This window comes from Nonomuraea rubra (assembly GCF_014207985.1).
GTDB lineage: Bacteria > Actinomycetota > Actinomycetes > Streptosporangiales > Streptosporangiaceae > Nonomuraea > Nonomuraea rubra.
In genome coordinates this window covers 10,339,571-11,251,477 of record NZ_JACHMI010000001.1, presented here as the reverse complement: position 1 = coordinate 11,251,477, position 911,907 = coordinate 10,339,571, and the positions used below count along the sequence as shown (strand labels likewise).

General features: G+C 71.1%; 851 protein-coding genes, 2 tRNA genes, 1 other RNA gene, 4 pseudogenes and 3 riboswitches (2 of these 861 only partly in view). Of the genes and pseudogenes, 485 read left to right on the top strand and 373 right to left on the bottom strand.

The genetic code is table 11. The features are described 5' to 3' along the window. The 5 genes from HD593_RS51300 to HD593_RS51280 form a co-directional block, all read left to right on the top strand. Window positions 1–794, top strand: partial view of an MFS transporter gene (locus HD593_RS51300; RefSeq protein ID WP_185110140.1) — the 3' portion only. 616 nt of this gene lie to the left of the window's left edge; only the last 794 of its 1,410 coding nucleotides appear in the window; its start codon lies beyond the left edge, outside the window; its stop codon occupies window positions 792–794. Window positions 795–926: 132 nt separating this feature from the next. After that, window positions 927–1,496 (top strand): AMIN-like domain-containing (lipo)protein, encoded by a 570-nt coding sequence (locus HD593_RS51295; RefSeq protein WP_185110139.1) that lies wholly within the window; start codon window positions 927–929, stop codon window positions 1,494–1,496. Between the two features lie 5 nt (window positions 1,497–1,501). Then, window positions 1,502–1,855, top strand: coding sequence for a cupin domain-containing protein (locus HD593_RS51290; RefSeq protein WP_185110138.1), 354 nt, complete (start codon window positions 1,502–1,504; stop codon window positions 1,853–1,855). A 43-nt stretch (window positions 1,856–1,898) separates the two neighbouring features. Then, window positions 1,899–2,972, top strand: coding sequence for an adenosine deaminase (locus HD593_RS51285; protein ID WP_185110137.1), 1,074 nt, complete (start codon window positions 1,899–1,901; stop codon window positions 2,970–2,972). Further along, window positions 2,969–3,580 (top strand): PH domain-containing protein, encoded by a 612-nt coding sequence (locus HD593_RS51280; RefSeq protein WP_185110136.1) that lies wholly within the window; start codon window positions 2,969–2,971, stop codon window positions 3,578–3,580. Before HD593_RS51285 ends, HD593_RS51280 begins: the two co-directional genes overlap by 4 nt. Window positions 3,581–3,582: 2 nt before the next feature. Here HD593_RS51280 and HD593_RS51275 read toward each other — a convergent pair whose 3' ends face one another. The 3 genes from HD593_RS51275 to HD593_RS51265 are packed head-to-tail and all read right to left on the bottom strand — an operon-like array spanning window position 3,583 to window position 6,480. Next, complete coding sequence (locus tag HD593_RS51275) at window positions 3,583–4,311, bottom strand: enoyl-CoA hydratase/isomerase family protein (protein WP_185110135.1); 729 nt, start codon at window positions 4,309–4,311, stop codon at window positions 3,583–3,585. Continuing rightward, window positions 4,308–5,822 (bottom strand): AMP-binding protein, encoded by a 1,515-nt coding sequence (locus HD593_RS51270; protein WP_246547189.1) that lies wholly within the window; start codon window positions 5,820–5,822, stop codon window positions 4,308–4,310. The genes HD593_RS51275 and HD593_RS51270 overlap by 4 nt, the downstream gene beginning before the upstream one ends. Continuing rightward, window positions 5,782–6,480 carry a TetR/AcrR family transcriptional regulator gene (locus tag HD593_RS51265; RefSeq protein ID WP_185110134.1) on the bottom strand — a complete coding sequence of 233 codons (699 nt, stop codon included), beginning with the start codon at window positions 6,478–6,480 and terminating at the stop codon, window positions 5,782–5,784. Before HD593_RS51265 ends, HD593_RS51270 begins: the two co-directional genes overlap by 41 nt. Window positions 6,481–6,593: 113 nt before the next feature. On the opposite strand from HD593_RS51265, the gene HD593_RS51260 reads away from it, so the two are divergent. Genes HD593_RS51260 through HD593_RS51250 form a run of 3 tightly spaced genes read left to right on the top strand, consistent with a single transcriptional unit; the run spans window position 6,594 to window position 8,867 of the window. Then, window positions 6,594–7,409, top strand: coding sequence for a MerR family transcriptional regulator (locus tag HD593_RS51260; protein ID WP_185110133.1), 816 nt, complete (start codon window positions 6,594–6,596; stop codon window positions 7,407–7,409). Then, complete coding sequence (locus tag HD593_RS51255; RefSeq protein ID WP_312904343.1) at window positions 7,403–8,371, top strand: RNA polymerase subunit sigma-70; 969 nt, start codon at window positions 7,403–7,405, stop codon at window positions 8,369–8,371. Before HD593_RS51260 ends, HD593_RS51255 begins: the two co-directional genes overlap by 7 nt. 10 nt (window positions 8,372–8,381) lie before the next feature. Then, complete coding sequence (locus HD593_RS51250) at window positions 8,382–8,867, top strand: GyrI-like domain-containing protein (protein WP_185110131.1); 486 nt, start codon at window positions 8,382–8,384, stop codon at window positions 8,865–8,867. A gap of 25 nt (window positions 8,868–8,892) precedes the next feature. Here the strand turns inward: HD593_RS51250 and HD593_RS51245 are convergent, their stop codons facing one another. The 5 genes from HD593_RS51245 to HD593_RS51225 form a co-directional block, all read right to left on the bottom strand. Continuing rightward, window positions 8,893–10,182 carry an ATP-binding protein gene (locus tag HD593_RS51245; RefSeq protein WP_341850709.1) on the bottom strand — a complete coding sequence of 430 codons (1,290 nt, stop codon included), beginning with the start codon at window positions 10,180–10,182 and terminating at the stop codon, window positions 8,893–8,895. A 233-nt stretch (window positions 10,183–10,415) separates the two neighbouring features. Continuing rightward, window positions 10,416–12,044, bottom strand: a complete 1,629-nt coding sequence (locus tag HD593_RS51240; RefSeq protein WP_185110129.1) for a phospho-sugar mutase — start codon at window positions 12,042–12,044, stop codon at window positions 10,416–10,418. Continuing rightward, a complete protein-coding gene (locus tag HD593_RS51235; RefSeq protein ID WP_185110128.1) occupies window positions 12,041–12,844 on the bottom strand; it encodes a purine-nucleoside phosphorylase in 804 nt (267 codons plus the stop codon). The genes HD593_RS51240 and HD593_RS51235 overlap by 4 nt, the downstream gene beginning before the upstream one ends. A 3-nt stretch (window positions 12,845–12,847) precedes the next feature. Further along, window positions 12,848–14,155: a M20/M25/M40 family metallo-hydrolase gene (locus HD593_RS51230; protein WP_185110127.1), complete on the bottom strand. Its 1,308-nt coding sequence runs from the start codon at window positions 14,153–14,155 to the stop codon at window positions 12,848–12,850. Further along, the gene (locus tag HD593_RS51225) at window positions 14,152–15,147 is read right to left on the bottom strand and encodes an Lrp/AsnC family transcriptional regulator (RefSeq protein ID WP_221525378.1); all 996 of its coding nucleotides are present in this window, start codon (window positions 15,145–15,147) and stop codon (window positions 14,152–14,154) included. The genes HD593_RS51230 and HD593_RS51225 overlap by 4 nt, the downstream gene beginning before the upstream one ends. A gap of 94 nt (window positions 15,148–15,241) precedes the next feature. Between HD593_RS51225 and HD593_RS51220 the strand changes: the two genes are divergently transcribed. Next, on the top strand, window positions 15,242–16,546 hold the full coding sequence (locus HD593_RS51220) for an MFS transporter (RefSeq protein WP_312904342.1): 1,305 nt from the start codon (window positions 15,242–15,244) through the stop codon (window positions 16,544–16,546). On the opposite strand, the gene HD593_RS51215 is transcribed toward HD593_RS51220, so the two are convergent. Beyond that, window positions 16,543–16,995, bottom strand: a complete 453-nt coding sequence (locus HD593_RS51215) for a gamma-glutamylcyclotransferase family protein (protein WP_185110126.1) — start codon at window positions 16,993–16,995, stop codon at window positions 16,543–16,545. The two genes, HD593_RS51220 and HD593_RS51215, sit on opposite strands and share 4 nt — an antisense overlap. 72 nt (window positions 16,996–17,067) lie before the next feature. Here HD593_RS51215 and HD593_RS51210 point away from each other — a divergent pair, with 72 nt between their 5' ends. Next, entirely contained in the window at window positions 17,068–18,456 is a 1,389-nt protein-coding gene (locus HD593_RS51210; protein WP_185110125.1) for an NAD(P)H-quinone dehydrogenase, read from the top strand. Here HD593_RS51210 and HD593_RS51205 read toward each other — a convergent pair. Next, the gene (locus HD593_RS51205; RefSeq protein WP_185110124.1) at window positions 18,453–19,046 is read right to left on the bottom strand and encodes a TIGR03086 family metal-binding protein; all 594 of its coding nucleotides are present in this window, start codon (window positions 19,044–19,046) and stop codon (window positions 18,453–18,455) included. The genes HD593_RS51210 and HD593_RS51205 overlap by 4 nt on opposite strands. Window positions 19,047–19,159: 113 nt before the next feature. Here HD593_RS51205 and HD593_RS51200 point away from each other — a divergent pair, with 113 nt between their 5' ends. The 7 genes from HD593_RS51200 to HD593_RS51170 all read left to right on the top strand — a co-directional run bounded on the left by HD593_RS51200 (window position 19,160) and on the right by HD593_RS51170 (window position 28,756). Beyond that, window positions 19,160–21,445: a TIM-barrel domain-containing protein gene (locus tag HD593_RS51200; RefSeq protein WP_185110123.1), complete on the top strand. Its 2,286-nt coding sequence runs from the start codon at window positions 19,160–19,162 to the stop codon at window positions 21,443–21,445. Between the two features lie 17 nt (window positions 21,446–21,462). Beyond that, window positions 21,463–22,770, top strand: coding sequence for an ABC transporter substrate-binding protein (locus tag HD593_RS51195; RefSeq protein ID WP_185110122.1), 1,308 nt, complete (start codon window positions 21,463–21,465; stop codon window positions 22,768–22,770). Further along, the gene (locus HD593_RS51190; protein ID WP_185110121.1) at window positions 22,771–23,634 is read left to right on the top strand and encodes a carbohydrate ABC transporter permease; all 864 of its coding nucleotides are present in this window, start codon (window positions 22,771–22,773) and stop codon (window positions 23,632–23,634) included. Then, entirely contained in the window at window positions 23,631–24,452 is an 822-nt protein-coding gene (locus tag HD593_RS51185; RefSeq protein ID WP_185110120.1) for a carbohydrate ABC transporter permease, read from the top strand. The genes HD593_RS51190 and HD593_RS51185 overlap by 4 nt, the downstream gene beginning before the upstream one ends. 13 nt (window positions 24,453–24,465) lie before the next feature. Then, window positions 24,466–27,348 (top strand): glycoside hydrolase family 3 protein, encoded by a 2,883-nt coding sequence (locus tag HD593_RS51180; RefSeq protein WP_185110119.1) that lies wholly within the window; start codon window positions 24,466–24,468, stop codon window positions 27,346–27,348. A gap of 49 nt (window positions 27,349–27,397) precedes the next feature. Then, the gene (locus tag HD593_RS51175) at window positions 27,398–28,165 is read left to right on the top strand and encodes a hypothetical protein (RefSeq protein ID WP_185110118.1); all 768 of its coding nucleotides are present in this window, start codon (window positions 27,398–27,400) and stop codon (window positions 28,163–28,165) included. Between the two features lie 66 nt (window positions 28,166–28,231). Next, entirely contained in the window at window positions 28,232–28,756 is a 525-nt protein-coding gene (locus HD593_RS51170; RefSeq protein WP_312904341.1) for a DoxX family protein, read from the top strand. On the opposite strand, the gene HD593_RS51165 is transcribed toward HD593_RS51170, so the two are convergent. Beyond that, window positions 28,691–29,461, bottom strand: coding sequence for an SDR family NAD(P)-dependent oxidoreductase (locus tag HD593_RS51165; protein ID WP_185110117.1), 771 nt, complete (start codon window positions 29,459–29,461; stop codon window positions 28,691–28,693). The two genes, HD593_RS51170 and HD593_RS51165, sit on opposite strands and share 66 nt — an antisense overlap. 185 nt (window positions 29,462–29,646) lie before the next feature. Here HD593_RS51165 and HD593_RS51160 point away from each other — a divergent pair, with 185 nt between their 5' ends. The 7 genes from HD593_RS51160 (at window position 29,647) to HD593_RS51130 (ending at window position 37,297) form a co-directional block, all read left to right on the top strand. Continuing rightward, complete coding sequence (locus tag HD593_RS51160; protein WP_185110116.1) at window positions 29,647–32,316, top strand: cellulose binding domain-containing protein; 2,670 nt, start codon at window positions 29,647–29,649, stop codon at window positions 32,314–32,316. Between the two features lie 92 nt (window positions 32,317–32,408). Then, entirely contained in the window at window positions 32,409–33,824 is a 1,416-nt protein-coding gene (locus HD593_RS51155) for a hypothetical protein (protein WP_185110115.1), read from the top strand. Between the two features lie 415 nt (window positions 33,825–34,239). Further along, entirely contained in the window at window positions 34,240–34,758 is a 519-nt protein-coding gene (locus HD593_RS51150; protein ID WP_185110114.1) for a VOC family protein, read from the top strand. Then, entirely contained in the window at window positions 34,734–35,189 is a 456-nt protein-coding gene (locus HD593_RS51145; protein ID WP_185110113.1) for a hypothetical protein, read from the top strand. Before HD593_RS51150 ends, HD593_RS51145 begins: the two co-directional genes overlap by 25 nt. Window positions 35,190–35,277: 88 nt before the next feature. Further along, on the top strand, window positions 35,278–36,387 hold the full coding sequence (locus HD593_RS51140) for an acetamidase/formamidase family protein (protein ID WP_185110112.1): 1,110 nt from the start codon (window positions 35,278–35,280) through the stop codon (window positions 36,385–36,387). 79 nt (window positions 36,388–36,466) lie between these two features. Beyond that, entirely contained in the window at window positions 36,467–36,775 is a 309-nt protein-coding gene (locus tag HD593_RS51135; protein WP_185110111.1) for a type II toxin-antitoxin system prevent-host-death family antitoxin, read from the top strand. A gap of 3 nt (window positions 36,776–36,778) precedes the next feature. Next, the gene (locus HD593_RS51130) at window positions 36,779–37,297 is read left to right on the top strand and encodes a type II toxin-antitoxin system RelE family toxin (RefSeq protein WP_185110110.1); all 519 of its coding nucleotides are present in this window, start codon (window positions 36,779–36,781) and stop codon (window positions 37,295–37,297) included. Window positions 37,298–37,442: 145 nt separating this feature from the next. Here the strand turns inward: HD593_RS51130 and HD593_RS51125 are convergent, their stop codons facing one another. The 4 genes from HD593_RS51125 to HD593_RS51110 form a co-directional block, all read right to left on the bottom strand. Beyond that, window positions 37,443–37,838 (bottom strand): SMI1/KNR4 family protein, encoded by a 396-nt coding sequence (locus HD593_RS51125; protein ID WP_185110109.1) that lies wholly within the window; start codon window positions 37,836–37,838, stop codon window positions 37,443–37,445. Between the two features lie 679 nt (window positions 37,839–38,517). Further along, a complete protein-coding gene (locus tag HD593_RS51120) occupies window positions 38,518–39,429 on the bottom strand; it encodes a carbohydrate ABC transporter permease (RefSeq protein ID WP_185110108.1) in 912 nt (303 codons plus the stop codon). Next, a complete protein-coding gene (locus HD593_RS51115; protein ID WP_312904340.1) occupies window positions 39,426–40,415 on the bottom strand; it encodes an ABC transporter permease in 990 nt (329 codons plus the stop codon). Before HD593_RS51115 ends, HD593_RS51120 begins: the two co-directional genes overlap by 4 nt. 19 nt (window positions 40,416–40,434) lie before the next feature. Further along, a complete protein-coding gene (locus HD593_RS51110; protein ID WP_246547185.1) occupies window positions 40,435–42,069 on the bottom strand; it encodes an extracellular solute-binding protein in 1,635 nt (544 codons plus the stop codon). Between the two features lie 180 nt (window positions 42,070–42,249). On the opposite strand from HD593_RS51110, the gene HD593_RS51105 reads away from it, so the two are divergent. From HD593_RS51105 to HD593_RS51055, 11 genes are all read left to right on the top strand, one after another. Beyond that, on the top strand, window positions 42,250–43,461 hold the full coding sequence (locus HD593_RS51105) for an ROK family transcriptional regulator (RefSeq protein WP_185110106.1): 1,212 nt from the start codon (window positions 42,250–42,252) through the stop codon (window positions 43,459–43,461). A 98-nt stretch (window positions 43,462–43,559) separates the two neighbouring features. Further along, a complete protein-coding gene (locus HD593_RS51100; protein WP_185110105.1) occupies window positions 43,560–46,331 on the top strand; it encodes a glycoside hydrolase family 3 protein in 2,772 nt (923 codons plus the stop codon). Next, on the top strand, window positions 46,328–47,332 hold the full coding sequence (locus HD593_RS51095) for a LacI family DNA-binding transcriptional regulator (RefSeq protein WP_185110104.1): 1,005 nt from the start codon (window positions 46,328–46,330) through the stop codon (window positions 47,330–47,332). Before HD593_RS51100 ends, HD593_RS51095 begins: the two co-directional genes overlap by 4 nt. A gap of 141 nt (window positions 47,333–47,473) precedes the next feature. Next, window positions 47,474–47,944 carry a gas vesicle protein GvpJ gene (gene gvpJ, locus HD593_RS51090; RefSeq protein WP_185110103.1) on the top strand — a complete coding sequence of 157 codons (471 nt, stop codon included), beginning with the start codon at window positions 47,474–47,476 and terminating at the stop codon, window positions 47,942–47,944. 2 nt (window positions 47,945–47,946) lie between these two features. After that, window positions 47,947–48,750, top strand: coding sequence for a GvpL/GvpF family gas vesicle protein (locus HD593_RS51085; RefSeq protein ID WP_185110102.1), 804 nt, complete (start codon window positions 47,947–47,949; stop codon window positions 48,748–48,750). Window positions 48,751–48,773: 23 nt separating this feature from the next. After that, window positions 48,774–48,989, top strand: a complete 216-nt coding sequence (locus HD593_RS51080) for a gas vesicle protein GvpG (RefSeq protein WP_312904339.1) — start codon at window positions 48,774–48,776, stop codon at window positions 48,987–48,989. Between the two features lie 2 nt (window positions 48,990–48,991). Then, a complete protein-coding gene (gene gvpO / locus HD593_RS51075) occupies window positions 48,992–49,288 on the top strand; it encodes a gas vesicle protein GvpO (RefSeq protein ID WP_312904338.1) in 297 nt (98 codons plus the stop codon). A 1-nt stretch (window position 49,289) separates the two neighbouring features. Next, window positions 49,290–49,628: a gas vesicle protein gene (locus HD593_RS51070; RefSeq protein WP_185110099.1), complete on the top strand. Its 339-nt coding sequence runs from the start codon at window positions 49,290–49,292 to the stop codon at window positions 49,626–49,628. Continuing rightward, window positions 49,621–50,445 (top strand): GvpL/GvpF family gas vesicle protein, encoded by an 825-nt coding sequence (locus HD593_RS51065; RefSeq protein WP_185110098.1) that lies wholly within the window; start codon window positions 49,621–49,623, stop codon window positions 50,443–50,445. The genes HD593_RS51070 and HD593_RS51065 overlap by 8 nt, the downstream gene beginning before the upstream one ends. Continuing rightward, a complete protein-coding gene (locus HD593_RS51060; RefSeq protein ID WP_185110097.1) occupies window positions 50,442–50,636 on the top strand; it encodes a gas vesicle protein in 195 nt (64 codons plus the stop codon). The genes HD593_RS51065 and HD593_RS51060 overlap by 4 nt, the downstream gene beginning before the upstream one ends. Next, a complete protein-coding gene (locus HD593_RS51055) occupies window positions 50,637–50,948 on the top strand; it encodes a gas vesicle protein K (protein WP_185110096.1) in 312 nt (103 codons plus the stop codon). Here HD593_RS51055 and HD593_RS51050 read toward each other — a convergent pair. Beyond that, the gene (locus tag HD593_RS51050) at window positions 50,902–51,501 is read right to left on the bottom strand and encodes a DUF6506 family protein (RefSeq protein WP_185110095.1); all 600 of its coding nucleotides are present in this window, start codon (window positions 51,499–51,501) and stop codon (window positions 50,902–50,904) included. The genes HD593_RS51055 and HD593_RS51050 overlap by 47 nt on opposite strands. A 33-nt stretch (window positions 51,502–51,534) precedes the next feature. After that, on the bottom strand, window positions 51,535–52,164 hold the full coding sequence (locus HD593_RS51045; protein WP_185110094.1) for a putative glycolipid-binding domain-containing protein: 630 nt from the start codon (window positions 52,162–52,164) through the stop codon (window positions 51,535–51,537). A 93-nt stretch (window positions 52,165–52,257) separates the two neighbouring features. On the opposite strand from HD593_RS51045, the gene HD593_RS51040 reads away from it, so the two are divergent. Together HD593_RS51040 and HD593_RS51035 are read left to right on the top strand one after the other, a co-directional pair. Then, window positions 52,258–52,857: an RNA polymerase sigma factor gene (locus tag HD593_RS51040; protein ID WP_185110093.1), complete on the top strand. Its 600-nt coding sequence runs from the start codon at window positions 52,258–52,260 to the stop codon at window positions 52,855–52,857. Continuing rightward, window positions 52,847–53,887, top strand: coding sequence for a CU044_5270 family protein (locus HD593_RS51035; protein WP_185110092.1), 1,041 nt, complete (start codon window positions 52,847–52,849; stop codon window positions 53,885–53,887). The genes HD593_RS51040 and HD593_RS51035 overlap by 11 nt, the downstream gene beginning before the upstream one ends. Window positions 53,888–53,909: 22 nt before the next feature. Here HD593_RS51035 and HD593_RS51030 read toward each other — a convergent pair whose 3' ends face one another. Continuing rightward, entirely contained in the window at window positions 53,910–54,446 is a 537-nt protein-coding gene (locus HD593_RS51030) for a GNAT family N-acetyltransferase (RefSeq protein WP_312904337.1), read from the bottom strand. Window positions 54,447–54,576: 130 nt separating this feature from the next. Here HD593_RS51030 and HD593_RS51025 point away from each other — a divergent pair, with 130 nt between their 5' ends. From HD593_RS51025 to HD593_RS51010, 4 genes are all read left to right on the top strand, one after another. Continuing rightward, a complete protein-coding gene (locus HD593_RS51025) occupies window positions 54,577–55,053 on the top strand; it encodes an anthrone oxygenase family protein (protein WP_185110091.1) in 477 nt (158 codons plus the stop codon). Between the two features lie 105 nt (window positions 55,054–55,158). Further along, window positions 55,159–55,503, top strand: coding sequence for a hypothetical protein (locus HD593_RS64075; RefSeq protein WP_185110090.1), 345 nt, complete (start codon window positions 55,159–55,161; stop codon window positions 55,501–55,503). Window positions 55,504–55,583: 80 nt separating this feature from the next. Next, window positions 55,584–56,084, top strand: a complete 501-nt coding sequence (locus HD593_RS51015; RefSeq protein ID WP_185110089.1) for a P-loop nucleotide/nucleoside kinase family protein — start codon at window positions 55,584–55,586, stop codon at window positions 56,082–56,084. A gap of 90 nt (window positions 56,085–56,174) precedes the next feature. Beyond that, entirely contained in the window at window positions 56,175–59,345 is a 3,171-nt protein-coding gene (locus HD593_RS51010; protein WP_185110088.1) for a DUF7507 domain-containing protein, read from the top strand. A gap of 171 nt (window positions 59,346–59,516) precedes the next feature. Here HD593_RS51010 and HD593_RS51005 read toward each other — a convergent pair whose 3' ends face one another. From HD593_RS51005 to HD593_RS50995, 3 genes are all read right to left on the bottom strand, one after another. Then, complete coding sequence (locus HD593_RS51005; RefSeq protein ID WP_246547181.1) at window positions 59,517–60,896, bottom strand: hypothetical protein; 1,380 nt, start codon at window positions 60,894–60,896, stop codon at window positions 59,517–59,519. Between the two features lie 165 nt (window positions 60,897–61,061). Beyond that, window positions 61,062–62,810 (bottom strand): acetyl/propionyl/methylcrotonyl-CoA carboxylase subunit alpha, encoded by a 1,749-nt coding sequence (locus HD593_RS51000; protein WP_185110087.1) that lies wholly within the window; start codon window positions 62,808–62,810, stop codon window positions 61,062–61,064. 23 nt (window positions 62,811–62,833) lie between these two features. Continuing rightward, a complete protein-coding gene (locus HD593_RS50995) occupies window positions 62,834–63,553 on the bottom strand; it encodes an SDR family NAD(P)-dependent oxidoreductase (RefSeq protein WP_185110086.1) in 720 nt (239 codons plus the stop codon). A 120-nt stretch (window positions 63,554–63,673) separates the two neighbouring features. On the opposite strand from HD593_RS50995, the gene HD593_RS50990 reads away from it, so the two are divergent. From HD593_RS50990 to HD593_RS50980, 3 genes are all read left to right on the top strand, one after another. Further along, the gene (locus tag HD593_RS50990) at window positions 63,674–63,946 is read left to right on the top strand and encodes a WXG100 family type VII secretion target (RefSeq protein ID WP_185110085.1); all 273 of its coding nucleotides are present in this window, start codon (window positions 63,674–63,676) and stop codon (window positions 63,944–63,946) included. A 96-nt stretch (window positions 63,947–64,042) separates the two neighbouring features. Then, window positions 64,043–65,185, top strand: a complete 1,143-nt coding sequence (locus HD593_RS50985; RefSeq protein ID WP_185110084.1) for a S8 family serine peptidase — start codon at window positions 64,043–64,045, stop codon at window positions 65,183–65,185. 98 nt (window positions 65,186–65,283) lie between these two features. Continuing rightward, on the top strand, window positions 65,284–67,674 hold the full coding sequence (locus tag HD593_RS50980; protein WP_185110083.1) for a serine/threonine protein kinase: 2,391 nt from the start codon (window positions 65,284–65,286) through the stop codon (window positions 67,672–67,674). A 76-nt stretch (window positions 67,675–67,750) separates the two neighbouring features. On the opposite strand, the gene HD593_RS50975 is transcribed toward HD593_RS50980, so the two are convergent. Genes HD593_RS50975 through eccCa form a run of 3 tightly spaced genes read right to left on the bottom strand, consistent with a single transcriptional unit; the run spans window position 67,751 to window position 73,102 of the window. Further along, entirely contained in the window at window positions 67,751–68,830 is a 1,080-nt protein-coding gene (locus tag HD593_RS50975) for a WXG100 family type VII secretion target (RefSeq protein WP_185110082.1), read from the bottom strand. Continuing rightward, entirely contained in the window at window positions 68,827–69,111 is a 285-nt protein-coding gene (locus HD593_RS50970) for a hypothetical protein (protein WP_185110081.1), read from the bottom strand. The genes HD593_RS50975 and HD593_RS50970 overlap by 4 nt, the downstream gene beginning before the upstream one ends. A 7-nt stretch (window positions 69,112–69,118) precedes the next feature. Further along, the gene (gene eccCa / locus HD593_RS50965) at window positions 69,119–73,102 is read right to left on the bottom strand and encodes a type VII secretion protein EccCa (protein ID WP_185110080.1); all 3,984 of its coding nucleotides are present in this window, start codon (window positions 73,100–73,102) and stop codon (window positions 69,119–69,121) included. A 153-nt stretch (window positions 73,103–73,255) separates the two neighbouring features. Between eccCa and eccD the strand changes: the two genes are divergently transcribed. Continuing rightward, the gene (gene eccD / locus HD593_RS50960) at window positions 73,256–74,641 is read left to right on the top strand and encodes a type VII secretion integral membrane protein EccD (protein WP_185110079.1); all 1,386 of its coding nucleotides are present in this window, start codon (window positions 73,256–73,258) and stop codon (window positions 74,639–74,641) included. Window positions 74,642–74,651: 10 nt separating this feature from the next. Here the strand turns inward: eccD and HD593_RS50955 are convergent, their stop codons facing one another. Beyond that, window positions 74,652–75,083, bottom strand: a complete 432-nt coding sequence (locus HD593_RS50955) for a YbaB/EbfC family nucleoid-associated protein (protein ID WP_185110078.1) — start codon at window positions 75,081–75,083, stop codon at window positions 74,652–74,654. 124 nt (window positions 75,084–75,207) lie between these two features. Here HD593_RS50955 and HD593_RS50950 point away from each other — a divergent pair, with 124 nt between their 5' ends. From HD593_RS50950 to HD593_RS50910, 9 genes are all read left to right on the top strand, one after another. Further along, window positions 75,208–75,522, top strand: a complete 315-nt coding sequence (locus HD593_RS50950; RefSeq protein ID WP_185110077.1) for a hypothetical protein — start codon at window positions 75,208–75,210, stop codon at window positions 75,520–75,522. Next, a complete protein-coding gene (locus tag HD593_RS50945; protein ID WP_185110076.1) occupies window positions 75,519–76,367 on the top strand; it encodes a WXG100 family type VII secretion target in 849 nt (282 codons plus the stop codon). Before HD593_RS50950 ends, HD593_RS50945 begins: the two co-directional genes overlap by 4 nt. 28 nt (window positions 76,368–76,395) lie before the next feature. Further along, complete coding sequence (locus tag HD593_RS50940; RefSeq protein ID WP_185110075.1) at window positions 76,396–76,839, top strand: YbaB/EbfC family nucleoid-associated protein; 444 nt, start codon at window positions 76,396–76,398, stop codon at window positions 76,837–76,839. A 128-nt stretch (window positions 76,840–76,967) separates the two neighbouring features. Next, window positions 76,968–77,291 (top strand): WXG100 family type VII secretion target, encoded by a 324-nt coding sequence (locus tag HD593_RS50935; protein WP_185110074.1) that lies wholly within the window; start codon window positions 76,968–76,970, stop codon window positions 77,289–77,291. 12 nt (window positions 77,292–77,303) lie between these two features. After that, window positions 77,304–77,618: a WXG100 family type VII secretion target gene (locus HD593_RS50930; RefSeq protein ID WP_185110073.1), complete on the top strand. Its 315-nt coding sequence runs from the start codon at window positions 77,304–77,306 to the stop codon at window positions 77,616–77,618. A gap of 68 nt (window positions 77,619–77,686) precedes the next feature. Further along, window positions 77,687–78,097 carry a hypothetical protein gene (locus tag HD593_RS50925; RefSeq protein WP_185110072.1) on the top strand — a complete coding sequence of 137 codons (411 nt, stop codon included), beginning with the start codon at window positions 77,687–77,689 and terminating at the stop codon, window positions 78,095–78,097. 12 nt (window positions 78,098–78,109) lie between these two features. Continuing rightward, entirely contained in the window at window positions 78,110–79,507 is a 1,398-nt protein-coding gene (locus HD593_RS50920; protein WP_185110071.1) for a hypothetical protein, read from the top strand. A 10-nt stretch (window positions 79,508–79,517) separates the two neighbouring features. Then, window positions 79,518–79,982, top strand: coding sequence for a hypothetical protein (locus HD593_RS50915; RefSeq protein WP_185110070.1), 465 nt, complete (start codon window positions 79,518–79,520; stop codon window positions 79,980–79,982). 17 nt (window positions 79,983–79,999) lie between these two features. Further along, window positions 80,000–81,268 (top strand): hypothetical protein, encoded by a 1,269-nt coding sequence (locus HD593_RS50910; protein ID WP_185110069.1) that lies wholly within the window; start codon window positions 80,000–80,002, stop codon window positions 81,266–81,268. A gap of 2 nt (window positions 81,269–81,270) precedes the next feature. Here the strand turns inward: HD593_RS50910 and HD593_RS50905 are convergent, their stop codons facing one another. Next, window positions 81,271–82,173: a M23 family metallopeptidase gene (locus HD593_RS50905; protein ID WP_185110068.1), complete on the bottom strand. Its 903-nt coding sequence runs from the start codon at window positions 82,171–82,173 to the stop codon at window positions 81,271–81,273. A gap of 131 nt (window positions 82,174–82,304) precedes the next feature. Between HD593_RS50905 and HD593_RS50900 the strand changes: the two genes are divergently transcribed. Further along, window positions 82,305–83,363: a hypothetical protein gene (locus tag HD593_RS50900; RefSeq protein WP_185110067.1), complete on the top strand. Its 1,059-nt coding sequence runs from the start codon at window positions 82,305–82,307 to the stop codon at window positions 83,361–83,363. 16 nt (window positions 83,364–83,379) lie between these two features. Further along, window positions 83,380–84,165, top strand: a complete 786-nt coding sequence (locus HD593_RS50895; protein WP_185110066.1) for a hypothetical protein — start codon at window positions 83,380–83,382, stop codon at window positions 84,163–84,165. A 54-nt stretch (window positions 84,166–84,219) separates the two neighbouring features. Here HD593_RS50895 and eccB read toward each other — a convergent pair whose 3' ends face one another. Next, window positions 84,220–85,629: a type VII secretion protein EccB gene (gene eccB / locus HD593_RS50890; RefSeq protein ID WP_185110065.1), complete on the bottom strand. Its 1,410-nt coding sequence runs from the start codon at window positions 85,627–85,629 to the stop codon at window positions 84,220–84,222. Between the two features lie 72 nt (window positions 85,630–85,701). Next, entirely contained in the window at window positions 85,702–90,489 is a 4,788-nt protein-coding gene (locus tag HD593_RS50885) for an FtsK/SpoIIIE domain-containing protein (protein ID WP_185110064.1), read from the bottom strand. Between the two features lie 298 nt (window positions 90,490–90,787). On the opposite strand from HD593_RS50885, the gene HD593_RS50880 reads away from it, so the two are divergent. From HD593_RS50880 to HD593_RS50825, 12 genes are all read left to right on the top strand, one after another. Next, window positions 90,788–91,459 carry a CpaB family protein gene (locus HD593_RS50880; protein WP_185110063.1) on the top strand — a complete coding sequence of 224 codons (672 nt, stop codon included), beginning with the start codon at window positions 90,788–90,790 and terminating at the stop codon, window positions 91,457–91,459. 1 nt (window position 91,460) lies between these two features. Continuing rightward, the gene (locus tag HD593_RS50875; protein ID WP_185110062.1) at window positions 91,461–92,177 is read left to right on the top strand and encodes a CpaE/TadZ family protein; all 717 of its coding nucleotides are present in this window, start codon (window positions 91,461–91,463) and stop codon (window positions 92,175–92,177) included. Continuing rightward, a complete protein-coding gene (locus HD593_RS50870) occupies window positions 92,174–93,469 on the top strand; it encodes a TadA family conjugal transfer-associated ATPase (RefSeq protein ID WP_185110061.1) in 1,296 nt (431 codons plus the stop codon). The genes HD593_RS50875 and HD593_RS50870 overlap by 4 nt, the downstream gene beginning before the upstream one ends. A gap of 3 nt (window positions 93,470–93,472) precedes the next feature. Further along, window positions 93,473–94,321: a type II secretion system F family protein gene (locus HD593_RS50865; RefSeq protein ID WP_185110060.1), complete on the top strand. Its 849-nt coding sequence runs from the start codon at window positions 93,473–93,475 to the stop codon at window positions 94,319–94,321. Next, window positions 94,314–95,237, top strand: a complete 924-nt coding sequence (locus HD593_RS50860; protein WP_185110059.1) for a type II secretion system F family protein — start codon at window positions 94,314–94,316, stop codon at window positions 95,235–95,237. The genes HD593_RS50865 and HD593_RS50860 overlap by 8 nt, the downstream gene beginning before the upstream one ends. Then, window positions 95,234–95,476: a hypothetical protein gene (locus tag HD593_RS50855; RefSeq protein ID WP_185110058.1), complete on the top strand. Its 243-nt coding sequence runs from the start codon at window positions 95,234–95,236 to the stop codon at window positions 95,474–95,476. Before HD593_RS50860 ends, HD593_RS50855 begins: the two co-directional genes overlap by 4 nt. A 29-nt stretch (window positions 95,477–95,505) precedes the next feature. After that, window positions 95,506–95,904: a TadE/TadG family type IV pilus assembly protein gene (locus HD593_RS50850; protein ID WP_312904336.1), complete on the top strand. Its 399-nt coding sequence runs from the start codon at window positions 95,506–95,508 to the stop codon at window positions 95,902–95,904. Beyond that, window positions 95,901–96,287: a TadE/TadG family type IV pilus assembly protein gene (locus tag HD593_RS50845; protein ID WP_185110057.1), complete on the top strand. Its 387-nt coding sequence runs from the start codon at window positions 95,901–95,903 to the stop codon at window positions 96,285–96,287. Before HD593_RS50850 ends, HD593_RS50845 begins: the two co-directional genes overlap by 4 nt. Further along, window positions 96,284–96,700 carry a pilus assembly protein TadG-related protein gene (locus tag HD593_RS50840; RefSeq protein ID WP_246547178.1) on the top strand — a complete coding sequence of 139 codons (417 nt, stop codon included), beginning with the start codon at window positions 96,284–96,286 and terminating at the stop codon, window positions 96,698–96,700. Before HD593_RS50845 ends, HD593_RS50840 begins: the two co-directional genes overlap by 4 nt. Window positions 96,701–96,769: 69 nt before the next feature. Then, complete coding sequence (locus HD593_RS62850; RefSeq protein ID WP_246547175.1) at window positions 96,770–99,802, top strand: BTAD domain-containing putative transcriptional regulator; 3,033 nt, start codon at window positions 96,770–96,772, stop codon at window positions 99,800–99,802. Beyond that, entirely contained in the window at window positions 99,799–100,401 is a 603-nt protein-coding gene (locus HD593_RS50830) for a hypothetical protein (RefSeq protein WP_185110056.1), read from the top strand. The genes HD593_RS62850 and HD593_RS50830 overlap by 4 nt, the downstream gene beginning before the upstream one ends. Further along, entirely contained in the window at window positions 100,398–101,336 is a 939-nt protein-coding gene (locus tag HD593_RS50825) for a hypothetical protein (RefSeq protein ID WP_185110055.1), read from the top strand. Before HD593_RS50830 ends, HD593_RS50825 begins: the two co-directional genes overlap by 4 nt. Before the next feature lie 67 nt (window positions 101,337–101,403). On the opposite strand, the gene HD593_RS50820 is transcribed toward HD593_RS50825, so the two are convergent. Continuing rightward, window positions 101,404–101,835: a MarR family winged helix-turn-helix transcriptional regulator gene (locus tag HD593_RS50820; protein WP_185110054.1), complete on the bottom strand. Its 432-nt coding sequence runs from the start codon at window positions 101,833–101,835 to the stop codon at window positions 101,404–101,406. Window positions 101,836–101,925: 90 nt separating this feature from the next. On the opposite strand from HD593_RS50820, the gene HD593_RS50815 reads away from it, so the two are divergent. Continuing rightward, the gene (locus HD593_RS50815) at window positions 101,926–103,080 is read left to right on the top strand and encodes an MFS transporter (RefSeq protein WP_185110053.1); all 1,155 of its coding nucleotides are present in this window, start codon (window positions 101,926–101,928) and stop codon (window positions 103,078–103,080) included. A gap of 51 nt (window positions 103,081–103,131) precedes the next feature. Here the strand turns inward: HD593_RS50815 and HD593_RS50810 are convergent, their stop codons facing one another. Genes HD593_RS50810 through HD593_RS50795 form a run of 4 tightly spaced genes read right to left on the bottom strand, consistent with a single transcriptional unit; the run spans window position 103,132 to window position 107,248 of the window. Beyond that, window positions 103,132–104,037: a hypothetical protein gene (locus HD593_RS50810; RefSeq protein ID WP_185110052.1), complete on the bottom strand. Its 906-nt coding sequence runs from the start codon at window positions 104,035–104,037 to the stop codon at window positions 103,132–103,134. 4 nt (window positions 104,038–104,041) lie between these two features. After that, window positions 104,042–104,554: a methylated-DNA--[protein]-cysteine S-methyltransferase gene (locus HD593_RS50805; protein ID WP_185110051.1), complete on the bottom strand. Its 513-nt coding sequence runs from the start codon at window positions 104,552–104,554 to the stop codon at window positions 104,042–104,044. After that, a complete protein-coding gene (locus tag HD593_RS50800; RefSeq protein ID WP_185110050.1) occupies window positions 104,551–105,960 on the bottom strand; it encodes a DNA-3-methyladenine glycosylase 2 family protein in 1,410 nt (469 codons plus the stop codon). Before HD593_RS50800 ends, HD593_RS50805 begins: the two co-directional genes overlap by 4 nt. A gap of 58 nt (window positions 105,961–106,018) precedes the next feature. Next, on the bottom strand, window positions 106,019–107,248 hold the full coding sequence (locus tag HD593_RS50795; RefSeq protein WP_185110049.1) for an MFS transporter: 1,230 nt from the start codon (window positions 107,246–107,248) through the stop codon (window positions 106,019–106,021). 60 nt (window positions 107,249–107,308) lie between these two features. Between HD593_RS50795 and HD593_RS50790 the strand changes: the two genes are divergently transcribed. Then, entirely contained in the window at window positions 107,309–108,325 is a 1,017-nt protein-coding gene (locus HD593_RS50790) for an ArsR/SmtB family transcription factor (RefSeq protein WP_185110048.1), read from the top strand. Here the strand turns inward: HD593_RS50790 and HD593_RS50785 are convergent. The 3 genes from HD593_RS50785 to HD593_RS50775 all read right to left on the bottom strand — a co-directional run bounded on the left by HD593_RS50785 (window position 108,283) and on the right by HD593_RS50775 (window position 111,115). After that, the gene (locus HD593_RS50785; protein ID WP_125632505.1) at window positions 108,283–109,224 is read right to left on the bottom strand and encodes an NYN domain-containing protein; all 942 of its coding nucleotides are present in this window, start codon (window positions 109,222–109,224) and stop codon (window positions 108,283–108,285) included. The two genes, HD593_RS50790 and HD593_RS50785, sit on opposite strands and share 43 nt — an antisense overlap. Window positions 109,225–109,331: 107 nt before the next feature. Then, on the bottom strand, window positions 109,332–109,532 hold the full coding sequence (locus HD593_RS50780; RefSeq protein ID WP_185110047.1) for an acyl-CoA carboxylase subunit epsilon: 201 nt from the start codon (window positions 109,530–109,532) through the stop codon (window positions 109,332–109,334). Beyond that, window positions 109,529–111,115: an acyl-CoA carboxylase subunit beta gene (locus HD593_RS50775; protein ID WP_185110046.1), complete on the bottom strand. Its 1,587-nt coding sequence runs from the start codon at window positions 111,113–111,115 to the stop codon at window positions 109,529–109,531. Before HD593_RS50775 ends, HD593_RS50780 begins: the two co-directional genes overlap by 4 nt. A 36-nt stretch (window positions 111,116–111,151) precedes the next feature. Here HD593_RS50775 and HD593_RS50770 point away from each other — a divergent pair, with 36 nt between their 5' ends. The 3 genes from HD593_RS50770 to HD593_RS50760 all read left to right on the top strand — a co-directional run bounded on the left by HD593_RS50770 (window position 111,152) and on the right by HD593_RS50760 (window position 116,183). Continuing rightward, window positions 111,152–111,937 carry an ABC transporter ATP-binding protein gene (locus tag HD593_RS50770; RefSeq protein WP_185110045.1) on the top strand — a complete coding sequence of 262 codons (786 nt, stop codon included), beginning with the start codon at window positions 111,152–111,154 and terminating at the stop codon, window positions 111,935–111,937. Then, window positions 111,934–113,493: a hypothetical protein gene (locus HD593_RS50765; RefSeq protein ID WP_185110044.1), complete on the top strand. Its 1,560-nt coding sequence runs from the start codon at window positions 111,934–111,936 to the stop codon at window positions 113,491–113,493. The genes HD593_RS50770 and HD593_RS50765 overlap by 4 nt, the downstream gene beginning before the upstream one ends. Before the next feature lie 68 nt (window positions 113,494–113,561). Further along, the gene (locus HD593_RS50760) at window positions 113,562–116,183 is read left to right on the top strand and encodes a phosphoenolpyruvate carboxylase (RefSeq protein ID WP_185110043.1); all 2,622 of its coding nucleotides are present in this window, start codon (window positions 113,562–113,564) and stop codon (window positions 116,181–116,183) included. Between the two features lie 44 nt (window positions 116,184–116,227). Here HD593_RS50760 and HD593_RS50755 read toward each other — a convergent pair whose 3' ends face one another. Continuing rightward, window positions 116,228–117,310: an epoxide hydrolase family protein gene (locus HD593_RS50755; RefSeq protein WP_185110042.1), complete on the bottom strand. Its 1,083-nt coding sequence runs from the start codon at window positions 117,308–117,310 to the stop codon at window positions 116,228–116,230. Window positions 117,311–117,385: 75 nt separating this feature from the next. Continuing rightward, the gene (gene fdhD / locus HD593_RS50750) at window positions 117,386–118,225 is read right to left on the bottom strand and encodes a formate dehydrogenase accessory sulfurtransferase FdhD (protein WP_312904335.1); all 840 of its coding nucleotides are present in this window, start codon (window positions 118,223–118,225) and stop codon (window positions 117,386–117,388) included. A gap of 55 nt (window positions 118,226–118,280) precedes the next feature. Between fdhD and HD593_RS50745 the strand changes: the two genes are divergently transcribed. The 7 genes from HD593_RS50745 (at window position 118,281) to bfr (ending at window position 123,258) form a co-directional block, all read left to right on the top strand. After that, window positions 118,281–119,102 carry a biotin--[acetyl-CoA-carboxylase] ligase gene (locus tag HD593_RS50745; RefSeq protein ID WP_185110040.1) on the top strand — a complete coding sequence of 274 codons (822 nt, stop codon included), beginning with the start codon at window positions 118,281–118,283 and terminating at the stop codon, window positions 119,100–119,102. Between the two features lie 59 nt (window positions 119,103–119,161). Beyond that, window positions 119,162–119,671: a PH domain-containing protein gene (locus tag HD593_RS50740; RefSeq protein ID WP_185110039.1), complete on the top strand. Its 510-nt coding sequence runs from the start codon at window positions 119,162–119,164 to the stop codon at window positions 119,669–119,671. Window positions 119,672–119,758: 87 nt separating this feature from the next. Beyond that, on the top strand, window positions 119,759–120,733 hold the full coding sequence (locus tag HD593_RS50735) for an adenylate/guanylate cyclase domain-containing protein (RefSeq protein ID WP_185110038.1): 975 nt from the start codon (window positions 119,759–119,761) through the stop codon (window positions 120,731–120,733). A 15-nt stretch (window positions 120,734–120,748) separates the two neighbouring features. Continuing rightward, the gene (locus HD593_RS50730) at window positions 120,749–121,834 is read left to right on the top strand and encodes an S-(hydroxymethyl)mycothiol dehydrogenase (RefSeq protein WP_185110037.1); all 1,086 of its coding nucleotides are present in this window, start codon (window positions 120,749–120,751) and stop codon (window positions 121,832–121,834) included. After that, window positions 121,835–122,455, top strand: a complete 621-nt coding sequence (locus HD593_RS50725; RefSeq protein ID WP_185110036.1) for an MBL fold metallo-hydrolase — start codon at window positions 121,835–121,837, stop codon at window positions 122,453–122,455. It begins immediately after the preceding gene. Window positions 122,456–122,535: 80 nt separating this feature from the next. Next, on the top strand, window positions 122,536–122,748 hold the full coding sequence (locus tag HD593_RS50720) for a (2Fe-2S)-binding protein (protein ID WP_312904334.1): 213 nt from the start codon (window positions 122,536–122,538) through the stop codon (window positions 122,746–122,748). 24 nt (window positions 122,749–122,772) lie between these two features. Next, on the top strand, window positions 122,773–123,258 hold the full coding sequence (gene bfr, locus HD593_RS50715; RefSeq protein ID WP_185110034.1) for a bacterioferritin: 486 nt from the start codon (window positions 122,773–122,775) through the stop codon (window positions 123,256–123,258). An 83-nt stretch (window positions 123,259–123,341) separates the two neighbouring features. On the opposite strand, the gene HD593_RS50710 is transcribed toward bfr, so the two are convergent. Next, window positions 123,342–124,043: a GNAT family N-acetyltransferase gene (locus tag HD593_RS50710; protein WP_185110033.1), complete on the bottom strand. Its 702-nt coding sequence runs from the start codon at window positions 124,041–124,043 to the stop codon at window positions 123,342–123,344. Window positions 124,044–124,245: 202 nt separating this feature from the next. Between HD593_RS50710 and HD593_RS50705 the strand changes: the two genes are divergently transcribed. Further along, entirely contained in the window at window positions 124,246–124,914 is a 669-nt protein-coding gene (locus HD593_RS50705) for a response regulator transcription factor (protein WP_043620820.1), read from the top strand. 3 nt (window positions 124,915–124,917) lie between these two features. Further along, the gene (locus HD593_RS50700; protein WP_185110032.1) at window positions 124,918–126,195 is read left to right on the top strand and encodes an ATP-binding protein; all 1,278 of its coding nucleotides are present in this window, start codon (window positions 124,918–124,920) and stop codon (window positions 126,193–126,195) included. On the opposite strand, the gene HD593_RS50695 is transcribed toward HD593_RS50700, so the two are convergent. Further along, window positions 126,179–126,661 carry a GtrA family protein gene (locus HD593_RS50695; protein WP_185110031.1) on the bottom strand — a complete coding sequence of 161 codons (483 nt, stop codon included), beginning with the start codon at window positions 126,659–126,661 and terminating at the stop codon, window positions 126,179–126,181. The two genes, HD593_RS50700 and HD593_RS50695, sit on opposite strands and share 17 nt — an antisense overlap. Window positions 126,662–126,976: 315 nt before the next feature. Here HD593_RS50695 and HD593_RS50690 point away from each other — a divergent pair, with 315 nt between their 5' ends. From HD593_RS50690 to HD593_RS50680, 3 genes are all read left to right on the top strand, one after another. Further along, window positions 126,977–128,125 (top strand): 5-(carboxyamino)imidazole ribonucleotide synthase, encoded by a 1,149-nt coding sequence (locus HD593_RS50690; protein ID WP_185110030.1) that lies wholly within the window; start codon window positions 126,977–126,979, stop codon window positions 128,123–128,125. Continuing rightward, the gene (gene purE / locus HD593_RS50685; RefSeq protein WP_185110029.1) at window positions 128,122–128,613 is read left to right on the top strand and encodes a 5-(carboxyamino)imidazole ribonucleotide mutase; all 492 of its coding nucleotides are present in this window, start codon (window positions 128,122–128,124) and stop codon (window positions 128,611–128,613) included. Before HD593_RS50690 ends, purE begins: the two co-directional genes overlap by 4 nt. Before the next feature lie 75 nt (window positions 128,614–128,688). After that, window positions 128,689–129,573, top strand: coding sequence for a GNAT family N-acetyltransferase (locus HD593_RS50680; RefSeq protein ID WP_185110028.1), 885 nt, complete (start codon window positions 128,689–128,691; stop codon window positions 129,571–129,573). A 17-nt stretch (window positions 129,574–129,590) separates the two neighbouring features. On the opposite strand, the gene HD593_RS50675 is transcribed toward HD593_RS50680, so the two are convergent. Beyond that, window positions 129,591–130,904: a UDP-glucose dehydrogenase family protein gene (locus HD593_RS50675; protein WP_185110027.1), complete on the bottom strand. Its 1,314-nt coding sequence runs from the start codon at window positions 130,902–130,904 to the stop codon at window positions 129,591–129,593. A 125-nt stretch (window positions 130,905–131,029) separates the two neighbouring features. Here HD593_RS50675 and HD593_RS50670 point away from each other — a divergent pair, with 125 nt between their 5' ends. Continuing rightward, window positions 131,030–132,193: an acyl-CoA dehydrogenase family protein gene (locus tag HD593_RS50670; RefSeq protein WP_185110026.1), complete on the top strand. Its 1,164-nt coding sequence runs from the start codon at window positions 131,030–131,032 to the stop codon at window positions 132,191–132,193. A gap of 100 nt (window positions 132,194–132,293) precedes the next feature. Here the strand turns inward: HD593_RS50670 and HD593_RS50665 are convergent, their stop codons facing one another. Both HD593_RS50665 and HD593_RS50660 read right to left on the bottom strand, forming a co-directional pair. Further along, entirely contained in the window at window positions 132,294–132,758 is a 465-nt protein-coding gene (locus HD593_RS50665; protein ID WP_185110025.1) for a hypothetical protein, read from the bottom strand. A gap of 97 nt (window positions 132,759–132,855) precedes the next feature. After that, window positions 132,856–133,515 carry an ankyrin repeat domain-containing protein gene (locus HD593_RS50660; protein WP_185110024.1) on the bottom strand — a complete coding sequence of 220 codons (660 nt, stop codon included), beginning with the start codon at window positions 133,513–133,515 and terminating at the stop codon, window positions 132,856–132,858. Window positions 133,516–133,654: 139 nt separating this feature from the next. Here HD593_RS50660 and HD593_RS50655 point away from each other — a divergent pair, with 139 nt between their 5' ends. The 3 genes and pseudogenes from HD593_RS50655 (at window position 133,655) to HD593_RS65445 (ending at window position 134,992) form a co-directional block, all read left to right on the top strand. Then, the gene (locus HD593_RS50655) at window positions 133,655–134,422 is read left to right on the top strand and encodes a trypsin-like peptidase domain-containing protein (protein ID WP_185110023.1); all 768 of its coding nucleotides are present in this window, start codon (window positions 133,655–133,657) and stop codon (window positions 134,420–134,422) included. After that, window positions 134,419–134,736, top strand: coding sequence for a type II toxin-antitoxin system Phd/YefM family antitoxin (locus HD593_RS50650; RefSeq protein ID WP_312904333.1), 318 nt, complete (start codon window positions 134,419–134,421; stop codon window positions 134,734–134,736). Before HD593_RS50655 ends, HD593_RS50650 begins: the two co-directional genes overlap by 4 nt. Next, window positions 134,733–134,992 (top strand): annotated as a pseudogene (locus HD593_RS65445) (Txe/YoeB family addiction module toxin). The gene HD593_RS50650 and the pseudogene HD593_RS65445 overlap by 4 nt, the downstream one beginning before the upstream one ends. Here HD593_RS65445 and HD593_RS60775 read toward each other — a convergent pair. Beyond that, on the bottom strand, window positions 134,955–135,452 hold the full coding sequence (locus HD593_RS60775) for a hypothetical protein (protein ID WP_221526840.1): 498 nt from the start codon (window positions 135,450–135,452) through the stop codon (window positions 134,955–134,957). The pseudogene HD593_RS65445 and the gene HD593_RS60775 sit on opposite strands and share 38 nt — an antisense overlap. A 93-nt stretch (window positions 135,453–135,545) precedes the next feature. On the opposite strand from HD593_RS60775, the gene HD593_RS50635 reads away from it, so the two are divergent. Then, entirely contained in the window at window positions 135,546–137,240 is a 1,695-nt protein-coding gene (locus HD593_RS50635; protein WP_185110022.1) for a hypothetical protein, read from the top strand. On the opposite strand, the gene HD593_RS50630 is transcribed toward HD593_RS50635, so the two are convergent. Beyond that, entirely contained in the window at window positions 137,215–138,453 is a 1,239-nt protein-coding gene (locus HD593_RS50630; protein WP_185110021.1) for a TolB-like translocation protein, read from the bottom strand. The two genes, HD593_RS50635 and HD593_RS50630, sit on opposite strands and share 26 nt — an antisense overlap. Continuing rightward, entirely contained in the window at window positions 138,440–139,006 is a 567-nt protein-coding gene (locus tag HD593_RS50625; protein ID WP_185110020.1) for a SigE family RNA polymerase sigma factor, read from the bottom strand. Before HD593_RS50625 ends, HD593_RS50630 begins: the two co-directional genes overlap by 14 nt. 142 nt (window positions 139,007–139,148) lie before the next feature. On the opposite strand from HD593_RS50625, the gene HD593_RS50620 reads away from it, so the two are divergent. Next, window positions 139,149–140,195, top strand: coding sequence for a questin oxidase family protein (locus HD593_RS50620; protein WP_185110019.1), 1,047 nt, complete (start codon window positions 139,149–139,151; stop codon window positions 140,193–140,195). Between the two features lie 21 nt (window positions 140,196–140,216). On the opposite strand, the gene HD593_RS50615 is transcribed toward HD593_RS50620, so the two are convergent. After that, the gene (locus HD593_RS50615; RefSeq protein ID WP_185110018.1) at window positions 140,217–141,374 is read right to left on the bottom strand and encodes a DUF418 domain-containing protein; all 1,158 of its coding nucleotides are present in this window, start codon (window positions 141,372–141,374) and stop codon (window positions 140,217–140,219) included. A gap of 162 nt (window positions 141,375–141,536) precedes the next feature. On the opposite strand from HD593_RS50615, the gene HD593_RS50610 reads away from it, so the two are divergent. From HD593_RS50610 to HD593_RS50580, 7 genes are all read left to right on the top strand, one after another. Next, window positions 141,537–142,247, top strand: coding sequence for a GbsR/MarR family transcriptional regulator (locus tag HD593_RS50610; RefSeq protein WP_185110017.1), 711 nt, complete (start codon window positions 141,537–141,539; stop codon window positions 142,245–142,247). A gap of 9 nt (window positions 142,248–142,256) precedes the next feature. Beyond that, a complete protein-coding gene (locus HD593_RS50605; protein WP_185110016.1) occupies window positions 142,257–143,090 on the top strand; it encodes a DUF4240 domain-containing protein in 834 nt (277 codons plus the stop codon). Window positions 143,091–143,099: 9 nt separating this feature from the next. Beyond that, a complete protein-coding gene (locus tag HD593_RS50600) occupies window positions 143,100–143,507 on the top strand; it encodes a VOC family protein (protein WP_185110015.1) in 408 nt (135 codons plus the stop codon). A 203-nt stretch (window positions 143,508–143,710) separates the two neighbouring features. Then, complete coding sequence (locus tag HD593_RS50595; RefSeq protein ID WP_185110014.1) at window positions 143,711–145,192, top strand: hypothetical protein; 1,482 nt, start codon at window positions 143,711–143,713, stop codon at window positions 145,190–145,192. 6 nt (window positions 145,193–145,198) lie between these two features. Beyond that, entirely contained in the window at window positions 145,199–148,579 is a 3,381-nt protein-coding gene (locus HD593_RS50590) for a hypothetical protein (RefSeq protein ID WP_185110013.1), read from the top strand. Window positions 148,580–148,686: 107 nt separating this feature from the next. Beyond that, window positions 148,687–149,823 (top strand): hypothetical protein, encoded by a 1,137-nt coding sequence (locus HD593_RS50585; protein ID WP_185110012.1) that lies wholly within the window; start codon window positions 148,687–148,689, stop codon window positions 149,821–149,823. Window positions 149,824–149,926: 103 nt separating this feature from the next. Beyond that, the gene (locus tag HD593_RS50580; protein WP_185110011.1) at window positions 149,927–150,739 is read left to right on the top strand and encodes a hypothetical protein; all 813 of its coding nucleotides are present in this window, start codon (window positions 149,927–149,929) and stop codon (window positions 150,737–150,739) included. 90 nt (window positions 150,740–150,829) lie between these two features. Here the strand turns inward: HD593_RS50580 and HD593_RS50575 are convergent, their stop codons facing one another. From HD593_RS50575 to HD593_RS50555, 5 genes are all read right to left on the bottom strand, one after another. After that, on the bottom strand, window positions 150,830–151,546 hold the full coding sequence (locus HD593_RS50575) for a DUF4097 family beta strand repeat-containing protein (protein ID WP_185110010.1): 717 nt from the start codon (window positions 151,544–151,546) through the stop codon (window positions 150,830–150,832). 176 nt (window positions 151,547–151,722) lie between these two features. Then, on the bottom strand, window positions 151,723–152,562 hold the full coding sequence (locus HD593_RS50570) for an LLM class flavin-dependent oxidoreductase (protein ID WP_312904331.1): 840 nt from the start codon (window positions 152,560–152,562) through the stop codon (window positions 151,723–151,725). Beyond that, window positions 152,559–153,389, bottom strand: coding sequence for a GNAT family N-acetyltransferase (locus HD593_RS50565; RefSeq protein ID WP_185110009.1), 831 nt, complete (start codon window positions 153,387–153,389; stop codon window positions 152,559–152,561). Before HD593_RS50565 ends, HD593_RS50570 begins: the two co-directional genes overlap by 4 nt. A 120-nt stretch (window positions 153,390–153,509) precedes the next feature. Next, window positions 153,510–153,857 (bottom strand): STAS domain-containing protein, encoded by a 348-nt coding sequence (locus HD593_RS50560; protein WP_185110008.1) that lies wholly within the window; start codon window positions 153,855–153,857, stop codon window positions 153,510–153,512. Window positions 153,858–153,891: 34 nt separating this feature from the next. After that, entirely contained in the window at window positions 153,892–155,343 is a 1,452-nt protein-coding gene (locus HD593_RS50555) for an LCP family protein (protein WP_185110007.1), read from the bottom strand. Window positions 155,344–155,424: 81 nt separating this feature from the next. Between HD593_RS50555 and HD593_RS50550 the strand changes: the two genes are divergently transcribed. After that, on the top strand, window positions 155,425–156,441 hold the full coding sequence (locus HD593_RS50550; RefSeq protein ID WP_185110006.1) for a glycosyltransferase family 2 protein: 1,017 nt from the start codon (window positions 155,425–155,427) through the stop codon (window positions 156,439–156,441). 51 nt (window positions 156,442–156,492) lie between these two features. On the opposite strand, the gene HD593_RS64060 is transcribed toward HD593_RS50550, so the two are convergent. Together HD593_RS64060 and HD593_RS50540 are read right to left on the bottom strand one after the other, a co-directional pair. Next, window positions 156,493–158,229 (bottom strand): CDP-glycerol glycerophosphotransferase family protein, encoded by a 1,737-nt coding sequence (locus tag HD593_RS64060; protein ID WP_221525375.1) that lies wholly within the window; start codon window positions 158,227–158,229, stop codon window positions 156,493–156,495. A 26-nt stretch (window positions 158,230–158,255) separates the two neighbouring features. Then, the gene (locus HD593_RS50540; protein ID WP_185110005.1) at window positions 158,256–159,554 is read right to left on the bottom strand and encodes a bifunctional cytidylyltransferase/SDR family oxidoreductase; all 1,299 of its coding nucleotides are present in this window, start codon (window positions 159,552–159,554) and stop codon (window positions 158,256–158,258) included. Window positions 159,555–159,666: 112 nt separating this feature from the next. On the opposite strand from HD593_RS50540, the gene HD593_RS64055 reads away from it, so the two are divergent. The 6 genes from HD593_RS64055 (at window position 159,667) to HD593_RS50510 (ending at window position 165,402) form a co-directional block, all read left to right on the top strand. After that, window positions 159,667–161,085, top strand: a complete 1,419-nt coding sequence (locus tag HD593_RS64055; RefSeq protein WP_185110004.1) for a CDP-alcohol phosphatidyltransferase family protein — start codon at window positions 159,667–159,669, stop codon at window positions 161,083–161,085. Window positions 161,086–161,096: 11 nt separating this feature from the next. Further along, entirely contained in the window at window positions 161,097–161,705 is a 609-nt protein-coding gene (locus HD593_RS64050) for a DUF5941 domain-containing protein (RefSeq protein ID WP_221525374.1), read from the top strand. Between the two features lie 77 nt (window positions 161,706–161,782). Then, window positions 161,783–162,517, top strand: coding sequence for a phosphocholine cytidylyltransferase family protein (locus HD593_RS50525; protein WP_185110002.1), 735 nt, complete (start codon window positions 161,783–161,785; stop codon window positions 162,515–162,517). A 28-nt stretch (window positions 162,518–162,545) separates the two neighbouring features. Beyond that, on the top strand, window positions 162,546–163,586 hold the full coding sequence (locus tag HD593_RS50520; RefSeq protein WP_185112628.1) for an iron-containing alcohol dehydrogenase family protein: 1,041 nt from the start codon (window positions 162,546–162,548) through the stop codon (window positions 163,584–163,586). Further along, on the top strand, window positions 163,564–164,331 hold the full coding sequence (locus HD593_RS50515; protein WP_185110001.1) for a CDP-alcohol phosphatidyltransferase family protein: 768 nt from the start codon (window positions 163,564–163,566) through the stop codon (window positions 164,329–164,331). The genes HD593_RS50520 and HD593_RS50515 overlap by 23 nt, the downstream gene beginning before the upstream one ends. Window positions 164,332–164,517: 186 nt before the next feature. After that, complete coding sequence (locus HD593_RS50510) at window positions 164,518–165,402, top strand: glycosyltransferase family 2 protein (protein ID WP_185110000.1); 885 nt, start codon at window positions 164,518–164,520, stop codon at window positions 165,400–165,402. Window positions 165,403–165,427: 25 nt separating this feature from the next. Here the strand turns inward: HD593_RS50510 and HD593_RS50505 are convergent, their stop codons facing one another. Next, a complete protein-coding gene (locus tag HD593_RS50505; RefSeq protein ID WP_185109999.1) occupies window positions 165,428–166,141 on the bottom strand; it encodes an acetoacetate decarboxylase family protein in 714 nt (237 codons plus the stop codon). A 106-nt stretch (window positions 166,142–166,247) separates the two neighbouring features. On the opposite strand from HD593_RS50505, the gene HD593_RS50500 reads away from it, so the two are divergent. Both HD593_RS50500 and HD593_RS50495 read left to right on the top strand, forming a co-directional pair. Beyond that, the gene (locus HD593_RS50500; RefSeq protein ID WP_185109998.1) at window positions 166,248–166,694 is read left to right on the top strand and encodes an RNA polymerase sigma factor; all 447 of its coding nucleotides are present in this window, start codon (window positions 166,248–166,250) and stop codon (window positions 166,692–166,694) included. Beyond that, a complete protein-coding gene (locus HD593_RS50495) occupies window positions 166,687–167,589 on the top strand; it encodes a hypothetical protein (RefSeq protein ID WP_185109997.1) in 903 nt (300 codons plus the stop codon). Before HD593_RS50500 ends, HD593_RS50495 begins: the two co-directional genes overlap by 8 nt. Here the strand turns inward: HD593_RS50495 and HD593_RS50490 are convergent. From HD593_RS50490 to HD593_RS50475, 4 genes are all read right to left on the bottom strand, one after another. After that, window positions 167,586–168,497, bottom strand: a complete 912-nt coding sequence (locus tag HD593_RS50490) for a glycosyltransferase (RefSeq protein ID WP_246547172.1) — start codon at window positions 168,495–168,497, stop codon at window positions 167,586–167,588. The two genes, HD593_RS50495 and HD593_RS50490, sit on opposite strands and share 4 nt — an antisense overlap. A 107-nt stretch (window positions 168,498–168,604) precedes the next feature. Further along, window positions 168,605–169,837: an acyltransferase family protein gene (locus HD593_RS50485; protein ID WP_185109995.1), complete on the bottom strand. Its 1,233-nt coding sequence runs from the start codon at window positions 169,835–169,837 to the stop codon at window positions 168,605–168,607. A gap of 177 nt (window positions 169,838–170,014) precedes the next feature. Further along, window positions 170,015–171,661, bottom strand: a complete 1,647-nt coding sequence (locus HD593_RS50480) for an LCP family protein (protein WP_185109994.1) — start codon at window positions 171,659–171,661, stop codon at window positions 170,015–170,017. A gap of 138 nt (window positions 171,662–171,799) precedes the next feature. Beyond that, on the bottom strand, window positions 171,800–173,425 hold the full coding sequence (locus HD593_RS50475) for a hypothetical protein (RefSeq protein WP_312904330.1): 1,626 nt from the start codon (window positions 173,423–173,425) through the stop codon (window positions 171,800–171,802). A 383-nt stretch (window positions 173,426–173,808) separates the two neighbouring features. Between HD593_RS50475 and HD593_RS50470 the strand changes: the two genes are divergently transcribed. The 3 genes from HD593_RS50470 (at window position 173,809) to HD593_RS50460 (ending at window position 178,003) form a co-directional block, all read left to right on the top strand. Beyond that, the gene (locus HD593_RS50470) at window positions 173,809–175,902 is read left to right on the top strand and encodes a glycosyltransferase family 39 protein (protein ID WP_185109993.1); all 2,094 of its coding nucleotides are present in this window, start codon (window positions 173,809–173,811) and stop codon (window positions 175,900–175,902) included. A gap of 104 nt (window positions 175,903–176,006) precedes the next feature. Continuing rightward, on the top strand, window positions 176,007–176,936 hold the full coding sequence (locus HD593_RS50465) for a glycosyltransferase family 2 protein (RefSeq protein WP_185109992.1): 930 nt from the start codon (window positions 176,007–176,009) through the stop codon (window positions 176,934–176,936). Between the two features lie 2 nt (window positions 176,937–176,938). After that, a complete protein-coding gene (locus tag HD593_RS50460; protein ID WP_185109991.1) occupies window positions 176,939–178,003 on the top strand; it encodes a glycosyltransferase family 4 protein in 1,065 nt (354 codons plus the stop codon). Here HD593_RS50460 and HD593_RS50455 read toward each other — a convergent pair. The 3 genes from HD593_RS50455 to HD593_RS50445 are packed head-to-tail and all read right to left on the bottom strand — an operon-like array spanning window position 177,904 to window position 181,064. Then, a complete protein-coding gene (locus tag HD593_RS50455) occupies window positions 177,904–178,881 on the bottom strand; it encodes a lysylphosphatidylglycerol synthase transmembrane domain-containing protein (RefSeq protein WP_185109990.1) in 978 nt (325 codons plus the stop codon). The genes HD593_RS50460 and HD593_RS50455 overlap by 100 nt on opposite strands. A gap of 9 nt (window positions 178,882–178,890) precedes the next feature. Beyond that, window positions 178,891–179,973 carry a TFIIB-type zinc ribbon-containing protein gene (locus HD593_RS50450; RefSeq protein WP_185109989.1) on the bottom strand — a complete coding sequence of 361 codons (1,083 nt, stop codon included), beginning with the start codon at window positions 179,971–179,973 and terminating at the stop codon, window positions 178,891–178,893. Between the two features lie 8 nt (window positions 179,974–179,981). After that, the gene (locus HD593_RS50445) at window positions 179,982–181,064 is read right to left on the bottom strand and encodes an SPFH domain-containing protein (RefSeq protein WP_185109988.1); all 1,083 of its coding nucleotides are present in this window, start codon (window positions 181,062–181,064) and stop codon (window positions 179,982–179,984) included. A 106-nt stretch (window positions 181,065–181,170) separates the two neighbouring features. Here HD593_RS50445 and HD593_RS50440 point away from each other — a divergent pair, with 106 nt between their 5' ends. The 7 genes from HD593_RS50440 (at window position 181,171) to HD593_RS50410 (ending at window position 190,656) form a co-directional block, all read left to right on the top strand. Continuing rightward, on the top strand, window positions 181,171–181,998 hold the full coding sequence (locus HD593_RS50440; protein ID WP_185109987.1) for a class I SAM-dependent methyltransferase: 828 nt from the start codon (window positions 181,171–181,173) through the stop codon (window positions 181,996–181,998). Then, window positions 181,995–182,978: a lysylphosphatidylglycerol synthase domain-containing protein gene (locus HD593_RS50435; protein WP_312904329.1), complete on the top strand. Its 984-nt coding sequence runs from the start codon at window positions 181,995–181,997 to the stop codon at window positions 182,976–182,978. Before HD593_RS50440 ends, HD593_RS50435 begins: the two co-directional genes overlap by 4 nt. Before the next feature lie 93 nt (window positions 182,979–183,071). Further along, window positions 183,072–184,187, top strand: a complete 1,116-nt coding sequence (locus HD593_RS50430) for a glycosyltransferase family 4 protein (RefSeq protein ID WP_185109986.1) — start codon at window positions 183,072–183,074, stop codon at window positions 184,185–184,187. A 32-nt stretch (window positions 184,188–184,219) separates the two neighbouring features. Further along, window positions 184,220–185,299 carry a mannose-1-phosphate guanylyltransferase gene (gene manB / locus HD593_RS50425; RefSeq protein WP_246547169.1) on the top strand — a complete coding sequence of 360 codons (1,080 nt, stop codon included), beginning with the start codon at window positions 184,220–184,222 and terminating at the stop codon, window positions 185,297–185,299. 34 nt (window positions 185,300–185,333) lie between these two features. Continuing rightward, window positions 185,334–186,227, top strand: coding sequence for a DNA-3-methyladenine glycosylase family protein (locus tag HD593_RS50420; protein ID WP_185112626.1), 894 nt, complete (start codon window positions 185,334–185,336; stop codon window positions 186,225–186,227). Between the two features lie 49 nt (window positions 186,228–186,276). Then, the gene (locus HD593_RS50415; protein ID WP_185109984.1) at window positions 186,277–188,823 is read left to right on the top strand and encodes a bifunctional FO biosynthesis protein CofGH; all 2,547 of its coding nucleotides are present in this window, start codon (window positions 186,277–186,279) and stop codon (window positions 188,821–188,823) included. Between the two features lie 84 nt (window positions 188,824–188,907). Further along, entirely contained in the window at window positions 188,908–190,656 is a 1,749-nt protein-coding gene (locus HD593_RS50410; RefSeq protein ID WP_312904328.1) for a substrate-binding and VWA domain-containing protein, read from the top strand. A gap of 42 nt (window positions 190,657–190,698) precedes the next feature. On the opposite strand, the gene HD593_RS50405 is transcribed toward HD593_RS50410, so the two are convergent. The 3 genes from HD593_RS50405 to cofD all read right to left on the bottom strand — a co-directional run bounded on the left by HD593_RS50405 (window position 190,699) and on the right by cofD (window position 193,716). After that, entirely contained in the window at window positions 190,699–191,436 is a 738-nt protein-coding gene (locus HD593_RS50405; RefSeq protein WP_185109983.1) for a lytic polysaccharide monooxygenase, read from the bottom strand. A gap of 79 nt (window positions 191,437–191,515) precedes the next feature. After that, window positions 191,516–192,781: a coenzyme F420-0:L-glutamate ligase gene (locus tag HD593_RS50400; RefSeq protein ID WP_185109982.1), complete on the bottom strand. Its 1,266-nt coding sequence runs from the start codon at window positions 192,779–192,781 to the stop codon at window positions 191,516–191,518. Continuing rightward, the gene (gene cofD, locus HD593_RS62835) at window positions 192,778–193,716 is read right to left on the bottom strand and encodes a 2-phospho-L-lactate transferase (RefSeq protein WP_185109981.1); all 939 of its coding nucleotides are present in this window, start codon (window positions 193,714–193,716) and stop codon (window positions 192,778–192,780) included. Before cofD ends, HD593_RS50400 begins: the two co-directional genes overlap by 4 nt. A gap of 181 nt (window positions 193,717–193,897) precedes the next feature. On the opposite strand from cofD, the gene HD593_RS50390 reads away from it, so the two are divergent. From HD593_RS50390 to HD593_RS50375, 4 genes are all read left to right on the top strand, one after another. Continuing rightward, window positions 193,898–196,054 carry a hypothetical protein gene (locus HD593_RS50390; protein ID WP_185109980.1) on the top strand — a complete coding sequence of 719 codons (2,157 nt, stop codon included), beginning with the start codon at window positions 193,898–193,900 and terminating at the stop codon, window positions 196,052–196,054. A 319-nt stretch (window positions 196,055–196,373) separates the two neighbouring features. Beyond that, the gene (locus HD593_RS50385) at window positions 196,374–196,634 is read left to right on the top strand and encodes a WhiB family transcriptional regulator (RefSeq protein ID WP_020546325.1); all 261 of its coding nucleotides are present in this window, start codon (window positions 196,374–196,376) and stop codon (window positions 196,632–196,634) included. Between the two features lie 114 nt (window positions 196,635–196,748). Continuing rightward, the gene (locus tag HD593_RS64045; RefSeq protein WP_281402520.1) at window positions 196,749–199,868 is read left to right on the top strand and encodes a glycosyltransferase family 2 protein; all 3,120 of its coding nucleotides are present in this window, start codon (window positions 196,749–196,751) and stop codon (window positions 199,866–199,868) included. 35 nt (window positions 199,869–199,903) lie between these two features. Next, window positions 199,904–201,199 (top strand): DUF5719 family protein, encoded by a 1,296-nt coding sequence (locus tag HD593_RS50375; RefSeq protein ID WP_312904327.1) that lies wholly within the window; start codon window positions 199,904–199,906, stop codon window positions 201,197–201,199. Between the two features lie 892 nt (window positions 201,200–202,091). Here HD593_RS50375 and HD593_RS50370 read toward each other — a convergent pair. Both HD593_RS50370 and HD593_RS50365 read right to left on the bottom strand, forming a co-directional pair. Beyond that, on the bottom strand, window positions 202,092–202,715 hold the full coding sequence (locus HD593_RS50370; protein WP_185109979.1) for a TetR/AcrR family transcriptional regulator: 624 nt from the start codon (window positions 202,713–202,715) through the stop codon (window positions 202,092–202,094). 112 nt (window positions 202,716–202,827) lie between these two features. Next, window positions 202,828–203,655: a class I SAM-dependent methyltransferase gene (locus tag HD593_RS50365; RefSeq protein WP_185109978.1), complete on the bottom strand. Its 828-nt coding sequence runs from the start codon at window positions 203,653–203,655 to the stop codon at window positions 202,828–202,830. Window positions 203,656–204,014: 359 nt separating this feature from the next. Between HD593_RS50365 and HD593_RS50360 the strand changes: the two genes are divergently transcribed. After that, window positions 204,015–204,254, top strand: coding sequence for a hypothetical protein (locus HD593_RS50360; RefSeq protein WP_185109977.1), 240 nt, complete (start codon window positions 204,015–204,017; stop codon window positions 204,252–204,254). 47 nt (window positions 204,255–204,301) lie between these two features. Here HD593_RS50360 and HD593_RS50355 read toward each other — a convergent pair whose 3' ends face one another. Together HD593_RS50355 and HD593_RS50350 are read right to left on the bottom strand one after the other, a co-directional pair. Then, a complete protein-coding gene (locus HD593_RS50355) occupies window positions 204,302–204,502 on the bottom strand; it encodes a glycine zipper domain-containing protein (RefSeq protein WP_185109976.1) in 201 nt (66 codons plus the stop codon). A 100-nt stretch (window positions 204,503–204,602) separates the two neighbouring features. After that, window positions 204,603–204,962: a metallopeptidase family protein gene (locus tag HD593_RS50350; protein ID WP_221525372.1), complete on the bottom strand. Its 360-nt coding sequence runs from the start codon at window positions 204,960–204,962 to the stop codon at window positions 204,603–204,605. 358 nt (window positions 204,963–205,320) lie between these two features. Between HD593_RS50350 and HD593_RS50345 the strand changes: the two genes are divergently transcribed. The 5 genes from HD593_RS50345 to HD593_RS50325 are packed head-to-tail and all read left to right on the top strand — an operon-like array spanning window position 205,321 to window position 209,333. Beyond that, window positions 205,321–205,689 (top strand): DUF3499 domain-containing protein, encoded by a 369-nt coding sequence (locus HD593_RS50345; RefSeq protein ID WP_080042876.1) that lies wholly within the window; start codon window positions 205,321–205,323, stop codon window positions 205,687–205,689. Window positions 205,690–205,734: 45 nt separating this feature from the next. Next, window positions 205,735–207,084, top strand: a complete 1,350-nt coding sequence (locus tag HD593_RS50340; protein ID WP_185109974.1) for a phosphomannomutase/phosphoglucomutase — start codon at window positions 205,735–205,737, stop codon at window positions 207,082–207,084. After that, a complete protein-coding gene (locus tag HD593_RS50335) occupies window positions 207,081–207,248 on the top strand; it encodes a Trm112 family protein (protein WP_080042874.1) in 168 nt (55 codons plus the stop codon). Before HD593_RS50340 ends, HD593_RS50335 begins: the two co-directional genes overlap by 4 nt. Continuing rightward, window positions 207,245–208,351 carry an SIS domain-containing protein gene (locus HD593_RS50330; RefSeq protein WP_185109973.1) on the top strand — a complete coding sequence of 369 codons (1,107 nt, stop codon included), beginning with the start codon at window positions 207,245–207,247 and terminating at the stop codon, window positions 208,349–208,351. The genes HD593_RS50335 and HD593_RS50330 overlap by 4 nt, the downstream gene beginning before the upstream one ends. Before the next feature lie 49 nt (window positions 208,352–208,400). Continuing rightward, window positions 208,401–209,333 carry a cation diffusion facilitator family transporter gene (locus HD593_RS50325; RefSeq protein WP_185109972.1) on the top strand — a complete coding sequence of 311 codons (933 nt, stop codon included), beginning with the start codon at window positions 208,401–208,403 and terminating at the stop codon, window positions 209,331–209,333. Window positions 209,334–209,373: 40 nt separating this feature from the next. On the opposite strand, the gene HD593_RS50320 is transcribed toward HD593_RS50325, so the two are convergent. Beyond that, window positions 209,374–209,718, bottom strand: coding sequence for a MerR family transcriptional regulator (locus HD593_RS50320; protein WP_185109971.1), 345 nt, complete (start codon window positions 209,716–209,718; stop codon window positions 209,374–209,376). A gap of 103 nt (window positions 209,719–209,821) precedes the next feature. On the opposite strand from HD593_RS50320, the gene ahcY reads away from it, so the two are divergent. Together ahcY and HD593_RS50310 are read left to right on the top strand one after the other, a co-directional pair. After that, window positions 209,822–211,249 (top strand): adenosylhomocysteinase, encoded by a 1,428-nt coding sequence (gene ahcY / locus HD593_RS50315; RefSeq protein WP_185109970.1) that lies wholly within the window; start codon window positions 209,822–209,824, stop codon window positions 211,247–211,249. A 184-nt stretch (window positions 211,250–211,433) separates the two neighbouring features. Beyond that, complete coding sequence (locus HD593_RS50310; protein ID WP_185109969.1) at window positions 211,434–212,669, top strand: adenosylhomocysteinase; 1,236 nt, start codon at window positions 211,434–211,436, stop codon at window positions 212,667–212,669. A 3-nt stretch (window positions 212,670–212,672) separates the two neighbouring features. Here HD593_RS50310 and HD593_RS50305 read toward each other — a convergent pair whose 3' ends face one another. The 4 genes from HD593_RS50305 to HD593_RS62825 are packed head-to-tail and all read right to left on the bottom strand — an operon-like array spanning window position 212,673 to window position 214,782. Beyond that, a complete protein-coding gene (locus tag HD593_RS50305; RefSeq protein ID WP_221525370.1) occupies window positions 212,673–212,945 on the bottom strand; it encodes a helix-hairpin-helix domain-containing protein in 273 nt (90 codons plus the stop codon). Further along, window positions 212,942–213,454 carry a BBE domain-containing protein gene (locus HD593_RS60770; RefSeq protein ID WP_221525369.1) on the bottom strand — a complete coding sequence of 171 codons (513 nt, stop codon included), beginning with the start codon at window positions 213,452–213,454 and terminating at the stop codon, window positions 212,942–212,944. The genes HD593_RS50305 and HD593_RS60770 overlap by 4 nt, the downstream gene beginning before the upstream one ends. Further along, window positions 213,366–214,094: an FAD-binding oxidoreductase gene (locus HD593_RS60765; protein WP_221525368.1), complete on the bottom strand. Its 729-nt coding sequence runs from the start codon at window positions 214,092–214,094 to the stop codon at window positions 213,366–213,368. The genes HD593_RS60770 and HD593_RS60765 overlap by 89 nt, the downstream gene beginning before the upstream one ends. A gap of 52 nt (window positions 214,095–214,146) precedes the next feature. After that, a complete protein-coding gene (locus tag HD593_RS62825) occupies window positions 214,147–214,782 on the bottom strand; it encodes a DUF305 domain-containing protein (protein ID WP_185109968.1) in 636 nt (211 codons plus the stop codon). Window positions 214,783–214,945: 163 nt separating this feature from the next. Here HD593_RS62825 and HD593_RS50290 point away from each other — a divergent pair, with 163 nt between their 5' ends. Together HD593_RS50290 and HD593_RS50285 are read left to right on the top strand one after the other, a co-directional pair. Then, window positions 214,946–216,343: an LVIVD repeat-containing protein gene (locus HD593_RS50290; protein ID WP_185109967.1), complete on the top strand. Its 1,398-nt coding sequence runs from the start codon at window positions 214,946–214,948 to the stop codon at window positions 216,341–216,343. A gap of 109 nt (window positions 216,344–216,452) precedes the next feature. Further along, window positions 216,453–217,808 (top strand): LVIVD repeat-containing protein, encoded by a 1,356-nt coding sequence (locus HD593_RS50285; protein WP_185112622.1) that lies wholly within the window; start codon window positions 216,453–216,455, stop codon window positions 217,806–217,808. 30 nt (window positions 217,809–217,838) lie between these two features. On the opposite strand, the gene HD593_RS50280 is transcribed toward HD593_RS50285, so the two are convergent. Next, entirely contained in the window at window positions 217,839–218,783 is a 945-nt protein-coding gene (locus HD593_RS50280; protein ID WP_185109966.1) for an RDD family protein, read from the bottom strand. Window positions 218,784–218,834: 51 nt separating this feature from the next. On the opposite strand from HD593_RS50280, the gene HD593_RS50275 reads away from it, so the two are divergent. After that, window positions 218,835–219,827 (top strand): stage II sporulation protein M, encoded by a 993-nt coding sequence (locus HD593_RS50275; protein ID WP_185109965.1) that lies wholly within the window; start codon window positions 218,835–218,837, stop codon window positions 219,825–219,827. On the opposite strand, the gene HD593_RS50270 is transcribed toward HD593_RS50275, so the two are convergent. The 5 genes from HD593_RS50270 to HD593_RS50250 are packed head-to-tail and all read right to left on the bottom strand — an operon-like array spanning window position 219,824 to window position 225,292. After that, window positions 219,824–221,197 carry a DUF58 domain-containing protein gene (locus HD593_RS50270; RefSeq protein ID WP_185109964.1) on the bottom strand — a complete coding sequence of 458 codons (1,374 nt, stop codon included), beginning with the start codon at window positions 221,195–221,197 and terminating at the stop codon, window positions 219,824–219,826. The two genes, HD593_RS50275 and HD593_RS50270, sit on opposite strands and share 4 nt — an antisense overlap. A gap of 28 nt (window positions 221,198–221,225) precedes the next feature. Then, window positions 221,226–222,221 carry an AAA family ATPase gene (locus HD593_RS50265; protein ID WP_185109963.1) on the bottom strand — a complete coding sequence of 332 codons (996 nt, stop codon included), beginning with the start codon at window positions 222,219–222,221 and terminating at the stop codon, window positions 221,226–221,228. After that, window positions 222,211–223,389 (bottom strand): DUF4350 domain-containing protein, encoded by a 1,179-nt coding sequence (locus tag HD593_RS50260; protein WP_185109962.1) that lies wholly within the window; start codon window positions 223,387–223,389, stop codon window positions 222,211–222,213. Before HD593_RS50260 ends, HD593_RS50265 begins: the two co-directional genes overlap by 11 nt. Beyond that, window positions 223,386–224,018: a DUF4129 domain-containing protein gene (locus tag HD593_RS50255; RefSeq protein ID WP_185109961.1), complete on the bottom strand. Its 633-nt coding sequence runs from the start codon at window positions 224,016–224,018 to the stop codon at window positions 223,386–223,388. The genes HD593_RS50260 and HD593_RS50255 overlap by 4 nt, the downstream gene beginning before the upstream one ends. Next, on the bottom strand, window positions 224,015–225,292 hold the full coding sequence (locus HD593_RS50250; protein WP_185109960.1) for a DUF7847 domain-containing protein: 1,278 nt from the start codon (window positions 225,290–225,292) through the stop codon (window positions 224,015–224,017). Before HD593_RS50250 ends, HD593_RS50255 begins: the two co-directional genes overlap by 4 nt. Before the next feature lie 269 nt (window positions 225,293–225,561). Between HD593_RS50250 and mtrA the strand changes: the two genes are divergently transcribed. From mtrA to HD593_RS50220, 6 genes are all read left to right on the top strand, one after another. Continuing rightward, window positions 225,562–226,239, top strand: a complete 678-nt coding sequence (gene mtrA, locus HD593_RS50245; protein ID WP_043620615.1) for an MtrAB system response regulator MtrA — start codon at window positions 225,562–225,564, stop codon at window positions 226,237–226,239. Window positions 226,240–226,257: 18 nt separating this feature from the next. Beyond that, window positions 226,258–228,006 (top strand): MtrAB system histidine kinase MtrB, encoded by a 1,749-nt coding sequence (gene mtrB, locus HD593_RS50240; RefSeq protein ID WP_185109959.1) that lies wholly within the window; start codon window positions 226,258–226,260, stop codon window positions 228,004–228,006. Further along, complete coding sequence (locus tag HD593_RS50235) at window positions 227,993–229,723, top strand: LpqB family beta-propeller domain-containing protein (RefSeq protein ID WP_185109958.1); 1,731 nt, start codon at window positions 227,993–227,995, stop codon at window positions 229,721–229,723. The genes mtrB and HD593_RS50235 overlap by 14 nt, the downstream gene beginning before the upstream one ends. Window positions 229,724–229,982: 259 nt before the next feature. Further along, entirely contained in the window at window positions 229,983–230,663 is a 681-nt protein-coding gene (locus tag HD593_RS50230) for a ComF family protein (RefSeq protein ID WP_185109957.1), read from the top strand. Between the two features lie 628 nt (window positions 230,664–231,291). Next, window positions 231,292–231,960, top strand: coding sequence for a ribosome hibernation-promoting factor, HPF/YfiA family (gene hpf / locus HD593_RS50225; protein WP_185109956.1), 669 nt, complete (start codon window positions 231,292–231,294; stop codon window positions 231,958–231,960). Window positions 231,961–232,161: 201 nt separating this feature from the next. Continuing rightward, window positions 232,162–232,860 (top strand): response regulator, encoded by a 699-nt coding sequence (locus tag HD593_RS50220; RefSeq protein WP_185109955.1) that lies wholly within the window; start codon window positions 232,162–232,164, stop codon window positions 232,858–232,860. 366 nt (window positions 232,861–233,226) lie between these two features. On the opposite strand, the gene HD593_RS50215 is transcribed toward HD593_RS50220, so the two are convergent. Continuing rightward, entirely contained in the window at window positions 233,227–234,444 is a 1,218-nt protein-coding gene (locus HD593_RS50215; RefSeq protein ID WP_185109954.1) for a winged helix-turn-helix domain-containing protein, read from the bottom strand. A 490-nt stretch (window positions 234,445–234,934) separates the two neighbouring features. Then, window positions 234,935–235,255, bottom strand: a complete 321-nt coding sequence (locus HD593_RS50210; protein ID WP_246547167.1) for an HGxxPAAW family protein — start codon at window positions 235,253–235,255, stop codon at window positions 234,935–234,937. Between the two features lie 164 nt (window positions 235,256–235,419). On the opposite strand from HD593_RS50210, the gene secA reads away from it, so the two are divergent. Beyond that, entirely contained in the window at window positions 235,420–238,209 is a 2,790-nt protein-coding gene (gene secA / locus HD593_RS50205; RefSeq protein WP_185109953.1) for a preprotein translocase subunit SecA, read from the top strand. A gap of 133 nt (window positions 238,210–238,342) precedes the next feature. Here secA and HD593_RS50200 read toward each other — a convergent pair whose 3' ends face one another. From HD593_RS50200 to HD593_RS50185, 4 genes are all read right to left on the bottom strand, one after another. Continuing rightward, window positions 238,343–238,714, bottom strand: a complete 372-nt coding sequence (locus HD593_RS50200; protein WP_185109952.1) for an Rv3235 family protein — start codon at window positions 238,712–238,714, stop codon at window positions 238,343–238,345. A 174-nt stretch (window positions 238,715–238,888) separates the two neighbouring features. Beyond that, window positions 238,889–240,169, bottom strand: coding sequence for a PTS transporter subunit EIIC (locus HD593_RS50195; protein WP_312904325.1), 1,281 nt, complete (start codon window positions 240,167–240,169; stop codon window positions 238,889–238,891). A 34-nt stretch (window positions 240,170–240,203) separates the two neighbouring features. Further along, entirely contained in the window at window positions 240,204–241,550 is a 1,347-nt protein-coding gene (locus HD593_RS50190) for a PTS transporter subunit EIIC (protein ID WP_312904324.1), read from the bottom strand. A gap of 190 nt (window positions 241,551–241,740) precedes the next feature. Continuing rightward, on the bottom strand, window positions 241,741–242,481 hold the full coding sequence (locus tag HD593_RS50185; RefSeq protein ID WP_185109950.1) for a GntR family transcriptional regulator: 741 nt from the start codon (window positions 242,479–242,481) through the stop codon (window positions 241,741–241,743). Window positions 242,482–242,605: 124 nt separating this feature from the next. On the opposite strand from HD593_RS50185, the gene HD593_RS50180 reads away from it, so the two are divergent. From HD593_RS50180 to nagZ, 6 genes are all read left to right on the top strand, one after another. Then, entirely contained in the window at window positions 242,606–243,640 is a 1,035-nt protein-coding gene (locus HD593_RS50180) for an SIS domain-containing protein (RefSeq protein WP_185109949.1), read from the top strand. 38 nt (window positions 243,641–243,678) lie between these two features. Then, complete coding sequence (locus HD593_RS50175) at window positions 243,679–243,915, top strand: PTS sugar transporter subunit IIB (RefSeq protein ID WP_185109948.1); 237 nt, start codon at window positions 243,679–243,681, stop codon at window positions 243,913–243,915. Between the two features lie 10 nt (window positions 243,916–243,925). Beyond that, window positions 243,926–244,372: a PTS sugar transporter subunit IIA gene (locus HD593_RS50170; RefSeq protein ID WP_185109947.1), complete on the top strand. Its 447-nt coding sequence runs from the start codon at window positions 243,926–243,928 to the stop codon at window positions 244,370–244,372. Window positions 244,373–244,489: 117 nt separating this feature from the next. Further along, complete coding sequence (locus tag HD593_RS50165) at window positions 244,490–244,750, top strand: HPr family phosphocarrier protein (RefSeq protein WP_185109946.1); 261 nt, start codon at window positions 244,490–244,492, stop codon at window positions 244,748–244,750. After that, window positions 244,747–246,408, top strand: a complete 1,662-nt coding sequence (gene ptsP / locus HD593_RS50160; RefSeq protein WP_185109945.1) for a phosphoenolpyruvate--protein phosphotransferase — start codon at window positions 244,747–244,749, stop codon at window positions 246,406–246,408. The genes HD593_RS50165 and ptsP overlap by 4 nt, the downstream gene beginning before the upstream one ends. 40 nt (window positions 246,409–246,448) lie before the next feature. Further along, window positions 246,449–247,732: a beta-N-acetylhexosaminidase gene (gene nagZ / locus HD593_RS50155; protein WP_185109944.1), complete on the top strand. Its 1,284-nt coding sequence runs from the start codon at window positions 246,449–246,451 to the stop codon at window positions 247,730–247,732. A 5-nt stretch (window positions 247,733–247,737) separates the two neighbouring features. Here the strand turns inward: nagZ and atpB (HD593_RS50150) are convergent, their stop codons facing one another. Beyond that, complete coding sequence (atpB, locus tag HD593_RS50150) at window positions 247,738–248,532, bottom strand: F0F1 ATP synthase subunit A (RefSeq protein ID WP_185109943.1); 795 nt, start codon at window positions 248,530–248,532, stop codon at window positions 247,738–247,740. 140 nt (window positions 248,533–248,672) lie between these two features. Between atpB (HD593_RS50150) and HD593_RS50145 the strand changes: the two genes are divergently transcribed. The 5 genes from HD593_RS50145 to HD593_RS50125 all read left to right on the top strand — a co-directional run bounded on the left by HD593_RS50145 (window position 248,673) and on the right by HD593_RS50125 (window position 251,977). Further along, window positions 248,673–249,317 carry an HAD family hydrolase gene (locus tag HD593_RS50145; RefSeq protein ID WP_185109942.1) on the top strand — a complete coding sequence of 215 codons (645 nt, stop codon included), beginning with the start codon at window positions 248,673–248,675 and terminating at the stop codon, window positions 249,315–249,317. Window positions 249,318–249,411: 94 nt separating this feature from the next. Further along, window positions 249,412–249,921, top strand: a complete 510-nt coding sequence (locus HD593_RS50140) for a DUF6912 family protein (protein WP_185109941.1) — start codon at window positions 249,412–249,414, stop codon at window positions 249,919–249,921. 137 nt (window positions 249,922–250,058) lie between these two features. Beyond that, window positions 250,059–250,469, top strand: a complete 411-nt coding sequence (locus tag HD593_RS50135) for a DUF2690 domain-containing protein (RefSeq protein ID WP_221525366.1) — start codon at window positions 250,059–250,061, stop codon at window positions 250,467–250,469. 84 nt (window positions 250,470–250,553) lie between these two features. Further along, on the top strand, window positions 250,554–251,180 hold the full coding sequence (locus HD593_RS50130) for an HAD family hydrolase (protein WP_185109939.1): 627 nt from the start codon (window positions 250,554–250,556) through the stop codon (window positions 251,178–251,180). 89 nt (window positions 251,181–251,269) lie between these two features. Beyond that, window positions 251,270–251,977 carry an HAD family hydrolase gene (locus HD593_RS50125; RefSeq protein ID WP_185109938.1) on the top strand — a complete coding sequence of 236 codons (708 nt, stop codon included), beginning with the start codon at window positions 251,270–251,272 and terminating at the stop codon, window positions 251,975–251,977. 302 nt (window positions 251,978–252,279) lie between these two features. Here the strand turns inward: HD593_RS50125 and HD593_RS50120 are convergent, their stop codons facing one another. Beyond that, window positions 252,280–253,788, bottom strand: coding sequence for a penicillin-binding transpeptidase domain-containing protein (locus HD593_RS50120; RefSeq protein ID WP_312904323.1), 1,509 nt, complete (start codon window positions 253,786–253,788; stop codon window positions 252,280–252,282). 147 nt (window positions 253,789–253,935) lie between these two features. On the opposite strand from HD593_RS50120, the gene HD593_RS50115 reads away from it, so the two are divergent. Genes HD593_RS50115 through HD593_RS50105 form a run of 3 tightly spaced genes read left to right on the top strand, consistent with a single transcriptional unit; the run spans window position 253,936 to window position 257,730 of the window. Next, window positions 253,936–254,856, top strand: coding sequence for a LysR family transcriptional regulator (locus tag HD593_RS50115; RefSeq protein WP_185109936.1), 921 nt, complete (start codon window positions 253,936–253,938; stop codon window positions 254,854–254,856). Further along, a complete protein-coding gene (locus tag HD593_RS50110; RefSeq protein ID WP_185109935.1) occupies window positions 254,853–255,710 on the top strand; it encodes a serine hydrolase in 858 nt (285 codons plus the stop codon). The genes HD593_RS50115 and HD593_RS50110 overlap by 4 nt, the downstream gene beginning before the upstream one ends. A gap of 58 nt (window positions 255,711–255,768) precedes the next feature. Beyond that, the gene (locus HD593_RS50105; protein ID WP_185109934.1) at window positions 255,769–257,730 is read left to right on the top strand and encodes an acetoacetate--CoA ligase; all 1,962 of its coding nucleotides are present in this window, start codon (window positions 255,769–255,771) and stop codon (window positions 257,728–257,730) included. On the opposite strand, the gene HD593_RS62820 is transcribed toward HD593_RS50105, so the two are convergent. Then, a complete protein-coding gene (locus HD593_RS62820; protein WP_246547165.1) occupies window positions 257,720–259,369 on the bottom strand; it encodes an alcohol dehydrogenase catalytic domain-containing protein in 1,650 nt (549 codons plus the stop codon). The genes HD593_RS50105 and HD593_RS62820 overlap by 11 nt on opposite strands. A gap of 109 nt (window positions 259,370–259,478) precedes the next feature. Between HD593_RS62820 and HD593_RS50095 the strand changes: the two genes are divergently transcribed. Further along, window positions 259,479–260,438: an AraC family transcriptional regulator gene (locus HD593_RS50095; RefSeq protein WP_185109933.1), complete on the top strand. Its 960-nt coding sequence runs from the start codon at window positions 259,479–259,481 to the stop codon at window positions 260,436–260,438. Between the two features lie 2 nt (window positions 260,439–260,440). On the opposite strand, the gene HD593_RS50090 is transcribed toward HD593_RS50095, so the two are convergent. Continuing rightward, window positions 260,441–261,100, bottom strand: a complete 660-nt coding sequence (locus tag HD593_RS50090; RefSeq protein WP_185109932.1) for a response regulator — start codon at window positions 261,098–261,100, stop codon at window positions 260,441–260,443. Continuing rightward, entirely contained in the window at window positions 261,097–262,488 is a 1,392-nt protein-coding gene (locus HD593_RS64040; RefSeq protein WP_221525365.1) for a sensor histidine kinase, read from the bottom strand. The genes HD593_RS50090 and HD593_RS64040 overlap by 4 nt, the downstream gene beginning before the upstream one ends. 121 nt (window positions 262,489–262,609) lie before the next feature. Between HD593_RS64040 and HD593_RS50080 the strand changes: the two genes are divergently transcribed. From HD593_RS50080 to HD593_RS50065, 4 genes are all read left to right on the top strand, one after another. After that, the gene (locus HD593_RS50080; protein ID WP_185109931.1) at window positions 262,610–263,527 is read left to right on the top strand and encodes an ABC transporter ATP-binding protein; all 918 of its coding nucleotides are present in this window, start codon (window positions 262,610–262,612) and stop codon (window positions 263,525–263,527) included. Continuing rightward, window positions 263,524–265,047, top strand: coding sequence for an ABC transporter permease subunit (locus HD593_RS50075; protein ID WP_185109930.1), 1,524 nt, complete (start codon window positions 263,524–263,526; stop codon window positions 265,045–265,047). Before HD593_RS50080 ends, HD593_RS50075 begins: the two co-directional genes overlap by 4 nt. Further along, window positions 265,044–265,820, top strand: coding sequence for an ABC transporter permease (locus HD593_RS50070; protein WP_185109929.1), 777 nt, complete (start codon window positions 265,044–265,046; stop codon window positions 265,818–265,820). Before HD593_RS50075 ends, HD593_RS50070 begins: the two co-directional genes overlap by 4 nt. Before the next feature lie 117 nt (window positions 265,821–265,937). Continuing rightward, window positions 265,938–266,636, top strand: coding sequence for a L,D-transpeptidase family protein (locus HD593_RS50065; RefSeq protein ID WP_185109928.1), 699 nt, complete (start codon window positions 265,938–265,940; stop codon window positions 266,634–266,636). A gap of 78 nt (window positions 266,637–266,714) precedes the next feature. On the opposite strand, the gene HD593_RS50060 is transcribed toward HD593_RS50065, so the two are convergent. The 4 genes from HD593_RS50060 to HD593_RS50045 all read right to left on the bottom strand — a co-directional run bounded on the left by HD593_RS50060 (window position 266,715) and on the right by HD593_RS50045 (window position 271,443). Beyond that, a complete protein-coding gene (locus tag HD593_RS50060) occupies window positions 266,715–268,289 on the bottom strand; it encodes an NADH-quinone oxidoreductase subunit NuoF family protein (RefSeq protein ID WP_185112617.1) in 1,575 nt (524 codons plus the stop codon). Between the two features lie 88 nt (window positions 268,290–268,377). After that, window positions 268,378–269,241 carry a ferric reductase-like transmembrane domain-containing protein gene (locus HD593_RS50055; RefSeq protein ID WP_185109927.1) on the bottom strand — a complete coding sequence of 288 codons (864 nt, stop codon included), beginning with the start codon at window positions 269,239–269,241 and terminating at the stop codon, window positions 268,378–268,380. Window positions 269,242–269,314: 73 nt separating this feature from the next. Beyond that, window positions 269,315–270,799, bottom strand: coding sequence for a DUF1996 domain-containing protein (locus HD593_RS50050; RefSeq protein WP_246547163.1), 1,485 nt, complete (start codon window positions 270,797–270,799; stop codon window positions 269,315–269,317). Next, window positions 270,796–271,443 carry a DUF4142 domain-containing protein gene (locus HD593_RS50045; protein WP_185109926.1) on the bottom strand — a complete coding sequence of 216 codons (648 nt, stop codon included), beginning with the start codon at window positions 271,441–271,443 and terminating at the stop codon, window positions 270,796–270,798. Before HD593_RS50045 ends, HD593_RS50050 begins: the two co-directional genes overlap by 4 nt. A gap of 117 nt (window positions 271,444–271,560) precedes the next feature. Here HD593_RS50045 and HD593_RS50040 point away from each other — a divergent pair, with 117 nt between their 5' ends. The 4 genes from HD593_RS50040 to HD593_RS50025 all read left to right on the top strand — a co-directional run bounded on the left by HD593_RS50040 (window position 271,561) and on the right by HD593_RS50025 (window position 278,108). After that, window positions 271,561–272,106 (top strand): sigma-70 family RNA polymerase sigma factor, encoded by a 546-nt coding sequence (locus tag HD593_RS50040; protein WP_185109925.1) that lies wholly within the window; start codon window positions 271,561–271,563, stop codon window positions 272,104–272,106. Further along, window positions 272,106–272,306, top strand: a complete 201-nt coding sequence (locus tag HD593_RS50035; RefSeq protein WP_080042822.1) for an anti-sigma factor family protein — start codon at window positions 272,106–272,108, stop codon at window positions 272,304–272,306. Before HD593_RS50040 ends, HD593_RS50035 begins: the two co-directional genes overlap by 1 nt. An 85-nt stretch (window positions 272,307–272,391) precedes the next feature. Beyond that, a complete protein-coding gene (locus HD593_RS50030; protein WP_221525363.1) occupies window positions 272,392–273,195 on the top strand; it encodes a tryptophan 2,3-dioxygenase in 804 nt (267 codons plus the stop codon). Window positions 273,196–273,233: 38 nt separating this feature from the next. Next, complete coding sequence (locus HD593_RS50025; protein ID WP_185109923.1) at window positions 273,234–278,108, top strand: NAD-glutamate dehydrogenase; 4,875 nt, start codon at window positions 273,234–273,236, stop codon at window positions 278,106–278,108. Between the two features lie 60 nt (window positions 278,109–278,168). Here the strand turns inward: HD593_RS50025 and HD593_RS50020 are convergent, their stop codons facing one another. Then, complete coding sequence (locus HD593_RS50020) at window positions 278,169–279,194, bottom strand: DUF8094 domain-containing protein (RefSeq protein ID WP_185109922.1); 1,026 nt, start codon at window positions 279,192–279,194, stop codon at window positions 278,169–278,171. A gap of 47 nt (window positions 279,195–279,241) precedes the next feature. On the opposite strand from HD593_RS50020, the gene prfB reads away from it, so the two are divergent. Beyond that, on the top strand, window positions 279,242–280,357 hold the full coding sequence (gene prfB / locus HD593_RS50015; protein WP_185109921.1) for a peptide chain release factor 2: 1,116 nt from the start codon (window positions 279,242–279,244) through the stop codon (window positions 280,355–280,357). On the opposite strand, the gene HD593_RS50010 is transcribed toward prfB, so the two are convergent. Continuing rightward, window positions 280,343–280,492: a hypothetical protein gene (locus HD593_RS50010; protein WP_312904322.1), complete on the bottom strand. Its 150-nt coding sequence runs from the start codon at window positions 280,490–280,492 to the stop codon at window positions 280,343–280,345. The genes prfB and HD593_RS50010 overlap by 15 nt on opposite strands. Window positions 280,493–280,736: 244 nt before the next feature. On the opposite strand from HD593_RS50010, the gene ftsE reads away from it, so the two are divergent. The 13 genes from ftsE to HD593_RS49945 all read left to right on the top strand — a co-directional run bounded on the left by ftsE (window position 280,737) and on the right by HD593_RS49945 (window position 292,684). Beyond that, window positions 280,737–281,426, top strand: coding sequence for a cell division ATP-binding protein FtsE (ftsE, locus tag HD593_RS50005; protein ID WP_043620538.1), 690 nt, complete (start codon window positions 280,737–280,739; stop codon window positions 281,424–281,426). 20 nt (window positions 281,427–281,446) lie between these two features. Continuing rightward, the gene (ftsX, locus tag HD593_RS50000; protein ID WP_185109919.1) at window positions 281,447–282,346 is read left to right on the top strand and encodes a permease-like cell division protein FtsX; all 900 of its coding nucleotides are present in this window, start codon (window positions 281,447–281,449) and stop codon (window positions 282,344–282,346) included. A gap of 48 nt (window positions 282,347–282,394) precedes the next feature. Further along, complete coding sequence (gene smpB, locus HD593_RS49995; RefSeq protein ID WP_185109918.1) at window positions 282,395–282,862, top strand: SsrA-binding protein SmpB; 468 nt, start codon at window positions 282,395–282,397, stop codon at window positions 282,860–282,862. A 19-nt stretch (window positions 282,863–282,881) separates the two neighbouring features. Then, the gene (locus HD593_RS49990; protein ID WP_185109917.1) at window positions 282,882–284,738 is read left to right on the top strand and encodes a penicillin-binding transpeptidase domain-containing protein; all 1,857 of its coding nucleotides are present in this window, start codon (window positions 282,882–282,884) and stop codon (window positions 284,736–284,738) included. 310 nt (window positions 284,739–285,048) lie between these two features. Continuing rightward, window positions 285,049–285,432, top strand: a transfer-messenger RNA (tmRNA) gene (gene ssrA, locus HD593_RS49985). 194 nt (window positions 285,433–285,626) lie between these two features. Then, a complete protein-coding gene (locus HD593_RS49980; protein ID WP_185109916.1) occupies window positions 285,627–286,010 on the top strand; it encodes a YbaB/EbfC family nucleoid-associated protein in 384 nt (127 codons plus the stop codon). Next, window positions 286,007–286,351, top strand: coding sequence for a hypothetical protein (locus HD593_RS49975; RefSeq protein WP_185109915.1), 345 nt, complete (start codon window positions 286,007–286,009; stop codon window positions 286,349–286,351). Before HD593_RS49980 ends, HD593_RS49975 begins: the two co-directional genes overlap by 4 nt. Continuing rightward, complete coding sequence (locus HD593_RS49970) at window positions 286,348–287,451, top strand: hypothetical protein (RefSeq protein WP_185109914.1); 1,104 nt, start codon at window positions 286,348–286,350, stop codon at window positions 287,449–287,451. Before HD593_RS49975 ends, HD593_RS49970 begins: the two co-directional genes overlap by 4 nt. Window positions 287,452–287,556: 105 nt before the next feature. Continuing rightward, a complete protein-coding gene (locus tag HD593_RS49965) occupies window positions 287,557–288,483 on the top strand; it encodes a hypothetical protein (protein WP_185109913.1) in 927 nt (308 codons plus the stop codon). Continuing rightward, complete coding sequence (locus HD593_RS49960) at window positions 288,480–289,070, top strand: hypothetical protein (RefSeq protein ID WP_185109912.1); 591 nt, start codon at window positions 288,480–288,482, stop codon at window positions 289,068–289,070. The genes HD593_RS49965 and HD593_RS49960 overlap by 4 nt, the downstream gene beginning before the upstream one ends. Before the next feature lie 80 nt (window positions 289,071–289,150). Then, complete coding sequence (locus HD593_RS49955; RefSeq protein WP_185109911.1) at window positions 289,151–289,984, top strand: phosphatidylinositol-specific phospholipase C/glycerophosphodiester phosphodiesterase family protein; 834 nt, start codon at window positions 289,151–289,153, stop codon at window positions 289,982–289,984. A gap of 151 nt (window positions 289,985–290,135) precedes the next feature. Beyond that, window positions 290,136–291,524, top strand: a complete 1,389-nt coding sequence (locus HD593_RS49950; protein WP_185109910.1) for a hypothetical protein — start codon at window positions 290,136–290,138, stop codon at window positions 291,522–291,524. Next, window positions 291,521–292,684 carry an ARPP-2 domain-containing protein gene (locus tag HD593_RS49945; protein ID WP_185109909.1) on the top strand — a complete coding sequence of 388 codons (1,164 nt, stop codon included), beginning with the start codon at window positions 291,521–291,523 and terminating at the stop codon, window positions 292,682–292,684. Before HD593_RS49950 ends, HD593_RS49945 begins: the two co-directional genes overlap by 4 nt. Here the strand turns inward: HD593_RS49945 and HD593_RS49940 are convergent. Then, the gene (locus HD593_RS49940) at window positions 292,629–293,039 is read right to left on the bottom strand and encodes a hypothetical protein (RefSeq protein ID WP_185109908.1); all 411 of its coding nucleotides are present in this window, start codon (window positions 293,037–293,039) and stop codon (window positions 292,629–292,631) included. The genes HD593_RS49945 and HD593_RS49940 overlap by 56 nt on opposite strands. A 99-nt stretch (window positions 293,040–293,138) precedes the next feature. Between HD593_RS49940 and HD593_RS49935 the strand changes: the two genes are divergently transcribed. Then, on the top strand, window positions 293,139–294,101 hold the full coding sequence (locus HD593_RS49935) for a GlxA family transcriptional regulator (RefSeq protein ID WP_185109907.1): 963 nt from the start codon (window positions 293,139–293,141) through the stop codon (window positions 294,099–294,101). 87 nt (window positions 294,102–294,188) lie between these two features. On the opposite strand, the gene HD593_RS49930 is transcribed toward HD593_RS49935, so the two are convergent. Both HD593_RS49930 and HD593_RS49925 read right to left on the bottom strand, forming a co-directional pair. Next, window positions 294,189–295,292 (bottom strand): S1C family serine protease, encoded by a 1,104-nt coding sequence (locus HD593_RS49930; protein ID WP_185109906.1) that lies wholly within the window; start codon window positions 295,290–295,292, stop codon window positions 294,189–294,191. Window positions 295,293–295,310: 18 nt separating this feature from the next. Beyond that, window positions 295,311–296,741: an AMP-binding protein gene (locus HD593_RS49925; protein WP_185109905.1), complete on the bottom strand. Its 1,431-nt coding sequence runs from the start codon at window positions 296,739–296,741 to the stop codon at window positions 295,311–295,313. Between the two features lie 770 nt (window positions 296,742–297,511). Here HD593_RS49925 and HD593_RS49920 point away from each other — a divergent pair. After that, window positions 297,512–298,351, top strand: a complete 840-nt coding sequence (locus HD593_RS49920; protein WP_185109904.1) for a hypothetical protein — start codon at window positions 297,512–297,514, stop codon at window positions 298,349–298,351. Between the two features lie 94 nt (window positions 298,352–298,445). Continuing rightward, on the top strand, window positions 298,446–300,623 hold the full coding sequence (locus HD593_RS49915; protein ID WP_185109903.1) for an acyl-CoA dehydrogenase family protein: 2,178 nt from the start codon (window positions 298,446–298,448) through the stop codon (window positions 300,621–300,623). Between the two features lie 556 nt (window positions 300,624–301,179). Here the strand turns inward: HD593_RS49915 and HD593_RS49910 are convergent. Then, the gene (locus HD593_RS49910) at window positions 301,180–303,009 is read right to left on the bottom strand and encodes a hypothetical protein (protein WP_185109902.1); all 1,830 of its coding nucleotides are present in this window, start codon (window positions 303,007–303,009) and stop codon (window positions 301,180–301,182) included. 86 nt (window positions 303,010–303,095) lie between these two features. Here HD593_RS49910 and HD593_RS49905 point away from each other — a divergent pair, with 86 nt between their 5' ends. The 5 genes from HD593_RS49905 to HD593_RS49890 all read left to right on the top strand — a co-directional run bounded on the left by HD593_RS49905 (window position 303,096) and on the right by HD593_RS49890 (window position 310,940). Beyond that, complete coding sequence (locus tag HD593_RS49905; RefSeq protein WP_185109901.1) at window positions 303,096–304,637, top strand: MmpA family trehalose lipid delivery protein; 1,542 nt, start codon at window positions 303,096–303,098, stop codon at window positions 304,635–304,637. A 110-nt stretch (window positions 304,638–304,747) separates the two neighbouring features. Next, the gene (locus tag HD593_RS64035) at window positions 304,748–304,882 is read left to right on the top strand and encodes a hypothetical protein (RefSeq protein ID WP_272894589.1); all 135 of its coding nucleotides are present in this window, start codon (window positions 304,748–304,750) and stop codon (window positions 304,880–304,882) included. Between the two features lie 12 nt (window positions 304,883–304,894). Then, the gene (locus HD593_RS49900; RefSeq protein ID WP_185109900.1) at window positions 304,895–305,701 is read left to right on the top strand and encodes a glycosyltransferase; all 807 of its coding nucleotides are present in this window, start codon (window positions 304,895–304,897) and stop codon (window positions 305,699–305,701) included. Continuing rightward, window positions 305,698–306,804 (top strand): glycosyltransferase family 4 protein, encoded by a 1,107-nt coding sequence (locus tag HD593_RS49895; RefSeq protein ID WP_185109899.1) that lies wholly within the window; start codon window positions 305,698–305,700, stop codon window positions 306,802–306,804. Before HD593_RS49900 ends, HD593_RS49895 begins: the two co-directional genes overlap by 4 nt. Continuing rightward, window positions 306,801–310,940 carry an alpha-(1->3)-arabinofuranosyltransferase domain-containing protein gene (locus HD593_RS49890; protein ID WP_185109898.1) on the top strand — a complete coding sequence of 1,380 codons (4,140 nt, stop codon included), beginning with the start codon at window positions 306,801–306,803 and terminating at the stop codon, window positions 310,938–310,940. The genes HD593_RS49895 and HD593_RS49890 overlap by 4 nt, the downstream gene beginning before the upstream one ends. Here the strand turns inward: HD593_RS49890 and HD593_RS49885 are convergent. Beyond that, complete coding sequence (locus HD593_RS49885; RefSeq protein ID WP_185109897.1) at window positions 310,867–312,012, bottom strand: acyltransferase family protein; 1,146 nt, start codon at window positions 312,010–312,012, stop codon at window positions 310,867–310,869. The two genes, HD593_RS49890 and HD593_RS49885, sit on opposite strands and share 74 nt — an antisense overlap. A 194-nt stretch (window positions 312,013–312,206) precedes the next feature. On the opposite strand from HD593_RS49885, the gene pgfA reads away from it, so the two are divergent. Next, window positions 312,207–313,130 carry a cell envelope lipid trafficking protein PgfA gene (pgfA, locus tag HD593_RS49880; RefSeq protein WP_185109896.1) on the top strand — a complete coding sequence of 308 codons (924 nt, stop codon included), beginning with the start codon at window positions 312,207–312,209 and terminating at the stop codon, window positions 313,128–313,130. 162 nt (window positions 313,131–313,292) lie between these two features. Further along, window positions 313,293–314,399, top strand: coding sequence for an NAD(P)H-dependent flavin oxidoreductase (locus HD593_RS49875; protein ID WP_185109895.1), 1,107 nt, complete (start codon window positions 313,293–313,295; stop codon window positions 314,397–314,399). 10 nt (window positions 314,400–314,409) lie between these two features. Here HD593_RS49875 and HD593_RS49870 read toward each other — a convergent pair whose 3' ends face one another. After that, on the bottom strand, window positions 314,410–315,219 hold the full coding sequence (locus HD593_RS49870) for a crotonase/enoyl-CoA hydratase family protein (protein ID WP_185109894.1): 810 nt from the start codon (window positions 315,217–315,219) through the stop codon (window positions 314,410–314,412). 117 nt (window positions 315,220–315,336) lie between these two features. Between HD593_RS49870 and HD593_RS49865 the strand changes: the two genes are divergently transcribed. The 5 genes from HD593_RS49865 to HD593_RS49845 are packed head-to-tail and all read left to right on the top strand — an operon-like array spanning window position 315,337 to window position 321,529. Next, a complete protein-coding gene (locus HD593_RS49865) occupies window positions 315,337–316,887 on the top strand; it encodes an acyl-CoA synthetase (protein ID WP_185109893.1) in 1,551 nt (516 codons plus the stop codon). Beyond that, window positions 316,877–317,776 carry a Zn-ribbon domain-containing OB-fold protein gene (locus tag HD593_RS49860; protein WP_312904321.1) on the top strand — a complete coding sequence of 300 codons (900 nt, stop codon included), beginning with the start codon at window positions 316,877–316,879 and terminating at the stop codon, window positions 317,774–317,776. The genes HD593_RS49865 and HD593_RS49860 overlap by 11 nt, the downstream gene beginning before the upstream one ends. Then, the gene (locus HD593_RS49855) at window positions 317,773–318,792 is read left to right on the top strand and encodes a thiolase domain-containing protein (protein WP_185109892.1); all 1,020 of its coding nucleotides are present in this window, start codon (window positions 317,773–317,775) and stop codon (window positions 318,790–318,792) included. Before HD593_RS49860 ends, HD593_RS49855 begins: the two co-directional genes overlap by 4 nt. A gap of 2 nt (window positions 318,793–318,794) precedes the next feature. After that, window positions 318,795–319,943 (top strand): thiolase domain-containing protein, encoded by a 1,149-nt coding sequence (locus HD593_RS49850; protein WP_185109891.1) that lies wholly within the window; start codon window positions 318,795–318,797, stop codon window positions 319,941–319,943. After that, on the top strand, window positions 319,943–321,529 hold the full coding sequence (locus tag HD593_RS49845; RefSeq protein WP_185109890.1) for an acyl-CoA synthetase: 1,587 nt from the start codon (window positions 319,943–319,945) through the stop codon (window positions 321,527–321,529). Before HD593_RS49850 ends, HD593_RS49845 begins: the two co-directional genes overlap by 1 nt. A gap of 58 nt (window positions 321,530–321,587) precedes the next feature. Here HD593_RS49845 and HD593_RS49840 read toward each other — a convergent pair whose 3' ends face one another. The 3 genes from HD593_RS49840 to HD593_RS49830 form a co-directional block, all read right to left on the bottom strand. Then, a complete protein-coding gene (locus HD593_RS49840; RefSeq protein WP_185109889.1) occupies window positions 321,588–327,977 on the bottom strand; it encodes a tetratricopeptide repeat protein in 6,390 nt (2,129 codons plus the stop codon). A gap of 98 nt (window positions 327,978–328,075) precedes the next feature. Continuing rightward, window positions 328,076–328,702 carry a LysE family translocator gene (locus tag HD593_RS49835; RefSeq protein ID WP_185109888.1) on the bottom strand — a complete coding sequence of 209 codons (627 nt, stop codon included), beginning with the start codon at window positions 328,700–328,702 and terminating at the stop codon, window positions 328,076–328,078. Between the two features lie 31 nt (window positions 328,703–328,733). Beyond that, a complete protein-coding gene (locus tag HD593_RS49830) occupies window positions 328,734–329,606 on the bottom strand; it encodes a LysR family transcriptional regulator (RefSeq protein WP_185109887.1) in 873 nt (290 codons plus the stop codon). Between the two features lie 116 nt (window positions 329,607–329,722). Between HD593_RS49830 and HD593_RS49825 the strand changes: the two genes are divergently transcribed. From HD593_RS49825 to HD593_RS49800, 6 genes are all read left to right on the top strand, one after another. Further along, window positions 329,723–330,247: a cysteine dioxygenase family protein gene (locus HD593_RS49825; protein WP_246547161.1), complete on the top strand. Its 525-nt coding sequence runs from the start codon at window positions 329,723–329,725 to the stop codon at window positions 330,245–330,247. 54 nt (window positions 330,248–330,301) lie between these two features. Next, entirely contained in the window at window positions 330,302–330,805 is a 504-nt protein-coding gene (locus tag HD593_RS49820) for a pyridoxamine 5'-phosphate oxidase family protein (protein ID WP_185109885.1), read from the top strand. A gap of 307 nt (window positions 330,806–331,112) precedes the next feature. After that, window positions 331,113–332,420 carry a ferredoxin reductase family protein gene (locus HD593_RS49815; protein ID WP_185109884.1) on the top strand — a complete coding sequence of 436 codons (1,308 nt, stop codon included), beginning with the start codon at window positions 331,113–331,115 and terminating at the stop codon, window positions 332,418–332,420. A gap of 208 nt (window positions 332,421–332,628) precedes the next feature. After that, on the top strand, window positions 332,629–333,219 hold the full coding sequence (locus HD593_RS49810) for a winged helix-turn-helix domain-containing protein (protein WP_185109883.1): 591 nt from the start codon (window positions 332,629–332,631) through the stop codon (window positions 333,217–333,219). 10 nt (window positions 333,220–333,229) lie between these two features. Further along, window positions 333,230–333,538 (top strand): hypothetical protein, encoded by a 309-nt coding sequence (locus HD593_RS49805; RefSeq protein WP_185109882.1) that lies wholly within the window; start codon window positions 333,230–333,232, stop codon window positions 333,536–333,538. Window positions 333,539–333,558: 20 nt separating this feature from the next. Further along, a complete protein-coding gene (locus HD593_RS49800) occupies window positions 333,559–333,864 on the top strand; it encodes an SbtR family transcriptional regulator (RefSeq protein WP_185109881.1) in 306 nt (101 codons plus the stop codon). A gap of 40 nt (window positions 333,865–333,904) precedes the next feature. On the opposite strand, the gene HD593_RS49795 is transcribed toward HD593_RS49800, so the two are convergent. From HD593_RS49795 to HD593_RS49785, 3 genes are all read right to left on the bottom strand, one after another. Continuing rightward, window positions 333,905–334,891: a CU044_5270 family protein gene (locus HD593_RS49795; RefSeq protein ID WP_185109880.1), complete on the bottom strand. Its 987-nt coding sequence runs from the start codon at window positions 334,889–334,891 to the stop codon at window positions 333,905–333,907. A gap of 3 nt (window positions 334,892–334,894) precedes the next feature. Continuing rightward, window positions 334,895–335,494, bottom strand: a complete 600-nt coding sequence (locus tag HD593_RS49790; protein WP_185109879.1) for an RNA polymerase sigma factor — start codon at window positions 335,492–335,494, stop codon at window positions 334,895–334,897. Window positions 335,495–335,571: 77 nt separating this feature from the next. Beyond that, window positions 335,572–335,799, bottom strand: a complete 228-nt coding sequence (locus HD593_RS49785; protein ID WP_185109878.1) for a Rossmann-fold NAD(P)-binding domain-containing protein — start codon at window positions 335,797–335,799, stop codon at window positions 335,572–335,574. 29 nt (window positions 335,800–335,828) lie between these two features. On the opposite strand from HD593_RS49785, the gene HD593_RS62810 reads away from it, so the two are divergent. The 3 genes from HD593_RS62810 (at window position 335,829) to HD593_RS49770 (ending at window position 337,800) form a co-directional block, all read left to right on the top strand. Next, a complete protein-coding gene (locus HD593_RS62810) occupies window positions 335,829–335,993 on the top strand; it encodes an AraC family transcriptional regulator (protein WP_185109877.1) in 165 nt (54 codons plus the stop codon). 74 nt (window positions 335,994–336,067) lie between these two features. Further along, a complete protein-coding gene (locus tag HD593_RS49775) occupies window positions 336,068–336,844 on the top strand; it encodes a polyprenol monophosphomannose synthase (RefSeq protein WP_185109876.1) in 777 nt (258 codons plus the stop codon). Window positions 336,845–336,903: 59 nt separating this feature from the next. Next, window positions 336,904–337,800 (top strand): class I SAM-dependent methyltransferase, encoded by an 897-nt coding sequence (locus tag HD593_RS49770; protein ID WP_185109875.1) that lies wholly within the window; start codon window positions 336,904–336,906, stop codon window positions 337,798–337,800. On the opposite strand, the gene HD593_RS49765 is transcribed toward HD593_RS49770, so the two are convergent. From HD593_RS49765 to HD593_RS49755, 3 genes are all read right to left on the bottom strand, one after another. Then, complete coding sequence (locus tag HD593_RS49765) at window positions 337,736–338,980, bottom strand: MFS transporter (RefSeq protein WP_221525361.1); 1,245 nt, start codon at window positions 338,978–338,980, stop codon at window positions 337,736–337,738. The genes HD593_RS49770 and HD593_RS49765 overlap by 65 nt on opposite strands. Beyond that, window positions 338,977–340,077 (bottom strand): MerR family transcriptional regulator, encoded by a 1,101-nt coding sequence (locus HD593_RS60760; protein ID WP_312904320.1) that lies wholly within the window; start codon window positions 340,075–340,077, stop codon window positions 338,977–338,979. The genes HD593_RS49765 and HD593_RS60760 overlap by 4 nt, the downstream gene beginning before the upstream one ends. Window positions 340,078–340,174: 97 nt before the next feature. Continuing rightward, complete coding sequence (locus tag HD593_RS49755; protein ID WP_221525360.1) at window positions 340,175–341,053, bottom strand: RNA polymerase sigma-70 factor; 879 nt, start codon at window positions 341,051–341,053, stop codon at window positions 340,175–340,177. Window positions 341,054–341,325: 272 nt separating this feature from the next. Here HD593_RS49755 and HD593_RS49750 point away from each other — a divergent pair, with 272 nt between their 5' ends. Next, window positions 341,326–341,811: a carboxymuconolactone decarboxylase family protein gene (locus HD593_RS49750; protein ID WP_185109872.1), complete on the top strand. Its 486-nt coding sequence runs from the start codon at window positions 341,326–341,328 to the stop codon at window positions 341,809–341,811. A gap of 158 nt (window positions 341,812–341,969) precedes the next feature. On the opposite strand, the gene HD593_RS49745 is transcribed toward HD593_RS49750, so the two are convergent. Next, window positions 341,970–343,325, bottom strand: a complete 1,356-nt coding sequence (locus tag HD593_RS49745; RefSeq protein WP_185109871.1) for a dipeptidase — start codon at window positions 343,323–343,325, stop codon at window positions 341,970–341,972. Between the two features lie 253 nt (window positions 343,326–343,578). Here HD593_RS49745 and HD593_RS49740 point away from each other — a divergent pair, with 253 nt between their 5' ends. From HD593_RS49740 to HD593_RS49730, 3 genes are read left to right on the top strand one after another with little or no spacing between them, the layout of a single operon-like run. Then, complete coding sequence (locus tag HD593_RS49740; RefSeq protein ID WP_185109870.1) at window positions 343,579–344,961, top strand: aspartate aminotransferase family protein; 1,383 nt, start codon at window positions 343,579–343,581, stop codon at window positions 344,959–344,961. A gap of 52 nt (window positions 344,962–345,013) precedes the next feature. Next, window positions 345,014–346,123, top strand: coding sequence for an alanine dehydrogenase (gene ald, locus HD593_RS49735; RefSeq protein WP_185109869.1), 1,110 nt, complete (start codon window positions 345,014–345,016; stop codon window positions 346,121–346,123). A 52-nt stretch (window positions 346,124–346,175) separates the two neighbouring features. Beyond that, a complete protein-coding gene (locus HD593_RS49730) occupies window positions 346,176–346,544 on the top strand; it encodes a VOC family protein (protein WP_185109868.1) in 369 nt (122 codons plus the stop codon). Here the strand turns inward: HD593_RS49730 and HD593_RS49725 are convergent, their stop codons facing one another. From HD593_RS49725 to HD593_RS49695, 7 genes are all read right to left on the bottom strand, one after another. Continuing rightward, window positions 346,545–347,930 carry an SEL1-like repeat protein gene (locus HD593_RS49725; RefSeq protein ID WP_185109867.1) on the bottom strand — a complete coding sequence of 462 codons (1,386 nt, stop codon included), beginning with the start codon at window positions 347,928–347,930 and terminating at the stop codon, window positions 346,545–346,547. Window positions 347,931–347,983: 53 nt separating this feature from the next. Next, the gene (locus tag HD593_RS49720) at window positions 347,984–348,910 is read right to left on the bottom strand and encodes an urease accessory protein UreH domain-containing protein (RefSeq protein WP_185109866.1); all 927 of its coding nucleotides are present in this window, start codon (window positions 348,908–348,910) and stop codon (window positions 347,984–347,986) included. A 133-nt stretch (window positions 348,911–349,043) separates the two neighbouring features. Continuing rightward, on the bottom strand, window positions 349,044–349,325 hold the full coding sequence (locus HD593_RS49715) for an SHOCT domain-containing protein (RefSeq protein ID WP_185109865.1): 282 nt from the start codon (window positions 349,323–349,325) through the stop codon (window positions 349,044–349,046). Window positions 349,326–349,463: 138 nt separating this feature from the next. Continuing rightward, window positions 349,464–349,835: a VOC family protein gene (locus HD593_RS49710; protein WP_185109864.1), complete on the bottom strand. Its 372-nt coding sequence runs from the start codon at window positions 349,833–349,835 to the stop codon at window positions 349,464–349,466. Then, window positions 349,819–350,583 carry a class I SAM-dependent methyltransferase gene (locus HD593_RS49705; protein ID WP_185109863.1) on the bottom strand — a complete coding sequence of 255 codons (765 nt, stop codon included), beginning with the start codon at window positions 350,581–350,583 and terminating at the stop codon, window positions 349,819–349,821. The genes HD593_RS49710 and HD593_RS49705 overlap by 17 nt, the downstream gene beginning before the upstream one ends. Window positions 350,584–350,629: 46 nt before the next feature. Next, a complete protein-coding gene (locus tag HD593_RS49700) occupies window positions 350,630–351,100 on the bottom strand; it encodes a Clp protease N-terminal domain-containing protein (RefSeq protein ID WP_246547159.1) in 471 nt (156 codons plus the stop codon). Beyond that, window positions 351,097–351,300, bottom strand: coding sequence for a helix-turn-helix domain-containing protein (locus HD593_RS49695; RefSeq protein ID WP_185109862.1), 204 nt, complete (start codon window positions 351,298–351,300; stop codon window positions 351,097–351,099). The genes HD593_RS49700 and HD593_RS49695 overlap by 4 nt, the downstream gene beginning before the upstream one ends. Window positions 351,301–351,351: 51 nt before the next feature. Between HD593_RS49695 and HD593_RS49690 the strand changes: the two genes are divergently transcribed. Then, entirely contained in the window at window positions 351,352–352,785 is a 1,434-nt protein-coding gene (locus tag HD593_RS49690) for an FAD-dependent monooxygenase (RefSeq protein ID WP_185109861.1), read from the top strand. Here HD593_RS49690 and HD593_RS49685 read toward each other — a convergent pair. Together HD593_RS49685 and HD593_RS49680 are read right to left on the bottom strand one after the other, a co-directional pair. Next, window positions 352,766–353,413 (bottom strand): response regulator, encoded by a 648-nt coding sequence (locus HD593_RS49685; protein ID WP_185109860.1) that lies wholly within the window; start codon window positions 353,411–353,413, stop codon window positions 352,766–352,768. The two genes, HD593_RS49690 and HD593_RS49685, sit on opposite strands and share 20 nt — an antisense overlap. Next, entirely contained in the window at window positions 353,410–354,516 is a 1,107-nt protein-coding gene (locus HD593_RS49680; RefSeq protein WP_185109859.1) for a sensor histidine kinase, read from the bottom strand. The genes HD593_RS49685 and HD593_RS49680 overlap by 4 nt, the downstream gene beginning before the upstream one ends. A gap of 95 nt (window positions 354,517–354,611) precedes the next feature. On the opposite strand from HD593_RS49680, the gene HD593_RS49675 reads away from it, so the two are divergent. After that, window positions 354,612–356,360 (top strand): gamma-glutamyltransferase family protein, encoded by a 1,749-nt coding sequence (locus tag HD593_RS49675; protein ID WP_185109858.1) that lies wholly within the window; start codon window positions 354,612–354,614, stop codon window positions 356,358–356,360. On the opposite strand, the gene HD593_RS49670 is transcribed toward HD593_RS49675, so the two are convergent. Then, window positions 356,350–357,798, bottom strand: coding sequence for a flavin-containing monooxygenase (locus HD593_RS49670; protein ID WP_185109857.1), 1,449 nt, complete (start codon window positions 357,796–357,798; stop codon window positions 356,350–356,352). The genes HD593_RS49675 and HD593_RS49670 overlap by 11 nt on opposite strands. Before the next feature lie 101 nt (window positions 357,799–357,899). Next, window positions 357,900–358,073, bottom strand: coding sequence for a hypothetical protein (locus HD593_RS49665; protein ID WP_185109856.1), 174 nt, complete (start codon window positions 358,071–358,073; stop codon window positions 357,900–357,902). Window positions 358,074–358,178: 105 nt separating this feature from the next. On the opposite strand from HD593_RS49665, the gene HD593_RS49660 reads away from it, so the two are divergent. After that, window positions 358,179–358,964, top strand: a complete 786-nt coding sequence (locus HD593_RS49660) for an SURF1 family protein (RefSeq protein WP_185109855.1) — start codon at window positions 358,179–358,181, stop codon at window positions 358,962–358,964. Between the two features lie 2 nt (window positions 358,965–358,966). Continuing rightward, a complete protein-coding gene (locus tag HD593_RS49655) occupies window positions 358,967–359,278 on the top strand; it encodes a DUF3817 domain-containing protein (RefSeq protein WP_185109854.1) in 312 nt (103 codons plus the stop codon). Window positions 359,279–359,314: 36 nt separating this feature from the next. Here the strand turns inward: HD593_RS49655 and HD593_RS49650 are convergent, their stop codons facing one another. From HD593_RS49650 to HD593_RS49640, 3 genes are all read right to left on the bottom strand, one after another. Then, on the bottom strand, window positions 359,315–359,509 hold the full coding sequence (locus HD593_RS49650; protein WP_185109853.1) for a hypothetical protein: 195 nt from the start codon (window positions 359,507–359,509) through the stop codon (window positions 359,315–359,317). A 121-nt stretch (window positions 359,510–359,630) separates the two neighbouring features. Then, window positions 359,631–360,698 (bottom strand): protein kinase domain-containing protein, encoded by a 1,068-nt coding sequence (locus HD593_RS49645; RefSeq protein ID WP_185109852.1) that lies wholly within the window; start codon window positions 360,696–360,698, stop codon window positions 359,631–359,633. Between the two features lie 18 nt (window positions 360,699–360,716). Further along, window positions 360,717–361,571 carry an arylamine N-acetyltransferase family protein gene (locus HD593_RS49640; RefSeq protein ID WP_185109851.1) on the bottom strand — a complete coding sequence of 285 codons (855 nt, stop codon included), beginning with the start codon at window positions 361,569–361,571 and terminating at the stop codon, window positions 360,717–360,719. Between the two features lie 72 nt (window positions 361,572–361,643). Between HD593_RS49640 and HD593_RS49635 the strand changes: the two genes are divergently transcribed. Genes HD593_RS49635 through HD593_RS49610 form a run of 6 tightly spaced genes read left to right on the top strand, consistent with a single transcriptional unit; the run spans window position 361,644 to window position 369,998 of the window. Further along, the gene (locus tag HD593_RS49635; protein WP_168008205.1) at window positions 361,644–362,327 is read left to right on the top strand and encodes a response regulator transcription factor; all 684 of its coding nucleotides are present in this window, start codon (window positions 361,644–361,646) and stop codon (window positions 362,325–362,327) included. A gap of 9 nt (window positions 362,328–362,336) precedes the next feature. Beyond that, window positions 362,337–365,759: a DUF4153 domain-containing protein gene (locus HD593_RS49630; protein WP_185109849.1), complete on the top strand. Its 3,423-nt coding sequence runs from the start codon at window positions 362,337–362,339 to the stop codon at window positions 365,757–365,759. Window positions 365,760–365,767: 8 nt separating this feature from the next. After that, the gene (locus tag HD593_RS49625; protein WP_185109848.1) at window positions 365,768–367,297 is read left to right on the top strand and encodes an N-acyl-D-amino-acid deacylase family protein; all 1,530 of its coding nucleotides are present in this window, start codon (window positions 365,768–365,770) and stop codon (window positions 367,295–367,297) included. 35 nt (window positions 367,298–367,332) lie between these two features. Continuing rightward, complete coding sequence (locus HD593_RS49620) at window positions 367,333–368,409, top strand: alanine racemase (RefSeq protein WP_312904319.1); 1,077 nt, start codon at window positions 367,333–367,335, stop codon at window positions 368,407–368,409. Between the two features lie 8 nt (window positions 368,410–368,417). After that, window positions 368,418–368,798, top strand: a complete 381-nt coding sequence (locus HD593_RS49615; RefSeq protein WP_312904318.1) for a RidA family protein — start codon at window positions 368,418–368,420, stop codon at window positions 368,796–368,798. A 9-nt stretch (window positions 368,799–368,807) separates the two neighbouring features. After that, window positions 368,808–369,998 (top strand): hypothetical protein, encoded by a 1,191-nt coding sequence (locus HD593_RS49610; RefSeq protein ID WP_185109846.1) that lies wholly within the window; start codon window positions 368,808–368,810, stop codon window positions 369,996–369,998. A gap of 4 nt (window positions 369,999–370,002) precedes the next feature. Here the strand turns inward: HD593_RS49610 and HD593_RS49605 are convergent, their stop codons facing one another. From HD593_RS49605 to HD593_RS49595, 3 genes are all read right to left on the bottom strand, one after another. Beyond that, window positions 370,003–370,848 (bottom strand): poly(ethylene terephthalate) hydrolase family protein, encoded by an 846-nt coding sequence (locus HD593_RS49605; protein WP_185109845.1) that lies wholly within the window; start codon window positions 370,846–370,848, stop codon window positions 370,003–370,005. A 134-nt stretch (window positions 370,849–370,982) separates the two neighbouring features. After that, window positions 370,983–371,522, bottom strand: coding sequence for a TetR/AcrR family transcriptional regulator (locus tag HD593_RS49600; RefSeq protein WP_185109844.1), 540 nt, complete (start codon window positions 371,520–371,522; stop codon window positions 370,983–370,985). Window positions 371,523–371,527: 5 nt separating this feature from the next. Then, window positions 371,528–372,142, bottom strand: a complete 615-nt coding sequence (locus tag HD593_RS49595) for a LysE family translocator (RefSeq protein ID WP_185109843.1) — start codon at window positions 372,140–372,142, stop codon at window positions 371,528–371,530. A gap of 102 nt (window positions 372,143–372,244) precedes the next feature. On the opposite strand from HD593_RS49595, the gene HD593_RS64030 reads away from it, so the two are divergent. After that, window positions 372,245–375,025, top strand: coding sequence for an ATP-binding protein (locus HD593_RS64030; RefSeq protein ID WP_312904317.1), 2,781 nt, complete (start codon window positions 372,245–372,247; stop codon window positions 375,023–375,025). A 17-nt stretch (window positions 375,026–375,042) separates the two neighbouring features. Here HD593_RS64030 and HD593_RS49585 read toward each other — a convergent pair whose 3' ends face one another. The 6 genes from HD593_RS49585 to HD593_RS49560 form a co-directional block, all read right to left on the bottom strand. Next, window positions 375,043–375,966: an ABC transporter substrate-binding protein gene (locus HD593_RS49585; protein WP_281402516.1), complete on the bottom strand. Its 924-nt coding sequence runs from the start codon at window positions 375,964–375,966 to the stop codon at window positions 375,043–375,045. Window positions 375,967–376,088: 122 nt separating this feature from the next. Next, on the bottom strand, window positions 376,089–376,877 hold the full coding sequence (locus HD593_RS49580) for an ABC transporter permease (RefSeq protein ID WP_185109840.1): 789 nt from the start codon (window positions 376,875–376,877) through the stop codon (window positions 376,089–376,091). Next, window positions 376,874–377,605, bottom strand: a complete 732-nt coding sequence (locus HD593_RS49575) for an ABC transporter permease (protein WP_312904316.1) — start codon at window positions 377,603–377,605, stop codon at window positions 376,874–376,876. The genes HD593_RS49580 and HD593_RS49575 overlap by 4 nt, the downstream gene beginning before the upstream one ends. Window positions 377,606–377,744: 139 nt before the next feature. Continuing rightward, entirely contained in the window at window positions 377,745–378,395 is a 651-nt protein-coding gene (otnC, locus tag HD593_RS49570) for a 3-oxo-tetronate 4-phosphate decarboxylase (protein ID WP_221525358.1), read from the bottom strand. A 148-nt stretch (window positions 378,396–378,543) separates the two neighbouring features. Next, window positions 378,544–379,776: a 3-oxo-tetronate kinase gene (gene otnK, locus HD593_RS49565; RefSeq protein ID WP_185109839.1), complete on the bottom strand. Its 1,233-nt coding sequence runs from the start codon at window positions 379,774–379,776 to the stop codon at window positions 378,544–378,546. 105 nt (window positions 379,777–379,881) lie between these two features. After that, window positions 379,882–380,574, bottom strand: a complete 693-nt coding sequence (locus tag HD593_RS49560) for a hypothetical protein (RefSeq protein WP_185109838.1) — start codon at window positions 380,572–380,574, stop codon at window positions 379,882–379,884. 442 nt (window positions 380,575–381,016) lie between these two features. Between HD593_RS49560 and HD593_RS49555 the strand changes: the two genes are divergently transcribed. After that, window positions 381,017–382,165: a DUF418 domain-containing protein gene (locus HD593_RS49555; RefSeq protein ID WP_185109837.1), complete on the top strand. Its 1,149-nt coding sequence runs from the start codon at window positions 381,017–381,019 to the stop codon at window positions 382,163–382,165. Here HD593_RS49555 and HD593_RS49550 read toward each other — a convergent pair. Next, complete coding sequence (locus tag HD593_RS49550) at window positions 382,162–383,079, bottom strand: AraC family transcriptional regulator (RefSeq protein WP_185109836.1); 918 nt, start codon at window positions 383,077–383,079, stop codon at window positions 382,162–382,164. The two genes, HD593_RS49555 and HD593_RS49550, sit on opposite strands and share 4 nt — an antisense overlap. A gap of 121 nt (window positions 383,080–383,200) precedes the next feature. On the opposite strand from HD593_RS49550, the gene HD593_RS49545 reads away from it, so the two are divergent. Beyond that, entirely contained in the window at window positions 383,201–383,752 is a 552-nt protein-coding gene (locus HD593_RS49545) for an NADPH-dependent FMN reductase (RefSeq protein WP_185109835.1), read from the top strand. A 174-nt stretch (window positions 383,753–383,926) separates the two neighbouring features. Here HD593_RS49545 and HD593_RS49540 read toward each other — a convergent pair whose 3' ends face one another. The 3 genes from HD593_RS49540 to HD593_RS49530 all read right to left on the bottom strand — a co-directional run bounded on the left by HD593_RS49540 (window position 383,927) and on the right by HD593_RS49530 (window position 386,816). Continuing rightward, the gene (locus HD593_RS49540; protein WP_185109834.1) at window positions 383,927–385,018 is read right to left on the bottom strand and encodes a serine hydrolase domain-containing protein; all 1,092 of its coding nucleotides are present in this window, start codon (window positions 385,016–385,018) and stop codon (window positions 383,927–383,929) included. Beyond that, entirely contained in the window at window positions 385,015–385,911 is an 897-nt protein-coding gene (locus tag HD593_RS49535) for an alpha/beta fold hydrolase (protein WP_185112609.1), read from the bottom strand. Before HD593_RS49535 ends, HD593_RS49540 begins: the two co-directional genes overlap by 4 nt. A gap of 95 nt (window positions 385,912–386,006) precedes the next feature. Then, window positions 386,007–386,816, bottom strand: a complete 810-nt coding sequence (locus HD593_RS49530) for an SAM-dependent methyltransferase (RefSeq protein WP_185109833.1) — start codon at window positions 386,814–386,816, stop codon at window positions 386,007–386,009. 89 nt (window positions 386,817–386,905) lie between these two features. Between HD593_RS49530 and HD593_RS49525 the strand changes: the two genes are divergently transcribed. Both HD593_RS49525 and HD593_RS49520 read left to right on the top strand, forming a co-directional pair. Then, window positions 386,906–387,817, top strand: coding sequence for an alpha/beta fold hydrolase (locus HD593_RS49525; RefSeq protein WP_312904315.1), 912 nt, complete (start codon window positions 386,906–386,908; stop codon window positions 387,815–387,817). A 37-nt stretch (window positions 387,818–387,854) separates the two neighbouring features. After that, the gene (locus HD593_RS49520) at window positions 387,855–388,823 is read left to right on the top strand and encodes a threo-3-hydroxy-L-aspartate ammonia-lyase (protein WP_185109831.1); all 969 of its coding nucleotides are present in this window, start codon (window positions 387,855–387,857) and stop codon (window positions 388,821–388,823) included. Window positions 388,824–388,826: 3 nt separating this feature from the next. Here the strand turns inward: HD593_RS49520 and HD593_RS49515 are convergent, their stop codons facing one another. The 4 genes from HD593_RS49515 to HD593_RS49500 all read right to left on the bottom strand — a co-directional run bounded on the left by HD593_RS49515 (window position 388,827) and on the right by HD593_RS49500 (window position 391,740). Further along, window positions 388,827–389,891, bottom strand: coding sequence for an ABC transporter permease subunit (locus HD593_RS49515; protein WP_185109830.1), 1,065 nt, complete (start codon window positions 389,889–389,891; stop codon window positions 388,827–388,829). After that, window positions 389,888–390,778 carry an ABC transporter ATP-binding protein gene (locus tag HD593_RS49510; protein WP_185109829.1) on the bottom strand — a complete coding sequence of 297 codons (891 nt, stop codon included), beginning with the start codon at window positions 390,776–390,778 and terminating at the stop codon, window positions 389,888–389,890. Before HD593_RS49510 ends, HD593_RS49515 begins: the two co-directional genes overlap by 4 nt. Further along, window positions 390,775–391,167 (bottom strand): GntR family transcriptional regulator, encoded by a 393-nt coding sequence (locus HD593_RS49505; RefSeq protein ID WP_312904314.1) that lies wholly within the window; start codon window positions 391,165–391,167, stop codon window positions 390,775–390,777. Before HD593_RS49505 ends, HD593_RS49510 begins: the two co-directional genes overlap by 4 nt. A 108-nt stretch (window positions 391,168–391,275) precedes the next feature. Further along, window positions 391,276–391,740: a MarR family winged helix-turn-helix transcriptional regulator gene (locus tag HD593_RS49500; protein ID WP_185109827.1), complete on the bottom strand. Its 465-nt coding sequence runs from the start codon at window positions 391,738–391,740 to the stop codon at window positions 391,276–391,278. A gap of 86 nt (window positions 391,741–391,826) precedes the next feature. On the opposite strand from HD593_RS49500, the gene HD593_RS49495 reads away from it, so the two are divergent. Then, entirely contained in the window at window positions 391,827–392,372 is a 546-nt protein-coding gene (locus HD593_RS49495; RefSeq protein WP_185109826.1) for a YceI family protein, read from the top strand. Between the two features lie 57 nt (window positions 392,373–392,429). Here HD593_RS49495 and HD593_RS49490 read toward each other — a convergent pair whose 3' ends face one another. Next, window positions 392,430–393,752, bottom strand: a complete 1,323-nt coding sequence (locus HD593_RS49490; RefSeq protein ID WP_185109825.1) for an alpha/beta hydrolase family protein — start codon at window positions 393,750–393,752, stop codon at window positions 392,430–392,432. Window positions 393,753–394,079: 327 nt separating this feature from the next. On the opposite strand from HD593_RS49490, the gene HD593_RS65610 reads away from it, so the two are divergent. Both HD593_RS65610 and HD593_RS62795 read left to right on the top strand, forming a co-directional pair. Next, window positions 394,080–394,412 carry a hypothetical protein gene (locus HD593_RS65610; RefSeq protein ID WP_185109824.1) on the top strand — a complete coding sequence of 111 codons (333 nt, stop codon included), beginning with the start codon at window positions 394,080–394,082 and terminating at the stop codon, window positions 394,410–394,412. Between the two features lie 321 nt (window positions 394,413–394,733). Beyond that, on the top strand, window positions 394,734–396,197 hold the full coding sequence (locus HD593_RS62795) for a PQQ-dependent sugar dehydrogenase (RefSeq protein ID WP_312904313.1): 1,464 nt from the start codon (window positions 394,734–394,736) through the stop codon (window positions 396,195–396,197). 15 nt (window positions 396,198–396,212) lie between these two features. On the opposite strand, the gene HD593_RS49475 is transcribed toward HD593_RS62795, so the two are convergent. Further along, window positions 396,213–396,776, bottom strand: coding sequence for an ArsR/SmtB family transcription factor (locus HD593_RS49475; RefSeq protein ID WP_185109822.1), 564 nt, complete (start codon window positions 396,774–396,776; stop codon window positions 396,213–396,215). Window positions 396,777–396,855: 79 nt separating this feature from the next. On the opposite strand from HD593_RS49475, the gene HD593_RS49470 reads away from it, so the two are divergent. Beyond that, window positions 396,856–398,271, top strand: coding sequence for an alpha/beta hydrolase family protein (locus HD593_RS49470; RefSeq protein WP_185109821.1), 1,416 nt, complete (start codon window positions 396,856–396,858; stop codon window positions 398,269–398,271). On the opposite strand, the gene HD593_RS49465 is transcribed toward HD593_RS49470, so the two are convergent. Next, on the bottom strand, window positions 398,268–399,233 hold the full coding sequence (locus HD593_RS49465) for a helix-turn-helix domain-containing protein (protein ID WP_185109820.1): 966 nt from the start codon (window positions 399,231–399,233) through the stop codon (window positions 398,268–398,270). The two genes, HD593_RS49470 and HD593_RS49465, sit on opposite strands and share 4 nt — an antisense overlap. Before the next feature lie 101 nt (window positions 399,234–399,334). Between HD593_RS49465 and HD593_RS49460 the strand changes: the two genes are divergently transcribed. After that, window positions 399,335–400,363 (top strand): saccharopine dehydrogenase family protein, encoded by a 1,029-nt coding sequence (locus HD593_RS49460; protein WP_185109819.1) that lies wholly within the window; start codon window positions 399,335–399,337, stop codon window positions 400,361–400,363. Window positions 400,364–400,371: 8 nt separating this feature from the next. Here the strand turns inward: HD593_RS49460 and HD593_RS49455 are convergent, their stop codons facing one another. From HD593_RS49455 to HD593_RS49405, 11 genes are all read right to left on the bottom strand, one after another. After that, window positions 400,372–400,959 carry an NUDIX hydrolase gene (locus HD593_RS49455; RefSeq protein WP_185109818.1) on the bottom strand — a complete coding sequence of 196 codons (588 nt, stop codon included), beginning with the start codon at window positions 400,957–400,959 and terminating at the stop codon, window positions 400,372–400,374. Between the two features lie 3 nt (window positions 400,960–400,962). After that, window positions 400,963–401,619, bottom strand: a complete 657-nt coding sequence (locus HD593_RS49450) for a class I SAM-dependent methyltransferase (protein WP_185109817.1) — start codon at window positions 401,617–401,619, stop codon at window positions 400,963–400,965. A gap of 36 nt (window positions 401,620–401,655) precedes the next feature. Continuing rightward, on the bottom strand, window positions 401,656–402,747 hold the full coding sequence (locus tag HD593_RS49445; RefSeq protein WP_185109816.1) for a hypothetical protein: 1,092 nt from the start codon (window positions 402,745–402,747) through the stop codon (window positions 401,656–401,658). Between the two features lie 57 nt (window positions 402,748–402,804). Further along, a complete protein-coding gene (locus HD593_RS49440) occupies window positions 402,805–403,800 on the bottom strand; it encodes a hypothetical protein (RefSeq protein WP_185109815.1) in 996 nt (331 codons plus the stop codon). A gap of 47 nt (window positions 403,801–403,847) precedes the next feature. Further along, window positions 403,848–404,789 carry a GlxA family transcriptional regulator gene (locus HD593_RS49435; RefSeq protein WP_185109814.1) on the bottom strand — a complete coding sequence of 314 codons (942 nt, stop codon included), beginning with the start codon at window positions 404,787–404,789 and terminating at the stop codon, window positions 403,848–403,850. Between the two features lie 69 nt (window positions 404,790–404,858). Continuing rightward, window positions 404,859–406,712, bottom strand: a complete 1,854-nt coding sequence (locus HD593_RS49430) for a hypothetical protein (protein WP_185109813.1) — start codon at window positions 406,710–406,712, stop codon at window positions 404,859–404,861. Window positions 406,713–406,714: 2 nt separating this feature from the next. Beyond that, entirely contained in the window at window positions 406,715–407,545 is an 831-nt protein-coding gene (locus tag HD593_RS49425; RefSeq protein ID WP_185109812.1) for a carbohydrate ABC transporter permease, read from the bottom strand. Further along, window positions 407,535–408,476 (bottom strand): carbohydrate ABC transporter permease, encoded by a 942-nt coding sequence (locus tag HD593_RS49420; protein ID WP_185109811.1) that lies wholly within the window; start codon window positions 408,474–408,476, stop codon window positions 407,535–407,537. Before HD593_RS49420 ends, HD593_RS49425 begins: the two co-directional genes overlap by 11 nt. A 1-nt stretch (window position 408,477) precedes the next feature. Then, window positions 408,478–409,740, bottom strand: a complete 1,263-nt coding sequence (locus HD593_RS49415; protein WP_185109810.1) for an ABC transporter substrate-binding protein — start codon at window positions 409,738–409,740, stop codon at window positions 408,478–408,480. A gap of 43 nt (window positions 409,741–409,783) precedes the next feature. After that, window positions 409,784–411,388: an FAD-dependent oxidoreductase gene (locus HD593_RS49410; protein ID WP_312904312.1), complete on the bottom strand. Its 1,605-nt coding sequence runs from the start codon at window positions 411,386–411,388 to the stop codon at window positions 409,784–409,786. Window positions 411,389–411,411: 23 nt separating this feature from the next. Beyond that, a complete protein-coding gene (locus HD593_RS49405; RefSeq protein ID WP_221525357.1) occupies window positions 411,412–412,425 on the bottom strand; it encodes a LacI family DNA-binding transcriptional regulator in 1,014 nt (337 codons plus the stop codon). Between the two features lie 160 nt (window positions 412,426–412,585). On the opposite strand from HD593_RS49405, the gene kstD reads away from it, so the two are divergent. Together kstD and HD593_RS49395 are read left to right on the top strand one after the other, a co-directional pair. After that, window positions 412,586–414,358, top strand: a complete 1,773-nt coding sequence (gene kstD / locus HD593_RS49400; RefSeq protein WP_185109809.1) for a 3-oxosteroid 1-dehydrogenase — start codon at window positions 412,586–412,588, stop codon at window positions 414,356–414,358. 226 nt (window positions 414,359–414,584) lie between these two features. Continuing rightward, on the top strand, window positions 414,585–414,944 hold the full coding sequence (locus HD593_RS49395; RefSeq protein WP_185109808.1) for a hypothetical protein: 360 nt from the start codon (window positions 414,585–414,587) through the stop codon (window positions 414,942–414,944). Window positions 414,945–414,953: 9 nt separating this feature from the next. On the opposite strand, the gene HD593_RS49390 is transcribed toward HD593_RS49395, so the two are convergent. Beyond that, the gene (locus tag HD593_RS49390) at window positions 414,954–416,246 is read right to left on the bottom strand and encodes a 5'-nucleotidase (protein WP_185109807.1); all 1,293 of its coding nucleotides are present in this window, start codon (window positions 416,244–416,246) and stop codon (window positions 414,954–414,956) included. Window positions 416,247–416,728: 482 nt separating this feature from the next. Between HD593_RS49390 and HD593_RS49385 the strand changes: the two genes are divergently transcribed. Genes HD593_RS49385 through HD593_RS49365 form a run of 5 tightly spaced genes read left to right on the top strand, consistent with a single transcriptional unit; the run spans window position 416,729 to window position 421,168 of the window. After that, window positions 416,729–417,382, top strand: coding sequence for an ABC transporter permease (locus HD593_RS49385; RefSeq protein WP_185109806.1), 654 nt, complete (start codon window positions 416,729–416,731; stop codon window positions 417,380–417,382). After that, the gene (locus HD593_RS49380; protein ID WP_185109805.1) at window positions 417,375–418,550 is read left to right on the top strand and encodes an ABC transporter ATP-binding protein; all 1,176 of its coding nucleotides are present in this window, start codon (window positions 417,375–417,377) and stop codon (window positions 418,548–418,550) included. The genes HD593_RS49385 and HD593_RS49380 overlap by 8 nt, the downstream gene beginning before the upstream one ends. Further along, a complete protein-coding gene (locus HD593_RS49375; RefSeq protein WP_312904311.1) occupies window positions 418,547–419,323 on the top strand; it encodes an ABC transporter permease in 777 nt (258 codons plus the stop codon). Before HD593_RS49380 ends, HD593_RS49375 begins: the two co-directional genes overlap by 4 nt. Further along, window positions 419,320–420,276 (top strand): glycine betaine ABC transporter substrate-binding protein, encoded by a 957-nt coding sequence (locus tag HD593_RS49370; protein WP_312904310.1) that lies wholly within the window; start codon window positions 419,320–419,322, stop codon window positions 420,274–420,276. Before HD593_RS49375 ends, HD593_RS49370 begins: the two co-directional genes overlap by 4 nt. 40 nt (window positions 420,277–420,316) lie before the next feature. Beyond that, complete coding sequence (locus HD593_RS49365) at window positions 420,317–421,168, top strand: SDR family oxidoreductase (protein WP_185109803.1); 852 nt, start codon at window positions 420,317–420,319, stop codon at window positions 421,166–421,168. On the opposite strand, the gene thiC is transcribed toward HD593_RS49365, so the two are convergent. Continuing rightward, entirely contained in the window at window positions 421,165–422,709 is a 1,545-nt protein-coding gene (thiC, locus tag HD593_RS49360) for a phosphomethylpyrimidine synthase ThiC (protein ID WP_246547154.1), read from the bottom strand. The two genes, HD593_RS49365 and thiC, sit on opposite strands and share 4 nt — an antisense overlap. Beyond that, a riboswitch (TPP riboswitch) is annotated at window positions 422,702–422,814 on the bottom strand. Its footprint overlaps the gene before it by 8 nt. A 91-nt stretch (window positions 422,815–422,905) precedes the next feature. Between thiC and HD593_RS49355 the strand changes: the two genes are divergently transcribed. From HD593_RS49355 to HD593_RS49345, 3 genes are all read left to right on the top strand, one after another. Then, entirely contained in the window at window positions 422,906–423,256 is a 351-nt protein-coding gene (locus HD593_RS49355; protein WP_185109801.1) for a hypothetical protein, read from the top strand. Next, window positions 423,253–424,083 (top strand): universal stress protein, encoded by an 831-nt coding sequence (locus HD593_RS49350; protein WP_185109800.1) that lies wholly within the window; start codon window positions 423,253–423,255, stop codon window positions 424,081–424,083. The genes HD593_RS49355 and HD593_RS49350 overlap by 4 nt, the downstream gene beginning before the upstream one ends. A 107-nt stretch (window positions 424,084–424,190) precedes the next feature. After that, window positions 424,191–425,252 carry a cellulose binding domain-containing protein gene (locus tag HD593_RS49345; RefSeq protein ID WP_185109799.1) on the top strand — a complete coding sequence of 354 codons (1,062 nt, stop codon included), beginning with the start codon at window positions 424,191–424,193 and terminating at the stop codon, window positions 425,250–425,252. Here the strand turns inward: HD593_RS49345 and HD593_RS49340 are convergent. The 4 genes from HD593_RS49340 to HD593_RS49325 all read right to left on the bottom strand — a co-directional run bounded on the left by HD593_RS49340 (window position 425,239) and on the right by HD593_RS49325 (window position 427,619). After that, the gene (locus HD593_RS49340; RefSeq protein ID WP_312904309.1) at window positions 425,239–425,787 is read right to left on the bottom strand and encodes a YbaK/prolyl-tRNA synthetase associated domain-containing protein; all 549 of its coding nucleotides are present in this window, start codon (window positions 425,785–425,787) and stop codon (window positions 425,239–425,241) included. The genes HD593_RS49345 and HD593_RS49340 overlap by 14 nt on opposite strands. Next, window positions 425,777–426,079: an ArsR/SmtB family transcription factor gene (locus HD593_RS49335; RefSeq protein WP_185109798.1), complete on the bottom strand. Its 303-nt coding sequence runs from the start codon at window positions 426,077–426,079 to the stop codon at window positions 425,777–425,779. Before HD593_RS49335 ends, HD593_RS49340 begins: the two co-directional genes overlap by 11 nt. A 114-nt stretch (window positions 426,080–426,193) precedes the next feature. Beyond that, window positions 426,194–426,862, bottom strand: a complete 669-nt coding sequence (locus HD593_RS49330) for an AIM24 family protein (protein ID WP_185109797.1) — start codon at window positions 426,860–426,862, stop codon at window positions 426,194–426,196. A 364-nt stretch (window positions 426,863–427,226) separates the two neighbouring features. Continuing rightward, window positions 427,227–427,619 (bottom strand): response regulator transcription factor, encoded by a 393-nt coding sequence (locus tag HD593_RS49325; RefSeq protein ID WP_185109796.1) that lies wholly within the window; start codon window positions 427,617–427,619, stop codon window positions 427,227–427,229. A 116-nt stretch (window positions 427,620–427,735) separates the two neighbouring features. Here HD593_RS49325 and HD593_RS49320 point away from each other — a divergent pair. Together HD593_RS49320 and HD593_RS49315 are read left to right on the top strand one after the other, a co-directional pair. Then, window positions 427,736–427,807: transfer RNA gene (locus tag HD593_RS49320), tRNA-Arg, on the top strand. Between the two features lie 1,772 nt (window positions 427,808–429,579). Beyond that, window positions 429,580–429,741: a hypothetical protein gene (locus HD593_RS49315; RefSeq protein WP_185109795.1), complete on the top strand. Its 162-nt coding sequence runs from the start codon at window positions 429,580–429,582 to the stop codon at window positions 429,739–429,741. A gap of 19 nt (window positions 429,742–429,760) precedes the next feature. Here the strand turns inward: HD593_RS49315 and HD593_RS49310 are convergent, their stop codons facing one another. Both HD593_RS49310 and HD593_RS49305 read right to left on the bottom strand, forming a co-directional pair. Further along, window positions 429,761–430,951 (bottom strand): FAD-dependent monooxygenase, encoded by a 1,191-nt coding sequence (locus tag HD593_RS49310; protein ID WP_185109794.1) that lies wholly within the window; start codon window positions 430,949–430,951, stop codon window positions 429,761–429,763. Then, complete coding sequence (locus tag HD593_RS49305; protein WP_185109793.1) at window positions 430,951–431,421, bottom strand: GbsR/MarR family transcriptional regulator; 471 nt, start codon at window positions 431,419–431,421, stop codon at window positions 430,951–430,953. The genes HD593_RS49310 and HD593_RS49305 overlap by 1 nt, the downstream gene beginning before the upstream one ends. A 257-nt stretch (window positions 431,422–431,678) precedes the next feature. Here HD593_RS49305 and HD593_RS49300 point away from each other — a divergent pair, with 257 nt between their 5' ends. After that, window positions 431,679–432,086: a hypothetical protein gene (locus tag HD593_RS49300; protein ID WP_185109792.1), complete on the top strand. Its 408-nt coding sequence runs from the start codon at window positions 431,679–431,681 to the stop codon at window positions 432,084–432,086. On the opposite strand, the gene HD593_RS64025 is transcribed toward HD593_RS49300, so the two are convergent. Together HD593_RS64025 and HD593_RS49295 are read right to left on the bottom strand one after the other, a co-directional pair. After that, window positions 432,055–432,189, bottom strand: a complete 135-nt coding sequence (locus tag HD593_RS64025; protein ID WP_281402514.1) for a hypothetical protein — start codon at window positions 432,187–432,189, stop codon at window positions 432,055–432,057. The genes HD593_RS49300 and HD593_RS64025 overlap by 32 nt on opposite strands. Beyond that, window positions 432,186–432,788, bottom strand: a complete 603-nt coding sequence (locus HD593_RS49295) for a tyrosine-type recombinase/integrase (protein ID WP_312904308.1) — start codon at window positions 432,786–432,788, stop codon at window positions 432,186–432,188. The genes HD593_RS64025 and HD593_RS49295 overlap by 4 nt, the downstream gene beginning before the upstream one ends. 679 nt (window positions 432,789–433,467) lie before the next feature. Between HD593_RS49295 and HD593_RS49290 the strand changes: the two genes are divergently transcribed. Continuing rightward, window positions 433,468–433,911, top strand: coding sequence for a peptidase inhibitor family I36 protein (locus HD593_RS49290; RefSeq protein ID WP_185109791.1), 444 nt, complete (start codon window positions 433,468–433,470; stop codon window positions 433,909–433,911). A 354-nt stretch (window positions 433,912–434,265) separates the two neighbouring features. Here HD593_RS49290 and HD593_RS49285 read toward each other — a convergent pair whose 3' ends face one another. Then, window positions 434,266–435,048 carry an SDR family oxidoreductase gene (locus tag HD593_RS49285; protein WP_185109790.1) on the bottom strand — a complete coding sequence of 261 codons (783 nt, stop codon included), beginning with the start codon at window positions 435,046–435,048 and terminating at the stop codon, window positions 434,266–434,268. A gap of 132 nt (window positions 435,049–435,180) precedes the next feature. On the opposite strand from HD593_RS49285, the gene HD593_RS49280 reads away from it, so the two are divergent. From HD593_RS49280 to HD593_RS49245, 8 genes are all read left to right on the top strand, one after another. Further along, entirely contained in the window at window positions 435,181–435,591 is a 411-nt protein-coding gene (locus HD593_RS49280) for a hypothetical protein (protein WP_185109789.1), read from the top strand. Window positions 435,592–435,603: 12 nt separating this feature from the next. Beyond that, window positions 435,604–437,013, top strand: coding sequence for a sensor histidine kinase (locus HD593_RS49275; RefSeq protein WP_221525356.1), 1,410 nt, complete (start codon window positions 435,604–435,606; stop codon window positions 437,011–437,013). After that, window positions 437,010–437,672: a response regulator transcription factor gene (locus tag HD593_RS49270; RefSeq protein ID WP_185109788.1), complete on the top strand. Its 663-nt coding sequence runs from the start codon at window positions 437,010–437,012 to the stop codon at window positions 437,670–437,672. The genes HD593_RS49275 and HD593_RS49270 overlap by 4 nt, the downstream gene beginning before the upstream one ends. A gap of 88 nt (window positions 437,673–437,760) precedes the next feature. Next, window positions 437,761–438,300, top strand: a complete 540-nt coding sequence (locus tag HD593_RS49265; RefSeq protein WP_185112602.1) for a DUF4956 domain-containing protein — start codon at window positions 437,761–437,763, stop codon at window positions 438,298–438,300. Window positions 438,301–438,345: 45 nt separating this feature from the next. Beyond that, window positions 438,346–439,200 carry a polyphosphate polymerase domain-containing protein gene (locus HD593_RS49260; RefSeq protein ID WP_185109787.1) on the top strand — a complete coding sequence of 285 codons (855 nt, stop codon included), beginning with the start codon at window positions 438,346–438,348 and terminating at the stop codon, window positions 439,198–439,200. Next, window positions 439,169–440,185, top strand: coding sequence for a DUF6891 domain-containing protein (locus tag HD593_RS49255; protein ID WP_185109786.1), 1,017 nt, complete (start codon window positions 439,169–439,171; stop codon window positions 440,183–440,185). The genes HD593_RS49260 and HD593_RS49255 overlap by 32 nt, the downstream gene beginning before the upstream one ends. 144 nt (window positions 440,186–440,329) lie before the next feature. Then, window positions 440,330–441,076 (top strand): phosphotransferase family protein, encoded by a 747-nt coding sequence (locus HD593_RS49250; RefSeq protein WP_185109785.1) that lies wholly within the window; start codon window positions 440,330–440,332, stop codon window positions 441,074–441,076. Window positions 441,077–441,601: 525 nt separating this feature from the next. Beyond that, a complete protein-coding gene (locus HD593_RS49245; RefSeq protein ID WP_185109784.1) occupies window positions 441,602–443,752 on the top strand; it encodes a transglycosylase domain-containing protein in 2,151 nt (716 codons plus the stop codon). Here the strand turns inward: HD593_RS49245 and HD593_RS49240 are convergent. Together HD593_RS49240 and HD593_RS49235 are read right to left on the bottom strand one after the other, a co-directional pair. Then, window positions 443,749–444,990, bottom strand: coding sequence for an MFS transporter (locus tag HD593_RS49240; protein WP_185109783.1), 1,242 nt, complete (start codon window positions 444,988–444,990; stop codon window positions 443,749–443,751). The genes HD593_RS49245 and HD593_RS49240 overlap by 4 nt on opposite strands. Next, on the bottom strand, window positions 444,987–445,964 hold the full coding sequence (locus HD593_RS49235; RefSeq protein ID WP_379478753.1) for an NAD(P)/FAD-dependent oxidoreductase: 978 nt from the start codon (window positions 445,962–445,964) through the stop codon (window positions 444,987–444,989). The genes HD593_RS49240 and HD593_RS49235 overlap by 4 nt, the downstream gene beginning before the upstream one ends. Before the next feature lie 79 nt (window positions 445,965–446,043). Between HD593_RS49235 and HD593_RS49230 the strand changes: the two genes are divergently transcribed. Together HD593_RS49230 and HD593_RS49225 are read left to right on the top strand one after the other, a co-directional pair. Then, the gene (locus HD593_RS49230) at window positions 446,044–446,631 is read left to right on the top strand and encodes a helix-turn-helix domain-containing protein (protein WP_185109781.1); all 588 of its coding nucleotides are present in this window, start codon (window positions 446,044–446,046) and stop codon (window positions 446,629–446,631) included. A 110-nt stretch (window positions 446,632–446,741) separates the two neighbouring features. Continuing rightward, the gene (locus tag HD593_RS49225) at window positions 446,742–447,308 is read left to right on the top strand and encodes a DUF6879 family protein (protein WP_185109780.1); all 567 of its coding nucleotides are present in this window, start codon (window positions 446,742–446,744) and stop codon (window positions 447,306–447,308) included. 217 nt (window positions 447,309–447,525) lie between these two features. Here HD593_RS49225 and HD593_RS49220 read toward each other — a convergent pair whose 3' ends face one another. Genes HD593_RS49220 through HD593_RS49200 form a run of 5 tightly spaced genes read right to left on the bottom strand, consistent with a single transcriptional unit; the run spans window position 447,526 to window position 454,185 of the window. Continuing rightward, the gene (locus tag HD593_RS49220; RefSeq protein ID WP_185109779.1) at window positions 447,526–448,749 is read right to left on the bottom strand and encodes an acyl-CoA dehydrogenase family protein; all 1,224 of its coding nucleotides are present in this window, start codon (window positions 448,747–448,749) and stop codon (window positions 447,526–447,528) included. Window positions 448,750–448,757: 8 nt separating this feature from the next. Next, a complete protein-coding gene (locus HD593_RS49215; protein ID WP_185109778.1) occupies window positions 448,758–449,738 on the bottom strand; it encodes an ABC transporter ATP-binding protein in 981 nt (326 codons plus the stop codon). Next, window positions 449,728–451,632, bottom strand: a complete 1,905-nt coding sequence (locus HD593_RS49210; RefSeq protein WP_185109777.1) for a dipeptide/oligopeptide/nickel ABC transporter permease/ATP-binding protein — start codon at window positions 451,630–451,632, stop codon at window positions 449,728–449,730. Before HD593_RS49210 ends, HD593_RS49215 begins: the two co-directional genes overlap by 11 nt. Continuing rightward, complete coding sequence (locus HD593_RS49205) at window positions 451,625–452,563, bottom strand: ABC transporter permease (RefSeq protein ID WP_185109776.1); 939 nt, start codon at window positions 452,561–452,563, stop codon at window positions 451,625–451,627. Before HD593_RS49205 ends, HD593_RS49210 begins: the two co-directional genes overlap by 8 nt. Beyond that, window positions 452,560–454,185 carry an ABC transporter substrate-binding protein gene (locus tag HD593_RS49200; RefSeq protein WP_185109775.1) on the bottom strand — a complete coding sequence of 542 codons (1,626 nt, stop codon included), beginning with the start codon at window positions 454,183–454,185 and terminating at the stop codon, window positions 452,560–452,562. Before HD593_RS49200 ends, HD593_RS49205 begins: the two co-directional genes overlap by 4 nt. Before the next feature lie 107 nt (window positions 454,186–454,292). On the opposite strand from HD593_RS49200, the gene HD593_RS49195 reads away from it, so the two are divergent. Continuing rightward, window positions 454,293–455,021, top strand: coding sequence for a TetR family transcriptional regulator (locus HD593_RS49195; RefSeq protein ID WP_185109774.1), 729 nt, complete (start codon window positions 454,293–454,295; stop codon window positions 455,019–455,021). On the opposite strand, the gene HD593_RS49190 is transcribed toward HD593_RS49195, so the two are convergent. Further along, window positions 454,996–456,939, bottom strand: a complete 1,944-nt coding sequence (locus tag HD593_RS49190) for a beta-galactosidase (protein WP_312904304.1) — start codon at window positions 456,937–456,939, stop codon at window positions 454,996–454,998. The genes HD593_RS49195 and HD593_RS49190 overlap by 26 nt on opposite strands. A 34-nt stretch (window positions 456,940–456,973) precedes the next feature. Then, on the bottom strand, window positions 456,974–457,504 hold the full coding sequence (locus HD593_RS49185) for an ATP-binding cassette domain-containing protein (protein WP_185109773.1): 531 nt from the start codon (window positions 457,502–457,504) through the stop codon (window positions 456,974–456,976). Between the two features lie 74 nt (window positions 457,505–457,578). Between HD593_RS49185 and HD593_RS49180 the strand changes: the two genes are divergently transcribed. Beyond that, window positions 457,579–457,836 (top strand): hypothetical protein, encoded by a 258-nt coding sequence (locus HD593_RS49180; RefSeq protein WP_185109772.1) that lies wholly within the window; start codon window positions 457,579–457,581, stop codon window positions 457,834–457,836. 208 nt (window positions 457,837–458,044) lie between these two features. Here the strand turns inward: HD593_RS49180 and HD593_RS49175 are convergent, their stop codons facing one another. Genes HD593_RS49175 through HD593_RS49160 form a run of 4 tightly spaced genes read right to left on the bottom strand, consistent with a single transcriptional unit; the run spans window position 458,045 to window position 462,805 of the window. Then, entirely contained in the window at window positions 458,045–459,994 is a 1,950-nt protein-coding gene (locus HD593_RS49175; RefSeq protein ID WP_185109771.1) for a DUF6807 family protein, read from the bottom strand. Further along, a complete protein-coding gene (locus tag HD593_RS49170) occupies window positions 459,994–461,046 on the bottom strand; it encodes a mandelate racemase/muconate lactonizing enzyme family protein (RefSeq protein ID WP_185109770.1) in 1,053 nt (350 codons plus the stop codon). The genes HD593_RS49175 and HD593_RS49170 overlap by 1 nt, the downstream gene beginning before the upstream one ends. Further along, complete coding sequence (locus HD593_RS49165; protein ID WP_185109769.1) at window positions 461,043–461,915, bottom strand: 5-dehydro-4-deoxyglucarate dehydratase; 873 nt, start codon at window positions 461,913–461,915, stop codon at window positions 461,043–461,045. The genes HD593_RS49170 and HD593_RS49165 overlap by 4 nt, the downstream gene beginning before the upstream one ends. Continuing rightward, complete coding sequence (locus HD593_RS49160) at window positions 461,912–462,805, bottom strand: NAD-dependent epimerase/dehydratase family protein (RefSeq protein WP_185109768.1); 894 nt, start codon at window positions 462,803–462,805, stop codon at window positions 461,912–461,914. The genes HD593_RS49165 and HD593_RS49160 overlap by 4 nt, the downstream gene beginning before the upstream one ends. A gap of 192 nt (window positions 462,806–462,997) precedes the next feature. Here HD593_RS49160 and HD593_RS49155 point away from each other — a divergent pair, with 192 nt between their 5' ends. The 6 genes from HD593_RS49155 to HD593_RS49130 all read left to right on the top strand — a co-directional run bounded on the left by HD593_RS49155 (window position 462,998) and on the right by HD593_RS49130 (window position 469,657). Beyond that, window positions 462,998–463,951 carry a LacI family DNA-binding transcriptional regulator gene (locus HD593_RS49155; RefSeq protein WP_185109767.1) on the top strand — a complete coding sequence of 318 codons (954 nt, stop codon included), beginning with the start codon at window positions 462,998–463,000 and terminating at the stop codon, window positions 463,949–463,951. Window positions 463,952–464,145: 194 nt separating this feature from the next. Continuing rightward, a complete protein-coding gene (locus tag HD593_RS49150; protein ID WP_185109766.1) occupies window positions 464,146–465,108 on the top strand; it encodes a carbohydrate ABC transporter permease in 963 nt (320 codons plus the stop codon). Further along, window positions 465,092–465,958, top strand: coding sequence for a carbohydrate ABC transporter permease (locus HD593_RS49145; protein WP_185109765.1), 867 nt, complete (start codon window positions 465,092–465,094; stop codon window positions 465,956–465,958). Before HD593_RS49150 ends, HD593_RS49145 begins: the two co-directional genes overlap by 17 nt. Before the next feature lie 43 nt (window positions 465,959–466,001). After that, the gene (locus tag HD593_RS49140; RefSeq protein ID WP_185109764.1) at window positions 466,002–467,288 is read left to right on the top strand and encodes an extracellular solute-binding protein; all 1,287 of its coding nucleotides are present in this window, start codon (window positions 466,002–466,004) and stop codon (window positions 467,286–467,288) included. Window positions 467,289–467,307: 19 nt separating this feature from the next. Continuing rightward, window positions 467,308–468,588 (top strand): Gfo/Idh/MocA family protein, encoded by a 1,281-nt coding sequence (locus HD593_RS49135; RefSeq protein ID WP_185109763.1) that lies wholly within the window; start codon window positions 467,308–467,310, stop codon window positions 468,586–468,588. Further along, on the top strand, window positions 468,578–469,657 hold the full coding sequence (locus HD593_RS49130) for a dienelactone hydrolase family protein (protein WP_185109762.1): 1,080 nt from the start codon (window positions 468,578–468,580) through the stop codon (window positions 469,655–469,657). The genes HD593_RS49135 and HD593_RS49130 overlap by 11 nt, the downstream gene beginning before the upstream one ends. Window positions 469,658–469,696: 39 nt before the next feature. Here HD593_RS49130 and HD593_RS49125 read toward each other — a convergent pair whose 3' ends face one another. From HD593_RS49125 to HD593_RS49095, 7 genes are all read right to left on the bottom strand, one after another. Next, the gene (locus HD593_RS49125) at window positions 469,697–471,481 is read right to left on the bottom strand and encodes an ABC transporter substrate-binding protein (protein WP_185109761.1); all 1,785 of its coding nucleotides are present in this window, start codon (window positions 471,479–471,481) and stop codon (window positions 469,697–469,699) included. Between the two features lie 17 nt (window positions 471,482–471,498). Further along, complete coding sequence (locus HD593_RS49120; protein ID WP_185109760.1) at window positions 471,499–471,774, bottom strand: DUF2160 domain-containing protein; 276 nt, start codon at window positions 471,772–471,774, stop codon at window positions 471,499–471,501. Window positions 471,775–471,776: 2 nt separating this feature from the next. Then, window positions 471,777–472,586, bottom strand: a complete 810-nt coding sequence (locus tag HD593_RS49115) for a carbohydrate ABC transporter permease (RefSeq protein WP_221525353.1) — start codon at window positions 472,584–472,586, stop codon at window positions 471,777–471,779. Window positions 472,587–472,591: 5 nt separating this feature from the next. After that, window positions 472,592–473,533, bottom strand: coding sequence for a carbohydrate ABC transporter permease (locus HD593_RS62790; protein WP_221525352.1), 942 nt, complete (start codon window positions 473,531–473,533; stop codon window positions 472,592–472,594). Continuing rightward, complete coding sequence (locus HD593_RS49105; protein ID WP_185109759.1) at window positions 473,530–474,624, bottom strand: ABC transporter ATP-binding protein; 1,095 nt, start codon at window positions 474,622–474,624, stop codon at window positions 473,530–473,532. The genes HD593_RS62790 and HD593_RS49105 overlap by 4 nt, the downstream gene beginning before the upstream one ends. After that, complete coding sequence (locus tag HD593_RS64860; protein ID WP_185109758.1) at window positions 474,617–475,708, bottom strand: ABC transporter ATP-binding protein; 1,092 nt, start codon at window positions 475,706–475,708, stop codon at window positions 474,617–474,619. The genes HD593_RS49105 and HD593_RS64860 overlap by 8 nt, the downstream gene beginning before the upstream one ends. Window positions 475,709–475,830: 122 nt before the next feature. Continuing rightward, a complete protein-coding gene (locus HD593_RS49095; RefSeq protein ID WP_185109757.1) occupies window positions 475,831–476,655 on the bottom strand; it encodes an SDR family NAD(P)-dependent oxidoreductase in 825 nt (274 codons plus the stop codon). A gap of 83 nt (window positions 476,656–476,738) precedes the next feature. On the opposite strand from HD593_RS49095, the gene HD593_RS49090 reads away from it, so the two are divergent. From HD593_RS49090 to HD593_RS49075, 4 genes are all read left to right on the top strand, one after another. Beyond that, entirely contained in the window at window positions 476,739–478,301 is a 1,563-nt protein-coding gene (locus tag HD593_RS49090) for a DUF4434 domain-containing protein (RefSeq protein WP_185109756.1), read from the top strand. Window positions 478,302–478,424: 123 nt separating this feature from the next. Continuing rightward, window positions 478,425–478,721 carry a hypothetical protein gene (locus tag HD593_RS49085; protein ID WP_185109755.1) on the top strand — a complete coding sequence of 99 codons (297 nt, stop codon included), beginning with the start codon at window positions 478,425–478,427 and terminating at the stop codon, window positions 478,719–478,721. Next, window positions 478,721–479,893, top strand: a complete 1,173-nt coding sequence (locus tag HD593_RS49080) for a DUF6745 domain-containing protein (protein ID WP_185109754.1) — start codon at window positions 478,721–478,723, stop codon at window positions 479,891–479,893. The genes HD593_RS49085 and HD593_RS49080 overlap by 1 nt, the downstream gene beginning before the upstream one ends. Before the next feature lie 96 nt (window positions 479,894–479,989). Beyond that, window positions 479,990–480,451: a hypothetical protein gene (locus HD593_RS49075; RefSeq protein ID WP_185109753.1), complete on the top strand. Its 462-nt coding sequence runs from the start codon at window positions 479,990–479,992 to the stop codon at window positions 480,449–480,451. 354 nt (window positions 480,452–480,805) lie between these two features. Here HD593_RS49075 and HD593_RS49070 read toward each other — a convergent pair whose 3' ends face one another. From HD593_RS49070 to HD593_RS49025, 10 genes are all read right to left on the bottom strand, one after another. Continuing rightward, the gene (locus tag HD593_RS49070; RefSeq protein ID WP_185109752.1) at window positions 480,806–481,633 is read right to left on the bottom strand and encodes an STM4011 family radical SAM protein; all 828 of its coding nucleotides are present in this window, start codon (window positions 481,631–481,633) and stop codon (window positions 480,806–480,808) included. After that, window positions 481,627–482,895 (bottom strand): STM4012 family radical SAM protein, encoded by a 1,269-nt coding sequence (locus HD593_RS49065; RefSeq protein ID WP_185109751.1) that lies wholly within the window; start codon window positions 482,893–482,895, stop codon window positions 481,627–481,629. The genes HD593_RS49070 and HD593_RS49065 overlap by 7 nt, the downstream gene beginning before the upstream one ends. Beyond that, window positions 482,882–483,673 carry an STM4013/SEN3800 family hydrolase gene (locus HD593_RS49060; RefSeq protein ID WP_185109750.1) on the bottom strand — a complete coding sequence of 264 codons (792 nt, stop codon included), beginning with the start codon at window positions 483,671–483,673 and terminating at the stop codon, window positions 482,882–482,884. Before HD593_RS49060 ends, HD593_RS49065 begins: the two co-directional genes overlap by 14 nt. Beyond that, window positions 483,670–484,716 carry an STM4014 family protein gene (locus tag HD593_RS49055; protein ID WP_312904302.1) on the bottom strand — a complete coding sequence of 349 codons (1,047 nt, stop codon included), beginning with the start codon at window positions 484,714–484,716 and terminating at the stop codon, window positions 483,670–483,672. The genes HD593_RS49060 and HD593_RS49055 overlap by 4 nt, the downstream gene beginning before the upstream one ends. Before the next feature lie 22 nt (window positions 484,717–484,738). Further along, the gene (locus tag HD593_RS49050) at window positions 484,739–485,761 is read right to left on the bottom strand and encodes an STM4015 family protein (RefSeq protein ID WP_246547152.1); all 1,023 of its coding nucleotides are present in this window, start codon (window positions 485,759–485,761) and stop codon (window positions 484,739–484,741) included. Window position 485,762: 1 nt separating this feature from the next. Further along, window positions 485,763–486,713 carry an STM4015 family protein gene (locus HD593_RS49045; RefSeq protein ID WP_312904300.1) on the bottom strand — a complete coding sequence of 317 codons (951 nt, stop codon included), beginning with the start codon at window positions 486,711–486,713 and terminating at the stop codon, window positions 485,763–485,765. An 84-nt stretch (window positions 486,714–486,797) separates the two neighbouring features. Continuing rightward, window positions 486,798–488,165, bottom strand: coding sequence for a glycoside hydrolase family 5 protein (locus tag HD593_RS49040; RefSeq protein ID WP_185109749.1), 1,368 nt, complete (start codon window positions 488,163–488,165; stop codon window positions 486,798–486,800). A gap of 4 nt (window positions 488,166–488,169) precedes the next feature. Beyond that, a complete protein-coding gene (locus HD593_RS49035; RefSeq protein WP_185109748.1) occupies window positions 488,170–489,012 on the bottom strand; it encodes a carbohydrate ABC transporter permease in 843 nt (280 codons plus the stop codon). Further along, complete coding sequence (locus tag HD593_RS49030) at window positions 489,009–489,968, bottom strand: carbohydrate ABC transporter permease (protein ID WP_185109747.1); 960 nt, start codon at window positions 489,966–489,968, stop codon at window positions 489,009–489,011. The genes HD593_RS49035 and HD593_RS49030 overlap by 4 nt, the downstream gene beginning before the upstream one ends. After that, window positions 489,965–491,251, bottom strand: coding sequence for an extracellular solute-binding protein (locus HD593_RS49025; protein ID WP_185109746.1), 1,287 nt, complete (start codon window positions 491,249–491,251; stop codon window positions 489,965–489,967). Before HD593_RS49025 ends, HD593_RS49030 begins: the two co-directional genes overlap by 4 nt. Before the next feature lie 146 nt (window positions 491,252–491,397). Here HD593_RS49025 and HD593_RS49020 point away from each other — a divergent pair, with 146 nt between their 5' ends. Beyond that, complete coding sequence (locus HD593_RS49020; protein WP_185109745.1) at window positions 491,398–492,408, top strand: LacI family DNA-binding transcriptional regulator; 1,011 nt, start codon at window positions 491,398–491,400, stop codon at window positions 492,406–492,408. Window positions 492,409–492,510: 102 nt separating this feature from the next. Here HD593_RS49020 and HD593_RS49015 read toward each other — a convergent pair whose 3' ends face one another. Both HD593_RS49015 and HD593_RS49010 read right to left on the bottom strand, forming a co-directional pair. Further along, window positions 492,511–493,077, bottom strand: a complete 567-nt coding sequence (locus HD593_RS49015) for an ArsR/SmtB family transcription factor (protein ID WP_185109744.1) — start codon at window positions 493,075–493,077, stop codon at window positions 492,511–492,513. A gap of 68 nt (window positions 493,078–493,145) precedes the next feature. Beyond that, complete coding sequence (locus tag HD593_RS49010) at window positions 493,146–493,520, bottom strand: nuclear transport factor 2 family protein (protein ID WP_185109743.1); 375 nt, start codon at window positions 493,518–493,520, stop codon at window positions 493,146–493,148. A gap of 86 nt (window positions 493,521–493,606) precedes the next feature. On the opposite strand from HD593_RS49010, the gene HD593_RS49005 reads away from it, so the two are divergent. Continuing rightward, window positions 493,607–494,422, top strand: a complete 816-nt coding sequence (locus HD593_RS49005) for a class I SAM-dependent methyltransferase (protein WP_185109742.1) — start codon at window positions 493,607–493,609, stop codon at window positions 494,420–494,422. A 28-nt stretch (window positions 494,423–494,450) separates the two neighbouring features. Here HD593_RS49005 and HD593_RS49000 read toward each other — a convergent pair whose 3' ends face one another. Further along, complete coding sequence (locus HD593_RS49000) at window positions 494,451–495,323, bottom strand: aldo/keto reductase family oxidoreductase (protein ID WP_185109741.1); 873 nt, start codon at window positions 495,321–495,323, stop codon at window positions 494,451–494,453. Window positions 495,324–495,443: 120 nt separating this feature from the next. Between HD593_RS49000 and HD593_RS48995 the strand changes: the two genes are divergently transcribed. Then, window positions 495,444–495,872: a winged helix-turn-helix transcriptional regulator gene (locus tag HD593_RS48995; RefSeq protein WP_185109740.1), complete on the top strand. Its 429-nt coding sequence runs from the start codon at window positions 495,444–495,446 to the stop codon at window positions 495,870–495,872. Between the two features lie 9 nt (window positions 495,873–495,881). On the opposite strand, the gene HD593_RS48990 is transcribed toward HD593_RS48995, so the two are convergent. The 3 genes from HD593_RS48990 to HD593_RS48980 are packed head-to-tail and all read right to left on the bottom strand — an operon-like array spanning window position 495,882 to window position 498,800. Further along, window positions 495,882–497,456, bottom strand: coding sequence for a serine/threonine-protein kinase (locus HD593_RS48990; RefSeq protein ID WP_185109739.1), 1,575 nt, complete (start codon window positions 497,454–497,456; stop codon window positions 495,882–495,884). 24 nt (window positions 497,457–497,480) lie between these two features. Next, window positions 497,481–498,314 carry an alpha/beta fold hydrolase gene (locus HD593_RS48985; protein WP_221525351.1) on the bottom strand — a complete coding sequence of 278 codons (834 nt, stop codon included), beginning with the start codon at window positions 498,312–498,314 and terminating at the stop codon, window positions 497,481–497,483. 45 nt (window positions 498,315–498,359) lie between these two features. Next, window positions 498,360–498,800 carry a MarR family winged helix-turn-helix transcriptional regulator gene (locus HD593_RS48980; protein WP_312904298.1) on the bottom strand — a complete coding sequence of 147 codons (441 nt, stop codon included), beginning with the start codon at window positions 498,798–498,800 and terminating at the stop codon, window positions 498,360–498,362. A gap of 41 nt (window positions 498,801–498,841) precedes the next feature. Between HD593_RS48980 and HD593_RS48975 the strand changes: the two genes are divergently transcribed. The 3 genes from HD593_RS48975 (at window position 498,842) to HD593_RS48965 (ending at window position 502,864) form a co-directional block, all read left to right on the top strand. Beyond that, window positions 498,842–499,192 carry a nucleotide pyrophosphohydrolase gene (locus HD593_RS48975; RefSeq protein ID WP_185109738.1) on the top strand — a complete coding sequence of 117 codons (351 nt, stop codon included), beginning with the start codon at window positions 498,842–498,844 and terminating at the stop codon, window positions 499,190–499,192. A 176-nt stretch (window positions 499,193–499,368) separates the two neighbouring features. After that, window positions 499,369–499,656, top strand: coding sequence for a hypothetical protein (locus tag HD593_RS48970; RefSeq protein WP_185109737.1), 288 nt, complete (start codon window positions 499,369–499,371; stop codon window positions 499,654–499,656). Between the two features lie 85 nt (window positions 499,657–499,741). After that, window positions 499,742–502,864: an AfsR/SARP family transcriptional regulator gene (locus HD593_RS48965; protein ID WP_246547150.1), complete on the top strand. Its 3,123-nt coding sequence runs from the start codon at window positions 499,742–499,744 to the stop codon at window positions 502,862–502,864. Here HD593_RS48965 and HD593_RS48960 read toward each other — a convergent pair. Continuing rightward, complete coding sequence (locus HD593_RS48960) at window positions 502,831–503,331, bottom strand: SRPBCC family protein (RefSeq protein ID WP_185109735.1); 501 nt, start codon at window positions 503,329–503,331, stop codon at window positions 502,831–502,833. The genes HD593_RS48965 and HD593_RS48960 overlap by 34 nt on opposite strands. A gap of 70 nt (window positions 503,332–503,401) precedes the next feature. On the opposite strand from HD593_RS48960, the gene HD593_RS48955 reads away from it, so the two are divergent. The 3 genes from HD593_RS48955 to HD593_RS48945 are packed head-to-tail and all read left to right on the top strand — an operon-like array spanning window position 503,402 to window position 506,421. After that, window positions 503,402–504,616 carry an amidohydrolase family protein gene (locus tag HD593_RS48955; protein WP_185109734.1) on the top strand — a complete coding sequence of 405 codons (1,215 nt, stop codon included), beginning with the start codon at window positions 503,402–503,404 and terminating at the stop codon, window positions 504,614–504,616. 21 nt (window positions 504,617–504,637) lie between these two features. Beyond that, window positions 504,638–505,663 carry an alpha/beta hydrolase gene (locus HD593_RS48950; protein ID WP_185109733.1) on the top strand — a complete coding sequence of 342 codons (1,026 nt, stop codon included), beginning with the start codon at window positions 504,638–504,640 and terminating at the stop codon, window positions 505,661–505,663. Window positions 505,664–505,722: 59 nt separating this feature from the next. Further along, window positions 505,723–506,421, top strand: a complete 699-nt coding sequence (locus tag HD593_RS48945) for a helix-turn-helix domain-containing protein (protein WP_246547148.1) — start codon at window positions 505,723–505,725, stop codon at window positions 506,419–506,421. On the opposite strand, the gene HD593_RS48940 is transcribed toward HD593_RS48945, so the two are convergent. The 4 genes from HD593_RS48940 to HD593_RS48925 are packed head-to-tail and all read right to left on the bottom strand — an operon-like array spanning window position 506,405 to window position 508,749. Next, entirely contained in the window at window positions 506,405–507,043 is a 639-nt protein-coding gene (locus HD593_RS48940; protein WP_185109732.1) for an alpha-ketoglutarate-dependent dioxygenase AlkB family protein, read from the bottom strand. The two genes, HD593_RS48945 and HD593_RS48940, sit on opposite strands and share 17 nt — an antisense overlap. A gap of 25 nt (window positions 507,044–507,068) precedes the next feature. Continuing rightward, window positions 507,069–507,527, bottom strand: coding sequence for a type 1 periplasmic-binding domain-containing protein (locus tag HD593_RS48935; RefSeq protein WP_185109731.1), 459 nt, complete (start codon window positions 507,525–507,527; stop codon window positions 507,069–507,071). Between the two features lie 14 nt (window positions 507,528–507,541). Continuing rightward, window positions 507,542–508,264 carry a 2OG-Fe(II) oxygenase gene (locus HD593_RS48930; protein ID WP_312904296.1) on the bottom strand — a complete coding sequence of 241 codons (723 nt, stop codon included), beginning with the start codon at window positions 508,262–508,264 and terminating at the stop codon, window positions 507,542–507,544. Continuing rightward, on the bottom strand, window positions 508,261–508,749 hold the full coding sequence (locus HD593_RS48925) for a methylated-DNA--[protein]-cysteine S-methyltransferase (RefSeq protein ID WP_185109730.1): 489 nt from the start codon (window positions 508,747–508,749) through the stop codon (window positions 508,261–508,263). The genes HD593_RS48930 and HD593_RS48925 overlap by 4 nt, the downstream gene beginning before the upstream one ends. A 105-nt stretch (window positions 508,750–508,854) precedes the next feature. On the opposite strand from HD593_RS48925, the gene HD593_RS48920 reads away from it, so the two are divergent. After that, window positions 508,855–509,667 (top strand): alpha/beta hydrolase, encoded by an 813-nt coding sequence (locus HD593_RS48920; RefSeq protein WP_185109729.1) that lies wholly within the window; start codon window positions 508,855–508,857, stop codon window positions 509,665–509,667. 58 nt (window positions 509,668–509,725) lie between these two features. Here the strand turns inward: HD593_RS48920 and HD593_RS48915 are convergent, their stop codons facing one another. Together HD593_RS48915 and HD593_RS48910 are read right to left on the bottom strand one after the other, a co-directional pair. Further along, complete coding sequence (locus HD593_RS48915) at window positions 509,726–510,286, bottom strand: hypothetical protein (protein ID WP_185109728.1); 561 nt, start codon at window positions 510,284–510,286, stop codon at window positions 509,726–509,728. Between the two features lie 61 nt (window positions 510,287–510,347). Beyond that, window positions 510,348–511,970 carry a CocE/NonD family hydrolase gene (locus HD593_RS48910; protein WP_185109727.1) on the bottom strand — a complete coding sequence of 541 codons (1,623 nt, stop codon included), beginning with the start codon at window positions 511,968–511,970 and terminating at the stop codon, window positions 510,348–510,350. Window positions 511,971–512,238: 268 nt separating this feature from the next. Here HD593_RS48910 and HD593_RS48905 point away from each other — a divergent pair, with 268 nt between their 5' ends. Then, window positions 512,239–512,967 carry a DinB family protein gene (locus HD593_RS48905; protein WP_185109726.1) on the top strand — a complete coding sequence of 243 codons (729 nt, stop codon included), beginning with the start codon at window positions 512,239–512,241 and terminating at the stop codon, window positions 512,965–512,967. Between the two features lie 478 nt (window positions 512,968–513,445). Here the strand turns inward: HD593_RS48905 and recQ are convergent, their stop codons facing one another. Next, window positions 513,446–515,299 carry a DNA helicase RecQ gene (recQ, locus tag HD593_RS48900; RefSeq protein ID WP_185109725.1) on the bottom strand — a complete coding sequence of 618 codons (1,854 nt, stop codon included), beginning with the start codon at window positions 515,297–515,299 and terminating at the stop codon, window positions 513,446–513,448. Window positions 515,300–515,509: 210 nt separating this feature from the next. Then, on the bottom strand, window positions 515,510–516,658 hold the full coding sequence (locus HD593_RS48895; RefSeq protein ID WP_185109724.1) for an MFS transporter: 1,149 nt from the start codon (window positions 516,656–516,658) through the stop codon (window positions 515,510–515,512). Between the two features lie 139 nt (window positions 516,659–516,797). Between HD593_RS48895 and HD593_RS48890 the strand changes: the two genes are divergently transcribed. Genes HD593_RS48890 through HD593_RS48880 form a run of 3 tightly spaced genes read left to right on the top strand, consistent with a single transcriptional unit; the run spans window position 516,798 to window position 518,792 of the window. Next, on the top strand, window positions 516,798–517,538 hold the full coding sequence (locus HD593_RS48890) for an SDR family NAD(P)-dependent oxidoreductase (protein ID WP_185109722.1): 741 nt from the start codon (window positions 516,798–516,800) through the stop codon (window positions 517,536–517,538). Window positions 517,539–517,566: 28 nt separating this feature from the next. Next, the gene (locus HD593_RS48885; protein ID WP_185109720.1) at window positions 517,567–517,815 is read left to right on the top strand and encodes a type B 50S ribosomal protein L31; all 249 of its coding nucleotides are present in this window, start codon (window positions 517,567–517,569) and stop codon (window positions 517,813–517,815) included. Between the two features lie 29 nt (window positions 517,816–517,844). Further along, window positions 517,845–518,792, top strand: coding sequence for a DUF1152 domain-containing protein (locus tag HD593_RS48880; protein ID WP_185109719.1), 948 nt, complete (start codon window positions 517,845–517,847; stop codon window positions 518,790–518,792). A gap of 7 nt (window positions 518,793–518,799) precedes the next feature. On the opposite strand, the gene HD593_RS48875 is transcribed toward HD593_RS48880, so the two are convergent. Next, window positions 518,800–519,336 carry a TetR/AcrR family transcriptional regulator gene (locus HD593_RS48875; protein ID WP_185109717.1) on the bottom strand — a complete coding sequence of 179 codons (537 nt, stop codon included), beginning with the start codon at window positions 519,334–519,336 and terminating at the stop codon, window positions 518,800–518,802. Between the two features lie 126 nt (window positions 519,337–519,462). Here HD593_RS48875 and HD593_RS48870 point away from each other — a divergent pair, with 126 nt between their 5' ends. Continuing rightward, the gene (locus tag HD593_RS48870) at window positions 519,463–519,705 is read left to right on the top strand and encodes a DUF3040 domain-containing protein (RefSeq protein WP_185109715.1); all 243 of its coding nucleotides are present in this window, start codon (window positions 519,463–519,465) and stop codon (window positions 519,703–519,705) included. Here HD593_RS48870 and HD593_RS48865 read toward each other — a convergent pair. The 4 genes from HD593_RS48865 to HD593_RS48850 form a co-directional block, all read right to left on the bottom strand. Continuing rightward, the gene (locus HD593_RS48865; protein ID WP_185109713.1) at window positions 519,676–519,933 is read right to left on the bottom strand and encodes a DUF6343 family protein; all 258 of its coding nucleotides are present in this window, start codon (window positions 519,931–519,933) and stop codon (window positions 519,676–519,678) included. The genes HD593_RS48870 and HD593_RS48865 overlap by 30 nt on opposite strands. Before the next feature lie 10 nt (window positions 519,934–519,943). Continuing rightward, window positions 519,944–520,648: a maleylpyruvate isomerase family mycothiol-dependent enzyme gene (locus HD593_RS48860; protein WP_185109712.1), complete on the bottom strand. Its 705-nt coding sequence runs from the start codon at window positions 520,646–520,648 to the stop codon at window positions 519,944–519,946. Window positions 520,649–520,664: 16 nt separating this feature from the next. Beyond that, complete coding sequence (locus HD593_RS48855) at window positions 520,665–521,360, bottom strand: DUF4344 domain-containing metallopeptidase (RefSeq protein WP_185109711.1); 696 nt, start codon at window positions 521,358–521,360, stop codon at window positions 520,665–520,667. A 130-nt stretch (window positions 521,361–521,490) separates the two neighbouring features. Beyond that, the gene (locus HD593_RS48850) at window positions 521,491–522,177 is read right to left on the bottom strand and encodes a hypothetical protein (RefSeq protein ID WP_185109709.1); all 687 of its coding nucleotides are present in this window, start codon (window positions 522,175–522,177) and stop codon (window positions 521,491–521,493) included. A gap of 239 nt (window positions 522,178–522,416) precedes the next feature. Here HD593_RS48850 and HD593_RS48845 point away from each other — a divergent pair, with 239 nt between their 5' ends. Then, a complete protein-coding gene (locus HD593_RS48845; RefSeq protein ID WP_185109707.1) occupies window positions 522,417–523,289 on the top strand; it encodes a PfkB family carbohydrate kinase in 873 nt (290 codons plus the stop codon). Here HD593_RS48845 and HD593_RS48840 read toward each other — a convergent pair. Then, entirely contained in the window at window positions 523,286–526,564 is a 3,279-nt protein-coding gene (locus HD593_RS48840) for a discoidin domain-containing protein (RefSeq protein WP_185109706.1), read from the bottom strand. The two genes, HD593_RS48845 and HD593_RS48840, sit on opposite strands and share 4 nt — an antisense overlap. Window positions 526,565–526,802: 238 nt before the next feature. Here HD593_RS48840 and HD593_RS48835 point away from each other — a divergent pair, with 238 nt between their 5' ends. The 5 genes from HD593_RS48835 to HD593_RS48815 all read left to right on the top strand — a co-directional run bounded on the left by HD593_RS48835 (window position 526,803) and on the right by HD593_RS48815 (window position 532,782). Next, window positions 526,803–527,792, top strand: a complete 990-nt coding sequence (locus HD593_RS48835; protein ID WP_185109704.1) for a LacI family DNA-binding transcriptional regulator — start codon at window positions 526,803–526,805, stop codon at window positions 527,790–527,792. Between the two features lie 315 nt (window positions 527,793–528,107). Beyond that, a complete protein-coding gene (locus HD593_RS48830; RefSeq protein WP_185109703.1) occupies window positions 528,108–529,460 on the top strand; it encodes an ABC transporter substrate-binding protein in 1,353 nt (450 codons plus the stop codon). 4 nt (window positions 529,461–529,464) lie between these two features. Next, the gene (locus HD593_RS48825; protein ID WP_185109702.1) at window positions 529,465–530,331 is read left to right on the top strand and encodes a carbohydrate ABC transporter permease; all 867 of its coding nucleotides are present in this window, start codon (window positions 529,465–529,467) and stop codon (window positions 530,329–530,331) included. Beyond that, window positions 530,328–531,260 carry a carbohydrate ABC transporter permease gene (locus HD593_RS64855; RefSeq protein WP_312904294.1) on the top strand — a complete coding sequence of 311 codons (933 nt, stop codon included), beginning with the start codon at window positions 530,328–530,330 and terminating at the stop codon, window positions 531,258–531,260. The genes HD593_RS48825 and HD593_RS64855 overlap by 4 nt, the downstream gene beginning before the upstream one ends. 4 nt (window positions 531,261–531,264) lie before the next feature. Continuing rightward, window positions 531,265–532,782: a glycoside hydrolase family 13 protein gene (locus tag HD593_RS48815; protein WP_185109700.1), complete on the top strand. Its 1,518-nt coding sequence runs from the start codon at window positions 531,265–531,267 to the stop codon at window positions 532,780–532,782. Window positions 532,783–532,842: 60 nt separating this feature from the next. Here the strand turns inward: HD593_RS48815 and HD593_RS48810 are convergent, their stop codons facing one another. Further along, the gene (locus HD593_RS48810) at window positions 532,843–533,316 is read right to left on the bottom strand and encodes a GNAT family N-acetyltransferase (protein WP_185109698.1); all 474 of its coding nucleotides are present in this window, start codon (window positions 533,314–533,316) and stop codon (window positions 532,843–532,845) included. A gap of 65 nt (window positions 533,317–533,381) precedes the next feature. On the opposite strand from HD593_RS48810, the gene HD593_RS48805 reads away from it, so the two are divergent. Then, window positions 533,382–533,909, top strand: a complete 528-nt coding sequence (locus tag HD593_RS48805) for a carboxymuconolactone decarboxylase family protein (protein ID WP_185109697.1) — start codon at window positions 533,382–533,384, stop codon at window positions 533,907–533,909. A 4-nt stretch (window positions 533,910–533,913) separates the two neighbouring features. Here HD593_RS48805 and HD593_RS48800 read toward each other — a convergent pair whose 3' ends face one another. From HD593_RS48800 to HD593_RS48765, 8 genes are all read right to left on the bottom strand, one after another. After that, window positions 533,914–535,158, bottom strand: coding sequence for a phospholipase D-like domain-containing protein (locus tag HD593_RS48800; RefSeq protein ID WP_185109695.1), 1,245 nt, complete (start codon window positions 535,156–535,158; stop codon window positions 533,914–533,916). Window positions 535,159–535,229: 71 nt separating this feature from the next. Then, window positions 535,230–536,225, bottom strand: coding sequence for a LacI family DNA-binding transcriptional regulator (locus HD593_RS48795; protein WP_185109694.1), 996 nt, complete (start codon window positions 536,223–536,225; stop codon window positions 535,230–535,232). A 33-nt stretch (window positions 536,226–536,258) separates the two neighbouring features. Then, complete coding sequence (locus HD593_RS48790; RefSeq protein WP_185109692.1) at window positions 536,259–537,629, bottom strand: GH1 family beta-glucosidase; 1,371 nt, start codon at window positions 537,627–537,629, stop codon at window positions 536,259–536,261. Further along, window positions 537,626–538,429, bottom strand: a complete 804-nt coding sequence (locus HD593_RS48785) for a carbohydrate ABC transporter permease (RefSeq protein WP_185109690.1) — start codon at window positions 538,427–538,429, stop codon at window positions 537,626–537,628. The genes HD593_RS48790 and HD593_RS48785 overlap by 4 nt, the downstream gene beginning before the upstream one ends. Beyond that, entirely contained in the window at window positions 538,426–539,388 is a 963-nt protein-coding gene (locus HD593_RS48780) for a carbohydrate ABC transporter permease (RefSeq protein WP_185109689.1), read from the bottom strand. Before HD593_RS48780 ends, HD593_RS48785 begins: the two co-directional genes overlap by 4 nt. Further along, window positions 539,385–540,686: an ABC transporter substrate-binding protein gene (locus HD593_RS48775; RefSeq protein WP_185109687.1), complete on the bottom strand. Its 1,302-nt coding sequence runs from the start codon at window positions 540,684–540,686 to the stop codon at window positions 539,385–539,387. The genes HD593_RS48780 and HD593_RS48775 overlap by 4 nt, the downstream gene beginning before the upstream one ends. 383 nt (window positions 540,687–541,069) lie before the next feature. Then, window positions 541,070–541,960: a serine/threonine-protein kinase gene (locus HD593_RS48770; protein ID WP_185109685.1), complete on the bottom strand. Its 891-nt coding sequence runs from the start codon at window positions 541,958–541,960 to the stop codon at window positions 541,070–541,072. A 40-nt stretch (window positions 541,961–542,000) separates the two neighbouring features. Then, the gene (locus HD593_RS48765; protein ID WP_185109684.1) at window positions 542,001–543,833 is read right to left on the bottom strand and encodes an N-6 DNA methylase; all 1,833 of its coding nucleotides are present in this window, start codon (window positions 543,831–543,833) and stop codon (window positions 542,001–542,003) included. A 76-nt stretch (window positions 543,834–543,909) separates the two neighbouring features. On the opposite strand from HD593_RS48765, the gene HD593_RS48760 reads away from it, so the two are divergent. Next, window positions 543,910–544,680, top strand: a complete 771-nt coding sequence (locus tag HD593_RS48760; protein ID WP_185109682.1) for a PP2C family protein-serine/threonine phosphatase — start codon at window positions 543,910–543,912, stop codon at window positions 544,678–544,680. Window positions 544,681–544,861: 181 nt separating this feature from the next. Further along, a complete protein-coding gene (locus HD593_RS48755) occupies window positions 544,862–545,662 on the top strand; it encodes a CHAP domain-containing protein (protein WP_185109681.1) in 801 nt (266 codons plus the stop codon). A gap of 85 nt (window positions 545,663–545,747) precedes the next feature. On the opposite strand, the gene HD593_RS48750 is transcribed toward HD593_RS48755, so the two are convergent. Further along, on the bottom strand, window positions 545,748–546,800 hold the full coding sequence (locus tag HD593_RS48750) for a glucose 1-dehydrogenase (protein WP_185109679.1): 1,053 nt from the start codon (window positions 546,798–546,800) through the stop codon (window positions 545,748–545,750). A gap of 105 nt (window positions 546,801–546,905) precedes the next feature. Here HD593_RS48750 and icmF point away from each other — a divergent pair, with 105 nt between their 5' ends. The 4 genes from icmF to tpx all read left to right on the top strand — a co-directional run bounded on the left by icmF (window position 546,906) and on the right by tpx (window position 555,395). After that, the gene (gene icmF, locus HD593_RS48745; protein ID WP_185109677.1) at window positions 546,906–550,091 is read left to right on the top strand and encodes a fused isobutyryl-CoA mutase/GTPase IcmF; all 3,186 of its coding nucleotides are present in this window, start codon (window positions 546,906–546,908) and stop codon (window positions 550,089–550,091) included. A gap of 88 nt (window positions 550,092–550,179) precedes the next feature. Then, window positions 550,180–553,734: a S8 family peptidase gene (locus tag HD593_RS48740; protein WP_185109676.1), complete on the top strand. Its 3,555-nt coding sequence runs from the start codon at window positions 550,180–550,182 to the stop codon at window positions 553,732–553,734. Window positions 553,735–553,842: 108 nt separating this feature from the next. Further along, entirely contained in the window at window positions 553,843–554,808 is a 966-nt protein-coding gene (locus HD593_RS48735; protein WP_185109675.1) for a transcriptional regulator TrmB, read from the top strand. An 89-nt stretch (window positions 554,809–554,897) separates the two neighbouring features. Beyond that, complete coding sequence (gene tpx / locus HD593_RS48730) at window positions 554,898–555,395, top strand: thiol peroxidase (RefSeq protein WP_185109674.1); 498 nt, start codon at window positions 554,898–554,900, stop codon at window positions 555,393–555,395. On the opposite strand, the gene HD593_RS48725 is transcribed toward tpx, so the two are convergent. From HD593_RS48725 to HD593_RS64845, 3 genes and pseudogenes are all read right to left on the bottom strand, one after another. After that, the gene (locus HD593_RS48725; RefSeq protein ID WP_185109673.1) at window positions 555,388–556,299 is read right to left on the bottom strand and encodes a TIGR03619 family F420-dependent LLM class oxidoreductase; all 912 of its coding nucleotides are present in this window, start codon (window positions 556,297–556,299) and stop codon (window positions 555,388–555,390) included. The two genes, tpx and HD593_RS48725, sit on opposite strands and share 8 nt — an antisense overlap. A gap of 4 nt (window positions 556,300–556,303) precedes the next feature. After that, entirely contained in the window at window positions 556,304–556,699 is a 396-nt protein-coding gene (locus tag HD593_RS64850) for an SAM-dependent methyltransferase (RefSeq protein WP_312904476.1), read from the bottom strand. Continuing rightward, window positions 556,659–557,054, bottom strand: a pseudogene (locus tag HD593_RS64845) (SAM-dependent methyltransferase); the annotation flags it as partial. The pseudogene HD593_RS64845 and the gene HD593_RS64850, both read right to left, overlap by 41 nt. 139 nt (window positions 557,055–557,193) lie before the next feature. Here HD593_RS64845 and HD593_RS48715 point away from each other — a divergent pair. Further along, on the top strand, window positions 557,194–557,943 hold the full coding sequence (locus HD593_RS48715; RefSeq protein WP_185109672.1) for a helical backbone metal receptor: 750 nt from the start codon (window positions 557,194–557,196) through the stop codon (window positions 557,941–557,943). Here the strand turns inward: HD593_RS48715 and HD593_RS48710 are convergent. From HD593_RS48710 to HD593_RS48690, 5 genes are read right to left on the bottom strand one after another with little or no spacing between them, the layout of a single operon-like run. Beyond that, window positions 557,936–559,108 carry an ROK family transcriptional regulator gene (locus HD593_RS48710; protein ID WP_185109671.1) on the bottom strand — a complete coding sequence of 391 codons (1,173 nt, stop codon included), beginning with the start codon at window positions 559,106–559,108 and terminating at the stop codon, window positions 557,936–557,938. The genes HD593_RS48715 and HD593_RS48710 overlap by 8 nt on opposite strands. 3 nt (window positions 559,109–559,111) lie before the next feature. Next, window positions 559,112–559,957 (bottom strand): carbohydrate ABC transporter permease, encoded by an 846-nt coding sequence (locus HD593_RS48705; RefSeq protein WP_185109670.1) that lies wholly within the window; start codon window positions 559,955–559,957, stop codon window positions 559,112–559,114. Continuing rightward, window positions 559,944–560,909 (bottom strand): carbohydrate ABC transporter permease, encoded by a 966-nt coding sequence (locus HD593_RS48700; protein ID WP_185109669.1) that lies wholly within the window; start codon window positions 560,907–560,909, stop codon window positions 559,944–559,946. Before HD593_RS48700 ends, HD593_RS48705 begins: the two co-directional genes overlap by 14 nt. Continuing rightward, window positions 560,906–562,273: an ABC transporter substrate-binding protein gene (locus HD593_RS48695; protein WP_185109668.1), complete on the bottom strand. Its 1,368-nt coding sequence runs from the start codon at window positions 562,271–562,273 to the stop codon at window positions 560,906–560,908. Before HD593_RS48695 ends, HD593_RS48700 begins: the two co-directional genes overlap by 4 nt. A gap of 33 nt (window positions 562,274–562,306) precedes the next feature. Continuing rightward, window positions 562,307–563,194, bottom strand: a complete 888-nt coding sequence (locus HD593_RS48690; protein WP_185109667.1) for a sugar phosphate isomerase/epimerase family protein — start codon at window positions 563,192–563,194, stop codon at window positions 562,307–562,309. Window positions 563,195–563,307: 113 nt separating this feature from the next. Between HD593_RS48690 and HD593_RS48685 the strand changes: the two genes are divergently transcribed. From HD593_RS48685 to HD593_RS65435, 3 genes and pseudogenes are all read left to right on the top strand, one after another. Beyond that, the gene (locus tag HD593_RS48685; RefSeq protein WP_185109666.1) at window positions 563,308–564,336 is read left to right on the top strand and encodes a zinc-binding dehydrogenase; all 1,029 of its coding nucleotides are present in this window, start codon (window positions 563,308–563,310) and stop codon (window positions 564,334–564,336) included. A 3-nt stretch (window positions 564,337–564,339) separates the two neighbouring features. After that, complete coding sequence (locus HD593_RS48680; RefSeq protein WP_185109665.1) at window positions 564,340–565,125, top strand: sugar phosphate isomerase/epimerase family protein; 786 nt, start codon at window positions 564,340–564,342, stop codon at window positions 565,123–565,125. After that, a pseudogene (locus HD593_RS65435) lies at window positions 565,122–566,300 on the top strand (MGH1-like glycoside hydrolase domain-containing protein); the annotation flags it as partial. The gene HD593_RS48680 and the pseudogene HD593_RS65435, both read left to right, overlap by 4 nt. Before the next feature lie 9 nt (window positions 566,301–566,309). On the opposite strand, the gene HD593_RS48675 reads toward HD593_RS65435, so the two are convergent. From HD593_RS48675 to HD593_RS65430, 3 genes and pseudogenes are all read right to left on the bottom strand, one after another. After that, window positions 566,310–567,419, bottom strand: a complete 1,110-nt coding sequence (locus HD593_RS48675) for a zinc-binding dehydrogenase (protein WP_246547145.1) — start codon at window positions 567,417–567,419, stop codon at window positions 566,310–566,312. Next, window positions 567,406–567,894 (bottom strand): Gfo/Idh/MocA family protein, encoded by a 489-nt coding sequence (locus tag HD593_RS64840; RefSeq protein WP_312904292.1) that lies wholly within the window; start codon window positions 567,892–567,894, stop codon window positions 567,406–567,408. The genes HD593_RS48675 and HD593_RS64840 overlap by 14 nt, the downstream gene beginning before the upstream one ends. Before the next feature lie 159 nt (window positions 567,895–568,053). Next, window positions 568,054–568,353, bottom strand: a pseudogene (locus HD593_RS65430) (Gfo/Idh/MocA family protein); the annotation flags it as partial. Between the two features lie 119 nt (window positions 568,354–568,472). Here HD593_RS65430 and HD593_RS48665 point away from each other — a divergent pair. Next, window positions 568,473–569,435, top strand: coding sequence for a glucosyl-3-phosphoglycerate synthase (locus tag HD593_RS48665; RefSeq protein WP_185109663.1), 963 nt, complete (start codon window positions 568,473–568,475; stop codon window positions 569,433–569,435). After that, window positions 569,432–570,562, top strand: a complete 1,131-nt coding sequence (locus HD593_RS48660) for a glycosyltransferase (RefSeq protein WP_185109662.1) — start codon at window positions 569,432–569,434, stop codon at window positions 570,560–570,562. Before HD593_RS48665 ends, HD593_RS48660 begins: the two co-directional genes overlap by 4 nt. On the opposite strand, the gene HD593_RS48655 is transcribed toward HD593_RS48660, so the two are convergent. Together HD593_RS48655 and HD593_RS48650 are read right to left on the bottom strand one after the other, a co-directional pair. Further along, the gene (locus HD593_RS48655) at window positions 570,551–572,875 is read right to left on the bottom strand and encodes an ABC transporter permease (RefSeq protein ID WP_185109661.1); all 2,325 of its coding nucleotides are present in this window, start codon (window positions 572,873–572,875) and stop codon (window positions 570,551–570,553) included. The two genes, HD593_RS48660 and HD593_RS48655, sit on opposite strands and share 12 nt — an antisense overlap. Next, on the bottom strand, window positions 572,866–573,597 hold the full coding sequence (locus HD593_RS48650) for an ABC transporter ATP-binding protein (RefSeq protein WP_185109660.1): 732 nt from the start codon (window positions 573,595–573,597) through the stop codon (window positions 572,866–572,868). Before HD593_RS48650 ends, HD593_RS48655 begins: the two co-directional genes overlap by 10 nt. 99 nt (window positions 573,598–573,696) lie before the next feature. Between HD593_RS48650 and HD593_RS48645 the strand changes: the two genes are divergently transcribed. Next, the gene (locus HD593_RS48645) at window positions 573,697–574,305 is read left to right on the top strand and encodes a response regulator transcription factor (protein WP_185109659.1); all 609 of its coding nucleotides are present in this window, start codon (window positions 573,697–573,699) and stop codon (window positions 574,303–574,305) included. Here the strand turns inward: HD593_RS48645 and HD593_RS48640 are convergent. Both HD593_RS48640 and HD593_RS64830 read right to left on the bottom strand, forming a co-directional pair. Further along, window positions 574,302–576,365 carry a sensor histidine kinase gene (locus tag HD593_RS48640; RefSeq protein WP_221525348.1) on the bottom strand — a complete coding sequence of 688 codons (2,064 nt, stop codon included), beginning with the start codon at window positions 576,363–576,365 and terminating at the stop codon, window positions 574,302–574,304. The genes HD593_RS48645 and HD593_RS48640 overlap by 4 nt on opposite strands. A gap of 10 nt (window positions 576,366–576,375) precedes the next feature. Then, a complete protein-coding gene (locus HD593_RS64830; RefSeq protein ID WP_312904288.1) occupies window positions 576,376–577,170 on the bottom strand; it encodes a universal stress protein in 795 nt (264 codons plus the stop codon). 79 nt (window positions 577,171–577,249) lie between these two features. On the opposite strand from HD593_RS64830, the gene HD593_RS48630 reads away from it, so the two are divergent. After that, a complete protein-coding gene (locus tag HD593_RS48630; protein WP_185109658.1) occupies window positions 577,250–577,552 on the top strand; it encodes a hypothetical protein in 303 nt (100 codons plus the stop codon). A gap of 91 nt (window positions 577,553–577,643) precedes the next feature. Then, complete coding sequence (locus HD593_RS48625) at window positions 577,644–578,345, top strand: phosphatase PAP2 family protein (RefSeq protein WP_185109657.1); 702 nt, start codon at window positions 577,644–577,646, stop codon at window positions 578,343–578,345. Here HD593_RS48625 and pip read toward each other — a convergent pair. The 3 genes from pip to mscL are packed head-to-tail and all read right to left on the bottom strand — an operon-like array spanning window position 578,273 to window position 580,314. Further along, window positions 578,273–579,244 (bottom strand): prolyl aminopeptidase, encoded by a 972-nt coding sequence (gene pip, locus HD593_RS48620; RefSeq protein WP_185109656.1) that lies wholly within the window; start codon window positions 579,242–579,244, stop codon window positions 578,273–578,275. The two genes, HD593_RS48625 and pip, sit on opposite strands and share 73 nt — an antisense overlap. 32 nt (window positions 579,245–579,276) lie before the next feature. Beyond that, window positions 579,277–579,855 carry a hypothetical protein gene (locus HD593_RS48615; protein WP_246547143.1) on the bottom strand — a complete coding sequence of 193 codons (579 nt, stop codon included), beginning with the start codon at window positions 579,853–579,855 and terminating at the stop codon, window positions 579,277–579,279. A gap of 36 nt (window positions 579,856–579,891) precedes the next feature. Further along, window positions 579,892–580,314 (bottom strand): large conductance mechanosensitive channel protein MscL, encoded by a 423-nt coding sequence (mscL, locus tag HD593_RS48610; RefSeq protein WP_185109655.1) that lies wholly within the window; start codon window positions 580,312–580,314, stop codon window positions 579,892–579,894. A gap of 249 nt (window positions 580,315–580,563) precedes the next feature. On the opposite strand from mscL, the gene glgX reads away from it, so the two are divergent. Genes glgX through treZ form a run of 3 tightly spaced genes read left to right on the top strand, consistent with a single transcriptional unit; the run spans window position 580,564 to window position 586,829 of the window. Then, complete coding sequence (gene glgX / locus HD593_RS48605; RefSeq protein WP_185109654.1) at window positions 580,564–582,657, top strand: glycogen debranching protein GlgX; 2,094 nt, start codon at window positions 580,564–580,566, stop codon at window positions 582,655–582,657. Next, entirely contained in the window at window positions 582,650–585,124 is a 2,475-nt protein-coding gene (gene treY / locus HD593_RS48600) for a malto-oligosyltrehalose synthase (RefSeq protein WP_312904286.1), read from the top strand. The genes glgX and treY overlap by 8 nt, the downstream gene beginning before the upstream one ends. After that, a complete protein-coding gene (treZ, locus tag HD593_RS48595) occupies window positions 585,114–586,829 on the top strand; it encodes a malto-oligosyltrehalose trehalohydrolase (protein WP_185109653.1) in 1,716 nt (571 codons plus the stop codon). Before treY ends, treZ begins: the two co-directional genes overlap by 11 nt. Before the next feature lie 83 nt (window positions 586,830–586,912). On the opposite strand, the gene HD593_RS48590 is transcribed toward treZ, so the two are convergent. Both HD593_RS48590 and HD593_RS48585 read right to left on the bottom strand, forming a co-directional pair. Further along, window positions 586,913–587,893, bottom strand: coding sequence for a hypothetical protein (locus tag HD593_RS48590; protein ID WP_185109652.1), 981 nt, complete (start codon window positions 587,891–587,893; stop codon window positions 586,913–586,915). A gap of 177 nt (window positions 587,894–588,070) precedes the next feature. After that, window positions 588,071–588,952: a winged helix-turn-helix transcriptional regulator gene (locus HD593_RS48585; protein ID WP_185109651.1), complete on the bottom strand. Its 882-nt coding sequence runs from the start codon at window positions 588,950–588,952 to the stop codon at window positions 588,071–588,073. 68 nt (window positions 588,953–589,020) lie between these two features. On the opposite strand from HD593_RS48585, the gene HD593_RS48580 reads away from it, so the two are divergent. Genes HD593_RS48580 through HD593_RS48570 form a run of 3 tightly spaced genes read left to right on the top strand, consistent with a single transcriptional unit; the run spans window position 589,021 to window position 591,571 of the window. Continuing rightward, window positions 589,021–589,812, top strand: a complete 792-nt coding sequence (locus HD593_RS48580) for an ABC transporter permease (RefSeq protein WP_185109650.1) — start codon at window positions 589,021–589,023, stop codon at window positions 589,810–589,812. Then, the gene (locus tag HD593_RS48575) at window positions 589,812–590,783 is read left to right on the top strand and encodes an ABC transporter ATP-binding protein (protein WP_185109649.1); all 972 of its coding nucleotides are present in this window, start codon (window positions 589,812–589,814) and stop codon (window positions 590,781–590,783) included. Before HD593_RS48580 ends, HD593_RS48575 begins: the two co-directional genes overlap by 1 nt. Continuing rightward, window positions 590,780–591,571, top strand: a complete 792-nt coding sequence (locus HD593_RS48570; RefSeq protein ID WP_185109648.1) for an ABC transporter permease — start codon at window positions 590,780–590,782, stop codon at window positions 591,569–591,571. The genes HD593_RS48575 and HD593_RS48570 overlap by 4 nt, the downstream gene beginning before the upstream one ends. A 7-nt stretch (window positions 591,572–591,578) precedes the next feature. Here the strand turns inward: HD593_RS48570 and HD593_RS48565 are convergent, their stop codons facing one another. From HD593_RS48565 to HD593_RS48525, 9 genes are all read right to left on the bottom strand, one after another. After that, entirely contained in the window at window positions 591,579–593,192 is a 1,614-nt protein-coding gene (locus HD593_RS48565; protein ID WP_185109647.1) for an FAD-dependent monooxygenase, read from the bottom strand. A 93-nt stretch (window positions 593,193–593,285) separates the two neighbouring features. Next, window positions 593,286–593,576 (bottom strand): MTH1187 family thiamine-binding protein, encoded by a 291-nt coding sequence (locus HD593_RS48560; RefSeq protein ID WP_185109646.1) that lies wholly within the window; start codon window positions 593,574–593,576, stop codon window positions 593,286–593,288. Window positions 593,577–593,643: 67 nt separating this feature from the next. Continuing rightward, window positions 593,644–593,964 carry a hypothetical protein gene (locus HD593_RS48555; protein ID WP_185109645.1) on the bottom strand — a complete coding sequence of 107 codons (321 nt, stop codon included), beginning with the start codon at window positions 593,962–593,964 and terminating at the stop codon, window positions 593,644–593,646. A 10-nt stretch (window positions 593,965–593,974) separates the two neighbouring features. After that, window positions 593,975–594,652, bottom strand: a complete 678-nt coding sequence (locus tag HD593_RS48550; protein WP_185109644.1) for a uracil-DNA glycosylase — start codon at window positions 594,650–594,652, stop codon at window positions 593,975–593,977. A gap of 69 nt (window positions 594,653–594,721) precedes the next feature. Further along, entirely contained in the window at window positions 594,722–596,098 is a 1,377-nt protein-coding gene (locus HD593_RS48545) for a M1 family metallopeptidase (protein ID WP_185109643.1), read from the bottom strand. 71 nt (window positions 596,099–596,169) lie between these two features. Then, complete coding sequence (locus HD593_RS48540) at window positions 596,170–597,069, bottom strand: carbohydrate ABC transporter permease (protein WP_185109642.1); 900 nt, start codon at window positions 597,067–597,069, stop codon at window positions 596,170–596,172. Continuing rightward, window positions 597,066–598,448 (bottom strand): ABC transporter permease, encoded by a 1,383-nt coding sequence (locus HD593_RS48535; RefSeq protein WP_185109641.1) that lies wholly within the window; start codon window positions 598,446–598,448, stop codon window positions 597,066–597,068. The genes HD593_RS48540 and HD593_RS48535 overlap by 4 nt, the downstream gene beginning before the upstream one ends. A gap of 12 nt (window positions 598,449–598,460) precedes the next feature. Next, window positions 598,461–599,786 carry an ABC transporter substrate-binding protein gene (locus HD593_RS48530; protein WP_185109640.1) on the bottom strand — a complete coding sequence of 442 codons (1,326 nt, stop codon included), beginning with the start codon at window positions 599,784–599,786 and terminating at the stop codon, window positions 598,461–598,463. 7 nt (window positions 599,787–599,793) lie between these two features. Beyond that, on the bottom strand, window positions 599,794–601,041 hold the full coding sequence (locus HD593_RS48525; RefSeq protein ID WP_312904284.1) for an ABC transporter substrate-binding protein: 1,248 nt from the start codon (window positions 601,039–601,041) through the stop codon (window positions 599,794–599,796). 129 nt (window positions 601,042–601,170) lie between these two features. Between HD593_RS48525 and HD593_RS48520 the strand changes: the two genes are divergently transcribed. Genes HD593_RS48520 through HD593_RS48510 form a run of 3 tightly spaced genes read left to right on the top strand, consistent with a single transcriptional unit; the run spans window position 601,171 to window position 604,666 of the window. Beyond that, entirely contained in the window at window positions 601,171–601,677 is a 507-nt protein-coding gene (locus tag HD593_RS48520) for a PadR family transcriptional regulator (protein WP_185109639.1), read from the top strand. Continuing rightward, window positions 601,674–602,402, top strand: a complete 729-nt coding sequence (locus tag HD593_RS48515) for an ABC transporter ATP-binding protein (RefSeq protein ID WP_185109638.1) — start codon at window positions 601,674–601,676, stop codon at window positions 602,400–602,402. Before HD593_RS48520 ends, HD593_RS48515 begins: the two co-directional genes overlap by 4 nt. After that, window positions 602,399–604,666, top strand: coding sequence for an ABC transporter permease (locus HD593_RS48510; protein WP_185109637.1), 2,268 nt, complete (start codon window positions 602,399–602,401; stop codon window positions 604,664–604,666). The genes HD593_RS48515 and HD593_RS48510 overlap by 4 nt, the downstream gene beginning before the upstream one ends. Here HD593_RS48510 and treS read toward each other — a convergent pair. Next, complete coding sequence (gene treS, locus HD593_RS48505; protein WP_185109636.1) at window positions 604,653–606,365, bottom strand: maltose alpha-D-glucosyltransferase; 1,713 nt, start codon at window positions 606,363–606,365, stop codon at window positions 604,653–604,655. The genes HD593_RS48510 and treS overlap by 14 nt on opposite strands. A 264-nt stretch (window positions 606,366–606,629) precedes the next feature. Then, window positions 606,630–608,267: an asparagine synthetase B family protein gene (locus HD593_RS48500; protein WP_185109635.1), complete on the bottom strand. Its 1,638-nt coding sequence runs from the start codon at window positions 608,265–608,267 to the stop codon at window positions 606,630–606,632. Between the two features lie 136 nt (window positions 608,268–608,403). On the opposite strand from HD593_RS48500, the gene HD593_RS48495 reads away from it, so the two are divergent. From HD593_RS48495 to HD593_RS48480, 4 genes are all read left to right on the top strand, one after another. Then, complete coding sequence (locus tag HD593_RS48495) at window positions 608,404–610,251, top strand: hypothetical protein (protein ID WP_312904282.1); 1,848 nt, start codon at window positions 608,404–608,406, stop codon at window positions 610,249–610,251. A gap of 9 nt (window positions 610,252–610,260) precedes the next feature. Continuing rightward, window positions 610,261–610,875 carry a DALR anticodon-binding domain-containing protein gene (locus HD593_RS48490; protein ID WP_185109634.1) on the top strand — a complete coding sequence of 205 codons (615 nt, stop codon included), beginning with the start codon at window positions 610,261–610,263 and terminating at the stop codon, window positions 610,873–610,875. A gap of 124 nt (window positions 610,876–610,999) precedes the next feature. Beyond that, window positions 611,000–612,382 carry a diaminopimelate decarboxylase gene (gene lysA, locus HD593_RS48485; RefSeq protein ID WP_185109633.1) on the top strand — a complete coding sequence of 461 codons (1,383 nt, stop codon included), beginning with the start codon at window positions 611,000–611,002 and terminating at the stop codon, window positions 612,380–612,382. Next, window positions 612,379–613,668, top strand: coding sequence for a homoserine dehydrogenase (locus HD593_RS48480; protein WP_312904280.1), 1,290 nt, complete (start codon window positions 612,379–612,381; stop codon window positions 613,666–613,668). Before lysA ends, HD593_RS48480 begins: the two co-directional genes overlap by 4 nt. A gap of 44 nt (window positions 613,669–613,712) precedes the next feature. Here the strand turns inward: HD593_RS48480 and HD593_RS64005 are convergent, their stop codons facing one another. From HD593_RS64005 to HD593_RS48460, 4 genes are read right to left on the bottom strand one after another with little or no spacing between them, the layout of a single operon-like run. Then, on the bottom strand, window positions 613,713–615,425 hold the full coding sequence (locus HD593_RS64005; protein WP_185109632.1) for a glycosyltransferase family 2 protein: 1,713 nt from the start codon (window positions 615,423–615,425) through the stop codon (window positions 613,713–613,715). Continuing rightward, window positions 615,422–617,344, bottom strand: a complete 1,923-nt coding sequence (locus HD593_RS48470) for a glycosyltransferase (protein ID WP_185109631.1) — start codon at window positions 617,342–617,344, stop codon at window positions 615,422–615,424. Before HD593_RS48470 ends, HD593_RS64005 begins: the two co-directional genes overlap by 4 nt. Then, a complete protein-coding gene (locus tag HD593_RS48465) occupies window positions 617,341–618,834 on the bottom strand; it encodes a glycosyltransferase family 2 protein (protein WP_185109630.1) in 1,494 nt (497 codons plus the stop codon). The genes HD593_RS48470 and HD593_RS48465 overlap by 4 nt, the downstream gene beginning before the upstream one ends. Then, window positions 618,831–619,292, bottom strand: coding sequence for a hypothetical protein (locus HD593_RS48460; RefSeq protein WP_185109629.1), 462 nt, complete (start codon window positions 619,290–619,292; stop codon window positions 618,831–618,833). Before HD593_RS48460 ends, HD593_RS48465 begins: the two co-directional genes overlap by 4 nt. Window positions 619,293–619,531: 239 nt before the next feature. Here HD593_RS48460 and HD593_RS48455 point away from each other — a divergent pair, with 239 nt between their 5' ends. Both HD593_RS48455 and HD593_RS48450 read left to right on the top strand, forming a co-directional pair. Then, window positions 619,532–620,629 carry a glycosyltransferase family 2 protein gene (locus tag HD593_RS48455; RefSeq protein WP_185109628.1) on the top strand — a complete coding sequence of 366 codons (1,098 nt, stop codon included), beginning with the start codon at window positions 619,532–619,534 and terminating at the stop codon, window positions 620,627–620,629. Continuing rightward, a complete protein-coding gene (locus HD593_RS48450; RefSeq protein ID WP_185109627.1) occupies window positions 620,626–622,254 on the top strand; it encodes a glycosyltransferase family 2 protein in 1,629 nt (542 codons plus the stop codon). The genes HD593_RS48455 and HD593_RS48450 overlap by 4 nt, the downstream gene beginning before the upstream one ends. Window positions 622,255–622,723: 469 nt before the next feature. Here the strand turns inward: HD593_RS48450 and HD593_RS48445 are convergent, their stop codons facing one another. Then, entirely contained in the window at window positions 622,724–624,145 is a 1,422-nt protein-coding gene (locus HD593_RS48445) for a glycosyltransferase family 2 protein (RefSeq protein WP_312904278.1), read from the bottom strand. Window positions 624,146–624,386: 241 nt separating this feature from the next. On the opposite strand from HD593_RS48445, the gene thrC reads away from it, so the two are divergent. From thrC to HD593_RS48325, 24 genes are all read left to right on the top strand, one after another. Further along, entirely contained in the window at window positions 624,387–625,445 is a 1,059-nt protein-coding gene (thrC, locus tag HD593_RS48440) for a threonine synthase (RefSeq protein WP_185109625.1), read from the top strand. A 27-nt stretch (window positions 625,446–625,472) separates the two neighbouring features. After that, a complete protein-coding gene (gene thrB / locus HD593_RS48435; protein ID WP_185109624.1) occupies window positions 625,473–626,393 on the top strand; it encodes a homoserine kinase in 921 nt (306 codons plus the stop codon). Window positions 626,394–626,850: 457 nt separating this feature from the next. Continuing rightward, a complete protein-coding gene (rho, locus tag HD593_RS48430) occupies window positions 626,851–628,893 on the top strand; it encodes a transcription termination factor Rho (protein ID WP_185109623.1) in 2,043 nt (680 codons plus the stop codon). A gap of 141 nt (window positions 628,894–629,034) precedes the next feature. Continuing rightward, window positions 629,035–630,297, top strand: a complete 1,263-nt coding sequence (locus HD593_RS48425) for a sensor histidine kinase (protein ID WP_221525347.1) — start codon at window positions 629,035–629,037, stop codon at window positions 630,295–630,297. A gap of 50 nt (window positions 630,298–630,347) precedes the next feature. Next, window positions 630,348–630,983, top strand: a complete 636-nt coding sequence (locus HD593_RS48420; protein ID WP_185109622.1) for a response regulator — start codon at window positions 630,348–630,350, stop codon at window positions 630,981–630,983. 126 nt (window positions 630,984–631,109) lie between these two features. Next, a complete protein-coding gene (gene rpmE / locus HD593_RS48415) occupies window positions 631,110–631,328 on the top strand; it encodes a 50S ribosomal protein L31 (RefSeq protein ID WP_043616312.1) in 219 nt (72 codons plus the stop codon). A gap of 90 nt (window positions 631,329–631,418) precedes the next feature. Further along, window positions 631,419–632,471 (top strand): peptide chain release factor 1, encoded by a 1,053-nt coding sequence (prfA, locus tag HD593_RS48410; protein ID WP_185109621.1) that lies wholly within the window; start codon window positions 631,419–631,421, stop codon window positions 632,469–632,471. Then, window positions 632,468–633,322 carry a peptide chain release factor N(5)-glutamine methyltransferase gene (gene prmC, locus HD593_RS48405; RefSeq protein ID WP_080042514.1) on the top strand — a complete coding sequence of 285 codons (855 nt, stop codon included), beginning with the start codon at window positions 632,468–632,470 and terminating at the stop codon, window positions 633,320–633,322. Before prfA ends, prmC begins: the two co-directional genes overlap by 4 nt. A 10-nt stretch (window positions 633,323–633,332) precedes the next feature. Further along, on the top strand, window positions 633,333–633,980 hold the full coding sequence (locus HD593_RS48400) for an L-threonylcarbamoyladenylate synthase (protein WP_185109620.1): 648 nt from the start codon (window positions 633,333–633,335) through the stop codon (window positions 633,978–633,980). Between the two features lie 88 nt (window positions 633,981–634,068). Continuing rightward, complete coding sequence (locus HD593_RS48395; RefSeq protein WP_185109619.1) at window positions 634,069–636,396, top strand: hypothetical protein; 2,328 nt, start codon at window positions 634,069–634,071, stop codon at window positions 636,394–636,396. Beyond that, complete coding sequence (locus HD593_RS48390) at window positions 636,396–636,764, top strand: hypothetical protein (RefSeq protein ID WP_185109618.1); 369 nt, start codon at window positions 636,396–636,398, stop codon at window positions 636,762–636,764. Before HD593_RS48395 ends, HD593_RS48390 begins: the two co-directional genes overlap by 1 nt. A 63-nt stretch (window positions 636,765–636,827) precedes the next feature. Beyond that, complete coding sequence (locus HD593_RS48385) at window positions 636,828–638,093, top strand: serine hydroxymethyltransferase (RefSeq protein WP_185109617.1); 1,266 nt, start codon at window positions 636,828–636,830, stop codon at window positions 638,091–638,093. A gap of 57 nt (window positions 638,094–638,150) precedes the next feature. Continuing rightward, complete coding sequence (locus HD593_RS48380; RefSeq protein ID WP_185109616.1) at window positions 638,151–639,440, top strand: glycosyltransferase family 4 protein; 1,290 nt, start codon at window positions 638,151–638,153, stop codon at window positions 639,438–639,440. A 130-nt stretch (window positions 639,441–639,570) separates the two neighbouring features. After that, window positions 639,571–639,993 (top strand): Cg1360 family ATP-synthase-associated protein, encoded by a 423-nt coding sequence (locus HD593_RS48375; protein WP_185109615.1) that lies wholly within the window; start codon window positions 639,571–639,573, stop codon window positions 639,991–639,993. Window positions 639,994–640,058: 65 nt separating this feature from the next. Further along, window positions 640,059–640,274, top strand: a complete 216-nt coding sequence (locus HD593_RS48370) for an AtpZ/AtpI family protein (RefSeq protein WP_246547139.1) — start codon at window positions 640,059–640,061, stop codon at window positions 640,272–640,274. A 67-nt stretch (window positions 640,275–640,341) separates the two neighbouring features. Continuing rightward, the gene (gene atpB, locus HD593_RS48365; RefSeq protein ID WP_185109614.1) at window positions 640,342–641,139 is read left to right on the top strand and encodes a F0F1 ATP synthase subunit A; all 798 of its coding nucleotides are present in this window, start codon (window positions 640,342–640,344) and stop codon (window positions 641,137–641,139) included. A gap of 72 nt (window positions 641,140–641,211) precedes the next feature. Then, on the top strand, window positions 641,212–641,442 hold the full coding sequence (gene atpE / locus HD593_RS48360; RefSeq protein ID WP_103955992.1) for an ATP synthase F0 subunit C: 231 nt from the start codon (window positions 641,212–641,214) through the stop codon (window positions 641,440–641,442). 34 nt (window positions 641,443–641,476) lie between these two features. Beyond that, window positions 641,477–642,031 (top strand): F0F1 ATP synthase subunit B, encoded by a 555-nt coding sequence (locus HD593_RS48355; RefSeq protein ID WP_185109613.1) that lies wholly within the window; start codon window positions 641,477–641,479, stop codon window positions 642,029–642,031. Then, a complete protein-coding gene (locus HD593_RS48350; RefSeq protein WP_185109612.1) occupies window positions 642,031–642,840 on the top strand; it encodes a F0F1 ATP synthase subunit delta in 810 nt (269 codons plus the stop codon). Before HD593_RS48355 ends, HD593_RS48350 begins: the two co-directional genes overlap by 1 nt. Window positions 642,841–642,863: 23 nt before the next feature. Continuing rightward, entirely contained in the window at window positions 642,864–644,513 is a 1,650-nt protein-coding gene (gene atpA, locus HD593_RS48345; protein WP_185109611.1) for a F0F1 ATP synthase subunit alpha, read from the top strand. Window positions 644,514–644,516: 3 nt separating this feature from the next. Beyond that, a complete protein-coding gene (locus tag HD593_RS48340; protein WP_185109610.1) occupies window positions 644,517–645,419 on the top strand; it encodes a F0F1 ATP synthase subunit gamma in 903 nt (300 codons plus the stop codon). 1 nt (window position 645,420) lies between these two features. Beyond that, on the top strand, window positions 645,421–646,869 hold the full coding sequence (gene atpD, locus HD593_RS48335) for a F0F1 ATP synthase subunit beta (RefSeq protein WP_185109609.1): 1,449 nt from the start codon (window positions 645,421–645,423) through the stop codon (window positions 646,867–646,869). Between the two features lie 68 nt (window positions 646,870–646,937). Beyond that, window positions 646,938–647,339, top strand: coding sequence for a F0F1 ATP synthase subunit epsilon (locus HD593_RS48330; protein ID WP_080042501.1), 402 nt, complete (start codon window positions 646,938–646,940; stop codon window positions 647,337–647,339). A 45-nt stretch (window positions 647,340–647,384) separates the two neighbouring features. Further along, window positions 647,385–647,750, top strand: a complete 366-nt coding sequence (locus HD593_RS48325; protein WP_312904276.1) for a DUF2550 domain-containing protein — start codon at window positions 647,385–647,387, stop codon at window positions 647,748–647,750. Between the two features lies 1 nt (window position 647,751). Here HD593_RS48325 and HD593_RS48320 read toward each other — a convergent pair whose 3' ends face one another. After that, window positions 647,752–648,342, bottom strand: coding sequence for a cob(I)yrinic acid a,c-diamide adenosyltransferase (locus HD593_RS48320; RefSeq protein WP_185109607.1), 591 nt, complete (start codon window positions 648,340–648,342; stop codon window positions 647,752–647,754). Between the two features lie 127 nt (window positions 648,343–648,469). Between HD593_RS48320 and HD593_RS48315 the strand changes: the two genes are divergently transcribed. From HD593_RS48315 to HD593_RS48300, 4 genes are read left to right on the top strand one after another with little or no spacing between them, the layout of a single operon-like run. Continuing rightward, on the top strand, window positions 648,470–649,366 hold the full coding sequence (locus HD593_RS48315; protein ID WP_185109606.1) for an ABC transporter ATP-binding protein: 897 nt from the start codon (window positions 648,470–648,472) through the stop codon (window positions 649,364–649,366). Next, entirely contained in the window at window positions 649,363–650,472 is a 1,110-nt protein-coding gene (locus HD593_RS48310; RefSeq protein WP_185109605.1) for an ABC transporter permease, read from the top strand. The genes HD593_RS48315 and HD593_RS48310 overlap by 4 nt, the downstream gene beginning before the upstream one ends. Further along, window positions 650,473–651,639: a sensor histidine kinase gene (locus tag HD593_RS48305; RefSeq protein WP_185109604.1), complete on the top strand. Its 1,167-nt coding sequence runs from the start codon at window positions 650,473–650,475 to the stop codon at window positions 651,637–651,639. 40 nt (window positions 651,640–651,679) lie between these two features. Continuing rightward, on the top strand, window positions 651,680–651,997 hold the full coding sequence (locus HD593_RS48300) for an STAS domain-containing protein (protein ID WP_185109603.1): 318 nt from the start codon (window positions 651,680–651,682) through the stop codon (window positions 651,995–651,997). 121 nt (window positions 651,998–652,118) lie between these two features. On the opposite strand, the gene HD593_RS48295 is transcribed toward HD593_RS48300, so the two are convergent. The 5 genes from HD593_RS48295 to nucS all read right to left on the bottom strand — a co-directional run bounded on the left by HD593_RS48295 (window position 652,119) and on the right by nucS (window position 656,942). Then, window positions 652,119–652,661: a TetR/AcrR family transcriptional regulator gene (locus HD593_RS48295; RefSeq protein ID WP_246547137.1), complete on the bottom strand. Its 543-nt coding sequence runs from the start codon at window positions 652,659–652,661 to the stop codon at window positions 652,119–652,121. 144 nt (window positions 652,662–652,805) lie between these two features. Continuing rightward, on the bottom strand, window positions 652,806–654,278 hold the full coding sequence (locus tag HD593_RS48290; protein WP_185109601.1) for an aldehyde dehydrogenase family protein: 1,473 nt from the start codon (window positions 654,276–654,278) through the stop codon (window positions 652,806–652,808). A gap of 38 nt (window positions 654,279–654,316) precedes the next feature. Then, a complete protein-coding gene (locus HD593_RS64825; RefSeq protein ID WP_312904274.1) occupies window positions 654,317–654,874 on the bottom strand; it encodes a GNAT family N-acetyltransferase in 558 nt (185 codons plus the stop codon). Beyond that, complete coding sequence (locus HD593_RS48280; protein WP_185109600.1) at window positions 654,871–656,169, bottom strand: carotenoid oxygenase family protein; 1,299 nt, start codon at window positions 656,167–656,169, stop codon at window positions 654,871–654,873. The genes HD593_RS64825 and HD593_RS48280 overlap by 4 nt, the downstream gene beginning before the upstream one ends. Before the next feature lie 110 nt (window positions 656,170–656,279). Continuing rightward, the gene (nucS, locus tag HD593_RS48275) at window positions 656,280–656,942 is read right to left on the bottom strand and encodes an endonuclease NucS (RefSeq protein WP_185109599.1); all 663 of its coding nucleotides are present in this window, start codon (window positions 656,940–656,942) and stop codon (window positions 656,280–656,282) included. Window positions 656,943–657,046: 104 nt separating this feature from the next. Here nucS and HD593_RS48270 point away from each other — a divergent pair, with 104 nt between their 5' ends. From HD593_RS48270 to HD593_RS48255, 4 genes are all read left to right on the top strand, one after another. Next, the gene (locus HD593_RS48270) at window positions 657,047–657,337 is read left to right on the top strand and encodes an ATP/GTP-binding protein (RefSeq protein ID WP_185109598.1); all 291 of its coding nucleotides are present in this window, start codon (window positions 657,047–657,049) and stop codon (window positions 657,335–657,337) included. Window positions 657,338–657,349: 12 nt separating this feature from the next. Then, window positions 657,350–658,054 (top strand): alpha/beta hydrolase, encoded by a 705-nt coding sequence (locus HD593_RS48265; protein WP_185109597.1) that lies wholly within the window; start codon window positions 657,350–657,352, stop codon window positions 658,052–658,054. 222 nt (window positions 658,055–658,276) lie between these two features. Further along, window positions 658,277–661,516 (top strand): LamG-like jellyroll fold domain-containing protein, encoded by a 3,240-nt coding sequence (locus tag HD593_RS48260; protein ID WP_246547135.1) that lies wholly within the window; start codon window positions 658,277–658,279, stop codon window positions 661,514–661,516. A 110-nt stretch (window positions 661,517–661,626) separates the two neighbouring features. Next, window positions 661,627–662,385, top strand: coding sequence for an SDR family NAD(P)-dependent oxidoreductase (locus HD593_RS48255; RefSeq protein ID WP_185109595.1), 759 nt, complete (start codon window positions 661,627–661,629; stop codon window positions 662,383–662,385). On the opposite strand, the gene HD593_RS48250 is transcribed toward HD593_RS48255, so the two are convergent. After that, window positions 662,386–662,868: a CAP domain-containing protein gene (locus tag HD593_RS48250; protein WP_185109594.1), complete on the bottom strand. Its 483-nt coding sequence runs from the start codon at window positions 662,866–662,868 to the stop codon at window positions 662,386–662,388. Window positions 662,869–663,086: 218 nt separating this feature from the next. Between HD593_RS48250 and HD593_RS48245 the strand changes: the two genes are divergently transcribed. Further along, complete coding sequence (locus tag HD593_RS48245; RefSeq protein ID WP_312904272.1) at window positions 663,087–663,830, top strand: alpha/beta fold hydrolase; 744 nt, start codon at window positions 663,087–663,089, stop codon at window positions 663,828–663,830. 3 nt (window positions 663,831–663,833) lie between these two features. Here the strand turns inward: HD593_RS48245 and HD593_RS48240 are convergent, their stop codons facing one another. The 3 genes from HD593_RS48240 to mce form a co-directional block, all read right to left on the bottom strand. After that, complete coding sequence (locus tag HD593_RS48240) at window positions 663,834–664,964, bottom strand: AI-2E family transporter (RefSeq protein WP_185109592.1); 1,131 nt, start codon at window positions 664,962–664,964, stop codon at window positions 663,834–663,836. A 146-nt stretch (window positions 664,965–665,110) separates the two neighbouring features. Further along, the gene (locus tag HD593_RS48235; RefSeq protein ID WP_185109591.1) at window positions 665,111–666,403 is read right to left on the bottom strand and encodes a DivIVA domain-containing protein; all 1,293 of its coding nucleotides are present in this window, start codon (window positions 666,401–666,403) and stop codon (window positions 665,111–665,113) included. A gap of 204 nt (window positions 666,404–666,607) precedes the next feature. Further along, window positions 666,608–667,030 carry a methylmalonyl-CoA epimerase gene (mce, locus tag HD593_RS48230; RefSeq protein WP_185109590.1) on the bottom strand — a complete coding sequence of 141 codons (423 nt, stop codon included), beginning with the start codon at window positions 667,028–667,030 and terminating at the stop codon, window positions 666,608–666,610. A gap of 86 nt (window positions 667,031–667,116) precedes the next feature. On the opposite strand from mce, the gene HD593_RS48225 reads away from it, so the two are divergent. After that, window positions 667,117–668,304, top strand: a complete 1,188-nt coding sequence (locus HD593_RS48225; protein ID WP_185109589.1) for an acetyl-CoA C-acetyltransferase — start codon at window positions 667,117–667,119, stop codon at window positions 668,302–668,304. Between the two features lie 6 nt (window positions 668,305–668,310). Here HD593_RS48225 and HD593_RS48220 read toward each other — a convergent pair whose 3' ends face one another. After that, entirely contained in the window at window positions 668,311–668,685 is a 375-nt protein-coding gene (locus HD593_RS48220; RefSeq protein ID WP_185109588.1) for a nitroreductase family deazaflavin-dependent oxidoreductase, read from the bottom strand. A gap of 97 nt (window positions 668,686–668,782) precedes the next feature. Between HD593_RS48220 and HD593_RS48215 the strand changes: the two genes are divergently transcribed. Next, on the top strand, window positions 668,783–669,430 hold the full coding sequence (locus HD593_RS48215) for a TetR/AcrR family transcriptional regulator (protein WP_312904271.1): 648 nt from the start codon (window positions 668,783–668,785) through the stop codon (window positions 669,428–669,430). A 10-nt stretch (window positions 669,431–669,440) separates the two neighbouring features. Here HD593_RS48215 and HD593_RS48210 read toward each other — a convergent pair whose 3' ends face one another. The 5 genes from HD593_RS48210 to HD593_RS48190 form a co-directional block, all read right to left on the bottom strand. Beyond that, a complete protein-coding gene (locus tag HD593_RS48210) occupies window positions 669,441–669,803 on the bottom strand; it encodes a hypothetical protein (protein ID WP_185112785.1) in 363 nt (120 codons plus the stop codon). Between the two features lie 104 nt (window positions 669,804–669,907). Further along, window positions 669,908–670,396 carry a GNAT family N-acetyltransferase gene (locus tag HD593_RS48205; RefSeq protein ID WP_185109587.1) on the bottom strand — a complete coding sequence of 163 codons (489 nt, stop codon included), beginning with the start codon at window positions 670,394–670,396 and terminating at the stop codon, window positions 669,908–669,910. Window positions 670,397–670,576: 180 nt separating this feature from the next. Continuing rightward, window positions 670,577–670,729 (bottom strand): hypothetical protein, encoded by a 153-nt coding sequence (locus HD593_RS48200; RefSeq protein WP_185109586.1) that lies wholly within the window; start codon window positions 670,727–670,729, stop codon window positions 670,577–670,579. 154 nt (window positions 670,730–670,883) lie between these two features. Beyond that, on the bottom strand, window positions 670,884–671,555 hold the full coding sequence (locus HD593_RS48195; protein WP_185109585.1) for a DUF4230 domain-containing protein: 672 nt from the start codon (window positions 671,553–671,555) through the stop codon (window positions 670,884–670,886). A gap of 28 nt (window positions 671,556–671,583) precedes the next feature. Continuing rightward, window positions 671,584–673,185 carry a hypothetical protein gene (locus HD593_RS48190; protein WP_185109584.1) on the bottom strand — a complete coding sequence of 534 codons (1,602 nt, stop codon included), beginning with the start codon at window positions 673,183–673,185 and terminating at the stop codon, window positions 671,584–671,586. Window positions 673,186–673,415: 230 nt separating this feature from the next. Between HD593_RS48190 and HD593_RS48185 the strand changes: the two genes are divergently transcribed. The 4 genes from HD593_RS48185 to HD593_RS48170 all read left to right on the top strand — a co-directional run bounded on the left by HD593_RS48185 (window position 673,416) and on the right by HD593_RS48170 (window position 677,018). Further along, the gene (locus HD593_RS48185; protein ID WP_185109583.1) at window positions 673,416–673,967 is read left to right on the top strand and encodes a MarR family winged helix-turn-helix transcriptional regulator; all 552 of its coding nucleotides are present in this window, start codon (window positions 673,416–673,418) and stop codon (window positions 673,965–673,967) included. Then, a complete protein-coding gene (locus HD593_RS48180) occupies window positions 673,951–674,892 on the top strand; it encodes a tetratricopeptide repeat protein (RefSeq protein ID WP_185109582.1) in 942 nt (313 codons plus the stop codon). Before HD593_RS48185 ends, HD593_RS48180 begins: the two co-directional genes overlap by 17 nt. 9 nt (window positions 674,893–674,901) lie before the next feature. After that, window positions 674,902–675,531 carry a cytidylate kinase-like family protein gene (locus tag HD593_RS48175; protein ID WP_185109581.1) on the top strand — a complete coding sequence of 210 codons (630 nt, stop codon included), beginning with the start codon at window positions 674,902–674,904 and terminating at the stop codon, window positions 675,529–675,531. A 77-nt stretch (window positions 675,532–675,608) separates the two neighbouring features. Further along, entirely contained in the window at window positions 675,609–677,018 is a 1,410-nt protein-coding gene (locus tag HD593_RS48170; protein WP_185109580.1) for an NAD-dependent malic enzyme, read from the top strand. Here HD593_RS48170 and HD593_RS48165 read toward each other — a convergent pair. The 4 genes from HD593_RS48165 to HD593_RS48150 all read right to left on the bottom strand — a co-directional run bounded on the left by HD593_RS48165 (window position 677,015) and on the right by HD593_RS48150 (window position 681,411). Next, window positions 677,015–677,509: a hypothetical protein gene (locus HD593_RS48165; RefSeq protein WP_185109579.1), complete on the bottom strand. Its 495-nt coding sequence runs from the start codon at window positions 677,507–677,509 to the stop codon at window positions 677,015–677,017. The two genes, HD593_RS48170 and HD593_RS48165, sit on opposite strands and share 4 nt — an antisense overlap. Before the next feature lie 47 nt (window positions 677,510–677,556). Beyond that, window positions 677,557–679,116, bottom strand: a complete 1,560-nt coding sequence (locus HD593_RS48160; RefSeq protein ID WP_221525344.1) for a glycerol-3-phosphate dehydrogenase/oxidase — start codon at window positions 679,114–679,116, stop codon at window positions 677,557–677,559. After that, on the bottom strand, window positions 679,113–680,591 hold the full coding sequence (gene glpK, locus HD593_RS48155; protein ID WP_185109577.1) for a glycerol kinase GlpK: 1,479 nt from the start codon (window positions 680,589–680,591) through the stop codon (window positions 679,113–679,115). Before glpK ends, HD593_RS48160 begins: the two co-directional genes overlap by 4 nt. A 73-nt stretch (window positions 680,592–680,664) precedes the next feature. Beyond that, the gene (locus tag HD593_RS48150; RefSeq protein ID WP_185109576.1) at window positions 680,665–681,411 is read right to left on the bottom strand and encodes an IclR family transcriptional regulator; all 747 of its coding nucleotides are present in this window, start codon (window positions 681,409–681,411) and stop codon (window positions 680,665–680,667) included. A 92-nt stretch (window positions 681,412–681,503) separates the two neighbouring features. On the opposite strand from HD593_RS48150, the gene HD593_RS48145 reads away from it, so the two are divergent. Beyond that, window positions 681,504–682,130, top strand: coding sequence for a TetR/AcrR family transcriptional regulator (locus tag HD593_RS48145; RefSeq protein ID WP_185109575.1), 627 nt, complete (start codon window positions 681,504–681,506; stop codon window positions 682,128–682,130). Between the two features lie 12 nt (window positions 682,131–682,142). Here HD593_RS48145 and HD593_RS48140 read toward each other — a convergent pair whose 3' ends face one another. Next, a complete protein-coding gene (locus tag HD593_RS48140) occupies window positions 682,143–682,670 on the bottom strand; it encodes a hypothetical protein (protein WP_185109574.1) in 528 nt (175 codons plus the stop codon). A 110-nt stretch (window positions 682,671–682,780) separates the two neighbouring features. Here HD593_RS48140 and HD593_RS48135 point away from each other — a divergent pair, with 110 nt between their 5' ends. Further along, window positions 682,781–683,359 (top strand): YqgE/AlgH family protein, encoded by a 579-nt coding sequence (locus HD593_RS48135; RefSeq protein ID WP_148435015.1) that lies wholly within the window; start codon window positions 682,781–682,783, stop codon window positions 683,357–683,359. Window positions 683,360–683,363: 4 nt separating this feature from the next. Here HD593_RS48135 and HD593_RS48130 read toward each other — a convergent pair whose 3' ends face one another. Beyond that, window positions 683,364–683,972 carry a TetR family transcriptional regulator gene (locus HD593_RS48130; RefSeq protein WP_185109573.1) on the bottom strand — a complete coding sequence of 203 codons (609 nt, stop codon included), beginning with the start codon at window positions 683,970–683,972 and terminating at the stop codon, window positions 683,364–683,366. A gap of 151 nt (window positions 683,973–684,123) precedes the next feature. Here HD593_RS48130 and HD593_RS48125 point away from each other — a divergent pair, with 151 nt between their 5' ends. The 8 genes from HD593_RS48125 (at window position 684,124) to HD593_RS48090 (ending at window position 692,356) form a co-directional block, all read left to right on the top strand. Then, window positions 684,124–685,716, top strand: a complete 1,593-nt coding sequence (locus HD593_RS48125) for an MFS transporter (RefSeq protein WP_185109572.1) — start codon at window positions 684,124–684,126, stop codon at window positions 685,714–685,716. 91 nt (window positions 685,717–685,807) lie between these two features. After that, the gene (locus tag HD593_RS48120; RefSeq protein ID WP_043616197.1) at window positions 685,808–686,065 is read left to right on the top strand and encodes a DUF3039 domain-containing protein; all 258 of its coding nucleotides are present in this window, start codon (window positions 685,808–685,810) and stop codon (window positions 686,063–686,065) included. Between the two features lie 78 nt (window positions 686,066–686,143). Continuing rightward, entirely contained in the window at window positions 686,144–687,082 is a 939-nt protein-coding gene (locus HD593_RS48115; RefSeq protein WP_185109571.1) for a zinc metalloprotease, read from the top strand. Window positions 687,083–687,109: 27 nt separating this feature from the next. After that, window positions 687,110–688,495 carry an MFS transporter gene (locus HD593_RS48110; RefSeq protein ID WP_185109570.1) on the top strand — a complete coding sequence of 462 codons (1,386 nt, stop codon included), beginning with the start codon at window positions 687,110–687,112 and terminating at the stop codon, window positions 688,493–688,495. 82 nt (window positions 688,496–688,577) lie between these two features. Then, a complete protein-coding gene (locus tag HD593_RS48105; RefSeq protein ID WP_185109569.1) occupies window positions 688,578–689,513 on the top strand; it encodes a hypothetical protein in 936 nt (311 codons plus the stop codon). Between the two features lie 124 nt (window positions 689,514–689,637). Beyond that, window positions 689,638–691,389, top strand: a complete 1,752-nt coding sequence (locus HD593_RS48100) for a DEAD/DEAH box helicase (RefSeq protein WP_185109568.1) — start codon at window positions 689,638–689,640, stop codon at window positions 691,387–691,389. 181 nt (window positions 691,390–691,570) lie between these two features. After that, complete coding sequence (locus HD593_RS48095; protein WP_185109567.1) at window positions 691,571–691,795, top strand: hypothetical protein; 225 nt, start codon at window positions 691,571–691,573, stop codon at window positions 691,793–691,795. Between the two features lie 183 nt (window positions 691,796–691,978). After that, the gene (locus tag HD593_RS48090; protein WP_185109566.1) at window positions 691,979–692,356 is read left to right on the top strand and encodes an STAS domain-containing protein; all 378 of its coding nucleotides are present in this window, start codon (window positions 691,979–691,981) and stop codon (window positions 692,354–692,356) included. Window positions 692,357–692,365: 9 nt separating this feature from the next. On the opposite strand, the gene HD593_RS48085 is transcribed toward HD593_RS48090, so the two are convergent. The 3 genes from HD593_RS48085 to HD593_RS48075 all read right to left on the bottom strand — a co-directional run bounded on the left by HD593_RS48085 (window position 692,366) and on the right by HD593_RS48075 (window position 694,914). Beyond that, window positions 692,366–692,917, bottom strand: a complete 552-nt coding sequence (locus HD593_RS48085) for a hypothetical protein (RefSeq protein ID WP_185109565.1) — start codon at window positions 692,915–692,917, stop codon at window positions 692,366–692,368. Between the two features lie 128 nt (window positions 692,918–693,045). Further along, on the bottom strand, window positions 693,046–693,615 hold the full coding sequence (locus tag HD593_RS48080; RefSeq protein WP_185109564.1) for a nicotinamidase: 570 nt from the start codon (window positions 693,613–693,615) through the stop codon (window positions 693,046–693,048). 15 nt (window positions 693,616–693,630) lie between these two features. Then, a complete protein-coding gene (locus HD593_RS48075) occupies window positions 693,631–694,914 on the bottom strand; it encodes a nicotinate phosphoribosyltransferase (RefSeq protein ID WP_185109563.1) in 1,284 nt (427 codons plus the stop codon). Between the two features lie 46 nt (window positions 694,915–694,960). Between HD593_RS48075 and clpS the strand changes: the two genes are divergently transcribed. From clpS to HD593_RS48050, 5 genes are all read left to right on the top strand, one after another. Continuing rightward, window positions 694,961–695,254: an ATP-dependent Clp protease adapter ClpS gene (clpS, locus tag HD593_RS48070; protein WP_185109562.1), complete on the top strand. Its 294-nt coding sequence runs from the start codon at window positions 694,961–694,963 to the stop codon at window positions 695,252–695,254. Window positions 695,255–695,282: 28 nt separating this feature from the next. Further along, entirely contained in the window at window positions 695,283–695,807 is a 525-nt protein-coding gene (locus HD593_RS48065; RefSeq protein ID WP_185109561.1) for a DUF2017 domain-containing protein, read from the top strand. Between the two features lie 9 nt (window positions 695,808–695,816). After that, window positions 695,817–696,218 carry a M67 family metallopeptidase gene (locus HD593_RS48060; protein ID WP_185109560.1) on the top strand — a complete coding sequence of 134 codons (402 nt, stop codon included), beginning with the start codon at window positions 695,817–695,819 and terminating at the stop codon, window positions 696,216–696,218. A 141-nt stretch (window positions 696,219–696,359) separates the two neighbouring features. After that, window positions 696,360–696,632 (top strand): MoaD/ThiS family protein, encoded by a 273-nt coding sequence (locus HD593_RS48055; protein ID WP_185109559.1) that lies wholly within the window; start codon window positions 696,360–696,362, stop codon window positions 696,630–696,632. Between the two features lies 1 nt (window position 696,633). Beyond that, the gene (locus tag HD593_RS48050) at window positions 696,634–697,581 is read left to right on the top strand and encodes a PLP-dependent cysteine synthase family protein (protein ID WP_185109558.1); all 948 of its coding nucleotides are present in this window, start codon (window positions 696,634–696,636) and stop codon (window positions 697,579–697,581) included. A 75-nt stretch (window positions 697,582–697,656) separates the two neighbouring features. Here the strand turns inward: HD593_RS48050 and HD593_RS48045 are convergent, their stop codons facing one another. Both HD593_RS48045 and HD593_RS48040 read right to left on the bottom strand, forming a co-directional pair. Beyond that, window positions 697,657–699,546, bottom strand: coding sequence for a DUF3352 domain-containing protein (locus HD593_RS48045; RefSeq protein WP_185109557.1), 1,890 nt, complete (start codon window positions 699,544–699,546; stop codon window positions 697,657–697,659). Window positions 699,547–699,631: 85 nt separating this feature from the next. Beyond that, window positions 699,632–699,958 (bottom strand): hypothetical protein, encoded by a 327-nt coding sequence (locus HD593_RS48040; protein ID WP_185109556.1) that lies wholly within the window; start codon window positions 699,956–699,958, stop codon window positions 699,632–699,634. A 102-nt stretch (window positions 699,959–700,060) separates the two neighbouring features. Between HD593_RS48040 and HD593_RS48035 the strand changes: the two genes are divergently transcribed. The 3 genes from HD593_RS48035 (at window position 700,061) to HD593_RS48025 (ending at window position 702,544) form a co-directional block, all read left to right on the top strand. Continuing rightward, entirely contained in the window at window positions 700,061–700,852 is a 792-nt protein-coding gene (locus tag HD593_RS48035; RefSeq protein ID WP_185109555.1) for a thioesterase family protein, read from the top strand. A gap of 118 nt (window positions 700,853–700,970) precedes the next feature. Continuing rightward, window positions 700,971–701,795, top strand: a complete 825-nt coding sequence (gene murI, locus HD593_RS48030; RefSeq protein WP_185109554.1) for a glutamate racemase — start codon at window positions 700,971–700,973, stop codon at window positions 701,793–701,795. Then, a complete protein-coding gene (locus HD593_RS48025; RefSeq protein WP_185109553.1) occupies window positions 701,792–702,544 on the top strand; it encodes an MBL fold metallo-hydrolase in 753 nt (250 codons plus the stop codon). Before murI ends, HD593_RS48025 begins: the two co-directional genes overlap by 4 nt. A gap of 7 nt (window positions 702,545–702,551) precedes the next feature. Here HD593_RS48025 and HD593_RS48020 read toward each other — a convergent pair whose 3' ends face one another. Beyond that, entirely contained in the window at window positions 702,552–703,790 is a 1,239-nt protein-coding gene (locus HD593_RS48020; protein WP_246547132.1) for an MFS transporter, read from the bottom strand. Between the two features lie 68 nt (window positions 703,791–703,858). Between HD593_RS48020 and rph the strand changes: the two genes are divergently transcribed. The 5 genes from rph (at window position 703,859) to HD593_RS47995 (ending at window position 708,271) form a co-directional block, all read left to right on the top strand. Next, window positions 703,859–704,578, top strand: a complete 720-nt coding sequence (rph, locus tag HD593_RS48015; protein WP_185109551.1) for a ribonuclease PH — start codon at window positions 703,859–703,861, stop codon at window positions 704,576–704,578. Further along, on the top strand, window positions 704,575–705,165 hold the full coding sequence (gene rdgB / locus HD593_RS48010; protein WP_185109550.1) for an RdgB/HAM1 family non-canonical purine NTP pyrophosphatase: 591 nt from the start codon (window positions 704,575–704,577) through the stop codon (window positions 705,163–705,165). Before rph ends, rdgB begins: the two co-directional genes overlap by 4 nt. A 121-nt stretch (window positions 705,166–705,286) precedes the next feature. After that, window positions 705,287–707,035, top strand: coding sequence for a molybdopterin-dependent oxidoreductase (locus HD593_RS48005; protein ID WP_312904269.1), 1,749 nt, complete (start codon window positions 705,287–705,289; stop codon window positions 707,033–707,035). Between the two features lie 79 nt (window positions 707,036–707,114). Beyond that, window positions 707,115–708,005 (top strand): toxin glutamine deamidase domain-containing protein, encoded by an 891-nt coding sequence (locus tag HD593_RS48000; RefSeq protein WP_312904267.1) that lies wholly within the window; start codon window positions 707,115–707,117, stop codon window positions 708,003–708,005. Then, a complete protein-coding gene (locus tag HD593_RS47995; RefSeq protein WP_185109548.1) occupies window positions 708,002–708,271 on the top strand; it encodes a hypothetical protein in 270 nt (89 codons plus the stop codon). The genes HD593_RS48000 and HD593_RS47995 overlap by 4 nt, the downstream gene beginning before the upstream one ends. A gap of 262 nt (window positions 708,272–708,533) precedes the next feature. Here the strand turns inward: HD593_RS47995 and HD593_RS47990 are convergent, their stop codons facing one another. The 4 genes from HD593_RS47990 to HD593_RS47975 all read right to left on the bottom strand — a co-directional run bounded on the left by HD593_RS47990 (window position 708,534) and on the right by HD593_RS47975 (window position 713,702). Beyond that, window positions 708,534–711,014: an ABC transporter permease gene (locus tag HD593_RS47990; RefSeq protein ID WP_185109547.1), complete on the bottom strand. Its 2,481-nt coding sequence runs from the start codon at window positions 711,012–711,014 to the stop codon at window positions 708,534–708,536. A 1-nt stretch (window position 711,015) separates the two neighbouring features. After that, window positions 711,016–711,768 (bottom strand): ABC transporter ATP-binding protein, encoded by a 753-nt coding sequence (locus HD593_RS47985; RefSeq protein WP_185109546.1) that lies wholly within the window; start codon window positions 711,766–711,768, stop codon window positions 711,016–711,018. 107 nt (window positions 711,769–711,875) lie between these two features. Next, window positions 711,876–712,532 carry a response regulator transcription factor gene (locus HD593_RS47980; protein ID WP_185109545.1) on the bottom strand — a complete coding sequence of 219 codons (657 nt, stop codon included), beginning with the start codon at window positions 712,530–712,532 and terminating at the stop codon, window positions 711,876–711,878. Next, window positions 712,533–713,702 carry a sensor histidine kinase gene (locus tag HD593_RS47975; protein ID WP_185109544.1) on the bottom strand — a complete coding sequence of 390 codons (1,170 nt, stop codon included), beginning with the start codon at window positions 713,700–713,702 and terminating at the stop codon, window positions 712,533–712,535. It abuts the gene before it with no gap. A gap of 166 nt (window positions 713,703–713,868) precedes the next feature. Here HD593_RS47975 and HD593_RS47970 point away from each other — a divergent pair, with 166 nt between their 5' ends. Then, the gene (locus HD593_RS47970) at window positions 713,869–714,414 is read left to right on the top strand and encodes a hypothetical protein (protein ID WP_185109543.1); all 546 of its coding nucleotides are present in this window, start codon (window positions 713,869–713,871) and stop codon (window positions 714,412–714,414) included. A 6-nt stretch (window positions 714,415–714,420) separates the two neighbouring features. Here HD593_RS47970 and HD593_RS47965 read toward each other — a convergent pair. Both HD593_RS47965 and bcp read right to left on the bottom strand, forming a co-directional pair. Further along, window positions 714,421–714,503: transfer RNA gene (locus tag HD593_RS47965), tRNA-Leu, on the bottom strand. A 118-nt stretch (window positions 714,504–714,621) separates the two neighbouring features. Next, entirely contained in the window at window positions 714,622–715,095 is a 474-nt protein-coding gene (gene bcp, locus HD593_RS47960) for a thioredoxin-dependent thiol peroxidase (protein ID WP_185109542.1), read from the bottom strand. A gap of 146 nt (window positions 715,096–715,241) precedes the next feature. Between bcp and HD593_RS47955 the strand changes: the two genes are divergently transcribed. After that, window positions 715,242–715,574, top strand: coding sequence for a DUF3618 domain-containing protein (locus HD593_RS47955; RefSeq protein ID WP_185109541.1), 333 nt, complete (start codon window positions 715,242–715,244; stop codon window positions 715,572–715,574). Here HD593_RS47955 and HD593_RS47950 read toward each other — a convergent pair. After that, window positions 715,571–716,758, bottom strand: coding sequence for an amino acid deaminase/aldolase (locus tag HD593_RS47950; RefSeq protein ID WP_185109540.1), 1,188 nt, complete (start codon window positions 716,756–716,758; stop codon window positions 715,571–715,573). The genes HD593_RS47955 and HD593_RS47950 overlap by 4 nt on opposite strands. Before the next feature lie 137 nt (window positions 716,759–716,895). Between HD593_RS47950 and HD593_RS47945 the strand changes: the two genes are divergently transcribed. Both HD593_RS47945 and HD593_RS47940 read left to right on the top strand, forming a co-directional pair. Further along, entirely contained in the window at window positions 716,896–717,495 is a 600-nt protein-coding gene (locus tag HD593_RS47945; RefSeq protein ID WP_185109539.1) for a DUF6286 domain-containing protein, read from the top strand. A gap of 39 nt (window positions 717,496–717,534) precedes the next feature. After that, window positions 717,535–718,029 (top strand): hypothetical protein, encoded by a 495-nt coding sequence (locus HD593_RS47940; protein ID WP_185109538.1) that lies wholly within the window; start codon window positions 717,535–717,537, stop codon window positions 718,027–718,029. On the opposite strand, the gene HD593_RS47935 is transcribed toward HD593_RS47940, so the two are convergent. From HD593_RS47935 to HD593_RS47905, 7 genes are all read right to left on the bottom strand, one after another. Continuing rightward, window positions 718,026–719,402, bottom strand: coding sequence for an L-serine ammonia-lyase (locus HD593_RS47935; protein WP_185109537.1), 1,377 nt, complete (start codon window positions 719,400–719,402; stop codon window positions 718,026–718,028). The genes HD593_RS47940 and HD593_RS47935 overlap by 4 nt on opposite strands. A 55-nt stretch (window positions 719,403–719,457) precedes the next feature. After that, window positions 719,458–719,847 carry a glycine cleavage system protein GcvH gene (gene gcvH / locus HD593_RS47930; protein ID WP_185109536.1) on the bottom strand — a complete coding sequence of 130 codons (390 nt, stop codon included), beginning with the start codon at window positions 719,845–719,847 and terminating at the stop codon, window positions 719,458–719,460. Further along, window positions 719,844–720,929: a glycine cleavage system aminomethyltransferase GcvT gene (gene gcvT, locus HD593_RS47925; RefSeq protein WP_185109535.1), complete on the bottom strand. Its 1,086-nt coding sequence runs from the start codon at window positions 720,927–720,929 to the stop codon at window positions 719,844–719,846. Before gcvT ends, gcvH begins: the two co-directional genes overlap by 4 nt. 34 nt (window positions 720,930–720,963) lie before the next feature. Beyond that, window positions 720,964–721,059: riboswitch (glycine riboswitch) on the bottom strand. Next, window positions 721,060–721,158, bottom strand: a riboswitch (glycine riboswitch). A gap of 71 nt (window positions 721,159–721,229) precedes the next feature. Beyond that, a complete protein-coding gene (locus tag HD593_RS47920) occupies window positions 721,230–721,916 on the bottom strand; it encodes a gamma-glutamyl-gamma-aminobutyrate hydrolase family protein (RefSeq protein WP_185109534.1) in 687 nt (228 codons plus the stop codon). A gap of 9 nt (window positions 721,917–721,925) precedes the next feature. After that, complete coding sequence (locus HD593_RS47915; protein WP_185109533.1) at window positions 721,926–722,690, bottom strand: 3-oxoacyl-ACP reductase; 765 nt, start codon at window positions 722,688–722,690, stop codon at window positions 721,926–721,928. 5 nt (window positions 722,691–722,695) lie between these two features. Next, window positions 722,696–724,039, bottom strand: a complete 1,344-nt coding sequence (locus HD593_RS47910) for an aldehyde dehydrogenase family protein (protein WP_185109532.1) — start codon at window positions 724,037–724,039, stop codon at window positions 722,696–722,698. 9 nt (window positions 724,040–724,048) lie between these two features. Then, window positions 724,049–725,419, bottom strand: coding sequence for a glutamine synthetase family protein (locus HD593_RS47905; RefSeq protein WP_185109531.1), 1,371 nt, complete (start codon window positions 725,417–725,419; stop codon window positions 724,049–724,051). A 124-nt stretch (window positions 725,420–725,543) separates the two neighbouring features. Between HD593_RS47905 and HD593_RS47900 the strand changes: the two genes are divergently transcribed. From HD593_RS47900 to HD593_RS47885, 4 genes are read left to right on the top strand one after another with little or no spacing between them, the layout of a single operon-like run. Beyond that, window positions 725,544–726,248: a FadR/GntR family transcriptional regulator gene (locus HD593_RS47900; RefSeq protein ID WP_185109530.1), complete on the top strand. Its 705-nt coding sequence runs from the start codon at window positions 725,544–725,546 to the stop codon at window positions 726,246–726,248. Window positions 726,249–726,294: 46 nt separating this feature from the next. Then, window positions 726,295–727,047 carry a hypothetical protein gene (locus HD593_RS47895; protein WP_185109529.1) on the top strand — a complete coding sequence of 251 codons (753 nt, stop codon included), beginning with the start codon at window positions 726,295–726,297 and terminating at the stop codon, window positions 727,045–727,047. 3 nt (window positions 727,048–727,050) lie between these two features. Further along, entirely contained in the window at window positions 727,051–727,371 is a 321-nt protein-coding gene (locus HD593_RS47890; protein WP_185109528.1) for a hypothetical protein, read from the top strand. Between the two features lie 26 nt (window positions 727,372–727,397). Beyond that, window positions 727,398–728,063 carry a nucleotidyl transferase AbiEii/AbiGii toxin family protein gene (locus tag HD593_RS47885; RefSeq protein WP_246547130.1) on the top strand — a complete coding sequence of 222 codons (666 nt, stop codon included), beginning with the start codon at window positions 727,398–727,400 and terminating at the stop codon, window positions 728,061–728,063. On the opposite strand, the gene HD593_RS47880 is transcribed toward HD593_RS47885, so the two are convergent. The 3 genes from HD593_RS47880 to HD593_RS47870 all read right to left on the bottom strand — a co-directional run bounded on the left by HD593_RS47880 (window position 728,060) and on the right by HD593_RS47870 (window position 732,283). Further along, the gene (locus tag HD593_RS47880; RefSeq protein ID WP_221525339.1) at window positions 728,060–729,613 is read right to left on the bottom strand and encodes a nickel/cobalt transporter; all 1,554 of its coding nucleotides are present in this window, start codon (window positions 729,611–729,613) and stop codon (window positions 728,060–728,062) included. The genes HD593_RS47885 and HD593_RS47880 overlap by 4 nt on opposite strands. After that, window positions 729,610–730,821: a tetratricopeptide repeat protein gene (locus tag HD593_RS47875; protein WP_185109526.1), complete on the bottom strand. Its 1,212-nt coding sequence runs from the start codon at window positions 730,819–730,821 to the stop codon at window positions 729,610–729,612. The genes HD593_RS47880 and HD593_RS47875 overlap by 4 nt, the downstream gene beginning before the upstream one ends. Window positions 730,822–730,975: 154 nt before the next feature. Further along, window positions 730,976–732,283 carry a DUF4331 domain-containing protein gene (locus HD593_RS47870; protein WP_221526567.1) on the bottom strand — a complete coding sequence of 436 codons (1,308 nt, stop codon included), beginning with the start codon at window positions 732,281–732,283 and terminating at the stop codon, window positions 730,976–730,978. 249 nt (window positions 732,284–732,532) lie between these two features. On the opposite strand from HD593_RS47870, the gene HD593_RS47865 reads away from it, so the two are divergent. From HD593_RS47865 to HD593_RS47830, 8 genes are all read left to right on the top strand, one after another. After that, window positions 732,533–734,290 carry an ABC transporter ATP-binding protein gene (locus HD593_RS47865; RefSeq protein WP_185109524.1) on the top strand — a complete coding sequence of 586 codons (1,758 nt, stop codon included), beginning with the start codon at window positions 732,533–732,535 and terminating at the stop codon, window positions 734,288–734,290. A gap of 65 nt (window positions 734,291–734,355) precedes the next feature. Beyond that, entirely contained in the window at window positions 734,356–736,005 is a 1,650-nt protein-coding gene (hutU, locus tag HD593_RS47860; RefSeq protein ID WP_185109523.1) for a urocanate hydratase, read from the top strand. A 46-nt stretch (window positions 736,006–736,051) separates the two neighbouring features. Further along, complete coding sequence (locus HD593_RS47855; RefSeq protein ID WP_185109522.1) at window positions 736,052–736,885, top strand: MurR/RpiR family transcriptional regulator; 834 nt, start codon at window positions 736,052–736,054, stop codon at window positions 736,883–736,885. A 10-nt stretch (window positions 736,886–736,895) separates the two neighbouring features. Continuing rightward, window positions 736,896–737,582 (top strand): SDR family oxidoreductase, encoded by a 687-nt coding sequence (locus HD593_RS47850; RefSeq protein WP_185109521.1) that lies wholly within the window; start codon window positions 736,896–736,898, stop codon window positions 737,580–737,582. 31 nt (window positions 737,583–737,613) lie between these two features. Continuing rightward, on the top strand, window positions 737,614–738,780 hold the full coding sequence (locus HD593_RS47845) for an allantoate amidohydrolase (protein ID WP_185109520.1): 1,167 nt from the start codon (window positions 737,614–737,616) through the stop codon (window positions 738,778–738,780). After that, window positions 738,771–740,096, top strand: coding sequence for a formimidoylglutamate deiminase (locus HD593_RS47840; protein ID WP_185109519.1), 1,326 nt, complete (start codon window positions 738,771–738,773; stop codon window positions 740,094–740,096). The genes HD593_RS47845 and HD593_RS47840 overlap by 10 nt, the downstream gene beginning before the upstream one ends. Continuing rightward, entirely contained in the window at window positions 740,093–741,241 is a 1,149-nt protein-coding gene (gene hutI, locus HD593_RS47835) for an imidazolonepropionase (protein WP_185109518.1), read from the top strand. Before HD593_RS47840 ends, hutI begins: the two co-directional genes overlap by 4 nt. Before the next feature lie 106 nt (window positions 741,242–741,347). Next, window positions 741,348–742,289 carry a sigma-70 family RNA polymerase sigma factor gene (locus HD593_RS47830; RefSeq protein WP_185109517.1) on the top strand — a complete coding sequence of 314 codons (942 nt, stop codon included), beginning with the start codon at window positions 741,348–741,350 and terminating at the stop codon, window positions 742,287–742,289. A gap of 169 nt (window positions 742,290–742,458) precedes the next feature. Here the strand turns inward: HD593_RS47830 and HD593_RS47825 are convergent, their stop codons facing one another. Further along, on the bottom strand, window positions 742,459–743,028 hold the full coding sequence (locus tag HD593_RS47825; protein WP_185109516.1) for a TetR/AcrR family transcriptional regulator: 570 nt from the start codon (window positions 743,026–743,028) through the stop codon (window positions 742,459–742,461). Window positions 743,029–743,108: 80 nt separating this feature from the next. On the opposite strand from HD593_RS47825, the gene HD593_RS47820 reads away from it, so the two are divergent. Together HD593_RS47820 and HD593_RS47815 are read left to right on the top strand one after the other, a co-directional pair. Next, window positions 743,109–743,912 carry an alpha/beta fold hydrolase gene (locus tag HD593_RS47820; RefSeq protein ID WP_185109515.1) on the top strand — a complete coding sequence of 268 codons (804 nt, stop codon included), beginning with the start codon at window positions 743,109–743,111 and terminating at the stop codon, window positions 743,910–743,912. A 20-nt stretch (window positions 743,913–743,932) separates the two neighbouring features. Beyond that, complete coding sequence (locus tag HD593_RS47815) at window positions 743,933–744,694, top strand: MOSC domain-containing protein (protein ID WP_185109514.1); 762 nt, start codon at window positions 743,933–743,935, stop codon at window positions 744,692–744,694. A 28-nt stretch (window positions 744,695–744,722) separates the two neighbouring features. Here HD593_RS47815 and HD593_RS47810 read toward each other — a convergent pair whose 3' ends face one another. After that, on the bottom strand, window positions 744,723–745,649 hold the full coding sequence (locus tag HD593_RS47810) for an ABC transporter substrate-binding protein (protein ID WP_185109513.1): 927 nt from the start codon (window positions 745,647–745,649) through the stop codon (window positions 744,723–744,725). 209 nt (window positions 745,650–745,858) lie between these two features. On the opposite strand from HD593_RS47810, the gene HD593_RS47805 reads away from it, so the two are divergent. The 7 genes from HD593_RS47805 (at window position 745,859) to HD593_RS47775 (ending at window position 754,501) form a co-directional block, all read left to right on the top strand. Continuing rightward, on the top strand, window positions 745,859–747,211 hold the full coding sequence (locus HD593_RS47805; RefSeq protein WP_185109512.1) for an ammonium transporter: 1,353 nt from the start codon (window positions 745,859–745,861) through the stop codon (window positions 747,209–747,211). Further along, window positions 747,208–747,546, top strand: coding sequence for a P-II family nitrogen regulator (locus HD593_RS47800; protein ID WP_020546578.1), 339 nt, complete (start codon window positions 747,208–747,210; stop codon window positions 747,544–747,546). Before HD593_RS47805 ends, HD593_RS47800 begins: the two co-directional genes overlap by 4 nt. A 178-nt stretch (window positions 747,547–747,724) precedes the next feature. After that, window positions 747,725–749,950 (top strand): [protein-PII] uridylyltransferase, encoded by a 2,226-nt coding sequence (locus HD593_RS47795; RefSeq protein ID WP_185109511.1) that lies wholly within the window; start codon window positions 747,725–747,727, stop codon window positions 749,948–749,950. Window positions 749,951–750,172: 222 nt separating this feature from the next. Continuing rightward, window positions 750,173–753,109 carry a sensor histidine kinase gene (locus HD593_RS47790; RefSeq protein ID WP_185109510.1) on the top strand — a complete coding sequence of 979 codons (2,937 nt, stop codon included), beginning with the start codon at window positions 750,173–750,175 and terminating at the stop codon, window positions 753,107–753,109. Window positions 753,110–753,130: 21 nt separating this feature from the next. Further along, window positions 753,131–753,553: a roadblock/LC7 domain-containing protein gene (locus HD593_RS47785; protein ID WP_043616017.1), complete on the top strand. Its 423-nt coding sequence runs from the start codon at window positions 753,131–753,133 to the stop codon at window positions 753,551–753,553. Window positions 753,554–753,579: 26 nt separating this feature from the next. Next, window positions 753,580–753,942: a DUF742 domain-containing protein gene (locus HD593_RS47780; protein WP_148435086.1), complete on the top strand. Its 363-nt coding sequence runs from the start codon at window positions 753,580–753,582 to the stop codon at window positions 753,940–753,942. Window positions 753,943–753,949: 7 nt separating this feature from the next. Continuing rightward, window positions 753,950–754,501: a GTP-binding protein gene (locus tag HD593_RS47775; RefSeq protein ID WP_185112578.1), complete on the top strand. Its 552-nt coding sequence runs from the start codon at window positions 753,950–753,952 to the stop codon at window positions 754,499–754,501. Here the strand turns inward: HD593_RS47775 and HD593_RS47770 are convergent. The 3 genes from HD593_RS47770 to HD593_RS47760 all read right to left on the bottom strand — a co-directional run bounded on the left by HD593_RS47770 (window position 754,498) and on the right by HD593_RS47760 (window position 757,139). After that, a complete protein-coding gene (locus HD593_RS47770; RefSeq protein ID WP_246547127.1) occupies window positions 754,498–755,298 on the bottom strand; it encodes a nitroreductase/quinone reductase family protein in 801 nt (266 codons plus the stop codon). The genes HD593_RS47775 and HD593_RS47770 overlap by 4 nt on opposite strands. Before the next feature lie 87 nt (window positions 755,299–755,385). Beyond that, a complete protein-coding gene (locus HD593_RS47765) occupies window positions 755,386–756,204 on the bottom strand; it encodes an ABC transporter permease (RefSeq protein ID WP_185109509.1) in 819 nt (272 codons plus the stop codon). Next, entirely contained in the window at window positions 756,201–757,139 is a 939-nt protein-coding gene (locus HD593_RS47760; RefSeq protein ID WP_185109508.1) for an ATP-binding cassette domain-containing protein, read from the bottom strand. The genes HD593_RS47765 and HD593_RS47760 overlap by 4 nt, the downstream gene beginning before the upstream one ends. Before the next feature lie 78 nt (window positions 757,140–757,217). On the opposite strand from HD593_RS47760, the gene HD593_RS47755 reads away from it, so the two are divergent. Next, window positions 757,218–757,988: a TetR/AcrR family transcriptional regulator gene (locus tag HD593_RS47755; RefSeq protein ID WP_185109507.1), complete on the top strand. Its 771-nt coding sequence runs from the start codon at window positions 757,218–757,220 to the stop codon at window positions 757,986–757,988. A gap of 2 nt (window positions 757,989–757,990) precedes the next feature. Here the strand turns inward: HD593_RS47755 and betA are convergent, their stop codons facing one another. The 5 genes from betA to HD593_RS47730 are packed head-to-tail and all read right to left on the bottom strand — an operon-like array spanning window position 757,991 to window position 764,511. After that, entirely contained in the window at window positions 757,991–759,616 is a 1,626-nt protein-coding gene (gene betA, locus HD593_RS47750) for a choline dehydrogenase (RefSeq protein WP_185109506.1), read from the bottom strand. After that, a complete protein-coding gene (locus tag HD593_RS47745) occupies window positions 759,613–760,584 on the bottom strand; it encodes an ABC transporter substrate-binding protein (RefSeq protein WP_312904261.1) in 972 nt (323 codons plus the stop codon). Before HD593_RS47745 ends, betA begins: the two co-directional genes overlap by 4 nt. Beyond that, window positions 760,581–761,561 carry an ABC transporter substrate-binding protein gene (locus HD593_RS47740; RefSeq protein WP_185109505.1) on the bottom strand — a complete coding sequence of 327 codons (981 nt, stop codon included), beginning with the start codon at window positions 761,559–761,561 and terminating at the stop codon, window positions 760,581–760,583. Before HD593_RS47740 ends, HD593_RS47745 begins: the two co-directional genes overlap by 4 nt. Next, window positions 761,558–763,474 (bottom strand): ABC transporter permease, encoded by a 1,917-nt coding sequence (locus tag HD593_RS47735; protein ID WP_185109504.1) that lies wholly within the window; start codon window positions 763,472–763,474, stop codon window positions 761,558–761,560. Before HD593_RS47735 ends, HD593_RS47740 begins: the two co-directional genes overlap by 4 nt. Then, window positions 763,471–764,511, bottom strand: coding sequence for a quaternary amine ABC transporter ATP-binding protein (locus HD593_RS47730; protein ID WP_312904260.1), 1,041 nt, complete (start codon window positions 764,509–764,511; stop codon window positions 763,471–763,473). Before HD593_RS47730 ends, HD593_RS47735 begins: the two co-directional genes overlap by 4 nt. A gap of 340 nt (window positions 764,512–764,851) precedes the next feature. On the opposite strand from HD593_RS47730, the gene HD593_RS47725 reads away from it, so the two are divergent. The 4 genes from HD593_RS47725 to HD593_RS47710 are packed head-to-tail and all read left to right on the top strand — an operon-like array spanning window position 764,852 to window position 768,978. Beyond that, the gene (locus HD593_RS47725; RefSeq protein ID WP_185109503.1) at window positions 764,852–767,629 is read left to right on the top strand and encodes a sensor histidine kinase; all 2,778 of its coding nucleotides are present in this window, start codon (window positions 764,852–764,854) and stop codon (window positions 767,627–767,629) included. Continuing rightward, window positions 767,626–768,048, top strand: coding sequence for a roadblock/LC7 domain-containing protein (locus HD593_RS47720; protein ID WP_185109502.1), 423 nt, complete (start codon window positions 767,626–767,628; stop codon window positions 768,046–768,048). The genes HD593_RS47725 and HD593_RS47720 overlap by 4 nt, the downstream gene beginning before the upstream one ends. A gap of 14 nt (window positions 768,049–768,062) precedes the next feature. Beyond that, window positions 768,063–768,431 (top strand): DUF742 domain-containing protein, encoded by a 369-nt coding sequence (locus HD593_RS47715; RefSeq protein ID WP_185109501.1) that lies wholly within the window; start codon window positions 768,063–768,065, stop codon window positions 768,429–768,431. After that, a complete protein-coding gene (locus HD593_RS47710) occupies window positions 768,412–768,978 on the top strand; it encodes a GTP-binding protein (protein ID WP_185109500.1) in 567 nt (188 codons plus the stop codon). Before HD593_RS47715 ends, HD593_RS47710 begins: the two co-directional genes overlap by 20 nt. Window positions 768,979–768,990: 12 nt before the next feature. Here HD593_RS47710 and HD593_RS47705 read toward each other — a convergent pair whose 3' ends face one another. Both HD593_RS47705 and HD593_RS62760 read right to left on the bottom strand, forming a co-directional pair. Next, entirely contained in the window at window positions 768,991–769,953 is a 963-nt protein-coding gene (locus tag HD593_RS47705) for an SIS domain-containing protein (RefSeq protein ID WP_185109499.1), read from the bottom strand. Further along, entirely contained in the window at window positions 769,950–770,867 is a 918-nt protein-coding gene (locus HD593_RS62760) for a phosphotransferase (RefSeq protein ID WP_185109498.1), read from the bottom strand. The genes HD593_RS47705 and HD593_RS62760 overlap by 4 nt, the downstream gene beginning before the upstream one ends. 382 nt (window positions 770,868–771,249) lie before the next feature. Between HD593_RS62760 and HD593_RS47695 the strand changes: the two genes are divergently transcribed. The 4 genes from HD593_RS47695 to HD593_RS47680 are packed head-to-tail and all read left to right on the top strand — an operon-like array spanning window position 771,250 to window position 775,057. Continuing rightward, window positions 771,250–772,371 (top strand): polyamine ABC transporter substrate-binding protein, encoded by a 1,122-nt coding sequence (locus tag HD593_RS47695; protein ID WP_185109497.1) that lies wholly within the window; start codon window positions 771,250–771,252, stop codon window positions 772,369–772,371. Window positions 772,372–772,382: 11 nt separating this feature from the next. Next, window positions 772,383–773,249 carry an ABC transporter permease gene (locus tag HD593_RS47690; protein WP_312904258.1) on the top strand — a complete coding sequence of 289 codons (867 nt, stop codon included), beginning with the start codon at window positions 772,383–772,385 and terminating at the stop codon, window positions 773,247–773,249. Beyond that, window positions 773,242–774,021 carry an ABC transporter permease gene (locus HD593_RS47685; protein ID WP_185109496.1) on the top strand — a complete coding sequence of 260 codons (780 nt, stop codon included), beginning with the start codon at window positions 773,242–773,244 and terminating at the stop codon, window positions 774,019–774,021. Before HD593_RS47690 ends, HD593_RS47685 begins: the two co-directional genes overlap by 8 nt. Beyond that, entirely contained in the window at window positions 774,008–775,057 is a 1,050-nt protein-coding gene (locus tag HD593_RS47680) for an ABC transporter ATP-binding protein (protein ID WP_185109495.1), read from the top strand. The genes HD593_RS47685 and HD593_RS47680 overlap by 14 nt, the downstream gene beginning before the upstream one ends. Here HD593_RS47680 and HD593_RS47675 read toward each other — a convergent pair. Then, a complete protein-coding gene (locus HD593_RS47675; protein WP_312904256.1) occupies window positions 775,051–775,656 on the bottom strand; it encodes a TetR/AcrR family transcriptional regulator in 606 nt (201 codons plus the stop codon). The genes HD593_RS47680 and HD593_RS47675 overlap by 7 nt on opposite strands. Before the next feature lie 125 nt (window positions 775,657–775,781). Between HD593_RS47675 and HD593_RS47670 the strand changes: the two genes are divergently transcribed. The 8 genes from HD593_RS47670 to HD593_RS47635 all read left to right on the top strand — a co-directional run bounded on the left by HD593_RS47670 (window position 775,782) and on the right by HD593_RS47635 (window position 784,631). Beyond that, window positions 775,782–777,053 (top strand): glycosyltransferase, encoded by a 1,272-nt coding sequence (locus tag HD593_RS47670; protein WP_185109494.1) that lies wholly within the window; start codon window positions 775,782–775,784, stop codon window positions 777,051–777,053. Between the two features lie 40 nt (window positions 777,054–777,093). Further along, window positions 777,094–778,491: an aminobutyraldehyde dehydrogenase gene (locus HD593_RS47665; RefSeq protein ID WP_185109493.1), complete on the top strand. Its 1,398-nt coding sequence runs from the start codon at window positions 777,094–777,096 to the stop codon at window positions 778,489–778,491. Between the two features lie 176 nt (window positions 778,492–778,667). Further along, window positions 778,668–781,994, top strand: coding sequence for a sensor histidine kinase (locus HD593_RS47660; RefSeq protein ID WP_185109492.1), 3,327 nt, complete (start codon window positions 778,668–778,670; stop codon window positions 781,992–781,994). Beyond that, window positions 781,991–782,413 (top strand): roadblock/LC7 domain-containing protein, encoded by a 423-nt coding sequence (locus tag HD593_RS47655; RefSeq protein WP_020546551.1) that lies wholly within the window; start codon window positions 781,991–781,993, stop codon window positions 782,411–782,413. Before HD593_RS47660 ends, HD593_RS47655 begins: the two co-directional genes overlap by 4 nt. A gap of 21 nt (window positions 782,414–782,434) precedes the next feature. Next, a complete protein-coding gene (locus tag HD593_RS47650; protein ID WP_225272260.1) occupies window positions 782,435–782,842 on the top strand; it encodes a DUF742 domain-containing protein in 408 nt (135 codons plus the stop codon). Window positions 782,843–782,870: 28 nt separating this feature from the next. Continuing rightward, on the top strand, window positions 782,871–783,401 hold the full coding sequence (locus HD593_RS47645; RefSeq protein WP_312904254.1) for a GTP-binding protein: 531 nt from the start codon (window positions 782,871–782,873) through the stop codon (window positions 783,399–783,401). 554 nt (window positions 783,402–783,955) lie between these two features. Next, the gene (locus tag HD593_RS47640; RefSeq protein ID WP_185109490.1) at window positions 783,956–784,285 is read left to right on the top strand and encodes a beta/gamma crystallin domain-containing protein; all 330 of its coding nucleotides are present in this window, start codon (window positions 783,956–783,958) and stop codon (window positions 784,283–784,285) included. A gap of 19 nt (window positions 784,286–784,304) precedes the next feature. Continuing rightward, window positions 784,305–784,631 carry a beta/gamma crystallin domain-containing protein gene (locus HD593_RS47635; protein ID WP_185109489.1) on the top strand — a complete coding sequence of 109 codons (327 nt, stop codon included), beginning with the start codon at window positions 784,305–784,307 and terminating at the stop codon, window positions 784,629–784,631. A 239-nt stretch (window positions 784,632–784,870) separates the two neighbouring features. Here the strand turns inward: HD593_RS47635 and HD593_RS47630 are convergent, their stop codons facing one another. Next, the gene (locus HD593_RS47630) at window positions 784,871–785,197 is read right to left on the bottom strand and encodes a hypothetical protein (RefSeq protein WP_185109488.1); all 327 of its coding nucleotides are present in this window, start codon (window positions 785,195–785,197) and stop codon (window positions 784,871–784,873) included. A gap of 224 nt (window positions 785,198–785,421) precedes the next feature. Here HD593_RS47630 and HD593_RS47625 point away from each other — a divergent pair, with 224 nt between their 5' ends. Continuing rightward, window positions 785,422–786,060 (top strand): class I SAM-dependent methyltransferase, encoded by a 639-nt coding sequence (locus HD593_RS47625; protein ID WP_185109487.1) that lies wholly within the window; start codon window positions 785,422–785,424, stop codon window positions 786,058–786,060. Window positions 786,061–786,352: 292 nt separating this feature from the next. On the opposite strand, the gene HD593_RS47620 is transcribed toward HD593_RS47625, so the two are convergent. Continuing rightward, window positions 786,353–786,943 carry a class I SAM-dependent methyltransferase gene (locus tag HD593_RS47620; RefSeq protein WP_185109486.1) on the bottom strand — a complete coding sequence of 197 codons (591 nt, stop codon included), beginning with the start codon at window positions 786,941–786,943 and terminating at the stop codon, window positions 786,353–786,355. Window positions 786,944–786,998: 55 nt separating this feature from the next. Here HD593_RS47620 and HD593_RS47615 point away from each other — a divergent pair, with 55 nt between their 5' ends. Next, window positions 786,999–787,781: an AraC family transcriptional regulator gene (locus HD593_RS47615; protein ID WP_221525337.1), complete on the top strand. Its 783-nt coding sequence runs from the start codon at window positions 786,999–787,001 to the stop codon at window positions 787,779–787,781. On the opposite strand, the gene HD593_RS47610 is transcribed toward HD593_RS47615, so the two are convergent. The 8 genes from HD593_RS47610 to HD593_RS47575 form a co-directional block, all read right to left on the bottom strand. Further along, window positions 787,741–788,289, bottom strand: a complete 549-nt coding sequence (locus HD593_RS47610) for a hypothetical protein (protein WP_185109485.1) — start codon at window positions 788,287–788,289, stop codon at window positions 787,741–787,743. The two genes, HD593_RS47615 and HD593_RS47610, sit on opposite strands and share 41 nt — an antisense overlap. A 74-nt stretch (window positions 788,290–788,363) precedes the next feature. Further along, window positions 788,364–789,026 carry an alpha/beta fold hydrolase gene (locus HD593_RS47605; RefSeq protein WP_185109484.1) on the bottom strand — a complete coding sequence of 221 codons (663 nt, stop codon included), beginning with the start codon at window positions 789,024–789,026 and terminating at the stop codon, window positions 788,364–788,366. Between the two features lie 133 nt (window positions 789,027–789,159). Next, window positions 789,160–789,984: a DUF4429 domain-containing protein gene (locus HD593_RS47600; RefSeq protein ID WP_185109483.1), complete on the bottom strand. Its 825-nt coding sequence runs from the start codon at window positions 789,982–789,984 to the stop codon at window positions 789,160–789,162. 204 nt (window positions 789,985–790,188) lie between these two features. Further along, window positions 790,189–790,959 (bottom strand): ABC transporter ATP-binding protein, encoded by a 771-nt coding sequence (locus HD593_RS47595; RefSeq protein ID WP_185109482.1) that lies wholly within the window; start codon window positions 790,957–790,959, stop codon window positions 790,189–790,191. A gap of 158 nt (window positions 790,960–791,117) precedes the next feature. After that, window positions 791,118–792,350, bottom strand: a complete 1,233-nt coding sequence (locus tag HD593_RS47590) for a flavin-dependent oxidoreductase (protein WP_246547121.1) — start codon at window positions 792,348–792,350, stop codon at window positions 791,118–791,120. Between the two features lie 40 nt (window positions 792,351–792,390). Then, complete coding sequence (locus HD593_RS47585) at window positions 792,391–793,179, bottom strand: ABC transporter permease (protein ID WP_246547119.1); 789 nt, start codon at window positions 793,177–793,179, stop codon at window positions 792,391–792,393. Between the two features lie 11 nt (window positions 793,180–793,190). Continuing rightward, a complete protein-coding gene (locus HD593_RS47580) occupies window positions 793,191–794,006 on the bottom strand; it encodes an ABC transporter permease (RefSeq protein ID WP_185109480.1) in 816 nt (271 codons plus the stop codon). Beyond that, window positions 794,003–795,013, bottom strand: coding sequence for an ABC transporter substrate-binding protein (locus HD593_RS47575; protein WP_185109479.1), 1,011 nt, complete (start codon window positions 795,011–795,013; stop codon window positions 794,003–794,005). The genes HD593_RS47580 and HD593_RS47575 overlap by 4 nt, the downstream gene beginning before the upstream one ends. A 621-nt stretch (window positions 795,014–795,634) precedes the next feature. On the opposite strand from HD593_RS47575, the gene HD593_RS47570 reads away from it, so the two are divergent. The 7 genes from HD593_RS47570 (at window position 795,635) to HD593_RS47540 (ending at window position 802,720) form a co-directional block, all read left to right on the top strand. After that, window positions 795,635–798,436: a sensor histidine kinase gene (locus HD593_RS47570; RefSeq protein WP_185109478.1), complete on the top strand. Its 2,802-nt coding sequence runs from the start codon at window positions 795,635–795,637 to the stop codon at window positions 798,434–798,436. Continuing rightward, on the top strand, window positions 798,433–798,855 hold the full coding sequence (locus HD593_RS47565) for a roadblock/LC7 domain-containing protein (protein ID WP_080042345.1): 423 nt from the start codon (window positions 798,433–798,435) through the stop codon (window positions 798,853–798,855). Before HD593_RS47570 ends, HD593_RS47565 begins: the two co-directional genes overlap by 4 nt. Further along, window positions 798,855–799,274: a DUF742 domain-containing protein gene (locus HD593_RS47560; RefSeq protein ID WP_372513467.1), complete on the top strand. Its 420-nt coding sequence runs from the start codon at window positions 798,855–798,857 to the stop codon at window positions 799,272–799,274. The genes HD593_RS47565 and HD593_RS47560 overlap by 1 nt, the downstream gene beginning before the upstream one ends. Beyond that, window positions 799,255–799,842: a GTP-binding protein gene (locus HD593_RS47555; protein WP_148435115.1), complete on the top strand. Its 588-nt coding sequence runs from the start codon at window positions 799,255–799,257 to the stop codon at window positions 799,840–799,842. The genes HD593_RS47560 and HD593_RS47555 overlap by 20 nt, the downstream gene beginning before the upstream one ends. 88 nt (window positions 799,843–799,930) lie before the next feature. Next, window positions 799,931–801,310, top strand: coding sequence for an aldehyde dehydrogenase family protein (locus HD593_RS47550; protein ID WP_185109477.1), 1,380 nt, complete (start codon window positions 799,931–799,933; stop codon window positions 801,308–801,310). Between the two features lie 4 nt (window positions 801,311–801,314). Continuing rightward, complete coding sequence (locus tag HD593_RS47545; RefSeq protein WP_185109476.1) at window positions 801,315–801,752, top strand: DUF3598 family protein; 438 nt, start codon at window positions 801,315–801,317, stop codon at window positions 801,750–801,752. Beyond that, entirely contained in the window at window positions 801,749–802,720 is a 972-nt protein-coding gene (locus HD593_RS47540) for a nitrilase-related carbon-nitrogen hydrolase (RefSeq protein ID WP_185109475.1), read from the top strand. The genes HD593_RS47545 and HD593_RS47540 overlap by 4 nt, the downstream gene beginning before the upstream one ends. Before the next feature lie 3 nt (window positions 802,721–802,723). Here the strand turns inward: HD593_RS47540 and HD593_RS47535 are convergent, their stop codons facing one another. From HD593_RS47535 to HD593_RS47505, 7 genes are all read right to left on the bottom strand, one after another. Continuing rightward, window positions 802,724–803,515, bottom strand: a complete 792-nt coding sequence (locus tag HD593_RS47535) for an ABC transporter permease (RefSeq protein WP_312904252.1) — start codon at window positions 803,513–803,515, stop codon at window positions 802,724–802,726. Further along, window positions 803,512–804,396 (bottom strand): ABC transporter permease, encoded by an 885-nt coding sequence (locus tag HD593_RS47530; protein WP_185109474.1) that lies wholly within the window; start codon window positions 804,394–804,396, stop codon window positions 803,512–803,514. Before HD593_RS47530 ends, HD593_RS47535 begins: the two co-directional genes overlap by 4 nt. Next, window positions 804,393–805,346 carry an ABC transporter substrate-binding protein gene (locus tag HD593_RS47525; protein ID WP_185109473.1) on the bottom strand — a complete coding sequence of 318 codons (954 nt, stop codon included), beginning with the start codon at window positions 805,344–805,346 and terminating at the stop codon, window positions 804,393–804,395. Before HD593_RS47525 ends, HD593_RS47530 begins: the two co-directional genes overlap by 4 nt. A 78-nt stretch (window positions 805,347–805,424) precedes the next feature. Next, window positions 805,425–806,429, bottom strand: coding sequence for a methyltransferase (locus HD593_RS47520; protein WP_185109472.1), 1,005 nt, complete (start codon window positions 806,427–806,429; stop codon window positions 805,425–805,427). Between the two features lie 15 nt (window positions 806,430–806,444). Then, window positions 806,445–807,248 carry an ABC transporter permease gene (locus HD593_RS47515; protein ID WP_185109471.1) on the bottom strand — a complete coding sequence of 268 codons (804 nt, stop codon included), beginning with the start codon at window positions 807,246–807,248 and terminating at the stop codon, window positions 806,445–806,447. Then, entirely contained in the window at window positions 807,245–808,021 is a 777-nt protein-coding gene (locus tag HD593_RS47510) for an ABC transporter permease (RefSeq protein ID WP_185109470.1), read from the bottom strand. The genes HD593_RS47515 and HD593_RS47510 overlap by 4 nt, the downstream gene beginning before the upstream one ends. Next, complete coding sequence (locus HD593_RS47505) at window positions 808,018–809,004, bottom strand: ABC transporter substrate-binding protein (protein WP_246547114.1); 987 nt, start codon at window positions 809,002–809,004, stop codon at window positions 808,018–808,020. Before HD593_RS47505 ends, HD593_RS47510 begins: the two co-directional genes overlap by 4 nt. A 392-nt stretch (window positions 809,005–809,396) precedes the next feature. Between HD593_RS47505 and HD593_RS47500 the strand changes: the two genes are divergently transcribed. From HD593_RS47500 to dprA, 17 genes are all read left to right on the top strand, one after another. Further along, window positions 809,397–812,246, top strand: a complete 2,850-nt coding sequence (locus HD593_RS47500; protein WP_185109469.1) for a sensor histidine kinase — start codon at window positions 809,397–809,399, stop codon at window positions 812,244–812,246. Window positions 812,247–812,313: 67 nt separating this feature from the next. Next, window positions 812,314–812,736, top strand: coding sequence for a roadblock/LC7 domain-containing protein (locus tag HD593_RS47495; RefSeq protein ID WP_020546542.1), 423 nt, complete (start codon window positions 812,314–812,316; stop codon window positions 812,734–812,736). Between the two features lie 5 nt (window positions 812,737–812,741). Next, window positions 812,742–813,137, top strand: a complete 396-nt coding sequence (locus tag HD593_RS47490; protein ID WP_253749827.1) for a DUF742 domain-containing protein — start codon at window positions 812,742–812,744, stop codon at window positions 813,135–813,137. Beyond that, window positions 813,118–813,705 (top strand): GTP-binding protein, encoded by a 588-nt coding sequence (locus HD593_RS47485; protein WP_080042343.1) that lies wholly within the window; start codon window positions 813,118–813,120, stop codon window positions 813,703–813,705. Before HD593_RS47490 ends, HD593_RS47485 begins: the two co-directional genes overlap by 20 nt. 57 nt (window positions 813,706–813,762) lie before the next feature. Next, window positions 813,763–815,313 (top strand): signal recognition particle protein, encoded by a 1,551-nt coding sequence (gene ffh / locus HD593_RS47480; protein ID WP_185109468.1) that lies wholly within the window; start codon window positions 813,763–813,765, stop codon window positions 815,311–815,313. A 233-nt stretch (window positions 815,314–815,546) separates the two neighbouring features. Next, entirely contained in the window at window positions 815,547–815,987 is a 441-nt protein-coding gene (gene rpsP / locus HD593_RS47475) for a 30S ribosomal protein S16 (protein WP_185109467.1), read from the top strand. A 1-nt stretch (window position 815,988) separates the two neighbouring features. Next, window positions 815,989–816,234: an RNA-binding protein gene (locus tag HD593_RS47470; RefSeq protein WP_043634919.1), complete on the top strand. Its 246-nt coding sequence runs from the start codon at window positions 815,989–815,991 to the stop codon at window positions 816,232–816,234. 74 nt (window positions 816,235–816,308) lie between these two features. Then, a complete protein-coding gene (gene rimM, locus HD593_RS47465) occupies window positions 816,309–816,809 on the top strand; it encodes a ribosome maturation factor RimM (protein WP_185109466.1) in 501 nt (166 codons plus the stop codon). Further along, window positions 816,809–817,588, top strand: coding sequence for a tRNA (guanosine(37)-N1)-methyltransferase TrmD (gene trmD / locus HD593_RS47460; protein WP_185109465.1), 780 nt, complete (start codon window positions 816,809–816,811; stop codon window positions 817,586–817,588). Before rimM ends, trmD begins: the two co-directional genes overlap by 1 nt. Before the next feature lie 137 nt (window positions 817,589–817,725). Then, window positions 817,726–818,088, top strand: a complete 363-nt coding sequence (rplS, locus tag HD593_RS47455; protein ID WP_185109464.1) for a 50S ribosomal protein L19 — start codon at window positions 817,726–817,728, stop codon at window positions 818,086–818,088. 140 nt (window positions 818,089–818,228) lie between these two features. Further along, window positions 818,229–819,086: a signal peptidase I gene (gene lepB / locus HD593_RS47450; RefSeq protein ID WP_185109463.1), complete on the top strand. Its 858-nt coding sequence runs from the start codon at window positions 818,229–818,231 to the stop codon at window positions 819,084–819,086. Beyond that, window positions 819,086–819,679: a signal peptidase I gene (gene lepB, locus HD593_RS47445; protein WP_185109462.1), complete on the top strand. Its 594-nt coding sequence runs from the start codon at window positions 819,086–819,088 to the stop codon at window positions 819,677–819,679. Before lepB (HD593_RS47450) ends, lepB (HD593_RS47445) begins: the two co-directional genes overlap by 1 nt. A gap of 52 nt (window positions 819,680–819,731) precedes the next feature. After that, entirely contained in the window at window positions 819,732–820,400 is a 669-nt protein-coding gene (locus tag HD593_RS47440) for a ribonuclease HII (protein ID WP_185109461.1), read from the top strand. Between the two features lie 39 nt (window positions 820,401–820,439). Continuing rightward, on the top strand, window positions 820,440–820,763 hold the full coding sequence (locus tag HD593_RS47435) for a DUF2469 domain-containing protein (RefSeq protein WP_026215037.1): 324 nt from the start codon (window positions 820,440–820,442) through the stop codon (window positions 820,761–820,763). 737 nt (window positions 820,764–821,500) lie between these two features. Then, complete coding sequence (locus HD593_RS47430; RefSeq protein WP_185109460.1) at window positions 821,501–821,860, top strand: YraN family protein; 360 nt, start codon at window positions 821,501–821,503, stop codon at window positions 821,858–821,860. Then, window positions 821,861–823,393: a YifB family Mg chelatase-like AAA ATPase gene (locus HD593_RS47425; protein WP_185109459.1), complete on the top strand. Its 1,533-nt coding sequence runs from the start codon at window positions 821,861–821,863 to the stop codon at window positions 823,391–823,393. It abuts the gene before it with no gap. Window positions 823,394–823,827: 434 nt separating this feature from the next. Beyond that, window positions 823,828–825,129, top strand: coding sequence for a DNA-processing protein DprA (gene dprA, locus HD593_RS47420; protein ID WP_312904250.1), 1,302 nt, complete (start codon window positions 823,828–823,830; stop codon window positions 825,127–825,129). Between the two features lie 1,150 nt (window positions 825,130–826,279). Here dprA and HD593_RS47415 read toward each other — a convergent pair. Then, on the bottom strand, window positions 826,280–826,855 hold the full coding sequence (locus HD593_RS47415; RefSeq protein WP_185109458.1) for a helix-turn-helix domain-containing protein: 576 nt from the start codon (window positions 826,853–826,855) through the stop codon (window positions 826,280–826,282). Between the two features lie 59 nt (window positions 826,856–826,914). Here HD593_RS47415 and HD593_RS47410 point away from each other — a divergent pair, with 59 nt between their 5' ends. Further along, a complete protein-coding gene (locus HD593_RS47410) occupies window positions 826,915–828,198 on the top strand; it encodes an alpha/beta hydrolase family protein (RefSeq protein ID WP_312904248.1) in 1,284 nt (427 codons plus the stop codon). A gap of 158 nt (window positions 828,199–828,356) precedes the next feature. Continuing rightward, a complete protein-coding gene (locus tag HD593_RS47405; RefSeq protein ID WP_312904246.1) occupies window positions 828,357–829,238 on the top strand; it encodes a tyrosine recombinase XerC in 882 nt (293 codons plus the stop codon). Window positions 829,239–829,357: 119 nt separating this feature from the next. On the opposite strand, the gene HD593_RS65425 is transcribed toward HD593_RS47405, so the two are convergent. Further along, entirely contained in the window at window positions 829,358–830,503 is a 1,146-nt protein-coding gene (locus tag HD593_RS65425; RefSeq protein ID WP_221525336.1) for a M23 family metallopeptidase, read from the bottom strand. A 332-nt stretch (window positions 830,504–830,835) separates the two neighbouring features. After that, the gene (locus tag HD593_RS47395) at window positions 830,836–832,281 is read right to left on the bottom strand and encodes an MFS transporter (protein ID WP_185109456.1); all 1,446 of its coding nucleotides are present in this window, start codon (window positions 832,279–832,281) and stop codon (window positions 830,836–830,838) included. A 69-nt stretch (window positions 832,282–832,350) separates the two neighbouring features. On the opposite strand from HD593_RS47395, the gene HD593_RS47390 reads away from it, so the two are divergent. The 6 genes from HD593_RS47390 to HD593_RS47365 all read left to right on the top strand — a co-directional run bounded on the left by HD593_RS47390 (window position 832,351) and on the right by HD593_RS47365 (window position 838,424). After that, window positions 832,351–832,977 carry an ArsR/SmtB family transcription factor gene (locus HD593_RS47390; protein WP_185109455.1) on the top strand — a complete coding sequence of 209 codons (627 nt, stop codon included), beginning with the start codon at window positions 832,351–832,353 and terminating at the stop codon, window positions 832,975–832,977. A gap of 455 nt (window positions 832,978–833,432) precedes the next feature. Then, window positions 833,433–834,374 carry a 30S ribosomal protein S2 gene (gene rpsB, locus HD593_RS47385; protein WP_185109454.1) on the top strand — a complete coding sequence of 314 codons (942 nt, stop codon included), beginning with the start codon at window positions 833,433–833,435 and terminating at the stop codon, window positions 834,372–834,374. Between the two features lie 799 nt (window positions 834,375–835,173). Continuing rightward, window positions 835,174–836,007, top strand: coding sequence for a translation elongation factor Ts (gene tsf / locus HD593_RS47380; RefSeq protein ID WP_185109453.1), 834 nt, complete (start codon window positions 835,174–835,176; stop codon window positions 836,005–836,007). Between the two features lie 175 nt (window positions 836,008–836,182). Next, complete coding sequence (gene pyrH, locus HD593_RS47375) at window positions 836,183–836,881, top strand: UMP kinase (RefSeq protein ID WP_221525335.1); 699 nt, start codon at window positions 836,183–836,185, stop codon at window positions 836,879–836,881. A 43-nt stretch (window positions 836,882–836,924) separates the two neighbouring features. Further along, window positions 836,925–837,482, top strand: a complete 558-nt coding sequence (gene frr / locus HD593_RS47370; RefSeq protein WP_185109451.1) for a ribosome recycling factor — start codon at window positions 836,925–836,927, stop codon at window positions 837,480–837,482. A gap of 102 nt (window positions 837,483–837,584) precedes the next feature. Then, entirely contained in the window at window positions 837,585–838,424 is an 840-nt protein-coding gene (locus HD593_RS47365; protein ID WP_185109450.1) for a phosphatidate cytidylyltransferase, read from the top strand. Here HD593_RS47365 and HD593_RS47360 read toward each other — a convergent pair. Further along, window positions 838,421–839,437, bottom strand: a complete 1,017-nt coding sequence (locus tag HD593_RS47360; protein WP_185109449.1) for a suppressor of fused domain protein — start codon at window positions 839,435–839,437, stop codon at window positions 838,421–838,423. The two genes, HD593_RS47365 and HD593_RS47360, sit on opposite strands and share 4 nt — an antisense overlap. A gap of 123 nt (window positions 839,438–839,560) precedes the next feature. On the opposite strand from HD593_RS47360, the gene rlmN reads away from it, so the two are divergent. Then, entirely contained in the window at window positions 839,561–840,661 is a 1,101-nt protein-coding gene (gene rlmN / locus HD593_RS47355) for a dual-specificity RNA methyltransferase RlmN (RefSeq protein WP_185109448.1), read from the top strand. Window positions 840,662–840,704: 43 nt separating this feature from the next. On the opposite strand, the gene HD593_RS47350 is transcribed toward rlmN, so the two are convergent. Both HD593_RS47350 and HD593_RS47345 read right to left on the bottom strand, forming a co-directional pair. Beyond that, entirely contained in the window at window positions 840,705–841,379 is a 675-nt protein-coding gene (locus HD593_RS47350; protein ID WP_185109447.1) for a hypothetical protein, read from the bottom strand. Then, the gene (locus tag HD593_RS47345) at window positions 841,376–842,101 is read right to left on the bottom strand and encodes an ABC transporter ATP-binding protein (RefSeq protein WP_185109446.1); all 726 of its coding nucleotides are present in this window, start codon (window positions 842,099–842,101) and stop codon (window positions 841,376–841,378) included. Before HD593_RS47345 ends, HD593_RS47350 begins: the two co-directional genes overlap by 4 nt. A 122-nt stretch (window positions 842,102–842,223) precedes the next feature. Here HD593_RS47345 and HD593_RS47340 point away from each other — a divergent pair, with 122 nt between their 5' ends. Continuing rightward, window positions 842,224–842,748 (top strand): DivIVA domain-containing protein, encoded by a 525-nt coding sequence (locus tag HD593_RS47340; protein WP_185109445.1) that lies wholly within the window; start codon window positions 842,224–842,226, stop codon window positions 842,746–842,748. Between the two features lie 87 nt (window positions 842,749–842,835). Here HD593_RS47340 and HD593_RS47335 read toward each other — a convergent pair whose 3' ends face one another. Genes HD593_RS47335 through iolC form a run of 6 tightly spaced genes read right to left on the bottom strand, consistent with a single transcriptional unit; the run spans window position 842,836 to window position 849,111 of the window. After that, on the bottom strand, window positions 842,836–843,495 hold the full coding sequence (locus HD593_RS47335) for an HAD family hydrolase (RefSeq protein WP_185109444.1): 660 nt from the start codon (window positions 843,493–843,495) through the stop codon (window positions 842,836–842,838). Window positions 843,496–843,541: 46 nt separating this feature from the next. Beyond that, the gene (locus tag HD593_RS47330) at window positions 843,542–844,543 is read right to left on the bottom strand and encodes an AI-2E family transporter (protein ID WP_246547112.1); all 1,002 of its coding nucleotides are present in this window, start codon (window positions 844,541–844,543) and stop codon (window positions 843,542–843,544) included. 44 nt (window positions 844,544–844,587) lie between these two features. Next, window positions 844,588–846,432 (bottom strand): 3D-(3,5/4)-trihydroxycyclohexane-1,2-dione acylhydrolase (decyclizing), encoded by a 1,845-nt coding sequence (gene iolD / locus HD593_RS47325; protein ID WP_185112565.1) that lies wholly within the window; start codon window positions 846,430–846,432, stop codon window positions 844,588–844,590. Next, window positions 846,432–847,274 (bottom strand): 5-deoxy-glucuronate isomerase, encoded by an 843-nt coding sequence (iolB, locus tag HD593_RS47320; RefSeq protein ID WP_185109443.1) that lies wholly within the window; start codon window positions 847,272–847,274, stop codon window positions 846,432–846,434. The genes iolD and iolB overlap by 1 nt, the downstream gene beginning before the upstream one ends. Next, window positions 847,271–848,176, bottom strand: a complete 906-nt coding sequence (locus HD593_RS47315; protein ID WP_185109442.1) for a Cgl0159 family (beta/alpha)8-fold protein — start codon at window positions 848,174–848,176, stop codon at window positions 847,271–847,273. The genes iolB and HD593_RS47315 overlap by 4 nt, the downstream gene beginning before the upstream one ends. Beyond that, window positions 848,173–849,111 carry a 5-dehydro-2-deoxygluconokinase gene (gene iolC, locus HD593_RS47310; protein WP_185109441.1) on the bottom strand — a complete coding sequence of 313 codons (939 nt, stop codon included), beginning with the start codon at window positions 849,109–849,111 and terminating at the stop codon, window positions 848,173–848,175. The genes HD593_RS47315 and iolC overlap by 4 nt, the downstream gene beginning before the upstream one ends. Window positions 849,112–849,373: 262 nt before the next feature. Between iolC and HD593_RS47305 the strand changes: the two genes are divergently transcribed. The 8 genes from HD593_RS47305 to HD593_RS64820 are packed head-to-tail and all read left to right on the top strand — an operon-like array spanning window position 849,374 to window position 859,406. Further along, window positions 849,374–850,762, top strand: coding sequence for an extracellular solute-binding protein (locus tag HD593_RS47305; RefSeq protein WP_246547110.1), 1,389 nt, complete (start codon window positions 849,374–849,376; stop codon window positions 850,760–850,762). Continuing rightward, a complete protein-coding gene (locus HD593_RS47300) occupies window positions 850,737–851,675 on the top strand; it encodes a carbohydrate ABC transporter permease (protein ID WP_312904244.1) in 939 nt (312 codons plus the stop codon). The genes HD593_RS47305 and HD593_RS47300 overlap by 26 nt, the downstream gene beginning before the upstream one ends. Further along, window positions 851,672–852,490 carry a carbohydrate ABC transporter permease gene (locus HD593_RS47295; protein ID WP_185109440.1) on the top strand — a complete coding sequence of 273 codons (819 nt, stop codon included), beginning with the start codon at window positions 851,672–851,674 and terminating at the stop codon, window positions 852,488–852,490. The genes HD593_RS47300 and HD593_RS47295 overlap by 4 nt, the downstream gene beginning before the upstream one ends. Then, window positions 852,490–853,554, top strand: coding sequence for an ABC transporter ATP-binding protein (locus HD593_RS47290; RefSeq protein ID WP_185109439.1), 1,065 nt, complete (start codon window positions 852,490–852,492; stop codon window positions 853,552–853,554). The genes HD593_RS47295 and HD593_RS47290 overlap by 1 nt, the downstream gene beginning before the upstream one ends. Continuing rightward, window positions 853,551–854,729 carry a CehA/McbA family metallohydrolase gene (locus tag HD593_RS47285; RefSeq protein ID WP_185109438.1) on the top strand — a complete coding sequence of 393 codons (1,179 nt, stop codon included), beginning with the start codon at window positions 853,551–853,553 and terminating at the stop codon, window positions 854,727–854,729. Before HD593_RS47290 ends, HD593_RS47285 begins: the two co-directional genes overlap by 4 nt. Then, window positions 854,720–855,613, top strand: a complete 894-nt coding sequence (locus HD593_RS47280; protein WP_185109437.1) for a TIM barrel protein — start codon at window positions 854,720–854,722, stop codon at window positions 855,611–855,613. The genes HD593_RS47285 and HD593_RS47280 overlap by 10 nt, the downstream gene beginning before the upstream one ends. Then, window positions 855,610–856,689 carry a Gfo/Idh/MocA family protein gene (locus HD593_RS47275; protein WP_185109436.1) on the top strand — a complete coding sequence of 360 codons (1,080 nt, stop codon included), beginning with the start codon at window positions 855,610–855,612 and terminating at the stop codon, window positions 856,687–856,689. The genes HD593_RS47280 and HD593_RS47275 overlap by 4 nt, the downstream gene beginning before the upstream one ends. Then, window positions 856,686–859,406 (top strand): glycoside hydrolase family 38 N-terminal domain-containing protein, encoded by a 2,721-nt coding sequence (locus tag HD593_RS64820; protein ID WP_185109435.1) that lies wholly within the window; start codon window positions 856,686–856,688, stop codon window positions 859,404–859,406. Before HD593_RS47275 ends, HD593_RS64820 begins: the two co-directional genes overlap by 4 nt. 65 nt (window positions 859,407–859,471) lie before the next feature. On the opposite strand, the gene HD593_RS47265 is transcribed toward HD593_RS64820, so the two are convergent. Both HD593_RS47265 and HD593_RS62745 read right to left on the bottom strand, forming a co-directional pair. Continuing rightward, window positions 859,472–861,298: a tetratricopeptide repeat protein gene (locus HD593_RS47265; RefSeq protein ID WP_185109434.1), complete on the bottom strand. Its 1,827-nt coding sequence runs from the start codon at window positions 861,296–861,298 to the stop codon at window positions 859,472–859,474. Continuing rightward, on the bottom strand, window positions 861,295–862,227 hold the full coding sequence (locus HD593_RS62745; protein WP_185109433.1) for an SIR2 family NAD-dependent protein deacylase: 933 nt from the start codon (window positions 862,225–862,227) through the stop codon (window positions 861,295–861,297). The genes HD593_RS47265 and HD593_RS62745 overlap by 4 nt, the downstream gene beginning before the upstream one ends. A gap of 258 nt (window positions 862,228–862,485) precedes the next feature. On the opposite strand from HD593_RS62745, the gene fxsT reads away from it, so the two are divergent. Then, on the top strand, window positions 862,486–865,047 hold the full coding sequence (fxsT, locus tag HD593_RS47255) for an FxSxx-COOH system tetratricopeptide repeat protein (protein ID WP_185109432.1): 2,562 nt from the start codon (window positions 862,486–862,488) through the stop codon (window positions 865,045–865,047). Window positions 865,048–865,140: 93 nt separating this feature from the next. On the opposite strand, the gene HD593_RS47250 is transcribed toward fxsT, so the two are convergent. The 3 genes from HD593_RS47250 to HD593_RS47240 form a co-directional block, all read right to left on the bottom strand. Next, the gene (locus tag HD593_RS47250; protein ID WP_185109431.1) at window positions 865,141–866,283 is read right to left on the bottom strand and encodes an aKG-HExxH-type peptide beta-hydroxylase; all 1,143 of its coding nucleotides are present in this window, start codon (window positions 866,281–866,283) and stop codon (window positions 865,141–865,143) included. Then, window positions 866,280–866,465, bottom strand: a complete 186-nt coding sequence (locus HD593_RS47245) for a hypothetical protein (protein ID WP_185109430.1) — start codon at window positions 866,463–866,465, stop codon at window positions 866,280–866,282. Before HD593_RS47245 ends, HD593_RS47250 begins: the two co-directional genes overlap by 4 nt. A 121-nt stretch (window positions 866,466–866,586) precedes the next feature. Next, window positions 866,587–868,044 (bottom strand): PucR family transcriptional regulator, encoded by a 1,458-nt coding sequence (locus tag HD593_RS47240; protein ID WP_312904242.1) that lies wholly within the window; start codon window positions 868,042–868,044, stop codon window positions 866,587–866,589. Between the two features lie 70 nt (window positions 868,045–868,114). Between HD593_RS47240 and speB the strand changes: the two genes are divergently transcribed. The 3 genes from speB to HD593_RS47225 are packed head-to-tail and all read left to right on the top strand — an operon-like array spanning window position 868,115 to window position 871,163. Continuing rightward, complete coding sequence (gene speB, locus HD593_RS47235; protein ID WP_185109428.1) at window positions 868,115–869,047, top strand: agmatinase; 933 nt, start codon at window positions 868,115–868,117, stop codon at window positions 869,045–869,047. After that, window positions 869,044–870,549 (top strand): purine-cytosine permease family protein, encoded by a 1,506-nt coding sequence (locus HD593_RS47230; RefSeq protein WP_185109427.1) that lies wholly within the window; start codon window positions 869,044–869,046, stop codon window positions 870,547–870,549. The genes speB and HD593_RS47230 overlap by 4 nt, the downstream gene beginning before the upstream one ends. Continuing rightward, the gene (locus HD593_RS47225) at window positions 870,549–871,163 is read left to right on the top strand and encodes a cyclase family protein (RefSeq protein WP_185109426.1); all 615 of its coding nucleotides are present in this window, start codon (window positions 870,549–870,551) and stop codon (window positions 871,161–871,163) included. The genes HD593_RS47230 and HD593_RS47225 overlap by 1 nt, the downstream gene beginning before the upstream one ends. On the opposite strand, the gene HD593_RS47220 is transcribed toward HD593_RS47225, so the two are convergent. Beyond that, window positions 871,160–871,654, bottom strand: coding sequence for an Lrp/AsnC family transcriptional regulator (locus tag HD593_RS47220; RefSeq protein WP_185109425.1), 495 nt, complete (start codon window positions 871,652–871,654; stop codon window positions 871,160–871,162). The genes HD593_RS47225 and HD593_RS47220 overlap by 4 nt on opposite strands. Window positions 871,655–871,925: 271 nt before the next feature. Here HD593_RS47220 and HD593_RS47215 point away from each other — a divergent pair, with 271 nt between their 5' ends. From HD593_RS47215 to HD593_RS62740, 8 genes are all read left to right on the top strand, one after another. Continuing rightward, window positions 871,926–873,359: a gamma-aminobutyraldehyde dehydrogenase gene (locus HD593_RS47215; RefSeq protein ID WP_185109424.1), complete on the top strand. Its 1,434-nt coding sequence runs from the start codon at window positions 871,926–871,928 to the stop codon at window positions 873,357–873,359. 21 nt (window positions 873,360–873,380) lie between these two features. Continuing rightward, complete coding sequence (locus HD593_RS47210; protein WP_185109423.1) at window positions 873,381–874,448, top strand: ABC transporter ATP-binding protein; 1,068 nt, start codon at window positions 873,381–873,383, stop codon at window positions 874,446–874,448. A gap of 21 nt (window positions 874,449–874,469) precedes the next feature. Continuing rightward, a complete protein-coding gene (locus tag HD593_RS47205; RefSeq protein ID WP_246547106.1) occupies window positions 874,470–875,672 on the top strand; it encodes a polyamine ABC transporter substrate-binding protein in 1,203 nt (400 codons plus the stop codon). A 3-nt stretch (window positions 875,673–875,675) separates the two neighbouring features. Continuing rightward, the gene (locus tag HD593_RS47200) at window positions 875,676–876,527 is read left to right on the top strand and encodes an ABC transporter permease (RefSeq protein WP_185109421.1); all 852 of its coding nucleotides are present in this window, start codon (window positions 875,676–875,678) and stop codon (window positions 876,525–876,527) included. Further along, complete coding sequence (locus HD593_RS47195) at window positions 876,524–877,309, top strand: ABC transporter permease (protein ID WP_185109420.1); 786 nt, start codon at window positions 876,524–876,526, stop codon at window positions 877,307–877,309. The genes HD593_RS47200 and HD593_RS47195 overlap by 4 nt, the downstream gene beginning before the upstream one ends. Before the next feature lie 158 nt (window positions 877,310–877,467). Then, window positions 877,468–878,862, top strand: a complete 1,395-nt coding sequence (locus HD593_RS47190) for an NAD(P)/FAD-dependent oxidoreductase (RefSeq protein ID WP_185109419.1) — start codon at window positions 877,468–877,470, stop codon at window positions 878,860–878,862. A 9-nt stretch (window positions 878,863–878,871) separates the two neighbouring features. Then, on the top strand, window positions 878,872–879,729 hold the full coding sequence (locus tag HD593_RS47185) for an alpha/beta hydrolase (RefSeq protein ID WP_221525333.1): 858 nt from the start codon (window positions 878,872–878,874) through the stop codon (window positions 879,727–879,729). Window positions 879,730–879,849: 120 nt separating this feature from the next. Further along, window positions 879,850–880,758, top strand: a complete 909-nt coding sequence (locus HD593_RS62740) for a serine hydrolase (protein ID WP_185109417.1) — start codon at window positions 879,850–879,852, stop codon at window positions 880,756–880,758. Window position 880,759: 1 nt separating this feature from the next. Here HD593_RS62740 and HD593_RS47175 read toward each other — a convergent pair whose 3' ends face one another. From HD593_RS47175 to HD593_RS47140, 8 genes are read right to left on the bottom strand one after another with little or no spacing between them, the layout of a single operon-like run. After that, window positions 880,760–882,268, bottom strand: coding sequence for a DHA2 family efflux MFS transporter permease subunit (locus HD593_RS47175; RefSeq protein ID WP_185109416.1), 1,509 nt, complete (start codon window positions 882,266–882,268; stop codon window positions 880,760–880,762). Window positions 882,269–882,303: 35 nt separating this feature from the next. After that, window positions 882,304–885,387, bottom strand: coding sequence for an AfsR/SARP family transcriptional regulator (locus HD593_RS47170; protein WP_246547104.1), 3,084 nt, complete (start codon window positions 885,385–885,387; stop codon window positions 882,304–882,306). Window positions 885,388–885,394: 7 nt separating this feature from the next. Then, a complete protein-coding gene (locus tag HD593_RS47165; protein ID WP_185109415.1) occupies window positions 885,395–886,138 on the bottom strand; it encodes an isocitrate lyase/PEP mutase family protein in 744 nt (247 codons plus the stop codon). Continuing rightward, window positions 886,135–886,860: a cytochrome P450 family protein gene (locus HD593_RS47160; protein ID WP_185109414.1), complete on the bottom strand. Its 726-nt coding sequence runs from the start codon at window positions 886,858–886,860 to the stop codon at window positions 886,135–886,137. Before HD593_RS47160 ends, HD593_RS47165 begins: the two co-directional genes overlap by 4 nt. A gap of 45 nt (window positions 886,861–886,905) precedes the next feature. Next, window positions 886,906–887,589: a DUF998 domain-containing protein gene (locus HD593_RS47155; protein ID WP_185109413.1), complete on the bottom strand. Its 684-nt coding sequence runs from the start codon at window positions 887,587–887,589 to the stop codon at window positions 886,906–886,908. Then, a complete protein-coding gene (locus tag HD593_RS47150) occupies window positions 887,586–888,797 on the bottom strand; it encodes a glycosyltransferase (protein ID WP_185109412.1) in 1,212 nt (403 codons plus the stop codon). The genes HD593_RS47155 and HD593_RS47150 overlap by 4 nt, the downstream gene beginning before the upstream one ends. 55 nt (window positions 888,798–888,852) lie before the next feature. Continuing rightward, window positions 888,853–889,665, bottom strand: a complete 813-nt coding sequence (locus tag HD593_RS47145; RefSeq protein WP_221525332.1) for a DMT family transporter — start codon at window positions 889,663–889,665, stop codon at window positions 888,853–888,855. Between the two features lie 36 nt (window positions 889,666–889,701). Then, a complete protein-coding gene (locus tag HD593_RS47140) occupies window positions 889,702–890,319 on the bottom strand; it encodes a DedA family protein (RefSeq protein WP_185109411.1) in 618 nt (205 codons plus the stop codon). A 391-nt stretch (window positions 890,320–890,710) separates the two neighbouring features. Here HD593_RS47140 and HD593_RS64815 point away from each other — a divergent pair, with 391 nt between their 5' ends. Together HD593_RS64815 and HD593_RS47130 are read left to right on the top strand one after the other, a co-directional pair. Continuing rightward, entirely contained in the window at window positions 890,711–891,862 is a 1,152-nt protein-coding gene (locus tag HD593_RS64815) for a sensor histidine kinase (RefSeq protein ID WP_221525331.1), read from the top strand. Window positions 891,863–891,947: 85 nt separating this feature from the next. Continuing rightward, window positions 891,948–892,925, top strand: coding sequence for a hypothetical protein (locus HD593_RS47130; protein WP_185109410.1), 978 nt, complete (start codon window positions 891,948–891,950; stop codon window positions 892,923–892,925). Here the strand turns inward: HD593_RS47130 and HD593_RS47125 are convergent. The 3 genes from HD593_RS47125 to HD593_RS47115 form a co-directional block, all read right to left on the bottom strand. Continuing rightward, on the bottom strand, window positions 892,833–893,474 hold the full coding sequence (locus HD593_RS47125) for a VC0807 family protein (protein ID WP_185109409.1): 642 nt from the start codon (window positions 893,472–893,474) through the stop codon (window positions 892,833–892,835). The genes HD593_RS47130 and HD593_RS47125 overlap by 93 nt on opposite strands. A 213-nt stretch (window positions 893,475–893,687) precedes the next feature. Then, entirely contained in the window at window positions 893,688–894,338 is a 651-nt protein-coding gene (gene leuE / locus HD593_RS47120; RefSeq protein WP_185109408.1) for a leucine efflux protein LeuE, read from the bottom strand. A 49-nt stretch (window positions 894,339–894,387) separates the two neighbouring features. Further along, a complete protein-coding gene (locus HD593_RS47115) occupies window positions 894,388–895,581 on the bottom strand; it encodes a serine hydrolase domain-containing protein (protein WP_185109407.1) in 1,194 nt (397 codons plus the stop codon). A gap of 91 nt (window positions 895,582–895,672) precedes the next feature. On the opposite strand from HD593_RS47115, the gene HD593_RS47110 reads away from it, so the two are divergent. The 3 genes from HD593_RS47110 to HD593_RS47100 are packed head-to-tail and all read left to right on the top strand — an operon-like array spanning window position 895,673 to window position 898,558. Next, the gene (locus HD593_RS47110; protein ID WP_185109406.1) at window positions 895,673–896,539 is read left to right on the top strand and encodes a TIGR03619 family F420-dependent LLM class oxidoreductase; all 867 of its coding nucleotides are present in this window, start codon (window positions 895,673–895,675) and stop codon (window positions 896,537–896,539) included. Window positions 896,540–896,570: 31 nt separating this feature from the next. Further along, window positions 896,571–897,962, top strand: a complete 1,392-nt coding sequence (locus HD593_RS47105) for a selenium-binding protein SBP56-related protein (protein WP_185109405.1) — start codon at window positions 896,571–896,573, stop codon at window positions 897,960–897,962. Then, window positions 897,959–898,558 carry a hypothetical protein gene (locus HD593_RS47100; protein ID WP_379478746.1) on the top strand — a complete coding sequence of 200 codons (600 nt, stop codon included), beginning with the start codon at window positions 897,959–897,961 and terminating at the stop codon, window positions 898,556–898,558. The genes HD593_RS47105 and HD593_RS47100 overlap by 4 nt, the downstream gene beginning before the upstream one ends. A gap of 1 nt (window position 898,559) precedes the next feature. Here the strand turns inward: HD593_RS47100 and HD593_RS47095 are convergent, their stop codons facing one another. After that, window positions 898,560–899,030, bottom strand: a complete 471-nt coding sequence (locus HD593_RS47095) for an Lrp/AsnC family transcriptional regulator (protein ID WP_185109404.1) — start codon at window positions 899,028–899,030, stop codon at window positions 898,560–898,562. A gap of 93 nt (window positions 899,031–899,123) precedes the next feature. Between HD593_RS47095 and HD593_RS47090 the strand changes: the two genes are divergently transcribed. From HD593_RS47090 to HD593_RS47070, 5 genes are all read left to right on the top strand, one after another. Beyond that, window positions 899,124–899,816 (top strand): nitroreductase family protein, encoded by a 693-nt coding sequence (locus tag HD593_RS47090; RefSeq protein WP_185109403.1) that lies wholly within the window; start codon window positions 899,124–899,126, stop codon window positions 899,814–899,816. Between the two features lie 72 nt (window positions 899,817–899,888). Beyond that, on the top strand, window positions 899,889–901,715 hold the full coding sequence (locus tag HD593_RS47085; RefSeq protein ID WP_312904240.1) for a M14 family metallopeptidase: 1,827 nt from the start codon (window positions 899,889–899,891) through the stop codon (window positions 901,713–901,715). Between the two features lie 280 nt (window positions 901,716–901,995). Then, window positions 901,996–903,561 carry a chitinase gene (locus HD593_RS47080; RefSeq protein WP_185109402.1) on the top strand — a complete coding sequence of 522 codons (1,566 nt, stop codon included), beginning with the start codon at window positions 901,996–901,998 and terminating at the stop codon, window positions 903,559–903,561. Next, on the top strand, window positions 903,558–904,994 hold the full coding sequence (locus HD593_RS47075; protein WP_185109401.1) for a carbohydrate-binding protein: 1,437 nt from the start codon (window positions 903,558–903,560) through the stop codon (window positions 904,992–904,994). The genes HD593_RS47080 and HD593_RS47075 overlap by 4 nt, the downstream gene beginning before the upstream one ends. 55 nt (window positions 904,995–905,049) lie before the next feature. Continuing rightward, window positions 905,050–906,843 carry a chitinase gene (locus HD593_RS47070; protein WP_185109400.1) on the top strand — a complete coding sequence of 598 codons (1,794 nt, stop codon included), beginning with the start codon at window positions 905,050–905,052 and terminating at the stop codon, window positions 906,841–906,843. Here HD593_RS47070 and HD593_RS64000 read toward each other — a convergent pair. Beyond that, window positions 906,836–908,407: a molybdopterin-dependent oxidoreductase gene (locus HD593_RS64000; protein ID WP_185109399.1), complete on the bottom strand. Its 1,572-nt coding sequence runs from the start codon at window positions 908,405–908,407 to the stop codon at window positions 906,836–906,838. The two genes, HD593_RS47070 and HD593_RS64000, sit on opposite strands and share 8 nt — an antisense overlap. Window positions 908,408–908,524: 117 nt before the next feature. Between HD593_RS64000 and HD593_RS47060 the strand changes: the two genes are divergently transcribed. Then, entirely contained in the window at window positions 908,525–909,916 is a 1,392-nt protein-coding gene (locus HD593_RS47060) for a hypothetical protein (protein ID WP_185109398.1), read from the top strand. On the opposite strand, the gene erm is transcribed toward HD593_RS47060, so the two are convergent. After that, on the bottom strand, window positions 909,888–910,613 hold the full coding sequence (gene erm, locus HD593_RS47055; protein ID WP_379478751.1) for an ErmE/ErmH/ErmO/ErmR family 23S rRNA (adenine(2058)-N(6))-methyltransferase: 726 nt from the start codon (window positions 910,611–910,613) through the stop codon (window positions 909,888–909,890). The two genes, HD593_RS47060 and erm, sit on opposite strands and share 29 nt — an antisense overlap. 354 nt (window positions 910,614–910,967) lie before the next feature. Here erm and HD593_RS47050 point away from each other — a divergent pair, with 354 nt between their 5' ends. Further along, on the top strand, window positions 910,968–911,645 hold the full coding sequence (locus HD593_RS47050; protein WP_185109396.1) for a response regulator transcription factor: 678 nt from the start codon (window positions 910,968–910,970) through the stop codon (window positions 911,643–911,645). Next, window positions 911,642–911,907, top strand: partial view of a sensor histidine kinase gene (locus HD593_RS47045; RefSeq protein WP_221525330.1) — the beginning only. 1,132 nt of this gene lie beyond the right edge of the window; only the first 266 of its 1,398 coding nucleotides appear in the window; its start codon is at window positions 911,642–911,644; its stop codon lies beyond the right edge, outside the window. The genes HD593_RS47050 and HD593_RS47045 overlap by 4 nt, the downstream gene beginning before the upstream one ends.

Genomic DNA, 911,907 nt, shown 5'->3' with positions numbered 1-911,907 from the left:
CGTCGATGTTGCTGCTGGTGTTCACGGTCGTGCAGGCGCCCGAGGTGGGCTGGGCCTCGTTCCAGACGATCGGCTCGCTCGTGGGCGTGGTCGCGCTCCTCGCCCTGTTCGTCTTCGCCGAGCTGCGGATGCGCCACCCGCTGGTGCGGCTGGGCATCCTGCGCTCCGGGCACATCGTGCGGGCCAACCTGGGGCTGCTCATCCTCATGGGCTCGTACGTGGCCTTCCAGTTCGTGGCCATGCAGTACTTCCAGAACCTGCTCGGCTGGTCGGCGCTCGGCACCGCCATGGCGTTCCTGCCCGCCGGCCTGCTCGTGGCAGTCACCTCGACGAAGATGGGCGACTTCGCCGACCGGTTCGGCACCGGCAAGCTGATCGTGATCGGCGCCGCCGCGCTGGCCGGCGGGTACGCCGTCTTCCTCGGCATCGACCGCACCCCCAGCCTGGGCGGCATGGTGATCCCCGGCATGATCCTGCTGGGCATCGCGTTCGCGCTGTCGTTCCCCTCGCTCAACATCCAGGCCACCAACGGCGTGGACGACGACGAGCAGGGCCTGGCCTCCGGCCTGCTGAACACCTCCGGCCAGGTCGGCGGCGCGATCGTGCTGGCCGTGGTGACCGCCGTGCTCACCTCGGGCGGCGGCGAGACGATCTCCATCGGCTCGCTGCGCGCGGCGATCGTGGTGTCGCTGGTGCTGGCCCTGGTCGGGCTGGCGATCTCGGCGACGGGGCTGCGCGCCCGCAAGGGCGTGCCCGCCGTGGCGGAGGACGTGAAGGCGTACGAGACCGTCTGAGCCGCCTCCGGGAGGGCCCCGCCGGCACCGGTGGGGCCCTCTTTGTGTGGGATGTCCGGGAATGACCGACGGGTGCGGCGCCGATCCGCCGTGACGCCGCTTGCAGGCCCGCACGCTGGGCATCTACCGGGCATGCGCTCGTCAACCCCGCCCCGCGGCCGGCCGTCGCGCGTGGCCGTTCCGCTCGCCTGCCTCGCCGTCCTGCTCGCCGCGTGCGGCACCGCCCAGCGGACCGCCACGCTGCCGCAACAGACCCCCACCGGCTCCGCCGCGCCGACCAGCACCGCCGAGGTGGACGTCGACCGGTCCGGGATGGAGCCCGCCACGGTGACGGGCGTACGGTACGCCGCGCACGGCCAGTACGACAGGGTCGTCGTGGACCTCAAGGGCGGCGTCCCCGGCTACAGCGTGAAATGGGTGGACGAGCTGGTCCAGGACGGCTCGGGCAAGCCCATCGACGTGAACGGCGGGGCGTACCTGCAGCTCACGCTCTTCCCCGCGAACGCCCACGACGAGGAGGGCACGCCCACCTGGACCGGCGGGCCCGTCTACCAGGCCCGGCTCGGCAACCTCGCCGACGTCGTCAGGACGGGCGACTTCGAGGCGCGGGTCGGCATCGGGCTGGTGCTGGGCCGGAAGGCCCCGTTCCGGGTCACCGAGCAGGGCTCGCCGAGCCGGCTGATCCTCGACGTGGCACACTGACGTCCGTGGTGAGAAAGATCGAGGGCCCGGCCCGCATCCCCGTACCCGGCGGCAAGCTCATCGACGAGCACATCGGCCGCGTCAGCAGCGGCGACGAGGCCGTCTCCATCGCCCACATGACCGCTCCGCCCGGCTGGGAGGAGCCGGCGCAGACGCCGTCGTTCACCGAGTACACCGTCGTCCTGCGGGGCACGGTGATCGTGGAGCACGCCGGGGGCACGACCCGGGTCGAGGCCGGGCAGTCGGTGGTGACGTCGCCGGGGGAGAAGGTGCGCTACAGCGTGGGTCCCGACGGGGCCGAGTACGTCGCGGTGTGCCTGCCCGCGTTCTCGCCGGACACGGCGGGCCGCGACGACTGACCGGCCTGGGCGCGCGGGCGGGTGGTGCTCATATCATGGCCAGATGAGCCCCACGCGTGACGAGATCCGGCGCGCTCCCAAGGTCTTGCTGCACGATCACCTCGACGGCGGGCTCCGCGCCGAGACGATCGTCGACCTGGCCAGGGAGAGCGACTACGCCCGGCTGCCCACCACCGATCCCGACAACCTCCGCCAGTGGTTCGAGGAGGCGTCGGACTCGGGATCGCTCGAACGGTACCTGGAGACGTTCGACCACACGGTCGCCGTCATGCAGACCCGCGAGTCGCTCGTCCGCGTGGCCGCCGAGTGCGCCCAGGACCTGGCCGACGACGGGGTCGTCTACGCCGAGGTGCGCTTCGCGCCCGAGCAGCACACCACCAGGGGCCTGAGCCTGGACCAGGTGGTGGAGGCGGTGCTGGAGGGGTTCGAGCAGGGCTCGCGAGGCCGCCGCGTCCGGGTGGGCACGCTGCTGACCGCCATGCGGCACCAGGCGCGCTCCCGGGAGATCGCCGAGCTGGCCGTACGGTACCGCGACGGCGGCGTGGTGGGGTTCGACATCGCCGGGGCCGAGGCGGGTTACCCGCCCACCCGGCACCTCGACGCGTTCGAGTACCTCCAGCGGGAGAACGCCCACTTCACCATCCACGCCGGCGAGGCGTTCGGACTGCCGTCGATCTGGCAGGCCATTCAGTGGTGCGGCGCCGACCGGCTCGGGCACGGCGTGCGCATCATCGACGACATCTCCGTCGCCGAGGACGGCAGCGCGAAGCTGGGGCGGCTGGCCGCCTACGTCCGCGACAAGCGCATCCCGCTGGAGATGTGCCCCACGTCCAACCTGCAGACCGGGGCCGCCGCCTCGATCGCCGACCACCCGATCGGGCTGCTGCGGCGGCTGCACTTCCGGGTCACGGTCAACACCGACAACCGGCTGATGAGCTCGACGAGCGTGTCGCTGGAGTTCCACAAGCTGGTGCAGGCGTTCGGCTACGACTGGGATGACCTGCAGTGGTTCGCGGTGAACGCGATGAAGTCGGCGTTCATCCCGTTCGACGAGCGGCTGGCGCTGATCAACGGCGTGATCAAGCCCGGGTTCCAGCAGATCAAGTGGCAGCCGTGAAACACGTCTACCGTTCCAAGACCGCGTTCGTGCTGGCGTGGGTGTGGGTGGCGTTCGTCGCGTTCAACGTCTGGGACCTGATCGTCCGGTACAACGGCAAGGCGTCGCTCGTCGCGCTGGCCGTGCTCGGGGCGCTGACGGCGCTCGTCTACGCCGTCGCGCTGCGCCCCGCCACGGTCCTCACGGAGGAGGGGCTGGTGGGGCGCAACCCGTTCCGCACCACGTTCCTGCCGTGGGCCGCCATCGAGGACGTCACGGTGTCGCACGCCATCACCGTGCAGTACGGCGACGAGCGGGTGCTGCGGCTGTGGACGCCGATGAGCAGCGCCCGCGAGCGTGCGAAGGCGCAGCGCCGGGGCACCGCCACCGAGCGGCGGGGCCGGTTCAAGACCGAGCCCACGCTGCCCAGGGCCGAGCAGGCGGCGGTGGAGGCGTTCGCCGGCAAGACGCACGCCGACTGGGTGGGCGACCAGATACGCGACCGCGCCGAGTCGGCCAGGCGGCGCGGCGAGGAGGCCGCGCCGGCGCGGGTGAGCTGGTCCTACGACTCGATCGGGGTGCTGGTGGCCGCGGTCGTGCTGGTGATCGCCGCCATCGTGATCGCTTAGCCTCAGCCTCTGCTTCTGTTGACGAACGCGGCCATGCCCGCCTGGGCTATGCCCGACGCCTCCACCTGCTTGGCCGCCTCGGTCTCCGCCTGGAAGGCCCGCTCCACCTCCGCCGCCGACGGCCGCAGCAGGGCCAGGTGCACGGTGGTGGCCGTGCCGGGGGCGGTCCAGCGGTGCACGCGGGCGATCGCCGCCTCCACCAGCGTCTCGGCGGGCACGATCTCGTCGAGCAGGCCCGCGGCCAGGGCGTCGTCCGCGCTCGTCCGGGCCGAGTCGAGCACCAGCCGCAACGCCCTGCCGCCGACGAGGCGGGGGAGCAGCTGGCTGGCGGCGTTGGAGATCGACAGGCCGATGCGGTTCTCCGGGAAGAAGTACTCGGCCGCCGGAGTGCCGATGCGGGCGTCGAAGCAGAGGGCCCACTCGGCGGCCCCGCCCACGGCCAGCCCGTTGACCGCCGCCACCACCGGGACGCGCGTCTCCAGCACGGCCCTGGTCATGTCGTGGAACGACTCCACCTCCTCGACCAGTGACCGGCCCACGGCCTGGTGGATGTCCTCGCCGGCCGAGAACGCCCTGCCGGTGCCGGTCACCACGATGCCCCTGCTCCGGGTGCCGTGTTCGCGGACGGCCGCCGCCAGGTCCGCGCGCATGGCGGAGGTCAGGGCGTTGAGCTTGTCCGGGCGGGCGAGCGTGATCAGGGCCACCTCGTCGCGTACGGTCACGTCGATCATCGTTGCTCCTTGTCGGGCTCGGGAACCTGGATGGCGGGGGCGGCCCGCTGGTCGCGCCCGGGGCTGAGCAGGTGGCGCTTCTCGATGCGGGCCGACGGGGTCAGCGCGAACTCCTCGACGAACTCCACGTACGCCGGGATCTTGAAGCGGGCCAGCCGCGCCCTGGCGTGCCCGATCACGCTCATGGCGGTGTCCCTGGTGGCCGCGTGTCCGGGACGGAGCTGGACGAACGCCTTCGGGACCTCGCCCCACAGGTCGTCGGCGATGGGGACGAGGGCGGCGGACAGGACCGCCGGGTGCTGGGCGAGCACGTGCTCCACCTCGGCGCAGGAGATGTTCTCGCCGCCCCTGCGGACCATGTCCTTGATCCGCCCGGCGTGCCGCAGGCGGCCGTGCTCGTCGCGGACGCCCAGGTCGCCCGTGTGGTACCAGCCGCCCCTGAAGGCGTGGGCGGTGGCCTCCGGATGGTTCCAGTAGCCCTTCATCATGGGCACGCCTCTGACCAGGATCTCGCCGGTCTCCTCGTCCAGCGTGACCTCCTTGCCCGGCGGCGCGACGCCCAGCGCGCCGGTGCCGACCGTGTCGGTGGCGCCGAGAGGCGAGACCAGGTCGGGGCCGCTCTCCGTGGAGCCGTACAGCTCGCGCCACGGCGTGCCCCAGCGCTCCTCGAACGTGGCGTGCAGGCCGGGCTGGATGCCCGAGCAGAGCACCAGGCGCATGCGGTTGTCGCGGTCGTGCGGATGTGGTGGCTGCTTGTGCAGGAGGAGGGGCATGGTGCCCAGCACGTACGTGAGCGTCGCGCCGTGCTCCCTGGCCGAGGCCCAGAACCCGGAGGCGGAGAAGCGGGGGAGCACCACCAGGGGGATGCCGCCCATCAGGCAGAGCAGGGTGACCCACTGGGGGTCCATGTACGAGTACGCCTGCGCGATCATCATGACGTCGTCGTCGCGGAGTTCGACCTGGTCGGCGGCGATGCGGGCGGTCCTGAGCCAGTAGTCGTGGGTGAGCATGCAGGCCTTGGGGAAGCCCGTGGTGCCCGACGTGTACTGAAAATTCGCGACATCGTCGGGGTCGGCCTGGTGGAGGGGGCGGGGCGTGCCGTCCCGTAGCGCGTAGACGGGGTGGGGCGTGCCGTCGTGCAGCGTGTCGAGGAGGTGCACGGTGCCGGGGATGTGCGGGGCGTGCTCGGCGGTGGTGATCGTGGCCACGGCGCCCGAGTCGCGCAGGACGTGCTCCAGGTCGGCGGCCCGGTAGCGCACGTTCACCGGCACGGTGACGGCGCCCGCCTTGAGCACGGCCAGCCAGCTCAGCGGCCAGCCGGGCACGTTGTCCATCATGATCGCCACGCGGTCGCCGGGGCGTACGCCCTTGTCGATCAGGGCGCCGGCCAGCCGGTCGGAGTGCTCGTCGGCCTCGGTGAAGGTGATCGAGGTGTCGGGGAAGCGGAGGAACTCGCGCGCGCCGTACGTGCTAGCGGCGTGCCTCATCAGGTCGGGGATCGTCTCGGTCATCCAGCGGCTCCCACGGATATTCGGGCAGCAGGGAGAAGTCGGCGGTCGCGAGGGTCGTGGCGGCGGGGGCGCGGACGGCGGCCAGGCCGATCGCGACGAACTCGGCGCACACCTGCTCCAGCGTGGAGCGCCCGTCGGGGCGGTACCACTCGCTGGTGCCGGTGCACATGGACATCAGGGCGAGCCTGGTCAGCCTCTCGTCGGCGACGCGGAAGGCGCCCTCGGCCACGCCGTCGGCCAGCGCGGCCTTCCAGTGGGCCTCGTACGCGTCGCGCAGGCCGATGATCTCGTCGTGGGCGGCGGAGCCCGGGGTGAGCGAGCGCAGCTCGCCGTCCATGACGCGGGTGGTCATGGGGTTGCGGGCGTGGACGGCGGTGAGCGAGCCGATGAGCAGGGACAGGCGGTCGGCGGGACGCCGGTACGGGGCGAGCATGCGCTCGGTGGAGTCGATGAGGCCGCGCTGGGCGACGCGCATGAGGTCGGCCAGGAGGGCTTCCTTGCTGGTGACGTGGTGGTAGATGCCGGCGTTGGTCATGTTGACGGCCTTGCCGAGGTCCCTGATGCTGGTGGCCGCGTAACCCCGCCGCGCGAACAGCAGCACCGCCGCCGTCCTGATCCGCTCGCCGGCGTCGGTGTCGCGGTCCGTGAGATCCTGCATCGCGCTCCTACCGAACGTTCGGTCGCCCGCTTTGTCCCGGACGTTACCCCAGAGCCTGAAAAATCGCCATAGTTGACTCTGACACCGTGTCAGCCCCTACACCTGGAGAGGACATGTTCAGCATCGGAGAGTTCGCCAGGCTGGGGCTGGTGTCCGTACGCATGCTCCGCCACTACGACGCCATCGGCCTGCTGCGGCCCGCGCACGTGGACCCGGTCTCCGGCTACCGGTCCTACCAGGCCGGCCAGCTCGCCAGGCTGCACCGCATCGTCGCGATCAAGGACCTCGGCTTCACGCTGGAGCAGGTCAGGGCGATCCTCGACGAGAAGGTCGGCACCGAGGAGCTGCACGGCATGGTCCGCCTGCGCCGCGCCGAGCTGGAGGCCAGGATCAGCGCCGACCTGGCCAGGCTGCGCAGCGTCGAGGCGCGGCTGCGGACGATCGAGACCGAGGGGCACATGCGTACGGCGGAGGTCGTGCTGAAGAGCGTGCCCAGGCTCCGCGTCGCCCAGCTCGCCGCCAGGGCCGCCAGCTACGAGCCCGGGGACATCGGGCCGGTCATCGGGCCGCTCTTCGACGAGCTGTGCCGGCGGCTGGAGGCGGCGTGCGTCCGGATCGCCGGTCCCGGCATCGCCCACTACCTGCAAGAGGACGACGGGTCGGTCATGGTGCACGCCTGCCTGCCGGTGAACGTGGCGCCCGGCGCGTACGACTTCGACGTGGTGGACCTGCCGGCCATCGAGACGGCCGCCACGATCATCCACCACGGGTCGATGGACGCGGCATGGTCCACGTTCCAGGCGCTGGCCCACTGGATCGAGGAGCACGGCTACCGCGCCCGCGACCTGGCCAGGGAGATCAGCCTGCACGTACCCTGCGACAGGGACGAATGGGTGACGGAGCTGCAGATCGAGGTGATCCCGTGCTGAGCCAGGACCTGGAGCCCGCGGACCTGGAGAAGGGCCCGGAGGCGGATCTGGAGGCGGGCCTGGAGCGGCACCGGGCCGAGCTGACCGGCTACTGCTACCGCATGCTCGGCTCCGGCTTCGAGGCCGAGGACGCCGTGCAGGAGGCGTTCGTCCGGGCGTGGCGGACCTACGACCCCGCGCGCGGCCCGCTCCGCCCCTGGCTGTTCCACCTGGCCACGAACGCCTGCCTCGACATGCTCAGAGGCCCGCAGCGCCGCGCCCGGGCCATGGACCTGGGCCCCGCCGCCATCCCGGGAGCCGCCCTGGGCGAGCCGCTCCCGGAGAGCCGCTGGGTCCAGCCCGTCCCCGACGCCCGCGTCCTCGACCCCGCCGACCTGGCCGTCACGCGCGAGACGGTACGGCTGGCGTTCGTCGCGGCCCTGCAGCACCTGCTGCCCCGCCAGCGGGCCGTGCTCATCCTGCGCGACGTGCTCAAGTGGACGGCCGCCGAGACGGCCACCCTGCTCGCCACCACGGTCACCTCGGTCAACAGCACCCTCCAGCGGGCCCGGACCAGGCTCCCCGCGGTGGCGCCGCTCGACCAGGAGGTGGACGAGGCGCTGCTGGCCAGGTACGTGACGGCGTTCGAGCGCTACGACGTGGACACGCTGGTCTCGCTGCTGCACGAGGACGCCACCTCCTCCATGCCGCCGTTCACGTGGTGGCTGCGCGGCCGGGAGGCCGTCCGCGCGGTCCTGCTCGCCGCGGGCGCGCCCTGTGCCGGCTCCCGCCTGGTCCCGACGCGGGCCAACGGCTGCCCCGCCTTCGCCCAGTACGACGCGAACGGGGAGGCGTTCGCCCTGGTCGTGCTGGAGGTCTCCGGCGGGGTGATCGCGGGCGAGACCACGTTCCTCGATCCCGGGCTGTTCCCGCTCTTCGGGCTGCCGATGAGTTTCGAGGCCGCGCTCCGTACTGAGGGGTGAAGGAGGAAACATGCCACAGATCATCGAATTCCCCGAGCGTCCGTACATCGGGGTGCGCCGTACCATCACCATGACCACCTTCGGGCTGGTCGCCGATCGCATCGGGGAGATCATCGGCTGGCTCGCCGAGCGCGGCGTGCAGCCGGCGGGGGCGCCGTTCCTGCGCTACGAGAGCATCGACATGGCCGCCGACCGGCTGGTGGTGCAGGCGGGGGTGCCGGTGCCCGCGCCGGTGGAGGGCGAGGGCGACCTCTTCGCCGCCACCCTGCCCGCCGGCCGCTACGCCACCGTCACCCACCACGGCCATCCGGACCAGCTCGTCGGCGCCATCGAGTCACTGCTGAAGTGGGGCCGGGAGCAGGGGCTGGCGTGGGACATGACGGAGAAGGACGGGGCCGAGCACTGGGGGTGCCGCCTGGAGCTGTACCAGACGGACCCGCGGGTGGAGCCTGACATGCACAAGTGGGACACCGACCTGCAGTTCCGCCTGGCCTGATCGTGCTCTGGCGCTGGGCGCAGGCTCAGCGCCAGAGGTCCACGAGGTGTTGCGGGGTGAGGTGCGTGACGCCGTCCACGTCGCAGCCGCTGCGGGAGACGGCGTAGAGGGGGGTGGAGGTGCCGGCGCCCGGCATCTGGGAGCGGTGGACGATGAGCTCGCTCAGGTCGTGATGGTCGAAGGGCCGGTTCTCCAGCCACTTCACTGATCCCACGAAGGTGATCTTCTTGGCGACGGGCTCCCGGTCGGCGCCGACCAGGTCGATCTCGGGATTGTTGGTACGCGTCCAGTATCCGCCGACCGCTCTGGTGTCCTCGGGAAGGCCGTCCATGCGGCGGAGAGACTCGCGGATGAAGGGCTCCACCGCGGCACCGCGCCAGGCCGTCCACGAACGTTCGATCCGCTGGAGGACGAGATCGCCACGGTCCCGGTCGATCTCGGCCATGCCCGGCTCGATGAACGACAACCAGAAGCGCAGGTGTGTGTCGGCGACGTGGTAGCGGCGTTCCTTCGAAGGGCGGGCGGACAGCGGGAGCTCGGCCGTGACCATGCGCTTGTCCTGGAGGACCTGGAGGCCACGCTGGAGTGACGTGCCCGGCATTCCGCTGGATGCCTTGGAGATCGAGGAGTAGGTGCGCTGCCCGGACCCGATGGCGCGCAGCAGGGTCGTCGCCTGCGCGTCGGGAGGGAACTCCGTCGCCATGGCGCGCACGCCGCTCACGGTCAGCGCCGAGGTCGGGTCCGGGATGGCGGTGCGCAGGAAGTCCTGCGCCGTGGCGCCGACCGGCCACTCTTCCAGGATCATGGGCAGCCCGCCGGTGATCAGATGAGCGTCGATGGCCTCCGCGGGAGGCAGGCCCAGCTTGTCCGCGACGTCGGCGACGGTGAGCGGGTTGACCACCATCTCCGACGCCCGCATGTAGAAGGGGCGATCGTACTGGTTGATCGCCTCCATGACGGACAGGTCGGAGCCGATCAGCAGGAGCAGCACGGGACGCCGGGAGAACTCCCGGTCGAAGAGGCGTTGCAGCGTGCTCTCGAGGTAGGGATCGCCGTGCATCATGTAGGGGATCTCGTCGAGGACCACGATGCTCGGAGAGTCCTGCGGCACCGCCTCGGCGAGGAGCCGAAGGGCTCCGGCCCAGGTGCTGGCCTCGACGCCCTCGAAGAGCGACGCGTTGGGCAGATCGGAGGCGGCCGCCTCCGCGATGAAGCGTTCGATCTGCACGGTCGGCGGGTGTTGATCCGCGGTGAAGAAGAAGCTCGGCAGGCCGCTTCGGCGGATGAACTCCTCCGCGAGGCGCGACTTTCCCACGCGGCGTCTACCGCGCATGAGAACGGCGCGCCCAGGCCTGTCGCCGGCACCCACCCGTGCGAAGCAGCGGTCCAGCTTGGCCAGATCGCGTCTCCGCCCGATGAAGCTGTCCATCCAGTGCCTCCCGCTGAGAACAACCAAACTTGGTTCATCCGGAAGTGGAGCAACCAAATTTGGTTGTTTCAGGAGCGTACCTCTTCGAGGTCAGGCCCCGTGCATGAAGGCGTCCGAGCTCACAGCCCCAGCCGCGCGGCGAGGTCCGTCTTCAGGGCGTCGAGCCGCTGCTCCGCCACCTCCCTGGCCTCCTCCGGGGTGCCCGTGACGGGGACGACGACCTCCAGGTAGCACTTCAGCTTGGGCTCCGTCCCGGACGGGCGGACCACCACGCGGGCGTCTCCCGACAGGCGGTAGCGCAGGCCGTCGGTGGGCGGCAGGCCGCCGTCGCCACGCGCCAGGTCGTCCACCCGCTCCACCGCCAGGCCGCCCAGCGACGGCGTGCTGCCGGCGCGCAGGCGGGTCATGGCGGCGGCGATCAGCGAGAGGTCGGCCACGCGGAACGAGAGCTGCGCCGTCGCGTGCAGGCCGTAGCGGCGGGCCTGGTCGTCGAGGAGGTCCAGCAGCGTGCGGCCGTCGCGCTTGGCCGCCGCCGCGATGGCCGCCACCGTCAGGGCCGCGCCGATGCCGTCCTTGTCCCTGACCGGCAGGCCGTCGTCGGAGCCGACGCTGTAGCCGAGGGCCTCCTCGTAGCCGAAGACCAGGCCGGGGCCGGCCTTGATGATCCACTTGAAGCCGGTGAGCGTCTCGCCGTAGCGGACGCCGTGCTCACGGGCGAGCTTGCCGAGGAAGGAGGAGGAGACGATGGTGGTGGCCACCATGCGGTCGCCGGTGGTGTGCGTGATGACGTGCTCGGCCAGCAGGCCGCCCACCTCGTCACCGGTCAGCATGCGTACGCCGCCCCCGGGCAGCGGCACGCCCACCGCGCACCGGTCGGCGTCGGGGTCGTTGGCCAGCACCAGGTCGGCGTCCAGCTTGGCGGCCAGGGCGACGGCCAGGTCCATCGCGCCCGGCTCCTCCGGGTTGGGGAAGGCCACCGTGGGGAAGTCGGGGTCGGGGTTGCGCTGCTCCTCGACCGCCATCGGGCTCTCGAAGCCGGCGCGCAGGAAGGCGTCGGTGAGGGTGGCCGCGCCGACCCCGTGCAGCGGCGTGTACGCCACGCGCAGGCCCCGGGCGTCGCCGAGCGGCAGCGCGGTCACGGCGGACAGGTAGTCGTCCACGATGCCCTCGCCCAGCTCGGTCAGCGTGCCGGGACCGTTCAGCGGCAGCTCGTCCACGCGGCCGACGGCGTCGATGGCGGCCGAGATCTCGCCGTCGATCGGCGGCGTGATCTGGGAGCCGTCGCCCCAGTAGACCTTGTAGCCGTTGTCGCGCGGCGGGTTGTGGCTGGCGGTGACCGTCACGCCGGCGTCGGCGCCGAGGTGGCGGACGGCGAAGGCCAGCACGGGCGTGGGCAGCGGGGACGGCAGCAGCGAGGCGTGCAGGCCGGCGCCCGTCAGCACGGCCGCCGTGTCGCGGGCGAACACGTCGGACTTGTGCCGGGCGTCGTAGCCGATGACCACGTGCTTGCCCGGCCCGAGCACCGCGGCCAGGCCGGCGGCGGCGCGCATGACGGTGACGCGGTTCATCCGGTTCGGGCCGGCGCCCAGCTCGCCGCGCAGGCCCGCCGTGCCGAACTCCAGCTTGGCTCCGAAGCGGTCCTCCAGGGCGGGCAGGTCCTCGGCCTCGATCAGGGCGGAGAGCTCGGCCCGGGTGTCGGGGTCGGGATCCTGCGCCAGCCAGGCGCGGGCCGTCTCGATGAGGGTCACAGGCGGTCCACCACCTTGGCCAGCAGCACGCCCATGCGCGCGGCCGTGGCGCGGCCCACCTCCAGGACCTCCTCGTGGTTGAGCGGCTCGCCCGACAGGCCTGCTCCCGGGTTGGTGACCAGCGAGAGGCCGAGCACCTCCAGGTTCGCCTCGCGGGCGGCGATGGCCTCCAGGACGGTGGACATGCCGACCATGTCGCCGCCCAGCGTGCGCAGCATGCGGATCTCGGCGGGCGTCTCGTACGTGGGGCCGCGGAAGGCCACGTAGACGCCCTCGGCCAGGGTCGGGTCGATCTCGTGGACCAGCGCGCGCAGGCGGCGCGAGTAGACCTCGGTGAGGTCGATGAACGTGGTGCCGGTGATCGGGTTGGCCCCGGTCAGGTTGATGTGGTCGTTGATCAGGACGGGGTCGCCGACGTTCTGCGTCTCGGGCCGCAGGCCGCCGGCGGCGTTGGTGAGCACGAGCGTGCGCACCCCTGCCGCCGCCGCCGTGCGTACGCCGTGCACCACCGCGTCCACGCCGAGCCCCTCGTACAGATGGGTGCGACCGAGGAAGATCAGCGCGTGCCGGCCGGAGGAGGTGCGGACGACGCGGATCTTGCCGCCGTGGCCCGCGACGGCGGGCGCCCGGAAGCCGGGCAGGTCGACGAACGGGATCTCGCGCACCGTCTCACCGATCGCGTCGGCGGCGGGCACCCACCCCGACCCCATGACGAGGGCCACATCGAAGGTGTCGAGGCCGGCGGCGCTCCGCAGCGCCGCCGCGGCCTCGCTGGCCAGGGTGTATGCGTCTTTGGTCACACCTCAGTAGTTTAGGAGCAGCCTGTCCAGAACCCGCACCCCGAACTGCAGCGCGTCGACCGGCACCCGCTCGTCCACGCCGTGGAACATCGCCGCGAAGTCCATGTCGGCCGGCAGCCGCAGCGGCACGAACCCGAACCCGCGCACCCCCAGGTCCGCGAAGAACGTCTTGTTGTCGGTGCCGCCCGACATGCAGTACGGGATCGCCCGCGCGGCCGGGTCCTCCTCCTTCAGCGCCGCGATCATCGACTCCACCAGCGCCCCGTCGAACGAGGTCTCCAGCGCGATGTCGTGGTGGATGAACTCGCGCCGCACCTTCGGCCCGAGCAGCCCGTCCACCGTCTTGAAGAACTCCTCCTCGAACCCCGGCAGGAACCGCCCGTCCACCACGGCCGTGGCCTGGCCGGGGATGACGTTCGACTTGTAGCCGGCGCCGAGCTGGGTCGGGTTGGTGGTGTGGCGCAGCGTCGCGCCCACGAAGCGCACCAGCGGCCCGATCCTGTCCAGGATGGGCTGCGGGTCGTCCTCGTCGAACGGGATCCCGAACGCGTCCGCGACCTCGGTGAGGAAGCGGCGGACCGTCGGCGTGTAGGTGAGCGGCCAGTCGTGGTCGCCGATCCTGGCGACGGCCCTGGCGACCTCGGTGACGGCGTTGTCGTCGTTCAGCATCGAGCCGTGGCCGGCCGTGCCGTCGGCAATCAGCTTCATCCAGGCCAGGCCCTTCTGGGCCGTCTCGATGAGGTAGAGCCGCAGCGACGGGTCCACCTCCAGCGAGTAGCCGCCGACCTCGCTGATCGCCTCGGTCACGCCCTCGAACAGCTCGGGGTGGTGGGCGGTGAGGTACTTGGCGCCGTACACGCCGCCGGCCTCCTCGTCGGCCACCCAGGCGAAGACGAGGTCGCGGCGCGGCCTGCGGCCCTCGCGCTTGATCTGGCGCAGCACGGCCAGCATCATCGCGTCCATGTCCTTCATGTCCACGGCGCCGCGGCCCCAGATGTAGCCGTCGCGCACCTCGCCCGCGAACGGGTCGACCGTCCAGTCGGCGGCGTTGGCCGGCACGACGTCCAGGTGGCCGTGGACGAGCAGGGCGGGCAGCGACGGGTCGGTGCCCTCGATCCGGGTGATCACGTTGCCGCGGCCCGGCTCGCTCTCGACGTACGTGGCGTCGATCCCGACCTCGGCCAGCCTGGACATGACGACCTCGGCGGCGGCGCGCTCGCCGGGGCCGCTGCCGTCGCCGTAGTTGCTGCTGTCGGCGCGGATCAGCTCCACGCAGAGGTCGGCTACTTCGTTCTCGGCGGGGGTGGTCATGGTGTTCTCTCCAGTGTGAGCAGTCCGGACTTGTGGAGGTGGCCGCGTTTGTAGGCGCGGGTGATGAGCGTGAGGTCGACGTCGGTGATCTCGTCGTACCGGCCGACGACGCCGGTCATGAAACGGTAGAGCGCCGCCTCGTGTGCCGCCACGACCTGCACGATGAGTGAATGCGTGCCCGTCGTGGCGGCGCAGTAACGGACGCTGGGGTGCGCTGCCAGTTCCTGGCCGACCAGGTCGAGCCCGTGCGGGCGGACCTTCAGCCAGAGCATGGCCTCCACCTCCAGGCCGAGCAGCGCCGGCTCCACCTCGGCCCTGGGCAGCAGCAGCCGCCGCTCGATCAGCGAGGTGACCCGCCTGCGCGCGGTCGGCACGGAGATGTCGAGCCGCTCGGCCACGGCGGTGAACGCGATGCGGCCGTCGGCGGTGAGCAGGTCGGCGATCTCCTGCTCCAGGGGTGACAGCCCCTCCTCGTCGGGCAGGCACGCGGCCGGCGGGTCCGGCCGCAGCTCGGCCACCTCCCGCTCGGTCAGGTACGGGGCGTGCCACTCTGCGACGGTCGTGAACGTGTGCAGCACGACCTGGGTCTGCGTCTGCAGCACCCCGTCGATGTCGGAGACCTGCGAGGACAGGATGCGGTGCAGGTCCTCCCTGGACGGCGAGACCAGCTCGCAGCCGAGGTCGGCGGCCCCGGTCAGCGAGTAGACCGAGCGCGTGTCGGGCCGGTCGGCCAGCGCCTTGGCCACCTGCGCCGCCGTCCCAGGCCGCACCTGGACGTGCAGGTGCACCGGCCGCCCGTGCCCGGTGCGCAGGTCGTCGTAGATGGCCGTGACCTGCACGATCCCCTCGGCGATCAGCCGCTGCAGCCGCCGGGCGACCGTGCGCTCGTGCTCGCCCACGGCGCGCCCGATCTCGCCCCACGAGGCGCGGGGGCTGACTTGCAGCGCGGCCACGAGCCGCCGGTCGAGAACGTCCACCTGCACCCGTTTCATTGTCGGGAAGTTAAATATTTCTACGAATATTTGACTGTTTCGGTCGCCCGAATGCACAGTAGGCCATCACCGCACTGTCAGCAAAGGAGCCCACGTGGCGACCTCCCCCCACGCCCCATCACCACTCGGCATCCCCAAGAGCCGGGTCCGCCAGCTCATGGCGGCCAGCATCGGCAACGTCGTCGAGTGGTACGACTGGTACGCCTACACCTTCCTCGCTGTCTACTTCTCCGAACAGGTCTTCCCGAAGGGCTCGGCCAACAGCCTGGTGCCGCTGCTGAGCTCGTTCGCCGTCTTCGCCGTGGGCTTCTTCATGCGCCCGCTCGGCGGCCTGCTCGTCGGCGCGTTCGCCGACAGGTACGGCCGCAAGAACGCCATGACGTTCACCATCGTGCTGATGGGCGCCGGCTCGCTGCTCGTCGGCCTGACCCCGACGTACGCGGCCGTCGGGCTGCTCGCGCCGATCATTCTCACCCTGGCCAGGCTCATCCAGGGCCTGTCGGTGGGCGGCGAGTTCGCCGCCGCCACCACGTTCCTCGTGGAGTCGGCCCCGCCCGGCCGCCGCGGCCTGTTCTCGAGCTTCCAGTACGTGAGCACCACCATCGGCCAGCTCATCGCCTCCGGCCTGGCCGCGCTGCTGGCCACCAGCCTCATCGAGGCCGACATGAACTCCTGGGGCTGGCGCATCCCGTTCTTCGTGGGCGCCGTGCTGAGCCTCGTCGGCCTGTGGATCCGCAAGGGCGCCGACGAGACCTCGGCCGTGGCGGAGGAGATCAGGCGGGGCGAGGCCGAGCGGCCCAAGCTGTTCGACTTCCTCAAGCACTACCCGAGGTCGGCGGCCACGATCGTGGGCATCACGATCGCCGGCACCGTCGCGTACTACACGTGGACCAGCTTCCTGCCCACATACGCGCAGATCACGGTGGGCTTCGACAAGGCGGACTCGCTGCAGATCGGCACGATCTCGCTGGTCTTCTTCATGATCCTGCAGCCGCTGCTCGGCATGCTGTCGGACCGGGTGGGGCGCAAGCCGATGCTGATCACGTTCGGCCTCGGGTTCCTCATCCTGCCCGTGCCGCTGCTCGGCCTGCTCACCGACTCCTACGCGAGCCTGCTGATCGTGCAGCTCGTCGGCATGGTGTTCCTCGGCTGCTTCACCTCGATCTCGGCGGCGGTGAACTCCGAGCTGTTCCCGACCCGGGTGCGGGCGGCGGGGGCCGGGTTCCCGTACTCGCTGACCGTGGCCCTGTTCGGCGGCACCGCGCCGCTGATCGGCACGGCGCTGCAGGAGGCGAAGAACCCGGGGCTCTTCCCGTGGTACATGTCGGCGCTGGCGCTGGTCTCGACGCTGGTCTACCTCTTCGTCCTGAAGGAGACCAAGGACCAGCCGCTGCGCTAACCCCCGTACGAGGTGCAGGGGCGCTCCCGCAACTCCTTGACGTAGTCGTCGGGGGCGCCCGCGCGCTCGGCCGCCTCGGCCAGGCTGCCCAGGTAGCGGGCCGACGGCAGGCCGCCCTCGTAGCCGTCGAGCACGTAGAACCAGGCCACGACCTCGCCCTCCAGCGTCTGCACCCGTAGCCGCACCTTGTGGTACGCGCCGCGCACGGCGCCCTCCCACTGGTCGAGCGAGGTCTCCTCCCAGTCGGGCACGTCGTAGAGCACCACGAACACGTGCTCGTCAGGGTCCTCCACGATCGTGGCGACCGCGCCCTCCCACGCGAGGTCCATGCCTCCGAACGTCAGGCGCCAGCCCGGCAGCCATCCCACTCCCCGGATCGGGGAGTGCGGGGCACGCATGGCCATCTGCTCAGGGTCCATGTTGCTGCCGTAGGCGGCGTATACAGGCACAGCAGCCAAGACTAGCGCCTGAGGCCCTGCCCCGTTCGTCGGCAGCTCGCGGCATGCGGGAGAATGGGATACGTGACGAGGATCGTGATCATCGGTGGCGGACCAGGCGGCTACGAGGCGGCGCTGGTGGCCGCTCAGCTAGGCGCGCAAGTCACGATGGTCGAGCAGGACGGCCCGGGTGGCGCGTGCGTGCTGACCGACTGCGTGCCGTCCAAGACGCTGATCGCGACCTCCGTGCGCAAGCAGGCGCTGCTCGACGCGCCCTCCCTGGGCGTGTCGTTCTCCGGCGGGCCCGACGGCGACGCCGGCGTGGTGGGAGTCGATCTGCCGCTGGTCAACAAGCGGGTCAAGGAGCTGGCGCAGGCGCAGTCGGCCGACATCGCGACGCGGGTCGAGGCCGAGGGCGTGGAGATCATCAAGGCGCGCGGGCGGCTGGTGGACCCGCAGGTGGTCAAGGCCGGCGACCGGACGATCAGGGCCGACGTGGTGCTGGTGGCGACGGGGGCGACGCCGCGGGTGCTGCCGGGGGCCGAGCCCGACGGGGAGCGCATCCTCACCTGGCGGCAGCTCTACGACCTGGAGGAGCTGCCCGAGCATCTGATCGTGGTCGGTTCCGGGGTGACCGGGGCCGAGTTCGCCGGTGCGTACCGGTCGCTCGGGGCCGAGGTGACGCTGGTGTCCAGCCGGGACCGGATGATGCCCAACGAGGACGCCGACGGCGCCGAGGTGCTGGAGGAGGTCTACCGGCGGCGCGGGATGAACGTCATGGGCCGCTCCCGGGCCGCGTCCGTCAAGCGCACGCCCGACGGGGTGGTCGTGACGCTGGAGGACGGGCGCACGGCGGAGGGCTCGCACGCGCTGATGACGGTCGGCATGATCCCCAACACCTCCGGCATCGGGCTGGAGGAGGCCGGGGTGCAGCTCGACCGGGGCGGGTTCGTCAAGGTCGACAAGGTGTCGCGCACGTCGGCGCCCGGCGTGTACGCGGCGGGCGACTGCACGGGCGTGCTGATGCTGGCCTCCGTCGCCGCCATGCAGGGCCGGATCGCGGTGTGGCACGCGATGGGCGAGGCCGTGCAGCCGCTGCGGCTGGCCACGGTGTCCTCCAACATCTTCACCGACCCCGAGATCGCGGCCGTCGGCGTCGCCCAGCGGGCCATCGAGGCCGGCGAGATCGAGGCGAACGTGGTCAAGCTGCCTCTGGCGACCAACGCGCGGGCCAAGATGCAGGGGTTCAACGACGGGTTCGTGAAGCTGTTCTGCCGCCCGCACACCGGCATCGTGCTGGGCGGCGTGGTGGTGGCGCCGCGCGCCTCCGAGCTCATCCTCGCCGTGTCGGTCGCGGTGCAGCAGCGGCTGACGGTCGATCAGCTCGCGCACACGTTCGCGGTGTATCCGTCGTTGTCGGGGTCGATCACGGAGGCGGCGCGGCGGCTCATGCAGCCCGGAGTGTCGATCTAGGCCTTCCACCCGGGGTCTCGCCCGATGAGGGCGAGCAGCCTGTCCTGGGGTGAGGCGTCCTCCTCCACCTTCACCTCCGGGCCGAACACCTCCACGCCGGGCCCGAACGCGCCCGGCGTCCTGAACTGCTCCAGCAGGCCGGGCGGCAGCGCCCGCAAGGCCGCCCAGCCGCGCTCGACGTCCTCGGGGTCGATCGTGTCGTCCTGAGCCGTGGCGCGGGCCAGGTCCCAGCCGTGCAGCGGCAGGTCGTCGCTGACCACCCGGTCGATGTGCTGCTCGACGGTCATGCGGCCGCCGGGGGTGTCGCACTCCTGCCCGGCGCGGGCGGGGTCGCCGAGGATCTCCTGGACGTCCGCGCGGGCGGCGCGGAAGGCGGCGAGCGGGTCCTCGTCCACCGAGGGCGCCGGGCTGAGGGTCAGGCCCAGGGGGCGCAGCATCACGTCGTGCATGTCCACGATGTGCCTGACGACGTCGCGGGCGCTCCACCGCGCGCACGGCGACGGGTTCGGCCACTGCTCGGGCCGCACGGCGGCGATCTTGTCCTCGAACGCGGCGGCTCTTCTGCGGTAGCGGTCGGCGATCTCGTCCATCCGGGCCATCCTCCCTGACGCGGGTCGTCAGAGCATGGTAACCCCGTTGACGTTTGTTGGTATGGACAGCAAACTAACTCACGAGTTGGCGCAGCCGTTCTGAAGGAGCTTCCATGCCCTATCGCCCGCCGCTGGTCGCGCACGAGTACTTCGTCGCAGACCCGCCCGAGTTGCCGGTCCGTGAGCGGGGCGAGGGCGGCCTGTCAGCGCTCACCTCCGCCGAGCTGGTCGCGGCCGACGGCGCCGAGGTGATGCTGAAGGCGGTCACCTCGGCGGAGGAGACGCTGGTCGTGCAGGTGGGTGTGGCGGGCGAGGGAGTCATCAGAGTCCGGCTGTCGGAGGACGCGACCGCCAGGCCGCGCTCCGAGCGGGCCATCGAGCTGGTGTCGCCCGGCACGTACTCAGGGGCACGTGTCGAGGCGGCACCCGGCGCGCCGATCGTGATCGACGCCGGCCCGCTGCGGGCCGAGATCAGCCTGCACCCCTGGCACCTGCGTTTCACCGACGCGGCGGGGGAGACGCTGGTCGAGCAGGACCGCGGCCACATCGACATCAGCGGCCGGCTGCGCACGCTGCCGTTCGGGCGCTCCAGCTCCGCCGGTACGCCGGTGGCCTACCACGAGAGCTTCGCCGCCGCGCCCGACGAGGCGTTCTCCGGGTTCGGCGAGTCGTTCACCCGGCTGGACAAGCGCGGCCAGCGCCCGGTCATGTGGAACTTCGACGCCTTCGGGGCCGAGTCGCAGCGGGCGTACAAGAACGTGCCGCTCTACCTGTCCAGCAGGGGCTACGGCGTGCTCGTGGACAGCGGCGCGCCCACCGAGTTCGACGTGTGCCAGTCCACGCACAGCGCGGTGCAGATCGTGGTGCCCGACGACGTGCTCGACTACTACGTGATCGCCGGGCCGGCGCCGTCCGACATCCTGGACCGTTACGACCTGCTGACCTGCCGGCCCTCGCTGCCGCCGAAGTGGGCGTTCGGGACGTGGATCTCCTCCGGGTTCTGCGTGGACAGCCAGGAGCGGGTGCTGGCCAGGGCGCGCACGATCAGGGAGCGCGGCATCCCGTGCGACGTGCTGCACCTGGACACCTACTGGCAGGCCGACGGGCACTGGTCGGAGCTGAAGTGGGACGCGGTGAACTTCCCCGACCCGGACGGCATGCTGGCCGAGCTGGACGGGATGGGGTTCAAGGTCTGCCTGTGGATGAACCCCTACATCTCCCACCTCAGCCCGACGTTCCACGAGGCCGCCGAGGCCGGATACTTCCTGAAGGACCAGGCGGGGCAGGTGTACGTCGCCGACTGCTGGCACGGCTCGTTCCCCGCCTGCGGGATCGTCGACTTCACCAACCCGGCCGCCGTCGAGTGGTTCCGGGGCCTGCTGCGCCCGCTGCTGCGCCAGGGCGTGGCCGTCTTCAAGACCGACTTCGCCGAGGGCGTGCCGGGCGACGCCGTGGCCTACAACGGGATGACCGGCGCGGACCTGCACAACGTCTACACGCTGCTGTTCAACGACGTGGTCGCCGGGGTCACCCGCGAGGTCAACGGGCACGACCTGGTCTGGGCGCGCTCGTCGTACCTGGGCGGGCAGCGCCACAGCGCCCAGTGGGGCGGCGACACCTACACCAGCTACGCCGCCATGGGCAGCACGATCAGGGGCGGGCTCGCGCACGGCCTGTCCGGCGTGCCGTTCTGGAGCCACGACGCCGGCGGCTTCACCGGGCGCCCCACGGACGACCTGTACGTGCGCTGGAGCCAGTTCGGCGCGCTGTCCCCGCTGCTGCGGCTGCACGGCACCACGACCAGGGAGCCGTGGGAGTTCCCCGAGGTCGAGGCCGAGGCCGTGCAGGCGCTCAAGCTGCGCTACCGGCTGATGCCCTACCTCTACTCGGCCGCCGTCGAGGCCGCCCGCACCGGCGCGCCGATGATGCGGGCGCTGTGCGTGGACTTCCCGGACGACCCGGTGGCCTGGCAGGCCGACCTGCAGTACCTGCTCGGCCGTGACCTGCTCGTCGCCCCCGTGACCGCGCCGGAGGGCACCCGCCAGGTGTACCTGCCGCGCGGTCTGTGGGTGGACTACTGGACGAACGAGGTGCTGGAGGGCGCCCGTTACGTCACGGTCGGCAAGCCGCTCGACCAGATCCCCCTCTTCGTCCGGCACGGCGCGCTCATCCCCGTCCAGGAGCAGCGGGACACGGTGGACGTGCCGGCCGAGATCGCCCTCGTCGCCTTCGGGGGCGGCGACGGGACAGCGGAAATCCACGACGCCGACGGCGTGACGGTCGCCGTCGCCACCAGGGACGGCGAGGAACTGCGCGTCGCCGTCACCGGCCCGAAGCGGGTCACCGCGGTCGAGATCGCCCCGGTGGCCGGAGCTCCCGTCCGGGCCGTCATCTCGTAACACCCCCTGGAGGGATCATGGTCAGATTGAGAGGCGCCGCGGTGCTGGCCGCCGCCGCGCTCGCCCTGTCGGCGTGCGGCTCGGGAGGAGATTCGGGCACTCCCAGCCCGGCGGGCACCGAGCCGCGCGTGCTGAAACTGTGGCACTACGAGACCGCCGACAGCGCCATGGGCAAGGCGTGGGCCGAGGCGATCAAGAAGTTCGAGGCGTCGCACCCGAACGTGACCGTCAAGTTCGAGGAGAAGGGCTTCGAGCAGATCCAGAAGACGGCCAGCATGGTGCTGAACTCCGACGAGGCGCCCGACATCATGGAGTACAACAAGGGCAATGCCACGGCCGGGCTGCTGTCCAAGCAGGGCCTGCTCGCCGACCTGAGCGAGGAGGCCGCCAAGCGCGGCTGGGACAAGCTGCTGCCCGGCGGCCTGCAGACCACCGCCAAGTACGACGACCGCGGCGTGATGGGCTCCGGCAAGTGGTTCGGCGTGCCGAACTACGGCGAGTTCGTGATGGTCTACTACAACAAGGACCTCTTCGAGAAGCACAAGGTCGAGGTGCCGGCCACGTTCGAGGAGTTCACGGCCGCGCTGGACACGTTCGTCAAGGCCGGCGTGACGCCCATCGCCAACGCCGGCGCCGAGTACCCGGCGCAGCAGATCTTCTACCAGCTCGCGCTGACCAAGGCGCAGAAGCCGTGGCTGGAGGCGTTCCAGTCCTACAAGGGCAAGGTCGACTTCCGCGGCCCCGAGTTCACCTACGGCGCCGACACGTTCGCCGACTGGGTGAAGAAGGGATACATCGCCAAGAACTCGGCCGGGCTCAAGGCCGAGGACATGGGCGTGGCGTTCATGAACGGCAAGTTCCCCATCATGATCAGCGGAAGCTGGTGGTACGGCCGCTTCGCCTCCGAGATCAAGAACTTCGAGTGGGGCCACTTCCTGTTCCCCGGCGCCACGATGTCGCCCGGATCGAGCGGCAACCTCTGGGTCGTGCCCGAGAAGTCGGAGAACAAGGACCTGGCCTACGACTTCATCGACATCACGATGAGCAAGGAGATCCAGAACCTGCTCGGCAACTCCGGCGGTGTTCCCGTGGCCGCCGACCCGGCCGCGATCACCGATGCCAAGAGCAAGGAGCTCATCGAGTCCTTCAACAAGCTGACCAGCGCCGACGGCCTGGCCTTCTACCCCGACTGGCCCGCGCCCGGCTACTACGACGTGATGGTGGCCGGGGTCCAGGAGCTGATCAACGGCAGCAAGACCTCCGCCGAGGTGCTGGACGGGCTCGCGGGGCCGTACGAGGACAACCTCGCCGACCTTGGCAACTAGATGAGGGTTCGTACGAGGGGATACTGGCTCTACCTGATCCCCAGCATCCTGCTGTTCCTGGCCGTCATCGTCGTGCCGTTCCTGATGAACGTGGGCGCCAGCTTCACCCGCTGGTCGGGGGTGGGCACGCCCAGGTGGATCGGGTTCGACAACTACACCAGGCTGCTGACGGACGAGCGGTTCTGGGAGTCGTTCCAGCACAACGTGGGGCTGATCGTGGCCATGGCCGTCGTGCCGACCATGATCGGCCTCGTGCTGGCGGCCTCGCTGTTCGACTACATCGGCAAACGCTTCGGCACGCGCACGGCCTCGGCGCTGCGCGCGATGTACTACCTGCCGCAGGTGCTGCCGGTGGCGGTGGCCGGCGTGGTGTGGGGGTGGATGCTGCACCCTTCGTACGGCGCCGTCAACCAGATCTTCGGGCTGGACCTCGACTGGCTCGGCGACCCCGACCTGGCGCTGGCCACCGTCATGGGCGTCATGGTCTGGTTCCAGCTCGGCTACCCGGTCGTGATCTTCATGGCCGGGTTGCAGCGCGTGGACCCGTCCTACTACGAGGCCGCCGAGATCGACGGGGCCTCGTGGTGGCGCAAGTTCTGGCACATCACGATCCCGCAGATCCGGCCGGAGATCTTCGTGGTGCTGCTGACGTGCACGATCGCCGCGTTGAAGGTGTTCGGGCCGATCTTCGTGCTGACCCGCGGAGGGCCCGGGAACGCGACGATGGTGCCGTCGTACTTCTCGTACCTGAACTTCTTCCAGAAGAGCAACGTCGGGTACGGCTCCGCGATCGCCACGGTGCTGGCGCTGATCATCGTCGTGGTGACGTTCCTGTTCCTGCGCGTCCAGGAGCGTGAGTCATGAGGGGCCCGGGACGCTGGGCGGTGCTGTTCGCGCTGGTCGTGCTGGCCGTCGTGATGATCTTCCCGTTCGTCGTCGTGGCGATGAACGCGGTCAAGTCGCCGGCCGAGTACAGCTCGCAGGGGCCGCTGAGCCTGCCCGACGGGCTCTACCTCCAGGGCATCGTCGACTTCTGGAACCGGGTGGAGTTCGGCACCAAGCTCTGGAACAGCTTCGTCATCAGCGCGTCCGTGTCGGTGCTGGCGGTCGTGCTGTCGGTGCTCAACGCGTACGCGCTGGGCATCGGCAGGGTGAAGGGGCGGCTGTGGATCCTCGCGCTGTTCCTCGTGGCCAACACGCTGCCGCAGGAGGCCCTGGCCTACCCGCTGTACTACCTGGCCAAGGCCGTCGATCTGTACGACACCCAGCTCGCGGTGATCATCGTGATGACCGCGATCCAGGCGGCGTTCGGCACGTACCTGCTGAGCGCGGTGCTGGGCCAGTTCCCGAAGGAGATCCTGGAGGCGGCGGCGATCGACGGGGCCGGGCGGCTGCGCTCGCTGTGGCGGATCGTGGTGCCGATCAGCCGGCCCACGATCAACGTGCTGCTGATCTTCTTCTTCATCTGGACCTGGAACGAGTTCTTCCTTCCGCTGATCTTCCTGATCTCGAACGACACGCAGACGGTGCCTGTCGCGCTCGGTGTCCTGCAAGGCCAGAGGTACATGGACGCGACCATGTCCAGCGCCTCGGCCCTGCTCGGCATCGTCCCGGCGGTCGCCTTCTTCCTGATCTTCCAGCGCACGCTGACCCGAGGTGTGACGGTCGGCGCCATCAAGTGATGGAGAACCTTTAATGCGAAAAATCCCCCTATTAGCGGCTTTAACCCTCACCGCCTCGCTGCTCGCCGCGCCCCCCGCGCACGCCGAGGCGTACCCGTTCCAGAACCCCGCCCTGCCACTGGAGCAGCGGGTCAACGACCTGCTCGGCCGGCTCACGCTGGACGAGAAGCTGAGCCTGCTGCACCAGTCGCAGCCCGCGATCCCGCGCCTGGGCATCGCTTACCACAAGAACGGCACCGAGGCCCTGCACGGCGTCGCCTGGTCCAACCACCTCAACGACAACTGGAACCAGAAGTTCGCCAGCGGCACCGTGTTCCCGCAGGCGGTCGGGCTGGCCAGCACCTGGGACCCGGACCTGATCAAGAAGGTCGGCTCCGCCGTGGGGGACGAGACCCGCGGCTACAACGCCGCGGACCCCGTGCTGTGGGGCCTTCAGGTGTGGGCGCCGGTGGTGGACCTGCTGCGCGACCCGCGTGCGGGCCGCAACGAGGAGGGCTACTCCGAGGACCCGCTGCTGACCGGGGCCATCTCCACCGCGTACGGCAAGGGCCTGCAGGGTGACGACCCCTTCTACCTCAAGACCGCGCCCGTGCTGAAGCACTACCTGGCCTACAACAACGAGACCGACCGGAGCCTGACCTCCTCCAACCTGACGCCCAAGCTGAAGCACGAGTACTACGAGCCGGCGTTCAAGGCGGCGATCTCGGCCGACGCCGCGACCGGCGTGATGGCCTCGTACAACCTGGTCAACGGGCGGCCCAACCACGTCAACCCCGACCTGAACAACGTGGTGCGGTCGTGGACGGACAAGACGCTGTACAACCCCAGCGACGCCTGGGGCCCGCACGCGCTGACCGACCTGGAGAGGTACTACGACAACAAGCCCGAGGCGTTCGCCGCGGTGCTGAAGGCCGGGCTCGACAGCTTCACCATCGACAACAGCGACATCAGCGTGATGGTCACGAACCTCAAGGCCGCGCTCGACCAGGGCCGCCTCACCGAGGCCGACGTGGACAAGTCCGTGCGCAGCGTGTTGTCGATCCGTACGCGGCTGGGGCACTTCGACCCGGACGGCGGGCCGTACAAGAAGATCACCGCCGAGGTGATCAACAGTGACGCCAACAAGCGGCTCAACCGCGAGACGGCCGGCAAGGCGGCGGTGCTGCTGAAGAACTCCGGCGTGCTGCCGCTGGGCCGGCCCAGGTCCGCGGCCGTGGTCGGGCCGCTGTCGGGCAAGCTCTACCGTGACTGGTACTCGGGGCAGCTCCCGTACCAGGTCACGCCGCTGGACGGGATCAAGGAGCGAGTCGCCGACGTCACCACCGGCGAGGGGCTGGAGCGCATCGCGCTCAAGCACCTCGACTCCGGCAAGTACATCACCGCCACCGGAACCGGCCCGAACGACAACGCCGCGCTGACCGACACCGCGCCCACCGCGGCCTCGCAGTGGGACCTCACCGACTGGACCGGCGGCGTGTCCACGCTGCGCAACGCGGGCAACGGCAGGCTGCTCGGCGGCGACTGGCGCTCGCTCGACACCGACGACACCGAGCCCGACGGCTGGTACGTCTCCCAGCAGTTCGCGCTGGAGAAGCAGGCCGACGGCAGCCACCTCATCCGCTACGCCGGGTTCGAGACCGTCGAGGGCTGGTTCGCCCTGCCCGACGCGTACGTCGGGATCACCGCCGAAGGCGCGCTGGGCCTGGTGCCGAAGGCGCAGGCGGCCAAGTTCGCCAAGGAGGTCGTCTCCGACGGCGTCGCCGAGGCCGCCGCGCAGGCCGCCAAGGCGGAGGTGGCCGTCGTGGTGGTGGGCAGCCACCCGTTCGTGGCCGGGCGCGAGTTCCACGACCGCGACAACCTGCGGCTCGGCGAGGGCCAGTTGCGGCTGATCGAGGCCGTGCGCAAGGCCAACCCGCGTACCGTCGTCGTGCTGGAGACCAGCTACCCCGTCATCGTGGACGCGCCGACGCTGCTGTGGACCACGCACGCGGGCGCGGAGACCGGGCACGCCCTCGCCGACGTGCTCTTCGGGGACGTCAACCCGGCCGGCCGGCTCACCCAGACCTGGCCGGCGACCGACGAGCTGCCCAGCCTCCTGGACTACGACCTGACCAAGACCGGGATGACGTACCTGTACGGGAACGACAAACCGCTCTACGCCTTCGGCCACGGCCTCAGCTACACCACCTTCGCCTACCAGGGCCTGCGCGTGCAGGGCGACCGGGTCAGCGTGAAGGTGACCAACACCGGCAAGGTGAAGGGCGACGAGGTCGTCCAGCTCTACACCCACCAGCGCGACTCCCGCTTCGAGCAGCCCGTCAAGCAGTTGCGCGGCTTCGAGCGGGTCTCGCTGAACCCGGGCCAGTCCCGTACCGTCACCTTCCCCCTGAAGAAGTCGGACCTGGCCGTCTGGGACCACACCAGGAACAAGTGGACCGTCGAGAACGCCACCCACGACCTCCTCGTCGGCTCCGCCTCCAACCGGATCCGCCAGACCACGACGCTGCGCGTGTCCGGCGAGACCGTCCCCGTGCGCGACCTGACCAGGACGACCCGGGCGATGGACTTCGACGACTACTCGGGGGTGGCCTTCGCCGACGAGAGCAAGGCGGGCGGCGAGGTCGTCGAGGGCTCGGCGGGCGACTGGGTCTCCTTCACCGGCGCTTCCTGGGGCTCGCGGCTGACCGCCTCGGTCGCCTCGGCGGGCGGCGGCTCGTTCGAGGTGCGGCGCGGCTCGCCGACCGGCACGCTGCTGGCCACCGTGCAGGTGCCCGCCACCGGCGGGATCTACCAGTACGGGACGGCGAACGCCTCGGTGAAGGCGGGGAGCGGGAGCGTGTACCTGGTGTTCAAGGGTGACCTGCGGATCAAGGATTTCGCGTTCACCCGGTCGTGATCAAGGTTCGGCAGAATCCTGCGATCCATACCGTTCTGAAGGGGATCTCGTGAAGCGGATGATCGCAGGTGCCGCCGTGGCGGCCATGGCCACGTTCATGGCCGCCACCCCCGCCCGGGCCGCCGCGCCGGCGGATCCGGTCAAGGCGTTGCAGGCCCAGCTGAAGGCGGGCAAGGGGGTGAAGTTCCGCGACGTCACGTCGTTGCTGCAGAACAACTCCAAGATCACGTTCCTGTGGCGCACCGGGAAGTGGCAGTTCGGCAAGAAGGGCGTCGTCGCGTCCGACATCACCGCCAAGTACAAGCAGTACGGCGGTGCCGTGTTCGACTACATGCGGGGTCTCAAGGGCGGGCGCACGATCTGGGTCAACGGCAGGAGCTGGACCACGCATCCGGTCGGCGAGGTGCCCGAGGGCAAGAAGTACGAGGAGGACTTCCTGGGCCTGACCGGCAGCCACGCCGGCACCTACTCCCAGCTCGTGAACCCGGCCGAGCCCGCCACGCTGAAGGTCCTGCTCAAGGGTGACAGGCGGGGGCGCACGTACCAGGGCAAGCTCTCCTACGCCGTGCTGGAGAAGGTGTCGCCGTGGTTCCGGGCGTCACTCCCGCGCAGCCAGGGCGACCGGACGGTGCTGCACTACGAGCTCACGCTCGGGTCCGACAACCTCCCACGCAAGCTCGTCACCTCGCATCCCGCCGCCAGTCACGTGTCCGCCGGCATCGAGGTCGGGGACGGGCGATTCCGCGTCGAGACCACCTACACGGCTTGGGGCTCGAAGGTGAGCATCTCGGCGCCGCCGAAGGGCGAGACCGCTTGACTCTCATTGGATAGCGATGTTATCTAGTACTTAGCTAGGTAGTGTAGCTATCCAACGGAGGTTCTCGTGACCGTGATCGTCCTGCTGGTCGCCACCGTGGCGTTCCGGCTGCTCGGACTGCTCGGCGTCAGCCGCTTCGACACGTGGCGGGTCAGCGCCGCCCACGGGCTCGCGGTCATGCTCGTCATGACCGCGAGCGCCCACTTCGTCCCCGGCGACGTGACGTTCATGCCCAACTACGACGACATGGTGGCCATGGTGCCGTCCTTCGTCCCGTTTCCCGGCCTCATGGTCTACCTGAGTGCCGTGCTGGAGCTGGCCGGCGCCGCCGGGCTGGTGCTGGAGCGCACCCGCCGGCCCGCCGGGATCTGCCTGGCGCTGCTGTTCGTGGCGCTGCTGCCGGCGAACGTGAACGCGGCCGAGCTCGGCCTGGAGGACGTCGGGTCGCCGCTGTGGCAGCGGGTCCCCGAGCAGATCCTCTACATCGCGATCGCGCTCTGGGGTGCCGGGCTCTTCGGGCGCCGCTCAGCGGACCGTCCAGCCGCCGTCGATCACGAGCGTGTGCCCAGTGATCAGGGAAGCGGCCGGTGAGGCCAGGAAGAGCACGGCGCCCGCGACGTCCATCGGCTCGCCGATACGGTGCAGCGCCGCGATCCGCTCGATCACGTCGGCCTCGAACGCCGGGTCCGACAGGGCCGGTGCGGTGCCCGGCGTGCGGATGAAGGTCGGGGCGACGTTGTTCACGGTGATGCCGTGCGGGCCCCACTCGACGGCGAGGCAGCGGGTGAGGTGGGCGATGGCGGCCTTGGTCATGCAGTAGACCGACTCGCCTGGCAGCGCCACCTCACCCGCCTGCGAGCCGACGTTCACGATGGTGCCGTGGCCCTGTGCGATCATCGCCCGGCCTGCCGCCTGGCTGGCCAGGAAGGTGCCCTTCAGGTTCACCTGGAGGGTGCGGTCGAAGTCCGCCTCCGTCACGTCCTCGGCCGGGTTGCCGGGCGCGATGCCCGCGTTGTTGACCAGGATGTCGATTCGGCCGAACCGGTCCAGCGTCCGCTGGACCGCCGCGGAGATCTGGCCGGGCACGGTCATGTCCATCTGCAACGGCAGCGCGGCGCGCCCCATCCGCTCGATCTCCCCTGACAGCCCGCCGTCCGCCGCGACGTCCCGCAGGCCCAGTGCGAGGTCCGCGCCGGCGTTGGCCAGCGCCAGCGAGATGGCCCGGCCGAGACCTCGCGCCGCACCCGTGACCAGCGCGATCTTTCCGTCGGCCCGGAACTCGGGAAAGCCCGTCATGGTGCCCCTTAATTGGTTGTGTATCCAAACTATTGACCTGTGTTACGCGCGTGTGTGAGCCTGCTGTGTGAAGCTCATGCGCGAAGGCGCGGCGACGGTCAGGGTCGGTGCACTCTGCTCGTGCATGGCGGTCATCTGACGCCTTTGGGACGCCTTCCGGCGTGCCTGGAAAGGAAGAGCCGCGCATGCGAAAGAGATTATTCGTCATGCTCACGACCGCCGCCGTCCTGCTCGTGGCGGCCGTGGTGCGGATGTCGCCGGTCTCGGCGGTCGCCGCGGACCCGTACGCGTACAAGAACGTGCGCATCGACGGCGGCGGGTTCGTGCCCGGGATCATCTTCAACCCGACCGAGCGCAACCTCATCTACGCCCGCACCGACATCGGCGGCGCGTACCGGTGGAACCAGTCCGCCAAGTCCTGGACCCCGCTGCTCGACTGGGTCGGCTGGGACAAGTGGGGCTACAACGGTGTGATCAGCATGGCCACCGACCCCGTCCAGACCAACCGCGTGTACGCCGCCGTCGGCATGTACACCAACTCCTGGGACCCGAACAACGGCGCCATCCTGCGCTCGACCGACAAGGGCGACACCTGGCAGGCCACGGCGCTGCCGTTCAAGCTGGGCGGCAACATGCCGGGCCGCGGCATGGGCGAGGCCCTGTCGGTGGACCCGAACGACAACCGCGTCCTGTACTTCGGCGCGCCCAACGGCAACGGCCTGTGGCGCAGCACCGACTACGGCGCCACCTGGTCGAAGGTCACCAGCTTCCCCAACGCCGGCAACTACGCCCAGGACCCCAGCGACCCCAACGGCTACCTCAGCCACCGGCCCGGCGTGGTCTGGGTGACCTACGACAAGCGCTCGTCCACCGCCGGCAGCGCCACCAGGACCATCTACGTGGGCGTCGCCGACAAGGAGAACACGGTCTACCGGACCACAGACGGCGGCGCCACCTGGTCCAGGCTGGCCGGGCAGCCCACCGGCTACATCGCGCACAAGGGCGTGCTGGACACCGTCAACGGCTACCTCTACCTCGCCACCAGCGACACCGGCGGCCCCTATGACGGGGCCAAGGGCGACGTGTGGCGCTACGCCACCGCCACCGGCACCTGGACCCAGATCAGCCCCATCCCGTCCTCCAGCGCCGACGACTACTTCGGCTACAGCGGCCTGACCATCGACCGGCAGGACCCGGCCACGATCATGGTGGCCACGCAGATCTCCTGGTGGCCGGACGTCATCTTCTTCCGCTCCACCGACTCCGGCGCGACCTGGACCCGCGTGTGGGACTGGACCTCCTACCCCAACCGCTCGTTCCGCTACAAGATGGACGTCTCCGCGAACCCGTGGCTGACCTTCGGCACCAACCCGCAGCCGCCCGAGGTCACCCCCAAGCTCGGCTGGATGACCGAGTCGCTGGAGATCGACCCGTTCGACTCCAACCGGATGATGTACGGCACCGGCGCCACCATCTACGGCACCGAGGACCTGGGCCTGTGGGACTCCGGCGGCCAGTTCACCATCAAGCCCATGGCCAAGGGCCTGGAGGAGACGGCCGTCCTCGACCTGATCAGCCCGCCCAGCGGCGCGCCCCTGGTCAGCGCCCTCGGCGACATCGGCGGCTTCCGCCACACGAGCCTGGACGCCGTACCGTCCATGATGTTCACCCAGCCGAACTTCACCTCCACCACCAGCCTCGACTACGCCGAGAAGTCGCCCTCGATCATGGTCAGGGCCGGCAACTTCACCGACGCCGACCGCCCGAACGACAGCCACGTGGCCTTCTCCACCGACGGCGGCGCGAACTGGTTCCAGGGCAGCGAGCCCGGCGGGATCGACGAGGGCGGCACGGTCGCGGCGGCGGCCGACGGCTCCCGCTTCGTCTGGGCGCCCAAGGGCGTCACCCCCGTCTACTCGGTCGGCTACGGCAACTCCTGGCAGACCGCCTCCGGCCTGCCCACCGGGGCCACCGTGGAGTCGGACCGGGTGAACCCGATGAAGTTCTACGGCCTCAGCGGCGGCCGCCTCTACGTCAGCACCAACGGCGGCGCCACCTTCACCGCCGCCGCCACGGGCCTGCCCGCGACCGCCACCAAGTTCAAGGCCGTACCCGGGATCGAGGGCGACCTGTGGCTGGCCGGCGAGGGCGGCCTGTGGCACTCGACGAACAGCGGCACCTCGTTCACCAAGGTGTCCGGGGTGACGAACTCCGTGAACGTCGGCTTCGGCAAGGCGGCGCCCGGCGCGACGTACCAGGCCGTCTACGCCGTCGCGACCGTCGACGGCACCACCGGCCTGTACCGCTCCGACGACGGCGGATCCGGCTGGGTGCGCATCAACGACGACAAGCACCAGTGGGGCAACATGGGCGAGGCGCTGACGGGGGACCCGCGGGTGTACGGGCGGGTCTACCTGGGCACGAACGGCCGCGGCATCATCTACGGCGACCGCACCGGCCCTCCTGTCACCGTCACCCCGACCGTCACCCCGACCGTCACCCCCACCGTGACTCCGACCGTCACTCCGACCGTGACCCCGACCACCGGGACCGGCTGCGCGGCCACCTACAAGCCCGGCAACTCCTGGCCGGGCGGCTTCCAGGCCGAGGTCTCCGTCCAGAACACCGGCACGTCCGCCATCACCGGCTGGAAGGTGACCTGGACCTGGGCCGGTGACCAGAAGATCACCACGATCTGGAGCGCCACCCAGACCCAGTCGGGGGCGAACGTGACCGCGGTGAACGCCGGCTACAACGGCAACCTGGCGGCCGGCGCCACGACGTCGTTCGGCTTCAACGGCACCTACACCGGCACCAACACCCCGCCCGCGACCCTCACCTGCACCCCGGCATAGGGGTTCGGCGCCGCCCGCGGCTCCCGTGCTGCGGGCGGCGCTTGAGGGAAATTCGCTCGAACCGGCCCTTCCGCGGATGGAACGATGTCCGCGTGATCGACGAAGGCGACTTCCGCTCGGACGGACATGAGAGCCCGCCCGACGAGCCGATCATGGACTCGATCCACCGCCTGATCGCGGACACCAGCCGTGGCCGCCCCGCCGCCGGCGAGCTCACCGCCGCCCTGTTCGCCGTCGCCACGGACGCCGCCCTGGCCAGGAAGGCCATGGACGTGCTGGCGGCGACGCCGACGATCTGGCTGGACGTGGACCTGGCGGCCCGCCGCCGCCATCCGCCGTTGACGCTGCACGACCTCGCACGTCACGAACATCTTCCGCCCTACGCCGGCCCGCTTCTCGCTCTCGCCCTGGCCGCCTGCGTCTGGAACGGCCGGGAACGAGAACGCGTCGTCGGGCATCCGCTCATGCGCACCGAGCCCGTTCTCCTGCCCGTCCTGCTGATCAGGACCGCTGACTGGGTCCGCGCCGTTCGCGAGCGAGCCTTGAAAGCCCTCGCCGGGGCGCTCGCCAACGCGGATTTGATGGCGCTGCTGACCGCCGTCCCGATGGCCGTGCGGCTGGCCCGCCGCACCCGCGCCACCCCGGCCCTGGACCTCGTGCGCGCCGCCCTCCTCCGCGCCGACGACGGCACCCTGAACGCCCTCCTCCGGACAGACCAGGTCACCCTCCAGGACCCCCAGGCACGGCGATTCGTGTACGACGTGCTCCTCCAGGCGGGCCGGCTCGATCACGCCATGCTCACCCGAGCAGCCCTCCACGAGCCCGACCAGCTCGCCCGCACACGCTGCGCCCGCACCCTCGCCTCGCAGGCCGTCGAGCACGCCCGCCCGGAGCTGGCCGCGGCGATCCTGGACGGCGCCTCGGCCCAGGGCCGCGTCCAGGCCCTCACCGCCCTCGTCCGCCTCGGCCACACCGAGCACGGACCCCGCCACCTGGACGACAACGCCGGCATGGTCCGCCTGACCGCCCAGTGGGCCGTACGGCGCGCGGGCGGCGACCCGGCCGCCCTCTACCGCGCACGCCTCGCGACGGGCGGAGACCCGGAGAGCAGGCAGGTGACGCGCGGCTTGCTGGCCGGGCTCGGAGACTGCGGCACGCGGGACGACGCCGCCCTCGTCCTGCCGTACCTCCGCCATCCCAGGCCCCGCGTGCGGGCGGAGCGCCCCCGTCACGTCCGCCAGGCGGCGCACCGGCTGCTCGCCGCCCGCGACGCCTGGAGCCGCGTCAAGGCGGACCTGCTCCTGCTGCGCGACCCGGACGAGAAGCTGCGGGCGCGGGCCCGCGGCGACCTGACCATCTGGTGCCGCACGGACTCGGTCACCGCCTACCCCCGGGCCTGCCCGCCGGAGGTGCGCACCGAGCTGGAGGCCCTGATCCACGCGGCCGGCCCCCTCCTCGGCACGGAGAGCGCGCGCCTCCTGCGCCTGTCGCTGCAGCTCTCCAGGTGACCGGTGCTCCCGGCTCACCTGCCGAGAGCATTGATGATCTTGCCGGCCATGTCGGCCATGACGGGGTTGGTGGTCCCGCCCTTCTGAGCTCGGCCACCGTCCTGCCGTACTTCACGCCCTTGGGCGCCTTGGCGAGCACGTGCCCGGCCAGGCCGGTCGCGGAGGCCAGGGCGATGGAGCCCCGCGGTGCCGGCCTTGTGGGCCAGCAGGCGGCGCCGGCGGCGGCCATCAGCGAGACGGCGCCCCAGGCGGCGATCCGGAGGGTGAGCTGGTCCTGGTCGCCCGCCCTCACGCGGGGCCGTCGCGGGTCCTGACGCAACCGCTGACGTGTTCACCCGCCCCATCGAGATCCTGATGGGCGCTCTCAACGACCGCTATTGGTCCCCGCCGTCCCACCCGCCCTAACGTGCTCCCCATGCCCCATGACCCGAGCGGCACGGGATGGCCGTTGCTCCCGTGCCGGACGGTCGGCGAGGCCCCGTACCACGTCGGCTTCGTCGTCCCGGACCTCGCACGCGCCATGCGCGACCTCACCCGGGCCACGGGTCTGGCCTGGAACGAGGTACGCGACGGCAGGCTCGGCACCTGGCGGTACCGCATCGTGTTCTCCCGTGACGGCCCGCTGCTCACCGAGCTGATCGAAGGCTCGCCGGGCAGCCCGTGGGACCCGGGCCCGGGGCCTCGCTGCGACCACGTCGGCTACTGGGCGGGGGAGCTCGACGACGCGGTGAGGACCCTGGAGGAGCAGGGCTTCCCGCTCGACTTCGACGCCCGCCCGTACGGCCGCCCCTTCACCTACCACCGCCTGCCCGCCCTCGGCCTCCGCGTCGAGCTCGTGGACGTCTCGCAGCGGCCGCAGTTCCTGCGGACCTGGGGCCTGCGTAGCGACCTCGCGGGTAGCAGCCCCACATGCACACAGTCGTCAAGAGCCTGATCGCGGGGGCGGCAGGCACCAGCGCGCTCAATATCGCCACTTATCTCGACATGGCGATCCGGGCGCGCGGCGCCAGCAGCACCCCGCAGCAAGCCGTGGAGAGGCTGACCGACCTGACGGACGTCAGCCTCGGAGACGGCGAGCAGGCCGAGAACCGCAAGGAGGCCCTGGGCTCGCTCCTCGGTTACGTCACGGGTGCCGGCGCGGCCCTCTGCTACGGCCTGCTCGCACCACCGGGCAGGCGCCTGCCGTGGCCGGTGGGGGTGTCGGCGCTGACGGCACTCGCCATGACCGGCTCGAACGCTCCGCTGACCGCACTCGGCACCACGGACCCGCGCGAGTGGCCGCCCTCCGCCTGGATCTCGGACGCCGTCCCGCACCTGGCGTACGGGATCACCGCGTACGTGGCCTACGAGCTACTGCGATCCTGACCGCGGCCCCTCCCGGACGCCGCGGTCTTGACAGAGGCGATCGGCGGGCGAAGCGTGACGCTCACACGCTCGACCCGAGGGGCCCGCCATGGCCGTACACGAGATCCGCATCGACCCCGTCCTCCCGCTCCGCGACGAACCGGGCACCGGCCACAACCGCTGGCACCCGGACATCCCGCCCGTCGTGCACTGCGCCCCCGGCGACGAGGTCGTCATGGAGACCAGGGACGCCTTCGACGGCCAGATGGGACCGGAGGCCACGCTGAAGACGGTCGAGGCCCCCGACCTCGACGTCGTCCACCCGCTCACCGGCCCCGTCCACGTGGAGGGAGCACAGCCGGGTGACCTCCTGGAGATCGAGATCGTGGAGATCGTCCCGGACACCTACGGCTACACGGTGCAGGTGCCCGGCTTCGGCTTCCTCCGTGACGCGTTCCCCGACCCGTTCATCGTCCGCTGGCACCTCGCGGACGGCTGGGCCACCTCGGACGACCTGCCGGGCGTACGCATCCCGGCGGCCCCGTTCATGGGCACGATCGGCCTCTCGCCCGGCCACGCCTCCCTGTCCAGGATCACCGCCCGCGAGCAGGCCGCCCTCGAACGCGGCGGCTTCGTCCTGCCCCCATCCCCCGACGGCGCCGTCCCCACCGCTGTCGGCCCGACCGGCCTGCGCACGATCCCGCCGCGCGAGCAGGCAGGCAACGTGGACATCAAGCAGCTCGGCGCAGGCACCCGCCTGTACATCCCGGTGGACACCCCGGGCGCCCTCTTCTCCGCCGGGGACGCCCACTTCGCCCAGGGCGACTCGGAGGCCTGCGGCACGGCCATCGAGATGCGCGCGACGCTGCGCGTACGGTTCGCCCTGCACCCCGGCGAGGCGGCGGCCAAGGGCATCCGGAGCCCCCGCTTCACGCGCTCGGACTACTGGGTGGCACCCGCGTACGCGGCCCCGCGCCGCTTCTACGCCACCACCGGGATGTCGGTGAGCCGCGACGGCGAGGTGGCGGCCGAGGACGCGACGCTGGCGGCCCGCAACGCGTTGCTGGAGATGATCTCGCATCTGGGGGAGCGGGGGTGGAGTGCGCAGCAGGCGTACGCGATCTGCAGCGTCGCGGTGGACCTCAAGGTGAGTCAGCTCGTCGACGTGCCGAGTTTCCTGGTCTCGGCCTTCCTCCCGGAGGACATCTTCACGGGATGACGAGGGATTCGATTATCCCTGTACACGCCTCGTGACAGAGCGGAGCCATGCTCTGCACAGAAAGATGTATAGTTGCTTCATGACTGCTCTGCACGACGCTACTGAACTCAGCGTCACGGAGGCCGCCCAGCGAGGGGTCGCCCGTCTGGTGGCCGACGCGGAACAGGGGACCGATCTCGTGGTCACCCGTCGGCATCAACCGGTGGCAGCCGTGGTGAGCATCCGTCGGCTCAACGAGTTGGAGGAGGCGGCGACCGATCTGCGTGACTTGGCGCTCGTGCTTGCTCGATCGCTTACGGACACGGGTGAACGAGTCTCGCTCGATGAGGTGTTGGCAGCTTTCGGGCACACGCGCGAATCGTTGGCCGCTCTCCCGGACGACGAGTGAGCCGTGTCTGACGTCGTCTTCACGCTGCCAGCGGTCGATGACCTCCGGCGTGTTGGCCCCGACGCGGCGCCCAAGGTACTCAAGGAGATCCTTCTCCTGCTGGACAGTCCCGAGGCGGGCCACCCGCTGGGCGGGGAGCTGACCGGCTACCGGAAACTCGTGGTCGGTCGCAACACCTGGCGCGTCGTCTACCGCATCACCGAGGACAAGTCGCTCGAGATCTGTGAGATCTGGGCCGTTGGGGAGCGTGCCGGTGCCGACGTTCACGCGGAGGCGACGGCGAGGGTTCGACGGGCAGGCGCTGACCGTCCCGAAGTCGTCCGGCTGCAACAGGTGATCGAGCGGCTCGGCGCGCTGACCGCTCGCATTCAGGTGCAGAAGGAGCCTCCCAGAGAGCCTGTTCCGGATTGGCTGGCGGATCGGTTGATCTACACGGTGGGAATGGCTCATGAGGAGGTTGCTGCCCTCGATCTCCAGGAGGCGGTTGATCTGTGGGCTGAGTACCGATCGAAGGCGCGCTAGTAATCGCTCGTCAGGCCCGCTCACGACCGTCAAGGCGGTAAGGGCGTCCTGGGCGAGAGGACGCGACGAAACTTGAATCGATGTTCCTCCTGTCGGCCCTACGGCAGCCATGCCAGCGCGAGCTCTTAGCCTCCTGTGAGGCGATCTAGCAGTCCTCCGGTGGGCCCCAGTCCCAGCCACGCTCAGGGAACAAACGCAAGAGTTCGGAGAAGGACCCAGCCTGATAAACGCCTTGCTGCCAGTTCTCTGCGGTGACATCCAGTAGTAAAAGCGGCGGCGGATCCTTCCTGAAGTCATACACCAGCAACTCCCTGCTTCCGTCACCCCCGATCGCCACTGCACCAGGAAAGCGCGTCTGAATCTCTCCCGCCGCGTTGGACGCCACGAGCTCCCCCAACGGCTGCAACATCAGGTAGCCCTCGACCGACTCGACGAGCCGCCCCGCGGCCCCCTCGGTAATCAGGAACCCCCGGTAGTCGTCGGGAAACTGGACGCCCAACTGCTGTTCGACATCCTGAATCTGGGCCTCGTCTACTTCCACTCGCTGTCCCGGTACTTGCGTCCAGACGGTGGCTCATCTCCCAGCCGCCCACCAACGTCAGCGAATATCTCATATGTTCCTGCGGTCATGAGGGGCGGCCGCCAGGACACGCTTCACAAGCTGTAGCGGTCACGACCACAGGGGTAAATGCTCAAGGCCCGAGCACGAATGCCGCGAAGGGCGAGGCGACAGCCTCGCCACCGCCCTCTAACCATCACGCCCGGACAAAGCTGTTCGGAAAACTCCCTTGTTCCGCACGCGACGAAGGACAGCGACCTCGCGCTCGGCCCGAGAATCATGGAGGACGAACCTCGACTGGAACGGTCCAGGGTTCGCGTGAGGTTCTATTGTGCCCCAATCAGTGGACCACCCGGAGCGTGGCTCAACCGCCAGGGCATCCCCGTCGATCTGATGGTGCCCGAGGCTCTCGCCGGACCAGATACGCGAAAGACACGGGGGCCCACATATCGCCTCATGATCGCCCTGCCTCTCGGCGCGCTCGGGATCTCGAAGCCGCGCCTGGAGTGCGGCCCAGGGCCGGGAGAGCGCGAGAGGGCTGGAAAGCCCTCTCGCCCCGGGTCTCATGGCGGGAGCCACGAGACCCGGACGAACACAGCCCGAGCCGAAGGCGAGGACCATTCGGGGCGGGCTCCAACGGGAAACCACCCCGATGGGCAGTTCAGCCCTTGATGGCGCCCACGATCACGCCCTTGGTGAAGTGGCGCTGGACCAACGGGTACATGATGAGGGCGGGGATGACGGCGATCACCACGATGGCCATTTTGATCGCAAGGGTGGGCGGGGCGTCTCCCGTTACGCCGGCTGTGGCCGCCGGCAGGGGATTGGAGTCCACCACGTACTGGCGCAGGATCAGGGCCAGCGGCCACTTCCGGGTGTCGTCCATGTACAGCATCGCGTTGAACCAGGCGTTCCAGTACCCGACCGCATAGAACATCGCCACCACAGCCGTGACCGCCTTCGACATCGGCAGCACGATGCGGAACAGGATGCGAAACTCCCCGGCCCCGTCGATCCGGGCGCTGTCCAGGATCTCCTGCGGGATGTTCATGAAGAACGACCGCAGCACCACCACGTTGAACGCGGACACGGCCGTCGGCAGGATCAGCGACCAGTAGCTGTCCTTCAGCCCCAGCCCGCTCACCATCAGATACACGGGAATGATCCCGGGAAAGAACACGAACATCAGCAGCACGCTGAACAGCAGCGGCCGGTGCAGGAAGGAGCCGGGGCGCGACAGCGAGTACGCCCCCAGGATGCTCACCCCGGCACTGATCAGCGTCCCGACGACGGTGACCCCGGTGCTGACGAGCACGGCCCGGCTGACGACCGTGTCGGAGAAGATCTGCCGGTACGCCTCGAACGTGATCCCGTCCGGCACCAGGACGAGCCCGCCCGCGCGGGTGACGGTGGCGGAGGAGCTCAGGCTGGTCAGGACGATGGTGTAGAGGGGGCCGAGTACGGCGACGAGGATGAGGGTGAGCAGGGTGCCCTTGCCGAGCTGGCCGATCGGTGACGGGCGCTCCTCCCAGGGTGCCAGCCGGGAGGGCTTTCTCGATGTCAGCGTGGTCATGATCTCGAATACACCCCTCGTTCGCCGAACGCGTGCGCCACCCGGTTGGCCGCGATGATGAGCAGCAGCCCGACGACGCCCTTGAACAGCCCGGCCGCCGCCCCGTACCCGAGGTCCCCGGTGCGGATGCCCGACCAGTACACGAACGTGTCGAACACCTCGGACGCCTCGCTGCCGACGGCGCTGCGTTGCAGCATGAACTGTTCGAAGCCGACGTTCAGGGCGTCGCCCAGGCGCAGGATCAGCAGCAGCACGATCACGGGGCGCAGGCCGGGCAGGGTGATGTGCCACATGCGCCGCCACCGGCGGGCGCCGTCCACGGCGGCGGCCTCGTACAGGTTGGGGTCGATGGTGCTGAGGGCGGCCAGGAAGATGATCGCGCCCCAGCCGGCGTCCTTCCAGATGGTCTGGGAGGTGAGCAGCAGGATGAACGTGTCGGAGTTCGTCATCAGGTCGACGCCCTCGTAGCCGTTCTGCCGCAGGGTCTGCGCCAGCAGGCCCGCGCCGCCGAACATCTGCTGGAAGATGGCGATGACCAGCACCCAGGAGAAGAAGAACGGCATGTAGACGACGCCCTGCACGAACGCCCTCAGCCTGGCCGAGACGATGCTGTTGAGCAGCAGCGCCAGCATGATCGGCACGGGGAAGTAGAAGACGAGCTGGAAGGCGGTGATCGACAGGGTGTTGGTGATGGCGCGGATGAACTGCGGGTCCTCGAAGAGCAGCGCGAAGTTCGTGAAGCCGATGATCGGGCTGCCGAGGATGCCGTCGGTGTACGGGTTGTAGTCCTGGAAGGCGATCACGTTGCCGAGCGCCGGGGCCCACCAGAAGGCCACGACGACCAGCAGCATCGGCAGGTTCATCACCAGCAGCGGCCAGTCCCTGCGGAGTTTGGCCCGCCAGGTCGGGTCGTTGGGCTTGGTGCCGGTCGACGGGGGTGCGGTGGGTCCGGCGGAGCGCCGCCGCCGGGTGGTCACCGTGCCCACGGGTTACCCCTGATCACGTTCAGAGCCTGCCGTTCTCACGCGCGACCTTCATGTAGAACTCGCGCGCCTCGTTGCCGCCCTGCTCCTGCCACTCCTTGACGATCTTGGACCATTCGGAGACCGGGCGCTTGCCGCGGAAGATCTCCTGCATCTTGTCCTCGGTGGGGGTGGTCAGGCCGGCCATCTTGGCGGGCTTCTCGACGCGGATGCCGACGAACGGGTCGTTCTCCAGGAGCTTGGACGCCTTGGTCTGCCAGTCCCACGAGGACTGGACGAGGCCCTCGTACTGGCTCATGGCGTTCGCGTTGGGCCGTCCGGACAGGAACAGGTAGGTGGGCGCGACCTCCTTGCGGCCGAGCGCGGTCTGCTTGACCTTGCCGTTCTCGACCGTGTAGTGCTTGCCCTCGATGCCGTTGGAGCAGAGCTCGTACTCCTGCGTGCCGAACGGGCCGGAGGCCCAGTTGGACAGCGCGAGCAGCTCGCGGGTGCGGGCGTCGCCGAGGCCCTTCTTGATGAAGACGAACATGCTGGCGGGCTCGTTGCGCCACATGATGGGCGTGCCGCCCGCGTGCGCCGGGTACGGGTCGACGATCTGCATGTCGAACTTGGGGTTGTCGGCCTGGAAGCGGCCGAGGGCCTCGTGCCAGGCGCCGAGGCCGTCGCGGTAGACGATCATCTCGCCGCTGCCGAAGATGGCCTTGTTGTCGGCGTCCTTGTTGGCCACGATGTCGGGGTGCACGTAGCCGGCCTCGAAGAGCTTGGTGACGAACTCGATCGAGGCGAGCCACTCCTCGGTCTCGTACTTGTAGACGAGCGTGCCGTCGCTCTTCTTGCGCCATTCGCGCGGAGCGCCGAACGCGCGCTGCATCTCCTGCTCCAGGCCGCCGCCGAATGCCCAGCGCTTCTTCTTGGCGTCGGTGATGGCCTTGCCGAGCGTGGTCAGGTCGTCCGCGCTCCTGGGGTGCTCCAGGCCCAGCTCCTGCATGATGTCCTGGCGGACGAACGTGGCGAACGGGTACGGGTCGTTCTGCCAGGGGATGCCCTGGAGGATGTTGCCGAAGACGCCGTACTGCCAGGCGGCGGTGTCGTAGTTGGCCAGCAGGGGGAACTCCTTGGCCTTGTCCCCGGCCAGGTAGGGCGACAGGTCGGCGAAGAGCTTGTTGGCGGCCTCGGTGAAGTGGCCGATCTTGACCAGCTCCCACTCGGGCACCATGACCATCTCCGGCACGTCACCGCTGGCCAGGACGGTGCTGAGCTTCTGCCCGTAGGTGTTGCCGTCGGAGATGTTGAAGCGGACCGTGCCCCCGAGGCGCTTGTTGACCTCCTCGAAGTAGGAGTTGTCGCCGAGGCCGGGCGGCACCGTCCCCCACAGCGGCGTCATCGCGGTCACCTCCTTGCCGCTGGTGAGCGGCGGGGTGGTGACGGCCTGCACCATCTGGGCGGGGCGGGTCAGGAAGCCGGCCTGGACGAACTCGCTGCCGGGCAGGTCGGGCTTGAGCCCGGGGATGTCGAACGGGATCCTGGTGGGGACCAGGCTCTTGAGCTTGTCGGCCGCCACGGCCGTGCCCTTGGACACCTGTTTCTTCTCGGCGCAACCAGCCACCAGAACGCTCGCACCGACCAGGCCGAGGAACCCGCGGCGAGTCGTGGACATGGGCATGGCTCGCTCCCTTCTCCGAGTGGGGATGGCCTATCTACAATTAGTTGGTATTCCGGCCAAACAAATTAGTAGACTGTGACGGCAGCCACAAGTGAGCGCGGTGGTCACAGGTTGGTGAAGGGAGCCAGCGATGCGGCATGCTGGGGTCATCTCTTGGCGGGAACGGGGCTGATATTGATCACTTCTACGACCGGCCCTCAGCCGGCCGACTTCGCCGACGTACGGGCCACCAATCTCGCGGTCGTGCTGCGGTTCGTACGCGAGCACGCGCCGTGCTCGCGCGCCGACATCGCGGCCTCCACCGGGCTGAACAAGGCGACGGTCTCCAGCCTGGTCGCCGACCTCATCGACCGCCGGCTGGTACGCGAGACCGGGCTCACGGAGAACCGCGTCGGCAGGCCGGCCACGATGCTCGTGCTCGACGGCTCCCCGTACGCCGCCATCGGCGTGGAGATCAACGTCGACACCGTGTCGGCGGTGGCCACCGACCTGGCGGGGGAGCGGCTGCTGACGTGGCGGCGCTCGTTCTCGGGGGGCGAGTCGGTCAATCAGGGCGTGGCGGGCGTCGGCGCGATCATCAGGCGCGTGGTCAGCCGCATGGCCAGGGAGGAGCGCCAGGTGCTCGGCCTGGCCGTGGCCCTGCCGGGGCTGATCGACGTGCAGGGCATCGTACGCATCGCGCCCAACCTCGGCTGGCACGACGCCGACATCGGGGGCGACCTGGCCAAGGCGCTGCGCGACCCCGGCTTCCCCATCCAGGTCGACAACGACGCCAACCTCGGCGCCCTGGCCGAGCAGCGCTTCGGCGCGCACGCGGGCGCGTCCGACCTGGTCTATCTCACCGGCGAGCTGGGCGTGGGCGCCGGCGTCATCCTCGACGGGCGGCTGCGGCGCGGCGGGCGCGGCTACAGCGGCGAGATCGGTCACGTGCAGCTCGACCCGGAGGGCCCCGTCTGCCGCTGCGGCCGGCGCGGCTGCCTGGAGGCCATGGCCGGCATCGGCGCCGTGCTGCGCAGGGACCCGTCCCCGGCGGAGATCCAGATCGAGATCGAGGAGGTTGTACGCCTGGCGCGCGCCGGTGACGCCGGCACCCTCGGCACGCTGGGCGAGGTGGGCAGGAGCCTGGGCAGGGGCGTGGCGATCCTGGCGAACCTGCTCAACCCCGAGGTGGTGATCCTCGGCGGTTACTACGTGCCGCTGGCGCCGTGGCTGCTGCCCGGCGTGCACGAGGAGGTCGGCTCCCGCGTGATCGCCGCCGAGGCCGGAGGGCTGCAGGTCGTGGCCTCGACGCTGGGGTACGACGCGGCCGCGCTCGGCGGTGCGGCCAGGGTGCTCGACTCCGTCGATTCGGGAAGATTGCCGGGAGGATTGTCGCGAATCCCTTGACCTTGGTCACGGGGACGTGCACCCTTCAGTCAACCCACCGAAATGTCCGCGTAACTTCCCCAGGCCGGTCGTCGAAGCGCTTCGACACTCTCAGAGGGATGATCATGCAACAACCCCCCTTCCGCGACCCAGCGGCCCCGCTTCGAGACCGGATCGACGACCTGATGAGCAGGCTCACGCTCGACGAGAAGGTGGGCCTGCTGCACCAGTACCAGGCGCCGGTGGAGCGGCTGGGGCTCGGCGCGTTCCGCACGGGCACCGAGGCGCTGCACGGCCTGGCCTGGCTCGGCCCCGCCACCGTCTTCCCGCAGGCCATCGGGCTGGCCTCGACCTGGGACCGCGACCTGGTCCGCCGGGTCGGCGAGGCGACGAGTGACGAGGTGCTGGCCTTCCACCACAAGGACCCCGCCGGGGCGGGGCTCAACGTGTGGGCGCCCGTGGTGAACCCGCTGCGCGACCCGCGGTGGGGGCGGAACGAGGAGGGGTACTCCGAAGATCCGTGGCTGACCTCGGTCATGGCCACCGCCTACGCGTCCGGGCTTCGTGGGAGCGCTCCCGAAGTTCTGAAGACGGCCCCGACGCTCAAGCACTTCCTGGCCTACAACAACGAGACCGACCGCTGCACCACCTCCAGCAACCTGCCGCCCCGGGTGCTGCACGAGTACGAGCTGCCGGCCTTCCGCGGGCCCATCGAGTCGGGCGCGGCGGTGGCCGTGATGCCGTCGTACAACCTGGTCAACGGCCGCCCCGCGCACCTCAGCCCGCTGATCGCGCGGGCCCTGCGTGCCTGGGCGCCGGACGACCTGCTGGTGGTCAGCGACGCGTACGCGCCCGGCAACCTCACCGCGCTGCAGGGCTACCACGACTCGCTGCCCGAGGCGTACGCGCACGCGGTCAAGGCGGGCCTCGACAGCTTCACCCAGGACGACGACCGCACCGAGGCCACCCTCGGCCACCTGCGGGACGCGCTCGCGCGGGGGCTGCTGGCCGAGGAGGACGTCGACGCGGCCGTGCGGCACACGTTGTCGATCCGGTTCCGGCTGGGCGAGTTCGACCCGGCGACGCCGTACGACGAGATCAACGACAACGTGGTCAACTGCCCCGAGCACCAGGCGCTGGCCAGGGAGGCGGCGCGGCGCTCGTTCGTGCTGCTGGAGAACGACGGCCTGCTCCCGCTGCGGGACGTGACGCGGATCGCGGTGATCGGGCAGCTCGGCGACACGCTCATGGAGGACTGGTACAGCGGCACCCTGCCGTACGCGGTCACCGCCCGCGCGGGGCTGGCCGAGCGGTGCGAGACCACGTTCTGCGAGGCCGTGGACCGGGTGACGCTGACCGCCGACGCGGGGCCGGTCGCGGCCGACCCCGCCGGCGGCCCGCTGCGCGCGGGGGCCGCCGAGCAGGGGCTGTTCGACCTGTTCGACTGGGGCGGCGGCGCGTACGCGCTGCGGGCCGTGACCACCGGCCGGTTCGTGTCGGTGGACGGGACGACGCTGGTCAACGACCAGCCGGGGCCGAACGGGTGGGAGGTGCGCCAGACGTTCCGCATGGAGGAGCGCCCGCGCGGCACGCTCGCCCTGCGCCACATCTCGACCGGCTGCTACGTCGGCGTGGCCGAAGACGGCGTGCTGAGCCTGGTGGACGACGCCGACCAGGCCGCCTGGCTGGCCATGGACGTGGTCAGGAGCGGCACCGACGAGGCCGCCCGCCTGGCCGCCGAGGCCGACGTGGCGGTCGTGGTGGTCGGCGACCACCCGCTGGTGAACGGCCGCGAGACCGAGGACCGCATGACGCTGGCCCTGGCCTCCGCCCAGGATGCCGTGGTCCGCGCCGTACGCAAGGCGAACCCGCGCACGGTCATGGTCATCACCAGCGGCTACCCGCTCACCTGGACCGAGGGCGAGCTGCCCGCCGTGCTCTGGTCGGCGCACGGCGGCCAGGAGTACGGCCACGCCCTGGCGGAGGTGCTGTTCGGCGACGCCGACCCCGAGGGCCGCCTCACCCAGACCTGGTACCGCTCCGAGCAGGAGCTGCCCGACCTGCTCGACTACGACATCATCGCCTCCGACGCCACCTACCAGTACTTCCGCGGCGTGCCCCTGCACCCGTTCGGCCACGGTCTCAGCTACACCACGTTCGACTACGCGGACCTGCGCGTCCGCCTGGCGGGCGAGGTGCTGGAGGCGGAGGTCACGGTGACGAACACGGGCCCGCGCGCCGGCGTCGAGGTCGTGCAGTTCTACACCCACCAGCAGCGCTCGCGGGTCAAGCAGCCGCTGCGCCGCCTGCGCGGGTTCGAGAAGGTGCGCCTGGAGCCGGGCGAGAGCCGTACCGTCGGGCTCCGGCTGCCGGTCGCGGACCTGGCGTTCTGGGACGTCACCAGGGGCAGGTTCGTCGTGGAGCGCGCGCCGCACCGGCTCATGGCCGGCCGAAGCGCCACCGACCTGCGGCTGAGCGCCTGCTTCGAGGTCGAGGGCGAGGTCGTCCCGCCCCAGTCGGGGCTGCTGCGCGCCGCCGACCACGACGAGTACGACGCGATCACGTTCGTGGACGAGACCAGGCAGGACGGCGACGCGGTGCGCTCCGGCGCGGAGGGGGCGTGGATCCTGTTCCGCCAGGTGGACCTGACCGATGCGGCGACGTGCGTGGCCACGGCGGGCAGCACCGAGGGCGGCATGATCACCGTCCGGCTCGGCGACCCGCTCTACGGCAGGCCGGTGGCCGCGTTCCCGGTGCCCAGGACCGAGCGGTACGACCATCACCCCATCACGGCCTCGCTCCAGGGCGTGGACGGGGTGCACGATCTCTACGTGGTGTTCGAGAACGAGGGCGTGACCCTGACCGGGGTGGACTTAGGAGCCGGGGCTTGAGCGGGCGCACGGTCACGATCGCCCAGGTCGCCAAGCACGCGGGCGTGGCCGTGAGCACGGTCTCGTACGTGCTCAGCGGCAAGCGGACGATCTCGGCCGACACCAGGCGGCGGGTGCTCGACAGCATCAGCGCGCTCGGCTACCACCCCAACGCGGGCGCCCGCGCCCTGGCCAGCAAGCGCTCGAACGTGATCGCGCTGGTGCTGCCGCTGCGCGCGGGCATGCACGTGCCGGTGCTGATGCGCTTCGCCAGCGCGGTCGTCACGGCCGCCCGCCGCTTCGACCACGACGTGCTGCTGCTGACCGCCGACGAGGGCACGGAGGGCATCCGCCGGGTGGCCGCCAGCGCGCTGGTGGACGCGCTGGTGCTGATGGACGTGGAGCTGGACGACCGCAGGGTGCCGCTGCTGCGCGAGCTGGCCGAGCCGAGCGTGCTCATCGGCTTTCCCGCCGAGCCGGCCGGGCTGACCTGCGTGGACCTCGACTTCGCCGCCGCGGGCGCGCGCTGCGTCGAGCACCTGGCCGAACGGGGGCACGAGGAGATCGCGCTGCTCGGGGCCCCTTCGGTGGTGTACGACCGGGGCACCGGCTTCGCCACCCGGACCCGGGAGGGGTTCGTGGAGGCGCTGGACGGGCACGGGCTCAAGGGGATAGCGCTGCCCTGCGAGGAGACGTTCGACGAGGTGTACGAGACGGTGCGCGACCTGCTGCTCGACCGCCCGGGCCTGTCCGGCCTCGTCGTGCACAACGAGGCCGCGGTGAGCCACGTGCTGGCCGCGCTGCGCCAGCTCGGCCGCCGGGTGCCGGACGACGTGGCGGTGGTGGCGATCTGCCCCGACGACGTGGCCGAGCGGGCCGGCCCGCCGCTCACGTCCGTGTTGATCCCGGCCGAGGAGGTGGGCAGGGAGGCGGTCCGGCTGGTGATGGAGAAGCTGGAGGGCCGTACGGTGCCCGACTCCACCCTCCTGACGCCCCTCCTGGCCGTCCGCGCCAGCACCTGAGCCCAAACTCTCCGGCCGTTCAAAATTACGGCTCGTCATCACCTGATCCCTCTACGTATGTCAAATCTGTCGGGTTTTTAGCTCTATGTGGTTCCCTGTCCTTTTTCCCGGGCACGCTCGCTGGGGTAAGGGGGGAACCACATGACATCTGTGCAACCGGCGGCAGCCGGTCAAGTGGGCGGACGGGGCGGTCCCACGGGCCTGGCCGACGTGATCGACTCGATCCTGGACAAGGGCCTCGTGATCGACGCCTACGTCCGGGTGTCTCTCGTGGGGATCGAGATCCTTACCATCGATGCCCGCGTCGTCGTGGCCAGCGTCGACACCTACCTGCGTTTCGCCGAGGCAGCCAACAGGCTCGACATGAGCAAGAGCGAGAAGGGCCTGCCCGACGTCATCAAGGACGCCAAGGGCGCCCCGAGCCAGGACACCACCAAGGAGGTCATCCAGGGCGTGGTGGAGAGCGCGGGCGACGCGCTGCACGAGCTTACGGAGAAGAAGCGTGACCCCGCGGCCGAAGCCGAGCGTGCCGCCGAGCGGCCGGAGATGACGGTGGAGCGCGAGTCCGGGCCGCCCAAGCGGAAGATCCGGCCGAAGCGAGAGGAAGGGTGAGCATGGGACGCTCGACGAAGGTCTCCGGAGCCTCCGTGCCCAAGCAGGGCACGCGCAAGAGCCAGAACCTGGGCTGCTACGTCTACGGCATCGTGCCCGCCGACACCCGGCTGGCCTCCGGCCAGCAGGGGCTGGGCGACCCGGCAGGCAAGGTCAAGCTCGTCAAGCACGGCGAGATCGCGGCCGTCGTGAGCGACGTCAACGTGGACGAGCCCCTGGGCCGGCCCGGCGACTTCCTGGCTCACGAGGGAGTGCTCGACACCGCGGTGGCCAGGGGGCCGGTGCTCCCGTTCCGGTTCGGCGCGGTGCTCACCAACGCGGACGCCGTGGTTCAGGAGCTGCTCGAACCGCACCACGACGACTTCCTCGCAGCCCTCGGCGAGCTCAGGGGCCTGGCCGAGTACGTCGTCAAGGGCCGCTACGTCGAGCAGGTCGTGCTCACCGAGATTCTCGCCGAGAGCCCGGAGGCGCAAAGCCTGAGGGAGACCATCAGGGGCAAGTCGGAGGACGCCACGAGGAACGAGCGCATCAGGCTCGGCGAGATCATCACGGCCTCGATCGAGGCCAAGCGCGACCTGGACACCCGCATGCTGCTCGACGGCCTGTCAGGGCACTACACCCAGGCGTCGCTGCGGGACCCGTCCCACGAATGGGACGCCGTGCACGTGGCCCTGCTCGCCGAGGTCGACGACCAGAAGGGCCTGGAACGGGCGTTGCGGGAGTTCGGCGAACGCTGGGCGGGCCGCGTGGACCTGCGGCTGCTCGGCCCGATGGCGCCGTACGACTTCGTCATCGCCCAGGCGTAGGGAGGTGAGCACTCGTGGGCCTGGTGAGCAGCATATTCACCTGGCCGCTGGCACCCGTACGCGGTCTGATGCGGCTGGGCGAGCTGATCCAGGAACAGATCGACCGAGAGCTGCGCAACCCCGCCGCGGTGCGGAGGCGGCTGGAGGAGATCGAGGCGGCCAGGCAGGCCGGGACGATCTCCGAGGAGGAGGAGCGCGAAGCCGTCGAAAGCATTCTGCGGCAGGCGACAGGGAGGTGACGGTGGCCACCAGGGAACAGACAGAAACGGAAGAGCTGAACGCCGTGACGGCCGGCGCGGTCGGCCTGCGTCACATCGCCGAGCTCACCACGAAGGAGGTCGAGGGCATCACCTCGGTGCAACCGGCCGAAGAAGGCTGGCTGGTCAACATCGAGATCATCGAGGACCGGCGAATCCCCTCATCCGGCGACATCCTCGCCATTTACCAGGCTCAGATCGATGAGGAGGGAAGATTGCTGTCCTATCGGAGGCTACGACGGTACAAGCGGTCGAACGCTGACACGGGCGAGGCGTTGTGAGATGGACAGAATCTCACCGTCCGGTCCGGTGGTCCGCCCCACGTACGGCGCGGGCCCCGCGAACCGGGAGCCGGCCAACCTCGGTGACATCCTGGAGCGCGTGCTCGACCGCGGCGTGGTGATCGCCGGCGACATCCGGGTGAACCTGCTGGACATCGAGCTGCTCACGATCAAACTACGGCTCCTCATCGCCTCCGTCGAGACGGCCAGGGAGCTGGGCATCGACTGGTGGGAGCACGACCCCTACCTGTCGGGGCGGGACCGGGAGCTGGTGGCGGAGAACCGCCGCCTGCGCCGCCGCCTGTCCGCCCTCGAAGGGCGGGAGGACGCCGATGCCTGACCTGACGTACCTGCCTGACCTGACGTACCTGTACGCGGTCGCCCGCGAGCCGGTGTCCAGCCCTCCGGGCGTGGCGGGCAGTCCTGTGCGGACCGTCGCCTGCTCCGGGCTGGTGGCGTACGTGAGCTCGGTGCCGTCCGAGCAGTTCGGCGAGGAGCCGCTGCGGCGCTCCCTGGAGGATCTGGACTGGCTGGCGGAGACGGCCCGCGCGCACCACCGGGTCGTGGATGCCGTGGCGGCGGCCACGACGACCGCGCCGGTCAGGCTCGTCACCGTGTACGGCGACGAAGCACAGGTCGTGGAGCTGCTGGAGCGGCGCGCGGCCTCCTTCACCGAGGTGCTCGCGCACGTCACGGGGCGCCGCGAGTGGGGTGTCAAGGCGTACTCCAGCCCGCCCGAGGAGCCCGCGCAGGTGGGGGAGGGGCGTGGCGGCGGCGCGTGCGAGGGTGACAGGCAGGCGAGCGGCCGGGCGTGCGAGAGTGACAGGCAGGCCGCGCGGCCGGGGACCGCGTACCTGCAGCGCCGCAGGGCCACGCTGCGCGGGCGGGAGCAGGCCCGCAGGCAGGCGCTGCAGCGTGCCGACCACATCCACCGGGCGCTGACCGCGCTCGCCGCCGCCGGGTACCGGCACCGCGCCCAGGATCCGCGCCTGTCGGGCCGCGACGACGTGATGCTGCTGAACGGGGCCTACCTGGTGGACGAGGCCAGGGCCGAGGAGTTCGCCGCGCTGGCGGGGCGGCTCGGCGGCGACGGGGTGGAGATCAGGCTGACCGGCCCCTGGGCACCGTACTCGTTCACGGTCATGGAGCCGGCATGAGACGCGACGTGGTGGCCTGCGAGCAGTTGCCGCCCGAACGTGTGGCCCTCGTGGACCTCCTGGACCGGCTGCTGGCGGGCGGCGTCGTGGTGACCGGCGACCTGGTGCTGTCGATCGCCGACATCGATCTCGTGCACATCTCGCTGCGCACGGTGCTCTCGTCGGTGGACGAGTACGGAGGGATCCTCTAGATGGACGGACTCGCGGAGAGTCTGCAGGTGGACAGCCCGCGCTGGCGCATCGCCGCCGACCCCGACACGGTCGAGCGCGACCTGTCCCGGCTCGTGCTCACTCTCGTCGAGCTGGTACGGCAGCTCGTGGAACGCCAGTGCGTCCGCCGGATGGAGCAGGGCAGCCTGACGGACGAGCAGATCGAGGTGCTGGGCGTCACCCTGATGCGGCTGGAGGGGGCGATGGCCGACCTGTGCGAGCGCTTCGACCTCGCCCCCGAGGACCTCAACCTCGACCTCGGCCCGCTGGGAACGCTGCTGCCCACGCAGTGACCCCCACGGGCACCGCCGCGTCCACGGCCTCGATGACGGGCGCCGCCGACTCGGGCCCCGGCCCGCCGTACAGCTCGATGAGCTGCAGCTCGGCGGCCAGCCGCGCGGCGACCTCGGCCGCCGACGTCTCGTCGGGCACCGCCACCAGCGTCGTCCTGCCGCCGCCGTCCCTCTCCCGCACGACCCGGTCCTTCCCGGGATCGGCCCCCTCGTGGACGATGAGGAACGCCTCCGACAGCACCTCACCGGCCTCGAACCGCTGCTTGTACGACGCCACGCCGGTCAGCGACTCGAACCCGTAGTAGATCGCGCCGACCTCCGCCCGCCCGCTCGCGGCCCGCCGCGCCCGCGCGTGCCACACCGCGCCGAACGCGCCGCACAGCTCGATGCGATCGACCCCCTCGCCGACCAGCTCCGCCACCAGGGGCTCCAGCTGGGCGGGCTCGGCGAGGGCCCGCACCCGGGTGCGCCCGTGGTGGTTTCCGACCGCCAGGACGTCGGCCCGGGGATCCGCCCCGGACTCCTCATAGATGATCACTCTGTTCTTCGTCATGACTCCAGGCTGCTACCTCGACCAAGGTTGAGGTCAAGCCTCCCTGGTGGCCAGGCCGGGGTAGTCGAGCACCAGCCCGTACTCGTCGAACGCCAGCCTGCACTCCACCCCGAAGACCGGCGCCGCATAGTCGTAGTCCCTGCCTCCGGCGCGCGCGTACTGCTGGTCGAGCCGCTCCACGCCCAGGTCGGGCGCGCGGACGTAGGCCGCCGGCGCGGGCGATCCGGCGCCCGGCTCCAGGCCGAGCCGGTGCACCGGGAACGTGTTGGTCATCGCCGACGCCTCCAGGTCCACGTCCAGGCAGCCGTGCAGGTGCGGGGCCGGCATGCCGTCGATCCGCCAGCCGCCCGCGCCGTCGCACTCCAGCAGCGTGGAACGGGTGCCCGCCGCCGAGCGGCTGGTGATCCTGGCGCGGCGGGTGACCCAGCCGGCGTCCAGGTCGATCGCGTAGTCGACCACCCAGGTGATGCCGCCCTCGACCGCCGTCGTGCACCCCTCGACCCGGAGCAGGCCCTCGGCCTGGAGCGGGTCCTCGGCCTGGAGCGGGTCCTCGGCTTGGAGCCGGCCCTCGGCCCGGGGCGGGCCGAAGTAGGCCACCTCGAAGCCCGCGCGGGCCGTGTGGTGCCGCCAGGCGGCCGTCTCCGGCAGGGGTGCGAAGCTCATGCCGACGATGCTGCCATCCGGGTACGACAAGAACCCGAATCCCGCGTCCGGGTGAAGGAGGGTGACAGGACGGAAGAAACGGAGCCGACCTTGGTGCCGGAGACAGAGGCTGACGACGCGGAGGTGATCAGGCGTGCCCGCAGCGATCCCGCGGCCTTCTCGGCGCTGTTCGACCGGCACGCCCCCGCCCTCCACCGGTACGTGGTGCGGCGGCTGGGGGACGAGCTGGCCGATGACGTGGTGGCGGAGACGTTCCTGGCCGCGTTCCGGCGGCTCGGCCACTACGACACCGCGCACCGCGACGCCAGGCCCTGGCTGTACGGCATCGCCGCGAACCTCATCGGCAAGCACCGCCGCGCGGAGATCAGGGCGTACCGGGCGCTGGCCAGGACCGGCGTGGACGACGTCGCCGAGAGCTACGCCGATCGGGTGGAGTCCCGCGTGGCGGCCGGGGCCGCGCAACGGGAGCTGGCGGCGGCGCTGGCGCGGCTGTCGCCGGAGGACCGCGAGGTGCTGCTGATGATCGCCTGGGCCGACCTCTCCTACGAGGAGACGGCCACGGCGCTGGGCATCCCGGTCGGGACGGTGCGCTCGCGCCTGCACCGGGCCAGGAAGAAGACCCGGGCGGCGCTGGGCGGCGCCGATCCGACAGCCGTTGCGGACGACGAAGGAAGGGCCGGCCATGGACGATGACCTGACGTTGCTGAGGGAACTGCGCGCCGACGCCCCCTCGCCGGACGCCGAACGGCTGCGCTCGCTGCGCGCCCGCGTCCTGGAGCCGCGCGGACGGGCATCGCGCGGACGGGCATCGCGCGGACGGGCGTTGCGCGGACGGGCGGCGCGCCCGGGAAGGTGGCGGCCGGGGTTCTGGCTTGCGCCCTCCGCGCTGGCGGTCACGACCGCCGTCGCCGCGGTGCTCGTCGTCGTCACCGCCGGCGGTGACCGCGTGCCCGGGGTCGTCACCGCCGAGCGGACCACGCAGATCGACACCCCGCGGGCCGTGCTGCTGCGGGCCGCGCTGATGGCCGAGCGGCGGCAGGCGGGCGGCACGCCCCGCGACGACCAGTGGATGTACCGGATGGTCACGGTCCAGCAGCCCGGTGACGCCCGCCGTACGGTGCAGGAGTACTGGACCCGTTACGACGGCACCGAGCAGGCCTTCCGCGAGGACGAGGGGCCGATGGAGCGGCACCGGATCGAGCCCGACCCGGACGACGACGACCTGACGCCGAAGCAGTACGCCGCCAGGCTGGCCGCCCTGCCCACCGAGCCCGGCAAGCTGCTGGCCCACGTGCGGGCTGACCGGCACTGGCAGACCAGGCCCGCGGAGAAGGGCGAGGAGCGTCTGGACGCGCTGGCGTTCCGCGTGCTGTCGGTCTACCTCGAACAGGAGGCGCCCGTGCCGCCCGAGCTGGAGGCGGCGATCTTCCGCGCGCTCGCCGAGATCCCGGGCATCCGGGTGGACCAGGGCGTGCCGGACGCGGTGGGCCGGCACGGCGTCGGCCTCTCCTACGACCTCGCCGCCCAGCGTGACGCCGGGGGCCGGCTCGTCTCCCGCTCGTACGTGGTGCTGGACCCCACCACCTTCGAGTTCCTCGGCAGGCGCGTGGAGAACTTGCAGGACGACGTGCTCGGCGGCGAGGTGCTCGCCAGGAAGGGCACCTACTACGCGACCGCCGAGCTGGCGTCGGGCGTCGTGGACCGGCCCGGCGTCACTCCCTGAGAGTCGCCCCTGCCTCCGGACGTCACGCGCCGGTCATCTCGACCGTGACGGCCCAGCGCTCGTGATCCCGCCAGGCGCCGTCGATGAACTGGAAGTTCGGCGAGTACCCCTCGCGCTGGAAGCCGACGCGCTTGATCAGGCTGAGGGAGGGGGCGTTGTCAGGCTGGATGTTGGCCTCCAGGCGGTGCAGCTTCATCTCGCCGAACGCGTACCCGACCAGCAGCCTGAGGCCCTCCGTCATGTAGCCGTGCCCGGTGGTGGAGGCGTAGGCGGAGTAGCCGATCATCGCGCTCTGGTGGGTGCCGCGGATGATGTTGTTGACGTTGACCCGGCCCGCGATCGCGCCGGTGTCACGCAGGCAGATCAGGAACCCCTCGTTCAGCGGCCCGTCGAACCTGGACATGTACCGCTCGAACTCCGCGTACGTGACCAGCGGCGCGCCGGGCATCCACCTGGCGAGGAGCTGCGCGCTCTCCTCGTGCAGGGCGGCGAGCTCCTCGAAGTCCTGCATGCTGATGTAGCGGATGGCCACTCGCGGCCCTTCGGCAAGATAGATCACACCAGCCATTCTGGTGGCGTCGCGCAGCCCTCCTCTTCCCACCCTCCTCCCTTCCCACACATATTGACTAGATAGCTCTCTAATGAAAGAGTTCAGCTCTAGCCAAAATCCCCCGTAGTGAAAGGGGCGCATGGTGTCCCTGGCTCTCACCGTGCTCAGAGCGGCCGGGCTGGCGCTGGTCGGCCTGTACGCCGGCGGCGTCCTCTTCGTGGTGATCGCCCCGTCGGTCGCCCGGCTCCCCGGCCCCGCGTACGTCAGGTACTGGCAGGCCCTCAACGCCGACCACGGCCGGACCATGCCCCCGCTGCTCCTGACCACCGTCGCGATCCTGCTCGTCGCGGCCGTCATCTCGTGGCGCCACGGCAGGCTCGTCTTCGTCCTCGGCGCCGCCGCCGTGATCCTGGTCGTCCTCACGATCGTGCTCACGGTGGCCGCCCTGGAACCGCTCAACCAGCTCGCGAACACCTGGGACCCCGACCGGCTCCCGGCCGGCTGGGACGAGAGCCGCGAGCGATGGTCCCGCCTGCACCTCGTACGGACGGCGCTCGCCCTCGCGGCGTTCGCCTGCCTGATCACCGCCCAGTTCCTGGACCGATCACACCCTTGAAACCGAGAGAAGAGGAAGCTCCATGGCACTCCACGCCTTACTGACCACGCTGGTACTGCTCAGCCCCCAGGCCACCGGACCCCGGCCGCCGAACCGGGCGACGTCATGTCGTTCGCCGTGCTCAAGCGCGTCAAGATCAACGTCGGCGACGGGGACGACCGCGTCGACATGAAGGCCCCCGACCGGATCGTCCTCCAGGGCGGCGACGGTGACGACGTGCTGCGCGCGGGCCCGAACGACGACCTGCTGATCGGCGGCGACGGCGACGACGACCTGCGCGGCGGCGCCGGCGAGGACGAGCTCAACGGCGGCAAGGGCGACGAGCTCAACGGCGGCATAGGTGACGACGAGCTGAACGGTGGCAAGGGCGAGGACGGCCTCGAAGGCGGCCCCGACGCCGACACCTGCGACGGCGGCCCCGGCCCCGACAGCGCGGAGAACTGCGAGTAACCACGCCGCGCGCGGCCCGGGCCATCTCGCCGAGCACCTGAAAGAAGACCGTCACCCGTGCGTCCGGCAGCATGGGGGGCATGCTCATCGTCATCGGCGGCCTCCCGGGCTCAGGCAAGACCACGCTCTCCCGCCTGCTGGCCAAGCGCCTGGCCGGCGCGGTCCACGTCCGCATCGACACCATCGAACAGGCCATCATCCGCTCCGGCCTGGCCCGCCACCCCCTCGGCCCCGCCGGTTACGCCGTCGGTTACGCCCTCACCGAGGACCACCTCCGCCAGGGCCTCACGGTGATCGCGGAGTCGGTGAACCCGCTGCCGGTCACCCGCGACGCCTGGTGCGAGGTGGGCGTCCGGGCCGGGGTGCCGGTCGCCGAGGTGGAGGTGACCTGCTCCGACCCGGACGAGCACCGGCACCGCGTGACCTCGCGCACCGGCGACATCCCCGGTCATCGGCTGCCGGGGTGGGGGGAGGTGGTGGAGCGCGAGTACGAGCCGTGGGACCGCGACCACATCACCGTGGACACCGCGGGTCAGACTCCGGAGGCGTCGCTGGAGACGCTCATGGCTCACCTGAAGTAGGCCCCCACCAGCTCCAGCGACACGTCGTGAACGGGATTGAGTAGGGGCCTACTCAGGTGACCCCGTCCCGTTCAGAGGACCATGCGCTTCATGGCAACCCTTGAGGAACGCGGAGCGCGAGCCCGGCGCCGGGGGTGGATGATCGGCACGCTCGGAGCGCTGCTCTTATCCATGACCCCGGGCCTGGCCATGCCGTCCGCGGCGGCGACGGCGGCGGCCCCGAACCGTTCACTGACCTTCTCCATCGATTACCTCTTCCAGGTCGAGGACCCGGACGGCGGCGGCCTCGGGGATGGGGACTACTTCCCCAGAGTGCGGATCGGCGACGGCCCGGTGGAGACGGGGCCGAGGATCCAGGACAACGAGTTCGAGCCGCTGGGCCTGCCCGAGGCGCCGAACGGCTGGGTGTTCACCAACTCGGGTCTTCCCGGCGACCAGGACACCGTGGACATCACGGTGGCGATGTGGGACTGGGACTCCGGGCTGAACACCGAAGACGACCGGATGGACCTCAGCCCCAAGAACAACGACCTCGAACTGAACCTGGTCTACAACTTCAGGACGGGCGCCCTGACCGGGGATGACGACTCCTTCGTGTACGGCAGGCCGTGCACGCACTCCAACGGCCTGCCGAAGGGGCAGAGCTGCATCGAGGGCGACGGCGACCACGGACATCCTCTGGCCAACGACGGCAGGATCACCCGGATCGGCATCAGCGTCCTCAACGACGTCGACGCGGACGGCATCCCGGACACCGTCGAGATCCACGGCGTCCGTGACCGGACAGGCACGATGGTCGCGGACCTTCCCGCGCTGGGCGCCGATCCGTGCCGGAAGAACCTGATCCTGCAGACCGACTTCATGGTCGACGCCACCCCGGCCACCCAGCACTCCCACGAGATCAAGCAGGGCGCGGTCACACTGATCCGCGACGTGCTCAACACGTCCCCGCTCAAGGCGGCGAATCCCTGTCCCTACCCCGGAGGAACCCGGCAGGACGGCATCGGCTTCATTCACCGGCAGGGCGTGCCGATCCCTCACCAGAGGTTCATGGGCCTGGAGAACAACGCCGACTTCCGCAACGCCCGCGCGGTCAACCTTCCAGCGGAGCTGGCGCCCTACGCGCACTACACGATCTTCGCTCACGACCTGATCCGGAGCGAGGACGGGCGGACCTTCGACGACCCCGGCACCTCCGGCGAGTGCTGCGAGCCCACCCGGGACAACAACAAGGACTTCCTCGTCACCCTCGGCACGTGGAGGCTCATCTGCGTCGCGGACTTCGGTCTCGACTACCGAGGGGACGACACGCTCCAGACCACCCCCTCAGGCGATGACATCGCCGACGGCGAGCAGATCTTCGTCGGGGACAACGGCCGCTGCGATTCGACCAGCGGGCACCCGACGGATCTTCAGGTGCTCACCCCCGGCACGGGGGACGCCGACGCCAGGGTCGGGACCGAGGTGGACCAGGCGGGCACCGTCCTGCACGAGCTCGGGCACGCGCTGGGTCTGCGCCATGGCGGCGACACCAACGAGCACCACAAGCCCAACTACGTCAGCGTCATGAACTACTTCTTCCAGACGGGCATCCCCAACAGCCCGCCGCCGCTGCTGGTCAACCACACGCGTGAGTGGCAGAAGGGCGCTGTACGGCTGGGCTTCTCGAACGGAACGCTGCCCCCGCTGGTCGAGAGCGGCCTCCTGGAGAACAACGGGATCTCCGACGGCGCCGACTTCACCTTCTGGTGGACCGACAACCGCCGGGACCCCACCGGGCCGCGGCTCCTCAGAGCCGGGCGCGGCAACGGGCCGCTCAACTGGAACGACAGCATCACCTCAGGCACCAACGCCCCCAGCTTCGAGACCACGGGGATCTCCCAGAACCTCAACGACAGGGACGGGCTGACCACCCTGCGGGATCACGACGACTGGGCGGCGGTCAGGTTCAGGGGACCCGGGTCCCCGGACGCCAGAGGCTGGGCCTGCAGTTCCTACCCGGCCGGTTCACCGGCCTGCGCCGGCGCGGGCGGCTCCGCCGGCAGAGAACTCGACTTCGACACGGTGATCCACCAGGAAATAGCCTTCTTCAACCGCTACGACCCCGACGTCAAGGTCGCCAAGAGCGTGGACAAGGCCGATGCCGAACCCGGTGACACCCTCACCTACCAGGTGAAGCTGGACAACATCGGCTCCGGCACGGCGGCCTCGATCGAGGTCGTCGACAGTCCGCCCACGGGCCCGGACCAGCAGCGGCAGGTGCCGTACCTCGGGGAGGAAGGCGCCACCACGGAGACCTTCACCTATGAGATCCCGTGCGAAACCGCCGATGCGGCCGTGCTGACCAACAAGGCGACGGCGACCGCGAAGGACGAGGGAGGCGGAGCCGAGGCGAACACCGGCAACAACTCGGCCGAGGCCTCGACCAGGGTCCACGCGCCCCGGCTCACCCTGGAGAAGACCGCGCCCGCCACGGTGAACGCCGGTGAGGAGATGAAGATCGACCTCCAGGTCGCCAACGTCGGCAGCGGCACCGCCACCGGCGTGACGCTCACCGACACCCTGCCCGCCGAGGTGTACTACAGCCAGACCCTGGACCGGGGATCCGGCCCCAAACCGAGCAGGGTCACGCGCAACCCGGACGGGACGACCACCCTGACCTGGTCGCAGGAGGCCCTGGCCGGCGGCGAGGAGCTGGCCGTGCAGTTCACCGCGAGACCCAGCCTGCTGCACACGGCCGGCCCGCGGCTGACCGACACGGCCTCCGTGGCGTACGGCAACGCCAGGGGCTGCACCTTCCCTCCGGTCACGGCCTCCGCGAGCACCACGGTCACCGAGGTCACGCCGACGCGCGATCCGCGCTCACACGGCTACTGGAAGACCCACCCGCAGGCGCGCACCTGGGAGTTGCTGGCCCGGGTCCAGGCCACCGACCAGCGCTTCGACGCCTCCGCCAACGGGGAGCTGGAGAACTCCGAGGCGGGAGCCGTACTGGGTGCGGGCGGTCCGCAACCGGGCCCGGTGCGGTTCCAGCTCCTGGCGACGCTGCTCGACCTGGCCGCGCGGCAGATCAACGCCTCCACGCGGATCGACTCCGAGCTCTCCCGCAGACTCGGGGCGCGCACGGTCGGTGAAGCGGTGAGGTACGCCTTCGCGACCCTCACCGAGCCGCTCAACAGCACCACGGCTGGCCGGTACTCCGACACCACCGCCCTGCTGGACGAGATCGCCAACAACCGGAGCGAGGTCTACGACCGGTGACGAGGCTGACTGCGGTGCGAGCGGTGCGGCCACCGTTCGCACCGCAGTCACGATCCTCCGCAGCAAAGAGCCTCAGATCACGAACGTGATCTGAGGCTCTGAACTGCCGCTTCCGAAGCCGGTCAAGACCTCGAGGGCCCGGAGGCCGGGAGGCACCCGGCTAGCCGCCTGTTACCAGTCGCCGCCGCCGAAGTCTCCACCGCCGAAGTCTCCACCGCCGCCGCCGAAGTCGCCCCAGCCGCCGCCGCCGTCGCCGCCGCCGAAGTCGCCGCCCGCGCCCGCGTCGGCGTAACCCTCGGCGTAGCCGGCGCCGTAGCCGCCGTAGCCGAAGCCGCCGCTGAGCATGCTGCCCATCATGGTGCCGATGAACATGCCGGTCATGATGTCGCCGAAGCCGCCGTAGTAGCCGTACGCGTACGGCTGGTACGCGGGGCCCGCGTCGTAGTACGGCCTGCGCTGGCCGTCGACCATGACCTCGCGCATCTGCGGGTCGAAGCCGCGCTCCACGGCCTCCGCGTCCATCCGGCAGGCGGGCACGTCGCGCACCGCGCCGTTGGGCGGGGCCCAGCGGACGTCGCGGACGGACGGGCCGTGCTGCGGGTTGAAGAAGCAGGGGGCGCGGCGCTCGGGCACCGGCTCGTTGTTGACCTTGGCCTTCACCACGGCCAGCGCGTAGCGGCCGTCCTCCAGGGTCTGGGTGACCTCGCGGACCTGGTCGGCCCGCTGGACCGCGTTGAGCTGGGTCTTGGCCTTCTCGTAGGAGTCGAGCGCCGTCTGCCACTCGTCGATGTGCGCGCCGCCCTGGCCGGCCAGCGTGACGTCGGTGTCGAGGGTGGTGATCTCCTCGCCGAGCTTGGTGACGTCCTCCTCGACGGTCTGCTTGACCGCGGCGAGGTCCTTGGCCTCCTGGATGGCGCGCTTCTTCTTCTTGTTGCTGGAGTAGAGGAAGTAGCCGCCACCGCCGACCACGACCAGCGCGCCCAGGGCGATCAGGGCGGCGGTGCCGCCGGCGCCAGGGTTGGCCTGGCTGCCGGAGGACAGGGCCGAACGGTCACCCTTGGCGGCCATGTCCACGCGGTTGGCGAAGTCCTTCATGCCGGCCACGATGTCGCCCGAGTTGGCGTTGACCGAGAGGTCGGACAGCTGGGCTGCCAGACCCTGCCGCTTCAGGGCGCTCGAAGCGGCGAACATCGTCTGGCCGTCGAGCACGACGAAGGTCGCGCTGGGGCGGCCGGCGGCGGCCAGCGCCGTGTTCAGCTGGGACATGTAGGGCGCAACACTTGAGGCGTCCACCGTGCCGTCAGGCAGCGCAACGGCGTAGATCTTGGTGTCGGCGCCCTTGAGCGCGTCATTGATCTCGCTCTGCTGGTCCGACGACAACGAGGATCCGGGCACCGCGTAGAGCGGTGCGTTCTTCCAGTTGGACACCACGGAGCTCGCGTCCGGTGGGGCCGCCGCCGCGTTGGCGGCAGGGGACAGCGCAAGAACGACGATTAGACCGGCGATCAGAGCCGCAAGCGCGGCCCCTGCTCGGCGCAGCGAATGGGTCATTGGCAGCAAGCCTCCTTCGCCCTTGAGGACGAATGGGCGGTCGGCAAAGTTCCTCACTGGGCACGCTACCCGCCTGGGGACACGCAGGCGCACATCGTGGCCGAAGTGCCGGGCACCGGTTGTGCGCGGAGCCGGGAGATTCAAGGTCAAGAGGATGTTCCCGGCTCAGGTGTTCTTGATCTCACAGATCGTGGCGCCCGCCGTGACCGTCTGCCCGATCTCGGCCGCCAGCCCCGTGACGGTGCCGGACTTGTGCGCCACCAGCGGCTGCTCCATCTTCATGGCCTCCAGGACGACGACCGTGTCGCCTTCGCTTACCACGTCGCCGTCGGACGCCACGATCTTCACGATCGTCCCCTGCATCGGGCTGACCAGCGCGTCGCCGCCCGCCGAGGACGCCTTCCCGGCCTTGCTCCCCGCCCGCCGCGGAGCCTTGGCGGCCGCGGGCGCGCCGGCGGCGCCCAGCCCGGCGGGCAGCACGACCTCCAGCCGCTTGCCCCCGACCTCGACCGTCACCGTCTCCCGCCCGGCCGCCTCACCGGCGGAGGCCACCTCACCCTCGTACGGCGGCACGGGGTTGTCCCACTCCGTCTCGATCCACCGGGTGTGGACGGAGAACGGCGCGGCCGTGAACGCCGGATCGGCGACGACGGCCCGGTGGAACGGCAGCACGGTCGGCATGCCGGTGATCTCGAACTCCGCCAGCGCCCGCCGCGACCGCTCCAGCGCCTCCTGCCGGGTCCGCCCGGTCACGATCAGCTTGGCCACGAGCGAGTCGAACGTCCCGGGCACCGTCATGCCCGCCTCGTAGCCGGAGTCGAGGCGCACCCCGGGCCCGGAGGGGGCGCGCAGGGTGGTCAGCGTGCCGGGGGCGGGCAGGAAGTTGCGCCCGGCGTCCTCGGCGTTGATCCGGAACTCGATCGAGTGCCCGCGCAGGGCGGGGTCGTCGTAGCCCAGCGGCTCGCCGTCGGCGATCCTGAACATCTCGCGGACCAGGTCGATGCCCGACACCTCCTCGGTGACGGGGTGCTCGACCTGCAGACGGGTGTTGACCTCCAGGAAGGAGATCGTGCCGTCCTGCCCGACGAGGAACTCGCAGGTGCCGGCCCCGACGTAGCCGGCCTCCTTCAGGATGGCCTTGGAGCTGTCGCGCAGCAGCGTGTCCTGCTCGGGCGTGAGGAACGGCGCCGGCGCCTCCTCCACCAGCTTCTGGTGGCGCCGCTGGAGCGAGCAGTCACGGGTGCTGACCACGACGACGTTGCCCGCCCGGTCGGCCAGGCACTGGGTCTCGACGTGGCGGGGCCGGTCGAGGTAGCGCTCGACGAAGCACTCGCCGCGGCCGAAGGCGGCGACGGCCTCGCGGACGGCCGACTCGTACAGCTCGGCGACCTCCTCGATGCGGCGCGCCACCTTGATGCCGCGCCCGCCGCCGCCGTACGCGGCCTTGATCGCGATCGGCAGCCCGTGCTCCTCGGCGAACGCCACCACCTCGGACACATCGGCCACCGGGTCCTTGGTGCCCGCGACCAGCGGCGCGCCGACCTTCTGGGCGATGTGCCTGGCCTGCACCTTGTCGCCGAGCGCGGCGATGGCGGCAGGTGGCGGGCCGATCCAGGTCAGGCCCGCGTCGATGACGGCCTGGGCGAACTCGGCGTTCTCGGCCAGGAAGCCGTAGCCGGGGTGCACGGCGTCCGCGCCGGCGCGGCGGGCGACGTCGAGCAGCTTGCCGATGTCGAGGTAGGTCTCGGCCGGGGTCCGCCCGCCCAGCGCGTACGCCTCGTCGGCGACCTTGACGTGCAGGGCGTCGAGGTCCTGGTCGGCGTAGACCGCGACGCTGCCGATCCCGGAGTCAGCACAAGCCCGGGCCACACGTACGGCGATCTCGCCGCGGTTGGCGATCAGAACCTTCCGCACCTGCGTTGTCCTTCCTCCTAGGGTCAGCGGCCCAGGTACGCGCCGCCGTTCACGTGTAGCACCTGCCCCGTGACGTGCCGGGCACCGGGGGAGGCCAAGAAGAGCACGGTATCGGCCACGTCGGCGGGGCTGCCGGGGCGGCCGTTGCGGGTGTTCTCCACCCGGGCCTTGATGCCCTCGTCCGTCAGGCGGCCCCGGAAGAACTCGGTGTCGAGGACGAGGCCGGGGGAGACCACGTTCGCGGTGATGCCCCTGGGGCCCAGCTCGGCGGCCAGGTCGGCGGTCCACGACTCCAGGGCGGCCTTGGCGGCGCCGTACGAGCCGGAGCCGGTGCCCCTGGCGGCGATCGAGCCGATCGAGATGACCCGGCCGCCCTCGGCCAGGCGCGGCGCGAGCGCGGCCGTGACGAGCACGGCGGACATGAGGTTGGCGTTGAGGTTGGCCCACCATCCCTCGGCCACGTCGGTCAGCTCGCGCGGCTGCCTGCGGCCCAGGTTGGTGTTGCCGCCAGCGTTGTTGACCAGGACGTCCACCCGCTCGGGCAGGTCGCCGAGCGAGGCCTGGACCTCGGTGGGGCTGGAGGCGTCGAACGGCAGGAACCGCGCCCCGATCTCGCCGGCGGCCTTGCCGAGCACGTGCTCGCGGCGGCCGGTGATGGTGACGCTGTCGCCGAGCGAGGCGAAGGCGGCGGCGATCGCGTACCCGATGCCGGTGCCGCCTCCGGTGACCACGACCTCGCGCATGAGCCCCCCACGCGATCCGAACATTCCTCGGGTAGACCATAGCCGCTCGGCATAACGGCGGCGATGTCCGTGAGTGCTTCCTTAGGGTGATGGCGCTTTCACAGGCGCCAGGAGGTATGCATGAGCCACAGCATGGTCGGCGGAAATCTGCAGGAAATGCAGCAGATGTCCAACCAGTTCACGCAGCAGGCCGAGGCGGTCCGCGCCACGATGACCGCTCTCGACCGCGAGGCCGCCAAGGTCGGCACCGCGTGGACGGGGCAGGGCGCGCAGCGCTTCCAGCAGTCGTGGCAGAACTACCGGACGGCGTTCCAGCGGATGGCCGAGGAGCTGGGAGAGGCTTCGCGGGTCATCACGACCTACCGGCAGAACATCGACAGCGCCACGCAATGAGCGACGGGAGAGGCCCTGGCGGGAAGGCTGCTGGGGCTTCTTCCCGTTGAAGGGGTCCGTCCGGGCCTTTACGCGAGCGGGATACTCTCTTTCGTCATGATTGGTCGCGTTCTCCTGGCCGGTGCGCTCGCCGTGCAGTTCGCAACCGTACCCGCGCACGCCGCACCCGAGCGGTGCGAGCCCGAGAAGGCCAGCCCGTCCGTGGCGGAGAGCTGGGCCCAGCGGCGGCTGGACGTCAAGCGCGTCTGGCCCCTGACGATGGGGCAGGGCGTGACGGTCGCCGTCATCGACAGCGGCGTGGACGAGACGCACCCCCAGATCCGCCTGGCGGGCAAGGCCGACCTGACCAACACCAGCTTCCGCGACTGCGTCGGCCACGGCACCGCGGTGGCCGGCATCATCGCCGGTCAGCCCCGCTCCGACCTCCCCTTCTACGGCGTCGCGCCGGCCGTCAGGCTGCTGTCGATCAAGCAGACGACCACCTCGCTGGGCGACGTCGCCCTGCTGGCCAAGGCCATCAGGACGGCCGCGGACGAGAACGCCGACGTGATCAACGTCTCCATCCAGGCGCACGACCAGCCGGAGCTCAAGTCCGCCGTCGAGTACGCCCTGGGCAGGGACATCGTGATCGTGGCCGCGGCGGGCAACGTGGAGAAGGACGACGGCTCCACCGGCCCGGCCTACCCGGCGGCCTACGACGGCGTGCTGTCGGTGGGCTCGGCGACGCCGAACGGCGGGCGCTCGACGTTCTCCAACCCGAACGCCGTCGCCGTGCTCGGCCCCGGCGAGAAGCTCAGCTCCACGTGGACGGGCAAGGGCTACCGGGGCAACCTGGAGGGCACCAGCTACGCGGCGCCGTACGTGGCGGGGGTGGCCGCGCTCGTCCGCGCCCGCCACCCCCAGCTCGACCAGCTCCGGGTACGCCGGCGCCTCACGCTGACCGCCGACGGCGCCTCCGGCAAGGGCACGGGCGCGGGCATGGTCAACCCGCTGCTGGCGGTCACCGCGGTGCTGCCGTCGGAGCAGGTGGCGGTGGCCCCGCCGGTGCCCGAGCCGCTGCCCGCCTCGGCGGTGCACAAGGTCGTGCCGCCCGACCAGCGCTCGATCGAGGTGGCCACCGCGGTCGCGGCGGGCGGCCTGTCGCTGGCCGGGGTGACGATCGTGGCCTGGATCTTCGTGCCGATGGGACGGCGGCGCAGGTGGCGGGCGGGTTCGTCCGGGGGCTCCGGCGCTAATTGACGGTTAACAGTCAGAGCGCGTAACCGAAACCACTGATGCGTATGGGGCATATTTGGTTAAATATCCTCCGATCATGACGCAATGCCGGAAGGACGGTCATGGCGGAGAACGACTCCCCGAAGCCTGAACGCATCGGCGGCCACGAGATCGTCGGCCGGCTGGGCGAGGGCCCGCGCGGCGTTGTCCACCTGGGCCGGGAATCCGAGGAATCGCCCCAGGTCGTGGTCAAGACGCTGCACGTCGATCCGGAGACCGACCCCGGCTTCGCCGAGCGGCTGCGGAACGTCACCCGGGTGTCCAGCTCCTACGTGGCCCGCACGATCGCCGCCGGCGTCGAGGACGGCAGGCCGTACGTGATCAGGGAGCACGTCGAGGGCCGCTCCCTGGCCGAGGCCGTCGCGGCGGACGGGCCGCTGAGCGGCGACGCGCTGGACCGGGTCGCGGTGGGCATGCTGACCGCGCTGACCGCCGTGCACGTGGCCGGGTTCGCGCACCGGGCGCTCACGCCGTCCAACGTGATCCTCACCGCCGACGGGCCGCGCGTCACCGACGTGGAGCTGGGCGAGCCCGCCGGCGAGCTCGGCTTCCGGGCGCCCGAGCAAATCGCCGGGCTGCAGTACGGCCCGTACGCCGACGTCTTCTCCTGGGCCGCGACCGTGGTGTTCGCCGCCACCGGCGCCGCGCCGTTCGAGCACGACAAGGAGAGCGTGCTCAACGGGGAGCCCGAGGTCGGGGAGCTGCCGGAGCCGCTGCGGCAGGTCGTGGTGGCCGCGCTGGCCAAGGAGGTGACGGGGCGGCCCACGGCGTACGTGGCGCTGCTGCGGCTCCTCGGCGACGCGAACGCGCCCATGCCGGCGCCGGCCATCCAGGGTGTTCCCGTGCCGCCGCCGGGGACGGGAGATCTCGCTCCGACGTTGCTCGACGGGGTTCCCGTCCCGCCCAGGGGCGGGCAGCCGGACTCCGGTCCCGTGCCGCCGCCCGGTGGGCAGGCGCCGCTGATCCTGCCGATCCAGCTCTCCATCGAGGGCGCTCAGGTCCCGCAGCTACCGGACGGCCCGATGCATCCGCAGGGCTCGGCGCACCCCAGCGGCCCGATGCACCCGCAGGGCCCGATGATGCAGGGCCCGATGATGCCCGGCCCGATGGTGCCCGGCCCCGTGGCCGGCCCTGGCCCGATGGGCGAGGGGCCGATGCCCCCCGGGGCGATGCCTCCCGGGCCGATGGGTGAAGGGCCGATGCCTCCCGCCCCCATGTGGGGGCCGCCGCCGATGGGCGAGGGCCCGGCTCCGCACGGCATGCCGCCGGTGCCCATGGGTCCAGGCGCGCCGATGCCCGGCCCGATGGGCCCGGACGGCATGGGACCGGACGGCATGGGACCGGACCGCATGGGACCGGGCCCGGACGGCGTGCCGCCCCAGCACGGCGCCATCGTGCCGCCCCAGATGGCCCCCGGTCAGATGGCACCCGGTCATCAGGAAGCCCAGATGTGGGGCCCGCCGCCCATGGCGGACCAGCAGCACCCGCCCCAGCACCCGCCGCACCTCCTCCACCGGCAGGCCGACAGCCAGCCGCGCAAGCCGTTCCCCATCGGCCTGGTGGCCGGGGTGACGGCCGTGGTGCTGCTGTCGGGCCTCGGCCTGTGGGGCGCGAGCCAGTACTCGGACAAGGTCACGTTCGCCCCGGCCGCCGCGGCCTCCAGCAGCCCGAGCGCGGGCAACGCCGCCGCCCACGGGCAGGGGACGGCCCCGGCCACGCAGCCGCAGACCGAGGTGACCGCGCCCTGGGCGACGACCACGCCGAGCCCGGACGACAGCGGCGTCGGCCCCATGGTGCTGCCGTCGCAGGACCCCACCAGCGCGGCGGAGGTCCCGGTGCTCACGACGGTGCCGACCCCGCCGCCCGCGGTGACGCAGCAGCCGGTCCCGGTCCCCACCGTCACCGTGACGCCCACCAAGACCAGGACCCCGAAGAGCACGCCCACGGCCAAGCCGTCGCAGACGGCCAAGGCCAAGCCGACGGCCACGGTCACGAAGACGGTCGAACCCACCAAGAAGCCCACGCCGACCCCCACGAAGACGACGAAGGAGCCGGAGCAGCCGCAGCCGACCCCGACGAAGACCACCCAGAAGCCCCAGCCCACCAAGACCACCTCGCCGCCGAAGCCGAACCCGTACAGCGCGACCCAGGTGTGCGGGAGCGGGTTCGTGGTGCAGCGGTCGAGCTCGTTCAGCGGGGGTACCACGTACCAGCTGTGGAACAACGGCACGGGGCAGAACTGCGTGGTCACCCTCAAGTCGGGCGCGAACGTCGGCAAGTCGACGCCGGTCAGCGCCACCCTGGAGGTGCAGGGCGGCGCCAGCCAGACCGACTCGGGCAACTACGAGTACTACGCGGGCCCGGTCAAGCTGCCGGCCAAGGGCAAGTGCGTGCGCTACTCCGGCAGCGCCGGCTCGGGCAGCACGAGCGCCCCGTGGGGCAACTGCGGCTGACCCGGGCCTCCCGCGCCGTAGCGCAACCGCGGCCGAGCCGGGCGTCCCGCGCCGTGACGTCACGGCGCGGGACGGATCAGTAGCCGCTGTAGCCGGCGCCCGTCTTCATGCCCACGACCCCGGGTACGGCGGACACGCTGCCGTAGCGTTCGATCGCGTACCGGACGCCGGCCACGATGTTGGACACCGGGTCGTAGATGCTCCCGCCGAGCGAGTAGGCGTCGAACGTCGGGTCGATGGTCTGCATCAGCCCCTTGGAGGGGTGCCCGGCGGCGGCGTTGGAGTCCCAGAGATTGATCGCGTTCGGGTTGCCGCCCGACTCGTGCTGGATGATCATCCAGATGTCGCTGGGGTTCATCTTGTCTGCCGGGTAACCGTGCTCCTGAAGGATGGCGATGGCCTGGTCGATCCACTCCTTGACCCGCCCGGACGGGGCCGGGCCGCCGCCGGCGGGCGGCAGGCCGCTGGCGCCGTAGCCGCCGGGCCCGCCGATGACGGGGCTGCCGCCCGTCCCGCCGTTCGCGGCGGTCTGCGCCGTGTAGCTCTCCGTGCGCCGCCAGTCGAAGCGGTGCCCGGAGTCCGGCGTGAACCGTTCCTCCCCGGCCAGCCCGATCTGCCGGAACGTGGTCTCCCGCTCGCTCAGCAGGGTGCCGAGCGCGTCCTTGGCGTCGTTGACCGCGTCCCTGGCGTCCTGCACCGCCGGGCGCGCGTTGGCGATCTCGTCGTTGACCCACCCGCCGATCCGCTCGTCGAGCTCCTCCTGCTCGGCGTCCGGGTTGTTCTGCTTGTACGTGTCCACCCGGGTGAGCAGCCGGTCGCAGATGCCGTCCACGATCCGCTCGGACGACTCCAGGGCGTCGGCGGCCTTCTCCAGCTTTCCCGCACAGCCGACGAGGGCGTCGTGCAGGTCCTGCCCTGCCTTGCCGTACTTCGACATGTAGCCGACGAAGGCGTCGGCCGACTCGCCCTCCCAGGCCAGGTCCACGGTCGTGACGGCGCCGCCCAGCGTGCCGGTGCTGGTGCTCACCTGGCTCGCGGCGGTCCGCCAGCGGGTGGCGATGCCGCGGATCGACGACGGGCTGCCGCTGACCTCGTCGGCCAGGTCGGCGAGGGTGTTGCCGTTGGGCAGCTCGCGGAGGCCTTCGCGGGCGCTCATGACGGGTCGTTCGCCCTCCGTACGTTGCTCTGCACCAGGTCGAGTGCCCGTTCGACGCTCTCCAGCAGGCTCTTGGCCTTGCCGAACTCGCTGTCGCAGGTGGTCTCCACCTCGCGTACGGCATCGGCCAGCGCGGACGCGCCGCCCACCCGGCCGAAGATCGTCGAGTCGGGCCGGGCGGCGGGGTAGTCGTCGGCCAGGCCGCCGAACCTGCCCGTCAGCGTCCTGCTCGCGGTGCGGCAGTCGTCGAGCGCGTCGAAGTGGATGTCGAGACCTGCCATGATCCTTTCACTCCTCCGATGGCGGCCAGAGCGCCGTCTGCGCCAGCCGCGAGCCGTACTTCCTGTCGACGAGGAAGCCGCGTCCCGGCGGCAGCGGCTGGGCGCGGACGTTGCCGAACAGGAAGCCCTCGTCCTTGGTGCCGGACAGGATGACGGCCGGGCTGGCCATGTCCTTGAGCCGCTGGATCAGCGGCTCGAACATGGCCCGGCCCGCGCCGCCCATCGCCCGCGACAGGATCAGGTGCAGGCCGATGTCGCGGGCCTGGGGGAGCAGGTCGGCCAGCGGCATCAGCGGGTTGTTCGAGCCGGAGACCAGGTCGTAGTCGTCGACCACGATGTACAGGTCGGAGCCCTTCCACCAGTCGCGGGCGCGGAGCTGCTCGGGGGTGAGGTCGGCCGGCGGCAGCCGCTTGAGCAGCGCGTTGCGGGCGTCCTGGACGAGGTCGAGCGCCGCCTTGGCGGAGGCGGCGTAGCCGATGCGGTTGTCGCCGACGGCCGTGTCCAGCAGGGAGCGCCGGTAGTCGATGAAGATCATCATCGCCTCGCGCGGCTCGTACCTGGCCGCCACGTTCTCCGCGATCACCTTGAGCAGGTTGGACTTGCCGCTCTCGTTGTCGCCCAGCACGACGAAGTGCGGGTCGGTGTCGAAGTCGAGGAACACCGGGGAGAGCGTGGCCTCGTCCACGCCGATCGCGATCCTGGCCCTGCTGCCGCTCTGCTCGGGGCCGGGCAGCGACGCGGCGGGCAGCACCGAGGGCAGCAGCCGTACGCTCTTGGCGGGCTGTCCCTGCCAGGAGTCCCGCACGGCCGTGACGAGCCCCTGCACGCCGGTCATCAGGTCCTCGGCGTCCTGCACGCCGTCGATGCGCGGCAGCGCGCTCAGGAAGTGCAGCCCGTCCCTGGTCAGGCCGCGCCCGGGCACGCCCTCCGGCACGGCGAGCGACTTCTTCCTGTTGATCTCGGACTCGTACGCGTCGCCCAGCTTCAGCTCGATCCTGGTGCCGAACAGGTCCCTGATGCCGGGCCGGAACTCCGACCACTTGTTCGTGGCCGCCACCACGTGGATGCCGTAACCCAGGCCGCGCGCCGCCAGGTCGGTGATGACCGGCTCCAGCGCGTCGAACTCCTGCCTGATCGTGAGCCAGCCGTCCACCACGAGGAAGATGTCGCCCCAGCCGTCGCCCTTGAGCGAGCCGTCGGCGATCCGCCTGCGGTAGGTCGCCATGGAGTCCACGCCCTGCTCGGTGAACATCCGCTCGCGCTGCTGCAGCACGCCGGCGATCTCGGCGACCGTACGGCGGACCCGGTCGGCGTCCAGCCGGCTGGCCACGCCGCCGACGTGCGGCAGCCCGTCGAGCCCCGACAGGCCGCCGCCGCCGAAGTCCAGGCAGTAGAACTGCACCTCGGCCGGCGTGTGGGTGAGCGCCATGCTGGCGATCAGCGTGCGCAGCACCGTGCTCTTGCCGCTCTGCGGCCCGCCGGCCACGCCGACGTGCCCGGACGCGCCCGACAGGTCCAGCCAGTACGGGTCCCGCCGCTGCTCGAACGGCCGGTCGATGATGCCCACGACGGCCTGCATGCGCCCGCGCCCCGGCCAGCCCGGCGTCGTCAGCCCCAGCTCGGGCGTGATCGACAGCGGCGGCAGCAACTGCGCCAGCGTCGGCGGCTCGGCCAGCGGCGGCAGCCAGATGCGGTGCGCGGGCGGCCCGTTGCCGACCAGCCGGCCCACGACGACGTCGAGCAGGCTCTGCTGCGACCTGCTCTCCTCCTGCGGACTCGCCTCCACCGGCTCCTCGACGAGCGGCACGGGCACGAAGTCGGGGCCGTACGGCACGACCTCCCTGATCGGCACCGTCCCGTCGGCGGTGGCCACGTGCCCGGAGGCGGGCGTGAACGGCCCCGACACGTACGCGGCCTTGAACCGGGTCATCCCGGTCGTGTCGAACTTCAGGTAGCCGTTGCCCGGCGCGGACGGCAGCTCGTACGCGTCGGCCACGCCCAGCACGACCCGGCTCTCCATGGCCGAGAACGTCCGCAGGCCGATCCGGTACGACAGGTGCGTGTCGAGACCGCGCAGCCGGCCCTCCTCCAGCCGCTGGGAGGCGAGCAGCAGGTGCACGCCCAGCGACCGGCCGAGCCGCCCGATCATCACGAACAGGTCGATGAACTCGGGCTTGGCCGACAGCAGCTCGCTGAACTCGTCCAGGACCACGAACAGCGTGGGCATCGGCTGCAGGTTGACGCCCTGCTCGCGGGCGCGCTCGTAGTCGCGCAGCGAGGCGTAGTTGCCGGCCGCGCGCAGCAGCTCCTGCCTGCGCACCATCTCGCCGTGCAGCGCGTCGTGCATGCGGTCGACCAGCGGCAGCTCGTCCTCCAGGTTGGTGATGACCGCGGAGACGTGCGAGAGGCCGTCCAGGCCGAGGAACGTGGCGCCGCCCTTGAAGTCGACGAGCACGAAGTTGAGTATCTCGGAGGAGTGCGTGACGGCCAGGCCGAGCACGAGCGTGCGCAGCAGCTCCGACTTGCCGGAGCCGGTGGCCCCGATGACCAGGCCGTGCGGGCCCATGCCGCCCTGCGCGGACTCCTTGATGTCCAGCTCGACCAGCCGGCCGTCGCTGCCGAGGCCGATCGGGACGCGCAGCCGGTTGCGGCCGGCGCGGGGCCGCCACGTCTGGCCGGTGTCCAGCCGGGTGGGGTCGCCGACGCCGAGCAGGTCGGTCAGCGTGGTGTTGGTGGACAGCACGTCCTGGGCCTCGCCGCCCTTGGACGTGGAGGCGCGCAGCGGCGCGAGCTGGCGGGCCAGCCCCTCTGCCCTGATGTAGTCGAGCGCGTCGGGGTCGCCGAGCCGGTTCGTGCTCTCCTTGCCCGCGTGGTCGATCTTGACCATGTGGAAGCCGGTCTGGTTGATGCGCAGGCGCAGCGTGCTGCGCTCCTCGACGACGCCGGAGGAGTTCGACAGGTCGATGACGGTGACGCCGTCGATGGCGTCCGCGCCGAGCTGCGAGTCCTGCGGCACGTGCCCGTGGTCCAGGATGAGCACGTGGTACGGCAGCGCGTCCGGCGAGGCGCCGGGCTTGAACCGGGCCCGCTCCTTCAGCTCGCCGCCCACCAGCCGGTCGAGCTGGGCCAGGTTCTCGGCCATCAGCCTGACCTGGCCGGCGCCGTCGTTCTCCTCCGGATGCAGGGCGTGCGGCAGCCACTTGACCCACTCCCAGTGGCCCATCCACTCCCGGCCGGCGCAGACCATGATCCGCATGTCGTCCGGCGAGTGGAACGTCACCATCTGCGCCACCATCGCCCGCACCAGGTCGCGGACCATGGCCGGGTCGCCGTCCAGCTTGATCCGGGCGAACGAGTGCAGCGCCACGGCCACGGGGAGCTGGGAGACCGTGGAGTGGGTGCGGATGAACCTGCGCAGCGCGCCCGCGGTCAGGGCGTCCAGGTCCTCGACGGGCTTGGAGTCCGGCGGGATGAGCTGGATGGCCAGCTTCTGGGTGCCGGTGCCCAGGCGTACGGTGCTGAAGTCCTCGTCGCGGGGGCGGCGCTCCCACAGGCGCGGGCCCATCGCGGTCCACCAGAGCGTGTCGGGGGCCGGGCCGCTCCACTCCAGCGCCTCGCGCTGCTGGACGGCGGCCTTGCGGACCCGCTTGCGGATCTGGGCCAGGTAGCGGAAGTAGTCGCGGCGGGCGCCGTTGAGCCGCTGCTTGCGCTCGCCCGCCTGGCGGCCGATCTGGCCGAGGGTCATGCCGACCATGGAGAAGGCGAACAGGCCGCTGGCCACGTACATGATGGGGTTGGCGTTGGTGCCGTTGGCGGTGAACATCAGGCCCATGGCCGCCGCTCCGGCCACCATCGGCAGCCACGTGAGGGCCGCCATCATGCCCTGCGACTGCACCTCGGGGATCTCCGGGGGAGACTCCAGGAGGATCTCGCCACGCGGCGGCTTCGGGCTGGGACGGCGCTCGGGACGCCGTACGACGACGATGCTCACCCTTGGACAGGCCCCTTCTGACGCTCGGAAGAACCTTCTTACCAGATGTGCCTTACGTCCGAGTTGGGGTCCGAGTTAACTCTTCCTCGCTATGTTGGCCATGTGACTTCGCTGGCCGAGATCCCACCTTCGCCGAACGGCGCAATGCACCAGATGCCCGCGCCGCTCCCGCCGCTCTGCCATGTCACGGTGGTGGGGCCGCGCAGGAAGGCCGACCTGGCGCTGCCCGCCGACATCCCGCTGCCGCACGTGCTGCCCGGCCTGCTGCGGGCCATGGGAGAGCTGGGCGGCGAGACGTCCGCGGCGCCCGGCTGGACGTTGCAGCGGATCGGCGGGCCGGCGTTCGACCTCGGGCAGAGCCTGGCCCAGCTCGGCGTGCTCGACGGCGAGATCCTCTACCTGCGGCCGCGCCAGGTGGCGCTGCCGCCCGCCAGGTTCGACGACGTGGCCGACGTGGTCGCCACCGGCGTGCGCGAGGGCTCGGGGAGCTGGGAGGCCAGGCACACGCGCGCGATGGGCGGCGGCGCGGCCTGCGGGCTGCTGCTGGCCGGGGTCGCGGCGCTGGCGCTCGGCGGGCTGACGCCGCTGGTCACCGCGATCGTGGCGGGGGCGCTGGCGCTGGTGCTCGTCGGGGTCGGCGTGGCGCTGTCCAGGGCGGTCGGCCACTCGGGCGCGGGCGCGCTGATCGGGCACGCGGCGCTGCCGTACGCGTTCCTGGCAGGGCTGCTGGCTCCGGCGGCGGGCGGCGGCCTGTCGGCGCTGGGGTCGCCGCAGGTGCTCGGCGCGCTGGCCTGCACGGCGCTGGTGGCCACCCTCGGCGGCACCGCGATCGCCGGCGGCGTGCCGGGCTTCCTCGGCACGGCCATCGCCTCCATGGTGGGCGCGGTGTGCGCGGCCGTGGTGATGGTGGCGGGGGCGTCGCCCGGCGGGGTGGCGGCCGTCGCGGCGGCCGTCGTGATGGCGTTCGGGCCGCTGGTCCCCGTGCTGTCGTTCCGCCTGGCCAGGGTGCCGCTGCCGACGATGCCGACCAACGCGGAGGAGCTGCGCGGCGACAACCAGAACCTCGACAGCGCCTCCGTGCTCCAGCGCACCGGCGCGGCCCAGCGGTACGCGACCGGCATGATCGTCGCGATCTGCCTGGTGGGGGTCGGGGCGCACGCCCTGCTGCTGGCCGAGGGCACCTGGATCGCCGCCATCATGTCCGTGGTGCTCGCGCTGACGCAGCTCATGCGGGCGCGGGTGTTCCAGGGCGTCGGGCAGCGGATGTGGCTGATGCTCGTCGGGTTCGGCGGGCTGGCGGCGGTGGCCGTGGAGATCGGCGTCGTGGTGGGCGGCCTGGCCGCCGTCGCGGTGCTGCTCGGACTGCTGTGGACCGCGATGATCGTGGTCGGCATGGGGGTGTGGCTGCCCGACGGGCGGCTCTCGCCGTTCTGGGGCCGGGCGGCCGACATCGTGGAGTGGCTGCTGATCGTGGCGCTGGTGCCGCTGGCGCTGGGCGTGTTGGACGTGTACGCCTGGGTGCGCGGGCTCGGCGGCTGACCCGCGGAACTCAGTCGTCGGCGACCGCGCGGCGGCGGATGGCCTCCAGGTCCGCCATCCTCTCGTGCATGTCCCGGGTGAAGGAGTCCTGGATCTCGTCGAACTGGCGCTGGATCTCCTCCAGGGAGACGCCGCCGAGCTGGGGGGAGACGGGGATGAGCGCCATGGTCCTGCGGGTCTGGTCGTCCTGGGCGGCGCGGACGGCCTGGACGATCTCCTCGGTCAGCTCGTCCAGCTCCATGCGGCTCGCTCTGGGGGCCAGCTTCAGCTGGTCGAGCCGGCCGTTGGCGTCCACGGTCGCGGTGACCGCGCCGCTGCGGCTCTCTCCCGCGCCGGAGATGCTCTGCAGTTCGCCGATCATGCTCGTCAGCTCGCGCAGCGAACGCTCGCTGTCGCGCAGGAGGCCGTCGAGGTCGTCGGGGTTGAAGTCGCGGGAGCTCATGCGAGCACGCCACCCGGTCCGGGTTAACAGTTGGGGAGTACCGCATGACCAGCTGCTGAAGTGATCAGAAAAATCCCGCTATGAGTGATGAAACAGGTGCAAACCACCGCAAGAATCCAGCTCTGTGGGAACCACACGCGAGATCCACATCACCTCGAGCACCATCCGCAAGACGCGCGGGCGCATCGACCGGGAGCTGAAGGACGACATGGTCGGCTTCGTCCGCGGCATGATCCCGGCCGCCGACGTGCAGGGCAGCGGCTTCGGGACGTTCGGCGACCAGATCATCGGCGGCACCTACAAGGACGTCCAGGTCCGGTGCGACGAGATCATGGGCGAGGCCATGGCGACCCTGGAGAGCTGGGTGACCGCCATGACCCACTGCGAGCGCAACTGGACCGCCGCGGAGAACGCGAACATGGTCGGATACCGCGCATGAGCGACCCGTACCTGAACGCCCTCTCACCGGTGTCGAGGGGGTCGTCACCGCTGATCCCGCTCAACCCGGAGAGCGGGAAGATCGGCTCCCTGTCGGCGGCCGGCGCCGAGAGCTCCGCCTCCAGAGGGCTGGCCACGCTGCGGGCCGCCGGCCGGATCTCCGCCTGGGTCATCCCCGCCATCATGGTCGCCGCCACCGTCAACGCGGACGAGGGGGAGATCGCGCGGGCCGGCACGATCTGGAGCGTCGGCATGAGCGCCCGGCTCGACGACGGGGTCAAGAACCTCATGCCGCAGATACTCAAGACCTCCGAGACCGGCTGGATCGCGGCCGACCAGCAGGAGTACGCGCGCGTGCACGCGCGCTTCCACGGCGAGATCGGCGCCCTGCGCAAGATGTTCGACGACATCGGCAAGGTGCTCGACGAGATCGCCGCCGCCTTCCGCGCGTACTGGGTGGCCATCACGGTGCTGGGCGCGGCGACCGTCGCGGCGCTCATGCGGGCCCTGTGGCTGAAGATGTTCCCGGCCCCGCAGACGCGGGCCCTGGGCATGCTGCTGGAGCAGCTCACCGGCGCCAAGGTGCTCACGGCGGTGACGATCGGCACCGGCGTGATGGGGGCGCTGCTCTCCAAGGGCGGCGACACGCTGACGACCATGGCCAAGAAGGAGCGCCAGTTCGGCTACGTGGCGCCGACGGGCGTCGCCGCCATCGACTTCCAGCGGGCCCGCCTCGACCTGAGCCACTACCCCTCCTTCAACGAGCCGCCCGCTCCCGGGAAGCTTCCGGCCGGTTCGCAGACCTTCGACTGGATCGCGCCGGATGTGAGCACAACCACGCCGTGAACGTGGCTCTTGGTGCAGGATGTGACTCGTGACGGATTTCGGGGACTTCGCCAACATCGACGTCGAACGTCTGTTGCGCGGCGTCGACGAGCAGCTCGCCAAGTCCGACGAGCTGCAGAGGCGCATGCCGCTGCTGGTCGGCCGGGGTGAGGACGCCGACGGCCTGGTCGCCGTCGAGTACGCCCAGGAGGGCATCCGCACCCTGGACATCCACCCCAAGGCCATGCGCCTGGCGGCCGTGGAGCTGTCGGAGAAGATCAAGGAAGCCGTGGGCGCCGCGACGGCGGACCTGCAGCGCGCGACCGAGGAGCTCATGGCCGAGCTGTTCGGGACGGCCGCGACCCCGTCGCGCCTCATGAACGACCCGCAGGCCCTGCTCAAGCCGATCAAGCAGGCGGAGGCCAACTACGACCGGGCGTTCGAGAACGTCATGGGCGAGCTGGACCGCATCCGCCGGGACCTCGACCTCTGATTTACCAGCGGGTTTGCTCCCTTGTCGAGATCCTGTTACATCTTCGCAAGAGGGACGCCTGTTACTCATGAGGCCAATGGTGCTTATATGGATAAGCGACCGAAATTGCGCACAACGGAGGTAGCAAAGTGAGCTATTACGGGGCGTCGAGCTCCCAGATCAACCTGGCGGCGGGAAACGTCACCGACACGGCCCAGTTCATCGAGGGTCTGCGTGTCGCGGTCGAGACCACCTCCAACGGTCTGCTCAGCGCCGACTGGCTCGGCCCGGCGGCCAACCGGTTCCGCACCATCATGGAGAGCTGGGACGCCCAGATGCGGGCCGTACGGCAGGACCTCGAGGGCATCGCCGAGAAGATGGGCGCGAACGCCATCACCTACAGCATGAACGACGAGGACGTCATGGCCGGTGTCGGCAAGGTCGAGGCGCTCATCAACGCGGAAGTCAAGTAAGGGGGAACCGGCATGCCCGAGATGGATTTCACCAAGGTCAACTTCAAGAACATGGACTTGGCCGCCAAGGACTACGAGGACATCGTCAAGGCCTTCGACCAGGCCCTCGACGACCTGGTGACCAAGCTGCTGCAGCAGCTTCAGGAGAACTGGGACGGCGACGTCGAGGGCGCCAAGGCCGAGTTCATGCGGTACAAGACCAAGTGGGACAACGCCGCCGCCACCATGAGCAGCAACCTCGTCGAGCTGCGCGGCGCCGTCCAGATCGCGAACCAGAACTACCAGGCCGCGGAGGCCCGCAACAAGGCGATGTGGTACGAGGGCTGAGCCCTCACTCCGCCGTCGTTCCTTCTTCGGCCACCGCCCGCGGTGGCCGAACGCGTGAGGAGAGGATCATGGGGGAGCTCGACCCCGTACCGTGGCGGGGGCTGGACGACACCGACGCCGACCTGTACTACAACGTCGGCAAGATGCGTGCCGTCGCCGACGACCTGGAGCTCGCCCTGGTGCCCACACAGGGCCCCGGGGGCACCAAGGACGGCGGCACGGGCGCGGTGGAGGCCCTCACCAGGTACTTCGACCTGACCCAGCAGCACATCGGGAGCTGGCCCGCCGCCGCCGCGTTCGCGCACAGCGTCGGCACCACCGGCCCCGACCCGGGCGGCCAGGTGTCCCTGGAGGGCCGCGGGCAGCGCCTGGCGTCCCTGTACCGGGAGTACGTCGAGTGCTGCCAGCGCGTCGTGCAGGCGATCAGGGACAGTGCCGCGGTCTACGAGCGCACCAACCCCGTCAGGGGCGATAGCTGAAAGTGAGAGCCAGTGGCTGAGCGGACCGTTGACATCCGCGACCCCTCCAGGCGACCGACCGCCGGCGCGGTCAACGCCTCCCGCGAGGAGATCCAGCAGTGGCTGGACGGCACGTCCCCGCTGGAGGTGCACGACCGCGGCATGACCTACGGCCGGGTGGCCGACGCCATCAAGGCGGTGTCCGACGCGCTGCCCGACATCGGCGTGGCGCTCAACGACGCCTGGCGCTCGGAGGCGGCCGCGAAGACCCAGCGCGCGCTGCAACTGCTGCACGCCAGCGGTGCCGCGCTGGCCGACGCGATGACCCAGATGTCGGACGCGCTCACCCTGTACGGGCGCGACTACCTGCCGACGGCCATCGAGGAGGTGCGGGCGGGCGCGAACCAGCGGTCCGACGCCGAGCCCCAGCCCTCGCCCGGCCCCGCGCCGACGGCTTCCGCCGAGCCCACCACGGAGCCGGTGATCGACCCGTCGTCCTCACCCAGCGCGCAGCCCACGCCCAGCGCCACCCCGCAGGCGTCCGAGCTGGACGACGAGGCCGCCAGGCGCGCGATGGAGAAGCTCGACCGGCACATCGTCGACCTGTACGACTTCAAGATCCCCGACAGTGTGACCATCGACCTGCCGACGGTCACGCCGGTCACGGACGACGGCGGCCGGGACCTGCCGCCGATGGACCAGGACACGCCCTACACCTTCGGCGACTCCCGGAACAGCGGCGGGTCCTCGGGCGGCTCCTCCGGCTGGGGCGGTTCCAGCGGCTCCAGCGGGTCGAACGGGTCGTCCGGCTCAAGTTCGGACTCCGGAGACCGGCCTGGCGCCGGGACACCGGGCTCCTCCGGCGGCCCGGGCTCCTCCGGCAGCCCCGGCTCCTCCGGCGACGGCCCCGGCTCCTCCTCCGACACTCCAGGCTCCCCCTCCGGCAGCCCCGGCACGCCCGGCGACCAGGGCTCCCCGGCCCCCGGGAGCCAGAGCGACGGCACCGACGGCACCACGCCGTCCGTGATCGACAGCAGCACCACGGACCCGGAACGCACCACGCAGGCCGGGCCCGAGACCCAGGACCCCCGGGCCACCGAGACGGCCGCCACCCCGCCGACCGCCACCCCGCCGACCGCGACCACGTACACCCCGGTCACGACGCCGCAGACCAGCTACCCCACGCCCACGGGCAGCGCGGCCCCCGCCGTCATCGGCGGGCCCGGCTCGTACACGCAGCCGGGCGTGCCCGGCGCCGCGGCGGCGGCCAGGGCGGGCGCGGGCGGCATGGGCTACCCCTTCATGCCGATGGGCGGCGGCGCGCCACCCGGCGAGCACGAGCAGCAGGAGAACACGACGAACCTGACGGGGGAACGCGACGACTGGCACTCGGCGACGGAGAGCACCATCTCGCCGGTGATCCGCAACTGAGGGAGGCGACATGGCGATCCAGCTCGACCCGAACTGGCCGGGTGCTTCGGACGACGACGAGAGCGAGGACCCGTACACGAACCGCACCGAGGTGCGGCGCATCGCGGGAGACCTGCACGAGCTGCTCAAGAAGCTCACCACGTCCTCCGGCATCCCGGTGACGGAGTACGCCGTGGCGATCGGCGACCCGGTGCCGGGGCCGCGGCTTCCGGCGGGCGCAGGCTCGCTGCCGGACCTCCAGGCGCACTGCGCGCTCAACCAGGAGCAGATGGGCCAGTGGCCGGCCGCCATCACCTACGGGACGGCCGCCTTCACCGCCTACTCGACGCTGATCGGCGAGCCCGGCAGCACCAGCGGCCTCTACGCCGGCCTCAACAAGCAGGCGGAGGAGTCCTTCGACGCCGTGCTGGAGATCGCGCGGACCTCCGAGACCGCCGAGCAGGCGACCGAGGAAGCCACCTCGCGTCAGACCTGAGACGAAAGAAGAGCGCCATGGCCGACGAGCCCAAGACACAGGACTTCCCGCTCCGCTACGGCGACCAGCCGATCGACACGTCGGTGCGCGAGGCCGGGTTCATGGAGAGCATGTTCCGGGACACGATCGGCGAGATCCGGGACATGATCGACGCGACGGACCCGGCCGCGGTCCAGCTCGCGGGGCTGTACTACCAGGCGGCCGAGCCGCTGCTGAACGAGTTCGCCGCGGACCTCAAGACGAAGGCCGCCGAGCTGGCCGAGCACTACAGGGGGCCCGCGGCGTACCAGACGCAGCTGCAGCTCCGCAGCCTGCACGCCAGCGTGGTGGAGCTGGCCGGCAAGCTCGGCGCGATGGGCAGGTCGCTGAAGCCGTACGGCGACACGCTGCAGTGGGCGCAGGCCAACGTGGTCGAGGAGCGGGGCCGTGACTCCCGCTCCGACAACGACATCGACTGGGCCGACCAGATCCCGTTCTACGGCATCAAGCGCAGCAGCGACCGGGCCACCCAGCACCTGCGGGAGGTCAACGAGCGGATCGCGCAGCACTACGCCGACATGCCGGTGGAGGTGCAGCAGGCGCTGCCGATCGTCGTCGATCCGGAGATGCCGGACTTCAACAACTCCGGGCTGCGCGGGCCTCAGGTCGGCCCCCTGAACACGGGGGACGTCCCCCCTTACCAGAACGCCTCGTTCGACCCCGGCGCGGTCCCTGGCGGCCCGTCCTTCGACGGCTCCTACCCTCCCGGGCAGTACCCCGGCAGCTTCGGCAACGACGGGGTGAACCCCGGCGCCGGCCCGAACGGCCCCGGAGTACCCGGCGATCTGGGCGACAGCGACGCCTACGGCAGTGGCGACCCGTCCGCGCTGGCCAACAGCACCCTCGGCAACCCGCCGGGCGTGCCGTCGGTTCCTTCCGCGCCCTCCGTGCCCTCGCCCGGCTCACCCCGCGACTACGCCTCCACGACCTTGGCGGGTTACGACCCCTCGCAGGTGGGGGTGCCCAACGGCCCGAACACCGCCACCACCTACCCGGGCAGCGGCCCGGGGACGTCCGGCACCGGCTACCCCGGTAACCCGGGCAACCCGGGCACGACCGCGGCGGCGAACGCCGCCTCCGCGGCCGGGCGGGCGGGGTTCGGCGGCATGGGCATGCCGATGATGCACGCCCCCGTCTCCTCCCGCCGCAAGGAGGAGGATCCCGTCGCCGAGAACTCCTCGAACCTCTACGAGGACGACGACGTGTGGGGTGGGCCGGAAGGCACCACCCCGTCCACGCTGGCCTGAGCTCAGTCGCAGTGCTCGAGCGGGCTGTCGTACTTGGCGGAGCCGATGGCTCCGCCCCACTTCACGCAGGTCTTGCGGGCGGTGTCCTTCACCGGGCCCGCGTAGTACTGGTAGCTGCCGGCGTCGGTCTTGCGGGCCTTGCCCTGCACCTGGAGGTACGCCGTCACCGCCGCCTTGCCGGAGCCGCTGTTGCGCAGCGTCGTGACGCAGTTCTGGCCGGTGGCGGCCGAGTAGAGCAGCACCACCTTGCCCGCGGAGCCGAGGTTCTGCGAGTCGATCTGCTTGAAGCCGGAGCCGCAGATCTGCGTGGCGGAGTACGGGTTGCCGCCGCCGCCGTTGCCGGTCTGCGTCTGCGTGCTGCCGCCGCCGCAGTTGCGCGAGGTCAGCGTCTGGTTCGGGTACTTGAAGGTGGCGCCGTTGAACTTGGCGGGCACGATGGTGCCGGACGACGTGCGCTGCTCGTAGTGCAGGTGGGCGATCAGGCTGTACTTGGCGGACGACTTGCCCAGCGTGCCGATCTTCTGGCCCTGGCGCACGGTGGCGCCCTTGGAGACCGAGCGGGCGTTCAGGTGGGCGTACAGGGTCACGGTGCCATCGGAGTGCCTGATCTTGATGACGTTGCCGAAGCCGTCCGTCCGCCGGTACTCCGACATGATGACCGTGCCGGCGCCCGCTGCCACGACCGTCCTGCCGAGGTCGGCGTTGCCGTCGGTCGCGCTGCCGTTGAAGTCGATCTCGTAGCCCGCGGTGTGGGCGGAGCTCTTGCTGCTCCCCACCCAGGTCTCGCCACACGGGAACGGCAGCTGCAGCGTGGAGGCGGCCGTTGCGGCATCCGCCGTGCCCACGCCGGTGAGAGGCGCCACGGCCAAGCCGCACACGCCTGCTATCAGGGTCTTGATCCGCATGCGGAAAGGCTGCCATCACGATCATACACGCGTCTAGATCATTGGCTGATTGTTCACGCAAGAAGTTGATTTCTGTCGATATCGTAGCCAGGACCGCACATAACGCGATTTATGGGCTGGGAGGGGTGTGCATGGCCACCGACACCGGAGGCACCCAGTACGGTGGCGGCCCGCTCGCGGGCGCCACGATCCAGTTCGAGGACGGCCGCATCAAGCAGGTCGGCCAGGACCTGGGCGAACAGGCGCCCAACATGAACGCCATCGCCCAGAACGTCGGCGGCATCCGCGTCGAGCCGCCCGCCTTCGGCGTCATCGGCGTCGGCCTCAACCACGCCCACGACCAGCTCAAGGACAACGCCCACAACACGCTCAAGACGGCCAGGGACGTCCTGTCCGACTACCGTACGGCGCTGACCAAGCTGGAGGAGAACTACCAGAAGGCCGACAAGGACAACGACGGCATCATCAAGACCGACCCCTACACGGGCCCCGGCACCGGGCCCGGCACCGGCCCGGGCATCGACCCGGCCTCGCTCGGCGGCGGCCTGCCCGACTCGAAGCTCCCGGACTCCAAGCTCCCCAGCACCGACCTGCCCGACTCGAAGCTGCCGGACTCCAAGCTGCCCAGCTCCGACCTGCCGAACACGGACGTCCCGGACCCGAACCTGCCCGACCCCAACGTCCCTGACCCCAACCTGCCGGACGCGAACGTGCCGGATCCGAACCTGCCGGACGCGAACGTGCCGAACCCCAACCTGCCGGACCCGAACGCCGCCCTGCCCAACACCCCGTCCCTGGAGGACCAGCTCAACCACAACGTCCCCACCGTCCCCAACACCTCCCTCCCGACCGACCCCACCAAGACCGATCTGGCGAACTTCGACCCCTCGAAGCTGGGCACCATCCCCACCCCCTCCGTCCCGAACACCACCACGCTCGGTCCCGGCCTGTCCCCCGGCGGCCCCACGGGCATCTCGCCCGGCAGCATGCAGCAGCCGGCCGCGGCCGCCCCCGCCTCGGCGCGCGGCATGAACGGCATGGGCATGGCGGGCATGCCCTTCATGCCTCCCATGGGCGGCGCCGGCGGCGACCAGAACAACGAGCGCGACAAGCCCGACTACGTACGCGGCGACGAAGCGGACTGGGTGGACGACATCGACATCGCCCCACCCGTGATCGGCGAGGCCTGAGAGAGACAGGAACCACATGCTCGGCACAGGAAGCGACCGCGGGCAGTTCATCTACGCGGCCACGACGGCGACCGCCGCGGCCGCGATGTTGTACGAGTACCCGATGGCCAGGAACATCGCGCTGATGATCGGCACGATGGTGTCCAACCCGCACAGCATGGAGCTGGCCGCTGAGCGGTGGAGCAGCCCCGAGGGCGGCGGCGAGATGGACTTCGAGGGCATCAAGCAGGCGGTGCGCACCCTGCGCGACGAGTGCAACGAGAAGGAGTGGTGGAAGGGCCCCGCCTGCCAGGCGTTCAACGACTCGATCGACACGCTGCTCACCCAGCTCGACACGGCGGGGCGGTACCACCAGGGCGTCGGCCAGGGCATGGGCAGCATCGCCACCGTCTACCACTGGGCCGCCGAGGTGGCCACGGTGGTGGCCACCGCGATGCTGGCGATCGGCACCTGGAAACTGGTCACCCAGGTCATCCCCGTGGTCGGGGTGCAGATCGGGATCAGGGGCGTGGTCATGGGGGTGCTGGCGTCCCTGGGCGAGGTGATGAGGGGCCTGCTGGGCAAGCAGCTGAAGTCCGTGGCGGTGCTCACCGCCCTCGTGGCCGGCGTCAACTTCATGTGCATGTCGCTGGGCCAGTTCATCGAGCAGAGCCGCCCCCGGCCCGACTTCGCGCCGGCCGCCCTGGAGTACGCCGGCGACGAGTCCACCGGCGTGGGCACCCTGCAGCCCAAGAACGGCGGCCTGCCCACCATGCCCTCCATGCCCACCACCGGCACGGGCGGCATGAGCGCCTTCATCTAAACCGGGCATCCAGACCTGGTCGTCACGCCGGGGCCGCCGGGCAGCCCCGGCGGCTCACTGCGCGGTGACCTGCAGCGGCGAGCGTGCCACCTGCGGGTCCAGCGGCGGTCCCTCGGGCAGCAGGTGAACGAGGTTGCCGGGGATCGGCGCCACGTCCTCGGCGCCGTACCCGAGCTTGTTGATCTGGTCGCCCGACTGGAGCTGGTACCGCCTGCCCTGGTCGCTGATCAGGAAGTACGTCTGGACGAACGCCTTCTGGCCGTCGCCCGGCAGCAGCCCGCCCAGCACCGCCGAGCCCGCCGGCATCAGCACCTGGTCGAAGTGCTCCTGGTCGCCCCGCACGCTGGGCGCGGGGATGGCCATCGTGCCGCCGACCGTCACCTTCGCCTTGGCCGAGCCGTTCTGCGTGTCGGCGTACACCGAGCACAGCGGCGACGACGAGGAGGCGACCGCCTTGGGCAGGCTGGTGGGCATGCCGCCCACGGTGAGGGTGCGGCCGCTGCTCGCGGCGTTGGCCGTGGCCGCGTCCAGCTCCAGCGGCATGGCCGCCTTCCCGCCGTACGCCCGCTTGAGCCCCGGCTCCTCCAGCAGCAGCGAGGCCTGGGTGACGTTCACGGTGGCGAGGCCGTCGGCGAGCAGCACGTACCAGCGGTCGGGGGCGCCGCCGACGCCCTTCACCGTGTAGACGCGCCCGATGGCGGCGGTACGGCCGTCGGGGCCGCGGGTCTTCTTCCCGATGCCGGGGATCCCCGGCGCCTTGAAGTCGGGGCCGGACGGGACGGCGTTGATCCAGGTGGAGGGCACCCTCTTGGGGCGCGCGTCGAGCACCCGGACGCCGGCGTCGCCGGTCTTCATCCGCTGGTCGTTCCAGATCACCCAGTTCTCCTGGCCGTCCGTGACGACCAGCGCGCCGGTGCCGATCGGGGTCCCGCCGACCTGGTTCCCGGCCACGAGCGTCACGTACGGGACCGCCGTGCCCGTCGCGTCAGGCGCCTCGGTCACGCAGACCGACCAGGGGCCCTTGACCAGCTTCTCCCTGGCCGGCAGCGAGTCGGGGGCGCCGGCGATGCCCACGAGCGGCCCGCGCGGGTACTTGGCGAGCGAGGCCGCGGTGACGTTCCTGACCTCGAAGTTGGTGGAGTCGAGCAGCAGCAGCGCGGAGACGTAGTTGGCGACCGGCAGCAGCCGCTTCTGCTCCTGGCTGTAGACGAACTTGGCGCCGGTCTCCTCCTCCACGAGGAGCTGCCCGGCCGCCTCCAGGTTCGTCGCCGCGCCGGGCTTGATCAGCCCCCAGATCCCGAACGCCGCCGTGACCAGCAGCGCGACGATGACCCCGCAGAACATGGCCACGTTGTGCCGTCGCATCGGGGACTCGGGCACGTCCGGCTCCGCCTGCAGCAGTGCCATTCCCAGGCGCTGCTGCATCAGCTTGTGCGCCTGGTAGAGGTCCTTCCGGGTCTGCATCTCTCTCCCCACGTGTCGCAGGCATCAGCATAGAACGCGCACATGGGGGAGTTTCGGTCATCCACCTGAATGTCAGGCGTTGTCCGGCAGGGCCGCCTGAACCTGGGTGATCGTGCCGGTCGTCACCAGGAGGCCGCGCCCGGACGGCCCGCCGCCCGCTCCGCGCGGCAGGCGGATCGAGAACAGGTCGCCGTCCGTCTGCCCCTGCACGGCGAGCAGCACCCCGGTACGGGACTTGCGCGCCTCCGCCACGAACCCGCGGTAGGCCACGGCCAGGTCGCCCGTCGCGCCCGCGATCAGCAGGCCGTGGTCGCCGTCGCGGCCCGTCCGGATCACCTCCTCCAGGGCCGTGCCCAGCGGGCCGTCCGGGTTCACCAGCTCGGCGTCGTCGACCAGCACCACGTAATGCTCGTGCCCGGCCACCAGCTCCTGGAGGTTCGTGGCGTCGCCGTCCAGCACGGCCAGCGCGCCCTCCAGCTCGCGCAGCGGGCTGCGCCTGGGCGCGACGGCCACGACCGGCGTGCCCCGGTCGATCAGCGACCGGGCGGCCGTCACCAGCGCCGACGACCGGCCCGATCGGGACGGCCCCGCGATCACCCCTCCTGGCCCCTGCGCCTGGAGGTCGATGCCGAGCGGCGCGAGCGCGTCCCCACCCGCCCCGATCAGCGCCCACAGCGGCGACGGCGGCACGAAGCCGGGATCGAGGGCCAGCGTCTGGGCGGCGGTGATCCGCATCGGCAACGCATCCACCCGCAACGGCGGCGCCCCACCCCACCGCCACGGGCCCCTGCCCACTCCCAGCGCATGCGAGGGACTGGACCGCCTGCCCCCCGCACTCTCCGAGGCGTGCGCATCCGCGCCCTCCGTCTCGCTGTCGCCGACGGCGGGGGCCGCTTCCGGTGGTGGGTCGGCGGCGGCGGTGCGGGCCAGGGACTGGAGCGCGGCCACCTGGGCCGGGCCCGCCGGGTCGGCGGCCAGCAGGGCGATGTGGTGCTCCACGATCCCGTGCTCGCCCATGGACAGCGCCCGCCCGGCCGGCATGGCGGCGGGCAGCCCCTTGAGCGGGAACCCGGCCAGACCGTAATCCGCGCTGTCGGACAGCCGCAGCAGCAGCCGGTCGTCGAAGACCGTCGAGACCTGCCCGAGCAACCCGGACCGGTCGCTGCTGACCACGGCCCGCAACCCCACCGCGGGCCCTTCCCGCAGGAGCTGCAGCACCGCCTCGATCAGCCGCCCGTAGTCGTAGTTCTCGAACGCCGCGACGAACCCCTCCCAGCGGTCCAGCATGAACACCAGCCACGGCAGCCGATGCCCGGCCTGCCGGTACTCGGCCAGCGACGCGTGCCCGGCCTCGGCCAGGAGCTGCTGCCGCCGGCCGACCTCCGCGCGCAGCCGGGTCAGCAGCCGCTCCACCCGGTCGAGCTGGTCCCGGGTCACCACGGCACCGCAGTGCGGCATGGCCACCAGCGGCAGCAACGCGCCCGACCCGCAGTCCACCGCGTGCAGGTGCACGTCCTCGGGGGAGGCGTGCGCGGCGATCGAGCCCGCGATGGTCCGCAGGACCGTCGATCTCCCGCTGCGGGCCGCCCCGGCGATGAGCAGGTGCCCGCCGTGGGCCACGTCGAGCGCCAGCGGGCACCGGTCCTGCGCCCAGGGCCGGTCCGTGATCCCGAACGGCAGCGGCTCCACCTCGGCGAACCCGTCTCCGGCCGCCGGGGCCTCGTCAGGGAGGTCGAGGACGAGGTGGGTGGGCAGGGGATCCAGCCACGGGCTCGGCTGCGCGGGCACCCCGGCCAGCCTGGCGGCCTCGATGAGGGCATCGGCGACGAGCGTGAGGTCCGTGGTCGTGGACTCCTCCTCGTCCGGCCGCGGAGGCGGCGGCAACGCCTTCCCCAGCGCCCGCCACCCCACATCGAGAACCCGCAAGCTCCCGCCACCCGCCACACCACCGCCGAGCGGGCCGCCGCCACCGGCGACGCCGCCCGGCCCGCCCGTTCCGGCACCGGTCGCGGTGGGGAGGACAGGGCTGCGCCCACCGACCCTGGCCGTCTGTACGGCGACCGCCGCCCCCACTCCCGACCGCACGTAACACCGCCCGGGCGTGGACTTGGAGATGTGCGCCGCGTCCGGCAGGTCGATGACGTCGGCCGACTCGGCGGGCTCGGTCACCCGCAACGCGATCCGCAGCGACGTGTTCGCCTGGATGTCGGCCGTCACCACCCCGGCGGGCCGCTGCGTGGCCAGGATCAGGTGGATCCCCAGCGACCGCCCCCGCCGCGCGATGTCCACGAGCCCCGCCACGAAGTCCGGCAACTCGGCCACCAGCGCCGCGAACTCGTCAATGATCAGCACCAGCCGCGGCATCCCAGGCCCGGTGTAGTCCTCGATGTCCTTGGCCCCGGCGCCCGCCAGCAGCCGCTCCCGCCGCCGGATCTCGGCCGCCAGCGAGTCGAGGGCCCGCTGCGTCAGATGGCCGTCGAGGTCGCTGACCATGCCCACGGTGTGCGGCAGCCGTACGCACTCCTTGAAAGCCGCCCCGCCCTTGTAGTCGATCAGCACGAACGTGAGCTGGTCGGGCCGGTTCGCCACGGCCAGCGAGCAGATCATCGTCTGCAGCAGCTCGGACTTGCCCGCGCCGGTGGTGCCGGCGATCAGCCCGTGCGGGCCGTCGAGCCGGAGGTCCACGGAGAACGGCCCGTCGGGCCCCACCCCGATCAGCGCCTCGGTGCTGCCCTGATCGCCCCACCGGGCGGCCAGCTCCGCCCCGGACGGCACGGTCAGGCCCATCAGGTCGAGCAGGCGGGCCGCGTCGGGGAGGTTCCCGCCGGGGTCGTCCCTGCTCACGTCGCGGATCGGGGCCAGCGCCCTGGCCAGGCGGTCGCACCAGGCGAGGGAGACGAGGTCGCCCAGGAGGGGGCCGATGACGTCGAGGCCGCCGCCGCGCAGGCGGACGAGGCCGTCGGCGCCGCACTCGGCCACGGTCTGGCACTCCTCGGGCAGCAGCCGCTGGTCCTCGTCGATGGCGAGGGTGTACACGCCGCAGCGCGGCCCCTGGCGCAGCACCTGCGGCATGTTCGGCAGGCCGCGCAGCACCTGGGCGCCGTCGAGGATCACCAGCACGTCGTAGGGGCGCACGTCGTAGGAGGAGAACGAGGGCTTCTCCGGCCCGCCGAGGTCGTCCCAGCCGGTGGGGACCTTGCCCAGCTCGGGAATGGTGGTGTTCTGGCGCTCGTCGATGAGGGCGGCCAGCTCCGCGACCCGGTGGGCGGCCGAGTCGGGGTCGGCGCCGACCAGGGCCACGCACTCCTCGCCGGCGCGTGGCGCGCAGTGTGGCAGCCAGCGCATCCAGCCCCACTGCCGCTCGGCGTCGGGGTGCGCGGACACGATCACGATGGCCAGGTCGCGCGGGCTGTGCAGGGTGGCGGCCTGCGCGATCAGCCAGCTCGCCAGGCCGGCCGCGGCCGTGCGGTGCCCTGTCACGCCCGCCACCCCCAGCCGCCGCATGGGCAGCGCGACCGGCACGGAGCGGCAGATCGGCGGGTCGATGCGCCCGCCCTGCTCCTCCGAAAGCTCCAGGCCGGCGGGCAGGTCGGCGAGCCCGACGCGAAGCCGGAGCGCGTCGGCGTCGTGGATCCTGCGCTCCCACAGCCGCCTGCGCGGCCCGGTGGCGGTCAGCAGCACCCGGGCGGGGTCGGGCGCGTCGTCCCTGCGTGCCGCCTCGTCGGCCACGCGGGCGCGCTCCACGTCCGCGTCGTACGCGCGCAGCTTCTCCTGGTGCTCCTTGAGCGCCTTCTTGTGCTGCTTCTTGCCGTGGCGGCGGTCGCTCCACCACTGGCCGATCATGATGACCGGCGTCATGAGCGCGACGAGCAGGTAGAACGGCTGCTTGAGCGCGATCGCCAGGGTGAGACCCAGCACGGCGGGCAGCAGGGCGGCCAGCAACTGCAGGCGCAGCCCCTCGTTCCTGGCCGGCTCCTTCGGCCGGACGAACGTGCGTCGCGGCTCGGGCCGCCGCAGCCTGGGCGGCCGGTTGTAGGCGACCCCGCCTTCCCCGCGGGGTGCCAGGTGGGCGTCCCTGGGCTCGATCGAGGTCAGCACGAAGACCGAGGATCCGCAGGTCAGCACGGCCTGGTCGGGCCACTCGACCGGCTCGGTGAGCGGCTGCCCGTCGAGCTCGGGCACCTCGCCGTAGCCGGCCGCGAGCTCGGCCCGCTCCCGTTCGGCCGTGCGCGCCGTGAGCTCGGCGACCTCCTCGGCCCAGCGTCCCTTGAGCTTGAGCCGGGGCGCGTCGGCGGGCGGCCGCCAGGCCCGCTCCACGGTGATCGCCTCCGGCGTCACGCGTACGGTCACCGCCTCGGGAGCCAGCGCGGGATCGCCCACCGCCACCGCGCACATGGGGTCGGACCCGATGACGTGCACGCCCAGCCCCAGCCGGTGCACCGCCCCGGCGGCGGGACCGCCCACCACCCGCACCTCGGCGACCCCGCCGGGCTCCTCGACGACGGTGGCGCGGGCCAGGTGGGAATCCAGGGTGACCTTGTCGCCGTCGCGCAGCACGGCGGTGACGGGGGCGAGCGGGTCGAGCGGGCGGCCGTCGCGCCACAGCGTGGGCGGCCCCATGTCGGAGCGCTCGGGTCTGCGCGGAGGCGGCACGCGGGGGCCGTCCGGCCCGGACACCCTGGGCACGCCGGTCGCGGACATGCCGTAGGGCGCCCTGGCCTTGGGCAGGCGCACGACCTCGGCCAGCGGGCCCTGGTCGCTGAGCTCCTCGCTGAGCCTTCCCACCGTGGCGCCGTCGTCGCCGTCGATCACGACGTCACGGTCGCCCTGCCCGCCGATCACGGTGAGCATGATCCGCATGGTGCCGTCTCCTCGGTCGACTTCGGGCGCCAAGGTAGCGCCAGGAACGGGGCGGGGCGTGCCGGTTGACGCCAATGGCATGGCCGGGGGATGGATGTGACAGAAGTTAAAACAGGGGCGACTAAACGGATAAATCGGTATCCGTCAACTCGGTAGAAACAATAGGCATTGATTATTTCCGCTTGACATCATGTCACCTGCGAAACAAGCATGGGTCCGCGAATTCCGCCTCCGCCACTCGGATGATCCCCACATAATGGCGTGAATTCCGCAATTCACCTTCGGGAGCCCCCCACCCATGAGGACCAGTGAAAAGCAGCCTGCCGTCAACGCGGCGGCGGGGTTGTCCGGGCCGGCCTCGCGCAAGCTCCCCGTCCCGCCCCGCGAACGCAAGCCGGCGCTGGCCGCGCTGGCCGTCCTGCTCATCCTGGGCGGCGCGCTGGCCACGACCCTGCTCGTGCTGAGCAGCGGCGACCGCGTCTCGGCGATCCGCATCACCCAGCAGGTCGGCGCGGGACAGAAGTTCAGCCCGGACGCGATCGAGGAAGTGAAGATCGCCGACACGGGCGTCGACTTCGTCTCCTGGGCGCAGCGGCAGCAGGTGCTCGACAGCTTCGCGGCCGTCACGATCCTGCCGGGCACGCTGCTCACCGATCAGATGGGCGTGCGGGCCAGCAGCGAGCTGGGGCCGGGAAAGGCCACTGTCGGACTGTCGCTCAAACCCGGCCAAATGCCCGCCGGAGTGCAGCAGGGTGACCGCGTACAGGTGATATTCGTGCCGAGCAGGGCGAGTGAGGGAGAAAGCCGCGTGCTCGCCGCGAACGCGCTCGTCTTCTCTGCCGGAGACAGATCCAGAACGGGAAATTCCGGCCAGATCACCGTGGTCGTCGAGGCCCCGGCGGCGCCCGAGATCGTGGCCGCCGCCTCCAGCGGTCAGGTCGCGGTGGCCGAGCTCCCGGGGGCACGCTGACGTGGCGCTGATCGTACTGGCCGCCGACAAGGGCGCGCCCGGCGTGACCACGGCCGCCACGGCTCTGGCCGCCGTCTGGCCCCGTCCCGTGCTGCTGGCCGAATGCGACCCGGCGGGCGGCGACCTCGCCTACCGGCTGCCCGCCGCGGGCGGCGGCGTGCTCAACCCCGGCAGGGGGCTGCTCACGCTGGGCGCCACCGCGCGGCGCGGCCTGGAGGCCGCGCAGATCCACCAGCACACCCAGAAGATCGTCGGCGGGCTCGACGTGCTGGTCGGGCTCACCCACGGGGAGCAGGCCGTCGGTCTCACCTGGTTGTGGGGCCCGCTCGGCAGGTCGCTGGCCGCCATCCCGAACGCCGACGTGATCGCCGACTGCGGCCGCCTCGGCGCCTACCCGCAGCTCGCCGACCTGGTCGCCGAGTCGGAGCAGGTCGTGCTGCTCACCAGGGCCACCCTCGACCACGTGGCCCACCTGCGCGAGCGCCTCCAGATCACCAAGGCCCACGGCGTCGTCGTCATCGCCGACCCGCGCAACTACCGCGGCTCCATCGAGGACGTACGCAGGATCGTCGGCCCGAGCGTGCAGTTCGTGCACGGCCTGGCGTACGACCCCAAGGGCGCCGAGCTGCTGCGCGGCCAGTGGGGCGGCCGGCTGGACCGCTCGCTGCTCATCCGTACGGCCAGGGACCTGGCGGCGAGGCTGGTGAGCCACAGATGATCGACCACTCGCTCGTCAAGCGCTTCCGCCAGGAGGTCGGCGACCGCCTGGCCCACCAGCGCCGGCTCGACCAGGCCAACGGCCTGCCCCCGATGACCGGGGAGGACGAGCGCCAGTTCGCCAGGGCGCTGATCTCCCAGGTGCTGGAGGAGCACGCGCGCAGCGAGATCGGCCTCGGACGCACGCCGCCCACCGTGGAGGAGGAAGAGGCGCTCGCGGCGGGCATCCACGCGGCGCTGTTCGGGGTGGGCCGGCTGCAGCCGCTGCTCGACGACGGCGAGGTCGAGAACATCGACATCAACGGCTGCGACAGGGTGTTCGTGAGCTACGCCGACGGCCAGGAGCTGATGCACGACCCGGTCGCCGACTCCGACGACGAGCTGATCGAGCTGATCCAGATCCTGGCGGCGTACTCGGGGCTGTCGAGCAGGCCGTTCGACACCGCCAACCCGCAGCTCGACCTGCGCCTGCCCGACGGCTCCCGGCTGAGCGCGGTCATGGACGTCACGGTCAGGCCGGCCGTGTCGATCCGCCGCGCCCGCCTGGGCAAGGTCTTCATGTCCGATCTCGTGGGCAACGGCACGATAAGTCAGGACATCGGGAGGTTCCTCAAGGCGGCGGTCGCGGCCCGCAAGAACATCATGATCGCCGGGTCCACCAACGCGGGCAAGACCACCCTGCTGCGGGCCCTGGCCAACGAGATCCCGCCCGCCGAACGCCTCATCACCGTCGAACGCGCCCTCGAACTCGGCCTCGACCAGTTCCCCGAGCTGCACCCCAACGTCGTCGCCTTCGAGCAGCGCCTGCCCAACTCCGAGGGCCAGGGCGAGATCTCCATGGCCGAGCTCGTCCGCCGCTCGCTGCGCATGAACCCCAGCCGCGTCATCGTCGGCGAGGTGCTCGGCGACGAGATCGTCACCATGCTCAACGCGATGACCCAGGGCAACGACGGCTCCCTGTCGACCATCCACGCCAACTCCAGCATGGAGGTCTTCAACCGCATCTCCACCTACGCCCTGCAAGCGAGCGAGCGCCTGCCCATCGACGCCACCCACATGCTCATCGCCGGCGCCATCGACTTCGTGGTCTTCATCGAGAAGCGCAACGACTACCACGTGGGCGGCCGCCTGCGCCGCTACGTCTCCAGCATCCGCGAGGTCAACGGCTGCGACGGCCGCGTGCTGTCCAGCGAGGTGTTCGTGCCGGGCCCCGACGGCAGCGGCGTCCCGCACGCCCCGATCTCCTGCCTGGAGGAGCTCGCCGCCCACGGTTACACCCCCGGAGGCTGGTGAGGCATGCCGTTCACGATCGACCCGCTGGCGCTGCTCGCCGGCGCGACCGCAGGCGGCGGCCTGTTCCTGTTCATCCTGTCCCTGTACGGCCTGCGCCCCCGCCCCACCCGCCCCAAGAGCGACCTGATCAAGGTGCTGACCACCCGCGGCGCCGTCGCGGCCGTGGCCGCCACCCTGGTCCTGATCATCACCCGCTGGCCCGTCATGGCGGCGGGCACGGTGCTGCTCGTGTTCGCCTGGCGCGGCCTGGCGGGCGGCGCCGCCGAGGAACGCGCCGCCATGCACCGCCTGGAGGGGCTGGCCGCCTGGACGGAGTCGCTGCGCGACACCATCGCCGGCGCCGCCGGCCTCGAACAGGCCATCCCCTCCTCCATCAGGGCCGCGGCGCCCACGCTCAGGCCGCACCTGCGCGCCCTCATCGACCGGCTGCACACCAGGATGGCGCTGCCGGAGGCGCTGGCCCGCTTCGCCGACGAGCTCGACGACCCCTCGGCCGACCTCGTGGTCGCCGCGCTCATCCTCAACTCCAAGCTGCGCGGCCCCGGCCTGCGCGACGTGCTCGGCGCGCTGGCCGTCTCGGCCCGCGAGGAGCTCGACATGCGCCGCCGCGTCGAGGCCGAGCGCCGCGCCACCAGGCGCAGCGTGCAGATCGTGGTCATCACGGCGCTGGCCTTCGCCGGGATCCTCGTGCTGTTCAACCCCGAGTACGTCAAGGAGTACGAGGGCTACCTCGGCCAGGCCGTCCTGGTCGTCGTGGCCGGGCTGTTCGGCGCGGGGTTCGCCTGGATGCGGCGGCTGGCCAGGTTCGACAAGCCCACGCGGCTGCTCATGGGAGGTGGGGGCGATGGTTGAGGGCGCGCTGGCGGGCGCGGCGCTCGGGCTCGGGCTGTTCGTGCTGCTGCGGGCGCTGTTCCCGGCCCGTCCCGGGCTGGTGGCGCGGCTGCTCGCGCTCGACGCCGTACGCGAGGACGCGGGCGCGCCCCGCATCCAGCTCGTGCTGCCCGACGAGGAGGTCAGCGCGTTCCGGCGCGGCCTCGGCGCCCGCCTGGCCCGCCTGTACGGCGCCCGCGGCTGGGAAGCCCGGTCGGTCAAGTCGGACCTGGCCCTGATCGGCCGCTCGTTCGAGGCGTTCCTGGCCACCAAGGTGCTGCTGGCCGCCAGCGGCCTGCTGGCGTTCCCGCTGCTGCTGGCCTGGCTGGTGCTGATGGAGTGGGGCGCCTCCCTGGCCATCCCGTTCTGGACGGCCGTGCTCGTCGCCGTCGTCTTCTTCTTCCTGCCCGACCTCCAGGTCAAGCGGGACGCGGCGGCCAAGCGGCGCGACTTCCGCCACGTCGTCGGCGCCTTCCTCGACCTGGTCTCCATGAACCTGGCCGGCGGCCGCGGCGTACCCGAGGCCCTGATGATGGCCGTCTCGGTCAGCGGCGAGCAGCCCAACTGGGCGATGGGCCGCATCCGCGACGCCCTGAGCGGCGCCAGGATCGTCGGCATCACGCCCTGGCAGGCGCTCGGCCAGCTCGGCGAGGAGATCAACGTCGACGAGCTGCGCGACCTGTCCGCCGCGCTCGGCCTGGTGGCCGACGACGGCGCCAAAGTACGGGCCTCGCTCACGGCCAGGGCCGCCACCCTGCGCCGCCGTGAGCTGGCCGAGATCGAAGGCCGGGCAGGCGAGCGCTCCCAGTCGATGCTGGTGGCCCAGCTCCTGCTCTGCGCCGGTTTCGTGATCTTTCTCAGCTACCCCGCCGCGATGAAGATGTTGGGAGTCTCATGAACCACCCCTGGATCGTCTACCTGAACGCGTACCTGGGCGAGCGGGTCCGCCGCGCCCGCACCGCGCCCACCAGGGGCGCCTCCGCCGTCGAATGGGTGATCATCACCGCGATCATCGCCGGTGTCGCGCTCGGCCTGGCCACCCTGATCAGGACCCTGGTGGAGCAGCAGCAGGCCAACCTCGAACAGAACTTCGGCGGTGACGGCGGTGGCGGCGAGGGCGGTGGCGGCACTCCGTGAGAGCCCGGCCGCCCCGGGACGAGCGCGGCGTGACGGTGATCGAGCTGGCCCTGCTCATGCCGGTCATCCTCGCGACCGTGCTGCTCATCGTGCAGGTCGCCCTCTGGTTCCACGCCCGCGAGGTGGCCGAGGCGGCGGCCAGGGAGGGGGCGCGCGTGGCGAGGGCCGCGCCGTTCGACTCAGGCGCCTGGCAGGGCGAGGCCACCGCCAAGGCCACGGAGATCATCCAGGCCGTCGGGCCCCGGCTGCTGCAGGAGGCCACCGCCACGACGTCCGAGAAGGAGCCCGACGAGCGGTTCGTCACGGTGACCGGGAGCGCCGTACAGGTGATCCCGCTGCTGCCCGAGCTGGCGTTCACGATCACCGCCACCTCGGGCGGGCCCGTCGAGTGCTTCCGCCCCGACAACGGCGGCGAGGACTGCGAATGAACGAGCGGGGTTCGATGGCCGTGGAGACCGTCATGCTGGCCCCGGTCTTCCTGCTCTTCCTCATGTTCCTGGCCGGCGCCGGGGTGCTGGTGGAGTCGCAGGGTCGGGTGAACGGGGCCGCGCGCGACGCCGCCCGCGCCGCGTCCGTGCAGCGCTCGCTCGACGACGCGGAGGCCGCCGCCGAGGCCATCACCACGAGCGTGCTGGAGGGCCGCTGCCAGTCGGCCGCGGTCTCCCTGGACGGCTCCGAGTGGGAGCAGGGCGGCCAGGTCCAGGCCGAGGTGTCGTGCGAGCTGGACCTCGCCTTCCTCGGCTTCGGCGGCACCAAGCGGATCACCGGGACGGCGGTGGTGCCGATCGAGCAGTTCAGGAGGATCGAATGAGAGCCGGCGAGCGGGGCTCCATGTCGGTGTTCACCGTGCTGTTCTCCGTCGTCGTGTTCCTGCTGGCCGGGCTGCTCGTGGACGGCGGCTCGGCGATCAACGCCCGGCTGCGCGCCGCCGACGTGGCCGAGCAGGCCGCGCGGGCCGGCGCCGACGAGCTGGACGTCGACCATCTCCGCGAGACGGGGGAGGCGCGGCTGCTCGGCGAGGCGCAGGTGTGCGCCAGGGCCGACGAGATCGTGGCCGCCCAGGGCGGCGACGACGTGAGCTCGGAGGAGTGCGCGGTCGGCCAGGGGCAGGCCCAGGTGACGGTGTCCGTGTCGGTGCGGTGGGAGGCGTTCTTCCTCAGCGCGATCGGGTTCCCCGGCTCCGAGATGACCGGCGAGGCCACCGCCGCTCCAGAAGCGAGATAGACCGAATCCCGCCACTCGATGGATGCGGGACACCAGAGGCACGACGCTGGACCGGGGAAAGGAGAGGCGATGCCGACGCGAGAGCCCGCGCGTCCACCCGGACGTCACGTTCCCGTACGCGTGCCGGCCAGGCGCAGCTTCGGCGACGTGCTCGCCGGGATCGGGGCGCTGATCGTGCTGGTGGCGCTGGTGGGCGGCGTGCCGTACGCGCTGCTCACGTACGCGGGCCCGCCGATCAGGCCCGAGCTGCTCGACCCCGGCGTGTGGACCGGCAAGGTGGGCCACAGCACGATCATGGCCGTGCTGGTGCTGATGGTGTGGGGCGCCTGGTTCCAGCTCTTCGTGTGCGTGCTGGTCGAGGTGTACGCCGGGGTCCGCCGGGTCGGCATGCCCGCCCGTGTGCCGCTCTCCGGCGGGATGCAGTTCCTCGCGAACAAGCTCGTGTCGGCGGTGCTGCTGCTGTTCACGGCGGGGGCGATGGTGGTGCCGCTGGTCAAGCCGGCTCCCACGCCCGCCGCCCCGCCGGTGACGGCGGTCGCGTACGCGGCGCCGATCGTCGAGCAGACGCTGGAGACCCCCAAGACCAAGAAGGTGTACGTGGTGCAGCCGCCGCACGGCCGGCACCACGAGAGCCTGTGGGAGATCGCGGAGAAGTGCCTGGGGGACGGCCGCCGCTATCCCGAGATCTACCGGCTCAACCAGGCCAGGGAGCAGCCGGACGGCACCCGGCTGCGGATGGCCGACCTGATCAGGCCCGGCTGGGTGCTCGACATGCCGGACGACGCCAGGAACGTCCACATCGTCCCCGCCGGCCAGCCCCGCGAGCAGACGCTGCGCGAGCACCCCGGCAGGGCGCACGTGGACCGGACCGAGCCCCGCGAGCGGGGCGAGGCCGAGCACCGCCGGCCCGGCCAGCAGGACGGCAAGCACGCCGACCGCGGAGAGGGCAGGCACGCCGACCGCGGGGAGCACGCCGAGCGGCAGGACGGCAAGCGCGCCGAGCAGGAGGACGAGACGCCGACGGACCGGCAGCCCGTCGTCATCACCGAGGCCCAGGGCGGCGACCTGACGCAGTACCTCGCCGCAGCCTCGCTGGCCGCCGCCGGGCTGCTGCTCGTGCTGGCCAGGCGGCGCAGGGAGCAGCTCTGGCGGCGGCTGTTCGGCCGCCGGATCGTCCGGCCGCGCGACGACGCCGCCCAGGCCGAGATCGCGCTGCGGCTCGGGAGCGACGCGCCGGGCGCCCGCGTCCTGGACGTGGGGCTGCGCATGCTCGGCGCCGAGCTGGCCGCCCAGCACCGCACCCCGCCCGTCGTGTACGGGGCACACCTGTCGGCCCGCTCGCTCGACCTGTGGATCCATCCGCCGGACGACGACCCGCCCGCGCCGTGGACGGCGGCGGACGGCGGCCAGATCTGGCGCCTCCCGGCCCACGAGGGCCGCCACCTGCCGGACCCCAGAACCCGACCGGTCCCAGGACCGCACCCGGACCCCGAGACCCCACGGGTCAAAGGACCGTACGCGGACCTCGGGACCCCGCCGGGTAGAGGGCCCTACTCGGACCTCGGGATTCCGCCGGGCAGGGTGCCGTACCCGGAGAGCCGGGGGTCATCCGGGGAGAGCCGGGCGTCGGCCGGGGAGGGCCGGGGGCAGGCGGGCCGGACGCCGTACCCCGACAGCCGGGCGCGGCACGGCGGGGCGCATGCGGCCGACGCCGGCGTGCGGCCGGGCGGGGCGCCGTACCCGGGGCTGGTCTCCATCGGGACGGACGCCGCCGGCCGGGTCCTGATCGACCTGGAGGCCGCGCAGGGCCTGATCAACGTGCGCGGCCCGCAGACCACCGCCGCGCTGGCCGCCCTGGCGGTCGAGCTGGCCACGAACCTGTGGTCCGACCGCATGCGCATCACGCTCGTCGGCTTCGGCGGCGAGCTGACCGCCATCGCGCCCGGCCGCGTCAGGGCGGTCGGCAGCCTGGCCGAGGTGCTGCCCGAGCTGGAGGCCGGCGCCGCCCCGCGCGGGGAGGTGTTGACGGGCCGCATCACCGGCAGCCCGCGCAGCGCCCACTACCTGCTGTCCGCGGTGGCGCCCACGCACGAGGAGGCCCGCCGCCTGGCGCTGCTGGCCCGCAGGGACACCGCCGGGTACGTGGTGGCGGGCGAGGTCCCGCACGCCACCTGGACCCTGGAGATCGGCGACGACGGCAAGGCCAGGATCGCCGAGCTGGGCTTCGAGGTGGAGGCCCAGCTCCTGCCCCGCCGCCACTACCAGGCGCTGATCGACCTGTTCCGCACCGCCGGCCGCCTGGAGGGCGAGGCGATCCCGGAGGCCGAGCCGCTGGCGGGGCTGCACCCGCCCGCCGTCGAGATCGGGATCCTCGGCCCCGTCGAGATCCTCGGCCTGCCCCCGCTGGAGGAGGGCCGGATGGAGCTGGCCACGGAGCTGCTGGTGTACCTGGCCACGCACGTGGGCGGCGTTCATCCCGTGGTGCTGGGCGGCGTGTTGTGGCCGCGCGGCGTGCAGGACATGGTCAGGGACGCCACGATCGCCAGGGTCGCCGAGTGGCTGGGGCCCGAGCACCTGCTCACCGACGAGGCGGGCCGGCTGCGCCTGGGGCCCGACGTGCGTACGGACTGGGCGCTGTTCCGCGAGCTCGTCCGCCGCTCGCGGAACGACCCCACGGCCAGGGCCGTCCTGCTGGAGAAGGCGCTCGGCCTGGTCAGAGGCCCGCTGCTGGCCGCGCGCGGCCCCGGCAGGTACGCCTGGCTGGCGGCCGACGACCTGGAGTACGACGTGACCGCGGCCGTGGCCGACGCCGCCCACCAGCTCTGCGAGCTGCGGCTCGCGCACGGCCAGCCGGACGCCGCGGTGGCCGCCGTGCGCGCCGCGCTGCTGCTGGCCCCCGACGACGAGAGCCTCTGGCGCGACCTGCTGCGGGCCACGCACGCGACGGAGGACACCGTACGCCTGCGCACCGTCGTCGAGGGCCTGACCAGGCGGGCCGGTTCGCACCCGTACGGAGGCGCGATGGCCCCCGAGACCGAGGCGTTGATCGAGGAGCTGCTGCCCACGTGGCGCATCCATGTGGTGAGGGAGTCATCGGCATGAGAAGTGCGGCGATGGTGCTGTGCCTGCTGCTCGCGGCGGGCTGCGCGGCGCAGGAGCGGCCGTACCGGCCGAAGGAGAACGCCCCGGCGGCGGCGGTGGGCACCACCCCGGCCGCGCCCGAGGAGCGGCCGTCGTCCTCCGGGCCCGAGACGATCCAGGTCGCCGACGGACTGAAGGCCCGCGTCGAGTGGCCCGCGAACCCCGACCCGCTGCTGAAGGTCATGGTCGACCAGTACGTCGGCACCCGCAAGGCCGTGGCGGAGCGGCGGCGCACGTACAAGGACGGCCTCGAGCTCGACGCCGCGGTGCAGGCCAGCGAGTGGGTGGAGTCGTTCGCCACCGAGGGGTGGTCGATGCGCGGAGTCGGGCGGCTCTACAACCTGCGGGTCAGCGCGCGGGTGGGCAAGGGCGCCCAGATCGACGCCTGTGTGGACGAATCGGGGGTCCGGATGGTCTCCACCCGTACCGGGAAGGCCGTCAGCCCCCAGCCCGAGTGGTTGCGCACACCCTACGGCCAGAGCGTGGCCGCCCGTCGCGGTGACGACGGGGTGTGGCGCATCAGGACCTACGTTCCCTCCAGAGAGAGATGCACGCGATGAAAGCCTGGCTAGCGGCCCTGCTCATGGCACCGCTGCTCCTCGACCCCATCCCTGGCCCCGGCGACAACACCACCCAGGAGAAGGAGCAGAGCGGCAACACCGTGGGCTGGCGGGGCAAACACACCAGCATCAGGGTCAGCGGCGACGTCGGCGGCAGCGGCGACGGCTACCGCATCCCGCAGCCGTGCTGGTACGAGCCCGGGCCCACCCCCGAGGAGATGCTCCGCCAGCGCAGCGAGGGCCGTGACGCGGCGAACAGGGCGCGGATCGACGAGGAGAGCCACCAGGCGTTCATCCAGCAGTTCAAGGACAAGCTCGGACAGGACGGGCGCTGGTGGCTGCCCGGGCTGAACGAGGCCGATCCCAACGGCGTGGCCTGCTGGACGAACCTGGAGCAGTTCATCTTCGTGCCCACCGGGACCACGCCGCCCTCCGGCCTGACGATCGAGCAGCTCGCGCACATCGCCCGCGCCGCGCTGACCGTGCCGGAGCCCGCCGTCAAGCTGAACCCCGACGCCAAGAGCTACGTCAACCTGCCCACCTGGGTTTGGCTCGAAGGCGTGGGCGAGCCGCGCCGCACCGTCACGGCCGAGCTGCCGGGCGTCATGAGCGTGACCCTGGTCGCGACGCTCGAGAACATCGAGATCGATCCGGGGACGACGGGTGAGCGGGCCGAGGTGACGGAGAGCGGCTGCGGCGCGGCGGGCAGGCCGTACACGAAGGGCGGGGAGTTCTCCTGCGGCGTGCGGTACCTGCGCTCGTCGATCGACCAGCCGCGCGAGACGTACACGCTCACCGTGACCACCGTGTGGCCGGTCGACATCCAGGCGCAGGGCGGCGTGGTGCCGTTCCAGTTCGACCCCGTGGAGCTGGAGACCACGCGCGACGTGCCGGTCGGCGAGATCCAGAGCAACGTCACGCCACCTGCCGGCTGAATCAGGACAGAACGCCGGCCGAGTCAGGACAGAACGGCAGCCGAGTCAGGACAGAACGGCAGCCGAGTCAGGACAGAACGGCGGCCAGCGGGGCCAGCTCGGGCTCCTGCGCCGCCTCGGCCAGCACCTCCTTCAGCACGGTGTCGTGCGTCGGCTGCGCCTGCTCCAGCAGCTCGCGCCCGGCGGGCGTGACCTCGGAGTAGATGCCCCGGCGGTCGTCCTCGCACAGGTAGCGGTGCAGCAGCCCGCGGTTCTCCAGGCGGGTCACCAGCCGCGTGGTCGCGCTCTGGCTGAGCACCACGGCCCTGGAGAGCTGCTGCATGCGCATGTGCCAGCCGTCCTGCCTGGCCAGCACGTCGAGCACGGTGTACTCGCTCACGCTCAGCCCGTGCTCCTTCTGCAGGCACTTCTCCAGCCGGTCCTCGATCTTGGCGTGCAGCGCCGCGAGGGTGCGCCAGCCCTGGGCGCGCGCCTCGACGGCGTCATCGGCGATGGGCATGTGACAGCCTCCTCGGCATGGTTGTATGGTCAGTTAGTCGGCGTGTGCAAATAATGTCCACGCTTACTAACGTCGTCTGAGGAGAATTCTATGCCTCTCGCCCTGTTCGCCCTCGCGATCAGCGCCTTCGGCATCGGAACCACGGAGTTCATCATCAACGGGCTGCTGCCCGAGCTGGCCGCGGACTTCGGCGTGACGATCCCGGCCGCGGGCCTGCTCGTCTCCGGGTACGCCCTCGGCGTGGCCGTCGGCGGGCCGCCGCTGACCATGCTCGGCGGTCGGCTGTCGCGCAAGACCATGCTGCTGGCCCTGATGGTGCTGTTCATCGCGGGCAACCTGCTGTCGGCGCTGGCCCCCTCGTACGGCGTGCTCATGGTGGGCCGCTTCCTGGCCGCCTTCGCCCACGGCGCCTACTTCGGGGTCGGCTCCGTCGTCGCCGCCGACCTGGTGGCGCCGCAGAAGCGGGCCAGCGCCATCGCCCTGATGTTCACCGGCCTGACGCTGGCCAACGTGCTCGGCGTGCCGCTGGGGACGTGGATCGGGCAGGCGTTCGGCTGGCGGGCCACGTTCTGGGTCGTGGTCGCCATCGGCGTGGCCGGCCTCGCCGGCGTCCTGGCCCTCGTCCCGCACCGGCCCCGGCCCTCCGGGGGCGGCCTGCTCAGCGAGCTCGCCACGTTCCGCAAGGCCGGCGTGTGGCTGGCCCTGGCCATGACCGTCTTCGGCTTCGCGCCCGTCTTCGCCGTCATCACGTTCATCGCGCCGATCATGACCGGCGTCGGCGGCTTCTCGCCGGGGACGGTGCCGGTGGTGATGGCCCTGTTCGGCGTCGGCCTCGTGGCCGGCAACCTGATCGGCGGCAAGCTCGCCGACCGGGCCGTCATGCCGTCCATCTACGGCTCGGTGGGCCTGCTCACGCTGCTGGCCGTCGTGGTGGCGCTCGTCTCGTCCAGCCAGATCGCCTTCATCGTCGCCATCACCCTCTTCGGCGTGGCCGCCTTCGCCACCGTCCCGCCCCTCCAGACCCGCGTCCTGGACACCGCCGCGGGCGCCCCCACGCTGGCCTCGGCCGCCAACATCGGCGCCTTCAACCTCGGCAACGCCATCGGCTCCTTCGTCGCGGGCCTGACCATCGACGCAGGCCTCGGCTACACGGCTCCCGCCTGGACGGCCGCCCTGCTGGGGTTGGTGGGGCTCGGCGTGGCCGGGGCCGCGGGGGTGCAGGCCCGGCGGCTGGTGCCTGCATAGCGTGATCAGGGCTGGTACGACGGGGTGTCGTGCCGGCCCTGATGATTTTGTTCAGCCGAACAGCTCGTCGGCGGCCTTGACCGTGATCGCCCTGTCGATCCAGGTCTCCAGTGTTGCCTGGTCGGTGCAGGTGAGTACGCGCTCCTGAGCTTCGTGTGAGATGGGGATGTCTCGTCTGCGCAGGATCCTCAGGACGGCCTTGGCCTCGCCCCTGGCCTCGCCTTTGGCCTCGCCGTACTCGACGGCCTCGCGGATGATCGGGTTCCTCATGGCGTCAGGGATACCTACGGCCACTTCGAGCTCCTTGAACATCTGGACGGCGTCGGGACCGCACAGCATGATGTATACAAGCGCAGCATAACTGCGCTGCCCCTCTAGCGGTTGCTTCTCGGCCTCGACCCATGCCCGAAGCACCTCCAGCGCCTCGTCACCTCCGAGGCTGACATGCGCGATGGTGGAGAGTGCCGCGAGCTCGGGGTTGGCCCGGGCTTGTTCCATGTCGGTGATCCTGGGCACGTCGCGCAACGCGGCGACGGACGGACGCAGCACCCACCCGGGATGCCCCATGTGTATGGGCGAGGCGCAGGTCACGGCGGTCTCCTCGGTCTGGCAGAAGACCAGAAGCATCACCGGACACTTCTCGCGAGCTCGGAGTGTGGCCATGTAGACCGGCCAGGACCATTGTTTGTGCGGGTCGTACTTCCGCTGGACCTCCAGAATGACCGATGCCACAGGCTTACCGCCTCGCCTCAGCACGACGACCGAGTCGGCCCGGAACTCCTTCGGGAGATCGGTGAAGTCGCAGTTGCCCACCAGGGCCTCGTCGAAGGCGGGAACCTCGACATCCACCCTGGCCAGTAGCGCCGTGACCAGGGACGGACGGTTTCGGACCAGCTCGATCAGGTACTCATGTTCTAATGTCGGCGACATGGCGAACACATTACCGAAAGCTGTCATTTGATTACCTGGGGTTAGCTATTCCTCCATTTTCGTGGGCAATCAGCCACTCCTTCACCGGTACGCCGTAGTAATACCCCCCATATCCCCCACCACTGGGCAACACCCGATGGCAAGGCACGAACGGCGCGATCAGGTTCTGCGCGCAGGCGGACCCCGCCGCCCGAGCCGCCGTCTTCGGCATCCCCGCCCGCTCCGCCAGCTCCGCGTAGGAAACGGTCGTCCCGGCCTTCACCTCCCGCAACGCCGCATGCAGCCGCTTTCGCGTAGGTGAGCCGGGCTGGGAGACCGGGACGGCGTCCAGCGCGTGCAGGTCGCCGTCGAAGTAGGCGCGGGTCGCCTCGGCGGCCAGGCCGAGGTCGGGGACGACCTCCAGCCCCTCGGCCTGCAGCGCGGGCGTGAGCCGGGCGAACATCTCCGTCGGGTCGGCGGTGAAGCCGGCCGCGACCAGGACGCCCTCGCGGGCGAGCAGGGCCAGCGGGCCCACCGGCGTCGGGACGAGCTGGGCAGCGATCATGATGAGCTCCAGAGGTGCAGGGCGGCGTACGCCCGCCAGGGGCGCCACCGTTCGATGTGGTCCTGGGGGATGCCCAGGGCGGCCATGCGCTTGTTCAGGACGAGGTCGCCCACGGGCCACGCGTCCGGATCGCGCAGCGCGCGCAGGGCGATGTAGCTGGCCGTCCACGGGCCGATGCCGCGGACCGCCAGCAGTTCGGCCACCGCCTCCGCCGGGTCCTGGCCGCCGTCCAGGTCGAGGTGGCCCTCCGCGAGGCGGGCGGCGAGGTCCTTGAGCGTGTCGATCCGGCGTCCGGTCAGGCCGAGGCCGGTCAGGTCGGTGTCGAGGAGGCGGGCGGGGGTGGGGAAGAGGCCACCGGGGGCGGCGGCCCTGGCGACGATGCGGCCGAGCAGCGTACGGGCGCCGGCCACCGAGATCTGCTGGCCGACGACCGCGCGCACGGCCAGCTCGAACCCGTCGAACGCCCCCGGCACCCGCAGCCCGGGCCGCGCCGAGACGAGCGGGCCGAGCGAGGTCTTGCCGAGCATCTCCGAGATGGCCTCGGGGTCGGCGTCCAGGTCGAGGAGGCGGCGGCAGCGGGCCACCACGCGGGCGAGCTGGCGGGTGTCGTCCACGGCCACGTCCAGCGCGATGTGGCCGCGCTGCGGGGTGAGCGTGATCGTCCCGCCCGGCACGGCCCTGGCGTACGAGGTGCCGTCCGCCACCTCCAGCCCGGGGATGGCCCGGGAGGCGAGGAAGGCGAAGACCCCCTCCACGTCGTACGGCTCCCGCCGGTGCAACCGCAGCCGCAGGCTCGCCGGTCCGGTGACCGTGCCGTTGGCCTGGACCGCCCGCGGCCCGGCCGTGGCGCGCAGCTCGCTCGGCGTGAACCCGTACGTCTCCCGCATCGTCGCGTTGAACTGCCGCACGCTGCCGAACCCCGCCGCGAACGCCACCTCCGTCACCGGCAGCCCCGTCTCGGTCAGCAGCTGCTTGGCCAGCAGCAGCCGCTTCGTGCGGGCCACCGCCAGCGGCCCGACCCCCAGCTCGGCCACGAACAGCCGGTGCAGGTGCCGCTCGGTGATGTGCAGCCGCTGGGCGAGCCCGGCGACGCCCTGCTCGTCGGCCGCCCCGTCGTCGATCAGCCGCAGCGCCCGCCCGACGAGGTCGCCCCGCAGGTCCCAGCCGGGGTCGCCGGGCGACAGCTCGGGCCGGCAGCGCTTGCAGGGACGGAACCCGGCGGCCTCCGCCGAGGCCGCGTGCCGGTAGAAGCGCACGTTGCGGGCCGAGGGAGTGCGGGCCGGGCAGATCGGCCGGCAGTAGATGCGCGTCGTCGTCACCGCCGTGTAGAACCGCCCGTCGAACCGGGAGTCCCTGGCGGAGACGGCCCGGTAACAGGAGTCGAAATCGAGCTCGCGTGGTGACATGTCTCCGACAGTATGCGCTCCCCAAGGGGACTGACTGGCGGAAATCAGACACCACCGTTCACGGCTCGTGGCGCAGCGGGGAACGTACGTAGGGCAGCCAGCTCAGCGCCATGATCGCGGCGCCCAGCGCCAGGGCGGCGCCCGCTCCCCACAGCTCGCCGACGGCGGCGGCGAGCAGCCCGCCCGCCCCGAGCGCGCCAGTCAGGAGCAGCCGCATCGTCGCCGTCATCCTGCCCAGCATGGCGTCCGGCGTGACCCGCTGCCGCAGGCTGACCAGCAGCACGTTGTTCAGCCCTGTACGGAACGTCAGCACGAACCAGGCCGCCGCGCTCGCCCACACCCAAGCCCCGCCCAGGCTCAGCAGCGGCACGACGAACGCCGCGGGCGTGGTGACGAGGCTCGCGAGCCACGCGGCGCGCCCGGTGCCGAGCCGGCGGCCGATGGCGTGCGCCGACGACGACCCCGCCAGCACGCCGAGCCCGCCCGCGGCCAGGTACGCGCCGAGCACCCACTCCGGCAGGCCGAGCCCCTGGACGAGAATGACAGGGAGCAGGACGGAGCAGAGGGGGAACGCCAGGTTCGCCATGGTGCCCTGGAGCAGGGCCGTGACGAGGATCGGGTTGCCGAAGAGGAACCGGACCCCTTCGGCGATCTGCCCTCCCATCGGCTCGGCCGCGGGCTCGCGCGCCGGCCGGGGGTCGGGGACGCCGCGCAGCCAGGCCGCCGACCACAGGTAGCTCAGCGCGTCCAGCAGGATCGCCACGGGCGCCCCCGCCACCTGCGCCAGCACCCCGGCCGCGCTCCGCCCCGCCACGTCCATCCCGGCCCCGGTGCCCACCAGCAGCGTGTTCGCGGCCGTCAGCCGCTCGCGGCCCACCAGCGCCGGCACGAGGCTGTACGAGGCCACGTCGAACAGCAGCGTCGCGGCCCCGGTGAGCACCGCGACGACGTACAGGTGGCCCATCGACAACCACCCGCCCCACCACGCCAGCGGGACCGACAGCAGCACCGCGGCCCGCAGCAGGTCGGTGGCGATCATCACGGGACGGCGCCTGACCCGGTCCACCCAGGCCCCGGCGGGCAGCCCGAGCAGCAGCACGGTGAGCGTTCCGAGCGCGGCGAGCAGCCCGACCTCGCCCGCGCCCGCGCCGAGTGCGGTCACGGCGAGCAGGGGCAGCGCGACGTAGCTGATCTGGGATCCGAGCTGGCTGACCGCGCCGGCCAGGAAGAGGTTGCGGAAGCCGGGGAGCCGCAGCAGCGGCGGCTCCTCCGTCACGGTCGTTGACATGACCGCCACGATGGTGAAATCTCGGCAAAGGTGCCATCGATTAAGTGAGCAGCGAATCCAATGACCCTCGACCTCGTCTTCACCGCCCACGACATCGCGAACACCCGCTTCGCGATCTCCCCGCTCGGCGAGGTCGTGGCCAGCGTTCGCGTGGTGAAGGACCCGTCCGCGCACCCGCTCCTGCGGCCCTGGGCCGAGCAGGTGCGCCGCCGGCTGGCGGACGTGGAGTGGCGGCTGCTGTCCGACCTCGTGCCGGTGCCGACGATCACGATCGCGGGCTTCACCTGCACCCCGCCGTCCACGTCCATGCCGGACCTGGCGCTCGAACTCGCCACCATGCGCGGCGCGGCCGCCCGGGTCCGCCCGGATCTGGACGAGGTGCCAGGTCCGCGCACGAAACGGGTCCAGGCGCTCTACGACGACCCGGAGAAGGGGCTGGAACGCCTGGCCGCCGAGGCCGCGGGCTACTGGGAGGCCGCGCTGGCCCCGTACTGGCCGCGGGTCAGGGCGCTGCTGGAGGGCGAGATCCTGTATCGGGCCAGGCTGCTGGCCGAGGGCGGCGCGCAGCGCATGCTGGCCGATCTGGACGAGGCCGTCACCTGGCACGACGGGACGCTGAGCATCCGGCACCGCCACGTCTCGGGGGTGCGCGCGCTGCGGGGCCGCGGGTTGCTGCTGGTGCCGAGCGTGTTCGTCTGGCCGAGGGTGTTCTCGGTGACGGTGCCGCCGTACCAGCCGACCGTGCGGTACGCGCCGCGCGGCGTGGCGACGCTCTGGGAGCGCCGCGAGCCGGAGCCGCCGCAGGCGCTGGCCGCCGTGCTGGGCAGGACCCGCGCGCGGCTGCTGGCCGAGCTCGACCAGCCGGCCTCCACCCGCGAGCTGGCCCGGCGCGCCGGCCTGTCGGAGCCGGGCGCGAACCAGCACCTCACCGCGCTGCGCAGGGCCGGCCTGTGCACGTCACACCGTACGGGGCGATACGTCCTGTACGCCCGCACCGAGATAGCCGAGGCCCTCGTGGAACGGGCATCCGGGGACTACTTGGACGAGACGCCCACCCCCAGGTCGAACTCCCGGTAGACCCGCGCCCAGAACCCGTCACGCAACCACACCCGGGCCTCCGGGTACGGCCGCAACGAGTGCCCGAGCTCCTTCTCCGCCTCGATCAGCAGCTCGGTGTCGATGACCGTGGGCAGGATGGGACCGGGAAGCAGGTCGCGGATGTTGTCGCGCCCGCGGGTCAGTATCCACTTCTGGGCGACGTGCTCGCCCACGTCCTCCACGCGCGGTCTGCTCGGCCCCAGCTTGGCGACCTGGCCGGGCTTGGCGTGCGGTTTGACGGGGGCGCGCCCGGCGAAGACCTGCGCGGGCGAGGGAGCGGCGGCGGGTGGAGTGACGGGAACGGGCTGAGGAGCACGGCTGAAAAACGGTCTTAGGAAATCGGCGCTGATCACTTCGACGGTGTCGGACTCCCACACCAGGCGTTCGGCCTGGTTGGTGCCATAGGGCGGTTCGACGCCCCACAGGTGGATGCGCACGCCGTACGCCTGCGCCGCCTCCACCGCCGGGACCATGTCCTCATCACCCGCCAGCAGGATCGTGTCAGTGACCGCATGATGCCTGGCCAGTGCCTCCAGATCGCTCCGGATCTGCGCGTCCACACCCTTCTGCTGGCCGCGGGCGTTCAGGTTGCCGAGGCGAACCTTGACCCAGGGAAGCTGAGCGATGACACGCTGGTCGACGGTAGGCACGCGATCACGGGCTGCGTCATACCAATAGATCCGCAGAAGTTCGCCCGAAATACGTTCCTCTGCATGTTTCTGTAGACTCTGGATGAGCTCATCGGCGGCCACCCGATATTCCTTGCGCTCCTTCGCGCCGAGCAGCACTTCACCTGCCGCAGCGTACAGATAACCGACATCCACTAGGACGGCGTACTTGGCTGCCACAGGATGCGGCATGAGGTCTGGGATGGCCATGTCGTCCTCCAGGCCGCGGTGTTAGTTGATCGGCCGACTATATACGCCTACTTTCTCTAGATAGTCCCAACTCCCGGGGAACTTGACACCCGATTCGCAGGATCTATCTAGGGTAGTGCGCTCATCCGCCATGCCGACTTCCCTGGTGCGACAGGCTTACGCATAGCTCTAGCCGGGTTTCGCCATGTTTGTCTTCCCGGAGTGCGAGGCGCCTCCGGTTCGGCGTGGCGCGACGCCAGGACGGCCGCGAGCGCCGCGATCTCCTCCGGCGTGGCGTCGCCCCGGACAATGCGCAGGTCCGGCGTCATAGCGGGATGTTCCCATGCTTCTTGGGCGGCAGCGTCATCCGCTTGTTCCGCAGGGCCCGCAGTGCCCGGATGGCCTGGGGCCGGGTTTCGGACGGCCGGATCACCGCGTCCACGTAGCCGCGCTCCGCCGCGATGTACGGGTTGGCCAACGTGTCCTCGTACTCGGTGACCAGAGCGGCCCGCTCGGCCTCGGGGTCGGCGGCGCCGGCCAGCCTGCGCCGGTGGAGGATGTTGACCGCGCCCTGCGCTCCCATGACCGCGATCTGCGCGGTGGGCCAGGCCAGGTTCACGTCCGCGCCCAGGTGCTTGGAGCCCATGACGTCGTACGCGCCGCCGTACGCCTTCCGGGTGATGACCGTGATCAGCGGGACGGTGGCCTCGGCGTAGGCGTACAGGAGCTTGGCGCCGCGGCGGATGATTCCGTTCCATTCCTGATCGGTGCCAGGAAGGAAACCCGGTACATCAACAAAAGTCAGGATTGGAATATTGAAGGCATCACATGTTCGAATAAATCTGGCAGCCTTCTCGGATGCGTTGATATCCAGACATCCGGCGAAATGCATGGGCTGGTTGGCCACCACGCCCACCGGCTGGCCGTCCAGGCGGCCGTACCCGACCACCACGTTCGGCGCGAACAGCGCGTGGACCTCCAGGAACTCCCCGCCGTCCAGCACGTGCTCGATCACCTGGTGCATGTCGTACGGCTGGTTCGGCGAGTCGGGGATCACCTCGTCCAGCTCCGGGTCGGGATCGAGGTCCGCCGCCGGCTCGTACACCGGGGCCTCGTCCAGGTTGTTCGACGGCAGGTACGACAGCAGCGCCTTGACGTACTCGAGCGCGTCGTCCTCGTCGGCGGCCTGGTAGTGGGCCACGCCCGACTTCGTGTTGTGCGTGCGGGCCCCGCCGAGCTCCTCGAACGTGACCTCCTCGCCGGTCACCGTCTTGATGACGTCGGGCCCCGTGATGAACATCTGGGACGTCTGGTCCACCATCACCACGAAGTCGGTCAGCGCGGGGGAGTAGACGTGACCGCCGGCCGCGGCGCCCATGATGAGCGAGATCTGCGGGATCACGCCGGAGGCGTGCACGTTGCGCTTGAAGATCTCGGCGTACAGGCCGAGCGCGACCACGCCCTCCTGGATGCGCGCGCCGCCGCCCTCGTTGATGCCGATGATCGGGCAGCCGGTCTTGATCGCCAGGTCGAGCACCTTGACGATCTTCTCGCCGTACACCTCGCCGAGCGAGCCGCCGAACACCGTCACGTCCTGGGAGAACACGCACACCTGCCGGCCGTCGACCGTGCCGTGCCCGGTGATGACGCCGTCGCCGTACGGCCTGCGCTCGTCCATCCCGAACATCGTGGACCGGTGCCTGGCGAACTCGTCGAACTCCACGAACGAGCCCTCGTCCAGCAGCGCCAGCACCCGCTCCCTGGCCGTCATCTTGCCCTTGGCGTGCTGCTTCTCGACCGCCGCCGACGACCCCGCGTGCACGGCCTCGTCGAGTCGCCGCTCCAGGTCGGCGATCTTCCCAGCGGTGGTGTGAATATCCGGTTGCCCCGGCATCTCCTCCGCAGTGCTCATGCGCGCAAGGCTAGCCGCTCCTCCTAGAGTGGAGCCATGTCGGACGCGGTGCGCACGCACGCTCTCTTCAAGCGATACGGGCAGCAGATCGCCGTCGCGGGGGTGGACCTCGTGGTCCCCGCCGGGAGCTTCGCGGGCCTGGTCGGGCCCAACGGGGCTGGCAAGACGACCACTCTCAGCATGATCACCGGGCTGCTCCGCCCCGACGGAGGCTCCGCCGAGGTCGACGGGTTCCACGTCTGGCGCGACCCCGTCGAGGTGAAGGCGCGCATCGGGGTGCTGCCCGAGGGGCTGCGGCTGTTCGAGCGGCTGTCGGGGCGCGAGCTGCTCCTCTACAACGGCAGGCTGCGCGGCATCCCCAAGGCCGACGTCGAGCAGCGCGCGGGCGAGCTGCTGGCCGTGATGGACCTGGCCGACGCCGCCGACAAGCTCGTCGTCGACTACTCCACCGGCATGCGCAAGAAGATCGGCCTGGCCGCGGCGCTGCTGCACAACCCTTCGGTGCTCTTCCTCGACGAGCCGTTCGAAGGCGTCGACCCGGTCAGCGCCAACACGCTGACCGAGGTGCTGCGCCGCTTCACCGCCTCCGGCTCCACGGTCATCTTCTCCAGCCACGTGATGGACCTGGTCGAGCGGCTGTGCGACTGGGTGTCGGTGATGAGCGCGGGGCACATCGTGGCGCAGGGCCCGTTAGCGGACGTACGCGGCGACCGCCCCTCGCTCAACCAGGCGTTCCTGGAGCTCGTCGGCCGTTCCTCGCAGAGCGGCGAGGAGTCGGGCCTGACCTGGCTCGGCGCCAGGCCGCCCGAGGCCCGCTCATGAGCACCGTCGCGCTCTTCGCAGGGCTCAAGCTGCGGCTGATGGCCGGCAACCTGCGCGGCGACCTCCAGCGCAAGCTCGGCTTCGTCTTCACCCTCGTCGCGGCCGCCGGGCTGGCCGTGCTCGGCTTCTTCCTGATGAGCCTGCTGCGGCTGGCGCCTCCTGACATCGCCTCCTCACTGGTGATCGTGGCGTTCGCCTCCTTCCTGTTCGGCTGGATGGTCGTGCCGCTGATGGCGTTCGGCCTGGACGACACGCTCGACCCGGCCAAGCTGTCGCTGTTCCCGCTGCGGACGCGGCGGCTGGCGGTCGGCCTGTTCACCGCGTCCGTGACCGGCGTCTGGCCGGCGGCGATGCTGATCGTGACGTTCGGCGCCCTGGTCGGGCTGGCCTCCGGCGCGGGCGGCTGGCTGCTCGGGGTGCCGGCCGTGCTGGTGCAGTTCGCGCTCTGCGTGGTGGCGTCCCGGCTGATCACCACCGCGCTGTCCAGCGCGCTGCGCACCCGGCGCGGGCGCGACGTGCTGGCCGTGGCGGCGCTGCTCGTCGTGCTGCTCGCGCAGCTGCCCAACCTGCTGATGAACGGCGGCTTCGGCGACCCGGCGGCCATGCTGCACGCGATGGCGGCCGTGTTGCGGTGGACCCCGCCCGGCATGCTGGCCCACGCCATCGCCGACGGCGGCCTGGCCGGGCTGGCCGAGGTGGTGCTCGTGGCGCTGCTCACCGTGGCGCTGGCCTGGCTGTGGATCAAGGCGCTGGCCCGTGCCCTGGTCACGCCGGACGTCTCCACCCAGGCCGCCTCCGTCCGCAGGGAGAGCGGCCTCACCGACCGGTTCCTGCCGGACGGGCCGCTGGCGGCGGTGGTGACCAAGGAGCTGAAGTACATCAGGCGTGACCCTCGCTACCGCGTCGGCTGGTTCAGCGCCGTCCTCGTGACGGTCGTGCTGTCGTTCTCCCTGACCAGGACGGCCGAGGCGGGCGCCGGCATGCCGATCACCCTGTCCTGCCTGGGCGCCCTGATGATCGCGCTGCAGTCGATCAACTCGTTCGGCATCGACGGCCGCTCGCTCTGGATGAACGCCGTCGCCTTCGGCTCCGAGCGCGGCCTGCTCACCGACCTGGCCGGGCGGCACCTGGCCAACGCGCTGGTCGCCGTGCCGGTGATCGCCGCCATCGCCGTCGCCACCGGCCTGCTCGCGGGGCAGCCCGGCGCGATCCTGCCCGGCATGCTGACCGGCTGGGGCGCGCTCGGGGTCGGGCTCGGCGTCGGCTCCGTGACCAGCGTGGTGCTGCCGTACACCGCGCCCGAGCGGATGAACGCCTTCAGCGGCGCCGCTCCCGGCCAGGGCGGGTTGGCGTTCGCCTCCGCGATGGGGGCCACGGTGGGGATCGGGCTGCTCGCGCTGCCGTTCGTGGTGCCGCTGCTGTTCGGGCTCGTCTGGGTGTCGGTCCTGGCGCCGTTCTACGGCCTGCTGGCCGAGGTGCTCGGCCGGCGGCTGGCCGCCAGGATCGGCTTCGCCCGTACGCCGGAGCTGCTCGCGGCCGTCTCGAAGCCCACCTGAGCAGTGGTCTAGTCCAATACCTGAGACCGGTCTACGTCGGCCAGAATCGACTCGATACCCTTCGAAACATGATTGACCAGGGGCTCGAGCGTCGCAGTGCCGCCGTAACCGAGATGCCGGACGAGCTACGCCACGATGTGCGTCTGCTGGGCAAACTGCTCGGCCAGGTGCTCGCCGAACAGGGTGGCGAGGACCTGCTGGCCGATGTCGAACGGTTGCGCAAGGCCGTCATCGCGGCGCGCAAGGGTGAGATCTCGGCCGACGTGATCACCGAAATGGTCGCCGGATGGGAGATCGAGCGGGCCGTGGCCGTGGCCCGCGCGTTCACCTGTTACTTCCACCTGGCCAACCTGGCCGAGGAGCATTACCGCATCCGTACACTGCGGGAGCGGGACGCCGAGGGCAGGGTGCAGCGGGAATCGCTGGCACAGGCCGTCCACGAGCTCGGCCACGAGCGCGTCACCGAGCTGCTGGAGGGCCTGGAGCTGCATCCGGTGCTCACCGCGCACCCGACGGAGGCGCGCAGGCGCGCCGTCGTCACCGCGATCCAGCGCGTCAGCGGCCAGCTCACCGAGTACAACGCGCCGGGGCGAGGCGCCTCCGAGCGCGCCGAGAGCAAGCGCCGCATGCTGGAGGAGATCGACCTCCTGTGGCGTACGGCCCAGCTCCGCTCCACCAAGCTGGACCCGCTCGACGAGGTGCGCACGGCCATGGCCGCCTTCGACGAGACGCTGTTCCGCATGGTGCCGCAGGTCTACCGCTCACTCGACGCCGCGCTCGACGAGCGCACCGGCACGCGCCCGCCGCTGGCCAGGCCGTTCATCCGGTACGGGAGCTGGATCGGCGGCGACCGCGACGGCAACCCCAACGTGACCTCCAAGGTCACCCGCGAGACCATCCAGATCCAGTCCGAGCACGTGCTGACGGCACTGGAGACCGCCTGCACGCGCATCGCCCGCACGCTGACCGCCTCCGCCCAGTTCGCGCCCTGCTCGCCCGAGCTGCGGGCGGCGCTGGCGGCGGCCGTGGACGGCCACCCGGACGTGGTGTCCGAGCTGGCCACCCGCTCGCCGCGGGAGCCGCACCGGCAGTGGCTGCTGTTCGCCGCCGCGCGCATCGCCGCCACCCGCCGCCGCGACCTCGACCTGGCCTACCGCTCGCCCGCCGAGCTGCTGGCCGACCTCCGGCTGGCCCAGGAGTCGCTGGCCGCCTCGGCGCCGCGGCAGGCGTACGGGGAGCTGCAGCACCTCATGTGGCAGGTGGAGACGTTCGGCTTCCACCTGGCCGAGCTGGAGGTGCGCCAGCACTCCCAGGTGCACGCGGCGGCCCTGGAGGAGCTGCGGGCCGGCGGCGAGCTGTCGGAGCGCACCGAGGAGGTCCTGGCCACGATCCGGGTGATCGGCTGGATCCAGGAGCGCTTCGGCGTCACCGCCTGCTCCCGCTACGTCGTCTCCTTCACCCGCACCGCCGAGGACATCGCGGCGGTGTACGAGCTGGCCAGGCACGCGCTCGGCGAGCGCGCGCCGGTGCTCGACGTGGTACCGCTGTTCGAGTCGGGCCAGGACCTGGCCAACTCGCCCCGCGTGCTCACCGGCATGCTCGACATCCCCGAGGTGCAGCGGCGGCTGGCCGACACCGGGCGGCGCATGGAGATCATGCTCGGCTACTCCGACTCGGCCAAGGAGCTCGGCCCCGCCGCCGCGACTCTCCGCCTCTACGAGGCGCAGGAGGAGCTGACGGCCTGGGCCGCCGAGCACGACGTGCGGCTGCGCATGTTCCACGGCCGCGGCGGCGCGCTGGGCCGTGGCGGCGGCCCCGCCAACCGCGCGGTGCTGGCCCAGGCGCCCGGCTCGGTCGCCGGCCGCTTCAAGGTCACCGAGCAGGGCGAGGTCATCTTCGCCCGCTACGGCCACATCGCGATCGCCCGCCGCCACCTGGAGCAGGTGGCCAACGCCGTCCTGCTGGCCTCCTCGCCCACGATCGGCGCCCGCACCGCCACCGCAGCCGAGCGGTTCCGCGGCCTGGCCGAGCAGGTGGCGACGGCCTCGGAGCAGGCGTACCGCGCGCTCACGGAGGCCCCCGGCTTCCCCGAGTGGTTCGGCCTGGTCAGCCCGCTGGAGGAGATCGGCAGCCTGCGCCTCGGCTCCCGCCCGGCCCGCCGCGGCCTGGGCGCCCCCCGCTCCCTCGACGACCTGCGTGCCATCCCCTGGGTCTTCGCCTGGGCCCAGACCCGCGTCAACCTCCCCGGCTGGTACGGCCTCGGCACCGGCCTGGCCGCCGCCGACTCCCTGGACGAGCTGCGGGCGGCGTACGCGGAGTGGCCGCTGTTCAACGTCATGCTGGACAACGCGGAGATGTCGCTGGCGAAGACCGACCGCTCCATCGCCAAGCGTTACCTGGCGCTGGGCGGCAGGGAGGACTTCGCCCAGCAGGTGCTGGAGGAGTACGACCGGACCCGCGAGCTGGTGCTGCGCGTCACGGGGCACACGCGGCTGCTGGAGAACCGCAAGGTGCTCTCGCGCGCCGTCCAGCTCCGCGACCCGTACGTGGACGCCCTGTCGCACCTCCAGCTCAGGGCGCTGCGCGCGCTGCGCACGGAGAACCCGTCGGACCAGGAGCGCGACCGGCTCTCCACGCTGCTGCTGCTGTCGGTGAACGGCGTGGCGGCGGGCCTGCAGAACACCGGCTGACACAGCGAAACGGGAGGTGCCCCCCGAGGGGGCACCTCCCGTGCCTAGCCGAGGCCGCGGAAGAAGGCGATGACGTCCGAGGTGAGCGCTTCCGTGGCCGTGTGCGCCGTGTAGTGGCCGTGAGCCGGGGCCGGGAGGGTCTTCCAGGAGACGATGTTCGCGTGGTCGCGGTCGGCGAAGCGGCGGATGGACTTGAAGTCGCCCTCGCCCATGGCCAGCGCCGTCGGCACGGTCGTCGGCTCCTTGGGCTGCTCGGCGCGGGCGTTCTCCCAGTAGAGGCGCAGCGCGGAGCCGGCCGTGCCGGTGAGCCAGTGGATGGCCGCGTTGGTCACCACGAAGTCGTCGTCCAGGTCCTCGTCGAAGAGCTGGGCCAGCCAGCCGACGAGGCCGGCGGGCGAGTCGACGACGGCGTGCGCGAGCGTCTGCGGCTGCTGCGACTGCAGGACGTTGAACGCGCCCTTCTCCTTCCAGAACCAGTCGAGCACCGCCAGCCCCGCCTGGTCCTCCTCGCTCAGCTCCGCGAACTCGGCCGGGTCGCCCGACGGGAACGAGAAGAGCTGCGTGACGTGCACGCCCACCACGTGCTCCGGGTCGATCCTGCCGACCTCGGGGGAGATCATCGAGCCGCCGTCGTTGCCGACCGCGCCGTAGCGCTCGTAGCCGAGCCGCGCCATCAGCTCGGCCCAGGCCCTGGCGATGCGCTGGTTGTTCCAGCCCAGCTCGCGCGTCGGGCCCGAGAAGCCGTAGCCGGGCAGGGACGGGATGACCAGGTGGAAGTGGCGCGACAGGGGCTCGATGGCGCGCAGGTACTCGGCGATGGAGCCGGGCCAGCCGTGGGTGAGGATCAGGGCGAGCGCGTCGGGGTTGCCGGAGCGGACGTGCAGGAAGTGGATGCGCTGCCCGTCGATCTCGGTGGTGAACTGCGGGTGGGCGTTGAGCCCGGCCTCGACCGCCCGCCAGTCGAAGGCGTCCCGCCAGTGGGCGACCAGGCGCTTGACCCGCTCGACGCTGACGCCCTGCTCGGCCCCGGGGATCTCGTCGGCGAACCGGGTCATGGCGAGACGGGCCTGGAGGTCGTCGAGGTCGGACTGCGGGATCTCGACGCGGAAGGGGGTGATGGTGCTCATGTCAGGGACCTCCAGAAGGAACGGAATGCTTCGTTCTGTTTCCAGAATAGCAGAACGGAATGCTTCATTCCACTGTTAGGTGATGATTCTTTCCGCCCCCGCGTACACGTTGCAGCGCTCCCCTCGCAGGAACCCCACCAGCGTCAGCCCGAACCCCCTGGCCAGCTCCACCGCCAGCGACGACGGCGCCGACACCGCGCACACCACCGGGATGCCCGCCGCGAGCGACTTCTGCATGATCTCGTAGCTGGCCCGCCCGCTCACCATGAGCACGTGCTCCGCCAGCGGTAGCCGCCCGGCCAGGGACGCCCAGCCGACCAGCTTGTCCACCGCGTTGTGGCGGCCCACGTCCTCGCGCGCCGCCGCCAGGGCGCCGTCGCCTCCGAACAGCCCGGCGGCGTGCAGCCCGCCCGTCTTGCCGAACACGCCCTGGGCCTTGCGCAACGCGTCCGGCAGCGCGTACAGCACCTCGGGGGCGAGCAGCAGCGACCCGCGGGGGACGGTCGCGCACCGGTCGCGCAGCGCGTCCAGGCTCGCCGAGCCGCAGACGCCGCAGGCGCTGGAGGTGAGGAAGTGGCGGTCGAGCGCGGGCAGGTCGGGCACCGGGACGCGCAGGCGCACCGTGACCGTGTTGTAGCGGGCCTCCGGCGGCAGGTCCTCGTCGGTGCAGTACGCGATCGACGCGATGTCCCCGTGGCGCGCCAGGCCCTCGCCGTGCAGGAAGCCGGCGGCCAGCTCGAAGTCGTGCCCCGGCGTGCGCATGGTGATCGCCACCGTCCTGCGCGTGCCGTCAGGCGCGGCGAGGCGGAGCTCCAGCGGCTCCTCCGTGGCCAGGTCGTCGCGCCGCTCCCGGGCGGCGGGGCCGGCCAGCTCCGTGATCCTGATCCGGGTGGTCGGCCCGGGGCGCTCGCTCACCCCACCATCTTGCCCCTTCCGCCTCCGGACGCCCGTCATCAGCGAAGATAGGGAGATGGCCTCCTCACGCTACTCCGACCTCGACCGCCCACCGCTGTCCGAGGCGGCGCTCAACCGCGCCCTGGTCCACCCCGGCTCCATGTGGACCGGTGTCACCGTCGTCGACACCACCGGCTCCACCAACGCCGACCTGGCCCAGGCCGCCCGGGACGGCGCGCCCGAGGGCACGGTGCTGGTCGCGGAGGCGCAGCAGGCCGGCCGCGGGCGGCTGGGCCGCACCTGGTCGGCGCCGCCCCGCTCGGGGCTGACGTTCTCGATCCTGCTCAGGCCCACCGTGCCGCCACTCGCGCAGGGCTGGCTGTCGCTCCTGTACGGCGTGGCCGCCGCCTCCGCCGTACGCCGGCTGGCGGAGGTCGAGGTGGGCCTCAAGTGGCCCAACGACCTGCTGATCGGCGAGCGCAAACTGGCCGGGGTGCTGGCCGAGCGGGTGGACGACGCGGTCGTCATCGGCATGGGCCTGAACGTGACGCTCCGGCCCGACGAGCTGCCCACCGAGACGGCCACCTCGCTGAGCATCGCCGAGGGCGCCTGCCTCGACCGCGACCCGCTGCTGCGTGCCGTCCTCAGGGAGGTCGAGACGCACTACCGGGAGTGGACGGAGGCCAAGGGCGACGCCGACGCCTCGGGGCTGCGCCCGGCCTACCTCGCCACCAGCTCCACGGTCGGCCGCCAGGTCAGGGTGGAGCTGCCGGACGGGCACGCGCTGACCGGGCTCGCGACGGGCGTGGACGGCTCCGGCCACCTGCAGCTGGAGTCCGGCGGCGAGCGGTACACGCTGAGCGCGGGCGACGTGGTGCACGTGCGGGCCGTGGGCTGAGCTGCCCGTTGCGTCACGGGCATGGCACCCGGGACCCGGATGGTGGCACGATGCTGCCCATGACCCTTCCCGACCATCATCTGACGCAGGGTGAGCGGCGCGTCCGATCCTTCCACCCCCACTGGAAGCGGCTCATCGTTCCCTTCATCGCGCTGGTCCTCATCGCCGCGGCCACCGGCGCGGCGCTGTACTTCATCCCCGACTTCGAGTACGTGTCCTACGCCAGGATCGCGGTCGTCGTCATCGGGCTCATCCTGCTCACGATCTGGTCGTTCGTGCCGTACCTGCAGTGGAAGAACACCGGCTACGTGCTCACCACGCACCGCTTCACGATCAGCACGGGCGTGCTCAACAAGTCGACCGACGAGATCCCGATCGCCAAGGTCAACACGGTGAGCTCGGACCAGACCTTCCCCGAGCGGCTGCTCGGCTGCGGCACGCTGACGGTCGAGTCGGCAGGTGACCGCGGGGAGATCGTGCTCAAGGACATCCCGAGGATTCAGGACGTGCGCACCGACCTGTTCAGGCTCGTCGAGGACGCCTCGGACGGCGAGGTCGACGGACGTTGAACTGACGTTCTCGGACGGGAGACCAGGCGGGCGCTGAAGTAGCGTCCTCGGACGGCGGGCCGGCGGGCTGTGAAGTAGCCTCCTCGGGTGAGCGAAGCCCGTCCCGGCCGGCCGAGTGCCGAGGAGATCGAGCGGCTGCTGGTCGGCCTGCCGCCCAGGTACACGCGGGTGGAGGTCGCCGACAGGAGCGGGGTGCCCCGGGAGCTGGCCGAACGCATCTGGCGCGCGCTCGGCTTCGCGCAGCGGGCGGACGACGCCGTGGCGTTCACCGAGGCCGACGTGGACGCGCTGCGCCGGGTACGCAGCATGCTCGACGGCGGCCTGCTCGACGAGCAGACCGTGATCCGCATGGCCCGCGCGCTCGGCCAGACCACGGCCAGGCTGGCGCAGTGGCAGGCCGAGATCATGATCGGCACGATGCTGCCGCCCGAGCCGTCCGAGGGCGACCTGGCGGCGGTGCTCGGCACGGCGCGGGGGCTGATGCCCGACTTCGAGCACGTGCTCATCCACGTCTGGCGGGCCCAGCTCGCCGCCGCCGGCACCCGGCTGCTGGCCATCGCGGACGTCAACGACGAGCTGGTGCCGACCAGGGTGGCGATGGCGGTGGGGTTCGCGGACCTGGTGTCGTTCACCAGGCGCAGCCGCGAGCTCGGCGAGAAGGAGCTGGCCGGGCTGGTGGAGGGGTTCGAGTCGCGCGCCTCCGACGTGGTGGCCACCCACGGCGCCCGGCTGGTCAAGACGCTGGGCGACGAGGTGCTGTTCACCGCGCAGGATCCCGAGCAGGCCGCGGCCATCGCCCTCGACCTGGTGGAGACCGACGAGCTGCGCATCGGGATGGCGTACGGCCCGGTGCTGCCCGTGATGGGCGACGTCTTCGGCACCACGGTCAACCTCGCCGCCCGGCTCACCGCCATCGCCAGGCCCGGCACGGTCCTCATCGACGAGGCACTGGCCGGCGGGCTCGGTGATGACGGGCCTTACGCGTTGCACCGGATCAGGCGCCGTCCGGCGAGAGGGCTCGGCGTGGTGCAGCCCTATGTCTTGCGGAGATCATCCTCCTGACACAAGATGACTGGCATGCCGTACGAAGTGCAGGGCGTGGTAGCCCAGGGCAAGGGCCAGGAAGTTTCTCTCGAGACGGTGCTCGTGCCGGACCCCGGTCCGGGCGAGGCGGTGGTGAACGTGCAGGCCTGCGGCGTGTGCCACACCGACCTGCACTACCGGGAGGGCGGGATCAGCGACGACTACCCGTTCCTGCTGGGACACGAGGCGGCGGGCACGGTGGAGGCCGTCGGCGACGGGGTCACCGGCCTGGAGCCCGGCGACTTCGTGATCCTCAACTGGCGCGCGGTGTGCGGCCAGTGCCGCGCCTGCCTGCGCGGCCGCCCGTGGTACTGCTTCAACACGCACAACGCCACCCAGAAGATGACGCTCAAGGACGGCACCGAGCTGTCGCCCGCGCTGGGCATCGGCGCGTTCCTGGAGAAGACGCTGGTCGCGGCCGGTCAGTGCACGAAGGTCTCGGCCGAGGCTCCGGCGCAGGTGGCGGGCCTGCTCGGGTGCGGCGTGATGGCGGGCCTCGGGGCGGCCGTCAACACCGGCGGGGTCACCCGCGGCGACAGCGTGGCGGTGATCGGCTGCGGCGGGGTCGGCGACGCGGCGATCCTGGGCGCCTCGCTGGCGGGCGCCGCGAAGATCATCGCGGTGGACGTGGACGACCGCAAGCTGGAGTGGGCCCGCGGCTTCGGCGCCACCCACACGGTCAACTCGCGCTCCGCGGACCCGGTCGAGGCGATCCGCGACCTGACCGGCGGCAACGGCGCCGACGTGGTGATCGAGGCGGTCGGCCGGCCCGAGACGTACGAGCAGGCGTTCTACGCCCGCGACCTGGCCGGCACGGTCGTGCTGGTCGGCGTGCCCACCCCCGACATGCGCATCGACCTGCCGCTCCTGGACGTGTTCGGCCGCGGCGGTGCGCTGAAGTCCTCCTGGTACGGCGACTGCCTGCCCTCGCGCGACTTCCCGATGCTGATCGACCTGTTCCTGCAGAACCGGCTGCCGCTGGACAAGTTCGTGTCCGAGACGATCGGGCTCGACCAGGTCGAGGAGGCGTTCGGCAAGATGCACCGGGGAGAGGTGCTGCGCTCGGTGGTGGTCCTCTAAATGATCGACCGTGTCATCACCTCGGGTACGTTCTCGCTGGACGGCGGCACCTGGGACGTCGACAACAACGTCTGGCTGGTCGGCGACGCGCGCGAGGTCGTGATCATCGACGCCGCCCACGACGCGGCGGCGATCGCCGAACGGGTGGGCGGGCGTACGGTCCGGGCCATCCTGTGCACGCACGCGCACAACGACCACATCGACGCCGCCCGCGACCTGGCCGCGCTGACCGGGGCGCCGATCCGGCTGCACCCGGCGGACCAGGTGCTGTGGGAGCAGGTGTACGGGCCGGAGGTGTCGTACGAGCCGCTGGCCGACGGGGAGAAGCTGACGGCCGGCGGCGTGGCCCTGCAGATCCTGCACACGCCGGGGCACTCGCCGGGCGCCGTCTGCGCGTACGCGCCCGACCTGGGGGCCGTCTTCAGCGGTGACACCCTGTTCAAGGGCGGGCCGGGGGCGACGGGCCGCTCGTACAGCTCGTTCGAGACGATCATCGAGTCGATCAGGGAGCGGCTGCTGACGCTCCCGCCGGAGACGGTCGTGCACACGGGGCACGGCGACTCGACGGCGATCGGAGCGGAGGCCCCGCACCTGGAGGAGTGGATCTCGCGAGGCCACTGACGGCGGGGGATAGGCGTTTGTGACCCACCCAACGTAGGCAAGCCTAACCAAAGTGCGCTACCTTAGGTGTGCCTAACCTTATGGCGCCATCCCCTTCGCGAGAGGTTTGTCCCTGGATGTACGTGTGCATTTGTCGTGCTGTGACCGAGAACGAGGTCCACGACTGCATCGCCGCAGGGGCGAAGAGCGCGAAGCAGATCCGCGACACCACTGGTGCTGGTGGTGACTGTGCCCGTTGTGTTCGGAAGATCTGTGCGATCCTGAAAAGGTCTGACGAACTGACGACCGCATAGCCGGATAGCGATGAGGGGCCCGTCATGCAGGGCGACAAGCAGATCATCGAATTGCTCAACGAACAGCTGACCGCGGAGCTCACCGCGATCAACCAGTACTTCCTGCACGCCAAGATGCAGGAGAACTGGGGGTACACGAAGCTCGCCGAGCACACCCGCTACGAGTCGATCGACGAGATGCGCCACGCCGAGCGCCTCACCGATCGCATCCTCTTCCTGGAGGGCCTGCCCAACTATCAGCGCCTGGGGACCCTGCACATCGGCCAGACCGTCGAGGAGCAGCTGAGGGCCGACCTCGAGGTGGAGCTGTCGGTGGTGCAGCGGCTGCGGCCGGGCATCCAGTTGATGCGCGAGAAGGGCGACATCACCTCGGCGAACATCTTCGAGGACATCCTGAAGGACGAGGAAGAGCACATCGACTACCTGGAGACCGAGCTCGGGCTGATCAACAGCCTCGGCATCCAGCTCTACCTCGCACGGTACGCCGAGCCGCCGTCCAGCGACGACTGACGCTTCTCCCCGGTCGGCGGCCCGAGGGTTTCCGCGGCCGGCGGCCTGAGGCTTCCGCGGTCAGCGGCCTGAGGCTTCCGCGGTCAGCGGCCGAGGTGCAGGCTGATCTGCCTGCCGTACTCGCGGAAGCCCAGCGCCCTGGCCACGCGGCGCGACGGCGCGAACCGCGCCCGCCACTGCGGCAGCAGCCCCTTCGCCAGCGCGTCGGCCACGGCCGCCGACGCCACCGCGCGGGCCAGCCCGCGGCCCCGCCGGCCGGGGGCCGTCAGCACGCAGACGTGCGCCGCCGTCTCCAGCCAGGTCCGGTACCCGGCCGCCGCGACCACCTCGGGCCCGTCGCGGACCACGTACACCGTAGATTCCGCCTCGTCGAGCCCGGACTCCCGCGCCTCGTGCTCCGGCACCGAGGCCAGGAGCGCCAGGACGCCCGCGTGTCCCGGCGGCAGGCCGCTGACCTCAGTCCCGCCTGCAGCTAAGTGGGTGGGCAAGAAATCGGCCGCGTCCAGGTAAGCCAGCGTGGCCGGGCCGAGCACCTCCTGTGCGGGCACCTGGGCGAGGTCGGTGCCCGCCCGCAGTAGGCCGAGCATGGTTTCCTCCAGTTCGGGGCTCGGCACCGTGCACAGCACGCCTCCGTCCAGGACGACGACGCCCGCCCATTCCGGCGGGCAGAGACCCGACCCGGGAGAGACCGCGACCCGCACCTCCCCGCGGCCGGGGAATGCGCCGGGGACGCGGGTCAGCGCGGCCCACAACTCGCGGGCACGATCGAGAGCGCTCGGCTGCATGCTCCCGATGATCTCAGCCGAGGGTTGGGGATCGCGCGGGCGGGCATGATCGTCCGATGAATCGCAGGCCGAAAACGGCGGTGCTTTAATCACGACCTACCGTATTTTAGCCGTGTTTGCCCAGGTCAATGGATAGGTCAACGACAAGTCAAACCGCGCGCTGTGCCCGGGAAACGATCGCTTAAGGTCCTACGATCGCTTCATGACCTGCGTACTTCTCGCCGAGGATGACACCTCGATCTCAGAGCCACTCGCGCGTGCGCTGCGCCGCGAGGGCTATCAGGTCGAGGTGAGCCCGGACGGCCCGCAGGCCCTGGAGAGGGCCCTGTCGGGCGGCATCGACCTGATCGTTCTTGACCTTGGCCTGCCGGAGATGGACGGCCTGGAGGTCGCCCGCCGGATCCGGGCCGAGGGCCACGGCACCCCGGTGCTCATACTGACCGCCCGCGTCGACGAGGTGGACACCGTCGTCGGCCTCGACGCCGGCGCGGACGACTACGTGACCAAACCGTTCCGGCTGGCGGAGCTGCTGGCCAGGGTGCGGGCGCTGTTGCGCCGCGGCACCTCCGAGACCCCGGTCGTCCAGGGCGTGCGCATCGACGCCGACTCGCGGCGCGCCTGGATGGGGGAGAAGGAGCTGCATCTGACGACCAAGGAGTTCGACCTGCTGCGGGTCCTGGTCCGCGACGCCGGCAAGGTCGTCACCCGCGAGCAGATCATGCGCGAGGTGTGGGACACCAACTGGTGGGGTTCCACCAAGACGCTCGACATGCACATCTCCTGGCTGCGCCGCAAGCTCGGCGACGACGCGGCCAAGCCGCGCTACATCACCACCGTCAGGGGAGTCGGCTTCCGGTTCGAGCGCGAGTAGGAGATGCGCCGCCGACTGCTCTCCTCCACCCTGGTCGTCGCGGTAATCGCGGTCCTGCTGCTGGGGGTCCCCCTGGGCGTCGTCGTCAGCCGTCTGATCGTCGATGAGGCGGCTCAGGAGCTCGGGGCGGAAGCCAAGCGTCTCGTGGGAGAGGTGGAGTACGCCCGCGTCCAGGAGACGCCGCTCGACCCCCAGCAACTGGAGCAAAAGTACCCCGGCAGGTTCATCCAGATCTGGGAGCGCGGAACCCCCCTGAGGGTGACCGTCGTCGGCGACCCCCCGCCGTCCGGTCACCTGATGACAGAGGACGCCCAGACCAACACCGGTGTCTACGTGCGGATCAGCCGCGACCGCGATCAGGTCGAGCAGGACGTACGGGCCCGCCTGCTGCTCATCGTGGCCCTGGCCGGCGCCGCCCTGGCGGTGGCCGTGAGCCTGGCAGTCGTGCAGTCACGCCGCCTGACGCTACCCCTGCAGGACCTGGCGAAGATCGCCGAACGGCTCGGCTCGGGCGACGCCCGCCCGAGCAAGCACCGCTACGGCATCCCCGAACTCGACCGCGTGGCCCAGGTGCTCGACCGCAGCGCCACCCGCATCTCCGACCTGCTCACCCGCGAACGCGAGTTCGCCACCGACGCCTCCCACCAGCTTCGTACCCCCTTGACCGGCCTGACCATGCGCCTGGAGGAGATCGTGGCCGCCGCCGGCGAGCCGGAGGTCGTGCGGGAGGAGGGCGAGGCGGCGATCGTACAGGCCGAGCGGCTCACCGCCGTGATCGACGAGCTGCTGGCCGCCGCCCGCCGCCAGCGGCACGCCCAGGCCGAGCCGGTCGCGATCGACGAGGTGCTGGGCCAGCAGATCACCGAATGGGAGCCGGTCTTCCGCGACGCGGGCCGCACGCTGCAGCTCGAAGGCTCCCGCGGGATGAAGGCGATGGCCACCACCGGAGGCTTCGGCCAGGTGATCGCCTCGCTGCTGGAGAACTCGCTGCGGCACGGCGGCGGCGCCGTGACAGTGACCACCTCGTTCGGCGGCAACTACGTGGTGACCGAGGTCGCGGACGAGGGCCCCGGCATCGCCGACGAGATCGCCCCCAAGATCTTCGACAGGAACGTCAGCGGCGGCGGAGGCACCGGGCTCGGGCTGACGCTGGCCCGCGCGCTGGCCGCGGCCGACGGCGGCCGCCTGGAGCTCGTACGGCGGCGCCCCGCGACGTTCGCCATCTTCCTGCGCCCGGCGGATGACGACGGGCGGAACCGGGTGGTCAGCGGCCCGGCTTGACCCCACCCTCGGGCAGCTCGACCGGGATCGGGTCGGTGGCCTCCATGAACACCCACTTCTTGTACGACCAGTAGCGGAACAGCGTTCCGAGACCCACGCCCACGATGTTGGCGATGTTGAAGCTGAGCGCGTCGTGCAGGTTGAGCGTGTAGGTGGTGAAGCCGATCGTCAGCATGCCGAACAGCAGGGCGATGCCGTTGAGCAGGAAGAACAGGAAGTACTCGCGGCGCAGCCCGCTCTGCTCGCGGTGCCGGAAGGTCCAGAACCGGTTGCCCGCGTACGCGAACGTGGTGGAGATCGTCGTCGCGACGACCTTCGACGTGAGCGGCCCGATGCCGATCACCACGTTGAGGAGGTTGAGCAGGCCGAAGTCGATGAGGAAGGCGATGGCGCCGATGCTGCCGAACTTGGCCAGCTCGTGGACCAGGGACGAGAACCGCTGGTAGAGGCGTTTGGCGAAGTCCACGTCTCTGCTCGGTCCCTTCCCTAGTCGAGCCTTGCGCCCCCCAGCGTACCGGCCACGATGGAGCAGGGGTGTCAGAGGGATGAACAAGGGTCAGAAAATGGTTCTTTAGAAACTTCATCCGATATCCGACATACCCGTTTCGCAGGGTTTACCCTGCTGAACTGTTCGAGGGCACGCGAACGCTGGGCGGTCGTGCCCGCCGGGCGGTCTCGTCCGCCGGGCGACCCGGAACGGCCGTCCAGCCCTCGCGACGCGCCCGGCTGCTCGAAGGGGTGCAGTCGGGGAAGTCGTTCCGTCCCGGTAAGCTCACCTGGCGTGAGTTCCTACAGCCCCATCGGACCGGTCGTCGGCATCGTCGGCGCGGGGCAGCTGGCCCGCATGTCGCAGCCGCCCGCCATCGCGCTCGGCGTCGAGCTGCGGGTGCTGGCCAACAACCCCGAGGAGAGCGCCGCCCGGGTCATCGTCGACACGCGCATCGGAGACTACCGCGATCTTGGTGACCTCCGCGAGTTCGCCAAGGGCTGCGATGTGATCACGTTCGACCACGAGCACGTGCCCACCGACCACATCAGGGCCCTGGCCGCCAACGGCTACGTCGTGCACCCCGGCGCCGACGCCCTCGTGCACGCCCAGGACAAGGCCGTCATGCGCGAGCGCCTGACCAGGATCGGCGCGCCCTGCCCCGCCTGGGCGCGGGTGTCGTCCGCCGACGATGTCGCGAGCTTTGCCGCCGAGCACGGCTGGCCCGTGGTGCTGAAGGCGGTCCGCGGCGGCTACGACGGGCGCGGCGTGTGGGTGTGCCGCACGCCCGACGAGGTCGCCGAGGCGTTCGCGACCGGGGTCGAGCTCATGGCGGAGGCGTTCGTCCCCTTCGACCGGGAGCTGGCCGTGCTGGTCGCCCGCTCGCCGCACGGGCAGGGCGTGAGCTACCCGGTCGTCGAGACCGTGCAGGAGAACGGCATCTGCGTCGAGGTCATCGCGCCGGCGCCCGGCCTCGACCAGGAGCAGTCCGCCCAGGCCCAGCGCATCGCCCTGACCGTCGCCAACGAGCTCGGCGTGACCGGCCTGCTGGCCGTGGAGCTGTTCCAGTCGGAGCGCGGGCTGGTCGTCAACGAGCTGGCCATGCGCCCGCACAACAGCGGCCACTGGACCATCGAGGGCGCCACGACCTCCCAGTTCGAGCAGCACCTGCGGGCCGTGCTCGACCTGCCGCTCGGCACGCCCAGGATGACCGCCCAGCACGTCGTCATGGCCAACCTGCTCGGCGGCGACGACCCCGACCTGTTCAAGCGGTACGAGCACGTCATGGCCCACGATCCCGGCATCAAGCTGCACTTCTACGGCAAGGAGGTGCGGCCGGGGCGCAAGATCGGCCACGTGACGGCCCTCGGCTCCAACCTCGACGAGGTCCGCGCCCGCGCCCGCCACGCCGCCGTCTACCTCATGACCGGGGAGTACACATGATTGGCATCGTCATGGGGAGCGACTCCGACTGGCCGGTCATGAAGGCCGCAGCGGAGGCGGTCGCCGAGTTCGGGGTGCCGTTCGAGGCCGACGTGGTGTCGGCGCACCGCATGCCCACCGAGATGATCGAGTACGGCCGCCAGGCCGCCTCCCGCGGCGTCCAGGTGATCATCGCCGGCGCCGGCGGGGCCGCCCACCTGCCCGGCATGCTGGCCTCCGTCACCCCGCTGCCGGTGATCGGGGTGCCGGTGCCGCTGAAGTACCTCGACGGCATGGACTCGCTGCTGTCGATCGTGCAGATGCCGGCCGGGGTGCCGGTCGCCACGGTCGCGGTCGGCGGGGCGCGTAACGCGGGGCTGCTGGCCGTACGGATCCTGGCCGCCTCCGACGCGGGGCTGCGGGAGAAGATGGTGGAGTTCCAGGAACGGTTGAAGGAGCAGGCGTACGCCAAGGGCGAGAAGCTGCGCGCGGAGGCCGCCGAGCTGTAGGAGCGTCGGTCACAGAGCCATAAGCGGCGGGTAAAGCGCCTTTTTCCTGGGGATCGCGGCGGTTAGGGTGCGGCCATGGACGACCCGACCAAGGGGCACGCGACCCGCGTGTACGCCGCCGACCCGCTCCTCGCCGGCCAGGACGAGCTGATCGTCAAGCGTGGCGAGGAACTGCTTGAGGTGCCCGACGCCATCGGCCTGGCCGCCGTGGACCGGCTCCACCCCGACACGTTGCCGGCCTGCTGGTCCCCGCTGGTCGTCCACCGCCTGCGCGCCCGCGCCGCGGGCCCGGACCCGGAGGCCGCGCTGGGCGCGCTGCTCGATCGCTGGCTGGCCCTGCCTCGGGGCGGCGAGCCCGGTCAGGCGCTCAGTGTGTTGTGGCCCAGCCGCGACACCACCCCCGTCCGGGCGCTGGCCGTACGGGGCTTCGCCCCCATCACCTCGCTGGCCGTCCGCGGCGTCCGTCCCGGCACCGGCGTGGGCGAGTTCGCCGTCCGCCCGGCCCGGGCGGACGACGTCGAGGTCGTGGCGGGGATGTACGAGCGGCTGGTGGCGTACGACGCGCAGTGGGGGTGGGTGACGATGCGCGCGTCCACCAGGGAACGGCTCAGGGAGTCGGTGGAGGCCGAGGTGCTGCCGCTGAACTGGTGCTGGGTGGCCGAGGTGGACGGGCGGGCCGCCGGGTGCGTCATCGTGGAGCCGCCTGGCCGGTCCGGGTGGATCTCCCATGCCGTGAACGAGGCGCCGGCGGCGTACCTGGGGGTCATGTACGTCGAGTCGTGGGCGCGGGGGCGCGGGGTGGGGGCGGCGCTCACGGGCGTGGCGCATGGTGAGGCGGGGGCGCGGGGGGTGTCGGTCATGCTGTTGCACCATGCCCTGCCGAACCCGCTCTCGACGCCGTTCTGGGCACGGCGAGGCTACCGGCCGCTCATGACGCAGTGGGTTCGCCACCTGCAGTAGGGGCCGGGCAGCGGTGACTACGGGCGGCCGAGGGCGCGGTAGTGCCAGCCGGCGGAGCGCCACATCTCGGCGTTGAGCGCGTTCCGGCCGTCCACGATGCGGCGGGTCGCCACCACGGCCCCCAGCTCCACCGGATCGAGCTGCAGGAACTCCTGCCACTCCGTGAGCAGCAACACCACATGTGCCCCCCGAACCGCCTCGATGGCCGAGGTGCCGTAGTTCAGCTCGGGATGGGCCTTGCGGGCGTTGTCGAGGGCGATCGGGTCGTACACAGTGACCTGCCCTCCCTGGTGCCCGATGGTGACGGCGACGTCGAGGGCGGGGGAGTCGCGGATGTCGTCGGAGTTCGGCTTGAAGGCCGCTCCCAGCACGCCCACGGTGCACCCGTGGAAGGAGCCGCCGGCCAGCGCCCTGGCCAGGTCGACCATGCGGGCGCGGCGGCGCATGTTGATCGCGTCCACCTCGCGCAGGAACGTCAGCGCCTGGTCCGCCCCCAGCTCACCGGCCCGCGCCATGAACGCCCTGATGTCCTTGGGCAGGCAACCGCCGCCGAACCCGAGCCCGGCGTTGAGGTAGCGGCCGCCGATGCGGTCGTCGTACGACAGGGCCTCGGACAGCAGCTGGACGTCGGCGTGCGCGGCCTCGCAGACCTCGGCCATGGCGTTGATGAAGGAGATCTTGGTGGCCAGGAACGCGTTGGCGGCCGTCTTGACCAGCTCGGCCGTGGCGAAGTCGCTCACCACGATCGGCACCTCGCCCAGCGGCTCGTACACCTCGCGCAGCATCTTCTCGGCCCGCTCGCTGCGCACGCCGAGGACGATGCGGTTGGGGCTCAGCGTGTCCTCGACGGCGAAGCCCTCGCGCAGGAACTCGGGGTTCCAGGCCAGCTCGGCCTCGGCGCCGGCGGGGGCGAGCCTGGCCAGCTTGTCGGCCAGCCGCTCGGCCGTGCCGACGGGCACGGTGGACTTGCCGACGACCAGGCATTCGCGATCGAGGAGCGGGGCGAGGGACTCGACGGCCGCGTCCATGTAGGTCACGTCGGCGGCGTACTCGCCGCGTTTCTGCGGGGTGCCGACGCAGATGAAGTGCACGTCGCCGAAGGCGGCGACCTCCTCGTAGGAGGTGGTGAAGCGGAGCCGGCCGGAGTCGAGGCCGCGGCGGAGCACGGGTTCGAGGCCGGGTTCGTGGATGGGGAGCTCGCCCGCATTGAGCCGGTTGACCTTGTCGGCGTCGATGTCGAGGCCCAGGACGTCGAATCCGAGATCAGCCATGCAGGCCGCATGGGTGATGCCCAGGTATCCGGTCCCGATCACCGTGAGGCGATATGGCACGAGGGAGCTCCTTTCGATCGCGCAGGCATGCTACCGGCCCCCGCTACCTCCTACGTGCCACCTGCAATTCTTCGCAAACCGTACCGGCTGGTAACAAGATGGTCGGACGTCCTAGTATCTGATGCATGAGCTTCCCTCTGTACGCGCCCGCCGAAGAGCACGACATGCTCAGGGAGACGGTTCGCGCCCTGGCCGACGAGAAGATAGCCCCGCACGCCGCCGAGATCGACGAGACCGAGGAGTTCTCCTGGGACGTCTACAAGGCGCTCGTGGCGGCCGACGTGCATGCCGTACACGTGCCCGAGCAGTACGGGGGTGCCGGTGCCGACGCGCTGGCCACCGTCATCGTGATCGAGGAGGTGGCCCGCGCCTGCGCGTCCTCCTCCCTCATCCCCGCCGTCAACAAGCTGGGCACCGTCCCGCTCCTGCTCTCGGCCTCGGAGGAGCTCAAGTCCCGCTACCTGGCGCCGGTCGCCAGGGGCGAGGCGATGTTCTCGTACGCGCTGTCGGAGCCCGAGGCGGGCTCGGACGCGGCGGCCATGAAGACCCGCGCGGTGGCGGACGGGGACTCGTACGTGCTCAACGGCGTCAAGATGTGGATCACCAACGCCGGCGTCTCCGAGTACTACACCCTGATGGCCGTCACGGACCCCGCGGCCGGCGCCCGCGGCATCTCCGCCTTTGTCGTGGAGAAGTCGGACGAAGGCGTCTCGTTCGGCCCCAAGGAGAAGAAGCTCGGCATCAAGGGGTCGCCCACCCGCCAGGTCATCCTGGACAACGTCCGCATCCCGGCGGACCGCATGATCGGCGCCCCCGGCACCGGCTTCAAGACGGCCCTCGCCACCCTCGACCACACCCGCATCACCATCGCCGCCCAGGCCCTCGGCATCGCCCAGGGCGCCCTCGACTTCGCCATCGGCTACGTCAAGGAACGCAAGCAGTTCGGCCGGCCGGTGGCCGACTTCCAGGGCCTCCAGTTCATGATCGCCGACATGTCGATGAAGCTGGAGGCGGCGCGGCAGCTCACGTACCACGCGGCGGCCAAGTCGGAGCGCGCGATGCACGGGGAGCCGCAGAAGGACCTGACGTTCCTGTCGAGCGCGGCGAAGTGCGCGGCTTCTGACGCGGCCATGGAGATCACGACGGACGCGGTGCAGTTGCTGGGTGGGTATGGGTACACGAAGGACTTCCCGGTGGAGCGCATGATGCGCGACGCCAAGATCACCCAGATCTACGAGGGCACCAACCAGATCCAGCGCATGGTGATGGCCCGGCAGCTTCTGAAGTAGCGGCGTCTCGGGGGAAACGCACGGTCTTCGCCAGGGAGGCGCTTCGCGCAAGGAAGCTCAGGCTGTGACATTGGGGGGCGCGGCCCCCCAAACCCCCAGCTCAACCCCGCTTGGCAGATAGCGCGCGGAAGGCGCAGAGCAGAACGAAGAGGGCCAGGACCAGACTGCGCCGCCGCCACAACACGCGGGGCGTACTCACCAGGGCGGCCAGCGGGTACGCGAACACCCCGGCGACCAGGCTGGCTGGCACGTCGGCGAGCGCCCAGGTCGGCACCAGGAAGAAGGGCGCCAGCGCGGCGACGGCCCACGCCGGACGTACCCGGAGGAGGTGCAGCAGTGGCCAGGCGAGCACGATCGATGCCCAGTTCCCCACCGTCCACGCGTCGGCCGGCAGGCCGACACAGCCGAAGTGGCCGCAGCGCGAGTCGTCGGACAGCGTGGCCGCGAGAAGGAGCCAGCCGAACTGGACGAAGGGCAGGATGATGCCGGCGAGCCCGGCGGCGACCAGTCGCTCGGCAAGCCGCCCTTCGGTGGCGGGTGGGGCACTCGCATGGTGCGTTTCCACACCGCAAGCATCCGATCCGGCCGTCTCGCGATGCACTCGCATTGATCACGATTCAGGTGGGACGCGGCGCTGATGCGCCACGCCGTCGTTCCGCCGGTCAGACGAAACCCTCGGCGACGAGTCGCGCGCCGTGCTCGTCGATGACGTGCCGCTGACCGGAGCCCCCGACGACGCGGCACCAGCTCTCCACGATCAGCTGGGTTCGGTCCAGCCGATAGCTGAAACCGCCGTACATCCCGGGGACGGCGAACCAGCAGGCCGGGTTCCGCTGCTCGGTGAGGGTTTCCAGCTCCGGAAGGCGCAACTGCTGCTCGGTGATCAGATCGCCGGCACGTTCGTGGATCAGCGCGTGGAAGTGGCGCTGGATCGACCGCATGGTCTCGATCGGCAGCGGGTGGAGGATGACCGGTGTGAGCGGGACGAGGAGATGACGGTGTCCCAGGCGGCCGGCGATGTCGACCGGCTGCTCGCCTTGAGCCGTGCGCAGCGTGCGCCAGGCGCCGCGGGCGACCAGCTGGTCGGCGAGGTCCGCCGCGGCACCGTGCCAGGCGACCTGGTGAAGCGGGGCGTATCCGCTGCGGCCGCCTACTCTGCCGCTGTTGATCCACTCGGGGTGCTCGTCGAGCAGGTCGAGGACCGTGGGCCAGTCGCCGTCGCGTGCCGCCTGGGCGAGCTGGTCGCGTCCCTCGACCACCCGATCCTTGTAGCTGGACCGCAGAGTGACGCCGTCCCACGTCGAAACCCTGTCCTGCCCCATGCGGTGCCCACCTGTCCGGCCGCCCGGAATACACCCAGCAGTGTGCCTGGCATGCTGATGCTGTACAAGATCATGGGGAGCGTGACACGGTGGTGATCCGGCGAGTCCGGCGAAGAGCACCCAAGGGGGAGTGAAGGGCGTGACGCGTTGGTTCTGGTTGCCCGTCGTCCTTGCTCTTGCCGGCTGCTCGGCCTCCGCCCCGCCGGTGCCGGTGCTCGGTGACGCGCCGGCGGCCGGGAGCGGGGTGGCCGTCTCGCAGGAGGACGGTGACGCGGCGCGGAGCGTGGTGCGGCTCCGGGTGATCGCGCCGTCGTGCAACAAGGAGATCGAGGGGACGGGCTTCGTGTACGCCCCCCAGCGGGTGGTGACCGCTGCCCACGTGGTGGCCGGCGCCATCCCGGTGTCTCCGGTCGTCACCACTGCCGATGGCGAGGTGTACGAGGGCCGCGTCGTGGCCTTCGATCCCGACGCCGACATCGCCGTCCTGTACGTACCGAAGCTGCCCGCACCCGCGCTGCGCATCACTCCGGCGCCCGAGCCGCTGCTGCCCATCCCGGGGTTGTCGCTCGCCGACGCCCGCATGCCGGGCTATCCGAAGGGCGCCAAGCAGCTCGTGACGCAGCCGGTGGAGATCGAGCGGCGGATCAAGGCCGAAGGGCCGAACCTCTACAGGGACCGTCAGGTCACCAGGGTGGTTCTCGAGTTCTCCGCCGAGGTGCACGCGGGGGTGAGCGGCGCCCCGCTGATCCTCGAGGACGGCGCGGTCGCCGGGATGGTCTTCGCCGCGGCGAAGCAGCAGCCGGACGAGGGGTTCGCGCTGGCCGGGGAGGAGCTCCTGCCCGTCACCGAGCGCGCGGCCAAGGCCACGAAGCACGTCTCGACCCAGCGGTGCGACGAGAACGAGTGATCGGCGAAGTCACCTCAGTGATGTACATCATCACGCACACTTGGGCCATGAAGGTCATGACCATGTCCGAATCGCGGGCCAACTACGCCGCCACCCTCGACTCCGTCATCGATGACCAGGAAGAAGTTCTCATCACCCGCCCTGGCGGGGAAGGCGTCGTCATGGTGTCGCAGCGCGAGAACGAATCGATGCGCGAGACGCTCTACTTGATGGCCTCTCCTGTCAACCGCAGACGGCTGTCGGAGGCCGTTGCCCGGCTGGAGGCCCGAGGTGGTGCCGTTCGCGAGCTGGCCGATGAGCACACCGCGTTGTGAAGATCCTTTTCGACGAACTCGCCTGGGAAGGCTACTGCTCCTGGCAGCGGGAAGATCGACGCATCCTCAAGAGGATCAATCAGTTGATCGCCGACATAGGCCGGAACGAGAACGAGGGCATCGGAAACCGGAGCCCCTGAAGTACGAATGGTCCGGCTACTGGTCCCGGCGCATCACTTCGGAACACCGCCTCGCCGGCCGCATCAAGGATGACACCATCATGGTCGCCGCCTGTCGCTACCACTTTGAGAACTAGCGTCCGCCCCCTCGGCTGACCGAGGAGAATCCTCCCGGCTCCAAACTTGGGTGCATCGAGGGAGGTCTTCGATGCCGCCACCCTCCGGGATCATCCCCCAGAGAAACGGGACCAGATACCGCGGCGATTCGCCCAGGAGCGCGGGCAACTCGTCCTCGGCCACGGTGAGGGCGAATCCGGCCCGGCTCCCCGGATCCCAGCCTCGTTCGACGGCCCGGCGGATGCAGGCGCCGACGAGCACAGGACGGACCGCGATCGTCCGCTCTCCCAGCCAGTTGTCCGGCCTGGCGCAGGGAAGCGACACCACCAGCACGCCCCCCGGCTCCTCGGCTCGCTCGACGGCGAACGTGAGAGGGCTCCAGCCGTTCCCCTGGCAGTAGGTGGGCTTGTGGCGGACCCGCCAGCGGAAGCCGGTGCCGCCGACGTCGATGAGCCGCGAGCCCTTCTTCGGCATGGCCACGGAGCCGCCTCCAATCACGGGTCGGAGATCAACCATATCCTCGCCCGACCTCCACGAAACCGTGATCATCGAGTACTACGATCACGCCTCATTGTGCACTTATCCCGAACGGCGGCCGCCGCCTCCCTGATCGTCACCGTCGGTTCGATCGCCCTCAGCCTGGTGATCGGCACCGCGACCCCCGCATGGCTGGCCACCCTGTGGTACCCGCCCTACGAGAGTCTCACGGCCTCGCCCCTGCTGCCGGTGCTGGGCGGGTTGCTGCTGGTCGGGCTGGTGAAGTCGTGGATGTTCTGGCAGATCTTCCGGGGGCCCGCGCCCCTGATCGGGCCGGCGCGCCAGGCGGGCACCTGGTTGCGGTTGTCGCTGTACGCCTACCTGGTGTGGCTGCTGATCCCCTCGTTCCTCCCGGACCTGGTCGAGACGGTCATCGGCACGGCGCTCTGGATGTCGGCGATCGTGCTGCTCCTGGTGGTGCTCACCGGGTCAGGCCGGGCCTTCCGACTGGTCCTGCTCCTGCTCGCGCTGGTGGAAACAGCCGGATCGCTCGCGATCGACCTGGCCGACGAGCCGATGTCCCGGTTCTTCCCGGGCACGGCCTACCTGGCGACTGCCATGGTCACGCAGGTAGCCGTCTTCCTCGTGATGGTGATGGTCCTGCTCGCTCAACGGCGCGACGGACGCTGGAGCCGGGGCACGCTCCTCATCGGTCTGGGCACGTTCGCGAGCGGATTCCTGGTGGCGCTCGTGAACAGCCAGACGAGAGGGAGCACGATCGAGTCGATCGTCGAGGCGATGGACGTGCTCCACGTCGTCTGGCTGGCGCGCACCGCGCACGAGCTGAACCGCGAGCCCAGGCACAAACCGCCGCTGCGCCCGCCCACGGCGGTCATGGCCGCGGCCACGGTCTGCGTGCTGATGGCCGTCGGACCCGAGAACCATCCACGGCTCTCCTTCACCTGGCAGGACGAACGGCTGCCGCCTTCGGACTGCTGGGCGTGGCATGGTCCGCCACGGGTCGCCGACACCCCCGCCCACCAGCACGTTCGTGCCTACCTGTGCAGCGTGAACAAGCCCGACCGGGAGATCTCGGACCAGGCACTGCTCAGCAGGGGCAGAGCGGCGTGCACCAGGTTCGCGGACGGGGAGCCGGTCAGGGCCCGGCCCGCGCTGCTCGCGCTGCTCTGCCCGGAGGTGATCGGGCGGAGACATCCGGACCTGCTGCTGTCGTCGGCTCAGCTGCAGCAGCGGCAGAAGGAGAAGGACGACCTCGCGCGTGAACAGTCGAGGCGCGAGGCGCAGAAGGAGGACGCCCTGTGCCGCGACCCATGGCCCGGGTTGCGCACGCGGTTCCAGGCGACCGCGTCCTACTACGACTGGGACACCCTCCCGTACGGCATCTACGACCCGGAAGCGGACACGGCTGACGACTCCGATGTGATCTGGGACAAGGAGAAGATCGATCCCCTCGAAGCCAGGGGCGGGATCGCCCTGTTCTTCACGCCCAGCCAGGACTGGGCGACCTGCGTCACGGCGAAGGCGCTGCGCTCGGCCCCGTCACCTCTGAGACGCAAGGGCTGGGACGAGGTGGTCGAGGCGGACATCGTCAGCAAGTCGGGCCGCCTGGTGATGCAGAAGCTGTCGGCGAGCGGGGTGCGCTTCCCCAACCTCGCGCGCAACGGCCCCGGCCGCTACCGGCTGCGCCTGTACACGCGTCAGGGAGAAGATCTCATCCTCGTCTTCCCGGCTGGAAGGGCGCGGCTCATCCGATCTTCGCCAGGTCGATGACGTAGAGGTCGTCGTCGACCTGGTACGCGAGCAGCCGATCATCACCGCGCGCGACGGCCGGCACCTGGATGCCTCCCTGCTCGGTCCGCTCGCCGAGGTCGGCCGCCGTGCCCGTGGAGACGTCGTACAGGATCACGACCTGCCCCGCGCCCTCGGCCCTGACCGGCGCGATCAGGAAGCGTTCGCGGGCGAGCCCGTCCGGCATGAGGCCGTTCACCGGCAGTTCCTTCTCCTGCGAGCCGTCCCGCAGCCGGTGGAAGCTCTTCCTCCCGCCGTCCTGGTCTCCGGCGCAGGCCCGCGTCCCGCAGATCAAGGGGCCCTCGCCGGGACGGGTGACGGCCACGCTCGTCTCCCCGGTCTCCACGTTGGTGATGCTGGTGAACCGCGTCCCGTCCCCCCCGGAGAACCCGCCGGGCGAGCCGACCCACGGCCACTTCAGCAGGTGCATCCCCGCGCCGCCGGCCACCTCGCGCACCTCGCCCCCCACTGCGGGAACGGTGAACACCCCGCCGCTGAACAGGGAGAAGACGATCCGGTCGGCTTCGACGGCGAGGCCGTCGAGCCCGGCGCCGTCGCCGTCCTCCACCTCCACGGCGGCGACGCCGGTGGCCTCGCCGCCGCTCACCGGGGCGGTCCACACGTGCACGTGCCTGTCCTTGGTGGCGGTCCACCAGGCCACCCGGCCGCCGCCGACCGTGAAGTCCGAGGCGAACGCGACGGTGCCCACGGGGGTCGGCACGTCGGTGATCTTCCGCAGGTCGCGGGTGCGGAGATCGTACGCGTACACGGCGTCGGTCCTCTCGAAGCCGCCCCACGTGGTGACGAGCACCGTGTGATCGTCGATGAACGCCTGTGGACGCAGCGTCGTCCCGCCCGGCCCGCGCGCGGGCACCTTCCGTACCGCCTCGGGATACACCTTCTCCACGGGCTCGGGCAGCGGCCACACCCGCGGCGTGGGGCCGGTTCGCGGCGGATTCGTGGGCAGGGGCGTGCTCGGCAGCGCGGCCGTCATGTCGCTGTGGCGCAGCACGGCCGCCGTTCCGCCGGCCACGACCACCACGGTCGCCGCCGCCAGCACCGCCTGGGCGAGGTTCCGCCGGCGGCGTCGCCGGTGGCGGGCCTCCAGCTGGGCGGGCAGGCCGGCGGGCATCCTGGGCGCGTTCTGCGACGCGCTCCCGAGCGCCCTGCGCAGGGTCTCCTCAACGTCGGTCATCGTTCGTCCCCTCCAACTGCGCCGCCCCGTCGAAAGGCGAACCTGATCGCCCGTCCTCCACCCGGGTGCGTCGTCCGTCCTCGGCCGGTATGGCCGCTCGGAGCTTGTCGAGGGCGCGGGAGGCCTGGCTCCGTACGGTCCCCCGGGAGATGCCGAGCACGACGGCGATCTCCGCGTCCGAGAGCTGTTCGTAGTAGCGCAGCACGAGCACCGCGCGCTGCTTGCGTGGCAGGCCCGCCAGCGCCAGCCACAGGGTGCGCTCGTCACCGCGCGGCAGAGTGTCCTGGTGCGCGCCCTCCGGCAGGTCCCAGGTGAGCAGCTCGCGCCGGCGCAGCCGCCACACCGACAGGTGCAGCCTGGCCATCGTCGTGCGGACGTAACTCTCGGGACTCTCCTTGGCCCGTAACCTCGGCCAGGCGGCACGCAGCCTCAGCAGCGCCTCCTGCACGAGGTCGGCCGCGTCGTGCTGGTTGCCGGCCAGTACGTATCCGTAACGCAGCAGCGCGTCACCCCGTTCGGCGACGAAGTCCGCGTAGCGGGGATCACCGTCCAACTGCCTCGACCCTTCTGTGGCTCCATCAACCCCAAGAGGAGGCACCGCCCGGAACTGTTGCACGACCTAGGCCGAAAGGAGGAGCTCCGTTCGATCGCGGGACCGACGTGCGTGCCCGCCGTCGAGGGTTAGCGTCGCTGTCATGAACGACACCGGGACACTGGAAGAAGCGTACGGACGGCTGCACAGGACGGGCCCCGAGTTCGACGGATGGCTGTCCAACCACGGCCCGATGGCGGTCGAGGCGATGGTCAGGCACGGATACGACCGGGACGTGCACCGCTGGCTCGACGGCTACGTCGCCCGGCTGGACGAGCTGCCGCGTGGCACCTCGCCGCTCGACGCCGGGGACTGGCGCGCGGCGCTGGGCGATCCGCGCCGGCTCGGTGACTGGCTGGCGTTCTTCGACAGGGAGCTGAGGGAGCGGCCGTGGCGGGCGGTGCTGGAGCGGTGGTGGCCGCGCCTGCTGCCCGGCATCGCGGCCGGCGCCACCCACGGCGTGATCCGTACGGGGCACGCGGTGCACGCCCTGCTCCAGCTCCAGGACGCGACGCGGCTCGCCGAGCTGGGGCAGGCGCTCGGTTACTGGGCGGCGCGCTGGCAGCCCATCGCGGCCTTCGACGCGCCGTCCGGTACGGCCGGGCCGAAGCGCGCGTTCGCGGGGGTGCCGCGCGTGCCCGACCAGAGCCAGGGCATCAACCACCGGCTCGGGCAGCTTGCCGAGGTCCCCGGGTGGGCCGCGTCCGTGGCCGCGCTCAGGCCCGCCGCCGATTCCGAGCAAGCCCTCGCCCGGCTCGCCGAGCTGGCGGACGCGGCGACCCTGCGCTACCTCACCCACGCCCACGGCAACCCCGTCATGCTGGTCCACGCCGCGACCGCGCCGACGGCGGTGCTGCGGACCCTGCCCGCGCTGCCGCCGGACCTCTGGGTCGCCGGCCTGAACGCCGCCTGGGCGGCGGGCGCCGCGGTGACCGCCGCCTACGCGCCGGCCGAGCCGGTGCCGGCCGGGCGCGACCTGGCCTGGCCCGGGCCGGCGGAGGAGGTGTTCGAGCTGGCCGTACGGCACGGTGACGAGCACGTGATAAAGCTCGCCGACACGGCACTGGACGTGTACCGCCGCACCGGCGATCCCGACGCCCTCGCCGCCGTGGTCCGCGCGACCACCCTGATCAGCCCCGTCTCCACCTGAACGGCCGGTAGACCAGCCTGATCAGCCCCGCCTCCTCCTGAACGGCCGGTAGACCAGTCGGCGCAGCAGGATCTCGGCCGGCCCCCGGTGCCCGGCGGCACGCATCCAGTCGGCCAGCACGATCGACGCCACCCACACGGCGACCGCGATCCCGAGCGTCGCCGCGTACCCCAGGTCGTCATGCAGCCCCAGCGCGAACGGATAGAACAGCACCACCCACACCAGCCCCTGGAACAGGTAGAACGTCAGCGACCGCCGCCCCAGCGCGGCGAGGGCGGTGGTGAGCCGCCCGCCCCGGACCCTGACCGCGACGACCCCGATGGCGGCGGCCAGCCCGATGCCGCCCGTGTACCCGGTCAGGTCGTGCGCGACGGCGACCGCCCAGCGGACGGCGGCCGACTCCGCGGACCAGGTGCCCGCGGCCAGCAACGCGGACGGGAGGCGCCCGATCAGGGCCAGGACGAGACCCAGCGCGGTGATGCGGCGCAGCAGCGGCAGGTGCCGCTCCGGCTCGTCGAGGAGGCGGCGGCGGGCGGCCAGGATGCCCATCGCCATGGCCGGCACCACCATGACGGTGGACAGGACGGTGTTGGCCGGCCAGGTGGGGAGGCTCCCGACGAGGTGGGCCGCGAAGGTCGGCTCCATGATCTCGGCGATGGTCGGCGGGTCCGTCTGGGCGGCCACGCTCTGCCAGGCCAGGAGCAGGGTGGTGGGGATGAGCGTCAGGCCGCCCGTCCACCACAGGACCGGCTCCCCGGCCCGTACGATCGGCGCGATCATCAGCAGGGTGAGCCCGTAGACGGCGACGATGTCGATCGGCACGAACACCATCGCGTTGAGGAACCCGATGACGATCAGCCACCACCCCCGGCGGCGCAGCAGGCTCCTGATGGACGGCCAGCTCTCGCCCCGGGCCTGCTGGGCGGCGAGCAACTGCACCAGGCCGTAGCCGAACAGGAACACGAACAGGTTCCTGGCCTGGTTGTCGGCGAGCAGGGACTTCACGAACTTCGCCGTGGCGTCCAGCCAGGGCGGCCCTGTGCTCCAGTCGCCGACGAAGGCCGGGGCGTGGGAGAGGGCGATCAGCAGCAGCATGACCCCGCGGGCGAGGTCGGGGGCGAGCGACCTGGCGGAGGAGACCCCGGTGGAGGAAGAACGAGATATTACGTCTTCAGTCATGCCTGAAAGCTAGATTGCATTCAGGCTTTCGTCAACTCGAATTGGCGTATTTATGCAGGTAATTGCAATGGCTGTGCGATGAAACGCAAAACGCGGGTTGCAATGAGATGCCGTCGAAGGCAACACTGGTCATCAGGTACCAGCTCAGGAGGCGGACGACACATGCCGGGCGGCAGGCTCACTCACGACGAACGCCGGATCATCGCGCAGGGACTGGCGGACGGGCTCACGTACACCGAGATCGCCCGGCGCCTCCAGCGTCCGGTCTCCACCGTCACCCGCGAGGTGACGCGCAACGGCGGTGCGCGCGACTACCAGGCCGACCGGGCCCACAACGCGACCGCCGGCCGGGCCCGCCGCGGCAAGCCGGCCCGGCCGCGCCCGGCGCCCGCGGCCGACGAGCACGGCCGCGACCCGGAGACGATCAGGGTGCTGGCGGAACGCTTCACGGCCATGCTGGTGGACACCGGCCTGACCCGTACGCCCGCCCGCGTCCTCGCCTGCCTGTACATCACCGACAGCGGCAGCCTCACGGCTGCGGAGCTCGTCCAGCGCCTCCAGGTCAGCCCGGCCTCCATCTCCAAGGCCGTCGGCCAGCTCGAAGAGCAGCACCTGATCAGGCGCGAGCGCGACCCCCGGCGCCGCCGCGACCGGTACGTGATCGACGGCGACATCTGGCACCAGTCCTGGCTGGCCAACGCCCGCAAGAACGCCCGCCTCGCCGACTTCGCGCACGACGGCGCCGACGCCCTCGGTCCCGCCACCCCCGCCGGCGCGCGGCTGGAGCGGACGGGCCGGCTCCTGCGGCAGATCAGCGAGGACATGGTCCGCGCGGCCGAGCGGTGGCACGCCGCCTCCGGCGACCTGCCATGATCATGGGCCATGGACATCGACGGCTTCTGGGCCGTGGTCGAGCGCTCCACCACGGAGACCGGCACCCGGCAGGCGCGGCTGGAATGGCTGGAGAACCACCTGTCCGGCCTGCCCGCCGAGGAGATCGTGGACTACGACGTCTGGTTCACGCTCTGCCGTAACCGTGCCTGCACCTGGGACCTGTACGCCGTGTGCATGGCCATCACCGGGCGCGGGTCCTCCAACGCGTTCGAGTTCTTCGCCGACTGGCTGATCAGCCTCGGGAGAGACGATTTCGAGAAGGTCGTCGGCTGCCCCGATCGCGTTCTTGAGCTGCCCGCCGTACAGCGGCTCCACGAGCTGTCGCGCACTTACCGCCACGAGCGCACGACCGGCGACGGCCGGATCAGGCTCAGGCGGGTCACGCTCACCAGGCGCTCGCGATGGCCGGACGAGTTCTATCCGGAGTTCGAGCTGTTCTCCTACGTGAGCGGGCGCGCCTACGAGCGGGCGACCGGCCTGGACGTGAGCGTCCTGAAGGACGCCGTCGAGGCGCGCGGGGTCAAGAGAACCTTCCCCTTCCTGACCCCGCATGCTCAGCCCGATGGGGACGAATGGGACTTCGACGACAGGGCCGAGCTGATTCGCCGCCTCCCGCGGCTCGCGCACCACTACGGCGTCACCGCCGACCCGGTCGAGGAGCCCGCCAGGCCGCGCCGCCGCACCTGGTGGCCCCGGTACCTGCCGCAGAGCGGGGACAGGATCTGGTCGTTCACCTGCGGAGCGGACGGCACGATCCACGCCCGGAGCAGGCGTTACCTCAGCGAAGCCGATCGGCTCTTCATAGGCCTCGACTGGCCATAGGGTCCTCCCATGACCGAAGCCCCCGCCACCGGCCTGCTGCACCACGTCGAGCTCTGGGTCCCCGACCTGCGGCGCGCCGTGGCGAGCTGGCAGTGGCTGCTCGAACAGCTCGGCTACACGCTGCACCAGAACTGGGCGGACGGGCGGAGCTGGCGGCTGGGGGAGACGTACCTCGTCATCGAGCAGTCGCCCGCCCTCACCGCCGCCCACCACGACCGCCGCCGCCCCGGCCTGAACCACCTGGCCTTTCACGCGGGAAGCCGCGAGCGGGTGGACGCCCTGGTGGCGCAGGCGCCCGCGTACGGCTGGACGCTGCTGTTCCAGGACCGGCACCCGCACGCCGGCGGCGAGGAGCACTACGCCGCCTACCTGGAGGACTCGGACGGGTTCGAGGTGGAGCTGGTGGCCGTCTCGTGAGACCGGGTTGGGCGGCGGCTTCGGCGCGGCTCGGCTGACTCCGTTCCCCGGCGGAAAGTGGGTGGCGCGGACCGGATCCGCTGCGGCATCATGACCTCCATGATTTCCCACGGGAAGGGCGGCCACCGCCCCAGCCGGTGAACCCCGGCACGAGGAAGCGGAGCCACGGAGACGGGCTCACCTTCCTCGCACACGCGATCTCCATGTCCTCCCTGCACGGCCCCGGCCCCTGGCCGCCGCATGCCATGGACCTGCCCGACGAGCCCCCTCGCCAGGACGACGGCAAGGTGCACATGCCCTCCGTCGTCATGGACGGCGTCCGCACCCACCACTTCCGCTTCACCCCCGACCTCGACACGGTCCGGGAGGTCGTGGAGCTGCTGCGGGAGCGGGCCCCGTACGAGAGGCTGCACGACCGCCTGGCGGAGGCCCGCGCGCTGGAGCTCTGCGACGAGCTGGTACGCGAGCTGGCACGCAGGGAGCTGAGCAGGCGGCAGGTGTACGAGGCCGGCCGGTGGCTGGCCGAGTACGGCACGCGCCGCGAGGCCGTCAAGATCGGCATCGTGCTCGTCGGCGCGTCGGGCGACGAGCGGGACCGCGAGCTGCTGCTCCTGCTCGGCACACTGGAGGAGTTCACCCTGTACGCGGTCGTCGCCCTGCTGCGCACCCAGCCGCCCCGGGAACGGGAACGGGCGGTGTTCGAGCTGGCCCGGCGGGTGACCGGCTGGGGTCGCATCCACGCCGTGGAACGCCTCGAAGGCAGCGACGACCCCGAGGTCAAGGCGTGGCTGCTGCGCGAGGGCTTCCGCAACCGTGTCATGGACGAGTACCTGGCGCCGCTCGCCGCCACGACCGGCGACCTGTACTCGGCCCTCCTCGACCCGGAGCCCGACGACGCGCTGGTGGACGGCGCGGGCGGCATCCTGGCCGCGCTGGTCCGCGGCGAGGGCGGCCCCACCACGGGCATCAGCGCGTACGGCGAGGCGGTGCCGGCCCTGGCCCGCTACGCCGACCTGGTCACGACCAGGGAAGCCACGCTCCAGCGTCTCGACCACCTCCTGACCGTCCGCCGCGACCTGCGGCGACCTCCCGAGCACTGGGCGCCCGGCGACGTGGCGGCACTGCGGCGGCGCTACGCGGACGTGCTCGCGCAGCCGCGCTGGGCCGAACTGGCGCTGGCGGGCGTGGCGGACCCCGAGGGCGCGGACTTCTCGCGGGCCCAGCGCTGCGCGTCCGCGCTGGGCCTGCCGATCCTGCCGCAGGTCGTGGCCCGGCTCAGGGCGGACGCCTGCGACGTCTTCGCCTGGCAGGGGCTGACCCGCCTGGCCGAGCCGGAGGTGCTGGCCGCGCTCGCCGAGGAACTGCTGCCGCTGGACGACCTGGCCAACGGGCCGGGCGACCGGGTCATCGGCGAGCATCACGAGATGGCGCTGGAGATCGTGGTCAAGGCGCTGGAGTCGCATCCGGGTGTGGGCCTGCCGCTCATCCGGGCGGCGCTGCGCAACCGCCGCGTACCGGTGCGGCGGGGCGCGGTGCGGGCGTTGCGGGCCTGGCTGGGACCGCAGGCGTGGCCGGAGTCGCCGGAGGACGCCGTCGCGTGGGTGCGGGCGGCGCACGCGGTGGAGCCCGACGGGCAGCTCCGCGAGGATATGCAGGCCCTTCTGATCGAGCACAAGCAGAGGTGACGACATATGCGACTTGAGGAGCTGCTCGACGAGGTGGAGCCGCTGTCCCACGGACAGCGCTGCCGCCACCTCGCCGCCCGCGCCCGCGAGCTGTCCACCCGCCCCTCGGTAACCGGCGCTCAGGAGGTGTCCGGCCGCCCCGAGGTATCCGGCGCTCAGGACGTGTCCGGCCGTTCCGAGCTGGCCGGGCTGCTGGAGAGCCTGGCCGAGGGCGGTCAGTACGAGCGGTCGCTCGCCATCCGGCTGGCCGCCGCGGCCAAGGACCTCACCTACGTCACCCACGCGATGACCGACCCGGATCCCGACATCTCCCGATACGCGATCGCCCAGGCCGTCGCCCTCGGCGCCCCCGCCGCCCCCATCGTGGAGATCGCCCGCACCGCCCCCGCGGAACACCGCATGACCGCCTACCGCGCCATCAGGCGGCACCACCGCACCGACCTGGCCGAGCTGCTGATCGACGAGGTGCACGAGCGGTGGGGCGACCGGGAGGCCGCGAGCCTGCTCCCGGCGTGCGGGCCAGAGGCGGTCGCCGCCCGGCTGGCGGACCTCGCCCACGCGGTGCCCGGCTGGGCGACGCCGGCCAGGCGGCACCCGCTCCTCGTGCTCGACCACGCCGAGCGGGTGCTCGCCGGCCTGCCCGGCCACCTGCGCGACGCGTGGTGGCCGGCGTTCGCGCCCGGCGTCGAGGTCGCCGCCCGGTACGCCACCGAGCGGGTGATCGCGCTGCTGGAACGCCACTGGACACCCAGGCCGTGGCGCTGCGCGGGGCTGCTCCTGGACGCCGACCCGGACCGGACGCTGGCCATCTACCTCGTCCCCGGCCGGCAGCACCAGCTCGCGGAGCTGCTCGGGCGCCGATCCGTGCGGCGGAGGCTGCCGGGGCTCACCGACGAGCGGCTGGGCGAGCTGGGCCGGGCGGTGCGCGACAGCGACGACGCGGACGCGTTGATCAACCTCCTGCGCGCGGTGCCGCCCAGCCGCAGGGACGCGGTGTTCACGGCGGCGATGCGGGGCGTCGATCTCTCCCAGCGGGTCCTCTCCGACGAGCTGCTGGACGTGCTGCCCCTGCGTCGCCGCGTCGCCGAGGCCCGCCGCATGCTCGGGCTGCGGGTCGTCGCCGAACTCCCGCTGCGCACGCTGGAGACCACGGCCTTCCTCCCGTACGACGAGGCGGAGCCGGTACTGCGGGAGGCCACGCGCCGCTCCGACGCCACCGACCGCGCCAACGGTTACATCAACCTGATCGCCTGCGCCGGCCGCGACCGCGACCCCGAGACCCTCACGCGGCTGGCCAAGGCACTGGAACGCCTCCGCAACGAGCAGGACCCGGTGCGCCACGCGGCGATCACCGCGCTGACAGGGATCCCCGGCGCGCTCTTCCAGGCCGCCCACGTGCCCCTTCTCGACAGGCTGGCCGAGGACGCGCTGGCCGCCCGCGACTGCTCGTACCAGACCAGGTACTCCCTCTCCCGCCTGGCCGTCCTGCTGTTCGGGCAGGGCGCGAGGCGGGACGAGCCCGCCCTGCTGGAGTGTGCCCTGCGGATCTTCGAGCGGCTGACCGGCGACGTGGGGACGCTCCCGCTCGGGCAGTTCGGCTTCGGGCAGCTCTCGCACTGGTTGCGGCGCGGCCAGGAAGCCGTGCTGGTGCGCAGGCTGGCCCCCTTCCTGGAGGCGGAGGCCGCGCATGACCGCCACGAGCTGGCCTTCCTGCTGGCCTCGGCGCTCGGCCGGCGCGGCTGGGAGCTGCCGGAGCTGCGGCAGGCCCTGGAACGCGCGCTGACCGCGGTCAGGGACTCGGACGCGGTCCGGGCGATCGAGTGCTGGCTGGAGCCGCCGCGCACCAAGGGCGAGAGGGTGGCCGGCCTGCTGGAGCTGGATCCGTCGACCGTGGCGCTCCGCAAGGTGTTCGACGTGCTGGCCTGGCAGCGTACCGACCTGCTCCAGGCCGCGCTGGGCAGGCGCGATCCGGTGGGCCGGTTCGCCAAGAGCGGGACGCGGCAGGTCAGGTACGCCCCGCGTGCGGCCGTGCGGCGGTGGACGGCCCGGCAGCGCACGGCGTACCTGCGGCTGCTGGAGCGCGTCGCGAGGAACGGCAGGCTGCCCATGCACGAGCGGGCGTACGCCGTGCGGATGGCGGGTGAGGTGCCCGCGGTGGAGGCGGAGTGGCTGCGTCCGTTCCTGGAGGACGGGGCGGATGCCGTGCTGCGGCGGGCGGCGCTGACCGCGCTGCCGTGGACGGCACGGCCGCAGGACGCGCTGGCCGGTCTGCTCGCGCACGCGGGCGGGAACGACGCGCACGTGGCGGTGTACGGGGCGGTGCGGGCGGCCAGGTTCGTACGGCCGGCGGAGCTGGGGGCGGCGCTGGAGCCGGTGCTGGCCGGCGGCAAGGTCACCGCGCGCAAGGAAGCGGTCCGGCTGCTGGCCAGGCACCGGGTGCCCGGCGCGATGGGCAGGCTGCGGGAGTTGTGGAGCGCGGCGGGCCAGCACAAGGACGTCCGGGTGGCGATCGTGTCGGCGGCCCTGGAGCTGCTGTCCGAGCCCGCGGCCTGGGACGTGCTGAGGGAGGCGGTGACGGTGGCGGGGGACCTGGCGGCACCGGTGCTCGGCACGCGGCCGCCGGCGGTGCCGGAGCGGTGGCGGGCCGCGTACGGGGAGCTGATCGTGGCCGCCACGCGGGCGGCGGATCAGGTGACCCGGATGCTCGCGGTCGACGCGCTGACCCCCTGGGTGGCTCACGCGCCGGGGGCTCGGGAACGGCTGGCCGAGATCGTCCGCGACCTCGGGGAGGCCGGCGAGTGGCGGCAGGCCGCCCGCGGGCTGGTGGCGGGGGCGAGCTCCGGGCCCGGGCTGGAGGAGCTGCGGCGGACGGTGCGGACGCTCGCCGCCGCGCCGGACGAGCCGGATGCCGGGGCCGGCCGCGACCGCCCGGCCGCGCAGCGGCTCGGCGCGCTCGTACGGGCCCTGTGCCTGCTGCACCGTGAGGACCCGGAGCAGGTGAAGGAGATCGTGCCGCAGGTGGCGGGGGAGCTGCCCGCGGCTCTGGCGACCGAGCTGCTGGCCGCCACTGTGGACTGGGACGACGCCCCGCGCGACGTCCTGGCGCGGCTGGCCGGGACGGTCCCGGGCGTGCTGGCCGCCGTCCAGGTGGGCGAGCTGCTCGCGGGGTCGGCCGAGGACGTGCCGGCCGAGCGCCTGCTGCCGCACGCGCGGTGGCTGGCCGGGGAGGGGGAGGTGGGAGCGCTGCTGGCCACCGAGCTGGCGTCGTCGGCCGGGGTCAGGTCGGGGTGGGCGCAGCCGTGGCGTGAGCTGCTGCGCGAGATCCGCGCTGGCGCCTTCCCCGAGGCCGCATATCGGGCATTGAGCGTCAGAACTGCGGTCGAGTGAGGTTCTGCGTCACTTCACTGACAGTTCAGGAGATTGTCAGACATAAGCATCGGGTCGGTATACCGTCGGCATTTGATCATTGAACGCCGAAGACGGGTTACCGCACCATGCGCAAGGTCCTGACACTCACCCTCGCCGCCACCTCCGCCCTCGCCCTCCTCACCGCCACCCCGGCCGGCGCCGCCGACCGTCCCCGCGACCTGCCGTCGGAGATCTACGGCGGCGCCTGGACGGCCGGCCACGTCCAGGGCATGGCCATCGACCGGCGCAAGGGGTACATGTACTTCTCCTTCACCAACCTCCTGGTCAAGACGGACCTCCAGGGCAAGCTCATCGGCTCCGTGACCGGCTTCACCGGCCACCTGGGCGACCTCGACCTCAACCCCCAGGACGGCCGCGTGTACGGCTCGCTGGAGTACAAGGAGCAGGAGTCGTTCTACATCGCGATCTTCGATGTGGACCGGATCACCGAGCCCGACATGAACGCCCAGACCACGGACGTGGTCAAGACCGTGTACCTGAAGGAGGTCGTGGCCGACTACGTGGCCGACATGAACGGGGACGGCACGTTCGACGGCAACGTCGGCAACACCCCCGACCACCGCTACGGCTGCAGCGGCATCGACGGCGTCTCGTTCGGCCCCGAGTTCGGCAGGAAGCACGGCAAGCAGAGGCTGACCGTCGCCTACGGCATCTACGCCAACACCACCCGCCAGGACAACGACTACCAGGTCCTGCTCCAGTACGACATCCAGCAGTGGAAGAAGTACGAGCGCCCCCTGACGGAGAGCGCCCCGCACCGGAGCGGCCCCGAGCGGGTGGACGGCAAGTACTTCGCCTACACCGGCAACACCACCTACGGCGTGCAGAACCTCGAGTACGACGAGCACACCGGCAACTGGATGATGGCCGTCTACAAGGGCACCAAGCCGCAGTTCCCGAACTACACCTTCTTCATGGTGGACGGCGGCGCGCGCCCCAGGACGGGCGAGCTCGCCGGCCAGCCGCAGCCCGAGCGCGGCCGGCTCCTCACGCTGGCGCCCGGCGGGCTCGAGGACGCCGCGACCGGGGTCAGGGGCTGGCAGTTCACCGGCGAGTACGGGCTGATCTCGCTGGGCGACGGCCGCTACTACGTGGCCAAGGCCGGCAAGGTCACGGAGGACGGCGTCTCCAAGCACACCGCTCACGCCCAGCTCTACCGCTGGACGGGGCAGTCCCCGACGCCCTTCGAGCGCCTCGGCTGACACTGCCGCCGTCCATGACAGGCGGCCTGCGGCCGGTCAGTCAGGGCTGTTAGGGTCGTGCCTCAATCCCTTGAACGAGTAAACAATCCTGCATGGGAGGGTCATGCGGACCACGGGGAAGATCGCGATCATCACGTCCGTGCTGGCCGGGGCCGCCGTCCCGGCGACGGCGGCCACGGCGCAGGCGGCGCCGGCCTGGGTCGCCTACCACAACCTGAGCGCGAGCCAGAGCGTCGCCAGGGTGAAGCAGCTCAAGGATCAGGGTTACCGGCCGATCACGGTAAACGTTTCGGACGGGGAGCGGTACGCCGCCGTCTGGGTCAAGGGCGGTTCGTCCGGCAAGTGGGGCATCTGGCAGGGCATGTCGGCCGACGGGTTCCAGAAGCGGTTCGACGCCGGGCTGGAGGAGGGGGCGCAGCCGACGTCCGTCTCGGCCACCGGGCCGGCCGACGCGCCCGTGTTCACCGCCGTCTTCGAGAAGAAGCGCGGCGCGTTCCTGGCCAAGTCCGGCCTCACCCCGGCGGGCTTCGCCGCCGCCAACAAGGAGGCCGCCGGGAAGGGGCTCGCGCTGACCTCGGTGGACGCGTACGGCACGCCGGGCGACATCCGGTACGTCGGCGTGTGGAGCGCCGGCAGCGGGGGTGCCTGGCAGTACACCTACGGCAAGTCGCTCAAGCAGCACGAGGCCGAGTTCTACGCCAAGAAGGAGAAGGGCTTCCGGCCGGTCAGGATCGCCGTGGCGCCCGACGGCACGTACGCGGCGGTGTGGCGCAAGGACGGGGTGAAGTCCTGGGCCCACTACGTGGACATGAGCGCGTCCGGCTACCAGAAGCGGTTCGACGACCTCAAGGCGAAGGGGCTCGCGCCGGTGCAGGTCAACGCGGAGAACGGCAAGTACGCCGCCATCTGGCAGTAGCCGCCGCGGGCGCGCGGCCGGACGGGTGCGGTCGGACGGCAGGCGCCGCCGGGTCGCTGGGTGGCGCCCCCGTACCCCGCCCGCGCGCCGTCACTTCGTCAGGATCCGGACGTCGCCGGTCGTGCTGGTGGCCGCGATCTTCCGCTCGCCCTTCCGGTCGTTCTCGACCTCGGAACGCGTGCTGCCCTCCGTGCTCCTGGCCGTCACCGCGTACGGGCCCGAGGGCACCCTGGCCGTCACCCTGCCGTCGCGCGAGCGCAGGTCGAGGGTGGCGGGCGGAGCGGCGAAGGCCACGTCGATGGCCCCGTCCGAGGTGCGGCAGCGCACGTACCCGGAGGTGAGCCCCTCGGCGGTGATCGAGCCGTCGCTGCGCAGCCGCAGCCGGCCCGAGGCGCCCGTGACCTCGATGCGCTCCCGGCTCCTCGCGGCCACGTCCTGGGTGAGGCCGTTCAGGATGAGCCCGTCCACCACGTCGATCGAGAGGCGGACGCCGGGCGGCACCCTGACGTGGTAGCGGGCGCCGCAGTCGCCGAAGACGAGGTTGCAGTCGGCGCTCAGCCGCAGGGTGCCGTCGCGCAGGGACCAGGCGGGGGCGTCGGCCGCCTTGCCGCGCACCCACCGTTCCACCTGTACGGCGCCGCCGGTGCCCTGGAGGACGCGGACGCCGCCCAGGGAGGCGTTGATCTTCAGGTCGGTCCCGGTGAAGGGGAACGACTGGGCGGCGTGGACCTCTTCGGCTGCCAGGTCCACGCCGCAACCGGTGCTCACTGCCGCCAGGAGCGCCGCGCATGCCGCGAATACCGCCATCTGCCTCATGGCACCGATCGTGGCCGAGCGACCCGCCCCGGCCATCGACCGTCCGGCCGACTCCCCATCGGCCATTCGGCCGGGCTTCAGCGAGGCCCGCCACGGCCCGCCGGCCGTGCCCCGCCGGTCGTGCTCCGGCGGGCGCGGCACAGCTCGCCGGTTCGGGACGGCGGTCGCTACAGCGCCGACAGCAGCGCGTTCACCTGCCCCAGCGGGTCGGCCCCGATCGGCCGCACGGCCACCGACGTGGCCCCGGCCGCCCACAGGCTCTTGACGTGCGCCGCGGCCTCCTCGGCGGTCCCGGACGCCATCGCCACGTCCGCGGGCGGCACCCCCAGGAACCCGGCCTGCCCGGCCACCATCTCCCGCTCCTCCTCCGCACCGCCGGACCCGATGCGCAGGAACGTGAACACGACCAGCTCGTGCCCGTCGCCGCCCCCGATCGTCTCGATGATCCCCGGCACCTGGTCGGGCCCCACGCCCTCGGGCACGATCGTCCCCTGGGCCACGCGCCCCGACAGCGCCAGCGAGCGCGGCCGCTTCACCCCGGCCAGCACGGGCGGCGGCTCGGCCGGCGGGTGCACCAGCGACACCCCGTCGAGGTGCACCTCCCTGCCGTGCAGGGTGACGGTCTCACCGCGCAGCAACGCGCTCACCGCGGTGATGGTCTCCTCCAGCAGGGCGAGCGGCGAGGCCGGCGCGGCGCCCACCTGGCGCATCCAGTCCTGCACGCCGTGCCCGATCCCGGCCGCCAGCCGCCCCGGGTGCACCCGTGCCAGGTTCCCCAGCTCCATCGCCAGCACCATCGGGTTGCGCAGCGGCGCGGGGGCGATGCCCAGGCCGACGCGCAGCCGGGAGGTGACGGCGAGCGCCGTGGCGGCCGAGGTCAGGCCGCCCGTCCAGCCCAGGTCCTCCACCACCCACAGGTCGTCGACGGACGTCTCGTCGAGCGCTCTCGCGAACGGGATGAGCTGCTCGGGCGGCAGCCCCCTGTCGAACATGACGCCGAGTCTCACGATGCCCTCCAGTAATAGCGGAACAACCGGCCGGTCTCCGAGTATCCAGCACGCAGGAAGGCGTTGGCGGTGGGGACGTTCGCCACGTCGGTGGCGGCCACGACCCGCTGCAGGCCGGCCTCGGCGAGCGTGCGGGTGCCCCGGGCCAGCAGGTCGTCGACGTAGCCGTGGCCGCGGTGCTCGGGCACCACGCCGATGTAGGCGATCGAGTGGTCGTCGGGCGCGACCAGCCCGACGGGGGAGTCACCGAGGTGGCCGACGACGAACCAGTTCGGCTTGGCCTTGCGGCTCATCAGGTCGTCGTACATCCATCGGGCCTCCTTCTCGGCGCCCGACGTGGCCACCTCCACCTGCGTGTCGTGGTCGAGAGAGCCCTCGGAGACGCGTACGAGGAGGTCGATCACCTCGGCGGGGTCCATGCGGCGCGCGGCCCGGTACGTCAGCCTGCCCGGATCCTCGGGAACGTCGCTCCCGGCCACCCACTCCAGCAGCAGCCGCTCCACCTCCATGACGAACCCGGCCTCGACGAGCGCCTCGTGCTCGACCGCGCGATCGACGACGGGATCGAGCCCCGGCTGGAGCGAGATGTCGTGGATCACCTTGGTCAGGCCCATCGCGCCGAGGCTGCCGCGCAGCAGGCCGGCGGCGGCGACGGGGTCGGGGCCGGGGTCGAACTGCCAGACGATCGCCGGCTCCGAGCCGGGGAAGGGCGCCCAGTAGGCCAGGCGGGCCTGCCCTTCCGCGAAGCACCACTCAGGCCGCGTCCTGCCCTCGTCGAAGGCGGTGCGAAGCTGGGAGCGCGCAGGCTCGGGGAACTGGTCGAACAACGTGAAAGCCTCCGCACCTCAGGGGGCTCTCCCGCGACTCGGAGAAGGGTCGTGGAGAGGCGTGCCCAACATGACCTGACCATGTTCTCGCACACCTCTTACCGGTTTACCCGCTACCGCTCAGGCGGCGCTCTCCAGCGCGGCCCGCGCCTCGGTGAGGGAATGGCTCGTCTCGAAATGCCGGTCGAGATTGGTGATCGTCAGCAAATGCCGGATCATTCCGGGCGCGAGGACCAGGATCATGCGCCCGTTCAGTTCCTGCACGTGGTTGAGCGTGGCCACCAGCACGCCGAGCCCGACGGAATCGCAGAACGGCACCTCGGTGAGATCCACGACCACGTTGAGGGGGTCGGCCGCCGCCAGCGCCTGCTCCAGCTCCGCGCGCAACCGGGGCGCGCCCGCGACGTCGAGATCCCCTGCGACGTGCAGAACCGTACAGGGCTCCTCCCGCCAGTGCCTGACCACCATGGGCCTCACCTGCCCGACACCCAGATAATTATGCCTATTTCTTACATATGTTCTGCATTGCCGTTTTGGTGGTTGGTGTAACACTCGGTTTCGCAGTTGGGGTGCCAGTGGACTTCTGTTGCTGGACTTTCGGCTGGTCGCTGCCCAGGATCACCTCGATGCCGTCGAGCTCCACCTTCCTCAGCTCCGCACCGGGAATGGCGGCGGCGACCACTTTCGCCTGCGCCTCGAAAGCCGCGCCGTAACGGATGAAGGTCCGCTTGTAGTCCTTCTTCGAGGTGTTTCCCGGCTTGCCGGGCACCTTGAAGCCGTAGGCGACCAGCGCCTCCTTCGTACGCGCTCCCAGGCCCGTGATCAGCGTGCCGTTCTTGACCTCCAGCGTGATCTCGCCGGGCGGGATCGCGGAGGGCTTCGGGGAGGCCGAGGTGGAGGCGGAGGCGGACGGCGTGGGCTTGGCAGGGTCCTGGTCCGCGTCGATCTTGGTGAACAGGTCGCGGGCCGCCTGCTTGTCCCACAACACCGCCGACTCGCCCGTGGGGGTCTTGAAGTCGACGTCGGCCAGCGGCACCTCGGCGAACTTCACGTCCGTCAGCGAGACGTCCCGCATCTGCGTGGCCAGCCCGAGCAGCCCGTCGTCGGGATCGACCTTCACCGTGCTCAGCGTCGAGTTGACGAACGAGGCCAGCTTGGCCGGGTTCGCCAGCGTGTCGGCGCTCAGCGCCCGGTTCAGCAGCGCCGAGATGACCTGCTGCTGCCGGTCGATGCGGTCGAGGTCGGAGCGGGCGGTGGCGCGGGTGCGGGCGTAGCCGAGCGCCTGCACGCCGTCGAGCTGGTGGGTGCCGGCCGGCAGGTTGAGCGCGATCTTGGTGTCGTTGATGGGCACGGGCGTGCAGACGGTGACCCCGTCGAGGGAGTCGACGACGTCGATGAAGCCCAGGATGTTGACCTCGATGTAGCGGTTGATCTCCAGCCCGGTGGCCGCCTCCACGGTCTGCTTGGCCAGCTTCGGCCCGCCGAACTGGTACGCGGAGTTGATCTTGTGGTCGCCCTTGCCGGGGATCGTCGTCCAGGTGTCGCGCGGCAGGCTCACCACGGTGACCTTGCTGTGGTCCTCCGACAGGTGGATGACCATCATCGTGTCGGTGCGCTGGCCGCTCTCGCGGCCCAGCTTGAGCCGGTTCTGCTGCTGGCGGGTGAGGTCGTCGCGCTTGTCGACGCCGACCAGCAGGATGTTCTCGGCGCCCCGGGACGCGGGCGCGGTCACCCCGGCGTCGACCGTGCCGATCTGGCGCGGGGTCGCCCACACCACGCCCGTGGTGATCAGCACGCCGGTGGACAGGAGACCGGCGGCCAGCACGTTACGACGGCGGGCCTTGGCACTTCTGCGCGGCGGCCGCCGAGTGCGGACGGGTGTCGTCAGCTTGACGTCGCCGTAGGCGTCTCCGCCCACGAGCACACCGCCGTCCTCCTCGTCCGGGTCGCGCATCCCGTCCCCCTTATGTCACCCCGGAGGATCGGCCTTTCGATTGCCCTCCTCCCACGGTCGTACAGTAGCGTGAGCCCCGCCATGAAGCAGTTCCCCGACTCGCCGCACGCGCCCGCGCAGACGCGCGGCTGGCCCCCCATCTCCGTCGTCATGCCGGTCCTCAACGAGGAGCGGCACCTCCGCGAGGCCGTCGAGATGGTCCTCGCCCAGAGCTACCCCGGTGAGATCGAGGTCGTTCTCGCCGTGGGTCCGTCCCAGGACCGCACCCAGGAGGTCGCCGACGCCATCGCGGCGGCCGACCGGCGGGTGACGGTGGTGCCCAACCCGACGGGCCGCACCCCCAACGCGCTCAACGCGGCCATCGCCGCCTCCCGCAACGACATCGTCGCCAGGGTCGACGGGCACGCCATGCTGCCCGACGACTACCTGCGCGTGGCCGTCGAGACGCTGGCCGAGACCGGCGCCGACAACGTGGGCGGCATCATGGCGGCCGAGGGGATCACCCCCTTCGAGCAGGCCGTCGCGTGCGCCATGACCTCCAAGATCGGTGTCGGCGCCGCCGCGTTCCACGTGGGCGGCACGGCGGGGCCGGCCGACACCGTCTACCTCGGCGTCTTCCGCCGCTCGGCGCTCGACCGCGTGGGCGGCTACGACGAGCACTTCCAGCGGGCCCAGGACTGGGAGATGAACCACCGCATCCGCCAGACGGGCGGCCTCGTGTGGTTCCAGCCGCGCATGCGGGTCTCCTACCGGCCGAGGCCCAACGTGAAGGCGCTGGCCAAGCAGTACTTCCACTACGGCCGCTGGCGGCGGGTGGTCGCGCGCACCCACGAGGGCACGATCAACCTGCGCTACCTCGCGCCTCCCGCCGCCGTGCTGGCCATGCTGCTCGGCCTGGTCGTCTCGCCGTTCTTCCCGCTCGCGCTGATCGTGCCCGGCGGCTACGCCGTGGCCATCGCCGCCGGCTCGGCGCTGACCGGTGGCGGGCTGCCGATGAACGCCAGGCTGCGGCTGCCGCTGGTGTACGCCACCATGCACTGCTCGTGGGGCTGGGGCTTCCTCACCAGCCCGAGGAAGCTGGCCCGGCCGCCGCGCTGACCCCGTACTCCCGCCCCCGCACCCCGCCGTACCCGCGGCGGGGTGCCGAGATCAGCCTCCGGAGAAGACCCGCTCCACGGCCGCGTTGAACCGCGTCATCGCATCCGGGTACTCCGGCCCGAACAGGTAGCTCCTGAGCTTCACCCGGGCCCTGGCCAGCGTGTCCTCCCCGTCCAGGAACTCCGCCAGCCCCGACAGGTCCGCGCCCAGCAGCACCCCCGCCTCCGTGCTCGGATAGCGCTCGTGGAAGGCCCGCTCGGGCAGCCCCGCCACGTTCGTCACCGCGTACGGCTTCTCGCTGGCCAGGAAGTCGGCCACCACGCTGGAGATGTCGCTGATCAGCAGGTCGCAGTCGTTGAAGCAGTCGTACAGGTGCGGCACCGGCCCGGTGACCACCAGATGCCTGATGTGCGGCGCCGCGCCGGCCGTCGTGGAGGGGTGGCGGGACTTCGACTTGGCCAGCTCCGCCGCCTCGATCATGGCGACGATCTTCCTGTGCGCCCGGGTGGCGCTCTTGTCGCGGTGCCCGGTGAGCGGGTGCGGCTTGTAGATCACGCGCAGCGGGGGCCGGTGGTCGAGCAGGGCGCGGACGATGCGCGGGCCCATGGTGATCAGCGAGGTGTGGAACAGGTCGTCGTTCCAGCCCTCCCAGGTGGGCGCGTACAGGACCGTCTGGTACGGCAGCCCCGGCCCCTCTGTCGAGATGCCCTGGAGCTGGGGCCGGCCGACCTCGTGGATGTTCTCGTCCCTGACGCCCACCTTGGCCCGGCGGTAGCGGTCGCGCCCGGCCGGCCCCGCCACCCACACCTCGTCGTAGACCCGCGAGAACGGGTTGAACGAGGCCTCCTTGTCGCTGTCGCCGTGGTTGAGGAACGCGCTGCGCAGGGTCGGGATGCGCAGCATGTGCACGTTCCTGCCGACGTTGGCGACGTACAGGCAGAGCTTGGCCCCGGCCAGCGCGCGGAAGCTCATCAGGTCGGCCGACGACGGGATGCACACCATCGGCAGGCCGGTGCACTCCAGGTGCCTGGCCATGCCGCGCTCCCGCAGCACGACGATGGCGCGCCGGGGCAGGCGTTCGAGGGTGGGCAGCCACATCCTGGCCTGGTACGCGGCGGCCGTGGCGCCGGAGAAGTAGAGGATCACCTCCGGGCCGTACTTCTCGACCTGCTCGCCCACGACCTCCAGCACCCTGGCCCGGTCGGTGAGGGGCCTGGCGCGGCGCACGTACGGGATGAGGGCGAGCGCCCCCGCCAGGCCGGCCGCGAGCGCCACCGCCGCGCCGGCCGTGGCCGGGACCACGCCCAGGACGGACCCGAGCACCGGCAGCGCGTCCAGGCAGAGGAACGCCACGCTGCCGGCGTCGCGCAGCGGCCCCGGCGGCATCCTCGGGATGCGCAGCCCGGAGACGTCGAGGTTGCGCGTGGTCACCGGCATCCTGCTGAGCATCTGGCGCAGCCGCAGCGCCAGCCCCGTGTGCAGGGCGCGCACCGCGTGGATCGCCAGCATCCCGGCCGCCAGCGCCGCGAACCACGGCAGCTCGGCCCCCGCCGTGCGCGCCACCAGGAGCAGCGCCATGGTCTCCCGGGCCGCGAAGCGCAGCGTGATCCCCAGGTGCACCTTGGCGAGCAGCTCGGGCAGCGGGCGGGCGGCGCGCGGGGCGGCGTACTCGACGAGGTACGAGGCCGCGGCCACCGCCCCGAACAGCACCGGAGCCGGCCACAGCGCCGCCACCAGCAGCACCGGGTAGCAGCCGAGCAGCGCCGCGATCACGATGAGTCTCCTCATGCGATCGCACGGTAACAAGCCTCAGGTCAAGTGCCGTCCACGCGGGCGTCTATGACTTGCCCTGATAGGTCGGAGATGAGGATGTCCAGCGAGGTCTGAGCGGCCACGACCGGAGAGGCTCCGGTATTGAGGCAGTTGACCCGGATGCCGCCGGAGGCCCATTCGCGGGCCAGCGCCCGGGTCAGCCCGGCCACGGCCGCCGCGCCCGACTCGTGCAGGGCGCCGGAGCCGGGCGGGACCTGCAGCAGCAGGCTGCCGCGCAGGTGCGGGCGGGCGGCGCGGGCGACGTTGAGCGCGCCCAGATGGCCGGTGCCGACCGCGTCGGCGACGGTCTCGCCGCTCGCCCGCGCCAGGTCGCCGGCGTGGCCCCCGCCCGCCACCAGCACCACGTGGTCGGCCCCGCCCACGTCGTCGAGCGCCTTGGCCACCGAGCCGAAGTCCTCCACCCGCACGCCACCGGCCCGGGTCAGGACGTGCACCACGGCGCCGTGCCGGGCGGCCTCCCGCGCCAGCTCGGAGCCGTGCCGGCCGGCTTCCCCCGCGGGCTCGGCCTCGCCCAGGAGGACGATCACCTGCCCGGCCAGCGCGGCCCTGTCGCCGGGCGGCACGGGCGCGGGCAGCCGGAAGAGCAGCTCCGCGATGTGCAGGTCGGCCGGATGGGTCACCTTGATGTTGCGCTCGCTGCCCTGGACCAGGTGGATCGGCACCTCGGGCAGGTACCGCAGCACCACCCCGCAGTCGTCGGTGGCCGGCAGCCCGGCGAAGCCCGGGTCGGCCATCGCCCGCTCGTACGCCTCCCGGATCACCGAGAGCCGGAAGCACTGCGGGGTCTGGCTGCGCCGCAGCCGCGACCGGTCGAGCACCTCGCCGATCGACTCCTCGGGCGTCGCCACGAGGACCGTGTCGGAGCTCGGGATCGCCACGTTGACGGCCTCGTGGATCTCCAGCGCCCTGACACACTCCGTGATGATCCGGGGCTCCAGGAGGGGGCGTACAGCGTCGTGCAACAGCACGTTGCACTCCTCCGCCCCGAGCGCCGCCAGCGCCCGCCAGGTGCTCTCCGTACGGCTCGAACCGCCGTCCACCACCTTGCTGACCTTGCGGTATCCGCCGCGAGCGACGATCTCGCGCACCCGGTCGGCGTACCCGGGCGTCATCAGCACCACGATCTCGTCGATCTCGGGTGCGGCCTCGAACACCGCCAGCGAATGCTCGATGATCGTCCTGCCCGCGACCTCGATGAGCTGCTTGGGCGTGTCGCGCCCGACCCGCTGTCCCACCCCGCCCGCGAGGAGCACTCCTACCGACCGCAGCCGTGAATCCATACCGGCAGCGTAACGGTGCTGTTCCGTGATATCGCGTTGACCTGTCGCTACGCTGTGTCTACGCACCCCCGAGACCCGTGTGCTCCACCCCGACCGGGAGGAGACCTGAGCTTTGCCCGACTCACTGACCCGCGAGAGCACGACCACGTCGGTCCTGCTGCTCGCCACGACACCCGCGTGCAGGCTCCACAGCGGTGACGGCACGCTGCTCGACCGCCTCGGCGACCAGCTCGCCACGCTGCCCGTGCGCGAGATCCAGGTGATGAGCGCCGCCGGCGGCCTGGCCGCCGACCTGCGCGGCGTCGCCAAGATCGCGCGCACGGCCACGGGCGCCGTGGCCGTGCTGCCCGGCGACCTGGTGATCCACACCGAGGCGCTGGCCGTGCTGCTGGAGCACCCGGCACGCGGCACCGCCGCGCTGATCTCGCACGACGCCACCGCCGGGCCGCTGCGCCCGCCCGTACGCGTGGAAGGCGGCAGGGTCGTCGCGGCCGGCAGCTCGTTCCACCTGGTCCCCGAGGCGAACGCCACGTTCAGGGGCGTGCTGCAGGCGAGCGAGGCCGACCTGGCCTCGCTGGCGGACATCGCCGAGGAGCTGGCCGAGCTGGCGGAAGCGGGCAAGCTCGGCCCCGTCACCCCCGTCGAGGCGGTGGACCTGCTGCTGGTCGGGCTGGTCAGGTCGGGCGTGACCGTGCGGGCGATGGGCATCGGGCAGCTGCACGCCGACCGCGTGACCGGCCAGAACGCCGCCGACGCCGCCGTGGCCAGGCTGGCCGAGGTGGACGAGGCCAGGGTCAGGCTCGACGCCTCGGTGAAGGAGGACGACGGCTTCTTCGCCACCTTCTTCGTCTCCTCCTGGACCCGCCACCTGATCAAGCCCTGCGTACGGCTCAAGCTCACCCCCAACACGGTCACCGGCATCTCGGCCGGGCTGGCCCTGCTGGCGGCCGTCTGGTTCTCGGCGGGCACCCCGGCCGGGCGGCTGGCCGGGGCGGGGCTGCTGTACCTGTCGTTCGCGCTCGACTGCCTCGACGGGCAGCTCGCCCGCTACACGCGGACGTTCTCCCCGCTGGGAGCGTGGGCCGACGGCATGTCCGACCGGCTCAAGGAGTACGCCGTCTACGTCGGCCTGGCCTTCGGCTCCGCCGCCGCCGACGTCTGGTACCTGGCCGTCGCCGCGATGGTGCTGCAGGTCGTCAGGCACGCCATCGACTACACGTACGCGGGAGCCGTAGCCGACGCCGCCCGCGTCGGCGCCATGTGGGGCAGGCCCGCGCGGTCGCTGCTGGAGTCGCAGGACGTGCGCCGCGCCCCCGGCGGCATGCTCAGGCTCGCCCAGCGGCTCGAACGCGACACGATCGCCCGCTACCTGAAGAAGATGATCGTGCTGCCCATCGGGGAGCGCATGGCCCTGATCGCCGTCACCGCCGCCCTCTGGGACGCCCGGGTCACGTTCCTGGCGCTGCTCGGCTGGGGCGGCGTGGCGGCGCTCTACCAGCTCGCCGGACGGATCGCGAGGTCGGCAAGGTGATTTCGGTCCACATGACACCCGTTCCGAGCAGCACGGTCGTGGCCTACCGCGACGACGGGCCGCTCTCGCGCGCCATGGGGCTGCTCGTGGCCGGGCAGCTCCCGCCGCTGCCGCCGGTGATCGCCGGCACGTTCGTCACCGGCGTGCTGCTGCTGCTCGGCGTGGCCGGCACCGACGGGCTGGCGGTGTTCGCGCCCGCCGTGACGCTGCTGCTGGCCGGGCCGGGGAGCACCCATCCGCACGACGGCAGGTTCGACTGGCTGGTGCCGCCGATCCTGCGGCTCATCGAGTACACCTTCGTCGCGGCCGTCGGGTTCGCGCACCAGGTGCACCCCCTGATGATCTTCGTGCTGCTCGCCGCTCTCGCGTTTCACCATTACGATCTGGTCTACCGGTTGCGCCAGCATGTCTACCCGCCGCCGTGGCTGGCCACCCTGGGGCTCGGCTGGGACGGGCGGATGATGGTGGTCTCGCTGGTCGCGCTGTCGGGCTGGTTGACCGGGGGTTACGCACTTCTCGCGGTTTATCTGTGGGGGCTGTTCGGCTGGGAGAGCCTGACGTGCTGGCTCGCCGCGCCCCGATCCGGGGTGGAAGCGGCCGATATGGGAACGCAAGACTAACGCCGGATTACCCGCACGGGGCCCAAAGACGAATACTCTTTGGGCCATCGGAGTCATGCTCGACTGAGGAGTGCACGTTGCTGGGAATGGTTCTGGCCGCTGGGGCCGGACGACGCCTGCGGCCGTACACCGACACGCTGCCCAAGGCGCTCGTGCCGGTCGACGGCGAGACCACGATCATGGACATCTCGCTGCGGAATCTCGCCGAGGTGGGCCTCAAGGACGTCGTGGTCGTCGTCGGTTACGCGGCGCAGGCCGTACACGAGCGCAAGGACGCCCTGGAGGAGCGCCACGGCGTCAGGCTCACCCTCGTGCACAACGACAAGGCCGAGGAGTGGAACAACGCCTACTCCCTGTGGTGCGCGCGCGACTACTTCGCCCAGGGCGCGCTCCTGGTCAACGGCGACACCGTGCACCCGGTCTCGATCGAGAAGACGCTGCTGGCCGCCCCCGAGACCAGCGACATCCTGCTCGCCGTCGACAACGTCAAGAAGCTGGCCGACGAGGAGATGAAGGTCACGCTCTCGCCCGAGGGCTCGCTGCGCCGCATCACCAAGCTGATGGACCCGGCCCAGGCGTACGGCGAGTACATCGGCGCCACCCTCATCAGGCCGGCCGCGGCCGACCGGCTGGCCGACGCGCTCAGGACGACGTTCGAGCGCGACCCGCAGCTCTACTACGAGGACGGTTACCAGGAGATGGTCGACCGCGGCGAGGTCATCCACGCCGCGCCCATCGGGGAGGTCGACTGGGTCGAGGTGGACAACCACGACGACCTGGCCAAGGCCCGCGCCATAGCCGTTCACTACTGAGGGGGCGCGGATGCCGCTTCTAGCGAGGATGTTGCCGGCGCCGCTGACCATGGACGTCAGGCGCGGCGCGGTCGCCCAGCTCGGCGCCCTGCTGGCCGACAGCCGCGTGGCGACCTCCGGCAGGGTCGCGGTGGCCGTCGGCATGGGCCAGGGCGACCACATCGAGAGCCTCATCGCGCCCACGCTGGGCGAGGCGGAGGTGTTCAGGGTGGCCGACGGGTCGGTCGACGCGGCCGTCTCGCTCGGCGCCGACCTGCGCAAGGCGGCCTTCGAGGTGGTCGTCGGCGTGGGCGGCGGCAAGACGATCGACGTGACCAAGTACGCCGCCTCGCTGGCCGGCATCCCCATGGTCGCGGTGGCCACCAACCTCTCCCACGACGGCATCTGCTCGCCCACCGCCTCCCTCGTCTACGAGGGGGGCAAGGGCTCCTTCGGCGTGCCGATGCCGCTGGCCATCCTGGTCGACCTCGATTTCGTGCACAACGCGCCCGAGTCGCTGGTGCGGGCGGGCGTGGGCGACGTGGTGAGCAACCTGTCGGCCATCGAGGACTGGCAGCTCGGCAACGTCGAGCGCGGCGAGCCGATCGACGGCCTGGCCTGCTCGATGTCCCGCACCGCCGCAGAGGCGCTCGTCGGGCGCACCGACTCCATCGAGTCCGACGCCTTCCTGACCGTGCTGGCCGAGTCGCTGATCCTGTCCGGCATGTCGATGGTCGTCGCGGGCTCGTCCCGGCCCGCGAGCGGTGGAGATCATGAGATCCTTCATGCCGTGGATCAGCTCTTCCCCGGCACCTCCAACCACGGCGAGCTCGCCGGCATCGGCGCCGCCTTCTGCTTCTTCCTCAGGCAGGACGACGCCCGCGTCAAACAGGTCGTCGACTGCCTGCGCCGGCACGAGCTGCCCGTCGTCCCCGGCGACATCGGGCTGAGCGCCGAGCAGTTCGCCGAGGTCGTCGCGCTGGCCCCGGCCACCCGCCCGGGCCGTTACACGATCCTGGAGCACCTGCGCATGCAGGACTCGGAGATCCGCGATCGGGTGGGGGACTATGTCCGCGCCTTCGGTAGCTGAGCTGCGCCAGGTGGCCCAGCCACCTGGCCACCTGGAGCGCAGGAACGGCGAGCACTGGGCGGGCGTGCTCTACATGCGCCGCCTGTCCATCTACGTCACCTGGATGTTCGCCAGGACCTCCGTCACGCCCAACCAGCTCACCTGGGTGATGACCGTGGCGGGGGTCGCGGCCGGCTTCGTGCTGGCCCTGCCCGGGCTCTGGGCGGCGGTGCTGGCCGCCCTGCTCATCCAGGTCTACCTGCTGCTCGACTGCTCCGACGGCGAGCTGGCCCGCTGGACGGGCAAGACGTCGCTGGCCGGCGTCTACCTCGACCGCGTCGGCGCGTACTTCGCCGAGGCCGCGGTGCTGGCGGGGCTGGGCTGGCGGGCCTCGGCGGTGCTGCCCGACTGGTACACCGTGTTCGGCTTCGCCGCCGCGCTCGGCGCCATCCTCATCAAGGCCGAGAGCGACCTGGTGGAGGTGGCCAGGGCCAAGGGCGGGCTGGGGGCCGCGAGCGAGGCGGCGGCCGTGCAGTTCCGCTCCGGGCTGCTGGGGCTGGGGCGGCGGGTGCTGGCGGCGACGAAGTTCCACCGGATCGTGCAGCCGATCGAGCTGTCCATGCTCGCGGTGGTGACCGCGGTGATCGACCTGGTCGTCGGCGATCTGACGGCCACGCGGGTGCTCGTCGTGGCCTGTCTGGTGGCCGCGGCGCTGCAGACCGTGCTGCACCTGATCAGCATCATGGCGTCGAGGCGACTCGCTTGATGTCGCGCCTGGAACCGACGGGGCTTCCCGTCCGTCGTATTGATCGGACGTCCGCCGTTCGGTGGGGGTTCATCGTCGGTTCCGATACGCTTAGCTTCACCATTCCCAGACCATGCAGACCAGCAGACTCGGTGATCATGAAAGAATGCTCCGCTCGTGCTCTCAACGCGTCAGGACAGTGATTCGTTGAAGATCTCGTGCGTCATCCTCACCATGGGCAACCGGGTCGCGGAGCTGAACCGGGCGGTCGAGTCCGCGCTGAACCAGGTCGACGGCGACGTCGAGGTGGTGATCGTAGGCAACGGTGCCGACGTGCCCGAGGTGTCGGCGACGCCACCCGAGGGTTCGGCCGCGGTCGTGAAAGCGATCCGGCTCGAACAGAACACGGGCATCCCCGCCGGCCGTAACCGGGGCGTGGAGGAGTGCTCAGGAGACGTCGTGCTGTTCCTCGACGACGACGGCTGGTACGCCGACCAGAAGGTCGTCTCCCACGTACGCGACCGCTTCGCCACCGAGCCCGACCTGGCCGTGATCTCCTTCCGGATCATGGACCCCGACGGGAGCGGCAGCCAGCGCCGCCACGTCCCGCGCCTGCGCGCGGGCGACCCGCAGCGCTCCTCCCCGGTCACCACGTTCCTGGGCGGCGCCTCGGCGATCAGGCGCTCGGCATTCCTCCAGGTGGGCGGCCTGCCCGAGCGCTTCTTCTACGCGCACGAGGAGACCGACCTGGCCTGGCGGCTGCTCGGCGAGGGCTACCGGATCGAGTACGACGCCGAGACGGTGATGTACCACCCGCAGGTGCCACCGACCAGGCACGCCCAGTTCCACCGGCTCAACGCCCGCAACCGGGTCTGGCTGGCGCGGCGCAACCTGCCGTGGCCGCTGGCGGTGCTCTACCTCACCAACTGGGTCGTGCTCACCGTGATCCGCGAGCGCGGCGCCTCGGCCGCGCTCAAGTCGTGGTTCGCCGGTTTCTTCGAGGGGCTGCGCAGCCCGGCGGGCGAGCGCCGTCCCATGGCCTGGCGCACGGCGTGGCGGATGGTCAAGCTCGGCCGCCCGCCGATCGTCTAGACCCGCGGCGCCCCGTCGCGGCCGATCAGATCTGCCGCGCCTCGCCGAAGCTCATCTCCGCGTGGGAGATCGTGGTGGCGAACATCGCCCGCTTGGGCAGCCCCAGCTCGCTCAGCTCCTTGGCGATGGGGTGGTTGCCCAGGCGGATCAGCGCGCCGCTGGGCCGGACCCTGGCGCCTCTGGCACGTACGGACCACGGCACCCGCCGCGTCACCCCGTCGCGGTGCGTGTAGGCGTCGAGCGGCGCCATCGCGCCCGCGCCAGGCACGGGCAGGCCGGGCTTGACCAGCATGTCGAGCACCAGCCTCCCGTCCTTGCGCAGGATGCACCTCTTGTACGGCGACGCGAGCCGCAGCTCGATGTCGGCCAGCTCCTTCGGAAAGCCCCACAAGCTGCGCCCGGCCTCCAGCGTGAACTCCTGGTCGACCGGCAGCCAGTGCACGAACACGCCCGCCCGCCGCAGCTCAGCGAGCCCCATCGCCCCGGACGAGCCGGGCGGGCGCACGAGGAAGGCCATGCCGAACTCGTGGTAGGTGTCGAGGTCCCCGTCGCGGTAGTCGACGAACACCAGCATGCAGACGGCCTTGCCGGGCAGCACCTCGGCCACGTCCAGCCCTGAGTACGCGATCACGGCCCTGGCGGCGTCGGCACGCACCGGGTAGAGGGCACTGCACACCTCCGCGTCCCTCACGCGCACGGGCATGCCCACCGTCCGGCCCTGGATCAGATGCGATGCCATAGGGCCCAGTACATCAACCAGGAAGCCGTGTGACCATTCCCGCCCAGGTGGCGTCTAGGTGTGATGTGACAATCGGAAGACCACGGGGGGCATCATCATCGAGGACTTGTACCGCGAGCACTGGCCGCTCGTGTGCGGGTTCCTCCTGCGCAGGACGCGTGATCCCCACCTCGCGGAAGACCTGGCACAGGAGACGTTCGTCAAGGCGACCAGGGCCCTGCTGGGCTGGCGCGGCGAGAACCCGGCCGCCTGGCTGCTCACGATCGCGCGCAACGTCCTCATCGACCACGTCCGCCGCGCGCGCCGCGAGCTGCCCCTGCCCGAGCCGGACGAGCTGGGCGCGCCCGGGTTCCACGTGGACTCCCTGGAGGTGCGCGACGCCCTGGGCCGGCTGCCCGAGCAGCACCGCCGGCTGCTCACGCTGGTCTACTTCGAGGGCTTCTCGCTGGTGGAGGTGGCCGCGATGACCGGCAGGAAGCACGCCTCGATCAAGACGGCCCTGTGGCGGGCCAGGAACGCCTTCGCCGACCTCTACGGAGCTCCCCATGACTGATGACTTTCCGGAAATGCCGGACTTTGACCCCAAGCTCACCCGGAAGGCCGTCCGCCGGGGGCTGGCCAGGACGACCTCCTACGCCCTGGTGCTGCTGCTGGCGCTCGCGCTGGTGGCCACGGCCGGCCCGATGATCCTTCAGACGCGGGACGGCCGGGAGCAGCGCATGACGGACGTGCTCGGCACCGCCTTCAAGGTGTACAACCCCGCCTACCGGGTGGTGACCAACGGCTGCTGCGAGGTCACGCCGCTGTCGATGTCGTTCACGGTGAGCGCCGAGCCGCTGCGGCCCGTGGAGGCGATCTCGCCCACCAGCACGCACACCGTCAGCCAGAGCCTGTTCGGCCAGGTCGGTCACCTGCCCCTGGGCAGGAACGCCAACACCAGGCTCTCCCAGTCGCTCTACGACGTCGGCACCGACCTGGCCGCCAAGGAGAACGTCCGCAAGACGCTGGCCCGGCTCCCCGGCGACCTGCGGGCCCTGGCGGTGGTGGAGTTCACCGCACCGCTCAAGCCGGACGAGCTCGAGAGCTGGCTCGGCACGAAGCGGAAATGCGCGCACAGCGTGGTCTACGAGCGCAGGCCGGGAGCGCTGCCGATCACCTGGGGCTCGATCACGTGGGACCGCGGCACGTTCACCGAGGACAAGGAGGGCTGCGGCGTGGGCCTGTCGAACTTCCGTTCCTGGACGGCCATCCTCCGCGACCACGACGACGCGAACCTGCGCCGCTTCGACCTGTCCCTCGACCGGCTGCGCAGGGCGGCCCGCGACGGCCTGGCCTACGCGTACGTGGACGAGACGTCCAGCGTCGAGAGCCTGCGCGAGCTGATCGAGGACCCGCGCGTGCGCACGATCCGCCTGGCCGACGTCACCTTCGACCTGGACCGCCCCTAGACGGCCAGCGCGTGCCGGGTCACGCCGGCCCACGACTCGGCACGGCGGACGAACGCCTCGGCGTGGTCGGGCCAGTGGTGGCGCAGCCGCGCCTCCGTGTGCCCCTGCGCGCCGAGCCGCACCCGCCGCGCCACGTCCTCCTTCAGGTCCAGTACGGCGTTCAGCACCGCGTCCACGTCCAGCGGCACCACCACCCCACACCCGACGCCCTCGACCAGCGAGGCGCCCTGCGGGGTGGTGATCACCGGCAGGCCCCTGCCCATGTAGTCCATGATCTTGGTGGGCAGCACGCCGACCGTGTCGTCGGCCAGCGAGAGGCCCGCCAGCGCGCCTTCGGCCATGCGCAGGGCGTGCCGGTTCGGGACGTAGCCGAACCAGTCGAGCAGGCCCACCCGCTGCGCGTCCCGCAGCAGCGGCCGCACGTCGCGGGCGGCGGCGCCGATGAGGTCCAGCCGGATGCCGTGCGGGACCAGGCGCTCGGCCAGCCCGATCAGCTCCGTCACTCCGCGCTCGGCCGACAGGCGGCCGAGGTGCACGACCCTGGTGTCGCCAGGAGGGGGAGGACTGGGCGACACCAGGGTCGCCTCGGGGACCACGGCGGGCGTGATCACCCGGTGGCGCCTTCCGGCGCGGGCGAGTTGCTTGGCAGTGACCTGCTCGCGCACGTCCCAGACGACCGGAGGGCGCCGGTACGGCAGCGCCCGCAGCAGCCGGTGGTCGTGCACGATCAGCAGGTCCGCACCCCGCGCACCGCGTTTGAGCGCGGCACGGGCCCGGCCGTACGAGGCCTGGCGGGCCACGTCGATCGCGGTCAGGCCCATGGCGGGGGTCACGTTGAAGTAGGTGAACGGCGCGACGTAGGTCACCTCGTGGCCCGCGTCGAGCAGCGCCCGGATCTGCCGGTGCATGATTCGGGCGTCCTCGGGATGATGGACGGTTGTGGCGACACATGCGCGCATGTGTCGATGCTGAGCGCTTACCAGGTCAAAGGCGTTAATGCGGGTGGAACGGCTGCTTAACTTCGGGAGGGCCGACGATAGAGCCAGGTCAGGCGGGGCTCCAGGACCCACTTGAAGACCGTACGGGTCTCCGGCAGGCACAGGATGATGGCCAGCGCGAAGCAGCTCGCGCTGATCGCCAGCACGCCCAGCGGCCCGTACAGCCACGGCACCGACAGCCAGCCCAGCTCCTTGGCGATCAGCACGGGGATGCCGTGGAGCAGGTAGCAGTAGAGCGTGCGGGTGCCGAGGTCGGTGTACCAGGTCTCCTTCCTGGGCACCAGCGCCAGCACGGCCAGGCACATGGCCAGCGCGCAGACGAGCAGCCCGACGCGCAGGCCGAGGCCCATGTACCAGGACAGGTTGAGATCCTGGTAGCTGTTCTTGTAGTAGAACGGGCCCAGCTTGGCGCCCATCTGCGCGAGGAAGATCGCCACCGCCGCCGCGCCGAGCATGATGAACCCCGAGACGACCTTGATCCAGCGCCGGTTCAGCAGCTCGAAGTGCTCGGGCTGCAGCACCAGGCCGATCACGAAGAACGGCAGCAGGCCGAAGAACCGGTCCATGCTGAAGTCGCCCGAGATCTGCGAGAACCCGGCGAACAGGTAGATCGCGATCGCCACCGGGACCGGGTACTTCATCCGCTTCCACACCGGGGTGGACAACCGCCAGAACAGCAGCGCCAGCAGGTACCAGTTGAGCCACGCCGGGTCGATGATCGTCAGGCTCCACTTCGACCCGAGGGCGGTGCGGAGCACGGCGTAGCCCACCTCGACGATCACGTACGGGACCAGGAAGGTGTCGACCAGCTTGTTGGTCTTGGCGTTGGAGTTCCAGAAGTTCCTGGACAGGTAGCCGCTGATCACCACGAACAGCGGCATGTGGAAGACGTAGATGAAGATGTAGGCCGCCCGCGCGGAGTCGGCGGCCAGCGTGGGCACCAGCGAGTGGCCGATCGGCACCAGCGCGATCAGGATGAACTTGACGTTGTCGAGGAACGGGTCGCGCTTGCGCCTGCCCGGCTCCGCCGCCGGCTGCGGCTGCTCCTGGCGCCCCTCGCCCGACGCCGGGCCCTCGGCGACCGCCGCCTGTGGCGCGGTGCGCTCACCCGGGCCGGCTCCGTGCGGGTCGGTGGACTCGCTCCAGAACGCCTCCTCCGGCAACGGCCAGCGGGCTCCCGTGTTGGCGGGCCCCTGCTCCTCGGGGCTGCGCTGGGGCGTGGCCGATGGGGAGGATCTGGTGTCAGACACGGAAGAAGTCGCTCAGCTTCGCTCGGGGCCGGGGAACCGCGACGACAACAGGAGCGGGAAAACCCATGCGGCTTGGTGTCGCGCTGCGTCGCCAACCCGCAACAGACTATCCCGCCCTCGCGGGTGCTGTCTCTCGCAGTGGAGCAGAATGCCCGGTTCCACAGGGAACTTGGAGCCTCAGGTGCACACGTTCTTCTGCTCGGACGCGGTGATCGTGCTGTTGTTGACGCTGTCGGGCAGCTTGGTCACCTTGACCGACTCGAAGTCCTCGCCCACCAAGAGCTGGATGACCGGAGCGCCCTTCGTGGCGCCTGCCGCCGTGGCGTTGGTGGCCGTCGACGCGTACGGCTGCACGTTCGTCCCCGGCACCTTGCCCGACGCGGCCTGCGGCTTGGGCAGCACGGAACCGCCCAGCGTGATCGCGTGGTCGGCCGCCGTCTCGACCGTCTTGGTGTAGTGGATCTCGCTCTTGGCCAGGCTCACGCCGCCCGGGGCCTCGTAGTTGCCCACCCCGACGACGTTGAAGCCCTGCTTGGCCAGCTCGTCGGCCACCTCGCGAGCTTTGCCCACGGTCTTGGTGCCGTTGAGCACCTGCACGCGCACCTGCTCGGGCTTGATCTTCTCCTTGGGCTTGGTGCTCGCGCTCGCGCTCGGCTCCGGCGTCGTGACCTCGGTGTCGGTCTTGATCGAGGTGAACAGCTCGGTGGCGTCCGGCTCCTTCCAGACCACCCGGTTCGGGTCCTGCGGGTCAGGGCCCCAGGGCACCGTGGTGAACTTGACGCCGTTCGCGGTCATCGCCCTGGCGCTCATCGCGATCTGGATGAGCTGCTCGGTGTCGTTGGCCAGCTCGGGGTCCATGGTGACCGAGCCCGCCGCGGCGGCGACGAAGTCGCGCAACCGGCCGACGTCGGTGAGCAGCTCGCTGCTGGTGGCCTTGGACACGACCTTGCTGAGGAAGATCTGCTGACGCTTGATGCGCTGGATGTCGCTGCCGTCGCCGTACTTGCGCAGGCGGACGTAACCCAGCGCCTTCTCGCCGTTGAGCAGGCTCTTGCCGGCCGGCAGCACCAGCTTGGAGGCCTTGTCGTCGACGGCCGTGCGCAGGCAGATCTCGATGCCGCCCAGGGCGTCGACGATGTTCTTGAACCCGCTGAAGTCCACCTCGACGAAGTGGTTCACGCGGATGCCGGTGAGGGTCTCGATCGTGGAGATCGTGCAGGCGATGCCGCCCGCGTTGTACGCCGAGTTGATCATGTCGCGGCGCGGGGCCATTTCCTGCTTGGTGGCCTCGTTCTTGCACCGGGGGATCTGCACCATCGAGTCCCGCGGGAAGCTGATCAGGCGGGCCTTGTCGCGGTTGGGCGAGATGTGCATGAGGATGATCGTGTCGGTGCGCTTGCCGCCCGCGTCGGCCTGCCGGGCGAGCTGCTGGCCGTACTTCGCGTTGCCCTGGCCCGCGCGCGTGTCGGAGCCCACGAGCAGCACGTTGAGCGCGCCGGTCTCCGGGGGACGCGGGTTGATGATGTCTTCCTTGACGCTCTTCTGGTTGATGTTGCCGAAGGCGTCGCGGTAGGTCGTGTACGCGGTCAGCGCGCCCGCGACCATGACCGTGGTCAGGCCGATGCTGACCCAGGCCAGCACCCGCATCTTGGTCTGGCCGCCCGAACCGCCTTCTGAGCGGTGGCCGCGCGGGGGCCGGTCGTCCGGCGGCGGGGGCGGCGCGGCGGCCGCCTGCCGGCGGGCCATCCGGCTGCCGGGTTGCGTGACAGCGCTACGGCGGTCCTGCACGGAATCGACTACCGGCACGCTCCTGTAGTCACTCATACGCCCCCTAGCCTCACTCCTTGCGCCGCCGGATAGGTCGCTCCGCGCCACGAGACTAGGTCACGTACGGCGTGCCCCGAGCCATGATCGCGGGGAACGGCCGTGACCCGGACGTGATGTTTCCGCGGCAAAGCATACTCAGAGCTGGACATTGGGTGGAATATCATCGCCAAACTCTTTCGCCCTCGAATCGCCACCGGACTGTCGCGGCAGGCCACGCCCGAGGCTCTGGGCCGCCGCCAGACAGGCCAGGGGCACGGCCGGCAGCACGTACCGGTAGTCGAACTCGGCGGCCGCGGCCGGTGTGATCAGCAGCACAACGGCCACCGACCAGGGCACCAGCCAGGCCGGACCCGCCACGAGGCGCCGTCCATGACGCCTGCGGGCGATCGCCGCCACCGGTGGCACGAGCAAGATGCCCAGGAGCACCGGGCCGGGCAGGCGCACCATGCTCTGGTAGGCGCGCAACCACCCGGCGAAGGGCTCCACGATCTCCGTGCCGATCGCACCCTGCTCGTAGAGCTTGGCATACTCGGCGCCGACCTGCGCGGGATAGCGCCCAGGAGGCCCCGGCGCGGTCGCCGGGAACTGGTAGTAGCCGTAGATCTCGGCGTCGGGGTAGATCGGCCTGTCCCAGGTGAACGAGCGGGCCAGCTCCTCCAGCACGGAGGCGGCGTAGTCGAGGGGCTGCGTGCTGATCGCCAGCATCGCGAACCTGGCCGCCAGGTCGTCGTTCTCCTTCGAGAACGTGATCCCCGGCCGCAGCACCAGCGGGGCGTCCTTGGCCCAGATGTACTCCTGGGAGGGAGGCCGGCGCTCCGGTGGGCGGGGGTCGCACAGGACCTTCAGGTCGGGCGGGGGGTCCATCCTGGCGCAGTCGGCGAAGGACATGGTGCGGGCGTACAGGAAGACGCCGTTCGCGCCCACCAGGCCGACGCGCTGGTAGGTGACGTAGAACCAGGCGCCGTACGCGACGATCGGAACCAGCGCGGCGGCCAGCAGCACGGCCGCCGGCCTGAACCGGATGGCCTGCCTGATCCGGGTGGCCGGCCCGATCGGTCCGTCCGCCATCCCGAGCGGCCCGTCTGGCGGGCTGAGCCGGTGGCGCAGTGCGAACCAGGCCGCCAGCACCACGATCAGCGGCTGGCCGACCGTCCTGGTGAGCGTGGCGCCCGCCAGCAGCAGGCCGATCGCGGCGATGGTCGCCGTCCGGCGCGTGGCGCACAGCGCCACGGCGGCGACCACCAGGAACATGAACAGCGTGTCGGAGACGAGCAGGTGCTCCAGCTCGATCTGGTACGCGTCCAGCAGCACCGGCACCGTGGCCAGCGTCGCCGCCCACCTGGGAGCCCGGCGGGCGGCCCGGTAGATCAGGATGCCGGTGGCCAGGCCGAGCAGGTGCTGGACCGCCGTGACCGCGCCGAACGCGTGCAGCGGCTCCAGCAGCTTCAGGAGCATCGAGTAGCCGGCCGGGCGCACGAGGTCGGGGCGGGGTTTGAAGACGGTGACGATGTAGGTGTAGGAGTCGGGGAACCACAGGGCGGGGCGGTAGCCGAGCATGGCCAGGACCCGCAGGACGGCGCCGAGGGCCAGCACGGCCAGGAACCAGCGGTGCCTGAGCGCCCACTGCCTCGGCGCGCCGCCGCCCGGCGCGCCGCTGCCCGCTGCAGTGCCGTACGGCGCGGCGCTGTCCGGCGCGGTCCCGTTCGGTGCGGCGCTGCTCCGTGAGCGGCGGGCCGTGGTGGGCTTCAGGGCGCGTGTCACGGGGGCCAGGAGCTGTGCCAGGCGGCGACGCGGATCGCGTGGCAGGCGCCGCCGGCCGCGGCCGGTCCTCGTGGGCTCCCCATCGCGAGCCTCCGGCCTCACCGCATGTCCTCCCGCTTCTCCGGCACGTCCGTACGCTACCGGCGATCGCGAGCCCGCCGCGCCGGGGCTCGCCTCGACCTGCGCGGGGGCAGCGCCGCACGCCGCTCTGGGCCGTCTCGCGGCCCGACCCGCCTGCGCGAGTGCGGCGTCGCGCGCTGTGGCCTCCCGCGCGCTGTGGCCTCCCGCGCGCTGTGGCGTCCCGTGCGGACTGCGGTGCCGAGGGCGGGTGGAAGCGGTGTGCGGGCGGAGGGCGCGCCAGGGTTGGATACGCTCGCTCTCCGATGGAACTCGATCGACCCGGCCGGGTGCTCGCCACGCTGTCCGTGCTGCCCGCGCTGGCCGTGGCGGGCTGGTTGCTGGCGGGCCTGCCGTTGCTGCTGCTCGGCCGGTTCGCGCCGCTGCCCGCCACGCTGCTCGGGCTCCCGCTGGCGGCACTGCTGTGCTGGGCGGGCACGCGGAAGCTGGGCGAGAGCCATGCCCCCGACGAAACGCCGAGCGGCGGCGCGGTGCGTGGCGGCGGGGCGCAGGTGATGGTGGCGCGTACGGCCGGGAGTGTTCTCGGGCGGGTCAGGGCCGCTACGTGGCAGGTGGCGGGCGTCGTCGGGGTGGCCGTCGCCTCGGGTGTGTTCAACGCGATCATGCACAGCGAGCAGATCGCCGTCAGGCGCGACCCCGCCACCTACACGCAGTACGCCGCCTGGATCGCCACCCACGGCGGATTGCCCATCCCCACCCAGACCGAGGCGTTCGGCGGGCCGGACCCGGCGCTGGTGTTCGAGAGCGTCGGGTTCTACGCCGTGGACGGCGGGGTGGTGCCGCAGTTCATGCCGGGCCCGCCGATGTTGTTCGCGATCGGCCACTGGCTGGGAGTCCCGTACCTGGTGCCGGCCGTGCTGGGGGCGCTGGCCGTGCTGACCGTGGCCGGGGTGGTGGCGCGGCTGGCCGGGGTCAGGTGGGCGGTGGTGGGGGCGGCGGCCTTCGCCGTGAGCCTGCCGATTCTGTACACCTCGCGCACCACGTTCAGCGAGATCCCGTCGCTGATCCTGCTGTTCGGCGGCCTGGCGCTGGCCTACGACGCGCTCGCCCGCCGGGAGCGCGGCAGGGCGCTGCTGGCCGGGCTGGTGTTCGGGCTGGCCGTGCTGGTCAGGGTGGACGGGCTGCGGGACGTGCTGCCGGTGCTGGCGTTCGCGGGGCTGCTGCTCGCGATGCGGCGCCTGCGCAGGCCGGAGGGGACGGTGGGGCCGCCGCTGCTGGCGGGGCTGGTGGCCGGGGCCGGGGTGGGGATGCTGGCGGCGTACCTGCTGGCCCGTCCCTACCTTTCCTATCTGTCCGGTTCGGTGCGGCCGTTGCTGTTCGTCTGCGCCGGCGTCCTCGTGCTCATCGCGGCCGGAACGGCCGCGGCGCCCGCGCTCGCGCGGTTCCGCCTGCCGAGCTGGGTGCCGAGGACGGGTGCGGTGCTGGTCGTGCTGCTGATGGCGGCCCTGTACGCGCGCCCCTGGGTGCAGACCGTCACCCGTATCCCCGTCACCGACGACGACCGCCGCACGGCCGAGATGATCATGCAGATCCAGCGGGCGAACGGCCTGCCCATCGACGGCACCAGGCTCTACTTCGAGAACTCCCTGCACTGGGTGGTCTGGTACGTCGGCGCCCCCGCCGTCCTGCTGGCCACGATCGCCGCCGCCCTGCTCGTCCGGAGGCTGCTGCGCGACGGCTCGTCGTTCGGGTGGCTGTTGCCGCTCGCGGTCGTGGGCTGGACGACCGTCACCACGCTGCTGCGTCCCGAGATCACCCCGGACCACCCCTGGGCCGCCCGCCGCCTGGTCCCCGTCGTGATCCCGGGCATGATCCTGCTCGCCACGTACGGCCTGGCCAGGCTGCGCCGCCTCACGGACCGGCACGGGCCGAAGGTGCTGAAGTGGGGGATGGCGGTGGGCGTGGTGCTCGTCCTCGTGCCCCCGGCGGTGACCTCGATCGGGACGGCGTTCACGCCGGTCGAGCGGGGGGAGGCGGCGGCGGTCGAGGCGATGTGCGCGAGGATCCCGGCGAACGCCTCGGTGCTGATCGTGGAGCGGGTCACGGGTGACCGGTTCGTCCAGGTCGTCCGCGGCATGTGCGGCAGACCGGCCGCGGAGGTGGACAGGAAGGGCTCCGGCGACGTCGCGCCCGAGGCCGAGGTGCGGCGGCTGGTCGAGCGGGTGCGCGCGGCGGGCCGGGTGCCGGTCGTGCTGGGTGCCGAGCCGGGGCAGGTCTCGCCGTACGGCACGGCGTCGCAGGTCCTGGGGCTGGTCACGCGCCAGGACGAGCGCTCGCTCACCGAGGCGCCGAACGGCACCTGGACCCTGCGGATGAACGTGTGGATGGCGGTCGCGTGACCGGCCCGGGATGAGCCAGACTGGTAGGAAGATCCGGGAATCGGGAGTTCCCGCTGGCCCGATGTGGACTCGCCTCCCGGCTGGGCAGAGTACCCTCGACCCCCGTGAGCACGCTTGAGACCCCCAAGAGTGGAACCGCCGTGGATGAAGCGCCGTACGTCACGATCGTCCTGCCCTGCTACAACGAGCAGGATCACGTCCTCGACGAGGTGGAGCGCATCACCAAGGCGATGGACTCGAGCGGCTACACCTACGAGCTCGTCGCCGTCGACGACTGCTCGACCGACGCCACCCTGGCCAAGCTGCAGGAGGCCGCACCCGGCTACCCGCACCTGCGCATCCGGGCCTTCCACCGCAACGGCGGCGCCGGCACCGTGCGGCGCATCGGCTCGCAGGAGGCCAGGGGCGAGATCGTCGTCTGGACCGACGCCGACATGTCCTACGCCAACGAGCGCATCCCCGAGCTGGTGCAGATCCTGGAGAAGGACTCGACCATCGACATGGTGGTCGGCGCCCGCACCAGCGAGGAGGGCTCGCACAAGTTCCTGCGGGTGCCGGCCAAGTTCGTGATCCGCAAGGTGGCCGAGATGCTGGCCGGGCAGAAGATCCCCGACCTCAACTCGGGGCTGCGGGCCTTCCGCAAGTCGGTGGCCAAGCCCTACCTGCGGCTGCTGCCTCCCGGGTTCTCCTGCGTGACGACGATCACGCTGTCGTTCCTGTCGAACCAGCACGATGTCTACTACCTGCCGACCGAGTACGCCAAGCGGGCCGGCAAGTCGAAGTTCAGCTTCGTCTCCGACGCCTACCGCTACATCCTCCAGGTGCTGCGGATGATCATGTACTTCAACCCGCTCAAGGTGCTCATGCCGCCCGCGTTGTGGCTGGTGGCCATCGGGTTCGTGAAGGGCGTGTGGGACATGATCCAGCACCCGTTCTACTTCCCGGCCAACACTGTCATGATCTTCCTGTCCGGGTTGCTGATCGGGTCCGTGGCGTTGCTCGCCGACCTGATCGTGCGCTCGCGGGGAGAGTGACGTTGCGGATCGCGATCGTCGGCCCGACCTATCCGTACAAGGGGGGCGGGGCGCAGCACACCACCGAGCTGGCGCACCGCCTGGCGGGGCTGGGCCACGACGTGGTGATCGAGTCGTGGCGCGCGCAGTATCCGTCGTTCCTCTACCCGGGGCAGCAGACGATCGACGCGCCCGAGGGCACGCCCTACCCGAAGGCCGTGCGGCGGCTCGACTGGCGGCGGCCCGACGGGTGGGTGGCGGCCGGGCGGCGGCTGCGGTCGGCCGACCTGGTGGTGCTGGCGGTGCTGAGCCCGGTGCAGGTCCCCGCCTACCTGGGCATCCTCTACGGGATCGGGCGGAAGACCCGCACCGTCGCCCTGTGCCACAACGTGCTGCCGCACGAGCGCAAGCCGTACGACGAGCCGCTGATGAAGGCCCTGCTCAAGCGGGTGGACGGCGTGCTGGCCCACTCCGAGCCGCAGGCCGCGCTGGCCCGCGGGCTCGCGGCGAAGCCGGTGAGCGTGGCGGGGCTGCCGCCGCACCTGCCCTCCTCCTCCGGTGACAAGCCCGCCGGGGTGGTGCACCGCAGGCTGCTGTTCTTCGGCATCGTGCGGCCGTACAAGGGGCTCGACCTGCTGCTGCGCGCGCTGCCCGAGGGCATCGGGCTGACCGTGGCGGGCGAGTTCTGGGGCGGGCTCGACGAGACGAAGGCGCTGATCGGGGAGCTGGGCCTGGGCGACCGGGTGGAGCTGCGGCCGGGGTACGTCGCGGCCGAGGAGGTGCCGGAGCTGTTCGCCGCGGCCGACGCGCTCGTGCTGCCCTACCGCAACGCCACGGCCAGCCAGAACGTCTGGCTCGCGCACGAGCACGGCGTGCCCGTGATCGCCACCCGCGTCGGCGCGCTGGCCGACCACGTCACCGACGGCGTGGACGGGCTGCTGGTCGAGCCGGGTGACGCCGGGGCGCTGCGCGCGGCGATCGAGCGGTTCTACGCCTCCGGCGAGCCGGAGAGGTTGCGGTCGGGGGTCAAGGCGGTCGATCCCGAGCCGTTCTGGTCGGCGTACGCGACGGCGCTGCTCGGCGCCTGAGCGCCGGGCACGGGCTTGCGGCCGAGCACGAACGAGATGCCCGCGGCCGCCGCGTCGGCCAGCGTGAACGCCAGCCGCGACACGATCGCCACCGCGAGCGCGGCGGGCGTGCCGACGATCGGCCCGAGGACGAGCACCAGCGCGCCCTCCCTGACGCCGACCCCGGCGGGCACCACCACGGTCAGGATCCCGGTCGCCCAGGCGAACGCGTAGGCCCCTGTCGCCACCACGTACAGGTCGGGACGGCCGGCGACCAGCCAGATGTGCAGGCCGTACACGAGCCAGCCGAGCGCCGTCCACGCCACCGCGACCACCACCGTGCGGCCGGGCAGCACGCTCTCCAGCGGCTCCCTGCGCGCGATGCGCAGCGCCAGGTTGAGACCCCAGGTGAGCACCTTGGGGTGCAGGCAGACGATGATCACCGGCACGAGCAGCACGAAGTACCAGGCCTGCCGCACCGCCTCCAGCGTGAACAGCGTGGTGGCGGCGATGGAGATGGCCACCCCGAGGTTGATCACCAGCCCGAGTGAGATCGTCGCGAACGTGCGCCGCGGCGGGCTCCCGTGATCGCGCCCGAGGTCCATCATCGCCGCGTACGCCCACACCGCGCCGGGGATGTACTTCCCGAGCTGCCCCACGAACATGATCCGCCCGGCGATCCGCACCGGCACCCGCGTGCCCAGCCCCGCCAGGATCTCCCGCCAGGCCAGCAGCATGAAGAACTGGCCGACCAGCACGGCCACGAACGACCCGAGCACCGCCCACGGCGACATCGCGGCCAGCGCGGTGGTGGTCTCGTCCCAGTTGGCGGCCAGCCCGTAGCCCAGGAAACCGATCGCGACCAGGGCGAGGAGGACACGCAGCAGGCGGCGGAGCATTGGCTCAGGTTACGCGCGGTTCTCCAGGTAAATCCAGCAGCCGATCGTGGCGACGACCGCCAGCGCCGCCAGCACCGCCATCGCGATCTTGACCGCGCTGTACGGCCGGTCGCCCTGGACCTCGCCGTTCGCCCCGTTGATCAGCACCTGGTACGTCTTCCCGCCGAACAGGTAGCTGCCGATCCAGACCGGCAGCAGCACCAGCTTGAACGTGACCTGCGAGTAGTGCGTGTCCACCGTGTGCACGCGCTGCACGTCGCCCCCGATGTCGCGGCGGCAGTCGCCCTGGATGACCTCGGCCATGACCTGCTTGGCCTGCTCCAGGCCCGCCTGCGGCTCGGTGTCGTAACGCAGGCTGTGGTGGCCGGCCACGTAACGGGCGTCGAACGGCAGCGCCTGCTCCAGCGGCCAGGGCTGCAACGCCTTCAGCCGCTCTCCGGGGACCTGCCCCGTGGCGCCGACCAGCACGTCGTCGAAGCCGCGCCGTACCTGGCCGCTCGCCGGGTACCAGCGGGTGCGCCGCTCGCGGCGGGTCTGCTTGTTGCCGTTCGCGTCGGTGTGGGTGGTGGTGACGTAGTAGTGCTCGCCGCGCTGGCCGGTGTAGTCGGAGGCGGTCTGCGCGTCGAACGTCCAGTGCGGCAGGTACGTGCTCTTCATCGTCTCCGCCTCGGTGACCGTCTTGAGGCGGTTCGGGGCGAACCAGCGGGTCTTCACCCAGCCGCGCAGCGCCTGCCTGGCGCCGCCGCGGTCGAGGGCGAACGGGAGCACGGCCTCAGGGGCGATCTGGCTGTCGTTCGCCAGGTCGGCGACCAGGGGAGTGCCGCAGAACTGGCACGCCCTGGACAGCGCGTCGCTCTCGGTGCGGGCGCCGCAGCCCGGGCAGGAGAACCGGTTCCGCGCCAGGGCCTGGACGCGCGGCTTGGCGGACAGGAAGGCGTCGTAGGAGTGCTCGCGGATCGCCACCGCCGGGGCGGCGATCCGCTGCTCCAGGCCGCAGTACGGGCAGCGCAGGAGGGCCGTGCCCGGAGCGAACGCCACGCTCGCGCCGCAGCCCTGGCAGGGGTGGGCGGGGGTCCGGGTGGGGGAGGTCATGGGGGGTCCTAGGCGGGTGGCAGCGGGGGCGGGGTGCCGCCCAGGAGGGAGGCCAGCTCGGGCACGTCGCGGGCCGGCAGCCACTGGGGCATGCCGGCCTTCCACACCAGCACGTCCGGGGTCAGGCCGGCGGCGGGCAACGACGGCTCGTCGAACGGCCCGCGCTGCTCACCGCCCACGCCGAGGAACCACCGGTCGGGCTGAGGAAGCGGCGGCGGCCCGGCGTGTGAGGTCAAGGGGGGTTGGGGTTGCGGGGTCAGGGCGGCGGCCAGGTGCTGGCCGGCGGCGATGCCCATGCCGAGGCCCATGCCGTCGGCGGCGCCGCCCGCGTTCTCCAGCGCGCCGGCCGCCTGGAACCGCGCGTAGTCCCCGAGATCGCTGACGAGACCCATCTGGGACCGCTTGTCCAGCGCCTGCTCCACCTCGGGCGGCAGCGAGATGTTCTCGATCGTGAAGGTCGGGATCGCCAGCCCCACCCCGGCCAGGTCGTCCGTCAGCGCCCGCGCCAGCCGCTGCCCCATCTCGTGCTGCCCCGCGGCCAGCTCCAGCAGCGGCACCCCGGCCGTGGCCAGCGCGGAGGCGAGCCGCCCCACGACGAGCTGCCGCAGGTACCCCTCCACCTCCTCGGTACGGAACTGCGCGTCCGTCCCCGCCAGCTCCCGCAGCAGCGCCGGGCCGTCGGTCACCCTGACCGCGTACGCGCCGAACGCCCGCAGGCGGACGGGCCCGAACTCGGGGTCCCGCACCATGACGGGGTTCTGCGTCCCCCACTTGAAGTCGGCGAACTGGCGGGTGCTGACGAAGTACACCTCGGCCTTGAACGGCGAGTCGAAGCCGTACTTCCAGCCCTTCAGCGTGGACAGGACCGGTAGGTTGGCGGTCTCCAGCGTGTACGTCCCCGGCGCGAACGCGTCGGCGATCCGCCCCTCGTTGACGAACACCGCGACCTGGGACTCGCGCACCACGAGCCGCGCACCCATCTTGATCTCGTTGTCGTGCCGGGGGAATCGCCAGACGAGGGTGTCGCGGCTGTCGTCGAGCCATTCGACGATGTCGATGAACTCGCCGCGGATGTTGTCGAACAGCGCCACTTCTTCCCCATCCGTCCGTGTCTCACCAGGGTCGGCCACCGTACCAAAGCCCGTTTGACGTCCGATTGGCGTGCGAGCCCGCATGGGGTCGGTACGGTGGGGAACCGTGGTGAAGCAACGAGTCGCGCAGCTCGAATACTCGGAGTTCCAGTCCGCCATGCTCGACGAGGCGAAGCGCAGGCGGAAGGCCGCGAAGATCATCGCGGTGCTGGAGCACTTCCACGGGCCGCTCGGCGGGCTGACCGTCGGCGACGTGGGCTGCTCGGCCGGGTTCATCGCCGACGAGCTGGCGCAGGCCGGGGCCAAGCACACGCTGGGCATCGACATCGACGTGCCGGGGCTGCGCAAGGCGGCCGACCGGTTCGGCGAGCGGGTGGCGTTCGTCTGCGGCGACGGCACGGCGCTGCCGTTCCCCGACGGCTCGATCGACGTGCTGGTGTTCAACCACATCTACGAGCACGTGGTCGACCCCGACGCGGTGGTGGCGGAGATGCGCCGGGTGCTGTCCGACGACGGGGTGCTCTACCTCGGGCTCGGCAATCGGCTCGGGGTCATGGAGCCGCACTACAAGCTGCCGTTCCTGTCGTACCTGCCGCCTGCGCTGGCCGACCGCTACGTGCGGGCGTTCGGGCGGGCCGACCACTACTACGAGCGGTTCAGGACGCGGCGCGGGCTGCGCAGGATGTTGCGGGCCTTCCACGTGTGGGACTACACCCTGCCCGTGCTGGCCACGCCGACCAGGTTCGCGGGGGGCGAGCTGTTCCCCGGGGTGGTGGGGAAGGTGGTCAGCACGGTGCTGTCGCGGATGCCGCGCGAGGTGCTGAGGCTCCTGCTGCCGGTCGTGCCGACCTACCTGTGGGTGGCCACCAAGACCCCGCGCCGCCCGGCGGGCGCGCGGCTGCCGCAGCCGCCCGAGCGGGTGCGCCCCCTGTGAGCACCGACCCAGCAGCCGACCCAGCCGCCGACCCAGCAGCCGATCCCGCAGCCGATCCGGTCGCCGCGGACGACGGCCCCGGGAGCCCTGCCGCCGAGGGGGTGCCGCGGCGGCGATCGGTGGGTCGCCGGCTGGTGAGGTACGGCTTTCTGGCCGTCGCGCTCGGCTTCGGCGGCTGGGCGGTGGCCAGGGAGTGGGACGCGGTGGTGGCCGGGTTCGCCAGGCTGTCGTGGGCGGCGCTGGCCGGCTCGCTGGTCGCGGTGGTCGCGGCGCTGCTCGGAGCCATGCTGACCTGGCGCACCCTGCTGGCCGACCTGGGCTCGCCGCTGCCCCCGCGCCCGGCGGCCAAGGTCTTCTTCGTGGGCCAGCTCGGCAAGTACATCCCCGGCGCCGTCTGGCCCGTGCTCGCGCAGATGGAGATGGGCCGCGACCTCGGCGTGCCGCGCCCGCGCAGCGCGGCGGCGTTCTTCCTGATGATGCCCATCCAGCTCGCCACCGGCCTGCTGGTCACGCTCGTCACGCTGGGCTGGAACCGGTACGGCTGGCTGCTGCTGTTCGTCCCGCTGCTGCTCGTCCTGCTCGAACCCAAGGTGATCAACGCCGTCATCGGCTACGCCCTGCGCCGCCTCCGTCGCGAGCCCCTCGAACGCCCGCTGACCAGGCGCGGCATGCTGACCGCGCTCGGCTGGGCACTGGCCGGCTGGCTCGCCTACGGCGTGCACCTGTACTTCGTCGCCCCCCAGGGCGGCCTGCTCTTCGCCGTCGGGGCGTTCGCGCTGTCGTGGTGCCTGGGCATCCTGACCTTCGTGATCCCGGCGGGCGCGGGAGTCAGGGAGCTTGCCATGGTTGCGGTGCTCGCGCCCCATCTCGACTCGGGCGCCGCAATTGCGGTGGCCCTTTCCTCCCGCATTGTCATCATCATGGGGGATCTGATCTGCGCGGGCTTGGCGGGAATTGCGGCGCGTCGCGACTCGGTGTGATTTGGCCCACGATTTAGGGGAGGCTGGTCATAAGCTGAATTTCAGAGGGGGACGCCCGGTCCCACGTTGATCTTGAGGGGAGAAGATCTTCGTATGCCTCGAGTGCTCGTCGATGCGGCGGCGGTCCCCGCGGACCGCGGCGCGTTGATCAGATATGTGGACGGGCTCGTGGCCGCGCTCGATCGGGCCGGTGCGGATCTGTCCGTGGTCTGCCAGCGTGCCGAAGCGGAGCGATACCGCCGCCTCGCGCCCACGGCCCAGGTGCTTCCCGGGCCCGTCGCGATCACCAACAGGGCCGCCAGGCTGGCCTGGGAGCAGACAGGGCTCCCGTTACTGGCCCGCCACGCCGGCGCGGACGTCATCCACGCTCCCTACTACTCCATCCCGCTCAGCTCGGGCCTGCCGACCGTCGTGACGGTGCACGACGCGACCTGGTTCACCGAGCCCGACAGCCACACCCCGCGTGCCGCGTTCTTCCGCTCGGCCACGCGCACCGCCGTACGCCATGCCCAGCGGGTCATCGTGCCGTCCAAGGCGACGCGCGACGAGCTGGTGCGCGTGCTGGCCGCCGATCCCACCCGCATCGACGTCGCCTACCACGGCGTGGACCTGGCGCAGTTCCACCCGCCGAGCGAGGAGGAGATCCGCAGGGCGGCCATGAGGTGCGGGCTGCACGGCCAGCCGTACGTGGCCTTCCTGGGCGCGCTCGACCCCCGCAAGAACGTTCCGAACCTCATCCGCGGCTTCGCCGCCGCCGTGAAGCGGCTGGAGAAGCCGCCGGCGCTGGTGCTCGGCGGCGGGGTGCACGAGGACGACGTGGACGCCGCCTGCCGGGAGGTCGAGGCCACGGTGAGGGTCATCAGGCCCGGCTACCTGCGCGCGCCCGACCTGCCCGGGTTCCTGGGCGGGGCGCTGGTGGTGGCCTTCCCCTCGCGCGGCGAGGGGTTCGGGCTGCCGGTGCTGGAGGCCATGGCCTGCGGTGCGCCGGTCCTGACCACCCACCGCACCTCGCTGCCGGAGGTGGGCGGCGACGCGGTGGCCTACACTGAGCCGGACGCCGGCAGCATCGCCGCGGCGCTGGGTCACCTGCTGGCCTCGCCGGAGCGCAGGAAGCAGCTGCAGGAGGCGGGGCTGGCCAGAGCTCGCGAGTTCACCTGGGACGCCTCGGCGGAGGCGCATCTCAGCTCTTATCAACGCGCGATCGAATAGTTCGGTAACCTCACGGAGTGATGGAGAGCTCTTTGCCAGACCTCGAGGCGATCCTCCTGGTCGGGGGGCAGGGCACGCGCCTGCGTCCGCTGACACTGGGCACGCCCAAGCCGCTGCTGCAGACCGCCGGGGTGCCGTTCCTGGCCCACCAACTGGCGCGCGCCCGATCTTTCGGCGTGCGCCGGATCGTGTTCGCCACCTCCTACAAGGCGTCCATGTTCGAGCCGGCCTTCGGTGACGGGGCGGCGTTCGGGCTCTCGCTCGTCTACATGACGGAGGAGACGCCGCTGGGCACCGGCGGCGCGATCCGCAACGCCGCCGAGGCGCTCACGGCCGGCCCCGGCGACCCGGTGCTGATCCTCAACGGGGACATCCTCTCTGGTCACGACATCGGCGAGCAGGTGCGCGTGCACCGCGCGAAGCAGGCCGCTGTAACGCTCCATCTGACGGAAGTGGATGATCCCTCCCGGTTCGGCTGCGTGCCGACCGACGAGGCGGGGCGCGTGACGGCGTTCCTGGAGAAGACCCCCAACCCCGTGACGAACCGGATCAACGCCGGCTGCTACGTCTTCACCCGGTCCGTGATCGACTCGATCCCGCGCGACGAGGTCGTGTCGGTCGAGCGCGAGACGTTCCCCGGGCTGATCGAGTCGGGCGAGCTCGTGCTGGGCTACGCCGACCGCACCTACTGGCTCGACGTCGGCACCCCGACCGCGTACGTGCAGGGCTCCCGCGACCTGGTGCTCGGCAAGCTGTCCTCGCCCGCGCTGCCCGGCCCCACGGGCGAGTACCTCCAGCTCGAAGGGGCCCGGATCTCGCCCGAGGCCAAGGTCCAGGGCGGCACGGCCGTCGGCGCGCGCGCCGTCGTCGAGGCGGGAGCCTCGGTGGTGGGTTCGGTGCTGAGCGACGACTGCGTCGTCGAGGCCGGGGCCACGGTGACGGATTCCGTGGTGGGCCAGGGCGCCCGGGTCTGCGCCGGCACGGTGGTGCGCGACGCGGTGATCGGCGACGGCGCCATCGTGCGGCCGGGCAACGAGCTGCAGAACGGCGTGCGCATCTGGCCGGGGATCGAGCTGCCCGAGCGCGCGCTGCGCTACTCCAGCGACGTCTGACCCACCCGGGAGGGCGGGGCAGACTGGACGGGTGATGGAGCGCAGGTGGGAGCCGGAAGGGCCGCTGGACGTGGGGCTGGCGTTGCAGCCGCACAAGCGCGGCGGCGGCGATCCCACCTGGCGCCGGACCCCCGACGGCGCCGTGTGGCGCACGTCCAGGACTCCTGACGGCCCCTGCACGCTCAGCGTCCGCGTCAAGGCGGGTCGCGTGCACGGGCAGGCGTGGGGGCCGGGGGCCGGCTGGGCGCTGGAGACGCTGCCGGCGCTGCTGGGCGCCGAGGACGACCCGTCCGGGTTCAGCGTCAGGCACGAGGTGCTGGCCGAGGCCGCCAGGAGGCATCCCGGCCTGCGCATCGGGCGTACGGGGCGGGTGATGGAGGCCCTGGTGCCCGCCGTGCTGGAGCAGAAGGTGGTCGGGCAGGAGGCGTGGCGGGCCTGGCGGTGGCTGCTCGGCCGGTACGGCGAGCCCGCTCCCGGCCCCGCCCCCGAGGGTATGCGGGTGGTGCCCGAGCCGGCGGTGTGGCGGCAGATCCCGTCCTGGCACTGGCACCGGTCGGGCGCCGAGGCCGTGCGCGCCCGTACGATCGCCACCGCTGCCTGGCACGCCGACAAGCTGGAGGCCGCCGCGACCACGCAGGAGCTCGACCGGCTGCTGCGCGCGCTGCCGGGGATCGGGGTGTGGACCTCGGCGGAGGTGCGCCAGCGGGCGTTCGGCGACCCCGACGCGGTCAGCGTCGGCGACTTCCACCTGGCCAAGCTCGTCGGCTACGCCCTGACCGGGGAGAAGACCGACGATCCCGGCATGATGCGGCTGCTGGAGCCGTACACCGGGCACCGGCACCGCGCCACGGTGCTGGTCTGGCTCAGCGGCCTGCGCCCGCCGGCCAGGGGGCCCAGGATGCCCGTGCGCGACTACCGGTCGTTCTGAGCGGGCCCTGGGTGCGTACGGTGAACTCAGCCCGTCGTACTGTGCCTGTATGAGTTCTGACTCCGCGCTCCGCCGCGCCCTCGCCCGTGCCAGGGACGGCAAGACGCTCGACGTGACCGAGGCGACCGTGCTCCTGCACGCCAGGGACGGGCACCTCGACACGCTTCTCGAACACGCCTCCCGGGTGCGCGACGCCGGTCTGCGGGCCGCCGGTCGCGAGGGGATCATCACGTACAGCAGGAAGGTGTTCATCCCGTTGACCCGGCTGTGCCGGGACCGCTGTGGCTATTGCACGTTCGCGACGGCGCCGCACAAGCTGCCCGCGCCGTTCCTGAGCCCTGACGAGGTGCTGGACATCGCCCGGCAGGGGGCGGCGATGGGGTGCAAGGAGGCGCTGTTCACGCTGGGCGACCGGCCGGAGGACCGCTGGCACCAGGCCAGGGAGTGGCTGGACGCGCACGGTTATGACGACACGCTGTCCTACGTGCGGGCGATGGCGATCAGGGTGCTGGAGGAGACCGGGTTGCTGCCGCATCTCAACCCGGGGGTGCTGAGCTGGCGGGACTTCCAGCGGCTCAAGCCGGTCGCGCCGTCGATGGGGATGATGCTGGAGACGACGTCGCGGCGGTTGTTCGAGGAGAAGGGGCAGCCGCACTACGGCTCGCCTGACAAGGACCCCGCCGTGCGGCTGCGCGTGCTGGAGGACGCCGGCCGGACGAACGTGCCGTTCACGACCGGCATCCTGATCGGCATCGGCGAGACCGTCGAGGACCGGGCCGAGTCCATCTTCGCGATCCGCAGGGTGGCCAGGGAGTACGGCGGCATCCAGGAAGTGATCGTGCAGAATTTCCGCGCCAAGCCCGACACCGCCATGCGCGGCCTGCCGGACGCCGACCTCCAGGAGCTGGCCGCCACGATCGCGGTGGCCCGCCTGGTGCTCGGCCCCCGCGTGCGCCTCCAGGCGCCGCCCAACCTGGTGGACTCCGAGTACGAGCTGATGATCAGGGCCGGCATCGACGACTGGGGCGGCGTGTCGCCGCTCACGCCCGACCACGTCAACCCGGAGCGGCCGTGGCCGCAGATCGAGGACCTCGCCGCTCGTACCGGCGAGTCCGGGTTCCGGCTCAGGGAACGCCTGACGATCTACCCGGAGTACGTGCTGGCGGGGGAGCCCTGGCTGGACCCGCGCCTGATCGCCCACGTCTCCGCCCTGGCCGACCCGGCCACCGGCCTGGCCCGCGAGGACGCCGTGCTGGAGGGCCGCCCCTGGCAGGAGCCCGACGGCGGATTCGCCGCGTCCGGCCGGGTGGACCTGCACGTCGAGGTGGACACCACGGGCCGCACCAACGACCGCCGCGACGACTTCGACCACGTCTACGGCGACTGGGACGCCCTGCGCGAGCGCCTGGGCACCACGGCCGCCGCCACCTCCAGCGACGTGCGGCAGGCGCTGAAGCGGGCCGAGGCCGACCCGGCGGGCCTGACGGACGCCGAGGCCGTGGCGCTGCTCGGCGCCGACGGCGAGGCGCTGGACGAACTGGCCGCCATCGCCGACGCGCTGCGGAAGGAGGCCGCGGGCGACGACGTCACCTACGTCGTCAACCGGAACATCAACTTCACCAACGTCTGCTACACCGGCTGCCGCTTCTGCGCCTTCGCCCAGCGCAGGACGGACGCGGACGCGTACACGCTGAGCGTCGAGCAGGTCGCCGACCGGGCCGAGGAGGCGTGGGCGGCCGGCGCGACCGAGGTGTGCATGCAGGGCGGCATCCACCCCGACCTGCCCGGCAGCGCGTACTTCGACATCGCCAGGGCCGTGAAGGCCAGGACACCGGGCATGCACGTGCACGCGTTCTCCCCGATGGAGGTCATCAACGGCGCTTCGCGGATGAACCTGTCGATCCGCGACTGGCTGGAGGCCGCCAAGGAGGCGGGCGTGGACTCGCTGCCCGGCACGGCGGCCGAGATCCTCGACGACGATGTGCGCTGGGTGCTGACCAAGGGCAAGCTGCCGGCCAAGGAGTGGATCGAGGTCATCACCACGGCCCACCGGGTCGGCATCCCCACCACCTCGACCATGATGTACGGGCACGTGGACAACCACCTGCACTGGGTCAGGCACATCAAGCTGATCAGGAAGCTGCAGGAGGAGACGGGCGGCTTCTCGGAGTTCGTGCTGCTGCCGTTCGTGCACACCAGCGCCCCGATCTACCTGGCGGGCGTGGCCAGGCCGGGGCCGACCGCGCAGGAGAACAGGGCCGTGCACGCCCTGGCCAGGATCCTCCTGCACGGCGCGATCGGGAACATCCAGTGCTCCTGGGTCAAGCTCCAGGACGACCTGTGCCACCAGGTGCTCCAGGGCGGGGTGAACGACCTCGGCGGCACGCTGATGGAGGAGACCATCAGCAGGATGGCCGGGTCGGAGAACGGCTCGTACAAGACGATCAGCGAGCTGCGCGCGATGGTCGAGGTCACCGGCAGGCCGGTCCGGCAGCGCACCACCGAGTACGGCGTGCCGGACGAGGAGCGGCTGGCGGCCTCGGCGGCCAGCGACGGGGTCTGCCAGAGCGTCAGGAGGGTGCTGCCGCTAGCCTAGTTGTAACGTGTTCTAACAAGGGCTTGCGCTCGCCCTGTGAGGCGCTGGGAGAATCATCACTCCCCTGGGAGAGAGGTTTTCACCGTGCGGTTGGGTCGGCACCGCGCCGCGCTGTCCCCCGAGCAGCGACGGAGGAAGGCGTTCCGGCGCGGCATGCTGGCAGGGCTGACGGCCGTGGCCATCGTCGCGGCCGGCCTCGTCGTGGTCTTCGGCGGCGGCGGGGTGCTGTGCAGCACACGAGAGCCTGTTCTGGTCGACGTGGCCGCCGCGGTGGACGTGGCCCCGGCGGTCATGGAGGCGGCGGGCCGGTTCAACGAGACGAAGACGGCCGTGGGCGGCCGGTGCGTGCTGGTCCAGGTGACCGAGCAGCCGCCGGCCACGGTCCTGCGCACGCTGATCGGCGACCGGGCGGGCGTGCTGGCCGAGCGGCCCGACGGCTGGATCGCCGACTCCTCGGCCTGGATCAGGCTGGCCCGCCAGCAGGGCGCCAGCTCGCTCCCCGCGGGGGAGAGCGTGGTGGCGACCTCGCCGCTCGTCTTCGCCACCCGGGCGTCGCTGGCCCAGCGCTTCTCGGTGGGGCAGACGGAGATGAACTGGCGGATGGTCTTCCCCTCGACCGTACGCGGGCGGCTGACGCCCAACGCGGACGAGCCGGACGTCGTACGGGTGCCCGACCCCTCCCTGGCCGGGGCGGGCATCGCCACCGTGGCCGCCGCCAGGGACGTCGTCGGCACCGGGCCGGACGCCGACAAGGCGCTGACCGCGTTCGTCCGCTGGGCCCAGGCCGGGTCCGCGCCCGACTACCGCAGCATGCTGGCCGCCGTGGACGACCACACGTTCTGGCAGCGGCCCGTCGTCATCGTGCCCGAGCAGTCGGTGTGGCACCACAACCTGCGGCCGTCCGCCGACCCGGTCGTGGCGCTGCACCCGCGCGAGGGCACGATCAGCCTCGACTACCCGTACGTCGTCACCGCCGCCGACCCCGACGTCGCCGAGGCCTCCACCGTCTTCGCCGGCTGGCTGAAGGGCGCGCAGGCGCAGGAGATCGTCCGGCGGGCCGGCTTCCGGTCGGGCGATGGCACGCAGGGCCCGATCTCGCCCGGCCCGCAGATCCCCGCCGCCGCCCCGAAGACCAGGTCGTCGGTGTCGCCGCAGGACATCGACGAGGCGCTGCGCGCGTGGAGCCGGCTCGCCCCGCCGACCAACATCCTCGTGCTGGCCGACACCTCCAAGCACATGGCCGAGCCGCTGAACGGCAGGACCCGGGTGAGCGTGGCGCTCGACGCGGCCAAGATCGGGCTCCAGCTCTTCCCCGACTCCACCCACATGGGGCTGTGGGAGTTCGCCGACGGTGCGGGCGGGATCAGGGACTACCGGCAGCACGTCGGGCTCGGGCCGATCAACGAGCCCGAGACGGGTCAGGTGATCCGGAGGAGCCGGCTCGACCAGCTGACCAGCACGATCACCGCCCATCCGAAGCGGGACAGCTCCCTGTACGACGCGATCCTCAGCGGGTTCCGCAGGGTGAGCAGCGACTACCGGGAGGAGATGAACAACGCCCTCCTGGTGATCACGGCGGGGCGGGACGACGGCAAGGGCACCGACCTGGCGCAGCTGCTCGACCGCCTGCGGCGGGAGTGGAACCCGGACCGGCCCGTGCAGATCATCGTGATCGCGTTCGGCAAGGGGGTGGACCGGGCCGGCCTGTCGCAGATCACGGCCGCCACGAACGGGTCCCTGCACGAGGCCGAGGAGCCGGGGGAGATCATCGACGTCTTCCTGGCGGCCCTGGCCCGCCGCCTGTGCCACCCCACCTGCAAGCCGCCGGCGTAGCGGGCCGGCCGCCGCGAGGTGGTCGCGACGGCCGGCCAGGGGTCACGCGCGGGCCCAGAGGGCGGGCACGTTCGGCGGCTCCCAGCCCGCGAGGGCGGTGTGCGCCTGGAGGCACCGGTAGGTGGCGCCGTTGTAGGTGACGGTGTTGCCGGCGGCGTAGGCCGTGCCGGCTCTCCAGGTGCCGGACGGCGTGGTCGCCGTCGGGGTCGGCGTCGGAGTGGGGGTCGGCGTGACGGTCGGGGTGGGCGTCGGGGTCGGGTTGCCGCCACCGCCGCCGATGTTCAGGTCGACGCAGGAGTAGAAGGCGTTGGCCGTGTCCGAGATGTTCCAGATGGCCAGGACCTTCTGCCTGCCCGAGTAGCCGGAGAAGTTCACCGTGTGCGAGATCGTCTGCGGCGGCTGCTGGCCGTTGCCGTTGAACACGGCCACCCGGTTGTTGCCGATGTAGTACTCGTAGTTCAGCGTCGCGTGCCTGGCGGTGAACGTCCAGGTGAACGTCACCGAGGTGCCCACCGAGGCGACGGGCCAGGGCTTGCTCTCGTCGCTGAGCTGCGCGAACTGGCCGAGGTTGGCGTGGCAGCTACGCAGCCCCTTCGGGCCTTCCACGCTCTGCGGCTCGTAGATGATGTTGCCGCAGTTGGAGACCTTGCCCTGGGCGCAGTTCGCCTGGCGGGAGGGTGGCGTGAGCACGTAGCCGTGCGCGAACGCCGGGGTGGTGTTGAACACCGTGGTGGCGACCGCGATCACCACCACGGCGACTAACGTGAGCGTCCTTCTCATGAAGTTGCTCCTTCACATGGGGGGATGGCCCCAATGTAAAGGAAAGTTTCCTAACGGTAAACGCCCTGTTGACCGCCTGTCAGCGCGTGACGATGAAGTCGGCGGGGTCGCGCGGCGCCCGGTCGCGCGGCGGCGCGGCGGCATGACCGACGGCCACGCAGCCCATCGGATCCCACGAATCGGGCAGGTCGAGCACCTCGCGGACGACCGGGCGGCAGAACATCGTGGACGACACCCACGCCGAGCCGAGCCCCTCCACGGCGAGCTGGATCAGGAAGTTCTCCACCCCGGCGCCCGTCGCCACGATGAACATCTCCCGCTCCGAGGCGTTGCGCCGATCGTCCCTGTAGGTGTGCGAGCCCTCCATCACCAGGCACGGCACCACCAGGTAAGGGGCGTTGCGCAGCACGTCGCCCCGCTTGACCCGCTTGGCGATCGACTGCTCGGAGAACCCGTCGCCGCGCAGGTCGGCGATCCACGCCTCGCGCATCGCGTCGAGCAGCTTCGTCCTGGTCTGCGGCGACTCCAGCAGCACGAACCGCCACGGCGTCGTGTGGTGCGGCGCCGGCGCCGCGATGCCGGCCGCGACCGCCCTGCGCACCGCCTCCGGATCGACCGGCCGCTCGGAGAACTCCCTGATCGTACGGCGGGCGAACACCACGTCCCGCGACCCGTAACGGAACAGGTCGTCGTCGGCCGGCCGCACCAGCGGCCGGACCCCCGGCCCGTCGTCCTCGGTCACCAGGTGCGCCAGCCCGCGCACGATCGCCACGGGGACCCCGGCGAGCTTGCCCTTGACCAGCTCCGCCGCGCTCGCGATCTCGTCGGCCAGGGCCGTGACCGTGGCGCTGAGCTGGTTGCCGTAGGAGTCGGACGCGCCACGGTAGTCGTCGAGCGGCCGCACGCCGGCCACGCCGATGGCCACGTCGGTCAGCCCGTTGCGCCACGGCCGCCCGAACGTGTCGGACACGATCACCCCGACGCGCCCGCCCAGGCCCGCCCTGATGCGCCTGGCCGAGGCGTCGGAGTCCTCCGGGAGGAGCAGCACGGTGCCCTGCTCGGTGTTGGAGGCGTCGACCCCGGCGGCGGCCATGACGAAGCCGTGCCTGGTTTGGGAGATCACGGTGTCGCCGCGCCTGGCGACCACGCGCTCGGTCTCCTCCAGGATGGCCTGGGTGCGATCGGGTGCCTGACGCAGCCGGCCCTCGGCCTTGCTCACGATCTTGGAGGTGATCACGACGATGTCGCCGTCACGCAGCTCGGCGCCGGCGAGCAGCGCAGCGAGGTCGTCGCCCTGCCGCACCTCCCCGATACCGGTCACCGGGATCACTTCGACACGAGTCACTGGGCGAGCTCCTGGGCCAGGTCGAGGGCCGCGCGCGCGATGCCGGCCGCGGCCTGGGCGTCGTGCATGAGGATCGGGCGGGCGAGCACGCGCACGCCGTCGAGCGCCACCCCGGCGTCCTCCTCGGCCACCAGCCAGCCGTCGATCAGCTCAGGGCCGTACAGCTCCAGCACCGCCTGCGCGGTCGTCTCCACCCCGATCGCCGTCAGGCAGGCGTCGGCCATGCCCCGCACCGGCGCGCCCCCGATGATCGGGGAGACGCCCACCACGGTCTTGGGCAGCAGGGCCTCGCGGATGCCGGGGACCTGGAGGATCGTGCCGATGCTCACGACCGGGTTCGACGGCGGCAGGATCACCACGTCGGCCTGCTCGATGGCCTCCAGCACGCCGGGGGCCGGCTTGGCGGTGTCGACCCCGACCAGCGCGAACGACTGGGCGGGCACGGAGGCGCGCAGGCGTACCCACCACTCCTGGAAGTGGATCGCGCGCTTGCCGCGCTCGTCCTCGATCACGACGTGCGTCTCGCAGCGGTCGTCGCTCATCGGCAGCAGCCGCACGCCGGGCTGCCAGCGGGCGCAGAGCGCCTGCGTGATCTGCGAGAGCGGGTAGCCGGCCTCCAGCATCTGCGAGCGCACGATGTGGGTGGCGAAGTCGCGGTCGCCCAGCCCGAACCACTGCGGCTCGACGCCGTACGCGGCCAGCTCCTCCTTGACGACGTGGCTCTCCTTGGCCCGGCCCCAGCCCTGCTCCTCGTCGATGCCGTTGCCCAGGGTGTACATCACGGTGTCGAGGTCGGGGCAGACCCGCAGGCCGTACAGGGTGATGTCGTCGCCGGTGTTGCCGATGACGGTGATCGAGGCGTCGGGTGCGGTGGCGCGCAGCCCCCTGAGGAAGCGGGCGCCGCCGATGCCGCCGGCTAGTGACACGATGTGCATGCGGCCCAGTCTTCCATCGGGCTCTGACAGCGCCGTCTTGGGACTGGTTTTCAGCCTTTTGTCATCGGTGTACTGGCAGGTATTGGGCGATTTGATATGGAAGAGGTTCCTGGGACTCCCGGCAGGTGAGTCAGTGATGTGGCAAACTCCCTTCGGGCTAAAGGGTCCGATGGGGGTAGTTGTGAGCAAAATTGACGTTGCCCGGCTCAAGGAGCCGGGCGCCTGGGTCATGCTCGTCGCCGGGTTGCTCAACGTGGTGCTGGCGATCGGGCACATCCTGATCGGCTCGTCGTCCTTCACGGAGCGCGCGGTCTCGAACTTCTCGGGTGTGACGAGCCCGGTCGTGACGGCGTTGCTGCTCGGTGCCGTGTTGCTGGTCACCAAGGTGGGCGAGCCGTCGGCCAAGGCCAAGCCGATCGTGTACGGCGCCGCCGCCGGGCTGCTGCTCGCCGCCGTGTTCGGCATGCTCGCGCTGCTCGCCGGGCTGTTCGCCGGAGGCGGGGCCCGGGGCACGATCGAGTACGTGCTCCTCGGGGTGCCAACCCTCGCGCTGACCGCCATCGCGCTGGTCTACCTGCTGCCGCAGGTGCTGCCGGAGCGGCCGGCCGCGCAGGTGTACCACGGCCAGTTCGGCCCGCAGCCCGGGTTCTTCGACCAGCAGTACAACGCCCAGGGCCAGCCCCAGGCGGGCCCCGGCTACGGCCAGCCCGGCTTCGGTCAGCAGCCCGCGCCCGGCCAGCCCACGCCGGGCCAGCCTGGTTTCGGCGCTGACCCGCAGGGCGCCCCCGCCTACGGTCAGCAGCCCGCCCCGGGCCAGCCCGGTTTCGGCCAGCAGCCCCCGTCCGGCATGCAGGACCCGCAGGCCGCGCCCGCGTACGGTCAGCAGCCGCCCTCCGGTCAGCAGGACCCGCAGGCGGCCTCGGCGTACGGCCAGCAGCCGATGCCGGGCCAGCAGCCCGGCTACGGCCAGCAGCCGATGCCGGGCCAGCAGCCTGGTTACGGCCAGCAGCCCCCCTCGGCCCCCGCCTACGGCCAGCCCGCCCCGGGCTACGGCCAGCAGCCCCCCTCCACGCCCGGTTACGCTCAGCAGCCCCCCTCGACCCCGGGCTACGGGCAGCAGCCTCCCTCGACTCCGGGCTACGCGCAGCAGCCGCCCTCCACCCCCGGCTACGGCCAGCAGCCGCCCAGCTTCGGCGGCCAGCCGGAGCAGCCCGAGCCCCAGGCCGCCGCCTACAGCCCGCAGCCGGCCCCGCACATCAGGGGCGCGCTCCCCGCCGCCCCCTCCGACCAGCCCGAGCCCTACACCCCCGAGGGCTTCGGCCAGTACACCCCGGCCGACACGGCCCCCTCGGCCCCGGCTCCGGAGTACGCCACCCCGCCCGCCGGCGAGTACACCCCCGCCCCCTACGTCCCCGCCGACAGCCAGCCGAACCTGTACGGCCAGGCCAGCCACAACCCGTACGCGCCCCCCGGGAACGACCCCTTCCCCATGCCCGCGGACCAGCAGCCCGGCCCGTACGCCCCCGCGGACCAGCAGCCGAACCCCTACGCTCCCGCCGACCAGCAGGCCGGCGCGTACGCGCCCCCCGCCGATCAGCAGGCGGCCCCGTACGCCCCCGCCGAGCAGGCGGGCCTGTACGCTCCCGCGGACCAGCAGCCCAACCCGTACGCGCCCCCCGCCGACCAGGGCTACTCGTCCGGCGAGACGACGCCGAACACGCAATACCCGCCGCAGGCCGACCAGTTCGGCCAGCAGCAGCCCTACTTCGGGCAGAGCGCCTTCGACCAGCAGCAGGGCGGCCAGCAGCAGGGCGGCCAGCAGCAGGGCGGCCAGCCGTTCACGGGCTACTCAGGGCACGAGTACGCCACCCCGGCCGCCTACCAGGAGCCCGACCCGCCGGTCGACCCGCGTTCGCAGCAGCTCATGGACGCCTACCAGCAGGCGGAGACGTACCAGTCGAACGTCGGCACCCAGCCCGAGCTGCGCGTCCCCGAGTACGGCGGCCAGCAGAGCAGGCCGTACGACGACCCGTTCGGCCACCCCCAGCAGCACCCCCAGCAGCACCCCCAGCAGCACCCCCAGCAGCACCCCCAGCAGCCCCAGCAGCAGCCCCAGCAGGGTGGATACGAGCCCCAGCAGGGCCAGTACCAGCCCACCCACCAGGCCCCGCAGCAACCGCAGCAGGGCGGCTGGCCGGCGGACGCGCAGGGCGGCGAGTCGACGATGCGGATCGATCCCACGTCGCTGGGAGGCGGCTTCGGCGGCGACCACCGCCGTCCCGGGGACGACCCGATCGACCCGACAGCCATATACACCCCCAATGAGCCACGCAGGTAACGGACCGGCAATGAACGGCTAGAGAGAAGGTGGGCCACGGGCGGGCGTCTTTCCCGCCCTGGTACGGTTCCGACCGCTGAGAGCGTTGAACGAGCCAGGCCGATGCCCTGCCCGTCAGGCGTCGGTCCGGGTGCGAACATCACATGCCGAGCACACCGGGGCGAGATCTGGTCTTTCCCCGGATACCTGCATGCCGCTTGACGCCACGTACAGCACACGCGTGTAATTACAACCATGTTGTTACGCCTTCCTGTGGGTGGGTAATAAGGAAGGCGTCCATGGGGGGCTCCATTGCGGGCGGGCGGCAGGGAGGTGTGCAGTGACCGATCCGGTCATCGCACAGGATCAGCTTGACGCTGAAGAACTCGGCTGGCAGGAGCGTGCGTTGTGCGCTCAGACGGATCCGGAGGCGTTCTTCCCGGAGAAGGGCGGCTCCACCCGAGAGGCCAAGAAGGTCTGCCGATCGTGCGAGGTCCGTGCAGAGTGCCTGGAATACGCACTCGAGCACGATGAGCGGTTCGGCATCTGGGGTGGGCTGTCCGAGCGGGAGCGCAGACGGATCAAGCGCCAGGCGGTGTAGTCATAAGGGGGGAAGGGGTCACGCGGGAAGCCGTGTGACCCTTTTCGCATCTCCTGAACGGCTTGCACCTGTATGGTGGGGCCGCCTGATCTTCCCCCCAGGAGTCACCCACCCATGTCACGTCCCTACGTCACCGCGATCGTCGTCGCCCATGACGGCGCGCGCTGGCTCGGGGAGACCCTGCGCGCGCTGATCAACCAGAGCCGCAGGCCGGACCGCGTGGCGGGCGTCGACAACGGCAGCAGGGACGGCTCGGCCGACCTGCTGGGCCAGACGCTCGGCCCCGGCGCCCTGATCTCCCTGCCCCGCTCCACCGGTTTCGGCGACGCGGTCGCCAAGGTGCTCGACCGGCTGCCTTCCGGCGGGCGCGACGAGTGGATCTGGCTGCTCCACGACGACTGCGCCCCCGACAGGCGCGCGCTGGAGATGTTGCTGAGCGCGGCGGAGCAGGATCCCAAGGCCGCCGTGCTCGGCCCCAAGCTGCTCGACTGGATCGACCGCAGGCGGCTGCTGGAGATCGGCGTCACCGTCGGCCGTACCGGGCGCAGGGACACGGGGCTGGAGCCGCGCGAGTTCGATCAGGGGCAGCACGACGGGACGCGGGAGGTCCTGTCGGTGTCCACGGCCGGGATGCTGATCAGGCGGGACGTGTGGGAGCAGGCGGGCGGGCTCGATCCGTTCCTGCCGCTGTTCCGCGACGATCTCGACCTGTGCTGGCGGGTGCGCAACGCCGGGCACAAGGTGCTGAACGTGACCTCCGCGGTGGCTTGGCACGCCGAGGCGGCGGCCCGCAGGCGGCGGCGCATCACGGTCAGCGGCGACCATCCGCGCCGCCTGGACCGGCGCAACGCGATCTTCGTGGTGATGGCGAACCTGCCGTTCATGGCGATGATGTGGGCGCTGCTGCGGAACGTGCTCGGGTCCTTCTTCCGTACGCTGCTGTTCATCGTCAGCAAGCAGCCCGCGAACGCGCTGGACGAGGTCGTGGCCATGGGCTCGGTCCTGGTGCACCCGTTCAGGCTGCTGCGGGCGCGGCGGGCCCGCCGTCATGGCCGCAAGAAGGGATATATCCGCATAAAGCGGCTAATGACCCCTCGGGGTGCGGCCTACCGGCGCCTCACCGACATGGTGCAGAGCTTCCTCGCCGGCGAGGCCCCGGTCGACGCCGCCGGCCAGCACCACCACGCGGCCCACGCCGCCCACGCCGAGGAGCAGGACGCCGTCCCGCCCTCCGACACCGGCGCCTTCCAGCGCTTCATCGGCCGGCCCGGCGTCATCCTCATGTTCGCGCTGACCGTCGTCTCACTCCTGGCCGAGCGGTCGCTGCTGGGCGGCGAACGGCTCGGCGGCGGCGCACTCGTGCCGGTGACGGGCGGCGCCGCCGACCTGTGGACGTTCTACCTGGAGGGCTTCCACGACGTGGGGCTCGGCTCCACCTCGCCCGCGCCGCCGTACGTGGCCGTGCTCGCCGCCCTGTCCACGCTCGCCTTCGGCAAGACCTGGCTGGCCGTCTCCGTGCTGCTGCTCGGCTCGGTGCCGCTGGCCGGCGCGACAGCGTACCTGGCCACCCGGCACCTCATCCCGTCCGTGCCCGCCCGGGCCTGGGCGGCGGGGACGTACGCGCTGCTGCCGGTCGCCACGGGGGCCATCTCGGGCGGGCGCCTGGGGACGGCCGTGGTGTTCGTGCTGCTTCCCGTGTACGCCTGGCTGCTCGGGATCGTCCTGCTGGCGCCTGACCGGAGGCGGGCCCGGCGGGGTGCCTGGGCGTTGGGGTTGTGGGTGGCGGTGGGGATGGCGTTCGTGCCGCTGGTGTATCCGCTGTTCGCGGTGCTGGGGGTGGTGGGGGCGGTCGGGCTCGGGAGGCTGGTCGGGGCGCGGGGGCAAGACGCGGCCGACGCCTCGGACACCGGCACCACCCCGCTACGCGACACCACCCCGATGGGCGGCACTGCCCCGTTCGGCGGCACCACTCCGTTCGGCGGCACCGCGCCGGTCGCTGGGGCCACCCCGGTCACCGGCAGCGGCGGGTCCGGTGGTGCCGGTCTCGGTGAAGGTGGTCGTCGTGAACGGGGCGCCGGGCGGCGAGGCCGGGGCCGTGGCGTCGGGCGCGGCGTTCTGAACCGTGGTGCTCTGAGCCGTGGTGCTCCCGGCCGTGGAGATGCGGGCGGGCGGGTGAGCCGTGAGGTGCTGGTGTCCATGGCGATCGCGCTGGCCGTGCCGCCGATCCTGCTGCTGCCCTGGACGGCCGGTCTGGTGACGAACCCCGGCAGGTTCCTCCTGGAGGCCGGCCTGCACGACCCGGCCCTGGTGGACCCGTCTCTCTCCGCCGAGTCCCTGCTGGCGCTCAGCCCGGGCGGCCCGGGGCTGCCGCCGTTCTGGGTGACGGCGGGCCTGCTGGCGGCGGCGCTCGCCGCGCTGCTCATGCGCCGCCAGCGCCTGATCGTCGCCATCGGCTGGGGCGTCGCGCTGTACGGGGTGCTGGCGGGCGTCCTGGTCAGCCGCATCACGGTCGAGGGGGCGAAGGTGTGGCCGGGGGTGCCGCTGGCGATCGCGGGGACGGGGCTGGTGGTCCTCGTGGGCCTGACCGCCCACCGCCTCACCGAGCTGCGTGCCGGGGGCGGGCTGCGGCGGGCGGGGGCGACGGTGATGGTGGCGGTGGCGTTCAGCACGCCGCTGCTGGCGGCCGGCTACTGGGTGGTCAACGGGGTACGCGGGCCGCTCGTGGGCGACGCCAGGGACGTGATGCCGGCGCTCGCCGCCGCCCGTACGACACAGGGGGAACGCACGCTGGTGATCAAGGGGCCGGGGTTCGCCGTGCTGCACGGGCGTACGCCGCTGATCGGCGAGGCGGAGCTGCCCGTCGCGGACCAGGCCCGCGACCGGGTGGGCGCGGCCGTGCAGGGCCTCGTCGGCGGTCGCGGCGGCGACGCCGCCACACTGGCCGCGCAGGGCATCGCGATGGTCGCCGTCGCGCCCCCGGTCTCGCCCGCACTGGCCAGAACCCTCGACTCCCAGCCTGCCCTGGAACGCATGAGCCTGTCGGACACGGGCGGCGGCCTGTGGCGCCTGGCCGAGCCGGTCACCCGCGTCCCCGCCGAGCCGGTGAGCATCCTCCACACGGTGTGGCTCTGGACGCAGGCCGCGCTGCTCCTGGTGGCCGCCCTCCTCGCCTCCCCCGGCCGCCGCCAGCCCGAACCCACTGACGCACCCGCCGTGGCACTGGCGGGTGCATGATGCGGGCGGCGGAACCCAGGGCGACGAAGAGGTTCGTGGACAACAGGTTCGGCCTGCTGGTGCTGGTCATCGTGTCCCTGACGGCCACGTACGGCATCGCGTACGTCACCAGACCCGCCGTGACCCCGCCCGCCCCCGCACAACCGCGCAAGGTCGCCGTGGAGTCGGTCACCGCGGTGTGCCCGGGCACGAAGGGCGAGCAGGTCAACGTGTACCTCCCGGGCACGCTCAACGGCGAGACCATGGAGAACGGCAAGCCGTACGTGACCAAGGGCCCGGGCGGCCTGGAGGCCGGCTACCTGACCCGCGCCACCGCGGGCGCCGGCCGCGGCCTGGCAGGGGTCCGCTGCACGGAGCCCGCCCCCGAGACCTGGCTGCTGGGCCCCGGCCCGGCGAACACCGACGTACGCCTCCACCTCACGAACGCCGACAAGGCGCCCGCGCTGGCGGACGTCCAGGTGTACGCGGCGGAGGGCAGGATCTCCAGCGAAGCCGGCCTCGGCCTGGAGATCGCACCGGGCGAGCACCGGGAGATCGACCTCAAGACCCTGGCCCCGTCGGCCGACGTGATGGCCGTGAGCGTCACCACCACGTTCGGCCGCGTCGCCGTCGCGGCCAGGGCGGCACCGGAGGCGGGTGGCGTGGACTGGCTCCCCGCGGCCGCCCCGCCGGCCACCCGCGTCGTCGTACCGGGCATCCCCGGAGGCGGCGGCCTGCGCCGGCTCCTCGTGGCGGCCCCCGGCGAGACCGACACCGTCGTCGAGGTCAAGGCGGTGACCGAGGACGCGGAGTACGCGATGAAGGGCAGGGAGACGCTGGACGTACCGGCGGGCAGCGTGACCGCCCTGGACGTCACCACAGGCGTGGCCGGCTCCGCCGCCGCCCTCGTCCTCACCTCCCGCACCCCGATCGTCGCCGGCCTGATCGCCACCGGCACCGGCGAACGCTCGGACGTCGCCTTCACCGCCGGCACCCCGTCCCTGGCCCTGGGCAGCGCCGTAGCCCGCAACGCCGCCGGCTCGCAACTCCTGCTGACGGCGCTCGGCCCGCAACCCGGCAAGGTCCGCGTCCAGGTACTGCCGCCCAAGGGAACCGCGGAGACCCCGTTCGACGTGGACATCCCGGCGGGCCGGACGCGGGCGGTGAAACTGAAGGCGAAGGGCGACTTCGCGGTGGTGATCACGCCGGTGGCAGGCGAGGTCTACGGCAGCAGACTGGTGGAGGAACGCCACAAATCAGGCGTCCTCCTCACCACCCAGCCCCTGGCCCCGGCCCGCATGTTCACCATGCTTCCACCCCTGACCCACACGTACGGCGTGGTCCTGCCCTGAACCCCTCGGAAGGTCCGGGGGGAACTGCACGGTCCTCCCACTGAGACGCGCTTCGCCGAAGACGGCTCGGGCAGAGCCCTGTGGGGGCACGCCCCCACACCCCGGGCGAGGGACTGCCGGCCCCTCGCGCTTCCCGGATGGCTGTCACCCTCGCCGCGGCCCCACCGCGTGCGCACCGATGGGGAGCAGTACCAGCCATGCAGCGGGGCAGCACGGCTGCCAGAATTCGGGGGGACCGCCAGCCGCCGTCCGAATGGGTACGGCGGCGCCCAAGGTTCGTGCCACCCTTCACGTCACCTGCGACCAAGACGTCATCAGGGTCTCCATGATGCGGATCGCCATCGAGCACAAGGCCGGGCTTCATGGAGGACTGGTATGAAGTGGCGCGCAGGGATGGGATTTACCGCGGAAAGGCCTCCATTACCGGAACCTTCCGCAACGGAGAGAGCTTCAAGGTCACAGAGGGGACGAGCAGCGGCAGCGTGGATCGTGAGCGTCCTGAGCCGATCACGTGAAGGGTGCGGCGGGGTCTCCCCGGTGTGAGCAACGGATGCGATTGCGCGGATGCGGGGGCACGACGCCGACCGCCCAGCCTCCGGCCGTGTCCGAGTCGCCCCGTGGGATGTTCAGCGTGCTGTAGACCGGTGGGGTGGTGAGGGGGTCGGCATCGCCGGGCCACACCCCCCATCCGTCTCCCCACCACGCGATCCGCCACAACTGCTGCTCGCCCCGTGAATCGTTCTCGAACTCGTCGAAGGGCTCAGGTCGCTGCCACCACCATCTCCGGCCCGGCCGCGCCTCCCGCCTCCCGCAGCGCCCTGTCCTTCCGCAAGCCGGCCGGTCCTTCCGCGATCTCATGGCCTCTGCGACGGCTCGCGGCCTCCGCGACCGCCTACGGCCGCGCCTGCCCGATGCCGTTCAGTACGGTGCCGACCAGGTCGTCGACGAACTCGTCGCTCAGCCCGTGTGGAGCGGAGGCGTCGTACAGCAGCCCCGTGAGCACCGTCTCGTGACAGACGCCGACGATCATCGCCACGGCCGCGTCAACGCTGGCATCCGCGGCAAGCCGCCCCAGCTCGACCTCGGCCAGCAGATATCCACGGAGCTGATCACGCCAGTCCTCTCCTGGCGCACCGCTCGCGGTGAACGCGTCGAGGACCTTCGGCTGGCCGATCAGTCCGGCGAACGCCGGGAGCACCGCCTTGTGGAACGCGACGCCGTACACGATGTGGGCCCGCAGGTTGTCCCGGACGGAACCGTGGCCGGGGGTGGGCAGTTCGCCCAGGTGCCGGCCCACTGTGCGGACGTGGGCGCGTACGGCGAGTGCCAGCAGTTCTTCCTTGTCGGCGAAGTGGTTGTAGAGCACTCCGTCGGCCACGCCGGCCTCGCGGGCGATGGTGCGGACGGTCAGGCCGGTGGTGCCGCGTTCGGCGATCAGGCGGGTGGCCGTGGCGATCAGGTGTTCGCGCAGGCTGAGGTCGGTCCCGTGGAGTGCCGGCGCTTTTCTCGGTGACACCAGGACACCGTATCGAGGTCGAATGCGATGCCGTACGGCATGTGCGTGTGCGTGTGCTCAGCCGGTCGGGCGGCAGCTCGTGCTTTCGCTCGGCCGGCCGGGCGAGGGCTGCTCAGCGGTCGGCGCGGACCAGCCAGGCGGTGTTCCGGAGGCGGACGGCGTTCCCGTCGTCGAAGTCGCGGAACACCGCCTCCAGGGCCGTGCGGACCGGGGCCGGGTCGGCGCCGGCGAGGTGGTGGTGGACGGGGCCCCAGCCGCTGAAGAACTCGGCCGCGTCCGAGGCGTTGCTGCCCAGCTCGGCCATGGCTTCCACGGGGGTCACCGTGATGCCGGCGAAGCCCGCTCGGGTGAGCACCTCGCGGATCCGGTCGGGGCCGGCGAGGGAGAGCGGGCCGGGGCGGTCCGGGGTGGACGGCGACTGCCAGCCGGGCAGGAGTCCGCTGATGGCGGCCAGGACCTTGCCCAGGTCCGTTCCGGCCGGGTCCTTCAGCGTCACGAAGGCGAGGCGGCCACCGGGCCGGAGCGCCCGCGCGACGTTGGCGAACGCGGCGACAGGGTCGCTGAAGAACATCACGGCGAACCGGCTGACCGCCACGTCGAACGAGCCCGTCTCGAACGGGTGGACCTGGACGTCGCCCCGCTCGAAGGTGACGTTCCGTACGCCCTCGGCGGCGGCCACCGACCGTGCCCGCGCCAGCATCGGCTCCGACAGGTCCACTCCGACGGCGTGCCGGCCGTGGCGGGCGGCGAGCCTGGTGATCTGCCCGTTGCCGCAGCCGAGGTCGAGCACCCGGTCGCCGGCCCCGATCCCCGCCGACTCCAGTAGAGGCTCGTTGAAGCCGCTGTTCGTGGCGTCGTAGCGGTCGTGGTGGTCGGCCCAGTGCCGGCCCTCGTACCCGTTCCACGCCTCTGCCTGCTCGGTGTTGACGATCGATTCCATCAGCGCTCCCTGCTCTGTGAACGACTGTTCATGAACCTATGTTCATAATGAAGCGCTGGATGGGCCGGAGTCAACCCGCCGCCCGGAGACAGAGAAGCGGCGGCTCGCCGCGTTGGCGTCGGGGGTGGCGCTGGTGGTGCGGCGTGCGTACGGTGAGGCTCTTGGCGATGGCCCCGGTCTACGAGCCGCCGGGCTTACGCTGCCGAGTTGAGGGCCGGTGGGGCAAGAGATGCCCGACTGACCGATGGGGCAAGAGATGCACCACGGCGAGGATAACTCAACGTAACTATCCGCTACCTTGCGTCACGGCGAGGTGGTGGCAGAGGGTGATAGTCCGCAGACATACCGAGGAGGTTCTCATGCAGACTTTCCCCCGCAGGATCGCCGTCGCCGGGGTGATCGCCGCCGCGGCCGGGCTGTTCCTGCCCGCCCCGGCCGCGCACGCCGTGGTCGATCCCAGCAAGGTCGCGGTCCTGGAGTCGGTCCAGAAGATGGATCCGGTGCTGATGGCCAACTGCACCACCGGCACGGTCGCCGACCCCGCGGCCGCCGCGACCGTCCCGCCGGAAGTCCCGCTCGTGGGCTGTCTCACGCTCTGATCCGGCCGGGGCGGCGGAGGTCATGATCCGGCCGAGGCCGGCGGAGCTCACTGCTCGGGACGCTCCGGCTCGGGCCCGTCGTCGGCCTTCTTGCCCAGCGCGTACGAGAGCGAGACGCCGAAGCACACCGCCAGGGAGATGCCGAGCGCGAGGTTGGACAGCGCGAGGCCGAGTGCCACCCCGAGGCACAGCCCGGAGCCGAGTCCGACCGCCCAGTTCGGGGTGATGGGGCTGCTGTTCTTCGTCATGTCTCGATGATGCGGGTGGCGGGGGGACGGCGGTAGACGCCGGTCTCACCGGTCTCGTATGACGTTTGTCAACCGCCGGTCTTGACACAAGGCCGTGGGCTCAGCGGCGGTCGTCGTAGCCGGGGTCCACGGTCTCCGGGGCCAGGCCCAGCAGCGTGGCCACCTGCTCCACCACCGTGTCGTGGACCATCGCCCCCAGCGTGTCCCTGTCCCTGGCGCGGGCCTCCAGCGGCCTGCGGTACACCACGATGGAGGCGGGGGACTGGCCGGTGGCGGCGTCCGCGCGGCCGAACGGGATCGGGTCGGAGTTGAGGCGGGGGCCGTCGCCCAGCTCGCTCAGCGGCGGTACCTCCTCCACCGCGAACTCCACCGCCGACAGCTGCCTCTCCCAGCGGGGCCTGAGGCGGTCGACCGCGTCGAGCACCAGGTCGTCGAAGCGTTCGCTGCGGGACTTGGCCATGGGGACATGGGAGGGGGCGAGCGGGCCGCGGAGGCCGCGGCCGTGGCGATCGCGCCGTCTGGGACCGCGCCTGGGTGTCACGTGTGCAAGTGTACGGGGCCGCTTCCCCCGATCCCCGGAAGCGTCGCCGGGAGGAGATCGGGGCGCCGCGTCCCCGTCGCGGGGAAGATCGAAGGGGTGCGAAGGATTGGCCAGGTCACGAGGTGGGGAAGCCGGGGAGGGCGATGCCGTCGAGAGCGGAGGAGGGTTCGGGGCATGTGGGTGGAAACGCTGCGACAGGTGTCCGAATTGTGGCGACACGCTCGTTAAGAGCGCTCAGGTAGTGGCGCCTCGCACTCTTACCAGATACGGTCCCTCCGTGAGCCCCGTCCGCCGCTGTTCCCGCACCGCGTGCAGCCAGCCTGCCGTCTTCACGCTCACGTACGTATACGCCGACTCGACCGCAGTTCTCGGCCCTCTGGCGACGTACGCGGAGCCACACTGTTATGACCTGTGCGCCGAACACGCCGAGCGGCTGACCGCCCCCCGCGGCTGGGAGGTGGTGCGGCTGCCGACGGACGGCGCCTCGCCCAGCTCCGACGATCTCGAAGCGCTGGCCAACGCGGTCAGGGAGGCCGCGCGGCCCACGTCGTCCGGTGGGGGCGAGCCGGTCGGGCAGGGCGTCGAGGTGAGCCGCCGCGGGCACCTGCGCGTTCTGAGATCGGCCCAGCAGCACCGCGACCGGTAGGCTCGTCCTGTACGGGCGGACACGACCGAGGGGCGGAGCTGGAGAGTGGGCGACCTCGCCAAGATCTTCAAAGCGTACGACGTTCGCGGGGTGGTGCCCGACGAGCTGGACGAGCCGACCGCGGAGGCCGTGGGGGCGGCGTTCGTCGAGGTGACAGGGGCCCAGTCGGTGGTGGTCGCGCATGACATGCGCGAGTCGTCCCCGCTGCTGGCGGAGGCGTTCATCCGGGGCGCCCGCTCGCGCCGCGCCGACGTGGTGCACGCCGGGCTGGGCTCGACCGACCTGCTCTACTACGCCAGCGGCAGCCTGGGGCTGCCCGGGGTGATGTTCACCGCCAGCCACAACCCCGCCCGCTACAACGGCATGAAGATGTGCCGCTCCGGCGCGGTGCCGATCGGCGGCGACACGGGGCTGACGGAGATCCGCGACAGGGCGGCGGAGCTGGTCGGGGTGACGGCCACGCCCAGCGGTTCCGTGATCGAGAAGGACCTGCTCCAGGGCTACGCCGACCACCTGCGCGGGCTGGTCGACCTGAGTGGCATCAGGCCGCTGAAGGTGGTCGTCGACGCGGGCAACGGGATGGGCGGTCACACCGTTCCCGCCGTGTTCGAGGGGCTGCCGGTCGAGCTGACCGCCCTCTACTTCGAGCTCGACGGCTCCTTCCCCAACCACGAGGCCAACCCGCTGGAGCCGCAGAACCTCCGCGACCTGCAGCGCGCGGTCATCGACAGCGGCGCCGACCTGGGGCTCGCCTTCGACGGCGACGCCGACCGGTGCTGGGTGATCGACGAGCGGGGCGAGTCGGTCTCGCCGTCGGCGATCACGGCCCTGGTCGCGGTGCGCGAGCTGGCCAAGTACCCCGGCGCCACGATCATCCACAACCTGATCACCTCGCTCGGCGTGCCGGAGATCGTGCGCGAGCACGGCGGCGTGCCGGTGCGCACGCGGGTGGGCCACTCGTTCATCAAGGCGGAGATGGCCAGGTCGGGCGCCGTGTTCGGCGGTGAGCACTCGGCCCACTACTACTTCAGGGACTTCTGGTTCGCCGACTCGGGGATGCTGGCCGCCATGCACGTGCTGGCCGCGCTGGGAGAGCAGGAGCGGCCGCTGTCGCAGGTCGTCGAGTCCTACTCGCGTTACCACGCCTCGGGCGAGGTCAACAGCGCGGTGTCCGACCAGGCGGAGGCGCTGCGGCGGGTGCGGGAGGCGTTCGCGGGGCGCGGGGAGTTCGACGAGCTCGACGGGCTGACCGTGAGCGGGTCCGGCTGGTGGTTCAACCTGCGGGCCTCCAACACCGAGCCGCTGCTCAGGCTGAACGCCGAGGCGGCCGACGAGAGCAAGATGACGGCGATCAGGGACGAGGTCCTCGCCATTGTGGGAAAGGTGTCAGAGTGAAGATCGACGACTGGCTGCTGGAGATCCTCGCCTGCCCGGCGTGCAAGGCCCCGCTGCGGGCCGAGAACGAGGCGGAAGAGCTCGTCTGCACCGGCTGCGGCCTGATCTACCCGGTCCGGGATGACATTCCCGTCCTGCTCGTCGACGAGGCCAGGAAGCCGTGACCTGGGAGCCGGAGCGGCTTGACGACCAGCGTCACCTCGGCGAGGGCGATCCTGGCGGCATGCTCCCGGCGGTCGCGGCCTCCGCGGCGCACGTACGCACCGGCTACCGCACCGCGGTCGAGGCCCGCCTCGACCGCCTGGCCGACCACGGGCGCCCGCGCGCCATCGTGGTCGCGGGCATGGGCGGCTCCGCCATCGCCGGCGACATCCTGGCGGCGGTCGTCGGCAACGGCGCGCCGCTGCCGATCGTGACCCTGCGCTCCTACCAGCTCCCCGGCTGGGTGGGGGCGACGGACCTGGTCATCGCCGTCTCCGGCTCGGGCGAGACCGAGGAGACGCTGTCGGTCGCCACCCAGGCGGTGCGGCGCGGCTGCACGCTGCTCGGCGTCGGCGCTCCCGGCACCCCGCTGGAGGCCATCGCCAGGCAGGCGTCGGCCGTCTACGTGCCGGTGCCGGTCACCGGCCAGTCCAGGGCGAACCTGTGGCTGCTGAGCATCCCCCCGATCGTGGCGGCGGCGGCGCTGCGGCTGGTGTCCGTGGACGCCGACCTGTTCGAACGGGTGGCCAGGTCGCTGGAGGACCTGGCGCACCGGTGCCGTCCGTCGAGCGAGTCGTTCATCAATCCGGGCAAGTCGCTGGCGATGGACCTGGCCGAGAGCGTGCCGATGGTCTGGGGGTCGTCTCCGGCGGCGTCCGTGGCGGCGTACCGGCTGGTGTGCCAGCTCGGTGCGAACGCGAAGTATCCCGCCATCCACGGCGAGCTGCCCGAGGCCGACCACCACCAGGTGGCGGCCCTCGACGGGCCGATGGCCGAGCGCGACATCTTCGCCGACACGGCGAGCCGCACGCTCAGGCTCGTCGTCCTGCGCGATGTCGAGGAGCATCCTCAGGTGACGCGGCGGCGCGAGGCGTCGCTGCGGCTGGCACGCGAGCGCGACGTGCCGGTCACCGAGCTGACGGCCGACGGAGTGCATCCGCTGGAGCGCATGGCGAGCCTCATCGGGCTCGGCGACTACGCGAGCACCTATCTGGCGCTGGGTTATGACATCGATCCGACCTCTGTGTCAGCGATCACTGAGGTAAAGGCAAGGATTTCCCAATAGGATCCCCTATCGGGCCTTTGTAGGTGATCTTAATGACTGGAGCAGATCGGTGAGCGCGAGCGGCGGAACCAAAGCAATCGTTGCGGCCTTGGTCGCGAACCTGTCCATTGCCGTGGCCAAATTCGTGGCAGCGTTCTTCACCGGATCCTCCTCGATGCTGGCGGAGGGCATCCACTCCGTCGCCGACTCGGGCAACCAGGTGTTGCTGCTGGTCGGCGGCAAGCGGGCGGCCAGGGCCAGGACGAAGGAGCACCCGTTCGGGTACGGGCGCGAGCGTTACTTCTACGCCTTCGTGGTGGCCGTGGTGCTGTTCACGATCGGCGCGGCGTTCTCGCTTTACGAGGGCGTGCACAAGATCTCCGACCCGCACAAGGTGGAGGCGCCCATCTGGGCGTTCGCGGTGCTGATCTTCGCGATCATCGCCGAGGCGTTCTCGTTCCGTACGGCGATCATCGAATCGAACGCGGTCCGCGGCAAGCAGTCATGGGTGGCGTTCATCCGCCGCTCCAAGTCGCCGGAGCTGCCCGTCATCCTGCTGGAGGACCTGGGCGCGCTGCTCGGCCTGATCTTCGCGCTGTTCGGCGTGACGATGGCGGTCGTCACCGGCGACGGCGTCTGGGACGGCATCGGCACCCTGATGATCGGCGTGCTGCTGGCCGTGATCGCGGTCGTGCTGGCCATCGAGACCAAGTCGCTGCTCGTCGGCGAGGGCGCCTCGCCCGACGTGGAGGACCAGATCAGGACCGCGCTCGAAGGGGCGCCCGAGGTGTCGCGCGTCATCCACATGCGCACGCTGCACCTGGGTCCCGAGGAGCTGCTGGTGGCCGCGAAGATCGCCGTCGAGCACAACGACACGGCGGCCGAGGTGGCGCGCGGCATCGACGAGGCCGAGCAGCGGATTCGTGCGGTCGTGCCGATCGCACGGGTGATCTACCTGGAGCCGGACCTGGACCGGCTCAGGAGCACCTCCGCCTCCGGCTGAACCGGCCCGCGAGCTGGGCGGCGGGCGTGCCGCCGCCCGTTCAGCGGGTCCCGTTGGAGGGGCGCAGCAGGCGCAGGGCCTTCTCCTTCTCGAAGTCCAGGGCGCGGCGGGGTACCTGGATGCGGCCGATGCGGATCCCGAGGTCGCGTACGGCGGCCGCCACCGTCGGCTCGCTCAGCACCCGCAGCGCGAACGCCAGCTCCGCCGGCGACACGTCGAACCGTTTCTCCAGCTCCACCCCCTGAGCCACGGCGGCCAGCTCGTCAGGCCCGAAGCGCCGGTGTGCCCCCTGCTCGCGAACCGGTGGGAGCAGGCCGAGTGCCTCCCGGTATCGGAGCATTCGTGGGGACATGCCGAGCCGCTTGGCCGCTTCCGTGATGCGCATTCTTACATTCTTACGTCAGATTGGCCGTCCGCGAGATGCGCCCCCGTACGAGCGCCGCCTAGACTCGTCGGCGACAACCATCAGTGACGCGAGGGGAAACCCGATGGACTTCAAGGTCGCAGACCTTTCACTTGCCGACTTCGGCCGTAAGGAAATCCGGCTCGCCGAGCACGAGATGCCCGGCCTCATGGCGGTCCGCAAGGAGTACGCGGCCTCCCAGCCCCTTCGCGGCGCGAAGATCATGGGCTCCCTGCACATGACGATCCAGACGGCCGTCCTCATCGAGACGCTGGTCGCCCTCGGCGCCGAGGTGCGCTGGGTGAGCTGCAACATCTTCTCCACCCAGGACCACGCCGCCGCCGCGGTCGTCGTCGGCCCCAACGGCACGGTGGACGACCCGCAGGGCGTCCCGGTGTTCGCCTGGAAGGGCGAGACGCTGGAGGAGTACTGGTGGTGCACGGAGCAGGCGCTCACCTGGCCTGACGGCGACGCGCCCAACATGATCCTCGACGACGGCGGCGACGCGACCCTCCTCGTGCACAAGGGCGCCGAGTACGAGAAGGCCGGCGCCGTACCCCCGGCCACGGCCGAGGACCCGGAGGAGTGGCACGTCATCATCGACCTGCTCACCCGCACGGTCGGCGCCGACAAGAGGTGGACCCGGATCGCCGAGAGCATCAAGGGCGTCACCGAGGAGACCACGACCGGCGTGCACCGCCTCTACGAGATGCACAAGAACGGCCAGCTCCTCTTCCCGGCGATCAACGTCAACGACTCCGTCACCAAGTCGAAGTTCGACAACAAGTACGGCTGCCGCCACTCCGTCATCGACGGCCTCAACCGCGCCACCGACGTGCTGATCGGCGGCAAGGTGGCCGTGGTCGCCGGCTACGGCGACGTCGGCAAGGGCTGCGCCGACGCGCTGCGCGGCCAGGGCGCCCGCGTCATCGTCACCGAGATCGACCCGATCTGCGCGCTCCAGGCGGCCATGGACGGCTTCCAGGTCACCACGCTGGACGAGGTCGTCGGCATCGCCGACATCTTCGTCACCTGCACCGGCAACTTCAACATCATCACCGCCGCGCACATGGCGAAGATGAAGCACCAGGCGATCGTGTCCAACATCGGCCACTTCGACAACGAGATCGACATGGCCGGCCTGGGCCGCATCGAGGGCATCGTCAAGAACAACATCAAGCCCCAGGTCGACGAGTGGGTCTTCCCCGACGGGCACTCGATCATCGTCCTCGCCGAGGGCCGCCTGATGAACCTGGGCTGCGCGACCGGCCACCCCAGCTTCGTCATGTCCAACTCGTTCACCAACCAGGTGATCGCGCAGATCGAGCTGTTCACGAAGACCTCGGAGTACCCGATCGGGGTGTACACGCTGCCCAAGCACCTGGACGAGAAGGTCGCCCGCCTGCACCTCGACGCCCTGGGCGTGAAGCTCACCGAGCTGACGAAGGAGCAGGCCTCCTACATCGGCGTCCACGTCGAGGGCCCGTACAAGTCGGACCACTACCGGTACTAGAACGTCATCAACGGCTCCGAGGGGTGGTCGCTCGCCTCTCGGAGCCTTTCCATCTGTTACGGCGGGCCACGTCACCCGCACGCGCCGACGTCACCTCCGCCTGTCATGGCCGGTCGTGAAGGCTCACGGGCCGGGCGCCGTGACGAGCGTGACCCCGGCCGTCTTCTTCGGTTTAAGGTTGGCCATGGACCTCAGTGAAAGCGGTGAGCGGCAGATCTCCTGGGCCGCCCGCTCGATGCCGGTGCTCACGGCGATCGGTGAGCGGTTCGCGCTCGAACGGCCGCTCGACGGGCTGAGGATCGCGGCCTGCCTGCACGTCACCGCCGAGACCGCGGTGCTGCTGGGCGCCCTGAAGGCGGGCGGGGCCGAGATCGCGCTGGCCGCCTCCAACCCCCTGTCCACGCAGGACGACGTCGCCGAGGCGCTGAGAAGCTACGGGATCGCGGTGCACGCCCGGGCCGGGGTCGATCGGGCGACCTACTACCGGCACATCCACCAGGCGCTCGACCTGGGCCCCGAGCTCGTGCTCGACGACGGGTGCGATCTGGTGAACATCCTGCACACCGAGCGGACGGATCTGCTCGACGGGGTCACCGGCGGGTGCGAGGAGACCACGACCGGGATCATCCGGCTGCGGCAGATGGCGGCCGAGGAGGCGCTGCGCTTCCCCGTCGTGGCCGTGAACGACACCCGAACCAAGCGCATGTTCGACAACCGGTACGGGACCGGCCAGTCCACGCTGGACGGGATCATGCGGGCCACCAACACCATGCTCGCCGGGCGGACCGTGGTCGTGGCCGGGTTCGGGTTCTGCGGGCGCGGGGTGGCCGAGCGGGCCAAGGGGTTCGGGGCGCGGGTGATCGTGACCGAGATCGACGCCGTGAAGGCGCTGGACGCGACCCTGCAGGGCTACGAGGTGCGGCCGATGGCGCAGGCCGCGCTGCTCGGCGACCTGTTCGTCACCGTGACGGGCAACCGGGACGTGATCAGGGCCGAGCACCTGTCGGTGATGAGGGACGGGGCCATTCTCGCCAACGCGGGGCACTTCGACGTGGAGATCGACGTGCGGTCCCTGGACGAGATGGCCCACGAGGTGCACAGGGGCGTGCGGCCCAACACCGACGAGTACGTGATGCCCGACGGGCGGCGGCTGCTGCTGCTGGCCGAGGGGCGGCTGGTGAACCTCACCGCCGCCGAGGGGCATCCGGCGGCCGTCATGGACATGTCGTTCTCCGCGCAGGCGCTCGCGGTGGCGTGGCTGGTCGGGGAGCGCGAGAACCTCGCGCCCGGGGTCTACGACGTGCCGGAGGAGATCGACCACGAGGTGGCCAGGCTCAAGCTGGCCGCCACCGGCATCGGCATCGACCTGCTGACGGCCGAGCAGGAGGAGTACCTGCACTCCTGGCGGATGGGCTCCTAGGCGTCAGGACTCCCCGGTCCGCGCCAGCAGGCGCTTGCGTTCCGGGGTGTAGTGCCACCACGGGAGGGCGGGGCCGCCCTCCGCCTGGCGTACCGCGGACATGATGGTGTCGAGCAGGCACGGGTCCTCGCGCTCGCCGGCGGCGGCCGACATCCGCTCGTACAGGTCGAGCGGGTCCTGGCCGGCGAGCTGGTCGGCGCGGGTGATGCCGATGCGTTCGAAGCGGCGGGCCACGGCGCGGCCGACGTTGAGCAGGTCGGTGAGGTTCGAGGTCACGGGGTCCCTCCTCCGTCCGATGGCGGGATGTTGAAGTTGATCCGGAACAGGTTGCGCGGGTCGTGGCGGGCCTTGAGCGCGGTGAGGCGGGCGTGGTCGGCGGGGGTGTAGGCGGCCGCCACGTGGGCGGGGGCGGAGTCCTCGACGCCGGCGAAGTTGAGGTTCGTGCCGCCGGTGCTCCACGGGCGCAGGCGGGCCAGCAGCTCGTCGCGCCGGCGCAGCGCCCCGGCCTCCGGCACGACACCGGTGAACAGCGAGTACGCCGCGTCGCGGCCCCCGACGCAGTTGGGCACCCGCGGCGCCCGCGCGTAGGCGCCGCCGAACTGGCGCAGCTCGGTGACGAAGGGCGACCCCGGCCCGGCCAGCGCGGCGATGGTCTCGACGGCTTCCGGCGCCGGGTCGCGCAGCAGCACGTTCCGGTCATGGGCGACATAGGGCTCGCCTGCTGGATCGTGGTGGATCGAGCCGACCTGCGCGTACGGCAGCTTGCGTACCGTGTCCAGCAGCACGGGCCCCAGCTCGCGCAGCGGCCGGACGAGCAGCTCGCCCTCCGCCACGTCGCCGCTGTAGGCGATAGATCGGGAACAGGTCGATCTCCATGTCCACGACCAGGCCGAAGTTGTCCTTGGCGCCGCGTACCGCCCAGAACAGGTCGGGCTCCGACTCGGCCGTCACCTCGCGCAGCCGGCCGTCGGCGGTGACGAGCCGGAGGCGGCGTACGTGGTCGGCGGCGAAGCCGTAGCGGCGGCCCAGGAGGCCCGCGCCGCCGCCCGTCGTGTAGCCGACGGCGCCGACGTCCGGGCTCGATCCGTTCAGCGGGGCCAGCCCGTGCGGGGTCGTCCGCTCCAGCACCTGCTCCCAGCGGGCTCCCGCCTGCACCCACGCGGTCTCGGCCGCCGGATCCACGCTCACGCCGTCCATCCGGCGCGTGTTGACCAGCACGGCGCCGTCTGCGGGCACCGCGGGGCCGTGCCCGGTGGCCATGACGCCCACCGGCAGGCCCTGCTCGGCGCCCAGCCGTACCGCGGCGGCCACGTCGTGCTCACCGGTGGCGGCGACCACGCGGGCCGGGCGGGACTCGCCGGCCGCCCGGTTCAGCCCCAGCCGGTTCTCGTCGTAGCCGGGCTCTCCCCGACGGAAGATCGTCATGTACGTGACGGTACGCGGGGCGCGTTCGCCGTGGCTTGTAGGAATCGGACGCTCAGGGAGCGGTCTGCATCTCCTGCATGCGGCGGATCTCGGCCGCCTGCTCCACGCTGACGTCGGTGGCCAGCTCCTCGATCTTGATGTGCGACCCGCCCGTCAGCACCTGCTTCGACATCTCGATCGCGCCCAGATGGTGGTTGATCATGAGCTGCAGGAACAGCCGGTCGAACTCCTTGCCCTGGGCCGCCTTCAACGCCTCCAGCTGCTCGGGCGTCGCCATGCCCGGCATGCCCTCATGGCGGGCGTGGTGCTCGGGCACCCGCTGCTCCTGCTCCCGCAGCCAGGTGGACATGTACTGGATCTCGGGGCCCTGCACGTCCTGGATCCGGTCGGCCAGGCCCTTGAGCTTGGCGGATTCGGCGCGGTTCGGGGCGAGCAGCGCCATGTCCACGGCCTGCCGGTGGTGGACGATCATGTCCTGGACGTACTTCACGTCCGCGGCGTTGGCGGTGGCCGTGGGGACGGCGGTGGCGGCTTCCTCGGGGGAGAGGGTTCTGGCCTGCTCGCCGGGGCGTCCAGGGGCGATCACGGGCGCCGTGGAGTCGGCCCTGGGGGCCTTCGGGGTGGTGCCGGAGCTGCAACCGGGGAGGGCGACGGCAAGGGCCACGACGACGACGAGCGCAGCGCGCACTCAGCCTCCTGACTGAACGGGGTACAGCATGCGCACTCTAGGTGAAAACCGTACTAAATGAAAGAGGTCGAAACGCAACAAAATTTGACATGTTGGACGCTGGTCGGCGAGGCCGGAAGGGGTGAGGATTGCGTAGATTTATGCCCCCTTTATAGGAGGTTCAGTGTTAACCCCCCGCAGAGCCCTCATCCTGGCGGCGGCGTTCGTGGCGCTGGTGGGTGTCACGGCACCCGTCCAGGCAGCGGACATCCCGGCTCCTGGCGAGATCGTCATGAGTCCGAACATCAAGCACGTCACCAACGTGCCCAAGCCCCAGGCCCTGGCCAACATCAACACGGACATGGCCTTCCAGGGCGATTACGCCTACATAGGCAACTATGACGGCTTCTCCGTCTACGACATCAGGAACCCCAAGAAAGCCTCGCTGGTCAGCGCCGTCGTCTGCCCCGGTGGCCAGATGGACGTGTCCGTCTACGGCGACCTCCTGTTCGGCTCCGTCGACTACGCCCGTGACGGCGATGCCTGCAGCAGCGCCGAGCAGAGTGCCACGATCAAGGAGTCGTGGGAGGGCATCCGCATCTTCGACGTCTCCGACAAGGCCAACCCGCGCTACGTCAAGGCCATCGAGACCGCCTGCGGCTCGCACACGCACACGCTGGTGCCCGACCGCCGCAGGGAGAACGTCTACGTCTACGTCTCCTCCTACGGCCCGAGAGACACCTATCCGGACTGCCGGCCGCCGCACGACCTCATCTCCATCATCAAGGTGCCGCTGAGGAACCCGCAGGCCGCCACGGTCATCGCCACGCCCAACCTGTTCCCCGACGGCGGGTTCCCCGGCGTGCCGCTGCCCTATCCGGACGGCAAGTCGACCACGACGGGCTGCCACGACATCACGGCCTACCCCGAGAAGGGCATCGCCGCGGGCGCCTGCATCGGTGACGGTGTCCTGTTCGACATCCGGGACCCCGAGCGGCCCAGGGTCACCGCGACCGTGCGGGACGAGGTGAACTTCGCGTTCTGGCACTCGGCCACGTTCAACAACGACGGCACCAAGGTGATCTTCACCGACGAGCTCGGCGGCGGCACCAGGGCGACCTGCAACGAGGCCATCGGGCCGAACCGGGGCGCCAACGCCTACTACGACATCGTGCGCGGACGGCTCCAGTTCAGGAGCTACTTCAAGATCGCGCGGCACCAGGCGGACACGGAGAACTGCGTCGCGCACAACGGCTCGCTCATCCCGGTCAAGGGCCGCGACATCATGGTGCAGGCGTGGTACCAGGGCGGCGTCTCGGTCGTGGACTTCACCGACTCCGCGAACCCGAAGGAGATCGCCTACTTCGAGCGCGGCCCCGACAACACCGCCGGGCCGCTGTTCGCCGGCTTCTGGTCCGCCTACTACTACAACGGCTACATCTACGGCTCCGACTTCCATCAGGGCCTGGACGTGCTGAAGATCAACGACTGGCGGACGAACCAGGCCAACAGCGTCAAGATGCGCTCGCTGAACGCGCAGACGCAGGCGTCGTACCCCGAACGCGGGCACGGCCACTGGTAGATCGTGCGGCGGAGCTCCCGCTCCCGCCTCTTGTCCCGCGTACACGTTCACGCTCGCCGAACGTGATCAAGGAGGATCCCGAGTGACCCTGAAGCGCCGTTCCCTCGTCATGGTCGCGGCGGCCGCCGTCTTAGCCCTGACCGGCATGCCCGCCCAGGCCGCCGACATCCCGCCGCCCGACACCGTGGTCACCAGCCCCAACGTGACCCACGTGCTGAACGTCCCCAAGCCCGCCCCCATCGCCGGCACCATCAACACCGACCTCGCCTTCCAGGGCGACTACGCCTACGTGGGCAACTACGGCGGCTTCTCGATCTACGACATCAGCAACCCCAGGAACGTCAGGCCGGTCAGCTCCGTCGTCTGCCCCGGCTCCCAGATGGACGTCAGCGTCTACGGCGACCTGCTGTTCACCGCCGTGGACTCCTCCCGCAACAACGACTCCTGCAGCAGCACGGGGCAGAGCGCCTCGATCAAGGAGTCGTGGGAGGGCGTACGCATCTTCGACGTCTCCGACAAGGCCAACCCGCGCTACATCAAGTCGGTCGAGACCAACTGCGGCTCCCACACCCTGACCCTGGTGCCGGGCAAGGGCCGCGACCGGCACAGGAACGTCTACATCTACGTGTCGTCGTACCAGCCGGCCGACAACTTCCCCGACTGCGCGCCGCCGCACGACAAGATCTCGATCATCAAGGTGCCGCTGCGTGACCCGGCCGCCGCCGCGGTCGCCGCCACCCCGGTCGTCTTCCCCGACGGCGGCAACGAGACCCAGCCCGGCCTGCTCCTGCCCACCAGCGGCTGCCACGACATCACCGTCTACGCCGAGAAGGACATCGCCGCGGGCGCGTGCATGGGTGACGGCGTGCTGTTCGACATCTCCGACCGGCTGAACCCCAGGGTGACCGCCAGGACGACCGACCCGAACTTCGCGTTCTGGCACTCGGCCACCTTCAGCAACGACGCCAGGAAGGTCGTCTTCACCGACGAGCTCGGCGGCGGCAACGGCGCGACCTGCAACGAGGCCACCGGCCCGAACCGCGGGGCGGACGCCATCTACGAGATCGTCAGAGGGCAGCTCGTCTTCAAGAGCTACTTCAAGATCTCGCGCTACCAGGCCGACAGCGAGAACTGCGTCGCGCACAACGGCTCGCTGATCCCCGTCAAGGGCCGCGACATCATGGTGCAGGCCTGGTACATGGGCGGGGTGTCGATCTGGGACTTCACCGACGCCGCCAACCCGAAGGAGCTCGGCTACTTCGACCGCGGTCCCCGCGCGGCGGGCGGCGGCGGTGGCATCTGGTCCGCCTACTACTACAACGGTTACATCTACGGGGCCGACTTCCACGAGGGCCTCGACGTCATCAAGATCAACGACCCGCGTACCGACAGCGCCAGGTACGTGCGTACCGACCGGCTGAACACCCAGACGCAGGAGTCGTACCACGGCCGGAGGCACGGCTGAGGTGACGGCTCGCGCGCCCCGTGACCGCGCTCACTGAGGCGGCGCGAACCCGCCCGGAGTCGCCTTCGGCGGCTCCGGTGCGGGTGCGGGCGGAGCCGGCGGCATCTGCTGCTGCTGGTACGGGGCCGGACCGGCAGGCGCGTACGGTGCCGGTGGCGGTGGCCCGTACGGCCCCGCCTGGATAGGCCCGGGTTGCGGGTACGAGCCCTGCTGGGGCCGGCCGTTCCCCAGGCGCTGCGCGAACCGCGCCTGCTCGCGGCGCCGGCGCTCCGCCAGGACGGCGCTCAGGTACGCGTGCGGCGGCACCCCGCCAGGAGCCGACGGCGAGACGAAGGCCGCCACCTGGGTCGCGATCCGCACCCCCATCTCGTGCTGCACCTGCGGCGTGAGGTCGTGCCAGCGCGACAGGTACTGCCGCGCGGCCTGCGCCACCTCGTCGGGCAGCTGGGACAGCTCCAGCGTGGTCGCCCAGCTCGCGAGCTGCGGCGGCATGACGATGAGCTGCCCCGACTCGCGCGGCGCCCGCTCGGAGATCACGATGGTGCCCGCGAACACGTCGCCGAGCCGCTTGCCCCGCTGCGAGACCATCGACGCGATCAGCGCCGGCGCCCCCGAGAACATCCAGAACTCCAGGACCCCGGCCAGCCCGCGGAACAGCGCCTGCCTGAAGCGCACGGGGCTGCCGTCGTCGCCGACCACCCGGAGCCCGAGCGCCAGCTTGCCGAGGCTGCGGCCCCTGCTGAGCGTCTCGAAGATCACCGGGTAGCCGACCAGCACCAGCACGACCAGGACGATCATGACGGCCCCGAACATGGCGGAGTCCGTGATGGCCGCGAACGCCCCTAACAGCGCGTAGGCGGCGACCAGAACCGTGAACTGCACGGCCATGTCGATGACGATCGCCAGGGCCCGCGAGGGCATCTGGGCCACCCGCACTTCGACGACGACGGCGTCGCCGGTCACAACCTCCGACATATGTGGAGCCTAACGGCAATGTCCGGGTGATTGAGCGGCCAGAATGTTCGGGTGGACATCGATGCGTTCGTCACAGCACACCGCCCCGTGTGGGACCGGCTCGATCACCTGGTCAAGCACCGCTCCTCGCTGACCGGGGCAGAGGTGGACGAGCTGGTGGAGCTGTACCAGCGGGTGGCGACGCACCTGTCCATGGTCCGCTCGTCGTCCAAGGACCCGATGCTGGTCGGACGGCTGTCCGCGCTGGTGGCCAGGGCCAGGTCCGCCGTCACCGGCGCGCACACCCCCGCCTGGCGCGAGGTGACGCGGTTCTTCACGGTGTCGTTCCCCGTGGTGGCCTACCGGGCGCGGTGGTGGTGGCTGGCGGTCACGGTGGCGTTCCTGGTGGTGGGGTGGGTGATGGGCGCGTGGGTGGCGGCCAACCCCGACGTGCAGGCGTCGATCGCCAGCCCCGACGAGATCACGCAGCTCGTCGAGGAGGACTTCGCCGACTACTACTCCGAGCATCCGGCCGCCTCGTTCGCCAGCCGCGTGTGGACCAACAACGCGTGGGTGGCGGCACAGATGATCATGTACGCGGCGGTGCTGGGCCTGCCGATCCCGTACGCGCTCTACGCCAACGCCGAGAACGTGGCCGTCTCCGGCGGCCTGATGGCCTCCAGGGACAAGCTGGACATCTTCTTCGGCCTGATCCTGCCGCACGGCCTGCTGGAGCTGACCGCCATCTTCCTGGCGGCGGCCGTGGGCCTGCGCCTGGGCTGGACGGTCGTCGACCCGGGGCCGCGCAGGCGGATCGAGGCGCTGGCCGAGCAGGGCCGCGCGGTGATGAGCGTGGCCATGGGGCTGGTCGTGGTGCTGTTCGTGTCGGGGCTGATCGAGGCGTTCGTGACCCCGTCGGGGCTGCCCACGTGGGCGCGGGTCGGCATCGGGGTGCTCGCCGAGGCGGTCTTCCTCGCGTACGTGATCATCTTCGGCCGCAGGGCGCTGCGCGAGAACGAGACCGGCGACATCGAACGGGCCCCCGACGTCGCCCCGACCGCCTAGAGCCGGCCCGCGGCCTTCAACGCCAGGTACGCGTCGGCGAGCGCGGGCGCGATGTCCTCCGGGGGCGCGTCCACGACCTCGACCCCGTGCCGCCGCAGCCTGGCCGTGATGCGCCTGCGGCCGAGCTGGGCCTGCTCGGCCGCCGCCGCGTCGTACACCTCCTCGACCGACCCGCGGCGGCCCGCCATGGCCGCGACGGACGGGTCGGACACCCCAGCCACCAGCACCAGGTGGCGCGAGGAGAGCTTCGGCAGGACCGGCATCAGGCCCTCGTCCATGGCCGCCGCGTTCAGGTCGGTGAGCAGCACCACCAGGCAGCGCCGCTTGGCCCGCGACAGGATGGCGGCCACCATGGCCTGCGAGTCGGCCTCGACCAGCTCCGCCTCGATCGGCGCCATCACGTTGACCAGCGACGACAGCAGCTCGGTACGCGACGCCCCGCTCACCCAGGCGCGTACGGCCCGGTCGTGGGCCAGGAAGTCCACCTGGTCGCCGGCCCTGGCGGCCAGCGCGGCCAGCAGCAGGGCGGCGTCCATCGACCAGTCCAGGCGCGGCCAGCCGGGCGCGGGCCGGGGGTCGGGCCGCAGGAACAGCCCGGCGCCGCTCGCGTCGGCCCCCGCCAGGTAGATCGGCGCGGCGCCGACCCGCCCGGCCGAGGTGCGGCCGGTGTCGAGCACGATTAGCACGCGGCGGTCGCGCTCGGGCCGCCAGGTGCGTACGACGACGTCGTGCCGGCGCGCGGTGGCCCGCCAGTCGATCGAGCGCACGTCGTCGCCCACCACGTACTCGCGCAGCGAGTCGAACTCGGTGCCCTGCCCGCGCACCAGCGCCGGGTGCTGGCCGTCGAGCTCGCGCAGCCGGGCCAGCCGGGAGGGCAGGTGCTTGCGCGACAGGAACGGCGGCAGCACCCGCACCGTCCACGGCGCCTGGTGGTTGCCCTGGCGGGCGGCCAGGCCCAGCGGGCCGAGCGAGCGCACGGTGATCGCCACGGACGACCGGTCGCCGCGCCTGGTCGGGCTGAGCGAGACGACCAGCTTGCGGCGCTCCCCGGCGGGCACGTCCAGCGCGGCCACCCGCGGGTACACCCCCGCGGAGGGCGGCCAGGCGTCCCTGAGCAGGCCGCGTACGCGCCTGCCGCCCGGGTTCTCGACCACCAGCTCCACCGTGGCCTGCTGGCCGAGCCGGACCAGCGTGTCGCCGGACCGGTGGAAGCGCAGCGGCCGCACGGCACCCGCGAACGTCAGGTCCACGACGATCCCCGCGGCCAGCAGCAGGCAGACCCCGGCCAGCGCGGGCCCGGGCTGCGGCGCGAACAGCACCACCACGATCCCGATCGCCGCGACCAGCCCGGCACGTCCCGTCAGAGCCATTCGAGCACCACGCTTCCCGTCGCGGCCGTCAACGCGGGACCGGGACCGAGGCGAGGATGCCGTCGAGCAGGCCGTCGGCGGTCGCCCCCTCCAGCTCGGCCTCCGGCCGGAGCTGCACGCGGTGCCGCAGCGCGGGCCTGGCCAGCGCCTTGACATCGTCGGGAGTGACGTACGGCCGCCCGGACAGCCACGCCCACGCCCGGGCGGCGGCCAGCAGCGCCGTGGCGCCGCGCGGGGAGACGCCGAGCTGCAGCGACGGCGAGTTCCTGGTGGCGCGGGCCACGTCCACGATGTAGCCGAGCACCTCGGGCGCCACGTGCACCTTCGCGGCCGCCTCCCGGCCCGCGGCCAGGTCCTCGGCCGAGGCGACGGCCTTGATGTCGGACAGGTCGCGCGGGTCGAAGCCGCGGGCGTGCCGGTCGAGCACCGAGATCTCCTGCTCGCGCGGCGGCAGCGGCACGGTCAGCTTGAGCAGGAACCGGTCGAGCTGGGCCTCGGGGAGCTGGTAGGTGCCCTCGTACTCGACGGGGTTCTGCGTCGCGCACACCACGAACGGGTCGGGCAGCTCGCGGGCCGAGCCCTCCACGCTGACCTGCCGCTCCTCCATCGCCTCCAGCAGCGCCGCCTGCGTCTTCGGCGGCGTGCGGTTGATCTCGTCGGCGAGCAGCAGGTTCGTGAACACGGGCCCCTCGCGGAACTCGAACTCCGCGGTCTTCGTGTCGAAGATCAACGACCCGGTCACGTCGCCGGGCATCAGGTCGGGCGTGAACTGCACCCGCTTGAAGTCCAGCGACAGCGCCGAGGCCAGCGTGCGCACCATCAGCGTCTTGGCCACGCCGGGCACGCCTTCGAGCAGCACGTGCCCCCTGCACAGCAACGCGATGACCAGCCCCGTCACGACCGCGTCCTGCCCGACCACGGCCTTGGCCACCTCGGCGCGCAGCGCGCCGAGCGCCTCCCTGGCGGAGTCGCCGTTGGCGGCCGGCCCGCCGGTCGGCACGCGGTATGTCTCGTCAGAGTTCACTGATCAGCCTCTCCATGAAGTCCAGATATCCGGCCAGCCCGACGAGCCCCGCGTCGTCCACCGGTGGCGGGCCGTAGAGCGCGGCGCCGACCTGCTGCGCGTCCTGCCCCGTGCGGGCGGCGATCGCCGAGACGATCTCGTGCCTGCCCGCGCCGGACGCCAGCCCCAGCCTGGGAGTGAGCCGGTCGATCGTGCCCGCGCGCAGCGCGTCGGCCGCGCGTTCCCTGGCGCGCCTGGCCCGGTAGAGCCGGCCGCGCCCCTCGACGGTCTCGGACGCCCTGACGATGACCGGCAGCTTCTCCGCCACCACGGGCCCCAGCCGCCGGCCGCGCCAGAACGCGGCCACGCCCACCGCGATGATCGACATGTAGACGGCCCAGCGGATGCTGGCCGGCATCAGGTCGTACATCGACTGGCCGCGCTCGCCGGGCAGGTCGAGCGCGGGCGGCGTCTCGGGTGGCACCAGCCAGGTGACGGGCCTGCCGGTGCCGATGAGGTTGAGCGCCAGGGCCGCGTTGCCGTCCTCGGCCAGGCGCTGGTTGGTCATGAAGCCGCCGTCGCCGACGACCGTGATGACGCCGCTCGCGTACGGGAAGCTGACCAGGGTGTGCCCGTCGTCCGCGGGGTAGCAGGCGGTGGCGCCCGACGGGCCGCGCAGCGCCACGCCGCCCAGGTAGGCGCTGCCCGCGGCGGTGGCGGCGGGCAGGCCGCACTCGGGCTCGCGGGAGCGGGGCCTGACCCCGGCCGCCTCCAGCCGCACGCCGGGGGCCAGGGCGGGCAGGCCGAAGACGTTGCCGACGACCAGGCGGTCGCCGGGGATCCTGGCCAGCTCGAACTCGTCGACGTACATGGTGTCGGTGATCAGCAGCAGCCGGTTGCCCGTGGCGGCCTTGGCGGCGGCGGCCTCGACGGAGTCGACCCGGTCGACGGTCACGCCCCGGTCGCGCAGCAGCTCGGCCAGCGCCTTGGAACCGGACAGCGAGGTGTCGTCGGGGTCGAGGTAGCGCGCGGGGGCCCGCTCGGGGCCGAGCAGCACGCCCAGGACGGCGATGAGCACGACGAGGGCGCCCAGGAGCCCGATCATCCGGCCGGCCCGCCAGGTGGAGCGGGCGGTGGGGGAGGTCGGGTAGGACTGCCCCGGAGGGGCCTGGGGGGTGGCGACGCTCATGCCCCGCCCTCACCGGCCGAGGCCGCGAGCGGCACCGGGCGCGCCTGCCGCAGGCGCTCGTCGAGGCCGGTCATCGTCTCGTACGCCTCCCGTGTCCCCATCACCCCGCCGTACGTCACGTCGTCGAACGAGCGGGCGGCCGCCGCGAGTTCCTGCGCGAACGCGGGCAGCGACACCGCCGCCTCGGCGGCCAGCTCGTCGGCCGTCCGGCCCGGCATGCCGTCGACCAGCGCGCGTTCCTCCAGGTCGCGGGCGATGGCCCGGAGCCGCTCCTGGATGGCCTGCGTCCAGCGGCCCTCCTGGGCCAGGCGCTCGGCGGCCTGACGGTGCTCGGCCGCGGTCAGCGCCCGCGCGCCGAACAGCGCGCCAGGCGCGAGCGCGTTCTTGCGGGCGGTCTTGCGAAGCCGCCACGCGATCAGCGCGACCAGCCCGAGGAGGATCAGCGTGATCAGCACGGCGGCGATGATCCCGCCGGTCGCGCCGCCGCCGGTGGCCGCGTCGAGGAGGTCGCCGAGGAACTGCGTGACGTACCGGTAGATCCGGTCGAACAGCGCTTCCTTCTCGTACTCCGGCTTGAGGAGCTCCTCGGCGGCCCTGCGCGCGGCCTCCTCCCGGTCGATCGGGCTCACGACCTGATGGAGTTGGACGGGTGCCACAGCTCGTCGGCCGAGGCGTGCACCCAGCCCTGGCGCTGCTGCTCGATGGCCGCCGTCTGCAGCACGAGGTCGAACGCCTCGCTGCGCATGCGCCGGTCGGCGTACAGCAGGCCGGAGACGCCGGCCTCGAACGGGTAGGTGAGCATCGCGCCGAGCGTGCCGCCGACCGCGATGAGCACGGCCGAGATGACGGTGTTGGTCACCGAGCTGGTGCCGAGCATCCCGAGCATCGTGCCTAGCAGCGTGAACGGGAACGTCAGCAGGCTCGCGACGAGCCCGACCAGCAGGGACGTGAGCAGCAGGATGCCGAACACCCGCCAGAAGTCGCCGGTCACCAGGTGCCACGAGCGGCGCATCGCGTCGACGGGCCCCCGGCCCTCCAGCACCACGGCCGGCGAGGCGAACGCGAAGCGGGTCCTGAAGAACAGGTAGTAGGCGACGTAGACGACGAGGAACAGCACCGTCAGCCCGACGATCCAGCCGATGGCGCCGGTGCCGGAGGCGTTCATCACGATCGCCACCAGGAGCAGCACGAAGACGATCATCGGCACGATCATGATCGCGGCCATCATGCCCACCACGCCGAACAGCGCGGGGATCCGGCCCTTGACGAGCTGCCAGGCCTCGCCCGCGCTGATGTTGCCGCCGAAGACGGCCCGGCCCAGGATGCGGGTCAGCACGCCGGTCAGCAGCGTGACGACGACGAACGAGATCGCGGACGAGACGAGCGTGCCCGCGTACTGGCCGGCGATGCCGGAGATGCTGTTGAGCTGGCTCTCGGCGGCGGCGATGCCCTCGGGGTCGTCGAACGAGGGCATGGCGTCGAGCAGGAACGCCTGGCCGACGGCCAGGGGCACGGAGGCGAGCAGGGCGGCCACGGCCGACAGGCCGAGCACGGCCTTCGGGTTCGACCGGATCAGCTTGATCGTGCCGTCGAGGATGTCGCCCAGGGCCAGCGGGCGCAGCGGGATGATGCCCGGGCGGAGCGCCGGCGGCGGCATGTAGCCGTATCCGGGCTGCTGTTGCGGGTGGGGCGGATATGGTGTCTGGGGCGCTTGCCCGTAAGGCGCCTGTTGCGGCGGCTGCGGGGGTTGCTGCGCGGGCGGCCCGTACGCCTGCCCGGTGGGGACCGGTTGCTGCGCGCCGGGGGCGGTCCACGGGGAGGCCGGCGGGGCGCTGTAGGGCGGGGGCTGTTCGGCCGACCAGCCTGATGGCGTCTCGGGCGTGGGACCGTGACCGTCTGACATATCCCAATCCTGGCACGCTGTGCGGGGCATTGGTGTCACGGAGAGGATTCGCCGCCTCATCTTGCCCGCATTCACGGAGGAATCGGGGCAAGGTTCGCGTCCGGGGATGGCCGAAAGTTGCTCTGTTACCGCAGACTGAGATAGCGGTCGCGGGGGCGGACCTAAAATTCGCCTTTTGTAGGGCTCAGGTCACACTCATGGGTCAACCAAGGGTAACCTTCAGCGATCGTGCGGGTATGTCCCACAATGCGTAGAACGAATGAGGGGCCATGAAAGGTCGCGTGCTGGTCGTCGACGACGACGCCGCTCTCGCCGAGATGCTGGGGATCGTGCTGCGAGGGGAAGGCTTCGAGCCGTCCTTTGTCTCCGATGGCGACAAGGCCCTCGACGCGTTCCGGGATACACGCCCGGACCTGGTGCTGCTCGACCTGATGCTGCCGGGGGCCGACGGCATCGACGTCGCGCGCAGGATCAGGGCGGAGTCGGGGGTTCCGATCGTCATGCTCACCGCCAAGAGCGACACGATCGACGTCGTGCTCGGGCTGGAGTCGGGCGCCGACGACTACATCGTCAAGCCGTTCAAGCCGAAGGAGCTGGTGGCCAGGGTGCGGGCGCGGCTGCGCCGTACCGACGAGCCCACCCCCGAGATCCTCCAGATCGGCGACATCACCATCGACGTGGCCGGTCACTCGGTCAAGCGCGGCGAGGAGACGATCAACCTCACGCCGCTGGAGTTCGACCTGCTCGTGGCGCTGGCCCGCAAGCCGCGCCAGGTGTTCACCCGCGAGGTCCTGCTGGAGCAGGTGTGGGGCTACCGGCACGCGGCCGACACGCGGCTGGTCAACGTGCACGTGCAGCGGCTCAGGGCCAAGATCGAGAAGGACCCCGAGCACCCCGAGATCGTCGTGACCGTCCGCGGCGTGGGCTACAAAGCCGGTCCCGCCTAACCCTCGCCCCGCCCCGCCGTGCCCCCGACGAAGAAGAAGAGATCCCGCAGACGGACGTTCCGCCAGATTCTCGGCGGCGTCCGCCGGCGGGTTCGTCGTGCGGCCGGCAGGACGCGCAGCATTTGGCGGCGCTCGCTCCAGCTGCAGGTGGTCACCAGCACGCTGGTGATCTCGGTGATCGTGGTGGTGGTGCTGGGCACATTCCTGTTCCAGCAGATCAACAGGTCGGTCGTGGAGAGCAGCCAGCGCTCCGCCACGAGCGACGCCTTCGCCGACCGGCTGCAGATCGCCGACGCGCTGACTCCCGAGACCGACGACCCCACCAAGCCGGTCAGCGACGCCGAGCAGGGCGCGGGCAACCTGCTCGACGACGTCATGAACACCGTCACAGGCTCGGGCGAGAACGGCTCCGAGAAGCGCTACGAGGTGCTGGTGCTCAACCTGAGCACCCCCGGACAGTCGCGGGCGTCCGGAAGCGTCGTGCCCGCGGACGTGCCGCTCAAGCTCAGGCTCGCCCTGCAGCGCAACGTCCGCGCGTACAAGTGGGAGGAAGCGACCGGGTCCATCCAGACCATCAGGTTCCGCGGTGAGAGCCAGCCCAGGCTGACGTTCGTGGTCGGCGGCATCGTGCACCTGACCACCAACGGGCGCACCTACGAGGTCTACCACTTCTTCCCGTTCGACGAGGAAGAGGAGCTGCTGTCCAACGTCCGGCTGGCCATCGTCGTGGTGGGGCTCGGGCTCGTGCTGCTGCTGGCCGCCATCGCCTACCTCGTCGCCCGCCAGGTCGTGACCCCCGTACGCCTGGCGCGCCAGGCCGCCGAGCGTTTGGCCTCCGGCAGGCTGGACGAGCGGCTCAAGGTACGCGGCGAGGACGACCTGGCCCGCCTGGCGAACTCGTTCAACGAGATGGCCGCCAACCTGGCGCTCAAGATCCACCAGCTGGAGGAGCTCTCCCAGGTGCAGCGGCAGTTCGTCTCGGACGTCTCCCACGAGCTGCGCACCCCGCTGACGACCGTCCGCATGGCCGCCGACCTGCTGTACGACGCCCGCGAGGACTTCGAGCCGATGGCCGCCCGCTCGGCCGAGCTCATGCAGGCCCAGCTCGAACGGTTCGAGTCGATGCTGGCCGACCTGCTGGAGATCAGCCGCTACGACGCCGGCGCCGCCACGCTCGACCTGGAGCCCGTGGACATCCGCGACGTGGTGCTGCGCGCGATCGGCGACTCCGAGGCGCTGGCCGAGCGGCACGGCACCCGCTTCGAGCTCAGGCTGCCCAACGAGCCCTGCGTGGCCGAGATCGACAACCGGCGCGTCGAGCGGATCCTGCGCAACCTGCTGTTCAACGCCATCGAGCACGGCGAGGGCAGGGACATCGTCGTCACCGTGGGCGCCGACCGCGACGCCGTGGCCGTCGCCGTACGCGACCACGGGATCGGGCTCAAGCCCGGCGAGGACACCATGGTCTTCGACCGCTTCTGGCGGGCCGACCCGTCGCGGGCCAGGACCATCGGCGGCACCGGGCTCGGCCTGGCCATCTCCCGCGAGGACGCCGGCCTGCACGGCGGCTGGCTGCAGGCGTGGGGGCAGCCCGGCGAGGGCTCCCAGTTCAGGCTCACGCTGCCGAGGAACGCGGGCGTGGACCTGAAGGGCTCGCCGCTGTCGCTGGTGCCGCCCGAGATCGAGATGCGCCGCACCTGGCGGACGGCGATGACGCCCGTGCTGCTGCCCGCTTCCGGGGACGGGGCCGAGCATGACGAGGATTAGCCGGCTCTGCACGGCGCTCGGCATCGCGGCCGCGGTGGTGCTGGGCGGCTCCGGGTGCACCGTGATCGCGCCGAACGGCCCGTACACCGTCAACAACGACGAAGGGGCGGGCGACCCGCTCAGCAAGCCGTTCCAGCGCATGATCGCCATCCCGCCGCAGCCCGGCTGGGGTGCCGAGGACACGATCAGGGGCCTGCAGGCCGCCATGGCCGCCTACGCCGACGACCCGTCGATCCTGGCCGGCTACCTGACGCCCGAGGCGCGCGCCAAGTGGACGGCGGCCGGGCCCGTGACGGTGATCCAGGACCAGTACGAGGTCTCGGTGCCGCCGCCCAGGGAGTCCGAGACGTCCAGCAAGGTGACCCTCAAGGGGCACTACCTGGCCCTCATCAACGAGGACGACTCGTACAAGCCGACGGGCGGGCCGTGGGAGCGGCCCTTCGAGCTGGTCAAGCTGCCGGAGGGCTACCGCGTCAGCGCGCTGCCCCCCGGGCTGCTGCTCACCGAGTCCGACGTGGCGCGCGCGTACCGGCCGACGAACCTCTACTACGTCAACCGCAGCACCCAGGACCGGCTGGTCGTCGACCGGGTACGCCTGCGGCTCGACACGAAGGAGACGTTCGCGCAGACCGTGCTCGAACGGCTGCTCGAACCGCCGACCGAGGCCCTGCGCGGCGCGGTCACCACCAGCTTCCCGCCCGGCATCAAGATCGAGTCGATCAGGTCCGGCGAGGACCGCGTGATCATCAACCTCTCCGGGGAGCTCGACACGCTCGACCTGAGCGCCGAGGAGACCCTCCGGGGCCAGATCAGGAACAGCCTCAACAAGAACGAGATCGCCAAGGGCCGCATCATCGAGATCATGGTGGACGGCGAGTCGTACACCGTCGACCGGCCCGACACCGTCGACCAGTGGCTGGACGACGACGTCCGCGACAGCGCGTACTACGTCGACAAGGGCGCCGTCCACTACCTGACCAAGGACGGCGGTGGCGGCGCCGTGGCGGGCGCGGCCGGCGAGGAGCACGAGGGGTTCGGCCACTTCGCCGTCTCCGCCGGCCCCAACCCCCTCATCGCCGCCAAGACCTCGACCGGCATCTCGGTCGCCGGGCTGGCGCCCGAGGGGGCCTGGCAGGAGGTCGTCCAGGGAGCGGACCTGACGCCGCCCACCTGGAACCGGGACGGGACGCTGTGGACCTACGACGGCAAGAACGGGGTCCTGCTGAAGTACGACCCCGCCAGGGGGCAGGCGGAGCCGGTCGAGGTGCCGGCCGAGCTGGACGAGCTGGACGTCAACCGGTTCAGGATCGCCAGGGACGGGGTGCGGGTCGCGGTGACCACCGGGGAGAACACCGTTCAGATCGGCGCGCTGACCGGCGAGGGGGCGGGGACGAAGCTGGGCAACCTCCAGCTGCTGACCACGACCGAGACCGGGAACGAGATCAAGGACATCGCCTGGCGGGATGACGAGCACCTGCTCGTGCTGGCGCAGGGGACGGCCGGGCAGACGCTCAACGAGATCAACGTGGGGGACGGGGAGACCACGGGGGTGCCGTTGAAGGATCGGCTGGAGTCGGTGGCGGCGTTCCAGGACCAGGTGCTGGCGGATGTCGCGACGAAGGGCGGGACCAAGCTGATCGTGCTCAGCCCGGACCAGCAGACCTGGACCACCAAGATCGAGAAGAAGGGCGGCGCTCCCCTGCTGCCCCTGGGCTGACACCCGCGCCCGTGCCGTTCCCTGGCAGATGCCCACGCCCCCGTTGTTCGCCGGGCAGGTGCCGGCGGCGCGCTCGGTGTCGGCGGCGCGCACGGTACTCGCGGCGCACGGTATCTGCGGCGCGCACGGCGTCCGTGGGGCGAGCCGGCGGTGGCGTTCCGTTGGGCCGGCCGGGGTGATCCGGCCGTGCCGGGTTGCTGTCCTGGGTGCGCCGCGTCAGCGGGCCGGAACTGTCGGTGGCGACCGGCATGCTGGGTCCGTGCTGAACGCCCTGCTGGACCTGGTCCTTCCCCCTGCCTGCGCGGGCTGCGGCGCCAAGGGGGCGTCGTGCTGCCCGCGATGCTTCCAGGCGCTGACCGCCGAGCCCGCCAGGCGCAGCCCCGTGCCGCGGCCGGACGACCTGCCGGACTGCTGGTCGGCGGCGCCGTACGAGGGGGCGGTGCGCAGGATGATCGTGGCGTACAAGGAGCGGGGTGCCGTGGCGCTGGCCGGGGTGCTGGCCGAGGCGGTGACGCGTACGGTGCTGGTCGCCATGGGGCAGGCGGGGGAGTGGGCGGGCGGGCGGTTCGCCGTCGTGCCGGTGCCGAGCGCGCGCAGGAGCGTGCGGGGCCGTGGCCACGATCCGGTGGGGAGGCTGGCGGTGCTGGTCGCCGCCAGGTTGCGGGCGCTCGGGCTGGGGGCCGAGGTGTGGCCGGGGCTGGGGCAGGCCGGGCGGGTGGCCGACCAGGCGGGCCTGAGTCGCGCTCAGAGAGCCGCCAACCTCGCAGGGTCACTTCGGGTCCTGCCCGCCGCGAACGGGCCTCCAGCGTCCCGTGCGCTGCTCCTGGACGACATCGTGACGACCGGCGCGACCCTCGCCGAGGCCGCCCGGGCGCTGCACGCTGCGGAGATGGTCGTGCCGCTGGCCGTCACCGCGGGCGCGACACGCCGAAGATCTTGAAAATCGTCATGGTCACGTTCGGTAAAGAAAGATCCAAATCGGTTTCCTAGCCTGGAGGTCACATGTCACTTCCCCTAGACGGGGAATCGGGCTGTTCAGTGGACGGGAGTCCCGTGCGCATAAGGGTTGCCGATCGGTTAAATGGGGCATTGGAAGGCGCTTTCCGGTCGACTCGATCTCACTGACAGTGATCACCCGGCTGATGCTCAGGCTGACATTCGTGCTGGATGCGGATAGCGTTCCTACATGGCACCCGTTCGGGTCCGTGGTTGCGCAGGGTCGGGGTCCCCGGCTCTGCTAGCCGATGCCAGCCGCAGGCAAAACGGTCCACGTAAGGCGACTCTTTGTCGACCGATCACGGTGCGGCTTAGGGGTAAGTCCTGCCTTCCCGGGGGTCCAGATGTCCCCCGTCAGGAGAGAAGGGCAGTAGTGGCGACAGAGCTGCGAAACCCTCAGCAGGCGGATGTGGGGTCGAAGACCAGGTCGGCCGGGCGGGTGCCTTCCGAGTTCCCGGTGACTCAGCGTCGGAAGAGGGTAACCGTGACAGAGAGGCAGCCAGAACACCCCGTCCGGCATGCACGTCGTCGGGCGCTCTTGCTCAGTCGTTAGACCGAAGGGGGGCTGTTGCATGGACATCATCGTCAAGGGCCGGCACACAGGAGTAAGTGATCGGTTCCGAGACCACGTGACGACCAAGCTGGCCAGGATCGAACGTCTGGACAACAAACTCATCCGAGTTGATGTGGAGGTGTCCAAGGAGCGTAATCCGCGCCTCGCCGATCAGCGCGAGCGCGTCGAGCTCACCATTCACTCCCGAGGACCGGCCATCCGCGCCGAGGCCTCGGCCGACGACCGATTCGCAGCCCTCGATCTAGCCCTCGACAAGCTGGAAGGCCGCCTCAGGCGGCTGGCCGACCGGCGCAAGGTCCACCACGGCAACCACTGCCCGCCCTCGGTGGCGGAGATCACCGCGACGCTCCCTGACGCCGCCGATCTGAAGCCCCGCACGCAGCCCGGAGTCCCCGAGCAGGCCGAGCCCGACGAGGACGAGCTGCAGCAGAAGAGCGACCAGCTCTACGACGACATCGTCCCGATCGAGATGGACGGCGACGGTCCGCTCATCGTCCGGGAGAAGTTCCACCGAGCCGAGCCCATGACCATCGATCAGGCCCTGCTGGAGATGGAGCTGGTCGGACACGATTTCTACCTGTTCCGTGACAAGGAGAGCGGCCAGCCGTGCGTCGTCTACAACAGGCGCGGCTACAACTACGGCGTGTTGCGGCTCGTAGAGCCCTGATCGCGCGCTAAAAGATCTTCTCGACCACCCGAGAACCGCGGGTACATGCCATCATGGCGGTTCGACGGCTCTGGCCCCCCGACGAGGAGGAGACGTGAGCGAGCTCAGTCAGGCAGGGATGAGCGAGCGAAACGAGGCAATGGCAGGCACGAGGCTGGTCGTCACGAGGCCGGCCGTCACGAAGCTCACCAAGGAGGCTTCGTGACCGAGTCTGGCGAGGCCCGCGCGCAGGTGAGCGAGCCGATCCGCGTGCTGATCGTCGACGATCACGAGCTGATCCGGCGGAGCCTGGCGCTGGCGCTGGCCGCAGAGCCTGACATCGAGGTGGTCGGTGAGGCGAGCGACGGGCAGGAGGCGGTCGAACTGGCCGATCGCCTCATGCCTGACGTCGCGCTCATGGACGTGCGCATGCCGCGGCAGGACGGGATCGAGGCGACCAAGGGCATCAAGGCCTCCGTCCCGAGCACCCGCATCATCATGCTGACGGTGAGCGACGAGGAAGAGGATCTCTTCGAGGCCATCAAGGCGGGAGCCACCGGCTACCTGCTCAAGGACGTCCAGATCAACGACGTCCCGGCGGCGGTGCGCGGCGTGCACGAGGGCCAGTCGTTAATCAACCCGGCGATGGCGGCCAAGCTCATCAGCGAGTTCGCCAACATGAGCCGCAAGGAGGCCGAGCGCCCGCCTCAGCTTCCGGTCCCCCGGCTGACCGACCGGGAGATGGAGGTGCTGCGGCTGGTCGCCAAGGGCATGAACAACCGGGAGATCGCCAAGCAGCTGTTCATCTCCGAGAACACCGTGAAGAACCACGTGCGCAACATCCTCGACAAGCTGCAGCTGCATTCGCGGATGGAGGCCGTGGTGTACGCGGTGCGGGAGCGCATGCTCGAGATCACCTGAGCCGCCGGCCTGGCCCAGCCTGGCCTCGCCCGGCCGGGTTTCCGGTTGCGTGGCATGCCGGGCGCGCTCGTGGACGAGGGCGTCGCGAGTGCTCGGGCCGTGCAGTGCTCTCACGCGAGGCCGCTGCGCCTGCTTGGGTCGTCCTCTCCTGCGATGCTGCTGCGAGCGCTTGAGCGTGCTCGCCGGCGAGGCCGTCGCGCGTTCCCTGCGGGGTGAGCACGGCCACGCGTCACGCCCCTGCCGCCGGCACGGTCGACCGTGATGCGTGTCGTGATCGCGACGCCACAACGCCCGAGCGGGCGCAGGTACGTGGCTCGGGCGCATGCGAGGGGCGTTCAGGGGCGCATGGCGCCGGTCGGCTCTCGTTCAGGGTCCGTTCGGTGAGGGCGGGGGTGCAAGGGTCGCGTTCAGCATGGGGACGAGTTCCGGCGGGTCGGCGCGTTCGACGCGTACGGCGTCGCAGCCCACCCAGTCGGCGGCCGACCACAGAGCCTCGCTCAGGGCGCCGGCCCACTTGGCGGGCGAGAGGCCCGGCTCCAGGTGGACCTGCCTGGCCACCAGCGTGGAGCCCTCGCGGGCCGGGTCGACGCGCCCGATCAGCCGCCCCCCGGCCAGCACCGGCATCGTGAAGTAGCCGTGCACACGCTTGTGCTTGGGGACGTACAGCTCCAGCGTGTAGGTGAAGCCGAACACCCGCTTGGTGCGCTCGCGGTGCCAGATGAGGGAGTCGAACGGCGACACCAGGGTGGTGCGGTGCCGGCCGCGCGGCTCGGACTCCAGGCCCTCGGGAGCCGCCCAGGCGTTGGCCTGGCCTTTCTTGCCGGGCCAACCGGCGACGGTCACGGGCACCAGGCCCGCCGCGCCGCTGAGCAGCACCTCGTCGAGGATCGCCGCGTAGCGGCCCTTGAGGCGGAGGAAGTCGATGAGGTCGGTGCGGTTGGCCACGCCGAGGGAACGCCCGGCCACGCCCGCCAGGCGTACGATGCACTCCTCGTCGGACAGGTCGTCGGCCAGCAGGTCGGCGGGGACCACGCGCTCGGCCAGGTCGTAGACGCGGCGCCAGCCGACGCGGCGGCTGCACACCAGCTCGCCGATGTCGAGCAGCCACTCCAGGCCGATCTTGGAGTCGGACCAGTCCCACCACGGGCCGCCGTTCTTGGCGCCGCCCACGTCGGACGTCGTCAGCGGGCCCGACTCCCTGACCTGGTCGAGCAGCTTCTCCACGTTGTCGGGCACCTCGTGCCACCGGTAGCGCCGCTCACGGTAGGCGCGGCGGCGGAAGGAGTAGAGCGGCCAGTGCTCGATGGGCAGGATGCAGGCGGCGTGGCACCAGTATTCGAAGCTCTGGGCGGGGTTGTGCCAGTAGGCGCGCTCGACCTTGGAACGGCCCACCGCGCCGAGCCGGGCGTAGGCGACCAGCTCGTGCGAGCGGGCCAGGACCGAGATCGTGTCGAGCTGGACGGCGCCCAGCCTGCGCAGCATGCTGTGCACGCCGCCCTTGCGCGCGTCGGCGCCGATGAAACCCTGAGCGCGCAGGATGATCCGGCGGGCCTCTTCGGCGGTCAGATCGGTCACACCGGTCATGCCCGCGCCTCCATATGGCGATGCATGCGAGCAATCTAGCCACGGCCACCGACAGAAACCGCCGCCGCCCGCCAGACGATCTCCGACCCGGACCGGCGCCTCGTCTGCGGCGGGTGCACGGGTGGGAGGTGCTCCGCAAGGTAGGGGGCCGGATGGGCGCGGGCTGGGGCCGCGCCGCACGGGCCGGGCGGCACCGGCTGGCTGGGCCGCACGGGCTGGGCCGCACGGGCTGAAAGCGCGCTGCGCGGGGGTTGGAGGTGCGCTGCACGACGCCGGAGGTGTGCCGCACGACGCTGGAGGTGCGCTGCACGACGCCGGAGGTGTGCCGCACGACGCTGGAGGTGCGCCGCGCGGGGCTGGAGCGGCTGGTGGCGCCTCGTTCCTGCTTCTGGCGTGGGTGTGCGGGCGGGTCGTTACGTGGCCCGGGATCGGGGTCCGGCATGCGAACGGCGGGCGGCCCGGGGTGGGGCGCCCGCCGTCGGAGACTGGTTCAGCGGTGATCCTCAGCGCGCATGCCCACGCGCGGAGCGTCGATCACGACGTCGGTGAAGATGTCGAAGACGAGGGCGAGGACGCCGCCGACGACGAACAGCCCGGCACCGATCCAGATGAGCGTCCAGTTCGCCGCCGTCAGGCCGAAGCCGGCCACGACGGTTCCCACCAGCATCACCGTCACCGCGAGCCACGAGGACGCGCGACCGCCGTGGCTGCCGAGATTCTCGGTATGCTCCGACTTCTTCCCCTCAACCATGACAAATCCTTCCTTTGCCGGATATCCCGCTATTGGTGCGAGCCGGCTCTCCACCGGCATACCCTCTGCCTTGTCCCCATTCTCCCAGACGGGTTCTGCGCCCTCGTCGTCACGGTGGCTGTGTCTGGTTGCGGAACCGCCTACGATGGCTAACGGGGAAGTTTGTCTCGGCCTCTCCTCCTGGCGGCGCCGCCGGGGTAGACCTGCGAGGAGCTTTACATAAAGTGGCAGCCATTCTCGACAAGATCCTACGTGCCGGCGAAGGCAAGATCCTGCGCAAGCTCAAGCGGATCGCAGACCAGGTCAACTCCATCGAGGACGACTTCACGAGCCTGTCCGACGCGGAGTTGCGTGCGCTGACGGACGAGTTCAAGCAGCGCCATGCAGACGGCGAAAGCCTCGACGATCTGCTTCCCGAGGCGTTCGCGACCGTGCGCGAGGCGGCCCGCCGCGTGCTCGGCCAGCGGCCCTACGACGTGCAGATCATGGGCGGTGCCAACCTTCACCTGGGCAACATCTCCGAGATGAAGACCGGTGAGGGCAAGACGCTGACCTGTACGCTGCCGTCCTACCTCAACGCCATCGCCGGCAAGGGCGTGCACGTCATCACGGTCAACGACTACCTGGCCAAGCGTGACGCCGAGACCATGGGGCGCATCCACCGCTTCCTCGGCCTGGAGGTCGGCTGCATCATCTCCGGCCAGCAGCCCGAGGAGCGCCGCAAGCAGTACGAGGCCGACATCACGTACGGCACGAACAACGAGTTCGGCTTCGACTACCTGCGCGACAACATGGCGTGGTCACTCGAGGAGTGCGTGCAGCGCGGTCACTTCTACGCGATCGTCGACGAGGTCGACTCGATCCTGATCGACGAGGCCCGCACGCCGCTGATCATCTCCGGCCCCGGCGAGCAGTCGGGCAAGTGGTACCAGGAGTTCGCCAAGATCGTCCCCCGCCTGCGCAGGGGCGTCGAGGCGAAGAACCCGGGCGAGGAGAGCACCGGCGACTACATCGTCGACGAGAAGAAGCGCACGGTCGGCATCCTGGAGGCCGGCGTCGAGAAGGTCGAGGACTGGCTCGGCATCGACAACCTCTACAAGCCCGAGCACACCCACCTCGTCGGCTTCCTGAACAACGCGCTCAAGGCCAAGGAGCTGTTCAAGAAGGACAAGGACTACATCGTCGCCGACGGCGAGGTCCTGATCGTCGACGAGTTCACCGGCCGCATCCTGCACGGCCGCCGCTACAACGAGGGCATGCACCAGGCCATCGAGGCCAAAGAGGGCGTGAAGATCAAGGACGAGAACCAGACTCTCGCCACGGTCACCCTGCAGAACTACTTCCGCCTCTACAAGAAGCTGGCCGGCATGACCGGTACGGCCGCCACCGAGGCCAACGAGTTCCACCAGACGTACAAGCTGGGTGTGGTGCCGATCCCCACCAACCGCCCGATGATCCGCAAGGACCAGCCGGACGTCGTCTACAAGACCGAGGACGCCAAGTTCGACGCGGTGGTGCAGGACATCAAGGAGCGCTACGAGGCCGGCCAGCCGGTGCTCGTCGGCACCACCTCGGTGGAGAAGTCCGAGCGGCTGTCGAAGGCGCTCAAGCGGCGCGGCGTGCCGCACGAGGTGCTCAACGCGAAGAACCACGCGCGTGAGGCGTCGATCATCGCCGAGGCGGGCCGCAAGGGCGCCGTCACCGTCGCCACCAACATGGCCGGTCGAGGCACCGACATCATGCTCGGCGGCAACTCCGAGTTCCGCGCCGACCTGGAGCTGCGCCAGCGCGGGCTCGACCCGGTCGAGACGCCGGAGGAGTACGAGAAGGCCTACCCCGAGGCGCTGGAGAAGGCCAGGGCGGCGGTCAAGGCCGAGCACGACCTCGTCACCGAGCTGGGCGGCCTGTACGTCCTGGGCACCGAGCGGCACGAGTCGCGCCGCATCGACAACCAGCTGCGCGGCCGTTCCGGCCGTCAGGGCGACCCCGGCGAGTCGCGCTTCTACCTGTCGCTCGGCGACGACCTGATGCGCCTGTTCAACTCGGCCAGGGTCGAGATGATCATGACCAGGCTGCAGATCCCCGACGACCAGCCGATCGAGTCCGGCATCGTCTCCAAGGCCATCGCCTCCGCCCAGCACCAGGTCGAGCAGCAGAACTTCGAGATCCGCAAGGAAGTTCTGAAGTACGACGAGGTGATGGACCGCCAGCGCAAGGTCATCTACGCCGAGCGCCACCGCGTGCTGGAGGGCGCCGACCTGCACGAGCAGGTGCGCGGCTTCATCGGCGAGGTGATCGACGGCTACGTCGCGGGCGCCACGGCCGAGGGCTTCGCCGAGGAGTGGGACCTCGACAAGCTGTGGAAGGCGTTCGGGGAGCTCTTCCCGGTCTCCGTCAGGGCCGAGGACCTCGTCGAGGAGGCCGGCGGCCGCGAGGAGCTGACCGCCGAGCTCATCGGCGAGAAGGTCAAGGCCGACGCGCTGGCCGCCTACGACCGGCGCGAGGAGGAGTTCGGCCCGGAGACCATGCGCGACCTGGAGCGCCGCGTGATCCTCTCGGTGCTCGACCGCAAGTGGCGCGAGCACCTCTACGAGATGGACTACCTGCGCGAGGGCATCGGCATGCGGGCCTACGCGCAGAAGGACCCCAAGATCGAGTACGCCCGCGAGGGCTTCGAGATGTTCGCCGCGATGCTGGAGGGCATCAAGGAGGACTCCGTCGGCTTCCTGTTCAACCTCGAGGTCGAGGTGCAGGAGAACCCGATCGTCGAGGAGGAGGACGCGGCCATCGCGGAGACCCGCTCGATCATCGCGCGCGGGCTGCGCGGCCCCGAGCGGCCGGCCGAGCTGGAGTACTCCGCTCCCGGCGAGCAGGGCGACGTCGAGCACGTCCGCGTCCGCACGACTCAGGCCGAGCGGGCGGCGTACGGCAACGTGGAGCGTAACGCGCCCTGCCCGTGCGGGTCGGGCAAGAAGTACAAGCGCTGCCACGGCGACCCGAAGAACGCCGCCTGACCCGTCTTTTCCGGGCCCCCACTTCCTGCGAGGTGGGGGTCCGCCCTTTTCCGGCGGGTTCCCACGCCTAGGCCGCTTCGAACTCGGCGGGTTCCCACGCTTAGGCCGTTTCGAACTCGGCGGGCTTCCATGCCTAGGCCGTTTCGAATTCGGTGCAGAGCCACTGGTTGCCGTGCCGTTCCAGGCGCAGGGCGAGAACGTGGTTGCGGTCGCCGCAATGGACGAGCGCGCACATTTCCATGGCGCCGTCGCGGGGTTGCTTCATGTGGACGCTGCCGGTGAACGGCGGGCGGTCGGCGTGGATCATCCGGCCCGCCCGTACCAGGTCACGGTAGGCCCGTTCGGTGAGCCGGTCGGCCAGGGCCTGCGGCGGGCGGCGGCCGGCCAGCACCTCCGCCAGGGCCTGGGTCAGGTGGCGCAGCTTGCGCTCGTCCGGTTGGGCGCCGGGCGGGCCCCAGATCATGGGGGTCGTCAGGGCCAGCGCGCCGTCGATGTCCTGAGGCATGGGGTGCTCCGATTCTCTGCATGAAGGAAAGTCGATATAAGGAGTTTTCGGCCCGGCTCAGGAATACAGAAAGCGCCAACTTGTGCTCGTGCGGCGGACGTTCGTCCATTTATGCGGGGAAACTTTTGGGGAAGCTGGAGCGCTCGCGCCTTTTGGGATGGGTGAGTGGCGGGTTTAGGGCTCGCGGCCGGGGGTGGGCAGGTCGAGCCAGCGGATCAGCAGGGTGAACAGGGCGTAGTAGATCAGCAGGTATGCCAGGCCGAACCCGATGATCAGGCCGAGGCCGTGCGTGTTGGACTTGCTGGCGTTCAGCAGCAGGTCGATGGCACCGCCGGAGAACGTGAAGCCCAGGCGGGCACCGAGCTCGGCCATCAGGGCCATGGACAGGCCGGTCAGGAGGGCGTGGGCGGCGAAGAGGACGGGGGCGACGAAGATGAAGGCGAACTCCAGGGGCTCGGTGATGCCCGTGATGAAGGCCGTCAGCCCGGCCGACAGCATGATGCCGCCGACCGGCCGCCTGCGCTCGGGCGGCGCGGCGCGCCACATCGCCAGCGCGGCCCCGAGCAGGCCGAACATCATCACGGGGAAGAAGCCGGTCATGAAGATCCCCGCGCCCTGCTCCCCGGCGAAGTAGCAGTTCAGGTCGCCGGAGGCGTCCCGGGTGGCGCCGTTCACGCCCGCGTGGCACTCGGGGACGGTGAACCAGACGATGGTGTTGAGCACGTGGTGCAGGCCGAGGGGGATGAGCAGGCGGTTGGCCACGCCGTAGAGGCCGGTGCCCGCCGTGCCGTGGGCGGAGAGCCAGTCGCCCGCCTGCGCCAGCCAGTCGCCGACCGGGCGCCACAGGAGGCCGAACAGCACGCCCAGCAGCAGGGCGGCCACGGCGGTGACGATGGGCACCGAGCGGCGCCCGCCGAAGAAGGCCAGCCAGGACGGCAGCTTGGCGCGGTGGAAGCGTTGCCAGAGCAGGGCGGCCGTGAGGCCGATGAGGATGCCGCCGAGGACGCCGGTGGGGTTCGGGGCGCCCAGGTCGAGCGCGGGAACGCCGTTCTGGAGGAGCACCGAGACCTTGTCGTGGACGGCGCCGTGCCCGGCGTCGAAGAAGAGGGTCTTGGTCACGTGGTCGAAGACGAGGTAGCCGACCAGGGCCGCCAGCGCGGTGGAGCCGTCGGACTTGCGGGCGAAGCCGATCGCCACGCCCACGGCGAACAGCAGCGGCAGGTTGTCGAACAGCGCGGCGCCCGCCGCCGCCATGACCGTGGCCACCGGCAGCAGCCAGGGGAGCGCGCCGCCCAGGCCGTCCGCGCCGAGCAGGTCGTCCTGGCCGAAGCGGTAGAGCAGCCCGGCGGCGGGGAGCACCGCGATGGGCATCATGAGGGAGCGGCCGATGCGCTGCAGCACGGAGAAGGCCGACGACAGCGGGGACGGCGGCGCGGCCCGGTCCTGCACGGTCACCCCCACGTGAGCGTCGGCGTGGGGGTCCGGCCGGTTACCTACCCCGTGGTGGATCTCCCCGAACGGGCTCGGTCTCGCCCGAGTCGAGGTCGGGTTCGGGTTCGCGGCCGGGCGTCATGATGTTGAGCCTGCGAATCAGGAACGTGAACACGGCGTAGTAGACCAGGCCGTAGATCAGGCCCAGGATCAGGATGCCGGGCAGGTTCTCGGTGTTGGACTTGCTGGCGTTCAGCAGCAGGTCGAGCAGGCCGGCGGAGAAGCCGAAGCCGAGCTGGCCGCCGATCAGCGTGGTCAGCGCCATCGCCAGGCCCGTCAGAATGGCGTGCACGACCAGCAGCAGCGGCGCGACGAAGATGAAGGCGAACTCGATCGGCTCGGTGATGCCCGTGACGAACGAGGCCAGCGCCGCCGAGAGCATGATGCCGCCCACGGTGGCCCGCCGGTGGGCCGGGGCCGCGCGCCACATGGCCAGGGCGGCGGCGGGCAGCGCGAACATCATGACGGGGAAGAAACCGGCCATGAACTGGCCGGAGTGCGGCGCGCCGCCGAAGTAGCAGTTCCAGTCGCCGCCCAGCACCTGGCCGCCGACCTCGCACTGCGGCACCACGTACCAGACCACGGAGTTGACGAAGTGGTGCAGGCCGAGGGGGATGAGCAGGCGGTTGACCAGGCCGTAGATGCCGGTGCCGATCGGGCCGATGGCGGCCAGCGCCTCGCCGGCGTGCCGGATCCACTCGCCGATCACCGGCCACAACCAGCCGAAGGCCACGCCCATGAGCAGGGCCACGATGGAGGTGATGATGGGCACGAAGCGCCGGCCGCCGAAGAAGGCCAGCCAGGACGGCAGCTTGATGCGGTGGAAGCGCTGCCACAGGAGCGCGGCGACCAGGCCGATGACGATGCCGCCGAGCACGCTGGTGGGGTTCTGGATGCCGTTGTCGACGATCTCCTTGATGCCCTCGGGCTCGGCCACCTTGACGGCTACGGTGTCCCTGATGTCCGATTCGAAGAACATGGCCTTGGTCACCCGGTCGAAGACCAGGTAGCCGACCACGGCGGCCAGCGCGGTGGAGCCGTCGGACTTGCGGGCGAAGCCGATCGCGACCCCGACGGCGAACAGCAGCGGCAGGTTGTCGAACAGGGCCGCCCCGGCGGCGGCCAGCACGTGGGCGACGTCGTTCATCCAGGCCATCCCGGCGACGTCGGCCAGGCCGCCCGGCTCGGCGCCGTTGGAGCCGAGCATGTCGGGCTGGCCGAAGCGCTGCAGCAGGGCGGCGGCGGGCAGGGCGGCGATGGGCAGCATGAGGGAGCGGCCCAGCCGCTGGAGCACGGTCATCACGCGAGCGAACGGCGAGGGCCGGGCGGCGGAGGTATCGTTCACGTCTCGTTCACCGGCGTTCCTCCAAGGCGTGGACATGCCAGGAGTTTGAGGCGCCGGACGCGGCGGCTCGTCGGCCGAGTCTGGCGGAGATCGGGACGCGGCTCAAGAGCCGCGCATGGGGGCGTCAGTGGGCGTCGGGACGCGGCTCAAGAGTCGCGCCTGGGGCGTCGGCAGGTGTCGGGACGCGGGCTCAGCCGCGCCTGGCGGGCATTTCGAGGATGGTGCGGAGCTGGTAGCGGTCGGCGCGGTAGGTGGACACGCCCAGCTCCGCGCAGACCCCGCCGGAGAACGACCGGCGCTGCAGCAGCAGGACGGCTCCGCCGCGGGGCAGCTTCAGCAGGTCGGCGTCGCTGGGGTCCGCGATGCCGCCGTCGATGGTGAGCTCTCCGGCGTCCATGACGAGCCCGTAGCGCCGCTCCAGCAGCTCATACAGCGATTTGTCGGACAAGTCGTGGTCGGCCAGGTCGGGGGCGAGCTTGACCGGGATGTGGGCCCGTTCGATGGACAGCGGCTCGCCGTCGGCCGTACGCAGGCGCTCGATGAAGTGCACCTCCTCGCCCGGCTGGATGCCCAGCTCCTTGGCCAGGTGCGCGCTGGCCCGCACGACGCGGCGGTCCAGGTCGCGCGAGCCGGGGATCATGCCCCGCGCCCGCATGTCGTCGGTGAACGACGTGAGCTGCAGCGCCAGCTCGATCTTCGGCCGGGCCACGAATGTGCCCTTGCCGGGCACGCGGTGCAGGCGGCCCTCGGACACGAGGTGGTCCACGGCCTGCCGCACGGTCATCCTGGACAGGCCGAAGCGCTGGCAGAGCTCGCGCTCGGACGGGATGGCCGCCCCGATGCTCAGCTCGTCGCTGTCGATGAGGTCCAGCAGGATCTCGCGAAGCTGGAAGTACTTGGGCACCGGGCTGTCCGGATCGATGTGCGCCACGGATCCTCCCCTCGTCTCTACCTGGGCAATGGGCTATGGTTCGTACTGGTCTAGTCCGGACTAGACCACATGTCGCGAAAGACGGTCAAGTGTGAACCGCAATGACCCGAGGGATGAGCCGAAGATGACCACGAAGATGCGCAGCGAGATCGCCGAGCAGCCGACCGCGCTGCGGGCCACGCTCGACTCCCTGCTCCCCAAGATCGACGAGATCAGGGCCATGGGCGAGCAGACCCGCCAACTGCTGTTCATCGCGCGCGGCACCTCCGACAACGCAGCAGTGTACGGGCGCTACCTGGTCGAATCGCACGCCGGCCGCCTGTCCGCGCTGGCCGCCCCGTCGATCGCGACCACGTACAAGCGCAAGCTCGACCTCGACGGCGTGCTGGCCGTGGCCATCTCGCAGTCCGGGCGGACCGAGGAGATCGTCGAGACCCTGGCCTGGGCGAAGGACTGCGGGGCGCGTACCGTCGGCGTCACGAACGGCGGCGAGGCCAGCCCGCTCGCGCAGGCGGCCGACGTCGCCCTGTGCACGGTGGCGGGCGAGGAGAAGGCCGTGCCCGCGACGAAGACGTACACGACGCAGCTCGCCGCGCTGGCCGTGCTCGCCATCGGGCTGGGCGCGGACGTCGCGGTGGACGAGCTGCGGCGGGTGCCCGAGGCCGTGGAGAAGCTGATCGCGGAGCCCGGCGACATCGAGGCCGTGGTCGAGGGGCTGGCCGACAAGCAGGGCGTGGTCGTGTCCGGGCGCGGGCTGGCGTTCTCGACGGCGCTGGAGACCGCGCTGAAGCTCAAGGAGGCCTGCTACCTGCACGCCATGGGCCTGTCGTACGCCGACCTGCTGCACGGCCCCATCGCCGTGGTGGACGCCGACACGCCGGCGCTGCTGGTGGCCGCCGAGCACAGCCCGACCCTGCAGGGCACGATCGCGCTGGCCGAGCGGGTCGTGGAGGCGGGCGCGGCGGCGTACACGATCGGCGGGGGAGGCGCGCTGGCCCAGGCGGGAACGGCCGCGCTGAACGGCCCCGACCTGCCCGAGTGGCTGGCCCCCATGGGCCTGATCATCCCCGGCCAGCTCCTCACCGAGGCACTGGCCCGCAGGCTCGGCATCGACCCCGACGCGCCGCGGGGCCTGAACAAGGTCACCCAGACCGACTGATCTAGCCTGGTCAGAGTGCTAATCCTAGGGAGGACCGGATGGCGGCGGACGTGAACGCGATCATCGCCGCGCTGGGCGGCGCCGACAACATCATCGACATCGAGCCCTGCATCACCCGCCTGCGTACGGAGGTGCGCGACGCCTCGAAGGTCGACCAGCCGGCACTCAGGGCGGCGGGCGCGCACGGCGTGATGGCCGCGGGCAACGTGGTGCAGGTCGTCGTCGGGCCGGAGGCGGACACGATCGCCAGCGACATCGAGGATGTCATCGGCTGAGGGCGAGACCATGACGACTGTTCTCGCCCCGATGGAGGGGACGGCTGTGGGGCTGGCGGCCGTGCCCGATCCGGTGTTCTCCGCGGGCATGGTCGGGCCGGGAACGGCGATCGACCCGCTGCGGGGGCCAGGCAAGGCCGTGGCCCCCATAGCGGGAAAGATAATGAAACTGCACCCGCACGCGTACGTCATCGTGGGCGACGACGGCAAGGGCGTGCTGGTGCACCTGGGGATCGACACGGTCCAGCTCAAGGGGGCGGGGTTCCAGCTCCTGGCCGCGGAGGGCGACAGGGTGAGCGCCGGGCAGCCGGTGGTGGCCTGGGACCCGTCGGCCATCGAGGCGGGCGGTCGCTCGCCGGTCTGCCCGGTCGTCGCGCTGGACGCGCTTTCCGAGGAGCTCACCGGGGTAGCGGAGGGGACGGTGCACGTCGGGGACGAGCTCTTCAGCTGGGGGTAGAGGCCGTTCGCCGGAGGCCGGCCGCACCCGGCACAATAAGCGGGTTGTCCGTGTTTACCGCGATGACAGAGAAGGTCCGGCCGGTCTGGACCGGCGGCTAGAAGGAGGAGCAGCAAGATGGGTGAGCGTAAGGTCACCGTGGCGGCGGAGGTAGGGCTGCACGCCCGTCCCGCGGCGACGTTCGTCCAGCGGGCCAAGCTGGCCCCGATGGACATCACGGTGACGAAGTCCCACGGCGGTGGGCCGGTCAACGGCAAGAGCATTCTCGCGATCATGGCGCTCGACGTCCGGCAGGGCGAGTCCGTCGTGATCAGCGCGGAGGGCGAGGGCTCCGACGAGGTGCTCGACGAGCTGGCGAAGATAGCCAGTACGCCATGAACCTCCGGGGGGTGGGGGTCAGCCCGGGCATCGGGCACGGCCCCTCGTACGTACTGACCGTCTCCGTGCCCGAACCCCCCGAGGGCGCCACCTACACCGGTGAGGCGGAGCAGGAGAAGGAGCGCGCGATGGCCGCGCTCACGCAGGTCGCGGGCGAGCTGGAGGCCCGCGGCAACCAGGCGGGCGGCGAGGCCGAGGAGATCCTCAAGGCCCAGGCGCTCATGGCCGAGGACCCGGGGCTGGTCGTGAAGGTCAGATCGCTGATCGACCGCGGGCTGGCCGCTCCCAGGGCGGTCTTCGAGGCCTTCACGAAGTACCGGACCGTGCTCAGGGGGTCCGGCGGATACCTGGGCGAGCGGGCCGGCGACCTGGGCGACATCAGGGACCGCGTGATCGCGTTGCTCACCGGGCAGGCGATGCCGGGGCTGCCGGTGGCGCCCGCGGAGCCGTACGTGCTGGTCGCCAGGGATCTCGCCCCCGCCGACACCGCGCTGCTGTCCAGGGACGACGTGGTCGCGTTCGTCACCGAGGAGGGCGGCCCGACCAGCCATACCGCGATCATGGCCAGGTCGATGGGCGTGCCCGCCGTCGTGGCCTGTCCCGGCGCCACGCGCATCCCGCCCGGTGTGCAGGTCATGGTGGACGGCACCTCCGGCGACGTGCGCGTGGAGCCCGCCGAGTCCGACGTGGCCGACGCGGTCGGCGCCGCCACGGCCCGGCAGGCGGCGCTCGCGTCGTGGACGGGGCCGGGCGCGACGGCCGACGGGCACCCCGTGCCGCTGCTGGCCAACGTGGGCGGCCCGGCCGAGCTCGACGCCGCCGTGGCCGCGGGCGCCGAGGGCATCGGCCTGTACCGGACCGAGTTCCTCTTCCTCGACCGGCCCGAGCCTCCGTCAGCCGAGGAGCAGGAACGGGCCTACCGGGCGGCGCTGGAGGCGTTCCCCGGCGGCAAGGTGGTGGTGCGGACGCTCGACGGCGGCGCGGACAAGCCGCTGGCGTTCCTGCCCTCGGCGGCCGAGCCGAACCCGGCGCTGGGCGAGCGCGGCCTGCGCAGGTTCGCGCGGTTCCCCGAGGTGATGGATGTCCAGCTGCGCGCGGTGGCGGCGGCCGGCGGCGCCGCCGTGATGGCGCCGATGGTGGCCACGGCCGAGGAGGCCGCCTGGTTCGCCAGGGAGTGCCACGACAAGGGGCTGGACGAGGTCGGCGTGATGATCGAGATCCCGTCCGCCGCGCTGCGGGCCGGCAACCTGCTCACCATGGTCGATTTCGTCTCGATCGGCACCAACGACCTGAGCCAGTACACCTTCGCCGCCGACCGCCAGCTCGGCGCCGTGAGCGCGATGCACGACCCCTGGCAGCCCGCCCTGCTCGACCTGGTCGCCATCACGGCCGGCGCGGCGGCGCGGGCCGGCAAGCCCTGCGGGATCTGCGGCGAGGCCGCCGCCGATCCGGCCCTGGCCTGCGTGCTGGCCGGGCTCGGGGTCTCGTCGTTGTCGATGGCGCCCTCCGCGCTGGCCGCCGTACGCGCCGGGCTCGCCGCGCACACGATGGAGCAGTGCCTGGCGGCGGCGGAGGCCGCGCGGACGGGATCTTCGGCGGCCGACGCGAAGGCGGCGGCCCGTGCTCAGCTGCCGGGGCTCGACAGGCTGGGGCTGTAGCGGGACCCGGCGGGGTCGCCGGGTGGATACCTTTGGAGTCATGCTTGGACGGATCGGTACGACAGGGCTCCTGGTGATCGCGCTCACCGCGTGCGGCGGTGGCGGCGGCTCGGCGGAGGTGGGGCCGACCGGGGGCAAGGCGGCCCCGCCCGCGCAGACCACCTCGGCGGCCCCGAGCACCACGGCTCCGCAGCAGAGCCCGGTGCAGCGGGTGCTGGCGAGGATGAGCGTCGAGGAGAAGGTCGGCCAGCTCTTCATGCCCGTCCTGTACGGCACCGCCGCCGACACCGTCTCCGGCGAGAACCAGGCCAGGTACGCCGCCCGGACCCCGGCCAAGGTGATCGCGAAGTACCACCTGGGCGGCGTGATCCTGTTCCCGCAGAACGTCAAGAGCGTCGGCCAGGTCGTCGGCCTGACCAACGGCATGCAGCGGGCCGCCGAGGAGGTCCCGCTGCTGATCGGCACCGACCAGGAGAACGGCCTGGTCTCCAGGATGTCCGCGCTCATGACCGACTTCCCCGGCGCGGCGGAGATCGGGGCCACCAAGGACACGGACCTGTCCAGGGACGTGGCCAGGGCGACCGGCGAGGAGCTGCGCGCGCTCGGCGTCAACCTCGACTTCGCGCCCGTCGCCGACGTCAACGTCAACCCGCGCAACCCCGTCATCGGCCGCCGCGCCTTCGGCAACGACCCGCAGAAGGTGGCCAGGATGGTGGCCGCGGCGGTCAAGGGGTTCGGCGAGGCGAAGATCGCCGCCACCGCCAAGCATTTCCCCGGGCACGGTGACACGTCCGTCGACAGCCACACGGGGCTGCCGGTGATCAAGCACACGCGGGCGGAGTGGGAGCGCATCGACGCGCCGCCGTTCAAGGCCGCGATCGACGCCGGGGTGGACGCGGTCATGAGCGCCCACATCGTCTTCCCCAAGCTGGATTCGTCGGGCGACCCTGCGACGCTGTCCAAGCCCATCCTGACCGGGCTGCTCAGGGAGAAGCTCGGATTCAAGGGCGTGATCTCGACCGACGCGCTGAACATGGCCGGGGTGCGCAAGAAGTACAACGACGGGGAGATCGCGGTGCGGGCCGTGCTGGCCGGGGCCGACCTGCTGCTCATGCCGAACGACCTGCCCAAGGCGTACGACGCGGTGCTGGCGGCGGTGAAGTCGGGCCGGATCTCCAAGGAGCGCCTCGACCAGTCGGTCACCCGGCTGCTGACGCTCAAGCAGAAGAGGGGCCTGCTGACCGAGGCGCCCGTGGCCTCGGCGGAGCGGGCGGCCGGGGTGCTGCGCTCGCCTGAGCACCGCGAGCTGGCCGCCCGCGCCTAGCGGGGTCAGTGCGAGCCGTGCAGGCCGCTGGCGATGTACATGGCGGCGAGCATGGCGAACAGGAACGCCTGCAGGAACATGATGAACATCTCGAACGCGGTGATCACGATCGTCATGGCCACGCCGAGCAGGCCGAGGCCCGCGCCGAGCGGTGTGAGCTGCTCGAACAGGAAGTAGAAGCCCACCGAGCTGAAGAAGGCCACGAGGAGGTGGCCCGCGAACATGTTCGCGAACAGCCGGATGAAGTGGGTGAACAGCGAGGTGAGGAAGACCTCGGCGAGGATCAGCGGGGCGTAGATGGCGTACGCCCAGCCGGGCAGGCCCTCCAGGTACACCACGTCGCGCAGGTAGCCGCGGACGCCGTGATGGCGCACGCCGAGGTACACCTTGAGGACGTACACGGAGATCGCCAGCACCGCCGCGAAGTTGACGTGCGCGGCGACGGGGAACTGGATGAACGGGACGACGCCCATCAGGTTCCAGATGAGCACGGTGAGGAAGATCGTCAGGAGCAGGCCCATCCATCGGTCGGAGTCCTTGCCGAGGCTGGGCCTGGCGATCTGCTCGCGTACGAAGGAGTAGGCGTACTCGCCGATGCTCTGCCAGCCCCTTGGCACGATCTTGGGCTTGGCGAAGGCCGCCCAGCACAGCGCGATGGCGAGGACCGCGCTGAACAGGACGATGAGGATCGGTTTGGTGAACCATTCCGGTCCACCGGGGATGATGGGGGGAAATTGGAAGAGTTCGGAGCCCGGAGCGGTCCACTCTTCAGGGGAGGTGATCAGGATCGTCGTCCGCACGGCGGTCCCTTCTGGGTAGCGACTTACGCTGGAAGGACACCTTAACGGGATATTTCGGCCCCCTTTTTAAGGGGTTTTATCCGGTTATTAAGGGGCGGATCCCGGTAAAAGTCGCGACCGTGACGCTCTACCCTAGAACGATGGTTACGGGTGTGCTCATCGACTGGGGCGGCGTGCTGACGACCAGCCTCTCCGACTCCATCGCCCGGTGGATCGCGGCCGACAGGATCGACGCCGACCGCTACTACACCGTGATGCGCGAGATGATCGACCACGCCTACCGGGGCGGCGACGGGGAGAGCGTCGTGCACGCGCTCGAAAGGGGCGAACTCGACGGAGCCGCCTTCGAGCGCGACCTCGCCGCCCGGCTGCTGACCCTCGACGGTGTGCCGCCGGTGGCCGAAGGGCTGCTGGAGCGCATGTTCGCGGGCTTCGAGCGGGTCGAGGCCATGTACGACATGCTGCGCGACGTCCGCCGCAACGGCGTCAGGACCTGCCTGCTGTCCAACTCCTGGTCCAACACCTACCCCCGGGACGACTGGGACGAGGTCTTCGACGCGGTCGTGATCTCCGGCGAGGTCGGCATGCGCAAGCCCGAGCCGCGCATCTACCAGCACGCGCTCGGCATGATCGGCCTCGACGGCGCGCAATGTGTGTTCATCGACGACATCGAGGCCAACATCGTCGCCGCCCGCGAACTCGGCATCGCCGGGATCCACCACCGCGACGCGGCCACGACCATCGCCGAGCTGGAGACCCTGCTGCGGCTCACGTTGCGCAAGTAGCCCGCCGATGCGGTCGTGACCAGGCACTATGAGTAGGGTGGCGGAGCCTGGTGAGGCAGGTTCTTCCACAGCAGAAGTGTTGGAAAGGTACGTCATGCGCGTCTATCTGCCGTGCACTCTTCCGGCCCTGGCCGCGGCGGTCGAGGCCGGGGAGCTGGGCCCGGCCCCGCTGACCGGCTACGCGGTGACGCCCGCGCTGATCGAGTGGTACGCCTCGGGCGACACCGAGGAGCTCGAGTACGTCGCGCTCACCGAGGCGGCCCGCGCCTCGCTGCGCATGCTGGCCGCCGACCGCGCCGACGGCGTTCCTGCCGCACCCCGCCGCGTGGTGGTCGCCGCCGAGGTGCCGGAGCGCTCCGCGACGGTCGGCGTCGACCTGGAGGAACGCGCCCGGGTACGCCTCGCCGAGCCGATCCCGCTGGCCAAGGTGGCCGCGGTGCACATCGACGACGAGTACGCGGTTCCCGACATCGAGGCCGCCGTCGCCGCCCTGCCGGCCTCCGACGAGGGCGACGACGACGCGCGGTTCACCGTGGACGGCGCCGAGGCGCACGAGCTCATGTGGTACGCGACCCAGGAGATCCCCGAGCTGCTGCGCCCATAACGGTGCGATCACGGCCGGGCGCGCTTCCCCGACCATGCGGAGTCGATCTCGCTAGGGTCACCATCCAGCACGAGTCGTCTGACAGAAGGAGTCGGTTCCACGTGATGCGTCGAGTCGCAGCGATCGCTGTAGGTGCGGTGACTCTCCTGGCCGGATCGCCTGCGCAGGCCCAGGCCGCGCTCAAGCCGTACGACGGCCAGGACCCCTACCGGTCGGGCTGCGGCAACTCGGCCAGGGTCGTGAAGACCGCCAAGATCAAGAGCCGGGTCCACGGAGAGCTCGGAACCATCAAGCTCATGTGGTCGGGCCGGTGCCAGACCAACTGGACCGAGATCAAGACCGCCTCCTCCGCGCGAGGCACCATCAACATCTACACCGCGGACGGCCGGCACAACCGGTTCAGCTTCAGGGCCGGCAACGGCGGCCGCCACTGGGGCGACATGCTCTGGGCCAAGGACATGTGCGCCTGGGGCAGCGTCAGCATCCAGTGGAACGGCGGCAACGGCGGCCAGAACGCCCAGGGCACCACGGGCAAGGCCTGCCGCTAGCTGCGGCGGCGAGGGGCTGCGGCCGCGCGGTCGCAGCCCCCGGTTCATCCGAATGTCACACCGTCCATCTAGGCTAGGCGTGACATGACAAAGCACATCATCTGGGATTGGAACGGCACGCTCTTCCACGACTCCGACGCCGTGGTCCAAGCCACCAACGAGATCTTCAAGCCGTACGAACTGCCCGAGCTGACCCTGGACGGCTTCCGCGCCGTCTTCACCCGCCCCATCTGGGTGGCCTACGAGCGCCTGCTCGGCCGCCCGCTCGACGAGGGCGAATGGCAGCGGCTCGACGCCGGGTTCCACGAGCACTACTTCCGGCTGTGCGACGTGTGCCAGCTGGCCGCCGGTGCGGAGGTCATCCTCTCGACCTGGACGGGTACGCAGTCGCTCTGCTCCATGGCCCCGCACGAGCACCTGGTGCCCAAGGTCGAGTCGTTCGGCATCACCCGGCACTTCACCCGGATCGACGGCCTCACCGGCGCCCTCGGCGGCGAGAAGGCCGCCCACATGACCGCGCACATCGAGGCCATCGGGGTCGACCCCGCGGAGATCCTGGTGATCGGCGACAGCGTGGACGACGGGCTCGCGGCCAAGCACGTGGGAGCCAGGGCGGTGCTCTACACCGGCGGCATGACCACCAGGGCCGAGCTGGAGGAGACCGGGCTGCCCGTGGTGGACCGGCTGTCCGACGCGCTCGAACACGTCTGACCATGCTGTAATCGCCAGGGCGGCGCCCCGGCGGCGGCGACGGCCTTACCCTTGCAGGGACCCCTCAGGAGGCTGCCATCAACCGCCTTGTGCTGTGGAACGTCGATCTGACGCTCGTCGACGTCGCCATCGTGACCAGAGACGCCTATGCCGAGGCGTTCCGCGTCGTGACCGGGCGACCGCTGGTCAAGCTCGTGCCCCCGCTGGGGCGGCCCGACTCCGAGATCGTCTTCGAGACGCTCGCCGTCAACGGCGTCGTGGCCGAGGACGATCACCTGCCCCGGTTCCTTTCGGCGCTCGCCACGGCCTTCGCCGACCGGCGCGGGCGGCTGGGCGAGGACGGGCGGATGATGCCCGGGGCCAAGGCGGCGCTGAAGGCCGTCTCCCGGCTCGACGGGGTGGTGCAGACGGTGCTGACCGGCACCATCCGGGCCAACGCCGTGCACAAGCTGAAGGCGTTCGGGCTCGACAAGCACGTCGACTTCGAGCTCGGGGGGTATGGCGAGGAGGTCTATCCCAAGGCGACCCTGCTGCAGGTGGCGCAGTCGCGTGCCAAGCAGCGGCTCGGGACGGCGTTCACGGCCGCCAACACGGTCGTGATCGGGGACTCCACGCGGGACGTGCAGGCGGCCAAGATCGGCGGGGCCGGGATGATCGGGGTCGCTTCCGGGCGGTCGATGGCGTCCGAGTTGCGGGAGGCGGGAGCCGATATCGTGCTGCCCGATCTGTCCAACGCCTCGGAGGTGGTCGCGGCGGTCGCGGCCCTGACCGCCCCCCTGGACCGCGCGGGGCGCTGACGGCCCCTGAGCCACCTGACCTGCCCGGGCGTGCGGGTTGTGTGGCCGGCCGCCGCCGCCCAGCGACCCGCCGCACTTCGGCGGGTCCTTGGTGAGGAGCAGGCAGGCCGCGGGGCGCACGGGCCTTGGCGCACCGCAGCGCCGCCTCGGCCCAGCGGGGGGCTGGGGGCGCCCCTGGCGTGTCGGCGCAGGTTGCGGGGCGGCTTGGTGCGCCGGCGCGGGAGCGCGGGTGGTCTGGCGTGTCGCGTAGGTCGCGCGGCGGCTCTGGTGCGTCGGCGCGTGGTCGCCGGGCGAGGTCGGGGTCAGGGGAGGGCGCGGAGGAAGCGGGCCGCGATCGGGGCCGCGACGGCGGAGCCGGCGCCGGCGCCCTCGACGATGACCGAGAACGCCACATCCCCCTGGTACCCGATGAACCACGAGTGCGCCGGCGGCTCCTTGCCCGAGCCGTACTCCGCCGTGCCCGTCTTCCCAGCCGTTCCGGCGGGGAAGCTGACCCCGTGGGCGGTGCCGTCCGTGACGACGGCGGGCATGAGCCGGCGCAGGGCCTTGACCACGCCGTCCTCCAGGGGACGAGGGTCGGCGGGTTGCCCGCCGGGGATGGGTTCGCCGGTGACCAGCCGGGGCGGGATGTAGGAGCCGGAGGCGATGGCGGCGGCGACCGAGGCCATGTTGAGTGGGCTCGCCAGCACCCTGCCCTGCCCGATCGAGGCGGAGGCGAGGTCCGTGTCGTCCTTGGGGTCGGGGAACTCGGCGCGCACGGCCGGCACGCCCGGCGTGATCGCGGACCCGAAGCCGAAGCTCCTGGCGACCTCGCCGAGCCGGCCGTCGTTCAGCTCGGCCACGCTCATCTCGCCGAACGTGGTGTTGCACGAGTGCGCGAACGCGTCCTGGAACGACAGCGTGCCGAAGTCCTTGAAGCCCGCGTTGTGGAACGGGAAGCCGCCGATGTTCTTCTCGGCCGGGCACGTCACCTGCTGCCCCGGCGAGACCCCGTCGGCGACCAGCGCGGACGCCGTCACGACCTTGAACGTCGACCCCGGCGGGTACTTGCCGAGCAGTGCCCGGTTGAACCCGCCCGGCGCGTTGACCGCGGCCAGGATCTCCCCCGTCGAGGCCCGCAGCGCCACCAGGGAAGCGGGCTTGTCCGTGCCCTCCAGCGCCTCGGCCCCCGCTCGATGCACCTTCAGGTCGATGGTGGTCTGGATCGGCTCCTTCCCGGCCTGCTGCTCGGCGACGGTCCTGACGCGTTCGCCGCCCTTGTAGAGGTCGATCCTGGTCCTGGACAGCTCCTCGAAGCGGTCGGGGAAGGTCTGCTTCATGCCCTCGACGAGCTGCTGCACCGAGCCGGGCGCGCTCGCGTTGTTGAGGTCGGAGCCGTCGGCGGCCAGGACGCGTACGGGGTCGCCCTTCTGCGCGACCACCTTCAGCGACATGCCCTCCTTCAGCAGGGGGTGGAGGGTGGCGGGTGTCCAGGCCACCTTCCAGGTGCGGTCCCGTTCGACGAGCCGGAGCTCGCCGTCGTACTCCCAGTTCCGTGCGCCGGTGAGGGCGGCCTTGAAGGTGACGGCGTCGTCGTCCGACGCCTCGCCCGGGCGGAAGGCGGCCCGGGTGGCCTTGAGGTCGGTGAGGAAGCGCCGGTGCACGCGTTCGAAGTCGGCGGGCGGCTCGGCGACCAGCGCCCGCATCGCCGCGTAGTCCTGGGCCGACCAGGCCGCGAGGTACCGCCCGGCCGTCTCCTCGGGCGAGCCCTCGACCCGCAGCGCCCAGATGACGCCGCCCGCCACGAGGGCCGGGATCAGGAGTGCCGCCACGATCAGCGGCCACCGCCTGCGGCGTCGTCTGCCATAGATTCTCCCCGTTTGTGGTGCCATGACGCAGAGAACACCAGAGCCCACGGAGTGGTGTCCAATATTGATATGGTCCGTTTTCGGATATAAATCTGGATATAGTGGCTGGTCATGGACCTGGTCCGGCATCTCCGCTACTTCATCGTGGTGGCGGAGGAACTGCACTTCGGCAACGCCGCCATCCGGCTCGGCATGGCCCAGCCGCCGCTCAGCCAGCGCATCAAGCGGCTGGAGGAGGAGCTCGGCGTGCGGCTGTTCGACCGCTCCGCCCGCCAGGTGCGGCTCACCGAGCCCGGCCGGCTGCTGCTGGGCGAGGCCCGCGAGATCGTGGGCCGGGTGGACCGGCTGCACGAGCTGGCCAGGCAGGGCGGCCGCGGCACGGTGCTGAAGGTGGGGGTGCCGCCCGATCTGGCCGCGACGGTGCTGGCCGCCCTGGTCGCGGCCTTCCGCGAGAGCAGCCCCGACGTACGCCTCGCGCCCGCCGAGATCTGGACCGCCGACCAGGTGACGGCGCTGGCCGAGGGCACGATCGACGTCGGCCTCGTCCGCCATCCCGTGACCGCGCCCGGCCTGACGTTCGGCCAGGTGCTGGTGCAGGCGCAGGGCGTGCTGCTGGCCGAGGGCGACCCGCTCGCGAACGTCGGCGAGGTGCACCTGGCCGACCTGGCGGGCCGCGAGCTGGTGATGCCGCCCAAGGAGGGCGAGCCGGGCTGGCGCGCCGAGGTGCTCGCGGAGTGCCGCCGCCAGGGCTTCGTGCCCGCGCAGGTGCACGAGGGCGCCGGGCTCGGGCTGGTGCTGGCGGGGGCGGCGGTGGCGTTCGGGCCGAGGATGGAGCTGGCGGGGCTGGCCTGGCGGCCGCTGCTAGGCTCGCCGATCACGAGCCGGGTCTCCACCGCCTGGCGCGCGGCCACGCCCGCGGTCGGCGACTTCTCGGCCGCCGCCGCACGTACGTTGAAGGAGAGCGCCGGGATGACCCACGAAGGCGCCGCGCCCGTGCGGCGGGTCAGCCGCAGGCCCGGGATGCTGGCATGAGCACCCCGGCCTTCGACCAGCTGTTCCGGGCCGCCGGGGTCACCGGCTGGCTGTACGCGGCCGACGTCGACACCGGCCACGACCTCGGGCACGGCGCCGACGAGCCGATGCCCACGGCCTCGATGTTCAAGGTGCCGCTGCTGGTGGCGCTGTGCCGGCAGGCCGACGCCGGGCTGCTCGACCTGACCGAGCGGGTCACCGTGACGGCCGCCGACCGGGTGTCAGGGCCGACCGGGATCTCCTCGATGCTCGACGACGTGACGATCTCGCTGCGCGACCTGGCGTACCTGATGATCGCGCTGAGCGACAACACCGCGGCCGACAAGCTGCTGGGCAGGGTCGGGTTCGAGGTGATCAACACCATGCTGGAGGCGTTCGGGCTGAAGGAGACCCGGGTGGTGCAGGGCTCGGGGGAGATGCTCGGCAGCATGGACGTGGACACCGGGCACGCCTGGCCGTTCGTGGATCCCGACGACATCACCCGGCTCAGCGTGCTGGACCCCGCGCGCACCAACCGCAGCACCGCGCGGGAGATGGCGCGGCTGTTCGGGATGATCTGGCGCGACGAGGCCGCCTCGGCGCCGTCGTGCGCGTGGATGCGGGGCGTGCTCAACATGCAGGTGTGGCCGCACCGCATGGCCTCGGGTTTCCCGTACGACGACGTGGCCGTCAGCGGCAAGACCGGCACGATGCCGACGCTGCGCTGCGAGACGGGCGTCGTCGAGTACCCCGACGGCGGCCGGTACGCGGTGTCGGTCTTCACCCGCTCCTTCGGCACCGCGCTCATCCAGCCGCGCGCCGACGCGGTGATCGGCACGGCCGCGCGTATGGCGGTGGACCACCTACGGAGGTAGCAAGTTATGGGGGAGGCCGGGTATGAATTCCCCCCGTACGGGCGACAGGATGAGGCATATGGTTGCTGAGGGCGAGCTTCTCTGGGAGCCGAGCGAAGAGATCGTCGAGTCCGCCAGGCTGACCCACTACCTGCGATGGCTGGGCCGGCCCGTCGACTACGAGGACGCGTGGCGATGGTCCGTCGACCGGCCCGCGGAGTTCTGGACGTCGGTCTGGGACTACTTCGAGGTGATCGGCGATCGGGGTGACGGGCCCGTGCTGTCGGGGTCGATGCCCGGCGCCACGTGGTTCGCGGGCAGCTCGCTCAACTACGCCGAGAACGCGCTGCGGCGCACCGGCGAGGGCACCGCCCTCGTCTTCGTCTCCGAGGACGGCGGCCGGCAGGAGCTGACCTGGGACGAGCTGCGCGAAGAGGTCGCCAGGGTACGCACCGGGCTGCTGCGGCTCGGCGTCGGGCGCGGCGACCGGGTGGCCGCCTACCTGCCCAACATCCCCCAGGCCCTGATCGCCTGCCTGGCCACCGCCTCCCTGGGCGCGATCTGGTCGGCCGGCTCGCCCGACTTCGGCGTGCCGAGCATCGTCGACCGGTTCAAGCAGATCGAGCCCAAGGTGCTCATCGCCGTGGACGGTTACCACTACAACGGCAGGAGCTACGACCGCTCGGCCGCGGTCAACGAGATCGCCGCCGAGCTGCCCTCGCTGCGGGCGACCGTGTGGATCCCGTACCTGGCGGCGGCCGAGGAGGGCCGCGCGCCGCAGCAGGCCGAGCCCGCTCCGGGGCACACCAGCGAGGTGCCGCACGGCGAGGTGATCGGCTGGGAGGGGCTGCGGGCCGAGGAGGGGCCGCTGGAGTTCGAGCGGGTGCCGTTCGACCACCCGCTGTGGATCCTCTACTCCAGCGGCACGACCGGGCTGCCCAAGCCGATCGTGCACGGGCACGGCGGCGTCGTGCTCGAACACCTCAAGTCGCTCGCCTTCCACCAGGACCTGGGCGAGGGCGATGTGTTCTTCTGGTACACCACCACGGGCTGGATGATGTGGAACTACCTCATCGGCGCCCTGCTGGTGGGGGCCACGCCCGTGCTGTACGACGGGTCGGCCACCCACCCGTCGCCCGCCGCGCTGTGGCGGATCGCCGGCTCGGAGGGCGTGACGTACTTCGGGGTCGGGGCGCCGTACATCATGGCCTCGCTGAAGGCGGGCATCCACCCCGAGGGGCTGGAGCGGCTGCGCGGGGTCGGCTCCACCGGGTCGCCGCTGCCGCCTGAGGGGTTCGCCTGGGTGGCGGCCGAGCTGCCCGGGGTGCCGATCGGGTCGTTCTCCGGGGGAACCGACGTGTGCACGGGGTTCGTCGGGGCCACCATGCTGCACCCGATCAGGGCGGGGATCATCCCGTGCCGGTCGCTGGGGGCGAAGGTGGAGTCGTACGACCCGCTGGGCAAGCCGGTCGCCGGCGAGGTGGGGGAGCTGGTGCTGAGCCTGCCGATGCCGTCGATGCCGGTCATGTTCTGGAACGACCCCGGGGGCGAGCGGTACACCGAGAGCTACTTCGACGTCTATCCCGGGGTGTGGCGGCACGGCGACTGGATCAAGGTCAACGAGGACGGGAGCTGCGTGATCTACGGGCGCTCCGACTCGACGCTCAACCGCGGCGGCGTGCGGATGGGCACCAGCGAGTTCTACCGGGTCGTCGAGCGGTTCGAGGAGATCGCGGACAGCCTGGTGATCGACACTGGGCAGCTCGGGCAGGAGGGGCGGCTGCTGCTGTACGTGACGCTCACCGAGGGCGCCGAGCTGACCGAGGCCCTGGAGCGGGAGCTGTGCGGGGCGCTGCGCAAGGAGCTGTCGCCCAGGCACGTGCCGAACGAGATCCGTGTCGTGCCCGGCATCCCGCGGACGTTGTCCGGGAAGAAGCTGGAGGTGCCGGTGCGGAAGATCCTGCTCGGCACGCCCGTGGAGGACGCGGCCAACCCCGATGCCATGGCCAATCCCGAGGTGCTGCGCCACTTCACGCCATGAGGATGGTGATTTTTCCGCGGATGTCGCCTGCTTCGGCTCTTTGGTGGATTTGAGGGAGTTCCGTCAGCGGGTGTGACTCCGCGATCTCGACCGCCAGCCGGCCGGCGTCGATCAGGGTGGCGAGGGTGGCCAGGTCGTCCGGGTCGTAGCGCATCACGAAGTGGCCCTCGCCCCCGGCGATCGAGACGGTCGTGCGGGACTGCCCGGCCGGTCCGTTCGGGATCAGGTTCAGGAGCACGTCCACGTCGGTGGGCAGCGGGGTCGTGGTGTAGTCGATCACGTCGTCGGCCCCGAGCCGCCGCACCGCGGCGGCGCTGCGCGGGCTCGCGGTGGCGGTCACGTGCGCGCCCGCCAGCTTGGCGAGCTGTACGGCGAACATGCCCACCCCGCCGCCGGCCCCGTTGACCAGCACCCGCTGCCCGGGCGTGAGGCGGGCGTGCTCGTGGACCGCCTGCCATGCGGTGAGCCCGGCCACGGGGACGGCGGCGGCGTCGGCGAGCGGGATGCTTCGCGGGGCCCTGGCGAGGGCGCCGGCCGGGGCGACGACGTACTCGGCCGCCGCTCCGTCCGCCATGCCGAACACCCGGTCACCCGGCGCCAGGCCGCTGACACCCGCGCCCGTTTCGACGACCGTGCCCGAGACGTCCCAGCCGAGGGTGTGCGGCAGGCTCGCCCGGAACACCTCGGGCAGCAGCCCCGATCGCAGGCCGACCTCCGACGGGTTGAACGAGGTCGCGGCCACCTCCAGCAGCACCTCCCCGGGACCGGGGCGGGGGATGGGCACCTCGTCGAGGCGGATCACGGAGGCGTCCCCGAACTCGTGGATCCGCGCCGCCCGCATCACGGCCCCCGTGCGCGACCCGCCAGGCGCCCAGAGGAACGCGTCGGCGTGTTCACGTACCCACTCGCGGAACGAGCGGGCCGGGGCCTTCGTGACCTCCTCGACCGCCGACGTGACCGGCAGCGGCCGGCTGACCAGCTCGGCCTGGGCCCGCAGCACCTCCTCCACCACCCCGGGCGGCCAGCCCTCCGCCGCGAGGGCGGCGCGGGCGTGCTCGGGCGAAAGCTCCTCCCACCGCACCGGCAGCCCGGTGACCTCGGAGATGACCCGCACCTGGTCCGCCTGGGTGAGCGTCTCGGGCCCGGTCAGGGTGTAGGCCGCGCCGTGGTGCCCCGCGTCCAGCAGCGCCCGTACCGCCACGGCCGCGATGTTCCGCTCGTGTACCACTGGCATGCCCGCCGCCCCGTACGCCCCCCGCACCACCCCGGCCCGCACCTGCCGCGCCCAGCGCAGCGCGTTGGCCGCGAAGGCGTGCGGGCGCAGGAACGTCCACTCGCCGGCCATCTCCTCGACCAGCCGCTCGACCTCGCGTTCCCCCTCACGCCGCGCGGCGGAGGACAGGTAGACCACGCGCCGCCCCGCCAGCGCCCGCAGCACGTCCCGCGCGCCGTCGGCGGTGGCGAACGGCCAGATCAGCAGCGCCGACGTCACCCCGTCCAGCGGTGGCAACGTCCCCGGGTCCCGCAGATCGCCGTCACCGCCGCTCAGGGCCACCACCTCGGCCCCGGCCTCCCGCAGCAGCGCCACCGCGTGCCGCCCCACCGTGCCGGTCGCCCCGGTCACCAGAATCCGTCCCATGTCCGGTCTCCTCTCGTCGCGTTCCAACCGTAGGGAGATCGGGAGAGATGGCCAATGCGTTCAGGTCTTCCATTCATACGTCAGCGTCTTCCGCGCTAGAGTCCTCGGCATGGACGTGCTGAGCGACGTGATCGCCGTCATGCGGACCGGCAGGCCCCGTTCGGCCCGGGTCGAGTGGCGTGCGCCCTGGGGCCAGCGGTTCCCGGCGGCGCCCGGGTCGGCCGGGTTCCAGGTGGTGCTGCGCGGGGCCACGTGGCTGCTGCCGGCCGACGGGCCGCCGGTCGCGCTGTCCGCGGGGGACGTCGTGTTCTTCCCGCGCGGGCACGGCTACGCGATGGCCGACAGCCCGTCCACCCCGGTGGCCGAGCCCGACTGCGATCCGTACACCGACGAGGCCGGCCTGTTCGCCTCGGCCTCGATGGAGGGGCAGGGCGCGGCCACGGTGCTGCTGTGCGGCGGCTACCGGCTCGACCCCAGCCGGGCGCACCCGCTGCTGCGCGACCTGCCCGACCTCATCCACCTGCCGGCGGCTCCCGGGCTGCATCCCGAAGTGCGCGCCGCCGTCGAGCTGCTGGGGGCGGAGATCCACCGGCCGGGGCTGGGCGCGGACACGGTCGTGTCGTCCCTGCTCGACATGCTGCTGCTGTACATCCTGCGGGGCTGGATCGCGGCCGAGCACGGGCGCTGCGAGGTCACCGGCTGGGCGGCGGCGCTGGCCGATCCGGCCGTCAGCGCGGCGCTCGACGCCATGCACCGCGACCCGGCCCGCCAGTGGACCGTGGCCGGCCTGGCCGCGCGGGCGGGGCTGTCGCGGGCGGCGTTCGCGCGCCGGTTCGCCGCGCTCGCGGGGCAGCCGCCGCTGGCGTACCTGACGTGGTGGCGCCTGTCGAGCGCGGGCCGGCTGCTGCGGGAGACGGACGCGCCGCTGAGCGAGATCGCCGCCCGGGTGGGGTACGGCTCGGAGTTCGCCTTCGCCAACGCCTTCAAGCGGCAGTACGGCGTGGCCCCCGGAAGGTACCGCCGCACGGCCTGCCCGGACCGGCCAGAGGAGGCCGCCCTCACGCGATGAGCTCAGCCGCGCTCGCCGGGGACGACCAGGCCCGACTCGTACGCGGTGACGACGGCCTGGGTCCTGTCGCGCAGGCCGAGCTTGTTCAGCACGCGGCTCACGTGGGTCTTGACCGTCTCCTCCGTGACCACCAGCCGGTCGGCGATCTCGACGTTGGACAGGCCCTCGGCCACCAGCCGCAGGACCTGCGTCTCGCGCGGGGTGAGCGCCGACAGGCCCGCGTCGGGCCGGCTCCGCGCGGGCGTCAGGCGGGCGAACTCGCTGATCAGCCGGCGGGTGACGGCCGGGGCCAGCAGCGCCTCACCGGCGGCGATCACGCGGACCGCGTCGAAGAGGCGCTCGGCGGTGACGTCCTTGAGCAGGAAGCCGCTGGCCCCGGCGCGCAGGGCGTCGTAGACGTACTCGTCGAGGTCGAACGTCGTCAGGATGAGCACCCGCGGCCCCTCAGGGCCCGCCACCAGCCTGGTGGCCTCGATGCCGCTCATGCCCGGCATGCGTACGTCCATGAGCACCACGTCGGGGGACAGCTCGCGGCACACCCGCACCGCCGCGGCCCCGTCGGGGGCGGTGCCGACCACCTCGAAGTCCGGCTGCGTGTCGAGCAGCTCGGCGAACCCCGTGCGGACGACCAGGTGATCGTCGGCGATGACGACCCGGATCACGAGGCGTCCCTGCCGGGAAGGCGCGCCTCCACCAGGAAACCACCGCCGGGCGCGGGGCCCGTACGCAGCTCCCCGCCGACCGCCACCGCCCGCTCCCGCATCCCGGCCAGCCCATGCCCGCCGCCCGTCTCCCCGTGGCCGCCGGCTGCCTGCCCGGGGCTGGGGCCGGGGCCGTTGTCGCGGATGCGCAGGCGCAGCGCGTCGCCGGTGTAGTCCAGCTCCACGTCCACCGCCGCCCCCGGCGCGTGGCGGCGGGCGTTGGTGAGCGCCTCCTGGACGATCCGGTACGCGGCCAGCTCCACGCCGGGATCCAGCTCCACCGGCGCCCCGCGCAGGATCAGCCGGGTCCTGCTCCCGGACGCCTCGCGGGACTCGTCGAGCAGCTCGTTCAGCTCGTCCAGGCGCAGGCCGGGCTGCGGGCGCCAGGTCGTTTCCGCCTCCGCGTCCTCGCGCAGGACGCCGAGCAGGCGGCGCATCTCCGTCAGCGCAGCCCTGGCGGTGTCGCCGATCGCCAGCAGCCGGTCCGCGCCCGCCGCGGGCATGCCGGGGACGGCCAGCCGGGCGGTCTCGGCCTGCACGGCGACCATGGAGATGTGGTGGGCGACCACGTCGTGCAGCTCCCTGGCGATGCGGGCGCGCTCGCCGCGGGCCGTGTGCTCCAGCAGGCTGTCGGCGATGACCTGACGGGCGGCCGTGTCGGCCCTGGCCTGGTGGCGGGCGCGGCGGGCGATCCCGGCCAGCGCCGCGGCCGGGGCCAGGCAGCCGAGCAGCAGGGTGAGCAGGCGTACCGAGCCCTCGGACCGGCCCGCCGCCTCCGCCGCCACCGCCAGCACCGGGAACGGCACGGCGAGCGCCACCGCCCGCCACGGCGGCCCGCCGGACCGGTAGGCCGCGATGAGCTGGGCGATCAGGCCGGCGGGGGTGAAGGTGTGGAAGGCGGTGATCGACAGCAGGCTCGCGCCCGTGACCAGGAGACCGGCGGTGGCGGGCTGGTTCCAGAGCAGGGCCAGCGGGAGCGTGGTGCCCAGCGCGAGCAGCGGGAGGACCACGGCCTGCACCCCCGGCCCGCCGTCCCCGCCCGCACCGCCGCGCGGGAACCGCGTGCCGCCCGAGTCGCCACGCGGGAGCGGCGTGTCGGCATGGCCGCCGGTCGCGATAGGAGCTGTGCCGGCCGGTGTGTCGGCGGGGACGGCTTCGGTGCTGGAGAAGGCCAGGTGGGGTCCGAGTTCCGACTGCGCGATCGCCTGCGCCACCCCGGCCAGCGCCAGCACCGCGACCAGCACGAACGGCGCGTACCGGGTCGCGGCGAGCCGCCGGGCCGCACCCGCCCACGCCCCGAGCCGCCCGTACGGCACCGGCGCCGCCCACCGGTCGTACGCTCGCTCCACGGACCTCATTGTTTCCCCACCACCCCCCGCCTGCCATCCCTCCCAGGAGGGACGCCCTCTTCCCAGGATCGCTCCCTCGCGTGACGACCGCCCCGGGCGCCGCTGCCTAGTGTGCCTGGACATGGAAGCAACCATCGAAGTCACCGGCCTGCGCAAGCGGTTCGGCAGCACGACGGCGCTGGACGGGATGACGTTCACGGTGCTGCCCGGCCAGGTGACCGGGTTCGTCGGGCCGAACGGCGCGGGCAAGTCCACGACGATGCGCGTGGTGCTCGGCCTGGACGCCCCCGACGAGGGGCGGGCGCTGGTGGGCGGCAGGCCGTACCGGAGCCTGCGCCGCCCGCTGGGTCACGTCGGCGCGCTGCTCGACGCGGGCGCGCTGCAGCCGGGACGCACGGCCCGCAACCACCTGCTGTGGCTGGCCCACTCGCAGGGGCTGGGCGTGCGGCGGGTGGACGAGGTGCTGGAGCAGGTGGGGCTGTCGGCGGTGGCGCGGCGCAGGGCCGGAGGGTTCTCGCTGGGCATGCGGCAGCGGCTGGGCATCGCCGCCGCCCTGCTGGGCGACCCGCCGGTGCTCATGCTGGACGAGCCGTTCAACGGGCTGGACCCGGAGGGCATCGTGTGGATCCGGGCCTTCCTGCGGTCGCTGGCCGCCGAGGGGCGCGCGGTGCTGGTCTCCAGCCACCTGATGAGCGAGCTGGAGGACACCGCCGGCCATCTCGTGGTGGCGGGGCGCGGCCGGGTGGTCGCGGACGTCGCGGTGGCCGAGCTGATCGCCTCGGCCTCCCAGGACCGGGTGACGCTGCGCACCACGGCCAGGCCGGCCGCCATGTCGGCGCTGGCCGGGGCCGGGGCGACGGTGACGGTCAGCGAGCGGGACACGGTGGTCGTCTCCGGGATGCCGGCGGGGGAGGTGGTGCGGCTGCTCGGCGCCCAGGGGGTGCCGTTCTCGGAGGTGAGCGCGCACCGGGCGACGCTGGAGGAGGCGTACCTGGAGCTCACGAGGGACGCCGTGGAGTTCAAGGGGGCGGCGCGATGAGCTTCCGCCACGTGCTGCTCGCGGAGTGGACCAAGCTCAGGACGGTACGCGGCTGGGTGGCCGGGCTGGGGGCCGTCTGCCTCGCCGTCGTCGGGCTCGGCCTGCTCTTCGCCACCGGCAGCCACTCCTCGTGCAGCAAGGGCCCGGTCGAGGTGCCCTGCCCGGCACCCACGCTGGGCCCGGACGGCACGGCGGTCGTCGACCGCTTCTACTTCGTCAGCCTGCCGCTGGACGGCAACGGCGCCATCACCGCCCGGGTGAACTCCATGACCGGCCAGATCCGCCTGCCGGACGCGACCCCCGGGGTGCGGAACGTCGTCCCCGGCGTCGTGCCCTGGGCGAAGGCCGGCCTCATGGTGAAGGAGAGCACCGAGCAGGGAGCCGCGTACGCCGCGATCATGGTCACCGGCGCCCACGGCGTGCGCATGCAGCACGACTTCACCGAGGACGTGGCGGGCGGCCCGCAGGGCGTGTCGCCCGGACGGCCGCGCTGGCTGCGCCTGAGCCGCACCAACGACACGATCACCGGCGAGGAGTCCCCCGACGGGAAGCAGTGGACCGTGGTCGGCACGGCCAGGCTGTCGGAGCTGCCCGCCAGGGTGCGCATCGGCCTGTTCGCCGCCTCGCCCCCGGACGTGCGGGTGGAGAGCAACCCGCTCGGCGGCACGGCCACGGCCGGCCGCTTCTCCGAGGTCACCGCGATGATGGACGAGATCAGCGTGGGCGGCACGACGTCCGGCACGTGGAGCCGCGACGACATCGGCGTCGACTACGACGTGGACGGCACCCCGCACCACCCCGGCGGGCTCGTCAGGAACGGCGGCACGTTCACCGTCACGGGGACCGGCGACATCGCCCCCAACACCACCGAGGGCACCATCGAGCGCACGCTGACCGGCGCGCTGATCGCTCTCGTCGTGGCCATCGTGGTGGCGGTTCTGTTCGTCACCGCGGAGTACCGGCGCGGCCTGATCCGCACGACGCTGCTGGCCGGCCCGCGGCGGGGCAGGATGCTGGCGGCCAAGGCCGTGGTGGTGGGCGCGGCCACGTTCGCGGCGGGGCTGGTGGGAGCGGCCGTCACGGTGCCGCTCGCGGTGCGGGTCCTGCGCGGGAACGGGATCTTCACGCTGCCGGTGAGCACGCTCACGCAGGTGCGGGTGATCGCGGGCGCCGCGGGCGTGCTGGCCGTGTCCGCCGTGCTCGCCCTCGCGCTGGGCGCCCTGTTCCGGCGCAGCGCGCCGGCGGTCATCGCGGCGATCGTGGTGCTCGTGGTCCCGTACGTGCTGGGGACCGCGTCCATCCTGCCCGACGAGGTGTCGCGCTGGCTGCTGCGGCTCACGCCGGCCGCCGGGTTCGCGATCCAGCAGAGCGTGCCGGAGTACGAGCAGGTGATCTCGCACTACGTGCCCGCGATGGGGTACTTCCCGCTGCCGCCGTGGGGCGGGTTCGCGGTGTTGTGCGCATACGCGGCGCTCGCCCTCGGCCTGGCCGTTCGCCGCCTGAACCGGAGGGACGTGTGAGGCGGGAACTGCACGCCGAGTGGACCAAGCTGCGCACGGTGGCCGGTCCGGGGTGGCTGCTGCTCGGGATCGTGGTGCTGACCGTGGCGGGCGGCGCCGCCGCGGCCGGCGCGATGGAGTGCCCGTCGGCGGGCTGCGGTCAGGACGCCACCCGGATCGCCCTGTTCGGGGTGCAGCTCGGCCAGGGGCTGGTGGCGCTGCTGGCCGTGCTGGCGGTCTGCGGGGAGTACAGCACGGGGATGATCCGTACCAGCCTGACGGCGATGCCGCGCCGGATGACCGCGCTGGCCGCCAGGACCTGCCTGCTCGCCGGGCTGACGTCGGCCGCGGGGGCGCTCGGCGTGCTCGGCTCCCTGCTGGTGGCGCGGCTGCTGCTGCCGGGCAACGGCTTCACGCCCGAGCACGGCTACCCGCCGCTGTCACCGGCCGACGGGCCGACGCTGCGGGCGGCGGCCGGGTCGGTGCTCTACCTGGGGCTGATCGCCGTGCTGAGCGCGGGCGTGGCGACGGCCGTACGGGACTCGGCGGTGGCGGCGGGGGCCGTGCTCGGGCTGCTCTACCTGTTCCCGATGGTCGTCCTGATGATCAGGAACGAGGACGTGCAGCGCCTGCTCTGGCGGATGTCGCCGATGAACGCCGGGCTGGCCGTCCAGGCCACCACGAGCCTGCCCGCCATGCCCATCGGCGCGTGGGCGGGGCTCGGCGTGGCCGCCGCGTGGGCCGTGGCGGCGCTGGCGTGCGGCGGGCTGCTGCTACAGGCACGTGACGCCTAAATACGAAATACCCGATTTTGGCGGGATCCGGTTATTAGCCGGGGCTTTGCTTGATAAAAGCCATGAATTCTCGGCGGTGCGGGTAGGCGTTGATTTATGAGGATAAAGCTTCAAAGAATGGCCGCCCTTGGAGTCGCTGCCGCCACTGTCTGCGCGATCCCCGCGCCTGCTTCCGCCGACCACACGGACCAGGCCGGTCAGGTGTCGGGGGTCGTGCTGCGGCCCGGAGACAAGGGAGAGGCCGTCAGGCTGCTGCAGCAGAAGCTGCACCGCGGCCACTACTACTTCGGGAAGATCAACGGCGTCTACGACGAGCAGACCAAGATGGCCGTGTGGGCGCTGCAGAAACACCGCAAGATGATGCCGCAGGGCGAGGTCGGATCGCGGGTGTGGTCGGCGCTGGAGCGGCCGGCCCGCCGCCGCCCGCTGGTGCCGGGCGGCGGCGCGAACCGCGTGGAGATCAGCCTGCGCGACCAGCTCCTGACCGTCTACCGCGACCGCCGGCCGGCGTTGATCACGCACATCTCGTCCGGCGCCGAGGTGCGTTACTGCGAGGGCGGTCGCTGCGGCAACGCCGTCACGCCGGTCGGCGACTTCCGCGTCGCCCGGCGGGCGCCGGGCTGGACGACGGGGCGGCTCGGGTCGATGTTCAACTCCCTGTACTTCGTCGGTGGCATCGCCATGCACGGCTCGACCAAGGTGCCGCTGCGCCCGGCGTCGCACGGTTGCGTACGCGTCCCGCTGACGACGTCGAAGCGGCTCTTCGAAATGGTGAAGATCGGCGAGCCGGTGTATGTGCGAGGTTCGATTATGTGACGTCGAATGGCGCTGAAATTTATTCATATCAGCGCCGTTTCCGAAATATCCGTTTTTTGTGTTACGCCCCCCTCACGATCAGGCGCGTGCGATGCCGACGCGGGTGAGCCGCGGCACGCTCTCTCCTGCCTTCTTCATCACGCCGTCCTTGACCAGCCGCAGCGGCCTGCCCGCGGGCTTGGGCCCGCCGCCGTGGTCGCCGCCGTTGGTCTGGGCCAGCCGCAGGGCCAGCGCCGGGCACATGTCGACCGCCCGCCGCGCCTCCTTGGCCATGAACCCGGGGATCTGCCGGAACGACGGGAACCCGTAGTCGTCCAGGTCCACGAACTCCGGCAGCAGGTGCGCGCAGAGCCCGTGCCCCTGGCAGCGGGACCAGTCGACCTCCAGCCGGTACTCGGGCTCGGCCTCGCGCTCCGGCATCGGCAGCACCCCGCGTACGGGGCGGCCGCAGGAGCCCTGCTCCAGATGCTGCGCGATCTCGACCTCGAACGCGTCCAGGGCCGACAGCACGAACTTGGCCGTGCCGTCCGGGTGGAAGCACGCCCCGCGCCGCTCGACGCCGCGCACGCAGCGCCGTACCGCGTCGATGGAGCCGGTGCCCTCGACCAGCGCGTACATGGCCTTGGCGATGTCGGGCAGGCCCAGCCGGCACGGGCCGCACTGGCCCGCGGACTCCGCCGCGAGGAAGGCGGCGACCCTGGCGGCCTCGCCCAGGGCACAGGTGGACTCGCCGAGCGGGACGATGATCCCGGCCCCGAGCGTGGCTCCGGCCTGCTTCATGCCCTCGCGCGAGATCACGGCCGTCTCGACGACGTCCGCCGACAGCCACGCGCCGTGGTAGCCGCCGATGAGCACGCCGTCGCCGATCTCCGCCTCGCACAGCCCGAGCACGTCCGACAGGTACGTCCCCGTGGGCGCCTCGATGACGGCGCCGTGGGCCGCGCCGCCGCTGACCGTGAGCAGGATCGTGCCGGGCTCCTTGGCGGTGCCCACCTCGGCGTACTTCTCCGGCCCGTACTCGGCGAGCAGCGCGAACTGCGCGTACGTCTCCGTGTTGGACAGCAGCGTCGGCAGCCCGTCCACGCCGCTCGTCGCGGCCCGTTTCTTCCTGCCCGGCGGGATGCCCTCCTCGCCGTTCACGGCCTTGACCAGCGCGCCGCCCTCGCCGGAGATGAACCGCTCCTTGATCCCGACCACCCTGATCGGGACCCGGCTCTCGGCTCCGCCGGACACGTTGGCCGCGCGGCGCTCGTTCACGGCGGCGGTGACGGACGCCTCGGCGACCTCGCCACCGGCCGTGGCGACGACCACCTCGCGGGCGCCCAGCGCCTCGGCCGCCAGCACCGCGCCGTCCAGCACGAGGTGCGGGTTGCGGGTGAGCAGCATGGCGTCCTTGGAGCTGGCCGGCTCGCCCTCGGCGCCGTTGACCAGCACGACGCACTCGCCGCCCGAGCGGGCCGCGTCGGCCACCGCCCGCAGCTTGCGGGCGAACGGGAACGCCGCGCCGCCCCTGCCGCGCATGTCCACCTCGTTGGCGTACGAGATCAGCTCGCCCAGCTCCCTGGGCTCCATGACTCCGTGAAGCGTGCGGTGGGCGGGCAGGTCGAGCCGACGGCAGTGGTCCAGCCCGGCGGTCAGCCGGGCCGGACCCATGCGTAACACCCGTGGCACCCTGGCCGGGATCACAGCCGCCCCCCGGGAGATGCGGGAACCACTCCCGTGCAACGGACCAGCCGGACGGTCATCCTGCCTCCCGGTATCTGCGGCGGGCCTCGGCGAGGCTGACGGGCGCCTTGACGGCTGCCGCCGCCGCTCCGGCCGTGACCGGAGCCCTTTCCGTGTTCTTGCGCGCGTTCTTCTGCGGGGCCTTCAGCGGCCGCTCCGACGGCACGCCCAGGGCGGCGGGAGCGGTTACGGCGGGCCCTGCGACCTTCTCGGGTACGATCGGCGGCCTGCGTACCGTCGCCAGCACGCGGACGATCAGCGCGCCGCCGACCGCCGCCATGCTGGCCACGTACGACCAGGCCACCCAGCCGGCCGGCGGGCGGCCGGCCGTCAGTCCGTGCATGATCCCGACGGGCCAGGCCAGATACGCGGCCGAATGCAGGATCCGCCACATCCACGGCCTGGTCCGCGTCGCGAACCGCCCCCTGAGCATTCCCGTCACCACGGCCAGGACCATGAGGTCGAAGGCCAGGGTGCCGAGCCCCACGTAGATCCCCGCGACCGGCACGACCGCCGCCCCCGGCGGCACGTGCCCGAGGCTGATCATGAGCGTGATGTGCGTGACCAGGTACGCCAGCCCGATGAGCGCGGTGGCCCGGTGGGCGAGCTGGGCCCTGACCCGGTTGGCCGGTGACAGGAAGACGCGTTCGGTGGTGAGCAGGCCGAGCGCGATGGTCGCGGTCAGCAGTACCAGGGCGAACACGCCCGCGTAGAACTCGAGGAAGCCGACCCCGCGGCCGAGCAGCGCGATCCCGCGTTCCGTCCTGGTCAGCGCGAACACTGACAGCACGAGGGCCGCGATGGAGGCGCTCGCCCCCAGCCGGACGTTCCTGGTGTCCAGCAGGGTGGGGGCGTGCCTGGGGTGTCGTCTGTGGAGCATGTATTTCCCTCCAAGGTCGGGTGAGGGTGCGACTCGGAGAGCTGCGTTGCCCGTGAGGGCGACGACGTTCAGATCAGCAACGGCGGCCACGGTTGATGCATGAGACGACGAACTGCATCAGCCGGTCGGGCATCACGTTGGCGAAGTCACCGTGGTCGGTGACGGGGTTGTGCTTCTGTTCGGGGAAGGCGTCCACGGCGTACGAGGGACCTTGCGGCACGGTGTACGCGAGCGTCATGCGTAGCTGCGGAATCGCCCTGGTGCCCTGCGGACAGGCACCACCCTGGCCGGGGAAGACCACGTGCGTGCGGTGATTGGCGCTGTCGGTGTTCTGACCGTCCCAGCAGCTGGGGAAGTCCAGAATACGGAGGACCTGGCTGCCGCGCGGGCAAAGCGTGTATTTGTCGGGACTTATGCGATTTTGGAATCCCGAGCAGCTCCAGCCGGCCTTGGCGTTGGCCCCGCCGTTCGTGGCCGCCTTGGCGTCACCGGTGATGATCCGGATGAACCTCGGCATCTCGACCACCCGGGAGGCGGCGTTGCCGCGGAACTGGAGCGTCACGGAGCGCGGACGCAGCACCTGGCCGACGTTGCCGTCGGGGTCGGTGGCGTTCGCGTCCGACCTGCGGTCCCTGAGGACCGGCCAGAAGTAGGTGGACTTGTCGCCCAGCCGGCAGGTCGTGCCCGCCGCCGCCAGGCTCTCGTCGGTGGAGAACGCGTCCGTCGACAGGTTGCCCACGTAGTCGTGCAGGTGGTGCGCACCGTTGCTCACGCCGGGGGCCACGATGAAGTTGTCGGGGTTGTTGTGGCCGTTGCGGTTGGTGCCGCACTGGGAGACGAACGTGCCGCGCGAGCCGTTCCTGCCGGTGCGCGCGTTGTTGTTCACCGGGGCGACCTGGCGGATGTCCACGAAGTCCTCGGGGAACGGGCCCAGGTCCGCGCACTCCTCCTCGGCGCCGCCCGTCCCGGTGGGCGAGGGGGAAGCTGAGGGCGAGGCGGAGCCGGTCGGCGACGGCTCGCCGCCGTCGTCGGGGTTCTGGGTCTGGCTGGGGCTCGGGGTGGGCGTGCGGGTGGACTGGTTGCCGCCGCGGCGGCGGCCGAAGGTCTCGGCGGACTGCTCGGGCTCGGGGGCGTCGGCCTCGGGAGCCTCGGGAGCGTCCGTCTCCGGGGGCTGCGCCGGGTCGAGCAGCGCGATGCCGCCGCCCTGGGGAGCCTGCTGCTCGTCGTCGGCCTGTCCGGTGTTCTGCTGGTCGTTCTGCTGATCGTTCTGCTGGTCTTGTTGCTGTCCCTGCTGGTCCTGATCCTGTTGCTGTCCCTGATCCTGGTTCTGGTCCTGTTGCTGTCCCTGGTCCTGTTGCTGTCCCTGGTCCTGCTGCTGGCCCTGGCCCTGGTCCTGATCCGGCTGCTGGGTCTGGCTCGCCTGAGGTGACTGGGTGGCCTCCGCCGGATCGCAGTGGTCGGCCAGAACCGGGCCGACGCCGATGACGGCCGCGGACACCAGGCCGCTCGCCACCACCGCGAGGGTGGTCACGGCCGCGGCCATGCGTCTGGATCTCATGATGTGTGTCTCCTCTTTTCAACCGCCAGTGCGACGGGTGGAGCGGGTGCTGGCGTCGGGGGTTCGGGCAACTGGTTGTGATCGACCAGACCGGTGGACTCCAGGTAACCCATGTGGCGCATCACGTAGTTGATGCCTTCCTGGGCGAACTTCCTGATCTCTGAGTTGCGCGTCCCGGACCGTACGCCTGCCACGACGGTGAAGACCTTGCCGTGCGCGGCACGCAACAGGTTCGCGAAGTCCTTGTCGAAGGCGGGCCCGCTTTCTGCCGCGAGCTGGGCCATCCAGCTCTGCTGGTCGGCGTTGGGCTCGTCGGGCAGCGCCACACCGAGCTTCTTCGCGGTCTGGCGCGTGATCAGGTCGAGGTCCATGTGCTCTTCCATGATCAATTTGCCGACTTCCTTCACACGCTGGGACTCGGCGCGGGTCTGGGCGTACTCACCGACGGGCATCTCCCAGAGGCCCGCCTGGCGTACCTTGACCAGCAGATCGCGGTCGGCGGCCGTGAGCGGCCCCGACGAGGTCTGCGTCCACTGGGCGGCCGCGGGATCGATCGCCGGCGGCATGACCAGCGCGATCGTCACGGCGGCGGCTACGACGAAGCCGCCGAGCATGAACATCTCGCCGCGCAAAAGCCTGTGCATGGTCGGAGGTACGCGGGTGTCTCGGTCCAGGTTCACGCATGGCCGGGAATAGTTAGAAATGACTGGAGTTATCGGAGTGGCTACCGCTTGGATAACGAAGGTGTAAAGATGTGCCCCGTGCTAGGTCACCTCGACGGCAGGTTCGAGAGTGCGGATGCCGAGGCGGAGCACCGCATCGCGGTGCTTTACCAGGAGTTCGGCGGCCCTCTGCTGCGCCACGTACGCAAATCAACAGGTAACGACCTTCAGTGGGCCGAAGACGTGGTGCAGGAGACGCTCGTCCGGGCCTGGCGGAACTCGGCAAGACTGCAATGGGAACCGAGCCTCATATGGGCGTGGCTGCTGACCGTGGCCCGCCGCATTGTCATTGACGGTCGTCGGCGGAAGAGCGTCCGGCCTCAGGAGGTCGAGCCGCCCGAAGTCGACATGATGTCGGTGCCCGATGGATCGGAGCGCGCCTTATCGGCGATGGTCGTCGCGGACGCGCTGCGGTCCCTGTCCGAAGAACACCGCGAAGTCATTGAGCAGACCTACCTCCGAGACCGTACGATAAGTGAAGCGGCGGAGATTCTGGGGATCCCGCCGGGCACGGTGAAGTCCCGGCTCTACTACGGGATCCGGGCTCTCCGCGAGCTGCTGCGGGACAAGGGGGTAGCCGGCTGATGCATGACGGGGTGGCCGCCTACGTCCTCGGCGTCCTCGATGAAGAGGAGCACGAGGCCTTCGAACGCCACCTCGACACGTGCGAGCAGTGCCAGGCGGAGCTGATTGAGCTCGCCGAGCTGCCCGAGCAGCTCGATGAGCTCAAGAACGACCCCTCCTCGACTTCCGGTGACGATCCGCCCATGTCGATGTCACGTTGACGTCTGTCCCCTTTTCGGGTGGTATCGGTTAAGCAAGGCATTGCGCCCGGCCCCGCGCGGCCGGGCGGTCAGGGGGAGGTGTTCGGTGGGCATCGACGGTGATGCTTCCGGTCCCCCGCGCCGGCAGTTCGGCGAGGAAGGCGGTCGGCTGTCGTACGGCGGCTACCTTCGCCTGCCCGAGCTGCTCGACCAGCAGCAGCCGCAGTCGCAGGCTCCGGACGAGCTGCTCTTCATCACCATCCACCAGGTCTACGAGCTGTGGTTCAAGCTGCTGCTCCACGAGCTGGAGGGCGCCCGCGAGGCCATGTTCGCAGGAGAGCTGTGGAAGGCCAGGCACCTGTTCAAGCGGGTGCACGCGGTCGAGCGGGTGCTGATCGAGCAGGTCGAGGTCCTGGAGACGATGACGCCTCAGGACTTCATGGAGTTCCGCGCCAAGCTGGCGCCCGCCAGCGGCTTCCAGTCGGTGCAGTTCCGCGAGCTGGAGTTCCTGTCCGGGCTGCGTGACGAGCGCTACCTCGGCTCGTTCCGGCACGCCTCCGACGAGGAGCTGGCCCGGCTGCGCCGAAGGCTCGCCGAGCCCACGCTGTGGGATGCTTACCTGACAGCCCTCTCCCGGCGTGGCCTGCCGGTCTCCGACGAGGAGATCATGACTTCGCTGCTGGCCGTGGCGAGAAACCGCGGGTCCTACGACGACCTGTGGCAACTGGCCGAAGACCTGCTGACGCACGACGAGACCGCCGCGTTGTGGCGGATGCGCCATGTCCAGATGGTCGAACGCCAGATCGGCACCAAGTCGGGCACAGGCGGCTCGACCGGTGCCCCCTACCTGCGCGGTAGGGCACGCCTGCACTACTTCCCGCTGCTGTGGGAACTTAGGGCCTGGCTATGAACCCGTTGGCAAAACCCTCACAAAGGAGTGAGAGCGATATGCCGCTCGACGAGGCCAAGGATGAGCTGCTCCAGCGAGCCGCCGAGAGTTGCGCGGTGGGCAGTGACCATGTGAGCCCCGAGGAGGCCCTGGCCTTCCTGCGGTTCTACTACCGGTATGTCGCCCCCGAGGACCTGCTCGACCGCAACCCCGTTGACGTCTACGGTCCCGCGATGTCCCAGCGGCAGCTCGCCGAGACCCGCCCCCAGGGCAGGGCCGTGGTCAGGGCCTACACCCCGACGCTGGACGAGAACGGCTGGGACCCCGGGCACTCGGTGGTCGAGGTGGTCACCGACGACATGCCGTTCCTCGTCGACTCGGTCACGATGGAGCTCGACCGGCACGACCTCGGCGTGCACCTGGTGGTCCACCCGCAGATGCGGGTGCGCCGCGACATGACGGGCCGGATGCTCGGCCGCGGCCAGGAGGACGTGACCGGCCAGATGCTGGTCGAGTCGTGGATCCACATCGAGATCGACCGCCAGTCCGAGCCCGGGGCGCTCAGGGCCATCGAGGCCGACCTGCAGCGCGTGCTCACCGACGTGCGCCACTCGGTCGAGGACTTCAGGAAGATGCGGGCGCTGGCCGTGCAGACCGCGGAAGACCTGAGCATGAACCCGCCGCCGCTGGAGCCGGCCGAGGTCGAGGACAGCATCGACCTGCTGCGCTGGCTCGCCGACGGGCACTTCACCTTCCTCGGCTACCGCGAGTACCGCCTGGAGGACACCGACGAGGGCGAGACGCTGCGCGCGCTGCCCGGGGCCGCGCTCGGCATCCTGCGCGACGACAAGGTGGGCTCGGGCAGCTTCTCGGCCCTGCCCGCCGAGGTGCGGGCCAAGGCACGCGAGAAGCAGCTCATGATCATCACCAAGGCCAACTCCAGGGCCACCGTGCACCGGGCCACCTACCTCGACTACATCGGGGTCAAGCTGTTCTCGCCGGAGGGCGAGGTGATCGGGGAGCGGCGCTTCCTGGGCCTGTTCACGCACGTGGCCTACAACGAGTCGATCTCCCGCATCCCGGTGCTGCGGCGCAAGCTGGCCGGCGTGCTGAACGAGGCCGGGCTGGCGCCCGACAGCCACGACGGCAAGGACCTGATCGAGATCCTGGAGACGTTCCCGCGCGACGAGCTGTTCCAGACCTCGGTCGACCAGCTCCTGCCGATCGCGATGGGCGTGCTGCGGCTGCGCGAGCGCAAGCAGGTCAAGCTGTTCCTGCGGCGCGACGACTACGGCCGCTACATCTCCTGCCTGATCTACCTCCCGCGCGACCGCTACACCACCAAGGTGCGGCTGAAGATGCAGGAGGTGCTGCTCAAGGCGCTCGGCGGCAGGTCGCTCGACTACAGCGCGATGATCGGCGAGTCGGTGCTCGCCCGCCTGCACGTGGTCGTCAGGGGCGAGCGCGGCAGGCAGCTCCCGCCGCCCGGCGTGGACGTGGAGGAGCTGGAGGCGCGGCTGGCCGCCCTCACCCGCTCCTGGGAGGACGACCTGGCCACCGCCCTGACGGAGATGACCTCGGAGGAGGAGGCCCCCACGCTCATCAGGCGCTACGCCTCCGCCTTCCCCGAGGGGTACAAGGCCGACTTCCCGCCCAAGGTGGCCGTGGTCGACCTGCGGCGGCTGGAGCAGCTCGTCGAGGCGGGCGACGGCGAGCAGGTGGGGATCAACCTCTACGAGCCGTACGACGCCGCGGAGGGCGAGCGGCGGCTGAAGATCTACAAGGTCGGCTCGCCCATCTCGCTGTCCCAGGCACTGCCGCTGATCCAGCGGCTCGGCGTGGAGGTCGTGGACGAGCGCCCGTACGAGGTCGACCGCGACAACGACCCCGGCACCAAGAACGCCTGGATCTACGACTTCGGCCTGCGGTACACCCCGTCGGACGAGGTCGACAGGAACGACTTCAAGCGGCTCTTCCAGGACGGCCTGGCCGCCCTGTGGAAGGGCAGGGTGCAGGACGACGACTTCAACGCGCTGATCCTGCGGGCCGGGCTGACCTGGGAGCAGGTGGAGATCCTGCGGGTCTACGCCAAGTACCTGCGGCAGGCCGGGAGCACGTTCTCGCAGCCCTACATGGAGCGGGTGCTGCGCGACAACGTGCGGGTGGCGCGGCTGCTCGTCCGGCTGTTCGAGGCCAAGCTCGATCCACGGCGCGGCGAGGACGTGCGGGTGGACCTCGTGGAGGCGCTCAACGAGGAGATCCTGCGGTCGCTGGACGAGGTGGCCTCGCTGGACGAGGACCGCATTCTCCGGGCGTACCTGGAGATGATTCAGGCGACATTGCGCACCAACTACTTCCAGACGGTGGATGGAGAGCGCAAACCGTACATATCTCTCAAATTCGACCCGCAGGCCATCACCGTGTTGCCGCTGCCGCGGCCGAAGTACGAGATATTCGTGTATTCGCCCCGGGTCGAGGGCGTGCATCTGCGCTTCGGGAAAGTGGCGCGCGGCGGGTTGCGGTGGTCGGACCGGATGGAGGACTTCCGCACGGAGATTCTCGGCCTAGTCAAGGCGCAGATGGTGAAAAATACCGTTATTGTGCCGACTGGGTCTAAGGGTGGATTTGTCGTTAAGCGTCCGCCTAAGTCTGGTTCGCGGGAGGAACTGCTCGCCGAGGGCGTGGCCTGCTACCGCATGTTCATCTCCGGGCTGCTCGACATCACCGACAACCTCGTGGACGGCAAGGTCGTGCCCCCGCCCGACGTGGTCAGGCACGACGGCGACGACACCTACCTCGTCGTCGCCGCCGACAAGGGCACCGCCACCTTCTCCGACATCGCCAACAGCGTGGCCAAGGAGTACGGCTTCTGGCTCGGCGACGCCTTCGCCTCCGGCGGCTCCATCGGCTACGACCACAAGGCCATGGGCATCACCGCCCGCGGCGCCTGGGAGTCGGTCAAGTACCACTTCAGGACCATGGGCGTGGACGTCCAGACCACCGACTTCACCGTGGCCGGCATCGGCGACATGTCGGGCGACGTGTTCGGCAACGGCATGCTGCTGTCACAGCACATCCGGCTGATCGCCGCGTTCGACCACCGGCACATCTTCGTGGACCCCGCGCCCGACGCGGCCCGCTCCTTCGCCGAGCGGCGGCGCCTGTTCGAGCTGCCGCGCAGCTCCTGGGAGGACTACGACGCCAAGCTGATCTCCGCCGGCGGCGGCGTCTTCCCGCGCACGGCCAAGTCCATCCAGATCACGCCCCAGATGCGCGAGGCGCTCGGACTCCCGTCCGGCATCGCCTCCATGGCGCCGAACGACCTCATCAGCGCCATCCTGCGGGCCCCGGTGGACCTGCTCTGGAACGGCGGCATCGGCACCTACGTCAAGGCCAGCTCCGAGTCCCATGCCGACGTGGGCGACAAGGCCAACGACGTCCTCCGGGTGAACGCCGCCGACCTGCGCTGCAAGGTCATCGGCGAGGGCGGGAACCTGGGCTTCACGCAGCTCGCCCGGATCGAGTTCGCGCTCAACGGCGGGCTGGTCAACACCGACTTCATCGACAACTCCGCCGGCGTGGACACCTCCGACCACGAGGTGAACATCAAGATCCTGCTCGACCAGGTCGTCCGCGATGGTGAGCTGACCGACAAGCAGCGCAACCAGGTCTTCACCTCGATGACCGACGAGGTGGCCGACCTCGTGCTGCGCGACAACCACGCGCAGAACGTGGTCCTCGACGGCGCCCGTACGCAGGCCGTCGAGATGCTCCACATCCACGCCCGCTACCTGCGCAAGCTGGAGCGGGACGGGCTGGTCAACCGGGAGCTGGAGTTCCTGCCGTCGGACAAGACGCTGGCCGAGCGGCGCCAGGCCCGGCTGGGGCTGACCGCGCCCGAGTTCTCCGTGCTGCTCGCCTACACCAAGCTGGTGGCCGACGCCGAGCTGCTCGGGTCCGACCTGCCCGACGACCCGTACCTCGCCTCGTGGCTGGTCTCCTACTTCCCGTCGGCGCTGCGGGAGCGGTTCCGCACGTACATGGACGAGCACCCGCTGCGGCGCGAGATCATCACCACCTGCGTGGTGAACGAGCTGGTCAACTCGGCGGGCACCACCTTCATGTTCCGCTTCGGCGAGGAGACCGGGGCCTCGACGCCTGACATCGTGCGGGCGTACCTGGTCGCGCGGGAGGTCTTCGACCTGCCCAGCTTCTACCGGGCCGTGGAGGAGCTGGACAACAAGATCGACACGGGCACGCAGATCGCCATGCTGCTGGAGACCCGCAAGCTGGTCGAGCGAGGAGCCCGCTGGCTGCTGGTCAACCGCCGGCCGCCGCTGGACCTGGCCGGGTCCGTGAGCTTCTTCGTCAAGGGCGTCAACGGGCTGCTCGCGCACATCCCGAAGCTGCTGACCGGGCCCGACCTGGCGGCCTACGAGGAGCGGCGCGACTCGTTCGTGGCCCGCGGGGTGCCGCTGGAGCTGGCCGAGCGGGTGGCAGGGATGGTCCCGGCGTACTCGACGCTGGACCTGGTGGAGATCTCGTCGCTGACGGGGCGGCCGGTCAACGAGGTCGCCGAGGTCTACTTCGACCTGGCCGACCGGCTGCAGCTCGCGCGGCTGCGGGAGCGGGTCATCGCGCTGCCCAGGGACAACCGGTGGAACTCGATCGCCAGGTCCGCCCTGCGCGACGACCTGTACGCGGCGCACGCCTCGCTCACCCGTGACGTGCTGGCCCACAGCAAGCCGGGGCTGCCCCCGGAGGAGCGGCTGGCACGCTGGTCGGAGGCGAACTCCGCGGCGGTCTCCCGGGCGCGCCAGACGCTGTCGGAGATCTGGGAGAGCGACAACTTCGACCTGGCCACGCTCTCGGTGGCGCTGCGCGCGATCCGCACGCTCGTCTCCGCCAGCAACCTCCCCCACACGGAGGCCTGATCTCCGTCACGCGCCGCCGGGGCCGGCCGACCGCCGTCCCCGGCCCGCCGGAGCGGGCGGCTACTGGCCGGAGGCCCGCGTGAGCGCGCCGTCGTGGGCGATCACGGATGCCGCGGAGGGCCTGGTAAGGGGTGGGACGACGGTCGCGTACTGGTGCACTTCGGTCAGCTTCAGGTTGAGGCGCACGGTCTTGTCGGGAATCGCCCAGCTCGCCTCCGGCGGCACGGGGATCTTGTACGTCTCGTCCAGCACGTTTCTCGTCGTGCTGTTCCGCGACAGCGAATACTGGATCAGCGCCCCGCCGCCCTCGGTGCGCAGGGCGTAGACGGGGAAGTTGTCGGCGCTGAAGATCGAGTCGTAGCTCAGCTCAGCGCGCTTGGCCTTGACGCGCAGCGCGGCGATCTGCTCGGCCACGTCCGTCGTGTACGGACCCTCCGCGAGCAGCCCTGCCGTGACCCCGGACTTGCCCGTCTCCGCCACGCTGGCGTGCACGGGGCCCATGAACTGCGGGCTGATCGTGACGGTCTTGTCGTCGGGCGCAAGGCTGGAGGCGTATCCGTCGGTGTCCAGCTCGACCTCCGGCAGGCTCTGCCCCGGCAGCAGCTCGGCCGCGGAGCTGAGGCGCCAGCGGTCGGACTTGGCGAAGGTCAGCAGCGTCTGCCGCCCGTCGCGGGTCACCAGCGCGCTGAACCAGGGCGCCCGCTCGCCCTGGGCGAACCTGGGCACGTACAGCGTCGGCGCGCCCCACTGGCGGCGCGGCGGCCTGGAGCCGGTGGACACGTAGGCGGCCTGGGTGATCGCCCACTGGCCGCCTGTCGTGATGTCGCTGGCCTCCCGCAGCCTGCCCTCGAACTCGCTCCGCCAGTCCGGGCCGCGCAGCGCGTTGTCGGTGAGGGTGAAGGCGGTGAACTCCTCGGCCGCCTCCGCCAGCGTCACCTCGGGCTCGGCGGGGGAGGGCGGCGGGGTCGTGGTGACCGCGGCCGCGGGCGTGGTGGCCGGGGTCCGGGCATCGCCGGTGCAGGCGGTCACCGCGGCGAGCAGGCCGGCGGCGAGCGCCAGCATCCCACGCCGACCGTATGCACGCACCTCGCCATGTTATTCGGGCCCGCGAGGGTCGCGTACCCTTGGGAGACGTGGCAGGCATCGATCCGGCAGAAGAGATCAACGAGCTCCGGGGCACGCTCCGCAGCATCCAGGACGTGCTCGACCTCGACGCGATGCGCAAGCAGATCGCGGAGCTGGAGCAGCAGGTTGCCGCGCCCGACCTCTGGGACGACCCTGAGCAGGCCCAGAAGGTCACCAGCAAGCTCTCCCACCTCCAGGGCGAGCTCAACCGCGTGGAGGGCGTCGCGCGCCGGCTGGAGGACCTCACGGTCCTGTACGAGCTGGCGGCCGAGGAAGGCGACGACGACACGCGCGCCGAGGCCGACAAGGAGCTCGAGGGGCTGAAGTCCGACATCGGCGCCCTGGAGGTGCGCACGCTGCTCTCGGGCGAGTACGACGCCCGCGAGGCGCTCGTCACCATCAACTCCCAGGCGGGCGGCGTCGACGCGGCCGACTGGGCCGAGATGCTGCTGCGCATGTACCTGCGCTACGCCGAGCGCAAGGGTTACGCCACCGAGGTCTACGACACCTCCTACGCGGAGGAGGCCGGCATCAAGTCGGCCACGTTCACGATCAAGGCCCCGTACGCCTACGGCACGCTGCGCGGCGAGCACGGCACCCACCGGCTGGTCCGCATCAGCCCGTTCGACAACCAGGGGCGGCGGCAGACCTCGTTCGCCGGCGTGGACATCGTGCCGGTCGTCGAGCAGACCGACCACATCGACATCAACGAGGACGAGATCCGCGTCGACGTCTACCGCTCCAGCGGCCCCGGCGGCCAGGGCGTCAACACCACCGACTCGGCGGTGCGCATCACGCACCTGCCGACCGGCATCGTGGTCTCCTGCCAGAACGAGCGCTCCCAGCTGCAGAACCGCGCCACGGCCATGAACGTGCTGCAGGCCAAGCTGCTGGAGCGCAAGCGGCAGGAGGAGGCGGAGAAGATGTCGGAGCTGCGCGGCGCCACGACCACGTCGTGGGGCACGCAGATCCGCAACTACGTGCTGCACCCGTACCAGATCGTGAAGGACCTGCGCACGGGCACGGAGGCGGGCAACCCGTCAGCGGTGCTCGACGGCGACCTCGACGAGTTCATCGAGTCGGAGATCCGCTGGATGCGGCGACAGGAGTCAGGCGCCGAGTAGGTGCTGGGCCGCGAGGGTCAGCACGAGCAGGGCGACGAGGAGCAGGGCGATGAGGGCGGGTGGCAGCCCGGCGAAGCCGTGGTTGTGCATCCGCTCCCTGTTCGCGCGGCAGACGGGGCAGCGCCCCTCGACCACGGGGTGAGCGCACTGGGCGCATACGAGGTGTTCGCAACTCATGACAGCCCCAAGTCTAGCCGCACAATCGTTTTGTTTCCGTTATGGACGTTCCATGCCAGTCTTCCCCCTAGACTGTCGTCTGGCCAATCGGAACGTCGATCATCAGTAAAGTCAACGCCCCCGATCGGCCGGTGGCGGGAAGTGGGCATGTGCCACCCTCGCTTCCGTCCTGACCCCTAGACTGGCATGCCGTGATGCTCTCGTGATCCATTTCGATAATGTCACCAAGGTCTACGCGAACCAGAACCGGCCCGCCCTCGACCACGTATCCGTTGACGTGGACAAGGGCGAGTTCGTGTTCCTCGTCGGTCCCTCGGGATCAGGCAAGTCGACGTTCCTTCGTCTGATCCTGAAGGAGGAGCGGCCCAACTCCGGCGCGATCCACGTCGCCGGCAAGGACCTGGCTCGCCTCTCCAACTTCAAGGTGCCGCACCTGCGCCGCCGCATCGGCTGCGTCTTCCAGGACTTCAGGCTGCTCCCCAACAAGAACGTCTACGAGAACGTGGCGTTCGCCCTCGAGGTCATCGGCAAGCCCCGGCGGTTCATCCGCAAGGTGGTGCCCGAGGTCGTCGAGCTGGTCGGCCTGGAGGGCAAGGCGCACCGCATGCCCGACGAGCTGTCCGGCGGTGAGCAGCAGCGCGTCGCCATGGCCCGCGCGTTCGTCAACAGGCCGATGATCCTGCTGGCCGACGAGCCCACGGGCAACATCGACCCCGCGACGAGCATCGGCATCATGAAGGTGCTCGACCGCATCAACAGGACTGGCACCACGGTCGTCATGGCCACGCACGACGCGGCCATCGTCGACTCCATGCGTAAGCGTGTCGTGGAGCTGGAGGACGGCAAGATCGTCCGTGACCAGTCGCGTGGCGTGTACGGCCAGGCGTACTGACAGGGAGCTGCAGACAAGACATGCGGGCGAATTTCATCTTCTCCGAGGTCTGGATCGGCCTCCGCCGTAACCTGACAATGACGATCGCCGTGGTCATCACCGTGGCGGTCAGCATGGCGCTGCTGGGTGTCGGCCTGATGATCAACAGTCAGGTCGGGCTGATGAGCGGCTACTGGAACGACAAGGTCGAAATCTCGGTCTTCCTCTGTAAGAAGGGGACGGCCATGACGGCCTGCAACGGCAAGGCGATCACGCCCGCGCAGACCAAGGCGCTCCAGGAGCACATCGAGAACACCCCCGGCGTCAAGGGAGTGGTGTTCGAGGACGAAGCGGCCGCGTACGAGAACTTCAAGCAGTCGTTCTCGTCCAACAAGGCCCTGGTCGACGCGACCAAGGTCGAGGACCTGCCCCAGTCGTTCAGGATCAGCCTGGAGAATCCTGACAACTACCAGCCCATCATCGACGCCATGAAGGGCCAGCCCGGCGTGGCGCAGGTGATGGACCAGAAGCAGCTCATCGCCCCGTTCTTCAAGCTGCTGAACACGCTCGCGGTGGCCGCGCTCTCGGTGGCCGTCGTGCTGGTGCTGGCGGCCGCCCTGCTGATCGGCAACACGGTGCGGCTGTCGGCGTTCAACCGGCGCAGGGAGACGGGCATCATGCGGCTGGTCGGTGCCTCCAACCTCTACATCCAGCTCCCCTTCGTCATGGAGGGCGTCATCGCCGGCCTGGTCGGCGGGGTGTTCGCCGCGATCATCCTGATCCTGGCGAAGGTGTTCCTGTTCGACGAGGTCGTCAACTTCTTCGGCACCGGGCTCGGCTGGAACGACCTGGCCCAGACGATCACGCTCACTATGATCATCGGTGTCGTGATCTGTATCCTGGCCTCGTTCGTGACGCTGCGCCGCTACCTCAGGGTGTAGCGGGTGCGCTTGGGTCGTGACCGCCCCGGTCGCCGGTAAAGTCGAAGCATGCCACGTGAGACCGGGCGGAAGGTCATCGCCCAGAACAAGCGTGCTCGGCACGACTACCACGTCGAGGACACCTTCGAGGCGGGTCTCGTGCTGCAGGGCACCGAGGTGAAGTCGCTACGCGAGGGCCGCGCCTCGCTCGTCGACGGCTACGCCAGCATCGACGGCAACGAAGCGTGGCTGCTCAACGTCCACATTCCCGAATACTCCCAGGGCACGTGGACCAACCACGCGGCGCGCCGCAAGCGCAAGCTGCTGCTGCACCGCAAGGAGATCGAGAAGCTCGCCGCCAAGACGAAGGAGGGCGGGCTCACGATCGTGCCGCTGACGCTCTACTTCAAGGACGGCAGGGCCAAGGTCGAGATCGCCGTGGCCCGAGGCAAGAAAGACTGGGACAAGCGGCAGTCGCTGGCGGAGCAGCAGGCCAAGCGGGAGATGGCCCGGGCACTGCGGCACCGCAACCGATGAGAGTGTGACACCGCAACCGATGAGACGCGCCCGCCGCACCTTGGCCGCGACCGTCACCCTGGCGGTCGCGAGCACCACGCTGACCGGCTGCTTCGAGGAGCCGTCACCGCACGACGCGGTGCGTGACTTCCTCGTGGGCTGGCAGACGGAGGACTACGAGCTGGCCGCCGGCCGCACCGACGGCGACGCGGCGACGGTGCGCAAGGCACTGGCCGACGCCAAGCTGGAGCTCGACGCGGCCTCGTTCCGCTTCAAGATCACGAGTATCGGCGTGACCGGCGACGAGTCCAAGGCCGACTTCCACGCCGAGGTCGACCTGGGGGAGAACAACCCCCTGTGGCAGTACGAAGGCGTGCTGCCGCTGCACCTGGTCGACGGCTCGTGGAAGGTGCGCTGGTCGCCCTCGGTCCTGCATCCGGAGCTCAAGGAGGGGCAGCGGTTCGCGGTCGACACCCGGCCCAGGCCGCGCCAGCCGATCGTCGACAGGGCGGGCGACGCGCTCCAGAGCGACAGGGTGCTCTACGTCGCCGGTGTCTACCCCAACCAGCTCGGCGACCAGGCGGAAGAGGTGGTCACCCAGCTGTCGGAGGTCACCGGCTACGCCCAGGACCGGCTGCTGAGCCGGGTCAGGTCCTCGCCTCCGGAGAAGTTCGTCCAGCTCGTGACGTTCGGGCGCTCGCGTTACCAGTCGATGCAGGCGAAGCTGGAGGCCATCGACGGGGTCGAGATCGAGGCGCAGGAGCAGCCCGTCGATCCCGACGCGCCGCGCCAGATCGTGGGCGACGTCAGCGCGCTCACGCCCGAGACCGAGCAGAAGCTCGGTGGCCCGCAGCGGGCCGGCGACTCGGTGGGCAGGAACGGCCTGCAGCAGGCCTACCAGAACTACCTGACCGGCTCCACCGAGACCAGGGTGGTCACCCTCGACCTCAAGACCGGCCGGCAGGTCGCGCAGCTGGAGGAGTGGCCCGGCCGGCAGAACGTCTCGGTGAAGACCACGATCGACCGCGCCACGCAGGCCGCGGCCGAGCAGGCGGTGGCCGACACCGGGACGAGCGCGCTGGTGGCGGTGCAGCGCGACACCGGCGAGATCCTCGCCGTCAGCACCAAGGGCCTGCACCAGGAGCGCGACGCGCTGGCCGGCAAGTTCCCCGCCGGCACGGCGTTCTCGATCGTGGCCGCCGACGCGCTGCTGAAGAAGAAGGTGAGCACCAAGCAGAAGCTGGCCTGCCCGCAGGAGCGCACGGTCGGCGGGGCCAAGTTCGTGCACGCCGGGCAGTCCACGGGCGTCACGACCTCGGCCACCTTCCAGGAGAACTTCGCCAAGGGCTGCGTGACCGCGCTGGCCTCGCTGGCCCGCCGGGTCACGGCCGGCGACCTGGAGCGCAGCGCGAAGGCGTTCGGCGTGGGGCTGCCGTGGCGGCTGCCGCTCAAGTCGTTCAGCGGGGCGCTGCCGGGGCTGGCCAGCGACGCCGACAAGGCCAAGGCCATCGCGGGCCAGAACGTCCAGATGAGTCCGCTCAGCATGGCCCTGGTGGCCGCGGCGGTGGGCTCGGGCACGTGGCGGCCGCCGGTGCTGGTCACCGACCCGAAGTCGCCCGACCCGTCGGCCGAGGCGACCCCGGCCACCCAGCCGGCGCCCGTTCCGATGGACGCCGAGGTCCGCGCCGCGCTGACGACCATGATGCGGGCCGGCGCGGCCGGTACGCCCGCCCAGGCGGGCAAGGGCCGCGTCTACGGCGTCCGGGCGTCGGCGGGCAGCCAGCAGGGCTGGTTCGTCGGCTGGCAGGGCGATGTGGCCATCGCGGTGCTGACGAAGAACTACGACCCCGCGGCCGTGGCGGGCAGCTTCTTCGCGGGCCTGCGCAACCCATCGTGAAATTGTCGCGACGCTGAGCAACCATCCGGGCATCCGATTGCGTCTTACTGAATGACTGGGCCCGCTCGGGGGGTTGCGGTCCCAGTCGCCGTGATGAGATCAGGACTTCATCTCGGGGGAAGTCCTGCCGTCCGGACCGGCTCGACCCTGCCGGTCGGCCCCCGGGAGCGCGCGCCTCTGTGCCACGCTCCCGGGGGTTTCGGCATGTGCGGCTACACCAGGAATTAAGTTGGCGTTGAGGGTGTTGTCCCCTGTAGATTCATCAATGCGCGGGCCACGTCCTGACGGGGCGCGTGTTGAAAACTGCACAGGGGGTGACTGGCTTCGACTTTGACCTTGCAAGCCAGGTGAAGCGGGCCGAGGACTGCGGACATAACCTCGTTAATCCTGTGACCGCAAACTACAAGTGCCAATTCCAAGAGCACTGTGGCTGCCAGGTCTGACCTGGCGCTCGCTGCCTAAGTAGCGAAACCACTGTCAGCCCGGGAGTGCCTTCGGCCCGGTGTCTGGCATCGCTAGAAGGCTCAACCGATCAACCCGGCCACGGGGGCGATCGGGAAATCAAACAGTGGCTGAGCCCGTCGGCGACTCGCCTGCGTGATCGCCGGGGCTGAGAAAAGCACAGCAGGCTGCGCCCGGAGAAGCCCTGACTTGGGGTTGAAGGACGCGGGTTCGATTCCCGCCACCTCCACCACTTCAGACCGCCTCCACCTGCGGAAACTCCGCAGGTGGGGGCGGTTTTTCGCGTTCACGACGTTTTGTGCGCCGGGGAACCGCCGGGTGAACCGTGGGCGAACTTTCAAGATCGATCACGGGTGGCGCCGTGCCCTTCTGCTTGGATCTCTTTGGCCGAAATTTGCCATCGAGCATGACCGAAAGTGAGGGGCCATGGCGACCTCGGACGAGGCCGACTTCCTGGACCGGTTCGCCGAGCTGCGGGAGGTCGAGGCCGCGGCGAACGGCCTGGTCAAGGTGACGGTCGACGGCACCAGCGACCTGGTGGAGCTGGTGATCGACCCCAGGGCGATGCGGCTGCCGTCCGAAGAGCTGGCCGCCGCGATCAAGGAGGCGTTCGGGCGGGCCCGTGCCACTGCCCAGGAGCGCGCGATGCAGGCCGTTCCCGACGTCCTGCGGCAGGAGACGCCGGAGCTGACCGCGCTGCTGAAGGACATCGAGGCCGACGCCCGCGGCAACATGAACGAGATCCTCCTGGCCGCCGGCGAGCTGACCGCGCGGCTGGACCGGCTGATGCAGCAGGGCACCCGGCGATGAGCGAGCGCGGCGACGGGATCCAGGTCGTCCACGGCAGCCGGACCGTGTCCGCCGGCAGGCTCAGGGAGCAGGCGGACGAGCTGGAGCGGGCCCTGGGCGGCGCGCTCGGCAGGGCCGATCACGCGGGAGGCGCCGGGGCGGCGCCCGAGCGGCCGGGGGCGGGGTTCGACGTCGAGTTCGCCGGGCTGACCGAGCTGGTGCAGAACGCGTTCGGCGCCACGGCACGGACGTTGCGCGACCACGCCGCGAAGGCCGAGCTGTCGGAGCAGAACTACACGCGTGCCGAGCAGGCCGGCGTCGAGTCGGCCGAGCGCGTACGGACCGGGCTGGAGGGGCTGTGAGCTGGGAGATGCCGCCGGGGCTTCGGGTCGTGCACGGGCTGGTCGCCTCCGACGCCCCGTGGCCGCGTGCCGACGAGACGCAGCGCCTCGACGGCGCCGGGTCGTGGATGGACCTCGCCTCCGCCTCGCAGGGCGGCCGGGTGGAGTCTGGGGCGGCCGTCTCCCAGGTACGGGCGTCCGGCAACTACAGCGGCGACCTGTCCGTCTTCGAGAGCGCGTGGAGCGGCACGGACGAGCGGATGGGCGACGGGGCGCTGGCCAACGCCCTGGTCGGCACCGGGACGACCGCGGTCGTGGTGCTGCGCACGGTGTGGAAGTACGCCGTCGTGCTCGCCCTCCTCGCCCTGCTGCTGTCGATCATCAGGGCCTTCGCGCTGGGCCCGGCGATCGGCGCGCTCTTCACCAGGATCAGGACCATGGGCACGCGCAAGGCGCTCCAGGCCACCCTGGCCCAGATCGAGCGGAACATCGGCGGCAACGCGGTCGCCGCCCTGCGGCTCGCGAAGCAGCTGTTCGCCCGCCTCATGATCGTGCCCGGCATCCAGACGGCCCTGGTGGCGGCCAACACGCTCTCCCTCGACCCCTTCGACGACAACTCGCGGGCCCGCGAGGCGGCCGAGCACGTGCTGAACCAGACGCCCGAGGGGCGGGCGGCGCTCGCGTACGCCAGGGAGCACGGCATCACCACCCTGTACCAGAGCGGGAAGAACGAGTACGGGTCCGGCTACAACCGGAACCTGAACGTCATCCACATCGGCGGTGCCGGCTGGTCCACCCCCGAGGCGATGGCCGGGGAGTTCGTCCGGCAGGTCGAGATCGCCAAGAGCCGCTGGGACCCGAGCCCTCTCGGGATGACCATGGAGGAGTACGCCGAGGCGCGGGGCCGGGAGGAGGAGGCGGCCAACCGGGCGGCGTACCGGATGGGCACCCAGCTCGGCTACGAGGAGGACGCCCGCCAGACCTACGGTGAGGACGACTTCAGGGGCCACGGTGCCAGCTACCGTGACCTGGCGTACGAGCACGACGAGGGGCTGGAGCAGGCCATTCTCAACGGCCCGTTCAAGCTGTTCAACGACGGCCCCCTCGACTACACCCGCTGAGGCCCCGCCCCAGAGTCACAGATCTGCCACTCTGTCACCAATCATTGCTCTACGTGTGCTTAGGTGGTGCTTTGACAATTCGGGTGTTCTAGGTGGGGTTGAAGCGTGTCAAGGTACGACTGGCGCCATTCGGCGTTCGCGCCCCTGGTGGGGCTGCTGGTGTCCGGGGTGCTGCTGGTGGCGGGCGCGGTGGGGGCGCTGCTGAGGTTCGTGGGCGCGACGACCGCCCCGGCCGCGGCCGAGCTCGTGGTCACGCTCGTCATCGCGGTGTTCGTGACCACCGTGCTGAGGATCGTCAGGGCGGTGCCGGACATCCGGCGGGAGAGCGCCGCGACGGCGCGGGCCGTGGCGAGCATCGGGTCGGTGAAGCCGAACGAGGACACGCTGGTGGCGCGGCGGCTCAAGCTGTTCAAGGAGGCGGCCGAGGCCGGGAGCGACTGCGAGGCCGTGCTGAGCGCCCGCTCCGCGCTGGACGAGAGCGAGATGGCCAACAGGCATCACCTCGACCACGCGCTCATCTGGGCGCTGCCGGTCTTCGGGTTCATCGGCACCGCGCTGACCATGGCCGCGATGGTGGGCTCGTTCGGCGACGCGCTGGACGGGCGGGGCGACCCCTCCGTGCTGATCGCCGCGCTCAAGCAGTACGTGCTGCCCGAGCTGGCCTCCGCGTTCGGCGTCACGATGATCGCGCTGTTCCTGAGCGTGCTCGCGTTCGGCGCGATGGCGCTGGTCGAGCGGGGCGAGCGGGCCAACGTCGGGGCGGCGGACGAGGTATTCCTGGTCTACCTCGCGCGGCTGCCAGGCAAGAAGGAGGCCGTGCCCGGCCTGGCAGGGCTCACCCGCGAGCTGGCCCAGGTGCAGGGGCTGACCAAGGAGCTGTCCCACATGCAGGGCCTCACGCAGGAGCTGGCCCACTCGCGGGGCAGGACCGAGGAGCTGGTGAAGGGGCTGGACGCGCTGCGTACCGCCGTCGACCGGCTGGCCGCCGCCGAGAGCCGGCCGCAGAAGTACACGCTGGTGAGGGAGCAGTGAGGAAGCGGGCCCCCAGGTCGTTCGCCCCGCCGCTCGACCTGCGCTTCATCGACCTGTTCATGGCCATCGTGCTGGCGCTGTCGTTCGTGGCGATCATGCTGACCGTCGTGACGCGGATGTTGCCGACGCAGGACGCCGCGCCGCCCTCCCGGCAGCAGCAGAGCGTGGCCCAGCTCGAACGCCGGCTCGCCGCCGCCGAGCAGGCCAGGCGGGAGGCCGAGGCGGAGCTGCGCACCACGCGGGAGCAGATCTCCGAGCAGACCGCCTTCGCCCTGCCCTGGTGGCTGATCGGCTTCTGCGCGCTGCTCGGCGTGCTCGCCGTGTTCATGAACTGGCGGGTGCGGCTGTGGAACAAGGGCAGCCTGCCGCCGCTGTGGAGCTGGGGGCTGGTCACGCTCGTGGTGGCCGTGGTCACGGTGGTGATCAGGTCGCTCAGCGACGGCCAGGGGTACCTGCTGCTGGCCGAGATCCCGTGGTGGGCCGCCGACGTCCTCTGCCTGGGGCTGCTGCTGGTCGCGCACGTGCTGATCTCCGACATCCGGGACCGGCACCTCACGCTGGGCAGGATCAAGGCCCGGGACCGTTAGTTCAGGCGAACGTCACTCCTGTCACATCTTTCCCGCCTAACGTGGCACGCGTCTCGATCATCCCTCGTTAAGGAGATGCGATGTTGCGTCGAACCCTGGGTGTGCTGGCCACCGCGGGCGCGCTGCTGCTCACGGCCGTTCCCGCCTCGGCGACGGCCGTCGAGCCCCTTCCCCGCGCCCACGCGCACAACGACTACGAGCACGAGCGCCCGCTCCTGGACGCCCTCGACCACGGGTTCACCAGCGTCGAGGCCGACATCTACCTGGTGGACGGCGAGCTGCGCGTCGGGCACGACCCCGAGGACCTGCGGCCCGGCCGTACGCTGCAGTCGCTCTACCTCGACCCGCTGGCCCAGCGCGTACGCCACGGCAGCGTCTACCCGCGCAGCCGCCAGCAGCTCCAGCTCCTGGTGGACATCAAGAACAACGGCGCCGCCACCTACACCGAGCTGGACAAGGTGCTGAGGAGCTACCGCAAGCTGCTCACCACCTACCACAAGGGCAGGGTCAAGCCCGGCGCGGTGACCGTGGTGATCAGCGGCGACCGGCCGCGCGACCTCATGGCCGCCCAGGAGCGGCGCTACGCCTTCTACGACGGCCGCATGGCGGACCTGGGCCAGGGCGACCCCGGCCTCATCCCGCTGATCAGCGACAACTGGACGAACCACTTCACCTGGACCGGCGCCGGCGAGATGCCCGCCGCCGAGCGGGACAAGCTGCGCCAGATCGTGGCCACCGCCCACCGCGACGGCCAGCGCGTACGCTTCTGGGCCACGCCGGACACGGCCGGGGCGGCCAGGGACGCGCTCTGGCGCGAGCTGATCGCCGCGGACGTCGACCACATCAACACCGACGACCTGGCGGGGCTGGCGGCCTTCCTGCGCGCCAACGACGGCAAGCGCGAAGCGGCCTAAATCCCCTCGCACCGGCCGCGAACCCCCTGTAGGGTCCGGAACCAGACTGGCCGCGGGACTTCGGTACGACTTCCGGAATCCGCCTGTACAGCGAACCTTTCGCAGTTCGTGCCCCCATTCCCCGGCCAGTCGACGACTTCCGGGGGAGCCGATGGAGACCTACGCCGACCTGATCGAGTGCGAGGACGTGCTGCTCTTCGCGAACGCGGCGATCACCTCGACCGGCCAGCGCGAGTTCCACAGCGCGGCCGGCGAGCAGCGGCTCTCCCTCGCCTTCCTGCACAGCTACATCCACGGCAACTATCCCGACCTGTACGCCGCCACGCTCGCGCTCGACATCAACGACCACAACGCCGCCCTGATCATCGCCAACCTGCTCGGGCGCAAGGGCGGCCACCCGGGCGACGCGCGGCTGATCGCGTGGCGGCTGGCGCGGATGAGCCCGCCCCGCGTCTACCGGCTCTTCCAGGAGCTGCGGCGCGCGGGCGTCAACAACCGGCGCACCAGGGCGCTCGTCCGCGACTGGCTCGCCGCCCGGCCCGACCTCGCCTTCGACGCGGTCAAGTACCGCTCGGCGGTGAAGTCGGCCGTCCGGCACGCGCACCTGCGGCCCGAGGGCGAGCTGGGCGACTTCCTGTTCGCGCCGTTCAGCCGGGCCCGCTACGACACGCCCGTGCTGGAGGCGTGGCGGCGGGCGCACTACGACAAGAACGCCCTGTACGACCTGCCGTACACGGTCGCCGAGGGGTTCGCGGCCCGCCACGGCATCAGCAGGGCCGTCTTCCTGGAGCGGGTCGCGCCCCGGCTGACCCGGCTGGAGCGGCTGCGGCTGAGCGAGTCGGCCGAGCGCGACGGGGTGCGTACCGAGGCCGATCTGGCCGCGATGCCGCTGGTTCGGCTGGCCTCGTACGTGCTGTCGCTGGCCGCGGACGTGCGGACGCGGCGGCGCGGCGAGCTGGTCGCGGCGCTGCGCGCGTCGGCGGCGCGGGCGGCGGGGGAGCGGGCCGGCACGTGGGGCAGCGTGGCGGCGGTGCTCGACGACAGCTTCTCCTCCTTCGGCTCGCCGGTGAAGCGCCGCCGGCCGCTCGCGGTCGCGCTGGCCTGCCACTACCTGCTGCAGGCGCTGGCCGGCGGCTACCGCGGGCTGTGGCTGTCCGGCCGCGCGGAGCCGCTGCACGCACGCCCGACCGGGCCCACGCCGCTGGGGCGGCGCATCCTCGACGCCCTCGAAGGGCGCCCCGGTTTGCTCGTCATCGTCTCCGACGGCTGGGACAACGCGCCGCCAGGGCTGGCGGGCGAGGTGCTGCGCGTCTGGCGGCGCAAGCTCGACCCGGCGGGCAAGGTCGGCATCGTGCACCTGAACCCCGTCTACGACGCCGGGCAGTTCGACGTGCGGCGGCTGTCCCCGATGGTGCCGACGGCCGGCATCCGCGACGCCGAGGACCTGCCGGCGCTGGTGGAGCTGGCCAGGTTCGCCGAGGGGCGGACGGGGCTCGCGGAGCTGCGCGCGTACCTGGAGGATCGGGCGGCCCGGCGATGATCGATCTCACCGGGCTCGACACGCGGCCCGCGCAGACCTGGGGGGCGATGCGGCTGGTGCCGCTCGTACGCCGCGAACCCATCGAGGACCTGCGGCTGCACGCCAAGGTGTACGGCGACGAGGCCAGCGTGGTGCTCCTGCCGGACCGCACGGTCTACACCGCGTACGTGCCGCACGCCTTCGTCGCGTCCTGGACCGGCGACGGCACCCCCGCGGCGGCGTACGGCACGCAGCTCGGGCAGCCGCTGCGGCACGTGTGCGTCAGGACGCGGCGCAGGATGGCCCGCCGGGTCGACACCAACCGGCTCCGGTTCCTGCCGCTGCACCTGGCCGTGGAGGGCTTCCTCGCGCTGCACTTCGGCGGCCCCGAGATCGCCTGGGAGGAGTGGTCGCGCCAGGCGATCGCGCACGGCCTGTCGCCGCGGGCCGAGGACGCCTACACCGGGGCGGAGGTGCGCGGGCTCGACGACGCGCTCAAGGTCTTCGAGATCTACCCGGGGCAGTGCGGGCTGCTGCTGTACGCGGGGGACACGCTGGCCAGCGCGTTCGTCGTGCCGCATCCGGAGGACTACCGGGCGCTGCACCCGACCCTCATCCGCGACCTGTACGGCGAGCTGATCTACGAGTACGCCCTCTTCTACCCCGCCAGGGACTTCCCCGCGGCGATCGACGAGAGCGCGGTCACCAGCCTGGCCGACCTGCGGGCCGAGGCCGAGCGCCACGAGCGGGAGTGGGCCGGCTTCCACGACTCGGTCATGGCGGCCGGGCTGCTGCGCGCCCCCGCGCGGGTGGAGGAGGTCTACCGGATGGGACCGTACACGCTGAGCCGGTTCCTGCCCTCGTTCGAGCGCAAGAGCGAGAACCACATCGGCGAGACGATCACCGGCGCGGACGGGCGGACGGCGTACCTGAAGACGTTCAGGCTGTCGGAGGCGCAGAGCCGGCGCGGCCACCTGCTCAGCGAGCTGGCCGCGCACGGCTGGAACCTGGCCGCCACCGCCGCCACGCTCCGGATCAGCGTGCCGCTGCTGGCGGCGCGGCTGGAGCGGTCGGGGTTCGGGCACCTGCTGCGGCAGGACGTCATGGACGCCTACCGCAAGCAGCTCAATGAGCGCACCCGGCGTACTCGTCGAGGCGGCGCAGCATCGCCACCAGCATGAGCGGGAACATCACCACGTGCGAGACCAGCATCAGCCCGTCGGCGTCCATGACCCCCGTCCACAGCAGGGGGAAGAGCGGGACGGCGGGCGCGAACATGATCGCGCACATCTCCAGCGTCGGCGCCCAGCCGTGCCCGCGGAACCGCATCCACGCGGCCATGCCGATCGACATGTTCAGCGCCATCGACAGGTACCACAGCTCCGGCTGCTCGGCGTGGGAGACGCCGAGGCCGACGGCTGCCTGCAGCATGCCGAGCGCGAACATCCCGACGAACATCGCGATGATCATTTCGAGGTAGTGGAGGGCGAACCTGCCCCACCGGCGGCCGGTCTTCGAGGTTGTCGTCGTCGTCATGCCCCGACTGTGTCCGGTACGGGTGCCGCCGGCCAACGGAAGCAGCCAGGAAGGTCCGGAAACTTGGGTTCTGCGTCCTTCGGACCTACAGTCGGGGCCATGGACCGACGACGGGTCGTGATCGTGGCCTACGAGGCTTCGGAGCTGCTCGAGATCGCCAGCATCACCTCGACGCTGGAGAGCGCCAACTGGCACGGGGCGTTGCCGTACTACGAGTACCGCGTCGCCACCCCCGGCGGTCACCCGATCACCACGGCCACGGCGCTGACCCTGAACGCCCAGCTCGTCCTGGAGCGGGTCACCGGGCCCCTCGACACGCTCGTGGTGGCGGGCGGCATCGGCCACGAGGACGCCGCCGCGAACCCGCTGATCGTCGGCCACGTCCGCCGGCTCGCCAAGGAGAGCCGCCGCGTGTCGTCCGTCTGCACCGGCTCGTACATCCTCGCCGCCGCCGGCCTCCTCGACGGCCGCCGCGCCACCACGCACTGGCACCAGGCCGAACGCATGTCCGAGCTCTACCCTGACGTCGTCGTGGACCCCGACCCGATCTTCATCAGGGACGGCAACGTCGCCACCTCCGCGGGCATCACCGCCGCCCTGGACCTCATGCTGGCCTTCGTGGAGGAGGACAACGGCACCGAGCTGGCCAGGACCGTCGCCAGGAACCTCGTCACCTACCTGCAGCGCCCCGGCGACCAGGCGCAGATGAGCATGTTCGTCAGCGCCCCCTCGCCCGCCAACAGCCTGGTCAAGCGGACCCTCGAACACATTTCGGCCCACCTGCGCGACGACCTGAGCACGGCCACGCTGGCGGTCGAGGCGGGCGTCAGCGAGCGGCACCTGACCAGGCTCTTCCTCAGGCACCTCGGGCAGACGCCCGGCCGCTACGTCAGGCAGGCCCGCACCGAGGCCGCCGCCCACCTGCTCGCCTCCACCTCGCTGCCGATGGCGGCGGTGGCGGTGCGCTGCGGGTTCGGCACCGCGGAGACGCTGCGGCAGGCCTTCATCGACCGGTACGGCATCCCGCCCTCCCGCTACCGCCTGACGCAAGCGGTCGGTTGATCCCGACCCTGGCTGGTGTGTCCGCGATGAACGGTGACCGGGTCGTGGGCGGCTGCACGCTGCGGCGCCTGCTCGGGGGACCGGCCCTCACTCACTCGCCAGTTGCCCCAGCGTCACGGTGACCGTCTCGCTCTGGCCGTTCGAGCGCGTCACGCCCACCCGGGCGCGGTCGCCGGGCTTGAGCGTGGTGATGGTCTCGGCCAGGACGGCCATCGTCGGCGTCTCCTTGCCGTTGATCGAGACGATCACGTCACCCGCGCGGATGCCGGCCTTCTCGGCGCCCCCGCCCTGCTCCACGCTGGCCACCCCGACCCCGCTCGGCTGGCCGTCGGAGCCGATGACCGTGCTGCCGCGGATGCCCAGGGCGGCGCGGTGGCTGTTGGTGACCTTGCCGTGCTCGACGATCTGCCGGGCGATGTCCGTGGCCGTGTTGCTCGGGATCGCGAAGCCGATGCCGGGCGCGGCGCCGCCGCCCAGGGCGGGGTCGGTGGCCGCGAGCGTCGGGATGCCGATCACGTGACCTGACAGGTCCACGAGGGCGCCGCCGCTGTTGCCGGGGTTGATCGCGGCGGAGGTCTGGATGGCGCCGGCGATGGTGGCGCCCGGTGAGTCGGGGTTCTGTGGCTCTGTCACCGTACGTCCCAGCGCGGAGACGATGCCGTTCGTGACGCTGCCGGACAGCCCCAGCGGGTTGCCCATGGCCAGCACGATCTGCCCCACCCGCAGCCTCGAGGAGTCGCCGAACCGCGCCGGCCTGAGCCCGTCGGGCCGGTCCACCTTGATCACGGCCAGGTCCCCGGCGGCGAACGACCTGACCAGCTTGGCCGGTCGCGGCGGCCCGCCGGTGGCGATGGTGACGTTCATCTGCGTGGCCTGCCCGACCACGTGCGCGTTGGTGACGATGTGCCCCTTGGTGTCGAACACGATGCCGGACCCCAGCCCCACCTTCGTGTTGATCTGCACGATGGACGGCAGGACGTCCGAGATGACCTTCTCGTACGCCGCCTCCAGCGCCTGCGGCGTCGCGGTGGGCGAGGCGGGCGACGTTCCCGGCCTGGTGGGCGAGGCCGTGGGTGAGGCCGTGGGCGAGGCCGGCGCGGTCGGGCTGACGGTGCCTGTGGTGGTAGGGGGAGGCCCGCAGCCGGCGACCAGTACGGCTGCGGCGGCCAGTCCCGCGACGATCTCCCTCATGCGGAGATCCTGCCCAGCTCAGCTCGAAAGATACGCTTCCCGGACGTTTCGCCTGCTCAGCTTGCCTGTCGGCGTACGGGGCAGCGACTCCCTGTACTCGATGAGCCGCGGATGCTTGAGCCTGGCCAGCCGGGGCGCGCAGTGCAGCAGCAGCTCGGCCGTGAGCTCCTCGCCGCCGGTCACCCCGGCCACCGGCTGGACGAGCGCCACCACCTTCTGCCCCCATTCGGGGTCGGGCACGCCGATCACCGCCACGTCGGACACGGAGGGGTGCTCCAGCAGCGCCGCCTCGATCTCGGCCGGGTAGATGTTGACCCCGCCGGAGATGATCAGGTCGGTCCGCCGGTCCAGCAGGAACAGGTAACCGTCCTCGTCGAGGTAGCCGATGTCGCCCGGCGTGTAGTCGCGCCCGCGCATGGCGGCCGCCGTCTTGTCCGGGTCGCCGTGGTACTCGAAGCGGTTGATCCCGCCGATGTAGACCAGCCCCGGCGAGCCGGGCGGCACCTCGCGGCCGTCCTCGTCCACGATCGTGAACGACATCCCGTCCAGCGCCCTGCCGACCGTGCCCGGCTTGGCCAGCCACTCCTGCGAGGAGACCATGGTGGCCACGGCCGCCTCGGTCGAGCCGTAGTACTCCCAGAGCACCGGCCCGAGCCAGTCGATCATCGCCTGCTTGGTGGCCGGCGGGCACGGGGCGGCCCCGTGGAAGAGGTGGGTGAGGGACGACAGGTCGTACGACTCCCGGTCCGGCACCGCCAGCAGCCGGTGGAACATCGTGGGCACCATGAAGGCGTTCGTCACCCGGTACCGCTCGATCAGCTCCAGCGCGGCGGCGGCCTCGAACTTCTCCGGAGCCACGATCGAGTGCCCGAACTGCAGTGCCATCATGGCCTGCCCGTACGGCGCCGAGTGGTAGAGCTGCGAGCACACCAGGTGCACCCCGCTCATGGGCAGGCCGAAGTGCTTCCAGCTCTTGCGCATCAGGATCGGGTACAGCTCCTCCGGCGTCAGGTCCAGCAGCCGCCGGCGCACCCCCTTCGGCCGGCCGGTGGTGCCCGAGGTGTAGAGCATCATCGACCCGGCCCGCCGGTGCTCGGGTGGGGTGGCCGGCTGGCCGGCGGCGAGCGCGTCCACCGTGAGGGCGTCCGGCGCGATCACCACCTTGGCGCCGCAGTCGCCCACGATGTAGTCGATCTCCTCGGTGGTGAAGTGCCAGTTGACAGGGACGAGATAGGCCCCGATCTGGTACGTCGCCAGCATCATGGTCAGCGCGTCGGCCCCGTTCTTCAGCACGGTCACCACGCAGTCGCCCGGTGCGACTCCGCGCGAGGTCAGGCCGTTGGAGGCGCGGTTGACGCGGTCGAGCAACCGTCCGTAGGTGATGCCCTCGTCGCCGAGGAGGGCGGGGCGTTCAGGGTCGTTGGCGGCGATCTCATAGAAACCCCTCATGTTCGCAGACCTTACAGAATTAGATTCTGCTGGGGGAATAGAGGAATTATCCCGCTCCTTCGTGACGTAACCTCAAGGCCATGGCGGACGACGGCGAGCGCAGGCGCACCTATGATTCACCCACCACCCCGTTCCGCAAGGTCGTCCTGCCCGCGGAGGAGACGGTCAGGATCTCCCGGCCGCCCACGCCTGGGCCGTCCAGCCCGGTGAAGTCGCCCAAGCAGGGCGAGGGGCAGTCGCCCGGCCAGCCCGCCGATCAGCCGGCCGCTCAGAACGGTGACCAGCCGACCGCCCAGAAGGGTGGCCAGTCGGGTGACCAGCCCAACGGTCAGGCCGCCGGTCAGCCCACAGGTCAGGCGAGTGGTCAGCCCGCAGGTCAGGCGAGTGGGCAGTCTGCAGGTCAGGCGAGCGGTCAGGCTTCCGGGAAGGCGCCGGCTGAGGCGCCGAAGCAGGGGGCCGGCCGGTCGCCCGGCAAGATGGTCGCCCCGGCGCCGAGCCAGGCCCCGAAGCGGCAGCCGCCGAGCGGGCCCTCCGCCCAGCCCCCGGGCCAGACCCCGACGGGCACACCAACTCCAGCCCAGGGCCCGGGTCCGGGCCAGGGCCAAGGTGCCGGCCCAGGCCAGGGGCAGGGGTCCGGCCAAGCCCCGGGCGCGGGCCAGGCGCCGGGAGCAGGTCAGTCGCAGGGTCCGGGTGCGGGTCATGGGCAGGGGCCGGGTCCCGTTCACGGCCCAGGGCCGATGCAGGGGCCGGGGCCGGTGCAGGGGGCGGGGTTGCGGTTGGGGCAGCCGCCGCAGCAGCAGTACATGCAGCCCCCGCCGCCCGTGCCGCCGCTCCCCCCGGAGCCCAGGGCGCGCCGTTTCGGTGACATCCCGATCAAGGCGGTCTACCTGGTCGGCGCCATCCTCGGCACGGTCGTGGCCGTGCTGCTGGTGTTCGTCGTGTTCCGTGGCGACGTGCCCACCAACCAGCAGCCGGGCGAGCAGATCGTCCGGGTCGCGCCGGTGCCGTCGGTCTCGGCGACACCCACGGTGTCGACCAGCCCGACCCCGACCGAGACGCCGATCGTGCTGCCGCCGGTGCCGGACTCCAAGAAGTACGCCACGCTGTCCGGCACGGCGTCCTCGGTGACGGGCACGATCACCGACAAGAACAGCGGCATCTCCTACCCGAGGCTGGCCTCGCCGTGGAAGGCGAAGTCGTTCCCACCGTTCTCGATCGCGCAGCGCATCGGCAAGGTCGCCATCCCGCACACGGTGATCGCCTCCGCCATGTACCCGGGCGAGTCGCCGGAGAAGAAGCCCAGCTCGAACGCCGACTACCGCGAGATCGCCACCCAGGCGGCCCGCTGGACGATCCGCACCCAGTACCCCGAGGGCGCCGAGCTCGACGAGTGGACCGCCTCTCAGAAGATCCCGGTCGGCAAGGGCTGGACCCTCGGTTACAAGGTCACCTACACCTTCGGCGGCAAGGAGCAGGAGGCGCAGGCGATGGTGACGGTCATCGAGGTGGGCAAGACGAAGCCGGCGATGCTCATGGCCTCGATCCCGGAGACGAACAAGACCCGCTGGCGCGACCTGAACACGCTGGTCCAGCAGGTCCGCCCGCTCTAGGAAGCCCGGGAAACCGGCACGGGAGAGCGGTTGCCAGAAGCATCCTCTAGAATATGATTCTGGGCATGACTCGGACCTGGCTGGAGGATGGACAATGGCGATCGGGTTGAGCGAGGAGCACGAGGCGCTCCGCGAGTCGGTGAGCGGCTGGGCGGAGCGGAACATCCCCTCGGAGCTGCTGCGTGCCGGGACCGAAGGGCGTCCCGCGTTCTGGTCCGGGCTCGCCGAGCAGGGGCTGCTCGGCCTGCACGTGCCCGAGGAGTACGGCGGCTCGGGCTACGGCCTCCTGGAGGCGGCCGTGGCCGTCGAGGCGCTGGCCGAGCGCATGGCGCCGGGGCCGTTCGTGCCTACCGTGCTGGCCAGCGCCGTGATCAACGCGTCCAAGCGCCGCGAGCACCTGGAGTCGTTCGTGGACGGCACGCTGACCGCCGCCGTCGCGCTGACCGGCTCGCTGACCGGCACCCGCCGCGAGGACGGCTCCCTGGTCGTCTCCGGTACGGCCGAGCCCGTGCTCGGCGGCTCGCTGGCCGACTCGCTGGTGCTGCCGGTCGCCACGGCCGACGGCGAGGAGTGGGTGCTCGTCGACGCCTCCTCCGCCACCGTCACCGAGATCAAGTCGCTCGACCTGACCAGGCCGGTCGCCAAGGTCGAGCTGTCGGACGTGGTCGTCCCCGCCGAGGGCATCCTGGACGGCGTCGAGACCTCCGACGTACGCGACCTGGCCGCGATCCTGCTCGGCGCCGAGGCGGCGGGCGTGGCCTCGTGGTGCGTGACGGCCGCCGCCGAGTACGCCAAGGTACGCGTCCAGTTCGGCCGCCCGATCGGCCAGTTCCAGGGCATCAAGCACAAGTTGTCGCGGATGCTGGTCGCGCTGGAGCAGGCCCGTGCCACCGTCTGGGACGCCACTCGCGCCGAGGGCCAGGAGCTCAGGTTCGCGGCCGCCGTGGCCGGGGTCATGGCCCCCGACGCCGCCGTACAGTGCGCCAAGGACGCGATCCAGACCTTCGGCGGCATCGGCTACACCTTCGAGCACGACGTGCACCTCTACTACCGCCGCGCGCTCACCCTGCGCGCGCTGCTCGGCTCGTCGGCCGAGTGGGCCGCGACCGTGACCGAGCTGTCCCTGCAGGGCGTCTCCCGCGAGATGGAGATCGACCTGCCCGAGGGCGCCGAGGCGCTGCGCGAGTCGATCCGCGCCGAGATCGCGGAGATCGCGAAGCTGGAGGGCAAGGAGCAGAAGCGGGCCCTGGCCAACCAGGGGTTCGTGATGTCGCACCTGCCCAAGCCGTGGGGCCGCGACGCCAAGCCGCTGGAGCAGGTGCTCATCGCGCAGGAGCTCAAGGCCGCCAAGGTACGCCTGCCCGCCATGATCATCGGTGCCTGGGTGGTGCCGTCGATCGCCGCGTACGGCACGCCCGAGCAGCAGCAGCGCTTCCTGCCCAAGACGCTCAGCGGCGAGATGATCTGGTGCCAGCTCTTCTCCGAGCCCGGCGCCGGCTCCGACCTGGCGTCGCTGCAGATGAAGGCGGAGAAGGTCGAGGGCGGCTGGAAGCTCAACGGCCAGAAGATCTGGACGTCCGTCGCGCACGTGGCGGAGTGGGGCATCTGCATCGCCCGCAACTCCAGCGAGGGCTCCAAGCACGAGGGCATCACGTACTTCCTGGTCGACATGAAGGCCCAGGGCGTCACGGTCAGGCCGCTGACCGAGATGACCGGCGAGAACCTGTTCAACGAGGTCTTCCTCGACGACGTGTTCGTGCCGGACGACCTGGTCGTGGGCGAGGTCGGCGAGGGCTGGAAGGTGGCCCGCAACACGCTGTCCAACGAGCGCGTCTCGCTGTCGTCCGGGTCGGGCGGCACCGGCGCGTCCGTGCCCGACCTGCTGGGGCTGGTCGGGCGGCTGGGCCGGGAGCTGACGCCGGCCGAGGCGCAGCGGGTGGCCGAGGTGGTCTGCGAGGGGCACTCGATCAACGCGCTGTCGCTGCGGGTCACGCTCAAGCAGCTCGCGGGGGCCGAGCCGGGGGCGGACGCGTCCGTACGGAAGCTGCTGTCAACCTCGCACGCCCAGCATGTCTCGGAGAGTGCGGTGGAGTTGCTCGGTGCCGCTGCGGTGATCGCGGCGGACATGAAGCTCGGGGACGCCGGCTACTGGAACCGGGCGGTGCTGGCGACCAGGGCGATGACCATCTACGGCGGCACCACCGAGGTGCAGCTCAACATCATCGGCGAGCGCATGCTGGGGCTGCCGAGGGACCCGGAGCCCGGCAAGTAGGGCCCGTCGCCACATCCTTGCCCCCTCGCCCCTTCCCCGCCGCACTTCGCTGCGGTCCTTGAGGGGAAGGGGCGAGGGGCGCGGCCCCCGCGCGGGTCAGCCTGCGGCGACCCGCTAAGCGGTCGGCAGGCGGCGACCTGCCAGGCAGGTGACCTGCGGGCCGCTAAGCGGTCGGCCCGCGACGACCTGCCAAGCGGTCAGCCGCAGCGATCCGCTAAGCGGCTGGCCTGCGGCGGCGGCCCGCTAAGTGGTCGGCCGCAGCGATCCGCTAAGCGGCTGGCCTGCGGCGGCTCGCTTAAGTGGTCGGCCTGCAGCGATCTGCCAAGCAGGCGACTTGCGGCGGCCCGCCAAGCGGCCGGCCTGCGGCGACGCCGCATGGGCAGGCTGGGCGGCCTGCTCAGGCAGGCGCAGGGCGAGCACGTGGGCCAGGTTCGGGCCGATGGCCAGGCTGGCTCGGCGCCCGGCTCGGCACCCGGCTCGGCACCCGGCTCGGGGTGACGCTGTCGCAGCTCGCCGTTGGGCGACCCCCGCATGAGGGCGCTGGGTTGTTGCGCGGCTAGCTTTTCAGCGGGCTCGGAGGGATGGCCGTGCCGTCCTTGTCGGGGACGGGGTGGCCGATCCTGATCTCGCCGACGCAGGCCGGCGGGCCGGAGCCGGTGGTGCGGAGGGCCAGTTCGGCGCCCTCGCCGGGGATCCGGGCGAACGTCCTGCCGAGGTCCTTGCCGGCGCGGACCTGCGTGACACCGAGCCCGAGCCGCACCGACAGGGTGGTCTCGGCGCTGTTCAGGTAGGTGATCTGCGCGGTGTACGCGCCGCCGGGGAGCCGGCCCGGGAGGCGGAAGCGGACCTCGTCCGGACCGACGGGCACGCAGGGCCCGCGCTGTGGGACGCGCAGGCCCTGGATGGCGACCGGGCGCAGGCGCCCCCGCTCGTCGAACGTCAGCGGCTGCTGCACGGGGCCGGACAGCTCGCGCATCCACGTCACCGGCCACGGGTCCGGCACCCCGAGGAGCCTGGAGTGCAGGGCGTAGTCGTGGAAGAAGGCGGCGGCGGCGACCCCGGGCGGCACGTGCGTGTCGAGCACGGTCGTGCCCTCCGGCACGCGGGAGAGCGCCAGCCTGGCCGTTTCGACGTAGTCGCGGACGGTGCCGCCGAGCGGGCGGTCGGCGTACGCGGCCACCGACCAGACCGAGCCGGCCGTGACGGCGGCGGCGAGCGGTGCCCAGGCCCACCTGAGGCGGGTGCGCGGGCGCAGCCAGGGCCGTTCCTCGCCGTCCAGCGGGATGAACGCCAGCCCGAGCACGATGGCCACGACGGTGGCGGTGGCCGCCAGGTAACGCAGCTCGAAGCCGAGGATGCCGGGCCCGAGCAGCTCGATCCGTCCCAGCAGCACCGGCACCACGTCGGCGAGCAGGAAGTAGCCGAGCAGCACCAGCCACGCCAGCCAGGCCCGCCGCCGCCACCGCACCGACACGGCCACCACGGCCGCCGCGACCGCCAGCCCCGCCCAGACCAGCGGCTCCGGCGGGGCGGCCATCGCGTAGTCGTCCCCGATCGGCCGCCACTGCCACGGCCCGCCCAGCGCCGACGGGATCAGGCCGCGGGAGCCCAGCATCCAGAAGAACTCGCCCGCCACGCCGGCGTCCGGCAGGTCAGGGGTCTGCGTCTCGTTGTTGATCTGGACGGAGCTGAAGAGCCCGGTGAAGAAGACCCACGAGTACGCGGCCAGCAGCCCCGCGTACGGCACCCAGGCCCGCCACATCCGCTTCCAGCCGGGCGCCAGCCAGCCGGCGGTGATCACCAGCATCAGCACCGGGATGAACGCGGCCTTGACGAAGAAGACCAGCCCGAACAGCGTCCACGCGCAGGCCGCCACCACGTGCCGGATCCGGCCGTTCCTGACGTACAGGAGGTGCGAGGACAGCGCCATCGGCAGCGCCAGCTGCAGCGGCAGCGTCTCCAGCACCGCCGCCCACCACGACAGCGACGGGATCGTCATGGGCGTCAGCAGGTAGAACCCGAGCGGCACCAGGATCGCCGGCCGCGCCCCGAACAGCAGCCACAACAGCCGCAGCAGCGCCAGGCTCGCCCCCGCCTGCAGCGCGATCGTCATCGAGTGGGCCAGCAGTTCGTTGTAGCCGCCGAGGCGGGCCATCGCCCACGAGATGCCGAAGCCGCCGGGCAGCAGGTGGCCCACGTCGACCCACATCAGGTAGTCCCAGGTGAAGCCGCTCTCCTGGCCCCTGATGATGTAGTGGAAGTCGTCCTGGCGGAAGTACGTCCGCCTGACCAGCTCGAACTTCCACACGAGCTGCACCGCCACCATCACCAGCCCGGTGGCGAGCACGGCGTCGCCGCCGCGTAATCGTCTCCCCTGTACGGTCATGGCCCCCAGCCTCCCGTCTCGGCGAGCGTAACCACGCGAAGGTGATCACGGGAATGGCCGTGGCCCGGTTGTGATGTCATTGCGGGATGCCGCACACCGCCCGAGCCGGGCTCGCCGCCGCCCTCCTCGGGCTGGCGCTGGGCTGCCTGGCGCTCGGGCCGGCCCTGGGGTGGGGGTTCACGCTGCTCCAGGACATGGTGTTCGTGCCGGATCCGGCGTTCTCGCGGTTCACGTTCGGGCTGGCGGGCGGCGCGGCCCGGGTGGTGCCGAGCGACGCCGTGGTGACCGCGCTGGCGCAGGTGCTGCCCGCCGAGCTGGTGCAGAAGGGGATCCTGCTGGGGATCTTCGTGCTGGGCTGCTCCGGGGCGGCGCTGCTGACGCCGTCGCAGTCGCTGGGGCCGAGGCTGGTGGCGGGGGCGTTCTACGTGTGGAACCCGTACGTGGCCGAGCGGCTGCTGATCGGGCAGTGGGCGCTGCTGCTCGGGTACGCGGGGCTGCCGTGGGTGGTGCGGGCCGTCTGGTCGGGGCGCAGGGTGGTGCTGTCGGTGCTGCCGGCGGCGGTGGGCGGGTTCGCGGCGATGACGGTGACCGCTCTCACGGCGCTTCCCCTGGCGCGGCGGGACGTGCTGGTCCGGGTGGTGGCGGTGCTGGCGGTGTTCAGCCTGCCGTGGCTGATCCCGACGGCGCTGCGGCCCCAGGGCATCGAGGGCGATCCCGCCGGCGTGGACGCCTTCGCGGCCAGGGCCGACACTCCGTTCGGGACGGTGGGGAGCCTGCTGTCGCTGGGCGGGATCTGGAACCTGTACGCGGTTCCGCCCGGGTACGAGAGCGTCGTCGGGGCGGTGGCCAGGCTGGCGCTCACCCTGGTCGGGGTCGTCGTCTTCCTGCGCTCGGAGGTCCCGTACAAGGGGAGGCTGGTCGCGGCGGCCGGGATCGGGCTGGCCGTGGCGTGCGCCGGGGTGAGCGAGCCGGGGCGGGCGGCGTTCAGGTGGGTCGTGGTGGAGGTGTGGGGCGGGTTCGCGGTGTTCAGGGACGCCCAGCAGTACGTGGCGCCGCTGGCGCTGGTGGCGGCGCTGGGGCTGGGGCTGCTGGCCGAGCGGGTGGCGCGCCACCGGACGTGGGTGGCGGCGCTGGTGCTGGTGCCGGTGGCCGTGCTGCCGACCATGGCGTGGGGGTCGCTGGGGCGGCTCGGGGCGGTGCCGTACCCGGAGGGGTGGACGGCCGCGCGGGAGGTCATCCGGCGCGATCGGGAGCCGGGTGACGTGCTGGTGCTGCCGTTCGAGTCGTACCGGCAGTTCCCGTGGAACGGCGGGCGGGCGGTGCTGGATCCCGCGCAGCGCTTCTTCGCGACGCCGGGGCGGCGGGTGGTCTCCAACGACGCCGTACGGGTGGGGGATCTGGTCGTCAGGAGCGAGGACCCACGCGTCCAGGCGCTAGAACACGTACTAGAAGGAGCCTCGCCCAACCTGCCGGGTGCCGGATTTCGCTACGTGATAGTCGACGCGGGGACAGGTGAAGAGCGGCAGCGGTTCGGTATGTGGCTACGGAGCGCGAGGGTGGTGGTCGATACCCGTGACCTGCGGTTGTATCGTTTCGACGGCCCCGTGGCGCGGGTTCCGTCCGGATAGGTACGCTGATCAGCGACTTTGTTAAGATTTCGTCTAGCTACTTCCGAGTAGCAAGAATTGGTTCTAGGTTTAGGGGCGCCCGCACCAATGTCCGCTCGAGGAGGAACCCCGTGATCAAGATCCTCTTAGCAGCGATGATCGGCGTCGCCGTTGCGGCACTCGTGGCGACGGTCACCACCGTCACCTTCACCGGCGCCACCGCCACGCCGGTCAACCAGCCGCTCTACAACTACGGCGACCGGTAATCCGAGCCGAACATGCCACCCTCTCCACAAGGGGACGAGAGGGCGAGCCGGCCACCACTGCTTGAGATCGTCATTCCCGCCTACAACGAGGAACGACGACTTCCCGGGGGGCTCCTGCAGCTGTGCGCGAAGCTTGCCCGAATGCCGTTCCCCACCTCTGTCATCGTCGTGGACAACAACAGCACCGACCGTACGGCCGAGATCGTCACGAGCTGGCCGCGCGGGACCGTGCCCGTCCGCCTCGTCCAGTGCGCGATCCCCGGCAAGGGGGCCGCGGTACGCGCCGGGCTGCTCGGCACCAGCGCGCCCTTCGTCGGCTTCTGCGACGCCGACATGGCCACCGACCTCGACGCCATCGACGTGGCGCTCGGGCTGCTGCTGTCCGGCGAGCGCGTGGTGATCGGATCGCGGGCGCACCTCGGCTCGCACGTCGAGAACCGGCACAGCAAGGTGCGTGAGCTGGGCGCGTTCGGCTTCCGCGCGCTGGCGGGCGCGCTCGTGCACGGCGTGAGCGACACCCAGTGCGGCTTCAAGTTCTTCGACGGCGTGCTGGCCCGCGAGACCGCCGCGCGGCTGCGCACCCCCGGCTTCGCGTTCGACGTCGAGCTGCTCGCGCGCTGCGTCGAGCGGGGCTCGACGGTGCGGGAGATCCCCGTGCGCTGGCGCGACATGCCGGGCTCGCGCTTCTCCCCGGCCAGGCACACCTTCGGCATCGTGCTGGAGCTGGGCCGGATCTGGCTGCGGCTGCACGCCCGGCCGCGGCCCGCCGCCGCGCACCCGGCCTGGGAGCCGCCGCTCGACCCCGTCGGATATCCGTGAAGATCGCTGTCGTCAACTGGCGTGACCCCTGGCATCCCCAGGCCGGCGGCGCCGAGACGTTCGCCTGGGAGCTGGCCCGCCGCTTCGCGCGGGCGGGTCACGAGGTGTGCTTCGTCACGGCGCGGGCGCCCGGGCAGAGCCGCCGCGACGTCGCGGAGGGGGTGCGTTTCGTGCGGATGGGCGGGGTCTTCTCCGTCTACCCGCTGGTGCTGGGCTGGCTGCTGCTGCGCCGAAGCCGTTTCGACGCGGTGCTCGACTGCCAGAACGGCATCCCGTTCTTCACCCCCTGGGTGGTACGGCGGCGCACCCGCGTGCTCTGCGTCGTGCACCACGTGCACGACCGGCAGTTCGGGGTGCACCTGCCGGGCTGGCTGGCGGCGTTCGGCCGGTTCCTGGAGGGGCCCGTGTCGCGGTGGAGCTACCGGCGGCACGCGAGCGTGGCGGTGTCGCCGTCCACGGTGCTGGCCATGCGGGAGCGGCTCGGCTGGCGCGGCCCCGTGCACATCGTGCCGAACGGGGTGAGCATCGCTCAGCCCGGAAATTTCGTGAAAAGTTCGGTTCCTCGGCTCGTCTGCCTCGGCCGGCTCGTCGCGCACAAGCGGGTGCACCTGCTGCTCGACGCCGTCGCCGAGCTGCGCGAGCGCCGGCCCGACCTGGTCGTGGACATCGTCGGCCGCGGCCCCGAGGAGGCCGCGCTGCGGGCCCGGCTGCCCGAGGGCGTGATCCTGCACGGCTACCTGCCGGAGGAGGACAAGGCGCGCCTCGTCGCGCAGGCGTGGCTGCACGTGAGCGCCTCGCAGGGCGAGGGGTGGGGGCTGAGCGTGCTGGAGGCGGCCGCGCTCGGCGTGCCGACGGTGGCGTTCGACGTGGACGGGCTGCGCGACGCCGTACGGCCCGGCGAGACGGGCTGGCTGCTGCCTGAAGGCCCTGACAACGGCGCTGGGCTGGCGAAGGGCCTTGCCTCGGCACTCGACGAGCTGGACCACACTTATACCGTGAATTGTCGGGAATGGGCTGCGCGGTTCTCCTGGGACCACAGTGCCGGACGCCTCATCGACCTGATGCGCGGCACCGACCCCGGACCCGGCTGGGAGGAGCGGTGACCGAGCGGCCGGCCAGGAGCCGGCAGGCCCGCGCCTCGACCCTGCTGCCGACCGACAAGCTGGTGGCCGGGCGGCGCACGGGCGCGGGCCGGCCGGTGGGCGAGCCCGCCAGGCGCCGGCTCTGGCTGCTGCTGTGCTGCCTCGGCTTCGCCCTGCTGGCGTTCACCACCAAGCCGGGCCAGCTCATCTCCGACACCAAGATGGACCTGGCGCTCAACCCGGTCGGCTGGCTCGAACGCGCCGCCCACCTGTGGGACCTGCAACACTTCGGCCAGCTCCAGAACCAGGTGGCGGGCTACATCTTCCCGATGGGCCCGTTCTTCGCGCTCGGCGACCTGGCGGGCGTCGCGCCGTGGGTGACGCAGCGGCTCTGGCTGACGCTGCTGATGTGCGTCGCCTTCCTCGGCGTGGAGCGGCTCGGCCGGCAGCTCGGCATCGGCACGCCGGGCACCAGGATCGTCGCCGCGCTGGCGTACGCGCTGGCCCCGCGCACGCTGTCGATCCTCGGCGAGATCTCGATCGAGTGGCTGCCCGCCGCGATGCTGCCGTGGATTCTCATCCCGCTGCTCACCGCCTCCGAGACCGGCCAGCGGGCCCGCGGGGCCATCAGGTCGGCGCTGGCCGTGGCGCTGTGCGGCGGCGTGAACGCCGTCGCCGTGCTGGCCGTGCTGGTGGCGCCCGTCCTGTACATCGTGACCAGGCCGCGCCCGGTGCCGCGCTGGCGGCTGCTCGGCTGGTGGTCGGGCGCCGTCGCGGTGGCCACCCTGTTCTGGTCGCTGCCGCTGTTGCTCGTGGGCCGGTACGCGTTCAACTTCCTGCCGTACACCGAGACCGCCGACACCACCACGGCCGTCACCTCGCTCACGAACGTGCTGCGCGGCGCCTCGGACTGGGTGCGCTACCTGCCGCTCAGCGGCGTCTTCGAGCAGCCGCCCGGCTTCACGATCGCCACCTCGGCCACCATGGTCGTGGTCACCGGCCTGATCGCCGCGCTCGGCCTGGCCGGGCTGTCGCGCCGCGACCTGCCCGCCAAGGGGTTCGTGGTGGCGATGTTCCTGGTCGGCGTGGTCGCGCTGGTCGCCGGGCATGCGAGCGCGCTGGAGCCGGTCACGGCCGAGCCGGTGCGCTGGCTGCTCGACGGGCCGCTCGCACCGCTGCGGAACCTGCGCAAGTTCGACCCCCTCGTCCGGCTCGCACTCGCGTTCGGGCTGGCCCACCTGCTGGTCAGGGCCAGGATCCCGCTGCGTACGACCGCCGTGGCGGCCTTCGCCGCGCTCGTGCTGCCCGTCTTCAACCAGGGCCTGGCCGCGCCGGGCGACTTCCAGCAGGTGCCGTCCCACTGGCGGGAGGCGGCCGGCTGGCTCGACGAGAACGCCGGTGACGACGGCGTGCTGGTCGTGCCGGGCGCCAAGTTCGCCGAGTACGTCTGGGGCCGGCCCATGGACGAGCCCCTGCAGGCCCTGTCCACCGCCCGCTGGACCACCAGGCAGATCACGCCACCCGGCTCCGTGGGCCTGACCAGGCTGCTCGACGCCATCGACCAGCGCCTCACCGCCGGCCACGGCTCGGCGGGGGTGACGGCGGTGCTGCGCCGGCTGGGCGTGCGCTACGTGCTCGTCAGGAACGACCTGAACAGGGCGAACCTCCAGGGCGCCTGGCCGTCCAGGATGTACGAGGCGCTGCGCGAGTCCCCGGGCATCCGGTGGATACGCGCGTTCGGCGACCAGGTCGGCGACCGGGACACCGACGACGCGGTGAACCAGGTGGACGCGCCCTTCCCGGCACTCGACCTGTACGAGGTGTCCGGCAGCTCGGACCTGGTCTCCGTGCAGCCCGCGGCCGACGCGCTGGCCGTACGCGGCGGGCCCGACTCGCTGCTCGCCATGGGCGACCTCGGCCTGCTGGGCGACGGCCCCGTCCTGGTGAACGGCGACGCCGGCACGCGCGAGGCGCCGACCGTGGTCAGCGACGCGCTGCGGCTGCGCGAGCGCTCGTTCGGCGAGATCAGGTCGAACTGGTCGCCCACGCTGACGGCCGACAGCAAGGCCGACTTCGGCGGCGTCAGGGAGCTGGACCTGCTGGAGGACGGCTGGCTGGACGAGACCGCGGTGGCCGAGTACCACGGCATCTCCGGCATCAGCGCCTCCTCCTCGGTCGCCGACCCGTACGCGATCGCCGGGATCAGCAACCCCGGCAGCGGCCCGTGGGCGGCCATGGACGGCAACGTCGAGACCGGCTGGCAGAACGACGGCTCCACGGCCCCGCAGGGCGAGTGGCTGCGCGTGGACCTGGCGGGGCCGATGCGGCTACCGTACCTGGACGTCATGTTCGCCCCCGACCTGCTGCTCGGCCAGGCGGTCAAGCGGATCGCCGTGGAGACCGAGGCGGGCAGCCTGGTCCAGGACGTCACCCGCAGCACGGACCCGCAGCGGCTGCGCGTGCCCGGCGGGCCGACGACCTGGGTGCGGCTCAAGGTCGTCGAGAGCACCAACGCCGGGTGGAGCTACGGCCAGCGGGTCGGCATCATCGAGCTGTCCATCCCCGGTGTCGCCGCCGGGCGCACGATCAGGCTGCCGGGCGAGGGCGACGTGTACGTCATGGACCAGGGTCTGGACGCGCGGCCCGCATGCATGCGCAACCCGTACCGGTGGGTGTGCAACGAGGTGGCGCTGGCCAGGGAGGGCGAGGAGACCGGGTTCGACCGGACCTTCAGCGCCGGGTCCGACGCGGCGGTGAACGTGCGGGGGACCGCCGTGCTGAGAGATCCCGAGCTGGTCGACCGCTTCACCCGGGTCCGTGCGGACCTGACCACCGTGACCGGCTCCTCCCAGCTCAGCGACGACGCCGTGGTCTCGCCCAGATCCGCGTTCGACGCGGACGGCACGACCACCTGGATCCCCGACTCCGACGACACCGAGCCCACGCTGACCGTCGCCTGGAAGGGCAAGCGGAAGGTCTCCCGCATCCAGATCGGCCGCCCCAGCGGCGACCAGCAGCCGCTGGACGTGATCGTGAGCGGCGACGGCGGCCAGGTGCGCGGCGGGCGGGTGGACGAGCGCGGCGAGCTGACCTTCAAGGCCATGTCCACCTCCCGGCTCAAGCTGCGCTTCACCCCCTTCTCCAAGCGGCTGCAGGTGACCGAGCTGGTGGTGCCCGGCGTCGACCCGGTGGGCCGGCCCGCCGACATCCCGCTCAGGCTGGCCTGCGGGCTCGGGCCCAGGATCGAGGTGAACGGCCAGGTCATCCCGACCAAGGTCGCCGGCACCCACGCCGACCTGCTCGAACAGCGGCCCGTGCAGATCCTCGGCTGCTCCAGGGCGGAGCTGGCGCAGGGGGACAACCGGGTGCGGGTGGCGGGCTGGGACCCGTACACGATCGACTCGCTCGTGCTGGGCACGCCGCCGCGCCGGCCGGACGGCGTGGAGGGCTCGGCGCTGCGCGGCGCCTGGAGCACCTCCACGCGCGAGGTCACGGTGAGCGCGCCGAAGGACTCGTTCCTCGTCGTCAACGAGAACTACAACGCCGGCTGGCGGGCCCAGATCAGCGGCAAGACGCTCAAACCCGTACGGATCGACGGCTGGAAGCAGGGCTGGGAGCTGCCCGCGGGCACCCAGGGGACCGCCAGGCTCGAATACCTGCCCGACCGCCCCTACCGGCTCGCCCTGCTGCTCGGGCTGGCCGGGATCGCGCTGCTGGCGCTGCTCGCGCTGGCGTCGCGCGGGCCCAGGCCCGAGCACGTACGCGAGACGGCCGCCGCCTCGGCCGCCCGGCTGTCACGGCCGCGGGCGCCGGTCGTGGTCGTGCTCGCGCTGGCGTTCGGCGGCTGGGTGGCGAGCTGGCAGGGCATGGTCGCGGTGCTGGCCGCCGTGCTGGTGACCCTGCTGCTGCGCGCCCGCGGGCTGCCCGCGCACTGGGCGGCGGCCGGGACCTTCGGCGCGGCCACGGCGTCGCTGGCGGCGGCCATGGTGCTGCGTGACCACGGGTTCGACGTGGGGCCGCTCATGGACCAGGTGCCGCAGCTCGCCTCGGCCGCGGCCGTGGGCGTGCTGTTCGGGCAGCTCGTCACGGAGCCGGCGCGGCCGGCAGCGGAGCCGGAGCTGCCGGCGGAAGAGCAGGTGCTGACCGGTGTCCGCTGAGCTTGAGCGCGCTCGCCTCGATCAGGTGGTAGCTGCCGACGCTCAGCAGCATCGTGATCACGAACGACACCACCGCCACGCTGGCGAAGTCGCCCTGGAACGGCTGCGCGCCGGTGAGCTTGAGCTGCAACGTGATCACGGGCGCGTGCCAGAGGAAGAAGCTGTAGGAGATGCGGCCCAGGTAGGCGCTGACGGGGTTGCCGAGCACCCGGTTCCGCAGCGAGCCGGGACGGGAGGCCAGCGCGAACGGCGCCACCAGGAGGACCGCCACCGCGGCCTCCAGGCTGGTCCGCCAGAGCGACTGCGACAGGGTAGGCAGCGTGAGCGTGCGGGGGCCGGCCAGGCCGGTGCTCAGCAGCGCGTACAGCAGCCCGGCCAGCACCAGGAGCTGCGGCGCCAGCGAGTCGATCACGCGGCTGTGCCCGATCCACACCGACAGCACGGCCATCGCCATGCCGCAGGCGAAGTAGACCAGGTGGTACGGCAGCAGCAACGCGAGCTGCGGCAGCTCCAACAGCCGGGCGGCGGTCACGGCGGCCACGGAGATCACCGGCAGCACCGCGATGCCGAGCAGCAGCCGGACCGGCCGGTTGCCGCCGCGCGCGAAGCGGTGCAGCAGCCACGCCAGGATCGGCAGCAGCACGTAGAACGACATCTCGATGGGCAGCGTCCACATCTGGTAGAGCCCGTCGGGCACGGGGTCGCCGGGGAAGAAGTTCTGCGCCAGCAGCATCCACTTCAGCCAGCCGGTCCAGTCGAAGGGGCTCCACGCCCACAGCGCCAGCGCGGTCACCAGCCAGTAGACCGGCATCACCCGCAGCACCCGGCGCCACAGGTAACGCACCGGCCGTGGCCGTGGCGTATCCTCGATCACCGCGCGCGCCCACGGCCGGTACAGCAGCAGGCCCGACAGGAGGAAGAAGATGGGTACGGCGATGCCCAGGCGGCTCATCATCCAGGGGAGCATGCCCTCGCGGTACATGACGCCCGTGTTGCTCCCGACGTGCAGCAGCCAGACGCCGAGCGCGGCGATCGCGCGGATGCCGTCGAGCGCGGCGTCCCTGCCCTTCATCGCTGCTCCCACTTTCTCGCTTTCCTGACCGTACGACGCTTCACCGGCCGGAGCCGAAACCACGATAGAACTTGTTTCTATCAATTTGGTTGCGGTGGTAGGGCCGCCGGTGACGTGCATCACTCACTGTCATACTTTGTTGCTCGACGATCGCAGACAAACGACAACATGTTCTACAAAATGCGGAGGCCTCGATGGGTCGTATCTCCACGCTCGTCCTCATCGGGTTCGGGGCTTTCTTCATCGCGCTGGCGCCCCTGCTGAAATTCTGGGCGGCCGGTCAGATCATCTCGGCGCCGGCGAACCAGTTCGGCATCTCGCGGCTGGAGGCCAAGGGCGCCCAGTACTTCTCCATGCAGGACCTCAAGGTGCTGACCGGTGACCTCGACATCATCGTCACCACGCGCGGGGACGTGAAGGAGGCCCAGGACGACCACGTGGTCTGGGACGAGGCCACGGTGGTCAACGACGTGACCAACAGCCGCCCGCAGATCGACATCTCCGAGCGCCGCAGCGCCTTCAACAAGTACACGGGGCTGGCGGTGAACTGCTGCAGCAACAACGTGGAGAAGGCGCCGGTGACGCTGGAGGGGCAGATCTACAAGTTCCCCTTCGACGTGGAGAAGAAGACGTACAAGGTGTTCAACTCCACGGCGCAGAAGGCGTACGACGCGGTCTTCGTCCGCGAGGACAACGTCAACGGGCTGCCCGTCTACGTCTTCGAGCAGACCGTGCCGCCGGTCAAGACCGAGACCCGCACCGCCCCCGCCAACGTGCTCGGCATCACCGGCGAGACCGGGGACGTGCAGGTGGACCGCTGGTACGACGGCAAGACGACGTACTGGATCGAGCCGGTCACGGGCTCGCCCGTCCGGCAGGAGCAGCAGCGGCACGAGGTGCTCAAGACGCAGGACGGGGTCGAGCGCACGGCGGCCTTCATCGCCACCGCGAAGATGACCGACGCGACCGTGAACGACCTGGTCAAGAACGCGCAGAGCGGCAAGAACACCATCAACCTGCTGCGCAACGTCATCCCGCTGGTCCTGCTCGTCGTGGGCGTCGTGCTCGTCGTGGCCGGGGTGCTGCTCGGCCGCCGCCGCCCGGAGCGGATCGAGTAAATAGCCGCGCAATTTCAGGGCCCGTGAAAACGGGCCCTTTTTCATTGACAGCGACCCTTAACTAGAACTAGTTATAGTCCAAGGTTACTCACCGGTACCAGACGAAAGGTTCTAGTCTAGAACACGTTGCAGTTCGCTCGCTCGCGGACGTATTGTCGGGCCATGCGGACACGTGTCACGGACATGTTCGGAATCGAGCTCCCGATCTTCGCGTTCAGCCACTGCAGGGACGTGGTCGCCGCCGTCAGCCGGGCCGGCGGCATGGGGGTGCTCGGAGCGCTCTACTTCACACCCGAAGAGCTCGAGACGGAGCTCAAGTGGATCGACGACCACGTGGACGGCAAGCCGTACGGGGTGGACGTCGTCATGCCGGCCTCGTACGAGGGCGCCGACTTCGCCCCCGAGGAGCTGGTCGGCCGCCTCCAGTCCATGATCCCGGAAGGCCACCGGGCGTTCGTCGAGAACCTGCTGGCCAAGCACGGGGTCCCGGCCCTGTCGGCCGACGCCGAGGCCGGCCGCGTGCTGCTCGGCTGGACGGACGCCACCGCGCGGCCCCAGGTCGAGGTCGCCCTGCGCCACCCCATCGCGCTCCTGGCCAACGCCCTCGGCCCGCCGCCCGCCGACGTGGTGGAGCTCGCCCACTCCCACGGCGTCAAGGTCGCCGCCCTCGCCTCGACCCCGCGCCACGCGCTCAAGCAGGTGGAGGTGGGCGTGGACGTGGTCGTCGCCCAGGGCACGGAGGCCGGCGGCCACACGGGCGAGATCTCCACCATGGTGCTCATCCCGCAGGTGGTGGACGCCGTGGACGTGCCCGTACTGGCCGCGGGCGGCATCGGCAACGGCCGCCAGATGGCCGCCGGAATGGCCCTGGGAGCCGAAGGGGTGTGGACGGGCTCGATCTGGCTCGCGGTCGAGGAGGCCGACACGCCGGAGATGGCCAAACGCCGCATCCTGGAGGCCACCTCCCGCGACACCGTCCGCTCCCGCAGCTGGACGGGCAAGCCCGCCCGGCTGCTCAGGAACGAGTGGACCGAGGCGTGGGAGTCGGAGGAGTCGCCGGGGACGCTGCCGATGCCGCTGCAGTTCATGCTGGTGTCGGACGCGCTGCGGCGCATCGGCCGCTCGGACGCCTCGGAGCTGGCCACGTTCCCCGCCGGGCAGATCATCGGGGTGATGAACCAGGTGCGGTCGGCCAAGGACGTGGTGTTCGGACTGGTGGAGGAGTACGGCGAGGCGCTGGAACGCCTGGAACGCCTCACCGGCGACTGATGCCGCGCCCTCAGTGCCCCTCGTACGCGGGTGGCCGCTTCTCGCGGAAGGCGCGGGTGCCCTCCTTGGCGTCCTCCGAGCCGATCACCGGCCACCCCAGCTCGTCCGACACCTTCAACGCCTCCACCTCGGCCATCCCCAGCGTGTCCCGGTACGTCCGCAGGATGGCCTGCACCGCCAGCGGCCCCGACGAGGCCACGTCCTCGGCCAGCTCGCGGGCCGCCGCCAGGGCCTGGCCGTCCGGCACCACCCGGTTGACCAGCCCCATCGACAGGGCCTCTGCGGCGGTGATCGGGCGGCCGGTGAGGAGGAGGTCCATGGCGTGGCAGTACGGGATCTGCCGGGGGAGCCGTACGGCGCTGCCGCCCATCGGGAAGAGGGCGCGCTTGGCCTCGAACAGCCCCAGCGTGGCCGACTCGGCCACCACCCGCAGGTCGGTGCCCACCAGCAGCTCCGTGCCGCCGGCCACCGCGTAGCCCTCCACGGCGCAGATGATCGGTTTCGTCGGCAGGTCCTCGCGCAGCAGGCCCTTCCAGTGGAAGTTGGGGATCTGGGCCGCCCTGGCCTGCACGTCCGGGTCCGACGACGGCGTGCCCATGGCCTTGAGGTCGGCGCCGGCGCAGAACGTGCCCTCGGCGCCCGTCAGGATCGCGACCCGGATCCCCGGCTCCCGCGACGCGTACGCCCACGCGGAAGCCAGGCCGATCAGCATGTCGGAGGAGAGCGCGTTGCGGGCCTCCGGCCGGTTCATGGTGACGATCAGGACGTGGCCGTCGCGTTCGATCCGGCAGTGGGGGGTACTGATCGGCAGGAGCTCCACGTGACGCCTCCGGAGTGGCTGTATCAAGCGCTTGCTACGGACTTTGGCCCAGGATACGCTCCGACAAGCAAACGAGAACAGGTTCCTGTTTTGCCGTCTCCACCCTGAGGAGATCAGATGGGCACGCTCGGTTTCTGGAGGCTCGCGCAGGCGGATCCCGAGTGGATCGCGGCCGTGGACCCCGATGGCACCCAGCACCGCGCGGGCGACCTGCTGGCCCGCTCGAACCGCCTCGTGCACGGCCTGCGCGAGCTCGGCCTCCAGCCGGGCGACGGCATCTGCGGTCTGGTCCCGAACGGCACGGACGGGCTCGTGCTCTACCTGGCCGCCCTCCAGGCCGGCTGGTACTACACGCCGATCAACTGGCACCTGACCGGGCCCGAGATCGCCTACATCGTCACCGACAGCGAGGCCAAGGCGTTCTTCGTGCACCCCCGCTTCGCCGAGGAGGGCGCCAGGGGCGCGGAGGCCATCGCGCCCGAGCGCCGCTTCCTGCTGGGCGGGGGCGAGGGTGAGGGGTTCAGGGCGGCGAGCGAGCTGACCGACGGGCAGCCGGACACCACCCCCGCCGGCCGCACCGCCGGCGCCACCATGCACTACACCTCGGGCACCACCGGCAAGCCCAAGGGCGTCAGACGACCCCTCAGCGGCCTGGATCCGGACGACTCCGCCGAGCTCATGACGTTCCTGCTCGGACTGTTCGGCATCACCCCCGGCCGCCCGAACGCCCACCTGGTCACCTCGCCCAGCTACCACACCGCCGTGACGCAGTTCGGCGGCACGGCCCTGCACCTGGGCCACACGCTCGTCTACATGGACAAGTGGGACGCCGAGGAGATGCTCGCGCTCTGCGAACGTCACCGCGTCACGAACTCCCACATGGTCCCCACCCACTTCAAGCGCCTGCTCGCCCTGCCGGAACAGGTCAGGAAGAAGTACGACCTGTCGTCGCTGCGGTGGATGATCCATGCCGCCGCCCCCTGTCCCGTCCCGGTCAAATGGGCGATGCTCGACTGGTGGGGCGACTGCGTGTACGAGTACTACGCGGCCACCGAGGGCGGCGGCACCCTCGCCACGCCCGAGGACTGGAAGGCGCATCCCGGCACGGTCGGCAAGTCCTGGCCGATCAGCGAGCTGCTCATCGTGGACGACCAGGGCGAACCCGTGCCGACCGGCACCCCCGGCACCATCTACATGAAGATGATGGGCGTCCAGTTCGAGTACAAGGGCGACCCCGCCAAGACCGCCGCGAACCGCCTCAAGGACCACTTCACCGTCGGCGACATCGGTTACCTGGACGACGACGGCTTCCTCTACCTCTGCGACCGCAAGGCCGACATGATCATCTCGGGCGGGACGAACATCTACCCCGCCGAGATCGAGAACGAGCTCATGGTCCACCCGAAGGTGGCCGACGTGGCCGTGTTCGGCATCCCGGACGAGGAGTGGGGCGAGCAGGTCAAGGCCGTGGTCGAGCCGGCCCCCGGCATCGAGCCCGGCCCGGAGCTGGCGGCCGAGCTGCTGGCCTCGCTGGAGGGCCGGCTGTCCAGGATGAAGTGGCCCAAGAGCATCGACTTCATCGCCGAGATGCCCCGCGAGCCGAACGGCAAGCTGCTCAAACGCAAGCTCCGCGCCCCGTACTGGGAGGGACACGACCGTGCCATCTGATCCGCTGGTCGCCCAGCACGTCCTGGAGTTCCCCGGCGGCTACACGCGTACGACGGGGCCGGTCATCGGCCGGTTCCTCAGCGAGCTGCGCGCCCGCCGCATCGTCGGGGTACGGACGGCGGAGGGCCGGGTGCTCGTCCCCCCTCTCGAGTACGATCCCGCGACCGGCGAGCCCGTGACCGGCGAGTACGTCGAGGTCGGCCCGGCCGGCACGATCACCACCTCGGCCTGGGTGGACGAGCCGCTCGACAGCCACCCCCTCGACCGCCCCTTCGCCTGGGCCCTGATCCGCCTCGACGGCGCCGACACCGACCTCCTGCACGCCGTGGAAGCCGACAACCCCAAGGCACTGGCGGCCGGCACCCGGGTCTGGCCGGTCTGGCGCGACCGGCCCACCGGCCACATCACCGACATCTCCTGCTTCGCCCCCGAGGTCACGAAGATCGTGTCCAGCGTGCGGGCCGAGTACCGCCTCCAGGTCGGCGGCGCACTCCGCGTCTTCCTGGAGGGCGTCGAGCGCGGCGTCCTCCTCGGCAGCCGCTGCGAGCAGTGCGAGAAGGTGTACGTGCCGCTCAGGCTGGCCTGCCCCGAATGCGGAAACACCCTCCCCGACACGCTCGAACTCCCCGACACCGGCACGATCACCACCTTCGCCATCAACAACCTGCCCGACCCCCGGGCTCCCGAGGTGCCGTTCGTGTCGGCGTACATCCTGCTCGACGGGGCGGACATCCCCATGATCGCGCTCATCGGGGACGTACCCGCACACGAGGTACGCCAGGGCATGCGGGTCAGGGCGGTCTGGGTCCCCGAGAGCGAGCGCACGGCGTCCATGGCGAACATCCGCTGGTTCGCCCCCACCGGCGAGCCTGATGTGGAGCTGGCATGAGAGACGTGGCGATCGTCGCGTTCGCGCAGACGCGGCACACCGATCACGACACCGGCCTGGCCGAGCACGAGCTGATCCATCCCGTGATCAGCGAGGTCAAGGAGCTGACCGGGCTCAAGCGCTTCGGCTTCACCTGCTCGGGCAGCTGCGACTACCTGGCGGGGGCGCCGTTCTCGTTCGTGTCGGCGCTCGACGCGCTGGCCGCCTGGCCGCCGATCTCCGAGAGCCACGTCGAGATGGACGGCGCCTGGGCCCTGTACGAGGCGTGGGTGCGGCTCCAGCACGGCGACATCGACTCCGCCCTGGTCTACGGCTTCGGCAAGTCGTCGCTGGGCGACCTGCGGACGATCATGACGCTCCAGCTCGACCCGTACTACCTGGCCCCGCTCGGCCTCGACCAGCTCTCCTACGCCGCGCTCCAGGCCGCCGCCGTGGGCGCCGACCGCCAGGAGCTGGACGAGATCGTACGACGCAGCCGGGCCGACGGGCGCAGCAACCCGTACGCGCTCGACCTGCCCGAACCCGACGGGGACGACTTCGCCGTACAACCGCTCAGGAAGACGGACGTGCCGCCCATCACGGACGGCGCGGCCGCGATCGTGCTCGCCACCGGCGACCTGGCCGGCCGGCTCCACCCGAACCCGGCCTGGATCAGGGGCATCGCGCACCGCACCGAGCCGCACTACCTGGGCCTGCGCGAGCTGGCCCGATCGGCCTCCGCCGCCGACGCCGCCCGCGCCGCCGGGGTCACCAAGGGGCCCGTCGAGGTGGCCGAGCTGCACGCGCAGTTCCCGCACGAGGAGATCATCCTGCGCCAGGCCCTGGAGCTGGGCGGCGACACCGTGATCAACCCGTCGGGCGGCCCGCTCGCCGCCAACCCCGTCATGGCCGCCGGACTCGTCCGCATCGGCGAGGCCGCGCGCCGCATCCACGACGGGACGGCGAGCCGTACGGTCGCGCACGCCGCGAGCGGCCCCTGCCTGCAGCAGAACCTCGTGACCGTCCTGGAGGCATGACCATGGGTAACCGGTGTGCGGTCATCGGCGTCGGCCAGACGCACTACACGACCAAGCGCAGGGACGTCTCGATCGCCGGCCTGGTCCGCGAGGCGGCGCTGCGCGCGCTGGAGGACGCCGGGCTGACGTTCAAGGACATCGACGCCGTGGTGATCGGCAAGGCGCCCGACCTGTTCGAGGGCGTGATGATGCCGGAGGCGTACCTGGCGGACGCGCTCGGCGCGGCGGGCAAGCCGATGATGCGCGTGCACACGGCGGGCAGCGTCGGCGGCTCCACGGCGCTGGTCGGGGCCTCGCTGATCCAGGGCGGCGTGCACGAGCGGGTGCTCGTGGTCGCGTTCGAGAAGCAGTCGGAGTCGAACGCCACCTGGGCCCTGTCCACCCACCTGCCGTTCAGCGCGTCGCTGGTGGTGGGCGCGGGCGGCTACTTCGCGCCGCACATCCGCGAGTACATGCGCAGGTCCGGCGCCCCCGGCCACATCGGCACCCTGGTGGCCGTCAAGGACCGGCTGAACGCGCTGAAGAACCCGTACGCGCACCTCAAGATCCCCGGCATCGACCAGAAGATGGTCGAGTCCACGCCCATGCTCTGGGAGCCCATCCGCTACCTGGAGACCTGCCCGTCCAGCGACGGCGCCTGCGCGATCGTGCTGTCGTCGGAGTCGGCGGCCACCGGCACCCCCGCCTGGGTGCACGGCACCGCGATGCGTTCCGAGCCGATCTTCCGGGCCGGGCGCGACACGGTCAGCCCGCAGGCGGGCAAGGACTGCGCCGCCGACGTCTACCGGCAGGCCGGCATCGCCGACCCGCGGCGGCAGATCGACGTGGCCGAGGTGTACGTGCCGTTCTCCTGGTACGAGCCGATGTGGCTGGAGAACCTGGGGTTCGCGGCGGAAGGTGAGGGCTGGAAGCTCACCGAGTCGGGCGCCACCGCGCTCGACGGCGACACCCCGTGGAACGCCTCGGGCGGGGTGTTGTCCAGCAACCCGATCGGGGCGTCGGGACTGATCAGGTTCGCCGAGGCCGCGCTGCAGGTGCGTGGCATGGCGGGCGAGCACCAGGTGGACGGCGCCCGTACGGCGCTCGGCCACGCCTACGGCGGGGGAGCCCAGTTCTTCGCGATGTGGATCGTCGGACGGGAGAGACCCTGATGGAGTTCAACCACGCTGACCTGTTCGAAGGGCTCGCGGACACGATCGGGGACCGCACGGCCGTCGTCTGCGACCAGGAACGCCGCACCTACGCCGAGCTGGAGGCCGAGGCGAACCGGCTCGCCCACTACCTGCTCGACCTCGGGATCCAGCCGGGCCAGCACGTCGGCCTGCACCTCTACAACAGCGTCGAGTACGTCGCCGGCATGCTCGCCGCGCTCAAGATCCGGGCCGTGCCGATCAACGTGAACTACCGGTACGTCGAGGCCGAGCTCCTCTACCTCTACCGGGACTCCGACATCCGGGCGCTGATCTACGACGTCGAGTTCGAGCCCAGGGTGAGCGCCGTGCTGGACCAGGCGCCGCTGCTGGAGCACCTCGTCGCCGCGGGCGGGCGGCCGGCGATCGGGGCGGCGGTGCCGTACGGGACGGCGCTCGAACGCGGCAAGCCGGAGCGCGGCTTCGCGCCGCGCACGGGACAGGACGTGTACATCATCTACACCGGCGGCACCACCGGCATGCCCAAGGGCGCGATGTGGCACGTCGAGGACCTGTTCATGGGCTTCGGCGGCGGCAACCCGTACGGCGCCCCGCGCGCCACCCCGCAGGAGGTCATCGACGAGGCCGTCAAGGCCAACCCCATGGTGATGCTGGCCGCCTCGCCGCTCATGCACGGGGCCGCGCAGATGGCCATGTTCCTGACCTGGTGGATGGGCTCGACCATCGTGTTCGTGCGCAAGTTCGACGCGGACGCGGTGTGGCAGGCGGTCGGCCGGGAGCGCGTGAACACCATCAGCATCACCGGCGACGCCATGGCCAGACCGCTGGCCGAGGCCCTGGCGGACGGCGAGTACGACGTCTCCACGCTGTTCGCGATCAGCTCCACCGGGGCGATCCTGAGCGGCGCCGTCCGCGACCGGCTCCAGGAGCTGCTGCCGAACGCCATGATCATCGACAGCTTCGGCTCCACCGAGTCCGGCTACACCGCCTCCGGCGTGGCCGGCTCCTCACCCGAGAAGGGGCTGCGCTACCAGCCGAACTCTGTCGTCAAGCTGGCCGTGCTGGACGAGAAGGGCAGGCCCGTCGAGCCCGGCTCCGGCCGGCTCGGCACGGTCGCCAGGTCGGGGCGGGTGGCGTTCGGCTACTACAACGACCCCGCCAAGACCGCCCGCACCTTCCACACCGACGAGGACGGCACCCGGTGGCTGCTCACCGGCGACCTCGCCACCGTGGACACCGACGGCACCGTGAACGTCTTCGGGCGCGGCTCGCAGTGCATCAACACCGGCGGGGAGAAGGTGTTCCCCGAGGAGGTCGAGGCGGTGCTCAAGGGCCATCCGGCGGTGTTCGACGCGGTGGTGACCGGGGTGCCCGACGAGCGCTGGGGGAGCAGGGTGGCGGCCGTGATCGAGCCGCGGCCCGGGGTCGAGCTCGGCGCCGAGGAGCTGGACGCGCACTGCAGGAAGCTGCTGTCCGGGTACAAGGTGCCGCGGACGTACGCGTTCGTCACCCAGATGGTGCGCTCGCCGGCCGGGAAAGCCGACTACCGGTGGGCCCGCGAGACCGCGGAGCGGGCCGCGGACTGAGATCTCGGGGGCCGGGCGGCGCGGGCCCGGCCCCTGTCGGCCTGCTCTTGGCTCTGAGTCACGGCAGGCGGCGCAGCTCCTCCTCGACCGCCCTGGCGTCGCCGGGCCTGCCCGTACGCTCCAGCAGCTTGAGCCGGGCGGCCAGCACGTCCCGTAGCAGGTCGTGCTCTGACACCGGCAGCTCGCGCAGCAGGGCGGCGGAGACGCGCAGGGCGGCGTCGGCGGCGTCGTCCCTGCCCAGCTCCTGCTGGCAGAAGCCGAGCCGGGCGTGCGCCACCGCCCTGGTCAGCTCGTCCCGCGTCACCTGCGTGCTGCGGTGGAAGACGAGCCCGGCCTCCAGTGCCCGGCCCGCCTCCATCAGCGCGTCGCCCAGCATGAGCATCGCCCGCGACAGCAGGCCGCCCTGCATCGGGTTTCCCGGCGAGAACCGCTCCAGCGCCGCCACCGCCTCCCGCAGCGGCTGGATCGCCTCCGCCGCCAGGTCCCGCATGCGCAGCGCCGAGGCCAGCGTGAGGCAGGCGCCGGCGCGGCTGGTGTGCAGGGCCTGCGCGTTCATGCCCGTGGTCAGCAGCTCGTCGTAGATCGCGATGGCCTCGCGCGCCCGCGCCTCGGCCTCCGCGCCGCCGTCCAACCGCAGCAGCGGCATCAGCTCCGAGCTCTGCGCCAGGGAGTCGGCCAGGATCGCCCGGTGCGTCAGGTCGTCCGGCGAGCGTCTGGCCAGCGGGATCAGGCCCTCGACGAGCGCGTTCGCGGCGGCCAGCTCGCCCAGCATCATGTGGCACCTGGCCAGGCGCTGGGTGGCCAGGGCGTGCTTCACGGTGCCCGGCTCGTGGCCTTTTGTGGCGGTCTGTGCGTACTCGGCGGCCTCCTGGGGGCGTCCTGCGGCGAGGAGGTCGTCGGCGATCAGCGCGGCGGTCTCTGCCGCGGGCAGCGGCTCCTTCAGCTCGGTGAACAGGCGCAGGGCCTCCACCAGGTGCGCCGTCGCCTCCTGTGCCCGTCCGGACGTCCGCAGCACCCGGCCTCTGACCTGGATCGCCTGCGCCCGCACCCGCCGCGGATCGGGTGCCGTTGGCGGTTCATGCCAGGCTTCCCCGGTGCGGTCTCGTTCCTCCGGCTCGGCGCGGTCCAGTTCGGCGCGGTCCAGTTCGGCGCGGTCCAGTTCGGCGCGGTCCAGTTCGGCGAGTGACCAGGCGATGGCCTCCAGGGCCGCCTGCGGGCGGTCCAGGGCGGCCAGGGTGGAGCCGAGCTGGGCGTAGGTGGCGGCGGCGATGGCCGGGTCCTCCAGCTCGTCGCAGAGGTCGGCGGCGCGCTCGCAGTGGGCCAGGGCCTCGACGGCCCGGCCCCGGTCGAGCAGGTCGGCCGCGTAGCGGTGCAGGGTTCCGGCGAGCAGCCGTCCCACGTGGTCACGGTCCGGGCCGGCGGGTCCGTCCTGGTGCTGGGTGAGCAGCTCGATGGCCTGTTCCAGCACGGCGAGCCCCGCCGGGCCGGAGCCGTCCTTGGCGCCGTTCCCTGGGCCGGCCTGGGTGGCGGGCGGGGTGTCGGGCAGGGTGGCGGGCGGGGTGTCGGGCGGGGTGTCGGGCGGGGTGTCGGGCGGGGTGTCGGGCAGGGTGTCGGGCAGGGTGGCGAGCGTGGCGAGGGCCGAGGCGAGCGGCGCACGGTAGGCGGGCGAGACGGGAGCGAGACCGCGGTAGACGCGCACGGCCAGCTCGGCGATCGTCTCGGCGCTCGCGGTGTCACCCGCCCGCGCCGCAGCGGCACCGAGCCGCGCCAGACACCGCCCGAACCGGTCGTACGTCTCAGGCGCGCCGCTCAGCGGCACCTCCCGCTCCATCGCCTCCGTGAACGCGGCGAGCGGCCCCACCAGCCCCGCCACGCCCTCGGCGATCTCCTGCGCCATTCGGGCACCCTCACCCGCGAACCGTGTGCCCTCCTTCACGGCCCGGGCACCATCACCCACGACCCGGATGCCCTCGCCCGCGAATCGCGTCAGCTCGTCCACGACGGCATCGATCACCGGCGGCGCCGGCAACGGCCGCAGCCCGAGAACGTCGCCGTACAGAGCAGCCCCCGCGACCGGCCCCTCCTCCTCCACCCGCATCCTGGCCAGCCGCACCAACGCCAGCAGATGCACCCCGGCCAGTTCGGACGGGAGGCTCCCGAGCCCCGCCATCGCCGCGGTCCCCGCCACCAGCCGATCACGTGCGGCGTCGCTCTCGTGCAGCTCCGCCAGGCACAACCCGGCCAGCTCCAGACAGGTCCCGACGAGCAACCGCTCCTGCCGCGTCGCCGGGGACGGAACCAGGTCGAGCGCCCGGGTCACCGACCGGAGCGCACCGTCCGGGCGCTGCCCGGAGAACCGGATCCCGCCCTGCAGCCGGAGCGCACCGGCCAGGGCCACGGGCGGCTCGGCGCGTTCGGCCACGAGCCGCTCGTACAGCCCGACCATCCGGTCGGCGGCCGCCTCCGCGTCGGACGGGCAGGCGGCGCGCGACAGGGCGACGGTCTCCAGGACCATCAGCCGGCCCAGCTCTGTACGGAACTCCGCGCTCGCCTCGGCGTGCGGCTCGTACGACTCGATGGCCGTGAGCAGGTGAGGGATGGCCTCCTTGGGACGTCCGAGCCCGACGAGCGAGCGCCCGAGCGCCGCGGCGACCATGCCGACGGCCAGGGCGTGCGGCCCGTCTGGGGCGGCGTGCCGCTGGAGCAGCTCGGCCGCCTGCATCGCCAGCGCGAACCCGTCCTCCGCCCTCCCCGTGTCCGCCCAGAGCCGGGCAAGCGTGGCCTGCGCGGACAGGTACGCATGAATCTGCTCGATCCCCTGCGTACCGGCACCTTCGACGGCACTCCTGCACTCGACGAGCCGCCGCTCCGCCCGATCCACCTCCTCCTCCGCCGGGGCCGTCGACGGCGACCACGGCTCCTCGGCGGGGCGGTCGAGCCGCCGAGCCTGGGCGGACTCCAGCCGGCCGCGTACCTCGTCGCGGTAGGCGAGGTAGGAGAAGCCGCCATCGAGACACAACACGTCGTACAGCTCGGCGGCGAGCTCCAGCTGCGCCAGGGCGTCCGCGGGCCTGCCCAGCTCGTCCAGGCAGAGCCCGAGCAGCCGCCTGGCCCTCGCCGTGCCGGCGGTGCGCCGCTCGGCCATCACGGCCATCGCCTCCTGCAGCGGGGCCGGCGCCTCCTCGGGGCGGTCGTCCATCAGCAGCAGCTCGCCGAGGTCGAGGAGCTGGTCGGCGAGGGCGGGGCGGTGCTCGCCGGGGTCGAGGGTGACGAGGGCGCGCAGGTTCCGTACGGCTTCTGCGGCCGAACGTACGGCGGCGTCCAGGTCCTCCAAGCGGGCGTGCAGCCGGGACAGCACGGCGGCGGCCGACGCCAGCATGGCGCGCAGCCCCGGCTCCTCGGCGGCCAGCGTCCGCAGCCGCGCGACGGCCTCCGCGGCCGGGGCGCGGGCGTCGGCGGGCCGGTTGTGCGCCTCCAGCCAGGTGGCGGCCAGGTGCAGGTGATGAGCCACGTTCCTGCTGGTGGGGGCGGCGTTCTTGACGGCGGACACGACGGCGGTGGCCAGGCAGGCGGCCAGGTCGGGCAGCACGGCGTCGACACCGATGCCCTCGAACGAGCTCAACGGCACCGGCCGCGAAACCTCACCCGTGACGCCGGCCGTCCCGGGCAACACGGACAGCACCCCTCTCATCTGGGACGCGAACTCGCCGCTCCCGCCGGCCGCCTCGAACGCCTCCACCGCCTCGTCCAGCCGCCCGAGCTCCAGCAACGCGCAGGCGAGGTTGTAGTGGGCCCTGGCGGCCTGCCTCACGTGGCTTGGATCCTCCTCCGCCAGGATCCGGTACCGGGCGGCCGCCTCCTGCGCGGGCTTGATCGCCCCGCCCGCCTCACCGCCGGCCAGCAGGCACGCCCCCAGCCCGAACAGCGCCTCCGCCCGCCCGGCCGCCTCCTCATAAGGGGGAGCACCGGCATACGTCTCCACGGCCTCGGCCGCCGCGACGACCGCCTCCCCGGTCTTGCCCACGGCCGCCAGCCCGGCCGACAGCTCCGTCAACGCCCTGGCCAACGCGAGCCGCCCACCACCACCCCGCCGATGCCGCACGGCCAGCTCGGCCAGCGTCACATTCAGCCCCCGGCACCCCAGACCGACCTCCCACGCCTCCGCCCCGACGGGCACCTGCGCCCCGCGCGGCGCCTCCGCCTCCTGCGCGCCCGGTCCGGCCTGTAGCCCGGCCGCGGTCTCGGCGAGCTGCCGGTCGCCGGCGAACAGCACAAGCGCGGCATTGAGCGCGTAGCCGAGCCCGCTGGCGGAGTTCGCCGTGGCCTCGGCGACCAGCTTGCCCAGCCGGCTGGCGAGCAGCGACCACAACGCCTGCCTGACGGGCTCCCTGCCGGCCGACAGCCGCAGGACGTCCAGCATGCGTACGAGGTGGTGGACCGTGCGGCCCTCGTGGTCGTGCACGGCCAGCACCAGCGCGTCCAGGTCCTCGGTCTCGGCCAGGAGCTGCTCGGCCACCAGCTCGGGACCGAGCGGGGCCATCCGCCCACCGTGAAGGCCGGGAGAGCTCGGGAAGAGCCGGCTCAGCCAGCGGGCCGCGGCGAGGGCGCCGGGACGGAGAGGCGGCGCGTGGTCCGGTGCGCCGGTGCGGGAAGCCGGTCCGCTGTCCCCGTGGGGAGGCGGCGTGTCGCCCAGGCTGTCCTCGCGGAGCGGTGACGTGTTGCCCAGGCTGTCCTCGCGGAGCGGTGACGTGTCGCTCGGCGGGCCGGGAGCGCGGGTGCGAAGTCCCGGAACGCACGTCAGGAGGAGGGGAAGCTCGGCCGCGGCCGGCGCGGTCAGCGTGAGGACCGCCACTGCCTGCCGGGCTGACGCCTCGCTGAGAGGCTCCTCGCCGTCCGGCCACACGCGCGCCCACTGACCACGCTCACGCGCCAGAAACCGCCCGATCAGCCCGCCACCTACTGACCCGTCCGGGTGCCGGTCCGTGGCCTGCCCCGCCGCCGGGTCCGGGTGCCGGTCTGTCACCCCGTCCGACTCGTCGCCGTCCTCCCCGTCGCACAGCCGCAGCAGCGCCGCCAGGTGGACGTGGAGCGGAAGGCCGTACTCCGGGTCGTCGAGATGGGGCGGGGAGGGGAGCGCGGCCCGGCTCGGCGCGAACGCCTTCATGGCCGCGACCGCGTGCTCGGTCCGCTCGGCGAGCGTGAGGGGGTGGGCGTTGAGCTGCACGGTCGTGGTGTTGAGCCGCCTGAGCCAGCCGCCCGCCGCCGTGTCCAGCCGCCGCCACCACTCCGCGTCACCGGGCTCGCGGGCCAGCAGCAGGAGTCGTACGCGGGCGTTGTGTCCGTGCTTGGCCAGCCGCCGCACCAGCTCGCCCACCACCGGCGAGGACGGCTCGGGCCGATCGACCACGACCAGAGTGGGCCGCAACGCCTCGAACATCACGCGATCACCGGAGAGCAGGCCGGTCACCGCGTCCAGGGGCAGGAACCCGGCGTCCCACCCCGCCTCCGCCAGCTCCTCGCACAGCTCGCCCGCCAGCCGCGTCTTCCCCGTCCCGCCGCGCCCGCTCAGCACCGCGATCGACAGCGGGCCGGGCTCGGCGGCCCAGGCCCGCAGTTCGCCCAGCTCCTCGCTCCGCCCCAGGAACGGCACCACCGCGTGCCGCGCCATCAGCAGCACCCAGTCCGGACAGTCCTCCGGCAGCCGCTCGCGCGCCGGGCGGAGCAGCGCGGGCAGGGCCACGGACCGGTCGCGTTCGGACACAACCTCCAGCGGCCCCGGCGGCACGCCCGCCAGCTCGCGGAAGCGTGCGTCGCTCAGCAGCGCGGTCACGGGTACGGCGTCCAGGCGGCGCCGCGCGTACCCGCCGGGACCGGGGGTGGCCACGCCGATGAGCTGGCCGGCGGGCTCGGCGAGCAGCGCGGCTCCCGACATGCCGTGCCAGAGCGAGACCGGCGTCGCGTCGGCCTCGGGCGAGAGCACACTCACCGCCAGCGCCTTCGACACCGCCCCGGTCGGCGGGTTGACCAGCCCGGACAGCCTCTCCACATCCCGCAGCCCACCCCGAGCCCCGCCCAGCTCCTCGCTCTGCCCTTCGGCGCGCGAAAACCCGCGGGCCACGCAACGCAGGCGATAGGAGTCCCCGCCCGCCACCCTGGCCCAACGGTTGTGCTCGATCCCGGGCAACCCGCCCCAAGCCGCCTCCGGCACCCGCAGCAGCACCACGTCCGCCCCGCCACGCCCGCGCCACACCACCTCGGCCGCGAGCCACCGGCCGGACCACGCGGGCCGTACGTGACAGGGCGTACCGGACCTCGCCACCTGCCCCGAGGTCAGCACCAGGTCAGCACCGATCGCGTACCCGGAGCCAGTCGAGCCGATGAGCCCGTCATGACCGGAAAAGACCTCGACGACCCGTTCGAGCCCGAGGTGGTGTGGTGGCGTGTCCATGGGTCCGCTACCTGTCAGCTACGTACGGAAGATAAGCCCCCGATCAGCGCCTGATCTCCTTCTCACTATCGCACCAAGGCCGCGAAATTTCCGGCTTGTCAGGCCTTCTCGGTCGTGAGCCAGGCCGCCAGCCCGAGGTACACGACCCCGCTCCCGACGTCCAGCCGCCGCCGCACGGCAGCCGAGCGCCGTACGCGGCCGGCCAGGGCGGAGGCGATCATCGCGTACGTGCCGTCCGACGCCATCCCGAGCAGCAGCCAGATGAGGCCGAACACGAGGATCTGCGGCCCGACCGGCCCCGCCGAAGGCTGGGTGAACACGGGCAGGAACGTCAGGAAGAAGATCGCGGTCTTGGGGTTGAGCACGTTCACCACGAACCCCTCCCAGAACAGCCGCCGCTTCGACTGCACCTTCAGCTCGACGACCTCCTCGCCGCCGTCCTTCTGCATCAGCTTGCGGATGCCGAGCCAGACGAGATAGGCCACACCCACGTACTTGACGATCGTGAACGCCGTGGCCGAGGCCGACAGCAGCGCGCTGATGCCCAGCGCCGCGGCGGCGATGTGCACGATGGAGCCGGTGTGGATGCCGAGTACGGAGATCAGCCCGGCGGCGCGGCCCTGGGAGACGCTTCTGGTGACGATGTAGAGCACGGCGGGACCGGGCACGAGCAGCAGCCCGAGGGTGGCCGCACAGAAGACAGCGAGTGTCGAGATATCCGGCATGAGGCCAATCGTAGGACCGGCGTCAAAGGCATTACAGGCCAGGGGAAGCGCTGTCCCGGAGGGCTGTGAGCAGGGCTTCGGTGGCCGGCGGGTAGGGCGGCTCGCCGTAGACGGCCGCGTACACGTGCCTCGTCGAGCCCGGCACCACCGCCACCTCCACGTCCGGATGCCGGTGCGCCGCCAGCGCCAGCCCGGGCAGCATGGTCAGCCCCAGCCCGGCCGCGACCAGCGCCTGCACGGCCACGATGTCGTCGCTGGTGAACGCGATCCGCGGCTCGAACCCCGCCTTGTCGCACACGTCCAGCAGGTGGCTGCGGCACCGGTCGCACCCGGCGATCCAGGCGGAGCCGGCGTGGTCGGTCACCTCGCCGGGCGCCGTGCCCGACACGAGGTAGCTGGGGTCGTCGAGGAGGTGGACCATGTGGATGCCGCTGTCCTCGGGCGCGGTGTCGTCGTACCGGAACATGACCGCCACGTCCACCCGCCCGGCCCGCAGCAGCCGCAGCGCCTCCGGCGGCTCGGTCTCGGTGAGCTGCAGGCGCAGCCCGGGATGCGCGCCGGCCAGCAGGCCGGCCGCCTTCGGGATGAACGTCCCCAGCGCGGACGGGAAGGCGGCCAGCCGCACCCGCCCGGAACGCAGCCCCACGTGCGCGGCCAGCTCCTCGGCGGTGGCGTCGAGCCGGCCGATGATGTCGGCGGCGCGCTCGGCCAGCAGCCGGCCCGCCTCGGTGAGCCTGATGCCGCGCCCGGCGCGCTGGATGAGCTTGGCCCCGGTCTCGGCCTCCAGCCGGGCCAGGTGGTGGCTGACGGAGGGCTGCGAGTAGTGCAGCTCCTTGGCCGCCGCGGTCAGCGAGCCCCTGCGGGCCACGGCCACGAGCACCCTCAGGCGTGCGACATCCAGCATTCATCAATCCTATCTATTGATCGACCAGAAGACTTCTGTTGGACCTATCGGTCGAAATGCAGGACTGTGGGAGGGGAAGGCAGATTACTGATTTTCCCTAGGGGAATACCATGGATATGTCCGCCACCACAGTCACCCGGCCGGGCCTCGAGCCGATCGTCTCGGGGGTGTCGCGGATCGTCGACCGCGGGCTCGACGGCCACCGGACCGCGCTGGCCGTCGCCGCCCTGCTCCGCGAGCGCCTTCCGGGGCTCGACATCCTCACGCCGCAGGAGCGCGCTGGCTCACCCGAGCGGTACGTCTCCCACATCCTCCACGCCGAGGAACGCTTCTCGGTCGTCGGCGTCGTCTGGCGGCCGGGCCAGGACACGGTGATCCACGACCACGTGTCGTGGTGCACGTTCGGCATCATCAGCGGCATCGAGGACGAGACGCTCTACCGCGACATGGGCGACCACCTGGTGCGGATCGGGCGCGCCGAGAACCGGCCGGGCGAGGTCAGCGGGTTCGCGCCGCCCGGCGACATCCACAAGGTGCGCAACACCAGCGCCGAGACGGGGGTGTCGCTGCACGTGTACGGCGCCGACGTGAGCAGGCTGGGCAGCAGCGTGCGCCGCACGTACGACCTGCCGGTCCGATGAGTTCCGCGCGCCCCGCCGGTCTGTCTCTCCGACAGCCGATGCAAGGGAGCGACCATGGAACCCACAACGGAGCTGGACGGCCGCTTCAGCGCCGAGAACGCCGCCGCCACCCCCTGGGCCGAGGCCCGCGCGCAACTGGAGAACGCTGAGACGTACTGGCTGAGCACCGTACGCGCCGACGGCCGCCCGCACGTCACCACGCTGCTGGCCGTCTGGCAGGACGACGCGCTGCACTTCTGTACGGGGGCCGAGGAGCAGAAGGCCAGGAACCTGGAGACCAACCCCAACTGCGTGCTCACCACGGGTGCCAGTGCCCTGCATGAGGGCCTGGACCTGATGGTGGAGGGCGTGGCCGAACGCGTCACGGACCAGGGCACTCTCAAGCGGCTGGCCGACGCGTGGGAGGCCAAGTACACCAGCGAGTGGCACTTCGACGTGGGCGACGGGGTGTTCGTCAACGTCGCGGGGGGAGAGGCGCTGGTGTTCGCGGTGGCTCCGGCCAAGGTGCTGGGCTTCCGCAAGGGCGACTACGCCCAGACCCGGTGGCGGTTCCGCTGACCCGGCCTGCTCCGGTCCGCCCTGGAGCCGTTTCGGCCCGGCGCGCACGGGTACGCACGGCGTAGTTCTTGCAGCTCATCGCGGGGGTGTGGGCGGTGTTGACGATGGCTGGGCAGGCGTTGCGGACACGGAGAGGGCTCGATGGCGGCCCGTGCCGGCGACTTCGCTGAGGGGCGGCTGCGGCGGCGGGCCTGGCTCCTCCGGCGACTCCGTTGAGGGGCGCGGCGTCGAGCCCGGCTCCGTTGAGGGGGGCGGCGGCAGGCCCGGCCACTCCGGCGTGCGCCCGTAAGGCCGCGGGGAGTCCGGGATGAGGGCGACGGCGCAGGGGATCGTCTGGGTCGGCGTGTTCCTGGGGATCTGCGTGGCGCCGCTGGCGTTCGCGCTGATGGGCGTGAGCCGCCCGGGGCAGGGCTTCTGGACCGACTTCTCGGTGGCACTCGGGTTCGTCGGGCTGGCGTTGATGGGCATCGAGTTCGCCCTCGTGGCGCGGGTCCGTGCCGTGGCGGAGCCGTTCGGCACGGATGCGGTGATCCAGTTCCACCGGGAGATCGGTTACGTCGGGCTGGTGTTCGTCCTGACGCACACGGCGCTGTCGGGCCCGGGCGTGTTCGCCGCCTTCGCCGTGACCGAGCTGCCGTGGAGAGCGCGGTTCGCGGTGCTCGCCGTACTGGCACTGCTGGTGCTGATGGTGACCTCCGTGTGGCGGCGACGCCTGAGGTTGTCCTACGAGGTGTGGCAGGTCCTGCACACGGTGATGGCGACGCTCGCGGTCACGGCGGCGTTGGTCCACGTGCTGCTGGTCAACCACTACGTCGACAGCCTGTGGAAACAGGTGCTGTGGGCGATCATGTCGGCGGCGTTCGTCGGGCTGCTCCTCTGGATCCGGATCGTGCGGCCACTGCGGCTGTGGCGACGTCCGTGGGTGGTCGAACAGGTGATCCCCGAGCGTGGTGAGATCACCGTGCTCGTGCTGCGCCCGCGCGGGCACGGGGGCCTGTGCTTCCAGCCGGGACAGTTCGCCTGGATCACCGTCGGCCGGTCGCCCTTCTCGGTGACCGCGCACCCGTTCTCGTTCTCCTCCAGTGCCGAGACGGACGGCACGGTCGCCGTCGCCATCAAGGCGCTCGGTGACTTCACCTCCGGCGTCAGCGCCGTACCACCGGGCACCACCGTCTACGTCGACGGCCCGCACGGGGTGTTCTCCATCGACCAGTACGAGGGCGCCGGGTTCTGCCTGATCGCGGGGGGAGTCGGCCTCGTCCCCGCGCTGAGCATGCTCCGGACCCTCGCCGATCGCGGCGACGTGCGGCCGGTCGTCCTGTTCTCCGCCCACCGCGACCAGGACAGCATCCCGTTCCGGGAGGAGCTCGCCGAACTCACCGGCCGGCTGAACCTCCAGGTCGTGCACGTACTCGAACAACCGCCGCCCGGCTGGACGGGAGAGCGCGGCTACCTCGACGCCGGCACGCTACGCCGGCATCTGCCGTCCGCCGGCCCGCGTTTCCAGTTCTTCATCTGCGGGCCGAACCCGATGCTCGACGCCATGGAGGCCGCCATCCCGGAGATCGGCATACCCGCCGACCGCATCCACACCGAGCGCTTCGCCTGGGTCTGAGCCGCCTGTTCCGGAGGAAGCCGTGCGCCACGCATACATGACCCGGTTGACGATCGTCGTCGGCCTGATCCTCGTACTCGCCTGCCTGGCCTTCGCGGCCATCCAGAACTGACCGAGAAGTACCGCTCGCCACGTCACCCTTGCCGGCACCTTCGCCAGATAAGAAAGAAAAATTGCGCAAACCTTCTTTTCCTTCTACGATGGTGGCATGTCCTCCACGGAGCAGACCCGCCGCGTCAAGGATCTCGACACGCTGAAGGCCCTGGGGCATCCGCTGCGCATCAAGCTCTACCGCGCGCTCTACGTCGCCGGCACGGCGACGGCCTCGCAGCTGGCCGACCAGGTGGACGAGGCCGTGTCGCTGGTCAGCTACCACCTGCGCAAGCTGGCCAAGCACGGCATCATCGAGGAGGCCGAGGGAGGCAGCGGTGATGCCAGGGAGCGGTGGTGGCGGCCGGTGACGACCAGCATCTCCACCGCCGATGAGGACTTCCGCGACGCTCCCGAGCGCGACGCCGTCCATACCGCCGTCTCGCGCGTGTACGCCCGGCAGCGCGGCGAGCTGTACGAGGGTTACCTCGACATGAAGGCCACGTGGAGCGACGACTGGCGCAGCTCGGCCTTCTCCTCCGAGTCCCTGATGCCGCTCACGGCGGAGGAGCTGCGCTCCCTGCGCGAGGAGATCATCGAGCTGGTGCTCGGCTACCGGCTGCGCGCGGAGGCGGCGCGGGACGCGGGTGACGTGGAAGGCCGCGAGAACGTCGCCGTGCAGACCTACGGCTTCCCGTTCCGTACGTAGCCGTTCGAAGGTGAGCGAGGGACACTCGATGCTGCATCCCGACCTGTATCTGTACGCCGAGCGGGCACGAGCCCTTGAGCTGCGAGCAGAGGCCGACCGCCACCGCCTGACGCACCACCACGCAGCCCACCACCCCCTGACCCGCCACCGGCCAACCCGCTTCCGTCTGGTCCGCTGCCTGGGTCGCCGCCGGCTGACCCGCCGCAGCCTGGGGCGCGGGTCCGTGGTCCTCCGCCCCCGCTCCGAGGCTCGGACGTGGGGGCAGCGCCTCGGCTGGACCCTGATCGAGCTGGGCCTGCGCCTGGTGGTGCGTTACTGATCGAGCTGGGCCTGCACGTGGTGGCGCGTTACTGGCCGAGCTGGTGGCGCAGGGCGACCGCGTCCCTGGTCCTGGCCACGGCTGGCCCGGCGGTGGCTGCAGGTGAGCGTGATCTGGTCGTGGCCGACACGGGGCAGGTCGCCGGGTGGCACCGCGCGATGCTGGCCGCCGCCTCGTCCCTGCTGGCGGATGCCGTGCGGGCCGGGGACGTACGGGCCGATCTCGACGTACGGGATCTGCTCACCCTGGTCAAGGGCATCACCCTGGCCGCGGGGGATCGGCGCCAGGCCGAACGCCTGCTGTCACTTGTGCACTGGGGCCCGTGATCGGAGGAAGTCCTGTCACGCGGGTATCGGGAGGTCGTGATCAGGGCACGTCGCCCGCCTTGTCCACGATTCCCGACCCGAGCACCGACAAGCCCATGGTCCCGCCGTCGGCGTTCACCACCTTCACCCCCATGTAGTGGTAGTCGTCCGGATCGAGGATGTAGTACGCCTTGATGCCGTCACCGGCGTCGAACACCACGCCGATCCCCGTCCGGCCGTCCGCGGCGGTGGCGCCCTCCTCGATCGACACCTGCGGGAGCTTGGCCAGCGCCCGGTACATCCCCGCCACCGTGTCCGGCGGGATCATGGGCCCGTACTTCATGTACCACCCGATCGCCCCGAACACCTTGACGTCGTCCGCGATCTCCGGCCGGCAGGCGGGCCGGCAGATCGACAGCGGGTACAGCTCCCGATCGAGCCCGCGGAAGTGCGCGAGCAGCGTGTCCGGGTCCGACGGCAGTGCCTCCACCTCCCGCTGCGTACGGCCGACGTGCGTCGGCCCCTTCTCCCTGCCCAGCTTGAGCTCGCTGCCCTCCTCCTTGACCGCCGACATCTTCCCGTCCATCCGGTCCCAGGACTCGAACGTCGGCAGGTTGCCGCCCATGTGCTGCGATTCCTTGAGGTAGAACCACTGGTCCGGGCGGATCTTCCGGGCGGGGCTGCGATCGGCGACCAGGGCCGCCTGCTCCAGCACCGTCACCGCGCCGCTCGGCCGAGCCCCATCTCCGGTCCGAGCCCCATCGCCGGTCTGTGTCGCGCCACCGGTCTGTGTCGCGCCGCTGGGCTGGGCCACCACGGCCGGTTGCGGCCGTACCGCTGCCTCAGGCTGGGGACGCAGGACGGCCACGGCCGCGACGGCCAGCAGGCACGCCCCCGCCGCGCTCAGCCCCAACCCCAGCCGCAGCGGTCGTACGGGAGCGCCGCCCCCGGCCGTCCGCTCGGCCAGCCGGCGCTCCACCTCCGCCACGCTCAGCCCCTCCGGAACCTCGCTGCGCATCTCCCTGAGGAGTTCGATCTCGTTCACCATCAGTCATCCCTCGTCCGCGACGGTTGGATCGATTCCGGCCAGCACCCGGCGCAAGCTGCTCCGCGCCCGGTTAACGCGCGACCGCACGGTGCCCACGGGCACGCCCAGCGCCACCGCGGCCTCCTCGTACGTCAGCTCCGCCCACGTCACCAGCAGCAACGTGTCGCGATGCTTCCGCGACAGCCCGGCCAGCGCCTTCGCCAGCCGCCTGCGCGCCCCGTCCGCCACCACCCGCTGCTCCACCTCGTCCGTGAACGGCTCGATCACCGCGTCGGCCCCCGTACGGCTCAGCGCCTTGTACAGGCCGATCTCGCGGCGGCGGTGCCGGCCGATGAGGTTCGTGGCGATGCCGTAGAGCCAGGCGCGCTCGTCACCACGCCGCCCGTCGTACGACTCCAGCCGCTGCAGAGCCACGGCGAACGTCTCCGCCACGATGTCGTCGGCCGGCTCCAGGCCCAGGCGGCGCACCACGTACCGCTTGAGCTCGGGGGCGTGATCGATGAACAGCCTGGCGAACCGCTCGGGATCCGATCGCGGTGGCGGATCCTCGGTGGTGCCCACGCCGGGCCGGGGCGAGACGTCCGCCCGGCTCTCGTGTCGCATGTCTTGCCTCTCGGATGCTTGCCGTCATGACATGAGTAATTGCCACGGGCGGGGGCGGCGGTTCCATGAATTTTCGATCAGGCGATCAGGCGATCACGAGTGCGAGCCTCACGTCTGGCGGTCACGAGGGCCACCCCTGCGGCGAGCAGCCGCTCACGGTAGACATCCAGCGGCACGTCGACCATCTCGAGGCCCCGCCCGAGCACCTGCCCCACGACCCGCACCATGTCCGGCATGCTGAGCAGCTCGGGCCCCGTGAGCGTGAGCGTCTCTCCCGCGCGCCCGCCGGACGCCAACGCCCGCACCGCGACCTCCGCCACGGCGACTCGGACGCGTGCGCACGGTGCTCGCCCGGGGACGTCAGGCCCCCTGGGGGCAGCTCGCGGCTACGGCCGGCTACTACGACCGGTCGCACATGACGTCCGAGTTCCGCACCCTCATGGGCGTCACCCCCGCGGCCTACTTCGCCGGCCGCCTGCCCGCGCTCCAACCCTGCTGACTCGATCCCGGCGGCGGCCGATCTCGCACCCCCGTAGGGTGTTGGGGCCACCGTGCCCGGACAAGGAGAGCGTCGTGAACGAAGGAGCCTGGTCGCTGCCGTCGCCCTGGCGGGAGGCGCGCGTCGCGGTCGTGGTGCCGACGTACAACGAGGCAGGCAACCTCGGCGAGCTGACGGAGCGGATCTTCGCGCTCGGCCTGCCCAACCTCCGGCTGGTCATCGCCGACGACGACTCGCCCGACGGCACCGGCGCGCTCGCCGACGACCTCGCCAAGCAGGCGAACGAGGAGCGCCCCGACCGCATGGTGGTGCTGCACCGCAAGGTGAAGGAGGGCATCGGGCGCGCCCACCTCGCCGGCATGCAGGAGGCCCTCGGACGCGGCGACGAGTACGTGGTGCAGATGGACGGCGACCTCAGCCACCGCCCCGAGTACATCCCGCACCTGCTCGGCACGATCCTCGCCACGCAGGCGGGAGTGGTGATCGGCAGCCGGTACGTCGTGGGCGGCTCCCTGTCCACACAGTGGGGATGGCACCGGCGGCTGCTGAGCAGGTTCGCCGGCCTGTACGTCAACACGATCCTCCACCTGTCCGTACGCGATCCCACGGGCGGCTTCAAGATCTGGCACCGCGACGTCCTCGAAGGCATCGACCTGAACGCGATCCGCAGCGACGGCTACAGCTTCCAGGTCGAGATGAACTACCGGTGCAAGCGGCTGGGATGGGCGATCGTCGAGATGCCGATCCACTTCGAGGAGCGCAACGCCGGCGCCAGCAAGATCAGCTTCGCGGTGCAGGTGGAGTCGATGCTCACGCCGTTCGCCCTGCGGTTCGGCAGGCAGCGGCGGTGACGCGTCCCTTCGGAGAAATCGGGTCGCGGGCCGGGGCGGCGGGTTCCTAGGGTGGTGGGATGCCCTCCTACCTTCACCCCCTGGCGTTCCTCCTGGGCCTGGAAGGAGCCGCGCTGCTGCGTACGCAGGCGGGCGACCTGGGCGACGCGGCGTACGTCGAGCAGCGCATCGCGGAGATCCGCAGCCTGGTCACCGACCCGGACCTGACGCGGCGCGCGGGCACCACGGCCGGCCACACCACCACCGAGGAGGGGTACGCGCGGTGGGCCGAGCACTACGACTCCGACGACAACCCGCTGATCGCGGTGGAGGAGCCCCTGGTGCGCCGCATCCTGTCCGCGCTCCCGCCGGGCGGGCGAGCCCTGGACGCCGCCTGCGGCACGGGCCGCCACGCCGCGTTCCTGGCGGGGCTCGGGCACGAGGTCGTCGGCGTGGACACGTCCCCGGAGATGCTCGCCCGCGCCAGGGCCAAGCTTCCGGACGCCGGCTTCCACCAGGCCGACCTGCACGACCTGCCGGCCGGGCCCGAGAGTTTCGACGTGGTGATCTGCGCGCTGGCCCTCACCCACCAGCCCGCTCTCGGCCCGGCGCTGGCGGAGTTCGCCCGCGTCGTACGGCCCGGCGGCCACGTGGTGCTGTCGGACATCCACCCGCTGCTGCTCTACCTGGGCGGGGTGCCGACGGTGTCCGGCCGGGACGGCGTACGAGCCATGCCGGCCGGACGCTTCCTGGCCAGTGACTACATCACCGCCATCCACGAGGCGGGCCTGGAGATCCTGAGCTGCCACGAGCCGCGCTGCGGCAAGGTGCCCGGCGGTCACGGCGGCCCGCTCGCCCAGGAACGATGCCCGGAGGCGGCGGCCGCCGCCTACGAGGACACCCCGGCCCTGATCATCTGGCATCTCCGGCGGCCACCGGCCCCCCGAGCCGCCGCAGCTCAGGAACCGCCCACGTGACGGCCGCCACGGTGACCGCGGTCAGCAGCCCGCCCGCGCAGATCACCAGGCGGTGGTCGAGGATCGAGGTAGCGGCTCCGTGCAGCAGGTTCGCCAGGTGAGGGCCGCCGAAGAGGACGACGGTGAGCGATCCCTGGATCCGTCCGCGCAGCGCGTCCGGAGTGTGCGCCTGGGTGATGGCGTTGCGGAACGTGCTGAGCACGAAGTTGACCGCGCCGCCGAGAACGAGCGCCACCAGGGCGAGCCAGAGCTGCGCGGCCAGCCCGAGAAGTACGACGGTCAGGCCCCACACCGCGGCGGCCCCCGCCATGACGGCACCGTGGCGGCGGGCACGGGTGAACGTACCCGACAGCAGCCCGGCCGCGACGACCCCGGCCGGATAGGCGGCGTAGAGCAGCCCCAGCTCAGGGCCGCCTCCCGGGGCGCCGCCGAAGGTGTGCTGGGCGAGCTCGGGGAACAGGGCGACCGGCATGCCGAAGACCATCGCCGCGAGGTCCACCAGGAGCACCGCCACCAGCAACCTGCTGGCCGCCAGGTACCGGAGGCCGGCCGTGCGTTCGCGGGGGCCTGGCTGCGGAGGCAGCGGTGGCAGTCTGGCGACCGCCCACACGACGGCCAGGAGGGCGATGGCGTCGAACAGGTACAGCGTGCCGAGCCCGACCGCCGGGATCAGGATGCCGGCCAGTACCGGCCCGATGATCGAGCCGGCGTAACGGGTCAGGGAGCTGAGGCTGTTCGCCGCGGGCAGGAGCTCGGCCGGGACCAGCCGGGGCACCGCGGCGCCCATCGTCGTCATGATCGCTCCCAGGAACAGACCCTGGCAGGCGACCAGCACCATCAGCAGGGGGACGGAGCCCACGCCCAGCGCGGCCTGCACCCACAGGCCCGCGTACGTCGCCGCGAGACCGCAGTGGGCGGCCAGCAGCACCGTTCGCCGGTCGCGTGAGTCGGCCAGGGCGCCGCTCCACAACGACGCCACGACCAGCGCCACGAACGACACCGCCCCCGCCGCGCCCACCACCACCGATGACCCGCTCACGGCGAACAGCTGCGCCGGCACGGCCACCACGCCGAACGAACCCCCCACCGCACCGACGGCCGAAGCCACCCACAGCCGCCGGAAGGACGCGACGGCCAGCGGGCGGCGATCCACGGTGTAGGCCCCGAGCGAGGCGATCACGACGAGGCCCCCGGGGACGGCGTCTCCAAGCTCACCACGTCGGCCACGACGCAGGCGATGTTGTCCGGCGCTCCGGCGGCATACGCCCGCGCGACCAGCTCGTCCAGCACCTCCTGGGGAGCCCCTGGCCCGGTCAGCACCTCACGCAGCGCCCCCGCCGGCACGACGGCGGACAGTCCGTCGGAGCAGAGCAGGTACCGGTCACCGGCCACCGTGTCGTGCAGCGCCAGCTGCGGCTGGACGCCGCCCGTACCCATCAGCGCCCTCGCCAGCAGCGCGCGCCGCGGGTGCGAGGCCGCCTCCTCCGCCGTCAGCCGCCCCTCGTCCACCATCGCCTGCACGTACGTGTGGTCGTGGGTGATCTGGAACAACTCGCCGTCACGCACGAGATACGCCCGGGTGTCGCCGATGTGCACCAGCGCCAGCCGGGAGCCCGACCACAGCAACGCCGTCAACGTGGTGACGGCCTCGCCCGAAGGCGCCGACGCCGCGATCTCCCCGACGGCCCGGTCGGCGTCCCCGACAGCGTCGGCCAGAGCGCCGAGCAGGTCCTCTGCCGGGACGGTCATGGTCTCCAGCGGCTTGAGCGCCTCGACGGCCGCCGCGCTGGCCAGGTCGCCACTCGACCCTCGCACCCCGTCGGCCACCGCCAGCAGGCGCGGCCCGGCGTACGCGGTGTCCTCGTTGCTCGTGCGCCCCAGCCCCGACTCCGACCGGGCGGCGTACCGGATCCCGAGCAGAGCCGCTGTCTCCTCCACAGTGCTGCCCCTTCCCGACAGGTAGTCGACGAGGAAGGTGGCCAGCTCTCCACGGGCGGCGGTCTCCGCCAGCACCTGCTCCCAGTAGGCGGCGATCTCACCGGCCGCGGCGCCCGCCGGCAGGTCGCACACCCGCCGGATCCGCGCCAGCGGCATGCCCAGCCGCCGCAGCCAGGCGATCAGCCGGGCCCGCTCCAGCTGCGCCGGATCGTAGAACCGGTACCCGGACTCCCCGTCCACCGCGGCGGGCCGCAGCAACCCGAGCTCGTCATAGAGCCGCAGCGCCTTCGGCGACAACCGCGCCGCCCGGGCGAACGCCCCGATCGTCAGCAGCCGCACCACTCCTCCTCGCCCCGGCCACCGCGACCGGTACGGACGATGGTGCGGCTTCACCATGGGGGAAGGTCAACACCAGGCCGGGAAGCACCCCGCCGGCTCAGCGGCTGACCGGGGTCTCCTCCTGGACCCGCGACAGCTTCTCGGGGTTGCGCACGACGTAGAGCCCGGTGACCAGCCCGTCGTCGATCCGCACCGCCACCACGTTGTCGATCTCCCCATCGATCCGGACGATCAGCGCGGGCCAGCCGTTGACCTGCACCGGCGCCAGCGAGACCTGCCCCACGAGCCTGGGCAGGCCGGCCTCCATCAGCCGGGCCACCTTGTCGGCCCCCACGACGGGCTGCGGCACGGCCTGCACGACCCCGCCACCGTCGCTCAGCAGGACGACATCAGGCGCGAGAACGTCGAGCAACCCCTGCAGATCCCCCGTCTCGATCGCCCGCCGGAACGCCGCCAGCGCGTCCCGAGACTCGGCAGCGGAGGCGACACCACGCGGCCGCCGCGCCGCCACATGCGCCCGCGCCCTATGGGCGATCTGCCGCACCGCCACCGTGCTCTTGTCCACGGCTTCGGCGATCTCGTCATAATCCAGATCGAACACCTCACGCAGCACGAACACCGCCCGCTCGGTCGGCGTGAGCGTCTCCAGCACCAGCAACATCGCCATCGACACGCTCTCGGCCAGCTCGACGTCCTCGGCCACGTCCGGCGAGGTCAGCAGCGGCTCCGGCAACCAGGGACCCACGTACGACTCCTTGCGCCGCCCGAGCGCCCGCAGCCGGCTCAGCGCCTGCCGGGTGGTGATCCGCACCAGGTACGCCCGCTGGTCCCGCACCTCGTCCAGATCGACGCCCACCCACCGCATCCAGGTCTCCTGCAGCACGTCCTCGGCGTCGGCGGCCGAGCCGAGCATCTCGTAGGCAACGGTGAACAGCAGACTCCGGTGCGCGACGAACGCCTCAGTCGCGTCGTCCATCCCGCTGTCATTCGTACGGCCGTCATCGGCGGGTGACCCGGCCACACCCCTTGCCTGCTCGGCGGGCTCACTCATGGCCGTCTCCAACCTGATTCGCTTCGACAGTCCCGCACACGAGACGCCGGTTCTCACCGCTTTGTGACACCCGCATACGGTGGCATACCTCACAAATCAGCACTGTCACAGGGCCCGCCCGACCGGCATCTCCATGTCGTCAGGACGCCGCGCGAACAACCCGCGCGGCCCGCGATCCGATCAGTGAGGACGATGTCATGGAACCCCGCTTCAACCTGTTCGCCAACGAGATCGGCGCCAAGATCCTCAAGCGCATCTACAACGTCAGCACGGCGATCGAGCAGTCGTCACTGCCCAAGGCCACCCAGCACCTGGTGATGATCCGCGCCAGCCAGATCAACGGCTGCGGCTTCTGCCTCGACGCCCACACCAAAGACGCCACGGCCGACGGCGAGAGCGCGGTCCGGCTCAACCTGGTCGCCGTCTGGCGCGAGACCACCGTGTTCACGGAGGCCGAGCAGGCCGCGCTGGCGATCACCGAGGAAGGCACCCGGCTCGCCGACGCCCACCTCGGCGTGTCCGACGAGACCTGGGATCAGGTCCGCAAGCATTACGACGACGACCAGATCTCCGGGCTGATCTCCCTGATCGCCATGATCAACGCAGCCAACCGGATCAATGTGATCACGCGTAACCAGGGTGGTTCTTACGAGCCTGGCATGTTCAGCAGCATGTCGAGCTGAGGACGAATCCGAATGGGCGCGCCGGAGGCGCTGGGGGTGCGCCGGAGGCGCCGAATCAATGACGCCTGAGCCGCGCGGCGCGAAGCGCCCACTCGCGAAGCCCTTTCGGGGTGGGTTCCAACGGCCCACCCCGTAAACCAGGCGACGGGTGGGGTGAGCTAGATGCCGAGGGCTGAGGGAAGGCCGAGCTCCTGGAGGAAGAGGGCCTCCGTGGTAGCGACCCGGCGAAGCTCCTCCAGGTCCAGGCGCTCGTTCGGGGCGTGGATCGCCGCCTCCTCGTCCTCCGCCCCGAACAGCAGGATCTCGGCCGCCGGGAACTGCCGGAGCAGCGTGTTGACCAGCGGGATCGAGCCGCCCGCGCCGACGTCGCGCGGAGGGCGGCCGAAGGCGCGTTCCATGGCGCGGTTGAGCGCGGCGCGGGCCTTGCCGCCCGAGTCCGCCTGGTAGCCGGAGCCGACCGTGAAGTCGCCGAACGACACCTGCACGCCCCACGGCGCCACCTGGCGCAGGAACTCCACGACCGCGTTGACCGTGGTCTTCGGGTCGCCGGCCGGGGGGACGCGGACGGTGACGCGGGCACGTGCCGCGGGCTGGACGGCGTTGACGGCGCCCGACACCGTGGGCACGTCGAGGCCGGTGACCGTGATGGCGTACGAGGACCACAGCCGGTCCGCGAGCGAGCCGGAGCCGACCAGCGACACGCCGTCGAGCACCCCGGCCGTCCGCCTGAACTCCTCCTCCGACGGCCCCTGCCCGAGGAACGAGCCGCGGGGCAGGCCGGGGACGCGGATGTCGCCGTTGTCGTCGTGCAGCGAGGTGAGCATGCGCATGAGCGCGGCCAGCGCGTCGGGGGCGGCGCCGCCGAAGGAGCCGCTGTGCAGGGCCTCCTTCAGGGTGCGGACCTCGATGGTGAAGGCGGCCATGCCGCGCAGCGACGTGGTGACGGCGGGGTCGCCGACGCGCGGGTTGCCGGTGTCGGCCACGACGATGGCGTCGGCGCGCAGCAGGTCGGGGTTGCGCTCGACGAACGCCTCCAGCCGGTCGCCGGCGTACTCCTCCTGGCCCTCGATGATGACCTTGATGCCCACGGGGAACCGGCCCTGGAACGTACGCAGGGCGGTGATGTGGGAGATGATGCCGGACTTGTCGTCGGCGGTGCCGCGCCCGTACAGGCGGCCGTCGATGAGCGTCGGCTCGAACGGCGGCGTACGCCACGCGGCCGGGTCCCCCGCCGGCTGCACGTCGTAGTGCGCGTACAGGAGCACCGTGGGCATGCCGGGAGGCGCGGGGGCCTCGCCGAAGACGGCGGGGAAGCTGCCCTCGACGGCCACCTGCTGCACGCGCGGCAGGCCGGTGGAGCGCAGCAGCTCCTCGGTCATGGCGGCGGCGGCGAAAACGGGCTCTTCCGGGTGCCCGGGGAAGGCCACGGAGGGGATGGCGGCGAGCCGCTTCAGCTCCTCGACGGCCTGTGGCATCGCGGCAGCGACGGCGCTCTCGATCTGGTCTGGAGTCACGGAGGGTCCCCCGGGGTCGTTCTTCACCTATTCACAGCGATTCGTCCATTGGATCACAACCGGCCCTGTGCTGCGGAAACGGGATGCTGGGGCGGCCTTGACCCGCGCGCTAATCTACCTGCGGATTTCGTTGTTGTTACATACCGCTTCTGCGGATCCCGATTTTCTTGCAGAGTGCTGCGACCGATTCGCTTGGCAAACCCGCAGGTGAAGCGTCACACTGTGGCTAGTTCAGACACGAGGGAAGATAACCATGACGCAGCCGGAACACGACGTCCTGAAGGCCGCGCAGGACAACCTGTGGTTGCACTTCACCAGGCACAGCGCGTACCAGCAGTCCGAGATCCCGACCATCGTGCGCGGTGAGGGATCCTACGTCTACGACATCCACGGCAAGCGCTACCTCGACGGTCTGGCCGGTCTGTTCGTGGTCCAGGTGGGCCACGGACGGCAGGAGCTGGCCGAGGCCGCCGCCAAGCAGGCCCAGGAGCTGGCGTTCTTCCCGCTGTGGTCCTACGCCCACCCCAAGGCCGCCGAGCTGGCCCAGCGCCTGGCCGCCCACACTCCCGGCGAGCTGAACCGCGTCTTCTTCACCACGGGCGGCGGCGAGGCGGTCGAGACCGCCTGGAAGCTGGCCAAGCAGTACTACAAGCTCATCGGCAAGCCGCTCAAGCACAAGGTCATCAGCCGCCAGATCGCCTACCACGGCACCCCGCAGGGCGCCCTGTCGATCACCGGCATCCCGGCGTTCAAGCAGATGTTCGAGCCGCTGGTGCCGGGCTCTGTCCGCGTCCCCAACACCAACCACTACCGCGCCGACGAGATCACCGGCGTCAAGGGCATGACCCCCGAGGAGTACGGCTACTGGGCCGCCGAGCGGGTGGCCCGCGCCATCGAGATGGAGGGTCCCGACACGGTGGCCGCCGTCTTCGCCGAGCCCGTCCAGAACGCGGGCGGCTGCTTCCCGCCGCCCCCCGGCTACTTCCAGCGGCTGCGCGAGATCTGCGACGAGTACGACGTCCTGCTCGTCTCCGACGAGGTCATCTGCGCGTTCGGCCGGCTGGGCACCATGTTCGGCGGCCAGAAGTTCGACTACGTGCCGGACATCATCACCTGTGCCAAGGGCATGACCAGCGGTTACTCCCCGATCGGGGCGATGATCGCGCACGAGCGGCTGTTCGAGCCGTTCAAGGGGGGCGACACGATGTTCGCCCACGGTTACACGTTCGGCGGCCACCCCGTCTCCGCCGCCGTGGCGCTGGCCAACCTCGACATCTTCGAGCGCGAGGACCTCCTCGGCCACGTGACGGCGAACGAGCCGCGCTTCAAGCAGACCCTCGACGACCTGCGCGACCTGCCGATCGTCGGCGACGTCCGGGGCTCCGGCTACTTCTGGGGCATCGAGCTGGTCAAGGACAAGGCCACCAAGGAGACGTTCTCCGCCGACGAGTCGGAGCGGCTGCTGCGCGGGTTCCTGTCGAAGGCGCTGTTCGACGCCGGCCTCTACTGCCGCGCTGACGACCGCGGCGACCCCGTCATCCAGCTCGCCCCACCGCTGATCGCCGGGCAGAAGGAGTTCGACGAGATCGGAGAGATCCTCCGCGGCGTGCTCGCCGAAGCCTGGGCTCAGCTCTGACACCCCTCAATCCGGTACGACGGAGTGCCGGTTCCCGAAAGGATCCACCGCCATGAAGATCGGCGTTCCAGCCGAGGTCAAAAACCACGAGTATCGCGTCGCCGTCACCCCGGCAGGCGTGCACGAGCTGGTGCGCAACGGGCACGACGTCACCGTACAGCGGGGCGCGGGCCTGGGCTCGCAGATCACGGACGAGGAGTACCTCGCGGCCGGTGCCAAGATCCTCGACAGCGCGGACGCCGTCTGGGCCGAGGCCGACCTGGTGCTCAAGGTGAAGGAACCGATCGCCGAGGAGTACCACCGGCTGCGCGAGGGGCTGGTGCTGTTCACGTATCTGCACCTGGCCGCCTCCCGGCCCTGTACCGACGCGCTGCTCACCGCGCGGACCACGGGCATCGCGTACGAGACCGTGCAGGTGGGCAACGCGCTGCCGCTGCTCGCCCCCATGTCCGAGGTGGCGGGCCGGCTGGCGCCGCAGGTGGGCGCGTACAACCTGATGCGCTTCAACGGCGGCCGGGGCGTCCTGCCCGGCGGCGTGCCGGGCGTCGCCCCGGCGAAGGTGGTCGTGATCGGCGGCGGCGTCTCCGGCCTGAACGCCGCGCAGATCGCCGTCGGCATGGGCGCCGACGTCACTGTCCTGGACACCAACGTCGACCGCCTGCGCTTCATCGACGCCGTGTACCAGGGGCGGCTCAAGACGCTGGTCTCCACCTCGTACGCGATCGAGCAGGAGGTCCTCGGGGCCGACCTGGTGATCGGCGCGGTGCTGATCCCCGGCGCCAAGGCTCCGACGCTCGTCTCCAACGACCTGGTCGCGCGCATGAAGCCGGGCTCCGTGCTCGTCGACATCGCCATCGACCAGGGCGGCTGCTTCGAGGACTCGCGCCCGACCACGCACGCCGACCCGACGTACAAGGTGCACGAGTCGATCTTCTACTGCGTGGCGAACATGCCGGGCTCCGTGGCCAACACCTCCACCTACGCCCTGACCAACGCGACCCTCCCGTACGCGGTCAAGCTGGCCAACCTGGGCTGGCGGGACGCGGTCAAGTCCGACGCCGGCCTGGCGGGCGGGCTCAACACGCACGACGGCAAGCTGACGAACGAGCCGGTCGCCCAGGCGCTCGGGCTGCCGTACACGCCGGTCGCCGAGGTGGTGTGATGGAGTGAGGGGCACGAACCGGTTCGTGCCCCTCACCACCTGAGGAGGAGCGATGACGCTCGGCATCAGCCAGGTCACCGTCTACGTCGACGACCAGCAGCGGGCGGTCGACTTCTGGAGCGGCAAGATGGGCTTCGAGGTCGTGCGCGACATGCCGTACGGCGAGCACCGCTGGATCGAGGTCGAGCCGCCCGCCGGAGGCACCCGCCTGGTGCTGGCCAAGGCCGACCCCCAGTGGCCGGCGCTGGTGGAGGGCCTGCCCAACTACGTGATGTTCCACGCCGACGACATCGTCAAGACGCACCAGGAGCTGGCGGCGCGCGGCGTCGAGTTCACCCAGCCGCCGAGCCGGCAGCCGTGGGGCTGGTCGGCCGTCTTCAAGGACGACGACGGCCACCTGTTCCACCTGGGGCAGCGCTAGTCAGCGGATCCCGAGGCGCCACCGCAGGTCGCGGGCCGTCACCAGCACGTGCTGGAGCTCGCCGGGGCTCGGCCAGGGCGCGCTGCCCGGCCGCACCAGCGCCCCGCGTACCGACGCCAGGTGCTCGACCGCGCTGGCGTGCGCCCCGCTCCGCTCCACCAGCCACGCCAGCACGTCCGAATGGTCGTGCAGCGGCCTGGTCATCAGGTCCCACGTGGACAGCACCTCGGCCAGGTCCGCCACCTCCAGCTCGGCCCCGTCCCTGCGCCGGGTGGCCGCCGCGGCCAGCTCGGCGCGGGCGGTCAGCTCGGGTTCGGCGGGGCGGCCCCAGGAGGGCGGCGGCGGGTCGGCCAGCCACTCCTGCGCCTCCCCGTGCTCCCCGGCGACCGACAGCAGCCCGCCCAGCTCGACGGCGGCCCTGTGGTGCCCCGCCCGCGCCGCCTGCCTGAACCAGTGCTGCCCGCCCGCCAGGTCGCCGAACTCGGCGATGAGCAGCAGCGCGTAGTTGAAGGCGGCCTCGGCGTCGCCGCCGGCCGCCGCCCGGCCGAACCAGTGGCTGGCCGCCGCGGTGTCGTCCAGCTCCACGCAGACGAACCCGGCCATCCGCTGGTCGTCGGCCCGGCCGGCGTTCGCGGCCTGCTCGAACCAGGCCCGCGCGGCCCGCAGATCGCCCCTGGACAGCGCCACGCCCCCGAGCCGCGACGCGGCACCGGGGTGCTCGCTCGTGGCGGCCAGCCGGTAGTACGCCTCGGCGCCCTCGGGGTCGCGGGTGGCGTGCAGGTAGAGGCCCAGGCAGTACGCGGAGTCGGCGTGCCCGCCCCTGGCCGCGCACTCCCACCAGTGCACGGCCTCGGCGTCCTGGCCCGCGCAGTACGCCAGGAACCCCAGGTCGTGCGCGGAGGCCGCGTCACCGCCGTCGGCCGCCCTGCGGTGCCACTCCCTGGCCGCGCCCAGCTCGCCCGCGTCCTCGCACATCAGCGCCAGCCGCCGGGCCGCCGTCCTGGATCCGGCCGTGGCCGCGCTCTCGAACCAGACCCTGGCCGCCCCGACGTCGCCACGCTGCTCCAGCAGGAGCAGGGCCAGGTTCGTGGCGGCCTCGGCGTCGCCGGTGCTGGCGGCGGCCTCGTACCAGGTGACGGCGTCCTCCAGGCTGCCGTGTTTCTCGTGCCAGATGCCCAGGTTGTAGGCGCTGTCGACGTTGCCGCCGGCGGCGGCGCGCTCCCACCAGTGACGCGCGGCCACGCGGTCGCCGTGCTGGGCGAAGAGCTTGCCGAGCCGGTGCGCGGCCTGGGCGTCGCCCGCCTGAGCGGCGGCCATCAGCTCGGGCTCGTCTCCCACCCGCGGCGCCGGTACGGACGGCAGCCCCACCTCTCCTTGCCAGGACATGGCGACAGAGTGGCACGTGATCGCCCGGTCGCGAACCGTAATCGCCGAAGCCTCTACGAGAACTGGATGAAGCCGGTGTACATGCCCATGGCGCAGACGTACCGCAGCGTGCCCGCCGGTTGCGGCGGCAGCCGTACGGTGGCGGGCAGGGCGACGTCGCGCCCGACGATCGAGACGGTGCCGGTGCACCCCTGGTCCACCAGCTCGAAGACCACCTCCACGGGCACTCCGGCCCGCGCCGTCACGATGGCGGGCCGGTAGCCGTCGCGGGTCGCCCACACGGTGACCGTCGTCGCCGCCGGACCCGACGCGGCGGGGGTTTCCGCCTGGGCGAGCCAGCCGCCGAGGTTGACGCCTGCTCCGGCGGTCCAGAGGCCGGAGCCCATGGCCACGATGGCGGCCCACCGCGCCAGCCGGGTGCGGGAGATCCGCCGCAGCACGTACCCGAGCAGCGCGAACGCCGGTGCGGTGCCGACCACGAACCCCGCCATGGCCGCCGCGCCCGCCAGCGGCGAGCCGCTGGAGACGGCGATCAGCTCGACGCCGAGCGTCACGCCGCAGGGCACCAGGATGGTGGCGGCGCCCAGCAGCGGCGCCTTGAACCGGGACGGGGCCGGGGGCTCGGGTGCCGAGCAGCCCGTACGCCGCATGAGCCGGATCGCGTAGCCGATGACCGTGACCCCGGCCACGACCAGCAGCACCGCCCTGGCCTGCGGCGGCAGGCTGACGGCCGAGCCGAGCAGCCCGAGCAGCGCCCCTGCCGCGGTGTACGAGGCCAGCCGGCCCGCCAGGAACCAGCCCACCAGCGCCGGATCGTGCCCGCCGCGGCCGTCGGCCAGCCCGATGAGCAGCCCGCCCTGAGCTGCCGTGCACGTGGCGGTCCCCGCGAGTAGCCCGGCGGCCGCCCCGCCGGCCAGCAGGGTGAGGGCCTGCACGGTCAGCGGGCGCGCGCCAGGTCGTGGACGAACAGCTCGGGGCATCCGCAACTGCACTGGCCGCAGAACGTGGCGATGGACCGCATTCTCGTCCTCACTCTCACTCGGGCCGGTTACTCGCAAGGTAACGCGACCCCTTGGATGCGGCCAGTGACAGTTGTCGCACTGATAGTGACGTTTAGGATGTACCGCCCCTGAGCACAGACATCCTTTCGAAGTACTCGTCGTCGGTCATCTCGCCGCGGGCGTAGCGCTCGGCGAGGATGCGCTCGGCGGACGCGGTCGGTGAGGCCGCCGAAGCGGCGGCGGGTGCCCGGCGCGGCCCCCACCAGCCCCGCCGCCAGCCCACCACGGCCAGGGCGATGAAGCCGGCCCAGAGCAGGGCCCAGACGATGGGGAAGATCGGGGCTATGCCGCCGGCGGCGCCCCAGTGCGGGCCCGCCATGATCAGAGTGTTCATGTCTCCTCCTTGACGTGTGCATCCAGGGTCGCCGGAGGAGCCGCGCGGCGAATCGGACGGCGGGCTCTGCCCGCGCTGCGCCCGGGGGAGTGCTTCGGGCGGGGCCGCCGTACGACGGCGGGGGTAGCACGCCGCCCGTCAGGCCACGCAGAACTCGTTGCCCTCGGGGTCGGTCAGTACAACCCAGTCGTCGTGCGTCTCCTGGAGCTCGGCCCCCAGCTCCACCAATCGGTCGATCTCCGAGTCGAGGTCGTCGGCCCGGAGGTCGAGGTGCACCCGGTTCTTGACGATCTTGCGTTCCGGCACCCGCTGGAACCACAGCCGCACGGGGCCGCCCTCGACGAGCACGGTCGGGTCGTCCTCGGGGTCCTCGACGCCGTGCTCGCGCAGCCGGGCCAGCTCGGCCTCGTCGTACGGCGCCACCGCGTACCCGTCGAGCGCCGCCGCCCAGAACCGGGCCAGCGAGGCCGGATGCCGGCAGTCGAACACCACGTCATGCAGTCTGGCCATCGGGTTTCCTCGCCTCGATCAGGAACCGGGCGGAGTGGGCCACGAACGGCCCCTCGGCCTCGATCCGCTCGTGCAACGAGCGCAGCTTGCCGGAGAAACGCTCGACCGAGAACCCCGGCACGATCCAGATCACCTTCCGCAGGAAGTAGATCACCGCCCCGATGTCGCGGAACTCCATCCGCAGCCGCTCGGACCGCAGGTCCACGACCTCCAGCCCGGCGGACTCGGCCTCGGCCCTGGCGTGCTCCGGGTCGCGGTGGCCGCCCTCGTGCGGGCCGAGGAAGTACTCGGACAGCTCGTACACGCTCCACGGGCCGACCTGCTGCGAGAAGTAGGCGCCGCCGGGCCGCAGCACGCGGGCGATCTCCGCCCACCACGTCGTCACGGGATGGCGGCTGCTCACCAGGTCGAAGACGCCGCCGGCGAACGGCAGGCGCGGCTCCTCGTCGTCGTGCACCACCCACGCGCCGCGCGGGCGCAGCCGGGAGGCGGCCAGCCGCAGGTTGGGCGGCCACGACTCGGTGGCCACGGTCATCGGGGGCAGTGCGGGCAGGCCGGCGAGGATCTCGCCGCCGCCGGTCTGGATGTCGAGCGCGGCCCGCGCCCGCGCCATGCGCTCTCCCAGGAGCCGGGAGTAGCCCCAGGACGGCCGTTCCTCGCTGGCCCGGCCGTCGAGCCAGGAGAAGTCCCAGCCGGCCACCGAGACGGTGTCGGCCTCGCGTACGAGGTCGTCGTAGGTGCGCCGCATCCTCCGACCTTGTCAGCGGCCGGGCCGGGAGATCAACCACATTTCGTCAGGCGATGCGGTGGCGCACGGCGGCGCGGTCGATGCCGAGCTGGTCGATGAGCTGCGCGACGGGGTCGGGCCGCTTCTGCGCCAGCAGGTTGAGCACCAGGTGCCGGGGCGCCTCGGCGTCCCTGGTCTTCGCCTTCGTGGCCTTGATGGCGTCGTTGAGCACGGCCCTGGCGCTGGAGGTGAGCGCGGTGGCGGGGACCGCGGGGTGCTTGCGCGGCGTGTCGGGCAGCTCGCCCACCTCCAGCCCCAGCATGCGCAGCGCGGCCCGGTCGAGCTCCTCCAGCGCCGCGCGGGCGGCGGCCAGATCGACGCCGAGCGCCCGGGCGGACTCCTCGTGGTGCAGGAGGCCGAGCAGCATGTGCTCGGTGCCCAGCCGCCGGTCGCCGCGCAGCCTGGCCTCCTCGAACGCGGCCTTGACGATCACCGTGACCGGGCTCTTCTGCCTGCCGAACATCGTCAGCCCCCTCATTTCCCGTACTTGGCGTGCACCGACTGCCGCGACATGCCGAGCGCGTCGCCGATCTGCTCCCAGGTCCAGCCCTGCTCCCTGGCCAGCGCCACGGACACCGCCTCGACCTGCTCGGCCAGCCGGTGCAGCGCCCCGACCGCGCGCAGCCCCATCGCGGGGTCGTTGGCGCGGATCCGCTCGGTCAGCTCTCTAACGTCCACGTTGTCAGGCTAGCTTGACAGCTCGAAATTTGTCAATCTAGCCTGACAGGCATGGAAGATGTGCTGATCGTGGGGGCGGGACCCGTCGGGCTGATGCTCGCGTGCGAGCTGAGCCTGGCCGGCGTGCGCCCCGTCGTGCTGGAGAAGAGGGACGGGCCGAGCGAGCTGCCCAAGGCCAACGGGCTGGGCGGGCAGATCGTCGATGTGCTCGACCACCGGGGGCTGCTGGAGCGCTTCAGCGCCGGCAGCCCGTTCTCGGGACGGGCCGCCGGCTTCCCGTTCGCCGGGGTGCCGCTGAGCTTCGAGGGGATCGACGACCTGCCGCTGCGCTTGCTGCTCATCCAGCAGCCCCGGCTGGAGCGGCTGCTGGCCGAGCGGGCGCGCGAGCTCGGCGTCGAGATCAGGCGCGGCCGCGAGGTGACCTCGCTGGCCCAGGACGAGGAGGGGGTTACGCTCGGCGTCGGGGACACGCACCTCCGCGCCCGGTACGCCGTCGGCTGCGACGGCGCCCGCAGCCGCGTACGGGAGTGGGCCGGGATCGCCTTCCCCGGCACCACGGACGAGGAGGGGCTGATCGTCGGCCACTTCAAGGCCGATATCAAGGTCTTCGAGAGCCTGGAGTCGGACGGCCTGCAGCCGGGCTGGAACCGCACGCCGCAGGGCCGTGTCCTGCTCACCTCGCTGCAGGACGGCGTGCTCATCGCCGGCGTGCGCGAGCCGGCCGCGCTGCCCGACGGCCCCGTCACCCTGGACGGCTTCCGCGCGGCCGTGCGCCGCGTGCTGGGCAGGGACGTCCCGCTCGGCGAGCCGATCTGGCTGTCGAGCACGGTCGCCCAGGCCCGGCTGGCCGAGCGGTACCGGGCCGGGCGGGTGTTCGTGGCCGGGGACGCCGCCCACCTGTTCCCGGCGGGCGGGTCGGCGCTGAACGTGGGCATGACGGACGCGGTCAACCTCGCCTGGAAGCTGGCCGGCGTGCTGCGGGGGCGCGTGCCGGAGACGCTGCTCGACACGTACGACGCCGAGCGGCGGCCGATCGGGGCCCGCACGCTCATGCAGACGCGCGCGCAGGCGGCGATCGACCGGGTGGAGGGCGAGGACGGGCTGGCGCTGCGCGAGCTGCTCGGCGAGGTGTTCGCCTTCCCGGGGCCGGCCCGGCACCTGGGCCTGCTGCTGCAGGACTCCGGGCTCGGCTACGGGCCGGCGGAGGACCCCCTGGTCGGCCGGTTCGTGCCCGATCTGGAGCTGGACGGCGGCGGCCGGGTGGCCGAGCTGATGCGCGCGGCCAGGCCCGTGCTGCTCGACCTCGGCGGCGGCGCGGAGGTCGCGGGCGACTGGATCGACGTGGTGCGCGCCCGCTGCGACGACCCGCCCGCCGACGCGCTGCTGATCCGCCCCGACGGCTACGTGGCCTGGGCGGGCACCGACGGGCTGGCCGAGGCGGCCGAGGAGTGGTTCGGCGCGGGCCTCACAACCAGCCGGGCTTGACCAGGCCCGACTCGTAGGCGATGACGACGAGCTGGGCGCGGTCGCGGGCGTGCAGCTTCATCATGGCCCGGCTCACGTGCGTCTTCGCCGTCGCCGGGGACATGAACAGCTTGGCCGCGATCTCGTCGTTCGTCATCCCGGTGCCGACCAGGGCGAGCACCTCGCGTTCGCGCTCGGTGAGCTGGTCGAGGCCGTCGGCGGCGACCGGCTCCTTGGCGCGGGAGGCGTACTCGGCGATCAGCCGGCGGGTCACGCTGGGCGACAGCAGCGCCTCGCCGGCCGCCACCACGCGCACCGCCTGGATCAGCTCGGCGGGCTCGGTGTCCTTGACCAGGAAGCCGCTGGCGCCGCCGCGCAGCGCCTCGAAGACGTACTCGTCCAGCTCGAACGTCGTCAGGATGATGATGTGCGGCCCCGGCGGCATCTGGCGGGTGGCGGTCAGGCCGTCGGTGCCCGGCATGCGGATGTCCATGAGCACGACGTCCGGCTGGTGCTCGCCCGCCAGCCGGACGGCCTGCGCGCCGTCGGACGCCTCGGCCACCACGGTCATGTCAGGCTGGGCGTCGAGCAGCGCCTTGAAGCCCGCGCGGACCAGCGCCTGGTCGTCCGCCAGCAGAACCTTGATCATGACGTCTCCTCGGGTAGGGGCAGCCGGGCCTCGACCTCGAAGCCGGTGCCGGAAGGGCCGGCGACCAGCGTGCCGCCAAGCGCGGAAGCCCGCTCGCGCATGCCGGGGATGCCGTTGCCGCTGCCCGACTCGGACAGCGCGCCAGGGGTGCCGGAGCCGGAGTCGGTGACGCGCAGGGCCAGCTCCTGCTCGCCGTACTCCAGCCGGACGCTCACCGCCGCCCCGGGCGCGTGCCTGGCCGCGTTCGTGAGCGACTCCTGGACGATCCGGTACGCCGCCCGCTCCACCTGCGGGGGCAGCGGCCGGGAGCCGACGCGTTTGAGCGTCACGTCCACCCCCGAGCGCTCGATCAGCTCGTCGAGCCGGTCGAGCCCGGCCGTGGGGGAGCGGGGCGCGCCCTCGCGCAGCACGTTCAGCACCGAGCGCATCTCGCCGAGCACCTCCTTGGAGGCCGTCTTGATCGTGGCCAGGGCGCTCCTGGCCTGCTCGGGGTTGGCGTCGATGAGGTGCAGCGCGGTCGAGGCCTGCACGTGGATGAGCGAGATGTTGTGCGCCAGGACGTCGTGCAGCTCCTGCGCCATCGTCAGCCGCTCCTCGCTGGCCTGCCGCCTGGCTTCCTCCTCCTCGACCCGCGCCCGCTCGGCCCTGCGCTCCCTGACGTTCCTGACCAGCTCGGCCACGACCATGAGCAGCATGATGGAGGTCAGGATCCACACGCTGTGGAACAGGTCGCGGTTGCCGACCATCCAGGCGTAGGTGAGGAACGACAGCAGCGTCATCCCGGCCATCACCCAGGCCATCAGCCTCCTGCCGCGCAGCACCAGGAGGACCAGCAGGACGCCGGGGCTGATGAAGGTGGGGCCGTAGGCGTACCCGCCGATCAGGAACAGGTCGCAGGCGGCCAGCGCGGCGGCGGTCGTGATCAGCGGGTAGCGGCGGTGCAGCAGCACCGCGAGCGGGCCGACCAGCAGCAGCACGTACGCGTACGGGTCGAGCGCCTCGCGTTCCAGCCGCTGCCCCCAGGAGGCGCCCTTGGCGATCACCAGCTGGGCGGCGGCCACGATCAGGGCGAGGTAGGGGTCGAAGCCGTACTTCCTGCGCATGCCACCCACGCTAGATCACCCCTTCTGACCAGCACATCATCCCTATGTGTCAGGAGGCCCTACCACCCGGGGCGTACCTGGGTCATGGTGGGACCATGCGCCGTGCGATCATTCCCGCAGCAGCAGCAGTCCTCGTCTCGCTCGTGCCCGCGCCCGCCGCGCTCGCACAGCAGGCCCATACACAGGCCCATAACCAGAAGGTCCCCGTCGCCGAAGGGTACGGCGGCGCGGTGGCCACCGTCGACCTCGACGCCAGCAGGGCCGCCATCTCCGTGCTGAAGAGGGGCGGCAACGCCATGGACGCCGCGGTCGCGGCGGGCGCGGTGCTGGGCGTCACGGAGCCGTACTCGGCCGGGCTGGCCGGCGGCGGCTTCATGGTCTACTACGACGCCAGGCGGCGCGAGGTGTTCACGATCGACGGCCGCGAGACCGCCCCGCGCGCCATGACCGCCACCTCGCTGGAGGGCATCCCGTTCGAGGAGGGCGTCACCAGCGGCCTGTCGGCGGGCGTGCCGGGCACGGTCGCGAACTGGGACCTGGCCCTGCGCAGGTTCGGCACGATCTCCCTCAGGCAGGCGCTCCAGCCGGCGATCGAGGTGGCGTCCAAGGGCTTCGTCGTGGACCAGACGTTCCACGACCAGACCGCCGCGAACGCCGGCCGCTTCAAGGACATCGCCTCCACGGCCGAGCTCTACCTCCCGAACGGCGCCCCGCCGCCCGTCGGCTCCGTCTTCAGGAACCCCGAGCTCGCCGACACCTACCGCGAGCTGGGCAGGCGCGGCCCCGGCTGGCTGTACGGCGGCCAGCTCGGCAAGGAGATCGTGGCCACGGTCAAGAACCCGCCGGTCACCCCCGGCAGCACCCGCAACGTCCGGCCCGGCCTGATGGAGCTGTCCGACCTGCGCGACTACCGCGCCATCCAGCGCCGCCCCACCAAGGTCTCCTACAACGGCCTGGACGTGTACGGCATGGCCCCGCCCTCCTCCGGCGGCTCCACGGTCGGCGAGGCGCTGAACATCCTGGAGGCGCTGCCGCAGGCCGGCCTGCACGAGTACCTGGAGGCGTCCAGGCTGGCCTTCGCCGACCGCGGCAAGTACGTCGGCGACATCCCCGGCGTGCCGCTGCGCGAGCTGCTGTCCGACGGCTTCGCCAAGGAGCGGGCCTGCCTGGTCGGCGGCACCGCCATGCCGCATCCGGCCGCGCCGGGCGAGCCCGACGGCACGTACGAGGGCTGCGCTCCCCCCACGGGCACCGCCACCCCGGTCGCCCAGGAGGGCCCCGAGACCACGCACCTGGTAGTCGCCGACCGCTGGGGCAACGTGATCGCCTACAACCTGACCATCGAGTCCACCGGCGGCAACGGCATCGTGGTGCCGGGCCGCGGCGTCCTGCTCAACAACGAGCTGACCGACTTCACCTTCGGCCCCGCCCCCGGCGACCCGAACCTGCCGGGCCCCGGCAAGCGGCCGCGCTCGTCGATGGCACCGACGCTGGTGTTCGACGACGGCAGGCCGGTGCTGGCGGCCGGCTCGCCCGGTGGCTCCACGATCATCACGACCGTGCTGCAGATCCTGCTCAACCGGTACGAGCTCGGCATGAGCCTGCCCGACGCGCTCGCCGCGCCGCGCGCCACCCAGCGGAACACCGCGCAGACCCAGGCCGAGCAGGGGTTCCTGGACCTGTACCGCGCCGAGCTGGAGGCCAAGGGGCACAGCTTCGTGCTGAACCCGGAGATCGGGGCCGCCACGGCGCTGGAGTTCCTGAGCAGGAACCGGGTCCAGGCCGTGGCCGAGCCGTCACGCCGCGGCGGCGGCAGCGCGATGGTGGTCTCCCCTAGTAGATGAGCTCGTAGGCGCCGGGCTTCACCCTCCGCGTACGCGCCCAGTACTCGAAGGTGAAGCCCGGCCAGATCGTCCGGTTCACCCCGTGCTCGTCCAGGTACCAGGAGTCGCAGCCGCCTGCGTTCCAGACCAGGGGGTCGAGCCGGGCCCGCAGCCGGTCGTTGAACTCCCGCTGCGCCTCCGGCCGCACGTCCACGGCCCTGGCCCGGGTGCGGGAGAGCAGGCGCAGGCACTCGACGACGTAGCGCGCCTGCGATTCGATCATGAAGACGACCGAGTTGTGGCCGAGGCCGGTGTTGGGGCCGAGGAGGAAGAACAGGTTGGGGAAGCCGGAGGTGGTGACGCCGAGGTAGGCCTCGATGCCGTCGCGCCAGGCCTCCTGGAGCTTCAGGCCGTCCCTGCCGACGATCCGCTGCTCGGTGAGCGCGTCGGTCACCTTGAAGCCGGTGCCGTAGACGATCGCGTCGGCCTGGTGCTCTGCCCCCGCCACGAGGGAGTGCTCGCGGATCTCGGTGATCGCGTCGGTCACGAGCGAGACGTTCGGCCTGGTCAGGGCCGGATAGTAGTCGCTGGAGACGAGGATGCGCTTGCAGCCGATGAGGTAGTCGGGGGTGAGCGCGCGGCGCAGCTCCGGGTCGGGGACCTGGGCGCGCAGGTGCCGGAGCGCGAGCCGCTCGTGGGCCTTCATCAGGCAGGGATCCACGGCGAAGCCGAGCGCCCTGGTCTCCAGGGCCCAGTAGATGCCGGCGCGCAGGGTCCTGGCCGCGCCGGGCAGGCGCAGCAGCCGCCGGGCGGCGGGGGAGAAGGCGAAGTCCGGCTTGGGGTGCAGCCAGGGGGCCGTGCGCTGGAAGACGGTGACGTGGCGGGCGGTGCGGGCGAGCTGGGGGACGAACTGGACGGCGGAGGCGCCGGTGCCGACGACGGCCACGCGCTTGCCGGTCAGATCCGCCGAGTGGTCCCATTCGGCGGAGTGGAAGGCGGGGCCGGCGAACGCCTCTCGCCCCGCTATTTCCGGAAATTTCGGGATGTGGAGAGCGCCGATGGCGGAGACCACCGCCTTCGGGCGCAGGGTGTCGCCGTCCTCCGTGGTGACCGTCCAGGATCTGGCGGCGTCGTCGTACTCCATGGAGACGACGTGCTTGCCGTACCTGATGTGCGGGGTGATGCCGTACTTGGCGGCGCAGGCCCGCAGGTACGCCTGGATCTCCTCCTGCGGCGAGAACATCCGCGACCAGCCGGGGTTCAGCTCGAACGAGTACGAGTACATGTGCGACGGCACGTCGCAGGCGCAGCCTGGATAGGTGTTGTCACGCCAGGTGCCGCCCAGCTCCGCGGCCTTCTCCAGGACGACGAAGTCGTGGTGACCGGCCTGTTTGAGGTTGACGGCCATGCAGATCCCGGCGAATCCGGATCCGACGATCACGATCCCTGGCTCACCCACGGGCTCCTCCCGGTCTTATTGGACGATTAGTCCAATCTAGCCGTTGCCGGGAACGACGAAAACCCGCCACGGCCCCGCGGCGGGTGAAACTGTCGGCTGTCTTACCGGAGCAGCAGGAAGGCGGCGACGCCGATGATCACGATGGCGGCGACGACCGCGATGATGGGCACGAGGGGCGACTTCTTCGGCTTGGCCTCGGCCTCCTGCTCGCGCGCGTTGGCGAACGCGCGGAAGGCCTGGGTGTTGCCCGCCGGGTCAATATGCTGGTCAGACATGGGCAGCAGCCTAGCGTGCTCGCCTGCGGCGTTTGCGTCTTTTGGCGGGATCCGTAGTGACGGGCTGATTAGGGGACCACCCCACCGGCCGGATAGCTTTGAAGCATGCTCAGGACCCTGTTCTCGCCGCGCCTCATGGGGCTGCACCTGCTCACGATCGGGGTCCTCGTGGCGTTCATCCTGCTCGGCCGCTGGCAGCTCGGCGTCTTCCAGGACTCGGGCAAGCCGCGGGCCTCCACCGACCCCGAGCCCGTCGCGGTCGCCACGCTCGCCAGGCCCGGCGCCCAGCTCGACGGCGAGTCCGTCGGCCGCAGGGTCACGGCCGAGGGTGTCTACGAGGCGGACCGCCAGCTCCTGGTCGCCGACCGGCGGGCCGACGTCGACGCCCCCGGCGGCAACGTCTCGCGCGACCACGGCTACTGGGTGCTCACGCCGATCAGGCTCGACGACGGCACGCTCATGCCGGTCGTACGCGGCTGGGTGGCCCAGGCCGGCGACCCGGGCGTCGCGGCCGTGCCGGAGGGCCGGGTCACGGTGTCCGGGCGGCTGCGCCCGCAGCAGGGCACCGACAGCGTGCAGCGGCGCGCGGAGGGCCTGCCCGCCGGCCAGGTGCAGACGGTCTCCACGGGCGAGCTGGTCAACCTGTGGACCGGGCAGCAGGTCCGCACCGGCTACCTCGTCGCGCAGCCGCCCTCGGGCTCGCTGGCCCAGGTCAAGGTGGCTCCGCCGGTGGTCGGCGGCACGCTGACGTGGCGTAACCTGGCTTACGCCGCCAACTGGTGGATCTTCGCTGGATTCGCCGTCTTCATGTGGTTCCACTTCGTACGCGACGCCGTGCGGAGCGACCGGGATCGCGGCAAGTCGTCCCCTGAGATGGTTCTGGAAGGTTAACGGTGGAATCGGCTCTCAAGCCCTTCCGGGTGCTCGCGTACGTGGTCGGGGTCATGCTGCTCGTGCTCTGCGTGGGCATGGTCCTGAGGTACGGCTTGGGTGAGCCGTCCCTGTCGCAGACGATCGCCCCCATCCACGGCGGGCTCTACATGATCTACCTGATCGCGGTCATGAACCTGGGCATGAAGGCGCGCTGGTCGTGGCCGTACATGGCGGGCATCATGCTCGGCGGCACGGTGCCGTTCCTGTCCTTCTACGTGGAGAGAAGGGTGACCCAGCGCGTGCAGGCCGCGCTGGCCGCGGCGGAGGCCTGAGGCCCCCGCCGCGAGGCAGGGCTCAGCGGCCCCGGTTCAGTGGCCGATGCCGCGCCTGCGGGCCCTCTTGAGCCGCTCGCGCTGAGACGGGTCGAGCATGAGATAGCCGACCACCGGAGCGGCGACCACGCCGAGGACGACCAGTAGCGTGACCCAGCCCCATCCGAAGACGATCAGCGAGAGCAGGACCGCGGCGCCTGCGCCAATGGCGTACTTCTGTATCGGCGACATCCAACTTCCTCCGAACGCGGAGCGCACGCCCCGCCTCTCCCACATTCTGCGTCGCCTGTCCAACGTGTGAACCCATCGCTGAGGTTCCACACGCGATGTATCGCAATTGTTGTGCAGGCGTTCAAGCTCGCTCGACGGCGACCGCGAGCAGCTCCCGGCGCAGCTCGTCCACGGTGGGGCGGTGCGCCGGGTCGCCCGACAGCAGCCTGAACAGCACGGGAGCCAGCGCTCCCGCCCTGGTCAGCGGCGCTCCCGGCGCGGGCGGTGAGCCCTCGACGGCCGTGAAGAGCGTGGCGCCGAGCGACCACAGATCCGCGGCCAGGGTCGCGGCGCCCTCCGGGGCCGTGTAGGCCGGGAGCGTTCCCGACCTCGGCAGCGGCGTCAGCCGGGCCTGCCCGGAGTCGTCCACGAGCACGTTCCCCGGCTGCACCCCGCCGTGGAAGCCGCCGCACGTCACCAGCCGGTCCAGCACGGCCAGCCCGATCGCGGCCACCCGGGCGGGCGGCAGCGGGCCCGACGCCTCGACCACCGCGTCCAGCGGCCGGTCCACCGCCAGCCGGTCGAGCGTCTCGCGCACCACCTCCACCGGCGGCGGCCCCGACGGATGCAACATCGCCCTGACCAGCGACCTGAACGGATCCGCGCCCGCGGCCGGCACCTGACCCGGCGGCCGGCCCTCGACCGCGAAGTGCAGCGTGGCGGCCAGCGACCACAGGTCGGCCGAGGGCAGCATGCTCAGGCTGGGCGCCCCGAACCCGGACAGCACCGCCCGCCCCGTCGCGGTGAGCAGCACGTTGCCCGGATCGACCCGGCCGTGCACGATCCCCGCCCCGTGCGCGGCGCTCAGCGCCGACAGGACGCAGACGCCGACCCTGGCCGCCTGCGGGATCGGCAGCGGGCGGCGCGAACGCACGGCCTGCTCCAGCGACACTCCCGAGACGAACTCCATCACCAGCCACGGCACGCCGCTCTCGACCAGCACGTCCAGCACCCGCACCACCGACGGATGCCGCAACCCGGTGGCCCTGCGCGCCTCGAACAGGGCGGAGTCGCGCAGCTCAGGCGGCACCCGCAGCTCCCTGACCGCGACGTCACGGTGCTCCGCCTCGTCGAACGCCAGGCGCACGGACCCCGCGCCCAGCGGGTTCAGCAGCCGGTAGCGGCCGCTCAGCTTCCTGACCTCAGCCATGGGACACGCACGCCGACGTCATGCCGAGCCGCCCGCCAGCCAGCTCTCGTGAGCCTCGTACACCTTGCGCCAGAGCTTGTCCTTCTCCCCGTCGCTCACGTCGTCGAGCGGCAGCAGGAAGACGTCCGCCAGCGCCGCGTAGTAGTCGCGCGCCGTGCCCAGCGTGACCGAGTGCGCGCCCCTGCCCAGGCGGGTCAGGGCCAGCCCGCGCAGGATGTCCGCCCCGTACGCGTCCCGCCGCAGCACCGTCGCCACCCGCACGAACCCCGACGTCGGGGACGTGGTCAGCTCCACGTGCTTGTCCGCGAACGCCGACATCTCCACCGGAGCCATCCCGAAGTCCATGCCTTCGAACGACCCGCTCGGATCATGGTCGAACCGCCACCCGCCGGGCGCCACCTCCGACGGCCGCAGCCCGTACTCGAAGGGCCCCTGCCGGTACGTGCCCGCGACCAGCGGCAGCGGCTCGTGCAGCGCGTCGCCGAGCCCGGTGTCCACCAGCCACTCGCCGCCCGGGTTGGCGTCCGAGGGCAGGCCGCGCACGGTCAGCACCAGGTGGTTGCCGGTGACGCCCGGCTCCCGGCCGCGGGGCTGCACGCCGCCGTAGTGCCGGGTCACGTCGTAGCCGAGGGCCAGGGCGAGCTGCGAGAAGGCGCCGTTCAGGTGGTAGCAGTAGCCGCCGCGGCCTCCGATGATGCGCTCGGCGGACTCGACGGGATCGACGGTCGTGGCCCGGCCGAGCCAGATCTCCAGCGCCTCGTACGAGACCCTCTCGACGTGCGCGGCGTGCAGCGCACGCAGCGTCTCGGCGCTGATGGGAGCGGTGAGCAGGCCGGGCAGGCCGAGACGGCGAAGGTAAGCGGCGGTGTTCACCAGCCAAGTCTGCACGGTATGTGCACGAATTTGGGAGTGTCGTCTGCACAGCGCGCTTCTAGGCTTTCGTACGTGGCAGAGCAGCGACGCATCCTCGTGGTCGAGGACGACGTGACGATCGCGCTGGCCGTACGCAACCGCCTGGCGGCCGAAGGCTTCGACGTCAGGGTGGCGGGCGACGGGCAGGACGCCCTCGTCCAGTACGGCAACGCGGAACCGGACCTGGTGATCCTCGACCGGCTGTTGCCCGGGCTCGACGGCCTGGAGGTGTGCCGCAGGATGCAGGCCGCCAGGCCGGTGCCCGTGCTCATGCTGACCGCGCTCGGCGACGAGACGGACGTGCTCGTCGGGCTCGGCGTCGGGGCGGACGACTACCTCGCCAAGCCGTTCAGCATGCGCGAGCTGGTCGCCAGGATCCACGCGCTGCTGCGGCGGGTGGAGCGGGCGGCCCAGCTCGCCGCCGAGGACACCGTGATCAGGGTCGGCGAGGTCGAGATCGACACCGCCGCCCGGCGCGTGTTCGTGCGCGGGGCCGAGGCGCAGCTCACCAGGACCGAGTTCGACCTGCTGCGCCGCCTGGCCGAGCGGCCGGGACAGGTCTTCGAGCGCGACCGCCTGCTGTCCGACGTCTGGGGCTTCTCCGAGGCGGCCGCCACCAGGACCGTGGACAGCCACGTCCGGGCACTGCGCCGCAAGCTGGGCTCCGACGTCGTACGCACCGTGCACGGCGTCGGCTACGCACTGGTGCGGCGATAGGGTGCGCCGATGAACCCGCTGGACTTCCTCGGCCGGATCAAGGTCAAGCTCGGCATCGTGATCGTGCTGGCCGTGGGCACCGCGTTCGTGGTGAACGAGGTCGGCATCAACTCCGGCTTCTCCCGCGAGGTACGCATCGCGGTCGCCGTCATCCTGGCTCTGATCATGGTGCAGGTGCTGGCCATGGGCATGACCAAGCCGCTGCGCCAGATGGCCAGCGCCGCCCAGACGATCGCCAAGGGCAGCTACACCCTGCGCGTGTCGGCCACCTCCAGGGACGAGGTGGGCGAGCTGGCCAGGGCGTTCAACGCGATGGCGGCCGACCTCGGCGAGGTGGACCGGCAGCGGCGCGAGCTCGTCGCGAACGTCAGCCACGAGCTGCGCACCCCCATCACCGGCCTGCGCGCCGTCCTGGAGAACGTCGTGGACGGCGTCTCCGCGCCGGACCCCGTCACCATGCGCACCGCGCTCGCCCAGACCGAGCGGCTCGGCCGCCTCGTCGCCCAGCTCCTCGACCTGTCGCGGCTCGACTCCGGCGCGCGCCTCATCGAGGCCGAGGCCGTCGAGCTGGCGCCGCTCGTCGAGCAGGCGGTGCGCGAGGCGTCGCTGGCGCGCGAGGACGTGGCGATCCGGCCGTCGGTCCCCGCCGGCCTGGTGGTCCTCGCCGACCCCGACCTGCTGGCCCAGGTCCTGGCGAACCTCCTCGACAACGCCGTCCGCCACAGCCCGGCCGGCGGGGTGGTCACCGTCGGCGGCTCCGCGGAGGGGGCCGGGGTGCGGATCGTGGTCGCCGACCAGGGGGCCGGCATTCCGCCCTCCGCCCGGGGGCGGGTCTTCGAGCGCTTCTCCCGGCTGGACTCGGGGCGCGCGGCGGACGCGGGGGGTGCGGGGCTGGGGCTGGCCATCGTGAAGGAGATCGTCGAGCTGCACGGGGGGCTCATTCGGATCGACGACTGTGCGGGGTGCCGGATGGTCGTCGACTTACCAGGGAGGACGACGATGGCGGACGTGTCGCTGCAGGGTGGGCACGGGGCGGGGGATGAGGGGCGGGCGGAGCCCGAGGTCATGGACGTCGCGCCCGCCGAGTCCCAAGCGGCGCGGGCGGAGTCCGGCGACACCGCCGCGGACGCGTCCGACGTAGCAGCGTCTGCGGCCGGCGGGGTCGCCCCGGTGTCCGGCGTGGTCGCGTCGGCGTCCGGCGAAGGTGCGGCGGGGGTGCCCACCGGCGAGGACGCCGCGGCCCAGCCGGGCGTTCCCGCCGACGCGGCGGCCGTCGCGACGCAGGCGGCCGCCGGCGACGCGACCTCCGGTGTCGCGGCCGTCGCCGCATCGGCGCCCGACAAGAGCGGCGCAGCGCACCTGACGACCGGCGAGAGCGTCCCGGCCATCGCCATGGCGAGCGGCCCAGCGGCCAGCAGCGCGGCGGCCAGCGGCGCGGCGACGAGCGGCGCCGTGGCGAGCGCCAGCGGCCGGGCGACCGGCGGTGCTGCGGCGGGCGGCGTACTGACGAGCGCGAGCGGCGGGGCGGTGAGTGACGGGGGCGTGATCGGTGCCGGCGCGAGCGGTGCTGTGTTGAGCGGTGCCGGGGCGGCGGGCCCGGGGGTGAGGGGCACCGGGATGGCCGGGCCGGGAGTGAGTGGTGCCGGGGCGGGGCCGGGCGGGCCGGGGGTGGGGATGTACGGGCCGCCCCCGCCGCCCAGCCCCGGCGGCAACCTGGCCAGGATGCTCGGGGGCGGGGTGATCGGGCTGCTGGTCGGCTTCCTGGTGGGGATGTTCGCGGCCGTGCTGGTCAGCGTGACCGTCGGCGACGGGATGGCGTTGCTGACGCTCGTCGGCTGCACCGCGGTCCTGGGAGCCGTGGGAGCGGCCATGGGCGCCGGTTCGGGACGCAGGGCGGCGGCCGCGGCGTACCAGGCGACCGTGCCGTACAGGAGCCAGTCGGGGCCGGTCCCGCCCTACGTGCCGCCCCCGCTGTTCCCCAGGCCGGAGCTGCCCGACCCGCCCAGGTGGCTGCTGCCGGCGGCGGCGGGGGCGGGGGTGTTCGCGGCGGTGGCGCTGCCCGAGGCGCAGGTGGGGCTCGGGATCGTGCTGGTCGCGATGGTGCTGGGCGCGGCGGCGCTGCCGGCCGTGCTGCGGCGGATGACGCCGTGGACGGTGGCGTTCGGCGCGACGGCGTACTGGCTGATCTCGATGGCGGCGGTGCGCGACGCCGACTGGCTGGTCGGGATCCTGCTGGTGGCGGGGGCCGGCCTGGGCGCGCTGGCCGTCTCCGGCGCGGGCGCCGGCTGGCTGGGCGTGATCAGGGGCGGCATCTCGGTGCTGCTGGCGCTCGGCCCGGTGCCGTGGTTCCTGGCCAAGCCGCTCAAGAGGCTGACGGCCAGGCGGCGGGTGTTGCCGATGGTGGTCGCGCTGGGCATCACGACGGTGCTGCTGCTGGTGTTCGGCCTGCTGTTCGCCTCGGCGGACGCGGTGTTCGCCTCGTACGTGGAGCGGCTGACCGCCACCCCCGACTGGGCCGAGTCGGCGCCGCTCCGGATCTTCCTGTTCGCGCTGTTCGCGGTGCTGCTGGCCGCGGTCGTGCTGGTCGCGCTGCGGCCCGTGGTGGATCCCGTGGGGCCGGACACGAGGTTCAGGGTGAGCAGGAGCATCTGGGCGCTGCCGCTGTCCGCGGTGAACCTGCTGTTCGCCGCGTTCGTGGCGGTGCAGATCACGGCGCTGTTCGGCGGGAACACCCTGGTGCTGAGGACGGCCGGGCTGACCTACGCCGAGTACGCCAGGCAGGGCTTCTTCCAGCTCGTGGTGGTCAGCGTGTTCGTGCTGGCGATCGTGGCGGTGGCCGCCGGGCTGCTCAAGGTGGAGCGGCGCGAGCGCTGGCTGCTGGCCGTGCTGCTCGGCGTGCTCTGCGGGCTGACCATGGTGGTGCTCGCCTCGGCCCTGCACCGCATGAACCTCTACACCGACGCCTACGGCCTGTCCCGGCTGCGGCTGTCCGTGCAGGCCACGGTGTGGTGGCTGGGCGCGCTGTTCGCGCTGGTACTGCTGGCGGGCGCGGCGCGGCTGATGGGCCGCGGCTCCGGCTGGCTGCCCCGTACGATCGTGCTGGTCACCGGGCTCAGCCTGGGCGCGTTCGCGCTCGTCAACCCCGATCTGCGCGTCGCGCAGACGCAGGTGGAGGTGCGCGGCCCCGCGAAGCTGGACTCCGACTACCTCGGGGACCTGGGCGCGGAGGCGGTGCCCGCACTCGACCGGCTGCCGGAGCCGCAGCGCAGCTGCGTGCTCTCGGACGTGGTGAAGGCGAACGGGCTGGACCGCCCCGACCCGTGGAACGGCTGGAACCTGGCCCGCTCGCTGGCCCGCGACGTGCTGGCCGAGCGGCCGGTGCGCGAGGGGGTCGTCTGCGGTCCCCGAGCGGTCGAGCCCGTCCCTGATTAAATCCAAGGGTGACCTTCGACATAGTGATCAGCGGTGGGCGGGTGCTCGACGGCACGGGCGCCCCGCCGTACCGGGCGGACCTGGGCATCTCGGGCGACCGGGTGGCGGCCGTCGGCAGGCTCGGCGGCGCGACGGCGGGCACGGTGATCGACGCGGCGGGCCGGTTCGTCGCGCCGGGCTTCGTGGACTGCCACGCGCACGGTGACGCGGCCGTGTTCGACGCCGGCGTGCAGCGGGCGGCGCTGCGGCAGGGGGTCACGACATTCGTGCTGGGGCAGGACGGGCTGTCGTTCGCGCCGGGCTCCGCGGAGACCGTGGCCTACGCCTCGCGGTACTTCGCCGCGGTCAACGGCGCCCTGGCGGACGGGCCGCTGACCGTCGCCGGCCTGCTCGCCGGCTACGACAGGGCGGTGGCGCTGAACACGGCGTACCTGCTGCCGCACGGCACGATCCGCTACGACGTCATGGGCCCCTCGCCCGACCGGGCCGGGCCAGGCGACGTGGCGGGCATGCTGCGCCGCGTGGAGCGCGGGCTGTCCGAGGGCGCGGTCGGGCTGTCGACCGGGCTGGAGTACCTGCCCGGCCGTTACGCCGACGCCGAGGAGCTGGCCGCCCTGTGCGCGCCGCTCGGCGGGTTGCCGTACGTCACCCACATGCGCGCGTACGGCCAGCGGGCCGGCGTGGGGATGGCGGAGGTGGTGGAGATCGCCGAGCGGTCGGGCGCGGCCGTGCACGTCTCGCACCTGCACGGGCCCGCGGGCGTGCTGCTGCCGCTGGTCGAGGAGGCCCTGGGCAAGGGCGTGGACCTCACCTTCGACACCTACCCCTACCTGCGCGGCAACACGATCCTGGCGATGACCGCGCTGCCGCCGTCCGTGCCGGGGGCCGACACGGACGCCGCGCTGGAGATGATCGCCTCGGACGCGCTGGACGAGTGGTGGCCGGCCCAGAGCGCGCTCTGGCCCAGGCTGACGATCTCGCACGCGCCCGGCCTGGAGTGGGCCGAGGGGCTGACGATGCCGGCCGCGGCCGAGCGCGCCGGGACGGAGCCGGCCGCGTTCTGCCGCCGCCTCCTGACGGAGACGCGGCTGGAGGCCGGGGTCGTCATCGCCCGCCCCGACGAGGGCCCGCAGGGCGACGAGTCCGTACGCCGGATGCTCCGCCACCCCTCCCAGACCGGCGGCTCCGACGGCATCTACGTGGGCGGCCACCCGCATCCGCGCGGGTTCGGCGCGTTCGCCAGGTTCCTGGGCAGGCACGTCAGGGAGCTGGGCGACTGGACGTGGGAGCAGGCCGCGGTGCACCTGGCCGCGCATCCCGCCCGCCGCTTCGGGCTGGCGGACCGGGGCCTGCTGCGGCGCGGGTTCGCCGCCGACGTGGTGGTGTTCGACCCGGCCACGGTGGGCGACCTGGCCACCTATCCCGCACCGCGCACGCTCGCGGAGGGCGTGGACGACGTGCTCGTCTCCGGCGTACGCGTGCTGGCAGGCGGCGAGCTGACGGGTGCCACGCCGGGACGCGCGCTGCGGCCCTCGTGAGCGATAAGGTCGGAGCCGGAATCAGAGGGGGTGTTGTGCCGGCGATCCTCGGCCAGTCGGTCTTCGACGGCGGGCTCGAATTTCCCGCCATGGTGGTGCACCGGGACGCGCTGGAGCACAACGTCTCGACGATGGCGGGCTTCGTCCGCGACCACGGCATGGAGCTGGCGCCCCATGCCAAGACGCACATGTCCGCCGAGATCGCCGCGATGCAGCTCGCGGCCGGCGCGTGGGGGCTCACGGTCGCCACGCCCCGCCAGGCGGAGGCGGTCAGGGCGTTCGGGGTGGATCGCATCCTGGTGGCCAACCAGGTCGTCGACCCCGCCGGGCTCACCTGGGCCGCCCACGAGCTGGAGCGGGATCCGGGCTTCGAGTTCCTCAGCTTCGCCGACTCCAGGACGGGGATCGACATCCTCGCCGCGCACGCCGGCTCCCGGCCGTTCCGGGTGCTGGCGGAGCTGGGGCACGAGGGCGGCCGGGCCGGCTGCAGGACCCTCGACGAGCTGCTGGAGGTGGCCTCGTACGCGCAGTCCACGCCCGGCGTCGAGCTGGCCGGGGTGGCCGGTTACGAGGGCGGGCTGCGCACGGGCGACGAGGTGCGCAAGTACCTGGCCGCGTTGCAGGAGGCCGTCGAGCACGTCCGCGTCAAGAACCCGATCCTCACCGTGGGCGGCAGCCAGTGGTTCGACGTGATCGGCCGCGAGCTGGTCGCCACCCAGGCCCGGATCCTGCTGCGCAGCGGCGCCTACGTCACCCACGACGACGGCTACTACCGCGAGCGCACGCCGTTCAACCGCATCGACGGGGAGCTGCGCCCGGCCCTGGAGGTGTGGGCGCACGTGTTGTCGGTGCCGGAGCCAGGGCTGGCCATCGTGGGCATGGGCAAGCGCGACGCGCCGTACGACGAGGGGCTGCCGATCCCGCGCCGCGGCGGCGTCACGATCGTGAAGATGCAGGACCAGCACACCGTGGTCCGCGCCGCCGGGCTCAAGCCCGGTGACCTGCTGGCGTTCGGCATCTCCCATCCCTGCACGGCGTTCGACAAATGGCGAGTTCTGCCGCTGGTGGACCGGGACTACCGTGTCGTTGGCACGATAAGCACGAATTTCTAGGAGATTCAGTGAAAAAGGAGCTCCGGACCACGGAGGGCGCCGCCCCCATCGGCGCCTACTCGCAGGGAATCGTCGTGGGCGACTTCGTCTACACCTCCGGCGCCGGCCCGCTCGACCCGCAGACCGGCGAGCTCGTCGGCGACGACGTGGCCGCCCAGACGCACCGGACCATGCAGAACCTCGGCGCCATCCTGGCCGCCCACGGGCTCGGCTTCGACGACGTGGTCAAGGCCACCGTCCACCTGCAGCACCTCAAGCGCGACTTCGCCGCGTTCAACGAGGTGTACAAGTCGTACTTCAACCAGCCCTACCCGGTGCGTACCACGGTGGGGTCCGACCTGATGGACATCCTGGTGGAGATCGACTTCGTCGCGCACAAGAGCGCTTGAGGTGCGGCTGTGGACAGTTCGGTGTACGTCTTCGTCGAGGACCTGCGCGGCGAGGGCGTCGAGCGGGTGCTCGACAGGATCAGCGGTTACGGCGTGTCCGGCATCACCGTCGGCGCCGTGCACCACGCCTCCCGCGACGTCACCCCGCACGGGCTGTCCCGGCTGACGCTCCGCCACGACGGGGCGCACTTCACCCCGCAGCCGGAGCTGTTCGACGGGCTCCGGCTGGCTCCCGTGCCCGGCTACGTGGACGCCTTCGACGGCCTACGCGAGGCCTGTGCGAAACGGTCCATGAAGCTCCACGGCTGGACGGTCTTCCTGCGCAACGCCACGATCGGCACCGAACATCCCGACGTGACCGTACGCGACTGCTTCGGCGACCGCGGCTCGCTCACCGACCTGTGCCCCGCCCACCCCGACGTGCGCGACTACGCCGTCGCGCTGGCCAGGGCGGTGGCCAGGCTCGGGGTCGACAGCGTGGTGGCCGAGTCGCTGCACTTCAGGCCGCTCAAGCCGCAGCGCTCGTTCGTGCCGCTCGGGCCGATGGACGCCTACCTGTTCGCGCTCTGCTTCTGCGACTACTGCATGCGCCGGGCCACCGACCTGGGCGTGAACGCCGAGGTGGCGCGCGAGGAGTGCGCGCGCATCGTGGGCGGCGTCTTCGACGGCGACCCGCCGGCGCAGGGCGAGGTGACCAGGGCGGCGCTGACCGCGTACGCGGGGCCGGACGTCGTGGCCTACGCCCGCGCCCGCTCCGAGACGGTGACGACGCTGGTGTCCGAGGTGGCCTCGGCGGTCGCCGGCGAGGGCTCGAAGCTGGTGTTCATCGACTCGACGGGGGCGGTCAAGGGCTACACCGACGGGCTGCCGACGCCCGGGCTGGCCGCGCACGACGCCTGGCAGCTCGGGGTGGACCTGGTGGCGCTGGGCGACCTCGTGCCCGCGTTCGGGGTGCTGGCCTACGCGCGTGACGCGGCCCGGGTGGCCGACGACGTGGGGGCCTACCTGCGGTCGGTGGGTAAGGACCGCGAGGTGCGGGCCGTGCTGCGGCCCGGCTACCCCGACAGCGACTCCACCGACCGGCTGGTGGCCAAGGCCCGGGGGGCCAAGGCGGCCGGGGCGCTGGCGGTGGACTTCTACGCGTACGGGCTGGTGCCGCACCCCGTCCTCGACCGCATCCCGGCCGCGCTGTCGCTCTAGCGGCTCACGACAGGTTCTTCTGCCTGACCTGCCAGGGGCCGGAGCAGAGCCCGCAGTTCGTGCCCACGAACGCGGCCCTGGCGGCGGCGTCGCCCTTGAGCTGCCACTTCAGCCAGAGCGCCCCGACCCGGCCGAACTCGCCGCCGTTGGGCTGGGAGTAGGTGCCGAAGTGCCCCACGTCCAGGTTGCCCATGAACGCGGGCAGCCCGGCGGGCAGGCGGTTCCAGTCGTCGAGCGCGTTCTGGTAGGCGATGTCGCTGGGGCCGCCGATGAAGTAGCCGATGGGCGCGTGCAGGCGGGAGAGCTGGGCCTTGTCCAGCGCGCTCATGATGCCGCTGTTCCAGATACCAGTTGTCGTGACGCGCGGGTCGTCCGACACCTCGTATGCCTCCAGCCCGCCGCAGGACTGGCCCATCACCGCGATCTTCGTGGTGTCGATCCTGCCGCGGAGCCTGCTGGTGAGCCGGCTGTTCTCGGCGATCGCCCAGTCGATCGCGTCGATCAGCATGTCCGCGTCGGTCGAGCCGGTGCCGCCGGGGCGTCCGTTGGCGATGACCAGGAAGCCGTGGGAGGCCAGCTCCTTGAGGAAGTTCTCGAACCAGGTGCCGTCGGCGCGGCAGGCGCCGTTTCCCCAGGCCACGATGGGCAGGAGCACGCCCGTGGGCAGGGTCGCGGGCCGGTAGATCGTGTGGCGGGGCAGGCGCAGGGTGGTCTCGTAGTCGGCAGGGTAGGGTCCGGAGCCTCCCGGGGCCGCGTGCGCGGGCGCGGCAGGCACGGTCAGGATCGTGCCGGCCAGCACGATTCCCGCCCCGGCCGCGGTGACGCGTCGGATGAGCTGCCCGAGCTTCATGAATCCTCCTGGGGGTCGCTCGACTCGGTGCCGCGACCTTCGCACAGGGGGTGACCGGGATCAATGGATCACGAGCATGACTGGTGATAGTACCGATGCCGACCGTCATAGAAACGGTCGCCATTGGCGGGGGATCAGACGCCGTCGAGGAGGGCGGAGACAGCGTCGGTAGCGAAGGCGTCGTCCACCCGCAACCCCCGGAAGACCGCCCGCATCCACACGGCGCCCGCCAGCAGGTCCACGATCAGCATCGGGTCCACCGACGCCTTCAGCTCGCCCCTGCTCACCGCGCGCTCGAAGATCTCCCGCTCCCTGGCGAACCGGTCGGCGAAGAAGCGCCGCACGTCCAGCTCGGGATGGCGTACGGCGGCGCCGAGCGCGGCCACCGCGACGTCGCTGCCGGGAGGTTCGGTGAGCAGCCGCCTGACCTCCTCCACCAGCGCCACCAGGTCACCGCGCAGGCTCCCCGTGTCGGGACTGTCGAGGCCCAGCACGTCGGACTCGACCAGGGCCGCCCCCAGCAGCGCCGCCTTCGACGGCCACCACCGGTAGATCGTCGTCTTGTTGACGCCCGAGCGCTCGGCGACCCCCTCCACGGTCAGCCCGTCGTAACCCCTCTCTGCGACCAGCCGCAACGTCGCATCGAAGATCTCCTGCTGCTTCCTCGGCGCCATGCGGCTCATTCTCTCCCGGTGAACGCCGTGAGCACGCCGAGCCCGAGGTAGACGACGCCGCTGACGTGCCGCAGCCGCCTGCCCGCGCGGCTCACGCGGTTGCGCAGGGCGCCGGCGGTGAGCGCGTACCCGAGGTCCGAGATCAGTCCCAGGACCAGCAGGGTGAGGCCGAACAGCACCACCTGCAGCGCGGGCGAGCCCGCCTCCGGGCGGACGAACGGCGGCAGGAGCGCCAGGAAGAACAGCAGGGTCTTGGGGTTGAACACGTTGACCAGCACGCCTTCGAGGAACACCTTGCGCAGCGGCTGCGGCTCCGGCCGCTCCGCCTCGCCCTGCTTGCCGGTGAACGCGCGGATCGCCAGGTACACGAGGTAGGCGACGCCGGCCCACTTGATCACCGTGTAGAGCGTGGCCGACTGGGCGATCACGTACGACAGGCCCGCGGCGGCGGCCGCGATGTGCACGACCGTGCCGAGCTCCACGCCGAGCGCGCTGACGAGGCCCGCCGCCCGGCCCTGGGAGAGCCCCCTGGCGGTGATGTAGAGGTGGTTCGGCCCGGGGATGAGCACCAGGACGGCCGAGGTTGTCAGGAAGAGCAGGAAAGTGGTGGGAGATATCACGAAAGAGCAGCGTAGGATGGTCTTGGTATGTCGAAGAGGACCAATTCTCCGCCGGTTTCCCGGACCAATGCGTTGTCGGTGGGCTCTGGCATAGTTTCAGGCGTGAACGGTCTTCTCGTCGGGCGCTCCGCGGAGCTGGCAGGGCTGGTGCGGGTGCTGGCCGCCGCCGGTGACGGCGTGGCCGGGGTCGCGCTCGTCGGCGGTGATGCCGGGATCGGCAAGACCCGGCTGATCACCGAGCTGGCCGCCGAGGCCCGCGAGCGCGGGTTCAACGTGCTGGTCGGGCAGTGTGCCGAGCTCGGTGACGCGCTGCCGTACCTGCCGCTGGCCGACGCGCTGCGCGGCGCGGAGCCGGCCGTGCGCGAGGCCGCCGCCGCCCACCCCATGCTGGGGCAGCTCCTGCCGGGCACGGAGAGCGCGCCCTCGACCGGGCTCACCCAGCAGCGGCTGTTCGGCTCGCTGCTCGGGCTGCTCGCCGACGTGCAGCCGGTGCTGTTCGTCATCGAGGATCTGCACTGGGCCGACCGCTCCACCCGCGACCTGCTGGTCTTCCTCAGCCGCATGGTGCAGAGCGAGCGCGTCTGCGTCGTCGGCACCTACCGCACCGACGACCTGCACCGCCGGCATCCGCTGCGGTCCGTGCTGGCCGAGCTGAAGCGCCTGCCCACCGTGATGAGCGTGGAGCTGGGGCCGCTGCATCCGGGCGAGATGTCCGACTACGTCGCCACCCTGGGCGAGGTGGACGCCCAGGGGCTCGGCCTCATCGTCTCCCGGGCCGACGGCAACCCGTTCTACGCGGAGGAGCTGTTCGCGGCCATGGCCGAGGGCGACAGCCTGCCCGACGGGCTGGCCAGCCTGCTCATGTCGAGGGTCGAGGTGCTGTCGGAGGCCGGCCAGCGGGTGCTGCGGGCCGCCGCCGTGGCCGGGCGCCGGGTCGAGGACGAGCTGCTGCGCGAGGTGGCGGGGCTGCCGCTGGCCGAGTTCGAGGAGGCGGTCAGGGAGATCGTCTCGCGCGGGCTGCTCAAGGTGCGGGGGCACGGCTACGCCTTCCGCCACGCGCTGCTCCAGGAGGCCGTCTACACCGACCTGCTGCCGGGCGAGCGCACCCGGCTGCACGCCGCCTTCGCCCGCCTGCTCACCTCGCCCGCCGAGCTGGCCCACCACTACCTGGCCGGCCACGACCTGGCCGGCGCGCTGGCCGCCTCCGCCGAGGCGGGCAGGCAGGCCGAGCGGGTCGGCGCGCCCGCCGAGGCGCACAGCCACTACGACCGCGCTCTCGGCCTGTGGGACCGGGTGGACGACGCCGAGCGGCTGGCCGGGGAGAGCCGCGTGGAGCTGGCCTTCCGCAGTGCCGTCATGGCCGCCGACAGCGGCGACAAGCACCGGGCCGTGGTGCAGCTCCGCGTGCTGCCGCAGACGTCCGAGGTGAGCGAGCGGCTCGCCTACTACCTGTACGAGGCCGACGACCCGGCCGGCGCCATCGCGGCGGCCGAGCGCGCGGTGGAGAGCGCCGGCGACCAGGCGACGCTCGCCCGCGCCATGGCCACCCACGCCCGCACGCTGCTGTGGAGCCCGCGGCACCAGGAGGTCGAGGCGCTGGCCACCAGGGCGCTGGAGACCGCCCGCGCGGCCGGGGCCAGGGACGCCGAGGTGGGCGCCATGCTCACGCTGGCCACGTTCGTCGAGCTGCGCGGCGACCTGCACCGGGCGCACGAGCTGGTCGACGCGGCCATGTCCGAGCCCACCGGTGACCTGGCCATGGACCTGCGGGCCCGGTTCCACCACGCCCGCATCCACTACGAGCAGGGGCTGCTCGCGCACGCCGCCGAGGTGGCCGACGACGGCATCCGCATGGCGGCCGAGACCGGGCTCAAGTGGAGCACCTACGGCACCGACCTGCGGTTCCTGCGCTTCCTGATCCACTACGTGGCCGGCGAGTGGGATCAGGCGGAGGCGGTGGCGAGCGGCTTCGGCGCCAGGGTCGGCACGGTGCCGGAGGCGATCCTGTCGTCGTTCGCGCTGTTCATCGAGGTGGCGCGCGGCCTGCCCGCGGTCGAGTCCCGGCTGAGCTGGCTGCGGCCCTTCTGGTCCGATCCGCTGGCCTCGTACATGTCGAGGGGGCTGGCGGCCGAGCACGCGCTGTGGCACGGCGACCCCGCCACTGCGCTCGACCACGTACGGGCAGTGCTCGCGGGGCAGATGGACGGCGAGTCGGGGAACGTCCGGATGGCCGCCATCGGGCTGTGGGCGCTGGCCGAGCTCGGCACCACCGAGGGCGCCGACGAGTTCCGCACCCTCTCGCGGCTGGCCGTCGAGGCCGGCCCCACGGGCGACGGCGGCCACCTCGGCCCCGAGGGGCAGGCGTGGGCGCTGCGCGTGGAGGCCGAGTGGCACCGCGTGCACGGGCGGCTCGACGTGGCGGCGTGGCGCCGGGTGGTGGAGGCGTTCGACTTCGGGTTCGTTTACGAGGCCGCGCGGGCCCGATGGCGGCTGGCCGAGGCACTGCTGGCCGCGGGCGAGCGGGACGCGGCGCAGACGGAGTGGGAGCTGGCCAGGGAGGCGGCGGGCAAGCTGCGTGCCGCGCCGCTGGAGAACGCGCTGCTCGACTTCGGCCGCCGCGCCCGCTTCGGCGGCACGAGCGGCACGAGCGGCACGAGCGGCACGGGGGGCCCGGGCGGTCATGGGGATGGCGGGCTGACGGCGCGTGAGGTCGAGGTGCTGCGGCTGGTGGCGGAGGGGCTGACGAACCGGGAGATCGCGGAGCGGCTGTTCATCGCGCAGAAGACGGTGAGCGTGCACGTGTCCAACATCCTCGGCAAGCTCGACGTCTCCACCCGCACGCAGGCGGCCGCCGCCGCCCGCCGCCTGGGGCTGCTGGCGTAGCCGCCTGTGAGGGCGGGTCAGCCGGAGGCGCCTCCGGCGAGGATCGAGTTCACGTCGAACTTCTGCTTGAGGTAGCCGAACTCCAGCATGAGGTCCGCCACCCGCTGCACCCGCGCCGGGTCCACGGCCGTGGAGAAGCCGCCGAGCTTCATCGTCGAGGCCGTGGCCTGGTCGATCTTGGTGTACTTCTGCAGCGCGGAGGTGACCTCGGCCGAGTCCGAGCGGGCCAGCTCGGCCGCCTTGCGCAGGGCCCGCTGGAAGGCGGCGACGGCCTTCGGGTTCTGCTGGGCGAAGGTCTCCGTGACGAGGTAACCGGCGATCGGGAAGTCGGCCAGCGGCCCGGTGAACAGGTCGCTGAGGGTGACCGCGCCGAGCGTCTTCGCCGCCGCCTGGTGGAACGGCTCCGGCAGGAGCGCGACGTCCACCTGCCCGCTCTCCAGCGCGCCGGCCATCTCGGGGAACGGCCGCTCGACCCACTTGACGTCCTCCGGCCGCAGCCCCGCGGGCTTGAGCAGGGCGCTCACGGAGAGGGTGGAGATGTTGTTGAGGGTGTTCACGCCGATCGTCCGGCCCTTGAGGTGGGCGATCTCGGTGATCGGCGAGCCCTTCTTCGTCATGAGCAGGAAGTTGCCCGGCTGGGCGGCGTACGCGTCGCCGACGACCTTGATCTTGACGGTGCCGCTCGCAGAGGCGAGCAGGGCGGAGACGTAGTTGCTGTGCAGGATGTCGATCTTGCCGGAGACCAGGTCGGGCATCGCCGCCGCCCCGCCCGAGATCAGCTCCGGCCGCACCGTGAGCCCCTCGGCGGCGAAATAGCCCTTGTCGATGGCGAGCTGAATGGGCGCCACCTCCGGGAGCGGCAACATCCCGATCCTGATTTCGGTCTTTTCCGGGCCGCCGGATTGCGGGGCCGGATCGCCTCCTCCGCCGCAAGCGGTCATCACCAATGCTGCGACGCAGAGGGCTGAAAAGTGCCGGAAACCTAACATGAACGCTCCTCGTGGAGTAAACGCGTCCGATAGGGCCGAGCTGCGATCTTATCCCGTGTCACGGGAAAAGCTCGCTACATTTTTGCGTCATGCCAGGTGAGCGCCCTTTTCTCCAGGAGCAGAAAGCCCTGGTTCAGCAAATAGCCGAGGATTCCGAGCAGGACGATCGCACCCCACACCCCCGGCAGGTCGAACGCCCGCTGCGCGGCCCGGAGCTGGAACCCGATGCCCTCGGTGCTGAAGAACTCGGCGATGACCATGAGGATCAGCGCCAGCGACAGGCTGAGCCGCAGCCCCGCGAAGATCTTGGGAGCCGCCGACGGCAGGATGACCCGCAGCAGCCGCTGCCCGCGCGTGAGCCCGAACACCTGTGCCGTATCCAGGTGCAGTGGCTGGACGCTGCGCGCCCCGTCGGCCGCGTTGAACAGCACCGGCCACACGATCCCGAACGTGATCGTGGCGATCTGCATGCGGGTGCCCGTCGAGAACAGCGCCAGGAACATCGGCAGCAGCGCCGGCGCGGGCAGCGCCCGCCCGAACTGGATGATCGGGTCGAGGAAGCGGTAGAGCAGCGGGGAGCGCCCGATCGCCACGCCGATCGTCACCCCGCCCACCCCGGCCAGCACCCGCCCCGCCAGCAGCCGCCCGAGACTCTGCGGGAAGTTGGCCAGGGCGGTGTCGTTCAGCCAGAGCCGGGAGGGGGAGCCGGTGAACCACAGGTCGCGCATGTGCACGACGATGACCGACGGGGGCGGGAAGAACGGGTGCTGCATGGCCCGCGTGGCGAGCTCCCACACCAGGAGCACGATCGGCACCACCCACAGCCTGGCCGGCCGGGCGAGCACGCGCCGGAGCGCGGTCATGCGGCCGTTCCCGGGTGCCAGTGGAACAGGCGCCGCTCGGCCCAGACGAACGCGCCGTTCGTGGCGATGCCGAGCAGCCCGGCCCAGACGGTGGCGGCCACGGTCAGCGTGAGCCCGTCGGGGCTGCTGCCTGCCAGGATGATGAACGCGCCGATCCCGTCGGAGCCGCCCGCGAGCAGCTCCGTGCTGATGGCCAGGATGAGCGCGATCGTGGCGGCGACCCGTACCCCGGTCGCGATGAACGGGGCCGTGCTCGGCAACGAGACCCGCAGCAGCACCGCCGGCCGGCCGAACCCGAACGCCCGCAGGGTCTCCTTGGCCAGGGGATCGACCTCTCTCAGGCCGTACATGGTGTTGATCAGGATCGGCCACGTGGACGCGTACATGATCATCGCGATCTTCATGTCCAGCCGCTCGGTGAACACGAACGCCGCGAGCGGGATGAGCGCCACGGACGGGATCGGCCGCAGGAACTCGATCACCGGGCGCAACGCCCGCTCCACCGCCGGCACGCTGCCGAGCAGCAGCCCCGCCGGTACGGCAACCGCCACGGTCAGCGCCAGCCCCAGCGCCCACGCCGCGAACGTGGCGCCCACGTCCCAGAGGAATTCCTGATCGGCCGCCAGCCCCGCCGCGGTGACCAGCACGGTGGAGGCGAGCGGGAATTGCACGGTGGAAACGAGCCCGAGCCGGCCGGCCGCCTCCGCGAGCAGGAGCAGGCCGGCCACGCCGAGTAAACCGCAGAATAACGCGCTGTCGAAGGGGCGGGAAAAGAGCCGGGGGATCAACAGATCGCCCCGGTGAGGAGAAACGCCATGAAGCTCTCCATATTCCTCCGAGACGGCGAATATGGAGCCAGCGTAACGATCAATTAAGGGGATCGGCGAGAGCCCGGCGTTGTTCGGCGGTGAGCGGACGGGTGGGCAGGCCGCGCAGGAGGAGGAAGAGCTTGGCCGTCTCCTCCAGCTCCTCGACGGCGTCCAGCGCCGCGCCGAGGCTCGCCCCGGCGACGATCGGGCCGTGGTTGCTGAGCAGCAGCGCCGGGTGCGTGCGGGCCTTCTCCTCCGCGGCCGGCCCCAGCGCCCGGTCGCCCGGGGCGTAGTAGGGCAGCAGCGGGAGCCGGCCGACGCGCATCGCGAAGTACGCGGTCAGCGGGGGCAGCGCGTCGTCCGGGTCGAGGCCGTCCATGCAGGACACGGCGGCGGCGTGGGTGGAGTGGGTGTGCACGACGGCGGTGGCGCGGGGCCTGGCGCGCAGCAGGGCCGCGTGCAGGAACGCCTCCTTCGACGGCTTCGGGCCGCCGACGTGGGCGCCGGTGAGGTCGATCAGCGACAGCTCGTCCGCCTCGACCGTCCCCAGGCTCGAACCGGTGGGGGTGACGAGGACGTGCTCGCCGGCCCGGACGGACAGGTTGCCGGTGCTGCCGTGGGTGAGGCCGCGCTGGAACAGCGACCGTGCGGCGGCGACGATCGCCTCGCGCTCCGCCCGCATCGCGCCCGTTCCGGATTCCACGCTCATCGAAAGACCTCCATCGAGAGGTGCGGACTCATCGGGGCCTCCGTTGGGAGGTGCGGGCTGATCGGGGCCTCCGTTGTGGGGTGCGGGCTGATCGGGGCCTCCGTTGTGGGGTGCGGGCTGATCGGGGCCTCCGTTGTGAGGTGCGCGTTCACCGGGAGGCCTCCAGCAGCAGCCTGGGGTCGCCGAAGTTGCCGGACTTCAGCAGCAGGGCGGGCCCGGAGGGGGTGAAGATCCAGGGGACGCCGCGCGTCGCCTCGGCCCCGATCACGCCGCCGGGCACCCCGAGCGCGCTCACGACCGCGCCGGACGTCTCCCCGCCCGCAGTGATCAGCCGGGTGACGCCCCGCTCGACCAGCCCCCTGGCGATGCGGCCGATGGCCGCCTCCAGGATCGAGGCCGACCGCTCGGCCCCCAGGGCCTCCTGCACGCGGCGCAGCTTCGCCGGCTCCAGCGACGAGTAGATCAAGGGGGCGCCGGTGTCCTGGCGCAGGGTGTCGTACCAGGCCAGAGCAGCCCTGGCGAGCGAGTCGGCGTTCTGGTCGGCCAGCGCGTCCAGCCGGTAGGCCGGCCGGCCCGCCTCGATCATGGCCTGCACCTGCTGGAGCGTACGGGCCGAGCAACTGCCCGCCAGCACGGCGGCCGGCCCGGACGGCTCGGGCGCCGGCGCCTCGCCGTGCCCGGCACCCGCACGGGCCGCCGCGAGCCCGCCCGCGAGCCCCGCCGCCCCCGCCACCAGCGGCGCGCGGGCCAGCGCGCGGCCGGCCGTCATCAGGTCGTCGTCCTCCAGCGCGTCCACGAACGCGTACCGCACCCCCTGCTCGCGCAGCTCGGCCAGCCGCCGCTGCACCCCCTGCCCGCGTACGTGAGGCAGCGTCACGACCCCGGACCGGTACGCGCTCTGCGCCTCCAGCAGGCGCGGCAGGTACGAGTCGGTCATCGGGGTGAGCGGGTGGTGGCTCATGTGGGACTCGCCGAGCAGCACGTCCCCGACGAAGAGGTAGCCGTTGTACTGGGTGCGGCCGTGCTCGGGCGAGCTCGGCGTCATGGGGACGATGGGCGCGTCCATGGCGTCGGCCAGCGCGTCCAGCACCGGGCCGATGTTGCCGTCGGGGGTGGAGTCGAAGGTGGAGCAGTACTTGAAGTAGACCTGCTCGGCGGCGCCGTGCGCGCGCAGCCAGCGCAGCGCGCGCAGGGAGCGGGCCACCGCGTCGGCCTTGTGGATCGTGCGGGTCTTGAGCGCGATCACGACGGCGTCGTGCTCGGGGGCCTCGGCGCCCTGGGGAGGGAGCCCGAAGTACAGCAGGGTGCGGATGCCCCGGCGGCGCAGCGCCACGGCCACGTCCGTCGCGCCGGTGACGTCGTCCGCGATGGCGCCGATCATGGGTGCCCCGCTGAGCCGGTCTCGATGCTGTCGTGATGCGAGTCGAACATGATGCCGACGGTATCGGCGCCAGGTCACCGGGCGGTCCGCGCCCCCTGGACGGGTTCAGCTCGTGATGGTCTGGTCACGCAGCTCGAAGTAGCTGGTGTGGTCGGTCTGCAGGTAGGCGTGGAAGTTCGGGGCCTTGGCGCCGGCCGACTTGTCGGCGGTGACGATGGTGACGACCACGTAGTTCTTGGACGCTCCCGAGAGGATCTTGCCGTAGGTGTAGCGGGCGAGCGCCTTGTCCTGGCGCCATTTGACGGCGTTCGACGACAGCTTCGCCAGCCGGTCGGCCGTGGTCTTGGCGGCCCGGTCGGTGGGGAAGGACATCATGACCTGGACGGCCTTGAGGTGGCCGCTGTAGGCGGAGTAGGCGAGCTGCACGGCTCGCTCGCACTTGTTCTTGGCCAGCACGCCCTCGCCGTCGACCGGGGCGCACGAGCTGTAGTTCCAGCCGCCGACCTTGTCGGCCTTGAACTTGATGCCGCCCAGGGCGAAGTTCCAGTCGTTGAACTCCTGGTGGGTGATCGGCGAGCCGGGCTCGGCCTGGCTGGAGGTCGCCGGGGTGTCGTCGGGGGTGTCGGAGGGGGCGGGCGAGGGTTCGTCCGACGTGTCCGGGGTGGCCGACGGGGCGGGCTCCGTGGTGGTGGGGGTGCCGCTGGGCATGGCGATCTTGGGGGCCGGGCCCGGGGAGCTCAGGTACGCGTACGCGGCCCAGCCGCCGCCGCCCAGGAGGAGCACGGCGAGGCCCGTCACCAGGCCGACGATCAGCGCTGTGTTGCTCTTGGCCGGGGGCCTGGGCGGATAACCCGGCGGGCCGTACGGGGGCTGGTTCCCGTGCGGCGGTTGGTTGCCGTGCGGCGGCTGATTTCCGTACGAGGGCTGGTTCCCATACGGCGGCTGGCTTCCGTACGGGGGCTGGTTCCCGTGCGGGGGCTGGTTCGCGTATGGCGGTGGCATAGCCGGGCCCGGGCCAGGGCCCTGTCCCTGTCCGGCGCCCCACGGTCCAGGCTGCTGGGGGTGGGGTTGCGGAGGCTGCGGAGGGTATGCCATGCCCCCATTGTGGTGCAGCTCCCTACCTTCCGCCCCAATTACCCCACCAATTGCCACATCGGACGGCGCCCGCGATCCCTTGGTCGCCGGGAGCCAGACCAAGGTCGGATGCCCGGGCAGACGAGCCGTCCGTAGCTTCGGCCTCATGACAGAAGTGCGCACGCCACCCGCCAGCCGGGTCCACGAGGTCGACGTGGTGCGCGGGTTCGCGCTCGCGGGCATCCTGGTGGCCAACATCGGCTACTTCGCCGACCCCGGCTACGCCGTCAACGGCACCATGCCCATCCCCGACGGCCCGGTGGCCTCGGTCATCACCGCGCTCGTGCTGACCAAGTTCTACATCATCTTCTCGTTCCTGTTCGGCTACTCGTTCACGCTGCAGCTGCGCTCGGCGGAGCGGGCGGGCGCGAGCGTGCGGGCCAGGACGCTGCGCCGGTGCCTGGGGCTGTTCGTGATCGGCGTCGCGCACGGGATCCTGCTGTGGATCGGGGACATCCTCACCCTGTACGCCGTGCTCGGCCTGCTCCTGCTCGCGATGCGCGGCATGCGGCCGAGGACCGCCGTGGTGACCGGTTCGGTCATCGTGGGCGTGCTGGCCCTGCTGTGGGCGGGGCTGGCGGCGCTGTCCACGCTCGACCCGGCGGCCGGCCAGGCCCCTCCGGCCGACGCGGCGGCCGCGGCCCGCACGATGGCCCTGGCCACGGGCAGCCCGCTCGACGTCCTCACCCTGCAACTGGAGCTCTACCCGCCGCTCGCCGCGATGGTCTGGGCCTTCCAGGGGCCGATGGCGCTGGCCATGTTCCTGTTCGGGCTGGCGGCGGGCAGGACCAGGGTGCTGGAGGAGACCGGGCGGTGGTGGCACCTGGCGACGCGGATCCAGTGGATCGGGTTCGGGCTCGGGCTGCCGGGCGGGGTGCTGCTCGCGGTGACGGCCGGCCGGCCCGGCGCGTGGGAGCTGGTCGGTACGGCGGCGACCACGGTCACCTCGGTGCCGCTGGCCGCCGCGTACGTGGTGACGCTGCTGCGCGTGACCCGCCGCTTCCCCGCGGCCGGGCGCGCGCTGGCCCCGGCGGGACGGGCGGCGGCCTCCAACTACCTCGGCCAGTCGGTGCTCTGCTGCCTGGTCTTCACCGGCTACGGCCTGGCGCTGGCGGGCAGGCTGTCGCCGCTCGCCGTGATGGGGGTGGCCGCGGTGATCTACACGGTGCTGCTGGGGTTGAGCGCCTGGTGGTTGCGTACGCACCGGTACGGCCCGGTCGAGTACGTCCTGCGCCGCGTCACCAACGGGACCTAGGCGGCGCAGCGGCGGTACCGGCCGGGCGCCACGCCGTACTCCCGCTTGAAGGCGTTGCCGAAGGCGAACTCCGAGGTGTACCCCACCCGCTCGGCCACCTCCGACACCGGCGCGTCGGACTCGCGCAGGATGCGGGCCGCGCTCGCCAGCCGCCACCAGGTCAGGTACGCCAGCGGCGACTGCCCGACCAGCGCCGTGAAGCGGCGCGCGAAGCCGGCCCGCGACAGGCCCGCGTGGGCGCCCAGCGACTCGACCGTCCAGCGGCGGCCCGGTTCGCTGTGGATGGCGTTGAGCGCGCGGCCGATGGCGGGGTCGGCCAGCGCGCCCGCCCAGCCGGACAGCGTGCAGGGCTCGTCGGCCTTGTCGAACCAGGCCCGCAGGATGTACAGCTGCAACGCGTCGAGCAGGGACGACACGACGGTGTCCGCACCGAGGCGCGGGTTGTCGATCTCGCCGGCCAGCAGCTCGACCGCGGCCCTCAGCTCCGGGTCGCAGCCGAGCGTCGCCGGCAGGTGGATCACGGCGGGCAGCGAGCCCAGGATGGGGTGGACCCGGTCGGGGTCGGTACGGTAACCGCAGGACAGGATGACCGTCTCGGCCCCGGTGCCGTCGAAGCCGGCCGAGCGGAACAGCTCGTCGTGCGGCGCGCAGTCCGCCTCGACCAGCGGCCGCGCGGGATCGTCTGCCAGCCCGAACGCGTCGCCGTGCGGCAGGAACACCACGTCGCCCACGTTCAGCCGGACGGGCTCGCCGTCGGCGGGCATGAGCCAGCAGGCCCCGCGCAGCACCACGTGGAAGCCCGCGGACCCGGGCAGCGCGGGGAACGACCGCCCCCACGGGGCGCGCCACGAGATGCGGGTGGAGGCCGGCCGGCCCGTCCGCATGAACGCGACCACGTCGCTCAACACATCCATGAGTGTCGAGTCTAACCCCTGAGACGATGACGTATAAATCGGGTACAGCAGCGCATTCAGTATCTCCGCCTCCCCTCCTACGGTGTTTCAGGTAACCGAACCCCTGAAGGGAAGCACCGACATGCTGAAGGTTGGCATCATCCTGGGCAGCACCCGTCCCGGGCGCGTGGGCGACGTGGTGGCGAACTGGGTCCGCGATCTGGCGGCCAAGCGGGGCGACGCCGAGTACGAGATCATCGACCTGAAGGACTACGACCTGGGCAACATCGACGAGCCCGAGCACCCCGCCACGGGCATCTACCAGCACGAGCACACCAAGCGCTGGTCGTCCAAGATCTCGGCGATGGACGCGTTCGTGATCGTGACCCCCGAGTACAACAACTCCTTCACAGGCGCGCTCAAGAACGCCCTGGACTTCCTCTACCTGGAGTGGAAGGACAAGGCGGCCGGGTTCGTCGGCTACGGAGTGGACGGGGCGCCCCGGGCGATCTCGCACCTGCGGGACGTCCTCGGCCTGCTCGGCGTGGCCACCGTGTCGAGCCAGGTCGGCCTGTCGCTCAGCGCCGACTTCGCCGGCGGCTTCAACCCGGCGAGCTACCACGAGGAGCGGCTCACCAACGTCCTCGACCAGCTCAACGCCTGGGGCGCGGCCCTGCGCCCGGTGAGGGGGTGAGCCGGGCAAGCAGCTCTCCGCTCCTGGAGCGGCAGCCGTCCGGGCTCTCCTGAACGGGCACCCGCCCGCTGCTGCCGACCCAGGCGGCGCGCGCCCGGCTCAGGCGGGCCTGCGGCCTCGGGTGGCATGCGCCCGGCTCAGGTGGTCTGCGGCCTCGGGTGGCATGCGCCCGGCTCAGGTGGTCTCCGCGATGATGGTGCCGATCGTCTGGGCGGTGGTGAAGTCGGGGGCGAGCCGGTTCTTCGTGAGGGCGAACGTCACGCCGGTGGCGGTGTCGGCGCAGGCGTAGCTGCCGCCGCTGCCCGCCCAGCCGAACACGGTCGGCGTGTCGCCGGGATCGGTGCCCAGGCGGCCGGCGGCGTACCCGTTCGACAGCACCGCGCGGTTGCCGAACACCCGGTCCACGTCGTCCACGACCGGGGTGCTCAGCTCGCGCAGCCGTTCCGGAGAGATCAGCCGGACACCGTCGACCGGGCCGAGCAGGGCGGCGTACATGCGGGCCGCGGCCCGGGCGGTGAACTGGCCCGCCGCCGGGATCGCCGCGGACAGCACGTCGGGCCGGTTCCCGAACGCGGCGGTCGGCTGCACCCCGCGCGGCGCCACCGCCAGGGCGGGCGAGCCGTCGGGCGGCTCGGCGTAGCCGGGTACGTCCTCGAGCCGGGCGAGCCGGCCCAGCTCGGCCGGGGGCACGCCGAGGAACAGCTCATCCGCCACCTTCAGCGGCCCCGCCACCTCCTGCGCGAACGCCCTGGAGACGGGCATGCCGGTGACCCGCCGTACGACCTCGCCGACGACGTAGCCGAAGGTGTAGGAGTGGTAGCCGGTCCCGCTGCCCGGCTCCCACCACGGCCGGGCGCCGGCGACCAGCGCGCACATCCGGCCCCAGTCGCACAGGTCCTCCGGGGTGACGTCGGCCGGCAGCCCCGGCACGCCTGTCGCGTGGGTCAGCGCGTCGCGCACCGTGGCCGCGCCCTTGCCGTGGGCCGCGAACTCCGGCCAGATCTCGGCGATCGGCGTGTCGTAGCCGAGCGCGCCGCGTTCGGCGAGCACGTGCACGAGGGCGGCCGTCAGGCCCTTGCCCGCCGAGAAGGCGTGGAACGGCGTGCCGGACGTCACCGGCCGCCCGGTGCGCGGGTCGGCCGTCCCGGCCACGACGTCGGCGACCTGCTCGCCGTGCCGGTAGACGGCGATCTGCAGCCCGCGCTCGGCCCCGGAGCGTACGAGCTCGTCGGCCGCCTCCTGGAGCCGCCGCTGCAACCCGCTCACGAGCCCACCTCGATGCGGTGGACGAGGCCGGCGATCCGGGCGGCCAGCTCGGGCCACAACGCCCTGGGCAGGTGGTGCCCCATGCCGTCGATCACGACCAGCTCGGCCCCCGGGATCGCCTCCGCCGTGGCCCTGCCGCCGCTGACGTCGCACATCAGGTCGGCGGCCCCGTGGATCACCAGCGCCGGCACGCGTACGGAACGGAGCCGCTCCGTCCGGTCCCCCGAGGCGATGGCGGCGACGCTCTGCCGCGTCACGCCGGCGGGGTCGTAGGCCCGGTCGTAGGCGCGCGTGGCGCGCTCGCGCAGCTCGTCCTCGCCGGACGGGTAGCCGGGCGACCCGACGAGCAGGAATGCCTTGACCCAGTGCTCGATCACGTCCTCCCGCGCGGCGGGCGGCGGCCCCGTCATCCGGGACAGCGCCTCGCGGTCGGGCCCGCCGACGCCGGGCGCCCCCGTCGTGCTCATCATCGAGGTCAGGGACCGGATCCGGGCGGGATGCTCGATCGCGACCGTCTGGGCGATCATCCCGCCCAGCGAGGCGCCGACGAGATGCGCGCTGTCCAGCCCGAGCGCGTCGAGCAGGCCGACGGTGTCGGCCGCCATGTCGGACAGGGTGTAGGAGGCCGAGGACGGGTCACCGGCCAGCGCCGCCGGCAGGTCGGGCTCCGGCGCGTCGTGGAAGTGCGTCGACAGGCCGGCGTCGCGGTTGTCGAACCTGATCACCTGGCAGCCGCGCGCCACCAGCTCCGCGCAGAACCCCTCGGGCCAGTGGATGAGCTGCGCGCCTGCGCCCATCACCAGCAGCACGGGCGGCGCCTGCGGGTCGCCGAGCCGTTCGTACGTCACCTCGATCTTGGCAGGGCCGACCTCGAACGCCTTTTCCTCGCCCATCACGGCACCATCTCCTCGTCGGCCATCGTATTTCGCGGAGGCGGCGGCACGGCCATTTCTGGGTTCCGCCACAAACGAAATACGGAGGTGATTGTTCAGGGTTTACGGGCGACGCCGGCCAGCACGGTGTAGTGCGTCAGATCCTGGCGGACGACGTCGCCCGGCTCGGCGCGCCACTCGGCCAGCGGCACCAGGCCCGGCTCGACGAGGTCCAGGTCGCCGAAGTACGACGCGATCTCCGCCCGCGTACGCCAGCGCCCGGTCCCCAGGTTCTGGTTGAAGCTGCGCTCCGCCTCGACGGCGACCCTGGACGCCTCCGGGTGCTCGTCGCCGGGGTTGTGGAAGTGCACGATGGCCAGGTGGCTGCCGGGGGCGAGGACGGAGCGGAACGCGGCCATCACGCCCGACGGGTCCTCGTCGTCGTTGACGTGGTGCAGCACGGAGACGAGCAGCAGCCCGAGCGGCCGCCCGAAGTCCAGGTGCCGCAGGACCTCGGGATGGTCCAGGATCTCCCCGGGGTTGCGGATGTCGCCGGAGACGACCGTGGTCCGGTCGTCGGCGGCGAGCAGCGCGCGGCCGTAAGCCGGCACGATGGGGTCGTGGTCCACGTAGACCACGTGCGCGTCGGGGGCCAGTGCCTGGGCGATCTCGTGGACGTTGCCCTGCGTGGGAAGGCCGGAGCCGAGATCGAGGAACTGCCGTATGCCCGCCTCGGCCGCCAAGTGGCGCACGGCCCGGCGCAGGAAGGCCCGGTTGGCCCGGCCGGCCTCCCGCGCGTCCGGGGCGATCTTCAGGGCCTCCTCGGCGACCTTGCGGTCGACCTCGAAGTTGTTCTTGCCGCCGAGGAAATAGTCGTAAACGCGGGCGATGCTGGGTTGGGTGGGGTCTACTCCCGGGGTGCCCATTCCTGCATGGAACGGATCGTAGCCCGCATTCTGGGGGGTAGAAATAGTTGATTTTTGAGAAGTTTGTTGGGGTTTGCGGGGATCCGGTGGTGACATTGTTCGCCGCGCTCACGGCTGAAATTCCCGCTTGCGATCCGCTCCTGGTGATCCACGGTGGCCCCGACTGGGACCACTCGTACCTTCTCGATCCGCTCATCCGGCTCGCCGACCGCCATGACCTGATATTTCCGGACCTGAGGGGGTGCGGGCGATCCACTCGCGGGCTGCCCGACGACCAGTACACCCCGGCCGCCGCGACCGGCGACCTCGTCGCGCTCCTCGACGCGCTCGGCGTGGCCACGACGGACGTGCTCGGGTTCTCCTACGGTGGTCTGATCGCGCAACGGCTGGCACTGGCCGCGCCCGATCGGGTGCGGCGGCTCGTGATCGCCTCCAGCAGCGTGCTGCCCGTCCCCCCGAACGCCTTCGCGGGCTGGCCGGAACGCGACCGCCGCACCGCCGCCGCGGCGGCCGTATGGTCCAACGCGGCACCGACCGGCCGCGACCAGGCCGCCTCCGATCCGGCCGCCTCCGATCCGGCTGGCGCCGATCCGACCGGCCCCGAGCTGACGCGGGCGGCGGCTTTCGCCGGGGCCGAGGCTGACGTCTGGCGTGCGGAGGCCCTGGACGGCTACCGCGACCGCCTCGCCCGCGTCCGCTTCTCGGCCGAGTGGCTGCGGCCGTGGCGGGCGGGGAAGCTGCCCGGGGCCCGCCCCGGCGACGCCGCCGCGCGCCTGGCCGCGCTCGGCGTGCCGATCCTGCTGCTGCACGGCAGGCAGGACATGACGTTCCCCGCCGCCCAGGCCGAACGGGCGGCGGAGCTGATCCCGCGGGCGCGCGCCGTACTGCTCGACGAGGCCGGGCACATGGCGCACGTGGACCGGCCCCGCGCGTGGCTGGAGGCGGTGGCCGCCTTCCTGGAACGACCTTCCCTGGACGACCCCGTCCAGCCGAGTTCCTGAGACGATCAGGTCCAGCCGACGAGAAGGAACAGCACGCATGACCCACGCACTGCCGGTCACCCTGGACGACGTCCACGACGCCGCCGCGCGCCTCAAGGGCGTCGCCCACCGCACGCCCGTCCTGCGCTCGCGTACCCTCGACTCCCTGGTGGGCGCCGAGGTCTTCGTCAAGTGCGAGAACTTCCAGCGCATCGGGGCGTTCAAGTTCCGCGGGGCCTACAACGCCGTCTCCCGGCTCACCCAGGAGCAGCTGGCCAGGGGCATCGCCGCGTACTCCTCCGGCAACCACGCCCAGGCGGCGGCCCTGGCCGCGCGCGAGCTGGGCGGTACCGCGGTGATCGTCATGCCCGAGGACACCCCGCGTTCCAAGCTGGAGGCCACCGCCGGTTACGGCGCCGAGATCGTCACCTACGACCGTTACACCGGCGACCGGGTGGCCATCGGGGAGGCGCTGGCGGCCGAGCGCGGCCTGACGCTGATCCCCCCGTACGAGCACCCGCACGTCATCGCCGGCCAGGGCACCGCCGCGCTGGAGCTGATCGAGGACGTCGAGGACCTCGACGCGCTGCTCGTCCCGGTCGGCGGCGGCGGCCTCATCGCCGGCTGCGCCACGGCCGCCAAGGGCCTGCTGCCCCGGATCCGGATGATCGGCGTCGAGCCGGAGGCGGGCGACGACACCAAGCGGTCGCTGGAGGCGGGGGAGCGGGTGTCGATCCCGATCCCGCGCACGATCGCCGACGGCCAGGCGGCCGAGATCCCGGGCGAGCTGACGTTCTCCATCAACCGGCACCTCGTGGACGGCATCGCCCTGGTGAGCGAGGACGACATCCGCGCGGCCATGCGCTTCGCCTTCGAGCGGATGAAGATCGTCATCGAGCCCAGCGGCGCCACCCCGCTGGCCGCGTTGCTGTCCGGACGGGTCACCGGCCTGCCGCGCAGGGTCGGCGTGATCGTCTCAGGCGGGAACGTCGACGCCCGCCGCTTCGCCGAGCTGTGCGGCTCGTGAGCCTCAGAACTGCCGCCGGCGGACCAGCCACAGGCACAGCCCCATGAGCCCCAGGGTGAGTGCGGCGTAGAGGCCGGTCTCGAACCACTGCAGCGGCCAGAACCGGCTGGAAGGGTGGTAGGCGACGTCCTGCCGGTAGCCCAGCCGGTTCAGCTCGTCGAGGCAGATGTCCCCGCTCCTCTCAGGAGGTCCCTCCGGCTGGGCCCGGAGGTCGCAGGGGCCGGCGGTCGTGGGCACGGGGACGAGCGTGCCGTCCTCGGACGCCAGGCCGGGGACGGTGGTGCTCGACGGGCCGACGATCCGGCTGGACAGCGCCCAGGCGCCGGGGTCGCCGGGCACGCGCGTGTCCACGGCCACGGCCAGCTCGCCCTCGCGGCCTCTGAGCAGCTGGTCCACGTTCGAGGGGGAGAGCTCGAACGAGGCGCGGGCCGGGGGGAGCAGGTGAGGTCTGACGAGGATCGGCATGGCGATCTGGACGGCGGTGAACAGCACCAGGGTGACGGCCATCGCGGGCAGGGGACGGCGTACGAGCATCCCCACGGTCACCCCGAGAGCGAACGCGAAGGCCGCGTACCCGATGGGGGCGACCCCGCGCCCGCCGAACACCAGCGGCCCCATCAGCGGGAACTCCACGGCGGCCCGGTCGAGCGCGCCGGCCCACCAGCTCACCGCGAGGCTGACCAGCCCGCCGGCCACCGCGGCGGCCACGCCGATGAGCGCGAGCTTGACGGCCAGCCAGCGCGTACGGGTGATGCTCTGGCTCCACACCAGCAGGTGCGTGCCCGCCTCCAGCTCGCGCGTGATCAGCGGCGCCCCCCAGAAGAGCCCGATGAGCGCGGGCAGGACCAGGGCGGCGGCGGTGACGCCGAGGAACGGGGTCTGGTGCTCGTCGAAGAACCGGTCGAGGAACCGCGCGCAGTCCCCGCCCCGCGCGCACAGGTCGAGGCCCTGCGCGTACTGGTCGACGAGCGCGGTGCGCGACACGGCCAGGACCGCGACGAGCACGCCGAGCGCGGCGGCCGTCATCGCGGCGGCGGCGCGGAACTGCCGCCAGGCCAGCCAGATCACCGCACCACCGCCAGCGCGGGCCGCCGGCGGCGGACGGGGGCGGCCTGCTCCAGGTACGCCAGGACGAGGTCTTCCATGGTGAGCCGGCCGACCGTCCAGGCCGGGTCGAGGATGGGCCCCTCGGCGCGGACGATGAACGTGCTCTGCCGGTCGGTGTGCCGGGCGGAGACGACGTACTGGTCCGCGGGGAGGCGGTCGGGGTCGCGGCGCGGGCCGGTGAGCCGGTGGTGGGTGGCCAGCAGCTCGTCCACCTCCCCGGCCAGGCGGACCCGCGAGTCGACGAGCACGATCAGGTAGTCGCAGGTGCGTTCCAGGTCGGAGACCAGGTGCGAGGAGAGCAGCACGCTCAGCTCGTGCTCGGCGGTGGCCTCCATCAGGCCGCGCAGGAACTCGCGGCGGGCCAGCGGATCGAGCGCGGCCACCGGCTCGTCCAGGACCAGCAGCTCGGGCCGCTTGGCCAGGCCCAGAGTGAGGGCGAGCTGGGCCCGCTCGCCGGCCGACAGCCTGCTCGCGCGGCGCCCGGGGTCGAGGCCGAGCCGGTCGATCCGCTCCTCCGCCAGCGCGGCGTCCCAGCCGGAGTTGAGCCGGGCGCCCAGCCGCAGGTGCTCGGCCACGGTCAGGCCGGCGTAGGTGGGGGTGTCCTGGGCGACGAAACCGACCCTGGCCAGGTGCGCCCGGTCACCGGGCGGGCCGCCGAGCACGCTGATCCGTCCCGACGTCGGAGCGAGCTGGCCGCAGGCGAGCTTCAGCAGCGTGGTCTTCCCCGCCCCGTTGGGGCCGACCAGGCCGACGACGTGCCCGGCGGGGACGTCGATCGTGCAGTCTCGTAACGCCCAGCGGCGGCCGTACTTCTTGCCCAGGTCCTGGGCCTGCAGGACAGCGGTCACGCGATGTCCTCCTGCGCCGTGTTCCGGAAGGTGGTCATGAACAGGGCCTCGATGCTCTCGTCGTCGAGCCCGGCCGCGCGCGCCCTGGCCAGCCAGCGCCGCAGCTCCTGCCGCAGCGGGCCGTGCGCGGCGAGCGTGGCGTCGGTCAGCGTCGCCGTCACGAACGTCCCGACCCCGGGCCTGGCGGCGACGAGCTTCTCGTGTTCCAGCTCCCGGTACGCCTTCAGCACGGTGTTGGGGTTGATCGCGAGCTGGGCCACCACCTCCTTGACCGTAGGCAACCGGTCGCCCTCGCGCAGCAGGCCCAGCCGCAGCGCGTGCCGTACCTGCCGGACGAGCTGCTGGTACGGCGAGACCCCCGACCCGCTGTCCAGATGGAACTCGATCACCGGTTTCTCCATTTAGCTAGTCTCCTAGGCCTTTCTAGGCCTGTCACCATACGGCCCGGGTAAAGAACCGCGTCACCGGTGAGGCGCGGCGAGGGACGACTCGGCCGCTCAGTCGGACTTGGTCAGGTGGTCGAGCAGCACCTGGCTGATCTCGCCGAGCTGCCGGAACTGCTCCGGGGTGAGCGCGTCGACCAGGCGCGTCCGTACGCTCTCGACGTGGATCGGGGCCGCCACCTGTAGCGCGGCCAGGCCCTCGTCCGTGAGCACGGCGAGCCACCCGCGCCGGTCCCCCTCGCAGTGCTCCCTGCGCACCCAGCCGCTCTGTTCGAGCTTGTTGACCGCGTGGGAGATGCGGCTGGGCTTGGACCGGGTCCAGCGGGCCAGCTCGCTCATCCGCAGGGTGCGCTGGGGTGCCTCGGAGAGCAGGACCAGCAGCTCGTAGTAGGTCGGCGGCATGCCGGCCTCGTTCTGCAGGTCGCGGTCGAGCCGGTCGATCAGCAGGCGGCTGGCCTGCGCGAATGCCCGCCAGCTGCGTTGTTCGTCGTCGTTCAGCCACCTGGTCACGCCCAGCATCCTACTCAATTGTTGCGCGCTGAAATAAACCTATGTACTGTCGTGCTGAATCTTCCAGTACTGAACTAAATTTGCGAGGAGCAGACATGTACGCCAGCGAGCTGGGTGGTGCCTACACCATCGACCCCGCGCACAGCCGCTTCGGTTTCGTCGCCCGCCACGCCATGGTCACCAAGGTCCGCGGCAGCTTCCCCATCGTGGAGGCCGCCGCCACGCTGGACGCCGCGAACCCGGCCGCGTCCAGCGTCCGCGTGGTCCTGGACGCGGCCGGTGTCGACACCGGCAACGACCAGCGTGACGACCACCTGCGCACCGGTGAGTTCCTCGACGTCGCCACGCACCCGCACATCACGTTCACCAGCACCGGGGTCAAGCACGTGGGCGGCGACGCCTTCGAGGTGACCGGCGACCTGACGATCCGCGGTGTCACCCGGGAGATCACCATCCCGATCGAGTACACCGGATCCGCCACGGACGTCATGGGGTTCAAGCGGGTCGGCTTCGAGGGCGGCACCGTGATCAACCGCAAGGACTTCGGGGTCAGCTTCAACGCCGTCCTGGAGACCGGCGGGGTGATGGTGTCGGAGAAGATCACGCTCGAGTTCGACCTGTCGGCCGTCAAGGACGACTGAGCCTGCCTGCCTGCCGTCAGTGGCCGGTGACCTTGCGGGCCGGTCAGGAGGGGCCGGTCAGGAGGGGCAGGGCGAGTACAGCGGCCGCGTGCCGGTCGGGTAGGCCGACGGGTCGGTGAAGCGGCAGCCGTAGGTGGGGGCGGCCACCGTCGCCGGGCGGCTCACGTCGTCGCCCTGGGGCCGCTTGCCGGTGCGCTGCCAGCGTACGAGGTCGTCCCAGGCGGCACCCGCCTCGGCGGCGCTGAACTCGCAGTGCCCCGCCGCGCGGATCGCGCGCTGCACCAGCAGCGCGGAGCGGCCGTGACGGGCCACGTCGGCGCGGTAGTGCTGCTCCATCGAGAACGGCACGAAGTTGTCGCCCAGGTTGTGCAGCGACAGCACGGGCACGCCGATCCTGCCGGAGACGGCGGGCACCTCCGTCAGCCGCCCCGTACGGCGCGCCACCGGATCGGCCGGATCGACCCGCTGCACGCTCGCGTTGACGTTCACCGGCGCCGCCGGCTGGTAGACGGTGCCGCGGTTCGTCGCCACCCTGCCCGGCGCCTGCGCGAGCGTGCCGCCCTCGTCCGCCGCCGCCAGCCCGAACAGGAAGTCCTGCCAGTACGCGAACGCCGCCGACGCCCCCGGCCGCTCGCCGCCGCCGAGGTTCACCACGATGGAGCGGAACTGCCTGCCCAGCTCGTTGCCGGGTTCGGCGCCGCCCAGGCCGAGCCGCTCCTTGATCTTCGGCACGACCGAGGTCGCGTAGTCCGCCGGGATCGGGTACGCGGGCACGTCGGCCAGGTCCTGCGCGACGAGCTGGTAGTCGAGGAAGAAGTCGAACAGCTCGTGGTCGCCGAGCACCCCGCACATGGGCAGCGCGGCGTCGTACAGGCCGGGGTACTGCTCGATGGAGCGGACGGTGACGTGACCGCCCATGGACACGCCGGCCAGGAACGTCCGGTGCGGCCGTCCCACCTCGCGGGTGAAGCGGGTGACGAGGTCGCGGGTGCTGAGCACGCCCGCCCGCACGTCGTAGCCGTTGGCGTAGTAGGAGGAGGCGGCCCAGGCGTAGCCCTGGTCCAGCAGCCGCTGGCGCAGGCCGTAGGAGGGCGGCTCCACGGTGAGGACGGTCGTGTCGCCGCGGTAGCCGTGCGCCCACATCACCAGCTCGCCGTTCCAGCGCGGCGGCACCTCGATGTCGAAGGCCGCGTGCTCGTGCACCCCTTGCAGGACCCGGCTCGGCCTGCCGTGCACGGTGGCCGGCGGGAGGGGCGGGTTGTCGATGGTGTAGCCCGGCAGGGGCTGGTCGCCGGGGACGTCCGGGGTCGCTCCCGCGGCGGGCGGGGCCGGTAACGCGCACAGCGCGGCGGCGAGAACGATCGGGAGGAGGGCGCGCATCGGTCGTCACCTTTCTTCGGGGGTGAGGGAGACCCCATCCCATGAGACAACAGTCGCGGCCCCGGCTCCAGCGCCCCGTGTGAGCCGGGTTATTGCCTGAGATCTGTGGGCTTTGACGGGTTGTTTGGGTTTAAGGAGGTAACTGAGAGTATTCGCATGGGTACGTCTGCTTCCGTCTAGGCGCTTCTTCCAGCAGGGGGACGCCGGATTCTGGCCGATCTATCCATGAACGGAAACGAGCACGTGAACACTCAAATTCGGCAATCGCGGGCCCCGCGCCAAGGGCGGCTCGCGGCACTAGCTCTGACCGGCGCGGTCGCCGGTGTCATGTTCCTTCCTCTGGGCGTGGGGGTTGCCAGCGCGAGCGCCGGCTACCCCGCGGTCGAGGCCGGAGGCCCGCCCTCCGCGCCGGTTAAGCACGTCACCAAGACGAAGTACGTGCCGAGGGAGAAGCCCATCCTGCACAACCCGCGCTACCACATGCCGCGGATCGACGTCATCGTCCACAACGACAACTACTCGCGTAACGAGCGGCACCACGAGCACCTCAGGCACAAGCCGGTCAAGGAAGAGCCCGTGAAGGAAGAGCCGGTGAAGGAGGAGCCGGTCAAGGACGACAAGGACGAGAACGACAAGTGGTGGTGGCCGAACCTGGACTGATCTCCGTCCAGGTGCGTTCACCCGCCGCCGGTGCGGTGATCCCGGGGCCGCTTCCTGTCGGGGAAGGAGGAGGCGGCCCCTTGCCGTACGGCGGCGCGATGTACGTTTCATCGGCCCCGCCGGGCCGCTCCCGCAATCTTCCAGGTCAGCACGCGGAACGGCCCGGCGACACAGCCCGGCACGGTGGCGTGGTTCCGGTGATCGCGGGCGAGCGGATAGCGTCCCATCTCGACGAGACCTCGCCGCTGGAGCCGTGAAATGCCAGGAAAACGCTGGGCAGTCCCCGTGCTGCTCGCCTTGTCCCTGCCGCTGCTAGCCCCCGTGAGCGCCCCACCGGCCGTTGCCGCCACGGCGGCCGACATGGCGGCCGCCGTGCCGCCGCTGGAAGAGATCAACGCCACCACCACCCAGGTCGCCTTCGGCTTACGCCGCCCCACCGCGATCGCCGCCCCGGACGACGGGACGGACCGGCTGTTCATCACCGAGAAGCGCGGCACCGTACGCGTCTACCACCCGGACACCGGCCTCGGACAGACCCCGATCATCGACGTCACCGCGTCCGTGGACGAGTCCGGCAACGAGCGGGGGCTGCTCGGCATCGCCCTCGCCCCCGACTTCGCGCAGAGCCAGGACGTGTACCTGGCCTACACCGCCCTGCCCGACGGCGCCGTGACGCTGGGCAGGTACCGGCTGGACGAGGCACGCCTGGAGCCGCTGCTCTCCCAGGAGCACGCCGAGTACAGCAACCACAACGGCGGCCAGATCACCTTCGGCACCGACGGCAACCTCTACATGAGCATCGGCGACGGCGGCGCCGCCGGCGACCCCTTCGACACCGGGCAGCGCCTGGACACCCTGCTGGGCAAGATCCTGCGGGTGGACGTGCGCAGGAGCTGTGGCGAGCTGGCCTACTGCATCCCCGCCGACAACCCGTTCGCCGGCGTCGCGGGCGCCAGGGGCGAGATCTGGATGTACGGCGGCCGCAACCCCTGGCGGTTCTCCGTGGACCGCGCGGACGGCTCGATGTGGATCGGCGACGTCGGCCAGGGCCGGTGGGAGGAGATCAACCACGTCAAGGCCGGGCGGCAGGCCGGTGCGAACCTTGGCTGGTCCTGCTACGAGGGCCTGGAGGTGTTCGACGAGACCCAGTGCGGCTCCGGCGCCACGTACACCAGGCCCGTCTTCACCTACTCGCCGCACACCGGCGGCTGCGCGGTCATCGGCGGGCAGGTCTACCGCGGCAAGCAGTTCGCCGACCTGGTCGGCGGCACCTACATCGCCGCCGACTACTGCTACATGACCGTGTGGGCGCTGCGCGAGAACGGCGCCGGCGGCTACGCCGCGGCCGAGCTCGGCCAGATGCCGACGCAGGTCACCGCGTTCGGCGCGACGCCGGACGGCGAGTTGTACGTCGTCAACGACCTGCCCGGCGGCCTGCACCGCGTCTCCTTCGAACGCGCCGCGCCGACCTGCCGGATCGCCTACACCACGCGGACGTGGGGCACCGGCCTGACCGTGGACCTCACGATCACCAACACCGGCACGGCGCCGATCAGCGGCTGGACGCTGCGCTTCCCGCTCGCCAGGGGGCAGAGCGTCGTCTCGGACTGGAACACCGACCTCACCCAGAGCGGTGACATGGTCAGCGCCGTCAACGCCGGCCACAACGGCTCCGTCGCCCCCGGCCAGAGCGTGACGATGGGTTACCTCGTCAGCCACACGGGCGACGCGTCCCCGCCGAGCCGGTTCACGCTCAACAGGGACACCTGCGCCGTCACCCGCTGAGAGGGCCGCCGGAGGTCAGCCCTCGTCCGCGGGCAGGGTGAAGAAGCGGACGTACACCGGGCGGGCCTCCGGCGGGGCCTCGTCGGCCGGGCGGCTGTAGCGCAGCAGCAGGGCGATGTACTCCTCGTAGAACGCGTCCAGGTCCTGCCTGGTCATCCGGGCCAGCCCGCGCGAGCCCCTGGCCCAGGCGGGATCGGCCTGGTAGGCGGCCGGGAAGCGCTCGAACAGGACGCGGTCCTCCTCGTAGCCGATCCGGTGGAACTCCTCCAGCACCGCCCTGTCCTCGGCGGGGACCTGGTCGGGGGTCGGCAGGCGCATGTCCCTCGGGATCTGAGCACGCCGCCACCAGCGTTCGCGGCCCGTCGAGCGCTCGGGGATCTCCTCGATGAAGCCGTACTTCTCGAGCTGGCGCAGGTGGTAGCTGGTCGTGCCGGTCTTGGCGCCCAGCAGCTCGCCGAGGGTGGTGGAGGTGGCGGGGCCGTGCACGTTCAGGTGGGTCAGCATGCGGCGGCGCATCGGGTGCGCCAGCGCCTTGAGCCGGTCGGGGTCATCGAGCACGTACGGCTCGTCGTCCTTCATGAGGAGAAGGCTAGTCCTCCAGAACGATATCTGCAGACATCCCTTTGCCGACATCTCTCTGCAGACTAGTCTCGGCGGTATGAGGAAGATCCTGGCGACGCTCGTCGCCCTCCTGGTCATCGCGCTCGCCCTTCCGGCCCACGCCACCGCGCCACCGGGGTTACCGGGCGACCTGACGTCCACCGAGGTGAGTTTCCGCGGCGGCGGGGACCTGGAGCTGCGCGGCAGCGTGATCAGCCCGGCCGCCGCCACCGCCGGGCGGCCGGGGGTCGTGCTGGTGCACGGCGCGGGCACCGGCACCCGCCGGGAGAAGCTGCTGGCCGAGGCCGTGGCGTTCGCCCGGCAGGGCATGTCCGTGCTCGTCTACGACAAGCGCTCGGTGGGCTACTCGCTGTTCAAGCGGTCGTACGCGCAGCTCGCCGAGGACGCCCTGGGCGCCGTCGGGACGCTCCGGCGGCAGCCCGGCGTCGATCCGGCCAAGGTCGGCATCTGGGGGCTCAGCGAGGGAGGGTGGGTGGCGCCGATCGCCGCCGGCCGCTCCACCGACATCGCCTTCGTCATCCTCGTCGGCGCCAACGCGCTCAGCCCGCTGCGGCAGCAGTCCTGGGCCACGGCGGCGGGGCTGCGCAAGGCGGGCGTGGGCGGGTCGCTGGTGGACCGGGCCGAGCCCAGCCTGTACCGGGTGATCGCGGACGGCGGGATGTTCCCCGAGCCGAAACACGATCCGGTGCCCTTCCTGGCGAAGGTGCGGCAGCCCGTGCTCGGCATCTGGGGCGTGCACGACCTGCTCACCCCGCCCAGGGAGACGCCGCCGATCATGGCCGAGGCCCTGGAGGACGGCGGGAACCGCCGCTACGCGTTCCGGTTCTTCGCCGACGCCGACCACGCCGCCCACCTGACGCCCGACGGCGGCGTCACCCGGCTGCCCGAGCTGGCGCCCGGCTACGCCGAGCTGGTCGGGACGTGGGTACGCGAGGCGACCTCCGGGCGCGCACCCGTGGCCCAGGTGTCCGGGCCGGACCCGGTGCAGGCGAGCGACAGCTTCGGGATGCCGCCCACCGCGTGGTGGGAGTCGGCCGCGATGCAGCTCGTGGTCGTGGTGCTGCTCCTGGTGGCGTTCGGCGGGTATCCCGTGGTGGCCCTGGTCCGGCGGGTCAGGCGGCGCGCGGCCGTCACACCGGTCAAGGCGGCACGGCTGGCTAGCGCGGGCGGGCTGGTGGCGCTGCTGGGCGGGTTCGCGTACCTGCTCTACCTGGTCATGACGGGCGGGAAGCTGTCCGTGCCCGGGCCCATGGCAGGTGACAGGCCGATCCTGTGGCTCGCGCTCCAGGCGATCGCGGTCGCGACCGTCGCCGCCGCCGCGGTCACGGCGGCCGCGGTGGCACGGGCCCGGCAGGCGGGTCCGCGAGGCGAGCGGGTGCGGCTCGGACTGCTGGTCGCGGGCGGCGTGGTGTTCGTGCCCTGGGCGCTGTACTGGGGACTGCTGCTGCCCTAGACGCCCGCGTGATGGCCGGTGCGGGCGCGCGAGCGGAACGTACGGCGGTAGGCGTCCGGGGGCACGCCTACCGTGCGGTTGAAGTTCCTGCGCAGGGTCGTGGCGGTGCCCATGCCCGTGGCCGCGGCGATGGTGTCGACGCTGTCGTCGGTGGTCTCCAGCAGCTCCTGGGCGTGGCGGATCCGCTGGGTCAGCAGCCACTGCAGCGGGGTGGTGCCGGTCACCGACCTGAAGTGGCGGCCCAGGTTGCGCGAGCTCATCCGGGCCTGGCGGGCCAGGTCCTCCACGGTCAGCGGGTGGTCCAGCCGCTCCATCACCCACGGGAACAACTCGGCCAGCGGATGGTTGTCGGGGGCGGGCACCGGGGTGGTGACGAACTGGGACTGGCCGCCGTCCCGGTGCGGCGGCACGACCAGGCGGCGGGCGACCGCGTTGGTGACCGAGGAGCCGTGGTCGAGGCGGACCAGGTGCAGGCACAGGTCCATGGCGGCGGCCTTGCCCGCGGAGGTCAGCACGCTGCCGTTGTCCACGTACAGGACGTCGGGGTCCACCTCCACCAGGGGGTGGCGGGTGGCCAGCTCCCGGGTGTGCGCCCAGTGCGTGGTCGCGCGCCTGCCGTCCAGCAGGCCGGCGGCGGCCAGCACGAACGCGCCCGTGCACAGGGAGGCCACGCGCGCGCCCGCCTCGTGGGCCGCGCGCACCGCCTCGACCAGGTCGGCCGGCGGGTCCACGTCGACGTCGGCCCAGCCCGGGACGATCACGGTGCCGGCCCGCGCGAGGTGGTCGAGGCCGTGGTCGGGCTCCAGCCGGAACCGGCCGGCCCGCACCGGACCCGGCCCGCAGACCATGAAGTCGTACCAGGGGTCGGCCAGGTGGCGCAGGTCGGCGCCGAAGACCTCGTACGCCAGGGACAGCTCGAAGTGCAGCATGCCGTCGGTGACGGCCAGCGCGACGGTGTGCATGTCCGGAATTGTATGGCTATTGGCGTTCCGGACACTCGTGCGGGATGGTCGCCGTTGCCAGGATGTTCGCATCAGATCATCCGAGAGCGGGGGAGAAACCCATGGGTGCAGGGCAGAAGGTCACGGTGTTCGGCGCGTACGGGCACACCGGGCGTTTCGTGGTGGCGGAGCTGCGCGAGCGCGGGTTCGTCCCGGTCCTGTCCGGGCGGGACGCCGACAAGCTGAAGGCGCTGGCGTACGAGAGCGGGCTGGAGGCCCGTCCGGCGTCGGTCGACGACCCGGCCGCGCTCGACCGCGCGCTGGCCGGAGCGGCGGCCGTGATCAACTGCGCCGGGCCCTTCGCCACGACCGGCGGCCCCGTGATCGAGGCGGCGCTGCGCGCCGGGATCCCCTACCTGGACGTGGCGGCCGAGATCGAGGCCAACGCCGACACGTTCGCGCACTTCGGCGAGCGGGCCCGGGCCGCCGGAGCGGTGATCGTCCCCGCGATGGCCTTCTACGGCGGCCTCGGCGACCTGCTGGCCACCGCCGCCATGGGCGACTGGACGTCGGCCGACGAGGCGCACATCGCGTACGCGCTGAGCAGCTGGCACCCCACCGCCGGGACGCGCGCCTCGGGCGTGATCTCGCGGGAGCGGCGGGACGGCCGGCGCGTCCGGTTCGCGAACGGCAGGCTGGAGTACCGCGACGACCAGGCCCCGACACTGGAGTGGCCCTTCCCCGAGCCGGTCGGGCCCCGGGACGTCATCGGCGAGTTCACGATGGCGGACGTCGTCACCGTCCCCAGCCACCTGGCCATCCCCGAGGTCCGGACGTACATGACGGTCGAGGCGGCCAGGGACGTGGTGACACCCGACGCGCCGGCGCCCGCCCCGGCCGACGAGTCGGGGCGCTCGGCGCAGACGTTCCTCGTGGACGTCGTCGTGCGCTCGGGCGGTCGCGAGCGGCGGGCCGTGGCCACGGGGCAGGACATCTACGCCGTCACCGCGCCGCTCGTGGTGGAGGCGGTCGAGCGGGTCCTCATGGGGCGGACCAGGACGGCCGGCGTCGCCTCCGCCGGCGAGATCTTCGACGCGCCCGACTTCCTCCGCGCCCTGTCCGCCCACCTCTCCGTGGACCTGCGCCCGTAGCCCCACGTTCAGGGGAACCGGCCGTCCGCCGACAACTTCGCCACGAACCGCGTCATCTCCGGATCGAACGCATCCGGCGCCCAGCGTGCGCCGTCCTCCAGGGCGTGCCAGCGCACCTCGGCGAACTCGGCCAGATCGGGCGTGATCGGCGCCCGCTCATCCCCCTCCAGCACGAACCAGAGCGTCACATCCGTGTGCGGATCCGCCCCGCGCGTCCGCGTCACGGTGAGGAAGAACGGGGCGGAGCCGAGCACCGGGTCGAAGCGCCCGGCGAGGCCCAGCTCCTCCTCCACCTCGCGCAGCACCGTCCGGCGCGGATCCTCGCCGGGATCGACGTGCCCGCCCGGCGGCAGCCACGCCCTGGCCTTCCGGTGGTCGACGAGCATCATCGAGCCGCGGCCCCGGTCCACCAGGGCGGCGTACACGACGAGATGCCGCGGCGGCGTCGCCGGCCTGGCCACCCGGAACAGCGGTGCGCCGGAGTCCACCCAGTCCAGCGTCCACCGGCGGTCCGCGGCCTCCCGGGCATCGTGCGGGGAGACCCCTTCGACCAGGGCGCGGACCAGTGCCCCGGGCTGCTCGGCAGCGGGCGGCATCGATCAGTCCCGGCCGGGCTTGTACGCCAGGAAGAAGCCCTGCTGCCCGGACCGGGGCCGCTCGCTCGCGTCGGGCTCGCGGATCAGCCGGGCGTCCACGACCAGCCCGGCCTTGCCCAGCAGCTCGGCGATCTGCTCGGGCGGATTCCAGTAGACGTCGAGCGACAACTCGTGCCCGTACCCCCTGCTCAGGTGGCGACGCTGGTCACCCACCTTGAACGCGATCAGCAGGTGACCACCCGGCGCCAGCACCCGATGGGCCTCGGCGAAGACCTTCGGCAGCAGCTCCGGCGGCGTGTGCACGGTCGAGTACCACAGGACCGCGCCGCCGACGGCCTCGTCCGCCAGGTCCAGCGCGGTCATCGACCCCACCTCGAACCGCACCCCCGGGTGGCTCCGGCGGGCGACGGCGATCATCTCGGGTGACAGGTCGACGCCGAACGCGTCCACCCCCAGAGCCCGCAGGTGGGCCGTGACGCGGCCGGGGCCGCAGCCGAGGTCGGCGACCTCCCCGGCCTCCCGGACGAGCTCGGCGAACGCCGCCAGCATCGCGCGGTCCAGCGGCTTGCCGTCGAGCTCGTCGCGGAGCAGCTCGGCGTAGTCGGCGGCGACGGTGTCGTAGGCCACCCGGGTCTCGTGGAGGTAGGAAGATTCGGTCACGGCCAGGACGATAGCCCCGGCGACCGACAGCCGCGGCTAGCTCGTGACGACCCGCTCGTCCTGGCGGCCCAGGAAGAAGTAGACACCGCGGTCGGTCTGCATGGCGGTGTGGAACTTCTTGGCCTTGGGCTTGGCCGACTCGTTGGTGGTGACGACCGTGACGACCACGTAGTTCATGTACGCGCCCGTGTAGATCGCGCCGTAGGCGTACCTGCTGTGAGCGCTGGCCCGGCGCCAGGCGATCTTCTCGTCGGCGTTGTTCTTGAGCTGGTTCGCGGTCTTCTTGGCATCGCCGGCCTCGGGGAACTGCAGGACGATCTGCACCGCCCTGAGGTTCCCGCCGTAGGCGGTGTAGGCGAGCTGGATGGCGTTCTCGCAGTCGTTGTCGCCCAGCACGCCCTCGGCGTCCAGCGGGTCACACGAGTCGTACGTCCAGCCGCCGACCTTGCGTGCCGCGTACTTCTCGCCCTTCAAGGAGTAGTTCCAGTTGCCGAACTCGGTGTGCTCCAGCGGGCCGCCCGAGCTGTTACTGGGCGTGCTGGACGGCTCGGGGGACTCGGTCGGGGACGGCGGTGCGGACGACGGTGGTGCGGACGACGGTGGTGCGGAGGTGGGTGGGGCGGACGTCGGCGGGGTGCTCGGCTGGGCGATGGGGGTGGGGGACGGGCCCGGGGAGTTGAGGTAGGCGTACGCGCCGAAGGCGCCGCCTCCGAGCAGGAGGAGCGCCGCCAGGGCGACGATCACGCCGATGAGCACCGGGTTGTTGCGGTTGCCCGGCGGAGGGCCGTAGGGCGGCGGCGGCCCGGCCTGGTTGCCGTACTGGCCCGGGGGCTGCCCATAACCCGGCTGGCCGGGGGGCTGCCCGTAGCCCGGCTGGCCCGAGGGCTGCCCGTAGCCCGGCTGGCCCTGGGGCTGCCCATGGCCGCCCGGCTGGCCCTGGGGCGGTCCGTAGCCGGGCTGACCCTGGGGCGGCCCGGGCTGGTTCTGGGGTTGCCCGTAGCCGGGCCCGTGTCCGGGGGCCTGAGGGGGGCCGTAGCCGGGGGTGCCCTGGCCTGATGGCGGCCCGTACCCTTGGTGCCCCTGAGGCCCCCAGGGCCCTTGAGAAGGGGGCTGCTGAGGGTATGACATCACCCCATTGTGGGACACACCATCCCCACGTGCCGCAACTACCCCACAATTATGATCTCAGCTGCACCGCCAGACGGCCGCGGCCGGCAGATGGTTCGCACCGCGGATCGTGCCGCCGATGCTGTCGTCGTCCCCGATCGTCGTGACGGAGGCGGCGTCGCCGAGCTGGCCCACCAGCGTTCCGAACCGCCACACCTGGAACGGCGTGGACGTCAGGGAGCTGACGATGAGCCCGTTCCTGTTGATGTGCTCGGCCACCGAGCTCTGGGACAGCTGGTGCGGCTGCCCGTTCCGGTCCCAGTACGCCGGCCGGTTCGGCTCGGAGCCCACCCGGAGCATCCCGGCCACCATCCCGTCGGCGACGGCCCTGGCGTACCCGAACTGCATGTCCGGCACCTCCGGCAGTCGGGTGAGCCGGCCGTCGCGCCACAGGTGCGGCCACGGGTAGGTCGTCTCCGTCCCCACCAGCAAGGTGCCGTCGCGGTCCACGTCGACCACCCGCATGCCTTCGGGGAGGCCCGTCACCTTCTCGACCACGCCGGGCCGGTCGTACGGCCAGCGCACGGCCACGTACACGGTGGTGTTGCCCTCCCAGACCACGGCGCTGCCGTAGACGTCGCCGCTCTCGGTGATCCCGATGGCCCTGCTGTTCAGCTCCGCGCCGGGATACGGGGTCAGCCGCTCCCGCCGGCCGTCGCGGATGCGGAAGGAGATCGCGGACGCTCCCCACAGGCCCGTCACGGACGTGCCCGCGATGGTCCCGCTGCTGTTCTGGTCCACGACCCGGTCGGTGCCGTGGCCGGACGAGCCGTAGTCGATGACCCGGCCGTCCTTCCAGTAGACGATCCGCCAGCCGGAGTCGGGGAAGTAGGCGCTGCCGGAGTACCCGCCGTGGTGGTCGGTGGCGCTGACCTGGTGCTGGGTCGCGCCGGTGGGCACCTGGAGCGCCTGCGTCCGCCAGGTGCACGCCGATGATCGTGCCGCCGCTGCCTGGGGCGCGACGGCGAACGCGGCGAGGACCAGCATCGCCGCCATCACGATTCTGCCTGTCATGACTACAGTCGATCGTGATCGGCCGGGCCGGGCATCTCCCTGGATGCTCAGGAGCCGAACGCGCGCCGGTAGCTGTTGGGGCTGACGCCGGTCGTCCTCTTGAAGCGGTCGCGGAAGGCGGTGGGCGAGCCGAAGCCGACCTGCGCGCCGATGCGCTCGACCGGGTGCCGGGTGGTCTCGAGGAGGTGCTGGGCCTGCCGGATGCGGGCGCGGTGCAGCCACTGCAGCGGGGTGGAGCCGGTCTGCTCGCGGAAGCGGCGGGTCAGCGTGCGCGAGCTCATGCCGGCGCGGGCCGAGATGTCGTCGAGGGTCAGGCTGCTGGCGAGGTTGTCCTGCAGCCAGGCGAGCAGCGGCTCCAGCTCCGAGCCGCGCGGTACGGCCGGATGGTCCTGGACGATGAACTGGGCCTGCCCGCCCTCCCGCTCCAGCGGCATGACCGACAGGCGGGCGGCGTCGGCGGCCACGGCCGAGCCGTGATCGCGGCGGATCAGGTGCAGGCAGAGGTCGAGCCCGGCGGCGGCCCCGGCCGAGGTGAGGAACTGGCCGTTGTCCACGTACAGGACGTCGGGGGCGACCTCCAGCCGCGGGTAGGCGGCGGCCAGCCGCTCGGCCAGCATCCAGTGGGTGGTCACCCGCTGACCGTCCAGCAACCCGGTGGCGGCCAGCGGGAAGGCGCCGGAGCAGATGGAGGCGATGCGGGTGCCGTTCGCGGCCGCCGCGCGCAGGGCGTCGCGGACGCCGCCGGGCAGCGGCGCCAACGGGGCCGAGGTGCCCGCCACGATGATCGTGTCCGCTCCCTGGAGGCCGTCCAGCCCCCAGGGCACCCGCATCGTGAACGCCCCGGCGTCGACCTCGCCCCCCTCGCCGCACACCCGGGTCCGGTAGCCGGGACGCCCGTCGGCCAGCCGCGCCCGGGTGAACGCCTCGATCGGGACGGAGAGGTCGAACGGGATCACCTGGTCGAGCGCGAGTACGGCGACGGTGTGCATGACCGGAACCTACCGGCCCGCACCGCGGGCCGGTGCGCGGGCCGGGAGCCTGTCACCCCATGATGCCTGTCACCCCATGAGGACGGTGAGCTCGAACGTGCCCTGGTGCGGGATGCGCAGCGCGTGGAAGCGGCGGGAGTTGTCGCGGAAGTAGTGCAGGCTGCCGGCCGTGACGGTCGCCTGCATGGGGGTGCCCCAGCGGAAGCGGATCGTGGTGCGGCCCCGGCGTACGTCGAAGCCGTCGGCGGTGGCGGTGGTCGAGCCGCCGAACGCGGCGCGCGTGCCGTCGGTGAAGGTGAGGACGTCGTCGGGCCGGAGCACCAGGGGGATCTGCTCGGTGGCGGCGGCGTTCGCCCTGACCGTGCGCCGGATCGTGCGGCGGGTGATCAGCACGTCCGTGGTGACGTCCGGGTTGCCGTACCTGATGCCGAGGGCGGCGGGGGGCCGGCCGCCGGTCCACTCCCTGCCGCCGGGGGCGCCGTGGAAGTAGGTGGCCGGCAGGGAGCCGTTGGAGTCGGGGACCTGGCCGGGGAAGACGGTGGACCAGCAGGCGTGGTTGTTGTTGTTGACGCCGCAGATGATCGTGCCGGCGTCGGGATGCCACAGGAAGGTGAGCCCCGTGCGGGCGCGGGAGGCCCGGTCGCCGAAGTAGCCGCCCAGGTACAGGCCGGGCTTGCGGACGTACAGGAAGTCCTGGCCGCGGTCCCTGCGCAGCTCGGCGAAGTCGGACGAGCGCAGGTAGGGCAGGTCCGCGATGGCGGCGGCCCGCTGCCGCCTGCTGGGGAAGCGCTCGCCGAGCAGGCCGTGGGTGAGGATGCGCGGCGAGGTGTCCTGCTTGGCGAGCGGCGTCACCGGCTCGGCGGACGCGGCCCAGGCGGCACGGGCCCCGGCCAGGTCCTCGCGGGCGGTCATGAACGCCGACAGCAGCGGCACCTGGCGGGTGAACGTCCAGTTGAGCGCGGTCCTGTCGGGGTCGGGCCTGACCTCGTCGTACCAGCGGGTGCTGGTGCGGGTGGAGGGGGCGACGTTGACCAGGTATCCGGCGCCGTCCGGCTCGCGCAGCAGGTTGTAGGACAGGAAGCCGGTGAACGCGCGGGCCAGGTCCACCAGGTGCGGGTCGGGGTTGTGGTGGTAGGCGTCGGCCAGCTCGGGGAGCATGACCTCGAAGTTGTAGTTCATGTCGTGGCCGCCCTCCTCGTGGAAGAAGCCGGCGGAGCTCAGGCCGGTCGTGGCGATCCTGGCGAACGCCTCCGTCAGGCGTGCGGAGAGCGCGGGGTCGGGGTCGAGCCCCAGCGCGACCGAGGCGCCGGCCAGGCCCGAGGCGGTCTGGTTCGCCCAGGTGAGGTGCTCCTGCCAGACGACGGGGTTGCCGCCGTCCAGGAACCACGTCATGGCCTTGCGCAACGCGGCGGTGAGCTGCGCCTGCCGTGCGGGCAGCGCCCCGCTCGCGCGCAGGACGCGCAGGGTCTTGGCCAGGTAGCCGAGGCCGAACCCGGTGGGCGCCAGGCCGTGCTGGTCGCGGCTGTACTCGGGGAAGGAGCCGTCGGCGTGCTGGAGCGACAGGTAGTGGCCGAGCGCCGCGTCGAGGGCGGCCAGCAGTCCCGCGTCCCCCGCGTACGGGTTCCACGGGCGGGCGTTGGCGTGGAACCAGGCCAGCGTGAAGACGTGCTCCTGCACGCGGGCGTTGTACGGCGCAGCCGGGCTGCGCCACCAGCCGCCGGCGAAGAAGCCGCTGCCGTCCATGTCGTTGACCATGGGCGCGAGGGTGGCCAGGTACGGCGCGAAGCGCTGCTCGTGGGGCGCGAACGACCGGCGGTCCACGGCCGGCAGGGAGGGGATGGCGGCGTACGCGGTGCCGGGCGCGAGCACGGGGACGGCCGGGAGCAGGGCGGCGGCGCGGAGGAGGGTGCGGCGAGAGAGCATGGTCAGCCTTTCAGACCGGTGTGCGCGAGCCCCTCGATGAACTGCCGCTGGGCCAGCACGAAGACGACCAGGATGGGCAGGGCGGTCATCGTGGCGGCGGAGAGCTGCACGTTCCACAGGGGCGAGCCGTAGGCGTCGACGAACTGGGTGAGCGCCTGCGGCAGGGTGAACTTCGACGGGGTCGACAGGAACACGATGGGTTCGAGGTAGAGGTTCCACGAGTGCAGGAACGTGAAGATGGCGACGGCGCCGATCGCGGGCCTGGCCAGCGGCAGCGCGACGCGGCAGAAGGTGCCGAAGCGGCCGAGCCCGTCGACCCTGGCGGCCTCCTCCAGCTCGCCGGGCAGCGTGATGAAGAACTGCCGCATGATGAACGTCGCCAGCACGCTGGGCGCGCCGAGGACCGGCACCAGGATCAGCGGCCAGTGCGTGTCGGTCAGCCCCGCCGCGTGGAACATCTGGAACAGCGGGACGATCGTCACCTCGCTGGGGATGAGCAGGCCGACGAGCACGACCAGGAAGAGCACGTTCTGGCCGGGGAAGCGGACGCGGGCGAACGCGTAGCCGGCCATCGCGGCCACCGCCATCGTGCCGGCGGTCACCACCGCCGCGATGTAGAGGCTGTTGAGGTACTGCTGCCCGAACGGCTGCAGCTCGAAGACCCGGCCATAGGTGGAGAAGTCGAACCTGGACGGCACCAGCGCGGGCGGGAAGGCGAAGATGTCGCTGATCGGCTTCACCGACGAGGTGACCATCCACCAGGTCGGGAACACGAACGGCACGCACAGCACGCACAGCAGCGCGTACAGCGCGAGCTTGACCCTACGACTCATGGAAGACCCACTTCCGGCGCAGCCGCCACTGCAGCAGCGTCAGCGCCGCGACGATCAGGAACAGCAGGACCGACAGGGTGGCGCCGTAGCCGAGGTGCCGGAACTGGAAGGCCTGCTGGTACAGGTAGTAGACGAGGACCGTGGTGGACATGCCGGGCCCGCCCTGGGTGAGCACCGCGATCTGGGCGAACACCTGCAGCGACCCGACCACGGTGATGATCGAGGTGAGCAGGATGGTCGGGCTGATCAGCGGCACGGTGACGCGCAGGAACCGGGTCCAGGCGCCGGCGCCGTCGAGCTGCGCGGCCTCGTAGAGCTGGCGCGGCACGCCCTGCAGCGCCGCCAGGAACAGGACCATGTTGAGCCCCACGTTCTTGACGACCTGGACCACGACGACCGACAGCAGGGCGGTGCCCTCGCCGCGCAGCCAGTTGGGGCCCTCGACGCCCGCCACGTCGAGCAGGCCGTTGACGCCGCCGTCCTGCTGGAGCAGGAACTGCCAGACGATCGTCCAGGCGACCAGCGACACCAGCACCGGCGAGAAGAACAGCGTGCGGAAGAACGTGGTGCCGGCCAGCCGCTGGTTCAGCAGGACGGCGAGAAGCAGGGCGAGGGCGAGGTTGAGCACGACCAGGCCGGCCGAGAAGAGCGCGGTGCTGGCCAGCACCTGGCCCATGTTCGGGTCGGCGAGCAGCTTGGCGTAGTTCTCGCCGCCGACGAAGTCGAACGTGCCCGCCAGCACGTTCCACTCCTGGAGGCTGTAGTAGACGACCAGGCCGAGCGGCAGCAGGACGAACAGCGCGCTGCCCGCGAGCTGCGGCGAGATCAGCAGGTAGCCGACGAGGGCGTCGCGTCGGGGGATGGTCCAGAAGGGGCGGGGCCGGGCGGCGGCGGGCACCGCCACCCGGTCGCGCAGGTTCGTCGCCGTCACGTCATCCGCCCAGCAGCGGCTGGATCTTCGCGCACACGCCGTCCAGCACCGCCTTGACGTCGGCGTCCGGCTTCCACAGCGGGTCCAGGGCGGCCCTGGCGGTCTGGGCGAGCTCGGCCTGGCCGGTGTGGCTGGGCTTGACCACGCCCTTCTCGATGCCGTTGATCACCACTTCCTGGAGCTGGTCGCCGTTCAGCATGGGGCTGGTCTTGGCCATGGTGTCGGCGGTCAGCAGCGAGCCGCGCGCGGGCGGGAAGTACGCGGCGAGCTTGGCGGAGTTGGCCGCGTTGGCGAAGTAGGCGAGGAAGTCGGTGGCCTGCTCGGCCCTCGGCGACTTCTTCAGCACGCCGATCCCGGCCTGGCCGATGACCGCGTACTCGCCCTTCGGCCCGGCGGGCAGCGGCACCAGGTCCCACTTGAACGTCGAGTCCTCCAGCATCGCGGCGCGCGAGATCTGGGCCACGGCCATCGCGGTGTCACCGGAGAAGAAGTCCACGGCCGTGCCGGGGCCGGGCATCGACTTGTCGGTGAAGATCGCCTTGTGCATGAACGTCATGGCCTCGACCATCTCGGGCGCGTTGAACTGGCAGGTGGCGCCGTCATCGCTCCACGCCTTGGCGCCCCAGCCCTGCCAGATCGTGGCGAGGTTGTCCCAGGCCTTGTAGTCGAAGTTCAGGATGGTCAGGCCGTTCTTGCCCTTCGCCGCCACGGCCTTGTTGATCTCGTTGGCGTGCTCCCAGTCCCACTGGCCGGCCTTCATCAGGTCACGCGGCGCCTTCTGGCCCGCGGCCTTGACCAGGTCGGTGTTGACGAAGACGCCGAAGGGCGAGGTGGAGAACGGGTAGGCGTACAGCTCACCGTCGTGCTGCCAGAGCCGGGTGGCGGCCGGGACCAGCTCGCCCGCGTTCTCGATCTTGCTCTTGAGCGGGACGAGGGCGCCCGAGCCGACGAAGTCGGGCGCGGAGTTCTCCATGATCCACGCCAGGTCGGGCGGGTTGCCGCCGGCGATCTGCGTGGTCAGCGTGGTCGTGTAGTTCTCGAACGGGATCGGGTCGAAGGTGATCTCGCCGACCTGCGGACGGGACTTGCGGTACTCGGCGGCGATCTCCTTGAACAGCTTCAGGTGGGCCTCGTTGGAGGTCCAGATCGACATGCGCAACGGCTGCGGGCCCTGCGCGGCCGTCCCGGTGTCGCCGCCGCCGCAGGCGGTGATGGTGAGGAGGGCGGTCAGCGAGAGTGCCGCCAGCTTCCCGGATGCTTTCATGGGGGGTTTCTCCTTCTGGCGTCTTCTGGCGTCGATGACGGCGTCAGTAACCGGTGACGTCGGGCCAGCGCAGCTCCACGCCGTCGCGGGCGAGCCGATGCTGGTAGTCGGCCAGCAACCGCCCGTCCGCCTGCACGGCGTGCGGCGTGGTGGCGCGGTCCAGGCAGAAGGCGGCGAGCGCGCCGGCCGCCTCGCCGACGTTCCACTCCACCGGGTGCAGGCGGTAGGCGCCGTTGGTGATGTGGGTGGTGCCGATGTTCTTGCAGGCGGGCAGCAGGTTGCCCATCCGCTGCGGGATCAGCGCCCCGAGAGGGATCTCGAACGGGGAGCAGGCGACGTCGATGTAGTTGTCGCCGCCGGTCGAGGGGTGCAGGTCGATGCGGTACATGCCCACGCCCACGGAATCGTGATAGGAGACGGCGCCCTTGTCGCCGCGTACCGCCACAGACAGGTCCTGTTCGGTGACGGTGGTCAGGGCCCGGACGCGCCGGGACTCGCGGATGTAGGGGGCCTGGGCGAGCCCGTCCGCGCTGCCCGTGACGTCGCCGCGCAGCCGCAGGCCCGGGTACCCGGTGCCGCCGTCGTGGCGAGGCGCCTCGGTCTGCAGCCAGTACAGGACCGACAGGGACAGCTCGCGGGCGGCCTGAAGATGCCGGTCGGCGTCCGGCACGTCGATGACCGGGCCCTCCAGGTAGTCGATCATCGGCCAGTTGACGAGCGTGATGTCGCTGCCGTACGCGCCCGGCACGAAGTTGTCCCTGGCGGCGATCCTGCGGAACGTCCACAGGTTGCCGTCGCCCGGGTTGACCCGCTGGTCGGCCTCCACCTGCCGGGGGTCGTCGCCCGGGTTCGGGGTGAAGGAACGCTCCACGATCTCCAACGTCCGCGGGCTCGGGCAGCGCCACGACAGCAGCCGGTCGCCCCAGAAGGGCGGCTGGTAGGCACGCCAGAAGTCGTAGGAGGCGGGCCTGTCCACGGTGTGGTCGCCGTCCACGTGGTCGATCGCGAAGCACACGGACACGGCCTGCATGTTCATCGGCTGCGCGGTCGCTGGGGCGCTCGGCTCGCCGGTCTCGTCCTGCGACTCGAAGCCGGTCACGTACTCGGTGCCGGTCAGGGGCAGCAGCTCGCCGGTCTCGGTGGCGTCCAGCACGTACGCCGCCACCGCCGTGATCTCCCCGCCCCCGTCGCGGTGCGCGAGCCGTACGGCCGTGACCCGATCGCCGTCCACCTCGGCCCCCACCGGCCGGTACGGCTGCAGCACCCGCAGCCTCCCCGACCCCCGGTACGGGGCCAGCATGGCCTCGATGACCGCGACGGCGACCCGGGGCTCGTGGCACAGCTTGCTGACGTGCCCGGCGCCCGGGTTGAGCTCGCGCCAGGCCCGCGCCCGCTCGGTCAGCGGGTAGTGGTCGCGGTAGTAGCGCCGGATGCCGTCGCGCAGCGCGCGATAGCTCGCCGTGACGCCGAACCGCTCCACCCAGGTGTGCTCGTCCGGCGGCACGGCCTGGCTGGTGAGCTGGCCGCCCAGCCAGTCGTACTCCTCGGTGAGGACCACCGAGCGGCCCGCCCGGAGCAGGGCGAGCGCGGCGGCCACGCCGCCCAGCCCGCCGCCGACGACGAGCGCGTCTGCCGATATCTCAACCACGTGGGGATTGCCTCTTCTCTGACTCACTGATGGGGGGATGCCAGGGTGGAGCCTTCGACCAGCTCGCACGCCAGCAGTTCCTGCGGGGTGCCGCCGTGCTCCAGCACCTGGGTGAGCAGCTCGACGGCCCTGCGGCCCATCTCCCGCCGGGGGATGCGGAACCCCGCGAAGTCGATGTCGGTGGACACCGGCCTGGTGGGCGCGCCCAGCGCGACGATGGACAGGTCGCGCGGCACGTCCAGGCCGCGGGCGCGGGCGACCTCCGCGATGGCGGCGCCGTCCGCCAGCTCCTCGGCGAACACCACCGTGACGCCGGACGTGCCGTCGAACAGGGTGTCCGCGCCCGTCAGGTGCACCCCCTCGACGCCCGCCTCGGCCACCCCCTCGACGAAGCCGCGCAACCGGTCGGCGTAGGACTCCGCGCCCTGCCCCGACCCGACGTAGGCCATCCGCCGGTGCCCGAGCGCCGCCGCCCGTCTGACCAGCGCGCGCACGGCCGGCGGGTAGTCCGCGCCGACGTACGGCACCGGCCCGCCGGCGTCGTCGCGGCGCCCGACCGAGACGAACGGGATGCCCTCCGACAGCAGCCTGGACAGGTCGTCCCGGTCGATCGTCCGGCCGAGCAGGACACAGCCGTCCGCCAGCCGGATCCGGCTCTCCGCGCTGAAGATCCGCCGCCGCTCGCCCTGCTCCACCTTGGCGCTGGTGAACAGCAGCAGGTCGCAGCCCGCCTCCTCGGCGCACTCCTCGATCCCGACCAGGAACGGGTGGTAGAAGTCGGCGCTCTCGGCGGGGAAGACGGCCTCGTAGGTGAACACGCCGTAGATGCGGTTGCGCCGCTCGACGAGCCGCCTGGCCGCCGGATCGGCCACGTAACCGGTCTCCCTGATCACCTGGAGCACCCGCTCGCGGGTCTCGGGCGAGATCCGCACCTCACCGTCGGCCCTCCCGTTGAGCACCAGGGACACCGTCGTCTGGCTCACTCCCGCCATGCGCGCGATGTCGTGCTGCGTCAGCCGCCGACCTGAAGGAGTCACAGTACGTATCACCCGATCCGCTGATAATGCGTATTAGTTCGGCCATTGTGAGACCGGGCGCAACGGGACGTCAAGGACTAATAGGTATTATCAGCTCCGGCTCCATCCGGAGCCGATCAGGCCGTTGACAGGGCGAACAACCAAGCGCATGCTTGGCCGCATGGCCGGATCAGCGAGATCGACCAGCAGCCACAGCCCCGAGGGCCCCAGCCGCCGTACCCTGCTCCGCGGCGCTGCCGTCGCCGGTGGCGCGCTGATGACGGGTGCCGCGTTCGGTGGCTCGCCCGCACGCGCCGGCACCGAGTACGACGTCGTGGTGGTCGGCGCGGGCGCCGCCGGGATGACCGCGGCGCTGGCGGCGGCCAGGCGCGGCCTGCGTACCGTCGTGATCGAGAAGGCGCCGGTGTTCGGCGGGTCGGCGGCCCGCTCAGGGGCGGGCATCTGGATCCCGAACAACGAGGTCATCCTCGCCGCGGGGGTGCAGGACACCCCGGCCAAGGCCGCCGCCTACCTCGCCCGCGTCGTCGGCGACACCGTCCCGATCGAGCGGCAGCAGGCGTTCCTGGCCGCGGGACCGGCCATGATCTCCTTCGTGATACGGAACAGCCCGCTGCGCTTCCGGTTCATGGAGGGCTACTCCGACTACTATCCGGAGTTGCCCGGCGGCATGCCCGGCGGCCGTTCCATCGAGCCCGCCCAGCTCGACGGCAACCTCCTCGGCGCCGAGCTGGCCCGCCTGAACGGCCCGTACATCCCCACCCCCGCCGGCATGGTGGTCCACAGCGCCGACTACAAGTGGCTGACGCTCGCCGCCGTCAACCCCAAGGGCCTGGAGGTGAGCGCCGCGTGCCTGCTGCGCGGCACCGAGGCCGCGCTGCGCGGCGAGAAGCCGCTGACCATGGGCCAGTCGCTGGCCGCCGGGTTGCGCGCCGGGCTGGTGGCCGCCGGCGTACCGGTACTGCTGAACACCCCGCTGCTCGACCTGAGCCGCGAAGCCGGGCGCGTCACGGGCGTCATCACCCCGTCCGGCCCGATCACGGCCAGGCGCGGCGTGATCATCGGGTCGGGCGGGTTCGAGCACAGCGCGGCCATGCGCGCGGAGTTCCAGCGCCAGCCCATCGGCACGAGCTGGACCGTCGGCGCCGACTCGAACACCGGTGACGGCATCGAGGCCGGCGAGCGGGCCGGCGCCGCGCTCGACCTGATGGACGACGCCTGGTGGGGCCCGGCCATCCCGCTGCCCGACGAGCCGTACTTCTGCCTGGCCGAGCGCACGCTGCCCGGCAGCGTCCTGGTCAACGGCCACGGCGTGCGCTTCGTCAACGAGGGCGCGCCCTACAGCGACGTCGTGCACGTCATGTACGACCGCAACGGCCCTGCCACCCCGCACATCCCCGCCTGGCTGATCGTCGACCAGCACTACCGCAACAAGTACCTGTTCCGGGACGTCGCACCGCTGCTGCCGCTGCCCGCCGCCTGGTTCGGCAGCGGCGCCGTGTACAAGGCGTGGACCATCGAGCAGCTGGCCCAGCAGATCGGCGTGCCCCAGGCCGCGCTGCGCGGCACGATCAGCCGGTTCAACGGGTTCGCGACGACCGGCAGGGACCTCGACTTCCACCGCGGCGACAGCGCCTACGACCGCTACTACGCCGACCCCCTGGTCAAGCCGAACCCCTGCCTGGCCCCGCTCTGGCTGCCGCCCTTCTACGCGTTCAAGATCATCCCCGGGGACCTCGGCACCAAGGGCGGGATGCGCACGGACGCCCGCGCGCGCGTGCTGCGCGCCGACGGGTCGGTCATCCCCGGCCTGTACGCCGCCGGCAACGCCAGCGCGGCCGTCATGGGCCACAGCTACGCCGGCTCCGGCTCGACCATCGGCCCCGCCATGACCTTCGGCTACGTGGCCGCCAACGACCTCGCCGGCCCGCTCTGATCCGGCCCGCTCTGGTCCGGCCCGCTCTGATCCGGCCCGCTCTGAGCCGCCTGGTTGACAGCCGCGGGGGCCGGTTCAGGATCTCTGAGTGCGGGAAAACGCGTAACGGCACCTCGGGTGCCCTGTCCTTCCTGGTGCGGGCGCTGCCGGGGAGAAGCGCTCCGAAGCGGTCCTGTTCGACGGGATCGCGGACGGGGACCTGGATCCGGCGCGCCTCAGGCGCCACGTGTCGGCCTGCTTCCAGGACCACGCCCGGTTCGAGTTCCTGGTCCGCGAGACGGTGGGGATCGGTGACCTCGCCGCGCTCGACGCCGAGGCCGAGCATGACCTGTTCCGCCGCTGGGCGGTGGCCGCGGCCCGCGGCGGCGGTGTGACCGTGCTCGTCTCCCACCGGCTGTCCACCGTCCGGATGGCGGACCTGGTCGTCGTGCTCGACCAGGGACGGGTTGAGGAGGCGGGCACGCACGACGACCTCATCCGGCCCGGCGGCCGGTACGCGCGGCTGTTCCGGCTAGGGGCCGCGGCCGTCTCCGGCGGGCTGCCGCCCGTGAGCACCGAACACCAGCGCGGCCGTCGCCGGCGGTGAAGCACATTTTCAGGAAGCCCATCCGCGAACCGTGACGCGGTCTCCCCTGGGGGCGCTGACCGGCGAGTGGTCGGCGAAGTACGACCCCAGCGCACCGCGGTCATCAGGCCCGTTGTGCGCCACGCTGTTGTTCGGCCACTTCCACTGCGGGAAACCCTCCCAGCCGCCGGCCAGGATGTAGTTCGCGGCGACCTTGATCAGCTGGGTGTCGGTCACCGGAGCGCCGTTCAGCGTGATCTCCGTGACCTTTCCGTCGGCCAGGGTGTAGCGCAGCCCGGCGGACGGGGTCAGCACGCCCCGCTCCTTGCTCGCGTGCCCCAGGAGCCACTTGAGCTGGGAGCCGCTCATGGACCAGGTGTCGACGTGAAGGCCGTTCGGCTGCGTGACGTACAGCTGCTCGTACGTGACGGGCCCCTTCTTGATCTCGGCGATCGGCGAGCGGACGGCGTGCTTGCTGACCAGGGCGATCTGCGCGCCGGACACGGGCTGGACCGCTTCGACCATGGCGTCGGCCACCAGCTCTGCCAGTGGGCCGCCGCCCAAGGCGTCGCGCTTGATGTCGTCGGCGGCGACGCCGATCTGCGTGCTCCCCTTCGGCCCGGCGCACTCGAAGTAGTAGATGAGGTTGGTCCTGAGCCTGTTGGCCTGGTTGAACTCGATCTGCATCGAGTACGTGGCCGACTCCTGGTCCCAGCTCAGCGTCTCGAGCACGGCGTTGTAGACGGGGCCGTGGTCGGCCGGCACGTTGAGCGTCTTCCAGTCCTTGGCGCCGACAAGGCGGTACTGGATCGTCTGCGCGCCCGCGGGAATCCCTTCAAGCCGACCGTGGAGCTTGAAGGTCAACGGGCACTTCGACGCCGTGGTGCGCTCGAAGGCGATGCGGGCCTTCTGCACCAGGTTCGGGAGCGGCGCCTGCGTCCCGGTCGGAGTGGGGGACGGGCTCGTGGTCGCGCTCGGGCTCGACGCGGGCGTGGTTGTGGGGGTGGGGGTGGCGTCGGACCGGTCCTGCTCGATGGAGGTGGTCACGCTGTCCCAGACGTCTCCCGTGCTCTCCCCGCCACCCTGGCAGGTGACGGCGAACGACGCCTTCTTGGAAGTCTTCTTCGCCGGGCTGACCACACGGACGGCGCCCCAGCCGGTGGCGTCATCCTCGACCTTGAGCGACGTGGACAGACGGATCGTCTTGACGCCCTTACCGCCGACCCGGTATGTCCTGACCTTGCCCTTGTCGCCGTCGCTGAAGGTCCACTGGTACTTCAGCGTGACAGGCGCCTTCACCTTCACCGTGGTCGACAGCGTCACGGTCGCCGGGCAGGTGCCCGTGTGTGTTTTCGGCGACGCGGAAGCAGGCCCGAAGACTATCGATTTCGGGGCCGCCTGTGCGCCCGAGGCGAACGCGCCAGAAGCCAGGGCCGCGACGGCTACCAGCGTACTGATCCGGCGCCCGGCCTTACCTAACGGTCTCACAGGATTCCTCTCGTTGATCTTGGCTGGAGAATCCTGGCAGATTTTTATCACCGCAAAATAACAATATTTCTCGGTGCGAAATCGAGATGGGTGTTTCCATGATGGGCGGGCTACGCGATAAACATGACCGGCTACTGAACGGCGTCCTCATTTAATTGCATGTTCGCTGTGCTCGCATTTGTAAGCGTGTCCGCGCGAGCGCGTCGCCGCGGACCGACCTCCCGTTCCAGCGCCGTCCGGTCGCCTGGCGACGCACACCCTTACTCGGGTGACCCGTGGGGCGTTTGAGGTTGACAATCACGGTTAAGTTCTCGGGGATGAACTTGTGGGATTACATCGAGGATCGATGGGACCTCATCGTCTTCGAGACCGTGCAGCACGCCAGCATGGTCGCCCAGTGCGTGCTGGTCGCGGCCGTCCTCGGTGTGCTCATCGGCGTGGCCACCTACCGCCGCCCCAGGCCCTCGGCCTTCGCCACGGCGGCCGCCGGAGTGGTGTTCACGATCCCGTCGCTGGCCATGCTCGGCCTGCTGATCCCCCCGCTCGGCCTCGGGGTGGCGCCGAGCGTGACCGCGATCGTGCTGTACGCGCTGCTGCCGATCATCCGCAACACCGTCGTCGGCCTGCGCGGCGTGGACGCGATGCTGGTCGACGCCGCCCGCGGCATCGGCATGAGCCGCCGCAGGTCGCTCACCAGGGTGGAGCTCCCGCTGGCCTGGCCGGTGATCCTGACCGGCATCCGGGTCGCCACGCAGCTCGCGATGGGCATCGGCGCCGTGGCCGCGTACGTCTCCGGCCCCGGCCTCGGCGAGCAGATCTTCTCGGGCCTGGCCAGGCTGGGCGGTGCGAACGCGGTCAACTCCGCCCTGACCGGCACGATCGGCGTGGCGATCCTCGCGCTCCTCTTCGACGGCTGCTTCGTCCTGCTGGGCCGCCTCACCACGCCGGGTACGGGGGCCGTCCGTGGCTGACCAGGCCACCGGCGGCGTGCCGATCGAGCTGCGGAAGGTCACCAAGGCGTTCCCCGGCGGCGGCGAGCCGGCCGTACAGGAGCTGGACCTGAACATCCCGGCAGGCGAGATCGTGGTCCTGCTCGGCCCGTCGGGCTGCGGCAAGACGACCACCATGCGCATGATCAACCGCCTGATCGAGCCGACCTCGGGCGACATCGTCATCGGCGGCCAGAGCTCCCGCGACATCGACCCCGACCGCCTGCGCAGGCACATCGGGTACGTGATCCAGCAGGCCGGCCTGTTCCCGCACATGACGGTGGCCGCCAACATCGCCCAGGTGCCGAAGATGCTCGGCTGGGACCGCAGGCGCATCGCCGAGCGGGTGGACGAGCTGCTCACGCTGGTGGGCCTGGAGCCGGGGCGGTTCCGCGACAGCTACCCGCGCCGGCTCTCCGGCGGCCAGCAGCAGCGCGTCGGCGTGGCCAGGGCGCTGGCCGCCGACCCGCCCGTGCTGCTGATGGACGAGCCGTTCGGCGCGCTCGACCCCATCAGCCGCGAGCGCATCCAGGACGAGCTGCTGCGCCTGCAGGAGGAGCTGGCCAAGACGATCGTGTTCGTCACCCACGACGTGGACGAAGCACTCAAGATAGGCGACCACATCGCGATCATGCAGCGCCCCGGCCACGTCGTGCAGTACGCCAGACCGGCCGAGATCCTGACGAACCCGGCCAGCGAGTACGTCGAGCAGTTCCTCGGCGCCGGCTCCTCGATGCGGCTGCTGCGCCTGACCCAGGTGGGCGACATCGAGCTGGACCAGGTGCCGTACGCGACGGAGGACATGGACGCGCGCGACCTGGTACGCGAGGTCGAGCTCGACGGCCGCGGCTACGCGCTGGTCCTCGACGGCATGCGCCGCCCGCTCAGGTGGGTCGCCCAGAGCGACCTGGAAGGGATCCACGGCCCGGTCGGCACGGCCGGCGACCCCATCACCGGCTCGATCGGCCACCGCATGACCCTCCAGGACGCCCTGGAGACGCTGCTCAACGCCGACACCGACTTCCTGCCGGTGCTCGGCAGGCGCAGGGCGTACGCGGGGGCGCTGTCGCTGGCCACGGTGCAGAACGCTATCCAGTCCATCAAGGCCCGTGAGCGGGAGCGCCGCCTGCGCAGGGGCGAGCCCCGGTGACCGTCGAGAGCGCGGCGGCCAGGGAGGCCACCACCCCGGAGCCGCGGATCGGGCGGTCGTGGCACGTGATCCTGCCGCCGCTGTGCTACGTGCTCATCGGCGTGGCGATGGTGGTCTACACGCAGGTGGCGCCGCTCGACAGCATCGAGCGGGGCTCGCTGAACCTGACGTTCCTGCTCAGGCGCACCTGGGAGCACATCCAGCTCGTGTTCTTCTCCACGGTGCTGGTGCTGGTGGTGGCGCTGCCGCTGGGCGTGCTGCTCACCCGGAGGGCGCTGCGCAGGGCGACGCCCCTCGTGCTGTCCCTGGTCAACCTGGGGCAGGCCACCCCGGCGGTGGGCCTGGTGGTGCTGCTGGCGGTGCTGTTCAGGATCGGGTTCTGGACGGCGGTGGTCGCGCTGTTCGCCTACAGCCTGCTGCCCACGCTGCGCAACACGATGGTGGGGATCGAGCAGGTGGACCCGCGGCTGGTGGACGCGGGAAGGGGCATCGGCATGTCCGCGGCCGGGGTGCTGTTCAAGGTGGAGCTGCCGATGGCGGTGCCGGTCATCCTGTCGGGCGTGCGGACCACGCTGGTGCTGAACGTGGGCACGGCCGGCATCGCGGCGTTCATCGGCTCCGGCGGGCTGGGCGACCTGATCACCACGGGGGTGAGCACGCAGCGCAACCTCGTGCTGATCACGGGATGCGTGCTGATCGCGGTGCTGGCGCTGTTCATCGACTGGCTGGGCGGGCTCGCGCAGCGTTACCTCTCGCCGAAGGGGCTCTCGTGAGGGCACTCCCGGCGGTGCTGCTGCTCGTCGCGGTCACGGCGTGCGGGCTGCGGCCCGCCTCGTCGTTCGTGCCGCCGGTCGAGCCGGGCAGCATCCGGCCGGTGCCCGGCCTCGAAGGCACGCCGATCCGGGTGACGTCGAAGGAGTTCACGGAGCAGCTCGTGCTCGGCAAGATCGCGGTGCTCGCCCTCACCGCCGCCGGCGCGGACGTGGCCGACCAGACGAACGTGCAGGGCAGCGTGAACGCCCGCGCCTCGCTGACCAGGGGCGACGCCGACCTCATGTGGGAGTACACCGGCACCGGCTGGATCACCTACCTCGGCCAGGCGAAGCCGATCCCGGACGCGACCGCGCAGTACGAGGCCGTACGCGACCTCGACCTGCGCGAGAACGGCATCGTCTGGCTGCCTCCCGCACCGCTGAACAACAGCTACTCGATCGGCGCCACCCGCGCCACCGCCGAGAGGTACGGCCTGACGAAGATCTCGGACGTCATGAAGATCCCCACGGCGGAGCGCACGTTCTGCGTCGACCACGAGGCCTTCGGCCGCGACGACGGCTTCCTCGGCATGCTCAGGGGCTACGGCTGGACCTACGGCGGCGACATCCCTAGGGCGAACGTCCGCCGGGTGGCGGTCGGCATCCTGTACAACTCGATCGCCAGCGGCCAGTGCGCGCTGGGCCTGGTCAGCACCACGGACGGCCGGATCAAGGCGCTCGACCTGGTCCTGCTGGAGGACGACAGGCACTTCTTCCCGCAGTACAACGCGGCGGTGACCATGCGCCGCCCCCTCGCCGACGCGCATCCGGAGATCGCCCGGATCTTCGCGCCCATCAGCGCGAAGCTGACCAACGACGTGATGCAGGACCTCAACGCCCAGGTGGACGTGGACGGCGACGTACCGGTGCTGGTGGCCCGCGACTGGCTCAGGTCACAAGGATTCGTGAAATAGCCGGTGTTAGCCATACCCGATCAAGGGCAGGCCGCAGGACATGTCGCAGACACCACCACCCCAGACCCAGCCCTACCCGGGCCACACCGGCGAGATGGCGCCGGAGCCACGCGACGAGATGCGTGACTACGTGGGCCGTGACCTGCTCGACGGCAAGAAGGCGCTGATCACCGGCGGCGACTCGGGCATCGGCCGGGCGGTCGCGGTGGCGTTCGCCAAGGAGGGCGCGGACGTCGCGATCGCGTACCTGAGCGAGCACGAGGACGCCGCGCACACCCGCAAGCTGGTCGAGGAGGCCGGGCGGCGCTGCGTGCTGCTGCCCGGCGACCTCGGCGACCGCGCCCACTGCGCCTCCGTCGTGGAGCAGGCGGTGTCCGAGCTGGGCGGCCTGGACGTGCTGGTGAACAACGTGGCCTATCAGGAGCCCGTGAGCGGCCTGGAGGAGCTGGACGACGAGCAGTGGGAGCACACGTTCGCCGTCAACATCCACAGCTACTACCGCGTCACCAAGGCCGCGCTCCCGCACCTGCGCGAGGGCGCGGCCATCGTGAACACCTCCTCGATCAACGGCCTGCGCGGCAACAAGTCGCTGATCGACTACGCCGCCACCAAGGGCGCCATCAACGCCTTCACCTACTCCATGGCGCAGAACCTGGTCGAGCGCGGCATCCGGGTGAACGCCGTCGCGCCGGGACCGGTGTGGACGCCGCTGATCCCGGCGACCATGCCGGAGGAGAAGGTGGCCAAGTTCGGTGAGCACGTGCCGATGGGACGGCCCGCCGATCCGGACGAGATCGCCCCCTCGTACGTCTTCTTCGCCGCGAACCGGCTGTCGTCGTACTACACGGGCGAGGTGCTGGCCCCGATCGGCGGGGAGACCCTGCCGGGTTAGTCCACGTAGAGGTTGCCGCCGAGCCGCCTGAACTCGGCCGCCTTCTCCGCGTACCCGGCGTCCCTGATCTCGTGGCTGATCCGCATCGAGCAGAACTTGGGCCCGCACATCGAGCAGAAGTGCGCGGTCTTGGCGGGCGCGGCCGGCAGCGTCTCGTCGTGGAACGAGCGTGCCGTCTCCGGGTCGAGCGACAGGTCGAACTGGTCCTCCCAGCGGAACTCGAACCGCGCGTCCGACAGCGCGTCGTCCCACGCCTGGGCCTGCGGGTGCCCCTTGGCCAGGTCCGCGGCGTGCGCGGCGATCTTGTACGTGATCACCCCGGTTTTGACGTCGTCCTTGTCGGGCAGGCCGAGGTGCTCCTTGGGGGTGACGTAGCAGAGCATGGCCGTGCCGTACCAGCCGATCATGGCGGCGCCGATGCCCGAGGTGATGTGGTCGTAGCCGGGGGCGATGTCCGTCACGAGCGGGCCGAGCGTGTAGAAGGGGGAGTCGTCGCAGAGCTCGCGCTGCAGGTCGACGTTCTCCTTGATCTTGTGCATGGGCACGTGGCCGGGCCCCTCGATCATCACCTGGACGTCGTGCTCGCGGGCGGTCCCCGTCAGCTCGCCCAGCGTGCGCAGCTCGGCGAACTGGGCCTCGTCGTTGGCGTCCGCGATCGAGCCGGGGCGCAGGCCGTCGCCCAGCGAGTACGACACGTCGTAGCGGGCCAGGATCTCGCACATCTCGGCGAAGTTCTCGTACAGGAAGCTCTCGCGGTGGTGCGCCAGGCACCAGGCCGCCATGATCGAGCCGCCGCGCGAGACGATGCCGGTCTTGCGCCCCGCGGTCAGCGGCACGTGCGCCAGCCGTACCCCCGCGTGCACGGTCACGTAGTCGACGCCCTGCTCGCACTGCTCGATCAGCGTGTCGCGGTAGACCTCCCACGACAGCAGCTCCGGCCGGCCCTTGACCTTCTCCAGCGCCTGGTAGATGGGGACGGTGCCGACCGGGACGGGGGAGTTGCGCAGGATCCACTCGCGGGTCTCGTGGATGTCGGCACCGGTGGACAGGTCCATGATCGTGTCGGCGCCCCAGCGCGTGGCCCAGGTCATCTTCTCGACCTCCTCCTCGATGGAGGAGGTGACGGCGGAGTTGCCGATGTTGGCGTTGATCTTCACGAGGAAGTTGCGGCCGATGATCATCGGCTCGGACTCGGGGTGATTGACGTTCGCGGGGATGATGGCCCGGCCGGCGGCGACCTCCTGACGTACGAACTCGGGGGTGACGCCCTCGCGCACGGCCACGAACTCCATCTCCCTGGTCACCAGCCCGCGCCGGGCGCACCCGACCTGCGTGACCGGCTGCCCCGCCGCCGCGCGCTCGCGGATCCACCCGGCGCGCAGGTGCGGCAGGCCCCGCCGCAGGTCCGGCTCGTAGGCGGGGTCGGTGTACGGGCCAGAGGTGTCGTACAGCGTCACCGACGAGCCGTTCGACAGGTGCACCTGGCGCATCGGCACCCGCAGCTCACCGCTGTAGACCTTGGAAAAGCGCGCGCTACTCATCGCGCAAACTCCCTTCGCCGGCATTATCCGGAGCAGGTTCTGGCGGTCGGCGGCTGTCAGCCGTCCTCTCAGCCCGGTCCCCACCGGGCTCCCGCGTTGGACGGCGATGATCGTACCCACGCTCCGCCCCACCCGAAACCCTGACAGGCGAGGTTTGCCGGTCGCCGTGAGCGGTAGGGTCCCCATCAGGGGAAACATGAAGAGATTCGCCGCTGTCGCAGGACTACTCGTCGTGATGGCCGCGTCCGGCGCCACCGCAGCCGCCGGGGACGGCATGGATCAGCACGAAGTCAGCCAGGAACAGTACGACACTCTGATCGCCCAGTGCCGCTACGCCGATACGGGGAAGGCGAAATGCCGTGCGGCGGTCAAGCGCATGTACCGCGTCGGCCAGGCCGACCCGGCGCTCGACTGCCGGACCTACTCCGGCGTGACCGTGTGCGGCACGCTCAAGCTCAGCAAGGCCGAGCGCAGATGCACCCGGGACTCCAGGGCACAGGGAGTGCCGTTCCGCCGTGCCGAGGTGGAATGTTACGCACTGTCATGATCGTCGTAGGAGTGGACGGCTCCCGTACCGGGCTGGAGGCCGCCGGCTGGGCCGCCGCCGAGGCCGAGCTGCGGCAGGAGCCGCTGACCGTGGCGCACGCCGTGCCGAGGTGGGTGTGCGAGGGCGCCGTCCACTACGCCGAGGTGGCCCAGTGGATGCGCGACGGCGCCGAGACCGTGCTCAGCGCCGCCTGCGACCGCGCGCGCCGCGTGTGGCCGCAGGTGCGCATGGAGGGCGTGCTGCTGCCGGGCGACCCCCGCTCGGCGCTGATCAAGGCGTCCGAGGGGGCCGAGCTGCTGGTCGTGGGCAGCCGGGGGATCGGCGGGGTGCGGGGGCTGCTGATCGGATCGGTCGCGTACGGGACGGCCGCGCACGCCCGTACGGACGTCGTCCTGATCCACGAGCCGCCCGCGTCCCCGCGCGGTGAGATCGTGGCCGGGGCCGACGGCTCACCGGGCGCCGCGCGGGCGCTCGGGTTCGCCTTCGCCGAGGCCGAGCTGCGCGGCGCGCGGCTGCGTGCCGTACGGGCCTGGGCCTGGCCCCATCCCGGCGGCTTCGAGCCGGCCTCCCGCGAGCGCGAGCAGGACACCCTGCGTTCGCTGAAGGAGTCGCTGGCCCCGCACCGGGAGCGGCATCCGGGCGTGCACGTGATCGCGGAGGTCGTGCACGGGCATCCGGTGGAGGTGCTGAAGGAGACCTCCGCCCGCGCCGACCTGCTGGTGGTGGGTACGCGGGGGCACGGGCAGCTCGCCGGGATGCTCATCGGCTCGATCAGCCAGGCCCTCCTGCACCACGCGCCGTGCCCGCTGGCCGTGGTACGCGGCTGAAAGTTACATCCGTACTCCCAGGTCAGCCCCCCGCCATGATCGTCGTGCTTCCCGGCGCCGCGCCGCCGCTCCTACGATCTGCGCAGGCTACGACGGGAGAGCACACGATGCGCAGCAAGACCGGCTCCGTGCTGGCCGCGCTGGCGGCCCTGGCCGCCGCGGTGTTGATCGCCACCGCGTTATCCGCCACCACCACGGCCACGGCCAGCGCCGCCCCCATCAGGATCATGCCCCTGGGCGACTCGATCACCGGATCCCCCGGCTGCTGGCGGGCCCTGCTCTGGAACCGCCTGCAGAGCGCCGGCCACACGAACGTCGACTTCGTCGGCACCCTCCCGCCGCAGGGCTGCGGGGTGGCCCACGACGGCGACAACGAGGGACACGGCGGCTACCTCGCCACCAACGTCGCCGGCCAGAACCTGCTGCCCGGCTGGCTCTCCGCCACCCAGCCCGACATCGTGCTCATGCACTTCGGCACCAACGACGTCTGGAGCAACATCGCGCCCGCGACGATCCTCGGCGCCTTCACCACGCTGGTGAACCAGATGCGCTCCAGCAACCCGAACATGAAGATCCTCGTCGCCAAGATCATCCCGATGAACCCGTCCACCTGCGGCGAATGCGCCCAGCGCACCGTGAACTTCAACAACGCCATCCCCGCCTGGGCCGCCGCGACCACCACCCCGCAGTCGCCGATCATCGTGGTGGACCAGTGGACGGGGTTCAGCACGGGCACCGACACCTACGACGGGGTGCACCCTAACGCGTCGGGTGACCAGAAGATGTCCGACAAGTGGTACCCGGCGCTGGTGGACGCGATGGCCGGCGGCGGCACCGCCACCCCCACCGTCACCACCACCACGCCTCCGCCTGGTGGATGCACGGCCACCTACAAGGTCACCGGGCAGTGGCATGGCGGCTTCCAGGGCGAGGTCACCGTCAGGAACACCGGGACCACGTCCCGGTCCGCCTGGGCGGTGGCCTGGACGTTCGCCGGCGGTCAGCAGATCACCCAGCTCTGGGGCGGGACGCTGAGCGCGAGCGGGTCCTCGGTGACCGTGCGCAACACCTCGTGGAACGGCCTGCTCACGCCGGGGGCCTCGACCACGTTCGGCTTCCTCGGCTCCTGGAACGGCACCAACCCCGCCCCCGCACCTACCTGCTCGTAACGGCGGCCTCGCCGGCGGCTTCTTCGCTCATTACGGCGGTCTCGTTGCTCGTGATAGGTGCCAGCCGGGGAGCCGCCAGCCGTACGTAGTCGTCGGTGGCCAGCGCCAGGGAGCGGTCGAGCCTGGCGGCGTTGAAGTACAGCTCGGGCTGGTCCAGCAGGGAAGGATCCGCGACCAGCTCGAGCCGGGGGTCGTAGCTGAACGGCAGCACGGTCCCGCTCACGCTGCCCGCCAGCTCCTCGGCCTTCTCGGTGCCGGCGAAGGCCACGTACGTGCCGCCCAGCAGCGCCTTGACGGCCTGCAGATCGAGCCGCGCGTCGCCGGGCACGACGGCCAGCACGTGCCGGGTCTGCTTCTTGCCGATCTTCACCATCACGATCAGGCACTTGGCGGCCTGCGAGACGTCGTGCCCGCGCAGCGCGCTGACCAGCTCGGTCCGCCCCTCGGGCGCGTGGTCGATCAGCCGGTAACGTGCTCCCGCGGCGTCCAGGTCGGCGATCAGGCGCTCGTAGGCGGCGTACGGCTCACCAGTCACTGCTCAACAACTCCTTCGCCGCGGCGATCCGGCCCTCGTCCCGCTGGTAGAACACCCACTGTTTGATCTTCCGGCCGCGGATCAGGCCCACCTTGGCGAGCACCTTGAGATGCTCGCCGCAGGTCGGCTGGCTCACCCCCAGCTTCTCGGCGATGAACAGCGAGCACACGCCGTCACGTACGAGATCGCCGTCGCGCTGCGGCGGGAAGTGCCGCTCGGGCTCGCGCAACCACTCCAGGATCAGCAGCCTCTTGTCATTGGCCAGCGCCTTGACCAGGTCGACGTCCAGCACAAAGCCATTATGGCAATTAGCTAATTACCTGTCCAGTGCTGGTCAGGGGGCCTGCACCACCGGCACGCCGCGGGACCTGCACCAGCGGCTCAGCGGGAGGCCGGCACCATCGGCTCAGCGGGAGGCCTGCACCACCGGAACCCCTTCACTGGCCTGCACCAGCACGAACCCCTGCCCCCTGAACGCCAGCTGCATGGCCTCCCCGCTTCCCCGCCCGATCAGCGCCCCCACCTTCATCGTCCGGTTGACTCCCACCTGCAGCCCCGCACTCCAGCACACGGCCGACTGCCCGTCCGCGAACGTCGGCATCCGCGCCACGTCCAGCAACACCGGCGTGCCATGCGTGGTCACCGCCACCCACCCCGTGCCCGTGATCGTGGTGTTGAACAGCCCGCCGGCCGCCACCCCGGCCCCCTGAACCCGCTGGATGTCCCAGGTGAGCTGCGGCTGGAAGGCCAGCAGGTTGCGCCCGTTGACCGTGATCCCCTCGTTCTCCAGGTAGAACAGGTGGATGTCGTCGGCGTTGTCGGCCAGGTAGAGCAGGCCCTCACCGCGTACCCGCATCAGCGAGGCACCCTCGCCCGTCATGGCCTTCTTGAACAGCTTCCCCAGCCCGCCCGAGCCCTCGTAGTCGAAGTCCATCTGCCCCTGGAAGGCGACCATGGACCCCTGCTTGGCCAGCACCTCTTGCGGCAACTGGACCCGCAACATCTTGCGGTTCTCGAGCGCGAACCCCGGAGGCAACTGCTGGGGATCCAGATTCTGAAAAATCGAGCTACGCACGTTCCAACCCTTTCCTGGCTCTGACCTTCAAGTGTGGCTACTCGCGCCGGCGACTCCCGGCCCACGACGTACGCGTGAGTCTGGTGACTGGGCTCCCGCCCCCTCACAGCCGCGTACGAGCCTCCTCGACCGAACGCATGACGCCCCCTGCGCCACAACCGTCCGCCATCGCACCCGCCTCACCGGCCAGCATTACGGCATCGTCACGCCGCCTACCGTCGAGTGCGATATGAGCCAATCCAACCAGGTTCGCCGCCACCCCCGCCAGAAACCCGATCTCCCCGCGCAGCCGCCACCCTGTGGACCCGTGTGACCCGTGGACCCGTGGCGTCACAACCCAGAGCTCAGCCCGCCACCACCACTCTCAGAGCTCAACCTCACGCCCGGCCGCCAGATCCCGCACGACCTGAATCAACTCCGCAGGATCGAACGGCTTGGTGAGATACGCATCCACCCCGATCCCACGCCCCCGCACCTTGTCGTCGTCCTGAGCCCTCGCCGTGATCAGCACCACCTTGATGTGACTGGTGGCCTCCTCCGCCCGCAACCGCTGCGCCGTCGTCCACCCGTCCAGGAACGGCATCATCACATCAAGCGTGATGACATCGGGCATGACGTCGAGCACCCGCTCCAGACAGTCCTGCCCATCCGTGGCGGTCACGACCTCGAACCCCTCCAGGTTCAGGTTGACCGCGATGAGCTGCCGGATGACCTCGTCATCGTCTACGACCAGTACTTTCCCAAGAACGTCGCCCACGGGCGCAAAGCTAACGTGTAGCGGCCTGGTCACGGGCGGTTTTCGCTGGAAGTGTTCACGAGGCTTTATCTGGTGCCGAGTGGTGGTCGGATGCTGGTAGCCTTAACACTCGTTGAGCCCCCTTAGCTCAGGGGATAGAGCACCGGCCTCCGGAGCCGGGTGCGCAGGTTCGAATCCTGCAGGGGGCACGCAACAGATCTGCGCGGCGGGCACTCTGTCCATTTGAGGACAAGGGGTGCCCGCTTTTGCGTTGTTGATGGGTTCTGTCGCATTCGGGACGGCGGCCTTCGGCATCTCGTCACCACCTCTTCGCGTGGCCTGTCTCCGTGCGTGGGATGTCGCCCCGCTGGTCTCAGAACCCTCTGTTCTCGCTGAAGCTCTTCTGGCGTGAGCCAGCCTGCCGTCAGAACCGGGCAGGCGATCAAGCAGGTCCTCTCGTTTCACTCCGCCAGCGCCCGCTGGTCGGACTTCGGCAGTTCCACCGACAGAAGATGGCGGCGATGGGGACCGAACAGGCGACGTGCGAACAGATCGTGAACGTCCGGGAGCGGATGGTCCTCGCGGACGCGCACGACGTTCGGGTGGCCCGCCGGAACGGCACGCCCCTTGCGGTTCTGCCCCGGCTGGCAGGCCGTGTAGAGGGTCTTGGCCGCGTTGCGCAGGTCGCACTAAGCGACCCCAGGTCGGCCTGCTAGGCCCGAGCGCGGCATGACTTGATCACACCAGGCCGCGGCTCGTCCTCCAGGGCCCGGGGCAAGGCGGTCAGCGCCGTATCCCGGCCGACGAACGCCGCGGCCGGACGGTGTGGCAGACCGTTCATCCCAGGCGGAACCGGCACGCCTTCAGCACGGGGCAAGGGTCGGCGCAGGCCGGAAGAGCCGTGGTGGACGGACAGGTCGCCGGCTGCTTGATACACGAGGCTCTGCCCCGAGCTGTTGGCCTGGAGCTGTACGTTCCTCGCCTGGTCACCGGTGGGTGAGATGCCGGTGTTGTCGCCCACGCTCGACATGCATCCAAAGTGCTCTCCAAACGTATGCATCCGGACTGATAGTGACGAACGCGTGACCCGCCTGAGGCCGCGCCTCCGTCACGTCGCTTGGGGCGACTGGGACGACGTGGAGCGCGACCCGATCTTCGCCCTTGCGCGCGCGGACGGGCATCGCCCGCCGTCTCCCTGGGGCGGTCGGTGAAGATCGCCTTCCCGGTGTCGGGCTCCGGTTCCGATGAACTCTCGCGGGTGAGTGAGCCCTTATCGGCGACTGTCGGTGCCATCCAATCTGGCCATTGATCATGGCGTGACCTGCGCCGCCGTTGCATAGAACGCCTCTGTTCCCAAGCCCTGTATTCGTGATCGCGCAGCTCGGCGTTCCGGCACTAACGAGCCCGCTTGGGACACTGCCAGGTTCCCTGGGACCCAAACCCGTGCACTAGTTCATTTGTCATTGACCAAGTCTCTGGCCGCTGTGGCTGGCCTGCAGCAAGATGCCGCGTCACCTGACAAGCACAAGCGCGGGGAAGCGGCCAACGAGAGGAGGAAGCTCAGTGTAGCGAATGGTTACGTTGTGTAGTGGTGTGAGGAGGTAATGCCGTCGAGTGATACAGGTCCACCCCAACAAGGAGCTCTGATCCCCATGCGTCGTTTCCTCCTTGCTCCGGCCGCCGCCGCCCTGGCCGCGGCCGTCCTACTGGCCGTCTCTCCAGCAGCCTTCGCCAGCCCCGAACCCCACTTGCTCCCCCCGATACGGTCTTTTCCCGGGATGGGTGGCGGGATTTTGCCACTGCTTCCGACCCAGGGCCAGGGGATGGGCTCTGGCGCGAGCCCCGCGTACGGCCTGGAGGGCGTCTCGATCGCGGGCGATCCCGTGAATGGCGGTGGCATGTAGGCGGTGCCCCCATCGCTTACCTGGAACCCCCGGCGCAGGCCGGGGGTCCCCCGTGTCACCTGACGTTGGTGGCCGGCATGTCCTGGCGCTGGGCCCAGGTGGTGAAGGAGACCGGCGCGGACAGGTGCCGGTTCCAGGTGGCGGCGGCCGCGTTCGTCCACCGGTCCATCATCGCGGCGTACTGCTCGGGCGCGAGCTCGGCGACCGGGCGTACGGCGGCGAACCCCGTTCGCGCCTGATCACTTCGCGAGCAACCTCTCAGCACTGCACGGTTGGCGCGGTCAGGTGCGGTGGCTGCCATCGCCAGGTGGGGTTCCCGTCGGCGGCGATGCCCTTGAGCCACAGTGCGCGGGGCATGAGGCGGATCATGGTGACCAGCGCCCGGTGCGCGGCGGCGGAGGTGGTGCGGCGGCCGTCGGTGCGGGCGCCGCGGGCGGTGGCCTGGGTGCGCGGGCGGCGCTCGGCGTCGTAGCGGCGCAGCGCCGCGTCGATCGAGGTCTCCCCGGCGAGGGCGGCGGCGAGCACCACCGCGTCCTCGATGGACTGCCCGGCCCCCTGGCCGCGGTCCGGGCTCATCGCGTGCGCGGCGTCGCCGAGCAGCGCCACCCGGCCGTGGACGTAGGCGGGTAGTGGGTCCAGGTCGTGGATGTCGATGTGGATCACCGCATCGTCCGGGGTGGCGGCGATCAGTGACGGGATCGGGTCGTGCCAGCCGGTGAGGCGGCGGGCCACCTCGGCCTTCTCCATCTCGTAGCGCAGGTCCGGACGGTCGGCAGTGGTGACGCAGGCCCAATAGACGCGGTCGCGGCTGAGTGGATGGATGAGGAAGTATGCACCGGGACCCATGGTGACGCTCCCGGCCAGCTCGTCGGGATCCTTGGTGGTGACGCTGCCGCGTAGTGCGCCGGGGGGCGTGACGCCCAGCCAGGCGGTCCGGCCCAGGAAACGGGGCGGTGGCGCGTCCAGCCACAGCAGCCGGCGCAGCGTGCTGTGGATTCCGTCGGCGGCGATCACCAAATCCGCGCGCGCCTCGCCGCCGCTCCAGGTTACCGTCACCTCGTCGCCGTCCTGCCGTACCCCGGTGACCTTCACACCGGTACTCAGCCAGTCGGCGGGCACCGCCTCCCGCAGCACCCCGTGCAGGTCCGCGCGGTGGAAGGCGAGCAGCGGGGTCGGGTCGCCCGGGCGGGCGCGTTGCAGGTAGCGGCCATCGGGCAGGCGCAGGTTGCCCGCCGAGTAGGTGGGCACCCCGGCCGCCCGCGCCCGCTCGCCGACGCCGAGCTCGTCCAGGGCACGGAGCGCGTTCGGGGCTTGGGACATGCCGGCGCCGATCTCGCCCAGCTCGGGGGCGCGCTCCAGCACGGTGGCCTGCCAGCCGATGCGCCGCAGCGCGACGGCGGCGGCCAGCCCGCCGATGCCGCCGCCGACCACGATCGCCTGTCCGCTCATCAGGTCTCCTTCTCCTCATCCTGTGCGGGGTTCGGGGGCAGGGCGTTCTCGAAGACCTTGGCCATCCACTCGAACATCGCGTGCGCCTGGTGGATGCGCCGGGCGCGCTCGTCCTGCCGACCCACCAGGTCCAGGCCGTCGCGGGTGATGTCGAGGAACGAGGAGATGCCCTCGATCTGCTTGCGGGCCACCACCGACCAGGCGTCCTCGGCCATCCGGTAGTAGACGGTCCGCTCCCCGGGCCGGGTACGCCAGGTGAGGAAGCCCATGCTGGTCAGCAGCCGCAGGTTCGAGGTCAGCGAGGCGCGGCTGGCGCCGATGGCCTGGCTGATCTGCCCGGCCGACTGCTCCGGCGGATCGCACACCATCAGCCAGCCCAGGACCCGCCCGGCGATCGGCGGCACCCCGTCGCGCGCCAGGTACATGGCGACCCGTTCCACCCACTCCAGCAGCGGGTCCTGCTCAGTCAACGCCCATCCCCTTATTACAGTAGTTTCAGTATAAGCTAAAATAGATGTATCACATCTGAGGAGAGCCGGGAAGCCTGGGTGCTGGTGCTCTACGGTGGGCAGACGGTGCTACCCGGCCTGGTTACAGCCTGTGGCATCACGGCGCTAGCCAGCTCATCGCGCTGATCATCAGTGCCCGACGGCTCCCCGCCCTCAGACCCGACGTCCGACCCCAGGGATAGGCCGGCACCAGGTAAGCCGGGAAGCTGGGTCGGTGCGTGTCTGAGGTCCCGGCCACCATCACCGATCCTCGCCTCGGCGCCACCTCCCTGGTCATCGGCGTTGCTCAGTTGAGCAAGTGCCATCGCGAGGTGACGGCCGTCGACGACGTCACCCTGCACGTGGAGCAGGGAGAGATCTGCGCCCTGCCGAGCCTCAACGGCGCAGGCAAGATGCACTCGTCGGCGGCCTGGGCTGCCGGCGATGTGAAGTCCGGCCGGGTAGATGGTGGCGGTCTTCTCGACGGTGCTGCGCTGCTTGTAGGTTTCGCGATCGAAGGCCGCTGGTCTGCCGCCGAGTCTGCCCCGACGTTGCTCGCTTGGTCCGCTCGGGCACGGGCTGCGGACAGATTGCCCGTGCCTGTCGTGCCGTTGGTCAGCCGGTGGGAGTGCTGTGGTGGCCCCTGATTCCGTCCAGCGCCGTGGTGAGCACGCGCTCGCGCTGGGCCTCCATCGCGAAGTTGGTTCCGCTGATGCCGTTGACCAGGAAAAGCACGTCGTCGGAGGTCACGTCGGTGCGGGCGAGGTCGGTTGCCTGGGTTCGTTCGAGCAGCGGTCGGCCCCCTGGCCGACCCGGTCATGGTCGCCGCGACGCTGAACTGCGCGATCGGTCGCCGGAAGCCGGCCTGAGGCGGCGTGCGCGCCGGTCTTGTTGACCAGGTCGGCCTCGGTGGCGAGCTCGTCGAGCAGCTGGTCGACGGCGGGGGCCGACAGCCGGCCGCCGCGGGAGCGGTTGAGGAACAGCGCCGGGCCGGCCGCGCCCGGCCACTCGCTGCGCTCGGCCTTCCACTCCTTGACGGCCTCGCGCACGGTGACATCCAGCAGGGGCACCTCGCGGGAGGTCTCGTCCTTGCCGTTGCGGACGATGACCTCGCCCTTGCGGGCGGAGAGCGGCACGTCGTCGAGGTCGAGGGCGACGAGCTCGGCGACGCGCAGCCCGGAGTGGAACAGCCCCCGACCGATGGCGCGGTCGCGGGCGGGCCGGCGCATCTCCACGGCGCGCAGGAAACGCCTCTGTTCGCGGGCGTCCAGGGCCTGGGGGCGAGCTTGGGCGGGGTGTCGCGGCGGACCGATCAAGCGGGCCACCAACGTCGGCTCCGCGACCGCCACGTTCGCTCTTTCAGCCGCATCGCCGCTGGTAGAGGCAGCGCAGACGTGGTCTGGTGCGTGCAAGGGGGCACACGATCTTGACCAGCGATTCCCACCGCTGGCCAGGGTGAACAGCGTACGCGCCCATGCCTTCCACGCGGGGCCGCCACGGGCATGCCCCAAGCTTCGTTCCCTGCCTGATAGCGGGCAGAGCCCGTGAGCTCCGTTCCGGACAAGACCCCAGGAGGAAGCTGCCGGGTTCTCGGCCGTGGACCCCTTCCCTTCTCAGGTGGCGAGACGAAGATGAAGGGCGTCCTCTGGCGATACCGCCACGGAGCTGATCGACGTGTGGAGACGGCGACTCCCGGCGCCATCGTACCGGTGGACGACGGCGAGGTGCCGGAGTTCACGCACGGTTAAGAGCCTGTGTAGCCGCAGCCAACGACATTCCCCGGCTCTTCGCAGAATCTGGTAGCGGTCACCGATTCGTCATTTCGCTGAGAAACACAGGCCGAGGAGATTGATTCTCGAGCGCCTTAACCGAAAGGACTTGCTCATGCTTCGCGTTGCAGCTCACCACCTCGCACGCAAGGCCGCCGCAGTCTCCGCAGCCGTTGGCGCGTCACTCACGGTCCTTGCCGTTGCGGGGGGCCCGGCGGCGGCCGGTAGTGCCTACACCGAGCCCGCACCCGTCCCTGCGATGACGGACGCAGACATCGCGAGCCTGCTCGACTCTGCCGACGCCGCAGTCTGCAGCGAGGGCGCCGATGCGCAGATGCGCTGCTACGCCAGCGAGGCCGACTACCGTGCTGCCGAAGGGCTCGCTCGTGCCGAGGTCGGCCTACTGAGCATGTACAACTGCCCGTCCGGCTACTTCTGCATGTGGGAGTGGACCGAATTCGGTGGTGACCGCGTGCAGTACCGGGTCGCCGGGACCAAGGACCTCTATTCCCATTGGCGCGACCGGGGGACCAGCTTCTACAACCGGCGTGAGGACGGCGGCCGCCTGGTGGACTTCCGCACCAGGATGCCCGACCCTGCCCTGTACTTTGCCGCGGGCCAGTACCACCGTGACCTCGGCAAGGAGGGTTACATCTACGGAGGCAACTGGAACAACAAGGTCGATCGGATCGTTCTCAGCTGATCCGGAGGTGCGCTTTCCACTGTGAGGAACGGTGGAATCGGCGTTTGGGCGACCCGGAGCAGAAATTACTCTCGCCATGGCCGGACATTCGCTCGTCGAAGGCGGGGCCGGGCTGGTCTCCAACCGTGCCATCGCATCGTCTTCCGCGCTCGCGCCCGCCGGCTTGGTGAGCCATACAGCGGCCGTTCCCGTCGTGTCGCCTTCCTGGCTGCTGTCTGCTCGAAGGTGCTGAGCCAGGTGGGCTTCCGGACGTCGGCCTTGTCAAGATCCTCGGCGGTGATGAGCCGGGTCTTGGGGCGCGTGGTCGTGGTGGTGACTGTCCGAGGACACGCAGGCGTTCGGTGCGGCGAGGGGTCAGGGCTGGAGGGAGGCGACGAACTGGGACATGCCGGCCAGCCAGCGGTCCGGGTCCTCGGCCTTGCGGCGGGCGTACTCGGCGACTTCCGGGTGCGGGAACATGTGGAAGCGCTCGGCGGCCAGGCCGTCGATGACCGCCGTCGCCACGTCCGAGGGGTCGAGGATGGTGCCCGACGCACGCACGGCTCTGGCCGTCAGGTGGTCGGTGTCGATGCCGTGCTCCAGCATCGCGGTCTGTACGCCCTGCGGGCACAGGACGCTGACCTTGATGCCCTGGGAGGCGTGGTGGATGGCGACCCATTCGGCGAACGCGACCGCCGCCGCCTTCGTCACCGCGTACGGGGCGTCCCCGGGGCAGCTGATCAGGCCCGCGGCGGAGCAGGTGTTGAGGAGGTAGCCGCCGCCTCTGGCCGCCATGGAGGGGATGGCGGCGCGGGCGGCGTAGACGTGGGCCAGCACGTTGACCGCGTACAGGCGGCTCCACTCCTCGGCGGGGGCGTCGAGGCCGTGGCCGCCGATGATGCCGGCGTTGGAGCAGAACAGGTCCACCGGGCCGAACGGGGTGTCGGCGAGTGCGGCCACCTCCGGCTCGGAGGAGACGTCCACGCGGACGGGGACGGCTCGCGGGCCGATCTCCTTGGCCACCGCGGCGGCGCCTGCCTCGTCGAGGTCCGCCACGACCACGCCGGACGCGCCCTCGGCGGCGAACCTGAGCGCGAGCGCGCGGCCGATCCCGCTCGCGGCTCCCGTGACGACGACGACTTTGTCCCGTACCAGCATGAATGCTCTCCCGTCAGCCGGTCCGCCGCGTACAGAACAAGATTCTACTGTGGAACCACGCTGAGGCCCAGATGAGAGGATTCTCATCTGGGCCTCAGCGTGGTCTCCTCGAAGGGCGTCAGGGTCAAGCGCATGAAACATCGGGGAACGGTGATCCTCCTCGGCCTGTTGGTGGCGGCGGCCGGGGTGATGTCGGTGGAGCTGGTGCGGGCGGCCGACGAGGAGCTCGACCTGGGCGGGCCCGTCGTGGTCTCGCCGTCGTCCTCGCCCAGCGCGGGGAGCGCGTCCAGGCCCGTACGGACCGGCGACGAGGGGAGCGTGCCGGATCCCGTACGAACGGGCACGTCCGAGCCCGCGCGGACGGGAGAGGCGTCACCCGGGGCGAGCCCGGGAGCAGGTAAGAGCGGGGAGCCGGGCGCGAGCGTGCGGCCGTCGCCGCGCAAGACGAAGGCCGAGCCGGTCAAGCCGCCCTCCCCGAGGCCGGGTGGCGGCGATGATGATGACGACGACGATGATGGTGGCGGCGATGACGGCGACGACTGATGGGGAGGTCACATGCGGCTGAGCGCCCGTGCCCGGATCGTGGGCTGGATGCTCGTCGTCGTCGGAATCGCCCTGACAGTCGCCGTCTCCGTGACCTGGTCCACCCTGCTCACCCGGCTCGAGCACCGGATGGACCTCGAGCTGGCCAACGAGGTCGACAAGCTCCGGCGGTACGCCTCCACGGCGTACGACCTGCAGTCGGGCAAGCCGCTGACCGACGTCGAGGATCTGATGATCGGATACCTCCAGCTCAACTCGCCCGACCGGTGGGAGACCTTCTTCAGCATCCTCGACGGCAAGGCCCACAAGATCACCGCGGTCCCGCCACCCGTACGGCTCGACACCGACGAGAAGCTCATCGCCCGGATGGCCACGGCGACCCGGGTCGAACGCCACGAGATGGAGACCAGCAAGGGAACGGTCCACTATGCGGTGATCCCGGTGAGCGTGTCCGGAGACTCCCGGCGCGGGCACTTCGTCGTGGCGCACTTCTACGACCTCAACCGCGACGACATCGTCGACGCGGTGGGTGCGCTCGGGCTGTCCGCGCTGGCGGCGATGGGGCTGGCGGGGGCGGCCGGCTGGTTCGTGGCGGGGCAGGTGCTGGCGCCGGTGCGGCTCGTCCGCCAGACGGCCGAGCAGATCAGCGACTCCAGCGACCTGACCCGCCGCCTGGACGTGCCGGGCGACGACGACGTGGCGGCGCTCGCCTCGACGTTCAACCACATGCTCGACCGGCTCGAACACGCCTTCGTCGTGCAACGCCACTTCATGGACGACGCCGGTCACGAGCTGCGTACGCCGATCACGGTCATCCGCGGCCACCTGGAGCTGATGAGCGACGACCCCGACGACCGCGCCGAGACCCTCGCCCTGGTCACCGACGAGCTCGACCGGATGAACCGCATCGTCGACGACCTGCTCACCCTCGCGAAGGCGGAGCAGCCGGGGTTCCTGGCACTGGACAACGTCGAGCTGGCCGATCTCACGGTCAGCGTGGTCGCCAAGGCCCGCGCGCTGGGCGATCGCCAGTGGCGGGTCGACGAGGTGGCCGAGGCGCGGCTGCCCGCCGACCGGCACCGGCTCACGCAGGCGCTCATGCAGCTCGTGGCGAACGCCGTGCGCCACACCGCCGACGGCGACCTGATCGCCGTCGGCTCCGCCGTGCGTGACGGGCGGGTCGAGCTGTGGGTGCGCGACAGCGGCCCGGGGGTCGCGCCGGCCGAGCGCGAACGGATCTTCGGGCGGTTCGTCCGCGGTGCCGGGCGCACCGGGGCGTATGACGGGGCCGGCCTCGGCCTGGCCATCGTCAGATCCATCGCCCAGGCTCATGGAGGCACGGTGAAGGTGACGGAGGCTCCCGGGGGAGGGGCCTGTTTTGTCATGTCTCTTCCGCTATGGGAGCTGTGGAGGCTGAGTTGAACCGGATTCTGATCGCCGAGGACGAGGCCAGGATCGCCTCATTCGTGGAGAAGGGGTTGCGGGCCAACGGCTTCGTGACCGCCGTGGTGGGAGACGGGGTCGCGGCGTACGACCTGGCCAGTGCGGGCGGGTTCGACCTGCTCATCCTGGACATCGGGCTGCCGTTGAGCGACGGGTTCACGGTGTTGCGGCGGTTGCGCGAGTCCATGGTGACCATCCCTGTGATCATTTTGACCGCGCGTGACAGTGTGAGCGACACGGTGGCGGGGCTGGAGGGCGGTGCCGACGACTACATCGCCAAACCCTTCGCCTTCGAGGAGCTCCTGGCCAGGGTGCGGTTGCGGCTGCGGGCCGACCGTACTCCGGAGGTGACGGTGCTGCGGGTGTCCGATCTGTCGCTGGATCTGCGTACGCGGCGGGTCTACGTCGGCGATCGGGCGGTGGACCTGTCGACCAGGGAGTTCGCCCTGGCGGAGATCTTCTGCCGGCATCCCGACCAGGTGCTGACGCGCGAGCAGCTGCTCAGCCACGTGTGGGGGTTCGACTTCGACCCCGGGTCGAACGTGGTGGACGTCTACGTGCGCTACCTGCGCCGCAAGATCGGCGCCGACCGCATCGAGACCGTACGCGGCACGGGCTATCGGATGAGAGTCGCCTAATCGTCAGCTCACCATCGCTTCACCCCCCGCCACCAAGCTGTTCATCAGGAACACTGCGGAAGGAGCGGTTGTGATAACCGGACTGACGATGGATCTCGTGGCGATCGTCCTGCTCGCCTACGGCCTCTACTACCGGCGCCACCACCGGCGCGACCTGCTGTTCGCCTACGTCGCGCTGAACGTGGGCATCTTCGCGGTCGTGTCGCTGCTGCTGGTCCAGCGGGTCGACATCGCCGTCGGGTTCGGGCTGTTCGGCGTGCTGTCCATCATCCGGCTGCGATCGAGCGAGATCACGCAGCAGGAGATCGCCTACTACTTCGTCGCGATCGTGCTGGGCCTGGTCAACGGCATCGCCGGCGCGTGGCCGCTGACGGCGCTCCTGCTGAACGGGGTGCTGCTGGCGGTCATGTACGTCGCGGACCATCCCGGCCTGCTCGGGCGGACCCGCCACCAGGTCGTGACGCTGGACGTGGTGCACGCCGACCCGGAGGCGTTGCGGGTGGACCTGGAGAGCCGGTTGCGGGCGCGGGTGCTGCAGTGCGAGGTCACGCAGGTGGACTACGTACGGGATGTGACGGTGGTGGACGTCCGGTACGTGGCGCCGAACGCGAGGGTCGGTGTGCGGTGACGCGGACGCTGGGACGGGTTCTGGAACGGGTGGGAAGAGGTGCGCATGGCTGAGCCGTACGCGGACGCGTTGCTGGCAGGGGTCGCCGCCGGGATGCCGGCGGTCGGGCTGGAGGAGGTGCCGGAGCTGATGAGCCGGGTCGACTGCAAGTACATCGTCACCGCCTCCACCATGGCGCGGCTCTCGGCGGAGCTGGGCGACGGCTTCCTCGCGTTGCGGATCGGGGGGCGGCGGCAGTTCCGCTACACCTCCACCTACTTCGACACCCCTGGCCTGCTCACCTACCACCAGCATCGGCAGGATCGGCGGCGCAGGTTCAAGCTCCGTACGCGTACCTATCTCGACGGGGGCGGCCAGTGGCTGGAGCTCAAGCTCAGCGGCGCGCGGGGCGGCACCGACAAGCACCGCATCCCCTACGACGGGGTGCCGGGCCACACGCTCACGAGCCAGGCGCTGGAGTTCGTCCAGGACACGCTGCTCAGCGAGCTGCGCCTCATCGCCCCCGACACGCTGGAGCCGGTGCTGGCCACGGACTACAAGCGGGTGACGCTCATCGACCGCTCCGGTACGGCACGGCTGACCTGCGACACCGGGCTGGTGTGCCGCGACGGGCGGCGCAGCAGCCCCGCGCGCGGGGACCTGGTGCTGCTGGAGTCGAAGTCGGTGGACGGGAAGGCGCTGATCGACAAGGTGCTGCGGGGGATGGGAGTCCGGCCGGTGAGCGTGAGCAAGTACTGCCTCGCGGTGGCCGCGCTCCGGGAGCTGCCCGCCAACCGGTGGCATCCGGTGTTGCGGCGCTATCTCGTGCACCGGCCCGGTCGCCGGAGCGGCGGCGGGGCGCCGGGGAGGGCTGGCATAGTGATCGGCCATGGACCTCGCCAGCCGGCAGCTGATCGATGAATCCGTCCGGGACGAGATCGCGGAGGAGGTTCACACGGCGGTGGCCGCCGGGCGGCACGACTTCGAGCGGGTGGTCCGGGGGGTGATCGAGACCTGGGCGGACGAGGTCGAGGACAGGGAGCTGCTGGACGAGGCGGTCAGGGGCGTCGTGGCCGAGGAGTTCGCCGGGCATCTCGCCGCCCAGGCCGGGTGGCCCGCCGTCACGGACAACGATCGGCTGAGCCTGGCCATGGGGGAGCTCGCGATGGCGGGGATCGTGGCGAGGGAGCACTACACCTGCTGCATGAGCTGCGGGATCGCCGAGATGGGGCGGGAGATCAGCGGGCTGTCCGGGGTGCGGGGTTATGTCTTCTACCACGGGCAGGACGTCGAGAGGGCTGTGGCGGGTGGGGGTGTCTACCTTGCGTTCGGGCCCGGCGAGCTCGGGGGTGAGGGGGAGCGCGGGCCGGGTGGCGGGTTCCGGGGAGAGGGGGAGCGCCGGCCCGGCGGTGGGATCGGGGGAGAGATCGTTGAGGTGTTGCGGCGCCGGGGGCTGCAGGTCGAGTGGTGCGGGGACGACGGGCAGCGCATCGAGGTGAAGGTGAACTGGCAGCGGCGGCGCTTCGGGTGGTTGGCGGAGCATCCGGAGCTGGGCGGGGGTGGCGAGCGCGAGCCGGGGTTGATGGTCACCTTCCGCGATCAGGCCTGGGCCTCTGGGGATGAGCCGGTGGTCATGTCGGCGGGGGAGAGCCGGGATCTGCTGCTCTGGCTGACTCCGCGTGATGGCAACTTCGCCTGTTTCGAGCGGGTGGCGGGGAGGGTGCTGCAGTTCGCGTGGGAGGGCGGGACCCGGCTCTGGGCGGAGACGCCGGATGCGGCGGCCGGGTGTTCTTTCGGGCGGTATGTGACCCTCGATGAGGGGTTGGCGATGATCGCGGTGCTGGCGGAGGAGGGGCGGATCGGGCTGGGGGATCTGGGGGAGTTGGAGGCCGTTTCCTGGTCCTAGGGCTCCTCTCAAAGTGGTGGACTTGACCTGGTCGGCGGTCGGTGCCGGGCGCGAGGCCGCTTGGTGGCGGGACGCGGTCGGCCGCGCGATCGCACGCGATAAACGCGGTGACGTCGGCGATCGTCCCCGGGATACTGGTCGCCCATGGATGAGGTCAAACTGGTCGTCGCCCATTCCGAGCGCGCGACCCTGCGCGTCGGCGACGTGTTCCTGAAGGTGGACGCCGATCAGGCGCGCCTCGCGGTCGAGGTCGAGGCGATGGCTCTGGCGCCGGTCCCGACCCCGGAGGTGCTGTGGCACAAGCCGCCGGTGCTAGCGATTGCCGCAGTCCAGGGGACGGCGCTCGGCCATCTCGGCGAGCCTTCGACCGCTTCCCCGGCGGCGTGGGCCGCGGCGGGTGCCACCGTCCGGAAGTTGCACGACGCGCCGTTGCCGCCCAGGACCGGCAGGGCCGGCCGGGGCGTGGACGAGCTGGCGGCGGAACTCGAGGTCGAGTGCGAGTGGCTCGTGACGAACGGCGTCCTGCCCGCCGATCTGGTCACCCGCAACCGCGACGTCGCCGAGGCCGCGCTCCGGCCGTGGGCTCCGGTGTTTACGCACGGCGACCTTCAGGTCGATCACGTGTTCGTCAAGGGTGACGGGATCACGGGCATCATCGACTGGTCCGAGGCGGGCCAGGGTGATGCCCTGTTCGACCTCGCCATCCTGACGCTCGGACACCCGGAGCGCCTCGGCGACGTCGTCGCCGGCTATGGCGCCGACGTCGATCTCGACGTGATCCGCGCGTGGTGGTCGATGCGAAGCCTGCTGAACGTTCGCTGGCTGGTCGAGCACGGCTTCGATCCGTTCGCGCCGGGCTGTGAGGTCGACGTGCTGAGATCCCGGCTGTGAGGGTGCGCGGGCCCGGCTGCCATGAGAAGTCGTGACGTGCCGGAGTCCCGCACCGTCCCGGCGCCTTGAAGCCCGGATCCAGTGGCGGTTCGCCGTAGCGGTGGGAGGTCCTGGCTGTGGTGGGGTGTTTGACACCTGCTATGGCTAACCGCTATCTATGGCTAACCGTTAGGGGGTGTACGTGCAGTGCTGGCGATGCTTGCCGGGAAGTCGTGGAAACAGGTGATCATCCTGTGAGTGGGAGCAGTTCCGGGCCGGAGCCGACCGGTGGTCGTAGTCAGGGTGCCGAGGTGCGGGCCGGTGGGCCGGCTCGGGCGGGGAGGCGTCGGCGCGCGTCGCGGGAGGGAGCGCCAGGACGCGGCTCGTCCCGTGGTGCTCGCGACGTCGCGGGCGCGGCGCCGACCGGGCCGGAGAGCGGGCCGGAGAGCGGGCCGGAGGTCGGGCCGGAGAGCGGCGGCGGGGACGGTGGCGGGCGTGGGGGGGTCTCGTCGGGCCGGGTGGAGGCGTTACGTTCCCGGTTGGAAGATGGTGCTCGTGGGGTGCACGGTCCTGGTGGCCGGCCTCTTCGGCATGATCATGGTGGCGTACGCCAACACCCCGTTACCCACGCAGACCCAGCGGCAGGCCACCGAGCAGGGCAGCATCATCTACTACCGGGACGGCAAGACCGAGATCGCCAGGCTCGGCACCAAGCGCGAGATCGTCCCCATCTCCAGGATCCCGCTGCACGTGCAGGACGCGTTCATCGCCGTCGAGAACCGTACGTTCCGCACGGACCCGGGCATCTCGGTGTCGGGCACCTTGCGTGCGGTGTGGAGTACGGTGAGCGGCCAGCAGGTCCAGGGCGGCTCGACGATCACGCAGGAGATGGCGCGCGGCTACTACGACGGCCTCAGCCAGGAGCGGACGCTCACGCGGAAGATCATGGAGATCCTCGTGTCGATCCGCGCGGGCAAGGAGATGTCCAAGGACGAGATCATGGCCATCTACCTCAACACGATCTACTTCGGCCGTGGCGCGAACGGCATCCAGGCCGCCGCCCAGGCGTACTTCGACAAGGACGTGGACGAGCTGACCCACGCCGAGGGCGCGTACCTGGCGGGCCGGATCCAGAGCCCCGACGCGTTCGACCGGGCCGAGGCGGCGAAGAACTGGGCGCCGACGCGGGAGCGGTTCGACTACGCCGTCCGCGGCATGGCGATCGTCGACCCGGCGAAGTACGGGCAGCTGCCCAGGACGGCGAAGTTCCCCAAGCGCGCGCCGCTGGACAAGAAGGAGACGCTCAAGGGCATCAACGGCTACATGGTCGACATCGTCCAGCGCGAGCTGGAGCAGCGGGGGATCAGCAGGGAACGCCTGCGCAAGGAGGGGTTCCGCGTCACGACGACGTTCGACAAGAAGCTGATGGCGGCCGCGAAGAAGGCGGTCGAGAGCCATCTCGCCGCCGTCGGCGACAAGAACATCCACGCGAACCTGGCCGCCGTGGACCCGCGCAACGGCCAGGTGCTCGCGTTCTACAGCGGCCACGACTACCTCAAGAGCTTCACCAACAACGCCTTCGACGCCGACAAGCAGGCGGCGTCGGCCTTCAAGCCGTACGTGCTGGCCGCCTGGCTGGAGAAGGGATACAGCCTCCGGAGCTACGTGTCGGGCAACGGGCCGGTCACGCTGCCGGGCACCAAGCCGATCGGCAACTCGCACGACGTGGGCGAGGCCGTGCAGATCGACCGGGCCACCGCCGAGTCGGTGAACACGGCGTTCGCCACGATGGCGCAGGAGGTCGGGCTGGAGGAGGTCGCGAAGATCGCCGAGGGCGCCGGGATCGACCAGGACGACCTGGAGCAGGCCATCGACGACCACGCGTACGGCATGTCCATCGGCGCCGGCCTGGTCACCCCGGTCGAGCAGGCCACCGGGTACGGCATCTTCGCCAACGGCGGCGTCCACCACGACGCGCACGTGGTTCTGACGGTCAAGGCGTACACGGGGAAGACCGTCATGAAGGAGGCGGGCCGGTCCAAGGCGGTCATCAGCCCGGACACCGCCGCCGACGCCACCTACGCGATGCAGCAGGTGGTCAGGTACGGCACCGCCAGGGGCACCGCGCTGCCCGGCGGGCGGCCGATCGCCGGCAAGACCGGCACCAACAACGAGAACAAGGAGGCCTGGTTCGTCGGGTACACCCCGCAGCTCTCGTCGGCCGTCGGGATGTACAAGGAGGTGCCGCGGATCGACCCGAAGACGAGGAAGGTCGTCAAGGACGCCAACGGCTACACGCTGCGGAAGGAAGTATCGCTTGGCAACATCCAGGGGGCTGGGACGCCTACCAGGATCTGGCGGGACTTCATGGCGATCGCGATGGCGAACAAGCCCGTCGAGGCGTTCCCCGCGCCCGTCTTCGGTGGCCAGCCGCACGACCTGGTGCGCAAGCCGACGCCCAAGCCGACCGAGGATCCGTCCGACGACGGTGGTGACGACGCCGGCGACGATCCGGCCTGCGCCGCCGACCCCGCCTGCGCCGGCCCGGACGACGCCGGGGACGATCCGCTCGGGGACGCTGGTGACGACCCGCTCGGGGACGGTGGTGATGAGGCGGTGGACGACGGCGGTGGCGGCGGCGATCCCGATGGCGGCACCACCGTCGACGAGGGCACCCAGACCTTGGGGGACGGTTAGCCGCGGGGTGATGGCCGGCCGCGGGTGACGGGTCGGTCGCTCCGGCGCGACATCACGTGGTCGAGCATGACGGGCACTGTCGTGAGCGCCGCCAGAGCCGCGCCGAGCCACGGGACGGCCCCGACCTCGCCCGCACCGCTCCCTGCGGGGGCGGCGTTGAGGACGAGGGCGGCGAAGGCGGGGACGAGGCTGATGCCGAGCTGGAACGCGGAGACGGTGGTGGCGCCGGCCAGCGTGGGCGCCTGGCCCGCGATGGCGAACACCCGCCCGTAGATCGCCGGATTCAGGATGAATCCGGCAACCCCCAGCAGCAGTACGAGGGGAACGACAGCCACGGCATTCCGGGCGAAGGCCCCGAGCAGCACGGAGGTGGCCAGGATCCCCAGGGTGCCGGCCAGGAGCGCGTGGGTGGGCAGCCGGTCGGCGATCCTGCCTCCGATGGACAGCCCGATGAAGGCACCGGCGCCGAACAGCGTCAGGACCGCCGGGATCCAGACCCCGGGCATGCGGGTGACGCCGGTGAGGAGCGCGGCCAGGTAGTTGAAGGTGATCATGTACGCGGCGGTGCTGAGGAGGGTGGCGGCGTACACGATCCACAGCTGGGGACGTCGCATGGTGCGCAGCTCGTCCCGGATGGAGGTCTCGCCCCGCGTGCGGGTGGCGGGCAGCGCCACGAGCGTCAGCAGCGCGCCGGCGGCGGTGAGGGCGGCCACCGCCCAGAAGCCGCCACGCCAGCCGGTGAAGTAGCTGATCAGCGTGCCGGCCGGGCCGCCGGCCACCATCGCGAGGCTGAGCCCGCTGACGACCACGCCCGAGGCGCGCGCGGCGCGGTCGGGCGGGACCAGGCTGATCGCGGTGACCGCGGCGACCGCCCAGAACCCCGCGTAGGCGAGGCCGGACAGGAAGCGGGTCACCAGGAGCACCGCGTAACTGTCGGTCAGGACGCCGGCCACCACGCACCCGGCGAAGGCCGCCTGCGTGGCCACCAGCGTCGCCCGGCGCGGCCAGCGGAGGGTCGCGATGGCCAGGGGCGGGCCGCCGACGACCACGGCGGCGGCGAACGCCGAGATCAGCGCCCCGGCGGAGGACAGCGTGATCCGCAGGTCCCCGGCGATGGCCGGGAGCACGCCGGCGAGCAGGAACTCCGCGCTGCCCATCGCGAACAGGCTCAACGACAGCAGGTAGACCCCGAGGGGCAGCCTGCCCCGCCGCACGTTCCGCACGGTGCCGACGCTCACCGGCCCTCACCCTCCAGGACGTGTCGCTCGGCGGAAGGTGCGTCCTGCTCGGGTCTGTGCCGCTCGACGGAGAGGCGCACGTCCTCCTCCGTCAGGTCGCCGTTGATGGCGAACGCGGCGGCCGACCCCATCCCGGCCGCGGTGATCACCTGGGCGCGCGGATCGACGACGTTCCCGGCCGCCCAGACGCCCGACACGCTGGTACGGCCGGTGCGATCGGTGACGATCCAGCCGTCCTCCCCGGCGCAGCCGAGGCCGGTCAGCAGCTCGTCCCGCGGCGTCATGCGCGGGAAGAGGAAGGCGGCCGCGCGCGGGATGGCGCGGCCGTCGGCGAGCTCGATGCCGCGCAGCCGGTCGCCCTCGACGGCGAGGCGGGCGACCGCGCCCTCGACGACACGAACGCCGTGGCACTCCAGGCGTTCCCGATCCTCCGCCGCCAGGTCCAGCGCGTGCCGCAGGAACAGCACGTCGTCGCTCCACTGGCGCAGCAGCAGCGCCTGGTGCACCGCCCCCGGATGCGTGCCGAGCACGGCCAGAGGCTGGTCGCGAACCTCGTAGCCGTGGCAGTAGGGGCAGTGCAGCACGTCCCGGCCCCACCGCTCGCGGATCCCGGGGATGCCGGGCAGCTCGTCGCGCAGGCCGGTCGCCACCAGGATGCGGCGGGCGTCGAGCACCTGCCCGTCCGCGAGGCGGACGGTGAAGCCGTGGTCGATCCGCTCGACCCGGCCTCGGACGAGCTGTACACCGTACCGGGCGATCTCGGCGCGTCCCAGCTCCAGCAGTTCGGCCGGGGGCAGGCCGTCGCGGGACAGGAAGCCGTGCATGTGCGCGGCCGGGGCGTTGCGGGGCTCCCCGGCGTCGATCACGGCGACCCTGCGTCGCGCGCGTCCCAGGAGCAGGGCCGCGTTCAGGCCGGCGGCCCCGGCGCCCACGATCACCACGTCATGTCTGTTCGTCGCCTCATTCACGGCGATCACCTCCGGCGCCGATGGTGCTGCCGCCGGTGCTTGAATGACAACTATCGTTGCCATTTCTGCAACAGTGGAGGGGATCATGAGCACGACCTTGGAGGAGACGCTGGCCCAGGTCGGCCCGCGGCTCAGGCGGATCCGTACGCAGCGTGAGGTGAGCCTGTCGGCGCTGTCCGAGGCCACCGGCATCAGCAAGAGCACGCTCTCGCGGCTGGAGTCGGGGCAGCGCCGGCCCAGCCTGGAGCTCCTCCTGCCGATCGCGCAGGCGCACCAGGTGCCGCTCGACGAGCTGGTCGGCGCGCCGGACGTCGGCGACCCGCGCGTCCGCTGCAAGCCCGTGGTCCGCAACGGCCGGACCGTGATCCCCCTGACCACCCAGCCCGGGCCGCTGCAGGCGTGGAAGTCGATCATTCCCGCCGAGCAGAACGAGCCGCGGCCGATCACGCACGAGGGCTACGAGTGGATGTACGTGCTCTCGGGGCGCGTACGGCTCGTCGTGGCCGACCACGACCTGATCCTGGGGCCGGGTGAGGCCGCGGAGTTCGACACCCGGCTGCCGCACTGGTTCGGGCCCGCCGGGAGCGCTCCGGTGGAGGTGCTCAATCTCTTCGGCCGGCAGGGCGAGCGCGTGCACGTACGGGCCAAGCCTCGCCCGCGTGCGGGGAAATGATGGGATTGGAGCAGAATCGCCCGCGCTGACCTGGGGAAACTCGACTCAAGGAGGCTTCCTGGTGATAGGCAGGGATTGTGCTTGAGCGCATTCATGAGATACCGGGCGTCATGCTGAGTGCGGATGAGTATCTCGACGACTTCTGGCCGAACTTCCGCCGGCTCGACGACGTGTTCTGGAAGCTCGAACGGCGGCAGAGCTTCCGGGACCGGCCGGGCTGGGTCGCGATGGTGGAGGGCGACTGGGACCGATCGCTCAAGCTGGTCGACGACGGGGGCGGGGAGACGCGGGAGCGCGGGCGTCCGGCCAAACGGCTCAGGCGGCGGCGGATCAGGATCGTCGAGCAGCCGGTCACGCCGTACCTGCAGTGGGAGATGCACCTGCTGGCGCTGCGGGTCGCGTCCGTCGAGCAGGTGCGGGTGCTGGACGCGGGCGAGGTGGCCGAGATCGAGGTGGGGCGGCGGTTGCCGGAGCTGGTCGTGCTCGGGACGGTGGCGATGTACGAGGTGACGTACGACGAGTCGGGGACGCACAGCGGGGCGCGGCGGATCGACGACCGGGAAGTGATCACTGCTTGCCAGGGGGAGCTGGACAAGCTGTTCGAGCGGGGGGAGGAGCTCCGGCCCTACTACGAGCGCGAGATCATGCCGCTGCCGGCCCCCCGGGTGTCCGTCTGACCGTCAGGCGAGGTGTGACCTACCGCACTCGTTGTCGGCGACGAACCGCTGTACCGGGCGGTGGCGCGACGGGCCACGGCGTGAGCGTCCACGGCGGACGTTCAACGGGGCGACGGCAGTACGGACGCCCAGGCGTAACGGCCGTGACGGGGAAGACGGGCCCCGCAGCGTCCAGGGACCGGCCGGAGCGTTCCCGGGCGCTGCGGGCTCGGGCGTGTCAGATGGGCAGGCCGCCGGTCGCGGAGCTGGTGGAGCCGGTCGCCTGATAGGCGGCGATCGTGCGCTCGGCGATCCGCATCTGGTGGATCTCGTCCGCCCCGTCCGCGAACCGCGCCCACCGGGCGTGCTGGAACATGTTCGCCAGCGGCGTGTCCGTCGAGTACCCGAGCGCCCCGTGCACCTGGATCGCCCGGTCGATGATCCGGTTGAGGCTGTTGGCCACGAAGTGCTTGGCCATCGACACCTCCGTACGGAAGTCCTCGCCCTTGTCGATCTTGCTGGCGGCGTGCAGGACCATCAGCTTGCACTGGTACAGCTCCATCGCCGAGTCGGCGATCAGCCACTGGATGCCCTGCTTCTCGGCCAGCAGCGAGCCGTGGCTGTACCGCTTGAGCGCCCGGTCGACCATCATGTCCAGGGCCGTCTCCGCCTGCGAGATCCAGCGCATGCAGTGGGCCAGCCGGGCGGGGCCGAGGCGGTACTGGCCGAGGCGGTGGCCGTTGCCGCGGCCGCCGAGGATCGCGCTGTCCGGCACGCGCAGGTCCTTGATGACGATCTCGCTGTGGCCGGTGGAGCCGTGCATGGTCTCCACCTCGCGCACGTCGTTCCAGCCCGGGTTGGGCAGGTCCACCAGGAAGGCGGTGTTGGCGCCGCGCGAGCCCTCCGGCACGTCCTGCTCGGTGCGGGCGATGAGGATGGCGAAGTTCGCCCGGCGGGCGTTGGAGATGAACCACTTGTGGCCGTTGATGACCCACTCGTCGCCGTCCTGGACGGCGTGCGTGCGGATCAGTGTGGGGTCCGACCCGGCCACCTCCGGCTCCGTCATGGCGAAGCAGGACATCTGCACGCCGTCGAGCAGCGGGCGCAGGTACTTCTCCTTCTGCTCGTCGGTGGCCCAGTGCAGGAGGGTGTGCATGTTGCCCTCGTCCGGGGCCTGGCAGTTGAGCACCCACGGCCCGATGCGGGTCTTGGCCGACTCCGACTGCACCATCGCCAGCTCCACATGGCCCAGGCCCATGCCGCCCCACTCCTTCGGCATGTGGGGCAGCCACAATCCCTCCGACTTGGCCAGGGAACGGAGGCGGAAGATCGTGCGGAGGTACTCGTCGCGGTCGCCCTCCTTCAAGTCCTCCATGGCGGGCATGACCGTGCCCTGGATGAAGGCGCGGACCCGCTTGCGGATCTCCTCGTGCTCGGGGGCGAGGGTGAAATCGATGGCCATATCTGGTTCTACTCCTTAACGGGAAAATGGCAGGCGAGCCAGTGGTCGTCGCCGATCTGCCGGATTTGCGGCTCCTCCTCCGCGCATCTCGCCGCCGCGCGCGGGCACCGCGTACGGAAGCGGCACCCGGAGGGCGGGTCGACGGGCGACGGAGGCTCGCCGCTGATCAACGTGTCGGCGGGCGGCAGGTCGAGACCGCCGCCGCCGGGGACGGAGGCGATCAGGGCCCGGGTGTACGGGTGCGCCGGGCGGCTGATCAGGTCGGCGCTCGGCGCCAGCTCGCACACCTTGCCCAGGTACATCACCATGATGCGGTCGCTGACGTTCTTCACCACGGCCAGGTCGTGGGCGATGAAGACGAGGGTGAGCCGGTAGCGGGCCTTGAGGTCCTCCAGCAGGCCGAGGATCTGGGCCTGCACCGAGACGTCCAGCGCCGACACCGGCTCGTCGCAGATCACCACCTCCGGGTCCAGGATCAGGGCCCTGGCGATGGAGATGCGCTGGCACTGCCCGCCGGAGAACTCGTGCGGCCTGCGCTCGGCCGCCGTCGCCGGGTCGAGGCCGACCGCTTCCAGGACCTCGTCCACGCGGTCGCCGGGCAGGTGCCACACGCGCGGGCCCTCGCCGACGATGTCGCGGACGCGGCGGCGGGGGTTGAGCGAGGAGATGGGGTCCTGGAAGATCATCTGGAGGCGCCGGCGGGTCATCCGCAGCGCCTCGCCACGCAGGGCGGTCAGCTCCAGGCCGTCCAGCCGGACCGAGCCCGAGCGGGGCGGCGGGAGCTGGACGAGCGCGCGGGCGGCGCTGGACTTGCCGCAGCCCGACTCGCCGACGATGCCGAGCGTCTCGCCGCGCGCCAGGTCGAAGCTCACTCCTGCGACCGCACTCACGGTGCGGCCCCGTCCAGCGGGGAACTCCACGACCAGATCCTCCACCCGCAGCAGTACCTCGTCACGGGGGCGCAGGTGCGCGTTTCCGCTACCGGCCACGGCTCTCAACTCCTGACTCGGCGTCCGCCGGCTCGCCGCCGTGGGTCTGTCGGGGGTACCAGCAGGCGTACTGGTGGTGGTGCGGGCCGTCCTCGAACAGGGGCGGCGCCTCCAGCTCGCACCGCTCCTGCGCGTACGGGCACCGCGCCCGGAACGCGCATCCCGCCGGCAGGTGCGCCAGGTCAGGCGGCCGGCCGGGGATGACGCGGAGCCGGTGGTGCACCGGGTCGGTGAGCCGGGGCGCGGCCTGGAGCAGCGACTCGGTGTACGGCATCCGCGGCCGGGCGAACACCTCCCCGGCGGGCCCCCGCTCCACCACCTTCCCGGCGTACATGACGATCACCTCGTCCGCCCACTGGGCGACCACCGACAGGTCGTGGCTGACCAGCACCACGGCCATGTCGCGCTCCTCGCGCAGCCGGTGCAGCAGCCGCAGCACCTGGTCCTGGATGGTCACGTCGAGCGCGGTGGTGGGCTCGTCGGCGAACAGCACGTCGGGCCGGCACGACAGCGCCATCGCGATCGTCACCCGCTGCCGCATCCCGCCGGAGAGCTGGTGCGGGTAGCGGCGCAGCGTGCGCGCGGGGTCGGGGATGCCGACGGAGGCGAGCAGGGCGGCGGCCTCGGCGCGGGCCTGCCTGCGGCTCATGCGCAGGTGCACCCGCAGCGGCTCCATCACCTGGGTGCCGATCGTGCGGACGGGGTTCAGCGCGGTCATCGGGTCCTGGAACACCGTGCCGAGCCGGCGGCCCAGAACCGCGCGCATCTCGGCGGGGCCGTAGGTGGTCAGGTCGTCGCCGGACAGGTACACGTGGCCGCCCCGGACCGAGGTGCCGGGCAGCAGGCCCAGGATGGAGCGGATCAGCATGGACTTGCCCGACCCCGACTCGCCGACGATGGCCAGGGTGCGGCCGCGGTCGAGGGTGAAGGAGACACCGTCCACGGCCTTGACGACGCCGCGCGGCGTGACGAAGTGCGTGCGCAGCTCCTCGGCCTGGAGGAGGGTGTCGCGGATGGGGTGGGTGGCGGTGGGCATCGCGACGGCGCTCTTCTGCCGTACGGGCTCCAGGCCGATCTCGCGCACGTCGGTCAGCGCCCGCAGCCGGTCGCCCACCAGGTTGAACGAGAGCACGGTCAGGAACATGACGACCGAGGGGGCCAGCACGACGTGCGGCGCGGTCTCCATGAGCGTGCGGCCCTCGTTGATCAGCCCGCCCCAGGTGGGGGTGGGCGCCTGGACGGACAGGCCGAGGAAGGCCAGGCTGCCCTCGGCGACCACGACCACGGCCATCCCGATGAAGGCGTACGAGGCGGCGGGGACCGCCACGTTCGGCATGATCTCGCGCCACAGGATGCGTCGGTCGCGGGTGCCGAGCACGCGCGCGGCCAGCACGAACTCGCGCTCGGCGAAGGTGAGGGTGGCGCCTCTGATGAGGCGGACCCAGGACGGCACCCCGAGCACGCCGAGGACGATCAGCACGTTGCGCAGGTTCGCCCCGGCGAAGGCCACCACGGCCAGCGCGAACACCAGCGCGGGGAACGCCTGCGCCACGTCGTTGACCGCCATGATGACCGCGTCCGCGGCCTTGCGCCGGTAGCCGGCCAGGATGCCGAGCGGCGCGCCGATGCCCAGGCCGAGGAGCACGGCGCCGATGCCGACGCCGAGGGAGACGCGGGCGCCGTACACGACCCGGCTGAGCACGTCGCGGCCGAGCCCGTCGGTGCCGAACGGGTGCGCGGCGCTGGGCCCCGACTGCGGCGGCCCGGCGAGCGTCTCGTCGTAGCGGGCGAACGGCAGGAAGTCGGCCAGCAGCGCGGCGAGCAGCACCAGCCCGATCCAGCCGGCGGCCAGCCAGACCCCGAACCCCAGAGATCGACGCAGCCGCCTACGCACGACGGATCCTGGGGTCGACGGCGGCGTACACCAGGTCCACCGCGAAGTTGACGACCACGTAGCCGACCGAGATCAGCACGACGCCTCCCTGCACCGTCAGGTAGTCGCGGGAAAAGATGGAGTCGACGATGAGCCGCCCGACGCCGGGCAGGCCGAACAGGGTCTCGATGATCACGGTGCCGCCGATGAGCGCGCCCAGGTTGAGGCCGATGGCGGTGATCAGGGTGATCGCGGAGGGACGTAGCGCGTGCCGCCACAGGATGCGGCGCGGTGACAGGCCGCGGGCGCGCGCCAGCGTGATGTAGTCCTCCTGGAGGGTGGCGATCAGATCGGTACGCAGCAGCCGCGCGTACACGGCGAACTGCCCGCACCCAAGCGTGATCGCGGGCAGCACCACGGAGGTGAGGTTCCAGCCCAGGTCGGTCGAGATGGAGGTCCAGCCGGTCGCGGGCAGCACCTGCCAGGTGACCGCGAACAGCAGGATGAGCAGCACCCCGAGCACGAACACGGGGGTGGACAGCAGCGCGAAGCTGAGCGCGGTGAGCACCTGGTCGAGGGCGCGACCGGCGCGGCGGGCCGCGGCCACGCCGACCGGGACCGCCAGGCCGAGCGCCACGAGCTGCGCGGCGACCAGCAGCTCCAGCGTGACGGGCAGCCGCTCGGCCAGCTCGGCGCCGACGGGCATCCGCGTGATGTACGAGGTGCCGAAGTCGCCGGTGGCCAGGCCGCCCAGCCAGTCGAGGTAGCGCACCAGCAGCGGCTGGTCGAGCCCGAGCTCCTGGCGGAGCTGCGCGCGGGACTCCTCTGTCGCCGACAGGCCCAGGATCTGCGTGACCGGGTCACCCGGCAGCAGGTTGAGCAGCACGAACGACAGGAAGGTCACCACGACCAGCACCACCAGGAGCCGGACGAGCCGGTGAAGGATGATCACTGGCCGCTGACCCAGAGCTGGCCGAACGGGTGGTACGGGATGGGTGAGCCGGTCAGCGGCAGCCCCTTCTCACCGTCGGGCAGCTTGTGCTCGCCGATGCCGCGCACCTTGGTCCTGGCGATGATGGCGCCGGTGTTGAGGTGGTCGATGAACACGTACGGCACCTGGTCGCGCAGCCGCTGCTGCACGGTCGCGTACGCCTGCTTGCGCGTGGCCTCGTCCGGGCTCATCCGGCCCGCGTCCAGGGCGGCGCTCAGCTTGTCGTCCTTGAGCCTGGTCATGTTGAGCGAGATGGAGCCGACGGGCTTGGCGTAGGCCTGGTGCATCCAGACGTACTCGCCGTCGGGGTCCTGGGCGGAGAACTGGGTCCACACGGTGGCCGAGAACTGGCCGGTGATGGCCCGGTTGATCAGGTCGGCCTGGTCGGCCTGCTTGATCGACACCTCGATGCCGGCCTTGCGCCACATGTCCTGGGCCAGCTCGACACCCTGCATGGTGTTCGGGTCGGGGGTGGAGATCAGCTCGAAGCTGATCGGGCCCTTCTCCGCCTCGACCTCCTTGACCAGGGCGGTGGCCTTGGCCAGGTCGTAGGAGGGGTAGCCGCCGGGGGCGTACCAGGGCGAGTCCTTGGACCAGGGGCCGTCGGCGGGCTCGGTCATGCCGCCGCGCAGGGTCTTGATGGCGGTCTCGCGGTCCATGGCGTGGGCCATGGCCCGGCGCACCCGTACGTCGTCGAGCGGGGCCACGGCGGTGTTGAGCAGGAACATGTACTCGGCCACGGCCATGCCCTGCGCCCGGTGCACGGTGAAGGCGTCCTTCATGGCGCCGAACTTGGTCAGGTCCTCGTCACGGGAGGTGCCGATGGCGTCCACTCCGCCCGCTTCGAGGGTCTGGGCGCGGGTCTGGGTGTCGGGCAGGATCCGGAACTCGATCTCGTCCAGGTACGGCAGGCCCTGCCGCCAGTAGCGCGGGTTGCGGGTGACGACCATGCGGTTGTCCGGCACGTACTCCTTGAAGATGAACGGCCCGGTGCCGACCGGCTTGAGGCTGGCCGTCTTGGGGTCGGTGAGCGAGGCCGGCGGGACGATCATGCCGGTCTGCACGGCCAGCAGGTACGGGAAGGCCACCCACGGCTGGTTCAGCACGACCTTGACGGTCATCGGGTCGGCCAGCTCGAACGACTTGATCGGCATCATCGCCGCGGCCGTCAGCGGGGAGCGCTTCTGCGCTTCGAGGTTGGCCTTGACGATGTCACCGGTCAGGGAGATGCCGTCGGAGAAGGAGATGCCCGACCTGACCTTGATCGTCCATTCGTCGTACTTCTTGTTGGGGGTGAGCGACTCGGCCAGGTACGGCTTCCAGGCGCCGTCCGCGTCCACGCTCACCAGGGTCTCGATGATCGTGCCGGTCATGCTGTAGCTCTGCGCCGCGAATTGGTCGGTGATCGGGTTGAACCCGTTGGCGTCCGCGCTGAGCGCGTAGACCAGGCGCCCGCCCTGCGTCGGCCCCGTCGCGGCCGGTGCACTGGACTGGGACTGCGGTTCAACCGGTCGCTGGCCGCTGCACGCCAGCATCACCATCGCGGCCAGCAACAGCGTGGCCGGCGTCCTCCAGCGTTTCATTCACGCCTCCTCCCGGCAGATCCCCCGAGAGCAATTTCACCGATAGTACTATCGGTGAAATTCCGCACAAGTGGCGCGAGACAATCGTTACGGGAGGGGAGGGACTCATGACGGGCACGCCGCTCACGAGGAGTGAGGCGAAGGACCTGACCAGGCGCAAGCTCATCCGCGCCGCCCTGTCGATCCTCGACGAGGAGGGCGAGGCGGGGCTGAGCACGGTCAAGGTCGCCAAGGCCGCGGGCATCGCGCAGTCCAGCTTCTACGTGCACTTCAAGGACATGCAGGAACTGCTGCGGGTGCTCGCCGAGGAGGGCGGCGAGCGGCTGCGCTCCTCGATGCGCGAGGCGCGGCGCAAGGCCCGCGAGCACCCCGGCGACCTCGACCTGCACCGCGAGACGTTCCGCATCCCGCTGGAGTCGATCTGCCGGCACCCCGAGCTGCTGCGCATCCAGATCAGGGCGCGGCACGACCCCTCCTCGTCGCTGCGCGACTTCGCCACGGAGACGGCGGCCGCCTACCGCGAGCACCACGCCGCCGACCTGGCCGCCCTCGGCTACACGGCCGACAACGAGCGCGACAGGCGGCGGCTGGAGATGATCGCCGACGGCATCAACGCGGCCACCAACGCGCTGGCCATGGGACACCTGGAGGGGCGCTACCCCGACCTGGACGAGGCCGCCGACATCCTGACGGCCCTGTCACGCGGCGCGCTGCGGCTGCTGCGGGCGACCTCGAACAAGCCGGTCAGCGAGCCTCCCGGACCGTCGAGCAGGCCGGTCAGCGAGCCTCCCGGACCGTCGAGCAGGCCGGTCAGCGAGCCTCCCGGACAATCCTGACAGCGCCGGCGGGGACCGTCAGCGAGCCGTCCACCGCGGCGCCGTCCAGGGTGCTGCCCTTGGCCTGCACGACCGCGTCGGCGTCCGAGTGGTTGACGGCGAACAGGAAGGAGCGGCCGTCGGGGTGCGAGCGCCGGACGAGCTCGACGCCGCCCGTGGAACCGGTGGGGACGCCCGCCTCGGCGCAGACCGCCGACAACACGCGGGCCAGCGCCGGGCCGGCGGGCAGCGTCGTGACGTAGTGCGCCCCGCCCCGCCCGTGCTCGTTGCGCGTCCAGGCCGGGCCGCCGCCCGCGTACGAGTCCAGCACGGACGCGGTCGTGAGGTGGCAGACCTCGCTCCACACCTCGCCCGCGCCGCCTCCGGCCAGTGCCACCGTCTCGCCCTCCGCCAGCGGGAAGAACTCCTCCACCCGCACCCCGAGCAGCTCCCGCCACGCCCCTGGGTAACCGCCGAGCCGCACCTCGTCATGCTCGTCCACGATCCCGCTGTACGGCCCCACCAGCGTCACGCCGCCGCCGGCCACGAACCGTTCGAGATTCGCCGCCCCGGCGTCGGAGACCAGATACAGGGACGGCGCCAGAACCAGGCGGTACCGGGACAGGTCGCCCTCGGGATGGGCCAGGTCGCAGGTGACGCCCAGCCGCCACAGCTCGGCGTGCCACTGCTTGATCACCTCGACCGGCCGCAGCGCGGAGGTGGGCTGGGCGGGATGGTCCTGAGCCCAGATGCTCGGCCAGTCGAGCAGGATCGCCACGTCGGCCTCGACCGAGGTGCCCGCCACGTCGCCCGCCGAGCGCAGCAGGTCCCCGAGCGCGACGACCTCGCGCCAGATCTTGGTGTCGGTGCCGGCGTGCGGCAACATCGCCGAGTGCCACTTCTCGGCACCCGCCTTCGACTGCCGCCACTGGAAGAACAGGATCCCGTCCGCGCCTCTGGCCAGGTGCTGGACGGAGTTGCGGTGCATCTCGCCCGGCTGCTTGGCGCGGTTGAGCCCGCGCCAGTTGACCGCGCTGGTGGAGTGCTCCATGAGCAGCCAGGGCCTGTCCCGCTTCAGCGAGCGGGTCAGGTCGGCGGCGAAGGCCAGGTCGATGTGCGGGTCCTCGTGAGGCAGGTAGTGGTCGGTGCAGGCGACGTCCACCTCCTCGGCGAACGTCCAGTAGTCCATGTCCCAGTGGAAGCCCGCCATGAAGTTCGTGGTGGCGGGCACGTCCGGCGTCAGGCCGCGCAGCAGGTCCCGCTCGGCGCGGTAGAGGGCCAGCAGCGCGTCGGAGCTGAACCGGCGGAAGTCGAGCTGCTGGCTCGGGTTGGCGAAGCTGGGCGTGATCCTGGGCGGCAGGATCTGCTCCCAGTCGCTGTAGCGCTGCGACCAGAACGCCGTGCCCCAGGCGGCGTTGAGCGCGTCGAGGGTGCCGTAGCGCTCCATGAGCCAGGCGCGGAAGGCGGCGGCGGAGGTGTCGCAGTAGCAGCGCGAGTTGTGGGCGCCGTACTCGTTGTGCACGTGCCACATCGCCAGCGCCGGGTGGTCGCCGTAACGGCGGCCGAGCTGCTCGGCGATGGCCAGCGCCTTGTCGAGGTAGACGGGGGAGCTGGGGCAGAACGCCTGCCGGCTGCCGTGCCACAGCCGGCGCCCGTCGGCGTCCTCGGGCAGCGCCTCGGGGTAGCGCTGCCCGAACCACGGCGGCGGGGAGGCGGTGGGCGTGGACAGGTAGACCCTGATCCCGGCGTCGCCCAGCAGGTCCATGACGCGGTCGAACCAGCCGAACTCGTAGCGGCCCTCCACCGGTTCGAGCAGGGACCAGGAGAAGATGCCCAGGCTGACGGCGTTGACGCCGGCCTCGCCCATCAGCCGGACATCCTCGGCCCAGGTCTCCTCGGGCCACTGCTCCGGATTCCAGTCACCGCCGTAGACGATCACGCGAACTCCTCATATTTTATGATTTATCCGCATCCTAACGGTAGGCGAGCGCCTGGGTGCGGTAGAGCTCGGCGTAGTCGCCGCCCGCCGCGAGCAGCTCGGCGTGGCTGCCCTGCTCCGTCACCCTCCCCTGAGACAGTACGGCGATGCGGTCGGCCATGTGCACGGTCGAGAACCGGTGGGAGACCAGCACGGTGATCGCCCCCCGCTCCGCCGAATCGCGGGTCTGCTCGGCGAACAGCTCGAAGAGGTCGTGCTCCGCCTGCGGGTCGAGCGCCGCCGTGGGCTCGTCGAGGAGCAGCAGCAGCGCGCTCTCGCGCATCAGGCCGCGGGCCAGGGCGATGCGCTGCCACTGGCCGTGGGAGAGCTCGGCGCCGCCGAACGTCCGTCCTAGCTGGGTCCGCAGCCCCGAGGGCAGGAGGTCCACGATGCCGTCCGCGCCCGCCCGCGCCAGCGCCCGCTCGATCCGGGCGGTGTCCCCGATCCTGGGCAGGTCCCCGGCGCCGACGGACTCGGACACCGGTGTCTGGAGCTTGAGGAAGTCCTGGAGGGTGCCGGTGCACACGGTCGCCCAGGCGGCCGGATCGAGAGCGCAGTGCGATCCGCCGTACCCGGGAGCGGACCACGCCGTCGATCCGCTTGCCCGCCGACGCCTTCAGCGCCCGTGCGACGACCTCGGCGGCCTGCCTCGCCAGCATCGCGGCCGCGAACCCCGCCACCGGCCACACCAGCGGCAGGAGACCGGCGTTCACCGTCATCGCGGCCACCAGGTGGCCGGCGAAGATCGCGGTCAGGGGCGCCGCGGCGATCGACACGACCGCGGTCACGCACAGTGCGGCCAGCGTGCGAGGGCGGCTGAAGCGCAACAACGCCAGCAGGCGTCTTCGCTCGTCGTAGGTGTCCCGGATCCGGGCCCAGCTCAGATCGCGCCAGGAGAACCTGGGATAGGGCGGCTGCGGGCCGGTCACCGGGGTCACGCCGACCTCCCGAGATCGACAACCGGTTGATCGTCACATGCGCCGGACGGCAGCGTCAAGTGGATATTCGGCCGGTGTTATATATTCAGACAGAGGACCGCCGGACGGAAACCCCGGCGGTCCTCCCGCTATCGCAGCAGGTCACCCGCGACGGCGGCCGCCGCAGCCGCGTCCAGCCGGCCGTCGAGCACCGCCGTCACGACCCGTCTCGTCAGCGTGGACTCCACGGTGAGCGGCCGGTCCCAGGCCAGGGCCTGGCCCACGCCGGGGTACTCCGCGACCCGGACGAACCAGGGGTCGCCGTCCGCCTGGGCGAAGACGAGCGTCCAGTCCCGGCCCTCGGGGTCGGTGCCGGACATGGCCGTCCACGGGCTCGTGCTGCCGTGCACCGCCTGCTCGTCCCCCGGCAGGGTGGTCCGGTTCACCGAGGTGCCCGGGGCGCGCCAGAAGAAGCCGCCGTAGCCCGCGCCCGCCCGGCCCTTGGTGGCCGAGCTGTTGATCTCCAGTGGCGCGCCGGTCCGGTTGGTGAGGGTGAACGTGAAGTCCAGCGCCCAGCCCTGGCCGAGCGGGCGCGCGGTCACGGTCCGCTCCTCGCGGGCGACCAGGCGGCCGCCAGGGCCGAGCCAGTCCAGGTGCTCGGTGAAGCCGCCGTCGTCCAGGCGGGTGAACGCCACGTGCCGCTGCGTGCCGTGGTCGTCCAGCCAGGTGGGCCCCTGATCCTTCACGTACGTGCGCCCGCCCCAGAAGTTCACCCCGCCGAGGTCGGAGATCGCCACCCCGGCGCCGAGGTGGTGCACGTGGTCCTCGGGGCGGACCTGGGTGACCTCGACGCCGCCGAGGGTCCGTACGGCGTGCAGGTAGGGGCGGGGCGAGTCGGTGGCGGGCAGGTCGGGGCTGAGCTCGTAGGCGGCCACCGGCCGGTCCGACACCAGCAGCTCCACCCGCGTCCACGGCACGCCGAGCTCGGAGTAGAGCGCCAGCTCCGCCGCGCTGCGCCGGGTCAGCTCGGCCACGCCGGGCAGCAGGCGGCCCACGACCTCGCCCTCGGCGTCCCGTTCCAGGAGCTGGTGCCGCTCAGGGATGGGCGTCGGCTCGGGAGCCAGCCGGATCGCGTCCAGCACCTGGGTGAACCGCTCCGTGCTCGCGAGCGGCACCAGCAGCTCGGCGCCGGTGCGGACGTGGTCGATGAGGTTCTCCAGCAGACCCACCCGGTCGTGCACGGTCGTCGTGACCGACCCGTCGGGCAGCTCCACCTTGAGCCGGTCGTGCGTGTACGTCAGCGTCGCCCGGCCCGCGTCCCCCTGCACCACCAGGTGTGCCTCGCCGCGCTGCACCTTGCCCGGCGGCGGCTCCACGTAGGGCGCGCACAGCGTCGCCGCCATCGTGATCGTGAACCCGTCCGCCAGCCGGACGCGCACGCAGGAGGTGTCGTCCGACTCGATCGGATGAGCGCGGTACAGCTCGGTCTCGATCTCCGCGATCGGGCTGTCGTGCAGGGCCAGGGCGGTGGCGATGGCGTGCGCGAACGGGTTCGTCAGCGCGCCGTCCATCACGTCCACGCCGTTCAGCCGGCGCCGGCCGGCCCAGGGGGCGCGGGTGAAGTAGGCCGAGGGGCGGTGCCAGGCGCCCCAGCCGCCGATGCCGCGCACCCTGCCGAGCCGCCCGCTCGCGATCAGCGCGCGCAGCGCCGGGACGGCCGCGGAGCCGAGCGACTGGAACCCGACCTGGCAGGCCAGCCCAGTCTCCGCCACCACCTCGGCGATCCTGCGCTGCTCCTCCGGGCTCGGCGCGGGCGGCTTCTCCAGCAGCACGTGCGAGCCCGCGCGCAGCGCGGCGATCGCGAGATCGGCGTGCGTGTTGATCGGCGTGCAGACGATCGTGATCTCCGCGCCGGTCTTGACGATCAGCTCGCCCAGGTCGGACGACTGCAGCGGCGCGCCGAAGTCCACCTCGACCGGTCGCAGGTCGCAGATCCCCACCAGCTCGACCACGCCGCGGCCGGCCAGCTCGCGCAGGATGCCCAGATGGTGCCTGCCGTGCCCCTGCGCTCCGGCCAGGACGACCTTCACCGGCGCCATCACGACCACCTCAGCCCGAGCCCGGCGTGCCCGCCCGCGCGCAGCACGCCACCGGAGATCTCCACCGGGTACGGCTCCGCCAGCAGCCCCAGCCGGGCGAAGGAGGCGTCCTCCACGTCCTCGGCCATGACCGGCAGCGGCAGGGCCAGCGCGAGCTGCCCGGACACCTCGCCCAGCAGGTGCGGGTAGACCGGCACGTCGTACGTCCTGGCCAGCTCCACGATCCGCAGGAACGGCGTGATGCCGCCGACCCGCACCACGTTCGGCTGCACCACGTCGCAGGCCCCGGCCGCCAGCAGGTCGCGGAAGCCGTAGGCGGTGTAGACGTTCTCGCCGACCGCGACCGGCACGTCGGTGGAGCGGCGCAGCTCCACGTGCGCGGCCACGTCGTCGGCGGGCAGCGGCTCCTCGATCCAGTGCAGGTCGAACTCGCGCAGCGCGGCCAGCGCCCGCCGGGCCCTGTGCAGGTCCCAGCGCTGGTTGGCGTCGATCATCAGCAGCCGGTCGGGGCCGATCACCTCGCGGACCGCGGCCACCCGCGCCACGTCCTCCGCCAGGTCGGGCCGGCCGACCTTGATCTTGACGCCCCGGTAGCCGGCGGCAACCCAGCGTCCGGCCTGCGCGACCAGTTCGTCGAGGGGGTAGTGCAGGTTGACGCCGCTGCCGTAGACCGGCACCTCGTCGCGCCGCCTGCCCAGCACGTCGGGCAGCGCCTCGCCGCCGCAGCGCAGGTCCCACAGCGCCAGGTCGATCCCGGCCAGCGCGATCGTGGTGATCCCGCCGGGTCCCGCCTCGCGCAGGTGCCGCCACAGCCGGTCCCACACGACCTCGGGCCGCGCGGGCAGGCCGATCAGCGCCTCGCGCAGGTCGTGGTCGAGCAGCGCCTTGACGGCGTGCGCGCCGATCTGCGGCGTCCAGGAGAAGCCGGTGCCGGTGCGCCCGTCCTTGAGCGTGACGTGGGTGACGATCACATGGTTGTACGGCACGTCCTCGCCCCACGGGCGCGGCAGCGACGCCGTGCGCAGCTCCGTGCGAAGGTCCGCGATGATCATGGCGCGACCAGTTCGAGACCGGTCTTGATCAGCGCCTCCAGCTCGGCCAGGTGCTCGGCGGTCACCTCGACCAGCGGCGGGCGGACGGCGCCGACGTCCAGGCCGCGCAGCCGTACGCCGGCCTTGACCAGCGCGACCGGGTAGCCGGGCACCTTGCCGCGCAGGCGGACGAGCGGCGCGTAGAACTCGGTGAGCAGCCGCTCGTCACCGTTGAGGTAGGCCAGCGCGATCTCGGGCGCGAACGCGAACACGGCGCTGGAGTACAGCTCCACGCCGATGCCCCGGTAGGCGGGCATGGTCAGCTCGGCCGTCGGCAGCCCGTTGAAGAACAGGAACTCCGGGTGCTGCTCGCGCACCGCCAGCACGGTGCGCTGCATGCGGTCGATGTCGCCCAGGCCGTCCTTGAGCCCGATCACGCCGGGGATGCCGGCCAGCTCGACCACGGCGTCCGGCTCCAGCACGACCGAGCCGCGCTGGTAGACGATCACCGGCAGCACCTCGGCGATCGCCCGCACGTACGCCGTGAAGCCGTGCGCGGGCCCCTGGGCCAGGTACGGCGGCATGAGCAGCAGCCCGTCGGCGCCCGCCTCGCGCGCGGCCCGCGCCTGGTTCAGCGCCGCGCCGAGCGGCCCGCCCGCGCCCGCGAACACCGGTACCCGGCCGGCCACGACCTCCGCCGCGACCCGCGTGGCCCGCGCGTGCTCGGACTCCGACAGCGCCGAGAACTCGCCGGTGCCGCAGGCCACGAAGACGCCGCCCGGCCCGTGCTCCATGCCCTGCCTGACGTGCTCGGCCAGCACCTGCTCGGCGAGCGTGCCGTCGGCGGCGAAGGGGGTCACGGGAAAGAACAGCACACCGCTGAGGTTCATTCGGCTTCTTCCTTGAGTTCGGTACGCCAGCTGCGCTTGGGCTGCCAGCCGAGCAGCCGCGTCGCCTTGGCGGTCGAGAAGGCGGGGGTGGTGCCGGTCAGGCCGGAGGCGAGCGTCTCGGTGCCGGGCACGACCTGGGGGAGCAGGTCGGCCAGCGGCTTCCTGGCCAGCGCGTCGGCCGCGCCGGCGAAGAAGACCTCGCCGTTCGGCAGGTCGGGCAGCGCCTCGGCGAGCACGGAGATCATCTCGGCGGCGTCGCGGGAGTCGATGTAGTTGAACAGCGACACCCCGCCCAGCTCGGGCCGGTCGAGCCGCTCGCGCACCGTGTGGCCGGACTGGGTGGGCGCGCCCGCCCACTCCTCCGGCGGGATCACGAAGCACGGCCGGACGGCGGCCAGCTTCGTCCGGCCCGCCCTGGCGTACGCCTTCATCGTCTCCTCGGCGGTCACCTTGGACAGGTTGTATGCGTTCCACGGGCGCACCGGGTGCTCCTCGTCGATCGGCAGGTACGCCGGCGCCCAGCCGCCCGGCGCGCCGTATCCCATGACGGTGGGGCTGCTGGCCACCACCACGCCCGCCACGCCCAGGGCCACCGACGCCGAGCACACGTTGTACGCGAGCTGCGTGTTGACCTTGAAGATCACCGATTCCGGGACGCTGAACGGGGTCGCGATGGCGGCCAGGTGGATCACCGACTCGGGCCTGAACCTGGCCAGGACCTCGAACGTCTCGCCGGTGTCGGTGAGGTCGGCCGGTAACGTGACGGCCGCCTCCGGCGGAGTGCCTGGGGCGCGGTCGACGCCGATGACCTCGTGCCCGGCCGCCGCGAGCGTGCTGACCACGCTGCGGCCGAGGCGTCCTGCGCTTCCGGTGACGAGGACTCTGCTCACCGTATGGGGCTCCTTCAAGACTGCAAACAGTTGCACTAAACCTTCATGTCCGGAAGGGTGAGGCGTCAAGAGGTGATTTCGTGACCGCCCGTCTAGCTGGGGCTTCCCAGGGGTTCCCGTTTCATGGACGTGCGGCAAGCGCTTTCATCGTACTCATGGGTTCTGCAAGCGGTTGCGTTAGGGTGTGCGACTGTGACAGTGACGATTCGTGATGTGGCCAGGGCCTCCGGCGTGCATGTGTCGACGGTGTCGCGGACGTTCTCCGCGCCGCACATGGTGAACGCCGCCACCCGTACCAGGGTGCTGACAGTGGCCGAGGAGCTCGGCTACCGGCCCAACCGGGCGGCCAGGGCGCTCACGACCGGGCGTACCCACAATCTGGGCCTGATCGTGGCCGACATCGCCAACCCGTTCTTCCCACCGCTGATCAAGGCGGCGCACTCGGCGGCCCGCCAGCGCGACTACCACCTGTTCGTGGCCGACACCGACGAGGAGCCGGCGGCCGAGGAGGAGCTGATCCAGGCCTTCTCCAAGCAGGTGGACGGGGTGGTGCTGTGCAGCCCGCGCTCGTCGAACAAGGTGCTGGAGCGGCTGGCCGAGCGGGTGCCGTTCGTGGTGATCAACCGGCGGCTGCGCGGCGCGGCCACCGTGCTGATGGACGTCGGGCACGGGGCCAGGCTGGCGGTCGAGCACCTGGCCGGGCTGGGGCACCGGCGGGTCGCGCTGGTGTCGGGGCCCGCCGGGTCGTGGACGAGCGCGGAGATCCGTACGGCGGCCGAGCAGGTGCCGGGCGTCGAGCTCGTCGTGATCGGCCCGAACGCGCCCACCGAGCGCGGCGGGTTCGCCGCGGCCGCCCGGGTGCGCGACTCCGGGGTGACCGGCGTGCTGGCCTACAACGACCTGGTGGCCATCGGGCTCATCGAGGGCCTCGGCGACCTCGGGCTGAGCGTGCCCGCGGACCTGAGCGTGGTCGGCATAGACGACATCGTGCCGGGACGGCTGAGCCGCCCGAAGCTCACCACCGTGGCCATGCCGACGGCCGCGGCGGGGCGGCTCGCGGTGGATCTGCTCATCCAGGAGGTGAGCGCCACCACGTCGCTGGAGACGCGCCTGGTGATCAGGGACTCCACCGCGGCTCCACGGTAGCTCTGCGTCTGCAAACGGTTGTACTAAATCGGATCGTAATTCATCTGACTTATCGGGCGGTCACGCTTGCTAGCTGGGGAAACGCCGTGGCGATATATCGGTAACGGCTATGTAACGCCTGCAAAGGGTTGACGAAACTTTCCCGCCAGCTATAGGAAAGCGCTATCCATTCACTTCTCGCCGGAAGGTCCGTGATGACTGAAGTTTCGGTGGCGGTGAAACCCGGGCGTGCGGTGCGGCCACCCGCCCGTGGCAGTCATCGCTCCACGAAACGGTCCCGCCGGGAGGCACGGGCCGCCTATCTCTTCCTGGCCCCATGGTTCGTCGGCCTGCTCGTCATCACGATCGGCCCGATCTTCGCCTCCCTGTACCTGTCGTTCACCGACTACAGCCTCCTGGAGGAGGCCCAGTGGATCGGGTTCGACAACTACGTCAAGATGTTCACCGAGGACACGAGGTTCACGAACTCGCTCTGGGTGACCACGGTCTACGTGGTCGTCTCGGTCCCGCTGCAGCTGGCCTTCGCCCTCGCCCTCGCGCTGGTGCTCGACCGCGGCCTGCGCGGCCTGTCCTTCTACCGCTCGATCTTCTATCTGCCCTCGCTGCTCGGCGGCAGCGTCGCGATCGCGATCCTGTGGCGGAAGGTCTTCGGCGCCGACGGCCTGGTCAACGCGGTGCTCGCGATGTTCGGCATCGAAGGGCCCGGATGGGTGGGCCACCCCGACTACGCGCTGGGCACGCTGATCCTCCTGCACGTGTGGACGTTCGGCGCGCCGATGATCATCTTCCTGGCCGGTCTGCGCCAGATCCCCGCGAGCTACTACGAGGCGGCCTCGGTGGACGGCGCCGGCAAGTGGCGGCAGTTCCGGTCGATCACGCTGCCCCTGCTGACGCCGATCATCTTCTTCAACCTGGTGCTGGAGCTCATCAAGTCGTTCCAGTCGTTCACGCAGGCGTTCATCGTCAGCGGTGGAAAGGGCGGCCCCGCCGACTCCACCCTGTTCTACACGCTCTACCTCTACCTCGAGGGCTTCAAGAACTACGACATGGGCTACGCCGCCGCGATGGCGTGGGTCCTGCTGATCATCATCGCCGCCCTCACCGGGGTGAACTTCCTCGCTTCCAAGTATTGGGTCTTCTATGGCGACACCAAGTAGGCCGGTTCCGGTCCTGTTCCGCCCGTTCAGGGGCGGGCGGGTGGCCAAGCACATCCTGCTGATCGGCTTCGGCCTGGTCATGCTCTATCCGCTGCTGTGGATGATCTCCAGCTCGCTCAAGCCGGAGGAGATCATCTTCCGTGAGCCGGGCCTGTGGCCCAGCCAGGTCACGCTGGAGAACTACACCGAGGGCTGGTACGCGCTCAAGCACCCCTTCGGCTACTACCTGTGGAACTCCGCGGTCATCACCGGCATCTCGGTGGTGGCGAACCTGGTGGCCTGCTCGCTGGCCGCCTACGCCTTCGCCCGGCTGAGCTTCCCGCTGAAGTCGTTCTGGTTCGCGATCATGCTCGGTACGATCATGCTGCCGCACCACGTGACGATCGTGCCGCAGTACATCATGTTCTCCGAGCTCGACCTGATCAACACGATCTGGCCGCTGGTCATGCCGAAGATCCTGGCCACCGACGCGTTCTTCGTCTTCCTCATGGTGCAGTTCATCCGTACCCTGCCCAGGGAGCTGGACGAGGCGGCGGAGATCGACGGCGCCGGCTACTGGCGGATCTTCATCAGGGTCGTCATGCCGCTGTGCATGCCGGCGCTGGCCACGACCGCGATCTTCACGTTCATCTGGACGTGGAACGACTTCCTCAGTCAGCTCCTGTACCTCAACAACCCCGACAATTTCACCGTACCTGTAGCGTTGCGCACGTTCTTGGACGCCAGTAGCGATTCGTCGTGGGGCCCGATGTTCGCCATGTCGATCATCGCGCTCGGCCCCATCTTCGGGTTCTTCCTGGCCGGCCAGAAATACCTGATCCGTGGTGTAGCCACCACGGGCCTGAAGTAGATCCTCCACCCCCCAACAGTGAACACCCATAGGAGGTAGAGCCGTGAGCTCTGGCAAGAAGATGTGGTCGGCGGCCCTGCTCGCCACCGCTGTGCTGGCGGTCACCGCGGCCTGCGGCAGTGGCAGCGGCGGCGGAGAGACCGCCGACGGCAAGATCAAGCTGCGCTTCTCCTACTGGGGCAGTGACGCGCGGCAGAAGATGACCGAAGAGGCGATCAAGAAGTTCGAGGCCAAGAACCCGACCATCGACGTCGAGGGCGAGTTCTCGGACTGGGCCAGCTACTACGAGACGCTGTCCACCAAGGTCGCGGGCAGCGACGCGCCGGACGTCATGAGCCTGGAGATCCGCGGCCTGCGCGAGTACGCCGACCGCGGCACGCTCGCCGACGTCACCGGCAAGGTCAACACCGCCGACATCGACGCCAAGGTGCTCGCCACCGGCGCCATCGACGGCAAGCAGTACGCCATCCCCACCGGTATCAACGCCTTCTCCCTGATCGTCAACAAGGCCCTGGTCGAGCAGTCCAAGGCCACGCTCCCCGACGACAAGACGTGGAGCTGGGAGGAGTACGTCGAGCTGGCCAACAAGATCACCGCCGGCAGCGGCGGCAAGATCACCGGCACGCAGCTCAGCTGGAACCCCGCCTACCTGCAGATCTACGCCACGCAGAAGGGCGAGCAGTTCTACAACGGCAACAAGCTCGGCGTGACCCCCGAGACCATCAAGGAATGGTGGTCGGTCATGCAGAACCTGATCAAGGGCAAGGGCGCGCCGGACGCCGCCAAGAGCGCCGAGATCGGCGCCACCAGCATCGACCAGTCGCTGCTCGGCACCAACACCGGCGCCATGGGCATGTGGTGGAGCAACCAGCTCGGCGCGGCCAGCAAGGCGTCGGGCCAGGAGCTGGACCTGCTGGTCATGCCGAAGATCAAGGGCGCCACCGCGAGCGGCATGTTCACGCAGCCGGCCATGTTCTACAGCGCCTCCTCCAAGACCGAGCACGCCGCCGAGGCCGCGAAGTTCATCGACTTCATGATCAACGACCCGGAGGCGGGCGCGATCATCCTCAGCGACCGCGGTCTGCCCGCCAGCTCCAAGGTGCTCGCCGCGGTGCGCGACAAGCTCCCCCCGGCGGACCAGAAGACGCTGACCTTCCTCGACGAGAACAAGGACGCGCTGACCGACCCGCCGGCCGCCCCGCCGAAGGGCTCCAGCGCCACGGAGGACATCATCACGAGGTACTCCGAGGAGGTCATGTTCGGCCGCATGACCCCCGACGACGCGGCGCAGAAGCTGATCACCGAGGTCAACGCCTCCATCGCGGGCTGACCAGGTCGTAAGGAGAGGCATGAGGTACGCGTTCGTCGGGCTCGGGCACCGCGCGCAGATGTACGTCGACGCGCTGCTCGGGGAGTGGCACGACACCGGAACCATCGTCGCCCTGTGCGACACCAACCGGACCCGCATGGACTACTACGTCGAGCGGATCGGCCGGCAGGTGCCGTGCTTCGCCCCCGATGAGTTCGGCAAGGTGCTGGAGCTCGCCGACGCGGTCATCGTCACCACCGTCGACGCCGCGCACGCGCGATACGTGTGCGCGGCGCTCGACGCGGGCCTCGACGTCATCGTGGAGAAACCGCTCACGACCGACGCCGACGGCTGCGCGGCCATCGCGGCCGCCGCGGAGCGCGCCACCGGCAAGCTGATCGTCACCTTCAACTACCGGTACTCGCCCCGCAACTCCGCCGTACGCCGCCTCCTCCAGCAGGGCGCGATCGGCGAAGTCACCTCGGTGCACTTCGAGTGGCTGCTCGACACCATCCACGGCGCCGACTACTTCCGCCGCTGGCACCGCGAGCGGGCCAGCTCCGGCGGGCTGCTCGTGCACAAGTCCACCCACCACTTCGACCTGGTCAACTGGTGGCTGGACGCGGCGCCCGAGCTCGTCTTCGCCCAGACCGGCCTGCGCTTCTACGGCGCCGGGAACGCCAGGAAGCGCGGCCTGACCGGCCGCCCCGAGCGCGCCCACGGCGCACCCGGGCTCGGCACGGACCCGTTCCTGCTCGACATCTCCAGGGACGAGCGGCTCAAGCGGCTCTACCTGGACGCCGAGCACGAGGACGGCTACGTCCGCGACCGGGACGTCTTCGGCGAGGGCATCGACATCGACGACAACATGTCGGTCATGGTGCGCTACACCGACCGCGCGGTCCTGACGTACTCGCTGCACGCCCACGCCCCCTGGGAGGGGTATCGGGTGGCCTTCAACGGCACGGCGGGGCGGCTGGAGCTGGACGTGGTGGAGCGGGAGTGGACGCCCCCGCACGCCGCCGTCGATCCCAGCGCGGCCTCCAAGGAACACGCGACCGGCTCGTCGGAGCGGCTGCTGCTGCGCCGGCACTGGAGCGAGCCCGAGGAGGTGCCCATCGAGTCGGGGGCCGGCGGGCACGGCGGCGGCGACCGGCTGCTGCTGGACGACGTCTTCCGCGGCCCCGGCGACGACCCGCTGGCCAGGCAGGCCGGCTGGCGCGACGGCATCCGCAGCGTGCTGACCGGTCACGCGGCCGGCGTCTCCGCCCGCACCGGGGCTCCCGTGCGCCTGGCCGACGACGGCACGCGTGTTCTCTGAGCTGGCCGGGATCGCCGCCGCGCAGCGCGGGCTCTACCCGGTCCTGCCCGGGCCCGAGCTGCGGGCGGCGGCCAGGGAGGCCATCGGGGTGCTCGACCTGGCGGCCGCGGACGTGCGCGTCGAGCGGACCTGGACCGACGGCGACCTGCACGGCGAGGAGCTGTCGTGGTCGGTCGGGTTCGGGCCGCGCACGCGGGCGTACCTGCTCAAGCCCCGCGACGCCGGCGGGCCGCTGCCCGGGGTGGTGGCGCTGCACTGCCACGCCGGGATGAAGTGGGTGGGCAAGGAGAAGATCGCCGACGGGCCCGGGGAGCCGTCGCCCGAGGTGCGGCGGCTGCGGGACGGCATCTACGGCGGCCGGGCCTTCGCGAACGCGCTGGCCCGGCGCGGGTTCGTGGTGCTCGCGCACGACGTGTTCGTCTGGGGCAGCCGCCGCTTCCCCCTGGAGACTGCTGAGGGGCCGCCCGGCGCGGCGCGGCGTGGGGACGCCCCCGGCGCGCCCCTCAGCGAGGCCGACCGGTATGACCTGCTGGCCAGGGAGCACGAGCACGTGGTGGCCAAGCACTGCGCCGCGCTCGGCACCTCGTTCACGGGTGTCGTCGCCGGCGAGGACCTGGCGGCGGCGGCCTACCTGCGCTCGCGCCCCGACGTCGGCGCGGTCGGCTGCGCCGGCCTGTCGGGCGGCGGCCTGCGGGCGGCGCTGCTCGGCGCGTTCGACCCGGACGTGCGCGCGGTCGTCGTCGCCGCGATGGCCTCCTCCTACCGGGACATGCTCGGCGGCCACGTCGAGCGGCACACCTGGATGCTCTGGCCGCCCGGCCTGCCGCGGCTGGGCGACTATCCCGACCTGATCGCCGCCCGCGCCCCCGGACCGCTCATGGTCCAGTACGCGATGCGCGACGAGCTGTTCCCCGAGGCGGGCATGCTCCGCGCCCACGCCATCATCGGCGAGCGGTACCGCGACGCCCCCGAGAGCTACGCCGCCGTGTTCGCCGAGGTGCCGCACAGCTTCGACGTGCCCATGCAGGAGCGGGCCTTCGACTGGCTGGCGGCCCAGCTCAAGGTCTAGCCGCCGCCCGTTTCCTGCCACGGGCGGCGGCTTCGGCCGTCAGTCGCCCTGCTTCCAGGTGGCGATCAGCTTGTCGTAGTCGAGCGTCTCCGGCTTGCCGCGCTCGTCGGCGAGCTTCGGCGCCGGGGCGCCCGGCTGGTCGTACCAGTACTGGGCGTCACGCTCCTGGTTCAGCTTGGGCGCGCACTGGCCGCCGTACCCCTCCCGCTGCTGCGACAGCCGCTCCAGCCGGGACAGGATCTCGTCCTGCTGCCTGGCCAGGTTGTCCATCGACTGCTGCGGCGTGGTCTCGCCGGTCACGGCGGTGGCCACGTTCTGCCACCAGAGCTGGGCCAGCTTCGGGTAGTCGGGCACGTTCGTGCCGGTCGGCGTCCACTGCTTGCGGGCCGGCGAGTTGTAGAACTCGATCAGGCCGCCGTACTTCTCGGCGTTGTCGGCGAAGTACTTGCTCTTGACGTCGGAGTCGCGGATGAACGTCAGCCCGACGATCGACTTCTTCAGCGACACCGTCTTCGACGTCACGAACTGCGCGTACAGCCAGGCCGCCGCCCTGCGGTCCTGCGGCGTGCTCTTCAGCAGCGTCCAGGAGCCGGCGTCCTGGTAGCCCAGCTTGTTGCCGGTCTTCCAGTACGAGCCGTGCGGGCTCGGCGCGATGCGCCACTTGGGCGTGCCGTCGCTGTTGACGACCGGCAGGCCCTCCTTGGTCATGTCGGCCGTGAACGAGGTGTACCAGAAGATCTGCTGGGCGATGTTGCCCTGCGCGGGCACCGGCCCCGCCTCGCTGAAGTTCATGCCCGCCGCCTCGCGGGGCGCGTACTTCTTCAGCCAGTCCACGTACTTCGTCAGCGCGTAGACCGCGGCGGGGCCGTTGGTGTCGCCGCCGCGGGTGACGGACGAGCCGACCGGGCGGCAGTTCTCCACCCTGATGCCCCAATCGTCCACCGGCAGGCCGTTGGGGATGCCGGGGTCGCCGTTGCCGGCCATCGACAGCCAGGCGTCGGTGAAGCGCCAGCCCAGGGACGGGTCCTTGCGGCCGTAGTCCATGTGGCCGTAGACCTTCTTGCCGTCGATGGTGCCGTTGCCGTTGACCTTGCTGGTGAAGAAGTCGGCGATGTCCTCGTAGGCCGCCCAGTTGACCGGGACGCCGAGGTCGTAGCCGTACGCGTCCCTGAACTGCTTCTTGATCTCCGGGTCGGTGAACCAGTCGTAGCGGAACCAGTAGAGGTTGGCGAACTGCTGGTCGGGGAGCTGGTAGACCTTCTTGTCCGGGCCGGTGGTGAAGCTGATGCCGATGAAGTCGTTCAGGTCGAGGGTGGGCGAGGTGACGTTCCTGCCCTCGCCGGCCATGTAGTCCGACAGCGGCACCACGTAGTCGCCGCGCGAGTGGGTGCCGATGAGGTCGGAGTCGTTGACGTAGGCGTCGTAGATGTTCTGGTTGCCCTGGATCTGCGTCTGGAGCTTCTCGACGACGTCGCCCTCCTGGATCAGGTCGTGCTTGATCCTGATCCCGGTGATCTCGGTGAACGCCTTGGCGAGCTGCTGCGACTCGTACTCGTGCGTGGTGATCGTCTCGGACACCACGTTGATCTGCATGCCCCGGTACGGCGCCGCGGCCTTGATGAACCAGTCCAGCTCGGCGAGCTGCTGCTCCTTGCTCAGCGTGCTCGGGGTGAACTCCTGCGACACCCACCTCTGGGCCGCGGCCTTGCCGTCGGCCTCCTTGAAGTCGCTCGCCGGCTTCTCCGCGCTCTGCGTGCATCCGGCCGCTATGAGGGCGACCGCGGCCAGACCGGCGGCCACGGATCTGCGTGTCCGATGCCTCATCGCCTGCTCCTCTTCTGTTAACCCCATATACCGATCACCACCGCCACCAGCAGCGCGCAGCCGAGCGCGAGCCACATGGACAGGTCGGTGATCGCGATCCAGCCGGCCAGCACGACGGCGGCGCTGATCAGGCCGATGTAGAGCCGGTCGCCGCGGTCGGTCTCGATGCGCAGGAAACCGCGCCTGGCCACGGGCGGGGAGAAATGCGCCCAGACCGCCATGACGACCAGCAGGAGAGCCAGCCCGGCGAACACCAGGGCCGTGGGGACGGTCCAGACCATCCAGTCGAACATCGCTAGACCCTCCCCAGCGCGAAGCCCTTGGCGATGTAGTTGCGGACGAACCAGATGACGACGGCGCCGGGGACGATGGTGAGCACGCCCGCGGTGGCCAGCAGGCCCCAGTCGACGCCCGCCGCGCTGACGGTCCGCGTCATCGTGGCGGCGATCGGCTTGGCGTCCACCGAGGTGATCGTCCTGGCGATCAGCAGCTCGACCCAGCTGAACATGAAGCAGAAGAACAGCGTCACGCCGATCGCCGAGCGGATCATCGGCAGGAAGATCCGGATGAAGAACCGCGGCAGCGAATAACCGTCGATCGCCGCGGTCTCGTCTATTTCCCGCGGAATTCCGGACATGAATCCTTCGAGGATCCACACCGCGAGCGGGACGTTGAACAGCATGTGCGCGATGGCCACGCCGAGGTGCGTGTCGAACAGCCCGACCGCCTGATAAATCTGGAAGAACGGCAGCAGGAATACCGCCGGCGGGGCCATGCGATTGGTCAGCAGCCAGAAGAACAGGTGCTTGTCGCCGGCGAATCGGAAGCGCGAGAACGCGTACGCCGCGGGCAGCGCCACGATGAGCGACATCACGGCGTTCATCGAGGTGTAGAGGATGGAGTTCAGATAGCTCGAATACCACGCGGAGTCGGTGAAGAAGGTGGCGTAGTTGTCGAACGTCACGCGCTGCGGCACGAGCGAGAAACTGCCGAGGATGTCCTCGTTCGGCCGGATCGACATGCCGAACATCCACAGCAGCGGCAGCATGAGCGTGGCCACGTACAGCCAGAAGACCGTACGTGCCCAGGGCAGCCTCCTGGTCACCTCGCTCACCTCCCCGACCTGGTGAGCACGGTGAAGAACACGTAGCAGAAGACCTGCACGACGAGGAAGTAGAGCAGCGAGAACGCCGCCGCCGGCCCCACGTCGAACTGGCCGACCGCGATCTTCGACAGCAGGATGCTGAGGAACGAGGTCGCGTTGCCCGGCCCGCCGCCCGTCACCACGAACGGCTCGGTGTAGATCATGAAGCTGTCCATGAACCTGAGCAGGATCGCGATCGTCAGCACCCCGCGCAGCCGGGGGAGCTGGATGTGCCGGAAGGTGGCCCACGCCGAGGCGGCGTCGATCTGCGCGGCCTGGAAGTACGGCTCCGGGATCGAGCGCAGCCCCGCGTACGCCAGCAGCGCCACCAGCGGCGTCCAGTGCCACACGTCCATGAGCAGGACCGTGATCCAGGCGTCCGTCGAGTCCAGCGTGTAGTTGAAGTTGATGCCGAGCACGTTGTTGATCGTCCAGCCGCCCAGCCCGATGTCGCCGCGGGCGAAGATCTGCCAGATCGTGCCCACCACGTTCCACGGGATGAGCAGCGGCAGCGCGACCAGCACCAGTGCCACCGACACCCACACGCCCCTGCGCGGCATCACCACGGCCAGCGCCACGCCCAGCGGGATCTCCAGCAGCAGCACCTGCGCCGAGAACAGCAGCGTGCGCACCAGCGCCGCGCGCACCTCGGGGTCGCGGGAGATCGTCTGGAACCACTCCAGGCCGACGAAGACCCGGTCGACGGGGCTGAAGACGTCCTGCACGGAGAAGTTGACCACGGTCATCAGCGGGATCACCGCGGTGAACGCCACCGACACGACGACCGGCAGGACCAGCCACCAGGCCCGGTTGTTCCTGCGCTTGAGCGGGGCGCGCGGCTGCTCCTCCTCCACGGGTGTCTCCCTGGCGACGACCTCGCCGCTCACCTGGCTGCCTGCGACGGTCACGCCTGGCCCCTTCCGTTCAGCGGCGCGAGGGAGCCGCACCTGACCTCGTCGCGGAACAGGAACGTGCGGTCGGCGGGGAAGTGCAGGAACTCGACCGCGCCGGGCCGGTAGGAGGAGCCCGCCTCGGTCTTGGCGATCAGCGGGTGCTCGCCGACGACGGCGTGGACCAGGTCGTACGCGCCCATGCGGTCGATCCCGGTCACCCGGGCGGGCACGCCGGGGGAGGTGCCGGCCGGGGCGATGCGCACGAACTCGGGCCGCACCCCGATGCGTACGGGCCCCGGAGGCAGCGGCTCCCCGGCCGTGCCCACGTCCTCGTCCCCGACGCGCACGATCCCGCCGGCGACCTCGGCGGGCAGCATGTTCATCCCGGGCGAGCCGATGAAGTGGCCGACGAACTCGTGCGCCGGCGACAGGAACAGCTCCGACGGCTCGCCGGCCTGCACGATCGCCCCCTCGTTGAGCACCACCACCTCGTCGGCGAACGTCAGCGCCTCCGTCTGGTCGTGGGTGACGTAGACCAGCGTGTGCCCGGTGTCGCGGTGGATCTCCTTGAGCTTGCTGCGCAGCGTCCACTTCAGCGCCGGGTCCACCACGGTCAGCGGCTCGTCGAGCAGGACGGCGGCGACCTGGGAGCGGACCAGGCCGCGGCCCAGGCTGACGATCTGCTGGCGGCCCGCGTCCAGCCTGCGCGACCTGCGGCCCAGCACCTGGTCGAGGCCGAGGAGCCGGGAGACCTGGCGGACCCGCCGGTCCACCTCCTGCTTGGGCACCTTCCTGTTCCTGAGGGGGAAGGCGAGGTTGTCGTAGACGGACATCTCCTCGTACAGGACGGGGAACTGGAAGACCTGCGCGATGTTGCGGCCCGCGGTGGGCACGCCGGTGACGTCGCGGTCGTCGAAGAAGACGCGGCCCTCGGTGGGCGTGATCAGGCCGGAGATGATGTTCAGCAGCGTCGTCTTGCCGCAGCCGCTGGGGCCCAGCAGCGCGTACGCCCGCGCGCTGCGCCAGGTCCACGTCATCGGCTTGAGCGCCCACGTGCGGCCGCCGTCGTAGCTGTGGCCCACGCCCTCCAGCCGGATGTCAGCCATGCAGGTCCACCTCCGCGGCGCTGGTGGCGAGCAGGCGGCCCCCGGCCTCGTCGAAGACGAACACGTGGGAGGGGTCCACGTACGCGACCGTGGGCTCGCCGGGCGTGAAGAGCTGGGTGCCCGGCAGGTGGGCGACCAGGTGGCGGCCACCCTCCAGGAGCAGGTGCAGGAACGTCGCGCTGCCCGTCACCTCCGCGAGCCTGATCTCGGCCGGCAGCTCCAGCGCGCCCGGGCTCCCGCGCTCGATCGTCACCTGGTGCGGGCGCACGCCGAGCATGACCGTGTGGCCGGCGGAGTGGGCGCGGGGAGCCGGGAACGACGTGCCGAGCAGCTCGATCCGGCCGTCGCGGACGACGCCGGGCAGCAGGTTGAGCGGCGGGTCGCTGAGCGTGGCCGCCACGGCGAGGGTGGGCGGGTGCGCGTACATGTCGGCGACGTCGCCGACCTGCCGCACCCTGCCCTCGCCCAGCACCACGGTCGGCGCGGCGAATGTCAGCGCCTCGTTCGGGTCGGCGGTGGAGTAGAGCACCACGCCGGAGGAGCCGGCGAACATCGCCTTCAGGTCCGCGCGCAACTGCTCGCGCAGCTTGAAGTCCAGGTTGGCGAGGGGCTCGTCGAGCAGCAGCACGTCCACGGGGCGGGCCAGGGCGCGGGCGATGGCGGTGCGCTGCTGCTGGCCGCCCGACAGCTCGGACGGCCGGCGCTCCAGCAGGCCGGCCAGGCCCATCAGCTCGGCCACCTCGCGGACCCGCCGGTCCAGGCCGTCACGGCGGAAGCGGGGGTCGAGGCGGAGCGGGGAGGCGATGTTCTCGTAGACGGTCAGCGAGGGATAATTGATGAATTGCTGATAGACGAAAGCGACCGAACGTTTTCGCACCGAGATTTTCGTGACATCTTTCCCGTTGACCAGCACCCGCCCTGAATCGGGCGTCAGCAAACCGGCGACGACGCGCATCAAGGTCGTCTTTCCCGCCGTCATCGGGCCGATGAGGGTGGTCAATCCATCGGATAATTCGAGGTTTATGTCGTTGAGCCAGGTCTCTCCGTGCTGCCGTACGGAGATGCCGTCGAGAATCACCGTCACTGTGCCCGGTCCTCTCTGCTTCCCTCCCTTCTAACATGATCTGTATGGGCCTGCAAAGAGTGCTTGTGAGGCACCTGTTGACTATGGTGCGTTTGTTGTCAGCGCATTTCTGTAGGCCCTGGTCAGGGGAGGATCGAGTCGACGTACCCGCCGTCCACCCGCACCGCCGCGCCCGTCGTCGCGGAGGCGAGGGGAGAGCTCAGGTAGACCACCAGGTTCGCGATCTCCTCGGGCTCGATCAGGCGCTGGAGCAGCGACTGCGGGCGGTGCAGCCGCATGAACTCCCGCTGCGCCTCCTCCCACGGCAGCTCCCTGTCCACGAGCTGGTAGACGAAGTCCTCCACGCCCCCGGTGTGCGTCGGCCCGGCGATCACCGAGTTGATCGTGACGCCGCTGCCCGCCGCCTCCTTGGCGAACCCCCGCGAGACCGCCAGCAGCGCGGTCTTCGACATGCCGTAGTGGATCATCTCGTGCGGGATGGCGACGGCGGAGTCGCTGGCGATGTACTGGATCCGCCCCCAGCCGCGCTCCCGCATCCCCGGCAGGTACGCGCGCGTCAGCCGGACCGCGGCCAGCACGTTCACCTCGAAGTAGCGCCGCCACTCGGCGTCGTCGATCTCCAGCGCGGGCTTGGCGCCGAAGATGCCCAGGTTGTTCACCAGGATGTCCACGTGCGGGAGCATCTGCGCGACCCGCTCGCAGCCCTCCACCGTCGAGACGTCGCCCGGCGCCGCGACGAGGTCGTAGTGCAGCCGCTCCCCGGCCGCCCGCTCGGCCTCGATGCGCTCGTCGTCCATCCGCTCGATGGCCGCCGCCACCGAGCCCTCGCCGCGGCCGTTGACGCCCACGCGCGCCCCCGCCCGGGCCAGCCCGGTGGCGATGGCCGCTCCGATTCCCTGGGTCGAGCCCGTGACCAGCGCGGTCCTGCCGCTGAGATCGATACGCATGATGTCATTCTCCGCGACAGGATCGTGACGGTCCGCGCCGGGGTCGCCGCGTAGGCTGGAGGCCGCGTGTGGAAGGGGTGTGAGTGCACCGGGTCCTGTGGCTGATCGTGGCGGTCGCCTTCGTGGTGGGCATGGTCATCCCCGACGAGCCGCCCGAGCCGGAGGGGTGCCCGCCGCGCGACACCCGGGTCGTGGCCCCGTACGCGGTCACCGGCTACTGGGTGATCCCGCGCGCCGACCAGTGCGTCACGCAGCGCATGGTCGAGGCCGTCCACGCGATCGGCGGCGACACGCTGATCACGTTCGGGCCCCGGTTCGACGCGCGGCAGGACCCCGATTTCCCCGCCTGCCTCGTGGACGGCCGGCCCTGCGCCGAGGTGCCAGGCGTGCGCGTCCGCCAGGTCTACACGTACGTGACCAGCGAGGAGTTCGGGCAGGGCATGCTGCGCTGCCCTGGCATCGACCGGCGGATCGGCAGCGGCGGGCGGACCTTCTACCGGCTCACGCTGGCCGGGTCGTGCGCCGCCGCCGATCACGACCTCGTGCTCGTCGCCACCGACGGCGACGGGCTGGGCAACCTGATGCGGGAGGCGAGCGCGTACGGCATGACCGTCTTCCCCGGCCTGCCCGCCGCCTCGCAGCGCGAGGACAAGCCGTGGGAGCCCGACGCCGCCCACACCGCCGCGCTCAACACGTTCACCGCCCGGGTGCTGGCCGACTACCGGGCACGCTTCGCGGGGCTGACGGCGTTCGGCGGGGTGTACCAGTCGTTCGAGCTGGCCATGCGGGCGCGGGCGGAGCAGGATCCGATCATCTCCCTGTACGCCGCCCAGCACGCCGTGGTCGCCGCCGCGCTGCCGGGCAAGAAGATCGTGGTCAGCCCGTACATCGACGCGCGCCGGGGCCGCGGCTTCCCGCCGTCGCAGGTCGAGAAGGGGCTGGCGGATATCGCGGGCACCCGGGCCGGCGCGCCCATGGCGGTCGCCGTGCAGGACGGGCGCGGCACGGGCAAGGTGCCGGTGCACGGGCCGCAGGAGGGCGACGCCAGGGTGGCGCCTCGGCTGGTGCCGGTAGTGGGGGACGTGTCCAACGCGCAGGCGTACTACGGGCCCACCAGCGCGTACGTGGAGGCGGCCGCCAGGCGGGTGCCGCGCGGGGTCGAGCTGTGGGTGAACGTCGAGGGGTTCGAGCCGACGCCGGCCGAGGGCGAGTGCGGGCGGACCGACCCGCTGCCGCACCGCGGGCGTACCACGAAGGCCCGGCTCGACCAGCAGGTGATGGCGTCGGGGCCGCATCCTGTCAAGATCATCTCGTACGGGTGGGATCCGTTCTTCACCTGCCAGGCCCGCTACGACACGCCGTCGCTCGCCGACGACATCGCGGCTGGGTGGCAGCAGCCGATCATCGTCAGCGCGCGGGCTGAGAAGCGCGGCGGGCGGCCCGGGGTGCTCGTCGAGGGATACCACCTGCGGGGCGGCACGCTGCGGTTCGAGCCCGGCGGGGACGTGGTCGCGCAGGAGGCTTATGCGCGGGGGCGGCTCGAATCCGCCTGGGTTCCGTACGCCTGGCCGTGGACCTCCGTCACGGCCACGAACGCGGCCGGCCACTCCAGTACCAGCGGCTACGCGATCCGCGACGAGCGTTGAACGGCCTGTTGCGGGGTCGGCGGTCACGCGATCTGCGGCGAGCGCTGAGCGACGGACACCCTGTTTCTGTCGGTGCCTGTCGCTAGTTTCCGATCATCCCCCCGATCGATGGAGGTTTGGTCGATGTACCGACAGGGCGACATCCTGATCGTGCCCATGCCCGAGGCGGCCGTTCCCGGCGGGCTGCGGCCCCAGCCGCGCGACGCCCGCGGGCGGCTGGTGCTGGCGCACGGCGAGGCCACCGGGCACTGCCACGCCATCCCCGGCCCCGGCACGCTGTCGCGCGGCTTCCTGCACCTGCCCGAGGGCGGCAGGCTCGTGCACGAGGAGCACGACGCGATCTCGCTGCCGAAGGGCTGGTACCGCGTGGTGCGGCAGCGCGAGTACGTGCCGGGCTCCCACCGGGTGGTGGCCGACTGATGGCGACCTTGACGTGGGAGCAGGTCACCGTCGCGACCGGGCACGCCGAGGGCGCCGAGGAGGCTGTGCGGCAGGCGTACCGTGAGGCGGGGCTGGCCGAGCCCGAGCGGGTGCTGGTGCTGCCGTCACCCCTGGCGGGCGCGGTCGTGGCGGCGTGGCTGACCGGCGGTGAGACGGTGCGCGCGGGGCTGGAGCGGGCAGGGCTGCTGCGGGACGGGCTGGGGCGCGGGCTCGGCGGGCTCCTGACGGACGGGCTCGGGTTTGACGGGCTCCTGACGGACGGGCGGAGATTGGGGAGCCTGGACCCCGGGCGGTCGGTGCGTGACGCCGTGCGCACCGGGCCGTGGGAGCGGGCCAGGGCGGCCGCGTACGCCCGGCTGGGCCATGCCGGCTGGGCGCAGCTCTGGGCCGAGACGGGCGGCCGGCTGTGGCCGCAGGCCGAACGGCTGGTCAGCGACCTCCGCCGCGCCATCGCCGACCGGGGCGCCGCCCTCGACACGGCCCTCGGCACGGACACCGACCTGGCGGCCGAGCGGTTCGGCGAGAGCCTGCGGAACGTGACGCTCGACGCCGTGCTCGGCCAGCACGACGCACCCTGGCTGTCGGCGTTCGACGGGCTCGGCGGGGTTGACGGGCTCGGCGGGCTCAAGCGGGTGGCGGAGCGGGCGGGCTGGTGGTGGCCGTACGAGCGGCTCGCCATCATCACCGGACGCCCCATCGAGCTGCACCTCGACGACCTCGGCCGGCCGCACCGCGCCGACGGCCCCGCCCTGTCGTACGCCGACGGGTTCGCCCTGCACGCCTGGCACGGCATGCCCGTCCCGCCCGAGTTCGGCGCCACGATGACCGTCCTCACCCCCGAGCGCATCCGTTCCGAGGCGAACACCGAGCTGCGCCGCGCCATGCTGGAGCACTTCGGCCTCGACCGCTACCTGGCCGAGTCGGGCGCCCAGCCGGTCCACTCCGACGAGACCGGCGTGCTGTGGCGGATCGAGCTGCCCGACGACGAGCCGCTGGCCATGGTGGAGGTGGTCAACTCCACCCCCGAGCCCGACGGCACCAGCCGCACCTACTTCCTGCGGGTGCCACCGTGGGTCCGGCGGGCGCGGGAGGGCGTGGCCTGGACGTTCGGGCTCACCGAGGACGACTACCGCCCCCAACGCGAGACCTGAACCTCACAGCGCGCCCGGCGCGCCCATCACAGGTCGAAGGTTCGGTCAGCTCGCAGACCCAGCGATATCTGAACTACTTCAGATATCCTGCTGGGTATGGTCACCAAGAGCTTTCCGTACAGCGCGTTCCTCAGAGGACCGTCAGAGGTTCTGCCCACTCTTGACAACGCCGACGTCATCCTCGAACGGCGCGATGACGAGAACCTCATCTTGATGCGTGCAGAACGGTTCGAGGCGGAGACGGCCGGCCTGCGCATCGCAGCCCGAGCGCTCGCGATCGTGGCGCGCCGCAACCGCGACCTCGCGGAGGAGGCGCTGGCCGAGGAGCTTCCGTGGCTGACCTGGCTGCCCGACACGGAGCGGCATGAGTGCGTGTGCGAGCTGCTCAACCACCTGATCGCCGGCGCCGACACGGGAGAGCTGCTGCCCTTCGCCCGGGCGCTGACCTCGTGGCGGTCCACTGCGGTGGTCTGGAGCGATCCGCGGCTCGCCCGCGAGCTGCAGGGTCCCTTTCCCGGCGATGGCGCGGAGGCCCGCCGCCCGAAGGACGACACCTGATGGCGGGCAGGGGGGGACGACGTCCCGCGACCTCACCCCTGGCGGGTCCGGTTCGCCGATCGGCGGGCGGCTGAAGGCTGGCAGCACCTGCTCGCCCAGGCTCCCGAGAACCTCGATCGGGCCTGGGTCGCCATCACCGGCGACCCGCGGCGGACGGACTGCAGACAACATCCGCTCAAGGGCGCACTGGGCGTGGTGAAGGTCGGTGGCCACGCACTGGAGCAGTGGCAGTACGAAGCCACGTCCGGTGGCCGCTTGTGGTACGCGATCGATGACGAGGAACGCACGCTGTGGAAAACTCGTGCCGGGACAGGACACCCGAAAGAGACTGACCAGCGGCGTGGTCGATGAGATTCACGGCAGGCGGGGGATGCGCTCCAGGATGCCGCCGGTGAAGACGTCGTAGAGGCCGAGGGGCTCCAGGTGCACGTAGCCGATGTGGCAGTCGCAGGTCGCCGCCGGGCAGGGGCGGGGGCGGAGGGCGGGGCGGTAGGTGCCGTCGTAGAGGTTGCCCAGCACTTCGGGGATGAAGTGGCAGCGGCGGACCGTGCCGTCGCCGTTCACCGAGATCACGGTGTCGCCGGTGCGGCAGGGCAGGCCCGCGCTGGCGTGCGGGAAGCGGCTGTAGGAGAAGAGGGGGTCGATGGCGGTCCAGTCGGCGGCTTCGGCGTCGGTGTAGAGGCGGCCCTCCTCGGCGTTGACCCACACGTACGTCTCCGGCGGCAGGTCGGCCCGTAGGCGGCGGGCGTGCGGCAGGTGGGCCGGGTCGCCGACGATGCCGACGCTGTGCCGGACGGGGAGCGAGCGGACCTTGGCCAGGAAACGCTCGTAAGGGACCTGCGTCGGGTGGTAGGTGACCCACAGCGCGGCCCGTTCCGACGCCTCGGAGAGCCAGTCCGTGCGGCAGCTCAGGTTCGTCTGGATCGCCACCTTCGCCACGTGCGGCAGCCGGGAGAGCTCCACGAGAGCCCGCCGGTACCAGGACCTGACCAGCCCCTCGCCCCACGGCGTGAACAGGATCGAGACCTCGAAGTCCCGCCCCGCCACCCAGGCCGTGAACCGTTCCAGCGCGGCCCGGTCGGCGCGCAGCTGTTCCGGGGTGTCGTGGCGCTTGGCGAACGGGCAGTAGGCGCAGTCGTAGTCGCAGCTCGCCAGGGGGCCGCGGTAGAGGATGGTCAGCATGCGGCGTACCCGTCCATGAGCTCCCGCACCTCCGGTGAGAAGAGGGCGGGGCCGATCGCGTCCGAGTACGCCAGCCCCTCGGGGGTCAGCGTGATGGCCGGATCCGTAACGGTGAGCCACTCGGCGAAGGAGCCCAGGAGGGGGAAGTCGTCCAGGACGTCGGTGCCGAAGCGGGCGGCGTACAGGCTGCGTGACATGCCCTCGGCCCGCAGCAGCGACTGGACCAGGTGCCGCCGCCTGCGCTCGCCGGGGGAGAGGGCGAAGCCCACGTTCGCGGTGCCGAAGGCGGTCTCGGCCACGTAGTCGTCGATGATCGAGCGGACGTGCCGGGCGCCGACGGCGTAGTCGAAGGAGTAGTGCAGGGCGCTCGTGTACGACCGGGCACCGCAGCCCAGCCCGACCATGCCGTCGGTCTGGCAGCAGTAGTCCGTGCTGCCGGACGTGCCGGGCAGGCGGAACATGCGCATCGACACCTGCTCGTACCCGGCCGCCAGCAGGTGGTCGCGCCCCGCCCTGTAGAGCTCCAGCCGCTGGTCGTCCCAGGCCCTGCCCTGCTTGCCGAGCCCGGTCAGCGGCCGGACGTACAGGGGGTAGAGGTACAGCTCCTCGGGCCGCCAGCCGAGCGCCGTGTCCAGGGAGTACAGCCAGGACCGCGGTGTCTGGCCGTCGATGCCGTAGATCAGGTCGATGTTCAGCACCGGCACGCCCGACGCCCTGATCGTGTCGAGCGCCGCGTCCACCTCGGCGCGCTTCTGCGGGCGGACGGCCGCGCGGGCCTCCTCGGCCACGAAGCTCTGCACGCCGATCGAGATCCGCGACGTGCCCCGCTCGGCCAGCACGGACAGGCGGTCGGGCGTGGCGGTGGCGGGGGAGGTCTCCACCGACAGCGGGATCCGCGCCAGGTCCACGCCCATCGTGCGCTCGGTCAGGTCGAACAGGCGGGTCAGCTCGCGGGCGCTGAGGTACGTCGGCGTGCCCCCGCCGAACGCCGCCGTGGCGAAGCCGGTCTCCTGCAACGCCTCGCGGACCTGCTCCGCCTGCCGTTCGAGGGCGTCGAGGTAGGCCGTGACCAGCTCCTCGGGCGCGCCCGTGCGGGTGAACAGGTTGCAGAAGCCGCAGCGCATCTCGCAGAACGGGATGTGCACGTACAGGGCGCCCGGCCGTTCGCCCGACCAGACCTCCTTCAGGCGCGGGCGCGGGTCGAGCGGCCGGTACGCGGTCTTGTGCGGGTAGGCGTAGACGTAACTCTCATACGGCCGCATGGCTCTCCAGGACGAAATGGGTGTAGGGGACCGTCCAGACGACCTCGTGGCCGATCCGGTGGCCGACGTGCCCGTCCTCGCCGTACGCCGTGCCGTGGTCGGAGCAGACGATGGCCAGGCAGGGACGGCGGCGGCGCATGAGCGAGTAGAGCCGGCCGATGTGCCGGTCCACGTAGCGCAGGGCGGCGGCGTGGCTGTCCAGCGAGTCGCCGGTGGCTCCCGGCAGGTAGAAGTGGTTCGGCTGGTGCAGGGCCGAGACGTTGACGAAGAGGAAGACGGGGCCGGGCACGCGCGCCAGCACCTCGGCGGCGCGGTCGATCTGGTGCTCCAGCGAGGCGGGGTCCGTCACGCCGAACTCCGGCTCCCAGTGGCTCTCGGCGAACAGGCCGGGCAGCGCCGACCCGAGCGGGGTCCGCTTGTTGAAGAACCCGACGCCGCCGATGCACACCGTGTGGTAGCCCGCCCGTGCCAGCCCCGACGGCAGGTCGGGCGCGTCGAACACCCACGTGCCCGCCGCCGTCGTCTCGCTGCCCGGGAACGTGGCCGCGAACAGCCGGGGGTGCGGGCCGGGGGTGACGGGCGTGGGCAGGAAGCCGGCGAAGACGGCGGCGTGGGCGGCGTAGGTGAAGCTGCCGGGGCTGTGCCGCCGCTCCCAGCGGGCGCCCGGCGGCAGGAGGTTCGGCAGCAGCCCGGCCTCGGCCTGGGCGGCGGCCACGTCGTAGCGCAGCGTGTCGAGCGTGACGAGCAGGAGGTCGTGGGTGCCGACGATGGCGTTCATGTCCACGTGGTCAGCACCGCCTCGACCTGTTCGGCGTACGTGTCTCTCCCATGTCCCGAAAAATCCCCCAAACCCGGCAGCAGGTCCCCGAACGCGTTGACCTCGGCCACCGCCACCGACCGCCAGTCCGACCCGACCATCACGTCCACGCCCGTGCTCAGGCTGCGCGGGAAGCACCCGGCCGCCCGCGCGGCCGCCTCCAGCACCCGCTCCCACAGCCCGGCCCGCTCCCGCACCCACTCCAGGTCGCCGCGCGACCCGCCGAGGTGCAGGTTCGTCATGGGGCTGCGGCTCGTCCGCACGACGGCGTGCGTGGGCCGCCCGGCCACGGTCACCACCCGCAGGTCGAACGCCCGCCCGCCGCTCATCGCCTTGGGGAACCACTGCTCGACGTGCAGCCCGTCGGGCGCCAGGAAGTCCACCAGCCGCCGCGCCTCCGCCTCGTCGGTCAGGGTCCTGACGCGCAGCGAGTTGCACCACATTCCGCCGATCCGGGTGGCCGAGGTGACGGCGTGGATCCGTCCGGCGTGGGCCTGGAAGGCGATCACGCCGGAGGCCGAGGAGCCGTGGGCCGGCTTGACGAACACGCGGGCCCACCGGCGGGCCGCCATCCCGTCCCGCAGCTCCTCGTACGAGCCCGCAGGGAACCCCTCGGGCACCGGCACCCCGGCCGCCGACAGCACCGCGTGGCAGCGCCGCTTGTCGAACATCACCCCGATCTCGCCGACGTCCCCCAGCAGCCGCACGCCGGGGATCGCCGCGACCCGTTCCAGCCCGGCGGTGAACGCCTTGTACCAGGTGGCGCCGCCGCCGGCCCGCGCCGGCTCGCCGGGCCCGCGCAGCAGCGCGTCGGCCTCCGCGTCCTCGCCGGGCGAGTCGATCCGCAGCAGCGCCCCCTCGGGCGCGCCCGGCTCCCGCCCGGCCAGCACGTCCCGCCAGGCGATCACGTACGGCTCCGCGAGGCCGCGCGCGACCACGGCGTCGCGGAACAGCGTGACCCGCCGGTCTCCCGGCGTCCCGACGACGGCGAACCGCACCGTCACTCGCTCACCACCACCAGCCGCGTCACTCGGTCACCGCCACGTACCTCCAGCGGTCTTCCTCGGCGCGCTGCTGCTCGTCCAGATCGACGGCCACTCCCGGGTGCGCGTCCAGGACGCGCAGCACCATGGCGTCGCTGAGGAAGTGGTGGCGCAGGTCGAGCACGCGCAGGTGGGTCAGCGGCCGGCCGCTGAGCAGCGCCTCCGCGCCCCGGTCGCCGAGCGCTCCCATGCCCAGGCTCAGCTCCTCCAGCCGACCGGTCACGGGCGCGACCGCCACGGCGGCGGCCACGTCGTCCTGCCGCTCGCCGTCGCGCAGGCCGAGCCGCCTGAGCGCGGGCAGCCCCGTGCCCGACAGGATGCCGTCCAGGTCGGCGGCGGTCGAGTCGCCGCCGTAGTTCTCGACGCCGAGCCACAGCTCCAGGTGCTCCAGCGCGGGGAACGTGCTCGCGCCGACCGCCCGCACGACCGCTCCCGGCAGCCCGCCGGACTCGAAGCGCAGCACCCTGAGGTGCTCGTGCGTGACAGGCCGCAGCTCCAGGCCCTTCGACCCGCGCACCTCCAGCCGCTCCAGCCTCGGGTACGCCTCCAGCAGCGGCGTGATGTCGCCGTGCCGGATCCAGGAGATCTCCCAGTACTCGGGCTCGATGAAGCCGAGGAACACCGAGCGCAGCCTGGTCAGCCGCCTGGCGTGCCGCGCCAGCAGCCGGGGCGCGTTGGCGGCGCCGTGGCCCGTGATGGCGATGGTCGTCACCTGGGCGGGGTTCACCCGGCGCAGCAGGTGGTCCAGCTCGCCGGCCAGGGCCGTGTCGTCCTGGTCGTCCTCGAAGCCGAAGCCGGTCTCGTCCGTCAGCAGCCAGGCGACCTGGTCGGGCCGACCGGGGATGCCTTCGGCGAGCGTCCTGACGGGCAGGCCGGCGAAGCGCTCCCGGTGCATGCCTGCCGGGTCGAAGCGGTAGACGGCACCCTCGTGGAGGAACGTGTCGCCGGGGTCGCGGGGATCGGCCGGCGTCTCCTCGTAGTCCTCGTCGTCGAAGAACTCGTCCATGTCACTCGCTCACCGCGACGTAACGCCAGTCGTCCTCGCGGCTGCGCCGGTCGTCGAGCCGGACCTCGACCCCGGGCAGCGCCGCGGGCAGGCGCTCCGCCATGGCGTCGCTCAGGTAGTTGTGGTGCAGGTCGAGCCGGCGCAGGTGGGTCAGCGGCTGGCCGCTGAGCAGCGCCTCGGCGCCGTCGTTGCCGATCGAGCCCATCGACAGGCTCAGCGCCTCCAGCCGGGCCACGACGGGCGCGGCGGCCACGGCGGCGGCCAGCTCGTCGGCGAACGGGCTGTTCTGCAGGCCCAGGTAACGCAGACTGGGCAGGCGCTGCCCGCTCAGGATGCCGTCGCAGTCGTTCACCGTCGAGTCGCCGCCGTAGTCCTCGACGCCGAACCAGAGCTCCAGGTGCTCCAGCGCGGGCAGGTCGCTGCCGCCGACGCCGCGGACGACCTCGGCGGGCAGGCCGCCGGTCTCGACCCTCAGCACGCGCAGCGACTCGTGCCGCACCGGCGGGAACGCCAGCCCCGAGCCGCCCCGCACCTCCAGCCGCTCCAGCCTCGGGTACGCCTCCAGCAGCGCCGTGACGTCGGACTGCTGGATCCAGGAGATCTCCGACTGCTCCCAGGTCATCGCCCCAAGGAACACCGAGCGCAGCTCGGGCAGCCGGTCGGCGTTCCCGGCCAGGCGGGCGATGATGGCTGCGCTGTCGGTGTCGTAGCAGTCCTCCCACTCGCCGATCACGAGGGCCTTGACCTTCTCGGTGTCGACATTGTCGAAGAACCAGTCGAAACTTTCGGAGATCTCCTCGAACTCGTCCCCCTCGCAGGCGCTCAGGCGCCACGCGACCGCGCCGGGGTCCGGCTGGGGCTCCTCCTCGTCGAAGGGCGGGGCCGCCACCGGCAGCCCGGCGTAGGTCTCGCTGTAGTCCTCGCTGTTCGTCGGCTGTATGTCGAAGATCACGGGTGGTCCTAGGGTCGGGGGGTTTCGGCGGCTCCTGTCCTACCAGATCCACCCGACATTTCCTGATCTATCCCGTGGAAGTGGTCACCCCTTGAGGTTGTCGGCCAGCAGATCGAGCAGGGGCTCACGGCGTACGCACCGCTCCAGCAGGAACGAGTCGGCCAGCACGAGCAGCTCGTCGTCGCCGAGCCCGCGGAACAGCCCGGCGTACTCGGGCAGCAGCGCCTGCGCCATCAGGATGTGCCTGATCAGGTCGTCGGTCTGGTAACGCGCGCCCCAGGGGTACGGGTGCCACTCCGGGAACTCCGTCTCGACCAGCGCGTGCAGCGGCGCCAGCGCCTCGGCCGACTCCTCCATCGTCGAGCCCCAGCGGTCCACGCCGAGCCGCCGCTTCTTGGCGATGAAGCCGCCGAACCGCTCCAGGTACGGCTCCGAGACGTGGACCAGCCCCTGCAACCCCACGTCCTTGTACGTCCACAACGACCAGCCCGCGTCCTGCCCGTCGTAGATCGAGAGCTGGTCGCTCAGGATCTGGTAACGCTGCCGGTCCACCGCCGGGTCCCCGGTGTAGACGGGCCCGAACTCGCCCACCCACAGCGGCGTGCCCGTCTCGCGCTGGAAGCGGGAGCGCTTGGCGAACGTGCGCTCCAGCTCGGCCCGGTCGCACCACTCGCCGCGGGTGTACCCCGGATAGGGGCCGCCGTGGGAGAACCCGGCCAGCGCGTAATCGTGCATGACGAAGACCGTGTTCTCGTACACCTCACGAAATATCGAGAAGTCGGTGGAGTAGGTGTTGCCGTCCAGGAACAGGATGTGCCCCGGGTCGGCGGCCCTGATCGCCTTCACCAGCCGGTCGTAGAACGGGCCGATCACCTTGCCCGACACGTCGCCCGGCTCGTTGACCGGGTTGTAGCCGGCCACCCAGGGATGGTCGCGGTAGTGGTCGGCGATGACCTCCCACAGGCGTACCGCGCGGTCCTGGAAGTGCCGGTGCTGCCAGAACGCGGCCACGTGGGTGGGGTTGTCGGAGTGCCAGTGCTGGTTCTGGGCGCCGGGCAGCGCGTGCAGGTCGATCACGCTGTAGATCCCGTGCTCGCCCAGCAGGTCGATCACCCGGTCCAGGTGGCGGAAGCCGCGCTGGTCGATCTCCATCGGGCGGTCGTCGGACTCCCAGTGGCGGTAGTTGACCGGGATGCGCACGCAGTTCATGCCCAGCCCGGCCAGCAGCGCCGCGTCCCGCTCGGTGAAGAACGAGGTCAGCAACCGGTCGAAGAACAGCTCGGCCCGGTCGTCGCCGAGCACGGAGCGCACCGCGTACCGCATGGAGCTCTCGTTGGCCGGGAAGCCGGTGATGAAGTTCTCCATGTTCATCCAGCCCCCGAGACCCACCCCCCGTAGCCGTACCGGCGTGTCGTCGTCCGTCACGAGATGGGTTCCGGACACGTGCAGCATGGAGTTACCCCTTCGTCGCACCCGCGGTGAGCCCACCGACCAGGTGACGTTCCGCTATGGCGTAGAACCCGAGCGCGGGCACCATGGCCAGGATGAGATAGGCCAGGATGCGCGCGGTGTCGGAGGCGTACTGGCCCTGGAACTGCTGGATGCCCAGCGGCAGCGTCCAGCTCGCCTCCTCGCTGAACACCACCAGCGGGAGCATGAAGTTGTTCCAGCTCCCCACGATGGCCAGCACCGAGACGGTGGCGATGGCGGGCCTGGCCATCGGCAGCAGGATCCGCCAGAAGAACCCGAACGACGAGCACCCGTCGATCGTGGCCGCCTCCTCGATCTCGCCCGGGATGCTGCGGAAGAAGCCGCGCAGGATGATGATCGTCAGCGGCAGGCCGAAGGCGGCCTGCGTGAGGATCACCCCGAGCGGGTTGTCCAGCAGCCCGAACGTGCGCAGCAGTACGAAGATCGGCAGGATCGCCACCGCGAACGGGAACATCAGCCCCGCGGTGAACAGCGTGAAGTACAGCTCCCTGCCGCGGAAGGCGAACCGGGCGAACACGAACGCCGCCAGCGCCGACAGCCCGACCGTCACCACGGTCGTGACGACGGCGATGAACGTGCTGTTCCACACCTGCCGCCAGAACGAGCCGGAGCCCAGCACGTCCGTGTAGTTCGCGGTGATCCACTCGCTCGGCAGGCCGAACGGGTTCCCGGACAGCTCGCTGTTGTCCTTGAAGCCGCCGAGCAGCGCGTAGAAGACCGGGATGACCATGAACACGCCCACGATGATCGCGATCACGTGCAGCGGCAGCGTGTGGCGCCGCCGCTTCAGCGGCTTCTTGTGGCTCATGGCCGGCCTCCTTGGGAGGTCACTGCGCCCTCCAGGTCGCGGCGCATCACGAACCGCTGGTAGACGAGGGCGAAGACGAGGCTGAGCGCGAACATCACGACGCTGATCGCGCTGGCGTAGCCGACCTGGGAACGCTTGAAGCCCCAGTCCATCATGGTGACGGCCATCGTCTCCGAGGAGTGCGACGGGCCGCCGCCGGTCAGGATCCAGACCAGGTCGAACAGCTGGATGGTGTAGATGACGGACAGAAAGATGCTGATCCGGATCGTCGGGCCGAGCAGCGGCAGCGTGACGTGCCTGAACGTCTTCCAGCCCGTCGCGCCGTCGATCTGGGCGGCCTCGATGAGCTCGTTCGGGATGTTCTGCCGTCCCGCGAGATAGATCATCATGTGGAAGCCGAAGTACTTCCAGGTCATGACCAGGAAGAGCGACGGCATCACGGTGTCGGGGTTGGCCAGCCACTCCGACTCCCAGCCGAACACCGACAGGACCTGGTTCGCCATGCCCGAGTCGGGTGCCAGGATCAGCGAGAACAGCACACCCGTGATGACCTCGGACAACACGTACGGCGCGAAGAACAGCACGCGGTAGAGCGCCCGGCCGCGGATGCGCTGGTTCAGCAGCATCGCGATGGCCAGCGAGAACGGCAGCTGCACGCAGATCGACAGCAGGACCAGCACCAGCAGGTGCCACAGGTCCTGGGCGAAGATCTCGCTGCTGAACAGCCGGGTGAAGTTGTCCAGGCCGATGAAGTTGGTGGGCAGGCCGCCGAAGCCGTTCCACCGGAACACGCTCGCGTACAGGGCCACCAGCATCGGGGCCACGACCAGCATGACGAACAGCACCAGCGCGGGCAGCAGGAACAGGGCGATCGTCACCCAGCGGCCGCGGCGCGTGGTGGCAGGGGCGGGGGCCGGAAGCCTGAGCGCCTCCGGCCCTTTCGTGAGCGTCGTCATCCGGCTTCGCTCTTGGCCACTTCGGAGATGTCCGCGCCGACCTCTTCCGGCGTCTTCGTACCGGCGATCAGTTCGGCCACGCTGTCGTTGACCTGCTGGCCGACGGCCGGCGGGTAGGCCTGGTCCAGGTAGAGCTGGTAGCCGGTGGCGCCGGCCAGCAGCGTCGCCACCTGCTTGAGGTTCGGGTCCTTGACCGCGCTCTCCTCGCCCTTGAGCACCGGCAGCACGCCGCCGGACTCCACGGCCTTGGTGTGGTTGCCCATCTCGGTCATGAACTTTACGAAGTCCACGGCCTCCTTGGGCGCGTCCGCGCCGACGGTCAGCCCGCCGCCACCGCCGAACGCGTCACCGATCGAGCCCTTGCCGCCCTCGACCGCGGGGAACGGGAAGAAGCCGAGGTCGTCGCCGAGGCCCTTGCCCGAGTCGTTCTGCACGCTCGGCGCCCACTGGCCCATCAGCTCCATGGCCGCCTTGCCGTTGCTGACGGTGGCGGACTGGCCGTCCGGGGTGGAGTACGCGGCGCCCAGGAAGCCCTTCTGGAACGGCTGCAGGTCGGCCAGCGCCTTCACCTGCTGGCCGGCGGCGACGAAGTCGGGCTTGGTGAAGTCGTGGTCGACGGCCGCCTGCTTGAGCGCGTCCAGGCCGGCGATGCGCAGGGCCAGGTAGGCCCAGTAGTAGTGGCCGGGCCACTTCTCCTTGCCGGCCAGGGCGATCGGGGTGACGCCCGCGGCCTTCAGCTTCTTGACGTCCTCCAGGAACGCCGACCAGGTGGCGGGCGGCTCCGTGATGCCTGCCTTTTCGAAAAGTTTCTTGTTGTACCAGAAACCCACCAGCCCGATGTCGGTCGGCAGGCCGTACGTCTTGCCGTCCAGCTGGTACGCGCTCAGCGCCGCCGGCGTGAAGGTCGGCAGCACGTCGGCGACGTCGGTGGAGATGTCCTTGACCAGGCCGGCGTCGATCTGCTGCTTGAGCACGCCGCCGCCCCAGGAGGCGAAGACGTCGGGGGCGTTGCCCGACTGCGTGATCGTGGTCAGCTTGGCCTTGTACGCCTCGTTCTCCAGGACCGTGGCCTTGATCGTGACGTTCGGGTTCTTCGCCTCGAACTCCTTGGCGCGCTGTGCCCAGAGCGACTTGAGCGGCTCGGCCGTGGACAGGTGCCACCACTCCAGCGTGACCTTGGCGGGGGCGCCGCCCGAGCTCTGCTGAGGAGCCGTCTCTCCTCCTCCGCCACCGCAGCCGGCCAGGAGTACCGCAGTTGCGACCAGTACGAGAGTGCGTTTCATAGGGGTCCCTTCCTCAGCTATAGGCGAAAGTTTCGTGAACCCCCCGATAATTTCTTTGGCGTGATCGTAGGTAAACGGCATGTAAAGCGTCAACACCTCGTCCCGGAGCGATCCCAAACCGAAACTTTCGGATACACTCCCGATTTGTGTCAGCGAAGAGGCGGGTCACGATCGCACTGATCGCGGAGGAGGCCGGGGTCTCCATCCCGACGGTCTCGAAGGTCATCAACGGGCGTCCGGAAGTCGCTCCGGCGACCCGCCACAGGGTCGAACGGCTGCTGCAGGAGCATGGCTACCAGCGGCGCATCAGCCAGGACGACACCCCGGCCGGCCTGGTGGACCTGGTCTTCGCGGAGATCGAGTCACCCTGGGCCATGGAGATCGTCCGAGGGGCGGAGAGCGCGGCCCACGAGGCCGGCGCCAGCGTCGTCATCTCGGTCCTGCACACGCACGCGGGCCCTGGCCGTGACTGGCTCGAACGCCTGGCCGCCCGGCGCACGGACGGCGTCGTGATAGTCGCCTCGCGACTCTCGACGGGCATCCAGGCCCAGCTCAGCGCGCGCTCCCTGCCGTTCGCCGTGGTGGACCCGGAAGGCGAGCCCGCCCCCGGCGTCATCTCCGTCGGCGCCACCAACTGGAACGGCGGCCTCGCAGCCACCCGCCACCTGCTCGAACTCGGCCACCGCCGCATCGGCATGATCAGCGGCCCCGCCGACATGCTGTGCAGCCAGGCGCGCATAGACGGTTACCGGGCAGCCCTCGAAACCGCCGGCCTCCCGGTCGTCCCCGAACTGATCAGACGCGGCACCTTCCTCGTCGAATCCGGCCACGACCAGGGCCACGCCCTCCTCTCCCTCCCCGAGCCACCCACGGCCATCTTCGCCGGGAGCGACCTGATGGCGTTCGGCGTCTTCGAGGCGGCCAGGCAGCGCGGCCTGCGCGTACCGGAGGACCTGAGCGTGGTCGGCTTCGACGACCTGCCCCTGGCCAAGTCGGCCTGGCCGCCGCTGACGACCGTGCGGCAGCCGTTGCAGGAGATGGCGGCGCTGGCCACGCGGACGGTGCTGGCGATGGGGCATGGGGAGGTGCCGGAGACGAAGCGGGTGGAGCTGGCTACGGAGCTCATCGTGAGGGACAGCACGGCTCGGTACGAGTAGGCAGGCCGGCGCGGGCGCGGCGGGATCATGCGTAGCCGTGCGGCCTCGGCTCGCCACTCAGCGAGATACGCGCGGATCATCTCCTCATGCACGGACAGCTCCTCACGGTTCTTCCGGGAACGCGTGGTAGAAGATGAACACCGGGCGAGTATCCGGCGGCGCCTCGCTCGATTCGACGCGTGATCTGGTCAGCTCGCGCCACGGCTCCAGCACGGCATTGAGCTGGCCGGCGAGTTGCGCGAGCTCGTCCGCGGTGAGCCGGAGGTGGTGGCTGCCTCCGAAGGCCGCGTTCTGCCAGTCCTCCGGAAACGTCAGGTGGGTGCGTTCGAAGTCGCGCAGCCTCTCGAACTGGTCGATCACCCACTGTGAAGTCCAGGCCTGCACCACGGCTCTGGCTTCAGGGGTTTTGAGATCCACTACCGCCAGTCCGCCGGTAGCCGCCCGCACCCAGCGTTCCCGGTTGTCCCGGGCGAGGTCCGGCACGTCCTCGACCAAGTCGTGTTTCTGCAGTTGCCGCAGGTGATAGCTCACCTGGCCGGGGTCGGCGTCCATCCGTCTGGCGAGCTCGCTCACCGTGACCGGGCCGATCCGGAAGAGGAGGCTGAACAGCTTCATCCGGAACCGGCTGGTCAAGACCCTGAGCACGTCCGGGTCGTCGAGGTGTTGCATGGCCACGACGGTAGGACCGGCAGGTAGAGATGCTCAAGATGTCTACTGGATCTTGAAATCAGGCGGCGTCACTGCTCAAGACGTTCAGCCAAGGTGCCCTGGTGAAAGTAGACGCGCCAGCCGGTCTCCGTCAGGCGCCACAGTGAGCTTCGCCATGCCCGGCGCCCCTGATTCTCGGCGAAGTACGTCAGGTGAACGATCCCCGGAGCCAGCACGACCCCCGACATCTTGCTGACCGCGACCGGCGACTCCGGGGCCACCGATCCCGCCATCACCGTGAGGATCGTCTCCGCGTCCCACCAGCGTCCGGAGGCTCCGATCTCGGTGAACTCCGGGTCCAGGAGCTCCCGGACGAGGGCCGGAGAAGCACGCACCTCAGGGTCGAGAAGCCGCAGCTCGCCGTCGATGGCCGCCTGCACGGCACGCTCGTTCTCGTCCGTCATGCACGGATCCTACGAACGCACGTCACCCAGGCAAAGCTGATATCACCGAAGACGTACGTGATCGACCGTACAGACCAGGGAGCCGTATGGAACAGCACGAACGTCAACTGCACAGCTCGTCATTCGGCGCAGCGGCGGCCGCATACGCCGAGCACCGCCCCGACTACGCCCACGCCGCCGTACGCTGGGCGCTCGATCCCGCCCCCGGCCCGCGGGTGCTCGACCTCGGCGCGGGGACGGGAAAGCTGACCGCCACGCTGGCCGCGCTGGGCGCCGACGTCACGGCGGTCGAGCCCGACCCGGCGATGCTGTCCGAGCTGCGCCGCGAGTTGCCGGCTGTGCGCGCCCTGCCGGGGAGTGCCGAGGCGATCCCCCTGCCGGACGGGTCCGTTGACGCCGTGCTGGCCGGGAACGCCATGCACTGGTTCGACATGGCCGTCGCGGGCCCCGAGATCGCCAGGGTCCTCGCACCCGGCGGCATCCTGGCCGGCCTGTGGAACCTGCTCGACGACAGCGTCGACTGGGTGGCGGGGCTCGCGCGGGTCAGCGGGAGCGCGGCCGTCGGCCCGCGCGACACGCCTGCTAGCTGGCGCGCCGAGACGGCCGCCATGCACCTGCCCAAGACGGACCCCCAGACGGGCCTCAAGACGGGTCTCAAGACGGGCGCGGACGTCCGGTTCGGCTCGCCGGAGCAGGCGGAGTTCCCGCACGGGCAGCGCCGCACCGCCGACTCCCTGGTCGCGACGCTCGCGACGCGCGCGGGGATGCTGGTCATGCCCGAGCAGGAACGGGAGGCCGCGCTCGGCCGGATCGGCGCCTTCCTCGCGAGCCGGCCCGAGACCGCCGGCGGCGAGTTCACCCTCCCGATGCTGACCGGCGTGCTGCGCGTCCGGCGGCTGTGAACCTGTTACAGGTGCGACCCGGTGCCGCCTAGCGGCCGATCTTGTCCAGCTCGGTGAGTACGTCGCCGGAGAGCGAGAGGCCCGCGCCGGCGACGTTCTCGCGCAGGTGAGCCACCGACGAGGTGCCGGGAATGAGCAGGATGTTCGGCGACCGATGCAGCAACCAGGCCAGGGCGACGGACATCGGCGTCGCCTCCAGCCGGGCGGCCACCGACGAGAGCGCCGAGGACTGGAGCGGGCTGAAGCCGCCGAGCGGGAAGAACGGCACGTACGCGATGCCCTGCTGGGCGAGCTCGTCGATGAGTTCGTCGTCCTGCCGGTAGGCGAGGTTGTACAGGTTCTGTACGCACACGATCGGCGCGATCGCCTGCGCCTCGGCGACCTGTTCCGCCGTCGCGTTGCTCACCCCGAGGTGCCGGATCAGGCCCTGCCGCTGGAGCTCGACGAGCGTTTCGAACGGCTCGGCGAGCGAGCCCGGCTGCGGCCCCTGGGCGTCGCCGAGCCGGAGATTGACCAGGTCGAGCACTTGTAGGCCGAGGGATTCCAGGTTCTCGTGAACGGCCCGGCGAACGTCTTCGGGCCGCCGGGCGGGCGGCCAGCCACCCTGCGCGTCACGGGTCGCGCCGACCTTGGTCACGATGTGCAGCGTTTCGGGGTACGGGTGCAGCGCCTCACGGATCAGCCGGTTGGTGACGCGCGGTCCGTAGGCGTCGCTGGTGTCGATATGGGTGATTCCGAGGCCGGCGACCTCGCGCAGGACGGCGAGTGCGCCGTCGTGGTCGGCCGGCGGGCCCATCACCCCGGGACCGGCGAGCTGCATGGCACCGTAGCCGAACCGGGTGACGGTCAGATCGCCCAGGGTCCAGGTGCCGCCGGGGAGCGAAGTGGGGGACGTGCTCATATCTCTGCCTCTTCTAGATGGTTCCTAGCGGTTTCTTGCTTCAGTATGGATAGGTAACTTCCCAACGGGAAGCAGGCACTTCGGAGTGCGTAAGGCACCATCGAGTCAGAGGAGAGGTCGATGGCGACGACGACGGCAGCCCAGAAGAGGGCGCAGGTCAAGGCGGAGTATGACGCGTTCATCGCGGCGTGCCCGAGCCGCAAGCTGCTCGACCGGATCTCCAGCAAATGGGTCACGCTGATCCTGTCCGCGCTCGGCAACGGCGGTGCGGAATGCGCGGGCGAGCCCCGGCCGATGCGGTACTCGGAGCTGTCCCGCCTGCTGGCCGGCGTCAGCCAGAAGATGCTCACGCAGACCCTGCGCTCCCTGGAACGCGACGGTCTCATCACGCGCACCGTGACGCCGACCGTGCCCGTCACGGTCTCCTACGAGCTGACCGGCCTCGGCCTCTCCCTGCACCACCTGGTGCGCGGCATCAAGAGCTGGGCCGAGACGAACATGGACGACGTGCTCGCCAGCCGCGAGACCTACGATTCCCGCGTCACCTGAACAGACAGGTCAGTGGAAGTAGGACTTGCGCGAGTCCACGCCGGTCCGGCTGGCGATGCAGCGGTAGAACCGCACCCCGTCCTCGAACTGGGACTGCGACGGCGGCATCACGTCCGCCCGCCACCCTGCGGCGGCGACGCTCCGGGCCGTGCCGGTCCTGGTGGCCAGCAGGATCGTGCGGCTGCAGACCTTCTTCACGGTCGGGTGCCTGGCGAGGTCCTGCTGGACGTACGTCTCGGCGTCCTTCGGGATGGGGGCGACCGCGAACGTCTCCCACGAGTGCGACTCCTCACAGCCCAGCCGCCTGGCCTTGGTGTCGCCCACGATGATGACCAGGCCGCCCCAGCATTCCGCCTCCCGCACGCACGCCGCGCCACCGCCCTTGATCTTCGCGGCGGGGCAGTTCTCCGTGTACGTGTCCAGGCCCGTGAACACGCTGGGCTTCGGGCTCTTGGCGGCGGGCGTGGCGGCGGGCATGGTGGCGCCCGGTGAGGCATCCTTCCGCCCGCTCTCCGGGGGCTGCTGGATGATCTGCGTGTAGACGAACGCGCCAGCGCCGGCCACGATCACCAGGGACAGGGCGGCGATGATCGCCACCAGGACCTTGTTGATGCCGTGTGGTGCCACCGGGGGTCTGGTGATCGGCTCCTGCGGTGGCGGATTGGTGGACTGCGGTGCTCCCAAGGGCGGCCCGCTCAGCTGCGGGGCCGAGTGGCGTCCCGGGGACGGGACGGGGGCCGGGTGGTGGCCCATGGGCGGGGTGTGGCGGCCTGAGGGGGTGGACGGGGGGAGGGGGACGGCGGTCAGCTCGTCGCGGAAGGCCGCCGCGCTGGGAGTGCGCTGGCGGGGGTCGGTGGCCAGGGCACGGCGGAGTACGGACGTCAGCTCCGGGGGCACGCCGGGGATGTCCGGGACGGGCAGGCGGTGCAGGGCGAGGATCATCGCCAGGTTGGGCACGCCGCTCTCCGGGAACCGGGGCGGGCGGCCGGACAGCAGCGCGTAGACGGTGGCCGCGAGGGCGTACACGTCGCCCACGGGTGACGGCTCGGCCAGCTCGAACGCCTCGGGCGGGGCGTAGGAGGGGGTCAGGGACTCGCGGGTGACCGAGGCGTCGGGGCCGGAGGCGGGCATGGTGGCCAGGCCGAAGTCCGACAGCGCGACCTGGCCGTACCGGTTGAGCAGGATGTTGGCGGGTTTCACGTCGCGGTGCAGCACGCCCTGCGCGTGTGCGGCGGCCAGCGCGTCGGCGATGCGTACGCCGACGTCCCTGGCGTCGGCGGGGGAGAGCGTCCGCCCGGCCAGCGAGCCGCCGGGGCACAGCTCCAGCACCATGTACGGCCGGCCGTCCGGCAGCAGCCCCGCGTCGTAGACGGGAACCACGTGCGGATGGCCGGACAGCGCGCCGGCCGCCGTGACCTCGCGGAGGAAGCGGCGCCTGTCGCGCTCGGACAGCAGCACCCGGTTGTCGACCTTCAGCGCCACCTCACGGCCGACGGCCGACTGCAGGGCGAGGTAGACCACGCCGAAGCCACCCTGACCGAGTACGCCCTTGATCTCGTAACCCGGGACCGATAATTCCGACACCCGCGGAAGCGTACACGTGTGCGGTCAGGAGGCAGGCAGGAGTTCGGGGAGAAGTTCGCGCAGGCGGGCGGCGTACGCGCGGGGGTGGGTGAGGCTGCCGTTGTGGCCGCCGGGCAGCATCGCGACCTCGGTGCGCAGGAGCGCGGCCAGCTCGTCGGCACAGCGGCGGTCGAAGACGGTGGCCGGGGTGGTGAGACCGGCGGCGGGCAGGATGCGGGTGCGGCAGCCGGTCAGGTCGAGGTCGTCGTCGATGACGGCGCGGAAGTCGTGGCGGATGAAGTGGTCGAAGTTCGCCTGGCGCTGGGCGGTCATGGGCTGCGGGGTCAGCCCGGGCTCGGCACCGCCACCAGCACCGTCTCCGGCACCGCCTCCGGTGATGCCGAGCACTCGGGTCACCTCCTTGAGCGCGGCGGGGAGGCCGGCTTCGAGGTAGAGGCCGCGGATCCCGGCGAGCTCCGCCCGGTGCCGGTCCCGTTCGGCGGCGGGGAGCAGCCACGGTGAGACGGGCTCGTGCGCGATGAGCAGGCCGAGCTGCTCCGGGTGGCGCATGGCCAGGTGCAGGCCGATGGAGGCGCCGAGGCTCAGTCCGAGCATGATGACCGGCTGGTCGGTGAGGTGGGCCAGGAGCCGGTGCACGTCATCGGCGTGCTGCCGGACGCTCGCCGTGGCCCCGGCCCTGGTGCTGCGGCTGAGGCCGCGCCGATCGTAGGTGACCACCGTGTACGCGTCGGCGAGGTGGTCCACCAGGTCGACGCTCCGGTCGGCGTCACCCTCACCACTCTGGGAGATCAGCAGGAACGGCCCCGTGCCGCGGGCCTGGTAGTAGAGCTCGGCATCGTGCACGCGCAACATCGTCATGCCACGAGCTTAATGCATCAAATTTGATACATCAAGAATGATGGATTATTTCCGTAGCTGAGGGATGAGCTGATCGGCGAGTCCCTCCAGCGCGGCCACGATCTCCCGGATCCGCCGCGGATCGTCCGTGCCCAGCGCCGCCGCGAGTGCGCCGTCGATCGGGGTGTCGCGCACCCGCGTCACCCGCTCCGACACCTCGGGCGCCTCCCGGATGATCGTGCGCCTCCGGTCCCTGGGATCGGTCTCCGCGATCACGGCGCCCGCGGTGCGCAGCCGCCCGATGGCCGCGGACACGGCGCTCTGCGGCAGCCCCGTACGGCCGGCGATCTCTCCCACCGTCGTCTCGGGATGGGCGCGCAGATCGCTCACGACGATCAGGACGGTCCGGGCGCTCGTGGACTGGTCGCCGATCCCCTCGGACGGCATCGCCTCTTCGCCGATCTTCATCAGCGCCCGGCCCAGCAGGAACAGTTCGACCCCATTCACGCTACGCAACATACCCGCAGGGCTCGATAGGGTCGGGTGGCGTGACGACGGACCTGGAGTGCCTTGCCGAGCGGCTGCGCGAGTTCGCGCGGGTCAGGGAGTGGGAGCAGTTCCACACCCCGAAGAACCTGGCGATGGCGCTGGCCGGCGAGGTCGGGGAGCTGGTGGCGGAGTTCCAGTGGCTCACGGCGGAGGAGTCGCGCAGCCCCGATCCCGAGACGCTCGCCAGGATGCGTACCGAGCTGGGCGACGTCACCCTCTACCTGGTCCGGCTGGCGGACGTCCTGGGCGTGGACCTGCTGGAGGCGGCGCGGGCCAAGCTCGACGACAACGACCGCCGCTACGACGCCGACCTTTACCGAGGCTCGGCCAGGAAGGCCCCGCCGTCCTGACGCCCGCCGCCAAGCTGCCGTGATGACCCGTAGACCTTCGGCTGCCAAGATCGGCGCATGAAAACTTCGCCGGGGTCGTCTGGGGCGAGGACCTGATCAACGGGATCAACCCGGGCTTTCTCCAGCTGGGCGCCTCTCACGGGGCGACCAGCGCCGACGGCGGAATGTTCGAGGGAGTGAAGACGACCCTCCACAGCGGCACGGTGACGGTGACCAAGCTGAGTGAGCGGCAGGCCGGAATATCCTTCGACACCGAGGAGAAGGGCGTGCACGGCGGGCCGATCACCTGGAAACTCTGGGTGGGCCCGGACGACCTGCCGAGACGTTTCCACGCCATCATGCGGTTCACCCACCCGGAGGGCGGTGACACCTACACGATGACGATGAACATCATCTATCGGGACTGGGGAAAACCGGTCAAGATCACGGCTCCGCCCAAGCACCTCATCACCGACGATCTGTGATCGCCGAACAGCGCAGCCGCCGTCCTGCCGTTTGTCGGACGCTTCTCGTAGGGTGACGTGCATGCGATTTGGGGTGCTTGGCCCGTTGGCTGTCTGGACGGACGCCGGGGAGACCGTGACGATTCCCGGTCTCAAGGTCCGGGCGCTCCTCGTGGACCTGCTCGTCCACGAGGGCCATCCGGTGTCGGTCGACCGGCTGGTCGACGACCTGTGGGGTGCGGAGCCGCCGGCAAACCCGGCGGGCGCGCTGCAGGTGCGCGTCTCGCAGCTGCGCAAGGCGTTCGAGGACGCCGAGCCCGGCGGCAAGAACCTCGTGGTCTCCCGCGCCCCCGGCTACCTGCTGCGCGCCGACGAGGGCGCCGTGGACGCCGTGCGCTTCGCCGACCTGCTGGCCAGGGCCGAGGCCACCGACAGCCCCAGGACCAAGGCCGGGCTGCTGGCCGACGCGCTGGCGTTGTGGCGGGGGCCCGCGTACGCGGACTTCGCCGACGAGGAGTACACCAGGTCGGCCGTCCACCGCCTGGAGGAGCAGCGGCTCTCGGCGCTGGAGCAGCACGCCGAGGCGCGGCTTGAGCTGGGCGAGCACGGGCTGCTCGTGGGCGAGCTGGGCGACCTGGTCGACCGGCATCCGCTCAGGGAGCGGCTGCGTGCCGTCCACATGCGGGCCCTGTATCGCGCGGGGCGGCAGAGCGAGGCGCTGGTGAGCTTCGGCGAGCTGCGCGAGCGGCTGGCCGACGAGCTCGGCCTGGACCCCGGGCCCGAGCTGGTCGCGCTGCACCAGGCGATCCTCGGGCAGGACCCGGCGCTGAGCGTGCCCGCCGACCGTCCCGTGACGAACCTGCCCGCCTCCGTCAGCAAGCTGATCGGCCGCGACGAGGCGCTGGCCGAGGTGTGCGGGCTGGTCGGGGAGGAACGCCTGGTCACGCTCACCGGCAGCGGCGGCGTCGGCAAGACCCGGCTGGCGCTGGAGGCCGCGAACCGCCTGCTCGACACGTACGCGGACGGCGCCTGGCTGGTCGCGCTGGACCAGGGCCCCCGCTCGCCGGCGGAGGCCGTCCTGGCGGCCCTGGACATCAGGGAGGAGGCGGGCGGCGCCGTTCCCGGGGAGGCGGGTCTGGCGGGGCGGCTGGCGGCCGTGCTCAGGCCGCGGCGGATGCTGCTCGTGCTGGACAACTGCGAGCATGTCGTCGAGCAGGTCGCCGAGCTGGCCGAGGTGCTGCTGCGCGGCTGCCCCGGCCTGCGCATCCTGGCGACGAGCCGGGAGCCGCTGGCCGTGGCGGGCGAGGTGTTGTGGAGCGTGCCGCCGCTCGACGTGCCCGCCGGTGCCGACCTGGCCGTCATGGCCCGCTCCGACGCCGTACGGCTCTTCGTGACCAGGGCGGCGGCCTCGGCCAGGGGCTTCCGGCTGGAGGCGGGCAACGCGCAGGCCGTCGCGCAGCTCTGCCGGCGGCTCGACGGCATCCCGCTGGCGCTGGAGCTGGCCGCGACGCGGGTGCGCGCGCTCGGCGTGCAGGGTGTGGTGGCCCGGCTGGACGACAGGTTCCGGCTGCTGGCCTCGGGGCAGCGCGGAGCGCCGGCGCGCCAGCAGACGCTCACCGCGGTGATCGACTGGAGCTGGGACCTGCTGTCGGAGGAGGAGCGGGTCGTCCTGCGCCGCCTGGCCGTGCACGCCGACGGCTGCACGCTGGAGGCGGCCGAGTCCGTCTGCGACAGCGAGGCAACTCTGGACGTGCTGGACCTGCTGGCCCGGCTCGTGGACCGTTCGCTGGTGGTGGTCGTGGACGCCCCCGCCGGCGTCCGGTACCGCCTGCTGGAGTCGGTGTCGGAGTACTGCCGGGCCAGGATGTCCGACGCGGGAGAGCTCGACGCCGTGCGCGACGCGCACCTGCGCCACTACCTGGACCTCGCCGTACGGGCCGAACCCGCCCTGTACGGCCCTGAGCAGCGCGACTGGCTGCTGCGCCTGGACGCGGAGGCCGCCAACATGCGGGCGGCACTCGACACGGCGGCGGCCCGCGGCGACGCGCACGGCGCGGCCCGGCTGGTGAACGCGCTGGCCTGGTACTGGTTCCTGCGCGGCAGGCTGGCCGAGGGCAGGCGGGCTCTGGCGCAGGCGCTGGCCGTTCAGGAGCCGGGCGGCGACCCGGCGCGGGCCAGGGCGGCGGCGTGGGAGGCCGGGTTCGCGCTCTGCCTCGGCGAGCAGCCCGACTGGCGGCCCGTTCTGGACGCGGTCGAGGACCCGGGGGAGCGCGCCAGGGCCAGGCTCTTCGTCGGGCTGCACGTGGACGACATGCCGGCCGGGCAGGAGCAGACGGAGCTGGCGCTGGCCACGTTCAGGGAGATCGGCGACCGGTGGGGCATCGCCACCGCGCTCACCCGGCAGGCCATGGACGCCTTCACGGTGCGCGACCAGGAGGCGATCGAGCGGATCTCGGGGGAGAGCGCCCGCCTGTTCACCGAGCTGGGCGACCGGTGGGGGCTGCTGCGCGCCACCGAGTGGCAGGCCTCGCTGGCCGAGATGCGGCGCGACGCCGAGCAGGCGAACCGGCTGTTCGGCGAGGGGCTGCGGATGGCCGAGGAGCTGGGGCTGTGGCCCGAGGTCGCCACGCACACCGCCTGGCTGGGGTGGGTGGCGCTGGAGAGCGCCCAGTACGATCGCGCCATCGAGCTGTGCGGGAGCGCGCTGAGGCAGGCCAACGCCCAGGGGTACAGCAAGGGCGAGACCATGGCCGAGATGGGCCTGGCCTACGCCGCGCGCAGGGCGGGCAGGCTCGACCTGGCGGAGGGGCACCTGCACCACCTGCTCGAAGGGCTGTCCCGCGACCCCGACGGCGAGCCCGCGCTGCACCTGCCCGACACCCTCATCGAGCTGGGCTGGCTCACCGAGCTGCGCGGCGACCTGGCCGGGGCGATGGCGCTGCACGCGGAGGCGTGGGCGTTCGCCTGGAAGATCGGCGACCCCAGGACGACCATCGGCGCCGTGGAGGGCGCGGCCGCCGCCGCGGGGCCCACCGAGCAGTCGGCCCTGCTGCTGGGCCTGGCGGCGGCCGCCAGAGAGGGTTACCAGCTCCCGCCGGGCGCGGCCGAGCTGGAGGACATCGAGCGGGTCACCGTGCGCACGCGGGAGGCGCTCGGCGAGGAGGCGTTCGCGGCCGCGTTCGCGCAGGGCGGCACCTACAAGCTGGACGACGCCCAGGACCTGCTCTGATCGTTGAGGTGGGCGGCCAGGCGGTCGAAGAACTCGTTCCAGCCCGCCTTGGCCCCCTCGGCGTGCTCCTGGTCGGTGTTGACCCCGTACTGGTGGAACCGCATCTCGGTCCCGCCGCCCGCGTCGGCGAGCGTGACCGTGACGACGGAGGCGGGCCCGTCACCGGGGTCGTCGGGGTCGCCGGTGGTGAAGACGAGCCGCTCCGGCGCCACCACCTCCCGGTACGTCCCGTCCAGCGTCACCTCGAACCCCTCCTCGCCCACCAGCGTGGCCCGCCAGACCCCGCCCGGCCAGGCGTCCAGCGTGATGCGGCCCACCGGCGTGGCCAGCGTCACCGGCCCGAACCAGCGGGAGAACCGCTCGGGCTCGGTCCATGCCGCCCACACCCGCTCGCGGGGCACGTCGAAGTGGCGGGTCAGCTCGTACTCGGCGGTCTGGGTCATCGTGGGGGCCTCCTTGGTGTTCATGGCTCCACGGTGACCGGCAGGGCTTACGATCCCCTTCTCGCGGCCTTTAGGCGGTGGCAGTCTGGGACCCATGAGGATCATTCGCGCCGCCAAGGTGCTCACCGGGCGTCCAGGAGAGGTGATCGCGGACGGCGAGGTCCTCGTCGACGGGGCCAGGATCGTCTCCGTGGGGCCGCGCGGCAGCGCGGGGGAGGCGGAGGAGGTGCTCGACCTGCCCGGCCACACGGTGCTGCCCGGGCTGGTGGACGCGCACGTGCACCTCGGGTTCGACGACCAGGTCGATCCGGTGACCAGGCGCAGCCGGGAGAGCGACCACCACCTGCTGCTGCGGATGGCCGAGAACGCCCGCAAGCTCGTCTCCGCCGGCGTCACCACCGCCCGCGACCTGGGCGGGCGCGGCTTCCTCGACGTGGCGCTGCGCGACGCCATCGAGGAGGGCTTGGCCGTGGGCCCGCACCTGGTGGCCGCCACCCGGCCGATCACGATCACCGGCGGCCACTGCTGGTACATGGGCGGCGAGGCCGACGACGAGCCCGCCATCCGCCGCGTGGCCAGGGAGAACCTGCGTGCGGGCGCCGACTGCCTCAAGGTGATGGCCTCCGGCGGCCTGATGACGCCGAGCGCGCCGCCGAGCTGGACACCGCAGTACACCACGGACCAGCTCCGCGTGGTCGTCCAGGAGGCGGCCACGCGCGGCAAGCACGTCGCGGCCCACGCCCACGCGCACGCCTCCATCAGGAGCTGCGTCGAGGCGGGCGTCACCACCATCGAGCACTGCACGTTCTTCACGCCGACGGGCCACCGGTACGACCCCCGGCTCGCCGACTTCGTCGCGGCCAGCGGCACGTACGTGTGCCCCACCGTGCACGGCGTGCACGAGCGGATCGCCAAGGTGCACGGGCAGGCGATGGTCGAGGCCTGGCTGGCCGGTGTCGCCGCGATGCGGGAGGCGGGCATGCGGGTGATCGCCGGCACCGACGCCGGATTCGCGGTGGGAGGCATCGCCAACCGTACGGATGGGTACGTAGGCGGGCTGGAGACGTTCGCGTCGGTGGGCTACGGCAACGCGGAGATCATCGAGCTGGCCACCGTGCTGGCCGCCGACGCCTGCGGGGTCGGCGAGGTCGCCGGCAGCCTGGACCCCGGCAAGCGGGCCGACCTCATCGCGGTGGCGGGCGACCCGCTCGAACGCATCTCCGACCTGCGCAACCTCGCGCTCGTGCTGGTCTCGGGGCGCTCGGTCGGGCAGGCGGGCGTGGACACCGTGACCTCGTCCGTGGGCTGAACGTCTCTGGAGGGAGCTCGCATGCTGCCCTGGTCCGCCGAGCTGGCCGGCCGCCTCGACCACCACGTCGTCGAGAGCGATCTGCTGCGTGGCAACCCGCTGGGGGATCCGCACCAACGGCCGCTGGTCGTGTACGTGCCCCCGGGGTACGACGACGCGCCGGGCCGCCGCTACCCGTCCCTGTACGTGCTGCTCGGCTACACCGGGCACGTCGGCATGTGGTTCAACCGGGCGCCGTTCCGCCAGCCGTACCCGGAGCTGGCCGACGCCATGTTCGCCGCCGGTGACGTGCCGCCCGCCATCGTCGTGTACGTGGACGCGTGGACCGCGCTCGGCGGCAGCCAGTACCTCGACTCGCCCGCCACCGGCCGGTACCACTCGTACCTGCGCGACGAGCTCGTCCCGTTCGTGGACGCCCGCTACCGCACCCTCGCCGATCGCGACCACCGGGCCGTCACCGGCAAGTCGAGCGGCGGCTACGGGGCCATGGTGACCGCCATGCTGGCGCCGGACGTGTTCGGCGCGCTGGCCACGCACGCGGGCGACGCGCTGTTCGAGGTCGCCTACCGGCCGCAGTTCCCGGCGGTGGCGCGCCGGCTGCGCGACATGTACGACGGCTCGTACGACAAGTTCCTGGCCGACTTCCGCGGCCGCCTGGCCGGCACCAAGGAGGGGGATCTCGAACTGCTCGAGATGTACGCCTACGCGGCCGCGTACTCCGGCGACGGCGTCGTCCGCCTGCCGTTCGACGACACCGGCGCGGTCGTGCCCGAGGTGTGGGAGCGGTGGCTCGCCCGCGACCCGGTCGTGATGGCCGCAGAGCCGCGCCACGCGGAGGCGCTGCGCTCGATGCGGGCGATCTGGGTGGACGCTGGCGACCGCGACGAGTACTACCTCGACTTCGGCGCCGTGGCGTTCCACCGGGCGCTGGAGGCGGCGGGGGTGCCGGGGGAACGGGTGCACTTCGAGCTGTTCGAGGCCGGGCACGGGGGCATCGAGTACCGCTATCCGCTCGCCCTCGCCTGGCTCTCCCACCGCCTCACGTAGCTCGTGGTGTCCCCGGCCAGCTGGCACCTCGGGCCTGCCCAGGACACTAGGCTGCCGCTATGGAGCTGAAAGAGCAGGTACGCGAGCTGCGCCTGCAGGGCAAGTCGCCCAAGGAGATCGCCCGCGCGCTCAAGGTCTCGCCGTCGGTCGTGGCGCCGCTCGTCCGCGCCATCGCCGCCGAGACCGCCGAGTCGGCCGAGGCGACGGGGCCGGGCGAGGCCGAGGTGGCCGGGTGCTGGATCAACGTGGGCTGGAGCGAGGGGCTCGGGATCGACCCGGCGCGCGGCTGGGTGGACGAGGCCCCCGCCTCCGGGGTGGGCGGCATGGTGTGCGTGCTCGTCGCCCGGCGGCACACCTGGGACCGGCTGTCCGTCTGCGGGTACCTGGCCGACGTCTACTGCACGGGCGTCAAGAGCGTCATCGGCCCCGACGTGCTCGACGACCGCGACCTCGTGCGGTTCCGCGAGTACTTCTTCGGCGAGTACCCGGCCTGGCAGGAGGCCCCGATCGAGCTGGCCAGGCACCTGGTGTTCGGGTCCGTCGACTACGCGCGCAAGCTCGGGTTCGAGCCGCACGACCTGTTCGCGCTCGGCTCCGACCTGCTCGGCAAGTGGGAGGAGGAGCCGGCCGTCACGTTCGGCCGCGACGGCAAGCCGTTCTACGTGGAAGGGCCGGACGACGACCCCGCCAAGGTGCTGCGCACGCTGCGGCGCACGCTGTCGGACGACGAGTTCGGGTACGTCACCGCAGGCCGGTGACCCGCAACGTGAGGTTGAGGCGGCCGGAGGCCAGCCCGGTGGCGGGATCGCCGGTGCCCGGGTAGACCTTCGGCACGCCGTGGTAGGCGAAGCGGGACGGCCCGCCGAACACGAACAGGTCGCCCGAGGCGAGCCGCACGTCGGTGTACGGCCGCCCGCGCGTCTGGGGGTTGCCGAAGCGGAACAGGCAGCTGTCGCCGATGCTCAGGGACACCACCGGGGCGTCGGACCGCTCGTCCTTGTCCTGGTGCATGCCCATCCTGGCCTGGCCGTCGTAGAAGTTGATCAGCGCGGTGTCGGGTTCGTACGCCACGCTGTGCCCGTAGGCGTCCGCCAGGGCGCGCCGGCCCAGGTCGGCCAGCCACCCGGGCAGCTCCGCCACCTGGCGGCCGTTCACGTCGTGGGCGACGCGCGTGTACCTGTACGGCTGCCAATGCCACCCCAGGCACACCGTCCGCACCGACATGACGCCGCCGCCCGGCAGGACGGTGTGCCGGATCGGCACCGGGCCCCGCGCCCACTCGCGGCACTCCCGGACGAGCCGGCGCTGCTCGTCCAGCGTCAGCCAGCCGGGCACGTGGACCGCGCCGGGCGCGATCTCCCTCATCGGCAGCGGAATCATGCCGGCTCCCGAGGCGGTGTGACAGTCATGACTCCTCCCAGAGATCCGGAAATATCACGTTACGGCCGATCCGCCACGCCCTTCCATCACCGTCGGCGCCGCGCATCCCCTCCAGGGTCCCAGGTGGCGCGATCGCCACGGCCCCGGCCGTCTCCGCGAACCCGAACGTCCGGCCCGGCTCCCATCCCGTGCTGCGCCGCAGCCGCTCGCTCATCCCGGCCCATCCCCGCGCGCCGCCCGCCACCACCCAGGCCTCCGGCTCACCCGCCGTGAAGCGTCTGGCCTGCCGCAACCAGGAGGCCGCCTCCTCGGGCCACCCGACCACCGCCAGCACGGTCCCGTCCCACGCCTGCGCGAACGCCTCGGCGACGGGCCCGGCCTGCCGCCCGTGCCCGATCACGACGGTACGGGGCCGCTGCGCCCGTACCAGCTCGACCACCTTCGCGAGCTCGGCGGCGGCAGGCCCGGGATGCCCTGCGCTCATGGCGCTCATCGCGGTCATTTCGCGTCGTGGAGGACGAGGCCGAGCGTGTGCCGCAGCCCGGAGCGTACGGTGCTCACCCCGTGCCGCACGGGCGAGGCCGACCAGCCGCGTGACGACCGCACGGGACGGTCGCGGGTGGTGAAGATCAGCCCGTGTCCCTGCGGCAGCAGCGTCACCGTCCCCCGCGACTGCGCCCGGGGCCGCTGCTCCACCAGCAGGAACTCGCCGCCCGTGTAGTCCTCGCCCGGCCGGTCGAGGCCGATCACCACCTGCATCGGGAACACCAGGTCCCCGTACAGGTCGCGGTGGAGCGCGTTCCAGTCGTTCTTGCGGTAGCGCAGCAGGATGGGCGTCGGCCGGGTCTGGCCGGCCCGGTGGCACAGGTCGAGCCACTCGCCGAAGTCGTCCGGCCAGGGCGCGGGCTGTCCCAGCCGGGCCGCCCAGTCCCTGGCGATCGGCAGCAGCCGGGGGTAGAAGGCCGCCCGCAGCCGGTCCACCAGGGGTGGGAGCGGATGGTCGAAGTACCGGTACTGCCCGGCTCCGAATCGGTAGCGCTCCATGTCGATGGTGGCGCGGAAGAAGCCGGCCTCGTCGTACAGGGCGGAGATCTCCGCGCACTCCTCGGGCGTGAGGAGTTGCGGCGTCAGCGCGCAGCCGTACGCGTCCAGCTCGGCCGCCAGCTTCGTCCAGTCGGCGGCGGCCACCCTCGTCTCCTCGGTCATCTCTCCGGTGTTCACGGCGTGCTCCAGAGCTGGGGCTGCAGCACGCCTTCGAGCGTGAGCAGCGCGCGCTTGCGTTCGAGGCCGCCCGCGTACCCCGTCAGGGCGCCGTCGGCGGCGACGACGCGGTGGCAGGGCAGCAGGACCAGCAGCGGGTTCGCGCCGACGGCCCCGCCCACGGCGCGGATCCGGTCGGCGGGCGCGCCGACGCGTGCGGCGAGCACGCCGTAGCTGGTCGTGGTCCCGTACGGGAGCCGCGCCAGCTCCGCCCACACCCGCTCCTGGAACGCGGTGCCGCGCGGCCCGAGCGGCAGGTCGAAGGAGGTGCGCTCGCCCGCGAAGTACTCCCCGAGCTGCCGCTCCGCCTCGCCGAACAGCTCGTGCCCCTGACTCGCTTCGACCCCTGAGGCGGCCACGTCGAACGACACGCGGGTCAGCGCCGTGCCGTCCCCCGCGAGCAGGATCTCGCCCAGCGGGCTGTCGATCGTGGTGTAGATGTCCATACTCTCTACAACACCGGCGGGCGCCGGAAGGTCGGCGGTTTTCGGACGTCGCGGCCGTCGCCTTCCGTGGCGTACGCTCACCTCACTTTCGAGCTAGGAGTGAGCATGGCGGAAGCACGCGAGCACACCTTCACCGGCACGAAGGGCCGCAACACGGTCCGCGAATGGCCCCACGAACAGCCGCGATACCTCGCGATCCTGGTCCACGGGTACGGCGAGCACATCGGCCGCTACGAGTACGTGGCCGACCGGCTGGTCCGCCACGGCGCCGCCGTCTACGGCCTCGACCACATGGGGCACGGCAAGTCCGAAGGTGACAGGGTGCTCGTCGAGGACTTCGAGGACGTGGTCACCGACGTGCACGCCGTCGAGGAGCATGCCAGGGCGGAGCACCCCGGCGTGCCCGTGGTGCTGATCGGCCACTCGATGGGCGGCATGATCGCGGCCCGCTACGCCCAGCGGTACGCCTCCGGCCTGACCGCGCTCGTGCTGTCGGGGCCGGTGATCGGGGAGTGGGCGGTGGTGCCGGAGCTACTGGCGTTCGAGGAGCCGCCGGACGTGCCGATCGACCCGGGCACGCTCTCCCGCGACCTGTCGGTGGGTACCGCGTACGCCGCCGACCCGCTGGTGTGGCACGGGCCGTTCAAGCGCGTGACGCTGGAGGCGTTCGCGGCCACGCTGGAGGCGATCGCCAAGGGCGGCACGTTCGGCGCGCTGCCCACGCTGTGGGTGCACGGGGACGACGACCAGCTCGTGCCGCTGCCCGGCAGTCGTGCCGGGATCGCGGCGGTCAGGGGCAGCGACCTGACGGAGAGGATCTATCCGGGGGCCCGGCACGAGGTGTTCAACGAGACCAACAAGGACGAGGTCCTCGACGACGTCACGTCCTTCATCGACCGCACCCTGCCCACGACCTGACACCTCAGCCCGCTTCCGTCCTGCCCGCAGCCGGCCGCCACCCCAGGCGGCCGGTAAGTCAGCGGACGGGCAGCCAGACGTGACCCGACCCCCGGCTGCGGGACAGCTCGACCTTCCAGCAGCCCGGCTTCGGGAACACGAACCCGGTGCCCCACTCCTGCCCGGGCCGCCGCCAGCTCGACCCCCCGTGCTCCTCAGGGCCCCAGACCCGCTCGGCGGCGGTCCCATCAGGATGGACGGCCCTGATCCGCAACGGCCCCTCGCCGGTCATCCGCCACACGATCTTGACCTCGTCACCCGCGCGGAGAGGCGTCGCCCGTACGAACAGCAGCCCCCAGAGCTCCGCGTCCCGCGCCGTCCCGCGCACCTCGGGAAAGCCGTCCCCCTCGAACACCGACGTGCCGTTGCACCCGGCACCGGTAGCACGCGAACGCGCCTCCACCCCACCGGTAGCACCCGGGCTGGCCTCCCCACCGGCAGCCTGCGGGCTCGTACGCATGCCACCGGCCGTCCCGGCGGCCCCGTCACCGGCCGGAACGCCGCCCGCACACCCGCCGCCCGCCACCACCACGGTCACCACCACGGCCACCGCCGCCACCACTCCGGCCCGAACCCTCATCAACCGCACCAGAACCTCCTCGCCCTCATTACCCGAGCCGCGAGCGAAAGGTTCCAGCCGCTTACCGCCCCCCGAACACCGGCAAGGTGATCGACGACGGCCGCCCCGCGTCGTGGAAGATCTCGAATCGCGTAGGCCGCGTCCGCACCGCCTCACCCACCGGCTCGCCGGTCCCGTGGTTGCGCGCGAACCTCGGGAACGCCCCGCCCGCCACCTGCACCCGCAGCCGGTGCCCGCGTAGGAACCGGTACCCCGTCGGATGCAGCTCCACCTCGGCCTTGACCACGCCCTCGCTCCCGGCTGGCAGCCGCAGGATGCCGTCGGTGACGTTGCGCGACACGCCCGCCGGGTCCACGTCGCACACCCGGACGAACACGTCGGCGTGCCCCGTGTCCGTCCGCACGTACACGGTCGCCGAGACGGGGCCGATCAGGTCGAGATCGCGGGGGAGCGGCGCGCCCGTGTAGACGAGCACGTCGGGCCGGGCCTCGATGGCGCGGTTGTCGCGCTGCTTCGACTCGCGCATGTCCAGGAGCGGCCCGCCCACCGAGCGGGTGGGGTGCGCGGGATCGTAGGCGAACACGTCCGGGGCGCTCTCGCCGGGCGCGCTCCAGCCGAGCCTGCCGTACGGGAGCAGGTGCAGCGGGGTCGGCGCCGACTGCGGGGGCGGCCACTGCTCGAAGTCCAGCCAGCGATCGGCCCGTTGCAGGTAGAGCCGTACGGGGGAGCGCTGGAGCTGGGCGGTGTCGCCGAGCAGGTGAGCCGACAGCCACGACACCTCCTCGGCCAGCAACGCCCGCACCGCACCGGGATCGTGCCCCCACGGACCGATCAGGATGCGGCTGCGCCGTCCGGCCTCGCGCAGCGCGGCGTAGTCGCGGAGCTGCGCGGGCAGCAGCAGGTCCCACCAGCCGGTGACCATGCTGGTCGGAGTCGTCATCTTGACCGCGGCGGCGCTGTTGTCGACGTCCGTCCAGAAGGCGTCGCCGGCCCCGGCGTGCGCGGCGGCCTCCCGCAGGAACGGCACCTGCTTCCCGATCGCGGCCACGTCCGACCTGCCGATCGGTACGTGCGCCATGGCCCGCCGCACCCGGCGCTCCCCGCGCGGATCGGGCAGCAGCCCGCCCAGCGGCGCCTCCTCCTGCGTGCCGAGGAGGGCTGCCCAGGACAGCAGGTTGTGCAGGGCGAACACGCCGCCCGGATAGAACGTCGTCCTGAACTCGCTGGCCGTCACGCCCAGGCACATCGCCTCCAGCGGCGGATCGAGGTACGGCCCGACCGCCCACTGCGTGAACCCGACATAGCTCGCCCCGGCCATCGCCAGCCGCCCGTCGCACCACGGCTGCTCCCGCAACCAGCCGGCCGTCGCCAGGCCGTCCGCCTTCTCCTGATGGAAGGCCGAGAACCGGCCACCCGAGCCGAACGTGCCCCTGGCGTCCTGCACCACGACCTGCATCCCGCGCCGCGCCAGCACCCGGGCCGTCCCGCTGGCGACGAGCCTGTGCTTCCCGTACGGCGTGCGGATCAGCACCACCGGCAGCGGCTCCGACCCGCGCGGCCGGTAGCGGTCGGCGTGCAACACGATCCCGTCGGGCATCGGAACGCGCAGGTCGCGGGCGATCTCGATCTCAGGAGTGGTGGCCTCGGGCAGGCCGAGAAGCCGATCGAACAGTCTGCTGAGCATCCCCATGGCAGATCCTTCCGCTCCGCCCCAGCGTACGGCTCCCCCGCCCGACGAACAGGCCCCACATTCGGGCCCTCCCGCCGGACGAGCAGGCCCTTGCGCCCGGCCCTCCCGCCCGACGAACAGGCCCCACATCCGGCTCGCTCACCGGATGCGCAAGCCTCGCGCTCGGCCAAGCAGTGCCTCCCCCCGCGCGGCGACGGACGTGCCCGGCCCTGAGGCGATGACTTTTCACCTTCCGCTGGGTCTGCATTAACGAGGAGGCGACATGAGCGACCAGAAACGTGCACTGACCGCCGGCGTGGCGCTGCTGGAGCGGGCGATCGACTACGCGCTCGGCAGCCTGCGCGTCGTGACCCCCGCCGCGCTCTGCCGCCCCACGCCCTGCGCGGCCTGGAACCTCCAGCGGCTGCTCCACCACCTGGGCGACTCGCTCCAGACGCTGCACGAGGCCGCCGCCGGCCACATCCGCACCGGCCCCGAGCTCGCGGACCGCACCGCCCACGTCCGGTCCGCGGACCCGGCCGTGCACGCCCGCACCACGACCACGCCCGCATGCGACCGGGCCGGTGGGCTGCCCGCCGGGCGGGGGACGGGTGCCGCGGGCGATCCGCCGGCGGCGCCGGCGCTGTGGACCCGCAACCCCGCGCTCGTGCTCAGGGACAGCGCCACGGAGGTGCTCGGCCGGTGGATCGCCGCGACCACCGCCGACCTCGTCACCATCCACGACCGCCACCTGACCAGCCCGATGGTGGCCGCGGCCGGCGCCATCGAGATCGCCGCGCACGCCTGGGACGTGGCCAGGGCCTGTGGCGAGCACCACCCGATCCCGCCGCTCCTGGCAGAGGAACTGCTGGACCTGGCCCACCTGTTCGTCACCCGCGCCGACCGCCCCGCGCAGTTCGCCCGCCCGGTCACCGTGCCCATGTCCGCGCCCGCCCAGGACCACCTCCTCGCCCACCTCGGCCGCCACCCGGGCTGGCCCGTCCACAACTGAACGACCTCCCGCACTCACATCCGCCGCCCCCACGCCGTACGATCACCCTGTACGGCAATGTCAGACCACAGATCGCGGCACCACACTTGGCGGAACCCGCGACGTCATGCCCGATACGGTGAGAAGATCGGTAATGGCCGACCCGTCACGCCGGGGCGGCCACGCGGACCACACCGTGCCAGGGGAACGGGGACCTTCCGGCCGATCCGCGAGGCGGCGCACATGCGACTGCCGCGGGCAGGCCGATCAACGTGGTGGCGACGACCGTTCTTCGTGCGGCCGTCGCCATCACCACGCCGCCCAACACTGTGCCGGCTAACGCTGTGCCGGCTAACGCTGTGCCGGCTAACGCTGTGCCGGCTAACGCTGTGCCGGCTAACGCTGTGCCGGCTAACGCTGTGCCGGCTAACGCTGTGCCGGCTAACGCTGTGCCGCCCATCACCACGCCGGCCACCTCGCCCGGGCCCGCGTCTCGACGTCAGAGCAGGGTCTGCTCGCCCTCCGGCTCCTCCGGCGGCGCCTCGTCCCCGTGCAGCGCGCGCAGCACCTGCTCCCCGTACTTGGCCAGCTTGTTCTCCCCGACCCCGTTCACCTTGCTCAGCTCCGCCAGCGACGCGGGCGCCAGGGTGGCGATCTCGCGCAGGGTGGCGTCGTGGAAGATGACGTACGCGGGGACGCCCTGCTCCTTGGCCGTGGCGCCGCGCCACGAGCGCAGGCGCTCGAAGACGGCGGCGGCCTCGCCGGGCAGCTCCACCGCGGGCTGGGCGGCCTTGGTGCCGGAGCCGGTCCTGGCGCGGGCGGGGCGGTGGACGTCGCGGCGCAGGCGTACCTCGCGCTGGCCGCGCAGCACGGCGGCGCTGTCGTCGGTCAGCACCAGCGCGCCGTAGTCGGACTCCACCGCGAGCAGGCCCTGGGCCAGGAGCTGCCGCACCACGCCGTGCCACTCCGCGTTGCCCAGGTCGGTGCCCACCCCGAACACCGTCAGGGTCTCGTGCCCGTGCTGCAGCACCTTGGCGGTCTTCTTGCCGAGCAGGATGTCGACCACCTGCCCCACGCCGAACTTCTGCCGCCGCTCCCTGAGCAGCCGCAGCACCGTGGACAGCACCTTCTGCGCCGCGATCGTGCCGTCCCAGGACTCGGGAGCCGTCTGGCAGGTGTCGCAGTTGCCGCAGGGCTGCGAGCCCTTCTGCCCGAAGTAGTCGAGCAGCATCATCCGCCGGCAGCCGACGGTCTCGCACAGCGCCAGCATCGCGTCGAGGTGGAGCACCTGGCGGCGGCGATGGGCGTCGTCGCCCTCCATCGCCATGCGGCGGTGCTGCACGACGTCCTGCAGCCCGTACGCCATCCACGCGGTCGCGGGCAGCCCGTCGCGCCCCGCCCGGCCGGTCTCCTGGTAGTAGCCCTCCACGGACTTGGGCAGGTCGAGGTGGGCCACGAAGCGCACGTCGGGCTTGTCGATGCCCATGCCGAAGGCGATCGTGGCCACCACGATCAGCCCGTCCTCGCGCAGGAAGCGGGCCTGGTGGAGGGCGCGGGTGCGGGCGTCGAGCCCCGCGTGGTACGGCACCGCCGCGATGCCGTTGTCGACCAGGAACTCGGCGATCTTCTCCACCGAGGAGCGCGACAGGCAGTAGACGATGCCGGACTCGTCGGGGTGCTCGGTGCGCAGGAACTCCAGGAGCTGCCGCTTGGGCTCGCTCTTGGGCGTGATGCGGTAGTGGATGTTGGGCCGGTCGAAGCCGGCCACGAAGTGGCGGGCCTGGTCGAGACCGAGCCGGGAGGAGATCTCGGCATGCGTCGCCGGCGTGGCGGTGGCCGTCAGCGCGATGCGCGGCACCTCGGGCCACAGCTCGCGCAGCCGGGACAGCTCCAGGTAGTCGGGGCGGAAGTCGTGACCCCACTGGGCCACGCAGTGCGCCTCGTCGATGGCGAACACCGCGATGTCGCCCTTGGCGAGCAGCCGTAGCGTGGCGTCCACGCGCAGCCGTTCGGGCGCGAGGTAGAGCAGGTCGAGCTCGCCGGCCAGGAACTCGGACTCGACGAGCTGCCGCTCGTCGAAGCCCTGCGTGGAGTTGAGGAACCCCGCCCGCACGCCGAGTGCCCGCAGCGCGTCGACCTGGTCCTGCATCAGGGCGATCAGGGGTGAGATGACCACCCCCACGCCTTTGCGCACCAGGGCGGGAATCTGGTAGCAGAGCGACTTGCCGCCGCCGGTGGGCATGAGGACGAGCGCGTCGCCGCCGGCCACGACATGGTCGATGATCTCCTGCTGACCCGCCCGGAACGAGTCGTAGCCGAACACGCGGTTCAGAACCTCGGTGGGGGTATCCATGCGGCTACCTTACGTGTTCGGGGATGTGCGGATCGTCAGTTCCGCCGATGGCGGAGAGAGGCAGCGCCGGCACCTGCCCGCGTGCCTCTGGGCGATGGTAGCCGCCCCGGCCGACACTCGGCCGAGCGCGACCTCATCCCGCCGGCCACGACCTGCCGGCACTCGACCGGGGCGACTCATGCCGCCGATCCCGAACCGACCGGGGCGACCTCATGACGCTGGTCGCGACCTGTCGTACACCACCAGCGACAGCGCCCCCAGCACGCAGGCGGCCGCCACCGCCCCCATCACCGCCGGATACCCCGCCACCTGCGCGATCCCGGCCGCCACCAGCGGCGCCACGGCCTTGGCCACGGTGATGGGCAACGCGAGCGCCCCGCTCAGCGACGCGTACGCGGCCGTCCCGTACCGGTCGGCGAGCAGCGCGGGCCGCGCGATCGTCCCGACCCCGAACCCCAGCCCGAACAGCACCACCGCCACCACCGCCCCGGCGGCCCCGTGCCCGACCATCGGCAGGAGCACGGCCGCCAGCCCCTGCAACCCGAACATGGCCGCCGTGATCAGCGCGACCGGCCACCGCGCCTGCAAGCCGGTGGTCACCAGCCGTCCGGTCACCGACAGCACCCCGAGCAGCCCGGCCACCCCGGCCGCGAACACCGGCGGGTGCCCGAGCGCGATCAGGTACGTGACCAGCAGCACCCCCATGACCGCCACGGCCCCGGTCTGCGTCAGGAAGGCCGCCGCCAGCAGCCAGAACGGCCGCTCGCGCAGCGCCGCCCCCACGATCTCCCCCCGATCCGCGTGGGCGGGCGCGGCCCGGCTCCGTACGGCCAGCGCGTGCAGGGGCACGGCGGTCAGCGCGTACCCGGCGGCCAGGATGACCAGCGCCTGCCGCCACCCGTACAGCTCCACCAGGAGCCCCGTCAGAGGCAGGAAGATGCTGGAGGCGAACCCGGCCACCACCGTCACCGCCAGCAGGGCCCGCGCCCGCCGGGTCGCGTCGAACCAGGCCACGATCACCGCGAACGCCGCCTCGTACAGCACCATGGCCGACGCCACGCCCAGCACCCCGCACACGAGGTAGAGCTGCGCCACCGAGCGCACCTGCGACCAGGCCAGCACCGCCAGCGCGCCCAGCACGGACCCGGCCGTCATCAGCCCGCGGCCGCCGCGCCGGTCGAGCCAGCGCCCGATGAGCGGCGCGACGAGTCCCGACACCAGCACGGACAGCGTGATCGCCCCGGTGAGCTGCGCGACCCCGGCCTGGAGTTCGCGCGACATGGGCGGGATGAACACGGAGAACGCGTAATAGAGAATGCCGTATCCGGCGGTCTGCGTGATCGCGAGTGCGCCGATCATTCGCGCCGGCGCTTTCGGTCCCGCGTTCGCGATCACGCTGGAGTTGTTCCCGTTCACCTGCCGTAAATACGGTGATAAAGGTCACTTCGCCATCGAAGAATTTCCATGAATTCCCGCCTTACCGACATAACGTCGGATCATGACTCTTTCGTACGTGGTGACCGGCGGCGGGCGCGGCATCGGCAGGGCCGTGGCCGAACGGCTCCTCGGGGACCGGAACGTCGTGGTGGTCATCGAGCACGACAAGGACGCGCTCGGCTGGGCCGGCCCCAGGGTCGTCCCGGTGATCGGCGACGCGGCCGACGAGGAGGTCGCCGCCTGGGCCGCCGACCTGGCCCAGGAGTCGGGCGACCTGGTCGGCTGGGTCAACAACGCCGCCGTGTTCCGGGACGTCTCCGTGCACTCGTCCCCGGTCTCCGAGGTCAGAGCGCTGATCGCGGCCAACCTCGACCTCGCGGTGGTGGGCTGCGCCACCGCCGTACGCCACTTCCTGGACGCCGGCACCCCCGGCGCCATCGTGAACGTCACCTCCCACCAGGCCACCAGGGCCGTGCCCGGCAGCCTCCCCTACTCCACGGCCAAGGCCGCGACGGAGGGGCTGACCAGGGCACTCGCCGTCGAGTACGGCAGGCACGGCATCCGGGTCAACACCGTGGCCCCCGGCTCGGTGGCCACGGAGCGGTACGAGCGGCAGCGCACGCCGGAGATGGAGGCGGAGTTGGCCAGGCTGCACCCGCTGGGCAGGGTCGCCACCCCCGCGGAGGTGGCCTCCGTGGTGGCGCACCTGCTCTCGCCGGACGCCGCCTTCGTCAACGGCGCCAAGATCCCGGTGGACGGCGGCCGTACCGTGCTCGGGCTCGATCCGGAAGCCAGGGAATGAAAACCGTTGTCGCATGGTTGCAGGGGCCATGAAGAAGAACCTGCACCCCCAGTACCGTCCGATCGTCTTCCGTGACCCGAGCGTCGGCTTCGCCTTCCTCACCCGGTCGACCCTGACCAGCGACAGGACGATCGAGTGGGAGGACGGCAGGACCTACCCGGTCGTCGACGTGGACGTCTCGTCCGCCAGCCACCCCTTCTACACGGGCCGTGGCCGCATCCTCGACACCGCCGGCCGCGTCGAGCGCTTCAACCAGCGTTACGGAAAGACCAGCTGACCGGATCTTGCTGCGGCAAGATGTGACACATGTTCGACATGCCGCTGTCCGCCCGGCTCGAGCGTTCCCGCCGGATCCTCGTCGCCGGCGCGGGCGGCGGCTCCGACGTGTACGCCGGGTTACCCCTCGCGCTCTCCCTGCGGGAAGCGGGCAAGGAGGTGCACCTGGCGAACCTGTCGTTCAGCCACCTCGACGCCCTCGACCTCGACGTCTGGCTGTTCGAGGACGTCGCGGAGATCCACCCGGACACCGAGGCCCGCGACTGGTACTTCCCCGAGGGCTGCCTGTCGCGCTGGCTGGCCACGCACGGGCAGCCGTCCACCGTGTACGCCTTCCCCAAGGTCGGGGTCCGGCCGTTGCGCGCCGCGTACGCCAGGCTCGCCGAGCACCTCGGCCTGGACGCGGTGGTCCTGGTGGACGGCGGCACCGACATCCTCATGCGTGGCGACGAGGCGGGCCTCGGCACCCCGGCCGACGACATGGCGAGCCTGGCCGCCGTGCACGCACTCGACGTGCCGGAGAAGGCGGTGGTCTGCCTGGGGTTCGGGGTGGACGCCTACCACGGCGTGAACCACGTACAGGTGCTGGAGAACCTGGCGGCGCTCGAACGCGACGGCGCCTACCTCGGCGCGTTCTCCGTCTGCCGGTCCACGAAGGCGGGCGCGCTCTACCTCGACGCCGTCGCCCACGCCCAGGCCGAGCTGCCGGCGTACCCGAGCATCGTGAACGGCTCGATCGCGGCGGCGGTGCGCGGCGAGTTCGGGGACGTGCGCTTCACCGACAGGACGAAGGGCAGCGAGCTGTTCGTCAACCCGCTGATGGCGCTCTACTTCGCCGTGGACCTCGACGCGCTGGCCAGGCGCTCGCTCTACCTCGACCGGCTCCGGGACACCGTGCTGATGCGCCAGGTGCACTCCGTCATCGAGGCGTTCCGCGACGAGGTGACGCCCCGGCCGCCGAAGGCGTTCCCGCACTAGGGACGCGTCAGAGGCCCAGGGCGTCGGCCAGCGAGTCGATCTCGGCCGCCAGCAGCGCCGTGCCGATCCCGGCGAACGGGCCCCGCAGCTCCACGCTCAGCACCCCCTGCAACCTGGCCCACACCAGGACGGCCCCGCCCGGCGTCGCCGCGCGCCCCTGCGCGACCAGCGGCACGAAGGGCCTGAGCACGTCCTCCGCACCCGACAGGGTGGGCGCCGAGGACACGAGCAGGAACAGGCCGGGATGAGCCACGGCCCAGTCGTAGAACGCGCGCGCCAGCGCGTGCAGCCGTTCACGCGGCCCGCCCTCAGGCAGGGCGCCGGCGCGTACGGCCGCGGCCAGCTCGCCCAGCCCGTCCTGGACCAGCTCGGCGAGCAGGTCGTCGCGGCTCGCGAAGTACTTGTAGAGGGCGGGCCCCGTCATGCCCAGACGCCTGGCCACCGCTGTCAGGCTGAGCGGCTCGCCCTCGCCGATCTGGGCGAGCGCGGCCTGCTTGATCTCCCTTCTGACCTGTTCCCGGTAACGCTGTCGTGGTGTCGACATGCCCTCATTATCCAGAGTTCCGGTTCCGCCACGGCGCGTGATCGCCAAGCGCGGGTCAACGCCCCGGCATGCAGGGCCTACTCGTGGGTAAGAACTGGTCACCGGCGTGAGAGCAGTGGTGGTGTGATGAGTCTCTCCGGAAGGGAACGCCGTATTCTCGCCGAGATCGAGCGAGCCCTCGAGCGGGACGACCCCGAGCTGGCCAGGCGCGTCGCCGCCATCAACAGGATCGAGGCGGGCGGCGAGTCGCTGCCCGCGCAGCCGTACGGCGACCGGTTGCGCATGTGGGCGCTGGGCCACGTCTGGATGTTGTTCTGGGCGGCCGCGGTGGTGATCGTGTTACTGCTGCTGGCGGTGCTGACCACCTGAGCGGTGGTGCCGCAGCACCAACAGGCTGAAGGCGGCGCTCAGGGCCACCAGGGCGGCGATGGCGGCCTCCCAGCGCCACACCTCCTCCCCGGTGCGCATGGCCTGGATGGTGCAGAACACCGCCGCGATGACGCCCAGCACCAGCGCGAAGAGCGACAGGATGCGCCGGACGCGCAGCGGGCTGCGGGCCGTCACCGGCTCGGTGCCCTCACGGTTGCGTAGCCACATGGCCTCCTCCTCAGGCCAGGCACCTCAGTGCCGAGGCGATGCGCGGGTCGAGGTCGTGCGAGGCCGGCGACCGGCCCACCGTGGCCTCGACGAACTCCGGGTACGGCAGGTTGGCGGTGACCCCGTCCACGGCGGCGAAGATCTCGTCGGCCGTCTGATCGACCTGCACCTTGGCGTCCTGTTCGGCCAGCACGAACCGGCCGACCGCCACCCGCCACAGGATCCGGTCGTCGGCCTCGTCCTCGCCGACGGGCGCGCCCACGTCGTCGGCGTGGGTGGCGTACTCGGAGTCGTAGTGGAAGGCCTGCAGCCCGACGGGGTAGGGCCCGGCCATCGTGTCGAGCATGGCGTGGCGGCCTCGCTCCCGCATGCGCTCGCGCGTCTCGCCGTTCTTCGTGCGCCACTCCGCCAGGACCTCGTGCACGGGCAGGGCTCTGCGCTCGCGTACGCACCACTCGTTGAAGTCGTTGTAGCCGCCGATGCCCGCGTCGGACAGCTGGTCCATCAGGTCCTCCACGGTGCCGTCGAGGCAGGCGTGGTTGTACAGCTCCTCGCCCGCCAGGTGCGCCAGCACGTCGCGGACCGACCAGCCCTCGCACCGGGACGGCCGCAGCCAGCCGGCGTCGTCCAGGCCGGAGAAGTGCCGGTCGAGCCGGGCGGCCTCGGCGTCGAAGATGTCGAACGGGTTGAAGTCTTTGAGCAGGTCGTCGGCCATACCCGGACGCTACCCCTCAGGTCTTGACTTTATCGCCGATGGCGGACCTGGCCCGGGCGTACTCGTCGGCGCAGGCCGGTGCCCGCCCGGCCGGCACCCAGCCGCCCTTGGCGATCTTGTCGTACCTGCCCGGGTCGGCGCCGTAGAGCAGGCAGGCGAACGTGGCCGACTCCGCCATGCCCGACAGGTGGTCGAGGCCCGCGTGCCCGGCGAGCAGGTGCCGGGCCTCGGCGGCGGCCACCACCCGGCCGGGCGTGTCGGCCACGAGGGTCAGCGCGGCGAACCGGTCGGCCTGCGCCTCTCCGCCGGCCATGCCGTTGAGCGTGGTGAGGGCGTGGCCGAGCTCATGGTGGAAGAGCACGGACAGGGCGCCGCGCACGCGGGCCTTCGTCGCCTTCTCGCCGGTCTCCTCGGTCTGCGAGATGCCCTTGATCGTGCGGTTTACCTGGTCCACCAGCGAGTAGCAGATCGTGATCTCGCGCTTGCCGTGGTCCCAGCCCGCCTTCGGCGCGTCGCAGTCGCGGGCCACGACCGTGATCCGCTCGGGCAGCCTGACCTCCGTCTTCAGCGCGTCGCTCGCCTTGAGCAGCCGCTGGGCCCGCTCGGCGCGGGGTGAGTCGGGACGCTCGTAGCGGACGGACAGCTCAGAGGAGGGGGCCGCTCCCAGCGTGCTCGTCATGCTGAGGACGAGGGCGATCACGGGATGCGGCATGCGCGGGCTCCTTCGGGGGTTCGATCAACGCAATGGGACTTCCCATGCGGCGAATGCGTGATCGCTAAACCTGCCGAAGGTGAAAAAGCCGGAGGCCCAGCCCCGAAGGACTGGGCCTCAGCAGGTGGAACTATCGGCGCCAGGAGTACACGCGGACGTAGTCCGAGCGGCTCTTGGAGCCGTTGAGCTCGTCGTCACCGCCGTAGACGGCGCGGAACGTGCCGCTCTTGTAGGCCTTGGTCTTGGCGTAGAACTTGCCGCCGCGACCGGTCCAGTCGGAGGCGACCCACTTCCAGCCACTGCGGTAGTTGGCCTTGTAGTAGATGTGCACCTTCTCGCCGCGCACACCCTCCCAGCCGTCGTCGTTGACGAGGAGGCGGCCGGAGAAGTAGATCGACTTGCCCTTGCGGACCTTGTACGGGTCGGCGCTGAAGCGGGAGATCGTGGTGTTGAGCTTGCCTTCCTCGACGTCGACCGAGAAGAAGGCGTCGTCCTTGGCGATCTCCTTGCCGTCCTTGTCGAAGGCCACGGCGGTGGCCTTCCACTTGCCCTCGTAGTCGTTCTCGTTGAACCCGATGGCCCAGCGCCAGCCCTCGAGGTCCTTGACGTCCTTCGTGCGCATCGTGCGGAAGTTGTTCTCCGCGGGGGCGACACTGAGCTCGACCTTCTGGACGTCGGAGCTGGCGCCGACGTCGAAGTACGCCGTCGTCTCCGAGCCCTTCTTGACCACGACCGGGTTCGGGCTGATGTCGCGGATCACGAGCCGCGTGTCGGCCTTGGTGGCGGCGGAGGCAACGCCCGCGCCGGACACCAGCATGGCACCGCCGATAGTGGCGGAAAGGATACCTACTGCGATCTTTCTCATGAGGGTGCTGATTCCTCTCCCCGTATTGACTTCGGAGCCGACTTCGGGGCGGCCGGCTCCCTCTACTACTTTGAGGCACGATCAAGGGAAAAAGTTGTCTAAAGATACAGAAAATATTTGATCACGGTCTTAACCAGGGCTTATGCGGAAAAATCGGTTTTGGGTTGACGTGACCGGCTACAGTCTGGCCCATGACGGACGTCTACACGCTGGGCGAGCCGCTGGGGGTCGTCTCCAGCGGCCGGGTGCGCCACGAGAGCGAGGCCAGACTGGACGTCTGCGGCCCGGAGTTCACGCTGGCCATCGCCCTGGCCCGGCTCGGGCACCGCTGCGCGTACCTGGGCAAGGTGGCCGATGACGAGCTGGGCGCCAGAGCCCTGACCGTCCTGCGGGGCGAGGGCGTGGACGTCGAGGACATGCGCGTGGCCGAAGGCGCGCGCACGGGGCTGCTCCTGCGGGAGTCGCGCGTCGGCCGCGAGCTCGCCGTGACGCACTACCGCACCGGCTCCGCCGGCGCGCTGCTCGCGCCGGGCAACGTGCCCATCGACCGGATCGCGGCCTCCCGGATGCTGCACGTCACCGGTCTGACGGCCGCCCTGGGCCGGGACGCGCAGGACGCCGTGCGCGCCGCCGTCACCGCGGCCAGGAACGCCGAGGTGGCGATCTCCTTCTCCGTCGAGTACGTCCCCGAGCTGTGGCCGTCGGTCCGCGAGGCCGAGGAGGTGCTCGGCGAGCTGGCCTGCGAGTCGCACCTGCTCTTCCTCCGCCAGGACGAGCTCGACCTGGTCAAGCCCGCCCTCACCCCCGAACGGGAGGTCGTGGTGGACCGCGGGGCGAAGGGCGCCAGCGTACGGGCCGACCGGATGCGCTACGACGTACAGGGCTGGCAGGTCCCCGTGGTGGACACCGCGGGGGCGGGGGAGGCGTTCGCGGCCGGATACATCAGCGCCGCGCTCGACGGCCTCATCCCCCAGGAACGCCTGCACCGCGGGGCGCTGCTGAGCGCCGCCGCGGTGACCAGCGTGAGCGACTGGCAGGGGTTGCCCACCAGGGCCGAGCTCTAGTTGACGGTGAGCGTGAACGTCGAGGTCGTGTTCCTGACGTTCGTGTGGTTGTTGCTGAACCGCAGGTTGTTGAACGTGGCCGAGCCGATCGCCGGGCCCTGGCCGGGCTCGGGCAGCTCGTTCACCCAGATGCCGAACCCGGACTTGGCGTCGAAGGCGTCACCGCTCTTCTGCGCCCCGCTGATGGACACGTTCGTGAAGACCGTGTCCTTGATCGGGTTCAGCGGCGTCGAGGGGTTCGAGTAGCCGGTCTGGAACATGATCCCGCTGTACGTCGGGTCCACGATGTCCAGGTTGCTGACCCGGATGCCCTGGAACACCTTCGAGGAGGAGAACAGCCACATCGCCGGGAACGTCTGCTGCCCCCAGAAGTGCCCACCCGCCCGGACCAGCGAGATGTTGTCGAAGGTCGTGGGCGGGCTGGCGCCGAAGCCGTGCATCGGGATCCCGAAGTCGAGCGAGCTGATCGTGACGCCCGAGTACACCAGCGTGTCGGCGATGTAGATGTTCTTGAAGGTGTTGTTGTAGCCGCCGTACACGGCCAGGCCCGCGGCCCGCCAGGTCAGCAGCGAGGTCAGGTTCTCGTAGACGTTGCCGAACTGCTCGCCCGAGTTGTTGTCGATGGCCGAGAACAGCGCGAAGCTGTCGTCACCCGTGGACCTGGTCTCGATGTTGGTGACGTGGTTGCCGGTGCTGCCGTTGGTCATGTTCAGGCCGTCGGCGAACACGTTGCGGATCCGCGAGTTCCTGATCGTCAGGTTGTCGACGTTCGAGCCCCACAACATGCAGATCTGGTGCTCGATCCAGACGTTCTCGATCGTCATGTTCGCCACGTTGTTGAAGTCGAACACCTTGCCCGGGCCGTCGATGCGCTCCACGTAGTTGCCGAAGTAGGCGAAGCCCGAGAACGCCGAGCCGTTGGCCGTGGCCTCGGACCGGAAGCCGATGTCGGTGTTCGACTGCCCCGACGGCGCGTGGAACCTGGTGAACCAGGGGCCCGCCCCGACGACCTTGACCGGCTTGCCGTACACCTGGAACTTGCCGTTGGTCTGGTAGTCGCCGGGCGGCAGGTAGACACCGGTCAGGTTGGCGTCCATGCGGGCCTTGTCGAGGGCGTTCTGCACGTCCTGGTGACCGAATCCGGCCGGTACGGCGTACTTGGCCGGGTCCGGGTTGGCGATCTGGGTGGCCAGTTCGAGGTCCACGAAGTCGATCGCGTAGTTCAGGGAGTTGGCCGCGTCCTTCTGCAGCCTGATCTTGCTGCCCTTCGGGACGGTGGTGCCGAGCAGCAGGTTCGCCTCGTCGTAGATGTGCCTGGGCGGGCCGGAGCCCGGGTTGTTGTTCGGGCTGGCCTCGGGGCCGTACAGCCAGGCGTAGCGCGAGGTCAGGTTGACGGCCTTGAGGAAGGAGCCGTTGACGTAGACGTTCAGCGTGGAGTTCTGGCCGCCGCCGCCCGGGGCGTCGGGCATCGAGAAGCGGGTGACCAGGGTGTTCGTGTCGGCCCTGGTGGTGAACTCGACGTACGCGCCGGTCTGGTTGAGCGTGACCGCGCGCCGTCCCGACGCCTCGCCGGCGATCGTGCCGATCTCCCTGCTCGGGCCGACGCGGGCCGCGCCGCCGCCGATGGCGGCGTCCTCGGCCTCGTACGTGTCGTACGGCATGTTCGCGCCGCGGCCCACGAACAGCGGCAGCGTGCTGGTGTTGTTGGCCCGCTTGACCGGCAGCTCGTTGGCGTCGTCGGCGAGCACCGTCTTGACCGTGTACTTGCCGTTGGCCGCCGTCCACGTGCCCAGCGTCACCGGGCTCGTGGTGGCCCCGGCGGCGATCGCGCCGCTCGCGGAGCCGGTCAGCGTCCTGACGACGTTGCCGGCCTCGTCGGTGACGGTCAGCGTGATGCCGTGCGCGCCGCCGCTGGAGGCCACGGTGCCCTGGTTCCTGATCGCGACGGAGAACGTCACCGAGGTGCCCGCGGCGGGGTTGCCCGGCGTCCAGGAGACGGGGGAGGCGATCAGGTCGGCCGTGTCGACGGGCCTGACGGTGAGCGTGCCGGTCGTGTCGTTGTTGGCCTCGTTCTGCTCGACGACCTGGTTGCCCTCGTCCACCTTGGCCGCGAGCTGGTACGTGCCCGCGTCCCTGGTCCCGATGTTCGCCGACACGGTGGTGGACGCCCCTGCGGCCAGCGCGCCCACGCCGGCGCTGCCCACCTTGGTGGTGCCCGCGTAGAAGTTGACCGAGGTGGCGCCGGAGGCCGCGGTGCCGGCGTTCCTGACCGTGGCCGACAGCGTCACCGCGTCGGTCTCGACCGGGGCCGCAGGGGAGGAGGCCAGGCCCGACACGGTCAGGTCGGGGTTGGGCGCCGGGGTGCCGTAGATCTGGAACTCGGCGACCTGGCCGCTGGGGGCGCCGGAGTTGGCGGTGAACTGGAGCCGCACGTCGGCGGCCTTGCCGGTGACCGGGACGGTCACGCTGTTGCCGGTGGCCGGGTCGAAGGTGTAGGTGGCCTGGGCGACGAGGGTGGTGAAGGTGGAGGCGTTCTGCTCGCGGCCGAGCACCTGGAGGGTCTGGGTGCGGCGGCCCCAGGCCGGGTCGGGGTTGAGCTTGAGCACGATGGAGGTCAGGTCGGCGTTGGCGCCGAGCTGGGCGGTCAGGGTGGCCGGGTAGGCGGCGCCCTCCCAGTAGGTCTGCAGGTTGTCGTCGTTGGCGTTGGCGGCGGCGTAGGTGTGGGTGTGCCCGGACTCGGTCATGGTCTTGCCGAGGGCCAGGTTGGTGCCGTCGGGGCCGGGGCCGGGGTCGTCCTGGGTGGTGCCCCAGACCTCCAGCTCGGAGAGCTGGCCGGCGGGCCAGCCGGAGTTGGCGGTGATGTGCACGCGGACGTGGCGGGCGGTGGTGCCGGCGGGCAGGGTGATGGTGGCGGCCGGGCTGATGGTGTGGGTGGCCGCGGCGGCGATGGTGGTGAAGCTGGTGCCGTTCGTGCTGCCCTGGACGCTCAGCGTCTCGGTGCGGCTGGGCCAGCCGGTGGGCAGTTTGAGCACCACCTTGCTGAGGCCGGCGGTGGCGCCGAGGTCGACCTGGATCCACTGCGGGAAGGCGTTGCTGGCCGATTCCCAGTAGGTGGCCTGGTTGCCGTCGGTGACGTTGGCGGCGCGGTAGACGTCGGTGAAGCTGCTGGCGGTCGCCGTCTTGCCGGCGGCGAGGTTGGTGTCGGCCGCGGCGTGCGCGGCCGGTGCGGCGAGGAATCCGATGAGTAACGCAAGGGCGGCTAACAGTGCTCTCATGGGGGTGGCCCTCCGGGTAAGGCAGATGGCCGAACCATAGGATGTCGAGCAGATGGCCGCAATATTTCGACTTCATTTCGCAAACGATCGACTGACTCTGAGCGTTCTCTGAGGTCTTCCCCTGCTGGTCAGGGACCGGCAACTGGCAGGAAGCCCGGTGTGGGCGCGGTGCAAGCCGCGACGTTCGATCCACGTAAGCCATTGCAAGCGCTTGCGCGGAAGGCCGTATAGTTTGCGCATGACGCGACGACTCGCAGAGGTGGCCAAGAAGGTCGGGGTGAGCGAGGCGACCGTGAGCCGCGTGCTCAACGGCAAGCCGGGGGTGTCCGACGCGACCCGCGAGGCCGTGCTGACGGCACTCGACGTGCTCGGCTACGAACGCCCCACACAGCTCCGCGGCGACCGCGCCCGGCTGGTCGGCCTCGTGCTCCCCGAGCTGCAGAACCCGATCTTCCCCGCCTTCGCGGAAGTGGTCGGCGGCGCGCTCGCCCAGCAGGGCTTCACCTCCGTGCTGTGCACCCGCACGGTCGGCGGCGTCTCCGAGGCCGACTACGTCGACCTCCTGCTCCAGCAGCAGGTCAGCGGCGTGGTCTTCGCCGGCGGCCTGTACGCCCAGGCCGACGCCTCCCACGGCCACTACGAGCTGCTGCACGAGCGCAAGCTCCCCACCGTCCTGGTCAACGCCGCCGTCCAGCACCTCGACTTCCCGCAGGTGTCCTGCGACGACGTGGTGGCCGCCGAGATGGCCATCGCCCACCTGCGCGCGCTCGGTCACGAGCGGCTCGGCATGGTCCTCGGGCCCAAGGACCACATGCCGTCGCGGCGCAAGCTCGACACCTTCCAGGCCGCGGGCGGGGACACGGAGCTGGTGGAGCACACCATGTTCTCCCTCGAAGGCGGGCACGCGGCGGCCGCCCGCCTGGTCAAGCGGGGCGTCACGGGCGTCATCTGCGCCAGCGACCTGCTCGCGCTGGGCACCGTACGCGCCGCCCGCCGCGCCGGCCTCGCCGTCCCCGCGGACATCTCGGTCATCGGGTACGACGACTCGGCCCTCATGAACTGCACGGAGCCGCCGCTCACCACGGTCCGCCAGCCCATCGACGCGATGGGGCGGGCGGCGGTGGACCTGCTGGTGGCCCAGATCGACAAGGCGGTCGTGCCGGCGGACGAGCTCCTCTTCGAACCGGAACTCGTCGTCCGCGCCTCCACCACCCGCGCCCGCCCCTGACCACGCCCCGCCCCCTCGCGCCCGCCCGGATTGGGCCGGTGGTGTGGGCCGGCGCGGCGAGGCGGTGACGCGTGCACGGCGCGGTGCGAGGGCCGGCGGCGGGGAGGCGGCGTGGGTGCGTGTGCTGCGGTGCTGGTGCTTTGACGCGCCGGGCCGGCAGCCACGTCCCGGAAGGACCCCGACCCCGTACGGCGACCCCGGAAGAGCCCACCCTCGGCGTAACGCAGTCGTTATCTTGCAATATGAAGTTGAAATCTTGCGCGCATACGTCACGGATCCTATGGTGTGGGCACCTCGCATCAGAAGGGTCAGACCATGCAGAGATCCACCGGACTCTTGCTCGTATCCGCGCTAGCCCTCTCCACCGCCGCCTGCGGTTCGGGGAGCGAGCCCGCCACCCCCACCGCCGGCGGTGCCAAGGCCGTGTCGATCACGGTGGCCTGCCAGCCCGCCAAGTCGGCGCCGAAGGAGCGGCAGGCCTGGGATGACGATGTGGCGGCGTTCATGAAGGCGCACCCCGGCGTGACGGTCAAGAGCACGGACCAGCAGCCGTGCTTCGACCCCAAGACGTTCGGCCCCAAGCTGGCCGGCGGCCAGATGGAGACGGCGTTCGTGGTGCCCGTGACGAACTACAACGACGTGATCTCCAAGGGCCAGGCGCTCGACATCACCCCGTACACCAGCGAGATCAAGAACTGGAACGACCTGCGCCCTGACCACAGGGAGCTCGTCACCAAGGACGGCAAGATCTACGGCGTCCCGAACGTGCACTACAGCGTCGGCCTGGTCTACAACCGCGCCTTGTTCACCAAGGCCGGGCTGAACCCGGACGCCCCGCCCAAGACGTGGGCCGAGGTCCGCGAGGCGGCGAAGAAGATCGCCGGGCTCGGCGCCGGCTACGTCGGGTACGGCGAGTACTCCGGCGGCAACACCGGCGGCTGGCACTTCACCCAGGCCATCTACGGCCGCGGCGGCAGCATCCTGTCGCCCGACAACAAGACGGCCGCGTTCAACTCGCCCGAGGGCAAGGCCGTGCTGCAGACCCTGCACGACATGCGCTGGGTGGACAACAGCATGGGCACCAAGCTGCTGGTCGGCTGGGAGTCGCTCATGGTCGCGATGGGCAGCGGCAAGGTCGGCATGATGCTCGGCGCGCCCGACGTGGTCACCGACGTGGTCAACAAGTTCAAGGGCAATGTCGCCGACTACGGCATCACCGGCTTCCCCGAGGCGAAGGCGTCGCTGAGCGGCGGCGAGGCGTTCATGATCAACCCGAAGGCCACGCCCGAGGAGGCCAAGGCCGCGCTGGCGTGGATCGACTTCCGCTTCAACACGGTCGGCAAGGGCCGCTTCGACTTCGCCCGCGGCAAGAGCCTTGGCAACCCCGTCGGCGTCCCCGACAACGCCGTCTTCGGCGACTCGCCCACCGGCCAGGCCATCCAGGCCGACCGGGTGAAGAACGCCTCGCTGCCGGTCACGAACTACGAGACCTACGTCCAGGCCGCCGGCACGATCCCGCCGAAGGCCGAGCCGCTGCACGCCCAGGAGCTGTACGCGATCCTCGACGTGGCCATGTCGGGCGTGCTGAGCCGTAAGGACGCCAGCATCGACCAGCTCCTCGCCGACGCCGAGACGAAGGCCAACGCGGTGCTGGCGGCCAAGGGCTGACCCTATGCAGATCTTGAGGCGCAATCTGACGGCCTACGGGTTCTTGTGCGCGGCGCTGGCGTGTTTCACGGTGTTCGCCTGGTATCCGATGGTCAGGGAGTTCATTCTGAGCTTCCAGAAGACCGACCTGATCAACGAGCCGATCTGGGTGGGCCTGGACAACTTCGTGACGGCCTTCCAGGACCCGGCTTTCGGTGAGGCGTGGCTGAACACGCTGGAGTTCACGTTCCTCGCACTGGTGTGCGGCTATGCCGTACCGTTCGTCGTCGCGCTCGTGCTGAACGAGCTGCGCCACGCCCGGGCCTACCTGCGGTTCGTGGTCTACCTGCCGGTCATGCTGCCGCCGATCGTGGCGGTGCTGCTGTTCAGGTGGTTCTACGATCCGGGGCCCGGGCTGTTCAACCAGGTGCTGGACGCGTTCGGCCTGCCGCCGCTGGCCTGGCTGGACAGCTCGTCCACCGCGCTGATCTCGCTGGTCATCGTCTCGACCTGGATGAACATGGGCAGCGCGACGCTGATCTACCTGGCCGCGCTGCAGAACATCCCGCCGGAGCTGTACGAGGCCGCGGAGCTGGACGGGGCCGGCATCTGGAAGCGCATCAGGCACGTCACGATCCCGCAGACGCGGCTGATCCTGCTGCTCATGCTGATGTTGCAGATCGTGGCCACCATGCAGGTGTTCATCGAGCCGTACATGCTGACCGGCGGCGGCCCGGAGAACGCCACGGTCACGGTCGCGTACCTGATGTTCCAGAACGCGTTCACCCTGCAGGATTACGGCTCCGCGGGCGCGCTCGGCATGATGCTGATGATCGTGCTGCTCGTGTTCGCCGCCTTCCAGCTCCGCCTGACGAGGGAGGACAAGGCGTGATCTCCGTCGGAGCCCGGGCGGCGACCCGGGGCAAGCGGGGCAGGAAGCGGTCGCCGAGGCCGATCGAGGTGCAGTTCCGTACGATCGTCTCGCCGCACCAGCTCAACAGCAGGTGGGGCCGGCGCATCTACTGGATCGTGCTGACCGCGGTGCTCGTGCTGTTCACGACGGCGTTCGTCTTCCCGCTGTACTGGATGGTCACCGGCGCGCTGAAGGCGCCGGAGGAGCTGGCGCAGATGCCGCCCACGTTCTTCCCCGCCGATCCGACGCCGGACGCCTTCTTCGAGGCGTGGGACCTGTTCGACATCGGCACGCTGCTGCTGAACACCGGTTACTACTCGCTGGGCGGCTGGATCGTGTGCATGGCCGTGGACGTGTCGGCGGCGTACGCGCTGTCGAAGCTGCGGCCGGCGTTCGGCAACGTCATCCTCGGCATGATGCTGGCCACCCTGATGATCCCGGCGATGGTCGTGCTCATCCCGCTGTACGTGACGGTCGTGGACCTGGGCCTGCTCAACAACCCGTGGGCGCTGTGGCTGCCCGCGGCGGCCAACGGCTTCAACATCTTCCTGCTCAAGCGCTTCTTCGACTCGATTCCCCGTGAACTGATCGAGGCCGCGCAGATCGACGGGGCGGGCCCGGTGCGGATCCTGCGTTCGGTGGTCCTGCCCGTCTCCCGGCCCATCCTGGGCGTGGTGTCGATCTTCACGATCGTCACCTCGTTCAAGGACTTCGTCTGGCCGCTGCTCGTCATGACCGACAGCGACAAGATGACGATCAGCGTGGGCCTGTCGCAGACGGCCGGGGCCGTCACCCAGAACCAGGTCATGGGCGGGCTGCTGATCACCAGCATCCCCATGATCATCGTTTTCTTCATCTTCCAACGGCACATCATGGCGGGACTCACCGCCGGAAGCATCAAGGGATAAGCGCATGTCGCAAACGTGGTGGCGGGGGGCCGCGATCTACCAGGTCTACCTGCGTAGTTTCGCCGACGGCAACGGCGACGGCGCCGGCGATCTGGCCGGGCTGCGCTCCCGCCTGCCGTATCTGAAGGACCTGGGGATCGACGCCATCTGGCTCAACCCGTGGTACCCGTCGCCGATGGCCGACGGCGGCTACGACGTGGCCGACTACCGCGACATCGAGCCGGTCTTCGGGACGCTGGAGGAGGCCGAGCGCTTCATCGAGGAGGCGCACGAGCTCGACATCAGGGTCATCATCGACGTCGTGCCGAACCACAGCTCCACCGAGAGCGCCTGGTTCAAGGAGGCGCTGGCGAACCCGGCGGCCCGCGACCGGTTCTGGTTCGCCGACGAGCCGCTGAACGACTGGCAGTCCATCTTCGGCGGCTCGGCCTGGACGCAGGTGCCCGACGGGCAGTGGTACCTGCACCTGTTCGCCCCGGAGCAGCCCGACTTCAACTGGAACAACCCGGAGGTCCACCAGGAGTTCGAGGACGTGCTGCGCTTCTGGTTCGACCGGGGCGTGGACGGCGTGCGCATCGACTCCGCCGCACTGCTGATCAAGTCCGAGACCGCCCACGAAGACCTCGACGAGGTCCACGACGTCTACCGCCGGTGGCGCGAGGTGGCCGACGAGTATGACGAGCGCATCCTGATCGGGGAGGTCTGGCTCCCCGACCAGGAGCGTTTCGCCCGCTACCTGCGTCCCGACGAGCTGCACACGGCCTTCAACTTCGACTTCCTGGCCTGCGCCTGGGACCCGGCCGACCTGCGCAGGTCCATCGAGCTGACGCTGGCCACGCACACCCCCATCGGCGCCCCGCCGACGTGGGTGCTGGCCAACCACGACGTGACCAGGCCCGTCACCCGGTACGGCCGAGCCGACACCTCCTTCGCCCACGGCGGCGCCCTGCACGGCACCCCGACGGACCTGGAGCTGGGCTACCGCCGGGCCAGGGCCGCGGCGCTGCTGGCCATGGCGCTGCCCGGCTCCGTCTACGTCTACCAGGGTGAGGAGCTGGGCCTGCCGGAGGTGGAGGACCTGCCGGACGAGGTGCGCCAGGACCCGATGTACGCCCGCTCCGGCGGCACGAACCCGGGCCGCGACGGCTGCCGCATCCCGCTGCCGTGGTCGGGCGAGGAGCCGCCGTTCGGCTTCGGCACGGGCACGCCGTGGCTGCCGCAGCCGGAGGGCTGGCGCAAGCTGACGGCCGAGGCGCAGCGTACGGACCTGGGGTCGATGCTGAACCTCTACCGTACGGCCCTGCGCCTGCGCCGCGAGCTGCTCGGGGACGGCACGCTGACCTGGCTGCCGCTGGGCGAGCGGGTGCTGGCCTTCACCCGGGACTCGGGCCTGACCTGCGTCACGAACCTGGGCGCCGACCCGGTGCCGCTGCCGGCAGGCAGGGTCCTGCTGGCCAGCGGCCCGGTCGTGGACGGGCTCCTGCCGTCCGACACCACGGCCTGGCTCTCCCCGGAGAGCTGATATCCGGCACCCCGACCACCCCCGCGCCGGGCACTCCGGCGTGGGGGAGGGCGGCGCCGTTCACGGCGCCAGCGTCACCACGTAGCGCCGCAGCCCTCCCTCCGCGCTCTCGAACACCGCTCCGAGCCGCTCCGCCAGCCGCTGGGAGCTCACGTTCCCGTCGTCGGTCTCGATGAGGATCTCCTTCAGCCGGGCCCGCCTTCCCGCCGCGAGCACCGCCTGGGCCGCCTCGGCCGCCAGCCCGGCGCCCCGGTACCCGGGATCCAGGCTGTAGAGGATCTCCACCCGCTCCTCGCCGCGCCGCCGCAGCCCGCACACCCCGATGAGCACGTCCTCCAGGAAGACCTGCCACAGCCCGTACCCGCGCCGCGCGAAGTCGGCCTCGCTGTCGCGCAGCAGCGACTCGGCCAGCCGGGGATCGACCTCCCTGTCGTCGAAGAGGTAGCGCCTGACCTGCGGGTCGTTCCAGTGCCGCACGAGCGCGCCGAGATCGCGCAGCCCGGCGGGACGCAGCTCCAGCCGTTTCGTGGACATCGCCGTCATGCCTCCACAGAACACCCTGACGGGGGCGCGGAGAAGGGGCCGGTTACGATCACGGGATGGCACGCCTGCGCAGGACGCCCCCGGACGAGCTGGACCCGGAGGCCCGGGCGCTCTACGACAAGATCACCTCAGGGCCGCGCGGCCGGTTCATGGCCGGCCCGGAGGGCGGGCTCACCGGACCGTTCAACGCGATGCTGCTCAGCCCGCCCGTCGGCGACCCGCTCCAGGAGCTCGGGGCCGCCATCCGCTACCGCTCCACGCTCACCGGCCGGGCGCGGGAGCTGGCGATCCTGGTCGTGGCCGGGCACCAGGACAGCGCGTTCGAGCGGGCCGCCCACGAACCGATCGCCCGCGAGCTGGGCTTCACCGAGGAGCAGCTCCAGGCGTTGCGCGACGGCTCGCCCCTGGCGCTCGACGACCCGGCCGAGTCGGCGGTGCTGCGCGTGGCGCGGGCCCTGGTGGCGAAGGGGGACCTGGACGAGGGGGAGTACGCGGTGCTGGGGGAGCGGGAGCTGTTCGAGCTGACCACGCTGGTCGGCTACTACTCCACGCTCGCACTCCAGCTCCGCGTCTTCCGCGTGTGAACCCCTACTGCCTGCAGGCGCTGCGCAGCCCGTAGAACCAGGACAGGTACCGGTCGTGGATGGCCCGGCCGGAGATGCGGACGAACGCGTCGTCCGCGTTCTCCATGTACGTGAAGTTCGCGCTGCCCGTGTAGACCCGCGGCGTGATGTCGTCGTCGTAGAACCCGTCGATCATCATGAGCTTGTTGTGCGTGACCACGTCCCGCGTGCCCACCCTGAACCGGCAGGGCGTGACCTGGATGGCCCGCCCGTTCACGGTCCTGGCCAGCGCCTGCCGGATCGTGTCGTCCACGTTCTTCGTGGCCGCGCCGGCGGCGTTCTCGTAGTACACGATGTCCACCCAGCAGTTCTCGCCGCGCAGCCGGACCAGCTCGTTCGCGATGGCCAGCCGGTTCTTGTTGAACGCGGTCAGCGCCATGCGGATGTCGGTCTGCCGCGTCACCCCCGCCTCGTCCCGGTAGCTGCACTCGACGAGCCTGAGGATGGACACGATGGGGTCGGGGTCGGTGACCAGGCGGGGGAAGAAGGTGGCGCGGTGGGTGCTGCCGGTCGGCGAGGTCCAGTAGTAGCCGGGGTCGACCGCCTTGCGCCGCCCGGCCTGGAGGTCGGCGAAGTAGGTGCGGTAGGCGTTGTAGACGGTGGTGTCGGTGAAGGTGTACGCGTCGTTGTAGGAGTTGTACAGGTACCAGTCGGACAGGTTCGACGAGGTCTGGAACACCACGTCGGCGTGGGTGACGCCGCCGACCACCACGCTGGAGAACAGGGCGAACTTGCTGTGCAGGTAGTTGCGGCCGATGCAGCCGCGATCGACCGTCGACTCGTCGGGATACTCGCAGCGGACCACCCAGGAGCCGGCCGACTCGGAGGTGCCGAGCGCCGCGGCGAGGGTGGCGGTGACGGCGTCGTTGGCGCCGTTCTCCATGCTGTCGAGGATGACCTTCACCCGCACGCCGCGCTGGTGTGCGGCGATAAGCCGGTCGGCGACCTCGCTCGACCGCTGGCCGGGCGAGAACTGGTGGTTGACGAACCGGATCTCCGCGCCCTGCGGCGTGGCGTTGATCAGCCGGATGAGCTGGTCCATGACGGCCGACTGCGCGGCGCTGGGGGTGCCGGCCACGCCGGAGTCGGCGGTGGGGTCGTTGAACACCGGCGCGTTCAGCACGGGCGGCCCGGTGACGTCCGCCCGGGCGGGGGTCGCGATGGTGAGCAGGCCGGTGACGACGCATAACGCGAGGAGGACTCGCCTCATGTGCGGTTCCCTTCGATGGGAGGGGCAGCACATGCGACTTTCTACTTAAATATGATTATTTGTCAACGGAGCTAGGCCGACTCCCTGATCACCAGCTCCGTCGGCAGGATGATCGGATCGGTCGGCCCGCCCTCGAACAGGTTGAGCAGCAGCCTGACCATGGCCGCCGCCTGCTCGGCCACCGGGTGCCTGAGCGTCGTCAGCGGCGGCTCGGTGTACTTCGCCGCCTCGATGTCGTCGAAGCCCACCACCGCCACGTCGTCGGGCACCCGCCGCCCGGCCTGCCGCAGCGACTGCAACGCGCCCACCGCCATCAGGTCGTTGGCCACGAAGACGGCGTCCAGCGCCGGATCGTCGCCGAGGAGCTGGCGCATCGCGACCGCGCCCGACTCGCGGGTGAAGTCGCCCACCGCGACGATCGAGCGGCGGTCGGAGTCGCGCAGCACGTTGCGGTAGCCGGCCAGCCGGTCCTGGCCGGCGATCATGTCCTGCGGCCCGGCGATCGTGGCGATCCTGCGCCGCCCCGTCTCCACCAGGCGCCGCACCCCGGCCTCCGCCCCGCCGACGTTGTCGTTGTCGACGAACGGGATGTCCACCGGCACGGCGGGCCGCCCGTACGAGACGACCGGCACCCGCAGCCGCGACAGCGCGGAGGGCAGCGGGTCGGCGCCGTGCATGGACAGCAGCATCACCCCGTCGACGTGGCCGCCGGAGATGTAACGCTCCACCCTGGCGTGACTCTTGGGCGAGGACGCCAGCATCAGCACGACCTGCTTGTTGATCGCCTCCAGCTCCACCGAGGCGGACCTGATCGCCGTGGAGAACAGCGGGTCCTCCGAGAAGACCCGGGTCCCCGGCTCGCTGACGACCAGGGCCACCGAGTCGGTGCGCTGGGTGACCAGGCTGCGCGCGGCGGAGTTGGGCACGTACCCCAGCTCGTCGATCGCGCGCAGCACGGCGTCGCGGATGTGCGGCGCCACCGTCGTCTGCCCGTTGACCACCCGGGACGCGGTGGCGCGCGACACGCCCGCGCGGGCGGCGACCGCCTCAAGGGTCGGGCGTCTCATGTCAGCACCAGGAGGGAGAGCACGTCAAAGAATCTACAGGCCGTTCCTGCCGATCACGTCCCGGTACCACAGCGCGCTGTCCTTGGGCACCCGCTCCTGCGTGGAGTAGTCCACGTGCACGATGCCGAAGCGCCGCCGGTAACCCTCCGCCCACTCGAAGTTGTCCAGCAGCGACCACACCAGGTAACCCCGCAGGTCCGCGCCCGCCTCGATGGCCCGGTGCACCTCCCGCAGATGCCCGTCCAGGTACGCCACCCGGTCGTCGTCGTGCACCCGGCCGTCCTGGACGACGTCGTCGAAGGCCGCGCCGTTCTCGGTGACCATGAGGCCGACCTGCGGGTAGTCCTGCGAGAGCCGCACGAGCAGCCTCGACAGCCCGTCCGGCACGATCGGCCAGCCCATCGCGGTCGTCGGCGCGTCGGCCGTGGCGAACTTGACGTCCTCCGAGCCCGGCCAGGCCGCGTCGGCCGGCAGCCCCGGGCCCGACTCGACCACGCACGGGTTGTAGTAGTTGACGCCGATCAGGTCGATCGGGGCGTTGATCAGCTCCAGGTCGCCGTCCTGGATGTGCGCCGTCCCGCCGTTGCGGGCCGCCGCCTCCAGCACCTCCTCCGGGTACGTCCCGTACATGGCCGGGTCGAGGAACTGCCTGGTCAGCAGCGTGTGGATGCGGTGCACCGCGGCCGCGTCCGCCTCGCTCGGCACCGCCGACGGGTCGTTGACCTGGGCGGGGGTGAGCACGGGCGAGGAGTTGACGACCAGCATGATGCTGCGCGCGCCGGCCTCGCGCAGCCGCCTGGCCGCCAGCCCGTGGCCGAGCAGCAGGTGGTGGGCCGAGCGCATGGCGTCGGCCGGGTTGCGGCGGCCCGGCGCGTGCACGCCGTTGCCGTAGCCGAGGAAGGCGGCCACCCAGGGCTCGTTCAGCGTGGCCCAGTCGGTGACGCGGTCGCCGAGCTTGTCGTGGACGGCCGCTGCGTAGTCGGCGAAGCGGTAGGCGGTGTCCCGGTTCGTCCAGCCGCCGCGGTCTTCGAGGGCTTGGGGAAGATCCCAGTGATAAAGCGTGACATAAGGCGAAATTTCGGCGGCTAGTAGTTCATCTACGAGCTTGTCGTAGAACGCCAGGCCGCGGGGGTTGACCGAGCCCTCGCCGTCCGGCTGGATGCGCGGCCAGGCCACCGAGAACCGGTAGGCCGCCAGCCGCAGCTCGCGCATCAGCCCGATGTCGTCACGGAAGCGGTGATAGTGATCGCAGGCCACGTCGCCGGTGTCGCCGTCGGCCACGTTCCCGGGGGTGTGGGAGAAGGTGTCCCAGATCGACTGGCCCCGCCCGTCCTCCTTGACCGCCCCCTCGATCTGGTAGGAGGCCGTGGCGGCACCCCAGACGAAGTCCTCGGGAAAGATCATCCCTTAACAGCTCCTTGCATGATTCCACCGATGATTTGCTTGCCGAACAGGGCGAAGACGGCCACGAGCGGCAGGGTCCCGATCGCGGTGCCCGCCAGGCCGAGCACGTAGTCGTTGACGTACCCGCTGGCCAGGGTCGACAGCGCCACCTGGACGGTCGGGTTGTCCGGGCTGAGGACGACCAGCGGCCAGAAGTAGTCGTTCCAGGCCGACATGAACGTCAGCATGCCCAGCACCGCCGCCGCCGGCCGCGCGGCCGGCAGCACGACGTGCCAGAACAGCCCCCACGTCGAGCAGCCGTCCACCCGCCCGGCCTCCAGCAGCTCGGTGGGCAGGGCGCGCGAGAGGTACTGCGTCATGAAGAACACGCCGAACGCGTTGACCAGCGCCGGCACGATCAGCGCGTAGTTGGTGCCGGTCCACTCCAGCTTCACCATGAGCATGTAGAGCGGGATGATGCCGAGCTGCGCCGGGACCATCATGGTCGCGACCGTGATCACCAGCATGATGTTCCTGCCCCTGAACTTCAGCTTGGCGAAGGCGAACCCGGCCAGCGTCGAGAAGAACATCACCGCGATCGAGATCGACCCCGCCACGATGACCGAGTTGGCCAGCGCCAGGCCGAAGGGCACGGTGTCGAAGACCCGGGAGACGTTGGCGAAGAAGTTCCCGCCGGGGATCAGCGGCGGCGGCACCTCGGCCAGCGCGGAGTTGTGCCTGGAGGCCACCACGACGCTGTAGTACAGCGGGAACGCGGAGAAGAACGCCACCGCGGTCAGGGTGAGGTAACGCAGTCTCACACCAGACCTCCCTTCACCTTGCGGGTGATCAGGAAGTTGATCCCGGCGACGACCACCACGGCCACGAACATCAGCCACGACGCCGCCGAGGCGTAGCCGAAGTCGAACGTCGAGTTCGCGAAGCCCTGCTCGTAGACGAACAGCGCAAGCGTCTGGAACTGGCGGTCCGGGCCGCCTGTCGCGATGCCGCCACCGCCGCCGCTGCTCTGCCCGAAGAGCATGGGCTCGGCGATGATCTGCATGGCGCCGATCGTGGAGACGATGACCACGAAGATGATCGTCGGGCGGATCATCGGGATCGTGATCCGGCGCAGCTGGGTGAAGTTGCTCGCGCCGTCCAGGGTCGCGGCCTCGTACAGCTCGCGCGGCACGGCCTGCATGGCCGCCAGGAAGATCAGCGCGTTGTAGCCGGTCCAGCGCCACATGATCATCACGGACAGCGCGATGTGCGAGGTGGCCGTGCCCGCCGCCCAGTCGATGTGGCCGACCCCGAACCAGGACAGCATCCAGTTGATCAGCCCGAAGTCCCGGCCGAAGAGCTGGCTGAAGATCACCACGACCGCGACCACGCTGGTGACGTTCGGCAGCAGCAGGGAGATCCTGAACAGCGTCTGGAACCGCAGCTGCCGGTTGAGCAGGTGCGCCAGCCAGATGGCCAGCGCGAGCTGCGGCACGGTCGACAGCACGCCGATGGACAGCGTGTTGAAGGTGGCGTTCCAGAAGTACCCGTCGGTGAGCAGCGTGGCGTAGTTGTCCACGCCGATGAACTCCTGCGTCTCCGACAGGAGCGTCCACTCGTGCAGGCTCACCCAGGCCGTGTAGACCAGCGGGAACAGGCCGAAGGCGCAGAACAGCAGGAAGAACGGGGCCACGTAGGCGTACGGCGACACCCTCACGTCGAGGGTGTGCCGCACGCTGCGCCTACGCCGTCGCGTGACCGCGAGGGGAAGGGTGCTCATTTGATCTTCTTGACGTCCTCGAGCACCTGTGCCCACGCCTCGTCCGGCGTCTGCTTGCCCTGCTCGACGCGGCCGAGGCCGTTGCCGATGGCGGTGCGCACGTCGGCCTCCTTCGGGCCGAGGTGCTGCGGCTTGAGCGCCTTGGCGGCGTCGGAGTAGATCTTGCCGATGGGGGCGTCACCGAAGAACGGCTTGGTGAAGTTCTGGATCGACGGGTCGTCGTACAGGGCCGGGATGGACGGGAACGTGCCCTCCTCCTTGAAGACCTTGGCCTGGTTGTCCTTGGAGGTGAGGAAGTCGATCAGCTCGGCCGCCTCCTTGGGGTGCTTGCTCTGCTTGGGCACCATCAGGTGCGAGCCGCCGCTGTTGCCGGAGCCGCCGGGCACCGAGGCGATGTCCCACTTGCCGGCCGAGTCCTTGGCCTGCTCCTGGATGAAGCCGGTCATCCAGGCCGGGCAGATGATCGTGGCGAACGAGCCCTTGGCGAAGCCGGTGTTCCACGGCGGCGAGAAGGCGGCCAGCTTGGCGGTCAGGCCCTCGGCGGTGAGCTGGTTCGACAGGTCCCAGGCCTTCTTCACGTCGGGGTTGGACTCGACGATGATGTTGTCCTGGGCGTCGTACAGGCCGACGGGCGCCTGGTTGACCATGGCGCGGAAGATCTCGCCGGGGGAGTCCACGAACTTGGCGCCGGCCACGCCGGCCGCCGCGAACTTCTTGCCCGTCTCGATGTACTGCTCCCAGGTCGGCCAGAGCGCCGACACCTGCTCGCGGTCCTCGGGCAGCCCGGCCTTCTTGAACAGGTCCTTGCGATAGCACATGGCCAGCCCGCCGACGTCGGTGCCGAGGCCGAGCACCTGGCCGCCGGCCTTGCTCAGGCCCTGCTGCCACTTCCAGTCGAGGTAGTCGGCCTGGCGCTTGTCGAGCCCGTACTGCTTGAGGTCGACGAACTTCCCCGGCTGTGCGGTGAACGTGCTGATGTAGCCCACCTCGACCGCCGCGACGTCCCCCGCGCCGGCGTTCGTGGCCAGCCGCTTGACCAGGTTGCTGTGGTGGTCGTTGAACTGGGTGACGTTCTCGACGATCTCGATGTTCGGGTGGGTCTTCTTGTACTCCTCGTAGAGCGGCTTGAAGCCGAAGTCGCCGAACAGGTCGACCGTCAGCTTGATCTTCTCTCCGGGCTTGGCGCTCGACTCGGTGGCGGTGTTGCCGCCGCCTCCTCCACCGCCGCACGCCGTCGCCAGGGCGAGGACGGACGCGGTGAGCAACGGCAGGCCGAGCCGCCGGATGCCAGGGGCCATGGGAAACCCTCCTGGGTGCTGACTTAGGGGGATGGTGAGAGAGCGCTCTCTCAAGAGAGTCCCGGTGCTCACCTCCTGCTGTCAACGGAGGTTAAATAACGATCCGCGTTACCTAAGAGAGCGCGTTCACTCCGCTTGGCGCACTCCTCGGAAAGCTCGCCGAACGGTTAGGGTTAGGCTGGCCTAATTGAACTTAGGTACACCTCACTACCCGTACGGTGCAGCCTGCCCGGTCTGCTCGCCCAGCGCGATCACGTTCAGCCCGCGCCCGAGCACCAGCGCCAGGCCGACGCAGAGGCCGAGCAGCGTGCGCGGCAGGCGGAGGTCGTGGATGATGGCGGCCGTCTCGCCGCCGTCCGGAGCGGTGGTCGGTACGGGGAGGATCAGGTGGTCAGGACACGTCCGGCCATCCGCGCGTACATGCGGCCCGGGCTCGGCGTCTCGGACAGGAAACCGGGCAGCATCGGCAGGTTCACGGCGAACGGGTCGAGCCGCCCGTACAGCTCGTCGGCGTCGGCGGGCCGGTCGTCCGGCTGTTTCTCCAGCAGCTGCGCCAGCAACGCGCTCAGCGGCTCCGGCAGGCCGGGGATCCGCGGCGGCCGCTCCTTGACCTGCTTCTCGAAGACCACGTAGTCGGTCGGCCCGGTGAAGAGCTGGCGCCCGGTCAGCATCTCGTGCAGCACGCAGCCCAGTGAGTACAGGTCGCTGCGCGGCTCGGCGACGCCGTGCTGGATCTGCTCGGGAGCCATGTACGCCGGAGTGCCGAGGATCTGCCCGATCCTGGTGAACGTCGTGACGTCCGACTCCCGCAACATGGCCAGCCCGAAGTCGAGCACCTTCACGCTGCCGTCGGGGCAGAGCATGAGGTTCGTCGGCTTGAGGTCGCGATGGCAGATCGCCAGGGCGTGCGCCGCCGACAGCACCGCGCACGCCTGCGCCGCGATCGCCGCCGCCCACGGCACCGGCAGCGGCCCGTGCTCGTGCACCACGTCGGCCACCGTGACACCCTCGATGAACTGCATCACCTGGTAGAGCCGCTGCTCGTGGGTGCCGAAGTCGTACAGGACGGGAGCCCCCGGATGCTCCAGCCTGGCCAGGATGCGCGCCTCGCGGATGAACCTGCGCTCCAGCTCGTGATCGGGCCCGCTGGGCAGCCGCAGCAGCTTCACCGCGACCCGCCGGTCCAGGTGGCGGTCGTGGCCCGCGTAGACGGCGCCCATGCCGCCTTGCCCAAGAGGGAGGTCGTCGAGCTCATAGCGGTCACCGATGACCATCAACGCCCCTCCCGCAGCCTTTCGGGGAAAAACTACACCGTCAGGACTGCGGGTGCAGGTGGCCGTCCGCGAGGCCGTCGAGGCCCAGCCGGATCAGCGTCTGCCCCAGCGTCGAGGTCTCACGGATGGCGTCCTCCAGCACGGCGAGTTGCCTGAACGCCTCGCCGTACGCCTTCTGCTCCTTCAGCGACAGCCGCGGCAGGCGGGTGCGGCGCACGTCGAACCTGCTGGAGCCGGTCGTCACCCGCCCGCCGGCGGCCCGCAGGAAGCCGGCCAGGAAGTCGGGGTCGAGCCTGCGCGAGTCCACCCGGTACAGCGTCAGGTGCGGCCCCAGCACGGCGCCGCCGCCGTCCTCCACGACCCGCACGGCCGAGTAGGAGGCCACCACGTCGCCGGGCTGCACCGGCACGAGCCCCTGCTGCATGGTGGTCAGGCCCGACGGGGCGCCGCCGGTGAGCACGTCGTCGGAGGTCAGGACCGGCACGTCGCCGCCGTCGGCGGACAGCTTGGGCGGGGCCTGCGACGTGGTCACCAGCCCCTCCTTGATCAGGTCGCCCAGCGTGGTCGCGGGCTGGTCGAGCGGCTGCTCCAGCACCTTCAGGTCCGGCGGCACGGCCGCCGCCGCGAGGAAGCGGTCGCGGGCCTCGGCGAAGGCCCGGCCCACGTCGTCGTGCCGCTGGTGCCGGGCCGGGGTCATGTCGACCTCGTCGGCCAGCAGGTCGATGATGCGTACGGTCTGGTCGGAACGGTCCTCCAGATACGCCTGCCAGGCCGGCTCGACCATCGACAGGTCGGCCGTGGCGTCCAGGATGAGCACCTCGGACGGCGGCCGCTCACCGGCCGCAGGGCGGCGCAGCAGCCACAGGTCGGAGCCGGGCAGCGCGACGACCGCCCGCAGCGCGCCCGCGCGCAGCAGGTTGGCGCGGATGCGGCGGCCCGCCTTGCGGCTGGCGGCGGCCGGCGGCATGAGGATGGCGACCAGGCCGCGCGGCTTGACGTGGGTGAGGCAGTGCTGCACCCAGGCCAGCTCGGGCTCGCCGCGCGGCGGCAGCCCGTACTCCCAGCGGGGGTCGCCGGTCAGCTCCTCGTAACCCCAGGCCCGCTCGTTGAACGGCGGGTCGCACACGACGGCGTCGGCCCGCTCGCCCGCGAACCCGTCGTGCCGCATGGAGTCGCCCGCCACGATCCTGGCCTCGACGCCGCGCAGCAGCAGCCTGGCGGCGGTGATGGCGGTCGAGGTCTCGCTGAGCTCCTGCCCGAGCACCCGGGCCGGGGCGATGCCGGGCTCCTCGCCCGGCGACCGCGCCGCGGAGCCGGCGGGGGCGAGCAGCAGGGTGCCGACGCCGCAGGCCGGGTCGAGCACCGTCGTGCCGCCGGTGCTCACCAGCCGCACCATCAGCGCGGCGACGTCGTCCCTGGTGACCGAGAGCTGGCGGGAGTGGGCTTCGAGGTAGCGCTCGCACAGGAACTCGTACGCGGCCGCCGCGCCGTGCTGCTCGCCCAGCTCGCGGACGAGCCCGGCCAGCTCGGGATCGAGCCCGCCGCCCTCGCTCTCCTCCTGGCCCGTTCCTGCCGGATCCCGGCCCGCCCCGGTCAGCAGAGCTCCGGCCTGGGCCACCAGCTCGCCCAGCCGCAAATCGCCCGCGGCTTTCAGGCGTTGCCAGACCCGATCTCCCAGCGATACCTGGTAGGACTTCCCATAGCGCCGCAGCCATGACTCGACCTGCCGCAGCGAGAACAGCGGCTGGTTGGCGGTGCCGCCGATGGGCTGGGGGAAGTCGTCGTGGCGACGTCGCCAGTTGCTCACCGCGGCACGCCCGACACCCGCGAGCCGGGCGATGTCCCCGGCGTTCACGGTCGGGTCGTGGCTCATGGAGCCCACAGTAGTTCACAAGAGTCTTCAGCGCATCTGCTTGTGAAGTCTTTCAACCAATGATTTACTGCAGGGTATGAAGCACAACATCCGCTATGCCGCCGGATCAGACGTGGGCCGTCGCAGGGAGCAGAACGAGGATTCTGGCTACGCGAGCGGCCGGTTGCTCGTGGTGGCTGATGGGATGGGTGGACACGCGGCCGGCGAGCTGGCGAGCTCGGCGGCGATCGCCGTCATGCGCGAGCTGGATGCCACGCTTCCCGAGACGGGCTCGGACCTGGAGGCCGCCCTGGAGGGCGCCGTGCACGAGGCGGCCCGCAGGCTGGTCGAGCTGGCCGATATCGACCCCGCACGCAGGGGCATGGGGACCACGGTGACCGCCATGCTGTGGGATGGCTACCACTTCGCCCTGGCTCATCTCGGTGACTCCCGCGGATACTTGCTTCGCGATGGTGCGCTCTACCAGATGACCAAGGATCACACACTTGTGCAGTCGATGGTGGACGAAGGCCGGATAACGGAGGATCAAGCCGCGGTGCACCCCCGCCGTTCGATGGTGCTGCGGGTGCTGGGCAGCGAGGGCAGGGCCGAGCCTGACATGGCGCTGCGCGAAGCCGAGCCTGATGACCGCTACCTCCTCTGCTCCGACGGGCTCACGACCGTGCTCGGGCCCGAGATGCTGCACGAAGTGCTGACCACGGTGACAGACCCGGCGGCGTGCGTCCAGCGGCTCATCGATCTGGCGAACGAGGGAGGTTCGCCGGACAACGTGACCGTGATCGTGGCCGACGTGGTCGCACCCGGCATGGGTGACGAGGGTGTCTACCGGGTGGGCGCCGGCGCCTAACAAGAGTAGTAGCCGGTCCCCTCGGTCACAGGAGCCCCATGGCCACAATTTCTCCTCACAACCAGACACTTTCCGGGTGATACGCGCAATTCCGCGATGGCGCTACTACAGTCCATCGTGATTTGTCGGTTTTCTGGGAGGAGTCACCCTGGACCCGATCGCGGATGAGCTGCTGAAAACGGTGCGGCAGGAACTCGGTTACAAGGAGAAGAGCGGCCAGTTCACCAAGTTCGGCCAGTGGTACGCGGATCGCGTCCAAGACACCCAGTACCGCGACGCGCCATGGTGCGACATGTTCCTCGCCTGGGCCGCGAACAAGTCCGGTCTTTCCGACTACGTTGGCGAATTCGCCTGGACGCCCTCCCACGCGGCCTGGTTCATCCAGCAGAACGCCTGGAGCCGTCAGCCCGAGCCCGGAGCGCTGGTCTTCTTCGACTGGCGCGGCGGCAAGAGCTACAAGGGCATCGATCACGTCGGGGTCGTCGAGCGGGTCGAGGGCAAGAAGATCCACACGATCGAGGCGAACGTGGACCGGGTCTGGCTCAAGCGCAAGACCAGGGAGACGGACAAGGTCGTCGGGTACGGCATCCCGCGCATGGTCAAGTCCAACGTGGAGCGGCTGGACGAGATCCGGTCCACCGAGCGGCCCTTCGTGGCGCCGCCCCGGTCGGAGACCGGGCACGGGTCGCCGCTGGACGTGCTGGGCACGCCGCCCGCGTTGCTGGCCGCGATGGTCCTCATGACGATCGTGCTCTCCTTACGCGTCACGGGCCGCCGCCGTGGCACCCACCGCCGCCTGCCCTGGCTGCCCTGGCGTGGCGACCCGGCCGGTCCTCCCGCGGGGCCGAGGGTCCCGTCGCCGAGGAACCCGTTCGCGGGGGAGCGCGGGGCCGGCGATGAGAAGGCCCTGGCGGGGGCGGGCAGCTCCACCCCCAAACCCCAGACCACCCCGAAGCGCCGCAGACCCTACGACCCAAGCTGAACCCCACGCCTCCGCCACGCCGTGACCGTGCACCTTCTGGCGCCGCGTCGGCGGGTCGGTGTGCGGCGGGGCCCGGCGCAAGTCGCTAGGTCGTGAGGTCGATGACGGCCTTGACGTCGTTCTCGGCGGGCTGGAACGCCTCCAGGGCACGCGACAGCGGGATCCGCCGCGTGATCAACCGCTCCAGCCACGCCCGTTCGGCCTGCACCAGCGCCTTGGCCGCGTCCCGGTAGTGGCGGAGGTTGGCGTTGACGGTGCCGAAGATCACATCGTTCTCCAGGACGACGTCCCGGTTGATCACCCCGGCGTCCACCCGGTGCGTACGCCCACCGGGAGCGAGCCCGGTCAGGCACACGATCCCCGTGGCGGTAGTGGTGGTCATGGAGTCGATGACGAGCTGCCCCACCCCCGTGCACTCGATGATCAGGTCCGGCTTGGCCCGCGAGAACGACTCCAGGGACGACGCCGAGTGGTACGTCCCGCCGAGCGCCTCCACCAGGTCCGACTTGAGCCCGCGCGGCGCCCGGTCCAGCACGTGCACCTCCATCCCCCGCTGCCGCCCGAGCAGGGCCGCCAGCAGCCCGATGGGGCCGGCGCCCGTGACGAGCAGGGTGTGCGGCTCGAACCAGGTGCGTGAGCCGATCCGCTCGATCTGCTCCCACGCCTTGGCCACCACCGACGCGGGCTCGACCAGCACGCCGACGTCCGCCAGCGACGGGTCCAGCCGCACCGCGTAGGCGGCCTCGACGGCCCACTTCTCGCTGCCGTACCCGTCGATCTCCTTGATGCCGCGCTCGGTGTAGCGGCCGTTGCGGCACATGTCGAACTCGCCGTGCGCGCACGCCCCGCACGGCTCCGGGTCGGGCCGGCGGACGACGCCCACCACCAGGTCCCCCGGCGAGAACGCGGAGCCGTCCGGCGACTCCAGGACGCGGCCGAGCGATTCGTGCCCGATGACCATGCGTTCCCTGCCCGGCGGCGGCCAGCCGTACTCGGCCTGGTCGAGCTCTCTGTCCGTCCCGCAGATGCCCAGGGACAGGCCCTGGACGAGCAGCTCGCCCCGTCCCGGCTTCGGGTCGGGCACCTCCTCCACGTCGAGCGTGCCTTTCTGACCTGGCACGAACGTCAGCGCGCGCATCGGCGTCACCCCCTCGCAAGGCCCTCTACCCCGGACGCCCTTGGGAAATAGTAGGACGTCCTAGTATCTTCGGAAGGAGAGGCCTCCACGAAGGAGTGATCAGGCGTGCACGTCCCGGCCCACCCAGTACGCTTCGTGACCGCAGCAGCCCTGTTCGACGGGCACGACGCGGCGATCAACATCATGCGGCGCATCCTCCAGTCCCAGGGGGCCGAGGTCATCCACCTCGGGCACAACCGTTCGGTGGACGAGATCGTCACCGCGGCCATCCAGGAGGACGTCCAGGGTGTGGCGATCAGCTCCTACCAGGGCGGCCACGTGGAGTTCTTCTCCTACCTGGTGGAGCTGCTGCGCGAGCGCGGCGCCGGCCACGTCAAGGTGTACGGCGGCGGCGGAGGAGTGATCGTCCCCGAGGAGATCGAGCTGCTGCACTCGCGGGGCGTCACCCGCATCTTCTCGCCCGAGGACGGCCAGCGCTACGGCCTGCCCGGCATGATCAACAAGCTGATCGAGGACTGCGACGTCGAGCTGGGCGACCCGCCGCCGGTGGAGGCCGTGGTCTCGGGCGACCAGGCGGCGCTGGCCCGCGCGATCACCCTCATCGAGTCGGGACGGGCCCCCGAGGGCCTGGTCGAGGGCCTGCGCGCGGCGGGGAGGCAGGCCCCCGTGCTCGGCATCACCGGTACGGGCGGCTCCGGCAAGTCCTCGCTCACCGACGAGCTGGTCCGCAGGTTCCGCGTCGACAACGACGACAAGCTGCGCATCGCGATCATCGCCATCGACCCCACCCGCAGGCGGGGCGGCGGCGCGCTGCTCGGCGACCGCATCAGGATGAACAGCCTGAGCCCCCAGACCTACTTCCGCTCCCTGGCCACCAGGGGCGCGGCCAACGAGGTGCCCGCCTGCCTCGACGACGTGATCGCCGCCTGCCGGGCCGCCGGCTACGACCTGGTGATCGTGGAGACGCCCGGCATCGGCCAGGGCGACGCGGGCATCGTGCCGCACGTGGACGTGCCGATCTACGTGATGACGCCGGAGTTCGGCGCGGCCTCGCAGCTCGAGAAGATCGACATGCTGGACTTCGCCGAGGCCGTGGCGATCAACAAGTACGAGCGGCGCGGCGCCGAGGACGCCCTGCGAGACGTGCGCCGCCAGCTCGTACGCAACCGCGAGGCGTTCGGCGTGTCACCCGACGACATGCCGGTCTTCGGCACCATCGCCGCCCGCTACAACGACGCCGGCGTCACCGCCCTCTACCACCACCTCAAGCCGCTGCTCCCGACCGGTGACGGCGGCCCCGGGCTGCTCGCCCCCGTCGAGGGCCGCACGTCCCAGGCGTCGGCCGCGATCGTCCCGCCCTCCAGGTCGCGCTACCTGGCCGACATCGCCGAGACCGTGCGCGCGTACCACGCGGAGACGCTCGCCCAGGCCGAGGTGGCGCGCCGGCGCCAGCAGCTCGCCGCCGTCCGCGACCTGCTGAGCGAGGACGGCGCGCGGGAGGCCGAGCGGGTGGAGGGGGAGCTGTCGGAGGAGAGCCGCGCGCTGCTCGACGGCTGGCCCGCGGTCAGGGAGCGGTACTCCGCCGACGAGCTGGTCGTGAAGGTACGCGACCGCGAGATCCACACGCCGCTCTGGCGCGAGACGCTCTCCGGCAACCGCATCCCCCGGGTGGCGCTGCCCCGCTACCACGACCACGGCGACCTGCTGCGCTTCCTCAGGAGCGAGAACCTGCCCGGTATGTTCCCGTTCACCGCCGGGGTGTTCCCGTTCAAGCGCGACGACGAGGACCCGACCCGGATGTTCGCCGGGGAGGGCGACCCGTTCCGCACGAACAGGCGGTTCAAGCTGCTGTCGGAGGGGCAGCCCGCGACCCGGCTGTCCACGGCGTTCGACTCGGTGACGCTGTACGGCCACGACCCCGACGTACGGCCCGATATTTACGGAAAAGTCGGCACTTCGGGGGTGTCGATCGCGACCCTCGACGACATGAAGGTGCTCTACGACGGGTTCGACCTGGCGGCGCCCAACACGTCCGTGTCGATGACGATCAACGGCCCGGCCCCGACCATCCTGGCCTTCTACCTCAACGCCGCCATCGACCAGGCCAGAGACCGCTTCCGCGCCGAGCACGGCCGCGACCCCGGTGAGGCCGAGGACCGCGACCTGCGCGCCCGCACCCTCGCCACCGTCAGGGGCACGGTCCAGGCCGACATCCTCAAGGAGGACCAGGGGCAGAACACCTGCATCTTCTCCACCGAGTTCTCCCTGCGGATGATGGCCGACATCCAGGAGTGGTTCATCCAGAACAGCGTCAGGAACTTCTACTCGGTCTCGATCAGCGGGTACCACATCGCCGAGGCGGGCGCGAACCCGATCAGCCAGCTCGCGTTCACGCTGGCCAACGGCTTCACGTACGTGGAGGCGTACCTGGCCAGGGGCATGAAGATCGACGACTTCGCGCCGAACCTGTCGTTCTTCTTCTCCAACGGCATGGACCCCGAGTACAGCGTGCTCGGCCGGGTGGCCCGCCGCATCTGGGCGGTGGCCATGCGCGAGCGCTACGGCGCCGGCGAGCGCTCGCAGAAGCTGAAGTACCACATCCAGACCTCGGGCCGCTCCCTGCACGCCCAGGAGATGAACTTCAACGACATCCGCACCACCCTCCAGGCCCTGATCGCCGTCTACGACAACTGCAACAGCCTGCACACCAACGCCTTCGACGAGGCCGTGACCACACCCTCGGCCGACTCGGTGCGCCGCGCCATGGCCATCCAGCTCATCATCAACCGCGAGTGGGGCCTGGCCAGGAACGAGAACCCGCTGCAGGGCGCGTTCATCGTCGAGCAGCTCACGGACCTGGTGGAGGAGGCGGTGCTGAGCGAGTTCGAACGGCTGTCGGACCGCGGCGGCGTGCTCGGCGCCATGGAGACCGGCTACCAGCGCGGCAAGATCCAGGACGAGTCCATGCTGTACGAGATGCGCAAGCACGACGGCTCGCTGCCGATCGTCGGCGTGAACACGTTCACCAAGGACGACGACGAGCCGCAGCCGCACAAGCTGGAGCTGGCCAGGGGCACCGAGGAGGAGAAGCAGTCGCAGCTACGGCGGCTGCGCGACTTCCACGAGCGCAACCGCTCCGAGGCGCCCGCCCAGCTCGCCCGCCTGCGCGAGGCGGCCATGTCCGACGGCAACGCGTTCGCGGTGCTGATGGAGGCGGCCCGCCACTGCTCCCTGGGCCAGATCACCGACGCCCTCTTCGAGGCAGGAGGCCAGTACCGGCGGAACGTGTGAGCAGATGATGGCGGGGTTGTGTCACGGCGGGTTTTCGCCAGCCCGATGACCTTCCCCGCCGATCATCCGAACCGGTGGAATCCGGTTCATGCCCCTCACTTCCAGAAGCCTGACCGGCGTCCTGGCGGCGGCGCTGGCGGCGACCGGCCTGTCCGCGCCCTTAGCGGCGCACGCGGACACCCGGAAACCGGCCCGGAACGCCCCAGAGGCCGAGATCACCCTCATCACCGGCCACCGGGTCCACTACGTGGACGGTCCCGGCGACCAGGACACCGTCACGGTGGACCGCCCCGCGGACGCCCAGGGCGGCGTCCAGGTCCAGCAGGCAGGCGGCGACCTGTACGTGGTGCCCGACGAGGCCGTGCCGCTGATCGCGGCCGACCGGCTGGACCGGCGGCTGTTCAACGTCACCGCGCTGGCCGGGATGGGCTACCACGGCAGCCCGCCGGTGATCGTCTCCTACGACGGCCCGGCGCCGCGCTCGATGACCGGCGCCCAGGTCGTCCGGGCCCTGCCCAGCGTCAAGGGCGCGGCGCTCCAGCTCGGCGCGGACCCCCGCCCCTTCTGGAAGGCGCTCGGCACGGCGAGGTCGGGCCCGGCCAAGGTGTGGCTGGACGGCAAGGCCAGGGTGGCGCTGAAGGAGAGCGTCCCGCAGGTCGGCGCGCCGCGGGCGTGGGCGGCCGGGCTCGACGGCACCGGCGTCAAGGTCGCCGTGCTCGACACCGGCGTGGACCTCACCCACCCCGACCTCAAGGACCGCATCGCCGAGTCCACCAGCTTCGTGCCGGGCGAGGAGGTCACGGACGTCAACGGCCACGGCACCCACGTGGCCTCCACGGTCGCCGGCACCGGCGCCGCGTCCGGCGGCGCCAACAGGGGCGTCGCCCCCGGTGCCGAGCTGCTGATCGGCAAGGTGCTCGCCGACAACGGCTACGGCCAGGACTCGTGGATCATCGCGGGCATGGAATGGGCGGCGGCCAGGGCCGGGGTCGTCAGCATGAGCCTGGGCAGCGACGTGCCCGACGGCGGCACCGACCCCATGGCGCAGGCCGTGGACACCCTGTCGGCGCAGCACGGGACGCTGTTCGTGATCGCCGCGGGCAACAGCTACGGCGAGGGCACGATCGGCGCGCCCGGCTCCGCGGCCTCGGCGCTGACCGTCGGGGCGGTGGACAAGGCGGACGAGCGGGCGGAGTTCTCCAGCATGGGGCCGCTCGACCGGACGTACGGCCTCAAGCCCGACATCTCCGCGCCCGGGGTCGGGATCGAGGCGGCGCACTCGTCGTACAACACCGAGGCGGACGGGCCGTACTGGAAGCTGGACGGCACTTCCATGGCCACCCCGCACGTCGCGGGCGCGGCGGCCATCCTGCTCCAGCGGCACCCCGGCTGGAGCGGGCAGCGGCTCAAGGACGCGCTGATGAGCTCGGCGAAGCAGCTCGCCTACACGCCGTTCGAGCAGGGCGCGGGCCGGCTCGACGTGGCGGCGGCGGTGCAGGCGACGGTGACCGCGACGGGCTCGGTGCCCACCGCGTTCTACGACTGGCCGCACGCCGCCGGCGACCCCAGGACCGATCGCACGATCGCCTACCGCAACGACGGCGACGCCGACGTCACGCTCGACCTGGCGGTCAGCGGCTCCTCGGCGGCCACGCTGTCCGCGCCGCGCCTCACCGTCCCCGCCCGCGGCACCGCCGAGGTCACGCTGAGCATCGACCCCGCCGGGCTGGAGCCGGGCACCAAGGCGTCCGGGCTGGTCACGGCCACGTCGGGGGAGACGTCCGTGCGTACCGCGTTCGGCGCGGTCAAGGAGCGCGAGCTGTACGACCTGACGCTGAAGCTGCGCGACCGTGACGGCAAGCCCGCCGCCGGCCGGGTGGTGCTGGCCTCGTTCGGCGGCGACATGGTGCCGTACGACGTGGACGGCGAGCGGGTGCTGCGCCTGCCGCCGGACACGTACATGGCGTACTCGCTGCTGGAGGTGGCCGGCGAGCGCGCCGACGCGCGCGGCATGGCCCTGCTGGTCGACCCCGAGACCGTGCTCGACGGGAACGAGGAGGTCGTGCTCGACGCGAGCGAGGCCAGGCCGGTCAGCGCGAGCACGCCCAGGCTCGCCGAGCGGCGGCAGGCGCACCTCGACTTCGCCAGGACCGTCCCTGGCCAGGAGGACCCGATCAGGCTCGGCTACGTCCTGCCCCTCTGGTACGACAGCCTGTACGTCTCGCCCACCGAGAAGGTCACCAAGGGCACGTTCGACTACCTGACCCGCTGGCGCTTCGGCGAGCCGAACCTCACGCTCGACGTCCCGGGACGCGCCCCGCTGATCACCACCGTGCAGGGCGGCGGCCCGCTCGCGGACGGCCGCTCCATGCTGCGCACGGTCGCCGCCGGCAAGGGCGCCGCGCAGGACTACGCGGGCGTGGACGCCAGGGGCAAGGCCGTGATCGTCACCCGCAGCGCCGAGGTCCCCGCCGAGGAGCGGGCCAGGCAGGCCGTCGCGGCCGGCGCCAAGCTGCTGGTGGTCGTCAACGACCAGCCAGGACGCCTGTACGAGAGCTACGGCGAGGGCCTGCCGATCCCGGTCGTGCTGGTCACCCGCGACGAGGGCGCCGCCCTGGCGGGCAAGCTCGCCGTGGTCGAGCAGCGGACGTACGCCTCCTACCTGTACGACCTGGTGGACCTGCACCGGGGCGCCGTGCCCGACCGCGACCTGACCTACCGGGCCCGCGACCTGGCCGAGGTCCGCGGCGTCTACCGGGGCGCCACCACCGGCCAGGAGGGCGGCGGCTTCCGCTACAACCTCGTGGACGGCTGGGGGCCCGCGATCGGGTTCCAGGAGCGCGAGTTCTTCCCCGCCGAGCGCACCGAGTGGGTCACGACCGGCCCGGGTTACCGCTGGTACGAGAACCACTTCATCGGCGGCGAGGACGACTGGGAGATGCGGCAGCAGCCGAAGACGTACCGGGCGGGGCAGCGGGTCACGCACGAGTGGTTCGCGCCGGTCGTGCGGCCGAGGCTGAGCACCGAGTACTGGGGGCCGTTCCGCGATCAGGGCAACGGCATGCAGTTCAACATCCCGCCGCTGGCCGACGGCACGCCGGGGCACTCCGGTGGCGGCGGCGACGAGTACGCGACCATGTCGATCGCGCTCTTCCAGGGCGAGAAGCTGATCAGGAAGTCCGCGGGCCGCGCCATGGCCGTCTGGGACGGCCTGCCCGAGGAGGCGGCGCCGTACCGGCTCACGCTGGACGTGAACAGGAACGCCGGCCGCTGGCGCACCTCCACCCGGACCCACACCGAGTGGGGCTTCACCTCGGCCCCGGTCGATCCTGAGGGGCCGTACCAGGTGGACATCCCGATGATGCAGCTCGACTACGACGTCAAGGTGGTGGGCCCGGTCGTGAAGATCGGCCTGTCGGCGACGACGCAGGAGTGGCTGGAGTCGCCGAGCAGGGCGAACAGGGCGACGCTGTCGGTCTCGTACGACGACGGCGGGACGTGGCAGCGCGCTGTGCTCGTGCCGACCGGCAAGGGCAGGTGGGCCACCGCCGTCCGCGCCGGCTCCCTGTCGCTGAAGGCCACCGCGTCCGACTCGAAGGGGAACACGGTGAGCCAGGAGATCATCCGGGCTCTGGTGAACTGAATAACCGTGCAGTCACGATTCGGGGCCGAAGACGACTTTGTCGCCTTTGGCCCCATTTTCTCTCCCATACTGGTCGGCGTTCCGGGCGATCAGAGGGAGACGGGCACCGTGCTGGAGGCGCTGGGTCTCACGGCGGGGGAGGAAGCCGTCTACCGCTTCCTGATCGCCACGCCCGGCACCGCCGCCGACCTCGTCACCGCACTCGACCGGCCCGCCTTCCAGGTCGAGACGGACCTTGCCGCCCTGGCCGGGCGCGGGCTGGTCTCCCGGCACGGCGACCGGTACGCCGCCGCCCCGCCGTCCGTGGCGCTCGGCGGCCTGCTCACCGCCCGCAGGGAGGAGCTGCGGACGGCGGAGCTGGCCATCGTGGCGCTGGCCGAGCAGCACCGGACGGCCGCCGCCGACCGCGCCGTCGGCGACCTGATCGAGGTCGTCACGGGAGTGGAGGCGGTACGCCAGCGCTTCCTGCAGATCCAGTGGGCCGCCCGCGAGCGGGTCCGCTCGTTCTCCACGGCGCCGTTCGTGGCCGTGCCGCCCAGCGACAACACCGCCGAGGACCGGGGCGTGGACCGCGGGGTCGAGTACCTGGTGGTGGTCGAGCGCGAGGTGCTGACCGCACCCGGCGCGGTCGCCGGCACCGTCGACTCCATCCGCAGGGGCGTGCGGGTCAGGGTGGCCGACAAGCTGCCGATCAAGCTGATGATGGCCGACTCGGACCTGGCGCTGGTGCCGCTGACCACCGAGCCGGGCGGCGAGCCCGCGGCCGTGCTGCTGCACCGCAGCGGGCTGCTGGCCGGGGTGGAGGCGCTGTTCGAGGCGGTGTGGCAGCGCTCCTACCCGCTGCGCGCCGACGCCCTGGACGGGCTCGGGGAGGAGCACGAGCCCGAGATCGGCGAGCTGGACAGGAAGATCCTCGGGCTGCTGCTGTCGGGCCTGACGGACGAGGCCGTGGCCGGCCAGCTCGACCTGTCGCTGCGCACGCTCCAGAGGCGGCTGCGGGCGCTGATGGATCTGGCGGGCGTGCGCACGCGGGTCCAGCTCGGCTGGCACGCCGCCCGCCACGACTGGGCCTGACCACCACAGTGCTCCACCACAACCGGGCCCGATGGGGGACGCCGATAGGATCACGATGCTGGGAGATCATCGTTATCAGGAGGCTTTCCATGTCCGTCACCTTCAAGGGCAACCCCATCACCGTGGCCGGCACCTTCCCGAAGCCCGGAGACAGCGCTCCCGCGTTCCGCCTCGTGGGCGCCGACCTGGCCGAGCGCACGCTGGAGGACTTCGGGCAGCAGACCAAGGTCCTCAACATCTTCCCGAGCCTCGACACCGGCGTGTGCGCGGCCTCCGTGCGCCGCTTCAACGAGATCGCCGCCGGGCACCCCGACGTGGCGGTGCTGTGCATCTCCGCCGACCTGCCGTTCGCCCAGAAGCGGTTCTGCGGCGCCGAGAGCCTGGAGAACGTGACCACGCTGTCGCTCATGCGGGGCCGCGAGTTCCTGAACGACTACGGCGTCTCCCAGGAGTCGGGGCCGCTGGCCGGGCTGGCCGCGCGGGCGGTGATCGTGCTCGACGGCGACAACCAGGTGATCTACTCCGAGCTCGTGCCGGAGATCACGCAGGAGCCCGACTACGACGGCGCGCTGGACGCGCTCAAGTAGGCCCGCGCAGCGCCGCCAGCTCGGACTGGAAGGCCGCCGCCAGGTCGAGCAGGTGCTCGTCGCTCGTCGCGGTGTGCTGCAGATCCAGGATGACCTCGTGCACCCCGGCCTGCGCCGCGGTGGCCAGGTAGGCGGAGATCTCGGCGACGGTGCCGCTCCTGGGCGGCGTGCCGCCGTCGATGACCAACGGGTTGGAGCGCAGCACCATGCGCAGGCCGGCGGGGTCGCGGCCGGCCTGCTCCGCGGTGCGGCACACGGTCTGCCACATCGAGCTGAGGACGGGGATCGGCAGCGCGGCCGTCAGCCAGCCGTCGCCCCTGCGCCCGATGCGGCGCAGGGCCGGCTCGGAGAAGCCCGCCAGGTAGAGCGGCGGGCGCCGGGCCGGCTTGGGCTCGATGTGGCTGGGCGCGATCGTCCACAGCTCGTGCTCGAACGACACCGGGTCGGTGGTCCAGATCGCCTCCAGGGCGTCGAGCGTGGCCTCGTAGCGCCTGGCCCGGCCCTGCCACGGCACGCCCGCGGCGGCGTACTCGTCGGAGGACCAGCCCAGCCCGAGCCCGGCGTCGAGCCGCCCGCCGCTGAGGTGGTCGATCGTGGTGAGCGATCGGGCCAGGACGGGCGGGGCGTACCAGCAGGCGTTGAGGGCGCTGGTGCCCAGCCGTACGGTGGAGGTCGCCGACGCGGCCACCGACAGCACCGCGAACGGGTCGAGGAACACCCGGTGCGCCTCGGGGATGCGCCCGTCGCCCGCCGGGTAGCGGTCCTTAGGCGCGAGCGGCGTCAGCAGCCGGTCGCCGGCCCACAGGCTGTGCAGGCCCATCGACTCGGCCTCGCGCGCCACCCGCAGCACGCTCGACAGCCGCGCGAACCCGCCGTACTGCGGCACCGCCAGCCCGATCTCCATGGCCTCAGTCCTTCCTGCCTATGCCGCACAGGGCCAGCGACGACTGCGGGCCGTCGCGGAAGTCGATCAGGTCGGCCTGCTCGGGCCGCCACTCGGGCAGCCAGACCAGGCCGGGGTCCACCAGCTCGAAGCCCTCGAACAGCCCGGCGATCCGCTCCCGGCCGCGCAGCGTGAGCGGCGCGTCGGCGCCGCGGTAGACCTCGGTGGCCCGCTCGACGACCTCCGCCCTGGCGTCGCTGGTGCCGTGGGGACAGGACCAGGTAGCTGCCGGGGGCCAGCGCGTCGCGCAGCGTCGCGACGATCTCCTCGGGCCCGTCGCAGTCCTCGACGTAGTGCATGACCGACGACAGCAGCAGGCCCACGGGCCGGTCGAAGTCGAGCGCCCGCAGCACGTCGGGATCCTTCAGCAGCGCCTCCGGCTCGCGCAGGTCGCCCCTGACCACGGTCGTCTCGCCCTGGCCGGTCAGCAGCGCCCTGGCGTGCACGAGCACCACCGGATCACGATCGACGTAGACCACCCGGGCCCCGGGAGCCAGCTCGTGCACGTTGCCGCGCGCGGGCAGGCCCGTGCCGATGTCGAGGAACTGGCCGACGCCGGCCCCGGCGAGGAACCGCACCGCCCGGCCGAGGAACGAGCGGCCGGCCCGGGCCGCCGCGCGCAGCTCGGGAGCCACCTCGAGGATCTGCTCCGCCGCCGCACGGTCGGCGGGGAAGTGGTCCTTGCCGCCGAGAAGGTAGTCGTAGAGCCTGGCCACGCTGGGTGTATTCGGATCGAAGCCGAGCGACTCCCGCTGCAACCGTCGTCCCCCGATCACGAGTTAACGATCTTTGCCTGGAGTCTAAGGCTCCGGACCGACAAACGATCACCGGTTCCGCGGATCTAGGCTTGCCGATGTGGACGATGACACCGGCGCGGCCGTGCGGATCCCCGTGACCGTGCGGCGGATCGTCTCCCTCGTGCCCTCGCTGACCGAGTCGGTGGCGGCGACCCTGCCGGGCGCGCTGGTCGGGGCGACCGACTGGTGCTCGCACCCGGCCGGCCTCGACGTGGCCAGGGTCAGGGGCACCAAGAACCCCGACCTCGACGCCATCAGGCGGCTCGCCCCCGACGTGGTGCTCGCCAACGCCGAGGAGAACCGGCCGCCCGACCTGGAGGCGCTGCGCGAGGCGGGCGTGGCGGTGTGGGTGACGCGGATCGAGACGGTGGAGGAGGCGTTCGCGTCGCTGGAGCGCATGTTCGCCGTCGCGTGCCGTACGGAGCCGCCCGGGTGGCTGGCCCGGGCGAGGCAGGCGTGGCGGGTGCCGTTCGACGGCCCGAGGCGTACGGCGATCGTGCCGATCTGGCGCCGGCCGTGGATGGTGGTGGGGCGCGACACGTTCACCGGCGACGTGCTCAGGCGCCTCGGCGTGGACAACCTGTACGCCGGCCACCCCGAGCGCTACCCCAGGATCCCGCTGCCCGAGCTGGTGGAACGGCGGCCCGACCTCGTGGTCCTGCCCGACGAGCCCTACGCGTTCAGCGAGACCGACGGCCCGGAGTCGTTCCCCGGCCTGAGGTGCGTGCCGGTCAGCGGCCGGCTGCTCACCTGGTACGGCCCCTCGCTCGTCGAGGCCCCCGCCCTGCTGCGCGCCGCCCTCAGCTGACGGCGCCCTCGGCCGACGAGCCCGGCCTCTCGGCCAGGGCGGCGTCCACGGAGGCGGGGGAGAGCACGTGCTCCATGACGATCACCGCCATCCCGACGATCCCCGCCCGGTCGCCCAGCGAGCTCGTCACGATCTCCAGGTTCCGCGTCGTGTACGGCAGGCTGCGCCGGTAGACGATCTCCCTGATGCCCGTCAGGTAGTGCTCCCTGGTCTCGGCCATGTCCCCGGCCAGCACCAGCACGCCCGGGTTGAGCAGGCTGACGGCCGTGGCCAGCACCACGCCGAGCGTGCGCCCGGCCTCCTGGACGCGGGCGATGGCCCCGGGGTCGCCGGCCTGCACGAGCCGGACCACGTCGCGGCTGGAGGACACGTCCAGGTCGGTGGCCACGGCGTGGCCGCTGGCCAGCGAGGCCACGCAGCCGCGCGAGCCGCAGGTGCAGACCCGGTCGTCGGTCTCGCGCAGCCGTACGTGCCCGATGTTGCCCGCGGCCTCCTCGACGCCGCGGTAGATCTGCCCGTCGAGGATGATGCCGGTCCCGATGCCGGTGGACACCTTGATGAGGACCAGCGAGTCGGTGTCGCGCCAGAACGACCACCACTCGCCCAGCGCCATCGCGTTGGCGTCGTTCTCCACGAGGATCGGCACGTCGAAGGTGGAGCCGATCGCCTCGCGCACCGGGTGGTCGTCCCATCCCGGCATCAGGAACGACCTGATCACCCGCCCGGTGGTGTGGTCGACCGAGCCGGGCAGGTCGAGGCCGATCCCGCACACCTCGCCGGTCGGCCGCCCCACCCTGTCGAGCATGCGCTGGAACGCCTCGCGCACCCACGACAGCACGGCGTCGGGGCCGAGCTCGATGCGCATCTCGGTGTGTTCCTCGGCCATGGGGCGGGCGGCCAGGTCGGTGAGCGCCACCCTGGCGTGGGTGGCGCCCAGGTCGGCCACCAGCATCAGGCGCCTGGTGGCGTCCACGTCCAGCACCGAGGGCGGCCGCCCGCCCCCCGAGGTGCCGACGCCGGACTCGTGGATGTAGCCGGCGTCGATGAGCCGGTCGACCCGGTCGGTGATCGTCGACCGGGACAGGCCGGTGAACTCGATCAGTTCCTTGCGCGTCCGGCAGGAGCCATCGCGGATGAGCTGGAGGATCTGCCCTGCCGTCAGCATGGTCTATCCCTTCTCCGCTCCTGCGGTGAGGCCCTCCGTCAGCAGGCGCTCGCTGGCGAAGAACACGATCACGATGGGCAGCGTGAGCACCACCGATCCTGCCATCAGGACCGTCGTCGGGATCTCTATGCTCCCCGCGAGCTGAGAGAGCCCCAGGGACACCGTCCAGCTCTCCCTTCTCTCCACCAGGAAGAGCAGGGCGAACAGGAACTCGTTCCAGGCGATCATGAACGCGTAGAGGCCGGTGGCCATCAGCGCGGGCTTGGACAGCGGCAGCACCACGCGCCAGATGGTCGACAACCTCGTGCACCCGTCGATCGCCGCCGCTTCCTCCACGCTCTGCGGCACGGTCTCGAAGTAGTTGCGGAGCATGTATACCGTGACAGGCACCGTTTGCGCGATATACACGAGGATCAGTCCGATCAGGGACCCCCGCAGCCCGATCATGGTGAAGAGCACGAACAGCGGGATGGCCAGCACGATCGCCGGGAACAGGTACACCGCGAGGAAGAGGAAGTGCACCTGGCGGCGGCCGAAGAAGCGCAGCCGCGCCACCGCGTACGCGCCCGGGATCGAGATCAGCAGCGTGACCGCCACCGAGGAGACCGCGATGATCGCGCTGTTGCCGAGGAAGGTCAGGAAGCCCTGCCGGGTCAGCACGTTCACGTAGGTGTCCAGGGTGAAGCTGCGCGGCCAGAGCGAGCCCGGCTCCAGGATGAGCTCCTGGATGTCGCGTACCGACAACATCACCATGTAGAAGAACGGGAACGCGGTGATCAGGAAGAGGAAGGCGATCACCAGCGGCCTGAGCACCCTGAGCAGGCCCCGCTCGAACCTATCTCTGGTCATCGCGCTCACCTCCCGCGAAGAACCTCAGGTAGATGACCAGGAAGACCACCAGGAAGACGGCCAGCACGATGGCCTGCGCCGCGGAGGCGCCGATGTCGTCGCGCGAGGTCAGGAAGTTGTAGACGCGCACGCTGACGACCTCGGTGCCGGCCCCGCCGCCGGTCAGCAGGTAGACGTCGTCGAACTTGGTGAAGGTGAACACGAACCGCAGCACCGACAGCAGCGCGATGATCCGCCACAGCTGCGGCATGATCACGTACCGGAAGCGCTGGGTGGGCGTGGCGCCGTCGACCACCGCGGCCTCGTCCAGCTCGGCGGGCAGCGCCTGCAGGCGGGCCAGGATGAACAGGAAGGCGAACGGGAAGTACCGCCACGCCTCGAACGCGATCACCGTGAGCAGCGCCACCGGCACCTGGAGGCCCAGGAACTCGCCCCTGGCCTGGGTGAGGAACGCGATCGGCTCGCTCAGCCAGGTGTTGACGATGCCGTACTGCGGGTTGAGCATCGTCTCCCACAGGAACGCCACGGCCACCACCGGAGCCACGTACGGGATCAGGATCGAGGCCCGCACCAGGGTCCTGCCCCTGAACCTGTCACGCAGCGCCAGCGCCGTGACCAGCCCGATCGCGATCGACAGCGCCGTGCCCGCGACGGTGTAGACGAGCGTGTTGACCAGGGACGACCAGAAGCCGGGCTCGGACATGACGTAGGTGAAGTTCTCCAGCGTGTAGTGCCCGAAGACGCCCACGCGCCGGATGTTGATCAGCCGCGCGTCCTGGAACGCCAGCATGATCGCCCACAGCAGCGGCAGCACCACCACGACCAGCGTGATGATCAGCGTGGGGGAGATGAGGGCCAGCCCGGCGCGGCCCTCCTGCTCGCGCAGCGTCCGCCCGCGCCGCGGGGGCCTGCGGTGTTGCGGCGCCTGCGGCCTGCGCGCGGTCGCCGTCACTGCCGGATCCCGCGCTTGATCGACTCCACGTCCGCCTTGGCCTGGGCCGCGGCGGCCTGCGGGGTCAGCGAGCCGTCGGCGACCGCGCTCAGCGCCTTGGGCACGGGCAGCTCGCCCATCGTGGCGCCGACCAGCTTGCCCTGGCCCTGCGGGATACCCCACCGGGCGAAGGTGTCAGGGCTCTTGCGCAGCGCCTCCAGCACGTCGGCCGGGTAGACGTCGGCCAGCGGCTTCTTGGAGTCGACGCCGGCGGGCAGCTTGTTCCACCTGTCCTCGAAGCCCCTGCGGGTGGGGAACTTGCCCTCGGGCGCCATCCCGATCCAGCGCTCGTACCCCTCGTTCATCATGTAGGAGACGAACGTGCTCGCCGGGTCGGTGGCGGCGTCGCGGGTGATCGCCCAGGAGACGATCTCGCCGTACTGTGCGGGTGCGCTCCCGTCGGGCCCCTTCAGCGCCGTGACCACGCCGGTGTTCTTCGCCAGCCACTCGGGGTCCTCGCGGCACTCCTGGCAGCTCGGCAGCGCGTCCTTGCGCAGCCCGGCCATCTCGTCGAGGATGAACGACGACCAGATCATCATGGCCGCCTTGCCCGAGAAGTAGGTGGCCCTGGTCGAGTCGACGTCCTGCTTGCCCTTGACCGAGTAGTTCTTCGCCAGGTCGGCGTAGAACTCGAAGGCCCGCGCGCACTGCGGCGAGTCCAGGGCGACATTTCCGGAATTGTCGACGAGCTGGCACCCGTTCGCCTGCGCGATGTGCTCGAAGCTCTGCGCGGTGAACGAGTCCTTCGGCGCGATCGCCAGCGTGATGCCCGCGACCCCGCCCGTGTTCAGCTTCTCGGCCGCCGCCCGCAGCGCCTCGTACGTGTCCGGCGGCTGCAGCCCCGCCTTCTCGAACAGGTCCTTGCGGTACAGGATGAGCTGCGCCCACCCGTCGCTCGGCACCGCCAGCAGCTTCCCGCCGGAGGTGTCGAGCTCCAGCGCGCGCGGCGAGAACGTGTCGCGGCCGAGCTGGTCGACGATCCTGCCGGGCGTCTCGGTGTCGAGCAGCTCGTTGGCCTCCATCTCGCGGATGGAGGCCAGCGGCAGGGCCCCGATGACGTCGGGCAGGTCGTCGGCCGCCGCGGCCGCGGTGAGGGTCTGGCTGAACTGGTCCTCGGCGACGCCGACCAGCTTCACCTTGATCCCGGTCTTCTGGGTGAACTCGGCGACGATCGTGTTCTGCACCGCCATCCGGTCCTCGAGGTTCTCCTCGGTCCAGACGGTGATCTCGTTCGACGGCTGCTCGCCACCGCCGTCCCCGCAGGCCGTCAGGGAGGCGGCGGTGAGCAGGGCGACAGAGAGGACGGCGGTTACCTTCGTCGGCATGGCACGCTCCTCTGGTTGGGGATATGCCGCCCTTTACCCGTGGACAAGAGACCGCAACGTGCGGTAGGCGATACCGAGACCGGTCTGTACCCTCTCCGTGCTTCCGCTCCAGACGGCGTCCTCGTGTTCGACGGAGACCACGCCGTCGTAACCGCCCTCGTAGAGCGCGTCGATCACGCGGGTCCAGTCGATCTGCCCCAGCCCCGGCACGCGGAAGCGGTACCACCCCTTTTCTCCGCTTATCGGGCCGTAAAAGCCGTAGTGGTTGATCTTTCCGGGAAGGAACTGCGTGTCCTTCGCCTGGACGTGCGCGATGCCGTCCAGGTACGGGGTCAGCGCCTCGACCGGATCGATCCCGAGCGCCACCAGATGGGACGGGTCGTAGTTGAGCTTGAGGCCCAATGAGAACATCCATTCCCATAGTTCGGGCGAGTAGGCCAAATTGCCGGGATATCCATCGGGATGCCAGCTTTTCATCACGCAGTTCTCGATGACGATCTCGACGCCGTGCTGCCGGGCGTACTCGACGAGAGGGCCGAAGACGTCGGTCGCCCGGGCCAGGTTCTCCCGGACCGGCAGCCCCGGATCGCGGCCCACGAACGTGCCGACCGTCGGGCAGCCCAGTGCCGCGGCGGCCTCGATACACCGTCTGACGTGCGCGTTCACTTCCTTCCCTGTCGTAGGGTGGAGATTGTTCTCGTAGTAGGCGATCGAGGAAAGCGTCAGCCCGGTCTCCGCGAAGATTCGCCGGACTCGTTCGCGTTCGACGTCGTCGAAACGATCCACTCTGATGTGATTTCGGTCATCCGGATCCGGCCAGCCGGCCACTTCCAGGGCCTCGAAGCCCTGGGTAGCGGCCCAGCGAGCAATGTCGGTAAGGTCGCTTTCCGGAAGACACGCTGTCAGAAACCCCAATTTCATCTGTCACCTCCGACGGAAGTCGTAGACTTAAGCGTGTTACGAGCGCAACTATCGTGTGCAAGGTAACGCTAAATCTTCGACTTTTGTTTGATCAAAAAGCGTAAGTGTGGGGAATGCGCGTCATCACCTTCGAAGAGCCAGGCCATGTCCGCGTCAGCCTGGAGTCGCCCGCCGAGCTCGAGCCGGGCACAGTGCGAGTTCGCACTCTCTATTCAGGAGTCTCAGCGGGCACCGAACTGACCGCCTACCGCGGCACCAACCCGTATCTCACTCGCAAGTGGGACCTCGAGCGCCGGCTCTTCGTCGAGGGCCAGACGCATGCCTACCCACTCAGTGGCTGGGGCTACCAGGAAGTCGGCGAGGTGGTGGAGGCCGCGCCCGATGTGGCCGACCCGCCGGTCGGCAGTCTGGTGTGGGGCATCTGGGGCCACCGCGCCGAGGCCGTCCTCCCGGCCGAGAAGCTCGTCGGCCACGTCCTGCCGCCCGGCGCCGACCCCCTGACCGGCGTCTTCGCCCGCGTGGGCGCCATCGCGCTGAACGCCGTGCACGCCGCCGACGTGCACCTGGGCGACCAGATCGCGATCTTCGGCCAGGGCGTCATCGGGCTGCTCGCCACCCGGCTGGCCGTGCTCAGCGGCGCCCGCGTGGTCGCCGCCGACGCCATCCCCGACCGGCTGGAGCTGGCCAGGAAGTTCGGCGCGGCCGAGACGTTCGACGTGGCCTCCGGGTCGGTCGCCGAGTTCATGCGCAAGCGCGTCGTGGGCGCCGACACCGTCATCGAGCTCAGCGGCAGCCACCTCGGCCTGCACGAGGCGATCAGGACCGTCCGCAAGGGCGGCCGCGTCGTGGCCGCCGGGTTCTACCAGGGCGACGGCATCGGGCTGCGGCTCGGCGAGGAGTTCCACCACAACCAGGTCCAGCTCGTCTCCTCGCAGATCGGCGGCGTCGCCTCGTGGCTGGCGCACCGGTGGGACGTCGAGCGGCTGCAGCTCACGTTCATGGAGCTCGTGCACCGCGGAGAGGTCGACGCCCGCGAGCTCGTCAGCCACGTCATGCCCGTGGACCAGGCCGCCGAGGCCTTCGACCTGCTCGACAAGCACCAGTCCGAGGTGCTCCAGCTCGTCTTCCAATTTGAGGAGTAAACAGTGAAGCTCGCCGTACAGGAGCAGCTTCTGCCCGGTCGCTCGCTGCAGGAGAAGTTCGCGTTCGCCCTCGATGCCGGCTTCGACGCCATCGAGCTGCGCGGCAAGGGCGACTTCCACTTCGCGGGCCGCCTGACGGAGCTCAAGCGGGCACTGGCCGACGGCGTGGAGATGCCGACGGTGTGCGTGGACATGCCGCACTTCATCGGCGACTTCGACCCCGCCAAGCGCAAGGACGCCATCCAGCAGCTCCGCTCCCAGCTCACGGTCATCGCCGAGCTGGGCGGGATCGGCGTCATGACGCCCGCGTCCTGGGGGCAGTTCTCCCGCCGCCTGCCGCCGTTCGAGCCGCCGCGCAGCCCCGAGGAGGACCGCGAGGTGCTGGCCGAGGCGCTGGGCATCCTCGGCGAGCACGCGCACCGCAACGGCGTGCTGATCATGCTGGAGCCGCTCAACCGGTACGAGAACCACATGGTCAACACGCTGGCCGAGGCCGTCTCGTACTGCGCCATGGACTCCATCAGGGTCGTCGGCGACACCTACCACATGAACATCGAGGAGGACGACCCCTGCCGCGCGCTGATCGACGCGGCCCCGTACCTCGCGCACATGCAGATCAGCGAGTCGAACAGGAACCAGCCGGGCACCGGGCACCTCGACTGGGGCGCGCAGCTCGCCACGCTCGACGCCGTCGGCTACGACGGTTACCTCGCCCTGGAGTGCCGGCTCCGCGGCGAGCCCGAGATCGTTCTCCCCCAAACCGCAGCATTCGTGAGGAAGTATCTATGATCCTCCGCGACGCCGTGCGCGTCCTGGTCAGCAACTGGGACGGCAGTTACACGGTTCCCTCCCGTCGCCTCTATCCCCACCAGTGGAGCTGGGACTCCGCGTTCATCGCGATCGGCAACGCCCGCTGGTCGCCGCGCCGGGCCCGGACAGAGCTGCTGAGCCTGTTCGGGGCCCAGTGGTACGACGGCCGGGTGCCGCACATCGTCTTCAACCCGCGGGTGCCGGAGGACGCCTACTTCCCCAGCTCCGATTTCTGGCGGGCGGCGGCACCCTCCGGGGCGCGGACCTCCGGCATCGTGCAGCCCCCCGTGCACGCGCTGGCCGCGTGGAAGACGTACCAGGCCGAGCCCGACCAGGCGTTCCTGCGCCGGATCTACCCCCGCCTGGTGGCGCAGCAGGACTTCCTGCGTGACCAGCGCCGCTCCGCCGAGGGGCTGATCTCGATCGTGCACCCCTGGGAGTCGGGCATGGACAACAGCCCGGCCTGGGACCTGCCGCTGGCCGCCGTGCAAGCGACCGCCACCGGGTTCGTGCGCAGGGACCTGCAGACGGTCAGCGCCGACGAGCGGCCCACCGACCGCGACTACGTCCAGTACGTCGAGCTGGCCCAGGCCTACCGCGAGTCCGGCTACCGCGAGCCCGGCGCGTTCCACGTCGAGGACCCGCTGTTCAACGCCGCGTACGGCCTGGCCGAGTCGACGCTGGCCACGATCGCCCAGGAGCTCGGCCTGGACCCGGAGCCGCACCACCGCGAGGCCGAGGCGGTCACCGCGGCCATGGTGGCGCACCTCTTCGACGGCAAGCTCTTCCAGCCGCGCGACATGCACAGCGGCACCCTGATCCACTCCAGCAGCGCGGCGGGCCTGACGCCGCTGATGCTCCCCGGGCTGCCGCCCGAGGTCGCCGACGCGCTGATCGGGACGGCGATCGACCGGTTCGGGCTGAACGACATGCCGCTGCCCAGCTACGCCCTGGACGCGCCCGAGTTCGACCCGGCCCGCTACTGGCGCGGCCCGAGCTGGGTCAACGTGAGCTGGCTGCTCTGGCAGGGGCTGCGGGAGCGCCGCCCCGACCTGGCCAGGACCCTCGCCGACGCGATGATGCGCTCGGTGAGCCTGTCGGGCTTCCGCGAGTACTTCAACCCGCTCACGCTGCGCGGTCACGGCTGCCGGGACTTCAGCTGGTCAGCCGCCCTCGTCCTGGACATCGTCGCGGAGCACAGCCTGAACGGTCTGAAGCCGTCGCGCCGCGAGTCCGGTCAGGAGTCGGGGCGCATCAGAAAAGCCGACGACATCAGTGATCACGTGCTCGCGTAGCGGGCCGCCGTGCCGCCTGAGCAGGGCGATGGTCTCGTGCGAGAGCCGCTCCCTGTCCCAGGCGTGGGCCAGGCCGCGCGGCACCCGGCCGATCTGGGCGCAGCGCAGGGTCAGCCCGTTGTGGTGGAACTCCTCGCCGAGGCGTACCTCGTCGGCGCCGTCGGTGTAGAAGGCCAGGTCAACCAGCGTGCCCTGGGGGCGCAGGAGCCGTAGCCCGAGCGCCAGCGCCCTGGGCCGGCCGCGGCACTGGAAGACCACGTCCGCGCCGCGGTCGTTCGGGGCGTGCCGCCAGCGGCGCTTGAGCACGACGGCGGGGTCGTCGCCGGTGGCCAGCACGCTCGCGCCGAGCGCCGCGGCGATCTCCAGCCTGGCCGGGGTCTCGTCCACGACCACGACCTCGGCCGCGCCGCCCGAGACGGCGAACAGGGCCGTCAGCAGCCCGACCACGCCCGCGCCCACCACCACGACGCGCCGCCCGCGCACGCCGTCGCCGAGGTCGCGCACGGCCGGGCCGTGCAGGTCGTGCGCCGCGTGCAGCAGGCCGTTGGCGCAGATGGGGCCCATGTGGGCGACGTAGATGCCGAGGATGGGGTCGAGGTCGCCCGGCAGCTCCACGAACCGGTCCGTCATCGGGTCGGCCACGTACGCCGTGCGGTGCCCGTAGCACATCGCGACCAGCGCGCCCTCGCTCACGGCCCGCGTCCGCGTCTCGGCCACCCTGCCGACCTGCATGTACCCGATGCCGCGCACCGGGTACGACACCGACGGCGAGCCCTCCAGGAACAGCCCGAGCGCCGGGTCCCACGTCGAGGTGAGGTAGGGGTTGGTGCCCTTGACGTAGGTCAGCTCGGTGCCGGCCGAGACCCCGCTGTAGACGGTCTCCACCAGGAAGCCGCCCTCGGGCACGTCGGGCAGCTTCTCCTCGACCAGGCAGACCTCGCCCGGCTCGTCGATGCTGAGAACGTTACTGGTCATCATCGAGCGTCACCGGCCTCCGTTCGACGGCGGACTTGGCGAGTGCCAGCGCAAGGCGGTGGGTCCGCAGCGCCTCCTCGTACGGTACGCGGACGTCGGCCCGCCTGCCCTGCACGGCGTTGATGAACTCCCGGTCCACCCGCACCTTGGCCTGGCCGTCGTCCTCGATCGCGCGCTCGCCGTCCACCAGCAGCCTGGTCTCGCTGACCTCCAGCGCGATCCCGTCGGCGCACACCTCCAGCCCCACCCGGTGCTTGCGGGTGAGCAGGCAGGAGGTGGCAAGCAGCCCGGCGGCCCCGCCGGAGAAGCGCAGCACCGCGGCCGTGGCCCGGTCCACCTCGCCGTTCACGGCGTTCTCGGCGGGCACCACGTGCACCATGGACACCTCGCCCACCAGCAGCCGGGCCAGGTCCAGGACGTGGACCGCCTGCTCCACGATCTGGCCGCCGGACCTGCTCGGGTCGAGCCACCACGCCACCGGTGGCACCTTGTCCAGCCAGTGGCCGAGCGCGAGCCGTACGGGACGGCCGGAGAGCAGGTCGCCGGCCTGCTGGACGATGTCCAGATAACGCCAGTGGTGACCGACCGCCGAAGGCAGAGATCTCCGCTCGATTTCGGACGCGATGGATTCTGCGGTTTTGAGATCCAGCGAAAGGGGTTTTTCCACGAAAATCGGGAGATTGCACGACAGAACATCATGTTCCGGGTTACCGTGCGCGAAAGGAGGCACGCAGACGTAGACGGCGTCAAGACCGCCGGCAGCGAGCAGGTCGGCATGGCCGGCATAGGCGGGGGAGCCATGCTTCGAGGCCAGCGCCTCGGCCCTGTGGGGATCGGTGTCGGCGATTCCAGCGATCGTGACATCGGGGAATCCGGACAGGACGTCAGCATGACGAGCGGCGACATTTCCGGCACCCACGATGCCGACACGGGTCATAGGGGACACAACCCGGCATATGCCACGTCTAGGCCGAATCAAACAAACATGTTCAAGTGCCCATGGACCGGGCAGAAGCCGTGACCTCATGAGATCGGGGCTGATGCATGGAGACAGATATGCGAGCCTTGGCCAGGGTCCAGGAGTGGTACGGCCCGCACTCGAGCACCGCAGCAGAGTGGCCGGTGGACGCCTTAATGATGGCCAAGGGAGACACCACGGTCAGCGTGGTGCTTCCCGCACGCGACGAGGAGAACACGGTGGGCGACATCGTCGCCGCCATCCGCCGTGACCTCGTCGAGCGCACACCGCTCGTCAACGAGATCCTCGTCGTCGACTCCAACTCGACCGACGCCACCGCCCAGCGGGCCCGCGAGGCGGGCGCCCGCGTGGTGGCGCAGGGAGAGGTCCTCTCCCACCTCCCACCCCTCACAGGCAAGGGCGAGGCCCTGTGGAAGGGGCTTGCCGCCTCCAAGGGCGACATCGTCGTCTACATCGACGCCGACCTGCGCAGCTTCGGCGCGCACTACGTGTCGGGCCTGGTCGGCCCGCTGCTGGTCGACGCCGACACCCAGTTCGTCAAGGCGACCTACGAACGGCCCTACATCGGCTCGGACGGCGCCGCCCAGCAGGGCGGCGGCGGGCGCGTGACCGAGCTGGTGGCCAGGCCGCTGCTCAATATGTTCTGGCCGGAGCTGGCCGGCTTCGCCCAGCCGCTCGGCGGCGAGTACGCCGCCCGGCGCGAGGTGCTCGAACGGGTGCCCTTCGTCACCGAGTACGGCGTGGAGTTCGGCCTCCTCGTCGACCTGCTCCAGCTCATCGGGCTGGACGCCATGGCGCAGGTGGACCTGGGGCACCGCACGCACACTCACCAGTCGATCCCCGCACTCGGCCGCATGGCCGGGCAGATCATGCTCACCGCCTGGTCCCGCCTGGAACGGCAGGGCCGCGTGCTCGCGTCGGAGCCCCCGGCGCACACGCTCCTGCAGTTCGGGCTCGAAGGGCAGGCCGACCTGGTGGACGTGGCCGTGGCGGAGCGACCTCCGCTCGCCTCCCTCGTCCTGGAGGAGGATCTGGCATGAAAGTCCTGGTGAACGCGGGGCCGTGGCTCACGGTTCCGCCCGCCGGCTACGGCGGGATCGAGAACGTGGTGGCCACGCTGGTGCCCGCGCTGCGCTCGCGAGGCGTGCAGGTGGTGCTGGCCTCCGTCGGCTCCAGCACGCTCGAGGTGGACGAGCTGATCAGCGCGTACGACGACGAGCAGTTCAGCGAGCTGCAGAAACCGTACAACCAGGTCATGGGCATCACCCACGCCCACCTGGCCCGGGTGGTGGACGAGCTGCGCGGGCGCGACGACATCGACCTCGTGCACGACCACGTCGAGGTGGTCGGCCCCACGGTGCTCTCGGCGTTCGGCGGCCCGCCCGTCCTGCACACCCTCCACTGGGACCTGCACAAACACCCCGCCTTCTACGGCGCGTTCCCGCCGTCGATCGCGGTCAACGGCGTCTCGGAGTCGCAGATCGCCCGCGCCCCCGAGGCCCTGCGCGCCGCCTCGCTCGGCGCCGTCCACCTCGCCACCCCGCTCGCCGACCCGCTCACCGGCTGGGACACGCGCGCGGACCAGGGCGAGCACCTGGTGGTGATGGGCCGCATCTGCGGGCTCAAGGGCCAGCACGTGGCGGCCAGGATCTGCCAGAAGCTCGGGCTCCCGCTGGTCCTGGCCGGCCCGGTCAGCGGCCGCAACACCCCCGCCGAGCTGGACGTCGTCGCCCAGAACCCGTACCACCCGCTGCACAGCCACCCGGACGTGCGCTACCACCTCGACCAGGTCTCCCGCTACCTCGACGGCGACCTGGTCCGCTGGGTCGGCGCGGTGGGCGGCCCGGAGCGGGACTACCTGTACGCCTCGGCCCGCGCCGCGCTGTTCCCCATCCAGTGGGACGAGCCGGGCGGCACGGCGGTCGTGGAGGCCCTGGCACTCGGCGTCCCGCCCGTCGGCCTGCGGCGCGGCTGCCTGCCGGAGATCATCGACCACGGCCGCACCGGCTTCCTCGCCGACACCGAGGCGGAGCTGGCGGAGTGGGTGCTCCGGGTCGGCGACATCGACCCGGAGGAGTGCCGCCAGGAGGCCTTCCGCCGCTTCTCGCCGTCGGTGATGGCGGACCGGTACCTGGACCTGTACGAGAAGGTCCTCTCAGGTCGATGACACCGCCTCCGCCGGGCGGGTCCTGAGCGCCAGCCGGGCAGGGAGAGCCGTGGCCAGCAGGGCCAGGGCCGTCGCGGCGGCGATCACCAGCGCGTACGCCACCGGCGGCACGTACGGCACCGCCGACCCCGTCATCCCCGCCCCGAACGCCGCCAGCGTCACCACCGCCACCACCGTGCCCGTCACGGCGGAGGCCAGCACGGCGCAGAGCGTCTCCAGGCGCAGCATGCGCAGGACCTGACGCCGGGTGGTGCCCGCCAGGCGGAGCACGGCCAGCTCCCTGGCCCGGCCCGAGGTGGCCATGGCCAGGGTGTTGACCACGGCGATGGCGGTGAAGGCGATGATCAGGCCGAGCGCCACGAAGGTGACCTGCGGGTCGGCGGAGCCGGTGGTGGCCGCCTCGGGAGCCGCCCCCGGCAGGGTGACCCCGGGGGCCGAGACCAGGAGGGTGCCCGCCGGGTCGTCCACGTGGCCGCGTACCAGCTCGTACGGCAGCGTCACGTCGCCGAAGCCGAGGCCGCGGGAGTAGACGGCGGCCACCTTCAGCGTGGCCGGGGTGCCGTCGCCGAGCGTGAGCCTGGCCTGGTCACCCGGCGAGAGCGAGAGGTGGGCGGCGGCGGTGCCGCTGAGCGCCACCGAGCCGGGGCCGAAGCCGTCCATCGTGCCGGAGACGATGCCGAGGTCCATCGTGCGCGGGTCGTACGTGACGGCCTGGGCCTGGTACTTGTCCAGGCCGAACCGCACCGAGGTGCGCAGCACCCGCGTGACGGCCTGGACGCCGGGAATCCGCTGGATCTCCTCGGCGGAGGCGCCGGGCAGCACGTGGTCCGCGCGGGTGCCGGCGGCGGCCTGCTCCTGGGCGGCGGCGCCCATCGTGGTCTGGGCGAACAGGATCGTGCAGGTCATCGCCACCATCAGGGTGAGCGGCGACAGCACGGCGGCCAGCGCCCTGGGGGTGGCGCGCAGGTTCCTGGCGGCCAGGAAACCGCTCCCGCCGGCCCACGGCAGCGGGACCAGCCGGACGGCCCTGGCCAGGAGCGGCCCGAGCACCGACACGGCGACCGTCCACAGCAGCGCGGTCAGCATGGTCACCGGGGTGGCCGCGGCTTCCGTGTCCAGCCCCGACAGCACCAGGGTGAGCGCCACGGCCCCGGCCACCAGCACCGGCCCCGCCACCAGCCGCCACCGGGGCAGCCGTCCGCCGTCGAGGGCGGCCTCGCCGAGCGCCTCCACCGGGCGGATCCTGGCCAGGCGGCGGGCCGAGACGCGGGCCGCGGCCCAGGCGGCGGCGACGGTGGCGAGCAGTGCGGCCAGCGGCGGGAACGGGCTGACGACCAGCGACAGATTCGCCGGGGTCGCGCCGAGCGACACGAAGATCGAGTGCAGCCACAGGCCCAGCCCGACCCCCGCGGCCGCCCCCGGCACCCCCGCCAGCAGGCCCACCACCAGCGCCTGGCCGCCCACCAGCCGGCGGACCTGGCGCGGCGTGGCGGCCACGGCCCGCAGCAGCGCGAGCTCCCGCTGGCGCTGCTGGATCGACAGCGCGAACGTGCCCACCACGACGAGGATCGCCACGATCAGCGACGTCCCGGCCAGCGCGCCGCCCATGCTGATCAGCTTGACCCTGGCCTGCTCCGCGTCCAGGAACTCCAGCCTGCCGCGCTCCTCCCCGGCATACAGCACGGTACCCTGCGGCGCCCGCGCGACGGCGGGGAAGACGCCGGCGGCGCTGACCATGCCGGGGTGCCCGGCCAGGCGGCGGGCCTGCGCGGTGCTGAAGAACACGGTGTCCTGGCTCGGCAGGGCCTGCGCGGTGACGCCCACGACCCGGTAGCCGCGCAGCCGCGCCCCCACCTCCAGCCCGGCGCGGGCGTCCACCACGATCTCGCCGCCGGCCCGCGGCTCGCGCCCCCGCGCGATCGTGAACGGGGTGAGCGCGGCCGACTCCCAGCCATGACCCGTGTACGGGCCGAACGGGAACGTCACCTCGGCCACCACCTTCGACACGCCGGGCGTGCGCCGCAGCGTCCCGACGACCGACTCGGGCAGCCAGGCCCGCTCGGCCAGCGGCTTGGCCTTCGTCTTGGTCTCGCCGTCGCCCTTGTCGACGGTCTCCCGTACGAACTGGTCGGCGGCCACGATCACGGGCGCGCCCGCGTACCGTTCGGGCGAGACCGAGCCGCGCAGCCCGGTCTCCAGCAGCATCAGGCACGCGCACACCAGCGCGGCCGCGCACAGCAGCGCCACGAACGCGCCCGCGAACGCGCCCTTGCGGTCACGCAGCGTCTTCCACGCGAAGCCGATCACTTCCACGCCCCCAGCCTGGTCATCCGCTCGGCCACCTTCTCCGGAGTGGGGCCGCTCATCGAGTCCACGATCCGGCCGTCGGCCAGGAACAGCACGGTGTCGGCGTACGAAGCCGCCAGCGGGTCGTGCGTCACCATCACCACGGTCTGCCCCAGGCCGTCGACCACCTCGCGCAGCAGCCGCAGCACGTCCCTGGCCGTCATCGTGTCCAGCGCCCCGGTCGGCTCGTCGCCGAACACCACCTCGGGGCCGGTGATCAGCGCCCTGGCGATGGCCACCCGCTGCTGCTGGCCGCCCGAGAGCTGCGCGGGACGGTGCCCGGCGCGACCCTCCAGGCCCACCCTGCGCAGGATCTCCTCCAGCCGGCCGCGCGGCACCCGGGTGCCGGACAGGCGGAGCGGGAGGGTGACGTTCTCCACCACGTCGAGCGCCGAGACCAGGTTGAACGCCTGGAACACGAAGCCGACCCGCTCCCTGCGCAGCTCGGTCAGCTCGGTCTCGCCCATCCCGGCCAGCTCGGTGCCGCCAAGCCGCACCGAGCCGGACGACGGCACGTCCAGCCCCGCCGCGCAGTGCAGGAACGTGCTCTTGCCCGACCCCGACGGCCCCATCACCGCGGTGAACGAGCCGCGCGGGATGCCCACCGACACCTCCCGCAGGGCCGCCACCGCGCCCTGACCCTTCCCGTACACCTTGCTCACGGCGTCCAGCCGCACTGCCTCTGTCATGTCCTCCAGCGTGCCGACCAGCGCGTACGCGCCCCAGAGAGCCCGTCACCGATCACCCATGACGTCATCATGATCCGGACACTGGTGGACAATATCTACGTGATTCGCATACTTCTGGCCGAAGACCAGGCGGTCATCAGGGGCGCCCTCACGGCGCTGCTCGGGCTGGAGCCGGACCTGGAGGTGGTCGCCTCCGTCGAGTCCGGCGCCGCCGCCGTCGCCTCGGCCGCCGTGGAGCTCCCCGACGTGGCCGTCCTGGACATCGACATGCCCGGCGAGCTCGACGGGCTGGAGGCCGCCGCGCGGATCAGCGCCCGCGTGCCGTCGTGCCGCACGCTCATGCTCACCGGGCACGGCAAGCCGGCGCACCTCAAGCGGGCACTGGCGGCGCAGGTGGGCGGGTTCCTGCTGAAGACCGCGCCGCCCGAGGAGCTGGTGGGCGCGATCCGCGACGTCGCGGCGGGCAAGCGGGTTCTGGACCCGTCGCTGGCCGTCACGGCGTGGGACCTGGCCGACAACCCGCTCACGCCGCGCGAGGCCGACGTGCTGCGGCTGGTCGCCGACGGCCTGGACGCGCCCGAGATCGCGGCGCGGCTGCACCTGACCGCCGGGACCGTGCGCAACTACCTGACGGCCATCGTGGCCAAGCTGAACGCCCGCAACCGCACCGACGCGGTCCGCCTGGCCACCGAGGCGGGCTGGATCTAGCGCGCCATGGCCTGGACCAGGGGCGTAGCGGCGGGTACCAGCGGGGCCGTGGCGTCGAGCCGGAACCAGCCGTCCTCGACGCCGGTCGTGAGCCGGCCGTCCAGCGCCGCCAGGCGGGTCGTCAGGTTGCCCAGGCCCGACGAGCCGCGCCGGGCCTCGGCGGTGCGGGCGCCGTCGTTGCGTACGGTCAGGCGCACCCGGTCGCCCTCGGCGGCCGTGCCGATCACGCAGTGGCGGGCGGTGCTGTGACGCAGGACGTTCGTGACGGCCTCGCGCAGGACGGCGCTGAGCACGGTCTCGACCTCGGCGGGCAGCGGCGGGTGCGCCAGGCCGGCACGCACCTCCACGCGCGCCGCGCGCAACACGGACGCGGCGGACTCCGCCTCGGCGGCGAGCGAGAGGTCGAGCTGCTCGCCCGAGACCGAGCGCAGGTCGTGCTCGGCCCGCTCGGCCATCTCCAGCACGTCCGCCAGCTCCGCCCGCGCCCGGTCCGGCGGCAGGCGGCGGGCCAGCTCGCACTTGAGCAGGATCGCGGCCAGGTTGTGGCCGAGCAGGTCGTGCAGGTCGCGGGCGGCACGCAGGCGCTCCTCGACAACAGCCGAACGCGCCAGGTCCTCCCTGGCCGCCTGGAGCTCCTTCGCCAGCCCGGCCAGGCGCAGCAGGCTGTAGACGACCAGGCCGGTGACGAGGTTGCTCACGGTGACGTTCGCGGCCGCGGGCAGGGGCAGGCCGTACGCCGCGGCCACGGCCGCCGTCGCGGCGATGATCGCGGCGACCAGCGGCCAGGCCGTACGCGGGCGGAAGGCCAGCAGCACCGGGCCCGCCAGGAAGCCGCCCGCGCCCAGCCAGATCGGCCCGAACAGCGGGATCGGCGCGAACGCCAGCACCGCCATCACGCTCAGCGCCGTCATGTGCCGGCCCGTGACGGACCTGAGCTGCATGACCACGATGACGGCCAGCAGCGCGGTGGCGGGCAGGAGGAGGTTCGCCGGGATCTGGAGCAGGGCCTTGAGGCTGAAGCCGACCAGCACGGCGGCCAGGAGCAGCACGGACAGGTCCGCGGGCTCGCGCTCGTCCGGCCCCCGCTGCGGGGCGGGCAGGGCGGCCTCGACCGTGTGGCGGCCCTGGTCGGACAGGCCGCCGGCCAGCCTGCCGCCGGCGGCCCTGACCCGGGTGGCCAGGTCGCTCAGCGCGTCGTCCTCGGCGGTGCGGCGGCCGTCGTCGGTGACGCGCAGGGTCACCGTGCCGGACCGCTCCACGGTCTCGATCAGGCAGTGGCCGGCGGTGCCGCGGCGTACGACGTCGGTGACGGCCTCGCGCAGCACGGTCGCGAGCAGCGCGCCCGCCGGGCCCAGCGGCTCGGCGTGCCCGGCACGCACCTCCACGCTCACCCCGGCCGCCGCCAGCATGGCCCTGGCCGTGGTCAGCTCGGGGGTCAGCGACATCGCCCGGTAGCCGGCCGCCGCGGCCCGCGCGTCCGTCAGCGAACGCCGTGCCGCGCTCACCACCTCGCCCAGCTCCCCGGCCCCGGAGCCGCTCATGGCCCGGCGCACCCCGGCCATGATCGTCGCCAGCCCGCGCCCCAGGCCGTCGCTCAGCTCGGCCGCGATGCGCAGCCGCTCCTCGCCCACCGCCGCCGCGGCCAGCGCCCGGCGGGTGGCGTGCAGCTCGTCCACGCGCTCCACCAGCCGGATGAGCCCCGGCACGATCAACGTCATCAGCACCGTGGTGATCGCCAGGTCGAGCGTCGTGGCGACGTCGCCGCCCCGGGCGTACGCGATCACGACCGCGCTGAACACCACCCCGGGCGCCACCGCCCACAGCCGCGTGACCAGCAGCGACCCCGCCAGGAAGCCCAGCACGACCACGGACGCGCCGGACCCCAGCGTCACCCAGTAGACGAGCACGGCCTGCGCGGCCAGCAGCCACCACCTCCTGGCCCAGAGGGTGTAGAGGCACTGCACGGCGAACACGAGCACCACCCCGGCCGCGCCCGCCAGCACGTACACGCTGGACAACGCGGCCAGCACCGCCACCACGATCACTCGCGCCAGTAACACACCCGCAAGCCTAGGAGAAGCCCTTCGGCAGCACGGTGACAGGGCAGGCGGAGGCACGCAGCACCTTCATGGCCAGCTCGCCGAGGAACACCCGGTGCGGCTGGGCGTCCTCGCTCGCCGCGCACACCAGCAGCTCGCCGGGCAGCCACTCCACGTCCGCCAGCGCGGCCGTCACGTCGTGGCCCTCGGCCACCTCCGACTCCGCCTCGATCCCGGTCTGCTCCCAGGCCAGCCGGACGGCCAGCGCCAGGTCGTCCCTGAGCTTGCCCTGGTCCTCGGTGCGCAGGTCGAGGGTGATCAGCCGGAGCGGCACGCCCAGCCGCAGCGCCGCCTGCGCCACCTGGCCGACGGCCGCGTCGCACTGGGGCCGGTGCACGTACGCCAGCGTGAGGCGGCCGGGCTCGGTGGGCGGCACGTACTGGGCGGGTGCCACCATGACCGCCTCGGACGACAGGTGCAGCAGGTGGTCGGCGGTGGTGCCGATCGCGATGCGGCCGTGCTGCCCGCCGGACGCCGAGCCGACCACGATCAGGTCGGCCCTGATCCTGCTCGCCAGCACCGACAGGCCGCGCCCGGTGCCCCTGCTCTCGTAGGTGATGTACTCGGCGGGGATCGGCCCCAGCTCCTCGGCCGCGTGCGCCAGGTTCGCCTGCGCCTCGACCGCGAGCCCCGGGCTGCCGGGCGGGTAGATCGTGGCGATCGTGAGCTCGCCGCCGGTGACACGGGTGATCGCGGAACCGAGGGCGAGAGCGTCCCTCCCGCCCGCGTCGTTCGAGTATCCGACGATCACGTGCGCTCCGATCACGATTGCCCTCTTACCCGCTCTGAACTGGGAATACGCGGCCTTCCTCCGAACGTTGCAAACCTACGGAGGCGCAAAGAAAGTGAAGATCACCCTTGAAACCCGGTTCAACGGGTCCCTCGGTCCCGTCACCCTCCGCGAAGCGGTCGAGCAGCTCAGGGAGCGGGATCTGGCGTGCACGGTGGCCTCGGACGCCGTGGAGCGCAAGGTGACCATCTTCTCCGACTGCGTGGAGCGCGGGTTCACGCCGCTGCGCAGCGAGATCATGGCCGCCTACTACGTCGCCGAGCGCGACGCCACCACCGAGGCGTTCGATCGCGGGCTGATCACCCGCGGCGAGCTGGAGACCCGGCAGGCGGCGCTGGCCCGGCGGTTCCTCACTTAAGTCAAAGGTGCTTTTCGGCCGATTGGTCGAGGCATGTCACGCCTTCAGTCCGTAAGGTCGTGTCCATTGATCGTTCACGGATTGGACACGCGTGTACAACGACATCGTCGGCTTCTCGCTCACCACCCCCGCATGGCTGCACACCTTTGCCGAGGTCGGCACCGATGCCGGGTTATTCCTCTTCGCGGCGCTGTTCGTGGTGGCCGCCGTGCGAGCGTGGCGGGGGCCGGCGCGTGACCTGGCGCTCGTGATCGCCGGGCCCGCGGGGATCGTGGGCGCGTACGTGGTGAGCGAGGTCGTCAAGCTGCTCGTCCGGGAGGACCGGCCGTGCCGGGGCGGCGTGGCGACCATCGCCGCCTGCCCGCCCCTGGACGACTGGTCCTTCCCCAGCAACCACTCGGTCATCGCGGCGGGCGCGGCGGCCACGCTCGTGCTGGCCTGGCGCGGCCTGGCCTGGCTGGTGTTCCCGCTGGCCGCCGTCATGGCGTTCTCGCGGGTGTTCGTCGGGGTGCACTACCCGCACGACGTGGCCGCGGGCTTCCTGCTGGGCGTGGCGCTCGCCCCGCTGTTCACGCTGCTGCTGGTGGGAGCGGTCACCCCCGCCGTACGGCTCGCCCGCGCCCGCCTGCTCGGCGGCCAGAGCGAGCCCTCCCGGCCGGCCCCTCACGCGAACCCGTCGGCTCCTTACGCGAAGCCGCCGCTCGCGAACCAGCCGGCTCCTTACGCGGAACCGCCGATCGCGAACCGGTCGGTCGCCTCGATGAGCCGGTCCAGGATGCCCGGCTCCGAGTAGGCGTGGCCGGCGTCGTGGACCAGGTGGAACTCGGCCTCGGGCCACGCCTTGTGCAGGTCCCAGGCCGTGGCCACGGGCGTGCAGGAGTCGTACCGGCCCTGCACGATCACCCCCGGGATGTGCCTGATCTTCTCGACGTCCCTGATGAGCTGGTCGGCCGGCTCGAACCAGCCGCCGTGGCGGAAGTAGTGGTTCTCGATCCTGGCGAAGCAGACGGCATGCCTGTCCTCGCCGAACTCCGCCACCAGCTCCGGAGAGGGCAGCAGCGTGACCGTGCCGCCCTCCCATTGCGACCACGCCTTGGCCGCCGCCAGCCGGGCCGCGTCGTCCGTGCCCTCCAGCCTCCTGCCGAACGCGGCGATCAGATCGCCCCGCTCCTCCTCCGGGATCGGCGCCAGGTACCTCTCCCACAGGTCGGGGAACAGGTAGGAGGTGCCCTCCTGGTAGAACCAGCGCAGCTCCTGCGGCCGCAGCAGGAAGATCCCGCGCAGCACCAGCTCGCTCGTCCTGCCGGGGTGCGTCTGCGCGTAGGCCAGGGCCAGCGCGCTGCCCCACGACCCGCCGAACACCTGCCAGCGCTCGATGCCCAGGTGCTCGCGCAGCCGCTCCATGTCGGCCACCAGGTGCCACGTGGTGTTGGCGGACAGGTCGGTCGCCGGGTCGCTGGCGTGCGGCAGGCTCCGGCCGCAGTTGCGCTGGTCGAACAGGACGATGCGGTAGAGCTCCGGGTTCCACTGGCGGCGGTGCTTGGCGCTGCACCCGCCTCCGGGGCCGCCGTGGATCATGACGGCGGGCTTGCCGTCCGGGTTGCCGCAGACCTCGTAGTAGATCTGGTTTCCGTCGCCGACGTCGAGCAGGCCCGACTCGTACGGCTCGATGGGCGGGTACAGGGTTCTCATACGCCCCGATCCTGCCGCATCCCGTGGTCGGATCAGGCCGTGGACCACTCGTAACGGCTGAGGAACGCCCGATCGCCCGTCGCGTACTCGTTGAAGGACTGCCGCACCTCGTCCAGTTCGGGCACCATCGCCCGGACCATCGCCCCTTCCTTGTACTCCAGCTCGAACCCCGGCGAGACCTGCAGGAAGTGCTGCCCGAAGTTCACCAGCGCCACGAACGGGTTCTGCGCCGACATCGTCCCCAGCACGTCATGGATCAACCCGAGGTCGGGATCGTTGACCACCATCCCGTCCCCGGTGTGCAGCTGCATCCCCTCGTACACCCCCAGCGGCGCCACGTTGTGCACCAGATCCCGCTGAGGGTCGTAACACACCAGCCCGTGCGCCCGCGCGACCGTGAAGACCTGCGCCGACAGCTCGTCCATCGTGTCCAGGTCCATGCTCACCAGCACGTGCCCCGGATAGAGCGTGACCTCGCCCGGCAGCTCCTTGGCCACGTCGGGCTCGGCGTCGGCGCCGGGCGGGGTCCGCTTGACCGCCAGGTACGTCGCGCGCGCCTGGTCCCTGCTGATCGGCACCGGCTCGTCCCAGACCATCAACTCAACGCTCATCGGTCCATCTTGACGGACCGGTGCCGCCATCGCGCGTCATGGCCTGGGTTTTTCCGAATCCGGCACCAGCTCCACCGTGCAGTGCGCGCATCGGCGGGCCTCGGCCGGGATGTCGGACAGGCACTCGGGGCACTGCTTGGTCGCGGCCGACTTGTTCCGGTCAAGCAGGCTGATCAGCCGGGTCATCGGGGCCACGACCAGCCAGTAGACGATGGCCGAGATGATCAGGAAGGTGATCAGGTGGTTGAGGAAGTCGCCGTACTTGAACTGGCTGCCGTTGACGGTGAACGAGTACTCGGCGAAGTTCGGCTGCCGGCCGCCGGTGACCGCGCCGATCAGCGGGGTGACCAGATCGCGTACCAGGGCCTGGACGAGGCCGCTGAACGTGGCGCCGACGATCACGGCGACGGCGAGCTCGACGATGTTGCCACGGAGTAAGAACTGCTTGAAACCGCCCATGGGGACGGCACATTGCCGCAGAAGGCGCGCTGAAACCGGCCCGCCCGCTTGACGCCCGGGGGATGCTGGGTGCGTGGGCCGCCTCCGATACCGCGCCGTCGGGGCGGTCCACCCCTTTTGACCTCGTACGGAGCCAGCCGGAGTAATGACGCCGCGAGCGTGGGAAGGAACAGAGTGATCTAGTGGGGCCCGGGGTTGTCCGGTAGAGCGGGGGAACGGAACATGGGGAGAGACCGCAAGGGAGCCTCGATGATCGAGATCTGGCCGGGAGACCCCTATCCGCTCGGAGCGACCTACGACGGCGCCGGCACCAACTTCTCGCTCTACACCGAGGTGGCCGACAAGGTCGAGCTGTGCCTGTTCGACGAGGACCACGTCGAGTCGCGGGTGCAGCTGAGCGAGGTCGACGGGTTCATCTGGCACGGTTACCTGCCGGGCATCGGGCCTGGGCAGCGGTACGGCTACCGCGTCCACGGGCCGTACGACCCGGCGCGCGGCATGCGGTGCAACCCCAACAAGCTGCTGCTCGACCCGTACGCCATGGCCATCGAGGGCGGCGTGAACTGGAACGAGGCGGTCTACGGCTACCGGTTCGGCTCGCCGGACATCAAGAACGACCGCGACTCGGCCCCGTACGTGCCGCGTTCCGTGGTGATCAACCCGTTCTTCGGCTGGGGGCACGACCGGCCGCCCGCGACGCCGTACCACGACACGGTGATCTACGAGGCGCACGTGCGGGGGCTCACGATCAGCCACCCCAAGATCCCCAAGCACCTGCGCGGCACGTACGCCGCACTCGGACACCCCGAGATCCTCGACCACCTCACCAAGCTCGGCGTGACGGCGCTGGAGCTGATGCCGGTCCACCAGTTCGTCACCGACCACATCCTGGAGCAGCGCGGGCTGTCGAACTACTGGGGCTACAACTCGATCGGGTTCTTCGCGCCGCACAACCGCTACTCCAGCCAGGGGCAGCGGGGCGGGCAGGTGCTGGAGTTCAAGGCGATGGTGCGCTCGCTGCACGAGGCGGGCATCGAGGTCATCCTCGACGTCGTCTACAACCACACCGCCGAGGGCAACCACCTGGGGCCCACGCTGGGGTTCCGGGGGATCGACAACCTCAACTACTATCGGCTGGTCGAGAACGACAAGCGGTACTACGTGGACACCACGGGCACCGGCAACAGCCTGCTCATGCGCTCGCCGCACGTCCTCCAGATGATCATGGACTCGCTCCGCTACTGGGTCATCGAGATGCACGTCGACGGGTTCAGGTTCGACCTGGCCTCGACGCTGGCGCGGGAGCTGCACGAGGTGGACCGGCTGAGCGCCTTCTTCGACCTGGTGCAGCAGGACCCGGTGTTGTCGCAGGTCAAGCTCATCGCCGAGCCGTGGGACGTGGGGCCGGGCGGATACCAGGTGGGCAACTTCCCGTCCCGGTGGACGGAGTGGAACGGGCGCTACCGCGACACGATCCGCGACCTGTGGCGCGGGCAGGCGGCCACGCTGCCGGAGTTCGGCTCCCGGTTCACCGGGTCGAGCGACCTGTACAAGGACGACAGCCGCCGCCCCGCCGCCTCCATCAACTTCGTGACCTGCCACGACGGCTTCACCCTGCAGGACCTCGTCTCGTACAACAACAAGCACAACGAGGCGAACAAGGAGGGCAACCGCGACGGCACCGACGACAACCGGTCGTGGAACTGCGGCGAGGAAGGCCCCGCCGGCATCGCCGTCGAGTCGCTGCGCGAGCAGCAGAAACGCAACTTCCTCACCACGCTGTTCCTGTCGCAGGGCGTGCCGATGCTCTCGCACGGCGACGAGCTGGGCCGCACCCAGCGCGGCAACAACAACGGCTACTGCCAGGACAACGAGCTGACCTGGGTCGACTGGTCCGACGTCAGGGAGAACTGGCTGCTGCTCGAGTTCACCCAGAGCCTGGCCGAGCTGCGCAAGAAACATCCGGTGTTCCGGCGCCGCCGGTTCTTCTACGGCAAACCGGTACGCGGGCTGCGCGACATCGCGTGGCTCACGCCGTCGGGGGAGGAGATGGCCGACAGCGACTGGACGGTCGGATACGCCAAGTCCCTGGCCGTCTTCCTGAACGGGGACGCCATCACCGAGCCCGACCGGCGCGGCCGGACCATCAGGGACGACTCCTTCCTGCTGCTGTTCAACGCCCACTACGACACGATCAAGTTCACGATCCCCAAGGACTATGGCGAGATGTGGCATACGGAGATCGACACGGCCATGCCGATCAGGCTGGACGCCCGGATGGTGAAGGCGGGCGACGCGATCGCGGTGCCGGGCCGCAGCGTGCGGGTGCTCCGCCGTGTCTAGCCCGCCGAACCCGGTGGGCCTGTCCAGACCTTCCTCCACCTACCGGGTGCAGCTCACCCCCGACTTCGGCTTCGCCCAGGTGGCCGAGATCGCCGGCTACCTGCGCGACCTCGGCGTGAGCCACGTCTACCTCTCGCCGATCCTCCAGGCCACACCCGAGTCGCAGCACGGGTACGACGTCACCGACCACTCCAGGATCAGGGAGGAGTTCGGCGGCGCCACCGGGTTCAGGGAGATGGCGCAGCAACTCGCCGCCCAGGACCTCGGCATCGTGGTCGACATCGTGCCGAACCACATGAACACGGTGAACGCCCAGTTCTGGTCCGTGCTGAAGGACGGGCCCGCCTCGCCGTACGCGTGCTGGTTCGACATCGACTGGGTGGACGGCAAGGTCGCGCTGCCCGTGCTGGGCGACGACACCCCGCCGGTCGTGGACGGCGACGTGCTGCGGTACCACGAGCACGCCTTCCCGCACCCCGGCCACTACCGGCTCGTCGACTGGCGCGAAGGGCCCGGCTACCGGCGCTTCTTCGACGTGTCGACGCTGATCGGGCTGCGCGTCGAGGACCCGTCCGTGCTGTTCGCCACGCACGAGGTGATCTTCTGGCTGCTCGACGAAGGGCTCGTGGACGGGCTGCGCGTCGACCACCCCGACGGCCTGGCCGACCCGCGCGGCTACCTCGAACGCCTGCGCGCCCGCGCCGGCAGCGCCTGGACCGTCGTCGAGAAGATCCTCATCGGCCCCGAACGGCTGCCCGCCGACTGGGCCTGCGACGGCACCACCGGCTACGAGGTGCTCAACCGTGTCAACGGCCTCTTCGTCGATCCCGCCGGCAAGCAGCCGCTCATCCGGCTGTTCACCGAGCTGACCGGGCAGCCCGCCGAGTACCGCCCGGTGATGGCGCAGGCCAAGCAGGAGGTGCTCGACCTGTTCTTCGGCGCCGAGGTGGACCGCCTGGCCAAGGCCACCTCCTGCGACCCCGCCGCCGTGCGCGAGCTGCTCGCCGCCATGCCGGTCTACCGCGCGTACGTGGTGCCGGACGAGCCCCCGCCGCCCTCGGCGATCGACACCGTCGAGCTGGCCGCCGCCTCCTGCTCACCCGCCGTCCGCCCGCTCGTCCAGGAGGTCCTGTACGGCTCCGCCGAGGCGATCGTCCGCTTCCAGCAGTCGTGCGGGCCCGTCATGGCCAAGGGGGTGGAGGACACGGCGCTGTACCGGTGGTTCCCGCTGGCCTGCCTGAACGAGGTGGGCGGCGAGCCGGACGTGTTCGGCGTGTCGGTGGAGGAGTTTCACGAGTTCTGCGCGGACATGCTCCCCTACACGATGACCACGCTGTCCACCCACGACACCAAGCGCTCCGAGGACGTGCGGGCCCGGCTGTCGGTGCTCTCGGAGATGCCGGGAGAGTGGGCGGCGGCCGTGGCGGAGTGGTCGGCGCAGGTCAGCTTCGACCCGCACCTCGACTACCTGGCCTGGCAGAACCTCATGGCCGCCTGGCCCATCTCCGCCGAACGCTTCACCGACTACCTGCTCAAGGCCGCCCGCGAGGCCAAGACCGCCATCTCCTGGGTGAACCCGGACCCCGGCTACGAACGCCGCCTGCGCGCCTTCGCCGAAGCCGCCGTCCGCCTCCCGATCGGCGGCTTCACCGAGCGGGTCGACCCGTACGCCATGTCCAACTCTCTCGGGGCCAAACTGGTGCAGCTCATGATGCCCGGGGTGCCGGACGTGTACCAAGGTAACGAGACGACGGACTTCTCCCTCGTCGACCCGGACAACCGGCGGCCGGTGACGTACCCGTGCAAGCCCGAGACCTCGTGGGACTCCGCCAAACTCCTGGTCACCACCCAGGCCCTGCGCCTGCGCCGCCGGCTGGGGGGCGCGGCCGCGTACCTGCCGCTGCACGCGGAGGGCGCCCGCGCGGACCACGTGATCGCCTTCGCCCGAGCCACCGCCCCCACGCCGCAGCAAGTACGGGCCGACGGCGAGACCGGCGCGTATGCCGACGCAGAGCAAGCAGCCCAGTCCGCCGACGGGCACCGGGCGCAGGCGGCCGGTGAGCACCGACCGCAAGTTGCCGACCCGCCCCAGCCCCACGCCGTTGGCGAGCATCGGACGCTGGCCGCAGGCGAGCACAGACCCCAGACCACGGGCGAGCACCGGCTGTCGGCCGCAGGCGAGCACGGACCCCAGGCCGCGGGCGAGCACCAAGCCCAGGCTGTTGCCGAGGAGCATGCGCGGGTGCGGGCTGTGGTGGAGGCGGGGGTGCGGCCGCGGGCGGTCGTGGTCGCTACCCGGCTGCCCGTGCGGCTGGCCGCCGAGGGCGGGTGGGGCGCCACGACCTTGACGTTGCCCGCGGGCACCTGGCGGGACCTGCTCACCGGCGCGTTGTTCACCGGGCGCATCCCGCTCGCCCACCTGCTCGGTCAGTATCCGGTCTCACTCCTGGAGAGACATGATCTTTGAGGTCTGGGCACCGAAGGCCACGGCGGTCGAAGTGGACGTCCTGGGCGGGCGCCGGGCGATGTCGCCCGGAGAGGGAGGCTGGTGGACTGCGGAGGTGGAGGGCGCCGGGCACGGCACCCGGTACGCCTTCGTGGTGGACGGCGACGGACCGTACCCCGACCCCCGCACCCGGCGGCAGCCGGAAGGCATCTTCGGGCAGAGCGCGGTGTACGAGCACGCCCGCTTCACCTGGTCCGACCACGACTGGAAGGGCCGCGACCTGCGCGGAGCCGTGATCTACGAGCTGCACATCGGGACGTTCACGCCGGAGGGGACGTTCGCCTCGGCCATCGAGAAGCTGCCGCACCTGGTGGAGCTCTGCGTCGACTTCGTGGAGGTCATGCCGGTCGCACCGGTGCCGGGCGGCCGGAACTGGGGCTACGACGGCGTGGACCTCTACGCGGTGAACGAGACGTACGGGGGACCCGACGGGCTCAAGTCGTTCGTGGACGCCTGCCACCGGGCCGGGATCGGGGTCATCCTGGACGTGGTCTACAACCATCTCGGCCCTTCGGGGAACTTCCTGCGGCCGTTCGGGCCGTACTTCTCCGGCTTCGACGGCAGCTACTGGGGTGAAGCGGTCAATCTGGACGGGCCGGAGTCCGACGAGGTGCGGCGCTACTTCATCGGCAACGCGCTGCAGTGGCTGCGCGACTACCACATCGACGGGCTGCGGCTGGACGCCGTGCACGCGTTGCACGACAAGCGCGCCAAGCACCTGCTGGCCGAGCTGTCGGAGGAGGTGGACGCGCTGGCCTGCTCCGTGGGCCGGCCGCTGTCGCTGATCGCCGAGTCCGACCTGAACGACCCGCGCATGGTGCGCTCGCTCGACGCCGGCGGGCTCGGCATGACCGCCCAGTGGGACGACGACGTGCACCATGCCCTGCACTGCGCCGTCAGCGGCGAGAGCCACGGCTACTACCAGGACTTCGCCCAGCTCTCCGCCCTGGCCAAGGTCCTCACGCAGGGGGTCGTGCACGACGGGACGCATTCCAGCTTCCGGGCCCGGGCGCACGGCAGTTCGTTCGCGGGCGTGCCGGGGCACCGGCTGGTGGCCTGCCTGCAGAACCACGACCAGATCGGCAACCGCCCGGCCGGTGACCGCCTGCCGATCCCGGCGCTCAAGCTGGGCGCGGGACTGCTCCTGACCTCGCCGTTCACCCCCATGCTGTTCATGGGGGAGGAGTGGGGGGCGCGTACGCCGTTCCTGTTCTTCTCCGATCATGTGGAGCCCGAGCTGCGCGACAGCGAGGGGGTGCGGAGGGAGCGGGAGTTCGACGGGTTCGGGTACGTGTGGGAGGCGCCGAACCCTTCGGACGAGGAGTCGTTCCTGAGCTCGAAGCTGGACTGGGGTGAGGTGAAGGAGGAGGCGCACTGGTCGTTGCTGTGCTGGTACCGCGACTTGATCGCGCTGCGCAAGGCGCTGCCGGAGCTGTCGGACCCGCGGCTGGACCGGGTCCGGGTGGAGCTGGATCGGCTGGGGAAGTGGCTGCTGGTGTGGCGCGGGAAGCTGGCGGTGGCGGTCAACTTCTCGCAGGAGTCGGTGACCTTGCCGCTGTCGCCCGGGACGGTGCTGCTGGCCTCGGACGAGCCGGTGACGGCCGATGGCGAGGGGTTGCGGCTGCCCGCGCAGTCCATGGCGATTTGTCGACCTCCTTCTCGGTGAGCTGAGCTCGCTCGCTGCTCATGGCCGGGTGAACGTGGTGCCTCGGCGGGTTGGGGTGGGCCGCTGGTGCGGGCGGCCCGGGGTCAGGCCGCCAGGGCTCGTGCCGGGTCTGGGGCGGCGAAGTCGATCGAGGTCAGGGCGGCGTGCTGGGCGGCTTGGGTGGCGCAGAGCCAGTCGTTCAGCGAGCCGGTGAAGCCTGAGGGCGGGCCGACCTTGAGGCAGGTGACCTGGCCGGTGCCGGGGGCCGGGCCCACCTTCAGGCGGCGGATGCTGCCGGTGCGGCCCAGCTCGCCCGTGTCCGCGTCGTACGGGGTCAGGCGGACGCCGAACGGGAGGCCGCCGTCGGGCTGGTCGGCGGGCTGGATGTGCAGGAAGTCGTCGATCTTGCGGTCGGTGGCCTCAGGGTGCGTGGCGAGGTAGGACAGGTGGTCGGTCAGCAGGCGGTTGGCGACCGTGCGCAGGAGGTTGGTGGCGCACAGGTTGTGGGCGCAGGCGGCGCCGTCCAGGGTGATCTCCGGCAGGGCGAAGCGGCGCAGGCCGCGGGACGTGACGCGCAGGCAGTCGCACGCTCCCAGGTCGGACGGGTCCCAGGGTGGGCAGGTGGCGGCGTCGTGGACCTGGACGTCCCAGGATAGCCAGTCGTCGTCGAGGCGGAAGTGGGTGGGCTCGCCCGCGCATCTGCCGCACGTGAGGATGGTCGAGTCGGTCAGCGGGTCGATCAGGAGGCCGTCGCTCTCCCTGGCCAGCGCCCTGGCCGAGGCGCGGGCCACCTGCACGGCGGTGGGGAGCCTGTGCGGTGGTGCGGTGGTGGACACGATCACGTGTTGTTTCGCACGGCGCAGGCGGCGTCTCTCGTCGTCCGTGAAGGTGGTGGCCGACGGTTTCCACGGGGTGGGGTGGAGGGTCACTTCGAGGGTGCCCTGGGCTGCTGAGGTGATGGCGGCGCGTTTGAAGGGGCCGCCGACGCGCCACGGGACGAAGGACTCGAGGTCGAAGGGGGTTTGCTCCATCGCGACGATGAACTGGGTGGTCGTGGTGCGGGGGAGGGGGATCGTGATCTTCATGGTGGGGCCTCCGGTGGGTGTGGTCGAGGCGGGGCTGGATGAGGGGCCGGACGTCGGTGGGTGGGATTCGGAGGCACCCAGGATCTGGGATGAGGGGCGGTGGGATGGGGCTGGAACGGCGTTCTGTGGATAAGCGGTGCGGGCGGTGGTCGGCCTGTGGAAGATCCTCCGTAGAGGTCAGCGAAGGGTGTGGGCCGCGTTGGTGGCTTCGGTGATGGCCACAGGGATGTCCAGGACCGGGAAGATGACGTGGCGGATGGTCCGGGAGCGGTCGATCACGAGGATGAGGCGCTTGAGCTTCAGGTCCTGACCGGCCCGGAACGTGGGCAGCCGCAGCGCCGCCGCCAGGTGCAGGTCCATGTCGGAGAGCAGCGGAAACGGGATCGACTCCGCGGCGGCGAAGGCGGCCTGCTCGTCCGGGCGTTGCGTGCTGACGCCGTGGACGGCGATCCCGGCGGCGGTGAGGTCGGGATGGCGGTCGCGGAAGAGGCGGTTCTCCAGCGTGCAGCCGACCGCTCCGGGCACCTGGTCCCAGTCCGGCGGCAAGGAGGTGGCCAGGCCGGTCGAGGGGTAGGTGAACAAGATCGTGACAGCGGCGTCGGCGACCGCGTCGAGCTGGGCGGGGCGGGGTGCGCCGGCGGGGAGGACGAGGGGGGCGGGCACCTTCGTGCCGAGGAGAGCGTGCACGCGAGCGACCTCCGTACCCCCGGCCCGGGGAGCGCCCGTCGAGGACCCGTCACCCAGCAACCACCGGTCGGCCCAGTCCTGCATGCTGATGAGCGTCGGCGCCAGCGCCCAGCCCGTCTCCGTCAGCATGTACTCGTGCCGCACCGGCCTCGCCTGATACGGCTCCCGGGCCAGCACCCCGTGATCCACCAGGTGCTTGAGCCGCTCGGTCAGCACTTTCCGTGAGATGCCGAGCTCGCGCAGCAGGTCGTCGAAGCGCCGGTGCCCGCGCGTCACCTCGCGCACGATCAGCAGGCTCCACCAGTCGCCGATGACGGACGCCGCCTGGGCGATCGAGCACTGGACGTCCTGCTCGCGTAGCTCCCTGACCATGACGTGACTTTACCGCGCTGTGAGTCTCTGATAGAAACCCAGTCAGTTCCCAAAGGAGACTTATGGTGGTGGCATGGGCGACCCTGAGACGGTCGTGGCTGGTGACGAGGCGGGCCCACCCGTGGACGTACTTCGTCGGCAACCTCCTGCTCGGCATGTTCACGATGGGCCTGGCCTACCTCGGGTTACGGCTGCTCGGCGGCGGCGAGGTGGGGGTGGAATTTCGTGAAAAATCGGGAACGGGGGATTACCTCGGGTACGTAGCCGTCGGCGCGGCGGCGCTCATGTTCGTCAAGCACTGCGTCCTCTGGGCCGGCAAGGCCATGATCCAGGAACAGCGCGAGGGCACGATGGGCGCGCTGATCGTCGCCCCCGCCCGCCGCCTGCCCTACCTGGCCGGCTTCTCGATGTTCTCCTTCACGGCCGTGGCGCTGGAGGTCGCCGTGCTGCTCGGATGCGCGGGCCTGCTCGGCGTGCGGCTGGCGCCGACCGGCTGGGGCGACGGGCTGCTGGCCGTGGCGGGGCTGGCGCTGGCGGTGTTCGGGATGTCCGTGGTGCTGAGCAACGTGATGATCGTCGCGGGCGAGGCGCACATCACGCAGAACAGCGTCTTCTACGCCATCGCCCTGCTGTCCGGGTTCACCTTCCCGAGACCGTACCTGCCCGAGGCCCTCCAGTGGCTCGGCGAGGTGGTCCCGCTGACGGCGGCCATGGACGTCGTGCGCGGCGTCTTCAACGCCGGCACCGGCGTCGACGCCGCCCGCCTGACCACCACCCTGCTGATGGGCCTGCTCTACACCGCCGCCGGCTTCCTCGCCATGCCGTGGGCCGAGCGCAGGGCCATGGAACGGAGCTACTGATGATCGAAACCCTCGGCCTTCGCAAGCAGTTCGGCGCCAAGACCGCCGTCGACGGCCTGAACCTGGTGATCCCGCAGGGCCGCGTCACGGGCCTGCTGGGCCTGAACGGCGCGGGCAAGACCACCACCATCAAGATCCTGGCCACGCTGCTCAGGCAGACCTCGGGAACGGTGCGGATCGGCGGCCTGGACCCGGTCAAGCAGCCGCACGCCGTACGCAGGCGGATCAACCTCATCGCGGGCGGCGAGCGGATGGTGTACGCCCGGCTGACCGGCCGCGAGAACCTCTGGTACTTCGGCCAGCTCTACGACATCCCGGGCAAGGTGCTCAGGCCCCGCATCGAGGAGCTGCTGGAGCTGGTCGGCCTCACCGAGGCGGCCGGTACCAGGGTCGAGCAGTACTCCCGCGGCATGACCCAGCGCCTGTCGATCGCCCGCGGCCTGATCAACGACCCCGACTACCTGCTGCTCGACGAGCCCACGCTCGGCCTCGACGCCCCCATCGCCCGCGACCTGCGCAAGGTGGTGGCCGAGCTGGCGCGGCACGGCAAGGGCGTGCTGCTGACCAGCCACTACCTGGCCGAGGTGGAGCAGCTCTGCGAGCACGTGTACGTGATCGGCGACGGCCGCCACCTCGCCGAGGGCACGCCCGCCCAGCTCATGGCCCAGACCGGGTGCCACCGCACGGTACGCGTCACGGTGTCCGGCCTGACGCCGGAGGTGGAGGCCGCCGCCCTCGCCTTCGACCCCGCCGTACGCATCATCAGCCAGGACGTCCGGGAAGGCGGCGTCGTCGAGCTGTCCCGCCCCGGCGACGTGGCAGGAGCCCTCACCATGGCGATCGTCGGCGCCGGCGGCACGTTGAGCGGCCTGGAGATCGCCGAGCCGTCGCTGGAGGACGCCATCCTGGCACTGAACGACCGCCGAGCCGTGGCGATGACCGCAGGAGCCGGCCGGCAGGTGGCCAGGTGAGGCACGCGGTGAAGGTCCTCAGGGCCGAGGCGCTCAAGCAGCACCGGCAGATCTTCGGCAGCAGGCTCGTCCTGTTCTCGATGCTGATCTGGCCGCTGCTGCAGCTCGCCGAGGCGTACTACATGCTCCAGCCGATCAGCGGCGCCACGGGCTCGCAGCGGCTGCTCGCCTTCCTGGCCACCGGCACGCTCGGGTTCACGTTCTTCTTCTCGCTGGTGCAGTCGGCCTGGCATTTCTCCATGGAACGGCAGACGGGGACGCTGGAGCTGCTGTTCCTGTCGCCGGCCAACCGGCTGGTGGTGGTGATCGCGAACGGGTTCGGGGCGCTGGTGCAGAACGTCTGGCTGTTCGTGAGCTTCTCGGTGGCCATGTTCGCCTGGCTCGACGTGGTGGACGTGGCCCACCCCGGCATGTACGCGGTCGTCTTCCTGGCCCTGCTGGTGCCCGCCGTGGCGTGGGGCGCCTTCCTGAACAGCCTGCTGATCTTCTCCAGGGACTCGGCGTTCGTCTACACGTTGCTGGACGACCCGATGTGGTTCGTGAGCGGGGTGCGGCTGCCGACGCACGCGCTGCCGGAGATCGTCCGGGCGGCCGGCTCCGTGCTGCCGCTGACCGGGAGCCTGGCGATCGTGCGGGGCGCGCTGCTCGACGGGCAGGGCGTGGGCGAGCTGGCGGGGGAGCTGGCGGCGCTGGCCGGGCTGTCGGCGGTGCTGCTGCTGGCCGCCGTGGTGGCGCTGCGGGCGGGGGAGGCGCGGGCGCGGCGTACGGGGCAACTGATCCTGTTCTGACCTGGTTTCACCCGCGCGTGATCACAGCCGGGGCGGTGCCGGAGATCGGGCGGCTGAGGATCTGCCGGAGGACCCGCTCCAGGGTGCCCGCCGGATCCGCGACCGCCTCCGGCGACCGCCAGGCCACGTACCCGTCCGGCCGCACCAGCACGGCGCCGCCCCCGCGAACGCCGTACCGCTGCTCGAAACAGCCCTCCACGTCCAGCAGCTCGTCATCCACCGGCAGCCGCGTCAGCCGCACCCCGAGCCGCTCCTTGACCAGCCGCCCCGCCTCCATCCACGCCTGCCGCCCCCGCTTGGCGGCCATGAGCACGAAGCCGGGCCCGAACAGGTCGATGGTGGAGATGCGCTGCCCGTCCCAGTCGAGCACGACGTGCGGGGCCCGGCTTCCCGGCCGCCCGCCGGCCTGGCGCGGGTCCTCCAGGATCGAGCCGTCGTCGCCGGGCTCGTCGAGGATGGCCGTGGAGTGGTAGCGGTGCCCGAGCAGGGCGTGCAGGGGATCCGTCTGCCGTTCGGGGTAGCCGATGCGGGCCGCGGGCGGCATGCGCGCGCCGAGCTCGGCGAGCTGCGCGTCGGCGGTCAGCGTCCCGATCGGGCGGCGTTCGGCGTCGTAGGTGTCCAGGAACGCGGGCCCGGCCTGCCCCGTGATCACCAGCCACAGCCGCCAGGCCAGGTCGGCCCCGTCCTGGAGCGCGGTGCTGCCGCCCTGGCCCCCGGTGGGCGGCATGGTGTGGGCGGCGTCGCCGGCCAGGAACACCCGGCCCGCCCGGTAGGTGCCGGCCAGCTCGTGCGCGATGCCGAACGTGGCCCGGTCGAGGATCCGCACGTCCAGGCCGGGCCGGCCGGTCGCCAGGCGTACCAGCTCGGCGCAGCGCTCCACTGGGAAGGGGCCCTCGTCCTCCGCCTGGTGCACGCCGAGCACGTGCGCCCCGGCTCCCGCGCCGGTCACCAGCACGCCGGTGAAGGTTTCGTTGCGCAGGTACCACAGCGTGACCTCGCGCTCGCGGACCAGGTCGGACAGGTCGGCGTCGAACATGATCGAGCACATCCGGCTCAGCGTGCCGTGGCCGGAGGTGGGCACGCCCAGGGCGCGGCGCACCGGGCTGTGGTGCCCGTCGGCGGCCACCACGTAGTCGGCCCGTACGAGGCTGTCGCCGTCCTTGCCGCGGATCAGCGCCGTCACGCCGTCGCCGTCCTGCTCCAGCGAGACCAGCTCGGTGGAGAAGCGCAGGTCGGCGCCGAGCTCCTCGGCCTTGACCCGCAGCACGCGCTCGACGTCGGCCTGCGGCACGCCCACCGGCGCGGCGGGCGTGAGATCGGCCAGGTAGGCGTGCTCGCCGTCGGTGATCAGGTGCGGCTCGGGGTCGGCCAGGTCGCGGGCGATCGCGATGCGCATGCCGTCGCCGATCCCCGCCCAGAGGCCGGTGAGCTCCTCCTCGATCCCGGGCACGGGGCGCAGCAGCTCGACCGCCCGCGGCCCGACCCCGAACGCCTTGGGCTGCACGGAGGTGCCCGGACGCCGCTCGACCAGCGTCACGGGCACCTCGCGCCAGGCCAGCAGCGTCGCGGCGCTCAGCCCCGCGTACCCGCCGCCGACCACCAGAACGGGTACTCGCTCCATGGACTCCACCTCCGGGCACGCGTACTATCGCGTCTGTGTCGAAGCAACACGATATGACGCGTCCGCCGAAGGGTCAAGATATATCGCGAAAAGTCAGGAGAGGTGGTGCTCCAAGGACTCGAGCTTCGAGGTCATGCCGTCCGTGACCCCCTCGCGCACGTCGGCCTTGAGCACGAGGCTCACCCGGGGGGCGACCTCGGCCACGGCGTCCACGGCGCGCTTGACGACGTCCATGACCTCGTCCCACTCGCCCTCGATCGTGGTGAACATGGCGTCGGTGCGGTTGGGCAGCCCGCTGTCGCGTACGACCTTGACGGCGCGGGCGACGGGCTCGGCGACCCCTTCGCCGACGCCCAGCGGGGTGATGGAGAAAGCGACGATCATCAAGGCTCCTCAGGAAGGGCAGCGAAAAGCCACGACGCCCGCAGAACGCCGTGGCCGCCGCCGTACGTCACGCGTGGTCGTGCTCTTCGTCCTCTTCCTCGCTCGGCCCCTCCGAGGGCTCCACGCCGAGCACGGCCTCGCGGGGCTCGATCTCGCTGATGTGGTCGACGAGCTGCAACACGTGGTCGGGCTCGATCAGCCACTGCAGCGCCGAGGCGCCGGAGTCGTCGGAGGCGACCAGCTCGGCCTGCTCGGTGCGCTCCTCTTCGGTGAGATCGGCGTCGGGATGCCTGATCTCGGCCAGCGCCGCGGCCTGCAGCGCGTCCATGTCGAGCACCTCCACGGTCAGCTCGACCGTCAGGCGCAGGAACTTCGGTTCATCACTCATGGCGACGATGCTAGGGCAGCTTCCACTCCACAGGTGCCGCGCCTTGCTTGGCGAGCAGCTCATTCGCCCGGCTGAACGGCCGCGAGCCGAAGAAACCGCTGCGTGCCGAGAGCGGGGAGGGGTGCGCGGACTCGATGCGCGGCACCTGGCCGAGCATGGGCGCCAGGTTGCGGGCGTCGCGGCCCCACAGGATCGCCACCATCGGCTTCTCGCGCGCCACGAGAGCGCGGATGGCCTGCTCGGTGACCTGCTCCCAGCCCTTGCCCCGGTGCGAGGCTGGCTTGCCGGGCATCACGGTGAGCACCCTGTTGAGCAGCAGGACACCCTGCTCGGCCCACGGCGTCAGGTCGCCGTTGGCGGGCCGGGGGAGACCCAGGTCGGTCTCCATCTCCTTGTAGATGTTGAGCAGGCTGCCGGGCAGCGGCCGCACGTCGGGCGCCACCGAGAACGACAGCCCGACGGGGTGGCCGGGCGTGGGGTACGGGTCCTGGCCCACGATCAGCACCTTGACCTCGTCGAAGGGCTGGTTGAAGGCGCGCAGGACGTTGGCCCCGGCGGGCAGGTACTGCCTGCCTTCGGCGATTTCCTTGCGCAGGAACTCTCCCATCACGGAGATCTGCTCGGACACGGGCTCCAGCGCGCGTGCCCATCCTGCTTCGACGACTTCGTTCAACGGACGACCGGCCATGGCCGTTGAGCTTAGCCAGGTCTGGTACGGCTTGCCGCCCGAACCCGGGGACAAGCCGTACCAGAATGATCACAACGACGGCTTGCCCGGCTTGAAGAGCCACGCGTCGAACAGGGCCCCGAGGTCCTTGCCCGACACGCGCTCGGAGAGGGCGATGAAGGCGGCGGTGTCGGCGTTGCCGTACCTGTACCGGCCCGCCCAGGCGCGCAGGATGGCGAAGAACGTGTCGTCGCCGACCGTGGTGCGCAACACGTGCAGGGTCATCGCGCCGCGGTCGTAGACGGGGGCGTGGAACAGGTTCTCGGGGCCGCCGGGGTCGGCGGTCGGGGTCTGCCAGAACTCGTGCTCGGCCGGCCGCGCGTACGCCTCGTCGAAGGCGGCCTGCACGGTCTGTGTGCCGCGCTCGTCCGCCCACAGCCACTCGGAGTAGGTGGCGAAGCCCTCGTTCAGCCAGATGTCGCGCCAGAGCGTGGGCGTCACCGAGTTGCCGAACCACTGGTGCGCCAGCTCGTGCGCGAGCAGCGACTCGCCGGGCACGCGCGGGTAGATGGGGCGGGTCTGCGTCTCCAGCGCGTAGCCGACGTCGGGCGCGTGGTCCACGATCCCGCCCGTCGAGGAGTACGGGTAGCGGCCGAAGAGCCGGCTGAAGTAGTCGAGCGCCGGCGGGTGCCGCTCGGCGAAGCCCGTGGCGTCACCGGCCGCCTGCGGGTCCACCGCGGTGGTCACCCGGTAGCCGCCGATCCGCCGGTCGGTGAGCTCGAACGTGCCGATCGACACCGTGGCCAGATAGCTGGCCATCGGCTCGCGGGAGTTCCACACGTACGTCGTCCGCCCGCCCTTCGCGGCCTGGCGCACCAGGTCCCCGTTCGCGACCGCCACGCTGGAGCTGGGCACGGTCACCGTGAACCGGTACGTCGCCTTGTCCGTCATGTGGTGGTTGCCGGGGTACCAGGTCATCGCGCCCTGGGGCTCGTTGGCGTTGAACACGCCGTCCTCGGTCTTGATCCACCCGTCCTTGGAGCCGTCGGGGTCGATGACGTGTGCGGGGCTGCCGTCGTACCTCACCACGACCGAGAAGCCGCGCCGGTCGCGCAGCGTCCTGGACGGCGTGACCACCAGCTCGGAGCCGCTCTGAGCGTACGCGGCGGGCCTGCCGTCCACGGTCACGGACCGTACGGACAGGGTGTCGACGAGGTCGAGGTTGAAGCGGCTCAGCGCCTGCGTGGCGCGCGCCGAGATGGCGGCGCGGCCGGACAGGCGTCCCGAGGACGGGTCGTAGTCGAGCGTGAGGTCGTAGTGGAGGGCGTCGTAGCCGCCGTTGCCCTGGCCGGGGAAGTACGGGTCCCCCGCGCCCGGTGCGCCCGGCGTGCCTGACGGGGAGGCTGCGGCGGGGGTGAGCGGAAGCGTGAGGAAGGCTGCTGCGGTAAGAGCGAGAAGACGCTTCATGAAGAAGCATCGAAAACACCCGTATGGGCGTTACGGCGGGCGCCTGCGGATCGACGCAGGCGCCCGTCACGTCACTTGACGGAGCCGGCCATCATGCCCTGCACGAAGTACCGCTGGAACGCGAAGAACAGGACCAGCGGGATGATCAGCGACATGAACGCACCGGAAGAGAGGATGTCGGTGTTCGACCCGAACTGCCGCATCTGAGACTGCAGGTACTTGGTCATCGGCTGGTTCCCGGTGTCGGCGAAGACCAGCGCGATGAGCATGTCGTTCCACACCCACAGGAACTGGAAGATGCCCAGCGACGCGATGGCGGGCTTGCCCAGCGGGAAGACCACCGAGACGAAGATCTTCCACTCGGGCGCCCCGTCCATGCGCGCGGCCTCCAGCAGCGAGGCCGGGATGCCGACGAAGAAGTTGCGCAGCAGGAAGATCGCGAAGGGCAGCCCGAACGCCACGTGGAACAGCACCACGCCCGCGATGCTGCCGAAGATCCCGGTGCCGCCGTAGAACGTGGCGATGGGGATCAGCGCGATCTGGATGGGCACGATCAGCAGCCCGACGACCACGAGGAACGCCGCGTCCCGGCCGGGGAAGTCCATCCACGCGAACGCGTACGCCGCCATGGCCGAGATGCCGATCACCAGGATCGTGGTCGGCACCGTGATCAGGACCGTGTTCCAGAAGGACGCGCTGAACCCGCTGCCCAGCAGGTTGGCGTAGTTCTGGATGGTCAGCTCGGCCGGCTTGGTGAAGATCGTCCACCAGCCCTCGGCGCTGTTGACCTGGTTCGTCCGCAGCGAGACCACCAGCAGGCCCAGCGTCGGCACCAGCCAGAACAGGCCCAGCAGGATCATGATCACCTGGACGGCCCCGCTGCCCACGCGGTCGACGATCCTGCTCACCACGCCCCTGCGCGGCGCGCCCGTCTCCAGCCCGGACGGTGCCGTGGCGGTCGCCGTCGTCATGACTCTCCCCTCCTGAACCGCCGGATGTTCATGACCATGAAGGGAAGCACCAGAATGAGCAGGAAGATCGCCAGCGCGCTGCCCAGCCCCTGGTTGTTCCCGCCGCCGAACGACACGCGCCACATCTCCAGCGCGACCACGTTCGCCTGTGGCTGCACCGACGCGGGCGCGATGATGAACACGAGGTCGAACACCTTCAGCGTATTGATGATCATCGTCACGAAGACGACGAGCAGGACCGGCGACAGCAGCGGCACGGTGATCTTGCGGAACACCTGCCACTCCGTGGCGCCGTCGATGCGGGCCGCCTCCAGGGCGTCGCGCGGGATCGCCGCCAGCCCGGCCGCGAGCAGCACCATCGCGAACCCGGCCCACACCCAGACGAACGCGCCGATGATCGCGGGCGTGATGAGTGTCGGGCCCAGCCACTGCAGGCCGCCGTACGAGGCGTCGAAGTTCGACTGCGGCAGCCGTACGGTGTAGGACCCGGGAGCCAGGCCCTCGAAGCGGAACGTGCCGTCCTCGGCCGTCGTGGCGGTGGCCGCGACCTGGCCGTTCTGGACCGCCTCGACGGTCATGCCGGGCAGGCCCTTCTCGGTGCCGTCCACGACGCCGCTCTGGCCGCCGCCGCCCTGCGTGAAGTCGAACCAGACGGTGCCCGCCAGGCCGTCACCCGCGGGCGCGGACTTGGCGGTCTGGGCGTTGGACGGCATGATGTCCGGCTTGACGCCGACGATCGGGATCAGCACCGGCTGCCCGGCCTGGGCGGGCTGCTTGGTGACGACCGCGCCGTTCTCGGCCGCGACCGGCGACTGGTCGCCCTCGCGCGGCCGGGCGTCCGGGTAGCCCTGGGAGGAGGAGAACGTGTCGGCCACCGTGGTGAGCACGGCGTTGGCCAGGCCCTTGTCCGGGCTCTGCTCGTAGACGAGGCGGAAGATGACGCCCGCCGCCATGAGCGAGACCGCCATCGGCATGAACACGATGAGCTTGAACGCCGTCGCCCACTTGATGCGCTCGGTCAGCACCGCGAAGATCAGGCCCAGCGTGGTGACGATGATCGGCGCGACGATGACCCAGATCAGGTTGTTGCGGATCGTGGTCAGCATGCCCTGATCGGTGAAGATCGAGACGTAGTTGCCGAGCCCCACGAACTCGTCGAACCCGTTGGCGCCGAACAGGCTCCGGATGATGGAGTAGACGATCGGATAGACCACCCAGATCCCCAGCAGCACCGCTGCCGGGAGGAGGAAGGCGATGGCGACCGCCGGCGAGGGGCCGAGGCGTCTCTGCTTACGGGGGGTATCAGCCGGTCCGGTCGAGGTGCCGCCCGCGGCCTGCGCCGCGGGCGGGTCCTGCCGGCCGTCCAACCGTTCGGTCACGGCCTTACCTCTTTACTTCCAGGCCTTCTTGGCCTCTGCTTCGAGCGCCTCCTGGGTGCCCTTGACGTCGCTCGGGTTGCGCAGGAAGTCCTGCAGCACCTTCCACTCGCCCTTGCCGTCGGTGGCTCCGAAGGCGCTGGGCGCCAGGTCCGACATGTCGTAGCGGACGGCGTCGCCGGCCGAGACGATCGTCTGGCCGAGCTGCTTGGTCAGCTCGTCCGGGTAGTTGTCGGGCGAGACGTTCTTGTTGGGCGACAGGTAGCCGGGCAGCTTGGCCCAGACCTCGCCACCCTCCTTGGAGGCCAGGAACTGCACCAGGGCCATCGCGCCGGGGGAGTCCTTCATGGCCACGGCCACGTCGCCGCCCAGCACGACCGGGGTGGTGTCACCGGCCTTGGGGAACGGGAAGTACTTGGCCTCCTCGCCGACCTTGGCGCCCGCGTTCACGGCCTCGACGGCCACGAAGTCGGCCTCGATGACCATGGCGGCCTTGTCGGTGCCGTAGACCTTGGTCACGCAGGTGGGGAAGTCGGTCTGCATGGTGCCGGAGGTGCCGTCGACCAGGTAGTCGGCCTTGGAGGTGATCTGCGCGATCTTCTCCAGGGCCGCGCCCACCGTCGGGTCGGTCCACGGGATCTCGTGCTTGGAGAGCTTGTCGTAGTTCTCCGGGCCCGCGGTGGACAGGTAGACGTTCTCGAAGAGGTCGGTCAGCGTCCAGCCGGAGGCGCCGCAGAACGAGAACGGCGGCGTGCCGGAGTCGGCGACGGTCTGCGCGGCCTTGACCAGCTCGTCCCAGTTGGTCGGCGGCTGCACGCCCGCGTCCTCGAACGCCTGCGACCGGTACCACACCAGCGACTTGTGCGCGGCCTTGACCAGCACGCCGTACGCCTTGCCGTCGACGGAGCCGAGCTCCTTCCAGTACGGCGTGTAGTTGGTGTCGATCTCCTGGACGACCTCGGGGGTCAGCGGCTTGAGCGCGTTCTGCTCGACGTACTGCTGCACCAGGCCCGGCTGCGGCAGGATCGCGACGTCCGGCGGGTTGTTGCCCTGGATGCGCGGGCCGAGGTAGGCGCCGGTGTCCTCGCCGGTGGAGGCGTAGGTGACCTCGGCGCCGGTCTTGTCGGTGAAGGCCTTGAGCACCTGCTCGAAGTTCTTCTGCTCCGCGCCGGTCCACTTGGCGGCTACTTCGAGCTTGACGCCCTGGAGCGGCTTGGCGCCGCCGCCGGTCGCCGATGCCGAGCCCGCCGCCGTGGGCTCGGTCGTCGTCGGCGCGTTGCCGCAGGCGGCGACGGCTACCGCGAGCCCGGCCAGGATCGCTGCTGCTCTGCCCTTTTGCATGGCTGCCTCACTGGGTTCTGATGATCTCTTCGAGTTCGGACTTCATGGAGGCCGCGACGTCGTCGGCGGTCTCGGGGGAGGGGTTGCCGAGCGCCTTGGCGACCGAGCTGGCGATCACCAGGCTCAGCTGGTTGTAGTTGGCGCTCACCGGCCGGGGCCGGGCGGCGAGGATGCTCTCCTTGAGCACGGGCAGGTAGGGGAAGCGCTCGATGAGCTCGGGGTCGTCGTAGAGCTCGGTCCACACCGGCGGGAACGAGCCCTCGGTGAGGACCCGGCGCTCGTTCTCCAGGCTCGTGAAGTAGCGGATGAACTCCTGCGCCGTGTGCTGGTGCTTGGAGTAGGCGCTGATGGCCAGGTTGGCGCCGCCCAGCGTGCTGGAGCCGGGGCCGTCGAGGCCGGGCAGCCGGGTCACGCCCAGCTTGCCGCCCAGCTCGGCCTTGGCCGGTCCGTACGCGTGCGGCCAGTTGCGGGCGAAGGCCAGCCTGCCCTCCTGGAAGGCCAGGCGCGACTCCTCCTCCTTGTAGCTCAGCGACTCCTTCGGGATCCAGCCCTCGCGCAGGCCCTGGAGCAGGAAGCCGAGCGCGGTCCCGCCCTTGGCCGGGTCGAGGGTCACCTCGGTGCCGTCACGGCTGACGAGCTCGCCGCCGGCCGACTGCACGGCCTCGGAGAAGTTGACCGTGAGCCCCTCGTAGGCCAGGAACTGCCCCGCATAGCCTCCTATGTCATGCTTTTTCGTGATTTCGCGTGATTGGTCGCGAAGCTCGGCCCACGTCCGGGGCGGCTTCCTGACCAGGTCCTTCCGGTAGTAGAGCAGCCCGGCGTTGCTCGTGTACGGAACGGCCCAGAGCTTGTCCTTGTAGACGGCCGTCTCCACGACGGGCGGCAGGAACCTGTCGAGCGGGAACAACCCGCGCTCCAGGGGGATGATCCAGCCGTTCTCCGCGAATTCGGCAGTCCACACCACGTCGAGCCCCAGCACGTCGTACCGGCTGCTCTGGGCCTGAAGGTTGGCCGCGATCTGGGCGCGCTGCTCGTCGGCGGCCTCGGGCAGCTCCAGCAGCGTCACCTTCTCGGCCGGGTGGGCCTGGTTCCAGCGGTCCAGCAGGGGTTGCAGGTACGCCGTGGTGTCGCGTCCGGTGGCGAAGGTGATCGGGCCTGTTCCGCCCGTCCCCGACTCGCCGCCGCCCTCCTCGCCCGCCGCAGCGCATCCGGCCGCCAGGGTCACGGCCAGGAGCATCGGCAGCAGGCGAAGCACCCTGTTTCCTCCACGTTCAGGTCGAATTACATACGTGTTAGGTAGATGCATTCATGTTATGCACAGCGGTAATCTGTAGGTCAACGGATTGCTCTGTAACGCGTACGTAACAGAGCGGGGAGGAGAGCGGTGCGGCCTCACCTGCTGGCGCTCCTGGCGAAAGAGCCTGCCCATGGCTACGAGCTCAAACAAGCGCTTGAGCAGACCTTCGGCAGCGCCTACCCTTCCCCGAACATCGGGCAGATCTACGTCACCCTCGGCAGGCTGGAGAAGGACGGCCTCATCAGGGCCGTGGACGTGGAGCAGTCCAACCGGCCCAACAAGAAGGTCTACTATCTGACCGCGAAGGGCCGCGAGTCGCTCGAAGCCTGGGTGGACGAGCCGACCGAGGGCCCCAGGGTGCGCGACGAGTTCTTCATGAAGCTCGTGCTCGCCCCGCTCACCGGCATCGCGGACCGGATGGCGCTGATCAGCCGGCAGCGCCGCCACTACCTGTCGCTGATGAGCGACCTGAACGACCTGCTGTCCCGCACCGCACCGACCGATCGGGTGGCGATGCTGCTCATCGAAGGGGCCATGTTGCATCTGCAAGCGGATCTTGACTGGCTCGAACGGTGCCAGGAGGATCTGGCATGAGCCCGGTTGTGAAAACGGTCAATCTGGTCAAAATCTACCAGGATGGCGCGGTCCCCGTTCCTGCCGTGCGCGGGGTGGACCTGCAGGTCGAGCCGGGGGAGTTCGTCGCGATCATGGGCCCGTCGGGGTCCGGCAAGTCCACGCTCGTGCACATGCTGGGCGGCCTCGACGCGCGTACCAGCGGCGAGATCTGGCTCGACGGCAAGCGCGTCGACACGCTCTCCGAGAGCGCGTGGGCGCTGCTGCGGCGCAAGCGGATCGGCTTCGTCTTCCAGTTCTTCAACCTGGTCGCCAACATGACGGTGGGCGACAACGTCGAGCTGCCCGCGCTGCTGTCCGGGGCCTCGCCCAAGGTGGCCCGCGAGCGCCGCGAGAGCCTGCTGGCCGCGCTCAACCTGAGCGACAGGGCCGACGCCGCGCCCGCCCAGCTCTCCGGCGGCGAGCAGCAGCGGGTCGCGCTGGCCAGGGCGCTGGCCAACGAGCCCAGCCTGCTGCTGGCCGACGAGCCCACGGGCAACCTCGACAGCCGCAACACGCGCGACGTGCTGCGGCTGCTGAGCGAGGTGCACAAGGAGGGCCAGACCATCGTCATGGTCACCCACGACGCCCGCGTCGCCAGCCTGGCCGACCGGCTCGTGTCGCTGTTCGACGGCGAGATCGTGGACGACGGCCGCATCGCCCGCCGCCGCACACGCACGGCCGGCGAGGTGATCGACCTCAGATGAGCACCGTTCTGGCCGGTAGCCGGTGGATCAGGGCCGACCTGCGGGCCAGGACGGGGCAGGCGGTGCTGACCGTGCTCGCCGTGGCCGGCATCGTGGCCGCGCTGATCACCGCGGCGACCCTGCTCGAAGACGGCACGAACCCGTGGCGGAGCCTGTCGGCCCAGACCGACGGGGCCCACGTCTGGATCTACACCAAGGACAGCCCCCAGGTCGCGCTGGGCGCCATCGACGGCGTCACGCAGACCGCCGGGCCGTACCGCTCCGCGCCCGTCACGGTGGCGCAGAACGGCAAGAAGGAGCCGGCCTCGCTGCGCGCGATGCCCGCCACCCAGCCGGCGGTGGCGCATCCCGTGGTGGCGGAGGGCCGCTGGCTGGACCCGTCGCAGCCCGACGGGGTGGTGGTCGAGCGCTCGTTCGCCCGCTCGCTGGGGCTGCGCATCGGCGCGCCGTTCACGATCATCACGATCAACGGCGAGCGCCACACGCTCTACGTGCGCGGCATCTCCGACTCCGCCGACCAGGGGTTCTACCCCGAGTGGACGCCCGGCCTGGCCTACGTGCTGCCCTACACGCTCGACCGCATCGAGCCCATGCTGGGCCGCAGCGAGTGGGTCACCGGGCTGCGCCTGGCCGACCCCGAGGCCTCGCAGGTCGTCTCGCAGCGCGTGGTCGTGCTGCTGGAGGACCGGCTGCAGCGCGTCTACACCTGGCGCGAGGTCAGGGCCGCCATGGAGCTGGACAACCGGCTGCTGGGCACGCTGCTCGCGCTGTTCGGCGTGGTGGGGCTGGTGGCCGCCGCGCTCGCGCTGGCCAACGCCGCCGGTGGCCGGGTGCTGGGCCAGCTCCGCGACCTGGCCACGCTCAAGTCCATGGGCTTCACCAGGGGCCAGGTCGCGCTGCTGCTCCTGGTCGAGCACGGCGCGCTCGGCCTGCTCGGCGTCGCGCTCGGCACGCTGGTGGGCTGGGGCGTGATGGCGGCGATGCTCGGCGCCGGCTCCGTGGCGCCCATCCCCGTGCTGGCCATCGTCGCGGGCACCGCCCTGGTGGTGCTGGCCGCCGTCGGCGTGCCCGCCTGGCGGGGCGGCCGCACGCCGCCGATCCCCGACGTGCCCGCCGCGCCGCCCCGGGGTCACCTGTCCCGGCTGGCGCGCCTGGCCCTGCTCGTACGCCTCCCGCCCGCCCTCGTCCTGGGCACCAGGGACGCCTTCACCCGGCGGGTGCCGGCGTTCCTGACGGCGTTCGGCCTGGCCGTGCCGATGATGATGATCACGATCGGGCTCGGCGTCTGGGCCACGCTGGACAACTTCTCCGCCCATCCCGAGCAGGTCGGCCAGCACGCCGCCCTGTACGTCAAGCCCGGCAAGGAGGACCCGGCCGTCGCCGAGCGGCTCGCCGGCCAGGACAAGGACGTGGCGGAGGTCTACCCGGGCACCGACGTGAACGCGCTGGCCCCCGGCGAGGCCCGTTCCGTGCGGGTGCGGGCCATCGGCAGCTCGACGAGCCCGTACCCGTTCCCGGTGGTGGAGGGCCGCATGTACGCCCGCCAGGGCGAGGCGGTCGCCGGCCAGGGGCTGCTCGACCTGCTCGGGCTCAAGATCGGCGACCGGGTGCGGCTCACCGTGGGCGGCACCCCGCTGATCGTCAGGATCGTCGGCAGGACCGTCGAGCCCGAGCAGGACGGTGAGGTGCTCTCGGTCGGGCTCGACAGCCTGGCGGCCAAGGACGCGGTGCCGCCGGAGTACTACGCGCTGGCGCTCAAGCCGGGCGCCGACCCGCTGGAGGTGCGCGGCCGGCTGCTGACGGTCTCGAAGGAGGGCCTGGACGTGCAGGCCGCGATCAACCCGGCCGACCGGCTGGCGATCATCCGGGTGGTGATCGTGGCGCTGATCGCCGTGCTGACCCTGATCGGCCTGGCCAACCTGCTCACCGCCAGCGCGCTCGGCCTGCGTGACCACGCCTTCGACCTGGCCGTGCTCAAGGCCATGGGGCTGACCCCGCGCCAGGTCATGGCCACGCTCGTGACCGGTACGGGGCTGCTGGTCGTGCTGGGGGTGGGCGTGGGCACGGCGGCGGGCATCTCCGTCGTCACCGGGCTGATCGACTGGCAGGGCCACACCAGCGGCGTCGGCGCGGGCATCGGCCGCGCGCCGTCGCCCCTGACGCTGGCGGTGGCGGTGCTGGCGGTCGTGGGCACGGCCCTCGCGGTCGCGCTCATCCCGGCGCGCCGCGCGGCCCGTGCCCAGGTGCCGGTCACCTCTCGCTGAGGCTCTCCTCGGAGCTCTTGAGCGCGAACCAGTAGAAGCCGTGCCCCGGAAGGGTGAGCAGGTAGGGCAGCTCCCCGATCGCGGGGAACGGCACCCCGCCCCTGGCCTCGACCGGCGTCATGCCCTCGAAGCGCCGCAGGTCCAGCTCGACCGGCTGCGGGAACTTCGACAGGTTGTTGACGCACAACATCACGTCGTCGCCGTCCTCGCGCACGTACGTGAGCACGCACGGGTTGGACGACCACATCTCGGTGTAGGCGCCCACGCCGAACACCGGGTGCCTGCGGCGGATCTCCAGCATCTTACGGGTGAAGTGCAGCAGCGACCCCTCGTGCCGCTGCTGGGCCTCCACGTTGACCGCCTGGTAGCCGTAGATCGGGTCCATGACCGCGGGCAGGTAGAGCCGGCCGGGGTCGGCCGAGGAGAACCCGGCGTTGCGGTCGGGGCTCCACTGCATCGGCGTGCGGACCGAGTCGCGGTCCTCCAGCCAGATGTTGTCGCCCATGCCGATCTCGTCGCCGTAGTAGATGACCGGCGAGCCGGGCAGCGACAGCAGCAGGGCGGTGAACAGCTCGATCCGGTCCCTGTCGTTGTCGAGCAGCGGGGCCAGGCGGCGGCGGATGCCCAGGTAGGCCCGCATGCGCGGGTCCTTGGCGTACTCCTTGTGCATGTAGTCGCGCTCTTCCTCGGTCACCGTCTCGAGCGTCAGCTCGTCGTGGTTCCGCAGGAAGATGCCCCACTGCGCCTTCTCCGGCAGCTTGGGCGTGCGGGACATGATCTCGGAGATCGGCTCGCGGGTCTCCTTCTTGACCGCCATGTAGATGCGCGGCATGAGCGGGAAGTGGAAGGCCATGTGGCACTCGTCGCCGCCCGTGGTGGGGTCGCCGAAGTACTCCACCACGTCCTCGGGCCAGCCGTTGGCCTCGGCCAGCAGCACCCGGTCGGGGTAGAGGCGGTCGACCTCCGCGCGGATCTTCTTCAGGTACGCGTGCGTCTCCGGGAGCCCGGAGCACGCGGTGCCCTCGCGCTCGAACAGGTACGGCACCGCGTCCAGCCGGAAACCGTCGATGCCGAGGTCCAGCCAGAACCGCAGCACCTCCAGCATGGCCTCCTGCACCGCCGGGTTGTCATAGTTCAGGTCCGGCTGGTGGTGGAAGAAGCGGTGCCAGTAGTACTGCTTGCGCACCGGGTCGTAGGTCCAGTTGGACTCCTCGGCGCCGATGAAGATGATCGGCGCGTCGGGGTAGCCGCCGGGATTGTCGGACCACACGTAGAAGTCGCCGTACGGCCCCTCGGGGTCGTGCCGCGACGCCTGGAACCAGGGGTGCCGGTCACTGGTGTGGTTCATCACGAGGTCGGTGATGATCCGCAGGCCCTTCTCGTGGGCCTTCTCGATCAGCGCCACGAAGTCCCCCAGGTCCCCGAAGTCAGGGAGGATCTTCATGTAGTCCGAGATGTCGTATCCGCCGTCACGCAGCGGCGACTCGTACAGGGGCAGCAGCCACAGGCAGTCCACGCCGAGCCACTCGAGATAGCCGAGCTTCTCGATGAGGCCGCGCAGGTCGCCGGTGCCGTCGCCGTTGGAGTCCTTGAACCCCCGGACGAGAACCTCGTAGAACACCGCCCGCTTGTACCAGGCTGGGTCCTCCGAGACGAAGGCCTCGGAGATCGGCTCCGGCGATGGGGATGCGTTGATCATGATGTCGCTCACAGGAAGAGATGTGGGCAGGACGAAGTCACCGGTTGCCCCGGCGTTGTTATCTGGTGACCGCGCCGCGTGGAGTCGTCATCCCTGCGAACTCCACTGCCCTAGAACGGGACCGGATTTGTGATCTGGTGCCCGTTTGTGCGGCGCTTACGGGCCGAACACTACCAGCCCGTTGGCTTTCCGGAACCCGCTTCTGCTGTGCGACGTGTAATACCCGCGAGATCGGGATGTAATCGCCCTGTTACCCAGAGTTCACTAAAAAGGTGTGGCCAGGTCAGAGAGGTCATTCTCGAAGTCGCTCAGCCAGAGTCCGAACAGTACAAGACCGCGCACCCAGAATCGATCGTTCCAGCCGTTGAACCTGGTCAGAGCGTCGGGCCCGCCCGCGACCACCTCGTGCAACTCGTCCGACAGCAGGTTCGGCACGCGGCTGACCAGAACCTCCAGCATGCGGTGCGAATAGTTTCGGGCGGGAGCGGCCGTGGAGCGCAGCGGCACCCGCTGGAGCGGCTGCTTGATCACGTTCGTCGAGGGCAGGGCGGCCACGCGCGGATTGGCCGCGTACAGCACCTCGCGGTAGAAGCGGCCCTTGTCCTTGCGCGCCACGCCGACCGACAGCGCGGCGTCGAAGAACTCCGGATGGATGAACGGCGCCGCGAACGACGCCTCCGGGCCCACCAGGTTCACCGCCGAGCGCGCGATGCCCCGGACCGTCCTGGTGTGCAGCACCGACAGCGGCAGCTCCGCCCGGTGCCCGTGCAACATCGAGGTGGCGGCCTGGAACTGCTCGCGCACCGTCTCGTCCATCCACTGCGCCGCGGCCTTCGACAGGAACGGCTGCGTCGGCTGCCCGAGCGAGAGCGAGGCCAGCACGGCCGCCGACCGCTCGGCCTGCGTCGTGGCCTCCAGCGCGGCCCCGCTGACCATGAAGTTCTTCAGCAGCGGCCCGCCGGCCAGCCCGTCGACCAGGATCCGGCCCGCGCCGTGCACCTCCTTGGCGAACGGGGCGTACCAGGCGTGGTGCGGCGTCAGGTACTCCAGCCTGCGCGCCACCTCCATCGCGTCGGCCGGATAGTCGGCGGCGTCCTGCGTGACCACCCGGTGCGGGATGCCCAGCTCCCTGGTGATCGACCTGGCGAAGGCGATGTCGGTGTCGGTGCCGTCGTCGGGGCTGGTCGTCCACGACTCCACGTCGAACCCGCGCGCCCTGGCCACGCTCGCCAGCAGCCGCGAGTCGTAGCCGCCGCTGACCGGCACCAGCAGCCTGCGCCCGTCGTACTCCTCGTAGACGTGGTGCAGCAGCTCGACGATCTCCCGCGGGCTGATCCACTTCTCGTACGGCTCCGTACGCAGCCAGCGCGGCAGCCGCCGCTCGGTCGCGAGCCGGCCGTGCTCGAACGTCAGCGCGCTCGCCCCGGGCAGCCGCTTGACCTCGCCGTACGGCGTCGCCTCGCCCAGCGGGAACGTCACCTGGAGGATCGAGGCCCACGCCGACCAGTCGATCCGCACGGGCACGAGGCTGAGCAGCGGCTGGATCAGCGAGGAGAAGTAGACCGCCTCGCCCAGCCGCACGTAGTAGACGTCCACCAGGCCCAGCGCGCCCGTGTGCAGCGTCACCTTCCGCCCGTCGCCGATCAGCCCGGGCGTCTCGTACGTCTCCGCGACCGTGATCCACTCGTCCTCGGCGGTCGACGGCCTGCGCTCGCCCCAGGCGAAGGCGTACGCGTCGCCGGCGCGGTGGTAGGGCGGCAGCGGCGAGGAGCTGAACAGCGCGGCGTCGGCCGACTGCAGCGCGGGCCAGACCTTGGGCCCCGCCGCCATCAGCTTGCCGAGCACGGCGGTGTCGATCCGGCCGAGAGCGCCGCAGACGTAGGGCCGCACGTTGAACTGCACCGGATCTCAATCCCTTCGAGACGCTTCTCGGCAAAGAGTATCCTTTGGCGGACTACGAGAGCGGAGGTCCGGTTCGCGAGCGTAGTGAGAACGATGTGACGCAGTGTCTTGACGCCGGACCGACGAAGGAGGGCCGGTGTCCACGGAGCTGGAGAGCACGCGGAGGGCGTTGCGCGACGCGATCGCGCAGGCCGAGCGCGCCGCCGAGCTGGCCAGGCTGCTGGACGCCGCCCAGGCCGAGCTGGCCGCGGCCCAGGAGAGCGCCGAGGAGGCCAGGACGCTGGCCGAGCAGCTCAGCGACATCGAGGAGCGGCTGTCGGCCGAGCAGGCCACCTCTGAGAAGCTGCGCAGGGAGCTGGCCGAGCAGCGCTTCCAGGCCGAGGTGGCGCAGTGGAAGCTCTCCTCGATGAAGGTCGCCCGCTGGAGCCGGCTCGGCGACGCCATCAAGAGCGGCAAGAGCAACCCGGTCCGCCTGGCCAAGGGACTGAGAGGCGCCGCCAAGCCGGTCAAGCGCCCCAGCGCGCCCAAGCGCAAGCCGGTGGCCGGCGCCGCCAAGCCCAAGGACGAGCGCCCGGGAGCCGCCTTCCAGGCCACCACCACGACCAGGACGCTCGGTGGCGCCTCCTTCAAGCTCAAGCCCTACCGCGTGCCGACCGGCCCCAACACGCGCCCCCACCTGACGGCCGCGGTGATCGCCGACCCGCACGCCGAGGCGCTGCTGCGCTACGAGTGGCGGCAGACGACCGGCTTCACGCCCCGCGACTTCGCCAGGGTGCTGCCCCTGGAGGTGCCGCACCTGCTCGTCGTCGAGTCCGTCACGCAGGGCCCGTGGGCCGAGGAGATCACCGGCGAGCCGGGCGAGGGCCTGAAGGCGCTGCTGGCCTGGTGCGCCGAGCGCGGCATCCGCACCGTGTTCTGGCACACCAAGGGCGACGTGTCGGCGTACGCGGCGGCGGCCGACCTGTTCGAGCACCGCTTCACCGCCGACCTGACCGTGGCCTGGCCCCGGCTGCAGTACGGCGTGCAGCCCCGGGTGCACAACCCGCTGCCGCTGGCCGGAGGCCGCATCGACCGGGTGCTCACGCTCGACCAGCTGCTGCCCGAGCACCTGTCGTACCCCGACGTGCTGACCTCCTACCGCTGGCCCGCCGCCGCCGACTGCCCGCCCGGCACCCCGCAGTGGCGGCTGGCCGAGATCGCCGCCTGCGGCACGCCGATCGGCACCGAGGCCGACGGCCGGCGGGCGCACGTGGCGCTGCGGCGGGCGTACTCGATGGGCACGATGAGCGAGCGGGTCGACGAGCTGCTCGACGCCATCGGCCTGCCCAGCGCCCGGCCCACGCTCAACACCTCCGTCCTGCTGCCGGTGCTCGACCCGTACCTGCTGGAGCACGCCCTGGCCCAGGTCGCCAAGCAGTCCGGGGTGGACCAGCTCATCGTCATCGGCCCACCGGAGGCCGAGCTGCGGGCCCGCGACGTGCTGCCGGACGTGGAGGTCATCCACCGCCGCCCGCAGCCGGCGATGACCGAGGGCGCCATGCTCAACGCCGGAATCGACCTGTGCGAGGCCGACCTCGTCGCGATCATGGACCCGCGCGACGTCTACGGCCCCCACTACCTGTCGGACCTGCGGCGGGCCTTCCTGTTCAGCACGGCCGACATCGTCGGCAAGGCCGCCTTCTACGCCCACCTGCGCAAGCCCCAGGCCACGCTGCTCAAGCAGCCGGAGGCCGAGTACACCTACCTGCCCGAGATCGCCGGGGGCACCCTGCTGGCCCGCCGGAACGCGCTGCGCGAGCTGGGCTTCGCCGACCTCACCGAGGGCTGGGACGAGGTGCTCATGCGGCAGTGCCGTACGGACGGGATCAAGGTCTTCTCGGCGGACCGGTTCGGCTACGTACGGGTGCGTGACGAGGACCGCTGGCTCCTGGGGGCCGCGCACCTGGTCGAGTACGGGTCGGCGGAGCCGCACGCGCTCATCTAGGGTCGTCCCATGACGCCTGGGGAGCTGGCCGGGGTGCTCGGCGAGCCCCCGGTGCCGGAGGGGACGTGGGAGCACGAGGCCGTGTACGTCTCCGCCGCCGCCCTGCGCCGCCGCGTGCCCGCCGGGGAGCTCGCCGCCCGGTTGCGGGGGCTCGGCGGGGTGGCGGCCGTGGAGGTTCGGGGGAGGGGCTTCCTGCGGATCGTGCTGACCGAGCCGGTCGTGGACGTGCGGCCCGTGGCGATCCCGTTCGAGCCCGCCTGGCCGGACTTCCCGCGTACCTGGGACAACCCCGGCTTCGTGGTGCGGTACGGGCACGCGCGGGCCTGTGCCGTGCTGAGGTGGGCGGAGCAGCTCGGGGTGCCGGCGGAATCCGGGGCCGGGGCGCCGCCCGACCGGTACCACCGGTGGGTGCTGCGCGTGCTGGCCGAGCTGCCGGGGCGGCTGGTCAGCAGGGAGCCGGGGTGGGAGGGTTATCTCCTGCGTCTCGCGCTCGCCTACCACGACGCGCACGAGCGGGCGCCGGCCGTTCCGGTGGGGGACGAGGAGCCGGGGCAGGTGCACGCGGCGCGGGTGCGGGTGGCGGACGTGGTCCGCGAGGTGCTGCCGGGCCCCGACCGGCTGTGACTTGTCACAAAATATCCGGCTAAACGGCGAAAAATCGTAAAAATATCCCTTCTGGGGCTTGATCGCGTCTCGATACGTGGGCAGAGGGTCATGGCGTACTTGCGCTTCCGATAGCCTCGATCGGGTGAGTCGATTCGCCCATCCCGCCGGGGACCGGCACGCCGAGATGCTGCCCCAGGAGCGCCCGCCGCTGGCGCCCGCCGACCTCAACCGGATCAACCCCGCGATCTGGCCCCGAACGTCGAGCCGGACCGATGGCGCGCTCACGGTCGGCGGCGTGGACGTCCGCGACCTGGCCCGCGACCACGGCACGCCGCTCTACGTCCTCGACGAGGACGACGTGCGCTCGCGCATGCGCGACTACGCCACCGCGTTCGCCGGCTCCGAGGTCCACTACGCGGGCAAGGCGTTCCTGTGCAAGGAGATCGTGCGCTGGCTGCAGGCCGAGGGCCTCGGGCTCGACGTGGCCAGCAACGGCGAGCTGGCGGTCGCGCTGAGCGTCGGCTTCCCGGCCGAGCGCATCACCATGCACGGCAACAACAAGTCCGTCGCCGAGCTCACCAGGGCGCTGGAGGCCGGGGTCGGGCACATCGTGGTCGACTCCTTCGACGAGATCGCCAGGCTCGGCTACCTCGCCGAGCAGCACGGCAAGCGGCCCAAGGTGATGATCAGGGTCACCACCGGCGTCGAGGCGCACACCCACGAGTTCATCGCCACGGCGCACGACGACCAGAAGTTCGGCCTGTCGCTGAACACGGGCGCGGCCGCCGAGGCCGTACGCAGGATCCTGGCCCTGCCCCAGCTGGAGCTGGTCGGGCTGCACTCGCACATCGGCTCCCAGATCGTCGACACGGCAGGGTTCGAGGTGGCCGCGCGGCGGCTGACCGCGCTGCTCGTGCAGATCAAGGACGAGCACGGCGTGGTGCTGCCCGAGCTCGACCTCGGCGGCGGCTACGGCATCGCCTACGTCGAGGGCGACGAGGCCCCCGACATCAAGGAGCTGGCCGACGGCCTGCGCGAGATCGTCACCAAGGTGTGCAAGGACGCCGGCCTGCCCGTGCCCCGCCTCACCGTCGAGCCCGGCCGCACCATCGTCGGCCCCGGCGGCATCACGCTCTACGAGGTCGGCACGATCAAGGACGTCGAGGGGCTGCGCACGTACGTGAGCGTCGACGGCGGCATGAGCGACAACGTGCGCACGGCGCTCTACGGCGCCGAGTACACCGCCGCGCTCGCCAGCCGGGACAGCGAGGCCGAGCCCATGCTCAGCCGCCTGGTGGGCAAGCACTGCGAGAGCGGCGACATCATCGTGCGCGACTTCTACCTGCCCGCCGACCTCGCCCCCGGAGACCTGATCGCCGTGGCCGCGACCGGCGCCTACTGCCGCTCGCTGGCCAGCAACTACAACTACCTGCCCAAGCCCGCCGTGGTCGCCGTTGCCGGCGGCGTCTCCCGGGTGATCGTGCAGGGCGAGACCGAGGACGATCTCTTGAGGGGGCAGCTGTGAAACCGCTGAAAGTGGCTCTTCTGGGCTGCGGGGTCGTCGGCTCGCAGGTCATCAGGCTCATGCACGAGCAGGCCGGCGACCTGGCCGCCCGCGTCGGCGCGCCGCTGGAGCTGGCCGGGGTCGCCGTGCGCCGCCTGGGCCGCAAGCGCGACATCGACGTCGATCCCGGGCTGCTGACCACCGACGCGGAGTCGCTGGTCACCCGCGACGACGTGGACATCGTGATCGAGGTCATCGGCGGCATCGAGCCGGCCCGCTCGCTGATCGTCGCCGCCCTGTCCAGGGGCAAGTCCGTGGTCACGGCCAACAAGGCGCTGCTGGCCGAGGACGGCGCCACCCTGCACGAGGCCGCCAGGGCAGGCAAGGGCGACCTGTACTTCGAGGCCAGCGTGGCCGGCGCCATCCCGCTGCTGCGCCCGCTGCGCGAGTCGCTGGCCGGCGACCACGTCAAGCGGGTGCTGGGCATCGTCAACGGCACCACCAACTACATCCTCGACAAGATGGACTCCACCGGCGCCTCCTTCACCGACGCGCTGGAGGAGGCCCAGACCCTTGGCTACGCCGAGGCCGACCCGACGGCCGACGTCGAGGGCTTCGACGCCGCCGCGAAGGCCGCCATCCTGGCCGGGCTCGCCTTCCACAGCCGCGTACGCGCCGACGAGGTGCACCGCGAGGGCATCACCGAGATCACCGCCACCGACGTGGCCTCCGCCAAGGCCATGGGGTACGTCATCAAGCTGCTGGCCATCTGCGCCCGCTCCGACGACGGCCGCTCCTTCGGCGTGCGGGTGCACCCGGCCATGATCCCGCGCTCCCACCCGCTGGCGGGGGTGCGCGAGGCGTACAACGCGGTCTTCGTGGAGGCCGAGTCGGCGGGCCAGCTCATGTTCTACGGCAAGGGCGCCGGCGGCGCCCCCACCGCCTCGGCCGTGCTCGGCGACCTGGTGGCCGTCGGCCGCAACCGCCTGGCGGGCACCCGCGGCCCCGACGAGTCGACCTACGCCGACCTGGCCGTGCACCCGATGGGCGAGACCGTCACCCGCTGCCACGTGGCCCTGGACGTCGCCGACAAGCCGGGCGTGCTGGCGCAGGTCGCCGAGCTGTTCGCCAAGCACGACGTGTCGATCCAGACCGTCCGCCAGGAGGGCCGCGGCGACGACGCCCAGCTCGTCATCGTCACCCACCGCGCCACGGACGCCGCGCTGTCGGCGACGATGTCCGGGCTGCGGGAGCTGGACATCGTCAGGGCCGTGGCGAGCGTGATGCGGGTGGAGGGCGACGACTAGGGCCGATCGCCCTCGCAAGGCCCTCGGAGGGCCAGGTCGCGGACTTAACGCTGGTCGCCCGGGAAGGCCAGGTTGCGGACGCGGCGTACCGCGCGCTTGAGCACGGTGCGGTTCCGTTCCCTGGCCAGCCGCACCGCCTCGCGGCGCCAGGCCTCGGCCTTCTCGCGCCACCGTGCCGCGTCCCTGCCGTTCTTGCCCGCCTCCCTGCGTGCCTGCGCGAGCTCGGCCCGCAGGGCGGCCACGCGCTTGCGGTAGCGGGCCAGCTCCTGCTCGTGCCGGGCCGCGAGCACCGCCAGCTCCGACGGGGGCCGCCGGCGCGGCGGGTAGACGGCGGGACGGCGCTTGAAGCCCCACGTCTCCCCGTCCACCCACTCCAGCCCGAACAGGGCGTCCACCAGGTCGTCCAGGTGCTCGTCGCCCGGCCCGGACACCAGGTCGTCCAGGTGCTCGTCCCCCGGCCCGGCCACCAGGGCGGCGCGGGAAAGCGCCGCCGTGCGGTCCAGGCGGGCGATCGTGACGCCGCCCGCCGTCTCCTCCAGGGCGACGCACAACGTGCCCGAGTCGTGCTCCTCCAGGTGCGCCACCAGGCGTTCCACGGTGTCCTTCGAGACGATCCACCCCGGCGGCACCGACAGCCGGAACGGCGCCGTGCCGGTGCCGGGCGGGCTGAAGTGCACGCGGGGGTCGTGCTCGAAGGCGGCGTGCACGAGCCGCAGGTCGAGCTGCGGATCGGCCAGGGGCGAGCGCCGCTCGGGGGTGAGCAGCTCCCAGGGCCCGGTGACGGTGACCCGGACGTCGGGAAGCGAGCCGGCCAGCAGAGAGTCCACCGTGGCCCGTACGTCCTCGTACGAGCCCTCCGGCACCGTCACGTCCACGTACGGCACCAGCCACTGCCGCCCCGCGTCCGTCCGCAGGTAACGCCGGTACGGCACCCGATCGGCGACGTACGGATCGTTGTACCGCTTCAGCGCCCCGTGGTCGCGCATCGCCGTCGGCAGCCCGACGTGCCACGCCCTGGACTCGGGGTCGGGCACGAACACCGCGCCCGCCTGCGTGAGCCGGTACCCCAGCTCCGTGTCCTCGGCCAGCACCAGCGACGTGTCCATGCCGTCGGCAGCGCGCAGCAACGCCGCCGGGTACGACACCGTGGCCCCCACGTGGATCCTGGTGGCCAGGGAGCTGGGCGCGGTACGCAGGCCGTCGTGGTCGCGGATGATCTCCTCGGCCCAGTCGTGGCGGTGCGGCGACAGCGGGAAGAGCCGCTCCTCGGCGCCTTCTGCCAGCGCGGCCACGACCTGCTCGGGCGCGGGCAGCGGGCCGGGGCCGGTGAAGTCGATCCAGCCCAGCGCGACCACGTACGGGGCCAGGTGGTGCCAGCGGAGCTGGGCCTCCACGTGCCGGCGGTGCGGCACCATGTCGGCGTCCAGCACGAACACGACCTCGCCCGTCGCCGCGTCGAGCCCCGCCTGCACCGCCCAGGCGCGCCCCCAGCCGCCCGGCGGGCTGGAGATGAGCTTGGTCCTGGCGGGGGCGAGCTCCGGCAGGGACAGCGGGGTGGCGCTGCCGTCGTCCACGACGACGACGTCGAGCAGGTGCTCGGGGTAGCTCTGCGCCGACAGGGCGGCGAGCGTGAGGTTCAGCGTCTCCTGGCGGTCGTGGGCCGGGATCACGACGGTGACCGTGAGCGTGGGCTCCCAGCCGCCCAGCGCCGGCGGGTCGAGCACGCCGAAGTCGTTGTGCGGGATGCGCGGGATCACGGGAGCGGGCTCCCGTCGAGCGCCATCAGCGCGTTCGGCCGGAAGCCGCGCCACTGCCGCCTGTTGCGCTGCAGGAACGTCCCGAGCGGCTCCTGCCAGGTGTGGTTGGCCGCGGGGCCCCTGCGCAGGATGTACCCGAGCCCGTGCGTACGGTAGATCTGCCCGCCCGCCGCCTGCAGCGCCTCCTGGAACTGCGTGTCCACCGAGCGCGGCAGCGGCCTGAACCCGCCCACCGCCTGGAACGCCGACCGCTCCACCAGGATCGTCCCGCCCGCCACGAAGCTGGTGATCTGCTCGGTGATCTGGTGGCGGTGCACGGTGACGTCGATGGAGGACAGGTAGACGAACTCCGGCACCGTCCCGACCACCTGCGCCCCCGAGTACGCGTGCGCCAGCAGCAGGTCGGCCAGGAAGTCGGGCCCGTACCAGTCGTCGTCGTCCATCTTCAGCAGGAACGACCCCGAGGCCCTGGCGGCGGCGAGGTTCAGCACCTCGCCGAAGACGGCCCGACGGTCGGCCTCGAACACGGTCAGCGGCCCGTCGTACGCGGCGATCGCCGCGGCCACGTCCGGATGCCCCTGCGGCACGCCGTGCAGCGCGAGGATCACCTCCAGGCCGGCGCCGCGCTGGCGGGCGATCTGGCCGAGCGCGAACGACACCATGTCGGTGCGGCGGGTGGCCAGCAGGACCGACGTGAGCGGGGGAGCGGGCGCGGGCGCGCCGAGCTGCTCCCACCGGGCGGCCACCCCGTGGGTACGCAGCGCGGCGCGGCGCAGCCGGATGCTGTGCTCCTCCCGCCGCAGGTCGTCCGACAGGTCCGGCTCACGGGTGAGCAATTCGACGAGCTCGTCGCCGAGCGCGCCCGCCCAGCGCGGCACCGCGCCGGCCACCAGCGGCACCCCGGCGGCGCTCAGCCCGGCCAGCACGCGCACGGCCGTCAGCGGGCCGCTGTGCGCGTGCCGCCAGTCCACCTCGACACCCCTGATCTGGCGCAGCCTGGCCACGTCGGCGTCGGTGACGCCGCCCGACTCGGCGAACGACGTCACGGCCTTCCCGTCCAGCACCACCGACCAGCGCCCGTCGCGCTCGGCCAGCGACGCCATGCCGCGTGACGGCGTGGTGACGAACCCCTGCGGGTTCACCAGCCGCTCGTCCACGGGCGGGACCATGGACGGCTCCGCGAGCACGTCGGGATCGGCCAGCGGCGAGTCCGTCATGCCGGGCCGGCCCAGCCGCTCCCAGCTCACGGCCTCCAGCGCGGGCCGTTCGATGGGCGTCTCGGCTCCGGCCCACCCGGTCTGCGCGGGATCGGGGTCGGGATCGGGCCCCATGGCGTCCGCCGTGAGCGTGCGCAGGATCACGTCGCCGCCGGGCGCGCCCACCCGCTCGGGCACGGGGCCGCTCACCTCGGCGGGCGTCGCGTTCGGGTCGCCCGGCCGCCAGTCCGCCGCGCCGACGCCCGCGATGGCCGCCGCCGGCGCCGCGATCACGTCGAGCCGGTGCCCGGCGAACGCCCGGGCCGTGGCCGTCACCGTACGGCCCGCGGGCGTGGCGGCGGAGAAGCGCGCGTCCACCACCCAGACCCGGTTCTTCGGCTGGTAGACCCGCAGGTCCGTGAGCGCCCGCCAGCGGTGCGCCGGGGTGGGCGTGGGCACGGGCGCGGGATGGGCGGGCGGCGTGTCGAGCACGGCGACGACCACCCGTTCCGCCTGGGGCAGCAGCTTGTGCAGGGTGGCGACCCTGCGCAGGTCGGAGGGGGTCCTGGCGAGCACCACCACCTCACGGGAGTGCTCGGGCTCCGCGTGCGGCTCCAGCAGGTCCCGGTCCAGGTCCACCGCGTCGTGCAGGTGGTCCACGTCGTCGATCCCGGCGAGGAACACCCGCGCCTCGCGCAGCTCCGCCAGCAACCGCTCGATCATCCGGCGCTCCGGAGATGGCGCATGATCGAGTTCAGCGGGCCGCGCGGCTGCTGCTCGCCGGGTGTCTCGGAGAGCCGCTCGACCTCGGCGGACAGCCGTTCCACCTCGGCCTTCAGCTCCTTGATCTCGGCCAGCCGCTGCCCGGCCAGTGCCCGCCACTTGGCGGGCTCCCCGGACAGGGGCTCGGCCTCGCCGGCCGGGACGACGCCGTACTCGGCGCCGCTGACCCACTCCGACCCGAACAGCTCGTCCACCAGGTCGTCGGCCTGGCCCTGGAACAGCGCGGCACGCGCGAAGGCGGCCGTGCGCTCCAGCCGGGCGGCCACGACCCCGCCGGAGCCCTCCGCGAGCGCCACGCAGACCAGGCCGAGCAGGTCGCGGTCGGCGTGCTTGACCAGCCTGGCGAGCGTGTCGGCGCCCAGCACCCATCCTGCGGGCAACGTCACCAGGAAGGGCGCGGGCGCCGCCGAGGCCGGCACGTCCTCCGCGAACTCCACGCGCGGCTCGTGCGCGTACAGGTTGTGCAGGAGGCGCAGGTCCAGCATGGGGTCGTCGAGGTTCGAGCGCCGCTCGCCGGTCAGCTTGCCCCAGGGGCCGACGAGGGTGACCGCCGCGTCGGTGAGCGTGCCCGCCAGGGCCGAGTCGACGGTGGCGCGCGTCTCCTCGTACGTCGTGGCGGTCACCGCCGCCCGCACGTACGGCACCAGCCAGTGCCGCCGCGGATGCGCGCGCAACCAGCGCAGGTCGGGGATCAGATCGCCCAGGTAGGACCAGTTGTGCCGGTGCACCTCCCGCTCCCGCAGCATCACGGTGGAGGGCCCGACGTGCCACGCCCTGGCCTCGGCGTCGGGGATGAACACCGCGCCCGCCTGGGCCAGCCGGTAGCCGAGCTCGGTGTCCTCGGCCATGTTCAGGGAGGCGTCCACGCCGCCCGCCGCGCGCAGCAGGTCCGCGCGTACGGAGGAGGAGGCGCCGGTGTGCAGCAGGTACGGGTTCGCCCCCGCGTCCTTGAGCCTCCTGGTGGACTCCAGGATCTTCCTCGTGTACGCGGACTGGACGCCCTCCTCGCCCGGCGCGTCCACGAACCGCGTGTCACCGATCACCACCGCGTAGTCGATCAGGTGGTGCCAGCGCATGTGCGCCTCTAGGTGGTCGTCGGCGAGGATCATGTCGGAGTCCAGCCAGTGGATCACGTCGCCGGTGGCCGCGAGCTGCCCGGCCTGCCTAGCCGCGCCGCGTCCCCAGCCGCCGGTCACCCGTACGACCCGCGCTCCCGGCACCCGCAGCGGCGGCTCGCTGCCGTCGTCGGCGACGATCACCTCGACCAGCTCGGCCGGGTACGTCTGCCGCGCCAGCGCGGGCACCGTCCGGTCCAGCGCCTCCTGGCAGTCGTAGGCCGGGATGACCACCGACACCTTCAGCGAGGGCCGCCACGTGCCGGGCTCGGGCGGCCGCAGCACGCCGTAGTCGTTGTGCCTGATCCGGGTCATACGCGGTCCTTGGCCAGACCTCTGACCTCCTCGCGCAGCTCCTCCACCTCGCGGGCCCTGGCCATGGCGTTGACCCGGTCCTCGCCGAGCGAGGCCAGGATCGCGCCGAGGTCGTCGGCCCGCCGCGCGGCGGAGTCCTCGACAGCCTGCACCAGCACGTCCAGCCTGGTCTCGATGTTCTTCAGCGCGGCGGTGGTCCTGGCCAGCTCGGCCTCGTGCTTCTTGATCCGCAGGTCGATGCGGTGCGCCTTGCCGTCCAGGCGGCGCACGGTGAAGACGAGCAGGGCGAGCGCGGCCAGCGAGACCAGGAACGCGACGGCGGCCGCGGCGGCGCCGAGCGTGATCAGGTCGGCGAGTACGAGGAGGGCGAGCACGCCGAGGGCCAGTGCTGCGAGGGGTGCGGCGGTCGCTGCCAGGCGGCGGGGCGAGAGCATCCGCGCATACCTTTCGTCGTTCACGGCTTGGAGGACATCGGAGGCTTCACGGACATCTGGGGAGTATTGACACCTTATTCAACATTGGCAACCACCGCGCCATGAGTTCTCCAAGGTTCCCAGCGAATCATCAGGCTCAGAGCCTGCACAGGCCGTACGCGGCAGGGTGTCCTGCCGAATCTGGCATGCGCGTCTACTAGTCAGTAAAACGGGCGTAAGGTAGGCGCCGATCACCTCTCAAACGGTCAAGGAGCACACCACCCATGTCCGTCACCCCTTGCGGCTTCACGCGTACGCCGGAGAAGGGGCTGGCCCGCCTGCACTGGGGCGACACCGGCTGGGCGGTGGAGGGCCAGCCGCCCGACGTACCGGCGCTGCGCCCGCTGCGGGGCCTGGAGATCGAGTGGCCGGACGGCCGGGTGCCGCTGGACGGCCTGCTGGAGCTGGCCGCCGCCGGGGTGCCGCTGACGGCCGGACACGCGCCGCCGTGGGTGCCCGCCGACCTTGCCGCGCTGCTCACCGACCGCGACTGGCTCGGCCACGCCGCCGACGGCACCGCGCGCTCGCTGGCCGACCTGCGTCGCGAGGAGCACAGCGTACGGCTGCGCCGCCTCGCCCACCCCGTCACCGCCGTCCCGCAGGTCAGCATCGTCATGGCGACCAAGCGGCCCGCCCTGATCGGCCAGGCGCTGGCCCAGATGGAGCGCCAGCGGGACGTGCGCGCGGAGGTGCTGCTGGGCCTGCACGGGGTGCGCCACGACCAGGTGCGCGAGGCGGTCTCGGCCTGCTCGCTGCCCGTGCGCTGGGTGGAGGCGGACGCGTCCGTGCCGTTCGGCGAGGTGCTCAACCGGGCCGCGGCGCTCGCGAGCGGCGACTACCTGGCGAAGTGGGACGACGACGACTGGTACGGCCCGCGGCACCTGGCCGACCTGCTGATGGCGACGGCCTACACCGGGGCCGACGTGGTGGGCACCACGGCCGAGTTCTTCTACCTGGAGCCGTTGAAGGCGACGGTCAGGCGGACGACGTTCGCGAGCGGGGCGAGTTATCCGAGCGAGGTCTGGGCCGATCATGTGGCCGGTGGCACGATCCTGGTAGCAATGGCGAAATTCCGTGAAATAGGCGGATTTCCTGGATTGCCGCGTGCCGTGGATCTTGAATTTCTGAAGGCCGCGCAAAAGGCAGAAGCCCGCATCTATCGCACCCACGGGCTCGGTTATGTCCTGCGCCGCGGCCTCAGCGCCGACCACACCTGGCAGCTCCCGCTGGCCCACTTCCTCAAGGTGGCCGTGAACCAGTGGCGCGGCTTCCGCCCCAGCCTGCTCATGGAGCCCTCGACCGCGCCGCTGGAAGCCGCATGACCACACGCGGCAGGGTGCGCGGGAACGACTACCGGGTGCTCGCTCCCGGCGAGCACTTCACCCCCAGGCTGACGGTCAGCGTCGTCATCCCGGCCTACGGCGGCCAGGACAAGCTCGACCTGGTGCTCGCGGCGCTGGGCAGGCAGACGTACCCGGCCGCGCTCACCGAGATCATCGTCGTCGACAACGGCAGCTCACCACCCCTGCGCCTGCCGGAGGGCAGCGCCGCCCGGCTGGTCGTCTGCGACCGCCCCGGCCGGGCCAGCGCCCGCAACGCCGGCCTGGCCCAGGCCACCGGTGACGTCGTCCACTGGCTCGACTCCGACGTGGTGCTCACGCCCGGCGCCATCGAGGCCCACATGCGCTGGCACCACGCCGCCCCGTACCTCGTCGTCACCGGCTACATCCGCTTCACCGCCGCCGAACTGCCCGCCGAGCTCCCCGACGACCTCGCCGGACACTTCGAGCCCGCCGAGCCGCACGCCTGGATCGTCGACCTCGTCGAACGCACCGACGGCCTCACCGACAACCCGCAGCGCCCCTTCAGCCTGCACGTCGGCGGCGCCACCTCCGTCAGCGCCAGGCTCATCGAGGCGGCCGGGCCCATGGACGAGGAGCTGATCCTCGGCCAGGACACCGAGCTGGGCTACCGGCTCGGCCAGGCGGGCGCCGTCTTCGTCCCCGAGCCCGCCGCGCGCGCCTACCACCTCGGGCCCACCATGCGCATGCGCGACAAGCAGCCCATCGACCGGGTCAGCCACGCGTTCGTCGCCGACCGCATCCCGGCCTACCGCTGGCTCAGGGGCCATCCCGGACGGCAGTGGAAGGTCCCGTACGTCACGGTCGTCGTGGACGGCACGCGCGGCTACGACGCCGTGCGCACGACGGTGGACGCCGTGCTCGCCGGCACCGTCCCGGACGTGTCGGTCCTGCTCACGGGCCCCTGGCCCACCCTCGACCGCGACCGCCGCGCCCCCCTCCGGGACCCGGACCTGGAACTGGTGCTGGTCCACGGGCACTACCAGCACGAGGGCCGCGTACGCCTCGCCGAGACGGCGGACGTGGACCCCGCCGTCCCCTTCGTCCTCCGCCTGCCCGCCGGCTGGGCCCCCGCCGAGGACACCCTCGCCCGCCTCCTCGACCTGGCCCGCGACGACGCCCTGGGCCTGGTCAACGTGCTCCTCCACGAAACCGCCTCCGACGGCGTCGTGGCGGCCCGCCTGGAACGCACCTCCGCCTTCGCCAGAGCCCGCCTCGTCGCCGCCGACGGTGAGGACCTGGACGACGTGGTGGACGAGGTGTCCGGGGTGTCCTGGGTCGAAGGCGAGACGTACGGCTTCACCACCTCACCGGCGGCTCCGCAGGGCCGGCGCACCGCCCACCGGGCCCGGCTGGAGGCCGAGGCGGAGGCCGCCAGGCTCGCCAAGGAAGCCGAGCGGCTGCGGGCGCAGGTGGCCAAGTGGCGCGAGGAGGCCGGGCGGTGGCGCAGGTCCACCGTGGAGCTGCGGCGCGAGGTCGGTGCCCTGCGGCGCCAGCTCGCCGCCGCCAACCGGGCCCAGCAGGGCCTGCGCACCCTGGTCTCCACCACCATGAAACGCGCCCTCCGCAAACGCCTCCGCGACTGATCATGGCCCCAACGGTTGACATCAAGAGGAGCATCCCACCCGCTTCCCGGTGCTGAGCGTATGCGGGGGCGGGCGGGCGCGCAGCGTTACGCGCCGCCTGGTGGGTGCGCGGCGCCCCGTGCTCTGGCGCCGCGTCGGCGGGACGGTGTACGGAGGAGTCCGGCGCAACGTGCACAGCGGCCAGCACAAGACGCATCCCCGAACAGACACCTGCACATGAGCGACTCACTGCACAAAACCACCCCCTGTGTGCAAACGCCCCTCCATGCGAGCGGCAGGAAGTGCGAACACGCAAGAGCACCCCTCACGCACAAGCACCCCCTGCGCGCACTGCACGCCCACCGCACGAGCCCGCTCGCAGAAGGGCGCACACCCAAAACGCAAGCCCCCTTCGCGCGAACACACCCCCCGCACGCACAACCGCCCGCGCCTCACCCAACACGACGCAGGCACAGAGCCGCCGAGGAAATCAGTTGGGACGCAAGGCAGACTTCAGCCGCCGGAGCAGCGAATTCTCCGACCCCTCCACCGACACCGAAACAGCCGCAGCACTCCCAGAAGCGGGCGTGGACGGCGGAGCCGGGATGGTGACCGGTTCCGGCTGGGCGGGGACGGGCCAGAACCGGTCCGGGGGTTCGTGACGGACGCCGTGCGTGGCGGCGATGACCTCGTCCAGATCCTCCCCGGGCGAGCTGAGCAGGCACGCCCGCCCCAACGCCGACGTCCGTTCGAGCCGGGCCGTACGCCCGTCCGGCAGGTCCACGACCAGCACCCCGGCGAGATCCTTCTGCACCGACTCGATCATGCGCTCCAGCGTCGCCCGATGCAGCGGCACGTCCACCGGCCCCCGGTACCGGAACGGGGTCGGGGCAGGGGTGGGGGCGGCCTCGTCGATGAGGCGGATGCGTTCGTCGTTGGCGAACAGGTCGCGCATGAGCCGCAGCTCGAAGCACGGGTCCGACAGGCCGAAGCGCTGCCCGGACGACAGCCGTGACCACGGCCCCACCAACGTCACCACGATGTCCTGCAGCTTGCCGTCCAGCGCCGCCGCCACCGCCTGCCGCACCACCGACTCGCTGGTGTCGGTGACGTCCAGCACCACCTCCACGTACGGCACCAGCCACCGCCGCCCCCGGTCCTTGCGCAGGTCCCTGCGCAGCGGGATCCGGTGCGCCAGGTACGGCTCCACGGCCCGCACGGCCCGCTCCCGGTCGCGGTGCTGCGAGGGCAGCCCCAGGTGTACGGCCTGGGCGTCCAGGTCGGGCACGAAGACGACCCCGTACATGGCCAGCCGGTAGGAGAACTCGGTGTCCTCGCCCCGGATGACGGTCGGGTCGAGGCCGCCGACGGCGTGGAAGACCTCCCGGGGAAGGGCGAAGGTCGGGCCCGTGCACACGTGGTACGGGTTGCGGCTCTTGCGCAGCCCGTCGGTCTTGGCGATGGTCGCCTCGGTCGAGCTCGGCACGGCCGTGTCCAGGTCGAACAGCTCTCCCAGGTGCCCGGCCCTGAAGACCTGGCCGGGAGTGACGCACGGCGGCTCGACGAACTTCTTCATCCCGATCGTGACCAGGTAGTCGGTCACGTGGTGCCACCGGGCCAGGGCCTCGATGTGCTCGCGGCAGGCCACCATGTCGGAGTCGAGCCGCTGGATGATCTCGCCGTCGGCGGCCTTGGCGCCGGTGTTGACGGCGTTGGAGATGCCCCAGCCGTCCTCGACCCGTACGAGGCGGGTGTTGACGGGGCGGATCTCGGGCAGCCGGATCGGTGGCCGGCTGCCGTCGTCGACGACCAGGACCTCCATGAGGTGTGCCGGGTACGTCTGCGCGGCCAGTGCCGCCAGCGTCAGGTCGAGCTTGTCCTGCCCGCCGTGCGCGGGTACCACCACGCTCACGGAAAGGGCGGGTGACCAGGCGCCGAGCCGCGGTGCCGCTACTGGTGAAAAGTCGTTCTGCCTCAAAGCAGGACGCGCGTTCATGGTCGTGACCCCCTGCCGAGACCTTATCGGGAGATGCTGAGTATTTCCTGAATAGTGTTGCTGTCTAAGCATCAAGTCCGACTCGTGGACACGGCTCCGCGCCAAGTGCGCGCACCCCGTACACTCGGTGCCCAACACCGCAGGTAGGGAGTCATCAATGAGCAGGTCGTGGCGTGGCCTCATCGAGGAGTACCGCGAGCGTCTTCCGGTCACCGCGAAGACGCCGGTCATCACGCTGCTCGAGGGCGGCACGCCGCTGGTGCCCGCGCACCGCGTCTCGGCCCTCACGGGGTGTGACGTCTACCTGAAGGTGGAAGGGGCCAACCCGACGGGCAGCTTCAAGGACCGCGGGATGACGATGGCCATCAGCAAGGCGGTCGAGGAGGGGGCCAAGGCGGTCATCTGCGCCTCCACCGGCAACACCTCGGCGTCCGCCGCCGCCTACGCCGTACGGGCGGGGCTGACCTGTGCCGTGCTGGTGCCGCGGGGGAAGATCGCCATGGGCAAGCTGGCCCAGGCGCTCGTGCACGGGGCCACGCTGCTGCAGGTCGAGGGGTCGTTCGACGACTGTCTGGAGATGACCCGCAAGCTGTCGTCCAGCTACCCGATCGCGCTGGTCAACTCCGTCAACCCGTTCAGGCTGCAGGGGCAGAAGACGGCGGCGTTCGAGATCGTCGACGCGCTCGGCGACGCGCCCGACATCCACTGCATCCCGGTGGGCAACGCCGGCAACATCTCGGCGTACTGGATGGGTTACCAGGAGTACGCGGACGACGGCGTGTCGACGAAGCGGCCGCGCATGTTCGGCTTCCAGGCCAGCGGGGCGGCGCCCATCGTCGGGGGCGCGCCGGTCGCGCACCCGCACACGATCGCCACCGCGATCCGCATCGGCAACCCCGCCTCCTGGTCGCTGGCCACCGCGGCCCGCGACGAGTCGGGGGGGCTCATCCAGGCGGTGACCGACCGGCAGATCGCGGCCGCGTACAAGCTGCTGGCGCAGGAAGAGGGCGTGTTCGTGGAGCTGGCGTCGGCCGCCAGCGTCGCGGGGTTGCTGCAGGCCCACGCGCAGGGCATGGTTGAGCCGGGGCAGCGGATCGTGTGCACGGTCACGGGCAACGGGCTGAAGGACCCTGACTGGGCCATTTCGGGGGCTCCGGCGCCGGTGGTCATCCCCATCGACGTGCATGCCGCCGCGGCGGCGCTCAACCTCGCCTGACGGGGAGTGACGAGGAAAAGTGAACGAATGAGGACCGTTGACATTCGCGTGCCCGCGACGTCGGCGAACCTGGGGCCGGGTTTCGACGCGCTCGGGCTCGCGCTGAGCCTCCACGACGACGTACGCGCCACGCTCACCGGCGAACGCGGGGTGCGCGTCACCGTGGAGGGCGAGGGCGCGGGGGAGGTGGATTCCGGCGAGGGGCACCTGGTCGTCAGGGCCATGCGGAAGACGTTCGACCGCATGGGCGTCCCCCAGCCGGAGGGCATACACCTGCACTGCCGCAACAGGATCCCGCACGCACGGGGGCTGGGATCGTCGTCGGCGGCCGTGTGCGCGGGCATTCTCGCCGCGCGCGCTTTGGCTCGTAGCGAACGCGCTGAAAGCGAATTCTCCGACGACGACGTGTACGCGCTGGCCACCGAGATGGAAGGGCATCCCGACAACGTGGCGCCCTGCCTGGCCGGCGGGCTGACCATCTCGTGGTCCGACCACGACGGGCTGCCGCATATGCTGAAACTAGCTCCTGACCAGCGCATCCGTCCGGTCGCCGTCGTTCCGTCGACGCGGCTGTCCACGGAGGCCGCGAGGGGGCTGCTGCCGAAGGACGTGCCCCACAAGGACGCCTCCTTCAACGCCGGCAGGGCCGCGTTGCTGATCGCCGCGCTGACCCGGAAGCCCGAGCGAGAGCTGCTGCTCGCCGCCACAGAAGATCGGCTCCATCAGCATTACCGCGCGCCTGCGATGAGGGCGAGCGCGGATCTGGTAGAACGTCTCCGTGCAGTGGGCGTGCCCGCGGTCGTTTCGGGAGCGGGTCCCACGGTTCTTGCGTTTTCGACATCGGATACGCAGGATTTGATCGCGCCAGAAGTGGGTAATGACTGGCACATCCAGCTAATGGACGTCGACCCGGTTGGTGCGAACGTTCAGTTCCCCGAGACACGCTGATGCCTCTTTAGACCTTCAGGGAATAGCCGTGTGCGCTGGTGATGTTAGGCTGGTAGCCGCACCAGATGCCCCCTTGGTGGGTGCGTGCTTGTCAGCCACACATCGCTGCATCATGCTTCACGTCGCGAGGCGGAAGCAGCGCGGCTGTCTCCCCGGAATCCGTTGCCTCCGGTTGGCCCACACCCGGTTGGCTCGACGTGAGGTGGCGACGACGGGGATCTGCGCGTTCGAATCACATCGACATCTGGTTGGCGACAGCAATCTGGGGGGTGTCAGCCACGCGCCAAGGGCCATCGGCGGCGTGGAAGAACCCCTCCCCAAGAGTGGCGGCCGTCTCCATCGACAGCCGAAGATCGCAAAGTGCACCCCGACCCGGTCTGTCCCGCCGGATCGCAAGCACCTCCGGGACGCCCGGAAGAACAAATCCGGCGCCCGACCCCTGGGAAGGACCTTTTAGTTGAGCGACACCACCGAACTCCTCTCCGACGCATCAGGCGCTGAGCCCGCGTCCGGCGACACCCCCACCCGCGCCGCGGCCAAGCCGCGTGCGCGTCGCTCCGGCACCGGCCTGTCCGCCAAGGTGCTGCCCGAGCTGCAGAAGATGGCAGCGGAGCTGGGCATCAGCGGGACCGGGCGCATGCGGAAGAGCCAGCTCATCGCGGCCATCCAGGAGAAGCAGGGTGGCGGTTCCGGAGACGGCGCACCAACGGCCGCGGCTGTGGCCGAGTCGCCCGCCCCCGCGGCGGAGGCGGCGCCCGCGGCCGAGCGGCCCACCCGTACGCGCAGGGAACGTTCCCGCACCAAGACCGCTGACAAGCCCGCTGAGGAGACCGCTCCGCAGCCCGTCGCGGCGCAGGCCGCGGAGGTGACTCCCGCGCCCGTGGCCGCCGCGCCCGAGCCGGTCGCCGCTCCGGCGGAGCCCGTCGTGGAGCAGCAGGCCCAGCCCGCGGAGACGCAGCAGGGCGAGTCGCGCTCCGAGCGCGGCGAGAGCCGGCGCGAGCGCCGCAGCCGTGGCGAGCGCCGCGAGCGCGGCGACCGCGGCAGCGACCGCGGTGAGGGCGGCCGCGCCGAGAGCAGCCGTGACGGCGGACGCGACAGCGCTCGTGACGGCGCTCGTGACGGGGCCCGTGACGGCCGCGACGGCCGTGACGGTGGCCGCGACGGTCGTGACGGCCGAGACGGTCGTGACGGCGGCCGTGGCGAGCAGCGCGACCGCGTCGCCGCCGACAGCCGTGGCGACCAGCGGGGCGGCGGGGACGACGACGAGCGCGGCGGCCGTGGCCGCAGGGGCCGCTTCCGCGAGCGCAACCGCGGGCGTGGCCGCGAGCGCTTCGAGACGGGCGAGCCCGTCATCGGCGACGACGACGTGCTCATCCCGATCGCCGGCATCCTCGACATCCTCGACAACTACGCGTTTGTCAGGACCAGCGGCTACCTGCCTGGCAGCAACGACGTCTACGTCTCGCTGGCCCAGATCCGCCGCAACGGCCTGCGCAAGGGCGACGTCATCACCGGCGCCGTCAGGCAGCCGCGCGAGGGCGAGCGCCGCGAGAAGTTCAACGCCCTGGTCCGCCTCGACACCGTCAACGGCATGGATCCGGAGCAGGCCCGCAACCGGCCCGACTTCAACAAGCTGACGCCGCTCTACCCGCAGGAGCGCCTGCGCCTGGAGACCGAGCCGAACATCCTCACCACGCGGATCATCGACCTCGTCTCCCCGATCGGCAAGGGCCAGCGCGGCCTCATCGTCTCCCCGCCCAAGGCCGGTAAGACGATGGTGCTGCAGGCCATCGCCAACGCGCTGACCCGCAACAACCCCGAGTGCCACCTCATGGTCGTGCTCGTGGACGAGCGGCCTGAAGAGGTCACCGACATGCAGCGGTCGGTCAAGGGCGAGGTCATCCACTCGACCTTCGACCGTCCCGCCGAGGACCACACCACGGTCGCCGAGCTCGCGATCGAGCGCGCCAAGCGCCTGGTGGAGCTGGGCCACGACGTGGTCGTCCTGCTCGACTCGATCACCCGTCTCGGCCGCGCCTACAACCTGGCCGCGCCGGCGTCCGGGCGCATCCTGTCCGGTGGTGTCGACTCCACGGCGCTCTACCCGCCCAAGCGCTTCTTCGGCGCCGCCCGCAACATTGAGAACGGCGGCTCGCTGACGATCCTCGCCACGGCCCTGGTCGAGACCGGGTCCAAGATGGACGAGGTCATCTTCGAGGAGTTCAAGGGCACCGGCAACATGGAGCTCAAGCTCAACCGTTCCCTGGCCGACAAGCGCATCTTCCCCGCGGTGGACGTCGACGCGTCCAGCACGCGTAAGGAAGAGATCCTCATGGCCAAGGAGGAGCTGCAGATCGTCTGGAAGCTGCGGCGCGTCCTGCACGCGCTCGACATGCAGCAGGCGCTGGAGCTGCTCCTGGAGAAGATGAAGGAGACGAAGTCCAACGCGGAGTTCCTCCTCCAGGTCCAGAAGACCACGGTGAGCAACGACCGCGACTAGCGGCCTCGCGTACGTGAGGGGGTGGCAGGTGCGCCTGCCGCCCCCTTTCGCGTTCCCGGGGAAGGGGGGTGGGGCTAGCCCTACCCCCCTTCGGTTGCTTCCCGTATTCCCGTGCCACCGCCGCCGGGGCACGCTTGCTGCATGCGAACGGTGGCGTTGAAGGACCGCGTGCCGTTGGGGCCTCTGGGGCCGCTCGGTGTGCTGGTGGACCCGATGACGTGGCGTGCGGCGCCGTACCTGCTGGTCAGCGGGGCGCTCGGGCTGATGTGGTATTTCGTGCTGGCCATCACCATCTCCGTCTCGCTCGCCCTGACGGTGGTCTGGGTCGGGGTGCCGCTGGCGATCGCCACCGTGCTGCTGTGGCGCGGCGGGGCCCGGCTGGAGCGGCGGCTGCAGCGGCTGGCGTTCGGCGTCCGCCTCGCCGACCCCTACCGGCCGCGCCCGCAACGGGGGCTGGGCGCGCACGTGCAGTGGCTGCTGAAGGACCCGGCGACCTGGCGGGACCTGGGTTACCTGCTCATGCTGCTGCCGCTCGGCGCGGTCGAGGCCGTGGTGTCGTTCGCCATGTGGATGGGGACGGGCGGGCTGCTGCTGGCCCCCATCCTGTACCCGATGGAGCAGGGGGCGGGCGGCAGCGGGTACTTCGTCGAGAGCTGGTCCGAGGCCTGGATCGCCGGTTTCTTCGGCGTGCTGCTGCTGGTGCTGAGCGCGTACCTGGCAAGAGGAATGGCCTGGTTGCACGGGACGCTGGCGACGGTGCTGCTCGGCGGCGGCGAGGAGGAGCGGCTGCGGGCCAGCAGGGCCCGCGGGGTCGACGCGGCGGAGGCCGAGCGGCGCAGGATCGAGCGCGACCTGCACGACGGCGCCCAGCAGCGGCTGCTGTCGGTGGCGGTGGACCTGGGACGGGCGCAGTCGAAGTTCGACAGCGACCCGGAGACCGTCAGGGAGCTCATCGCGCAGGCCCACGCCGGCACCAAGGCGGCCATCGCCGAGCTGCGCAACCTCGCCCGGGGCATCCACCCGGCCATCCTGAGCGACCGCGGGCTGGACGCGGCCCTGTCGGGGCTGGCCGCGCGGGCGCCGATCAGGGTGGACGTCTCGGTCGAGCTGGACGAACGGCCGCCGCCCGCGGTGGAGAGCATCGCGTACTTCATCGTGGCCGAGTCGCTGGCCAACATGGCCAAGCACTCCGCCGCCACCGAGGCCTCGGTCACGGTGATCAGGGATCGCCGGGGCGTGGTCGTGGACGTGTGGGACAACGGCATCGGCGGGGCCGTCATCGTCCCCGGCGGCGGGCTGGCCGGGCTGGCCGACCGGGCGGCCACCATCGACGGCGTGCTGGTGCTGCACAGCCCCATGGGCGGCCCCACGATCGTCCGCGCCGAACTGCCGTGCGAGTGGTAGGCGCGCGAGCCGCGATTGACCGCCCGGCATGCCGCCTGTAAGCCTGGCTCATGCGCGTGGTCATCGCGGAGGACTCGGTACTGCTGCGTGAGGGGCTGGCGCGGCTGCTGGCGGACGGGGGCATCGAGACGGTGGCCGCCGTCTCCGACGGGGCCGCGCTCGTGGCCGCCGTGTCCGAGCACGAGCCCGACCTGGCGATCGTCGACGTACGCATGCCGCCCACCCACACCGACGAGGGCCTGCGGGCGGCCCTCCAGGTACGGGCGGCGCGGCCCGGCTTCCCGATCCTGGTGCTGTCGCAGTACGTCGAGGAACGCTACGCCGGCGACCTCATCGGCAGGGCCGTCGGCTACCTGCTGAAGGAGCGGGTGGCGGACGTGGCGGAGTTCCTCGGCGCGGTGCGGCAGGTGGCGGCGGGCGGCACGGTCATCGACCCCGAGGTGGTCGTGCAGCTGCTCAGCCGCCAGCGGCGCGGCGCGCCGCTGGACTCGCTGTCGCCCCGCGAGCGCGAGGTGCTCGCCCTGATGGCCGAGGGCCGCTCGAACACGGCCATCGCGGCCCGCCTGGTCGTCACGGAGGGCGCCGTGGAGAAGCACATCTCCGGTATCTTCACCAAGCTGAGCCTGGGCCCGGCGCCCGAGGACCACCGGCGGGTGCTGGCCGTGCTGACGTACCTGGGACGCTGATCGACGGGAATGACCGATGGCCTGGGATGGTTACACGATCTGGCACACTGGTAGCTGACCATTTCGCGGTTCCGGTTCACGCCATGCGTGAAGGCGACCCGGCGGCCGCGCCCCGAAAGGACAGCGATGAAGCGCGACATCCACCCTGACTATCACGTGACGCAGGTCTCCTGCTCCTGCGGTAACACGTTCACCACCCGTAGCACCGCCAAGAACGGCGTCATCCACGCCGACGTGTGCTCGGCCTGCCACCCGTTCTACACGGGCAAGCAGAAGATCCTCGACACCGGCGGCCGGGTGGCCCGCTTCGAGAAGCGCTTCGGCAAGAAGGCCACGGGCAAGTAGCTCCACCCACGCCGACCCTGACGCACCCCGGTGCGTCTGGGTCGGCGTTGTTGGTGAAACGGCCATACTTTTACGAAAAAAGGACCCACGGTGAACCTCGACGAGTTGCTCAAGGAGTATTCCGAGCTGGAGCTGCAGCTCGCCGACCCCGCCGTGCACGCAGACCAGAACAAGGCCCGCACGCTCGGTCGTCGTTACTCACAGCTCACGCCGATCGTCGGCACCTACCGCGAGCTGGAGTCGACCCGCGAGGACCTGACGGCCGCCAAGGAGCTGGCCGGCGAGGACGAGGCGTTCGCCGCCGAGGCCGCCGAGCTGGAGGAGCGCGTCCCGCAGCTCGAGGACAAGCTCAGGCACCTGCTCATCCCGCGCGATCCCAACGATGACAAGGACATCATCATGGAGATCAAGGCGGGCGAGGGCGGCGAGGAGTCCGCGCTGTTCGCGGGCGACCTGCTGCGCATGTACCTCCGCTACGCCGAGCGGCTCGGCTGGAAGACCGAGATCATCGACAGCCAGCCCTCCGACCTGGGCGGCTACAAGGACGTCACGGTCGGCATCCGGGCCAAGGGCGACGAGGGCGTCTGGTCGCGGCTGAAGTACGAGGGCGGCGTGCACCGCGTGCAGCGGGTGCCCGTCACCGAGTCCCAGGGCCGCATCCACACCAGCGCCGCGGGCGTGCTCGTCTACCCGGAGGCGGAGGAGGTCGACGTCCAGATCGACCCCAACGACCTGCGCATCGACGTCTACCGCTCCAGCGGCCCCGGCGGCCAGAGCGTCAACACCACCGACTCCGCGGTCCGCATCACCCACCTGCCGACCGGCACCGTCGTCTCGTGCCAGAACGAGAAGAGCCAGCTCCAGAACAAGGAGTCGGCCCTGCGCATCCTGCGCGCCCGGCTGCTGGCGATCGCCCAGGAGGAGGCCGACGCCGCGGCCCAGGCCGAGCGCAAGTCGCAGGTCCGCACCGTCGACCGCTCCGAGCGCGTACGCACCTACAACTTCCCGGAAAACCGCATCTCCGACCACCGCGTCGGCTTCAAGGCGTATAACCTCGACCAGGTTCTCGACGGCGAGCTGACCGCCGTCACCCAGGCCCTCATCGACGCCGAGACGGCGGAGAAGCTCGCACAACACTCATGACATTTCTGCTGGACGAGATCGCGCTCGCCACCGCCCGGCTCGCCGAGGCAGGCGTTCCTTCGCCGCGCACCGACGCGGAGGAGATCGCGGCGTTCGTCCACGGCGTGCGCAGGAGCGAGCTCCACACGGTCAAGGACTCCGAGTTCGACGCGCTGTTCTGGGAGGGCGTCGCCCGGCGCGAGGCCCGCGAGCCGCTGCAGCACATCACCGGCCACGCCTACTTCCGCTACCTGGAGCTGGCCGTCGGGCCCGGCGTGTTCGTGCCGCGTCCCGAGACCGAGGTGATGGCCGGCTGGGCCATCGAGACCCTGCGCGAGATGGACGTCAACGCCCCCCTCGTCGTCGACCTCGGCACCGGCTCGGGCGCGATCGCGCTGTCCATCGCCCAGGAGGTGGCGCTGGCGGAGGTGCACGCCGTGGAGGTCGACCCGGCGGCGTACACGTGGGCCAAGCGCAACATCTCCGAGCTCGGCCAGGGCCGCACCCACCTGCACCCCGAGGACCTCGCCGAGGCGCTGCCCGAGCTCAACGGCAAGGTCGACCTGGTCATCTCCAACCCGCCGTACATCCCGCCCGGCGCGATCCCGCGCGATCCCGAGGTGCGCGACTACGACCCCTCCAGGGCCCTGTACGGCTCGGGCGACGACGGGCTCGGCGAGGTGCGCGCGGTGGAACGCACGGCCCGGCGCCTGCTGCGCCCCGGCGGCTGGGTGGCCGTCGAGCACGCCGACGAACAAGGCAGGGCCGTCTACCTGACGTTCCCCGAGGACAACGGCTGGCGCGACGTACGCCTGCGCCAGGACCTCACCAGAAGAGACCGCTTCGTCACGGCCCGGCTGGGCCAGGACTAGGATGCACGGCGTGGGACGACGTTTTGACTGCTCCGATCCCGACCAGCGGACCATCGCGCTGATGGAGGCGGCCGCGGCCGTGCGCCGCGGCGACCTGGTGGTGCTGCCGACCGACACGGTCTACGGCATCGGCGCCGACGCCTTCACCCCCGATGCCGTCAAGTCGCTGCTCGACGCCAAGGGCCGGGGTCGCGACATGCCGCCGCCCGTGCTCGTGGGCACGGTCAGAGCCGCCACGGCGCTCGTGGACGACCTGGGGGCGTACGGGCAGGACCTGATCGACGCCTTCTGGCCGGGGCCGCTCACGCTCGTCTGCAAGGCGAACAGGGCGCTTTCCTGGGACCTGGGCGAGACCAAGGGCACGGTGGCCGTACGCATGCCGCTCCACCCGGTCGCGCTCGACCTGCTCAAGGAGACCGGCCCGATGGCCGTCTCCAGCGCCAACCGCTCGGGCTCGCCCGCCGCGACCACCGCGGAGGAGGCCGAGGAGCAGCTCGGCGACTCGGTCGAGGTCTACCTCGACGGCGGCAAGAGCACCGACAACACGCCCTCCACCATCCTCGACCTCACCACGGCCGTGCCCCGGCTGCTGCGGCGCGGGGCCATCCCGGTGGAGAAGCTGCGCGGCATCATCGGGTACGTCGCCACCGACGACTGACGTATACCCGCTGCTTATTCCGGCTGCTATCGCGTCCGGGCCGTGATTACGGTGAGGCCCGGAGCGGCGATACGTCCGGGAGCGGCCCATGGGCAAGTACGACGGCATGGATCCCCAGCTGGTCCGTGACCTGCTGACCGAGGTGAAACACGCGGCCACGGAGATGCGCAGGATCGAGGACCGGGTCAGGGCGGCCATGCAGCGGGCCGGCGTGCCCACCGAGGCCGTCCACCGGCCCGCCCAGGTCGCGGATGCCGTGGGTGTGATGGTCAAGGACGTCGACAAGCGGCTCGCCGTACTGGAGAAGCGGGAGGATCCGCCTGGGGGTGATGGGCCCAAGGACGTGCGGGGGGATCGCGAGCAGTACGAGAATCCGCGTGGCGGCTCCGGCAAGACGACGGACGGCGAGGGGAAGACCGGCTCCACCGGTTCGGACGGGAAGACCGGCTCGGACGGATCGACCGGCTCGGACGGGAGGGCTGGTTCCGAGGGGAAGACCGGATCCGACGGGAAGACCGGTTCCGAGGGGAAGACCGGTTCCGACGGGAAGACTTGCGACGACGCGGAGCGCTCGGGGACGGGGCGGGACGGCGGGACCGGTTCCGAGGGGAAGACCGGCGACCAGCCTGCGGAGACGCCCAAGGATGACGACGTGGGCAGCAGGCGCGATCAGGGGACCGAGCCGGATCGCGGCGTGACGGATCCACCCGCCAAGGACACGGACACCGATCCGCCTGTCACGGACCCGCCTCCTACAGACCCGCCTGCCGCGGACCCGCCTGCCACGGATCCGCCTCCCACCGACTCGGACACCTCCGGCAGGGACACGGATGCGCCCGCCGCGGACGGGTCGGACGGATCGGACGGGCAGGACGCCACCAAGCCGAGGGTCGTGGTGGTCGATGGCGTCAAGGTCCTCCAGGTGCCGCTCGACGCGCCCCAGGCGGCGGTGATCGAGGACATGCTGGAGAACCCGGACCAGGTCCAACCCGCCGAGATGCCGAAACTTCCCGCCGACGGCACGGGCACGACGAACGCCACGAACGTCAACGACTACGCCAACGACGGCAGCGACGTGGTCTCCGCCGAGGCGACCCCGCCGAACCTGGACGCCCTCAAGACCGTCATCGAGGACCACCGGCAGATCGCACCCCAGGACATGCCCGGCGTACAGGTCCCCGAGGGCGAATACGGCAAGGGCGCATGGGCCGAGCGCGACATCCGTCCGGACGGACCCGCAGGCTCGGTCGACGCGGGCAACCCGAGTACGGGCGGAAACACGCCTGCGACGCCGCCACCCACGGACCCGGCGAGCACCGGCAGCACGGCGACGGCAGGCGCCTCCACGACGGACTCCACGACGGTGGGCAGCACGACCGCGGAGACATCGGACGTCGCCACCACGCCGGGCGACGACACCTGCGACTCGGGCAAGGACGCCGACACCCCGCCACGCGACGACGGCACCGGAAGGGACGCGGGCACGCCACCGCGCGACGACGGCACCGGCGGGAACGCGGGCACACCGCCGCGCGACGACGGCACTGGAAGGGACGCGGGCACCCCGCCGACGGATCGGGACACGAAGCCGGATCAGCCGACGGGCGACCGGCCCACGGGGGACCAGCCGACGGGCGACCGGCCCACGGGAGACCGTCCCACCGGCGACCGTCCGGCAGGAGACCAGCCTGAGCAGGGCAGAGGCGGCCCGGGAGAGCCCGTGGCCATCCCGCCGACCAACCCCGCCGAGACACCCACCGGCAACGCCGACACGCCGCCCACAGCCCCGGAGACAGGCCAACACGGCGACACGGAGCAGCCCGCACCGGGCCGCACGTCGGAGACCGGCTACGGAGCCGGCCAGCCGTCACAGCCGCCAGTGAGTGCTGATGCTGCGGTGGCAGGCGGTGGAGCTGGTGCGGAGGGGAACGGCGGAAGCGGCGCAGCTGTGGCCGGCGGCAGTGCCGGTACGGAGGCGGGCGGCGGCGTAGGGGCCGCAGGTGGTGCCGGGGCCGATGGCTCTGGCCCGGCGGAGCAAGCGGAGGCGGGCGGCGGCAGCGGCGCTGTGGCGGGACCAGGGGGTGGCGGTGTCGAAGCGGGCCGCGGTGCAGGTTCCCCGTACAACATCTTGATCGCCTACGACGTCGAGCCCGGCACCGATCCCACGGCAGGCCAGGACGCCGCCACCTCGTGGGCGGACGACGGCAGTGACGTCGTCACCTCCGACACGACCCCACCCACCCTGGACGCCCTGAGAACGGTGATAGACCACCACCGCGACATCCAGCCCCAGGACATGCCCTCCGTCCAGATCCCCCCAGGCGAGTACGGCAAGGGCGAATGGGCCCCTGAGGACGTCGGGCCGGACGGCCCGCCAGGGGCGATCGACCCGGGCCGGCCGGAGAGGAGCCAGTGATGTACGCCGACCCGCCGGCCCCCAGGGCCAGGGGCCGCAACGAGGCCCCGCCCGCCTCCCCGGGCGGCCTGGACGGCCTCCAGCACCCCTGGAAGTTCAATCCCGACTACCAGAAGCTGGTCGAGGCGTGGGACGAGGTCCTGCCGCAGCTCGAGACGCTCAGGACCGCCCTCGACAAGGCGTACTCGCTGGCCAGGAGCCCCCAGACGTGGGACGCCCCGGTGGGCGAGCGCTACGTGGAGGACCTCCGCGAGTGGCGGCGCAGGCTGGCGCTCTACCGCCACTCCATCCTGACGTCGATCAGCGACGCGGCGGAGGACATGCCCCGGTGGGTACGGACGACGGATGTGCCGCAACCCTTCTGGTGAGATGAAATTTCGGGGAATCACCGGTGTATGGGAGAAACGGACATTGGGGCGTACAGTGGGGAAATGGGTACGGAGCCCTACTACGGCCCGGACTTCGGGATGTTGCGGAGCCGGGATCCCGAGATCGCGCAGATCCTGATCGACGAGCTCGACCGGGTACGCGGCGGGATCCAGCTCATCGCGAGCGAGAACTTCACCTCGCCCGCCGTCATGGCTGCCCTCGGTTCCACCCTCACCAACAAGTACGCCGAGGGCTACCCGGGCAGGCGTTACTACGGCGGCTGCGAGGTCGTGGACCGGGCGGAGCGGCTGGCGGTCGAGCGGGCGCGTGGGCTGTTCGGGGCCGATCACGCCAACGTCCAGCCCCATTCCGGCGCCTCGGCGAACCTGGCCGCGTACGCCGCCCTGCTGCAGCCCGGCGACACCATGCTGGCCATGGCGCTGCCGCACGGCGGCCATCTCACCCACGGCTCGAAGGTGAACTTCTCGGGAAGATGGTTCGACGTCGTGTCGTACGGGGTGCGGCGCGACACCGAGCTGATCGACTACGACGAGGTTCGCGACCTGGCGCTGCGGCACCGGCCGAAGCTCATCGTGTGCGGCGCGACGGCGTACCCGAGGCTGATCGACTACTCGGTGTTCCGCGGCATCGCGGACGAGGTGGGGGCCTGGCTGCTGGCGGACGTGGCGCATCCGATCGGGCTGATGGCGGGCCGCGCGATCCCGTCGGCGGTGCCGTACGCGGACGTGGTGACGTTCACCACGCACAAGGCGCTGCGCGGGCCGCGCGGCGGCGCGATCCTGTGCACGGAGGAGCTGGCGGGGAAGATCGACCGCGCGGTGTTCCCGTTCGTGCAGGGCGGGCCGCTGATGCACGTGGTGGCGGCCAAGGCGGTGGCGTTCGCGGAGGCGATGCGGCCGGAGTTCGCCGACTACGCCAGGCGGGTGATCGCGAACGCGCGGGCGCTGACGGAGGCGCTGGCGGGGGAGGGGATGCGGGCCGTCTCGGGCGGCACGGACACGCATCTGGCGCTGATCGACCTGCGCGGGCTGGGCGTTTCCGGGGCCGAGGCGGAGCGCAGGTGCGCGGCCGCCGGGATCACGCTGAACCGCAACGTCATCCCGTACGATCCCGAGCCGCCCGCGATCACCTCGGGCATCCGGGTGGGCACGCCGTGCGTGACCACTCAGGGGATGGGGCCCCAGGAGCTCAAAGAAGTCGGCACGCTCGTGACGCGGGCGGTACGGCATCCGGGCAGCTCAGCGGAGGTCAGGGAAAGAGTTGCGGCGCTTCTCGCCATCCACAGGCCATATCTCAGCGAATATTAAGCTGGTCTGTGTCGTTTTCCGGTCACAGCTGGCCGGAGCATCCGGGAAACTAGGTTCGTGCGCGAATACCTGTTCATGGCGCTCATCTCGGCGGCGGTCACGTATCTGCTGGTCCCGCTGGTGCGCCGCTTCGCCATCCGCATCGGCGCCATGCCCGAGGTTCGCGAGCGCGACGTGCACACCACGCCGACGCCCAGGCTGGGCGGCCTGGCGATGTACGGCGGCCTGGTCGTCGGCCTGCTGACGGCCAGCCAGCTCACCCACACCGGCGAGGCCCTGGCCGGGTACGACGCCGACGTGGTCACCGGCCTGATCGTGGCCGGCGGGCTCATCACGGTCACCGGGTTCCTCGACGACTGGTGGGGCATGGACGCCTTCATCAAGCTCGGCGGGCAGATCGCGGCGGCGGGCGTGCTGGTCTTCTTCAACCTGCGGCTGCTCTACATCCCGCTGCCCAAGGACTGGGGCGGCTCGATGAGCCTCGACTACACGCTCAGCACGGTGATCACCATCCTGGTCGTGGTCGTGACCATCAACGCGGTCAACTTCGTCGACGGGCTCGACGGGCTCGCGGCCGGCATCGTCTGCATCGCGGCCATGGCGACCTGGGCGTACTCCATCTTCCTCGCGCAGAGCATGAGCGCGGGCAACATCACCACGACGGCCGCCATCGCCGCGGTCCTCATCGGCACCTGCCTGGGGTTCCTGCCGCACAACTTCCATCCGGCGAAGATCTTCATGGGCGACACCGGGGCCATGCTCATCGGCCTGGTGCTCGCCTCCTCCATCGTGACGGTGACCCCGCTCGACCCGGCCGCCATCGACGACATGAACAAGGTCGGTGTCCTGGTCCCGCTGATGCTGCCGGCCGCGGTGCTGGTGCTGCCGCTGGTCGACCTGATCACGGCCGTGGTGCGGCGCACCTCGCAGGGCCTGTCGCCGTTCGCGCCCGACCGCGGCCACCTGCACCACCGGCTGCTCGACATCGGCCACTCGCAGCGGCGTTCGGTGCTGATCATGTACGCGTGGGCGTTCCTGTTCGCGTTCGGGGTCGTGCTGATGTCCCGCGAGGGTGTGCCGGTGCTGCTGTTCCCGGTCGTCATCGTGCTCGCGCTGGTCGTGCTGGTGCTGATGGCGGCCCCGCGCTGGCGCGGCAGAGGTGGTGCTCACTCGGCGCCGCGGCGCAAGCAGCCCGACAACGACGACGGCCCGCCCACGGGCCCGATGCCGCCCATTTTGCCGGAAACGCAGGTCAGGCCCCAGATGCCGCCGACCGAGGGTCCCTCGCGCGAACGCGCGACGGCCGAGGGAAATCCGGTCTTTCCCGTCTTCCCGAGCCGTTCTTGATCGCGAACTAGAAACGGCAGGTAAAAGCGGTCTTCCGTGAGCTTGTGATATCTTTCACGAGCAGGGACTCCAGACTTACCGGTTCTGGAGGTAGCAAACGCTCGCTTGATAACTCGCTGATGGAGCACCGATGCAGGCCAACGACGTGCGCGTACTCAAGAGCGCCGCGATTCCGACCGCACTGGTCGGTGTGGTCGCCGTGGTCGTGGCATTCCTCACCGCAGCGGGCAAGGGAGCGCTGGGCGCCGCCCTCGGCGCTCTGCTGGTCGGGGTTTTCTTCAGCATCAGCGTGGTAGCGGTGTCCTATGCCGCCCGCGTCTCCCCGCAGATGATGGCGATCGCCGCGATGCTGAGCTACCTCGTCAAGGTCGTCGCCATCATGATCGTGCTGAGCGTCTTCGGTGACACGACCGCCTGGAATTCCAAGGCTTTCGCCTGGTCGGTCGTGGTCTGCACGCTGGTGTGGACGGCCTTCGAGGTGCGCGCCTTCATCAAGACCAAGATGCTTTACGTCGACCCCGAAGCCAAGGTCCCCGGTAAGGGCGACTCATGAGGCTGGTTCGCGGACGGGGTCCGATATGACTAGTCCTCTACTCGCCTGCTATCGTCGGGGCCGCGATGAGCGCACAGGAACGCCGACCGGAAGAAGACGGTCGCGACTTCGCCGATGCCATGTGGTCGGTCCCCAGCTATTTGCTCGCGGGGATGGCCATCTACGGTGGCATCGGCTGGTTGCTGGACCGCTGGCTCGACACGTCCGCGTTCTTCCCCATAGGCACCGTCCTGGGGCTGGTGCTTGCCGGCTATCTGGCCTACCGGAAGTTCTCTCGCTAGTCCGACGTAGCGAAAACTTCGCCGAGGAAACCCTTGTGATCCACTACGACGTTGAAGGGAACGCCGCGTGATTACGCTGACGGCCCCAGCCCACGGCGACGGCGAGTTCACCGCGCCGACGCCGAACGAACTCTTCGACCTGGCTCCGATCATTCCCGGGGTCGAATGGTTCACCAAGCCGGTCCTGCTGGCGGTCCTCAGCGCCATCCTCGTGATCGGCTTGACCTGGGCCGCCTTCTCCAAGCCGAAGCTCGTGCCCAGAGGCATGCAGAACGTCGTCGAATACGGCTACATGTTCGTCCGCGACCAGGTCGCCCGGCCCTTCCTGGGCAAGGACGCCGACCGGTTCATGGGCCTGCTGGTGACGCTGTTCTTCCTGGTCCTCATCTGGAACCTGATGGGTGTCGTCCCGATCGCCCAGTTCCCCGTGGCCTCGCACATCGCCTTCCCGGCGGTGCTCGCGATCTCCATCTACGTGCTGAAGATCTACCTCGGTGTCAAGCACCAGGGCGCCGGCGGCTACTTCAAGAACATGATGTTCCCGCCCGGGCTGCCGAAGCCGATCTACCTGCTGCTGTCGCCGATCGAGTTCCTCTCGAACATGATCATCGCGCCGTTCACGCACGCGGTCCGACTCTTCGCCAACATGTTCGCCGGGCACATGCTGCTCGCGTTCTTCAGCATGGTCGGCTTCTGGTTCCTGTTCGAGAAGCTCACCCCGCTGGGCGCCCCGGTGGGCATCATCGGCGTGGTCATGACGATCATCTTCACCGGCTTCGAGATCTTCATCCAGTTCCTTCAGGCATTCCTCTTCGCGATGCTGGCATCGATGTACATCGGTGGCTCCTTGCACGCAGAACACTGAGAACCACATACCGGAATATCCATGACCGGTGAGACTCCGCTTCACCGGCCGTCCAGTAAAGGAATAACAGTAATGAGCGTTCTCGCTGAGGTCTCCGGCAACGTCACCGCCATCGGTTACGGTCTCGCCGCCATCGGCCCCGGCATCGGCGTCGGCATCATCTTCGGTCAGGGCGTGCAGGCCATCGCCCGCCAGCCGGAGGCGTACGGCCTGATCCGCCAGAACATGCTCCTCGGCTTCGTCCTCACCGAGGCCCTCGCCCTGATCGGTCTGGTCGCGCCGTTCCTCTTCGCGAACCTCTAAAGGCCAGAAGAATCCCTGACGAAAGGCTGCACCAATGAAACTGGCAGCTACGCTCCTCGCGGCGGAGGAGGGTGAGTTCAACCCGCTCCTCCCGCACACGTACGAGCTCGTCGTCGGTATCTTCTCGTTCCTCGTCGTCTTCTTCGTCGTCGGCCGCATGCTCGTCCCGCGTATTCAGAAGACGCTGGCCGAGCGGACCGACGCGATCGAGGGCGGCATCAAGAGGGCGGAGGAGGCGCAGGCGGAGGCTCAGGCCCTGCAGCGGCGCTACTCCGAGCAGCTCGAAGAGGCCCGTCGCGACGCGGCCAGGCTGCGCGAGGAGGCTCGCGAGCAGGCCGCGCAGATCAAGGCAGAGCTTCGTGAGGAGGCGCAGGCTGAGGCCCGCCGCCTCGTCGAGGCCGCGCACGCGCAGATCGAGGCCGACCGCCAGGCGGCCTTCGCCCAGCTCCGCACCGAGATCGGTCGCCTGTCGACCGACCTGGCAGGCCGCATCGTCGGCGAGTCCCTCGAGGACGAGGCCCGCCAGAGCCGGATCGTGGACAGGTTCCTCGACGAGCTGGAGAGCTCCAACGCGCAGGCGGTGCGCTGATGCGCGGTTTGAGCAGGACCTCGCTGGCCGAAGTCGAAGAGCGCTTCAACGCGGTCGCCGGTAGTGCAGACCTCGGTGCGCTCTCCGACGAGCTGTTCGCGGTCGCGGATCTGCTCGACCGCGAGCACGGCCTGCGCCGCGCCCTGTCCGACCCGGCCAGGGCGGCCGAGCAGAAGGCGGGCGTCATGCGCTCGCTGCTCGACGGCAAGGTCGGCGCCGCGGCCCTGGCCACCGCCGAGGCGGCGGTCTCGGCCAAGTGGTCGCGCGCCGGTGACCTGGCCGACGTGCTCGAACGGCTCGGCGTCGTCGCCGCGGCGGCGGAGGCGGAGGGCCAGAGCAGGCTCGACGACGTGGAGGACGAGCTCTTCCGCTTCGGCCGCATCGTCGCCGCCAACCCCGGCCTGCGCCGCGCGCTCGCCGACGCGGCCGCTCCCGAGGAGGGCAAGCGCGAGCTGCTGCGCAGCCTGATCGAGGGCAAGGTCGCCCCGTCCAGCCTGCGCCTCATCACGCAGCTGGTGGTGCACCCGCGTGGGCGTAGCCTGGAAACAGGCCTGGAAGAGGTCGGTCATCTCGTGGCCCAGCAGCGCCAGCGCCTCGTGGCGGTGGTGCGCAGCGCGGTCGAGCTGACCGAGGCGCAGAAGGAGCGCCTGGCGGCGTGGCTGCGCACCTCCTACGGCCGTGACGTGCACCTGAATGTCGAGGTGGACAAGCGAGTGCTCGGTGGGTTCTCGGTCCGCATCGGCGACGAGATCATCGACACCACAATCGTGGGACGAATCGAAGAAGTCCGCCGCCGGTTGGCCGGCTAGGCGAAGAGGGAGACAGAGTAGAGATGGCGGAGCTTACGATCCGGCCGGACGAGATCCGGGACGCGCTTGAGCGCTTCGTCCAGGCGTACGAACCGGAAGGCGCCGCGCGCGAGGAGATCGGGACCGTCGTCGACGCCGGCGACGGCATCGCCCATGTCTCCGGCCTTCCCTCGGCGATGGCGAACGAGCTGCTCGAGTTCGAGAACGGTACGCGCGGCCTGGCACTGAACCTCGACACCCGCGAGATCGGTGTCGTCATCCTGGGCGAGTTCAGCGGCATCGAGGAGGGCCAGACGGTCCGCCGGACGGGCGAGGTCCTGTCCGTGCCCGTCGGCGACAACTTCCTCGGCCGCGTGGTCGACCCCCTGGGCAACCCGCTCGACGGCAAGGGCGCGATCGAGGCCGAGGCGACTCGTGCTCTCGAACTGCAGGCCCCCACCGTCGTCCAGCGGCAGCCCGTGAAGGAGTCGCTGGCCACCGGCATCAAGGCGATCGACGCCATGACGGCCATCGGCCGTGGCCAGCGTCAGCTGATCATCGGCGACCGCGGCACGGGCAAGACCGCGATCGCCGTCGACACCATCCTCAACCAGCGCGACAACTGGGCCTCCGGCGACCCCGCCAAGCAGGTCCGCTGCGTCTACGTCGCGGTCGGCCAGAAGGGCTCGACCGTCGCGCAGGTGCGCGCTCGCCTGGAAGAGGCCGGCGCGATGGAGTACACCACCATCGTCGCGGCCCCCGCCTCCGAGGCCGCGGGCTTCAAGTACATCGCCCCCTACGCCGGCTCGGCGATCGGTCAGCACTGGATGTACCAGGGCAAGCACGTCCTGATCGTCTTCGATGACCTGACCAAGCAGGCGGACGCCTACCGCGCCGTCTCGCTGCTGCTGCGCCGCCCGCCGGGTCGTGAGGCGTTCCCCGGCGACGTCTTCTACCTCCACTCCCGGCTGCTGGAGCGCTGCGCCAAGCTCTCCGACGACATGGGCGGTGGCTCGATGACGGGTCTGCCGGTCATCGAGACCAAGGGCAACGACGTCTCGGCGTTCATCCCGACCAACGTCATCTCCATCACCGACGGCCAGGTCTTCCTCGAGACCGACCTGTTCAACGCCGGTGTGCGCCCGGCCATCAACGTCGGTGTCTCGGTCTCCCGAGTCGGTGGTTCGGCTCAGTCCAAGGCCATGCGGAAGGTCGCGGGCACGCTGCGTCTGTCGCTGTCGCAGTACCGTGACCTGGAGGCCTTCGCGGCCTTCGCCTCCGACCTCGACGCGGCCTCCAAGGCCCAGCTCGAGCGCGGTCAGCGCCTGGTCGAGCTGCTCAAGCAGGCCCAGTACAGCCCGTTCTCGCTCGAGCGCGAGGTGGCCTCGATCTGGGCGGGCACGACGGGCGAGCTGGACGAGGTGCCGATCGAGGACGTGCGCCGCTTCGAGGGCGAGTTCCTCGACTACATCCAGTCGTCGCACAAGGGCATCTTCGACACCATCCGCGAGACCCGCGAGCTGTCCGACGACACGGTGACCGCTCTCAAGGACGCCATCACGGAGTTCAAGAAGGGCTTCACCACCTCCTCGGGTGAGCTGCTGGTCAAGGACGAGCCGGTGGCGCCGCTGGGGGCCGACGAGGTCGGCCAGGAGAAGATCAAGAAGGTCGTCCGTCCGCAGGCGGAGAAGTAGGACATGGGTGCCCAGCTAAGGCTGCTGCGGCGGCGGATCAGCTCGGTCAAGTCGACCGCGAAGATCACGCGCGCCCAGGAGCTCATCGCCTCTTCACGGATCGTGAAGGCGCAGCAGCGGATGCAGGAGGCGCTGCCGTACGAGCGCGAGATCACTCGCGCCGTCACGGGCGTCGTCAGCAACGCCGCCAGCGTCGACCATCCGCTGACCGTGGCGAAGGAGAACCCCGCCAAGGCGGGCGTGCTCATCGTCACCAGCGACAGCGGGTTCTGCGGCGGCTTCAACGCCAACGTGCTGCGCGAGGCCGAGGCCCTGCGCGGGCTGCTGGAGGGCCGCGGGCTGACCGTGGTGCCGTTCGTCACCGGGCGCAAGGGTGTCACCTGGCACACCTTCCGCAACCGGGAGATGGGCGGCAGCTGGGTCGGGTTCTCGCGGAAGCCGGCCTACGCCGACGCCAAGGAGATCGCGAACACGCTGATCGACTCGTTCAAGGACGACAACGGGATCGACGAGATCCACATCGTCTCGACCGAGTTCGTCTCGATGCTCACGCAGAACGTCGTGGTCAAGCGGGTCCTGCCGCTGGAGGTCGAGGAGACCGAGGCGACGGACTCGACGGTGATCCCGCCGTACTTCGAGTTCGAGCCGACCGCCGGCGACGTGCTGGAGTCGCTGCTGCCGCGGTACGTGGAGTCGCGCATCTTCACGGCGCTGCTCCAGTCGGCCGCCTCCGAGGAGGCCGCCCGGCGGCGCGCGATGAAGTCCGCGACCGACAACGCCAACGAGCTGATGCGGGTGCTCACCCAGCAGATGAACCAGGCTCGCCAGGCCGAGATCACCCAGGAAATCAGCGAGATCGTCGGTGGCGCCAACGCGCTCGCTGACGCCGCAGCGGGGAAAGAGTGAAATGACTGCAGAGGCTGTTGAAACTGTAGAAGCCCCCGCGGCCGGCACTGGCCGCGTGGCACGTGTCACCGGCGCCGTCGTCGACGTGGAGTTCCCCGTCGAGGCGATGCCCGACATCTATAACGCGCTCAAGGTCGAGGTGACCCTCGGCGGCGAGACCAAGACCCTGACGCTCGAGGTCGCCCAGCACCTGGGTGACAACCTCGTCCGCGCCATCTCCATGCAGCCCACCGACGGCCTGGTCCGCGGCCAGGCGGTCGCCGACACCGGCGCGCCGATCTCGGTGCCCGTCGGCGACGTCGTCAAGGGCCACGTGTGGAACGCGCTCGGCGAGACGCTCGACGTCCCCACCTCCTCGCTCAAGATCGAGGAGCGGTGGGGCATCCACCGCCCGTCGCCGGCCTTCGACCAGCTCGAGTCCCGTACCGAGCTGCTCGTCACCGGTATCAAGGTCATCGACCTGCTCACCCCGTACGTGCAGGGTGGGAAGATCGGCCTGTTCGGCGGCGCCGGCGTGGGCAAGACGGTGCTCATCCAGGAGATGATCCGCCGTGTCGCCCGCAACTTCGGTGGTACGTCGTGCTTCGCCGGTGTGGGCGAGCGCACCCGTGAGGGCAACGACCTCTGGCTGGAGATGGAGGAGGCGGACGTCCTCAAGGACACCGCGCTCGTCTTCGGCCAGATGGACGAGCCGCCGGGCACCCGTCTGCGCGTGGCCCTGTCGGCCCTGACGATGGCGGAGTACTTCCGCGATGTGCAGAAGCAGGACGTGCTGCTGTTCATCGACAACATCTTCCGCTTCACGCAGGCCGGTTCCGAGGTCTCGACGCTGCTCGGCCGTATGCCGTCCGCCGTGGGTTACCAGCCCACGCTGGCCGACGAGATGGGTGTGCTCCAGGAGCGCATCACCTCGACGCGCGGTCACTCGATCACCTCCATGCAGGCGATCTACGTGCCCGCGGACGACATCACCGACCCGGCCCCGCACAACGCGTTCGCGCACCTCGACGCGCAGACCGTTCTGTCCCGGCCGATCTCGGAGAAGGGCATCTACCCCGCGGTGGACCCGCTCGACTCCTCCTCCCGGATCCTCGACCCGCAGATCGTCGGCGAGGAGCACTACCGGGTGGCCCAGGAGACCAAGCGGATCCTGCAGAAGTACCGCGAGCTCCAGGACATCATCGCCATCCTCGGTATCGACGAGCTCTCCGAGGAGGACAAGGTCACCGTCCAGCGGGCCCGCCGCATCGAGCGCTTCCTGTCGCACCCGATGTACGCGGCCGAGGCCTTCACCGGCCAGCCGGGCGAGACCGTTCCGCTCGACGAGACCATCGCCTCGTTCAAGGGCCTGTGCGCCGGTGAGTACGACCACCTGCCCGAGCAGGCGTTCTTCATGGTCGGTGGCATCGAGCAGGCCATCGCCAAGGCCAAGGAACTCGAGCGCCGCTAATCGCCCCACGGTGGTGGTACGGCGGCTGACCGTCGTGCCACCACCTGATCGGAAAGGAACCTACACAAGTGGCGAAGCTACGCGTAGGGGTTGTCTCACCCGAGCGTGAGATCTGGTCGGGCGAGGCCGACATGGTGATTGCCAAGACCGTGGACGGCGAGATCGGTATTATGCCGCAACACGCACCTGTGCTCGGTGTCCTCGTCGAGGGCGGAGTGCTGCGCGTGAAGCGGGAGGGGGAGCCGGAGCTGGTGGCGGCGGTGCACGGGGGTTTCATCTCCGTCGCCGACGACGAGGTCTCCGTGCTCGCCGAAGTGGCCGAGCTCGGTTCCGAGGTCGACGTCGCGGCTGCCCGCGACGCTCTCGACCGGGCCCAGGCCTCGATCGAGGCCAACCAGGAAGACGCCGACGCGGCAATCGAGGCCAAGCGTGCCAGGGCCCGGCTGCGCGCGGCGGGCGAAGAGGTTTAATACATAGCAAGCGGCGTTCAGGGGGGCGGCATGGTAGCGACGGTTGTGATTCTCGTAGTGCTGCTGGCCGCCCTCATCGTGCTGCGCGGGGTGACGCTGGCCCGTTCGCGCGGCAGTGTGCCCTGTCGCCTGCGGGTGGGGGACCGCGGGTGGCAGAGCGGGGTAGCCCGGTACGCCGACGGGGAGCTCCATTGGATCCCGCTGCTCGGCGTCCGACTCCGGCCGCGTCACGCAATCGCGAGGCGCGGCCTTGTCGTATCCGCGCGGCGGGAGATCGACGGGGGGCTCTTCGCGGTGGACTGCACCGGGAGCACCCGGGGCATCTCGCTGGCGATGAGCGCTGACGCGTTGACGGGTTTCCTGGCGTGGCTGGAGTCCGCGCCGCCCAGCGCCTACCTGGACGTCGCGTAGGTCAGCGGGTGCCGCCGGGCTTCCAGAGCGGCTCGTCGCCGGCGTGAGCCACGCGGCAGGCGACGAACAGCAGGTCCGACAGCCGGTTGAGGTACTTGGCCGTCAACGGGTTCATGTCGTCGTGGGCCTCCAGGGCCGCCCAGGTCGTACGCTCCGCCCTGCGTACCGTGACCCGGGCCACGTGCAGGGCCGCCGTGGCGGGGTCGCCGCCCGGCAGGATGAAGCTGCGTAGCGGCGTGAGATCGGCGTTGAAGCGGTCGATCTGCTCCTCCAGCCGGTCGATGTAGGCCTGCTCCACCCGCAGCGGCGGGAACTCCGGCTCCGGGACGACCGGTGTGGCCAGGTCGGCCCCCAGGTCGAAGAGCTCGTTCTGGACGCGGACCAGGCACTGCGCCAGGTCCTCGGGGAACGTGCCGTGGGACAGCGCCAGGCCCAGGTGGGCGTTGGCCTCCTCGACGTCGGCGTAGGCCGCGAGCCGGGAGTCGGTCTTCGAGGTGCGGCTCATGTCGACCAGCGCTGTCGTGCCGTCGTCTCCGCCCCGGGTGTAGATATGGGAGAGAACGACAGGCTTGTCCTTGTCCGCGCGCGTCATGGTTTCAGCGTAGTGACAAATGTCATCCGAATCCTCCGCGGGATCCACATCGGGCCGGTGATTTCCACGACTACCTGGGCGAACCCGACTGAAGCCACTATTGACCCATGACGAAGGAGATGACCTGATGCTCGAGATCAGCGAGCTGCGCAAGCGTTTCGCGGGCGGCCCCGACGCCCCCGGCGGCAAGGTCGCCCTCGATGGGATCAGCTTCACGGTACGCCCGGGTGAGATGTTCGGCTTCGTCGGCGCGAACGGCGCGGGCAAGACCACGACGATGCGCATCGTGATGGGCGTGCTCCAGGCGGACTCCGGCTCGGTGAGCTGGCAGGACAGGCCACTCGGCTACGACGACCGCCAGCGGTTCGGGTACATGCCCGAGGAGCGTGGCCTGTACCAGAAGATGCGGGTCGCCGAGCAGATCGAGTACTTCGGCCGCCTGCACGGGCTGGGCACGCAGGCTGCCAAGAAGGCCACCGGCGACCTGCTGGAGCGGCTCGGGCTGACCGAGCGCAGGGACGACATGGTGCAGGCGCTCTCGCTGGGCAACCAGCAGCGCGTGCAGCTCGCCGTGGCGCTGGTGCACGACCCCGAGCTGCTGATCCTCGACGAGCCGTTCTCGGGCCTGGACCCGATCGCGGTGGACGCGCTGGCCACGGTGCTGCAGGAGCGGTGCAGGGGCGGCGTGCCGGTGATCTTCTCCAGCCACCAGCTCGAGCTCGTCGAGCGGCTGTGCGACTCCGTGGGCATCGTCTCCGGGGGCCGGATGGTGGCCTCGGGCACGGTGGCCGGGCTGCGGGCCGCCGAGAGCGACACGCTGCGCGTGGTCGTCCGCGAGCCCGCCCCTGGCTGGGCCGACGGCCTGCCCGGCACGGTGACCGTGCAGGGCGACAGGCACGTTCTGATGACGAACGAGGGCGACGACCAGGAGATCCTGCGCCGCGCCATGAAGGCCGGCCACGTCGAGCACTTCGGCGTCGAGCGGCCGTCCCTCACCGAGATCTTCAAGGAGGCCGTGGCGTGAACGGATTGTGGCTGGTCGCCCGGCGCGAGATCAGCACGCAGGTCAGGACCAGGGCGTTCGTGATCGGCCTGCTCGTCACGGCGCTGCTGGTGGCGGCGGTGTCCTTCCTGCCCAGGATCATGAACCAGGGCGACACCTACACCATCGGCCTGGTCAACTCCCAGCAGCTCCCGCTGCACGCCGCCGCACCCGAGATCGAGTTCGAGTGGCGCAAGTTCGCCGACGAGGCGGCGGCCAGGCAGGCCGTGCTCGACGGCGACCTGGACGCGGCACTGGTCGACGACCGCAGGGTGCTCACCGACGGGGAGATCCAGACCGAGCTCGGGGTGCTGCTGCAGAGCGTCAGCCGCGAGTTCAAGCTGGGCGCCGCAGGGGTGGCCATCCCGCCGCTGGAGATGCAGTCCGTGGGCGCCGACACCCGGTACGAGGCCGCGCGCCAGGGCATCGCCACCGTGCTCGTGCTGCTGCTGTTCATGCTGCTCATGGGGCAGATCGTGATGGTGGCCATGGGGGTGGTCGAGGAGAAGGGCAGCCGGATCGTGGAGATCCTGCTCGCCTCGGTGCGGCCGTGGCAGCTGCTCGGCGGCAAGATCCTCGGGCTGGGCGTGCTCGGCCTGATCAACCTGGTCACGATCCTGGTGATCGGCCTGGCCGCCTCGTCCGTCTCCGGCCTGGCCGCCGACTTCCCGCCGGGCATGGTGGGGCTGGTGGTCGCGGTGGTGGTGTGGTTCGTGCTCGGGTACGCCTTCTTCGCCACGCTGTCGGCGGCGTTCGCCTCGCTGGTCTCCCGCCAGGAGGAGGTGAACACCGTGCTGACGCCGCTCACCATGATGATCATGGCGACCTACTTCGTGTCGTTCTACGTCACCAACGAGCCCACGGGCACGCTGGCCACGGTCCTGTCGTACGTCCCGCCGTTCTCCTCCATGGTCATGCCGGTGCGGATGGCCGCGACCGAGGTGCCCATGTGGCAGGTGGGCGCCTCGATGGTGGCGATGTTGCTGGCCGTGCTGGTGGTGCTCAGGCTCGGCGCCACGGTGTACGAGCGGGCGGTGCTGCGGACGGGGGCGCGGCTGAAGTTCGGCGAAGTGCTGCGCAGCCGGTAGATGAATGAGATCGAACGGGCACGGCGCTACACCTGGCACGTCCTGATATCAGGGATCGCCGCCACCTGGGTGGTCATCGTCGTCAACTTCGGCGCCAGGCTGGACGCGGGGCTGCTCAACTGGTGGCGTACCGTGCCCGCCCTGGCCGCCGCGGCCGCGTTCACCTGGCTGTGCCCGCGCATCATCCGCGAGCTGATGGACCGCCGTTACCCCACCAGGCTGGTGGTGGTGGCGGCGGTCCTCGCGTGTGCCACGGCTCTCCTGGGCGGGCCCGACCTGGCCTCCTGGGGCTTCATCCTCGTGGCGTGGCTGTCCATCGCCACGCTGAACATCACCCGGCTCGCCTCGCTGCTGATCGCGGCGGGCACGTGGCTGTTCGGCGTGGCGGCGGCGACCGCGACCTGGCGGGACGGCCTGTTCACCGTCGGGCTGGACCTGGCGTTCGACGAGGTGCTGTTCGTCAACGCGCTGATGTACGGGGTCCTGTGCGCGATCGTGCCGCCGTCCAACAGGTTGTGGGTCTGGACCTGGATGCTGACGGAGGAGGCGCACAAGGGCCGTGAGGCGCACACGAAGCTGGCCCTGGCCGAGGAGCGGCTGCGCTTCGCCAGGGACCTGCACGACCTCGTGGGGCACCAGCTCTCGGCCATCGCGGTCAAGACCGAGCTGGCCGTACGGCTGTCGGACGTGGACGCGGACGCGGCCAGAGCCGAGATGAGCGAGGTGAACGCGCTGACCAGGAAGGCGCTCAAGGAGCTGCGCCAGGCCGTGCGCGGCTACCGCGAGCTTGACTTGGCCGCCGAGGTGAATAGCGTGAAAGGTGTGCTCGAAGCGGCGGGGGTCCGCTGCGAGGTTCTCCTGCCCTATCGTGACCTGCCCTCCGGCGTGGCCCCGGTGTTCGCCTACGCCGTGCGCGAGGCGGTGACGAACGTGCTCAAGCACAGCACCGCGACGTTCTGCGAGATCTCCATCCGCTTCACCGAGCAGGAGGCCGAGCTCGTCGTGCGCAACGACGGCGTGGCCCGCCGGCAGGCGGTGGACCTGGGGAGCGGCCTGGCGGGCATGGGCGAGCGGCTGGCGGCCGTGGGCGGCGAGATGAGGGCGACCCCGACGGCCGACGGGCAGTTCCTGCTCGTGGCTGTCGTGTCATTGCCGCTGACGGGGTAGGGGAGTAGTACGTATGCGCATACGTGACTGAGGAGGTGGCATGCGCGTCCGGGGCAAGCCGGGTGCCCAGGTGGTGCGGATCGGGAACCGGCTCGACGCCGGCACGTCGGCCGGAGTGCGCGAGCGCCTGCACAAGGCGCTCGACTCCGGTGAGGGCGATCTGATCCTGGATCTCTCCAAGCTGGAGATGATCGACGCCACCGGTCTCGGCGTGCTCGTGGGGGCGCACAGGCGCGCGCTGAGCGTCGAGCGCCGACTCGTTCTTCGGGGGGTGCCACCGAGGATCATGCGGATACTCGCGGTGACCCGGCTGAATCGGGTGCTGCACGTGGAGGCTCCGGCGGCCGCGGTGGCCTGAGGTGACATATCCGAGCGGGCGACGATCAGCCGTTGCCCGCTCTTTCCATACTTAGACAAAATGTAGATTTCGGTTGACCGACTCCGCTAAACGCCCGATGAATGACCGGTGGATTACCCGTTCAGCCGGTGCCGAGGCTCTGATTGAAGATGTGGACGGCGACCGCGACGAGTTCGTCGATGTCCGGCTGCTCCTCGGAGAGCAGCCATTCGATGAGCAACTCTTGTAACGCCCCAATTACTCCGAGTGCCACCAGGCGCCGATTCAACTCGGCGCCGAGCGGGAAATCGGCGGACGCCTCCTCGACCAGCCGGGCGAACGCCGCCACCGCGCGCTGACGGGAGAGTGTCAGGACGTCTCCCGATCTGCGCACCTCGACGTGCATGATCCGGGCCCGCCGCCAGTCGGCCGTGGTGAACTCGATATAGGCGCGAATCCCGGCCTTGACTCTCCCGTCAAGCGTGTCGGGGGCCTCCTCCAGCGCCTTGGCGACGACCGAGAGGCTTTCCTCCACGCAGCGCTCGTGTAACGCCTGGAGCAGCTCCTCGCGTCCGCCGAAACATTCGTAGAAGGCCCGGTTGGAGATCCTGGCCTCCGAGCACAGCCTTTCGATGGTCGTCGCCGTGAAACCCGGCTTCGCGTATAGCGTGTACGCGGCCGTCATCAGCCGCTCGCGTCTGTCTGCCAGCCTTTGCTCAGCCGACATTCCCCGGTAAGACCGGTTCACATTCCACCCGTCCAACATGATCGTGGCCCCCAGAGCACACAATTATGGACGGATGATCCGTTAAGGGAAAGGGTAAGAAGATTATCTTTTACGTCGGCCGTGCAAGAACGTGACGAGTCTGACCAGTCGCTCAAGCTCCGCGGGCCCCCGATTGAACGATGTCAGGTTCATCCCGGGCATCGCGAAGCGCTGCCTGGCGATCGCCTTCGAGCGGGCGAACTCGCGCAGCCCGTCGGCCCCGTGGATCCTGCCGAACCCGGAATCGCCGATCCCGCCGAAGGGCAGCGCGGGCACTCCGGCGAACGAGATGACGGAGTTGATCGCGGTCATCCCGCTGCGCATGAGGCGTGCCAGCTCCGTCGCGCGGCGCGCGTTCCGGCTGAAGATCGTGCCGCCCAGCCCGTACGCCGACGCGTTGGCCAGCGACAACGCCTCCTGCGCGTCGCGCGTGCGGCGCACCGTGATGGTGGGGCCGAACGTCTCCTCGCGTACGGCGGGCGAGTCCTCCGGCACGTCCTCGACGATCACCGGATCGACGTACGGCGCCCGCACGGAGTCCGGCCCGCCCGCGATCACCTTGCCCGCCTTCGTGGCGTCGTCGATGTGCCGCTTGATGATCTCCACCTGGCCCGGCATGGTGATCGGCCCGTACTGCTCGCCGGCCTTCACCTTCGTCACCCGCTCGGACAGCTCGCGCATGAAACTTTCATAGACGGCGTCCACGACGTAGACCCGCTCGACGCCGACACAGGTCTGCCCGGCGTTGGCCATCGCGCCCCACAGGCAGGCGTCGGCGGCGGCCGCGAGATCGGCGTCGGCGTCCACGATGAACGCGTCCTTGCCGCCGCACTCGGCCACGATCGGCGTGAGGTTCTCGGCGCAGGCCGCCATGACCCTCTTGGCGGTGGCGGTGGAGCCGGTGAAGGCGATCTTCTTGACCCGGGGGTCGGCCGCCAGCGCCGCGCCGGTCTCGCCCAGCCCCGTCACGGTCTGGAACACCGGGTGCTCGGGCACCGACTCCTCGAAGAGCTTGGCCAGCCGGACACCGACGCCGGGGGTCAGCTCGCTGGGCTTGAAGACGACCGCGTTGCCGGCCGCCAGCGCGTACGCGATGGAGCCCATGGGGGTGAAGACCGGGTAGTTCCACGGGCCGATGACGCCGACGACGCCGAGGGGGAGGTACTCCAGCGTGGCGGCCAGGTTGAGGCCGATCATGCCGGTGGCCACCCGGCGGCGGCCGAGCACCTTCTGGGCGTTGCGCGCGGCCCAGTCGAGGTGCGTGAGGGCGAGCACGAGCTCCAGCGTGGCGTCACCCTCCGGCTTGCCCGTCTCCTGGTGGACGAGCGTGGCCAGCTCCTTGAGGTGCTGGGCGAGGACCGCCTTGTAGTCGAGCAGCCGCCGCCTGCGCTCGGCCGGGCCGAGCGCAGCCCACCACGCGGCGGCCTCCTCGGCCCGGCCCACCGCCTCGTGCACGGCGTCGGGGCTCTGCTTGGGGTGACTGCCGACGATCTCGCCGGTCGCCGGGTTGAGTGAGTCGAACGTCAGCGTCGTCATGGCGTCACGATAATCCGGTAAGGCGTCACTTACCAGAATCAGGTGGCAGGTCGCCACATTCCCCATACCGGCGGCCCGCCGGGCAGGGTGAAGCGCTCGGTGACCTGGAAACCGTGCCTCTCGTAGAACGGGACGTTCGACTCCTTGCTGCTCTCCAGATAGACCGGCGCGTCGCAGCGGGCCAGCCCCTCCCGCATGAGGGCGCTGCCCACGCCCGTGCCCTGCAGCTCCGGCACCGTGCCGAGCTGCGCCAGGTACCAGTGCGGCTGCTCGGGCCGGTGCCCGGCCATCGTCTCGTCGAGCGTCATCCCGTACGGCACCCGATCCCCCATCGCGGCGATCAGGCCCGGGATGGCGGCCTCCTCGTCGGGCCGGTGGCCTGGCGGGTCCCAGATGGCCACGCCGGAGACGGCACCGGCGGTGCCGGCCACGTCGGTGATGGCGTGGACGTGCCGGGCGAGCGCGACGAACATGGCGGCCACCCCCTTCCCGCCGGGCAGCAGCCACTGGATGACCGGATCGTCATGGAACGCCCTGGCCAGCGCGTCGCCGATCGCGTCCGCCTCGTGCTCCCAGTCCGCGGCTCTGATGTTCACGCCTCCTCCATCCAGGATCCGTGGAAGCCGGCGGGCACGCGGCGCGGCAGCCGTACCGAGGCCACGTCGGACAGGTCGCGGGCGTCCAGCACCAGCAACCGCGAGGAGTCGCCCGCGGTGACCACGGACAGCAGCCACCCCTCGTCCTCGGCGGACGCACCCGCGGCCGGCACGAACACCGCCTCGCCCGTGTCGCCCCCGGTCCTCCTGACCTGGGAGCCGCCGTCGCGCTGATCGTACTTGACCACGCTGTCCTCGCCGACCGTGTAGAGGTAGCGGCTCGGCCGCCCGAGCAGGTCCTCGTTGAACGTCGGGAACTCCACGTCGCGGTCGTCCAGCGCCTCCTCCTTGGCCACGCCCGTCACCGGGTCGAGCGTCCACCGGTGCAGGACGGCCGCTCCTGACGCGGCGGCCGACGCCGCGGGGTCCTTCGCGCCGCCGATCTCCTCCCACAGCGGCGCGAACCGGTCACGGCTGTACCGGGCGCCGTTGAGGACGATGCGCCCGTGAGCGTCCTCCCAGGCGTTGCCGACGTGGAAGACGTAGCAGGGATCCACCTCGAACCACCGCGTCGGCCCGCCCGCCCTGGGCGTCACGCCGATCCTGGCGCCGTAGTCGTCCTCCCACGCGTACGGCATGCCACCCCGCTCCAGGCGGAACACCACCGGCAGGTCGAGCCAGACGAGATGGTGCTCGGTGACGGCGAAGTCGTGCATCATCGTCGGGCCGGGCACCTCGATCTCCCTGCTCTCCACCAGCTCGCCCCCTGCCGACAGCCGGTGGTAGGTGAGGTACGGCGGGAAGAAGCCGTAGCCGAAGAAGTGCAGCTCGCCGGTGACCGGGTCCTGCTTGGGGTGGGCGGTCATCGCGGTGGTGAGCCGCCCGCCGAAGTCCACCGGCCCGACGGTGTCCAGCTCGGGCGTCACCTCGTACGGCAGGCCGCTCTCGACCAGGGCCAGGATGCGGCCCGAGTGCCGGACGACGTGGGTGTTGGCGGGCACGGCCGCCAGGTCGACGCCCGTCTCGCCGACGAACGGAGCGTTCTCGGTGAACGCCTTCGTGCGCACCCACCGGTTCCGGTACCACTCGGCGCGGCCGTCGCGCAGGCGCACGCCGTGCAGCATGCCGTGGCCGGCGAACCAGTGGCCCGGGTCCTCGCCGGGGCGGGGGTTGGGGCCGTTGCGGACGTAGCGGCCGGTCAGCTCCTCCGGCAGCTCGCCGGTGACGGTCAGGTCGTGGGCGTCGATCTCGTCGGGGACGGGAGCGAGGTTGCCGCTGAGGTACTTGGGGGTCATCGATCCTCCAATGTTGATAGGTCGAAGGTAAAACGTCCATCGATGACCTGTCAACATTGGAATGTGGGAGTACGGAAAAGGCCGCCCCACCCCTGCCCAGGGGGAGACGGCTAGAAGAGGGTCGGATTCTCCGGCTCGATGCCGCGCAGGGCGTCGTAGTCGAGCGTCACGCAGTCGATGCCGCGGTCGGTGGCCAGCACGCGGGCCTGGGGCTTGATCTCCTGAGCCGCGAAGACCCCGCGCACAGGGGAGAGCAGCGGATCGCGGTTGAGCAGCTCCAGGTAGCGCGTGAGCTGCTCGACGCCGTCGATCTCACCGCGCCGCTTGATCTCCACCGCCACCGTCGCCCCCGTGGCGTCCCTGCACAGGATGTCCACGGGCCCGATCGCCGTCATGTACTCGCGCCGGACCAGCGAATAGCCCTCGCCCAGCGTCGTGATGTGCTCGGCGAGCAGCTCCTGGAGGTGGGCCTCCACGCCGTCCTTGATCAGCCCGGGGTCCACCCCCAGCTCGTGGCTGGAGTCGTGGAGGATCTCCGCCATGGTCAGGACCAGCTTCTCGCCGGTCTTGCCGTGGGTGACCGTCCAGGTCTCGCCGTCCTCCTTGAGCTTGCACGGCGGATTCATCCAGTTGAGCGGCTTGAAGGCGCGGTCGTCAGCGTGGATGCTCACGCTGCCGTCCGCCTTGATGAGGACGAGCCTCGGCGCCATCGGCAGGTGTGCCGTGAGCCGTCCGATGTAATCCACGCTGCATCGCGCGATGACCAGCCGCATGACCGTCCACCTTAGTGCCTCTGGAAAACTGGACGCATGGCGTTCGAACGGGTGGGTCTGGTCTGTCCTGGCACGAGGGGTGCCGCGAGCGGGTTCCCCCGCCGATGAGCCCTCGCCGTGCCCGCCGGAGGGAGTCCTCCCGCCCTTTCGGCTTCCCGACCGGCCTGGACAAGGTGGAGGAATGGCCCGACGGGGAGTGGAAGGTGCGCATGCTCACCGGCGCCTCCTCGACCAAGAACTACCGGTGCCCCGGCTGCGACCAGGAGATCCGCAGCGGGCAGCCGCACCTCGTGGCCTGGCCCAACTGGCCGGGCGGCGACGAGGAGCGCCGCCACTGGCACCAGGCCTGCTGGCGTAAGAGACTCGACCGCGGCCCCGGCCGCACCCGTTACTGAAGGGACCTTTCGGTGGAGATTCGCGCGGCGACCGTGCTGCCCGCCCGGCGGGAGCCGATCGAGCTGCACACGGCCGACGGCCTGACCCTGGTCGGCGAGCTGGCCCAGCCCCTCGACCGGCCGCCGGTGGCGACGCTGGTGACCCTGCACCCGCTGCCCACCCACGGCGGGTTCATGGACAGCCACGTCTACAAGAAGGCCGCCAACCGGCTGCCCGCGCTGGCCGACCTGGCCGTGCTGCGCTTCAACACCCGCGGCACCTCCTCCGAACGCGGCACCTCCCAGGGGACGTTCGACGGCGGCGAGGGCGAGCGGTACGACGTGGCCGCGGCGCTGGAGTACGCCGAGTACCACGACCTGCCGCACGTGTGGGTGGTCGGCTGGTCGTTCGGCACCGAGCTGACGCTGAAGTGGGCACACGACCCGCTGGTGGAGGGCGCGATCCTGCTCTCGCCGCCGCTGCACAGGGCCACCGAGGCCGACCTCGACTCCTGGGCGGCGTTCGGCCGGCCGCTGACGGCGCTGGTGCCGGAGTTCGACGACTACCTGAGGCCGGAGGAGGCCCGCGCCCGGTTCGCCAGGATTCCGCAGGCCGAGGTGATCGGGGTCGACGGGGCCAAGCACCTGTGGGTGGGGGAGCCGTACGTGCGGATCGTGCTGGACGAGATCGTCAAGCGGGTCAACCCGGCGGCCTGGCCGCTCCCCACAGAGGTCTGACGACTTTCTCGCACCCGCCGTGCGGTCATGAAGGAATCTTTGAGCAGAATGACCAGAACACTGGACCCCGCGGACGGGCGGGAGTGAGAATCCGAACGTCAACAGAAGATCGTGGAGACGCCGGGCGGCCTCCCGTCCCGAGCGTAATCCCTGCTCGGCATGGGCGAGGCACGTATGCGGGTAGTGCATGGACTGGTCGCGGCGGCGTTATCTATCACGGCATTGACGGCCCCCCAACCGGTGGCCGCCCAGGACGAACCCGAGCGGCCCGCGGCCGCCCAGGACGAACCCGAGCGGCCGGCGGCCGCTCAACCGGCGCAGGAGCAGGCCGCGGTCGCCGCGGCGCGCAGCGCGGGCAGGCCCGTCGAGGTGGAGTCGATGCGCAGCGAGACGCGCACGGTCTTCGCCCAGCCCGACGGCACGATGACCATGGAGCTGAACGTCCGGCCCGTCCGGGTGCGCAAGGACGGCGGCTGGGTGCCCGTGGACACCACGCTGCGGCTGCGCCCCGACGGCGCGGTCGAGCCGGTCGCCGCCGCGGTGGACCTGGCCTTCTCCGGCGGCGGCGACGCGCCGCTGGCCCGCCTGTCGCGCGGCGCCAAGTCGATGGAGCTGGGCTGGACCGGCGCGCTGCCCAAGCCTGCGCTGAGCGGTGACACCGCCACGTACGCCGAGGTCATGCCGGGCGTGGACCTCCAGGTCACCGCCGACGTGGACGGCTTCTCCCACCTCCTGGTGGTCAAGTCGCGGGCCGCCGCCGCGGGCCTGACCGAGCTGGCGTACCCGCTCACGGCCGAGGGCCTGACGCTGGAGACCGACAGGGTGGGCAACCTGGAGGCCACCGACGAGAACGAGGGCACGATCTTCATCGCGCCCACCCCCAAGATGTGGGACTCCCGGGGCATCACCAGCCCGAAGGCGCTGAAGGAGGGCCGCTCGCCCGAGGCCCGCGAGGCCACGATGGGCGTGGAGCTGAAGGGCAGGCACCTGCGGCTCAAGCCCGACCTGAAGATGTTGTCGGACACGAAGACCAAGTTCCCCGTCTACCTGGACCCGTACTTCTCGGCCGCGCGGGGCTCGTGGACGGCCGTCTGGAGCAACTGGCCCAACTCCAACTACCTCAACTCCAGCGACGTCGCGCGGGTGGGCCACGTCGAGTCGCAGAAGAACCGCTCGTTCTTCAACATGGCCACCGGCTCCACCATCCACGGCAAGCAGATCATCAAGGCGACGCTGCGCACGTACGAGACGTGGTCGTACTCGTGCAGCGCCCGCAAGGTGGAGGCGTGGGGCACCGGCGCCGCCAACAAGAGCACCACGTGGAACAACCAGCCGTCGTGGAGCAGGCTGCTCGCCACGGTGAACGTCGCCAAGGGCTGGGGTTCGAGCTGCCTGCCCGGCGGCGTGGAGTTCGACGTCACCTCGTGGATCGCCGACGCCGCCGCCAAGAAGTGGTCGCAGGCCACCATCGGCCTGCGGGCCACCAGCGAGACCGACGTCTACGCGTGGAAGAAGTTCAAGAACAACCCGAGCCTGGTCATCGAGTACAACTCGCTGCCGGCCGACCCGGTCGCCGCCGACGTCTGGTCGGACCCGGGCGGCCCCTGCGTCTCCGGTGACGGCCGCCCGATCATCGCCACCGCCGCGCCCAAGCTGTGGGCCAAGCTCAAGGACACCGACAACTCGGTCAAGGGCCGCTTCGAGTGGTACAACGCCGCCGGCGTGAAGACCGGCGAGTACGTCACCCCGCTCGGCTCCACAGGCACCGCCTTCTCCGCCACGATCCCGCAGACCCTGTACGCCGACGGCTCGCTGATCCGCTGGCGCGTCCGCGCCGAGGACGGCAAGGCCACCAGCGCGTGGAGCCCCTGGTGCGAGGCCACCGTGGACGCCACAGCCCCGGGCAGGGAGCCCACGGTCTCCTCGCCCCAGTACACCGAGAACGCCTGGAGCGACGGGGTCGGCCTGCCCGGCACGTTCTCCTTCGGCCCGAACGGCGTCGCCGACGTGGCCGCCTACGTCTGGGGCCTGGACTCCACGCCCACGACCGAGGTCGCCCCCGGCCAGGACGGCGGCGCCACGATCGCCGTGACCCCGCGCCACGACGGCCCGAACGTGCTGGCCGTACGGAGCAAGGACCGCGCCGGCCAGCTCGGCCCCATCCGCACCTACGTCTTCAACGTCAACCCGGGCAAGGGCCCCAGCGGGCACTGGACGATGGACGACGGCCAGGGCACCACGGCCGCCGACGCCACGGGCGCGCACCCGGCCACGCTCAGCGGGGCCACGTGGACCACCGGCAAGACCGGCACCGCGCTCAGGCTGGCCAACTCCTACGCGCAGACCTCGGCCCCCGTCATCGACACCAGCCGCAACTTCACCGTCACCGCCTGGGCGCGCCTGACCGGCAACGCCGCCTCCGCCACCGCCGTCACCCAGGAAGGCGGCAGGACGGGCGCGTTCGCCCTGCAGTACGCCAAGGCCAACGACCGCTGGGCGCTGACCCTGGCCGGCTCGGACACCGACGGCGCGCCCGCCGTACGGGCCCTGTCGGCCGCGGCCCCGCGGCTGAACGAATGGACCCACCTGGCCGGCGTCTACGACTCGGCGGCGCGCCAGATCTCGCTCTACGTGAACGGCCGGCTGGAGGGCACGGCCGCCGTCACCACCCCGTGGAACGCCACGGGCCCCCTGACGATCGGCCGAGGGAAGGTCGCCGGGGCGGCTTCGGAGCACTGGCCCGGGGACGTCGACGAGGTGCGCGCCTACGGCCGCGCGATGTTCGCCGACGAGGTCGCCGATCTGGTCAACAGCGCTGCCACGCTGGTGGGCCACTGGACGCTGGACGAGGAGTCCGGCACGTCGGCGGCCGACTCCTCGGGCCGGGCGACCGCCGCGACGCTGTCCGGAGCCGCCTCGTGGACATCCGGCTGGCTGGACGGGGCGCTCGCGCTCGACGGCGTGAACGGCCACGCCCAGGCGGGTGCGCCCGCCGTCAACACCAGGACCGGCTTCACCGTCGCCGCCTGGACCCAGCTCGACTACCTGCCCACCCGCGACACGGCGGCCGTGGCGCAGCCGGGCGGGCGGGCCGCCGGGTTCCAGCTCGGCTTCGACAAGGAGCAGGGGAGGTGGACGCTCGGCATGTCCGCCGCCGACACCGACACCGCCGCCCTCGTACGGACCCGCTCCGACGCCATCCCGAACCCGCTGGAGTGGACGCACGTCGCCGGCGTCTACGACGCGCTGGCCGGTGAGCTCCGCGTCTACGTCAACGGCCGCCTGTCGGCCACCACCGTCACCGACCACCTGAGCACCTGGAACGCCACCGGGCCGCTGCAACTGGGCCGGACCAAGGCCGCGGGCGTCTTCACCGGCTACTGGCCGGGGACCGTGGACGACGTCCGCACCTACGACGGCGTCCTGAGCGCCGAGCAGATCGCTCAGCTGGCCGCCCAGTAGTCCTTCCGCACGAGCCGCCGGCGCGGGACCTCCGAGGTCTCGCGCCGGTGGCGTTCTCGGGGGATCTGTCCATAGAATCTTGTTCGGTTTCCGGTCATGGAGGAGGCGGCGTGGGCGCGTTCGATCTCGCGGGTAAGCAGGCCCTGGTCACCGGGGCGTCGAGGGGGATCGGGCGGGCCATCGCGCTCGCGTACGCCGAGGCAGGAGCCGACGTGGCGCTCGTCTCGCGCTCGGCCGGGACGCTGGCCGAGGTGGGCAAGGAGATCGAGGCGCTGGGGCGGCGCGCGGTCGTCATCCCCGCCGACCTCACCGACCGCGAGGCCGCCGCCTCCGCCGTCGCGGCCGCGATCGGCGGGCTCGGGCACCTCGACATCGTCGTCAACAACGCCGGCGGGTCGAACTTCCTGGTCGAGTTCAAGGACCTGCGGCTGTCCGGGTGGGACAAGCTGATGCGGCTCAACCTCGACTCCGCCATGGCCGTCTGCCACGCGGCCGCTCCCCACCTGCTCGGCCGGGGTGACGGGGTGGTCATCAACGTGGCCTCCGTGGCCGCGCTCGGCGCGCCCCTGCTCGCCCCGTACGCCGCCGCCAAGGCCGGGCTGGTGGCGCTGACCAAGACGCTGGCCGTGGAGTGGGCGGGCTCCGGCGTGCGGGTCAACGCCCTGTGCCCCGGGTGGACGGCCACCGACCTCAACCGCAACCTGTGGGGGGACGAGGCGTCGGGCGCGGCCACGGTGGCGAGCGTGCCGATGCGGCGGTGGGGGACCGCCGAGGAGATGGCGCAGCCTGCCGTGTTCCTGGCGAGCGCGGCGTCGGCGTACATGACGGGGCAGGTGCTGTTCGTCGACGGGGGCGCGACCGCCGTCTGATCACGCGGGCGGCACGTTCTCCTCGTACTCGCCGTCCACGTTGCCCGGGGGCTCGAAGACGAAGACGATGACCGTCTCGTAGTGGTCCTGGCCCTGGCCGGCCACGCGGGCGGCGCCCATCGCCTTGCCGGCCTTCCAGACGAGCTGGCTGAAGTGGCAGGGGCGCGGATCGTTCCAGTCGTAGCCCATGCGCTGGGCGTACCAGCCGGCCACGGCCTCGGCGGCCTCGCTCATGTCCTCGCCCTCGCTCCGGTACACGATCTCGCCGGTGCCCGCTCGTACGGGGCCGTACCCGGACCGCCTGGATATCTCGGCCGCCCTGGTCTTGGCGTACTCGACCAGCAGCGGGTCCATGACGAGGGGCGGGACGTGGTGGCGGGCGCGGTGGGCGTTCGTCTCGTGCAGCGCCTGGAGCAGGAAGCCGGCGTTGGTGGCGTCGGGGAGCGCTGGACGGGTGCCTGCCATGCCTGTGGGACCTGTCATGCCTGTCACCTCGGAATGCACGTCTCTGTGCCTGGATTGTGCGCGTGAATTATTCGTCGGGCAATGTCAGATTTATGGCGGACATTGGCTGAGTGTGGCTTTTGTCGGCGTAGTCGGGACCGATCGGCATGAGCCATTGAGTGATTGTCGCCGTGAACCGGGCTACCGTGTGATCCGTGCAGCTCTACACGAGATCTGCCGGGACCGGGGTCCCGGTTGTGCTGCTTCACGCGTTCCCGCTCTCGTCGGCCATGTGGCTGGCCCAGCGGGAAGGGCTGGCCAGGGTCTGCCGGGTCATCACCCCTGACCTGCGCGGCTTCGGCGGGTCGCGGCTGGGCGAGGACGAGCCCTCGCTGGACCTGATGGCCGACGACGTCGCGAGGCTGCTCGACGAGGAGGGTATCGACAGGGCGGTCGTCGGCGGGCTGTCGATGGGCGGTTACGTGACGATGGCGTTCTGCCGCCGGCACCCCGACCGGGTGCTCGGGGTGATCCTGGCCGACACCAAGGCCGGCGCCGACCCGCCCGCGGCGCGGGACAACAGGGAGCGCATCGCGCAGGCCGTGCTGTCCGGCGGCAACGAGGTGCTGGTCACCGAGGTGCTGCCCGCGCTCATCGGGCGGACCACCAGGGAGCGGCGGGCCATGGTGTTCGGCCGGGTCAAGGGGCTGGTGCAGTCGGCGCCGCCGGGCGCCGTCGCCTGGGCCCAGCGGGCCATGGCCGCCAGGCCCGACTCGTTCGAGACGCTGAGCGGGCTCAAGGTGCCGCTGCTGATCATCGTGGGGGACGAGGACGAGCTGTCGCCGCCCTCCGACGCCGAGGCGATGGCGCAGGCCGTGCCGGAGGGCAAGGTGGAGATCATCCCGAAGGCGGGGCACCTCAGCGCGGTCGAGCAGCCCGAGGCGTTCAACACGGCCGTGATCGAGTTCCTCAAGGCGCAGCTCGGCGGCGTGCCGAGGTAGGGGTCACGCCTGATCCTGGTGCGGGAGCACCAGCTCGCGGATGATCAGCGAGATCGCCGCGGCCACCGGGATGGCCAGCAGGGCGCCGACGATGCCGAGCAGCGCGCCGCCGAACAGCGCGGCGATCACCGTCACCGCCGGCGTCACGTTCACCGAGTGCTTCATCACCCTGGGGTAGATGAGGTAGTTCTCGACCTGCTGGTAGGCCACGAAGAAGATGGCGCACGCGATCCCGGCGGGCCACGAGTCGAGCAGCGCGACCGCGGTCACCAGCACTGCGCCGATCGTCGCGCCCACCAGCGGGATCAGGTCGGTCAGCGCCACGACCAGGGCGAGCGCCAGCGCGTACTGCACGCCCGCGATCGACAGGAAGATCCACGTCACCACGCCCGCGATGACCGAGATGAGCACGTTGCCCGCCACGTACCCGCCGATGCCGGTGAGGATCTCCTCCGTGATCGCGCGCGTCCGCGTCCTGCGCGAGGCCGGTACGAGCTTGAGCAGGTAGTCCTTGATCGTGTGCAGCGAGCCGAGGAAGTACAGCATGAGCACCAGCAGCGTCACCGTGGTGAACACGCCGTTGAGGACCACCAGCCCCGCGCCCATGATGCCGGTCGCCAGCGACGGCCCCAGCGTGCCCGTCACGAACGTCCTGAGCTGCGGCAGGATCTGGTAGTCCTGGTCGAGCTGGCGCAGCGTCGGATGGTTGCTCAGCTCCGTGATGTAGCCCGGCACCGCGTCGATGAACTCGGTGAGCTGCTTGCTCACCGGCGGCACGATCGCCAGCCCGAACAGCGCGAACGCCACGATGACCCCGGCGAACACGATCGAGATCGCGCCCCGCCTGGCCAGGCCGCGCCGCTGCAGGGCCTCGACGGCCGGGTTCAGGCCGACGGCCAGGAACATCGCCACCACGATCAGGATGATCGTGCTCAGCGAGGCCACGATCATCTGCGCCAGCGCGATCGCCGTCAGCACCCCCAGGCCGCCGACCAGGCCGAAGAGGAAGGGGCCGCGGGAGAGCGGCTTGCCGGGCAGCCCGTACGACTCGGACCCGCCGGCCTTCTCCTGGGCCTTCGGCTGCTCGGGGGCCTGTTCTTCCTGCTCGGTCACCGGCTCGACGTCTGCGGACAAGGGGGACACTCCAGGGGGATCGGCAACACAGCATGACGGACTCGTACCACTTCGTACACGCCCGACGGCAAAGAGAGAGCCTAGCGACCCTTCGGCCGCCAGGCTCTCCCCAGCCGTCGTTCAGCCCCGTGTCGTGATCGCCGGCGTTACTCCTGCCACCACTCGGCGTCGTCGTCGGCCTTCTTGACCTCCACCTTGGGCGCGGGGGTCGTGGGCGGAGCCACCGGCTCGGGCGCGGGTGCGGCGAGCGCGGGCTTCGGCGGGGCCGCGGTGACCGCGGGCTCCGGCTCCATGCCCGGCAGGGCGGCGCCGCCGAGGAGCTGGCGGAGCTGGGCCAGGTGGCTGGTGATGCTGTCACGCTGGCGGGTGAGCTCGTCGACCTGGCGCTGCATCGCCGTACGGGTGCGCTCGGCCTCGTTCTTGGCCTCGGTGACGATGGTCTCGGCGCTGGTCTTGGCCTCGGCCACGATGGTCTCGGAGCTCTTGCGGGCGTTCGCGACGAGCTGCTTGGCGTGCAGGTCCGCCTCGCGGCGGGTCTGGTCGGCCTGCTGCGTGGCCTTCGTGGCCCGCGACTCGGCGGTGGCGGCGCGCTGCTCGGCCTCGGCGACCAGCTTCTGCGTGGCGGCCTGGGCGGTGGCGTGGCGCTCGGCCTCCTGGCGCTCGGCCTCCTCGCGGCGGGAGGCGAGCTGGATCTCGAACTCCGCCTCGTCCTGCGCCCGCTTGGCCTCCGACTCCTCCAGCACCCGCTGCGCCTGCGCGCGCATCTCGTCGGCCTGCCGCTTGGCGGTGGTCAGCACCTCGTCGCGCTCGCGCTTGGTGGAGGCGCGCAGCTGCGCCACCTCCCGCTCCGTGGTGGTGCGCAGCTTGGCGATCTCCCGCTCGGCGTCGGCCCGCTTCTCCGCCACCTCGTGGTCGGCGGTGGCGCGCAGCTTGGCGGCCTCCCGCTCGGTGGTGTTGGTCAGCTCGTCGGCCTCGCGGCGCGCGGTCGAGCGGATGTCCTCGGCCTCCCGCTCGGCGGTCGTCCGCATCTCGTCGCTCTCGCGCGCGGCCTGGGCGCGCTTCTCGGCGGCCTCGGCCTCGGCGGCGGCGCGCATGTCGGCGGCGTCGACCTTGGCCGCGGCCTTGATCTCGTTGGCCTCGGACCTGGCGGCCTGGACGAGCTCGGTCGCCTGCTCCTCGGCCAGCCGGAGCAGCTGCTCGATGCGGGCGCCCAGGCCGGAGTAGGTGGGGCGCTCCTGCTCCTGTAGCTGGCGCTGGGAGTCGGACAGGTCGCGCTGGAGGCTGGCAACCTGCTCGCGGGCCTGGCGTAGCTCCCCGTCGAGCTGCTTGAGGTGATCGTGGACCTGATGCCGGTCGTAACCCCGGAGCACCACGTCGAACTCGCGTGCGGGGGCGTCCTCGAAGAAGTTGTTGAGCTGGGCGTCGATGTCGGACTGCATGGAGGCTCGATCCTGGGTTGTCGAGACGGCTACACGGGCCGGACGGGGGGTTCGGGGCATCCGTACCAGGAGCCTGTGCCTCTCGGCAGGCCCCATGTCCGGTGGAAGGTCAAGCGTACTCCGCTGGTGCCACCTGCGAAGCCCCGTCCATCTTTATGCGTGACTAGTTACATATGAACGTTTTTTACGTTTTGCGGGGGTTTGCTATTGCTTGGCCGCTTGGACTAGTTCTGTCAGCATCCCGCCCACATCCTTGGGGTGCAGGAATGCGATCTGCGAGCCCATCGACCCGTGGCGGGGACGCTCGTCCAGCAGCCTCACACCCTTCTCGCCGATCCTGGCCATGGCCTCCTCGACGTCCGGAACCCCGAACGCCACGTGGTGGACGCCTTCGCCCCGCTTCGCCAGGAATTTTCCCACAGGAGAGTCGTCGGAGAGAGGCTCCAGGAGCTGAATGTAGGAGCCCCCACCTTCGCCGTCGGCGATGTGCAGCATCGCCTCCTTGACGCCCTGCTCCTCGTTGACCTCCCTGGCCACGACCGTGAGCTCGAACGTGCGGGAGAAGAGCTCGATCTTCTCCTCCAGGTCACGGCAGGCGATCCCGATGTGGTCGATCCGCATGAACATGTGTGGCCTACCTCCATGGCGAGCGACTGCGTACTCGTGGGTATCGTGTCAAAAGACCGGACGCGCGAGCACAGGAGGCCGTTGTCATGTCCAGTTCCGTCATCGTCGCCGGAGCTCGCACCCCCATCGGAAAGCTCCTCGGCTCACTGTCCGGCCTCCAGGCCGTCGAGCTGGGCGGCATCGCGATCAAGGCCGCCCTCCAGCGGGCCGGCGTCGCGCCCGAAGCCGTCGAGTACGTCATCATGGGCCAGGTCCTCCAGGCCGGCGCCGGGCAGATCCCCTCCCGCCAGGCCGCCGTAAAGGCCGGCATCCCCATGACCGTCCCCTCGATCACCATCAACAAGGTCTGCCTGTCGGGCCTCGACGCCATCGCCCTGGCCGACCAGCTCATCAGGGCCGGCGAGTTCGAGATCGTGGTGGCCGGCGGCATGGAGTCCATGACCAACGCCCCGCACCTGCTGCCCGGCCTGCGCAAGGGCGTCAAGTACGGCGGCTCGCAGGTCGTCGACTCGATGGCGCACGACGGCCTGTTCTGCGCCTTCGACCAGTGCGCGATGGGCGAGTCGACCGAGCGCCACAACACCCGGCTCGGCATCGGCCGCGCGGAGCAGGATTCCGTGTCGGCCCGCTCCCATCAGCTCGCCGCCGCCGCCATCAAGAACGGCGTCTTCGAGGACGAGATCGTCCCCGTCGAGATCCCGCAGCGCCGCGGCGAGCCGCTGGTCGTCAAGGAGGACGAGGGCGTACGCGGCGACACCACCGCGGAGACCCTCGCCAAGCTGCGCCCCGCCTTCGCCGCCGACGGCACCATCACGGCCGGCTCGGCCTCCCAGATCTCCGACGGCGCCTGCGCGGTGGTCGTCATGTCCAAGGCGAAGGCCGAGGAGCTCGGCCTGCCCTGGCTGGCGGAGATCGGCCGTCACGGCAACGTCGCCGGCCCCGACGCGTCCCTGCAGTCGCAGCCGGCCAACGCCATCAAGCACGCCATGTCCAAGCAGGGCGTGACGGCGGCCGACCTGGACCTGGTGGAGATCAACGAGGCGTTCGCCAGCGTGGTGCTGCAGTCGGCCAAGGAGCTGGGCGTGCCGCTGGACAAGGTCAACGTCAACGGCGGCGGTATCGCCCTGGGGCACCCCATCGGGGCTTCGGGGGCCAGGATCGTGCTGACGCTGGCGTACGAGCTGAAGCGGCGGGGCGGCGGGCTCGGCGCGGCGGGCCTCTGCGGAGGCGGCGGCCAGGGCGACGCCCTCCTCATCACCGTCCCCAGGGCCTGACGGTCGTCAGCTGGCCGCCAGGTCCATCCGCAGGAACTCGGTGATGCGGAGCACCTTCGGCGGCCGGGTCACGTCGTCGGCGAGAGCCTGGAACGCCTCCTGCCGCCCGACCACGCGCGGCGCGGTGAGCTCCACCTCCTTGCCGTCGACCAGGAGCCGCGCCGTGCCGGACGCCAGGATGTTGCGCACCCAGTCCGAGCGCGACCCGTACACCAGGACGAACAGATAACCCCCCTCGACGGGATGTGCGTCGAGGGGGGTGTTGTACGTCGCGCCGGAGACGCGCCCGACGTGGACCAGCACCGGCGACTTCCCGCGGGCGAGCGTGAGGGGGTTGAACACCCGCTTGTTCACGTGCCCCCACCACAACGGCATCGGCATCGCCATCTCCTCCTCTTACACATGTAAGGTGGGCTACATGCGTAAGGCTGTCTTACGCTTGTAAGGTTGTCAACAGTCCAAATCGCCGGAGTTCGTCGTGTCACCACCCTCACACCCGCTCAGCAGAGGCCTCGTGCTCGAAGCGGCGATCCGGGTCGCGGATCGCGGCGGGGTCGAGGCGATCACGATGCGCAAGGTGGCACAGGAGCTGGGCGTGGAGGCGATGTCGCTCTACCACCACGTGCCGAACAAGGACGCGATCCTCGACGGCGTGGTCGACATGGTCTTCGCGGCGATCAAGCTGCCCGGCGCCGGGTACGACGACTGGCGCGAGGCGATCCGGGTGCGTGCCTTCTCCGCGCGGGAGGTGCTGTCGCGGCACAGCTGGGCACTCGGGCTCATCGACTCCCGCCGCAACCCGGGGCCCGCGACGCTGCGGCACCACGACGCCGTGCTCGGGGTCCTGCGCAGGGCCGGGTTCACGCTGCCGATGGCCGCGCACGCCGTCTCGCTCATCGACAGCTACGTCGGCGGGTTCGTGCTGCAGGAGGCGAACCTGCCGGTGATGACGCCGAACGACATGGAGGACGTGGCGGGCAACATCCTGGAGGGGCTGCCGGCGGACGAGATGCCGTACCTCACCGAGATGATCGTGGACCACGCCATGCGGCCGGGCTACGACTACACGAGCGAGTTCGGCTACGGCCTGGACCTGATCCTGGACGCGCTCGAAGCCCGGCGGTGAGGCCGCGCGGTCATCGCTCGTCGATCGTCTGGTCGCCGCCGGCCTGGTAGACGCGTCCCTGGCCGGAGGCCTCGGCGCTCATGTGGATGTTCGTCGTGCCGTCGCCCGTGGAGATGATGCCCGAATTGTCGCCCCCGACGGCGACCGACCCCGCCCCGGACGCCGTCACGCCGCCAGGCTGGGGTTCGGCGTGCTCCCGGCCGCGGAGGCCGTGGATCGCGACCCCCAGTCCGGCCGCCGTGACGAAGAGCGCGATCACGCTGGCCAGCTTGTCGGCGTCGTCGAGGCCGACCCGTACGAAGTAGACGATCAGGGCCGCCGCGGCCACCACCGCGACCGCGGCCCCGCCCCACACCAGCACCCGCTTGCGCATACCGGCATCATCGGCCTTCGGCCCGCGTGCGCACAACGGGCGCGGCTCCCCAGCCGCGCTTTCGTGCTGCCCGCCGCGGGAGCCGGAGAGCCCGCCGACCGGCTTCACCGCGATCCGGGCTCTGGCCGGTCCAGGACGGCCCGGGGCGCGTCACGCCGGTAGGCGTAGTGGATGAGCCCCCGGTGGTGCCTGCCCACCTTGTCGTAGAGCGCGCGGGCCGGGGCGTCCTCCAGCGTGTTCCAGTAGAGGCTCGGGAAGCCGTGCTCCTTGGCGTCCCGGGCCACCCACTCGATCATGGTCGTCGCGATGCCGCGCCGCCGGACTTCCGCGTCCACGAACAGGTCCGCCAGATAGCACCTCCCGGCGTACCAGACGCTGGCGTGGAACAGGTAGTGCGCGATGCCGACCAGCTCGCCGTCCAGCCGGGCGGCGATCCCGCGGATCCGGTCGTCGTCGAGCAGGCGCCGCCAGGTCCGTTCGTAGTCGTCGTCGCCGCGTTCGACCTCGAAGTAGGCGTCCTTGCCGCGGGCCAGCGACTCCCAGCGGGCGCGGTCCGGTTCGGCCAGGAAGCCGATCTCTATCATGGCGCTCATCCTGCCTCACGGTCGGCGGGCGGACAGCGCGAAGCCCCGGTCCGACCAGGAATGGACCGGGGCTCCGTGGCGTCCTGCCACCGGCTCGACCAGGAATGCGAGCCGGGGCGCCGTCGCCCCGCTAAGGGGGCGATTCAGCCCGGCCGCGAGGGAGGTTGCGGCCGGGCTGCTTGTGGGCGGTCATGAGACGAGGAACCGGGCGAAGACCGAGCGGTGACGGCGCTCGGCCGGCCGGGTCCTGCTCGCCTCGCGTACGCGCCGCTGCTCGGCGGCGGCCTGGCGCAGCTCGGCCGCGTGGTGCTGCATCACGGAGTATTCGAGTTCGGCGTTCATTCCGACTGCTCCCTTGTCTCGTTCCCTGCACTCTCAAGGTTCGTCCTAAGGCCCCCTCCGGCACATCGGGCGGATGCCTTATCTCTCGGCAAAGGCGCAGATAGGGAGGTACTTAGGCGGGTGCACAGGAGACCTAAGGCGCAGGTGAGGGTGCTTAGGGCTCGTCGGTGAACTTGACCTCGACCTTTGAGAAGCCGAGCGATTTGAGCATGCCGGACAGCATGGCCCTGGTGTTGGCGTCGGCCCTGGCCCGCAGGTCGCTGGCCACGGCCGCCTCGGTGATCTTCTTCTCGGCCAGGAGGTAGAGCTCCCGCTGGTCGGTGGGGGAGCCCGACAGGAAGTCGCTCACCCGGTCGAACAGGCCGCGCTGCTGGGCGAAGACGTACGAGCGGCTGTTGTCGAGGTTGGGCTTCTCCAACTGGGCGCGCGGCACGCGTACGGTCGCCCGGGTGCGGTCCTCCGAGACCGTCACGCCGTTCGACGCCAGGCCGGAGAAGTCCACGTAGGCGTCCACCCCGCCCGCCCCCACGAACAGCGTGCGGGTGCCCTTGATCGCGTCGGGCAGGAAGTTGGCGTCCTTCTCCAGGTCCACGACCACCTGGAAGGTGCCCGTCGCGGCCTCGAACCGGCTCAGGTCCTTGATGGACTGCAGCAGCACCGGCTGGCTGCGGTCGATGCTCTGCTCGCCCAGCGGGTTGAGCCAGGACCAGGCCAGCCGGCCGCCCACGACGAGCAGGACCGCCAGCACCAGCAGGCCGGCCAGATATCGCCACCGGCGGCGTCGCCCGGGGGTCACCTCGGGCGACGCCGTTTGGGAAGTCGTCATGCGAGCATGACTACCCGTCAGGCGATCATCAGTGCCAGCCCTTTGGTGACATCTTCGCTCCCCAGCCGTGGCCGTTTCCTTGCGGACCGCGCCCCGGGTGCTCGTGCGAGGCGGGGAGCTGCTCTGACGCCTCGGCGGCGCCCGGCGCCCCGGCCACGTCAGGGTCCTGCGACGGGGTGGTTTCCTGTGGTCCGGGGTCGAACACCGGCCAGCTCACCCCGGACGTGTCGGGAGTCCACCGGTCGGCGGGGGCTTCCTGGCGCTGCGCCGGCGTGGAGCCCGCCCCCGGCGTGCCGGTCGCGGTGCCGGTCGGCGTGGTGCCGCCCGGCCCCGGGTACACGGGGTAGACGTGGCTCGACTCGGGAGTGGGCCGTACCTGCGGTGCCACCTGCGCCTGCGAGGGGCCGCCGCCGAAGTGCGTACTCGACAGGCGGCATCCCTGGAAGTCGCTGTAGAACATGCGCAGCCACTCCCTGCGCTGGTGCTCGCTCCACGAGGAGAACGACGTCGTCGCGTAGTGGTGCTCGGGCAGCGGGGTGCCGGGCAGCGGCTCGCCGCGCAGCCAGGCCACCACGATCTGCCGGTAACCCTCCGTGACCGCGCTCTGGCACCTGGGGGCCAGCGCCTCGATGTACTCGTGCGCCGCCTCCTCCGCGAACCCCGCGGACAGGTCGGGCACGTGCACCGGCGCCAGCCCGTTCGACGGCTTCAGCGGGTCGTCCAGCGGGCGCTGCTCCACCCGCGTGAACGCGGCGGGCGTCCCGGCGAGCCGCGAGGCGATCTGCGTGAACGCCGCGCCCAGCTCGGTCAGCCCCGCCCGCATCCCCGGATGCACGCACACCGTGATCGGCCACTCCTGGCAGGCGTAGGCGATGTCCACGGCCGCGGCCGGCTTCGGCTGGGCCAGCACCCGCGACACGCCCATCGCCGCGGCCAGCACCGACAGCAGCGCGCACGCCAGCACCAGGGCCTGCCTGGTGACCAGCGCCGCCCAGCCGAGCAGGAGCGCCGCCGTGATGCCCAGCAGCCAGATCGTCTGGTCGAAGAACGGCGCCCCGTTCAGCCCCTGGAACAGGTCGTACGGCTCCCCGGTCCCCGGCGCCAGCTTGTCGGCCCAACCGCGGTCGTCCGCCAGCCACGAGAACAGCCCGTAGCAGGCCAGCCCGGCCAGCGGCGGGGTGAACGGCCGGGGCACCACCCAGCCGGCCACCCACCCGATCACCGAGTACAGCGCCAGCCCCGCCATGCCCATCGCCAGCCCGGTCAGGCTCAGCCGTCCCGCCTGGTCGGTGAGCACCGTCTTGACGGCCAGCACCAGCACCGTGGCCCCGAACGAGCCCACCACCACCATCACGATCGCCAGCGGCGCCTTGAGCGCCCGCCACGTCGTGAGCGAGCGCCCGCGCAGCGCCCGGCGCTTGCGCAGCGCCACCCAGGCGGCGAAGGCCGCCGCCACCGGCCCGGTCAGCCGGAGCGAGCCGATGACCGCGGCCACGATGTTCTCCCACGCGTCCACGCCTGGAATCAGGACGTTCCACGCCGCGAACAGGCCGACAGCCAGCAGCACGGCAACCGTGACGGCCGCGCTGTGCTTCAGCTCCTCTCGTGAAACGCCCGCGTGCTCACGCACCCTTTTCCCCGTTGACGTTCATCAAGCGCACCCCCCGTGCCCCTCGGTGCCACGGAACACGCGTGGTCCCGGCCGTCCCCACGGCCTCTGGACTTGGCATCCGCGTCACCATACGTAGGAGAACCATAACTGAGCGTGATGATTGATGTCCGGATTCTTGGTCAAGCGAAGAAGCCTGTCGCAGAGAGTGATCAGACGAACCGGGACGAGAGGCGCGCTACCGTAGCGCTGTGTCGCAGCCGAAGCCGCTCAACCTGCCGTTCGACCCGATCGACCGCGCCGCGGAGAGCTGGCGTGCTCACTTCGGGCCCTCCGCCGCCATGGCGGCCGTTACCTCGATCATGAGAGCGCATCAGATCCTGCTGTCGCAACTTGACTCGCTCCTGAAGCCATACGACTTGACCTTCGCCAGGTACGAGGGATTGGTCCTGTTGACCTTCAGCAAGACCGGCGCGCTGCCACTGTCCAAGATCGGCGAACGTCTCATGGTTCACCCCACCAGCGTCACGAACACGGTGGACAGGCTGGAGAAGTCCGGGTTCGTCCGCCGCCTGCCCAACCCGCGCGACGGCCGCGGCGTGCTGGCCGAGATCACCGAGGCCGGCCGCGACGTCGTACGGCGCGCCACCGCCGACCTGATGGCCGCCGAGTTCGGCCTGACGATGTACGCCGAGGACGAACTCCACCGGATGTTCGACCAGTTGCGCACCCTCAGGGTGGCGGCGGGTGACTTCCCGGGTTCGTCCATGCGGCAAGATGAAGGGCATGGCGGACTTCTCTAGGCCTGGGTCCCTCTACGGAGCGGTGGACCTGGGCGCGCGCAAGCAGGCTCTGGAGGCGCAGGCCCGGCGGGAGGCGGCAGGTCCCCAGGCGGCCTCGTCGGCCTCGATCGTCGACGTGACCGAGGAGACGTTCACGACCGACGTCATCGACCGGTCCATGACCGTGCCCGTCGTTCTCGACCTCTGGTCGCCGAGGGCGCCGGGCAGCGCCCAGCTCAGCCCGGTGCTGGAGAAGGTCGTCGGCGACCTGGGCGGCAAGGTGGTCCTGGCCAAGGTCAACGTCGATGCCAGCCCGCAGATCGCGCAGGCGCTGCGCGTGCAGGCGGTGCCGACCGTGCTGGCGATCTTCCAGGGGCAGGCCGTCACCGGCTTCCAGCAGGTGCTGCCCGAGCAGGAGGTGCGCCGCTGGCTCGACGAGCTGATGGGCGCGGTCGAGCAGTTCTACCAGGCCAACCCGGGCGCCCGCCCGGCCGACGCCGAGCAGGAGGGGCCCGAGGCGCCCGCGGGGCCGCCGGCCGACCCCGACCTGGTGGCGGCCGAGCAGGCCATCGACCGGGGCGACTTCGACGCGGCGATCGCGGCGTACCAGCGGCTGCTGGCCCGCGCGCCGGGCGACGAGGACGCCAAGATGGGGCTCGCGGGGGTCAACCTGATCAAGCGCACGGCCACGGCCGACCCGGCCGACGTGCAGCGGCGCGCGCAGGACCCGTCCGACCTCGACGCCCAGCTGCTCGCCGCCGACCTGGAGATGTTGTCCGGCGCGGTGGACGAGGCGTTCGCGCGCGTCATCGCCGTGGTCAAGCGCACCTCGGGCGACGATCGCGACAAGGCCAGGAAGCATCTGCTCGGCCTGTTCGAGGCGTTGCCCGCGGAAGACCCATCTTTGGCGAAAGCGCGCAGAGCTTTGGCCAGCGCTCTGTTCTAACCTGGAGATATGCGGGTCGTTACCATATCGGCGACATACGGCACGGCCGGTAGCCAGATCGGCCCGGCCGTCGCCGAGCGCCTCGGTGTGCCCTTCGTCGACCGGGCGATCCCCAGTGCCGTGGCGGAGGAGCTGGGCTGCACGCTGGAGGAGGCGCTGGCCCACGACGACCGGGCCGAGCACGGGCTGGCCCGGCTGTTCTCGGGCGCCGTACGGCTGCCGACGGTCACGTTCGGCGGCGTGGACATGTACGTCCCCGGGGCGATGCCGCTCGCGCCCGAGGAGTTCGTCCGGCGCACCGAGCGCATGCTGACGGAGACGGCCCGCAACCAGGGCGGGGTGTTCCTGGGCAGGGCCGGCGCGGTGGTGCTGGCCGATCACCCGGGCGCGCTGCACGTCAGGCTCGACGCCCCGCTGCAGCGCCGCGTGAAGCAGACGGCCACGCTGGGCGAGCTCAGCGAGCGCGAGGCCCGCCGGATCATCGAGGACAACGACCGGGCCCGCAACGCCTACGTGCGGCACTTCTACCGGGCCGATCCCGCTGATCCCTGCCGATATCACCTGGTTCTCGACAGCACCACGATCCCGGTGCCGGCGTGCGTCGAGCTGATCGTTCTGGCGGCCGAGGCGCTCGATTGACCCAGCGCCGAGTCAGGCCACAGTCAACAGCCCCTAACATGGATGCATTCTTGGTCAGTCCCGAAGGAGCGATTGACGTGGCGACCGTCCCGAGTGTGTCGTACTCCATCACCGTGCGTCTCGAGGTGCCGGCCGGCGGCAAGGCCGTCAGCCAGCTCACCCACGCCGTAGAGTCGGCCGGGGGCGTCGTGACCGCCCTCGACGTCACCAACGCGGGGCACGAGAAGCTCCGCATCGACGTCACCTGCGCGGCCAGGGACACCGACCACGCCCAGGCCATCGTCGACCAGCTCGAGGCCGTCGAGGGCGTCGTCATCCACAAGGTGTCCGACCGCACGTTCCTCATGCATCTCGGTGGCAAGATCGAGATGAAGTCCAAGGTGCCGCTGCGCAACCGTGACGAGCTGTCCATGGCGTACACGCCGGGCGTGGCCCGCGTCTCGATGGCGATCGCCCGCAACAAGGAGGACGCGCGGCGCCTGACCATCAAGCGCAACACCGTGGCCGTGGTCACCGACGGCTCGGCCGTCCTGGGGCTGGGCAACATCGGGCCGGAGGCGGCGCTGCCGGTCATGGAGGGCAAGGCGGCGCTGTTCAAGCGCTTCGCCGGCATCGACGCGTGGCCGATCTGCCTCGACACGCAGGACGTCGACGAGATCGTCCGCACCGTGCAGGTGATCGCGCCCGGCTTCGGCGGCATCAACCTGGAGGACATCGGCGCGCCGCGCTGCTTCGAGGTGGAGCGGCGGCTGCGCGAGCTGCTCGACATCCCGGTCTTCCACGACGACCAGCACGGCACCGCGATCTGCGTGCTGGCCGCGCTCACCAACGCGCTGCGCGTGGTGAACAAGAACATCGAGACGGTCAAGATCACCATGGCGGGCGCGGGCGCGGCGGGCAACGCCGTGCTGCGGCTGCTGCTGGCCGCCGGCGCCCGCAACGTCGTCGTCTGCGACTACCTCGGCGCCGTGCACAAGGGCCGCGACGACCTCGACGAGTCGCTGCGCTGGATCGCCGACCACACCAACGCCGAGGGGTACTCCGGCGACCTGCGCGGGGCGGTCAAGGGCGCGGACGTGTTCGTGGGCGTCTCCGCCCCCGGCATCCTGACCGGCGACGACATCGCCGCGATGGCCACGGACGCGGTGGTGTTCGCGCTGGCCAACCCGGAGCCGGAGGTCTCGCCCGACGAGGCCGCCCAGCACGCCGCCGTGGTGGCGACGGGGCGCTCCGACTTCCCCAACCAGATCAACAACGTCCTGGCCTTCCCCGGGGTGTTCCGCGGGCTGCTGGACGCCCAGGCGAGCGGGGTGTCGCAGGAGATGCTGCTGGCCGCCGCGAACGCGCTGGCCGCCGTGGTGACGCCCGAGGAGCTGGGCCCGAACTACATCATCCCCAGCGTGTTCCACCCCGACGTGGCCACGGCCGTCGCCGCGGCCGTGCGCGAGTCCGCGGGCGGCCGGGCCAGGGGGTTCACCGAGGCCTAATGATGCGCCGGCGTGGTGATCGCGGGCATCAGGCGGTAGCTCTCCTGGAAGACCAGGTTGTGCGCGTCGCCGGCCGCGATCACCCGCAGCGTGTCGAGCTGGCCGGCCGCGTCCGCCTCGTCGAAGACGTTCAGCGGCCAGTCGCCGACCGTGTTGCCGCGCAGGTGCGGGTGGTGGAAGTCGCAGCCGAAGTGGGCCACCACCGCGATCGGCTGCACGCCGCTCTCGCGCTGCTGCCGCCACGTCAGCGACCACATCGCGTTCAGGCCGCCCTCGCGTGACCGGGTGACCCCGCTGGCCACCACCTGGCCGGTGCCGAGCAGCAGGTCGGCGTTGGCCTCGTCGAGTGCCCGGCGCGCCACGGGGTCGAGGAGCTCGACGGCCCTGGCGAACACGCGTTCCTTGTCCTCCCGCGTGACGGCGTCGCCGTGGTCGCCGTCGCGCAGGTCCTTGAAGTGCCTGAGCAGGGCTTCGTTGATGGGAGTGCGCATGCCCATCCCCTGCCCAGGTCGCGGGAGAGGCCACCTCCCGCTTCGGCTCAGCCGAGCAGGGCCGCGATCCTGGTGCGCACGTCCTGCGTGTCGAGGCCGCGTACGGTGAGCGTGGTGCGGCGGCGTACGACGTCGTCCACCGTGGCCGCCCACTCGTGGTCGCGGGCGTAGACGGCCTGGGCCCAGATGTCCGGCCCGTCCGGGTGGATGCGCTCGCCCAGCGCCGCGTCCTCCCTGATGAGCTTGGCCAGCTCGAACGCGATCGACCCGTAGTGCGTGGCCAGGTGCCTGGCCACCAGGGGGTCCATGCGCGTGCCCGGGTCGCGGTCGGTCCACAGCCGCATGGCGACCGCGTCGGGGCTGGCCAGGCCGGGCAGCGGCACGGCCGGCAGGATGTCGGCCAGGTCGTCGCCCAGGGGCCGCCCCGGCAGGTGGGCGAGGATGTCGAGCACGTACTTGCCGATGTGCCGGTACGTCGTCCACTTCCCGCCGGCCACCGACAACATGCCGCCGGAGCCGCGGCTCAGCACCGTCTCGCGCTTGGCCGCCGTCACCTGCCCCGGGCCGCCGGGCAGCACGCGCAGGCCGGCGAAGGCGTAGGTGATGTCCTCGCGCCTGAGCTGCTCGTCGCGTACGGAGTGGCCCGCCTCGTCGAGGATCTGCGTGAGGTCCGCGTCCGTCGGGCTCACGGCGCCGGGATCCCCCTCGTACGGCTCGTCCGTGGTGCCCAGCAGCAGGTGGTCCTCCCACGGGATCGCGAACGACACCCGGTACTTGTCGATCGGCGTGGTCAGCGCCGCCTTCCACGGCTCGTGGCGGCGCAGCACCAGGTGGGCGCCCTTGGACAGCCGGATGCTCGGGGCGGCGTCCGGGTTCTCCATGCGGCGCAGGTGGTCCACCCAGGGGCCGGTGGCGTTCAGCACGAGCCGGGCGGTCACGCCGAACTCCGCGCCGTCGAGCCGGTCGCGCAGCTCGGCGCCCGTCACGCTGCCGGACGTCTTGCGCAGCCCGACGACCTCGGCGTGGTTGAGCACGGTCGCGCCCGCGTCCACGGCCGCCCGCACGGTCATGACCGCGACGCGGCTGTCGTTCATCTGGTGGTCGCCGTAGACGGCGGCGGCCCGCAGGCCCTCCGTACGCAGCGCGGGCACCTTGGCGAGCGCCTGCTGCGGCGTGATCACCTTGCCCATGCCGTCGCCGAACACCGACAGCGCCGAGTACAGGAACACGCCCGCGCCCAGCTTGGCGGCACCGTGCGGCCCGCCCTTGTAGATCGGGACCAGGAACGTCAGCGGCTTGACCAGGTGCGGCGCGATGTCGGCGGCCAGGGCACGCCGCTCGCGGTGGTTCTCGGCCACCAGCTTGACGTTGCCGGTCTGCAGGTAGCGCAGGCCGCCGTGGACGAGCTTGGAGGAGGCGCTGGAGGTGGCCCCGGCGAAGTCGCCGGCGTCGACCATCGCCACCCGCAGCCCCGCCTGGGCGGCCATCCACGTCACCGACGTGCCGAGGATGCCGCCCCCGATCACGAGCAGGTCGTAGGTGGTGGTGGCCAGCTCCTGCCGGACCTCCGCCCGGTCGGTGCCGATCGCGGTCGTCATCGCCGTCATCCCTCCTGCTCGACCCAGCCCAGGGTGCGGGCCACGGCCTTCTTCCAGTTGCGGTACTCGCGGTCGCGAGCCGCCTCGTCGATCGAGGGCCGCCATTCGGCGGCCTTGTGCCAGTTGGCGCTCAGGGTGTCGAGGTCCGGCCAGTAGCCGGTGGCCAGGCCGGCGGCGTACGCGGCGCCGAGCGCGGTCGTCTCGGCCACCATCGGCCGGATCACCGGCACGGCCAGCACGTCGGCGAGCGTCTGCATGAGCAGGTTGTCGGCGGTCATGCCGCCGTCGGCCCGCAACGTGGTCAGGTCGAGCCCCGAGTCGGCGTTCATGGCGTCCACGACCTCGCGCGTCTGCCACGCCGTGGCCTCCAGCACGGCCCGCGCGAGGTGCCCCTTGTTCACGAACCCGGTCAGCCCCGCGATCACGCCACGCGCGTCCGAGCGCCAGTGCGGCGCGAACAGCCCGGAGAAGGCCGGGACGAAGTAGCAGCCGCCGTTGTCGTCGACCGTCTTGGCCAGCGTCTCGATCTCGGCCGCGCTGGAGATCAGGCCCAGGTTGTCGCGCAGCCACTGCACCAGGGAGCCGGTGACCGCGATGGCGCCCTCCAGCGCGTACGTGGCGGGCCCGTCGCCGATCCGGTAGCCGACGGTGGTCAGCAGGCCGTGCTTGGAGACGACCGGCTGCGTGCCGGTGTTCATCAGCAGGAAGCTGCCCGAGCCGTAGGTGCTCTTGGTCTCGCCGGGCGCGAAGCAGGTCTGCCCGAACAGCGCCGCCTGCTGGTCGCCGAGCGCCGAGGCCACCGGGATCCCGGCCTCGGTGTGGCCGTAGATCTCGGCGGACGAGCGGATCTCGGGCAGCATCGCGCGCGGCACGCCCATCGCGGCGAGCAGCTCGTCGTCCCAGGCGAGGGTGTGGATGTTCATCAGCATCGTGCGGCTGGCGTTGGTCACGTCGGTGATGTGGCGGCCCGTGAGGTTCCACAGCAGCCAGCTGTCCATCGTGCCGAACAGCACCTCGCCGCGTTCCGCGCGCTCCCGCAGGCCGTACGCGTCGAGCAGCCAGCGGATCTTGGGCCCGGCGAAGTAGGTCGCCAGCGGCAGCCCGGCGCGTTCCTTGAACAGGCCCTCGTGCTCGGCCAGCGAGCGGGTGAGCGCGTCGGTGCGGGTGTCCTGCCAGACGACCGTGGGGCAGACGGGGCGGCCGGTGGCGCGGTCCCACAGGACGGTGGTCTCGCGCTGGTTGGTGATGCCCAGGGCGGCGATCTGGTCGTCCTCGATGCCGGCGCCGCTCACCGCCTCGGTCAGGACCGTCCGGACGTTCTGCCAGATCTCGTCCGCGTCGTGCTCGACCCAGCCCGGCTTGGGGAAGATCTGGCGGTGCTCGCGCTGGGCGACGGAGATGATGTTGCCGGGCTCGTCGAACACGATGCACCGGCTGGACGTGGTGCCCTGGTCGATGGCTGCGACGTAGTGCGGTCGAGGCACTGGGTTCCTCGCAAGACTATGGTTCGACAATGCCGAACGAATGGTATGTGGTCCGTCGAAGCTTGTTCAAGTGTCATCGGGCGAGGTCGCGGGTTATGGCCCTGGCGGCGTCGCGTACGTAGGAGACGAACTCCATGTTGAGCCGGCCGTCCGCGGCCAGCCGTTCGACCGCGCCGCGGATGCCGATGGCGCCCACCACGATGCCCCGGCGGTCCTTGATCGGGGCGGCGATGGCCACCTCGCCCTCCGTCAGCTCCTCCATCTCGGCCGCCCAGCCCCGCGCCCTGACCTCGTCGAGCTCCGCCTCCAGGGCGGCCGGGTCGACGATCGTGCGCTTGGTGCGGGCCTCCAGCGGCCGGGTGCCCTCGCCGTACGGGTCGTGGGCCAGCAGGACCTTGCCCAGGGCGCTGGCGTGCGTCGGCAGGTATGTGCCCACCTGCAGCGTCTGCATGCTGTCGTCAGGGCGGAAGACGTGGTGGATGACCAGGACGTGCCCCTCGTGCAGGGTGCCGATCCAGGCGCTCTCCCTGCTGCGCCCGGCCAGGGCGTCGGCCCAGTTGATGGAGCGGGTGCGCAGCTCGTTGACGTCGAGGTAGCTGCTGCCCAGATGGAGCAGCGTGGCGCCGAGCCGGTACTTCCCCGTGGCCGCGTCCTGCTCGACGAAACCCACGTGGACCAGGGTGCGCAGGATGCCGTGCAGCGTCCCCTTCGGCAGGCCGAGGGCCCGCGCCAGCTCGGCCACTCCGAGTTGCCGTGGACCGGAGGCGAGCAGCCGTAGGATCGCGGCGGCGCGCTCCACCGATTGAATCGTCTCTCCCACACCGGGAACCCTAGCGCAGTTCGGCAATGCCGAACACCCGCCTTAACGGGACGAGTGTGCCGGTAAACTGTCTGCCACGTGAAGGAGACTTGATGGACCAACTTTCCCGCTCGGCGGGAACCGTGCGGCCGGGTGGCCGCACAGCCCGGGTACGCGCGGCCGTCCTGGAGGCCACCCAGGACGAGCTGGTCGAGCGCGGCTTCCACGGCCTGACCATGGACCAGGTCGCGGCCAGGGCGGGCGTCGGCAAGACCACCGTCTACCGGCGCTGGGGGAGCACTCCCGGACTCGTGGCCGACCTCATGAACGAGCTGGCCAACCAGTCCTCCGACCATGCCGACACCGGCAGCGTCGAGGGGGACCTGCGCGCCAACGCGCTGGCCGTGCTCGACGCGCTCAACGACGGGCGGCTCGGGGTGACGTTCCAGGCGGTCATCGCCGCCGCCACCTCCGACGAGCAGGCGGCCCAGGCGTTGCGCGCGTTCTACCTGCGCCGCATCGAGGAGTGGGCCAAGGTCGTGGACCTGGCCGTGCGGCGCGGGGAGCTGCCCGAGGGCACCGACGGGGGTGAGGTGATCAGGGCCGTCTCGGCCCCGCTCTACTACCGGCTGGTGGTCACGAGAGAGCCGGTGACGCGGGTGGTCGCCGAGCAGGCCGTGGCCCGTACGCTGGCCGCCGCCAGGGCCGGGGCGTTCGTCGTGGAGGTCCCGCCGGGCTGAGGGCGAGCGGCGTCACGGGCTCGATCGCGGCCAGATCGAGCCGTACCACCACAGGATGCCGCCCATCACCACGAGGCCGCCCGCCGTGGCCAGCTTTCCCATCAGGTCGGCGGGCGGGCCCGTGTAGGGCAGGTGGCCGTGGCGGCGATGCCCCCAGGGGCAGTCGTTGTCGACGTGGCTGGAGTCGATCAGCGTCTCCGGCTCGTGGTCGCTCACCGAGTACGCCTCGATCTCGGCACCGCTGCCCTTGCCCACCGGCACGTGCCGGACGATGGTCTTGCGGGCCGGGATCGAGCCGCTCGCCACGCTGGTCCCGTCGGCCTTCAGGTCGAAGCGGGCGAGCTGGCGGGTCTGGTTGTGCAGCCGTACGGCCGCCTTGCCCGAACGGCACCCCACGTCGTCCACGGTCATCGTGAACGGGTCGCCGCCGTCGTGCCGGGGCCAGGGCCAGTCGCGCGCCTGGGCGTCGGAGGCGGAGGGGAGCAGCGCGATGGCGCCCAGTGGCAGGGCGGCCAGGGTGAGGCGGAGTCCGGTACGCATATGATCCCCCAAGTGCGAATTTCGCTACCTAAAGTTCCCATGCGTGTACGAAAAGTAACATCGACACACTGGGGGAGCGCGCACCCGCGCAGGTACTACATGATGGATGTATGGCGGAAGCGATCTACGTCGGCGGGTTGCTGGTGGCGACGCCACTCCTCGACGACCCCAACTTCCGGCGTAGCGTCGTGCTGATTCTCGAACACGACCACGACGGCGGCACCCTGGGCGTGGTGCTCAACCGGCCCAGTGACATCTCGGTGACGCAGGTGCTGCCTGTGTGGGATCCCCTGGTGACCGGCCCCTCCGTGCTCTTCGAGGGCGGGCCCGTACAGACCGACAGCGCGCTGGCGCTGGCGGCGGTGCCGAGCGGGGAGGAGCCGCTGGGGTGGCGCCGGCTGCACGCCGGCACCGACGCCGTGGCCCGGCTGGGCACGGTCGACCTGGACGCGCCACCCGAGATCCTCCAGGGGGAGATCGCGCAGATGCGCATCTTCGCGGGGTACGCGGGCTGGACGTCGGGCCAGCTCGAGAGTGAGATCGCCGAGGGCGCCTGGTACGTCGTCGACTCCGAGGTCGGCGACACCTTCCACGCCGACCCGGCCTCGCTGTGGCGGCGGGTGCTCCGGCGCCAGCGCGGCGAGCTGGCCTTCGTGGCGACCTGCCCCGACGACCCGACCATGAACTAGCCGGCTACAGGTCCCAGCCGGGCCGCAGGGAGCGCTCGGCCAGCGCGACACACTCCGCCATCCGCTGCCTGACCTCCGTCATCGTGCCGTCGTTGCGCGGGCACTCGAACCCGACACGCATCGTGGACATCGCGAACGCCACGATCAGGTGCGTGAGCTGGTCCCGGTCGGGGTCCACGCCCCTGCGCGCGGCGATCACCTCGGCCAGGTGCCGCTCAGTCCGGGCGCCCCTGGCCGCCGACAGGCCCACCAGGCGCGGATGCTCGTCGAACAGCCGCCGCAGCTTCAGGAACCGCTCCGCGTCATCGGGCGTCGCCCCCTCCAGGTCGGCCAGGACGGCGCGCATCGCCTGCATCAGGCAGGCGAAGGGCGGCTCGTCCGGCGGCCGGCTCGCCAGGGACTCCAGCATGAGCTCCTCGGCGTGGTCGTGGAAGAGCAGCACCAGGTGGTCCTTGCCGGTGAAGTAGCGGAAGAAGGTGCGGGGGGAGATCTCGACGGCCCCCGCGATCTGCTCGACGGTGGTCGACTCGTATCCTTGTTCGAGGAACAAGTCCAGCGCCGCGTCGAGGATCGCCAGGCGCGTCTTCTCCTTCTTGCGTTCCCGAAGACCCACTGTGGTCACTCCCTCGAAACCTTTCTGTCACAGTGTGCCATATGTCATAGGGCGACGAATAAAAGTCGTTTGTCACACGTCACAGGCTGACAGTAGATTACCGGAGGCTTACGAGATCTATGCCCCGGTGCGGGGCGATATAGGGGGATTCATGGCTGATACGAAGGCGGTGGCCGCACCGTCCTCGTCTGGCCCTGGCAAGCACGGGGCGGGGAGCAACCCGTGGCTTGTGCTGCTGGCGGTGAGCCTTGGCGTGATCATGGTGATGCTCGACGGCACGGTCGTCGGCATCGCCAACCCGGTCATCCAGGCGGACCTGAAGGCGTCACTTTCCGACCTGCAGTGGGTGACCAGCGGTTACCTGCTCGCGCTCGCGGTCTTCCTGATCACCGCCGGCAAGCTCGGCGACCTGTTCGGGCACAAGCGGGTGTTCCTCATCGGCGTGGCGGGCTTCGCCCTGTCGTCTGTGGGCATCGGACTCAGCGCCGAACTGGCCGACATCATTCCCGGGGTCTCCCCGATCGGCGCGCTGATCGGGCTGCGCGTGCTGCAGGGCCTGTTCGGCGCGCTGCTCCAGCCCGCCGCCCTGGCGCTGCTGCGCGGAGCGTTCCCCGGTGAGAAGCTGAACCAGGCCATGGGCGCCTGGGGCGCGATCATCGGCCTGTCCAGCGCCGCCGGCCCGATCGTGGGCGGCGTGCTGGTCGAGAAGGTGAGCTGGGAGTCGGTCTTCTTCATCAACGCACCGGTGGGCGTCATCGCCCTGATCATGGGCGTGCTGCTGATCAAGGAGAACCGCTCGCAGACGTTCGCGCGCATCGACTGGCTCGGCGTGGTGCTGCTGTCCGGCGCGATGTTCTCGCTGGTCTGGACGATCATCAAGGCCCCCGAGTGGGGCTGGGGCGACAGCACCACCCTGACCTTCGTCGGGGCGTTCGTGGTGCTCATCGCCGCGTTCGTCTTCTGGCAGAGCAGGGCCAGGCAGCCGCTGGTGCCGCTGTCGCTGTTCGCGAACCCGTCCATCTCCATCGGCACCTTCCTGATGATGATGGTCGCCTTCGCGATGTTCGGCGCGATGTTCTTCCTGGGCTTCTTCTTCCAGGGCGTGCACGGGCTGTCCCCGCTGCAGGCCGGCCTCTACATGCTGCCGATGAGCGCGGGCATGATCGTCGCCTCGCCGCTGGCGGGCATGGCGCTCGGCAAACTCGGGCCGAAGATCACGATGGCGGCCGGTCTGCTGATCACCGCGCTCGCGATGTTCCTCATGTCCAGGCTCGGCATCGAGGCCACGTTCATCGAGAGCGGCATCCCGTTCGTGCTGCTGGCCTTCGGCCTCTCGCCGGTCTTCGTGGGCGCCACCGAGATCATCGTGGGCAACGCGCCGGTCGAGCTGAGCGGGGTCGCGGGCGGCCTGCAGCAGTCGGCCATGCAGGTCGGCGGCGCGCTCGGCACCGCGATCCTGGGCGCCGTGATGGCCGCCGAGATCTCCGACACGCTGCCGGGCTACCTCGGCCCGGCGGCGGGGGTCACGCCGGAGCAGCTCACGCTCCTGGAGAAGGCCGCCGCCTTCGGCCAGGCGCCTCCCGGGCTGCCGGAGCAGGTCGGCGACGCCGTCCACCTGTCGTTCATGGACGGCATGCACCTCGCCTTCCTGGTGAGCACCTGCATCGCGGTGCTGACCGCCGTGCTGACCCTCTTCGTCAGGGCCGGCAGGAAGACCGAGGGCGCGCCGGTCCACGTGGGCTGACAGTTCGCTCCCCGTACGGCCTCCGCTCGTTCCGGGCGGGGGCCGTACGGCGTTGCGGGGGCCGGTCGCGGGCGGGCATAAACTCGGTGGGGTGAGCACGAAGATCCTCCCAGAGCAGGAGACCACTCCGCGGACGTCGCACGGCGACGGCGATCACGAGCGGTTCGCCCACTACGCGGACAAGCACAAGATCACCGAGAGCATGGTGACCGGCACGCCCATCCGCGCCCTGTGCGGCAAGGTCTGGGTGCCCAGCCGCGACCCGAAGAAGTACCCGGTCTGCCCGGAGTGCAAGGAGATCTACGAGGGCCTGCCCCAGGGCGGCGACGGCGACGGCGACAAGCAGTGAGTGTTGCTGTGCGGTAATCCTCGCGCGTGGAGCTACGGTCTGTAGCCAGACCAGCTCGTATCGTAGTGGGGGGACCGCATGGCCCGGCGCGCGACCGCCGTCTCTTTGGCATGCCTGCTCGCGGCCGGGTTCATCCCGCCGCTCCGGCCCGGCGCCGCCCTGGCGGCCGGTTGTGACGTGGCGGCACCGCACCGGGCGCACGCGCCCGCGGCTCGTACGCGGGGCCACGGGCACTGGCGGGTGCCGGGGCGGCCCGGGCCGCGCTCGCCCAGGCCGCAGGACGTCGCCATGGTGATGGCCGAGCTGGGCAAGCGGCTGAGCGGGGTCACGCCGCCGAGCGAGATCACCGTGCCCACCCGCGTGCACGTCATCTCGCCCGGCCCCGAGCGCCGGGTCTCCGACCAGGCGGTCCAGGCCCAGATCGACACGCTCAACTCCGCGTACGGCGGCAGGTTCGGCGGCGTGGACACCGGCGTGCGCTTCCGCCTCGACGGCATCACGGTCAAGGAGCAGGCCGCCTGGTTCAGCGACCCCGTCGGCCACGAGAGGGCCATGAAGAGCGCCATGCACGCGGGCGGGGCCGGCACGCTGAACCTCTACATCGCCCAGCTCAGCGAGCTCATGCTGGGCTTCGCCAGCTACCCCTACTGGTACGCGGGCGCCCCGGCGCTCGACGGCGTGGTGATCGACTGGCGCAGCCTGCCCGGCGGCGCGATGAGCGACTACAACAAGGGCTTCACCGGCGTGCACGAGATCGGCCACTGGCTCGGCCTGTTCCACACGTTCGAGAACGGCTGCAAGGCCCCCGGCGACGGCATCGACGACACCTCGCCCGAGGCCAGGCCGACCGAGGCGTGCCCGCAGGGCAAGGACACCTGCCCCGGTCAGCCGGGCCAGGACCCCGCGCACAACTACATGGACTACGCCCACGACCGGTGCATGTGGGAGTTCACGGTCGGGCAGGCGGATCGCATGCACGAGATGTGGGCGGCCTACCGCGACACGCCCGCTGTCTGACAAGTCGGGCCCGTCTACGATGTGTAGGTGACAGCACCAAAGGCACTCGACGCTCCCCACAAGCCCGCGGGAATCCTCGGCCCCGAGTACCGCACGGCCACCTTAGGCATCCTGCTGGTGGTCACGCTGATCGCCTTCGAGGGCATGTCCGTCGGTGTCGTCATGCCCGACATCGCCAAGGAGCTCGACGCCCTCGACCTGTACGGGCTCAGCTTCTCCGCCTTCCTCATCGCCAGCCTGTTCATGAACGTGGTGGCCGGGCTCTGGTCGGACCGGCGTGGCTACGCGCTGCCGTTCCTGGCGGGGGTGGTGCTGTTCGCGATCGGCATGGCGCTGGCCGGCGCGGCGGGCTCCGCCGAGATGTTCCTGGTGGCTCGGGCCGTGCAGGGGCTGGGCGGCGGGGCCTCCATCGTGGCGCTGTACGTGATGATCGCCCGGGTGTACGCCATGGAGGTGCGGCCCAAGGCGTTCGCCGCCGTCTCGGCCGCCTGGGTGGTGCCCGCGATGGTGGGGCCGTCGGTGGCCGGGTTCGTCGGGGAGCAGTGGGGCTGGCGCTACGTCTTCTACGGGATCGTGCCGCTGGTCGTGCCCGCGCTGGTGATGCTCGTACCGGCGTTGCGGATGGGCTCGGCGAGCGACGCCCGGCCCGGTACCGGGCCGCGCTCCAGGCCGGTCGAGATGACGCTGGCCGCCACCGCGACGGCCGGCGGGGCGGGGTTGCTGCTGCACGGCGTGGACCGGCTGCATGCCAAGGCCGGCGAGGCGAGCGTGGAGACCGTGGTGGGACTGGCGCTGCTGGTCTACGGCCTGTACCGGCTGCTGCCGCCGGGCGCGCTGCGGTTCCGGCGCGGGCTGGCCACGACCGTTCTCATGCGGGGCTTCTTCTCGGCCTCCTTCTTCGGCGTGAACGCCTACATCCCGCTGGCGTTGCAGGACGTGAAGTCCTTCGACATCAAGTCGGCCGGCATCGCGCTGACGACCGGGGCGCTCGGCTGGTCGGCGGGATCGTTCCTGCAGAGCAGGCGGGCCGGTGAGGCGCACAAGCGGATCAGGCTCGGCGCCGGCTGCGTCACCGTCGCGATCCTGATCTGCATGCTCTCCGTCGTACCCGGGGTGACCGGATGGATCTCCGTGCCCGCGTGGATCGTGGCGGGCTTCGGGATGGGGTTCGGCCTGACCACCATCAGCGTCACGGCCATGAAGCAGTCGCCGGTGCACGAGCAGGGCGCGAACTCGGCCGCGCTCTCCGTCACCGACCAGCTCGGCTCGGCGCTGTCGATCGGCATCGGCGGTGCGCTGGTGAACGTGATCGGGCACTCCTCCTCCCAGATCGCCACCGGGTTCCTGGTCATCTGCGCCCTCATGGCGGTCATCTCCCTGAGCGCGACCCTGCTCGCCGGCCGCGTCCGCTGAATTCCGTCCCTCCCGTCACAGCGATCACGGTTCTCCTGATCCCTGTGGCGAGGAGTGATAGGACAGCGGGCAAGGAGGTGCCATGGAGGGTGATCACCGGGTCTGGCCGCCTCACTCGGGGCCCAGGCATCGCCGTACTCCTCCAGAGGACACGGAGCCCGCGTGGGGCGCGCGCCGTGACGAGGAGCAGGAGCCGCCTCGGGATCCGGAACGTTCCGAAGGCCGGGACCGCCCTCCCGAACCGCCGCCGGCCTGGGGGCGCCGGGGCCGGCCGTACGCGGGGGACCCCGGCTGGGGACAGCCCGCGCAGATCCCGCGGCGGCCACATCCGCTCGACCTGGAGCCGGAGGAGCCCGGGTGGAACCCGCGGATCCAGCGGACCGCTCCCCGCGACCCCGGCCCCGCCGGAGGCCAGGACGACGCGCTCCCCCCGTCCGCCCGCCTCCACGGCACTCCCCGCGACCCCGGCGCACGCGGGGGACGGCTCCGGCGGCGCGCGGGGCCCGTGCTGGCGGCGCTGGCTGTCGGGGCAGGGCTGGTGGCGGCGACGGTGGCGGTGGCGCTGTGGCTCACCGCGCCGCCGGGGGACACGGGCCGGCTCAGGGACGCGCTGGCCGGCGTGGCGGCGACGTTGCCGGAGGGCTGGAGCACGGGCGCGGTGCCGCCCGTCACGGGGTTCACCTCGGTCGTACGCGACGGGCACGGCGGCCTCGTGATGGCCAGGCCGGTGCCGGGGCCGGTGAAGGACGCCGAGCAGGCCACGGAGGAGGCGGCGGAGCTGTACTCCAGGCTCCTGCTCAGGGGCGACCGCGTGACGGTCGTCGAGGACCGGCGGCTGCCCGACGGGCACACCCGTGCGCTACGAGCGGAATACCAGGACGTGGTGAACCGCCCGGCGTACCTGAGGGTGATGCTGCTCACCCGCGGGTCCCGCCCCGTCCTGCTGGTCGGGCTGCTGCAACCCGAGGAGAACAGCCGCAGGCAGGCGCTCGACGCGGTGATGACGAGTCTCCGATAAGCCGCATAGCACGTGAGGAAGACCTTGGCCAGAATCCTCGGCTCACGGCACGTCTTGTCGGTGGGCCCGATTACTCTTGGGTCACTGTGAGAGAGCGAAGCACACGAACCCCAGAGGTGATGCGGTGAGCACCTTCGCCGCGTCCCACCTTTCGCCTTCCTATCCCGACCGCGCAGCGTGGGGCACCGCGCCCAAGTTGCGTGCCTGGCAGCAGGAGGCGTTCGACCTCTACTTCAGGCGCGAGCCGCGTGACTTCCTCACCGTGGCGACGCCGGGCGCGGGCAAGACGACCTACGCCCTGCGCATCGCCAGCGAGCTGCTCGCCAACGGGGTGATCAGGGCCGTCACGATCGTGACGCCCACCGAGCACCTCAAGCGCCAGTGGGCCGACGCGGCAGGGCGCGTGGGCATCGCCATCGACCCCGAGTTCAAGAACAGCCAGGGCGCCACCTCGCGCGACTACACCGGGGTGGCGGTGACGTACGCGCAGGTCGCGATGCACCCCGCGCTGCACAGGGCCCGCACCGAGCACCGCAAGACGCTGGTCATCTTCGACGAGATCCACCACGCCGGCGACGCCAAGTCGTGGGGCGACGGCGTGCGCGAGGCGTTCGAGCCCGCCACGCGCCGCCTCCAGCTCACCGGCACGCCGTTCAGGTCCGACGACAACCCCATCCCGTTCGTGGCCTACGAGGAGGACGCGGAGGGCTTCAAGCGCAGCGTCGCCGACTACTCCTACGGCTACGGCCCGGCGCTCGACGACAACGTCGTGCGGCCGGTCATCTTCCTGGCCTACTCCGGCGAGATGAAGTGGCGCACGCGGGCCGGCGACGAGATCGCCGCCACGCTCGGCACCCCGCTCACCAAGGACCAGCTCTCCCAGGCGTGGCGGGCCGCGCTCGACCCGAAGGGCGACTGGATCCGCCAGGTCATGCAGGCCGCCGACCGCCGGCTCACCGAGGTGCGCAGGGGCGTGCCCGACGCGGGCGGCCTGGTCATCGCCACCGACCACGAGACCGCCCGCGCCTACGCCCGCCACCTGCGCAACATCACCGGTGAGGGCGCCACGGTGGTGCTGTCCGACGACCCCGGCGCGTCCAAGAAGATCAAGCAGTTCGCGGCGTCCGAGGATCGCTGGCTGGTGGCCGTGCGCATGGTGTCGGAGGGCGTCGACATCCCCCGCCTGTGCGTCGGGGTCTACGCCACCTCCACCTCGACCCCGCTCTTCTTCGCCCAGGCCGTGGGCCGCTTCGTGCGGGCCCGCAAGCGCGGCGAGACCGCCTCGGTCTTCCTCCCCTCGGTGCCCACGCTCATGGGCCTGGCCAACGAGATGGAGGTCGAGCGCGACCACGTGCTCAACAAGCGGCCTCCCGAGGACGGCCTCGACGACTCGCTGCTGGAGCAGGCCAACCGCAAGCAGGACAATCCGGACGTCCTTGGAGACGAGCTCCCGTTCGAGACGATGGAGACCTCGGCCACGTTCGACCGGGTGCTGTTCGACGGGGGCGAGTTCGGCACCGGCGCCGAGATCGGCTCCGCCGAGGAGGAGGACTTCATCGGCCTGCCCGGCCTGCTGGAGCCCGACCAGGTGGCCCAGCTGCTGCGCAAGCGGCAGTCCGACCAGCAGGCGGCCAAGCGCAAGCAGCAGGTGGAGCCGGCCAAGGAGGAGCTGGCGCCGCACGAGCAGATCGCGGAGCTGCGGCGCGAGCTCAACGGCCTGGTCGGCGCGTGGAACCATCGCACGGGCCAGCCGCACGGGGTGATCCACTCGGAGCTGCGGCGCGCGTGCGGCGGCCCGCCGATCGCCCAGGCGACCGTGGAGCAGATCCAGGAGCGCATCGCCACGATCCGCCGCTGGGCCACCCAGCGGCGCTGAACCGAGTAAGCGGATACGCCCTCCGGCCGGTGCGGGGGGCGTAATTCTCGTGCGGTTCGCCTGTGTTCGGTGAATGAGGGTAGAGAGGGGCTCATTCGGCTTCATTCAACGAAAAAAGGGGCGCGCTCGATCTTTTGATTCGCGGGAATCGAGCAATCGGCGCGGCCGGCGGGAGGAAGAAATGCACGCGCTGTCCCTCGCGTTCACGGCGGGGATCTCCACGGTCATCGACTCCAGGCAGGTGTCCCTCGTCATCCTGACCGTCCTGATAGGGCTGACGGTGGCCGCGATGCGCAAGATGTTCCGCCATACGCATGTTGTCATGGTGGTCGGCGGCACGGGACTCCTGCTCGGGGTTCTCGCCGTCCTTACCCTGGCGTACCTGGTCACCTATCGCGCGATATGACGGCGAAGGCGCGGTGACAGGCGTTTCGGCAGGTCAAAGCGTATGAAACAGCCGTCAGGCCGGTGATTACGATGCGTGACTCTGTGCATTTGGCCACAGAGCAGTGGCCTTCTGTTAGAAGCTCGACGGAAGCGGCAACAACCTCTCTTGGCTGTCTTGCGGATATGCAGAAGGACTTTGCCCATGTCGTCTGAGGCCACCGGAAAATCGACGCTCGCCGTCACTTCCGGCCTCTCTCGAAACGCCATCATCATCAGGCTCGAGGGCGAGCTCGACGTGAACGCGCTGCCGATCCTCCGGGAACACCTGCAGCGCATCTGGGAGCTGCCCCCCAAATCCTTCCTGATCCTGGATCTCGGCGAAGTCTCGTTCTGCGACTCCATGGGGATGAACGAGCTGGTCGACATCATGCAGCGGTGCGAGTCGAGGGGGACGAGGCTGCTGCTGGGAGGAGTTCAGGGGGTGATGGCCCGGGTGTTGTCGATCACCGGGTTGCGGCACGCGTTCGAGGTGTTCGCCGTGTTCGACGACGCGCTGCGGCTGGCCATCGCCCATCCCTGAACTCCCCTCTCAAGCGGCCGGTCCCGGGATGCGGCGGCCGCTGCGGCCGTCCGCCGGTGCGTACCGGGGCTCGCCGTGTAACGGGACCCGCACCGACGCCGTGCCGTCCTTGACGCGGACGGGCAGCGTGAGCACGCCACCCCGGGCCTCGTGCTCCCCGGTGCGCCCGGTCGTGCGCAGCCAGATGAGCATCTTCCTGTCCCTGGCCAGGAGCGTGACCTCGGCGCGGGCGCACTCGCGCGGCGTCGCCGGCCAGGTCAGCAGCAGCTCCCCGCCGGGCTTGGGCTGGGCGGTGCGGGGCACCTGGGCCCGCTCGTCACAGGAGGCCGGCATCGGGGCGGTGCGGGCCGGCGGGGACGGCGGGGACGGCAGGGTGTGGGCGGCGGCGGACCGGGCGGGGATGGCGGGGTGGAGGACGGCGTTCATCGCGATCGTCCCGGCCTCCAGCAGGGCTAACGTCAGGATCGCGCCCGCGCGCTCGGTGTTGCTCCCCCTGATGAGCAGCCACAGGCAGAGGGGGGCGAGAAGAAGCCAGGCCATGCCGAGGGAGAGGGGCAGCATGAGGAACCTCCCGGTGGAATGGAAGAGTGGTCACTCTCCGTGTTACTCCGCCTTCGGAGTGGGTTCGCCCTCTTCGATATCACATGACCTGAGCGTTGCCCAGTGCATACGCTTCGTGATCGCCCGGCTCAGCCCAGGGCAGGCGCTCCCCGCAGGGTGGCGCCTGCCTCGCGCAGCTCCGCGATCGCCGCCTCCGTGGTCGTCGGCGCGACACCGGCCGTCAGGTCAAGCAGCACCCGCACCGCCAGGCCGTGCTTGACCGCGTCGAGGGCCGTGGCCCGCACGCAGTGGTCGGTGGCGATGCCCACCACGTCGACCTCGCGCACCCCGCGCTCCCGCAGCCAGTCGGCCAGCGGCACCCCGTCGCCCGACGTGCCCTCGAAGCCGCTGTACGCCGCCTCGTACGCCCCCTTGCTGAAGACCTCCTCCACCCCGGACACGTCGAACGACGGGTGGAAGTCGGCCCCCGGCGTGCCGGCGACGCAGTGGGCGGGCCAGGTGGAGACGTAGTCGGGGGTTTCGGCGAAATGACTGCCGGGGGAGATGTGGTAGTCGCGGGTCGCCACGACGTGGTCGTAGCCGTGGTCGGCCACGTGGCGGGTGATGCCCGCGGCCACCTCCGAGCCCCCGGCCACGGCCAGGCTGCCGCCCTCGCAGAAGTCGTTCTGCACATCGACGATGATCAACGCGGTGCCCATACGTAGCACGATACGTCAGGAGAATTCGGTGGGGATCGCCGCGTACCCGCGGCCGAGGTGGAGGGCCTCCTGGGGGAGGGTGGCGACGGCGGCGGCGTGGCGGTCGCGGGCGGCGGACAGGGGCTCGCGGCCGACGACCTGGCCGTCGCGGACCAGCTCGTGCAGCAGGGGGATGCCGCCCTCGGGGACGAGGCCGCCGGTGGTGATCAGCTCGGTCTCGGCGTGGCCCTGGTCGTCGAGCAGCCGGTACGCCTCCTTGCGGCCCCCGCGCGACGGCTTGCCCACCGAGCGCTTGGCCACGGCCTCCAGCTTGCCGGTGGCCGTCTCCCGCGCCACCAGCTTGTACACCAGGGCCGCCGTCGGCACGCCCGAGCCGGTCACCAGGGAGGTGCCGACGCCGTAGCCGTCCACGGGGGCGGCGGCGAGCGCGGCGATGGCGTACTCGTCGAGGTCGGAGGTGACCAGGATGCGGGTGTCGAAGGCGCCGAGCGCGTCGAGCTGCTCGCGCACCTCCTGGGCCGCCGCGGCCAGGTCGCCGGAGTCGATGCGGACCGCGCCCAGCTTGGTGCCGGCCAGCTCCACGGCCGTGCGTACGGCGGCGGGCACGTCGTAGGTGTCCACCAGCAGCGTGGTCTCCGGCCCCAGCGAGGCGATCTGGGCCTCGAACGCCGCCCGCTCCGAGTCGTGCAGCAGCGTGAAGGCGTGCGCCGCCGTACCGGCCGTGGGGACCCCGTACATGCGGCCGGCCATCAGGTTGGAGGTGGAGGCGAACCCGGCGAGGTACGCGGCCCTGGCGGCGGCCACCGCGGCGGCCTCGTGCGTGCGGCGCGAGCCCATCTCGATGAGCGGGCGCTTGCCGGCGGCGTTCGTCATGCGGGAGGCGGCGGAGGCGATCGCGCAGTCGTGGTTCAGGATGGACAGCGCGACCGTCTCCAGCAGCACGGCCTCGGCGAACGTGCCCTCCACCACCATGATCGGGGAGGCGGGGAAGTAGAGGTCGCCCTCGCGGTAGCCGTAGATGTTCCCGGAGAATCGGTAATCGGCCAGAAACGCCAGAGTGGCCTCGTCCACGACCCCGTGTTCGCGCAGATAGGTGAGTTCATCGTCACCGAAACGGAAGCGTTCGAGCTCGTCCAGGACACGTCCGGTACCGGCGACGACTCCGTAGCGGCGGCCTCCTGGCAGGTGGCGGGCGAACACCTCGAAGACCGCGCGCCGGTGCGCCGCACCGCTGCGCAGGGCGGCCTGCAGCATCGTCAGCTCATAGTGATCTGTGAGCAACGCAGTGCTCATGGTCATTGTCACGACTCGAAGACTACGGCCCAGATAGGGCAGACTCGGGGATGTGGGTAGCACCGCTCCAATCGCCGTCGAGCGTCCGTCATCGGACGTCCGGCCCGATCTGCCATGGGTGACCATCGTCTGGAATGACCCGGTCAACCTCATGTCCTACGTGACCTATGTCTTCCAAACGGTCTTCGGCTACAGCCGGGAGAAGGCCGAGAAACTGATGCTGGACGTGCACCAGAAGGGCAAGGCTGTCGTGTCCAGTGGCACGCGCGAGGAGATGGAAAGAGATGTGCAGATTCTCCACTCCTACGGCCTGTGGGCGACGCTCCAGCCGGACTCGGTCAAGTGAATCTTTCGAGGTCAGTGAGGCGGCATCGGTGAGTTCGGGGTTCTCGCGGGGGAGAAACGGCAGCGTCGTGGCGGAGTTCGAGGCCGCCGAGGTCTCGCTGCTGCGCTCGCTCGTCTCCATGATGCTGGGCATCGTCTCGCCCGGGCAGACCAGCGACGACCCGCTGGAGCGGGCGCTGGGCATCGGTGACGGGGCGGCGCCGTCGGATCCGGTGCTGGCCAGGCTGTTCCCGTCGGCGTACGAGGACGAGAAGGAGTCGGTGGAGTTCCGCCGCTACACCGAGGCCACGCTGCGCGACGGCAAGCGGGCCGACGCGCAGACCGTGCACGAGACCGCGCGGTCGGGGCGGTTCGAGCTGTCGCCGGAGGAGGCGCAGGCGTGGCTGCGCTCGCTCAACGACCTGCGCCTGACGCTCGGCACCAAGCTCGACGTGACCGAAGAGGTGCACGACGAGATCGCGACGATGTCCGAGGACGACCCCCGTTACCCGGCCTACGTCACCTACGACTGGTTGACCTACCTCCAGGACAGCCTGGTCCGGGCGCTCTGGTAATTTCCGGGCATGCTGTCGATCTCGCAGGAACTGGTGGACAAGATCGTCGCCCATGCGCGGGCCGATCACCCGGACGAGGCGTGCGGCGTGATCGCGGGGAAGAACGGCGTGCCCGAGCGGTTCATCCCCATGGAGAACGCCGAGCGTTCCCCGACCTTCTACCGCTTCGACTCCATGGAGCAGTTCCGGGTGTGGCGGGAGATGGACGACCTGGACGAGGAGCCGGTCGTGATCTACCACTCCCACACCGCCACCGAGGCGTACCCGTCGCGCACCGACATCTCCTATGCCTCCGAGCCCGGCGCCCACTACGTCCTGGTCTCCACCAGGGACGAGCACGAGGTGGAGTTCCGCTCCTACCGCATCCTCGAGGGTGTCGTCACGGAGGAAGAGGTAAGGTTTCTCCCATGATGGTCAGGCCGGTGCAGAGCTTCCTCTTTGCGCACACTCCTGCTGTCGTCGTCTACGACTGTCCGTGACTCGGAATCCGCATCCAGCCATCGGCGTTGCATGCCGATGGGACGACGACCTGACCTGAGGAGACTGACCGCGATGGCCATCGAGGTTCGCATTCCGACCATCCTGCGTAGCTACACCGACGGCGCCAAGGCCGTGAACGCCGAGGGCGCCACGCTCGAAGAGCTGATCAGCAACCTTGAGGCCGCTCACCCCGGCATCAAGGAGCGCCTGGTCGACGACGGCAGCCTGCGCCGCTTCGTCAACGTCTACCTGAACGACGAGGACGTGCGCTTCCTCGGCGGCCTCGGCACGCCGGTGTCCGACGGCGACACGGTGACCGTGCTTCCCGCAGTCGCCGGCGGGTGACATGCGTTTCGACTCACTGATCGACTCGGTCGGCCGTACTCCTCTGGTGGGGTTGCCGAGGTTGTCGCCCTCCGCCGACGTGCGGATCTGGGCCAAGCTGGAGGACCGCAACCCGACCGGCTCGATCAAGGACCGGCCGGCCCTGTGGATGATCCAGGAGGCCGAGAAGGACGGGCTGCTCACGCCGGGCTGCACGATCCTGGAGCCGACCAGCGGCAACACCGGCATCTCGCTGGCCATGTCGGCCAAGCTCAAGGGCTACAAGCTGATCTGCGTGATGCCGGAGAACACCTCGGAGGAGCGCCGCCAGCTCCTGCGCATGTGGGGGGCCGAGATCATCTCCTCGCCCGCCGCGGGCGGCTCCAACGAGGCCGTGCGGGTGGCCAAGGGGCTGGCCGCCGAGCACCCCGACTGGGTGATGCTCTACCAGTACGGCAACCCGGCCAACTGGCGCTCCCACTACGAGAGCACGGGCCCCGAGATCCTGGAGGACCTGCCCACGGTCACCCACTTCGTGGCCGGGCTCGGCACGACCGGCACCCTGATGGGCGTCGGCCGGTTCCTGCGCGAGCGGGTGCCGGGCGTGCAGATCGTCGCCGCCGAGCCGCGTTACGGCGAGCTGGTGTACGGGCTGCGCAACGTGGACGAGGGGTTCATCCCCGAGCTCTACGACGAGTCGGTGCTGACCACCCGCTTCTCCGTGGGCTCGGCCGACGCGCTGCGCCGCACCCGCGAGCTGCTGGCCTCCGAGGGCATCTTCGCCGGTGTCTCCACCGGGGCCGCGCTGCACGCCGCGCTGGGCGTGGCCGCGAAGGCCGTCAAGGCGGGCGAGCGGGCCGACGTCGTGTTCGTGGTGGCCGACGGCGGCTGGAAGTACCTGTCCACGGGCGCCTACGAGGGCACCCTGGACGAGGCGGAGGAGCGCCTGGAAGGCCAGCTCTGGGCCTAGCGGGACAAGACTGGCGGGACAAGAAGGAAGGGCGGCCGGTCCTCGTCGACCGGCCGCCCTTCCGTTCTATCGCCCTCAGTTGAACAGCAGCCGCAGCGAGAACGTCGCCTCGGTGTCGGTCTGCGTGCCGCTCAGCCCCACGGCGCGCAGCACCTGGGCGTTGGCCTTGTCGTCGCCCTCCATGGAGGCCAGGTAGAGCTTCTCGACCTTGTCCAGGTCCACGAAGAGCGCGTAGTTCACGTCGGCCGCGTTGGGGATCGCGGTCTGGAACGTCTCGGAGTCGCCGAGCGTGCCCTCCTCGGCGAGCTTCTTGGCGTACTCGTCGGTCGTCGCCGCGGTGAAGACGCCGTCACCGGTGGCCTTGGCGATCTGCGGGGCGGTCCCGCCGTTCTGCGTGAGCGCCGCCTGCACCTTGTCGAGGACCGCCTGCACCTTGGCCGGGTCGTCGGTCGTCACGCGCACGCCGCCCTTGACCTGGTCGCCGTCCAGGCCCTCGCTGTCGACGGCGACCGTGAAGTTCTTGCCGAAGACCGTGGCCAGGTCGGCGGGCAGCTGCAGGCCGAACTGGGTCTCGGCCTGCTGCAGCAGCTGGCGGATCTGGGTGCCGCCGGCCGCCGTGGCCTGCTTCTCGATCTCGGCCCACTGCTTGGTGATCGCCTGGTCGAGGCCGGAGAACGACAGCGCGCCGGCCGTGGAGGCGGGCAGGGTGGCGAGGTCGGCCTTGGGCAGGTCGCCCTGCGGGGTCAGGCCCTTGGCGCCGCGCACGATGCCGGCGAGCTCGACGTAGGCGCTGTCGAAGCGCAGGGCGCCGGCGAACCTGGCGTCCTTGGCCTGCTCGACGGCCGCCTGCTGCTCGGCCGGGATCTCCTTCTTGGCCAGCTCGATCAGGCCGCCCATGTCGGCCCAGAAGGACAGCACGCCCTGCTCGCCGACCGCGCCCATGTCCTCGCTGAACTCGGCGTTGTCGGACAGGCTGCCCTCACCCTGGGCGTACTTGTCGGCCAGGGCCTGGGTGGAGCTCAGCAGCGCGTAGTCCTCGCGGAAGGCCAGGCCGTACTTGTCGCCCTCCATGAGCTTGGCGATGCCGGCCTTGGCCAGCTCCTGGTCCTTGACCTGGACGGCCACCGCGAAGTCGGGCTCCTCCTTGCCGGAGGGGACGGCGGCGAAGCCGACGCGGCTGCCCAGCCACGGGTCGACGTCCTTGGCGAAGTCGAGCTTGCTGTCGGAGTCCTGCTCGTTGATCAGGTCGAACAGCGCCTTGCGCGGGTCCTCGCCGGAGAAGGAGTCCTTGGTGACCGTGAACTTCCTGGCGAGCTGGAACAGTGCCAGCTTCTGGTTCGCGGCCGGGTCGAGGTCGAGGCGGGCGTAGGCGATCGAGTTGGCGGGCAGCACGTCGTTCGGCTGGGTGCCGCCGCCGCCGAAGGCCCCCACGGCCCAGACCGCGCCGCCGCCGAGCAGGATCACGGCGAGTGCCGCCGCGACGGCGATGATCCAGCTCTTGCGGCCCTTCTTCGGCGGCTCCTGGCCGAAGCCGTCGGGGCCCTGGTGCTGCCAGCCACCCTGGGCGTACTGGCCCTGCTGCTGCCAGCCCTGCTGCGAGCCGACCTGCTCCTGCTGCCAGCCCTGCTGCGGTTGCTGCTGTTGCCAGCCCTGGTCCTGCTGCCAGCCCTGCTGGGGCTGCTGGCCGCCGTACTGGGGCGCGCCGCCGTAGGAGGGCTGCTGCTGGCCGTACTGGGAGCCGTAGTCGGGCTGCTGGCCGTAGGACGCCTGCTGGCCGTAGGCACCCTGACCTTGAGCGTCGTACTGCGGCTGCTGGCCGTACTGCTGCTGCTGGTACGGCTGCTGCGGCGGGTAGGGCGGGCCCGGATACTGAGCCGTCGGCTGCTGCTCCGGCTGCCCCTGGTTCCAGTTGTACGCCGTGGTCCGGTCGGGATCCTGGCCATAGGGGGGATTGTTCGCAGACATCACTCAACTCACAAAGTGGACTTTTGACCACAGAGAAAGTAGCTGATGTTGCTAGACGGGCGCTTGCAATGTGCTGAAGTTGGAATTAGACGCGGTTCAGCTCTTTTCTCAGGACATCGATGTGGACCTCCCCGTCTCCGTAGTCCGTGACGTGCTCCCACGGCACGAACGTGCACCCGGCGTAGACCGCCCGCGCCAGGGATCGCGAGATCCAGGCCGATCGGCCCTGGCGATCACGGGTGAGGCCGAGCAGGAGCGGAGCCCGGCGGCTGGAGACGACGAGGCCGTAGACCGTGTGGCTCTGCTGGAGCTCGCCCTTGTGCTTGACCACCCGGATGTCCACCACGAAACCGACCCACACCCCGTTGGAGTCCCAAACGGACTGACCGATGAGTTCGGTGACACTTGCCATGATCAAACGTTGTCAGCCGAATCACGTTTTCGCAGGTAGGCGCGCTGAGGGAGGAATGCTCTAGAGTGTCTAGAACATAGTTCCAGAGATGAGGCAGGGCGGATGACCAAGTTCGACGAGGCCACGCAGGCGATCAGGGTGGACGAGAACACCTATGACGTGTGTCTCGACCCTGGATACGCGATCGGCGGCCCGCTCAACGGCGGCTACCTGATGGCCGTGATCCTGCGCGCGGCGGTGGACGCCTCGCCGTTCGAACATCCCGTGAGCCAGACGGCGCAGTTCCTGAAAGCACCGGTCGCCGGGCCCGCGCAGGTCAGGATCGAGCCGCTGAAGGCGGGCAGGACGGCCGCGTTCGCCAGGGCGACGCTGGTGCAGGACGGTGTGGCACAGATCGAGGGCCTGATCACGACGGCCACGCTGCAGGACGTCGAGCCGGTCTACCAGGACGAGGCGGCCCACACCCTGCCCCCGATCGAGGACTGCGCCAAGCTCCCCGACCCCAAGCCCGAGTCGGGCATGACCCTGAACGCCCAGATGGACCTGCTCTTCGACCCGCCCACGATCGGCTGGCTGAAGGGGCAGCCCACCGGCAGGCCGGAGTCGCGGGCGTACTTCAGGATGGCCGAGCCCCAGGACCCGGACCCGTACGTGCTCGCACTGGCCGTGGACGCGCTGCCGCCCGTGGTGTTCTCCGCCGGAGGGCGCGGCTGGGCGCCCACCGTGGACCTCACCTGGCACCTGCGCGCCCTGCCCGCGCCCGGCTGGCTCACGCTGCTCGGCAGCGGCCGGCTGGTCTCCGACGGCTGGTTCGACGAGGAGGTCGAGGTACGCGACTCCACCGGCCGCCTCGTCGCCCAGTCACGCCAGCTCGCCCGCGTCGGAAGAGGCTGAAATATCGCGCTAAATGCGCGCCTTCTGTGAGGAAGGCAACATCGTTCTCCGCCACACGTGTCGCAGTGTGAGCATTCTTACGCAGTGTTGATCGTGCAGGTCGCCTACCCTCTAGAGCGTGCCGGACGCGAGTATTGGGATCTTCGACAGCGGGGTCGGCGGCCTGACGGTCGCCCGCGCGATCATCGATCAGCTGCCCCAGGAATCCATCACCTACGTGGCCGACACGGCCCACCAGCCGTACGGGCCCAAGCGCCTCGCGGAGCTGCGGGCCTACGCCCTGGAGGTCATGGACCACCTGGTCGAGCAGGACGTCAAGATGCTCGTGATCGCGTGCAACAGCGCCAGCTCCGCCGTGCTGCGCGACGCCCGCGAACGTTACGACGTCCCCGTCGTCGAAGTGATCATGCCGGCCACCAGGCGCGCGGTGCGCGCCACCCGCAACGGCAGGGTCGGCGTGATCGCCACCAGGGCCACCATCGACTCCATGGCCTATCACGACGCCTTCACCGCGGCGCCCGACGTCCTGCTCACCGGCGTGGCCGCCCCACGCCTGGTGGAGTACGTCGAGCGTGGGGAGACGATGAGCGACGAGCTCATCGAGGTCGTGCGCGAGTACCTGGAGCCCATCAGGGCCGCCGGGTGCGACACGCTCATCCTCGGCTGCACGCACTACCCGCTGCTCACCGGCGCCATCTCCTACGTCGCCGGCGAAGGGGTCACGCTCATCTCCAGCGCCGACGAGACGGCCAAGGACGTCTACCGGATCCTGCACGACCGCGATCTGGCGGCGGGAGGCGAGGCCACCCCCCGGCACCGCTTCCGCGCCACCGGCGACTCCCTGCTCTTCGCCCGGCTCGGGCGACGGTTCCTGGGCCCGGAGATCGAGGTGGTCGAAGTCGCACCAGTGGGGGGTACTACCTATAACGGGAGGCCCACATGAAGGTGACCATCGTCGGCTGTTCCGGGAGCTACCCCGGCCCCGACAGCCCCGCATCCTGCTACCTCCTCGAAGCCGACGGGTTCAGGCTGCTGCTCGACCTCGGCAGCGGGTCGCTGGGCGCGCTGCAACGCCACATCGGCCTGTACGACGTGGACGCCATCTGCCTATCGCACCTGCATGCCGATCATTGCCTCGACATCTGCGGCTACCACGTGGCGCGCACGTACGGGCCCGCGGCGCCGTACCCCGCCGTGCCGGTCTACGCGCCCGCCGGCGCGCCCGCCCGGCTGGCGGCCGCGTACGGCATGCCGGAGGAGCCCGGGCTGGAGACGGCCTTCGAGTTCGTGGCGCTGCGGCCGGGCGCGTACGAGATCGGGCCGTTCACGCTCACCGCCGGCCTGGTCAACCACCCGGTCGAGGCGTACGGGTTCCGGGTCGCCAACGGCGGCAGGAGCGTCGCCTACTCGGGTGACACCGGGGAGTCGAACGAGCTGGTCAAGCTGGCCGCGGGCACCGACCTGCTGCTGTGCGAGGCGTCGTTCGTGGAGGGCCCCGACCTGCCTCCCGACCTGCACCTCACCGGCCGCCAGGCGGCCGAGCACGCGGCGAAGGCCGACGTGGGCAGGCTCGTGCTCACCCACCTCGTCCCCTGGAACGACCAGGCCACCGTGCTGGAGGAGGCCTCGGGCGGCGGTTACGCGGGCCCGGTCGAGCTGGCCCGCAGCGGCGCCGTGTACGACCTGGCCTGACCCGGGATCAGGCGTTGGCCTGGAGCTCGGTGTAGTCGCGCACGCGGGGCAGCGGCGAGAACAGCAGCGGCACGAACGCCCCGATCCGGCAGATCATCAGCAGCCACAGCGCCTCCCGCACCCCGATCTGCTGCGCGACGAGCCCGCCGAACAGCGCGCCCAGCGGCATCACCCCCCACGTCACGAAGCGCACCGACGCGTTGACCCGGCCGAGCAGGTGGTCGGGGGTGACGGTCTGCCGGTAGGTGGTCTGGCCGACGTTCGACATGGTCGCGGCCCAGGAGATCATGATCGAGGTGATGGCGAAGCACACCACCCGCCAGTCGGCCTGCGTCATGGGCAGGAGCAGGCCGGCGGGGGCGCCGATGAGGATGGCCAGCAGGGTCGCCCTGGCGCTGCCGAGCCGCCTCGACAACCAGCCGCCGGTCAGCCCGCCCAGCACCCCGCCGATCCCGCCGGACATGAGCAGCGCCCCGAGGGCGCCGGGCGACAGCTTGACGGTCTCGGCCAGGAACAGCACCGACAGGCCAAGCACGCCGCTCACACACAGGTTGTTGATGCCCGACGAGGCCATGAACGCCCGTAACAGCCGGTCCTGCCACACGTACACCAGGCCCTCGCGGATCTCCCGCAGCAGCGGCTTGCGCTCGACGTCGGAGGGCGGCTTGTCGGGCACCTTGATCGACTGCAGCAGCGCCACCGAGGCCAGCGCGCCGAGCGCGGTGACGACGACCGTGCGCGGCGCGCCGAGCAGCTGCACCAGCGCGCCTCCCACCCCGGGCCCCGCCAGGAACGCTCCCGACCGCACCACCTCCAGCTTGGCGTTGCCGTCGCCGAGCTGCGGCGTGCTGACCAGATGGGGCAGGTACGACTGGTCGGCCACGTCGTTGAACACCTGGGACATCCCCGCCAGCAGCGCCACCGCGAACATCATCTCGATCGTCAGCACGTCGAACGCGGCCGCCACCGGGATGCTCCCCAGCAGCACGAACTTGATCACATCGGACGCCATCATCACCCGGCGCTTGCGCATCCGGTCGACCCACACCCCCGTGGGCAGGCCGATCAGCAGGAACGCCGCCGTCTGCAGAGACGTCAGCATCCCCACCTCCGCGGGCCCCGCGTGCAGCACCAGCACGGCCACCAGCGGAAGTGCCACGCGTGAGATATTCGCCCCAAGTTCGTTCGCCACGTGCGAACTGAGGAACCGGAGGAAGTCAGGGTTTCGCAACACCCCCGTTGTCATTGCGTAAGGATCCATGTGGCGGACACATTTGGTCAAGAGTGTCGTGGCGCGGAGATAGGGTGATCTGCATGTCCCGACAGGATGGCCGCAACCCTGACCAGCTACGTCCCATCACCATCACCCGGCGGTGGCTGACGCATGCGGAAGGGTCCGTGCTGGTCGAATTCGGCGGCACGCGCGTGTTGTGCGCCGCGTCCGTGCAGGACAGCGTGCCGCGCTGGCGCAGGGGCAGCGGCCAGGGCTGGGTTACGGCCGAATACGCCATGCTGCCGCGGGCGACCAATACACGTAACGATCGCGAATCGGTCCGCGGGAAAATCGGCGGGCGTACTCACGAGATTTCCCGGTTGATCGGGCGTTCGCTGCGCGCCTGCGTCGATTACAAGGCGTTGGGTGAAAACTCCATTCTGCTCGACTGCGACGTGCTGCAGGCAGACGGCGGCACCCGTACGGCCGCCATCACCGGCGCCTACGTCGCGCTGGCCGACGCGGTCTCCTGGATGCGCGAGCGCCGCATGTGCCCCGGCGACCCGCTCATCGGCTCGGTCTCGGCCGTCTCCGTCGGCGTGGTCGGCTCGGTGCCGATGCTCGACCTCTGCTACACCGAGGACGTCGCCGCCGAGACCGACATGAACGTCGTGATGACGGGCGAGGGCACGTTCGTCGAGGTCCAGGGCACGGCCGAGGGCGCGCCGTTCGACCGCGGGGCGCTCGACCAGCTCCTCGACCTGGCCGTGGCCGGCTGCGAGGAGCTGACCCTGATCCAGCGGGAGGCCCTGGAGTCATGAAGATCGTGCTGGCCACCCGCAACGCGGGCAAGATCGCGGAGTTGCGCCGCATCCTCGCCGGGTTCGACATCGTCGGGCTCGAAGAGTTCCCCTCGATCGGCGAGATCGCCGAGACCGGCGTCACGTTCGAGGAGAACGCCCTGCTCAAGGCGCACGCGGTCGCCCAGGGCTCGGGCCTGCCCGCCGTGGCCGACGACTCGGGGCTCTGCGTCGACGTGCTCAACGGCATGCCGGGCGTCTTCTCGGCCCGCTGGGCGGGCCGGCACGGCGACGATGCCGCCAACCTGGAGCTGCTGCTCGCCCAGGTCTCCGACGTGCCCCTGGAGAAGCTCACCGCCCACTTCGCCTGCGCCGCCGCGCTGGCGCTGCCGTCCGGGGCGTTCCGGGTGGTGGAGGGCACGCTGCCGGGCAGCCTCGTCCGTACGCGGCGGGGGTCCGGAGGGTTCGGGTACGACCCGATCTTCGTGCCCGAGGGGGAGTCGCGTACGACGGCCGAGCTGAGCCCCGAGGAGAAGGACGCCATCAGCCACCGAGGGCGGGCCTTCCGCGCGCTGGCGCCCGTCGTGCGCGAGCTGCTCGGGTCGTAACCCTCGCGTAAGAATTGTGCTGCGCTTGGGGCGTAGCGTCGTTCTTGTGCAGAGGAATACAACGGTTCCCGCGTGGGCGGGGGCTCTGGCGGGATTGGTCTCCGGGGGTGTCGCCCTCGGGGTGGCGCAGCTTGTCGCCGGGGTCGTCGGGCCCACGACGTTTCCCGTGGTGGCCGTCGGCGACGCGACCGTCGACCTGACGCCCGCTCCGGTCAAGGACTTCGCCATCAGGACGTTCGGCGAGAACGACAAGGCCGTCCTGCTGGGGGGCGTGCTCGTGGTGCTCGCCGCCGTGGCCGCCCTCATCGGGCTGCTGTCCCGCCGCCTGCCCGCGGCCGGCTACCTCGGGTTCGTGCTGTTCGGGGTGATCGGCGTGCTGGCGGTGGTCACGCGGCCGGACGCCGGGGCCCTGGACGTGGTGCCGACCGTGGTCGGGGTGGCCGCGGGGGCCTGGGCGCTGGGGTGGCTGCTGCGGCGCGCGGCCGGCGGCACCGCCTCGCACATGCCTGCCGCCGCGCCCTCCGAGCGCGGTCCGCACGGCGCGACTTACGAGCGCGGCTCCCACGGCGCGCCCGCCGAGCGCGCTCTCTCCGGTGCGCCGCAACAGGACGGCGCCGCTCAAGAGCCGGAGGGCGCTGACGAGCGGCAGGGCGCTGACGAGCGGGAGGGCGCTGAGGAGCGGGAGGGCGCTGGACAGCGGGAAACTGTCGGCGGGTCGGAGGGGGAGGCTGACGCCGGGGCGTTGGGCGGGCGCGGGGCGGTGGAGCGGCCGGCGGTGATGCGGGCCGGCGGTGAGGTGGCGGTGTTCGACCGGAGGCGGTTGCTGACCGGCGTCGCCGGGGGTGTGGTGGTGGCCGGGGCGGGCGCGGTGCTGGGCAGCCGGCTCGGCGCGCGGCAGGCCGTGGACGCGGCGCGCGGCGGGGTGACCCTGCCCAGGGCGGCGACTCCCGCCAAGCCCCTCCCCGCCGGCGCGGACCTGCGGATCGGCGGGCTGTCGCCGTTCGTCACCCCGAACAAGGACTTCTACCGCGTGGACACCGCCCTCGTCGTCCCCCAGGTGGACCCGGCCGAGTGGACCCTGCGCATCCACGGCATGGTCGACCGCCCCGTCGAGCTCACCTTCGCCGACCTGCTGAAGCTGCCGCTCACCGAGGCGGACGTCACGCTGACCTGCGTCTCCAACGAGGTCGGCGGCCCCTACGTGGGCAACGCCCGCTGGCTGGGCGCGCGGATGGCCGACGTGCTGCGCAGCGCCGGGCTGCGGGCCGACGCCGACATGCTGCTGTCCACCTCGGCCGACGGCTTCACCTGCGGCACCCCGGTGGACGTGGTCATGGACGGCCGCGACGCGCTGTTCGCGGTGGCGATGAACGGCGAGGTGCTGCCCGTCGACCACGGCTTCCCCGTGCGGCAGGTGGTGCCCGGCCTGTACGGGTACGTCTCGGCCACCAAGTGGGTGGTGGACATCAAGGTGACCAGGTTCGACCGGGATCAGGCGTACTGGACCCCGCGCGGCTGGTCCGCCATGGGGCCGATCAAGACGCAGTCGCGCATCGACGTACCGCGGCAGGGCGGCTCGCTGAAGGCGGGCCCGGCCACGATCGCCGGGGTGGCCTGGGCGCAGCACACCGGCGTGGACGCGGTGGAGGTGCGGGTGGACCGCGGGCAGTGGCGGGAGGCGAGGCTGGCCGAGGTGCCGGGGCCCGACACGTGGCGGCAGTGGGCGATCGACTGGGCCGCGACGCCCGGCGAGCACACGATCGAGGTACGGGCGACTGACGCCTCCGGGCGTACCCAGACCGAGCAGCCCGCCCCGCCCGCCCCCGACGGCGCGAGCGGCTGGCACGCCGTCACCGTGCAGGTGGCCTGAGCCCTGCTTTGGGACGTTTTCGCAGGTAAATGCTCCGGCGGGCACGGAGAATCTCCGCCGAGTTCGCCCCCTTGACACGGTGTCGCCTCTACGATCGTTCGTCGAGCATGACAGGAGGCAGGCCGTGTTCCGCGAGCGCAAGCCGAGTGTCCGGTGGGCCCTTCAGGAAGGGCACTACAACCCCGTGGTGGCCGACGGCGTGCGGTGGCTCGACTACGAGCTGGCCGCCGACCCCGCACGGGCCGGTGACGACCCCGGCACGAGCCCCGCGCGGGACGGCGGCGGCCCAGAGCAGGGCGTGCTCCGGGCGTGGGACGGCAGCCCGGAGCACGAGGTGCCTGTCGCCGAGGCCGACTGGTTCGACGGGCCCCGGCGGCCGCCCAGGCTGGCCGACAGCCGCCCGTACGGGGTGCCCGGCGGGCTCGCCCAGCCGGACCCGCAGGTGGAGCGGGACCTCGCCGAGGCGCTGCGGCCCGGCACCCGCTTCCCCGACCCGCGCGGCACCTGGGTGCGGCTGGTCAACGGCGGCGGCCCCGCCGACGACCCGTTCCGGTCGTCCAACGCCGCCGACTGCGCGCTGGCCGTCCTGTCCACCTGGCACGGCGAGCCCGCGACGGCCGCGCCGAGGCTGCCCGAGTACGACCGGATCGGCCGCCCGGTGCTGACCGGCGAGCAGGGGAGCGTGGCCAGGATCGAGCGGTGGGCGGGGCATCGCCTGCAGTACGCGGGCCAGGGCCGGCACGCCTACCCGCTGATCGCGCGGCGGCTGCTCGACGCCGGGCACGGCGCCGCGGCCGTCATCGTGGTGCGCTGGCCAGGCGGCGGCACCCATGCCTGGAACGCGGTCAACTTCGACGGCGAGGTGATCTGGATCGACGCCCAGCGGGGGCACATGGCGGTCGAGCCGCCGTACCGGACCGTGACCGGGGTGTTCTGCGTGATACTCGATCGCCGGGGGCGGCCGCGATGAACCTGGAGGAGGCCAGGGCGCTGGCCGAGGAGTACTACAACGGGGTGCGGGCGCCGGGGGAGGCGCTGCCGGTGGGGGTGTTCGGGTTCGACGGCGGGTACGTGGCGTGGATCCGCGACCTGGAGCCCGACGATCCCGCCAGGCTGCCGGAGACGGCCGGGAGCGGCTGCGTGGTGATCGACCGGGCGACGGGCGAGGTGGTGGCCCGCCCGCTGCTCGACCCGGAGACCGTGGCCGAGCTGTGGCCCGGCCGCACACCTCGCTGACCACCGGAGCGCCGCACACATCGCTGACCACCGGAGCGTGGCCCCGAAGCCCCGGGGCTGTGGGCCCGGCCGCACGCCCCGCTGAGCGCTGGAGCGAGGGCCGGGCCGTGGGCTCCGCCGGCCGCCGGAGCGGGGTCTGGCCGAACGCCCCGCTCGCCGCCACAGAGCCAGGCCGGGCGCCGCCCCCATAAGACGCCCGACCCGCAGATACCCTCTATCCGGGTTTTTCGGATTTATTCGACTTCGGGGCGTCTGTCCGAACTCACCCCGTGGCCAGCGACCCGACGATCGAGGCCCGGGCGGCCCGGCGGGCAGGCAGCACCGCCGCCAGCACCCCCGCCAGCCCCGAAAGCACCACGAACAGGGCGATCTGCGCCACCGGCGCCGAGAAGACGGCCTGGGTCAGCATCGCCCGCATCGCGGCCCAGCCGAAGACGACCCCCAGCACCACGCCGACCAGCGCCCCGATCAGCCCGAGGATCAGCGCCTCCACCGACAACATGCGCCGCAGCTGCGGCCGGGTGAGGCCGAGCGCCCGCAGCAGGGCGGACTCCCTGGTCCGTTCGTGGACGGAGAGCGAGAGCGTGTTCGCGATGCCCAGGAGCGAGATCAGGATCGCCAGCCCGAGCAGCCCCGTGATGATCATGAGCAGCATGTCCAGGGTCTCGTCGAACTGCCCGCGCACCTCTGTCGAGCTGGTCACCTGCACGTTCGGGTAGGGCGCGGCGGCGGCGTCCACGACCGCGCGGGCCCGGTCCGGGGTCACGCCGTCCGCGATGGTCACCATCACGCGCGAGTCGGGCACCGCGCCGAAGTAGGACTCGAACGGCTGCTCCGCGACCGTGACCGGCGTCAGCGTCGACTCCGTGCTGTCGAGCACCGCGACCACCTTCAGCGGCACGGTGCCCGCGTGCTCGGTCCGCATCGAGACCGTGTCGCCGACCTGAGCGCCGAGCCGTTCGGCCGTGACGTCGTCCAGCGCCACCTGTCCCGGGCCGAAGTTCCGCATGGAGCCGGCGGAGACCTGCGGCTCCATGCCGCCGCTGTACGTCCCGGCGTCCACGCGCTTGCCGTCGACCGTGGTCTTGACCTCGCGGATCTGCGCCACCGAGGCCAGCTCCGGCCTGCCGCGCAGCTCCTCGGCCACGGACCTGGGGATGACGGAGTCGCGCTCCTGGCTGGCCAGCAGGTAGTCGACGGGGAACTGCTCGTCCAGCTTGGCCGTCATGGTCAGCCTGGTGGACGCGGTGACCACCGTGATCAGCGTCATCAGCGTCACCCCGATCGTCAGCGCGACCGTGGTGGTGGCGGCGCGCCTCGGGTTGCGTCCCGAGTTGTCCACCGCCAGGCGGCCGGGCACCCCGAACAGCTGCCGCGGGATCCAGCCCACCAGCGCGCTCAGCGGCCCGACCAGCACCGGGCCCAGGACGAGCACCGCCAGGAAGGTCAGCGCGCCCCCGGCCATGACCACGAAGAGCGCGGCCTCGCCGGGTTCGAGCGCGAACGTGCCGACGCCGGTCGTGCCCAGGCCCGCCAGCAGGAACAGCGCCGCGAAGCCGGCGCGCACCAGGCCCGCGCGGAACGTCTGCTCCTCCGGCTGGCTGCGCAGCGCCGCGATCGGCGGCACGCGGGTGGCGGAGCGGGCGGGCAGCAGCGCCGCGCACACCGTGACGACCAGCCCCACGGCCAGCCCGATGGCGATCGTGGCCGGGGTGAGCGAGACCGCCGCGTCCGTGGGCAGCGGGGCGTCGAACGCGGCCAGCACGGTCAGCGTGAGCGCCGCCAGGCCGTACCCGATGAGCAGGCCCAGCGCGGAGGCCAGCAGGCCCACGACGGCGGACTCCAGCACGATCGAGCCGAACACCTGCCCGCGCGTGGCCCCGATGCAGCGCAGCAGCGCCATCTCGCGCGTGCGCTGGGCGACGAGGATGTTGAAGGTGTTGTAGATGACCAGCGCGGCCACCATCATCGCCACGACGCCGAACAGCAGCAGGCCCAGCGTGAACATCTGGGTCTCGACGCCGGCCGCGGCGGCCAGGTCGTCGGCCAGCTCGGCGCCGGTCCTGACGGTGTACGAGCCGCCGACGGCGGCCGCGACGGCCTGCTTCGTCACCGTGCCCGCCACGTCGATCTCCGCGTACCCCTTGGCACCCGTCATGCGCTGGGCGACGGCGGGGGTGAAGCCGACCGCGCCGGTGTAGGCGAGCATCTGGTCCACACCGGTGTCGATCAGGCCCACCAGCCTGAACTGGTGCGGCCGCCGGTCGTGGTCGAGCACGGTGATCGTGTCGCCGAGCCGGAAGCTCTGGGTCCTGGCGGTGTTCTCGTCCAGGACGGCGGCCCCGTCGTCGGTGCCGGGGCCGGTGCCCGAGACGACGTCGGTGCGGTCGAGCGGGCCGCGGACGACGGACAGGCCGGTCGTGGGGAGGTTGCCGACGACCTTGCCGTTCCTGCCGAGTACGGGCGCGCTCGCCCTGATCAGCCCCTGGGCCTCGGTCACGCCGGGCAGCGCCCGCACGCGCTCCAGCACCTCCTCGGGCACCGTCTGGTCGGAGTCGGCGGGCAGTACGGCCACGCCCACCTTGCCCGCGTCGGCCGTGACCCGCTGCGCGAAGCCGGCCTGGACGGTGTCGTTCAGCACGAACGTGCCCGCGATGAACCCCACCCCGAGCATGATCGCCAGCGAGGTCAGCAGCAGTCTGAGCCGGTGGGCGCGCAGCCCGGCCAGCGTGGTCCTGAGCACCTCACGCCTCCAGCCGGACGAGGGTGTCCAGCACGCTCTGCGGCGTCGGCGCGGCCAGCTCGGTGACCAGCTCGCCGTCGCGCAGGAACACCACGCGGTCGGCGTACGAGGCCGCCACCGGGTCGTGCGTGACCATGACGATGGTCTGGCCCAGCTCGCGTACGGAGGTGCGCAGGAAGGACAGGACCTCGGCGCCGCTGCGGGAGTCCAGGTTCCCGGTGGGCTCGTCGGCGAAGATCACCTGCGGCTTGCTGATGAGCGCCCTGGCCACGGCCACCCGCTGCTGCTGGCCGCCCGACAGCTCGGTCGGCCGGTGCGAGAGCCGGTCCCGCAGGCCCACCGTCTCGATCACCCGGTCGAAGAGCAACTGGTCGGGCTGGCGGCCGGCGATGTCGAGGGGCAGGCGGATGTTCTGCTCGGCGGTGAGCGTGGGCAGCAGGTTGAAGGCCTGGAAGATGAAGCCGATCCGCTCCCGGCGCAGCAGCGTGAGCTGCTTGTCGGTCAGCCCGGTCAGCTCCACGTCGCCGATGTGCACCGTGCCGGACGTGGCGGCGTCGAGGCCGGCCAGGCAGTGCATGAGCGTGGACTTGCCGGAGCCCGACGGGCCCATGATGGCGGTGAACGCCCCGGTGGCGAAGGACACGTTCACCCCGCGCAGGGCGTGCACCTCGGCGTCGCCCTGGCCGTACACCTTGGTCAGATCGGTGGCCACCACGGCGGGCGGGGCCTGGCGCCGGGTCTCAGTGAGCGTCACTTTCACTCCTTGTCGTGATTTGCAGCCGCGACTCACGCTAGGAGTGGAAATTTCGAATTTTGTGGGCCTTGAGGAGGGACTTCGTGTGCGCCGGTGGATGACCCCCGTCAGCCTTTCGGCCGATGCGAGGGCACGATCAGCCCGGCCTCGTACGCGAAGACCACCACCTGCGCCCGGTCCCGGAGTCCCAGCTTGGCCAGCACCCGCCCCAGGTGCGTCTTCACCGTCGCCTCGGCCACCTCCAGGCGGGCCGCGATCTCCGAGTTCGACAGGCCGCGCGCGACCATGAGCAGCACCTCCCGCTCGCGCGGCGTCAGCTCGCCCGCCGCCGACGCCAGCGGAGCCTCGGTCGGGAGCTGCGCGGCGAAGCGGTCCAGCATCCGCCGCAACGTCGTCGGCGACACCACGGAGTCGCCCGCGTGCACCACCCTGATCGCGTTGACCAGGTCGGCCGGCGGCACGTCCTTCAGCAGGAACCCGGCCGCGCCCGCCTTGACCGCCGCGAAGGCGTACTCGTCGAGGTCGAACGTGGTCAGGATGAGCACCTTCGGCCCCTCGACGTGCCTGGTGGCCTCCACGCCGTCCATGCCGGGCATGCGCACGTCCATCAGCACCACGTCCACCTCGGTGGTCTTCAGGACCTCCAGCGCCGTGACGCCGTCTCCCGCCTCCGCCACCACCTCGATGTCCGGCTGCGCGCCGAGCACCATCCTGAACCCGGCCCGCAACAGCTCCTGGTCGTCGACCAGCATCACCCTGATCATCTACGCCGCCTTCGCCATCGGCAACCTGGCCAGCACCTCGAAGCCGCCGCCCTGCCGGGGGCCCGCCGACACGGCGCCGCCGTACATGCCGACGCGCTCGCGCATGCCGATCAGGCCGTGCCCGTCGGGACTCGCCTGGGCCGCCGCGCCCCGGCCGTTGTCGGTCACGCGGACGACCAGCTCGGCGCCGCGGTAGTCGATTTCCACGGCGGCCTCCACGCCGGGGCCGCCGTGCTTGAGCGCGTTCGTCAGCGCCTCCTGGACGATGCGGTAGACCGTGAGCTGCTGGCCCTCCGGCAGCTCGGCCGGCGCGCCGCCGACCCGCAGGCTGGCGGGCACGGCGGAGCCGCGTACGAGCTCCTCCAGCTGGCCCAGGCCCGGCTGGGGCGTGTAGTCGGTGCCCTCGGCCTCGTTCTCGCGCAGGACGCCCACCAGCCTGCGCATCTCGGCGAGCGCGGCGCGACCGGTCCTGGAGATGTTCTTGACGGCCAGGCGGGCCTGGTCGAGGTCGCTGTCCAGGGCGTAGCCCGCGCCGTCGGCCTGCACCACCATGACGCTGACGTTGTGGGCCACGACGTCGTGCAGCTCCCTGGCGATCCTGGCCCGCTCGGCCGCCGCCGCCATCCTGGCCTGCTGGTCCCGCTCGCGCTCGGCCCGCTCGGCGCGTTCCTCCAGGCCCTCCAGGTAGCGCCGGCGTGTGTTGGCGTACAGGCCGGTCAGCCAGACCGTCACGACGAAGATCGAGCCGCTGAAGAACATCCCGAACGTCGCCAGCTCCCAGTTGAGCAGCGCCAGGAACACCCCCAGCTCCGCCACCAGGCACGCGGCCAGCGCCCACCGGAACGAGCACTGGTAGGCCACCCCCCACAGCGCGACCAGCACCGCGATGTTGGCCGGCTGGAGATCGATCTGCGCCAGCCACTGCCCGAAGCTGACCAGCGACACGATGGCGAACGAGACCAGCGGCCGGTCCCGCCACCACAGCGGCACGATCAACGCCGCCGCCAGCGCCAGGTAACCGGCCACGCGCAGGGAGACGGTGGTGCCTGGCGGCGTCACCGACGCGTACGGCGCCACCGTGAGGGCGCACAACAACGTCAAGGGGCCCACGCGGAGGACGCCCGCCAGCTTCGTGTGGCGCCTGGACCACGCCCGTACCCTGCCGAACACATCATCACGATATGTAGCGCCAGCGGGACATTGGTCCGCCTGGAGGCGGAAGTAGGAGTACGACCCAGGTCTTACATGGATTTGCTCTTACATGGGGCTTACGGTGGCTTTGGCATCCTCTATTACTGGGAGCGCCCCCTCTGGGGGCGAGTAAAGGGAGATCGTGATGGCGGATCATGATCGCGACGCCGGGTCGCGCGGCGAAGAGGAAGCGCCGCGCGACCCGACCCCGTCGTCGGAGCCGAGCCAGACCGAGCAGGACCAGTCCGAGCCGAACCGGCCTGAGCCGACCCGGGAGCTGCACGAGCCCGGCCCGCTCAAGTACGGCGAGCAGGCCGACCGCGCCTCCACCTACCTCCCGCCCACCCAGCCGAACCCCGCCTCATGGGAGCGCGAGCAGGCACCCTTCGGCGACTTCCTGCGCCGCAGGCGGACCCAGGTCATGGGCGCCGGGCTGGTCGGGCTCGTCGTCGGCGGCCTGCTCGGCGGCGTCACCGTGGCGGCCTTCAGCGACCTCGCCCACGATCACGACCACGGCATGCGGATGGAGGCCCCTGGCTGGGGGCAGCACCGCGAGTGGGGCCCCAGGCTGAAGGGGCCGGAGTGCTACGAGAGCGGCGACGGGGCCTACTGCGTGCTGGAGCCACGCGGAAGACTGGCTCCCGACGAGCCGCCGGAGTATGTCTTCCCTGACCCGACCTACACGGGCTGACAGGTGTGCGGGCGGGGGGACTCGAACCCCCACAGTGTCTCCACCAACAGGACCTAAACCTGCCGCGTATGCCATTTCGCCACGCCCGCGCCTTCCCCGCCACAGCGGGCCGGACACAAGTTTAGCGCTCCGCATGCGAGCCCGAGGCGTTTGTGCGGACGAGAAGACGATCAATCGGGCCCTCCGGGAGGGAGGGCCCGGTGGTGCTCAGGACAGGCCGAGCTTCTTCTTGAGCGAGGCCACGTGTCCCGTCGCCTTCACGTTGTAGAGCGCCTGCTCCACCTTCCCGTCGCCGTCGATGACGAACGTCGACCGGATCACCCCGACGACCTCCTTCCCGTACAGCTTCTTCGTGCCGTACGCCCCGTACGCCTGGTGCACGGCCAGGTCGGGGTCGGACAGCAGCGGGAAGGTCAGCGCGTCACGCTCGGCGAACTTGGCCAGCTTCGCCGGCTTGTCCTTCGACACGCCGAGGACGACGAAACCCTCGTCCGTGAGCTGGCTGAGGTTGTCGCGGAAGTCGCAGGCCTGCTTGGTGCAGCCGGGGGTCATCGCGGCGGGGTAGAAATAGAGGATCACCCGCTTGCCGCGATAGGTGTCGAGCGAGATGGTGCCGCCGTCGGCGGTGGGTAGCGTGAACTCCGGCGCGGCGTCGCCGGGCGTGAGTCTGGTCTCGGTCAATGGGCCCTCCTACGTTCTTCCCGCCAACCTACCGGCCCGGCCGTTGTGCCGTCCGGCGCGCCGACCTGACAGACTGATCACGACCAGAACGGACGGAACCCGCTCGGCACGCGGCGCGGGGCCCGCGTACGGTCGAAAGGAGAGCCATGGCTGACACCGATCCCGACGAGCTGGAGCGGCGGATCGCGCGGACGCGCGCGGAGTTGGCGCAGACGGTCGACGCCATTGCCGACCGGGTGAGCCCCAAGCGGGTCGCCGAGCGTACGGTGGCCGACGTCAGGAGCAGGGCGGGCCACTTCGTGGCGTCCGTGGGTGACGCGCTGGGCATGACGCCGCGGCCGGTCGAGTTCGGGGACGACCCCGACCGGGTGTGGGAGGAGGAGCGGCCCGAGCTGGGGCCGCTGCTGATCGGGGTCGGCGCGGTGCTGGTCGTGGGGGCGGCCGTCGTGCTCTGGCGTCGCAGGCGCAGGCGGCGCTAGAGGAACGTACGGCCCTCGCCCCGATACGTCGGGACCGGCTCCACCACGGTGTCGCCGTCGACGAGGTGCAGCGCGTCGAAGTGCTCGCACAGCTCGCCGGCCTTGGCGTGCCTGAACCACACCCGGTCGCCGAGCCGCAGGTCGCCGGCCGCCTGGCCGAGCAGCGGCGTCTGCACCTCGCCCGCGCCCTCCTCGGGCGCGTAACGCAGCCCGGCGGGCAGGTACGGCTGCGGCGCGCGGGCCGGGCCGACGGGGCCGGAGGCGAGGTAGCCGCCGCCGAGCACGGTCACCGTGTCCGGGGCTGGGCGGCGCACCACCGGCAGGGCGAAGAGCGCGGCCGGGCGTCCGGTGAAGCGGCGGTAGAAGTCGAACAGCCGCGGATGGAAGAAGCCGGAGCCCGCCGCCAGCTCCGTGATGGCCTTCTCGCGCGTGGTGAGCTCCACGGAGCCGGTGCCGCCGCCGTTGACGAACTCGAGGTCGGCGAACTGCCGTACGGCGTTCACGACGCGGCCGCGGCGCAGGACGAGCTCGCGGGCGGACAGGGCCTGCATGAGCCGGATGAGGCGGGCGCGGGCGGCGTTCGAGGGCGGGGCGTCGCCGACGCCGGCGATCTGCGCCTCGTACGCCAGCAGCCCCACCAGCCGGAAGCCGGGCCGCTTGGCGATGTCGGCGGCCAGGTCGGCGGCCTCGTGCGGCTCGCGGACGGGGGAGCGCAGGGCACCCACCCTGCGGCCGAAGGCGACGTAGGCGGCGTCGAGGTCGAGGCAGAGCCGCAGCTCGGCGCGCGGGTGCACCGGGGCCACGGCGGCTTCCAGGTAGTCGAGGTGGGCGGCCGAGTCGACGGTCACGGTGATCTGCGCGGCGGCGCGCGCGTCCGCCGCCAGGGCGGCCAGCGCCTGCCGGTCGGCCGTGGGGTAGGCCACGAGGATGTCGGTGATGCCGCCGGCCGCCAGCCAGAGCGCCTCGGGGAGCGTGTACGCCATGACGCCGCGGAAGCCGTCCATGGCCAGGATGTGTTCGAGCAGGGCGCGGCTGCGGATGGACTTGCTGGCGACCCTGATCGGCTTGCCCGCGGCCCGGCGTACGAGGTCTGCCGCGTTGGCCCGCATGGCGGCGAGGTCGACGATCGCGAACGGTGGTTCCAGGGCCGCTGTGGCGCGGTCGTAGCGCTGGCGGTCATCCATACCGGCAGCGTAACCGCATAACGGGCAAAAGAACATGAGACTTGTTCGCGTTAAACGCGGTCCCCGTAATGTTCGGGCAAATCGGCGGCGAGGGCGCGGTTCAGGCCATGCGGGGTGCATGTACGTCTGTCGTTGTGATGACCACGCTTCAGCAGATTCTGCCCGGCGCCGTCGTCGCCCCCCGGGACACCGGGCTGCGCAGGGCGCGCAGGGTGCTCAGGCCGGCGCGTACCGTCCCCGGAGCCCTGCTCGCGCTCGTGCTGGCCGGCGGGCTGGGGGCGACCGCGGCCGAGGTGGTGTCGGCGCTGCTCGGCGCGCCGCTCGGCTGGGTCCCGGTGAACGAGGTGGTCGAGCTGGCGGGCCGGACCACCTGGCCGGAGACGGCCACCGCGGCCCTGGTGGCGGCGGGCGCCGGCACGCTCATGCTGCTGCTGGCGATCGTGCCCGGCCGCTCCGGCCTCGTGCCGGTGGAGACGTCCGACCCGCTGATCGTCATCGGCATCACCCGCTCTGGCCTGCGCCGCACGCTGCGCGCGGCGGCGCAGCAGGTCGCGGGGGTGGACAAAGCCCGCGTACGGCTGCGCCGCCGCACCATCGAGGTCACCGTCACGACCGGCGCGGAGAGCACGGGCCAGATGCTCAGGCAGGTCGGCACGGCCGTGGGCGACCGCCTGGCGGGCGTCGGCACGCTGGGCACGGGCGAGGTCGTGGTCCGCCTGCGCAGGAGGGCCGGATGAGGCCGGCCGCAATGTCGGAAGGGAAGGGGGCCGCGGCTGATGCGTCAGTACGCCGGTAACCGGGCCGGTCTGGCGATCGTCGGGGCGGCGCTGCTGGGCGCGGGCGGGTACGCGTGGCTACGCGGCCACGACCGCTTCTTCGAGCTCCCGCCCACCGCCAAGGTGCTGCCCGCCCAGGCGCACCGCGCGCTGGCGGAGGACCCGTGGCCGCTGTGGTTCCTCGCGCTGGGCCTGCTCCTGCTGGCCCTGGTCGCGCTGCGCTGGCTGCTGGTCGGCCTGGGCTGGGGCCGCCGCGGCACCCACAACGGCACGGGCACGGCCATGCTGTTCGTCGGGCTCAAGGGCGTGGACGGGCTGAGCAGGACGGGGGTGCGGGTCGCGGAGGACGGCCTGCACATCGGCCTGACCTGCCCGGCGGCGGCCGACGTGGGCGCGGTGGTGAGCAAGCTGGACCAGGACATCGTGGGCCGCATCCGCCGCGAGGTCCGCGACGACGAGACCCCCGCGGTGGTACGGCTGCACGTGCGGCGCTAGCACTCGATGACGTTGACGGCGAGCCCGCCGCGCGAGGTCTCCTTGTACTTGTCCAGCATGTCCCGCCCCGTGTCGCGCATCGTCTTGATGGCCTTGTCCAGCGCCACGTAGTGCTTGCCGTCGCCGCGCAGCGCGATGCGGGCCGCCGTGATGGCCTTGTTGGAGGCCACGGCGTTGCGCTCGATGCACGGGATCTGGACGAGGCCGCCGATCGGGTCGCAGGTCAGCCCCAGGTTGTGCTCGATGCCGATCTCGGCGGCGTTCTCCACCTGCTCGGGCGTGCCCCCGAGCACCTCCGTGAGCGCGGCGGAGGCCATCGAGCAGGCCGAGCCCACCTCGCCCTGGCAGCCCACCTCGGCGCCCGAGATCGAGGCGTTCTCCTTGAACAGCACGCCGATCGCGCCCGCCGTCAGCAGGAAGCGGACCACGCCGTCGTCGTCGGCGTGCGGGACGAAGCGGGTGTAGTAGGTCAGGACGGCCGGGATGATGCCGGCGGCGCCGTTGGTGGGCGCGGTGACGATGCGGCCGCCGGCGGCGTTCTCCTCGTTGACCGCCAGGGCGAACAGCGTGACCCAGTCCATGGCCTGCAACGGGTCCTTCTCCGGCGACTCGGACTGCAGGCGGCGGTAGAGCTGGTTGGCGCGCCGCTTGACCTTCAGGCCGCCCGGCAGCACGCCCTCCTTGGAGATGCCGCGGCGCACGCACTCCGACATGACCTGCCACAGGTGCAGCAGGCCCCGGCGGATCTCCTCCTCGGTACGGCCGAACGCCCGCTCGTTCTCCAGCATCAGGGCGGAGATCGACAGGCCGGTGTTCGAGCAGTGCTTGAGCAGCTCCTCGCCGGTGGTGAAGGGGAAGGGCAGCACGGTGTCGTCGGGCTTGATGCGGTCGGCGCCGGTGGCCTTCTCGTCCACGACGAAGCCGCCGCCGACCGAGAAGTAGACCTTCTCCCGCAGCCGCTCGCCCGAGTCGGCGTAGGCGGTGAAGCGCATGCCGTTCGGGTGCTCGGGCAGGGAGATCTTGCGCTCGAAGACCAGGTGCTCGCCGACGACGAAGGGGATCTCGCGGGTGCCGTAGAGCTTGACGGTGCCCGACTCGCGCATCCCGGCGATCCGGGCGTCGACGGTGTCCACGTCCACCAGCTCGGGCTTCTCGCCGGACAGGCCGAGCAGGACCGCCTTGTCGCTGCCGTGGCCCTTGCCGGTCAGGCCGAGCGAGCCGTACAGGATGGCCTCCACGCGCGCGACCCGCTCCAGCAGGCCGTCCTCGTGCAGGCCGCGCACGAACTTGTGCGCCGCGGCCATCGGGCCGCCCGTGTGGGAGCTCGACGGGCCGATGCCGATCTTGAAGAGGTCGAAGACGCTGATCGCCATTGATGTGCGCCCTTCTCGAAAGGCCGGGGCCCGCGGCGGGGCCCCGGCGGTTGGGTCAGGAGTCGCCCGAGGTCAGGGCGGTGTACTCCTCGGGTGAGAGCAGGTCCTCGGGGTCGCCTTCCACGCGCACCTTGAACATCCAGCCCTCGCCGTACGGGTCGCTGTTGACCAGACCCGGGTCGTCCACGACGGACTGGTTCACCTCGGTGACCTCGCCGCCGACCGGGGAGTAGATCTCGTTCACGGACTTGGTCGACTCCACCTCGCCGACGGAGTCGCCCGGCTCGACGGTCGAGCCGACCTCGGGGAGCTGCACGAAGACGACGTCACCAAGGGACTCGGCGGCGAAGGCCGTGATGCCGATCGTCACGGTGGTGCTGTCGTCCAGCCCGGCCACCCACTCGTGCTCCTTGGTGTAGCTCAGGTCGTCAGGGATGTTGCTCACTTGTTCCTCCTGTAAAAGGGCAGCTCAACCAGGTCCATAGGTTCATGGCTGCCCCGGATGTCCACGGCCAGGCCTGATTCGGCGCCGGTGTCCACGTAGGCCATCGCGATGGGCTTTCCCAGGGTCTGGGAGGGCGCACCGCTGGTGACCTCGCCGACGACGACGCCGTCCTTGGTGACCGGGTAACCGTGGCGCGGCACCCGGCGGTTCCGCGCGACCAGGCCGACGAGCCTGCGCCGCGGCGGGTCGTCCTTGACCGCCTCGAGCGCCGACCTGCCGACGAAGTCGCCCGGCTTGTCGAATTTCACCACCCTGCCCAGCCCCGCGTCGAACGGGGTCAGCTCCGCGCTCAGCTCGTTGCCGTACAGCGGCATGCCGGCCTCCAGCCTGAGCGTGTCGCGGCTGGACAGGCCCGCGGGCCTGAGCCCGTGCGGCTCGCCGGCCGCCGCGATCGCGTGCCAGAGCGGCACGGCGTCCTGGTTCGCCACGAACAGCTCGAACCCGTCCTCGCCGGTGTACCCGGTGCGGGCGATCAGCGCCTGCCGGCCGTCCACCTGGCCGGGCAGGCCAGCGTAGTACTTGAGGCCGTCGAGGTCGGCGTCGGTGAGCGTGGCGAGGATCTCCTGGGCGCGCGGGCCCTGGACGGCGATCAGCGCGTACCGGTCCGAACGGTCCTCCACCACCGCGTCGTACGGCTTCGCGCGCTCCCGCAGCTCGGCGGCGACCTTCTGGTAGTTCGAGGCGTTGGCCACGACCATGAACTCCTCGTCCCCGAGCCGGTAGACGATGAGGTCGTCGAGCACCCCGCCGCGCTCGTTCACGATCATGGTGTACCTGGCCCGGCCGGGTGCCAGCGCCGACAGGTGGCCGACCAGCGCGTAGTCCAGCGCCTCGCCCGCCTGCGGCCCGGTCAGGAAGATCTCGCCCATGTGCGAGAGGTCGAACAGCCCGGCCGCCTCGCGGACGGCCCGGTGCTCGGCGGACTCGCTGCCGTACCGGAGGGGCATGAGCCACCCGGCGAAGTCGGTGAGGGTGGCGCCGAGGCTCTCGTGAACGTCTCGTAGCGGTGTCGGTCGGGACATTTGTCGCACCTCAGGACAGGAGTGGATGCCAGCATCCTCCCCCTCTGTCATCGATGCCTGAGAGCTTCGCCCGACTTTTGCCGGACTTTCACCTTCGGCGAGGCCCGCGGGCCTGCTTTCCAGAGGACACCTCGTCCGTGCGGTCCTTTGCCTTGAGAGGTTCGCGGGGAGGGCTTGCTCCTTCAGGGACCCTGACCGGCTTGTCAGGGTGCTCTCCCGCACGGTTTCGACGGTGATGTCCGTCAGCCTAGTGCCGTCGAGGGGCTGTTGTCGCGTCGCGGGCCGGATGTGGACGACTCGTCAGCAGGCGTGCACGAGCGCCTCGAACAACGCGTGGTCCGCGGCCGCCTCCGGGTGCCACTGCACGGCCATGGTGAACGCCCCGGAGGACTCCACGGCCTCGACCGTGCCGTCCTCGGTGGTGGCGGTGACCGTCAGGCCGGGGGCGAGCCGGTCCACGGACTGGTGGTGGTAGTGGGGGACCGCCACCGGCTCCTCGCCCAGCGCCTTGGCCAGGCCGGTGCCGGGGACGGGGGTGACGGGCAGGTGCCCGAAGCGGCCGGGGCCCGGGCAGTGGTCCGTGTGGCCGACCACGTCGGGCAGGTGCTGGTGCAGGCTGCCGCCGAGGGCCACGTTGAGCACCTGGAGGCCGCGGCAGATGCCGAGGAAGGGCAGGCCGGCGTCGAGGGCCGCGGCGAGCAGGGCGAACTCTGCTTCATCGCGGAATTTCCGGACGTAGCCGCTGCGTTCGTGCGGCTCGGCGCCGTACCTGGCCGGGTCGATGTCGCCGCCTCCGGCCAGGATCAGCCCGTCCAGGCGGCGTACCAGGCCGGCCGGCTCCCCGGCCGGCGGCAGCAGGACCGGCTGGCCGCCCGCGCGCACGACCTGCTCCACGTACGCGTACGGCAGCAGCGCGGCAGGGGTGTCCTGCCAGACCGTGAACGAGGCGGTCTCGGCGTAACAGGTGATGCCGATGACGGGACCCATGACCGTCACCTACAGCGGCGTGACGTAGGCACCGGAGATGCCGCCGTCCACCAGGAACTCGCTGGCCGTGATGAACGAGGCGTCGTCGCTGGCCAGGAACGCCACCGCGGCCGCGATCTCCGACGCCTCGGCGAAGCGGCCCACGGGCACGTGCACCAGCCGCCGCTGCGCCCGCTCCGGGTCCTTGGCGAACAGCTCCCGCAGCAGCGGCGTGTTCACCGGCCCCGGGCACAGCGCGTTGACCCGGATGCCCTCCCTGGCGAACTGCACGCCCAGCTCCCGCGACATCGCCAGCACCCCGCCCTTCGAGGCGGTGTAGGAGATCTGCGAGGTCGCCGACCCCATCACGGCCACGAACGACGCGGTGTTGATGATCGAGCCCTTGCCCTGGCGGCGCATGTACGGGATGACGTGCTTGCAGCACAGGTAGACGCTGGTCAGGTTCACCTCCTGGACGCGGCGCCAGGCGTCGAGGCCGGTCTCCAGGATCGAGTCGTCGTCGGGCGGCGAGATGCCGGCGTTGTTGAAGGCGACGTCCACACTGCCGTACGCGTCGTGCGCAGTCGCGAACATCCGGACGACGTCGTCCTCGCTGGTCACGTCGGCCTTGACGAACAGGCCGCCCACCTCGGCCGCGGCCTTGACACCCGCCTCCTCGTCGACGTCCGCGCAGACCACCCTGGCGCCCTCGTCGGCGAACCGGCGGGCCGTGGCCAGCCCGATCCCGCTGCCCGCGCCCGTGATGACCGCCACCCGATCCTGCAACCGCTGCATGTGTGTCACTCCGTTGAGATGAAGACGTTCTTGGTCTCGGTGAACGCCGCCAGCGCGTCAGGGCCGAGCTCCCTGCCGAGGCCGGACTGCTTGAAGCCGCCGAACGGGGTCCAGTAGCGGACCGAGGAGTGGGAGTTCACCGACAGGGCGCCCGACTCGACGGCCCTGGCCACGCGCAGCGCCCGCCCGACGTCGCGGGTCCAGATGGAGCCGCTCAGGCCGTACGGGGTGTCGTTGGCGATCCGTACGGCCTGCGCCTCGTCCTCGAACCTGACCACCGACACCACGGGGCCGAAGATCTCCTCGGTGAACGCCCGGTCGGTGACCTCGGGGGTCAGGACGGTCGGCGGGAACCAGTAGCCCTTGCCCTCGGGGCAGGACCCCTGGAGGTGGGGGGTGCCGTCCACGAAGCCGCGGACCCGTTCGAGGTGCCCGGCGCTGATCAGGGGGCCCATCTCGGTGGCCTCGTCGAGGGGGTCGCCGACCACGACGCCGCGTACCGCCTCGGCCAGGCGCTCCATGAACGCGTCGTACACGCTCGCCTGGACGAGGATCCTGGACCGGGCGCAGCAGTCCTGCCCGGCGTTGTCGAACACGGCGTAGGGCGCGGTTCGCGCCGCCTTGTCGAGATCGGCGTCGGCGAAGACGATGTTCGCGGACTTGCCGCCCAGCTCCAGCGTCACCCGCTTGACCTGCCGCCCCGCCTTGGCCGCGATCTCCCTGCCCACCTCGGTCGAGCCGGTGAACACGATCTTCGCCACGTCCGGATGCTCCACCAGGCGGGCCCCCGCGACCTCCCCTGCCCCAGGCAGAACCTGGAGCACCCCCTCGGGGAGGCCCGCCGCCAGGGCCAGCTCTGCCAGCCTCAGCGCGGTCAGCGGAGTCCACTCGGCGGGCTTCACGATCACCGTGTTACCCGCCGCGAGAGCCGGGGCCACGCCCCACATCATGATCACCATGGGGAAGTTCCACGGCACGATGATCCCCACCACGCCCAGGGGCTCCTGGAACGTGAGGTCCACGCCGCCGGGCACCGGGATCTGCTTGCCGTGGTTGCGCTCGGGCGCGCCGGCGTAGAAGTGCAGCACGTCCCGGACGTTGCCCGCCTCCCAGCGGGCGTTGCCGATGGTGTGCCCGGCGTTGGTCAGCTCCAGCAGCGCCAGCTCCTCGCCGTGCCCGTCCACCAGCTCGGCGAACCGGCGCAGCAGCCGCGCCCGGTCGCCCGGCGCCACCTCGCGCCAGGCCGCCTGCGCCTTCCTGGCACGCTCCACGGCCCGGTCGACCTCGGCCGCGCCGGCGAGCTCGACGTCGGCGACGACTTCCTCCGTCGCCGGGTTGACGATCTTCATGCGCTCCCGTCACATCCGTTCGAAACCACGGAACAGCTCCCAATCCGTCACCGCCGCGTCGAACGCGGCCAGCTCCACCCGCGCGTTGTTCGCGTAGTGCTCCACCACGTCCTCGCCGAACGTCTCGCGCGCCAGCTTCGACCCCTCGAACAGCGCCAGCGCGTCGCGCAGCGTGTGCGGCACCGTCTCGGCGCCGGAGTCGTAGGCGTTGCCGTCGTACGGGTCCTCCAGCGGCAGCTCGGCGTCGATGCCGTACAGGCCGGCCGCGACCAGCGCCGACACCGCCAGGTACGGGTTCACGTCGCCGCCCGGCACCCGGTTCTCCACCCGCAGCGAGCTCCCGTGGCCGACGAGCCGCAGCGAGCAGGTGCGGTTGTCCACGCCCCACTTGACGGCCGTGGGGGCGAAGCTGCCCGGCACGTACCGCTTGTAGGAGTTGATGTTGGGGGCGTACAGGAGGGTCAGCTCCCGCATGCAGGCGAGCTGGCCCGCGACGAAGCGCGACCCGAGCGGCGAGAGCCCGTACGGCCCCTCGCCCGCCATCACCGGGTCCCCGTCCATGCTCCTGAGGGAGATGTGGATGTGGCAGGAGTTGCCCTCGCGCTGGTTCGGCTTGGCCATGAACGTGATCGACCGGCCCTCCTGGGCGGCGATCTCCTTGGCGCCGGTCTTGTAGATCACGTGGTTGTCGCAGGTGCGCAGCGCCTCGTCGTAGCGGAAGGCGATCTCGTGCTGGCCCAGGTTGCACTCGCCCTTGGCGGACTCGACGTAGAGGCCGGCGCCCTCCATCCCGCGCCTGATGCGCCGCAGCAGCGGCTCGACGCGGGCCGTGCCCAGCAGGGAGTAGTCCACGTTGTAGAGGTTCGCGGGGGTCAGGTCGCGGTACGCGCGCCGCCAGGCGTCCTCGTAGCTGTCGTCGTAGACCACGAACTCCAGCTCCGTGCCCACGTACGCGGCCAGCCCCCGGTCGGCGAGCCGGGCGAGCTGCCTGCGCAGCACCTGGCGCGGGGAGGCGGTCACGTCGCCGCCCTCCTCCCAGGCCAGGTCGGCCATCAGCATCGCGGTCCCCTCGTGCCACGGCACCCGGCGCAGCGTGCCGAGGTCCGGCTTCATCACGAAGTCGCCGTACCCGCGATCCCAGGACGACATCGCGTAACCCGGGACGGTGTTCATGTCGACGTCCACCGCCAGCAGGTAGTTGCAGCCCTCGGAGCCGTGGTGCAGCACCTCGTCGAGAAAGTAACGCGCCGACAGCCTCTTGCCCTGCAACCTGCCCTGCATGTCGGCGATCGCAAGGAGCACGGTGTCGATGCGGCCCGCCGCCACCTCGTCGCGCAGCTCGGCGACGGAAAGGAACCCGGTGCTCGCTCGATCGTCCACGCTACGCAGCTCCGATCTGGCCTGAAGCGCTTTCCCGTTAATTGGGCTAGTCTCAGACCATTGATCAGCATGGCGGGATCGCTTGTCAAGACCTGAGGACACGTTGGACGAGTCGGCGCGTTTGATGACGGTGTTGCGCCCTGTCAGGGCGGGCAACGCCTTCGAGGAGACCGTGGAACGGCTGCTCCAGGCGATCAAGCTGGGCGTGGTCCCGCCCGGTCACAAGCTGCCGCCCGAGCGCGAGCTGGCCGTCCAGCTCGGCATCAGCCGGGTGACGCTGCGCGAGGCCATCCGCGCGCTGTCCGACGCCGGCTACCTCGACGTACGGCGGGGGCGGTATGGAGGAGCGTTCGTCACGTACGTGCCGCCCAAGCCGGACGCCGGCGACCTGCGCCAGGCTGTCAACGAGATGGGCATGGCCGAGCTGTCGGACGCGCTGACCTTCCGGCTCGCCGTGGAGTGCGGCGCGGCCCAGGTGCTGGCCACCACCGAGCTGCCCGAGGACAAGCGTGCCGTGCTCACGCGCCGGCTCGCCGACCTCAACGGGGCGGGGCTGGACGACTACCGCCGCCTCGACACGGCCTTCCACCTGTCCATCGCGGAGCTCACCGGCTCCACCCTGCTCGCCACCACCTGCGCCGACGCCCGCTCGCGGGTCAGCGACCTGCTGAACGCCATCCCGATGCTGCAGGTCAACCTCGACCACGCCGCCGTCCAGCACCAGGCCATCGTGGACGCCATCCTCGCCGCGGACCCCGAGGCGGCCAGGCGGGCCGTGGCCGAGCACCTGGAGGGGACGGCCGCGCTGTTAAGGGCGTTCCTGTCCTGAGGCGCCGGGAACATCCGCGGGTTTCGTACCATCGGAACCAGGTCATATGAGCAACTGGTTTCAGCAAAGCATCGTCGCCACAGGACGGCTCCCGCTGTTCTGCTACTTCGTCATGCTCATCGCCGCCTTCATCGCCACCCGTATCAACGTCCGGCTGATCAGGGCGAAGGTCGGCTGGTTCCGCAACGTCAACGTGGGGGAGATGCACATCCACCACGTGGTGTTCGGCGTGGTGCTGATGTTAGTCGGCGGGGTCACGCTGATCGTCTCGCCCGGCTCCCAGGTCGGCACCGCCGTCGCCGCCTCCGTCTTCGGCGTCGGGTCGGCGCTGGTGCTGGACGAGTTCGCGCTCATCCTGCACCTGCACGACGTGTACTGGGAGGAGGAGGGGCGCACCTCCGTGGACGCGGTCTTCATCGCCATCGCCGTGACCGGGCTGCTCCTCATCGGGCTGCGCCCGCTCACCTGGGACTACGGCACCCCCGTCAACCCCGCCGCGCTGATCGTGGCCAACCTGGCGCTGGCCGTCGTCACGCTGCTCAAGGGGAAGATCTGGACGGGGATGGCCGGGCTGTTCGTGCCGCCGATGTTGCTGGTGGGGGCGATCCGGCTGGCGCGGCCCGGGTCGCCGTGGGCGCACTGGTTCTTCGCCAGGCGGTCGCCCCGGAAGATGGCCCGGGCGATCCACCGGGAGGAGCGGTGGCGGAGGCCGGTGATCAAGGTGAAGATCGCGTTCCAGGAGTTTCTCTCCGGGCGTCATGATCTGCCTTCCACGCGGCGCGGTCGTAGGCATACTTGAGGCATGGCACTTCCGTCGTGGTACGAGGGGCTGGACGAGAAAGTCCCCGAATCCCTGCGTGATCTCCATGGTCCGGCCGAGGGCGTCGTGGCTCTGCCGCCGCACCTGGCCTGGTCGGGGTTCACCGAGTTCGATCTCGGCAAGCCCATGATCCGGATGGAGATGTACCGCACGGTGATCACCACCGGTCGCCGGGTCGATTACGAGACCTACCTGAACGCCGATCACCTCGTCACCGACTGGCCGATGCTGCGCAAGGGGCTCGGGCCGGGCTACCGGCACGCCTGGGAGAAGAAGCTCCCCCTGCGGGAGACCGCCGCCTGATGAAGTTCCCGCCGTTTCAAGAGCGATTGCTGAGTGCTGTCCTTCCTGTCTGCGAGTACTACGGCTTGGTGCTCGCGGGCGGTTACGCGATCAAGGCGCACGGCTTCACCGACCGGCCGAGCAAGGACCTCGACTTCGCCACCGCCGTGGACATGCCGCTGCCCGATGTCGCACAGGGCGTCATTGGAGCGTTCCAAGAGGCCGGGTTAGACGCGACCGTCATCGAGGTCATGCCCCGCATGGGCAGGCTGATGGTCCGAGATCTGGCGACCGCGGAGACCTGCGAGTTCGACCTCCTGCGCGAGGCGCTCCAGCAACGGCCGGTCACGTGCGGCACGCTGAAGGTGCTCGGTCTCGACGACGCCGTCGGGCTGAAGATGCGCGCCGTGCACGAGCGCAGTCTCGCCCGCGACATCATCGACATCGCCGCCGTCTCCCAGCACTACTCCTACCGGGCACTCGAACAGCTCGCCGCCATGCATCACGATTTCTTCGCCGTGCACGAGCTGCTCTCGCGGCTGGAATTCGTCGACCTCATGCCGGATGAGAACTTCGAGGTCTACGGCGTGGGCGAGGAGCAGATCAAGGAGATCCGGCGGTTCACGCAGGGCTGGATAGACGACATCAAGCTGCGGCGGGCCGACGACGGGGATGCCGACTACGACTCCGACGACGTTCCGGAGATCGACTAGAGGGCCGCGACCGAGCGGAGGGCCAGGCCCGTGCCCAGGAGGACGACCATGGCGGCCGTGCCCAGCGGGGCCAGGCCCGAGAGCCGGGCGGCCAGGCGCCGGCCGGCCGAGGCGCGGGCTTCCAGCCGGTCCACGAGCTTGACCAGGAGCAGGCCCGTGACGGTGAGGGTGGCGGCCATGCCGACGCCGTAGGCCGTCACCAGCGCCACGCCGAACCACGTCCGGCCGAGAGCGATCGCGCCGAGGAGCACGATGAGGGCCGAGGGGCTGGGGACGAGGCCGCCCGCGACCCCGAGCCCGATGAGACCCGCCCGCTTGCTCCTGCCGGCGTGAGAGCCCTGCTCGTCATGTCCGTGCCCATGTCCGTGCCCATGTCCGTGCCCATGTCCGTGCCCATGTCCGTGCCCATGTCCGTGGCCGTGCCCGTGGCCGTGCCCATGTCCGTGGCCGTGGAGGGAGGGGCGGCGGGAGTTGAGGAGGAGGCGGAGGCCGATGGCGGCGATCAGCACGCCGCTGGCCACCCCCAGCCAGGCCAGCACCGACTCCCCGGCCAGCGCCGTGAACACCGTCAGCAGCAGCCCCACCACCAGCACCCCCGCCGTGTGCGTGGCCGTCACCGTCGCGCCCACCACCAGCGCGTCGCGCGGGCGGCCGCGGCGGCCCGCCAGGTACGCCGCCATGATGGTCTTGCCGTGCCCCGGGATCAGCGCGTGCCCGGCCCCGAGCACCACGGCCAGCCCCACCGCCAGCAGCCCCAGCGGCACCGTCAGCGAGTCCGAGCCGATCAGCTCCGTGAACGTCCGGTCCAGGGCGGACAGCGCCTCGCCGATCGGGCCGCCGAGCTCGAGGCCGAGCCCGCTCCCGCCGGACGGCCTGCCTCCGGAGGGAGCCGCCTGGCCGTCAGATGGTCCCAGGCCCGGCTCCGTGGCGGTGAACGTGGCGACGCGCTGGTCGAGCGGGGCCGACAGCAGGTCGTCGGGGTAGGCCCGCAGCTCCTGGCTGATGCTGGTCCCGGGCACCGAGGAGCCGGTCAGGCGCACGCCGTCCCCGGTCGCGGTGATCTCACGCCAGCCGATCCTGTCCTGCTCGAACCCGTCGGTGAACCTCACGGCCCCCGAGGCGCGAACTTCCGCCACGAGCTGACAGGACAGGCGGCTGGTCTCCAGTCCCCCCTCCCCGGGCGCGTAGGCGAACGTGGAGCTCGTCACGCGCCACGGGACCACCCGGCCCGCCACCTCCAGCCGCTGGGCGCCCGCCAGCGCGGCGCAGCGGCGGCCGGCGTAGGCGGCGTCGACCTCGGGCTTGGCCTGCAAGGTCGGCAGCTCGGCCAGGTCCACGACGGCGAGGTTGCGCACCTGGCCGGGCGCGACCCGCAGGCCGTTGTAGTGGTTGACGGTGAACCGCCCGAGCGGGTGCAGGGCGGTGGCCGTGTCCGCACGGGCCGGCGTCGTTCGTGCCTGGGCCGGGCCCGCGAGCAGGGTGCCCGTGAGCAGAGCGGTCGCGCACAGGGTGAGGAGCAGGGCCGCCAGGGCGAGCCGGAACGGTCTCATGAGAACCTCGCGAGTGCGGACAGCGTCGGGTCGAAGCCGGGGTCCACCCGCGCGGAGCGGCCGAGGGCCTGCTCGATCCTGGCGCGGTGGTAGGTGATCAGCGGGTTCCGCCAGCCGGTGGCGGTGGCCTTCTCGGCGTAGCGCAGCGCCTCGGCCGGTTCGCCCGCCTTGTACAGGGCCCACGCCAGGGCGTCGGCGGCGACGAGGTTCGGGTTGCGGGCGTACTCGGCCCTGGCGTGCTCGACGGCCTGCTTCGGGTCGCCGTGGTCGGCCAGGAACTCGGCCCACGTCAGGTCGTCGCGCACGCCCGCGGCCTGGATGAGCTTGCGCTGGGCGTCGAGCAGCGTCCAGTCGGGCCGCAGGCCCGCCTTGATCCGGGTCTCGCCCTGCTCGATGAGGTACTGGGGCAGGGGCAGCCGCTGGACCACGGTCTCGTAGAGGTCGAGCGCCTCGGTGAGGCGGCCGTCCAGGGCGGCGGCCCTGGCCTGCCCGGCGAGGGCGGGCGTGTAGGCGGGGTAGGCCTGCAGCGCCTTGGCGTACCAGCCGGTCGCGGTCTGCAGGTCGCCCGCGTGCAGCGCCAGCTCGCCCAGGTAGTAGCGGCTGTAGGCGAGGTCGGCCGGTGACCAGGCGTCGGCGTGGGCGTACTCGAGGTACGTGCGCGCCCCGTCGTGGTCGCCGCGCAGCTCCGCCGCGTACGAGGCGCGGGCGAAGGCGGCCACCCCCGGGCGCAGGTCCAGCATCTTGTCCACGGCCCGCTGCGCGCCCTTCAGGTCCCCGAGCTGGGTCCTGGCGTCGGCCAGCACGCCGTACGCCGGAGCCCCGTACGGGTTGGCGTCGATGGCGCGCTCGGCCAGCCGGACGGCCTCGCGGAACTCGTGGCGGCCGGCGGCCAGCGCGGCCTGGCCGGTGAGGACCGTGTCGTCGCGGTCGTTCAGCTTGGCGGCGGTGGCGAGGGCGCCTTCCGCCTTGGTGTAGAAGGCCGGGTCGCCGGTGACCCTGGCCTGGTCGACGTACTGGAGGCCGAGCTCTGCCCAGCCGCGGTGGTCGCCGGGCAGGCGCTTGAGCCGCTCCTGCAGCGTCTCGCGGCCCGGCCGGCCGGCCGCCGGCCCGGTCGAGGGGGCGGTGGCGGGTGAGGAGGAGAAGGAGACGATCGTAAAGATCATCGCCCCGAGGAGGGCGATGCCGGCGAAAATCGCGAACGTGCGCATGTGCCACGGCTCCGAAGCTGGGTGTGGAGCCGGCCGGCCGTGACGGGGAACACGGCCGGCCGGCCCTTTTCTGTGGCGGCAGACGATGGGAGACGGGAGGTCTGCCGCCTGGGAGGGACCGGCCGGCTTGGAGAGGGAACCGGCCGGTCAGTGGTCATCGCTGGTTCACTGCCACGTTGCTCGGCAGCGGGATGTACGGGAACGTCTTGTCGAACGGCTTGTCGTTCGCGTCCACCTTGTCCGTCAGGCCGGGGATGAGCTTGCCGCTCTGCGCGGCGCCGGCCACGGCCTGCAGCTCGATGTCCACGACGTCGTCGGCGAGCCGGCGGCCGTTCGGGAAGCCCTGCAGGTCACCGCCGAGGACGCCGAGCCTGTTCGGGTCCTTGGTGACGGGGATCGACATGTTCAGCCGCAGCTGCTCGGAGCCGCGCTGCTTGCCGGCGTCCTTGTTGAGCGACTGCGCGTTCAGGTCGGCCTTGATGGGGCCGTTGTTCTTGGCGATGCCGCTCAGGAAGATCTGCACCAGGTCGTTGCGCGGGGTCGCGGGCGCCTTGATGCCGTAGATGGACTCCAGGAGCCTGGCGACCTCGGGGTTGGTGACCCGGTCGACCAGCGCCTTGACGTCCGCGTCCTTCGACGGGTCGAGCGCGTTGTACGCGTCCTTCATGCCGGCGGCCGCCACCAGCTCGTTCACCAGCGGGTTGCACAGGCGGGAGACCTGCACGAACGAGTTGCCGTTGAACTTGTCGGTGGTGGAGCAGACGCCGATCACCGGGTTGCGCTTGGGGTCGCCCTTGAGCGCCAGGTCGGCCTGGGGAACCTGGATGGCCACGGTGTTGACGTTGTAGCCCTTGAGGGTGTCCTGGCCGACCAGGGACAGGTCGCCGCCGTAGAGCAGGTCGAACACGCGCAGGTCGAGGAAGAAGGCCTCGTCGGCCTGCCCGGAGTAGGTCTTGCCGCCGCCGGGGAGGTTCCTGATCGCCTGGTTGCGCAGGGTGGCGTAGTTGGGCATGGAGGCGGCGCCGACGTTGCTGGGGGCGACGATGCCGTCGTTGACCAGGGTCTTGGAGCCGCCGGGCGTGATCCGCTTGAGCGTGTAGCGCTGGCGGAAGAGCAGGTTGTCGTCGTTCAGCGAGGTGACGGGGCCGTTGTTGTACAGGAACGTGGTGTTGCCGCGCTTGTCCTCGTTGCGGAACGTCCACTCGTACACGATGTCGGACTTGCCGTCGCCATCGTTGTCGATCTTTATGTTGTGCCGTGACCTGGTGGCGAACGGGTAGAAGTTCGGGCCGCCGTTGGGCTCCTCGAACGGGATCCAGTTCGAGATCAGGGTCACGGTGTCGGGCTTGTCGGGACTGACGAACGCGTACACGTCGGTGTTGTCGTGCTGCGGGTCGTTCGAGATCGCGGGGGCCTCGCGGTGTGAGGAAGCGGTGCCGGAGTCAGTGCGGAGCACGGCCATCGACGACGCGGCGACCGCTACGGCGAGACCAAGTCCGACTAGAGCGCGCCGGTTGATCCGGAGCTCCATGTTCGGTCCTTTCGGAAGGGCTGATCGTGACGTTCGAGGTTCCGGCCGGATTCCTCGACGCCCTATTCGTCCGTGGGCCGCCGCCGGATGTCGGGCTCCTCCTGGAGAATGAGTGTCAACCAAAGTTGACATACTTAAGTCGTCAATTTAGGTTGACTCTGTCTCGGGGGTGCCGATCGCATGCTCCCGTTCGTTGGAGAGAAGTTGAGAAATATCGTGAAAGGAGATGCGGTGGTCAAGGAGTTGCTCGCCTACGTCCGCCCGCACCGGAGAGTGCTCCTCCTGGGCGGGTTACTGAGCCTGATCGGGTCCGCGGCGGGCCTGTCGATGCCGTTGCTGGCCAAGTACGTGGTGGACGCCTTCGGCCAGGGCGGGTCGATGGCCGGGCCGCTGACCTGGCTGACCGTGGCGGTGCTCATAGGCGCGGTCGTCTCGGCCGGGGGAAGCTACCTGATGGAGCGCACGGGCGAGGGCATCGTGCTCGGCGCCCGGCGCAGGCTCGTGGACCGGATGTTGCGGCTCAAGGTCGCCGACGTCGACCGGCTCAAGCCCGGCGACCTGCTGTCGCGGGTCACCGGTGACACGACGTTGCTGCGCGCCGTGCTGACCAACGGCATCGTGGAGTCCGTCAGCGCGGCGTTCATGCTGGTCGGCGCGATCGTCCTGATGGCGGCGATGGACGGCGTGCTGCTGCTGGTCACGCTGCTGATCGTGGTGCTGATCGGCGGGCTGGTCGCGCTCATCATGCCGAAGATCCAGCGGGCGCAGTCGCACGCCCAGGAGGCCGTGGGCGAGATGGGCGCCGTGCTGGACCGGGCGCTGCAGGCGTACCGGACGGTCAAGGCGAGCGGCGCGGAGGAGCGGGAGATCGCCGTGGTCGGCGAGGCCGCCACGCGGGCACGCGATCGCGGGCTGCAGGTCGCCGGCTGGACGTCGCTCGCGGGGGTGGCGACGTGGATGGCGGTGCAGATCGCGTTCCTGGCCGTGCTGGCGGTGGGCGGCGCGCGGGTCGCCTCCGGCACGCTGGAGGTGTCGTCGCTGATCGCGTTCCTGCTCTACCTGTTCTACCTGGTGCCGCCGATCGGGCAGCTCGTGCAGGGCGGGGTGCAGCTCCAGCAGGGGCTGGCCGCGATGAAGCGGATCAAGGAGATCGAGGAGCTGCCCGCCGAGCCGGTGAGCGTCGCGGCGCCAGAGGACGGCCGGCCGGTCGGGGTGCGCTTCCAGGACGTGGTCTTCCGGTACGGCGACGACCGGCCCGTGGTGCACGACGGCGTGAGCTTCGAGGTGCCGCCCGGCGGCATGACCGCGCTGGTCGGGCCGTCGGGAGCGGGCAAGTCCACGGTGTTCGCGCTGCTGGAGCGCTTCTACGAGCACCAGGACGGCGCGATCCTCGTCGACGGCAGGGACATCCGTGACTGGCCGCTGGCCGAGCTGCGGGCCGCGCTCGGCTACGTCGAGCAGGACGCGCCCGTGCTGGCCGGCACGCTGCGGGAGAACCTGCTGTTCGCCGCCGAGGACGTCACGGAGGAGGAGCTGCACCGGGCGATCGCGCGGACGCGGCTCGACGACCTGGTGGCCAGGCTCCCCGAGGGGCTGGAGACGCCGGTCGGACACCGGGGCGTGCTGCTGTCGGGCGGCGAGCGGCAGCGGGTCGCGATCGCCAGGGCGCTGCTGCGCAAGCCCAGGCTGCTGCTGCTCGACGAGGCCACCTCGCAGCTCGACGCGGTCAACGAGCTGCGCCTGCGCGAGGTCATCGCCGAGGTCGCGCAGGAGACCACGGTGCTGGTCATCGCGCACCGCCTGTCCACGGTGACGAACGCCGACCGGATCGTGGTCATGGAGGCGGGCGGCGTACGGGCCGTGGGCACGCACGACGACCTGGTGGGCGAGGACGAGCTCTACAGGGAGCTGGCGGCCACCCAGTTCCTGGTCGGCTGACTTCGGATCCGGTATTCCGGGTTAGTCTCTTCGTGAATGGGTTCATTCACGAAGGGACCACCACCATGAGCAGGACAGTCCGCGCCCCGCGAGGCACCACGATCACCGCGAAGGGCTGGCCGCAGGAGGCCGCGCTGCGCATGCTCCAGAACAACCTGGACCCCGAGGTGGCCGAGCATCCCGAGCAGCTCGTCGTGTACGGCGGCTCGGGCCGGGCGGCGCGTGACTGGGCGTCGTTCGACGCGCTGGTCAGGACGCTGACCACGCTGGAGGGCGACGAGACGCTGCTGGTGCAGTCGGGGCGCCCCGTGGGCGTGTTCCGCACCCACGAGTGGGCGCCCCGGGTGCTCATCGCCAACTCCAACCTGGTGCCCGACTGGGCGAACTGGGAGGAGTTCCGGCGGCTGGAGGCGGCCGGGCTCACCATGTACGGCCAGATGACCGCGGGCTCGTGGATCTACATCGGCACCCAGGGCATCCTCCAGGGCACCTACGAGACGTTCGCCGCGGTCGCGGAGAAGCGTTTCGGGGGGTCGCTGGCCGGGACGATCACGCTCACCGCCGGGCTGGGCGGCATGGGCGGCGCCCAGCCCCTGGCCATCACGATGAACGGCGGCGTGGCCATCTGCGTCGACTGCGACCCGCGCTCCGTCTCCCGCCGCATCGAGCACCGCTACCTCGACGTCGAGGCGGCCTCGCTGGACGAGGCGCTGCGGCTGGCGTACGAGGCCCGCGACGCCCGCAGGCCGCTGTCGATCGGCGTCGTCGGCAACGCCGCCGAGGCCGTGCCCGACCTGCTGGCCCGCGGCGCCGAGATCGACATCGTCACCGACCAGACCTCCGCCCACGACCCGCTGATGTACCTGCCGCTCGGCGTGGCCTTCGAGGACATGGCCGCGGAGCGCGACAAGGACCCGGCCGGCTTCACCGAGCGGGCCCGCGCCTCGATGGCCAGGCACGTCGAGGCCATGGTGGGCTTCAAGGACGCCGGGGCGGAGGTGTTCGACTACGGCAACTCCATCAGGGGCGAGGCCAAGCTGGCCGGCTACGCGCGCGCCTTCGACTTCCCCGGCTTCGTGCCCGCCTACATCAGGCCGCTGTTCTGCGCCGGCAAGGGCCCGTTCCGGTGGGCCGCGCTGAGCGGCGACCCGGCCGACATCGCCGCCACCGACCGGGCCATCCTGGAGCTGTTCCCCGAGAACGAGGCGCTGGCCAGGTGGATCACCAAGGCCGGGGAGAAGGTGCACTTCCAGGGCCTGCCCGCGCGCATCTGCTGGCTCGGCTACGGCGAGCGCGACGTCGCCGGCGAGCGGTTCAACGACATGGTGGCCTCCGGCGAGCTCCAGGCGCCGATCGTGATCGGCCGCGACCACCTCGACAGCGGCTCCGTCGCCTCCCCCTACCGCGAGACGGAGTCCATGGCCGACGGCTCCGACGCGATCGCCGACTGGCCGCTGCTCAACGCCATGCTCAACACCGCCTCCGGCGCCGCCTGGGTCTCCATCCACCACGGCGGCGGCGTCGGCATCGGCCGTTCCATCCACGCCGGCCAGGTCACGGTGGCCGACGGCACCGCGCTGGCCCGCGAGAAGCTCAACCGCGTGCTCACCAACGACCCGGGCACCGGCGTGATGCGCCACGTGGACGCGGGTTACGAGGAGGCCGCGAGGGTGGCCGACGGCAAGGGCGTACGTATTCCGATGCGGGAGTCGTGACTCTGTAACGGGATGAGAATGCCGGGTCTGCGGCGTTGGAGGTGGCGTGGCGGACGGATATCACGGCGGGCTGGACGTGCTCCTGGATGGCCGGAGGCTGTCGCCCGTACAGCGGAGGATCGCGCACTATCTCAGCGAGCACCTGGACGAGGCGATCTTCCTGTCCAGCGTGGAGCTGGCGGAGCGGGCCGGCGTCAGCCAGCCGTCCGTGACCAGGTTCGCCATGGTGCTGGGCTTCGCCGGCTACCCGGAGCTGCGGCAGGCGCTGCGGCCGCTGGTGCTGGGGGGCGGGGTCGAGGCGCCGCAGGAGAGCCTGCTGCGCGGTGCGATCGACTGCGAGATCCGCAATCTCGCCCTGGTCAGGGAGCGGCTGGCGGCGTTCCCGCTCAAGGAGCTGGGCGAGCAGCTCGCCGCCACCGAGCCGCTGCCCGTGCTCGGGCTGCGCGTCTCGTGCGGGCTGGCCACCACGTTCGCGTACTACGCCCGCCGCATCCACCCCGACGTGCGGCTGCTCACCCACGGCGGCTCCGAGCTGGTCGACGGGCTGCACGCGGCCCGCAGGGCCGGGGCGGAGTGGGTGGTGGCCGTGGTTTTGCCGCGTTACCCGGTGGAGGCGCTGCACGGCCTGGAGTACGCGGAGAAGCTCGGGCTCCGGGTGGCCGCCATCACCGACAGGCCCGACTTCCCCGCCGAGATCGTGCTGGACGCGCCCGTGGGCGACCGGCTCGTGTTCGACTCGCACGCGGCGCCGCTGGCGCTGGCCATGGCCCTGGTGGAGGCCATGGCCGACGCCGCGCCGCTGCGCACCCAGGCCAGGCTCGACGAGTACGAGCGGATGACCGAGGAGACCGGCACCTTCCAGCCCGGCGAGCTTCAATAAGCTGCCTCCCATGACTGATCGACCGAAGGCGCTGGTCACAGGCGCCTCTAGGGGTGTCGGCGCGGCCGTCGCCAGGGCCCTGGCCCCGACCCACGACGTCCTGCTCGGCGGACGTGACGAGGCGGCGCTGGCCGCGCTGTCCGCCGAGCTGCCCGGCTCCCGGCCCTGGCCGGTGGAGCTGACCCGGGTCACCGCGGCCGACGTCGAGGACGTCGGACGGCTCGACGTCCTCGTGCACAGCGCCGGCGTCAGCGTGCTGGGCCGCATCGCCGACACGCCCGCCGAGGTGTGGCTGCGGACCATGGAGGTCAACGTCGTCGCGGTCGCCGAGCTGACCCGGCTGCTGCTGCCCGCGCTGCGCACAGCCGGGGGGCACGTGGTGTGCATCAACTCGGGCTCCGGCCAGCGGGCCAACCCCGACTGGGCCTCGTACGCGGCCAGCAAGTTCGCGCTCAAGGCGTTCGCCGACGCGCTGCGGCTGGAGGAGCCCGCGCTCCGCGTCACCACCGTCTACCCGGGCCGCACAGCCACCGACATGCAGCGCGGCGTGCGCGCGTACGAGGGCGGCGAGTTCGAGCCCGAGAAGTACCTCAAGCCGGAGACCGTGGCCAGGGCCGTGCTGGCCGTCGTCACGGCCGGGCCCGACGCGCACCTCACCGAGCTGACGCTGCGCCCCAGGGGAGGGCCGGTCAACTGAAGTGAATGGATCCATTCACTAGAGTGGCTCCATGCTTGAGCAACTCGCGCACATAGGACGAGATCCGAAAACCGGCGGTTACGTACGCGACGCGTGGTCGGCGGCCGACCTGGAGCTGCGCGAGTGGTTCGCGGGCGAGGCCGGGCGGCGCGGGCTCGCCCTGCGGGAGGACCCCAACGGCAACCTGTGGGCCTGGTGGGGCACCCCGTCGCCGGAGCGCCCCGGCGTCGTCACCGGCAGCCACCTCGACTCCGTACGGCAGGGCGGCGCGTACGACGGCCCGCTCGGCGTCGTGTCGGCCTTCGCCGCGCTCGACCTGCTCCGCGAACGTGGCGTGACGCCGTCCGTCCCCGTGGGCGTGGCCTGCTTCAGCGACGAGGAGGGCGCCAGGTTCGGCGTGCCGTGCGTCGGGTCGCGGCTGCTCACCGGGGTGCTCCCGCCCGAGCGGGCGCTCGCGCTCACCGACGACGACGGCGACACCCTGGCCGACGTGCTGAAGCGGGCCGGGCGCGAGCCCGGCGGGCTCGGGCGGGACGACGGGACGCTGGCCGCGGTCGGCACGTTCGTCGAGCTGCACGTGGAGCAGGGCCGCGGGCTCGTCGGCGAGGGCCGTTCCGTGGGCGTGGCCGGCGCCATCTGGCCGCACGGGCGGTGGCGGTTCGATTTCCACGGGCGGGCCGACCACGCGGGCACCACCAGGCTGGCCGACAGGGACGACCCGATGTTGCCGCTGGCCCGCATGGTGCTGGCCGCGCGCGAGGCGGCCGAGCGGCGCGGGGTGGTGGCCACGGTCGGCAAGGTCCGCGTCTCGCCCGGCAACGCGAACGCCATCCCCGGCGAGGTCGCGGCCTGGCTGGACGCGCGCGGCGCCGACGAGGAGGCCGTGCGCGCCCTGGTGGCCGAGCTCTCCGAGGGGGCACAGGTCCGCGAGGAGTCGTGGACCCCGGTCGTCACCTTCGACCCGGCGCTCAGGGACCGGATCGCCAGGGCGGCCGGGGGCGACACGCCCGCGCCGATCCTGCCCACGGGCGCCGGTCACGACGCCGGGATCCTCGCCGCGGCAGGCGTACCGAGCGCGATGTTGTTCGTCAGGAACCCCACCGGCGTCTCCCATTCACCCGGCGAGCACGCCGAACGGGCAGACTGCGAGGCGGGAGTCGTGGCACTCGCGGACGTGCTGGAGGAGCTGTGTCGCTGACCTACTGGTGCGAGCGGGCATGGCTGCCCGACGGGGTCGCCGACGACGTGCTCGTCGAGATCGACGGCACCAGGATCAGCCGCATCGAGCAGGGCCCGCCGGGGTCGGCGGAGCGCCTGCCGGGGCTGACGATCCCCGGCCTGGCCAACGCCCACTCCCACGCCTTCCACCGCGCGCTGCGCGGCACCACCCAGCGCGGCCAGGGCGACTTCTGGACCTGGCGCGAGCGCATGTACGAGGTGGCCGCCCGCCTCGACCCCCGCTCCTACCAGCGGCTGGCCACTGCGGTCTACGCCGAGATGGCGCTGGCCGGCATCACCTGCGTGGGCGAGTTCCACTACCTGCACCACGACCAGGGCGGGCGGCCGTACCCGGACGATCCCAACGCGATGGGGCACGCCCTCATCAGCGCGGCCCGCGCCGCCGGCCTGCGCATCGCGCTCCTCGACACCTGTTACCTCTCGGGCGGCATCGGCGTGCCCCTGTCCGACGTGCAGCTCCGCTTCGGCGACGGCGACTCCGAGCGCTGGGCGGCCCGGGCCGACATGCTGGCGGCGGCCTACGAGGGGCAGCCCGACGTGGAGATCGGCGCCGCCATCCACTCCGTGCGGGCGGTGCCGCCCGATCAGATGCCGGCCGTGGCGGAGTTCTCCCACCGGCACGCGGCGCCGCTGCACGTGCACGTCTCCGAGCAGCGGGCGGAGAACACGGCGTGCGTGGAGATGTACGCGGCCACCCCCGTCCAGGTGCTGCACGAGCGCGGGGCGCTCGGCCCGCGCTCGACCGCCGTGCACGCCACCCACCTGACCGACGTGGACATCGAGCTGCTCGGGCAGTCGGGCACCTACCTGTGCATGTGCCCCACCACCGAACGCGACCTCGCCGACGGCATCGGCCCCGCCAGGGCCGCCGCCGACAGGGGCGCGCGCATCACGCTGGGCTCCGACAGCCACGCCGTGATCGACCTGTTCGAGGAGGCCAGGGGCATGGAGCTGAACGAGCGGCTGGCCAGCAGCAAGCGCGGCCACTGGCCCGCCGCCGACCTGCTCGCCGCCGCCACGGGCGAGGGCCACACCTCGCTCGGCTTCCCCGACGCCGGCCTGCTCGTGCCCGGCGCCTGGGCCGACCTGGTGTCGGTACGGCTCGACTCCGTACGCACGGCGGGCGCGTCCGGGCTGGAGGCCGTGGTGTTCGCGGCGACGGCGGCCGACGTGCACTCCGTGGTGTCCGGCGGGCGGCGGGTGGTCGCGCAGGGCAGGCACGTGCTGGGCGACGTGGCCGCCCTGCTGACCGAGGCGATCGAGGAGCTGAGATGACCACCACCACGCTGATCGACAGGATCGGGCTGCTCTACACGGGCGACCCCGCCCGGGAGGAGATCCCCGACGCCGCGCTCGTCATCGAGGACGGCCTGGTCGCCTGGTGCGGCCCGGCCGCCGAGGCGCCCGCCGCCGACGAGCGCGTGGACGCCGGGGGCCGGACGGTGATCCCCGGCTTCGTGGACAGCCATGCCCACCTGATCTTCGCCGGTGACCGTACGGCCGAGTTCCAGGCGCGCATGTCCGGCGAGCCGTACACCGGGGGCGGCATCAGGACCACCGTCGCCGCCACCCGCGAGGCCGGCGAGGCCGAGCTGGCCACCCACGCCTACTCCCTGGTACGCGAGATGCGCGCGCAGGGCACGACCACCGTGGAGATCAAGAGCGGTTACGGCCTGTCCGTGGAGCACGAGCGGCGCTCGCTGGAGATCGCCACCACGCTCACCGACGAGACCACCTTCCTGGGGGCGCACGTCGTGCCCTCGGACGTGGACGCCGACTCCTACGCGCGGCTCGTGGCCGGGGAGATGCTGGAGGCGTGCGCCCCGTACGCGAAGTGGGTGGACGTGTTCTGCGAGCGGGGCGCGTTCGACGGGGACCAGACGCGGGAGATCCTGTCGGCAGGGCTGAAGGCCGGGCTGGGGGTGCGCGTGCATGCCGGCCAGCTCACCGAGGGGCCGGGGGTGCGCATCGCCTGCGAGCTGGGCGCCGCCTCCGCCGACCACTGCACCCATCTGACCGCGGCCGACGTGGACGCGCTGGCCTCGTCGGGGACGGTGGCGACGCTGCTGCCGGGGGCCGAGTTCTCCACCCGGTCGCCGTACCCGGACGCGCGGCGGCTGATCGACGCCGGGGTGACCGTGGCGCTGGCCACCGACTGCAACCCGGGGTCGTCGTTCACCTCGTCGATGGCGTTCTGCGTGGCGCTGGCCGTGCGCGAGATGCGGATGACGCCGCTGGAGGCGATCAGGGCGGCGACGTACGGCGGGGCGCGCGCGCTGCGCCGTACGGACGTAGGCTGGTTGCGGCGCGGAGCTCGCGCGGACCTCGTCGTCCTCGACGCCCCCTCCTATGTACATCTGGCTTACCGGCCCGGTGTTCCCCTGGTCCACCAGGTGTTTCACGGCGGTCTCCTCCTTTAGGAGGACATCCAGAACCATCCCGCAGGCGTAGTTGTTGAGGGAATCTTTGCTTCTGGCCGGACGTTGGCCGGGTATAGAACGCAGCTGCGGAACGAGGTGCCTGGGGATGGCAAGGCCTACGGGGAGTCGCACGCAGGAGCAGCACGTCGCTGATCGCGATCTGCTGGGGACGTATCTGGCCGAGATCGGCCGGGTCCCGCTGCTCACGGCGGAGGAAGAGGTGGAGCTCGCCAAGCGGATCGAGGCGGGTCTCTTCGCCGAGCAGCTGCTCGACAGCGGGGGCTCGGAGCCGCGGATCGGGGACGCGGCCGACGAGGAGCTGGAGCGCCTGGCCATCTCGGGCCAGCGGGCCAAGGAGGAGTTCATTCAGGCCAACCTGCGCCTCGTGGTGGCGGTGGCCAGGAAATATTCGGGGCGGGGGATGCCGCTGATCGACCTGGTCCAGGAGGGGAACCTGGGCCTGGTCCGGGCGGTGGAGAAGTTCGACTACCGCCGGGGGTACAAGTTCTCCACCTACGCCACGTGGTGGATCAGGCAGTCGGTGGGGCGGGCCATTCACGAGCAGGCCCGGCCGGTGCGGCTGCCCACGCACGCCGGGGAGCAGATGACCCGGCTGATGCGGGTGCGGCGCGACATGCTGGCGGAGTTCGACGTCGAGCCCACCGACGACGATCTCGCCGGGATCCTCGACCTGCCGATCGAGCGGGTACGCGAGCTGCGGCGCTGGGCCTCCGACCCGGTCTCGCTCCAGCTCGGCGTGGGCGACGAGGACGAGACCGAGCTCGGCGACATGATCGCCGACGAGACCTGGGCCGACCCCGAGCAGCAGGCGATCGACATCCTGGAGCGGGAGCGGCTCGACCAGTGGCTCACCGGCCTGGAAGGGCCCACCAGCGAGATGCTGCGGTGGCGGTACGGGCTGCTGGACGGGCGCGAGCACACGCTGACCGAGGTGGGCGAGCGGTACGGCATCGGCCGCGACCGGGCCCGCCGGATCGAGCGCGACGCGCTGGCGCGGCTGCGCAAGATGGCGACCGCGGCCGCCTGACGTCCCTGTCCGACGGGCCGTCGCCGACACACCTGGGGAGGTGGCGTGTCGGCGGCGGCCCGTCTTTCGTTTCGCCGCCCAGCCGCCCAGCCGCCCAGCCGCTTAGCCGCTCAGCCGCTCCCGTCAGCCGCTCAGCCGCTCCCGGTCAGCCGGCGAGCCGGGCGGCCGGTCAGTCGGTGCGTAGCAGGCGGCGCAGGAACTCCTCGACGGCCGCCTCCGCCGTGGCGTGGTCGCCGCCCCGCGCCACGAGCAGCGCGCTCTCGTTGATCGCGGCCAGCAGCATGTGCGCGTGCAGGTCCACGTACGCGGCTGGCACCGCCTTCGTGGCCTCGAGTGCCGACTTCAGCATGCCGAACGAGTAACGCTCCTCCAGCGCGCGCCACCGCTCCCAGCCCAGCACGGCGGGCGCGTCGATGAGCACGATGCGCCTGATGACGGGGTCGCCGGCGAGCCGGATCCAGGTGCGGATGCCGATGCGCAGCGCCGCCTCCGGGCTCCCGGCCCCCCGGACCGCCTGCACGATCCTGGCGCCAACCCCGGCCTCCGTGGCCTCCAGCACGGCCTCGAACAGGGCTTCCTTGCCCGCGTAGTGGTGGTAGAGCGCCCCTCTGCTCAGCCCGGACTCCTGCAGCACCGTCTCGATCGAGGTGTCCTCGTAGCCGCGCTCGGCGAACAGCCGCGTGGCGATGGTCAGGACCCTTTCGCGGGTGGCCGCGCCGCGTTCCGCCTTGAGGTTCATGGTTCCACTCTAGACAAACCGACTATCGGTCGGTAATTTCATAGACCGACAGTCGGTTTGCAAAAAAGGGGGACCACCGCATGGACGGCATCAGCTACGTGGACCAGGGCGAGGGCCCGGTCGCCCTGTTCGTGCACGGCGTGGGCACCGGCTCCCACCTGTGGCGCCACGTCATCGGCGAGCTGCGCGACGAGCGCCGCTGCGTGGCCATCGACCTGCCGCTGCACGGCGGCAGCGACCCGCGCGACGACCTGTCGATCCCCGCGCTGGCCGAGGCCGTCGAGGAGCTCTGCGAGCACCTCGGCCTCACCGAGATCGACCTCGTCGGCAACGACACCGGCGGCGCGGTGTGCCAGATCTTCGCCGTACGGCACCGCGAACGCCTGCGCACGCTCACCCTCACCAACTGCGACGTGCACACCAACACCCCGCCCGAGGCGTTCAGGCCCACGGTCGAGCTGGCCGCCAGGGGCGAGCTGGCCCAGCTCACCGCGGTCCTGCTCGACCGGCCCGAACTGCTGGCGGGGACCGCCTTCGGCGACGGCTACGAGCGCATCGACGACCCGAAGGCGGTGGTGGAGGCGTACCTCAGGCCGATACTCGGCAAGCCGGGCGGCGGGCGCGCGTTCGAGCGCATGCTGGCCGCCATCGACGCCAAGGACCTGATCGCCATCGAGCCGCAGCTCACCGTGCTGACCGTGCCGACGCTCCTGGTGTGGGGCACGGGTGACACGTTCTTCGACCTGAGCTGGGCGCGCTGGCTGCGCGACACGATCCCGGGCGTCAGGGAGATCGTGGAGATCGAGGGCGGGCGGCTGTTCTTCCCGGAGGAGCGGGCCGGCGAGCTGGTGCCTCACCTCCGGAGGTTCTGGGCCCAGGGATAGGCAGGCATAGGATCGGCGGCATGCACGTCGAGACACTGCGCCGTTATCCGGTCAAATCCATGCTGGGAGAAGAGGTCGCCGAGAGCCTGGTGACCGAGCGCGGGCTGGCCGGGGACCGGGCGCGGGCCGTGCTCGACGTCGCGACAGGAAAGATCGCCAGTGCCAAGAACCCCAGGCTCTGGCGCGGGCTGCTGACCATCGAGGGCGCGCGCACGCCCGGCGACTCCGATCTGTCGGAGCTGCTCGGCCGCGAGGTCAGGCTGATCGACGTGCCGCCGGAGGGCGCCGAGCTGGAGCGGTCGGTGCCGGAGCAGGTGCTGGCCGAGGGCATCGAGGCCGAGGTGCCGCATACCATCACCACGCTCGGGACGGGCTCCCCCGAGGGCACGTTCTTCGACTTCGCCCCGATCCACCTGATCACGTCCTCCACCGTCGAGCGGATCGGCGCCCTCGGCCCGCGCGGGCACGTCGAGGCCCTCCGCTACCGGCCGAACCTGGTGATCGCGACGGAGCCGGACGGCTTCGTGGAGAACGGCTGGGTGGGACGGGAGCTGCACGTCGGCGAGGACGTGGTGCTGCACGTCATCGTGGCCAGCCCGCGTTGCGCGGTGCCGACGCTCGCGCACGGGGCGCTGGATCGCGACACCGACGCGTTGCGGACGGTGGCCAGGCACAACCGGGTGCCGGTGTTCGACCTGGCGCCGCAGGCCTGCGCGGGGGTGTACGCGCGGGTCCTGCGGCCCGGGGTCGTCAGGAAGGGCGACCCCGTACGGCTCGGCTAGCCGTCCTGCCGAGCCGGCCAGGTGCGGTTCAGGCGAGCGGCGTGAGGTGCTTGTCCAGGTCGTCGAGGATCTTGCCGGCCGCTGTGACGCCGATTCCGGTCATCCAGATCTCGTCGTCCACGTTGAAGGCGTGCTCCGCCTTGACCGCCTCGAGGTTCTTCCACAGCGGACCCGCCGTGATCTCGGCCTGCGACTTGGCCGCCGCCTCGCCGTACGCGGTGTAGAAGATCGCGTCGCCGTCACCCTTGGCGATGTTCTCCTGGCTGATCTTGGCCATGCGCTTGTCCTCCTGGTCCGCGAGCTGCTGCGTCTCCGGCCTCGGGATGCCGGCGTCGCCCAGGACGATGCCGCTGAACGAGTCGGGGCCGTACAGGCGGATTTCGGTCGGCATGAAACGCACGATGCTGACCTGGAGTTTCGAGAACTTGGCGCCCACCTCCTTGGCGCGCGTCTCGTACCCGGACAGGAGCTGCTGTGCCTGCTCCTTCTTGCCCAGCGCCTCGGCGTCGAGCAGGAAGTTCTCCTTCCAGGTGATGCCGACCATCTCGGTGAACACGGTCGGGGCGATCTTGGCGAGCTTGTCGTAGAACGCCGCCTGCCGGAACTTGGAGCCCAGGATGAGGTCGGGCTTGAGCGCCATGATGGCCTCGATGTTGAGCTGCTGGAGCGTACCGACCGGCTTGGTGTCCGCCAGGGCGGAGCCGAGGTACTCGGGCCAGGTCTGGTTCTCCTGGGCCTGGGCGGCGCCGACGGGGGAGAGGCCGAGGGTGACCATCGTGTCGAGCTTGTCCGTGTCGAGCACGACGACGCGCTTCGGGGTCATGGGCACCTTGGTCTCGCCCATGGCGTGCTTGACGGTCCTGGTGGGACCGGCGTCCTGGGCGGTGGTCGAAGTCCCGCACGCGGTAAGCGCTAACACGGGGAGCATGGCGGCGATGGCCAGGCGGAGACGCATGAGTATTCCTTGATCGCTTAGGTTAGGCAAGCCTAAGTATCTCATGTCCGGATTGGCAAAGCCGAAATCGGCCCTGTGAGTAGCCCGAAACGAACGCGAAACACCAGTGCGGCGAGATTCACGAATGTGAAACACGCCTGGTCGAGCCACGAAACCCCAGGAGAACACGCTGTGGCCACACGTCACATGTAAGAAGGAGGGTCGCTTCGATGATCGACAGCGGCACTACCGCCTGGATGCTGGTATGCACCGCCCTGGTGCTGCTGATGACTCCGGGCCTCGCGTTCTTCTACGGGGGTATGACCCGGGCCAAGAGCGTTCTGAACATGATGATGATGTCGTTCGTCGCCATCATCGTCGTGACGGTCGCCTGGGTCCTTTACGGCTACTCCCTCGCGTTCGATACGGCCGGCGAAGGCGGCGGTATCAACCAGATCATCGGAGGACTCGACTACGTCGGTCTGAGCGGGGTCTTCAACGCCGTCTACGAGGGCCTGATCGTCGAGGGCGGCAGCGTGACGGCCGAGGCCGCCGCCGCCGACAACTTCCCGCTCATGGTGTTCTCCGCCTTCCAGCTCACGTTCGCCATCATCACCGTCGCGCTGATCAGCGGCGCCATCGCCGACCGGGCCAAGTTCGGCGCGTGGGTGCTGTTCTCGCTCGTCTGGGCCACGGTGGTCTACTTCCCCGTCGCCCACTGGGTCTGGGGCGGCGGCTGGCTGACGCAGCTCGGCATCGAGGACTTCGCCGGCGGTACGGTCGTGCACATCAACGCCGGTGCCGCGGCCCTCGCGCTCGCGCTCGTCCTGGGCAAGCGCACGGGCTGGCGCAAGGAGCCCATGCGGCCGCACAACCTGACCCTGGTGCTGCTCGGCACCGGTCTGCTGTGGTTCGGCTGGTTCGGCTTCAACGCCGGCTCCGAGCTGGCCCCCGACCAGACCGCCGGCCTGGCCTTCATGAACACCCAGGTCGCCACGGCCGTCGCCGCCGGTGCCTGGCTCGTGGTGGAGAAGCTGCGCGACGGTCACGCGACCACGCTCGGCGTCGCCTCCGGCGCGGTGGCCGGTCTGGTCGCCATCACCCCGGCCTGTGGTTTCGTGGACCCGTGGGCCGCCGTGGTCATCGGCCTGCTCGCCGGTGTCGGCTGCGCCTACGCCGTGGGCATGAAGTACAAGCTGGGCTTCGACGACTCCCTCGACGTGGTCGGCGTGCACCTGGTCGGCGGTGTGATCGGCGCCGTCGCGCTGGGCTTCGTCGCGGCCTACCCGTTCCTGCCCGGCCAGAACAAGGGCATCCTGATCGAGGGCGGGCAGATCAGCCAGCTCGGCCTCCAGGTGCTCGGCCCGGTCGCCGTCGGCGGCTACTCCTTCGTGATGTCCTGGGTCATCGGTAAGATCATCGACAAGACCATGGGCTTCCGCATCCCGCAGGAGGCCGAGGTCACCGGCGTGGACGTCTCCACGCACGCCGAGACCGGCTACGACCTCGGCACCGTTTACGCCTCGGGCGTGAGCTCCCCCAACGGTCCCACCACCACGGCTCCCAAGAAGGTGGACGCATGAGGCTCATCACGGCGATCATCAAGCCCTTCAAGCTCGATGACGTGAAGGCCGCACTCGAACAGTTCGGCATCAAGGGCATGACGGTCAGCGAGGCGAGCGGCTACGGCCGCCAGCGCGGCCACACCGAGGTCTACCGCGGCGCCGAGTACCAGGTGGACCTGGTGCCGAAGGTCCGGCTGGAGGTCCTCGCCGAGGAGGATGACACCGAGGACGTGATCGACGTCATCGTCAAGGCGGCGCACACCGGCAAGATCGGTGACGGCAAGGTCTGGTCGGTGCCGGTCGACACCGTCATCCGGGTCCGCACCGGCGAACGGGGTCCGGAAGCCCTGTGATGGATCCGCAGCGAAGCGAGGACATCCATCACAGGGGGACGTCCTCGCGGAGCGAGGCCATCAGACACGTGAGGGGCCTGGCCGATGGTGTCCAGGTGAAGTTCCTCAGGGTTTCCATGGATCCGTGGCGAAGCCAGGACAACGGTGTCCTGGCGGAGCTCGGCAAGGGGGCGCAACAGTGAGGGGAGAGGCCCGTTCGTACGCCGCGGCCCGCAAGGAGCGGACCACGGACACCGATCGCTGGCTCAAGGATCTCTTCCGCACGGCGACCGACGGCGACCACGTCTCACTGGTCGCCGTCGGGAGCCTCGGCAGGGGAGAGCTGGCGCCCGGCAGCGACCTCGACCTGGTGCTGCTCCACAACGGCCGGGCCGACGTGGCCAGGATCGCCGACCGGATCTGGTATCCGATCTGGGACTCGGCGGTCAGCCTCGACCACTCCGTACGCACGGTGGACGAGGCGGTCTCCGTCGCCCGGCAGGACCTCAAGGCCGTGCTGGGCCTCATCCAGGCCAGGCACGTGGCCGGCGACCCCGACCTGACCAGGAAGGCCAGGGAGGCGGTGCTGGCCGAATGGCGCGCCGACTCCCGGCGCAGGCTGGGCGAGCTGCGCGAGGCCGCCGACAAGCGGGCCCAGACCAGTGGCGAGCTGGCCTTCCTCCTGGAGCCCGATCTCAGGGACGGCCGTGGCGGGCTCCGCGACGTGCAGGCGATGCAGGCCGTGGCCGCCGCCTGGGTCGCCTCGGCGCCGGGCCCCCGGGCGCGGGAGGCGTACGAGCTCATCCTGGACGTACGGCACGCGCTGCACGTCGTCACCGCCCGCGGCACCGACCGGCTGGTGCTGCAGGAGCAGGACGCGGTGGCCGGGCTGCTCGGCCTGCTGGACGCCGAGGCCCTGATGCGCAGGCTGGCCGAGGCCGGCCGGACCATCTCCCACGCCTTCGACGCCACCTGGCGCACCGTTGACAGGCTGGTGTCAGGGCCGGCTCCACGAGGCCGCCGCCCGCTGGCCGACGGCGTGGTCGAGCACGGCGGCGAGGTGGTGCTCGCCCGTGGCGTCAACCCGCGCAAGGACCCGGTCCTGGTGCTGCGTGCCGCCGCCGCGGCGGCGGACTCCGGGCTGCCGCTGGCGCCCGCCACGGTGTCCGTACTCGCAGCTCAGTCGCCTCCGATGCCGGTGCCGTGGCCGGAGGAGGCGCGTGACGCGCTGGTGTCGATCCTCGGCGCCGGGCGCGCCGCCGTGCCCGTGTGGGAGGAGCTCGACCAGGCGGGCATCCTTGTCAAGCTGCTCCCTGACTGGGAGCGGGTGCGCCACCGCCCGCAGCGCAACCCGATCCACCGCTTCACGGTCGACCGCCACCTGATCGAGGCCGCCGCGAACGCCGCCAGCCACACCCGCGAGGTCTCCCGCCCCGACCTGCTGCTCATCGGAGCTCTGCTGCACGACGTGGGCAAGGGCTGGCCGGGCGACCATTCGGCGACCGGCGAGGTCGTCGTGCGCGACATCGCCACCCGGATCGGCCTGCCGCCGCAGGACGTCGAGACGCTGGCCACCGTCGTACGCCACCACCTGCTGCTGCCCGAGACCGCCACGCGCAGGGACCTCGACGACCCCGTCACGATCGAGAAGGTCGCCGCGACCGTCGGCTCGCGCGAGGTGCTCGACCTGCTGGCCGCGCTGGCGGTCGCCGACGGCAACGCGACCGGCCCCGCGGCCTGGAACAGCTGGAAGGCCGGCCTGGTCGCCGACCTCGTGCGCCGGGTCAGGTCCGTGCTGGCGGGCTCACCGCCGCCCAAGCCGCCGACGCTCTCGTCCGAGCAGGCCGCGCTGGCCCGCCACGGCGGCGGCGCCGTGCGCGTGAACGGGGGAGCGGTCACGGTCGTCGCCCCCGACCGGGTGGGCCTGCTGTGGAGCGCGGCCGGCGTGTTGTCGGCGCACCGGCTCGTCGTGCGCTCCGCCTCGTCCGCCTCCGCCGGTTCGACGGCGGTGATCGAGTTCTCGGTCATCCCCGAGTACGGGTCGCCTCCGGACCCCGCGACGCTGGAGTCCGACCTGCGCCTCGTCCTTGCTGGGCGTCTTGACATCGAACAGCGGCTGGCCCGCCGTACCCGGTCGGTGCGGCCGCCCCGCGTACCGGTGGCTCCACCTCGGGTGACGCTGGTCGACGACGCCTCCGCGACGGCCACCGTGGTGGAAGTCAGGGCCCATGACAGGCCGGGACTTCTGTGGCGGATCGGACGGGCGTTCGGCGAGTGTGGTCTTGACGTGAGAGCCGCTCGCGTAGAGACTCTCGGCGCGGAGGCGGTGGACGTCTTCTACGTTGTGGACCGCGCTGGTCGCCCCCTCAGCGACGACGCGCAGAGGGCACAAGTCCGCGATCAAGTCCTTGCCGCACTGCGATAACCAACAGCACACAACTACCGGTCACGTTTGTAACGATTGTGTCCGATATGCCTGTTAAGTCAGATGCTGCGGATACCTTGTGGACGGCTTATGACCCGTTGCGGGCGGGACGATTGAGGGGTAGCGGGAGCGGTGACTACGGGGAATTCGGGCAGTGGCCCAGCCGTGCGGCAGGACCGCGGGAAGCGGTCTCTGTCGCGGCTCGGCCTGAGAAACTGGCGCGTGAGATGGCGGCTCACAGCCCTCATCCTGGTGCCCACCATCGCCGCCGTCGTGCTCGGGGGAACACGAGTGGTGGAGTCGGTGCAGAGCATCGACGTCTACGACCGCACCGCCACCGCGGCGGAGCAGGCGGGCCGCATCCGCGATCTCGTGCAGGCACTGGGCCTGGAGCGTGACACCGGAGGCTGGATCGGCGCCAACCGCGCGATGCGCAAGGAGCTCGCCGCCGACTACACGCAGCGCAAGGCCGCCGTCGACTCGCTGGTCAAGACCGTACGCACCGACCTCGACGCCATGGACGACTCCTACGGCCCGCGCGTCGTCAGGGCCGCCGCCCAGGCCAGGTACGACCTGAGCCGCCTGTCGAAGATCAGGACCGAGGGCCAGGTCGAGACGATCCGGTACGACTTCCTCACCGACACCCTGCTCAACCTGCACGACGAGCTCGCGCTCCTGTCGGACGACTCCCAGATCGTCGGCCTGTTCCGCGGCCTGAGCGCGCTGGCGTCGGCCAAGGAGGAGATGTCGCGCCAGCGCGTCCAGCTCATCCAGAACTCCTACAACCCGAACAGCGCGGACGCCAAGGACGTCGAGCAGTTCATCGCCTCCAACGCGCGCCAGCAGGCCGAGATCGCCTCCGTCGGTGCCGAGGCCGGCGTCGAGGTGGGCCTGAAGCTGTCCAAGGCGCTGACCTCCAAGCAGGAGTACGTCAACGTCCAGCTCACCAAGGCCCGCGCGATCGTGCTGGTCAGCGGCAGGGCGCCGGGCGCCCGCATCACGGAGAACCTCATCTCCGCCAGAGCGGAGCGCCTGAACTGGTTCAAGGAGAACACGGCGGCCATCGACGTGCTGCACGGCATCGAGAAGGGCCTGGCCGGCGGGGTGGCCCTGCGCAGCCAGGAGCTGCGCTCCGCCGAGACCCGCAGCGCGATCATCGCCGGCTCCCTGGTCGTGGCGCTGCTGATCGTCGTCCTGCTGCTGACCGTCGCCATCGCCCGCTCCATGGTCGGCCCGCTGCGCCGGCTGCGTACCGAGGCGCTGGAGGTGGCCGGCTTCCGGCTGCCCGACGTGGTGCGCCAGCTCCGCGTCAGCGGCGACACGACCGTCCGCGACGTGGCGCCCATCGAGGTCGAGGGCAACGACGAGATCGGTGAAGTGGCCCGGGCCTTCGACCAGGTGCACCGGCAGGCCGTACGCCTGGCGGGCGAGGAGGCCGAGCTGCGCAGCAACATCAGCTCGATGTTCGTCAACCTCTCGCGCCGCACGCAGACGCTGGTCGAGCGGCAGATCTCGCTGATCGACGGCCTGGAGAAGGGCGAGCAGGACGGCGGCCGCCTGGCCGACCTGTTCAAGCTCGACCACCTGGCCACCCGCATGCGCCGCAACTCCGAGAACCTGCTGGTCCTGGCCGGCCACGAGGCCACCCGCCGGCGCAGCCAGCCGGCCAAGCTGGTCGACGTCGTACGCGCCGCGCTGTCGGAGGTCGAAGGGTACGAGCGCGTCCAGGTCAAGGTGCACCGGGCCACGTCCGTGCTCGGCAGCTGCGCCAACGACCTGGTCCACCTCGTCGCCGAGCTGGTCGAGAACGCCATCCAGTTCTCCCCGAGCAACTCCCAGGTCACGGTCACCAGCGCGCTCATCGAGGGCGGCGGCGCGCTGCTGTCGGTCAGCGACACCGGCATCAGCATGACCGAGGACGAGCTGGCCGAGGCCAACCGCCGCCTGGCCGAGCCGCCCGTGGTCGACGTGTCGGTCTCCCGGCGCATGGGCCTGTTCGTGGTCGGCCGCCTGGCGCTGCGCCACGGCATCCGGGTGCAGCTGCGCAAGGGCGAGGGCGCCGGTCTGATCGCCATGGTGCTGCTGCCGCCCACGCTGATCGCCGACGGGACGCAGCAGCCGCTGCCGCAGCGGCCCGCGTTCGGCGGCGGCACCGTGCCCAGCCAGCCCGCGGCGCCGCTCGGGCCGCCCGTGCAGAACGGGTCGTTCCGGTCGTTCGCCAGCTTCGACTCCTTCGACGCGGGCTCTGCCAGGCAGGGACCGCCAGAGAACGGCAGGCCGCGGCACGCGGGACCGCCTTCCGGCGGGCCAGGCCCGTTCGACGGCGGCACGCCGGCGCAGGGCCCAGGGACGCCGGGCCAGGGCACCGGGGCGTTCCCGAGCAGCGGCGCCTTCAACAGCGGATCCTTCAACGGCGGCGCGCTCGACGGCGGCCCCGCCAGGCGCGGGCCCCGCTCGTACGACAGCACGCCCGGCATGCCCCGCCCTGGGACGTTCCACACCGACCCCGGCAGAGCGGGCATCGACGGCTTCACCGCGGACACCGACGGCGGCTCCTACCGCAGGCAGCCGGCCTCGCAGGACACCGGTTCCTACCCCTCGTTCCCGAGCTCGCCCTCCTACCCGTCTGGTAATGGCGCGTTCCAGACGCCGCCGCCGGCCTACCCGACGAACAACGTACGGCAGCCGGATCCTGCGCCGGCGGTGGATGTGTCGCCCCTGGAGCAGGAGCAGGAGGAGTTCCTGCCGATCTTCGCCTCGGTGGAGTCGGCCTGGTTCCGCAGGCCACAGGGCGAAGCCGGGCCGCAGCGGGCGGGTACGGAGGAGCCCGGTGGTGAGTCCGGCCCCGCGCAAGCCGTACCCTCTGGGGAGGAAGCGTGGCGAACGGCCGCGGATGCCGGATGGCAGGCGGCGGCCAAAGCCAGCGAACCCAGCCTCGGCGGCATCACCGCCGCCGGGCTCCCCAAACGGACCCCCAAGGCCAACCTGGTGCCGGGCACGGCGAGCCGGCCCGCGCAGGCGCAGCAGCAGCAGGCGCAGCGGCAGGCGCCGACGCCCCCGGTCTCAGCGGACCGGATGCGCAGCAGGATGGCCAGCTATCAGCAGGGTGTCCGACGGGGCCGCCAGGAAGTACGTGGACAGGAGGAACGAAGTGAGTAAGCGTCCCGCCGGGGAGGATGCGTGACAACCCTTAGCCATGAGGCGCACAGGTTCGACTGGCTGATCACCGACTTCGTACGCAACACGCCCGGAGTCGCGCATGCCGTCGTCGTCTCCGCGGACGGGCTCTGCCTGGCCGCGTCGGAGGGCTTCCCTCCGGACAGGGCCGACCAGCTCGCCGCGGTCTCCGCGGGTCTGCTGAGCCTGACCGTGGGTGCGTCCAGGGTGTTCGAGGGCGGTGCGGTGACGCAGACCGTCGTGGAGATGCAGCGCGGGCTCCTGCTGGTCATGGCGATCAGCGACGGCTCCGTGCTGACGGTTTTGGCGGGTCCGGATTGTGACATGGGTCTGGTGGCGTATCAGATGACGTTGCTGGTAGACAGGGCGGGGCAGGCGCTCACACCGGCCCTGCGCGCGGAGCTGCAGGCCGCCAGGACCCGGTGATGTGATGGAACTGATGGGAGAGGGCCGTGTACGGCGCTGACGGAACCGGGGACGAAGAGCCCCTGTTCCGTCCTTACGCGGTGACAGGCGGAAGATCCGAGCCGCGCTATCACCTCGCGATGGAGACGTTGATCTCGTCCATGTCGATCCCGGACGACGAGATGGCCATGCTCACCCCCGAGCAGGAGGCCATCATGCAGCTTTGCAGGTCGTTCCGGTCGGTCGCCGAGATCTCGGCCCTGCTCCGCGTCCCGCTGGGCGTGGCCAGGGTGCTTGTCGCGGACATGTCCGACGAAGGGCTCGTCCGCCTGCACCAGCCACGCCTCAGCCAGGGACAGCCAGACCTCAACATGCTCGAAAGGGTGCTCAGTGGACTACGCAGGCTCTAGCGCCGGTCTGACGTCGACGAAGATCGTCGTCGCCGGTGGCTTCGGCGTCGGGAAGACGACGTTCGTGGGGGCGGTGTCCGAGATTCTCCCGCTCACCACGGAAGCGGTCATGACCGACGCGTCCGCGGGCATCGACGACCTCGGTCTGACCCCGAACAAGCAGACCACGACCGTGGCCATGGACTTCGGCCGGCTGTCGCTCGACCGTGACCTGATCCTGTACCTCTTCGGCACGCCGGGTCAGCACCGGTTCTGGTTCATGTGGGACGACCTGGTGCGGGGAGCCATCGGCGCGGTGGTGCTGCTCGACACGCGCCGCCTGGCCGACAGCTTCCCGGCCATCGACTACTTCGAAGAGGCCAAGCTGCCGTTCGTCATCGGGGTGAACGGCTGGGACGGGCAGTTCCCGCACTCCGACGACGAGGTCAGGGAGGCGCTCGCGCTGTCGCCGGGGGTGCCGATCGTGCGTACGGACGCCCGCAACCGCGAGTCGGTCAAGTCGACGCTGATCTCGCTGGTCGAGCACGTCGTACGCCTGCGCGCGAGCGCCGTCCACTAGCTCGCCGCCCAGGGCGCCTCCTCCAGGGAGTCGAGCACCGGCACGAGCTGCTCCTCCTCGTAGGCGAAGTGGGCCTCCAGCTCCGCGGCGATGCGGTCGAGCGTCGCCGGGTCGGGGGCCTCACGTAGCTCGGCGGACAGCCGGGCGATCACGACGTGCTCGGCGCGCAGCCGCTCCAGCGGCTCCTTCAGCTCGGGGAACAGCCGCTCCAGGTGCGGGAACGCGACCCGGTCCTCCCCGGTGTGGTGGAAGGTCAGCGTCTCGCAGAAGGCCAGGCAGTGCGTGCGCAGGTCCTCACCGGAGCCGGCTCCGCCGGCACGCAGCGCGGCCAGCTCGCCCCGAAGGTAGGCGTGGATCCTGACCAGCTCGGCCCCGACCGCCCGCAGCCGCTCCTGCTCGGGGTGGAGCGCGACGACGGGGATGACGCGGGAGGTCCGCGACTGGTACGCGGCGAAGGCCGGATCGATGGCGGCCTGCCTGGCGTACATGCGGTCGCGTTCCTCCCCTTCCAGCGGCACCGCCCTGGCCGTGAACGTCTCCTTCCCGAGCTCGACCGTGACCCTCGGCTGGGCGAGCACGTTGTGGTACCAGGCCGGATGCGCGTCGGCGCCCGCGTTGGAGGCGAAGACCAGGATGCGCTCGCCGTCACGCAGGTAGACGGCCGGGTTGGTGCGCCTGTGGCCGGATCTCGCGCCCATGGTGGTCAGCAGCACCAGCGGGGCGCCCTCGAACATGCCGCCCACCTTGCCGCCGTTCGCCCGGAACTCCTCGATCACCTGCTGGTTGAAGTCCGTCAACTCACTGTCCCCTGAAATTGAGTTTGCTTTGCAAGCAAACCTAATTTAGGCAGCAAAGTATCGGGGGTGTCAACCGGCGGCTCGGGCTCAGCGGTCCAGCCGCTGGTAGAGCCGTACCGAGAGGACGAAGAACACCACCGTGATCGCGACCGGCCACGCCACCGCCATCAGCACCGCGTGCTGGGCCACCCACGAGTCGCCGCCCCACCCCGGGTTCCCGAACAGCTCCCTGGCCGCCGCCACCGTCGACGACAGCGGGTTCCACTCCGAGATCGCCCCGAGCCAGCCCGGCATGGAGGAGGGGGCGACGAAGGCGTTCGAGAGGAAGCCGATCGGGAACTCCAGGGTCTGGATCGCCACCACGCCTCCCGGATCCTTGGTGAGCAGGCCCAGGTAGATCCCGGCCCACAGCAGGGAGAAGCGCAGGAGGAGCAGCAGCCCCACCGCGCCGAGCGCGCCGGAGAGCGTGGCCGGGCGCCAGCCGACCGCCAGGCCGCAGGCCAGCAGGCCGGCCAGGACCAGGATCGAGTTGAGCAGGTCGGCGATCGCGCGGCCGATCAGGACTGCCGACGGGGCCATGGGCATGGAGCGGAAGCGGTCGGTGACGCCCTTGGAGGCGTCGGTGGTGACGGCGACCATGGTGGCGCTCAGGCCGAACAGCATCGTCATGCCGTACATGCCGGGCATGAGGAAGGCGAAGTAGTCCGCCCCCTCGGGCACCCGTACCGCGCCGCCGAACAGGTAGCCGAAGGCGAGGGTGATGATGACGGGGAAGACGATCCCGAACACCACCGTCATGGGCTGGTTGGCCCAGTGGATCAGGTCGCGGCGGGCGACCGTCCAGCCGTCCGCCAGCGCCCAGCGCAGCCGCGTGAGCGGGCCTTCCCGGTAGGTCGTCGCGGTCATCTGGAGCCACCTCCGGCATCGGTCAGGTCGAGGAAGACTTCGTCGAGGGTCGGGCGGCGCACCGCCACGTCCTCGGCTTCGATCCCGGCCGCCGCCAGTGCGGCCAGGACCTCCGTGAGCGCCTGCACGCGCTCGCTCACCGGCGCGCTCGCGCGCCGGGTGTCGCGATCGACCTCGGCGGGCCCGGACGCCACCCGGGCGATGATCTCCGCGGCCGGCGCCAGCAGCTCCGGGTCGTGGACGACCACGTCGAGCCGGTCGCCGCCGAGCTTGGCCTTGAGCTCGTCCGGGGTGCCCTCGGCCACCACCCGGCCGGCGTCGATCACCGAGATGCGATCCGCGAGCTGGTCGGCCTCCTCCAGGTACTGCGTGGTCAGCAGCACCGTGGTGCCGCCGGACACCAGGTCGCGCACCGCGCGCCAGATCTCCGCCCGGCTGCGCGGGTCGAGGCCCGTCGTCGGCTCGTCGAGGAAGAGCACGGGCGGCGCCAGGATCAGGCCGGCCGCCAGGTCCAGCCGGCGGCGCATGCCTCCCGAGTACTCCTTGGCCGGCCCCTCGTGCTCCAGGCCGAACTGCTCCAGCAGCTCGCCCGCCCGCGCCCGGGCCTCGGCCGCGCTCAGGTGGTAGAGGCGGCCGAACAGCTCCAGGTTCTGCCGCCCTGTCAGCAGCTCGTCCACCGCCGCGTGCTGGCCGACCAGGCCGATGGTGCGGCGTACCTGGCGGGGCTGGGTGGCCACGTCGAACCCGGCCACCTCCGCGCGCCCGCCCGACGCCCGCAGCAGCGTGGTCAGGATGCGCACGGTCGTCGTCTTGCCCGCCCCGTTGGGGCCGAGCAGGCCGCAGACCGTGCCGCGGCGCACGTCCAGATCGACGCCGTCGAGCGCCGCCTTCTCGCCGTACGTCTTGCGCAGTCCCTGCGCGAGTACCGCTGTCATGGTGTCACCTCTCGAATCGTACGCCGTACCGTACAGAATACGAGTCGAGATAGCAACCGTACGGTGTACCGTACGAGGGTGACAGTTGAGTATTCGGGGAAGGGCGACCCCGCCCGCAGCCTGGCCCTGCTCTGGCGCACCAGCGAGCGCACCAGCCGCAAGGGCAAGCCGGAGCTGAGCGTGGACCGCATCGTGCGCGCCGCCATCGAGGTGGCCGACGCCGAAGGGTTGCAGGCGCTGTCCATGCGCCGCGTGGCCGAGCGGCTGGGGGTGGGGACGATGTCGCTCTACACGTACGTGCCGGGCAAGCCGGAGCTGTTCGACGTGATGCTCGACGCCGTCTACGGCGAGACCGCCAGGCCGGAGGACGTGCCGGGCGGCTGGCGGGGCAGGCTGGAGCAGATCGCCAGGGAGAACTGGGCGCTCTACCTGCGCCATCCGTGGCTGCTGCAGGTGGCGGCCAACCGGCCGGTGCTCGGGCCCAACGTCACGGCCAAGTACGACTACGAGCTGCGCGCGGTCGACGGCATCGGCCTGTCGGACCTGGAGATGGACTCGGTGATCACGCTGATCACCGGCTTCGTGCACGGCACCGCCAGGGGCGCGGTGGAGGCCGCGCAGGCGGAGCGCATGACGGGGATCAGCGACGAGCAGTGGTGGGCCGCGCACGCGCCCTTCCTCAGCCGCATCGCCGACGCCAGCCGCTACCCCACGGCCTCCCGGGTCGGGCAGGCGGCGGGCGAGGAGCTCAACGCCGCCTACAGCCCGGAGCACGCCTTCGAGTTCGGCCTGCAACGCGTGCTCGACGGCATCGAGGCCCTGGTGAACCGCCGGCGCGGCGAGGGCTGACGTCACCCGTGCCGGTAGAACTCCACCGGCTCGGGCGGCAGTGGGGTGTTGCCGAGGATCAGGTCGGCGGCCTTCTCCGCGAGCATCATGACCGGGGCGTAGATGTTGCCGTTCGTCACGTACGGCATCGCCGAGGCGTCCACCACCCGCAGCCCGTCGAGGCCGTGCACGCGCATCGTGTCCGGGTCCACCACCGCCGTCTCACCGGTGCCCATCCGGCAGGTGCACGACGGGTGGAGTGCGGTCTCGCCGTCCCTGGCGACCCAGGCCAGGATCTCCTCGTCCGTCTGGACCGACGGGCCGGGGGAGATCTCGCCGCCGTCCAGCCCGGCCCAGGCCGGCTGCGACAGGATCCGCCTGGCGTGCCTGATCGCCTCCACCCACTCGCGGCGGTCCTGCTCGGTGGACAGGTAGTTGAAGCGGAGCGCGGGCTTGCGGCGCGGGTCGGCGGAGGTGATGCGGACCGAGCCGCGGGCGTCGGAGTACATCGGGCCGATGTGCACCTGGTAGCCGTGCCCGCCCGCCGGGGCGGAGCCGTCGTAGCGGACGGCGATCGGCAGGAAGTGGAACATCAGGTTCGGGTACGCCACGTCGTCGTTCGAGCGGATGAAGCCCCCGGCCTCGAAGTGGTTGGTGGCCCCGGGGCCGCGGCGCAGGAAGAGCCAGTTCGCGCCGATGAAGGGGCGGCGCCACATCGCCAGGGAGGGCTGCTGGGAGACCGGCTGCGTGCAGGCGTGCTGGACGTAGACCTCCAGATGGTCCTGGAGGTTCTCGCCGACGCCCGGCAGGTCGTGCACGACGTCGATGCCCAGGGGCTCCAGCAGCGCGCGCGGGCCCACGCCGGAGAGCTGGAGGAGCTGCGGGGTGTTGATGGCGCCGCCGCAGAGGATGACCTCCCTGGCGTCGATGCGCCGGCCGTCGCACATCACGCCGACCGCCCGGGAGCCCTCGAAGAGCACCTTCTCCACGAAGGCGCGGGTCCTGACCTTGAGGTTGGGACGGTGGCGTACGGGGTGGAGGTAGGCGCGGGCGGCGCTGAGACGGCGGCCGCGGTGGATGGTGCGGTCGAAGGCGGCGAAGCCCTCCTGGCGGTAGCCGTTGACGTCGTCGGTCAGCGGGTGCCCGGCCTGCTGGACCGCCTCGAAGAACGCCTCGAACAGCGGGCCGCGCGCGGGCCCGCGCTCCAGCTTGAGCGGCCCCTCGCCGCCGCGGAAGTCCGTGCCGGGCTCGGCCAGGCAGTTCTCCATGCGCTTGAAGTACGGCAGGCAGTGCGCGTAGTCCCAGTGCTTCATGCCGGGATCGGCGGCCCAGCGCTCGTAGTCGAGGGGGTTGCCGCGCTGGAAGATCATGCCGTTGATGCTGCTGGAGCCGCCGAGGACCTTGCCGCGGGCGTGGTAGACGCGCCGGCCGTCCATGTGCGGCTCGGGCTCCGACTCGTACTTCCAGTCGTAGAACCGGCTGCCGATCGGGAACATCAGCGCCGCCGGCATGTGGATGAACACGTCCCACAGGTAGTCGGGCCGCCCCGCCTCCAGCACCAGCACCGACGTCGAAGGGTCGGCGCTCAGCCGGTTGGCCAGGGCACAGCCGGCCGAGCCGCCGCCCACGATGACGAAGTCGAACCTCAACGGGGGATCCAGTCCTTCCACACGATCTTGTTCTCTTCCACCCACCGCTGGGCGGCGTCCTCGGCGCTCATCTTCTCGTTGATCATGTCGCTGGCCACGGCGTTCTGGTCGTCGTTGGTCCAGTTGAAGTTGCGCACCAGCTCGTACGCCTGCCCGCCCCGCTCCGCGAACCGCCGGCTGACGATCTTGTCCAGCAGGTACGGCGGGTAGTCGCAGGCCACCGCGGCCGGGTCGTCGTCGCAGCCCACGGCGTAGGCCGGGAGCGCGACCTTGACGAGTTTGACCTTGGTGAACAGCCATTGCGGCTCGTAGAAATACATGAGCAGCGGTGTCCGATTCTTCGTCGCCGCCTGGGCCGCCTTGATCAGCGCGGCCTCGCTGCCCGAGTAGACGACCTTGTAATTGAGCTTGAGGTTCTTGACGAGAGCCTCGTCATTCGTCACGAATGTCGGATCCCCGTCCAGCACTTGTCCGGCATTTCCGGTTTTTTCGGTCCGGAAGAGGGGGGCGTACTTATTGAGGTTTCGGTAGTCCGTAATGTCGGGGTACTTTTTGGCCATCCACTCGGGGACGTACCAGCCGATCACCCCTTTGTTGCCGGTGAGCCCGGCCGACAGGGCCACCTTCTTCTCTTCGATGTACTCCTTCTTCCAGTCGTTGTGACCCCAGCTTTCGACGATCACATCGACCTTGCCGGACTCGAAATCCCGCCAGGACTGGTCCTCTTTCACGGCCCGCTTGTTGACCTTGTAACCCAGCTCGTGCTCCAGCAGGTACGCCAGCACGGCGGCCTGGGCCTCGTACCCGACCCAGGCGTGGATGTCGATGTTGACCGTGCCCTTGGCCTGGGCCGTGGACTCCGGCTCGCCGCTGGAGCAGGCCGCCAGGAGCAGGCTCACGACGAGCATCCCCGCGAGCGACTTGGTGCGCGGCCCCGCCGGGCGGGGCCGCGGTCCGGAGGGAATCACTTGGGGATCCAGGCCTGCCACTTGGCGGTGTTGGCCTCCACCCACTTCTTGGCGGCCTCCTCGCCGGTCATGCCGTTGTTGGTCATGTCGTCGGCGACGGCGTTCTGGTCCTCGTTGGTCCAGTTGAAGTTCTTGACCAGCTCGTACGCCTTGCCGCCGGTCTGCGCGAACTTCGTGCTCACGATCTTGTCGAGGTCCATCTCCGGGTAGTCGCAGGCCACCTTCTTGGGGTCGGCGTCGCAGCCCTCGGTGTAGGCGGGCAGCTTGACCCGGACCAGGTCGGTCTTGCTGAACAGCCAGTGCGGGTCCCAGAAGTAGAACAGCAGCGCCTTCTTCTGCTCCTGCGCCTGCTGGGCGCCCTTGATCAGGGCCGCCTCGCTGCCGCCGACGACGACCTTGTAGTTCAGCTTGAGGTTCTTGATCAGGGCTTCCTCGTTGCTGACGTACGACGGGTCGCCGAACAGGAGTTGCCCCTTGTCACCCGACTCGGAGGTCTTGAACAGGTCGGCGTACTTGTTGAGGTTCTTGTAGTCGGTGATGTCGGGGTGCTCGTCGGCCATCCACTTGGGGATGTACCAGCCGATGACGCCCTTGTTGCCGGTGGAGCCCGCCACCTGCGCGGTCTTCTTCTCGTCGATGAACTGCTTCTTCAGGTCGGGGTGACCCCAATTCTCGATGATGACGTCCACGTCGCCGGTCTCGAAGCCCTCCCAGGCGAGCTGCTCCTTGATCTCGGGCAGCTCGACGGTGTAGCCGAGCTCGTTCTTCAGCAGGTACGCCACGACGTTGGCGCTGGCCTCGTACCCCACCCAGGGGTTGATCGCGATCTTCACGGTGCCGGCGGAGCCCGACGCGGAGGCGGTGGACCCGGCCGCGGGGGCGGAGGTGCCGGAGGTGCTGGTGTCGACCGTGGCTCCGCCGCAGCCCACGGCGGCCAGGCCCACGACGACGAGGCCTGCGAGCAGGCGAATCTTCATGTGAACTTCCTCTTTCGGGGGGAAGGACGCCTGTCGGCGCCCTGCGTGATGCGGTCGAGCATGACTCCGAGGAGCACGGTCGCGACGCCCGCGACGAAGCCCATGCCGAAGTCGGTGCGCTGGGAGAACCCCGAGACCACGTCGTAGCCGAGGGCCCCCGCCCCGACCAGGCCACCGACGACCACCATGGCCAGCGTCATCACGATGCCCTGGTTGGCCGCCAGCAGGATGGCCCGCCTGGCCATCGGGAGCTGCACCTTCCACAGGAGCTGGCCGGGGGTGGAGCCGGCGGAGACGGCCGCCTCCACGACCGTGGCGGGCACGCCCTTGATGCCGTCCTCGACCAGGCGGACCACCGGCGGCACCGCGTAGATGACGGAGGCGAAGATCGCGGTGAACCTGGTCGTCTCGAACAGCGCCAGCGCGGGCAGCAGGTACACGAACGCCGGCATGGTCTGCGCGGCGTCGAGCAGGGGCCGCTGGACGGCCGAGTACCGCGGCGAGCGGGCCGCTGCCACGCCGAGCAGCAGGCCGATGACGAGCGTGACGAGCACCGCGACGGCGACCGTGGTCATCGTCTGCATGGTGTGCTCCCACACGCCGAGCAGCGCGATCGCCAGCAGGCAGGCCAGCGCGGTGAGCGCGGGACGCACGCCGCTGACCCACCAGGCGACGGTCAGCACGGCCAGCGCGACCAGCCACCACGGCGCCGAGGTGAGCAGCGACTCCAGGGGGTTGAGCAGGAGGTGGGAGGTCGTGTCCTTGATCCACGAGGTCACCGTGAACCAGTTGTCCTCGGCCCACCGCACGGCGTCGTTGACCTCGGCGACCAGGTTGACCGTGAGGTTCTCCGGCCACACCCTGGGCAGGACGGGGATGAGCGCCAGCCCGGCGACGGCCAGCACGCCCGCTCCGGCGAGGTCGGCCCGCCCGAGCCTGGCGTGCGGGTCGCGGCGCGCCACCGCCATCATCATCCGGTCGAGCACCACCGCCATGATCACGACGGCGATGCCGGCCGGCAGCATGATGCCGACCTGGGCCCTGGACAGGCCGCGGATGATGTCGCCGCCCAGCCCGGGCGCCGAGATGAGGTTCGCGATGACGACCATGGACAGCGCCATCATGATCGTCTGGTTGATCGCCAGCGCCATCGTGGACCTGGCCAGCGGCAGGTAGACCTTGAACAGCGTCTGCCGCCGCGTGGCGCCCAGCGAGGCGGACGCCTCGACCGCCGTGGGCGATACCTCGGAGATGGCCAGGGCCGTGATGCGGATGGCGGGCGGGATCGAGTAGATCATCGTCGCGATGGCCCCGGCGGGCGCCCCGATGTGGAAGAACAGGGCGAGCGGCGCCAGGTACGCGAACGTCGGCATGATCTGCATGACGTCCAGCACCGGGGTGATCGTGCGGCGCACGCGGGTGGAGAGCCCGGCCCAGACGCCGACCGGGATCCCGATCGCCAGCGACAGCAGCACCGCCACCGCGACCAGGGCCAGCGTGTCCACGCTCGACCCCCACAGCCCCAGCACGCCGAACGCGCTCACCCCGCCGACCGCCAGCAGCGCGATCCGCCAGCCGCCCGCGAGCCAGGCCAGCGCGCCCATGACGCCGGTGATGCCGGGCCAGCCGAGCGCGTACAGGACGGTCTCGAACAGGGCGTAGAGCGAGCCCACGAAGAGCCGGATGTAGTTGAGGAAGTACAGGAAGAGGGGGTTGTCGTTGCGGTGGTCGTCGATCCACTCGCGCAGCTCCGTCACGGCCAGGAACTGCGGCGCCTCGTCGTCGTGCGGCAGCGTCCCCGTGCCCTGGAAGACCAGGTACGCCGCCACGAACAGCACCGCCACCCCGGCCGGCGCCGCCCACTTCGGCAACCCCCCGAGCCGGGAGGGCGACGGAACGGCCGTGCTGCTCATGCGGCGGCCTGTCCCGACAGGAAGGCGAGCAGGTCCACCCGGTCCACCACGCCCACCAGCTCGTCGCCGTCCACGACCCTGATCGGCCGGGACGAGGAGGAGGCCACCCCGATGGCGTCCTTGATCACGGTGGTGGCCGGTAAGGAGGGCCCGTCGAGCGGCTCGTCCGGCTCGGGGTCGCGGCTGATCCAGCGCAGGGTCAGCACGTGGCTCCTGGGCACGTCGCGTACGAAGTCGGCCACGTAGTCGTCGGCCGGCGCGCCCACCAGCTCCTCGGCCGTGCCGAGCTGCACGATCGAGCCGCCCCGCATGATCGCGATGCGTTCGCCCAGCTTGAGCGCCTCGGACAGGTCGTGCGTGATGAACACCATCGTCTTGCCGACTTCCCGGTGCAGCCGGATGACCTCGGCCTGCATGTCGCGCCTGATCAGCGGGTCGAGCGCGCTGAACGGCTCGTCGAACAGCATCACCTCGGGCTCCACGGCCAGTGCCCTGGCCAGGCCCACCCGCTGCTGCATGCCGCCGGAGAGCTGGTCGGGGTAGGCGTCGGCGTAGCCGTCGAGGCCGACGAGCGTGAGGATCTCCGCCGCCCGCGCGTGCCTGGCCTGCCTGGCGGTGCCCTGGATCTCCAGCCCGTACGCGACGTTGTCGATCACCTTGCGGTGCGGCAGCAGGCCGAAGTGCTGGAAGACCATGCTGACCTGGTGGCGGCGGATCTCGCGGAGGCGGTCGGGGGAGGCGGCCCTGATGTCCTCGCCGCCGATCCTGATCTCGCCGGCGCTCGGCTCGATCAGCCTGGTCAGGCAGCGGACGAGGGTGGACTTGCCGCTGCCGGACAGGCCCATGACGACGAAGACCTCGCCGGGGCGTACCTCGAAGCTGACGTCACGGACGGCGGCGGTGCAGCCGGTCTTCTCCCTCAGCGCGGCGGGATCGAGGTGTCTGTCCTCGCTGTCCAGCACTTTCTGTGCCTTCGAGCCGAAGATCTTCCACAGGCCCGCAACGGTGATTGCCGCGTTGTCGGGAGAAACTCCCACACTCGCCTCCTCGTTTGACGTCGCTCAACATATGTCGCCAATAGCGGGATTCTCAACGTCGTGACTGTCAAGAGATCGCGGAGCGTCAACCGTGTTACCCGATTGGAACGCGCTAAACGCCCATAAGTGGACATTTATTCTGCCAAAGGTTTATTTCGTGCCTGGGATGCTTCCGGCATGGAGCGCCAGGTTCTATCCTCAGGAGTCACGCGGACCATCTTTTGTCGCGTTATGTTCGCTTGGCCACGAGCCATAGCATGTGTTCAAATAACCGGCACTTGCTGATTTCCCCCCAGGACACAGACTCCTCAAATACGCCGATTCGGGCGAGGTGCGTTCGGTGAGTACAGAGCTGGGCGTCAAGCAGGCCAGCGAGAGCCGCTGGCGGCTGCGTAATTGGCGTGTCCGGGCGCGGCTCGTCGCCCTGATCATGGTGCCGACCGCGGCGGCCGTGCTGCTCGGCGGCATCCAGGTGCTCGCCTCCACGTCCGCGGCCTCCGACTACGCGCGGACGAACCAGTTCGCGCGGCTCTCCGCCGAGCTGGCCGGCCTCACCCACCTCGTCTCCGGCGAGCGGGCCAAGACCGCCTGGTACATCGCCCGCAACCGGCCGGCCGACGGGCTGTCCGAGGTGCAGGCCCAGATGGACCAGGTGGACCTGACGGCCAGGACGGTACGCGGCATCGCCGGGCAGCTCATGACCGAGTCGGCCGGCCGTACCGCGGACCAGCTCGAGAACCTGCTCAACCGCCTCGACGACCTCACCGCCCTGCGCAAGCAGGCGCTGGAGGCCAACCTGCTGCCCGGCCCGGCCGTCGAGCTCTACACCACCGTGGTCAGCGACCTGCTCTCCGTCCACAACGAGCTGGTCAAGGGCAGCGTGGACGACGAGCTGTTCCGCCAGACGAGCATGCTCGACGGGCTCGCCCGCGCCAAGGAGAGCGTCTCCTACCAGCAGGCGCTGGTCACCGTCGTGCTCGTCGAGGGCGCCTTCGACCAGGACCAGCTCAAGCGCTTCCTCGGCGAGCAGTCCGTGGAGGCCACCGAGCGCAGGGGCTTCGCCGCCGAGGCCACCGCGGACGAGCGGCGCTTCTTCGACGAGACCGTCAACGGCAGATCCGCCGACCGCATGTTGTTCCTGCGCGAGCTGGTGCTGATCAGAGCCACCAAGGGGCTGCCGCTGCGCGGCCTCGACCAGGCCAGGAGGGACGACGCCAAGGAGTGGTTCGACGCGGCGAACGTGGTCGTCGACTCCATGCGCAAGGTCGAGGAACGCCAGGCCCAGGGCATCGTGACCCGCAGCGAGGCGCTCAGCGCGGACGAGCGCGGGCGGGCGTTCCTGACCGCGGGCGCCGTGGTGGCGCTGCTCGTCGCCATCCTGCTGATCACCACCGGCGTGGCCAGGTCGCTCGTCCGGCCGCTGCGCCGCCTGCGCGGCGAGGCCCTGGAGATCGCGGGCCGCCGGCTGCCCGAGTTCGTGCAGCACCTGCGGGAGTCGCGCGACGGCGAAGTCACCGCCGAGGTGCCGCCCATCGGCATCTTCTCCAAGGACGAGGTGGGCGAGGTCGCCCGCGCCTTCGACGAGGTGCACCGCGAGGCCGTACGGCTGGCGGGCGACGAGGCCACGCTGCGCTCCAACGTCAACGCCATGTTCGTCAACCTGTCCAGGCGCAGCCAGACGCTGGTCGAGCGGCAGCTCACGCTGATCGAGAAGCTGGAGAAGGGCGAGCGCGACGACACCCGGCTCGGTGACCTGTTCAAGCTCGACCACCTGGCCACCCGCATGCGCCGCAACAGCGAGAACCTCCTGGTCCTCGCCGGGCAGGAGGCGGCGCGCAAGTGGAGCGAGCCGGTCGAGCTGATGGACATCGTGCGGGCCGCGCTCGGCGAGGTCGAGAGCTACGACCGGGTCAGCATCCAGGTCCAGTCCGACGTCGCCATCGCCGGGCAGGCCGTCACCGACGTGGTGCACCTGCTGGCCGAGCTGGTCGAGAACGCCGTGTCGTTCTCCTCCCGCGACACCAAGGTGATCATCTCCAGCAGCCGGATCGACGGCGGCAGCCTGATGTTGTCGGTCACCGACCACGGCATCGGCATGGCGCAGGACGAGCTGGCCGAGGCCAACTGGCGGCTGGCCAACCCGCCCGTCGTGGACGTGTCGGTGTCGCGGCGGATGGGGCTGTTCGTGGTCGGGCGGCTGGCGCTGCGGCACAACATCCGGGTGCAGCTCAGGCGGCAGGACATCGGCGGGCTGACCGCCATGGTGCTGATCCCGCCGATGTTGCTGACCGCGGTGCCGGGGGCGGGCCAGCGGGTGCAGGTGCCGCGGCAGAACGGCGGGGTCGCGTACGGGCCGCAGGACGGAACCTCGGACGGGCACCTGGACGGGCCGCTGGACGTGCCGCGGCCGGGCTCCGTGCTCCGGCCGATGTCCGGGATGCCCTCGGGTGCGCCGTCGGGGGTGCCGTCAGGGCCGCCATCGGGGCCGCCATCGGGGCCGCCGTCTTTCGAGCCCGGTGGGTATCCGTCCTTCGTCACCGGCGGAGGAGGGTCCGGTCACCCGTCGTTCGACACCGTGCCGCCGGCGCCCGAGCCGTCGTCCTGGTTCAGCTCGGCCCGCGGCCACTCCACCGAGCAGCCGCTCGCCGACCTGCCCCGCGACCGGGGCACGCCGGGCCCGTCGTTCCCCGATCTGGCCACGTCCGGCCCGCCGTTCCCCGACCTGGCCGCGTCCGGGACGTCGTTCCCCGCTCCGCCGGGACCGCAGCCCGCGCCCGCCGGTGACGAGTACCTGCCGATCTTCGCCTCGGTCGAGGAGAGCAGCTGGTTCAGCAAGCCCGCGCCCACCGCCGACCACCGCGACACCGCCTGGACCACCCCGTCCGACCAGGCCTGGCAGGCCGCCGACGCGACGGCGGAGCCCGCCAGGAACGGCACCACGAGCTCGGGCTTGCCCAAGCGCACTCCGCGAGCGAATCTGGTACCGGGCACCGCGAGCCCGCAGCCGCCGCCACCCGTTCCGGGGCCTCCGGTGTCACCCGACCGTCTCCGCAGCAGGCTGGCCAGCTACCAGCAGGGCGTGCGCAAGGGACGTGCCGAGCTCGAGGAGGACTCATGAAGGAGCTGAGCCAGGCCGCCAGGGACGTCAACTGGCTGGTCAGCGGCTTCGTCGAGGAGGTTCCCGGCGTGGCGCACGCCGTGGTCGTCTCCGCCGACGGCCTGCCCATGGCGTACTCCAGAGGGTTCCCCAAGGACCGTGCCGACCAGCTCGCCGCCATCGCGGCCGGCCTGGTGAGCCTGACCGGGGGAGCGGCGCGGGTCTTCGAGGGCGGCGGGGTCACCCAGACCCTCATCGAGATGGAGCGCGGCCTGCTGCTGGTGATGTCGATCAGCGACGGGTCCTGCCTCGCGGTGCTGGCCGCGCCCGACTGCGACATGGGCCTGGTCGCGTACCAGATGACGATCCTGGTGGAGCGCGCGGGGCAGGTGCTCACACCTGCCGTACGGGCGGAGCTCTCCGCCACGCGCCAGTGGTGAGTGGGGAGTGAACCATGGCATCGTGGCACAACGGTGAGCAGGAGCCCGAGCGAAGTTCGCTCGTCCGCATGTACGCCGTCACCGGCGGCCGCACCACCCCGCGTACGGAGCTGGCCATGGAGGCCCTGGTGTCGTCGGCCACCTCGGCGCAGCTCGGCACCACCTACGCGCGCGAGTACCGGGCGATCAGCGAGCTGTGCCGGCAGGTGCGCTCGGTGGCGGAGATCTCCGCGCTGCTCAGCGTGCCGCTCGGCGTGGCGAGGGTGCTGGTCGCCGACATGGAGGCGGACGGGCTGGTCAAGGTGTACCAGCCGCAGCTGGAGGCGGGGCTGCCCGACAGGGGACTGCTCGAAAGGGTGCTGAGTGGACTTCGCAGGCTCTAGCCGGCTCACCTCCACGAAGATCGTCGTGGCGGGCGGCTTCGGCGTGGGGAAGACCACGTTCGTGGGCGCCGTCTCCGAGATCATGCCGCTGACCACCGAGGCGGTGATGACCGACGCCTCGCACGGCATCGACGACCTCGGGCACACCCCCGGCAAGACCACCACCACCGTGGCCATGGACTTCGGCAGGCTCTCGCTCGACCAGGAGCTGATCCTCTACCTGTTCGGCACGCCGGGGCAGCAGCGGTTCTGGTTCATGTGGGACGACATCGTGCGCGGGGCCATCGGGGCCGTGGTGCTGGTCGACTCGCGGCGGCTGGCCGACAGCTTCCCCGCCGTCGACTACTTCGAGGACTCCGGGATCCCGTTCGTGATCGGGCTGAACGGCTGGGACGGCGAGTTCCCGCACGTCGAGAGCGAGGTGCGGGAGGCGCTCACGCTCTCACCGCACGTGCCGATCGTCCGCACGGACGCGCGTGCGCGCCAGGCCGTCAAGAACACCCTGATCACGCTGGTCGAGCACGCGCTGACCGTGCGGTCGTACTGACCGCCGGGCCGCCTACTGGCCCGACCACCAGTAGGCGGCCACCAGCTCCGCCACCAGCGTCTCCGTGAGCAGGGCGACGTCCGGGTCGTCGTCGCCCGCGTACCGGATCGCGGCCGTCGCGTCCCGCACCTCGCGGCCCACGGTGATCACCGTCGAGCCGCGCTGACGTACCCAGTCCATGGCCTGGTCGTCGTAGCGGGAGCCGGGGAAGAGCAGCGCGCGGTAGTCGAGCGTCTTGGTGAGGTACACGTCCACGTGCGACCAGTCGCCGCTCTCGCACGCGTCGGCCGGGCGGCGCGGGCCCTCGCGGAACATCAGCGCCGACTGCTCCGCCGACGACAGCCGCTCGGCGGGGGCGATCGTGTAGACGCCGTTCGGGCCGTCGAGCAGCTCGATCGCCAGGGGGAGCCACTCGTCCCTGCGGTCCAGCAGGTCGGCCGAGGCCTTCGCGGCCCGTTCGAGCAGGGCCGGCAGGTCAGTCGTACGACCCGTCAGCCTGGACTCCAGGGCCAGCAGCAGGGCCAGCGTGTGCTGGAACGTCCGGCACGCGACACCGCCGCGCTCCTCGCCCGCGCGCAGGTCGGCCACCAGGTCGGCGGCCTCGGCCAGCGGGGAGGCGGGCTGGTTGGTGAGGGCCGCCAGGTAGGCGGGGCCGCCCGCGTACCTGGCCACGGCGTCGAGGGTCTCCCTGCTGGTGCCGGTGGCGGAGATCGGGACGACCAGGGTGCCCTCCGCGTTCGGCAGGCTCGCGGCGGCGGAGGCGTACTCGGCGTGCGCGTTCACCCCGGCGGTACGCAGGCGCAGGGCGGCCACGCCGGCGGCGTAGCGGGAGCTGCCCATGCCGAGGAACAGGACCCGGTCGATGCGCCGCGCCGGGAGTTCCTGGAACGGGTCCCCGGCGCGGAGGGCGTCGGCCAGGGCCGCCAGGTGCTCCGGCTTGGACTCCAGGTCGGAGAGGTAGAGCTCAGAATTCACGCGATGTTCTCCTTGCGAGGTTCTTCTCCGTACCAGGTGCGCAGGACGCCCATGGGGGCGTAGCGCCAGCGGGGGAGGTGGCGGGCGGCGTAGATCAGCTCGCGGCACTCCTGCTCCACCTCGAACGGGCGGAGCAGGGTTTCGTCCAGCAGGTCCGGCCTGTTCCCGCCCGCCAGGCGGGACTTGTAGGCGGACAGGAAGGTGTCGCGGGCCGTGGCCGCCCATCGGGTGGCGTCGGCCGGTGGGGTGGATCTTCTCCTGATCGCCACCTGGGCCACGTGGTCGAGGCTGGTGGTGAGCTGGGCGATGTCGCGGGCGGCCGGCTGGTGGAGGCCGGCGCCGGTGACCGTGGGGTTGCCGTCGAAGTCGATGACGGCGTAGCCGTCCCGCCACTGGAGGATCTGGCCCACGTGGAGGTCGCCGTGGATGCGGATCCGCGGGGTGGCGATGGGCCTCTCCAGGACCTTCAGCTCCTGGCGCATGGTGTCCGCCCTGGTGGCCAGCCACTCGCCGTCGTCGCCGCCGGTCAGCGCCAGCGCCTCGGCCAGCGCCTCGTACGCCCTGGCCGCCGTGCTGCCGCTCGCCGCACCGCCGGTCGTGCTCGTGATCGGGAAGGTGGAGAGGGCGAGGTGGAGGTCGGCGGTGAGGCGGCCGAGTTCGGTGGCGAAGGCGGTGGAGCCGGTCGCGGCCTCGTCGACGCACCACTCCCAGCCGTCCCTGGCCTCCGGCAGGTAGCCGGTGATCAAGGCCAGGAGGTGCTCGCGGCCCCCCAACACGCCTGTCAGCGCCGCGTAAGGAGGCGCTGTGTCGTTGAATCCTGAATCAACGAGGTGCGCGAAGATCTCGGGAGTGGGGTGGGGGAGCGGGACGGGCGGGGTGAGCCACTTGACCACGACGCGCTCGCCGACCACCACCGAGTAGTTCGTCTGGTCGACGTGTGATCCGAAATCCCGTTCACCTGGGGCCCCAGTGTGGAGATCTCCAGGGCCGTGCGAGAAGGTGGGCAGCGGGCGGAAGCGTCGTACGGCGAAGGGCGGCGGCACGTCGTCCGCCAACAGCGCCAGGAGCGCGGCTGTGAGCCCCCGATTTCGCGCGGTGAGGGGCCTCTCACCGAGAGAGATCAAGCGACGACTTATTGAATCCCAATTCAACAGCTGGACCAAACTTCCAGGTAGCAATGTCATCAAAAGTCTTGCTCATGTTGATTTCTGCTGCAACACTCCTGGTCTGGTCCGCTGTGTCCGGTAAGGTCGCGCGACCCCTCAAACAGCTCAAATTTCAGAAGGAGTAGCGGCCGTGTCCCGTACCCGGTTCACCCGTCGTCTCCCGGCCGCCGCCGCGGCGGCCGGACTCGCGCTTGCCGTCGCGGCGTGCGGGGGTGGGTCGTCGTCAAGCTCGGATGGTGCGACGCCGGCGGCGGCCGACCAGCTCAAGCCCAACGCGGACCTGTCGCAGCAGACCTTGGACATCACCGTCTGGGACGGTTACACGCCCAAGGAGCTTCCCGAGAAGGCCAAGGCCGAGCTCAAGATCAAGGACGTGCAGATCCAGACGCACGACACCAACGAGACGGCCATGACCAAGCTCACCGCCCCCGGTGACAGCGGCATCGACGTGGCGTTCGTGTCCGGCCAGTACGCCCAGGCGCTCAACGAGCAGGGCCTGCTGGAGCCGATCCACCACGAGCTCATCCCCAACCTGGCCAACCTCTACCCCGAGGCCACCCAGCTCTCCTACGACAAGGGCAACAAGTACTCCGTGCCCTACACCTGGGGCACGACGGGCATCTGCTACCGCAGCGACCTGGTGAAGAGCGAGCCCACCAGTTGGAACGATCTGCTGAAGCCGCCGGCCTGGGCCGACAAGAAGGTCACCATGCTCGCCACCGAGCGCTGGCTGGCCCTGCCCGCGCTCAAGTCGCTCGGCTACTCGATCAACACCGACAAGGACGAGGAGATCGAGAAGGCCAAGGAGCTGCTCTTGGCGCAGAAGCCGCACCTGCTGCGCTACGACGACACCACCTTCGGTGACCGGCTCGTCTCCGGCGAGGCGGTGATGGCCGAGGCGTGGGACGGCTGGTGCCCGACCACCGACCCCAAGGGCAACATCAAGTTCGCGGTGCCGAAGGAGGGCAGCGACCTCTGGGTGGACACCATGGTGATCATGAAGTCCTCCAAGAACAAGGAGGCGGCGCACGCCCTGATCAACTACATCCTCAGCCCCGAGATCCACTCCTGGGCCGCCGAGAACATCAACTACAAGGTGCCCAACAAGGCCGCCATGGAGCAGGTGAAGATCGCCAAGGGCTCGCTGCTGGGCATCACGCCGGCCGAGCTGCTCAACGGTGAGGCCGCCATCGACCTGGGCCCGGCGTCGACCAAGTACAGCCGGCTCCAGCAGGACATCAAGGCCAGCTGAGCCTTGCCGCAGTGAAGTCCGAAGTCGAGACCCAGCCAGTGTCCCGCTCCCGCGGGCGCTGGCTGGGCGCGTTCGTTTTCCTGTCGCCAGGGCTGGCGTACCTGGTCGTGCTCATGCTGGTGCCGCTGGCGCTGGTGTTCAGCTACACCGTCTTCCAGCGGGGCCGCTTCGGCGGGGTGGTGTACGAGTTCACCACCGAGAACTTCGAGCGGCTGTTCGACCCGCTCTACCTCAACGTGCTGGGCGACTCGCTGAAGATCGCGGCGCTCACGACGCTGATCGCGCTGCTCATCGGTTACCCGACGGCGTACCTGATCGCGCAGCTGCCGAAGAGGTGGAAGACGCTGGCGCTGGTCGCTGTGGTGCTGCCGTTCTGGACGAACTTCATCATCCGGGTCTACGCCTGGACGATCCTGCTCAGCGGGCCGGGGCTGGTGAACTCGGCGCTGGCCAAGATCGGGCTGGGGCCGTACGAGCTGCTCTACAACCAGGGCACGATCGTGGCGGGGCTGCTGTACTCGTACCTGCCGCTGATGGTGCTGCCGCTGTACGCCGCGATCGAGAAGCTCGACCCGCAGCTCCGCGAGGCGTCGGCGAACCTGGGGGCGTCGGGGTTCACCACGTTCCGCAAGGTCACGCTGCCGCTGACGGTGCCGGGCGTGCTGACCGGGAGCCTGTTCGTGTTCGTGCCGAGCTTCGGCAACTTCGTCATCCCCGAGATGCTGGGCGGCAGCAAGTCGATCATGGTGGGTAACCTGATCAGGGATCAGTTCCTGTCGGCGCGCGACTGGCCGTTCGGGGCCACGCTGTCGCTGGTGCTCATCGCGCTGCTGGTCGTGCTGCTCATCCTCCAGGCCTGGGCGGCGCGCCGTGCGTAGACCGAAGCTGCTGTACGTGCCGTTCTGGCTCACGTTCGTCTTCCTGTACCTGCCGATCGCCGTGCTCGTCTTCATGTCGTTCAACTCCGGCGAGTCGGCGTACTCCTTCGACGGTTTCAGCCTCAAGTGGTACGGCGTGCTGGCCGAGGACGAGAAGATCAGGGACGGCCTGGTCAACACGCTCATCGTGGCCACCGGCTCGACCGTGATCGCCACCGTGCTCGGCACGATGCTGGCCGTCGGCCTGGCCAGGTACACCAGGTCCAAGGTCATGGACGCGCTGGTGCTGATGCCCGCCGTGCTGCCCGACCTGGTGCTGGCCATCGGCTTGCTGGTCTTCTACGGGACCATCCAGCTCACGCTCGGCCTGTACTCTGTGGTGCTGGCCCACGGTCTGTTCGCGATGGCGTTCGTCGCGGCGGTGGTGCGCACCCGGCTGACCGGCGCCGACACCTCGCTGGAGGAGGCGTCGCGAGACCTGGGCGCGGGGCCGGTGGTGACATTCATGAAGGTCACGCTGCCGCAGCTGATGCCGGGCATCGTGGCGGGCGCGATGCTGGCGTTCACGCTGTCGCTGGACGAGTTCGTGATCGCGTTCTTCACGATCGGCAACAACGACCAGACGCTGCCGATCGTCATCTACTCAATGATCCGTTTCGGGGTCACCCCGAAGATCAATGCGCTGGCCGCGATCCTGCTCCTCGTGAGCTTCACGGCGGTGATCGCCGGGCAGCGCCTGACCAAGATCGGGGAGACGCGTGCTCAAGATTGACGGGATCTCCCGCAGGTTCGGGGACGTCACCGCGCTCGACGACGTCTCGCTGGAGATCGAGCAGGGCGAGTTCTTCGCCCTGCTCGGCCCCTCCGGCTGCGGCAAGACCACGCTGCTGCGCATCATCGCCGGGTTCGAGGCGCCGGACCGGGGCAAGGTCACGCTCGACGGCGAGGACCTGCTGTCCAAGCCGCCGAACCGGCGGCCGATCAGCCTCATGTTCCAGTCCTACGCCCTGTTCCCGCACATGACCGTGGCCAAGAACGTGGCCTACGGCCTGGAGCGCGAGCGGCTGCCCCGCCAGGAGATCAAGCAGCGCGTGGACGAGGTGCTGGAGACGGTCGGGCTGTCCGCGCACGCCTCCCGCAGGCCCGCCCAGCTCTCGGGCGGCCAGCGGCAGCGGGTGGCGCTGGCGCGTTCCATCGTCAAGCGGCCCCGGCTGCTGCTGCTCGACGAGCCGCTGTCGGCCCTGGACAAGAAGGTCCGCGCCGACATGCAGCTCGAGCTGAAGCGGCTGCAGCACGAGGTGGGCATCACGTTCGTGGTCGTCACGCACGACCAGGAGGAGGCCATGTCGCTGGCCGACCGGATCGCGGTCTTCGACAGCGGCTCCGTACGCCAGGTGGACGAGCCGATCTCGCTGTACGAGCGGCCGCGCTCGCCTTTCGTGGCCGACTTCGTCGGGGCGAACAACCTCTTCCGCGGCGCGGCCAGCGGCCTCGACGGGATCAAGAGCGAGCAGTTCGGCATGCTGGCCGGCGCCCCGCTGGCGGAGCTGGACGCCGGTGCCGAGGCGCTGCTCGCGGTGCGGCCCGAGAAGATCGAGCTGGCCGACGGGAACGCGACCAGGGGCCTGGCGGGCGACGTCCTCGACGTGAGCTTCTACGGCGGCGTCTCGCACATCTCCGTGGACGTGCCCGGCCATCCCAAGCCCGTGCTCGTGGCCGTGCAGGGGGCCGCCTCCGTGCGTCCCGGCGCCAAGGTGAAGGTGCGCTGGAACGCCGAGGACGCCGTGATCATGGCGGTCGATCAGTGAGTCAGGTCGTTGCCCGTGGCCGCGCGGGCGTAGGACAGGATGAGCTCGTTCGCCTCGTCGGGGCCGATCAGGGGGTGCCTGGCGGTGATGCGGTAGCCGTACGCGTCCTCCAGGGCCACCAGGTTGCGCGCGATCGTCAGCGAGTCGGCGCTCAGCCTGAACACCCCCAGCGCGGCCCCGGTGTCCAGGATCGCCTGGTACATCGACACCTGCCGGTCGTAGAGCGAGGTGAGCAGCACGCCGTAGACGCGGATGCGGCCGGCGGCGCCGCCCAGCTCGTTGAGCAGGCGCACGTCGGGGTCGAGCGGCCCGGTCGGCAGCCCCGACCTGATCGTGACGACCAGCTTCTCGACGGGGTCGGTGAGCGTCGAGAGCTGGCGCAGCCGCTGCTCGTAGAAACGTTCCATGCCCGCGTGCTGCGCCTCGACGAGCAGCTCGCTCAGATCGGGGTAGTGGTAGAGCACGGCGCCCGAGGTCAGGCCGGCCTCCTCGGCGACGTGCGAGAGCTGTACACCGTCGATGCCGTGGCGGATGATGGCCCTGCGTGCGGCCTCGATCAGGTCGAGCCGCCGGTCGCTGCGGCTTTTGCGCTGAGCCACCCTCACCACCTTCACTCGTTTGGCTGCTGTTCAGTTAGCCGTGACCATAGTGCACTTAAGTTGACCTTCACGCTAGATCCCGTTTTGAATTCATCTTCAAATTGACGAGTTCCCCCGGAGTCGCCATGTCTCTCACGTTCCTGTTCATGCCGGAAAGCGCCTACGGTCCCACCAACAACTCGATCGGTATCGGCGACATCCTGCGCCGCCGCGGCCACCGCGTCGTCTTCGCCGCCGAGGCGTCGTGGAAGGGCAAGCTCGAAGCGCTCGGCTTCGAGGAGGACCTGGTCGACCTGGCCCCGCCCGCGGAGGAGGAGCAGGAGCAGGACGCCGGCCAGTTCTGGAAGGACTTCATCCGCGAGACCGCGCCGGAGTACCGCAAGTCCACGCTGGAGCAGCAGGAGACCGTCACCAAGCCCATCTGGGAGAGCCTGATCGACGGCGCGAAGTACTGCGAGCCGCAGCTCCGGGCCATCATCGAGCGCGTGAACCCGGACGTGATCGTCGAGGACAACGTGATCACGTTCCCGGCGCTGCTCACCACGGGCAAGAAGTTCGTCCGCATCGTCTCCTGCCAGCCGCTGGAGATGCGCGGCGAGAACGTCCCGCCGGTCTTCTCCGGCCTGCCCGCCGGCGACCGTTCCGAGTGGGACGCCTTCCGCGCCGAGTACGAGCGCACCCACCGCGAGCTGTGGGCCGCCTACAACGAGTGGTGCGTCGAGCAGGGCACCGAGCCGCTGCCCGACCTCGACTTCATCCACGAGGGCGACCTGAACCTCTACGTCTACCCGGAGATCCTGGACTACACCGCCGAGCGCCCGCTGGGCCCGACGTGGCACCGCCTCGACTCCTCGGTGCGCGAGACGGAGGAGGACTTCACGCTGCCCTTCGAGCGGGGCGACGGCGGGCTGGTCTACTTCTCGCTCGGCTCGCTGGGCTCCTCCGACGTGGAGCTGATGCAGCGGGTGATCGACGTGCTGGCCACGACCCCGCACCAGTACATCGTCTCCAAGGGCCCGCTGCACGAGGAGATCAAGCTCGCCGACAACATGTGGGGCGCGGAGTTCGTTCCGCAGACTAAGATCATCCCACTGTGTGACTTGGTCATCACCCATGGCGGCAACAACACGACCACCGAGGCGCTGCACTTCGGCAAGCCGATGATCCTGCTGCCGCTCTTCTGGGACCAGTACGACAACGCCCAGAGGGTCGATGAACTCGGCTATGGTGTCAGGCTCTCCACCTACACCTTCACCGACGAGGAACTCAAGGGGGCGGTCGCGAAGCTGCTCGGCGACACCGAGCTGCGCGCGCGACTCGCCGCCGCGGGCGAGGAGATCCGGCGCCGTGACGGCCTGCGCAAGGCCGCCGACCTGATCGAGCAGCTCGGCCAGTAGCACTCTGCAGCACGACCCCCTGAAAGTTGAAGTCTTCCTGATGCGTGAACTGATCAACCCCGCCACTGGCCTCACTTGTGCCGAAATTCCGGATACGCCGGTGGAGGGCGTGGCGAAGACCGTACGGGCCGCCCGCGCGGCGTTCGAGGAGTGGTCGCAGGCCACGCCCGCCGAGCGCCAGCGGCTGCTGCTGCGCGTGGCCGACCTGGTGGAGGCCGACGCCGAGGAGCTGACCAGGCTCGAAGTGGAGGAGACCGGCAAGCCGGCCGCGGTGTTCAGGGACGGCGAGCTGCCGTTCGCCGTGGACAACCTGCGCTTCTTCGCCGGGGCCGCCCGCTCGCTGGACGGCACCGGCGCCGGGGTGTTCAGCCCCGGCTACACCTCGGTCATGCAGCGCCGTCCCGTCGGGGTGGTGGGGTCGATCGCGCCGTGGAACTTCCCGTTCGTCATGGCCGTCTGGAAGGTCGGCCCGGCGGTGGCCGCGGGCAACGCCGTGGTGATCAAGCCCGCGCCCCGGACGCCGCGCACGACGCTGCGGCTGGCCGAGCTGTTCGCCGAGGCGGGCGCGCCCGCCGGCCTCGTGCAGGCGATCACCGGCGACGCAGAGGTGGGCCAGGCACTGGTCACCGACCCCGGCGTGGACATGGTCAGCGTCACCGGCTCCACCGAGACCGGCCGCGCCGTGATGAGCGGCGCGGCGGCCACGCTCAAGCGGGTCCACCTGGAACTCGGCGGGAAGGCGCCGGCGCTGGTGTTCGAGGACGCGGACCTGGCGGAGATGGCCCACGGCGTGGCGATGGGGGCGACGTACAACACCGGGCAGGACTGCACTGCGGCCACCCGCGTCTACGTCGCCCGGGAGATCTACGGCGACGCCGTCGAGGCGCTTCGGGCAACTCTTGCCGAAATCTCGGTCGGCGACCCCTGGGATCCGGCCACGGACATCGGCCCGCTGATCTCCGCGGCCCACCGGGACCGGGTGCACGGGTTCGTCTCCCGGGCCGGTGGGCGGGTGCTGCACGGAGGCTCGCCAATTGGGGGCCCCGGCTTTTTCTACCCGCCCACGCTTGTGACCGATGTCGCACAGACCAGCGAGATCGTGCAGGGAGAGCTGTTTGGACCGGTCCTGGTAGCGCTCCCATTCGACGGCGAGGACGAAGCGGTGCGGCTGGCCAACGACACTAGATATGGTCTGGCCTCGTCGGTGTGGTCGCGCGACGTGGGGCGGGCCATGCGCGTCTCGCATCGGCTCGACGTGGGTGTGACCTGGGTCAACGATCACCTGCCCATCGCCAGCGAGGCGCCGCACGGCGGGGTGAAGGGCAGCGGGTTCGGCAAGGACATGAGCCAGGAAGCGGTGCAGGAGTACTCAGTGACGCGGCACCTGATGATCAAGCACGCGGCACCGGCACAGCGGGATTCTTTCCGGCCGGCCTGAAAACACGTACGGCGAAATGCACCCAAAGTCCATCTTTGGGTGCGTGTGATGGGATATGTTCGGTTGGCCGATCTGGTACGGGTTGTGTTCCAATTACCCAGCCGGACAGAATCCCATGCGCCCCACGCGTGTCTGATTTTCTTCGAGCACGTACCGGCGAGAGGTTGCGAGACTCAGTGAGGACGAAAGACCCCAGGCACACGAGGTCAGGGGAGTACACAGGCGGACGGTTCCGGCTGGCGAACTGGCGTGTGCGCTCCCGGCTGGTCGCCCTGATCCTCATCCCCACGGTCGTGGGTGTGCTGCTCGCCGGCATCCAGCTGGCCGACGCCATCGGCACCAGTGCCGAATACCGCCGGCTCACCCAGGTGGCCGAGCTGGTCCAGCGCATCGGCGCGCTCAACCACGAGCTCGCCAAGGAGCGCACGCTCACCGCGTGGTACGTCGCCGACCGCCGCAGGGGCGGGCGCTTCGTCCAGCTCAAGACCCAGCGCCAGGCCACCGACAAGACCAAGCAGGACGTGCTCACCGCGGCCAACGCCATCGACGCCGCGCACTCCGTACGTGTGCAGGACGGCGTCGCGAACACCCGCCGGTGGCTGGACGGCCTCAACAGCCTGCGCGACTCCATGGTCGACGACGTGCCGGCGCGAGCCTCGATCAGCACGTACACCACGATGATCGAGATCTTCGCGGGCATCCAGGCCGACCTGGGCGACGGCGTCAGCGACGACGCCCTGCAGGGTGACGTGGCCGCGCTCGGCTCGCTCCAGCGCATGAAGGAGGAGGTTTCGCGGCAGCAGATCATCCTCATCGTGACGCTCCTCCAGCCCAACCGGAGAGTCGACAGCGCCGACTGGGCCGACTTCCTGGGCTCCTGGGACAAGCAGCAGTCCGAGCTGGCCTCCTTCGAGGCCGAGGCCGACAAGAAGGACCTGGAGGCCTACCAGAAGGGCGTCCGCGGTCTCCAGGTCGACCTCGCCGACGCGATGCGCCAGCGCGCTCTGGCCCAGGTGCGCCAGAACAACAGGATCGACGACCTCGACGTCACCACGCCGACCCTCACCCGTGACCTGAACAACTGGTTCGAGAGCACGACGGTGACGGTCAACGCGATGCGCAAGGTCGAGGGCAACCTGGCCGCGAAGATCGTGACGACCACCACCGACCTGAGCAACACCGAGCAGCGCGACGCCATCATCTCCGGCGCGCTGATCCTCGTCCTGCTGCTCCTGGTCCTGATCATCACCACCCGCGTGGCCGGTTCGCTCGTCCGGCCGCTGCGCCGGCTGCGGGCCGAGGCGCTCCAGGTCGCCACGACCCGGCTGCCCGACACCGTCCGCGTGCTGCGCGAGTCCGGCGAGGGCGCCCAGGTGCCCGAGGTGCCGTCGATCGGCATCAACACCCGTGACGAGATCGGTGAAGTGGCGCGGGCCTTCGACGAGGTCCACCGCGAGGCGATCCGGCTGGCCGGCGACGAGGCCAAGCTGCGGGCCAACGTCAACTCGATGTTCGTCAACCTCTCCCGCCGCAGCCAGACGCTGGTCGAACGGCAGCTCCAGCTCATCGAAGGCCTGGAGCAGGGTGAGGAGGACGAGCAGCGGCTCGCGAACCTCTTCCGCCTCGACCACCTGGCCACCCGCATGCGCCGCAACAGCGAGAACCTCCTGGTCCTCGCCGGCCAGGAGGCCGCGCGCAAGTGGAGCGAGCCGGTGCCGCTGGTCGACATCGCCCGCGCGTCGCTGTCCGAGGTCGAGAACTACGAACGGGTCCAGATCCAGATCCCGTCCGGCACCCTCATCGTCGGCCCCGCCGTCACCGACGCCGTCCACCTGCTCGCCGAGCTGATCGAGAACGCGATCTCCTTCTCCCCGCGCGAGAGCAAGGTCACCGTGACCAGCACGCCCGCCGAGGGCGGCGTCCTGGTGACGATCAACGACCTGGGCATCGGCATGAGCCAGGAGGAGCTCGCCGAGGCCAACTGGCGGCTGGCCAACCCGCCCGTCGTGGACGTGTCCGTCTCGCGGCGCATGGGCCTGTTCGTGGTCGGCCGCCTGGCCCTGCGCCACGGCGTCCGCGTCCAGCTCAGCATGCGCGAGACCGGCGGGCTCAGCGCGCTGGTGTTCATGCCCGACATGCTCATCAGCAACGGGCAGGGCCTGCCGCAGCAGGGCGGGCAGTACGAGGCGTTCACCTCGTTCGACCCGAGCATGTTCCAGCAGCAGCCGCCGTCGCGCAACGGCTCGCACCCCTCCTTCGACGACATGCCCGGCCAGGTCGTGGACACCCAGTGGCCCGGCTCGCTGCCGGCGCCGGGGACGGGCAACTGGCCCTCGTTCGGCGAGCAGCCCGCCACGCCCGAGCCGCAGCAGGCGTCCTTCGGTGACCAGCCGTCGGTGTTCGGCGACCAGCCCTCGCCCGGCTTCGGCGACCAGCAGTCGCCCGCCTTCGGCGACGCCTTCGGTGAGCAGCGGCCGCAGGCCGACGAGCCGCGCTGGCCGTCGTTCGCCGAGGAGCCGCCCGCCGCCGCGCCGCAGCAGCCCGCCGCCTTCGGCGAGCCGCGCTGGCCGTCGTTCACGGAGGAGCCGCCCGCTCCTTCCGCCCCGGCCGCTCCCGCCGCCGAGCCGTCGCCGTTCGCCGACAACAGGTGGCCGTCGTTCGCCGAGCAGCCGCCACCCATGCAGCCGGGCGACGAGCCGCGCTGGCCGTCCTTCGCGACCGAGCCCCCGCCGCCGCAGCCGCAGCAGGAGGAGCCGCGCTGGTCGTCGTTCTCCGACCCGCTGCCCCGCAGGTCCCTGTTCGAATCCCAGGACCGGCCGCGGCCGCAGTTCGGCGACACCTACCAGTCCCCGTTCGCCGAGGAGCCCAAGCCCGCCGACCAGTTCGAGCAGAACGGTCACTCCGGCTACAACCCGTTCGGTCCCGGCGAGTACTCCTCGCAGGACATGACCGGGCCGCTCCCCGTGGTGCGCAACTCGCCGCTGGAGGAGCAGGGCGAGGAGTTCCTGCCGATCTTCTCGTCGGTCGGGTCCGACTGGTTCCGCCGGCCGGAGCCCGAGGTCCTGCAGCCGCGCTCCGAGCCCGAGCACGAGATCACCGCCGTGCACCCGGCCGTGCCCGCCGAGCCGCAGCCGCCCGCCCCGGCCTCCGGCGGGGTGAGCACCGGGAGCAGCACGGGCAAGTCGGGGCTCCCGCAGCGCAAGCCCGGGCAGTCGGGCGTCAGCGCCCCCTCCTGGTCGTCGCCCGCCGACTCCGGCTTCCAGGCCGCGCAGGCGGCCGCCCAGCCGCAGCAGGCCGGCACGACGCCGTCGGGCCTGCCCCGCCGCGTCCCCAAGGCGAACCTGGTGCCAGGCACGGCCAGCCTCGCGGAGCCGCAGGCCACCTCACCGGCGCCGCAGATCTCACCCGAACGGTTGCGCAGCCGGCTCTCCAGCTTCCAGCAGGGTGTCCGGCAGGGCCGGGCGTTCACCCGCGGAGAAGAGAATCAGCAGGAGGACAAATGAGAGAAATGAGCCAGGGAGCGCGCGGCATAAGCTGGTTGATCACGGACTTCGTGAACAACGTGCCGGGTGTCGCCCACACGGTCGTGGTGTCGTCCGACGGGTTGCCGCTGGCCTACTCTGAGGGCTTCCCCAAGGATCGGGCCGATCAGCTGGCCGCGGTCGCCTCCGGCGTGATCAGCTTGACCCAGGGCGCTGCGCGGGTCTTCGAGGGCGGTATGGTGACGCAGACCGTTATCGAAATGCAGCGTGGGCTCTTGATGATCATGTCGATCAGTGATGGATCCTGCTTGGCGGTCCTGGCTGCTCCCGACTGTGACATGGGTCTGGTCGCGTACCAGATGACCTTGCTGGTCGAGCGGGCGGGTCAGGTACTGACTCCGGCCGTACGCGCTGAGCTGCAAGCGGCCCGCCCCCGATAGCGGGGCGGTGACAGGAGAAGAATGGTGTCAGGTCAGCAGGGTTGGGCTGGTGATAGCACTCCGCCGCATCCGGCGGCTCCCCGTCCGCAGAAGCCGAGCTCCCTGGTACGGCCCTATGCCGTGACCGGGGGGCGCACCGCGCCGCGGATGAAGTTCGCCATGGAGGCACTCGTGTCCTCTGTGACGTCGGAATACCAAGACATTTCCCTACTAAGTCCGGAGTATCAGGCGATCATTAACCTGACCCGGAACGTCCGGTCGGTCGCCGAGATCTCCGCCCTTTTACGCCAGCCTCTGGGTGTGGTCCGGGTGCTCATCGCCGACATGGCGTCGGAGGGCCTGATCCGCGTGCACCAGCCTGCGCTGGACGCGGGAAAGCCGGACCTCAACTTGCTCGAAAGGGTTCTCAGTGGACTTCGCAGGCTCTAGCCCCGGCCTAACCTCGACGAAGATCGTCGTGGCAGGGGGCTTCGGCGTGGGCAAGACGACGTTCGTGGGAGCGGTCTCGGAGATCCTGCCGCTCACCACGGAAGCGGTCATGACGGACGCCTCCGCGCACGTCGACGACGTCTCGCTCACGCCGAACAAAACGACCACGACCGTGGCGATGGACTTCGGCCGGGTCTCGCTCGACCGTGACCTGATCCTCTACCTGTTCGGCACCCCCGGACAGCACCGCTTCTGGTTCATGTGGGACGACCTGGTACGCGGCGCCATCGGCGCGGTCGTCCTCGTCGACACCCGCCGCCTGGCCGACAGCTTCCCGGCCATCGACTACTTCGAAGAGGCGAAACTCCCGTTCGTCATCGGCATCAACGGCTGGGACGGCAACTTCGCACACGCGGAGAACGAGATCAGGGAAGCCCTGTCGATCGGCGACCACATCCCGATCGTCCGCCTGGACGCCAGGCAACGAGAGTCAGTCAAATCCACCCTGATCACCCTGGTGGAGCACGCCCTGACCCGCCACATGCACACCCCGGTCTAAGGGGCTCTCGTACGGGTGCCGCCGCTGTACTTTTCGGAGTAGGTGGGCAGCGCGGCACCCACCCCTTGCCCATCCGCCGAGTGGGCCGTTGGAGCCCGCCCCGATAGGGCCTCGCTCCGCTCGGACGCCCTTTCTTCTGGCGCCTTCCGGCGCACCCCGCGCCTTCCGGCGCCCGGGAAGGCCCGTCCCTTGCCCATTACCGGTGGGACCCGCCCGGGCCTGCGCGCCCTTCCATGAAGCAGCGTGGCGATCCAGGCCATCTCGCCTCCACCACCCATGGGCACGTTTGAGATGGCAAGGCTGCGGACTTCATGCTGCTCCGATCCATGCGCCGGAAGTATTCCTCTCGCTCCGAGGCGGCCTGCGTCACCCCTGAGGGGGGCCGGATCTCCCGGGTCTCGAACTCCATCGCACTCCCCGAGTTGGGCTGTGTACGTAGCACCCGTTCCTGCAACAGTGGCAGAAATGCGGCGAATCTTGGCGGCATTGGCGCTTTTTGCGGACTGGGCTGGATGGCAGGCGACGGAGGACCCGGTAAGCGAAAGGAGATTCATATGCGCAAGCTGCCTGCAATTCTCTCTGCTGTCGCGGCCGCAGCGATGGTCGGCCTGGCGGCGCCGCCGGCCTACGCGATTGACAAAGTGACCTGTCGTGACGGTGCAGGCTACTTGGAAATCTACAACGAGACGCGCCACTGCTTCGCCAACGCGGGGCGTACGAATGTCTACATCACGAACGTCAATATGATCGCTGCGGGCAACAACAACGTCACCATCTACTACCGCGTGAACTCGAACACCACCTCGTCTGCCCAGATGAACAAGTGGGCAGTCGTGGACTGGCGGGAGTTCCGTCTGACCATCACCGGCATCGAGATCCACTGAATCGTTGGGAGGACTTCGCATGCGCACACTGGCCGTACTTTCCTCCGCGGCGCTGGCCGCTTCGATCATCGGCGTCACCGCCACCCCGGCGCTGGCCATCGACAACGTACGCTGTAGTGACGGCGCGGGGTACACCGAGATCCACAATGAAAAGCGGCACTGCTTCGCCAACGCCGGCTGGCAGACGGTTTATATCGCCAACGTCCATCACGTAAAGGCAGGCAATAACCGAATCATGATCTCGTGGTACACCACGAGTGGTGCGTCGGGAGGCGGAACGATGGAGAAATGGCAAGAGCAGGACTTCAGTCCTCGAGTCATCATCAAGCGGATCACCATTCTCTAGCCTTACGCGGTCTGCCGTGCATGTAGGAGCCCGAGACCGGGGCCCGCGTCGTTGTGATCGTGTCGTTCTTCGCGACGGCGATCTTCGGTCTCGGTTATGCGGTGCAACGGTTCAGCCGGCCGACAGGGAGCACTCGCCATTGCCGCGGCTCCCTTGAGGACGGCATCGAATCAGCCACCGGACCGCCAGAGCGCGAGCCGCCCAGAAAATGACCAGGCCGGTGGCTCACCCGCAGCCTCTCAGGCTGCTGGGGACCCGGGGGAGAGCTCGGGGAGTTGCGGGCGGGTGCGGTAGCGGCGGCGCTGGTAGAGGTAGAAGAGGACGAGGTGGACGGCGGCGGTGAGCAGGCCGAGGATGGCCAGGGCGGGCAGGAGGGTCGCAGCCAGGGGAGCGAACGCCGGTGAGGGCGGCGCGGCGAAGCCGAGTGCCACCAGCGAGCTGGACAGCGCCATCACGTACAGGGTGGCGCGGGCCGACTCCTCGCTGGTGGCGGTGCTGATGGCGGTCTGCAGGACGAAATGCTCCGTGGTGAGCGCGGACATGAGGGCGGGATCGTCGTTCGTCATGTAGATGATGCTCCCCGCGGGAGAGACCGTCATGAACGCGAGGCCGGGAAAGTGCTCCTCCGCCCAGCCGGTGACGGGCGGGGTGCGCCGGCCGGTTCGGTCTTCTTGCCTTCAAGCCGGCTCGCTCGGTCTCACCTTCAAGCCGACCCGCGCGGTCTTCTTGCCTTCAAGCCGACTTGAAGGTGTTGACTGCGGGCCATGGAAACGCGATCAGCGAGCCTGCCATGGCAGCAGTGAAACAGCGGATCATCAGGACCCTCGTCGGGCAGTTCCACCGTCCTCGGGGTGCGGTGGGGCGGGTCGTCGGCTGGGTGATGGCGCACCGCTCCTCCAACCGGCGCCGCAATCTCTGGGTCGCCTCGCTGCTCGGCGTGCGGCCCGCCGACCGGATCCTTGAGGTCGGCTTCGGGCCGGGGGTCGCGATCGCCGAGCTGAGCCGCCGGATCGGTGAGGGGGGACACGTCTACGGCGTCGATCACTCCGAGGTGATGCTCCGGCAGGCGAGCCGCCGCAACGCCGCCGCCATCAAGGGCGGCCGGGTCACGCTGACCTGCGCCCCTGTGGACGATCTGCCATCCGCCCTGAACGGTCCCTTCGATGTGATCTTCGCCGTCAACTCCCTCGGCCACTGGCCCGCTCCCGCCGAGCGGGTGAGAGAGCTGGGCGGACGGCTCGTTCCCGGCGGCCGCCTCGCCGTCGTCTCCCAGCCGCGCTGCCCCGGAGCCACGGCCGAGACCTCGGCCAAGGCGGCCCGCGAGATCCAGGATCTCCTCGAAGGCGCGGGCTTGATCCACGAGAGGACCGAGACCCTCGACCTCGATCCGCCCGTCGTCTGCGTCCTGGCCACGCGATCCCGCCACTGAGCCTGCGGGTTGTCATGCTTCGTGCGAACGGGCCGGGCGGGCAGGAGCCCGGTACGCTGCCGATCATGAGCGAGGGGCGAATGGACTTGGCATTCCGACCTGGCCTACTACGTCGAGCGGTATCACGTGCCGCTGGAGCGGCGTTTCGTCGAGCGGGTACGTGCGCTGGAGGGAGTGCCGCCGGCGGTCGGCCATGCCGAGCTCGTCGCGATGGAAGAGGCGATGCTCGGTGACCTCGATCAGGACGGGCCCGCTCATCAGCGACGGACTCTACGGCCTTGAAGCGCTTGCGTCACTCGGTGGGGAACGCGTCGCCGGTGGACGCGGGCTTGTGGGCCGAGAACGTCAGGCCGTCGCTCACGCCGAGCGTGATGTCGACGTACCCGAGCGTCTGAAGGCGTACGAGGAAGGAGGCGGGCTCCACCGGGTTGTAGGTGTCGCCCTCGTGGAACTGGTGCAGGGCGTGGCTGGGGAGGCTGTCGGCTCCGACGAGCACGCCGCCCGGGCGCAGGACGCGCAGGACCTCCGACAGCAGGCGGTTCTGGAGCGCCACGGTCGGCACGTGGTGCAGCATCGTGAAGGCCGCCGCGGAGTCGAACGAGTCGCCGGGGAACTCCAGCGAGGCCCCGCTGCCCTGGCGGATCTCGACGTTGGTGCCGGCGTAGCGCTCTGCCAGCAGCGAGGCCGCCTTGGCGTCGATCTCCACGGCCACCAGGCGTTCGACTCTGGTGCGCAGCCATTCGGTCGCCGCGCCCGGCCCGGGCCCGACCTCCAGCAGCTCCTTGCCGAGCCGGGCCTGGGCGATGGCCTTCGGCAGCACGTTGTCCTGGAGGTGGGCGGCCCACTCCGGGCTCGCGCAGAGTTGTGCGTGGTTGTGGTTCATGAGTGTCACGGTAGGGAACGGCGAGGGCGTCTGAAAGGACGTAGGCTTCCACGTCATGTCGCCAAACGGACACGGCGTCGCGCTCGTGCTCATCGGGAGGTTCCCGATGCCGGCGCGGACGCGCTTCGCCCGGCACACCCACCAGGTGCACCAGCTGGCCTGGGCGTCCAGCGGCACGCTCACGGTCGCCGCGGACGCCAGGACCTGGGTGCTGCCGACCACGCGGGCGCTCTGGATCCCGGCCGGGGTGCCGCACGAGGTGATCGCGGCGAGCCACAGCACGATGACATCCCTGTACCTGTCCGAGCCGCCGCCGGGCAACGCAGCCGAGCGGTGGGCCGAGCCTCAGCCGGTCGAGGTCACGCGGCTGATCGCGGAGCTGATCCTCTTCCTGGACGACTCCGAACTCGACGCCGGCCGCCGGGCGCACGGCGAGACGCTGCTGCTCGACCTGCTGGAGCCGGTGCCGATGACCACCCTCGACGCTCCGCTGCCGGCCGACCCGCGCGCCCTGGAGGTCGCACGGGCGATCATCGAGGAGCCTGCCACCGCGCTCTCGCTCGACGACTGGGGCCGCCGGGTCGGTGCCTCGGGGCGTACGCTCGCGCGGCTGTTCCTGTCCGGTTCCGGCATGCCGTTCGGGCGGTGGCGTACGCTCGTCCGCCTCAACGCGGCCTTGCCCGCTCTCGCCGCGGGGGAGCCGCTGAGCCGGGTGTCGCGGGCCGTCGGGTACGAGACGGTCAGCGCGTTCGTCGCGGCCTTCCGGCGCGAGACCGGTGTCACGCCCGGCGCGTACTTCAGGACCGGCCGGCCGCCGGCCGGTCGAGGGGCTCCGTGACCCGCATCGTTGCCCGGCGAACGCGGACACCGGCGATCAGCAGCACGGCCGCGCAGCCGTAGCCGAGGACCATGAGGAGAAGCCACGCCATCGACGGGAGCAGCCTGGCCTCCCATCCCGTGCAGTCGGCCATGAGGAAATACGAGAACGCCATGAACGTCCAGTGCAGCGTGACCGCCGCCACGAGCACGGCCGCGATCACCCCCGTGAACGTCCCGAGCCGTCGCCCCGGCAGGCTCGCGACCACACCCGAGAGCAGAACGCTCACCATCGGCAGGGCGTTCAGCAGATACCAGCGCAGCGGGGTCTGCACCTGGAGGCGGAACTCCCACCAGATCTCCTCCACCTGGGACCACAGCGCGGCCAGCCCCGAGGGAAGAGGGCCGTAGCCCACGCACCCCACCGATCCGTCGCTCACGAACAGCGCGGGCAGCCATAAGGACAGGAAGCTCAGCAGCGCCGCCATGAACGCTGCCAGCCACCATCGGAGATAACGCCACCGTGACATGACCCCTGCCCGCACGTGACTCGAAGGTGATCAGAGGCAGTCATTGTGCCAGCAGACAGGCGGTGGGTCCCCGTTCAGCCCGCGGGGAGAACCGCTACGAGATAGTCCGCCAGCTCGCCCGGCCGCGACAACATCACCATGTGGCTGCCCGGCATCTCGTCCGGGACGATGCCCAGCCGCTCCTTCACATGGCGGCGCACGAACTCGGGAGTGAAGAACCGGTCGTCGCGGCAGAGCAGGTACCTCGTCGGGACCTCCGGCCAGGCGGTCAGCGGCCACGGCTCGTAGTAGGCGCGGTCCATGTCCATCTTCTCGGCCAGCGCGCGGTCGTGGGCCAGCACCCGCTCGCCCAGTTCCCGGGGGACGTCGTGCAGGTAGAGCTCGTACTCGTCGTCGATGCCGGACGTGGCGTGGCCGGTGCGGGCCCACCAGTCCGCCGGGGTCTCGGCCGGGCTCGGGATCATGGCGGTGACCAGGACGAGCGCGGCGGCCTTGGCACGCTCGGCGACGAGAGGGCCGACGAAGCCGCCCCACGAGTGGGCCACCACCACGAGGGGCCCGGGCGTGCCGGCCGCCTGGACGACGGCGTCGGCGTAGTCCCAGAGCCCTGCCTGGGGGTCGGACGTCGGCAGGTCCACCGCCACCGTGTCGTGCCCGCGATCGCGGAGCGCCGCTTCGACCAGGTGCCAGTCGAACGCGCTTCCGCCGCCGCCGTGAATGAGCGCGAAGGTTGTCATGACGGTAATGACCGGCGGCGGCACGAAAACTCATCGGCGCCGTCCACGCCGCTCGGGCCGCTCGGGCCCTCCGCGCTGTCCGTGCCGCCCGTACGGCACGGGCCGGCGGGCGCCGCGTACCTGAGGCGGGACGTCACAGCCGCGACAGCAGCTCAGCCTTCTTGGCCTGGAACTCCTCCTCTGACAACACCCCGGCGTCCCGCAGCTCCCCTAGCTTGGCGATCAGTTCGGCCACCTGGATCCCGCGGGCCACGGGCAGGCTCCGCCGGGGAGCCGGGATGGCGGCCAGGACGGCGGCGGCGAAGGGCAGCGACTGGTGGGTGGCGCCCCAGCCGAGGCTGAAGACGACCGACGCCGGGTCCTTGTTCGGGTCGGGGGACATGCGCCGGCCGCGCGGCTTCAGCCGCAGCGAGCCGCTGGCCCCCTCGGGCGCGTGCCACTCGACCCCCTCCAGGTCCGCGACCGGGTAACGCTGGTCGCCCGCCGAGTACTTGGCGGCGGACGCCCCGGACCAGAACCAGGTGAAGGTGACGTCGGTGCCGTCGAAGGAGGCGGCGCCGTCCCAGCCCTTGAAGGCGCGCGGCACCGGCGGAGCGGCGATGAGGAAATGTTCGGTGGGCCCGCGGTCGGTAAGGGCCGCGCGCAGTTCGTCCGCGTAGTAGTCGGCCAGTGTCTCCCTGGCGGTGGGCAGCACCAGCCGGAAGGGGTCGGCGGGCGGTTTGAGCTGGCCGGCCGCGGCGGTCAGGACGGGGTCGGCGCCCTGCCTGGGCAGCACGCGCAGCACCACCGTGCGGTGCCGGCCCGGTGTGAGCGTGACGTCGGCGATGGCCGCGTAGGGAACGACGCGTTCACCGAGTGCGGCGAGAAGTTTGGGCGCCTTGCCGGGTTCGGGGGTGATGGTGAGCGATTCCGCGCCGAACGCCCAGGTGCAGCCTCGGCCCGCTAAGACATCCGCCATGCCTTCAGCGTACGAGCCGGGAACGCGCTCGCTCGTGCCTTTCAGCACAGCGGTCCGCGAGCACAGCGGTCCGCGAGCACGGCGGTCCGCGAGCACGGCGGTCCGCGAGCACGGCGGTCCGCGAGCACGGCGGTCCGCGAGCACGGCGGTCCGCGAGCGGGCAGGGGCCGCCGATGCTGGAGGGAGGCCCCTGGCCCGGGGAGGTCAGACGGTGGCGTGGCCGCGGACGAGCCGCCCCACCTCGGCGCGCAGGTGCACGAAGTCGGGGTGCTCGCGCGTCGAGATCTGGTCGCGCGGCCCGGGCAGGTCCACCTTCAGGTCGCCCACCACGTGCGCGGGCGCCTTGGACAGCACGACCACGCGGTCACCGACGTAGACGCTCTCGTCGATGTCGTGGGTGATGAGCACGATCGTCATCTGGTGGTGGCCGCGGACCTTGAGCACCAGGTCCTCCAGGTCCTCCCTGGTCTGCGCGTCCACCGACCCGAACGGCTCGTCCATGAGCATCAGCGTCGGCCGGTACGCCAGCGCCCGCGCGATCGCGACGCGCTGCTGCATGCCGCCGGAGAGCTGGAACGGGTACTTGCGGCCCGCGTTGGCCAGGCCCACGGACTCCAGCGCCTCGGCGGCGGCCTCGCGGCGCTGCTTCTTGTCCATGTTCCTGCGGCGCAGCGGCAGGGCCACGTTGTCGGCGACCGACATCCAGGGGAACAGGGAGCGGCTGTAGTCCTGGAAGACCACGGCGAGGTTGTCCGGCGTCTGGCGGACGAGGTTGCCCTCCACCCTGACCTGCCCGCCCGTCGGCTGGATCAGGCCGGCGATGGAGCGGAGCAGCGTGGACTTCCCGCAGCCCGACGGCCCCACGATGCAGAGCAGCTCGCCGGCTGCGACGCTCAGGTTGAGTCCTTCGATGGCGTGGTGTGCGTTGGGAGTACCGCCGCCGTACACGTGGGAAAGGTTGTCTATCTCGAGCATGGAATTCCTAGGGGGCGAGACCGCGGTCAGCACGGCAACTCTTTCGGAGTCTGAATTGACTCTAGCGGAGCGGTAAATGCTGGACATGTCAGTCAGGTAAACCTAATCTGGCGCGATCTTACTCTCGCACGTTCCTGGCTGCCATGGGGGTCACAGGCTCAGACACTCCACGACTCCCTTTCGTTCAGCGCCCGCACGTCGGCGTCGGAGAGGCCGCGCTGGGCGGCCTCCATGGCGGCCAGCTCGCCGGCGGTGAGCACCTCGCCGATGTGGGTGAAACCGTCCGGCGCGCGCTCGGTGACCAGCGTGATCGTTCGCTCGATGGGCAGCGACCGGTGCGCGAGCACCAGCGCCGACGTGGGCGGGCGCCGCTCCGCCTCGTACGCCGCCAGGGCCGCGGCCGGGTCGTCGTACGTGGCCAGGCAGCGGGCCAGGAACCGGGCGTCGAGCACGGCCTGGGAGCCGCCGTTCGAGCCGACGGGGTACATGGGGTGGGCGGCGTCGCCGAGCAGGGTCACCCGGCCCTCGCCCCAGCGGGGGAGGGGGTCGCGGTCGACCATCGGGTATTCGAGTATCCGCTTCGTGGCGGCGAGTAATGCCGGGATGTCAACCAGCGGATACTTCCATGATGCGAAATGTCTGGACACGTCGGCGTGGCTGCCCTCGCGGGACCAATCGGCGTCCGGAACGATCCCCGGCTCGGCCACCTTTACCTCGGCCACCCAATTGAGCAGCCGCGGATTGCGCGCCGAGATGTGATAAGTCACGAATTTCGCGGCGGAGTTCGAGCCGCCGGCCAGCACCGTGGCACCGTCGAGCACCGGGTCGCTCTCCGCCACCCCGCGCCACATCCTGATCCCGCCCCACCGCAGCGGATCGCCGTACGGCCACAGCCGCGCCCGTACGGAGGACTGCACCCCGTCGGCCCCGACCAGCACGTCCACCCGCTCCCGTAGGACGCGCCCGCCCTGGCGGAGCGTGATGAGCACGCCGTCGCCGTCCTGCTCGAAGCCCTCGAACGCGACCCCGGTGCGCACCGGGCCGATCCGCTCCTCGACCGCCGCCAGCAGCGCCATCTGCAGCTCGCCCCGGTGCACGCTGTACTGGGGCCAGCGGTAGCCGGCCGACCGGCCGCGGGGTAAGGCCATGATGATGTTGCCGTGCCGGTCGGCGACGCTCATGAAGCTCGTCTCCACGCCCAGGTCCGCCAGCACCGGGCCGAGCCCCAGCTCGGTCAGCTCGCGTACGGCGTGCGGCTGCATGTTGATGCCCACCCCGAGCGGCCGCAACGTGCGCGCCGCCTCCACCACCACGCAGCCGAGCCCGGCCGCGTGCAGGCTCAGCGCCGTGCTGAGCCCGCCGATGCCCCCGCCAACGACCATCGTCCTCATGGCGCCCCCAAGACGCGACGACGTCCCCGTGGCGGGGACTCTAGTCGACCAGTTGCTGGGCGGCGTGGTGCCAGCCGAGCACGCGGCGCTCGACGACCAGGAACAGCTCGTTGAGCAGGTAACCCAGCACGCCGAGCAGCACGATTCCGGCCCACATGGCGGGCAGGTCGAAGGTCGAGTACGCGTCGGTGATCTGGAAGCCGATGCCGTTCGTGGTGCCGGGCAGCAGCTCGGAGAAGACCATGACGATCAGGGAGAGCGACAGGGCCAGCCGCAGCCCGGCGAACATCTTGGGCAGCGCGGAGGGCAGCACCACGCGGAGGAGCCGCTCGCCGCGCGACAGCCGGAACGCCTGGCAGGTGTCCAGGTGCAGCGGCTCCACGGAGCGGGCCCCGTCGGCGGTGTTGAGCAGCACCGGCCACACGATGCTGAACATGATGAACGCGAGCTGCATCCGCAGCCCGAACCCGAACAGCACCAGGAAGACGGTCACCAGCGCGGGCGGCGGGATGGCGCGCAGGAACTGCAGCACCCCGTCGAGATAGTCGTACACCCGCGCCGACAACCCCACCGCCAGCCCGAGCACGACCCCGGCCAGCGCGCCCCCCGCGAACCCGAGCGCCATCCTGCCGAGGCTCGGCAGGATGTTGCCGACGGCCAGGTCCGTGAGGAACCCTCGGGTGACGGGGCCGGAGAACCACATCGCGTGCATCCGGCTCACGATCGTGCTCGGCGGAGGGAAGAACGGATTGGCCGCCAGCCGGGTGGCGGCCTCCCAGAGCAGGACGAGCACCACCAGCACCAGCGTCCGGAACAGGGCGGTCCGCATCCCCCGCCTCCTCATGAGCGCTCTCCCAGCTGCGCGTGGTGCCAGCGGAACGCCCGCCGCTCGGCGGCCACCAGCAGCGCGTTCACCACGACGCCGAACATGCCGACCCAGAACACCCCGGCCAGGATGTCGGTCATGCGCGCGGGCACGGCGATGCCGGCGAAGAAGATGAACACGCCGACGCCCTCGCCGCGACCGGCCACGATCTCCGTGCTGACGGTCAGGATGAGCGCCACGCCGGCGGCCAGCCGGATGCCGGTGGTGATGAAGGGCGCCGACGACGGCAGCGAGACGCGCAGCAGCACCGACAGGGGGCCGAAGCCGTAGGCGCGCAGCGACTCCTTGGCCAGGGGGTCGACGCCGCGCAGGCCGTACATCGTGTTGTAGAGGATGGGCCACAGCGAGGCGTAGACCACCAGCGCGATCCGGTGCTGCAGCCCCGTGCCGATCACCAGGGCGACCAGCGGGATCAGCGCCACGGAGGGGATCGGCCGCAGGAACTCCACGACCGAGCGCATGGCCGCGTCGATGATCGGCACGCTGCCGAGCAGCAGGCCGAGCGGCACGGCCAGCAGGGCCGCCACGCACAACCCGATCGCCCAGGCGAGCAGGCTGGTCAGGGCGTGCGCGCCGAAGCCGGGATCGAGCAGCAGCGCGCCGGCCCGCCAGACGATCTCGGAGGCGGGCGGCAGGAACTCGGGGTCTGCCAGCCCGGTCCTGCTGGCCAGCTCGATGAGGACGGCGAAGGCGAGAGCCCCGGCCGCCCGGCGGTACCAGCGGGATGCGGAGGACGCCGGGCGGGGACGGGACAGGGTCTGAGCGCTCACCCGGACGTGGTGGGCGACATGAGGGACTTGACGTCGATCTCCTTCGTCAGCCACTTGGCTTCCCACATCCAGTCGGCCACCCGCTGGAGGCGGACCGGGTTGTCGCTGCTGGAGAAGTACGGGAAGACCACGGTGGCCGCGGTGGCGGCGTCGATCTGCGTGAAGTTGGGCAGCACCTTGGCCACCACCTCGCGGTTGTTCTCCATGAGCTTGGCCGCGTTGTGGATGGCCCGCTGGAAGGCGGCCGCCGTCTTCGGGTTCTTGTCGTACCACTCCTGCGTGCTGACGTAGCCGGAGATGGGGAACTCGGCGGCGGGGCCGGAGGCCGGGTCGAGGATCTTGCGGGCGCCCATGCTGGAGGTGGCGGCGGTGACCATGGGCTCGCCCAGGTAGGCGGCGTCGATCTGGCCGCCCTTCCACGAGGGCATGATGTTCTGGAACGTCACCTGGACGTACTTGATGGTGGCCGGATCGACGTTGTTGGCCTTGAGGACCTGGGTGAGCGCCAGCTCCTGGAAGTTGTGCAGGACGTTGACGTTGATCGTCTTGCCTTCCAGGTCCTTCGGCGTCTTGATGGGGGAGTCGGGCAGGGCCATGATGCTCAGCGAGTCGGGGGCCGCGCGAGAGCCCTCGGCCAGGATGCGCAGTCTCAGCGCCTGCTTGTCATGGGCGGCGAACATCGACACGTAGTTGCCGAACATGGCGTCGATCTCGCCCTTCACCATCATGGGGATGGCCTCGGGAGCCGCCTGGACGACCTCGGGGGTGACGTCCAGGCCCTCCTGCTCGAACAACCCCTGGTCGATGGCGACGTAGATGGCGGCACTGTCGATGGCGGGCAGGGTTGCGATCTTGAGCTTCGTCTTCTCCAGACCGGCGCCTGCGCCGGCGGCGGCGGCGGAGGGCGGCGCGCTGGCGGTCGTTTCGGTGCCCGTGCTGCACGCCGCGGCGCCGAGCGTCAAAGCGAACCCGATGATGGCGGCTCTGGCGGAACGGCCAAGCCTCATGTCAGGGACTCCCTTCGGGTGGAGCCAGGGGGGGACCGGGTGGCTTCTGCTCCCGGGGGCTGTGTGCCTGACGCACAACAGGGATTGACCGTAGCACCAAATGGGTGGTCATTATCGCGAAGATATCACTTGTGGTTGCAATGTCCGTTTGCCGCTATATCGTGAAAATTTGACGACCTGCAAGAAAGCTGGTGTTTGTCCGGTTTGGGAAAGGGGGTGACTCGGGGGACATCGGTTGCTGGAGTGGCAGACCATTCGATCTTTTCTGCGAGTCAGGATGGGGCCCGCGGAACGATCAGTTGTTGCCGCATTTCCCCTGGTAGAAGGCCACTTACCGATTCTGTCGGATTTTCTGGACATCTAGGGATAAACACCTCATCGGGGCACTAATAGTGGTTGGCCCTGGTCGACCCGTGTGCTCAAATGGCGCTTATCTCGATGGACGCAATTGCCCGACGTGAAACCCCGCATGTCACCGAGAATTCCCTCAAGGGCGAGAGGTTGCGAAGGCAAGTGAGAACGCAGAGCGCTGAAGCTTCCGCTGACCGCGAGCCGCACGGCCATCAGAAGCGACGGCTGCCCAATCCGCCTTCAAAGCGATTCGGATTGGGCAACTGGCACGTGCGGTCGCGCCTCATCGCGCTGATCGTCGTTCCGACGGCCGTCGCCGTGGGCCTGGGCGGGCTGAACGTCGTCACCTCACTCAGTGACGCCAACACGTACCAGACCCTCAGAGAGGTCGCCGAGCTCAGCGAGCAGCTCGGAGCCGTCACGCACGAGCTGTCCTTCGAACGTGACGAGACCGCGCTCTTCATCGCCCAGGGGCGGCCGAAAGACCGCGAGGGGCAGCTCGGCACCACCCACAGCCAGGTGAACAACCTCATCGAGGACGCCAAGCAGCGCGCGCTCGCGCTCAGCGAGACCCACGCCGAGGCCGTACGGCCGGTGCTGCGCCGGCTGGAGGAGATCCCGACGCTGCGCGAGACGGCCGTCAACGGCAAGATCCAGCCGCTGCCGATGATCCAGAAGTACTCGCAGATCATCGCGCGGCTGCTGCAGTTCCACGACCAGGTCGGCCAGGTGGCGGTGGACGACCAGGTGGCCGACAGCGCCAGCGCCATGGCCGCCATCTCGCGGGCCAAGGAGCAGGCCTCCAAGCAGCGCGGCATCCTGGCCAGCGCGCTGGACAAGCGGGGGTTCGACAGCGGCGAGCTCGACGCGCTCACCGACGCCAAGTCGCGCGAGGAGAGCGAGGAGACGCTGTTCGGCGTCCTGGCCGACCTCGACCAGCTCGAGCTCTACCGCAACACCGTCGTGGGCAGGGACGTCGACCAGACCGACCTGTTCCGGCTGCGCGCCATGGCGCAGTCGGCCGAGGGCAAGGAGCTGAGCATCGGCGTACGGCCGGACCGGGACGTGGCCACCTGGTTCGAGGTCAGCACCGGCAAGATCGACGCGCTGCGGACCGTGGAGAAGGAGCTGTCCTCCTCCGTCATCCTGCGCGCCCGCGCCCTGGAGGAGGCCGCCAACCGCTCGGCGCTGATCTCCGGCGTGCTCATCCTGATCCTGCTGATCGTGGTGATCGCGATCATCTCGCTCATCGCCCGCTCGCTCATCAGGCCGCTGCGCCGGCTGCGCCGCGAGGCGCTCGACATCGCCGGGCAGCGCCTGCCGGAGACCGTGCAGCAGCTCCGCGAGAGCGGTGACGGCACGGTCGGCCCGGTCGTGCCGATAGGCGTGGACACTCACGACGAGATCGGCGAGGTGGCGCGGGCCTTCGACGAGGTCCACCGCGAGGCGGTCCGCCTGGCCGGCGAGGAGTCCAGGCTGCGCTCCAACGTCAACGCGATGTTCGTGAACCTGTCGCGGCGCAGCCAGACGCTGGTGGAGCGGCAGATCACCCTGATCGACGGCCTGGAGCAGGGCGAGCAGGACGAGCAGCGGCTGGGCAACCTGTTCAAGCTGGACCACCTGGCCACCCGCATGCGCCGCAACAGCGAGAACCTGCTGGTCCTGGCCGGCCAGGACCCGCCGCGCCGCTGGAGCCAGCCGGTCAAGCTGGTCGACGTGGCCAGGGCGTCGCTGTCGGAGGTCGAGAGCTACGAGCGGGTCGTGCTCCAGGTCCCCGACGGGGTGTCGGTGGCGGGGCAGGCCGTCAACGACGTCATCCACCTGCTCGCCGAGCTGGTCGAGAACGCGCTGTCGTTCTCCCCGCGCGAGACCAGGGTGACGGTGTCCGGCAGCCGGATCGACGGCGGCGGGGTGATGCTGTCGATCACCGACTCCGGCATCGGCATGACGCAGGAGGAGCTGGTCCAGGCCAACGAGCGCCTGATGGAGGCGCCCAGCGTGGACGTGTCCGTCTCGCGGCGCATGGGCCTGTTCGTGGTCGCCAGGCTGGCGCACCGGCACGGCATCCGCGTCCAGCTCCGCCCGCACGCCTCAGGCGGGCTGACCGCGATGGTGCTGATCCCGGAGAACATGCTGGGCTCCCAGGCCCCGAACTTCGCCGGGATGCCGTCGTTCTCCGGCAACCAGCCCCCGTCCTTCTCCGAGAACCAGCCCCCGTCCTTCTCCGGTGACCAGCCTTCGTCGTTCGGCGATCAGCCGCCGGCCTTCGCGGGCGCGGCGGCGGGTGGTCCCGGCGGGCCGGGCGGCGAGCCGTACTCGGGGCCGCATCCCGCCCCACCGGCCACCGACTGGCCGCAGCAGACTTTCCAGATGGGCCCGGGACACCCGTCGTTCCCGTCGAACCCGGAGGCCGGCGGCAACTGGGGGAGCGCGGGCTCGCCCTGGCAGCCGGATCCGTCCGCCTGGCCGCCCGAGCCGCGCAGCGGCTTCCAGAGCGGCGACGTCTGGAGCCCGCCCCGCGGCCCGGCCTGGAACGGCGAGCGCGGCCTGCCCAAGCGACCCGTCCCCGCGCCGCCGCCAGGCGGCTGGAGCCAGGACACCAACCCGCCGCAGCGACCCGGGTTCGACTTCCAGGACACCGGGTCCGAGCCAGGCGCCAGCCCCATGCCGGCGGCACCGCCCGCGTCCGCCGGCGACGACTACCTGCCGATCTTCGCCGCCGTGGAGTCGGCCTGGTTCGGCCGCGACGCGAACGGCGCGAGCTGGGGCTCCTCGAAGTCGGACGCGGGCTGGAGCGCGGCGGAGGCAGTGGTGGAACCGGTACGTGACGGCGCGACGGCGGCGGGCCTGCCCAAACGGGTGCCCAAGGCCAACCTGGTGCCCGGCTCGGCCGACGCCTCCGCCTCCCCGCAAGGGGTGATGCCGCTGCCCTCGGTCTCCCCCGACCGGGTGCGCAACCGGCTGTCCAGCTTCCAGCAGGGCTTCAGGGCGGCCCGCGACGACATCAGCGAGGGCAGGGCGCTCCCGCCTTCCGGCCAGAAACAGAGTGAGAGAGAGGAGGGCGGCGTATGAACGACCTCAGCCACGCGGCACGCGGCGTCGACTGGCTGATCACGGACTTCGTCAGCACGGTCCCCGGCGTGGCGCACGCGGTGGTCGTCTCGTCCGACGGGCTGCCGCTGGCGGCTTCGGCGGGTTTTCCGGCTGATCGGGCGGATCAGCTCGCGGCGATCGCGTCGGGTCTGGTGAGCCTGACGCAGGGTGCGGCCAGGGTGTTCGAGGGTGGTGCGGTCAATCAGACGATCGTGGAGATGCAGCGCGGTCTGATGTTGATCATGTCGATCAGTGATGGTTCGTGCTTGGCGGTGCTGGCGGCGCCGGACTGTGACATGGGTCTGGTGGCGTATCAGATGACGCTGATGGTCGATCGCGCCGGTCAGGTGCTGACTCCGGCTGTGCGCGCCGAGCTGCGTGCCAGCCAGACCAGGTGATGTACGTGACAGACCCGAGATGGAACAGCGGCGGTTGGGCCCCTCCGCCTCAACCCCAGTCCCAGTCGCAGCTGAATCCCGACCCCGCATCGCCCGTCCGCCCGTACGCGGTGACAGGTGGACGGACGGCACCGCGGGTCAAGCTGGCGATGGAGGCCCTGGTGTCCTCGGCGACCGCCGAGCAGCGGGAGTTCTCCCACATCACGCCGGAGTACCAGGCGATCAGCCAACTGTGCCGGCAGGTCCGGTCCGTGGCAGAGGTGTCGGCCCTGCTGCGGATCCCGCTCGGCGTGGTGCGGGTGCTGATCGCTGACATGGCCGCCGAAGGTCTGGTCCGCGTGCATCAGCCACAGCTGGACGCCGGCAGGCCGGACGTAAATCTGCTCGAAAGGGTGCTCAGTGGACTTCGCAGGCTCTAGCCCCGGCCTCACCTCGACGAAGATCGTGGTGGCTGGAGGTTTCGGGGTGGGCAAGACGACGTTCGTGGGAGCGGTGTCGGAGATCATGCCGTTGACGACGGAGGCCGTCATGACGGACGCCTCCGCCGGGATCGACGACCTCGGCATGACACCGCTGAAGTCGACCACGACCGTCGCCATGGACTTCGGCCGGGTCTCCCTGGACCGTGACCTGATCCTGTACCTGTTCGGCACCCCCGGGCAGCACCGGTTCTGGTTCATGTGGGACGACCTGGTCCGCGGTGCCATCGGCGCGGTCGTGCTGGTCGACACCCGTCGTCTCGCCGACAGTTTCCCCGCCATCGACTACTTCGAGGAGGCGCAGCTGCCGTTCGTGGTGGGCATCAACGGCTGGGACGGTCAGTATCCGCACAGCGACTCCGAGGTGCGCGACGCGTTGACGCTGGCGCCGCACATCCCGATGGTCCGCCTGGACGCCCGCAAGAAGGACTCGGTCAAGAACGCGCTGATCCAGCTGGTCGAGCACGCGCTGACGGTACGGATGGCGGTCCCCGGCTGGGGCGGCTGACCCCCGTGGCGAGCCCCGGGTGCGTTGACGCGGGGCCGATCACATGATCACAATGGCTCCCGCCGAGCATCGCAGGAGCCCGCACCGCATGAACGTGAGGAACCCGATCACCGGGCAATCCGACAGACCGCTCGCTCCGATCCCGCCCGATCGGCTGGCCGCCGTCGCGGCCGGGCTGCGCGAGCGGGCCCCCGCCTGGCAGAACGCCGATCGAGGAGCGGTCCTGGCCCGCTTCGGGGCCGCGCTGGCCGATGACGACGCCCTGCTCTCCGCCCTGGTGGCCGACACGGGCAGGGTGGGGGAGTCGCTGCTGGAACGCCGGCTCGTGGCCGCGCTCATCGACCGCTGGGTACGCCAGGCGCCCGCGCTGCTCGCCCCGCCCGCCGAACGTCCGGCCTCCCTGCCCGGGGTGTTCGTGGCGGGCGACGTGGTGCCGTACGAGCTGGCCGGGATGATCACCCCGTGGAACCTCCCGCTCCTGCTGGGCCTCATCGACGCCGTTCCCGCGCTGGCCGCCGGGTGCACGGTGCTGGTCAAGCCGAGCGAGGTGACGCCCCGCTTCATCGAGCCGCTGATGCGGCTCGTCCCCGCCGACCTGCCGCTGAGCGTGGTCGAGGGCGACGGGGCCACGGGCGCCGCGCTGGTGGACCTGGTGGACGCCGTCGTGTTCACCGGCAGCGTCGAGACGGGACGGCAGGTGGCGCAGGCGGCGGCCCGCGCGTTCGTGCCGGCGTTCCTGGAGCTGGGCGGCAAGGACCCGGCGATCGTGCTGGCCGGGGCCGACCTCGGCCGCGCCGCGTCCGCCGTCCTGTGGGGCGGCACCGCGAACGCCGGGCAGTCCTGCCAGTCCATCGAACGGGTCTACGTGGCCCGCGAGGTGCACGACGAGTTCCTCGACCGGCTCGTGGCCGAGGCCCGCCAGGTCGGCCTGACCTGCGAGGGCGGCCCGATCGGCCCGCTCATCAAGCCGGGCCAGGAGGACGTGATCGCCGCCCACCTCGCCGACGCCGTGGCCAAGGGCGCGACCGTGCACACCGGCGGCGGCATCGAGCGCCACGGCGGCGGCCACTGGTGCCGCCCGACCGTGCTGTCCGGCGTCGATCACGGCATGCTCGTCATGACGGAGGAGACGTTCGGCCCGGTGCTGCCGGTCATGGCGGTGTCCGGGCCCGGCGAGGCGGTCGCGCTGGCCAACGACTCGGTGTACGGTCTGTCGGCCGCCGTCTTCGCGGCCGACGAGGAGCAGGCCCGCGCCGTCGCCGCCCGCCTCCAGGCCGGCGCGGTGAGCATCAACGACGCCGGGCTGACCGCGCTCGTGCACGAGGGCGAGAAGAACTCCTTCCGCCTGTCGGGCCTGGGCGGCTCCCGCATGGGCCCCGCCTCCATCGGCCGCTTCCTGCGCCGCCGCGCCTTCCTGGTCAACCGATCCGACGCCGCCGACCCCTGGTGGCACAGCACGAAGGAGTAACCGGATGGGACTGCGCGCGGAGATGCCGCTGCTGGCCCGGCACGAGGGCGAATGGGAGGGCGAGTACCGCCACCTCGGCCCCGCCGGCGAGCTGCTCGACCGCCACCGGGTACGGATGACGTGCGAGATCCGCGACGACGCCGTCTACCACCAGACCAACCGCTACACCTGGGACGACGGCCGCACGGAGGTGCACGAGTTCCCCGGCACCTACCTCGGCGGCGGCCGGTGCGGCTTCGACACCGAGCGGCTCAAGGGCGAGTTCTGGGAGCTGGACGCCAGCACCATCTACCTGACCTGGCAGTTCAAGGGGCAGGACCTGCGCCTGTTCGAGCTGATCGTGCTGAGCGAGGACGGGTGCTCCCGCAGCCGGGTCTGGCAGTGGCTGCGCGACGGGGTGTGCGTACGGCGGACGCTGATCGACGAGCGGCGGGCCGGATGACCGCGTACACCGCGCTGGCCCTGCAGATGGAGACCCGTGTCGGAGCCGGGATCGGGGCCGCGATCGACCGGATCGCCACCCGGGTGGGCGGCTCGAAGGCATGGCTGGGGCCCGAGCTGCGCCTGGTCGTGCTGCCCGAGTACGTGCTGACCGGCTTCCCCATGCGGGAGAGCCCCGCGCAGTGGCGGGACCGGGCGGCGCTCGACCCCGGCGGCCCCGAGTACCGCGCGCTCGGCGCCGTCGCCGCCGACCACGACGTGTTCCTGTGCGTCAACGCCTACGAGCGGGACGAGCACTTCCCCGACCTGTTCTTCCAGGCCACGGTGATCCTCTCCCCAGCGGGCGAGGCCGTGCTGCGTTACCGCAGGCTGCACTCGCTGTTCTCGCCCACGCCGTACGACGTGTGGGAGCGTTACCTGGAGATCTACGGCATCGACGGCGTGCTCCCGGTGGCCCGTACCGAGCTGGGGAACCTCGCCGTGGTCGCCTCCGAGGAGATCCTGGTGCCGGAGCTGGCCCGCGCGCTGGCGTTGCGCGGTGCCGAGGTGCTCTGCAACCCCACCTCCGAGGCGTCGTCCCCGCAGCTCACCCCCAAGGCCGTCGCCCGCCGCGCCCGCGCGGTGGAGAACCTGGCCTACGTGGTGTCGGCCAACAGCGGCGGCCTGACCGGCATCGCGATCCCCGGCGACTCCACCAACGGCGGCTCCGAGGTGATCGATCCCCAGGGGCGGGTGCTCGCGCAGGCCGGGCCGGGGGAGACGCTGGTCGCCGCGGCCGAGCTGGACCTCGCCGCGCTGCGCAGGGCCCGGCTGCGGCCCGGCCTGGCCAACCTGCTCAGCCGGGTCAAGACCGGGCTGTGGGCGGAGGAGTACGCCAGGCACGACGTCGAACGGCCCGCGAAAGGCGTGCCCGATCGGGCGGAGCTCCGGGCGAGGCAGCTGGAGGCCATCGCCCGGTTGCACGGCTGAGCGTCAGGCGTCGCCGGTGCGCGCGCTCGTGTGCCAGCCCAGCACCACCCGCTCCACTCCCAGGAACGCCGCGTTGAGCCCGATGCCGAGCAGGCCGAGCAGCACGATCCCCGCCCACATGGCCGGGATGTCGAACTGGCTCTGCGCCTCCAGCATGCGGTGCCCGATCCCCTCGCTGCTGCCCACCAGCTCGGAGATCACCATCATGATCAGCGCCAGCGACACGCTCAGCCGCAGCCCGGCGAAGATCTTCGGGGCGGCGGCGGGCAGGATGATCCTGGTGAGCCGCTGCCAGGAGCTCAGCCGGTAGACCGCGCCCGTCTCGATGTACTGCCGGTCCACGTGGCGGGCGCCGTCCATGCTGTTGATCAGTACGGGCCAGACGACGCCGTACACGATCGAGGCGAGCTGCATCGGCGTGCCCACCTTGAACAGCACCAGGAACACCGGCAGCAGCGCCGCGGGCGGGACCGAGCGGCCGAAGTGCACCAGCGGCTCCACCAGCCCGGACAGCCACGACGAGCGGCCGAGCACGACCCCGAACAGCACTCCCGCGGCGCACGCGATCGCCCACCCGGCGAACAGCCTGGACAGGCTCGGCAGCAGGTCGGCCACCGCCTCGTCGGTGAGGAACACCCGCGACGCCGGCCCGGAGAACCACAGCTCGTGCAGCCGCGCCACGATCTGCGACGGCGGCGGGAAGTACGTCGCCTCCAGGGCCCGCGTCACGAACTCCCAGGCCGCCACCGCCACCGGCAGCAGCCAGTACCACGCCACCCGGCGCACGACGCTCACGTGCCCTCCCCCGTCCGCGCGTGGTGCCACCGGAACAGCCGCCGCTCACCCGCCGTGAACAGCAGGTTCGCCGCCAGCCCGAGCACGCCGGCCCACACCGTGGCCGCCAGCACCCGGTCCAGCCGGTTGGCGCTGCCCGCCAGCGACTGGAACGCCCCGATCCCGCCGCCGCCGGGCGCCAGCAGCTCCACGCTCACGGCCACGATCAGGGTGACCGCCACCGCGATCCGCACCCCGGTCGCGATGAACGGCGCCGCGCTCGGCAGGCTCACCCGCAGCGCCACCGCCAGCGGGCCGAAGCCGAAGCTGCGCAGCGTCTCCTTGGCCAGCGGATCGACGTCGCTCAGGCCGTACATCGTGTTGATGAGCAGCGGCCACGAGCAGGTGTAGACGACCAGCGCGGTCTTGGCGTCGTGCCCTTCCGGGAACAGGAACACCGCCAGCGGGATCAGCGCCACCGACGGGATCGGCCGCAGGAACTCCACCAGCGGCCGCGCCGAGCGCTCCATGAACGGCACCGTCCCGAACAGCAGCCCCGCGGGCACGGCCACCGCGATCGCGATCGCCAGCCCCAGCAGGCACGGGCCCAGCGTGGCCAGCACGTCGGTCCTGAACTGCACGTCCAGCGGCAGCGTGGCCGCCGTGGCGAGCACGTGCGACACGTACGGCAGGTAGTCGGGGATCAGCCCGGCCCGCCCGGCCACCTCGGCGGCGGCGAGAAACCCCACAACCCCCACCACGCCCAGCACACCGCGCCCGGGTCCGGCGCCGAGCACACCGCGCCCGGGTCCGGCGCCGAGCACACCGCGCCCGGGTCCGGCGCCGAGCACACCTCGCCGGGGCCCGGCGCTGATCGCGCCGCGCCCGGTCCGAGGGGTCATTCGCCGACCGACGCGAACAACCGGCCCACGTCCACCTTGGCCTTCAGGTAGCCGTAGCCGTGCATGAGGTCGGCCAGCTTCTGCACGCTGGCCCTGTCGGGCTCCATGGTGAACGTCCCGAGCGTCATCGCCGCCGCCGTGTCCGCGGGGATCTGCGTGTACGTCGGCACGACCTCGTCGATGGCCCTGCGGTCGGCCCCGGCGACCTCCTGGGCCTTGGCCAGCGCCCGGTGGAAGGCCGCGGCCGTCTTCGGGTACTTGGTCAGCCACTGCTCGGTGACGCCCCACCCGTCGATCGGCACGCCCTCGGTGACGCCGCTCGTGGTGTCGACGATCTGGGTCGAACCGCTCTTCTTCGCCGCGCTCAGGAACGGCTCCACCAGCCACGCCGCGTCCACCTTGCCCGTGGACAGCGCGCCGAGCTGGTCGGCGAACGGCACGGGGACGAACTTGACCTCCTCCGGCTTGACGCCGGCCTCCTGGAGGTGGGCGTTGGTCACCGTCTGCCCCAGCGCCTTCAGCACGTTGACCCCGACCGTCTTGCCCTTCAGGTCGGCGACCGTCTTGATCGGCGAGCCCTTGGCGACGACCACGCCTGAGACGTTCGGGGCGCCGCCCATGGTGTGCTGGAACAGCTTGAGCTTGGCCGCGCCCGAGTCGTTGATGGTCATGAGCACCACGTAACTCGTCATGAACGCGTCCATGCTGCCGTTAACGATCTTCGGCATGACCGCCGTCGGCGCCTGGATGATCTCGGTCTTGACCGTCAGGCCCTCTTCCTTGAAGAAGCCCCGCTTCTCCGCGATGAACAGCGACGCCGAGGAGGGGACCGGCACCACGCCCACCAGGAGCTGGGTCTTCTCCAGCCCGCCTGAGGACGCGGCACCGGTCGCGCCGGTCTGTCCCTCTCCTCCGCCTCCGCACGCGCTGAGCGCCAGCGCCACTGCCATACCCGCGACTACGATCCTGGTCAGTTGCATCGCCACTGCCTTTCTGAGTCCGGTGGTCCGGCGGAGGCTGGGAAGCGGTCAGCGGCGCCTGGCCTCGATGAGGTGAGCGCCCGACCCGAGTTCGACGACGTCGGTGAGAACCAGCCCCGCGTGGCCGAGCACGGCGGCGTACTGCTCGCGGCTGCGCTCGGTGCCGCCATTGAAGATCGCCAGCATCCGCATGTCAATGTCCTTGCCGAGGTGCGGCTCCTCACTGTCGGGGAGCACCACCTCGAGGATGAGGACGCGCCCTTCGTCGTTCATTGCCTCGCGGACGTTACGCAGAATCCTGACCGCATCGTCATCGTCCCAGTTGTGCAGGACACTGGCCAGCAAATAGACGTCACCGCCCGCCGGGACACCCGCGAACATGTCGCCCGGGACGACCTGCGCCCGCCCGGCCAGGCCCTCGGCCTCCAGCGTCTGCCTGGCGTGCCGCGTCACGTACTCCAGATCGAACAGGACACCACGCATCTGCGGGTTGGCGTGCAGGACGGTGGCCAGGATGTGGCCCTTGCCGCCCGCCACGTCCACCATGGTCGCGGCGGCGGGGAAGTCGTACCGCTTGACCAGGCCCTCCGTGAGGGGGATGGCCCTGGCGGTCATGTAGTCGTCGAACATCCGGCTCACGTCCGGGTTCGCGGCGAGGTGGTCGTACAGGGGGCCGTAGCGCTTCATGAACGCCGAGCCGCCCTCGCGGACGGTGGCGGGCAGCATGCCCATGGCGTACCAGAAGCTCTCCTCGCCGAGCATGCGGATCGACGAGCGGACCGAGTCGGGCACGTCCGAGCGCAGCGGCGTGCCCTTCTCCGTGAGGTCGTACGCGTCGGGCCCGGCCACCCGTACCAGGCCCATGCTCGCCAGCTCGCGCAGGACCCTGCGCAGCGAGGGGGCGTGCGCGCCGCAGCGCCCGGCCAGCTCGGCGCTGTCCAGCGGCCCCTGGGCGAGGTGGTCGGCCAGGCCCAGCTCCGCCATCGTCAGCAGGGCCGCGAAACGGGAGATGTCTCCTACGGCTCCCCATAAGAGGTCATCGGAATGCGGCATGTGTCCTTCCAGGGATCACGGGTTGCGGGTGGCCTGGCGGTGCCAGACGAGCACGCGCCGTTCGGCCAGCACGAACAGGGAGTTCACGACGTAGCCGAGGATGCCGAGCAGCGCGATCGCCGCCCACACCCCCGCGCCGTCGAAGCTGCGCTGGGCCTGCAGGAGCTGGTACCCGATGCCGTCGGAGCCGCCGAGCAGCTCGCTGATCACCATCATGATCAACGCCAGCGACAGGCTCAGCCGCAGCCCGGCGAAGATCTTCGGCGAGGCGGCGGGGAGCAGCACCACGCGCACGTACTGCGGCTTGGACAGGTTGAAGACCGTCGCCGTCTCCGTGTAGGTGCGATCCACGGCCCTGACGCCGTCGATGGAGTTGAGCAGCACCGGCCAGATCACGCCGAACACGATCGTCGCGAGCTGGGTGATCAGCACGCCGCTCACGGTCTCGCTCGACAGCCCGGCCATGACCACGAGGAACACCGGGATCAGCAGCGGCGGCGGGAGCGCGCGGCCGAACTCGATCAGCGGGTCCACGAAGTCGGTCGCCGCGCGCGAGCGCCCGAGCAGCATGCCCGCCAGGATCCCGATCAGCGCCGCCAGGACCCAGCCGCCGAACATGCGCCCGAGGCTCGGCAGGATGTTGGCGATCGCGTCGTCGGTGAGGAACACCCGGCTGACAGGGCCGGAGAACCACAGCTCGTACATGCGGGCGACGATCGTCGTGGGCGGCGGGAAATCGGGATCCCCGATCGCCCGCGTGACCAGCTCCCACACGAGGAGCACGGCGGGGATCACCAGGAATCTGGGGAGGTTCTTCACGATTCCGTGGCCCCCGTCCGCATCCGGTGCCAGTGGAAGAGGCGGCGCTCGCCGGCCATCAGCAGCACGTTGGCGAGCACGCCGATGACGCCGGCCCAGAACGTGGCCGCCATCATGAGGTCCGTACGGTTGCCGCTGCCCGCGACCGTCACGAAGACGCCGATCCCGTTGAAGCCGCCGGCCAGCAGCTCGGCGCTGACCGCCAGGACGAGCGCGATGCCCGCGGCGATCCTGACGCCCGTCGCCACGAACGGGGCGGCGCTGGGCAGGCTCACCCTGGTCAGCACGGCCAGCGGGCCGAAGCCGAAGCTGCGCAGCGACTCCTTGGCGAGAGGGTCGACGTCGTGCATGCCGTACAGGGTGTTGATGAGGATCGGCCAGACCGAGGCGTACACGATGACCGAGATCTTCATCAGCTCGTCCACCGGGATCAGCAGGATCGCCAGCGGGATGATCGCCACCGAGGGGATCGGCCGCATGAACTCGAGCAGCGGCCGGACCGCCCGCTCCAGCGGGCTCAGCGCGCCGAGCAGCACGCCCACCGGCACGGCGATGAGGGTCGCGATGAGCAGGCCGAACACCCAGTTCGTGAGGGTCGTGCCGACACCGGCCATGAACTCGGGGTCGGCCGGCAGGCGCACGGCTTCGAGCAGGATGGCCGAGGGGGCGGGGAAGTCGAGCCGGCCGCTGACGCCGAAGCGGATGACCAGCTCTGCCACCACGAGGAACCCCGCGGCGCCGATGGCGCCGCGGAGCAGTCGAGCACCGGTCATCCGCTTGCGGCGGGGGCTGCGATGACCGACTTCACGTCGATCGGGTTCTCCAGGTAGCCGTACTCGAGCATGAGGTCGGCGACCTTCTGCAGGCGGTTGGCGTTGAGCTCACTGGGGTACGCGCCCAGCGTGATCACCGAGGCCGTCTTGGCGTCGATCTTCGTGTACTTCGGCAGCATGGCCTCGATCTCCTTGCGGTCGCTGGAGGCGAGCTGCTGAGCCTTGGCGATGGCCCGCTGGAAGGCGGCCAGCGTCTTCGGGTACTTCGAGGCCCACTCCTCGGTGGCCATCCACCCGGCGATGGGCAGGTCGGCGGTCTGCCCGGTCATCGTGTCGGCCAGCTTGCGGAAGCCGTGCTGGCTCTGGTTCGCCGTGATGAACGGCTCGGTGATCCAGCCCGCGTCGGCCTGGCCGCTGACGATCGCGTTGCCCATCTCGGGGAACGGCTTCTCGACGAACTTGACGTCGGTCTCCGCGAGGCCGGCCACCTTGAGCTGCGAGGTCGTCGCGAGCGTGGCGATGTTCTTGAGGTTGTTGACCAGGACGGTCTTGCCCTTGAGGTCCGCCACCGTCTTGATCGGCGAGTCCTTCGGAACCATGATGTTGAAGGTGTTCGGGGCGGCCTGGTACATGTCCGCGACCAGCTTGATCTTCTTGCCCTGGCTGACCGCCAGGAACGTCGAGACGTAGTTGGTCTGAGAGATGTCGAGCGAGCCGTTCTCGATCGCCGGAATGGCCGCGGCACCACCGGTGATGATCTTCGGGGTGACCGTCAGGCCCTCTTCCTTGAAGAAGCCCTTGGCGTTCGCGATGTACAGGGATACCGGGTCCGGAATGGGGAGCGCCCCGACCGTGATGGTGGTTTTCTCCAAGCCGTTGCTGTTGGCGGAGGTCTCCGGGGTGCCGGAGCTGCCGCAACCGGCAAGGGTGAGAGCGACTGTGACGCCGAGAACAATGGCGTGACAGCGCAGTTTGCGTGTCATCGGGGGGTTCTCCTACCAGGGGGAAGTCTTCTGGAGATCGGCACAGGATGCCGGGCGTGAAGCGTACCGGAGGGGAGATCCGAACGGGAGCGCTATGCCACGTTTATGCCGTTTATCTGCAAAATATGACTGTGCACCGCTATAGATGTAAATAGCGCTATAAGGGGTGTTTGATGGCTGTATGTCCGGATTGACGCGCTGGTTGCGCTCCGTGTCCACGGGTTTGCCACGTGAACAATGTGTGAGTTGGAACGGTTGAAAACCGTCGAGACGTTGGCCTAAGTATGAGGTTTGTGCTCAAATTGGGCCTCGAACTTGCCTGCGATCAATCGTCCGTGTGACGAAGCCGCTGAGACCCCCCTAGAGCAGGCCATGGCGAGAGGTTGCCACCAGTGAGGACAACAACGACCGGCTCCGGTCGTGTTAGCGCTCCGGACGTTCCGGAAGAGTCTGCGGCGGGCGGTGCGGCGCCGCCGCGGCCGCCCCGCTCGGGCAGCTCGTTCGCGCTGCGCAACTGGCGTGTACGTACCCGCCTCATCGCTCTCATCGCCATTCCCACGATCGTGGCCGTGATCCTGGGCGCGCTGCGCGTCACCAGCTCCATCAGCAGCGCGCAGCAGTACCAGCTCATCAGCGACTCGGGAACCCTGGTCGCCCAGATCGGCGAGCTCGCCCGCGACATCGGCATGGAGCGTGACCTGGCAGCCCGCTTCGTCGCCGAGGGCAGGCGCGACGAGACGAAGCTGAAGAGCCAGCAGGGCATCGTGGACGCCAACGTCACCCGCACCCAGGCCCTCGCCAAGACCGTCGAGCCGTCGCTGTCGGACCTGGGCCGCAGGACACTCGACCGGATCCAGGTCCGGCTCAGCCAGCTCGCCTCGCTGCGCCAGACGGTCGTCGGCTCGGAGCTCCCGCCGCTGCCGACCGTGGAGAAGTACTCCGAGACCATCGCCGACATGCTGCAGATCTACGACGAGCTCGGACAGGGCTCCACGGACGAGCAGCTCATCGCGACGTCCTCCGCGCTGCGCGCCATCGCCCGCGCGCAGGAGCAGGCCTCCAAGCAGCGCGCACTTCTGACGATCGCGCTGGTCCGGGGCGAGTTCGAGGAGCCGGAGTTCAACGCCTTCCTCGACGCCCGCTCCCGCCGCGAGAGCGAACGGGCCGCGTTCAACACGGTCGCCACGGCCACGCAGCGCCAGAACTTCGACAACACGGTCGCCAGCCGCAAGATCGGCCTCGCCGAGCTCTACATCAGCCGCGCCGTGCTGCTGAACAACAACGGCCAGTCCCTGCGCCGGCTCGACAACAAGACGGTGAACGACACCAACAGCTGGTTCGACGCCATCTCCGAGACCGTCGACCGGCACCACCAGGTGCAGAAGACGCTGTCGGAGCAGGTGGCCACCCGAAGCGCCGACGTCGCCAGCGCCGACCGGCAGCTCGCCGCGATCAACATCGGCATCGTGATCGCGCTGCTGGTCCTGGTCCTCGCGATCACCGCCCTCATGGCCGGCTCGCTGGTACGCCCGCTGCGCCGCCTGCGCGGCGACGCCCTGAAGATCGCCGGGCACACGCTGCCCGACCTGGTCCGCCAGCTCCGCAACACCGATGTCGACCCCGACCAGCTGCGGGTCCCGCCCATCGAGATCAACTCCAGGGACGAGATCGGTGAAGTCGCCCGGGCCTTCGACGAGGTCCACCGCGAAGCGGTCCGCCTGGCCGGCGAGGAGTCCAAGCTCCGCTCCAACGTCAACGCGATGTTCGTGAACCTGTCGCGGCGCAGCCAGACGCTGGTGGAGCGGCAGATCACCCTGATCGACGGCCTGGAGCAGGGCGAGCAGGACGAGCAGCGGCTGGGTAACCTGTTCAAGCTGGACCACCTGGCCACCCGCATGCGCCGCAACAGCGAGAACCTGCTGGTCCTGGCCGGCCAGGAGCCGCCGCGCCGCTGGAGCCAGCCGGTCAAGCTGGTGGACGTCGCCCGCGCCTCGCTGTCGGAGGTCGAGAACTACGAGCGGGTCGTGCTGGAGGTGCCGGAAGGCGTCTCCATCGCCGGCCAGGCCGTCAACGACGTCATCCACCTGCTCGCCGAGCTGATCGAGAACGCCCTGTCGTTCTCGCCCCGCGAGACCCGCGTCCCCGTCTCCGGCAGCCGGATCGACGGCGGCGGCATCATGCTGTCCATCAGCGACTCCGGCATCGGCATGACCGCGGAGGAGCTGGCCCAGTCCAACGAGCGCCTGACCGACGCGCCCACCGTGGACGTGTCCGTCTCGCGGCGCATGGGCCTGTTCGTGGTCGCCAGGCTGGCGCACCGGCACGGCATCCGCGTCCAGCTCCGCCCGCACGGCTCCGGCGGCCTGACCGCCATGGTGCTCATCCCCGAGTCGCTGCTCGGCGCGCAGGCCGCCCCGGTCAGCACGCCCGCCGCGGGCGGCGCCTCCAGGGAGGCCTTCCACACGCCGCAGCCCGCGGCCGCCAGCCCCTGGCCCGCCTCGTCGTTCCAGCTCGGCCCCGGACATCCGTCGTATCCGTCGTACCCGTCGGAGCCCGTCCCGCAGGGCGGCAACAGCGGCTCCTGGGCGTCGGGCCCGGCCTTCCCCGCCGAGGCAGGCGGCTGGATGTCGGCCGACTCCTCCAACGACGTCTGGGTCAGCTCGCGCGGCCCCATGACCGGCGACAGCGGGTTGCCGCAGCGGGAGAGCGGCCTGCCCCAGCGCGGCGTGCTGCCCGACGAGACCCGCCCGTGGACGCGCGGCCCCGAGCAGCCGCTGCCCGCCAAGGGCGGCTTCAACAGCTTCCCCGAGACCGAGTCGGCCGCGACCGGCCCCATGCCCGCCGTCAAGCCGGCGTCGGCGGGGGACGAGTACCTGCCGATCTTCGCCTCGGTGGAGTCGGCCTGGTTCGACCACAACGCGGCCGAGGCCAACGCCACGTGGAGCTCGGCCAACGCGGACGCGGGCTGGAGCAGGGCGGAGGCCGTCCGCGAGCCGGTCCGCGACGGCGCGACGGCGGCGGGCCTGCCCAAACGGGTGCCCAAGGCCAACCTGGTGCCCGGTTCCGCGGACACCGTCTCGGCGCCCAAGGGCGTCGCACCGATGCCGGCGGTCTCGCCCGAGCGCGTACGCAGCCGGTTGTCGAGCTTCCAGCAAGGCTTCAGAGCCGCGCGTGACGACATCAGCGAGGGCCGGACGTACGGGTCCGGGTCCAGGAGTGACAGTAGGGATGAGGGCGCATGAGCGAGTGCAGTGAGCGGCCAGTCACGTACAGCCGACTGTCGTTCATGCGATCGACGAGGGAGAGCGCATGAACGACCTGAGCCACGCGGCACGTGGGGTGGACTGGTTAATCACCGACTTCGTCAGCACCGTTCCGGGAGTCGCGCACGCCGTGGTCGTCTCCTCCGACGGACTGCCGCTGGCGGCCTCGTCGGGTTTTCCGGCTGATCGGGCGGATCAGCTCGCGGCCATCGCCTCGGGCCTCGTCTCGCTGACGCAGGGCGCCGCCAGGGTGTTCGAAGGCGGTGCGGTCAACCAGACGATCGTGGAGATGCAGCGCGGTCTGATGTTGATCATGTCGATCAGTGATGGTTCGTGCTTGGCGGTGCTGGCGGCGCCGGACTGTGACATGGGTCTGGTGGCGTATCAGATGACGCTGATGGTCGATCGCGCCGGTCAGGTGCTGACTCCGGCTGTGCGCGCCGAGCTGCGTGCCAGCCAGACCAGGTGATGTAGGTGACGAATTCGTGGAACAGCGGCGGCTGGGAGCCCCCGCCCCCGCCCGCCAGCTCTGACCCCGCCTCCCCTGTGCGGCCGTACGCCGTGACAGGCGGGCGGACCGCGCCCAAGGTCAAGCTGGCGATGGAGGCCCTGGTGTCCTCGGCGACCGCCGAGCACCGGGAGTTCTCCCACATCACGCCCGAGTACAAGGCGATCAGCCAGCTCTGCCTGCAGGTCAGATCGGTGGCCGAGGTGTCGGCGCTGCTGCGGATCCCGCTCGGCGTGGTGCGTGTTCTGATCGCGGACATGGCGGCGGAGGGCCTGGTCCGGGTGCATCAACCGCAGCTCGAGGCGGGTAGACCGGACGTCAACCTGCTGGAAAGGGTGCTCAGTGGACTACGCAGGCTCTAGCCCCGGCCTCACGTCGACGAAGATCGTCGTCGCCGGCGGGTTCGGGGTGGGCAAGACGACGTTCGTCGGTGCGGTGTCGGAGATCATGCCGTTGACGACGGAGGCCGTCATGACGGACGCCTCCGCCGGGATCGACGACCTCGGCATGACACCGCTGAAGTCGACCACGACCGTCGCCATGGACTTCGGCCGCGTGTCCCTGGACCGTGACCTGATCCTGTACCTGTTCGGCACCCCCGGGCAGCACCGGTTCTGGTTCATGTGGGACGACCTCGTACGGGGCGCCATCGGCGCGGTCGTCCTCGTGGACACCCGCCGCCTGGCCGACAGCTTCCCGGCCATCGACTACTTCGAGGAGGCGCAGCTCCCGTTCGTGGTGGGCATCAACGGCTGGGACGGCTCCTACCCGCACAGCGACACCGAGGTGCGCGACGCCCTCACCCTGTCGCCGCACATCCCGATGGTCCGGCTCGACGCCCGCAAGAAGGACTCGGTGAAGAACGTCCTGATCCAGCTGGTCGAGCACGCTCTGACCGTCAGGATGGCCGTGCCAGGCTGGAGCGGCTAGCGGAGCGGATAGGCTGGAGTCTTAGACGTACATTCGCTTCGAGGACTGGCCAACCACGTGTTCGAGACGCTTTCCGACCGGCTGACATCGGTCTTCTCCTCCCTCCGATCCAAGGGGCGGCTGTCCGATGCCGACATCGACGCCACCACCCGCGAGATCCGCATCGCCCTGCTAGAGGCCGATGTCGCGCTGCCGGTGGTCAAGGCGTTCGTCGCCCAGGTCAAGGAGCGCGCCCGCGGTTCCGAGGTCTCCCAGGCGCTGAACCCGGCGCAGCAGGTCGTCAAGATCGTCAACGACGAGCTGATCGGGATCCTCGGCGGCGAGACCCGCAGGCTCCGCTTCGCCAAGACGCCGCCGACCGTCATCATGCTGGCGGGTCTCCAGGGCGCGGGCAAGACGACGCTGGCGGGCAAGCTGGCCAGGTGGCTGCGGGAGCAGGGGCACGCGCCCATGCTCGTCGCCGCCGACCTGCAGCGGCCCAACGCCGTCCAGCAACTCCAGGTCGTGGGCGAGCGCGCCCAGGTCGCCGTCTTCGCGCCCGAGCCGGGCAGCGGCGTGGGCGACCCGGTCGCGGTCGCGCGCAGGTCGCTCGACGAGGCCAGGCGCCTCAACCACGACATCGTCATCATCGACACCGCCGGCCGCCTGGGCATCGACCAGGAGATGATGCAGCAGGCCGCCGACATCCGCGACGCGGTCACGCCCGACGAGACCCTGTTCGTGGTCGACGCCATGATCGGCCAGGACGCCGTCACGACGGCGCAGGCGTTCATGGAGGGCGTCGGCTTCGACGGCGTGGTGCTGACCAAGCTCGACGGCGACGCCCGCGGTGGTGCGGCGCTCTCGGTGCGGCACATCACGGGCCGGCCGATCATGTTCGCGTCCACGGGTGAGAAGCTCGAGGACTTCGACGCCTTCCACCCCGACCGGATGGCCTCGCGCATCCTCGACATGGGTGACATCCTCACCCTGATCGAGCAGGCCCAGAAGACGTTCGACGAGGAGCAGGCCGCCAAGATGGCCGGCAAGCTCACGTCGGGCGAGAACTTCACGCTCGAGGACTTCCTCGAGCAGATGATGATGGTCCAGAAGATGGGCCCCATCAAGAACCTGCTCGGCATGATGCCCGGCATGGGGCAGATGCGCGACCAGATCAACTCGATCGACGATCGCGACCTCGACCGCATCGCGGCCATCATCCGCTCGATGACCCCGGCCGAGCGGCAGGACCCCAAGATCATCAACGGCTCGCGCCGCGCCCGCATCGCCGCCGGTTCCGGCGTGACGGTGAGCGCCGTGAGCAACCTCGTCACCCGCTTCTTCGACGCCCAGAAGATGATGAAGCGGATGGCCGGGGGCATGGGCATTCCCGGCATGCCCGGCGGGAAGGGCAAGGCCGGCAAGGCGCAGAAGAAGGCCAAGAAGGGGCGGCGCGTCAGCGGCGACCCGCGCAAGGCCGCGCTGGGCAAGCCGGCGCCGGCCGAGCCGGCCTCCGACGGGCCCAAGCAGGGCGGCGTGCTGGGCAACCTCGGCGGGAAGCTGCCGCCGGGCATGGAGCTTCCGCCCGGCTTCGACCCGTCCAAGCTGCGCCTGCCCGGCCAGAAGTAGGACGTCGGCGGCGGGGTGGCCGGTCCACCCCTTGCCGGACCTTTGCGGTGTGCTGTCGTGACAGGTCGTAGGCAGTGCCGTCGATCTGGCACAATGACATGTTGGAACACCGTGGCCATGCGGGTGCCCTCTCACCTCCCGCCGGACACGCCTGTCCCTGGAGCGTCATCCCGTCGTGCCCCACTCGGCGAGGTGCCGTTCACCCACGCTCGAATGCAGGAGAGACCACACCCGTGGCAGTCAAGATCAAGCTCAAGCGGCTCGGCATGATCCGCAATGCTCAGTACCGTATCGTCGTCGCCGACAGCCGCACCAAGCGTGACGGCCGGGCGATCGAGGAGATCGGCCTGTACCACCCGAAGGAGAACCCTTCGCGCATCGAGGTCAACGCCGAGCGTGCGGCTTACTGGCTGGGTGTCGGCGCGCAGCCGACCGAGCCGGTGCTCAAGCTGCTCAAGCTCACCGGTGACTGGCAGAAGTTCAAGGGCGAGCCCGCTCCGGCCCCGCTGCTGGTGGCCGAGCCCGCGCCCGACCGCCACGCCATCTACGAGGCCGCGGCCAAGGAGGCGCTGTCCGGTGGCGACACCGGCACGGCCGCCACCACGCCGAGGAAGAGCAAGAAGAAGGACGAGGCCGAGGCCGCCGCCGAGACCCCGTCCGAGGGCGAGGCCTGACGTGCTCGAGGAGGCTCTCGAGCACCTCGTTAAGGGCATCGTCGAACATCCCGACGATGTCCGGGTCCGCGCACGCCGCATCCGCAGCGGGCGCGTCCTGGAGGTCCGGGTGCACCCCGAGGACCTGGGCAAGGTCATCGGACGCGGCGGGCGCACCGCCAAGGCGCTGCGCACGGTCGTGAACGCCCTGGCCGACGGGAAGTACGTGCGGGTCGATCTGCTCGATCTGCACGAAGCAGTCCGTTAGCGTCAGGTTTTGTGCGCCCTCATCGGTCTCGTTCCGATGGGGGCGCTCCGCGTTGAGACAGAAAGCAGGTTCACGTGCAGCTGGTCGTCGGCCGGATAGGCCGCCCGCACGGGGTACGCGGTGACGTGACCGTGGAGGTGCGCACCGACGATCCCGAGCTGCGCTTCGCCGCCGGCAAGCCGATCGCGACCGACCCCGCCGACCGGGGGCCGCTCGTCGTCGCCGGGCGCCGGTGGCACAAGGGCGTGCTGCTGGTGACCTTCGAGGGGGTCACCGACCGCGACGCCGCCGAGGAGCTGCGCGGCACCATGCTGGTGATCGACTCCGCCGAGGTCACGCCGTCCGACGACCCCGACGAGTTCCACGACCACCAGCTCATCGGGCTGAGCGTGCAGACCGTCGCGGGCGAGCCGGTCGGGGAGGTGGAGGACGTGCTCCACCACGGCCAGGACCTGCTCGTGGTGCGGCGGAAGGGCCAGGAGGACGCGCTCATCCCGTTCGTCAGGGAGCTGGTGCCCGAGGTCGACCTGGAGGCGGGCCGGCTGGTCGTCGATCCTCCGGAAGGGCTGCTGTGATGCGGCTCGACATCATCTCGATCTTCCCCGAGTACTTCGCGCCGCTCGACGTCTCGCTGATCGGCAAGGCCCGCGAGCGCGGCACGCTCGACGTACGGCTGCATCAGCTGCGCGAGTGGGCCCACGACGTGCACAAGACCGTGGACGACACCCCCTACGGCGGTGGTCCCGGCATGGTCATGAAGCCCGAGGTGTGGGGCGAGGCCATCGACACCGTCGCCGAGGGCGGATCGCCGCGGATCATCGTGCCGACGCCGAGCGGGCGGCCGTTCGACCAGGAGCTCGCGCAGGAGCTGGCGGAGGAGCCGTGGCTGCTGTTCGCGTGCGGCCGCTACGAGGGCATCGACTCCAGGGTGATGCAGGAGTACTCGTCGCGGATGCGCGTGGACGAGGTCAGCATCGGCGACTACGTGCTGGCCGGCGGCGAGGTGGCGGTGCTGGTCATGGTCGAGGCGATCGGCAGGCTGCTGCCGGGCGTGCTGGGCAACGCCCAGTCGGCCGTGGACGACTCGTTCGCGCCCGGGTCGATGCGGAACCTGGTCGAGGGGCCCGTCTACACCAAGCCGCCCGTGTGGCGCGGGCACGAGGTGCCTGCCGTGCTGCTGTCCGGACATCACGGAAATGTCGCCCGCTGGCGGCGTGACGAGGCGATCCGGCGCACCGTACGGAACCGGCCCGAGCTGGCGGCGGCGCTCGACCCCGAGACGCTCGACAAGCACGACAGGAAGCTGCTCGAAGAGCTCTCGTTTCGCCTCCGGCCGGAAGATGTGGCAAACTGAATCGCTGCCAACCGTCTAGCGGTTGGTCCGTCATGCCCGGGAAACGGTCCCGGGCACATCAAACCAGCAAGCGTGTCCGCCGCGAGCTCCGGCCGGGTGGACCTCCGCGTGCTCGCGAGGACTTGAGGACAGCTCTCATGCACACGAAGATCCAGGAGCTCGAGAAGGCGACCCTGCGCGGCGACGTGCCGGCGTTCCGCCCCGGTGACACGCTCGAGGTTCACGTCCGCGTCGTCGAAGGCAACCGCTCCCGCATCCAGGTCTTCAAGGGCTTCGTGCTGCGCCGCCAGGGCAGCGGTGCCCGCGAGACCTTCACGGTCCGCAAGGTCAGCTACGGTGTCGGCGTCGAGCGTACCTTCCCGGTGCACAGCCCGGTCATCGAGAAGATCGTGCTCGTGACCCGCGGTGACGTGCGTCGCGCCAAGCTCTACTACATGCGCGACCTGCGCGGCAAGGCCGCCCGCATCCGCGAGAAGCGCGAGACGGCCGCCGCGAAGTAACCAGGTGGACTTTCGATGGCCCGCGCGTCGCGCGGGCCATTCGGCTTTACAGGGCCGTTTCCTTTATGTGGAGCGACTCGTGCACGGTGTAACGTCGGTCGAGGCTTGTCGGGCCGAAGCATCATCTAGGCTCGTCAGCGATGACTAGCGAAAGCCAGGAGCACGGCGCGGCGCGCCGCCCTGTCGAGGACGAGGTGGACGTGGTCGCCGAAGAGACTCAGAAGCCTGCCAAGGGCGAAAAACCAGAGAAGAAGGGGTCGTTCTGGAAAGAACTCCCCGTACTCATCGTCGTAGCCCTGGCGCTGGCCCTGCTCATCAAGACGTTCGTGGTCCAGGCGTTCTACATTCCGTCGGAATCGATGGAGAACACCCTGCTCACGAATGACAGGGTCCTGGTCAACAAGCTCGTCTACCACACTCGTGACATCGAGCGCGGCGACGTGGTGGTCTTCTCGGGCGTCGACTCCTGGGACGGCGAGTTCCAGATGGAGGAGCCGGCCAACGTGGTCGAGGGCTTCTTCCGCTGGGTCGGCACGGCCTTCGGCATCATCCCCGGCGAGAAGGACTACATCAAGCGCGTCATCGGCGTCGGCGGCGACCACGTCAAGTGCTGCGACTCCAAGGGGCGCATCACGGTCAACGGCACCCCCATCGACGAGGAGAGCTATCTCTACCCGGGTGACAGGCCCTCCGACGAGTTCTTCGACATCACGGTGCCGCCGGAGCGGCTGTGGGTCATGGGCGACCACCGCTCGGTCTCGCTCGACTCCCGCTCGCACACCGGTGACCCGGGTGGCGGCTCCATCCCCGAAGGCCAGGTCATCGGGCGGGCCTTCGTGATCGTCTGGCCGTTCAACAGGTTCGACACGATCGACATCCCTGACACGTTCGCCCAGCCCGCCCTGCAGGCGCTGGGCGGGTCGGTGCCGCTGGTCGCCGGGTTCGGCATGGCCGTACCCTTGGTGCTGGTCCGTCGACGCCTGCGGAGGAGGCGCTGATGGCCGACACCGAAAAGGCGGAGGGCGTGGGGAAACAGAAGAAGAAGGGCGGCTTCCGCGAGACCGTCCTGCTGCTCGTCATGGGCGTCGGCATCGCGCTGCTGCTTCAGGCGTTCGTGGTCGGTTCGTTCTACATCCCCTCGGTATCGATGGAGAACACCCTGCTGGTCAACGACAGGGTCTTCGTCAACAAGCTGGCGGGCAAGCCCGAGCGTGGCGACATCGTGGTCTTCAAGGGCTGGAACGGCGAGGACACGATCAAGCGGGTCATCGGCATCGGCGGCGACAAGGTGGTGTGCTGCGACAAGCAGCACCGCCTCTCGGTCAACGGTACGGTGCTGGACGAGCAGTCCTACCTCTACCCGGACGATTTCGCTTCCGGCGATGACTTCGACGTCACCGTGCCCGCCGGGAAGCTGTGGCTGATGGGCGACCACCGCAGCGCCTCGGCCGACTCCCGGGCCCACATGGAGGAGCCGGGAGGCGGCTTCATCTCGGAGGACGACGTGATCGGCAAGGCCGTGCTGCGCTACTGGCCGCTGTCGCGGGGCTATCTCTTCTCCCGTCCCGACATTTTCGACAAGGTCAAGTAGAGCCGACTTCCAGTCGCGGTATGCGGCGAATGGGGCGTACGCTTCCTGTGTCATGACAGTTGCGTTCCGCCCTCGACCGAGCGTCGTCCGGCGCGATTCCGGACTCTACGCCTATGAGCGGGCGCTGGCCCGCCGCGGCCTCACCCCCATAGCGGGCGTCGACGAGGCCGGTCGCGGCGCGTGTGCCGGCCCCCTGGTGGTCGCGGCCGTCGTCCTGCGCAAGCAGATCGACGGCCTGGGCGACTCGAAACTGCTGACCCCGCAGGTGCGCGAGCGCCTGCACGGGCAGATCATGCGTTTCTCACATGTGGGCATAGTGATCATCCCACCGGGGGAGATCGACGCCAAAGGTCTGCACAAGTGCAACGTCTCGGGAATGCGGCGAGCCGTCGCGCAGTTGCCCTGTGACCCGGAGTACATCCTGACGGACGGCTTCCCGGTCCCGGGGCTCCCGGCGCCGTCGCTGGCCGTGTGGAAGGGGGACCAGGTGGCCGCGTGCGTGGCGGCCGCGTCGATCGTGGCCAAGGTGACCAGGGACCGGTTGATGGTCGCACTCGACGAGCGCTACCCGCAGTACGGCTTCGCCGAACACAAGGGGTATGTCACACCAGGACACCGGCTGGCGCTGGAAACGCACGGTCCGTGTCCTGATCACCGTTACTCCTTCGTCACGGTGGCGAGGGAGATGGGTGAAAATGAAATGGGGGCCGGGGTTGCCTGAGCAGGCGAACCGGGGGACCGGTACGACAGGAGGACCGCGATGAGCGCAGAGGATCTCGAAAAGTACGAAACCGAGATGGAGCTGCAGCTTTACCGCGAATACCGTGATGTCGTCGGTTTGTTCACGTACGTGGTGGAGACTGAGCGGCGGTTCTATCTGACCAACTCGGTCGATCTGGACGTGCGTACCGCCGAGAACGGCGACGTCTTCTTCGATGTGAAGATGCAGGACGCGTGGGTTTGGGATATGTATCGGCCGGCGCGGTTCGTTAAGAACGTGCGGGTGGTCACGTTCAAGGATGTGAACGTGGAGGAGCTGGCCAAGGCGGATCTGGAGATGCCCAAGGAAGGGTTCTCCGGGTAGGGGGCTCGGGGGTGGGGTTCCTGGGATGTGAGGTAGGGCGGGCGTAGGCGTCCGCCGCATCACTCAGTCCAGCCCGAGTGTCGCCGTACTTGTCGGCGTTGGGGTTCGTCTGCGCGTGTGCTTGCTGGTTGTGTCTGCGCGTGCGTCTGCTGGCGCCGGCCTGTGCTTGCCCGTGCAGGCCCGCGCATGGCCATCCCAGCCTGGACCGGCACCCATCCAGGGCCTTGGAGCAGGCCCATCCCCGGCGTGCTGCCGCTGTGGCCGACACTTCCCATGTCTGTGAAGTTGCTGCTTCGCCCGTGCCGCTCGCGCCCGTGCCGTCCGCTCCCAGCGCGCGCCTGCGTTCCAGCGCGCGCCCACGCTTGTGCCGTTCGAGCCCAGCGCCGGCCCCAAGCGCCCGCCCGCGCCCAGCGCGCGCTCGCTTCCGTACCGCTCGCGCTCAGCGCCCGCTCGCGCCCGTTCCCTCGCGCCCATGCTGGTCGTTGTCAGGCCGTATGCCACCACAGCGCGTCCAGGCGCCCGCCCAGTCCAACCCCCAGCACCAACCCCCTGACCACCCACCCAACCACCTCCCGGCCCGCGACCATGGGCAACCCAGTCGGTTTATCCACAACCCCCTGCCACTCCACACCCCCCAATCCACAGAACCCCGTTCGGCCCTCCACCACCACCCCACCTCCGCGAAGGTGATCCCCGGAACCCGCACCGCACCGGACCCGACACGACGGAGGTGGCACATGGCCAAGGAAAGCAAACTCGAACTCGGCAAACGCGGCGAACAAGCAGCCGTGACCTACCTGGAGGCCGAGGGCATGAGGGTGGTCGAACGCAACTGGCGCTGCCGCCACGGCGAGATCGACATCATCGCGGAAGACGGCCCCACCCTCGTCGTGGTAGAGGTCAAAACCCGATCAAGCAGATCCCACGGCTCAGCCTTGGAGTCCGTCAGCCCCGCCAAACTGGCCAGACTACGCATGCTCGCCGCCAAATGGCTGTCCACGCAGCCGCGCTCGTTCGAGGCCGTGCGCGTGGACGTGATCGCCCTGGAGCGCTTCGCCGGAGATTTCGCCCTCCGCCACGTACGGGGGGCGATCTAGATGGCCGTGGCCCGCACGCGCAGCGTCGCCCTGGTGGGAGTCGCGGGCCGCACGGTCGAGGTCGAGGCCGACGTGGGAAACGGCCTGGCCGGCATCCACCTCATCGGCCTGCCCGACACAGCGCTCAGCGAGGCCCGCGACCGCGTCAGATCGGCGATGGTCAACAGCAACTACCCCTGGCCGGACGCCCGCATCATCGTCAGCCTCTTCCCGGCCAGCCTGCCGAAACGTGGCTCCCAGTTCGATCTCGCGATAGCCGTGGCGATCCTGGGCGCGGCGGGCGTGGTCCCGGCCGAGCGCATCGCGGAGCCGTTCTTCCTGGGAGAGCTGGGCCTCGACGGCCGCATCAGGGCCGTACGCGGCGTGCTCCCCTCCGTCCTGGGCGCGGCCAAACACGGTGACGTCACAGTCGTGGTCCCCTCCGCGAACTCCGCCGAGGCCGTCCTCGTGCCTGACGTGAAGGTGATCCCGGTGGCGGACCTGCGCCAGCTCGTCGAGTGGTTGCGCAAGGGTGACGATCCGCCCCAGCCCGAGGTCGAGGAGTACGTGGAGCCGCCCAAGACCACCAGCGCCCCCGGCGTCGACCTGGCGGACGTCGTCGGTCAGCCGGTCGCCCGCCGAGCCCTCGCGGTCTGCGCGGCAGGCGGCCACAACCTGTGGATGCTGGGCCCGCCGGGCACGGGCAAGACCATGCTGGCCGAACGCCTCCCCACCCTCCTGCCGGACCTGGAGCTCGACCACGCCCTGGAGGTCACCGCCATCCACTCGGTCGCGGGCGTCCTGCCGTCCAACGCGCCGATGATGAGCCGCCCTCCGTTCGTCAGCCCGCATCACACGGCGACCGCCGCCGCGATCATCGGTGGCGGCAGTACGATCGTCCGCCCCGGAGCCGTCTCCCTGGCCCACCGGGGGGTTCTGTTCATGGACGAGGCCCCGGAGTTCCCCCGGCATGTCCTGGACGCGCTGAGACAGCCCTTGGAGTCCGGCCGCGTGACGGTGTCGAGGTCTGCGGGCTCGGTGACGTTCCCGGCCAGGTTCATGCTCGTCCTGGCGGCCAACCCCTGCCCCTGCGCCCAGGCGGAAGAGCAGGCAGAGACCTGCAAATGCTCTCCCACGATCAGACGCCGCTACCTGGGCCGCCTCTCCGGCCCGCTCCTCGACCGCATCGACATGAAGGTCACCGTCGCCCGTTCGTCGCGCCGCGAGCTGCTGGCCGACCGCCAGTTCGTGGAATCCAGCAAGACGGTGGCCGAACGTGTTCTGGTGGCCCGCGAACGAGCCGCCAAGCGCCTGGCGGGCACGCAGTGGCGTTTCAACGCCGAGATCCCCTCCTCCGTCCTCCACGCCGACTACCGCCCTTCCGACGAGGCCATGCGCCCGATGACGGCCTGTCTGGACGCGGGCACCCTCACCGCCCGCGGCCTCGACCGCGTCGTCCGAGTGGCCTGGACCCTCGCCGACCTGGCCGACAAGGACACCCCCGGACAGGACGAGACCAACACGGCCCTCAGCTTCTGGCTCGGCGTCAGCTGACCCACCCCTCGGAAGGCTCCCTTGACCAGGAGAACCTCCCTGACCACCCCGCCCCACCGAGTACGTGATCACCGTTCTCGGCACGACCCGCCACCGACCCTCCCGGGAGAACTTCCTTGACCACCACGCCTTCCTCATCCGCAGGATCCAGCGGCCCCTCCATCACCGCCATGACCTGCGCCGATGAACCCTCGAAGTCCCTCCTTCGCAACGCCTCACCACGAGCGTCCGCGTCCGCGACGGCGGCGGTTACGACGACGACGGCGTTCCCATCGGAGCCCGTGAGCAGAGCAGGACCCGAGGCTCGAGAGGCGCCCATGCACGGTCAGACCGATCAACGTCCCCCGAACGCGAAGATGGTGGGGTCTGGCAGACAGCTGAACCCGACCCCCCAAGCAGCAGCGGAGCGGGAAGCCGAAGCGAGGGCCGCACTCATGCGAGCCGCCGACGTCGGCGACGTCACGATGGGCAGCCTCGTGGCCGAGTACGGTGCCGCACAGGCGGTGGAGGCCATCCGCTCCCGCACCCTCCCTCCGGAGTTCGTGGCCAAACAAGCGAGGTACGAGCGCCCGCCCAACCTCACCGCCTGCCTGAACGCCTGGTACACCCGCCTGGCAACCGCCAACCCCGCAGCAGACCTCGAAGCCGGCCACAGAACCGGCGCCAGACTGATCATCCCCGGCACCCCCGAATGGCCCACCCAGCTCGACCAGCTAGGCCGCAGCCGCCCCCTCGGCCTGTGGGCGCACGGTACCGCCGACCTCCGCTTCTCCTGTCTCAAATCCGTGGCGGTGGTCGGAGCCAGAGCCGCCACCTCGTACGGCTCGCACATCGCGGCGGAGTTCGGCGTCGGCCTGAGCGAGGCAGGATGGACCGTCGTGTCGGGTGGCGCGTTCGGCGTGGACGGGGCGGCCCACAAGGGTGCGCTGGCCGCCGACGCCCCCACGGTCGTAGTCCTGGCCTGCGGAGTCGACGTCTGCTATCCGAGCGCCCACGAGCCCCTGTTCGCCGAGATCAGGGAGAAGGGCGTCCTCATCAGCGAGTGCCCGCCCGGCGTACACCCGACCAGAGCCCGCTTTCTCATCCGCAACCGGCTGATCGCCGCCCTGTCACAAGGGACGGTGGTGGTGGAAGCCGCACTCCGCAGCGGCGCCCTGAACACGGCCACCCACGCCCTGTCCCTCAACAGACACCTGGGAGCGGTCCCGGGCCCCATCACGTCCGCGATGTCGGCCGGCTGCCACAGACTCCTCCGAGAACGCAAGGCCGTCTGCATCACCTCACCAGAAGACATGATCGACCTCGTAGGCGTACTGGGCGACGACCTCGCCCCGCAGCTCCGCGCCCCAGCCGTCCCCCGGGACAAACTCAACGAGCCGACCAGAAGAGTCCTGGACGCCGTCCCGTCCAGAGGCGGCGCCGGCCCAGCCTCGATCGCGGTGGCAGCCGGCATGAGCCTGGACGTGACCCTCAGCGCACTGGGCGGCCTGGCGGCCGCCGGCTACATCGAACGCGTCTCGAACGGCTGGCGCCTCCGCAAACAGACGGCCTCGTACCGCAAGGCCCCCGACTCCACAGCCCTGGAACCCCCACCCACCCCAGAACCAGACCCCACCCAAATCCCCCCACCCCCGGACGACCTCTCAGGCCCAGAAGACATACCTCCTGCCCCACGACCGTCAATCCCTCCTCAAGCCCCCTTCCGCGCACACCCGCGGCACGAAGCCGACACCTGACGCGTACGCGGCAGCACGTACTGTCGGCACCAGAACGCCAGAACGCGAGAGCGGGCAAGCGCCAGAACGCCAGGACGCGGGAACGCCAGGACGCTAGAGCTGGAGAACGCGAGGGCGGGCAAGCGCGAGAACGCCAGGACGCGGGAACGCCAGGACGCGGGAACGCCAGGGCGCTAGAGCTGGAGAACGCGAGGGCGGGCAAGCGCGAGAACGCCAGGGTGCGAGAACGCCAGGGCGCGAGGGCGGGCAAGCGCGAGAACGCCAGGGCGCAGGAAAGCGCGAGGGCAGGGGAGCGGGAGAACGGCGCGGATGCTCACGCGTGCACAGCACGTGCGAGAGGCCGCTGTCAGCGGCGCGCACGGCCACTGGGGCAGCCCCACCAAGGCCATCATGCGCACCGCCGGCGCTGCCGACACCCAGGTGCGCGGCGTCCCCATCGGCAAGGGTGAGTCGGTGCGAGGTCTTGTGCCGTGGCTCGGCTCGTGTTGGCGCGCATGGCGACGTCAGCACCTTGGAATCGATCCAGAGAAAGTAGGAGTCACCGGTGCACGATCCGCCTCGCGATCACCAGCCCTCAAGCCAAACTGTTGTCCGCGGCCATCGTTCTGCTCTCCTCGGTTTCAACATAGGCCCTCCAAGGATCAAGCGATGGCCGTCACCATGCCTACGGAGCCCGCCTGGTGGCTGGGGCCGCGATTCGTTACCTCGGCCTGCGAGCGCAACCACTCCCGCAGTCGGCCGCCGTGCGCATGCCACCGATGGATGGACGGGCAGGGCGTCTGGCCGCCCCCGCCCCGTCGGGGTGACGTCCCGTCGGGTGGGTCCCCATCCCCCGGACCACGGTGGTGCAGCCTGGTCGGCTGCCCGCGACTGGGGCGGCGCCTAGCCCTCCCACCCAAGGTCCGGCCGCCCTCCGGCATCCCGCTCATCGCGTCCGCGTTGAGGTCGGGCAGCGTCGGCCGCTCACGCAGGTCGCCGTTGCCTGCGTCGGCCGCTCACCCACGTCGCAGTTGCCCGCAGTGGCCACTAACGCACCACTGAAGTTTCCTGGCCAGCCGGCCCGAACCACCCCCACGCGGACACCATTGCCATGGCAGCTACATCGGCGGCTGGGGGCAGGTCGGCGCCGGGTGTGACGGTGCGAGGTTCGTCAGGTGGTGTTGGTTTCCGGGTTCGTGCTGTTGTCCAGGGGTGGGGGCGGTGACTCGATCGGGAACAGGATCGGGCTGAGCAGGTATTGCGTGCGGTCGGGGGCGGAGGGGTTGGCGAGGCGGGGGGCGATGGCGGCGCGTAGCTCGCTGATCAGGTCGTGCAGTTCGTCGCGGCTGAGCCAGATGGCGTGCTGCCGGTAGCCGACGAGGTCCGCCACCGGGTCGGCCTCGTCCCGGTCGAGGTAGGCGTTGAACTCGGCGAGCAGGATGGCCATGGCCGTGGCGAAACCGCGCCGATGATCGTCGGGCGACAGCGATTCGATCATGGCAGGGTCGATCACGGCGAGGTCCTGGCGTAGGCGGTATCGGCGCTCCACCGCTCCCCGTACTCGCCGCTCTTCGGCCACCTCCAGGACGCCTTCGGTCGCAAGCAGATCGATGTGACGGTAGAGCGTGGCCTTGGAGACGTCGGGGATCCGCGCGCACAACTGCGAGGTCGTCAGCAGGCGGCCGCCGCGCATCGCGTGAACGACGCGCAGCCGTACCGGATGGGCCAGAAGCTCCAAGGTGTCCATGGGCACATGATCTCACATCTGCTACCTTTCTCATTGATGAGAAAGGTTGGGAGAAGAGGGTGGAAGCAGTAGACGAGCCCGGTGTGGTTGCTGTCTCGGTCGTGGGGATGGCGGTTGAGGGGCGGTTCGGGGAGATCGAGGAGCTGTTTGCTCCGTCGTTGCGGGCGGTCGTGTCCGGGCAGATGCTGCGGGATGCTTGGCTCGGGGAGATCGGCAAGCGGGGTGGTGTGGCCGATGTCGGGCAGCCGGTGAGTGAGGCGGCTGGTGCGGGGCTGGTGCGGGTGAGTGTTCCGGTCGGGTGTCAGCAGGGTGGGATCACGCTGGTCGTGGTGGTTGATGAGGCCGGCGGCCTGCAGGGGCTGCAGCTCGCGCCCGCGACGTCGGCTCCGTGGGAACCGCCGCCTTACGCAGAGCCCGGACGTTTCTCCGAGCAGGACGTCACCGTTGCTGCCGGATCCCATGCCGTGCCGGGCACGCTGAGCCTGCCACACGGTGAGGGGCCATGGCCCGGTGTCGTGCTGCTCAGTGGAGGGGGGCCGTTCGATCGCGACGAGACGAGCGGGCCCAACAAGCCGCTCAAGGACCTCGCCTGGGGGTTGGCCAGTCGTGGTGTCGCCGTGCTGCGGTTCGACAAGGTGACGTACGCGCATCGCGAGATGGTGACCGCGCCCGGCTTCACGATGACCGGTGAGTACGTTCCGTACGCGGTGGCTGCTGTGCGGTTGCTTCGGCGGCGGCCCGAGGTGGACCCAGCGCGGGTCTTCGTCGTGGGTCACAGCATGGGCGGAAAGGTCGCTCCGCGCGTGGCCGTCGCTGAGGAGTACGTGGCTGGGCTGGTGATCATGGCGGGTGATACGCAGCCGATGCACCGTGCAGCTGTGCGTGTTGTGCGCTACCTCGCTTCGGTGAGTCCGCGTTCGATCCCGGAGGGCGCGGTGGAGGGGATCGTCGAGCAGGCGGCGATGGCGGACAGCCCGGACCTCTCGCCCTCGACACCGGCTACGGCGCTGCCCTTCGGGCTGCCGGCTTCGTACTGGCTGGATCTGCGCGACTACGACCCGGTCGCGACCGCGGTGGCCGTGGACAGGCCGATGCTCATTCTGCAGGGAGGTCGGGACTATCAAGTCACCGTCGCGGATGATCTGACGGGGTGGCGCGCGGGGCTCGCGCACCGTCCCGATGTCACGATCCGGGTGTATGACGCTGACAATCACCTCTTCTTTCCTGGTGACGGTGTCTCCACGCCTGAGGAGTATGAGGTCGCGCAGCATGTGGATCCGGCTGTTGTAGAGGACCTCGCGGAGTGGTTGGTCGCGGAGCGCCGTGTGGTGGCGGAGTTGTAGGGGTTCTGGGTCCTGAACGTCACGATGGTGTTCGGCGGTATCGGTGGGTGGGCGTGGGGGTCGGTCAGGGATGGGGTGGTGAGAGGGCGGTGACTGGCTTGGAGGGGGATGGGGAGTGGTGAGAGTTTGGGTGTGATGGGGATGTGGAGGCGGTTTGGGTGGACAGGGAAGAGGTCGTGGCCGAGTTCGGGCGGTATCTGCGGCTTGAGCGGGATCTTTCGCCGCATACCGTTCGGGCGTACCTGACCGATGTCAGCTCTCTGCTCGATCACACGGGTGGGGAGGTTGAGGGGCTGGATATCGGGATGCTCAGGGAGTGGTTGGCGGGACAGCATGCGGCGGGGAAGGCGCGGGCCACCCTGGCGCGTCGGACCGCCTGTGCTCGGACCTTCACCGCTTACTGCCATCGCCGGGGTTGGCTGCAGGCGGATCCGGGGTTGCTGCTCGGCAGCGCCAAGTCACCTCGGACGTTGCCTTCCGTGCTCGATCAGCGGCAGGCCGAGGCTGTGCTGGCCGCGCCTGCGACCGCTGAGCCCAAGGAGTTGCGGGATCAAGCGCTGCTGGAGTTGTTGTACGCCACTGGCGTGCGGGTGAGTGAGCTTTGTGCGCTTGATGTCGACGATGTGGACCGGGAGCGGAACGTCGTCAGGGTGCTGGGCAAGGGGCGCAAGGAGCGTACGGTGCCGTTCGGGATGCCTGCGTTGCGGGCCTTGGATCGGTGGTGCATTCATGGGCGGCCACTGTGGATGCGGGCCGGGACGGGGCCGGCGCTGTTTCTCGGAGTACGGGGTGGGCGCATCGATGCGGGGACCGTGCGGCGGGTGGTGCATGCGCGGTTGGCGCAGGTAGAGGGGGCGCCGGACATGGGGCCGCATGGGTTGCGGCATAGTGCGGCCACGCATTTGCTGGAGGGTGGGGCTGATCTTCGTAGTGTTCAGGAGTTGCTCGGGCATGCGTCGCTGAACACCACGCAGATTTATACGCATGTGTCGATCGAGCGGTTGCGGGCGGCTTATCGGCAGGCGCATCCGAGGGCCTGATCGGGTGGTCTTTCTTGTCGTTCGTCTGGGTGAGTGCTTGGTTGGGGGCCTGTACTCGCTGGCTTCGTTTGTGGCGGAGTGAGCGGTTGATGATGTTGGTGGCGTGGGGCGCGCGGCGGTCACGGCAGCCTTGGTGAGGCTGGTGATCGGTGCTTCTGGGTCCTGCTTCTGCGTCGCCGTTGTTTGCGGTGCTGGCCTTTCACGCGAGTGTGCGGGTGCGTTCTGGCGTGGCGTTTGCGGTCGTTGCGGTGTCGGGTGGTGATCAGGAGGAGCGTTGTCGTCAGGGCGCCGAGGCCGATGAGGGTGAGGATGAGGGCGAGATGGGATGAGGCGCTCTGACGGAGTGTTTGGAACGTTCCCGGCAGCCAGTGAGAGGCGACGGCGGATGAGGAGAGTGTGGATGGAGGGTGGTTGTTTGAGCTGGGGTTCGCGGCCGGGCTTGAGGTGAAGTGCGGGGTTATGCGGGGGCTTGAGGGGGAGTTTGGATCGGGGTTAGGGCTGGAGTCGGGGCTTCCGGTGGGGTGGTGGCTGTAGGGGGTGGGGGAGCCGTTGTCGGGGTCGATGTCGGTCATGGTGGCGGCGATAGCGGTGGTCAGCGGGGTGAGTGGGGTGCTGCCCGGCGGAATGGCCGGGGTGGTGGCCGGGGTGGGGACGCGGGCTGCGGTTCTGGGCTGGGGCGTTGTGGGGGTGCGTTGGGGTGGGGGCCAGAAGGGGAGGAGGCGGGTGGGGGCGTGGCCGAGGAGTTGCAGGGGGTTCAGGTAGGAAGTGCCGCGGCGGAGGCCCCAGTGGAGGCAGGACTCCTCGCAATGGTGCTTCGAGGGCTCGAGGACGCCGAGTTTGGCTCCTGGTGTGATCGGTTGTCCGCGGCGTACTGAGGCTGTGACCGGGAGGTAGGTGGTGCGCAGGCCGCCTTCGTGGTCGATGGTGATCACGCCCTTGCCGGCTACTGGGCCGGCGAAGCGGATCGTGCCTGGGCCTGCTGCCAGGACTGGGGTGTCCGCTGGGGCGGCGAGGTCGATGCCTCGGTGGCCGGCGAGCCACGGCTCTGGGGGTGGGGTGAAGGGGCGAAGGATTCTGGGGGTTCCGTCGAGCGGCCAGCGCCATGTGGGGGGAGCGGCTCTCGCTGGGGAAGCGGGAGTGGTGGAGAGGATCAGGGTTGTTGAGATGAGCAGTGTTGAGATGGCTGCGGCGACTCTTCTCAGGGCTCTTGGGGGTTGTTGCTGGGCCGGCGATGGGAGGTGGGCGGGGGAGGGCTGGGCGTTCATGGTGGGAGCTTGGCCGGGTTGGGTTGGGCAGTGAGAGGGCGAACGCCGTTCTGTGGATAAAGGGGAGGAGGGCGGGGTGTGCTGTGGGTGGTGGATGAGAACGCGCGGTGGGCTGGGGTTCTGGGGTGTGGGAAGCGGACTGCGAAAGCAGGATGTGGCGAGGGTGGCGGGCTGTGGAAGCCGGGTGTGGCGAGGGTGGCGGGCTGTGGAAGCCGGGTGTGGCGAGGGTGGCGGGCTGTGGAAGCCGGGTGCGGTGAGGGTGGCGGGCTGTGGAAGCCGGATGGGGTGATGGGCGTTGGCGGCGGGGGATCGGGCGAGGCGGGGCGCGGGAGTTAGCGCGGGGAATGGCGCTTGGTTTCGAGCAAGTGGGTTGCGGACCGGGCGAACGATGCGGTCGGGGGTTCCGGGGTGTCGGGGAGGGAAGGGCGGCGGGGATGTGGGCGTAGGGGAGAGGCCCAGATCCAGATGGTGCTGAGGGCGATGCCTGCTGCGCAGATGAGGATTACCGGGCGTAGGCCCAGCAGCTCGGCCAGGAAACCGCCGGCGAGGCCGCCCAGGGCCAGGACGCCTTGGACGGCGAAGGTGGTGGTGGCGTTCACGCGGCCGCGGAGCTCGGGGGAGGTTTCCCGGAGGGTGATCGCGCCCATGCAGGTGGCGAAGGCGACGACGATGCCGCCGGTGATCGTACTGGTGAGGGCCAGTAGCGAGAGCTTCCACCAGAGAGGGCCGGTCAGGAGGCCCACCGCGAGGATCTCGATGGGGAAGAAGATCACTGAGATGAGCAGGACGCGGTTCTCGCCGTAGCGCTTCGACAGGCGGGACGTCAGCCAGGCGCCGAGGAGGCCGCCGGCGCCGCTCAGGGCGATGAGGACGCCGATCAGGGCCTTGGGGATGCCGAGGGTGTTCAGCATGTAGAGCATGTAGACGGCTGTGTACGCCATGGCGAAGAAGTTGATCGTGACGCCGGCTCCGAGGAGGGCGCGGAGTACCGGGTGGGTAACGCTGGTCCTCAGCCCTTCCACGACGTCGCGCCACATGCTCTTGGAGGGTGCGCGGGTGTTGTTCTCGGGGGTTCTGATGGTGCGCAGCAGGAGGGCCGAGGTCAGGAACGCGAACGCCTCGGCCAGTACGGCCAGCGGGGCCGTGAGGAGTTGCACCAGGAGGCCCGCCAGGCCGGGGCCGCTGACCGACGCCACCGAGTAGGAGGCGTGGAAGCCGGCCATGGCCTCCGTACGCTGGGACGGGTCGACCACCGCTGCGAGGTGGGGGAAGTTCGCGGCCTTGAAGAGCACGCCGGCTGCGCCGATCACCAGGGCTACGGCGATCAGCCAGATGACGTTCAGCACGCCGAGCAGCCAGGCGATGGGGATGGTGATCGCGGCCGCGCAGGAGACGAGTTCGCAGGCGATCATCAGCGGGCGGTGGCGGGTGAGCCGGTCGGCGATCGCGCCCGATTGCAGGCCGAACAGCAGGACCGGGACCGAGGCGGCGGCGGTCAGGATGCCCATCTGGGACGGGGAGGCGGTCAGCAGGGTGACCGCGGTCAGGGGGATGGCCAGCTTGGAGACCTCTGAGCCGGTGACGGAGATGGTGCGGGCCGTCCAGAGCAGGCGGTAGTCGCGTTGTTTCCTGAGGGGTGGGAGGGGGGTGCCCGCGGGTGGAGTTGGTGGGGTGGCGTTGAGGTCTGTCGGGAGTGGAGTGGAAGTGGTGATGGTGGTGTCGCTGGAGGCGGTTGCTGGTTCGGCGAGGGCGGGGGAGTTGTGAAGGGAACGCTTCATAACTGTGAAGGTAACGCTTCATAGTTATGAAGGCAATACTTCACGTCTCGGGATGGGTACGTTTGGCGCATGACGCAGGACAGAGAAGGGCTCAGCGATCCCAAGGCGATGCGGGCGCTGGCTCATCCGGCGAGGTTGATGATCCTCAACAGGCTTCGGGTGGAGGGCAGCGCCACCGCCACCGAGGTGGCGGAGATCGCGGGGATCACGCCCAGCGCCGCCAGTTATCACTTGCGGATGCTGGCCAAGTACGGGTTCGTCGAGGACGCTCCGGCGCGGGGGGACGGCAGGGAGCGGATGTGGCGGGGGGTGGACCGGCCGCTGAGCGTCGGGGTGCAGCCTGATGATCAGCCGGAGGTGCGGGCTGCCAAGGTGCTGCTGATCGCGGCGTTCCGGCGGGATGCGAACGAGGAGGCGGAGCGGGCCCTGGCCGCCTCCGACCTGGAGCCTGAAGAGTGGCGTGAGGTGACGCTCTTCAGCCGGCATCGGCTCCGGGTGGACGCCGGAGAGCTCGCGGAGCTGAATCGTCAGATCGAGAAGGTGCTGGAGCCGTATTTCGCCCGGGATCGGGGTGAGGAGGTCGCGCCAGAGGGGGCCAGGGTGGTGGAGGCGCAGGTCAATCTGTTCCCGGTCGCGGCGAGGGTGGTTCCGGGGCTGCCTACCGAGGACCACGATGCTCGGATGGTCTCTGAGTGAGTGGCGCGGAGCCGGCGAGGGCTCGGGTCGGGCAGGGCTTGAGGTGGATGTCTGGTGACGGATGTTGTGGGTGAGGTTCGGGCGGGGTACGTCTGTTCGCGGGGGTGGCCGCCCGTTTGCGGTGGTCGTCCCGCCGATGCGGCGTGAGGAAGAGGCCGCGGGGGCTGGTGCGGTGAATGGGGGTTTCGGGGGATGAGTGGGGTGTGGTGTCGGGGTAGGGGCGGATGTCCGTTTGACCGTAGACGGTCAGCCTGGGGTGGTGTGGGAGGTAGACTTTTCGGTGGCCTGTGACCACAGGCCGACTTCGCATGCCCCATTGCGGACCGCGCCATCGGTCCGGGCCATGTGCCCGGCGGGAGCGGGTTCGGGGCATCAGGGCGGCAGACAACGCGCTGTCGCGGCACAACCGAGAACCGCGCCCATCCGCAGGGCGCCCAGACCTGGAGGACCAGCACATGGCCCCCGTCGTCACCATGCGACAGCTGCTTGAGAGTGGCGTTCACTTCGGTCACCAGACCCGGCGCTGGAACCCGAAGATGAAGCGCTTCATCTTCACCGAGCGCAACGGCATCTACATCATCGACCTGCAGAAGTCTCTGTCGTACATCGACCGCGCCTATGACTTCGTCAAGGAGACCGTCGCGCACGGCGGCACGATCCTGTTCATCGGCACCAAGAAGCAGGCTCAGGAGGCCATCTCCGAGCAGGCCGCGCGGGTCGGTATGCCGTACGTCAACCAGCGCTGGCTGGGTGGCATGCTCACCAACTTCTCCACCGTGCACAAGAGGCTGCAGCGTCTGAAGGAGCTCGAGGAGCTCGACTTCGACAACGTCGCGGGCTCGGGGCTCACCAAGAAGGAGCTCCTCATGCGCCGCCGTGAGAAGGACAAGCTGGAGCGTACGCTCGGCGGTATCCGCGACATGGGCCGCGTGCCCAGCGCCGTGTGGGTCGTCGACACCAAGAAGGAGCACATCGCGATCAGCGAGGCCAAGAAGCTTGGCATCCCGGTCGTCGCGATCCTCGACACCAACTGCGACCCCGACGAGGTCGACTACCCGATCCCCGGCAACGACGACGCCATCCGCGCCGTCGGCCTGCTGACCCGGGTGGTCGCCGACGGTGTCGCCGCCGGGCTGATGGCGCGTTCCGGCGCCGCCCGCGGTGACGAGAAGCCGGCCGCCGCCGAGCCGCTGGCCGAGTGGGAGCGCGAGCTCATCGAGCAGGGCACCGGCGAGCAGCCTGCGGCCGAGGAGGCCGCTGCCGCTCCCGAGGCCGCCGCCGAGGCTGCTCCCGCCGAGGCCGCCGCTCCGGCTGAGGCTGCCGCTCCCGCCGAGGCTCCGGCCGAGGCCGAGGCCGAGACCGCTGCTGGTGAGGGCGAGAACGAGCAGCAGGCCTGACGTCCGCGCGTATGGGGGTGCCGCGGGTCTTCCCGATTGAGGGTGGATCCGCGGTCCCCCGGCGAGTCAGCGAACAAGGCTCGGGTGAGCGAAGCTCGGGCGTGTGAGCATGGCTCGGGCGGAGCGAGTGAGCAAAGCGCTCGGGTGTGCGAGCAAGCGAAGCTCGGTGAGTGAGCGAACAAGGCTCGGGTGAGCGAGTAAGCAAAGCTCGGGCGTGTGAGCGAGTAAAGCTCGGCGAGTAGGCGAGCAGGACTCGGCGAGTGAGCGAGCAAGGCAACGTGACAGCTGAATAAGGCAAACCACCGGATGGCTGCGAGTCTCGGGTGGGCGGCCAGGCAAGGTAGTCGTCCGGGCTCGGCAAACGGCTGAGCCAGTACGGCACGCCGCGCGGGCCGCTCCAGGGCTCAGGGCGGTAGGCCAGGGCGAGGTGGCGGTGAGGCCAGGATCTCCTGGCTCCGCACGCTGAGACCGGCCTGTTCGCCTCCTGCAGGCTTGATGGCAGGAGGCGAAAGCCCGCGGTGACAGAGGGCGCTTGACCGAGGGCGAGGGTCCGGACGGGCCGAAGGTGGTGTGCCGAGGTGAGATCGTTGGGCGGTGCCGAGCCGCGGTGGTACGCCGAGGCGAGGCTGGGCAGTATGCCGAGCGAAGCAGCAGCGAAGCCGGGCCGGCCCGAAGCCCCGAGCAAGACCAGGCTCCTGTACGGCGGGCGCCTGCCGTACGAACCCAGGGTGGGTGGCCGGATCCCGGCTCCCGCCCGCACCACGATGACGACGACGAAATCCCACAAGGAAAAAGAGCAATGGCTTCCGTGAACATGGCCGACGTCAAGCGGCTTCGTGAGATCACCGCTGCCGGCATGATGGACTGCAAGAAGGCGCTGGAGGAGTCCGAGGGCGACTTCGACCGCGCGATCGAGCTGCTGCGCCTCAAGGGTGCCAAGGACGTGGGCAAGCGCGAGTCCCGCACCGCCTCCAACGGCCTGGTCGCGCTCAAGCAGGACGGCGACTCCGCCGCCGCGCTGGTCGAGATCAACTGCGAGACCGACTTCGTGGCCAAGGGCGAGCGCTTCCAGGAGCTGGCCGCCCAGGTCGTCGCGCACGTGCTGGCGACCAAGCCCGCCGACGTGGCGGCGCTGGTCGAGTCCTCCTTCGACGGCAAGACCGTCAAGGAGCACCTCGACGTCGCCAACGCCGCGCTCGGTGAGAAGATCGAGATCCGGCGCTTCGCGGTGCTGGAGGGCGGCTACATCGGCGCGTACATGCACAAGACCGACCCGGCGCTGCCGCCGGCCGTCGGCGTGCTGGTGCAGCTCGACAAGCCGAACGCCGAGGTCGCCAAGGACATCGCGCAGCACGCCGCCGCGATGGCGCCGCAGTACCTCAAGGCCGAGTCCGTTCCCGCCGAGGTCGTCGAGAAGGAGCGCAAGCTCTTCGAGGAGATGACCCGCGAGGAGGGCAAGCCCGAGGCCGCCATCGGCAAGATCGTCGAGGGGCGCGTGAACGGCTGGTACAAGGACTTCACGCTGCTGCAGCAGGCCTTCGTCAAGGACAACAAGAAGAGCGTGGGCAAGTACGCCGAGGAGAACGGCGTCGAGGTCCTCGGCTTTGTCCGCTTCAAGGTCGGTCAGGCTTAGGCTTAGGCAAGCCGCCAGCTCAACGATCCGCCGAATGAAGGAGGCCGCCGCCGTGCAGGACCACCGGGAGTCAGCCCACGAATCCACACGGACGGCGGCTTCCCCATCTCAAGATCCACAAAGCCCAGCACAAGATCCACAGAGCCCGCACAACCACCTGAGGTGGAAGCGGGTGATGCTGAAGCTTTCGGGAGAGGCGTTCGCCGGGAGCGAGCCGCTGGGCATCGACCCGGTGATCGTCGATCACCTGGCCGACTCGATCACCGAGGCGGTCAAGGAAGGCGTGCAGGTCGCGGTCGTGGTCGGCGGCGGCAACATGTTCCGCGGCGCGACGCTGTCGCAGGGGGGCATCGACCGGGCCAGGGCCGACTACATGGGCATGCTCGGCACGGTCATCAACTGCCTGGCGCTGCAGGACTTCCTGGAGCGGCGGGGCGTGGAGACCCGCGTGCAGACCGCCATCACCATGCAGCAGGTGGCGGAGCCGTTCCTGCCGCGCCGCGCGATCAGGCACCTGGAGAAGGGCCGCGTGGTGATCTTCGGAGCGGGGCTCGGCTCGCCGTACTTCTCGACCGACACCGCGGCGTCCCAGCGGGCTCTGGAGATCGGCGCCGAGGCGCTGCTCAAGGGCACGCAGGTGGACGGGATCTACGACTCCGACCCACGCAAGAACCCGTACGCGGTCCGGTTCGACCACCTCGACTACGGCGAGGTGCTGCTGCGCGACCTCGCGGTCATGGACGCCACCGCGATCAGCCTGTGCAAGGACAACGATCTGCCGATCGTGGTCTTCGACCTGATGGGCGAGGGCAACATCCTGCGTGCGGTACGCGGTGAGAAAATCGGCACGCTGGTGAGTCCCGCAGGCAAATGACGGAGCGAGCCCGACGACGCCAGCTAGTAGACAGGGAGCCGCTGTGATCGACGAAACCCTCCTCGAAGCCGAGGAAAAGATGGACAAGGCCGTTTCGGTCGCGAAGGAGGACTTCGCGAGCATCCGTACGGGCCGGGTCACCCCCTCGATGTTCAACAAGATCAACGCCGAGTACTACGGCACGCCGACGCCGGTTCAGCAGCTGGCGTCCTTCCACGTGCCCGAGGCGCGCATGGTGACCATTCAGCCCTACGACAAGGGCTCGACGAATGCGATCATCAAGGCCATCCGCGACTCCGACCTCGGCGTCAACCCGACCGACGACGGTCAGGTGATCCGCGTGACGTTCCCGGAGCTGTCCGAGGAGCGCCGCAAGGAGTACATCAAGGTCGCCAGGAACAAGGGCGAGCACGCCAAGGTGTCCATCCGCAACATCCGCCGCTCCGCCAAGGAGACCCTCGACAAGATGATCAAGGACGGCGAGGCGGGCGAGGACGAGGTCAGGCGGGCCGAGAAGGAGCTCGACGACCTCACCCAGAAGCACGTCGCGAAGATCGACGAGCTGCTCAAGCACAAGGAAGCCGAGCTGCTCGAAGTCTGAGCGGCGCGCCGCACGGCGGGTCGCCTGGAGCGCTCCGCCGCAGGTAGCGGGTCACCTACGGCCCTCGCCCCGACGGCGGGGGCCGTGGCTCTTGGAGAATCTGTGGAAGAACGTACGGCTGGCACCAGCTCGAGCGGCGGCAGCCGTACCGGCAGGAACCTGCCCGCCGCCATCGCGGTCGGCCTGGTCCTGGCAGGGCTGGTCCTGGGCACCGTCTACACCATCAAGGAGCTGTTCCTCCTGGTGGTCGCGGGCGCGGTCGGCGTCGGTGTGCTGGAGCTGGTCAAGGCCTTCGCCACCCGTGACATCAGGGTCCCCGCCGTGCCCGTGCTGGCGGGCCTGGTGGCGATGCAGGTGGGGGCGTACTGGGGCGGGCCGGAGTGGTTGCTGGCCACGTTCGCGGTGTTCGCGTTCGTGCTGCTGATCTGGCGGATGTTCAGCGACGGGACGGACGGTTACGTACGGGACGCGTCGGCGTCGGTGTTCACGCTGTTCTATCCCGCGATGCTGAGCGCGTTCGTGGCCCTGATGCTGCATCCGGACGACGGCAACCACCGCGTGCTCATCTTCATCGCGGTGACCGTGGCGAGCGACATCGGCGGGTACGTCGCGGGCGTGCTGTTCGGCAGGCACCAGCTCACGGTGATCAGCCCGAAGAAGACCTGGGAGGGGCTGGCCGGGTCGGTCGTGGCGTGCACGGCGGTCGGGGCCTGGCTGGTGACGTGGCTGCTGGACGGGCAGCTCTGGCAGGGCGCGCTGATCGGGGCGCTGGCGGCGCTGCTGGCGACCGTGGGCGACCTGGTCGAGTCGATGATCAAGCGGGATCTCGGCATCAAGGACATGGGCACGATCCTGCCGGGGCACGGCGGGCTGATGGACCGGCTGGACTCGCTGGTGACCACGCTGGTGCCGGTCTGGCTGCTGATGACGCTGTTCTTCTAGTGGGCCTGCAGGGCCTGCGTGGTGACGGGCGAGAGCCAGAGCCACCGGACGACCTCGCCCCCGAACGCGAATCCTGACATGTCGGGCATGTGGCCGGGGTTGGCCTGCATCAGGACCCCCGAGTACTGCGGGCCCAGCGGGAACGTCGAAGGCTCGTGATACCACTTCGCCGTGTGCCCGTGGCCCAGCCACGTCACCGAGTGCCACGGATACTGCGACAACCACACCAGCAGCAGCGCCGCCTCCTTCGGGTCGTCGCGGGTGGCCACGGCCAGCTCGATCCTGGCGTACGCGCCGGGCTTGTCGATCCACTGCTCCACCGTCGGCATGCGCTGGCAGCTCATCCCCACCGTGGACAGCACGGTGAAGCCGCGCTCGCCGTGCGGCGGCCGCTCGGTGATGCCGACGGTCGGCAGCCGCTCGCCGCTGGCGTCCCAGTACCGGCCCGCCGGCCCCAGCACCCGGTCCAGATGACCCATCACGAACTGCTGGAACGACGGCCACGACCCCTCGCTGTGCCGCCAGCGCCAGTAGGACCTGGCGTTCGAGATCCGCGGGCGCAGCCCTTCCAGCGCCTCCGACAGCGCCCAGGCGAACGGCGACTCGCCCACCGCGTCGCGCGCGTAACCGGGCATGCCCCTGCTCATGTCGGCCCAGCCGGGGATGACCGCGAGCAATTCGTCGTCCTCGTACAGCGCCACGCCGTCGCCCTCCTCGAACCACAGCGGGCTGAGCTGCCCGAGCGGCCGGCGGCCGTCGGGATGCAGCGTGCCGGACCTGGGCATGAGCGGCGGCCGGCCGGCGTTGATGCGGGCGAGGTCCACGACGGCCGGGGCAGGGCGATGGTTGGCCAGCCAGACGGCTCCGTGGACCGTGCCGTCGGGCGAGCACAGGTAAGCTACCGAGGAGTCCTCGTCCCGCTCGACCACGAGCGTCCGGCTCCCGTACGGGTTGCCGGCGGCAAGGACGACCTCGGTGCCTCCCTCGCCGGATGCCGACCGAAAAATCGCCATACGAGATGACTGTAGATCGGGCGGCGACCAAGACGCGAGCCGTAGCGAGACCAGGAATGTCACCTCCGATCCGAACGTTGATTACCCTGGTCGCAAACCCCTCAAGCTAGCAAAGGCAGCACAGTGTCCCAGCCTCCAGGTCAGCTCACCTTCGTCGCGCCGCGGCGGGCCAAGCCCGCACGGCACCTGGCCGACCTGTCGATGGCAGACCGGCGGGCCGCCGTGACGGAGCTGGGCGAGAAGGCCTTCCGCGCCGACCAGCTCTCGCGCCACTACTTCGAGCGGCACACCACCGACGTGCAGGCCATGACCGACCTGCCCGCGGCGGCCAGGGAGAAGCTCTCCGCCCTGCTGCCCACGCTGCTCACGCCGGTCAAGGAGCAGACCACCGACCGCGGCACCACCCGCAAGACGCTGTGGCGGCTGTTCGACGGGGCGCTGGTGGAGTCGGTGCTCATGCGCTACCCCGACCGGGTCACGATGTGCGTGTCGTCGCAGGCCGGATGCGGCATGAACTGCCCGTTCTGCGCCACCGGGCAGGCCGGGCTGACCCGCAACATGTCCACCGCCGAGATCGTCGAGCAGGTCGTGGCCGGAGCCCGCGCGCTGGCCGCCGGAGAGGTGCCCGGCGGGCCCGGGCGGGTCAGCAACGTCGTGTTCATGGGCATGGGCGAGCCGCTGGCCAACTACAAGCAGGTGATCGGGGCGGTGCGCCGCCTGGTGGAGCCGGCGCCGCACGGGCTCGGCATCTCCGCGCGCGGCGTCACGGTCTCCACCGTGGGGCTGGTGCCCGCCATCGGCAAGCTCGCCGACGAGGGGCTGCCGGTCACGCTCGCGCTGTCGCTGCACGCCCCGGACGACGAACTGCGCGACACGCTGGTGCCGATCAACACGCGCTGGAAGGTCAGCGAGGTGCTCGACGCCGCCTGGGCGTACGCGGCCAGGACCAAGCGGCGGGTGTCGATCGAGTACGCGCTGATCAAGGACGTCAACGACCAGGAGTGGCGGGCCGACCTGCTCGGCAAGCTCGTCAAGAACAAGCTCGTGCACGTGAACCTGATCCCGCTCAACCCGACCCCCGGCTCCAAGTGGACGGCCTCGCGGCCGGAGGACGAGCGGGCGTTCGTGCGGCGGCTGGAGTTCCACGGCGTGCCGGTGACGGTGCGCGACACGCGCGGGCGCGAGATCGACGGCGCCTGCGGCCAGCTCGCCGCCGCCGAATAAGCCGAACAAGCCGAACAAGCAGCGAGGCGTACGGCCAGCCGCGTCACGAACGCCGGCGGAGCCGGCCGTACGCCGCCAGGCCGATCAGGCACCACGCCAGCGAGATCGCGCCCAGCCCCGGGAACGCGCCGAGCAGCTCGCCCGTGCCGGAGTTCGCGGCCTTCATCCACGGGATGAGCGGCACCGTGAGCCAGTACAGCGACGTCGAGCTCAGCAGCAGCATCCCCAGGAAGCCGAGCAGCAGGCTCATGATGGAGATGGCCGGGGACGGCAGGACGGCGCGGCTGGTGAGGGCGCCGAGCGCGGTTCCGGCGAGGGCGGAGAGCACGTACAGGGCGAGCGCGGCCAGGAGCAGGCCGGACGGCGGGGACCCGGTGATGCCGAGCAGCAGGGCCCAGAGCAGGCCGAGCGCCGCGAACACCGCGCACGCCGTGAACGCCGCCAGCAGCCCCGCCGCCACCTCCCTGCCCCGGCCGCCGGCCTGGATCGCCGACATCTCGCGCTGCCGGTCGGGCTCGGTGTCGAGCAGGCTCCTGGCCGCCCAGGCCAGGATGGGCACGAGGAGCACGGCGCCGTCCACGAGCACGGTGGCCTCGGCGCCCCTCGGCGCCCGGCTGCCGTGGACGATGGCCAGCAGGGCCAGGGTGAGCAGCAGCGCCTGGTACACCCGGTGCGAGCGCACGTAGGCGACCAGCCGGAAGCCGGCCAGGGCGATCAACGGGTCTCCTCTATCTCGCGGGCCTGGAACCCTTCCTCGCGCATCCGCGCCAGGAACCTCTGCAACTCCCCGGCGGGCAGCGTGACGGCCACGGTGGCCTGCGCCGGAGCCGCGGGCAGGGGCGCCGCGGTGCCCTCCTTGAGGTGACCGTCCACCATCGACCAGTGGCGCAGGCCGGGCAGCCCGCGCATGCCGCCCTGGTGGTCGCTGGCGATGACGATCCCGCCCCGCTCCGCCACCTCCATCGCGATCGCGGGCAGCGCCTCGCGTGTGTCGGCGTCGAGGCCCGCGAACGGCTCGTCCAGGATCAGCAGCCCCGGCTCGGCCATCAGCGCCTGGGCCAGTCCGACCTTGTGCGCGCTGCCCTTCGACAGGTCGGCGAGCGGGGTGTCGAGCAGGTGCCCCATGTTCAGGCGCTCGATCCACGGCTCCCAGCGGGCGCCGCCGCGTACGCGGGACATGTGCCGCAGGTACGCCGTGACGGTGAACGGCTGGCTCGCCGGAAACCGGTCGGGGGCGAACCCGACCACCGGCGGCCGGCCGGCGATCGTGCCGGTGGTCGGCCTGGCGAGGCCGGCGAGGAGGCGGAGCAGCGTGGACTTGCCGGCTCCGTTCACGCCGGTCAGCTCGATGACGTCGCCGGCGGCGAGGCGGGCGTCGGCGTCTTCGATGACGAGAGGATCACGTCTTCGGTAACGGAAGGAGACCTTGGAGAGGTGCATGATCCCGAAACGGTATATGTCGGGTCGCAGGGTCGGCATAAAAGGTCCGACAATAGAGGGACCCCAGCACGAAGTACCCCCAGAGGAGTGAGGGCTTGAACCGCTTTCCGCGCGTCATGGGTATGCGTTCAGGCTATGACCCCGTCGAGGTGGACGCCCTGATCGGGCGGATCGAATCGACCCTTGGCAGAGGCTCGCACCTGTTGGAGCCCGTCACCGCCGACGAGGTCCGTACGGCCACGTTCCGCGCGAAACGCGGCGGTTACCAGGAGACCGCCGTGGACTTCGCGCTGGAGGCGTTCGTGGTGGCGCTGGAGGCCCAGGCCAAGCGGCCCATCCGCCTGGCCATGGCCGAGCCCACCGGCGAGATGCTGCGCGAGCAGTGGTTCGAGACGCAGGCGGCACGGGTCGAGCGGGTGGCGTTCCGGCCCGGCCGCATGGGCACCGGTTACAACGAGGACGAGATCGACGCCTTCCTCGACCGGATCGTGGCCACGCTGCGCGGCACGACCGACTACCCGGTGACGGCCAAGGAGGTCCGCGAGGCGAAGTTCTCGACCGTGATGTTCAGGGCCGGGTACCTGATCGCGGACGTGGACTCGTTCCTCGCGGGCATCGCCGACGTGCTGGACCAGCGGGCCCGATAGGAGCCCGCGGAGCGTTCCGGACCAGCGGGCCCGCTAGGAGGCCCCGGAGCGGCGGGCCCGCTAGGAGGCCCCGGAGCGGCGGGCGCGCTAGGAGGGCGCGGCGGCGGTCTCGACCGCCGCGAGCAGCCCGCCCAGGCCGGGCAGCTCGTGCGGGACGATCGACGGGTCGGACGGCCGCGCGCCGTGGCGGTTGATCCACACGCGGGGCAGGCCCAGCCGGTGGGCGGGCTCCATGTCGTGGAAGTAGCTCTGCGCCGCGTGCACCCACACCTCCGGCTCGTACGAGCTCCTGAACAGCTCGAAGTGCGCGTCCGACGGCTTGTACGCGCCCGCGTCCTCGGCCGTCACCACCGCCTCGAACGGCACCGGCAACCGCCGCCGCGTCTGCGCGATGAGGTCGCGGTCGCAGTTGGTCAGCAGCGCCAGCCGCCACCCCGCCTCGCGCAGCGCCGACAGCTCGGCCGCCACGTCGGGGAACACCGGCCAGTAGGGGAGCGTCTCGGCCAGCACCGTGGCGTCGTCGGCGCCGAGCTCCACCTTCTCCTCCTCGCACGCCCTGCGCAGCGCCTCGGCCAGCACGTGGCGGTAGCGCACGGCGGGGGACTCGGCCTGGACGGCGTGCTCGTGCCGGTTGTACGCCTCCAGCAGCCGCGCCCCCTGCCCCGGCGCGATCAGCTCGGCGCTGGTGCGGATGCCGTGCCGCCAGTCGATCAGAGTTCCGAAACAGTCGAACGTGACCCATCTCATGACTCACATCATGACGGCCATGGACGGTTCGCGCCGTGACGACCGCTCAGGCGGAGCGCGGGTGGCGGAGCAGAGCCACGATGACCGAGGTCACCGGGGCGGCCAGGAACGCTCCCGCGATCCCCGCGATCACGCTGCCCACCGTGATCGCCACCAGGATGACGGCGCCCGGCAGGTCGAGGGCCTTGCCGTAGATCTGCGGCGCCAGCACGTGCCCCTCGATCTGCTGCACCGCCAGGGTCACCGCCACCACGATCAGCGCCACCAGCCACCCCTTGGCCACGAGCGCCACCACGGCCGCCAGCAGCCCGGCGAAGAACGCCCCCACCACCGGCAGGAACGCCCCCACGAACGTCAGCACCGCCAGCGGCAGCGCCACCGGCACGCCCAGGATCCACAGCGCCATCCCGATGAAGAACGCGTCCACCAGCCCCACGAGCGCGACGCCGTGGATGTACCTGCCGATCACCGAGAAGATCAGGCCGCCGGTCTCGGTCACGCGCGGCCTGGCGGCGGCCGGCAGGAGCTCCACCAGCCAGCGGAAGAGCCGGTCGCCGCCGTGCACGAAGTACACCGACAGGATGACCGCCAGGACGGCCCCGACCACGATCTCGCCGACCGTCCTGACCCCGGCCAGCGCCCCGGTGGTGATCTGGCGGCTCTGGCCCGACAGGTAGTCCCTGGCCTGGGTGAGGAGCTGCCGGTCGTCGAGCCCGATCCTGGCCGCCAGGTTGTGCAGGTCGTCGAGCACCTTGCCGACGCTGGCCCGCAGCTCCGACACGCTGTCCACGGTGGGCGGCACCACCAGCGCGATCACCGCGCCGGCCAGCAGCAGCCCGCCGACGAAGACGATCGTGGTGGCCGCCGCCCTGCCCAGCCCGCGCGAGGTGAGCCAGCGGGCCGGGGGCCGCAGCAGCGCGGTCAGGAAGACACCGATGATGATCGAGATGGCCACCGTACGCACGTGGTAGAGGCAGAAGAAGGCCACCGCGATGACCGCGAACCACCCCAGCAGCCGCCACGGCCCCATCCCGATCCCCCCGATCATGCCTGGTCAGAGGAGTTCCCCGGGGTGATCGCGGGCAACCCTGATCAGCCGGGCGGGGTCAGGTGGGGGCGCTGGGAGCGCTTGTTCGCCTCGTACGTCTCCCGTGCCGCGTACGTGGCGCTCGTCGTCGCCACCTGTGCCACGGGCACGTCCCACCACGCCTCGGAGGACGGCGCGTCGTCGGCCAGCCGGTCGGTGGGCACGTAGATCACCGTGGTCCCGGTGGCCGAGCGGGCCGTGTCGAGCGCCTTGCGCAGGTCGGCGACCGTCTCGGGGCGCAGCACGGTGGCGCCGAGGCTGGCTGCGTTGGCGGCCAGGTCGACCGGCAGCGGCCCGCCGTCGCGGCGCTGGTAGGCGGTGCCCAGCCGTTCGGCGCCGACGCTCTCCGACAGACGCCCGATCGAGGCGAACCCGGAGTTGTCGACCAGCACCACGACCAGCTTGACGCCCTCGGAGACGGCCGTGACCAGCTCCTGGGCCATCATCAGGTACGAGCCGTCGCCCACCAGCACGAACACCTCGCGCTCCGGCGCCGCCAGCTTCACCCCCAGGCCGCCGGCGATCTCGTAGCCCATGCAGGAGTAGCCGTACTCGACGTGGTAGCTGCCGGGGCCGCTGGGCCGCCAGAGCTTGTGCAGGTCGCCGGGCATCGAGCCGGCCGCGCAGACCACCACGCCGTCGTCGCCCGCCGCCGCGTTGACCGCGCCGATGACGGCGGCCTGCGGCAGCGGCGAGCCCTCCAGCGCGTACGCCGCGTCGACGGCCGTGTCCCACGCCCGGGTCAGCTCGGCGGCGCGCTCGCGGTAGGCGGCGGGCGTGCTCCAGCCCGCGCAGGCCTCGGCCAGGTCGCTCAGCCCTTCGCGGGCGTCGGCGACGAGTTGCAGGCCGGAGAGCTTGGCGGCGTCGAAGCCGGTGATGTTGAGGTTCAGGAACGCGGCTTCCGGGGCGAAGATCGTGCGGGAGGCGGTGGTGAAGTCGCTGTAGCGGGTGCCGACGCCGATGATCAGGTCGGCCTCGCGGGCCAGCGTGTTGGCGGCCGTGGTGCCCGTGGCGCCGATCGCGCCGAGCGCGAGCGGGTGACCGTAGGGCAGGGCGCCCTTGCCCGCCTGCGTCTCGGCCACCGGGATCCCGCACGCCTCGGCGAACGCCTGGAGCTGCGCGGTGGCCTCGCTGTAGATGGTGCCGCCGCCGGCCACGACGATCGGCCGGGCCGCCGACCTGATCAGCTCGGCGGCGCGGGCGAGGGCCGCGCGTTCGGGGCGCGGCCTGGGGATGTGCCAGACGCGGCGGGCGAACAGCTCGTCGGGCCAGTCGAACGCCTCCGCCTGCACGTCCTGCGGCAGCGCCAGCGTCACCGCGCCGGTCTCGGCCGGGTCGGTGAGCACCCGCATGGCGGCCAGCAGCGCGCTCGGGAGCTGCTCGGGGCGGTTGATCCGGTCCCAGTAGCGGGAGACCGGCTTGAAGCAGTCGTTGACCGAGATGTCGTACGAGCGCTGGTCCTCCAGCTCCTGGAGCACCGGGCTCGCGGCGCGGGTGGAGAAGATGTCGCCGGGCAGCAGCAGCACGGGCAGGCGGTTGATGGTCGCGCCGGCCGCACCGGTGATCATGTTCGTGGCGCCGGGGCCGATCGAGGTGGTGCAGGCGAGCGTGGCCAGCCGGTTGCTGGCGCGGGCGTAGGCGGCGGCGGTGTGCACCATGGCCTGCTCGTTGCGGCTGAGCCGGTAGGGCAGGTCCTCGGTGGAGGTGGCCAGCGCCTGGCCGAGGCCGGCCACGTTGCCGTGGCCGAAGATGCCGACGCAGCCGCCGAAGAACCGGCGCTCGGCACCGTCGCGCTCGCTCCACTGGCGGGCCAGGAAGTGCACGACCGCCTGCGCGACGGTCAAACGGATCACGAAGTCCTCCCGAACGGCAGTCTGGGGTCGAGGGGCTGGGCGTCCCAGGAGGAGCGGATCCAGGTGTGGCGGGGGTCGTCGCAGAACGCCATCGAGCGCTGCTCCGCCGGGCCTGCCAGGACGTTCAGGTAGTACAGGTCGTAGCCGGGGGCGGCCATGGAAGGGCCATGGTAGCCGTACGGGACGAGCACCACGTCGCCGGAGGAGACCTCGGCCAGGGTGTCGATGTGGCCGCGCTCGGAGGAGTAGACGCGCTGGTAGCCGATGCCCTGGTCGGCGACCTCGAAGTAGTAGATCTCCTCCAGGACCGCCTCCCCCTCGTTCGGGGTGTCGTGCTTGTGCGGCGGGTACGACGACCAGTTGCCCGACGGGGTGAGGACCTCCACGGCCATCAGCTTGTCGCAGTCCTGGTAGGCGTCGGGTGAGCAGAAGTTGTTGACCTGGCGGGTGGCCTGGCCGGCGCCTCTGATCTCCACGGCGACCTCCGCGGCGGCGACGTAACGCGGGGGCAGCGCGCGGGTGGCCCGGGCCGAGGGGAACGCGATCCGGCCCGCCCCCTCGATGGTCACCTGCGTAGAAATCGGGATATAGGCGAAATCGGAGGGGCCGTCGAAGACCGAGGGGCGGCCCGACAGCACGAAGGTCTCGCCGGGGATCGTGACCGTGCAGGAGCCGGCGAGGGGCAGGACGAGCAGCTCCTCCCCGCCCGTGTCGAAGGAGAGCGGGGCGTCCGTCAGGTCCGCGATGCGCAGCCCCGAGTACGTCCAGCCGGCCAGGGACGGGGTGATCTCGACGGACCAGGGGCCGCTGGCCGTCTTGCCGTACGGCAGGTATGTCATGCGCGGGCCTCTCGTACCAGTGCGGCGGCGCCGTCCACCGCGGTTGCCACGTCGTCGTCCGGAGGGTAGAGCAGGGCGCGGCCGACGACGAGGCCGCGCACGCCGGGCAGGCTCAGGGCGCGGTGCCAGCCGGCGTAGGCGGCGTCGATGTCGGGCGGGTCGCCCCCGAGGAGCAGGGCGGGCAGCGTGGTCGCTGCCATCACGCGCTCCATCTCCGCCACCGCCGGGATCTTCAGCCAGGTGTAGGCCGAGGTGACGCCCAGTGCCTGGGCGACGCTGATCGCGCGGATGACGGCGTCGGGCGACAGGTCGTTGCGCAGCGCGCCCGACTCCGAGCGCAGCGACCAGAACGGCTCCACCATGGCCAGCAGCCGCCTGCGCGCCAGCTCGGTGACCGCGTGGGCGCACGACTCCAGCGTGGTCACGGTGGCGTGGTCGGACGGGTCGATGCGGCAGAGCATCTTGCCGCCGTCGAGCCGCATGGCGTCGATGGAGGCGGCGTCGAAGCCGGTGAACCGGTCGTCCACCTCGAAGACCGAGCCCTGCAGGCCGCCGCGGTTCATGGAGCCGAAGGCGAGCTTGCCCTCCAGGGCGCCCAGCAGCAGCAGGTCCTCCAGGATGTCGGGGGAGGCCAGGATGCCGTCGACGCCCGGCCTGGACAGCGCCAGCCGCAGGCGGTCGAGCAGGTCGGCGCGGCCGGCCATGGCCAGCGGCCGGTCGCGTACGCCGAGGGCGCCGCGGGCCGCGTGGTCGGCGGCGATGATCAGCAGCCGCTCGCCCTCGCCCGGCAGCCCGCGCCGCTGCCGCCGGGCCGCGGAGGCGGCGATCTCCTCGGGCTGGGTGGCCCGGATGCGGGTGAGCCGCTCGTAGTCCGCAGATCTGGACAGCGTGGTGTCGCTCAAGTGCGCGCCCCGTTCAGCAGGTCCTCCACCTCGGACGTGGACGGCATCGCGTCGGCGCAGGCCAGGCGGGCGGCCACGAAGGCGCCCGCCGCGTTGGCGAAGCGCAGCGTGCGCTCCAGGGGCCAGCCGCGCAGCAGGCCGAGGCAGAGCGCGCCGCCGAACGCGTCTCCCGCGCCGATCCCGTTGACCACCTTCACCTCCATGGGCTCCACCAGAGCGCTCTCCTCGGAGGTACGCGCGAAAACCCCTTCCGGGCCCATTTTCACGATCGCCAGCCGTACGCCGGCGTCGAGCAGGGCCTGGGCGGCGGCCTCCGGATCGCGTACGCCGACCGCGACCTCGACCTCCTCCAGGTTGCCCACGGCCACGTTCGCCAGCGGCAACATAGCGCGCGCCGCCTCGTGGGCCGCCTCGCGCGACTCCCACAACACGGCCCGGTAGTCGAGGTCGAACACCGTCAGCCCGGACGTGCGCGCCGCGAGCGCGGCGGCGTGGGCGGCGGCGCTCGGCTCCTGGCTCAGCCCGGTCAGCGAGAACCAGAACAGCCCCGCCCCGGCGATCGCCTCCAGGTCGAGCATGGACGGGGTGAGCTGCAGGTCGGGCGGTCGCTCGCCGCGGTAGAAGTAGATCGGGAAGTGGTCGGGGGGAAAGATCTCGCAGAACGTCACGGGCGTGGGCCGGCCCTCGATGGTGCGTACGAAGGCGTCGTCCACGCCGAAGCCGCGGATCGCCCGCCGCACGTAGTCGCCGAACGGGTCGGCCCCCACGCCGGTGACCACGGCGGAGCGCAGCCCGTGGCGGGCCGCGGCGACGGCGACGTTGGTGGGGCTACCGCCGAGGAACTTGCCGAAGGTCTCGACGTCGGCCAGGCCGACACCTGTCTGCAGGGGATAGACGTCGACGCCGGAGCGGCCGATCGTGATCAGGTCGTACAACAGCACCTCCAGGGACGGAGCTCACCTCGTCACTATGGCATATTGTCATGACATTCGGATGTCCGCTATGTTGCGAATAGCGGCCCCGTCCGAATCCTGGTCCTTCACTACCCGGTATACCGGGTAGTGAAGATCGCCCCGCGTGGGCAAAGGCGCAGCATGTGGGCACGTCCTCGAATAACGGCCAGGTCTTTACGTCATATGAATGTCATGACATATTGGCCCATGGCCTCCTCCCTTAAGGACACGTCGGAGGGTTTGCATGGCATTGCGGAAACGGTCGATGGGTGTCGTCGCGGTCATCACAGCCGCCGGTCTGGGGCTCGCCGCGTGCGGCCAGTCCTCCGGCGGGGGCGGTGAGACCATCGAGCTGACGATCGCCCAGAACGCCATCGCCGGCGGCAAGAACGCGGCCGCGGCGCAGTACATCGCCGACTGGGTGATCCCCAAGTTCGAGGCGGCGCAGAAGGCGAAGGGGAAGGACGTCACGGTCAAGTTCGTTCCCAGCGGCGTCGACGACGAGCAGTACAAGACCAAGCTCTCCCTCGACCTCAAGTCAGGCAAGGGCGCGGACGTGATCGACATCGACGGCATCTGGGCCGGCGAGTTCGCCGAGGCCGGCTACATCAAGCCGCTGTCGGAGCTGGTCGGGGCCGAGGCCGAGAGCTGGGACGGCTGGGCCCAGATCCCCGAGGCCGTGCAGGCCATGACCGAGTTCAACGGCAAGAAGTACGCCCTGCCCGTCGGCACCGACGGCCGGGTGCTCTACTTCAACAAGAACCTGTTCGCCAAGGCCGGGCTGCCGGCCGACTGGCAGCCCAAGAGCTGGCAGGAGATCCTCGACGCCGGCGCCAAGCTCAAGTCCTCCGGCGTGCCCGTGCCCATCCAGATCAACGCCGGCACCGCGATGGGCGAGGCCACCTCCATGCAGGGCGTGCTGCCGCTGCTCGCGGGCGCGGGCGGCGAGGTGCAGAAGGACGGCAAGTGGACCGGCGCCTCCCAGCCGCTGAAGGACGCGCTCGGCCTCTACCAGAAGATCTACGGCGGCGGCCTCGGCGATCCCAAGCTCCAGCAGGAGGCCAAGGGCCGCGACAAGTCGTTCCAGCAGTTCGCCGAGGGCAAGATCGGCATCCTGATGGAGGGCGACTACTTCTGGCGTGGCGTGGTCAACCCCAAGACGGGCGTGGCCAAGATGGCCGACCGCGACCAGACCGTCGGGTACGCCATGATCCCCGCCATCGAGCCCGGCAAGGGCATCAAGGGCCAGGACTTCGTCAGCATGTCCGGCGGCGCCCTGCGCACGGTGAACCCCAACAGCAAGCACCCGAAGGAGGCGTTCGAGCTGCTGGCCTTCACACTCTCCCCGGAGGCGCTGAAGGAGGAGACCAAGGACGGCAACGTCCGGATCACTCCGCGCGCGGACGTCAACAAGGAGATCCTGGCGGGCGAGCCGCTGCTGACGTTCATCTCGGAGAAGGTGCTGCCGGTGACGGCCTACCGCCCGCCGGTCGCGCTCTACCCGCAGGTGTCGGTGGCGTTGCAGGAGGCCACCGCCGCGGTCGCCGGCGGCACGGCTCCTGACCAGGCCGCGGCCGACTACCAGAAGAAGCTTGAGGGAATCGTCGGTGGCGCAGGCAATATCGCCTCCTGAGGCTCCCGAGGCAGACCGCGGCACGAGGGAGCACTCCCGCTACAGCTCGGACGCGGCGGGCCTGGGGAAGGCGCGGGCAGGGGTCTTCATGGCCCCCGCCCTGCTGCTGATCGCCGCCTTCCTCGTCTTCCCCGCGCTCTGGGTGCTCTACCTCGGCCTGACGAACTACCGCCTGACGGGCATCGCCGCCGCCGAGCCGCAGTTCGTCGGCCTCGGCAACCTCCTCGACGCGGTCTCGAACCCGACGTTCTGGAGCTCCACCTGGCTGACCGTGCAGTTCGTGCTGGGCTCGGCCGTCATCGGCCAGGTGGGGCTGGGCTTCACCATCGCGTGGCTGCTGCGTGACCGGCGCGGCCCGCTCAAACGGGTGGTCGAGGGTCTGGTCATCCTGGCCTGGATCCTGCCCAGCGCCATCGTGTCGTTCCTCTGGGTGGCGCTGCTCGACCGCGACGGCGGCACGCTCAACGCGCTGCTCGGCATCCCCGGCACCGCCTGGCTGCTGGACCACCCGATGTTGTCGATCATCGTGTTCAACACCTGGCGCGGCACCGCGTTCTCGATGATGTTGTACGGCGCCGCGCTCGCCAACGTGCCGCCCTCGCACCTGGAGAGCGCCCGCCTGGCCGGCGCCTCCGGCTGGCAGCAGCTCAGGGACGTCGTGTTCCCGCACATCAGAGGCCACATCCTGACGAACCTGCTGCTGATCAGTCTCTGGACGTTCAACGACTTCACCCCGTTCCTGCTCACCGCCGGCGGCCCCGACGGCAAGTCGGAGATCCTGGCCGTGCACGTGTACAAGGTCGCCCTGCAGGGCGGCGAGCTGGGCTACGGCGCCGCCGTCTCGACGATCATCCTGCTGATCAACCTGGTCGTGGCGGTGTTCTACCTGCGGCTGCTGCGGAGCAAGAAATGACGCGATTCGTCCTGGGCCGGATCGGGTTCTACACGCTGATCGCCGTGCTGCTGGCGTTCTTCACCATCCCGCTGCTGTGGCTGGTGACCGCGCCCTTCACCTCCGACCCCACGTACGAGGTGTCGGTGCCCGACTTCACCTGGGACAACTTCCGGGCGGTCGTGGAGCACCCGTACGCGCTGCCGTCGTTGTGGAACTCGGTCGTGCTGTCGGTCGGCACCGCCGTGCTGGTCGTCCTGCTCTCGGCGCTGGCCGCCTACGCGCTCAGCAGGGTGCGGCTGCCCGGCCGCGACGCCCTGCTGTACGCGCTGCTGCTGCTGTCGTCGATCATCACCGGCACGGCGGCCATGGTGCCGCTGTTCCAGCTGGCGGTGGAGCTGAACCTCATCGACTCGCAGCTCGGGCTGATCCTCATCCTGAGCGGCGGCCTGCTGCCTGCGGCGATCTTCATGCTGAAGGACTTCATGGACGCCACGCCCAAGTCGTACGAGGAGTCGGCGCGCGTCTTCGGCGCCACGCCGCTGCAGATCGTGCGGCACGTGGTGGTCCCCCTGGTACGGCCGGGGCTGGCGACCATCGCGGTGTGGGCCGTGGCCAACGTGTGGGGGAACTTCCTGATGCCGTACCTGCTGCTGAGCGACGTGGAGAAGCAGCCGGCGGCGGTGATCACGTACACGCTGTACACCGAGGGCGGGCAGGCCAACCTCAGCATGTTGTCCACGTTCGGGCTGCTCTACTCGATCCCGGTGGTGCTCATGTACCTGTTCGTCAGCAAGAAGTACGGCTTCCGCTTCCACGGAGGGATCAAGCGTTAATGGCCGCCATCGAACTACGCGGGCTGACCAAGGTCTACCCCGGCGGGGTGAAAGCGCTCGACGCGCTCGACCTGGCCATCCCCGACGGCGAGTTCTTCGCCCTGCTCGGGCCCTCCGGCTGCGGCAAGACCACGCTGCTGCGCACGATCGCCGGCCTGGAGACCGCCACCGGCGGCGCCGTGGTCATCGGCGGGCGCGACGTGACGGGTGTGCAGCCGGGCGGCCGCGACGTGGCCATGGTGTTCCAGGACTACGCGCTGTTCCCGCACATGGACGTCACGGACAACATCGCCTACCCGCTGCGCATCAAGAAGGTCGCCAAGGGCGCGCGCCGCGACAAGGCCGCCGAGGTGGGGGCCAGGCTCGGGCTCGACTACCTCATGGACCGGCGGCCCGGGCAGCTCTCCGGCGGGCAGCAGCAGCGGGTCGCGCTGGCCAGGGTGATGGCCACGCAGGCGCAGGCGTACCTGTTCGACGAGCCGCTGTCCAACCTGGACGCCCGGCTGCGGCTGGAGGCCCGCACGTTCCTCAAGAAGCTCCAGCGCGAGCTCGGGGTCACCACCGTCTTCGTCACCCACGACCAGGCCGAGGCGCTGGCCATGGCCGACCGGATGGCGGTCATGGAGGCCGGGCACATCCGGCAGATCGGCACGCCGGCCGAGGTGTTCCAGCGTCCGGCCAACACCTTCGTGGCCGGGTTCATCGGCTCCACGCCCATGAACCTGCTGGACGGCACCGTACGAGGTGACACGCTGGAGGTGGCAGGGTGCAAGATCGCGGTCCCCGCCTCCGCCGGGGGGCCGCTGTCCGACGGGGAGGAGATCGTGTACGGCGTACGGCCCGAATACCTGGCCTACTCGGCCGAGCCCGCGGAGGGCGCGTTCGGCGGGCAGGTGGCCATCGTGGAGAACCTGGGCGCCTCCCACCTGGTGACCCTCGACGTCAACGACGTGAGCGTGCAGGCCGTGGTGCCCGAGGGCAGCGAGCCCGCGGTGGGCGACGACGGCTACGCGGTGCCCCGGCGTGACCGCGCGCTGGTCTACCGGAACGGAGAGCTGGTGTGAGAGGGCACTGGTCGCTGGACGACCGGCTGGAGCGGATCCTGCGCGAGGTGCCGTTCGAGGTGCCGCAGGGGACGGCCGCGGTGCACGTGAAGCTCTCCTACGACAGGTCGCAGGGGGTGATCGACCTCGGCTGCGGCGCTCCCGGCGGCTTCCGCGGCTGGTCGGGCGGCGCGCGCGACGAGTACACCGTCACCCGCGACTGGGCCACTCCCGGCTACCTGCCGGGCGAGCCCGAGGCCGGCACCTGGAACGTGTGGCTGCGGCTGCACCGCATCCCGCCGCAGGGCCTCGACTACACGCTGGACATCACCTGCGAACCGGCCGCGCCGCCCGAGCCGGCGGCCGAGGAGCCGCCGCACGGCGCCCGGCCGCCGCGCCGCGACATCCCGGACGTGGACGGCCTGCGCTGGTACGCCGGGGACTTCCACGCCCACACGCTCCACAGCGACGGCAGCCTGACCATCGCCGAGCTGGCCGAGCTCGCCCGCGGGCGCGGCCTCGACTTCCTGGCCGTCACCGACCACAACACGGTCAGCCACCACCCCTGGCTGAGCAAGATCGACCGCGACATCACGCTCATCCCCGGCCAGGAGGTCACCACCGACCGCGGCCACGCGAACGTGTTCGGTGACGTCGGCTGGGTGGACTTCCGCGAGCCCGCCGACTCGTGGGTGGAGCACGCCGAGCGCGCGGGCGGCCTGATCTCGATCAACCATCCGCTCGGCGGCGACTGCGCCTGGCTGCTGCCGATGAGCCGCCGGCCGCGCGTGGCCGAGGTGTGGAGCTCCGGCTGGTGGGACCGCCGCTGGGGCGCGCCGCTGGCCTGGGCCGACGCCTGGCGCGACGACGTGATCGCCATCGGCGGCAGCGACTTCCACAAGCCGGGCTCCGACGGCCTGCCCGGCGCGCCCACGACCTGGGTGCTGGCGGAGGACCCCGCCGCCGTCCTCGACGGCGTGCGCGCCGGGCGCACCGCCGTGTCCACGGGCCCCGACGGGCCGCTGCTGCTCAGGCTGGGCGACGAGCTGCTCGTCCTGGACGCCGACGGCCTGGTCCTGGTCCGCCCCGACGGCACGCGGCAGGTCGTCCGCGGCGAGCGGGTGCTGCTGCCGGCCGTCGACGGACAACACCGGCTGGAGTCCTACGAGAACGAGGTGATCGCGCTATGCGCGTGAGGAAAGTCGCCAACGCCCCCGTGAGCTTCGGCGTGTTCGAGTTGAGCGACGGCCCGCCGCCGCTGACCGCCGACGAGATGGTCCGCGCGCTGGCCGAGGCGGGTTACGAGGGCATCGACTCCGGGCCGATCGGCTACCTGGGCACCGGCACCGAGCTGGCCGACCGGCTCGCCGGGGCCGGGCTGCTGCTCTGCGGCGGCTGGGTGGACCTGCCCTTTCACGACGCCGACGGGTACGACAAGGCGCTGCCCACCCTGACGGCGGCGCTCGACGTGTTCGCCGCCGCGCCTCCAGGAGACCTCCCGCCGCGGCCCACGATCGCCTGCCCGGGCACGCCGGAACGTTTCGCGCGGCCCGGCGGGACCGCTCCAGGGCTGCCGGCCGCCGAGTGGCCCGCGTTCGCCGCCCGGATCCAGGACACGACCGAGCGGTGCCGCGAGCGCGGCTTCGAGCCGGTCTTCCACCACCACCTCGGCACCCACGTCGAGACCCCCGAGGACGTCGAGCGGCTGCTGGAGCTGACCGACGTGCAGCTCTGCCTGGACACCGGTCACCTGCTGCTGGCCGGCGGCGACCCGGTCGCGGCGCTGCGCGCGTGGGCGGACCGGGTCGGGCACGTGCACATCAAGGACGGCGACACCACGATCCTCGCCCAGGCGCTGTCCGACGGCGTGGACCTGCGCGAGCTCATGGGCCGCGGCGGGTTCGCCCCGCTCGGCGAGGGCGAGCTGGACCTGCCGGCCGTGGTGCGCACGCTGGACGAGATCGACTACGCGGGCTGGATCGTGATCGAGCAGGACACCCTGCCCGGGCGGCGCACGGTCGCCCAGAACATCGCCGACCAGGCGGCCAACCGCCGGAAACTGAAGGACTTGGGGCTTTGAGAATCGCGCTGGTGGGTTGCGGCGCCGTGACGCAGGCGGTCTACGTGCCGCTGCTGTCGCGGCGGCGGGACCTGTTCGAGGTGAGCGCCGTCTGCGACCTGTCGCGCACGCTCGCCGACGCCGTGGGCGACCGGCTGGGCGCCGCCCGGCGGTACACGGCGGTGGCGGACCTGCTGGCCGACGGCGGGTTCGAGGCCGTCGTCGTGCTGGCGTCCGGCTCCCACGGCGAGACCGTACGGCAGGCGCTGGCCGCCGGGTACGCCGTGCTCTGCGAGAAGCCGCTCGCGCTGACCAGGGCCGAGGTGGCGGCGCTGCCCGAGGGGCGGCTGATGGTCGGCTACATGAAGCAGTACGACCCGGCCGTGCGCCGGGCCGAGGAGGTGCTGGCCGAGCTGGGCGGGCCCGAGGCGATCAGGGCGGTCGAGGTGACCGTGCTGCATCCGAGCGGGGAGTCGCAGCTCGCGTTCGCGAACCTGACGCAGGCGGGCGACGTGGACGCCGGCCTGCTGGCCTCGCTGCGCGCGGCGGAGCGCGACCTGGTGTCGCGGGCGCTGGGGGAGGAGGCTCCGGAGCAGGTGCGGCACCTGTACGGGGTAGCGCTCGGCTCCATTTGCCACGACTTGTCGCTTATGAGGCGCTTTACCGGCTCTCCTGCGGAAATTTCGTATGTTGACATGTGGGGGGCCGCGCCAGGCTCCATCGAGATCTCCGGCCCCCTGCCGGTACAGGGCCGCTTCTCCATCCGCTGGCACTACCTGGAGGACTACCCCGCCTACCGCGAGACCGTGGCCATCCACCACGACCGGGGTTCGCTGGAGCTCGTCTTCCCCTCGCCGTACCTGATGAACGCCCCGACCACGCTCACCGTGGTGTCCGGGGGCGAGAGCCGTACGCACTGGCGCGACGTGACCGAGGCGTTCGAGATACAACTGGCCGCCTTTCATGCTTACGTGAACGATGGCAAGCCACCGCTCACCGACGCGGCCGGCGGGCTGGAGGACATCGTCACGGCGCAGCGCATCGCGGCACGCTACGCCGTTCTGAACGATCTGCCCTTGGGAGGCGAGTCAGCGTGAGCACGGATATCGTCGTCGTACCGCACACGCACTGGGACAGGGAGTGGTACGAGCCCTTCCAGCGTTTCAGGCTGCGCCTGGTCGCACTGCTCGACGAGGTGCTCGACACGATGGAGCGCGAGCCGGACTACCACTTCACCCTCGACGGGCAGCTCGCCTGCGTGGACGACTACCTCGAGGTACGCCCGGAGAACCGCGATCGCGTGGCCGCCCTGGTGCGGTCGGGGCGGCTGGCCGTGGGGCCGTGGCAGATCCTGCTCGACGAGTTCCTCTGCTCGGGCGAGAACATCATCCGCAACCTGGAGCTGGGCATGGCCAGGGCGGACAAGCTGGGCGGCGCCATGCCGGTCGGCTACCTGCCCGACATGTTCGGCCACACGGCGCAGATGCCGCAGATCCTGCGCAAGGCCGGCCTGCTGCACGCCTGCGTCTACCGGGGCGTCCCGGCCTCCGTCACCACCGACGCCTTCGCCTGGGTGGCGCCCGACGGCACGGCGCTGCGCACGCAGTACCTCCCGGCGGGCGGCTACGGGAACGGCGCCTACCTGTTCCAGGACGGGGAGGGGCTCAAGGAGCGGGCGGCGGGGTTCGTGCGCACCATGCGGGAGTGGCACGGGCCCGAGGGGTCGCTGCTGGCCATGTACGGCACCGACCACTCCGCGCCGGTGCGCGGGCTGCCGGAGATGGTGGCCGAGATCGGCGCCCGCATGGACACCCTGTCCGGATACATCGGCGCCTATTCGGGTGAGGTGGAGGGCCTGCCGCGGGTGCGCGGCGAGCTGCGCTCCCACGCCCGCGCCAACATCCTGCCCGGCGTCATCTCCATCCGCCCGCACGTCAAGCAGGCCATGAGCCGTGCCGAGCGGATGGTCGAGCGGTACGCCGAGCCGCTGGCCGCGCTCTGGGGCGAGGAGTGGCCCGGCCGCTTCCTCGACATGGCGTGGTGGCGGTTGGTGGACGCCAGCGGCCACGACTCGGTGACCGGCTGCGGCGTGGACGACACCGCCCAGCAGGTCGCCGCCCGCATCGCCGAGGCCGAGCAGCTCGGGCAGGCCGTCCGCGACCTGGTCACCGCCCGCCTGGCCCGGGCGGTGCCGTCCGACGGCGTGCTGATCGTCAACCCCACCCCCGGCGCCCGGCGCGGCGTCGTGGTCGTGGACGTGGCCGGCACCGACCCGCTGGTGGCCCCGTCGGGCGCGCCGGTGCCGGTGCAGCCGCTGGAGTACGCGGCCACGCTGCTGCTCGACGAGGAGATGGACCCGGCCACGGCGCTGAGCTTCGTGCACGGCACCGAGCTGTACGGGCAGCACATCACCGGCTGGACCATCGAGGACGGGACTCTCACGTTCACCGTGGCCAGGGAGACCTCCATGGTGACCGACCTGGACGAGCTGCGCGCCGCCATCGGCGGCGTGACCCGCGTCCGCATCGTCGCCGAGCCCCGACGCACGGTGGCCGCCCTGGTGGAGGCTCCGCCCCTCGGCCACACGAGCCTGCGCCCCGCACCGCGCGACCACGTGTACGGCGAGGCGCAGACCTCTCCCGGCACCCACCACCCGTCCTGCTGGCTCAGCTCCGACTCGGCTCCCCTGCCGGTGCGGGGCGACGAGGAGGTGCTGGACAACGGGCTGCTGCGGGTCACGATCGCGCCCGACGGCACCCTGACGGTGGTGGGCCAGGACGGCACCACGGTCACCGGTGCCGGCCGGCTCGTGGACGGCGGCGACGTGGGCGACACCTACAACTACGCGCCGCCGGCGGCCGACATGATCGTGTCGGAGCCCGTGGACGTGGAGACCGAGCTGATCTGCTCGGGGCCGCTGGTGGCGATGGTGGACGTGCGGCGCACGTACCTGTGGCCGGCCTCCGGCGAGGGCGTCGAGGGCGCTCCCGAGGTGCCCGCCGCTGCGCGCTCCGCCAGGATGGAGGAGATCGCCGTCACCACCCGGGTCGAGCTGCGGGCGGGGGAGCCGTTCGTACGGCTGCGGGTCGAGTTCGACAACCGCTGCGCCGACCACCGGGTGCGCCTGCACGTCCCGCTGCCGGCGGAGGCCACGCAGTCGTACGCGGAGGGGCAGTTCGCGGTCGTCACCCGCGGGCTCACCGCGGAGGGCGGCTGCGGCGAGACCCCGCTGCCCACCTTCCCCGCCTCCTCGTGGGTGGCCGCGGGAGGCGTGGCGGCGCTGCTGGAGCACGTGACGGAGTACGAGCTGGCCGATGGGGAGCTGGCGCTCACGCTGCTGCGCTCGGTCGGTTACCTCTCCCGCAACCGCAACGCGCTGCGGCCGGAGCCGGCCGGGCCCCAACTGCCCACTCCCGCGGCGCAGTCGCGCGGGGTGCGGGCGGTGAGCGTGGCGCTGATGCCGTACCAGGGGTCGTGGGGCGAGGTGGTGCCGCAGGCGGAGGCCTTCCGGCATGACCTGCTGGTGGTGCCGGGGCTCGGCGAGCGGTTCCTGCCGCTGCCCGAGCCCGCGGCCGGGCTGTCGGTGAGCGGGGACGGGGTCGTGATGACCTCGCTGCGCGAGCGCGACGGCCGGCGGGAGCTGCGCGTCGTGGCGCTCACGGGCGAGGACACCGAGGCCGTGATCAGCGGGAGCTTCACCCAGGCGTGCCGCGCCGACCTGCGGGGACGCCCGGGAGAGCAGCTCGACGTGACAGATGGGACGCTCCGGCTGCCGCTCGGCGCCTGGGAGATCGCCACGGTGCAGCTGTCGTAACGGCACAGGCGGGAGATCGCGACGGTCGACGGTGCGGCTGTCGACGGTGCGGCTGTCGTAACGGCTCAGAGGCCCAGGCGGCGCTGGGCCTCCTCCCGGGCCGCCCTGGCGCGGTCCTCCTCCGCGCGGGGCAGGCCCAGGGCCAGTGCCCGGTCCAGGTCCGCGAGCGCGCCGCGGAAGTCGCGCAGCGCGATCCGGACCCGGCCCCGCCCGTAGAGCGCGCGGGCGGCGTTGCGGTCGAGGTCGAGGGCGTCGTTGTAGGCGGCTTCCGCGTCCGCGGGCGAGCCCGCCTGCCAGAGCGCGTAGGCCAGGAGCGTGCGGGCGCTCACGTCGCCGGGCATCCTGGCCACCGCCTGCCTGCCGAGATCGACCGCCTCGTCGGCCTCCCCCATCGACAGGGAGACCTCGGCCAGCGCGGTCAGCACCTGCACGGTGGACAGGGCGTCCTGCTGGCTCTCGAACTGCGAGCGGGCCTCGTTCAGCGTCTGCTTGGCCGCCTCCAGGTCGCCCTCGATCCTGGACACCTCGGCCTGGAACGCCAGCAGGTTCGCGAACTGCCGCTCGTCGCCCTGCTCCAGCGACCGCCTGGCCGCCACGGAGGCGAAGCGATGGGCCGAGATGAAGTTGCCCTCCCCGAGCGCGGCCTCGGCGGCGGCGCGGAAGTCCGCGGGCGTGTGCTCCTGCGGCCTGCCGCGGGCGGGCACGACGTGGTGCGCGCGGTTCGCGGTGCGCACGGCCTCGACCAGCCGCTCCTGCCCGAGCTGGTACCAGAGGCTGCGCGCCCGCTGCTCCTCGGTCAGGATGTGCCGGGCCACCAGCGCGTCCACCACGGGGTTGGGCATGTCGGCGGTCTGCGTCAGGCCGCGGTAGGCGGTGCCGCGCGTGCCCCGCTCGGTGATGAACGTCGTCTCGATCCAGTCGCGCAGCTCCGGCTCCGGCACGCCGGTCTCCATGCTCACGTCGCGCACGGTCCGGTCGAAGTACCCCGCGAGGATCCCGGCGAGGTCGCCGAGCTGGGCCAGCCGGTCGGGGGTGATCGCGTCGTCGCCGTCGTCCAGGCTCGCCCACAGCGCCGCGCAGGCGATCTGCAGCTCGAACGGCGACACCCGGTCACTGACGATCTCGACGCTGGTGCCCAGCCGGTCGGTGTACGTGGTCGTCCGCAGCCGCTGGACGAGCTGCTCGGCCACGCCGGCGGCGTACCGGCGGCCGCTGCCCGACGCCGGCCCCGTCACCGCCGACACGGCCGACGGCTGGTCCAGCCCCTCCAGGCGGACGTAGGCGAAGGGCTGCGGGCTCAGCAGCCCCTCGTACGAGCTGAGCGTGGCGAGCTGGTCGTCCCGCACCACCAGCAGCAGGTTGAGCGGCAGCTCGCGCAGCGCGCCCGCCAGCTCGGCGACGAGCCGCTCCCGCTCCTGGACCCGGGCGGGGAAGGCGGTGAACAGCTCCTCCATGTGGTCGATGGCGGCCAGTACCCGGCGGGGTGCGGTATCGGCGATCACGCTCTCCAGCGCCGCACCGACCGCCTGCTCGGGGTCGGGGGCCTGGCCGGCGGGGGTCCAGCTGCTGATGAGGGTGAAGCGGTAGCCGCCGGGGCCCGACGAGAGGGCCAGCGGCCAGGTCGGCTGGTGGATCAACCGGCCCACCGGCAGCACCAGCGTGCGCGCGGGCCGCGGCTCCTCCTCCAGCAGCGGCAGCACCCCGGCGTGCAGCAGGGACGTCTTGCCGACGGCGGCCGGGCCGTGCAGCACCACCACGCGCTCCGACAGCCAGGCGTCGCGCAGGTGGCGGGCCTCCTCGGTGCGGCCGTGGAAGAGGGCGGACTCGGCCCTGCGGAAGGGGCGCGGGCCGACGTACGGCTCGGCGGTCCTGTCTCCTGGAAGGGCCGTCATGGCTTCTCCCGCAGTCCGGCGGCGAGCTTGTCGTTGAGCGAGCGGGGGGTTTCCCACAGGATGCGGATGCTCTGGGCCTGGAAGTAGCGTTCGAGGTACTCGCGTTCGTCGCCGGGATGGTCGTGCGGGTTGAGCTGGATGCTCGTGTGCTCCCTGCGCATGGTGCCGAGGAGGCCGTGCAGCAGCGTCCTGAACATGACGTGGAAGGTCCAGTCGCGCAGCCCGTACCCGATGAACAGCAGCGCCTTGGTGCGCAGCGCGGTGCGGATCGGGTACGGCAGCAGGGTCATCGGACGGCCCCCGGACGAGGAGGCGCTGCTGTGCCTGCCGTCCTGCGCCAGCCGGACCAGGAAGTCGAGGTAGTCGTCCTCGATGAGGACGATCGAGTGCGGCTCCTTGTGGTGGCCGTGCAGGTGGAAGACGAGAGGGCGCTCCTCGCACGGGACGTAGTCGGATTCACGGAAGGGGCTCCCGGTCCAGTCGTCGGGGGACATCGCGTACCAGGGGAACAGATCCCAGGTGGGCCGCTTTCTCGCCTGCTGTAATGCCAGGAACATGAAGTCGTCGTAGTTGGTGGTGATGTAGAGGGGGAGAGGGTATCGCGCCAGCACGGAGTGCACCGGGAATTCGTCCGTCGCGGCCGGTGGGACGGCGTGTGCGAACTCCTCGTTGAGGAATTCGCGTTTGGTCCTGATCGCGTCGCGATAGTGCATGGTGGCCGCATACTGCATCACCCGCGCCAGATCGCCGGTGTCGCCGGACGGGTACCTGATCCTGGCCGCCCACTTCCTGGCGAGCTGGCCACCGAGCGGGAGCCGCTCCGCGCTGGCTCCCGCGCCCAGAAAAGGGACGCAGTCTCCATTGTTGAGATCCCCGATCAGCAGGTCCCAGGCGTCGTCGTTCTGGCCGTCGGCGTCACCGGTGCGCACACGCCACCGCCTTCCGGGGTAAGGGCGGCTCGGGTGCTCAACGTTACAGACGTTCCATGAAAGAGCCGCCGCCGTCAATAGCCGGGAATAGTCGCCCGATAACTCAGGGTTAGCTGCAACATAAACCGATATATGACCATAATTCTGGCAGGCTGGGACGGAGTAAGGGGACTCTCCCCGATGTGAGAGACGCGAGATCGACGGACGCATTAAGGTCGAGGACAACGGGCTGGACGGCGACCAACGGCGGTGATCGTGATGGAGCACGGGGCACGCCAGGACCGACGACTCCCCATCTGGGGCCGCGAGATCCCGTACCGTAATCGCTACTTCACCGGCCGTGAGCGAGAGCTGGCCGAGCTGCGCGAGCGGCTCGCGCTCGACTCCACCGCGCTCGTCGGCCAGCCGCCGCAGCCGATCTACGGCATGGGCGGCATCGGCAAGACCGAGATCGCGGCCGAGTACGCCCACCGCCACAGCGAGGACTACGACCTCGTCTGGTGGGTCAGGGCCGAGCAGGAAGAGACGATCATCAACGCGCTGATCGGGCTCGGCCGCAAGATGGCGCTGAACGGCTTCCGCCCCGACGACCGCGACTACTCCGCCAAGCTCGTGCTGTCCGCTCTGGCAGCGCACGACCCCTTCGAGCGCTGGCTGCTGATCTACGACAACGTCGAGAGCGCCAACGAGGTCCAGAACTACCTGCCCAGCGGCGGCGGCCACGTCATCATCACCACCCGCGACCGCCACTGGCGCCGGGCGATGAACCTGGACGGCATCGAAGTCGGGGAGTTCCTGCCAGAAGATACGGTCAAGTTCCTGCACAAACGGGTGATCGCGTTGTCCGGGCGGGGTAGTGAGCGCTCCGTGGACGCCGAGGCCGAAGCGCAGGACCTGGCGGGACAGCTCGGGAACCTCCCGCTGGCCGCCGAGCACGCCGCTGCCTACCTGAACGAGACGGGGACCAGCATCACCGAGTATCTGGCGCTGTTCCGCGACAACGCCCACGCGCTGCTGGCGAGCTCGGTGGACATCAAGTATCCCCAGACGGTGGCCACCACGTGGAGCGTCTCGCGCAACAAGATCTCGCCCGAGGCCGACGCGCTGTTCCGGCTGCTGGCGAGCCTGTCGGCCGAGCCGGTCGCCGAGGAGCTGCTCGTGCAGCCCACCGTGGCGGCGAGCCTGCCCGAGCCGCTCAGCCGGGTGCTGAGCTCCGTCACCGACTTCCGCCGCGCGGCCAGGGAGCTGGGCCGCTACTCCATGCTGAAGCTCGACGGCGTGCGCAATGTGGTGCAGCTCCACCGCGTGGTGCAGGCCGTGACCAGGGACCGCATGGTACGCGAGGACCCCGAGGCCGCCGCCCGCTACCGCGAGGCCGCGCACCTCCTGCTGGCCGCCTCCGACCCGCGCGCGGTCGACCGGGAGGACAGCGAGCAGATCTACCAGCGCTCCCTGCAGCACCTGGTGCCCTCGAAGGCGACCGAGTCCGGCGACCCCAACGTCCGCAGGCTGATCATCAACCAGGTCGAGCAGCTCTTCCGGCGCGGCGGCCACCAGGAGAGCCTGCGGCTCGGCCTGCCCACGCTGGAGTCGTGGCGCGAACGGTTCGGCCCCGACGACAAGCACACGCTGGCCCTGGCCCTCCAGGTCGGCAACGCGCTGCGCGTCTCCGGCCGGTGGGAGGAGAGCCAGCGGCTGCTGGCAGACACGCTGCGGCGGCTGCACGACGGCTTCGGCGAGCTGGACCCGGTCTACCTCGACTGCGCCCGGGTCCACGGCATCGGCCTGCGCCTGCTCGGCCGCTACGCCGAGGCGCTGCAGAACGACCAGAAGCTGCTGCCCCTCTTCGAGCGGGAGCTGCGCCCCGACCACCCCGACACGCTGCGCATCCGCAGCAACGTCGCGGTGAGCCTGCGCTGCCTCGGCCGCTTCGCGGAGGCGCTGGAGTACGACGACGAGACCCTCGCGGAGAGGCTGCGCATCTTCGGCCCCGTCGAGCGGCCCACGCTGAGCTCGCAGTTCGGCCGCGCCCGCTGCCTGCGCGGGCTCGGCCGCTACGAGGAGTCGCTCGACCTGGTCAGGAGGATCAGCAACGCCCTGGAGCGCGGCAACTACCCGTGGAACCAGTTCCGCCTGCTGGTCGCCATCGACTTCGGCGTGGCGCTGAACCGCGTGGGCCTGTACGAGGACGCGTTCGTCCAGGGGCGCAAGGCCCTCGACCTGCACCAGTCGATCCTGGGCAAGGAGCACCGCCAGACGCTGCAGTCGGCCACCAACCTCATGAACGACCACCGGCTCACGGAGGACCTGGCCGGGGCCCAGAGGCTGGGCGAGGAGACGGTGGCCAGCCTGGAGAAGGTGGCCGGCACCGACCATCCCAACACGCTCATGGCCTGCTCCAACCTGGCCATCGTGCTGCGGGTGCGCAACAACCCGGACGCGGCGCGCAGGCTGAGCGAGCGGGCCGTCGAAGGGCTGATCGCCGACCTGGGCGAGGACCATCCGAACACGCTGATCGCCATGCACAGCCTGGCCAGCGACCTGGCCGCACTGGGGGAGGTGCGCAAGGCCAGGAGCCTGGGCGAGAAGGTGCTCGAACGCAGCCAGGACACGCGGGGCGCCGACCATCCCAACACGCTGGCCGCCATGGCGAACCTCGCCCTCGACCGTAACGCCGACGGCGACAAGGACGCCGCGGCGCGGTTGCGGGAGGAGGCGCTCGACCGGTACCGGAACTCGCTGCTGCCGGACCATCCGCACGCCCGGCTGGCCGCGCAGTTCGGGCGCATCAACATGGGCATCGAGCCGATGAACGACTGAACCCGCGTTTCCCGCCGTGGTTCCGGCGCGGAGCGGTTTCCGGCCGTGCTTCCGGTGCGGAGCGGTTTCCGGTCGTGGTTCCCTTGCGGAGCGTCAGACGCGGTGCCCGGGGTTGGCGGCGAGCCAGCGCGCCCGGTGGGCGGCCCGCAGCTCGTCCGCGCGGCGCTCGGCCGCGGCGGGAAGGGGCTCGCGCAGCCACGGGGCCAGCCGTCGCAGCAGGCCGTCCACCAGGCGCGAGCCCGCCGTCGTCAGGCCGCCCGAGCTTGCCGCCCGGCTGAGCGCCTCGAAGGTGATGGCGCGGCGGTGGGCGAACTCGGTCTCCGCCCGGCCCGGCTCCCGCGGTGACGGCACGCCGCACTCGGTGCGCCAGAACGCGGTGATCGCGAAGTTCGCGAAGCAGCCCTGCACCAGCGCGCCCAGCGGCCGGGGGTCGGAGCGCCACGGGGCGTACCAGCGGCGGTCGTCGCCGGGATCGACCAGCGAGGTCGTGTCCTCCACCGCACCGAGCAGCAGGTGCCACACCTCGTGCACCAGGCTCTCGGCGAACGCGAGCGGATCGGGCGGCGGCGACAGGGCGATCGCGCCGTACGCCCAGCCGGAGGTGGCGCTGAACGGCCGGCCGTGCCCGCCGCCGTCCAGGGGCACCAGCGTGGTGAAGACCCCCGCCACCGTCTGCGCCGCCGCGCGATGCCGCTCGCACAGCACCCGCCAGGCCCGGCTCAGCTCGCGCTGCCACCACACCGGGTCGGCGCCGCCCCGCCTGCCGTAGCCGGCGAGGTAGGGGTCGATCGCGTCGAGACGGACGGACAACCGGGCCGCGCCCTCCGCCACGTCGAGGAGGGGGATCGGCACGAGGCCGGACTCGGTGACCGTGCCCATCCCGGGGACGAGCGGGCCGGGAAACGGCAGGGGCCGCCGGCCGGCCCGCATGGCGGCGCCGGCCGCGAAGGCCGCCAGGTAGGCCAGGTCCGGCTCCTCGCCGCGGTCCAGCCGCCACAACGCGTCCACCGCCCAGCAGCCCACCTGGGGGAGCAGCAGCAGCTCCGCCATGAGCCGCGGCTCGTCCCGCTGCAGGCGCACAAGCTCCTGGAAGGCGGCGTCGTGGCCGGGCACCCTGCGCTGCACCGCCGCCAGGAGCACCTGGTTCCTGGCGAGCTGGAGGCCCCTGAGGCGCTCCAGCAGCGCGGGGGTGGGGTCGGCCAGGTGGTCGCAGAGCTCGTACGTGCCGGCGGTCACGGGACGGCGCCGTGGCCCGAGGCGCTGTCCTCCTGCCACAGCCGGTCCCACGGCCCTCGTCGCCCGACGATCCCGCGCACTGCCCGGTCGAGGGTCGCCTCGTCCACCTCGACGAGCTGGAGCAGCGTCAGGTCGGTCAGTTCCACGAGCCCGGTGCCGACCGCGCGAGCCGGTTGCGCCATAGAAAGTCCCTCCTCGCCCGCTGTGGCGATGATACGACGGGACTTTGGCCGAATGAAATGCCGGATAATCGGGCGTTGTTTTCGGATGCGGCCGAACTGGGGCGGTGACTATCGGGCCCGCTCAGTTGTGGAGCCCGAGCTGGCGGGCCGCGCGGATGGCCAGCCAGACCTCGGCGAAGGCCGCGCTGGAGTCGAGGTCCCTGCCGCTGAGCTCGCTGAATCGGCGCAGCCGGTAGGCCAGGGTATTGGGATGGATGTGCAGGGCCGTGGCGGCCTCGCGCATATGGCGGTTATGTTCCAGCCAGGTCCGTACGGAAGCCAGCAAATAGGAATTGTGCGCCTCGTCATAGGCGAGCACCTTGCCCAGCACGTATTCCACCAACGCGGTCAGTGTGGCCGGGTCCTCGGGCAGCCACCGGCCGGTCGTGTCGTCGCCGTACGTGACGAGCCCGCGGCCCGACTCGGCGGCGTGCGTGGCCGCCCAGGCCGCCTCCCGCTGGGCCACCCGCAGCGACTCGCCGGGCGGGAACGGGCGGCTCATCCCGGCGGCGACCCCCGGCACCGCGGCTACGGCGGGACCGAGCGCCGGCGGGCCCAGCAGGTAGTGGTCGTCGCCGCGGCGCAGCATCAGGTGCGGCAGGTCGTCCAGGGCGCGGCGCAGGGCGTCGTCGGGAACGCCGCGCACCACCAGCAGCACCGTGTCCGATTCCGTGGACAGGCCCAGGCGGGCCAGGCGGCGGCGAACGGACGGCGGGTCGAGCACGTCCTGCAGCAGCTCGGCCAGCGTCTCCGCGCCCTCCCTGCGCAGGGTCTCGCGCTCGTGCCTGGCCATCGCGACCTGGAGCGCCGCCACCGTGGCGATGTGCTGGACCACGGCCAGGCCGGCGGGGCGGGCGCCCTCGCGTTCGAAGGCCACCAGGTACCCGGCGGGGCCGCCGGGGGCCGAGACGGGCAGCACGAAGCCGCCGGGGATCGTGGGCGGGGCGTCGGGCGCGGCGGGCAGGACGGACGGCGGGGGGACGGGGACGCCGGGCAGCAGGGGGCGGCCCGAGCGGGTGGAGAGGTAGACGTCGTAGCCGGACAGGCGTTCCAGGCGCTTGAAGAGCGTGGCCGTGTCCAGGTCCTCGGCGGCCAGCCAGCGCAGCGCGCCGAAGACCTGGAGCTGGGCGCCGAGCCGGTGGCTGGCGTCCTCCTGCAGCGCCGCCGCGACCTCCTGCGCGATCGCGATGAACGGCACCGCCAGCGGCACCTCCAGCACCGGCATGCCGCGCTCCTCCGCGGCCTCGAAGAACGCCGGGTGCAGCGGCGGCACGTGGAGCTGGGCCGACAGGGCGAGCGCGGAGACGCCGGCGTCGTCGAGGCGCTCCAGGTAGGCCCGCTGCCTGGCGGCCGCCCGGGGCACGCCGATGCCGGTCGTCATGATGACCTCGGCCCCGAGCAGCCACGGCGTCGGGTCGTCCAGCTCGCTGACGTGCGCCCACGAGACCGAGCGGGCCAGCCCGGCCTCGCCCGCCAGCACGCGGAGCTGGAGAGCGGGGGAGCGGAGGAGATCCTCCACGGTGAGTTTGTGGTCGGCCACAACACACACCGTAATACTTCGTGACGACCACAATTGCCGCAGGTCAGAGGCGTGACGAACACTGAGGCGCATGAACCTCGGTCCCGTCGACTCCAGCAAGGTCCCGCGCTTCGCGGGCCCCGCCACCTTCGCCCGCCTGCCCCGCCTCGACCAGGTGGAACGGGCGGACGTGGCGGTGGTGGGCGTGCCCTTCGACACCGGCGTCTCCTACCGTCCCGGCGCCCGGTTCGGGCCCGCCGCCGTACGGGAGGCGTCCCGGCTGCTGCGGCCCTACCACCCCGGCCTCGACGTGTCCCCGTTCGAGCAGGTGCAGGTCGCCGACGCCGGGGACATCGCGGTGAACCCGTTCGACATCGGCGCGGCCATCGAGACCATCGAGGGCGCGGCCGACGACCTGGACGCCAGGCTGGTCACCATCGGTGGCGACCACACGATCGCGCTGCCGCTGCTGCGCTCGGCGGCCAGGAAGCACGGCCCCGTGGCGCTGGTGCACTTCGACGCGCACCTCGACACGTGGGACACCTACTTCGGGGCCGAGTACACGCATGGCACCCCCTTCCGCCGGGCCGTGGAGGAGGGCGTTCTCGACACCGAGGCGCTCAGCCACGTCGGCATCAGGGGCTCCCTCTACGGCAAGAAGGACCTGGAGGAGGACCGGAGGCTCGGGTTCGGCATCGTGACCGCGGCCGACGTGCTGCGGCGCGGGCTGGACGAGGTGATCGACCTGCTGCGGCAGCGGGTCGGCGACCGCCCGCTGTACCTGTCCATCGACATCGACGTGCTCGACCCCGCGCACGCCCCCGGCACGGGCACCCCGGAGGCCGGCGGGCTCACCAGCCGCGAGCTGCTGGAGATCCTGCGCGGCCTGGCCGGGCTGAACCTGATCGGGGCCGACGTGGTCGAGGTGGCCCCCGCCTACGACCACGCGGAGATCACCTCGATCGCCGCCTCCCACGTGGCCTATGACCTCGTCAGCCTGCTGGCGCTCCAGGAGAAGACATGAGCAGCGGCTCCCTCACCGAGATCGAGACCTACGGCGTCGAGCGCATCCCCGACGCCGACCGCACCGCCCGCCCCGTCGACCTGTTCAGGGTCGCCTTCGGCGGCGCCAACACGTTCGCGACGTGCGTGCTCGGCGCCTTCCCCATCCTGTTCGGCCTGTCGTTCTGGCACGGCCTGGCCGCCAGCGTGCTCGGGCTGGTGGCGGGGGCGCTGATCCTGGCGCCGCTGTCGCTGTTCGGGCCGCTCAACGGCACCAACAACGCCGTGTCCTCCTCCGCGCACCTGGGCGTGCACGGCCGGGTCGTGGGCTCGTTCCTGTCGCTGCTGACCGCGATCGCGTTCTTCTCGATCTCGGTGTGGTCGTCGGGCGACGCGCTCGTGGGCGGCGCCCACCGGCTGGTGGGGCTGCCGGACACCGACTTCTCGTACGGGGTCGCGTACGGCATCTTCGCCGTCCTCGTGCTCGTGGTCTGCGTGTACGGCTTCCGGTTCATGCTGTTCGTGAACAAGATCGCGGTCGCGGCGGCATCACTGCTGTTCGTGCTGGGAGTGTTCGCCTTCGCCGGCGACTTCGACCCGTCGTACGCCGGCGCCGTGAAGCCGGGCGACGCCCTGTTCTGGCCCTCGTTCATCGGCGCGGCCCTGATCGTGCTGTCGAACCCGGTCTCGTTCGGCGCCTTCCTGGGCGACTGGTCCCGCTACATCCCGGCGAGCACCCCGCGCGGGCGGGTGATGGCGGCGGCGTTCCTGTCGCAGGCCGCCACCATCCTGCCGTTCTTCTTCGGCCTGGCCACCGCCTCGATCATCGCCGCCAAGGCCGCCGAGTACGTGGACCCCGCCGCCCCCAACTACGTCGGCGGCCTGCTGGCGGTCTCGCCCGGCTGGTACTTCGTGCCCGTCTGCCTCATCGCCCTGATCGGCGGCATGTCCACGGGCACGACCTCCCTGTACGGCACCGGCCTCGACTTCTCCAGCGTCTTCCCCCGCTTCTCCCGGGTCCAGGCCACGGTGTTCATCGGCACGCTGTCGATCGTGTTCATCTTCATCGGCCGGTTCGCGGCGAACCTCACGCAGAGCATCTCCACGTTCGCCACACTGATCATCACGTGTACGGCACCCTGGATGGTGATCATGATGCTCGGCTACGTGACGCGGCGCGGCTGGTACGACCCGGAGGCGCTGCAGGTGTTCAACCGGCGCCAGCGCGGCGGCCGCTACTGGTTCACGCACGGCTGGAACTGGCGCGGGCTCAGCGCCTGGCTGGTCTCCGCCGGGCTGGCGCTGATGTTCGTCAACCTGCCCGGGCAGTTCGTCGGGCCGCTGGGGAACCTGGCCAGCGGGATCGACATCTCGCTCCCTGTCGGGCTGGCCGTGGCCGGGCTGCTCTACCTGGCGCTGCTGGCGCTCTTCCCCGAGCCGCGCGAGGTCTACGGGCCTGACGGGCCGCGCCTGGTCCGCTCGGCCGACACGCCGGTGCTGCCGATCGTGGAGCCGGTGACCTGATGGCGCTGCTCGACCTGTCGGTGCCGATCGAGACCGGGATGCCCGTCTATCCGGGCGACCCGGAGGTCTCGATCGGCCCGGCGCTCACCGTGGCCCGCGATGGCGTCAACGTGCTGGGCCTGCACCTGGGCTCCCACTCGGGCACCCACGTGGACGCGCCGTACCACCTCGACGGCTCGCTGCCCACGCTGGACGAGCTGCCGCTGGAACGCTTCCACGGGCCCGCCGCGGTCGTGGACGCCATGGGGCGCGCGCCGGGCTCGCCGATCGGTCCCGAGCTGTTCGAGCACGTGAGCCCGGGGGTGATCGTGCTGGTGGCCACCGGGTGGCCGTTCGGGAGCCAGGACCACCCGTTCCTCAGCGCGGAGGCGGCGTCGCTGCTGGTCGAGCGGGGAGTGCGGACGGTCGGCATCGACGCCCTGAGCGTGGATCCAACGCCTGCCGACGCCTTCCCGGCGCACGAGGCGCTGCTGCGCGCGCACGCGGTCATCGCCGAGAACCTGTGCGGCCTCGACCGGTTGATCGGGCAGCGGGAGGTCGAGGTGTCGATGTTCCCGCTGCGGATCGCCGGAGGTGACGGCTCGCCCGTGCGGGCGGTCGCCCGGGTCGGCTAGCGGGTGCCCCAGGAGTAGGTCTGCTTGCGCAGCTTGAGGTAGACGAACGACTCGGTGGCCCGTACGGCGGGGATGGCGCGGATCTTGCTGAGGATCTCCAGCAGGTGCCCGTCACCCTCGCAGACCACCTCCACGATCACGTCGAAGGAGCCGGCCGTGAGCACGACGTAGTCGATCTCCTCGATGCCGGCCAGCTCGTCGGCCACCTTCTCCAGGTCGCCCTCGCAGTTGACGCCGATCATGGCCTGCCGGGGGAAGCCGAGCGTGAGCGGGTCGGTGACCGCGACGATCTGCATGACACCGGCGTCCTGGAGGCGCTGCACCCGCTGGCGCACCGCCGCCTCGGAGAGGCCGACGGCCTTCCCGATCGCCGCGTACGGCTTGCGCCCGTCGGCCTGGAGCTGCTCGATGATCTGCTTGGACAGGTCGTCGAGCACCACCGGGCCGCCGGGGCCTGCGCTGTTCCGGCGTACGCGGGGCGGCGTCGTCATGTGAGCGGATTCCTCCTAGCGGTCCGGCGTTACGGGGGCGTTCCCGCCGGGTTGCCGTCCTGGTGCGACATGTTGTCAGTTCTTCGCGGTCTGTCAAGCGAATTCGTAGCAATTTGATATCTTCACCACGAAATCCCTTGTCGCGATGCATCTGCTCTGTCAGAGTCGCGGCATCTCAGCCCACTCCACGAGGAGGTCATCCCATGACCGAGCTCGTCGAGGCAATCATCAGACACAGCACCATGGTCATGCGACCGACGAAGGAGGGCGAATGACCACCCGTCTGCAGAACTACATCAACGGTGAGTTCGTGGACGCCAAGAGCGGCCGATTCTCCGACATTATCGATCCGTGCACGGGTGAGGCCTATGTCCAGGCTCCCGTCTCGGGTCAGGAGGACATCGACGCCGCCTTCGCCGCCGCGGCCGCCGCGTTCGAATCGTGGGGCAGGACCACCCCGGGCGAGCGGGCCAACCTGCTGCTCAAGGTCGCCGACGCGATCGACGCCCGGGCCGATGAGATCAACGAGGCCGAGTGCCGCAACACCGGCAAGCCCCGGGCCCGCATGGCCGAGGACGAGACGCCGGTCGCCGCCGACCACTTCCGCTTCTTCGCGGGCGCGGCGCGCACGCTGGAGGGCCCCACGGCCGGCGAGTTCCTGGCCGAGCACACCAGCGTCATCAGGCACGAGCCGATCGGCGTCGTCGGCCAGGTGACGCCGTGGAACTACCCGATGATGATGGCGGTCTGGAAGATCGCCCCGGCGCTGGCGGCCGGCAACACGATCGTGCTCAAGCCGTCCGACACCACCCCGGTCTCCACGCTGAAGCTGGCCGAGATCCTCGGCGAGGTGCTGCCCGCGGGCGTCTTCAACGTCGTCACCGGCGACCGCGAGAGCGGCGCCATGGTGGTCAGCCACCCGACCGCCGCCATGGTGGCCATCACCGGCTCGGTCGGCGCGGGCATGTCGGTGGCCAAGAGCGCCGCCGACGACCTCAAGCGCGTGCACCTGGAGCTCGGCGGCAAGGCGCCGGTCGTGGTCTTCGAGGACGTCAAGGACCTGCGCAAGGCCGCCGGGGACATCGCCACCGCCGGCCTCTACAACGCCGGCCAGGACTGCACGGCCGCCTGCCGGGTGCTCGTGCACGAGAGCGTGCACGACGAGTTCGTGGCCGCGCTCACCGAGGCCGCCGCCGGCACCGTCACCGGCGACCTGAGCAACGAGGACGCGCTCTACGGCCCGCTCAACAACGAGAACCAGCTCGCCAGGGTCCAGGGCTTCATCGACCGGGTCCCCGGGCACGCCAAGGTCCTCACGGGCGGTCACCGCGTCGGCGACCAGGGCTACTTCTTCGCCCCGACCGTCGTGGACGGGCTGCGCCAGGACGACGAGATGGTGCAGAACGAGGTCTTCGGCCCCGTGATCACCGTCCAGACGTTCACCGACGAGGCCGACGCCCTGGCCAAGGCCAACGACGTCAAGTACGGCCTGAGCGGCTCGGTCTGGACCTCCGACCACGGCCGCGCCATGCGCATGTCGAACCGGCTCGACTTCGGCGTGGTCTGGGTCAACACGCACATCCCGTTCGTCTCGGAGATGCCGCACGGCGGCTTCAAGCACTCGGGATACGGCAAGGACCTGTCGGTGTTCGGTCTGCACGACTACACCAGGGTCAAGCACGTCATGCACTACATCGGCGAATAGCGGCAAGGAACGAACCTGGAAATGACCGGGCTGAGTGCGATTGAGCTTGCGGACGTCGTCAAGGAGTATCACTCGCATGGCGAGGTCGTCCAGGCAGTCAAGGGCGTGACGCTGGCCATCGAGGAGGGCGAGTTCTTCTCCCTCCTCGGCCCGTCAGGCTGCGGCAAGACCACGACCATGAGGATGATCGCGGGCTTCGAGGCGCCCACCAAGGGCCTGGTGAAGCTCTACGGCCAGGACGTCACGAACGTCCCGCCGAACAAGCGCGACGTCAACATGGTCTTCCAGTCCTACGCGCTCTTCCCGCACATGAGCGTCAGGGACAACGTGGCGTTCGGGCTCAAGCAGCGCGGGACGCCGAAGGCGGAGATCGACCGGCGGGTCGGCGAGATGCTGGAGATCGTCGACCTCGCCGACCGGGGCAGGCGCATGCCGCGCCAGCTCTCCGGCGGCCAGCAGCAGCGCGTGGCCCTGGCCAGGGCGCTGGTCAACCGGCCGCGCGCGCTGCTGCTCGACGAGCCGCTCGGCGCGCTCGACCTCAAGCTGCGCCAGGCCATGCAGATCGAGCTCAAGCGCATCCAGCGCGAGGTCGGCATCACCTTCGTGTACGTCACGCACGACCAGAGCGAGGCGCTGACCATGAGCGACCGCATCGCCGTCATGAACGACGGCGTGGTCGAGCAGCTCGCCGGCCCGCGCGAGATCTACGAACGGCCCGCCACGGCCTTCGTGGCCGGCTTCATCGGCACCTCCAACCTGCTCGCCGGCGCCGCGACCGGCGGCGAGCTGAAGGTCGGCGGCGGCAGGGTACTGGTGCCCGGCCACGACGGCGACGTGACGGTCACCGTGCGGCCCGAGAAGATCACCATCGGCACGGAGGAGCCCGCCCAGGGGCTGAGCGCCGTGCGCGGCACCGTGGCCGAAGTGGTGTATCTGGGCACGTATAACAGCTATGCGGTGGGGCTCGCTGACGGGGCCGAGGTCACCGTGTTCCAGCAGAACGCGCACGACGCCACGGCGACGGCGGAGCGGGGCGACTCCGTCTGGCTGTCGTGGCAGGCGCAGCACTCGTACGTGATTGGAAGTTGATAGCACCCCATGAACCCCTTCATGCGTGGAATGACGCAGCCCCGCACCCGTCGTGACGTCTTCCGCCTGGCCGGTTACTCCGCCGCCGGGCTCGCCCTGGCCGCCTGCGGCGTGCAGGGGCAGAAGGCGGCGCCGCCGAAGGCCGACGCCGTCGCCGACTACTGGGCCAAGCAGAAGAAGAACGGCAAGGTCGTCTTCGCCAACTGGCCCGAGTACATGCCCGAGGACAAGGGCCCGCTGGAGAAGTTCAAGCAGGACACCGGCATCGCGTACGAGTACAAGGAGGTCATCCAGGAGAACGCCGAGTTCTTCGGCAAGGCCGACCCCGTGCTGCGCGCCGGCCAGTCGCTGGGCTACGACATCGTCGTCATGACGAACGGCATCCAGCTCCAGCACATGATCGAGCTGGGCTACGCGGTGCCGCTCGACCAGTCCAAGCTGCCGAACTTCCAGGCCAACGCGGGCCAGAAGTACAAGGAGCGCTCGTACGACCCGGGCAACAAGTACACGGTGCCGTACACCTCCGGGGTGACGGGCATCGCGTACAACACCAAGTACGTCAAGGACGAGATCACCAGCATCGAGTCGCTGTTCGACCCCAAGTACAAGGGGCGGGTCGGCATGATGGCCGACGCCCAGGAGATCGCCAACTTCGGCATGATCGCGCTGGGCATCGACCCGGAGAAGTCCACCGAGGCGGACTGGAACAAGGCCGGCGAGAAGCTGAAGGCCCAGCGCGACGCCGGAATTGTGCGGAAATATTATGATCAGTCGTATATCGACGCCGTGTCGAAGGGCGACGTCTGGCTGACCATGGCCTGGTCCGGCGACGTGTTCCAGCGGCAGCTCGCCGGCGAGCCGGTCAAGTTCGTCGTGCCGGCCGAGGGCGGCACGATCTGGACCGACAACATGCTCATCCCCAAGGGCGCGGCCAACCCGGTGGACGCCCTCATGCTGATGGACTACCTCTACCAGCCCGCCGTGGCCGCCGAGCTGGACGAGTACATCCAGTACGTCACCCCGGTCCCCGCCGTGCAGGACCTGCTGCGCGAGAAGGCCGCGGCGGCCAAGGGCGAGGACAAGAAGGCGCTGGAGGACATGGTCAACAGCGCGCTCATGTTCCCCTCCGAGGCCGACTACGCCAAGCTGCGCAGCTACACCCAGCTCACCACCCAGCAGGAGCAGGTGTTCAACCCGATCTTCCAGTCCATCACCCAGGCGTAACCGATGCGGCGGCTCACCCCCTACCTGCTCGCGTTGCCGAGCTGGATGTGGCTGGCGATCTTCCTGGTCGTGCCCATGGTGGCGATGGCGTCGGTGTCGCTGCAGACGGGCAACGCCATCGACGGCTTCGCCATGACGTTCAGCTTCTCCAACTACACCGACGCGCTCGGCCGCTACAGCACCCAGCTCCTCCGGTCGCTGCTCTACGGCGGGCTCGCCACCGTGGCCATGCTGCTGATCGGGTACCCGGTGGCGTACTTCATCGCCTTCAAGGCCGGCGCCCGCAAGTCGATGTACCTGTTCCTGCTCCTGCTGCCGTTCTTCGTCTCGTTCGTGCTGCGCACGATCTCGTGGAACTTCCTGCTGTCGGACAACGGCATCCTGTTCGGCACGCTGAAGGGCTGGGGGCTGCTGCCCGAGGACTTCCACGTGCTGGCCACGACGTTCGCGGTGGTGGGCGGGCTGACCTACAACTTCCTGCCGTTCATGATCCTGCCGATCTACGTGGCGCTGGAGCGGGTGGACCCGCGGGTGGTCGAGGCGGCCCAGGACCTGTACGCGACGAAGGTGGCGGCCTTCAGGCGGGTGGTGCTGCCGCTGTCGCTGCCGGGGGTGTTCGCCGGGGTGCTGATGACGTTCGTGCCCGCCACGGCCGACCCGATCAACGCGGCCATCCTCGGCGGCACCTCCAACACGATGATCGGCAACATCATCCAGACCGAGTACCTGACCAACCTCGACTACCCGACGGCCTCGGCGCTGTCGTTCACGCTGATGGCGGTGCTGCTGGTGGGCATCTTCATCTACGCGCGGGCACTCGGGACCGAGAACGTGCTAGAGGCGGCGGCCCGATGAGGGGCGCGCGGGCCGGCGACCGGCTGCTGCACCTCTACACCTGGCTGGTCGTCATCTGGCTGTCGTCGCCGATCGCCGTGATGATCCTGTTCGGCTTCAACGACAAGCAGAGCAAGTCCAACACCACCTGGCAGGGCTTCACCCTGCGCTGGTACGCCGAGCTGTTCGACATCTCCGACCTCACCGTGGCGCTGCGCAACTCGCTGGTGATCGCCCTGGTCAGCACGGTCATCACCGTGGTGATCGGCACCATGCTCGGGCTCGCGCTCGGCAGGCACCGCTTCCGCGGCCAGGGAGCGACGAACTTCCTGGTCTTCGCCGCCATCTCGACGCCCGAGCTGGTCATGGGGGCGTCGCTGCTGTCGCTGTTCGTCTCCGGCAACGTGCCGCGCGACGCCAACACGATCATCATCTCGCACGTGCTGTTCTCGCTGTCGTTCGTCGTGGTCACGGTCCGGGCGCGGGTCGTCACGCTCGACCCCTCCCTGGAGGAGGCCGCCAGGGACCTGGGCGCGACGGCGTGGGGCACGTTCAGGCAGGTGACGCTGCCGGCGATCCTGCCGGGCGTGATGGCGGGCGGCATGCTGGCGTTCGCGCTGTCCATCGACGACTACGTGGTGACCAGCTTCGTCAACGGCTCGACCGTCACCTTCCCGCTGTGGATCGTCGGCGCGGTGAAGACCGGCATCCCGCCGCAGGTCAACGTCATGGGTACGCTGATCTTCTGCATCGGGGTGCTGATCGCCGTGGGCAACGCGGTCGCGGCGCGCCGCCGTAGCTGAGAGCATTCTTCCGGATCCCCCTCCGCAGGTCGCGGAGGGGTTTCACCTTGGCCAAGAACAGGGAGGCGAGATCGGATTCCGGCGGGGGGAACCCGCGCGTGACACCTCATTCGTCCCGCAATTTCAATACTGAGACTTTCGTAAGGGAAGTGGGATTTGTGGATCCGCTGAAGGCGCTGGCTGACGCGGAGCGCAAGCCGTACTGGCTGGACAGCCCGGCCAGACCCGAGCCGCAACCGCGGCTCTTCGGACACACCACCGCCGACCTGGTCGTCGTCGGCGGCGGCTTCTCGGGGCTCTGGACGGCCCTGATGGCCAAGGAGCGCGACCCCTCGCTGGACGTCGTCCTGCTGGAGGGCCGCAGGATCGGCTGGGCGGCCACCGGCCGCAACGGCGGCTTCTGCATGGCGACCCTCACCCACGGCCTGGCCAACGGGCTGGAGCGGTGGCCCGAGGAGATCGACCGGCTCGAACGCATGGGCGTCGAGAACCTCGACGAGATCGAGCGCACGCTGGAGCGCTACGGCGTCGACTGCTCGTTCGAACGCACCGGCGAGCTGCACGTGGCCACCGAGGAGTGGCAGCTCGACGGCCTCAACGAACACCTCGACCTGATCTCCGACCTCGGCCTCGACTACCTGCCGCTGGACCGGGAGCAGGTGCGGGCCGAGGTGAACTCGCCCACCTACCTCGGCGGGCTCTGGGAGCGCAGCGGCTGCGCCATGCTGGACCCGGCCCGGCTGGTGTGGGGGCTGCGGGACGCGTGCCTGCGGCTCGGCGTACGCGTCCACGAGCGCACCCCGGTCCGCTCGATGGCCGACGACGGCACGACGATCACCCTGCGCACGCCGCACGGCACGGTGGGCGCGCGCCAGGTGGCACTGGGCACCGGGGTCTTCCCGCCGCTGCTGCGGCGGCTGAAGCACTTCGTGGTCCCGGTGTACGACTACGTGCTGATGACCGAGCCCCTGACCGAGGCCCAGCTCGACGCGGTGGGCTGGCGCAACCGGCAGGGCGTGGGAGACTCGGGCAACCAGTTCCACTACTACCGGCTGACCGACGACAACCGGATCCTGTGGGGCGGCTACGACGCCGTCTACTACAACGGGGGCCTGGTCAAGCCGGAGTACGACCAGCGCGACGAGACGTTCGTCAAGCTCGCGCGGCACTTCTACGACACCTTCCCGCAGCTCGACGGGGTGCGGTTCACCCACAGGTGGGGTGGCGTGATCGACACGTGCAGCCGGTTCAGCGCCTTCTACGGGCAGGCGCACGGCGGCCGGCTCGTCTACGCCGCCGGCTACACCGGCATGGGCGTCGGCGCCACCCGGTTCGGCGCGAACGTCATGCTGGACCTGCTGTCGGGCAAGCCCACCGACCGCACCGAGCTGCGCATGGTGAAGGAGAAGCCGATGCCGTTCCCGCCCGAGCCGGTGCGGTCGGGGGTGATCCAGTTCACCCGCTGGTCGATCGCGCAGGCCGACCAGCACCAGGGCCGGCGCAACCTGTGGCTGCGCGCGCTCGATCGCATGGGCCTCGGGTTCGACTCGTAGCCTGTGCGTATGAGAGTGGAATTCACGGCTGACGGCCTCACGCTGGCCGGCGACCTGCGGGTGCCGGACGGCGTGGGGCCGTGGCCCGCGCTGGTGTTCACCGGGCCGTTCACCGGAGTGCGTGACCAGGTCACGGGCCTGTACGCGGCCCGGCTGGCCGAGCGGGGCTATGCCACGCTGGCCTTCGACCACCGCAACTGGGGCGAGTCGGAAGGGCGGCCGCGCCGCCACGAGGACCCGCAGGGCAAGCTGCACGACCTGCGGGCGGCGGTGTCGTTCCTGCGGTCGCGGCCCGAGGTGGACCGTGAACGGATCGGGGCGGTGGGGATCTGCCTCGGCGGGGGATACGCGCTCAAGTTCGCCGCCTTCGACCCCCGGGTGAAGGCGTTCGCGGCGATCGCCGGGGCGTACAACAATCCCTACGCGATGCGCGGCGCGGACCTGGCGCCCTACCTGGACGTGCTGGAGCGGCAGGACCTGGGCGGGCCGGTCGAGTACCTGCCGGCGGTCGCCGAGCAGGGCGAGGCCGCGATGCCCGGCGACGAGCCGTACGCGTACTACGGCGGCGAGCGCGGCGCGTCCCCGCACTGGTCGAACGAGGTGACCAGGGCCAGCGTGCTGGAGCTGCTCACCATGGACAACATGACGGGCAGCGACTTCCTGTCGCCGAAGCCGGCGCTGATCGTGCACGGGCTGGTGGACCGGTTCTGCCCGCCGGAAGGGGCCGAGGAGGTGTTCAAGCGGCTCGACCAGCCGAAGAAGATCGTCTGGGTGGACGCCAAGCAGCACATCGACCTCTACGACCGCGAGCCGTACGTCACGCAGGCCGTGGACGCGACCGCGGACTTCCTGGGCGAGCACCTCTGAGCCCGGCCCCGGGCAAGGTGGTGCTGAAGGTCTCGCCAGGAAACCGCCTGGCGGGATGGGCAGGGCCGCCCGGCCGGGCATCATCCGTACGACCCCCGACGAGATCACGGGGGGTCGTGCGTGCGTGGGAAGTGGATGGCCTGGCTCGGGCTGGCGGTCGCGGCCGGCTGCGGGGCCGGGAAGGCGCCGGTGGTGCCCGCCGCGGTGGAGGCGCCGGTCAAGGTCGCACGCTGTGTCCTGAAATTTCGTGACATCCGGGCGGGCAACACCGCCCGGGCGCGGCTCGAACGGGACCTCGCCCAGTACATGCGCGACCGGCCGGGCCGGATCGTCTACGGCGCCCTGGACCTGGTGACCGGGGTCCGGCTGGGGCAGGGGGAGCACGAGCACGACATGATCACCGCCAGCGGCGCCAAGGTCGACATCCTCGCCGCGCTGCTGGCCGGCCGCGACTCCCGCCTCGACGAGGGAGAGCGGGACCTGGCCAACCGCATGATCAGGGAGAGCGACAACAGCGCCGCCGACGTGTTGTGGTCGCGGATCGGCGGCGGCGGGGCCATGAGCGACTTCTACCGCCGGATCGGGCTGAAGGAGACCACGCCGGGGCCCAGCAAGTACTGGGGCGGCACCAGCACCAGCCCCGCCGACCGCATCCGCCTGCTGAAGGTGCTGATCAAGGGTGGCAGGGGGCTGACCTCCGGCGATCGCGGGATGGTGCTCGGGCTGATGGAACGGGTGCAGAAGGACCAGGCGTGGGGCGTCAGCGCCGCCGCCAGGCCGGGGGACCGGGTGGCGCTGAAGAACGGGTGGACGCCGCGGCCGTTCATCGCCAACACGTGGGCCGTGACCAGCTACGGCCGCGTCGTGGGGCCGGGGCGCGACCTCCTGCTGTCGGTGCAGACCGACCGGCAGCCGGGCGAGGGGACGGGCATCCAGACCATCGAGGGCATCGCCCGGATGATCGGCCACCGCCTCGACGGTCTCTCCCCGACGAGAACCCGCCCCTGCCCGACGAACCCCATCGCGTGACCTAGTGCGCGCCGGCCAGCACCTCCTCCGGGATTTCCTTCGGCACGCCGCGCAGGCCCACCAGCGCGAGGACCGCCACCACGGCCAGCAGGCTCGCCGTGACGATCGAGGTCACGTGCACCCCTTCGACGAAGGCCACCTGCGCGGCCCGTACGAGCTGGTCCGCCTGCTCCGCGGGGAGTGCGGCGGCCAGGTTCAGCGCGCCGGCGATCGACTCCCTGGCCGCCTCGGCCGGGACCCCGGCGGGCACCTCCAAGCCGGCCCGGTAGGCGCTGGTCAGCACCGTGCCCAGGATCGCGATGCCGAGCGCGCCGCCCAGCTCGAACGCGGTCTCCGACACCGCGGCGGCGGCCCCCGCACGCTGCCGCGGCGCCGTGGCGAGCACGTTGTCGTTGTTGACGGTGAAGGCGAAGCCGACCCCCATGCCGCCTATCACCATGACGGGCAGCAGCGTCAGGTAGTTCAGCTCGGTGCCGAGCGTGGCGTAGAAGGCGAACGAGAGCGCGTTCATGGCCAGGCCCAGCGCGACCACGCCGTTCCTGCCGAGGTACCGGATGAGCTTGGCGGCCAGCACGCCGCCCACCGCGCCGCTCAGCCCGCCCGGTAGCTGCGCGAGCCCCGCCTGCAGCGGCGACCAGCCGAGCACGAGCTGCAGGTACCAGGCGAACATCAGCATCATGGCCGACATCGCGAAGATCGCCAGCAGGTTCGTCAGGATCGAGGCGGTGAAGGCGCGGCGCGCGAAGAGCCGCACGTCGATGAGCGGATCGGCGAGCCTGGTCTGCCGCCACACGAACAGCGCCAGCAGCACGACCCCCGCCACGCCCGCCGCCACCACGTCCGCGTGCCCGGCGCCCTGGTGTGCCGCCTCCTTGATGGCGTAGATGGCGGTCACGATGCCGGCGAACGACAACACCACGCTGAGCAGGTCGATCCTGCCTGCGTGCGGGTTGCGCGACTCCGGCAGCACCAGGATGCCGCCTACCAGCACCAGCGCCATGATCGGCACGTTGATCAGGAAGACCGAGCCCCACCAGAAGTGGTCCAGCAGCAGGCCCCCGACCACGGGGCCGACGGCGAAGCCCGCCGCGCTCATCCCGCTCCAGATGCCGATGGCCGCCGTGCGCTCGCCGGGCTCGGTGAACACGTTCCTGATGATCGACAACGTCGAGGGCATGATGGTGGCGCCGGCCACGCCCAGCAGCGCCCTGGCCGCGATCAGCAGCTCGGGGGTCGGCGCGTACGCGGTGACCGCCGAGGCCGCGCCGAACGCGACGGCGCCGATCAGGAGCAGGCGCTTGCGGCCGATGCGGTCGCCGAGGTTGCCCATGGTGACGAGCAGGCCGGCCAGCGCGAAGCCGTACATGTCGCCGATCCACAGCAGTTGCGTGGAGGTCGCGCCGAGGTCGGCCACCAGCCGGGGCAGGGCGAGGTGCAGGACCGTGAGATCGAGGGACAGCAGCAGCGTGGCCAGGCAGGCGATCGCCAGGCAGGCCCATTTGTTCTTCATGCCGCACACTCTGGTCAGGGCGGCTGACGGCGGGCCTACCGTTCGCTGACGGGCCCGGTGAGCGGGCCGCCGATCGGGTTGCCGATCTCCGCCAGGGCGGCGTCGATGCGGGCGCGGGTCTCCTCGGTGCTGTACCAGTTGCCGGGGCACACCTCGCGGGCCTCGACCAGCAGCGCTCGGGCCGCGTCCAGGTCGCCACGCTCCATCTCGACCAGGCCCAGCCCGAGCAGCGCCCAGGCCAGGGTCTCCATGGAGCCGTTGCGGCGCGACAGTTCGGCCGCCTCCGCATAGTCAGCCCGCGCGTCCTGGACGCCGCTCAGGAAACTCCGCGCGTCACCGCGGCGGCACAGCCCCTCGGCGGTCTCCGTGGCCGAGCCCAGCTCCCGCGCCAGCGCGAGCACCTCGTCGGCGAGCGCGAGCGCGGCCCGGTAGTCACCCTGCTTCTGGCGCAGAGCCCCGAGGCCGGACAGCACCAGCACCATGCCCCACCGCTCGCCGATGGCCCTGAACCCGGCCAGACTCTGCTCGAAACGGTCCAGCGCCTCGTCGATCCGGCCGAGTACCTGCAGGACGAACGCATGGCCGCAGTAGGCCAGCGCCTGCTTCCACGGCGACAGGCCGCTGACCGCGTCCATGTAGAACTGCTGCATCTCCCCGAAGTCCGTGGGCGGCCCGGTGAACATCGACAGCAGCATCATCATGAACTCGACCCGCACCGGCACGTAGTCGATGGGCAGCAGCCGCCGCACCTCGGCCAGCCGCGTGCGCAGCGGCTCGTCCATGCCTCCCGCCCAGGCCATGACGAGCACGCACATGCCGTACTCCTCCTCGAGCCCGGGCAGGCGCCGCTCGCCCAGCGCGGCCAGCAGGGCGGCCGCCAGGTTCGCGCTCGCGGTGCGGTGGCCGCGCATCCACCAGTAGCAGGCACTGTGAGCCAGCAGCCGCACGCCCAGCTCGAACTGCCCGCTCTCGGTAGCCCAGCGCACGGCCGCGTCGAGGTCGCCGCTCTCCTCGTCGAGCCTGGCCAGCCACTCCATCTGCGCGCCGGTACGCAGCAGCGGGTCGGCCGTCCGCAGCAGATCCAGGTAGTAGCGGGCGTGCGCGTCGCGGGTCGTGGCCGCCTCGCCCGACTCCTCCAGCCGTTCCGCGCAGAACGCCCGGATCGTCTCCAGCATCCTGAACCGGCCGTCCGCGAACTCCACCAGCGACTTCTCCGCCAGCGAGAACAGCACCTCCTCCGGCAGCCCGCACACCCGCTCGGCCACCTCCGGCCGCGCCCCGGCCACGAACGTGCTCAGCCGCCTGGCCATCACCTGCTCGTCCTCGTCCAGCAGGTCCCAGCTCCAGGCCACGACCGCGTGCAGCGTCTGGTGGCGGGGCAGCGCCGTACGGCTGCCGCGGGTCAGCAGCCTGAACCGGTCGTCGAGCCGGGCCGCGACGTCGGCGACCGACAGCGTACGCAGCCGGGCCGCCGCCAGCTCGATGGCCAGCGGCAGCCCGTCGAGGGCCCGGCAGATGCGGACGACATGCCCGGCGTTGCCCGCGTCCACCGCGAAGCCGGGCCGCACGGCGGCGGCGCGGTCGGCGAACAGCCGCACCGAGGGGTAGCCGAGAGGCTCGTCCGTCTCGGTCGGCGGCAGCCGCAGCGGCGCCACGGGCAGGATCGACTCGCCCGTGATGCCCAGCGCCTCCCGGCCCGTCACCAGCACGCGCAGGTCGGGGCAGGCGGCCAGCAGGTGGTCGGCCAGCTCGGCGGTGGCCGACACCAGGTGCTCGCAGTTGTCCAGGACCAGCAGCAGCTCGCGGCCGGCCAGCGCGGCGACGAGCCTGGCCTCGGGGTCCAGGGTGGGGCGCTCGTGGATGAGCAGGACGGCGTCGCGGATGCCGAGGGCGGCCAGCACGGCCTGCGGCACGCCGTCGCCGTCGGAGACGGGGGCGAGCGGCACGAAGCACACGTCGCCCGGCTCCTGCGCGGCCGTCTCGATGGCCAGCCTGGTCTTGCCCGCGCCGCCGGGGCCGATCAGCGTCACGAGCCTGCTGTCCCTGAGCCTCGCCCCGACCTGCGCCAGCTCCTCGGCACGGCCCACGAAGCTGGTGAGCTGCGCCCGCAGCCCCTGCCTCGCCGCCTGCCCACCCACCCCCTGCGCCCCCACCCCGTCCCCGAGCCCGGCGCCGGGCGCAGCAGGATGTGTGGGGCCGGGCGCGGCCGGGTGCGCGGCTCTGAGCGCGGGCGGATATGCGCTGCCGGGCGCCGTCGACTGCGCCGCGCCGGGCGCTGCGGGATGCGCGCCTCCGAGCGCGGCCGGCGGGGCGGGCGGGTAGCTGCCGCCGGAGGTGGGTGGGGGCGTGGGCGGGTGCGTGGTGGTGAGGGCGGGTGGGTGGGTGGGGCCGAGGGCGGGGTCGGCTCTGAGGACGGCCAGGTGGGCGGCGGCGAGCTCGGCGCCGGGCTCGATGCCCAGCTCCTCGTCCAGCAGCTTCCTGGTCTCCTCGTAGACGGTCAGCGCCTCCGCCTGCCGCCCGCTGCCGTACAGGGCCCGCATGAGCTGGGCGCGCAGCCGCTCGCGCAGCGGGTGCGCGGCCGTGAGCTGGCTCAGCTCGGCCACCAGCTCCCGGTGCCGGCCGAGGTCGAGCTCCGCCTGCGCGCGGTCCTCCGTGGCGGCCAGCCGCAGCTCCTCCAGGGCTGCCGCGGCGGCCTCGGCGTGCGGGGCGTCGGCGAGCGGCGCCCCCCGCCACAGCTCCAGCCCCTCGCGCAGCAGCGCAGCCGCCCGCGCGGGGTCGCCGCCGGCCAGCGCCTGCCGGCCCTCGGAGGTCAGCAGCTCGAACCTGCGCGCGTCCACGTCCCCCGGGTCGGCGACCAGCCGGTACCCGGCCGGGTGGAACTCCACCAGATCCCGCCCCAGCGCCCGCCGCAGCCGGGACACCTGCGACTGCAGCGCGTTGGCCACGCCCTCGGGGGGACGGTGGCCGTACATGCCGTCCACGAGCTGCTCCGCGCCGACGACGCGGCCGGCGTGCAGGGCGAGCAGCGTCAGCAGGGCACGGACGCGGGGGCCGCCGAGCGTGACCGGCTCGCCGTCCTCGCCCAGCACGTTCGTGGGCCCGAGGATCTGGAAGCGCATACCTCGATTATCGCGGCAACCAGGCGACGATCTCGGTATATGTCGGGATCGGCGGGGCCTGCTCGCCGCGAGCGGAGAGCGCCGTGCCCAGCGCCGCCGCCAGCGCGGCCCGGTAGAGCAGCGACCCGGTGCTCACCCTGGCCACCCCGGCCTCGGCCAGCCGGGCCAGGCCGGGCCCGCCCTGCTGGTGGAGCACGTTGAGCGGCAGCGGCGTGCTCGCCGCCACCTTCGCGATCTCGTCCAGGTCGCTCAGCCCCGGCACGAAGACGCCGTCGGCGTGCCCGTAGGCGTCCACCCGCTCGTAGGTGCCCGCGCCGTCCCCCAGCCAGTACGTGTCCGTGCGCGCGTTGACGAACACCCCGTGCCCCGTGGCGGCCTCGATGATCCGCTGCTGCAGCTCGATCGGCCGCAGCGTGCCGTCCGGGCGGCCGTCCTCCAGGTTGACGCCCGCCACGCCCAGCGCGGCCAGGCCCGCCACCAGCTCGCCCACCTCGGCGGGGTCGTCGCTGAAGCCGCCTTCGAGGTCCACCGTCACCAGGACGCCCAGGCCGCTGATCGCCTCCGCCAGCTCGATCGTCTCGGCCCTGGTGGCGCCGGCCGCGTCAGGTCTGCCGTGCACGGCTGCCACGCCGAGGCTGGTCGTGCCGATCGCGGGGAAGCCGTGCGCGGCCAGGCAGGCCGCGGAGCCGTAGTCCCAGGCGTTGGGCAGCAGCAGCGGGTCGCCCGCGCGGTGCAGGTCGCGGAAGTTCATTTCAGCAGTCCCTCCAGTACGCCGGCCGCCAGCGCGAGCGCGTGCTCGGGGGCGGGGCAGGGGCGTACGCCGTGGCCGAAGGTCAGGTGCGGAACGTGGCCGAGCGCGGGATCGTACGCGGCGGGGTCGCGGTTGGCGGCGACCAGGTCGATCGTCACCTCGCCGCCGGTGTGCGTGTCCAGCCGGCGGGTGGCCTTGAGCGGCGGGTCCCGCCTGAGCGTCTCGCGCAGCAGCGCGTCGATGTCCTGATCCGGCGTGGCGTGCTCCAGCGCGTTCTCGATGAGCCCCTCCGTGGCGGCGTGCGCCTGGAGCAGCAGCGTGATCACCGGGATGCCGGTCTGCTTCAGCAGCTCGGCCACGGCGGCGTCGGCCTGCGGGCTCTCCTCGCCCGACAGGTAGCCGGCCGCGGCGGCGGGCACCGCACCGGTGTCCTCGACTCCCAGCGCGGCTCCGAGCACGGCCGTCGGCACCCCACGCCAGTCGCCGCCCCGCTGCCTGGTCAGCGCCTCGGCGGCCGATCGCAGCCCGGCGGGGTCCAGCCCGCCCAGCAGCTCGGCCAGCTCCCGGCGCCGCCGCGTGTGCGTCTCGCCGGTGCTGAACCGGGACACGCGGGCACGCAGCCAGGCCAGCGTCCCTTCCTCGCCGTCCTGGCGTACGGGTGGCGGCACGTACCTCGTGTCGGAGAGCACCGCCTCGGCTTCGGCATGACGTGTGATGAGCATGAGGCCACGCTAGGGCGCGGTCCTTTCGGCGGTGGTCGAAGTATGTCAGGCGGCCAGGCGTTCCTGACCCTGGCTCTGGTGTTCCGCCTCGGGCTGCGTGGCGGGCACGGGCTCGCTCCTCGCGACGGCCCGGCCGGAGAAGGCGGCCAGCGCCATGGCGATGAGCAGCGCCATCTCGGCCAGCACGACGCCGCGCTCCAGCATCCCGTAGTAGCCGCCGCCGTTGATCAGCGGGGAGAGGAAGGAGGCCGGGTGGGCCGCCAGGTAGATCCCGAGCGTCGCCCCGGCGGCCACGCTGATCGCGCGGACCGCGTTCCAGCCGGGGGCGGCGGCCCGGCCCCTGGCCAGGACCCAGCCGGCGACGGGCAGCGAGGTGAACACGACCGCCGCCGACCAGCGGTGGATCTCGCCGGAGACCGTACCGATCTGCGAGGTGCCCGGGTCGGTCGGAAAGATCGCGCTCATCATCAGCCCCGCCGCCCCCGCCACCAGTAGCACCCGGGTGGGCGCGGTGCGGGCCGGGTCGAGGGTGGCCAGCCCGTACGCCAGGCACAGGCAGGCCGCCGCCAGCGCCAGCATCCCGATCAGTACGGGCACCAGCCCGCCGGAGACCAGCGCGTAGTCACTGAGCAGCACCTGGGTGGGCAGCGCCACGTCCGCGTACGCGAGCGCGCCGGCCGACACCAGCGTGCCGATCATCGTGCCCCAGACGCTCTGCCTGGGCGTCATCGCATCACCTCGTCATAGATCCGCTCGAACCGGGCGAGGGACGCCTGGTCGTCATGGGTGAGTGCCAGCTCCCTGCTGGCCTTGCCGAGCCGGGCGCGCAGGCCGTCGTCGGCGAGGATGGCAGTCAGGTGCCGGGCCAGCGCGACCACGTCACCGGGCTGGTAGAGGTAGCCGTTGTCGTCCACCAGGTGCGGCAGCGCCATCGCGTCGGCGGCCACCACGGGCAGCCCCGAGGCCATGGCCTCCAGCGTGGCGATGCTCTGCAGCTCGGCGATGCCGGGCATGGCGAACACGTCGGCGGCGGCGAAGGCCTGCGGCATGTTCTCGTCGGCCACGAAGCCGAGGAAGAACACCCGCTCGCTGACGCCGATGCGCCTGGCCAGCCGCGTCAGCTCCTCCCGCTGGTTGCCCTTCCCGACGAAGGCGACCTGCGCGTCGGTCTCGTTGAGCACCAGCGGCAGCGCGCGGACCACCTCGTCGAGGCGCTTCTCCTCGTCCAGGCGGCCGACGAACAGGATCGTGGGCCTGTCGGGCAGGTCGAACATCTTGCGCGCCCACGCCTTGGGCTCGGCGTGCGGGTGGAACCTGCCCAGGTCGATGCCGCAGGAGACGGGCTCGACGCCGCGCCCGAAGCCCTGGTCGGCCAGCAGCTTGGCGGCCAGCGGGGTGGGCGTGGTGATGTGGTCGGCCCGGTTGAAGATGCGGCTGAAGTCGCGCCAGGCCAGCTTGCCCGCCTTCTCCCGCAGCCGCGCGGGGATGTGGGCGAACTGGAAGAGGTTGTCGGGCATGAAGTGGTTGGTGGCCACGATCGGCACGCCGGCCCGGCGGGCGGCGGCCATGGCGGCCCTGCCGACCACGAAGTGGCCCTGGGTGTGCAGCACGTCGGGCTTGACGATGGAGACGAGCCGGTCGAGCCTGGTCGGCACGGTGAAGCGCATGGTCGGGTGGACCAGCAGCGGCGCCGAGCGCAGCCGGTGCACGATCACGCCGTCGCACACGTCGGCGCTGGCCGGGCCCAGGTCCGACTGGCAGACGACGTGCACCTCGTTGCCTCGTGCCGCCAGGCCGGTGGCCAGGCGATGGGTGAAGTAGGCGGCGCCGTTCACGTCGGGTGGGTAGGTGTCGGACGAGATGAGGATGCGGCGCGGGCGCTCGGGAGCGGGGGAGAGCGCGGCGCGGTCGGGGACGCTGTGCAGGGGCATGGCCATGTCGATGAACTCCGATGTCAGGGATGGCTTGGGGAGAGCCGTGAACGGGGGAATCTCATGCGGGGTCGTGATGGGCCTCCAGCGGGCTGGTCCGCGCCAGGGCGACGGTGCCCGCGGCGGTCAGCAGGGCCGCCAGGACCGGCAGGATCCCGGTCGGCAGCGGCTCGCCCAGCAGCAGCGCGCCGAACGCCACCGCGGTCAGCGGGTCGGCGATCTGCAGCGAGGCGAAGGAGACACCGAAGTGCCCGACGGCGTAGGCCCGCTGGAGCATCATCAGCGCCAGCAGCGCGGGGATCGGCAGCGCCAGCAGGTACCACCAGTTCCAGGCGCCGTCCACCAGCACCCGCATGAGGGTGGCGGTGGCGCCGTACAGCACTCCTGAGCTGGTCGCCAGCAGCGCCGCCCGGCCGGCGGGCGAGACCGCCTTCGAGCCGGCCCACAGCAGCACCGCCGCCACCCCCGCCACGCCCAGCAGCGTGAGCACGCCGTTCGGGCTGAGGTAGGTGGGGCCGTGCGACTCGGGGACCAGCAACACCAGCCCGATCAGCCCGACCGCCACCACGCCGGCCGAGACCAGCTCGGCGCGCGACGGCCGGCGGCCGTGCAGCGTGGCGGCCAGGGGCAGTGCGAACAGCAGGCTGGCCACCCCCATCGGCTGCACGATCGTCAGCGGTCCGAGCCCGAGTGCGACGATGTGCAGGCCACCACCCGCCAGGATGGACGCGCCGCCGAGCAGCCAGCGCGGCCTCCGGAGCAGCGCGAGCAGCCCCGGCTTGGCGGAGCCGACCGCCTCGAACTGCTGCAGTGCGGCCCCGAGCGCGAAGAACAGCGAACCGACCAGGGCGATCACCGCGGCCAGCACAGTCATGCGCACTCCTTTCAGACGGATGGTTGCCAGGCAGGGTCAAACGGACGTGTCCGCAGGAAGACGTTCCGGGGAAGCCTTGATGGCGCGCTTCTTCCTGACCCAGCGCACGATCTCCACCACGGCGGTGATGGACAGCGCGATGCCCAGGCCGAGCAGCAGGCCCTTGATCGGGTCGTTCTCGAACGCCATGCCGCCGAAGAAGCCGATCAGCCCGGAGTACACCGCCCACGAGCTGGTCGCGATCGCGTCGAAGAAGGTGAACGAGCGCAGCGGATGCCGCACCGCGCCCATGGTCAGCGTGGTCGCGGTACGCCCCCCGGGGATGTACCTGGCCACGACCAGGACGAGCCCGCCCCGCTCTTCCAGGGCCTTGCGCGCCCAGACGAACGCCTTCTTGTTCCGCAGCCTGCCCGCCGACTTGTTGCCGATCAGGTAGGAGATGTGGTCCCCGGCGAACGCGCCGAGCGCGGCCACCAGGATGACCAGGGCCAGGTTCGTGTCGCCGGCGGCGGCGAACACCCCCGCCGTGATCACCGACGTCTCGGCGGGCACGACGGGGAAGAACCCGTCGAGCAGCGCCAGGGCGAACAGCGCGACATACAGCCACGGCGACGACATCACCTGCTCGACGAGGTCGAGGATGGCGTGCGACATGAGCGTGTACTCCGATCGTTAGGGCACTCACACAGCCTGGCGGCGTGCGACGTCCGGGAACATCGGGGATGCCCCCGGTCGAACGCGGTCCTTTCCCCTACGGGGGTCAGGGCCGATACCCCTTGAAGGTAGAAACTCCGCAGGTCACGGCACATCGGACGATCGGCACGCGCTACCCCCTACTTTCGTCGGGGGCAGGGCCTGCGACCTCCGGATGACACCTACGATCAAACCGGTTCCGACCGGCGGAATCAGGAGTGGAGATAGGCGCATTCGTGGTAGGGCTAGCCCTACCAAGGAGGTGGACGGCACCCCACCCTGACTTTCGTCGGGGGTGCCACCCGACTTCGGACGGCGTCCGCGTCCCCGCGCTGCCGCTACCGTCGGTGCGGTGAAGCGTCTTCGCCGGGAGAACCGCCGCCAGGTGGTCTATGACCTGCTGCTCTTCTTCGCGCTCGGCGTCTTCATCGCCGCCATGGGGCCCGACCCGTTCAAGGACCCCGCCGGGTTCGGCATGGTGACCGTGCCCCGGTGGGTGCTCGCGGCGGTGGCCGTGCTCGTCGGGCGGCCGTACCCGCTGGCCGCCCTGGTGCTGCTGCTGCCGCTGGGGCCGTGGCGGTTCAGCGAGGGGTTCGCGACCGTGGACCTGAGCTGGCTGCTGCCCCGGCGGAACGTCAAGATCCTGCCGCTGCTGCCGACGTCGCCGTTCATCGCCTGGTACGCGTACCTGACCGGGCGGCGGATGGCCAGGGGGTGGCCCGCGCTGGTGGCGTTCTGCGTGATCGCGCTGGTGGGCGTGGTGGTGGTGGTGAGCAAGGGTGGCGACCTGGCGCTGTGGGTGTCGATGGTGACCGCGGTCGTCGGCACGTACGTGGTGCCGCACCTGTTCGGGGTGCTGCGCCGCAAGCTGCTGCAGCAGCGGCGGCAGGCCAGGACGTCGGCCGAGGCGCAGGCCAGGCTGCGGGAGCGGGCCAGGATCGCGCGCGAGATGCACGACTCCCTCGGCCACGACCTGGCCCTGATCGCGGTCAGGGCGGCGGGGCTGGAGCTGGCTCCCGGGCTCGCCCCCGCCCAGGTCAGGGCGGCGGGGGAGCTGCGGCTCGCGGCGGCCGACGCCACCGAGCGGCTGCGCCAGATCATCGGGCTGCTGCGCGAGGACTCCGACGCGGCGCCGCTGGCCCCCGTCGGCGAGGACGTGCCGGAGCTGGTGCGCAGGGCCGCCGACTCCGGCATGCGGATCTCCCTCGACCTCGCCCCTGGGCCGGTGCCCGGCTTGGCCGCCGCCGTGGTGCAGGAGGGGCTCACCAACGCCGCCAAGCACGCGCCGGGCGCCGCCGTGACGGTCTCGGTCGCGCCGCACCTGGTCCGCGTACGCAACGGGCCGCCGCGCTCCCGGCCCACCGCCAGGACCGGCGGCCTGGGGCTGGCGGGCCTGCGCGAGCGCGTACGCCTGGCCGGCGGCACCCTCACCGCCGGGCCGTCGGGCGACGGCTTCGAGCTGACCGTGACACTCCCCCGCGAGGGGGAGGAGGATCCCCGCTAGGCGGGAGGGCTCAGGCCGCCCCGGACGCGAGGCTCGGAGCATGACGCAACCCGCACCGAGCACCGGCCACCGACCCCGGCGCTCCGTGAGCCTCACGGACCCCGCGCCCGGCATCGGCCGCCGTACCGCCGCGATCGTGGCGGTGGCGGCCATGCTGCCCTACCTCACGATCAAGATCCTCTGGCTGACCGGCAGCTCACTCGGCGTCGGCGACCCGGGCCTGATGAACGACCCGGCGATGATCGGGCTGAACGCGATGACCTTCGGCATGGACGCCGTGGGCCTGCTGCTGGCGCTGGCCTTCACCGCGCGCTGGGGCATGCGGCTGCCCGCCCCGCTGGTGCTGCTCCCGCTCTGGGTGGGCACCGGCCTGCTGTCCGTGATCGTCGTCACCGCGCCGATCATCGTCGCGGCGGCGGGGACGGCCGCGTTCAGCGGCGGCCCCATCGAGCCGTGGGTCTACATGATGGTCTACGCCGGCTTCCTGACGCAGGGCATCGGCCTCATGACGGCCTTCGCCCTGTACGCCCGCGACCGCTGGCCGGCCGCCTTCACCACGCCCGTCGGCCTGCCCTACCCCAGCCTCACCAGGCCGCTTCAGGCGGTCCTGGCCTGGGGCGCGCTGCCGGTGGCCGTGGTGCTGGGCGGAGCGCGGCTCGTGCGGGCCTTCGAGGGCCCGGCGGCGGGGGCGGCGCAGAGCGGGCTCAAGGGCCTGCTCGCGATCGCCGGGGCCGTCGCGCTGGTCGTGATCGTCCGCGGGCGGGGCCGCGGCCCGTTCCGGCGCCCGCTGGCGGCGGTCTGGCTGGGCTCGGGCTCCCTGTTCGGCTGGGGCCTCTATGCGATGATCGTCCGGTCCGTGGGCGGGCCGCTGGCCGCGGGGGCGGGCGGCCCGGCGGACCTGGTGGAGCTGTTCGGCATGCTGACCGGGCTGGTCATGGGGATCTGCGGGGCGTTCCTGCTGATGGAGCGGTCAGGCGTGAGCGACGTGCAGCCGGCGCAGGAGCCGCTTGAAGGCGAGGATCGAGAACACGATCGCCGTACCGCTGATCACGGCCACCGCTGACGTACGCATGATCATGAACGCACCGAGCGAGCCGCCGATCGACTCGTAGACCGCCAGGAAGATGCTCAGCGTGGAGTTCATCAGCAGCACGAATGCCCACAGCAGCGTGATCCTGGCGAAGAACCGCCGCACCCGCTCGTGCTTGAGCACCGCCGACGGCAGATGGATGTAGTCGAGCGTGAGCTTCTGCACGAGCGGCCTGTTCAGCCGCACGGAGGCGAGGAAGGCGATGCTGATGCAGATCGTGCCCATCTCGGGCTGGATGAAGAACCACATCCAGGTGCCGGTCCAGAACGCCACGATCGCCCGGATGGTGATCGCGAACGCGGCCAGGTACATGGTGGCGGGCACCTTGACCCGCTTGACGAGCCGCCAGGCCACGCCCAGGTAGACCCAGGCGACGGTGAGGGCCAGGGCCCACTTGAAACCGAGGACCACCATGGCGAGGTAGAACACGGCGAGGGGGGCGACCACGCCTTCGAGCAGCCGGGGAGCCGCCTGCCGGGCGAGCGCGGTGAGGCGTGGGAGGGTGACCGTTGGATGGTTCAAGGCTGCTCCGCAGATAGGCCGACGATCGACGTCTACCCGGGCTTCGTGGGACCAGGCATTCCGGATGGACCGCTCGACGTCCCGATGCGTCCATCACCGCCGTCCCGGGAAGCACGCCGGTGGCTTACCGTACCCGAGGAGAAGGGATGGGACTGCCTCTTTTGACGCGTTCCATCTGTGTCCACGAAAACAGCGCACCCTTGAATACGGCTTTCATCCGAGTGACGCTGTGGCGAGTTTCGCGCCGAACCCCAGGAAGACGGCGCCGACGCCGGAGGTGAGCCCGGCGCTGAGCCGGCGGTGGCGGCGGAACTGCGCGGCCAGGAAAGTGCCGCCGAAGATCAGGGCGGTCAGGTAGAGGAAGCTGAAGACCTGGATGACCGCGCCCAGGATGACGAACGACAGCGCGGGGTTGGCGTAGGCCGGGTCCACGAACTGCACGAAGAACGAGACGAAGAAGAGGATGGCCTTGGGGTTCAGCAGGCTGATCGTCAGGGCCTTGCGGAACGGCCGCGTACGGCCGGCCTCCTCCACCGCGGGTGCCTCAGCCGCCTGAGCGGACCGCCACGACCTCCAGGCGCCGCGGATCATCTGGAACCCGATCCAGGCCAGGTAGCCGGCCCCGGCGTACTTGACGATCGTGAACAGCAGCGGGTTGGCCCGCAGGAGCGAGGCGGCGCCGGCGGCGCTGAGGAACATCAGCACCGTGTCGCCGACGAAGACGCCCGCCGCGGCCCGGTATCCCTGCCGGACGCCGTGGCGGGCGGCGTAGGAGAGCACGTACAGGGAGTTCGGGCCGGGCAGGAGGATGATCAGGAAGGCGCCGACGACGTAGGTCCAGAGATCCTTGATGCCGAAGAACATGCCGCTTGCTCCTGGGGACGAACTGGTGACGTATCACGGTATCGGGTGGTCAGGCGTACCAGATGCCGCCGTAGGCCTGCCGGTGGCCGAGCGCCCGGTACGCCGCGTCCACCAGCGCCTGGCCGCGCGGGTTCACGCCGAGCCCGGCGCCCTGCCTGCTCATCGTGTAGCCGAACGCCAGCCGCGCCGCCGGATCGCAGAACCCGATCGAGCCGCCCATCCCCACGTGCCCGAACGCGGTCTCCGCCAGCAGCACACCCTCGCTGTCCGGCTCGGGCAGGTGCCGGTTGTCCACCTGCTTGACGAAGCCCAGCGCGAAGTGGGTCGGCGCGAGCAGCACCGCGTCGGCGCCGGCCGAGGCGGTCAGCGACATGAGCGCCAGGTGCTCCCTGGTCACCAGGTCGCCGCCGCCCAGCGACAGCGGGCGGTACATGCCCGCCAGGCCCCGCGCGTTCGTGATCCCTCCGACGGCGCCGATCTCGGCGGCGTGCGCGGCCCGGCTGTCGGACTCGCCGGCCGCCATGTACCCGCCCTCGTGGGCCAGCACCGCGGCCTGCACCGAGGCGGGGTCGCCGAACGCCCTGAGGTAGAACGAGGCCGGCGCCTGCGGCGGATCGGCGGGCACGGTCGGCGCGACCCGCCCCTCCTGCTCCTCGGGCAGCCCCAGCCAGAAGTCCAGCCCGAGCGGCTCGGCCACCTCCTCCCGGAAGAACGTGCCGAGCGAGCGCCCGCTCACCCGCCGCACCACCTCGCCCACCAGGTAGCCGAAGGTCAGCGCGTGGTAGCCGTGCCGGGTGCCCGGCTCCCAGTACGGCTCCTGCTCCGCCAGCCGCCCGGCCATCAGCTTCCAGTCGTAGAAGGCGCCGGGAGGCAGCGGCTCGCGCAGCGCCGGCAGCCCGGCCTGGTGGGAGAGCAGGTGGCGGACGAGCGTGCCGCCCTTGCCGCGCACGCCGTACTCGGGCCAGTAGCGGACCACCGGCGCGTCCAGGTCGAGGTCGCCGCGCGAGGCGAGCACGTGGGCGCAGAGTGCCGTCGCCCCCTTCGTGCACGACCACACGTGCCCGATCGTGTCGCTCGCCCAGGGCCGGCCGGGCGCCGCCTGCCCGCCCCACAGGTCCACGGCCACCTCGCCGTCGACGATCACGCACACCGACGCGCCCACCTCGCCGCGGTGGGCCAGGTTGGCCTCGAACTCCTCGCGTACCTGGGAGAACCGGGGGTCGCAGGTGCCATGCACGGTCATTTCCCGAATGCATCACGAAAGCGGGCGCGTGTAAACCGATGACTTTCCACCGCGGCCCTGGTCAGATGTGCAGACAAGGAAGGAGTACGAGATGGATCTCGGAATCGGACTTCCCGTGACGGGCCCGCAGGCGGACCCGGAGGAGATCGTCCGCGTGGCCCAGGCGGCCGAGCGGGCGGGGCTGGGCGCGGTGTGGACCTACGAGCGCCTGCTGCGGCCCGCCGAGCCGTGGATGCTGGGGCTGGAGCAGGTCATCCCGCTGCCCGAGGAGAGCGCCAGCGTGTACGACCCGCTGGAGACGCTCGCCTACCTCGCGGCCAGGACCAGCACGATCCGCCTGGGCGCCACCGTCGTCGACGCGCTGTTCCACCCTCCTGTCGTCCTGGCCAGGCGGCTGGCCACGCTCGACCGGCTCAGCGGCGGCCGCATGTGGATCGGCCTGGGGCAGGGCTGGATGAAGCAGGAGTTCGAGGCGGCCGGCGTGCCCGTCAAGCGGCGCGGGGCGGGCTTCGCCGAGCACGTGCAGGCCATGCGCGCGTGCTGGGGCCCCGACCCGGTGAGCTTCTCCGGCCGTTTCTACACGATCCCCGAGTCGGGCATCGGGCCCAAGCCGACCGGGCTGACGCTGCTCGGCGGCGCGGCGGCGCCCGCGGCGCTCGAACGGGTGGCCGCCCTCGGCCTGGGGCTGACCACCGTGGTGTTCGACTGGGACCAGCTCGCGCAGGGCGTCGAGACGTACCGCAAGGCCGGCGGCTCCGGCCCGCTGGTGATCCAGGTGAACGGCACGGTCAGCGAGCGCCCGCTGGACGAGCGCGCGCCGCTCACCGGCTCGCCCGAGCAGATCGCCGAGGACCTGCCGCGGGCCGAGGCACTGGGCGCCGACCACGTGTTGTGGCAGCCGATCGGCTTCGAGACGGACGGGCTGGTCGAGCGCATCGCGGAGATCAATACCTATTGACCGTGTAGGGAATCGGTCTATATCTGGAGAGATGACCCTCTGGACTCCGGATCCCACCTTCTACCCGTCCCCCAGAGACGCCGCGGGCGCCCCCGCCGAGAAGCTGGCGTACGTCGCCGCCTTCGACCGGGCGGCGGCCCGGCCCGACGCCCTCGCCGTCATCGACACCGACCCGTCCTCGCCCGCCTACGGCACCGTCGCAGGCTGGACCGACCTGCCCAACACCGGCGACGAGCTGCACCACTTCGGCTGGAACGCGTGCAGCAGCGCCCTGTGCCCGAACGCGCCGCACCCGCACGTGGAGCGGCGCTACCTGGTCGTGCCCGGCCTGCGCTCCTCCCGCATCCACATCTACGACACCAAGGACCGGATCAGCCCCGAGCTGGTCAAGGTGATCGAACCGGAGACGCTGGCCAGCCGCGCCGGCTACTCGCGCCCGCACACCGTCCACTGCGGCCCCGAGGGGCTGTACGTGTCCGCGCTCGGCGGCGCCGAGGGCAGGGACGGCCCCGGCGGCATCGCGGTGCTCGACCACACCACGTTCGAGGTGGTCGGCCAGTGGGAGCTGGACCGGGGGCCGCAGTACCTGGCCTACGACTTCTGGTGGCACATCAACCAGGACGTGCTGGTCTCCTCGGAGTGGGGGACGCCGCAGATGATCGAGAACGGGCTGGTCGGGGAGCTGCTGCTCGGCCGCAAGTACGGCCACAAGCTGCACTTCTGGGACCTGCGCAAGCGCGCCCACGTGCAGGAGGTGGACCTGGGCGACGAGCACCAGATGCCCCTGGAGCTGCGCCCCGCCCACGACCCCACCCGCCTGTACGGCTTCGCCGGCGTGGTCGTCAGCGTCGAGGACCTGTCGGCGTCCGTCTGGGTCTGGTTCCACGAGGAGGGCCGCTGGCAGGCCCGCAAGGTCATCTCCATCCCGGCGGAACCGGCGGACGCCGACCGCCTGCCGCCGCTCCTGCGGCCGTTCGGCGCGGTGCCGCCGCTGGTCACCGACATCGCCCTGTCGGTGGACGACCAGCGGCTGTACGTCTCGTGCTGGGGGACGGGGGAGCTCAAGCAGTTCGACGTGTCCGACCCGTTCAAGCCGGTCGAGCTGGCCTCGCTGCGGGTCGGCGGCATCGCCCGCCAGAACCCGCACCCGGCCGACCCCTCGCTCCCGCTGCGCGGCGGGCCGCAGATGGTCGAGGTCAGCCGCGACGGCCGCCGCGTCTACCTCACCAACTCCCTGTACGGCTCCTGGGACGACCAGTTCTACCCGGACGGGGTGGGCGCCTGGATGGCGAAGATCGACGCGGAGTCGTTCACCTTCGACACCCGCTTCTTCCCGCACGGGGACGCCTTCCGCGGCCTGCGCCCCCACCAGGTGCGCCTGCAGGGCGGCGACGCCTCCTCCGACTCCTACTGCTACCCGTGACGCTCGCCGCCGTGCTCCTGCTGGGCGCCTTCCACGGCCTCAATCCGGCCATGGGCTGGCTCTTCGCCGTGGCCCGCGGCCTGCAGGAACGCAGCCTGGACCGGCTGCTCCAGTCGATCCCGATGATCGCCCTGGGCCACCTCGCCTCGGTGGCCCTGGTGGCTCTCGTCGTCGCGGCCACCGGGTCCGTGGTCACGGGCACCGTGCTGTCGATCGGGGGCGGCGTGGTGCTGGTGGGCTTCGGCCTGTGGCGGCTGCTGTCCCGCAGGCACTTCCGGTGGGTGGGCATGCGGCTGTCGCTGTGGCAGCTGGCCGGCTGGTCGTTCCTGATGTCGTCCGCGCACGGGGCCGGGCTGATGCTGCTGCCGGTCTTCACCGGCCTGCACGCGCAGGGCCACGCGGGTCACGCGGCCTCCGGCGGGCTGGGCGTGGCCGCCCTGCACACGCTGGCCATGTTCGGCGTGGCCGGGACCATCGCGGTGGTCGTCTACCGGGTCGCGGGGCTGACCGTGCTGCGGCGGGCGTGGTTCAACGTGGACCGGATGTGGGCGCTGGCCCTGGTGGCCGCCGGGGTCATCACGCTGGCCCAGGTCTGAGTCACGGGCCTGCCAGGGGCATCACGCGGTGCGGCACCACCGTGGACAGCGTGATGACGGTGGTGCTGCGGCGCACCCCGGGGATGGCCAGCATCCGGTCGATGACCTGCTGGAGGTGCTCGTGGTCGCGGCCCGCGAGCCGGCACAGCACGTCGCCTGGACCGGTCACGATGTAGGCCTCCAGCAGCTCGGGAATGGCCTCCAGGGTCGTGGAGATGTGCTCGCGGGCCGCCTGCTCGACCTCCAGCGTGGTGAACGCCTGCACCGGGTGCCCGAGCGCGGCGGGGGAGAGCTCCGGGCCGAAACCGGTGATCACGCCGTCGGCGACCATGCGGTCGAGCCTGGCCTGCACGGTCCCCCGCGCCACCCCCAGCAGCCGGGCGATCTCCAGCAGGCCGCTGCGCGGGCGTTCGGCGACCAGGCGGAGGAGATCGCGGTCGAGATCGTCGAGGCCGTGGCGGCGTGCTGGCATATTCGCCTCCCAAAGGGGGTTTCGCTGTCAGATCGGCAGCATGCGAGGGGCACTGTTGTCAGATCCGGCACCCGGGCCGACACTTCGGATCTTATGGAGCACCAGCACCCGTTCGTTCCCTACAAGCCGGAGCGCCACGCGCCCGAGGAGATGGTCAGGCGCGGCGAGGAGTTCCACCGGCTGGTGGAGCGGCGGCGCAGCGTGCGGCACTTCAGCCCGGAGCCGGTGCCGTACCGGTGTGTCGAGCTGGCCGTACGGGCCGCCAACACCGCGCCTTCCGGGGCGCACCAGCAGCCGTGGAAGTTCGTGGTGATCGGCGACGCGCAGACCAAGCGGCGCGTGCGCGAGGCGGCCGAGGCCGAGGAGCGGCAGAACTACGAGGGCGGGCGGCTGCCTCCCGAGTGGCGGGCGGCGCTGGCGCCGCTGGAGACCGGCTCGGACAAGGGATATCTGGAGGTGGCGCCCTGGCTGGTGGTCTGCTTCGCCGAGAAGTACGGCCTGACCTCCGGGGGAGAGAAGGTCCGCCACTACTACGTCAACGAGAGCGTCGGCATCGCCTGCGGCCTGTTCATCACGGCGCTGCACGTCATGGGCCTGTCCACGCTCACGCACACGCCGAACCCGATGGCCTTCCTCGTCGAGATCTGCCGGCGCCCGGCCAACGAGCGGCCCTACATCCTGTTCCCCGTCGGGTACGCGGCCGAGGGGACCGAAGTGCCCGATCTGGCCAGGAAACCCCTGGAGGAAGCCCTCATCCCCATGTCCGTAAATTTGGGCCTTTCCTAGCCCTTCCAACCTCATCACTCTCAGTTCAGGCGCGAGTCAGCATCCCATCCCGAGCGCCTGAGGAGGACGAAGGTGAAACGCCGATTAGTCATCCTGATGGCAGCCCTCAGCCTGATCTGCCTGACCGGCATGACGGGCGCGGGCGCCACCGCCGAACCGCCGCCCAACAAGCAGTACCGCGTCTCCGGCCCGGCCGACGCCCGGCAGCGCAGTGCCGTGGCGGCCACAGGAGCCGCCATCGAGGAGGTGGCCACGGACTCGGTGCTGGTCACGGCCACGGAAGCCGAGGTCTCCGCGATCAGGCGGCTCGGCTACCGGGTGGCGGAGGTGCCCCGCCCGACACCCCCGTCCGCCGACGCCTTTGACTTCCCGCCGGCGGACTCGCAGTACCACAACTACGCGGAGATGAACGCGGAGATCAACGCCCTGGTGGCGGCCCATCCGACGATCATGAGCCAGTCGAACTACGGCACGTCGTACGAGGGCAGGAACCTGCGCCTGATCAAGATCAGCGACAACGTGGGCACGGACGAGAACGAGACCGAGGTCCTGTTCACCGCGCACCAGCACGCCCGCGAGCACCTCACGGTCGAGATGGCGCTGTACATCATGCACCTGCTCACCGACAACTACGGCAGCGACGCGCGGATCACGAACCTGGTGAACACCAGGGAGATCTGGATCATGCCCGACATGAACCCGGACGGCGGCGAGTACGACATCGCCACCGGCAGCTACCGCTCCTGGCGCAAGAACCGCCAGCCCAACTCCGGCTCGTCGGCCGTCGGCACCGACATGAACCGCAACTGGGCCTACAACTGGGGCTGCTGCGGCGGCTCCTCGGGCTCGACGTCCAGCGAGACGTACCGGGGCGCGAGCGCCGAGTCGGCGCCCGAGGTCAGGGCGGCGGCCAACTGGGTGCGCAGCCGCGTGGTCGGCGGCGTCCAGCAGATCAAGTCGCACATCGACTGGCACACCTACAGCGAGCTGATCCTGTGGCCCTACGGCTACACCTTCAACGACACCGCCCCCGGCCTGACCCAGGACGACCGGGACGCGCACGCCACCCTCGGCCAGAACATGGCCTCCACCAACGGGTACACGCCCGAGCAGGCCAGCGACCTCTACATCACCGACGGCACCATCGACGACTGGATGTGGGGCGTCTACAAGATCTTCAGCTTCACCTTCGAGATGTACCCGACCGGTTCGAGCCCGGGCTTCTACCCGCCGGACGAGCAGATCGTCCCCCAGACGACCCGCAACAGGGAGGCGGTGCTGCGCTTCCTGGAGTACTCCGACTGCGTCTACCGCATCATCGGCAAGGAGGCCCAGTACTGCGGCACCGGCAACCCGCCGATCACCGTCTGGTCGGACACGTTCGAGACGGCCACGGGCTGGACCGCGAACCCGGCCGCCACCGACACCGCCACCCTCGGCCAGTGGGAGCGCGGTGACCCGGAGGCCACCACGTCCAGCGGCGCCAAGCAGCTCGGCACCACGGTCAGCGGCACGAACGACCTGGTCACGGGCCGGCTGGCGGGCTCCTCGGCAGGTGCGTACGACATCGACGGTGGCACCACCTCGATCCAGTCGCCGCCGATCACGCTGCCGTCCACGGGCGCGCTGAACCTGTCGTTCTCGTGGTACCTGGCGCACGGCTCGAACGCCTCCAGCGCCGACTACCTCCGGGTCCGCGTGGTGGGGAGCACGACCGCCACGGTGTTCAACCAGGCGGGCGCCGCCTCGAACCGCAACGGCTCGTGGGCCACGGCCTCGTCGAGCCTGAACGCGTTCGCCGGCCAGACCGTCCGCATCGTGGTCGACGCCGCCGACGCCTCGGGGGCCTCCCTGGTCGAGGCCGGCGTGGACGACGTCCGGATCACCCAGCAACCGTAACCCGCCACCACCACTCCGCCGCACGGGATTCCGGCCCCCGTGCGGCGGAGTCGTGTTTGGGTCTTGTAAGCCTCCGTTGTCAAAGCTACGATCGCGACAACTCTTAGGAAACTTTCCTAAAAGTAATCATCAATCGGACAAAACCTAACAACCGCTGCAAGGTTAGTCGCGCCGACACCCCCCAAGGCCCGTGTTTCACCTCCGCGGGCCGTGCCGTACGGCTTGCGCTCTCACCCCCCGGTGCAAGCCGTACGGCACGCACACCTCCAAAGGAAGAACCGTGAGACTACGCGCGATCGTCTTAGCGCTAGCGACCCTCGCACTCGGCCTCCAAGCCCTGCCTGCTCACGCCGCCTCCGCCACCGCGACCTTCGTCAAGGTCGCCGACTGGGGCTCCGGCTTCGAAGGCAAGGTCACCGTCACCAACGGCACCACCACCGCCCTGCCGAGCTGGAACGTCCAGTTCGACGTGCCGTCCGGCTTCACCATCCCCTCCGCCTGGGACGCGGTGATGACCAGGAACGGCCAGCACTACATGTTCACCAACCCGAGCTGGGCCTCCCCGCTCGCGCCGGGGGCCAGCGCCAGCTTCGGCTTCAACGGCAGCCCCGGCAACTTCCCCGGCATCACCGGCTGCACGCTGAACGGCTCCTCCTGCGGCGGCGGCACCCAGCCCGGCGTGCCCGGCGCGCCGGGAGCCGTCACCGCCACCACGACCGGCAGCGCGATCACCCTGAGCTGGGGCGCGGCCGGCGGCACGGTGACCGGCTACCGCGTCTACGAGGGCACGGCCGTCAAGGCCACCACCACCGGCACCACGGCCACGATCAGCGGGCTCGCCGCGTGCGAGACGCACACCTACACGGTCAAGGCGTACAACGCGCAGGGCGAGTCGCCCGGCCGGGACGCCACCGCCACCACCACCGGCTGCACCGGCGGCGGCGGGACCCTGCCCAGGCACTTCCTCACCGGCTACTGGCACAACTTCGTCAACCCCGCCGTCGAGCTCAAGCTCTCCGCCGTGCCGAACGAGTACGACCTCGTCGCGATCGCCTTCGGCGAGGCCACGGCCAACGCCGGAGAGGTCGTCTTCTCGGTCGACCCGGGGCTCGCCACGGCCGTCGGCGGCTACACCGACGCCCAGTTCAGGGCCGACGTCGCCGCCCTTCACCAGCGCGGCAAGAAGGTGATCCTGTCGGTCGGCGGCGAGGCCGGCCGGGTGCAGGTCGCCAGCGCCGCCGCGGCCACGCGGTTCGCCGACTCGGTGTACGCGCTCATGCAGAGCTACGGCTTCGACGGCGTGGACATCGACCTCGAGAACGGCCTCAACGCCACCTACATGGCCCAGGCGCTCAGGTCGTTGCGCGCCAAGGCCGGCTCCGACCTGATCATCACGATGGCCCCGCAGACCATCGACATGCAGTCGACCGGGATGGAGTACTTCAAGCTCGCCCTGTCCATCAAGGACATCCTCACGGTCGTCCACACGCAGTTCTACAACTCCGGCTCCATGCTCGGCTGCGACCAGGCCCAGGCGTACGGGCAGGGGTCGGTCAACTTCATGACCGCCCTGGCCTGCATCCAGCTGGAGAACGGCCTGCGCCCCGACCAGGTGGCCCTGGGCCTGCCCGCCGGCCCCGGCGCCGCGGGCGGCGGTGTCGTCGCGCCGTCCCTCGTCAACCAGGCACTCGACTGCCTGGCCAAGCGCACCAGCTGCGGGACCTTCGTGCCACCGCGCGCCTACCCGGACATCAGGGGCGCGATGACCTGGTCCATCAACTGGGACGCGAGCAACAACTGGCAGTTCTCCAAGACCGTCAAGCCCCACCTCCAGGGAATGCCATGAAATTTCGCAGCAGACTCATCGCCTGGGTGGCCGGCCTGGCCCTCGCGCTGACCGGCGCCGGGCTCACCGCCTCCGCCCCCGCGGCGTACGGCGCGGTACAGCAGCTGGCCGCGGCCTGGGCGCCGTGGACCTCCTACGCCACCGGCGCGGTCGTCACCTACAACGGCGTGGACTACGTGTGCCTGCAGGCCCACACCTCCCAGCCCGGCTGGGAGCCGCCGAACGTACCCGCCCTGTGGAAGCAGGGATCGGGCGGCGGGGGCAACGACACCACGGCGCCGTCCGTGCCCGGCAACCTCCGCTCGACCGGCGTCACCTCCAGCAGCGTCTCCCTGGCCTGGAACGCCTCCAGCGACAACGTGGGCGTCACCGGCTACAACGTCTACCGCGGCGGCACCCTCGTCACGACCGCGACCGGCACCTCCTTCACCGACACCGGCCGCGCCGCGAGCACCAGCTACACCTACACCGTCCGGGCCCGCGACGCGGCAGGCAACCTGTCCGGCGTCAGCAACTCCGTCACCGCCACCACCTCCACCGGCGGCGGCAACCCGAACCCCACCCGGATGCCCGGCGCCCCGTACCTCTACATGGGCTGGGGCAACCCGCCCAACCCCGGCACGGTCATGGACGCGACCGGCGTGAAGTCGTTCACGATGGCGTTCATCCTGTCCAGCGGCGGCTGCACCCCGGCCTGGGACGGCCAGCGCGCGCTGACCGGCGGCGCCGACCAGCAGGCGATCAACACGATCAAGTCGAAGGGCGGCAGCGTCCAGATCTCCTTCGGCGGCTGGTCGGGCAACAAGCTCGGCCCCAACTGCAGCACCCCGCAGGCGTACGCCAACGCGGTGCAGCAGGTCATCAACGCCGTCGGCCCGGCCGTCGTCGACTTCGACATCGAGAACACCGACGAGTTCGAGAACTACACCGTCCAGGACCGCATCCTGAACGGGCTCAAGATCGTCAAGCAGAACAACCCGAACGTCAAGGTCGTCGTCACCTTCGGCACCACGAGGACCGGCCCGAACAGCCACGGCATCCGCCTCATCAACCAGGCCAGGGCGCTGGCCGTGCCGATCGACAACTTCACGATCATGCCGTTCGACTTCGGCAGCTCCAACATCTACCAGGACACCGTCAACGCCTCCGAGGGCCTGAAGAACGCCCTCAAGAGCGCGTACGGCTGGACCGACGCCCAGGCGTACGCGCACATGGGCATCTCCGGCATGAACGGCCTGTCCGACCAGCAGGAGCTGACCTCTCCCGGCACCTGGACCCAGATCCGCGACTGGGCCAACTCCAAGGGCCTGACCAGGCTCGCCTACTGGGCCGTCAACCGCGACCGCCCCTGCCCCGGCGGCGGCGTGGTCTCGAACTGCAGCGGCATCGCGCAGTCCGACTGGGAGTTCACCCGCATCACCGCGGGCTTCTGACCCGCTGAGCGGCCCGCCCCCCGACCCCGGGGGGTGGGCCGCAGTGAGGAAACCCATGAAACTCCGAGCCCCGGCGGTCCTGCTCGCCGCCGCCCTCCTCGCCCTCCACGCCTCTCCCGCTTTCGCCGCCAATATCGCGATAAATCCGGGCTTCGAGGACGGCCTGACCGGCTGGACCTGCTCGGGAGCCCAGGCCGTGTCGTCCCCCGTGCACGGCGGCACCCGTGCGCTGCAGGCGACTCCGCAGGGCAACGACCTGGCCCGCTGCCAGCAGGCGGTCACCGTCCAGCCGAACACGACCTACCAGCTCTCGGCCTGGGTGCAAGGCAATTACGTCTTTCTGGGTGCGACGGGAACAGGCGTCAACGCCAGCACGTGGGGCGCTCCCGGCAGTCAGTGGAGCCAGCTCAGGACGTCCTTCACCACGGGCGCGTCCACCACGTCGGTGACGATCCACGTCAACGGCTGGTACGGGCAAGGGGCCTACCTGGCCGACGACGTGGTGCTCGACGGCCCCGGCGGCACCCCTGACACGCAGGCGCCGACCGTGCCCGGCAACGTGACGGTCGGCGGCGCGACCGCCTCCAGCCTGAACGTGTCCTGGTCGGCCTCGACCGACAACGCCGGCGTGACCCGCTACGAGGTGTCCAGGAACAGCGGCACCCCGACGGCGGTGTCCGGAACCGGCCACACCGCGACCGGCCTGACCGCGCAGACGTCCTACTCCTTCCGCGTCAGGGCCTGCGACGCCGCCGGCAACTGCTCGGCCTACTCCGCCCCGGTCACCGGCACCACGACCAGCGGCGGCGGCGGTCCAGGAGGTGACCTGCCGAAGCGGGTCCTGGTCGGCTACCTGCACGCCTCGTTCGCCAACGGATCCGGATACATCCGGATGAGCGACGTGCCGAACGAGTGGGACGTCATCAACCTCGCCTTCGGCGAGCCCACCACCGTCACCTCCGGCGACATCAGGTTCCGCCAGTGCCCGGCCGCCGAGTGCCCCAACGTCGAGCCCGAGGCCGACTTCGTCGCCGCCATCAGGGCGAAGCAGGCCCAGGGCAAGAAGGTGCAGATCTCGATCGGCGGCCAGAACGGCCAGGTGCAGCTCACCACGACGGCGGCCCGCGACAAGTTCGTCGAGTCGGTCTCCGCGATCATCGACAGGTACGGCCTCGACGGCCTGGACATCGACTTCGAGGGCCACTCCCTCTACCTCGACCCCGGCGACACGAACCTCGCCGCCCCCACCACCCCGGTCATCGTCAACCTCATCTCCGCGCTGAAGACGCTCAAGAGCCGCTACGGCGCGAAGTTCACGCTGACCATGGCCCCGGAGACGTTCTTCGTCCAGCTCGGCTACCAGTTCTACGGCCCCGGCCCGAACGGCGCGGCCGACAACAGGAGCGCCTCCTACCTGCCCGTCATCCACGCCATGCGCGACGACCTGACCCTGCTCCACGTGCAGGACTACAACTCGGGCCCGATCAAGGGCCTCGACGACCAGTACCACACGATGGGCGGGCACGACTTCCACGTGGCCATGACGGACATGCTGCTGGCCGGCTTCCCGATCATGGGCAACCCGGCCAACGTGTTCCCGCCGCTGCGCCAGGAGCAGGTGGCCATCGGGCTGCCCGCCTCGGTCAACGCGGGCAACGGGTTCACCAGCGTCGCGGAGGTGCAGAAGGCGTTCGACTGCCTGGCCAAGGGGAGCAACTGCGGGACGTACCGGCCGCGCGGGGTCTACCCGAACCTGCGCGGGCTGATGACCTGGTCGATCAACTGGGACCGGTACAACGGGCACGAGTTCTCCCGTAACCATCGGGCGTACCTGGACAGGCTCACCTGACCAGTTGCGTCGGCTTGACCGGCAGGCCCAGGCCGGGCGGGCGGTAGGTGGGCAGCGCCTCGCCGTACTCGTGCATCCAGGCGTGATCCACCAGCAGCCGCATCCGCCCGGCCGCGGCCGCGCCGCCGGCCTCGGCCGGGGGTGTCCCGCCGGCCATCCTGGCCAGCGCGGCGGCCACCAGCTCGGGGTCGGGCGGCGACAGGTCGCAGTGCTCGTCCGGCCCGATCAGCAGGTCCACGCCCGGCGGCAGCGGGTAGATGGGCCGCGGCAGCGCCAGCACGCGCGGCGGCGGTGCCATCGGCCAGCCGTCCGCCACCGCCTCCAGCAGCACCGAGCGCGCCGACCTGCGCGCGAACAGGCCCTCCGCCAGCGCCCAGCTCAGCGCGCCCACGTCGGAGCGGTCCTCGCCGCACGCGTGCAGGCACAGGTACGGCACCAGCGGGATCCCCTCCTGCCCCGCCTGCGCCCACCCGCCGCCGCACCCGGTCAGCACCAGCAACGCCAGCATCGCCCGGTAGGCGGTGTCGGCGTGCGGCGTCTCCAGCCGTCCCGGCACGATCACGCACCGGCCACCGGTCTTCTCCGCCGTCACCCCCAGCTCCCGCGCCGTCTTCAGCGCCCGCGACGCGGCCACCCCCGTGTACGCCTCCTGCCAGGCGGGCGTGTACGGCTCCGCGCGGTCCTCGTACCCGCCTGGCCACACGCCCGGCAGCCCGGGCCGCGCCACCCCGTAGGCGGCCAGCAGCAGATCGAACACGGTCGTCACCAGCTCGCCGCCGTCCCGCAGCACCGGCACGCCGCGCCGCAGCACCCCGGGCCCGTAGTCGAAGCGCGGCAGCAGGACCTCCACGGCCTCCGCCCCGTACAGGCTGAGCCGCCCGTACGCGCCGCCGGTCAGCCCGCCGGGCACGTACCCCGACTCGCGCTCCCGCAGCCGCACCAGGAACGGCAGATCGGTGCGCTCCATGGCGTGCGCGGCGAACGGCGTCCTGTCCAGGAAGAACTCCTTGAGCAGCACGTGCCCCATGGCCATCGCCAGCGCCCCGTCCGTGCCGGGCCGCACCACCAGCGTCTCGTCGGACAGCCGCGTCGGGTGCGTGCCGATCGCGACCACCTTCTGCCCCTTGTACCGCCCGGCGATCACCCACGGCGTGTCCGCCGTCCGGACGAGCCGGTTGTTCTCGCCCCACAGCAGCACGTGCGCCGCTCGCGCCCAGTCGTCGGCCCCCGGGCCCGCGAACCGGGGCCCCAGCACCTGCTCGGGCGCGCACGGGTGCTCGGTCAGCACCGCGCCGCCGAGCCCGCCGACCACCCGCGCCAGCGGCGAGGTGGCCAGTGCCGCCACCTGCTCGGCCCCGTGACAGGCCGCCGTGTACGCCATCGCCGCCGCCGTCAGCTCCGCGGCCGTCGCGTCGTCCAGCGGCACCCGCCGCTCGCCGCGGGCGCGCTGGTAGAGCTGTGAGTTCCCTGTGAGTTTCGCCCAGGCCGCGACCGGGTCGCGCAACCCATCTCTCACCTCGAAGTAGAGCCTGACCAGTGCCTGGTTGACCTGCGATCCCCCCATGGAAAAAGTTCAACACAGACGGTGATGTCGTATCGGGATACGTGTCGGCATGTCGGGGATAAGAATTGGAAGCCCTGGTGGCAGTAGTCCTCTGGTTACGGCAGGCTAGAGGCCGCCATGGATTACGCAGTTCTCACGGGGATCGTCCTCGTCGCCGGTGTCGTGCTCGCCCTTGTCGCTCAATGGCGTGATTGGCGTCCGCATCTCGCGGTCGCGATCCTCGTGGGCGTCGCCGTCCGCGTGCTCATCATGTACACCTCGGCCATCGACAGCTGGCAGCCGGTCGACTTCGTCGAGAGTTTCAAGCCCGCGGGCGAGGCCGTGCTGCGGGGCGAGGACCCCGTGCTCGCGAGCGAGGGTGGCTGGCACTTCCTGCCGACCATCCCGTACGTGTACGGCATCCTGCTGTGGCTGGGCATCCCGTGGGAGTACGCCGGCCGCCTGGTCACCGTGGTCGCCGACATCGTGCTCATCCCGCTCGTCGCCAAGCTGGCCGGCGGCCCCAAGGCGTCGCTGCGCGCCCTGCAGTACGCGCTCAACCCGCTCGCCGTGCTCATCGCCTCCGTCCATGGCCAGGTGGAGCCCGTCGCGCTGGTGTTCGGCGTGGCCGCGTTCGTGGTGGCCAGGGGCCCCGGCGACCCCGACAGGCCGGGCCTGGTCACCGACGTGGTGGCCAAGGTGCGCGCGGGCGTGGCCGCGTACGGCGTGCGGGCCTCCGTGCCCCGGGTGATCGGCCGCGGCGGCATGCTGCACCGGGCGCTGCTGCCCGGCCCCGGCGACCGGGCCCACCTCAAGCGCGGTCTGCTGGCCGGCGTGCTCATGGGCCTGGCACTGTGCGCCAAGAGCTGGCCGATCTGGCTGATCCCCGGCTTCCTGCTGCTCCTGCCGAACCTGCGCGCCCGGATCGCCGCCCTGTTCACCACCGGCCTGGTCCCGATCTTCTTCTTCGTGACGCTGCCGATCTTCGCGGGCACGTCGATCAACCAGCTCCCGGCGGTCATCGACACCATCCGCGACATCCGGCCCATCGTGGGCGAATGGGGCTGGACGCCGTGGTTCACCGAGGGCAGCTGGTCCCTGGAGCCCGAGATGGCCTCGTTCGGCACCAACCTCATCTACGTCTGCGTCATCCTCGCCGTCCTCTGGTGGCGCCGGGCCGACCCGATCGACATGACCACGGCCATCCTGCTCATCTTCATGGTCGTGACGCCCCGGCTCGGCGCCCAGTACCTGCTGTGGTTCATGCCGTTCCTGGTGGCCAGGCCCACCCGGTTCGCCTGGCCGGCCATCATCGGCGTCTCGTTGTGGTCGGGTTACGGCTACCTCGTCATGACGCAGTTCGACGTCAACGGGTGGTGGCTGCAGCACACGTACTGGTCGCGGGCGTCGATCGTGCTGCTGCCGATCCTCCTGCTGGCCATGCCGTGGGACCGCCACATCGCGGCGGCCCCGGGGGCGCGGTCGTCCCTCCCGCGTCAGGTCACCGGCATAGGCGCCCCCACAACGTGACCCACTGGTCAGGGTGGACGTGGCCCACGACGGCGTCGCGGGCCACCCCGGCCGCCGCCAGCGCGGCGTCCACGCCGTCGTAGCGGGGCTTCAGCGAGGCCCGCACCGAGCCGCCCACCCCGCCGAAGCCCAGCTCCACCAGCTCCTGGTAGGAGCGGCGGTCCTGCACCAGCGGCTCCGGCCTGCGCTCCAGGCGCAGGATCGCCGAGTCGACCGACGGCACCGGGCGGAAGCTCTCCCTGCCGACCGTGTCGCCCAGCCGCCAGTCGAACCACGGCCACGACTCCACCGTGACCAGGCTCCACCGGCCGTAGTCGCCGGTGCGCTTGCGGGCGTACTCCCGCTGGGTGAGCAGCGTCGCCGAGGTCAGGGCCGGCGCCCGCAGGCACCAGTCCACGATCTTCGACGTGACGGAGTAGGGGATGTTCCCCACGACCGCGAACGGCTCGCGCGGTGCCCGCGCCGTGGTGAAGTCGCCCCTGACCACGTCGATCCTGGAGTCGCCGCGCGTACGCGAGGCCAGCCGCCCGGCCAGCCGCGGATCGAGCTCGTAGCCGATCACCCGCGCGCCCGCCTCCGCGAGCGCCAGGGTGAGCACGCCCTCGCCGGGGCCGGGCTCCAGCACCAGCCCCTCCGGCGCGGCCGCCTTGATCATCAGGTCGACGGCATGCCTGTCGACCAGGAAGTTCTGCGACAGCTCGCGCCGCGCCCGGTCAACGGGCGTGCGACCGCCACCGCCGCCTTTCCTGGCCTTCTTCTGGGTGTGTGAATAGTTTCCGTGCGCGAAATTCTGCGCCACAGCACTGCCCTTCCGGGTCCTCGAGATGAACGGGTCTCGAAGGGCCCTGGGCGCGCCTGCGGACGCTCGGCTCAGGTGTGAGAAGTCACCGCGTCCGCTAGCGGGCCAGAGCCCGGCCGCGGCGGATGCGGATGAAAACCTGGCAGGTGAACATGCATGACATGCGGATCACGCTAGGCGGCGCGCCTGCGGACGGGCAACCGAATAAACGCTTTGAGCCCGCTTTGAACTGGCTCGGGTAAACCTTGGAGCATGGACCGACCGGCCAGGGTGCTCGTCGTGGACGACGAGCCGAACATCCGCGCCCTGCTCTCCCAGACCCTGCGTCTGGTCTCGTTCGACGTCAGGACCGCCGGGACGGGCGCGGAGGCGGTGACGGCCGCCAGGGAGTTCAGGCCCGACATCGTGGTGCTCGACGTGATGCTGGAGGACTTCGACGGGTTCGAGGTCGCCAGGCGGCTCGGCGAGAGCGTCCCCGTGCTGTTCCTGACCGCCCGCGACCGGGTCGAGGACCGCGTGCAGGGGCTCACGCTGGGCGCCGACGACTACGTGGCCAAGCCGTTCAGCCTGGAGGAGGTCGTGCTGCGCATCCGCGCCATCCTGCGCCGCAGCCGCGCCGCCCCCGAGCCCGACGTACTGCGCTACGCCGACCTGGAGCTGGACCCGCAGGCCCACGAGGTACGCAGGGCCGGCGTGCCGGTCGACCTGTCGCCCACCGAGTTCAACCTGCTCGAATACCTGCTCGCCAACGCCGGCCGGGTGGTCAGCAAGGCGCAGATCCTCGACAGCGTCTGGCGCTATGACTTCGACGGCGACTCCAGCATCGTCGAGTCGTACGTCTACTACCTGCGAAAGAAGATCGACAAGTTCGAGCCGCAGCTCATCCACACCGTGCGCGGCGTCGGCTACACGTTGAGGACCCCGCGATGAAAGCCTGGAGCCTGCGTTCCCGCCTCGTCATGGCCGTGCTCGGGCTCGCCACGCTCGGCCTCGTGCTCTCCAACGTCGTCGGCATCGCGCTGCTGCGCGACCACCTGATGGACCGCGTGGACGGCGAGCTCCAGCAGATCACCAGGGTCCTGAGCACCAAGGCCGTCACGACGTTCACCAGGATGCCCGTCACGCTCAACGACGTGATCGCCAAGCGGATCGCCGCCGTCCAGCGCATCATGATCTACAACCCTGACGGCTC

Bases quoted from the DNA above. Each gene is read 5' to 3' on its own strand.
- HD593_RS49750 (WP_185109872.1), top strand. From the start codon at position 341,326: ATGGAACCCCGCTTCAACCTGTTCGCCAACGAGATCGGCGCCAAGATC.
- HD593_RS48650 (WP_185109660.1), bottom strand. From the start codon at position 573,597: ATGACAGAGGCAGTGCGGCTGGACGCCGTGAGCAAGGTGTACGGGAAG.
- HD593_RS48045 (WP_185109557.1), bottom strand. From the start codon at position 699,546: ATGTCTGCGAACAATCCCCCCTATGGCCAGGATCCCGACCGGACCACG.
- HD593_RS50885 (WP_185110064.1), bottom strand. From the start codon at position 90,489: ATGCGGATCATGCTCACCGTGATCGGCGGGCAGGGCGACCGTGACGTC.
- HD593_RS49385 (WP_185109806.1), top strand. From the start codon at position 416,729: ATGAACTTGTGGGATTACATCGAGGATCGATGGGACCTCATCGTCTTC.
- HD593_RS49200 (WP_185109775.1), bottom strand. From the start codon at position 454,185: ATGAAACGCTGGAGGACGCCGGCCACGCTGTTGCTGGCCGCGATGGTG.
- HD593_RS50270 (WP_185109964.1), bottom strand. From the start codon at position 221,197: ATGGCTCTGACGGGACGTGCCGGGCTGGTCGCGGCGATCGGGATCGTG.
- HD593_RS48765 (WP_185109684.1), bottom strand. From the start codon at position 543,833: ATGAGCCACGACCCGACCGTGAACGCCGGGGACATCGCCCGGCTCGCG.
- HD593_RS47390 (WP_185109455.1), top strand. From the start codon at position 832,351: ATGACGCAGGACAGAGAAGGGCTCAGCGATCCCAAGGCGATGCGGGCG.
- HD593_RS48845 (WP_185109707.1), top strand. From the start codon at position 522,417: ATGACGGACGTCTACACGCTGGGCGAGCCGCTGGGGGTCGTCTCCAGC.
- HD593_RS51265 (WP_185110134.1), bottom strand. From the start codon at position 6,480: ATGCAGGATCTCACGGACCGCGACACCGACGCCGGCGAGCGGATCAGG.
- HD593_RS49060 (WP_185109750.1), bottom strand. From the start codon at position 483,673: ATGAACGCCATCGTCGGCACCCACGACCTCCTGCTCGTCACGCTCGAC.
- HD593_RS49265 (WP_185112602.1), top strand. From the start codon at position 437,761: ATGGATCTCGTGGCGATCGTCCTGCTCGCCTACGGCCTCTACTACCGG.
- HD593_RS50705 (WP_043620820.1), top strand. From the start codon at position 124,246: ATGACCTGCGTACTTCTCGCCGAGGATGACACCTCGATCTCAGAGCCA.
- HD593_RS49440 (WP_185109815.1), bottom strand. From the start codon at position 403,800: ATGACAGGCAGAATCGTGATGGCGGCGATGCTGGTCCTCGCCGCGTTC.
- HD593_RS48675 (WP_246547145.1), bottom strand. From the start codon at position 567,419: ATGATGACCAGTAACGTTCTCAGCATCGACGAGCCGGGCGAGGTCTGC.
- HD593_RS47430 (WP_185109460.1), top strand. From the start codon at position 821,501: ATGGCCAAGGAAAGCAAACTCGAACTCGGCAAACGCGGCGAACAAGCA.
- HD593_RS50660 (WP_185110024.1), bottom strand. From the start codon at position 133,515: ATGGGGCAGGACAGGGTTTCGACGTGGGACGGCGTCACTCTGCGGTCC.
- HD593_RS48210 (WP_185112785.1), bottom strand. From the start codon at position 669,803: ATGCGCAAGCGGGTGCTGGTGTGGGGCGGGGCCGCGGTCGCGGTGGTG.
- HD593_RS47935 (WP_185109537.1), bottom strand. From the start codon at position 719,402: ATGGCGATCAGCGTCTTCGACCTCTTCAAGATCGGCATCGGCCCGTCG.
- HD593_RS47495 (WP_020546542.1), top strand. From the start codon at position 812,314: ATGAACGACCTGAGCCACGCGGCACGTGGGGTGGACTGGTTAATCACC.
- HD593_RS48795 (WP_185109694.1), bottom strand. From the start codon at position 536,225: ATGAGACGCCCGACCCTTGAGGCGGTCGCCGCCCGCGCGGGCGTGTCG.
- HD593_RS49075 (WP_185109753.1), top strand. From the start codon at position 479,990: ATGGTCACCAAGAGCTTTCCGTACAGCGCGTTCCTCAGAGGACCGTCA.
- iolB (WP_185109443.1), bottom strand. From the start codon at position 847,274: ATGACATACCTGCCGTACGGCAAGACGGCCAGCGGCCCCTGGTCCGTC.
- HD593_RS50770 (WP_185110045.1), top strand. From the start codon at position 111,152: ATGTCGGACGCGGTGCGCACGCACGCTCTCTTCAAGCGATACGGGCAG.
- HD593_RS49290 (WP_185109791.1), top strand. From the start codon at position 433,468: ATGACGGACGCAGACATCGCGAGCCTGCTCGACTCTGCCGACGCCGCA.
- HD593_RS49430 (WP_185109813.1), bottom strand. From the start codon at position 406,712: ATGCTCTCTCGCCGCACCCTCCTCCGCGCCGCCGCCCTGCTCCCGGCC.
- HD593_RS50365 (WP_185109978.1), bottom strand. From the start codon at position 203,655: ATGGAATCGATCGTCAACACCGAGCAGGCAGAGGCGTGGAACGGGTAC.
- HD593_RS49315 (WP_185109795.1), top strand. From the start codon at position 429,580: ATGTCCTGGCGCTGGGCCCAGGTGGTGAAGGAGACCGGCGCGGACAGG.
- HD593_RS48865 (WP_185109713.1), bottom strand. From the start codon at position 519,933: ATGTGGCTACGCAACCGTGAGGGCACCGAGCCGGTGACGGCCCGCAGC.
- HD593_RS51055 (WP_185110096.1), top strand. From the start codon at position 50,637: ATGGACGGACTCGCGGAGAGTCTGCAGGTGGACAGCCCGCGCTGGCGC.
- HD593_RS49940 (WP_185109908.1), bottom strand. From the start codon at position 293,039: ATGACGACGACGACAACCTCGAAGACCGGCCGCCGGTGGGGCAGGTTC.
- HD593_RS48235 (WP_185109591.1), bottom strand. From the start codon at position 666,403: ATGCAGTCCGACATCGACGCCCAGCTCAACAACTTCTTCGAGGACGCC.
- HD593_RS50775 (WP_185110046.1), bottom strand. From the start codon at position 111,115: ATGAGCACTGCGGAGGAGATGCCGGGGCAACCGGATATTCACACCACC.
- HD593_RS50065 (WP_185109928.1), top strand. From the start codon at position 265,938: ATGGCCGCCCTTGGAGTCGCTGCCGCCACTGTCTGCGCGATCCCCGCG.
- rdgB (WP_185109550.1), top strand. From the start codon at position 704,575: ATGAAGATCGTGCTGGCCACCCGCAACGCGGGCAAGATCGCGGAGTTG.
- HD593_RS49865 (WP_185109893.1), top strand. From the start codon at position 315,337: ATGGGCACGCTCGGTTTCTGGAGGCTCGCGCAGGCGGATCCCGAGTGG.
- HD593_RS49690 (WP_185109861.1), top strand. From the start codon at position 351,352: ATGGAAGATGTGCTGATCGTGGGGGCGGGACCCGTCGGGCTGATGCTC.
- HD593_RS49445 (WP_185109816.1), bottom strand. From the start codon at position 402,747: ATGTCATACCCTCAGCAGCCCCCTTCTCAAGGGCCCTGGGGGCCTCAG.
- HD593_RS48895 (WP_185109724.1), bottom strand. From the start codon at position 516,658: ATGATCGGCGCACTCGCGATCACGCAGACCGCCGGATACGGCATTCTC.
- HD593_RS47890 (WP_185109528.1), top strand. From the start codon at position 727,051: ATGGCACTTCCGTCGTGGTACGAGGGGCTGGACGAGAAAGTCCCCGAA.
- HD593_RS48910 (WP_185109727.1), bottom strand. From the start codon at position 511,970: ATGCTCAGCAGACTGTTCGATCGGCTTCTCGGCCTGCCCGAGGCCACC.
- HD593_RS48590 (WP_185109652.1), bottom strand. From the start codon at position 587,893: ATGAAGATCACGATCCCCCTCCCCCGCACCACGACCACCCAGTTCATC.
- HD593_RS48740 (WP_185109676.1), top strand. From the start codon at position 550,180: ATGCCCCTCACTTCCAGAAGCCTGACCGGCGTCCTGGCGGCGGCGCTG.
- HD593_RS48450 (WP_185109627.1), top strand. From the start codon at position 620,626: ATGACCACACGCGGCAGGGTGCGCGGGAACGACTACCGGGTGCTCGCT.
- HD593_RS49980 (WP_185109916.1), top strand. From the start codon at position 285,627: ATGGCGACCTCGGACGAGGCCGACTTCCTGGACCGGTTCGCCGAGCTG.
- HD593_RS47875 (WP_185109526.1), bottom strand. From the start codon at position 730,821: ATGCGCACGTTCGCGATTTTCGCCGGCATCGCCCTCCTCGGGGCGATG.
- HD593_RS47540 (WP_185109475.1), top strand. From the start codon at position 801,749: ATGACCGCGTACACCGCGCTGGCCCTGCAGATGGAGACCCGTGTCGGA.
- HD593_RS47585 (WP_246547119.1), bottom strand. From the start codon at position 793,179: ATGCGGACCGCCCTGTTCCGGACGCTGGTGCTGGTGGTGCTCGTCCTG.
- HD593_RS47195 (WP_185109420.1), top strand. From the start codon at position 876,524: ATGAGGGGCGCGCGGGCCGGCGACCGGCTGCTGCACCTCTACACCTGG.
- HD593_RS48585 (WP_185109651.1), bottom strand. From the start codon at position 588,952: ATGGTCAGGGAGCTACGCGAGCAGGACGTCCAGTGCTCGATCGCCCAG.
- otnC (WP_221525358.1), bottom strand. From the start codon at position 378,395: ATGAGCGTGGAATCCGGAACGGGCGCGATGCGGGCGGAGCGCGAGGCG.
- HD593_RS64050 (WP_221525374.1), top strand. From the start codon at position 161,097: ATGACACCCGTTCCGAGCAGCACGGTCGTGGCCTACCGCGACGACGGG.
- HD593_RS47530 (WP_185109474.1), bottom strand. From the start codon at position 804,396: ATGACCCCTCGGACCGGGCGCGGCGCGATCAGCGCCGGGCCCCGGCGA.
- HD593_RS49840 (WP_185109889.1), bottom strand. From the start codon at position 327,977: ATGGACACGCCACCACACCACCTCGGGCTCGAACGGGTCGTCGAGGTC.
- HD593_RS49950 (WP_185109910.1), top strand. From the start codon at position 290,136: ATGGAGACCTACGCCGACCTGATCGAGTGCGAGGACGTGCTGCTCTTC.
- HD593_RS48870 (WP_185109715.1), top strand. From the start codon at position 519,463: ATGAGTCTCTCCGGAAGGGAACGCCGTATTCTCGCCGAGATCGAGCGA.
- HD593_RS47395 (WP_185109456.1), bottom strand. From the start codon at position 832,281: ATGAAGCGTTCCCTTCACAACTCCCCCGCCCTCGCCGAACCAGCAACC.
- HD593_RS49345 (WP_185109799.1), top strand. From the start codon at position 424,191: ATGCGCAGCAAGACCGGCTCCGTGCTGGCCGCGCTGGCGGCCCTGGCC.
- HD593_RS50785 (WP_125632505.1), bottom strand. From the start codon at position 109,224: ATGGCCATCCCAGACCTCATGCCGCATCCTGTGGCAGCCAAGTACGCC.
- HD593_RS47105 (WP_185109405.1), top strand. From the start codon at position 896,571: ATGACCCTCTGGACTCCGGATCCCACCTTCTACCCGTCCCCCAGAGAC.
- HD593_RS48825 (WP_185109702.1), top strand. From the start codon at position 529,465: ATGCAGATCTTGAGGCGCAATCTGACGGCCTACGGGTTCTTGTGCGCG.
- HD593_RS51285 (WP_185110137.1), top strand. From the start codon at position 1,899: ATGAGCCCCACGCGTGACGAGATCCGGCGCGCTCCCAAGGTCTTGCTG.
- HD593_RS49725 (WP_185109867.1), bottom strand. From the start codon at position 347,930: ATGTCCTGGCAAGGAGAGGTGGGGCTGCCGTCCGTACCGGCGCCGCGG.
- ftsX (WP_185109919.1), top strand. From the start codon at position 281,447: ATGCGGGCGAATTTCATCTTCTCCGAGGTCTGGATCGGCCTCCGCCGT.
- HD593_RS49145 (WP_185109765.1), top strand. From the start codon at position 465,092: ATGGCGACACCAAGTAGGCCGGTTCCGGTCCTGTTCCGCCCGTTCAGG.
- HD593_RS47825 (WP_185109516.1), bottom strand. From the start codon at position 743,028: ATGAACCTCAAGGCGGAACGCGGCGCGGCCACCCGCGAAAGGGTCCTG.
- HD593_RS48685 (WP_185109666.1), top strand. From the start codon at position 563,308: ATGCGCGTCATCACCTTCGAAGAGCCAGGCCATGTCCGCGTCAGCCTG.
- HD593_RS47915 (WP_185109533.1), bottom strand. From the start codon at position 722,690: ATGCAGCGGTTGCAGGATCGGGTGGCGGTCATCACGGGCGCGGGCAGC.
- HD593_RS47510 (WP_185109470.1), bottom strand. From the start codon at position 808,021: ATGACCGGTGCTCGACTGCTCCGCGGCGCCATCGGCGCCGCGGGGTTC.
- HD593_RS50980 (WP_185110083.1), top strand. From the start codon at position 65,284: ATGGCGGAGAACGACTCCCCGAAGCCTGAACGCATCGGCGGCCACGAG.
- HD593_RS50595 (WP_185110014.1), top strand. From the start codon at position 143,711: ATGTCCTCCCTGCACGGCCCCGGCCCCTGGCCGCCGCATGCCATGGAC.
- HD593_RS48880 (WP_185109719.1), top strand. From the start codon at position 517,845: ATGTTCGACATGCCGCTGTCCGCCCGGCTCGAGCGTTCCCGCCGGATC.
- HD593_RS49475 (WP_185109822.1), bottom strand. From the start codon at position 396,776: ATGAAGGACGACGAGCCGTACGTGCTCGATGACCCCGACCGGCTCAAG.
- rplS (WP_185109464.1), top strand. From the start codon at position 817,726: ATGCACACGAAGATCCAGGAGCTCGAGAAGGCGACCCTGCGCGGCGAC.
- HD593_RS51295 (WP_185110139.1), top strand. From the start codon at position 927: ATGCGCTCGTCAACCCCGCCCCGCGGCCGGCCGTCGCGCGTGGCCGTT.
- HD593_RS48690 (WP_185109667.1), bottom strand. From the start codon at position 563,194: ATGAAATTGGGGTTTCTGACAGCGTGTCTTCCGGAAAGCGACCTTACC.
- HD593_RS49790 (WP_185109879.1), bottom strand. From the start codon at position 335,494: ATGCGACACGAGAGCCGGGCGGACGTCTCGCCCCGGCCCGGCGTGGGC.
- HD593_RS48145 (WP_185109575.1), top strand. From the start codon at position 681,504: ATGGACCAACTTTCCCGCTCGGCGGGAACCGTGCGGCCGGGTGGCCGC.
- HD593_RS51025 (WP_185110091.1), top strand. From the start codon at position 54,577: ATGGTGTCCCTGGCTCTCACCGTGCTCAGAGCGGCCGGGCTGGCGCTG.
- recQ (WP_185109725.1), bottom strand. From the start codon at position 515,299: ATGGATACCCCCACCGAGGTTCTGAACCGCGTGTTCGGCTACGACTCG.
- HD593_RS47335 (WP_185109444.1), bottom strand. From the start codon at position 843,495: ATGAGATGGGTCACGTTCGACTGTTTCGGAACTCTGATCGACTGGCGG.
- HD593_RS49165 (WP_185109769.1), bottom strand. From the start codon at position 461,915: ATGAACCTCAGCGGTGTGCTGTTCTTTCCCGTGACCCCCTTCGCCGCC.
- HD593_RS49070 (WP_185109752.1), bottom strand. From the start codon at position 481,633: ATGCTGACCATCCTCTACCGCGGCCCCCTGGCGAGCTGCGACTACGAC.
- HD593_RS50975 (WP_185110082.1), bottom strand. From the start codon at position 68,830: ATGAGCGCCCGCGAAGGCCTCCGCGAGCTGCCCAACGGCAACACCCTC.
- nucS (WP_185109599.1), bottom strand. From the start codon at position 656,942: ATGCGGCTGGTCATCGCGCGATGCAGCGTGGATTACATCGGACGGCTC.
- HD593_RS47830 (WP_185109517.1), top strand. From the start codon at position 741,348: ATGGCAAGGCCTACGGGGAGTCGCACGCAGGAGCAGCACGTCGCTGAT.
- HD593_RS50260 (WP_185109962.1), bottom strand. From the start codon at position 223,389: ATGAGCGTCGCCACCCCCCAGGCCCCTCCGGGGCAGTCCTACCCGACC.
- HD593_RS49230 (WP_185109781.1), top strand. From the start codon at position 446,044: ATGAGCACGACCTTGGAGGAGACGCTGGCCCAGGTCGGCCCGCGGCTC.
- HD593_RS48555 (WP_185109645.1), bottom strand. From the start codon at position 593,964: ATGAGTGATGAACCGAAGTTCCTGCGCCTGACGGTCGAGCTGACCGTG.
- HD593_RS48280 (WP_185109600.1), bottom strand. From the start codon at position 656,169: ATGACCCCCAAGTACCTCAGCGGCAACCTCGCTCCCGTCCCCGACGAG.
- HD593_RS49885 (WP_185109897.1), bottom strand. From the start codon at position 312,012: ATGAAGGGCAGGGACGCCGCGCTCGACGGCATCCGCGCGATCGCCGCG.
- HD593_RS50845 (WP_185110057.1), top strand. From the start codon at position 95,901: ATGAACGAGCGGGGTTCGATGGCCGTGGAGACCGTCATGCTGGCCCCG.
- HD593_RS49040 (WP_185109749.1), bottom strand. From the start codon at position 488,165: ATGCTGCACGTGTCCGGAACCCATCTCGTGACGGACGACGACACGCCG.
- HD593_RS50175 (WP_185109948.1), top strand. From the start codon at position 243,679: ATGGCGGCGGACGTGAACGCGATCATCGCCGCGCTGGGCGGCGCCGAC.
- HD593_RS49630 (WP_185109849.1), top strand. From the start codon at position 362,337: ATGAACCCGCTGGACTTCCTCGGCCGGATCAAGGTCAAGCTCGGCATC.
- HD593_RS49225 (WP_185109780.1), top strand. From the start codon at position 446,742: ATGCTGAGTGCGGATGAGTATCTCGACGACTTCTGGCCGAACTTCCGC.
- HD593_RS50945 (WP_185110076.1), top strand. From the start codon at position 75,519: ATGAGCGACCCGTACCTGAACGCCCTCTCACCGGTGTCGAGGGGGTCG.
- HD593_RS49585 (WP_281402516.1), bottom strand. From the start codon at position 375,966: ATGACCGCTTGCGGCGGAGGAGGCGATCCGGCCCCGCAATCCGGCGGC.
- HD593_RS47615 (WP_221525337.1), top strand. From the start codon at position 786,999: ATGTCGCCAAACGGACACGGCGTCGCGCTCGTGCTCATCGGGAGGTTC.
- HD593_RS48830 (WP_185109703.1), top strand. From the start codon at position 528,108: ATGCAGAGATCCACCGGACTCTTGCTCGTATCCGCGCTAGCCCTCTCC.
- HD593_RS50280 (WP_185109966.1), bottom strand. From the start codon at position 218,783: ATGTCGGAGGTTGTGACCGGCGACGCCGTCGTCGTCGAAGTGCGGGTG.
- HD593_RS48800 (WP_185109695.1), bottom strand. From the start codon at position 535,158: ATGAGGCGAGTCCTCCTCGCGTTATGCGTCGTCACCGGCCTGCTCACC.
- HD593_RS47225 (WP_185109426.1), top strand. From the start codon at position 870,549: ATGGCGCTGCTCGACCTGTCGGTGCCGATCGAGACCGGGATGCCCGTC.
- HD593_RS50360 (WP_185109977.1), top strand. From the start codon at position 204,015: ATGCAGACTTTCCCCCGCAGGATCGCCGTCGCCGGGGTGATCGCCGCC.
- HD593_RS48340 (WP_185109610.1), top strand. From the start codon at position 644,517: ATGGGTGCCCAGCTAAGGCTGCTGCGGCGGCGGATCAGCTCGGTCAAG.
- HD593_RS50840 (WP_246547178.1), top strand. From the start codon at position 96,284: ATGAGAGCCGGCGAGCGGGGCTCCATGTCGGTGTTCACCGTGCTGTTC.
- HD593_RS50050 (WP_246547163.1), bottom strand. From the start codon at position 270,799: ATGAGATCCAGACGCATGGCCGCGGCCGTGACCACCCTCGCGGTGGTG.
- HD593_RS48060 (WP_185109560.1), top strand. From the start codon at position 695,817: ATGCTGTCGATCTCGCAGGAACTGGTGGACAAGATCGTCGCCCATGCG.
- HD593_RS50610 (WP_185110017.1), top strand. From the start codon at position 141,537: ATGCCGGGCGGCAGGCTCACTCACGACGAACGCCGGATCATCGCGCAG.
- HD593_RS50740 (WP_185110039.1), top strand. From the start codon at position 119,162: ATGACCCTTCCCGACCATCATCTGACGCAGGGTGAGCGGCGCGTCCGA.
- HD593_RS50915 (WP_185110070.1), top strand. From the start codon at position 79,518: ATGGCGATCCAGCTCGACCCGAACTGGCCGGGTGCTTCGGACGACGAC.
- HD593_RS48315 (WP_185109606.1), top strand. From the start codon at position 648,470: ATGCTCGAGATCAGCGAGCTGCGCAAGCGTTTCGCGGGCGGCCCCGAC.
- HD593_RS47145 (WP_221525332.1), bottom strand. From the start codon at position 889,665: ATGACTGTGCTGGCCGCGGTGATCGCCCTGGTCGGTTCGCTGTTCTTC.
- HD593_RS48550 (WP_185109644.1), bottom strand. From the start codon at position 594,652: ATGGCCGGTCGTCCGTTGAACGAAGTCGTCGAAGCAGGATGGGCACGC.
- HD593_RS50035 (WP_080042822.1), top strand. From the start codon at position 272,106: ATGCATGACGGGGTGGCCGCCTACGTCCTCGGCGTCCTCGATGAAGAG.
- HD593_RS48205 (WP_185109587.1), bottom strand. From the start codon at position 670,396: ATGAGCGCCATGATAGAGATCGGCTTCCTGGCCGAACCGGACCGCGCC.
- HD593_RS50095 (WP_185109933.1), top strand. From the start codon at position 259,479: ATGGACGTGCTGAGCGACGTGATCGCCGTCATGCGGACCGGCAGGCCC.
- HD593_RS49035 (WP_185109748.1), bottom strand. From the start codon at position 489,012: ATGAGCCACAAGAAGCCGCTGAAGCGGCGGCGCCACACGCTGCCGCTG.
- HD593_RS51260 (WP_185110133.1), top strand. From the start codon at position 6,594: ATGTTCAGCATCGGAGAGTTCGCCAGGCTGGGGCTGGTGTCCGTACGC.
- rpmE (WP_043616312.1), top strand. From the start codon at position 631,110: ATGAAGCGCGACATCCACCCTGACTATCACGTGACGCAGGTCTCCTGC.
- HD593_RS49530 (WP_185109833.1), bottom strand. From the start codon at position 386,816: ATGGGCACCCCGGGAGTAGACCCCACCCAACCCAGCATCGCCCGCGTT.
- HD593_RS49650 (WP_185109853.1), bottom strand. From the start codon at position 359,509: ATGTCGCCGATACAGAAGTACGCCATTGGCGCAGGCGCCGCGGTCCTG.
- HD593_RS49685 (WP_185109860.1), bottom strand. From the start codon at position 353,413: ATGATCAAGGTTCTGCTGGCGGACGACCAGGCGCTGGTCCGCGCGGGC.
- HD593_RS49275 (WP_221525356.1), top strand. From the start codon at position 435,604: ATGCGGCTGAGCGCCCGTGCCCGGATCGTGGGCTGGATGCTCGTCGTC.
- HD593_RS48305 (WP_185109604.1), top strand. From the start codon at position 650,473: ATGAATGAGATCGAACGGGCACGGCGCTACACCTGGCACGTCCTGATA.
- hpf (WP_185109956.1), top strand. From the start codon at position 231,292: ATGGACATCATCGTCAAGGGCCGGCACACAGGAGTAAGTGATCGGTTC.
- HD593_RS47900 (WP_185109530.1), top strand. From the start codon at position 725,544: ATGACGGTGTTGCGCCCTGTCAGGGCGGGCAACGCCTTCGAGGAGACC.
- HD593_RS64075 (WP_185110090.1), top strand. From the start codon at position 55,159: ATGTCGTTCGCCGTGCTCAAGCGCGTCAAGATCAACGTCGGCGACGGG.
- HD593_RS50600 (WP_185110015.1), top strand. From the start codon at position 143,100: ATGACCGAAGCCCCCGCCACCGGCCTGCTGCACCACGTCGAGCTCTGG.
- atpA (WP_185109611.1), top strand. From the start codon at position 642,864: ATGGCGGAGCTTACGATCCGGCCGGACGAGATCCGGGACGCGCTTGAG.
- hutI (WP_185109518.1), top strand. From the start codon at position 740,093: ATGACCACCACCACGCTGATCGACAGGATCGGGCTGCTCTACACGGGC.
- HD593_RS48530 (WP_185109640.1), bottom strand. From the start codon at position 599,786: ATGCAAAAGGGCAGAGCAGCAGCGATCCTGGCCGGGCTCGCGGTAGCC.
- HD593_RS50045 (WP_185109926.1), bottom strand. From the start codon at position 271,443: ATGCACAGGCTTTTGCGCGGCGAGATGTTCATGCTCGGCGGCTTCGTC.
- HD593_RS49280 (WP_185109789.1), top strand. From the start codon at position 435,181: ATGAAACATCGGGGAACGGTGATCCTCCTCGGCCTGTTGGTGGCGGCG.
- HD593_RS49855 (WP_185109892.1), top strand. From the start codon at position 317,773: ATGAGAGACGTGGCGATCGTCGCGTTCGCGCAGACGCGGCACACCGAT.
- HD593_RS48905 (WP_185109726.1), top strand. From the start codon at position 512,239: ATGAGCGACCAGAAACGTGCACTGACCGCCGGCGTGGCGCTGCTGGAG.
- HD593_RS47895 (WP_185109529.1), top strand. From the start codon at position 726,295: ATGAGCAACTGGTTTCAGCAAAGCATCGTCGCCACAGGACGGCTCCCG.
- HD593_RS49065 (WP_185109751.1), bottom strand. From the start codon at position 482,895: ATGCGGCCGTATGAGAGTTACGTCTACGCCTACCCGCACAAGACCGCG.
- HD593_RS50470 (WP_185109993.1), top strand. From the start codon at position 173,809: ATGGAACTCGATCGACCCGGCCGGGTGCTCGCCACGCTGTCCGTGCTG.
- HD593_RS48165 (WP_185109579.1), bottom strand. From the start codon at position 677,509: ATGCGCACTCCCATCAACGAAGCCCTGCTCAGGCACTTCAAGGACCTG.
- HD593_RS48960 (WP_185109735.1), bottom strand. From the start codon at position 503,331: ATGAACACCAAGGAGGCCCCCACGATGACCCAGACCGCCGAGTACGAG.
- HD593_RS48890 (WP_185109722.1), top strand. From the start codon at position 516,798: ATGACTCTTTCGTACGTGGTGACCGGCGGCGGGCGCGGCATCGGCAGG.
- HD593_RS49220 (WP_185109779.1), bottom strand. From the start codon at position 448,749: ATGGCCATCGATTTCACCCTCGCCCCCGAGCACGAGGAGATCCGCAAG.
- leuE (WP_185109408.1), bottom strand. From the start codon at position 894,338: ATGTTCTTCGGCATCAAGGATCTCTGGACCTACGTCGTCGGCGCCTTC.
- HD593_RS47720 (WP_185109502.1), top strand. From the start codon at position 767,626: ATGAAGGAGCTGAGCCAGGCCGCCAGGGACGTCAACTGGCTGGTCAGC.
- HD593_RS47625 (WP_185109487.1), top strand. From the start codon at position 785,422: ATGGCAGCAGTGAAACAGCGGATCATCAGGACCCTCGTCGGGCAGTTC.
- HD593_RS62850 (WP_246547175.1), top strand. From the start codon at position 96,770: ATGCCGACGCGAGAGCCCGCGCGTCCACCCGGACGTCACGTTCCCGTA.
- HD593_RS50865 (WP_185110060.1), top strand. From the start codon at position 93,473: ATGCCGTTCACGATCGACCCGCTGGCGCTGCTCGCCGGCGCGACCGCA.
- HD593_RS47910 (WP_185109532.1), bottom strand. From the start codon at position 724,039: ATGAAGATCGTCAACCCGGCGACGGAGGAAGTCGTCGCCGACGTCGAG.
- HD593_RS50110 (WP_185109935.1), top strand. From the start codon at position 254,853: ATGAGCACCCCGGCCTTCGACCAGCTGTTCCGGGCCGCCGGGGTCACC.
- HD593_RS49975 (WP_185109915.1), top strand. From the start codon at position 286,007: ATGAGCGAGCGCGGCGACGGGATCCAGGTCGTCCACGGCAGCCGGACC.
- HD593_RS51140 (WP_185110112.1), top strand. From the start codon at position 35,278: ATGGCCGTACACGAGATCCGCATCGACCCCGTCCTCCCGCTCCGCGAC.
- HD593_RS49415 (WP_185109810.1), bottom strand. From the start codon at position 409,740: ATGAAAGCATCCGGGAAGCTGGCGGCACTCTCGCTGACCGCCCTCCTC.
- HD593_RS49120 (WP_185109760.1), bottom strand. From the start codon at position 471,774: ATGTTCGACTGGATGGTCTGGACCGTCCCCACGGCCCTGGTGTTCGCC.
- HD593_RS60765 (WP_221525368.1), bottom strand. From the start codon at position 214,094: ATGACGATCTTCCGTCGGGGAGAGCCCGGCTACGACGAGAACCGGCTG.
- HD593_RS49310 (WP_185109794.1), bottom strand. From the start codon at position 430,951: ATGAGCGGACAGGCGATCGTGGTCGGCGGCGGCATCGGCGGGCTGGCC.
- HD593_RS48920 (WP_185109729.1), top strand. From the start codon at position 508,855: ATGGCGGAAGCACGCGAGCACACCTTCACCGGCACGAAGGGCCGCAAC.
- HD593_RS50615 (WP_185110018.1), bottom strand. From the start codon at position 141,374: ATGACTGAAGACGTAATATCTCGTTCTTCCTCCACCGGGGTCTCCTCC.
- HD593_RS50730 (WP_185110037.1), top strand. From the start codon at position 120,749: ATGCCGTACGAAGTGCAGGGCGTGGTAGCCCAGGGCAAGGGCCAGGAA.
- HD593_RS50955 (WP_185110078.1), bottom strand. From the start codon at position 75,083: ATGAGCTCCCGCGACTTCAACCCCGACGACCTCGACGGCCTCCTGCGC.
- HD593_RS51200 (WP_185110123.1), top strand. From the start codon at position 19,160: ATGCCCTATCGCCCGCCGCTGGTCGCGCACGAGTACTTCGTCGCAGAC.
- HD593_RS48695 (WP_185109668.1), bottom strand. From the start codon at position 562,273: ATGCCGACGAAGGTAACCGCCGTCCTCTCTGTCGCCCTGCTCACCGCC.
- HD593_RS47520 (WP_185109472.1), bottom strand. From the start codon at position 806,429: ATGCCGCATTCCGATGACCTCTTATGGGGAGCCGTAGGAGACATCTCC.
- HD593_RS49495 (WP_185109826.1), top strand. From the start codon at position 391,827: ATGTACGCCAGCGAGCTGGGTGGTGCCTACACCATCGACCCCGCGCAC.
- HD593_RS49125 (WP_185109761.1), bottom strand. From the start codon at position 471,481: ATGAGGCATCGGACACGCAGATCCGTGGCCGCCGGTCTGGCCGCGGTC.
- HD593_RS47160 (WP_185109414.1), bottom strand. From the start codon at position 886,860: ATGCTCATCACACGTCATGCCGAAGCCGAGGCGGTGCTCTCCGACACG.
- HD593_RS50745 (WP_185110040.1), top strand. From the start codon at position 118,281: ATGGCCTCCTCACGCTACTCCGACCTCGACCGCCCACCGCTGTCCGAG.
- HD593_RS49945 (WP_185109909.1), top strand. From the start codon at position 291,521: ATGATCGATCTCACCGGGCTCGACACGCGGCCCGCGCAGACCTGGGGG.
- HD593_RS50895 (WP_185110066.1), top strand. From the start codon at position 83,380: ATGCTCGGCACAGGAAGCGACCGCGGGCAGTTCATCTACGCGGCCACG.
- HD593_RS48925 (WP_185109730.1), bottom strand. From the start codon at position 508,749: ATGGACATCTACACCACGATCGACAGCCCGCTGGGCGAGATCCTGCTC.
- HD593_RS50105 (WP_185109934.1), top strand. From the start codon at position 255,769: ATGGTTGCTGAGGGCGAGCTTCTCTGGGAGCCGAGCGAAGAGATCGTC.
- HD593_RS49050 (WP_246547152.1), bottom strand. From the start codon at position 485,761: ATGGACGAGTTCTTCGACGACGAGGACTACGAGGAGACGCCGGCCGAT.
- HD593_RS48050 (WP_185109558.1), top strand. From the start codon at position 696,634: ATGCGTTTCGACTCACTGATCGACTCGGTCGGCCGTACTCCTCTGGTG.
- HD593_RS49555 (WP_185109837.1), top strand. From the start codon at position 381,017: ATGACAGAAGTGCGCACGCCACCCGCCAGCCGGGTCCACGAGGTCGAC.
- HD593_RS47605 (WP_185109484.1), bottom strand. From the start codon at position 789,026: ATGACAACCTTCGCGCTCATTCACGGCGGCGGCGGAAGCGCGTTCGAC.
- HD593_RS48025 (WP_185109553.1), top strand. From the start codon at position 701,792: ATGAAGGTGACCATCGTCGGCTGTTCCGGGAGCTACCCCGGCCCCGAC.
- HD593_RS50795 (WP_185110049.1), bottom strand. From the start codon at position 107,248: ATGTCAACGACCGTGACGGAGGAGCCGCCGCTGCTGCGGCTCCCCGGC.
- HD593_RS48385 (WP_185109617.1), top strand. From the start codon at position 636,828: ATGGGTACGGAGCCCTACTACGGCCCGGACTTCGGGATGTTGCGGAGC.
- HD593_RS48375 (WP_185109615.1), top strand. From the start codon at position 639,571: ATGCAGGCCAACGACGTGCGCGTACTCAAGAGCGCCGCGATTCCGACC.
- HD593_RS48780 (WP_185109689.1), bottom strand. From the start codon at position 539,388: ATGAGCACCCTTCCCCTCGCGGTCACGCGACGGCGTAGGCGCAGCGTG.
- HD593_RS49080 (WP_185109754.1), top strand. From the start codon at position 478,721: ATGGCGACCTTGACGTGGGAGCAGGTCACCGTCGCGACCGGGCACGCC.
- mce (WP_185109590.1), bottom strand. From the start codon at position 667,030: ATGTTCATGCGGATCGACCACATCGGGATCGCCTGCCGTGACCTGGAG.
- HD593_RS50910 (WP_185110069.1), top strand. From the start codon at position 80,000: ATGGCCGACGAGCCCAAGACACAGGACTTCCCGCTCCGCTACGGCGAC.
- HD593_RS49845 (WP_185109890.1), top strand. From the start codon at position 319,943: ATGGAGTTCAACCACGCTGACCTGTTCGAAGGGCTCGCGGACACGATC.
- HD593_RS50710 (WP_185110033.1), bottom strand. From the start codon at position 124,043: ATGCAGCCGAGCGCTCTCGATCGTGCCCGCGAGTTGTGGGCCGCGCTG.
- HD593_RS47070 (WP_185109400.1), top strand. From the start codon at position 905,050: ATGAAACTCCGAGCCCCGGCGGTCCTGCTCGCCGCCGCCCTCCTCGCC.
- HD593_RS50725 (WP_185110036.1), top strand. From the start codon at position 121,835: ATGATCGACCGTGTCATCACCTCGGGTACGTTCTCGCTGGACGGCGGC.
- HD593_RS48465 (WP_185109630.1), bottom strand. From the start codon at position 618,834: ATGACCCGGATCAGGCACAACGACTACGGCGTGCTGCGGCCGCCCGAG.
- HD593_RS51145 (WP_185110113.1), top strand. From the start codon at position 34,734: ATGCACACAGTCGTCAAGAGCCTGATCGCGGGGGCGGCAGGCACCAGC.
- HD593_RS48510 (WP_185109637.1), top strand. From the start codon at position 602,399: ATGAGCACCGTTCTGGCCGGTAGCCGGTGGATCAGGGCCGACCTGCGG.
- HD593_RS47140 (WP_185109411.1), bottom strand. From the start codon at position 890,319: ATGTCGCACGCCATCCTCGACCTCGTCGAGCAGGTGATGTCGTCGCCG.
- HD593_RS48035 (WP_185109555.1), top strand. From the start codon at position 700,061: ATGACCAAGTTCGACGAGGCCACGCAGGCGATCAGGGTGGACGAGAAC.
- tsf (WP_185109453.1), top strand. From the start codon at position 835,174: ATGGCTTCCGTGAACATGGCCGACGTCAAGCGGCTTCGTGAGATCACC.
- HD593_RS48105 (WP_185109569.1), top strand. From the start codon at position 688,578: ATGGAGGGTGATCACCGGGTCTGGCCGCCTCACTCGGGGCCCAGGCAT.
- HD593_RS49740 (WP_185109870.1), top strand. From the start codon at position 343,579: ATGACGCAGCCGGAACACGACGTCCTGAAGGCCGCGCAGGACAACCTG.
- HD593_RS50170 (WP_185109947.1), top strand. From the start codon at position 243,926: ATGACGACTGTTCTCGCCCCGATGGAGGGGACGGCTGTGGGGCTGGCG.
- HD593_RS50450 (WP_185109989.1), bottom strand. From the start codon at position 179,973: ATGACCTCCCCCACCCGGACCCCCGCCCACCCCTGCCAGGGCTGCGGC.
- ptsP (WP_185109945.1), top strand. From the start codon at position 244,747: ATGAACCTCCGGGGGGTGGGGGTCAGCCCGGGCATCGGGCACGGCCCC.
- HD593_RS48750 (WP_185109679.1), bottom strand. From the start codon at position 546,800: ATGCGCGCGCTGACGTTCGTGCCAGGTCAGAAAGGCACGCTCGACGTG.
- HD593_RS50420 (WP_185112626.1), top strand. From the start codon at position 185,334: ATGGAGCGCAGGTGGGAGCCGGAAGGGCCGCTGGACGTGGGGCTGGCG.
- HD593_RS50880 (WP_185110063.1), top strand. From the start codon at position 90,788: ATGAGGACCAGTGAAAAGCAGCCTGCCGTCAACGCGGCGGCGGGGTTG.
- HD593_RS50970 (WP_185110081.1), bottom strand. From the start codon at position 69,111: ATGGCAGGTCTCGACATCCACTTCGACGCGCTCGACGACTGCCGCACC.
- HD593_RS49520 (WP_185109831.1), top strand. From the start codon at position 387,855: ATGACCCACGCACTGCCGGTCACCCTGGACGACGTCCACGACGCCGCC.
- HD593_RS48295 (WP_246547137.1), bottom strand. From the start codon at position 652,661: ATGACGGCCGCGTACACGCTATACGCGAAGCCGGGTTTCACGGCGACG.
- HD593_RS51065 (WP_185110098.1), top strand. From the start codon at position 49,621: ATGCCTGACCTGACGTACCTGCCTGACCTGACGTACCTGTACGCGGTC.
- HD593_RS47185 (WP_221525333.1), top strand. From the start codon at position 878,872: ATGAGAGTGGAATTCACGGCTGACGGCCTCACGCTGGCCGGCGACCTG.
- HD593_RS49365 (WP_185109803.1), top strand. From the start codon at position 420,317: ATGTCGCAGACACCACCACCCCAGACCCAGCCCTACCCGGGCCACACC.
- HD593_RS49700 (WP_246547159.1), bottom strand. From the start codon at position 351,100: ATGAGGGGGCTGACGATGTTCGGCAGGCAGAAGAGCCCGGTCACGGTG.
- HD593_RS47800 (WP_020546578.1), top strand. From the start codon at position 747,208: ATGAGGCTCATCACGGCGATCATCAAGCCCTTCAAGCTCGATGACGTG.
- cofD (WP_185109981.1), bottom strand. From the start codon at position 193,716: ATGCACATCGTGTCACTAGCCGGCGGCATCGGCGGCGCCCGCTTCCTC.
- HD593_RS50490 (WP_246547172.1), bottom strand. From the start codon at position 168,497: ATGCACCGGCAGATCCGGGCGCTGCTCGACGCGGGCCACGAGGTGACC.
- HD593_RS47765 (WP_185109509.1), bottom strand. From the start codon at position 756,204: ATGACCGCGACGACCTACCGGGAAGGCCCGCTCACGCGGCTGCGCTGG.
- HD593_RS47880 (WP_221525339.1), bottom strand. From the start codon at position 729,613: ATGAGACCGTTCCGGCTCGCCCTGGCGGCCCTGCTCCTCACCCTGTGC.
- HD593_RS47090 (WP_185109403.1), top strand. From the start codon at position 899,124: ATGGAGCACCAGCACCCGTTCGTTCCCTACAAGCCGGAGCGCCACGCG.
- HD593_RS47345 (WP_185109446.1), bottom strand. From the start codon at position 842,101: ATGCACCTCTCCAAGGTCTCCTTCCGTTACCGAAGACGTGATCCTCTC.
- HD593_RS48770 (WP_185109685.1), bottom strand. From the start codon at position 541,960: ATGGTCATCGGTGACCGCTATGAGCTCGACGACCTCCCTCTTGGGCAA.
- HD593_RS48140 (WP_185109574.1), bottom strand. From the start codon at position 682,670: ATGCGTACCGGACTCCGCCTCACCCTGGCCGCCCTGCCACTGGGCGCC.
- HD593_RS50495 (WP_185109997.1), top strand. From the start codon at position 166,687: ATGACTGATGACTTTCCGGAAATGCCGGACTTTGACCCCAAGCTCACC.
- HD593_RS49665 (WP_185109856.1), bottom strand. From the start codon at position 358,073: ATGTCTGACCAGCATATTGACCCGGCGGGCAACACCCAGGCCTTCCGC.
- HD593_RS50765 (WP_185110044.1), top strand. From the start codon at position 111,934: ATGAGCACCGTCGCGCTCTTCGCAGGGCTCAAGCTGCGGCTGATGGCC.
- HD593_RS49905 (WP_185109901.1), top strand. From the start codon at position 303,096: ATGCCGCACACCGCCCGAGCCGGGCTCGCCGCCGCCCTCCTCGGGCTG.
- HD593_RS51120 (WP_185110108.1), bottom strand. From the start codon at position 39,429: ATGACCACGCTGACATCGAGAAAGCCCTCCCGGCTGGCACCCTGGGAG.
- HD593_RS47280 (WP_185109437.1), top strand. From the start codon at position 854,720: ATGCGCGTGAGGAAAGTCGCCAACGCCCCCGTGAGCTTCGGCGTGTTC.
- HD593_RS48250 (WP_185109594.1), bottom strand. From the start codon at position 662,868: ATGACAGGTCCCACAGGCATGGCAGGCACCCGTCCAGCGCTCCCCGAC.
- HD593_RS48270 (WP_185109598.1), top strand. From the start codon at position 657,047: ATGAGCCCTCGCCGTGCCCGCCGGAGGGAGTCCTCCCGCCCTTTCGGC.
- HD593_RS48395 (WP_185109619.1), top strand. From the start codon at position 634,069: ATGGGCAAGTACGACGGCATGGATCCCCAGCTGGTCCGTGACCTGCTG.
- atpD (WP_185109609.1), top strand. From the start codon at position 645,421: ATGACTGCAGAGGCTGTTGAAACTGTAGAAGCCCCCGCGGCCGGCACT.
- HD593_RS48835 (WP_185109704.1), top strand. From the start codon at position 526,803: ATGACGCGACGACTCGCAGAGGTGGCCAAGAAGGTCGGGGTGAGCGAG.
- HD593_RS50210 (WP_246547167.1), bottom strand. From the start codon at position 235,255: ATGCCGGTGGAGAGCCGGCTCGCACCAATAGCGGGATATCCGGCAAAG.
- HD593_RS48850 (WP_185109709.1), bottom strand. From the start codon at position 522,177: ATGCTGGTGTCCGGCGCGGGCGTTGCCTCCGCCGCCACCAAGGCCGAC.
- HD593_RS50075 (WP_185109930.1), top strand. From the start codon at position 263,524: ATGAGCTTCCGCCACGTGCTGCTCGCGGAGTGGACCAAGCTCAGGACG.
- HD593_RS49255 (WP_185109786.1), top strand. From the start codon at position 439,169: ATGGACCTCGCCAGCCGGCAGCTGATCGATGAATCCGTCCGGGACGAG.
- HD593_RS51045 (WP_185110094.1), bottom strand. From the start codon at position 52,164: ATGAGCTTCGCACCCCTGCCGGAGACGGCCGCCTGGCGGCACCACACG.
- HD593_RS48200 (WP_185109586.1), bottom strand. From the start codon at position 670,729: ATGAACGCCGAACTCGAATACTCCGTGATGCAGCACCACGCGGCCGAG.
- HD593_RS51060 (WP_185110097.1), top strand. From the start codon at position 50,442: ATGAGACGCGACGTGGTGGCCTGCGAGCAGTTGCCGCCCGAACGTGTG.
- HD593_RS51185 (WP_185110120.1), top strand. From the start codon at position 23,631: ATGAGGGGCCCGGGACGCTGGGCGGTGCTGTTCGCGCTGGTCGTGCTG.
- HD593_RS48320 (WP_185109607.1), bottom strand. From the start codon at position 648,342: ATGACGCGCGCGGACAAGGACAAGCCTGTCGTTCTCTCCCATATCTAC.
- HD593_RS49095 (WP_185109757.1), bottom strand. From the start codon at position 476,655: ATGCGTATCGATCTCAGCGGCAGGACCGCGCTGGTCACGGGCTCGACC.
- eccB (WP_185110065.1), bottom strand. From the start codon at position 85,629: ATGCAGACCCGGAAGGACCTCTACCAGGCGCACAAGCTGATGCAGCAG.
- HD593_RS48615 (WP_246547143.1), bottom strand. From the start codon at position 579,855: ATGAGCGTTGAGTTGATGGTCTGGGACGAGCCGGTGCCGATCAGCAGG.
- HD593_RS47245 (WP_185109430.1), bottom strand. From the start codon at position 866,465: ATGGCGCAACCGGCTCGCGCGGTCGGCACCGGGCTCGTGGAACTGACC.
- HD593_RS48565 (WP_185109647.1), bottom strand. From the start codon at position 593,192: ATGGAGCGAGTACCCGTTCTGGTGGTCGGCGGCGGGTACGCGGGGCTG.
- HD593_RS47600 (WP_185109483.1), bottom strand. From the start codon at position 789,984: ATGGCGGATGTCTTAGCGGGCCGAGGCTGCACCTGGGCGTTCGGCGCG.
- HD593_RS47810 (WP_185109513.1), bottom strand. From the start codon at position 745,649: ATGCGTCTCCGCCTGGCCATCGCCGCCATGCTCCCCGTGTTAGCGCTT.
- HD593_RS49545 (WP_185109835.1), top strand. From the start codon at position 383,201: ATGCTGAAGGTTGGCATCATCCTGGGCAGCACCCGTCCCGGGCGCGTG.
- atpE (WP_103955992.1), top strand. From the start codon at position 641,212: ATGAGCGTTCTCGCTGAGGTCTCCGGCAACGTCACCGCCATCGGTTAC.
- HD593_RS50925 (WP_185110072.1), top strand. From the start codon at position 77,687: ATGGGGGAGCTCGACCCCGTACCGTGGCGGGGGCTGGACGACACCGAC.
- HD593_RS48090 (WP_185109566.1), top strand. From the start codon at position 691,979: ATGTCGTCTGAGGCCACCGGAAAATCGACGCTCGCCGTCACTTCCGGC.
- HD593_RS49770 (WP_185109875.1), top strand. From the start codon at position 336,904: ATGCCCTCCTACCTTCACCCCCTGGCGTTCCTCCTGGGCCTGGAAGGA.
- HD593_RS47740 (WP_185109505.1), bottom strand. From the start codon at position 761,561: ATGAAGATTCGCCTGCTCGCAGGCCTCGTCGTCGTGGGCCTGGCCGCC.
- HD593_RS50560 (WP_185110008.1), bottom strand. From the start codon at position 153,857: ATGGTGGTCAGGCACTGGCGGGAGGAGCCCTGTACGGTTCTGCACGTC.
- HD593_RS48420 (WP_185109622.1), top strand. From the start codon at position 630,348: ATGCGCGTGGTCATCGCGGAGGACTCGGTACTGCTGCGTGAGGGGCTG.
- HD593_RS49015 (WP_185109744.1), bottom strand. From the start codon at position 493,077: ATGCAACACCTCGACGACCCGGACGTGCTCAGGGTCTTGACCAGCCGG.
- speB (WP_185109428.1), top strand. From the start codon at position 868,115: ATGAACCTCGGTCCCGTCGACTCCAGCAAGGTCCCGCGCTTCGCGGGC.
- HD593_RS50825 (WP_185110055.1), top strand. From the start codon at position 100,398: ATGAAAGCCTGGCTAGCGGCCCTGCTCATGGCACCGCTGCTCCTCGAC.
- HD593_RS47980 (WP_185109545.1), bottom strand. From the start codon at position 712,532: ATGATCAGGGTGATGCTGGTCGACGACCAGGAGCTGTTGCGGGCCGGG.
- HD593_RS51100 (WP_185110105.1), top strand. From the start codon at position 43,560: ATGATCATGCAACAACCCCCCTTCCGCGACCCAGCGGCCCCGCTTCGA.
- HD593_RS47575 (WP_185109479.1), bottom strand. From the start codon at position 795,013: ATGAGGCTTGGCCGTTCCGCCAGAGCCGCCATCATCGGGTTCGCTTTG.
- HD593_RS47220 (WP_185109425.1), bottom strand. From the start codon at position 871,654: ATGACGACGCCGCCCCGCGTACGCCGGAACAGCGCAGGCCCCGGCGGC.
- HD593_RS48575 (WP_185109649.1), top strand. From the start codon at position 589,812: ATGATCGAAACCCTCGGCCTTCGCAAGCAGTTCGGCGCCAAGACCGCC.
- HD593_RS50905 (WP_185110068.1), bottom strand. From the start codon at position 82,173: ATGCGGATCAAGACCCTGATAGCAGGCGTGTGCGGCTTGGCCGTGGCG.
- HD593_RS49170 (WP_185109770.1), bottom strand. From the start codon at position 461,046: ATGATCATCGCGGACCTTCGCACGGAGCTGCGCACGGCGTCGCTGCCG.
- HD593_RS47950 (WP_185109540.1), bottom strand. From the start codon at position 716,758: ATGGATGACCGCCAGCGCTACGACCGCGCCACAGCGGCCCTGGAACCA.
- HD593_RS47920 (WP_185109534.1), bottom strand. From the start codon at position 721,916: ATGGGTCCCGTCATCGGCATCACCTGTTACGCCGAGACCGCCTCGTTC.
- lepB (WP_185109462.1), top strand. From the start codon at position 819,086: ATGGCCGACACCGAAAAGGCGGAGGGCGTGGGGAAACAGAAGAAGAAG.
- HD593_RS49835 (WP_185109888.1), bottom strand. From the start codon at position 328,702: ATGCCGGATATCTCGACACTCGCTGTCTTCTGTGCGGCCACCCTCGGG.
- HD593_RS50080 (WP_185109931.1), top strand. From the start codon at position 262,610: ATGGAAGCAACCATCGAAGTCACCGGCCTGCGCAAGCGGTTCGGCAGC.
- HD593_RS50605 (WP_185110016.1), top strand. From the start codon at position 142,257: ATGGACATCGACGGCTTCTGGGCCGTGGTCGAGCGCTCCACCACGGAG.
- HD593_RS49645 (WP_185109852.1), bottom strand. From the start codon at position 360,698: ATGGCTGAGGTCAGGAAGCTGAGCGGCCGCTACCGGCTGCTGAACCCG.
- HD593_RS50580 (WP_185110011.1), top strand. From the start codon at position 149,927: ATGCGGACCACGGGGAAGATCGCGATCATCACGTCCGTGCTGGCCGGG.
- HD593_RS47210 (WP_185109423.1), top strand. From the start codon at position 873,381: ATGACCGGGCTGAGTGCGATTGAGCTTGCGGACGTCGTCAAGGAGTAT.
- HD593_RS49705 (WP_185109863.1), bottom strand. From the start codon at position 350,583: ATGCGGCGCACCTACGACGACCTCGTACGCGAGGCCGACACCGTCTCG.
- HD593_RS51190 (WP_185110121.1), top strand. From the start codon at position 22,771: ATGAGGGTTCGTACGAGGGGATACTGGCTCTACCTGATCCCCAGCATC.
- HD593_RS47970 (WP_185109543.1), top strand. From the start codon at position 713,869: ATGGCGGATCATGATCGCGACGCCGGGTCGCGCGGCGAAGAGGAAGCG.
- HD593_RS50355 (WP_185109976.1), bottom strand. From the start codon at position 204,502: ATGACGAAGAACAGCAGCCCCATCACCCCGAACTGGGCGGTCGGACTC.
- HD593_RS50810 (WP_185110052.1), bottom strand. From the start codon at position 104,037: ATGACAGCTTTCGGTAATGTGTTCGCCATGTCGCCGACATTAGAACAT.
- HD593_RS50630 (WP_185110021.1), bottom strand. From the start codon at position 138,453: ATGACCGACGTTGAGGAGACCCTGCGCAGGGCGCTCGGGAGCGCGTCG.
- gcvT (WP_185109535.1), bottom strand. From the start codon at position 720,929: ATGTCCCGACCGACACCGCTACGAGACGTTCACGAGAGCCTCGGCGCC.
- prmC (WP_080042514.1), top strand. From the start codon at position 632,468: ATGACATTTCTGCTGGACGAGATCGCGCTCGCCACCGCCCGGCTCGCC.
- HD593_RS49425 (WP_185109812.1), bottom strand. From the start codon at position 407,545: ATGAGTCGTAGGGTCAAGCTCGCGCTGTACGCGCTGCTGTGCGTGCTG.
- HD593_RS48300 (WP_185109603.1), top strand. From the start codon at position 651,680: ATGCGCGTCCGGGGCAAGCCGGGTGCCCAGGTGGTGCGGATCGGGAAC.
- HD593_RS49245 (WP_185109784.1), top strand. From the start codon at position 441,602: ATGGTGCTCGTGGGGTGCACGGTCCTGGTGGCCGGCCTCTTCGGCATG.
- HD593_RS49910 (WP_185109902.1), bottom strand. From the start codon at position 303,009: ATGACCGTACAGGGGAGACGATTACGCGGCGGCGACGCCGTGCTCGCC.
- HD593_RS48985 (WP_221525351.1), bottom strand. From the start codon at position 498,314: ATGACGATGTTGCGCGTGCACGATGCCGAGCTCTACTACCAGGCCCGC.
- treZ (WP_185109653.1), top strand. From the start codon at position 585,114: ATGATCTTTGAGGTCTGGGCACCGAAGGCCACGGCGGTCGAAGTGGAC.
- HD593_RS50585 (WP_185110012.1), top strand. From the start codon at position 148,687: ATGCGCAAGGTCCTGACACTCACCCTCGCCGCCACCTCCGCCCTCGCC.
- HD593_RS47940 (WP_185109538.1), top strand. From the start codon at position 717,535: ATGCGTCAGTACGCCGGTAACCGGGCCGGTCTGGCGATCGTCGGGGCG.
- HD593_RS50995 (WP_185110086.1), bottom strand. From the start codon at position 63,553: ATGCGCGAGGTCGTGGTCACCGGAGGCGGCACCGGCATCGGGTACGCG.
- HD593_RS48080 (WP_185109564.1), bottom strand. From the start codon at position 693,615: ATGGGCACCGCGTTGATCATCGTCGATGTGCAGAACGACTTCTGCGAG.
- HD593_RS48665 (WP_185109663.1), top strand. From the start codon at position 568,473: ATGCGAGCCTTGGCCAGGGTCCAGGAGTGGTACGGCCCGCACTCGAGC.
- HD593_RS48935 (WP_185109731.1), bottom strand. From the start codon at position 507,527: ATGAGCGCAGGGCATCCCGGGCCTGCCGCCGCCGAGCTCGCGAAGGTG.
- HD593_RS47610 (WP_185109485.1), bottom strand. From the start codon at position 788,289: ATGTCACGGTGGCGTTATCTCCGATGGTGGCTGGCAGCGTTCATGGCG.
- HD593_RS48225 (WP_185109589.1), top strand. From the start codon at position 667,117: ATGTCCAGTTCCGTCATCGTCGCCGGAGCTCGCACCCCCATCGGAAAG.
- purE (WP_185110029.1), top strand. From the start codon at position 128,122: ATGATTGGCATCGTCATGGGGAGCGACTCCGACTGGCCGGTCATGAAG.
- HD593_RS47560 (WP_372513467.1), top strand. From the start codon at position 798,855: ATGTACGTGACAGACCCGAGATGGAACAGCGGCGGTTGGGCCCCTCCG.
- HD593_RS62820 (WP_246547165.1), bottom strand. From the start codon at position 259,369: ATGGGACGGATTCTGGTGACCGGGGCGACCGGCACGGTGGGGCGGCAC.
- HD593_RS48540 (WP_185109642.1), bottom strand. From the start codon at position 597,069: ATGACGACGGCGACCGCCACGGCACCGTCCGGGCTGGAGACGGGCGCG.
- HD593_RS47265 (WP_185109434.1), bottom strand. From the start codon at position 861,298: ATGACGGCCCTTCCAGGAGACAGGACCGCCGAGCCGTACGTCGGCCCG.
- thiC (WP_246547154.1), bottom strand. From the start codon at position 422,709: ATGAGTAGCGCGCGCTTTTCCAAGGTCTACAGCGGTGAGCTGCGGGTG.
- HD593_RS50760 (WP_185110043.1), top strand. From the start codon at position 113,562: ATGATTGACCAGGGGCTCGAGCGTCGCAGTGCCGCCGTAACCGAGATG.
- HD593_RS49455 (WP_185109818.1), bottom strand. From the start codon at position 400,959: ATGCCGCCCGCTGCCGAGCAGCCCGGGGCACTGGTCCGCGCCCTGGTC.
- HD593_RS47595 (WP_185109482.1), bottom strand. From the start codon at position 790,959: ATGCTCGAGATAGACAACCTTTCCCACGTGTACGGCGGCGGTACTCCC.
- HD593_RS47545 (WP_185109476.1), top strand. From the start codon at position 801,315: ATGGGACTGCGCGCGGAGATGCCGCTGCTGGCCCGGCACGAGGGCGAA.
- HD593_RS50025 (WP_185109923.1), top strand. From the start codon at position 273,234: ATGCCGCTCGACGAGGCCAAGGATGAGCTGCTCCAGCGAGCCGCCGAG.
- HD593_RS50520 (WP_185112628.1), top strand. From the start codon at position 162,546: ATGTTGCCGGCGCCGCTGACCATGGACGTCAGGCGCGGCGCGGTCGCC.
- bfr (WP_185110034.1), top strand. From the start codon at position 122,773: ATGCAGGGCGACAAGCAGATCATCGAATTGCTCAACGAACAGCTGACC.
- HD593_RS49350 (WP_185109800.1), top strand. From the start codon at position 423,253: ATGATCGTCGTAGGAGTGGACGGCTCCCGTACCGGGCTGGAGGCCGCC.
- HD593_RS50430 (WP_185109986.1), top strand. From the start codon at position 183,072: ATGCCTCGAGTGCTCGTCGATGCGGCGGCGGTCCCCGCGGACCGCGGC.
- rpsB (WP_185109454.1), top strand. From the start codon at position 833,433: ATGGCCCCCGTCGTCACCATGCGACAGCTGCTTGAGAGTGGCGTTCAC.
- HD593_RS47715 (WP_185109501.1), top strand. From the start codon at position 768,063: ATGGCATCGTGGCACAACGGTGAGCAGGAGCCCGAGCGAAGTTCGCTC.
- HD593_RS48945 (WP_246547148.1), top strand. From the start codon at position 505,723: ATGGAGCTGAAAGAGCAGGTACGCGAGCTGCGCCTGCAGGGCAAGTCG.
- HD593_RS47150 (WP_185109412.1), bottom strand. From the start codon at position 888,797: ATGGCCATGCCCCTGCACAGCGTCCCCGACCGCGCCGCGCTCTCCCCC.
- HD593_RS47050 (WP_185109396.1), top strand. From the start codon at position 910,968: ATGGACCGACCGGCCAGGGTGCTCGTCGTGGACGACGAGCCGAACATC.
- ald (WP_185109869.1), top strand. From the start codon at position 345,014: ATGAAGATCGGCGTTCCAGCCGAGGTCAAAAACCACGAGTATCGCGTC.
- HD593_RS47650 (WP_225272260.1), top strand. From the start codon at position 782,435: ATGGTGTCAGGTCAGCAGGGTTGGGCTGGTGATAGCACTCCGCCGCAT.
- HD593_RS47340 (WP_185109445.1), top strand. From the start codon at position 842,224: ATGCGTTCAGGCTATGACCCCGTCGAGGTGGACGCCCTGATCGGGCGG.
- HD593_RS47815 (WP_185109514.1), top strand. From the start codon at position 743,933: ATGCACGTCGAGACACTGCGCCGTTATCCGGTCAAATCCATGCTGGGA.
- nagZ (WP_185109944.1), top strand. From the start codon at position 246,449: ATGCTTGGACGGATCGGTACGACAGGGCTCCTGGTGATCGCGCTCACC.
- HD593_RS49990 (WP_185109917.1), top strand. From the start codon at position 282,882: ATGAGACGCGCCCGCCGCACCTTGGCCGCGACCGTCACCCTGGCGGTC.
- HD593_RS49810 (WP_185109883.1), top strand. From the start codon at position 332,629: ATGTCCTCCACGGAGCAGACCCGCCGCGTCAAGGATCTCGACACGCTG.
- HD593_RS50165 (WP_185109946.1), top strand. From the start codon at position 244,490: ATGGGTGAGCGTAAGGTCACCGTGGCGGCGGAGGTAGGGCTGCACGCC.
- HD593_RS48020 (WP_246547132.1), bottom strand. From the start codon at position 703,790: ATGACAACGGGGGTGTTGCGAAACCCTGACTTCCTCCGGTTCCTCAGT.
- HD593_RS47215 (WP_185109424.1), top strand. From the start codon at position 871,926: ATGACCACCCGTCTGCAGAACTACATCAACGGTGAGTTCGTGGACGCC.
- HD593_RS48115 (WP_185109571.1), top strand. From the start codon at position 686,144: ATGGCCCGGCGCGCGACCGCCGTCTCTTTGGCATGCCTGCTCGCGGCC.
- HD593_RS50930 (WP_185110073.1), top strand. From the start codon at position 77,304: ATGCCCGAGATGGATTTCACCAAGGTCAACTTCAAGAACATGGACTTG.
- HD593_RS47620 (WP_185109486.1), bottom strand. From the start codon at position 786,943: ATGAACCACAACCACGCACAACTCTGCGCGAGCCCGGAGTGGGCCGCC.
- HD593_RS48805 (WP_185109697.1), top strand. From the start codon at position 533,382: ATGGCACGCCTGCGCAGGACGCCCCCGGACGAGCTGGACCCGGAGGCC.
- HD593_RS48135 (WP_148435015.1), top strand. From the start codon at position 682,781: ATGGCGGAAGCGATCTACGTCGGCGGGTTGCTGGTGGCGACGCCACTC.
- ahcY (WP_185109970.1), top strand. From the start codon at position 209,822: ATGGACTTCAAGGTCGCAGACCTTTCACTTGCCGACTTCGGCCGTAAG.
- HD593_RS64000 (WP_185109399.1), bottom strand. From the start codon at position 908,407: ATGGGGGGATCGCAGGTCAACCAGGCACTGGTCAGGCTCTACTTCGAG.
- HD593_RS50285 (WP_185112622.1), top strand. From the start codon at position 216,453: ATGGTCGCGGCGGCCGCCGTCTTAGCCCTGACCGGCATGCCCGCCCAG.
- thrB (WP_185109624.1), top strand. From the start codon at position 625,473: ATGAGGACCGTTGACATTCGCGTGCCCGCGACGTCGGCGAACCTGGGG.
- HD593_RS47820 (WP_185109515.1), top strand. From the start codon at position 743,109: ATGGACGGCATCAGCTACGTGGACCAGGGCGAGGGCCCGGTCGCCCTG.
- dprA (WP_312904250.1), top strand. From the start codon at position 823,828: ATGCGAGCCGCCGACGTCGGCGACGTCACGATGGGCAGCCTCGTGGCC.
- HD593_RS49535 (WP_185112609.1), bottom strand. From the start codon at position 385,911: ATGGGCGAGGAAAAGGCGTTCGAGGTCGGCCCTGCCAAGATCGAGGTG.
- HD593_RS49825 (WP_246547161.1), top strand. From the start codon at position 329,723: ATGTCCGCCACCACAGTCACCCGGCCGGGCCTCGAGCCGATCGTCTCG.
- HD593_RS47805 (WP_185109512.1), top strand. From the start codon at position 745,859: ATGATCGACAGCGGCACTACCGCCTGGATGCTGGTATGCACCGCCCTG.
- HD593_RS49955 (WP_185109911.1), top strand. From the start codon at position 289,151: ATGTTGCGTCGAACCCTGGGTGTGCTGGCCACCGCGGGCGCGCTGCTG.
- HD593_RS51135 (WP_185110111.1), top strand. From the start codon at position 36,467: ATGACTGCTCTGCACGACGCTACTGAACTCAGCGTCACGGAGGCCGCC.
- HD593_RS49815 (WP_185109884.1), top strand. From the start codon at position 331,113: ATGAGGGCGACGGCGCAGGGGATCGTCTGGGTCGGCGTGTTCCTGGGG.
- HD593_RS50870 (WP_185110061.1), top strand. From the start codon at position 92,174: ATGATCGACCACTCGCTCGTCAAGCGCTTCCGCCAGGAGGTCGGCGAC.
- HD593_RS51230 (WP_185110127.1), bottom strand. From the start codon at position 14,155: ATGACCACCCCCGCCGAGAACGAAGTAGCCGACCTCTGCGTGGAGCTG.
- HD593_RS49550 (WP_185109836.1), bottom strand. From the start codon at position 383,079: ATGGATGTGTTGAGCGACGTGGTCGCGTTCATGCGGACGGGCCGGCCG.
- HD593_RS50555 (WP_185110007.1), bottom strand. From the start codon at position 155,343: ATGCGCGACCCGGACGAGGAGGACGGCGGTGTGCTCGTGGGCGGAGAC.
- HD593_RS48180 (WP_185109582.1), top strand. From the start codon at position 673,951: ATGGCGGACTTCTCTAGGCCTGGGTCCCTCTACGGAGCGGTGGACCTG.
- HD593_RS51165 (WP_185110117.1), bottom strand. From the start codon at position 29,461: ATGACGGGCTTTCCCGAGTTCCGGGCCGACGGAAAGATCGCGCTGGTC.
- HD593_RS65610 (WP_185109824.1), top strand. From the start codon at position 394,080: ATGTTCCTTCCTCTGGGCGTGGGGGTTGCCAGCGCGAGCGCCGGCTAC.
- HD593_RS48995 (WP_185109740.1), top strand. From the start codon at position 495,444: ATGGCGACGACGACGGCAGCCCAGAAGAGGGCGCAGGTCAAGGCGGAG.
- HD593_RS50200 (WP_185109952.1), bottom strand. From the start codon at position 238,714: ATGCCTCAGGACATCGACGGCGCGCTGGCCCTGACGACCCCCATGATC.
- HD593_RS51035 (WP_185110092.1), top strand. From the start codon at position 52,847: ATGGACGATGACCTGACGTTGCTGAGGGAACTGCGCGCCGACGCCCCC.
- HD593_RS48195 (WP_185109585.1), bottom strand. From the start codon at position 671,555: ATGACGACTTCCCAAACGGCGTCGCCCGAGGTGACCCCCGGGCGACGC.
- HD593_RS64060 (WP_221525375.1), bottom strand. From the start codon at position 158,229: ATGAGGAGACTCATCGTGATCGCGGCGCTGCTCGGCTGCTACCCGGTG.
- HD593_RS48085 (WP_185109565.1), bottom strand. From the start codon at position 692,917: ATGCTGCCCCTCTCCCTCGGCATGGCCTGGCTTCTTCTCGCCCCCCTC.
- HD593_RS49000 (WP_185109741.1), bottom strand. From the start codon at position 495,323: ATGAGCACGTCCCCCACTTCGCTCCCCGGCGGCACCTGGACCCTGGGC.
- HD593_RS47655 (WP_020546551.1), top strand. From the start codon at position 781,991: ATGAGAGAAATGAGCCAGGGAGCGCGCGGCATAAGCTGGTTGATCACG.
- HD593_RS50700 (WP_185110032.1), top strand. From the start codon at position 124,918: ATGCGCCGCCGACTGCTCTCCTCCACCCTGGTCGTCGCGGTAATCGCG.
- HD593_RS50145 (WP_185109942.1), top strand. From the start codon at position 248,673: ATGGTTACGGGTGTGCTCATCGACTGGGGCGGCGTGCTGACGACCAGC.
- HD593_RS50405 (WP_185109983.1), bottom strand. From the start codon at position 191,436: ATGAGAAGGACGCTCACGTTAGTCGCCGTGGTGGTGATCGCGGTCGCC.
- HD593_RS47175 (WP_185109416.1), bottom strand. From the start codon at position 882,268: ATGAAGAACAAATGGGCCTGCCTGGCGATCGCCTGCCTGGCCACGCTG.
- HD593_RS47630 (WP_185109488.1), bottom strand. From the start codon at position 785,197: ATGACGAACGACGATCCCGCCCTCATGTCCGCGCTCACCACGGAGCAT.
- HD593_RS49285 (WP_185109790.1), bottom strand. From the start codon at position 435,048: ATGCTGGTACGGGACAAAGTCGTCGTCGTCACGGGAGCCGCGAGCGGG.
- HD593_RS50575 (WP_185110010.1), bottom strand. From the start codon at position 151,546: ATGGCGGTATTCGCGGCATGCGCGGCGCTCCTGGCGGCAGTGAGCACC.
- HD593_RS49010 (WP_185109743.1), bottom strand. From the start codon at position 493,520: ATGACGGACGAGAACGAGCGTGCCGTGCAGGCGGCCATCGACGGCGAG.
- HD593_RS50800 (WP_185110050.1), bottom strand. From the start codon at position 105,960: ATGTCACCACGCGAGCTCGATTTCGACTCCTGTTACCGGGCCGTCTCC.
- HD593_RS51150 (WP_185110114.1), top strand. From the start codon at position 34,240: ATGCCCCATGACCCGAGCGGCACGGGATGGCCGTTGCTCCCGTGCCGG.
- HD593_RS50540 (WP_185110005.1), bottom strand. From the start codon at position 159,554: ATGGATTCACGGCTGCGGTCGGTAGGAGTGCTCCTCGCGGGCGGGGTG.
- HD593_RS47670 (WP_185109494.1), top strand. From the start codon at position 775,782: ATGTCTCTCACGTTCCTGTTCATGCCGGAAAGCGCCTACGGTCCCACC.
- HD593_RS49900 (WP_185109900.1), top strand. From the start codon at position 304,895: ATGCCACCCTCTCCACAAGGGGACGAGAGGGCGAGCCGGCCACCACTG.
- HD593_RS50060 (WP_185112617.1), bottom strand. From the start codon at position 268,289: ATGGGTCCGGCCCGGCTGACCGCCGGGCTGGACCACTGCCGTCGGCTC.
- HD593_RS50820 (WP_185110054.1), bottom strand. From the start codon at position 101,835: ATGCCCATCGCCGATGACGCCGTCGAGGCGCGCGCCCAGGGCTGGCGC.
- HD593_RS49755 (WP_221525360.1), bottom strand. From the start codon at position 341,053: ATGGACGACGCGACTGAGGCGTTCGTCGCGCACCGGAGTCTGCTGTTC.
- HD593_RS47360 (WP_185109449.1), bottom strand. From the start codon at position 839,437: ATGGCGATTTTTCGGTCGGCATCCGGCGAGGGAGGCACCGAGGTCGTC.
- HD593_RS47565 (WP_080042345.1), top strand. From the start codon at position 798,433: ATGAACGACCTCAGCCACGCGGCACGCGGCGTCGACTGGCTGATCACG.
- HD593_RS51015 (WP_185110089.1), top strand. From the start codon at position 55,584: ATGCTCATCGTCATCGGCGGCCTCCCGGGCTCAGGCAAGACCACGCTC.
- HD593_RS48955 (WP_185109734.1), top strand. From the start codon at position 503,402: ATGAGGATCATTCGCGCCGCCAAGGTGCTCACCGGGCGTCCAGGAGAG.
- HD593_RS50115 (WP_185109936.1), top strand. From the start codon at position 253,936: ATGGACCTGGTCCGGCATCTCCGCTACTTCATCGTGGTGGCGGAGGAA.
- HD593_RS48885 (WP_185109720.1), top strand. From the start codon at position 517,567: ATGAAGAAGAACCTGCACCCCCAGTACCGTCCGATCGTCTTCCGTGAC.
- HD593_RS50250 (WP_185109960.1), bottom strand. From the start codon at position 225,292: ATGTCAGACGGTCACGGTCCCACGCCCGAGACGCCATCAGGCTGGTCG.
- HD593_RS48915 (WP_185109728.1), bottom strand. From the start codon at position 510,286: ATGAGGGTTCGGGCCGGAGTGGTGGCGGCGGTGGCCGTGGTGGTGACC.
- HD593_RS48175 (WP_185109581.1), top strand. From the start codon at position 674,902: ATGCGGGTCGTTACCATATCGGCGACATACGGCACGGCCGGTAGCCAG.
- HD593_RS48760 (WP_185109682.1), top strand. From the start codon at position 543,910: ATGAAGCACAACATCCGCTATGCCGCCGGATCAGACGTGGGCCGTCGC.
- HD593_RS49830 (WP_185109887.1), bottom strand. From the start codon at position 329,606: ATGCTGGATGTCGCACGCCTGAGGGTGCTCGTGGCCGTGGCCCGCAGG.
- fxsT (WP_185109432.1), top strand. From the start codon at position 862,486: ATGGAGCACGGGGCACGCCAGGACCGACGACTCCCCATCTGGGGCCGC.
- HD593_RS48290 (WP_185109601.1), bottom strand. From the start codon at position 654,278: ATGACGACGCTGACGTTCGACTCACTCAACCCGGCGACCGGCGAGATC.
- HD593_RS47425 (WP_185109459.1), top strand. From the start codon at position 821,861: ATGGCCGTGGCCCGCACGCGCAGCGTCGCCCTGGTGGGAGTCGCGGGC.
- mscL (WP_185109655.1), bottom strand. From the start codon at position 580,314: ATGGGCGGTTTCAAGCAGTTCTTACTCCGTGGCAACATCGTCGAGCTC.
- HD593_RS50755 (WP_185110042.1), bottom strand. From the start codon at position 117,310: ATGAGCACCATCACCCCCTTCCGCGTCGAGATCCCGCAGTCCGACCTC.
- HD593_RS49715 (WP_185109865.1), bottom strand. From the start codon at position 349,325: ATGAACACTCTGATCATGGCGGGCCCGCACTGGGGCGCCGCCGGCGGC.
- HD593_RS47760 (WP_185109508.1), bottom strand. From the start codon at position 757,139: ATGACAGCGGTACTCGCGCAGGGACTGCGCAAGACGTACGGCGAGAAG.
- HD593_RS48660 (WP_185109662.1), top strand. From the start codon at position 569,432: ATGAAAGTCCTGGTGAACGCGGGGCCGTGGCTCACGGTTCCGCCCGCC.
- HD593_RS50130 (WP_185109939.1), top strand. From the start codon at position 250,554: ATGACAAAGCACATCATCTGGGATTGGAACGGCACGCTCTTCCACGAC.
- HD593_RS48370 (WP_246547139.1), top strand. From the start codon at position 640,059: ATGAGCGCACAGGAACGCCGACCGGAAGAAGACGGTCGCGACTTCGCC.
- HD593_RS50815 (WP_185110053.1), top strand. From the start codon at position 101,926: ATGCCTCTCGCCCTGTTCGCCCTCGCGATCAGCGCCTTCGGCATCGGA.
- gvpJ (WP_185110103.1), top strand. From the start codon at position 47,474: ATGACATCTGTGCAACCGGCGGCAGCCGGTCAAGTGGGCGGACGGGGC.
- pyrH (WP_221525335.1), top strand. From the start codon at position 836,183: ATGCTGAAGCTTTCGGGAGAGGCGTTCGCCGGGAGCGAGCCGCTGGGC.
- lepB (WP_185109463.1), top strand. From the start codon at position 818,229: ATGACTAGCGAAAGCCAGGAGCACGGCGCGGCGCGCCGCCCTGTCGAG.
- HD593_RS49470 (WP_185109821.1), top strand. From the start codon at position 396,856: ATGAGGAAGATCCTGGCGACGCTCGTCGCCCTCCTGGTCATCGCGCTC.
- HD593_RS49135 (WP_185109763.1), top strand. From the start codon at position 467,308: ATGAGGTACGCGTTCGTCGGGCTCGGGCACCGCGCGCAGATGTACGTC.
- HD593_RS48810 (WP_185109698.1), bottom strand. From the start codon at position 533,316: ATGTCCACGAAACGGCTGGAGCTGCGTCCCGCCGGGCTGCGCGATCTC.
- HD593_RS50415 (WP_185109984.1), top strand. From the start codon at position 186,277: ATGAGTTCTGACTCCGCGCTCCGCCGCGCCCTCGCCCGTGCCAGGGAC.
- HD593_RS48455 (WP_185109628.1), top strand. From the start codon at position 619,532: ATGTCCGTCACCCCTTGCGGCTTCACGCGTACGCCGGAGAAGGGGCTG.
- HD593_RS49795 (WP_185109880.1), bottom strand. From the start codon at position 334,891: ATGGTGAACGAGATCGAACTCCTCAGGGAGATGCGCAGCGAGGTTCCG.
- treS (WP_185109636.1), bottom strand. From the start codon at position 606,365: ATGATCAACGCATCCCCATCGCCGGAGCCGATCTCCGAGGCCTTCGTC.
- HD593_RS48040 (WP_185109556.1), bottom strand. From the start codon at position 699,958: ATGGCAAGTGTCACCGAACTCATCGGTCAGTCCGTTTGGGACTCCAAC.
- HD593_RS48855 (WP_185109711.1), bottom strand. From the start codon at position 521,360: ATGCCGCATCCCGTGATCGCCCTCGTCCTCAGCATGACGAGCACGCTG.
- HD593_RS51010 (WP_185110088.1), top strand. From the start codon at position 56,175: ATGGCAACCCTTGAGGAACGCGGAGCGCGAGCCCGGCGCCGGGGGTGG.
- HD593_RS48950 (WP_185109733.1), top strand. From the start codon at position 504,638: ATGCTGCCCTGGTCCGCCGAGCTGGCCGGCCGCCTCGACCACCACGTC.
- HD593_RS49490 (WP_185109825.1), bottom strand. From the start codon at position 393,752: ATGCGCGCCCTCCTCCCGATCGTTCTCGCCGCCGCGCTGTGCGCGTTA.
- HD593_RS48840 (WP_185109706.1), bottom strand. From the start codon at position 526,564: ATGAGAGCACTGTTAGCCGCCCTTGCGTTACTCATCGGATTCCTCGCC.
- HD593_RS50990 (WP_185110085.1), top strand. From the start codon at position 63,674: ATGAGCCACAGCATGGTCGGCGGAAATCTGCAGGAAATGCAGCAGATG.
- HD593_RS48220 (WP_185109588.1), bottom strand. From the start codon at position 668,685: ATGCCGATGCCGTTGTGGTGGGGGCACGTGAACAAGCGGGTGTTCAAC.
- HD593_RS49820 (WP_185109885.1), top strand. From the start codon at position 330,302: ATGGAACCCACAACGGAGCTGGACGGCCGCTTCAGCGCCGAGAACGCC.
- HD593_RS50235 (WP_185109958.1), top strand. From the start codon at position 227,993: ATGACGAGGATTAGCCGGCTCTGCACGGCGCTCGGCATCGCGGCCGCG.
- HD593_RS47075 (WP_185109401.1), top strand. From the start codon at position 903,558: ATGAAATTTCGCAGCAGACTCATCGCCTGGGTGGCCGGCCTGGCCCTC.
- HD593_RS47305 (WP_246547110.1), top strand. From the start codon at position 849,374: ATGGCATTGCGGAAACGGTCGATGGGTGTCGTCGCGGTCATCACAGCC.
- HD593_RS49465 (WP_185109820.1), bottom strand. From the start codon at position 399,233: ATGCACACCGTCGCGCTGGCCGTCACCGACGGCATGCTGCACTTCGAG.
- HD593_RS49680 (WP_185109859.1), bottom strand. From the start codon at position 354,516: ATGCGCAGGAAGTACGGCTTCGACCCCTACCTCGCCCTGATCGTGGCC.
- HD593_RS51085 (WP_185110102.1), top strand. From the start codon at position 47,947: ATGGGACGCTCGACGAAGGTCTCCGGAGCCTCCGTGCCCAAGCAGGGC.
- HD593_RS49930 (WP_185109906.1), bottom strand. From the start codon at position 295,292: ATGAGGGAGATCGTCGCGGGACTGGCCGCCGCAGCCGTACTGGTCGCC.
- tpx (WP_185109674.1), top strand. From the start codon at position 554,898: ATGTCCGTCACCTTCAAGGGCAACCCCATCACCGTGGCCGGCACCTTC.
- HD593_RS47095 (WP_185109404.1), bottom strand. From the start codon at position 899,030: ATGCCAGCACGCCGCCACGGCCTCGACGATCTCGACCGCGATCTCCTC.
- HD593_RS51050 (WP_185110095.1), bottom strand. From the start codon at position 51,501: ATGACGAAGAACAGAGTGATCATCTATGAGGAGTCCGGGGCGGATCCC.
- HD593_RS47110 (WP_185109406.1), top strand. From the start codon at position 895,673: ATGGATCTCGGAATCGGACTTCCCGTGACGGGCCCGCAGGCGGACCCG.
- HD593_RS49250 (WP_185109785.1), top strand. From the start codon at position 440,330: ATGGATGAGGTCAAACTGGTCGTCGCCCATTCCGAGCGCGCGACCCTG.
- HD593_RS49030 (WP_185109747.1), bottom strand. From the start codon at position 489,968: ATGACGACGCTCACGAAAGGGCCGGAGGCGCTCAGGCTTCCGGCCCCC.
- HD593_RS51205 (WP_185110124.1), bottom strand. From the start codon at position 19,046: ATGGACGAGATCGCCGACCGCTACCGCAGAAGAGCCGCCGCGTTCGAG.
- HD593_RS47060 (WP_185109398.1), top strand. From the start codon at position 908,525: ATGGATTACGCAGTTCTCACGGGGATCGTCCTCGTCGCCGGTGTCGTG.
- HD593_RS49875 (WP_185109895.1), top strand. From the start codon at position 313,293: ATGCGGACACGTGTCACGGACATGTTCGGAATCGAGCTCCCGATCTTC.
- HD593_RS47435 (WP_026215037.1), top strand. From the start codon at position 820,440: ATGAGCGCAGAGGATCTCGAAAAGTACGAAACCGAGATGGAGCTGCAG.
- HD593_RS50310 (WP_185109969.1), top strand. From the start codon at position 211,434: ATGGACCTCAGTGAAAGCGGTGAGCGGCAGATCTCCTGGGCCGCCCGC.
- HD593_RS47200 (WP_185109421.1), top strand. From the start codon at position 875,676: ATGCGGCGGCTCACCCCCTACCTGCTCGCGTTGCCGAGCTGGATGTGG.
- HD593_RS47115 (WP_185109407.1), bottom strand. From the start codon at position 895,581: ATGACCGTGCATGGCACCTGCGACCCCCGGTTCTCCCAGGTACGCGAG.
- thrC (WP_185109625.1), top strand. From the start codon at position 624,387: ATGAGCAGGTCGTGGCGTGGCCTCATCGAGGAGTACCGCGAGCGTCTT.
- HD593_RS51270 (WP_246547189.1), bottom strand. From the start codon at position 5,822: ATGACCGAGACGATCCCCGACCTGATGAGGCACGCCGCTAGCACGTAC.
- HD593_RS48075 (WP_185109563.1), bottom strand. From the start codon at position 694,914: ATGACCATGAGCACTGCGTTGCTCACAGATCACTATGAGCTGACGATG.
- pgfA (WP_185109896.1), top strand. From the start codon at position 312,207: ATGGGTCGTATCTCCACGCTCGTCCTCATCGGGTTCGGGGCTTTCTTC.
- glgX (WP_185109654.1), top strand. From the start codon at position 580,564: ATGATCGAGATCTGGCCGGGAGACCCCTATCCGCTCGGAGCGACCTAC.
- HD593_RS48775 (WP_185109687.1), bottom strand. From the start codon at position 540,686: ATGGCCCCTGGCATCCGGCGGCTCGGCCTGCCGTTGCTCACCGCGTCC.
- HD593_RS48350 (WP_185109612.1), top strand. From the start codon at position 642,031: ATGCGCGGTTTGAGCAGGACCTCGCTGGCCGAAGTCGAAGAGCGCTTC.
- HD593_RS47635 (WP_185109489.1), top strand. From the start codon at position 784,305: ATGCGCACACTGGCCGTACTTTCCTCCGCGGCGCTGGCCGCTTCGATC.
- HD593_RS47155 (WP_185109413.1), bottom strand. From the start codon at position 887,589: ATGACGCCCAGGCAGAGCGTCTGGGGCACGATGATCGGCACGCTGGTG.
- HD593_RS47955 (WP_185109541.1), top strand. From the start codon at position 715,242: ATGGCTGACACCGATCCCGACGAGCTGGAGCGGCGGATCGCGCGGACG.
- HD593_RS48095 (WP_185109567.1), top strand. From the start codon at position 691,571: ATGCACGCGCTGTCCCTCGCGTTCACGGCGGGGATCTCCACGGTCATC.
- HD593_RS49260 (WP_185109787.1), top strand. From the start codon at position 438,346: ATGGCTGAGCCGTACGCGGACGCGTTGCTGGCAGGGGTCGCCGCCGGG.
- HD593_RS47995 (WP_185109548.1), top strand. From the start codon at position 708,002: ATGAACCTGGAGGAGGCCAGGGCGCTGGCCGAGGAGTACTACAACGGG.
- HD593_RS50855 (WP_185110058.1), top strand. From the start codon at position 95,234: ATGAACCACCCCTGGATCGTCTACCTGAACGCGTACCTGGGCGAGCGG.
- HD593_RS47170 (WP_246547104.1), bottom strand. From the start codon at position 885,387: ATGCGCTTCCAGATCCTCGGGCCCACGAACGTGCTGGGCGAGGACGGC.
- HD593_RS50140 (WP_185109941.1), top strand. From the start codon at position 249,412: ATGCGCGTCTATCTGCCGTGCACTCTTCCGGCCCTGGCCGCGGCGGTC.
- HD593_RS51250 (WP_185110131.1), top strand. From the start codon at position 8,382: ATGCCACAGATCATCGAATTCCCCGAGCGTCCGTACATCGGGGTGCGC.
- HD593_RS50790 (WP_185110048.1), top strand. From the start codon at position 107,309: ATGACCCTCGACCTCGTCTTCACCGCCCACGACATCGCGAACACCCGC.
- HD593_RS49005 (WP_185109742.1), top strand. From the start codon at position 493,607: ATGGAACAGCACGAACGTCAACTGCACAGCTCGTCATTCGGCGCAGCG.
- HD593_RS49720 (WP_185109866.1), bottom strand. From the start codon at position 348,910: ATGCCCCGAGCTGTTCGTCCACGACCTGGCGCGCGCCCGCTGACCGTG.
- HD593_RS49025 (WP_185109746.1), bottom strand. From the start codon at position 491,251: ATGAAACGCACTCTCGTACTGGTCGCAACTGCGGTACTCCTGGCCGGC.
- HD593_RS51005 (WP_246547181.1), bottom strand. From the start codon at position 60,896: ATGACCCATTCGCTGCGCCGAGCAGGGGCCGCGCTTGCGGCTCTGATC.
- HD593_RS47295 (WP_185109440.1), top strand. From the start codon at position 851,672: ATGACGCGATTCGTCCTGGGCCGGATCGGGTTCTACACGCTGATCGCC.
- HD593_RS47415 (WP_185109458.1), bottom strand. From the start codon at position 826,855: ATGGACACCTTGGAGCTTCTGGCCCATCCGGTACGGCTGCGCGTCGTT.
- HD593_RS48160 (WP_221525344.1), bottom strand. From the start codon at position 679,116: ATGACGGCGATGACGACCGCGATCGGCACCGACCGGGCGGAGGTCCGG.
- HD593_RS50805 (WP_185110051.1), bottom strand. From the start codon at position 104,554: ATGATCGCTGCCCAGCTCGTCCCGACGCCGGTGGGCCCGCTGGCCCTG.
- HD593_RS50505 (WP_185109999.1), bottom strand. From the start codon at position 166,141: ATGGCATCGCATCTGATCCAGGGCCGGACGGTGGGCATGCCCGTGCGC.
- HD593_RS48875 (WP_185109717.1), bottom strand. From the start codon at position 519,336: ATGTCGACACCACGACAGCGTTACCGGGAACAGGTCAGAAGGGAGATC.
- HD593_RS48860 (WP_185109712.1), bottom strand. From the start codon at position 520,648: ATGGCCGACGACCTGCTCAAAGACTTCAACCCGTTCGACATCTTCGAC.
- eccD (WP_185110079.1), top strand. From the start codon at position 73,256: ATGCCCGCGCCGCTCCCGCCGCTCTGCCATGTCACGGTGGTGGGGCCG.
- mtrA (WP_043620615.1), top strand. From the start codon at position 225,562: ATGAAAGGTCGCGTGCTGGTCGTCGACGACGACGCCGCTCTCGCCGAG.
- HD593_RS49600 (WP_185109844.1), bottom strand. From the start codon at position 371,522: ATGGCGCCGAGGAAGCAGCAGGAGATCTTCGATGCGACGTTGCGGCTG.
- HD593_RS47165 (WP_185109415.1), bottom strand. From the start codon at position 886,138: ATGAACTTCCGCGACCTGCACCGCGCGGGCGACCCGCTGCTGCTGCCC.
- HD593_RS50550 (WP_185110006.1), top strand. From the start codon at position 155,425: ATGAAGCAGTTCCCCGACTCGCCGCACGCGCCCGCGCAGACGCGCGGC.
- HD593_RS47640 (WP_185109490.1), top strand. From the start codon at position 783,956: ATGCGCAAGCTGCCTGCAATTCTCTCTGCTGTCGCGGCCGCAGCGATG.
- HD593_RS48390 (WP_185109618.1), top strand. From the start codon at position 636,396: ATGTACGCCGACCCGCCGGCCCCCAGGGCCAGGGGCCGCAACGAGGCC.
- HD593_RS49660 (WP_185109855.1), top strand. From the start codon at position 358,179: ATGCTCAGGACCCTGTTCTCGCCGCGCCTCATGGGGCTGCACCTGCTC.
- HD593_RS47865 (WP_185109524.1), top strand. From the start codon at position 732,533: ATGCTCCCGTTCGTTGGAGAGAAGTTGAGAAATATCGTGAAAGGAGAT.
- HD593_RS48055 (WP_185109559.1), top strand. From the start codon at position 696,360: ATGGCCATCGAGGTTCGCATTCCGACCATCCTGCGTAGCTACACCGAC.
- HD593_RS50215 (WP_185109954.1), bottom strand. From the start codon at position 234,444: ATGACCGGTGTGACCGATCTGACCGCCGAAGAGGCCCGCCGGATCATC.
- kstD (WP_185109809.1), top strand. From the start codon at position 412,586: ATGGCCGGATCAGCGAGATCGACCAGCAGCCACAGCCCCGAGGGCCCC.
- HD593_RS50180 (WP_185109949.1), top strand. From the start codon at position 242,606: ATGACCACGAAGATGCGCAGCGAGATCGCCGAGCAGCCGACCGCGCTG.
- HD593_RS50780 (WP_185110047.1), bottom strand. From the start codon at position 109,532: ATGACGCCGGACCTGCGCATTGTCCGGGGCGACGCCACGCCGGAGGAG.
- HD593_RS48705 (WP_185109670.1), bottom strand. From the start codon at position 559,957: ATGACCAGAGATAGGTTCGAGCGGGGCCTGCTCAGGGTGCTCAGGCCG.
- HD593_RS49460 (WP_185109819.1), top strand. From the start codon at position 399,335: ATGGGTGCAGGGCAGAAGGTCACGGTGTTCGGCGCGTACGGGCACACC.
- HD593_RS47550 (WP_185109477.1), top strand. From the start codon at position 799,931: ATGAACGTGAGGAACCCGATCACCGGGCAATCCGACAGACCGCTCGCT.
- HD593_RS49085 (WP_185109755.1), top strand. From the start codon at position 478,425: ATGTACCGACAGGGCGACATCCTGATCGTGCCCATGCCCGAGGCGGCC.
- HD593_RS48560 (WP_185109646.1), bottom strand. From the start codon at position 593,576: ATGATCGTCGCTTTCTCCATCACCCCGCTGGGCGTCGGCGAAGGGGTC.
- HD593_RS51160 (WP_185110116.1), top strand. From the start codon at position 29,647: ATGCGAAAGAGATTATTCGTCATGCTCACGACCGCCGCCGTCCTGCTC.
- HD593_RS51110 (WP_246547185.1), bottom strand. From the start codon at position 42,069: ATGTCCACGACTCGCCGCGGGTTCCTCGGCCTGGTCGGTGCGAGCGTT.
- HD593_RS50350 (WP_221525372.1), bottom strand. From the start codon at position 204,962: ATGGCCAAGTCCCGCAGCGAACGCTTCGACGACCTGGTGCTCGACGCG.
- HD593_RS51070 (WP_185110099.1), top strand. From the start codon at position 49,290: ATGGACAGAATCTCACCGTCCGGTCCGGTGGTCCGCCCCACGTACGGC.
- HD593_RS50830 (WP_185110056.1), top strand. From the start codon at position 99,799: ATGAGAAGTGCGGCGATGGTGCTGTGCCTGCTGCTCGCGGCGGGCTGC.
- HD593_RS50515 (WP_185110001.1), top strand. From the start codon at position 163,564: ATGTCCGCGCCTTCGGTAGCTGAGCTGCGCCAGGTGGCCCAGCCACCT.
- HD593_RS49605 (WP_185109845.1), bottom strand. From the start codon at position 370,848: ATGAAGCTCGGGCAGCTCATCCGACGCGTCACCGCGGCCGGGGCGGGA.
- HD593_RS50680 (WP_185110028.1), top strand. From the start codon at position 128,689: ATGGACGACCCGACCAAGGGGCACGCGACCCGCGTGTACGCCGCCGAC.
- HD593_RS48125 (WP_185109572.1), top strand. From the start codon at position 684,124: ATGGCTGATACGAAGGCGGTGGCCGCACCGTCCTCGTCTGGCCCTGGC.
- HD593_RS51275 (WP_185110135.1), bottom strand. From the start codon at position 4,311: ATGATCGACGTGACCGTACGCGACGAGGTGGCCCTGATCACGCTCGCC.
- HD593_RS50900 (WP_185110067.1), top strand. From the start codon at position 82,305: ATGGCCACCGACACCGGAGGCACCCAGTACGGTGGCGGCCCGCTCGCG.
- HD593_RS49355 (WP_185109801.1), top strand. From the start codon at position 422,906: ATGAAGAGATTCGCCGCTGTCGCAGGACTACTCGTCGTGATGGCCGCG.
- HD593_RS47735 (WP_185109504.1), bottom strand. From the start codon at position 763,474: ATGAGCAGCACGGCCGTTCCGTCGCCCTCCCGGCTCGGGGGGTTGCCG.
- HD593_RS50055 (WP_185109927.1), bottom strand. From the start codon at position 269,241: ATGCTCCACAGACGACACCCCAGGCACGCCCCCACCCTGCTGGACACC.
- pip (WP_185109656.1), bottom strand. From the start codon at position 579,244: ATGAGAACCCTGTACCCGCCCATCGAGCCGTACGAGTCGGGCCTGCTC.
- HD593_RS50670 (WP_185110026.1), top strand. From the start codon at position 131,030: ATGAGCTTCCCTCTGTACGCGCCCGCCGAAGAGCACGACATGCTCAGG.
- HD593_RS49195 (WP_185109774.1), top strand. From the start codon at position 454,293: ATGACGGGCACGCCGCTCACGAGGAGTGAGGCGAAGGACCTGACCAGG.
- HD593_RS49915 (WP_185109903.1), top strand. From the start codon at position 298,446: ATGGCGATCGGGTTGAGCGAGGAGCACGAGGCGCTCCGCGAGTCGGTG.
- HD593_RS49710 (WP_185109864.1), bottom strand. From the start codon at position 349,835: ATGGCCAGACTGCATGACGTGGTGTTCGACTGCCGGCATCCGGCCTCG.
- HD593_RS47525 (WP_185109473.1), bottom strand. From the start codon at position 805,346: ATGGCAGTGGCGCTGGCGCTCAGCGCGTGCGGAGGCGGAGGAGAGGGA.
- HD593_RS47845 (WP_185109520.1), top strand. From the start codon at position 737,614: ATGCTTGAGCAACTCGCGCACATAGGACGAGATCCGAAAACCGGCGGT.
- HD593_RS47665 (WP_185109493.1), top strand. From the start codon at position 777,094: ATGCGTGAACTGATCAACCCCGCCACTGGCCTCACTTGTGCCGAAATT.
- HD593_RS47870 (WP_221526567.1), bottom strand. From the start codon at position 732,283: ATGGCCGTGCTCCGCACTGACTCCGGCACCGCTTCCTCACACCGCGAG.
- HD593_RS48545 (WP_185109643.1), bottom strand. From the start codon at position 596,098: ATGAAGCGTCTTCTCGCTCTTACCGCAGCAGCCTTCCTCACGCTTCCG.
- HD593_RS48425 (WP_221525347.1), top strand. From the start codon at position 629,035: ATGCGAACGGTGGCGTTGAAGGACCGCGTGCCGTTGGGGCCTCTGGGG.
- HD593_RS47590 (WP_246547121.1), bottom strand. From the start codon at position 792,350: ATGAGGACGATGGTCGTTGGCGGGGGCATCGGCGGGCTCAGCACGGCG.
- HD593_RS47230 (WP_185109427.1), top strand. From the start codon at position 869,044: ATGAGCAGCGGCTCCCTCACCGAGATCGAGACCTACGGCGTCGAGCGC.
- HD593_RS65425 (WP_221525336.1), bottom strand. From the start codon at position 830,503: ATGAACGCCCAGCCCTCCCCCGCCCACCTCCCATCGCCGGCCCAGCAA.
- HD593_RS50720 (WP_312904334.1), top strand. From the start codon at position 122,536: ATGGCGCCATCCCCTTCGCGAGAGGTTTGTCCCTGGATGTACGTGTGC.
- HD593_RS48815 (WP_185109700.1), top strand. From the start codon at position 531,265: ATGTCGCAAACGTGGTGGCGGGGGGCCGCGATCTACCAGGTCTACCTG.
- HD593_RS49935 (WP_185109907.1), top strand. From the start codon at position 293,139: ATGGACCGACGACGGGTCGTGATCGTGGCCTACGAGGCTTCGGAGCTG.
- HD593_RS49175 (WP_185109771.1), bottom strand. From the start codon at position 459,994: ATGGCGCCGGTGAAGGTCGTCCTGGCCGGAGCGCAGGGGCACGGCAGG.
- HD593_RS51195 (WP_185110122.1), top strand. From the start codon at position 21,463: ATGGTCAGATTGAGAGGCGCCGCGGTGCTGGCCGCCGCCGCGCTCGCC.
- HD593_RS50620 (WP_185110019.1), top strand. From the start codon at position 139,149: ATGAACGACACCGGGACACTGGAAGAAGCGTACGGACGGCTGCACAGG.
- HD593_RS49105 (WP_185109759.1), bottom strand. From the start codon at position 474,624: ATGGCTGACATCCGGCTGGAGGGCGTGGGCCACAGCTACGACGGCGGC.
- HD593_RS49580 (WP_185109840.1), bottom strand. From the start codon at position 376,877: ATGACCGCGCTCCGGCGCGTGCTCGCCCGGCCGGCCAGGCTGTGGGTG.
- HD593_RS47505 (WP_246547114.1), bottom strand. From the start codon at position 809,004: ATGACACGCAAACTGCGCTGTCACGCCATTGTTCTCGGCGTCACAGTC.
- HD593_RS48515 (WP_185109638.1), top strand. From the start codon at position 601,674: ATGAGCCCGGTTGTGAAAACGGTCAATCTGGTCAAAATCTACCAGGAT.
- HD593_RS51180 (WP_185110119.1), top strand. From the start codon at position 24,466: ATGCGAAAAATCCCCCTATTAGCGGCTTTAACCCTCACCGCCTCGCTG.
- HD593_RS47440 (WP_185109461.1), top strand. From the start codon at position 819,732: ATGACAGTTGCGTTCCGCCCTCGACCGAGCGTCGTCCGGCGCGATTCC.
- HD593_RS48470 (WP_185109631.1), bottom strand. From the start codon at position 617,344: ATGATCGAGCGGTTGCTGGCGGAGCTGCGCGAGGCGCGGGTGTTCCTC.
- HD593_RS49850 (WP_185109891.1), top strand. From the start codon at position 318,795: ATGGGTAACCGGTGTGCGGTCATCGGCGTCGGCCAGACGCACTACACG.
- otnK (WP_185109839.1), bottom strand. From the start codon at position 379,776: ATGATCGGCGCCATCGCGGACGACGTCACCGGCGCGACGGACGTGGCC.
- HD593_RS64045 (WP_281402520.1), top strand. From the start codon at position 196,749: ATGTCACGTCCCTACGTCACCGCGATCGTCGTCGCCCATGACGGCGCG.
- HD593_RS49925 (WP_185109905.1), bottom strand. From the start codon at position 296,741: ATGAGGGGTTTCTATGAGATCGCCGCCAACGACCCTGAACGCCCCGCC.
- HD593_RS48725 (WP_185109673.1), bottom strand. From the start codon at position 556,299: ATGGAGATCGGGCTGGCGGTGCCGCAGTACGGCGGGTTCGCGCGGCTG.
- HD593_RS50860 (WP_185110059.1), top strand. From the start codon at position 94,314: ATGGTTGAGGGCGCGCTGGCGGGCGCGGCGCTCGGGCTCGGGCTGTTC.
- trmD (WP_185109465.1), top strand. From the start codon at position 816,809: ATGCGGCTCGACATCATCTCGATCTTCCCCGAGTACTTCGCGCCGCTC.
- HD593_RS47945 (WP_185109539.1), top strand. From the start codon at position 716,896: ATGACCACGCTTCAGCAGATTCTGCCCGGCGCCGTCGTCGCCCCCCGG.
- HD593_RS48940 (WP_185109732.1), bottom strand. From the start codon at position 507,043: ATGATTCCGCTGCCGATGAGGGAGATCGCGCCCGGCGCGGTCCACGTG.
- HD593_RS50320 (WP_185109971.1), bottom strand. From the start codon at position 209,718: ATGCGCATCACGGAAGCGGCCAAGCGGCTCGGCATGTCCCCACGAATG.
- HD593_RS50480 (WP_185109994.1), bottom strand. From the start codon at position 171,661: ATGAGTGACTACAGGAGCGTGCCGGTAGTCGATTCCGTGCAGGACCGC.
- HD593_RS49150 (WP_185109766.1), top strand. From the start codon at position 464,146: ATGACTGAAGTTTCGGTGGCGGTGAAACCCGGGCGTGCGGTGCGGCCA.
- HD593_RS48790 (WP_185109692.1), bottom strand. From the start codon at position 537,629: ATGATCTTTCCCGAGGACTTCGTCTGGGGTGCCGCCACGGCCTCCTAC.
- HD593_RS50455 (WP_185109990.1), bottom strand. From the start codon at position 178,881: ATGCTCCGCCGCCTGCTGCGTGTCCTCCTCGCCCTGGTCGCGATCGGT.
- HD593_RS47290 (WP_185109439.1), top strand. From the start codon at position 852,490: ATGGCCGCCATCGAACTACGCGGGCTGACCAAGGTCTACCCCGGCGGG.
- HD593_RS48490 (WP_185109634.1), top strand. From the start codon at position 610,261: ATGACGCCTGGGGAGCTGGCCGGGGTGCTCGGCGAGCCCCCGGTGCCG.
- smpB (WP_185109918.1), top strand. From the start codon at position 282,395: ATGCCACGTGAGACCGGGCGGAAGGTCATCGCCCAGAACAAGCGTGCT.
- HD593_RS48710 (WP_185109671.1), bottom strand. From the start codon at position 559,108: ATGCTGACGGCAGGGCAGATCCTCCAGCTCATCCGCGATGGCTCCTGC.
- HD593_RS49435 (WP_185109814.1), bottom strand. From the start codon at position 404,789: ATGCACACCGTCGCCGTACTCGCGCTCGACCAGGTGATCCCGTTCGAC.
- hutU (WP_185109523.1), top strand. From the start codon at position 734,356: ATGAGCAGGACAGTCCGCGCCCCGCGAGGCACCACGATCACCGCGAAG.
- HD593_RS51225 (WP_221525378.1), bottom strand. From the start codon at position 15,147: ATGAAACGGGTGCAGGTGGACGTTCTCGACCGGCGGCTCGTGGCCGCG.
- HD593_RS50985 (WP_185110084.1), top strand. From the start codon at position 64,043: ATGATTGGTCGCGTTCTCCTGGCCGGTGCGCTCGCCGTGCAGTTCGCA.
- HD593_RS48355 (WP_185109613.1), top strand. From the start codon at position 641,477: ATGAAACTGGCAGCTACGCTCCTCGCGGCGGAGGAGGGTGAGTTCAAC.
- HD593_RS47850 (WP_185109521.1), top strand. From the start codon at position 736,896: ATGACTGATCGACCGAAGGCGCTGGTCACAGGCGCCTCTAGGGGTGTC.
- HD593_RS47330 (WP_246547112.1), bottom strand. From the start codon at position 844,543: ATGATCGGGGGGATCGGGATGGGGCCGTGGCGGCTGCTGGGGTGGTTC.
- rph (WP_185109551.1), top strand. From the start codon at position 703,859: ATGTCCCGACAGGATGGCCGCAACCCTGACCAGCTACGTCCCATCACC.
- HD593_RS49500 (WP_185109827.1), bottom strand. From the start codon at position 391,740: ATGCTGGGCGTGACCAGGTGGCTGAACGACGACGAACAACGCAGCTGG.
- HD593_RS49675 (WP_185109858.1), top strand. From the start codon at position 354,612: ATGCGCCGTGCGATCATTCCCGCAGCAGCAGCAGTCCTCGTCTCGCTC.
- HD593_RS47205 (WP_246547106.1), top strand. From the start codon at position 874,470: ATGCGTGGAATGACGCAGCCCCGCACCCGTCGTGACGTCTTCCGCCTG.
- HD593_RS49730 (WP_185109868.1), top strand. From the start codon at position 346,176: ATGACGCTCGGCATCAGCCAGGTCACCGTCTACGTCGACGACCAGCAG.
- HD593_RS50590 (WP_185110013.1), top strand. From the start codon at position 145,199: ATGCGACTTGAGGAGCTGCTCGACGAGGTGGAGCCGCTGTCCCACGGA.